The following is a 922,746-nucleotide window of genomic DNA, read 5'->3' on the forward strand; positions in this document are numbered from 1 at the left end:
CCACTCGTCGCAGCTGATGATCCAGTCGAGGTCCGCGCCCGGCGCGGCCTGCGCGGCGGAGGGCAGGGCGAGCTCGCTCCCGACGACCGCGACCGCGGCGGCGCCGAGGCCGGCCCGCAGCAGCGTACGGCGGTCCAGCTCGGGGTGGTCGAAGTGCATGGCATCTCCTCGATGGCCCGGTCGGACCGGGCGATGTAAAGGAACTCCAACTGCTGCGCGCGAGTTGGAGAATATTGCCACGGACGGGCGGCGCGCCAGAGGACAAATGCCACCGACGGCCGGCGACTCCTACCACCGACGTAGGCGATGTCACGTCCGCTGACCGGGACGGACCATGTCGCGCCGCCGCCCGGCGTGGCAGCCTGGTGCGGTGCGCCCGCCCAGCCTGACCGGAGTCCTCGTGCTCGTCGCCGTGCTCGCGGTCGCCGGCGCGTTCGGCTGGTGGCGCCGCCGCCACGACGGTCGGCTGCGGGCTGTCCGCGAACGCCCGCCGGGCGCGGCGGACCGCGACGCGTCGGCCGCCGCCGGCGACGCCCCGCACCGGGCCACCCTCGCCGCCCTCGGGGTACGCCCCGGCGTGGTCACGCTGGTGCAGTTCTCCGCCCCGGTCTGCGCGCCGTGCCGGGCCACCCGCCGCGTCCTCGACGACGTCACCGGTCGCCTCGACGGGGTGGCGCTGCGGGAGGTCGGCGTGGACGAGCACCTCGACGCGGCCCGCGACCTGGACGTCTGGCGTACCCCGACGGTGCTGGTGGTGGACGCGGCCGGACGCGTCGTGCGCCGGGCCGCCGGCGTGCCCGACCGGGCCGAGCTGCTCGCGGCGCTCGCCCCGCTCACCGCCGGCGCCGCCCGGTGACCGGTCGGCGCTCGGCGGGCGTGCGGCTGACCCGGCGGCGGGTGGTGGACCACGGCCGGCTCGCGGCGAGCCTCTGTGCGTCGGCCCGTCCCGCCTGACCGCCCGCCCCGCCGTCCGAAACGGAACCCCCATGCTGCTCGACCCCGGGGGCCGCGCTTCGCCGCCGCCCTCACCACCGTCGTCCTCGCCGTCGCCCTGGTCACCGGCTCGGGGCTGCTCGTCCTCGCCCAGGCCGTGGTCTTCGCGCTCACCGCCGCCGCCCCGCGTCTCGGCCCGTACGGCCTGCTCTTCCGGGCCCTGGTCGCGCCCCGGCTGGGCCCCCCGGCCGAGCGGGAACCGGCCGCCCCGGTGCGGTTCGCCCAGATCGTCGGGCTGGTCTTCGCCACCGTCGGCGCCGCCGGCTTCCTCGCCGGCGCGCCCGTGGTCGGCCTGATCGCCACCGCCGCGGCGCTGGCCGCCGCGTTCCTCAACGCGGCGTTCGGGCTCTGCCTCGGCTGCGAGGCCTACCTGGCGGTCCGTCGGCTGACCGGCCGCCCGCTCGCCGCCCGGGTCGCCGTCCCGCCCCGCTGACCGCCCCGCCCGAACACCGGCACGATCGCCGGATGCCGCCCCGGCCCGTGCCGCCCGTACGCTGGCCCGGCCGGCACGGGGACGGGGGAATGGCATGGGTGGTCGGGCGCGACTGGACCGGCGCAGCGTGCTCGCCGCCGCCGGCGGGCTGGCGCTCGCCGGGATCGGCGTTCCGGTCGGGCTGGCCGCCACCGCCGACCGGCCGCCGGCGCCGCGCGGACGGCGGCCGATCAGCATGGCGATGCACCTGCACGCCTCGTTCAGCGAGGGCATCGCCAGCTACGCCGCCCACCTCGACCAGGCCCGCCGCAACGCCGTCGACGTGCTCTGGTGGACCGACCACGACTTCCGCGTCGCCGCCCACGACCACCGCCGGGTCGTCCACTTCGACGGCCCGCAGGAGCTGGAGGGCGGTCTGGCCTGGACCTGGACGGCCGCCACCGAGGGGCGGCTCACCGGGTCGGCCGCCGAGTTCGTGGCCGCGCCGGACGCCGCCGACGGTCCCGGCCGCGCGCTGCGCCTCAGCGCCGCCGGCACCGGCACCCACTGGTACGCCGGCAAGGCCTGGAACTGGACCCACACCGGGAACATCTCCGACACCACGCTGCACCTCGACGTGCGGCCCGAGGCGGCCGGGCCGGACGCCACGCTGACCGTCGAGATCGCGTTGTCCCACCACCCGGCCGGTCCGGGACGACCCGCCGGCCAACTGGTACTGCGCTACCGGCTGGGCGCGACGGACGCGGTCCGGCACACCGCCGACGGCCGGCACGGCACCGTCGACCTGCCCGCGCCGATCGGCGCCTGGCGGCGGCACACGCTGGACCTGCTCGCCGACGCGCGGCGGCTCTGGCCCGACCTGGTGGCCGGCGACAACTCGCTGCGCGGGCTGCGCCTCGGCGTGACGGTGGCCGGCGGCGCGCGCGGCGCGTACCTGGTCGACCGGCTGGTCTTCGACCGGGCCCGCCGCGCCGGGCAGGCCGGCGAGGAGCTGCGCGCCGAGGTGCTGGCCGGCTACGCCGACGCCTACCCGGGCGTGACCCACCACCGGGCCTACGAGGTGTCGATGGTCCGGCACCTCAACTGGTTCGGCGGCGACGGCACGCTGCCCCGCTTCCCGTCCCCGCCCTACCGCGACGACGACGTCGAGGCGACCGAGCGGATGGTGGAGTTCCTGCACGGCCACGGCGGCGTGGTCTGCTGGAACCACCCGCTGGACGTGGAACGCCGCGACTCCCTGGCCCGGCTGCTGGTGACCCGGCACGCGCTCGGCGTCGACCTGATCGAGATCGGACGGGCCCCGGTCGCTGACCACCTCTGGGCGTACGACGTGGCGGCCCGCAACGCGATCCCGCTGACCGCCGTCGGCGTCACCGACGACCACAACGGCACCGACTGGCGGACCGGTCGGGACCGGTACGTCACCTCCGTCTGGGCGGCCTCGACCGACCGGGAGGACCTCGTCGCCGCGCTGCGCGCCGGGCAGGCGTGGTTCGCCGACCTCGCCGTCTACCGGGGCGCCCTGGACCTGGAACTCGGCGGGCGCAGCGCCATGGGCGCGCTGCCGACGGTCGCCGAGGACACCGTGACGGTGCGGCTGCGGGCCACCGACCTGCCGGCCGGGTCCATCCTGGAGGTGGTCACCGGCGACGTCGACCGGGCCGGCGCGGCGGACCCGACCCCCGCGATCCGGACCGGTCGGGTGCCGTGGCGGGAGCTGCGACAGGGCTGGCACGACCTGCCGGTGCGGGTGGGCGCCGGGGCGTACGTGCGCACCCAGGTCCGGGACCGCGACGGCGCGATCGTCGGGGCGAGCAACCCGGTCTGGCTGCTCCGCGAGCCTCCGCCCGGAGGCGTCCCGCCCGCCCGCCGGATCTGACCGGTCGGCCGTCCTTGATCGACTCCATGTCGCCGAAGTGGTGCCGTCCGAGGGCCTCTGATGGCGCCACTTCGCCGAGGTGGAGTCGATCAAGGACGATCCGGTCCGGGACGACCGCGCCGCGAATATACCGGTGAAGGGCGGGCCGTCGACCGGGAGCGACCCACCGGCTGAGGGTTGCGCGGGTCTGCTGCAGTGGCGGTGTGTCCGTTACCGACCATCCGCCGCCCGGCCCCGGACCGGCGGGACACCTCCGGTCCGGGGCCGCCGTCCGGCGTACGGAAGCGTCCGTTGCGCCGATGGCCGGCGGCGCCGGCGCGACCAGAATGACCAGCGAGGCGGCAACCGGCAGCCGTCCCTGGATCGCGGTGGGGTTCGTCGCATGAGCGGCTGGCAGCTGTCCGGCTACACGCCGGTTCGTGAGCTCGGCTCCGGGGCGTCGGGCAGTGTCGTGCTCGCCACCCACGACGACACCGGCACCCCGGTCGCGATCAAGTATCTGGTCCGCGACCTCGGGGCCGACTCCTCGTTCCGCACCGCCTTCCGCGACGAGGCCCGGTTGCTCGGGGAGATCGACGACCGGCACGTCAGCCGGCTCTACGAGTACGTCGAGTCTCCGCACGGCGCCGCCATCGTGATGGAACTGGTCGACGGTGTCTCGCTGCGGCAGATGCTGCGCGCGCACGGCCCGACCACCCCCGAGGCGGCGCTCTGCGTGTTGAAGGGCTCGCTCGCCGGGCTCGCCGCCGCGCACGCGCACGGGGTCGTGCACCGGGACTACAAGCCGGAGAACGTGCTGGTCACCGGTGCCGGGTCGAGCAAGCTCGCCGACTTCGGCATCGCCATGCCGATCGGCCGGGGCTCGGACACCACCGTCTCCGGCACGCCCCGCTACATGGCCCCCGAGCAGTGGACCGGCGCCCCGGCCAGCCCCGCCTGCGACATCTACGCCGCCACCGCCACGTTCTTCGAGTGCCTCACCGGGCGGCCCCCGTACCAGGGTCCGGACCTGCTCTCCCTGCGCGAGCAGCACGCCACCGCGCCGATCCCCACCGACCCGGCGCCCGCCCCGGTGCACGAGCTGCTGCGGCACGGGATGGCCAAGAGCCCCGACGACCGGCCGCAACCGGCCCAGGTCTTCCTGGAGCTGCTCGACCGGGTGGCCGGTGCCGGGTACGGGCCCGAGTGGGAGGAACGCGGGTTGCGCGAGCTGGCCCGCCGGGCCGCGCTGCTCGCCGCGCTGTGGCCGTTCCCCGACCGGGCGGAGGGCGCCACCGCGGTGGCCAGCACCGCGCTCGGCGCCTCGGCCGGCCGGGGCGGCCTGTTCCGGCGGGGACGCAAGCGCACCATGCTGGCGGCCGGCGCCGTGGTCGCCGCCGTGCTGGCCGGCGGCGCCGGCTACAGCTACGCCGCCCGCGAGAGCCCGGCCGCCGCCGAGGTTCCCGCCGGCCCGTCGCCCGCCGGTCCCACCCCGACCGACCCGCCGACACCGGACCCGACGGCCGTCACGCCCCCGGACGTCACCCCGACCGCGTCGCCGCCGGCCACGCCGTCCGTCCTGCCCACCCCACCGGCCGGTACGCCGTCCGCCACGCCGGACGGAACCCGGGCGCCGACCCGCCCGCCGGTCCGCACCAGCGCACCGACCCCCACCCCGTCGCGCAGCACCACGCCGCCGCCCCCGCCGGACGTCACCGCGCCGGTCGTCGGCGGCGTCAGCGCCGATCCGGGTCAGCTCGAACCGAGGGGCTGCCCGTTCGGGATCCAGAGCAGCGCCGTCTCCGTCTCCGTCACCGACGACCGCAGCGGTCCGGCCGCCCTGAAGGTCACGTTCCGCTACACCCTGGAGGGCGCCACCGGAACGGTCCGGATGGCCGCCGCCGGGCGCGGCGTGTTCACCGGCACGCTCGGTCCGTTCGCGGCGCCGAAACAGAGCAGCCGCATCCCGGTCCAGGTCACCGCCGTCGACGCCGCCGGCAACGCGACCACCTCGGCGAAACCGGTGTACGTGACGCTCTACACCTACTGCACCCCCGGCTAGGAGTACGACGTGCCCGTTGCCCAGCACCGCAGTCCGGACCGGGGACGGCCGGCGTGACGCGGCCGGAGGAGCCCACCGAGGCGCTGCCCACCCGCGCCCTGCCCGCCGACCCGGCCCGCGACGCGCAGGCCGCCGCGCCCACCGTCCACCTCGTCCCGCCCCGACCACCGGCCGACGCGGATGCGACCGCGCCCCTGACCGTCGACCCCGCGGGCGCGGCGGAACCGACCGTGCACCTCGCCGGCCAGGGAGCGAGCCCGCCCGCCGACGCCGGTGCGACGGTGCGCCTCGCCGGTCCGGGAGCGACGCCGCCCGCCGAGAGCGATGCGACGGTGTACCTCGCCGGTCCGGGGGCGGCCCGGCCCGGCGACGCCGATCCGACGGTGCGCCTCGCCGGTCGGGGAGCGACGCCGCCCGCCGAGAGCGATGCGACGGTGCACCTCGCCGGCCCGGGGGTGGCCCGGCCCGGCGACGCCGATCCGACGGCGCGTCTCGCCGGCCCGCGTCAGCCCGGCCGGCCCGACGCCGACGGGACGGTGGACCTCGGTGGTACGGGCGTGGCCGGGGCGGTTCGGGCCGAGCCGACCGTGCACCTCGCCCCGCCGCAGCAGGTCACCGGGGCGTCGACCGCCGCGTACCGGCCGACGTCCACCGGGCCGGCCGCCCCGACGGCGGGGGCGACCGCCGGCGCGTACCGGGATCCGACCGCGCGGGCGGTGAGCGGCGTGCCCGCGCCGGCGTCCGGCGGCGAGCTGCGGTTCGGACCGGGCGTGCCGGCGACCCCGCCACCGCCGCCGGCCTGGCCGGTCGCGCCGCCCATCCGGCCGCCGCGGCCGCTCTGGCGCCGGGTCGTCTCGGTGCTGTCCACCCTGCTCACCGCCGCGCTGCTGGTGACGGTCGGTCTCTACCTGTGGCAGCGGCTGCGGCCGTTGGAGGTCGAGCAGGTCGCGGTGGCGGTGCCCCGGCCGCCCGGCATCGCGTGCGACGTGACCGTCGACGTGGTGGCCACGGTCCGCACCAACGGGCGCGCCGGCACGATCCGCTACCAGTGGTTCCGCTCCGACGCGCCGCCCGGCGCGCTGCTCAGCGAGCGGGTCGGCAGCGGGCAGCGGACCGCCACGCTCACCCTCAGGTGGACGTTCAGCGGGGTCGGCGCGACCACCGGGACGGCCACCGTGAACATCATCGAGCCCGCGCCGGTGCAGGCCGGCACCCGGGTCAGCTACCGCTGCCCCGGGGGCTGACCGCGTTTCCGCGCGCGTGGGCCCGGGTAGGCCTTCCGGAACGATCCTGACCACATGCGTGGAGGCCCTTCGATGAGAGACAACTTCGGCGACGCGGTGGGCGACGCGTTCCGTTCGGTGATGCTGTTCCTGCCCAAGGCGGTCGCGTTCGTCGCCATCCTGGTCGTCGGCTGGCTGATCGCCAAGGCCGTGCTCAAGCTGGTGGACAAGGTCCTCGAGCGGGTGCACTTCGACCGGGCGGTCGAACGCGGCGGCATCAAGACCGCGCTGGCCCGCTCGAAGTACGACGCCAGCGACATCGTCGCCAAGCTCGCCTACTACGGCGTGCTGCTGGTCACGCTGCAGCTCGCGTTCGGCATCTGGGGTCCCAACCCGATCTCCGACCTGATCGCCGGCGTCGTCGCCTGGCTGCCCCGGGCGTTCGTCGCCATCGTCATCGTCGTGGTGGCCGCGGCCATCGCCCGCGCGGTGAAGGACATCATCTCCAGCGCGCTCGGCGGTCTCTCCTACGGTCGGGTGCTGGCCAACCTCGCCTCGGTGTTCATCCTGGGCCTGGGCGTGATCGCCGCGCTCAACCAGATCGGCGTCGCCACCGCGGTGACCACCCCGGTGCTGATCGCGGTGCTCGCCACCGTCGGCGGCATCCTGGTCGTCGGCGTCGGCGGCGGGCTGGTCCGGCCGATGCAGAGCCGCTGGGAGACCTGGCTGACCCGGGCCGAGGAAGAGTCCCGGACCATCGCCACCCACGCCCGCGCCTACCAGGCCGGTCGACGTGACGTGGCGGCCCGCCTGGCCACGTCGGACCCGTACGGCGAGGCGGAGCTGACCCAGCCGGTGGCCCGCGACGCCGAGGCCGACCGCACCCAGCCGGTGTCGGCGTACGCGGGTTCCGAGCCGACCCAGCCGGTGCCGGCCCGGACCGGCACCGAGACCAGCCCGACGGCGTCCACGGACGTCACCCAGGCGATCCCGTCGTTCTCCGACTCCGAGCGCACCCAGCCGACCGCACCCCGCCAGCCCACGGCCGAGCAGGCCGCGGACAGCGAGGCCACGATGGTCATCCCGCCGGCGGACGTGGACAAGTTCCGCCGCTGACCCCTCGTCGCGCGACACCGGGGCGGGATCCGACGTCGGGTCCCGCCCCGGTCGCGTGTCGCACGGGACCACCCGCCGGCGCGGGTCCGGCTACGATCGTCGGCATGACCTGGCGATGTTGATGCCTTCCTGAGCGACGAGGCCGCGGGCCACCGCGGACGCCGTGCACTGCGCCCGGTGTCCGTCACGTCCCGTGGGAAGGCCTCATGCTCGTCGCATCTCCCCGCGTGCCCGCGACCCGCCGCCTGGCGGCGACGCTCTACGGCTACGCGTTCCTCACCTACCTCGTCCTGCTCTACCCGCTCTACGTGCTGCTGTTCGCCGACACCGGGCTGTCGGTCGGGCAGATCTCGACGCTGTTCGTCCTCTGGGCGGTCGCCGGCATCCTGTTGGAGGTGCCGTCGGGGGCCCTGGCCGACGCGCTCTCCCGCCGGCTGCTGCTCTGCCTGGCGCCGCTGCTCACGGCCGCCGGTTTCGCGCTCTGGGTGCTGCTGCCGTCCTATCCGGCGTTCGCCGTCGGGTTCCTGCTCTGGGGCGCCGGCGGCGCGTTGCGCTCCGGCGCGCTGGAGGCGCTGGTCTTCACCGAGCTGGACCGTCTCGGCGCGGCCGACCGCTACGCCCGGCTGATCGGCCGCACCCGCACCGCCGAGGTGCTCGGCGCGGTCGGCTCGGGGGTGCTCGCCGGGCCGGTGTTCGCGGTCGGCGGCTACCTCGCCGTCGGCGCGGCCAGCGTGGCGACCTGCCTGCTCGCCGCCGCGGTCGCGGCCCGCTTCCCGGAGCACCGCACCGCGCCGGCCGCCACCGCGCCGGCCGCCGTCGCGCCGCTCGCCGCCCCACCGTCGGGCCCGGGGGAGGCGCCGGACGACGACGAGCCCGGTTGGCTGGACAGCCTGCGCGGGGGCCTCGCCGAGGTGCGGGCCGACCGCGCCGTCCGCGCGGCCGTGCTGCTGGTCGCCGCGGTGGCCGCGATCTGGGGTGGCCTGGACGAGTACACCGGGCTGCTGGCCCGGGACACCGGGGTGGCCGAGGTGACCGTGCCGCTGCTGCTCCTGCTGGTGTGGGCCGGGATGTCCGTGGGCGGACTGCTCGCCCCGTGGGGCGAGCGGCTGTCCCGTCGCGGGTACGCCGGCCTCCTGCTCGTCGCGGCGGGGGCGCTGGCGGCCGGGGCGCTGGCGCGGCACCCGGGGGGCTTCCTGCTGCTGGCGGTGGCGTTCGCCGCGTTCCAGCTCGCCACCGTGCTGGCCGACGTCCGGCTCCAGGCCCGGATCAGCGGTTCCGCGCGGGCCACTGTCACCTCGCTGGCCGGGATGGCCACCGACCTGACCACCGTCGCCTTCTACGGCGCGTACGGGCTGCTCGCCGGCGCGGTGGGCAATCCGGTCGCCTTCGCGGTGGCCGTGCTGCCCTATCTGCTGGTGGCGCTCTGGCTGTTCGCCGGACGGGGGTGAGTTGCCAGAAAAGGGATGAATCATCGCATTCAGGATTACGGTGGGTCCGGACACGACCGACCGCGGGGAGACGATAGCGGTGACGTTGGAAGCAGAGCGCACGCTGCGCGACGAGGACCTGACCGGGCTGGCGGAGCTGGCCGCCCAACTGCGGGTGGACGCGATCCGGTGCACGACGATGGCCGGCTCCGGGCACCCCACCTCCAGCCTCTCCGCCGCCGACCTGCTCGCGGTGCTGGTCGCCCGGCACCTGCGCTACGACTGGTCCTACCCGGGCAACCCCGGCAACGACCACCTGATCTTCTCCAAGGGGCACGCCTCGCCGCTGCTGTACGCGGTGTTCCGGGCCACCGGCGCGATCAGCGAGCAGGAGCTGCTGGAGACGTACCGCCGGTCCGGCTCGCGCCTGCAGGGCCACCCCACCCCGGTCCTGCCCTGGGTGGACGTGGCCACCGGCTCGCTCGGCCAGGGCCTGCCGGTGGGCGTCGGCGTGGCCCTGGGCGCCCAGTACCTCGACCGCTCGCCGGCCCACGTCTGGGTGCTGTGCGGCGACAGCGAGATGGCTGAGGGCTCGATCTGGGAGGCCCTGGACAAGGCCGGCCACTACGGGCTGCGCGCCCTGACCGCGATCGTCGACGTCAACCGGCTGGGGCAGCGCGGCCCGACCGAGCTGGAGTGGGACCTGGACAGCTACCGGCGGCGGGTCGAGGCGTTCGGCTGCCGGGCGATCGTCGTCGACGGGCACGACCTCGGTGCGATCGACGACGCGTACGGGCAGGCGCGGGAGGCCACCGGACCGACCGTGGTGCTGGCCCGCGCGGTCAAGGGCCGCGGGGTGCCCGAGATCGAGAACGACCCGTCCTGGCACGGCAAGGCGCTCGACCCCGAGCTGGCCGACCGGGCGGTGCGGGCGCTCGGCGGACCCCGGCGGATCCGGGTCGCCGGGCCGAAGCCGCCCGCCGCGCCGCGCGCCACCCCGGTCGAGCACCGGCGACCCGAGCTGCCCCGCTGGTCGCGCGGCGCGAAGGTCGCGACCCGGGACGCGTACGGGGACGCGTTGCGCGCGCTCGGCGCGGTCCGGCCGGACGTGGTGGCCCTCGACGGCGAGGTCAGCGACTCCACCCGGGCCGACCGCTTCGCCGAGGCGTACCCGGACCGGTTCTTCCAGATGTTCATCGCCGAGCAGCAGCTCGCCGCCGCGGCCGTGGGCCTGGCGGTACGCGGCCGGCGGCCGTTCGCGGCGACGTTCGCCGCGTTCTGGTCCCGCGCCTACGACTTCATCCGGATGGCCGGCGTCTCCCGTGCCGACATCACGCTGGTCGGCTCGCACGCCGGGGTGGAGATCGGCCCGGACGGCCCGTCCCAGATGGGGCTGGAGGACATCGCCGCGCTGCGCGCGGTGCCCGGCTCGACGGTGCTCTGCCCCGCCGACGCGGTCTCCTGCGCGGCCCTGGTCGCCCAGCTGCCCGACCGCCCCGGCGTCAGCTACCTGCGCACCACCCGCGGCGCCTACCCGGTGCTCTACGACGACGGCGAGGAGTTCCCGGTCGGCGGCAGCCGGGTGGTCCGCGACGGCGGTGACGTCGCGCTGCTCGGCACCGGCGTCACCGTGCACGTCTGCCTCGCCGCCGCCGACGAGCTGACCCGGGAGGGGATCGACGCCCGGGTGGTGGACCTCTACTCGATCAAGCCGGTGGACCGGGACCGCCTGCTGGAGGCCGTCCGCGACACCGGGGGGCGGCTGGTGGTGGTGGAGGACCACTACCCGGAGGGCGGCCTGGGCTCCGCGGTGCTGGAGGAACTGGCCGACCTGGACGCGCCGGCGCGGGTCCGCCACCTCGCGGTGCGCGGGCTGCCCGGCTCCGGCACACCCACCCAGCAGCTCGACCGCGCCGGGATCGGCGTGCACGCGGTCGTCTCGGCCGCCCGCGCCCTGGCCTGACCGGGTTTGGCCGGGCCCCCGGCGGGTAGCCACGCTGCCGCCGACGGGAGGACCGACCATGGCCGAACCGGAGTTCTACGCGCGGGTGTCCGCCCGCGCGGGTGTGTCGGAGGAGTCCGCGCGGGCGCTGACCGAGGCGACGCTGCGCACACTCGCCGAGCGGATCAGCGGCGGCGAGGCCGCCGACCTGAGCGAGCACGTGGCACACGAGCTGCGCCCGCTGCTGGCCCGGGCGCGGGTCGAGGACCCGCAGGCCTTCGGGTACGACGAGTTCCTGCGCCGGATCGCCGAGCGGGCCGGCGCGACCCCGGCCGACGCCGAGCGCGGCGCGCGTGCGGTGCTGCAGGCGCTGCACCGGGTGGTCGGACCCGCGGAGTTCAACCGGGCGATGGCCCAGCTGCCCCGGGAGATCGGCGAACTGGCCCAGCCCGCCCCACGGATGTAAGGAAGGGGCCCCGCTCAACGTCTCCGGTAGAGGCGGGGCCCCCTCTTAACGCACCTGCCCGGGCATCAGCCGGCCAGGTGCAGGAACGACCACTGGTGGCCGTCGGGATCCCGGAAGCCGCGCATGGAGAGGTGCCCGAGGTCCTGGACCGGCCCGAGCGCGGTGCCACCCGCGGCGACCGCGCGTTCGACCAGCGCGTCGACCTGCTCGGGCCGGTCCACGCCGAGGCCCACGATCACCTCCCGGGCGGCCGCGGTGTCGCAGACGTCGGCGCCGGCGAACGCGGCGAAGGCGTCGGGGAGGTGCAGGACCAGGTGCGTGGTCGCGCCGAAGCTGAGCTGCGCGCTCGGCGCGCCCGGTGGCCGGGGCGCCGCGACGAAGCCGAGGGCGGTGAAGAAGGCCACCGCGGCGTCGAGGTCGCGCACCGGAAGGTTGACGAACGTCGCACCGGTCATCGGGCCGCCTCCCGCTCCAGCAGCGCCTTCAGCGCGCCCAACCGGTCCCGCCAGTACGCCCTGAACCGTTCCGCCTCGCCGGCGTCGGCCAGCTTCTCGTGCAGCACCGCCACCCGCGCCTTCGACGCGCCGACCGCGGTCAGGCCGACCACGATCCGGCTCGGGCCATCCGCCCAGTCCGCCCGGAACGTCTTCGGCGCCGTCGCGGTGCGCACCCGCACCTCGACGTCGGGCAGCCAGCGCCGGCGGGTCGCCTCGTCGGCGAACGCGTGGAACAGCGTCTGCACCGGCACGGCGACGGTCCGGCTGCCGCCGGCCTCGAATCCGCCGCCCCGCCGCTGACCCGGTGCGCGCAGGCCGCGCGCCTGCTCGTAGCCGACGGTGACGGTCTGCGCCCACCAGCCCGGCACCCCGTGCGTGTCGACCAGCCACCGGGCGGTCTCGGTGTGGGTCCGCTCGACCGCGCCCCACGCGTCGAGCCGGTCGAACCAGCCGGCCCAGTCCCGCCCGGTCCGCTCGCGCAGCAGCGCGTCGGAGATCCGGTCCTGTTGGGTCCGTCCCCCGGCCAGGGCCACCGACGGGGTGGGGGCGGGTTCGGCCTTGGCGAGCATCTGCCGGCGGGCGGTGGTGTAGCTCTCGCCGGTCTTGTCCATCCGGGTGCGTACCCGGGACTTGAAGGACTTCTGACGGGTCATCGCGCGCTCCCTGTCACGACCCGGTCGGGAACCCACGCTTCCGGCGACCGTGCCGTGCGCTGCCGCGCGGTGGTCAGGTGTCGCGTCCCGAGGGCTCGAAGCCCCCTTTGCCTCCGCGTGCCGGTGGCGTGGGCACCGGATCGGAGGTGGGGCGCGGGACCGCGCCGTGCCCCAGTCTAAGCCGGATCCTGCTGCCGGGGGAGGCCGGCGCGCCGGCCCGCCTCATTCCGGCAGCGCGTCGAGGTAGACCCAGCGGCCGTCCTCCCGGGCGAAGCGGCTGTGCTCGGCGAGCGTCCCGGCCCGGCCGCCCTCGGTGTAGTGGGCCCGGAAACGGACCGTCCCGGTGCTGTCGAACAGACCGCCCTGTGCGGTCTGCAGCACCTCCAGGCGGGTCCACCGGGTGCCCGGCTCCAGCTCCAGCCGGGCCGGCCGGGTGCGCGAGTGCCAGCTGTGCCGCAGGTAGTCGGCGTCGCCGCGGGCGAACGCGCTGAACCGCGAGCGCATCAGCGCCTCCGCGGTGGCCGCCGTCGCGACGCCCCGGTGGACCGGCGCGCAGCAGTCCTCGTACGGCCGGCCCGACCCGCACGGGCAGGCCGTGTTCTGCTTCCCCATCCGACGATTCTCGCCCGCCGCCCGGCCGCGCCCGCGACGGGTCCCGCCAGGCGCCGCCATCCGTGCGCGGGGCAGCGCCGGCGGGGAAGCCGCACTACTCTCCGAGGACCATGAGCGCGAGCCCGACGCGGTGCGACCTCGACCCGGCACGGGTCCGCCGTTACCTGACCGCCTCGCTCGGGCCGGCCGGCGAGGTGGTCGACTGCGGTCCGTTGAGCGGTGGCGGCTTCGCCGCGGTGTGGTGGGTGCGCCTGGCCGACGGCCGTGACGTGGTGCTCAAGGTCGGGCCACCGCCGCACGTGCCGCTGCTGCGCTACGAGGCGGACATGATCGGCGCGGAGGCGCGCTACCTGCGCCTGGTGGCCGCTCGCGCGCCCGCGGTGCCGGTGCCGGCGCTGCTGCACCACGGCCGCCACCCCGAGCTGGGCGACTGGCTGCTCACCGCGCGGCTGCCCGGCCGTACCCTGTGGGACCTGACCCGGGCCGGCGCGGACGTCGGGCCGCTGCGCGCCGAGTTCGGCCGGGCGCTGGCCGCGCTGCACGCCGTCACCGGCGACCGGTACGGCTACGACGGCGGCCGCGCCACCGCCCCCACCTGGCGGGGCGCCTACACCGCGATGGTGGACGACCTGCTCGCCGACGCGGCCGACTGGGCGGTGCCGCTGCCGGTGCCCGCGTCCCGGATCCGCGCGCTGGTCGCCCGGCACACGGCCGTCCTCGACGTGGTGCGCCGCCCGGCGCTGCTGCACTTCGACGGCTGGGCCGGCAACGTGCTGGCGGTGGACGGGCCGGACGGCACGCCCCGGCTCAGCGGCCTGGTCGACGGCGAGCGGCACCTGTGCGGCGACCCGCTGCTGGACCTGGTGTCGCCGTTGCTGTTCCGCCGGGCCGAGGACGAGCCGGACGACCCGCTGGTCCGGGCCTACCGGGCGGCCGCGCCGTTCGCGCTGGACGAGGGCGCGCGGCGACGCCTCGGGCTCTACCGGCTGCACCTCTACCTGCTGATGACGGTGGAGATGCCCAGCCGGGGCATCACCGCGGAGTCCGACCCGGGCCGGGTGGCGCTGCTGGCCGAGCTGCTCGACGCGGAGCTGGCCGACCTGGCCGGGCCGGTCAGAGCCAGCCGGAGCGGCGGAACAACCGGTGCAGCGTCACCGCCGCCGTCGCCATGAGCAGCAGCGCGCCGGCGTAGCCGTACCGCCAGTGCAGCTCGGGCATGTGCGCGAAGTTCATCCCGTAGACGCCGGCCACCGCGGTCTGCGAGGCGGCGATCGCCGCCCACGACGCGATCTTGCGCATGTCGTGGTTCTGCTCCACCGCGAGCTGCGCCAGCCGCGACTGGACCAGCGACGTGAGCAGTTCGTCGTACGCGCCGATCCGCTCGACCGCCCGGCCCAGCCCGTCGGACACGGCGGTGAACCGGTGGCGCAGCGCGGGCGGCGGGCCGCCGTCGGGGGAGTCCTGCAGCGCGCGCAGCGCCGCCGGCAGCGGCAGCACCGCCCGCTTGAACTCCACCACCTCGCGCTTGAGCTGGTAGAGGTGCTGGATGTCGGCGCCGCGCTCACGGGCGAACACGCTCTCCTCCACCCGCTCCAGGTCCCGTTCCAGGTGCTCGGCGACCTCCAGGTAGAGGTCGACCATCCGGGCGCAGACCGCGTACGCCACCGCCCACGGCCCCTCGGCCAGCACCTCCGGGCGGCGTTGCACCTCCTCGCGTACGGGCGCGAGCGCGCCGGTGGCGCCGTGCCGGACGGTCACCGCGAACCGGTCACCGACGAACACCAGCACGTCCCCGGTGTCCACCACCTCGGAGGTGGCGGTCAGCTCGGTGTGCTCGACGTAGCCGGCGCTGCGCAGCACCAGCAGCGTCACGTCGCCGTAGCGCCGCAGGGTCGGCCGGTGCCCGTCGGCGAGCGCCTGCTCCACCGCCGGCTCGTCCAGCCCGAACGTCCGCCCGACCGCTGCCATCACCGCCGCGCCCGGCTCGTGCAGCCCGAGCCAGACGAAGGTACGCCGGCCGTGGCTGGCCCGGGCGTACGCGTCGGCGTAGTGCGGCCGGCCCGGTTCCCGCCGCCCGCCGACGTAGACCGCGCAGTCGACCACCGCGTCCGGGTTGGCCCGCCGAGGCCGGCGCGCGCTGGTCGGGTCGACGCGCCCGAGCAGCCGTCCGACCACGCCGGGCAGCCGTGGCCGCCACCGGATCCGGTCCACCCCACACCTCCGCCGCCCGGGAAACCGACGGCCTACCGTACGGCCCGCGGCGCGGCGGCGGTGTCCGGCCCGCGTCAGCGGACGGCGGTGGCGAAGACGACGATGTTGTCGGGATAGTTGCCGGTACGCGGGTCGAAGCGCCCGCCGCAGGTGATCAGGCGCAGCCGGGACGCCGCGCCGCCGCCGTACACCCGCTCGGTGGGGAACCGCTGCTTCGGGTACGCCCCGACACCGTCCACCGTGAACACGGCGGTGCGACCGTCGGCGCGGACCACCCGGACGGTGTCGCCGGGGCGCAGCCGGCCGAGGTCGAAGAAGACCGCCGGGCCGTGCTGCGAGTCGACGTGCCCGACCAGCACGGCGTTGCCGGACTCGCCGGGCGCGGGGCCGGGTGGTACCAGCCGGCCACCTCCGGGCGCTCCAGCGGCGGCACCTCCAGCGCGCCGTCGTCGTCGGTGGCGACCGGGACGATGTCGGCGTCCACCCCGATGCGGGGGATGACCACCCGCACCGGCGTCGACCGGGGGAGCGCCGGGCCGGCCGCGCCCGGGCGTTCGGTGGTCGGCGCGGCGGAGGCGCCGGGTTGGGGCGGTGACGCCGAGGTGCTGCCGAGACCGGCCGAGACCAGCCCGGCGCCGGTGGCGCCGGCGAGGGTGACGGCGGTGACGACGGCGACGGTGCGGACCCGTGACGGGCCGCCCGTCCGGCGCTCTGACGAGGACAGATCCCACCTCCGTGCGACGTGGACGGGGCGCCCGCGCCGGCCGTGCCGGCGCGGGCGCCCCGTTCGACGATGCCGCGGCGAGCCGTCAGGCGGTGGCGCCCGCCCGGCGCCGGCGACGGAACACCACGTACGCCCCGCCGGCGAGCGCGCCGGCGGCCAGCGCGCCGCCCGCGACCAGGACGCCGGTGTCGCCGTCCCGGCCGCCGGCGCCGGCCTGCGCGCCACCGATCGGGGTGACGGTGAACGTGGCGCTGCCGCCGTCGCTGCCGTCGCCACAGGTCGAGGCGACCGTGTACGTGCCGAGCGTGAAGCCGGCGGTGAACAGCTCGGCGCTCAGCCCGCCACCCGCGGCCGCCGTGGTGGACCGGACGTTCTGGTCCCGGTCGGGCCCGGTGACCCGGAAGATCGCGTCACCGGCGTTCGGGTTGCACGTCGTGGTGAGCACGACGGTGCCACCGACCGGGGTGGTGGCGGGTGAGACTCTGGTGTCCGCCAGCGCGGCGGCCGGGAGCAGCAGTGCGCCGAGGCCCACGCCGACCGCCGCCGGTCCGAGAAATGACTGTGCCTTCATCCGCGTCTTCCCTCACTTTTCGTCCGCTGTCTGCGTGGGACGTCGTTCGGGTGGCCAACTCCGTGACTAGCACCGGTGTGGCCAACACTAGGAGGGTTGCGGCGGTCACTGGGGGTAATTGAGAAATCTTCGTTGCCGTCCGGTGTCCACCCTCCCGCCTCTCCGACGAGGACGGCCCGCACCTGCGTACGGCGTGCCCGTTCGTCACCGTCCGTCCGTTCCCGCCGGCTTCGGCGGAGTTCGTCGGCGGGGTCAGGTCGGGCCGTGCGAGGTCATCGCGGCGACAAACAGAGCCCTCGCCCGGTCCCGCCGGCGCCTCGCCAGCAGCGCGAAGCACACCGTGAGCACGACGAGATCGGGGTGCCGCCCGATCAGGTCGACGTCGACCGGCGCGCCCGCACGGGTCGAGGTGCGGGCGGCGACCCGGCCGCCGGGACGGGTCAGGACGCCCTCGTACCGCCGGAAGCCGCGCGGCGTGCTCCACCCGGCCGGTGCGTCCGTGCCGGCCCACCGGGCCAGTGGCGGCTCCAGGACGAGTACCGGCGCGTCCGGTGGCCCGGCGGTGATCCGGAGCTGCCGCCGGCCCAGCGCCCGCAACGACCAGGTGCCCTCGGCGGTGGTCGCGTCGGCGCAGACCAGGCCCCGACCGGCGCGCAGCGTGCCGCGCGGTGTGCCCGCCGTGGTCAGCGTCCAGAGTCGACGTCCGGTGCGGTGCAGTGTCATGTCGCTCATGTCGTCCCCCGTGGTCGTGTGCGTGCGGCTCACCCGGCCGGCGGTTCCGGCCGGACCAGTCCGGTGTCGTAGGCGAGGACCACCGCCTGGATCCGGTCCCGCAGGCCGAGCTTGGTGAGGATCGCGGAGACGTGGGTCTTCACCGTGGCGGTGCTCAGGTGCAGCCGGGCGGCGATCTCCGCGTTGGACAGCGCCCGGGCGGTCAGCGTGAGCACCTCCACCTCACGGGCGGTCAACGCCGCGAGCGCGCGGTCGGCGGTGGGCGCCGGGCCGGGCAGCCGGCCGGCGAACCGGTCCAGCAGCCGCCGCGTCACGGTCGGCGCCAGCAGGGCGTCGCCCCGGGCCACCACCCGTACCGCCTCGGCCAGGTCGGCCGGTCGGGTGTCCTTGAGCAGGAAGGCGCTGGCCCCGGCGCGCAGCGCGGCGTAGACGTGTTCGTCGACGTCGAACGTGGTGAGCATGACGACCCGGGCGGGACTGCCGGCGGCCACCAGCTCCCGGGTGGCGGCGATGCCGTCCTGGCGGGGCATCCGCACGTCCATCAGCACCACGTCCGGGCGGGTACGGGTCGCCACCGTGACCGCCTCGACGCCGTCCGCGGCCTCACCGACCACGGTCAGGTCCGGCCGGGCGTCGAGGACCATCCGTAACCCGGCGCGGATCAGCTCCTGGTCGTCGGCCACCACCACGCGGATGCGCGCCTGCCCTCCGTCCGGCTCGCTCATCGGCCACCTTCCGTTCGCGACTGCGGGGCTCGCAACACCGGCTCACTCCTCGCGCTCACCGGCCACCTTCCGTTCGCGACTGCGGGGCTCGCAACACCGGCTCACTCCTCGCGCTCACCGGGCCGCCCCCACCGGCAGCTGCGCCCGTACCCGGAAGCCGCCGGCGGGCAGCGGGCCGGCGTCGAGCGTGCCGCCGAGCAGCCGGGCCCGCTCCCGCATGCCGACGATGCCGCGCCCCTCGCTCGTCCCGGATCGGCGGGCCGGCGCCGAGCCGTCGTTGACCACCTCCAGGCGGAGCACACCGCCGTCGTACCGGACGTCGACGTCGGCGTGGGTGGCGTGCCCGTGCCGCAGCGCGTTGGTCAGCGACTCCTGCACGATCCGGTACGCCGACAGCTGCACCCCGCCGGGCAGCGCCTCGCCGTTTCCCTCGCGGCGCAACGTCACCGGCAGGCCCACCGCCCGCACGGCGTCGACGAGCGCGTCGAGCTGGGCCAGCCCCGGCTGCGGCGCGTCCGGATCGGACCCCTCGTCGGCGGTCAGCGCGTGCAGCATGGCCCGCAGCTCGGTCAGCGCCGACCGGGCCGCCACGTGGATCGACCCGAGCGCCGCGCGGGCCTGCTCCGGCTGCTGGTCGAAGACGTCCTCGGCGGCGACGGCCTGCACCGCGATCACCGCCACGTGGTGGGCCACCACGTCGTGCAGCTCCCGGGAGATCCGTTCCCGCTCGACCGCGCGTACCTGCCGCTCCCACGCGCAGCGGCGCTGCTCCCGGGCGCGCATCAGCTCGCCGACCGCCCAGCTGAGCCCCAGCGCGGTGACGGCGAGCAGCATGTCCCGCCAGCCACCGGTGACCAGCTTCCAGGGCGTGGGCGCCACCAGCAGCGCGAGGGCCACGAGGGAGAACCGGGGCGGGCGCAGCCGGGCGACGTAGGACAGCGGCGCCGCCACCAACCCGAGCCAGCCGAGCTGCGGGCAGAGCGCCTCCAGGCCGACGCCGGCCAGCGCGGCGACCGCAAGGGCGTACCCGGGTCGGCGCCGGATCCACAGCAGACAGCTGGCCTGCAGCGCGGCGAGGCCGACCGCGACGGCGGTCCCGCCCGCCGTGGTCGGGCCGGCGTCGGACGTCAGCAGCACGAGCAGGGACACGCCGAAGCAGGCGGCGGCGATGCCGCCGTCGAGCAGCAGCAGGAACCGTGGCCGGGAAGACGCACACCTCATGACCCGGATGCTAGGCCGCCGGCCGGCCGGCCCTCATCGGCCGCGAGACGGAGATCCCGGCCGTCAGTGGTCCCCGGGACGGAGACCGGAACCGGTCGCCGGCGCGATCCGCCCGACCCGTCGCCGGCCCTAGCGTCGTCGCAGTCGATCCCACCGAACCGGAGGTACGCGCCGATGGAGACCACGATTCCGAGCACCGCCGTCCGCCCGGCCCGCCGCCGCGACCGGCTGCTCACCGTGCTCGCCGCCACCGCCGCCACGCTGCTCGGCTGGGCGGTCGCGGTGCCGCTCGCCGGGGTGGAGCTGACCGCGCGTGGTGGTGGCGGCGCCGCGCAGCGGGTCACGCCGGTGGCCGTCGCCGTCAGCACGCTGCTCGCCGGGCTGGCCGGTTGGGCGTTGCTGGCCCTGCTGGAGCGGCTCACCGCCCGGGCCCGGCCGGTCTGGACGGTGGTCGCCGTGCTGGTGCTGGCGCTGTCGCTGCTCGGGCCGGTGGGCGCGGGCGTCGGGTCGGCGGCGACGGTCACGCTGGTGTCCCTGCACCTGGTGGCCGCCGCCGTGCTGGTGCCCGGGCTGCGGCGTACCGCCGGCCGTTGACCGGCCGGGCCCGGGACCGCCGCGACGGGGGCGGGCGGCTCCGGGCCCGGGCCGCGCGGGTCAGCCGGCCGCGACCGGCTCCGGCAGCGGCTCGCCGGTCTCCAGCAGGCTCTTGAGGCTGGCCAGCAGTTCCGGCCAGCCTCCGCTGCCGTCGAGTTGTCCGCTGATCGCCCGGTACATCTCGCTGTCCGGCGAGAAGTCGTCGTGGATCACGGTCAGCCGGACGGTCCCGCCCTGCGGCACGAGGTCGAACGTGACCGTGGACCGGCGCTCGCCGAGCCGGGCGGCCAGTTCCTCGTCGGACCACCCGAAGTGCGCGGCGTGCTCGGGCTGGAAGCCGTGCCAGGTGTACGCGAGCCGTCGGTACGGTTCGGCGACGAGCACCCGCTGACCGAGGTCGCGCGGCTCGGCGTCCGGCGTGTCCTGCCAGAGCAGCGGCGAGCCGGCCCGCCAGTCGGAGACGAGCGTGACGCCGCCCCAGTAGCGGCGGGTGAACGCGGGCTCGGTCAGGGCCTGCCAGAGCCGCTCGGGCGTGGTCCGGACGTAGGTGGTGTAGACGAACGTGGGGCTCTCCATGGGCTGCCGCTCCAATGCTGTCCGCAGGTCGGCGAGGGCGCGGGCGCGCTCCCGGTGGTAGCGGCCGATCCAGCGGTCGGCCACCGCGTTGATGGGGGCGGCGTCGAGGTGGTGCAGCTTCTCCCGCCCCCGCCTGATGGTGGTGACCAGGCCGGCGGCCTCCAGCACCGCGAGGTGCTTGCTCACCGACTGCCGGCTCATGTCCAGCCCGGCGCACAGCTCGCGCAGGCTCTGGCCGTTGCGGGCGTTCAGGCGGTCGAGCAGCCGTCGCCGGCTGGGGTCGGCCAGCGCCCGGAAAACGTCGTCCACCCGTCACTCCACTCACCGGGAAAAGGCAACCCCAGGGTTGCTCATGCGGAGCATATGCATCCCGACGGCTGCCTGTCCACCCGAAACTAGCCTCCTAGGATGCTTGAGGGGGAGTGAGGCCGACGACGATTTCCACGCCGCGGATGTCGAGAACGGGTGGCCGGCTCCGTCCCCCGGGTGAACGCGGTCAGAATGGCCGCACCCGATCCGAGGAGAGTCACCATGGCGAAGTACCTGCTGCTGAAGCACTACCGCGGCGGTCCGACCCCGGTCGTCGACATGCCGCAGTTCGACCGGTGGACGCCGGAGGAGTTCTCGGCGCACGTGCAGTACATGAAGGACTTCGCGGCCCGGCTGGAGGAGTCCGGCGAGTTCGTCGACTCCGAGGCGCTCGCCCCGGAGGGCACGTTCGTGCGCTACGACGGCGAGGGGCGCCCGCCGGTCACCGACGGCCCGTTCGCCGAGACGAAGGACCTGATCGCCGGCTGGATGGTGATCGACGTGGACAGCTACGAGCGGGCCCTCGAACTCGCCGCCGAGCTGTCGGCCGCGCCGGGACAGGGCGGCCGGCCCATCCACGAGTGGCTGGAGATCCGGCCGTTCATGACCGCGCCGCCCACCATCACGGAGTGACCGCTCCGATGGACGAGGTTCTGCTCCGGAACCTCACCCCGGTCGTCCTCGGGGTCCTCGTCCGCCGCGGGGTCGACTTCGCGGCGGCCGAGGACGCCGTGCAGGACGCGCTGGTCGAGGCGTGGCGCGTCTGGCCGGCCGACCCGCCGCGCGACCCGAGGGCGTGGCTGGTCACCGTGGCCTGGCGCCGGTTCCTCGACACCGCCCGCGCCGACGCCGCCCGGCGTCGACGGGAGGACGTGGTGGACGAGGAACCGCCGCCGGGCCCGGTGTCCGGCGTGGACGACACACTGCAGCTCTACTTCCTCTGCGCCCACCCGTCGCTGACGCCGTCGGCGGCGGTCGCGCTCACGTTGCGCGCCGTCGGCGGTCTCACCACCCGCCAGATCGCCCGGGCGTACCTGGTGCCGGAGGCGACCATGGCGCAGCGGATCAGCCGGGCCAAGCGCACCGTCGCCGGCGTACGGTTCGACCAGCCCGGTGACGTCGCCACCGTGCTGCGCGTGCTCTACCTGGTCTTCAACGAGGGCTACTCCGGCGACGTCGACCTGGCCGCCGAGGCGATCCGGCTGACCCGGCAGCTCGCCGCCGCCGTCGACCACCCGGAGGTGGCCGGGCTGCTCGCGCTGATGCTGCTGCACCACGCACGCCGGGCCAGCCGGACCGCGCCCGACGGCAGCCTGGTGCCGCTGGCCGAGCAGGACCGCCGCCGCTGGGACACCGGCCTGATCACCGAGGGGGTGGCGATCCTGCAGACCGCCCTGTCCCGCGACCGGCTGGGCGAGTTCCAGGCCCAGGCCGCCGTCGCGGCCCTGCACGCCGACGCGCCCACCGCGGCGGAGACCGACTGGGTGCAGATCGTCGAGTGGTACGACGAACTGGTCCGCCTCACCGACAGTCCGGTCGTCCGGCTGAACCGGGCGGTGGCGGTCGGCGAGGCGGACGGCCCGCGGGCCGGGCTGGCCGCGCTCGCCGCGCTCGACGACACGGTGCCCCGGCACACCGCGGTCGCCGCGTACCTGCACGAACGCGACGGCGACCGGTCCACGGCCGCGCGGCTCTACGCCGAGGCGGCCCGCAAGGCCCTCAACCTGGCCGAACGCGACCACCTGACCCGCCAGGCCGCCCGCCTCAACACGACCCCGCCCCCGACCCCGCCCTCGTGACCGACGGGCCGGGGTAACCGGGGTGCGGGCAGCGGGGTGGGTCGGGCACCCTGGGCGGATGGGACCGGGGTCGCGGGGGAGCGGCGGGCTCGTGCGGGAGACGCTGCCGATCGGGCTCGGCGTGTCGCTGACGGCGGCCGCACCGGCCAGTCCGGGGCTGCGGGTGGAGGCGGCCGGGGGCGGTCGGCTCCTCATCCGGCAGGCGGAGCGGATCGTCCTGCTCGCCCGCCAGGGCGCGCGCCACCACGGCGTGCGCTACGCCCGAACCGGTGACTACCGCTCGCCGCTGCCGCCGATCACCGCCGCTGCCGCGAGACGGGTCCAGGAGGCCAGCCCGGACGCCGCCGCGCGGGCGATGCGCTGGACGCATCGGTTCGCCGACTGGCTGGGCGCGGCCGACCAGGACGGGCCGTTGCACCGGGGCCGATGGACGCTCGCCGCCGGCATGCCCGGCTGGAGCGTCGCCACCCACTGGGACCGGCTCACCCGGGTCGACCCGGATCGCGGACACGTCACGTGGTTCGGTTACGGCGACCCCGACGACGACGTGCGGGACGTGCTCCCGATGCGCCGGCTGGCGCCGGCCGGCCACGGTCGGGTACGCGCCTGGCGGCGGCAGGCCCGCGCCGGTGTGCTTCCGCCCGTGCTGCTGTGGTGGGTGAGCGGGTTGCAGACCCTGGTGCTGCTCGACGGCCACGACCGGACGGTCGCCGCACTGGCCGAGGGCGGCCCGCCCGACGTCCTGGTGCTCGCGCCGACAGACCAGGGTGCCGACCGGATGCGTCACGAGATCGACGGCTACGTGCGGCGGATGCGCCACCTGGAGGCGGCCGACGTCCCGGCGGCCCGACTCGCCGTCGAGTCCCGAGGGCTCGCCGAGGGGGCGGCCGAGGCGGTCCGCGCCGAGGGCCGGACCACCGCGTGGCCGGTGCGCGGGGGATCGCGGGAGTGGGAGCGGCTCGCCGTCCGTCTCGCGCCCGGCTGGGACACCGGGAGCCGTCCGTGAGCAGCGCCCCGGGGAGCGGGCCGACATGGTGCTGGACCTGACCGATCCGCTGGCCCCGGCGGTGCTGGCCTGGCGGCGGTAATCCGCTCGGCTCGGCGCGTCGCCGCTGGTAGCTTGCCTCGTCGTGACGGGGGAACGGCTCGGCGGGCGCTTCGCCCGCCTGTGGACCGCGAGCACGCTGTCCGCGCTGGGCAGCGGCACGGCCACCGTGGCCGCCCCGCTGTACGTGGCGTCGCGCACCGACGACCCGCTGGTGGTCTCCGCCGGCGCGGCGGTGTCGTGGCTGCCGTGGCTGCTGTTCGCGCTGCCCGGTGGCGTGCTGGCCGACCGGGTGGACCGGCGTCGGCTGATGGTGCTCATCGACTGGGTGCGGGTCGTCGCGCTGGTCGTGCTGGCCGCCGCGATGCTCACCGACCGGGCCGGGGTGGCGCTGCTCTACGTGGTGCTGTTCGTGGTCAACACCGGCGAGGTGGTGTTCCGCACCGCCGCCCAGGCGGTCCTGCCGGCGGTGGTGCCGCGGTCCCGGCTGGAGCGGGCCAACGGTTGGCTCAACGGCGGCACCCAGGTCACGCAGAACATGGTCGCCGGCCCGCTGGGCGGCTTCCTGTTCGTGCTCGCGGTGGCGGCGCCGTTCGCGCTCAACGCCGGCACGTACGCGCTCAGCGCCGTGCTCGTCGGTCTGCTCGCCGGCACGTACCGGGGGGCGGGGAAGCCGACCGGGCCGCGCTCGGCGCGGGCGGAGATCGCGGAGGGGTTCCGGTGGCTGCTGTCGCAGCGGTTGCTGCGCACCATGACGATGCTGATCGGCCTGCTCAACGTCACGCTGACCGCGGCGCTCGCGGTGCTGGTGCTGCTGGCCACCGAACGGCTGGGTCTCGGCTCGGTCGGCTACGGCGCGTTGTTCACGTGCATGGCGGTGGGCGGTCTGCTCGGCTCGGTGGTCGGCGACCGGTTGGTCGCCGCGATCACCGCCACCTGGACGGTCCGGGTGGGTCTGCTGATCGAGGCCGTCCTGCACCTGGCGCTGGCCGCCTCCCGCAGCGCGGTGGTGGTCGGGCTGGCGTTGTTCGCGTTCGGGGTGCACAGTGCGCTGTGGAACATCGTGGCGAACTCGTTGCGCCAGCGCCTCACCCCGACGGCTCTGATGGGTCGGGTGGGCAGCACGAACCTGTTCATCGCGGCCGGCGGCAACTGCGTCGGCGCGCTGCTCGGCGGGGTGGTGGCCGCCCGCTACGGCATCACCGCGCCGTACTGGGTGGGGTTCGTGGTGGCGGTCGCGGTGACGGCCGCGACGTGGCGGGTGTTCGACCGGGCGGTGGTGGCTGCCGCGTACGCCGATCCGGCGCCGGAGCCGTCGCTGCCGGCGGCCCGGTGACACTCAGGGCAGCGGTGGCACCGGCAGTGTGACGCCCTGCGCGGCGGCCCGGTGGGCCAGCTCGATCAGCTCGACCACGGCGACGGAGTCCGCCGGGTCCACCGGCAGCGGCCCGCCGTCGCGCAGCGCCGCCGCGACGTCGGCGTAGAAGTCCTGGTAGCGGCCGGCCTCGGTGGGCACGGCCCGCAGGTCGCCGTCGGCGCCGAGCCGGCCGTAGCGCTCCGGGTCGACCTCGCCCCACCCGGGCTCGCCGGGCCGCCGGCCGTCGCGCAGCGCGGCCTCCTGCGGGTCCAGTCCCCAGCTGGTCCAGGCGGCCCGGTCGCCGAGCACCCGGAAGCGCGGGCCGAGCTGCGCGGTCACCGCGCCCATCCACAGGTGCGAGCGCACGCCGGTGCGGTGGGTGAGCGCGACGAACGCGTCGTCGTCGACCTCGGCGCCCGGCCGTCGCCGGTCCACCTCGGCGTAGACGCGGTCCACCGGGCCGAACAGCTGCACCGCCTGGTCGACCAGGTGGGCGCCGAGGTCGAACAGCGCGCCACCGGCCTCGTCGGGCGCGGCGCTCTCCCGCCAGCCCGGCTTGATCTCCGGCCGCCAGCGTTCGAACCGCGACTCGAAGCGGGTGACCCGGCCCAGCTCCCCGGCCTCGACGAGGCGGCGTACGGTGCGGAAGTCGCCGTCCCAGCGCCGGTTCTGGAACACCGTCAGCGGCACCCCGGCGGCCGCGGCCTCGGTCACCAGCGAGCGGCCCTGCGCGGCGGTGGGCGCGATCGGCTTGTCCACCACCACCGGCAGCCCGGCCGCGACCGCGGCGCGGGCCAGCGGCACGTGCTGCCGGTTCGGCGTGGCCACCACCACCAGGTCGAGGGTGGCGGCGGACCGCCACAGCGCCTCGGCGTCGTCGACCACGCGGGCGTCGGGGTGTTCGGCGTGGGCCTGCGCGCGACGCTGCGGGTCGCGGGTCACCACCGCGTCCAGCCGCAGCCCGTCGGTGGCGGCGATCAGCGGGGCGTGGAACACCCGTCCGGCGATGCCGTACCCCAGCAACCCCACCCGCAGCGGCGCCCGTGTCATGCGGCCGAATCTACGCGGCGCGCCGGCGGCGGGCGGCGGGGTCCCCGGCGGTGCTCACCGGCGGTGTGACAGCGTGGGCGGGTGCACGCATCCTCCCCGGCCGACGTCGACCTCGCGCTGGTCGGCGGCGGTGGCGCCGCCTCCCTGGTCCTGGCCGCTCTGGACCGGTACGGGGTGAGCGGCCTGCGGGTCGCCGTGGTCGACCCGGTGCGCAAGCGTGGTCAGGACCGCACCTGGGCGTTCTGGGGCCCGCCCGGCGACGACCTCGACCCGCTGCTGAGCGCGAGCTGGTCGCAGGTCGACGTGGTCACGGCGGCCGGCCGCCGCGTGCTGTCGCTGGACCCGCTGCGGTACGCCATGCTCCGCTCCGCCCCGGTCTACGACCGGGCTGCCGAGGCGGAGCGGCGGCTGGACGCGGTCCGCATCGGCGCACCGGCGGGGGAGCTGCGCGACGACGGGAACCGGGTCACCGTGTGCGATCCGGAGGGACGCCCGCTGGTGCGGGCCGGCTGGGTGCTCGACTCCCGCCCGCGTCCACCGTCCCGGCCGGGACGCACGAGCTGGTTGCAGCACTTCCGGGGCTGGTGGCTGGCGGCCGACCGGCCGACGTTCGACCCGGGCCGGGCGGTGCTGATGGACTTCCGGACCCCGCAGCCGCGGCGCGGGGTCTCCTTCGGCTACGTGCTGCCGGTCGACGACCGGTTCGCGCTGGTCGAGTACACCGAGTTCGGGCCGGCGCTGCTCGACGACGCCGGCTACGACGCGGCGCTGCGCGGCTACGCCGCCCTGACCGGGTTGGACCTGACCGCGCTGCGGGTGCGGGAGGTGGAGAACGGGGTCATCCCGATGACCGACGGCCCGTTCGTCGCCCGCCCGAGTCCGCGTGTGGTGCGGCTGGGTACCGCCGGCGGGGCCACCCGCCCGTCCACCGGTTTCACGTTCTCCGCCATGCTCCGCCAGGCCGACCAGGTGGCCCGCGCGTTGGCCGCCGGCCGGCCGCCGGTGCCCGCGCCGGCGTACCCGGGACGGCACCGCTGGATGGACGCGGTGGCGCTGCGCGCGCTGGACCGGGGGTACGTGGACGGGGTGGGGTTCTTCGACCGGCTGTTCGACCGGAACCCGCCGGAGCGGGTGTTGCGCTTCCTCGACGGCGCCACCACCCCGGCGGAGGACCTGGCGGTGATGCGGTCCAGCCCGCTGCTGCCGATGACCGGCGCGGTGTTCGGCGACGCCGCCGGGCGGCTGCGCGCCCGGCTGCGCCGCGACCGAGGCGTGTTTCATGAGCCGGTCAGATCCACTCGGTGATGGTCGTGATGGTCAGGCCGCCTCGTCAGCCGACCTGGCGGCCTGCTCGATCTTCGCGCAGTAGGCCGCACGGGTTTCCTCGTCGATCGGGTTCTCGTGTTCGGCGCGCAACCCGGTCCGGCCGTCGAGGCCCTCGCGCAGGATGTCGGCGTGCCCGGCATGCCGGATGGACTCGCCGAGGACATGGACCATGATGGCGAACAGGTTCGTGTCGGCATGAGGCTCCGGCCACCACGGCACGTGACCGGGGGCGTCGAGGGGAAGCGCGTTGATCGTCGCGTCCGAGTCTTCCCACGTGCGCCGGTAGAACGCGATGATCTGATCGCGTGTCTCGTCCTCGGTCGCCCACAGATCGCTGCCGTCGGAGTCCTGCCACCGGGGCAGCGGTTCCGGGGAAGGGCGGTCGAAGACCTCGCCGAAGTACCTGGCCTCGACGGTGGCCACGTGCTTGACCAGGCCGAGGAGGTTGGTCCCGGTTGCTGTCAAAGGTCGGCGGGCGTCGTATTCAGACAAGCCGTCGAGTTTCCAGAGCAGCGCCTTGCGGTCCCGCCGCAGCCTCCCGTGCAGGTTGGCTTTCGCGAAATCATCGATCATGCGGCATGAGCCTGCCATGGGCTACTCGTGGTCTCAAGATCCCGCACGTGGTCCGCAACGACCGGCAGGGCCCCGACCCGGTTCGGCGGCCACCCGGTCGCGTACCAGCACCCGCAGCCGTTCCATCGGGTCGCCGTCGCCCGCGCCGAGCCGGTTGCGCACCGCCGCCACGGTCAACCCCAGTTCCGGGTACGCGAACGCGAGGCTGCCGCCGCTGCCGGCGGTGCCGAACGACCCGTCGTCGTCGACGGCGTAGCCCAGCCCGAACGTGCTCTCCTGCCCGAACACCCACTCCGGCGCGCGGACCGCCGGGGCGGACATCGCGCGCAGCCGGTCGGGGGAGACGAGTCGGACGCCGTCGACCGGGCCGAGCAGCGCCGCGTACATCCGGGCCGCCGCGCGGGCGCTCATCGTGCCCACCGACGGCACCTCGGCACGCAGCACGTCGGGACGGCTGCCGATGACCGTGTCCGGGCGGACCCCCGGCGGGGCCACCGCGTCGAAGTGGGGCAGGTTCGCCCCGGCCCAGGTCATCAGCGCGGACAGGCCGGCGTCCTCCAGCCGCGCCAGCCGGGGCAGCTCCGCCTGCGGCACGGCGAGGAACAGCTCCCGGGTCACGCCGAGCGGCCCGGCGACCTCCTCGGCGAGCACCTGCGACACCGATCTGCCGGTGACCCGGCGGACCACCTCGCCGACCAGCCACCCCCAGGTCCAGGCGTGGTACGCCAGTCGCTCGCCGGGCGCCCACAGCGGCTCCGCGTCGGCGAGCAGCGCGCACATCCGGGACCAGTCGGTGAAGTCGTCCGGGGTGACGTCGGCGGGCAGGGCGGGCAGGCCGGCGGTGTGGGTGAGCACGTGCCGCAGCGTGATGCCGTCCTTGCCGTGTCGGGCGAACTCCGGCCACACCCGTGCCAGCGGCAGGTCCTCGTCGAGCCGGCCCTGCTCGGCCAGCACGTGCACCACGGTGGCGGTCAGGCCCTTGCCGGTGGAGACCGCGTGCACCGGGGTGTCGGCGGTCATCGGCCGCCCGGTGCCGGTGTCGGCGAGCCCGGCCTGCTCCTCGACGATCGACGTGCCGTCGAGGTAGGCGGCCACCTGGACGCCGGCCTCCCGTCCGGAGGTGACCAGGTCGTCGAGCGCGGCGCGTACCTCGGCCCGCAGGCCGTCCCACCGGTTGTCCATGATCAGGGAGCCTGCCAGAGCGCGGTGTCGTCGTCGTCCGGTTTTCCGTCGTCGGTGAGCAGCCGGGCGCGCAGCGCCGCGATCGTCTCCTCGCCGACGCCCAGCCGCCCGGTGACGTAGCCGCGCACCGAGCCGTGCGCCGCCACCAGGTCGGCCAGCACCAACCGGATGATCTCGGCCGGCGCCCGCCCGTACGCGGGCCAGCGCGGCGACGCGCCCCCGTTGCGGTCCCGCCACTCGGCGACCAGCCGCCCGGTCGCCTGCTCGGTCGCCGCGAAGTCGGCCGCGATCTGGTCGTCGTCCACCCCGAGCAGGGCGAGCACCAGCGCGGCGAGCAGCCCGGTGCGGTCCTTGCCGGAGGCACAGTGGAAAACCAGCGGGTGCTCACCGTGGGCGATCACCTCCAGCGCCGCGCGCAGCTCGACCACGCCGTCCTCGGCCACCTCGGCGTACCGGTCGGCCAGGTGGCGCCACGGGTCGACGTCGGGGTCGATGTCGGCCTGGACGTAGGGGCGGTGCTCGATGCTGAGGTTGTGCCAGGTCACGCCGAGGCTCTCCGGGGCCCGGCCGCGCTCGGCGATCTCCCACGGGTAGCGCAGGTCGATCACGGTGCGGACACCGAGCGCCGCGAACCGGGTCAGGTCCTCACCGGCGAGCTTGGCCAGGGAGTCGGAGCGGTAGAGCCGGCCCCGGGCGACGGCACGGCCGTCGACGGTGCGCCGGCCACCGAGGTCACGGAAGTTGCACAGGGTGTCGAACGGCGGGGGTACGGGCATGTCGGCACGCTAGCCGCCGGCGGCGGGTCGGGTGGTCCCGCCGGACGGCGTACCCGGTAGGTTGCCGGGCATGGCGGAGGCGGATTCCGGCCGGGTCGTGGAGATCTGGACCGACGGCGCGTGCAGCGGCAATCCCGGGCCCGGCGGCTGGGGCGCGGTGCTGCGCTGGGGCGGGCACGAGCGGGAGCTGTGCGGCGGCGAGGCGACCCCCACCACCAACAACCGGATGGAGCTGACCGCCGCCATCCGGGCGCTGGAGAGCCTGACCCGCCCGGTCACCGTCCGCCTGCACACCGACAGCACCTACGTGCGCAACGGCATCACCGGCTGGCTGAACGCGTGGAAGCGCAACGGCTGGCTGACCGCGGCCAAGCAGCCGGTGAAGAACGCCGACCTGTGGCAGCAGCTGGAGGCCGCGTGCGCCCGGCACGACGTCACCTGGCTGTGGGTCAAGGGGCACAACGGGCACCCGGAGAACGAACGCGCCGACGCGCTGGCCAACCGGGGCATGACCGAGGCGCGGGGCGGCGCACCGGCCACCCCGCGCGCGGCGTCCGCTCAGCGCAGCGGGCGGCCCTCCTCGATCTCCTCCGGCCCGTCGGCCGGGTCGGCGGTGCCGGAGACCGCGTCCACGTCGTAGCCGGCCCGGCTGGTGTCCCGCGCCGAGCGCCGGTCCTCGGCCGGCAGGTCGGCGAAGTCGTCGCCGGTGTCGTCGGTGCTGTGCAGGGATTCACCCGGCGGCCGCAGGGACGCCTCGTACGCGGTGGCGCCGTCCGGTTCGTCGGTGGTGGCGCGGCCGAAGGACTCTTCACTGGTCATGTCGCACTCCTGCCCGAAGCGGGTGGCGGCAAACGTTCAGCGGGCCGCGTCGGGGTGGGTCGGCATCGAGGAGCCGCCGGAACTGCTGCCGGAGGCTCCGCCGGCCATCCCGGACCCGTCGTCCTCGGTCACCTCGTCCGGTGGCGGCGCGTCCGGTGCGGGGGCCGGCACGTCCGTGTCCGCCGCCACCTGGACCAGGGGGACCTGCCCCGCCTCGTCCTCGGCGTGCGCCGGGTCGACCGGTTCCTCACCGTCGCGTGCCCGATATCCCACCGGTCCGCCTCCCGTCGGTCGAGCGCCGTCCCCGCCGCCTACCCGCCCCCACCCCAGAAAAACCCCACCCCACCCCACCCCACCCCACCCCACCCGCCGCCCCTGCCCCGCCTCCCCTTCCCGCAGCACGGGACCAGCGTCCCGAATTCCGGAACGCGCTGGAGATCTTGGTACGCAGGCGCCCCCATGAGCGCCGCCCCGTACCAAGATCCCGGACCAGGCCGTCGGGGCGCACGACCGTCGCGTCCGCGTTGATCAAGGCGTTTGCGCGGTGGATCGCCGTCGAACCGACGCGAACTCCTTGATCAACGCGAGTGCGAGGCTGTCGCGAGGCCGTGTGTCCGTGTCGGTGGGTGGGGTGGCGGGGCCGACGGGCGGGTGGGGGAGGGGTGGGGTCAGCGGGACCGTCGACGGGCGCGGGGCGGGCGCGTCGGGGTGACGGTCAGGGACCAGTGCGCGGGGCGGCGCAGGCCGGGCGGAAGGACCGTGCGGTGGTCGCCGCGTGCGGCGTCGAGCTGGGACTGGTGCGTGAACAGGCACTCGCCCAGGTCGGCGCCGCGCAGGTCGGCCCCGCGCAGGTCCGCGCCGGTCAGGTCGGCGGCGCCGAGCCGCACGCCGCGCAGGTCCGCCCCGATCAGACAGGCGCCCCGCAGGTTCGCCCCGGTCAACGCGGCGCCCCGCAGGTCGACGCCGATCAGCATCGCGCCCCGCCGGTCGGTCCCGGCCCGGCCGGCGCGGGCCTGCTCGCCGGCGCGCGACAACAGCCGGTTGACCGTGTTCCGGTGGGCGTCGACGTCGAGGGCGAGCAGTTCCTCCGGGGTCCCGTCGGTGAGTCGGCCGGTCTCGTCCAGCGCGGCGGTCAGGTCGTCGCGCAGCGGGCCGGGCGGGGTGAGGCGGACCGCCTCGGTCAGGTACCAGAGCAGCTCGTGCAGCGGTCGCAGCACCGCGAACGTGTCGAACATCCGCCGCGCGGTGGCCGGGTCGGTCCGCCAGTCGCGGCCGGCGAAGGTGCCCTGGGTGAGGTGCTGGCCGGCGCCGAAGCAGTCGAAGACGGTGCACCCCGGGAAGCCCCGTTGCCGCAGCTCGGCGTGGATGCCGCAGCGCGAGTCGGCGCGCAGGTTCGGGCACGGCTGCCCGGCCGGCTTGTCGACGGCGAAGTCGGCCGAAGCGGCGAACGCCGGCGCGACGCAGCAGACGCCCGCGCATCGCGCGCAGTCCGCCCGCAGCTCGCGCGTTCCCGCGACCCCGCCGCTCGCCACCACCGCATCTCCTCCCGAACCAACGCCCGCCCAGCCCTCGCCCATTGTCCGCCCGCCGATCCCACACCCCCACCCACCCCCGCCCCGGGCGTCGATCATGAAGTTGGCGGCGACATATCGGTCCCCGGATGCCGCCAACTTCATGATCGACGGAGTCGGGTGGGTCAGAAGGTGAAGAGGGTGGCGGTGGCGCGGCGCAGCAGGCAGGCGTTGGCGAAGGTGCGGGTGTAGGTGACCGGACGGTCCTGCCAGAAGCCCACCGCCCGGGCGACCACCGGGGCGTACTGGGAGGTGCAGGGGTCGGCGTCCACGTCGAGCGCGTCGAGGTGGCCGTCGACGCGGGCGACCAGCCGGCAGGCGGCGACCGGGTCGGGGTGCAGGCCGCCGGCGGGCCCGCAGACGAGCACGGTGGCGCGGACGTCGGCGTCACCGGCGTCGACGGTGAGCAGCAGCACCGAGGGCGTCTCCGGGCCGGGGCGCGGCGCCGCGGCGACCGGACCGGCGGCGGTCACCGCGGCGAGGGCGCCGAGCGCGGCGGCCAGGGCCAGGGCGGCGGTACGTCGGGCGAAGGGCATGGGTGGTCCTTCCGTCGGGGCCCGGGTGTGGGCCGAGGGGTGGCCCGGACGTCGGGTGAACCGGGCCGCCGAGAACCCTAGGTGGACGGTGTGAACGCGAAGCGTCACGAAGTGTTACACCGTCCGGCCCGAGCGGACGGTGTCTGTGACATCGACGCGCGGGAATGCCCGATCGGCTGACAACCGTGTCCGCGCTCCGGCGCACCGCATTCCGAAAACGGGAAACGGATACCTGAACGGCTGACAACCGAATCGCGCCGTTATTGCGCCGATGCTTTCCGTAGGCCGGATCGTTGTCAATGCACGACAACCGGAACGGCCGTTACCGTAACGATTCCTTTCGGTGTCGGAGTGCGCATTACCGTCGGGTGGCAGGGCGTTTTCGACCCCGTCGGGAGGACTCCCCATGAGCGACCTTTCCCACCCGCCGTCCTTGACCGAACCCGGCCGTCCGGGCGCGGGGGAACCGGCGGTCGAGGCCGGGAACACACCGCCCGCCGGCCGCCGCGAATTCGTCGGTCGGTCGCCGAACCAGCTCGCCTGGCTGCGTCTCAAGCGGGACCGCACGGCCCGGGCCAGCGCCGTCACGCTGACCGTCGCCGCCCTGGTCGCACTCGGGGCGCCGCTGCTGAGCCGCCTCACCGGAATCGACCCGACCGACAAGTTCGTCGACCGGCTCAACGATTTCGGAATGCCGATCGGTTACGCCGGTGGAATCAGCGCCGACCATTGGCTCGGGCTGGAGCCGGGCAGTGGTCGCGACATCCTGCTCCAATTGGTCTACGGCCTGCGCACGTCCCTGTTCATCGCATTCGCCTCGGCTGCCGTGGCGTCGTGCATCGGGGTCGCGGTCGGCGTCCTGGCCGGGTGGGCCCGAGGGTGGCTGGACAGCGTCGTCAACTGGCTGATCGACCTCACCCTGGCGTTCCCGTTCCTCATCTTCGCGCTCGCCGTGATCCCGATCCTGCAGGACCGCTTCTACACCGACCGGGAGGCGCCGTCGCCGGCGTTCCGGGTGGCCCTGATCGTCGCCACGTTCGGGTTGTTCAGCTGGACGTACACGGCGCGCCTGGTGCGCGGGCAGGTGATCTCCCTGCGGGAGCGGGAGTTCGTCGAGGCCGCCCGGGCCGCCGGCGCCGGCACCGGGCACATCCTGCTGCGTCAGCTGCTGCCGAACATCTGGGCGCCGATCCTGGTCACCGTCTCGCTGATGGTGCCCCAGTTCATCGCGATCGAGGCGGCCCTGGCGTTCGTCAACATCGGCGTCACCGAACCCACGCCCGACCTGGGCCGCATGATCTTCAACAGCATCGGCTACGTCGCGAGCGACCCCTGGTACACCCTGTTCCCCGGGTTGACGATCTTCCTGCTGGTCCTGGCGTTCAACCTGCTCGGTGACGCCCTGCGCGACTCGCTGGACCCCCGCTCCACCCGGTAGTCCCCACGGCCATTCACGTGCCCGGCCGGCGGGGGCCGACCGGGCGAGGAAGGGAGCACACCGTGCGCACACGAACCCGGACACTGACCGGTGTCCTCGCCGCGGCGGCACTGGTCGCCGCCGGCTGCAGCCCCACCACCGACGACGGCGGCGGCGACGACCAGGAGACGAAGACCCAGAGTGGCTCGATCTCCTACGAGGCCGCCGACAACAAGGGCCCGGCGAAGGCCGTGGACGGGGCGACCCGGGGCGGCACGCTGACCGTCATGCAACCGGCCGACTTCGAACACCTCGACCCGGCCCGCAACTACGTCAACGTGCAGCAGGTCGCCGGCGGCCTGCTCTACCGCGCCCTCAACGGCTACAAGGAGGACGGCAGCGGCAGGCTGCTGCTCGTCGGCGACCTGGCGACCAACCCCGGCAAGGACGTCAACGGCGACTGCAAGGTCTGGGAGTTCACCCTCCGCGACGGCGTGAAGTACGAGGACGGTTCGGCGGTGACCAGCAAGGACGTCGCCCACGGCATCGCCCGGTCGTTCGCGTCGAACCTCAACGAGGGCCCGCACTACATCCAGCAGTGGCTCTACCCGGGCGGGGTGTACAACGCCACCTACAAGGGACCGTACGACGGCGGCAAGCCGGTGCCCGACGGCGTGGAGACGCCCGACGACCGGACCGTCCGGTTCACCTTCCCGCAGGCGCACTGCGACCTGCCGTACGCGGCCGCGCTGCCCACCAGCGCGCCGGTGCCCGCCGCGAAGGACACCCGGGCCGGCTACGACCTGCGGCCCTTCTCGTCCGGTCCGTACCAGGTGAAGTCCTACCAGCGTGACGTCGCCCTGGAGCTGGAGCGCAACCCGAACTGGGACCCGGCGACCGACCCGATCCGCAACGCCTACCCGGACGCGATCCGGATGACGTTCGGGCTCGAGCAGGCCCAGATCGCCGAGCGCCTGGTCGCCGACGGCGCGGCCGACCAGGCGGCGCTGAGCTGGTCCGACGTGCCGCCGTCCGTGCTGCCCCGGACCACCGGGGCCGGCGTCGTCGACCGGGTGGTGAAGGGCCCGACGCAGTACAACTGGGTGCTGAGCATCAACACGCAGCGGGTCACCGACCTGGGCGTACGCCGGGCGTTGAACTACGCCGTCGACAAGGACGCCCTGCTCAAGGTGCTCGGCGGTCAGGCCGCCGGCACGCCGGCCACCACGCTGATGTCACCGACCACCGCCGGCTTCGCCAAGTACGACCTGTTCAACGCCCCGGTCACCGGGGACAAGGCCAAGGTCACCGAGCTGCTCGCCGGCAAGCGGCCCAAGCTGGTGCTGGCGCACTCCAACCTGGAGCTGCGGACCCAGCAGGCCGAGGCGTTGCGCAAGAACCTCACCGACATGGGCTTCGACGTCGTGATGAAGCCGATCGACAACAGTAGCTACTACGACGAGATCGGCCGCAAGGACAACCCGTACGACATCTACCTCAGCGGCTGGGGTTCCGACTGGCCGACCGGCTCGACCGTCATCCCGCCGGTCTACGACGGCCGCGAGATCGTGGCCGAGGGCAACCAGAACCTGTCGTACCTGAACCAGCCGTCGGTCAGCGCGGAGATCGACCGGGTCCGCAACCTGCCCGCCGCGGAGCAGGACGCCGGTTGGATGGCGCTCGACCGCAAGATCATGGAGGAGTACGCCCCGGTCGTGCCCTGCTACTACGACGCCACCTACGAGTTGCACGGCTCGAAGGTCGGCAACGCCTTCCTCAGTGACGCGTTCGGCATCATCTCGCTCAACGGCATCTACGTGAAGCAGTGACCGTCGTCGGCGGGGGCGGCCACGCCGGCCGTCCCCGCCCCATCCGGGGGAGGTGTTTCCCGTGCTCCGTTTCGTCGTCCGACGGCTGCTCGTCGCCGTCCTGACCCTGGTCGTCATCAGCCTGGTCACCTTCGGTCTCTTCTTCGCGGTGCCGAGCAGCCCGGCGAAGGTGATGTGCGGCAAGAACTGCACGGCCGCGGACATCGCCCAGGTCGAGCAGCGGCTCGGCATCGACCGTCCGCTGCCCCGGCAGTACACGGACTTCGTCCGGGGCGTGTTCGTCGGTCGCACCTACGGCGAGGGCGACTTCCGCCAGGACTGTCCGGCGCCCTGCCTCGGTTTCTCGTTCCGCAACAACCAACCGGTCACCGAGATCGTCGCCCAACGCGCCCCGGTGACGTTCAGCATCGTCCTCGGCGGCGCCGTGCTCTGGCTGGCCCTGGGCGTCTCCCTGGGCATGGTGTCGGCGCTGCGCCGGGGTACGGCGTTCGACCGCGCCGCGATCGGCGTCACGCTCGCCGGGGCGTCCATGCAGGTCTACTTCTTCGGGCTGATCCTGCTCTACCTGTTGGTCTACTCCACCGGGCTGTTGCCGTTCCCCAGCTACACGCCGCTGACCGAGAGCCCGCTGCGGTGGGCGGCCGGCCTGCTGCTGCCCTGGATGACGCTGGGCTTCCTCAACTCGGCGCTCTATGCCCGGCTGTCCCGGGCGCAGATGCTGGAGACGCTGTCCGAGGACTTCGTGCGGACCGCCCGGGCCAAGGGGCTCTCCGCGCGGCAGGTGCACACCCGGCACGCGTTGCGCGCGGCGATCACCCCGATCGTCACCATCGCCGGGCTGGACATCGGCACCAGTCTGGGTGGCACGTTCATCACCGAGACCATCTTCGGCCTCCAGGGTCTCGGTAAGGCCACCGTGGAGGCGGTGCAGTTCCTCAACCTGCCGGTGGTGATGGCGACCGTGCTGCTGGCGGCGGTGTTCATCGTGGTCGCCAACATCGTCGTCGACGTGCTGTACGCGGTCATCGACCCGCGCGTCCGGCTGAACTGACGGGAGGGTTCGACATGGTGGAGCTTCCGGCGCCGCGACGCGGCGAGGATCCCTACCTGCGGGTTCGGGATCTACGGGTGCGGTTCGACACCGAGGACGGTGTGGTCCGGGCTGTGGACGGGGTGTCGTTCGCCGTCGAGCGGGGTCGCACGCTCGGGATCGTGGGTGAGTCCGGCTCGGGGAAGAGCGTGACGTCGTTGGCGATTCTGGGTCTGCACAACTCCAGGCGGGCGTCCGTCACCGGGGAGATTTCGGTGGGTGGGCGTCAGTTGGTGGGTCTGCCGGAGGAGGAGGTGCGGCGGCTGCGGGGTCGGGACATGGCGATGATCTTCCAGGATCCGCTGTCGGCGTTGCATCCGTACTACACGGTCGGGAAGCAGATCGCTGAGGCGTACCGGGTGCACCACCCGAAGGCCGGTAGGCGGGAGGCGCGTAGCCGGGCGGTGGACATGTTGGGCCGGGTGGGGATTCCGCAGCCGGCGCGGCGGTTCGAGCAGTATCCGCACGAGTTCTCCGGTGGGATGCGGCAGCGGGCGATGATCGCGATGGCGTTGGTCAACGATCCGGATCTGGTGATCGCGGACGAGCCGACGACGGCGTTGGACGTGACGGTGCAGGCGCAGATCCTGGACCTGCTCAATGATCTTCAGGAGGAGTTCCGTTCGGCGATCATCCTGATCACCCACGACCTGGGTGTGGTCGGTCAGGTGGCCGATGACGTCCTCGTCATGTACGGCGGTCGGGCGGTGGAGCACGGCAGTGTGGAGCAGGTGTTGCGGCGGCCGCAGCATCCGTACACGTGGGGGTTGTTGTCGAGCGTGCCGTCGTTGCACGGTGACGCGGACGCGGACCTGGTGCCGATTCCGGGCAACCCGCCGAGTCTGATCAACCTGCCGTCGGGCTGCGCGTTCCATCCCCGCTGCCGCTATGCCGACGTCAACGGCGACCGCTCCCGCACTGAGGTACCGGAGCTGGTTTCGGCGGGGGTGGCAGGGCATCTGGTGGCGTGTCATCTGCCGGTCGCCGCGCGGGAGCGGATCTACCGCGACGAGGTAGCCCAGGTGGGGGTGGCCCGATGAACGTTGTGCCGAACGGACACACGCCGGTGGCCGGCACGTCGGAGGCGGGCCGCGATCCGGGCGGCGCCGCCCGGATCGCGGCTGAGCCGCTGTTGTCGGTGCGGGGGTTGACCAAGCACTTCCCGGTGCGGCAGGGGCTGCGGGGCAGGGCCGCGGTGCGGGCGGTCGACGGGCTGGACTTCGACGTCCGCCCCGGCGAGACCCTCGGTCTGGTGGGCGAGTCGGGGTGTGGGAAGACCACGACCGGGCGGATGCTGGTGCGGCTGTTGGAACCCACCGCCGGCAGCATCACCTTCGCCGGGCGGGACATCACCCACGCCCGCCGGGGCGCGTTGGGGCCGCTGCGCCAGGACCTGCAGATCATCTTCCAGGACCCGTACGCGTCGTTGAACCCCCGCCACACCGTCGGGCGGATCGTGGCCATGCCGCTGCAGGTCAACAACATCACCCCACCCGGCGGCGTCAAGAAACGCGTGCAGGAACTGCTGGAACTGGTCGGCCTCAACCCCGAGCACTACAACCGCTACCCGCACGAGTTCTCCGGCGGGCAACGCCAACGCATCGGCATCGCCCGCGCCCTGGCCCTGCAACCCAAGCTCATCGTCGCCGACGAACCCGTGAGCGCCCTCGACGTGTCCATCCAGGCCCAGGTCATCAACCTCCTGCGCGACCTGCAACGCGACCTCGACCTGGCGTTCGTGTTCATCGCCCACGACCTCGCCGTGGTCCGCCACTTCTGCCACCGCGTCGCCGTCATGTACCTCGGCACCATCGTCGAGATCGGCGACCGCGACACCATCTACACCCGCCCCCAACACCCCTACACCCGCGCCCTGCTCTCGGCCATCCCCGACGTCACCACCCTCGGCCCCGCCGGCCGCATCCGCCTCACCGGCGACGTCCCCACCCCCCTGGACCCACCCAGCGGCTGCCGCTTCCGCACCCGCTGCTGGAAAGCCACCGACCGCTGCGCCACCGAAACACCCGCCCTGACCACCCGCGACGGCGGCACCCAACTCACCGCCTGCCACCACCCGGAGAGCGGACCACCGCTCGACGCGGTGGAGGCCGGACGCACCTGACCCGGGTCGGGAGGCGACCGCGGTCGGGCGAGGGCTCACGGCGGGGCGCGGACCGGCGGTCGGGTGGGCTCCCCGCCTTCCCCGTACGCTGGCGACCGTCACCGCAGTGAGCCGTCCCCGGTTGGACCCGGCCGTACTGAGAGGGAACCACAGCATGACGGCGGTACCAGGCCAGCGACCCGCTCCGGCGACTCGACCGAACGCGGGCCATGCCGCGCAGGACGATCTGCGGCAGCTGTTCGGGCAGTCCATCGCCGTCTTCGCCGCGCTCGCCGGACCCACGCACGTGGTGGAGGCAGCGAATCCGGCGTTCTTCGCCACCATCGGTGAGGAGCGGGCGCGCACCGGGGTGGCCATCGTCGAGTTGATGCCCGAGTTGGCGGAACAGGGCTTCCTCGCGCTGTTGGACGAGGTCTACCGCACGGGAGAGCCCTACACCGGTCGGGACGCCCGGGTCGTGCTCGGCGACGGCGCACAGGCGCGGGAGGCATTCTTCGACTTCACCTACGAGCCGCGTCACGACGCCGACGGCGCCGTGACCGGGATCCGGGTGATCGGCGTGGAGACCACCCAGGTCAAGCACGCCCAGCGGCTGATGGCCGAGCACCGTGCCCTGCTGGAGCAGATCGCCCGCCAGGCGCCCCTGCCCGAGGTGCTCGACGGCATGGCCCGCTGCATCGAGAACCTGGCGCCGCAGGAGGTGCTCGTCTCCGTTCTGCTCGCCGACCCCGACGGCCGGCACCTGCGCCACGGCGCCGCGCCGAGCCTGCCCGACTTCTACAACCAGGCCATCGACGGGATCGCCGCCGGCGAGGGCGTGGGCTCCTGTGGCACGGCCGCCCACCGGCGCGAACCGGTCATCGTCACCGACATCGCCGCCGATCCGTTCTGGGACGACTTCCGTGGGCTCGCCGAGCGGGCGGGGCTGGCCGCCTGCTGGTCGACACCGATCCTGGCGCGCGACGGCAGCCTGCTGGGCACCTTCGCCATCTACCACCGCACGCCGCGGATCCCGAAGGACACGGATCTCGCCCTGATCCAGGTCTTCACCGGCACCGCGGCCCTGGCCATCGAACGCCACCACATCGAACAGGCGAAGGTGGCCGCCGAGGCCCGCGCCAGAGCCGCCCACGACCAGCTGGCCGAGGCGGTGCGTGCGGAGCGGGAACTGCGCGGCGAGGCCGAGCGGCGCGCCGCCACTGCCGCGGAACTCGCGGCCCGAATGCGTGCCGCCGCCGCCGCGCAGGCCGCCCGGCCACGCCCCGAGCGTTGCCAGCTCGGCGGGGACCCGGGATGCACCGCCGCGGCCGAGATCAAGGTCGCCGATTCGTGGGGCGACTCGGCGTGGGGCTGCCCGATCCACGTCGAGGAGGCGATTCTCCACGTCCGGTCGGTGTTCATCGCCAGCGAGGAACTCGGCGGCCTCGCCGGCTACCTCAACCGCTGACGACCTCAGCTGCGGAGCACGTTGGCGTAGATGAGCCAGGCCAGCGCGGACTTGGCCGCCAGGCTGAGCACGATGTACGAGACCTCGCCGTAGCGGTAGTCCCGCCACCGGCCGCGCCGGGTGTACTGCAGCACCATGTTGACCGCGAAGCTCGCGAAGAGCAGGAACTGCACGATGATGATCGCCCACACGAAACCGGGAATCTCCGGCGGCTGGGCGACGTAGACGGCGATCGCGAGCCAGGGCGCCGCGCCGACCAGCGAACCGAACCAGAACGCGCTCCAGTCGGCACGGCCCGGTGTCTGCTGCCGCTCCATCAGGAGACCGAACAGGATCATCGCGGTGTTCGCGGCGAAGATCCCGATCACCGCCGCGAGATCACGGATCCCGACGAACAGACCGATCAGCACGATCATGATCGACGCGCTGACCGAGTACTCGATCCATCGCGCGTAGTTGGCCCGCCGATCCAGGTTGCGTTCGTACCAGCGGTGCACCCGTGGGGCGGCGGTCACGACGTGGTCGACCGCGGCGAGCAGCAGGAACACCGCCACCGCCGGTCCGACGGCGATCCGGAAGGCCACGTCCGGGACGGTGGCGTCCCGCAGGGTCACCGGGTCCGCCGTCAGGTACGACGCGGTCACCGGCAGGGACAGGTCGTTGCTGGCCGCCCACATCCAGACCGCTTCGGCGGCCAGCAGCGAACCGACGAGCACGTTGACGACACGCAACCGCCGGTAGCGGCTCCCGCTCGCCTCGGCGTGATGCCCCATGGGCGTCACCTTAGGCAGCCCGGGTGGCCACCCACCGGCATTCCGCTCGGGCCGGTCACGCGGAAGAGGTGACGCGAACCTGCGTGTAGCGGTCCGGGGGGCGGGTAGCCGGCCGACCATGGACCTGGTCGAGGAGTCGCCGTACCGGTTCCGGATCGACCGGCGCGAGGAGATGCGGGTACCGGGCGTGGTGTACGCCTCGCCCGCGCTGCTGCCCGACGCCGGGTCGGACCGGTCCCTGGAGCAGGTCGCGAACGTGGCCACGCTGCCCGGCATCGTCGGCGCCTCGTACGCCATGCCGGACGTGCACTGGGGCTACGGTTTCCCGATCGGCGGGGTGGCGGCCACCGACGTGGCGGCCGGTGGTGTGGTCTCGCCCGGCGGCGTCGGCTTCGACATCTCCTGCGGGGTGCGGCTGCTCACCGCGGACCTGGACCGGGCGGCCCTGCGCCCCCGGCTGGCCGCGCTCATGGACGGACTCGGGGAGTCCACCCCGCGCGGCATGGGCCGCGGCGCGGTGTGGCACCTGGGCGACCGGGCCGAGTTGGACGCGGTGCTGCGCGGCGGCTCCCGGTACGCGGTCGCGCGCGGCTTCGGCGTGCCCCGGGACCTGGACCGCTGCGAGGACCGGGGCGCGGTCGCCGACGCCGATCCCGCCCAGGTCAGCGCGCGGGCGGTCGAGCGCGGCGCCGGCCAGGTCGGCAGCCTCGGCTCGGGCAACCACTTCCTGGAGGTGCAGGCCGTCGAGGAGGTCTACGACGAGCCGGTCGCCGCCGCGTTCGGGCTACGCGCCGGGCAGGTGTGCGTGATGATCCACTGTGGTTCACGCGGACTGGGCCACCAGATCTGCACCGACCACGTGCGGGCCATGGAGGGCGTGATGCCCGGGTACGGCATCGACGTGCCGGACCGGCAGCTGGCCTGCGCGCCGGTCACCTCACCCGAGGGGCGGGCGTACCTGGGGGCGATGGCGGCGGCGGCCAACTACGCGCGGGCCAACCGGCAGCTGCTGGCCCACGCCGCGCGCCAGGTCTTCGCCCGGGTCGTCGGCTGCGACCTCGACCTGGTGTACGACGTCTCGCACAACCTCGCCAAGATCGAGGAGCACAAGGTGGACGGGACGTCGCGCCGGCTCTGCGTACACCGCAAGGGGGCCACCCGGGCCCTGCCGCCCGGCCATCCCGACCTGCCCGAGGATCTGCGTCCGGTGGGCCAGCCGGTGCTCATCCCGGGCTCGATGGGCACCGCCTCGTACGTCCTCACCGGCGTGCCGGACGCGCCGGCCTGGGCCTCGACCTGCCACGGCGCGGGTCGCGTCCGCAGCCGCACCCAGGCGAGTCGGGCGGTACGCGGGCACGACCCGCGGCGCGAGCTGGCGGCGCGGGACGTCGAGGTGCGTGGGGCGTCCCGGCGCGGCCTGGCCGAGGAGATGCCGGAGGCGTACAAGGACGTGGCCGCCGTGGTGGCCGTGGCCGAGGGAGCCGGCCTGTGCGCGAAGGTGGCCCGGCTGGTCCCGCTCGGCGTGGTCAAGGGCTGAGCGGGCTCACACGTCCAGCGTCACCGCGCACTCCCAGCCGCCCGGCGCCGGGCCGAACCGCAGCTCGTGCAGCGACACCGCCTTCGGCACGGCGCCGACCAGCTCGACCGCGTCCGTGCCGGTGGTGCGCCACCGCACCACGAGGCCGCCGTCGGCGGCCGGATGGACCTCCGTGCCGAGCGGCAGCTCGCCCTCGGTCTCCATCCGGAAGATCACCTCGTCGAGGACGCCGACCAGCAGGTCACCGTCGTGGGCCGGCGGCACCCGGAACTCCGAGGACCCGGTCGCCGTCGCCGAGGCGGTGTCCACGAACGTGTCGACGAGCGCCGCCACCGCCTCGGCCACGCAGCCCTCCCGATCCGGCGCCCACGCCTCGATCCGGACGTCGGCGGTGTGCGGCACGCAGCGATGTCCCCGGGCCGGTCGGTGCGCCATGTCCCGATCATCGCGCCGCCGGGCGGAGGCGGCCGGGGTTTCGTCGTACCGGGCGGTTAGGCTGCGCCCGTGATCGCCGACGACTCCGATGCCGTGACCGTGGTCTTCCTGCGCATGATGCGCGCCGAGCTGCGGGCCGAGCGGGTGGGGGAGGACTCCCTCGGTCGCACCGTCGAGCTGGCGCGACGGTGGTGGGGCACCGCCGACGCGCGACTGGCCGACGCGCTGCGCGAGCTGCACGCCGAGCCGGTCGACGACACCGACCCGCCCGCGTCGGCCGTCGCCGGCCCGCTCACCCCGCCCGATCCGCGCGGCGCCGCGCTGGCCCGCTTCGCCGCCAACGCCCGCCGGCTGCGCACCGGCGAGATCAGCCCGACCGAGTTCGACGAGATCATGGGCGCCGACGACCCGGACCGGCCTACGGCCTGACCCGCCGGCAGCGCACCCCCGCCACGCGCCGTCATTCCGCCTCGCCCGCGGGCGCCTACCGTGCGGTGAGGGCCAGGCCGAGACCCAGCGCGAGGAAGCTGCCCGCGAAGCCGTGTCGCAGCAGCGCGGTGAGCCGAGGTCGGGACAGCACACGCCGGCGCAGCGCGCCGGCCAGGAGCGCGTACCCGGCGAAGACCACCAGCGTGACCAGCATGAACACCAGGCCGCAGAGCAGCATGCGGGCGGGGGCGGCGGGGGCGTCCGGGGGCACGAACTGGGGCAGGAACGCCACGAAGAAGACCGTGACCTTCGGGTTCAGCAGGTTCAGCAGCACCCCGTCACGGAACACGGTCGCCGCCTTGCGGGGCGCCCGTTCACCGTCCACCACCAGCGGTCCGCGTTCGCGCAGCGCCGACCAGGCCATCCAGAGCAGGTATGCCACGCCCAGCCAGGTCACCACCCGGAACGCCGGGGTGCCGGCGCGCAGCAGGGCGGCCAGACCGGTCACCGCGGCGATCAGGTGCGGGACGAGGCTGAGCGTGCAGCCGGCGGCGGCGACGAGACCGGCCCGGCGTCCGGCGGCGACCGCGGAGGCGATCGTGTGCACCACCCCGGTTCCGGGGGTGATCACCACGACCAGCGTGGTCAGCAGAAAGGCGATACTCATGCCGTCCAGCCTGCGGCCATAATGGCCCCATGGGCAGGGCCAAAGACACCACGTCGGAGGGGTCCATAACGGCCGGTGCCGACTTCCTTCAGCTGGACATCGGCCAGGCGCCGCCGGGCGGCCGAGCGGACTGGCTGGCCGCCCGGCTGCGGGCCGCCATCGCCGACGGCCGGGTGCCGGTGGGCACACGGCTGCCGGCCACCCGGGTGCTCGCCGGTGAGCTGGGCGTCTCCCGGGGCGTGGTCACCGAGGCCTACCAGCGGTTGGGCGAGGACGGCCACGTGGCCGGCCGGGGCCGGGCCGGGACGGTCGTGGTGGCCACCCCGGCCGCCGTGGTGAGCCGGCCGCCCACGCCGCGCCGCCCGCCGCAGGTGTTCACCGGCCGGCCGGGCGTCGAAGTGTTCGACGCGCTGCGGGCGGCGCCGGCGGAGGTGGACCTGACGCCCGGCGTACCGGATCTGGCGGCCTTTCCCCGCGCGGCCTGGCTGCGCGCCGAGCGGACCGTGCTGGACCGGCTGACGCCCGCCGCCCTCGGCTACGGTGACCCGACCGGCACGCCGGCGCTGCGGCTCGCGGTCGCCAACTGGCTGGCCCGCAACCGGGGCATCCGGGTCGACCCGGCCGAGGTGGTGGTCGTCGCCGGGGTGTCGCAGGCGCTCGGGCTGCTCGCCCAGGTGCTGCACGCCCACGGCGTGCACACGGTCGCGGTGGAGGATCCCGGGTCGCTCGGCGTCCGGCAGCACCTGGCCAACTGGGGGCTGGCGATCCCCCCGGTGCCGGTGGACGACCAGGGCCTGCGGGTCGACCTGCTGGCGGCCACCGGGGCCCCGGCCGTGCTGCTGACCCCGGCGCACCAGTTCCCGACCGGGGTGGTGCTCGACGGCGAGCGGCGTCGCCGGCTGCTGGCCTGGGCCCGCGACGGCGGCCTGGTGGTGGAGGACGACTACGACGCCGAGCACCGCTACGACCGACCGCCGGTGCCGGCGTTGCGCGGCATGCTGCCGGACCGGGTCTGCTATACCGGCAGTGTCTCCAAGCTGCTGGCGCCGGCGCTGCGGATCGGTTGGATGCTGGTGCCGCCCCGGCTGCACGCCGACGTGGTGGCGGCCAAGCGGATGGCGGATCTCGGCAACGCCGCGCTGCCGCAGCTCGTGCTGGCCGAGCTGATGGAGTCGGGCGCGATGGAGCGGCACCTGCGGATGCTGCGGCACCGGCACGTACGCCGCCGCGACGCGATGATCCGGGCGGTCCGGGCCCACCTGCCCGGCGCGGTGGTGCACGGCGCCGCCGCCGGCCTGCATCTGCTGGTCACGCTGCCCGGCCCGGTGGACGACGTCGCGCTGGCGGCCAAGGCGTTGCGCCGGGGGGTCAAGGTGCAGCCGCTGTCCTGGCACGGCCAGCGTCCGCAGCCGCCCGGCCTGGTCCTCGGCTACGCCGCCACCGCCCCCTCGGAGATCGACCGCGCCGTGGCCACCCTGGCCCACTGCCTCCCCTGAGCACCCACCCCACCCACCCCCGTCCCTCGCCCGTCGATCAAGGAGTTTGCGTCGAGTTCCGGCGCCCGAGAGGACGCAAACTCCTTGATCAACGAGCTGGGGTGGGTCAGGGGGAGGGGTAGAGGGCGGTCAGGGCGGCTGCGGTTTCGGTCAGGCGGCGGCGCAGCGGCTCGGGGGAGAGGACCTCCACCTCGGCGCCGAGGCGGAGCAGGTCGCCGTGCGCGTGGGTCAGCGACTCGATGGGAATCACCGCCCGCACCCAGCCCGCCTCGTCGGGCGGGCCGGCGCTCGCCTCGGCGGCGGCGATCACCACGTCGCTGCCGACCTCACGCAGCCGCGCGAACCCGCGTGGCGAGAGCCGTACGGCGGCCTCGTCCCGGTGCAGGCCGGCCCGGAACGCGACCACGTGCGCCCGCCACCAGGCCGGCAGGTCGAACTCGGGCCGGTCGAACGGTTCGTCGAGCGGGGTGAGGTCGAGGATCTGGTTGACCCGGTAGGTGGCCGGCTCGGCACGGTCCGGCCGGGCGGCGACCACGTACCAGCGGCCGCCCTTGAGCACCAGGCCGTACGGTTCGAGCACCCGCGTCACCTCGCCCCGCCAGCCGCGGTAACGCACCCGGATCCGGTGCTCCCGCCACACCGCCTCGGCGGCCTCGGCCAGGTGCGGCGAGGGGTCGCCGTCGGAGTACCAGCCCGGCGTGTCCAGGTGGAACCGCTGCTCCAGCCGCGCGGCCCGGTCGGCCAGCGGGGTCGGGAGCGCGGCACGCACCTTGAGCTGCACGGCGGCCACAACCGACTGGTAGCCCAACTCGGCGGCCGGACCGGGGAGCCCGGCGAAGAGCAGCCGGTCGGCCTCCTCGGCGGTCAGGCCGGTCAGCCGGGTCCGCCAGCCCTCCACCAGCCGGTAACCGCCGTCGTGCCCCGCCTCGCCGTAGAGCGGGATGCCGGCGGCGTGCAGCGCCTCCACGTCCCGGTAGATCGTGCGGACCGACACCTCCAGACGGGCGGCCAGGTCGGCGGCGGTGAGTCGGCCGTGCGCCTGCAGGAGCAGCAGGATGGACAGGAGTCGACTGGCCCGCATCCGCTGACAGTAGCTGTCAGGGGAGTGGTCCTAGCGTGCGGCCATGGCTTTCCACGACAAGGAACTGACCGTGCCGGGAACCGTCGAGGTCGCCGGTCGGCACGTCAAGCGCTACCACATCGACCAGCCGGACCGTCGGCTCGAGGCGCGGGTGGTCGACGCCGCCCACGCGTACCTGCCGTCCCTGTTGCCCGCGCCGGACCCCACCACCCCGCCGGCGAGCTGGGTGGTGCTGCACCGGGGCGCGGACACCGGGGCGTACCTGCTGGCGTACAGCTGGTTCTTCGACAACGTCGTCCAGTGCCGCATCGCGATCGCCGGGCAGCCCGCGCTGGAGTGCCCGGACGACGACCCGGCGCACTTCGTCGACCTGGACCGGCCCGGCGTGGGCTGCGTCTGGGAGCTGGGCGTGCTGGAGCACGAGCGGACCGCCTGGATCCGGCACGTGCTCGCGCCGGACACACCCGATCTGGCCGGCTACCTGGCCGACGCCCGCGCCGAGGGGCCGGTGGGGTGCTGATGGGCGACTTCGACTTCTTCGTCGGCGCCTGGGACGTGACCAACCGGCGGTTGCGGGAGCGCCACGTCGGCGGCGACGACTGGGACGAGTTCCCCGGCACCAGCGAGGCGCGCTCGTTCTTCGACGGCGCCGGCAGCTTCGACGAGATCCGCTTCCCGACCCGGGGCTTCTCGGGCTCCACCGTGCGGCTGCTCGACCCGGCGACCGGGCTCTGGTCGATCTGGTGGATGAACAGCCGGCGCGGGGTGCTGGAGCAGCCGCCGGTGGTCGGCCGGTTCACCGACGGCGTCGGCACGTTCTACGCCGACGACAGCGACGAGGGGCGGCCGGTGCGCTGCCGGTTCCTCTGGTCGGCGATCACCCCGACCTCCTGCCGCTGGGAGCAGGCGTTCTCCACCGACGGCGAGCGCACCTGGGAGACCAACTGGATCATGGAGTTTCGGCGGGCGGCCTGACCGGTGGCGTGGTGGTCCGGTAGATCGCGGTCAGCCAGACGTCGAGCAGCACGTCGACCACGTCCCGCTCGGCCACGGCCGGGCCGTCGCCGGCGAAGGTCGCGTACCAGACCCGTTCGTTCATCGAGTTGAGCGCGATGGCGAGGTCCCGGGCGGGCAACCCGTCCGGGGCCGCGCCGCGCGCGCGTTCCACCTCGATCGCGGCCTGCACCGCGCGGACCCAGCGTTCCAGGACCTCGGCCCAGAGCCGCCGTACCTCCGCGTTGGTGCCGCGCACCTGGGCGCAGGCCAGCACCACGTCCCGGTGGCCGCCGAAGGTGGCGTGGAACCGGGCGATCAGCTCCCGCCAGCGGGCGCGCGGGTCGTCGGCGAGGCGGTCGAGCACGTCGCCGGCGGCGGCGTTCGCCTCCTCCGTCACCCGGTCGAGCAGGGTGAGCAGCACCGCGTCCTTGGACGGGAAGTAGAAGTAGAACGTCGGGCGGGAGATGCCGGCGCCCCGGGCCAGGTCGTCGATGGAGATGTCGCCGAACGGGCGCTCGCGCAGCAGCCGCTCGGCGGTGGCCAGGATCGCCGTCTCCCGGTCGTCACCGGTGGACCGGCCGGCCCGCCGCCCGCGCGGTACGGCCCCGGTCGGCGTGCGCGCACTGGTCATGTCGGCCGATGCTACACCCGCTCAACACCCTGTCGAATCGACTCGACAGGGTGTTGACTGGCCTCGACGGCGGTGGATAGTGTCCGGTCCACCGCCGGGAGAACCGCGGGGAGAACGGGAGAAGCCATGGCCTCCGACCACGTCGACGTCCTCATCGTCGGTGCCGGCCTGTCCGGCATCGGGGCCGCCGTCCACCTGGGACGCGAGTGTCCCGGCAAGACCTACGCGGTGCTGGAGGCCCGGGACGCCATCGGCGGCACGTGGGACCTGTTCCGCTACCCGGGCATCCGCTCCGACTCCGACATGTACACCCTCGGCTACTCGTTCAAGCCGTGGACCGACCCGAAGGCCATCGCCGACGGCGACTCGATCCGGGCGTACGTCCGGCAGACCGCCCGCGAGTACGACGTGGAGCGGCACATCCGCTTCCGGCACCGGGTGGTACGCGCCGAGTGGGACAGCGCCACCGCCCGCTGGACCGTGCACGCGCACCGCGACGACACCGGCGAGGATGTGACGCTCACCTGCGGGTTCCTGTTCACCAACTCCGGCTACTACCGCTACGACGAGGGCTACACGCCCCGGTTCCCCGGCGTCGAGCGCTACGCCGGCACACTCGTGCACCCGCAGCACTGGCCCGACGACCTGGACTACGCCGGCAGGCGGGTGGTCGTGATCGGCAGCGGCGCCACCGCGGTCACCCTGGTACCGGCGATGGCCGAGCGGGCCGCGCACGTCACCATGCTCCAGCGCTCACCCACGTACGTCATCGCGCTGCCCTCGCGCGACCCGTTCGCCGACGCCGCCCGGCGCTGGCTGCCCCCGAAGGCCGCGTACGCGGTGGCGCGCTGGAAGAACGTCACGCTCGGGGTGGCCAACTTCCAGCTCAGCCGCCGCGCCCCCACCGTGGTGAAGCGGTTCCTGCGGCGGGCCGCCAAGGGTCGCCTCCCGGTCGGCTACGACGTCGACCGGCACTTCTCACCCCGCTACGACCCCTGGGACCAGCGGCTCTGCGTGGTGCCCGACGGGGACCTGTTCGCCGCGCTGAGCGCCGGCCGCGCGTCCGTGGTGACCGACACCATCGACACGTTCACCGAACACGGCATCCGGCTCGCCTCCGGCACGGAGCTGCCGGCCGACGTCGTGGTCACCGCCACCGGCCTCAACCTGCTCGCGCTCGGCGGCATGACGCTGGTGGTCGACGGCGCCGAGGTCGACCTGGCCCGGACGATCGCCTACAAGGGCATGATGCTCTCCGGGGTGCCCAACTTCGCCATGACGATCGGCTACACCAACGCCTCCTGGACGTTGAAGGCCGACCTGGTCGCCACCTACGTCTGCCGGCTGCTGCGGCACCTCGACGACACCGGCCAGCAGATCGTCACCCCGCTCGCCCCGGACACCGACGACCTGGAGCCGATCATCGACCTGAAGTCCGGGTACGTGCTGCGCGCCGTCGACCAGCTGCCCAAGCAGGGCCCGCAGGCGCCGTGGCGGCTGCACCAGAACTACCCCCGGGACGTACGGCTGATGCGGCACGGTCCGCTGACCGACGGCGTACGGTTCGCCCGGGCCGGCACGCCGGCCGCCGCGGCGGTGGCGACCTCGGGAGGAACCGATGCGTGACCTGGAGTTCGCCGGCGGCACGGCGGTGCTCACCGGCGCCGCGAGCGGCATCGGCGCGGCGCTGGCCCACGGGCTGGCCCGGCGCGGCGCGGACCTGGTCCTGCTCGACCGGGACGCCGACGGCCTGGCGACGGTCGTCGCGGCGATCCGGGCCGCCCACCCCGACCGGCGGGTCCAGACCCACATGGTCGACCTCGCCGACGCCGACGCCACCGACCGGGTGGCCGCGGAGATCCACCGCGCGCATCCCCGGATCCGGCTGTTGGTCAACAACGCCGGCGTCGCGCTGGGCGGCCGGTTCGACCAGGTGACGCTGGAGGAGTTCCTCTGGGTCATCGAGATCAACTTTCGGGCGGTGGTGCGGTTGACCCACGCGCTGCTGCCCGCGCTCAAGGCCGAACCGGGTTCCCACCTGGTCAACGTCTCCAGCCTGTTCGGCCTCATCGCCCCGGCCGGACAGGCCGCGTACGCGGCGAGCAAGTTCGCCGTGCGCGGCTTCACCGAGGCGCTGCGGCACGAGCTGGTTGACGACGGCATCGGCGTCACCTCGGTGCACCCGGGCGGCATCCGGACCCGGATCGCCGCCAGCGCCCGGGTCGGCAGCGGCGTCTCCGTCGAGGAGTACGAGGTCGGCCGCCGGCAGTTCGAGAAGCTGCTCACCATCGACCCGGCGACCGCCGCCGAGGTGATCCTGCGCGGTGCGCGGCGGCGCCGCGGCCGGGTGCTGATCGGCTGGTCGGCGAAGCTGCCCGACCTGCTCGCCCGGATCGCGCCCGCCGGGTACGGCAGGGTGCTGGCCCTGGGCATGCGCCCGCGTCCGGCCCGCGTGCCGGCACCGCGCCCGCCCGCCAGCGACCCGACCCCGGCCGGGACGGCCGCCAGCGACCCGACCCCGGCCGGGACGGCCGCCACCGACCCGACCACGGCCGGGACGGCCGCTGCGGAGCCCGGACGGCCGGCGTGACCGTCGCGCTGCCGCCGGCCGACGAACGCGCCGTCGACGGGCGGCGGATGCGCTGCCGGATCACCGGCGACGGCCCGCCGGTGCTGCTGCTGCACGGCATCGGCCGCACGCTCGACGACTTCACCGCGCTGCACACGGCGCTGGCCCGGGACCACCGCGTGCTCGCCGTCGACCTGCCCGGGCACGGCGGCTCCGCCCCGCTGGACGGGACGCACACGCTGCCGGCGCTCGCGGCGGCGGTGGCCGGGTTCCTGGACGCGGCCGGCGTCACCGGCCCGGCCCATCTGGTCGGCAACTCCCTCGGCGGGGCGGTGGCCATGCGCCTGGCCGTCGACGCGCCGCACCGGGCGGCCAGCCTGGCGTTGCTCAACAGCGCCGGCTTCGGCCAAGAGGTGACCGTCGCGCTGCGACTGCTCGCGGTACCCCCGCTGGCCCGGCTGCTGCTGCGCCCGCACCCGGCGATCGCCCGCCGCACCGAGCGGGCCATCTTCGTCGACCCGGCGTACGTCACCGAGGAGCGGATCGCCGCCGCGCTCGCGGTGGCCCGGCAGCCGCACGCCGCCCGGGTGATGCGCGAGCTGGTGCGTGACCTGGGCACCTGGCGCGGGGTGCGCCCGCAGTGGCGCGCCGAACTGCTCGACGCGGTCGCCGCGCTGGACCTGCCCACCCTGCTCGTCTGGGGCGACCGTGACCTGATCCTGCCCGCCGCGCACCTCGGGTACGCGCGGAGCCGGCTGCCCCGGGCGCGCAGCCACCTGTTTCGCGACACCGGGCACATGCCGCAGATCGAGCGCACCGCCGAGGTGGAGAGCCTGCTGCGGGATCTCTGGACGGGCGACCCGGCCGGCTGACCCGTCGCGTGGCCCGCGCCACGCTCCCCGGTGCCGGCGGCACCCGCCGGCTCGCGGCGGCGCATCATAGATACATGACGCATCCCAGCCCGGTCGCCGGCGCGCGCCCCGCCGTCCCGTCCGCCGCCGAGCGGGCCTACCGGCACCTCAAGCAGGCGATCCTGGAACAGGTCTACCCGGGTGGCCAGCTGGTCAGCGAGGGCGAGATCGCCGAGGCCACCGGGGTCTCCCGCACCCCGGTGCGGGAGGCGCTGCTGCGGCTGGAGTCCGAGGGCCTGGTCCGGCTCTACCCGAAGCGGGGCGCGTTGATCCGACCGGTCTCCGCCCGGGAGATCGCCGACGTCGTCGAGGCCCGCCGCCTCGTCGAGCTGCACGCCGCCGAGCGGGTCTGGCCGCGTCGCGCCGCGCTCCGCGCCGACCTGGCCCGCCGGCTCGACGAGATGCGCCGGGCGCACGCCGCCGGCGACCTCACCGCGCTGATGGCCGCCGACCGGGCCTTCCACGCGGCCGTCGTGGAGGCGGCCGGCAACGAGATCCTGGCCGAGCTCTACCACCGGCTGCGCGACCGGCAGTTGCGGATGGGCGAGGCCAGCTTCCGGCTCTCGCCCGGCTGGGCCGAGGTCGCCCTGGCCGAGCACGCCGGCCAGCTCGCCGCGCTCGACGGCGACGACCCGCAGGCGTGGCGCGACGCCGTCGCCGGCCACATCGACACCGCCGCGACCATGCTCGGGGCGTTGCGGTGAGCGTCGCCCGCCGGCCGGCCGCCCTGATCTACGCGGTGGCCGTGACCGCGTACGTGGCCGCCGTGTTCCACCGCAGCTCGCTCGGCGTCACCGGGGTCGACGCGGCGGACCGTTTCCACATCAACGCCGCCGCGCTGGCCACCTTCTCCGTCGCCCAGCTCGCCGTCTACGCGGCCATGCAGGTCCCGGTCGGGGTGCTGCTGGACCGTTACGGCTCGCGCCGGCTGCTGCTGGCCGGCGCCGCGCTGATGGTGGCCGGGCAGCTCGTGTTTGCCGTCGCCACCGACGTGCGCCTCGCGGTCGCGGCCCGGGTGCTGGTCGGCCTCGGCGACGCGATGACGTTCATCAGCGTGCTGCGGATCGTGGCGTTCTGGTTCCCCGGCCGGCGCAACCCGCTGCTGGTGCAGCTCACCGGCACCATCGGCCAGCTCGGCGCGGTGCTCGGCGCCGTACCCCTGGTGGCGCTGCTGCACCACGCGGGCTGGACCCCGGCGTTCCTCACCGCGGCGGCGCTCGGCGCCACCGTGCTGCTGTTCGTCCTCGTCGCGGTCCGCGACACCCCGCACGCCGAGCACACCACCGCGCTCGCCCCCGACCTGGCCACCGTGCGCCGGCAGCTGGCCGACGCCTGGGCGCAGCCCGGCACCCGCCTGGGCCTGTGGACGCACTTCGTCACCCAGTTCTCCGGCGCGGTGTTCGCGCTGCTGTGGGGGTACCCGTTCCTCGTGCAGGCGCAGGGCTTCTCACCCACCGCGGCGGCCGGGCTGCTCACCCTGATGACGCTGGTGACCCTGGCGTGCGGCCCGGTGGTGGCGCACCTGTGCGCCCGGCACCCGTTCCACCGCTCGGTGGTGGTCTTCACCATCACCGCCGCCACCGCCGCCGTCTGGGCGGTGGTGCTGGCCTGGCCCGGCCGCGCGCCGCACGGGCTGCTGGTGGCGCTGGTGGTGGTCCTCGCGGTCAACGGCCCCGGCTCGGTGATCGGGTTCGACTACGCCCGGACGTTCAACCCGGTGCACCGCATCGGCAGCGCCACCGGGATCGTCAACGTCGGCGGGTTCGTCGCGTCGATCGTGCTGATCCTCGCCGTCGGCGTGGTGCTCGACCTGGCCACCCCGGCCGGCGCCGGCACCCCGCCGCTGTCCGCGTTCCGCTGGGCGTTCGCCGTGCAGTACCTGCTCTGGGCGCTCGGCGCGGTGCAGGTGCTGCGTTACCGCAACGCCGCCCGCCGCCGGCTGGTCGCCGAACGCGCCGCGGTGCCGGTGCCGGCCTGAGGGGTCAGCGTCGCCGGCGGGTGAGCGAGTCCAGCACCAGCGTCAGGCCCGCGCCGACCAGCCACACGTCCTTGGCCAGCCCGATGCCCGCCTGGCTGGGGCGCAGGCTGGTGCCCTCCCGCATGCCGGGCGTCTTGAGGTAGAGCTGCACCAGCCCGGCGCCGAACGCGGTCAGCCCGGCGCCGACCAGCAGCGACGGCACGAACGGCGCCAGCAAGGCCACGCCCAGCGCCGTCTCGGCGCGGGACAGCACCATGGCGAACCGGTCCGGCGGGATCTGGCGCAGCTGCGGCAGCGCGCCGACCGCCATTCCGTGCATCCCCGCCGCGGCCTCGCCCTCCAGGTTCCGCTTGGAGAGCCCGGAGTTCAGGATGTACGCGCCGATGGCGATGCGCAGCGGGGCGTGCGTCAACCTCATGATCACTCCTTGTCCGAGGTGCGGGCCCCGCGGGTACCCGGTGACGGGCGGGGCATTCCGCCGGTCGGCGCCGGGCCGCCGGCGATGATCGGCGGTAGGTTCGGCACAGGACCTGAACGAAGGAGACGACCGTGAGCCAGGAAGTCCGGGGAGTCGTGTCGCGGCGCAAGGGCGCGCCCGTGGAGGTCACCACGATCGTGGTGCCCGACCCGGGGCCGGGCGAGGCGGTGGTCCGCGTCCAGTCCTGCGGCGTGTGCCACACCGACCTGCACTACCGCGAGGGCGGCATCAACGACGACTACCCGTTCCTGCTCGGCCACGAGGCCGCCGGCATCGTCGAGCAGGTGGGCGACGGCGTCACCGACGTGGCCCCCGGCGACTTCGTGGTGCTCAACTGGCGGGCGGTCTGCGGGCAGTGCCGAGCCTGCCGGCGCGGCCGCCCCTGGTACTGCTTCGCCACCCACAACGCGGCGCAGAAGATGACCCTGACCGACGGCACCGAGCTGTCGCCCGCGCTCGGTATCGGCGCGTTCGCCGAGAAGACGCTCGTGCACGCCGGCCAGTGCACCAAGGTCGACCCGTCGGCCCGGCCCGCCGCCGTCGGCCTGCTCGGCTGCGGCGTGATGGCCGGCCTCGGCGCGGCCATGAACACCGGCGGGGTGACCCGGGGCGACTCCGTCGCGGTGATCGGCTGCGGCGGCGTCGGCGACGCCGCGGTGGCCGGCGCGGCCCTGGCCGGCGCGACCACGATCGTCGCGGTGGACACCGACTCCCGCAAGCTCGACTGGGCGCGCCGGTTCGGCGCCACCCACACCGTCAACGCCTCCGAGGACGACCCGGTCGAGGCGATCCGCGCCGCCACCGGCGGATTCGGCGCCGACGTGGTGATCGACGCGGTCGGCCGCCCGGAGACCTGGAAGCAGGCCTTCTACGCGCGCGACCTCGCCGGCACGGTCGTGCTGGTCGGTGTGCCCACCCCGGAGATGACCGTCGACCTGCCGCTGCTCGACGTGTTCGGGCGCGGCGGCGCGCTCAAGTCCAGCTGGTACGGCGACTGCCTGCCCAGCCGCGACTTCCCGATGCTCACCGAGCTGTACCGGCAGGGCCGGCTGGACCTGGACGCGTTCGTCACCGAGGAGATCGCGCTGGACCAGGTCGAGGAGGCGTTCACCCGGATGCACCACGGCGACGTGCTGCGCTCGGTGGTGGTCTTCCCGTGACCGCCCACGTCGACCACGCCGTCACGTCCGGCACGTTCTCCCTGGACGGGCAGACCTTCGACGTGGACAACAACGTCTGGGTGATCGGCGACGACACCGAGTGCGTCGTCGTCGACGCGCCGCACGACGTGGCCGCGATCCGCGCGCTGGTCGGCGACCGCCGCGTGCTGGCGATCCTGGCCACCCACGCCCACGACGACCACGTCCGGGTCGCTCCCGAGCTGGCCCGGGCCACCGGCGCGCCGGTCCTGCTGCACCCGGCCGACCGGGTGCTGTGGGACCAGGTACACCCGGACACGCCACCGGACGGCGACCTCACCGACGGGCAGACCGTCACCGTCGGCGGGGCCACGCTGCGGGTCCTGCACACGCCCGGCCACAGCCCGGGAGCGTGCAGCCTGTACGCCCCGGAGCTGGGCGCGGTCTTCACCGGCGACACCCTGTTCGCCGGCGGTCCCGGCGCCACCGGCCGTTCCTACAGCGATTTCGGCGCCATCGTCGAGTCCATCCGCACCCGGCTGCTCACCCTGCCGCCGGAGACGGTGGTGCACACCGGGCACGGCGACGACACCACCGTCGGCGCCGAGGCGCCGCACCTTCAGGAGTGGATCGCCCGGGGCCACTGAGCCGGGCGGCTCAGCGTTCCCCGTCGAGCACCGGCTTGAGGTCGACGACGGGCGTGCCGTCCAGCGCCTCCAACGCGTCCACCCGCACCCGGGCGCCGGTCACCTCGAGCAGGCGTACCCGGTGCACGCCGACCGGGTTGGGGCGGTGCGGCGAGCGGGTGGCGAACACCCCGGCCTCCGCGCGGGTGACGTCACCGCGCGGGTGCACCGTGAGGACGTCCCGCCGGGCCCGGTCCAGCCAGGTCAGCACCAGCACCTCCGCCCCGGGCGCAGGCCCGCCAGCGCCGGGAGGTACGCCTCGTCGAACACCAGCCACGCCTGCGGCGCGCCCTCGTCGCCCTGACAGGGCGCGGTGGCCGGATCGGTCAACGACGACTCCACCCGGCCGACCGGGCGGAGCAGGTGTGCGGGCGTCGTCACGCGGTGTCCCCTCTCCGCAGGTGCAGCCGGACGGTGGTGCCGGCGACCCCGGTGTGCACCCGCACCAGGTCGCACAGGGCGTGCACGATGACCAGGCCGCGCCCGCCGATGCCGTCGTGCCCGGGAGCGAGCCGACCGGCCAGCGGGTCGGACAGCCGGCCGTCGTCGTGGACCTCGCACACCACGTGCCGGTCGGTGAGCCAGAACCGCAGCGTCCCCGAGCCGGCGGCGTGGGCGATGCTGTTGGTGGCCAGCTCGGTGACCGCGATCTGCAGGTCGGCCACCCGGTCCGCGTCCAGCCCGCCGGCGCTCGCGTGCCCGGCGACGAAGCGGCGGACCTCCGGCAGCGTGTCCAGGGTGTAGCGGAGCACCGACACCGGCCCGTCGGGTGCGGGCAGCGGTCGGTTGTGCCGCGCGATCACCTCCGCCGGCGCGTACCCGGCGACGCGGCGGCGCCCACCACGCTCCACGAGCGTCGGATGGGTGCAGCGGGCCTCCGCGAGCACCCCCGGCTCGAGCCGGCCGGCGTCGTACGGGCACAGGACGGTCATCGCCCGGTCCGCCAGGGCCCCGTTGATCGCGGCCTCGTGCTGGGCGCAGGCCGGGTACTCCTCCACCGAGCGTCCGGCCCAGATCGGCTCGCCGATGACCCGCACCCGCCGGCCGGGATGCCGGTCGGCGAACGCCTGGAGCACCCAGGGGATGATCCGTCCCGGGTTGCGCCCGGCCTCGCCCATGTCGGCCCATCCGACCGTGTCCGCGGCCGGCCCGAGCGCGGCGCGCAGCAACGCCAGCCGGGGCGCCGGCGCGGCCACCAGCACCGGCTCACCGGCCGCCAGTCCCTCATGGACGAACGGCACCGCGACCGCCAGCAGGCTCGCGGCGTCGGTGTAGAACGACAGCTCGTGCCGCAGCCCCACAGCGGTCGGCGCGCTCATGCCGGGGCCCCGGAGGTCACGCCGCCCAGCACGTGCAGCAGCCGGTGCAGCGCCGGCCGGCAGCCGACCAGCCGGATGCCGGTGTGGCTGGCCCGGTCGGCCCGGGCCAGCTCGGTGGCGGCGCCGGCGTCGGCGAAGCTCATGTCGGTCAGGTCCAGCACCGGCGGCCCGGCCGGCGCGCGTTCCCCGGCGGTCAGGTCGGCGAGCAGCGCGATGAACGCGTCGCGGTTGCTGCGGTCCACCTGCCCCACCAGCCTCAGGCCGGGCGGGTCGCCGGTCCGGTACGCGCGCAGCAGCGGGGACCAGGTGCGCGGCGGATGCGGCCCGGCGGTGCCCGGGTGGGCCGCCGCGAGGATCCGCAACTGCTCGGCGGGGAACCGGCGCCGGTCGTACAGGCACAGGCCGGCGACCCGGCCGTCCGGGAAGAGGGGATTGAGCGCCTGCTCGTAGCGGCGCAGCTCGTCGAGGCTCACGGCGGTGCCCAGCACCCACGTCATGTCGCCGCTGAGGCGTATCCCCGGATAGCCCTCCCGCCGGGCCCGGATGACCTCGTCGCGCACGGCCTCGGCCATGGCGGCCGGGGTCGGCCGGCCCCCGGCCAGGAAGGCCTCCACGGCCGGCAGGATGCGCAGCTGGCCCGCCGCCACCGCGGCCTCGGTCGGCACGCCGACGGCGTCGACGCGGGCGCGGACCGCCTGCGGCGTGGACGTCTCGGTGAAGCAGACCACCTTGTGGCCGCGGCGCAGCCCGGTGGCGGCGAAACGGCCGACCGTGTCGAGCGCGTCTCCGTCGTCGTCGTGGATCCAGCAGACGTGGTCCCCCAGATCGACCTGGTCGACCACGGTCGTAGCAGTCACGGTGCGAGCCTTCCCGGTGGACGCGTGCCTCACTGTAACGCCGCGCCGGGGCGCCGATCCGCTTGCCCGCCGCGCCGCCGAGGGGTTAGCCTGCCCGTGGACCCGGAAGCCGGCGCACGGCGCCGCCCGACGTCCGATCTTCCCCAGGTGGCCGGTCCTGTCCGGCTCTCCGCCCGTGGTCGCATCCCCGGCTTTCCGCCCGGAGGGTTCCCGCAGGCACTCCTTCCCCTGCCGTCCGCACCGGCCGGCACGGTCCCGAAAGGCAACCCCCATGACCTCCGCATCACGTCCCGTCAGCGGTGTCGTCGACATCGTCGACGGGCACGCGTGGCTCCGGGTGGACGGCTACCTGCCGTCCGCCGCCGACGTCCACCTCGCCGCCGGTCAGCTGCGCCGGCACGGCCTGCGCCGCGGTGACCTGGTCACCGGCACGGTCCTCGCCGCCCCGCGTCCGGGCCGGCCGGTGCCCTTGGAGCGGCTGGACGGCATCAACGGCGTGCCGCCGGAGCAGGCCCGCCGGCGGCGCGACTTCTACCAGCTCACGCCGGTGTACCCACGGGAGCGGCTGCGGCTGGAGACCGAGCCGCACATCCTGACCACCCGGGTGATCGACCTGGTGATGCCGATCGGCAAGGGTCAGCGGGCGCTGATCGTGTCGCCGCCGAAGGCCGGTAAGACGATGGTGCTGCAGGCGGTCGCGGACGCGATCACCCGCAACAACCCGGAGTGCCACCTGATGGTGGTGCTGGTCGACGAGCGGCCGGAAGAGGTCACCGACATGTCCCGGTCGGTGAAGGGCGAGGTCGTCGCGGCCACGTTCGACCGTCCGCCGCAGGACCACACCACCGTGGCGGAGCTGGCGATCGAGCGGGCGAAGCGTCTGGTCGAGCTGGGGCACGACGTGGTCGTGCTGCTCGACTCGCTGACCCGCCTCGGTCGTGCCTACAACCTCACCGTCCGCTCGGCCGGGCGTACGCTCTCCGGCGGTGTCGACGTGGCCGCGCTGACCCCGCCCAAGCAGCTGCTCGCCGCGGCCCGCGCGATCGAGGAGGGCGGTTCGCTGACCATCCTGGCCTCGGCCCTGGTGGAGACCGGCTCGGCCGCCGACACCCTCATCTTCGAGGAGTTCAAGAGCACCGGCAACGCCGAGCTGAGGCTGGACCGCGCGCTCGCCGACCGGCGGACCTTCCCGGCCGTCGACCTGCGGGCCTCCGGCACCCGGCGGGACGACCTGCTCTGCACCGACGTCGAGCGGCACCGCCTGCGGGCACTGCGATCTGCGCTGTCCACCCTGGACCGTCAGGCCGGCCTGGATCAGCTGCTGCGCCAACTCGCGGCCACCGGCGGCAACGCGCATCTGCTGGCCCGCCTCGGCGCCGCCGCCCACGGTTAGGATCGTCGACCATGGCGGAGCAGAGGTACACCGCCCCGCCGTACTCCAGGAAGAAACCCCTCGCCGCCCGGACGCCGGGCCGGCGATACTCGACGCCGTGCCGGGGACCGTCCTGACCGAAGCCCAGTCCGCCGCGCTGCGACACGTGCGTGACGTCGCCATGCGCGACCGCCCGGCGGCGCTCGCCGTCATCGCGAAGCATCTCGCCGGTTCGGGCACGTCCTACCGGTACGAGGAGGTCCTCGCGGCGGTGACCGCGCACGGCCGGCTGACGCTCAACTTTCACCCGGACCGGCTGCTGCGCGACGGCCGCACCGTGGCCGAGGCACTCGACGAGGAGGGCGTCTACCGCAGCCAGTTCGAGACCGGCATCGGCAACGGTGGGCTGACCGCGTTCCCCGGCGGCGACCGGGACGTGTGGGAAGCCGCGCTCTTCGGCGGCGCGTACCAGCGTCCCGGCGTGCTCCCCGCCGAGCGTCCCAGGTACGGCGGCCTGAACCTGCTCGACCATCCGGACGGCGCCTGTCCCCGGTTCGGCTCCTGTCACCTGCGGCTGCGTCCGGAGGCGTTGGCCCGCGCCACGTTCTGCTTCGGCGACAGTCACCTCGGGCCGACCGAGGTCGGCACCGCCGTCGTCTTCGAGCCGGTCCTCGCCGCGCTGCTGACCGCGACCGAGGGGACGGGCATCAGCCTGGGGGTGGCCGGAATGGACACCGGCACCCTGCTGCGGGCACTCCTGCGCCGACGTGAACGGGCGTCCGAGCAGGCCGGTCGCGCGCTGGACGACTACATCGAGGCGCAGGTGCACGGCGAGCTGAGTCTCGCCCGCGACGTCGAGGCCGTGGTCTGCGACCCGTCCTTCCGCGGCACCCGCGAGGGACGGCTGCTGGCCGCGATCGCCGCCCGGCACGGCTTCGCGCTGCGCTGGCACGCCGGCTTCGAACTGGCCGTGGACGACGTCGACGCCGAGTTCCGCGGACCGGACATCCCGCCGTTGGCCGCCCGCGTGCACGCCGAGTTCGCCCGGCCGGGGGAGCCGCTGCACGCGGCGCTCGTCGGTCGCGCCGCCGCATCCCTGGTACGCGAGCCGCAGCGCTGGGCCGACCGCGGGCCGGCCGAGGTGACCCACCAGCACCTCAAGCAGCTCTGGCACGTGCTGGTCCGGTTCGGCCGTCCGGCCTGATCGTCCCGTTCCGGCACGGGCCGGGCCGGGCTGTCCGATACCCCGGGTGACCTGGACCGCAGCTCTCGCCGCGCCTGGCATATCCGGAATGACCGACACGTCGAGCGGGTTGTGTTCCCCGTACCGCCGGCATCGCAAACCCCGTACCCGCCGGTAGTCCGCCAAGGGGCGCTCACCCCGGAGCGCGTCGTAACGATCGAAAGGGCAACCATCGTGAAGCAGCACTTCACCCGATGGCTCCCCGCCATCGCGAAGACCGCCGTCGCCAGGACCACCGACCTGGCCCAGAACCGCCGCGCCGTGCTGACCGTCGCGGGCGTGGCCGCCCTGGGCGGGCTGGCCTTCGGCCCCACCGCCGTCGCCGCCCCGGTGACCAGCGGACCGCACGCCGGCGCCAAGGCCGCCATCGACCTGGCCACCGGCAAGAAGACCGCCACCGAGACGGTGAAGTCCGGCCTGACCACCGGCAGCGACAAGGTGCCGAGCAAGGCCGACCGGCCGGCGCGGGACCGGCTCATGCCGCACGGCGTCGAGGGCGCGCAGTCGCGGATCCCGCTCGACGACGCCCAGCTCGACAACGCCAAGGCCATCGTCAAGGCGGCCAAGGAGTCCGGCGTGGGGGAGCGGGGCGCCGTGATCGGCGTCGCCACCTCCCTGCAGGAGTCCAAGCTCTACAACCTCGGTCACCTCGGCGCGTACAACGACCACGACTCGGAGGGTCTGTTCCAGCAGCGCCCGTCGTCCGGTTGGGGCACGTCCGAGCAGATCACCGACCCCGAGTACGCCAGCAAGGCGTTCTTCGGCGCGCTGAAGAACGTCGGCGGCTGGCAGGACCTGCCGCTGACCGCCGCGGCGCAGACGGTCCAGGTGTCCGCCTACCCGTACGCGTACGCGCAGTGGGAGGAGCAGGCCGCGGACATCGTCCAGCAGGTGTGGTGACCCGTCACGCGTGAACGGCCGGCCCCGGCTTCCGGGGCCGGCCGTTCCACGTCCCCGTCCGTCGCGCTCGGCTGGTGGGCCGGTGGGTGGAACGCCATGGGTGTCTCCGAGGTCGGGAGGCACCCGTAGCGTTCCACCAACGAGATCAACGGGCGGTCGGTGGAACGTCATGGGTGTCTCCGAGGCCGGTACGCACCCGCGGCGTTCCGCCGACGGGAGTCAACGGGCGACGGGTGGATCGGGCTGGGTGTCTCCTGTGTCGGGATCACCCATGGTTGCCCGGCTGCCCGGGTGGGGTGGGTGTCCGGTTCGGTGGTGGTGGGCGGCACCCGGGGCGTGGAATCGCCGGCGGGTGGGCGGCGTTGTAACCCGGTGAACGACCGAGCAGGCGAACCCCGCCCGCACCGCCGTGTCCCCGCCCCCGGGGAATGACGGCCGGTAGCCGGTCGTTACACATCATCCCGGCGCCGTGACGAGGCCCCCCGCCCCGCGAGCCAGCCGGATCCCCCCAAGACTTTTTTGAGCGCCTGACGGTGCCCACACCCCCCCCGGTGTGTTGACCCCCGAATGGAGCCCCTCTGATGAACACGATCCTGCGTAAGAGCATCCTGGGTGTTGCTGGTCTGGCCTTCACCGGTGGTGTGTTCGCCGGTCCGGTCGCCGCCCACGCCGACACCGCCCACACCGCCGCCAAGCCGGTCGTGGCTGTCGCGTCCGTGCAGGGTGAGCAGTCGCGCATCGACCTGAACGACGAGCAGCTGGCCAACGCGAAGGCGATCATCGCCGCGACGAAGAAGGCCGGTCTGCCGGAGCGGGCCGCGGTCATCTCGATCGCCACTGCCCTGCAGGAGTCGAAGCTGGAGAACCTGGGCCACCTCGGCGACAAGAATGATCACGACTCGCTGGGTCTGTTCCAGCAGCGCCCGTCGAGCGGTTGGGGCACGCCGGAGCAGATCACCGACCCCGAGTACTCCACCCTGGCCTTCCTCAAGGGCCTGAAGCAGGTCGACGGCTGGGACAAGATGCCGCTGACCGAGGCTGCGCAGACCGTCCAGGTCTCCGCCTACCCCGACGCCTACGCCCAGTGGGAGAAGCAGGCCACCGACATCGTGGCCGAGCACTGGACCAAGTAAGACCGAAGGCCGGCACCCCGAACCCGGGGTGCCGGCCTTCGCGCGTGCCGGCAAGGGGTCAGGCCAGCGCGGCCTCGGCCCGCAGCCGGGACGACCCGGCCCCCACCGACCAGCCGGCCACCCACCGGCTGCCGCTGGTGCTGCTGGTGCGGTCGGCCAGGTGGTACCAGTCCATCCGGCAGCGCTGCGGGGTCACCTCGAAGACCCCGTACCCGTGTCCGTCGAGTTCGGTCCACCGCACGTGCGGGTTGGTGGACCGGATCAGGCCGGCGCCGAGCTGGCTCAGCGCGTTGCCCGCCGGCAGCTTCAGGAAGTCGTTGACGTTGTCGCTGGTCACCGACGGCACCACGAACTCGGCCGCGGCCGGGTTGGCCGACCCGGTGGCGCGGGTGGTGACCTCGTTGGCCCACGAGGTGTGGATGTCGCCGGTCAGGAACACCACGTCCCGCGTGCCGGTGGCCCGGATGTGGTCCACCAGCTCGTTGCGGTCGGCGTTGTATCCGTCCCACTGGTCGGCGTTGAGCACCGCGCCGTTCTCCGGGATGCCGAGCAGCTTGCCGAGCGGGCCGAGCAGCCACGCCGGCATGGCGCCGACGTCCACCCGGGCGATCATCACCGGGTTGCCGACCAGCTTCCAGCGGGCCGTGGACCCGGACAGGCCGGCCTTCAGCCAGGCCATCTGGGCGTCGCCGGTGATCGTGCGGGCCGGGTCGTCGACGGCCGTGCCGGTGGCCTGCGCCGACCGGTACGAGCGCAGGTCCAGCATGGACAGCTCGGCCAGCCGGCCGAAGCGGAACCGCCGGTAGATCGCCCCGTCGACGCCGACGCGCACCGGCATCCACTCCAGGTACGCCTGCCGGGCGGCGGCGAGCCGGTCGGCGAACGGTCCCTCGGTGCCGGGCGTGTGGTTCTCCGCGCCACCGGACCATTCGTCGTTGGCCACCTCGTGGTCGTCCCAGGTGATGATCCACGGCACCGCCGCGTGCAGCGCCTGCAGGTGCGGGTCGGTCTTGTAGAGCGCGTGCCGGATCCGGTAGTCGGCCAGCGTGAGCACCTCGTGCGGCGGCTGGGTGGGCCGCACCACCCGGCCGGCGGCGGTGAACTCGCCGGTCCCGTACTCGTAGAGGTAGTCGCCGAGGTGGACGACCAGGTTCAGGTCGTCCCGGTCGGCCAGCCGCCGGTACGCCGCGAAGTAGCCGGCCTCCCAGTTGGCGCAGGACACCACGCCCAGCCGCAGCCGGTCCACCGCCGCGTCGTCGGGCGGGGCGGTGGTGGTGCGGCCGGTCGGCGACCAGGCGTCGGCGTACCCGAAGCGGTACCAGTAGGTGGTCGCCGGGTCGAGACCGGAGACGGCGACCTTCACGGTGTGGTCGCGGGCCGCCCCGGTGGGGAACGTGCCGGCGGCCACCGGCGCGGCGAAGTCCGGGTCGGCGGCGACCTGCCAGGTCACCTCCACCTCCGGGCCGGCGCCGGAGCCGGGCAGCGCGTCGGGGGTGGGGGTGACCCGGGTCCAGAGCAGGATCCCGTCCGGCAGCGGGTCACCGGAGGCGACGCCGTGGCGGAACGCGGCGGTGGCCGCGCCGGCGGGGGAGGTGCCGGCCAGGGTGGCGCCGGCGAGCACGGCGGTGCCGGCGGAGGCTCCGGCCAGGCGCAGCAGGGTGCGACGGTCGAGGGTGTTCGTCATGACCCTTGTATCTACCGCTGTCGACGTCCGTCGCGCTGCCCCCGAGCGTGGATTTCGCCGCTTCTTCCCTGTCGGTTCGTCTGTCGGTCGTCCGCCGGGGCACTGTCAGGCGACGTCGGCGGCCCGCGCGGTGAGCCACGAGACGACCGCGTCGAGCACGGACCGGTGGACCGGTTCCCGGACCTCGCGGCGGTACGCCCGCAGCGACGGCGGCCCGGGTTGGCGGCGCAGCACGTGGGTGACGTCGGGGAGCAGTCGGGTCAGCACCGGCCCGCCCGCGGCGGCGGCGATGACGGCCAGGTCCGCCGGGTCGGTCTGCAGATCCTTGTCGCCGGTGACCGCGAGGACGGGGACGTGCACCCGGGCCAGGTCCGGCCGGGGGTCGTACCGCAGGAACTCCCGCATCCACCGGGCGTTGACCCGCTGCCCGCCGATGCGGGCCACGTCCGCGGTGGTGGCGAGGATCTTCTCGTGGTTGCGGGCGACCTTGGCCTCCAGGTCGGTTCGGGTGAGCCGGAGCAGCAGGCGTACCGGCGCGGGCAGCGTGGGCAGCAGCAGCGCCGCCTGCCGGCGCAGGACCTCGGCGCCGGTGCGGCCGGTGCCGGCGACCAGGACCAGCCCGGCCAGCGGGACGCCTCGGGCGGCCAGCGCCACCGCGGTGAGGGCGCCCTCGCTGTGCCCGACCAGGAACAGTTTCCGGGAGTCGACGGCCGGGTCCGCGGCGAGCGCGGCGAGCGCGGCCGCCGCGTCCTCGACGTTGTCGTGGAACCCGGTACGCAGGAACTCTCCGGTGCTGTCGCCGACGCCCCGGCGGTCGTACCGGAGGGTGGCCGTTCCGGCGTCGGCCAGGGCCGCCGCCAGGTCGCGTTGGATCCCCAGGGGTAGGCGACGGTGATCGCCGTCGCGGTTCAGGGGGCCGGAGCCGGGCAGCAGCAACGCCCCGGGGTACGGGCCGGCTCCGTCGGGCCGGGTGAGCGTGCCGACGAGCCGGTGGCCGTGGGAGGGGAACTCCAGGGGCCGTCCGGTGCTCATCCGCGCACCGCCTCGGCGAGCGCCGCGGCGTCGTCGGCGCCGATGAGCAGGGCGTCGTAGCGCTGGTCGGTGAGGGTGATCCGGACGGCGGGCTGGCCGGTGCGGACGCTGACGAACTCCCGGCCGGCCGCGCCGCGCCAGGTGCCGACCTTGCGCAGCCCGGGTACGCCGAGCCCGGGCGCCCGGAGGCCGCGGGTCGCGTGCAGACCGTCGGGCACGACGGTGGCGGTCCGGACGGCGGAACGGGGGAACGACAGGTCGCCACGCAGGGCCCAGACCTTCTCGGCGGCGGTGAGGCGGACGTGGATCCGGTCGGCGGTCAGGTGGACGGTGGCCATCGGGGCTCCTCCTCATTTGTTCTCGCTGCTGATAACATTACCGCTGATGAGAAGAACAGGGAGGTGCCTGTGGTGCTCGACACCACGGAGCTGCTGCTCCACCCGATCCGGCTGCGTGTCGTCCAGGCGTTCCTCGGCGGCCGGACGCTGACCACCACCGACCTGCGGGCGGAGCTGAGCGACGTGCCACCGGCGACGCTCTATCGGCAGGTCGCCATGCTGGTCGACCACGACGTGCTGGCAGTGGTGGGGGAGCGGCGGGCGCGCGGCGCTGTCGAACGGAGCTACCGGCTGAACGAGGCGGCGGCGTCGGTGGACGCGGAGACCGCGCGCGCCCTGAGCCCGCAGCGGCACCGCCAGGCGTTCCTCACGTTCGTCGCGGGTCTGCTGGCCGACTTCGACCGCTACCTCGACGGCGGCGGCGGTGACCTGGGCCGCGACCAGGCCGGCTACCGGCAGAACGCCTTCCATGCCAGCGACGCCGAGGCGGCCGAGTTCGTCGCCCGGTTCCGCGGCCTTTTCGCCGAGTACGCGGCGCTGCCCGCCGGCCCCGGGCGCAGCCGCCGGCTGCTCACCACGGTCCTGCTGCCCGGCGGCGAGGGCGCCGACCGGTCAGGACCGCGACGGGGCGCCGGAGCTCCGGTGACCGAAGAGGACGTCCACCAGGGCGGCGACCAGCGCCAGCACGATGATCCCGGCGGCCAGCAGCAGTGAGTGCCGGAACGCCACCGACCAGTCGCCCCGGTTCGCCGCCAGGGTGGAGAAGAACAACGCGCCGACCGCCGCGATCCCGGCGGCCGAGCCGATCCGCTGCCCGGTCTGGAGCATGCCGGCGCCGCTTCCGGCCATCGGCACCGGCACCTCGGAGAGCGTGAGCGTCTGGTTCGGCGCGATCACCAGGCCGCTGCCGAGGCCGGCGACGAGCAGCGGCAGCGCGGTCCGCAGCGGCACGTCGTCGTGCGGCCCACCGGTCAGCACCAGGTCCGTCGCGACCAGTCCGAGCACCACGGCCGCCAGCCCGACGGCGACCAGCGGCCGGCCGTAGCGGGTGACCACCCGTCCGCCCAGCGCCGACGCGACCGCCGAGCCGAGCGCGAACGGGGTGATCGCCAGGCCGGCGACCAGCGCGCTGTAACCCAGACCCATCTGCAGGTAGAGCGTGAAGATGAAGAAGATCGCGGTGAAGCCGGCGAAGTAGATCAGGCCGATCAACGCGCCCAGCGTGTACGAGCGCAGCGTGAACAGCCGCAGGTCGAACAGCGGCTGGGTGTGCCGGGCGTAGCGGCGTTCCCAGAGCGCGAACGCGGCCAGCAGCAGCAGGCCGACGGGGATCAGCAACCACTTGGCCGAGCCCTGCCACTGTTCCCGCTGCACCAGCGGCAGCAGGATCACGGTGACGCCGACGCCGAGCAGCAGCACGCCGACCGGGTCGAGCCGGTGCCGGTCGGGCTGGCCGGCCGGTCGGGCCGGCACGAGACGCCAGCCGAGCACCATGGCCACGATGCCGACCGGGATGTTCACGAAGAACACCCACCGCCAGCCGTGTTCGGCGCCGCCGAGCTGGATGAGCAGCCCGCCGAGCAGGGGGCCGACAGCGGTGGAGATGCCGATGGTGGCGCCGAGCAGCCCGAACGCGCGGCCCCGGTCGGCGCCCCGGAACAGCTGCTGGATCATGCCGCTGACCTGGGGGTTGACCACGCCGGCGGCGGCGCCCTGCACCAGCCGGGCGATGATCAGCCAGGTCGGTGAGGTGGCCAGGCCGGCCAGCGCGCTGGTCAGCGTGAACAGCCCCACCCCGACCACGAAGGCGGTACGTCGGCCACGCGCGTCGCCGAACCGCCCGGCGGGCACCAGCACCAGGCCGAACGTCAGCGCGTACCCGGAGAGCACCCACTGCAGGTCGCTCGGGGTGGCGCCGAGCGCCCGGTCGATGGACGGCACGGCGACGTTGACGATGCTGACGTCCAGCAGCGTCATGAACGCCGCGACCAGGCCGACGCCGAGCGCGCGCCAGCGGCGCCGGTCGTCGTACCCGGTGTCCTGCACCGGCGTCGACGACCGGTCCCCGCTCATCGCGCCCCCCACCGACCGTCGATCACGCATCCCCGATCGCTACCCGGCCCCCGGTGGGGCAAACGACGCGATCAGGCCGTCTGACGTGCGCACCACCGCGGTCCGAAGTCCAGGCCGGACATCGGCGAGTCCTCCCGGTGCAGCAGCCCCCGCTCGGTGAGCGCGTGCAGCGGTTCCCGCAGCTCCTCCTCGGTCATTCCGGTCTCCTCGGCGATCAGGTCCGGGTAGGGGACGTGTCCCCGCACCTCCAGCGCGGAGACCGCCTGGTACACCCGTTCCTCGACCGCGGACAACTGGACCTGAGGCATCGCGTCCCTCCTCGGCGTGGACCGTCCGATCGGCAGACGGCCGGCGACCGGCGGTTACCCGGGCCGCCGACGTTGATGCCCACCCGATCGAGGGTCCTGCCGGGCGGTCCCGGCTAGGCTGCACCCGTGATCATCTGGGACCTCGTCGTGGTCGGTGGCGGGCCCGCCGGACTCTCCGCCGCCGTTGCGGCGGCCCGGGCCGGTGTGCGCACGCTGGTGGTCGAGCGGGCCACCCACCCCCGGTACAAGACCTGCGGCGGCGGCCTGATCGGCACCTCGCTGGCCGAGGTCGACGGGCGGATCGAGGTGCCCGCGCACGACCGGGTCGACCGGGTCACGTTCACCCGGGACGGACGACGGGCGTTCACCCGCCGGCATCCCGCGCCGCTGGTCACCATGATCCGCCGGGAGGAGTTCGACCACCGGTTGCGCGCCGCCGCGGTCACGGCCGGCGCCCAGGTCCGCGAGGGCGTCGCGGTCCGCGCGGTGGAGCAGGACCCCGACGGGGTACGCCTGCGGCTGGCCGACGGCGAGGTGGTGCACGCCCGTGCGGTGGTCGGTGCGGACGGCTCCTCCGGGGTGACCGCCCGGCACGTCGGGGTGCGGTTCCGCCAGGTCGACCTCGGGCTGGAGCTGGAGCTGCCGGCGTCCGCCGCCGACCAGCAGCGGTGGCGGGGCCGGCTGCTGATCGACTGGGGGCCGGTGCCCGGCTCGTACGCCTGGGTCTTCCCCAAGGGCGACCGGCTCACCGTCGGCGTCATCTCCGCCCGGGGTGAGGGCGAGCGGACCCGGGCCTACCTGCGCGACTTCGTCGAGCGGACGGGGCTGTCCGGGGTGACCCCCGAGCACGACTCCGGCCACCTCACCCGTTGCCGCGCCGACGACTCACCGCTGCGCCACGGGCGGGTCCTGGTCGCCGGCGACGCGGCCGGCCTGCTGGAGCCGTGGAGCCGGGAGGGGATCAGCTACGCGCTGCGCTCCGGTCGGCTGGCCGGCGAGGCGGTCGCGGCCGGCGACCTCGACGCGTACGGGCGGGAGGTCCACCGGCGGCTGGTGCCGGAGATGCGCGCCGGGCACCGGCTGCTGGAGGTCTTCGAGCGCCGCCCCGACGTGTTCCACGCGATGCTGGCCAGCCCGCCCGGCTGGCGGATGTTCGCCCGCTTCTGCCAGGGGCGGGCCAGTTTCGCCGAGGTGCTCGACCGGCGGCCGGTGCGGGCCGCGCTCGCCGTGCTCGACCGGCTGCCCCCGCTCAGGGGACGATGACCGCCCGGCCGTGGATGTCGCCCCGGCGCAACGCCTCGTACGCCTCGGGCGCCTCGGCCAGCGGGAACGTCTGCACGTCGGCGTGCAGCCGGCCGTCCCGCGCCAGCGCGACGACCTCCTGGAGTTCCGCGCGGGTGCCCCAGAACGGGACCACCACGCCGGTCTCCAGCGGCACCGTGGGCGGTTCGTCGGCGACCGGCCGGACCGGAAGCGTGCCACCGGCCAGGCCCACGAGCAGCAGCTGACCGCCGGTCGCGACGACCTGCCGGGCGGTGTCCAGCGTGGGCTGCGCGCCGACGAAGTCGAGCACCACGTCCGCGCCGTCCGGCGGCGGGCCGACCAGGTCGCGGATCTTGTCGACCGAGTCGGGGCCGGCCTGCACCACGTGGTGGGCGCCGAGACGGCTGGCCAGGTCCAGCGCGGCGACGTTGGTGTCCACCGCGACGATCCGCACCGCCGTGGTGGCGAGCAGGATCTGCACCGCCATGTGGCCCAGCCCGCCGATGCCGATCACCACGCAGGTGGTGCCGGGCCGCAGGCGGGGCCGGGCCAGCTCCACCGCGTGGTACGGGGTCAGCCCGGCGTCGGTCAGCGGGGCCGCCTGGGTCAGGTCCATGTCGCCCACGTGCAGCAGCCGGGACGCGGGCACCACCACGTACTCGGCCAGCCCGCCGTCGCGGCTGAGCCCGATGCCGCCGACCGGCGTGACCCGGCAGCGGTTCTCCTCGCCGCGCAGGCAGGCCCGGCAGCGCCCGCAGCCGATGATGCCGTAGACCGCGGCCCGGTCCCCGGACGACCAGCCGTCCACGCCGGGCCCGGCCGCCTCGACCGTGCCGGCGATCTCGTGGCCCAGCGTCATCGGGGTGGGGAACATCCCCGCCGCCGCGTCGAGGATGTGCAGGTCGGAGTGGCAGGCGCCGACCGCCCCGACGCGCAGCAGCACCTCACCGGGCCCGGCCTCGGGCGTGGGGACCTCGGCCAGCTCCAGCACCCCGGGTGCGGTCATCCGTACCGCGCGCATGTCGCCCTCCCCCTCGTCGCCGTCGGTCTCGCGGCGGCATACCCGTGCCGTCCCGGTTGATACCGGTCCCGGCCGGGCGGGCGCACAATGCGGGCATGAGCGAGCGGGGTGAGCCGTTCACCGACGAGGAGTACGCGTTCCTGCGGCATGTCCGCTTCGGCGAGCTGCCGAACCGGGTCCGCCCCGAGGAGCGTGCGGAGTCCACCGAGACGGACACCCGCCCGGACCGGCCGGACCCGGCGGGCGGCGAGTCCGAGTGGCACCTGCGCGCCGGCGGCTGACGGGGCGGACCCCGCCAGCCGCCGGGGTGGATCAGAAGACCGGCACGCCCTCGCGGACGAGCTTCCAGTTGGGCACGAAGAAGTCGGCCGGGTCGATGACGCCCTTGGCCTGCGCCCAGTCGATGAGCAGCTGGCGGATCTCCTGCTGCGCGTTGTAGACCTGCGTCTTCACGATGCCGGGGAAGTTGCCGCCGCCGCTGCGCCGGTAGTTGTTCACCGCCACCACGAACTGCGCGTCCGCCGCCACCGGGGTGTCGGTGCCGGCCAGCACCAGGCGGCTGATCCGCTGGCCGACGGGCTTGGAGATGTCGATGTCGTAGTCGACGCCGGAGAAGACGTCGTAGTTGTAGTCCGGCACCGCCGGGTCGCTGATGGTCTCCGGGTTGACCGGCGCGCCCACCGGGACCGTGACGAAGTACTTCGCCGAGTACTCCAGGTACGCCTTCACCTCGGCGCCGGTCAGCACGACCGCCTCCAGGGTGTTGTCGTAGACGTAGAGGCCGGCCACGTCGCGGATCCGCACGTCACCCTGCGGGAAGACCGCGGTGCGGCTGAACGGCGCGGCGATCGACAGCACCGGCAGGCCCGCGTACGCGCCGCCGGCCAGCGCCGCGGTGACCACCTCGGTCTGGACGTGGTTGATGAAGTCGAGGATCGGGGTGTCCTTGTACCGCGACTCGGCGGCGGACAGCTCCACGCTCGACTGCGCGACCACCCGGTTGACGTACTCGACGGTCTTGGCGTGCTGGCCGCGGACGGCCGCGAGCACCGCCGGGTCCTCGACCACGGTGTTGGTGTTCAGCGTGGTGGCCGACGAGTCGACGACCTTCCAGCAGCCCTTCTCCCGGGTCAGCGTGAAGTCCATCCGGGTGAGCCGCTGGCCCCACTTCGACGGCTCGGAGGTGAGCACCGCCCTGCCGGTCTTCAGGTTGGTGACGAACTTCTCCGGCACCTCGTTGTGGGCGTGGCCGAACAGGATCGCGTCGATGCCGGGGACCTGCTCGGCGATCAGCGCGGTCGGGTTCTCGTTCGGCAGCTCCGGGCCGTAGCTGGAGGTGCCGCTGTCGCCGCCGTGCGCGGAGATGATGACCACGTCGGCGCCACGCCGGCGCATCTCCGGCACCCACTTGGCGGCGGTGGCGACCATGTCGGCGAAGACCAGGCGGCCCTCGACGTTGGCCTTGTCCCAGATGGCTACGCCGGGGTTGGTCAGGCCGAGGATGCCGACCCGCAGCTTCGGCGCGCCGTGGCCGCCGAGCCGGACCTCCTTGATCACGTACGGGAGGAACGCCGGCTTGCCGGTCTTCGCGTTGATCGCGTTGGCGGCGAGGGCCGGGAAGCCGAGCTGCTCGATCCAGGTGGCCAGCAGCGGCAGCCCGTAGTTGAACTCGTGGTTGCCCAGCGTGACCGCGTCGTACTTCAGCACGTTCATCGCGTTGGCCATCGGGTGCGTCTCACCGGTGCTGGTGATCGGCTCCTGCTTGGCGTAGTAGGTGGCCAGCGGGGTGCCCTGGATCGTGTCACCGGCGTCCAGGACCAGCGTGGCCCGGCCCTTGCGCTCGGCGCGGATCTGGTTGACCAGGGTGGCCAGCTTCGCGACGCCGACGTCGTTGTGCTTGCTGTCGTCGAACTCGGCGTCCTTGTAGTAGTCCCAGTTGTAGACGTTGCCGTGGGTGTCCGAGGTGCCGAGGACGGTCAGGTCCCAGGTCTTCGGCTGCTTCGGCTTCGCCTCGGCGGGCGCGCCGGCGAGCAGCGGGGCGGTCGCGGCGGCGGCCGCCACGGCCAGCACCTGTCGACGCGAGGCGCCGGAGGAGGAGGTCATGAGGTGCCTTTCCATGGGGGGTACGCGCCTCGTGGGCGCCGTTGCGCACCATAACCACCACCTGTCACGCACGCCACACCGGCCCGAGATGTTCCGCCTCTCGTCACCCGCTGCTGTTTTCCCGCAGGTCTCCCGGGTAGGGGCGCAGTCATGACCGAGGACCAGTTCACCCAGCAGCACCCCACCGAGCAGTACGGCCAGCGCGCGGGCCAGCCGGCGCAGCAGCAGTCCACCCCCGGCAGCGAGCAGGAGATGGGTCCGAAGCCTGACCACGGCGAGGAGTCGTACCGGGGCAGCGACCGGCTCACCGGCAAGCGGGCGGTGATCACCGGTGGTGACTCCGGCATCGGTCGCGCCGTGGCGATCGCCTTCGCCCGGGAGGGCGCCGACGTCCTGGTCTCCTACCTCGGCGACGAGGAGGAGGCGGACGCCCGCGAGACGGTCGCCCTGATCGAGCAGGCCGGGCGCAGGGGCGTCGCGGTCCGCACCGACCTGCGCGAGGAGGCCAACTGCCGCGAGCTGGTCGAGCGCGCGGTCGCCGACCTCGGCGGGATCGACATCCTGGTCAACAACGCGGCCTACCAGATGTCGCAGGACAACGGCCTGCTCGACATCAGCACCGAGCAGTTCGACCGGGTCTTCAAGACCAACGTGTACGCCATGTTCTGGCTGTGCAAGCTCGCCGTGCCGCACATGAAGGAGGGCTCGACGATCATCAACACCTCGTCGATCCAGGCCTTCGACCCGTCGCCGGAGCTGCTCGACTACGCCACCACGAAGGCGGCCATCGCCAACTTCAGCAAGGCGCTCGCGCTGAACCTGGCCGAGCGGGGCATCCGGGTGAACGCCGTCGCGCCCGGCCCGATCTGGACGCCGCTGATCCCGGCCACCATGCCGACGGAGAAGGTGAAGCAGTTCGGCACCGACGTGCCGCTGGGGCGTCCCGGCCAGCCGGCCGAGCTGGCCCCGGCGTACGTCTTCTTCGCCTCCCAGGAGTCCAGCTACGTCACCGGCGAGATCCTCGGCGTCACCGGCGGCAAGCCGACGAAGTGACGGTGCCGCCCGCCGGCGGTCCGACCCCGCCGCTCAGCGGGGCCAGACGGCCATCCGGCGGCGCACCTCGGCGATCCGCGCGGCGTCCAGGCCGTAGCGGGTGAACCGCCGGTCGGCCAGGCCGTCCAGGTAGCGGCCGGCGGCGCGCACGTCCTCGTCGTCCAACGCCGGGTCCACCTGCCGGGCCAGGTCCAGCAGGTCGGCCACGTCGTAGCGGTCCAGCGCGGCGGCGACGTCGATGTAGTCGCGTACCTCGCGCCTGTTGACCAGCGCGGCGGTCTTGTTGGCGATCAGGTCCCGCACGTCCATCACCGGCCCGAGGTCCATCACCACCGGGCTGCGGTGCCGGTCCAGGCGGGCCAGGCTGAGGCGGATCTCCCGGCCGTCCCGGCGCACCACGAAGTCGCGCAGGTCCCGGTCGAAGCCGTCGAACACCTCGCCCAGGCCACCGGGGTCGGCGTCCTGCACCTGGTATCCGGCCCGCTCCAGCGCGGCGCGCACGCCGTCCGCCGCCGCCGCGGGGGCGCCCTCCACGTCGGCGAACAGGTCGACGTCCTCGGTGGGGCGGGTGACCAGGCCGTGCGCCGCCCACGCCACCCCGCCGCCGAGCACGAACCGGTGCCGGCCGGCGGCGGCGAGCGCGACCCGGGCCACCTCCCGGTAGAAGTCGTGCGGATGTGTCACGCGGCGCGCAGGCTCCGGTGCCGGCCCTCCCAGGCCAGGCGGACGCCCCGGGGCAGGTTGAGCAGCGGCCACACCCGGCGCAGCGTCCCCGCGTGGATCAGCTCGCGCAGGTCCGCCACGCGGGTGGTCTCACGCAGCACGTTCTCGTACATCCAGAGCAGCTCGTCCGGGTCGCCGAGGTCGAAGGCGCGTTCGCTGCTCCACATCAGGCGCACCGGCAGCTCGACGATGCCGGTGGTGGGGCCGGCCAGCTCGTCCAGGGTGCGTGCCACCACGGCGGGTCGCCCGGGCCGGGCGAGGTACGCGCTGGTGGTGGCCGACATGGCATCAGGGTAACCCCTCCCGCGCGCTCCGCCCCCGCCCGAGGTGTAAGGAAGGGCCCCCGCTTAACGCCTCCGGTAGTAGAGGGGCCCCCGCTTAACACGCGCCGCCCCCGCGCGCGGCGTGCGCGGTTTGGGGGTATCTGGGGTAGTGGGGGTCACCCGGAAGGCGGAATCGGTGCGGGGGCGGGGGCGTTGTACAGGGGGTACGGCCGAGCAGGCGCGCACCGCGCCCCGCCGGAATGACGGCGGGCAGCCGGTCGTTACACCTGGTCCCGGTGCTCACGAACAGGCCCCCCGGCCCGGTGAGCCGGTCGGATCCTTCCCCCGAAGACTTCTCTGAGCGCCTGACGGCTGCTCGCGTGCCCACCCCCCCCCCGGGCGCGTCGACCCCCGAACGGAGCCCCCCCATGAACACCATGCTGCGCAAGAGCATCCTCGGTATCGCCGGTCTGACCGTCGCCGGTGGCCTCGCCGCCGGCCCGCTGAACCACTCCGACGGCACCCCCGCGCCGCGCGAGAGCGCCGTGGCCGTGCAGAGCCGCCTCGACACCGCGACGCTGATCCCGCACGGCGTGCAGGGCGCCCAGTCCCACATCGACCTCACCGACGAGCAGACCGCCAACGCCGAGGCGATCATCGCCGCCACGAAGAAGGCCGGCATGGACGAGCGCGCCGCGGTCATCTCGATCGCGACCAGCCTGCAGGAGTCGAAGCTGGAGAACCTCGGGCACCTCGGCGACCGCAACGACCACGACTCCCAGGGCCTGTTCCAGCAGCGCCCGTCCAGTGGCTGGGGCACGGTCGAGCAGATCACCGACCCCGAGTACTCGACCACGGCCTTCCTCAAGGCCCTCAAGCAGGTCGACGGCTGGCAGGACATGCCGCTGACCGTCGCCGCGCAGACCGTCCAGGTCTCGGCCTACCCCGACCACTACGCCCAGTGGGAGCAGCAGGCCGCCGACATCGTCGCCCAGCACTGGAACAGCTGAGACCGGCGGTGACCGGGGTCACGACGGCCAGCGGAAGAACCGTGGCCCCGGTACCGTTGTGCAGAGCGTCGGTGTGTCCAGTGTCCCCGGGCCTCACCTAAATTGCCTTCGCGGAATACCGTTCGGCTGGAGCCGCGTCGTGCCACTCGCCGAGAGGCGACCTGCACACCGACGCCCAGCGCCGCCCCGACCGACAGGTCGGGGCGGCGCTGTTTCGGGCTCGACTCGCGGGGGTCGGCCGCCTGCCCTAATGTGCAGGAGGTGAGCCGTTCTCGACGGAGGGGGGTGCCCGGGTGGGTCTGAAGACGTTCATCCAGGGGTGGCCGGTCTACCGGCAACTCACCGGCGCCGACCCGCTCGGTCGCGGCGCCGCCGCCCAGTCGGCCCGCTCCGCCGACCTGACCGCCCGCACCGAGACCGCCGACGGCATGGCCCGCTCGGTCTGCCCCTACTGCGCGGTTGGCTGCGGCCAGCGGGTCTTCCACAAAGACGGGCAGGTCACCCAGATCGAGGGCGACCCGGACAGCCCGATCTCCCGCGGCCGGCTCTGCCCGAAGGGCGCGGCCAGCAAGAGCCTGGTGACCAGCCCGCTGCGCCAGACCACGGTCCGCTACCGCCGGCCGTACGCGACCGACTGGGAGGACCTGGACCTCGACGTCGCGCTCGACATGATCGCCGACCGGATCCTCGCCGCCCGGGCGGAGACCTGGGAGGAGGTGGACGACGAGGGCCGACCGCTCAACCGGACGCTCGGCATCTCCAGCCTCGGCGGCGCGACGCTGGACAACGAGGAGAACTACCTCATCAAGAAGCTGTTCACGGCGATGGGGGCGCTCCAGATCGAGAACCAGGCCCGCATTTGACACTCCGCCACCGTCCCCGGTCTGGGGACCAGCTTCGGTCGCGGCGGCGCGACGGACTTCCAGCAGGACCTCGCCAACGCTGACGTCATCGTCATCCAGGGCTCCAACATGGCCGAGGCCCACCCGGTGGGCTTCCAGTGGGTGATGGAGGCGAAGAAGCGCGGCGCGAAGGTCTTCCACGTCGACCCGCGGTTCACCCGCACCAGCGCGCTCGCCGACACGTACCTGCCGATCCGGGCCGGCACGGACATCGCGCTGCTCGGCGGCGTGGTGCGCTACATCCTCGACAACGAGCTGGACTTCCGGGAGTACGTGCTGGCCTACACCAACGCGGCCACCATCGTCAGCGAGCAGTTCGCCGACACCGAGGACCTGGACGGCCTCTTCTCCGGCTACAACCCGGAGACCGGCTCGTACGACCACGCCAGCTGGCAGTACGAGGGCCAGGAGGGCAACACCAAGGTCCGGGGCACCGGCAAGGAGCGCGACTCGGCCTCCGGGCTGGAGCACGAGTCGCACGGCGAGCCGGTGCCGGCGCAGACCCAGCGGGACGAGACGTTGCGGCATCCGCGCTGCGTCTACCAGATCCTCAAGCGGCACTTCGCCCGCTACACCCCGGAGATGGTGGCCCGTGTCTGCGGCATCCCGGAGGAGAAGTTCCTGGAGCTGGCCCGCGCCTGGACGGAGAACTCCGGCCGGGAGCGCACCGGCGCGCTGGTCTACTCCGTCGGGTGGACGCAGCACAGCGTCGGGGTGCAGTACATCCGGACCGGGTCGATCATCCAGACGCTGCTGGGCAACATGGGCCGGCCGGGCGGCGGCATCCTGGCGCTGCGCGGGCACGCCAGCATCCAGGGCTCCACCGACATCCCGACGCTGTTCAACCTGCTGCCCGGCTACCTGCCGATGCCGCACCACGCCGACCACCCGACCTTCGACGAGTGGGTGGACAGCATCCGTCACCCCGGGCAGAAGGGCTTCTGGGGCAACTCGCGCGCGTTCGCGGCGAGCCTGCTCAAGGCCTACTGGGGTGACGCGGCGACGCCGGAGAACGACTTCTGCTACGGCTACCTGCCCCGGATGACCGGCGACCACGGGACGTACCAGCAGGTCCTCAACATGATCGACGGCGACATCAAGGGCTACTTCCTGCTCGGCCAGAACCCGGCCGTCGGCTCGGCGCACGGCCGCGCCCAGCGCCTGGGCATGGCGAACCTCGACTGGCTGGTCGTGCGCGACCTGTTCCTGATCGAGAGCGCCACGTTCTGGAAGAACAGCCCGGAGATCGCCACCGGGGAGATCGTGCCGCAGGAGTGCCGCACCGAGGTCTTCTTCCTGCCGGCGGCCTCGCACGTGGAGAAGGAGGGCACGTTCACCCAGACGCAGCGGATGCTGCAGTGGCGGGAGAAGGCGGTCGAGCCGCCGGGCGACGCCCGCTCCGAGTTGTGGTTCTTCTACCACCTGGGCCGGAAGCTGCGGGAGAAGCTGGCCGAGTCCACCGAGCCGCGCGACCGGGCGCTGCTGGACCTAACGTGGGACTACCCGACGCAGGGCCCGCACGCCGAGCCCAGCGCCGAGGCGGTGCTCAAGGAGATCAACGGCTACGAGGTGGCCACCGGCCGTCCGCTGAACGCGTTCGGCGAGGCCAAGGCCGACGGCTCCACCGCCATCGGTTGCTGGATCTACTCCGGCGTCTACGCCGACGGGGTCAACCAGGCGGCCCGCCGCAAGTCCCGGCACGAGCAGGACTGGGTGGCCGCCGAGTGGGGCTGGGCCTGGCCGGCGAACCGGCGCACGCTCTACAACCGCGCCTCCGCCGACCCGGAGGGCCGGCCGTGGAGCGAACGCAAGAAGTACGTCTGGTGGGACCCGGACGCGGGCGAGTGGACCGGCTACGACGTGCCGGACTTCGAGAAGACGAAGCCGCCGTCGTACCGTCCACCGGCCGACGCCTCCGGGCCGGAGGCGCTCGCCGGTGACGACCCGTTCGTCATGCAGGGCGACGGCAAGGCCTGGCTGTACGCGCCGAGCGGCGTGCTCGACGGCCCGCTGCCGACGCACTACGAGCCGGCCGAATCACCGATGCGCAACCCGCTCTACGGGCAGCAGGCGAACCCCACCCGGAAGATCTACGAGCACCCGGTGAACCGGATCAACCCGAGCCCGCCGGAGCCGCACAGCGGGGTCTTCCCGTACGTGTTCACGGTCAGCCGGCTCACCGAGCACCACACCGCCGGCGGGATGAGCCGGACCGTGCCGCGCCTGGCCGAGCTGCAACCGGAGATGTTCGTCGAGGTGTCCCCGGAACTGGCCGCCGAGGTCGGCCTGGCGCACCTGGGCTGGGCGCACCTGGTCAGCGGGCGGGCGGTGATCGAGGCGCGGGTGCTGGTCACCGACCGGCTCACCCCGCTGCGGGTGGACGGCCGGATCATCCACCAGGTCTGGCTGCCCTACCACTTCGGCAGCGAGGGCCTGGTCACCGGCGACTCGGCCAACGACCTGTTCGGCATCACGCTGGACCCGAACGTGCTCATCCAGGAGAGCAAGATCGGTACCTGTGACGTCCGGCCGGGCCGGCGTCCCACCGGGCCGGCGCTGCTCGACCTGGTCGGCGACTACCAGCGGCGGGCCGGCATGACCCCGGACCGGAAGGTGCCGATCGTGACCACCGACGTGCTGGGTGGGGAGAACGCGGCCGGCAGCACCGACGAGCAGACCCCCGAGGCCGCGGCGCGCGACGGAGAAGACGATGCCTGACGCCAACAGCCTGTACGGCCCGCTCGACCCGGCCCCCGACGCGGGCTGGACGCAGGCGCCGCCCCGGATGGGGTTCTTCACCGACACCAGCGTCTGCATCGGCTGTAAGGCGTGCGAGGTCGCCTGCAAGGAGTGGAACGGCGTCCCGGACTCGGGCTTCGACCTGCTCGGCATGTCGTACGACAACACCGGCGCGCTGACCGCGAACTCCTGGCGGCACGTCGCGTTCGTCGAGCAGCCCCGGCCGGCGGGGCACCGCACCGCGCCGTTCGCCGGCGACCCGACCGGTCCGGCGACCAGCTCGGCGTCGGCGTCGGTCGGGGCCGCCACCGCGCCCGACACCGGCACCAACCCGGGTCTGCCGGTGGGGCGTCCCGAGGCGGCGGCGCGGATGGCGGCCGGCCCGGAGTTCCTGGGCATGCCCGGCGCGCAGCCACCCGGGCGGGGCAGTGGCGCGGAGAGCCGCACCGACTTCCGCTGGCTGATGATGTCCGACGTGTGCAAGCACTGCACGCACGCGGCCTGCCTGGACGTGTGCCCGACCGGCTCGCTGTTCCGCACCGAGTTCGGCACCGTGGTGGTGCAGGAGGACATCTGCAACGGCTGCGGCTACTGCATCCCCGCCTGCCCGTACGGCGTCATCGACCAGCGCAAGGACGACGGCCGGGCGTGGAAGTGCACGCTCTGCTACGACCGTCTCGGCGCCGGGATGACCCCGGCCTGCGCGCAGGCGTGCCCCACCGAGTCGATCCAGTACGGCCCGCTGGACGAGCTGCGCGAGCGGGCCGCCGACCGGGTCGCCGCGCTGCACGAGCGGGGGGTCCCGGAGGCGCGCCTCTACGGTCACGACCCGACCGACGGGGTGGGCGGCGACGGCGCGTTCTTCCTGCTGCTCGACGAGCCCGAGGTGTACGGGCTGCCGCCCGACCCGGTGGTCACCACCCGGGACCTGCCGAAGATGTGGAAGCGGGCCGGGCTGGCCGCGCTGGCCATGGCGGCGGCGACCGTCGCCGCGTTCGTCGGAGGATCGTCGTGAGCCCGGACCGCCCGGTGGGTGCCCTGTTTCGTCGCTTCCGGGAGCGGCTGGCCGCCGAGCCGGGCAGCGCCGCCGGAGGGGGCGCCGCCGCAGAGCAGGGCCCGGGCGGCCGCGACAACGGCAGCCGGGCCACCGGCACCGGCCCGGGCGGGGGCCACACCGACGCCGGCGCCCGCGAGGCCGGGCTGGCGCCGCACCCGCCCCGCGACGCCGCGCCGACGACCCGTCGCCGCCGTGGCGGCAAGGGCGGCGGCGAACAGCTCACCGTCCCGCCGGCAAATTTCACGTCCTACTACGGCCGGCCGATCCTGAAGCCGCCGGTGTGGCGGTGGGACATCGCCGCGTACCTGTTCACCGGCGGGCTCGCCGCCGGGTCCTCGCTGCTGGCCGCCGGCGGGCAGCTCACCGGGCGTCCGGCGCTGCGCCGCGCGGGCCGGGTCACCTCGCTCGCCGCGGTGAGCGCCAGCGCCTACTTCCTCGTCAACGACCTGGGCCGCCCCAGTCGGTTCCACCACATGCTGCGGGTGGCGAAGCTGACCTCGCCGATGTCGGTGGGCACCTGGATCCTCACCGCGTTCGGGCCGGCCGCCGGGCTGGCCGCGGTCGCCGAGGCCGCACCCCGGCTGCCGCGCCACGGCGTGCCCGGGCTGGGCCGCCGGCTGCTGCCCCCGGTCGGCGACGCCGCCGGGCTGGTCGCCGCCGTCACCGCGCCGGCGCTGGCCACGTACACCGGGGTGCTGCTGGCCGACACGGCGGTGCCGTCGTGGCACGAGGCGTACCCGGAACTGCCGGCCATCTTCGCCGGCAGCGCGCTGGCCAGCGGCGCCGGCGTGGGGCTGCTGGCCGCGCCCTGCGCGCAGGCCGGCCCGGCCCGGCGCCTCGCGGTGGCCGGCGCGGCGCTGGAGCTGTGGGGCTCGCACCGGGTGGAGAACCGGCTCGGACTGCTCAGCGAGCCCTACACCGAGGGCACGCCCGGCGCGTTGCTGCGGGCCGGCCGGTCGCTGACCGCGGCCGGGGTGGTCGGCGCGCTGGTCGGCCGCCGCAGCCGGCTGCTGTCCGCGATCTCCGGCGGCGCGCTGCTCGCCGCGTCCGTCTGCACCCGTTTCGGGATCTTCCACGGCGGCGTCGCCTCGGCCCGGGATCCGAAGTACACGGTCGTGCCGCAACGCGAACGCGCCGACCGGCGGGCCTGACACCTCGCCGGGCAGTTGGTCCGCCCCTGTGGTTGACTGCTGCGTGGAGGCGTTCAGGCGGCTGGTGCCCCTCCCGGTCTTCAAAACCGGTGTGGTCCGGGACCCGGGCCAGGCGGGTTCGATTCCCGTCCGTCTCCGCCACACCGTCCGGGGGAGCGCCGATGCGTGAGGTCGACCCGCGGCGGCGGGTGCCGCGCACCGACGCGCTGCTCGCCGACCCGGCGCTGGCGGCCGCCGCCGGCACGCTCGGCCGGGACCGGGTCAAGGCCGCGATCGTGGCGGCCCAGCACCGCGCCCGCCAGGGCGAGATCACCCCCGAGGCGGTACGCGACGCGGCGCTGGCCGCCCTGCCGGCCCGCACGCCGCGCGCGGTGCTCAACGCCACCGGCGTCGTGCTGCACACCAACCTGGGCCGCGCCCCCCTCGCGCCGGCCGCCGTGCGGGCGCTGGTCGCCGCCGCCGGGCACACCGACGTGGAACTCGACCTCGGCACCGGCCGGCGGGCCCGGCGCGGCCGGGAGGCGCTGGCCGCGCTCGCCGCCGCGGTGCCCGACGCGCCCGCCGTGCACGTGGTCAACAACGGCGCCGCCGCGCTGGTGCTGGCCGCCACCGCGCTCGCCGCCGGCCGGGAGATCGTGGTCAGCCGCGGCGAGCTGGTCGAGATCGGCGACGGCTTCCGCCTGCCCGACCTGCTGGCCAGCACCGGTGCCCGGCTGCGCGAGGTGGGCACCACCAACCGCACCACCCGCGCCGACTACGCCGCCGCGATCGGCCCGGACACCGGCTTCGTGCTCAAGGTGCACCCGTCGAACTTCGTGGTCACCGGCTTCACCTCGGCGGTGCCGGTGGCCGACCTGGCCACGCTCGGCGTGCCGGTGGTCGCGGACATCGGCTCGGGGCTGCTCGCCCCGGACCCGCTGCTGCCCGACGAGCCGGACGCCGCCACCACGCTGCGCGCCGGCGCCCACCTGGTCACCGCCAGCGGCGACAAGCTGCTCGGCGGGCCGCAGGCCGGCCTGCTGCTCGGCGCGACCGACCTGGTGGAGCGGCTGCGCCGGCATCCCCTCGCGCGGGCGCTGCGGGTGGACAAGCTCACCCTCGCCGCGCTCGCCGCCACGCTGCACGCGCCGACCACTCCGACCCGGGAGGCGCTGCACGCCGATGCCGGCCGGCTGCGCGCCCGGGTGGAGCGGTTGCGCGACCGGCTCGGCGAGGACGGCTGCAAGGCCGAGGTGACGCCGGTCGCCGCGGTCGTCGGCGGGGGCGGCGCGCCCGGCGTCGACCTCGACTCGTGGGCGCTGAGCCTGCCCGAGCGGTACGCGGCGCCGCTGCGCGCCGGCGACCCGGCGGTCCTCGGCCGGGTGCTGCACGGGCGGCTGCTGCTCGACCTGCGCGCCGTGCCGGAGGCCGACGACGACCGCGTCCGCGCGGCGATCCTGTCCGTGGAGGGCTGAGCGGGTGTGGGTCGTGGCCACCGCCGGGCACGTCGACCACGGCAAGTCCACCCTGGTCCGGGCGTTGACCGGGATGGAACCGGACCGGTGGGCGGAGGAACGCCGCCGGGGCATGACCATCGACCTCGGCTTCGCCTGGACCACGCTGCCCTCCGGCGGCACCCTGGCGTTCGTCGACGTGCCCGGGCACGAGCGGTTCGTGCCGAACATGCTGGCCGGTGTCGGCCCGGTCCCGGCCGCGATGATCGTCGTAGGCGCCGACGAGGGCTGGATGCCGCAGTCGGCCGAACACCTGGCCGCGCTGGACGCGCTCGGGGTCGCGTACGGGCTGTTGGTGGTGACCCGCGCCGACCTGGCCGACCCGGGTCCGGCCCTGGCCCGCGCCGGCGCGGAGGTCGCCGCGACCTCGCTGGGCGAGGTGGAGGCGGTGGCGGCGTCCGCGGTGACCGGCGCCGGCCTGCCCGAGCTGCGGGCCGCGCTCGACCGCCTGGTCGCCCGGCTGCCCGAGCCGGCCCGCGACGCCCCGGTCCGGCTCTGGGTGGACCGGTCGTTCACGGTGCGCGGCAGCGGCACGGTGGTCACCGGCACCCTCGGCGGCGGGCGGCTGCGGGTCGGCGACGAACTCGAACTGGCCGGCACCGGCGAGCCGGTGCGGGTACGCGGCCTGCACTCGCTGGGCGCCGCCCGGCCGCACGTCGACGCGGTGGCCCGGGTGGCGGTCAACCTGCGCGGCCTGCCCCGCGAGCGGGTGGGTCGCGGCGACGCCCTGCTCAGCCCCGGCCGGTTCGGCCGCACCGACCTGCTCGACGTGCGCCTGGCCGGGGATCCGGCCGCCGACCTGCCGGCGACGCTCACCCTGCACGTCGGCTCGGCGGCGGTGCCCGCCCGGGTCCGGCCGCTCGGTCCGGACACCGTACGGCTGCGCCTGTCCCGGCCGCTGCCCCTGCTGATCGGCGACCGCGCCCTGCTGCGCGACCCGGGCCGGCACCACGTGGCCGGCGGGGTGACCGTGCTGGACGTGGACCCGCCGCCGCTGCGCCGCCGGGGCGCGGCGGTCGCCCGGGCGGCCGTGCTGGCCGGGCTGGACGGGCGACCCGACCCGGCCGGGGAACTGCGCCGGCGGCGGCTGGTCCGGGCCGGGCAGCTGACCCGGATGGGCGTGCCGCCGAACGCGGTCCCGGTGGCCGGGGACTGGCTGGCCGACCCCGACCACTGGCGCGACCTCGGCCGGCGGCTCGCCGAGGAGGTCACCCGGCACGCCGAGGAACACCCGCTGGCGGCGGGCGTACCGGTCGACGTGCTGCGCCACCGCCTCGGCCTGCCCGACCGGACGCTGGTGACGGCGCTGCTGCGCCCACCGCTCCGGCTCCGCGACGGCCTGGTCACCGCCGCGCCCGCCGACACGCTGCCGGAACCGGTCGCCCGGGCCGTGGCCCGGGTCCGCGCCGAGTACGGCGACCGCCCGTTCCAGGCGCCCGAGGCGCACCGGTTGGCCGACCTCGGCCTGGGTCCCCGGGAGATCGGCGCGGCCGTGCGGGCGGGCGCGTTGCTCCGGCTCGCCGAGAACGTCGTGCTGCTGCCCGGCGCCCCGGACGACGCGGTGCGGGTCCTCGCCGGCCTGCCGCAGCCGTTCACGCTCAGTGCCGCCCGGCAGGCGCTGGACACCACCCGTCGGGTGGCGGTGCCGCTGCTGGAGCTGCTGGACCGGCGCGGGGCGACCCGCCGACTGCCCGACGACGCGCGTCAGGTGGTCCGCCCGCCGGGTTGACCGGTGGCGTCCGGGTGACAGGGTGACGGCATGATCGACGCCCCTCGTCCCCGCCCGGCCGACGGTGCCCGGCTGCGCCACCGCGTGCTGCCGCTGGCCGTGCTGGGCTGCTGGCTGGTCTGGGCGGCGCTGGCCTGGTGGACCGCGCCGCGCTCGGTCGACGCGGTCGACCTGGAGCGCGACCTGGCGGCGGGCCGGGTGGTGACGCTCGCCCGGGCCGACGGCTGGGACGACAGCGGTCCCTGGGGCCGCCCACCCGAGCCCCGGTTCGCGCAGAGCGGGTCGACGGTCGTCTGGGCCCGACCCGACGGGCAGTTCCGGTACGCGTACGTGCCCGCGCCGGTCCCGCGGGGCGGACCCGTCGAGGACGCCGCCGACCCCGGCCCGGTGACCGAACCCGGCCCGGGCCAGGAGGCCGACCCGCTCGCCGACCCCCGGGCGCGCGCCGCCGTCGCCCGGAGTGAAGACAGCCTGGCCGACACGCTCGCGGACGCGGCGGGGCTGCTGGCGTTGACCATCGGCGTCGGCTGGCTGCTCATGCTGGTCGCCGGCCCACCGCCGGTGGCCGGTACGCGCTGGTACTGGTTCTGGATCGGGCTGCTGCCGTACGCGCTCGGCGTGCTGGCCTGGGCCTGGCGCGAGCGGTGGCGGGCGGAGGCGCCACTCACCGGCACGCGTGGCTCCGGCTGGCGCGGGTTCGGTGGGCTGATCGTCGGCGGGATCGTGGTGTCGCTGGCGGTGGCGGTGCTCGGCCTCCTGCTCGGCGGGTACGTCGTGCCGGGCGGCTGAGCCAACCCGCACCGACGGCCCGCCCCGGTCACCTACCGTGACGCCATGGACCCTTCCGCGGTCTGGCGGGACAAGAACCACCGGTGGCGGATCGAGGCGTACCGGGCGCCGGACCTGCGGTTCGCCGTCTTCGCCACGAACGGCACCACCGAGTCGGCGCCGCTGTGGCTGTTCGGGATGGCCGCGCTGGCCCGCTGGCTGATGACCCATGCCATCTCCCTCGACGACCTGGAGACGGACTGATGGCCGGGCAGGTCGCGCTGGTGCTGGTCCTGGTGCTGGTCAACGCCGCCCTGTCCGGCAGCGAGATGGCGCTGGTGACGTTGCGCGAGGGACAGCTGCGCCGGCTGGGCCGCGCGGGGCGCTCCGGGGCCCGGTTGAGCCGGCTGGTCCGGGAGCCGAACCGCTACCTGGCCACCATCCAGCTCGGCATCACACTGGCCGGGTTCCTCGCCTCGGCCGCCGCGGCGGTGTCGCTGGCCGAGCCGCTCGTCGGTCCGCTGGGCTTCCTGGGCCGGGCCGCCCGCCCGGTCGCGGTGCTGCTCGTGACCGTGCTGTTGACGTTCCTCACGCTGGTGGTGGGGGAGTTGGCGCCGAAGCGGCTGGCGATGCAGTCGGCGGAGCGGTGGGCGCTGCTCAGCGCCGGCCCGCTGGACCTGCTGGCCCGGTTGTCCCGGCCGGCGGTGTGGCTGCTCGGCCGCGCCACCGACCTGCTGGTCCGGGTCGCCGGCGGGGATCCGCGGGCGAGCCGGCAGGAGGTGACCGAGGAGGAGCTGCGGGAGCTGCTGGTCAGCCAGCGCGGACTCTCCGCGCAGCAGCGGGAGATCCTCGCCGGCGCGTTCGACATCGCCGGTCGCACGTTGCGGGAGGTGCTGGTCGCCCGCCGGGACGTGATGACGCTGCCGGCCGACCTGCCGGCCGGTGCGGCGATGCGCCGGCTGGCCGCCGCCGGCCGGTCCCGGGCGCCGGTCACCGGCCCGGGCGGGCTCGACGACGTGCGGGGCGTGGTGCACATCCGCGACCTGGTGGACGCCGGGGCGACCGCCGTCGACGGGTGCGTCCGCCCGCCGGTGCTGCTACCCGGCACGCTGCCGGTCGCCGACGCGATGCGGCAGCTGCGCCAGCGCCACGAGCAGATGGCCCTGGTGATCGACGAGTACGGCGGCGTCGACGGTCTGGTCACCATGGAGGACCTGCTCGAGGAGGTGGTCGGCGAGCTGTACGACGAGACCGACCGGGACGTCCGTCGGGCCGTGCGGGAGCCCGACGGCGCGTTGGTGCTGCCCGGCGACTTCCCGCTGCACGACCTGCCCGACGCCGGGGTGCGGCTGACCTTCCCGCTGACCCGCGAGTACACCACCGTGGCCGGGTTGGTGCTGGCCGGCCTGGGCCGGTTGCCCGACGGGCCGGGGGAGCGGGTCCGCCTGCCCGGTCTCACCGTCGAGGTGGTCGAGGTGGCCGGCCGGGCGATCCACCGGGTCCGGCTACGCGGTTCCGCCGTCGGCTGCCCGCCCGACTGACCCGGACGGGGGACACCCGCCCGAACCGTGCCCGCGCGGCGGCCGCCGGCCGTACCGTCCGGGACGTGAAGGACCGAGGACTGCGGACGTTCGTCACCGTGCTCGCCGGGCTGGCGGTGATCTACTTCGGGGCCACCGGCCACCGGGAGAGCGGCGGGGAGGGCAGCGGCGTCTCCGGCGGCGTGGTGCTGCTCGCCCTGCTCGCCTCGTTGCTGGCCTGGAACCTCACCAAGCCCGGCCCGGCCAAGTAGCCCGCCGGCTCAGCGGGCCGCCGCGGCGGTGCGGCTCACCTCGCCCGCCGACTCCTCGCCGAGCGCCACCCGCACCAGCGCCGACGCCAGCCGGCCGAAGTCGGCCTCACCCACCAGCCCGACCAGGCTGCCCGGGTTCGCCGGCAGGCCCAGTCGCCGCGCGCCGGCCAGCGTGCGCCGGTCGGCGTACGGGCGCACGTCGGGCCAGACCGCCTGCGCCTCGCGCAGGAAGATGTCCGCCCCGGTCGGGCCGATGCCGGGGAACTCGACGAGCAGGCGGCGCAGCGCGGCCCGGTCCGCCCCGGCCTCCCGGTGCAGCCGGCGCAGGTCGCCGTGCCACCGGTCCAGGCAGAGCCGGGCGCCGGTGCCGAGCATGGTGGCGGTCCGCTCGTCGTAGCGCCGGTAGTGGCCCCGGCCCAGCGCGTCGACCCGGTCCTGCCAGGTCGCCGCCTCCATGGCCTGCGGGGTGCGCCAGCCGGCGGTGAACAGCTCCCGGGCCGCCGCCACCGCCACGCTCGCCCGGATCCGGGTGCTCAACAGCGTGGTGAGCACCAGCAGCTGGTAGAGCGGACCGGGCCGGTCGGCGAGCGTGATCCCGGCCTCCTCCGCGTACGTGCGGGACTGCCGGTCCAGCAGGGCCCGCGCCACGTTCCGATCGTCCGCCATTCGTTCCGGTTACCCGCCCGGGCGCGGCCCAGACCCGGGGGCGGCGCCGGAATGCGCCGGTCGGCGGCGGGTACCCGGGTCAGGTGCGCGGTCCACGCCGTGCGCCCCACCGGGAAGGAGAGACCCGTGGTCAAGCCGCAGCAGGAGGAACTGCGCCGGAACGACCTCGGCGCCACCAGCCAGGACAGCCGCAAGGGTGTTGTGGGAGCGGCCGGACACCCGCGTCACAAGGGCACGTCCAACGCGGACGTGGGCCGGCCGGTGCCCAAGGGGCAGGTCTCGCCGTACGGCCCGGCCGGTGAGCCGGTGGCCGAGGACGAGAGCGACCGCTAACCGCGCCGCGACGACGGCCGCAGCCTCCGCCAGGTGGCTGCGGCCGTCAGTCCGTACGCCAGGTGGGGCACCAGGTCGGAGGCCCAGTCGATCCGCCGCCAGGTGCGCGGGTCGGTCACCCCGAGCAACGTCATCGAGCCGTCGGAGGTGGCCATCACGCCGCCGCCGAGCAGCACCACGGCCAGGGGCAGGGGCACCCGACGCCGGGCCGCGAACGCGCCGAACACCGCGCCGGCGGCGATGCCGGTGACATAGCCGAGGACCGGCCCCAGGCCGGCCCGACGGTTCGCCGCCTCCTCGGCCGGCCCGAGGTCGACGTGCGCCACGTCGGCCAGCTTCCCGGCGGTGGTCTCCGGGGTGGTGCTGGCCGGGCGGGCCCGCGTCGCCATGTCCAGGTAACTGACCAGGTTGAGCACGGCACTGCCGACGGCGCCCGCGATGGCGCCGTCGACCAGGGGTGCCGCCCTCACTTCGGGTCGCCCGGCTCGCGTTCGCCCTTGGGCCCGTAGGTGCGTTCGCCCCGCACGACACCGCGTTGACCCCGGTCGTCCTGCAGGATCCGGTTGGCCACCTGGTTCGCCTCCTTGTCGGCGGCGCGTCCGGACTGTTCGACGAGGTCGCGCAGCCGTGCCCGCTGCTTGTCGTACGCGTTGCTGCCCGGCCGTGGTCCTGGCATGGTCGCCTCCTGCGGTCGCTGTGGCTGTCGGCACCGTCTACCCGCCCGGGGCCGGGCCAACCGTTGCGCCCGCGGCGCTCAGTCGGGCGCGCGGACCACCGCGACCGGGCAGGCGGAGCGGTGCAGCATGGCCTGGCTGACCGACCCCAGCAGCAGCCCGCTCAGCTCGCCGCGGCCCTGCCGGCCCAGCACGAGCAGTTGGGCGTCGCGGGAGGCGGTGGTGAGCGCCGCGACCGGGCGGGCGTGGACCGCCTCCCGGGTCACCGGCACGTCCGGCCAGCGCTCCTCGACGCCGGCGAGCGACTCGGCCAGCACCCGGTCCTCCTCGCCGTGCAGCTGACCCTCGTCGTACACCAGCGGTTGCATGTCCCCGGGGCCCTGCGACCTCGGATGGGTGTACGCGTGCACCGCGTGCAGCCGCGCGCCCCGCGACGAGGCGGTCTCCGCGGCGAACTCGACGGCCGGTCGGGACAGCTCCGAGCCGTCCACCCCGACCACCACCGGACCGCCGTCGTGTGCCGTCCCGCGTGCGATCAGCACCGGGCAGTCGGCGTACGAGGCGACCTGCACGGCGACCGAGCCGACCACCAGCGCGGCGAAACCGCCGAGTCCGCGGTCGCCGAGCACCACCATGGCCGCGGTGGGGGACTCGCCGAGCAGCACGGCGGCGGCCTCCCCGTCGATGATCTCGCCGGTGATCCGCAGCCCCGGGCACTCCGCCTCGGCCTCCCGCACCGCCTCGGCGACCAGCTGTTCGGCCTGGTTGCGCAGGCCGGCGCCGGGTGGGCTCTGCGCGGGCGCCGACACCGGTACGCGCAGCAGCGGCCAGATGAATCCGTGCACCACCCGCAGCGGACGGTTGCGGCGGGCCGCCTCGCGGGCCGCCAGGCGCACCGCCCGGGAGGCCGGTTCCGAGCCGTCCACCCCGACCACCACGGCCGCGCCGTTCGCGGAGTTCACAGCGGTACCTCCTCGTCGCCGGCCGTCCCGGCCAGTATCGCGGCCGGCGGGACCCGCCGGAGCGATACCGCCGGAGCCGACCGGTCGGTACGCTGGCCACCAGCGCCCAGGGGAGGGAGCCTCGTCGATGGCCCAGCCGGAGCGACCGAGCACCGCCCGCATGATCGACCACTGGCTCGGCGGCCGGCACCACCGTCCGGTGGACGTGGCCGCCGCCGCGGCCTTCGAGGCGGCGTACGGGCCCTGTGCGGCGATCTTCCGGTCGTTGCGGGACTTCCTCGGCCGCGCCGTGCGGGCTGTCGCCGCCGACGGGGTGGACGGCTTCCTGGTCTTCGGCGCCGGCGTGCCGACCTGCGGCAACGTGCACGAGGTCGCGCCGGACGCCACGGTCCTCTACACCGACGTGGACCCGGAGACGGTCCGGCTCGGTCAGCGCCTGCTGGCCGGCAGCGACCGCGCCGGTTACGGGTACGGTGACGCCGCCGACATCGGCACGGTCGACCCGGCCCAGCTGCACCGGTTCGTACCGGGGTGGGGGAGGCGGCCGGTGGGGGTGGTCTTCCTCGGGCTGGTCGCGTTCCTGGACGACGACACGCTGGCCCGTACGCTCGACGAGCTGTACGCGGCGGCCGCGCCGGGCAGTTGGCTGGCGATCGACTTCGACAGCGAGGAGCTGGCCGGGCACCCGGAGGCGCTGGCGATGATGGGGCCGGAGTTCCGGATGCGGGCGCCGGAGGAGTTCGCGCCGCTGCTGGGCCGGTGGCGACCGAGCGCCGACGGCATCGTGCCGGTGGCCCGGTGGCGGCCGGTGGGGGAGCCGGAGCCGGTGCCCGACGCGTTCTACGGCGCGCTGGCCTCGCGGTCGGCCGACTGAGCCAGGTGGGGGCGGGGCGTTGTCGGTGGCCCTCCGTATGATGTTTGCCTTGTAGCAATAGTCGTCATCGGAGGATGAGCATGCCGGAGGCGTCCGGATCGGTGTCGCGTGCCCTGCGCACGGCGCCGCCCGACCAGGTGGCGGAGACCGCGGACGCGGTGCTCCGCCAGACGCTCGGCGCCACGCGGACGGAGGTGTTCGTCGCCGACTACCGCGCCAGCGGCCTCTGGCCGGTGCGGGAACCGGACCGGCCCGACGGCGTCCGACTCCGCTCCGACGGCGTGGCACAGCGGTGTTTCAGCAGCCAGCAGCCCGTGCTCGACATCGTCGACGACGGCCGCTGCCGGGCCTACCTGCCGCTGTCGGTGTGGGGGGAACGACTCGGTGTGCTGATGGTGGAGCTGCCCGCCGCGCCGGACGCGGCGACCGTCGAGGAGGCCCGCGACGCCGCCGGCGAGGTGGCGATGGCCATGCGCGCGGCCGACCGGGAGACCGACCGCTACCGCCGGGCCCGCCGCCGGGAACGGTTGAGCATGGCCGCGGAGATGCAGTGGGACCTGCTGCCCGGGCGCAGCGTCCGGCACGGCGACGTGCTGCTCGCCGGGCAGCTCGAGCCGGCCTACACCGTCGGCGGGGACCACTTCGACTGGTCGGTCGACGGCGACCGGCTCACCGTCACGGTGCTCAACGGCACCGGCAGCGGACTGGCCGCGTCGATGCTGACCGCGATGACCGTGAACGCCATGCGCAACGCGCGCCGGTCCGGGGGCAGCCTGGTCGAGCAGGCGGAGCTGGCCTCGGACACCATCTTCTACCAGCACCGGGGCAACCGGCACGTGGCCACGCTGCTGCTCGAGCTGGACGACCGCCGGGGTGTGGTGCGGGCGGTGGACGCCGGCTCCCCGCACGTGCTGCGGCTGCGCGGCGGCCGGGTCACCCGCGTCACCCTGGACCAGCAGCTGCCGCTGGGCATGTTCGCCGAGACCCGCTACGACGTGCAGGAGTTCCCGCTGGAGTCGGGGGACCGGCTGTTCGTGGTCAGCGACGGCGTGTACGCGGCCGAGCCGGGTGATCAGGAGCCGTACGGTGTGCGGGCGATGGCGCGGTCGATGCGGTCCACTCGGTTGCAGCCGGCGACCGAGGCAGTTGGTACGGTGATGCGCGAACTGCACGCGTACCATGCCGACGCGGATCTTCGCGACGACGCGGTCGTCGTCTGCCTGGACTGGCACGGTTCCGACCGGTCGGGCGACAGCGCCGGGCAGTGAGCGGAGCGGCGGAGCGAACACGAGCGGGACGATCCCAGGGGACAACGGGTGGAGCGACCTCCGAATCTTGCCGCAGCCGTCGAGGCGGCTGCCGAGGCGCTCATCGGTGTGCTCGACTCCGCCACCTCGCGCCACAACGTCAGCGTCTCGCCCACCCAGCTGCGGGTGCTGTCGCTGATCGTGTCGCACCCCGGCACCAACGTGAACCGGCTGGCCGAGCTGCTGGACGTGGTGCCCTCGTCGGCGAGCCGGCTCTGCGACCGCCTCGAGGCGGTCGGGCTGCTGCGCCGGGTGGCCGACCCGCGGGACCGGCGCGAGGTGCGGCTGGTTCCCACCGCGGCGGCCGAGACCCTGCTGCGCGAGCTGCAGGAGCGGCGGCACCGGGCCGTCCAGGCGGTGCTCGACCGGATGCCCAACCGGGTGCAGCACGAGCTGCTGCTGGCGCTCCTGGCGTTCGGGCAGGCGGCCACGACGACGACGGTGCCCCAGACGGGGCCCGACGCCACCGCCCGCACGGCCTGATCTCCTCCCGCGTCCCGCAGGTGCCACCTCCCGCGCCGGTTGCCAGCTAGTGTCCTAGGATGCCTTAGCGGTTGTGACGCTGCCCACCGTGACAACGCTGAGCAGCGACGCAGCGCGGCGGCCGAAGCGGACCGGGCGGCCCGATATAGTGGCAGCGCAACTGGCCGGCCCATGATCGAAGCGATGGTGGGCCGCATCGGGGAGGTCCCAGCCCGGGATCGCAGAGGGCGCCGGCGTCAGACCGGCCGGCAACGCGCACGTCCCTCCGGCGGCCGCACGTTCGGCTGCCGGACCGTGCTGCGGAGGGAGGGTTCGGTGTCGCGTCGGCCGGCTCCAGCGGAGCACCCGGAGGATGCGGCGACGGTCGCGGGGGACCGCGTCCTCACGTTGCCCAACCTGATCAGCTTCGTCCGGCTCCTGGGTGTGCCGCTGTTCCTGTACCTGTTCCTGGTGGTCCGGGCCGACGTGGTCGCCATCGTGGTGCTGGCCGTGGGCGGCACCAGCGACTGGGTCGACGGCTGGATCGCGCGCCGACTGCGCCAGGTGAGCCGGTTGGGCGAGCTGCTGGACCCGTTGGCCGACCGGCTCTACATCCTGGCCACGCTGCTCGCGTTCACCGCCCGCGAGGTGGTGCCCTGGCAGTTCACCGCGGCGCTGCTGGCCCGCGAGCTGCTGCTGCTCGGCTCCCTGGGGGTGCTGCGCCGCTACGGCTACGGCCCGCCGCCGGTGCACTACGTCGGCAAGACCGCCACGTTCCTGCTGCTGGCGGCGTTCCCGCTCCTGCTGTTGGCGGACGCGGCGCCGAGTGTGGCCACGGCGGCCGGCGCGATCGGCTGGGGGCTGGCGTGGTGGGGCCTGGTCCTCTACTGGGTGGCCGGCGCGATGTACGTGGTGCAGGCTCGCCGGCTGGTCCGGGGGATGCGGGCGCGGCGTACGGGAGCGGCGGCGTGACGGCGCCGTCGCCGCGTGACGGCGAGCGCGACCCGTCCGCCCGGGTGTACGCGCCGGACTTCCTGACCGAGCTGTTCCGCAATCCGCTCGATCCGGGTTACGGGGACGCGGCGGCGCGGCGGGCGGTGGGTCCGGTGTCGCGGGTGCGTGCGGTGCTGGGTCGTCCGGTGAGCCTGGTGGTCCTGTTGGTGATCGGGTTCCTGTTCGCGGTGGCGTACCGGGAGACGATGGCCGAGGAGCCGAGCCGGGCGACGGCGCGGGCCGGGCTGATCGCCGAGATCAAGCAGCGGGAGGCGGAGACCGACCGGTTGACCGAGCGGGCGGAGCGGTTGCGCGAGGAGGTCGGTCGGCAGCGGGACGCGGCGTTGAGCGGGTCGCAGGCGTCCCGGTTGCGCAACCTGGAGGCCGGTACGGGCGTGGGGCGGGTGCGCGGGGACGGTGTGGTCGTGCGGTTGACGGACGCGCCGCGGGACAAGGACGCGGTGACGGGCGAGGAGGCGGGTCCGTCGCAGGTGTTGTACTCGGATCTGCAGAAGGTGGCGAACGCGTTGTGGGCGGCGGGCGCGGAGGCGGTGGCGGTCAACGGGCAGCGGTTGACGGCGACGACGACGATCCGGCAGGCGGGCGAGGCGATCCTGGTGGACTACCGGCCGGTGACGAGTCCGTACGAGGTGCAGGCGATCGGGCCGGGGTCGATGCGGGACCGCTTCGACGACAGCCGGGCGGCGGAGTTGATGCGGTACCTGGCGCGGACGGCGGGGTTGTCGTTCGCGGTGAAGGAGGTCGACGACCTCACCCTGCCGGCGGCTCCTGAGCCACAGCTACGCTACGCCGAGCCTCCGGCGAGTCCGAGCCCTCGTCCGTCGGGTTCCGGTGTCGCCGGTTCGTCCAGTCCCGGGCCGTCCGGCTCGGGTTCTCCCAGCCCTTCCGGAGGTGGCCGATGATCGCGGTGCTGGCGTTGCTCGCCGGTGTGGTGCTCGGGGTGTATCTGGACCCCACGGTGCCGGCGGCGTTGCAGCCGTATCTGCCGATTGCGGTGGTGGCCGCGTTGGACGCGGTGTTCGGTGGGGTGCGGGCGAAGCTGGACCGGATCTTCGACGACAAGCAGTTCGTGGTGTCGTTCATCTCGAACGTGCTGGTGGCTGGTCTGATCGTGTACCTGGGTGACCAGTTGGGCGTGGGTGGTCAGTTGTCCACGGGTGTGGTGGTCGTGTTGGGCGTGCGCATCTTCGGAAACGTCGCGGCGATCCGCCGGCACCTGTTCCGGGCGTAGGTTGGTGGCGATGAGCGAGGAGCACAGGGAGACGGGTACGGGGTGGCCGCAGCCGGCGGGGCCGGGGCGGCCGTCGGGTCCGGCGGGTGAGCCGGATCCGCGTCCGGACGCGCCGGATCCGGACGAGTTGAGCCCGTTGGCGCCGGAGGCTGAGCCGGCGGCGCCGGTGGAGCGGGAGGACGTGCCGGCGCCGGCTGAGGAGCCGGGCGCGGTCGTGTCGCCCCGGCCCGAGCCGGAGCCTGAGCCGGAGGTGGAGCCGGGGGAGCCGGGCCCGGAGCGGGTTTCGGTGTCGCGGCGGTTGACGTCGGCGGGCGCGATGATCGCGGTGTTGCTGGCGTTGTTGGGTTTCACGTTGGTGGTGCAGCTGAAGACGACGTCGACGGATCCGACGCTCGCGGCGACGCGGGAGGAGGACCTGGTCCGGATCTCGTCGGATCTGGATTCGCGGGAGCGGCGTCTGCGGCAGGACATCGAGGCGTTGGAGGACAGCCAGCGGCAGTTGCGTTCGGGTGAGCAGGGTCGGCAGGCGGCGTTGGAGGAGGCGACGCGGCGGGCGGACGAGCTGGGCATCCTGGCGGGGACGCTGCCGGCGGTGGGGCCGGGCCTGGAGGTGGAGTTCCGCGGGCCGGAGAAGGCGACGTCGTCGACGCGGATCCTGGACGCGGTGCAGGAGTTGCGGGGTGCGGGCGCGGAGGCGATGCAGATCCAGGGTGCGGACGGCACCGCGGTGCGGATCATCGCGTCGACGTATTTCGTGGACGGCTCGGGTGGTGGCCTGGTGGTGGACGGGCGGCGGTTGAGTGCTCCGTACACGATCCTGGTGATCGGTGATCCGGCGACGATGCGTACGGCCTTGAACATTCCGGGCGGGGTGGTCTCATCGGTGCGGGACGCCGGCGGTAACGTGACGTCCGAGGATCGTGAGGTTGTGGAGGTTTCGCAGCTGCACGCGCCGATCAAGCTGGACCACGCCCGGCCGGTTTCCTGACCGGCCGCGGCCGCGCCGGTTTCTCCGGTGCACCGATGACGAAGGACGCAGTTGGTGATTCCTGAGGATCTGCGGTACACCGCCGAGCACGAGTGGGTGGTCGGTGGTGACGGTGGTGTCGTCCGCGTCGGTATCACGCACTTCGCGCAGGACGCCCTGGGTGACATCGTGTTCGTGCAGCTGCCGGACGCCGGGGCGGTGGTGGCGGCGGGTGAGTCGCTGGGCGAGATCGAGTCGACGAAGAGCGTGTCGGAGATCTACGCGCCGTTGAGCGGTACGGTGGCGGCGCGCAACGAGGCGTTGGCCGACACCCCTGAGGTGATCAACACGGATCCGTACGGTGCGGGGTGGTTGGTGGAGATCACTCCGGATGATCCGGCGGCGGTCGAGGGTCTGTTGACCGCTGACGCGTACCGCGAGCTCACCGAGAGCTGAGTTCGTGTCGTTCCGGGCGGTGGGCTTGGTTCCGCGCGTCCGGTTGCCCTGCATTTCGGCGCTGGCTAGGCTCGCCCAGTCGACCGAGAACCAATAGTTTGAGCGTTGCGGAGTGCGCCTTCCCGGGCACGGGGAGCCAGCCGCCGGGTGTGGGTTTGCCCGGCGGCCAGACCCGCCATTCCCCGACGCCGACCGAACAGATCCGTGAGGTGGTCCCATGACGCGCCCAGACGACGAGTTCCCCCCGCTCGACGTCACTTCGACGCTCAATCTCGGTTCGCTCGACGAAGTGCTGGAGGGCCCGGACACCGATGTGGTGCCGAGCCGCATGTCCGGCTCGTTGCCGCCGGGTATGGCGTTGCTGGTGGTTCGCCGGGGCCCGAACGCGGGTGCCCGGTTCCTGTTGGACCACGACGTGACGACGAGTGGGCGGCACCCGGACAGTGACATCTTCCTCGACGACGTGACGGTGTCGCGGCGGCACGCGGAGTTCCACCGCGACGGTGGGACGTTCACGGTGCGGGACGTGGGGAGCCTGAACGGCACCTACGTGAACCGGGAGCGGGTCGAGGCCGCGACGTTGAGCAACGGTGACGAGGTGCAGATCGGCAAGTTCCGGGTGGTGTTCATCGCCGGTCCGCGCCCGGAGGAGGAGGCCGGCCGGGGGTGAACGAGCCTGCGGCTTCGACGCCGTCCGGGGCGGCGCGGGCGCCGGCGCTGATGAGTATCGGCGAGGTGCTGGCGCAGTTGCGGGCGGAGTTTCCGGACGTCACGATCTCGAAGTTGCGGTTCCTGGAGGCCGAGGGCCTGGTGGAGCCGCAGCGCACGCCGGCGGGTTATCGGAAGTACGGCTGGGACGACGTGGCTCGGCTGCGGTTCGTGTTGACGGCGCAGCGGGATCAGTATCTGCCGTTGCGGGTGATCCGGGAGCAGTTGGCGGAGTGGGACGTCTCGGATGCGCCGGTGGGGCGGTCGCGGCCGAATCTGGTGGCGGTCGGTCCGGGTGGTGAGGTTCCGGGTCGGGAGTCGGTGCAGCCGGTCGGGTCGTCGGAGGTGCGGCTGGGTCGGGCGGAGCTGATCTCCCGCAGTGGGATCGACGAGTCGACGTTGGTCGAGTTGGAGCGGCTCGGTGTGCTGGTGTCGGATCCGCCGGGGTGGTACGACGCGGACGCGTTGATCATCGCGAGTGCGGTGGCGGGGTTGGCGGCGTACGGGTTGGAGCCGCGGCACCTGCGGGCGTACCGGTCGGCGGCGGATCGGGAGGTCGGTCTGTTCGCGCAGTTGGTGGCGCCGTTGGTGCGGCAGAGTGATCCGGCGGCTCGGGCCCGGGCGGCGGAGACGGCGCGGGAGTTGACGGCGTTGTCGCAGCAGTTGCACGCGGCGTTGGTGCGGGTGGGGCTGCGGTCGACGTTGGGCCGGTGAGGTCGGTGGTGGGGGGCCGGGTGCCGTGGGGTGCCCGGCCCTTCGTCGTGGGTGGGCGCGGAAAGATCTGGTGCGGGAAGCGTGTCGTAGGCTTGCCGGGGTAAGCCCGTCCGTCGAGGCGTGGTGCACGTAGCGCGTGGGACTCCCGTGTCCTGGTCCGTGTACCGTGCAGGGAAGGGCGCGGTGCGAAGGTGACGACGACACGGAGGCGGCGGTGCGCGAGCTGAGCGTGGTCGGAGTTCGGGTGGAGTTGCCCAGCAACCAGCCGATCGTCCTGCTGCGGGAGGTCGAGGGGGACCGTTATCTGCCGATCTGGATCGGTGCGGTCGAGGCGACGGCCATCGCCTACGAGCAGCAGGGGGTCAAGCCGGCGCGGCCGTTGACGCACGATCTGCTGCGGGACGTGTTGGCGGCGTTGCAGGCGCCGTTGCGGGCGGTGGAGATCACCGAGTTGAAGGAGAACGTCTTCTACGCGGATCTGCTGCTCGGTGACGGGGTGCGGGTGTCGGCGCGGCCGAGTGACTCCATCGCGTTGGCGTTGCGGGTGGGGGCTCCGATTCGTTGTGCGGAGCAGGTCCTCAGCGAGGCGGGGATCGTGATCCCCGACGAGCAGGAGGACGAGGTGGAGAAGTTCCGCGAGTTCCTGGACCAGGTGCGGCCGGAGGATTTCGCGGGTTGAGTGTGCCGGCCGGGTGGCCGGGGTGCGCGGCGGTGGTGGTCACGGTGGGTGGCGACTGGCCGCCGTGTGTGCTGTCGTGGGCCGGTGGCGCGGCGTGTCGGGTGTCTCCTGCCGGTGTGGGGGCGGGGCCGGCGTTAGGGTTGCCGTGTCGAGGGGTGCGCGTACGGGGAGTCGACGTGGCACCGCACGGGCGCGGGGAGGTTGGTCCGGATGCACGAGCCGCGGGATCCTGGTCCGAGTGCGGAACAGCAGGCCGGTGACGGCGAGGTGGGTTACCGGGGTGTGACCGCGTGTTCGGCGGTGGGCATCAGTTACCGGCAGTTGGACTACTGGGCCCGCACGGCGCTGGTGGTGCCGAGTGTGCGGGACGCGTCGGGTTCGGGGACGTCCCGGTTGTATTCGTTCCGCGACCTGGTGGTGTTGAAGGTCGTGAAGCGGCTGCTGGACGCCGGGGTGTCGTTGCAGAACATCCGTAAGGCGATCGAGGCGTTGCGGTCGCGTGGCGTGGACGATCTGGCGGGCATCACGTTGATCTCCGACGGGACGACGGTGTACGAGTGCCGGTCGCCGGAGGAGGTGGTCGACCTGTTGCAGGGCGGCCAGGGTGTGTTCGGGATCGCGATCGGTGGCGCGTTCAAGGAGATCCAGGGTTCGTTGTCGCACCTGCCGGCGGAGCCGGTGGGCGTCCCGGAGCAGGACGACGCCGCGGTGGTGGAGCCGGAGGCGGATTCGGTGGGGGACGAGTTGGCGGCGCGGCGGGCGCGGCGTCGCGCCGGGTGATCCGTCGGCGTCTCGTGCACGGGATCGCGTCGTGGCCTTGCGGCCCGGCGCGATTTCTCGTTCGGTGACGGGGTGTGTGGGCGGCGGCGAGGTGGGGGTCGTCGTTGCCGGCGGGGCCGGGCCGTCGCGGATGTGTGCAGGTCGCGGCCGGTCCGGGGGCAATGTCCGAAAGGGACCGTGGGCGTGCCGTGTTGACCTTGCGTGTCGGCCTGCTCGCGGTGTGTTCACCGTCTTGGGTGGACGTGTTGACTGTCCGTAGTTGACAGTTGTCGGGAACCCGATAGGCCAGGCGTGAAGTGTCGCGGCGGGCGCGCTATGGTCCCTCACGGTCGTCGGCGTGTCGACGTCATCGCGGAACGCTGTGTGACGCCGCGCCGGCTGGCGATGCCCCTGCCGCGGCGCTGCCGCGGACCCCTTCGGAAGGACCGAGCATGACGGTGACGAACGAGACCACCCCGATCTCCCACTACGAGCGCATCGGCGGCGCGGCGGCGGTGAAGGCCGCGGTGGAGCTGTTCTACGACAAGGTGCTCGCCGACCCGGATCTCGCCGGCTACTTCACCGACGTGAACATGGCCGACCAGCGGCGGCACCTGGCGCTGATGCTGGCGGTCGTGCTGGGCGGCCCGAACGAGTACACGGGTCGGGGGTTGGCCGAGGCGCACCAGCCGTTGCGCATCCCGGGGGAGCACTACGCGAAGGTCGGGCAGCACCTGACCGCCACGTTGGTGGAGTTGGGTGTGCCGGCGGATGTGATCGCCGACGTGCAGGTGGTGCTCGGTCAGGTGCGGGAGCAGGTCGTGTCGGCGGGGAACGCCTGAGCGTGGACGCGGCACGGCTCAAGCAGAGCTGGGCCCTGGTCGCCGCGCACGGCGACCAGGTGCCGCTCTACTTCTATTCGACGCTGTTCCTGGCGCATCCGGAGACCCGGCAGATGTTCGGCACGAACATGGCCGGGCAGCGCGACCGTCTGGTGTCGGCGTTGGGGCACATCGTGTCCCACGTGGACCAGGTGGACCGGCTGGTCGGGTTCCTGCAGCAGCTCGGCGCGGACCACCGCAAGTACGCGGTGCGCGCCGAGCACTACCCGGCGGTCGGTGCGGCGCTGCTGGAGACGTTGCGGCACTTCTGCGCGGAGGCGTGGACCGACGAGCTGGCCGCGGACTGGGCGGCCGCGTACGGGCTGGTGGCGCAGGTGATGACGGAGGCCGCGCAGGCGGCGGAGGCGCACTCCCCGCCGTGGTGGGTGGCCGAGGTGCTGACCCACGAGCGGCGCACGTTCGACGTGGCGGTGCTGACGGTGCGACCGCAGTACCTGCTGCCGTTCACCCCGGGGCAGTCGATCGGGGTGTCCCATCCGGCGGTGCGGTCGTGGCGGTACTACTCGCCGGCGAACGCGCCGCGCCCGGACGGGACGGTGGAGTTGCACGTGCGGGCCGCGCCGGGTGGCGCGGTGTCGTCGCGGCTGGTGTACGGGTGCGCGACCGGTGACCAGGTCCACCTGGCGTCGCCGGTGGGGGACCGGTTGACGTTGTGGCCGGCCGGGTCGTCGGATCTGTTGCTGCTGGCCGGTGGCACCGGCTGGGCGCCGGTGAAGGCGTTGGTGGAGCAGGTCGCGGCGGAGGGTTCGGGGCGGCGGGTGGACCTGTACGTGGGGGCCCGCTCGCGGACCGAGTTCTACGACAGCGAGGCGATCGACAAGTTGGCGGCGACGCATCCGTGGCTGCGGGTGTCGTACGTGGCCGGGTCGGATCCGGCGCGGCCGGGGGAGCCGGTGCGGCTCGCCGACCGGGTGCTGGCCGACGGGGACTGGCGGTCGCGGCACGTGTACGTGTGTGGCTCCGACGAGATGGTGAGCCATTCGGTGGCGGCGTTGACCGGTGCCGGCTACCAGCCGGGTCAGGTGCACCACGAGGGTTTCGGCAAGCACTGGTACGGGCCGGCGTGGCGGACCGTGACGACCCCTGACGGAGGTATCCAATGAGTGCGACTCCGATCAGCCGGTACGACGCGCAGCAGGTGTCCGGGCCGGTGCAGGTGCGGCTGACCCCCGACCGGGTGCGGCGGTGGGAGTTCGGGTCGGCGGCGTTCACCCGCCGCGGCTACGAGCAGGCCGACGTGGACCGGTTCCGGATGCAGGTGGCCGACGAGTTGGATCTGCTGGCCGCGCAGGTGGCGAACCTGCGGGCGGAGAACGAGCGGCTCAACGACCATCTGGAGCTGCACCGGCACGGGGTGATCCCGAGCGCCGACAAGCCGGCGATGCCGGCGGCGAAGGAGGTCAACCTGCTGTCGGCGGCGCAGCGGGAGGCCGAGCAGATCATCGCGCAGGCCCACGACTACGCCCGCCGGGTCGCCGAGTACGCCCGGACGCAGTACGAGAGTTACATGCGGGCGGCGGCGGAGGAGGCGAAGCAGGAGGCCGAGCGGGTGGTGGCGGAGTACCGCAGCAGCGCCGGCGGGAGCTTCGACGACTCGGTGGCCGCGCGGGAGGCGTTGCGGATCTTCGGCGAGATGATGATGTCGCACATGCAGGCGGCGGCCCGGCACCTGGACGAGGGCAGCGAGCAGTTGGCGCGCACGATGGAGCGGATCGCCCGTGAGGCGCCGGTGGGCGGCGTCGCGGCGCAGCCGGCGTTGCCGCGTCACCAGCGGTAGGCCCTCAGCCGCCGGCCCGGCCCACCCCGACCGTCCGGCCCGGCCCACCCCGACCGTCCGGCCCGGCCCACCCCGACGGTGGGCCGGGTCGGGCGGTCGCCCGTATCGTCGGGGTCGACGGTGGAATCTTCGACGATCCGGGCGGGGTGGTGGGGCGGCACCCGCGGGCACGGGACCGGCTGCGGCCGGTGGACCTGGCGCGCGCGTACGGCGTGTCCACGCAGGCGGTGCGTAACTACGAGGCGGCCGGGGTGCTGCCGCGGGCGGCGCGCACGGGGCACGGCTACCGCACCTACACCGCGCGGCACGCGGCGGCGTTGCGGGCGTTCCTGGCCCTGGTCGCCGGGCACGGCCATGGGGCGGCGACGGCGATCATGCGGGCGGTGCACCGGGGTGCGGTGGACGAGGCGCTGCGGCTGGTCGATACCGGTCACGCCCGGTTGCTGGACGACCGTCGGACCCTCGACGCGGTGGCGGCGGCGCTGGCGGACCTGCCGGCCGGGACCGGCGAGGACGTGGCGTCGGGGCGCGGCGCGGTGTTCGTCGGTGCGCTGGCCCGCCGGCTGGGGGTCCGGCCGGCCACGCTGCGGCAGTGGGAACGCGCGGGTCTGCTGTGCCCGGGCCGGGACCCGTGCACCGGTTACCGGGTGTACCGGCCGGCCGACGTGCGGGACGCGTTGCTGGTGGGTCAGCTGCGGCGCGGCGGTTACCCGCTGGCCCGGATCGTCCCGCTGCTCGTCGAGGTCCGCGCCGCCGGGGGTGTGGCGGACCTCGACGCGGTGCTGGTCGACTGGCGGGCCCGGCTGGGAGCGCGCGGGCGGGCCCTGCTCACCGGCGCCGCCGCTCTCGCCGCCTACCTCGACGCGGACGGGAGCTAGCCGGCGAGGGCGCCGACCGCCTCGGCGATGGGGGTGTCCCCGCCGACGAGTTCGACGGTGCGGCCGGCGGTGCCCGGGGCGTACAGCAGGGCCAGCAGCACCCGGGCCACGTCGGCGCGGCTGACCGCGCCGGCGTCGACGTGGCGGGCCAGGGTGATCCGGCCGGCCGGTTCGTCGTCGGTGAGCCGGCCGGGGCGCAGCACGGTCACGTCCAGGTCCCGGGCGGTGACCTCGTCCTCGGCGGCCTTCTTGGCCCGCAGGTACGCCGCCCACACCGCGTCGGTGCCGGCGGCGGGCGGGTCGTCCACGCCCATCGAGGAGACCAGCAGGTAGCGGCGGACGCCGGCGCGGACGGCGGCGTCGGCGAGCAGCACGGCGGCGCCCCGGTCGACGGTGTCCTTACGGTCGGCGCCGCTGCCCGGCCCGGCCCCGGCGGCGAACACCACCGCGTCGGCGCCGGCGAGGTGGGCGGCGAGGGCGTCGACGTCGGTGTGTTCCAGGTCGCACACCAGCGGCTGCGCGCCGGCGGCGCGCAGCGCGGCCTCGTGCTCGGGGTTGCGGATCAACCCGACGGCGGTGTCCCCGCGTCCGGCGAGTTCCCGCTCCAGCAGCTTGGCGATCTTTCCGTGGCCTCCGGCGATGACGACGCGCATGCCCTCAACCTAGCCCGCCACACCGTGCCCCGCCGGGTGACCGGCCCCGCCGATCATGAGGTTGGCGGCGCCACCCTCATGATCGGCCGAGTGATGCGGGCAGCGGGGGTGGGAGGTGTGGGGGTGGGCGAGGGAGCATGGACGGGTGAGTGACGAGTTCGAGGCGTTGACGCGGCTGGTGGCCGCCGGGGGTGTGGTGGTGCTCAGCGGCGCCGGCCTGTCCACCGAGTCGGGCATTCCCGACTACCGGGGGCCCAGCGGCGCGGCCCGCCGGCACACCCCGATGACCTACCAGGCGTTCACCCGCGACCCGGTGGCCCGGCGACGCTACTGGGCGCGCAGCCACCTGGGGTGGCACACCATCGCCCGGGCCGCGCCCAACGACGGGCACCGGGCGGTGGCCCGCCTGCAGCGCGCCGGGCTCCTCGACGGGATCATCACCCAGAACGTCGACGGGCTGCACACCGCCGCGGGCGCCACCGGGGTGATCGAGCTGCACGGCCGCCTCGACGAGGTGACCTGTCTGGACTGCGGCAACGCCACCGGCCGCGACGAGCTGCACCGGCGCCTGTCCGAGGCGAACCCGGGCTTCGACGCGGTCGCGGCGCACGTCAATCCCGACGGCGACGTGGACCTGCCCGACGAGGCGGTGACCGGGTTCCGCGCCGTCGACTGCGGGGTGTGCGGCACCGGCATGCTGAAACCGGACGTGGTGTTCTTCGGCGAGACGGTGCCGGCGCCCCGGGTGGCCGACTGCTTCGCGCTGGTCGAGCGGGCCCGGGCGCTGCTGGTGCTGGGGTCGTCCCTGACGGTGATGTCGGGGCGGCGGTTCGTGTTGCGCGCGGCGAAGCACGGCATCCCGGTGGGCATCGTCAACCAGGGCGCCACCCGCGGCGACGGGTACGCCATGCTGCGCCTGGACGCCCCGCTGGGCGCCACCCTCACCGCGCTGACCGCCGCGCTCGCCGAACCGGTGCCGGCGGCGCGGTGATCACCCCCGGGACATGAGCCGGAAACACGCCCGCTGGTAGCGTGGGAGGTGCCGGTACCACCCACGTGGGAGAGACCGTCTCGCCGACGGCGCCGAAGGGGCAGATTCTCCCCGGAACCTCTCAGGCAAAAGGACCACGTGGGCAGGCGCTGTGGAGCGCGTCAGCGCGACTCAGGGGGAGGCCGACCCGTCGACCTCGCCCCCACAAGGAGCGCCGCCCATGACCGCAGAGCAGTTCGCCGACCGGCACATCGGCCCCGGCCCGGACGACGAGCGCCGGATGCTGGAGGCCGTCGGCTACAGCTCCGTCGACGAGCTGATGGACGCCGCGATCCCCGAGGTGATCCGCTGGCACGGCACCCTCGACCTGCCCGCGCCCGCCTCGGAGCGGGAGGCCCTGGCGGAGCTGCGCGCCCTCGCGGCCCGCAACACCGTCGCCGTGTCGATGATCGGCCTGGGCTACCACGGCACCCACACCCCGGCGGTGATCCGCCGCAACGTGCTGGAGAACCCGGCCTGGTACACCGCGTACACCCCGTACCAGCCGGAGATCAGCCAGGGCCGGCTGGAGGCGCTGCTGAACTTCCAGACCATGGTCACCGACCTGACCGGCCTGGCCACCGCGAACGCCTCGATGCTCGACGAGGGCACCGCCGCGGCCGAGGCGATGACCCTCGCCCGCCGCGCGTCCAAGAGCAGGAGCCCGGTGTACGTGGTGGACGCCGACGCGCTGCCGCAGACCGTCGCGGTGATCACCAGCCGCGCCGAGCCGCTCGGCATCGAGGTGCGCGTGCTCGACGTGGAGCGCGACGACCTGCCGGCGGAGTTCTTCGGCCTGCACCTGCAGTACCCGGGCGCGTCCGGCGCGGTCCGCGACCACCGGGCGCTGGTCGAGACGGCGCACGGCGTGGGCGCGCTGGTCACCGTCGCGGCGGACCTGCTGGCGCTGACGCTGCTGCGCCCGCCGGGGGAGATCGGCGCCGACATCGCCGCCGGCACCACCCAGCGTTTCGGCGTACCCATGGGTTTCGGTGGCCCGCACGCCGGCTACCTGGCCGTGCGCGCCGGCCTGGAGCGGATGCTGCCCGGCCGGCTGGTCGGGGTGTCCCGCGACGCCGACGGCAACCCGGCGTACCGGCTGGCGTTGCAGACCCGCGAGCAGCACATCCGCCGGGAGAAGGCGACCAGCAACATCTGCACCGCGCAGGTGCTCCTCGCCGTGATGGCCGGCATGTACGCGGTCTACCACGGCCCGGACGGGCTGCGCGCGATCGCCCGGCGCACCCACGAGGCGGCGGCCCGGCTCGCCGCCGGGCTGCGCGCCGGCGGTGTGGACGTGGCCGACGTGCCGTTCTTCGACACGGTCACCGCGACCGTGCCGGGCCGCGCCGCGCAGGTGGTGGCCGCCGCCGCCGAGCGCAACGTGAACCTGCGGCTGGTCGACGCCGACCGGGTCGGTGTCTCCTGCGACGAGACCACGACCGCCGCGCACCTCGCCGCGGTGTGGGCGGCGTTCGGCGTCGACGGGTTCGACGGGGACGTCGACGCGGGCCTGCCGGGCGGGCTGGCCCGCACGTCGGACTTCCTCACCCACCCGGTGTTCCGCACCCACCACTCGGAGACGGCGATGCTGCGCTACCTGCGCCGGCTGGCCGACTTCGACTACGCGCTGGACCGGGGCATGATCCCGCTGGGCTCGTGCACGATGAAGCTCAACGCCACCACCGAGATGGAGCCGATCAGCTGGCCGGAGTTCGCGCACGTGCACCCGTTCGCGCCGGACGCGCAGACCGTCGGCTACCGGGAGATGATCGCCCAGCTGGAGGGCTGGCTGGCGGAGGTCACCGGCTACGACGCGGTCAGCGTGCAGCCCAACGCCGGCTCGCAGGGTGAGCTGGCCGGGCTGCTGGCCATCCGCGCCTACCACCGTGAGCGCGGCCAGGGGCACCGCGACGTGTGCCTGATCCCGTCGTCGGCGCACGGCACCAACGCCGCGTCGGCGGTGATGGCCGGCATGCGGGTGGTCGTGGTCGGCTGCGACGCCGACGGCAACGTCGACCTGGTCGACCTCGACGCGAAGATCGACAAGCACCGGGACGCGCTCGCCGCGATCATGGTGACGTACCCGTCGACGCACGGGGTGTACGAGACCGGCATCGCGCAGTTGTGCGCGAAGGTCCACGACGCCGGCGGTCAGGTGTACGTCGACGGGGCGAACCTCAACGCGCTGGTCGGGTTCGCCAAGCCGGGCAAGTTCGGGGCGGACGTGTCGCACCTGAACCTGCACAAGACGTTCTGCATCCCGCACGGCGGCGGCGGCCCCGGCGTCGGGCCGGTGGCGGTGCGGGCGCACCTGGCGCCGTTCCTGCCGGGCGACCCGGCCGACGGGCGGCCGGCGATCTCGGCGGCCCGGTACGGGTCGGCGGGGATCCTGCCGATCCCGTGGGCGTACCTGCGGATGATGGGCGCGGACGGGCTGGCCCGGGCCACCGGCGTGGCGGTGCTCGCCGCGAACTACGTGGCGGCGCGGCTGCGCGCGCACTTCCCGGTGCTCTACGCCGGCAACAAGGGCCTGGTGGCCCACGAGTGCATCCTGGACCTGCGGCCGCTGACCAAGGCGACCGGGGTGAGCGTCGACGACGTGGCCAAGCGGCTGATCGACTACGGCTTCCACGCGCCGACGATGTCGTTCCCGGTGGCGGGGACGCTGATGGTGGAGCCGACCGAGAGCGAGGACCTGGCCGAGCTGGACCGGTTCTGCGAGGCGATGATCGCCATCCGCGCGGAGATCGACAAGGTCGGCTCGGGGCAGTGGCCGGCGGGGGACAACCCGCTGTCGAACGCGCCGCACACGGCGGCGATGGTCTCCGCCGACGAGTGGCCGCACCCGTACCCGCGGTCGGTGGGCGCCTACCCGGGCGACACGGACCGGATGGGGAAGTACTGGCCGCCGGTGCGGCGCATCGACGGCGCGTACGGCGACCGGAACCTGGTCTGCTCGTGTCCGGCGCCGGAGGCGTTCGAGGAGGACTGAGCGCATCGCGCCGGGGCGGTGGGGACACGGCCGCCCCGGCCGGCGCGCCGACGATCTCCGTCGGCGCGTACGCTCACTGACGCTGCGTGATCGCTCAGGCGACGAGGGCGTGGCGGGCCGGTCCCCGGTGCGGGGCGATGGTCCGCCCGTCGGGGAGCAGCTCACCGGTGTCCTCGAAGACGATGACGCCGTTGCAGAGCAGGCTCCAGCCCTGCTCAGGGAAGCAGGCGAGGACGCGGGCGGCTTCTCGGTCGGTCGCGTCGGCGGAGGGGCAGGTGGGCTGGTGCTGACACATCGGGTTCTCCGGACTGTGGGGGCACTGTGTCATGGTTCACATGACCAGTGACGCACAGTACCAAGGAAAACTGAGCGGCATCGAGCAAGGATGCGTCTTGTTCACCCAGAATCGGCTGAACGGATGAGCCGGAACCGGCCAGACGTTGTGGAAGCGCTCCCACAGGTGCCGGTCGATGCCCCCGGCGCGCCCTCCGCGTGCCGTGGCCGGCTGGTCGAGACCGCCCGGCTGCAGTGGCGCGTCGGCGACGGCGGCGACCCCGCTGAGCTGGCGCAACGCTTCCTCGCCGCGCACGGCGTACCGACCGACGACCTTGCCCGACCCGCCCGGCACACGCCGGACGGGGTGTGCGGCGCGGCGCTGTTCCTCTCCGCCGCCGCCGGCGCGAACACGCTCGGCGCCCCGCCCGGCGCGCCGAGCCCCGCCCCCGCGCTGCCGGACCTGGCCGTGGTCGTCTACCACCACACCGACCGGCCACCCACCCGCCGCCCGACGCCCGACCGATGGTGGCTGGGGGACTGGCAGGACAGCTGGAGCGCCGCCGAGCACGCCGCCGCCGTCGACGCCGTCCGCGCCGCCATCGGACGCGGCGACGTCTACCAGGTCAACCTCGTCGGCCACGCCGCCGCCCCGTACGCCGGGGACCCCCGCCCGGCGCTGGCCCGCCTCGCCGCGCTGCCCGGCGCCCGCTACGGCGGCACCCTCACCGGCGCGGGCTGGGCGGTCGGCTGCGCCTCCCCGGAGACACTCGTCGCGCTGGAACACGGCCGCCTGGTCACCCGACCGATCAAGGGCACCCGCCCGGCCACCCCCGCCGGCCGCCGCGAACTGCTCGCCTCGGCCAAGGAACGCGCCGAACACGTGATGATCGTCGACCTGGAACGCAACGACCTCGCCCGGGTGGCCCGCACCGGCTCCGTACGCGTCGACGAACTGTTCGCCGTACGCCGCTGGTGCGACCTGTGGCAGGCCGAGTCGACCGTGTCCGCGGCGCCCGCCGACGGCCTCGGCCTGGCCGACCTGCTGCACGCGGTCAGCCCCGGCGGGTCGGTCACCGGCGCACCCAAACACGCCGCCCTGACACACCTGGCCGCGCTGGAACCGGTCGGACGCGGCGCCGGCATGGGCGCGCTCGGCTGGATCGGCCCCGGCCGGCTCGACCTGGGACTGACCATCCGCACCGCCGCCGCCGACGCCCACCGGCTGCACCTGTGGGCCGGCGGCGGCATCACCTGGGGCAGCGACCCCGCCGCCGAGGTCGCCGAGGCCGCCGCCAAGGCCGCCCCGGTGCGCGCCCTGCTCGCCGCCGGCTGACCCCTGCGGCCGCAGCCGGTGACGGCTCAGGCGGCGGCGAACGCGTCCAGGGCGGCGACCACCCGCTCACCCACACCGTGCCCGCTGCCGTGCCCACCGGCCTCCACGATCTCCAGCCGCGCGTCCGGCCAGTCCCGCGCCAGACGCCACGCGACGTCCGGCGGACCACTGACGTCCAACCGGCCCTGCACCATCACCCCCGGAATCCCGGCCAGGCGGCCCGCGTCGCGGAACAGCTGCCCGTCGGGCAGGAACCCCCGGTTGGCGAAGTAGTGGGTGACCAGCCGGGTGAACCCGAACCGGAACACCGGGTCGGCGAACCGGGGATCCGGCGCGAACCCGCCGGCCAGGGAGACGTGCACGTCCTCCCAATCGCACCAGTCGCGGGCCGCCCGCTCCCGCACCGCCGGGTCGGGGTCGTTCACCAACCGGGCGTACGCGGCCGCCAGGTCACCGTCACGGTCGACCTCCGGCACCCCGTCGCGGAACCGCGCCCACTGCTGCGGGAAAATCCGACCCATGTCCCGGGTCACCCACTCGACCTCCCGCGCGGTCGTGGCCACCACGCTGAACAACACCAGCGCGCTCACCCGATCCGGGTGCCGCTGGGCGTACGCCAACGACAACGTCGACCCCCACGAGGCGCCGCACAACAACCACCGGTCCACCCCCAGATGCGCGCGCAGCGCCTCCATGTCGGCCACCAGATGCCCGGTGGTGTTCACCGACAGGTCGGTGGCCGGATCGGACACCGGCGGGGTGCTGCGCCCGCAGCCGCGCTGGTCGAACAGCACGATCCGGTAGGCGGCCGGGTCGAACAACCGCCGCCACGACGCGCCCGCACCCGACCCGGGGCCACCGTGCACCACCAGCGCCGCACGGCCGTCGGGATTGCCGCTGGTCTCCCAGTGGATCCGCTGCCCGTCACCGACGTCCAGCATCCCCCGCGCGTACGGCTCGACCGGTGGATACATGCCACACCCCTCCCACGACGGATCCGACAGCGCGCCCACCCTACGACCCGCCCGCCGCGCCGACGGGTGGGCACCCCGAGCCGGTAAGCAACGGATAGCCTTCCGGGCATGACTATGCGCCCGATCCGGATCATCGGCGACCCCGTGCTGCGCACCCCCAGCGAGCCGATCACCAGCTTCGACGCCGAGCTGCGCACCCTCGTGCAGGACCTGATGGACACCCTGCTCGGCGCACCCGGGCGCGCCGGCGTCGCCGCCCCGCAGATCGGCGTCAACGCCCAGGTGTTCGTCTACCAGGCCGACGGCCACCGCGGCCACATGGTCAACCCCACCCTAAAGTTGTCCGAGGAACTCCAGGACGACGACGAGGGCTGCCTGTCCATCCCCGGGCTCTACTTCCCGACCCCCCGGGCGCTGCACGCCACCGCCCACGGCGTCGACCAGCACGGCGAACCGCTCACCGTCACCGGCACCGGCTTCCTCGCCCGCGCCCTGCAACACGAGACCGACCACCTGCGCGGCCGCCTCTACGTCGACACGCTGCGCGGCGACACCCGCCGCCGCGCGCTGCGCGAGATCCGCGCCGGCCGGTTCGACTCACCCAGCCGCGCCCGCTGACCCAGCCGCCGGTCCGGTCAGCCGGGTCAACGCGCACTCGGTGAACCCGGCGACCGCGGTGAACCCCAACCGCTCGTACAACCGCACCGCCGCGGCGTTGTCCGCCCGCACGTTGAGCGTCACGTGATCCACCGACGCCAGCAGCCGCGCGCACAACGCCGCCACCACACCCGCCCCCAGACCACGCCCCCGCACGTCCGGATGCGTCGTCACATTCCCCAACGCCGCCACCCGCCACCGCGGCGACCACACGTGCACCCCGGCCACCGCCACCAACCGGCCCCGCTCCCGCACCCCCACGTACTGGCCGGTGTCCAGCATCCGCGGATCGAACCAGTTCCCCGGATACGCCACCGCGTACAACTCCCGCAACTCCGCCAGATCAACCCGACCCAACGGCTCACCCACCGCCGGCACCGCCGCCGCACGCGGAGGATCCGTCCACGCCATCCGCAGGTGCGCCGCCGCGTCCGACACCGCGTACCACCGCGACACCGTCGCCTCCAGGCCGGGGGACAGGTGCGCCCACAACCGCGCCGGCAGCACCGGCGCCGCCTCCACCAGCAACCCCGACAACGCCGCCACCCGCTCCGGCGCCGCGAACGCCAACAACGTCGGCAACTCCACCCCGTGGTACAGCAACACCACCTCGTCACCACGACGGAACCACGACGTGTACGGCCAGAAGAAATCGTCCAGATCACCCAACTGGTACGCGTGCAACACCGGATCCCGACCCAGCAACCCGGCCAACACCGCCCGGTCGTGCTCCGCCCGCACCGCCATCACCGCACCGCCGTCCACTGGTCGTAACCCAGCCGCGCCACCAACGCCAGCACCACCACCAGCAGCACCACCCGCACGAACCCGGCGCCACGCCGCAACGCCATCCGCGCGCCCACCATCGCCCCCGCCACGTTGCACACCGCCATCGCCGCACCCAACAACCACCACACGTGCCCGGTCACCCCGAACACCACCAGCGCCCCCAGGTTCGTCCCCGCGTTGACCACCTTCGCCATCGCCGACCCGTGCAGGAAATCCGCACCCACCAGCGCGGTGAACGCCAACACCAGGAACGTGCCCGTACCCGGACCGATCAACCCGTCGTACAACGCGATGCCCACCCCGGCCACCGCCACCGCCGCCACCACCCGCCCACGGGTCCGCCGCGCCGGCGACGCCACCACCCCCAACCGCGGCCGGGTCAGCACGAACACCGCCACCGACACCAACACCACCAGCACCACCGGCCGGTACGCCTTCGCCGGCACCAACCCCGCCAACGCCGCACCCAACCCCGCCGTCACCACCGCCAGCCCCGCCGCCGGACCCGCCACCGCCCAGTCCAGCTTCGTCCGCCGCGCGTACGTCACCGCCGCCGTCGACGTCCCGAAGATCGCCGCCAGCTTGTTCGTCCCCAACGCCGTGGCCACCGGCAGCCCCGGCGCCGCCACCAACAACGCCGGCAACAACAACAGCCCACCGCCGCCCACCACCGCGTCCACCCACCCGGCCAGCGCGGCAGCGCCCAACAACGTCGTCAGCGACACGGCATCCACGGCCGCATTCTTCCCACCCCGCCACCGGCGACGAGACCCCCTGTGGCCAGCCTCACCGGCCCCGACGCCGCCGCAACCACATCCCCACCGACGCCACCGCCACGAACACCAGCATCGAACAGCACAGCAGCTTCAGCACCCGGCAAGCCTGCCACGGCGACGTAGGGTGTGCAGGTGCGCCTGGCCACCTTCAACCTGCTGCACGGCCGTTCCCTCACCGACGGGCTCGTCGACCCGGACCGGCTCACCGCCGCCGTCACCGCCCTCGACGCCGACGTCCTCGCCCTGCAGGAGGTCGACCGCGACCAGAGCCGCAGCGGCAAACTCGACCTCACCGCCCTCGCCGCCCGCGCCCTGCACGCCGAACACCACCGCTTCGCCGCCGCCGTCGTCGGCACCCCCGGCGAACAGTTCCGCCCCCTCACCCACGACGACGACGGCCACGGCGAACCCCTCTACGGCATCGGCCTGATCAGCCGCCACCCCGTCCGCTCCTGGCAGGTCACCCGACTGCGCGCCGCACCCGTACGCTCACCCATCTACGTACCCGGCCCCGGCGGCGGACTCGTCCTGCTCCGCGACGAACCCCGCGTCGTGCTCGCCGCAGTCCTCGACACCCCCCACGGCCCGCTCACCGTCGCCGCCACCCACCTGTCCTTCGTCCCCGGCTGGAACGTGTGGCAACTGCGCCGCGTCGTGCGCGCCCTGCGCGCCCTGCCCGCACCCCGGATCCTGCTCGGCGACCTCAACCTGCCCGCCGGACCCGCCGCCGCCCTGTCCCGCTGGCGACCCCTGGCCCGCCGCCCCACCTACCCGGCCGGGCAACCCCGCGTCCAACTCGACCACATCCTCGCCGACCGGCAGCACCTCGACCGGCTCCCACCGGTCACCGCCGTCGACACCCCCCTGGCCACCATCTCCGACCACCGGCCTCTCGTCGTCGACCTCGGCTGACCTAGCCGGTCTGCCGCGCCGCCGCCCGCACCGCGTTGCGGAACAACATCGCCACCGTCGTCGGACCCACCCCACCGACGCGCGGCGTGATCGCCCCCGCCACCTCGGCACACGACTCGTCCACGTCCGGCAGCAACCGCCGCCCCTCGTAGCGCACCCCACCACCGACCACCACCGCACCCGGACGCACATGCTCCGGCCGCACGATCCCTGGCACCCCCGCCGCCGCCACCAGGATCTCCGCCCGCCGCGTGTACCGCGGCCAGTCCGCCACCCCCGTGTGCACCACCGTCACCGCCGCGTTCGCCGTCGGCCGCTTCTGCGCCAACAACATCGCCAACGGCCGACCCAACGTCGCACCCCGACCCAGCACCACCACCTCCCGGCCCGCCACCGGCACCCCGTGAAACGCCAACAACGCCTCGATCCCCGCCGGCGTACACGGCAACGGACCCGGCAACCCCAACGCCAACCGGCCCATGTTCACCGGATGCATCCCGTCCACGTCCTTGTCCGGGTCCAGCTCCGCCAACGCCCGGTCGTAGTCCAGGTGCCCCGGGATCGGATGCTGCACCAACACCCCGTGCACACCCTTGTCCGCGTTGAAGTCCGCCAGCACCGCGTGCAGATCCGCCTGCGACGCCGACGCCGGCAGATGCACGTGCGGCGACACGAAACCCAACTCCGCCGCCTGCCGAGACTTGATCCGGATGTAACCCGCGCTCGCGTCGTCGTCACCCACCAGCACCGTCGCCAACGCCGGCGTCACCCCCGCCGCACGCAGCTCCGCCACCGACGCGGCGACCTCCGCCAACACCCGCTCCGCCACCGGCCCACCCGGCAACAACCGCGCAGAAGACATACGACACCCCGCCCGCGGAGGCCCAGGCGGTCGACCCCCGCGACGAGCTCCCCGATGGTCAACCCATCCCCGTGCCGCCAGTCGCGTCCCCCTCACCCTGCCACAGCACGCGCCGCGACCGCATCCACCACCGCCTGCCACCCCGGCAACGCCGCCAGCAGCGCATCCGCCCGCCGCCGCCGATCCGCCGCCGACGCCACCCCGAGATCCGCCAACACCGCCGCGAACGCCGGCCGCAACGCCCGCTCCCGCCGCGGCGCCACCGACCCCAACACCGCATGACACCGCGCGTACGTCACCAGCACCCAGAACATGGCCTCCCGGTGCCGCCCCGCCGCCACCAGCTCCGCCGCCCCGTCGAACACCACCGGCCGCCCCGCCGCACCCAGATCCGCGCCGAACACGAACCCCGCCCGCGGCAGGCGCGCCACCTCGTCGAACACCACCGCCAACCCGGCCAGGTGCTCCCGCACCCGCCCCGCGCCCACCCCACCGCCGTCCAGCGTCGTCAACAACTCCGGATACCTCCCGGCGAAACCGAACCGCTCCAACACCTCCGCCGCCCGCACGTACCGCCGCCGCACCGTCGGATCCACCAACCCCGCCACCGCCGGCCACACCGCCACCAGCGACGTCGGGAACACCCACGCCAATACCTGCTCCGCCAGCGGCGCCTCCGCGTCCAGCACCCGCAACCCGACCTCGACCCGCCGCCGCACCCCGGCACACCGCCGCCGCACCCACACCGGATCCGCGAACCCTGCAGCCACCCGCCGCCCGATCACCGCCAACCGACCCGACGGGTCCGCGATCAACCCGTCACCGCGGAACATCGGCGCGAACACCCACGACCCCAACACGTCCTCCTGGCCACCCAACTCTGCCCAGGTGACCGTGCCGACATCCAGCAGCACCCCCCGGTGGGTGAGCTTGCCCAGCTTCGTCGCGGGGGAGTCACGCACCAGCACCACGTCCACGTCCGACCACGCCGGCAGCTCCGCGTCCTCCGGCATCCCCAGCGTCGACCCGCTGAACACCGCACCCCGCACCGACGGATCCACGCGCATCCGCTCCCGCACCCAGCGGACCGCCACCGCCCGCGCCGCACCCACCCGCACCGACCCGATCCTGCCAGCGTCCGATCCACCGGACCATCGACGTGACACCGCGTCGCGCGACCGCTCGGTGAAAGGGCACCCCACAACGCGATATACCGCTGAGTCATAAATATGACCCAGCGGTATATCGCCAAGAAGGGGACACTGCCCCGACGCCCGACGCCCGACGCCCGACGCCCGACGCCCGACGCCCGACGCCCGACGCCCGACGCCCGACGCCCGGTCAGCTCCGTGTCGTCAGCCCGGACAACGCCCGGTTGGTGCGGTTCGCCGCCACCGCCGCCCGCTGCTGACCCGCCGTCACCTCGATGTACGTCTGCGACGACGCCAACGAGGCGTGCCCCAGCAGCCGCATGATCTCCGCCGCGCTCGCCCCGTCCTCGGCCAACCGCGTGGCGAACGTGTGCCGCAACGCGTGCAACCGCGCCCCCCGCGGCACCCGGTCCCCGATGCCCGCCCGCCGGTAACACGACTCCACCAGATACTGCAGGCCGCCCCGGCGCAACGGCTCACCCTGCCGGTCCACCAGCAACGGCCCGTCCGGACGCACGCTGCGGGCGCCGAACCGGAACCGACGACTGTCCAGGTAGCCGACCAGCACCCGGTCCACCCCCGCCTCGATCGGCACCGTGCGGGGCCGCCCACCCTTGCCCGCCACGTCCACCCGACGCTCACCGGCGCGGCCCGCCACCGACGACACCCGCAACGCCAACAGCTCCGACAGACGCAACCCCGCGCACAGCGCCAGCGCCAGCACCGCAAGGTCCCGCTCCGGCCACGGATCGCGCTGCCGGCCCTCCGCGCGCGCCACCGCCGCCAGCAGCTCCTCCGGCGTGTCCTCGCCCCGCAGCGGCTTCGGCCGGGGGAGCGGCGTGCGGGGCCGCCCCACCGCCGGCATGGGGTTCCCGGGCACGACACCCTCGGCCACGAGGAACGTGAAGAAGCTGTTCCAGGTGGACCAGGCACGGTGGACGGACGCGGCGGCGCGGGGAGCGGCGAAACGCGCGAACGCCGCCCGCATCACGCGGGGGGACAGGGCGGTCACCGGGAGCCGGTTCAGGGGGAGGGGAGTGCCGCCGTCGTCGGCCGCCACCAGGGCCGTCACCGTGGTCAGGTCCCGGCGGTAGGCGGCCAGGGTGTGGGGGGAGGGCTTTCGGGTTGCCCGCGCGGTCAGGAACTCCTCGATCAACACCTCGACCATTTCGTCCACTTTGTCGTGCATAAGGGATATTATGCACGATTCTCGCGTTCCCGCCAGCAGGCGTTCCCGGGGGAGAGTGGACGGAAATGCCGTTGTGGACGCCCGGAGACTGGACCGCATGGTGGAGATCGACGCCGCGCTCGTCCGCACCCTCGTCGCCGCGCAGTTCCCGCAGTGGGCGCACCTGCCGGTCGCCGCCGTCGCGCGACAGGGGTGGGACAACCGGACCTTCCGTGTCGGCGGCGACCTGCTGGTCCGCCTGCCCAGCGCCGAGGGCTACGCGTCGGCAATCGCCAAGGAAGATCGCTGCCTGCCGATCCTGGCCGGCCGCCTGCCGCTGCCCGTACCCGAACCGGTAGCCACCGGCGCGCCGGCGCCGGCTACCCGTACCCGTGGTCGGTCCGCCGCTGGCTGCCCGGCGACACCCTGGCCGCCGCCGACGACGTCGACCGCACGGCCGTCGCGCGCGGGCTCGGCGCCCTGCTGGCCGCGTTGCGGCGGGTCCCGACGGCCGGCGGGCCGGCCGCGGGACGGCACTCCGCGTTCCGCGGGTGCCACCCGAGCGTGTACGGCGACGACGTCGAGCAGGCCCTGGAGCGCCTCGGTGACCGGGTGGACGGCGACGCCTGCCGCGAGGTGTGGGCGCGCGCGCTGACCTCGGCCTGGCCGGGCGCGCCGGTGTGGTTCCACGGTGACGTCTCGGCGGGCAACCTGTTGGTCGTGGACGGGCGGCTCGCTGCCGTGATCGATTTCGGCACGTGCGGGGTGGGTGATCCGGCGTGCGATCTGGTGCCGGCGTGGACGTGGTGCGTCGGCGCCGAACGCGCGGTGTTCCGCGACGCGGTCGCTCTGGACGCCGACAGTTGGCGTCGGGCCCGTGGGTGGGCGTTGTGGAAGGCGCTGATCTCGGTCGCGTACGGCGGCGAGGCTCCGGAGGAGCCGTTGCGGGTGGTGGCGGAGGTCCTCGCCGATCCGGTGGTGTGAACGGGCGCGGGGAGGCCCCCGATCCGCCTTACTTGACATAATGTAGATTATCGAATCGAGCGGTACGGGGCGGCGGTGTCGGTGCCGGACACCGCCGCCCCCGCGTACGCCGGGTCAGGACCCGACGTAGTCGGCGAGGTGTTCGCCGGTGAGCGTCGACCGGGCGGCCACCAACTCGGCCGGCGTGCCCTCGAAGACGATCCGGCCGCCGTCGTGGCCGGCGCCCGGGCCGAGGTCGATGATCCAGTCGGCGTGCGCCATGACGGCCTGGTGGTGCTCGATCACGATGACGGACTTCCCGGCGTCGACGAGCCGGTCGAGCAGGCCGAGCATCTGGGCGACGTCGGCCAGGTGCAGGCCGGTGGTCGGTTCGTCGAGGACGTAGACGCCGCCCTTGTCCCCCATCCGGGTGGCGAGCTTGAGCCGCTGCCGCTCCCCTCCGGACAGCGTGGTGAGGGGCTGACCGAGCGTGAGGTAGCCGAGGCCGACGTCGGCGAGCCGGTCGAGGATGATGTGGGCGGCCGGCGTGCGGGCCTCGCCTTCGCTGAAGACCGTCTCGGCCTCGTCGACGGACATGGCGAGGACCTCGCTGATGTCGCGGCCACCGAGGTGGTATTCGAGGACGGCCGGCTGGAAGCGCTTGCCCTCGCAGTCCTCGCAGGTGCTGGCGACGCCGGCCATCATGCCGAGGTCGGTGTAGATGACGCCGGCGCCGTTGCAGGTCGGGCAGGCGCCCTCGGAGTTGGCGCTGAACAGGGCGGGCTTGACGCCGTTGGCCCTGGCGAAGGCCTTGCGGATGGGGTCGAGCAGGCCGGTGTAGGTGGCCGGGTTGCTGCGGCGGGAGCCACGGATGGCGGTCTGGTCGACGCTGACGACGTCCTCGCGCTTGGCCAGGGAGCCGTGGATGAGGCTGCTCTTGCCGGAGCCGGCGACGCCGGTGACGACGACCAGGACGCCGAGGGGGACGTCGACGTCGACATCGCGCAGGTTGTGGGTGCGGGCACCGCGGATCGGCAGGGCGCCGGTGGGCGTACGCGGCTTGTCCTTGAGGGTGGCGCGGTCGTCGAGGTGGCGGCCGGTGGTGGTGTCGCTGGCGCGCAGGCCGGCGACCGTGCCCTCGTAGCAGATGGTGCCGCCGGCGGTGCCGGCGCCGGGACCGAGGTCGACGACGTGGTCGGCGATGGCGATGGTCTCGGGTTTGTGTTCGACGACCAGGACGGTGTTGCCCTTGTCGCGCAGTTGCAGCAGGAGGTTGTTCATGCGGGCGATGTCGTGCGGGTGCAGGCCGATGGTGGGTTCGTCGAAGACGTACGTGACGTCGGTGAGGGACGAGCCGAGGTGGCGGATCATCTTGGTGCGCTGCGCCTCGCCGCCGGAGAGGGTGCCGGCGGGCCGGTCGAGGCTGAGGTAGCCGAGGCCGATCTCGACGAACGAGTCGAGGGTGTCCCCCAGCGCCTTGAGCAGCGGGCCGACGGAGGGTTCGCGCAGGTCGCGTACCCAGCCGGCGAGGTCGCTGATCTGCATGGCGCAGGCGTCGGCGATGTTGATGCCCTTGATCTTCGAGGAGCGGGCTTCGGGGGCCAGCCGGGTGCCGTCGCAGTCGGGGCAGGTGGTGAACGTGACGGCGCGTTCGACGAAGGCGCGGATGTGGGGCTGCATGGCGTCGACGTCCTTGGCGAGCATCGACTTGCTGATGGCCGGGATGAGGCCGGTGTAGGTGACGTTGATGCCGTCGACCTTGATCTTGGTGGGCTCCTTGTGGAGCAGGTCGTCCAGTTCGCGCTTGGTGTAGTCGCGGATGGGCTTGTCGGGGTCGAACAGGCCGCTGGAGCGGAAGATGCGGCCGTACCAGCCGTCCATGCTGTAGCCGGGGATGGTGATGGCGCCTTCGTTGAGGGACAGCTTCTCGTCGTAGAGGACGGTGTGGTCGAAGTCGGTGACGGCGCCGCGGCCCTCGCAGCGGGGGCACATGCCGCCGAGCCGGTGGAAGGTGCCCTTCTTGGTCTGTGTCTTGCCGGGGCCGCGGTCGACGGTGATGGCGCCCGCGGCGCGGACGGACGGGACGTTGAACGAGTAGGCGTTGGGTGGGCCGATGTGGGGGTTGCCGAGGCGGCTGAACAGGATGCGTAGCATCGCGTTGACGTCGGTGGCGGTGCCGACGGTGGAGCGCGGGTCGGCGCCCATGCGTTCCTGGTCGACGATGATGGCGGTGGTGAGGCCTTCGAGGATGTCGACCTCGGGTCGGGACAGGGTGGGCATGAAGCCCTGGACGAAGGCGCTGTAGGTCTCGTTGATGAGTCGTTGGGACTCGGCGGCGATGGTGCCGAAGACCAGGGAGCTCTTGCCGGAGCCGGAGACGCCGGTGAAGACGGTGAGGCGGCGTTTGGGGAGGTCGACGTCGACGTTGCGCAGGTTGTTCTCGCGTGCGCCGTGGACGCGGATGACGTCGTGGCTGTCGGCGGTGGCCGTGGTCATGGTGTCTCCGTCCGGTCGTGCGGGGTGTCAGTCGAGCCAGGCGCCGTCGCGCATGAGCGTGCGGTCGGTCATCTCGTTCACCTCGCGCCAGGCCTGGATGCGGCGGGGTCGGATGCGGTACCAGTGGTAGGGCTCGGTCAGGGTACGGGGGTCGAAGCCGGTGCGGGTGGCGAAGCGGTCGCCGCGGTCGGTGGGTAGGGCGTGGATGTCGAGGGTTTCGACGTCGCCGTCGATCATGACGACGTCGCGGGTGTGGCCGAGGCCGACGCGGGCGCGGCCGGTGGCGAGGTTGCGGCCGGTGGGGCTGTGCGCGGCGGTGGCCAGCAGCAGGGTGTGGCCGTCCCAGTCGAAGGACAGGGGCACGAGGTGGGGGGTGCCGTCGGGGTCGGCGCTGGCGACCCAGCAGTCGATGTCGTGGTCGAGCCGGTGGGTGGTGTCCTGGCGGCGTCGGGCGCGGGTGCGGGGGCGTCGGTCATCGGGTGGGTTCAGCGCCGCTCGTTGATGCGGATGAGGTTGCCGGTGGGGTCGCGGAAGGCGCAGTCGCGGACGCCGTAGGGCTGTTCGGTGGGTTCCTGGACGACGTCGGCGCCGCTGGCCTGGAGGCGGTCGAACAGGCCGTCGAGGTCGTCGGTGGCGAGGGTGAGGGCGCCGTAGCTGCCCTTGGCGATGAGTTCGTGGATGGTGCGGCGTTCGTCGTCGGTGATGCCGGGGTCGACGGCCGGGGGGTGCAGGACGATGCCGGTCTCGGGCTGTTCGGGCGGGCCGACGGTGAGCCAGCGCATGGTGTCGCCCTGGCCGACGTCGTTGCGCAGGTCGAAGCCGAGGGTGTCGCGGTAGAAGGCGATGGCGGCGTCGGCGTCGGTGTGCGGCAGGAAGGCGTAGTGGATGGTGATCGTCATGGTGGTCACGCTAGTGGGGGCGTGCCGGTGCGGGCTTCTCGATTCCTGATCGGTCGGGTGGCTTGTTTGGTCAGGCACGGGGGTGGTTCGGCGGCGCCGGGTGTGTGGCGGGCGCGGTAGACGCTGGGTGGTTCGCCGACGAGTTCGGTGAAGCGGGTGCTGAAGGTGCCGAGGGACTGGCAGCCGACGGCGAAGCAGACATCGGTGACGGTGAGGTCGCCGCGGCGCAGCAGGGCCATGGCGCGTTCGATGCGGCGGGTCATGAGGTAGGCGTAGGGGGATTCGCCGTAGGTCTGGCGGAACTGGCGGCTGAGGTGGCCGGCGGACATGTGCACGCCGCGGGCGAGGGCTTCGACGTCGAGGGGGTGGGCGTATTCGCGGTCGATGCGGTCGCGGACGCGGCGCAGCCGGGTGAGGTCGCGTAGTCGTTGGGCGAACGCGGGGTCGTCGGTGGCCGGGTGGTGGGCGTGCACCTGTGCATCTTCCCTGCTCGGCGGCGGGGTCGTCCACCTGTTCGGTCAGGGCGGCGTGTCGGTCGACCCGGTGGCCCAGGCGGTCCAGGCGTCGCGCCAGGCCTGGTCTGCGGCGGCGCGTCGGTGGAGGTCGGCCGTGGGGTCCGGCACCAGTCGTTGGTGGTGTCGCCAGGCTCGGTGGGCTGGGCCGCTGGGTAGGTCGTCGGCGAGGCCGGTGACGTGCAGGAGGGTTTCGGTGATGGCGCGTTCGCGTAGCCGGGGTGAGGTGTCGAACCAGTCGGCGTGCCCGGCGAGCGTGGTGAGGTGGGCGATCGCGTCGGACACCGCACGGTTGGCCGCCGGTTCGCTCTGGTCGGTCAGTTCCTGCTGGCGGCGCACGGCGGCGCGCCAGAGGCCGGACCAGTGGGCCGGCAGTTCGGGGTGTGCTCCCCCGCCGGCGATCCAGGCCAGGGTTTGGCGGCGGTGGGTCAGGGCGGCGTCGATCAGCGCCCGGTGCGGTTCCCGGGCGAGGTCCTGCGGCACGGGCGGTGGGGGTGGCTGCGGGAGTGGGTCGGGTCGACGCCATGTGCGGTCGAGCAGGGGTGCCGGGTCGGCGACGAGGCGGAGCTGGATGGTGGCCGCGGGCCAGTCGCTGGTCACGACCGTGATCTCGGCGTCGATCTGGGCGTCGGCGCAGCGGGTCGCCGTCCACCGGTCGCCGGCTCGCACGGTGCGTCCGGTGACGGGTCGGCCGTCGAGGTGCATCGTGGCGTCGTCCTCGGTCCATTCGACGTCGGACAGGTGTGCGCCGGCCATGCGCATCGCGTGTTCCAGTCGGTGGCGGAGGGGGTCGTCCCGGTTGTCGGTGCGGCGCGCGGTGTCGACGGTTGCCCACGGGCCGGTCGTCGCGTCGCCGTGCGCGACCCGTACGTGGGTGATCGTGCCGTCGGTGGATTCGAGTCCGGCGAACCGCGCGGTGGTGGGCAGGCCGGGGCCGGTGAGCGCGACGACGGGCAGGCCGCTGTCGCGCAGTTCACGGCGCAGGTGCTCGGTCTGTCGTGCGAGGCGCTCGTCGACGTGGGCTCTCGGGTCGTGTTCCACCGCGACCTCCTCCTCCGCGCGGGGTTTCCGGCTGCGACGGTACTCGCGCGGGTCGCCGCCCGGTCGCGTCAGGCATGTTTGCGCGGCCGGGCGGCGGTGTCGGTCGCGGTCAGGTGATGGTCGTGGACGTGGTCGGCGAGTAGGAGTAGCAGAGCCAGCCGGCTTCGGTGATGGTGAAGCTGCCCCAGGTGACGGTGGCGTTGGCCCAGCCGCGGGTCAGGTTCAGGGTGCGGGCGCTGGCGGCCCAGGACAGGCCGAGGCCGGAGTAGTAGCCGTCGTACTCGTCGTAGTTCTGGGTGGAGTGGCCGCCGTTGTCGCTGATGTCGACGTGCCAGTGGATGTCCCATGGGCCGCCCGAGGCCTGGACGAGGGTCATGCCCGTCGTCAGTGTCGCCCGGCCGCCGCCTCTGGGGTCGAGGCCGACCCATGAGCTGCCGCACTCGCCGGTTGCCGCGCCGTAGCTGTTGGCGGACATCGAGCTGCCCGGCTTGAGGACACCGTGCTCGGGCACGTAGCGCCCTTCGGTCGCTGCCGTTGCCTTGTCGGCCGGCACCGACGCCTGGGAGCCGTCGGGCAGCGTCACGACCCGGTAGCCGTGCGCCTCGGCGACCTTCGCGTCGAAGCCCACCAGGCCCATGCCGAGACGGTCGGTCTTGGCGACGGCGCCGGGTGGTGCGGCTGCCGCGGCAGCCGGGGTCGTGAGGGCCGGGACACCTGCCGTGGCGAGTGCGAGAGCGAGCAGCGCTGATGCGGACAGTCGGGTGCGTCGTCTGTTCCTGGTGGTCATTCCTTCTCCCCGTGTGAGTGACGTCCCCCGAGCCTATTCGAGAGGCATCAATATTTATAGAGAAGGATGGGTCTGTTTCGAGTTAGCTGGTCAGCGCAGTCGGCGGGCGGTGAAGCGGGTGGGTGGGTCGGCGATGGCGTCCTGGGCGGCGACGAGTTGCAGTTCGCGGGTGCCGGCGGCGAGGGTGGCCTCGAGTATCGCGAAGATCGAGTTGGTGGTGCGTTCGAGCGCGGTCTGGGGTGAGCCGGTGGTGGCGAGGTGGGCCAGGTAGAGGGCCGCGGTGACGTCGCCGCCGCCGTTGGGGCTGATCGGCAGCAGCGGGGTGGTGACCGCCCACGCGCCGGTGTCGGAGACGGCGACGACGTCGAGGTGGTCGGCGGGCAGGTCGCCGTGCAGGACGCTGGTGACCAGGACGTGGCGGGGGCCGGTGGCGCGGACGGTGTCGACGGCGGCGAGCAGGTCGTCGAGGGTGTCGGTGGCGCGGCCGGCGAGGAACTCCAGCTCGAACTGGTTGGGGGTGACGATGTCGGCGCGGGGGACGACGGTGTCGCGGAGGTATTCGGGGATGCCGGGGCGGACGAACATGCCGCGGCCCACGTCGCCCATGACCGGGTCGCAGCAGTAGAGGGCGTCGGGGTTGGCGGCCTTGACCTGGGCGACCGCGTCGAGGATGACCGCGCCGACGGCCGGGTCGCCCTGGTAGCCGGAGAGCACGGCGTCGGCGGTGCCGAGGACGCCGCGGTCGGCGATGCCGGCGATGACGTCGGCGACGTCGGTGGGGGCGAGCAGGGGGCCGCGCCAGGCGCCGTAGCCGGTGTGGTTGGAGAAGTGCACGGTCAGTACCGGCCAGACCTCGTGGCGGAGGCGTTGCAGTGGGAACACGGCGGCGGAGTTGCCGACGTGGCCGTAGGCGACCGACGACTGGATGGACAGGATCTTCACCCGCTCATCGTCGCATCCGGCGCCGGTGGTGACCGTTCGGCTCAGGGTTTCGACCGTCGGGCGCGGGGCGGGTTTGGGCGCAGCGTGCGGCGGGGGCATGAAGCGAGGTGTTCTCGTCATCCGGACGGAGGAAGCACTGATGCTTTCCGCACTCGATCGTCGGCACACCGTCGCGCCACCGGGTTACAGCCGTTGGCTGATCCCCCCGGCGGCGTTGGCGATCCATCTCTGCATCGGGCAGGTCTACGCGACCAGCGTGTACAAGAACTCTCTGATCGCGCACTTCGACACCGGGCAGACGGCGATCGGGGTGATCTTCAGCATCGCGATCGTGATGTTGGGGTTGTCGGCCGCGGTGGCCGGTACGTGGGTGGAGGCGAACGGGCCGCGTAAGGCGATGTTCGTCTCGGCGTGTTTCTGGGCGGCCGGGTTCCTGGTGGGCGCGTTGGGGATCGCGACGTCGCAGCTGTGGCTGCTGTACCTGGGGTACGGGGTGCTGGGCGGGATCGGTCTGGGGATCGGCTACATCTCCCCCGTCTCCACGTTGATCAAGTGGTTCCCGGACCGGCCGGGTCTGGCGACCGGTCTGGCGATCATGGGGTTCGGTGGTGGGGCGATGGTGGCCTCTCCCCTGTCCCGGCAGCTGCTGTCGTTCTTCGACTCCGGGTACGACCCGTCGAACAGCGGTTCGACGGCGTCGGGGTCGGCGTTGGTGTGGTTGTTCGTCACCCTCGGCGTCGGCTACTTCGTGATCATGATGTTCGGGGTGTTCAACGTGCGGGTACCGGCGCCGGACTGGCGTCCGGCCGGCTTCGACCCGGCCAGGGTGGCGGCGAAGCCACTGGTGACCACCGCGAACGTGTCGGCGGCGAACGCGGTGAAGACCCGTTCGTTCTGGCTGCTGTGGGTGGTGCTGTTCTGCAACGTGACCGCCGGGATCGGCATCCTGGAGCAGGCCAGCCCGATGATCCAGGACTTCTTCCGCGAGGGTGGCACGTCGGCGGTGTCGGTGGCGGCGGCCGGCGGGTTCGTGGGGCTGCTGTCGTTGTTCAACATGGCCGGCCGGTTCGTCTGGTCCTCGACCTCGGACGTGATCGGCCGCAAGCCGATCTACATGGTGTACCTGGGTGTGGGCATGGTGCTGTACCTGCTGCTGGCGCTGGTGGGGCAGAGCGCGACGGCGTTGTTCGTGCTGCTGGCGTGCGTGATCCTGTCGTTCTACGGCGGTGGGTTCGCCACCGTGCCGGCGTACCTGCGGGACCTGTTCGGCACGTTCGAGGTGGGCGCGATCCACGGTCGGCTGCTGACCGCGTGGTCGGCGGCGGGGGTGGCGGGTCCGCTGATCGTCAACGCGTTCCTCGACGCGCAGGGCGAGCCGGGCACGTTGACCGCGGCGGCGTACCGGCCGGCGCTGTTCACGATGGTCGGGGTGCTGGCGGTGGGGTTGGTGGCGAACCTGCTGATCCGGCCGGTGCCGCAGCGGTTCCACGAGCCGGCGTCGGGCCGGGAGGAGAGGGCGGACGAGCGGCCGGTGGCGGCGGAGAGGAGCGGGTCGTGAACGAGCGGGTCGGTGGCGGGCAGCGGGTCCGCCTGGTGGTGTCGTGGCTGGTGGTGTCGGTGCTGTTGGGTTACGGCGTGGTGCAGACGCTGATCACGGCGGCGAAGCTGTTCACGCAGTGAGGGTCGGCGGCGGCCCGGGTCTCCCCCGGGCCGCCGCGCCGCTCAGAGGCCGCCGGCCACGCGCAGGACGGCGCCGGTGGTGTACGAGGCGTCGGGGCCGAGCAGGTGGGCGATGGCGCCGGCGACCTCGTCGGGTTCCCCGGCGCGGCCCAGCGGAATCCGGCCGGCGGCGGTGTCGGGTCGGTCCGGCACGCCGGAGCGGGCGTGGATGTCGGTGCGGATGATGCCGGGCGCGACCGCGTTGACCCGGATGCCCCGCGGGGCGAGTTCCTTGGCCAGCCCGACGGTGAGGGTGTCGGTGGCGGCCTTCACGGCGGCGTAGTGGATGTACTCGCCGGGGCTGCCGAGGGTGGCGGCGGCGGAGGAGACGTTGACGATCGCGCCGCCGGCGCTCATCCGGCGGGCCGCCTGCTGGGCGCACAGGACGTACCCGATGAGGTTGACGTCGACGACCTCGCGCAGGTCCTCGGCGCGCAGGTCGGTGAACGGGCCGATCGGGCTGGTGACGCCGGCGTTGTTGACCAGGCCGGTGAGCAGGCCGAGCTGGTCGGCGGCGGCGAACAGCCGACTCACCTGCTCGGGGTCGCAGGTGTCGGCGGCGACGGTGACGGCGCGGCGTCCGGCCGCGCGCACGTCGGCCGCCACGGCCGCGGCGGCGCTGTGGTCGGCGCGGTAGCCGAGGACCAGGTCATGGCCGTCGGCGGCGAGCCGGCGGGCGGTGGCGGCGCCGATGCCCCGGCCACCGCCGGTGATGATGGTGACGGATGTCAATGGGTTCTCCCCTGCCCCGTGGGTGGGGGCGACGTTACCGTGGGCGGGAGCGCCGCGGGCGGAGAGGACGGTCACATGGGGCGGGCGTTGGTGCTGGGCGGCGGCGGGGTGACCGGGGTGGCCTGGGAGTTGGGGCTGCTGGCCGGGTTGGCCGAGCGGGGTCTGGCGCTGGACGAGGCGGACCTGGTGGTGGGCACGTCGGCCGGTTCGGTGGTCGGGGCGCAGGTGTGCTCGCGGGTGCCGCTCGCCGAGCTGTACGCGGCGCAGCTGCGGCCGCCGCGCGACGAGGTGCCGGCGCGGCTCGGGCTGGGCGTGCTGGCGCGGTGGGCGTGGGCCGGCGCGCGGGGTCGGGACGCGGCGCGGGCCCGGGCGCGGGTGGGTGCGTTGGCGTTGGCGGCGCGTACCCCGTCGGAGGAGTCGCGGCGGGCGGTGATCGCGGCGCGGTTGCCGTCGTCGGAGTGGCCGGCGGCGCGGCTGCTGGTCACCGCGGTGGAGGCGGCGTCGGGTGAGTTCGTGGTGTTCGACGCGGACAGCGGGGTGCCGCTGGTGGACGCGGTCGGCGCGAGTTGCGCGGTGCCGGGGGTGTGGCCGCCGGTGACCGTCGGTGGCCGGCGTTACGTCGACGGCGGTGTCCGTTCGCCGGTGAACGCGGATCTGGCGGCCGGGTGCGGGCAGGTGGTGGTGCTGGCGCCGACGACTGCCGCGGTGGGGCCGATGCCGCGGTTGGCGGCGCAGGTGGTGGCGTTGCGCAAGGCGGGGGCGCGGGTGGCGGTGGTGTCGCCGGACCGGGCGGCGCGCACGGCGATCGGTCGTAACGTGCTGGACCCGGCGCGGCGGGCGGCGTCGGCGCGGGCCGGGTTCGCGCAGGCCGAGGCGGTGGCGCACGAGGTGGGCGCGGTGTGGCGCTGACCGGGGGCACCGAGCACGACGCGGCCTGACCGGCCGCGCCGCTGCCACCGGCGGTGTCAGGAGGCACCGGTCAGGCGGGCCAGGCGTCGGTTGAGGTAGCGCTGTTCGGGCAGGCTTCCGGACAGCCGCGCCGCCAACCGGTAGTGGTCGGCTGCGGCCCGCGGATCGCCGTCGAGTTCCAGCAGGTGGGCGCGGACGGCGTGCAGCCGGTGGTGGCCGCGCATCGCCGGGTCGGCCAGCAGCGGTTCGAGCAGCGCCAGCCCGAGGCCGGGGCCGTGCGCCATGGCCACGGCGACGGCCTGGTTGAGCGTGACGAACGGGCTGGGAGCGACCCGGCTCAGCATGTCGTAGAGGACGCTGATCTGCCGCCAGTCGGTGTCCGGGAAGGCCGGCGCCTCGGCGTGGACGGCCGCGATGGCCGCCTGGAGTTGGAAGCGGCCCACCGGGCCGTGGGGCAGGGCCCGACCGAGCAGCGTGACGCCCTCGTCGATGAGGTCGTGGCGCCAGCGGGAGCGGTCCTGGTCGGCCAGCGGCACGAGGTCCCCGGCGGCGTCGGTGCGGGCGGGCGACCGGGCGTGGGTGAGCAGCATCAGCGCCAGCGCGCCGGTGACCTCGTGGTGGTCGGGCAGCGCGGCGTGGACCTGCCGGGTGAGCCGGATCGCCTCCTCGGCGAGTTCCACGTCGACGAGTTGGTCGCCGGAGGTGCGGGTGTAGCCCTCGCTGAACACCAGGTGGCACACGTCCAGCACGGCGGCCACCCGGTCGGGCAGCGCGTGCGGCGGCGGCATGGTGAACCGGGCGCCCGCATCGCGCAGCGTCGCGCGGGCCCGGCTCAGCCGCTGGGTCATGGTCCGGGCCGGCACCAGGTAGGCGGCGGCGATCTGCTCCACGCGCAGCCCCGCCACCGCGCGCAGGGTCAGCGCGACCTGGGAAGGGCGGCTCAGCGCCGGGTGGCAGCAGAGGAACAGCAGCCGCAGCGTGTCGTCCGTGTCGGTGACGGGTGTGTCGTCGACCGCCGGCACGACACCGGCGTCGGGCTGCCGGGCCGCGTCGAGCCGTTCGCGGCGGGTGCGGGCCGTCTCGGCGCGCACCCGGTCGATCAGCCGTCGCGAGGCGACCCGGATGAGCCAGGCGCGGGGTTCGTCGGGGACACCGGTGAGCGGCCACCGGGCGGCTGCTGCCTCCGCCGCGTCCTGCAGGGCGTCCTCGCAGGCGTCGGGGTGCCCGTGGTGGCGCAGCAGCGCGGCGCGGACGTGCGGCGCCTCCCGGCGCCACACGTCCGCGAGCGCCACGACGTCACTGATCGGAGCCGCCCGGCCACATCGAGGGCCGCAGCTCGACGGTCTCCCCCGGGCCGGCGAACGTCGTGGCGACGGCCTCGGCGCGGGCCTGGTCCTCGACGTCGATGAGGAAGAAACCGGCGAGGTGTTCCTTGGCCTCGGAGTACGGGCCGTCGGTCGCCAGGGGTGCGCCGTCGCGCCACCGGTAGAGCCGGGCGGTGCGGGGGTCGGCGAGCGCCTCACCGACGACCAGCTCACCGTTGGCGTGCAGCTCGGTCATCACCTGCTCGAAGTCGGCGTTGAGCCGGTCGCGTACCTCGGCGGGCAGCTCCTGATGGGCGGCGAGGTAGTCGGAGGTGGGGTGGCCCCACGGCTCCGGGTTGGAATGGATCATGATCACGTACTTCACTGTTTGTCCTCCGCGTCGTGCGGCGGTGTCTCCCCGCCGCTCGCCCGGTACGACGGAGCGGGATCGCCGATGTCTACATATCCTCGCGTCATGAGTGACGCGGTGGGTGTCGGTGACCTGGTCGAGGATTTCACGCTGCCGGACGAGACGGGCACGCCACGGCGCCTGTCGGAGTTCCTGGCGGCCGGTCCGGTGGTGCTGTTCTTCTACCCGGCGGCGATGACGCGGGGCTGCACGGCGGAGAGCTGCCACTTCCGGGACCTGGCGGCGGAGTTCGCGGCGGTGGGCGCGTCCCGGGTCGGGATCAGCCGGGATCCGGTGGCGAAGCAGGCGGAGTTCTCCCGCCGGCACGGGTTCGACTATCCGCTGCTGTCGGACGTCGACGGCGAGGTGGCGCGGGCGTTCGGGGTGCGGCGGCGGTTGCCGCTGGGCGCGCTGAGCACCCGGCGGATGACGTTCGTCATCGGCGCCGACCGGCGGGTGCTGGCCGTGGTGCACAGCGAGCTGAGCATGAACGAGCACGCCGACGCGGCGCTGCGGGCCCTCGGGGGCTGATCATCGCGGTGTCGCAGCCGGCTGGTATCAAGGCTGCGTCAAACAGGTGTACGGAAGAGGGCGTGATGGCGGGTCAGGGTTTGTCCACTGACGAGGTTCAGGGAATCCGGGAGGCCCTTGCGGCGGGCCGCAAGCCCCGGGTGGTGTTCACCGAGGCGGCCGGGCAGATGGCCGGGCAGCTCGGGCAGGTGGTGGCTCTGACCGACCCGGCGGAGTCGGAGGAGTTCGTGGTGGTGCGGTTCGGCCGCGACGAGCTGCCCTTCTCCCCCGCCGACGTGGCGATCGCCCCCAAGGGCGCCGGGCGGCGTCCGGCGGCCGAGGCGAAGCCGGAACCGGAGCAGGCGCCGGCCGCCCCGCCGGAGCCGGAGTTCGTGCTGGACACCCCGCGGGTTCCGGCGCCTCGGCGGGAGGAGCCGAAGGCGGAGCAGCCGACAGCGGAGCCGAAGCCGGCGAAGCGGGCGGTGAAGGCCGCGAAACCGAAGACTCCGCCGGGGCTGACGGTGACGCTTGCCTACGCCGAGGGTGAGTGGACGGTCGCCGCGCAGCAGGGCGCGAAGGCGCTGGCCCGGCCGTACGTGGTGAAGCCGGCCGAGGCGCTGCGGATGGTGGCGCTGGTCGACGTGCCGGGGGTGCAGGAGGCCGTGGAGCAGATCCTGGCCGCGGAGCGGGCCGAGGCGGAGCAGCAGGCGGAGAAGCTGCGTGCCGAGCTGGCCGAGATCGAGGCGCGGCTGGCGGAGCTGCGCGAGGCCCGCTGAGCGGGTCCGGACGCCCCGCGGGGCCGGTGCGACCCCCTCGCACCGGCCCCGCGTCACCCCTGCGCCCGCAGGTCCATCAGTGTTGCGGAATGTTCTGTACCCCGATCCGGCGGCGGAACACCCAGTACGTCCAACCCTGGTAGGCCAGGACGATCGGCGTGAACACCACCGCCACCCAGGTCATGATCTTCAGGGTGTACGGGGTGGACGCGGCGTTGCTGGCGGTGAGCGTGCCGGCCGCGTCGAGGGTGGAGGGCAGCACGTTGGGAAACAGCGCGGCGAACAGCGTCGCCACGGCCAGGGCGATGGCCACGGCGGTGCCGGTGAACGCCCAGCCCTCCCGGCGTACCCGGGCGGCGGCCAGGCCGCCGAGCAGCGCGAGGGCGGCGCCGGCGGCGAGCACGACGGCGGCGGCGCTGGAGCGGATGGTCAGCGACCAGCTCAGGAACGCCACGGCGGCCACGGCGGTGCCGGCGCCGAGCTTGACCGCGAGGGCGCCGGCGCGCTGGCGGATGTCGCCGGTGGTCTTCAGCGCGAGGAACACCGCGCCGTGGGTGAGGAACAGCCCCAGCGTGGTCAGGCCGCCGAGCAGCGCGTACGGGTGCAGCAGGTCGAGCAGGCCGCCGACGTACTCGTGGTCGGCGTCCAGCGGCACGCCGCGGAAGATGTTCGCGAACGCCACCCCCCACAGCACGGCCGGCACGGCCGAGCCCCAGAAGATGGCCTGGTCCCAGCGGCGCTTCCAGGACGCCTCGGGCCGCTTGTGCCGGTACTCGAACGCCACGCCGCGGGCGATCAGGGCCAGCAGGATGAGCAGCAGCGGCAGGTAGAAGCCGGAGAAGAGGGTGGCGTACCACTCGGGGAACGCGGCGAACATGGCGCCGCCGGCGGTGATCAGCCACACCTCGTTGCCGTCCCACACCGGGCCGATGGTGTTGATCAGGACGCGGCGTTGCCGGTCGTCGCGGCCGAGCACGGGCAGCAGCATCCCGACGCCGAAGTCGAAGCCTTCGAGGATGAAGTAGCCGGTGAAGAGCACGGCCACGAGGAGAAACCAGACGGTCGTCAGTTCCACTGTGGGCTCCGGGTCAGTAGGCGAACGCGAGCGGGCGCTCGGCGTCGTCGGTGTCGTCGTCGGTGGGTTCCGGGGTGAGGTCCGGTACGCCGGCGCGGGCGTAGCGGACCAGCAGCTTGAACTCGATCACCGCGAGGGTGGCGTAGATGAGGGTGAAGGCGGTGAAGGAGGTGAGGACCTCGGTCAGGGAGACGCTGCGGGACACGCCGTCGCGGGTGAGCATCTCGCCGAAGACGATCCACGGCTGGCGGCCCATCTCGGTGAAGATCCAGCCGAAGGAGTTGGCCAGCAGCGGCAGCACCGGCATGACCAGGCCGGCGCGCAGCAGCCAGCGGCTGGTGGGGGTGCGGCCCTTGCGCTGGCTCCAGAGCACCAGCAGCGCGATCGCGGCGGCGGCCAGCCCGAAGCCGATCATGAAGCGGAAGCTCCAGTAGGTGACCGGGATGATCGGGGCGTAGTTGCCGGGGCCGTACTGGCTGGCGTACTGGGCCTGCAGGTCGTTGATGCCCTGCACGGTGCCGTGGGGGTCGCCGGTGCCGAGGAACGACAGCAGGTAGGGGATCTTGAGGGCGAACACCTCGCGGCTGCCGTCGAGGCTGCCGACGGTGAGCACGGAGAACGAGGCGGGGCTCTCGGTGGTGTAGAGGCCCTCGGCGGCAGCCATCTTCATCGGCTGCACCTCGGTCATGATCTTGCCCTGGATGTCGCCGGTGAGGACCACCAGCGCGGAGGAGACCAGGACCACCCAGGAGCCGAATTTCGTGGCGAAGCGGTAGGCGCCGGTGTCGGCGCTGCCGGAGTTGCGCATCACGTGCCACAGCCCGACGGTGACCACGAGGGACCCGGCGACCAGGAACGACCCGGCGAGGGTGTGCGGGAAGGTGACCAGGGCGACCTTGTTGGTGAGCACGGCGACGAAGTCGGTCAGCTCGGCCCGGCCGCTGTCGGGGTTGATCCGGAAGCCGACCGGGTTCTGCATGAACGAGTTCGCGGCGAGGATGAAGTACGCCGACAGGTTGGTGCCGATCGCGGCGGCCCAGATCGCGGCGAGGTGCAGCCGCTTGGGCAGCCGGTCCCAGCCGAAGATCCACAGGCCGATGAAGGTCGACTCCAGGAAGAACGCCACCAGGGCCTCGATGGCCAGGGGCGCGCCGAAGATGTCGCCGACGAAGCGGGAGTAGTCGCTCCAGTTCATGCCGAACTGGAACTCCTGCACGATGCCGGTGACCACGCCCATGGCGAAGTTGATCAGGAACAGCTTGCCGTAGAACTTGGTGAGCTTGAGGTACCGCTCGTTGCCGGTGCGGTGCCACATCGTCTGCAGGACGGCGACGAGCACGGACAGGCCGATGGTCAGCGGCACGAACAAGAAGTGGTAGACGGTGGTGACACCGAACTGCCAGCGGGCGACGTCCAACGCGTCCACCTGAAACCCCCAGCTGTGCATACTACGAGACGTAGTAAATACTACTCGGCGTCGTAGAGAAAGCGGCAGGGCCGCACGGCCCGAACGGTCCCGGGACCAATGACCCTGATCACCTCGGCCGGGTGGCCCGTGCCGGGGCGCACGGTCACCCCCGCACGTGCGACCATCCAGCACTGATGAACAGCACCCCCTGGCGCGCGCCGCTGCTGTGGCGCGGCGCGCAGACGCTCGCCCGCGCCGCCGTCGGGCTGGTCGGCCGGCTGGAGGTCACCGGCGACGTGCCGGAGACGCTGCGGCACGGGCCGCTGATCCTGGCGGCCAACCACATCAGTCCGTTCGACCCGGTGGTCCTCGCCGCCGCGTGCCGGGTCCGGCGGGTCGCCCCCCGGATCATGGCCACCGCCGGGCTGTTCCGGGCCCCGCTGATCGGGTCGCTGATGCGCCGCGCCGGGCACATCCGCGTCGACCGGGGCACCGCCGCGGTGCACCGGTCGCTGGAGGTCGCCGCCCACGCGGTGGCCGGCGGCTCCGTGGTGCTGGTCTACCCGGAGGGACGCATCGGCCTCGACCCCGGCATGTGGCCCGAGCGGGGCAAGACCGGCGCGGCGCGGCTCGCGTTCGCCAGCGGCGCCGCCGTCGTCCCGGTCGCCCAGTGGGGCTCGCACGAGGTGCTGCCCTACCGGGCGCCGAAGGGGATGCTGCGCGGCCTGGCCCGGGCGGTGGCCCGGCGGCCCGTGATCCGGGTGCACTTCGGCGCGCCGGTGACGCTGCGCGACCTGCACCCCGCCACGCCCGGCGCGGCCCGCCGCGCCACCGACCGGATCATCGACGCGATCACCGAGGACCTGGTCGCGCTGCGCCCGCAGGAACCCGACCGGCCGCGACACGTCGACCCGGGCCGCCCGGTGGACCCCAGCCGCGCGCACCGCCGCCCCCGGACCGGCTGAAACCCACCCCGGCGCCCCGGCGAGGTGAGACCGTGGCAGGCGTGAGCGCACCCGTCGTGCTGATCACCGGTACGTCCACCGGCATCGGCCTGGAGACCGCCGTGGGCGCCGCCCGCGCCGGCTGGCGCACCGTGGCCACCCTGCGCGACCCCGACCGCGCCGGCCGGCTGCGCGCCGCCGCCGACGCCGCCGGGGTCGGCGACCTGCTGGAGGTACGCCGGCTCGACGTGGTCGACCAGGCCTCGGTCGCCGCCTGCGTCGCCGACGTGGTGGCCCGCCACGGCCGGCTCGACGCGGTGGTCAACAACGCCGGCGCCGGACACGTCGGCACCCTGGAACAGGAGACCGTCGACGACGTGCGGGCGGTGTTCGAGGTCAACTTCTTCGGCGTCCTGCACGTCACCCGCGCCGCGCTGCCGCACCTGCGCGCCGCGCGCGGGCGGCTTGTCACCGTCACCAGCGTCGGCGGCGTGGTCGGCCAACCGTTCAACGAGGCGTACTGCGCGGCCAAGTTCGCCGTCGAGGGGTTCATGGAATCCCTCACGCCGGTGGCGGCCACCGTCGGGGTGAGCGTCAGCGTGGTCGAGCCGGGCGCGGTGGCCAGCGAGTTCGTCGCCAACGTCGGGATCGACCGGGACGCGGCGGTGACCGACGCCGGACCGTACGGGCCGGCCCTGCGGGCGTACCTCGATCGCAGCGCCGCCGCGTTCGCGGCCGCGCAGTCGCCGGCCGAGGCCGCCGCGGCGGTGGTGGCGACGCTGACCGACCCGGAGCCTGCGCCCCGGGTGCAGACCTCGGCCGCAGCCCGCCAGTTCGTCGCGGTCAAACTGGCCGACACCGACGGTCTCGGGGTGACCGCGCTGACCGCCGGCTGGCTGCGGTAGCGGTCAGCCGGCGGCGCGCAGCCGCTCGTCGAGCGCGTCCAGGTCGGGCAGGAACCACACCTGGTCGTGCCGGTTGGACTCGGCCACCAGCGCGCGCAGCGCGCCGCTTCGCGCCAGGTGGGTCGAGATGTCCCCGACCACCACCAGGCGCAGCCGGTAGTTGACGAACTTCTGCATGATCTCGCCGGCGAATCGGGTGCCCAGCGCGAAGAAGCTCGGATCGAGCCGGGCCGCGGGCACCGCCACCACCGTGGCGCCGAGGAACGCCGCGCCGATCAGGTCCAGCGCGTCGCGCTCGGTGGCGATCGGCCGGCCGTCCGGGTCGGCGACCAGCACGGTCGCGCCGCCGAGGTCACGCAACTCGTCAGCCACGGTCGGCCCCCTCGCCGGCGAGCAGGCCGTTGTCGCCGCCCAGCACCGCGTCGACCAGCCGCAGCAGGTCGGCGGTGGCGGCCACGTCGCCCAGGATCACGATCTTCATGCGGTGGCGCTCCTCGTCGTGGACCGTCTGCACGCGCAGCGGGCGGTCCGGGTCGTGGTGGGTGTTCACGCCGGCGAGCACCAGCGTGGCGAGTCGGTCGGCGGCGGCCCGGTCGACGCCGTCGAGCTGCACGATGCTCGACACCTCCGCCGCCGGCGCCGGCGACGCCGGGCGGCCGGTCAGCGCGTCCAGGTCGGCGCGGGCGATCCGGTACTGCTTGCCGATGCGCACCGCCCGCAGCCGCCCGGCCCGGATGTAGCCGCGCACCGTGCGTACGTGCAGCCCGAGCAGCTCCGCTACCTGCTCCACCGAGTACATGTCGTTACCCATCGCACCCTATGCTAGCGGCCTGAGGGAACGATAAGTAATTTCATCGCCCGGTCACTGTGCTGCCACCTGGGCCCGGCATACTGCCCGCGTGCAGCCCCGTCACGGCTACCTCGACGCGCCCGCGCCGCTGGCCTTCGCCCACCGTGGCGGCGCGGCCGACGGCGACGAGAACACCGCCGCCGCGTTCGCCCGCGCCGTCGCCCTGGGCTACCGGTACGTGGAGACCGACGTGCACGCCACCGCCGACGGCGTGCCGGTGGTCTTCCACGACCCCACGCTGCGGCGGGTCACCGGCGAGGCGGGGCGCATCGCCGACCTGCGCTGGGCCGACCTCGCCTCGGTACGCGTCGGCGGCGCCGCCCTGGTCCCCCGCCTCGACGACGTCCTCGGCGCCTGGCCGCAGGTGCGGTTCAACGTCGACGTCAAGGCCGACGGCGGCGTCGAGCCGACCGTCGAGGCGGTCACCCGCGCCGGCGCCGCCGACCGGGTGCTGCTGGCCTCGTTCAGCGACGCCCGGCTGACCCGGCTGCGGGCCCTGGCCGGGCCGAAGGTCGCCAGCAGCCTCGGCATGCGCGGCGTGGCCCGGCTGCGGATGGCCTCGTTGCACGGGCGGCCGATGCGCCTGCCCCCGTCCGTGGTCGCCGCCCAGGTCCCGGTCTCCTACGGTGGGATCCCCGTGGTCGACCGCCGTCTGCTGGCCTACTGCCACCGGATCGGGCTGCAGGTGCACGTCTGGACGATCGATGAACCCGCCCAGATGCACCACTTACTTGATCTTGGTGTGGATGGCATCATGACCGATCACGTCGGCGTGCTCCGCGACGTCTACCGCAGCCGCGGCCACTGGGCCGCCTGAGCCCCGAGGACCACCCGATGGCCGATACGGTCACCCCCGCCGTCGCCGAGCCCGCGCGCCCGGGCAGCACCCGCCGCGAGCGCACCGGCTGGTACTTCTACGACTGGGCGAACTCCGCGTTCCAGACCACCGTCATCACGGTCTTCCTCGGGCCGTTCCTGACCACGGTCACCGAGCTGGCCGCCGGCTGCGAGCTGGGCGCGGACAGCTGCGACGGGGTGGTGCACCCGCTCGGCATCCGGGTCGCCGCCGGCTCCTACTACCCGTACCTGATCTCGCTGTCGGTCTTCCTCACCGTGTTCGTGCTGCCCGTGGTCGGCGCGATCGCCGACCGCTCCGTGCACAAGAAGCGGCTGCTCGCCGCCGCCGCGTTCACCGGCGCCGGCGCGACCATCGCCTTCGCGTTCGTCACCGGCGAGCGGTACCTGCTCGGCGGCGCGCTGTTCCTGATCGCGAACATCTCCTTCGGCGCCGCCGTGGTCGTCTACAACTCGTTCCTGCCGCAGCTCGGCGGCCCGGACGACCGCGACGGCATCTCCAGCCGCGGCTGGGCCATCGGCTACCTCGGCGGTGGGCTGCTGCTCGCGCTCAACCTGGTCGCGGTCACCATGCTCAGCGAGGAGGGCAACGCGCAGCGCACCCTCGACCTGGCCCGCTGGTCGATCGTCTCGGCCGGCGTGTGGTGGGCGGCGTTCACGCTGCTGCCGCTGCGCTGGCTGCGCGAGCACCCCACCGCCGCCGCGCTGCACGGCGGCGCCAACGTGCTCACCGACGGGTTCCGGCAGCTCGGCCGCACCCTGCGGGAGATCAAGGCGTACCCGCTGACGCTGTTCTTCCTGCTCGCGTTCCTGGTGTTCAACGACGGCATCCAGACCGTCATCACGCTGGCCAGCCAGTACGGCACCGAGGAACTCCGGCTGGAGCAGAGCACCCTGATCGTGACCATCCTGCTGGTGCAGTTCCTCGCCTTCGGCGGCGCGCTCGCCCTGGGCGCCCTCGCCCGGCGCATCGGCGCGTGGAAGACCGTGCTGCTGTCGCTGGTGCTCTGGACCGGCGTGATCATCGCGGCGTTCCGGCTGCCCGCCGAGGCGCCCGTGCCGTTCATGATCCTCGGCGGCTGCATCGGCCTGGTCCTCGGCGGCAGCCAGGCGTTGAGCCGTTCGCTGTTCAGCCAGCTCATCCCCGCCGGCAAGGAGGGCGAGTACTACGGCTTCTACGAGATCAGCGACAAGGGCACCAGCTGGCTCGGCCCGCTCGCCTTCGGCCTGGTCTTCCAGCTGACCTCGTCGTACCGGGTCGGCCTGGTGTCGCTGCTGATCTTCTTCGTGGTCGGGTTCGCGCTGCTGGCCGCCGTGCCGATGCGCCGGGCCATCATCGCGGCCGGCAACACCCCGCCCCGGGTCCTCTGACCCGGACGCCGGTCGGTGGATCATCGCCGACCGATGCAGCGGCGTCGATCGGCTAGGCTGCCCCGACGTGACCGACGACGCCGCTGCCGCCCCGACCTGCCTGGCCCGCCCCCTGCCGGGGCCCGGCGACGACCGCGCCGGCGGCTGCGCCGCCGCCCGGGGTGTGGACGGCCGCCCGCTGCACGCCGCCGCGCTGAAGTTCTTCTGGGGCCCGATGGACTGCGGCAAGTCGACGATGGCGCTGCAGATGAACCACAACCACGCCCGACAGGGCCGCCGCGGCCTGGTCACCACCCGCATCGACCGTTCGCTCGGCCCGCAGGTCACCACCCGCATCGGCCTGGCCCACGAGGCCGTCGAGGTCACCGACGACCTCGACCTGCGCGACCTGGTCCGCGACGCCTGGGCCGAAGGGGTACGGGTCGACTACCTGATCTGCGACGAGGCGTCGTTCTACAACCTGGAGCACGTCGAGCAGATGGCCGAACTGGTCGACAAGTTCGACGTCGACGTCTACGCCTTCGGCCTGGCCACCGACTTCCGCTCCTGCCTCTTCCCGGCCGCGCAGCGGCTGTTCGAACTGGCCGACGAGGTGGCCCGCATCCAGGTCGAGGTGCTCTGCTGGTGCGGGCGCGAGGGCCTGCTCAACGCCCGCGTGGTGTGCGGCGAGGTGGTCCGCGAGGGCGCGCAGGTGGTCATCGGCGACACCGTCGACACCGCCGACGTGCGCTACCAGGTGCTCTGCCGGCGGCACTACCGCTCCGGCGACCTCGGCCCGCGCGCCTGATCAGAACGGGTCCCCGCACACCCGCCAGCCCCCGTCCTCCGGCACCACCGACAGCTCCCGCTCCTCGCTGCCACCGCCGTCGCGGTTGATCCGCACCACCACCGTGCCGCGCGGCCGACCGCCCCGGGTCGCCACCGACACGTCGACGATCTCGTAGCCGCTGACCACCGGCGGCGTACGCACCCAGCTGCCGAACCCGACCTGGCTCCACCGGCCGCGCGTCTCCCGGCACAGCCGCTCGTACGCCCGGTCGGTGTCGCCGGCCGCGACGTCGCGGAAGAACCCGTCCGCCGTCTCCCGCACCGGCCCGTCGGCCTGCAGCACCACCTGGGCGTTCCACACCGCCAACCCGGCCACCCCGACCAGGCAGGTGCCCAGCCCGAGCACGGCGACCAGCACACCGGCGCGTACCGGCCGGCGACGCCGGGCCGGCCGATGCCATCCCTGCTCCCTGCCCATCACCACCGACGGTAGGCAACCGGCGACCGGCGCGCAGCCGGTTGCGCCGCTGTCGTACCGCGACGGCGGATCGTCTACCGTCGGCGCACGACCCCCCTCAAGGAGCGGTGGATGACGCGTGACGGGCGCCCGGAGACGGCCGTGATCGAACTGGACCGGCCGCCCGCGCGACCACGGCTCCGCCCGCCTCGCCGCCGCCCGTGGCGGACCGCGGCGACACTGGCCGGATGCCTGCTGCTGGGCGCCGCCGCCGCGCCGCCGCGCTCCGGGCCGGTCACCGGTCCCCCGCTGCCCGCCCGGGTCGCCCTGCTCGGCGCCGGCGGGCTGCTGCTCGTGGCCGATCCGCCCGCGCTGACCGCGTACGACCGCGACGGCCGGGTGCGGTGGCGGGGTACGACTCCCGTCGGCGCCTGGTCCGCGGCGGCCACCGGCGACCTGATCCTGGTCACCGGCCGCGACAGCGCGCGGCAGGTGACCGGCACCTGGGCGTACGCGGTCGGCACCGGAGAGGTGCGCTGGTACCGGCCCGATCGCGTCCGCCCCGCCGGCGACGGCGCGGTGGCGGTGACCGAGGTCCGCAGCGTCGCCGACCCGGGCCAGCGGATCCAGGGCGCGGTGCGCGGCGTCGACCTGGCCACCGGCGTCGACCGGTGGTCGGTGCCGGTGCCGTCGACGGCCGTGCTGGCCACCACGCCCGGCCGGGTCGTGGTGGTGCACGACGACGGGCTGGCCCGGGTGCACGACGTGCGCGACGGCGCCCGGCTCGGCGAGACCCGACTGCCCCCGGCCGGCTACGCCCCGGACAACCCCCTCGTCGTCGGCGACCACCTGGTGCTGCGGCACCCGGCACCGGCCGGCGCCGCCCTCAGCGGCTACGACCTGCCGGCGCTGACCCCACGCTGGCGCCGGCTGCTGCCCGCCGGGGAGACACCCTCCGCGGGCTGCGCCGCGGTGCTCTGCCTGAGCGGCGTGCGGGACCGCCGTGCGCTCGACCCGGCCACCGGTGAGCAGGTGTGGCGCTGGCCCGGGGGCGCCGACTGGCGGGCCGGCGCCGACGACGGCGACCCGTCCCGGCAGGTGCTGCTGCGCCCCGCCCGCGCCGACGGACCCACGCTCGTGGTCACCATCGGCCGCGACGGTCCCCGAGCGGGGCCGGTGCTGCCCCCGGCACCCGCGACTGTCACCCGGTGGCCGACGCGCTGGCCTGCCGGGGGCCGCACGGCCGGCTGGCGGTGTGGCCGTGGGGATCCGCCGGAGGTACCTGACAGCAGGTGACAGGTACCGGCGACACACTGCCGGCATGACGACGCACGCCGACCTCGCGATGGTCAACCTCGACAGCTCCGACCCGGCCGCCCACGCGGCCTTCTACGCCCACGCCCTCGGCTGGGAGATCACCCACAGCGAGACCGAGTACGCCATGATCACCAAGGACGGGACCTCGATCGGCTTCGGACGGGTGCCCGGATACACGCCGCCGGCCTGGCCGGACGAAACCGGCGCCAAGCGCTACCACCTCGACCTCACCGTCGACGACGCGGCGGTCGCGGAGAAGGACCTGGTGGCGGCCGGGGCGACCCGGCCGGAGTTCCAGCCCGGCGGCGAGAACTGGACCGTGCTGCTCGACCCGATCGGGCAGCCGTTCTGCCTGTGCCCCCGACGCTGACCGGTCAGCGCAGCGGGCCGCGGGCGACCGCGGCCCGCATCGCGGCCGGGTCACCGGCCGGAACGTACTCCAGCCACCAGGTGGCGCCCGCCCCCGCCAACTCCGCCAGGTAGGCCCGCTCGGCCCGCTCGTCGGCCCGGCGACGCCGGCCGCCGACCACCACGTCGAACGGCTGCCCGTCGGCCCGGGTCGCCGGCAGCGCGGCGACCAGCTCGGCGACCTCGTCCGGGGTGAAGTCGGACCAGTCGTCGGTGTCGGTCAACTTGTAGGGCACGATGCCGTCGGCCCGGGCGGCACGCCGCAGCACCGCCCCGGCCTGGGTGCTGCCGCCCACCCAGACCGGCACCCGCGGCGACTGCACCGGCGCGGGACGCAGGGCCACGCCCTCGGCCCGGTAGTGGGCGCCCCGGTGCGTGACCCGCTCGCCGCTGAGCAACCCGACCAGCAGGTCGAGGCCCTCGTCGAGCATCGCGGCGCGGGTCCGGAGGTCGGTCGGCTCGCCGAACGCGGCCAGGCCCCGGTCGCCGGGGTCGCCGACACCGACCGCGACGCCGGCCCGCCCGCCGCTGAGGTGGTCGAGGGTGAGCACCTCCCGGGCCAGCTTGGCCGGGCGGCGTCGGGGCAGCGCCGTCACCGTGGTGCCCAGCCGCACCCGCTCGGTGCGCCCGGCCACCGCCGCCAGCACCAGCCACGGGTCCCAGGTGGGTGGCTCGTCCCCGGCGTGGTGGATGAGGTAGTCCTCCAGGAACACGCCGTCCCAGCCGGACCGCTCGGCCAGCTCCCCGAGCGCCACCAGTTCCGCCACCGTCACCGCGGCGCCGCCGCAGCAGATCTCCAACCCGTGTCGCACGCCGGCACCCTACGGCCCGGGTACGACGCTCACCCGCGGCGGCGGGCGCGGGCCGCCCAGATCGCGTACGCCGGGTCGCGGTCCAGGTTGTGCCGGTCGCGGTCGTAACGGCGGGTGGTGCGCGGGTCGGCGTGGCCCATGGCGTCCTGCACGTCCTCCAGCGGCACCCCCTCGGAGCGGGCCGTGGTGGCGAACGCGTGCCGCAGCGAGTGCGGCGACAACCGCGCCCAGGCGGCGATCCCGGCGGTCTGCGCGAGCCGGCGCACCAGCCGGAACACGGCGTGCCGGTCCAGCCGGCCCCCGGTCGCGGTGACCAGCAGCGGACCGGTCAGCTCCGGCACCGTGACGCCCTGCGCGGCGGCCCGGGCGGCCAGGTAGGCGTCGAGGGCGTACGCCGTGCCGGGGGTGAGCGCGCGGCGACGCGCCTTGCCGCCCTTGCCGACGAAGCGGACGCTGCGGTGACCGCGTTCGCTGCCCAGGTCGGCCAGGTTCAGCGAGACCAGCTCGCCGACCCGCAGCCCCAGGTCGGCCAGCAGCGCCAGCGCGGCCCGGTTGCGGGCGGCGGTCGGGCCGGTGTCGGCGTCGGCGGTCGCGAGCAGCGCGTCGACCTCCTCCGGGCTCAGGCCGACGGTGGCGGAGTGGTCCCGGTCGACCCGGGGGCGGTCCGCCGCCGCGACGGGGTTGGCCGGCACCGCGCCCAGCTTCGCCAGGAAGTCGTACCAGCTGGACAGCGCGGACAGCCGGCGTGCCACGGTGGCCGGGGTCAACGGCCGGCCGTCGCGGCCCCGAGGGGTGGACTCCAGGTCCCGGCCGTAGGCGTTGACGTCGAGGAAGGTGACCCGCAGCGGGTCCAGCCCGCGCTCGGCGCACCAGGTCAGCCAGCCGGTGACGTCCCGCCGGTACGCGTCGCGGGTGTGCTCGGACAGGCGCCGGTTGCGCAACCACGCCTCGGTGAAGTCGGCCGGACCGCCGGGCAGCGCGGGACGCGCGTGGGACAGCACCTCGGGACGCAGCATGTGAGAAAGGTTCTCAGTCGGCGGGGCGTTTCGCGACGAGGCGCGCCCGGGCGGATTCGCCCCGCGGGTTACCGTCACCGGGTGCGCGCCAGCCGGCTGGTCACCCTGCTGCTGCTCCTGCAGACCCGGGGGCGGACGACCGCCCAGGAACTCGCCGACGCCCTGGAGGTGTCGGTGCGAACCGTCTACCGCGACATCGAGTCACTCGGCGCCGCGGGCGTGCCGGTGTACGCCGATCGCGGGCCGGCCGGCGGCTACCGCCTGCTGGAGGGCTGGCGTACCCGGCTGACCGGCCTGACCGGGCCGGAGGCCGAGGCGTTGTTCCTCGCCGGCGTGCCCGGGCCGGCGGCGGAGCTGGGTCTGGCGTCGGTGGTGGCCGCCGCGGAGCTGAAGGTGCGCGCCGCGCTGCCCGGGGACCTCGCCGACCGCACCGGCCGGATCCGGCAGCGGTTCCACCTGGACGCCCCCGGCTGGTTCCGGCACCCCGAGCCGGTGCCGCACCTGGAGACGCTGGCCGGCGCGGTGTGGGAGGACCGGCTGGTGCGGCTGCGCTACCGGCGCTGGCGCGCCCCGCGCGAGGTGAGCCGGACGGTCGCCCCGCTGGGCGTGGTGCTCAAGGCGGGCCGGTGGTACCTGGTGGCCCGGTGCGGTGAGCAGGTGCGCACCTACCGGGTCGGGGCGGTGCTCGACGCGGTGGTCACCGAGGAGCGCCACGACCGCCCGGACGACTTCGACCTGGCCGCCTACTGGCGGGAGTGGACCGCGCGCTACGAGCGCGACGTCTACCGGGGCGAGGCGCGGATCCGGCTCACCGTGGCCGCGCTGGAGTTCATGCCGTACGTCTTCCCGCCGGAGATGAGCCGGGCGGCCCGGGCGGCAGCCGGCGAACCGGGCCCGGACGGCTGGTTGGAGACCACCGTGCCGATCGAGTCGCCCCGGCACGCCCACGCCGAGCTGCTCAAGCTCGGCGCCGAGGTGGAGGTGCTGTCGCCGGCCGAGCTGCGGGACCGGTTCACCGCCACGGCGCACGCGTTGACCCGGCTCTATCCCGCCGACGCCGAGGCGGGGTCGGCCGGCGCTCCGGCCTCCCCCGCCTCGGCGTGACCCCCGCTCAGGCGGTGGTGAGCTGCCGGTGGCCGTTGCCCTCCGCGGTCGACGTGACGGTGATCCGGCGCGGCTTGGCCCGCTCGGCGATCGGGATGCGCAGCGTCAGCACCCCGTTGTCGTAGCCGGCTTCGAGGCGGTCGGTGTCGAGCGTGTCGCCCAGGAACAGCTGGCGGGTGAAGGTGCCCATCGGGCGCTCGGCGGCGACCAGTTCGACGTTCTCGCCGGTCGGGCGGCGCCGCTCGGCGCGGACGGTCAGCACGTTGCGCTCGACCGTGCAGTCGATGCTGTCCGGGTCCACGCCGGGCAGGTCGAAGGCGGCGTAGAAGTGGTCGCCGTCGCGGTAGGCGTCGAGGTGCATCACGGCCGGCCGGGTGGTGGTGCCGAAGAACTGCTCGGCGATCCGGTCGATCTCGCGGAACGGGTCGGTACGCATCAACATGGCAGTGCCTCCTCGGTTCTCCTGGCCCAAGGTCTCACGTTGAGTCTGGTCGACTCAACTTCCCGATTTCTGTTTTAGCGCGGCGTCGCGGTGTCGTCAACTCGCGCCGGCAGTGACTTCTCGAACCAGTGCTGCGCGTACGGGCCGGAGGTGTACGCGGGGATCTCCCGGTAGCCGTGGCGGGCGTACAGGGCGCGCGCCTCGACCAGGTCGGAGCGGGTGTCCAGGCGGATCCGGGCCGCCCCCGCGTCGAGCGCGTACGCCTCGGCCGCGGCGAGCAGGACCGCGCCACCGCCGGCGCCCCGGTGCGCCGGGCGCACGTACAGCCGGGTCAACTCCGCCCAGCCCGGCCGCCACCGCAGCCCGGCACACCCGGCGGGAAGGCCGTCGTGGTGGGCTGTCACCAGCAGCCCGGTGGGCGGGGCCAGGTCGTGGCTGGGCATCTCGGTCAGCGCGGCGTCCACCTCGCCGGGCCGCTCCGGGCGGCCGTACCAGCGGCGGACCATCTCCGCCATGTACTCCCGCAGCAGCCCCCGCGCGAGCGGACCGTCGGGCGGGTCGAGGCGGGTGTGCCAGCCGGTCACGGGCCGGTCCGCCAGTAGACGCCGTGTTCGCGGGTGAGCAGCATGTCGTCGACTAGGTAGCGGCGCAGCGTCACGTGGTCGGCCTCGCCGCCGGCGCACCAGGGGCGCAGCGCGTCGTCCACCGCCCGTTCCGGGTAGCGCAGCCCGGGTTCGAAGGTGTGCGTGGTGATGTGTTCCAGCAGCACGCGGCGGCGGCCGCGCTGCGCGGGCAGCCGGGTCAGCGCGCCGTCGCGCAGGAACGTGCGCAGGATCGACTCGCGCCGGTCGGCGGGCGGGGCGGACGGCGTGGCGCCGGAGCGGGCGACGTCGCGCAGCCACCCGTCGTCGATGCGCAGCCCGGAGTCGTCGTCGACGAGCACGCCGGTGTCGGTGAGCCGGCGCACGGCGGTGGCCACGTCGCGGGCGGGCAACCCGGTGCGAGCCACCACGGCGGGTACGTCCCGGGCGCCGAGGACGATCGCGGCGAACACGGCGCGGCGGCGCTCGTCGGCGAGCGCCCCCGCGAGGGCCTGGGCGGTCATGCCCGGCAGCCTGTCAGCACCGGACGCGGACGGCCAGGCGTTTTCGGCCCGCGCGGGGGTGCCCGGCGGCGGTGTCAGGCCGGCACGGTCGCGGCGAAGTCGACGTCGGCGGTGTCGACCGTGCCGGCGGTGCGCCCGGGCGCGCTCTGGAAGCCCCAGTAGAGGTTGGTGTGGGCGATCACCTGCGCGGGCGGGGGCGCGCCGTAGGCGGACAGGTCCTCGGTGGTGTGGGCGTCGGCGACGAGCGTGGCGTCGTAGCCCCGGGTGAACGCGCCGTGCAGCGTGCAGCGCACGCACGCGTCGGTCTGGGCGCCGGTGACGACGAGTCGACCCACGCCGCCGGCGGCGAGCACCTGCTCCAGGTCGGTGTCCTCGAAGGAGTCGCCGTAGGCCTTGTGGACCAACGGCTCGTCGTCGCGGCGGGTCAGCTCCGGCACGATCTGCCACGGCTCGCTGCCGGCGGGCAGGTCGTCGGCGTGGTGCTGCACCCAGACGACCGGAACGCCGGCGGTGCGGGCGCGGTCGACCAGGGCGGCGATGTTGGCGAGCACCCGGTCGCGGTCGTGGGCGTCGCGCACCACGCCGTTCTGCACGTCGATGACGAGCAGGGCGGTGTGCGGGCGGTCGGTGAGCGTGGTCATGGCGGCTCCTTCGACGGCTGCGGTCGGGCTCAACCTAGCCGTGGCCCCCGACATGTCCGGTCGGTCGCTCGGCGGCCGAGTTCACCCGGCGCAGCAGGTCGGCCAGCGTCCGCCGCTCCGCCGCGTCCAGTGTGCCGAGCACCCGGTGCTCCTCGTCGCCGACGACGTCCAGGGCCCGCCGCCAGATGGCCTCGCCGGCCTCGGTGAGCGCCACGTCGACGCGCCGCCGGTCGACCTCGGACGGGATCCGGCGCACGAAGCCACGCCGGACCAGGGCATCCACCCGGGCGGTGATCGAGGCGGGCGCCATCCGCAGCGCGTCGGCGATCTCCGAGGGGGCGGCGCGCCCGCCGCGCCCGGCGAGGACGTGCAGCGTGCCGTACTCCTTCTCCTGCAGGTCGAGGTCGGCCAGGACCCGGTCCTTGACCGCGCGCAGGTGCCGGGTGAGCAGCATCATCCGCACCACCGCGCCCTCCACGTCGGGATCGAGGTCGGGCAGGACGGGCTGCCAGCGCGCCACGTGCTGGTCCACGGAGTCGGGGTCGGTCACGGCAACCACGGTACGTCGAACCCGAAATATTCGTTGTCGAAATATTCGATGTCGAAGTAGTCTTCGGCGGTGACGCATCCCCTCCGGCTCCGCGCCTTCCGTCTGCTCTTCCTCGGCCGTACGGTGTCCGCCCTCGGCGACGCCGTGGTCCCCACCGCGCTCGCGCTCGCCGTGCTGCGGGCCACCGGCTCGACCGCCGCGCTGGCCCTGGTGCTCGGCTGCGCCATGGTGCCCCGGCTGCTGCTGCTCCCGCTCGGCGGCGTGGTCGCCGACCGGTTCGCCGCCCGCAGCGTCGCGCTCGCCACCGACCTGATCCGCGGCGCCGCCCAACTGGTCGTCGGCGTCGAACTGCTCGGCGGCGCGCCGACCCTCGCCCACCTCGCCGTGGCCTCCGCCGTCGGCGGGATCGCCTCCGCCTTCGCCATGCCCACCGCGTCCCCGCTGGTCGCCGGCGTCGTCGGCGCCGAGGGACGGCAGCGGGCCAACGCCCTGCTCGGCGCCACCACCAACGCCAGCCGGCTCGCCGGCCCGGCCCTGGCCGGCCTGCTGGTCTGGACCGCCGGCCCCGGCTGGGCGTTCGTCATCGACGCCGCCTCGTTCGGCGTCAGCGCCGTGCTGCTGGCCGCCATCCAGGTCCGGCACGTGCCGGTCGAGCACCGCTCGCTGCGCGCCGACCTGGTCCTCGGGTGGCGGGAGGTCCGTGCCCGCGACTGGTACTGGAGCAGCCTGGTCGCCCACGCCGTCTGGAACGGGGCCGCCGCCGTGCTGCTCACCGTCGGCCCGGCCGTCGCCGTCACCCGGCTCGGCGGCGAGGGCGTCTGGGTGCTGCTGCAACAGGCCGGGGCCGTCGGGCTGCTGGTCGGTTCGCTGCTGGCCACCCGCGCCCGCCCCCGCCGCCCGGTGCTGGTGGGCAACCTGGCGCTGGCCACGTACGCGGCGCCGCTGCTGTTGCTCGCCGTGGCCGCGCCCGCCGCGCTGACCGTGGCCGCCTACTGCCTGGCGCTGAGCGCCCTGGGCTTCCTCAACCCGGTCTGGGAGACCGTGGTCCAGGCCCGCTTCCCCACCGAGGTGCTGGCCCGGGTCACCTCCTACGACTGGCTCATGTCGCTGGGCGCCATGCCCCTCGGCTACGCCCTCGCGCCGCTCGCCGCGTCGACCTGGGGCGCCTCGACGCCCCTCGCGGTCGCCGGGGTGCTCGTGCTGCTCGCCTGCGCCGGCACCGCCGCCGTGCCCGGCGTACGCCGGGTCGGCTGGGCCGTCGCCGCCGCGCCGGCCCAGCCGGAGCCGGCGCGGCGGTGACCCGGTTGGCTCAGAGCCGGTGCCCGGTGGTGGCGTCGACGCTGTCGGGGACGGCGTCGTGCCGGTCCCCCACACTGGACGTGCCGGACGGCTCGAACATCAGGATCGAGGCGCCGTCCGGCGCGTACGGCCGGTGCTCCACCCCGCGCGGCACCACGAACACCGCGCCGCGCGGCAGCGTCACCTCCCGCTGCGCCCCGTCCGCGCCGTCGCGCAGGGCGATGCGCAGCTCCCCGTCGAGCACCAGGAAGAACTCGTCGGTGTGGTCGTGGGCGTGCCAGACGTGCTCGCCGGCCACCTTCGCGACCCGGACGTCGTAGTCGTTGACCGTGGTCACGATCCGCGGACTCCACAGCTGGTCGAAGCGCGCCAGGGCGGCGGCCAGCTCGATCGGCTCAGGGTTCATCCGACCATCCTCGCGCACCGGCGGCGGTCACAGGGGACGGTGCATGACGTGCAGGCCCACCCGACCCCGCGTCGGGTGGGCGAACGACTCCGGCACGGTGCCGATCACGGTGAAGCCCAACCGCCGGTACAGCGCCACGGCCGCCGCGTTGGTCTCCACCACGGCGTTGAACTGCATCGCGGCGAAACCCTGCCGGCGGGCCCAGTCCAGCGCGTCCTCGCACAGCGCCCGGCCCACGCCGCGACCCCGCGCACCGGCGGCCACCATGAAACTCGCGGTCGCCACGTGCGAGCCCGGCCCGGGCCGGTTCGCGCCCATCTTGGCGGTGCCGAGCACGGCGCCGTCGTCGTCCACCGCCACCGAGGTACGCCCCGGCGGGCGTTCCGCCCACACCTCGCGGGCCACCTCGGCCGGCCAGGCCGGGTCGTAGGGGAACGTGTCCCCGGCGGTGACGACGTCGGAGAAGATCGGCCAGACCTGGCCCCAGTCGGCGTCGGTGTAGTCACGGATGCGCACGGCGGGCACGCTAGTCGGGACCCGACCGTCCGGCCACCGGATTCCGCCCACCCGGCCGAGGCCGGCGGGACGACGTCGGACCGCCCCGCCGGGCCATCATGGGCGGGTGGCCGAATCAGTCGCCGACGTCGATCGCCGCGGGGCCGCCACGCCCGCCGGGCCGTCGCCGCCCGGGCCACGCACGGCGGTCCCGTGGCTGGTCGGCGCGGCCCTCACCGTCGTCCTGCTGCTGCTCGCCGGCCGCTACGGCTACCACCGCGACGAGCTCTACTTCCTGCTGTGCGGCCGGCACCTCGACTGGGGCTACGTCGACCAGGGGCCGCTCGTGCCCGCCCTGGCCCGGCTGGCCGACACCGTCGCGCCGGGCAACCTGGTGCTGCTGCGCACCCCGTCGGCGGTCATCGGCGGCGCCGCGGTGGTGCTGGTCGCCGCGACCGCCCGGGAGTTCGGCGCCGGCCGGGTCGCCCAGTCGGCGGCGGCGGTGCTCGCCGCCGCCTCGGGCATCGTCCTGGCCGGCGGGCACCTGCTCAGCACCACCAGCGTCGACCTGCTGGTGTGGCTCGTCGCCGCGTTCTGCGTGGCCCGGATGCTGCGCACCGGCGACACCCGCTGGGCGCTCGGCGCCGGGCTCGCCCTCGGCGTGGGAATGCTCAACAAGCCACTGCCCGCCCTGCTCGGCGTCGGCCTGGTCGCCGGGGTCGTGATCGCCGGGCCGCGTCGCCTGCTGCGGGACCGGTGGGTCCTGGCCGGGGCGGTGATCGCCGTGCTGCTCGCCGTGCCGTACGGGGCGTGGCAGGCCGCGCACGGCTTCCCGCAGCTCTCCGTCGCCTCGGCCATCGTCGGCGGCGACAGCTCCTACAGCGGCCGGCTGGACGCGCTCGTGCTGCAGCTGCTCATCATCAGCCCGTTCGCCGTCCCGGTCTGGGTGGCCGGGCTGGTGGCGCTGCTGCGCCGCCCGGCCTGGTCGGCGTACCGGGCGTTCGGCTGGGCGTGGCTGGTGGTGGTCGCGGTCGTCGTGCTGGCCGGCGGCAAGGGCTACTACGACGCGCCGCTGCTGCTGGTGCTCACCGCCGCCGGCGTGACACCCACCCTCGACTGGGCGCGGCGCGGCGCCGCCCGGGCCCGACAGACGGCGCTCGCCACCGCCGCCGTGCTGATGGCGGCCAGCAGCGCGGTGCTGCTGCTGCCCACGCTGCCGGCCGACCGGCTGCCCGGTTTCGTCGTCGCGGCCAACTACGACGCCGGCGAGACCATCGGGTGGCCGGAGTTCGCGGACTCCGTCGCCGCCGTGCACCGGGGTCTGCCGCCGGCCGAACGCGACCGGGCGGTCGTGCTCACCGCCAACTACGGCGAGGCCGGCGCGCTGGCCCGCTACGGCCCGGCGCGTGGCCTGCCCCGCGCGTACTCCGGGCACAACAGCATGGTCACGTTCGGCCGGCCGCCCGACGGCGCCGACGTGGTGATCGCCGTCGGCTGGTCCCGACCCGACCGGCTGCGCGCCTGGTTCACCGAGGTCACCGAGGCCGGCCGGGTCGACCAGCGGGTCGACGTCGACAACGAGGAGAACGGCGGGCCGATCTTCGTCGCCCGCGGTCCGCGCCGCCCCTGGTCGCAGATCTGGGACAGCGAGGTCCGGCACGCCTCCTGAGGCCGGCGGGCCATACTTGTCGCCATGCTCTGGGGTGTCAGCGGGCCGCTCTTCCTCCTCGACTACCTGGGCGCGGTCGCCGTGGCCGCCGCGATCGCCCTGGCCGTACGGGAACTGACCGGCCGGCGGGCCGCCGGCGCGACGCCCGACCGGGTCGAACTGGCCTACCTCACCGACCGCGCGCTGCTGGCCTGCCAGGTGGGGATCGCCGCGCTGCGCCGCGCCGGCGGGGTGAGCACCGGCGAACTCGCCACGCTGCGCGCCGACGGCCCCCCACCGGCCCGGCCACCCGGTCTGGTCCGCGCCCTGCACACCGCGCTGCGCCGACCGCAGACCTGGGCCGCCGTCCTCGCCGACCCGGACGTCGGTCGGGCGCTGCGCCGGATGGTCGGCCGGCTGGTCCGCGACGGTTGGCTGCTCACCCGCGCCCAACGCCGCCGGATCGCGTTGGGCACCCTGCCGCTGTTCGCGGTCGCCGCCGTCGGCGTGACCCGGCTCGTGGACAGCGCCGTCGAGGGACGCTCCGCCGGCGGTCCGGCGTCGGTCGCCGGGCTGCTGCTGTGCTGCCTGGCCACCGCGCTGGGCGGCTGGTGGCTGACCGAGGTGCCGGAGACCGGCGCCGCCGCCCGCCGCCTGCTGCGCCGGCTCCGACGCGAGCACGCCGATCTCGACCCCGAACGCCGCCCCACCTGGCAGGGACGGGACACCGACGCGCTGCTGACCGCCATGGCGCTGTTCGGTCCCCGCCCGCTGCTCGCCGTCGACCCGGCCTTCGCCGTCCAGGTCGGCGTCGACCCGGACCGCGGCCGACCCCGCCCGGAGCCGAAACCCGCCCGCCGCTGAGCCCTCGACGGGCGGCGGCGACGCCGATGCGGCAGAGTGGCCCCACGACCGCGAGCAGGAGGTGACCGTGGACGGCCCGACCGGGGTGGTGTTCCCCGCGACCGCCGACGGCCGGCGCAGCACGACCGCGCTGGGACGCGCCGTGGTCGCCGACGCGCTGCGCGCGGTCGACCCGATCGGCGCGCGCTCCGCCGAGCACGAGACCGACTGGCGGCGGGGCTACGTCGGCCACTTCCGCCGATTGGTCGAGGCCGGCCTGCTCTCCCGCGACGCCGCGCTCACCGTCGCCCGCGACGGCCTCGCCGCGCTGCACACCCGCATGCGGTACGCCCCGCCGGACGGCGGCCCCGAGACCACGCCGGCCGAGGCGTTCGCGTCGGACGACCGGCAGCCGCCGCTGCGGACCGCCACGGTCACCGGCGCCGGGCCGGTGGAGCGGGAGCTGTCCCTGCCGTACCGGGGACAACGCCTGCGCGGCGACGACCTGCGCCGCCGGGTGGACGCGTGGGTCGACGCCGGGGTCATCGAGCCCAGCTGCGCCGAGGCGGTCGGCCGGGTGCTGGCCAACCCGGACTGGCTGGACCTGCGCGACCAACGGATCGTGGTGCTCGGCGCCGGCGCCGAGATGGGCCCGCTGCCCTCGGTGCTGCGCTGGGGCGGCGACGTCGTCGCGGTCGACCTGCCCCGCCCGGAGATCTGGCGCCGCGTCCTGCACACCGCCCGCCGCCACGGCGGCCGGCTGCACCTGCCCGTGCCGCCGGACACCGGGGACGACGACGCGGCACTGACCGCCGCCGCCGGGGCGGACCTGCTGCACCGCCTCCCGCAGGCCGCCCGCTGGCTCGCCGGGCTCGACGGCCGGCTCGTGCTGGGCAACTACGTCTACGCCGACGGCGCCACCAACGTCCGGGTGGCCACCGCCGTCGACGCGCTCACCGTCGAGCTGACCCGGCAGCGTCCGGACGCCGCGCTGGCGTTCCTGGCCACCCCCACCGACGTGTACGCGGTCCCCGGCGACGCGGTCGCCCACGCCGAGCGCGGGTACGCCGCCCGTGGCCCGGCCCGACGGACCCTGCGGCTGATCTCCGGCGGCCGGCTGCTGCACCGCAACTACCCGCCCGGCGCCGACCCGGGCATCAACGACAGCCTGGTGCCCCAGCAGGGGCCGAACTACGCGTTGGCCAAGCGGCTGCAACGCTGGCGCGCGGCGGTGGCCCGCGACGCCGGCGCCACGGTGTCGTTCACCGTCGCGCCGCCCACCCGCACCCGGTCGGTGCTGCGCAACCGCGCGCTCGCCGCCGCGTACGCCGGGGCGCACCGCTTCGGTGTCGAGGTGTTCGAGCCGGCCACCAGCAACACCCTGATGGCCGCGCTGCTCGTGCACGACCTGCGCACCGGCGGTGGACCGGCGCAGGAGCACCCGTGGCGGGACGAAACGTACGCGGCGGCACACGGCGGACTGTGGCGCGTGCCGTACGCCCCGCGCAGCGCGCTCGGCCTGGCGGTGCTGCTGGGCCTCGGCGGGGCCCGGACCTGAGCGGGTTTCCTTGTCTTGGGCGCCGGGAAGGCTCCGGTATGGCCGAGACATTCGTGAGCGAAGACCTGAAGACGCTGCAGTCGATGGCGCGCGGGGCCGGGATTCCGGATGCCGAGCGTCTGTCCCACGACGACCTGGTGGAGGTGTTGCGCCGGGCCGGGCTGGCCGACGGCAGCCAGGACGACTGGCCGGACCAGCCGATCGAGGATCCGGCGCACCTCGCCGGGCTGCCCCGCAGCTCGCTGCGGCAGGGTGACGAGAGCACCGGCGGTCGTGCCGCCGAGGAGGCGATCGGCGCCCGGCCCGGCGAGTCCGGCACCGAGATCGACGACCGCACCGAACGCTGACCGTACCGGCGAGCCGCCCCCGTCACGGGGGGCGGCTCGCGTCGGTGAACCGGACGGTCCTGGCCCGCCTATGCTCAGCGCATGCTGTCCCAGGTGACCGGGCTGTCCCGACACTTCACCCAGGAGTCCCTGCGCGCCTACCTGCTGGCGCGGTCGGAGCGCACGCCCGGCGGCTGCCTCCTGGTGCGCGGCTACGGCAGCCGGCGCGGGGTTCACCAGAAGATGGCCGGGCGCGCGTGGGCGCACGTCGCGGCGTACGTGGTCTTCGTCGGCGGTTACCGACCGGAGCTGGAGGTGGGTCACGACTGCGGCGTGCCCGACTGCATCGAGCCGACCCACCTGCGTCAGCTCAGCCACGCCGACAACTGCCGCCAGCGGCAGCAGCAGCCGACGTGCCGCAACGGGCACCCGCGGGAGGTCGACCCCGGAACCGGCCGGTTGCGGAGGGTGTGCCGACGCTGCAACAGCGACGCGCAGCGGCGGTGGCGCGAGCGACGCGCAGCCGAGGTGGCCGACGCCCGGGCCGGCTACCGGCCCTGAGCCGAAGCGGTCGTCAACGGAGCCGACCGCCTCGCCGTAGGTGATCGAAGATGACCTGGTCCACCGGGGAGACGCGATGACGGTCGGCGTAGCCGAGCCAGGCGATCTCCTCGATCTCGTTCGCCGGCCGGAGGGTGCCCCGGTAGTGAGCGGTGTAGCAGCGCATCCGCACCACGGTGCCGTACGGGTGCCCGTGCGCCTGCGCCTCGAAGACACCGGCCGGCGAGGCGCTGCGGGGGTCGACGACGACGCTCATCTCCTCCCGGATCTCGCGGACGAGCGTGTCGAGGTCGCTCTCGCCCGCCTCCCGCTTGCCGCCCGGCAGGTAGTAGACGTCCTTGCCGCGTGAGCGCGAACTGAGGATCGCGCCGTTCTCCAGCCGGATCCATGCGACCTTGTCGATGACGGTCACGGCGCCCTCCCGGTGGTGGCTGACTCGTCGAAGACGTCCGGATCGGCCACTGCTTCCCGGAGGCGGCTCAGCCACTCGATGCCGAGTCTGCGGCCGTCGGGGAACTGGTCGTCGCGATCCCAGCGCCACGCGGTGACCATCGCCGGCACCAGAACCCGGCTGTCGCGGAGCACCTGAGGATCGACGTCCGGGTAGTGGTCTCCGACGCCGGGGGGAGCGTGGGCCAGGTCGAACTCGATCGGTCCCCGACAGCACGTCTCGAAGTCGATGAAGAGTGGCCCGGTGCGGGTCGAGAGCAGGTTTCCCGGATGAGGTTCGCCGTGCAGGAGCTGCTCGGGCCGGCCGCTCCCGCTGACCGCTTCCCGCATGCGGCTCAACGTGCTGGCGAGGAGGAGCCGGTCCGCGTCAGCCAGTTGCGGCGTCCGGGTGTGGTCGGCCACCAGCGTCTGGGCCGCGGAGACCCGGTCGGTGAAACGCGGGGTGGCCAGGTCGATGACACGCATTCCGGCGTGCAGGCGTTCGAGCGCGCCGGCGTAGTCCCGGTCCGGGATCGGCGGGGTGGGCACCGGTTCGTAGTAGGTCCAGAAGGTGACCACGTGGTCGTCCCGGGCAAGGACCTCGGGCGATTCCAGCGCGGCCACCGGGCTCCCGACCTCGGCCAACCGCCGCGCGACCTCCACTTCGAACTGGGCGCACCGGTGCGCGGCGGCCGGGGCCACCCGGGCGAGCACGTCGCAGGGCCGCAGGCGCAGGGTGAGCACGTTGGAGTTGTGCAGGACGACGGCGTCGTGGGCGGTCAGGCCGAGCGAGGACGCGCTCGACATGGCGGCCCGTGTCGCCTGCCGAGTCTCGTCTGTCCGCACCGGAGCACCGTAGTTCAGGCCTCGGCGCGGGGCAGCCGCATTTCGCCGCGTGCCTGCCGTCGACGTCGGCCAGGCGACACCAGCGCGAATCCTTACGCACAAGAACTGTCATTATGATGTACCGACGTTTCGTCCGTTATGTCGGCTCTAATTAACGGATTGTCATTACCGGTAATCCGTTAATCAGGGCGTGGGTCGACGGTAAAGCGCTTGAGGCGTACCTCGGCCCTCGCTTACGGTCGCCGCGACCCCGCACCCCTGAGGACAGAGGACGAACCGCGTGACCCCGCCTGCTCTCTGAACCTGACACGCCTTCCACCCACCCGAGCCGACGCTTCCCCGTCGGCTCCGCCGGGCTGCCTCCGCGCGCCCGGTCACACGGCGATCGAGGCCGCGCGTCATCGGCCTCGTGTCAGGTCTACAGAGATCAGGTTTTCCGTCCTCATGTCTTCATCACCCCATATCGTGCTGCCCTGGTTCGTCCGCCGGACCAGGCTTCCGCTGCTGTCACTGCGCTGTGTGGACTGCCGATCGGAGTCCGCCACCACCGGCGACGGCCGGTTCCGGGTCAACGCCAACGGCAAACTGCTCGACGTCTGGTTGCTGGTCCGGTGCGTCTCCTGCGACCGGACCAGCAAGCTGACCGTGCACGAGCGGGCGCCGGTCAGCTCGCTCGACCCGGTCACGCTCCACGGCTACCACCTCAACGACCCGGTCCTGGTCGCCGCCACACTGGTCGACCCGGCGCTGGCCCGGCGCGGTCGTTTCACGTTGGACTGGACCGGCGTCTGGCGTCTGGACACCCCGACCGAACGGCCCGCCGAGGCGTGGCCGCTGCGGGTCGAGGTCACCTTCGAGGATCCGGTGCCGGTGCGCCCGGATCGGCTCATCGCCCACGGGTTGGGCCTCAGCCGCCACGAGGTGCTGCGCCGGGTCAAGGGCGACGTGCCGCTGCGCCGCCCGAGAAGCACCGACTTCACCTTCACCGTGCTGGCCGAGGGTTAGCGACGCGCCGGTCGTGGCGGGCACCCCGCCCGCCGCGACCGGCGCGTGGGCGACACTTGCGGAGTGACGACGACGATCGTGCCGATGACCTGTGCTCATCCGGCGTTCGACCGCACCGCTGCCCTGTTCGACGCCTACCGGGTGCACTACGGCCTACCGTCATCTCCCGAGACGACCCGCTCCTGGCTGCACGACCAGCTCGCACAGCACCGGATCTCCGCTGCTGCCGCCATCCAGGCCGATCAGGTCTGCGGTTTCGTCACGGCCATGGTCATGCCCGCATCGCTCATGCTGGGCACCGCATGGTCGATCCGTGACCTGTACGTGGCCCCGCGCCATCGCCGTAGCGGTATCGCGCACGCACTCCTGCAGCACGTCATCCACAGTGCGCGCGCTGCCGGTGCCTCTCGCCTGTCGCTGCAGACCGAGACCGACAACGTCCCGGCCCTGACGCTCTACACCCGGGCCGGCTTCCGGCCCGTCACCGGCCTGGAACTCCTCAATCTCCGCCTCGACCCCACCCCGGAAGATCCAGGAGACACGACCTAGGCTGGTTCCGTCGATGCGGATCCATCTCGGGAGGCACGATGGCGGGCCGGGCACGGGAGGTCGTCGAGCGGATCCTGCGCGCCGGCCGGAAGGGCGACGTCGAGGCTTTCGTGGAGCTGATGGCCCCGGAAGGCTACATCGAGTGGCCGTTCCGCCCCGCCGGTGTGCCCGGCCGGGTGCGGGGCGGGCCGAGGTCCGCCGGCACCTGATCGAGACGGCCGGCACCCTGATCACGCTCGACGAGTACCGCGACGTGATGATCCACGAGACGCTCGACCCCGAGGTGGTCGTCGTGGAGTACGAGGCCGTCGGCAGCGTGGTCGCCACCGCAGAGCCGTTCGAGCAGACGGTGATCGCCGTGTTCCGCGTGCAGGACGGACTCGTCGTGTCCTACCGCGACTACATCAACCCGCTGCCGCTGATGCAGGCGCTGACCGGCGGCGCGGGAAACCGCTGAGGCGAACGACGGAAAGGCCGGGTCCATGGGACACGACGACCAGCTCCGACACTCCTCGTCGTTCGGCGCGGCGGCGACCGCGTACGCCGAACACCGCCCGGACTACGCGCGCGACGCGGTGCGGTGGGCGCTCGCACACGCGCCCGGCCCGCGGGTGCTCGACCTCGGCGCCGGCACCGGCAAGCTCACCGCCGGACTGCGCGCGGCCGGCGTCGACGTCAGCGCGGTCGAACCCGATCCGGCGATGCTGGCCGAGCTGCGCCGCGCGGTGCCGGACGTCTGCGCGCTGCCGGGCAGCGCCGAGGCGATCCCACTGCCGGACGCGTCCGTCGACGCCGTGCTGGCCGGCAACGCGATGCACTGGTTCGACATGGCCGTCGCCGGTCCGGAGATCGCCCGGGTGCTCGCGCCCGGCGGCACCCTGGCCGGGCTGTGGAACGTGCTGGACGATCGGGTGGACTGGGTCGCCGAGTTGGCGCGGGTCAGCGGGAGCGCCGCCGTCGGCCCCCGGGACACGCCCGCCTCCTGGCGCGTCGAGACGGCGCGGATGCACGTCCCGACCAACGGCGCCGCAGCCCGGTTCGAACGGCCGGAGCAGGCCGAATTCCCGCACGGACAGCGTCGCACCGCCGACTCCCTGGTGGCGACGCTGGCCACCCGCGCCGGGATGCTGGTCATGCCGGCGGAGGAACGCGACGCCACGCTCGGTCGGATCCGCGCGTTCCTGGCGAGCCGCCCGGAGACCGCGGCCGGCGAGTTCACGCTTCCGATGCTGACCTGCGTGCTCCGCGTGCGGCGGGTCTCACACCGTGCGGATGCCGTCTCACGCGCCGCGCGCTAGGCAGCGCTCGCCCGGGGCCAGTCCGTGAAGGCCTTGCGCAGCTCGTGGATCTGCGTGGGGGTGAGTCGGTAGAGCGCGAAGACGGTGTCGGGTAGCCGGTCGAGCCGTCGGATCGCATCGGAGACCTCTTCGTCGGTGAGGTCGGGATCGGCGCGACGCCCGAGCGTGATCAACTCATGCCGGTCGTGACGCTTCATGAGTGCCGCGACATCTATGTAGTCGCGGGGTTGAGCACGGGTAACCATGGCTGCGACCTTCGTGCCGATGACGTCGTCGAGGTGCAGCACCGGGCCGATGTCGAGGACAACGGGGCTGGCGGTGCGGGCGAAGCGCACGAGTTGCAGCCGAACGACCTGGTCGTCCCGGTGAACCTCGAACTCGGTCATGTCCTGGCCGAAGCCGTAGAAGACACCGCTCAACTCGCTGGACTCGGCCATGATCTCGACCTGGAAGCCCGCGTCGAGCAGGGCGCCGCGGACGTGTCCGCTCGCGGCGGCGACGCCTCCGTCGACGTTGGTGAAGAGGTCGACGTCCTCGGTGGGCCGTTCACCGATGCCGTGAGCGATCAGTGCCTGACCACCGGCGAGGGCAAACCCGTGGCTACTCGCTGCGGCGAGCGCGATGCGGGCTACGTCGTGCTGGAACTGGTCGGGTGCAGACGACATCAGGCGGCAGCCTCGCGGGAGCGCAGGACCGGGTGGCGCTCCTCCCAGGCGTGCCGCACCCCCCGGGGAAGGTAGAGCTGGGGCCAGAGTCGGACGAGGGTGGGGCCGTGCAACCAGGTGCGTAGTTCGTCGGATCGGACGGCTTCGGTGAGCACGGTCTCGTACATCCAGGTCAACAGGCCCGGCCGGTCGAGGTCGACGTGCCGGTCAGGCTGCCAGAACAGGCGGTGGGGCAGCTCGACGACGCCGGTGGTCGGGCCTCTCAACTCGCCGAGATCAGCGACCACGGCGGGCCGTCGTCCCGGCCGCGCCTCGTGCGGTCGACGCGAGCTGCGGACGAAACCGCTCGGATCCATGTCCCCAGAATAGGCCCTGGTGACCTGCGTTCGGGCCACGCCGGGCGCGGCCGGTCAGGAATCGGCGTGCCACACGGTTGTGCGGCGGCGCCCGGTCAGCGGCGCCACCAGCGCCAGCTGCGGCGGGGACGCGCCGCGGGTCGACCGGTGTCCTGCGGCTCCACCGTCGCGGGCGCCGACCGCTCGGCCGCGACGCGTTCCCGGTCGGCCCGCCACCGGCGCACCGCCTCGTCGACGTTGACCGGGCGGACCACCACCCGCGGCCCGGTCGGGGTGCGCAGCCAGGCCACCACCTCGGTGTTGAGCGCGGCCACGTACGACCGCACGCCCTCCTCGGTGGGCAGGTCGCGCAGCTCGGCCGGGAGCTGCTCGATGCGGCGGCGCAACTGCAACGGCGTGGGCAGCATCAGGTCGGACGGGATCTGTTCGCGCTCCATGAAGCTGCGGATCCACCAGCCCTCGTCGTAGGGCAGGTCCCGGCCCGGGATCGGCTTGCCCGCGCCCGGCAGGTTGTCGAACTCGCCGCGCTCCTGGGCCGAGCGGATCTGCGCCTCGACCGCGGCCTCCCAGCCTGTCGTCACCGCCGTCACCTCCCGTACCCACCGTATCCGCCAATCTCCGACCAGGGTCAGCGTCGGACGGGCCCGGGGTTGTTCCCGGCCGTGCCGGGAGCAGGCGTAGCGTGCCCGGCATGCGCGACTGGCTGATCGGGCTCGGGGTGGCGCTGGCCTGCCTGGTGGTGAGCTGGGCGGTGCTCGTGCTGCTGGCCCGGCGGCTGCCGCCCGGGCCGCTGCGTGACCTGGCCGCGTTCCTGCCCGACTGCGCCACCACGGTGCGGCGGCTGCGCCGGGACCCGAGGGTGCCGCGCCGCGCCCGGATCGCGATCATCGTCGCCGGTGTCTGGGTGGCCAGCCCGATCGACCTGATCCCGGAGTTCCTGCCGGTGATCGGCCCGCTGGACGACGTCGTGGTGGTCGCCCTCGCGCTGCGCTACGCCGGCCGGCAGGTGCCCCGGCAGGTGCTGCTCGACGCGTGGCCGGGCGAGCCGCGCCTGCTGCTGCGCCTGCTCGGCGCCCCGGCGGACTGACGGTCAGGTCAGCCGGCGGACGTGCCGGTGCCCGTCGCGGGGGAACGGTGGACGGGCCGGCAGCACCTCGACGAAGGCGTACCCGCTCTTCTCCGCCACCCGGCAGGAGGCCGGGTTGTCGATCTGGTGCAGCAGCTCCAGGCGGGTCAGCCCACCGGCGGCGAACCGGGCGAACGCCCAGCCGGTGACCGCCTCGACCGCCCGGGGCGCGACGCCCCGCCCGCGCGCCGGCGCCGCCGTCCAGTAGCCGACCTCGGCGTCCGGGCGGCCCGGCCGGACCTCCTTGAGCACCACGCAGGCCACCAGCCGCTCCCCCGGCGCGTCCTCCACCACGGCGAAGCTGAACCGGCGGTCGGCGGCCCAGCCCTGCCGGCTGCGGCGCACGTAGTCCCGCGCCTCGGCCGGGGTGGTCACCGGGCGGCTGGTCCAGGCCCGCAGCACCGGGTCCCGGTAGGCATCCAACAGCGCGTCGGCGTCGCCGTCGCGCCACGGACGCAGCAGCAGACCGGGCGCGGTGGGGGTGGCGTCGGCGGACAACACGATCGACATCCGGTCAGTATGGCGTCGTCCGGGTGGCGCGCGTCACCCCGCGCGGCGGCCGGAGCAGGACCGTGACGTCACCGCCGGCGGCGTAGGGTCCGGGGCAGGGCCGACGGCGGGAGGGCGACATGGTCACGCTCGGTGCGGTGGTGGGGATCGCCCTGGTGGCGCTCGGTCTGGTGCTCACACCCGGGCCCAACATGGTCTACCTGGTGTCCCGGTCGGTCACCCAGGGCCGGCGGGCCGGCCTCGTGTCGCTGCTCGGGGTGGCGGTCGGGTTCGGCGTCTACCTGGCCGCCGCGGTCGCCGGCATCGCCACCGTCTTCGTGCTGGTGCCGCCGCTCTACACGGCCGTGAAGCTGGCCGGCGCGGCCTACCTGCTCTGGTTGGCGTGGCGCACGCTGCGCCCGGGCGGCCGGTCCGCGTTCACCCCGGCGCCGCTGCCGCCGGACCGGCCCCGACGGCTGTTCGCCATGGGTCTGGTCACCAACCTGCTGAATCCGAAGATCGCCATCCTCTACGTGTCGCTGCTGCCGCAGTTCGTGGACCCGTCGCGCGGACACGTGGCGGTGCAGAGCCTGCTGCTCGGGCTGACCCAGATCGGCATCGCGCTGACCGTGAACGCGCTGATCGTGCTCAGCGCGGGATCGGTGTCGGCGTTCCTCACCCGCCGGCCGGGCTGGGCCCGCGTCCAGCGTTACGTGATGGGCACCGTGCTGGCCGGGCTCGCGGTGCGCATCGCCGCCGACCGCTCGCGCGCCGCCGTCGCCACCCCCTGAGGCGGTACGCGCGTCAGCGCCGCGCCTCGCGCAGCACCGCCACGCCGCCCGGCGCGAGGGTGAGCACCTCCGCGACCGGCTCGTCGGTGAGCAGCTCGTGTCCGGCGGCCGGCACCCGCTGCGGCCGGTCGGTGTGGTTGAACAGGTACAGGCGGGTGTGGTCGCCGGCGTGTCGGCGTACCGCCTCGACACCCGGTGGCGCCTCGGGGCAGGTGGGGCCGACGCCGGCGCGGCGGGCCACGTCGGTGAGCAGCCGCCGGTAGGTGTCGTCGTCGGGGCGGGTGGAGACGTACCAGGTGTGGGCGTCGCCGACCCGGTGCCGGGTCACCGCCGGCCGGCCGTCCAGCACCCCGCCGATGTAGGCGGTGACCGGCTCCGCCCCGGTCAGGTGCACCGTCTCCGACCAGATCCGGCCGATCCCGCCGCTGGTCAGCGGCACCCGTTCGTCGTCGGCGAGCGGGTGGAACGCCTCCACCCGCACCCCGAGCAGGTCCCGGTACGCGCCCGGGTAGCCGCCGGGACGCACGCGGGCGTGCTCGTCGGCGACCCCGCTGAGCCAGGTGACCAGCAGGTGCCCGCCGGCGTGGACGTGGCGGCGGACCCAGTCGACGGTGGCGTCGGAGGCCAGGTAGAGCGCGGGGAGCAGGAGCAGCCGGTGCCCGTCGAGCGGGTCGCCGGGCGTCACCAGGTCGGCGGTGATGCCGGCGTGCCACAGCGCCCGGTGCGCGGCGGCCACCTCGCCCGGGTGGTCGAGGCCGTAGCGGGGCATGCCGGGGTGGCGCAGCGCCCATCCGCTGGCGGCGTCGTGGGCGATCGCGACGCCCGCCTGCACCGCACCGGAGGCGGTGCCGGCGAGCCGGTTGAGCATGGCGCCGAGCCGGGTGACCTCGCGGAACACCCGGGTGTCCTTGCCGACGTGCGACACCACCGCGGAGTGGAACCGTTCCGCGCCGCCGGCCGGCGCGCGCCACTGGAAGAACATCACCCCGCCGGAGCCGCGGGCCACGTGCGCGAGGCTGTGCCGGATCATCCGGCCCGGTTCCTTGGTGTGCATGCGGTGGGCGGTGTGGATCTGGTTCGGCGCGCTCTCCATCAGCAGCCACGGCACGGGCCGGCCGGCCCCGTGACGGGCCCAGCCGCGCGCGAGGTCGGCGGCGAGCGCGGTCTGCTCCTCGGCGCCCCGGTCGGTGCGGGACGGGTAGTGGTCGACGGCCACCAGGTCCACCTCCCGTGCCCAGCGGGCGTGGTCGACGGGCACCCAGTCGCCGAGCGCGTAGTTGGTGGTGACCGGCACCGCCGGGTTCGCCGCGCGCAGCAGGTCCCGCTGCGCGGTGTACGCGGACAGCAGCGTGTCGGACCAGAACCGGCGGAAGTCGAGCAGCTGCCCGGGGTTGCCCAGGTACTGCGTGGCGCGGGCGGGGCGACCTGCGCCCAGTCGGTGTAGTGCTGGCCCCAGAAGCTGGTCACCCAGGCGTCGTTGAGCGCGTCGAGGTCGCCGTGCCGGTCGGTGAGCCAGCGGCGGAACGCCGTCTCGACGTGCGCGCAGTGGCAGGTGGTGCCGTACTCGTTGTGCACGTGCCACAGTGCCAGCGCCGGGTGGTGGGCGTACCGGGCGGCCAGCACCTCGGTGATGCTCCGGGCGGCGGTCCGGTAGGCGGGCGCGGCGGCGCAGTAGGTGTCCCGGCTGCCGTGGTGCAGGCGTACCCCGTCGGCGGTGACCGGCAGCGCGTCCGGGTGGGCGAGGGAGAACCAGGGCGGCGGCGAGGCGGTGGGGGTGGCGAGCGCGGCCCGGATGCCGGCGTCGTGCAGCAGGTCCAGCACCCGGTCGAGCCAGTCCAGGGTGTGGCGGCCGGGTGCGGGCTCCAGGCGGGACCAGGCGAACACGCCGACGGTGACGAGGTCGATGCCGGCGGCGCGCATCAGCGCGACGTCCTCGCGCCACACCGCCTGAGGCCACTGCTCCGGGTTCCAGTCGCCGCCGTACCGGAGTCGACCGTCGGCCCACAGTCCTTTAGTTGTCATCCAAGCCAAAGTAAGAACAGGTGAGAGCGAAAGTCAATGCGGGGACTCATTGACAGTTAGTTGTGGTTCCAAAGAAACTGGCGGAACCGCCCGTGTCGCCGCGAGGAGACGCCCATGCCGTACCGCCCGCCCCTGGTCCCGTTCGAGACGTTCGTGGCCGACCCGCCCGACCTGCCGGTGCGCGCCCCCGGTGAGGAGGGTGCCGACGACGTGCTGCGGGCCGAGGTGGCCACCACCGACGCGCACGGGGTCACGCTCGCCGCCACCTGCGCCTCCGGCCGCACCGTGGTCGCCCGGGTGGAGGCCGCCGGCCACGGCATCCTGCGGGTACGCCTCGCCGACGACCTCGCCGTGCGCAGCCGCTCGGCGCGGGCGCTGCCCCTGGTCCGGCCCGCCCCGCACCCGGCCGTGGTCAGCGTCGACGACGCGTACGCGCGCGTGGACGCCGGCGCGGTGGTCGCCGAGGTACGCCTCGACCAGTGGGGGCTGCGGTTCCTCACCCCGGACGGCCGGCTGCTGCTGGCCGCCGACACCGGCACCCGGGACATCAGCGGCCGGCGACGCACCCTTCCACTCGGGCGCTCGACCGTGGACGGTGAGCCGGCCGCCTGGCACGAGAGCTTCGTCGCCCCCGGCGACGAGCGGTTCGTCGGCTTCGGGGAGAAGTTCACCCCGCTGGACAAGCGCGGGCAGCGACCGCTGATGTGGAACTTCGACGCCTTCGGCGGCGAGTCCGACCGGTCGCACAAGAACGTGCCGTTCTACCTCTCCGACCGCGGCTACGGGGTGCTCGTCGACAGCGGCCTGCCGGTGCAGTTCGACGTCTGCGCCAGCACCCACAGCAGCGTGCAGGTGCTCGTCCCGGACGACCTGCTCGACTACTACGTGCTGGCCGGCCCCACCCCGGCGCAGGTGCTCGACCGGCTGGACGCGCTGACCGGCCGGCCCTACCTACCGCCGCGCTGGGCGTTCGGGGCCTGGATCTCCTCCGGCTTCTTCCCGGACAGCCAGCAGCGGGTGCTGGAGCGGGCCCGGCTGATCCGCGAGCGCGACATCCCCTGCGACGTGCTGCACCTGGACTGCTACTGGCAGGTCGCCGGGCGCTGGTCGGAGCTGCGCTGGGACGAGCGGGCCTTCCCCGACCCGGCCGCGATGCTCAAGGACCTGGCCGAGCAGGGGTTCCGGGTGTGCCTGTGGATGAACCCCTACCTGATGACCGACAGCCCGCTCTACGCCGACGCCGAGGCCGCCGGCTACTTCCTGCGCCGCCCGGACGGCGCCACGTACGTCGCCGACACCTGGCACGGCAGCTATCCGGTCTGCGCCATCGTGGACCTCACCAACCCGGCGGCGGTGCGCTGGTTCCAGGGCCTGCTGCGCCCCCTGCTCGCGCAGGGCGTCGCGGTGTTCAAGACCGACTTCGCCGAGGCGGTGCCCGCCGACGCCGTGGCGCACAACGGCATGACCGGCGTCGAGCTGCACAACGTGTACGCGCTGCTGTTCAACGACGCGGTCGCCGACGTCACCGAGGAGGTGGCCGGGCACCGCACGGTCTGGGCGCGCTCGTCGTACCTGGGCGGGCAGCGGCACAGCGCCCAGTGGAGCGGCGACGTCAACGCCACCTGGCCGGGAATGGCCAGCACGCTGCGCGGCGGGCTCTCCCACGGCCTGTCCGGGGTGCCGTTCTGGAGCCATGACACCGGCGGCTTCCACGGCACCCCCGCTGCGGACCTGTACGTGCGCTGGACCCAGTTCGGCGCGCTCTCGCCACTGGTCCGCCTGCACGGCACCACCAGCCGGCTGCCCTGGGACTTCCCGCCCGAGGCGGAACGGCACGCGGTGGCCGCGCTGCGGCTGCGGTACCGGCTGCTGCCGTACCTCTGGTCGGCGGCCGTGGACGCGGCCCGCACCGGCGCGCCGATGCTGCGCGCGCTGCTCGTCGACACCCCGGACGACCCCACCGCCTGGACCACCGACCTGCAGTACCGTCTCGGCCGCGACCTGCTGGTCGCGCCGGTGCTCGACCCGTCCGGGGAACGCGCCGTCTACCTGCCGGCCGGCGACGACTGGCTGGACGCGACCACCGGGGAGGGCCACAGCGGCGGCCGACACCTGCGGGTACGCGTGCCGATCGACCGCCTTCCGCTGTACGTGCGACGCGGGGCGCTGATCCCGGTGACCCCGGCCGCCCCCACCGTCGCCGAGGGGCCGTTCCGCGACGTCACGCTCGTGGCCTGGGGCGGCGCCGACGCCGTCACGGTGGTACGCGACGAGGCCGGCGACACCACGGTCACCGCCAGCCGCGACGGCGACACGTTGCACGTGCGGGTGGACGGTCCGCTGGACGTGCGCGGGGTCTCGGTGGTCGGGGCGGGCCCGCCGCGCCGGATCGTGCTCGACGGCGAGACCGTGCCGGCGACCGCGTTCGAGCCGTGGTTCGGGGGCTGACTCCGGCGGTCCGGACCGTCGCCGATTTAGTTTAAGCTGTAGCCGAAACCGGGGCCGGGCGCAGGAGGCGGGCAGTTCGTGATCAGCATCGACCGGCCGTCACGGACGGCCGACCTGGGCGACGTACGGGTGGCCAACCGGGCCGCGGTGCTGCGGCACGTCCGGCTGCACGCCCCCTGCTCCCGGGCCGACGTCGCCGCCCGCACCGGGCTGAACAAGGCCACCGTCTCCAGCCTGGTCGGCGAGCTGATCGAGCACGGCCTGCTGCGCGAGACCGGGCTGACCGAGAACCGGGTGGGCCGCCCGGCGACCATGCTCGTGCTCGACGGCTCCCGCTACGTCGGGCTCGGCCTGCGCATCGGCGCCGACGAACTGGTCGTGGTCGCCGTCGACCTGGCCGGCGAACGGGTCCTCACCTGGCGACGGGCGTTCGCCACCGCCACCGCCGGCCCGGACGAGACCGTGGCGGCGCTCGCCGCGCTGGCCCGGCGGGCGATCAACCGGGTCACCGGCGCGGGCCGCACCGTGCTGGGGCTCACCGTGGGCGTGCCCGGCCCGGTGGACGGCGACGGCGTGGTGCCGGCGGCGCCGGCACTGGGCTGGCGCAATGTGCCGCTCGCCGCCGCGCTGCGTCGCGCCCTGCGCGACCCGGGTTTCCCGATCGGCGTCGACACCGACGCCAACCTCGCCGTCTCGGCCGAGCTGCGACACGGCCCGTACGCCGGCACGGCCGACCTGGTGCACCTCACCGGCGGGCCGACCGTCGGCGCCGGGGTGGTCAGCGGCGGGCGGCTGCTGCGTGGCGGCCGGGGCTTCGCCGGCGAGATCGGCCACCTGCCGGTGCTGCCGGACGGGCCGGCGTGCGGGTGCGGTCGTCGGGGTTGTCTCGCCGCGCTCGTCGGCGTGGACGCCGTGGTGCGCCGCCTGCTGCCGGACGCCACGCAGGACGGTCCGATCACCGACCACCTGCCGGAGATCGAGCGGATCCAGGTGCTCGCCCGCGCCGGGGACGACCCGGTGCGGACCGGGCTCACCGAGGTCGGCCGGCAGCTCGGGCGGGCGGTCTGCGTCCTGGTCGACCTGCTCGACCCGGAGGTCGTCGTGCTGGGTGGGCACCTGGCCGCGCTCGCGCCGTGGCTGCTGCCGGCCGTCCGCGCCGAACTCGCCGACCGCACCCTGGCGCCGCCGCCGGTGGTCCGGGTCGAGGCCAGCACGCTGGGCTCGGAGGCCAGCGCCCTCGGCGGTGCCACCGCCGCACTGGCCACCGTGGAGGCCGGGCAGCTGCCCGCCGCCTGACCCCTTGACCGCGCCCGCGCGGGGTGCCAACCTCGGGTAACGCCGTCACCGCGACCGGGCAACCCGGTGCCGGCGTGTTTTTCGGCGGTCGTCGAAGCGCTTCACCACTGCTCCGGGCCGACGCCGCCGCCCGACCACCACCCCCTTTCCGCGTGCGCGCCGCCGTCTCCCGGCCCGGTCGTCGAAGCGCTTCGACGACCGGGGTGCCGCACGCTTCCCCGGAGGCGCCCGCCATGACCGATCCCGTCGCACCCCGTCCCGACGACCTGCTGGCCCGGCTCACCCTGCCGGAGAAGCTCGGCCTGCTGCACCAGTGGCAGGCGCCGGTCCCCCGGCTCGGCCTACCGGCGTTCCGCACCGGCACCGAGGCGCTGCACGGGGTGGCCTGGCTCGGCGAGGCCACCGTCTTCCCGCAGGCGATCGGACTGGCGACCAGCTGGAACCCGGACCTGATCCGGGCGGTCGGCGCCGCCGTCGGCGACGAGGTCCGGGCCAAACACCAGGCGGACCCGGGTCGGGTCGGGCTCAACGTGTGGGCGCCGGTGGTCAACCCGCTGCGCGACCCCCGGTGGGGCCGCAACGAGGAGGGCTGGTCCGAGGACCCGTGGTTGACCGGCCGCCTGGCCACCGCCTACGCCCATGGGCTGCGCGGCGACCACCCCACCCGGCTGCGGACCGCGCCGACACTCAAGCACTTCCTCGGCTACAACAACGAGACCGACCGGGCGGTCACCTCCAGCGACCTGCCGCCGCGCGTGCTGCACGAGTACGAGCTGCCGGCGTTCCGCGCCCCGCTGGCCGCCGGGGCGGCGGTGGCCGTGATGGCGTCGTACAACCTGGTCGACGGCGTGCCGGCGCACCTGAGCCCGCTCATCGACGGGGAGTTGCGCGGCTGGGCCGACGACGAGGTGCTGGTGGTCGGCGACGCGGGCGCGGTCGGCAACATCGCCGGCGTGCAGGCGTACCTGCCCGACCACGTCACCGGGTTCGCCGCCGCGCTGCGCGCCGGGATCGACAGCTTCACCGAGGACGACGACGACCCCGGCCCCACGGTGGCCCGGTTCACCGAGGCCCTGGCGCGCGGGCTCGTCACCGAGTCCGACGTGGACCGCGCGGTCCGGCGGATCCTGTCGGTGCGCACGCGCCTGGGCGACCTGGACCCGCCCGGCCACGACCCGTACGCCGGGGTGCCGGCCGACGTGGTGAACTGCCCCGCGCACCGGGAACTCGCCCGGGAGGCCGCCCGCCAGTCGGTCGTGCTGCTGCGCAACGACGGTCTGCTGCCGCTGGCGCCGGACACCCGGGTCGCGGTGCTCGGCCCGCTCGCCGACACCGTGCTCACCGACTGGTACAGCGGCACGCCGCCGTACGCGGTGAGCGCGTACCGGGGGCTGCTCGGCCGGCTGCCCGACGTGCGCACCCACTGCGGCGCGGACCGGATCACGTTGCGCGTCGGCGACCGGGCCGTGCGGTGCGTCGACGGCGCACCGCTGGTCCTCGGCGACGGCGCACCGACGGAGTTCGACGTGGTCGACTGGGGGCAGGGCGTGGTGGCGCTGCGCGTGGCCCACCACGGCCGGTACGTCGGCGCCCAGGACTCCGGCACGCTGGTCGACGACCGTCCGGGCCCGGGCGGCTGGGTGGTCCGGGAGACGTTCCGCCTGCACCACCGGCCCGACGGCAGCGCGCTGCTGCACCACCTGGCCACCGGCCGGCACGTCGGCGTCGACCCGGAGGGCCGCCTGCGCGTCGACACCGGCGACCCGGCCGGGTTCACCGTCGACCTGGTCGTCGACGGCGCCGCCGAGGCCGCCGCGCTGGCCGCCGCTGCCGACGTGGCGCTGGTGGTGCTCGGCAACCATCCGATGGTCAACGGGCGGGAGACCGAGGACCGGGCCGATCTGGCGTTGCCGTCCGGCCAGCAGGACCTGCTGCGCGCCGTGCGGGCGGCGAACCCGCGTACCGTGCTGGTGCTGACCAGCAGCTACCCGTACGCGGTGGGCGGGGCGCGGGAGCAACCGCCGGCGGTGCTGTGGAGCGCCCACGGTGGACAGGAACACGGCAACGGGCTGGCCGACGTACTGCTCGGCGCCGCCGACCCGGGCGGCCGGCTCACCCAGACCTGGTACGCCGACACCGCCGAGCTGCCCGACCTGCTCGACTACGACGTCATCGGCGCCGACGCCACCTACCTCTACCACCGGGGTGAGCCGCTGTACCCGTTCGGGCACGGGCTCAGCTATGCCGCGTTCGACTACGCTGACCTCCGGCTGAGCACCGCCACGGCGCACGCCGGCGAGGAGGTGGAGGTGAGCGTCGAGGTCACCAACACGGGCCGCCACCCGGGCACCGAGGTGGTGCAGCTCTACACCCGGCAGCGTCGTTCCCGGGTCAAGCAGCCGCTGCGGCAGCTGCGCGACTTCGCCCGGGTCACCCTCGACCCGGGGTGCGCGGCCCGGGTGACGCTGCGGCTGCGTACCGCCGATCTGGCCTGGTGGGACGAGACCGGCGCCGCGACGGTGGTGGAGGACGCCGTCCACTCGGTGCTGGTCGGCCGGTCCGCCCGGGACGTGCGGCTGGTCGGCACGGTCGCCGTCACCGGCGGCGACACCGCGCCGGTGACCGCGGACGGGCGGTCGGGGGCCGCCCGGTGACCGGCCGGGCCGCCGGTGACCAGGTCACCATCGCCGACGTGGCCCGCCACGCCGGGGTCGCCGCCAGCACCGTGTCGTACGTGCTCAGCGGCAAGCGCGCCATCTCGGCGACCACCCGGGGGCGGGTGCTGGCCAGTGTCCGCGCGCTGGGCTACCACCCCAACGCCGGGGCGCGGGCGTTGGCCAGCCGCCGGGCCAACGTGATCGCGCTGGTGCTGCCGCTGCGCACCGGGATGCAGGTGCCGGTGGTGATGCGCTTCGCCACCGCGGTGGTCACCACCGCCCGCCGCCACGACCACGACGTGCTGCTGGTCACCGCCGACGAGGGGCCGGCCGGGCTGCACCGGATCGCCGGCAGCGCGCTGGTCGACGGTGTGCTGCTGATGGACGTGGAGCTGGAGGATTCCCGGGTGCCGCTGCTGCGGGAGCTGGCGCTGCCCGGCGTGCTGATCGGCCACCCGACCGACAGCAGCGGGCTGGCCTGCGTGGACCTGGACTTCCGGCGGGCCGGGGAGTTGTGCGTGGAGCACCTGGCCGGCGCGGGGCACCGGCGGATCGCGTTGCTCGGCGCGCCGGCCGCCGTCTACGCGCGGGGCACCGGCTTCGCCCACCGCACCCGGGCCGGCGTGCTGGCCGCCGCGGACCGGCTCGGCGTCGACGCGGTGGCCCGGCCCTGCGAGGAGGGGCCCGCGGCGGTGCGGCGGGACCTGGAGGCGCTGCTGGCCGACCACCCCGACGTCACCGGGCTGGTGGTGCAGAACGAGTCGGCCGTCGGGCCGGTGCTGTCGGCGTTGCCGCTGCTGGGCCGCCGGGTGCCGCGGGACGTCTCGGTGGTCGCGGTGTGCCCCGACGAGCTGGCCGAGCAGTCCGGGCTGACCGGCGTGCCGGTGCCCGCCGAGGAGGTCGGCCGGCAGGCGGTGACGCTGCTGATGCGGCGGCTGCGCGACGAGCCGGTGCCGGAGGTGACCCTGCTGGAACCGCGGCTGACCGTGCGCGACACCAGCGGCCGGTCCGGTCGGTGAGGACCGGTCAGAGGCTGTCCGGGCGGCGCAGCGCCGGGTGGTGCTCGCCCGGGGCCGCGTACCAGGGTGGGGCGTCGTCGGCGAGCGCGGTGCCGATCCGCAGCCGCGACCAGTCGTCCAGGTCGGGCAGCGCGTCCGGGGCGAACCAGGCCACCGCCAGGGACTCGTCACCGTCGGCGGTGGCGGTCCCGCCCACGGCCCGGCAGCGGAACCAGACGTTGAGGTATTCGCAGGCGTCGCCGTTGGGATAGACCACCGGGTGGGTGGCCACGCCGGCCAGCCGCTCGATCGCCACCTCGACGCCGGTCTCCTCGCGCACCTCGCGCACCAGCGCGTCGGCGGGCTGCTCGCCCGGGTCCACGGTGCCGGCGGGCACCGACCAGCGGCCGTTGTCCCCTCGGCGGGCCAGCAGCACCCGCCCCGCGTCGTCGGTCACCACACCGCTGACCCCGTAGAGCATGAGCAGGTCGTGGCCGACGTGCCGGCGCAGCCGGGCGATGTAGGGCGACACGGGCATGGCGAGCAGGCTACCCGCGCGCCTGGCGGTGCCGCCGCACCATCCCGGCGGCCAGCGCCGCGCCGTCCAGGTCACCGGCGGCGACGCGCCCGGCGACGGTCCGCCGCACCAGCCGGTCGGCCAGCGCCGGCGCGTGCCGGGCCAGCGCCAGCTCGACCCGGCCGCGTCGGGTGGTGGCCACGTCGCGGGGCGCGCGCCGGGCAGCGGCGGCGCGCAGGATCGCCGCGACCACTCCCTCGACCGGCTCGGGCCGGGACACCCCGCTCAGCGACAGCCCGGCCGCGACGGTGCTGTCGTGGATCGGGGAGGCGACCATGCTGGGGTAGACGACGCTGACCCCGACGTGCGTGCCGACCTCGTGGCGCAGCGCGTCGGCGTACGCGACCAGGGCCCGCTTGCTCACCCCGTACGCGGCCGCGAGGGGCAGCGGCAGCACCGCCATCCGGCTGGCCACGAAGATCACCCGGCCGCGGGCGGCCTCCAGCGCCGGCATCGCCGCGGCCGTGGTCCGCCAGGCGGCGAGCAGGTTCACCTCCAACTGCCGGCGCACCACCTCGTCCGGGGCCAGCTCGGCGGGGGCGGGACCGCCGACGCCGGCGTTGTTGACCAGCAGGTCCAGCCCGCCGAGCCGGTCGACGGCGGCGGCCACCGCGGCCGGCGTCGCCGCCGCGTCGGTCAGGTCGACCCCGAGCACCGGCGGCGTCGCGTCGGCGTCGGCGTGCAGGTCCAGGCCGACCACGTGCGCGCCGGCGTCGGTCAGCGCGGCGCCCAAGCGCCGGCCGAACGTGCCGTGCGCGCCGGTGACCAGCACCCGCCGCCCGGCGAGCGCGCTCACCGCGTCGCTCCGGCCCGCCGGCGCCCGGCGGCCAGTTCCCGGCGCAGCTCGGCCAGGTACGCGTCGAAGTCCACCCGCATTTGCGGCCGGCGCTGTCCCCAGCGGGCGGTGGCGGCGCGCAGCTCGGCGCGGCAGGCGGCGGCCTGGCGGTCCGGCTCCGGCGGCGCCCAGGTGCCGGCCAGCCGGGCGGCGACGAGCCGGGCCTGCGCCTCGACCAGTGGGAACGCCGCGCCGGTGGACTGCATGAGCCCGACGAACGCCAGGCCGGGGGCGTCCAGGTGGAACACGTGCCGGTACAGCGGCAGTCGGTCGGCGCCGTCGCCGAGCAGCGCCGGGTCGAGGAACGGCACCTCCACCCGGTAGCCGGTGCACCAGAGCACCAGGTCCACCTCGTCGACCCGGCCGTCGGTGAACTCGACCCGGTCGCCGGCGAAGCGGGCGATGCCGGGACGGGCCTGCACGTCGCCGTGGGTGAGCCGGGACAGCAGCGTGTCGGAGAGCGTCGGGTGGTCCTGGAGGAAGCCGTGCTCCGGGGCGGGCAGCCCGTAGCGGGCGGGCGGGCCGACGGTGGCGCTGAGCATGCTCTGGCTGATCCGCTGGCGCAGCCGCCAGGGCAGCCGGCGGGCCAGCGCCCCGTTGAGCGTGTCCGACGGGCGGCCGAGCAGATACTTGGGCACCACCCAGACGCCCCGGCGCAGCGACAGCAACGTCCGGGTGGCGGCGTACGAGGCGTCGACGGCGATGTCCATGGCGGAGTTGCCGCCGCCGACCACCAGGACCCGCCGGCCGGCGAGCTGCTCGGGTCCCCGGTAGTCGTGGCTGTGCATCTGCTGCGCGGCGCACTCGCCGGGATAGGGCGCGGGCCGGTTCGGCACCCGGTTGTGCCCGTTGGCGACCACGACCGCCTCGACGTCGACGGTCACCGGGCCGTCCGGGCCGGTGGCGTGCACCCGCCAGCCGTCGCCGGCGGCGGTGACCCGGTCGACGGTGTGCCGCAGCCGCACCGCGTCGCGCAGGCCGAACCGGTCGGCGTAGTCGCCGAGGTAGCCGGCGACGCGGGTGTGGTCGGGGTAGTCGGGCCAGTCGCCGGGCATCGGGTGGTCGGCGAACTCGGTGCGCCCCCGGCTGGTGTTCAGGTGCAGCGTCCGGTACGCCGGCGAGCCGGGCGCGCCGTAGACCCACAGGCCGCCGAGGGTGTCCGCGGTCTCGAACGCGACCGCCGGCACGCCGGCGTCGCCGAGCGCCTTGAGCGTGGCCAGTCCGGCCGCTCCGGCGCCGACGACCGCGACCCGGGGTGGTGCCGACATGCCCGCCTCCTTTTATCCAACGACTGCTGGATAATCCCCGGTGGGCGGGACGCCGTCAAGGGGTGGCCGGCGGGTAGAGCCCGTCGAGGAGGCGGTGCACGAACGCCCGGAACTCACGCCGCTCGCGCGCCGCGGAGCCGGAGCGCGCGGCGAGCGCCACCACGTGCCCGTGCACCGCCCAGACCAGGCTGCGCACGGTCACGTGCGGTGCCGGCTCGACCAGCGCCCCGGCCCTCGCCGCGGCGGCGAGCAGGCGCTCGACCTGCGCGTACAGCGGCGCGGAGTAACGCCGGTCCAGCTCCGCGTGCCGCTGCGGCTCCAGCCAGCGGCGCAGCCACAGCGCGGTGGTCTCCGGCCGGTCCTCCAGGAAGTCGACGAACACGTCGACCAGTTCGTGCAGCGCCCGCAGCGCCTGGTCCGGGCCGGCGGTCAGGGCCTCGGCCGCGCGCTGCCCGGCCGCCTCCAGGACCTCGCGCTCGGCGCTGAACACCCGGGCGAAGCAGGCGTCGTAGAGCTGTGCCTTGGTGCCGGTGTGGTGGGCCACCGTGGCCACGTCGACGCCGGCCGCGGCGGCCACGTCCCGGACGCTGACCGCGTCGAACCCGCGCTCGGCGAACAACGCGGTCGCGGCGGCGAGCACGAGGTCGTGGGTCGGTCGCTGGTCGTCGCGGCGGGGCCGGCCCGGTCGCCGGCGGGGCATGGTCATCCGGCCATTGTTCCCCCTACAATCCAGCATCCGTTGGATTGGGGCGGCGCGCCCCGGGACAGGAGACGGCATGACCGGGCTGGACCAGCGGCGCGACGACGCCGTCGCCCTGCCACGCGGACCGCTGGTCGGGTTCGCCGCCGGCTCGCTCGGCATGGGTGTCTGGGTGACCGTGCCCGGGCTGCTGCTGCTCTACTTCCTCACCGACGTCCTCGCGGTCGCACCGTGGCTGGCCGGGCTGACCCTGCTGCTGCCGAAGATCGCCGACGTGCTGCTGCACCCGTGGATCGGGCACCGCTGCGACGTCGAGCAGGCCCGCCGGGGTCACCGCCGACGGCTGCTGCTGGCCGGCTGCGCGTTGCCGGTGGCGTTCGCCGCGCTGTTCGCCGTGCCCGGCGACCTCACCGGCGCGGCCGCCGCCGGCTGGGTGGCGGTGTTCTTCGTGGCCGGCAACCTGCTGTTCGCCGCCTACCAGGTGCCCTACCTGGCCACCCCGGCCGACCTGCGGATCGGCTACCACGAGCGGACCCGGCTGATGGCGTTCCGGATGGTGGTGCTCACCCTCGGCATCCTGGTCTCCGGGCTGCTGGCGCCGCTGCTGAGCGGCGGCGACGACGCCACCCGCGCCGGTTACCTGCGGATGGCCGTGGTGCTGGCGGCCGGGATGCTCGCCGCGATGGCGGTCGGCGTGGTCGGGATCGACCGGCTGCGTCGTACCGCCGCCGCCCCGGCGGCCCCGCACGGCGCCGGCGGGTGGCGGACGCTGGCGGCCAGCCTGCGGGACCGGCAGTTCCGCGCCCTGGTCGGCGCCTACCTGGCCATGTCGACCACCACCCACCTGGTCCTGGCCGGGGTGCCCTACTACGCCGAGTACGAGCTGGGCCGCCCCGGGCTCACCACGGTGCTCGTCGCCGCGTTCGTCGCGCCGGCGCTGCTGGTCACTCCCGCCTGGCTGGCGCTGGCCCGCCGGGTCGGCAAGCAACGCGCGCTGCTCGCCGGGCAGGCCACGTTCGCCGCCGGGTCGCTGGTGCTGGCGGTCGGGCGGCCCGCCGGGCTGCCGGTGCTGGTCGCCGCCGTGGCCGTGCTCGGGGTGGCGTTCGCCGGCATGCAGCTGCTGCCGTTCTCCATGCTGCCCGACGTGATCCGCGCCGCCGGCGCCGAGCGGGCCGGCACGTACACCGGGGTGTGGACCGCGACCGAGGCCACCGGCGCGGCGCTGGGCCCCTACGCGTACGCGTTGTGCCTGGCCGCCGGCGGGTTCGTCGCGTCGTCGGCCGGGCAGACGGTGACCCAGTCCCCGGCGGCGCTGGACGCGCTGCGCTGGGGCTTCGGTCTGCTGCCCGCCGCGGTGATGGTGGTCGCGGTGCTGGTGCAACGCCGCTACACCCTCGACGGCGCGGCCCGCGCCGGGACCGGCCACTAGACTTCGCCCCCGATGGACGTCGAGCCCGCCACCGAGACCCGCCCCTGCGCCCACTGTGGGCGGGAGGTGCCGCAGCGCGTCGGCGCGGGCCGCCCGTTCCGCTACTGCCGGGACAACGACGGCGCCTGCCAGCGCGCCGCCCGCAACTCGCGGATGCGCCACCGCAACTCCCCCGGCCTGCCCGGGCAGGTGGCACGCACCTGGGAGGCGGTGGACCGGCTCGACCAGATCGTGGAGACGCTCAGCGAGGCGTTGCACGCCGAGCTGTCCCCGGCCGGGGTGGAGCGGCAGCTCGCCGAACTGCGCGCGCAGACGGCCGCCCAGGTCGCCGCCGCGCACGCCGAACGCGACGAGGCCCGCCGCGACGCCGAGGACGCCGCCGCGGCGGCCACCCGCGACCGGCAGGACGCGCGCGCCGCGCACGCCGAACGCGACGCCGCCCGGGACCGGGCCGACCGCGCCGAGTCGGCCGCCACCGTCGCCGCCGAGCGGGTCGCCGACGCCGAGGCCGCCCGGGACACCGCGCGCGCCGAGACGGGCGCCGCCCAGGCGCTGCGGGTGCAGGCCGAGCGGGACCGCGACGCCGCCCGCCACGAGCTGCGCACCGTGCGGGCCGAACGCGACGGCGAGCGGCACCGGGCCGCCGAGCTGACCGCCGAACGGGACGCCGCCCGCGCCGACGCGGAGCGGGCCATCCGCTCGGCCGCCGAGGCCCTCGACCGGGCCGAGCGGTCCCGCGCCGACGCGCAGGCCGCCGCCGCCCGGGCCGTCGACGCCGAGCAGGCGGCCCGGGCCGCCGCGCAACGGGCCGACGCCGAGGCCGCCGCCGCGCGGCAGGCTCTCGTCGCGCGGGACCGCGCCGACGCGGCCCGGGCCGAGGCCGAGGCGACGCTGGAGCGACTGCGCGCCGAGGTGGCCGCCGCGGTGGAGCAGGCCGCCGCCCGTACCGCCGAACGGGACGGGCTGGCGGCGGAGCTGGCCGACGCGCGGCGGGCCGCGAGCGCCGCCGAGGCCCGGGCGGGTGACCTGGCCGCCCGCACGGCCGCGGCCGAGGCCGAGCGGGACGCCGCGCAGCGGCGCGCCGGGCAGCTCGCCGACCAGGTCAGCGACCTGGCCACGGCCCTGGCCCGGCTCGGCACGCGCACCGGCTGACCGGCCACGGGCTGGGACGGGACAGCGCCGCACCCCGCTGCCCGGGGAGGATCGGGGGCATGGGAAAGACGTACGAGCGCATCGACGGCCGGCTGCGGGACTTCATCGAGGCGCAGCCGATGTTCTTCGTGGCCACCGCCCCGCTGTCCGGCGACGGCACCGTCAACCTCTCCCCCAAGGGCCTGCGCGGTTGCCTGGCGGTGCTCGACGAGCACACCGTGGCCTACCTCGACTTCGCCGGCAGCAACGCCGAGACCATCGCCCACCTGCGGGAGAACGGCCGGGTGACGCTGATGTGGTGCGCGTTCGCCGGTCCGCCGACCATCGTGCGGGTGCACGGGCGCGGCGAGCCGGTGTTCCGCGACGACCCGCGCTGGCCCGACCTGCTGCGGCACTTCCCGGACATCGACCCGAGCCCGCACGGGCTGCGGGCGGTGATCGTGGTGCGGGCCGAGCTGATCCGCGACACGTGCGGCTACACGGTGCCGTTGATGAGCTACGACACCGACCGGGACCTGCACGGGCGGCGGTTCGCCCGGGAGGACGACGCGTCGCTGAGCGCCTACTTCGCCGGCAAGGAGCACGTGGCGACCAGCATCGACGGGCTGCCCGGCCTGCCGCTGCCGTTGCCGCCCGTGCCGGCGGGGTGAGCGGCGGTCAGTGGATGCCGGCCATCAGGCCCCGGATCTGGCGGGTGAACATCACCGCGGCCAGGCCCAGCACCACCGAGGCCAGGCCGAAGGTCAGGAAGTAGGTCGCCTGCGACCAGCTGTCGGCCAGCCGGGCCACCTGGCCGCCGATGGCGTCGCCGACGGCGGTGGCGAGGAACCACAGGCCCAGCATCTGGCTGGCGTACTTGACCGGGGCCAGCTTCGTGGTGGCCGACAGGCCCACCGGGCTCAGCGACAGCTCACCGGCGACCTGGATCGCGTACACGGCGACCAGCCACCACGGCGAGACCAGGTCGCCGCCGACGGCGGCCTGGGCGGCGGCGGCCATCAGCACGAACGACAGGCCGTTGAGCACCAGGCCGACGGCGAACTTCGTCGGCGTGGACACCCGGTGGCCGAGCTTGAGCCACAGCCACGCGGCCAGCGGCGCGCCGATGATGATGAGGATCGGGTTGACCGACTGCAACCAGGACGCCGGGAAGGTGAAGCCGCCGACGTTCCGGTCGGTCCGGTCGGCGGCGAAGATGTTCAGCACCGACCCGGCCTGGTCGTAGATCAGCCAGAACGACGCGGCGAAGATGAACAGCCAGACGTAGGCCTTCATCCGGCTGCGTTCGGTGTCGCTGATCTCCCGGTCGGTGAGGATCCGCGCGAAGTAGGCGACGGTCACCAGCACGGTGACCACGGTGAGCAGGTTGACCACCGTGTCGACGGTGAACCAGCCGGTCAGCAGCAGCGCGAGCAGGACCACCAGCACCACGGCGGTGGCCACGCCGACGCGGGTCAGCGCCCGCCGCCGGTCGGCCCCGAGCAGCGGGTCGGCCGGCCGGGCACCGGCGTCGCCGAGGTTGCGCCGTCCGGCCACGTACTGGATCACGCCGAAGGTCATGCCGATGGCGGCGGCGCCGAACCCGAGATGCCAGTTGATCTTCTCGCCGAGGAAGCCGGTGATCAGCGGGGCGATGAACGCGCCCAGGTTGATGCCCATGTAGAAGATGGAGAACCCGGCGTCGCGGCGGGGTGAGTCCCGCTCGTAGAGGTCGCCGACCATGGTGGAGATGTTCGGCTTGAGCAGGCCGGTGCCGAGCACGATCAGCGTCATGCCGGCGAACACGCTCCACCCGGTGGGGATCGCCATCACGTAGTGGCCGGCGGCGATGACCACGCCGCCCCACAGCACGCTGCGTCGCGCGCCGATGAGCCGGTCGGCGACCCAGCCGCCGGGCAGCGCCATCAGGTAGACCATCGCGTTGTAGGTGCCGTAGACGGCGTTGGCGCTGGACTCGCCGATGCCGAGCCCACCGTCGGCGACCGCGGCGGTCAGGTAGAGCACCAGGATGGCGCGCATGCCGTAGAAGCTGAACCGCTCCCACATCTCGGTGAGGAAGAGGGTGGACAGCGCCCGTGGGTGACCGAAGAAGGTCTTCCCGGCGGGCGGTCGTGCGCCGACCGGCGCGTCACTGGTCATCGTCACCTCCGGCACGCATGCGGGTGGGTAACATCCCCGTTGACAGGCGAAACACTCCACCGATTCGGCCCGGCCGGGGACGACCCCGCCGGGCAGCTGTCATGGCCGGTTACCCTTGATGCTTCCGACCCGCGTACGGCCCTGCCGGCGTGGGTGGGGAATGGGCGGGCGGTGACCGGCCGTTACACCTGAAGACCAGCACCACGGACGAGGGGAAGTCGATCATGGGCGAGCGTATGCTGCGCGGTAGCCGGCTGGGCGCGGTCAGCTACGAATCCGACCGCAACACGGAGCTCGCGCCGCGTCAGACCCGCGAGTACCTGTGCGCCAAGGGCCACCAGTTCGAGGTGCCGTTCGCCGTCGACGCCGAGGTCCCGACGACCTGGGAGTGCAAGTTCGACGGCAGCGTCGCCCGCCTGGTCGACGGCAGCGAGCCGGAGCAGAAGAAGGCCAAGCCGCCGCGCACCCACTGGGACATGCTGCTGGAGCGCCGCTCGATCGCCGAGCTGGAGGACATCCTCGCCGAGCGGCTCCAGGAGGTCCGCACCCGCCGCGGTCGCGCCTGAGCACCCGTAGACGACCGAAACGCCCCCGGGAATCACTCCCGGGGGCGTTTCGTCACGTCTGGGGTGTTGCGTCAGCGGTCAACGATCTCACCCTCGATGGCCCGGCCGGGCTCGGCCACCGGCGGCTGCTGCGGCGAGGCCGTGGGGGTCGGCTGCGACTGCCCCTGGTAGACCCGCACCCGGCGCGGCCCGAACAGGTCACCGGCGACCATCGACGACACCCGCCGCTCGGTGGCCCGGCGCACCCCACCGCCGGCCAGTCGACGCAGCGGCGGCACCAGCAGCAACAGCCCCACCGCGCCGCTGACCAGACCCGGCAGCGCCAGCAGCAGCGCACCCAGCAGGCCCACCAGCCCGTCGGTGACCTGCGGCCCCGGCGGCTGGCCGGCCTGCGCGGCGGCCCGGAACCCCCGCCACGCCCGCATGCCCTCCCGGCGCAGCAGCACCAGACCCAGCAGCGAGGCCGCGAACACCAGCAGCAGCGCCGCGCCGAACCCGACGGCCCGGCCCACCAGGACGAAAACGGCCAGCTCCAGCAGCGTCAGCAGCAGCAGGGCCGGTGGTAGGTATCTCAGTCCTCGGCGCATCTCACCTCATCCGCCCGGTGTGTCGTCACGCCCCTCCAGCATGACACGCCCGCGCTCACGGCCACCGGGCCAACGCCGCCGGCCGGCCCCGCACCGCCGACCGCCGGTCCCGCACCCCCCACCGGGTGACCCGCCACAACGCCTCCGCCACGATCAGCGGGCTCATCTTGCTGTCGCCGTGCTCCCGCTCGGCGAACGTGATCGGCACCTCGACGATGCGCACCCCGGCGCGGTGCGCCAGCCGGGACAGCTCCACCTGGAACGCGTACCCCTGGGAACGCACCGAGTCCAGGTCGATCGCGTCCAGCGCGCTCGTCCGGTACACCCGGTAGCCGCCGGTGGCGTCGCTGACCGGCATACCCAGCGCCACCCGCGCGTACAGGTTCCCGACGCGCGACAGCAGCAGCCGCCGCCACGGCCAGTTCAGCACCCGCGCGCCCCGCGTCCACCGGGAGCCGATCACCACGTCGGCGTCGCGGGCCGCCGCCAGCAGCGCCGGCAGGTCCTCCGGGGCGTGCGAGCCGTCGGCGTCCATCTCCACCACCGCGTCGTAGCCACGCCGCCGCGCCCACGCGAAACCGGCCAGATACGCCGCGCCGAGACCTTCCTTGCCCGGACGGTGCAACACGTGCACGCGGGGGTCGTTCCCGGCGATCGTGTCGGCGATCGCGCCGGTGCCGTCGGGGCTGTTGTCGTCGGCGACGAGCACGTCCACCGCGGGTGCCGCCACGCGGACCCGGTCGACGATGCGGCGCACGTTGTCGGCCTCGTTGTAGGTGGGGATGACCACCAGGACCCGCCCCACCCCGGGATGGCCGACCGTCCGCCTGTCGGCTGCCACGCCCACCGTCGCACCGCCTCCCGCTCGTCGGTTCAGCCGGCGGTGGCCCTCCGGCGGCGGCGTAGCACGGCCGCGCCGGCCAGCGCCGCGACCGCGAGGGCCGCGAGCGCCACCTCCGGCCACACCCCGGCCGTGGTGGCCGGGGTACGCCCGTCCCCGAGTCGCATCTGCCGCACCACCACCTCGGCGGTGTTGAACCCGGTCGCACCGTCTACCCGCCCGTCGGGGGAAACGAACCCGGACACCCCGACCGTGGAGGCCATCAGCGCGGACCGGCCGTGCTCCACGGCCCGCAACCGCACCATGGCCAGCTGCTGGCGGGCCTCGGCCACGTCGAACGTGGCGTTGTTGGTCTGCACCACCAGCAGCTGCGCGCCGCCGGTGACGGTGTCCCGGACGATGCCGTCGTAGGCCACCTCGAAACAGATCACGTCGCCGAGGGTCACCGCGCCGGTGTCCAGCACACCCGCGCGGGTGCCCGGGACGAAGTCCGAGCGCACCCGGTCGACCTCGGCGCTGACCTTGCGGGCGATCGAGCGCAGCGGCACGTACTCGGCGAACGGCACCGGGTGCCGCTTGGTGTACAGCTGGGTCAGGTCGGCGCCGCTGCCCGGGCGCCACAGCAGACCGGCGTTGCGGACCTGCCCCTGACCGGGGCCGAGCAGCACCGCACCGACCAGGATCGGCGCGCCGATGGCGTCGGCGGCCTGGGAGATCCGGTCGCCGGCGCCCGGGTTGCGCAGCGGGTCGATGTCGCTGGAGTTCTCCGGCCACACCACCAGGTCGGGGCGGCGCTGCCCGCCCTGCGTGACCTGCTCGGCCAGTTTCAGGGTGGCGTCGACGTGGTTGTTGAGCACCGCCTGCCGCTGGGCGTTGAAGTCCAGCCCGAGGCGGGGCACGTTGCCCTGCACGATGGCGACGGTGACGGTGTCACCGGCCCCCCGCACCCCGGTCGGGACGGCCGTGCCGGCGGCCACGACCGCGACGAGCGCGGCGGTGAGCCCGGCGACCGGCCGCCACTGCCCGGCCGTGCGGCGCCAGTCCCGCCAGGCCAGGGTGAGCAGGATCCCGCCGGCGAGCGCGACGGCGAACGTGACCAGCGGCGCGCCGCCGAGCGCGGCCAGCCGCAGCAGCGGCGAGGTGTCCTGGCTGAACGCCAGCCGCCCCCACGGGAACCCGCCGAACGGGGTGCGGTCGCGCAGCGCCTCCTGCCCCACCCACAGCACGCCGGTGAGCAGCGGCCACGCCGCCCGGTGCCGGTCGGCCAGCGGCGACACCCAGGCGGTGGCCGCGCCCAGCAGCGCCAGGTAGCCGGCCTGCAGCAGCGACAGCAGGACCCACGGCAGGTAGCCGGTGTGCAGGTTGGTCCACTCCAGCAGCGGCGCGAACAACGCCACCCCGGCGAGGAAGCCCAGCCCGGCGCCGGCGCGCAACCGCCGCCGGTGCGCCGCTGCGGCCAGCAACGCCACCCCGACCGGCGCGAGCGGCCACAGCCCGTACGGGGGGAACGCGACCAGCAGCGCCAGACCGGCCAGCACGGCGGCGGGCACGGCCAGCGTCAACGGCAGGGGACGCGCGTCGGCGTCCGGGCGTGCCCCGTCGGTGGCACGCGGCTGTTCCCGGTCGAGCGTCGTCACCGGCACCTCACCACGATCACGGGCCGAAGGCTACCCGGCCGCGACGTCTCCCGGCCCGGCCGGTGTGGGCCGGACCACCGGGGGCAGGCGACAATCGGGCGTATGCGGTTCGGTGTCCTCGGCCCCACCCAGGCGTACGCCGCCGACGGCGCCGCGCTGCCCGTCGCCGGGCAGCGGCTGCGTGCCCTGCTGGCGTTGCTGCTGCTCGACGCCGGCCGCACGGTGCCGCCGGGACGGCTCGTCGACGGCGTCTACGACGCCGACCCCCCGCAGCGGGCCGCGAACGCGCTGCAGTCACAGGTGTCGCGGTTGCGCCGGCTGCTGCCCGGCGTGGAGATCGAGTTCGGTCCGGCCGGCTACCGGCTGGTCGTCGACCCGCAGCAGGTCGACGTGCATGAATTCGCCGGCCTGGCCGAGGCCGGCCGGGTCGCGCTGGCCGCCGGCGACCCGGGCCGCGCCGGCGCGCTGCTGCGGCAGGCGCTGCAGCTGTGGCGCGGCGAGCCGCTGGCGGACGTCACCGGCACGGTGCTGGCCGCCGAGGCGGCCCGGCTGCGGGACCTGCGCCTCGCGGCGGTCGAGGACCGCGTCGAGGCGGAGCTGGCGTCCGCGCCGGCCGGTCCGCCGCTGGTGGCGGAACTGCGGGCGCTGGTGGCGGCGCACCCGCTGCGGGAGCGGCTGTACGGGCAGCTGATGCGCGCCCTGCACGGCGCCGGCCGACGCGCCGAGGCGCTGGCCGTGTACGCCCGGGCCCGGGAGGTGCTCGCCGAGGAACTGGGCACCGACCCGTCGGCGGAGCTGACCGCCCTGCACACCGCCCTGCTGCGCGACGACGGGCCGCCCGCCGGTGGCACGCCGTCGCGGCTGCCGACACCGCTGACCAGTTTCGTCGGCCGGGAGCGGGAACTGCGCCGGGTCGGTGAGCTGCTCGCCTCGGCGCGTCTGGTGACCCTGCACGGGCCGGGCGGCGCCGGCAAGACCCGCCTGGCCGTCGCCGCCGCGAGCCGCCACGACGCCCCCGTGTGCCTGGCGGAGTTGGCGTCGGTGGCACCCGGGGCGGCCGTGGCGCCGGCGGTGCTGGCCGCGCTGGACCTGCGCGACGCCGGGCTGCGCGCCCCCGGCGGCCCCCGCGACCCCATCGACCGTCTGGTGGCGGCGCTGACCGACCGGCGGCTGCTGCTCGTGCTGGACAACTGCGAGCACGTGGTCGACGACGCGGCCCGGTTGACCGCCCGGCTGCTCGCCGCCGCACCCGACCTGCGGGTGCTGGCCACCAGCCGGGAGCCGCTGGGTCTCACCGGCGAGGCGATGTGCCCGGTCGGTGGGCTGCCGGTGCCCGCCGGCCCGGTGCCACCGGAGGCGGCCGCCGCCTACGCCGGGGTGCGGCTGTTCCTCGACCGGGCCGCCGACGTCGCGCCGGGCTTCACCCTGGACGCGGCCACCACGCCGGCCGTGCTGCGGATCTGCCGCACCCTCGACGGCCTGCCCCTGGCCCTGGAACTGGCCGCGGCCCGGTTGCGGGCCCTGCCGGTGGCGCACGTGGCGGCGCGCCTGGACGACCGGTTCCGGCTGCTGCGCCGCGGCGACCGGACGGCGCAGCCCCGGCACCGCACGCTGGAGGCGGTGGTGGGGTGGAGCTGGGAGCTGCTGGACGAGCCGGAGCGGCGCCTGGCCGCCCGGATGGGCGTGTTCGTCGGCGCCGCCGACCTGCCGGCGGTGCAGGCGGTGTGCGGGCCGACCGGCGGCGACGACGTCGTCGACGTGCTCACCGGGCTGGTGGACAAGTCCCTGGTGGAAGCCGACGACGGACGGTACCGGATGGTGGACACCATCCGCGCCTACGCGGCGCGGCGGCTCACCGACGGCGGGGAGGCCACGCGGGTGCGGGCCGCGCACACCGCGTACTTCCTGGACCTGGCCCGGGCCGGCGACGCCGGCCTGCGCGGTGTCGGCCAGGACCGCTGGCTGCGCCGGTTGGACGCCGCCCGCGACGACCTGCACGCGGCGCTGCGCCGGGCGGTGGACGACGGGCACACCGAAGCCGCGCTGCGGCTGGTGGCGGCGCTGGCGTTCTACTGGTGGCTGCGGGGGCTGCGCGGCGAGGGCGCCGCGCTGGCCGGGCGGCTCGTCGACCGGCTCGCCGCGGCGCCGGCCGGCCTCGACGAGGAGTACGCGCTGTGTCTGCTGGTCGCCACGCTCGCCGGCGCCGGCGACGCCACGGCGGTCGCCACGGCCTCCCGCATCCTGTGGGACCGCGACCGTCCGCCCCGACATCCGTTCCTGCTCTACCTGTCCGGCATGGCCAGCGGCCCGCCACCGCCGCACCGGCTGGCCGTGCTGACCGACCGGGCCAGCCGGGAATGGCTGCTCGGCACCGACCCGTGGAGCCGGGCCCTGGGCGTGCTCGGCACCGCCACCGTGCACCTGCTGCACGGCCACCACGACCGGGCCCGCGCCGACCTCACCGAGGCGCTGGCCGGGTTCCGGGCGCTGAACGAGCGGTGGGGCATGATCCTGGCGCTGAGCACCCTCGCCGAGACCGCCTACCGGGAGGGCGACGCCCGCGCGGCCGCCGCCCCGATGGCCGAGGCGCTGCGCCTGGTCGAGCAGCTCGGCTCCACGCTGGACCTGGCGGAGCTGCTGCGCACCCGCGCCGACGGTCGCCTGCTCGTCGGTGACCTGACCGGCGCGGGCGACGACTACCGGCGGGTGCGCCGGATGGCCGGTCCGGCCGGCGCGCCGGAACTGGTCGCCGCCGCCGACCTGGGGCTCGGGGAGATCGCCCGCCGCGACGGCGACCCCGACCGTGCCCGGACGCTGTGCGAGCGGGCCCTCGCCGGGTGCCCGTCGGGCTGGTTCGGCGCGGAGGTGGTCCGGTTGGCGGCGCGGGTGACGCTCGGGCAGCTCGCCGACGCCGCCGGTGACCCGGCGGCGGCCCGCGCCCACTACCGGCGCGTCGTCACCGCCACCGCCGGGGTGTGGGACGTCCCGACCGTCGTCGCCGCGGTGGACGGGCTGGTCCGGCCGCTGCTGGCCGACGACGGGCCCGAACGGGCCGCGTACCTGCTGGGGGCCGCGTCGGCGCTGCTGGCCGGCACGGGCGCGGCCGACGCCCCGGCGCTCGCGCCGGTCGCCGACGCGGCCCGGTCGCACCTCGGCGCGGCGGCGTTCGCGGCGGCGTTCACCCGCGGCGCCGCGCTGGCGCGGCCGCAGGCGGTGGCCGTGCTCGCCGCCGACTGACCGCGGCGCCGCCGCCCGGTCAGCGCGCGGTGCGCCCCCGGTCAGCGGCGCCGGTGACGCTGGCGCCATGACCGATGAGACGACGGCCGTGCTGGCCGAGGGGTTACGCAAGCGGTACGGCCCGACCACCGCCCTGGACGGGTTCGACCTGGCGGTTCCGGCGGGCACGGTGTGCGGGATGCTCGGCCCCAACGGGGCGGGCAAGACCACGGCGGTGCGGATCCTGACCACGCTGCTGCGCGGAGACGGCGGCCGGGCCCGGGTCGCCGGACACGACGTGGCCGCGCGCCCGGATCGGGTACGCGAGGCGATCAGCCTGACCGGGCAGTACGCGGCCGTCGACGAGGTGCTCAGCGGCCGGCAGAACCTGGTGCTGTTCGGCCGGCTGCGGCGCCTGCCGGCGGGTACCGCCCGTCGCCGCGCCGACGAGCTGCTGGACCGTTTCGGGTTGGCCGCGGTGGCGGACCGGTCGGCCGGCACCTACTCCGGTGGGATGCGCCGCCGCCTGGACCTGGCCGCCAGCCTGGTCGTGCCGCCACGGGTGCTGTTCCTCGACGAGCCGACCACCGGGTTGGACCCGCGCAGCCGCAACGGGTTGTGGACGGCGGTGCGGGAGCTGGTCGCCGACGGCACCACGGTGCTGTTGTGCACCCAGTACCTGGAGGAGGCCGACCAGCTCGCCGACCGGGTGTGCGTGCTCGACGCCGGCCGGGTGGTGGCCGAGGGCACCCCGCAGCAGCTCAAGGCGCGCATCGGCGCCGACCGCATCGAGCTGGTGGTGCGACGCGCGGCGGACGTGCCGGCGGCGGCGACGGTGCTGCAACGGGCCACCGGGGCGGCGGTGACGGTGGACGGGGAGCTGCGCCGCGTGGACGCGCCGGTCACCGACCGGATCGCCGTGCTCACCGCCGTGCTGCGGGAGCTGACCGACGGCGGGGTGGAGGTGGAGGACGTGCTGGTGCGGCGACCCACGCTGGACGAGGCGTTCCTGCGGTTGACCGGCCACACCGCGCACGCGCGGCAGCGTGCGGAGGTGCCGGCGTGACGGCGCTCGTCGACGGCTGGGTGATGGCCGGACGGAATCTGCGGCACGTGGTCCGCTCCCCCGAGGAGATCGTGCTCTACTTCACCCTGCCGATCATGTTCGTGCTGGTGTTCGGCTACGTGTTCGGCAGCGGCATGGCGGTGCCCGGCGACGGCAGCTACCGGGAGTTCCTGCTGCCCGGGGTGTTCGTCATGACGATGCTCTACGGCCTCGGCGCCACCGCCTCGGCGATCGCGGTCGACGCCGGCCGCGGCGTGGTGGACCGTTTCCGCTCCCTGCCGATGGCCCGCTCGGCGCCGCTGTCCGGGCGGGCCGGCGCGGACCTGGTGCGGGCGTGCCTGGAGATGGCCACCCTCGTGGTGTGCGGCCTGCTGGTGGGCTGGCGGTGGCGTGAGGGCCTGCTCGCCGCACTCGGGGCGGTGGCGCTGATCCTGCTCCTGCGCGCCGCGCTGACCTGGGTGGGGATCCTGCTGGGCCTGCTGGTGCCGAACCCCGACACGGTCGGGGTGGTGGTGTTCCCACTGGCGTTTCCGCTGACCGCGCTGTCGAACGTGTTCGTGGCGCCGGAACTGATGCCCGACTGGCTGGGCGCGGTCGCGGCGTGGAACCCGCTGTCGGCGACGGTGGCGGCCGTGCGGGACCTGTTCGGCAATCCGGGTGTCGGCGCGGACTCCTGGCCGGCACGGCACGCGCTGCTGCTGGCGATCGCCTGGCCGCTGGCGCTGATCGCGGTGGCCGCCCCGGCGGCGGTGCGCCGCTACCAGCGGCTCGGCCACTGACCCGGCCGGTGACGGAAATCGGGGCGCGGCCTAAGCCGCGCCCCGATGCTCCCAGGCCCTCCCCGGCCGGTGGGGCGAGGACGATCGGCGCCGACCTTCGGACCGACCGGACGTGGACTGGCTGCCCCCGCCTGGCCGTTGTCTACTGGCCGTTCCTCTCACCCTGCCCGTACACCGGTAACCGCGGCCGGTTCGCGCCGCCCCGCCGACCCCCGCCCGCTGGACCTGGCCGCCGCAACCTTCCGGTCACTCGGCCAGCGGACGAAGGGACGAAGCGAACAACAGCCGCTTCCCGTAGTAGGACTCAAAGACGGTACGGCGTAGACCCCCGCCGCTGTCAACCCACCCCGGCCTGTCGTGTGTTGCGCCACGGCGTGTCGCGTCGGCGCGTCTCGATCCGTGGACGCTCGGTCAGCCGGCGAGGTGGTGCCGCAGCACCGCCGCCGCCGCACCCGGATGCTCGTCGGCGAGCAGCCCGGCGGCGGCCAGCACGTAGTCGACGTCGACGACCGGCCGGGCGGCGCGCGGCAACGGCCACCCACCGGCGTGGTCGGTGAGCACCGCGTCGAGCACCGCCGCCGCATGACCCGCCTCGGCGTGGCGCAGCACCCCGCCGGAGCCGACGAGCAGCCGCACCTCCCGCAGGTCCCGGCCGGCGCGTTCCCCGGTGGCCGCGCCCCGGGCGTGCCGCCGCAACGCCACCGTCGCCGCGAGCGTCGCGATGCGCCGGTCGGCGGCCCGCTCGGCGTCACCGGCGGCCAGAAACCCCGGGTCGGCGGCCCGCACCGCCGCCGCCTCGGCCAACGGCCCCTGCTCCCCCGGGTCGAGCAGCCGCTCCTCGGCGGCGGCCCGCACCACACCCGGCGCGCTCCACCGCATGCCCAGGTCCCCCTCGACGGTGCGGGCCCGCCACAGCGTCCCGGCGACCTCCTGACCGGGGCCGCTGTCGCGCTCGTCGGGGGTGAGCACCGAGTACACGTCGGTGGTGGCCCCGCCCACGTCCACCACGGCCAGGTCACCGCCGAGGGTGTCGGCGAGGACCTCCACCCCGGTCAGCACCGCGTCGGGCGTCGCCGCGCGGACCAGCCGCGCGAACCGGGTGCCCCGCGACAGCCGCTTACCGCCGATGACGTGCCGCAGGAACACCTCGCGGATCGCCGCCCGGGCCGGCGCGGGCGCCAGCACCCCGATGCGGGGCAGCACATTGTCCGCGCAGGTGACCGGCACCCCCGCCGCCACCAGCACGGCGTGCAGGTCGTCGCGGACGTCGGCGTTGCCGGCCAGCACCACCGGAACCCGCCAGCGGGCCCGCGCCAGCCGGGTCGCGTTGTGGGTGAGGGTGTCGGCGTCACCGCCGTCGGTGCCACCCACCAGCAGCACCACGTCCGGGCGGGCCGCCCGCAACGCCGACACCTCGGCCGCGCCGAGCCGGCCCGCGGCCACATGCACCACGTTCGCACCCGCCGACAGACCCACCCGCCGGCCCGCCTGCGCCGTGACGAGGGGCTCGTAGCCGATCACCGCCAGGCGCAGCCCACCACCGGCCGACGAGCACACGTACCACGGCACGTCACCCACGCCGGCCGACGCGGTGGCCGCGCCGACCGCGGCGTCCAGGCCGTGCAGCACGTCCGTGCCGACCGTGGTCGGCGCGGACGCCGCGCCGACCAGCCGACCGCCGTCGAGGTCGACCACCGCCGCCTTCGTGTACGTCGACCCGACGTCGGCGCACACCGCCACGTTCACGCGCGGCCGCCCGTCGCTCGCGGGGCTCGCAGGACCGGCTCGCTCCTCGCGCTCACGGGGCTGGTCTTCGTTCGCGACTGCGGGGCTCGCAGGACCGGCTCGCTCCTCGCGCTCACGGGGCTGGTCTTCGTTCGCGACTGCGGGGCTCGCAGGACCGGCTCGCTCCTCGCGCTCACGGGGCCGGCGGCACGACCACGGTGCCGGTGGCGGTGACCGCGACGATCGGAGGGTCCAGCACCTCGGCCGCCGACTCGCCCCGGTCCGGGCGGCCCCGGCACACCACCGCGCAGCTCAACTCCAGCGTCCGGCTGCGCGAGCCCACGCGGGCCACCTGCGCCGTCACCTCCACCACGTCACCGGCCCGGATCGGCGCGGTGAACCGCACGTCCGAATAGCCGGCGAACAGCCCCTCGTCGCCGTCGGTGCGGATGCACACCTCCGTGGCCACGTCACCGAACAACCCCAACGCGTACGCCCCGTCGACCAGGTTCCCCGCGTAGTGCGCGTGGGCGTACGGCACGTACCGGCGGTGGGTGACGGTCAACCCCAGCCGGGGATCCTGCTCGCTCAACTGCTCGCCTTCCTGGAGGTGATCAACGCGTGGACGAGGTAACTGGCGACCTCGCCCGGGGTGGTGCCGCGACCGAAGATCCGGTCGACGCCCAACTCGCCGGTCATCGTCTCGTCGAACCGCGGCCCACCGACGATCAGCAGCGGCCGCTTCCCCGCCGGCATCGCCTCCCGGAACGCCGCCGACATCTCCCGCGTGTTGTGCAGGTGCGCGTCGCGCTGCGTCACCACCTGCGACACCAGCACCGCGTCGGCCTTCTCCGCCCGGGCCGCCTCCACCAACTCCGGCACGCTGACCTGCGCGCCCATGTTGGTGACCTTCAACTCCCGGTAGTACTCCAGGCCCTTCTCCCCCGCGATGCCCTTGACGTTCAGGATCGCGTCGATGCCCACGGTGTGCGCGTCCGTGCCGATGCAGGCGCCCACCACCGACAGCTTGCGCCGCATCCGCTGCTTCACCACCGTGTTGACCTCCTTGGCCGACAGCAGCGGGAAGTCCCGTTCCACCACCTGCACCTGGTCCAGGTCCACCAGGTGGTTCACCCGCCCGTAGACCACGAAGAAGGTGAACCCGTCACCGATCGGCTTGGCGTGCACCAGCATCGCCGGGTCCATGCCCATCCTGTTGGCCAACTGCACCGCGGCGCCCTCGGCCCGCTTGTTGTGCGGCACCGGCAACGTGAACGACACCTGCACCATGCCGTCACCGGTGGTGTCCCCGTACGGCCGCACGATCTTCTTCTCACTCATCAGGGTTGCCGCTCCAGGATCTCGGTGGCCGGGTTGAAGTAGTCGGCCTCGTGCCGCGCGACCCCGTCGAGACCCTTGCCCCGGTCCGCGGGCCGCTTCATGATCCCGAACGTGCCCTCCGCGATCGCCGTCAACAGCGACTGCTCACCGATGCGCTCCAGCAGGTCCACCGCCTCACCGAGCACCCGGTGCGCCCGCTGCTGGATGAACCCGCCCGGCGCCGGCACGAAGTCCTCGTGCAACCCGCCCGCCGCACCCAGCACGTACCGCACGTTCTGCAACGCGATGTCCCGGTCCGACAACCACGGCGTCACCACCGCCTCGGTCATCATCCCCACCAGCAGGATGCCCTGCCCGGTCATGGTCCCGACCAGGTTGAAGAACCCGTCCAGCAGGTTGCCCCGGAACACGTCCCCGGTCATGTGCTTCGTCGGCGGCATCCACTTCAACGGCGCGTCCGGGAACAACTCCCGCGCCAGCAACGCATGCGCCAACTCCAACCGGAACGACTCCGGCACCTCCGGGTTGATCTCGAACGCGTGCCCCAACCCCAGCAACCCGTCGGACAACCCCGCCTCGTGCGCGAAGAACTCGTTGAGCAACTGCGACACCGTCACCGTGTGCGCCTCGTCCACCGCGTCCGCGGTGGTCAGGTAATTGTCCTCACCGGTGTTGATGATGATCCCCGCCCGCGCGTGCACCTGCCGCGAGAACCGCTGGTCCACGAACGTACGGATCGGATTGATGTCACGGAACAGGATCCCGTACATCGAGTCGTTGAGCATCATGTCCAGCCGCTCCAGGCCGGCCAACGTCGCCATCTCCGGCATGCACAGCCCCGACGCGTAGTTCGTCAGCCGCACGTACCGGCCCAACTCCCGCGACGACTCGTCCAACGCCGCCCGCATCAGCCGGAAGTTCTCCTGCGTCGCGTACGTGCCCGCGAACCCCTCCCGGGTCGCCCCCTCCGGTACGTAGTCCAACAGCGACTGCCCCGTCGACCGGATCACCGCGATCACGTCCGCGCCGGCCCGCGCCGCCGCCTGCGCCTGCGGGATGTCCTCGTAGATGTCACCGGTCGCCACGATCAGATAGATCCACGGCCGCTGCTTCGGATCCCCGTGCCGCTTCACCAGACGGTCCCGCTCGGCGCGCCGCCGGTCGATCTGCCGCACCCCCGCCGCCACCGCCCGACGCGCGGCCCGCCGAGCAGCCGTCGCCGCCTTCGGCGTCGGCTGCGCGAACCGCACCGACCCCGCCGCGGCCTTCTGCGCCAGCAACGTCACGTCCGACACGCCCTCCCGCGCCATCGCGTCGAACACCGGCACCGCCACCCCGTGGCCCAGCCCCACGTCGGCCACCACCGCGTCCACCAGACGGTTCACCCACGGGATGCCGTCCGGGTCCGCGCCGGTCACCCCGGCCAACCGCAGCACCGCCCGCTCCACCGACACCGTGGTGTGGCTGCGCGCCAGATCCACCACCGGCTGCCCGGCCCGACGCGCCAACTCCCGCGCCCGCGCCACCAACGCCGGATCCAGCCCAAGCTTCCCTGTCACGAACTGCCTTCCTGATAGATCACGTCACCGCGCAACACCGTGGCCCGGCACACCGGCAGCGGCGTCGGATCCTCCGGACCCCGCGCCTCCGGGTCCTCCGCCTGCAACACCGGCAGACCCCGCTCCACCCCCGCCGGGGTGTCCCACACCGCGAACGTCGCCGGCGCGCCCAACGCCAACACACCCTCGTTGTCCAGGTGCACCGCCCGCCAACCACCGCGCGAGTGCGCCGCGAACGCCGCCCGCACACTCATCCGCTGCCCCGGGTTGTGGTGCGCCGCCGCCGCCCGCACCGACCCCCACGGATCCAGCGGCGTCACCGGCGAATCCGACCCGAACGCCAACGCCACCCCGACCCCGTGCATCGCACCCATCGGATTCGACTCCAACGACCGGGCCAGACCCAACCGCGACTCGTACATCCGACCCGCGCCACCCCACAACCGGTCGAACGCCGGCTGCATCGACGCCACGATCCCGTACTCCACGAACCCGGCGATCAACCGCTTGCTCATGATCTCCGCGTGCTCCACCCGGTGCCGCGCCGCCCGCACCCGATCCGTGCCCAACGTCCGCGCCGCCGCCGCGAACCCCTCCAGCACCGTGCCGATCGCCGCGTCCCCGATCGCGTGGAACCCGCCCTGCATCCCGTGCGCCGCGCAGTCCACCAGATGATCACGCACCTGCTCCGCCGTCACGTACCCGTGCCCGCACGCCCCCGGCTCACCGTCCAGGTACGCCGCCGACACGTGCGCCGTCCGCGACCCCAACGCCCCGTCCGCGTACAGGTCCCCGCCCGCGCCCACCGCACCCAGGTCCCGGGCCTTCGCCGCACCCAGCAGCTCACCCCAGTACCCGTACACCTCCGGCACCCCGTCCCCGGACACCGCCAGCAGACCCGTGAAGTCCGACTCGTCCGACGTCCCCGGACCACCGCACTCATGCACCGCCGCGATCCCCAACGACGCCGCGTGCCGCAACGCCGCCCGCTGCGCCGCCACCCGCTGCGCCGCCGACACCGACCCCAGCGCCACCTCCCGCACCACATGGTGCGCGTCCCGCCGCAACCAGCCCGACGCGTCGTACCCGGGCGCCGCCACCACATCCGGACACGCCGCCAGCAACGCCGCCGACACCAACGCCGAATGGATCGACGCCTGCGACAGGTACACCCGCCGCCCCCCGGCCGCCCGGTCCAACGCCGCCGCGTCCGGCACCACCGGCGCCGCCCACGTCGACTCGTCCCAACCGTGCCCCAGCACCACCGCGTCGCCCGGCAACCCCGCCGCGAACGCCGCCACCGCCTCCAGCAGCTCACCGGCCGACCGCACCGCCGACAGATCCAACCCCGACAGGGCCAGACCCGTGTCCGTCGCGTGCACGTGCGCGTCCACGAACGCCGGCGTCACCAACGCCCCGCCCAGGTCCACCACCCGATCGGCCACCGGCGCGTCCGCGTCCGCACCCAACCAGGCGATCCGCCCGTCCCGCACCAGCAGCGCCGTCGCGCTCGGGTCGGCCGGACAGTGCAGCACTCCACCGCGATACAGCGTCGAGGGGTTCGTCATGGCCTCAGTCTGCCGCCAGCCGCGCCTCGAACAGCCCGCGCACCCCCGGCTCGGCGCGCAACAACTCCAACGCCAACTCCGCGTGCCCCGGCACGTACCCGTTGCCCACCAGCATCGTCACGTCCGCCGCCAGGCCCTCCGCGCCCAACGCCGCCGCCGCGAAACTCGTCGCCATCGAGAAGAAGATCACCGTACCGCCGTCCGCCGTGGCCAGCACCGCGCCGTGCTCACACCCCGGCACGTCCACGCACACCACCGTCACGTCCGCCGGCACGCCCAACGCCGTCGTCACCGCCGTCGACAGACCCACCGGATCCCGGGCGTCCGCCAACGCCACCACGTCGGCCACCCCGGCCGCCGTCAGCGCGTCCCGCTCCGCGGCCACCGGCACCACCCCGACCGTACGGCCGGCGCCCGCCCGCCGCGCCGCGGCCAGCGACAGCGACCCGCTCTTGCCGGCCCCGCCGATCACCGCCACCGACACCGGACGCGGATCACCCTCCCGCGCCCGCCGCGCCACCTGCTCGGCCACCACCCGCGACGTCAACGCCGGCGCCCCGCACACGTCCAGCACGGCGAGCGACAGCTCCGGGTGCAGATCCGCCGGCAGCACCGCCGCGATCGACCGCGCGAACAGGATCGCGTACCCGTCGCACGGCACCTGCTCGCTGCGCCCGTCCCACCGGGCCAGGCCGTCGGTGATCGTCAACGGCGTCAGCGTCAACGACACCAACGTCGCCACCCGGTCCCCCGGCCGCAACCCCAGCGGCGAGCGGCGACCCGCCTCCTCCACCGTGCCGATCAGCATGCCGCCCGACCCGGTCACCGGGTTCTGCATCTTCCCCCGGGTCGAGATGATCTCCAGCACCTCGGCGCGGACCTTCTCCCCGTCCCCGCCGTGCTTCTCCGCCAACTGCCGGAAACTCGCCGCGTCCAGGTTCAGCCGCTCGACCCGGATCCGCACCTCGTTCGCCGCGATCCGGGGGTCGGCGTCCAGCCGCCAGGCCGCCTGCGGCAGCACCCCCGCCGGTTCCACGACTCGGTGCAGACCCACCGGTGACGTCACGCCGACCCCCTATGTCCAGCCGCCCGAACCCCCGGTCAGGGCTCGCGTCGCGGGAAAACTTCCGGCAGACTAATTTCTTTACCGCAGATTTTCCAGTAGCGTTCGCACCCGCTGATCAACCGCACCGCACGACGAGGAGGGGCCGTGACCCAGACCCAACCGGTGGAGACCATCCCGACGTCCCGCCCCGCGCCCGTCGCCGTCCCCACCGCCGGACAGCCCTACGAATACCGGCGCGCACCCCTGGTCGAACCCGACTGGACCCGCTTCCCCGGCTGGCGCCACGTCACCCGCGACCAGTGGGAGAGCGCCCAGTGGCAGCGCGTCAACTGCGTCAAGAACATCAAGCAGCTGCGCACCGTCCTCGGCGACACCGTCGACGAGACCTTCTACGCCGACCTGGAGGCCGACCAGAAGGCCCTGGCCACCATGTCCATGCTGGTGCCCCCGCAGATGCTCAACACCATGGTGCCGTTCGCGCCCATGAGCACCGAGGCGCTGCTCGCCGACCCGGTCCGCCGCTACATGATCCCGGTCGCCTCCGACCGGCGCACCGACTGGCCCTCACACCCCTACGCCAGCCGCGACAGCCTCCACGAACACGACATGTGGGTCGCCGAGGGACTCACCCACCGCTACCCCACCAAGGTCCTCGCCGAGCTGCTCTCCACCTGCCCGCAGTACTGCGGCCACTGCACCCGCATGGACCTCGTCGGCAACTCCACCCCCGCCGTCGACAAGCTCAAGCTCACCCTCAAGCCGGTCGACCGCTACGACGCCCACATCACCTACCTCAAGGCCCACCCCGGCGTCCGGGACGTGGTCGTCTCCGGCGGCGACGTCGCCAACGTGCCGTGGCGCAACCTCGAGTCCTACCTGATGCGCCTGCTGGAGATCGAGACGATCCGCGACATCCGGCTCGCCACCAAGGCGCTCATGGGTCTGCCCCAGCACTGGCTCCAGCCCGACGTGGTCGAGGGCCTCGAACGGGTCGCCCGCACCGCCGCCCGGCGCGGCGTCAACCTGGCCATCCACACCCACGTCAACCACGCCCAGTCGCTGACCCCGCTGGTCGCCAAGGCCGCCCAGACCGCGCTCGACGTCGGCGTCCGCGACGTCCGCAACCAGGGCGTGCTCATGCGCGGCGTCAACGCCACCAGCGCCGACCTGCTCGACCTGTGCTTCGCGCTGCAGGGCGAGGCGGGCATCCTGCCGTACTACTTCTACATGTGCGACATGATCCCCAACGCGGAGCACTGGCGGGTCCCGGTCTGGCACGCCCAGCAGCTCCAGCACGACATCATGGGCTACCTGCCCGGCTACGCCACCCCGCGGATCGTCTGCGACGTCCCGTTCGTCGGCAAGCGCTGGGTGCACATGCTCACCGACTACGACCGTGAGCGCGGCATCTCCTACTGGACCAAGAACTACCGCACCTCGATCGAGTCCGCCGACCTTGAGGCGCTCAACAAGCGCTACGCGTACTACGACCCGATCGACACCCTGCCCGAGGCGGGCCAGTCCTGGTGGCACGCCCACCGCGACGACTGACCGTCGCGCCGCACACCGTCGCCCCCGCCGGCTCAGCCGGCGGGGGCGACGTGCGTCCAGGTCACTTCTCGAAGGCGTCCTTGACGTCGCGACCGGCCTGCTTGACGTCCTGCCCGGCCTGACGCGCCCGTGCCGCGCTCTGCTCACTGGCGCCCTCGGCCCGCAACCGCTCGTTGTCGGTGGCGTCGCCGATGCGCTCCTTGGCCATGCCGCTCATCTCCTGGGCCTTCATCTTCGCCTTGTCGGTGAAGCTCATGTCGCCCTCCTCGTCAGCGTGCGGCTTGCCCTTGTCGCGTCCCCGGTGCCGGGCTCGACAAACGCCGTTGACCGGCGCACATCCCCTAAGGCGTCCTAGGACAATAGGTCAGAGTGGTTCCCGGTGCCGGCCCGACGGGCGTGGTTGACTGGGCGGGTGAACGAGATACTGCTGATCCGGCACGGCGAGACCACATGGAGCGCCAGCCACCGGCACACCTCGTACACCGACCTGGAGCTGACCCCCGACGGTGAGCGGCAGGCCCGCGCGCTCGCTCCCCTGCTCGCCGGCCGGCGCTTCGTCCGGGTGCTGTCCAGCCCCCGGCAGCGCGCCACCCGCACCGCCCACCTGGCCGGGCTGACCGTCGACGCCACCGACCCCGACCTGGCCGAATGGAACTACGGCGACTACGAGGGCCGCACCAGCGACGCCATCGGAGAAGAACGGCCGGGCTGGAGCATCTGGACCGACGGCGGCGGAGCCGGCGGCGAGTCACCGGCCGAGGTGGGCGCCCGACTCGACCGGGTGCTCGCCCGGGTCGCCCCGCTGCTGGAACGGGGCAGCGTCGCACTGGTCGGGCACGGGCACAGCCTGCGGGTGCTCGGGGCGCGGTGGATCGGCCTGCCCCCGTCGGGCGGCGGACTGCTGCGGCTCGACACGGCCACGCTCAGCGTGCTCGGCCACGAGCACGGCCGGCGGGTCATCCGGCGCTGGAACCTGCCGGCTCCGCCGCCGACCGGGACCGACCCCGACCGGGCAGCTCGGCACTGATCCGCGGCGGGCGGTTCTCATACGGCGTGGACAGCACCACGGTGGTGCGGGTGGTGACATTGGCCGAGGTGCGGATCTCCTGCAGCAGCCGTTCCAGATCGGCCGGACCGGCCACGCGCACCAGCAGGAGATAGAAGTCCTCCCCCGCGACCGAGTAGCAGGAGTCGATCTCGGGCAGGTGGGCCAGCCGCTCCGGCGCGTCGTCGGGCTGCGACGGGTCGAACGGCCGGATCGCCACGAACGCGGTCAGCGGCAGGTCCAACGCCTCGAACGACACCCGAGCGGCGTACCCCTTGACCACGCCGCGCTGCTCCAGCCGGCGGACCCGCTGGTGCACGGCGGACACCGACAGGCCCACCCGCTCGGCCAGGTCCGTGTACGACAGCCGACCGTCCCCGGTCAGCGCGGCGACGATGGCGCGGTCGATCTCCTCCACGCGGCGCAGCCTAGCCGCAAAAGCGCTCCCACGCCGCACCCGGCCCGCCGGCGTGACGCTCAGCGCGCCGTCCGGTCGCGCACCGCGTCGGCGGCGTAGTTGAGCACCTCCGCCATGTCCTCCTCGTCGAGGAACGGCAGATCGGTGAGGATGTCGGTGACGGACATGCCCTCGGCCATCATGGCCAGCAGGGTGGCCACGGGGACGCGCGACTGCCGCACGCAGGGCGCACCCCCCATGACGTCGGGGTCGACGGTGATCCGGGGGAAGGTCACCGCGACAGGTTAGCCCTTGGCCAGGGCGCGGGAGATGACCAGCCGCTGGATCTGGTTGGTGCCCTCCACGATCTGCAGCACCTTCGCCTCGCGCATGTAGCGCTCCACCGGGTGGTCGGCGACGTAGCCGGCGCCGCCGAGCACCTGCACCGCGTCGGTGGTCACCCGCATCGCCACGTCGGTGGCGAACAGCTTCGCCTTCGCCGCCTCGATCGAGTACGGCCGGCCGGCGTCGCGCAGCCGCGCCGCGGCGAGCATGAGCGCGCGGGCGGCGGAGATCTGGGTCGCGTGGTCGGCCAGGTTGAACCCGAGGCCCTGGAAGTCGATGATCGCGTGGCCGAACTGCCGGCGCTCCCGGGCGTAGCCGACCGCGTAGTCCAGGGCCGCCTGCGCCAGCCCCACCGCGCAGGCGGCGATGCCGAGGCGGCCGGAGTCCAGCGCGGACATGGCGATGGTGAACCCGGCGCCCTCGCCACCGATCAGCCGCTCGGCGGGCACCCGCGCGTCGTCGAAGGCGATCTGCGCCACCGGCGAGGAGTGCAGGCCCATGGTCCGCTCGGCGGCCTGCGGGTGGATGCCCGGCGTGCCCCGGTCGGCCAGCAGGCAGGAGATGCCCTTCGGGCCGGGCCCGCCGGTGCGGCAGAAGATGTTGTAGAAGTCCGCGACCCGGGCGTGGGTGATCCACGCCTTGGTGCCGGTCACCACGTACGCGTCGCCGTCGCGGACCGCCCGGGTGGTCAACGCCGCCGCGTCCGACCCGCCCTGCGGCTCGGACAGGCAGTATGCCCCCAGCAGCTCGCCGCCGATCATGTCGGGCAGCAGCTTGCGCTGCTCGTCGGAGCCGAACTGCGCCACCGGGTAGCAGGACAGCGTGTGCACGCTGACCGCCTCGGCCACGGCCAGCCACCGGCCGGCGAGGATCTCCAGCACCTGCAGATAGACCTCGTACGGCTGGGCGGCGCCGCCGTGCTCCTCTGCGTACGGCAGGCCGAGCAGGCCGGCGCGGCCCAGCGTGCGCAGCACCTCGCGGGGGAACTCGGCGCGCTCCTCGAAACCGGCGGCCTTCGGGGCCAGCTCCCGGTCGGCGAGCTCGGTGGCGAGGTCCAGCAGGTCGTGGGCCTCGTCGGTGGGCAGGATCCGGTCGACGTTCATAGCGCGATGAGCTCCGTGGGGGTGGTGTTGAGCCGTTGCCCGCCGTCCGTCGTGCAGACGACGATGTCCTCGATCCGGGCGCCGTACCGCCCGGCGAGGTAGATCCCGGGTTCGACCGAGAAGGCCATGCCGGCCTCCAGCGGACGCGGGTTGCCGGTCACCACGTACGGGTCCTCGTGGGTGTCGAGGCCGATGCCGTGCCCGGTGCGGTGCAGGAAGGCGTCGCCGAAACCGGCGGCGGTGATCATGTCACGGGCGACCGCGTCCAGGTCCTCGGCGGTCACCCCGGGGCGCACGGCGGCCACGGCGGCGCGCTGCGCGTCCCGCAGCACCGCATAGAGCTCGACGAACCCGGCCGGCGCGGGGCCGCCTACGACGTAGGTGCGGGTGCAGTCGGAGCGGTAGCCCGAGGGCATGGTGCCGCCGATGTCGACCACCACCGGCTCGCCCGCGCCGATCGGCCGGTCGGAGGTGCCGTGGTGCGGGCTGGCGCCGTGCGGGCCGGCGGCCACGATGACGAAGTCCACCTCGGCGTGCCCGGCGGCGCGGATCGCCGCGGCGATGTCGGCGGCGACCTCCCGCTCGGTGCGGCCCGGGCGCAGCCACTGCCCCATCCGCCGGTGCACGGCGTCGATCGCGGCGCCCGCCTCGGCCAGCGCCGCCACCTCGGCCGGGGACTTGCGGATCCGCAGCTCACGCAGCACCTCGGAGGCGAGCCGCTGGGCCGCGTCCGGCAGCGCGGCGCGCAGCGCGAGCACCTGCTGCGCCCACATCCGGTCGGCGATCCCGACGGCGCGCACCGGGCCGGGCAGCGCGGCGCGGACCAGCGGCCACGGGTCGTCGCCGTCGGCGTGGTCGACGATGCGGAAGCCGCCGCCGGGGGCGGCCTCGGCGTCGGGGCGCTCCAGCACCGGCACCACGAGCGTGGGCTCGCCCTCGACGGGCAGCACCAGGCAGGTGAGGCGCTCGCTCTCGCGGGCGTCGTAGCCGGTCAGCCAGCGCAGGTCGGAGCCGGGGGTGAGCAGCAGCGCGTCCAGGCCCGCCGCGGCGGTGGCGCGCCGGGCCGCGGACAGTCGCCCGGCCGGATACAGCTCCTCGGTTCCCACAGCCGAAGCTTAACGGTCGTTCGGGCCGTGGTGGGAGTCCGGCCGGCGCTCAGTCACCGACCGCCCGACCCGCCTCGATCTTGGTCAGCCCGGACGCCTGGAGCAACTCGTTGACCACGATGAAAACCTGCGACGCCACGATCGTGCCGGAAAAGCCCAGTTCCCCGGTGCGGGCCCGACGGGCCGCCGCGGCGGCGTCCAGCGCGCGAGCGCGGGCGATCTCCGGGTTACGGCCGGCCAGGAAGTCACGGTGCAGCAGCCGCAGCGACTGCCCGAACCTCTCGATCGCGGTCGGCAGGTCCGGCGGCACCGGCTCCCGGGCGTCCAGCAGCGCGACCACCCGGCGCACCATGTTGCGGCTGTTGGTGAACGCCAACTCCAGATGCGCGGAGGCGTGCTCGTAGCGGCGCAGCTGGGTCCGCCGCCGCCACCGCCACGGCGACAGCGACGCCACCTCCCGGGCAGCGGCCACGATCTCGGTGGTCTGTTTCCGCTCCGCCTCGGCCGCGTGCAGGCGCTGCAACGCCGCGTCCGCCCGCCCCGGGTCTCCGGCGGCGAGCGCCTCCGCAGCGGCGGTGAGCTGATTGGCGAACAGGTCGAGGGTGGGACCGGCGGCGCGGTGCACCACCCGCACCGGGTTCAACGGCAACAGCAGCAGCGCCACCACCACCGCGATGCCGCCTCCGATCAACGCGTTCGCGGTACGCGGCACGGCCAAGTCCGGCGCGGTCGGCTCGACGCTGCCCAGCAGGACGGCGGTGCTGCCGGCCTGCACCATCACCGCCCCGCTGCCCCGGAATATCACCGCCACCGAGATGGCCGCCGCGACCACCAGCCCGGTCTGCACCGGCCCCGAGCCGATCAGGGCGATGATCAGATCGCCGACCAGCACCCCGAGGACGACGCCGGCGAGCAGCTCGGCGGTGCGGCGCACCCGGTTGCCGATCGCCGCCGCGATGGTGCCGACCGCGGCGGCGGGCGCGAACAGCGGCTGCGGGTTGTGCAGCAGCGTGTTGGCCACGTACCAGGCAAGGCCCGCCGCCAGCCCGGCCTGGAGGGCCACGATGAAGTACTGGCGCAGCCGCTCGTACGCCTCCCGGGCGTGACGACGCGCGGCCGGGGCCACGCCGGTCACCGTGGGCACCGGCCGTCCGGGCGCCAAGGGCGGGCGGGCTCGGACGCGGTCACCCCGCCCTCTACCCGGCAGCCGCCGCGGTAGTCCCGTTGCGGACCGCCGCGCCGCGCGTCGTCCTGTCGTACCGGTGGGCCATGATCCTTGTCGTCACAGCGGCACGGGTCACGGGCCGGCGACGGCCCTCCGGCGTGCCCGGAGCCGGTCGCCGGCGGGGAGGTCGGGAACGATGACGGAGGCGACGGACGCCTCGTGGCGGCACCGCAGCGTGCTGCGGGTGGCGCCGCCGGCGCGGGCGCGCAAGCTGGCCAAGGTGCCCTTCGTGGAGCTGGCCGACGGCCGGCTGCAGGGGGTGGTGTCCAGCGGTTCCGACGTGGAGCGGGTCTACGTCTCCTCGGTCGCCGCCGGCAGCCACACGGTCAACTGCAGCACCAACAACAACCGGCCCTGCGGCGGGCTGCGCGGCAGCCTGCTCTGCAAGCACCTGCACGCGCTGGCCGACGAGGCCGTGCTGCAGTACGGGATCGCGCAGGTGGCCCGCTACCTGCGCGTCGACGTCGGCGACGGCGTCGACAGCGGCACCGACCTGCTGGCCCGCACCGACGCGCGGCACGAGCCCGGCCCGGCGGCGGTGGTGTTCAGCCGCTTCCTGCGCCACCTGGCCTACCTGGAGGTCCCGGCGAGCACCACGGCGGTGCCGGAGCTGCACTGGTTCCCGGCCACGGCGGGGGTGCGCTGATGCTCGCCGCCCACCTCGCCCGGCTCACCGACGGGGAGGTTCCCGGGCTGGCCGAGACGCTCGCCGTGGTCGACGGCGTCGACGACGCGCTGACCCGCGGCCTGGCCAGGGTGAGCGAGCCGGACGCCGCCGCCTGGGCCGCGCTGGCCGGCGCGGTCGCCGGCACCCCGCTGGCCGACCGCACCGCCGACGCGGTCCGCGCGGCGACCACCGGCGCGCCGACCGAGGCGCACCTGGCCGTCCTCGCCGGCGCCCGCGCGGCGCTGCTCGGCGCGGCGCACGACGCGCTGCTCGACCGGGTCGACGCGGCGCTCGGCCGCTCCCGGGCCCCCTGGGCCGCCGCGCCCGACCTGGCGCCGGATCCGTCGCCCGCCGTCGCCGGGGCGCGGGCCTGGCTGCACGAGCTGGCCCTCGCCGGCTGGCGCGGCGCCGACCACGACCTGGTCTCCGGCGCCGCCGCGCCGGTGGAGGCCGCGCTCGCCGTGCCGGGCCTGCGCCGGCTCGCGGTGCTGCTGGACGGCCTCGCCGCCGAACTGCGCGCCGGCTCGCCGGTGGCCGCCATGCCCCGGGTGCCGGCCCGCCGGTGGGCCGACCTGTGGTCCCGGGCCGTCCTGCTCGCCGCCGGCGCCGCCGCCGAGGCCGCTGCCCCGGAGACCGTCTCCGGCCGCCTGCTGCCGCTCGGCGTCGACGTGCACGAGCACGACACCGCGTTCCAGGCACAGCTGCACGCCCTGCTCGAACCGGCCGGCGGCGGTGACGTCCGCCTGGTCCGGGTCACCGTGGCCGCGGCGAAGGTCGCCACCATCGTCGGGCCGGCCGGCTGGCGGCTGCTCGAGGCGTACCCGATCCTGCTCAAGGCCCTGGCCGAGCGGCGGGCCGTGACCGTCACCGACCTGCCCGCCCACGGCGGTGACCTGCGCTGGGTCGACGAGCGGGCCGAACTCGCCGACCCGACCGACCCGTTCGCCGCCGCCCGGGTGCTGCTGGCCGGCGCCACCGCGGCCGCGACCCCGCCGCTGACCCGGCACCCGGCCGCGATCGCCGAACCGGTCCTGGTCGAGGGCTACACCGCCCGCCACGACGACGGCGGCCTGTTCTTCGACCTCGACGGCCGCGCGGTCGCGGTGGCCGTCGACCGGCTGCCGGCCGCCGGGCCGCTCACCCCGGCGCTGGTCGCCGCCTCCACCGCCTGCCTCGCGCTGCTGCGCTGGGACGACGGCCGATGGCTGCTGCAACCCCTGGCGGTGCGGGCCACCGTGAAACGGCAGACCGTCGAGGCGCACAACGGCGACTGGGCGTGCGGCGTCACCGACCCGAAGACGGCGAAGGCCGAGGCCAAGGCGGGCGACGCCGTGGCCGTGCTGCGCGAACGCGCGGGACGGTTGCTGCGCCGATGACCGACGACCGCGCCCACGCCAACCGCCGCCAGGTGCTCTACTGGCGGCTGCTCGCCCGCCTGTTCCACCCCGACGAGCAACCCGGGCTGGAGTCGGCGAGCGTCGCCGTCGTCGACGACCTCGGCCTGCCCGCCGCGCTGCTGGACCCCACCGTCTCCGTCGACACCCTCGTGCAGCGCTTCCCGGCGCTCGCCGACGAACTGCGCGGCCTGCTCACCGCCGACGACGACACCCCGGCCACCGCCGGGCCGTTCCAGCCCGGCGAGACCGAGGTACGCCGCGCCGCGCTGGTGTCCAAGCTCCTGCTCAACGTGTTCGCCACCGGCTCCGGGGAGGTCAGCGCCGGGCAGCTCGCCCGCTGGCAGGCCGACGCCGGCTGGTTCGAGCAGGCCTGCGGCGTCGACGCCGGCGAGCTGCGTCGCGGCGGCGCCGGCCTCGGGGCCACCCTCGCCGGCATCGAGGGCGACCTGGTCGGCCGGATGCGGCTGCGCGAGGTGCTCGCCGACCCGACGTTGGCCGCCCGGCTCACCCCGAGCATGTCGCTGATCGAGCAGCTGCTGCGCGACAAGTCGAACCTGTCGGGGGTGGCGCTGGCCAACGCCAAGTCGTTGATCCGCCGCTACGTCGACCAGGTCGCCGAGGTGCTGCGCACCCAGGTCGCGCAGGCCACCGTCGGCACGGTCGACCGGTCGGTGCCACCCAAGCGGGTCTTCCGCAACCTCGACCTGGACCGCACGATCTGGCAGAACCTGACCAACTGGAGCCCGGACGACGAGCGCCTCTACGTCGACCGGCTCTACTACCGGCAGACCGCCCGGCGGACCACCCCGGCCCGGCTCATCGTGGTGGTCGACCAGTCCGGCTCGATGGTCGACTCCATGGTCAACTGCACCATCCTCGCCTCCATCTTCGCCGGGCTGCCCAAGGTCGACGTGCACCTGATCGCGTACGACACCCGGGCGCTGGACCTCACCCCCTGGGTGCACGACCCGTTCGAGGTGCTGCTGCGCACCAACCTCGGCGGCGGCAACGACGGCCCGGTCGCCATGGCCCTGGCCCGCCCGAAGATCGTCGAGCCGCGCAACACCGTGCTGGTGTGGATCTCCGACTTCTACGAGTTCGACAGGTCCCAACCGCTGTTCGACGGCATCGAGGCGGTGCACCGCTCCGGGGTGAAGTTCATCCCGGTCGGCTCCGTCAACAGCTCCGGCCACCAGAGCGTCAACCCCTGGTTCCGGCAGCGCTTCAAGGACCTCGGCACCCCCGTCATCTCCGGCCACATCCGCAAGCTCGTCACCGAGCTGAAGAACTTCCTCACCTAGGAGAGCACCCCTGATGTCCGACATGCTCCGCGCCCCCGCCGAGGTCAAGTACGCCGACGAGCTGGCCTACCTGGAATCGGTCGACACCGGGACGAAGCCGTTCTCCTGGCGGCTGAGCCCGCGCATGGTCCGCCTGTTCGTGCTCGGCTCCGAGCGCGCCGACGGCCTCGACCGGGAGATCCCGCAGAAGTGGTTCGGCGACCGCAGCTTCGTCGAACGCAGCATCGTCACCCTCGCCTCCGACCGTGGCCTGCTGCTCATCGGCGACCCCGGCACCGGCAAGAGCTGGCTCGCCGAGCTGCTCTCCGCCGCCATCTGCCGCAACTCCACGCTGGTCGTGCAGGGCACCGCCGGCACGACCGAGGACCACATCAAATACTCCTGGAACGTGTCCATGGTCATCGCCCGCGGCCAGTCCCGCGACTCGATGATCCCCTCGCCGATCATGACCGCGATGGAACAGGGCGTGATCGGCCGTTTCGAGGAGCTGACCCGCTCCACCAGCGACGTCCAGGACGCGCTCATCTCGATCCTGTCCGAGAAGTACGTCTCCATCCCCGAGCTGGACCACGACAACATCGTCTTCGCCAAGCCCGGCTTTTCGATCATCGCCACCGCCAACAGCCGCGACCGGGGCGTCAACGACCTCTCCTCCGCCCTCAAGCGCCGGTTCAACTTCGTCCGCATCCCGGTCGTCACCAACAAGCGCAGCGAGGCCGAGATCGTCCGCTTCCGCACCGAGGAACTGCTGCGCCGGCACCGCATCGAGCTGGACGTGCCGCCCACGCTGCTCGACATCCTGCTGCAGAGCTTCGCCGACCTGCGCGCCGCCGCGACCGCCGCGAGCAGCGACGACGAGAAGCTGGAGTCGGCGCTGTCCACCGCCGAGCAGATCGGCGTGCTCGAGGACGCCATCCTGCACAGCCAGTTCTTCGGCGACCGCACCCTGCGCGCACAGACCCTCGCCGGGTCGCTGATGGGCTCGCTGGCCCGCCGCAGTCCGGAGGACCTGGCCATCCTCAACAAATACCTGCACGGCGTGGTCGAACCCCGGGCCAAGGCCGACGACGGCGGCGACTGGGCCGGTTTCCTCGACGGCGGCCGTCAGGCCATCGCCTCGCTGTCGTGACCGCGCCCGCCCCGACCGGCGTGTTCGGCGCGCTGCGCGAGCAGCTCACCGACGCGGCCGCCGCCTTCGCCGACTCCCCCGACGCGCTCGCCGGCATCCTCGCCGGCATGGTCGACGACGTCGACCGGGCGCTGCGCGAGCGGCTGGAGATCTTCCCGGTCTGCCACCACTCCCCCGCCTCCGCCCTCGCCATGGCCCGCCGGCTACGCGCCCGCCCGCCGAAGGTGATCTACCTGGAGCTCTGCGAGGACCTGCGCCCCCTCCTCGACGAGCTGCGCAACTGCCGCCTGCCGGTGGCCGTGCAGGCGTTCGCCACCGAACTCGACGGCTTCCCCGCCGAGTGGAGCCCGCTGAGCGTCATCGCCCCGATCACCGAGGCCTCCGCGGAATACCAGGCCATCGCGTACGCCCTGGACACCCCCGGCGTGGAACTGGTGCTGGTCGACCGCTCCACCGACCACGTCTTCCAGTGGACCCCGCGCCCCGACGGCCCCGACGCGGCAGCGACGCCCGACGAGGACACCGCGCTGCACGGCGACGCGGTCGGGGTGGAGATCGGCGACCTTCGCCCCCGGTTCGCCGAACTGGAGGCCCACCTGCTGCACCACGGCAAGGTGCGGCACTGGTCGGAGTGGTGGGACCAGTACGTCGAACGGCCGCTCGCCGACGCCGACCACGACACCTACCGGCAGGTGATGGTGCTCATCGGCAGCCTGTTCCGGCGGCTGCGCCCCACCGCGTCCGCCCGCGACGACCGCGACGAGGACCGCGAGCGGCACATGTGGACGCGGATGCGCCAGCACCTCGCCGCCACCGGCGCCGACCCGGCCGACTGCCTCTACGTCTGCGGCGCGTTCCACGCCGCCAGCCACGTCGAGCAGTTCGGGCTCGACTCCACCGCACCCGACTTCGCGATCAGCCCCCGCACCGGCACCCGCTGGCGCTACGGGCTCATCCCGTCCAGCCACTCGGCGATCGAGGCGCAGTTCGGCCTCGCCCCGGGCACCGTCTCCATCGCCGCCGCGAACTGGGCCACCGCGGTGGCCCGGACCCGGCTCACGCCGTACCGGCTGGCCGGGCAGCAGACCGGGAAGAAGGGCCGGCGCGCCCGCACCGCCCCCGCCACCGCCGCGCCGGAGACGAGCACCGACCGGCTCACCGGCTTCCTCGCCGCCCCGCCCACGCTCGACGGGCTGGACGAGGCGGAGCTGCGCGGCTGGTGCGTCGACATCGTCCGGCTCGCCCGCCGCAACGGCTACCTCGCCAGCACCGCCGACGCGATCGCCGTGTTCGAGACGTCGATCCTGCTGGCCAACCTGCGCAACCGCGCCCGACCGACGCCCTACGACTTCGCCGACGCCGCGGTCACCTGCATCGAGAAGGACGTGGTGCCCGGCCGGCGCGACGTCCGCCGCCTCTGCGAGATCCTGCTCGGCGGCGACCGGATCGGCCAGGTCGGATACGACTCCCTCCCGCCCCTGGCGCGCGACGTCCTGGACCGGCTCCGCCCACTCGGCCTCGACCTGGAACGGCGCACCGTGCAACGGGCCCTGCTCGACCTGCGCGCCGACCCGGAGCTGGAACCCTGCTCCGACCTGCTGTGGATGCTGCGTCATCTGCTGCCCGTCGACGCCGTCCGCCCGATCATGGGCGAGCGCCGCCTCGGCCACCGCTCCGCCCAGGAGAGCTGGGACCTCGCCCTCGGCCGCAACCAACGCGCCCTCATCGAACTCGGCTACGAGGGCGTCACGGTCGAGCAGGTGCTGGAGCAACGGCTGCGCCGGGCGGTCCGTCGGCCGGACGCCACCGCCGCCGGCGCGCTCGCCGCCGTCGAGGACGCGATCCGCCTGCTCGACAGCCCCCGCCTGGTCGACGAACTCGGCACCCGGGCGGTCGAGCTGCTCGCCGCCGAACGCACCGTGGACGACGCGCCCGAGGTGCTGCGCCGCATCCGCCGGCTGCTCGCCCACCACCGCACCAGCGCGCCCGCGCTGCCGGCCTGGTGCCAGGCGTTCGTCACCACCGGGTACGCCCACTACTGCACGTTGCTGCCCACCGCGTTCGTCGACGACGCGACCGGCGTCCGGCAGGTCGGCGCGATGCTCGGCTTCCTGTTCGGCATGGAGAGCCTCGCCCTGTCCCTCGGGTGCGACCGGTCCCAGCTCGAGCTGGCCGTCGCCCAGGCCCATCCCGAGACGCCGGCCAAGGTGGCGCTGCTCTGGGCCGCCCACCACCAGCTCGGCCTGCTACCCCTGGCGCAGCTGCGCGAACGCTGCGCCGAGCTGCTGGCCAACCCGCTGGTGGTGCACGCGTTCCCGCAGTACCTGTCGGGCTTCGTGCACGCGCTCGAACCGGTGCCCGGGCTGGCGCCGTTCGTCGTGGAGACCATGTCGGCCGCGTTCGCCGGGCTGCCCGACCCGGTGCTGCTGCCCTGGCTGCCCACCCTGGTCACCACGCTGCGCGAGCACGGCGCCGAACTGGTGCCGCTGCTGGTCCGCGAGGCGGAACGCACCTTCCCCGCCACGCTGCCCGCGCTGGACGCCTGGACACCTCCGTGGTCCACCGGGCCCACGCCGCCGGCGGCGCCGACGACCGCCGTCGAGGCCGACGCCGTGCACGACCTGCTGAGCGACCACCCGGAGGCCGTGGACGCGGTGGCCGCGCTGCTCGGATGCGACGCGCCGTGGCACTCCCCCGCCGGCGCAGCCCCGCCGGTCGACGCCGCGTCCACCCTTGTCGCCACGCATCCGGCCACCGCCTACGCCGTCGCGGCGCTGGTGACGTCGGGCTGACCGGTGCCGGTCCTCGCCCCGCCGACCCGCGGGGCGAGGGCCGCCGCCGCGGACCGGCGGTCCCGACGCGGCTTGCGAGCCGCGGGCACCATGGAGGGGTGATCCGCTTCCTGCTGAACCTGCTGTGGCTCGTCTTCGGTGGCGGCTTCGTCCTGGCCCTGGGCTACGGCGTCGCCGCTCTGATCTGCTTCGCGCTCGTCGTCACCATCCCGTTCGGCGTCGCCTCGCTCCGGCTCGCCTCGTACTCGCTGTGGCCGTTCGGCCGCACCCTCGTGTCCAAGCCGGGCGCCGGTCTCCCCTCCGGCCTGGCCAACGTGCTCTGGGTGGTGCTGGCCGGCTGGTGGCTCGCCCTGTCGCACATCCTGGCCGGCGTCGCGCTCTGCGTGACGATCATCGGCATCCCGTTCGGGGTGGCCAACTTCAAGCTGGTCCCGGCGGCGCTGTGGCCGCTCGGCCAGGAGGTCGTCGAGACGCCCTGACCCGGCCCGCCGGCGACTCCCCTTCCCGCCGCCTGTCGAGCTGATATCGCGGACGACTCAGCCGGCGGCCGGTCGGCCCTCGGACGCCTCCGTCGCCGGCCGGTCGATCCTCGACGCCTCCCACGCCGGCCGCACCCCACGATGGGCGGCACAGGAGGGTATGCCCACCAGACACCGCCCGGTCCGGTGTCTGGTCCGCGTCCGGTCGCCTGCCCGGCCGGTCCGCCCCCACGGGCTGGGCGAAGGGGCGTCAGGCGAGACCGGCAGCACGGCAGTGGAGTGGTCCGCCCCGGCCGGGCCCGCCGGCCGGCCGCCGGCTGAGTCGTCCGCGATATCAGCTCGACAGGCGGTGTCCGGCACACTCTCCCTTCCGCCCTGCCTCCGGCGGTCGCCCGCCGGGCGTCGTCACCGCGGTCGACCGCAACGCCGTCCTCGCGGAAGACCCCCCAGGCCCGGCGGCGGATTCGGTGCGGAGCCGAGTCGTCCGGGCGCCGGGGCGTCCAGGTGCGTAGAGGCTGCGGATCGCGTCGACGTCACGGTCGATGCCGACACACCCTGTGGAGCGTCCTAGGAGGCTGGGGTGAGTCGCGGTCCGAAACTGGCTCGCGGAACCGGCGGGGTGGCTACCGTCGGTGACATGGAGGGTCGGGACAGGGTCGTCGAGGCGCTCAAGGCGGATCCGGCGATGGCCGGCCTGCGCCGGTCGCTGGAGTTCTACCACGGCGACCTGGCCCGTGACGCGGCGCTGGATGCGTTCTACGCGCCCCTGGTCCAGGCCGGTGACCTGGTCTTCGACGTCGGCGCGCACGTCGGCGACCGACTGGGCAGCTTCCGCCGGCTCGGCGCGCGGGTGGTGGCGGTGGAGCCGCAGCCGCTGTGCGCCCGCGCGCTGCGTGCCCTTCACGCCGACGATCCGGCGGTGACCGTGGTGCAGGCCGCGTGCGGCGCCGCCACCGGGCCGGTACGGCTGCACGTCAACTCCACGAACCCGACGGTCTCCACCGCCTCCCCCGGCTTCGTCCGGGCCGCCGCTCAGGCCGCCGGCTGGCGGGACGAGACCTGGGACGACGAGATCGAGGTGGACGGCACCACGTTGGACGCGCTGATCGGGGCGTACGGCGTGCCGGCGTTCGTGAAGATCGACGTGGAGGGGTTCGAGGACGCGGTGCTGGCCGGCCTGAGCCGTCCGGTGCCGGCGCTGTCGTTCGAGTTCACGACCATCGCGCGGGACCTGGCCGCCGACTGCCTGGACCGGCTGACCGCGCTCGGTTTCACCCGGTTCACCGTGGCGCTCGGTGACGAGATGGCCTTCGACCTGCCCGGCTGGCGCCCGGCGGCCGAGGTGGCGGCACACCTGCGCGCGTTGCCGCACGACGCCAACTCCGGCGACGTGTACGCGCGAACCTGAGGTCCATCCACAGAGGACGGATGGGTCGAGCCCGAAGGCGCATCGACGCTGCTCATCGCCGTGATCGACACATCCGCTGCCCGGCCACTTTTTTCAGGTGTCGAACTTAGCCATGGTTTGTTACCTGGCTGTTATTGACGTGACCGGCGCCACTTCGGTTGACTGCCACGGAACCGCTTCCGCAACCGGTTCCGAAACACCCCGCTCATCCCTGCGACCCGGGAGCGTCACGTGCCGATCACCATCGCCGACGTCGCCACCCGCGCCGGGGTGAGCAAGACGACGGTCTCCCGGGTGCTCAACGGCAAGGGCGAGGTGCACATCCGCACCGCCGACCGGGTCCGGGCCGTGATCAGCGACCTCGGGTACGTGCCGAGCGCCCGGGCGGTCGGCCTGGCCCGCGGGCGTACCCGGGTGGTCGGCATGCTGGTGCCGGCGCTGACCTGGCCCTGGATGGGCGAGGTGCTCCAGGGCGCGGCCGAGGCGGTCGAGGCCGAGGGCTACGGGATGCTGCTGTTCACCTGCACCCGCGGTGACGAGTCGATGCGGCGCTTCGCCTCGCAGGTCTCCGCGAAGTCCTTCGACGGGCTGCTCGTGGTCGAGCCCGAGGGCACCCTGGACTACATCACCGACCTGCACCGTCGCGGTCTGCCGGTCATCCTCATCGACGACCGCGGGCACCAGCCCGGCTTCCCGTCGGTGCGGACCACCAACGAGGACGGCGCGCGGGCCGCCGCCGCGCACCTGCTGTCGCTCGGACGCCGACGACCGCTGGTCATCACCGGCCTGCGCCGCTTCGGCTGCACCCGCGAACGGCTCGCCGGGTTCGCCGACGGCTACGCCGCCGCCGGCGTACCGATCGGGCCGGAACGGGTGGTGGAGGGCGACTTCACCTTCGAGTGCGGACGCGAGGCGGTGCGGCGGCTGCTCGCCCAGGGGGTGGCGTTCGACGCGGTCTTCGCCCACAACGACCTCTCCGCCGCCGGCGCGCTGCAGGCGCTGCGCGACGCCGGCCGGCGCGTCCCGCAGGACGTCGCGGTGGTCGGCTTCGACGACCTGCCGCTGGCCGGGCACACCCATCCCCCGCTCAGCTCGGTGCACCAGCCGCTGCGGGAGATGGGCGCCGCCGCCGCCCGGCTCCTCATCGCCCACCTCACCGGCACGCCGCTGCCGGACACCCCGACCGTCATCCCGACCGGCTTCGCCGCCCGCGCCTCCACCCGCGTCACCTGACCCCACCCCGCCGGATCCCGGCGACCACGCCGGCGGGCGCACGCCCGCCGGTGGCACCACCGCACACCCTCCATCCACCACATCCCGCCCGAGGAATGCGGGACCACCGAGGGAGACCTCCATGAGAAGACGGCAACTCCTCGCCGTCGCGCTGGCCGGCGCGATGGTCACCACCACCGTCGCCGCGTGCGGCGACAGCCCCAACGCGAACAAGAAGAGCGGCCAGGCCGCGACCGTGCTCAACGTCGGCATGCCCAACGGTCCGCAGGCCGAGAACAACAACCCGTTCCTCACCACCTCGGCCGCCGCGTCGCTGGGCTACCGCTGGCAGATCTACGAGCCGCTGATGATGTGGAACCCGGTCAAGCCGGCCGAGCCGTTCAAGCCCTGGCTGGCCACCAAGGCCGAGTGGTCGGCGGACTACAAGTCGGTCAAGGTGACCGTCCGCGACAACGCCACCTGGTCCGACGGGCAGAAGGTCACGGCCGAGGACGTCGCCTTCACCTACAACCTCGTCAAGAAGTTCCCGGCGCTCAACGACCAGGGCGTGCCGTACACGGACGCGACCGCGAGCGGCAACGAGGTCACCATCTCCATGTCCAGCCCGCAGTTCGTCAACCAGCAGAAGGTGCTGTGGCGGGTGCCGATCGTGCCCAAGCACCTCTGGGAGAAGATCAGCGACCCGACGACCGACCCGGTGAAGCAGCCGGTCGGCAGCGGGCCGTACACGTTGAAGTCGTTCACCCCGGCGACGACGACGCTCACGGTGCGCGACAGCGGCTACTGGCAGGACGCGCCGAAGGTGAAGGAGCTGCGCTTCACCTCATACACCGACAACAGCGCGCAGACCACGGCGCTGGCCAACGGCGAGTCGGAGTGGAGCTTCGTCTTCATCCCCAACTACCAGGCCGTCTTCGTGGCCAAGGACCAGAAGAACCACAAGGTGTGGGCGCCGCCGGTGCTGGGCATCCACGGCCTCTACCTGAACACCACGAAGAAGCCGTTCGACGACCCGACGCTGCGCAAGGCGATGAACATGGTCGTCGACCGCGCGGACATCTTCACCACCGCCGAGGCCGCGTACTTCCACCCCGAGGTGAAGAGCGTGACCGGTCTGCCCAGCCCGGCCGGCGACTCCTTCATCGCCGCGGAGTACAAGGGCCAGGAGCACAAGGTCGACGTCGAGGGCGCCAAGGCGCTGCTCACCGGCGCCGGCTACAAGCTCGACGGCACCACGCTGAAGGACAAGGGCGGCAAGCCGGTCACGATCAAGCTGACCGACCCGGCCGGCTGGTCCGACTACCAGACCAGCCTGGAGATCGTGAAGGACAACCTGTCCAAGATCGGCATCGCGGCGACCATCGACAAGGCCAACCAGGACGCCTGGTTCCGCAACGTCGAGCAGGGCAACTTCGAGGCCACGTTCCGGTGGACCGAGAGCGGCGCGACGCCGTACGACATCTACCGGACGATCATGGACGGCCGGGTGCTCAAGCCGATCGGCACCGCCTCGCCGGCGGGCAACTTCGGTCGGTTCCAGAGCAAGGAGGCCACCGACGCGCTGGTGTCGTACGCCAACGCGACCGACGACGCCACCCGCACCACCGCCCTGGCCACGCTCCAGAAGATCTTCGTGGAGCAGGTGCCGATGATCCCGGTCGGCGCGGACAACATCGGCGGCGCGTACAGCACGAAGAACTGGACCGGCTGGCCGGACGACGCGAACCCGTACGGCGCGCTCCAGCCCACCCAGCCCAACGCGCTGGACGTGGTGCTGCACCTCAAGCCGGCCGCCGGCTGACCCGGCGCCGCCTCCCCGGCCGGGACGACCGGCCGGGGAGGCGGGCCCCGCCCCCGACCCGGCAACCCCAGACAGGAATGCGGCATGACGACGACCGAGAGCGCCCCGGCGCCGGTCGACGAGGTGGTGCTGGAGGCCGTCGGCCTGACCAAGCACTTCCCCGTCCGCCGGCGGTTGCGCAGTCTCCTCTCCCGGACCCCGACGGTGGTGCACGCCGTCGACGACGTGTCCATCGCGCTGCGCCGTGGGCGGGTGACCGCGCTGGTCGGCGAGTCCGGCTCCGGCAAGTCCACGGTGGCCCGGCTGCTGGCCCAGCTCTACCCGCGCACCGCCGGCGACATCCGGCTGCACGGCACGTCGACCCGGGTCCGCGGCGGCCGCCCGTTCCGCGCCTACGTGCGCCGGGTGCAGCTGATCCTGCAGGACCCGTTCGCCTCGCTGAACCCCGTGCACACGGTCCGCTACCACCTCACCCGCTCGCTGCGCATCCACGGCAACGCGGGCACCGGCCCGGACGGGCTGGAGAAGGCGCTGGCCGACCTGCTCACCAGGGTCAGCCTCACCCCGCCGGAACGCTACCTCGACGCGTTCCCGCACGAGCTGTCCGGCGGCCAGCGCCAACGCGTCGCCATCGCCCGGGCGCTCGGCGCGAACCCCGAGGTGCTGCTCGCCGACGAGCCGGTGTCGATGCTGGACGTGTCGATCCGCCTGGGCGTGCTCAACCTGTTGCAGGACCTCAAGGACCGGCTCGACCTGGCCATCCTCTACATCACCCACGACATCGCCTCGGCCCGCTACTTCGCCGACGAGACGATCGTCATGTACGCGGGACGAATGGTCGAGGGCGGCGACAGCGAGACGGTCACCCAGCGGCCGGCCCACCCGTACACCCGGTTGTTGACCGACTCCGCGCCGGACCCGGAACGGATCACCGGCGCGGGCGCCGACGCCACCGGGGCCGGCGAGCGCGGACACGGCGAGCCGCCCAGCCTGATCCACCCGCCCGCCGGCTGCCGGTTCCACCCGCGCTGCCCGCACGCCATGGCGCGGTGCACCAGCGAGCTGCCGCCGGCGATCCCGGTCGACGACCACCCCGGGCACTGGGCGGCGTGCTGGCTGTTCGACCCGGCCACCGTCGCGGCGGAGAACGGCGTGGCCGAGGAGGCGACCCGATGAGGTTCCTGCTGCAACGGGTGGCCTTCTACCTGTTCACCGCGTGGGCGGCGATCACGCTCAACTTCTTCATCCCCCGGATGGTGCCGGGCGATCCGGTGCAGTCGCTGATCTCCCGCAACCAGGGCCGGATCAGCGCCGACGCGATCGCCTCGCTGCGGGTGCTGTTCGGGCTGGACTCCGACCGCAACCTGTGGGAGCAGTACGTCGCCTACTGGGGCCAACTCCTGCGCGGCGACCTGGGGCTGTCGTTCACGTTCTTCCCGGCGCCGGTGTCCGAGGTGATCGGGAACAGCCTGCCGTGGACCGTCGGCCTGGTCGGCGTCACCACCATCGTCAGCTTCCTGCTCGGCACCGCGCTCGGCGTGGGCGCCGGCTGGCGGCGCGGCTCGTGGATCGACGGGCTGCTGCCGGCCACCACGTTCCTCTCCTCGATCCCCTACTTCTGGCTGGGCCTGGTGGCGATCGCGCTGTTCGCCGGCCCGGGCAGCTTCTTCCCCTCCTCCGGCGGCTACGAGCCGGGCCTGGTGCCGGCGTTCGACGCGTACTTCATCCCCAGCGCACTGCAGCACAGCATCCTGCCCGCGGCGACCATCCTGGTCTCCTCGATGAGCGGCTGGATCCTCAGCATGCGCAACATGATGGTCACCGTCTCCAGCGAGGACTACATCACCGTCGCGCACGCCAAGGGCCTCTCCGAGCGCCGGGTGGCGCTCAGCTACGCCGCCCGCAACGCGCTGCTGCCCAACGTCTCCGGCTTCGCGCTGTCGCTGGGCTTCATCGTCGGCGGCACGCTGCTCGTGGAGATCGTCTTCTCCTACCCGGGCCTGGGGTTCCAGCTCTTCCAGGCCGTCGGCAGCAAGGACTACCCGCTCATGCAGGGCATCTTCCTCATCATCACCATCTCGGTGCTGGTGGCGAACCTGCTCGCCGACGTCGCGTACCTGCTCCTCGACCCGCGGACCCGAAAGAGCTGAGCGATGACACTTTCCCCGTCGAGCATCGAGCAGGTCATCCCCGGCCAGGGGGCGATGACGCAGCCGTCGGCCCGGGCCCGACGACGCCGGTTCCGCTTCGTCGCCAACGCCAAGGCCGCCACCGGCCTGGCCATCCTCGGGGTGTACGCGCTGCTGGCCGTGATCGGGCCGTGGATCGCGCCGTACGACCCGGACGCGCGCAGCGCCGACGTGCTCCAGGCGCCCTCGGCCCGGCACTGGTTCGGCACCACCCACCTCGGGCAGGACATCTTCAGCCAGATCCTGGTCGGCGCGCGCAGCGTGGTCGTGGTGGGCCTGATCGCCGGCGTGCTGGCCACGATCCTGTCCGTCCTCATCGGCGTGACCGCCGGCTACCTGGGCGGCGCGGCCGACGAGAGCCTGTCCGCGCTGTCCAACGTGTTCCTGGTGATCCCCGCGCTGCCACTGATCATCATCGTGGCGTCGCTGGTCGACCAGGCCGGTGAACTGCTGGTCGCGATGATCATCGGGCTCACCTCGTGGGCGTGGGGCGCCCGGGTGCTGCGCGCCCAGACGCTGTCGTTGCGCCGCCGCGACTACGTCGAGGCGGCCCGGGCCACCGGCGAACGGACCTGGCGGATCATCGGGTTCGAGATCCTGCCCAACCTGACCGCGATCATCGCCTCCGGCTTCGTCGGCACCGTGATCTTCGCGGTGATGTCGGAGATCACCCTGGCGTTCATCGGCATCTCGTCGGTCAGCTCCTGGAACTGGGGCACCATCCTGTTCTGGGCGCAGGGCCAGCAGGCGCTCGCCCAGGGCGCGTGGTGGTGGTTCGTGCCGGCCGGGCTGGCCATCGCGCTGCTCGGCACCGCGCTCGCGCTGATCAACTTCGGCATCGACGAGTTCGTCAGCCCTCGCCTGCGCACCGGCGGCCGGACCCGGATCCGCACCGCCGACGGCCGCACGGTCCGGATGCGCGTCGGCTTCACGCCGGTGCTGGCCCCGCGGCCGGCTCCCGTGCCGATGCAACGGTCGGCCGACGTGCCGGACACCACCCGAGAGGGGACCTCATGAACGACAAGGTGCTGGAGATCCGGGGGCTCTGCGTCGACTACGGCGTCGGCGCGGAGGCGGTGCGGGCGGTCCGCGACGTCGACCTGACGCTGCACCGGGGTGAGGTGCTCGGCCTGGCCGGGGAGAGCGGCAGCGGCAAGTCCACCCTGGCGTACGGGCTGACCCGGCTGCTCCCCCCGCCGGGCGTGGTCAGCGGCGGCCAGGTCGTCTACCACCCGGCCGACGGACCGCCGGTGGACGTGCTGACGCTCAGCCCGGCCCGGCTGCGCGAGTTCCGGTGGGCGGAGACGTCGATCGTGTTCCAGGGCGCGATGAACTCGCTGAACCCGGTGCACAAGGTCTCCACCCAACTGCTCGACGTGATCCGGGCGCACGAGCCGAAGAGCACCGCGGCGAGCCGGCTGGCCCGCGCGAAGGAGCTGCTGCGCCTGGTCGGCATCTCCGCCGACCGGCTGGACAGCTACCCGCACCAGCTCTCCGGCGGCATGCGGCAGCGCGTCATGATCGCCATGGCGCTGGCGTTGGAGCCGCAGGTGGTCATCATGGACGAGCCGACCACCGCGTTGGACGTGGTGATGCAGCGGCAGATCCTCGGCCAGCTCGCCGAGCTGCGCGACCGGCTGGGCTTCGCGGTGCTGTTCATCACCCACGACCTGTCGCTGCTGGTGGAGTTCTCCGACCGGATCGCCATCATGTACGGCGGCCGGATCGTGGAGGAGGCGCCCGCCGCCCGGCTGTACGCCGAGCCGCTGCACCCGTACACCGAGGGGTTGCTGCACTCGTTCCCGGCGCTGCGCGGGCCGCGGCGAGAGCTGACCGGCATCCCCGGCTCCCCGCCGGACCTGCGCGCCATGCCGTCGGGGTGCGCGTTCCACCCCCGCTGCCCGAAGGCCTTCGACCCGTGCGACGAACGCCTGCCGGTGCTGGGCCCGCCCGGCGTCGACGACCCGACCCGGGCTGTCGCGTGCTGGCTGCACCCGGCCGTCGCGCCCCTGTCCCGCTGACCCGCCCGAGCCCACCCGCTACCCGCGAGGAGAACCATGGACACCGACCTCACCCGTCCCCGCGTCGAACAGGTCGACCCGATCGACACGCTGCCGCCGAGCTTCCGGTGGGGGGTGGCGACGTCGTCGTACCAGATCGAGGGGGCGGTGGCCGAGGACGGCCGCACTCCGTCGATCTGGGACACCTTCTGCCGGGTCCCCGGGGCGGTGGCCAACGGCGACCACGGCGACGTGGCCTGCGACCACTACCACCGGATGCCCGAGGACGTCGCGCTCATCGCCGACCTGGGGCTGGACACCTACCGGTTCTCGGTGGCCTGGCCGCGGGTGCAGCCGGGCGGGCGCGGTCCGGCCAACCCGGCCGGGCTGGCCTTCTACGATCGGCTGGTGGACGAGCTGCTCGGCCGCGGCGTCGACCCGTGGGTGACGCTCTACCACTGGGACCTGCCGCAGGATCTGGAGGACGCCGGCGGCTGGCCGAACCGGGACACCGCCCACCGGTTCGCCGACTACGCGGAGCTGGTCTTCGCCGCGCTCGGCGACCGGGTCCGCACCTGGACCACGCTGAACGAGCCGTGGTGCTCGGCCATGCTCGGCTACGCCTACGGCGACCACGCCCCCGGCCGGCGGAACCTGGGCGACGGCATCGCCGCCGCGCACCACCTGCTGCTCGGGCACGGGCTGGCGACGCGGCGGCTGCGGGCGGCGGCGCAGTCGCCGATCGAGCTGGGCCTGACCGTGAACCTGTCGACGGCCGACCCGGCGACCGACAGCGCGGCCGACCGGGACGCCGCGCGGGCGGCGGACGGGTTGGGCAACCGGCTCTACCTGGACCCGGTGCTGCGCGGGGAGTACCCGCAGGACGTGGTGGCCGACCTGGCCGCCGAGGGGGTGCGGATCCCGGTGCAGGACGGCGACCTGGAGGTCATCGCCACCCCGATCGACGTGCTCGGGGTGAACTACTACTTCGGGCAGCTGCACTCCGGGGTGGACGAGCAGGGCCGGGAGCGCGACGACGACGGCCGGCCGGTGCGCCGGGTGGTCCGCCGGGACCTGCCGCGCACGGCGATGGACTGGGAGATCGTGCCGGAGTCGTTCACCGACCTGCTGGTGCGGCTGCACCGCGACTATCCGGGCGTGCCCATGGTGATCACCGAGAACGGGGCGGCGTTCGACGACAAGCCGGACGCGGAGGGTTTCGTGGCCGACGACGACCGGGTCGACTACCTGACCGAGCACCTGCGGGCGGTGGCCCGGGCCCGGCAGGCGGGCGCGGACCTGCGCGGCTACTTCGCCTGGTCGCTGCTGGACAACTTCGAGTGGGCGTACGGGTACGACAAGCGGTTCGGCATCGTCCGGGTGGACTACGAGACGCAGCGCCGCACCCCGAAGCGCAGCGCGCTGTGGTATCGCGACACGGTCCGGCGGGTGCGCGGGCAGCGCTGAGCCGACCACCGCGGGCGGTCGCGCGGGAGATGTCCCGGGCGGCCGCCCCGACGCGTCCGGAGGCAGGTCGGACCGCTTTTTTCATGTCTTGACATAAGCCGGTGCGAACGGTTTTCTCATTCGCGGATGTCGATTGATCCGGAAGGAGCATCCGTGTCTCCCACCACCGTCGCACGTCTCGCCGGCCGCGTCGCCCTGACGCTCTGCCTCACCGCCGGCCTCGCCACCGCCGTCCCCGCCGCCCCCGCGCACGCCGCCGGCGAACGGGTCGACGTCTGGCTCACCACCACCTCCGACTCCGGCGGTCGGACGGTCACCCGGGGTCTGCAACAGCAGAGCCCGCTGGCCTTCGCCGCCACCAGCCCCGGCGCCACGCACACCGTCACCGTCGACGAGAACACCCGCTACCAGCCCTTCGAGGGCGCCGGGGCGTCCATCACCGACACCACCGCCTACCTGCTGCGCGGCGGGCCGGTCAGCGCGGCCACCCGGGACGCGGTGATGCGCAAGCTGTTCAGCCCCACCGACGGCATCGGGCTGTCCTTCGTACGCAACCCGATCGGCGCGTCCGACCTGTCCCGCCCCGGCCACGTCTCGCTCGACGACACCTGCTGCGACCTCGGCGACTTCGGCGCCAACGGGTACGACACGAACGTCGAGCTGCTGACCGCGCAGGCCCGGCAGCTCAACCCGGCGCTGCGGGTGATGGTGGTGCCGTGGAGCGCGCCCGGCTGGATGAAGGACAACGGCCGGATGGACCAGATGGGCTGGCTGAAGTGGGAGCACTACGCCACCTACGCGCAGTACCTGGTCCGCACGATCCAGGCGTACGCGGCGCGCGGCGTCACCGTCGACTACCTGTCGGTGCAGAACGAGCCGAACTGCTGCCAGGCCGGCAACCCCACCGCGATGGACTACCCCGGCATGAGCTGGAACGCCTCCGGCCTGGCCGAGCTGACCAAGAACTTCGTCTACCCGGCGTTCCGGGCCGCCGGGATCACCACCAAGGTGCTGGTGCACGACTGGAACTACGGCGACTACGGCACCACCGGCTCCGGGCTGCTGGCCGACAGCGCGGTACGGACCGACCCGCTCTTCGGCGGCATCGCCTGGCACGGCTACTTCGGTGACCCGGCGGTCGGCAGCCAGGTACGCGGCCAGTATCCGGCGGTACCGCAGTTCAGCACCGAGCACTCCGGCGGCACCTGGATCACCAACCAGCACAACGAGGACATGGCCGACATCGTCACCTACGCGCGGAACTGGAGCCGCAGCGTGGTCAAGTGGAGCCTGGCGGTCAACCAGAACATGGGCCCGCACAACGGCGGCTGCGGCACCTGCACCGGCCTGATCACGGTGCAGGAGGGCGGCGCGCGGGCCGGCCAGGTCGACTACACCATCGAGTACTACACCACCGGGCACCTGACCAAGTTCGTCCGGCCCGGCGCGACCCGGATCGACTCCACCGCCAACGGCACCGTCCCGAACGTCGCCTACCGCAACCCGGACGGCTCCAAGGCGCTGCTCGCGCACAACGGCGGCACGTCGGCGCAGTCGGTGCGCGTGGTGTGGGGCGGCCAGTCGTTCACCTACACGCTGCCGGCCCGCACCACCGCCACGTTCACCTGGTCCGGCACGCAGTCCGGTGGCGGCGGGTCGGCGACCGGCCTGGTCACCGGCATCGGCGGCAAGTGCCTGGACGTGACCGACAACGCCAGCGCCGACGGCACCCCGGTGCAGATCTGGGGCTGCTTCGGCGGGGCCAACCAGCAGTGGACCCGCGCCGCCGACGGCACGCTGCGCGCGCTCGGCAAGTGCCTGGACGTGGCCGGCGGGGGCACCGCCGACGGCACCCGGGTGCAGCTGTGGACCTGCAACGGCAGCGCCGCGCAGCAGTGGACCTGGACCGCCGGCCGGGACCTGGTCAACCCGCAGGCCAACAGGTGCCTCGACGTCACCGGCAACACCTCCGCCGACGGCGCGAAGACGCAGATCTGGAGCTGCACCGGCGGCGCCAACCAGAAGTGGACGCTGCCGTCCTGACCCGAGCGGCCGGGCCGGCGGCGATTGCCGGCCCGGCCGCTCGGCGGCGATGCCGACCCGGCCGCACCGCGGCGATGCCGACCCGGCCGCTCAGCGGCGATGCCGGCCCGGCCGCTCAGCGGCCCCGCGTGACCCGGGCCGGGCGGACCGCCGGCTCGCGGGGCACGCCGCCCTCGCGCAGCAGCCGGGCCATCGGCAGGGTGGCCGCGCCCATCGCGACCGCGTCCGGCCCGAGCCGGCACAGCTCGATCGAGGTCTGGGCGTACGGCTGGCGCAGCGCGTGCCGCGCGGTGGCCTCGCGGATCGCCGGCAGGTGCCGCTCGCCCAGTGCCAGCCCGGCCCAGCCGCCGAGCACCACCCGCTCCGGGTTGAACAGGTTGACCAGGTTCGCCACCCCGGCGCCGAGGTAGCCGACCGTCTCGTCGATCACCGTCGCGGCGGTGCGGCCGGTAGCCCGCAGCAGCTCGCCGAAGGCGGTCTCCTCGTCGCCGCCGGCGGCCGGGCGACCCCGGTTGGCCTGGCGGAACCGGTCGAGCACCCCCTCCGCCCCGACGTACGCCTCGAGGCAGCCGAGGTTGCCGCACCGGCAGCGGCGTCCCCCGTACACGATGGTGGTGTGGCCCCACTCGCCGGCGCTGCTGTGCGCGCCGCGGTAGCCGACGCCGTCGGCGACCACGCAGGCGCCCACGCCGGAACCGACCAGGGCGATCACCGCGTGCCGGACGCCCCGGCCGGCGCCGAACCACATCTCGGCCTGGCCGAGCGTCTTGGCGCCGTTGTCGACGTGCACCGGCACGTCCGTGCCGGCGCGCAGCATCGCGCCGAGCGGGACGCCGTCCCAGCCGAGGGTCTGCGCGTGCACCACGGCGTCGGCGGTGCGCTCGACCGTGCCGGCCACGGCGACTCCGAAGCCGAGCACCGCGGCCGGGTCGACGCCGGCCTGTTCGGTCACCGCGGCGAGGCCGTGCAGCAGGTGCGTGGCGACCTGCCGCGGGTCGGGTTCGGCGGCGGCGATCGGGTACTCGGCCTTGGCCAGCGCGGTCATCGCCAGGTCGAACAGCTCGACCTGCACCCGGGTCTCGCCCACGTCGGCGCCGACCAGGTAGCCGTAGCCGGGGGCGACGCGCAGCAGCACCCGGGGACGGCCGCCGTCGGACTCGACCGAACCGGCCTCCTCGACCAGCCCTTCGGCGATCATCTCGCCGACCAGGTTGCTCACGCTGGCCAGGCTCAGCGCGGTCGACTGGCCCAGCTCGTGCCGGCTGAGCGGGCCGTCCAGCCAGATCCGGGTGAGCAGGACCGACCGGTTGGCCCGGCGCATGTCGCGCACCGTGGTGCGTCTGGCGTCCACGTCCGCCGCCGTCCTTCCCCCGGCCGCCCGCCGGCGACCTGCATTCACGCCGTGAACCAAGTGGTGACAGACTACTGCGCATTTACATTTAACAAAGTTAACTGCTAGCCTCCGGCGCATCGATGAGGAGGTATGTCATGCGACTCGGACGCGGGATGACCGCGCTACTCGGTGGCGTCGCGCTGCTCGCCGCCGCCCTGCCGGCCACCGCCGGCGCCACGCCCACCGGCACCCGCAGCGCGCTGGTGGCGTGCGACGCGCCGGCCTGGGCCGAGGGCGTCACCTGGACCGCCGGCAGCCGGGCCAGCTACGGCGGACGGCTCTACCAGGCGCTGGTGACGCACACCCCGCCGGTCGGCGCCGGCTGGACCCCGGCCGCGGTGCCGGCGCTCTGGACCGATCTCGGCGCCTGCACCGGCGGCACCCCGTCACCCAGTCCCACCACGCGACCGCCGTCGCCCACGCCCACGGCCTCCCCCTCCCCCACCCGGACGCCGACCCCCACGCCCACGCCGACCGCCACGCCCAGCCCGACCACGCCGGGCGGGGACACCTGCGCGCTGAAGTCCCGACCGACCGGCAAGGTGCTGCAGGGCTACTGGGAGAACTGGGACGGCGCGGCCAACGGCGTGCACCCCGGGCTCGGCTGGATCCCGATCACCGACTCCCGGATCCCGGGGCACGGCTACAACGTGGTGACCACGGCGTTCCCGGTGATCCGCGCCGACGGCACCGTGCTCTGGGAGGACGGCATGGACGCCGGGGTGAAGGTGCCCACCCCGGCGCAGGTGTGCCAGGCCAAGGCCGCCGGGCTGACCGTGCTGCTGTCCATCGGCGGGGCCGCCGCCGGCATCGACCTCAGCTCCGCCGCGGTCGCCGACCGGTTCGTCGCCACCGTCGTGCCGATCCTCAAGCGCCACAACTTCGACGGCATCGACATCGACATCGAGACCGGGCTGACCGGCAGCGGGACCATCACCCAGCTCTCGCCCTCGCAGGCCAACCTGATCCGGATCATCGACGGGGTGCTGGCCCAGATGCCGGCCGGCTTCGGGCTCACCATGGCGCCGGAGACCGCGTACGTCACCGGCGGCAGCGTCACCTACGGCTCGATCTGGGGCGCGTACCTGCCGATCGTGAAGAAGTACGCGGACAACGGCCGGCTCTGGTGGCTGAACATGCAGTACTACAACGGCTCGATGTACGGCTGCGCCGGCGACTCGTACCCGGCCGGCACCGTGGCCGGCTTCGTGGCCCAGACCAACTGCCTCGACGCCGGCCTGGTCGTGCAGGGCACCACCATCCGGGTGCCGCTGGACCGGCAGGTCCCCGGGCTGCCCGCGCAGACCGGCGCCGGCGGCGGCTACCTGAGCCCGACCCTGGTGGGCCAGGCGTGGAACACCTACCAGGGCCGGCTCAAGGGGCTGATGACCTGGTCGATCAACTGGGACGGCTCGAAGGGCTGGACGTTCGGCGACAACGTCCGCGCGCTGCAGGGCCGCTGAGACGCGACGCGGGGCCCCGTCGACACGACGGGGCCCCGCGCGCGGAGGTCAGCCGACGGCGATCTTCTTCGGCGTGGTCTTCGAGTCCAGCCAGGCGTTGACGAGCGCGGTGAAGTCGCGGCCGGTCTGCTTGTTGACGAAGGCGATGAACGACGCCCGGTCCTGCTGGGTGTTGCGCTGGTCCTGCACCCAGGCGCGGGCCAGGGCGAAGAACGCCTTGTCGCCCAGCTCGCGGTGGATCTCGCGGAGCATGGCCGCCGGGCAGAGGTAGACGTTGCCCTCGGCGAACCGCTTCGGGTCGGGCCGGCCGGGCGGACCGAGCTTCTTGCGCAGGACGGCGTCGCCCTCGCGCAGGTACCGGTCCAGGCTGGCCTCGCTGAGCTTCAGCGTCTCCTGGGTGTAGAGGTCCTGGGCGTACTTCGCCCAGCCCTCGTTCAACCACAGGTCGGTCCAGGTGGTCGGCGTGACGGAGTTGCCGAACCACTGGTGGGTGTACTCGTGCAGCAGGTCGCTGCCCCAGCGGTCGCGGCGGGCCGTGGTGTTCTCGATCTTGCGGCCCATCGTGATCATCTGCTGGGTCTCCATGCCCGACGCCGAGTCCACCACCACGACGCCGCCGGAGGGGAACGGGTACGGGCCGAACTTCTTCTCCAGCCACGCCAGGTACTGCGGGGACTTCTTCAGGTACGGCAGCAGCTTGTCGTCGGCGCCCTTGCGGTACCAGAAGGTCAGCGGCACGCCGCGCGGGCCCGTGGCGGTCAGCTTCTGGTACTTCCCGACCGCGAGCGTGGTCAGGTAGGTCGCCACCGGATCGGTGCTGCGGTAGGTGAACGTGGTGCCGGACTGCCCCGCGGGGGTGCCGCTGGCGATCGCGGACCAGCCCGCCGGCACGGTCACCCGGATGTCGTAGAGCGCCTCGTCGGACGGCTGGTCGTTCGCCGGGTACCAGGTGAACGCGCCGAACGGCTCCTGCATGGTCCAGAGGCCGCCCTCCTTGGTGAGGGTGAGACCCAGGGCCTCGGTGTCCTTGCGGTGCGACGGCATCGGCGTCGTCCGCGGCCGGCCGTGGTAGGTCACCACCAACGTCACCGGCTTGTCCGCGACCACCGGGGCGGACACGGTCAGCTTCTCCTTCGCCACCGTCCCGGGGACCGTCGCGCCGTCCAGCGTCACGCCGTCGAGCTGGTAGGGCATGAAGTCGAGGACCAGGTTCGACGCGTCCTTCACCGGCCGGATCCGCAGGGTGGCGGTGCCGGTGAGGGTGGTGGTCGACGGGGCCCACTCCAGGGCCAGGTCGTAGTGCAGGACGTCCACCGCGTCGGTGCCCCGGGCGGGATAGACCGGGTCGGCCACCGGGGTGGAACGCCCGGCCTCCCAGGCGGCGTAGTCGACGGCGGCGACGGTCGGGCTCGGCGTGGCGGCGAGGGCGGACGGGGTCGCGGCCGGGGCGGCGGAATCGGTGGTGCACCCGGCGACGAGCAGCGGTCCGAGGAGCAGGATCAGGGGTACGGGGCGGCGCATCAGCGCACCATACGGCAGTGATCCACTTCCGTGGGGGCGTTGCCGGCTGGCGCCCGGCCGGACATCCTGCGACGCTGGCAGTCGTGTACGACTACGACCTGCTGGTGCTGGGCTCAGGACCGAGTGGACAGAAGGCGGCGATCGCCGCGGCCAAGCTGGGCCGGCGGGTCGCCATCGTCGACCGCCGCGACATGCTCGGCGGCGTCTGCATCAACACCGGCACCGTGCCGTCCAAGACGCTGCGCGAGGCCGTCCTCTACCTGACCGGGCTCAGCCAGCGTGACCTCTACGGCAGCAGCTACCGGGTCAAGGAGGACATCACCGTCGCCGACCTGGCCGCCCGCACCCAGCACGTGATCACCCGGCAGACCGACGTCATCCGCGACCAACTGGCCCGCAACCGGGTCGCGATGATCACCGGCACGGGCCGGTTCGCCGACCCGCACGCGGTCTGGGTCGACGCCGGCTCGGGCCGGGAGACCCGGGTCAGCTTCGACAAGGCGGTCATCGCCGCCGGCACCCGGCCGGCCCGCCCGGAGAGCGTCGACTTCGACGACCGGACGATCGTCGACTCCGACGGCGTCATCAACCTCCAGGCCGTGCCCCGCAGCATGGTCGTGGTCGGCGCCGGCGTGATCGGGATGGAGTACGCCTCGCTGTTCGCCGCGCTCGGCACCAAGGTGACGGTGGTGGAACGCCGCGAGCGGATGCTCGACTTCTGCGACGAGGAGATCGTCGAGTCGCTCAAGTACCACCTGCGCGACCTGTCGGTGACCTTCCGCTTCGGCGAGGAGGTGGCCGCGGTGGAGAAGCACCGCACCGCCGCGCTCTGCGTCCTGCGCAGCGGCAAGAAGATCGTGGCCGACACGGTGATGTACTCCGCCGGACGGCAGGGGCAGACCGACGACCTGGCGCTGGAGGCGGCCGGTCTCACCGCCGACCACCGGGGCCGCATCCAGGTCGACGCCAACTACCGCACCGCGGTCGACACCATCTACGCCGTCGGTGACGTGATCGGCTTCCCGGCGCTCGCGTCCACCTCGATGGAGCAGGGCCGGCTGGCCGCGCAGCACGCCTGCGGCGAACCGTCCCGCACCATGTCGGAGCTGCAACCGATCGGCATCTACACCATTCCCGAGATCAGCTTCGTCGGGCGGACCGAGGACGAGCTGACCGAGACGTCCACCCCGTTCGAGGTCGGCATCGCCCGCTACCGGGAACTGGCCCGGGGGCAGATCGTCGGCGACTCGTACGGCATGTTGAAGCTGCTCGTCTCGCCGGAGGACGGGCGGCTGCTCGGGGTGCACGTGTTCGGCACCGGCGCCACCGAGGTCGTCCACATCGGGCAGGCCGTGATGGGTTGCGGCGGCACCGTCGACTACCTGCTCGACGCGGTGTTCAACTACCCGACGCTGGCCGAGGCGTACAAGGTGGCGGCGCTGGACGCGGCCAACAAGATCCGCAACATCACCCGGATCGACGGCTGACCCTTGGCTCAGGTGTCGGCCACGGTCGCGGCGGTCGGCGCCGGCACCCACTGCGTGCGCGGATAATCACGACATGAGCGTCCGATACGACGAGGTTCTCGACCCGCTGCGCCAGGCGTACGACGCTCGCGCAGCCTGGCGCGACGGGCTGACCAAGGAACCGTGGAAGGTGGCGGAGCGTCAGGCGTTCCGGGATCGTCTGGCATCAGGTGCGCGGCTGCTGGAGGTCGGCGCGGGCACCGGGCAGGACAGCGTCTTCTTCCGCAAGGAGGGCCTTCCCGTCGTCGCGGCCGACCTGTCACCGGTGATGGTCGAGCACTGCCGAGCCAAGGGCATCGAGGCCCACGTGATGGACTTTCTGCACCTGGACTTCCCGCCCGACTCCTTCGACGCGGTGTTCGCGATGAACTGCCTGCTGCACGTGCCCAACCACGACCTACCCACGGTCCTGGCCGCCATCCGGGCCGTCCTGCGTCCTGGCGGACTTCTCTTTGTCGGGGTGTACGGCGGTGGCGAGAGCACCGAGGGCCCTATCGACGATGACCAGCACGTGCCGCCGCGCTTCTTCTCGTGGCGAACTGACGATCAGTTGCTCGGCTTCGCCGCCGCCGCGCGGTTCGACGTGGTGGACTTCCATCCGGTCGATACCGGTCGCGGCTACCGGTTCCAGTCGTTGACCCTGCGACGCCCCAGCGGCGCCTGAGAACCAGCAGGGATCCACCGCCTCGACACCCCGCCCCACGATCACGGCCTCCGCCGATCGTGGACTTGTGGCGCCTCGGATGTCTGTCACGTGGCCTTGTTCAGGTGCCACAACTCCACTATCGCCGGAGCACGTGCACGTGCGGCCGGGCCGGATCAGCGGCCGGTGGCGTAGCCCTGGGCGCCTCGCGGGTTGGCGGCGGCCGAGAGGACGCCGTTCCGGGGGTCACGGGCGACGGCGCAGAGGCGACCCAGGCTCCACGGGTCGGACCGGCGCACCGTGTGACCCCGGGCCCCCAGCGCCGCGAGCACGTCCGGGTCGAGACGGTCCTCGACCACCAGCACGCCCGGCTCCACCTCACGCGGGTAGAACGACGCGGGCAGGCTGGTGGTGTGCCAGGCCGGCGCGTCGATCGCCTCCTGCAGTTCCTGCCCGCCGACCAGGTGGCGCAGCAGGAACAGCAGCTGCCACTGGTCCTGCTGGTCGCCGCCGGGCGTGCCGCAGGCCAGGACCGGCTCGCCGTCGCGCAGCACCAGGGTCGGGCTCAACGTGGTACGCGGGCGCCGGCCCGGCGTCAGCGTCGAGGCGAGCCCCTCCTCCAGCCAGCACATCTGCAACCGGCTGCCCAGCGGGAAGCCCAGTTCGGGGATGGTGGGTGAACTCTGCAGCCAGCCACCACTCGGGGTGGCCGAGATGATGTTGCCCCACCGGTCGACCACGTCGACGTGGCACGTGTCGCCGCGGGTCACGCCGTCGGCGCGGACGGTGGGTTCGCCGGTGCTCGGGTCCTGCGGGCCGGCCCGCCGCGCGGCGTGTGCCTGCAGGTGTGCCGGCAGTCGCGGCGGCGCGCCGGCCGGGCTGCCGGGACGCAGCGCGGTCGAGGCCCGCGCAACGATCAGCGCGGCGCGCTCGCGGGCATAGGCCGGGGACAGCAGCGCTGCCGGCGCCTCGCCGGTGTCGCCGTACCACGCCTCGCGGTCGGCGAAGGCGAGCTTCAGCGCCTCGGCCTGCGCATGGATGCCGTCCACGGTGGACGGATCGAGCGCCCGGGGATCGTCGAGCGCGTCCAGCACCGACAGCGTCTGCAGCAGCACCGGGCCCTGGCCCCAGAACCCGGTCTTGGCGACCGTGTGACCGCGCCAGTCGAGCGTGACCGGCTCCTCCCAGGTCGCCGACCAGCCGGCCAGGTCGGCGCCGGTGACCAGGCCGGCGTGCGACCGGCCGCTGGAGTCGCGGAACGGCAGCCGGCTGAACCGGTCGATCGCGTCGGCGACGAACCCCTCGCGCCAGGCCCGCCGGGCCGCCTCGATCTGCGCCTCCCGGTCCGCGCCGGCCGCGCCGGCGGCGTCGACGAGGCGGCGCAGCGTCAGCGCGTACGCCGGATTGGTGACCATCTCCCCCGCCGCCGGCGCCCGGCCGTGCCGCAGCCACAGCTCGGCGGAGGTCGGCCAGTGCTCGGTGAACAGCGACCGGACCCGCTCGACGGTCTGCCCGGCCGCGCCCACGAGCGGGTGGCCGGCGGCGGCGTAGCCGATCGCCGGCTCCAGCACCTCGGCCAGGGACCGGGTGCCGTGGTCACGTAGCAACAGCAGCCACGCGTCCACCGCGCCGGGCACCACGGCGGCGAGCGGGCCGGAACCGGGGACGAGGTCCAGCCCGAGCGAGCGGAAGTGCGCGACCGTCGCGCCGGCCGGGGCCGGGCCCTGACCGCAGAGCACCCGCGGGGTCGGGTCGTCAGCGGTCGCCAGGATCGCCGGCACCTCGCCGGCCGGGCCGTTGAGGTGCGGCTCGACCACGTGCAGCACGAAGCCGGCGGCGACCGCCGCGTCGAAGGCGTTCCCGCCCCGCTCCAGCACGCCCATGGCGGACTGACTGGCCAGCCAGTGCGTCGAGGAGACCATGCCGAAGGTGCCGCGCAGCGTCGGCCGGGTGGTGAAGGTCATCGCCGCCGAGCCTACGCCGCCGGCACGTCTTCGCGCGCCGGGCCGCCGTCGCGGTCCGGCTCGCCGTCGAGCGGGAACAGGCAGGCGGCCCGGTGGTCGGGACCGACCTCGGCCAGCGCCGGGTCGGTGCGGGCGCACTCGTCGCGGGCCCGGGGGCAGCGGGTACGGAAGCGGCACCCGGTCGGCGGGTCCACCGGGCTGGGGATGTCGCCGGTGAGCACGATGCGCCGGCGCTCCCGCTCCACGCGGGGATCGGCCACCGGCACCGCCGACAGCAACGCCGCCGTGTAGGGGTGCGCCGGCTGCCGGTAGATCCGCTCCGGCGGGCCGGTCTCGACGATGCGACCCAGGTACATCACGGCGATCCGGTCGCTCATGTGCTCGACGGCGGCCAGGTCGTGGGCGATGAACAGGTAGGTCAGCCCGAGGTCGCGTTGCAGGTGCCGCAGCAGGTTCATGATCTGCGCCTGCACGCTCAGGTCCAGCGAGGCGATCGGCTCGTCCAGGACGATCAGGTCCGGCTCGCCGGCCAGCGCCCGGGCCACCCCGACCCGCTGCCGCTGGCCGCCGGACAGCTCGTGCGGATGCCGGTCGGCCGTGTCGGCGCGCAGGCCGACCAGGTCCAGCAGCTCGGCCACCCGGGCCCGGCGGGCGGCGGCGGACGCGGCCAGCCGGTGCACGGTCAACGGTTCGGCGATGCTGTCGCCGACGGTGCGGCGCGGGTCGAGGGACGCCTGCGGGTCCTGGAACACCATGGCCACGTGGCGACGCATGCCGCGCAGGCGGCGCCGGGACCAGCGGGTCACGTCCGCGCCGGCCACCCGGACCCGGCCGGAGGTCGGCTCGACCAGGCGCAGCAGCGCCAGGCCGGCGGTGGACTTGCCGCTGCCCGACTCGCCGACCAGGCCGAGCGTCTCCCCCCGGCGGACGGCCAGGGTGACGCCGTCCACCGCCCGGACCACACCGGCCCGGGTCGGGAAGTGCACCGCCAGGTCGTCCAGCTCGGCCACCACGTCCGCGGCTGTCATGGGGTCTCTCCCGGATAGAAGGTGCGGACGGTGTGCCCGTCGCCGACCGGCGTCAACGGGGGCAGCTCGTGCTCGCACCGGGGGTCGGCGCGCACCGGGCAGCGCGGCCAGAACGCGCAGCCGGCCGGCAGGTCGAGCGGGCTCGGTGGCGCGCCGGGGATGGCCACCAGGTCCTCGCCCCGGCGGGACGGGTCCGGCCGGGCCGCGAGCAGCGCCCGGGTGTACGGGTGGGTGGGCGTGTCGAAGACCGCGTCGACCGGGCCCTGCTCGACGATCCGTCCGCCGTACATGACCGCGACGGTGTCGGCGATGCCGGCGACCACGCCCAGGTCGTGGGTGACCCAGACGACCGCCGTGCCCAGCCGCCGTTGCAGGCCGGCGACCAGCTCGACGATCTGCGCCTGGGTGGTCACGTCGAGCGCGGTGGTCGGCTCGTCGGCGATGAGCAGGTCCGGCTCGCAGGCCAGCGCCATGGCGATGACGACGCGCTGGCGCATGCCGCCGGAGAACTGGTGCGGGTAGGCATCGACGCGCTGCGCGGCCGACGGGATTCCGACCAGGTCGAGCAGCTCCACCGCCCGGTCCCGGGCGGCCCGGCGGGTCAGCCCGAGGTGCGCCTCGGCCGCCTCGGTGACCTGCCGCCCCACCGGCAGCACCGGGTTGAGCGAGGTCATCGGATCCTGGAAGACGAAGCCGACGTGCCGGCCGCGCAGCTGGCGACGGCGGTCCTCGGGCAGCGCGGTCAGCTCGCTGTCGAGCAGCCGTACCCGGCCGGTGACCGTGGCGGCGCGCGGCGCGAGACCGGTGGCGGCGAGCAGCGTCATGCTCTTGCCGCTGCCGGACTCGCCGACCAGCGCGAACGTCTCCCCGGCGCGGACCTGCCAGGACACCCCGGCCACGGCGTGCGCCGGACCGCGGCGGGTGCCGACGGTGACGGTGAGGTCCTCCACGGACAGCACGGGCCGGTCGCCCGCGCGGCGCTGGCTCGGCACGCTCCCGCGGCCTTCGCGTCGCTCGGTGCGGTCGCTCATGGGGTGCTCCTGCGGGCCTCGGCGAGGGTGAGCTGGCGCGGGTCGAGCACGTCCCGCAGCGCGTCGCCGACCAGGTTGAAGGCGAGCACGGTCAGGAAGATCGCGGCGCCCGGGAAGACGCCCAGCCACCAGGCGTCGGTGACGAAGCCACGACCGTCGAAGAGCATCCGGCCCCACGCCGGCGCCGGCGGTTGGATGCCGAGGCCGAGGAAGGAGAGCGCGGCCTCGGAGAGGATCGCGAACGCCAGCGACAGCGACGTCTGCACGATCAGCGGCGCGGCGATGTTCGGCAGCACGTGCCGGCGCATGATCCGCAGGTCGGACGCGCCGATGGAGACGGCGGCGCGGACGAAGACCTGCTCCCGCACGGAGAGCACGCCGGCGCGGGTGATTCGGGCGAAGATGGGCGTGTAGACCACGCCGATGGCGACCATGGCGGTGAGCAGGCCGGGGCCGAGCACCGCCACGATGGCCACCGCCAGCAGCAGCACCGGGAACGCGAACAGCACGTCCATGGCGCGCATCAGCACACTGTCCAGCCAGCCCCGGTAGTAGCCGGCGAACAGCCCGAGCGTCACGCCGGCGACCAGCGCGATGCCGACGCTGACCACGCCGACCTCCAGCGAGACGCGGGCCGCGACGAGCACCCGGCTGAGCACGTCGCGGCCCAGCTCGTCGGTGCCGAACGGGTGCGCCCCGCTGGGCGGGCGCAGCATCTGGTCCACGTTCACGTCGTTGACGCCCGACGGCGCCAGCCACGGCCCGGCCACGCCCACCACGACCAGCACCAGCAGCACGACCGCGCCGCCGACGGCCAGCGGGTCGCGCCGCAACGCCTCCAGCACCCGGCGTCCGGTGCTCTCCGACCCGGCGCTCACTTGACCGTGATCCTCGGGTCGAGGCGGGCGTAGAGGATGTCCACCAGCAGGTTGACCAGCAGGAACAGCGCGGCGACGAGCAGCACCGCACCCTGCAGGACCGGGTAGTCGCGGGCCTGCACGGCGTCGAAGGTGAGCCGGCCGATGCCCGGCCAGGCGAACAGCACCTCGATCACGATGACGCCGCCGAGCAGGCTGGCCAGTTGCACCGCGACCACGGTGACCACCGGGATCAGCGCGTTGCGCAGCACGTGCCGCAGGATCACCACCCGGTTGCGCAGCCCCTTCGCCTCGGCGGTGCGCACGTAGTCGGCGGAGAGGACCTCCAGCACCGACGAGCGGATGAAGCGGGTGAGGATCGACGCGGTGACCAGGCCGACCGTGACCGCCGGCAGGGCCACGTGGGTGGCCCACCGGCCCGGGTCGTCGGTCAGCGCCACGTAGCCCGAGGGCGGCAGCCAGCCGAGCACGCCGGCGAAGAGCAGGATGCCCATGATGCCCATCCAGAAGTCGGGCACCGAGACGCCGAACTGGCTGAACACGCGGGCGGCGTGGTCGACCGCGGAGCCGCTGCGCACCGCCGCGACGATGCCCAACGGGAACGCGACCAGCAGCGCGAACACCACCGCGGTGACGGCCAGGGACAGCGTCGCCGGCAGGCGTTCCAGCACGATCCGGCTGACCGGCTGGCCGGTGCGGAAGCTGACCCCGAGGTCGCCGGTGAGCGCGTGCCCGAGGTAGCTCGCGTACTGCACGGGCAGCGGCTGGTCGAGGCCGGCGCGGGCGCGCAGCGCCTCGTACGTCTGCGGGTCGAACCGGGTGCCGAGCGCCACCCGCACCGGGTCGCCCGGCACCAGTTGCAGCAGCAGGAAGACCACCAGGGTCACCCCGAGCAGCACGACCGCGGACTGGAGCACCCGCCGCAGGACGAAGCGGGCCATCACTCGGCGAGGGCGACCGAGCGGAACCGGATGGCCCGATCGGTGCGCACCTCGTAGCCGGAGACCTTCTTCGACCAGCCCTGCACGACGTCCGGGTTGTAGAGGTAGATGTAGCTGGCGTCGTCGACGATCTGCTTCGCCGCCTGGTCGTACGCCTGCTTGCGGGCGGCCTGGTCGGTCTCGGTGCGGGCCTGGTCGAGCAGCTTGTCCACGGCCGGGTTGCGGTACTTGTGGAAGTTGAACGTGCCGCCGCTGTGGTGCTGGGCGTAGTAGAACTCGTCCGGGTCGACGTTGCCCAGCCAGCCGAGCATGAACCCGTCGAAGTTGCCCTTGGCCTGCTCGTCGAGCCACTGGGCGAAGTCCAGCGTACGGATCTTGACGGTGATGCCGACGTCCTTGAGCTGGGCGGCGATGACCTGGGCGGCGGTGACGGTCTCCGGGTACTCACTGGTGACCATCAGGTCCATGGTGAGGTTGCCGACGCCGGCCTGGGCGAGCATCTGCTTCGCCTTCGCCGGGTCGTGGCTGTACGGCGCGTACTCGTAGTAGTAGGCGCTGTCCTTCGGGATGGCCGCCTGGTTGACCGTGGCCAGCCCGAACTTGGCCGCCTTGGTGATCGCCTCCCGGTCCAGCGCGTACGCGACCGCCCGCCGCACCTCGGGGTTGTCGAAGGGCTTGCGGGCCTCGTTGAGCGCCACGTACCAGTAGTCGGTGGAGGCCGCCGACCGCACCACCGGGTCGTCGCCGTCCTGCAAGGACTTCACCTGCTGCGGCGGCAGGTTGTCGGTCCACTGCACCTGGCCGCTGCGCAGGTTCTGCAACGCCACGGTGGGGTCCTTGACGAAGGTGAACGTGACGCCGTCCAGCTTCGGCTTCTCGCCCCAGTAGGCGTCGTTGCGGACCAGCTTGATGCTGTCGCCGGAGGTGTAGCCGGCCACCTTGAACGGGCCGCTGCCGACCGGCTCGGTCTTGACCTTGCCGGACTCCACGTTGGACTTCTCCACGATCGCGACGCCCTTGAACCCGCCGAGGTTGGCCAGCAGGTTCGGCGTGGGCGCGCTGAGCGTCACCACCACGGTCGCCGGGTCGGGCCCGGTCACCGACTTGACGGTGGCGAACTTGTACGCGGTGTTCAGCTTCTCCTTGATGATCCGCTCGTACGAGTAGACGACGTCCTCCGAGGTCAGCGGCGACCCGTCGGAGAACTTCGCGCCCTCGCGCAGGGTGAACGTCCAGGTGAGCTGGTCGGCGCTGGTGGTCCACTTGGTGGCCAGCGACGGCACCATCTTCAGGTCGGCGTCCGGCTCGACGAGGGTGTCGTAGACGTTCTCCAGGACCTGGAAGCTGTAGTAGGCCGAGGTCTTGTGCGGGTCGAGCTGGTCGGGTTCGCCGCCGATCGCCGCGTTGAGCACGCCCCCGGCGCTGCCGGCGTCCCCACCGCCGCCGACGTCGACGCTCTCGCCACCGGTGCATCCGGACAGGACACCCACCGCGAGGGTGAGTGCGGCACCGAACACTCCGAGTTTGTTCCTGGTCATTGGCCCCCCTGCCGCTTTCCCGAACAAAAGAAAGTTTCGGCGAGTCTTCTCGCCGAGCGGGATGATGTCAAACGAATCCAGCCAAATTGACTTGTCGATCCGGCCTTGCCGGCAAGGAGTGAACGATGGTTCAATCCTTGGCGTGGTCTACCGGAGCACCGAGCGGGTCAGGGCCCGGCTGGACGCCTCGCGCCGCCGGATCGTCGCCGCCGCGCTGGAGGTGATGGCCGAGCACGGCTACGCCGGCTGCACCGTGGCGGCCGTGGCGAGCCGCGCCGCGCTGGCCACCGGCACCGTCTACCGCCACTTCCCCACCAAGGCCGACCTGTTCGCCGAGGTTTTCCGCACCGCCTCGCAGCGCGAGGTCGACGCGGTCACCCGCGCCGCCGCGCTCGAGACGACCGTCGCCGACCGGGTCACCGCGGTGGTCGAGACGTTCTGCGGCCGGGCGTTGCAGTCGCCGCGCCTGGCCTACGCGCTGCTCGCCGAGCCGGTCGACCCGGCCGTCGACGCCGAGCGGCTGGTCTTCCGCCGGGCGTACGCCCGGGTGCTCGCCGGCCACGTCGCCGAGGGGGTCGCCCGCGGGGAACTGCCGCCGCAGGATCCCGACCTGGCCGCGACCGCCCTGGTCGGCGCGCTGGCCGAGGCGATGGTCGGCCCGTTGTCCGCCGGGATGGCCGGCGCCGGGACCGTCCCCGGCCTGACCACCTTCCTCCACCGCGCGCTGGGAGTCGCACCGTGAGAACACACGAGGTCGTCAACCAGGTCCCCCCGCTGGTCGGCCACGACACCGCCGACGACCCGGCGCTGCTGGAGGGCGTGGCCCGCGAGGGCGCCGGCTGGGCCGTCGCCGAGCTGCACGACCTCGGCCGGCTGGCCGGCGGCGAGCAGGCCGCCGAGCACGGCCGGCTGGCCAACGAGCACCCGCCGGTGCTGCGCACCCACGACCGGTACGGCCACCGCGTCGACGAGGTGGAGTTCCACCCGTCCTGGCACGAGCTGATGCGCACCGCCGTCGGCCACGGCCTGCACGCCGCCCCGTGGGCCGACGGACGGCCGGGCGCACACGTGGCCCGGGCCGCCCGCTTCCACGTGTGGCGGCCCGACGCCGGGCACGGCTGCCCGATCTCGATGACCTACGCGGCGGTGCCGGCGCTGCGGCACAGCCCCGAGCTGGCCGCGCGCTACGAGCCGCTGCTCACCACCACCGAGTACGACTTCGGGCTGCGCCCGCCGCAGACCAAGCGCGGACTGCTCGCCGGCATGTCCATGACCGAGAAGCAGGGCGGCTCGGACGTGCGCGCCAACACCACCACGGCCCGGCCCGAGCCGGACGGCAGCTACCGGCTCGTCGGGCACAAGTGGTTCACCTCCGCGCCGATGTGCGACCTGTTCCTCACCCTCGCCCAGGCGCCCGGCGGCCTCACCTGCTTCCTGGTCCCCCGCGTGCTGCCCGACGGCGCCCGCAACCCGATGCGGCTGATGCGCCTGAAGGACAAGCTCGGCAACCGCTCCAACGCCTCCGCCGAGGTCGAGTACGAGCACGCGGTGGCGTGGCGGGTGGGCGACGAGGGCCGCGGTGTGCGCACCATCATCGACATGGTCAACCTGACCCGCCTGGACTGCGTGATCGGGGCGGCGGCCGGGATGCGTCAGGGCGTGACCACGGCCGTGCACCACGCCACCCACCGGCGGGCCTTCGGCCGCTATCTGGTCGACCAGCCGCTGATGCGCAACGTCCTGGCCGACCTGGCGGTGGAGTCCGAGGCCGCCACCGTGCTGATGACCCGGCTGGCCGGCGCGACCGACCGGTCGGCGCGCGGCGACGACGGCGAGACCGCGTTCAAGCGCCTCGCGCTCGCCGTCGGCAAGTACTGGGTGTGCAAGCGCTGGCCGGGGCACGCCGCCGAGGCGCTGGAGTGCCTGGGCGGCAACGGCTACGTCGAGGAGTCCGGCATGCCGCGACTGTTCCGCGAGTCGCCGCTGAACTCCATCTGGGAGGGTTCCGGCAACGTCGCCGCCCTCGACGTGCTGCGCGCGCTGACCCGGGAACCGCAGGTGCTGGCCGCGTACGAGGCGGAGGTGGCCGCCGCGGCCGGGGCGGACGCGCGCCTCGACGCCGCCGTGCGCCGGGTGCGCGACGAGCTGGCCGACGGGACCGACCTGGAGCTGCGCGCCCGGCGGGTGGTCGAGCGGCTGGCGCTGGTGCTGCAGGGCGCGCTGCTGGTCCGCCACGGCCACCCCGCGGTCGCGGATGCGTTCTGCGCCTCCCGCCTCGCCGGCGACCACGGCCAGGCGTACGGGACGCTGCCGGGCGGCCTCGACCTCGCCGCGATCATCGACCGGGCCACCCCCAAGATCGGCTAGGGTCGCGGCATGCGGCTCGCGTCGGTGCACCTCTACCCGGTCAAGTCCCTCGGCGGCGTCGACGTCGACCGGGCCGTGGTCGAGCCGTGGGGGTTGCGCCACGACCGCCGGTGGGTGCTCCTGCAACCCGACGGCGGCACGCTGACCGCGCGTACCGCGCCGGGGATGCTCGGCCTGACCGCCGTGCCCGACCCCGGATCGATCACGCTGACCGACCGGGACGGCACGTCGCTGACCGTCGCCGAGCCGGTACACGGGCCACCGGTGGCCACCTCCGTGTCCCGGCTGGACACGGTCCGGCTGGCCGGCGACGACGCCCACGACTGGCTCTCCGCCCGCCTCGGCCGGCCGGTCCGGCTGGGCTGGCTGGACGACCCGCGCCGCCGCCCGGTGTCGACCGACCACGGTGGACGCGCCGGGGACCCGCTGAACCTCTCCGACGCCGGCCCGCTGCTGGTCACCACGGCGCCGTCGCTGCGCCGGCTGCGGGACTGGATCGTCGAGGGCGCGCTGGAGCGGGGCGAGCCGGCGCCCGACCCGCTGCCGATGGCCCGGTTCCGGCCCTCCGTGGTGCTGGACGGACCGGTCGCGCCGTTCGTCGAGGACGGCTGGACCCGCCTGCGGATCGGCGCCGTCGACTTCCGGTTCGCCGAACGGTGCGACCGCTGCCAGCTCACGCTGATCGACCCGGTGACGCTGACCAGCGGCAAGGAGCCGATCCGCACGCTCGCCCGGCACCGACGGCAGGACGGCAGGACCTGGTTCGGCGTCCGGTTGATCCCGCTGGGCGGCGGCGAGATCCGGGTCGGCGACGCGTGCCACGCGACGTGAGCCGCCGCCCGGTCGGGCCCGTGCGGGTGCGCTGGCGCCGGCCGACGCACCTGCGTGGCCCGCAGCGTGTCGCGGTCGCGCCCGGACAGGTGGTGGCGCACGAGCGCGGCACCCGGCTGGTGGGATTGGACGCCGCGACCGGTGCCCCGCGCTGGGACGTACCCCTGGGCACCTGGCCCCGGTCGGTCGTCGCGACCGACCGGCGGTGCTGGGCGCTGCCCCAGGACCGTCCCGAGCTGGCCTGCCTCGACCTGGGTGCCGGATCGGCGCTCTGGCGAGCGGCGGTGCCGCCGTTCAGCGGCCACCTGGTGGTGGCCGGGGACACGATGCTTGTGGGCGGGTGGCGTGGGTACACCGCCCTGCGGGCGCTCGACGGACGGACCGGGGACCTCCGGTGGGTCCGGCCCGGCCCGGTGCCCGTCGTGCGGCCCGTGGTGGCGGGAGGTCGGGTCCTCCTGGCCCGGCCGGGTACACCCGAGCTGAGCGTGCTCGACCTCGACGACGGCGGCGAGGTGTTCCGCCGCGACCTGCCCGAGCCGTTCGCGGACCCCGACGACCGTCCGGCGTTCGTCACGCTGGACGCCGACCACGTCCTGGTGCGGTGCGGCCCGCGGTCTCTCTGGCGGGTCCACGTCGGGTCCGGCGACGCCGTCGAGTTCTTCCGCGGCGACGCCGACCTGAGCCCCGACGCGCCCGTCGTCTCCGGTGACCTGGCGTGCGTACGCGACCGCGGGGCCGGCCTGACCGCCGTCGACGCCGGCACCGGGCGCCCCCGCTGGCGGCTCGACGCGGACGGCGACCCGCCGGTCGGCGGCGTGGTGCGGACGGAGAACGGTCACCTGGTGGCGCGGCGGTCGGGGATCCTGGTGCGGGTGGACGACGACGGCGAGATCCACGGGCGGGCGACCGCCGGGCGGCGGCTCGACGGCGTGCGCGCGCTCACCCCCGGCGGCGTGCTGCTCACCGGGCCGGGCGAGTTGAGCGCGGTCACCCCGCCGTGACGGCGCCGCCGGCCGGATCCTGCGCGGCGCGCCACTCCTCGGCCAGGATGGCGAACACGAGCTGGTCGGCCCATCCGCCCCGGAACCGGTAGCTGCGCACGTGCCGCGCCTCCCGCCGCATGCCCAGCCGGGCGGCCAGGCGGGCCGACGCCTCGTTGTCGGCGTGACACCGGACCACCACCCGGCGCAGCCCGAACGCGCCGAACCCCCAGTCGAGCAGCGCCCCGGCCGCCTCGGTGGCCAGCCCACGGCCGCCGTGGTCCGGGTGGAACACGTACCCCAGCTCGCCGGTGCGGTCGGCCCGGCTGCGCCAGACCAGCTCCACCGCGCCGATGACCACGTCCCCGGCCACCACGGCGAGCGTCAGGCAGTCACCCTCCGCGCGCAGCGCGTCCTCCCCCGCCATCGCGACCACCGACGCCCGGGACTCATCCCGGGTACGCGGCGCGGCCCCGAGCATCCAGCGGACCACGTCGGGGCGACGCTGCCAGGCGTGCACGTCGTCGAGGTCGTCGAGGGTGACCGGGCGCAGCCGCAGTCGCGGCGTGCGCAACGGGTACGTCGGGTGGGCCATCGGCCGATCGTAGGGACGCCTAGGGTGGGCCGCATGACGGTTTCCGCCGACGTCGACAACCCGCTCACCCAACTCACGCTCGACCAGCTCCGGCAGCGCACCAGCGTCAAGTGGCGCCTGCACCCGCCGGACGTGCTGCCGCTGTGGGTCGCCGAGCAGGACGTGCCGCTGGCGCCGCCGGTGGCCGACGCGTTGCGCCGGGCGGTCGAGCTGGGCGACACCGGCTACGCGTACGGGACCGCGTACGCGGAGGCGTTCGGTGGTTTCGCGGCGCGGCGCTGGGACTGGGCCGACTTCCCGGTCGGACGGACCACGCTGGTGCCGGACGTGATGATGGGCGCGGTGGAGGTGCTGCGACTGGTCACCGATCCGGGTGACGCGGTGGTGGTCTGTCCGCCCGTCTACCCGCCGTTCTACGCGTTCGTCACGCACGCCGGGCGGCAGGTGGTCGAGGCGCCGCTCGGCGCCGACCTGCGGATCGACCACGCCGCGCTGGAGGAGGCGTTCCGCCGGGCCCGCGCCCTCGGCCGCCGGCCCGCGTTCCTGCTGTGCAACCCGCACAACCCGACCGGAGTGGTGCACCGCCGCGACGAGCTGGAGGCGGTCGCCGAGCTGGCCGCCCGGCACGGCGTCCGGGTGGTCGCCGACGAGATCCACGCCCCGCTGGCGCTCACCGGCGCGCGGTTCACCCCGTACCTGACGGTGGCCGGCGCCGAGGACGCGTTCGCCCTGGTCTCGGCGTCGAAGGCGTGGAACCTCGCCGGCCTGAAGGCGGCGCTGGCCGTCGCCGGGGAGAAGGCCGCGGACGACCTGGCCCGGATCCCGGAGGAGGTCAGCCACGGGCCGAGCCATCTCGGGGTGCTCGCGCACACCGCCGCGTTCCGCGACGGCGGGCCGTGGCTGGACGCGTTGCTCGGCGGGCTCGACGCCAACCGCGCGCTGCTCGGGTCGCTGCTGGCCGACCACCTGCCGACCGTGTCCTGGCGTCCGCCGGAGGGCACCTACCTGGCCTGGCTGGACTGCACCCGGCTCGGCGTGCCCACCGACGCGCCGGCCGGCGGGGTGGCCAGCGACCTGGCCGGGCCGGCGCGGATGTTCCTCGACCGGGCCCGGGTGGCGCTCAGCTCCGGGCACGTCTTCGGCACCGGTGGCACGGGCTTCGTCCGGCTCAACTTCGCCACCTCGCCCGCCGTCCTGACCGAGGCGGTGACCCGGATGGGTCGGGCCGTGGCCGGCTGAGCCGGCGTCAGCGCGGCGACGCGGCGACGCGTACCCGCTGGTTCTCCCCGTCGGAGAGGAACGACGCGACCGCCCGGCCCTCGTCGGCGGCGGCGGCGCGTTCGGCCCGGGTGAACGGCCGCAGCGGCGTGACGGCCACCGTGCCCGCGTCGACGGTCCAGGTGCCCGCCACCCGGCCGTCGAGCAGCACGAACCGCGCCCCGCCGACGGACAGCAGGCGGTGGGCGTCGTCGATGATCCGGGTGCGGTCGTGGTAGCCGAGCACGGCGTTGTCGAAGGCGGGCAGGAACCGCGCCGGCGCGGGGGTGTCGGGGTCCGGGCGGGGCGCGTCGGGGAGGTCGAGCAGCACCCGGCCGCGTTCGTCGCGGAAGGACACCAACTCGTCGCGGACCGCGGCCACCGCCGCGGGCAGCCCGGCGAGGCCGCACCAGGCGCGCAGGTCCGCCGAGGCGGCCGGACCGTACGCGGCGAGGTAGCGGCGGACCAGGTCCCGCCCGACCGGGTCCGTGCCCTCCGGGGCGGGCGGGTCGACCTCCCGGCCCAGCCAGCCGGCGAGCGCGACGGTCCGCACGCCGGCCGTGGTCCGCCACAGCCCGCGCGGCGGCGCCTGCGCGGTGGGGACCAGGGCGATCAGCATCTCGCCCAGGGCCCGCCGGTCCGCCGCCGGCCACCGGTCGGCCAGCACCCGGACGACCTCGGCGGTCGTGCGGGGCGTGCCGTCGGCCAGCGCCGACCGGCCGGCCGCGGCGAGGTCGTCGAGGTCCACCCCGTCGAACTCGCCGCGGTAGACCCCGAGCACCCGCTGCCGCAGCATGCCGGCGTGGCGGGACCGCCACGCCAGCACGTCGTCGGCGGTGAGCAGGTGCACGGTGCGGCGCATCAGGTGGGTCCGCACCAGTCGGCGCCGCACCAGCAGGTCGGACACGTCCGCCGGGTCGACGTCGCGCAGCCGCGACCACAGCCCCACGTACGGCTCCTGCGGCTCCTGGGCCTGCAGGCCGCACAGGTGCGCCACCGCGTCGGCGACCGGCAGGTCGGCGCGGTCGAGCAGCAACTGTCGGGCCAGCGTCGCCCGGTTCAGCGCCCGGTCGTCCAGCACGGTCATGCGGGTTCGGTCCGTCCTCTCCGTCGCGGCGGGGGCTGGCTCAGGTGGTGGTCTGCCCGTCGAGGGTCTCGCGCAGGATGTCCGCGTGCCCGGCGTGCTGCGTGGTCTCGGCGATCACGTGGATCAGCACCGCCCGGGCGCTCATCACCGTGCCGGGCTCGTTCCAGGGCGCGTCGGGTACCGGCCGGGTCGCCGACAGGTCGTCGAGGGCGGCCACGATCTCCTCGGTGCGGGCCGCGACCCGCGCGTACCGGTCGAGGACGGCCGGCAGCGTGTCCTCGGGCAGCATCCGGAAGTCGCGCTCCCGCTCGATCGCCCACCGCGGCAGCTCCCGGGCGGTGCCGGCCAGGAAGTCCTCCCAGGTCACCCCGTCGGGCAGGGCGAAGCTCATCACCTCGGGGCCCTCGACCACGAACCGCAGCCACGCCTCCTCGGTGGACGTCACGTGCTTGACGATGCCGCCCAGGCAGAGCGCGCTGACCGTCGGCCGCTCGCCCGCCTGCGCGTCGGTGAGGCCGCGCACGGTGTTGGTCAGCATGGTCCGGGCGGTGGCGAGCGCCTTGAGCAGGTCGGCCCGCTCGGCGTCGAGGGTGGTGGAGGTCGTGGTCGCGGTGGTCGTCGTCATCGGGGTCCTTCCGGTCGGGATCGGGTACGGGTCCACCGTCGCAGCCGTAGCGGTCAGGATGTGTCCGCTTCTGCGGGCAGAATGCGGGACATGCCGACGACGTCCGCCCGACTGCTCGCCCTGCTGTCCCTGCTCCAGGCCCGTCGGGACTGGCCGGGCGGGGTGCTGGCCGACCGGCTCGGGGTCAGCACGCGGACCGTGCGCCGCGACGTGGACCGGCTGCGCGAGCTGGGCTATCCGATCGGCAGCGCCAAGGGCCCGGACGGCGGCTACCGGCTGGGCGCCGGCTCGGCGCTGCCGCCGCTGCTCTTCGACGACGAGCAGGCGGTGGCGCTCACGGTGGCGTTGCAGACCGCGGCGACCACGGTCACCGGCATCGAGGAGGCCGCCGCGCGGGCGCTGACCACGGTGCGGCAGGTGATGCCGCCCCGGCTGCGCCACCGCGTGGACGCCCTGCGGGTGGTCGCGGTGGAGCGCGCCGGCGCCGCGGCGAAGCCCCGGGTCGAGCCGGGCCTGCTGATGACGCTCAGCGCCGCCGTCCACGCCCGTGAGGTGCTGCGCTTCGACTACCGGAGCGCCGCCGCGGAGCCGGCCGACGACCCGCCGCCGCGCCGGGTGCAACCGCACCACCTGGTCACCTGGAGCGGGCGCTGGTACCTCGTCGCCTGGGACCTGGACCGCGACGACTGGCGCACGTTCCGGGTGGACCGGATCAGCCCGCGTACGCCCACCGGCCCCCGGTTCACGCCCCGGGAGCTGCCCGGCGGCGACGTGGCGGCGTTCGTCGCCGGCCGGTTCCGCGGTGCCACCGGCCCCGGGGACTGGCCGTGCCGGGGCGAGGTGATCCTCGACCTGCCCGCCAAGGTGGTGTCCGCGTGGACCCGTGACGGCCTGGTCGAGGAGCTGGGACCGGACCGCTGCCGGCTCGTCCTCGGCGGCTGGTCCTGGGCCGGCCTGGCCGCGCTGTTCGGCCGCTACGACGCCGACATCGAGGTGGTCGGGCCACCGGAGCTGCGGGACGCCTTCGCGCACCTGGCCCGGCGCTACGCTGCCGCGTCCGCGGGCCCCGGCGTCCGTCCATGATCGAGCGGCGCGAGGTCGCGCCGTCGATCGTGGACAGGGCATGATGGATCCGGGTCCGACGGGGGCACGGGCCACGGACGACCGCGGGGGCCGACGTGACCGTGCGCGAGGCGCGCCAGATGCCGATCGAGTCGGCGCTGGTCCGCGTCTGGCGAGGGGACGCGCCGGTCGGTGCGGGCTTCCTCGCCGGGCCGACGCACCTGCTCACCGCGGCGCACGTGGTGGCCGACGCGCTGGGCCGCCCGTCCGGCGTCCCGTCGCTCACCGGGGAGGTCGAGGTCGACTTCCCGCTGCTCGCGCCCGGCCGCCGGCACCGCGCCGAGGTGGTCGCCTGGCAGCCCGTCGGGGCCGACGACAGCGGCGACGTCGCCGGTCTCCGCCTGCTCGATCCCCCGCCCGAGCAGGCCCGGCCGCTCTCCTTCGCCCGGCACCGCGCGCTGTCCGACGCGCAGCTCGTGATGGTCGGCTTCCCGCCCAGGCTGGAACTCGGCAGCTGGGTGTACGGACGCACCGGAGGCAGCGTCGCCACCGGCTGGGTGGAGATCCTCAGCGACGACCGGCGTCCCTCCACCCTGGACCGGGGCTTCTCCGGCTCGCCGGTGTGGGACACCGAGGTCGACGCCGTCGTGGGCATGGTGGTCCGGAAGGTCACCGGAGCGGCGCCGCGCATCGGCTACCTGGTGCCCACCGACCGGATCCTGCCGGTCTGGCCCGAGCTGGCCCGGTCGGCCGAGAGCGACAACCCGTTCCGCGGTCTGCGGGCCTTCGGCGAACAGGACGCCGACCTGTTCTTCGGCCGCACCGAGCAGGCACGCCGGTTGGCCGAGCAGGCGACGAGCGTCCGCGTGCTCTGCCTGGTCGGTCCGTCCGGCGTGGGCAAGTCGTCGCTGCTGCACGCCGGGGTCCTGCCCCGGCTGCGTGACCGGCCGCGCCTCGGCGTCGCCGTGCTGCGCCCCGGCGACGCGGACACGCCGTTGCTCGCGCTCGCGCTGGCGCTCGACCGGCTCACCGACGCCGATCCGAGCCCCGCCGGGCGGCTCGACCGGGCCACGGGTCTCGCGACCGCGCTGGCGCGGCACCCCGTCGACGCGCTGGCGGCGGTGTCGGCCGCCGCCGGCGTGGACCGCCTGGTGCTGGTCGTGGACCAGTTCGAGGAGGTGTTCACCCAGCCGGCGCCGGCCCGGCGGGCGCTGGTCGAGGTGCTGCGCACCGCCCTGCGGCCGGCCGCGCGGGTGTCGGTCGTGCTGGCGATGCAGGACACCTTCCTCGGCTCCTGCCTGCGCGACCCGGCCATGGCGGAGCTGGCCGCCGGCTGGCTGCCGGCGACGATCGCCGAACTCACCCCCGAGCAGCTGCGGGAGGTGATCGAGGGACCGCTGGCCCGGGTCGGCACGATCGGCGTCGAGCCCGGCCTGGTCGACCGCATCGTCGAGGACGTCCGCGACGCGCCGAACCCGCTGCCGCTGGTGCAGTTCACCCTCACCGAGCTGTGGCAGCGTCGCCGGGCGGGCGCGCTCACCCACCAGGCGTACGACGCGCTGGGCGGCGTGCGCGGGGCGCTGGCCGACTACGCCGAACGGGTGTGGGAGGCCCTCGACCCACCCGCCCGGGCCGCGGCGGAACGGCTGCTCGTGCAGCTCACCCGACCGCTGCCGGAGTCGAACCTGTCGGTGCGCCGTACCGCCGTCCTGGCCGACCTGGACGACGCGCGGCTGGCCGTCGCCCAGCGACTGGCGACGACCCGGCTGCTGGTGCTGCGCGCGGCCGGCACCGTGCCCGGCGTCGAGCTGGCCCACGAGTCGCTGGTCAGCCGCTGGGCCCGGCTGCGCGCGCTGGTCGAGCGCCACCGGGAGTTCCGCATCTGGCAGGACCTGCTCCGGCTGCGGATGGCCGGCACGTCCGGCGACGGGACGGCGCGGCGGTGGCTGACCGGCGCGGACCTGCGCGAGGCCGGCCGGTGGACGGCCACGCACGGCGACCAGATGACCGTCGCCGAGCGGGGGTTCGTCACCGGCAGCCGGCGACGACGCCGACAGCGGGTCGTCGCGGTCGGGGTGACGCTGGCCGTGGCGCTCGGGGTGGTCACGACCACCTGGCGCAGCACCGCCGAGCAGCGCGCGGAGATCGCCGCCGAGGACCTGGCCGCGAAGGCCGCCGCCCGGTCGGCGACCGACAGCTACGGCGCCCGCCAGCTGGCCCTGCGGGCGTGGCGCACCGACCCGGACCTGGATTTCGGCCTGGGGCTGCCCGACCGCTACGACGGCGTCGACGCGCTGGTGCCGAGCTACGAGGGCGGGGTCGGCCGGGCGCCGGAACCGACGCCGTCGGCCGCGACGCCCGAGCCACCCCGGGGCGACTGGTTCGGCACCGATCTGTCGCAGCAGGTCAGCGGCGACGGTCGAGCGCTGGTCACCCTCGACGCCGCCGGCCGGCCCGCGCTGTGGGACCTCACCGACCGGGTCCGGCGCGACGGCGCGCTCACCCGGCTGTCGGCCGGAAACGTCACCACCATGCAGCCGACCGTCAGCCGTGACGGCAACCGGGTGGCCTTCGTTCAGTCGGTGCTGCCGACCCTGCGCACCGACGCTGCGGTGGACGCGGAAGGGCTGCCGAAGCCCGACCCGGCCGACTACCCGACCTGCCGCCCGACGTCGCTCAGTCAGGTGTTGACGTGTCTCGTCGTCTACGACGTGCGGCAGCGGCGGGTGCACAGCGCGGTGGTCCTGGGCGGCCTCGGCGCCGCGTCGCGGATCCGCGACCTGAGCATCGATCCGACCGGCCGGACGATGGCCGTGCTGGTGTCGGGCGCCGCGCCGGGCGAAACCGACTGGACACGGAACACGGTCGTGCTGTGGGACGTGGACACCGGCGCCGAACTGGGTCGGTCCACCCTGCCGTGGCGCAGCCTGATCGGACGTCTGTGGCTCGGCCCGGGCGGCCGGGACGCCCTGCTGATCGAGCTGCCCACCGACGACTCTGGTGCGTTCGGCACCCGGACCGTGCTGTCCGCCGTCACGCTCACCGGCGCCGCCACCCGCCAGGTGCTGGTCGACGGCATCAGCGACGTGGCGATGAGCGCGGACTGGCGCACGGTCGCCGCCACGGTCCGCGACCGCGGCGGCGACCGTGCCCGGGTGACCGTCCTCGACGCTTCCTCGCGGCGCCCGGTCACCCCCGCGCTCACCCTGCGCGACGAGGAACGCAACGGCTCCATCGCGCTGGACGCCACCGGGTCGACCCTGGCGCTCTCCTGGCAACCCGGCGTCTTCAACGCCACCGACACCACCATCACCCACCTGGTTGACACGGCGTCCCGGCTGACCCTCTGGTCGCTGCCCGACGGCGTCCGCGCCGCCGACTCCCACCGGTACGCCGACGGGTGGCGGGCGGCCGTGCCGCTGGGGCGGGCGGCCGACGGGGCCTTCGCGTTGATCCACACCACCACGGTCGGCGTGGTGCTGCCGGCGGCCGGGAAACCGCCGCCGCTGCGCCGGCTGGGCGAGAGGTACCGGGCCCGGCTCACCGATTCGGCGGCGGACGTGATGCCGCGGCTCTGCGCCCTGCTGGCCGACCCGAACACCGACGACGCGGTACGCCCCCTCGTGCCGCGGGACGCCTATCAGGAGGATCTGTGTCCGAGCTGAAACGGTTCGACCTGGACGGAGCGGACTTCGTGCTGGTGGAGGTGGCCACCGACGGCCCCGACATCTCGCCGGTGTCCCGGTCCGGGGACGTGGTGGAGGCCGCCACCGCCTCGTTCGGCGCCGCTCTCCGGCACGTCCGCACCGCGGCCTCGGTGGCGCTGGCCCGGTTCCGCGAGATGGACGCCCAACCCGACGAGATCGCGCTGGAGTTCGGCGTCAAGCTGACCACCGAGGCCGGGGCGGTGATCGCCAGGACCGCCGCCGAGGGCAACCTGAAGGTCTGCCTCACCTGGCGGAAGCCGGGCGCGGAGCCGGCGGAGGCCGGGCGCGCGGACGAGACCTGATGCCCGGTGCTGCTCAGTCCGTCGGCAGGAGCGGACGCATGAACGTGCGGTCGTAGCGCAGCACGCAACCCGACTCGTCGCGGATCCGGTCTGCCGCGACGAACTCCGGGTCCTCCCCGAACCGGGCACGGTAGCGCTCGTACGCGGCCAGGCTCTCGAAGCTGAACAACGCCTCGGCCCGGTCGCTCGCCCCCTCGGCGGGCAGGAAGTAGCCGTGGTGCACGCCGCCGTGCCGCGCCACCAGCCGCATCCAGGCGCGGGCGAACCGTTCGAACGCCTCGATCCGGGCGGGATCGATGGTGTAGTGCACGACGCAGGTGATCACGCGACCACCCTAGGCGTCGCCGATCCGCTCGGCGACCACCACCGAGATGCCGTCGAGCACCCGTTGGAGACCGAACTCGAACGCGTGGTCCGGCCCGTACGCGGCGCCGTGCGCCATGCCCGCGGCCGTGCCCACCCGGGCGGCCAGCGGATAGCTGCCCGAGGTCATGAACTTCTCCAGCCACGGTCCGTGCGTCTGCCACCACTGGTCGTCGGTCATCCCGGTCTCCCGCTCCAGCTCGACCACGTCGAGCGCGGCCCGCGCCGCGCTCTTCGCGTGCCCGAGCACGAGCGTGAGCACCGCGTCCATCTCCACGTCGTCGAGCCCGATGTCGGCCACCGCGTGCAGCTCGTAGTCGTACTTGGCGAGCACGTTCGGGCCGAGCACCGGCCGGGTGGTCTCGGCGCGCAGCAGCCACGGGTGGGCGCGGTAGAGCGCCAGATTGTCCCGGGCGATCCGTTCCAGCCGCCCGCGCCAGCCGCCGGGCACGTCGGCCGGGCGGGGCAGGTCGCCGAGGACGGCGTCGACCATGACGTCGAGCAGTTCGGCCTTGCCGGGCACGTAGGTGTAGACCGACATGGTGCCGACACCGAGCGCCTCGCTGACCCGGCGCATGGTGAGCGCGTCGATGCCCTCGGCGTCGGCGATCTCGACGGCCGTCCGCACGATCCGGTCGACGCTCAGACCGGGCCCGGCGCCCCGGCTCGCCGGCTCCCTGGTGCGCCAGAGGAGGGCCAGGCTACGGGCGGGGTCGGCCTTGCGCCTGCGCTCCTTCGACATGGTGTCGCCATCGTACCGGCCCGGACGTGCCGCGACGTGGGCCGCGGCGGCCGGGAACGGGAAACAAGAATTGTTCGGGCAAAAAGAATGGCGGGATCTCCCGCCACTACCAACATATAGCGCACCCGGGGTCTTGCGGCAAGCCCCGGGTGGTGGCGCAGAATTGCCGGCCGAAGCCACGTTCCCGACGAATTGGAAAAGCCGCGAAGAGCGGAGGTACGACCGTGCCCGCGTACCGGCGGGGGCGGATGCGCCACAGATCGGAGCCGACGAGTTGAACCCGCCCACCACCAGCGTTTTCGATCTTCCCGACCGCCTCCGCGCGAAGGCCGACCCGGCGTTGGTCGCCGCGGACGAGCGGCACTTCGCGGCCCTCGCGGAACACCTGAGCCGGTCGATCGCCGAGCTGTCCGACCGGCTCGACGCCACCCGCCGGGCCGCCGGCGGCAAGGGCCGGCAGGCCGTCGACCGGGACCAGGAGATCCGCCGGACGACCGCGCGCCTGCGCACCCTACGCCGCTACGGCCTGGACCTCTGCCTCGGCCGGATGGTCGGCGCGGACGGCACGGAGCCGGTGTACGTGGGGCGGCTCGGCCTCACCGACGGCACCGGCGGCCGGCTGCTGCTCGACTGGCGCTCGCCGGCCGCCGAGCCGTTCTTCGGCGCCACCCACGCCGACCCGATGGGCCTGGCCAGCCGCCGCCGCTACCGCTGGACCCGCGGCCGGATCACCGACTACTGGGACGAGGTGTTCACCGCCGACGGGCTCGCCGACCACGCCGCCCTCGACGACCAGTCCGCGTTCATCGCCAGCCTGGGGGCCACCCGCTCGCCCCGGATGCGCGACGTGCTCGGCACCATCCAGGCCGACCAGGACGCCATCATCCGGGCCGGCTCCCGGGGCGCGCTGGTCGTCGACGGCGGGCCGGGCACCGGCAAGACGGTGGTGGCGCTGCACCGCACCGCGTACCTGCTGCACGCCGACCCCCGGCTCGGCGAGCGTCGGGGCGGGGTGCTGGTGGTGGGCCCGCACCAGCCGTACCTGGCCTACGTCTCCGACGTGCTGCCCAGCCTCGGCGAGGAGGAGGTGCAGATCTGCACGCTGCGCGACCTGGTGCCGGAGGGCGCGACGGCGGCCGCTGAGACCGACCCGGAGGTGGCCCGGCTGAAGTCGTCGGCGGACCTGGTGCGGGCGGTCGACGCGGCGGTGCGGTTCTACGAGGAACCGCCCACGACCGGGACGACGGTCGCCACCGAGGACGGCGACCTGCGGCTGACCGCCGACGACTGGGCGCGGGCGTTCGAGGCGGCCGGGCCCGGCGCCCCGCACAACGAGGCGCGCGACGAGGTGTGGGCGGAACTGGTCACGATCCTGCTGGAGAAGTACGACGGCGACGAGCCGGAGGGCGTGCTGCGCCGGTCGCTGGCGACCAACCGGGACCTGGTCACCGCGTTCGGCCGGGCGTGGCCATTGCTCGACCCGACCGACGTGGTCGCGGACCTCTGGTCGGTGCCCGCCTACCTGCGCCGATGCGCCCCGTGGCTGGACGTGGAGGAGATCCGGGCGCTGCGGCGCGCCGACGCCCGCGCGTGGACGGTGGCCGACCTGCCGCTGCTAGACGCGGCCCGGCGGCGGGTCGGCGACCCGGAGGCGTCCCGGCGGCGACGACGCGACGAGGCCGTCCTCGCCGCGCAGCGGGAGCAGATGGACACGGTCGTCGACGCGCTGATCGCCACGCACGCCTACGACGACGGCGAGGGCCTGATGACCATGCTGCGCGGCGAGGACATGCGGACCAGCCTGGTCGACGAGAGCGCGTTGACCGTCGTCGACCCGGACCTGCTGGCCGGTCCGTTCGCGCACGTCGTGGTGGACGAGGCGCAGGAGCTGACCGACGCCGAGTGGCAGATGCTGCTGTCCCGCTGCCCGTCGCGCAGCTTCACCGTCGTCGGGGACCGCGCCCAGGCCCGGCACGGGTTCGCCGAGTCGTGGCGGGACCGGCTGGAACGGGTCGGGTTCGACCGGATCGAACTGGCCACGCTGACCGTCAACTACCGCACCCCGGCGCAGGTGATGGCGGAGGCCGAGCCGGTCATCCGGGCCGTGCTCCCGGACGCGAACGTGCCGACGTCCATCCGAGACGGCGACGTGCCGGTGCGCCACGGCGCCCGGTCGCAGCTGCGGGCGGTGGTCGACGGCTGGCTCGCCGGGCACGCCGAGGGGACCGCGTGCGTCATCGGCGACCCGACCTTCCCGGCCGGGGACCGGGTCCGGTCGCTGAGCCCGGAGCTGGCCAAGGGGCTGGAGTTCGACCTGGTGGTGCTGGTCGACCCGGCGGCGTTCGGCGACGGCGTCGAGGGGGCGGTGGACCGCTACGTGGCGATGACCCGCGCCACCCGCGAGCTGGTCGTGCTCACCGGCTGAGGACGACCGGTCACGGGTCCGCCGGGTCACCGGCGAGCAGCCGGCGGGCCCGTCGTGCGGCGTCGGCGGCCAGGGCCGCCAGCGCGGCGGCGTCGACCCCGGGCGCGTCGTGCCCGGCCAGCAGCGGCGCGAGGTCGAGCGGCGGGCCGGTCACCGCCGCCGGCGGGCCGGGCAGGGCGGCGGGCCCGGCCGCGTACGCCTGCGCGGCCGGCACGCCGGGGGCCCCGTCCGGGCCGGCGGCGGTGACGGTCCGGCGGGCGTTGCGGCCGCGCAACTCCTCGACCAGGTCCGGCTCGGCCCGGCCCCGGGCCAGCAGCAGCACGAACGGGTCCCGGTCCAGCAGCCAGGCCGCCTGGTAGGACAGCGCGGCGGCGTGCCGGCAGGGGTGGTCCCAGGACGGGCAGTCGCACTCCGGGTCCAGGTCGCCGTGCCCGGGCAGCAGCCGCACCCCGACGGTGTCGGCGGTGTCCACCAGGTCGTGCGGCATGTCCCGGTCGAGCAGCGCGGCGATGTGCCCGGCACGGGCGGCCACCGCGTCCAGCAGGCGGTCCCACTGGGCGTCGGTGAGGGCACGCAGCCGCACCACCGTGTCGTACGGGTGCTCCGGGTCGCCGTCGTGGACCGCCGCGCCGATCCGGCCCGGGCTGACCGTGATCGGTCCGACCTGGCCGGCGAAGGCGTACCGCCGACCCCGGGCGAGCTGCGCCGGGTCGAGCGCGGCGTGCTCCATCGACTCGATCCACGCGTTGCCCCACCAGGTGTCGGCGAACCGGCGTCCGATGCGCCGCCCGGGCCCGAACGCGGGGAAGCTGCGGGCCGGCTCGTCCTCGCCGCTCATGCCGTCTCCTCCAGCCGCACCAGCCGGAACAGGTCGGCGTCGGACAGCTCGGTCAGGGCGGTCTCGCCGCCGGTGAGCACCGCGTCGGCGAGTTCCCGCTTGGACTCCAGCAGGGCGGCGATCCGCTCCTCCAGCGTGCCCTGGGCGATCAGCCGGTGCACCTGCACCGGGCGGGTCTGCCCGATGCGGTGGGCGCGGTCGGTGGCCTGTTCCTCCACCGCCGGGTTCCACCACCTGTCGTAGTGCACCACGTGGTCGGCCCGGGTCAGGTTCAGGCCGGTGCCGGCCGCCCGCAGCGAGAGCAGGAACACCGGGACGTCGCCGGCCTGGAAGCGGCGCACCATCTCCTCCCGCCCGGCGACCGGGGTGCCGCCGTGCAGCAACTGCGCGGGCACGCCCCGCGCGGCGAGGTGCCGTTCCAGCAGCCGGGCCATCCGCACGTACTGGGTGAAGACCAGCACCGCGCCGTCCCCGGCCAGGACGGTCCCCAGCAGGTCGTCGAGGAGTTGCAGCTTCTCCGAGCGCCCGGTGAGCGGGCCGTCGACCTCGCCCAGGTAGTGCGCGGGGTGGTTGCACACCTGCTTGAGCGCGACGAGCAGCTTGAGCACCCGGCCCCGGCGGGTCACGCCGGTGGCGTCCCGGATCTCCGCCATCACCTCTTCGACGACCCGCCGGTAGAGCGCCGCCTGCTCGTCGGTGAGCGGCACCGGATGGTCGGTCACGGTCCTCGGCGGCAGCTCCGGCGCGATGCCGGGATCGGACTTGCGCCGGCGCAGCAGGAACGGGCGGACCAGGCGGGACAGCCGGTCCAGCGCGGCCGGGTCGCGGTCGGTCCCGATCGGGCGCGCCCAGCGGGCGCGGAACGCCCCGGCGGCGCCGAGCAGGCCCGGGGTGGTCCAGTCGAGCAGCGCCCACAGGTCCGGTAGGTCGTTCTCCACCGGTGTGCCGGTGAGCGCGACCCGGGTCTCGGCCGGGATCTCGCGCAGCGCGCCCGCGGTGTCGCTGAGCCGGTTCTTGACGTACTGGGCCTCGTCGGCGACGACCAGGTCCCACCGTCGTGCGGCCAGCGTCGCGGCGTCCCGCCGCAGGGTGCCGTAGCTGGTCACCACGAACCCGTCGGCGACCCCGTCGAGGGTGCGCGCGGCACCGTGGAACCGGCGCACCGGCACGCCCGGGGCGAACCGTCGGATCTCCCGCTCCCAGTTGCCGAGCACGGAGGCGGGGCAGACCACCAGGGTCGGCCCGGAGCGCCGGCGCAGGTGCAGGGCGACCACCGTGACGGTCTTGCCGAGGCCCATGTCGTCGGCGAGGCAGCCGCCGAGGCCGAGCGCGGTCATCCGGTCCAGCCAGCGCAGCCCGCGCAGCTGGTAGGCGCGCAGCGTGCCGGCCAGTCCGGGCGGCGCGGCCAGCGGCTCGTCGCCGCCGTCGGGCTCGGCGATCCGGTTCCGCAGTGCGGCCAGCCAGCCGTCGGCGACCACCTCGACCCGCTCCCCCGCCACCTCCGTGCTGCCGATCAGCGCGGCGGCCAGCGCGTCGTAGCCACGCAGCGGCGGTAGCGAGCGGTCCCGGGCCCGGCGGGCCAGCTCCGGCGGGACCGCCACCCACCGGCCGCGCAGCCGGCGGACCGGCCGTCCGGTGGCCACCTGCGCCGTCTCGGCGTCGGTCAGCGGCTCGCCGGCCAGCGTGAGCTGCCAGCTCAGCGGCATCGGCGCGGCCGACCGGAGGTGCCCGGCCACGTCCACGGGCGGCTGTGGCGGTGTCGTGACCAGCGCCCGGGCGCGCAGGTCGCGGTGCAGCGCGTCCGGCCACGCGACGTCGACGCCGGCCGCGTCGAGGTGCGCCCCGGCGCCGTCGAGCAGGTCGGCGACGTCCTCGTCGAGCAGCGGCAGCGTGACCGGGTCGGCCCGGTCGAGCAGCCGCTGCAGCGGCGTCCACACCGCCGCCGCCCGGCGTACCGCGCGCATCGCCTCGACCGTGGCGGTCTCCCCGAGCGGGTGGTCGTCGCCGGCCCAGAGCGCCGCCGCGTCGACCACCAGCGTGGGATCGGCGAGGCTGCGCATGCGCACGACGGCGGTGAGCGCGCCGTCCGGGTCGGCCGGCCCGGCCAGGCGCAGCGCCGCGCGCAGGCCGGTGTCCACCCCGGCGGAGAGCTCCCGCGCCCAGTCGCGCAGCTCGGCCGACCCGACCGGTTCCGGCCCGGCGAACCGGCCGGCGCCGTCCGGGGTCCGCGCGAGCGTGTCGGCGACCGCGTCGAGGAACGCCCGGACCAGGTCCTCCGCGTCGGGCAGCAGGAGCTTCTCCGCGTCCGGGTCGACCGGCGCGGCGCGGGCCGCGGCCGGCATCGCGGCGGCGAGCGCGCGGATCCGTTCGACGTCGGCGGCGTCGAACGGGCCCACCCGCCAGGCGTCGTGGCCGTCCGGGGACACGCCGGGCAGCAGCCGGCCCCGGGCGACCAGGTGCAGGCCGGTGCGCGCCGCCGCGCACCAGAACGCGGCGGCGGGCGTGGCGTCCCCGTCGGGGCGCGGCGCGACCAGCCGGGACAGCGCCGCGCCCACCGGCACCGCGACGACCGGCACGTGCCAGGCCTCCACCGGGCCGTCCAGCGGCAGCACGAGGGTCAGCTCCCGCCGCTCCCCCAGCGCGTCGTACGCCTGCGGCAGGGCGTCGCCGCCCGGGTCGTAGCAGGCGAGCGTGCCGGCGCGGGGCGGGTCGGCCGGCAGGAGGACGATCCCGCACCGCCCGAGGTCCGCCTGCGGAGTCACCGTCACGTTCAGCCGCCCAGCGCGCGGTAGCGCCGCAGCGACAGCGGCAGGAACACGGCGATCAGGGCCAGCGGCCAGAGCACCGCCAGCAGCGGGTGGTGCGCGGTCACCCACGAGTCGCCGCCCCAGCCGGGGTTGCCGAACAGCGCGCGGGTGGCGCCCACGGTCGCCGACAGCGGGTTCCACTCGGCGACCGCGCCGAGCCAGCCGGGCATGGTGGACGGCGCCACGAACGCGCTGGACAGGAAGCCGAGCGGGAACTCCAGGGTCTGCACGGCGGTGACCGCGCCCGGCCCCTTCGTCACCAGGCCGAGGTAGATGCCCACCCAGGCCAGCGCGAAGCGCAGCAGCAGGACGAGCCCGAGCGCGGCGAGCGTGTCCCCGGGCCCGCCGTGTGCCCGCCAGCCGACGGCCAGGCCGGCGAGCAGCATGACGCCGAGGGTCACCACCGCGAACAGCATGTCGGCGGCGGCCCGCCCGACCAGCGGGGCCAGCCGGGACACCGGCATCGAGCGGAGCCGGTCGGTGACCCCGCGTTCGGCGTCGGCGGAGACCGCCACGGTGGTCTGGCTGATGCCGAACAGCATGGTCATGGCGAACATGCCGGGCAACAGGAACTCCCGGTAGTCGCCGCCGCCGGGCACCTGGAGCGCGCCGCCGAACAGGTAGGCGAACATCAGCAGGATGAGCACGTTGAAGGCCAGCGCGCCGAGCAGCGGGCCGGGGTCGCGGCGCCACTGCGCCAGGGCGCGCAGGGTCAGCGTCAGGCTGTCGCCGGCCAGGGACGGCCGTCCCGGGCGCAGGTCGCCGCCGGCGGGCAGGGTCGCGCTGCTCACGCGGGCACCTCCTCGGTCTGGTCGGGCTCCGACGCGGGCCGGCCGGTGAGCCGGAGGAAGACCTCGTCGAGGGTGGGGCGGCGCAGCGTCACGTCAGCCACGCTCACCCCGTCGGCGTCGAGCGCCCGCAGCACCTCGGTCAGCGCGCCGGCCCGGTCGTCGACCTGGGCGCAGACGGCGCGCCGGTCGGGGTCGACGTCCGGCTCGGTGGTGGCCACCCGGCGCAGCCGCTCGGCGGCGGTGGCGAGGTCGCCGGCGTCGCGGACGACCAGGTCGATCCGGTCGCCGCCGAGGCGGGACTTGAGCGCGTCCGGGGTGCCCTCGGCGACGACCCGCCCGGCGTCGAGGACGCAGATGCGGTCGGCGAGCTGGTCGGCCTCGTCGAGGTACTGCGTGGTGAGCAGCACGGTGGTGCCGGCCCGGACCAGGTCCCGGACCGCCTCCCACACCTCGTTGCGCCCGCGCGGGTCCAGCCCGGTGGTCGGCTCGTCGAGGAAGAGCACCGACGGCGCGAGGATCATGCCGGCGGCCAGGTCGAGGCGACGGCGCATGCCGCCGGAGTAGGTGCGGACGGGTCGGTCGCCGGCGTCGGTGAGCCCGAACCGGTCCAGCAGCTCGGCGGCGCGGGCGCGGGCGCGGGCCCGGCCGAGGTGGAACAGCCGGCCGAAGATCACCAGGTTCTGCCGGCCGGTGAGCACCTCGTCCACGGCCGGGTGCTGCCCGACCAGGCCGATGCGGTAGCGCACCTGGTCGGGCCGGCGGGCCACGTCGAAGCCGGCGACCTCGGCCCGCCCGGCCTCGACGCGCAGCAGGGTCGCCAGGGTCCGCACCGCCGTGGTCTTGCCGGCACCGTTGGGGCCCAGCAGCCCGCAGACCGTGCCGGGCGGCACCCGCAGGTCGAACCCGTCCAGCGCGGCCGTGTCGCCGTACCGCTTGCGCAGGCCCTCCGTGATGATGGCGTGCTCCACCGTGTGCCCCCTCCGTCGACAGCCGCACTAACGTACAACGTACGGTAGTGCGTCCGCCAGCGGTGCCGGTCACTCGACGACGCGGTGCTCCCAGGCCCACACCGCGATCTCGGTGCGGTTGCGCAGACCGAGCTTGGTCTGCACCGTCGACACGTGGCTCTTGACCGTGCTCAGCGAGATGAACAGCTCGGCGCCGATCTCCAGGTTGGTCCGGCCCCGGGCGATCTCCCGCACCACCTCCACCTCCCGGGCGGACAGCGCCGGCAGCCGCGCGTCGGGCTTCGGCGCGGGCGGGGCCAGGTGCCGCAGCAGCCGCACCGTCACCGACGGCGACACCAGCGCGTCGCCCTGGTGGGCGGCGCGGACCGCCTCGACCAGCAGCGCCGGACCGGCGTCCTTGAGCAGGAACCCGGCCGCGCCGCCGCGCAGCGCGCCGTAGACGTACTCGTCGAGGTCGAACGTGGTCACCACGACGACCCGCAGCGGGTCGACCACACCCGGCCCGGCCAGGGCCCGGGTCACCTGGAGACCGTCCAGCCTGGGCATCCGGATGTCCACCAGGCACACGTCGGGACGCAGCCGGCGAGCCTGCGCGATCGCGTCCACGCCGTCGGCGGCCTCGGCGACCACGACGATGTCCGGCTGGTCCTCCAGGATCAGCCGCAGCCCACCCCGGATCATCGCCTGGTCGTCGGCGAGCAGCACCCGGATGGTCACGCGGACCGCCCGTCGCGCGGCGGCAGGACGGCCCGCACCGACCAGCCGCCGGCCGGGCCGGGGCCGGCGCGCAGCGTGCCGCCCAGCGCCTCGACCCGCTCCCGCATGCCGATGAGCCCGTAGCCGCCCCGGTGGGCCGCCGGCGCCGGCGGCCCGTCGTCGGTCACCTCGACCACGACGCCGGCGGGCTCCTCGTCCACGGTGACGGTCACCGTCCGCGCGTGCGGGGCGTGCCGGGCCACGTTCGTCAGGGCCTCCCGGACCACCCGGTAGACACTGCTGGTGATCTCCGGCGGCCAGGACGGCTCCGGGTCGGGCAGGCGCAGCCGCACCGGCGGCCCCTGCCGGCCGAAGCGGTCGACCAGCGCCTCGACCCGCTCCGGCCCGGCCGAGGCGGGCGGTCCGTCCTCGGTGTCGCGCAGCAGCCCGACCAGGCGGCGCATGGCCCGCAGCGCCTCGCCGCCGGCGGACTCGATGCCGGCCAGCGACTCGGTCGCCCGCGCCGCGTCCCGCCGGGCGACCAGGTTCGCGGCCTGCGCCTGCACCACCATGCCGGTCACGTGGTGGGCCACCACGTCGTGCAGCTCCCGGGCCAGCTCCCGCCGTTCGTCCCGGCGTACCCGCTCGGCCGCGGCCCGGGCCCGCTCGTCCCGCAGCCGAGCCGCGAGCCCGGCCGCGACGCCGACGAGCCAGGCCAGCGAGTACACGGCGACCACGCCGGACCCGCCCGCACCGGACCGCATCGCGAACCACGCGCCGACGACCACCGCCAGCCCTGCCCCGGCGACCACGGCGGCGGGCGCCGGCGCGAGCACGCGCACCGCCGTGCCGACCAGGACCGCCGACGCCAGCGCCAGCGCCGGGCCGGGCTCGGTCGGCAGCTCGAACAGCCGGGCCGAGGCGACGGCCAGCCCGGTCACCGCCAGTCCGGCCGCCGCCGTCCACGCCGGCTGCCGGCGGCGGACCAGAGCCAGCGCGCCGACCACGACGGCGGCGGCGCCGCCGACGAGCCAGTACCGCAGGCCCCAACTCGCGGCGATCGCCACCGCCTGGACACCGATCGCGGCGACCAACGCCACCGCGAGCCCCGTCGTGGCCGCCACCCGTCGCACACCCATGCCCAGCACGGTAGGAGATCGCCGGCCGCCACGAACCGGCCGAAAGGAGGGTCACCGGCGGGCCGGGACCCTGCTCCGGACCGATGCCGGCCGCCCCCGCCGTGCCCAGGATGAGCCGCATGAACCCACCACCCGTCCTGCACGCCGAGCGGCTGACCAAACGATACGGCCGCCGCACCGCGCTGGCCGACTGCGACCTGAGCGTCCCGCGCGGACACGTGGTCGGCCTGGTCGGCCCCAACGGCGCCGGCAAGTCCACCCTGCTGCAACTGGCCTGCGGCCTGATCACTCCGACGTCGGGCACGCTGTCGGTGCTCGGCTCGCCGCCGGCGGCGGACGCCGCGCACCTGGCCCGGGTCGGCTTCGTCGCCCAGGACACCCCCGTGTACGCCTCCCTGACCGTCGCCGAACACCTGCGGATGGGTGCCTGGCTGAACCCGTCCTGGGACGCCGCGCTGGCCCGCCGGCGGATCACCGAGGCCGGCCTGGACCCGGGGCAGAAGGCGGGCCGGCTCTCCGGCGGCCAGCGCGCGCAGCTCGCGCTGACGATCGCCGCCGCGAAACGCCCCGAGCTGGTCGTCCTCGACGAGCCGGCCGCCGCGCTGGACCCGCTGGCACGCCGCGACTTCCTGCGCGGTCTGGTCGACTTCGTGCGGGAACTCGGCGCCACCGCCGTGCTCTCCTCGCACCTGCTGGGTGACGTGGGGCAGGTCTGCGACCACCTGGTCGTGCTCTGCGACGGGCGGGTGCAGGTGGCCGGCCCGGTCACCGACCTGCTCGCCACGCACCACCGGGTCGACGACCCCGCCGCCGCGCCCGCCGGGGCCGAGGTGGTCTGGGCCGAACCCGGCCGCGTCGTGGTCCGGGGCCCGGCGGTACGCGGCGGCGCGCCGGTGCCGCTGGAGGAGCTGGCCCTGGCGTACCTGTCCCGGGCCGCCCACCCGGCGGGCGCGGCGGTGACCCGATGATCCGGTTCACGCTGCGCCAGTTCCGCCTCCCGGCCCTCGCCGGCCTGCTCCTGCTGGCCCTCGCCGGCGCCGGGCTGCTGCGCCTCGGCGCGGACGTCCGTGCCGTCCCCGACCCGGCCCGGCTACCCGACCGGTACGCCCAGACGATGCTCTTCCTCGCCGGCGGGTTCGCGCTGGTGCCGGCGCTGCTCGGCGCGTTCTGGGGCGCGCCGCTGGTCGCCCGGGAGCTGGAGACCGGCACCCACCGGCTGGTGTGGAACCAGAGCGTGCCGCGCACCCGCTGGCTCACCGTCAAGCTGGCGGTCGCCGGGCTGGCCGCCGCGCTCGTCGCCGGGGCGCTCAGCGCGGCGCTCACCTGGGCGGCGGCCCCGGTGGACCAGGCGGCCGGCGACCGGTTCAGCACGGTGCTGTTCGGCGCGCGCGGCCTCGCGCCGGTCGGGTACGCAGTGTTCGCCCTCGTCCTCGGCGCGGTCACCGGGCTGCTGCTGCGCCGCACCCTCCCGGCGATGGCGGTGGTGTTCCTGGTGGTCATCGCCGTGCAGCTCGCGGTGCCGAACCTGCTGCGCCCGCACTACCTGCCGCCGGAGCGGGTCACCGTGCCGATGACCGCCGACGCGGTCAACCGGGCCCGGAACCTGGGCAGCATCACCGGCGGCCCGGTCGTCGGCGGGCTCGACGTGCCGGGCGCCTGGGTCACCGACATCAGCCCGCTGCGCACCGCCGACGGGCGGCAGCTCTCCGACGCCGCGTTCGGGGCCTGCTTCCGCGACCCGCCCCGCACCGGCGCCACCGGCACGTTCGGCGACACCGCCGTGTGCCTCGGCGCACTCGACCTGCACGTGGACCTGGCCTACCAGCCCAACCGGCGGTTCTGGCCGTTCCAGTGGATCGAGCTGGCGCTCTACCTCGGCGCGGCCGGCCTGCTGGCGGCGCTCGGCCGGTGGCAGGTGCGGCGACGCGCCGGCTGAGCGGACGATGCGGGCGCCGCGTGGCGCCCGCACCGCCGTGCCTACCGCTTCAGCAGCGCCCGCAGCGCCGCGACGACCTCGTCCGGGGCCGACTCGGCCAGGAAGTGCCCGGCCGTGGTGGTGCGGTGCTCCAGGTGCGGCGCCCAGGCCCGCCACACCGCCTCGGCGTCGTAGCCGAGCGCCGCGCCCCAGTCCTGCTGGATCACGGTGACCGGCATGGTCAGCCGCCGGCCGGCGTCCCGGTCCGCCCGGTCGTGCGTCACGTCGATCCCGGCCGAGGCCCGGTAGTCGGCCACGATCGAGTCGACCGCCTCGCGGGAGGCCCGCAGGTACTCGGCGCGCACGTCGGCCGGCATCGCCGCCGGGTCGCCGCCCCAGGCGTCGAGGAAGTGGCCGAAGAACGCGTCCGCGCTCGCCGCGATCATCTGCTCGGGCAGGCCCGGCGGCTGGGCCATCAGGTAGAGGTGGAACGCGACCGACGCGGACGCGCCGTGCAGCACGTCCCACATGTCGAGGGTGGGCAGCACGTCCAGCGACGCCAGGTGGGTGACCACGTCCGGGTGGTCCAGGCCGGCCCGCACCGCGACCAGGGCGCCCCGGTCGTGCCCGGCCAACGCGAACCGGTCGTGGCCGAGCGCGCGGGCCAGGGCCACCACGTCGGCGGCCATGGTCCGCTTGGCGTACGTGTCCTCGCCTCGCGCGGCCGGCTTGTCGCTGGCGCCGTAGCCGCGCAGGTCCGGGCAGATCACGGTGTGCTCGGCGGCCAGGTCGGCGGCGACGTGCCGCCACATCAGGTGGGTCTGCGGGAAGCCGTGCAGCAGCACGACCGGGCTGCCGGAGCCGCCCACGGCGACGTTCAACGCCACGCCCTCGGCGACGGTGACGCGCTGGTACTCGAATCCTGCGATTGCGGTGGTCATCTCGGTGCCTCTCTCCTTCGTCGTACCGGCCCAGCGTGGCGGCGCCGGATGAGCAACCGATGAGCGCGGTACGGTGACCCGGGTCGGGAAGGAGGCGTCGGTGCAGGTCGGCTTCGGTGTGCTGGGGCCGGTGACGGCCTGGGACGACGCCGGTGGACCGGTCGACCTGAAGGGTCCCCGGCACCGCGCCGTGCTGGCCCGGCTGGTCGTCGCCCGGGGCCGGGTGGTGCCGGTCGACCAGCTCGTCGACGACCTGTGGGACGACCCGCCACCGGGCGCGGTGGGCGCGGTCCGCACGTTCGTGGCCGCGCTGCGCCGGGGCCTGGAGCCGCGGCGGGCCCCCCGCGAGCCGGCCCGGCTGCTGGTCACCGAGGGACCCGGGTACGCGCTGCGTGCCGCCCCCGACGCGGTGGACGCCTGGCGGTTCGAGGACACGGTGAACGCCGCCGCCGACGCGCTCCCCCGGGCCACGCTCGACCGCCTCGACGAGGCGCTGAGCTGGTGGCGCGGGCCCGGGTACGCCGACGTGGACCGGCCGTGGGCGCGCGCCGAACGTTTCCGGCTGGACCAGGTGCGGCTGACCGCGGTGGAACGGCGCGCCGAGGCGCTGCTGACGCTCGACCGGGCCGCCGACGCCGTACCGGACCTCGACGCGCACGTGGCCGAGCACCCGTGGCGGGAGGACGGCTGGCGGCTGCTGGCGCTGGCCCTCTACCGGGCCGGGCGGCAGGCCGACGCGCTGGCCGTGCTGCGCCGGGCCCGCGAGCTGCTGCGCGAGCAGCTCGGCCTCGACCCGGGGCCGCGCCTGCGCCGGTTGGAGACCGACCTGCTGCGCCAGGTCGACCCGGATCCGGCAGGGCCCGCGCGGGTCTGGGCGGAGACCGCCGCCGCGTACGAGCGCAGCGTGGTGCCCGGCGCGCGGGCCCGGATCGAGTCCACCGTCGGCCTGCTGCGCAGCCTCGCGGTGACCGGGGCGGGCGGCCTGGAGGCGGCCCGGGACCAGCGAGAGGCGGCCATCACCGCGGCCGAGCATCTCGGCGACCCGGAGTTCACCGCGCGGGTGATCGGCGGGTACGACGTGCCCGCGATCTGGACCCGGTCGGACGACCCGGAGCAGGCGGCGCGGGTGGTCGCGGCGGCCGAGCGGGCGCTGGCCGGCCTGGCCCCGGACGCGCCGGAGGCCACCCGGGCCCGGCTGCTCGCCACCGTGGCGGTCGAGTCGCGGGGTGGCGGGTCGGCGCGCGCGCCCGCGGCGGCCCGGGAGGCGGAGGCGATCGCCCGGCGCCTGGCCGACCCGGCGCTGCTGGCGCAGGCGCTCAACGGCGTGTTCATGCAGACGTTCCACCGCGCCGGGCTGGCCGCCGAGCGGGACACGATCGGCGCGGAACTGGTCACGCTGGCCGCCCGGCACGGCCTGGCCCCGGTCGAGATCCTCGGCCACCTGATCCGGGTGCAGGCGCGCGGCGCGCTCGCCGACTTCACCACCGCCGACGCGCACGCCGACGCGGCGGACCGGCTCGCCGCCCGGCACGAGAGCCCGCTCGTCGGCGTGTTCACCGGCGGCTACCGGGCCATGCGGACCGCCGCCACCGGCGCCGCGTACCCGGAGGCGGAGGCGGTGTACCGGTCGTGGGCGACCGCGCTGGCCGGCTGCGGAATGCCCGGCGTGGAACGGGGACTGCTGCCGCTGGCGCTGCTCTGCCTGCGGGTGTGGCACGACCTGCCCGGCGACTTCCCCGACGACACCGACTGGGGCCCGTACGCGCCGTGGGCCCGCCCGCTGGTGCTGCTCGCCGCCGGGCGGCGCGACGAGGCGGCCGGCGCGCTGCGCCGGATCCCGGAACCGCCTCGCGACCTGCTGCTGGAGGCGATGTGGTGCCTCACCGGCCGGGCCGCCGTGACGCTCGGCGACCGGGACGTGATGCGGCGGGCCCGGGCCGCGCTCGCCCCGGCCGCGGGCGAGCTGGCCGGCGCCGGCAGCGGGATGCTCACCGTCGGGCCGGTCGCCGCGCACCTGGACCGGCTCACCGCCGCCCTGTCGGAGGAGCCAGGGTGACTTCGTCGACCCCGGTCCGCCGGGTCGCCGCACCGGCCGGGCCTGAGGCCGGGCGCCGCCGGGGCGGGTCGTCCGGCCACCGCCACCAGATGCCGTAGGCGCAGTCGGGATCCGGTCGCCGCAGGGTCACCTCGTAGACGACCTTTCCCGTGACGCAGTCGCCGCGGGGCTCGCAGGGCGTGCGGGCCACCTCCTGGCGACTGGAACCCGACCGGGTTCTCCGCCACACCACCTGCCACGCCTCGGCGGGCGCGTCCAGACGGTCGAACTGCACCCGCACGGACAGCTTCCGGACCCGGCGCTCCTCGCAGCTCTCCCGGTAGTAGGGCTTCATGGGCGCGTACACGTCCTCGAACACCTGCCTGATCCCGACGCTCACCCGACGACCCCGGGCGAGCGGGCCGAGCAGGTACAACCATCGGTAGACCCGCCCGTCCTCCTCGGCCACGGCGCCGTCGAGCAGGCGGTGCTCCGGGAACAGCGACGTCGCCTCCTCGACCACCCGGTTCTGTCCACTCCAGTGGGACCGGACGCCCACCAGACGGATCTGCCGGGTGGCCCGGACCCGTTGCCGCCGCGTGTAGGCGTAGCGGTGGTGATCCCGACCGTCGTCGCCCCTGACCCGGGTGACGACCAACGACCCGTCCAGTTCCTCGATCAGGAAGTCCGGCGGGCGGTAGACGCAGCGCACGTAGTAGGTCGCCACCGAGGCGGCGAACAGAAGCGCCGCGAGGACGGCGAGGGTCGCCGGTGGGAGGCGCAGCGCGACGAGCCACGTGGTCCCGACGCCGTACACCGTCACGAGCGCCGTGCCGGCGAGGACGACGAGCTGAAGCAGGTCGGAACTCTGGCGGGCGAGGCGGGCGGGGGTGCTGTCCAGCAGTCTCCGCAGGCTCATCGGTCCTCCCGGGCGCCACCTCGTCGGCGGGAAAGCCACCGACGGTCCGTCCGGTCCACACAATCGCAGGAGTCGACGGGTGAGCCAGCGGTCACGGACGTCACTCAGCACTCACTCCGAGTGCCACCACCGCCCGTCGGCGCCGGCGGCACCCGGCCTTCCGGCAACGGCGCTAGGGTGCGGCGATGGACGAGCTGAGGGACCTGTTCCGCCGGGCCGCCGACCACGCGGCCGACTACCGCCGGTCGCTGCCGGACCGACCGGTCGCACCACCGGTCGACCAGGCCGCGCTGACCCGGGCGTTCGCCGTTGCGCTGCCGGCCGCGCCGACCCCGCCCGAGCAGGTGCTCGCCGACCTGGTCGCCGCCGCCGAGCCCGGTCTGGTCGCCACCGCGGGGCCGCGCTACTTCGGCTTCGTGGTCGGCGGCGCCTCGCCCGCCGCGACCGCCGCCGACATGCTCGCCGCCGGCTGGGACCAGATCGCGTTCAACCCGGTCACCTCGCCGGCCGCCGTCGCCGCCGAGACGGCCGCCGGCGGCTGGCTCAAGGACCTGCTCGGCATCCCGGCGACCGCGTCGGTCGGCTTCGTCACCGGCGGGCAGGCGGCCAACACCGCCGGCCTCGCCGCCGCCCGGCACCAGGTGCTCGCCGACGCCGGCTGGGACGTGGAACGGCGCGGGCTGACCGGCGCGCCGCCGGTCCGGGTGCTCGCCGGCGCCGAACGGCACGCCACCGTCGACCGGTCGCTGCGGCTGCTCGGCCTCGGCACCGACGCGGTAGGGGAGGTGCCCGCCGGCCCGCAGGGCGCCATCGACCAGGACGCGCTGGCGGCGGCGCTGCGCGAGGCCGGCCCCGGCCCGACCGTCGTGTGCCTACAGGCCGGCAACGTGAACACCGGCGCGTGCGACGAGCTGCGCCGGGCGTGCGACCTGGTGCACCGGCACGGCGGCTGGGTCCACGTCGACGGCGCGTTCGGGCTGTGGGCGGCTGCCGCACCGACCACCCGGCACCTGGTCGACGGGCTGGAGGCGGCCGACTCGTGGGCCTGCGACGGCCACAAGTGGCTGAACCTGCCGTACGACACCGCGTTCGCGTTCTGCGCCCGCCCCGACGTGCACGCGGCGGCCCTGTCGTACGCGGCCGCGTACCTCGTGGGTTCCGGCGGCGTGCCGGCGGGCGCGGACCTCACCGCGGAGTCCTCGCGGCGGGCCCGGGGTTTCGCGGTCTGGGCCGGGCTGCGGGAGCTGGGCCGCGACGGCGTCGCGGAGCTGGTCGAGCGGTGCTGCGCGCTGGCCCGGCGGTTCGCCGACGGGTTGACCGCGGCCGGGTTCGAGGTGGTGAACGACGTCGTGCTCAACCAGGTGCTGGTGGGGTTCGGCGACGACGCGCGCACCGACCGGGTGGTGGCCGCCGCGCAGGCGGACGGGACGTGCTGGGTGGGCGGGACGACGTGGCGGGGGCGGCGGTTGATGCGGATCTCGGTGTCGAACGCGACCACGACGGAGGCGGACGTGGACCGGACGGTGGCGGCGCTGGTCCGGCTGGCCCGCTGAGCGGCGTCAGCTGGTCAGGCCCAGCAGCTGCCGCCCGGGGAACGGACCGCCGTGCTCCCGCTCCCAGGTCGCGAGGTGACGCTTCTTCTCCTCCGACGAGGGTGCGAGGAAGTCGAAGTAGGCGAGGATCACGGTGCGGGCCTCGTCGACCGTGTACGACGCTCCCGACGGCACCGGGCCGAGGCTGTCCACGTTGACACCGGTCGGCGTGCAGCGCACCACGGCGGAGTTGCCCTCGTACTCCTCGTAGTCCGAGCGCCCGGACATCACGTCGTCGATGCACTGCAGCAGCTCGATGCAGTCCGGGGCGTAGGTCTGGATGTCGCTGACGAGCTGGGAGGCGAAGGGGCGGAAACGCGCGTCACCGCTGGTCATGGTGGGCGCGCCGTTCTGATTGCGCCCGAACTGGATGTCACCCACAGCTAGCGTCCCCCCACCGGCCAAGCCGAGTACCACGTCGTGCCACCGGGATTGTAGAAGCCCTCGACGAGCAGCCCGTTCGCCCTCCCCTGCCACTTGTTGGGGTCGTCCGGGTGCGGGCCGCCGGACCGGAACGCGCCTTCGATCGTCTCGTCGACCCGCTGCGGTGTCCAGTTGTCCGGGAAGAAGGTGCTCGAACCGCGCTTCTGGCGCCAGACGCCGCCGTCGTCCTGCACGTCGACGCGGGCGCGGTACGTGCCGTCGGCGTGCCGTTCGAGAATCATCTCGCGGCCGTCGGCGTCGACGCGGACCCGGGCACCCGGCGGGTTCTCCCCCATGAACCGGTGGTGGAAGCCGGTGCCCCGGGGCGGAGTGGCGTTGGTGTTCACGTGGCCGCGGAAGATGTGCGCGTAGCGGCGGTGCCGTACCCGGGCCCGGAGCCACTTCTCCACCGGCGTGAAGAGACCGGCTTTTCCCCGCTTACCCACCGAGCACCGCTTCGGTGGCCATGTTCAGTAGCTGGTCGATGAGGACGCCGGTGATGAGTTTGAAGATCGGGATCTCCAGCAGAGAGGCCCCGAACGTGACCGCCGCCGTGGCGACCGCCTGCGCGATCTGAACGGCCAGGAGCGTCAGCTGCACGATCACATTGATCTTCAACGCGAGGACGATCCCGGCGCACACCATGAGCCCCGTTCCGATGAGCGCTGCCGCGGAGGCCCCGTCGTCCAGATTGGTCTTCGCCGAGTCGGCGGCCTGCCAGCTCGTCTGGAAACGTTCGATGGCGTCGTCGCGGTTCCGGGTCCACATCTGCTGCGCCGACCGGTCGGCGTCGGCCACCGGCGTCCGGAGCCGGTCCGGGAAGGCGAGCCACGCCTGGCCCATCTCCAGCAGCTTCGTCTCGTCGGCCTCGGGCCAGGTGTAGCCGAGCATGCCGAGCAGGGACACCAGTTCTCCGGGCAGGGTCATCCCCATGTCAGCCGAGCACCTCACGGAAGCGGCCGAGGCTCTCGGTGATCATGCGTTCGGTCTCCTGGTAGTTGAGGCCCATCACCCGGCTCAGCTTCCCGATGTCCTCGATCTCGACGAGGTTCGCGTCGTAGCTCTCCAACGCCAGGTCGCGGATCGTCTCGTACACCATCCCGATGAGCGAGCCGAGGTCGTCGTTGCCCCACGGGGTGCCGAAGGCCGCCAGCTCGGCGTCGAACGCGGACAGCGCGGCACGCATGCGCTGCGCCGAGGCGACGATGTCGTCGCCCGCACCGATGATCGATTCGGGATCGATATCGATCTCGCGGGCCATCAGCGCTCCCCTCCGTCGGTCATCGTCCCGGTTCCCGGATGGTCTGCATCACGCCGGTCAGCGCGCCGGTGAGTGCGGACATCTGGCGGACGCTGGCCTCCTGAAGCTCGCGCAGCCGCGCGTCGAGCGCGGCCGAGCCGATCCCCTCCGGCGCTGCGGCCTGGGGAATCTGCTCCAACGCGCGGTTGACCGCGAGCACCAACGACTCTCCGAGCTCCACCGAGGTCAGCTGGCGGAGCGGGCGGGTGACCTCCAGGCGCGTCAGCCGAGCCGTGCCGTCGACCTCCGCGCGCACGTTGCCGGCGTCATCGGATCCGCTCCACCGCTCGGCCCCGCCGTCGTCGGCCGTCCCGCCGGTTGCCGCGCCCAGCACGTCCATGACCTGGTGCAGGAGGTCCGCCGACCCGTTCGCCGGAAGGTCCCCGCCGAGCCCGGTCGCCGGACCGGCCTTGGCGACGGCCTCGGCGATCGCGCTGTGGAGACGGCGCATCGCCAACTCGCTCTCGGCGAGGACGGCCCCGAGGCTGCCGGCCAGCGCGGGCAGATCGGGTGCCGCAACGCTGCTCGCCAGGCTGCTGCGGGACGCGGTCAGCGCGTCGTTCACCGCCTGCTCGACCAGGCGGCCCAACTCGTCCTCGGACAGCCGCATCAACGGCGCCGCCAGATCCACGGAGCGTAGCCGCCCGTCCTCCGCCGTCACCTCGACCTGACCGTCGGCGGCGCGGCCGTGCGCCTCGGCGGTGACGCCGACGGAATGCCCGCCGGCGTGCAGGGTCGACAGCTCGTCGCGGTAGCCGGAGACGCGCGCCGCGTATTCGTCGGCCGTGGCGTCCTGTGTCATGCCGTTGCCTCCCCGTCACGGTCAACCAGACCCTAGCAACGGCCGGCGCGACGGGATGTCCCTCCACAAGGGAGTTCACCTGTCACCGCGATGCCACGGGGCCCACACGCAGCGCGACGGGTTGCTACCGTGTCGGTCACCCCTGTCCTCCGAGGAGGGTTGTCATGTGGGCGGACGAGGCCGCGCTGGACGCGGCGGCACGACGGCTCGACGAGTGGGAGTCGTCCCTCGCCGACCGGGCGACCCGCGCCCGTGACCTGTCCGCGCGCACGCAGGCGCTGACCGGCACCGCCCGCAGCGCCGACGGCCTGGTCGAGGTCACCGTCGACCCGTCCGGGTCGCTGGCCGACCTCCGGCTGGACGAGCGCACCCGGCAGCACTCCGCCGCCCACACCGCCCGACAGATCCTGGCCACCGCCCGGGCGGCCCGCACCGACCTGCTGCGACACCTCACCGAGGCGACCACGCAGGCCCTCGGCGAGGACGACCCGGCCGCACGCGCGATCGTCGAGAGCCACCGGCGACGGCTCGACCCCGACGCTGGCGCGCCGGATGCCGGGCGGTGAGGGCCTCCAGGTCGACCCGGACGACCTGACCGCCCACGCCGGCCACCTGCATCGCTGCGCCGACCGCATCGACGCCGCGCGCGGCGCCGGCCAGCAGGTCCGGTTGAGCGCCGACGCGTACGGGCAGCTCTGCGCGATCATGCCGCTCCTGCTCGACGGCCTCCAGCGCACCCTGACCGACGGCATAGGCACCGCCGCCGCCTCGGTCCGCGACACCGCCGACAAGGTGCGCGCCGGCGCCGAGCGCTACCGCGCCTCCGACACCCACGCCGCCCACCTGCTGGACCGGGTGCGGCAGCGGCAGTGACCACCAACCCGCTGGTCGCCACCGCGACGGACGCCGGCCCCAGCGCCTGGGCCGGCGTGTGGATCTGCGAGGACATCGAACTCATCGCCCAGGGCGTCCGCACCGGCAGCTGGATCGACGGCGGCCTCGGCGTGGTCAGCGCCGGCCTGGACGCGCTCGCTCTGGTGTCCGACCCGGCCGGCGCGCTCCTGCAGTACGGCATCGCCTGGCTCATCGAGCACGTCCGGCCGCTCAGCGAGGCCCTGGACTGGCTCGCCGGCGACCCGGCCGCCATCACCGCGCACGCCCAGACCTGGCGCAACGTCGCCGCGTCGTTGCGCGAGGACGCCGCCGAGCTGGCGCACGCCGTCCGCACCGAGGTCGCCGGTTGGACCGGTACCGCCGCCACCGGCTACCGCCGCTGGGCCGGCGAGCAGCAACAGGCGATCACCGGGCTGGCGCAGGGCGCCGAGGCGATGGCCGCGATCACCGAGGGCGCCGCCGGCCTGGTCGCGGCCGTGCGACTGCTGGTCCGCGACGCCGTCGCCGCCTGCGTTTCCCGCCTGATCGTGTACGCGACCGAACTGGTCGCCACGGCCGGGCTCGCGACGCCGCTGGTCGTCGAGCAGGTGACCACGACGGTGGCGTCGTGGGGAGCGCGGATCGCACGGCTGGTGCGGGGGTTGTTGGCCAGCCTGTGGCGGTTGATGCCGGAGGTGCGACGGCTCGGCGACCTGATCGAGAAGCTGAAGGAGGCGCTCGGACGGCTCATCCCCCGCCGCCCGCCGGAAGGTTCGGGGAATGGCCCGTCCGACCCGCGTGAGGGCGGTTCTGGGCCTCGATCTCTCGATTTCGACCCGGGCAAGCAACACGGGCCGCTCGGGGTTGACTTCCGTCCGGGAGTGGACGACCCCCGCGGCCTGTTCGAGGAGAAGGAGCGCGCCATCGCCGACCGCCTCGGCGACGAGGGCGACATGGTCCACCCCAGAGAGCGGAACGACAGTGTATACAAGCTCAAGAATCCAGACGCAATGGTGCGGTCCGGGCCGGGTGATCCGGGGGTCGTCACCGAGTTCAAGACGCTCGAAGTCTCCAGTAGCGAATCGGTTCGCCGTAACATCTTGACGGCAGGCAAGCAGGTGGCTCAGACCGGAGGCGGCGACCTGGTCATCGACGGACGCGCGGTGGGTCTGAGTGAGGAGGATGCGCGGCGGGGCTTCGCCCGAGCGCTTGGGCAGCATCACCAGCACGGCAGCGCCCTGCCTGGTCAGGTTCGCATCGTTCTGGGCGACAATCGAATACTCACACTTCCTGAATGATCACGGTGCTCACATGTCTACGTTGGAACACATATTCATCCATACTCAGGACTCTCTTGGCAGGGTCGCTGACCGGATCGCCTCAACCGTCGGCATGAAGACCTCAGTCGGGCCCGAAAATGCGATCTATCTCAGCCGTCCCGCCCAATGCGATCCGAGTCGGGAAGTCGGCGGCGAGGTCGCCCTCAACTACCTCGCCTATCCATCCGATGTTCCTGAGGAACAGTCCCTCCTGAATGCCTACGAGATCATGTGGGACTTCGGATACACTGGCAGGAACCGCGACATCCAACTAACCGAGGCCCGCAAGGTCTTCGAGCAACTCTCCGCCGCACGACTGTGGCCAGCGACGCTGGTCGGAGGTCTCGACTCTCTGGTTGCTGCCTGGGATCCCAACCTGGGGCTCACCTGGTTTCCGCCGGGCACCTCGCCCGATGCGGTCGATCGCCCTTCCTGGCAAGGCTATCTGGCCCATCTGAAGGCCTGAAGTCCGCTCGCTCCACTGGATGCCCGGCGGGGGTTGGCCCGGAACCACCGGCCAGATCGGTGCTGAGGCGAGAAGGACTAGCGCACGCACTGGAGCACGAAAGGGTCCGGTCAGGCCGGAGATGGGTTTCATGGCCGCCTTTGGCGAGTGGCTCGCCGCCTATGACGTCGTGTACCGCGCCCTACCCGCGACGTCCGATCTACCCTGCCCCACCTGCGACCACCGCACTCTACGTATGGTGTTCACGGGTCCCCCGGCTGCCGGATATGGCTACGTCTCGTTCTGGTGCGACGCCTGTCTCGAGGGCATCCACGTGTCCCGTGCGCCAGTTCCCGCCGGTGTGGCGGCACGGCCGATCGACACACCCGACGAGGAACGCGGTCGAGACATCCCGAACTATCGCCTGGTGACGTAGTGGAAGCCGGCGCGACCGCCCTTCGCTGATCATCACCATCTCGTTCCCGCCGAAGTGAGCACACCCGTGGAGCTGTACGACCCGGTCGAACTCAGGGCCGCCGTTCCGGAGGAGAACCTGCCCGCCGGGGCGGTCGGTACCATCGTGCACGTGTTCCACCGGCCCGAGTTCGCGTACGAGGTGGAGTTCACCGACGAGGACGGCCGGATGCTCAGCAGCGTGGCTCTCACCCCGGACAAGATCCGACAGGCCGAGGCTGCCGACCTCGGACAGCACCCGCAACGGATGCTCTTCGCCAGTTAGCCATGCACTGGCGGGACCCAGTGGATGGCGGCTGACGACGCAGGAGCTACCCGTCGGTCATGGGCCAGGTGGGCGGGGGCGGGCCGAACGCGCGGCGACCGGCGCGTACCGCCAGGGTGGCGAGAGCGGCGTTCGCGCCACCACCGATCAACGCGCCGATACCGAACGGCGCCACTCGGCCGAGAACGATGATTCCCTGCTTGGTCCCGTACTTGGTGACGAAGTGCTTCCCCAGGACCTTGTTGATCTGCTTCAACGTCTCGCCGGGCACCTTCGCGACGATCTGGCGTCCCCAGTGCTGCCCGGTGCGCTCGGCGACCTTGCTGATGGTGGCGGAGCCGGATCCGCCGAGCATGATTCCCATGACGATCGTGCGGCGTCGCTCGATCTCGTCGATGCGGACTCCGTGGACTTCGGCGATCGAGAGCGCGAAGAGGGCGCTCAGTTCGAGGGAGGAAAGAGCCTCGCCGGCCGAGAGCGCCAGGGCGACGCCGGTGCCGACGCCGGGCGCGGCCGCCGCTCCGCCCACCGCCGCACCCGTCCCGGTCAGTGCGCTGATGTACATCCGTTCCAGGTTTCGGATCACCTGTTCAGGCGTGGCCTCGGGGTTCCGTTGGCGGGCCCGGGCGATGTTCTTGGCCACCAGTGGGCTCTGGATGGCGATGGCCTTGTCCAACAGGGCGAGGACTCGCTGCCCAGGTACGGCTTCCTCGGTAACCGGTCCGTCGAGGGCATCTGTCGCCATTATGTGAACTCCTTCGACCATCAGTTCCGACCGAGCCTCCATTCGATCAGCGAAGTGGACCTTGCGCCAGATCGTTGATCTGCAGAAAGTGGACGCTGAACAGTCACCGCCGTCGACCTGCTGGACGAAGCGATCATCGTCCGTTCGACGGCGAAGATGCGTCAGCTCAGGGTGAGGCGCCGCTCCTCGTCGAACCGGACCCGGCCGCTGGTCACCGCCACGTGCAGGCCGTACCGCAGCAGGCGGTCGATCTTCTCGGTGCGCCGCCGGTAGCCGAGGCGCTCCAGGCCGGCGCGCAGCAGCCGCTCCTCGTCGAGGCTCGGCACGCCCTGCAGGACGTGGACGAACGCGTTCGCCACCTCCTCGGGCGGCACCTCCTCGAACGCGCGGTCGTTGCTGAGCTGGGTGACCCGGTACGCCTGCCAGCTGCGCGGGTCCGTCCCCTCGGGCCACGCGTAGCGTCCGACCGTCGGGTGGTCGTACCACCGGCGGGCGTCGACGAGCGCGAGGACGGCGAGCCGCCGGTCCTCCCGGGTACGCAGGAAGCCGAACCGGGCCAGCGCCAAGCGGGCGAGGCGGTGCTGTTCGACCGGCCCCTCGACCGCGATGATCTCCCGCAGCGCCTCGCGGACCAGCCCGCGTACCCGTTGGTCGCTGGTGAGCAGGTCGAGGTCGCCCTGGTCGCCGAGCGGCGTCGGGGCGTACGGGACGAAGGGCCGGACCTCGACGGTGCCGGCAGCCACCGGCGACGCGGTCGTGACGGCGGGGCCCGGTGCGGTGACGAGGCTCGTCACCGGCGCCGGCGCGGACGGCTCGCCGTTCTCCTCCACGCCCGACTCCGGCGCGGCGGGCAGGCGCGGCGCCGGCACCTCGACCTCGTCGGGAGCCGCTAGGGGCTCGGGCTCGTCGGCGCGGGAGACGGCCTCGTCGACCCGGTCGAGCAGCGTCGCCCGGTCGCGGAGCCACGCCGGCAGCCAGAACCGGACCACCGCCGACCAGCCCATGATCTGCCGCAGCAGCGCCGGTGCCGAGTCCCGGTCGGCCACCGTGGGGCGGGCGCTCCACTCGGGGCCGTCCAGCATGACCGCCACCTGCCACCGCGGCGATCCGGGCCGGCGTACGGCGATGTCCACCGTGAAGTCGGACAGGCCGTGCGCGGTGCGCACCTCGTGACCGCGTTCGCGCAGCGCGTCGGCGACCTCGTCGCGGATGCGGTTGCGTCGCTCGGCCCGGTCGGTGGCCAGGTCACCCAGCCGGTCGGGGCCGGCCGCCGCCATCTCGCAGTATGCCCGCAGGTGCTGGGTGCCGACGGCGGAGGTGCGGGACAGGTCGATGTCGGACGGGTCGAACGAGGAGTAGAGCACGACCTGCCGGCGGGCCCGGGTGATCGCGACGTTGAGCCGCCGCTCGCCGCCGACCTGGCTGAGCGGGCCGAAATTCAGCGGGAGCTGCCCGGTCTCCGGGTTGGTGGAGAAGGCCAGCGAGAACAGGACGACGTCCCGCTCGTCACCCTGCACGTTCTCCAGGTTCTTCACGAAGATCGGTTCGGTGACGGCGCCGGAGAGGTGTTCCCGCACGATCGGGTCGCCGCTGTCCTCCAACAGGTTGAGGATGAGATCCCGCTGCTGGATGTTGAAGGTGACCACGCCGATCGACTGCCCGGCGGTGGCCGGGTCGTGCAGGCGTCGGGTGATGTCGGCCAGGACGGCCCGCGCCTCGACCTCGTTGGTTCGGGTCCCGCCGCGGTCGTACCGGCCGTCGACCCGTCGCCAGGTGATGCCGGCGGATCTGCTGGCGCCGGGTGACGGGAGGCTGGAGAGCTTGTTGTCGTAGTAGTAGCGGTTGGAGAACGCGATCAGCGACTCGTCGTGGCTGCGGTAGTGCCAGGACAGCCACCGCTGCGGCAGCCCGCACTCGACGGCTTCGCTGAGGATGCTCTCCAGGTCCTCCAGCACCGGCGCATCGCCGTCAGGGGCCTCGTCGACGGTGTGGCTGGCCTGCATGATGCTGCTCGGCGGCATCTGCCGGGAGTCGCCGACGATCACCGCGGCGCGGCCGCGTCCCATCGCGCCGACCGCCTCGGCGACCCGGATCTGCGACGCCTCGTCGAAGACGACCAGGTCGAACCGCCGGCTCCCCGGGGCCAGGAAGTTCGCCGCCGATGCGGGGCTGACCAGCACGCACGGCGTCAGCGCCAGGACGGCGTCCGGGTACAGCTCGAACAGCTCCCGGAAGGACCGGCCGCCGCGCTTGCGGCGCAGCTCGGCGGCGAAGTCGGCGAAGCGTCCGCGCCGGTCGGTAGGGCTGAAGGGGCGGCGGGCGACCAGCACCGACGGCAGGCGCTCGGGCAGTGCCGACCGCAGCTCGCCGGCGGCGGTCTCGAACTGGGCGATCTCGTCGTCGTGCAGCTCCGGGTCGAAGTACTGCAGGCCGCCGGCCCGCACCCGCTCGGCGAGGGAGGCGGTGGCGACGCCCCGCCGGTACGCCTCCTCGGCGAACTGCCCGGCCACCTCGGCGCGCAGCAGCTCGTCCCGGTAGTCGGTGAGGCCGGCGGAGGCGAGCACGTCGGCGTGGCCGAGCGCGGTCGCCCAGCGGCGCAGCGGAAAGAGCTCCTCGGTCCGTAGCTCGTGCAGCCAGGTCGCGCCGTCGCGCTGCCAGGCGTCGACCCAGTGCGCGCCGGCGGCCCAGAGGGCCAGTTCCGGCTCCCCGGACCGCAGCACCCCGCGCCAGGCCCGCCAGCGGGCGACGACCCGGTCGAGCAGGGCGGCGTCGACGTCGGTGACACCGCGCCGGAACAGCTCCCACGCCTGCGGGTGGCGGGCCAGCAGCGCCCGCCCGACGCGGGTCGCCTCGACCGACTCGGCGAGCCGCCGCGGCGCGTCCGGGTCGGTGGGCAGCCACCCGGGCAGGTGCAGGCCACCCAGCGCGCCCGCCTGCCGGTGCAGCGCCGCGGCCTGCGCCTGCGCGGCGACCAGCCGCCCGGTGGTCACCTCGATCTGCTCGGCGTCGAGCGTCACGCCGGCGACCAGGTGCACCGCCAGCCGGTCGACGACGGCCTGCCGCCGCTTGCGCTTGCCGAAGACCTTCTTCGCCGCCTCCTGCGCCTCGGCGTGCCAGGCGGCCAGCTCGGGGCGGGCGTACACGTCCGGTCGGAAGGTGGCCAGCTCGCCGGCGAAGCCCTGGTGGAAACCGGCCACCTCGGCCTGGAACCGGGTCACCGCCTCGTCCCAGCGCCGGTCGCCGGCCCGCGCGGTGGTCTCCCGGTCCGGCAGCATCCCGCGTACGGCGAGCCAGGCGCCGGCCAGCAGCTCGCCGACCGCCTCCGGGGTGGGCAGCGTCCGCAGCAGCGTGGACAGCTCGGGGTGGGCGGCGAGGTCGGCGCGGACGCGTTCCAGGTCGGCGGCGATCTCGGTGAGGGCCGCGCCGTGCAGCCCGTCGAGGGTGCGGCAACCGCTGAGCGACCAGGGGTGTTCGGGTCGGATCCGCGCGGAGCGGGCGGCGGCCGGGAACTCCCGCAGCGTCCGCTCCACGTGCGCCCGCGTCTCGTCGGGCGCGTGCAGGTAGCTCACCGGGATCGGCGCGACCGGCCCGTCCCCGTACGCGAGCACCTGTTCGTACGCCGACCAGAGCGACATTCCGACGGGGTTGGCGGCGTGGACCTGCGCCGGGTACTCGGCCAGCGGCGCGAGCCGCGTCCGGTAGGCGGTCTCGACGGCGGTCCAGGTGCCGCCGTCACCCGCGTCGTACTGGTCCAGGGCGTCGCGCAGCTGCTGGCGGATCGCGTTGAGGGACTGCTTGCGCCCGTGCAGGTCGAGCGCGAACGGCCCGAGGCCGACCTGCCGGAGCCGCCGCTTGACCACCTCCAACGCCGCCTGCTTCTCGGCGACGAAGAGCACGGACCGGCCGGCGGCGACCGCTCGGGCGATCATGTTGGTGATGGTCTGCGACTTGCCGGTGCCGGGCGGCCCTTCGAGCACGAAGGACTGGCCGCGCTCGGCCATCATGATGGCCTGCATCTGCGAGCCGTCGGCGGGGATGGGCAGGTGCAGTTCCGCCTCGTCGACGGCTTCCGCACCGTGGTCCTCCGGCCGCGCCGGGTCGTCGAACGTCGCCCCGGAGGACTCGACCAGGTGCCGGACGACCGGGTTCTCCAGGAACCGGGGCCAGTGCTCGCCGAGGTCCCGCCACATCTGGAAGGTGGAGAACTGCAGCAGCCGCAGGCTGGCGGTCTCGTCGATGCGGTAGTTCAGCCGGTTGTCGACCAGCCCGGCGTTGATCGCCGCGAGAGTCTTGGCCACGTCGATCCCGTGCTCGTCGCGGACCGGCTGTTCCAGCTCCGGGATCCGCACGCCGTGCTTGACCCGCAGCCACTCGATGAGGCAGTGGTTCGGGCTGGCCACCTCGGCGCCGTCGATGACCATCGCGTACGGGCGGCGGCCGGTGCCGCCCTCGATGCGCACCGGCAGCAGGAACAACGGGGCGTACGCCTCTCCCCCGGTCGCCCGGGGGTGCACGAGCGTGCCGATGGTCAGGTAGAGGTAGTTGCTGCCGGTCTCCTGCTCCATGGTGCGCGCCTCGCGCTGGATCGCCCGCATGGCGGTCTTGTAGCGCGCCTCGGTGACCGCGCCGTAGACCCGCCGGTCGGTGCGAAGTTCCCGGGTGAGGATGTCGGCGTCCAGGTCCTGCGCCCGGCGCGCGCCGGCCAGCTCGTGGACGTGGCTGATGTCGTCCTGCGGGATCACCTGCACCTGGCGGCCGTCGTGGATGAGGTCGTCGAGCAGGGCCAGGGCGCCGGCCGGCACGTGCAGGTCCAGGCCACGGCCCCGCTTGGGCAGGTTGAGCAGCGGATTGCGCAGGCTCAGGTCGAGCAGGGACTTGCGCCACTGCTGGATCCGCGCCGGCGACCCGTCGGAGGGCTGCGGCACCTCCTCGCCGTCGTCGGCGAGCTGGCGCAGCTTGGCGGCGGCGACCCCGGCCGGCAGGTCCAGGGACGCCTCGGTGGTCGGGTCGGTCGCCGGGGCGGCGTCGACCGGCGCGACCACCTCGTCGGTCGACGGCAGCGGCCGGATGCCGGAGCGGTGGGCCAGGTGGACGTCGACCACGCCCTGCAACCGGTGCCCCTCACCGCGGAAGTGGCCGAGCCCGACCCGTACCGCCTCGGTGAACGTCGCGGTCTGCGCGCCGGGCCCGATGCGGGTCAGCTCGACCGGCACGGCACGGCCGGAGTCCACCATCGAGATCAGCAGGTTCGTCTCGGTCACCGAGGCGGCGCTGAGCCGCTCCTCCTCCAGCAGGAAGCCGCCGAACGCGTGTCCCGTCGCGATGAAGACGAGCGGGTGCAGGCCGGCCGCCTCCAGGCAGGCGGCGTAGGTCACCGACAGGTCGAGGCAGTTGCCGAGCCGCCCGTCCAGCACCGCCGCCGTCGTCCGGACCTTCTGACCGCTGTTCTCGAACGACGCCGGCAGCGTCTGGTAGTGGATGTCGAGCCCGCGCAGCGCCTCGTAGACCGCGCCGGCGATGAGCGCCGCCCGCTCCGCGCCGTCCTGGTAGCCCTGCAACGACCCGGAGCCGGTACGCGCCAGCAGGAGCCGCGCCGCCGACCGCAGCACCGCCTCCACCGCCCGGGTGTTCGGCTGCACGAAGGCGGCCAGGCTGTCGTAGAGGGCCGGGCTGTTGAACCACTCGTTGTGCGCGAGCACGCGCGACGGGGCGTTGAGGCTCAGCGGCCTGCCGTTCGCCTCGACGGTCAGGCGGTAGTCGACCGGGAACGCCTCGTCCGTGCGGTGGAGCAGCGCGCGGTCGGGGGTGACGTCCCGGAAGTCGTCCCAGCCGGTGCTCGCCCCCGGGCGCAGCGGCCCGCCGAGGGTACGCGTCCACGGCTCGGTCATCGCGCCGTCGGGCCCGAGCAGATCCAGCGTCACCGTCACGTCCGTCAGTGGCTCGGCGCCACGGTTGGTCAGCGTGAGGTGCCGGACCAGCGGCACCCGGTTGTGCACCAGGGCGGCGTTGATCGCCGGCTGGACGAGCAACGCGACGGCGAGTTGGTCGTCGTCGGCGGTGAACTGCGCGAAGACGCTGTCGGACATGGGCGTTACTCCAGGTGGCGAGGCCGGGAAGCGCCCAGCCTAGCGGTCGGCCGGTCGGCGGCGACTCCCCCGGCCGATCTTGGCTGTCGTACCGCTCGGGCAGGAGGTGTGCGCCGTGTCTACCGCTCGGGGATGGAGACGCCGTCGGCGTCGAGCGGTGAGCCGTCCAGCGCGCGGTCGGTCTCGACCGCGGTCAGTCGTACGGCCACGTCCCCCTCGGAGGTCGGAAAGCGGTTGAACGTCAGCAGGACGAATCCCGACCGCTTGTTGCCCCGTACGGCGTTGTCGAGGGGTGTGGTGCCCACGCCCTCGACCAGCCACTGGTAGACCGGCTGCGCGTCCTCGTCCCGCCAGCCCTTCAACCGGGCCTGGTGAACCGCCAGGGTCAGCTTCTCGGCCAGGTACGCGGGGTCGCACACACTCACGATGGTCAGGTCGAGTTCGGCGAACCGGTGCCCCGCCCCGAACTGCCACTGGGCCCGCACCTCGCGGACGCCCGGGGTCAACGGACGCCCGAAGAACATCCAGTAGTAGGTGTCCATGACGGGCGCGTGGATCCTGAGCCAGCTCTCCCGGTCCTTCTCCAGCACGATCCAGGGTGAGGGGATCTCGCTGAACTCGTCGGTCCACACCACCTCGGGGATCTCCCACGCCTCCTGCCAGCACCGGACCCGGTCCCGATTGGCCAGGAACCTCGCGCGCAACTCGTCGTGCCGGCGGCGGCGTTCGAACATGCTCGATCACTCCCCGTAGTCCCAGTCGAGGCCCCAGATGCGGACGTTGCCCTGAAAGTCGCCGGTGACGACCGTGCTGAAGGAGCCGTCGACGCGTACCGCGTTCACCCGGACGAGGTGACCGTGCAGCGTGCGGACCCGGCGTCCCGATCGCAGGTCCCAGACGTCGACGGTCTGCTCGCCCGGGTCCCCCGCGACGGCGAACGTTCCGTCGCCGGACACCGCCACGGTGTCGATCCCGTAGACAGGGTGGTCGGGATCGTCGACGGCCCGCCCGTCGAACACCAGGTCTCCGGTCGCGGCGTTCCAGACGACGAAGCCCTGCTGACCGGCGATGGCGGCGAGGCGCCGGCCGCCGGTGAAGGACAGGGTGGCCGAGGAACTGTGCTTGACCCACTGGAGCTCGTACCGCGGGCGCCGGTCGCCCGGTCGCCACGCGGCCAGGCGGGTCATCCCGGCCATCAGCAGCACACCGGCGGCGAAGCGGATCTCCGTGTGCGCGTCGACGTGCGGAAAGGTCTGCACCGGCTGTCCGGTGTCCATCGACCGGACCTCGACCGTGTTCGTGTCGCCCGTGCGCAGGTGCACGGCGATCAGGCGGGACTCCGCGTCGGCCGTTACTCCGTCGATCGTGCCGGGCCCGGTGCGGACCGTCGCGACGCAGGCCGCGGCCTCCAGTGACCACACCGTCGCCAGGCCGTACCCGAAACCGACGGTCAGCAGGTCGCCGGAGAGGTCGAGCGTCGTCTCACCCTCATCGCGGGGCAACGCGCCGGCGACCCGGAACCGCGGCTCGAACGTCGCGGTGTCGTGGCAGGCGACCGAGCCGTCCGAGTAGCCGATGACCAGGTCACGCCCGCCCCTGGCGAAGCGCAGCGTCATGGCGGGGTTGCGGCGCTGGGTCACCGACCCGACCCGCTCGAGTGTCTCCAGGTCGAAGACCTCCACCTCGTCGACGTTGGCGGGGAAGGCGAACAGTCGCCCGTCCTCGCTGACGTCGTAGGTGCCGCGGGTGAGCATGATGTCGGTCAACTCCTGCTGCACCCAGACGCCGGCCAGCGCGGTGCGCCGCAGGTCCCGGCCGGCGGCTCGGGAGGCACGGCGCAGGCGAGGGTGCCGGTGGTAGCCGGGAATCGCCCTGGCCTCGCGGATCGCATCGGCCGCCAGCCGTCGCTCCCCGGACTCGATCAGCGCTTCGATACGGTCCATGACCTGCTCGAACGCGCTCTCCTCGTGGGCGAGGACACCGACCGGGCGGGGTGGGGCGTACGACCACGGGGCGAGATGTCCGCTGAGCGGCATGGGCAGCCGGGACAGCGCGGTCTGGTCGAGGGGAAAGCCCGCCGACTCGGCGACGACGGCGTAGCCGCAGTCGCCGCTGAACGCGGTGGCGTCGCGATGCGCACCCCGCTCCCAGTCCTTGCCGAAGGTGCGGACGCAGCGACGGTTGGCCAGTTCGAGGACCTGGAGGTCGCCGGTCCCGGGGTCGACCAGGGCCCAGCCCGCCCGGCCCGAGACCCCGAGCAGGTCGTAGCCCATCAGCCACGGGATCTCCCACCGTCGCGGCCCGTCCCAGACCCGCATGTCCACCGCCATCAGGGTGCGGAAGCCGCACCTCAGGACGGTGGAGCCGTCCGCTGCCACGGCCACCTTCTGGTCGTCGGGCCCCACCTCGTCGGGGGGTATCTCCAGGCCCCGCATCCGGGTGCGGCGCAGCGGCCACCACTGCTCCACCCGGTGGTCGACGCCCGAGTGGGCACGCCCCAGCGAGGCGGAGACGAACACCTCGGCGTCCGGGCCGAGGACCACCCGGGTGACCCTGCCCTCGTGGGGCCGGATGTCGGCCACTGTCTCCCAGGTGCCGACGCGAAGGACGAGGACGCGACCGTCGGCCGTGCCCACGGCCGCGAAGCCGCCCTCCGGGCTGAGTGCCACGGCCGTCCCGCCCTCCCACCGGCCGTCGAGCTCGGCGGCTCCGACGGCGAGACGCCACGCCTCGACCACGGCATCCTGGTAGCAGACGAGGACCCGGGAGCCGGCGTGGTCGATGGCGACGTCGACGGGTGGCACACCGGAGTCGGCGAGTTCCCCGACGACCCGGCCCGTGAAGGCGTCCCAGATCCGCACCCACCCCGACTCCTCCGCCACCACCACGTGCGTCGCGTCGTTGTCGCAGGCCATCGCCACGACTGTGCCGGGCGTGCGCCCGAACACCTCGAGGGTGCCCCTCGGCTCCAGCCGGGCGCAGCGTTCGCGCGCGGCCGCGATCTCGGGCGAGCCCGGATGCTTGCGGTCCGCCTCGGCCAGGTGGCGCGCGGCGGAGACACCGTCACCGCGTTCCAGGTGCACCATCGCGGCCAGGTGGTCCGCCTCCCAGGAGTCGCCGGTGGCGCGCAGCTCCGACAGCAGGGTCTCGTCGGTGATCACGCCGTTGCCCCACCTGATCAGCCCGTGGTTGTAGACGGCGCGGACGTTGTTCGGGTCGATCGCCTTGGCCCGCTCGAACAACTCGACCGCCCGGTCCCGTTCACCGAGGTCCCACAGCGACAACGCCTTGTTGGACAGGCCGTCGGCGCGCAGCGACGGCGGGACCCCGTCGGGGCGCGGGTAGGGGCTTCCGGCGCCGGCGGCGTACACCTCCAGGAGGACGGCCTCCGCCTGCGCGGTGTCGCCGACGCGGGACCGGGGATCGGGGTCGAGGCAGCCCGCCAGGAGGTCGCGCAGCGCCGGCGGGAGATCGTCGCGCAGCGCCGCCAGCGCGTCCGCACCCTCGTGGCCCCACTGCCAGAGCCGCCGCCCGTGCAGCACCTCGATCACCGTCAACGCCCAGGACCACATGTCGCTGGCCCGGCCGATCCGGCCCTGGGGGTCGACCTGTTCCGGGGAGCAGTACTGCGGGGTGAAGCCGCCGAGCGTCGCGTACCCGGTCTCGTCGTCACCCTGCGGGGGCGAGGAGACCGACGCCTTCGCCTTGGCCGTGCCGAAGTCGGTGACCCTCGCCGTCTCGCCGTCGTACATGACGTTCGAGGGCTTGACGTCCTGGTGCACCAGACCCGCCGCGTGGGCGTGCCCGATGCCGCGCAGCATCTGGATCCCCACGTCGAGGGCCCGCGGCAGGTCCCGGCACCGCCCCTCCCGGACCGCCGCGGTCAGGTCGCCGCCCGCGACCCACTCCGCGAAGATCACCGGGTACGCGCCGACGCGCTGCACGTAGTTGCAGCCGACCACGTTCGGGTGCGGGTCGAGATCGGTCCAGGCCTGCGCCTCCTGCGCGAGCAGGTCGAGGATGCCGGGCGCCGAGGCCAGGTCGGGGCGCGGCGTCTTCACCGCCAGGTCGACGCCCCAGGCGAGATGATGCGCGCGGTAGACGAAACCGGTGCCGCCGGTCTCGACCACCTCCTCGATGCGGAACGTGTCGAGGACGGTCTCCCCCGGCCGCCACCGGATGACCTGCCCCGCGTCCACGCCGCGGCCCTAGTCGACGAGCGCCACGTAGATCGGGCTGCCCAGCAGCGTGCCGTTCGGGCCCGGCTTCTCGGCCAGCCGCTTCGCGACGAACTCGACCCGTTGCGCCGGCCCCGGCAGAGCGGCCCCGATCTCCGCCAACGACTCGTGGAAACGCTCGTCGTCGAACTCGCCCGGGTCGGCTCGCAGTTCCCGTAGCTTGCGGAACAGGTACGGCGGGACGGATCCCACCGGTTCGGCGTCGCCGCCACCGACCACGTGCGACGCCGACCCGCCGAGGACGACGACCTGGTCGTCGAGCGTCCCCGCGAAGACCACGATGCCGGCGGTCGGGAAGACCTGCCAGCGCATCTCCAGGCAGGCCTGAAAGTAGGGGCGCTCCTCGTGCGCGGCGCCGATCTGGTCGGCGTCCTGCAGGTGCCGGATGACCTTCTCCAGCTTGTCGAGGTCATGGCGCTCGGGCAGCACCGCCTTGCGGCTGTAGCGGACGACCTTCAAGTCCACGGCAAGCTCGGTCTCGTGCTGCGCGGAGGAGGCGACCTGCGCGGCCAGGAGCCCGATCTTGAGATGCGACAGGTAGAGGTAGTACTTCAGGCTCAAGATGCACTCCGGTGACGGGGAGACGTCCGAAGGCCACCCTACGTGGCGCACGCTCGCGCCGCTTGCCCTCGATCGACGATGATCGGTGTCCGCGCGTCACATCGCGCGCGGCTCCCAACAGGGATCTGTTGGGCTACGGTGCCCCGGCACGGTCGTGGCGTGACAGCCAGATGGCCTACCGTGACCAATGTGGGCCTGGTTAGCGTCGGCCCATGGCCACCGACGATTGTTGGAAGCAGCTCACCCACGTCCACGAGATCGTGCGATATGCGGACGCTAAAGCGGGCCTGGTACTGACCCTCAACGGCCTGCTGATTGGCGTCATCGCGGTCCGCGTCCAGTCCGACGGGTTCCTCAGCGCCCATCCTGTACCGGCCGCCGCGCTCGTCCTGGCAGCGACATTCCTGGCCCTCAGCGTAGGGTTCGATCTCGCCGCCGTGATACCCCGGGTCACGGCTAGCGGGCAGCTGCCGTCACTACTGCACTTTGACCAGGTCGGCGGACGATTTGCCGGGGACCAGGAGGATTACGTCCAGGAGTTCACCGCCCTGATGGGCGACGACGGTCGGCTACGGCATGAGCTCGGCGGGCAGGTGTGGGCGAACAGCGTGGTAGCCCGGCGCAAGTATGCCTGTGTTCGCTGGAGCCTCTGGTTCCTCGGTGGTGCGCTTGGGGCTACCGTGGTGGCCGGTGTAACCGGCGCCCTCGGGGGATAGGGGTGCGCGGTGCCAAGCGGCGTCGGACAGTTGCAGCCTATCGCTACAGGCTGTAGAGCCAGCGCGGCGGCGCTCCCATCGGCGTGTGCTTCGCCACCTGCTTCAGTTCGCGATCACGTCACGCAACTCTTGCAGGGACCGCACCTGCATGCTGCGCCGGCCAGTTAGCACGAGCCCGCGGGAGCGCCATTGTTCAAGCACTCGGCCCAGAGTGCGCTGCGAAGTCAGAACCAAGCCGGCCAGGTCCTCCTGCGACAGCGGCAACTCAATGAGGATGCCGTCATCGACGCGGGTGCCGTACCGCTGACCGAGATGCAGCAGCAAAGCCGCCAGCCGCTGCGGCACGGTGCGAAAGGCGACCGCCGCCCGGTACTGGTCCGCCTCTCGCAGCCGCCCCGACACGACCCGCTGCATGAGTTCTGCAGCGTCGGGACTGGCCCGCAGGAACGCTCGGAACGGCACGGCAGGCAGGATCAGTGCCTCAATCGGGGTAAGCGCGGACAGAGTGGCGGATCGCGACCCACCATCCATGCCTGCCTGCTCTCCTACAAGGTCGCCGGCGTCCCGGATACCGAGGATCGCTTGACCACCCCGAAGGCCATTAGTGGAAACCTTGATACAGCCGTCCAGCAACACCAGGGCGAAGTCGGTCGGCTCACGCTCCCGGACGATGACCGCTTCGGACCGGTAGTCTCGTCGGCTGCCGATTCGGCGCAGCTCGAGACGGTGCCGGTCCGTCAATGCGTACCAGAAGGGCTCTCTGGGATGTCTAGACGCCACGGCCTCACTCCCCTTCTCCGGGCGACGCCGACAATGATAGACAGGCAGGCCATGTTGTTAGCAGGGCGAACTGTCGGCGTACCGAGGCCGGATGATTCGGTATCCGTACGCGTCCGAATGAGACAGCACGTAGGTCACTTGCCACCGAGTACAAGTCTCATTCGGGGCGCGGGGCGGGCCGTAGCCCGGCGACTGTCGGCTGGTAAACGTCAACTCTGCGAGGGTCTCTGCACCAGAGCTAGACACTGCTCGCAGAGTTGCATTGTTGTCCCTGGTCTCGGACATCCCATGGATGAAGGACCGGCGCTGTTTGGGATCGGTCGGGTCGACCACCCCAGCGGGATCGTAGGTGCGCAGCGCTGCTCTCCAGTCGCGGCTGTTGATCGCGGAAAACCAGCGGGCGAACATCTCCGCCACTCCTCGGCCCGCAGGCCGGTCGGCGACCGCGTCGTAGGCGACGACACCCACGGTCGGGATGACCGCGGGCGCCGCTCGATCGGAGGTGCGGAAATCTGAGCTGCCCGCAGGTCTCAGGGGCGCTGAGGACGCCCGTCCGTCGTCCGGGTTCGTGAGTCGTCCGAGCAGGTTCGCCCCGCACATCAACAGGGCGACGATCGCGATGACGATCCCGGCCGGCCGCCCCCAGCAACCGTTTCCGGCAATGGTCGATGGTGTGAGGGCCTGGGGGCGTGGCGGACCGGGAGGCCGTCGGAGCGGTCTCGTGGGGGTGCCGGTGCGTTGGGGCGGACCCACCCGAGTGGACCTGGACGGGGCCGGTCCACCGCCAGGTAGACCATTGGCCGACCGCCGTACCGCCGCATGCAGCGCCGGCAACCAGTCCGCCAGCCGAGGTCGGGCCTGCGGTTGCTGTGCCAGACTGCGCCGGGCCAGCGCGGCCAGTTCGGGAGAGACGGCAGCGAGCACCCCCGGGTCGCGGACCGCCTGATCGCGGGCGAACAAACGGATGGCGAGCAAGCCGAACTTGTACGCGTCCGAGGCAGTGGTTGCCAGTTCCTCGCCGCCGGGCACCTTCCAGTCCGGCGTCTCCGTCTGTTTGAGCAGGGAGCTGCCGTTCAGGCGCATCGAGTCGCAGTCGATAAAGAAGCATCTCGGCCGGTTGCCGACCCGGAACAAAAGGTTCCTCGGCGACAGGTCACCCACCATGATCGCGAGTTCGTGTAACCGTTGAATCGTCCCGGCCAGGTGAGCCAGGAGCAGCAGCCGCGTTCGGTCGTCGATCTGAATCGCCATCCGGGCCAGGTAGTCGTCCGGATTGAGCAGATACTGCAGCCCGGCGGGCCGATGGATGGCCGGCCCGTACCGCTGCGGCAGTCGAATGTCGAAGTCCGGGGGTATCCGTCGCATCAGGAAACCCCGGACCTGCCCAGCCTCGCAGACCACCCGAGCTGGCCAGGCCGTGTTCTCACACAGCCATCGGCCGGTCTCGGTGGGCAACCCGGGCACGAACATCACCATCCGCTGCAGTTGGTCGGCGTCGACTCCGGGCAGCGCACCGGCGTCGTACTCCTTGTAGACGACGGGCCATTCGTTGTTGACCTTAAGTCGTTCCGGAACGGCCCATACCCGTCCCTGGCCGCCCTTGCCGATCGCGGTCAGGGCGCCGAGGGCCGATCGCTCGATCCACGGGGATGGGTCGGCGCTCGTCACTGTTTAGCCTCCGGCCCTGCAGTCCAGACCGCGAGCAAGGTCCGGTCGTCGTCAAACGTCTCTCGGGAGAAGTCGAGGTGATATGCGAATTCCAGCGGCGGCTGCGGCCGGCCGAGCTGATCGGCGAGGTGACGGCCGACCAGTCCGGACCCGTCTCCCAGCGGGTCGCCGAACCCGTCGGTCCCCACCAGAAGCACATCGCCGGGAACGAGCGGACCGACCCGTGGGGTGACCTGTGGCACCCGGGGCAGTGCCGTCACAGTCGACCCGAGCACCTCGTCGTCGATCGAGAACTTCGCCTCGAGCAGGCAGCGGTACTCGCCGCCCCGCAGAACCCAGGCGCTGCTGTCCCCTACCTGGATTAGCGCCGCCTCCGCACCTTCGGCGGTCGGGCGGATCAGGCCGGTGACGAGCGTAGTGGCCAGTTCCCGCTCCGCCCGCGCCGGATCCGCCTCGGGCAACTTGAAGATCGTCCGGGCCTGCTCGGTCAGCTGCCACGCCGTCTGGCGCACCACGTTCTGCCAGTCCACGGCATCGATACCCGTGTCCAGATCGGCGACGATGGCGGCGACGGCGGCTCGGCATGCCGCCGTCGCACCAATGTGCGAGAAGGGCGCGGCGGATACCCCGTCCGCGATGGCGAGGACGATTGATCCCGTCGGCGCATGGTGGACGACCGCGGCGTCGTCCTGCCGCGGCGTCCCACGGAGTCGGTGGGCGTAGCCGCGGACCGACGCCAGCCGGACACAGAAGCGGTCCGTGGACCAACCGTCGGCCAGCGAGTCCGGGCGATAGGAGGGCCCGGCGGCCGGTCTCGGTTCGAAGTCTGCGATCGGCGTGCCGATCGGGTGCGCCCGCCACAACGGGCGCCGATGCTCCGGCAACGGACCGGCCGGCGTGGGCGCGGTCCGGTGCCCGCCGCCGTCTTCCTTCCCGCCGGCACCGGCTGCGCGCTCGTGCCCGTTTCGGACCCGGCCCCGGGCAGGGTGCCCGGGCAGCATGCCGGACCAATCAGATGACATCGACGGCCATCCGAAACCCGGCCGGCTGCTGAACGACCAGTTCCGGTTGAGCTGAATCCATGGAACGTCCGGACTCGACCATGCTGGTTGTCAGCGCCGTGCAGAACTGAGAGATCGCGGCGCCCACGTCGACGCCGGCGATCGCGACGAAGGCGTACTCCGGCTGAGTGGCCACCTCAAGAATTGTTTTGACCCCCGCATCCCCGATTCCAAAGGCGATGACGTTGGGCGCGGCGGCGATGACGGCCCGGTCCACGAGCTGCCGGTATACGTCGAGCCACTGATCGTCGCTAGGTTGGCCGTCGCTGAGGAGAAACACTGCAGGCCGGTGGACCGCGTATCCCTCCTTCTTCAGAGCCTTCACGTCCTGTGGGATGCGCTGCCGCAAGGCAAAGAACGCAGCCCGATAGTTGGTTCGTCCCCGGGCGCACAAGGTCGGCAGCTCGTTCTGCCGCCGCAGGTCGGCCAAGCGCAGCCGCTCCTTGACGTCGTCCGCGAACCCGAGGATGGAAAACCGGACCTTCGCTGCGGCCATGGGTTCGCCGAGCAGCGCCTCGTGCAGCGATGCGAGCCCCCTGTTCAGCTCGTCCACGTACGGGCTCATCGAGCCCGACTCGTCCGCCAGTACGTACACGGGGAGTAGGTTTCCCCTGCTTCCAGTCATGCCAGCATTGCCTCCTCCGGACCGAGTTCCGGGCTAGTGGACGGTTGTCAGATGACCTCGTGAGCGAGACGGAACCCGGCCGGGGGATCCATGGCGAGCTCGGGGCGCCCCTCTATGAGAGACCTGCCCGTGGCAAGGATGTTCCGACCCAACGACTGCCAGTACCGCTGGATCGCGATACGAGCGTCCAAGTCCTGCGGGGCGACATGGCCGGATTGCGGGCGGGTGGCGACCTCGGCGATCAGGCGCGCCGGTGCCGGGCCGAAGCCGCACGCCACGATGTTGGGCACCCATCGATGCGTCTCCGGATCGACCAACCGCCGGTACGGCACACCCCACTCCTCACCCTCGCCGGGGCTGCTGCCACTGAGCACGTGCACGAGCGGCTGCAGGACCTGGTAGCCCTGGGTCTTGAGTGTTTCCATGTCAGGGCCGATCCGGTCGAGGAGGGCCTCGAACGCGTTGGCGTAACTCACGGGCCCCCGGGCCGCGAACCACGGAGATGGGCTGCCCTGCACCACGGTCTCCATCGGCAGCCGGGTTGCCACGTGGTCGGCGAACCCGAGTACCGACAGCATGACGGCCGGCGCCACGTCGGCCGCCTTCATCAACTCCTCGTGCAGGGCACGCGCGCCGTCGCTGAGATCGGGGATGTACGGGCCCATCTCCGTGGACTCGTCGATCAGCAGGTACACCGGCTGAACACCGTCGGCCGGCTTCCAGACCCGCGTCGTCGGGTCCTGCTCGAAAACGATGGCCGGTTGCCTGCCGGGCGGATCGGTCGACGGTTGCGAAGCCGGCCCGCCCAGCACTGGTGGCTCCGACCAAGTCGTCGCCGCCGCGACCGGTGCCTTCGCCGGTACTCCGCCGATCCGGCTGACGATGTCCGGCAGCATGGGCTCGATGTCGGCGGCGTGCAGCACGTCCTTCTCCACCAGGAACCGGAACAGGTCCACGGTCTTCTGGTTGTGCGCGTCCTGCCGTTCCAGCATCGCCTGCTCGTGCGCCATCAGAAGGTTCAGCGCCTGCTCCGTGTCCTGTGGGTTCCGGGCGACGTACCACACCACCATCTGCCGGACGGACATCTCGTCCGGCCCCAGCGCGGCCCGCTCACGCTCGTCCGCCTCTAGTCGGGCACGTTGCTGCATCCGTTCCAGCTCGCCCCGCTGCAGGGCTTCCTGCAGGTCGACCGCGTGCCGTCCCTCGTTGACCCGGAGGGTTCGCCGAGCTCGCGCAACCTCCTGCAGGTGCCGGCTGGCATTCTCGTCGGGCAGGAGGCGCGGCGCGACGTCGAAGATCGTGAGGCCTTCCGGTAACAGAACCTCCCCGGCGTACGCTCGACGGATCGCCTCCTCCGCCTCTGTCGACTGTTCGATTTCGAACTGCCGCGTGATCCTGCGAAATCGGTGCCGCAGGTGCCCGTAGACGAGCGGCAACGCGTCCCCGACGTTGCGCCGGACGATCTCCACCGGGTCGTGTACCCGGAAGCCCACGTCGACGGTCGCCACGAAGAACCAGTGGTCCCCACGCGCCGGTAATGGCGTGCTGCGCAGCTCCGCGGTCCGCCGGTGGTCGCTCATATCGACGTTGTAACGGAATCGGTAGGGCGAGCGGACCTGCTCGGACCAGCTCAGCGGACGGCCGGCGTCGAGCAGTACGAGCCGGCGGTCCGCGGTGGCGTAGACGCAGGCCTCATTGGGTGGAGTCGCGCGGACACGGTTGAAGAGCCCGCGCTGGACCGGCTCGGTACGGAGGATGAGGGGAAGCGGCTGATTCACGGGGCACCGTTCCTTGAAATCAATTCGGCCTCGACCGCGTACGCCGTGAGGGGTGTGGGGCGGAGGTTATCGACGGCCCGCCAGCTGGCCGCGTGCCGCTGGATCATCTTTCGGATCCGCTCGCCATGTGCAGCGGTATCTCGGATGAGACGGCACAGCGAGGTCCGGACGCCCTCGTCGGCCTCCGCCAGGGCAGCCCAGGCGGCGATGGTTCGCTCGACCTGGCGGCTGAACGTTCCGGAGCGCAGCACATGAAGCCACATGCCGACCAGGCCCGGACGCAGCTCCCGTCGCTGGTCGGCGAGGATGAGTAGCGTCGGCCAGGTGACCGGTCCACGGACCGCGCCGTCCGGTCCCGCCGGGGTTACGTCCGTCGTCAGCGACTGAGCGAGCCGGAGAAAGACGAACTGCCCAACCAGCGACCGGCGCCGGTCATTGGTCCAGCTGAAGACCCTTTCTAGAACCAGCGGAGCATTGCCGTGCTCGTCCTGCATGATCAGGTCGGCCAGCCCGTCACTGATGCCCTTCGCGATGTCACGGTGGTCGATAGCGGCCAGCCGATCCAGCGCCGCCAGCGCCTGCGGAACACCCTGCGGACCCAAGCTCACTCCGTGCACCCGCGCGGCCGTGGCCTGACCCATGGGCTGGTTCCGGTCGGCAAACAGGGCGTTGACCACAGCCTCCACCAAGGGACGGAGCCGGCTGTCTGCTGCCGGCACCCGCAGTGCGTATGCCACCACCTCGCCGTTGCGCCATTGATTTGGATCCACCGCCATGCGGTGCAGGACTTGTGTATTGACGAAGTCGAACGCGTACCGCGAGAGCATGCCCAGCGCCGTACCGGCCCAGGTGTGCACCTCCTCGTTGACGTCGCTCGTGAGATCGCGCAGCCAGTCGAGCAACTCGCGATGGATCTGAAACTCGCGCCACACGTGGTTGAGCACCAGGCCGGGGTAATCGTCCGCTGCGTACTCCATCGATTCGATGGTGACCGGCCCCCAGTCACCGCGCACGTTCATCGGTCGGATGTGCGCCCGGAGCAACCGAAGCAGTTCTCGGCGATTGCGGCCGAACGGGTTTCGCCAGGGCCGCAGCGGCACCGGGTCGTCCCCAGCGAATCCGGCGGCCGGCCCGTCGAGGCGAGCGGCCAGGAGATCGGCTGCCCGCACCACGCTCTCGTACGACAGCCCGTTGAGTACGGCGAGCGCGATGGCCAGGCAGCGGGTGGCCACGTCCGGCAGCCCGCCGAACCAGATATCGAAGTCCTCGGTGTGGCGTTCGGCCATTCGTCGCCGGACCCGGTCGAGGTCCAGGACGGTGCCGCTGAGTTCCTGGCTGATCACCACCGCCAGGACGGCGGCCTCCTTGCACGACACGCTGCCGGCGAAGAGTTCCCTTACATACGTGCTCAACGAATCGCCGGCAAGCAGCCGCTTGCACAGTTCGTCGTCGTTGCCGAGCCGCCAGGTGAGATGGCTGGCCAGGATGGCGGTGTGCGGCTGCGCTCGGCCCAGCGGGACGACGTACTCCCGAACGTCCTCGTCGCCCAGTGCCGCCTCGGTACTGATTGTCAGCACAAGCCGAGCGTCGATGCGTTCCAGGGCAGCGTCGAGTTGTTGGAGCATCCAGCCTCGCACGTCGTCCCAGCCGACCGGCTCGCAGAGCACGAACCCGGCTCCCCGGGGCAGGGGCTGGTCGCTGCGCGCGTCCTGCTCCAGCCACGACGCGAAGCTGCGCAGGTCGACGTTGCGGTCGAGGTTGTAGATGCGACGGTCCGAAGGGGACTGCAGAAGTCGGATCGCAGCGGCGGTCTTGCCCTGGTGCGGGTCTGCCCGCAGGACAACCAGCCGCCTCTCGTTCAGGACTCCGCGCGTCCGGTCCCACTGTTCGGGAGGCACGAACGCGTACCGGACCGGGTCGCTGAGCTGCGTGCCCAACCGCTGCAAAGGTGCCGGCTCCCGACCGCCGAGCGTCATCACCAGCTTGTCCCCACCGACCATGTCGCCGCCGATGAGCATCCGCGACGCCTGGCGCAACCGCTCGTGCCGCTGCCGACCGTCCAGCTCGTCGGGTGGCATTAGATCGCGGTCCTGGGCCTCCAGCCGCGTGCGATCCATCGAGGGCGACTCACCCTTCGGCGCCTCCGCTCCCGCCCCGCCGGGCGGGGGTGCTTCCACGGGAGCGGCGGGCGGAGACCCGTCGGCCGCCGCTCCCGGTGAGGCAGGGCCAGGGATGGACGGCCCGGCCGCCGCCGGTGCCGGGGTGGACTGAGCGGGCGCGGTCAACGGTGCTCCCCTCCGTACACAATCTTGCCGCCAGCGACCTGGTCTCCTTCGACGGTGACGTTGCCGTGGAAGACAAACCCTCCCCCGCCCGACTGCGACCGGCCCGATCCCGGCCCGATAGGCCCTGGTTGCGCCGCCGGATCCTGCGACGCCGGGCCGGTCGCATCAATGCCGGGCGGGTACGGGTGGCCGGGCAGCTGTATCCATGCCCGCTCCAGAAGTTCCTTGGCCTCGATGAGAACAGGGCCGAACGAGGCAGGCTCGATCTGCCGGAAGCCGTGCCGGACAACGCTGCGGTAGATCTCGTCGGAGACGATGAGGGCCATCGGCGAGCGAGTTGCGGCAGCGAGCGCCGCGCGCAGCTGCGGAGCATCCACCAGCCGGCTCGCAGTATTGATCGCCTCGCTCACCCATCCGTCGGCGTCCTGCTGGCAGTTGCCCTGGTGCAGGGCGACCCGCATGCGGAGCTGGTGTTCGGCTGTGTAGATGCGCGCCTTCTCTCGCAGAGCGTCGTCCAAGGCCCTGACGAACGCACCGGCCAGGACAACCGAGTTGGCAGTCGTCGGCACGAGCAAGAGGATCCCGTCGCCCCGGTCGAGCCTGACCACCGTGTCCCAGTCGATGTGCACGTCCTCGAAAGCGGTTCGGACCACTTCGTACATGGCCCTGCGTAGGGACTGCTGCACCGGCACGACACGGCGGCCGAACCCCTCGATGTCGACGACCAAGATGAAGTGGAAGGTCGGATAGGGCATGGAGCAGCCTCCGGGATAAGTAGCGGGCCTCAAGAGGACTGTGCGAGTCGAGCACCCATGAGAGAAGGCCATTTGGCGGGGACGACGGAAGTTCAGCTGTGCCGAATGGATGGGCCAGAACGCAGAATTGGAGAGTGACAATCGCCTCCATCACCTACATTCGATGCTTACCTTAAGTGCAACCGCGGTCACTATCCAGCCCGCGACCCGACAGTCGGCGACTTAGAGCTACACGACCATCACGCCATGCACGATCGGTGGGAGCAGACGTCGACTAAAAAGATCATGTCCGCCCCGACTGGTCGTCCGCGCCCGGATGGTGCTGCAAACCAGGTGCAGGCCGGAGGCCGGACCCAGACTGCGAGCAGCGCCAGATCCCCCGGCACCCTCTCGGACAGCTGAACGGGTCGTGAGGGAACTCAAACCATCGACAAGACCAGCTATCGACAAGTAGCCCCGGCTACCTGAGGGCCCAGGAGCCGGCGTCTTGACACCGCGTCCGATGACCGCCCAATGCCCATCCGGAACCGCGATCGCGAGCCTCTCTCCATCCCTGAGATCTTACAAATGGAGCGCGTCGATCGGATCGCCGACATCCTCTACGGGGTTGCCGTCGCCGAAGGCCCCATCGGCTTCGGCCCGCCTGGAAAGCGTGTCGGCCTCCAGCCGATCTTCCTGAGCCAGCCACTCCCCCAGGTATCGCAGCGGGCCGCCGAACGAGTCGAGCCGATCTGGAGCGCGCTCTTGGTCGGCAAGGACGCCGGCCGGCCACACGAAGGCTTCTACGCTCTCGCCCGCAGGCTGCGCTATGAGTACAAGAACCTCGACGACGAGGTGCTGTGGCAGAAGGAGCGCGACGATGCAACACCGCCGCGCGCTGACCCCAGCTGCGTCAGCACGCGGCGGCAGACGCCAGGAACGGGCTGGGCTGTCCGCTCCACGATACGTGCAGCGCCTCCCGTGCGCGCGTACTCGCCACGAACAGCAGGCACCGCTCCCGGAGCAGGTCGCTCTCGTGCTGCACCGGATCCACCTCGGCCGGCGTGACCTCCTTCGCGAACGGCACCGACCGCGCCGTGACACCGACCACCGCCACGCACCGGAACTCCAGCCCTTTCATCGCGTGCATGGTGGCGAGCCGCACCCTTTGGACGTCCGCCCCGGGCTGATCCCGCACCCGCACAGAAGGAATCCCGACGGCAGTCAACTCCTCCTGCACGTCGCCCAGAGTGGTGTTGAACCGGGCGCACACCGCGATCTCACTCGCCGCCACACCCTGCTCCAACCACTCCCCCACCCGCTCCACGAGTGCCGCGATCTCGGCCTGGCTCGTCGGGTACCCGGCGGCGTGCGGCCGCCTGCCGTGCAGCAGTGACCGGTAGCCGGCGAGGCTGTCGTCCCCGTCACCGCCGAGGTCCTCGATCCGCGACCCGACGAGCACACCGGTCGACCAGGACAGGATCTCCTCGGTGCTGCGGTAGTTGACCCGCAGTCGGCTGCTGCGCCCGGCGACGGAGATGCCGAGAGCGTTCAGCGAGACACGAGAGTCGTAGATCCGCTGGTGCGGGTCGCCGGTGATGAAGAGGTCATCTGGGCCGGGCGCCACGGCGGCCCGCAGCACCCGCCACTGCGCGGGGTGCAGGTCCTGCGCCTCGTCGACCACGACGTGGTCGTACCCGTGGTCGACGAGGTCGGCGCCACTGAGCAGCTGTGCCGCCCGCGCGCAGATCTGCAGGTGGGTGGCGGTGCCGGCGGCCGACAGCTCCTTCTGGAACACGTCCACGGCGTCCCACACTCGGTCGCGCTGACGCGGGCCGAGCGCCGACCCTCTCCCGCGCCGGCTGGCCGCACGGTACTCCTCGCGGCTCTGCACGTTGTGGGCGAGGACGACGTGCCGGAACTCCTGGGCGAGGAACTGCTCAGTCCAGGGCAGGTTCAATCTTCGGCACAGCCGCCGCCAGACCTGCCGCTCGTCCACGTCACCGATCGGGGTTGGCACCCGCCCGGCGAGGGCTCGCACGGCTCGGTGCGCGAGGGCGTTCACCGTGGTCACCTCCACCCGCGCCAGCTGCTCCTCGTGGTCGAGGAGCAGCGCCAGGTTCTCCCGCAGGGTCGCGGCCAGGGCATTCGTGTACGTGGTGAGCAGCACCCGGCTGTCGGGCGTACGGGAAAGCAGGTGCTTGACCCGGTGCAGCGCCACCACCGTCTTGCCGGTGCCCGGCCCACCGGTCACCTGGGCCGGCCCGTTGTAGGAGATCCGGTACGCGACGCGCCGCTGCGACGGGTGCAGGAACACCCGCCAGGCGGCGAAGGGCTTGTCGAGAATCTCGGCGAGCTCGTCCGGGTTGGTGACCAGGGTGATCCGGCTGCGGGTGTTGGCGATCGCGATCTCGAGGCTGTCGCTCGGCTCCGGCGTCGCGTCGGCCGGGCAGCGCTCGACGACGACGTCGCGGTAGACCTCGTCCGGCGTGAAGCCCTCGGCGAGGTACTGCAGCACCTCGAACTGATCCTCGGGCAGCAGCGTGCCGAACGCCTCCAGTTGCCGCTTGTCGATGATCGTGCGTACCGCCCGCAGCACCTGGTCGTCGACACCGAGATCGCGCAGCACGGTGTCGGAGTGGCGGGCGAACAGCAGGGTCGGCGCCTGCGCTGCGGCCTTCTCCAGCGCCGGGGTGAGCTGTTCGAGGGCGACGACGTTGCGGACCTCCAGCGCCCGGGTCGCCGTGTTCACCGTGTAAAGCCGCTTCGCGGCCCAGACGTACGCGTCGTCGTGCGACACGACGTTGAGCAGCAGGAACGTGTCGCTGCCGTCGTCGGGCGCCAGCACCACCCCGCGCCAGAAGTCGGTGATCCGGATGGTCCGCATCCGCGGGTCCCGCGCGTTGTTCACCGACTCCAGGTGCAGGCCCTTGTCGGCATGCAGCTCGGCGATGCTGAGCTGCTGAAACTTCTCCATCGCCTTGCGTACGCCGGCCTTGACCGGCTTCTCCAGGACGTCGTAGCTCTGCCAGAAGCTGTTGGCGAAGGCGAGCTGCGGCACGGCGCGGACCTCCTGCGTCGCGGTCGAGGGGCAGGGAGGACACTACCGGTCGTGTCCGTCCAGCACTTATGGCGTCCAGGGTCCGCAGCGCGCCCACCTCATGGTGGCCGGGTTCGGTGGGGCTTGAAGCATTGGGCCCAGAGAATGTTGTGCTGGTCCACCGGGAGAGGCGTCAGCCCAACAACGGACAGCGCCAGAGCCCGTCACGTCATTTCGGCTGCCTGCCCCAGACGTGCCAGGCGAACAGGTCCCTGCCAGACGCTAGGTGGTCAAACCGTTCAATCTCCTGGGCGACATGGATGATTTGCTCAACGAAGCCCTCGTGTGCGCCGGTGTCGGGATCCTCTGCGGTACCTCTGACGTACAGGATGATGAATGTCGCCGGACGCCCATCGGCCTTCGGGCGGATCACGCGCCCCATGCGCTGAATCATCTGAAGCTTGCTTCGGCTTCCCGCGACGATGACACCGACATCCGCCTGTGGGACGTCGATCCCTTCGTCCAAGAGTCGAGGCGCGGCCAACACCTTTGCCTGCCCGTCCCTGAACGCCGCCAACCGCTGCTTGCGTTCCAGGGCGTTCATGCCGCTGGTGATCTCCATCGCCTGCACACCGCTGGCCCGCAGCACCGCCGCCGCGTCTTCCGCGCCCCGCATGGTTTGGCCGAACACAAGTCCCCGGTCCGCGGTGGCCAAGACCGGCGCCAAGAAGGCAAGCGCTTCCTGCTTGTTCCGGCTCTCGGCCAGAACCTCGCGCCGCTTGTTGAAGGCGTTGAGGTACTTGCGGGCATCCCAGGCCGCACGCGAGTCCCCTTCACCGCCAGCGCTGATGTGGTTGACCATCGCCATGAACTCACCGAACGGTTCCGCCGGACAGCCGTGGTCGACGATCAGGCGGCGCCGGAGACTTCTCACGCGATCGTCGTACTCGTCATGAGCCTTCTGTTCGTCTGGAGTGAAGTCGACTCCCACGAAGGCGACACGGAAGGGCGCCAAGATCTCGTCGGCCAGCCCGCGATCGTAGCTGCAGTCGGCTACCACGCCGCCGAAGAAGGGTTCGAGGTGGTCGATCAAGCCATTGTCAGGGCGCTCGTACGTCGCGGTCAGCCCGAGCCGGGCGCCAAAGCCCCGCTCCAGAGCTCGCGCGAAGTGCGGCGACCCATAGCGGTGTACCTCGTCGGCGACCAGCAGCCCCGGCGCGCCCAGCGGCAGCATCTGGTATCTGGCCGCGGAGTTCACGATGGCGATCACGATGGGATGGTCGTCGAGCCCGTCCTCATGGCCGTCCCCGTGTCGACCCACGAGAACACCGTGAAGATCACGTTGCAACACGTCATACCACTGGTCGAGCAGCTCACGACTGGGCACGAGCACCAACACCCTCTCGCCCGCATCCACCGCGGCCGCAGCTGCCAGCACACCGACGGTTGTCTTCCCCGTCCCGGTGACTGCCTCCACGACGCCTTGCCGGTTGTGAGCTCGCCATGCGGCCAACGCCTCAATCTGCCAGGCTCGCGGCTCCTTGCCGACGTAACACCGGGGCAGCGCTGGCGGCACGGCGGCAGGAACCGCTCCCCCGTGCCATGATGCGGCTGCAGTGAGTCGCCAACGCGGCGGTGTGGCGCCGTCATGATCGAAGGTCGCTGTGTTAGCGTACAACGTCCGGTTTACGTCGGTCGTGGTCAGCCCGTGCAGACCCATGCGCTGCAGCCCAGCGAGCAGTTGCCGCTTGTTCTGACCTGGCATCGCCGCCAGCAACTGCCATAGTGGCACCCACAAGGGTCCCGGCTGCATCTACCTCTCCCTGTCTACCCCAAGACTGTGCCGACCTCGCCGGCGATCTGCCAAGCACCTTGCGTCGCGGCTAGGCGGTCGCCAAGTTGTCCGAAGGAGCCATCTGGGCCACCTGGTAGAACCAGTGGAGATGGTCGAGCAGCGCCTCGCGGGCGTCGGCGTCCGCGAGGACCGCCAAGGGGAAACCTGGACGTAGGGCGATCTTGGCGGCGGCGATGTCGACGCCCGGCAGCTGGTTAAAGCGCTGGCGCAGCTCCTCCCGCAGGGTGACGTCGTCGAACGGCGGGCGGACGCTCAGGTGCTGGAACACCACCTCGAACTTGCCGCTCGGATAGATCGCGGCCGGCCAGACGTTGCCCAGTTCGTGCTCCTTGCCCCGGGCCATGAGAAAACAAGAGGTTTCCCCGCCGGTGCCGTAGAGCAGGGTGCCGCCCATCGAGATCCAGGCTTCCAGTACGACGAGCGTGGCGGTGGCGACGGCCGAACCCTGCAGAGCGGTCACCTGTTCGATGAACCGCTCGCTGTAGGTGCGGTCGTCGCTGGAGCGCGGCCCAGGCAGCCGCTCGGGTAGGTCCTCCGGCGTGAGGCCGGCGAGCTGCGCCAGCTCCTCGGTGCCGATGCGCTGCGCCTGATCGGCGCGGCCGTACTGGTCGAACTCCACGCCCTCGGCGCACAGGATGTCCCGTGGGTCGTCCGTGCGGTTCGGGTCGAGCCAACGGAAGTTCGGCGAGACGGTGCCCTCGACCTGCAACACGCGGTGGGCGTTCGGGGCCGGGTGAGTCGCGAGCCGGGCACCGACCGGCACCGGGTGGCTGCCGATCAGCGCGGCCAGGTCGCCGTACGTGGTCCAGGAGCCGGCCGGCATCTCGGCGAGAGCCTTGGTCATCACCTCCCACGGCTCTTCCGACTGCTCAGCCGCCTGCTCCGTCGGGCCCGGCCAGATGGAGATGATGCGCTCCGCGAGGGCGTCGGCGCGGGCGTGGATCTCGGGGCGCCCCCACCGATCCTGCGCGGCGATTTTCTGGTTGAGCACGATCCCGCTCTGCTTCAACTTGACGCGCTTCACCGGGAAGGCGTCGTTGCCCAGCTCCGAGTTGTAGCCGCTGAGGGTCAGGTTCCCCAGCGTGTGGACCAGGGCCTCGTGCGCCTCGCGGAAGTTCTCCTCCGGTCCGAGGTCGGCGGCAAGCATCTGGCGCCACTCCGTCGTGGGGGTCTGCGGCAGCACGTGCTCGATGGTCGCCTTGTCCAGCGCGACGGGCTCCTTGCTGCCGTACGACTCCTCCAGCCACTGGAGGATCAGCTTGCGTTGGTGTGCGCGGCCGTTGAGGTAGAACGGGATGGAGCGGACCGCAGCCCGCACGCTGGCGTCGTTTGAGAAGTACTTACGCCCCGTCGAAAGGTAGGTCCGTACCGCCTCGTCCACCGGCAAGTCCCCGCCCATTTCGGTGACCACGGCGAGCAGAATTCGATTGAGGTTGTTGGTGGGACGACCGGTCAGCAGGCGTCGGACGAAGAAGCTTTCCACGTACAGCATCGCTGCGGCGATCTGCTCCGAGGTTGCGCTGCCCTGCTGGCGGCGGTCGAGCAGATGCAGCAGCAGGGGGTAGACGGTGGTCGTGCCCCAGGCGCTCAGTCGCTCCAGTCGCCGCCGTACGCCCGGGTCCTGCTCCTCGCCGGGGTGGAGGATGACCCGGAGCAGCGCGCCGAGGCGGCTGAACCGCTGCACCTCCGCCTCGATCTCCTCCTCCGACCGCAGCCGGTTCAGCCGGGCCTGCTGGGCCGAGTAGACGTCGGTCTGCTTGACCCGCGGGTCACGGTGGACCAGGTCGAGCCAGAAGAGCAGGACCAGCTCGTCCGACGACAACTGCTTCTGCAGCGGCAGCCACAGGGACGAGTAGACAGCCTCGCCCCGGGTGGGCAGCCGCATAAACAGGTAGTTGCGCAGCAGGTCGGCCTGGGTGAGCCGGAGGCCGGTGTTGTTGAGCGACTCGAAGATCCGGTACACGTTGTCGCCGGCCTGGGCGGTGACCGACACCAGGGCCAGGCCGGAGATGACGGCGTTCTCGATGCGTTCGATGTCGAGCGGGTCGTCCGGATCGTCGGCGGCGGCCAACTGCGCGACGAAGAACCGGTACGCCGCGCCCACCGGGTCGGCGCCCCCGGCCTGCGGGGTGGAGTCCAGGCAGGCCAGGTAGGCGTCCCGGTCGGCCTGCGTGGGGACCAGCTTCAACCGCTGCGGCTCCGACTTCCACGGGTTGACCAGGTACTGCTGGTTGAGCCGCTCGCGGTGCACAGGGCCCTCGTGCTGCGCGCGGTGGTCGCGGATGGCGCAGAGCAGGATGGTCAGGGTGGTGAGGCGCTGCTGCCCGTCCACTACCAGATACTCGGCCACGCCGGTCGGCCCATTGTTGGGGCTTGGGGCCAGCACGAGGGAGCCGATGAAGTGTGTCGTCTTCGGGTCATGGGTCCGGTCGTCGGCCAGCTTCAGGATGTCGTCCCAGAGGCGCTGCAACTGCAACGTCGTCCACGAGTATGTGCGCTGGTAGAGCGGCACCTGGTACTGCTTCGCGCCCTCCAGCAATTCCTGCAGCGTCGTCTCGCGTGCCGCAACCACACCCGGTCCCCCGTCTACTTTGGCGCCTGAGCTGGAAAGACAACCAGATCAACAACGGACGGAGCAACCTACGAAAGGCCCAAAGCGCCGCCACACCATCTGCTTGCCTGTCGGCTTCCCGACAGGCAACTATCCGCCGTCGACGGAGGGATCGGCACGACGGGCCCAACTCCTCCTTCCGGTCGGGGTACAACGCCCTGATCAACCCTTGCGGTGCCACCCTGTGATGGCGACGATCAAGACTGGGCACTCGGTGCCCCTCCTCCTCCAGACCTATTCGACCGCGACGCCTCGGAGGGTGACATCATCAGCAGAGGGTCGATCGGTGATTGGTACGCCGACGCGGAGATGCGAGGCTCATCGGACCCCGGCCACGATTGGGAGAACGACGATATCCCGGATCGCACACCCGACTCCTGGCTCGACGGCCTGGGAATCGCGTCGCCTGCGCACTCGCCAGGCGGAGGCGAAGCGCGGCGGTCCGGGACGGATGGAGCCCCGCACCGTCCGGGAACGTCCTGTCAGTGCATGCCCTGCAAGGCTCGATTTGGCAACGTGGCCGGCGAAGCTGGCGTATCCCTGGCCGCAGCCGCACGCAAGCTGCTGAGCACGATGCCGGGCGCGAAGGACAGCACCTTGGCCCGCCATCTGCGGCGCTCGGGTTGGCCGGATATCACGGCAGACCAGGTCGGACGGGTGCTGCAGGGCTTGAACCGTCGACAGCCACAGCAGCGTCCGGCCCCGGCCAAGAAGAACCCGCTGAGGTCTCAGCGCCTCGCGGACGCGGCGAAGGCAGCTCAGGGCAAGCACCCGAGGTTGGGCATTCGAAAGGTGACGCAGAAGCTCCGGAAGACCGGCTGGCCCGCCGTGACCGAGGATGAGGTGCGCGCCGCGCTTGCTGCACCGCCTCGCCCCGCAAGCCTCACTCCGTTGATCCCCGCCCGGCCGCTGCCCACCCCACGGACTCGCCCGGACGCCTGCCCGGCGTGCGGAGTGGTCGTGGGGTCTTTGGGTTTCTGCCGCTGTTCCTGAAGCGCCGCGGTCAACCAGCAGGACACGAGGGCACCCGTCGCCCCATTGACACCCTCACATCCCTCGATCACCCTGGGTGTTCTGACCCATGCGGTACGTCAGCACCGGGGGTGGGCGTGGACATCGAGTCGCTCGTACGATCACTCAGCCAAAGGTCCAGACTGGTCGTCGACTCCTCCCTTAACATTGTCGACGCCGTCGAGAAGTACGCCAAGGACGCAGCCGCGAAGAACGACGCGTACCGGTACGGCAAGGCTCCCGTGCCCGTGACGATCGGCCCGACGGTGGAAACCAGTCCGGCGCACGTGCTGCACGAGCTCGGGGTGGCGACCACGCTGTTGACCGCGTCTCCGTTGGCGCAGGTGGCCCGGCACTGGGCGCACGTCCGTTACTGCGCGACGCTGACCCGGCGACGCGGCACACTCGGGCTCACTCCGTCAGCCCAGAACCTCGTGTACCACCACAAGGTGACCCAGTCCGAGCAGTTGGGCATCGGCCTGGCCCTGGTGGTGGCGAAGAAGGTGCTGCAGCGGCAATACCGCCAGTGGACCTTCTTCGCCGTCGACGCGGAGGTGGCCCTTAAGGCAGGGTTCATCGACGGGGCGGGCGCGGTGGAACGCACAACGAAGAGCCAGAAGCGTCCGGACTACTTCCTGGTGGGGCACCACAGTTCGGGTCGTCGCAGCCGGATGAAGATCGTGGTGCTGGAATGCAAGGGCACCCATCAGCCACCGAGCTTCGCCTACGGTCAACTCGCCCGGGCCGCGGTGCAGGTGAGAACGCTGAACGTCGGTGGCCGCCGCCCGCCGGCACTGATGGTCGCCTCCTGCCTGGCCGGGCGTCAGATAACCTCGTACGTCCTCGATCCGCCGGGGGACGACGAGTTGTGGGACGGCGGCCCCGACGACTTCGACGAGTTGCTGCACGGCCGCCCGGAGGACCACCACTGGCGGACCCGGCCCGCCACGGCCGACGAGGCACGCACCTGGCCGGCGGCGGTTGGGGACGCCGGGCCGCCCGGCACCATCGGTCCGGAGCCGACGGACGAGCTGCCGCCGGGAGCGCCCGAGGTGTTCGACGTGCCCGAGGAACGGCGTGGCTGGTTCACGCAGATCCTGACCCGTGCGGTGGCGGCCACCGCACTGCTGTTCGCCGGCGACAGCGCCACCGCCCGTCATTACGCGACGCCACGGCAACGTGGGGACGAGGAACCCCACTCCGGGCAACTGAGGCTGTTCGAGCTGGACCCGTCGTGGGCGGCGAGCACAGCCACGTCGCAACCCGTGGCGGACGACCTGCGTGCGGAGGGCACCCTCTACCGCGCGCCGCTGCCGAACGGCAAGACCCTGGACGTGTTCCGCGGCGTGGAGAGCAGCCTGTACCGCCACCTCGCGGACGGCCAGGTCGCCGCGTACCTCCGGGCGGCACCGCTGATCCGCCACCGGTGGGCGCGGTCCCGGCCGCGCGACGGTGTGGTGTCGCTCGGCCGGGACGGCACGGTCCTCGCCATCCGCGTCACTGAGCGGCGCCGCTGAGATGCCGAGGGGGCGTTGCTGCGGCTCAATGCGCCGCGCTGGCCGCCCGCACGAAGGCCGTCCAGGAGGCGGGGGTAAAGGTGAGGACCGGGCCGCTGCGGCCCTTGCTGTCGCGCACGGCGACGATGCCAGGCAGGTTGTCGGCGACCTCGACGCAGTTGCCGCCGTTGTCGCCGCTGCGGGTGCTCTTGCGCCAGTGAGCGCCGGTCAGGTCAGCCATGGTGGACCTCCTCGGAAATCTTGATGATCAACTGTCGGGACTGCCCCTCATCCAGGGCCAACGAGTCGAGGCTCGCCCAGATCCGCTCGTAGGCGGCCAGCTCCTCCTTCCGGTCGAGATACAGCGCGCCGGTCAACGACTCGCTGTAGACGACCGACGGCTCAGGCTCGACGCGACTGCCCAGCGGAAAATTGAGAATCACGATGGACCCGGCGACCGCACCGAAGTGCAGGCCGGCGGCCAGCGGCACGACCCGGATGGAGACGTGGGGCAGCCGACCAATCTCCGCAAGGTACCGGAGCTGTTCCGCCATCGCCGCTGGGCCGCCGACGACGCGCAGCAGCGCCGCCTCGGAAAGCATGACGTCGAGCCGGGGCGGAAGAGGCAGCCGTCGATGGAGAAGCCCCTGCCGCTGCAGCCGCACCTCGACCAGGCGCTCCCACTCGTCGTCGGTCATGCCAGACCTGTGCTGGTAGACGCCGGACGCGTAGTCACGGGTCTGCAGGAGCCCGGGAATCAGCGTGTCGTCGTGCTCCCGTAGCCGGCCGGCGCCGGACTCGAGGCCGACGTACAGCTCGAACCAGTCGGGGATGGTGTCGCCGTACGCGTGCCACCAGCCCTTCGCCTTCGTCTCGCGGGCCAGGCCGGTCAGCGCGGTGGTCAGCTCGGGGGTCGCGCCGTACAGGGCGCACATTGTTCGCAAGTCGAGGCCGCGCACCGCGCCGAGCCCCGTCTCGATCCGCCACATCTTCTGGCGGCTGCACTGCAACGCCTCCGCCGCGCCGGCCCACCGCGCAGCGCCTCACCGGCCGGGCTGCCGACCTCCTTCGGTTCCGCTCGCCGGGCCAGTCCGTGTCATCGCCGCTTGCTCGTTGGTTCCTCCCATCACGCCGGCCGCGCCGCGGGCCGCTCGTAGATGAGCACGTCGCCGCGCCGCGAGGCCGCCCGCAGCTCTTCTTGAAACGCCTTCCGCGTCTGCGCGTCTGCTGACTCTCGTCACAGGCACGACTACCCGCCCTTGGCTATTCGGCGCGCGAAGCAGTGGATAGCATACTCTTGTCGCTCCCGAGCAAGAGCCAGCCATTCCCTCCAAAGCAGGAAAGTGTCCCGTGCCCAAAAAAGGTGCCAGAGCTGAGATTCTTGAGGCAATCGAAGCAACCATCGCCAGAAAAGGACAGCCAACTTTCACCGTCGCTGACGTCATAGCTGAGATGAAGAAGAGGGGAACTCGGTACGCGCCCGGAACCATCTCTACGATGATTAGATCCCACATGTGCGTTGGGGGAATCAGCCGTACTGAGTATCGAGACCTCGTGCGAGTGGATCGTGGCGTGTATCGCCGAATCCAGTCGGAAGAGCGACCAGCAACTTCCGCTTGCTGCGACTCTTAATCAACCTCAAAACGATGGTCGTAGCTGGTGAGTCTGGACCGCACAAGCGCAACATCTTGCTCGGACAGGCCATACAGACGGAACACCAGCTCGTTCAGTCGGGAGTATCCCTGATGCAAGCGCCGCTGAAGGCCCTCCAAATCGGATACCGAACGAGCTATAGCCAGCTCTAATTGGGTTCGGCTAATGCGCCGTGCTAGAGAACAGACAGCATCGTACAGCTTCTGATCGACCTCAGAATCGGGATCGATGGTACGGAAGGGAAGGCTCTCCAGTTCGTTGGTTCCTACGTTGTTATTCGTACTTGTGAGGCGAAACCTCCACTGAAACAGGTCCGAATTCAAGAGTGCTGCAAGGTAGTGCAAGCTGTACACTTCTTCATTCGATGCTCGAACAGAGTTAGTGGAATCAGCAAAGTACATAGGCTCCTCAATCACTGCCGCAACAATCCGCTGCCTCTCATCTACACCGGTGATGCGTTGAGTGGCAATACGACGGACGGGCGGGTAAGGCTTCCGTGGAAACTCCTTGTGGAACGCCTGCGCATCAAACCAAACGCCTGCGCATCAAACCACTCGCGCTCACCCTGACTCAGCACCGTGCGCAGGCCAAAGGGGCCGACTTCAACCCCCTTTAGCATTCGCGACAAGTCGCGGCGTGGAGATATAAAGCGTCGATAGATCGTCTGGTTAATCTCACCTCGGGAAACGCTATAGTATTCGCCGACCGATCCAAGCATCACCACAAAGGGCTGCGCATGGAGCCTGCCGAGGAGGTCCCACTGGGCTTGGTCGGTTAACGGTACGGGCACATTCTTCGGGTCCATGAGGACACAGTCACGTACCTGCAATTGATTCACTAGAGCATCCTCGGTGAGGCTGTTTCCGGGAAATACTCGGGTGGTGACCGTATTCCGGTCTGGCAAGGGCCTCCTACTCACTTGGCCGCTTACGATGACCGTCGAGAGCTTAGCGCGCTTGAATATCCGCCTACGCGGATTGTCTTTCTGAGGAAAACAGTCGAGTAGCAAATTCTTGATGCTGCCGAGTATGTGCCGCCGTGTTTGCGCGGTGCTAACGTCCCCCACCAGACCGAGTGGCACAATCATGCCTAGATACCCATCGTCCCTGGTTAGCGAAATGGACTCGACTAAAAATAGGCGGTAAAGGTTCAGCTTCCCGCCAAGCGCCGGGGCAAGGTCGGGACGCGCGGGCAGATATGCTCTAAGAGCAGCGTGGGGCCACGATGCAGCCCCCCTCTGCTTTTCCAACACGTCGTACGGAGGGTTGCCAACGACGACATTGAAGCCGCCCGCTTTGAAGATGCCAGGAAAGCGTGAGTGCCAGTTGAAGGGACGCAGGGCGTCATCTTCATCAGACGTCAGAGGCACGGCATCGTATACGTCGTCCGAAACGAGGCTGTTCCCGACTTGGATATTGTCATTTAGGTCGGGAAGTACCCGCTCAATGCTAAATAGTGGGAGCTGAGCGTTGATAGTTTCCGCACTCTCACCCTCTAACACTTTTATCATTAGAGAGAGTTTCGTTACCTCCACCGCCTGCCGGTCGATATCTACACCGAAAATGCAGGACGTGAGGATGCGCTTTCTTTCGGAAATATTCAGGCGAACGTTGCCATGAGGATCAGTGTGCAGATATCTCTTCTGGGCGCTTGGCCCTGCGTTCAAGTAGGCGTCTGTGAACCAATTCAGGAGGTAGTCATAGGCAGCGATCAAGAATGATCCCGATCCGCATGCCGGATCGAGCACCCGTACGTTGAGCGCTTGCCTCGGCGTCTTACCCGTCAACGCTGGGCCTAGGGTTCGGTCGATTACGTACCGGGCAACGAGCGCCGGCGTATAGTAGACACCGCCTGACTTCTTGACCTCCGGCTTTTCCTGAACTACAGCACGGTGGCCAGCGGTAAGAGTTATGATCTTACCCAGAAACTGCTCGTAGGCTTGCCCTAGTATGTCTGAAGGCAGCACCGAGAATTCATATGGACTTCTTGGATAGTAGGTTGACCGAACGACATCACGGAGCACTTTGTCGTCGAGATCCAATTGAGGCGTAAGCATGTCCGGAGAGCTGAGTTGCCCCCGCTCAGACTTAAAGTGGAACAGGCCGGAGTTGTATTTTGTGTCGGCAGCCTTGAAGAGTGTTATGAGCCGCTGATACACGCCAGCCTTAGCCACCAGGCTTTCCAACTGGCCATATTCCTCAATGCCTCGATCCTCTGCGATTCGCAGGAATACCAAACGGTCGATCGTTTGCTGGACCGCCTCGTTGAGTTCGTCAACATTCAAACCGAGGTTGCGGGATGCAAAGCTTCGAGCGAGCTTCGCTCGCCAGTCTTCCAACTGAAGCAAGAAGGCATCGTCAACTTCAGCGGTTCCGCGCCGCCGTGGGCTAGCCGCCCCGTAACGGTCTAGGGAACCCTGATAGACTGCCGTCTTACTTAACAAGTTTTCGAGCTCGTCCCAACGATCGATTAGCTCATTCCAAGCGAAACTCACCGTTCGCCCGACGGCGGGTGAGTCCACGGGCTCCGGGCGGATTGACCCGTCGTAAACGCAAATATTCCGGAAGTTGGTCAGTACACTAATGGGAAGTTTCGCAGTCCACGCGTACCGGCGAAGCTGGTATGCGGGCGCAGAATCCCGAACGATATCCACTCCCGGCCGCTTGGCTTCGACAAAGAACTTTCTAACGCCGCCGATACGGAAGGAGTAATCAGGAGCTTTATGGCTGCCGCCGACCTTTAGGCTGTACTCATGGACAACGTCCTTGTAAGCGTCGGCATGGCCAGACGCGTTGGAAAGATCCCACCCCAGCGCCGTGAAGAGAGGATCGATAAATTCCTTACGACTGTCTGCCTCGCCGTACTGGGGAGACCGCAGGAACCTTTCGTCCCGCTCGAAACGAGCCACAAGTCGCCTAACCGTTGCTGGCGCTTCGCTCATGCTGGCTCCCTTGTCGCGGTTTGCGTCAAGCTAATAGACGGACGCCCTACCGCCATGATGGCGGTCCCTGGCAACGCGAGGCGCCCTGCCGGCGCTCGCCTTCATGCTGGAGCGGGCCAGGCATTTGCGGAGCTAAGCCCGACCGGATGCGGTGCGTGACAGCGGGGGCCCGCTCGACCCACTCCCCTATGGCGATCCCAGTCAGATCAACGCCCTTCGTGACCTGGTCGTCGCTGTTGGTCACAGCGTCCTCACCGCTGTTTGGCATATGAAAATCAACGAGACCGACCACGACAACCTCGGCCCGCCTATTCCCTGCCACACATCGCCCCACACCGACAGGCCCGAGTGCTGGGAAGCTACCTTTACTGACTCGCGTTCCAAAGCCGTCCTCAATCTTGCCGACTGATGTCCACTTTCGACTCAGACTTCGCCGCCGAGGAACGGGGACCGTGCCCGGGTGGCGGAGTGAGAGTCGAAATGTAATTCTTGCCTTCAGCCAGCGGGCTGGTCAGACTGATGCCGGCAGCGGCCATTCGGTCGTACTCCGCGAGTATTAGCTCCTTGGTCCGGTACGTGCCGTACTTTGTCTCGTCCTTTCGCTTGACGATCGGGAAGGTCTCCATGATGTAGCCCACATCATCACGGGAGATTCCGTATAGATGGAAGAACAGGGCGTCCAACTCTGCCCTTATTACCATCCGGCGCTCTTCGTCCCAACGGAACGGTGATCCAGAGTCGCCTAAATCGTGGGCAAAGGGAGCCATGTCGGAGGCGGAATAGACTAGCTCTATAACCCGAATGCTAATGAACCCGATATGTGGTTTGACCTCTTCCGGCTTTAGGAACGGCAGTTGCTCGAACTGGAAGAAGTTCAGGTTTGTCCCGCCAAGTTTCTGCCGGAGGACGTAATCAAGAACTAAGGCGCTGGCATTCGCATACGGTGCGGCCGGAGAGTCGCCGGCAGTTGGTAGGATGATGTTTCCAGAGTCGCCGAGTCCACCAGACGGAAAGGCGTAGGCAATCGCTGTGCGCTCATCGGTGGCTCGACAGATTTTCCGGAAACCAAGAATCCAACCCCGAGGCCAACCCCTGCCCGCCAGGACTCGGTCCACTTCAACCTTCCTGATCCAATACCGCGGTAGGGCTACACTCGTCGGATCTTGTTTTTCCTGAAGGGTCAGGTCGCGGATCGTGCCGTTATCCGTATAGGTGGCCCAGCGATGGTCGTAGTGGTGGAGCATCTTTGCTTCGTACAGCGGGAGCATTTTCGCGGAGCCCTTGGTGAAGACATTGCCGTGGAGGACCCAGCCGCTGGATTCGAGTTCCTCCCGCATGTGGAAGAGGTGCGAGTCGCTGGTCATGTTGAAGATTCCCTGCATAAACGACACGCCCCATGGATTGCCCTTAGGGTCGCCCTCCTTGAAAAGGACTGACACTCGACGGTAGATGCCAAGGGTGATCTCGGCGTCACGGCGAGAGCGGAAGACGGGGCACGTGCCAGTGTTGGGATTAAGCAGGGCAATCTCTTCGGGTGTAAGAGTGAATGCTTTGTCGACGTCGCCTAGTTCGGCCGGGTCATGGAGGAAGAAGGCAAACTTCGCGGCCGGTTCATGCAGTGCCCGTCCAGCCAGAGAGACGATGCTGAACTTGAATGAACGATGGACGCCAGGGAATAGAGGCGCCGCGTTCTCGAAGTCGTAGAGCGCTGCGATCGAGCCGTTGACCACGAGATCCTTGAAGAAGAACTGGGTGGTGGCGTCCGTCGCAATGCCCGTCGGGAGGATCATTCCCATCCGGCCGTAGGGGTCGGTCAACTTTCGGCCCTGTTCGGCGAAAACCGGATCCGTCTTTATTCGGCCGCGCCCGCATAGCGGAAAGACGCCCGAGTTGCTGGCAAAGTGGCGCGTTCCGTCGATGTGGCGCTTCGCGGCCTCGTATGCCTCGTGCAGCAACGGATTTGCGGTGGGAAGCCCGTCGATTAGCTTCTTGCGCCTCGCGCCCGCCGCTTCGGCGATCTCGGGTGCGCGCGCCGAGAAGAACTCCTGCTCCTTGAGTTCGAGGTGCTCCCAGGGAGGGTTGCCCAGGACGCAGTCGAATCCGCCAGCCCAGCCTGTCGCCGGGTCGATGCCCGCGTCGTGCTCTGGCACCTCGAAGACCTCGGGAAACTCCAGGTGCCAGTGGAAAAAGCGGTACTGTTCGCGCAGCCGCGCAATCTCGTCGTGGGTCGCCTGCGGAGCGGCCGATGCCTCCGGGTCCTCGAAGGCGCGGAAGACATCGTGGGTGACGGCGGCCGGCGCGTCCGCCGTCTTCTTCCACATAAAGGCGGCGCACCAGGCGTCGGCAACATACAGGGCGCGGGCGTACTCGGCGGATGTCTTCCAGGTGCGGTAGGCGGACGCCTGTCGGCGGACATCGCCGAGGGTGCTGGCGGGGGCCGCCGTGATCCGGCGCAGGTCCTGGGCGAAGACAATGTTCGCGACCCTCGCCCCTTCATCCACGTCGAAAAGGCTCCCCTGCCCCTCCCGCTGCTTGGCGTTCTGCTTCTCGAGCGCCTTGGCGTACTTCTTGTCGTCGCCCTCGATTGGCTTGAACGCCACGTCTGGGATACCTTGCCTAAGCTGCGCGGGCGTGGCACCGATGAGGCCGTTGCCGCACTTGACGTGCGCGTCGAGGAAGCTCAACGGCTTACCCGGCTCCAGGGCCTCTACCCACAGGGACACCTTGGCCAGCTCGGCGGCCATCGGGTTGAGGTCAACGCCGTAGATGCACCGCGCAACGACCTCGTGCAGGGCGTGGCGGACGGCGTCGACGGTCGGCTCGGGGTTGCGTTCGCGGACCGCGGCGACCCGCTTGGCGATCCGGCGGGCCGCCGCGACGAGAAAGTGGCCGGAGCCGCAGGCCGGGTCGCAGACGGTGAGCGACAGCAGTTCGTTGACGATCGCGTCGCTCGGGTCGGGCTGCCCGGCCGCGCTGGCGGCCTGCTCGCCGCGCTTGACCGCGTCGTCGATCACGGGGTCGAGCGCCGAGTCGAGCAAACAGTCGATCAGCGAGGACGGGGTGTAGTAGGAGCCGGTGGTTTTGCGGGTGTTGCCGGCGAGTTCGACCAGCTCGAACGTGCGGTCCACGGCGCTGCGCTTCGGCACCAGCTCCAGCAGGGACTCGTAGATCGAGCCCATCTCCTCGGCGTCCAGGTTGCGGTAGTCGACCGACCGCCAGCGTCGCGAGCCCGCATCCCGCACCAGCGACAGGTGCCGGACTGCCGTCAGCAGGTAGTCGTTGGACAGCGTGAGGCCGTCCAGCGGCTTGTCTGCAACCTCGTCGTAGTCGAAGAGGCCGCCGAGGCCGGGCAGGCCCAGCTCCGGGCGGCCGTTCTCGTCGCCGAGCGCGTCGAGGACGATCCGCAGCGCTTGGTAGAGGTCGCTGTGCGTCGTACCCCGGCGGCGCCGCGCCTGCGTCCGCAGCCGGGCGGACGAAAAGTAGGCGGCGTACCGTTCGCGGGCCTGCTCGTCGGCGTCGGGGTGGTGCAGCGCGTCGCGGTCCTCGGCGACGAAGAGGAAGAGCAGCCGGTAGACCAGGCGCAGCAGGGCGTTGTGCAGGGCCTGCGGGTCGACGTTCTCCCGCAGCGCGGCGTTGTCGGGGTGGCGCAGAAAGCCGGTGCCGAGCGCCGTGATCGCTTCCTGGACACCCTTGCGGAGCTGGTCAAGCGCCCGGGTGCCAGCGGTGATCGCCTCAGTGCGCCACCTCTCCAGCCAGCACGTAGACGGCGCGGCACCCTCGGCAACCTCGAAGCGGGAGACGTGCAGCAGCCGATACAGCAGCACGAACTCGCTGAACAACTCGCCGTCGAAGATCGCCTCCAGGTCGAACTCGACGTACGCGGCGGTAGCCAGCGCGCTGGAGTCGCGCAGCAGCCGCAGCTGCCGGCCGTTGGTGAGCACCCCCCACAGGTGCGCCTCGGACCGGTTCAGGCACTCCTGCACCAGCGACTGCGGCGGCACGCTGCCGGCGCCGGCGGGTCGCTTGTCCAGCGCCGCGTTCCACGGGGCCAGGTGGATCGGCAGGTGATTCCAGCGGTGGCTGATCGCGAACGTCTTGCCGCCGTCGTCCGACGTGATGCCGGTGGCGCCGAGCGCGGTCAGCCGGCCAAAGCCCAGCTCCGCGAAGAGCGGCTCCAGCCACTGGGTGACCGCCAGGCCGGTCGAGTCGGCGGGGGTCTCGGCCTCCGGGGCGACGGGCAGCCGGTCGCGCAGCTCCTTCCAGACCGACTTGAGGTAGTCCCAGTGGCGTTCGGCGTCGTCGCGGACCGACCGGGAGCCGATCACCCGGTAGTCGGCGGGCTTGGAGCCGCTGACGTCCTTGCCCTCGGAGATCCGGACCAGCATGTCGGCGGGGATCAGCCCGCCGATAGTGTGAACGGAGGAGAAGACCTGGTTGCGGGCGGTGGCGGACATCAGGCGTTGCCTCCGGCGGCGACGGGGGTGGAAGCGGGCAGGTAGACGTAGGCGCCGAGGATGTCGGCGGGCCTCTGCGCGGTGACGGTCAGGCCGCGGACGATCTCGCCGGCGGCGCTGCGCACCCGGCGGTGCGAGGCGAGCAATTCGGCGGCCAGTTCCTCCCCGTACGCCTCAAGGTGGTCGGTCACCTCGGGCAGCCCGTCGAGGATCCGGCTCATCGTGCGCTCGCCGAAGTCCGGATCGGTGTTCTCGTCGGCGGTCACGTCGAGCAGCTTCAGCGCGTCCTCGGTGGGCAACCAGGTGGCGTTCGCGGGTGCACCGGCGAAGGCGAGCAGCCGCGCGTCCTCGGCGACGAGCTGCCGGTTTCCGGTCCTCGACGGCAGGGTGAGATGAATGCGGTAGCGGACCAGCAGCAACGTGGTGCGGCCGGCGACGGCCCGGGTCCGGATGACGCCGCAGCGGCGGGCCGGGCGCGGCCCGCTGATCTGGCCGTCCAGGGCGGCGTTGAGGACGTACCCGGCGAGCGCCACCACCGCCGGGTCGGTGCGGACCAGGGCGGCCTGGCCGCGCGCGACGGCGGCCGTGGTCCGGAACGGAACCGGGCGGCCCAGGTCGACATCTCCGCCGAGCACGGGGGCGAGGGCGTCGCGGAGCCCGGCGGGGGTGCCGCTCACGTCGGCGGTGAAGTCGCCCGTCCCGCCCGGCTCGTCGCGCAGCACGCCGTCGAGCGCGCGGAGTGACTGGCGTACGAAGTCGCGGATCTCGGCGGCGCGGCCGAGCGTGTCGCGGATCGCGGCGACTTCCCGGGCCACCTCGTCCGGTCGAATGCTCTGCTGGGCGAACCGGGACCGGGACGTCTTCTCCTTCTCGGCCGCGGACTGCCACTCGGTCGCCAACGCGGCGGCCTTTTTGTCGATGGCGCGGTACTCCTCGGCATCGAAGAGGCTGCCCTGTTCCTGCTCCTGCCCCCGCAGCAGCAGCCACTCGACGATCGCGTCGGTCACGGCCTGGGAGGCGGCGTCCGGCACGGAGACGGAGATGCCGAGGTCCTTGCGGATCTGCCGGTGCTTGCGGATGAGGACATCGAGGACCTTGCCGTCGATGCCGTTGTCGCTGCCCCAGAGGGTGATGACCCGGACCACGTCCCGCTTCTGGCCGTACCGGTCGACCCGGCCTTCCCGCTGGTCGTGGCGGGTGGGGTTCCAGGCGAGGTCGTAGTGGACGACGGCGTCGAAGTGGTGCTGGAGGTTGACGCCCTCGGAAAGGCAGTCGGTGGCGATCAGGACCCGGCGGGCGGCGGGGTCGTCGCCCGCGTCCTTCGCCAGGTCCTCGATGCGCTGGATGCGCTGCTGGGGGGAGAGTGTGCCGGTGACGGCGCGGACCACGGTCTTCTTGCCGAGCGCCCCTTCCAGGTGCTCGGCGACGTACTCGGCTGTGGGGATGTAGCGGCAGAAGACGATCGGGTGGTAGCCCGCCTTGAGCAGGTCCTTGAGGTGCTTGACCAGCGCGGCCAGCTTCTTGTCCTCGGCCGGCCCCTCCAACTCGGCCGCCCGGGCGGCGAGTTCCGCGAGTCGCGCGCCCGCGTCGACCTCGACGCCGCCGGCCTCCGCACCCGGGGCGACGTCCAGCCCTTCGAGGGCGTCGGTGTCCGAGAAGTCGCTGATCAGTGGGGTGCCGAGCCGGTCGGCCTCCTCGGCGGTGACCGCGGTCGCGGTTGCCGAGCGGGTGCGCAGGGTCTGCGCGGCGGCGCGCGGCGAGGAGACCAGGGAGCGAAGCAGCGCGATCGCCGACCACCAGGCGATCCGGGCCTCCCGCCGGCCTCGGCTGTCCGCGGCGGTCACCCGCTCACTGGCGTACGCGATGGCGTCGTCGAGCAGCGCCCGGTAGGCCGGGGTGAGCTTGTAGGTCTCGTCCTTGAACTCCCGGTCGGAGGGGAACGCGGTCTGTTCGGCGAGGCTGTCGTCGGCCAGGCCGTCGCTGCGGGTGAGGTACTGGCGGACATCGGCGCGCTTGCGGTGCACGAAGTGCTGGGCGAGCAGCCGGCGGCCCGCCTCCGAGCCGAGGTCGACGGAGGCGAGTTCCGGCCGGACCAGGCCGAGCAGGTTGCGGAAGGCGCTCTCCTTGCCGCTGTGCGGCGTCGCCGTCACTAGCAGCAGGTGCCGCTCCTCGTCGGCGGCGACGCGCTGCAGCAGCTCGAAGCGAAGCTGATTCTGGGCCGAGGTGTTGTCGTCGGCGGCCACGCAGGTGTGTGCCTCGTCCACGATCACCAAATCCGGGCAGTGGCGGACGAAGTCGTCGCGGTGCCGGGTGGACTTGATGAAGTCCATGGAGACGATCACGTGCGGGTGCTTGTCGAAGAGCGACTGGCCCAGATCCAGCCCCCGCTCCAGCCTGGACACCGTGGAGGCGAGGACCAGCTCGGCGTCGATGCCGAACTTGCTGCGCAGCTCCGCCTGCCACTGCTCGGCCAGCGCCGGCGCGCAGAGCACAGCGAGTTTGGTCGCGCTCCCCTGGGCCAGCAACTCGCTGGCGATCAGGCCCGCCTCGACAGTCTTACCGATACCGACGTCGTCGGAGATCAGCATCCGCACGGTCCGCTGCCGCAGCGCCATCAGCAGCGGCACGAGCTGGTAGGCGCGCGGCTCGACGGCGATCCCGGCGAGCGAGCGGAACGGGCCGGCGCCGGACCGGAAGCCGATCCGCAGCGCCGAGCGGAGCAGGCTCGCCGCGTACGCGTCACCGAGGTCGGACGGGGTGGGCGGGGCGAACTCGGCGCTCTTGACCTGCTCGAAGGCGGGGAAGACCGCGGCGATGTCGTCGTCGGCGCCGCCCAGCGGTCGCAGGACCAGCATGTCGGGGGCGCTCTCGGGCAGCACGACCCAGTCGCGGCCCCGGGCGGAGACCAGCGTTCCGGCGCTGAAGGTGGTCATTAAGCGGTTCCTCGCGTCGTCGTCGTGAGTGGCGGTCGGGTGGTCAGGCGCTGGCGCCGGTACCGAAGTAGCGCTTGTTCTTGGTGGCGATGGCGGACCAGTCGGCGTCATGCGGGAATCGCACGACGTCCCAGCCCATGTCGAACAGGCGTTCCTCCGCCTCGCGGTCGCGTTCGGCGACCGCCTCGTGCTCGTGGACCGGCCCGTCGACGAACACGGCGACGTTCGCCCCGGGCAGCCGGTAGACGTAGTCGGGACGGGCCAGCGCCTCGGTGACGAAGGCCTGCGCGTCGTCCGGCAGCCGGAGCCCGTGCTCCTTCAGCCAGGCGATCAGCTTCCCCTCCAACTTGGTGTCCGACCGCTCGGTGAGGCGGGCCAACTGCTCCGTCCGGGACTCGCCCTCCCCGGTGGTCCGGGCAGCCGCACCGGCGAACCGCAGAAGCAGGTCACGGACCAGGTGCCGGTTGATCGAGTGGTGGTTGAGCTGGTTGCCGTAGGTCAGCAGGCACTCGTAGCAGCCCCAAGCGCAAGGCCGGTCCTTGTGCGGTCCGCCCCGGTCGGTGCCGTCCGCCTCGAAGTGGCAGATATCCAGCGCCGCGACGGCGGCGCGGGCGAGAGCCGCCGGGTCCGACTGCATGAGCCGCAGTACGCCGGCACCACCCTCTGCCGCCTCGGTGAAGAGCATCCTGTCGCGGGGGCCTTCGTCCGGCGGGAGCAGCTCGGTGGTGAGTTCCGAGTCCTCCAGTTCGAAAGCCGCCTCGATGCCGCGTTCGAGCGCGTACATCAGGGTGAGCGCGACGTCGTGTTCCACCGGCTCATCGAGCTTGAGCACGAGGATGTTCCGGCGGTCCTCGACGTACGGGATGACCCGCTTCTTGCGCCGCCTCTCGCTCCCGTCAGCGTCGACGACGGGCATCTCGCTGGAGTCGCCGGACGCCTCGCCGGCGTCACGTTCGTTCATCCACCGCCCGTCCGCGGGGTCGAGCCAGAAGCCGTCGGGCTCGTCCTGCTTGGCGCGGACCCGGCCGATGTTGGTGATGCGGACGGTCGCCGAATCGCCGTGCGAGAGGGTGGCGATTCCGTCTTCGCCGTCGGACACCACCGCGTCCTGCCGGCCGGCCCGGGCGCCATGGTCCTGGAAGCGGTACGACGTCACCAGCCGGAACCCCGCCCGGCGCCGCTCCTCCTCGTCCGAGGAGATCCGTTCCCGACGCTTGGTGTAGACGGTGTGCAGGTGCAGCAGGCCGTAGGTGGTGTCGCCGAGCTTCTCGCCGCACATCTCGCAGCGGACCGCCCCGCCCCGGGCATCGTGATGGTAGCCGCAACTCGTGCACCGCCGGGCCTGGCTCGTCACCACCTCGCCTGCCGCGTCCGGCGGCAACTGGATCCGGGTGACCTGATAGCGGGCACCCTCGTGGTAGATGAGCGCACCCGGCCCGAACTCCCGGATCGCGAGGAAGCGGGGGCGCTGAAGGTAATCGCCCTCCCCCGCCCTGCGTCCCGTGGTCGGCACGTAAGCGGCCAGCGGCAGGCGCGGAAACGAGTACCCCGGCAGGAAGCCCTCACTGGCCAGGTAGCGGTACGGGTTGAAGTCCGACAGCACCGACCGGCTCTCGACCGTCTCGTTCTTGAGCAGGTTGAGCTGGGTCTCGGCTTCCTTACGGCGACCGACGGCGATCCGCCGGTCCCGCTCGGAGAGGGTGTGGTCGAGGACGCGGCGGTTCTGCTCGGCCTGGTCGACGAGCGCCGCGCGGAACAGGTCTCGCCAGCGATCGAACGCGCGGTCGAACCGCTCCGGCGTGGTCCGGACGGTGTCCTCGATCCAGTTCTCGTCCCACCACGTCGACTTCTCGAACTCCCGCAGCAGTTCAGCGAAGACCGCGCGGGCCGCTTTGCCTGCCCGATTCTGCGCCTGCGTGTCCGCCAGTGCGGCGACGATGTGACTGTGCAACTCCAGCGCCGGGTTGGGGCGGCGGCTGTCCTCCAGGTAGCTGATGTCGATGGTCTCGGGGATGGCCCGGCCCAGCTTCAGGCCCGCCTCGGCCAGCCAGACGGCGTGTACGTGCGAGCGCACCAGGTCCTCGTTGGCCAGGTCCAGTCGAGGCGGCGCCACCGCCCCGGCGACCATTCGTTCGGAGCGGCGGAAGTAGTACTGGTCGTGGCTGTTGCCGGTGGCGCAGTAGGTGGTGACCAGCGCCGGCTGCCCCGAACGCCCGGCGCGACCGCTGCGCTGTGCGTAGTTCGCCGGGGTCGGTGGGACGTTGCGCATCATGACGGCGTTGAGCTCGGAGATGTCGACGCCGAGCTCCATCGTCGGCGAGCAGTAGAGCAGCTTCAGCTCCGCCTTGCGGAACGCCTCCTCACGCCGCTCCCGCTCCATCGGATCGACCTGCGCCGTGTGCTCCCGCGCGGTCAGGCCGGCGAGGGTTCCCGCCGCCGTCTTGTACAGGTCCCGGAAGAATGTGTTGACCCGCGGTCCGTCGCCGCTGGCGTACGTCCGGATCAGCGGGTCGTGCCCGCCGGTCTCCCCCGTCCCGGCACGCCAGATGAGTGCGCCCGCCGAGACCTGATAGCCCGTGACGGGCGTGCCGGCCGAACGCCGGAAGCGACCGGCGCGCTCCGGCACCTGGAGGACCTCGGTGACCTGTCCGCCCCGCTTGAGCACCTCCAGCAGGTCGGCGATCACCTCCTGGGCGTCGGTCCACGACAGGTCCGGGAAGTGCACCCGGCGCAGGTACTTGCCGACCTTCCCCCGCCCGGACAGGAACAGGTTCGACCGGTCCAGACCCCGCCCGGACGGCTGGGGGTAGGCCGCCCCGACCTTGGGCTTGTCACCGACGGACAGCACCCACGGGTCGACGAGGCGTTCCTCACTGGCCCGCTGGAGCGAGTCGAAGTCGTCGCGGAAGTACTGCACGTCGATCGCCAAAGCCCGGCGCATCTCGTCCAGCAGCACCCGCATGATCCTGGCGCGCTCGTCGGGCTCCGCCTCGCGGAGTTTCTCGTGCGTGCCGGACCAGCGCTCCTGCTTCTCCGCGAGCCAGGTCAGATCCTGGTAGTCGATCCTCAGCAGGCCGGTCTGCTCCAGGTTGGGCATGGTGATGCGCCAGCCGCGTTCCAGGTCGAGATACAGCCGGAACGCGACGACGTCCCGGAGCGTCTTCGCCGCCAGATTGGCCAACGACGGCGGCAGGTCCGCCTCCCGCGCATAGTCGCCGAGGCCCAGTCCGAGCGCGGCGGTGACCCGCGCGGCGAGGTCCTCGTGGGTGATACCGGCGTCGCCCGCTTCGACGACGGCCTGGTACAGGGCGCCGCGAAGCTGAGTGACCTGCACGAAGTCGTTGAAGTGGCCGGCCTGGAGCGACGCGTCCTGCCGATTGTCCACGAAGGTGAGCAGCTTGCGCGCCTTCTTGTTCAACGCCTCCGGCGGCGCCTGCATCAGCGACCGCACGATCGACGCCGACACCAGCGACGTCGCCGAGGAGCGGCCCTCCTGGTCGAGGGTCGCGAGCTTGGCGAAGTCCTTCCCCCGGGTCTGCTCGTAACTGACGCCGCAGTGCAGGCAGAACAGGAACGGCGATGGGATGAAAGCCGCCTTCAGGTCGCCATGGCCTTCCCAGCCCTGCGGGTTGACGGTGATCGCCTGAGGCAAGCGCTGCCGATGGGAACTGCGGACCACCTCACGACCGCCGGCGTCAACCTCCAGCCACGATTCGGGGATCCGGCGGGCCTTGATCGCCTCATCCTCGTCGGCCGGCCAGGGGCGGTCCGAGTCGACGTAGAGGTAGCCGTCGTCGCCGCGGCCGCCGGTGGCGGCGGTGTCCCGGCGCGGCGCGTAGACGACCTTGCCGTTGTTCTCGGATCGCCACACCGTCAGGTACTCCTGGCCGCACTCCCGGCAGAAGGCTAGCGGCAGCAGGATCTTGCCGTCGGAGCCGGGCAGGACCAGCTGGTATTCGCGGGTGAGGTGTCGAGTGACTCCGTCTTCGAGGGTGACGTACACGGTGTCACCCTTGGCGAGGAACTGGTGCAGCCGGAAGGCGAACAGGGGACGCTCGGTGACCGGATGCCGCGCTTCCGACCCGGCCTTGAGCGTGGCCCGGATGGCCTGCCCGCACTCCGCGGCGGTCAGGCCGCTCTGCCGGGCCAGCTCTAACGCGGCGTCCTCGATCTTGGCGGGCTTCTGCCGCACCAGCTGGCCGCTCACCGGCTCGGTGGCGAGCCCGAAACGGGCTTCGATCCAGCGCGCCAGCGGATCGTTCACCAGCTCGGCGTAGGCGCGGGGTGCGCCGGGTGCCCGCAACCTCCCCACGGCCACGCTGTCGGGTGTCGCCCCGGTGGCCCGGATCAGCGTCTCCCCGATCACGTTCTGGCTACCCACCGGGGTGCCGAACAAGGTTGTGGCCACCCGGGCCACCGCCGCCCGCTGATCGTCGAGGCTGCCCTCGGTGGACATCGTGGCGGAGGTCCCGATGCACTGCACCTGCTCCGCTTGGCAAGCCTCACGCACCCGGCGGATCAGCAGGGCCACGTCGGCGCCCTGGCGGCCACGGTAGGTATGCAACTCGTCGAAGACGAGGAACTCCAGCCCCCGGGCCATCTTGATCAGCGACCGGCGGTCGTCCGGGCGGGTGAGCATCAGCTCGAGCATCACGTAGTTGGTGAGCAGGATGTCCGGCGGGTTGTCACGGATCTCCTTGCGCCGCTCGTCGCTCTCCTGCCCGGTGTACCGGGCGTAGGTCACTGGCTCGCGGCCCGTCCCGTACCCGTCGCAGAGGTACTTGTCGAGTTCCTTGAGCTGGCTGTTGGCCAGGGCGTTCATCGGATAGACGATGATCGCCCGGACCCGCTTCGCGGCCTTGGCGCCTTCCCGTTCCCGCGCCTTGAGCACCTTGTCGACGATCGGCACGATGTACGACAGGGACTTGCCGGAGCCGGTGCCGGTGGTCAGGACGTAGGAGACGCCGGACTGCGCCTTCTCGATCGCCTCGCGCTGGTGCCGGTGCAGGGTCAGCGGTCGCCCGTCGCAGGCCGTGCCGCCCTCCGTCTTGTTCGCCTGGAAGATGCGCGCGCACTCCGGGTGCAGCACCCCCTCGCTGACGAGTTCGAGCATGCTGCCGCCGGAGGCGAAGAACGGGTTCAGCGACAGCCACGGGTCGGGCCACTGCGACTTTGCGTCGAGATCCCGCTCCACGAAGTCGGCGATCCGCTCGTCGCGGATGATGGTGCCGCCCTCGGTGAAGGCCCGGTAGTCGCTGAGGAGCTGCTGGTGCACCTCGAAGACGTCCATCCCCGGAGCCGGGCGGGACGGCGGCACCGAGGCCGGATCCGCCGGCCGAGCGGATGCCGCGCCGATGGTGTGGGCGGTGCGGAAGTGGCGGACCGGGTTGAAGTCCTCCCAGCCGGGGACCTTCTCCTCCCCCTGCACCAGTGGCAACAGCGCCTCCCGGACCGCCACCGCATCGTCCGGCCGCTCCGCCGGGTCCTTGGCGAGCAGCCGCTCGACGAGCCGTTCGAGGTTCCGCGGCACGTCCGAACGCAGCACCCGCACCGGTGGCGGGGGCTCCTCCAGGTGTTTCTGTCCCACCTCGTGCGCCGATCCGCTGTGAAAAGGCGGCACCCCGGTGAGCAGTTCGAACAGGACGCAGCCCAGGGCGTACAGGTCGGCGGCCTGGGTGACCGACGAGGCCCGGAACTGTTCCGGAGCCATGTAGCGTGCGGTGCCCACCGTGACGCCGGTGCTGGTCAGCCGCTCGGCCTCGTCGGCGTCGACGATCCGACCCATGCCGAAGTCGAGGACCTTGACGAGTCCACCCTGCAACAGCATCACATTCGACGGCTTCAGGTCGCGGTGGATGACGCCGGTGGTGTGTGCCGCGGCGAGAGCGTCGGCGATCTGGGCGCCGATCGCGGCGACCCAGGGGATCGGCAGCTGCGGCTGCTCGGAGACCAGGTCGCGCAGCGTCTCGCCGTCGAGGAACTCCATGGCGATGTACGGCAGACCGGAGGAGTCGACGCCGCCAGCGACCGACCGCGGCAAGTTCGGGTGGGTCAGCCGACGCATGATGCGGGCCTCACGCTCGAATCGTTGGACCGCCTGGCTGTCGGCGGTCGAGTCAATGATCCCGCCCGATCGGCTCCGCAGGATCAGCTTGACCGCGACGACCCGGTCCGGCGACCCTTCGGGCGCCTGCATGTCCTCGGCTCGGTGAACCTCCCCCATGTTGCCTCTGCCGAGTGCGTCGAGCAGGCGAAATCGGTTCGCCACCAGCTCCAGGTCCACGGCCACCCCTACATCTCCCACTAACCGTTGCCATCCGTCAATCGCCCTGATCGCTCAGCACGGGTGGCCCGCGTCGACGTCGAGCCGTTACAGCGCTTCCTTTAGGTTTCCTTAAGGCAACTAGTATGGAGGTAGCCGCTGCATCGTTGGACTCCCCCACTCGGCCAAAGTGATCAAGGACCATCGGGCGGACGTACGACTCCTTGTGCCAAGCCATCGGCGGTGACTCGAACCAGCTCGGAGCCCAACGAGGCTGCCTCGCGGACGGCAACCTCGAACGCCGCGAGCCGTCGGAACGCGTCCCCGTACGCCCGCTGCTCCTTCAGCGGCAACCGGCGTATCTGGGCCCGCCGGATGTCGAAGCGCAGCGTGCCCGAGAGGCTCGATGCCTGCCTCTCGTTGCCCGACGTGCGAAGGTGCCCCGCAAGGAACCACGGATCGAGCGCGTCGGGGTTGGGGCGCAGCAGATACATGTTCGGCCCGAGCAGAGCGTCTTCTTTCTCGATGACACGCACGGTGAGCTGACGCGCGGTTATCGGCACCACGACGTCGCCGGGTAGCAGCTTGACAGCCTGGCCGGGCACCGATTCTCCGTGCGGAGATGGATCCGTCCCCTCCACCACATTCCGCGCGGACAGCACCGGCAGCTCGACAGGTTGCTCAGGTTGCGCGCTTGGGCGCGCAACTGACCGCACCGGACCGATCAGTTGCAGCGCCCCGGTGCGCGCCAGTTCGGCGATCGACAGGGTCAGCGGCGCAGCAGCCCCGTCCGGTTCAGGCGTGACCTGCGGCATCAGCGCCGGCAGCTCCCCGACGATGGCGGCCAGCCGCTCCCGTGTGCGTACCAGATGCTCTCCCGTCGCCTCGCCCCCGACGGCGGGTTGGCGGCGCGCGGGGGTGAGGTCGACCTCCTCGTCGAGCAGCTCGATGACGGGGACGGCGCGGGCGAAGCCGGCCTCCTCGAGGTCGGCGTCGGGCACGGAGGTGAAGGCCCGCCAGGTCGCGAGGACCCGTGGGGCGAGGGCGGCGAGGTCGCCGTCGGCGGCGTCGACGAGCAGCGCCCGCGCGGGTGCGGGCGCGTCGGCCGGGGCCGCCGCAGCACCCACAAATGCAGGGGTACGCCGTGCGGCGCGGCCGCCCCGGCCGGGAGCGCGACGACCGCGCGCAGTGCGCCGCGGCGCAGCAGTTCGGCGCGGATGCGGCGGGCGCCGCGGCGGCCGGCGGCGGTGGGCGGCATGAGCAGGACGGCGTGCCCGCCGGGGCGCAGGTGGGCCAGGGCGTGCTGCACCCAGGCCAGCTCGGGTTCGGTACGCGGCGGGACGCCGTACTCCCAGCGCGGGTCGTAGCCGAGTTCGTCGAGGCCCCAGTTGGTGATGCCGAACGGTGGGTGGCAGACGACGGCGTCGACGGTGTGGCCGGGGAAGGCGTCGGTGCGCAGGGAGTCGCCGGGGCGTACCTCTCCGGGGACCGCGCGGAGGACGAGCCACAACCCGGCGAGGCGGGCGAGGTCCTCGTCGAGTTCCTGCCCGTAGGCGGCGGTGCCGCCGGCGCGGACGGCGGCGCGGAGGGTGGCGCCGGTGCCGGCGGCCGGGTCGAGGACGGTGCCGCCGCCGACGCCGGCGAGCCCGACCATGAGGTCGGCGAGGTCGTCGGGGGTGGCGAAGGGGCGACCCGGGCCGGGTGCGGAGAAGCGCTGCCACAGCTCGTCGAACGCGCCCTGCGGGCCGAGTTCGTCGGCGAGGGCGTCGACCTCGGGGAGCAGGCCCGCCAGCTGGTCGTCGGCGCGGCTGGATCGCTCGCCGCGCCGGCGCGCGAGCAGGTGTTCGCCGACGGCGGCGAGGGCCGTCGCCGGGTTCTCTCGCCCTGCGGTGAGGTGGCGCCAGAGCCGGTCGGCGCGGGACACCTCGGGCAGCTTGCCCTGGCCGCGGAGCCACTGCTCGACCTGCGCCAGGTCGAACTCGGGGCTGGTCGCGCTGCCACCGACCGGTTCGGGGAAGTCGCCGTGCCGTTTGCGCCAGTTGCTGACGGCGGCCCGGCCGACACCGGCGAGCCGGGCGATCTCCGCTGCGGTGATGGTCGGTGTCTCCTGCACGTTCGGAGTGTGTCACACCTGTCAAGCATCATGCTTGTTGACAGCGTTCACAGATGATGCTCTCATTGACGCCGCCACGTTCACAGCAGGAGGAAAACGATGCGCAAGACCACCACGCTCGCCCTGATCGCCGGCGCCCTCGTCGCCCTGGGGTGCGGCGCCGGCAGCACCGACGACGCCAGCAGCGGCACGGCCGAGACCGGCACCGAGGCGGCCGCGGCCGACGCCGGCAAGAAGGCCGGTTCCGGCAAGAACGAGGACAAGCCGAAGACCGCGAAGGTCGGTCAGCCGGCCCGCGACGGCAAGTTCGAGTTCACCGTCAAGTCGGCCAAGTGCGGTGTCAGCAAGGTCGGCACGTCGATGCTCGGCACCCAGGCGCAGGGCCAGTTCTGCCTGGTCACCCTCAACGTCAAGAACATCGGCAAGGAGTCGCAGATGTTCGACGGCAGCAGCCAGAAGGCGTACGGCGCCAACGGCACCGAGTACTCGGCCGACGGCTCCGCCGCGCTCTACGCCAACAAGAACGCCGAGACGTTCCTCAACGACATCAACCCCGGCAACCAGGTCACCGGTGTAGTCGTCTTCGACATCCCGAAGAACGTCAAGCTCGCCAAGCTCGAGCTGCACGACTCGCCGTTCTCCGGCGGCGTGACCGTCTCCCTCACCTGATCCACCACTCACCCGGGGCGGGCGCCACCGCCCGCCCCGCCCCTCTCCTGTCCCCACCCACTGTTCCCAGAGGAGACGTCATGTCCGACCCGACCCAGCCCATGCCGCCCGATCAGCCTGACGACCAGGCCGCCATTCCGCCGCAGTCGGCGCCGACGCCGCCCGGTACCCCGGCTCCCCCGTTCGCCGCCCAGCCGCAGAACCCCACGGTCGTCGGCTCGCCCGGCCCGACCGTTCCCGCCAAGCGCTCCCACGCCCTGGCCTGGATCGTCGGCGGCATCGCCCTCGTCATCGCGCTGTGCTGCGGTGGGATCGGGATCGCCGCGCTGAGCAACGGCGATGCCGAGCCGGCCGCCGACACGGCGTCGTCGACCACGCCGAGCGTCACGACGGCCGGTCCGTCCAGCGCGGCGCCCACGACGTCGGCGCCGACGACCGCGCCGGCGTCGACGGCCCCCGCCCTTCCGCTCTACGACACGCCGGCGAAGAGCGACTTCACGCTCAAGGTGAAGATCCTGCGCAAGCAGTGCTTCGGTAGCGCCGGTTGCAATGTCACCTACCGGATCGACGTGACCTACACCGGCAGCGGGCTCGACCCGTCCAAGACGTACGAGGTGACCTATCAGGTGAAGGGCGCCGAGGACCCGATCATCAACACCTTCGAGGTGACCGGTGACTCCGCCTCCGTGCAGGAGGAGGAGATGGCGAGCACCAAGCGCTCCGGGGACAAGCTGACCGCCGCCGTTACCGACGTCGCCGAGTTCTGAGGAAGGCGTCGCGCGTCCCGGCTGATGCCGGCACCGACAGAGCGCCACACCCCGGCAACGTCTCACCACCCCGTCGGGCGGGTCGACGAGTCGTCGACCCGCGGACACCACGCGCCTGGAGGAGAAGACGATGACCGTCGCACAACCCTTCTGGGCCGGTCCGGGACTCCGCCCGCGCCAACCGGTCGGACCACCGGCCGCCGCACCGACGATCGAGCCGATCGCTCACCGGGGCACTCCACCGGCCCGCACCTGGCTGGGCCGCCCCGATCGTCCCGGTGCACTGCCGGCCTGACCGCCGATCACCGCACCGACGGCACCCGCACAGCGTCGTCGCACCACCACCGCCAGCGAACCGGCCCCAGCCGGGCCACGCCAACTCCCCTGCCCTCCCCAGGAGGTCGCCTGATGAACCACACCGAACCCCTGGTCGAGCTGATCTTCGACCGGCTCGCCGCCGACCGCGTACCCGATGACACCGCCGAGGTGGTCCTCGCCGCGCTGACCGGCGAGGCCGACCTGGCCGCGGCGCTCGCCGGCGCGCCGACCGCACTGGAGCCGCAGCGCACCGCGGCGGACGAGCCGCGGGAGCGGATCTGGCTCTCCTCGGTCACCGTCACCGGTTTCCGCGGCGTCGGCCCGGAGCGCACCCTCGCCATCGAGCCCGGCCCCGGGCTGACCGTGGTGGTCGGACGCAACGGCTCCGGCAAGTCCAGCTTCGCCGAGGCCGTGGAACTGGCGCTCACCGGAGACAGCGCGCGCTGGGCGGACCGCAACAGCGTGTGGCGTACGGGGTGGCGCAACCTGCACGCCGGCGACCCGTGCCGGATCGCCGTCGAGCTGCGCGTCGACGGGGTCGCGACGCCCACGCGGGTAATCCGTTCCTGGCCGTCGGACGCGGAGCTGGGCGACGCCGAGGTGGCGGTCACCAGCGCACACGGCACGCACCGGGATCTCGCCGACCTGGGGCTGGCCCGGCCGTTGGAGCTGTACCGGCCGTTCCTCACCGCCGCCGAGCTGGGCCGGCTCACCGCCGGCACGCAGAGCCAGCTCTTCGACGCCATCTCCGCGATCCTCGGCCTGGAGGCGATCACCGACGCCGACCGCCGCCTGATGGCCGCCGCCCGCCCCGTCGACACCACCATCAAGGAGGTACGCGGACAGCGCGCCGCCCTCGCCGCCACCCTCGCCGGGATCGACGACGACCGGGCCCGGCGGGCAGCGGCACTGCTCGGCGCGAACCGTCCCGACCTGGCGGCGTTGACCGCGATCCTCGACGAGCCGGAGGAGCCCACCGTCGACGAGGCGGTGCTGCTCTGCCGGCGGCTGGGGGACATGCAGCTGCCCGACGCCGAGGAGGTGACCCGCCTCGCCGGGCAGCTGCGGGAGGCCGCCGCGCAGGCGCGCCGGCACGACGGCGGCCGGTCGCGGGCGTCGCTGCGCAGCGCGGAGTTGCTCCGGCTGGCCATCGAGCACCACGACGACCGGGGTGACGGGTCGTGCCCGGTCTGCGCGACGGGCCGCCTCGACGGCGACTGGCGGACCCGCGCGGCGGCGTCCCTGGTCGAGCTGCGGGACCGGACCCTCGCCGCCCAGGCCGCCGCGTCCCGGCTGACCGCGCTGCTGCAGCGGGCGCACTACCTGATCGACGACCTGGACGTGCCCGCCGGCGACGCCGACGGGGTGCCGGTCGACGACCTGCACGCGGCGGTGGCGGCGCTGCGGCTGGCGCCGGGCGGGCCGGAGGAGCTGGCCGACCACCTGACCGCCCGGTACCCGGCGGTGTTCGTCGCGGCGGAGACCGCGCGGGCGTACGCGAAGGGGCTGCTCCGCCGGCGCGACACCGGCTGGCAGACGGTGGCCGGTGAGCTGCGGGCCTGGATCGCGTCGGCCGGGACGCTGCCGGAGCGGGAACGCGCCCTCGCCCGGGTGAAGGCCGCGCGGGCGTGGCTGAAGGCGACCGGGGCGGAGCTGCGCAACCAGCGGGTGGCGCCGTTCGCGGAGCACTCGCAGCGGATCTGGGAGCGGCTGCGGCAGGAGAGCAACGTCGAGCTGGGTGCGATGACCCTGGCCGGTTCGAACACCCGGCGGCGGGTGGTCATCCCGGTCAGCGTGGACGGCGCGGACAACGGCACCGCCCTCGGGGTGATGAGCCAGGGCGAGATGCACGCCCTCGGGCTGGCGACGTTCCTGCCGCGCGGCTGCGCGCCGGAGAGCCCGTTCCGGTTCGTCGTGGTGGACGACCCGGTGCAGAGCATGGACCCGGCCAAGGTGGACGGGCTGGCCCGGGTGCTCGCCGAACTGGCCGAACAGCGGCAGGTTGTGGTGTTCACCCACGACACCCGGCTGCCCGACGCCCTCGCGCGCCTCGACCTCGGCCGGTCCCGCATCATCGAGGTGACGCGCGCGGAGCGGTCGGTGGTGACCCTGCGGCCCGGCTCCGACCCGGTGACCCGCTACCTGGACGACGCGCACGCCCTCGCGCGCGCCGAGGAGATCGCGTCGGAGGTGCGCGGGCCGGTGGTGGCGGAGCTGTGTCGCTCGGCGATCGAGGCGGCCTGCCACCGGATCGTGTGGCGGCGGCGGGTGGCCCGGGGTGTGCCGCACGACGACATCGAGGCGGCGGTCGTGGCCGCGTCCCGGCGGCTCACCACCACCGTCGCGCTGGCGCTGTTCGACGACGCCGACCGGGGCGGTGACGTCCTCGGGTACCTGGGTCGCCGGCACGGGTCGCGGGCGGTGGGCGCGTACAAGGCGTGCAAGGAGGGCGTGCACGGGGCGTACCTGTCCGACCTGCCCGGGCTGGTCTCCGACGCCCGGCACCTGGTGGCGGCGCTGCCACCGCCCACGCCCGGACACGGCGCGGAGGTCCGGTCGTGACCGCGCCGGCGCCCCGGCGCTGCCTGGCGGCGGCCGACCAGATGTTGCGCGGGTCCGGCCCGCTCGGCACGGCCGCGGTGGCCGCCGGCTGGTGGCCGCGGGCGTGCGCCTGCCTGATCCGGCTCGCCCTCGAAGGCGGGATCGACGCCTACTGGCGGCGGACCCGTCCGGTGGTGGCCGCCTGCCGGCAGGGCCGGTCGAAACAGCTGATGCTGCGCGGCCGGTTCGGGCCCGGCCCTGCCGTGGCCCGACGGGTCGCCTTCGCCTGGGCGGCCCTGTCCGCCGCCGCCCACCACCACTGCTACGAGCTGGCGCCGACGGCCGCCGAGCTGCGTCGCCTGCACACCGAGGTGAGCGCCCTGCTCACCCACCTCGACGGAAGAACGGAACCCCACCGATGACCTACCCGCAGCCCGGCCTCGACCCCACCCGCCCGCAGCCGCCGCTGCCCGCGGTCACCGGCCCGTACCCGCCGGTGTCCGCCGTCCCCCGGCCCTACCCGCCGGTGTCCGGGCCTGCCGGTGCCTACGGTCCGATGTCGGCCACGCCCTATCCGGACCCGCGGGGCCTGCCGCTGCCGCTGGCACGGCCCGTCCTGACCTCGGGCATGGCGACGGCATCGCTGGTGCTCGGGATCCTCGGCGTGCTCGGCGGCTGGTGCCTGTTCGGCCTGCCCTGCCTGCTCGCCGTCGTCCTCGGTCACCTGGCCCTGCGCGAGACCCGCGACGGCGCGCGGTCGGGGCACGGCATGGCGGTCGCCGGTCTCGTCCTGGGTTACGTCTTCGTGGGCCCGATGATCCTCTTCACCCTCATGGTCTTCTTCGGCAGTGTCCTGAGCGCCGCCCCGACACCCTGACCCGGGCGGAACAAGAGGTGTGACACGCAGCCGCCACCGCGGCCCGGAACAGGCGCCCACAAAGCCGCCGGAAGGACAGGAACGCATGTCCCAGAAGCAGCCCCTCCACGCCGGGCCCGACCGGCCCCTCGAACTGTCCCGGCGCGACGACGGCTTTGCCGTCACGGCCCGCTGGAACAGCGACACCGGATCGGACGAGATCAACGGCCCGGACGAGGTCGTCATCCGCATCTCCGACGAGGCAACCCCCGAGGTACGCCGGCACGGCATCACGTCGTCCGTCCTGCACCGGACGGGCCGGCAGGTCGACGACATGGTGGCGGAGTTCCACGACATGCCCAGCGCCGGCGCCTACCAGGTGATGGTGGGCCGCTACATCGAGGGGCGGCTCGCCGAGCTGGCCCAGGCCCGCGGTGCGACCGCAGACGGATTCGAGGCCGACCTGCTCGCGGTCTACGAGGACCTCGCCAGCCGCCGGCACGCCGACCCGCTCGGTGCCCTCGCCACCACCACCGGCCGGACCCGCGCAGCGCTCGGCCGCCTGCTCGATGTGGCTCGTCACCGCAACGACCAGGAGGGACCCTCACGTGAGCACCTCGCATGATGCCTCGGTGACATCGTCAGCGCCGGGCCGCGTGTGGTCGGAGGTCTTCCCCCGCAGCCGAATCTCACCCCAACGCGCTACGAGCCGCGGCGCCGCCCGCCACCGGCGCCCACCGGTTCGATCACCTGCGAGAACTCCTCGGGAAGTTGGTCCATGGCGTTCTCGAACTCGTCTCGGGTCACGGCCTCACGGAGGGTGGTGAGCACCGCGCGGACCCCGGCACCGGCGACCGCACGGTCGACCCCCGGACGATCCCCCACCCGCTGCACGAATTCGTCGAGCCCGAACGCGGCGGCCATTTCCCCTCCGAGCGGTCTGCTCAGGTGATCGGCAAGTCGATCCGGAAGCTGATAGGCGAGGTCCTCGGCCTGGCCGGCGCTGATCCGATCCGCCAACGTCTCCAACGTCACGCCGGTCAGTGTGGCCGCCTGATCGGTCGAAACCTCTGCTCGCGTGGCCACTGCATCAACGAAATCCTCGTATTCCACCTGATTCCCCTCTCCGGCCAGATCACCGTCGAACGGCTGGTACGCATCACATCGCTTCGTTGAGCGAACTGGTACCTGAACAGCCTGCTAGGACGGAGGGTGATCCGGCCTCATCCCCATCGGGCGAATCACCACGGCCCCGAACCTGACACAGGCGGCCTACGCCACGTCACAGGTCGTGATCCGGGCGGATGGAATGCCATGCCGCCCGTACGTGGCTGCGCATGACCGATTCGGCCCAGTCGGGGTCGGCGGCGGTGAGTGCCGCCACCAGCTCGTGGTGGTGAGCCAGGCTGCGGCGCAGGGCCTCGGGGCTGTAGTGGGAGAAGGTCCGCCAGACGAGCGGCATCTGGATCACCGAGGAGACGACGCCGGCCAGGCGGCTGTTGTCGGACGCCTCGAGGATCATCCGGTGGAACTGGTTGTTCAGCTCGGTGAGTTCGTCCACGTCGGTCGGTCGTCCGCCCGGCGCGACCTCGTCCATCCGGTGGGCCAGCGCGTCGAGCGCGGCCACGTCGACGGTGCCGGTGACGGCCGCCAGTCGGCAGCCCCAGGGCTCGAGCACGGACCGCAGGCCGAAGATCTCGTCGAGGTCGTGGATGCTCCAGGCCTGGACCTGTACGCCGCGGTTGCGTTCGTGGCGGACCAGTCCCTCGGCGGTGAGCCGCCGGAGCGCCTCGCGGACCGGCGTCCGGCTCACCCCGACCGACTCGGCCAGCTCGCCCTCACGGAGCCACTCGCCGGCCGACCGCTGCCCGGACAGGATCTGGTCCCGGATCAGCCGGTAGGCGTGGTCGGCGGCGTGGCCGTTGTCGGCCTCCCGCAGCCCGGTGCGGTCACTCATGATGCTCCGCACGGTAACAACGCGGCAGGTTGTATGCAATGAGCCCACGGGCCATTGACAGCACGAGCAGCTGAGGCCTACTTTTCCCGCACAGCCCGATGTAACGACGGTCACAGCTCCGGCTGATTGCATGCAAAAGACGCTGATTGAGGGGTCCATGAGCACTCCACTACCGCTTGACGACATCCGGGTGATCGAGCTCGGCCAGCTGCTGGCGGGGCCGTTCTGCGGCCAGCTCCTGGGTGACTTCGGCGCCGAGGTGATCAAGGTCGAGGACCCGGGTCGGGGTGACCCGATGCGGCAGTGGGGACGCGAGAAGCCGTACGGGAAGTCGCTCTGGTGGCCGGTGGTGGCGCGGAACAAGAAGTCCGTGACCGCGAACCTGCGGACCGACGAGGGCCAGGACCTGGTACGCGGGCTCGTCGCCCGGGCGGACGTGTTGATCGAGAACTTCCGGCCGGGCACGTTGGAGCGGTGGGGCCTGGCCCCGGAGCGCCTGTGGGAGATCAACCCCGGCCTGGTCGTCACCCGGGTGACCGGCTTCGGTCAGAGCGGCCCCTACTCGTCCCGCGCCGGATACGGCTCGATCGGTGAGGCGATGGGCGGGATCCGGTACGTGACGGGCGACCCCGACCGTCCCCCGGCCCGAGCCGGCGTCTCCCTGGGCGACTCCCTCGCGGCGACGTTCGCCTGCCTGGGCACCCTGGTGGCGTTGCACCAGCGCGGACGCACCGGTCGGGGCCAGGTGGTCGACTCGGCCATCTACGAGGCCGTGCTGGCGATGATGGAGTCGCTGATCCCCGAGTACCAGATCGCCGGCTACCAGCGGGAGCGGACCGGGACCACGCTGCCGAACGTGTCCCCGAGCAACGTCTACCCGACCGCCGACGGCGAGATGGTGCTGATCGCGGCGAACCAGGACACGGTGTTCCGCCGCCTCGCCGAGGCGATGGGCCGGGCCGAGCTGGCCACGGACGAGAGGTACGCCACGCACGGCGCCCGCGGGCGGTGGATGGAGCAACTGGACGGCCTGATCGCCGAGTGGAGCTCCACGCTCACCTCCGACGAGCTGCTCGAACGGCTGCACGGGCACGGCGTGCCGGCGGGCCGCATCTTCCGGGCCCGGGACATGTTCGCGGACCCGCACTTCGCCGCCCGGGAGGCGATCGTCCGGCTGACCCATCCGGACCTGGGCGAGTTCGCCATGCACAACGTCGTACCCAAACTCTCCGACAGCCCGGGCCGCGTCCGGCACGTCGGCCCCGAACTCGGCGAGCACACCGAAGACATCTACCGCGACCTGCTGGGACTCGACGACGACGCGATCGCGTCGCTGCGTTCCACCGGCGTCATCTGAGGAGGAACCATGACCTACCGGCTCGGTGTGGACGTGGGGGGAACGTTCACCGACATCCTGCTGATCGACGAGGCGACGGGAGACACCTACCGGGCCAAGACCTCCTCCACCCCCGAGGACCAGTCCGTCGGGGTGCTGCGGGGCATCGAGCGGGCCTGCGCGGCGGCCGGTGTGCCCATGTCGGAGATCGCCGAGGTGTTCCACGGCACCACGGTCGCCACGAACGCGATCCTCGAGGGCAAGGGCGCCCGGGTCGGGCTGGTCAGCACCGAGGGTTTCCGGCAGGTGCTCCAGATCGCCCGGTCGTTCGTGCCGGGGGGCCTCGCCGGCTGGATCATCTGGCCGAAGCCGGAGCCCCTCGCGGCCCTGGAGGACACCGTGGAGGTACGCGGCCGGATCGGCGCCGACGGCGCGGTGGTGACCGCACTCGACGAGGCGGACGTCCGCGCGAAGCTGCGCCGGCTGCGTACGCAGGGCATCGAGGCGTTGAGCGTCAGCCTCATCAACTCCTACGCCAACCCGGAGCACGAGCGTCGTGTGGCCGAGCTGGCCGCCGAGGAGCTTCCCGGCGTACCGGTGTCGTTGTCGTCGTCGGTGCTGCCGGAGCTGCGCGAGTACGAGCGGACCATCACCACCGTCGCGAACGCCGCCGTGCAGCCGCAGGTGGCGCGCTACGTGGCGAACCTCGAGGCGCAGCTGCGCGAGTCGGGGGTGGCCGGACGGTTGTGCATCCTGCGCAGCGACGGCGGTCTGGTCTCCGCGGCCGTCGCCGCGGACAACCCGGTGAACCTGCTGCTGTCCGGCCCCGCTGGCGGGGTGACCGGCGCGACGTGGGTGGCGGAGCAGGCCGGCTACCGGGACTTCCTGACCTTCGACATGGGCGGCACCTCCACCGACGTCGCCCTGGTCCAGGGGTTGTCGCCGCGGGTGGGTCGGGAGACCACCGTCGGGGACCTCAAGGTCCGGGCCACCTCCGTCGACGTTCGTACGGTGGGCGCCGGAGGCGGCTCCATCGCCCACGTGCCACCGCTGACCCAGGCGCTGCGGGTGGGCCCGCAGTCGGCCGGCGCCGCCCCCGGTCCGGCCGCGTACGCGGCGGGCGGCGACCAGCCGACGGTGACCGACGCGAACGTCGTGCTCGGCTACCTGCCCACCGACCTGGCCGGGGGCGAGATCACGCTGGACCGGGCGGCGGCGCGGGCGGCCGTGAAGTCGATCGCCGACGCCACCGGGCTGGAGTCGGTGGAGGCCGCCGCGGCGGGCATCGTCGACATCGTCAACGAGAACATGTTCGGCGCGCTGCGGCTCGTGTCGGTGCAGCAGGGCTTCGACCCGCGCGACTACGCGCTGGTGGCCTTCGGTGGAGCCGGTCCGCTGCACGCCAACGCCCTGGGCCGGCTGACCGGAGCCTGGCCGGTGATCATCCCGCCGTCGCCTGGGGTGCTGTGCGCCTACGGCGACGCGACGACCAACCTGCGCGACGAGTCGGTGCGGACGCTGGTGCGCCGCTTCGGCGAACTCACCGACTCCAGCCTGCGCGCCGTCCTCGACGAACTCGCCGGCAAGGCGTGCGCCACCCTCGCCGAGCAGGGCGTCCCCACGGAGGAGCAGCGGGTCGTCTACTCCGCCGACCTGCGCTACCACGGCCAGGGTTTCGAGATCCCCGTGGCCGTCGACATCGACGCCTTCGACGGCACCGGCGGTGGGCTCGCCGCCCTGCGGTCGGCGTTCGACGCCGATCACCAGCGACTGTTCTCCTTCGTCCTCGACGCCGAGCACGAACTGGTGACCGTCCGGGCCACCGCGCACGGTCCGCGGCCGCAGGTCGCCGCGCCCGAGCTCGAACCCGGAGACGGTGACCCGAGCGCCGCGCTGCGGGCCCACCACCGGATCTGGGTCGACGGCGCCGAGGTCGACGCCGGCGGCTACGACCGGGCCCGGCTGCGCGCGGGCGACGTCGTACCGGGCCCGGCGATCATCACCGAGATGGACTCCACCACCCTCGTGCTGCCCGGTCACACGGCCACCGTGCATCCCAGTGGCAGCCTCCTCATCCGTCCCGTCGACACCACCACGGAGAGCTGACCATGGCACGCCTCATCGAGACCGCTACCGGACCCCTTCGCAGCGTGGACGTCGACCTGGTCACCCTCGACCTGATCGAGAACGGGCTGCGCAACGCCCGCTACGAGATGGACGAGGTGCTCTTCCGGACCGCGCTGTCGCCGGGAATCCGGGAGCAGCACGACGAGTTCCCGCTGATCGCCAACCGGGACGGGAAGATGATGGTGGGACAGTTCGGGCTGTCCATCCCGGACTTCCTGGAGAACTTCGAAGGTGACATCGAGGAGGGCGACGTCCTGCTGACGTCGGACCCGTACTCCTGCGGCGCCGCGATCAGCCACGCCAACGACTGGCTGGTGGTGCTGCCCATCTTCTTCGAGGGACGGATCGTGGGCTGGGCGGCGATGTTCGGGCACATGTCCGACGTCGGCGGCAAGACCCCGGCGTCGATGCCGACCGACGCCCGCACCATCTTCGAGGAGGGCGTGGTCATCCCGCCCTTCAAGCTGTACCGCAGGGGTGTGCTCGCCGAGGACGCCCTGCGGATCATCCTCAACCAGGTGCGCAAGCCCGACTGGAACCGCGCGGACCTCAACGGGATCGTCGCGGCCTGCCGGACCGCCTCCCGTCGGGTCCAGGAGATGTGCGCCCGGTTCGGGGTCGACACCTACGACTCCGCGCTCGACCAGCTCCTCGACCGCAACTACCGGGCCATGAAGGTGCTGCTCGAGGCGGTGTTCGCCGAGGGCGAGACGCTCTCGTTCACCGACTACATCTGCGACGACGGGCTCGGCTACGGACCCTACGAGCTCAAGCTCAGCCTGACCCGCACCGGCGAGAAGGTGCTGCTGGACTTCACCGGCAGCAGCCCGCAGGCGCAGGGACCGATCAACTACTACATCAACGAGAACCTCGTCCGGATGTTCTTCGGCATCTACATGATCACCGTCGCCGACCCGCAGATCCTCTGGAACGACGGCTTCTACCCGCTGGTCGACGTCACGATCCCCGACGACTCGTTCTGGAAGCCCGCGTACCCCGCCGCCCTCAACGCGCGAAACCACGGCATCGGGCGCGTCTTCGACCTGTTCGGCGGCCTGCTCGGCCAGACCAACCCGGGGCTGCTCAACGCCGCCGGATTCTCGTCGTCACCGCACTTCATGTACTCGGGCACCTACGGGCCCGGTGAGCGCAAGGGTGAATGGTTCCAGCTCTACTCCATCGGGTTCGGCGGCATCCCAGGCCGGCCGGTGGGGGACGGCCCGGACGGCCACTCGCTGTGGCCGTCGTTCGTCAACATCCCGTGCGAGTACCTGGAGTCGTACTACCCGCTGCGCGTCGAACGCTGGGAGACCGTCGCGGACACCGGTGGCGCCGGACTGCACCGCGGCGGCAACGGCGTCGACGTGGCCTACCGGTTCCTGGAGGCCGGCACGATCGCGATCCACGACGACCGCTGGCTGACGTACCCGTGGGGCGTCAACGGCGGCGAGCCGGGCACGCGTGGCCGCAAGTGGATCGAACGCGCCGACGGCGGCACCGAGATCCTGGGCAGCAAGGTGCACGACGTGCCCGTGGCCCCGGGGGACGTGCTGCACTTCGTCACCTGGGGCGGCGGCGGGTGGGGCGACCCGCTCGCCCGCGACCCGGAACTGGTCGGCCTCGAGGTCCGCCGGGGCCTGGTCACCCCCGCGGGCGCCCGTCGCTACGGCGTGGTCTGCGACGAGGCCGGCGCCGTCGACGTCACGGCCACCGAGGAGGTACGCGCCGAGCTGCGCCACGGACGCCCCGTCCCCCTGCCCACGTTCGACATGGGGCCGCCGATCGAGACGGTCCTGGACCGGTGCCTGGAGGAGACGGGCCTGCCCGCTCCCCGGCCGCCCGTCGCCCGATGAGCCCCGCGCCGGCCCCCGGCGACGACGGATTCGGGGGTGCGCTCCCGCCCGGCGCCCGTCCCGCCGTGCTCGTCATCGACCTGATGCGGGCCTACTTCGACCCGGCCAGCCCGCTGTGCCTGCCGTCCACCGACGGCCTGCGGTCGGCCGGCCGGGTCGTCGCCGCGGCTCGCGGCCACCGGATCCCCGTGCTGCACACCCGCGTCGCGTACGGGCCGAGCGGTGTCGACGGAGGTCTGTTCGTCCGGAAGGTTCCCGCCCTGCGGCAGCTCTTCGACGGCGGTGGCGCGATGGGGCAACCGATGCCGCAGGTCTGCCCCGCCGACGACGAGCTGGTCCTGGTCAAGCAGTACGCCAGCGCCTTCTTCGGCACGTCCCTGGCGTCCACCCTGCGCGCGGCGCACATCGACACCGTCGTGCTGGTCGGCGTCAGCACGAGCGGTTGTGTGCGCGCCACCGCGGTGGACGCGATACAGCACGGTTTCGTCCCGCTGGTGGTCCGGGAGGCGGTCGCGGACCGCGCCGCCGGCCCGCACGAGGCGAGCCTGTCCGACCTGCAGGCCAAGTACGCCGAGGTGATCAGCGAGGCCGACGCCGTCGCCTACCTGTCGGAGGAGCGATGACCGCCGGAATCGACATCGTGGAGGTGTCGCCCCGCGACGGCCTGCAGAACGAGGCGACGGTCCTCACCACCGCGGACAAGATCGAGCTCGTCGACCGGGCGGTCCGGTCGGGCGCCCGACGGGTCGAGGTGACCAGCTTCGTCAACCCCGCCCGGGTTCCGCAGATGGCGGACGCGGACGAGCTGATGGCCGCGCTCCCCCGCCACGAGGGCGTCCGGTACGCGGGCCTGGTCATGAACCGCCGCGGCCTGGACCGGGCCCTCGCTGCGGGCGTCGACGAGATCAACGTCGTCGTGGTGGCCACGGACACCTTCTGCGGCCGCAACCAGGGCATGACCACGGCGCAGGCGTGCGACACGGCGGCCGAGCTGGTGCGGACGGCCGGCGCGGCGGGGGTGTTCACGACGGTGACCGTCGGCGCGGCGTTCGGATGCCCGTTCGAGGGCGAGGTCCCGCTGTCCCGGTTGCGGGAGGTGCTCGCGCGGGTGCGGGACGCCGGCCCCGACGAGCTGGCTCTCGCCGACACCATCGGGGTGGCCGTACCGTCCGACGTCACCGACCGGTTGGCGCTCGCCCGGGAGGTCACGCAATCGCGGACGCCACTGCGGTTGCACCTGCACGACACCCGGCACACCGGCGTGGCCAACGCGGTCGCGGCGGTCCGGGCGGGCGTCACCACCCTCGACGCCAGCATCGGCGGCGCAGGCGGCTGCCCGTTCGCGCCGGCGGCGACCGGAAACGTCGCCACCGAGGACCTCGTCTACCTGTTCGACCGGATGGGGCAGCCCACCGGTCTGGACCTGGGGACCATCACCTCGACCGCCTCCTGGCTGGAGGGCCGGCTCGGTAAACGGCTGCCGGGCGCGCTGCTGCGGGCGGGGCCGTTTCCCGCCTGAGCCCGGCCCGGCGAGCACGACACGGCACGACACCGACGAGCGGCCGACCACGACGTGGTGCGTGGTGCGCCACAGTGCTTGCCCCGCCGGACGGTCGCGTAGTTGGCTCGACGGCATGGCCCGCATCGCGTACCACGACGCGGACGCCGAGGCGTTCGCCGCGACCCGTCACCTCACCGACGACGGCCTCACCGCCTGGCGCGCCGCCGTCACCCGCCACCTCGACCCGCGTCCCGGCATGCGCGTGCTCGACCTGGGCGCCGGCACCGGCAGCTGGGCCCGCGCCCTCACCACCTGGTTCCCCGGCGTCGAGGTCGTCGCCGTCGAGCCGTCGGCGGCCATGCGCGCCCGCTGCGCGTTCGCCCCACTCGTCGCGGGTGACGCCCGGAGCATCCCGCTGGCCGACCGGAGCCTCGACGGCGTGTGGCTGTCCACCGTCATCCACCACGTGCCCGACCTGGCCGCCGCGGCGCGCGAGCTGCGCCGGGTGCTGCGGCCCGGCGCACCCGTGCTGATCCGGTCCGCGTTCGCCGGACGGCACGAGGCGATCACCCTGTTCCGCTTCTTCCCGGAGGCGATCCGCGTGCTCGACTCCTACCCCGGCATCGCCGACGTGGAAGCCGCCTTCGCCGCCGCCGGGTTCACCACCGTCGCGGTCGAGCCGGTTCCGCAGGTCACCGCGCCGTCGCTGCGGGAGGCGGCCGCCGGCCTGCGGCGGGAGGCGCACACCCCGCTTCAGCTGATCACCGACGACGAGTACGCCGCCGGGGCGGCGCGTCTCCGCGAGGCCGCCCGGGTCGAGGTCGGACCGGTGATCGACGCGCTGGACCTGCTGGTTCTGCGCCGCGACGGCAGGTGAGTCGTTACCGATATCAGCTCGACAGGGGGCGGTGGGCGGCACCTCGCCCGGCGCAGGGCGAGCCCTCGCGGGCTGCCGCGGCGGCGCCGGTTCGGCACCGGGCGCACGGTCGCGGAGCTGACCGGCCGCCGCACCCGCTCGGCACCGGGCTCACCGTCGCGGAGCTGCCCGGCGACGGCACCCCCGGTCGGCACCGGACGAACCGTCGCGGAGCTGCCGGGCCGGGGCAGGCGCCGGACGGGCGGACGTCGACTGTGGACGCGGTTAGGGTGAGCGGATGGGAACCCGCCGATGGACGGTCGTCGGCGCGCCGTCGAGCGCCGGCGCGCACACCCCCGGTGTCGAGCGCGCCCCGGCCGCCCTGCGCGCCGCCGGCCTGCTCGACCTGCTGGGCTCGGCCGTCGACGTGGAGGACGCCGGCGACACGGGCGGCTTCCGGTGGCGGCCGGATCCGGCGTACCCCCGGGGTCAGAACGCGGGCGCGGTGGCCGGCGTCGCCGCGGAGGTGGCCGCGGGCGTCGCGGCGGCGGTGGGCCGGGGGCGGACGCCGCTGGTGCTCGGCGGCGACTGCACCGTGACGATCGGCCTGGTGGCAGGGTGCGCGCGGGCCGGCCTGTCGCCGGCGCTGGTCTACGTGGACGGCGGGCCGGATCTCTACACGCCGCTGACCCGGCCGAACGGGAACCTGGACGCCACCGGCCTGGCGCACCTGCTCGGGCTGCCGGGGACGCTGCCGGAGGTGGCGGCGGTCGGGCCGAGTGTGCCGCTGCTGTCGCCGGAGCGGGTGGTGGTCTACGGGGACTCGCTGCCCCGGGGAGACCACGAGCGGGAGCTGGTGGCGGAGCTGGGGCTGGTCTACGTGCCGGCCGAGGAGGTGCACGCCGACCCGGGGGCGGCGGCACGCCGGGCCCGGGTGGTGGCGGAGGGCGCGGCGGACGGGTTCGTGGTGCACTTCGACGTGGACGTGCTGCGGTTCGTCGACGCGCCACTGGCCGACGTGCCGGAGCCGTTCGGGCTGAGCCTGGCCGAGGCGGCGGCGACGCTGGCGGAGCTGGTGGCGAGCCCGCGGTTCGTCGGGTTGTCGGTCACCGAGATCAACCCCGATCACCTGCCCGACGACGAGGTGCTCCCCCGGTTCGTCCGAGCGTTGGCCGGGGCGCTGACCGGGGGCTAGGCGTCCGCGAGGTGCAGCGGCAGGACCTTCGCGGTGCTGATCGCCAGCGGGCGGTCGAGCACCTGGTCCCGGGGCACGAAGACCATGGCCTGCCCCTCGCCGAGCACCACGTCCTCCTGCCGGGCGTCGGTGACGCCGCGGAAGACGTACACGGTGACGTCGTGCCCGAAGCCCTCCTCGTAGGGGCGGGGGCCGCTCCACAGCAGGTGCAGCTCGCCGGCGGTCAGGCCGGTCTCCTCGCGTAGCTCCCGGCGGGCGGCCTGTTCCGGCGTCTCCCCCGGCTCGATGCTCCCGCCGGGCAGGCTCCACTGGTGCGGCGACACGGTGGTGTTCCCGTCGCGGTGTTGCATCAGCACCGCGCCGGCCCGGTCGACGAGCAGGACGAGGGCGACGTCGTAGAAGGCCACGGACCCGAGGATGTCACACTCCCCCACTTTCCTCCGATGTGGACGAAAGTTCCGATAGAAGCACCGAAAGCTATAGACATATCGACATGCCTTTTGTAGCGTCGGCCACATCCCACGACCTGCCCGACCCGTCCCGAGCAAGGAGAGGCAGTTGACTGGACGACTCGCACTCGCCGTGGCCACGCTCACCGTCACGGCCCTCGTCGCCACCCCCACCGTCGCCACCGCCGCCCCCGGCACCACCGCGCCACCACCGGACAGCGCCTTCCAGAAGGTGACCCTCAACGACCATCCCGGCGAGCCGATGGACCTGGCGGTGCTGCCCGACCGCCGGGTGCTGCACGTGACCCGCGCCGGCGAGGTCTGGCTGCACAACCCCGCCACCGGCCGCAACACGGTCGCCGCCACGCTCGACGTCTACCGGCACGACGAGGAGGGCCTGCAGAACGTCGCCGTCGACCCGAACTTCGGCCGGGGCGGCAACAACTGGGTCTACCTCTACTACTCGCCGCCGATGGACACCCCGGTCGACGACCCGGCCACGCCGGACGTCAACGAGGGCGACGCCCCGGCCTGGGGCACCGAGGCGGACTTCGCGCCGTTCCGGGGCGTGCTGCGCCTGTCCCGGTTCCGGCTGGTGAAGGACACCCTCGACCTGCGCACCGAGCAGCGGATCCTGGACGTGCCGGTCGACCGGGGCATCTGCTGCCACGTCGGCGGCGACATCGTCTTCGACGCCAGGGGCAACCTCTACCTGTCCACCGGCGACGACACCAACCCGTTCGAGTCCGGCGGCTACGCGCCGATCGACGAGCGACCGGGCCGCAACCCGGCGTACGACGCGCAGCGCACCGCCGCCAACACCAACGACCTGCGCGGCAAGATCCTGCGGATCCGGGTCGGCGCCGACGGGTCGTACTCGATCCCGGACGGCAACCTGTTCCGCCGGGGCGCCCCGGGCACCCGCCCGGAGATCTACCTGATGGGCGTGCGCAACCCGTTCCGGATCGAGGTGAACCGGAACACCGGTGAGCTGTACGTGGCTGACTACTCCCCCGACGCCCGCGAGGCCGACCCGACGCGCGGCCCGGCCGGGCACGGCAAGTGGCTCGCCACCCGTCGGGCCGGCAACTTCGGCTGGCCCTACTGCGCCACCGCGGAGCTGCCCTACGTCGACCACGACTTCGCCACCGGAACGTCCGGGGCGCCGTTCGACTGCGCCGCGCCGGTCAACGACTCGCCGCACAACACCGGGCTGCGCAAGCTGCCCCCGGTGCAGCAGCCGCAGGTGGCGTACACGTACGGCGACTCGCCCCAGTTCCCCGAACTCGGCGACGGGGGCATCGGCCCGATGGCCGGCCCGGCGTACGACTTCGACCGCCGCGCCACCCGGGGCCGCACCGCGGTGGCCTGGCCGTCGTACTACGACGGGCTGCCGCTGTTCCACGAGTGGACCCGCGACTACGTCAAGGCCTTCCGGCAGGACAAGCGGGGTGCGGTGACCGGGATCGAGCCGGTGCTGCCCTCGGTCGTCTTCGACAACCCGATGGACCTGGAGTTCGGCCCGGACGGCGCGCTCTACGTGCTGGAGTACGGCGACGGCTACTTCAGCGAGAACCCGGACGCGCAGCTCGCCCGGATCGACCACATCGCCTTCACCGGCAACCACACGCCGGTGCCGGCGGCGTCCGCCACCCCCACCGCCGGGGTCGCCCCGCTGACCGTCACCTTCTCCAGCGCGGGCACCACCGACGCCGACGGCGACCGGCTGCGCTACGAGTGGTACCTCGACGACGACGACCGGGTCGACTCGCGCGCGCCGAACCCGACGTTCACCTACCGGGAGAACGGCCTCTACCGGGCGACGCTGACGGTCACCGACCAGGTGGGTCGCTCCGCGTCGGCCGAGGTGCAGGTCGTGGTCGGCAACGCACCGCCGGTGGTGGAGCTGGTCGACCCGGTCGAGGGCCAGCCGTTCGCCTTCGGCGACACCGTCACCTTCCAGGTGCGGGTGACCGACGACCAGCCGGTGGACTGCGCCCGGGTCACCGTCACCTACATCCTCGGCCACGACAGCCACGGGCACCCGCAGACCACGGCCAGCGGGTGCACCGGCTCGATCACCACCACCGTCCCGGAGGGACACGACCCGGAGACCGACAACCTCACCGGTGTCTTCGTCGCCAGCTACACCGACGCCGGCAGCGACGGCCTGCCGCCGCTGACCGGCACCGACCAGGTCGTCCTGGTCCCCTCCGCGTAGGACCCGCGAAAAGGAGAAAGCCATGTGCTACGGATTCGACGGAGAGGCCGCGCTGCGGCAGTCCCTGGACCGACGCAACCTGCTGCGCGGCTCGCTGGCGGCGCTGGCCGGCGTCGGGCTGGCCTCCGGGCTCGGCGCGACCGCCGCCCAGGCCGGCGGGCACCACCACGGGCGGCGGCACGTGCCGAAGGAGCTGATCAGCATCCAGCTCTGGACGGTCCGCGACGCGCTCAACGGCTCACCCGGCTACGACGCGACGCTGGCCCACCTGGCCCGGATCGGCTACCCCCGGGTGGAGCTGGCGCTGGGCTACTTCGGCCGCACCGCCGCGCAGCTGCGCCGGTTCCTCGACGGCATCGGCATCAAGGCCAGCTCCAGCCACGACGGCATCGCCGCCGACGCCGCCGGGCTGGAACAGAAGATCGCCAACGCCCGTACGCTGGGCCAGCGCTTCATGGTGGTGCCGTACCTGAACTCCGACAAGGAGGACGACTGGAAGCGGTGGGCGGAGCAGATGAACGTCGAGGCCGCCGCGGCGCGCAAGGCCGGCCTGCGCTACGGCTACCACAACCACGCCCACGAGTTCACCATCGACTTCGGCAACGGCCGACGCCCGTGGGACGTGCTGACCGAGGAACTCGACCCGCGCCTGGTCCACCTGGAGATCGACCTCTACTGGGCGGTGACCGGCGGCATCAACTCCGGTGAGGGCGTCGAGGACCCGGAGGGCTTCGCGCTCGACGTGATCCGTTGCGCGCCGCAGCGGGTTCTGCAATACCACGTCAAGGACCGCGACCCGGCCACCGGCGACATGGCCGACCTGGGCACCGGGATGATCGACTTCGCCCGCATCTTCCGCCGGCACCAGGTGCTGGAGTACATCGTGGAGAACGACACCCCGGACGTGACGCCGCAGCAGACCGCCGCCGTCGGCTACCGCTACCTGCGCCGGCTGACCTACTGACACACGCCCGGTGATGCCGGGGCCGGCCCACCGCCGGCCCCGGCGTCGCGCGTGGTGGGGCCCCCGGCCGCCGCCGGACGTGGCACGCTCGGGTGGGTCACGCACCGACCGAGGGGATACGCGATGACCGACGAGCCGGACGAGGTCCACTACGACCGTCTCTACCGCGACACCCGGCGCCCGCCCTGGGAGATCGGCGGGCCGCAGCCGGCGCTCGCCGCGGTCCTCGACACCGGGGTACGCGGCCCCCGCGTGCTCGACGTCGGCTGCGGCACCGGTGAGCTGGCTCTGGCGTTGGCCCGGCGGGGCCTCGACGTGACCGGTGTCGACCTCTCCCCGGTGGCGATCGACCTGGCCCGGGCCAAGGCCGCCGAGGCGGGTCTGCCGGTGCGCTTCGAGGTGTGCGACGCCACCCGGATCCCGGTGCCGGACACGCCGTACGACTCCGTGTTCGACTCCGGGCTGCTGCACACGCTGGACCGCCGCGGGGCCGCGGTCGGCGACTACCTGGCGCTCCTGCCGCGCCTGACCGCGCCGGGCGGCACCGTGTTCGTGCTGGCGGTGTCGCCGGAGGCCGGCCAGGACTTCGGCCTGGCCGCCGACACCCTGCGCGCGGCGTTTCCCGAGCCGACCTGGACGGGGACCACTGTCGCGCCGATCGACGTGCTGGCCCGGGTCGAGTCCGGTGAGTTGCGCCTGGCCGGCAACCTCCTGCGCACCGTGCGCTCCCCGGCGTCGTGACGGATCTCGCCGGGCGGGGTCAGCGGCGCCAGTGCTGGCGCGGGGCGTAGCCGTCGCGGCGCAGCCAGTGCTCGGTGTAGACGATCCGGTCGGCCTCGACCACGACGAGCGTCTCCCGGGGCGGCTCGGACAGGGGGCGGCCGCGCTCGACGTGCTCGTTCTGCCAGCGGAACGCCGACCAGTGGTGTGCGTGGTCGGGGTGGTCGGGGGCGAGCACCCGGGCGGTGCCGAAGACCTGCGCGCCGCGGCTGCTGGCCAGCCCGACCAGGGGCGCGAAGACGCCGACGGACACGCGCGGGTCGGCGGCGATGTTGCGCATCTTCGGTGAGCGCGGCGCGGCGGTGAACATCAGCGCGAAGTCGAGCGGGTAGTAGCGCACCGGGGTGGCCAGCGGCCCGTCCGGACCGGTGGTGGCGAGCACGCACATGTTCTGCGACGACAGCAGGTTGAGGATGCGTTCCTCGAGCCGGTCCCGGTCCAGCTTCCCGGTGGGTGTCGGCCCGGCCAGCCACGGGTTCGTCACCGGCACGACGTGTCCTCGATCATGGCGGCACCCTACCGGGCCGCTCATCCCCGGGTGGGCCGGCGCCGGGGGTCACGCGCCGAGCTTGGCGGTACTGGCTCGCACGACCACCTCGCCGTCCATGCGCACGATCCGTCGGCGGCGGCCGGTGTTCTCGGTGAGCGCCATCTCCATCGCCTTCTCGCCGAGCTGTTGCAGCGGCAGCGCCACGGTGGTCAGCGGCGGGGTCAGGTCGCGGACGATCGGGATGTCGTCGAAGCCGGCGACGGACACGTCGCCGGGCACGGACAGGCCGTGGTCGCGCAGTGCCGCGTACGCGCCGACGGCCATCACGTCGGTCAACGCGAACACGCAGGTGGCGTCCCGTCCGCGGGTGAGCAGCTCGGTCATCGCCTGGTAGCCGCCGTCGCGGGTGAACGGCCCCTCGACCACGGCGGCCGGGTCGAGCGTCACGCCGGCGGCGGCCAGCTCGTCGCGGAAGCCGCCGAGACGGTCGATGACGGTGGTGAGCGCGCGCGGGCCGGACAGCACGGCGAAGCGACGGTGGCCCAGCTCCAGCAGTGTGCGGGCCATGGCGGCGGCGCCGGCCCGGTTCTCCGGGAGCACGCTGTCGACCTTGAGGCTGCGGTGGCGGCTGACCACCGCGACCCGGCCCCCGCCGTCGAGGTAGGGCTTCAGCTCGGCCTCCATGGCCCGCTCCCAGCGGGTGTCCTCGAAGCCGGAGCCGATGAGCAGGATGGCCGGGGCGCGCTCGGCGCGCAGCATCGACACGTAGGCGATCTCGCGCTCCGGGTCGCGGAACGTGCTGGCCAGCATGACCAGCAGGTCGTTGGCGCCGGCGACGCGCATGACGCCGCCGGCGACGGCGGCGAAGTAGGGGTCGGTGACGTCGTGGCAGATGACGCCGACGGTGCGGTGGGAGGCGCCGGCCAGCGCCCGGGCGTGCGCGTTCGGGGTGTAGGCGAGCTGCGCGGCGGCGGCCAGGACGCGGTCGCGCAGCTGCGGGGTGACGCGCATGCCGTTGAGCGCCCGGGAGGCCGTGGCCAGCGAGACGTCGGCGGCTCTGGCCACGTCTTCCAGGGTCACGTGCGTCCGTGGTTGCATCGATATCCCCCTACGGAACGTCTTGACCCGGCTGTCGGAGCGTGGCTACCGTAACATCCTGAAAGCGCTTACTGAAAGCGCATTCAGGCTTCTGGCCGACCACCTCGGGAGGACACACGTGGAGCGCACGTCCATCGGGATCATCCTCAACGGCGTGACCGGACGAATGGGCTACCGACAGCACCTCGTCCGATCCCTGCTCGCCATCCGCGAGCAGGGCGGCCTGCCCGCCCGCGACGGCAGCCTCATCTGGCCGGAGCTGACCCTGGTGGGCCGCAACGAGGCCCGGCTCGCCGAGATCGCCGCCCGGCACGGGCTGGACTCGTACACCACCGACCTGGACGCGGCGCTCGCCGACGACGCCCACCGGATCTACTTCGACGCGCAGGTGACCGCCCAGCGGGAGAAGGCGATCCGGGCGGCGATCGAGGCCGGCAGGCACGTCTACACCGAGAAGCCCCTCGCCGAGGGGCTGACCGGGTCGCTGGAGCTGGCCCGGCTCGCCGCGGCGCGGGGCGTGAAGAACGGCGTGGTGCAGGACAAGCTGTTCCTGCCCGGGCTGCGCAAGCTCAAGCGGCTGGTCGACGGCGGGTTCTTCGGCCGGATCCTGTCCGTTCGCGGGGAGTTCGGCTACTGGGTGTTCGAGGGCGACTGGCAGGACGCGCAGCGACCCAGCTGGAACTACCGCGCCGAGGACGGCGGCGGGATCACCGTCGACATGTTCCCGCACTGGCACTACGTGCTGGAGCAGATCTTCGGCCCGGTCACCGCCGTCACCGCCGTCACCGCCACGCACGTGCCCGAACGGGTGGACGAGAACGGGGTCACCTACCGGGCCACCGCCGACGACGCCGCGTACGGGATCTTCGAACTGGCCGGCGGCATCGTCGCGCAGATCAACTCCTCGTGGGCGGTCCGGGTGTACCGGGACGAGCTGGTCGAGTTCCAGGTCGACGGCACGCACGGCAGCGCGGTGGCCGGGCTGCGCGAGTGCCGCATCCAGCACCGCGGCGCCACCCCGATGCCGGTGTGGAACCCGGACCTGCCGGTCACCGAACCGTTCCGCGCCCAGTGGCAGACCGTGCCGGACAACGCCGACTACGACAACGGGTTCAAGGTGCAGTGGGAGTCGTTCCTGCGGCACGTCGTCGACGACGAACCGTTCCCGTGGGACTTCATGGCCGGCGCCCGCGGGGTGCAGCTCGCCGAGGCCGGCCTGCGCTCCGCCCGGGAGGGCCGGCGGATCACCGTCGAGGAGATCGCCCGGTGACCGCGCGGATCACCCTGCCCCGGCCCGGCGGCGGCACCGAGTCACGCACGCTGCGCGAACCCGCCGGCTGGCACCGGCCGGACGGACCGCCCGCCAGCCGGATCGCGTACGCGGCGGCGCACGTGGTCGCCGACCCGTACGCCGACAACGCCCCGGACGCTCCCGCGCGACTGGACTGGGACGCCACCCTCGCCGTACGGCGCGACCTGTGGTCGTGGGGGCTCGGCGTGGCCGAGGCGATGGACACCGCGCAGCGCGGGATGGGGCTGGACTGGGCGGCCACCCGCGACCTGATCCGGCGCAGCGCCGCCGAGGCCGCCGCGTGCGGCGGACGGATCGTCGCCGGGGCCGCCACCGACCAGCTTCCCGGCGTGCCCGACACGCTCGACGAGGTCGTCGCCGCGTACGCCGAGCAGGTCGGGTACGTGCAGGAGTGCGGCGCGGTCGCGGTGGTGATGGCCAGCCGTCAGCTCGCCGCGCTCGCCACTGGACCGGACGACTACGTGCGCGTCTACGAGCGGGTGCTGCGCGAGGCCGGCGCGCCGGTGGTGCTGCACTGGCTCGGCGACATGTTCGACCCCGCCCTGGCCGGCTACTGGGGCTCGACCGACCTGGACGAGGCCACCAGGACGTTCGTCGCGCTGGTGCACGCCCACGCCGACGTCGTCAACGGGGTGAAGGTGTCGCTGCTGGACGCCGGCCGGGAGGTGCGGCTGCGCGAGCTGCTGCCGCCCACGGTGAAGGTCTACACCGGCGACGACTACCACTACCCGGAGCTGATCGAGGGCGACGGCGCGCGGTCCAGTCACGCCCTGCTGGGCGCGTTCGCGGCCATCGCCCCGGCCGCGTCGGCCGCGCTGCAACGGCTCGACGCCGGGGACCAGGCCGGTTTCCGGGCGATCCTCGACCCGACCGTGCCGTTGTCCCGGCACGTGTTCGCCCCGCCCACGCGCTACTACAAGACCGGCATCGCGTTCCTGTCCTGGCTGCGCGGCCTGCAACCCGGCTTCACCATGGTCGGCGGTCTGCACGGCGGGCGCGGCGTCCCGCACCTGGTCGAGGCGTTCCGGCTGGCCGACAGCGCCGGACTGCTGCTCGACCCGGAGCTGGCCGCGCGGCGGATGCGCGCGTACCTCGACGTCGCGGGCGTGGCCGGATGACCGCCGACCCGCGGCTGGCGAAGCTGTCGCTCAACCAGCGCACCACGCGACGCTGGTCGGTCCGGGAGGCGGTCGACGGCTGCGTCCGCGCCGGCATCCCGGCCATCGGGCTGTGGCGCGAACCGGTCGCCGAGATCGGCGTACCGGCCGCCGCGACGCTCGTCGCCGACGCCGGGCTGCGGGTGTCGTCGCTGTGCCGGGGCGGTTTCCTCACCGCCGACGGCGATGCCGCCCGGGCCGAGGCGCTGGTCGACAACCGGCGCGCCATCGACGAGGCGGCCGGGCTCGGCACCGACTGCCTGGTCCTGGTCGTCGGGGGTCTGCCGCCGGGCTCGCGTGACCTGTCCGGCGCCCGGCAGCGGGTCGCCGACGCCCTGGTCGAGCTGGCCCCCTACGCGGGCGAGCGCGGGGTACGCCTCGCGTTGGAGCCTCTGCACCCGATGTACTGCGCCGACCGGGCGGTGCTGTCCACGCTCGGGCAGGCGCTCGACCTGGCCGAGGCGTTCCCCGTCGAGCAGGTCGGCGTCGTGGTGGACACGTTCCACGTCTGGTGGGACCCGGACGTGTGGCGGCAGATCGCCCGCGCCGGGCACCGCATCGCGAGCTTCCAGGTGTGCGACTTCCTCACCCCGCTGCCGGCCGACGTCCTGCTCGGGCGGGGCATGATGGGCGACGGGCACATCGACTTCCCACCGCTGCGGCGGGCCGTGGAGGCCGCCGGGTACACCGGCGACACCGAGGTGGAGATCTTCAACGCCGAGGTGTGGGCGACCGACCCGGACCGGGTCCTCGCGACCATGGCCGAGCGCTACGTCGAACTGGTGCTGGCCGACTGAGGCGGTCGCCGCCGGCGGCACGAGTCGGGCCTGTCGGACGAATCAGGTGGCCGCGGGGCCCGGAACGGGGCAGGATCTGATCATGACGTCCGCCCACCCCTGGATCACCACGCCCATCACCACCGACCTGCTGCGCGGGGCACTCGACCTGGAACGCACCGCGCACGGCGTGCTGCCGCACCGGCTGCCCGCGCCGGCCCGGGCCCGCAACACCGACCCGCAGGTGGCGATGGCCGAGGCGATGCCCTCCGGCGTACGGCTGGTGTTCCGCAGCCGCGCCACCGCCGTGGAGCTGGACGTGCTTCCCACCAAGATGGTCTACCGCGGCACCCCGCCGCGTCCCGACGGCCGCTACGACCTGCTGGTCGACGGGCGCCTGACCGGGCAGGCCACGGCCGACGGCGGCAAGGTGCTCACCATCGACCTGACCACCGGCACGGCGACCACCGAGCCCGGTCCGGTCGGCACCGTCCGCTTCACCGACCTGCCCGCCACCGACAAGGACGTCGAGATCTGGCTGCCGCAGCGCGAGATCACCGAGTTGGTGGCGCTGCGCACCGACGCGCCGGTGGAGACCGTCGGCGACCGGGGCCGGGGGGTGTGGCTGCACCACGGCAGCTCGATCAGCCACGGCTCGGACGCGGAGAGCCCGACCGGCACCTGGCCGGCGATCGCCGCCGGCCTGGCCGGGGTGGAACTGGTCAACCTCGGCTTCAGCGGCAGCGCGCTGCTCGACCCGTTCACCGCCCGGGCCATGCGGGACACCCCGGCGGACCTGATCAGCGTGAAGATCGGCATCAACCTGGTGAACAGCGACGTGATGCGGTTGCGCGCGTTCACCCCCGCGGTGCACGGCTTCCTCGACACGCTGCGCGACGGGCACCCGGACACCCCGCTGCTCGTCGTGTCGTCCATCCTCTGCCCGATCCAGGAGGACACCCCCGGCCCGGGCGCCGCCGACCTCAGCACCGGCACGCTGCGGTTCCGCGCCACCGGTGACCCGGCCGAACAGACCGCGGGCAAACTCACCCTGCGGGTCATCCGCGCCGAACTGGCCCGGATCGTCGCGACCCGGGCCGCCGAGGACCCGCACCTGCACTACCTGAACGGGCTGGACCTCTACGGCGAGGCGGACTTCGCCGAGCTGCCCCTGCCCGACGACCTGCACCCCGACCCGGTCGCGGACCGCCGGATCGGCGAGCGCTTCGCCGCGCTGGCGTTCGGCCCCGGCGGTCCGTTCGCCGCCGACGCGCGACGGTGACGACGACGTAGGCTGCGTCGGTGACGACACCGGCTCGCATACTCGTCTACGGTGTCTACGGCGCCGGCAAGTCGACACTGGCGCAGCGGCTGGCCGAGCGCCTCGACCTGCCGTGGTGCCCGGTGGACGACCTGCTGTGGCAGCCCGGTTGGGTGGAGGTGCCGGTCGACGAGCAGCGCCGCCGGATCGAGGCGGTCTGCCGGCGCGACCGCTGGATCCTCGACGGGGCGTACCACGGCTGGCGGGACGTCGTGCTGGCCCGCGCCGACCTGGTCGTCGGCCTGGACTACCCGCGCCGGCTCTCCTTCTGGCGGCTGCTGCGCCGCACCGCCCGCCGCCTGGTCAGCGGGGAGGAGATCTGCAACGGCAACCGGGAGTCGCTGCGCAGCGTGGTGTCCCGCGACTCGGTCCTGGTGTGGCACGTCGCCGCGTTCGGCCGTGCCCGGCGGCGGATGCGTGCCTGGCACGCCGACCCGGCCGGGCCGCCGGTGCTGCTGTTCCGCGACCCGGCGGCCCTGGACCGCTGGGTGGCCGGCCTGCCCGCCTCCGCCGCCGGACGGGCTGGTCGGATCGGTCGGGCTGGTCGGGCGCCGCTCGACGGTGTGTGATGAGGGCAGGATCCGGGTGGCGCCGGACCCCTCGGCCGGAGGAGGACGCATGGCACACGGCCCGGTGCTCGTCATCGGTCTCGACCCCACCCGCTTCCCGGACTGGGACCCGGAGCCGGTCCTGGCCGCGATCGCACGCGGCCACGCCCGGTTCGCGGAGCACGGGATCGAGGCGGACCTGTGCCTGACGGCGGCCGACGCGGAGGGCGAGCAGACGATCGTGGCGGCGCTGACCCGCACGGAGTACGCCTGCGTGGTGGTCGGCGGCGGCATCCGCAAGCACGAGCCGCTGCTCGGCTTCTTCGAGCGGGTCGTCAACCTGATCCGGCGACACGCTCCGGGCGCAGCGATCGCCTTCAACAGCACGCCCGAGGACACCGTGGACGCCGCGCTGCGCCACGTGCGCTAGATCGCTCCGCTCGGGGCAACCGTGTCACTGTCCGTGATGACGCGTCGGGGCACCAGCACTTAGCACCGATATACCGCTGGGTCATAATCATGACTCAGCGGTATATCGGTCTCAGGTGACCACTCGTTCTCACCGCGACGGTACGGTTCCGGAGTGGATCCGGGACGCTGCCTTCTCTTCCTGGACGTCGACGGCACCCTCATCCCGTTCGCCGACCGGCCGGGCGACCGGCCCCTGACGCCGACGGGACCGGACCACGGCAACCCGCTCCTGCACCGGCTCGACCCCGACGACGGGGACCGGTTGACGGCGCTGGGCTGCCGCCTGGTCTGGGCGACCACCTGGCTGCACGACGCGAACGAGGTCCTCGCGCCCCGGCTCGGCCTCCCGGCGCTCCCCGTCGTGACGTGGCCGGACGACGACGAGCAGCCGGTCGGTGGGCCGCACTGGAAGACCACCCACCTCGTACGGTGGGCGGCCGGACGGCCGTTCGTGTGGCTCGACGACGAGATCACCGACGCGGACCGACGGTGGATCGCACGCCACCACCGGGCACGGGCACTGGCCCACCGGGTCGACCCGTCCACCGGGCTGACCGAGGCGGACCTGGCGATGGTGCGCCGTTGGCTGGACGCGCCCGTCCCGGTCGCCTGACCGGGGCCGGCCGCCGCCGGTCAACCGGCCGCCGGGGCGGGCTGCGCCTCTGCGACGCGCCGTGTGGGATCGCCTCCGCCGAGGCCGCGAAGCCGGTCGGTGAGCAGGAAGTCGGGCCACCGGAACCGGGAGGCGTGTTCCCGCTCGGCGAGCACGAACGTGCCGCCACGACGGTCGGGCCGCCAGCCGTTGCGCAGGGCGTAACCGACGACGGCGCGCACGTCGGCCGGCGTCGGGTAGGCGCCGTCGGTCGCGCACGCGGACCACGGTGTGCCCCAGGCGGTGGACAACAGATCGGCCTGGAGCGCCTCGCCGGTCTTGCCGGCGCCCCACACCCGCAGCCGGATGCACCGGTGGCAGTCACCGCTGCCCGGCACGTGCCGGATCTCCGCACGCCAGGTGAACATCCGCCCGTCGATCCACAACCGCCGCAGTCGCCTACGCATGGAGGCCATGCTGCCCGGCGCGTCCGGGCCGGACCACTCGATTACCCGGGCGGCCGACCCGGGTCAGTCCGTCGGCACCCAGGCCAGCGGCGTCATGCCGGACAGGGCGGTCGCCTTCAACCCGGCGTCGGACACCGTCCACAACACCCCGTCGACCACCAGCGACCGGCGGATCGGCGTCCACTCCCCGCCGTCGCGCAGGGACGTCGGATGCTCGACCGTGCCGGCCACGGTGAACCCGGTGTCGGTGACCCGTAGCACCAGCACGCCGTGGCTCGGCCGGCCCTTGCCGCCCTCGGCGCCGGCCCGGTCGGTCGCCACGCCGGGTCGGCCCACCGGGACGGCCACCAGGCGCTCCGGCGCCCAGTAGAGGAAGGCGTGCGGGTCGGACTCCACCTCGGACCAGCCCCCGCGACGTGGTGCTGGGCGATCCGGGACGAATGGGTCGGGTCGGCCACGTCGAAGAGGGACACCTGCGTGCCCTGGACCTGACCCCGGGCGGACGCCTCCTGCCCGACCCCCAGCAGCCGACCGTCCCCGGCCGGGTGCAGGTACGACGAGTAGCCGGTGATCTTCAACTCGCCGGTCACCCGGGGCGCGGCCGGATCGCGCAGGTCCACCGTGTACAGCGGATCGACCTGCCGGAACGTCACCACGTAACCGGTGTCACCGAGGAACCGGACGGAGTGGATCCGCTCGCCCCGGCCCAGCCCGGTGACCTGGCCGACCCGGGTCAACGCCGGACCGTCGGCGCGCAGCACGTACACGCCCGACTCGGAGCGGCTACCGCCGCCCCAGACATCGCCGGTGGTGGTCGCCACCCGCAGGTGACCGTTCCACTCCGACAGGGCGTACTGGTTGATCAAGAAGCCCGGCACGGAGCCGGCGGCGACGTAGCGCGGGGTGCCCGCGGAGGTGTCGAACTGGAAGATCTCCGTGCCGGTCGACCCGGACCCGCCGTCGCGCGCCCGCCAGCGCTGGTCGTTGACCACGTAGAGGCGCGGGCCGGTGCCGTAGACGGTGTCACCGTCGGCGACCACTGTCACCGGATCGCCCGTGCCGAGGGCGTCCGCGCCGAGGTCGAAGCTGAGCACGGTCACCAAGGAGGCCCCGGAGAACCGGGGCGGCCGGCTGACCCGGTCGCAGCCGACCTGCCCGGTGGTGGTGCGGCCGCCCTCGCGGACCTCGTACCGGGGCAGCCAGTCGTCGATCGTGGCCCGGTCGACGACGGCGCGGTTGGCGGCGGTGCGCTGCGCGTCGGTGCCCTTGCGCGGCTGCGGGAACGTCAGTCGCGGCGTCGACCGGATCACGACGCGGGCGGTCGCGCCGACCTGCCGCGCGTCGACCAGGCTGCCGTCGATCCGGTACTCGGCGACGATCCTCGGCGCGCCGGCCAGGTCGACCAGCACCAGGCGCGGCCGACCCACCTCGGCCGGGCCAGGACGCGCCCGGTCCACGGCCGGCTTGGTGACCCACGGGGCGCGCAGCAGCACGAGCGCGCGGTCGCCGTGCAGCAGCAGATCGCCGTCGGCGCGGGCGAACCGTTCGGTGGTGCGGTCGAGAACGAGCCGGCCGGTCAGCCGGCGGCTCACCGGGTCGACCACGGACAGCACACCGCGCCCGAGCGTGACGATGCGTCGTCCGTCGGTCTTGACCAGGTCCGGCTCGTCCACGCCGGCCTCGTGCACGGTGGTGCCCGAGTAGCCGCCCGCGCCCGCCGCCGGGGCCTGCTTCGTCACGGCCCCGTCGGCCCGCTCCGCCGCGGCCATCGGCACCGCACGGCCGAACGGGTCGAGGCCCCACGGGCCGACCACGGCCTTCGCCGCGGTGCGGAGCTGCCGCAGCGCCTCGGCACAGGAGTCGAAGGCGACCAGCCGCAGCCCGCCGGCCGGCAGCACCCGGTCCCGCGGCGGGGGCGGAGCGGGCGCGGGCCCGGTGCAGCCGGCGAGGGTCAGCGCGGCGACCACCGCCCATCCGATGGCTCGGGTTCTCCCACAGGTCATGACTCGTCAGACGTCGCCACACCGGGCGCGGTTCCCGCGCCGGCGCGGTTCAGCCGCCGGCCATCGCGCCGAGCACGATGAACGGCTCCTTGCCGGCGACCACCTCCTCGGGCAGCGGCGCGTCCGGCGGCTCGTGGGACAGGTCCAGCTCGCAGGCGTAGAAGCGGACGAACGGACGACGCTCGCCGCTGTGCCGGTCGCGGATCGTGCCCAGCAGCATCGGGTACGCGGTCTCCAGCGCGTCCAGCACCTCCCGCTGGGTGGGCGGGCCGGCCACCTCGACGCGTACCTCGCCGGTGACGTGCGCCAGGTTCTTCAGGTGGGCGGGCAGCACCACCCGGATCACGGCAGCACCTGGACCTCGACGGAGAGCACCGCCGGCAGGTCCCGCACGATCGGCGCCCAGGTGTCACCGGCGTCGGCCGAGTGGTAGACCTGACCACCGGTGGTGCCGAAGTAGATCCCGCACGGGTCGAGGGTGTCGACCGCCATGGCGTCACGCAGCACGTTGACGTAGCAGTGCGACTGCGGCAGGCCCTCGGTCAACGGCTCCCAGTGCTCGCCGCCGGTGCGGCTGCGGTAGACGCGCAGCTTGCCCTCCGGCGGGTAGTGCAGCGAGTCGCTGGTGATCGGCACCACGTAAATCGTCTCCGGCTCGTGGGCGTGCACCGCGATCGGGAAGCCGAAGTCCGTGGGCAGGTCGCCGCTGACCTCGCGCCAGCTCGCGCCGGCGTCGTCGGTGCGCATGACGTCCCAGTGCTTCTGCATGAACAGCGTGTCCGGCCGGGACGGGTGCTGGGCGAGGCGGTGCACGCAGTGGCCGACCTCGGCGTCGCCGTCGGGGATCTCCCCCGAGCGCAGGCCCTTGTTGATCGGCAGCCAGCTCGCGCCGCCGTCGTCGCTGCGGAACGCGCCCGCGGCGGAGATCGCGACGTAGATCCGGTCGCGGTCGGCCGGGTCGAGCAGGATCGTGTGCAGGCACATCCCGCCCGCGCCGGGCTGCCAGGAGGGGCCGGTCGGGTGCTGGCGCAGGGCGGTCAGCTCCGACCACTTCTGCCCGCCGTCGGTGGAGACGTAGAGGGCGGCGTCCTCGCCGCCGGCGTAGACCGTCTCGGGGTCGTGACGGGAGGGCTCGAGATGCCAGATCCGCTTGAACTCCCACGGCCGGGGAGTGCCGTCGAACCAGAGGTGCTGCCCGACCTCGCCGCTGTAGGCGAAGTCGTTGCCGACCGTGTTCCAGGACCGGCCGCCGTCGTCCGAGCGCTGGATCAGCTGCCCGAACCAGCCGCCGGACTGGGACGCGTAGAGCCGGTCCGGCTCGACCGGCGAGCCGGTCAGATGGTAGATCTCCCAGCCACCGAAGTGGGGGCCGTCCACCGTCCAGTCGTCGCGCCGACCGTCCGACGTCAGGATGAACGCGCCCTTGCGCGTGCCGACAAGTACCCGTGTGGTGGTCACGTCTTCGCCTCCGTTCGACCGTTCTCCAGGGTCTGACCGTGCGCCGTGCCGAAACTCATCGCTGTCGTACTCCCCGGGTACGACAATCGGCGTGCGGACGGGCGGCGGCAAGGCCGCCGCGCCGGCCGTCCGGTCTGTCGGTGGGGGCCGTTAACCTGCGCGCATGAGCGGCCCCGGAGACGTACCGTCCGCATACCTCGACCGCCTGCGGCCGGTCTGCCTCGGCCTGCCGGAAACCTACGAGGAGCCGGCCTGGGTGGGCACCCGCTGGCGGATCCGGTCGCGCACGTTCGCCCACGTGCGCACCGTCGGCCCCGACCACCAGACGGCCACCGACCGGGCCGCGACGGGTGACGATCCGCTCTGCGTGCTGACGTTCCGCTCTCCCGGCGACGAGATCGCCGGGCTGCTGGCGGCCGGCCTGCCCTTCTACTCACCCGGCTGGGGCGCCGACGTGGTCGGGATGGCGCTCGACGACGCGACCGACTGGACCGAGGTCGCCGAACTGCTCACCGAGAGCTACTGCGTGCTGGCGCCGAGGAAGCTGGTCGCGCTCGTCGACCGGCCGGGGTGAGTCAGCCGAGCTTCTTGCGCAGCGTCTCGAACGCCAGGTCCGGCCGGCGCGGCAGGCCGAAACGCTCGTCGCCGTAGGGGAACGGGCTCCGCTCGCCGGTGCGGGTGTAGCCGCGCCGCTCGTACCAGGCGATCAGGTCGTCGCGCTGGACGATGACGGTCATCCGCATCTCGCCGGCGTGCCACTGCTCCCGGGCGTACCGCTCCGCCTCGGCCAGCAGCTCCCGGCCCAGCCCGCCGCCCTGCCGTCCCGGCGACACCGCGAACATGCCGAAGTAGACGTGGTCGTCACGGCGTTCCAGCTGACAGCAGGCGACCGGGGCGTCCTGCTCGGTCAGGACCAGGACCACGCCGTCCGGGGCGGTCACCGCGGCGGACACCATCTCCGGGTCGGTGCGCTGCCCGTCGAGCAGGTCCGCCTCGTGGGTCCAGCCCGCCCGGGCGCGCTCGCCGCGGTAGGCCGACTCGATCAGGTCGACGAGCGCGGCGACGTCGGCGGGTCCGGCGACCCGGACGGCACGGGGTGCGGGGCTGGTCATCGCTGGTCTCCACGGTCGCGGCGGCGTACCGGGCCAGCGTACGCAGGCCGCGGTGCGACGCACCCGGCGGCACGGGGCGGCCGGGACCGGCGCGGCGTGGTTGACTGCCCGGCATGGAGGCGACCGTCGGAGCTCTCGGCCTGCCGGCCGTGCTCGACCTGCCGGCCGGGCCGGTCCGGGGCGGCCTGGTGGTGCTGCACGGCTCGCACGCCGACCAGCGGTCCTATTTCCTCTACGCGCACCTGGCCCGGCTGCTGCCCCCGGCCGGCGTCGCGGTGCTGCGCTACGACCGCCGCCCCCGCGTCGACGGGCACGACGTGCCGCTGGCCGACCAGGCCGAGGACGCGGCGGCCGCCCTGGCGGAGGTGCGCCGGCACGTCGGGGCGGTCCCGGTCGGCATCTGGGGGTTCAGCCAGGGCGCGTGGGCGGCGGCGGTGACCGCCACCCGAGACCCGGTGGACTTCCTGGTCCTGGTCGGGTGCAGCGGGGTCAGCCCGGCCGCGCAGATGCGCTACGGCACCGCCGAGCAGTTGCGCCGGCACGGCTACGGCCCGGCCGACGTGGCCGAGCTGACCCGGCTGCGCGAGGTCGCCGAGGGCTTCCTGCGCGGCGACGTGCCCCGGCCGGTGGCGCAGGCGGAGCTGGACGACGCCGTGCGACGACCCTGGTTCCCGCTGGCGTTCCTGCCCGACGAGCTGCCCGGGACGCCCGGCACATGGGCCGACATGGACTTCGACCCGGCCCCGGTCCTCGCCCGGCTGACCTGCCCGGTGCTGCTCTGCTATGGCCAGACCGACGCGTGGACCCCGATCGAGGCGAGCATCGCGGTGTGGCGACGGGAGGCCCGAGACGCGGAGCTGACCGTGGCCCGGCTGGCCGGCTGTGACCACGCGCCCACCCTGGGCGGGGGCGACGACCCGGGCAGCGTGAGCCCGCAGTACGAGGCGGTCCTGCTCGACTGGCTCGACCGGCGGCTGTCACCGGCCGGCTGAGCCCGACGGCTCACTCGCGGACCCGCAGCCCGTCCAGGAGCAGGCCGACCACCCGGCGCGCGTCGTAGCGGGGGTCGCTGTCCGCGCCGACGCACAGGTTCCCGACCGCGCGGAGCAGCTGGTAGGCGTTCACGTCCGCGCGGATCTCGCCGGCCGTCGCGGCGGCGTCGAGCAGGCCGGCGCAGACGGGCACCAGCCGGTCGACGAAGTAGGTGTGCAACGCCTCGAACTGGGCGCTGTCGGCGCGCAGCGCGCCGGCCAGGCCGTGCTTGGTGACCAGCAGGTCGACGAACCGGTCGATCCACCCGGTCAGCGCGGCGTGCGGGCTCTGCGCCTCGGCGAGGCAGGTCGGCCCGGCCTCGGCGCACGCCTCGACCTGGTGCCGGTAGACCGCCACGACCAGGTCGGCCCGGGTCGGGAAGTGCCGGTAGACGGTGCCGACGCCGACGCCGGCCGCGGCGGCGATGTCACGGACCGGGGCCTCGACGCCGGACGCGACGAAGACCGCGGCGGCGGCGTCGAGCAGGGCCTGCTCGTTGCGGCGGGCGTCGGACCGCCGTCGGGCCTGGCCGGTGGTGTCGGTCACACCGTCCGTCCTCTCCTCGGGGTTGGCAAAGCGGAACAGCGTTCCGTATCGTTACCGGAGCAACGTTCCGCCTAGCCATGATGCCAGGCGGGAGGCCGAACCACCCAGGCAGGGCCACGAACCACCGTGGCCGCCGGAAGGGAACACCATGCAGTACCGCACCCTCGGCCGCACCGGCGTGCAGGTCAGCACGCTCGCGCTCGGCACCATGAACATCGGCCCGATCGGGGGCACCACGCAGGCGGAGGCCGACGCGCTGGTCGGCGCCGCGCTCGACGCCGGCGTCAACCTCGTCGACACCGCCGACGTCTACGGCAACGGACTCTCCGAGGAGATGGTCGGGCGGGCCTTCGCCGGACGGCGCGACGACGTGGTGCTGGCGACCAAGGCGGCCCTGCCGATGGGCGAGGACCGCAACCGCCGCGGCGGCTCCCGGCGCTGGCTGATCACCGCGCTGGAGGACAGCCTGCGCCGGCTCGGCGTCGACCACGTTGACCTCTACCAGATCCACCGCTGGGACCCGAGCACCGACGACGAGGAGACCCTGTCGGCGCTGACCGACCTGCGTCAGGCCGGCAAGATCCGCTACTTCGGCACCTCCACCTATCCGGCGCACCGCCTGGTCGAGGCGCAGTGGACGGCCCGCGAGCACCACCTCGGCCGGTACGTCACCGAGCAGCCCAGCTACTCGATCCTGCAACGCGGGATCGAGGCGCACGTCCTGCCGGTGACCCAGCGGTACGGGCTCGGCGTGCTGGTCTGGAGCCCGCTGGCCTCCGGTTGGCTCTCCGGCGCGATCCGGGCCGACCGGGAGATCGCCACCCACCGGTCCACGTTCATGCCGCAGCGCTTCGACCCCGCAGTCCCGGCCAACCGGGCCCGGATGGACGCCGTGGAACGGCTGGCCACGGTCGCCGACGAGGCGGGCCTCACGCTGATCCAGCTCGCCCTCGGCTTCGTCACCGCGCACCCGGCGGTGACCGGCGCGCTCATCGGTCCCCGGACGACCGAGCACCTGCGCGCGCAACTGGCCGCCGCGGACACCGTGCTCAGTCCCGACGTGCTCGACGCGATCGACGCGATCGTCGCCCCCGGCGTCGACCTGGCGCCGCACGAGAAGAACGACACCCCGCCGGCCCTGCTCGACCCGGCGCTGCGCCGCCGCTGACGTCGCGCCCGGCTACGCTGCCGCCGTGGACGACGCGCTGCCCCCGTACGAGTTCGCCCTTCCCGGGCCCGCTGCGCGACCGGCTGGTCGCCGCGGTGCTCGACGGGAGCAAGACCAGCACCACCGGGCTGCTCCAGGACTACGAGATCGAGGGCGAGCCGCTGCCGTCGCCCGGCTCCCGGCACGCGGTGGTCGACTCCGCCGGCCGGCCGGTGGCCGTGATCGAACTGGTCGAGGTCCGCGTCGCCCGACTCGGCGACGTGGACCTCGACCACGCCCGCGCCGAGGGTGAGGGGTACCTGTCGGTCGCGCAGTGGCGGGCCGGGCACGAGGCGTACTGGCACGGCACCGACTATCGGGGCTGGCTCGGCGACCCCGGGTTCACCGTGGACGACGACACGCCGGCCGTGCTGGAGCGGTTCCGGTTGGTCGAGCCGCGGTGACACGACTCAGATCGGCGTTCCGGGCGGGGACTTGAGCAGTGACGCGGCCTCCGCGAGCTGACCGCCGCGGCCCGAGCGCCGGGCGGCCGCCGCCATCCGGACCAGGTCGATGTTCACCCCGGCGGCCCCGCTGGGATCGTCCACCGTCAGCCGCACGTCCAGACTGACCGCCGTCTCCCCCCAGCCCCGCGCCTCGAGGTTGAGATGCGCGACCTTCCGGGAGCCGAGGTGCGGCAGGTAACCCAGCGGCGCCATCTCCACCCGGTCGGAACCCAACGCGTTGAGCTTCGACTGCTCTTTGGTGTTCGCGTTCTGCACCAGGTTGCGGAAGTCCTCCGTGCCACCGAGGTTGACCTGGTAGGAGCTGACCAGGGTGAGCCCGCGCTCCGCCAGCAGCCGCAGCAGCGCGGCGTGCACCACGGAGGTGCCGAACTGACTGGCCAGGTCGTCACCGACCAGGGGCAGGCCGGCGGCGGCGAAACGGTCGAGCAGCTCGGGATCACGGGCGACGGGGTCGGAGGTGGTGTTGACGAACGCCACCCCCGCCCGCAGGGCCGCCTCGGCGTAGGCGCGGGCGGTGCCCGGCCGGCCGCTCGGCGCCGAGTAGAGCAGGACCTCGGCGCCGCCCAACGCCCCGGCCACCCGCTCGACCTCCGTCGCGTCGACGAGACCCCGTTGGACCCGGACGCCGGACGGCGGGAGTTCCGCGTCGAGGCGGGGAAAGTTGTTGGGCGGCGCGAAGATCGCCTCGTGCAGGTCCGTGCCCACCCGCGCCTCGGACATCGCGAACGCCGCGACGATCCCGACGTCCCCCACCCCGAAGCCGGCGACCTCAGGACGGTGGACACCGACCAGGCGGCCGGTCACGCGGTGCAGGTTGATGCCCTGCACGAGGGCCGAGGTGTTGTTCCCGACACCGACCACGGCGACCGTCACCCGTTCACTCATCTCGTGAGGCTACCCGGCGCGGCGGGACGGTGTGGGACCGTCGTCGCGCGGTCAACCATGGCTGAACGTGACCGTCGGCACCGTCAAGACGCACATCGGACGCCTGCTGGACAAGCGCACCGCACGGGACCGCGCCCAACTGGTCATCACCGCGTACGAGACGGGTCTGGTGACGCCGGAACGCCGGTGAGCGGACGGGTTCAGTCCGGCGGCAGGTGGGTGGCGACGTCGGCGCGGCCCCGGGCGCGCGCCTGCGGGTCGGGGCGCGGCGACGCCCACCACGGCCCCGGGTCACGGGCGACGACCAGGTCCTTGTCGCCGACGGCCCGCACCGACCACCGGTCCGCCGGCCACGACAACCCCCACGACCGGGGCACCAGTTGCGCGCCGAACACGTCGAGGACACCCCGCTCCTCGAACGTCCGCTCGTCGACGGCGGTCGGCAGCGTGCCGGGCCGGTCCTCCGGCCGGTGCCACGGCCCACCCAGGTCGAGCAGGCCCCGGGCGCGGCGCGCGAAGCCGTACCGGGACCAGGGAGCCCCGACCTCCAGGGCCTGGACGATCCGCGCGGTCGCGTCGGTCACGTCCGGCCCGAGGTGGTCGGCGGCGCCGACCGCGAACACCAGATGGCCGGTCTCCGGCACGAACCTGACCAGGCGGAACCGCCCGCCGTCGGCCACCAGGATCTGGGCGGGATGCCGCGGCGACACGGCCAGGCCGGCCGGCACCAGATCGAGGACGAGGTCGGCGGTGGCCCGGGACCAGGGAACCGCGCCGATACTCACCTCCACCGTGGACCAGTCGGTCACGGCGAGCCAGGACAGCGCGGCCGTTAGGCCCTCGCGCAGCCCGCGTTCCGGGGCGGGATCGACGGCGAGCCGACACTGCACGATGTCGGCGTGCCACCAGAAGGCCGGCGGTGGCGCGTCCGGGACGGGACAGGGCAGGAGGGCGCCTGCGACGCCCCGGCGGCCCAGCTCGGCGGCGATCGGTTCGAGCCGGGGGCGCAGCTCCGCGCCGTCGACGGCGCCGAGGCAGACGCCGTCCGGCGTCGGCACGACCTCGTCGATGTCCGCCGGGTCCTCCACCCCCTCCGGCGGGGCGAGGAGGGAGCGGTCCACCACCTCGCGGACCACCGGCAGCAACGCCGTCACCGGTCCCGCGTCGGCGAGCAGGATCGTGATCCCCGGACCCTCCCGGTCGTCGTCGTACCAGCGGTCCCAGACCGCCTGGTCGATCACCGTCACGGCCGCGTCCACCCCGCGCCCGGTCGGACCACCGGGCCCGGGTGCGCGAACCGGACGGCATGCGGGGCGGCCGGGCCGGCATCGACGGACATGACGCGAGCGTAGTCGGTCCGGCACCCGGCGTGCCGCCCCGACGGCCGGCCGGAGGCCCACGGCCGGAACCTGGGCGTCACCGGTCAGTCGCCGGACAGCCAGGCGCGCAGCTCCGCGCCGTGCGCGTCCAACCCGGGTGGTGGCAGGTGGTAGCGGGGCGGGGTGTCGGACAGGCCGATCGGGTGGCGGATCCCCGGCACCCCGCCGACCGTCACCACCGGGTCCAGCCCGAGCTCTTCGGCCAGCGCCACCCCCTCGGCGACCGAGTTGATCGGGCTGCACGGCACGCCCGCCGCGCGCAGCTCGCCGAACCAGTGCGCGCTGCCCCGCCGGGACAGCGCCGCCACCAGCAACGGGCGCAGCTCGTCGCGGTGCGCGGTGCGGTCGGCGTTGCCCCGGAACCGCGGGTCCGTCGCCAGCTCCGGCACGCCGAGGACCCGGCAGAGGGTACGGAACTGGCCGTCGTTGGCGGCGATCACCACCAGCTCGCCGTCGGCGGTGGGCAGCGGCTCGTACGGCACGATGCTCGGGTGCGCGTTGCCCATACGGTGCGGCACCACTCCCCCGGCGACGTGCGCGCTCGCGTGGTTGACCAGCCCGGACAGCGCCGAGGAGAGCAGGTCCACGGTGACGTGCTGCCCGCGTCCGGTCGACTCCCGGTGGCGCAGCGCGGCCAGGATCCCGAGGGCCGCGTGCAGCCCGGTGATCACGTCGAGGACCGCGACGCCGGCCTTGACCGGCGGGCCGTCGGCGGCGCCGGTGAGGCTCATCAGCCCGGCGGCGGCCTGCGCCATGAGGTCGTACCCGGGCAGGTCGGCGCCCCCGGCGGCGCCGAAGCCGCTGATCGAGGCGTAGACCAGGCGGGCGTTGCGCGCGGTGGCCGTGTCGTGGTCGAGGCCGAAGCGGCGCAGCGCGCCGGGGCGGAAGTTCTGGATCAGCACGTCGGCCCGGTCGGCCAGGCGGTGCGCCAGCACCAGGTCGTCGGGGTCGGTCAGGTCGAGGACCACCGAGCGCTTGTTGCGGTTGACCGCGAGGTAGTAGGTGGAGACGTCGTCGCGCAGCGGCGGACGCCAGTTCCGGGTGTCGTCGCCGTGCGGCGACTCCACCTTGACCACGTCCGCGCCGAGGTCGGCCAGGAGCATGGTCGCGTACGGGCCGGCCAGGATCCGGGAGAAGTCGGCGACGAGCACCCCGTGCAACGGACCCGGCATGCCGTCTCCCTTCTCGCCGGCCCACGATGGCACACCGGAAAGTGAGGGGCGAATTCAGGGGTTGCCTTTCGCACCCCCTGAGGACATTGACGTTCCTTGCCGGGCCGTCAATTCCGCAGTTACGTTCTCGAAAGTCGCGCTCACGCATCGACGCGAAGGAGAGCACGCGTGGACCTCACCCTGACCTTTGACAACGCGTACGCGGCGCACGCCGCGGTCGTGATGTCGACCGTCGCCGAGTCGAACCCGGGCGAGGAGCTCCGGTACTGGCTGGTCGCCGCCGACGACGTGCCGGCCGGCGCCCGGGCCACCCTCACCCGGATCGCCGGTCCACACGCGACGGTGGAGTTCCTGCGGGTGGACGCGTCCCGGGTGAACCTGTCCAAGGGCAGCGACCCGCTGATGGCGTACCTGTCCCCGGCGATGTACCTGCGGCTGCTGGTCCCCGCGGAGCTGCCGGCCGACGTGGGGCGGGTGCTCTACCTGGACTGCGACACGCTCTGCGTGAACAGCCTGAAGCCGCTGTTCGAGGTGGACATGGGCGGCGTGCCGCTCGGCGGGGTACGCGACCCGTTCAACCGCCGGCTGCTGGACATGGGCGGGATCCCCGGCCTGGCCGGGTACGACCATCTCGACCCGCACGGGCACTACTTCAACTCCGGCGTGCTGCTGATCGACGTGCGACGGTGGAAGGAGTGCGAGGTGACCGAGGTGTCGCTGGACTACCTGCGCCGGCACGCGCACGAGTCCCGCTACCCGGACCAGGACGCGCTCAACTTCGCCGTGTTCGACAACTGGCTGCGCCTGCCGCACCGGTGGAACGACCTGATGGCGTGGCGGCGGGAGCCGGAGTTCGGCGGCAAGCTGAGCGACTCGGCGGTCCTGCACATGGCCGGTCCGGTCAAGCCCTGGCAGCCCGGCTTCCCGAAGGGCGCGCGGCGGGACCTCTACTGGCAGCACCGTCGGCGCAGCGGTGGCGGCCTGGGCTCGACGCTGCGCCGCTGAGCGGGTCGGCCGCACGCGACGGCCCCGCCACCTCGTCGGTGGCGGGGCCGTCCGGTCGTCGTCGGGCGCCTATCCGGGGTTCGCCCCGGGCACCGCCCAGCGCAGGCCGGCCGGGTCCCGGAACACCACGCCCGCCGGCGGGCCGCCGTTGGCCGGCTCCAGCGTCGCGCCGGCGGCCAACGCCCGCTGCACGAGCAGGTGCGGGTCGGCCGGGGTGAGCGGCAGCGGGCCGCCCGCCCCGCCCGGGTCGACCGGCGGGTCACCCCACTCGCTCACCGTCAGTCGGTGCCCGTCGACCACCAGTTCGGCGTGCAGGACGCGGCCGTCCAGCAGACACTCCCGCTGCACCGGCACGGCCTCGAAGACCTCCGCGTAGAACGCGGTCACCGTGGCCACGTCGGTCACCGTCAGGTGCGCACCGTTGCGCGGATCCCCGACGCCCATCGCGCTACCGCCTCTCGTTCACTCCGCGATACGGGTACGGCCGGTCCACCGGAACACCGCGGGCGTGCCGTCCACGGCGCCGCCGGGATCCCGCTCGAAGTGCTCGTAGCCCCCGTAGTGCCGTACCTTGATCTTGGATTCCACCGGGGACACCCGGTGGCTGCGCAGCTCGGCCGGCAGCGTCGCCGGCCCGCCCTCCAGCACCGCCTCGACGATGCCGCTCGCCTCGGCGCCTATCTGACGGGCCGTCACCGACCCTCCGGCGGGATCGGAAGAAGCTGTCATGACACGACCTCCGTCGCTCGTCGTTCCGCCTCGCCATGCGCGCGCCGCAATTGCCGCGCGCATTCTCCGAGCGGACCGTCGCCGTTTTCGACGTACGCCGGGAATTGGCGATCCGACAGTTCCGGAGACGATCCCTCGAGTCAGAACGTAATCCAGCTCACACTTCCGAAGAACCCTTAGCCACCCCCTAGCGGAGCGGCGGCGGCCCTATTCCCAGCGGAACAGGCGGGTGGCGAGCAGACAGCCCACGACGGCGGTGCCGGCCAGCACGAGCAGCTGCGACACGGCGGGGGTCTGCCCCGCCCACGCGGCGGAGATGGTGTCCACGGTGGCGCCCAGCGGTGAGTACTCGCCGATGCGGGCCAGCACCGTGGGCATCTGGTCGCGGGGCAGCCAGGCCCCGGCCAGGAAGAGCAGCGGGAAGAACAGCGTCGGCCCGATCGACTGCGCGGCCCGCGCCGACGGGGCGAGCGCCGCGATGAGCAGGCCGATCGCGAACAGGCAGGCGACCCCGAGCAGGAACGCCAGCACGAAGCCGGGCACGTTGGCCGGCGCCGGCTGGTCCAGCAGCAGGCGGACGCCGAGCGCGGTGACCACCGCGCCGGCCACACCCATGACCAGGTTGACCACCACCTGCGCGACGAGTAGCAGCGCCGGGCTGACCGGCGTGGTGGCCAGCCGACGCAGCACCTTGCGCTCGCGGTAGATGCCCAACGCCATCGGCAGCGTGAACAGCGCGAGCATTCCGATGGTCAGGGACAGCGCGATGGACGGCAGGAACGTCAGCTCGCCGTGCTGCCCGGTGGCCGCCGCCGGCTGCGCCCCGCGCTGCGGCAGCCCGAAGACCAGCATCAGGCCCAGCGGCAGCGCGAAGACGAAGAACAGCGAGACCGGCTCGCGCAGGAACAGCTTGGCCTCGACGGCGACGAGCTTGGACAGGGCGTTCACGATGACCTTCCGTCGAGCGCCGGCGGGGCGCCGGCGTGACCGGTGAGGGAGACGAAGGCGTCGTCCAGGGTGGGCTGGTCGACCCGCAGACCGGCGTAGCGGATCTTCCGCTCGGCCAGCGCCGACAACACGGCCTGGAGGACCTCCTCGGGACCGGTGACGGTGACCTCGTCGCCGTCCCGGCGCACCGAGGTGACCTCGGGCAGGGCGGCGAGCACCGCGTCGTCGAGCCGGTCGACCGGGCGGAAGTGCACCCGGGTCTCGCCGTCCACCCGCGACATCAGACCGGACGGCGTGTCGATGGCGACCACCCGGCCAGCGTCGATGACCGCGAGCCGGTCGCACAGCCGCTCGGCCTCGGCCATGAAGTGGGTGACCAGCACGACCGTCACGCCCCGGTCACGGATCCGCTCGACCAGGTCCCAGGTGTCCCGCCGGCCCTTCGGGTCCAGCCCGGTGGTCAGCTCGTCGAGAATGGCGATCTCGGGTCGGCCGACCAGCGCCAGCGCCACCGAGAGGCGTTGCTTCTGGCCGCCGGAGAGCTTGTGGAACGCCGTGTCGCGCTGCTCGGCCAGCCCCAGGTCGGCCAGCAGCTCGTCGATGTCGGCCCGGTTGCGGTAGAAGGACCGGTAGAGGTCCAGCGCCTCGCGTACGCGCAGCTTGTCGGGGAGCTGGCTCTCCTGCAACTGGGCGCCGACCCGCTGGCGCACCTCGGTGCGGTCCCGGACCGGGTCGAGGCCGAGCACCCGCACCGTGCCGCGGTCGGCGCGGCGCAGGCCCTGCACGCACTCCACGGTGGTGGTCTTCCCGGCGCCGTTGCGGCCGAGCACCCCGAAGATCTCGCCCTGCTCCACGGTGAACGAGACGTCGTCGACGGCCACCGTGTCGCCGTATCTCTTGTGCAGGTGCTCGACCTCGATGACCGGCATCTGGCGGGGTCCTCCGTCGCGTGCGGGGTGCCGCCGGGCCCTTGAGGTGTCGCGGCGTCGGGTGCGGGAACGGGCCGGCCCGCACGGCGGGTCGACGCCGCCCATCATCCGGGCAACCGAGGCGTGGTTCAACCCATCGGTCGATGAATCGGGGGTGTCGGGCGCCCACCAGGGGTGTCGTCCGGTCACCCGGCGTGTCGGGCGGCGGGCGGCCGGCGGCGACGTGACGCTAGGGGTGGTCCGCTCCCGGGCGGGCCGGTTACGGTCGGGCGTCCGGAGGACGGCGCCGGCCGTACCGGGACCGGCGCGCCGACCGCGCGCGAGAGGGGCGTCCGTGCCGCTGCTGAGCTGGCTCGCCGGGACCACCGACGAGCGTCCGGACGCGGTCCGCGTCGACGACCGTTCACTGTCCTGGGTGGAGCTGCGTCGGGCGGCCGCCGCGGTCGCCGACGACCTGCGCGGCGCCGGCCGGGTGGCGGTGCCGGCCACGGCCAGCCTGGAGACCGTGGTCGGCGTGGTCGGCGGGCTGCTGGCCGGCGCGGCGGTGGTGCCGGTGCCGCCGGACGCCGGGCCGGTGGAGCGGGACCACATCCTGCGCGACTCCGGCGCCGAGGTGCTGCTGACTCCGCCGGACGCGCCCCCCGTCGACGGCGCGACCGCGCCGCCGCCGGTGCCGGTCGACCTGCGACGGCGCTCCGACACCCGGCACACCGAGCCGGACCCGGCGGCCACCGCGCTGATCCTCTACACCAGCGGCACCACCGGCGCGCCGAAGGGCGCCGTGCTGTCCCGCCGCGCGGTGGCCGCCTGCCTGGACGGGCTCGCCGACGCCTGGGCGTGGACGCCGGACGACCTGCTGGCGCACGGCCTGCCACTGTTCCACGTGCACGGGCTGGTGCTCGGCGTGCTGGGGCCGCTGCGCATCGGCAGCCGCCTGCACCACGTCGGGCGGCCCCGCCCCGACCGGTACGCGGCGGCGGCCGGATCGCTCTGCTTCGGCGTACCCACGATCTGGTCGCGGATCGCGGCGCAGCCCGCGGCGGCCCGGGCCCTGCGCGGCGCCCGGCTGCTGGTGTCGGGCAGCGCCGCGCTGCCCGAGCCGGTCTTCGCCGCCCTCGCCGGGTTGACCGGGCATCGGCCGGTGGAGCGGTACGGGATGACCGAGACGCTGATCACCGTGAGCGCCCGGGCGGACGGGCCCCGGCGGCCGGGCACGGTGGGCGTGCCGCTGCCGGGCGTGCGCACCCGGGTGGTCGACGAGCACGGCGACCCGCTGCCGGCCGACGGCGCGGCGATGGGCGAACTCCAGGTACACGGCGACACCCTCTTCGACGGCTACCTGCGCCGGCCGGACGCCGACGCGGCCAGCCGCACCCCGGACGGCTGGTTCCGCACCGGCGACGTGGCCACCGTCGGCCCCGACGGGTGGCACCGGATCGTCGGCCGGGCCGCCACCGACCTGATCAAGAGCGGCGGGTACCGGATCGGCGCGGGCGAGGTGGAGGACGCGTTGCTCGCCCACCCGGGGGTACGCGAGGCGGCGGTGGTCGGCACGCCCCACCCGGACCTGGGTCAGCAGGTCACCGCGTACGTGGTCGGTGACGGGCTGGGCGAGGCGGAGCTGATCGACTTCGTGGCACGGCAGCTGTCCGCGCACAAGCGTCCCCGGCAGGTACGGCTGGTCGACGCGCTGCCCCGCAACGCCATGGGCAAGGTGCAGAAGAGCCGGCTCGCGCGGGAGTGAGGGGCCGGGTCAGGCGCCCGACGCCGGCACCGTGACGGCGGTGAGCACCAGCCCCCGGTCGACCAGGAACCGGCCGTCGAACGCGGTCAGCTCCGTGCCGCCGACCCGTGGACCGGGCACGAGCAGTCGGGCGGTGAACGTCCCGTCCGCGTCGACGGCGATATCCGCCTCGGCGAAGTCCAGGAAGCGCCCGGTCAGCGGGAACCAGGCCTTGTAGACGGACTCCTTCGCGCTGAACAGCAGGCGGTCCCAGCAGACCTCGGGGCGCGCGGCGCGCAGCGCGGCGGTCCGGGCGCGTTCGGCGGGCCGGGCCACCGCGTCCAGCACCCCCTCCGGCAGCGGCGCGTGCGGCTCGGCGTCCACTCCCAGGCTGCCGACCGCCCCGGCCCGGGCCAGGGCGGCGCCCCGGTAGCCGTCGCAGTGGGTCATGCTGCCGACGACGCCGGCCGGCCAACCGGGCGCGCCCCGGGCGCCGGGCAGGATCGCCGCCGGCGGCACGCCGAGTCGGGCCAGTGCCCGGCGGGCGCAGTGCCGGACCGTGGTGAACTCCTGGCGGCGCTTCGGCACCGCGTCGGCGACGACCGGCTCCTCGTCCGGGTGCGGGCGCAGCCCGGCGGGGTCGCTGAAGCACTCCTCCACCACCACGGCCGGCGGCAGGATCCGTTCGATCACGCCAGCAGGCTAGGCGGCCGGGGTCGGCACGGCCCGCCCGTGGCCCGTCGTTAGGGGTCGGGTACGGGGGCGGGACCGCTGCGGCGGATGAGCAACGACTTGCGCACCCGCCCCAGCGCGCTGCGCGGGAGCTCGTCGACGAAGTGGACCCGGCGCGGGCGGGCCGCCGCCGACAGCAGCCGGCCGACGTGGTCGATGAGCGCCTGCGCGGTCAACCCGGCCGCCGCCACGACGTACGCGACGACCTGTTCCCCGCGGGTGCGGTGCGGGGCGCCGACCACCGCCACGTCGTACACCCCGGGGTGGGTGAGCAGCACCTCCTCGACCTGGCGGGCGGCCACCCGCCGGTCACCGCAGCGGACCACGTCGGCGCCGCCGCGGCCGAGGACGCGGTGCCCGCCGGCCGGGTCCACGGTGGCCAGGTCCCCGGTGGGGTGCCAGCCGCCGGCGGGCGGCGGGGAGCCGGGCCGGTCGAGGTAGCCGCTGAAGAGCGTGGGGCTCCGGATGCTCAGCTCGCCCACCGAGTCGCCGTCGGCGGGCACCGGCCGGCCGTCGCGGCTGAGCACCCGGGTCTGCACCCCGGGCAGCGGGCGGCCGGCGGCGCCGGCCGGGCCGGTGAGCACGACCAGGGTCTCCGTGGTGCCGTATCCCTCCACGGGACGGTGCGAGGTGAGCAGCCGCAGCCGCTCCCCCACGGCCGGGGCGAGCGGCGCGTCGCCGGAGACGAGCATGCGCGCTGCGGACAGCGTCCGGGCCCGGGACACGTCCCGGGCGATGTGCGCCCACTGCCGGGGCACCGCGAGGTAGATGGTGCCGGTCGGGCCGGCCGCGGCGTGCCGGTCCAGGTGGACGAAGCGGCTGCCCACCCGCAGCGCGCCCAACAGGCCGACGACCAGCCCGTACGCGCGGAACAGCGGCGCGCCCTGGACCAGGACGTCCTCGGCGCTCCACCGCCAGGCGGCGGCGAGCAGGTCGAGGTCGGCCGCGATGGCCCGGTGGGAGATGCGGACGCCGCGGGAGGGCCCGCTCACGCCTCCGGTGTAGAGGATCACCGCGTCGCTGGCCGGGCCCGGCTCGGGGTGCGTGGCCCAGGACCGCTTCCGCAGGTCCACCGGGACCACCGGCAGTTCACCGCCGACGGCGCCGCCGAGCAGCACGTCGGCGCGGGACTCCCGCAGGATCCGGCGGCGTTCGTCGGCGTCGGCGCCGGGCGGCAGCGGTACCAGCGGCACGCCGGCCTGCACCGCGCCCACCATCGACACCATGGACTCCAGGCTGGGCCGGGCCTCGACGGCCACCGCGCGGGCGCCCCGGATCCGGTCGGCGACCGCGTTCGCGCAGCCGAGCAGGTCCTCGGCGGAGAGGGTCCGGCCGGCGACCCGGAGCGCGTCGGAGCGGTCCGCCCCGGACCCCCGCAGCCCGGGCAGGAGCGTCATCCGACCTGACCCCGGTGTCTCGGTGGTGGTTGGCAGATCACGCACGAACCCTTCACGTCCCGGACGCGCACGGCCCGTGGCCGCTCTCCCCGTCGGTGCGGCGGATTGCGTCCGCCGACCACGGCGGACAGTCCGAAATTAGGCGTACGGCTGGCGGCAGACAACCCCTACCACCGCCTCGGGCACCCGTCCCGGCCGGCCGCGACCGGGGGGGCGGACCGGCAGGTGGGAAGGCGGACGACCACATCGGATGAAATCGATTCGCATTGATTGCCAACGGCGTCGCCGGCTCCGAAATCGGAGATGCCGAATCGTGCGTCGGCACTGCCGGCACCTCGGCCACGCACCGGCAATTGCGATTCCGGGTTCCATTCTTGCGCAGTTTGCGATCCGCCGGACTGCGTTTCGCCCGACCGGCCGTACGGCGAATTTCTTCTTTAACAACAAGTTGCGCCAAAGGGCTTCCAGACGGACTGAAACGGGCAAGTGGGACGAGGGTCGGAAACTGGCCGGGCACCGCCGGGAATCGCCCCGGGAAGCGTCGGAGCGGGCAATCCGCCAATGCGGCCGCCGCGGCGACGCCCACCCCACCCTCCCGCCGGGCGGCGGCACCCCGACAGCGGCGCCGCCCGAGCCGCCCGGGCCCGCCCGGCTCGCCCAGCCGTCCCTCCGATGTCCTCCACCAGGCCCGAGTGAGCAGGGAGAACGCTCTCCCCGCCGGGTGGGCGCGCCCGGGCCCACGCTGTCGCGCCGTCGCCGCCACCCGGCGCCACACCCCCACTCCCCCCATTGCCGGCAAGCGCGGAAAACGTCACCAACCGGCCGGCGGCACCGTCGAGGTCACGTTCCGGATTAGTCGGATGACTTTCCGCTGTCAGGGGCGCCCACCCGCACCCCGCCGGGCGAGGCCATGTTTGCTCATCCTTTACATCCTTCGACTTGCCGCCCAATTGCCGGGCTGACATACTCCACTCCATGAATCGGGATCGATAGAGGCGGCCCGCGTCGTTCCGCCCCGAATTGCGACACCGCAGGTGGCGGCGGATTCTCGGCGCACGAGACCAGGCACGACGTTCGATGAAATCCCCGCGCCGTGCCACCGTTGTCGGTATTCGCCGATTGGAATGGGTCAAGGATTTGTGGGTCTCTGACTGTAACGGGTGTCACCGGAGACCACGGCGGGCGGCCCGCCCGCAGGCCGGGGCCGGGCGGAGGCCCACCCGATGACGATGGCCGAACGGGACCGGCAGTTCGACGTCCTGACCGATCGGCTCGCCGATCTGCACCGCGCCGACGGCCCCGCCGACACCTCGGATGTGATCACCGTGGTCACCGGGCCGGTGGGCGTCGGCAAGACCGCCCTCCTGCAGTCCCTCGCCCGCCGGTGCGCCGAGACCGGGGTCGCCTACCTCGGCGCCAGCGCCTCGCGCAGCGAGCGGACGGTGCCGCTGGAGGTGATCCGCCAGCTCGTGCGGCGGGCCACGTGGGACGAGACCGACCGGGAGCGGGTGGGCCGATTGCTCGACCGCGCGGTGCTGCGGTGGAGCGAGACGAGCGACGAGGAGGCGCTCGCCCCGCTCACCGCCGCCATCGGCGGCGAACTGCTGGACCTCGCCACCCGAACCCCCACGCTGATCGCCGTCGACGACGTCCAGCACGCCGACGTGCCGTCCCTGCGCTGCCTGGACCACCTGGCCCGACGGGTCACCGGCCTGCCCGTGCTGATCGTGCTGACCGAGGCACCGCGTACCCGGGCGTGGCACCCCACCGCGTACGCCGAACTGCTCCAGCCCGCCCGGCTGCACCGGATCCGGCTGCCCCTGCTCTCCGCGGACGGGACGTTCCGGATCCTGGCCGAGCGGCTCGGGGTGCCGGTGGCGCGGCGCGTCGCCGACGAGGCGTACCGGATCAGCGGCGGCAACCCGCTGCTGGTGCACGCCCTGGCCGACGACCACCCGGCCGGCGCCGACGCCCCGGTTCCCGGCGAGGCGTTCCGGGAGGCGGTGCTGAGCTGCCTCTACCGCTGCGAACTCCTGGTGCTGAAGACCGCCCGGGTGCTCGCGGTGACCGAGGAGCCGCTGCACGGCCCGCTCCTGCCCCACCTGCTCGACCTGCCCACCGAGCCGAACCTGTCCGCGGTCGACCCGTCCACCAGCGCCGGCCTCGTCACCGCCGACGGGCTCCGGCACCCGACGGTGCGCCGGGCGGTGCTCGACGGCATGACCGTGGAGGAACGGGCCCGCCTGCACCGGGCCGCCGCGCAGCTGCTGCACGACGACGGCGCCCCGCCGACACGGGTGGCGCCGCACCTGCTCACCACCGACGAGCTGACCGAGCCGTGGATGGCCCAGACCCTGCTCGACGCCGGCGAACAAACACTGACCGACGGCGACGTGGACACCGCCCGGCGGTACCTGCGTCGGGCCAACCGGGACTGCCCCGACGAGTGCCTGCGCGCGCGGATCCGCTCCGCCCTGGCCCGGGCCGAGTGGCGTCTGGACCCCCAGGCCGCCGTCCCGCACCTGCACGGCGTCGCCACCGCGGTCCGCGCCGGGCACCTGGGCAGCCGGCAGGCCGCCGGCCCGATCCAGTACCTGCTCTGGCACGGTCAGCCCGACCGGGCCGTGGAGCTCATCCACCACCTCGGCGAACGCGCCGACAGCCTCGACACCCACACGGCCGTGGACCTCATGATCATGCGCGGGTGGATGGCGACCCTCTACCCGGGGGCGCCGGTCGACGCCCCCGCCTGGCCGGTCCCGACCCGGGACCCGCTCGCGCTGGCCCGGGTCCGGCACCGGCTGCGCGGCGTCCTGCTGCTCCGCACGGTGCTGGAGCGCGGCGACCTCGACGCCCTGGAGGACGCCGAACGCACCCTCGCCACGCTCAGCCTGGACGACGAACCGAGCATGTGGAGCGCCGTCTGCGCGGTGATCGCCATGATCTACGCCGACCGGCTGGACCTGGCCGACGAGTGGTGCGACCGGCTGGACCGGATCGCCTCCGCCCGCCGGCACCGCACACCGCGGGCCCTGCTCACCGCGGTCGCCGCCACGGTGGCCGGTCGGCGCGGCGACCTGCACCGGGCGCGCGAGTTGGCCGACTCGGCGCTCAACCGGTTGTCGCCGAAGGGCTGGGGAGTCGCGATCGGCGCCCCCCTGGCCGTTCGACTCTGGACGCTGACCCGCCTCGAGGAGTGGGAGGAGGCGGCAGCCTGCCTGCGTACACCGGTGCCGCCGGCGCTGTTCGAGACGCCGTTCGGGCTGCACTACCTGCACGCCCGCGGGCTGCACGCGATCGCCGCCGGCAGTCCCGAGGCGGCCCTGGCCGACTTCCAGCTGTGCGGGCAGTTGATGACGTCGTGGCGGCTCGACCTCGCGCCGCTGGTCCCCTGGCGCACCGAGTCGGCCCGGGCACTGCTGCAACTGGGCCGCCGGCAGCAGGCCGAGAAGCTGGTGCGGGAGGAACTGGACCGGCTCCGACCGACCGACCTGCGGTGGCGGGGCATCGCGCTCCGGGTGCTCGGCACCGCGTCCGAGGGGCCGGACCGGATCCGGTACCTGCGTGGCGCCGTGCGGCTGCTGCGCCAGTGCGGCGCCCGGGTGGAGTTGGCGCACGCCCTCGGCGACCTCGGCCAGGCCCAGCAGCAGGCCGGAGACCTGCGCCAGGCGCGCAGCACCTCGCGGGCCGCGCGGGACCTCGCCGAGGATTGCGGGATCCCCGCGCTGCGCCCGGCGGTCGCGGCCGTCCGGACCGCCGCGGCCGACCCGGACGCCGACACCGGGCTGCTGCTCACCGGGCTCAGCGACGCCGAGTCACGGGTGGCCGCGCTGGCCGCGCAGGGGCACACCAACCGGGAGATCGCGGAACGGATGTTCCTCACCGTCAGCGCCATCGAGCAGCGGCTGACCCGGATCTACCGCAAGCTCGACGTCCACTCCCGCAGCGAGCTGGCCGCCCGCCTCCGCTTCGACCGCTGACCCGGTCGGCCGCCCGTTTCGGTCCGGCCTGCCCGACCGTCCGACCCGGACGGCCGTTCGGCATGCGTGGCCGGGCCATGGTGTGATCGGATGTCCTCGATCGGCGTCACCGGTTGTCCATCGTGGCGAAACCTGCTCGACACCCGGCCGGCTGACGTCCCCCTTCCGGTCAGGGACGCAACCCCTACCCGCCCGTCGGCACCGCAGGTTTACCGAAGAAACGGTGGGGTCCCGGACCCGTTGTCGCACGCCAGGGGCGGTGCCAGACTCGCCAGCAACCGGATCACGCGTCCGACGACGCGCTCCGGTGGGGAGGATTTCCAGGTCCACCCGGCCGGCGGCCCGGTGCGCCTCACCCCTGTCCCGCTCCATCGACAGGTGTGGTGAGGGGGCCGCCGACGGCACCGGGTGGAACGGCGCGTCGGCGACGGTGACCCCGTCGCGGCGTCCGCGGACGAGAAGGGCTGACAGGACACGTGCTGGTACAGCGAGAAGAACAGCTCGACCTGCTGCGCGACACCTTCCGGAACTGCGATCGGCAGCGGAGGGGGCACGTCTCACTCGTCACCGGCGCGGTGGGCAGCGGCAAGACGAGCGTGCTGGAGTCGTTCGGCGACTGGGCGGCCACCGCCGGGGGCCGGGTGCTGAGCGCGGCCGCGTCCCGGGCCGAACAGGAGCTGCACCTGGGGGTGCTCGGCCAACTCCTGCAGGGGGCGCGGCTCGCCCCCGAGACAGGTGTGCGGGTGGAACGCCTGCTGCGCGACGCCCCGCCGGCGCCCGGGCACGACGGTCCGGACGGGCCCGTCGACGCCGACCGGATCTCCGCGCCCGTGCTGCACGGCCTGTTCAGCACACTGCTCGACCTCGCCGAGGCGGGACCGCTCGTGCTCACCGTCGACGACGTCCACCACGCCGACCCGGCGTCGCTGCACTGCCTGCTCTACGTCGCCCGCCGGCTGCGACACACCCCGATCATGGTGGTGCTGGCCGAGGCCCGGACGCTGCGACCACCGCACCCGCACTTCCGGGCCGAGCTGTTCAGCCAGCCGCACTTCACCCGGATCTCCCTTCCGCCGTTGACCGTCGAGGCGATCACGCGGCTGGTCGACGACGGGGTGGAGCCGGCCGCGCGGGAGACCGCCGAGCGGTGCCTGCGGATGACCGGCGGGAACCCGCTGCTCACCCGGGCGCTGATCGAGGAGCGGCCCCGGGCCGAGGCGGGTGAGGAACCACCGTCGGATCCGACCCTCGGCGACGTGTTCGACCAGGCCGTGCTCGGCTGCCTGTACCGGCACGAACCGGGGGTACGCCGGGTCGCGCAGGCGATGGCGGTGCTGGACCGGCCGGGCCCGGCGGATCTGCTCGGCCACCTGCTCGACGTGGTGCCCGAGTCGGTCAGCCCGATGGTCCGGGTGCTGCGCACCACCGGCCTGCTGGACGAGGACCGGTTGCGCCACCCCCGGATCCGGCGCTCCATCCTGGCCGACATGTCCGTCGACGAGCGGCGTGAGCTGCACCAGCGGGCGGCCGAGGTGCTGCACGAGCACGGCGTCGAGCCGTACGCCGTGGCCGAGCACCTCGTCGCCGCGGGCTGGGCGGAGGCCGGCTGGACGGTGCCGGTGCTGCACGACGCCGCCGCCCAGGCCCTCGCGGTCGGTCGGCCCGACGTCGCCGCCGGCTGCCTGCGCCTCGTCGGGCGGGCCGACGTGGACGACGAGCAGCGGGTCGCCACCACCGCGATGGTGGTCCGCGCCCGGTGGCAGATCAACCCGTTGACCGTGAGCGGCCAGCTCGACCAGCTCGTCGGCGCCGCCCGGGCCGACGGCTGGCCCGCGGGCGCCGCCCTGTCCACCGTGCCCTACCTGCTGTGGCAGGGGCGGGTCGAGGAAGCCGACGAGGCGATCACCGGGTGCGGCGGGGACGACGAGCAGGCCCACGCGGCCACCGCGAGCCGTCGTCGGGCGATGCACCTGCTGCTGGGGCTCTCCCACCCGGACCACCTGACCGCCGTGCGGGAGGCGGCCGGCGCGCCCCGAGCGTCCCTGCTGGCCGGCGGCTCGTCGCCGGTGCAGGCGCTGTCCCTGCTCGGCGCGGCGCTGACCCCGACCGGCGACCACGACCCGGTCGCCGGCGCCGAGCAGGTGCTGCACCGCCACCACGGCGAGGACGGCATGCTCCCGTTGCTGACCGCACCGTTGCTGGCGCTGCTCTGGGCCGGCCGGGCGGACCGGGTCGCCGCCTGGTCGGCCGCGCTGCTGGACCGGCCGGCCGTGCGGCACGCCCCGCTCTGGCGGGCGGTGCTGCGCGCCCTGCGCGCCGAGGCAGCGCTGCGCCTGGGTGACCTGACCGTCGCCGAGCAGCAGGCCCGCGCCGCCCTGGACGACCTGCCGCCGGCCGCGTGGGGCGTCGCCCTCACCGGTCCGCTCGCCACGCTCGTCGCCTGCGCCACCGAGTCCGGGCGGCACGCCGAGGCCGAACGGTGGCTGGCGCAGAGCCTGCCCGCCGGCGCCTTCCGCACGCCGCTCGGCCTGCACTACCTGGCCGCGCGGGCACGCCACCACCTGGCGCTCGGCCGGGCCCACGCGGCCACCGCCGACCTGCGCCGCTGCGGCGAGCTGATGCGGGCCTGGGGCGTCGACGTGGCCGGTCTGGTGCCCTGGCGGCTGGAGCTGGCCCGGGTGCAACTGGCCGTGGGCAACAAGGCGCACGCCACCCAACTGCTGCAGGAACAGCTGCGGGTGCCGCACGGGGTGGACGACCGCACCCGGGGTCGTACGCTGCGGCTGCTCGCCGGCACCACCGCGCCGGACCACCGCCGCAAGCTGCTCTCCGAGGCGGTGAACCTGTTGCAGGGCTGCGGCGACCGGCTGGAGCTGGTCCGCGCGCTCGGCGACACCGGGCAGACGCTGCAACGGGCGGGCGACTCGGCGCAGGCCCGACTGCTGGTCCGCCGGGCGTACCAGCTGGCCCAGGACTGCGGCGCGTCGGTGCTGGCCCAGCGACTGGTCCGGCGCGAGCCCGGCGGCGTGCCGGCCGGGCCGCCGGCCGAGACGCCGGAGCCGGAGGACGGGCTGAGCGAGGCCGAACGCCGGGTGGCGGCGCTGGCCGCGCAGGGCCACACCAACCGGCAGATCTCCAGCAAGCTGTTCATCACGGTGAGCACCGTGGAACAGCACCTGACCCGGGTCTACCGCAAGCTCGACGTCAAGCGCCGTTCCGACCTACCGGCCCGGCTGGTGGCGTTCGCGGAGCCGCTGGGCGAGGAGATCCAGCCCGCGGCCTCCTGAAACCTGTCACAAGGAAGGGCCCCTTCTTAACACCCGGGTGTTAAGAAGGGGCCCTTCCTCTACCGAATGCGTTGAGAGGGGGCCCTTCCTTACAAGCTCAGCACGAGGTCGGCGGCGGCGGTCACGCCGCCCGCCCGGCGCAGGCAGTCGCGCCACCGCGCCGCCCGATCGCGGAAGGACGGGTCGGACAGCAGCCGGCCCAGCTTGTCCACGACGTCGTCGACGTCGAGCGGGTCCTCGTGCTCGACCGCCAGCGCGATCCCGGCGTCGACCACCCGCACCGCGCCGTCGTAGCAGTCGAACCAGAACGGCATCACCAGCTGCGGCACGCCGAACCAGGCCGCCTCGTGGATCGCGTTGGCGGCGGCGTGGTTGAAGAACACCCGCACGTGCGGGTGCGCCAGCACCTCCACCTGCGACGGCAGCCACGACTCGACGCGCAGGTTGGCGGGCAGCTCGCCGGCCGGGGGCAGCAGCGGGTGCCGGGCGGCGGGCAGTTTCCACAGCACCTGGTGCTCGGGGCCGAGGCGGGCGGCCACCTCGACCAGCGCGGCCACCTGGGCGGCGGTCGGACGCATGATCGTGCCGAAGCCGACGTAGACGACGGACTCGTGCGCGTCGAGCCAGGCGCGCAGCTCGGCGCCGTCCGCGCTGGGCACGATGTCCCGGGGGACCATCGAGCCCACCGTGCGCAGGTTCGCCGGCGCCGTGTCGAACGGGTACTCCAGGCCGAACACGGTGTAGGCCAGCAGCGCCCGGGCCGTCTCGGCGTACTGCGAGGGACGCAGCTCGGCGTTGCGGATCCCGGCCTCGGTCCGCCGCCGCGCGGCGGCGGTGCTGCGGGCGAGCCGCTCCGGTTCGGTGAGCGTGGCCAGCAACGCGGCCCGGTAGCTGTCGTTCGCCGCCCGTTGGCTCGGGTTCATCGCCAGCGGCAGCCCGGACAACGACATCGGGTACGACGGCGGCAGGCTGTCCTGGAGGAAGTTCGACGGCGGCACCGTGACGCTGATGACGTAGGGCACGCCCCGGGTGGTGGCCGCGTCCATGCCGAACGAGGCGAACGAGTCCACCACCGCCAAGGCCGGGCGCACCTCGTCGACGACCGCCAGGCACCGCTCGTACAGCTCGTGCAGGTGGTCGAAGTCGGTCGAGGCGTCGACGTAGCTGGCGAAGTTCACCACCCGCGAGCCGGTGGACATCCGGCGGTGCGTCTCGTCGTCCCAGTGCTCCGGGCGGACCTCCACCCGGGGCGGCCCGAGGGAGACGAAACGCAGGTCGCCGTCGCCGGGCAGGGCCTCGATCTCGGCCCGCCGCTCGTCGGTGCAGGCGAACCGGACCGGCCGCACGGCCCGGCGCTTCAGCTCGCCGGCCAGGGTGAGCAGCGGGTTGAACAACCCCGCGCTGCCGGAGCTGACCAGCAGCAGCGGTCCGTCGTCGGGGGTCATCGCGGCCGACCCCTAGTCCATCGCCCGGCGCATGAAGCCGCGGATGCCGACGGCGGTGAAGACCACGAACACCACGGCGAGCACGAGCAGGTCCAGCCAGAGCGGCACCGACTGGACGCCCGGCGGGGCGACCAGTGAGCGGGTCGCCTCACTCACGTAGGTCAGCGGGTTGATCGCGCAGACCACCTGGAACCAGGGCAGCGAGTCCAACGCGCGCAGCGGGAACTGGGTGGCGCCGGTGAACATCAGCGGCGTCAGCGTGACCGTGAACATGATCTGGATCCGTTGCGGCGGGACGAGCGTGCCGAAGGTCAGGCCCATGGCGGCACCGACCAGCGCACCGGCCGCCAGCACGCCCACGATCGGCAGCAGCGTGGACAGCGGCCACGTGACGCCGAGGATCAGCATGCCGACCGGGATCAGCACCAGCCCGGCGACGAGGCCCCGGATCGCCCCGAAGACGATCTTCTCGAACGCGACCAGCGGGATCGCCATCGGCGACAGCAGGCGGTCCTCGATCTCGCGGGTGAAGGAGAAGTCCATCACCATCGGCAGTGCGGTGTTCTCCAGGCCGATCAGGAACGCGTTGAGCGCGATCACGCCGGGCAGCAGCACGTTGGCGAAGTCGTCGCTGGCGTACCCGAGGTCCTTGAGCACCTTGCCGAAGATGAGCAGCATGAACAGCGGCTGGAGGAAGACCTGGGCCAGGAACGCGCCCACCTCGCGGCTGGTGACGAACATGTCCCGCCAGAGCACCGCCCGGAAGGTGGTGAGCTGGTCGCGCAGGCGTACCGGCGGGGGTGCGACGGCGGCCGACGGGGCCGGGACGGCGGGGGCGGTGACGGTCACCGAAGTTCCCTTCCGGTCAGGTGGATGAAGACGTCCTCCAGGCTGGGCTGGCCGACGCTGAGGTCGCGGACCTCGCAGCCGAGGTCGGTGAGGACCTTCAACGCCATCGGCACGGCGTTGGCCGGGGCTCCGGCGGTGTAGACGCGGAACGACAGCGGCGCGTCCGGGTCGGCGGGCGCGTCGGGCAGCGGCATCGGCGGCATGCCGGGGAACATCGGCAGCTCCGCGGCGCCGCCGGCGCGCAGCCGTTCCACCCGCTCCACGTCCGGTACGTCGGCCAGCGCGGCCTGCACCGCCTCGACCGGCGCGCCCGGCGCGACCACCAGGGTCAGGGTGCTGCTGCCGGGCAGGGTCCGGGTCAGCGCGGCCGGGGTGTCCAGGGTGAGCAGCTTGCCGTGGTCGACGATGCCGACCCGGTCGCAGAGCTTCTCCGCCTCCTCCATGTCGTGCGTGGTCACCACGACGGTGACGCCGGAGCGCTTCAGCTCGGCGATCCGCTCGTGCACGAACAGCCGCGACTGCGGGTCGAGGCCGGCGGAGGGCTCGTCGAGGAAGAGCACCCGTGGGGCGTGCATCAACGCCCGGGCGATCATGGTGCGTTGGGCCAGGCCGCCGGAGAGGAAGTCGGTGCGGGCGGTGGCGAACGCCGTCAGGCCCATCTGCTCCAGCAGTTCGTCGGCCCGCGCCGACCGGCGGGACCGGGACACCCGGTGGTACGCGGAGTGGAACAGCAGGTTCTGCCGGACGGTCAGTGACCGGTCCAGGTTGACCCGCTGCGGCACCACCGCCAGCAACTGCCGGGCCACGGCGGGCGCACGGGACACGTCCGCGCCGCAGACCAGGGCGCGGCCCGAGGTGGCGCGCACCCGGGTCGTCAGCACCCCGATCGTCGTGGTCTTGCCGGCGCCGTTCGGCCCGAGCAGACCGAAGACCTCGCCGGCGGCGACGGAGAAACTCAGTCCGTCCACCGCCGGCGGCATGTCGGGCCGGTATCTCTTGACCAGCCCGTCGACCACCACTGCCTCGTCCACGTCGTCATGCTCCCGTCCTGGTTCCTGGTAAGACAGTTGTCGGCCCCCGCGATAGGGGGCGTTAGGGGCAGCCCAAGGGGCGGTGTCACAGACCCCGTTCCGCGAGCCAGCCGTCCACGGTCACGGCGAGTTCCGGGCCGCGTTCGCCGACCATGGTGAAGTGGTCACCGGCCGCGTCCCGCGTCTCGTGCGGGTACGGCCACACCGACCGCCATTCGTCCGGTTCCCCGGTCCACTCCCCCAGCGGCTCGCTGGCCCGCACCAGCAACGTGGCGGCGGACATCGGGGCGGGCCGCCAGTCGAGGAACAGCGGCAGGTAGCCGGCCCAGGCGGTGGCCCGGTGGTCGTCCATCGGGGTGTACGCGCTGTCCCGCTCGACCATCCCGTCGAGCAGCTGCGACGTCCAGCCGCCGAGCACCTCGCTGCCGGGCGGGTAGGTGTCCATCAGCACCACCGCCGCCGGGGCGCGGCCCTGCCGGTCCAGCTCGGCGGCGAGCAGGTTGGCCACCATCGCGCCGCCGGAGTGCCCGGCCAGCACGAACTTGCCCGGGCCGACGGCGCGCAGCACGGTGTCCGCGTGCACCCGCAGCAGCGCGTCGAGGTCGGCGGGCAGTTCCTCGCCGACCCCGAAGCCGGGGTTGGGCAACGCCCACACGTTGCGCCGGCCGCGCATGCCGGCGGCGAGGCGGGCGTACTCGTGCGCCCCGGACAGCAACGACATCGTGCAGCAGCAGACGACGGGGGTGGCGGGACCCTCGGCGAGACGCAGGATCCCGGCCGGGCGGGTCAGCTCGGCCGGGGAGGTGAAGCTGGGCCGGAACTGGGCCAGCTTGACCAGCAGCTCGGCGTAGCCGGCGGCGTCGGCGCGCGCCTTGGGCTGGCGGAACAGCCCGCCGAGCAGGCCACCGGCCCCCTCCGGGGTGGCGGCGTCGGCGAGCGCGGCGCCGGCCCCGTCGCCGAGGATGAGGCCGAGCAGGTGCCCGGCCAGCGCGTCCGGGGTGGGGTGGTCGAAGAGCAGCGTGGCGGACAGCTCCACGCCGGTCTCCTGGCGCAGCGCGTCGCGCAGCTCTAGCGCGGTCAGCGAGTCGAAGCCCAGTTCCAGGAAGTCGCGGTCCGGCTCGACCGCGCCCGGCCCGGCGTGCCCGAGCACGGTGGCCGCCTGCGCCCGGACCAGGTCCAGCAGGATCGGCAGCCGGTCGCCGGCGGGCACGGCGGCCAACCGGTCCCGCAACGCCCGCGCCGGGTCGGACGGTCCGGCGGCGGGCGCGGCCGCGTCGGCCCCGACGACGGCGTCGGGTACGCCACGCAGCAGCGGGGCCGGCCGCACCGCGGTGAACGCGGGCACGAACGTGGGCCAGTCGATGTCGGCGAGGGCGATCTCGTCCCGCCCACCGTCGCTGACGGGGTAGGCGTTCCCGCCGGCGGTGAGCAGGTCGCCGCCACCGTCGGTGTCGCCGTTCCGGCCGGCGGCGACGCGGGCCAACGCGTCGAGGGCGGTCTCCGGGTCCAGCGGGCGGACACCCCGCCGGCGCAGCTGCTCCGGATCGGCGGTCTCGCCGCTCCACGGCGCCCAGGCCACCGTCGTGGCCGGCCGACCCCCGGCGCGGCGGCGGGCGGCCAGCGCGGCGAGCCCGGCGCCGGTGGCCGCGGCCACCGCCGCGCCACCGCCGCCCCAGGTGGCGGCCGTGGAGACGAAGACCAGGAACTCGTCGACCGCGTGGCCGGCGCACGCGGCGTCGAGCCGGGCCACCGCGGCCAGCTGCGCGCCGACCCGGTCGGCCACCTGGCGCGGGTCGGCCGCCGTGACCGGCTCGCCGGCCCCGCCGGCGTCGGCCACGTGCAGCACGGTACGCACCGGCGTGCCGGCCGCGGCCAGCCGCTCCAGCGCGGCGGGCAGCGCCTCGACGCCGTCCACGACGGTCACGTCGACCCCGGTCGGCGCGTCGGTGTCGGGCACCGCCGGACCGACCAGCAGCAGGTGGGTCGCGCCCGCGCCGGCGAGCCGGCGCAGCAGGTGCGGGCGACGGACCGGGGCGTCGCCGTGCACGAGCACCGCGCCGCCCGGCCGCCAGGGCCGCTCGGGGGCGGCCGGGGCGCGTTCCAGGCGCCGGGCGCGCAGCCCACCGGCTCGCACGGCGAGCTGGTCCTCGGCGCCGTCACCGGCGACCACCCGGGCCAGCAGGGCGGGATCGGGGCCTGGGGTGGCAGGGGCCGGGTCGGCAGCGGTCGCCTCGGTCCCGGCGGGCAGGTCGAGCAGGCCGCCCCAGAGGCGGGGGTGTTCCAGCGCCAGCACCCGGCCGAGGCCCCAGACGGTCGCGGCGGCGGGGTCGGGCGCCGGGTCACCGGCGCCGGTGGCGACCGCGCCCCGGGTGACGCACCACAGCGGAGCGGTGACGCCGGCCTCGGCGAGCGCCCGCACCACGGCGATCGTGCCGGCGAGGGCGTCCGTGCCGGGTGCCGTGGTCGTGGCGCCGTCGCCGGCAGCGCCGGCCGAGGTGGCGCCGCCGCCGGCAGCGCCGGGCGGGGTGGCGCCGTCGCCGGCAGCGCCGGGCGGGGTGGCGCTCTCCCCGGCAGCGCCGGACGGAATGGCCAGGAGGACCACCCGGGTCGGTGTGACCTCGGCGAGCCGGTCGCGCAGCGCGGCGCCCGGGTCGGCGCCGGACGGCACCGGCACCGGGTCGAGGCCCTCGGCGCGTACCGCCTCGGTCACCGCCGTCAGCAGGTCGCCGGGTGGGCCGACGACCAGGCACGGCCCGCCCGGGGAGAGGCCGGTCGGCGGGTCGGCCGGGGTCCAGCCGATCCGGTAACGCAGTCCGTCGAGGGTGGCCGCGCGACGGCGGCGGTCGCGGTAGCCGGTCAGCGCGGGCAGCAGCTCGTCGAGCGCAGCGGCGGCGGCGTCGTCGAGCCCGAGCAGCGCGGCCAGCGCGGCCGGGTCACCCCGGTCGGCGGCGGCCCAGAACTCGCCGTCGGCCGGGTCGGCGGGGCGCGGCGCCAGGTCGAACCGGATCGGGTCGGGCCAGAACCGCTCGTGCTGGAACGCGTACGTGGGCAGGTCGACCCGGGTGGCGTCGGTGTCGGCGAACAGCGCCGGCCAGCGTACGCCGGCGCCGCGCAGGTCCACGGCGGCGACCGCGGCGAGCAGGGCGGCCGGCTCGGACAGCTCGCGGCGGGCCGCCGGCACGAACGCGGCCGGCTCGACGTCGGGCAGGCACTCGCGGGCCAGGGCGGTGAGCGCCGCGTCCGGGCCGAGGTCCAGGTAGGTGCCGGTCCCGGCGGCGGCCAGGGTGGCCACGGCGGGCTGGAACCGTACGGTGTCCCGGACGTGCTGCACCCAGTAGCCGGGGTCGGTGGCCTGCGCGGCGGTGAGCGGTTCGCCGGTGCGGTCGGAGACGATCGGCACGGTCGGCGGGTGCCAGGTGAGCTTCTCCGCGACCACCCGGAACTCGGCCAGCACGTCGTCCATCCGGGCGGAGTGGAAGGCGTGGCCGACCCGTAGCCTGCGGGTCCGCCGGCCGCGCGCGGCGAGCTGTTCGCCGGCGGCGAGTACGGCGTCCTCGTCGCCGGAGAGCACCACCGACTCGGGACCGTTCACGGCGGCCAGGGCCACCCGGTGGTCGAGCAGCGGCGCGACCTCGGCGGCGGACGCGCGGACCGCGAGCATCGCCCCGCCGGCCGGCAGCGCCTGCATGAGCCGGGCCCGGGCGGCGACCAGGGTGGCCGCGTCCGGCAGCGACAGCACGCCGGCGACGTGCGCGGCGGCCAGCTCGCCGACCGAGTGGCCGAGCAGGTGGGCCGGGCGCACGCCCCACGCGGTGACCAGCCGGTACGCGGCGACCTGGTAGGCGAAGAGCGCGGGTTGGGTGAACTCGGTGCGGTCAAGCAGCGTCGCCTCGGGGGTGTCCGGGCCGGCGAAGACCACCTCGCGCAGCGGGCGGTTCAGGTGCCGGTCGAGTTCGGCGGCCACCTCGTCGAACGCGGCGGCGAAGACCGGGAACCTGCGGTGCAGGTCGGCGCCCATCCCGGGCCGCTGGGCGCCCTGGCCGGGGAAGAGGACGGCGAGCTTGCCGGCGGGCCGGGCCACGCCGCGCACCACGCCGGGGGCGGGCCGGTCCTCGGCGACCGCCCGCAGGCCGGCGCGCAGCGCCGCCGCGTCGTCGCCGGTGACCGCGGCCCGGTGCGGCAGCGCCGCCCGGGTGGTGAGCAGCGAGTACGCCACGTCGGCCGGGCGCAGGTCGGGGTGGGCGGCGAGGTGGTCCAGCAGTCGCCGGGCCTGCCCGGCGAGGGCCGGCGCGGAGCGGGCGGACACCAGCCACGGCGCGGGCGGCGCGGTGCGGGCGCCGTCGGGGCGGACCTGGTCGGCGTGGGTGGCTGGGCCTCCCGGTCCGGCGACGGCCGGTGTCGCCGGCGCGTCCGGGGGCGCCTGTTCCAGGACCGCGTGGGCGTTGGTGCCGCTGACGCCGAACGCGGAGACGCCGGCGCGGCGGGGCCGGTCGGTGGCCGGCCACGGGCGCGGGTCGGTGAGCAGCTCCACCGCGCCGGCGGACCAGTCGACGTGCGGGGTGGGCCGGTCGACGTGCAGGGTGGCCGGGAGCCGGCCGTGCCGCATGGCGAGGACCATCTTGATGATGCCGGCGACGCCGGCGGCGGCCTGGGTGTGGCCGATGTTCGACTTGACCGAGCCGAGCAGCAGCGGGGCGGCCCGGTCCTGCCCGTACGTGGCCAGCAGCGCCTGGGCCTCGATCGGGTCGCCGAGCGTGGTGCCGGTGCCGTGTGCCTCCACCACGTCCACCTCGGCGGCGGTGAGCCCGGCGTTGGCCAGCGCGGCCCGGATGACCCGGCGTTGGGCGGGCCCGTTGGGCGCGGTGAGTCCGCTGCTGGCGCCGTCCTGGTTGACCGCGCTGCCGCGCACCACGGCGAGCACGGGGTGGCCGTGGCGGCGGGCGTCGGAGAGCCGTTCGACCAGCAGCATGCCGACGCCCTCGGACCAGCCGGTGCCGTCGGCGGCGGCGGCGAACGACTTGCACCGCCCGTCGGTGGACAGGCCGCGCTGACGGGAGAACTCGACGAACACGGTCGGGGTGGCCATCACGGACACCCCGCCGGCCAGCGCGAGGGTGCACTCCCCCAGCCGCAGCGCCTGGCAGGCCAGATGCAGCGCGACCAGGGACGACGAGCAGGCGGTGTCCACGGTGACCGCCGGCCCTTCCAGGCCCAGCGCGTACGCGATCCGGCCGCTGGCCACGGCGGCGGCGCTGCCGGTGCCGAGGTAGCCCTCGACGCCGCCGCCGACGCCGGTGAGCAGCGCCGCGTAGTCGCCCTGGCTGCTGGTGGCCGCGTAGACGCCGGTGGGCGCGCCACGCAGCCCGGTCGGGTCGACGCCGGCGGACTCGAACGCCTCCCACGCGGTCTCCAGCAGGAGCCGCTGCTGCGGGTCCATGGCGAGGGCCTCGCGCGGGCTGATGCCGAAGAACGCCGGGTCGAAGTGGCCGGCGTCGGGCAGGAAGCCGCCGTCGCGGACGTAGGAGGTGCCGCGGCTGGTCGGGTCGGTGTCGTAGAGCGCGTCGAGGTCCCAGCCGCGGTCGGCGGGGAACGGGGCCATCGCGTCGCGGCCGGCGTCGACCAGCTCCCAGAGCTGGTCGGGCGAGCGCACGCCACCGGGGAACCGGCAGCTCATCCCGATGATCGCCACGGGTTCGGTGAGGCGGTCGGTGAGTTGCTGGTTCTGCTGCCGGAGTTTCTGGTTGTCCAGCAGGGACGCGCGCAACGCGCCCACCACCTCGTCCAGCGAGACGCTCATCGGGGCCTCCCTGCCGCCGGCCGGTTCACGAGTCGGATCCTTCGAGGGCCATCCGCACCAGTCCGGCGACGTCGAGGTCGCGGATCTCGGCGGCGGGGGCGTCCGGCGTCGCGTCCGGGGCCGGCGCGGCGGTGTCCTGGCCGAGGCGCAGCAGCGGGTCGAGCAGCCCCGCCTGCCGCAGCCGGTCCAGCGGGATCGCCGCGAGCACCCGGCGCACGGTCTCCTCGTCGGCCGGGTCGCCGCCGGCCGGGTCGCCGCCGGCCGGGTCGCCGCCGGCCGGGTCGCCGCCGTCGGGGAACAGCTCGGCGTCCAGGTGGTCGGCGAGGCCGGCCGGGGTCGGGTAGTCGAAGACCACGGTGGTGGGCAGCTCCCGGCCGGTCGCGGCGGTGAGCAGGTTGCGCAGCTCCACCGCGGTGAGCGAGTCGAAGCCGAGGTCGAGGAAGCCCCGCTCCGGGTCGACCGCGTCGACCGAGGGGTGGCCGAGGACCTTCGCCGCGTCGGTGCGGACCAGGTCCAGCAGCGCGTCGCGCCGGTCGGCGGCGGGCAGCGCGCGCAGCTCGGCGAGCCGGTCCGCGCCCTCCGGGCCGGCGTTCGCGGCCGGTTCCGGTGCGGCGGCGAGCGCCCGCACGGCCGGCAGGTCGGCCAGCAGCGGACTGGGTCGCAGCGCGGTGAACAGCGGGTGGAACGTGGCCCAGTCGACGTCGGCGACCGTCACGCAGGTGTCGCCGGCGGCGAGCGCGTGCCGCAGCCCGGCCATCGCCGGCCCGGGCGGCAGCACCCGCAGGCCGCGTCGGCGCAGCTGTTCCGGCGCGTCGTCGTCGAACATCCCGGACTCGGTCCACGGCCCCCAGGCCACCGAGGTGGCGGGCAGGCCGCGCGCCCGGCGCCGCTGCGCGAGGGCGTCCAGGTGGGCGTTGCCGGCGGCGTACGCGCCCTGACCGCCGCTGCCCCAGGTGGCGGCGATGGAGGAGAAGAGCACGAACGCGTCCAGCTCGACGCCGTCGAGCAGCTCGTCGAGCAGTTCCGCGCCGGCCAGTTTCGGGCCGATCACGTACGCCAGGTCCTCCAGCGTGGTCTCGGCCAGCGGGACCACCTCGCTGACCCCGGCGGCGTGCACCACCGCGCGCAGCGGCGGCCCGTCCCGGCGCAGGTCGGCCACGAGGTCGGTCATGGCGGTCCGGTCGGCGGCGTCGCACCGGGCCACCCGGCACTCGACGCCGGAGTCGGCCAGCTCGGCCAGGAGCGCGTCGGCGCCGGGGGTGTCGGCGCCGCGCCGGCTGGTCAGCACGATCCGCTCGGCGCCCGCGTCGGCGGCCCAGCGGGCCACGTGCCCGCCGAGCGCGCCGGTGCCGCCGGTGATCAGGACGGTGCCGCGCGGCTGCCACGGCGTTGGCTCGCCGTCGGTCACGGCGGTGTCGAGCCGCCGGGCGTACGCCCCGTCGGCACGCACCGCCACCTGGTCCTCGGTGGTGGTGGCCAGCAGGGCGGCGGTCCGTCGGGCGGTGTCGTCGTCGACGGTGGCGGGCAGGTCGACCAGGCCGGCCCAGCGGGCGGGCTGTTCCAGCGCGGCGACCCGGCCGAGGCCCCACAGCGCCGCCTGCCGGGGCCGGTCCGGGGTGTCGCCGTCCCCGACGCCGACCGCGCCGCGGGTGGCGCACCAGAGCCGGGCCGGCGCGTCGAGGTCGGTCAGCGCCTGGAGCAGGTGGACGGTGGCGGCCAGCCCGCGCGGCAGCGCCGGGTGGTCGGTGTGCGACGTCTCGTCCAGGCCGAGCAGGGACAGCACGTGCGACGGGCCGTCGCCGGTCGCGGCGGCGACCAGGTCGGCCAGCCGGGTGGCCAGCTCGTCGGGCTCGGCGGCGGTGTCGACCGCCGCGGTGGTGGCCGCCGGGCCGAGCGCACCGGCCAGGGCGGTCAGGTCCGGGTCGGTGGCCCGGTCGGCGGGCAGCAGCACCAGCCAGCGGCCGGCGGGCGGGGTGCCGGCGTCGACGTCGACCGGTTCCCACCGGACCCGGTAGCGGCTGCCGTCCACCAGGGACCGTTCCCGGCCGCGGCGCCGCCAGGCCGACAGCGCCGGCAGCACGGCGTCGAACGGCTGTTCCGCGGCGACGTCCAGCTCGGTGAGCAGACCGTCCAGGTCCTCGGCGTCGACCGCCGCCCAGAACCGGCGTTCCACAGCGGTGTCGACGTCGGCCGGCGCGGTCAGCCAGGCCGGCGGCTGCGGCCAGAAGCGCTGCCGGTCGAACACGTGGGTGGGCAGGTCGGCCGGCTGCGGGTCGACCCCGGCGTAGAGCGCCGGCCAGTCCGGGGCGACGCCGTGCACGTGCAGCGCGGCCACGGCGCGCAGCAGGGTCAGCGGTTCCGGCCGGTCCCGGCGCAGCGTGGGCAGGACCGGCGGGACCGGCCCGGCGTCGGCCAGCACGCCCTGGGCCGCCGGGGTGAGCACCCCGTCCGGGCCCACCTCCAGGTAGGCGGTGCAGCCGTGCGCGCGCAGCGCGGTGACCGCGTCGGCGAAGCGGACCGTGTCGCGGGCGTGCCGGGCCCAGTAGCCGGGCGCGCCGACCACCGCCACGTCGACCGGCGCGCCGGTGACGGTGGAGACCAGCGGCACGGTCGGCGCGTGGTGCGGCAGCCGGGCGGCGAGCGCGGCCAACTCGTCGAGCACCGGCTCCATCAGCGGGCTGTGGAAGGCGTGGCTGACGGCGAGCTTGCGGGTGCGTACCCCTCGGGCGGTCCACTCGGCGGCGACCCGGTCGACGGCGTCGGTCTCGCCGGCGACGACCACGGCGGCGGGGCCGTTGACGGCGGCGAGCGCGACCCCGGCGCCGAGCGTGGGCCGGACGGCGTCCTCGCCGGCGGCGACGGCGAGCATGGCCCCGCCGTCGGGCAGCGCCTGCATCAGCCGGCCCCGGGTGGCGACCAGCTCGGCGGCGTCGCCGAGGGTGAGCACCCCGGCGGCGTACGCGGCGGCGAACTCGCCGATGGAGTGCCCGGCGACCGCGTCGGGGCGCAGCCCCCAGGCGGTGAGCAGCCGGAACAGCGCCACCTCCACGGCGAACAGGGCCGGCTGGGTGAACTCGGTGCGGTCCAGCAGCGCCGCCTCGGGGGTACCGGGATCGGCGTCGAGCAGCGGGCGCAGCGGCCGGGACAGGTGCGGGTCGAGCGCGGCGCACACCTCGGTCAGCGCGTCGGCGTAGGCCGGGTACGCGGCGGCCAGCTCGCGACCCATGCCGGGCCGCTGCGCGCCCTGCCCGGAGAACAGGTACGCGACCCGGGGCCGGGCGGTCACCGCACCGGTCACCAGCGCCGGCGAGTCGTCGCCCCGGCGCAGGGCGCGCAACCCGGCGCGCAACGTGCGCCGGTCGGTGGCGAGCACCACCGCGCGGTGCTCCAGCGCGGCCCGGGACACCGCGGAGGTCCAGCCGACGTCGACCAGCGGTGGGGCCTGCGGACCGGTGAGCCGGTCGGCCCACGGCTGCGCCTGGGCGGCCAGCGACCCGGCGGTGCGGGCGGAGAGCAGGACCGGCACCACCGGCGGGTGCGCCGGTTCGCCGGCCGGGACGGGCGGCTCGGGGGCCTGTTCGAGGATGGTGTGGGCGTTGGTGCCGCTGATGCCGAACGAGGAGACGGCGGCGCGGCGCGGGCGGCCGGTCAGCGGCCACGGCCGGCCCTCGGTGAGCAGGTCGACCGCGCCCGTGCTCCAGTCCACCTGGTCGCTGGGCGCGTCCACGTGCAGCGTCGGCGGCAGGTAGCCGTGGCGCAGCGCGAGGATCATCTTGATCACGCCGGCGACACCGGCGGCGGCCTGGGTGTGGCCGATGTTCGACTTGATCGAGCCGAGCAGCAGCGGCCGGTCCTCGGGTCGGCCCTGACCGTACGTGGCGAGCAGCGCCTGCGCCTCGATCGGGTCGCCGAGCCGGGTGCCGGTGCCGTGCGCCTCCACCGCGTCGACGTCACCGGCGTCGAGGCGGGCGTTGGCCAGCGCGGCCCGGATGACCCGCTGCTGGGCCGGCCCGTTGGGGGCGGTGAGGCCGTTGGAGGCGCCGTCCTGGTTGACCGCGCTGCCCCGGATCACCGCGAGCACCGGGTGGCCGTTGCGGCGGGCGTCGCTGAGCCGCTCGACCAGCAGCACGCCGACGCCCTCGCCCCAGCTGGTGCCGTCGGCGCCGGCGGCGAACGCCTTGACCCGGCTGTCCGGGGCCAGGCCGCGCTGGCGGCTGAACCCGACGAACACGCCGGGGGTGGCCATCACGGTGACGCCGGCGACGAGCGCCAGGGAGCACTCGGCGGCGCGCAGCGCCTGCCCGGCCCAGTGCAGCGCGACCAGCGACGACGAGCAGGCGGTGTCCACCGACACGGCCGGCCCCTCCAGCCCGAGCGTGTACGACACCCGGCCGGACAGGACGCTGCCGGCGTTGCCGGTCATCAGGTGTCCCTCGGCGCCCTCGGCGGTGAGCATGAGGTTGCGGTAGTCCTGGTAGTTGGTGCCGACGAAGACGCCGGTGGGGCTGCCGCGCAGCGCCTGCGGGTCGATGCCGGCCCGCTCGATCGCCTCCCACGAGGTCTCCAGCAGCAGCCGCTGCTGCGGGTCCATGGCGAGCGCCTCGCGGGGGCTGATGCCGAAGAAGCCGGGGTCGAAGTCGGCCACGTCGGGCAGGAAGCCGCCCTGCCGGGCGTAGCTGGTGCCCTCGACGGCGGGGTCGGCGTCGAAGAGCCGGTCGAGGTCCCAGCCCCGGTCGGTGGGAAAGTCGCCGATGGCGTCGCCGCCGGCGGCGAGCAGTTGCCACAGCCGCTCCGGGTCGTCCGCGCCGCCGGGGAAGCGGCAGCTCATCGCGACGACGGCGAGCGGCTCGTCGGGGGTGGCCACGGCTGCCGGGCCGGTCACCGCCGCGCCGGCGCCGGTGAGCAGTTCGTCGAGGTGCCCGGCGAGCACGGCCGGGTTCGGGTAGTCGAACGCGAGCGTGGCGGGCAGCCGCAGGTCGGTGGCGGTGGCGAGGAGGTTGCGCAGGTCGACGGCGGTCAGCGAGTCCAGGCCGAGGTCGCGGAAGGGCCGGTTGACCGGAACGTCGTCGGCGGAGCCGTAGCCGAGCGCGCCGGCGGCGCACTGGCGGACCAGGTCGCGCAGCGTCTCGGTCCGTTCGGCGGCGGAGCGGCCGGCGAGCTGCCGGGCCAGCGCCGAGCCGGGTTCACCGGCCGGTTCGGTGGCGGCCGGCGTCTGCGGGGGTCGCAGCGCCTCGTGGACCTCCGGCAGGTCGCCGAGCAGCGGGCTGGGGCGGACGAGCGTGAACGCCGGGGCGAAGCGGGTCCAGTCGACGTCGGCGACCATCGTGGCGGCGTCGTCGCCGCCCAGCGCCCGGGTCAGTGCCGCGACGGCGAGCTCGGGGTCCATGGCCACCATGCCGCCGCGCCGCAGCCGCTGCTGGGCGCGCTCGTTGTCGGCGGGCAGGCCGGCGCCGTCCCAGGCGCCCCAGGCGACGGCGAGCGCCGGGAGGCCGTCGGCCCGCCGCCGGTGGGCGAGCGCGTCGAGGTGGGCGTTGGCCGCGCCGTACGCCCCCTGGCCGGCGTTGCCGGTGGTGCCGGCGACGGAGGAGAAGAGCACGAACGCGTCCAGCTCGTGGTCGCGGGTGAGCGCGTCGAGGTGGTCGGCGGCGGCGCTCTTGGGCGCGGCGACGGTGTGCAGGCGGGCCGGGGTGACGGTGTCCACGATGCCGTCGTCGAGGACGGCGGCGGTGTGCAGCACGGCGCGCAGCGGGGCGTCGTCGGGCAGGTCGGCGAGCAGCGCGGCGAGCTGGTCGCGGTCGGTGACGTCGCACCGGGCGACGGTGACGCGTACCCCGAGGTCGGTCAGCTCGGCGGTGAGGTCGCCGGCGCCGGGGGCGTCGGGGCCGCGGCGGCTGGCCAGCAGCACGTGCGCGGCGCCGGCGCGGGCGGCCCAGCGGGCCAGGTGCCCGCCGAGGCCGCCGGTGCCGCCGGTGATCAGCACGGTGTCGCGCAGGCGGACGTCGTGGTCGGCCGGGTGGGTGAGCCGGGTGAGCCGGCGGACGTGCACGCCGGTGTCGCGGACGGCGATCTGGTCCTCGCCGTCGTCGGCGCCGAGCACCGCGCCGAGGAGGGCGGCGGCGCGCGCGTCGAGCCGGTCGGGCAGGTCGACCAGGCCGCGCCAGCGGGCGGGGTGTTCCAGGGCGACGGCCCGGCCGAGGCCCCACACGGCGGCGGCGGCCGGCTCCGGGGCGGGGTCGGCGTCGCCGGTGGTGACGGCGCGGCGGGTGGCGCACCACAGCGGCGCCTCGACGCCGAGCGCGCCGAGCGCCTGGACCAGGTGGGCGGTGCCGGTGACACCGAGCGTGGTGGCCGGGTGGTCGGGGTGGGGACGCCCGTCGAGGCCGAGCAGGGAGAGCACGGCGGAGGGTCCGCCGTCGGGCAGCGCGGCGCGCAGCCGCTCGGCGAGCGCGGCCGGGTCGTCCGCCGGGTCGACGGGCACGGGTACGGCGTCGGCGCCGACGTTGCCGAGCGCGGCGAGCACGTCGGTGACGAGCGGGGCGTCGGTCAGGTCGGCGGGTACGGGCAGCAGCCAGGTCCCGCCGAGGCGGGTGAGCGGCAGGTCGGGCCGGGGTGTCCAGGTGATCCGGTAGTGCCAGCGGTCGGGGTCGGGTTCGCCGTCGCGGTCGGTGACGAAGCGCGGCGGTGCGGGCCAGTACCGCTGGTGGTCGAAGGCGTAGGTGGGCAGGTCGACGGTGGTCGTCTCGGGCAGCACGCGGGTGAGGTCGACGGGCAGGCCGACGGTGTGCGCGGTGGCGAGGTTGGTCAGCAGCCGGGTCGGGTCGTCGTCGCCTCGACGCAGCGTGTACAGCACGTGGCCGGTGGTGGCGGTGTCGTCCAGGATCGCGGTGACCGGCATCGTCAGCACCGGATGCGGCGAGATCTCCACGAAGATCGTGTGCCCGACGCCGATCGCGGTCCGCACCGCCGTGTCGAACCGGACGGTCTGCCGCAGGTTGTCGTACCAGTAGTCGGCGTCCATGGAGACCGGGTCGACCCAGTCGCCGGTCAGGGTGGACACCAGACGGGTATGGCCGGGCTGCGGCGTGATGTCGGCCAGGTCCGCGCGAAGCTGCTGGGCGACGTCCTCGACGGCCGCCGAGTGCGACGCGTAGTCGACCGGGATCAACCGGGCCCGGATCTCGTCGGCCTGACAGGCGTCCACGAAGTCGGCCACGGCCTGCGGCGGGCCGGAGACCACCACCGTGGACGGGCCGTTGACCGCCGCGATCCCGACGCCGGCGAACCCGTCGAGACGGGTTGTCACCTCGTCGACGGGCAGGTCGACCGACGCCATCGCGCCGGTCCCGCGCAGCACCGACAGGGCCCGCGACCGCAACGCCACCGTCTTCGCCGCGTCCTCCAGCGACAGGATCCCCGCGACACAGGCCGCGCCGATCTCCCCCTGCGAGTGACCGATCACCGCCTGCGGGGTGACCCCGACGTGCCGCCACACCGCCGCGAGCGCGACGCCGACCGCCCACAGCACCGGCTGCACGACCTCGACCCGGTCCAACCACGACTCGTCGTCCCCGGTCAACACCGACGGCAGGTCCACGTCCAGGAACGGCGACAACGCCGCCTGGCACTCGGCGAGCGTGGCGTCGAACACCGGCGTCCGACCCACCAGACCCGCCGCCATCCGCGCCGACTGCGCACCCTGCCCCGGGAACACGAACACCGGACCGGCCGTCCGGGACGCCGCACCCGTCGCCACCGCCGGCGACGGCGTGCCGGCGGCCAGCGCGTCCAGACCGGACAGCAGATCCTCGGCGGACGCGCCGACCACGGTGGCCCGCTGCTCGAACGCGGTCCGGGTGGTCGCCAGGGACCAGGCGACCACCGCCGGGTCGGCCGGGGCGGCGCGCAGGTGCGCGGCCAGCCGGGCGGCCTGCCCGGCGAGCGCGGCGCGGGTGCGCGCGGCGAGCGGCCAGGCGGTGACGTCGGCGGCCACCAGCCCCGGGGTCGGCGGCTCGGCGGCGGGGGCGGGCTCGTCCGGGGCCTGCTCGACGATGACGTGGGCGTTGGTGCCGGAGATTCCGAACGAGGAGACGGCGGCGCGGCGCGGGCGGTCCCGGTCCGGCCAGGGGCGGGCCTCGGTGACCAGTTCCAGCGCGCCGGCGGACCAGTCGATGTGCGGGGACGGCTCGTCCACGTGCAGTGTCGCCGGCACCAGGCCGTGCCGGATGGCGAGCACCATCTTGATCACCCCGGCCACCCCCGCGGCGGCCTGGGCGTGCCCGATGTTGGACTTCACCGAGCCGAGCAGCGCCGGCCCGGCGTCGCCGCGGTCCTGCCCGTACGTGGCCAGCAGCGCCTGCGCCTCGATTGGGTCGCCCAGGTTGGTGCCGGTGCCGTGCGCCTCGATGACGTCGACGTCGGCGGTGGCGAGCCGGGCGGCGGTGAGCGCCTGGCTGATGACGCGCTGCTGGGACGGGCCGTTGGGGGCGGTGAGCCCGTTGGACGCGCCGTCCTGGTTGACCGCGCTGCCGCGCAGCACCGCGAGCACCGGGTGGCCGTTGCGGCGGGCGTCGGAGAGCCGTTCCACCAGCAGCCAGCCGACGCCCTCGGAGAATCCGGCCCCGTCGGCGGAGGCGGCGAAGGAGCGGCACCGCCCGTCCGGGGACAGGGCCCGTTGCCGGCTCGATCCGATGTAGAGGCCGGGCGTGGCCATCACGGTGACACCACCCGCGAGCGCCAGCTCGCACTCCCCCGCCCGCAGCGCCTGCGCGGCGAGGTGCAGCGCGACCAGGGAGGAGGAGCAGGCGGTGTCGATGGAGACGGCCGGCCCCTCCAGGCCGAGCGTGTACGACACCCGGCCGGAGGCGACGGCCGCCGCCCCGCCGGTCATCGAGTGCCCCTCGTCGGCGTCCGGGGACATCATCAGCAGCGTGCCATAGTCCTGTCCGTTGGTGCCGACGAACACCCCCGTGCGGCTGCCCCGCAGCGTGGCCGGGTCGATCCCGGCGGACTCGACGGCCTCCCACGCGGTCTCCAGCAGCAGCCGTTGCTGCGGGTCCATGGTGAGCGCCTCGCGGGGGCTGATGCCGAAGAACGCCGCGTCGAAGTCCCCGGCGCCGTCGAGGAAGCCGCCCTCCCGGGCGTACGAGGTGCCGGGGTGGTCGGGGTCGGGGTGGTAGAGCCGGTCGAGGTCCCACCCCCGGTCGTCGGGGAACGGCGCGACCGCGTCCCGGCCGTCGCGCAGCAGCTCCCACAGGTCCCGCGGGTCGCGGACGCCACCGGGCAACCGGCAGCTCATCGCGACGATCGCCACCGGCTCCAGTTCCTGGGACTGGGCCTCGCTGAGCCGGCGGCGGGTGTCGTGCAGGTCCGCCATGACCCGCTTGAGGTAGTCGCGGAGCTTGTCTTCATTGGCCATCGGGTGCCGCTTCCTCGCAGGGGACGGGGAGTGAGCCGGTGCGGTCAGGACAGACCGAGGTCGCGGTCCACCATGGCGAACAGCTCGTCGTCGGTGGCGTCGCCGAGGTGCCGGCCGAGGTCGTCGCCGCCGCCGCCCTGCCCGAGACGGGTGAGCATGGCCTGGAGGCGGACGGTGGCGCGGACCCGGGCGGCCTCGTCGCGGGCCACCACGTCGAGCCCGTCGGCGATCCGGTCGAGGTCGTCGAGCAGCGCGGTGGGGGTGGCCACGTCGTCCTGGGCGACCTCGGCGTAGAGGTACTCGGCGAGCGTGGTCGGCGTCGGGTAGTCGAAGACCAGGGTGACCGGCAGCGCCACCCCGGTGGCCAGGCCGAGCCGGTTGCGCAGCTCGACCGCGGTGACCGAGTCGAAGCCCAGTTCGCGGAACGCCCGGTGCTCGTCCACCGACTCCCCGGACGGGTAGTTGAGCACGGCCGCGACCTGTCCCCGGACGAGGGCCAGCAGCACGGCCATCCGGTCGGCGGCGGGCAGCCCGGCGAGCCGGTCGTGCAGCGACTCCGGGCCGTCGGGGTCTCGCCGCCGGTGACGCGTTCGGCGGCGCGCAACCGGCGGACGTCGGGCAGGTCGTTGATCAGCGGTCCGGGCCGGGTGGCGGTGAACGCGACGGAGAACCGCTCCCAGGCGATGTCGGCGACGGTGAGGAACGCCTCGCCGTGGTCGACGGCCTGGTGCAGCGCGGCGATCGCGGCCTCCGGCGGCATCTCGGGTACGCCGTGCCGGTGCAGCAGCTCACCGAACGGCCCTTCGGCCATGCCGCCGCCGGCCCAGGCGCCCCAGGCGATGGAGGTGCCGGGGAGGCCGAGGCCACGCCGGTGCTGGGCGAGCGCGTCGAGGAACGCGTTGCTGGGGGCGTAGTTGCCGACGCCGGAGCTGCCCACCGAGCCGGCGAAGGAGGAGAACATGACGAACGCGGCGAGGTCGAGGTCGAGGGTCAGTTCGTGCAGGTGGTAGGCGACGTCGACCTTGGCGGCGAGGACCCGTTCGATCTGGTCGACGCGCAGCTCGTTGATGAGCGCGTCGTCCAGCACCGCGCTGGCGTGCACCACCACCCGCAGCGGACGGTCGGCGGGGATGTCGTCGATCAGCGCGGCCAGGGCGTCCCGGTCGGCGGCGTCGCAGGCGACCACGCTGGCGGTGGCGCCGAGCGCGGTCAGCTCCTCGACGAGCTGCGCGGCGCCGGGTGCGGCCGGGCCGCGCCGGCTGGCCACGACGATGTTCTCCACGCCGCTGCGGGCCAGCCAGCGGGCGGCGTGTCCGCCGAGGGCGCCGGTGCCGCCGGTGACCAGGGCGGTGCCGGAGGGCTGCCACGGGTGCGCGGGTCGGCTGTCGCCGAGCGGGACCCGGGTGAGCCGGCGGCCGAGCAGGCCGGCGGGGCGTACCGCGATCTGGTCCTCCTCGCCGGCGGCGGTGAGCGCCGCGACCAGCAGGCCGGCGCTGCGCTCGTCGATCGCCTCGGGCAGGTCGACCAGGCCGCCCCAGCGCTGCGGGTGTTCCAGTGCGGCGACCCGGCCGAAGCCCCAGACCATGGCCTGACCGGGCGAGCGGAGCAGGTCGGCCCGGCCGACCGAGACGGCGCCGGAGGTGACCGCCCACATGGGGGCGGCGAGGCCGATGTCGCCGAGCGCCTGGACCAGCGCGACGGTGGCGGCGAAGCCACCGGGTACGGACGGGTGCATCGGGTGGACCAGCTCGTCGAACGCGAGCAGCGACACCACTCCGGTCACCTCGGCCGGTGTGTCGTCGGCGCCGGTGGTGATCGCCTCGCGCAGCAGTTTGGCGAGCAGGTCGCGGTCGGCGTCGGTGGTGCTGACCGGCACCGGGACGACGGTGGCGCCGGCGGCGGCGATCGCCGCCACGCTCGCGTCCTGCCACGGTTCGACGATGTCGCCGGTGGGCAGCACGACCAGCCAGGTGCCGGCCATGCCGCGGTTGGTGATGCCGGTGAGCGGCTTCCACGTGTCCTGGTAGCGCCAGCTGTCGATGTCGGACTGGCGGCGGCGCTGCCGGCGCCAGCGGTGCAGCAGGGGCAACGCCGGGGCGAGCGCGTCGAGCGCCGTCCCGGCGGGGGTGTCCTCGCCGGCGACCACCTCGGCGAGGGCGGGCAGGTCGTCGCGTTCCACGGCCGCCCAGAAGCCGCTGTCGTCCGGCCCGGTGCTCTGGTCGGACGACACCGCCGCCGGCTCGGGCCCGCCGCTGCCGTCGAGCCAGAACCGCTGGTGGTCGAAGGCGTAGCTGGGCAGGTCGACGGTGGTCGTCTCGGGCAGGACGCGGGTGAGGTCGACGGGCAGGCCGACGGTGTGGGCGGTGGCCAGGTTGGTCAGCAGCCGGGTCGGGTCGTCGTCACCGCGGCGCAGGCTCGACAGCACCTGGCCGGTGGTGGCGGTGTCGTCGAGGATCGCGGTGACCGGCATCGCCAGCACCGGATGCGGACTGATCTCCACGAACGTGCTGTGCCCCGCGCCGATCGCGGTCCGCACGGCCGTGTCGAAGCGGACGGTGCGGCGCAGGTTGTCGTACCAGTAGTCGGCCGTCATGGTGGCCGGGTCCACCCAGTCCCCGGTCAACGTCGACACCAGACGGGTGTGGCCTTGCTGCGGCGTCACGTCGGCCAGGTCGGTACGCAGTTGCTGGGCGACGTCCTCCACGGCCGCCGAATGCGACGCGTAGTCCACCGGAATCAACCGCGCCCGCACCTCCTCGGCCTGACAGGCCGCCACGAAATCGGCGACCGCCTGCGGCGGACCGGACACCACCACCGTCGACGGACCGTTCACCGCCGCGACCCCGACACCGTCGAACCCGGGCAGACGGGCGGTCACCTCGTCGGCCGGCAGATCCACCGACGCCATCGTCCCGGTCCCCCGCAGCGCGGCGAGCGCCCGGGACCGCAGGGCCACCGCGCGGGCCGCGTCGTCGAGGGAGAGGATGCCGGCGACGCAGGCGGCGGCGATCTCGCCCTGGGAGTGACCGATCACGGCGTCGGGCAGCACACCGGCCGCGCGCCACACGGCGGCGAGGGCGACCCCGACTGCCCAGAGCACCGGCTGCACCACCTCGACCCGGTCCAGCCAGGACTCGTCGTCGCCGGTCAGCACCGACACGAGGTCGACGTCCAGGTGGGGGGCCAGCGCCGCCTGGCACTCGGCCAGCGTCGCGTCGAGGACCGGGCACCGGCCGACCAGACCGGCGGCCATCCGGGCGGACTGGGCGCCCTGACCGGGGAAGACGAACACCGGGCCGGCGCCGGCGGCGGTCGCCGTGCCGGTGACGAGGTTGCCCGCCGGCAGGCCGGCGGCGAGGGCGTCCAGGCCGGCCAGCAGCTCGGCCGGCGCCGCGCCGACGACGGCGGCGCGCTGGTCGAGCGTGGCGCGGGTGGTCGCGAGGGACCAGGCCACCGCCGCCGGGTCGACGTCCGCCCGGCCACGCAGGTGCGCGGCGAGCCGCGCGGCCTGGCCGGCGAGCGCGGCGCGGGTGCGACCGGAGACCGGCCAGACGGTGGGCGCGGCGGCGAGCAGCCCGGGCCGGCGCGGCGCGGGCTCGGCGCTGTCGTCGGCGGCTGGCTCGGCGGGGGCCGGGCGGTACTCCTCGACGATGACGTGGGCATTGGTGCCGCTGACGCCGAACGAGGAGACGCCGCCCCGGCGGGGGCGGCCCAGCTCCGGCCACTGCCGGTTCTCGGTGATCAGCTCCACCGCGCCGGCGGACCAGTCCACGTGCGGCGACGGCTCGTCCACGTGCAGCGTCGCCGGCAGCGTGCCGTGCCGCAGCGCCATCACCATCTTGACCAGCCCGGCGACGCCGGCGGCGCTCTGGGTGTGGCCGATGTTCGACTTCACCGAGCCCAGCAGCAGCGGCCGGTCGGCGGGACGGTCCTGCCCGTACGTGGCGATGAGCGCCTGCGCCTCGATCGGGTCGCCGAGCGTGGTGCCGGTGCCGTGCGCCTCGACCAGGTCGACGTCGGCCGCGCCGAGCCGCGCGTTGGCCAGCGCGGCCCGGATCACCCGCTGCTGGGAGGGCCCGTTGGGGGCGGTGAGACCGTTGGAGGCGCCGTCCTGGTTCAGGGCGCTGCCCCGGATCACGGCGAGGATCGGGTGGCCGAGGCGTTCGGCGTCGGCGAGTCGTTCCACCACGACCACGCCGCCACCCTCGCCCCAGCCGGTGCCGTCGGCGCCGGCCGCGAACGCCCGGCACCGCCCGTCGACGGACATGCCGCGCTGGCGGGAGAAGACCACGAAGACGCCGGGGGTGGCCATCACGGTGACGCCGCCGGCGACGGCCAGGTCGCACTCGCCGCGGCGCAGCGCCTGCCCGGCCAGGTGCAGCGCGACCAGGGAGGACGAGCAGGCGGTGTCGACGGTGACGGCGGGCCCGTTGAGGCCGAGGGTGAACGAGATCCGGCCGGAGGCGACGCTCGTGGTGTTGCCGGTGCCGAGGTACATGTCGACGCCGTCGGGCACGTGCGGCAGGCCCATGCCGTAGTTGGACGTGCTGAGGCCGACGAAGACGCCGGTCTGGCTGCCGCGCAGCGACAGCGGGTCGATGCCGGCGCGCTCGATCGCCTCCCACGAGGTCTCCAGCAGCAGCCGCTGCTGCGGGTCCATGGCGAGGGCCTCGCGGGGCGAGATGCCGAACAGGGCCGGGTCGAAGTCACCGGCGGCGTCGAGGAACCCGCCGACCCGGGTGTAGCTCTTGCCCGGCTTGTCCGGGTCGGGGTCGTAGAGCGCGTCGAGGTCCCAACCCCGGTCGTCGGGGAACTCGGTGAGCGCGTCCCGGCCGTCGGCGACCAGGTCCCACAGGTCCTCCGGGGACCGGACGCCGCCGGGGAACCGGCAGCTCATCGACACGATGGCGAGCGGTTCGGCGTCCCGCGCCTCGACGGTCTGCAGCTTGCGCTTCGTGTCGTGCAGGTCGGCGGTCACCCGCTTGAGGAAGTACCGCAGCTTGTCGTCGTCGCTCATCGCGTCCCTGCCTCGATCCGCGGTTCGGTCATGTCAGGAGATTCCAAACTCTTTGCTGATGAAGTCGAAGATCTCGTCGTCGCTGGCCGCGTCGAGGTCGGGCCGGTCCGGTTCGACGGCCGGGCCGGCGAGGTCGGTGGCCTTGGCGAGCAGGTCCCGCATCCGGGTGGTGAACCGGTCCCGGGTCTCCGGGTCGAGGGCGAGCGTGGTGAGCAGCGACTCCACCGCGTCGATGCCCTGGAACAGCGGCTGGGTGGAGGGGGCGGCGTCGGCGGCGATCTCGCCGGCCAGTTTCCCGGCCAGCGCCTGCGGCGTCGGGTAGTCGAAGACCAGCGTGGCGGGCAGCCGCAGCCCGGACAGGGTGTTGAGCCGGTTGCGCAGGTCGACCGCGGTGAGCGAGTCGAAGCCCAGGTCGGTGAAGAGCCGGCCCGGGTCGACGGCCTCCGGTCCGGCGTGACCGAGCACGGCGGCGACGTTGGCCCGGACCACGTCGAGGAGCACCCGGCGCCGCTCGTCGTCGGACAGGCCGGCGAGCCGCTGGGCGAGCGGCACGCCGCCGGTCGCGGCGGAGCCGGCGTCGACCGAGCGGCGCAGCGGCACCCGGACCAGGCCGCGCAGCAGCGGGGCGAGCGCGCCGGACTCGGCCTGCGCGCGCAGCGCCGCCACGTCCAGGCGCATGGGTACGACGGCGGCCGCGTCCAGCCGCCAGGCCGCGTCGAACAGGTGCAGCGCCTGCTCGGTGGGGAGCCCGCCGGCGCCCTGCTCGGCCATCCGGCGCACGTCGGCGTCGGCGAGGTGACCGGTCATGCCGCTGGCCTGCTCCCACAGTCCCCAGGCCAGCGAGATGCCGGGCAGCCCCTGGGCCCGCCGGTGCTCGGCGAGCGCGTCGAGGAACGCGTTCGCGGCGCCGTAGTTGGCCTGACCGGCGCTGCCCAGCGTGCCGGCGGCCGAGGAGAAGAGCACGAACGCGCCGAGGTCCCGGCCCGCGGCGAGCCGGTGCAGATGCCACGCCGCGTCGATCTTGGGTACGGCGACCGCGTCGACCCGGTCCGGGGTGAGCGACTCCAGCACGCCGTCGTCGAGCACGCCGGCGGCGTGCACCACGGCGGTGAGCGGATGCGCGGCGGGGATGCCGTCGAGCAGCGCGGCGAGCGCGTCGGGGTCGGCGGCGTCGCAGGCGGCGACGGTGACCTCGGTGCCGGCCTCGGCCAGCTCGGCGACCAGCTCGGCGACGCCGTCGGCGGTCGCGCCGCGCCGGCCGGCGAGCAGCAGGTGCCGCATCCCGTGGGTGGTGGCCAGGTGGCGGGCCAGCAGCCGGCCCAGCACGCCGGTGCCGCCGGTGACGAGCACCGTGCCGTCCGGGTCGACGCCGCCGGGCAGCGGTTCCAGTCCGGCCGGTACGCGGGCCAGGCGCGGCGCGCGTACCTGACCGGCGTGCACGGCGAGCTGCGGCTCGCCGGTGCCGATCGCGGCGGCGAGCAGCGCGGCGCTGGCCGGGTCGGCGTCCAGGTCGAGCAGGTGCAGGCGGCCGGGGTGTTCGACCTGGGCGGTGCGGATCAGCCCCCAGGCGGGGGCCTGCCGCAGGTTGACCTCGGCCTGCTCCCCGGTGGCCACCGCGTCGCGGGTGACCAGGACGAGTCGGGTGTCGGCGAACCGGTCGTCGGCGAGCCACGCCCGCGCCAGGTCCAGCACGCGGTGGGTGGTGGCGCGGGCCTGTGCGGCCAGCTCGGCGCCGGTGCCGTCGCCGAGCGCGGCGACCGGCACGACGACCACCTCGGGGGCGGCCTCGCCGCCGGTGAGCAGGTCGGCGAAGGACTCGGGGGCGAGGTCCGTGCGGGTCCGGGCGCCGGCCGCCTCCCCGGCGGCGCTGAGCGCGAGGTCGTCGCCGAGGACCACCCAGCGGCCGGCGGCGGGCGTCGGCGCGGCGGGCACGGCCAGCGCCGGCCAGTCCAGCCGGAACAGCGACTCGTGCCGGCCGGAGCGGGCGGCGCCGAGCGCGTCCCCGGTGACCCGGCGCATGATCAGCGATTCGGCGTGCAGGACCGGCGCGCCGGTGGCGTCGGCGACCTGGAAGGTGACGCCGACGTCGCCGGCGGAGGCGACGCGGACCCGGAGCGCGGTGGCGCCGGCGGCGAGCAGCGTGACGCCGGTCCAGGCGAACGGCAGGCGGGGGACGGTGGCGTCGGCGCCGTCGCCCATCCGGCCGAGGAAGCCGCCGATGGACATGGCCTGGAGCGCGCCGTCGAGCAGCGCCGGGTGGATGCCGAACCGGCCGGCCTCGGCGTGGTGGTCGGCGGGGAGCGCCACCTCGGCGAACACCTCGTCGCCGCGGGTCCAGGCGGCGCGCAGGCCCCGGAAGGCCGGCCCGTAGCCGAACACCGTCGACTCGATGCCGGCGTAGAAGGCGTCGGAGTCGACCTCGGTGGCGCCGGGCGGCGGCCACACGCCGAGGTCGAACGCGGGCGCGACGGCGGCGCGCGGGGCGAGCTGGCCGGTGGCGTGGCAGGTCCAGGCCACGTCGGCGAGGATCTCGTCGGACCCGTCCCGGTAGGGGCGGGAATGCAGTTGCACCGGTCGGCGGCCGGCGTCGTCGCGGTCGCCGACGGTGAGCTGGATCTGCAGCGAGCCCAGTTCGGGCAGCACGAGCGGGGCGAGCAGGGTGAGTTCCTCGACCACCGGCGCGCCGGCCTGCTCGCCGGCGTGGGCGGCCAGTTCGACGAAGGCGGTGCCGGGCAGCAGGATCGCGTCCATCACCCGGTGCTCGCCGAGCCACGGGTGGGTACGCACGGACAGCCGGCCGGTGAAGACCATCCGTTCGCTGTCGGGGAACGTGACGGCGGCGCTGAGCAACGGGTGCCCGGCGTCCTGGAGGCCGGCGGAGGCGACGTCGTGCGCCCGGTGCGCGGGCGGGTCGAGCCAGAACCGGTGCTGCTCGAAGGCGTAGGTGGGCAGGTCGACGGTGGTCGTCTCGGGCAGGACGCGGGTGAGGTCGACGGGTAGGCCGACGGTGTGGGCGGTGGCCAGGTTGGTCAGCAGCCGGGTCGGGTCGTCGTCGCCTCGACGCAGGCTCGACAGCACGTGGCCGGTGGTGGCGGTGTCGTCGAGGATCGCGGTGACCGGCATCGCCAGCACCGGATGCGGGGAGATCTCCACGAACGTGCTGTGCCCCGCGCCGATCGCGGTCCGCACCGCGGTGTCGAAGCGGACCGTGCGGCGCAGGTTGTCGTACCAGTAGTCGGCCGTCATGGTGGCCGGGTCCACCCAGTCCCCGGTCAACGTCGACACCAGACGGGTGTGACCGGGCTGCGGGGCGACGTCGGCCAGGTCGGCGCGCAGTTGCTGGGCGACGTCCTCCACGGCGGCGGAGTGCGACGCGTAGTCCACCGGGATCAACCGGGCCCGGATCTCATCGGCCTGACACGCCTGGACGAAGTCGGCCACGGCCTGCGGCGGACCGGACACCACCACCGTGGACGGGCCGTTCACCGCCGCGATCCCGACACCCGCGAACCGGTTGTCGGCAGCACCGGAGCCGGCGGAGTCGGCCGTGGACCCGTCGACGCCGCCGGCCGTCCCGGCGGCGACACCGAGGCGGGCGGTCACCTCGTCGGCGGGCAGGTCCACCGACGCCATCGTGCCCGTGCCGCGCAGCACCGACAGGGCCCGCGACCGCAACGCCACCGTCCGCGCCGCGTCCTCCAGCGACAGGATCCCCGCCACACACGCCGCGCCGATCTCCCCCTGCGAATGCCCGATCACCACCTGCGGGGTGACCCCGACATGCCGCCACACCGCCGCGAGCGCGACCCCGACGGCCCACAGCACCGGCTGCACCACCTCGACCCGCTCAAGCCACGACTCGTCCTCACCGGTCAACACCGACGGCAGGTCGACGTCCAGGAACGGCGCCAACGCCGCCTGACAGTCGGCGAGCGCGGCGTCGAACACCGGCGTCCGACCCACCAGACCGGCCGCCATCCGCGCCGACTGCGCACCCTGACCGGGGAACACGAACACCGGACCGGCTGCGGACGCGGTGCCGGTGACCAGGTGCGGTGACGGCGACCCGTCGGCCAGCGCGTCCAGGCCGGAGAGCAACTCCTCGACCGAGGACCCGACCACCGCGCCCCGGTGGTCGAACGCCGACCGGGTGGCCACCAGGGACCACGCCACGGCGGCCGGGTCCACCTCGCCGCGCGACCGGACGTATCCGGCCAGGCGGGCGGCCTGCCCGGCCAGCGCGGCACGCGAGCGCGCGGACACCGGCCACACCGTCGCGGCGGCGTCCAGCAGGCCGGCGGCGGTCGGGGCCGCGGCGGCGGGCTCGTCGCCCTGTTCGACGATGACGTGGGCGTTGGTGCCGGAGATGCCGAACGACGACACGGCGGCCCGGCGCGGGCGCGACGCCGACGGCCACGGGCGCGCCTCGGTGACCAGCTCGACCGCGCCGGCGTCCCAGTCGATGTGCGGGGACGGTGCGTCCACGTGCAGCGTGCGCGGGACGGTGCCGTGCCGCATGGCCTGCACCATCTTGATCACGCCGGCGACGCCGGCGGCGGCCTGGGCGTGCCCGATGTTCGACTTGATCGAGCCGAGCAGCAGCGGCCGGTCCTCGGGCCGGTCCTGCCCGTAGGTGGCGAGCAGCGCCTGCGCCTCGATCGGGTCGCCCAGCGTGGTGCCGGTGCCGTGCGCCTCCACCACGTCCACGTCGGCCGGGCCGAGCCGCGCGGCGGCCAGGGCCGCCCGGATGACCCGCTGCTGCGACGGTCCGTTGGGGGCGGTGAGCCCGTTGGACGCGCCGTCGGAGTTGACCGCGCTGCCGCGGACCACGGCGAGCACGTGACGGCCCTGCCGGCGGGCGTCGGACAGGCGCTGCACGAGCAGCAGGCCGACACCCTCGGACCAGCCGGTGCCGTCGGCGGCGGCGGCGAACGACTTGCACCGGCCGTCGGCGGCCAGGCCGCGCTGCCGGGAGAACTCGACGAACGCGGTGGGGGTGGCCATCACGATGACGCCGCCCGCGAGAGCAAGGTCGCACTCGCCCCGGCGCAGCGCCTGACCGGCCCAGTGCAGCGCGACGAGGGAGGAGGAGCAGGCCGTGTCGAGCGACACCGCCGGGCCCTCCAGGCCGTACGTGTAGGCGACCCGGCCGGAGATGACGCTGCTGGTCATGCCGGTGAGCGCGTATCCGGAGGTTTCCTCCGGGGCGAAGGCGAGCAGCGAGCCGTAGTCCTGACCGCTGGTGCCGACGAACACGCCGGTGCTGCTGCCGCGTACCGAGGTCGGGTCGATGCCGGCGGACTCGAACGTCTCCCAGGTGGTTTCCAGCAGCAGCCGCTGCTGCGGGTCCATCGCCAGGGCCTCGCGCGGGCTGATGCCGAAGAAGCCGGGGTCGAAGCGGTCGACGTCGGCGAGGAAGCCGCCGCCGCGGGCGTAGAACGTGCCGGTGGCGTCCGGGTCGGGGCTGTACAGCGTGTCCAGGTCCCAGCCCCGGTCGCCGGGCAGGTCGGTGACGGCGTCGACCCCGTCGGCGACCAGCCGCCACAGGTCGTCGGGGTTGGCCACACCGCCGGGCAGCCGGCAGGCCATCCCGATGATGGCCAGCGGTTCGTCGTCGGCGACGGCGACCGGCGCGGCGGCCGGCCGGGCCGGGACGGGGGTGCCGGCGATCTCGCTGTCCAGGTGCGCGGCGAGGTCGTGCGGGCTCGGGTGGTCGAAGACGAGCGTGGCGGGCAGCCGCAGTCCGAACGCGTTGCCGAGCCGGTTGCGCATCTCGACGGCGGTGAGCGAGTCGAAGCCGAGGTCGCTGAACGCCCGGCGCGGGTCGACGGCGGCCGGGTCGGGGTAGCCGAGCACGGCGGCGGCCTGCCCCCGGACGATCTCCACGAGCGCGGTGCGGCGGTCGGTGTCGCCGAGCGCGGCGAGCTGGTGCACCAGGGACGCGCCGGTGGCCGGCGCGGCGGCGCCCCGGGCGACCCGGATCAGCGCCCGGTACAGCGGCGGGACGGCGCCGGCGAACTGGGCCCGCATGGCGGCCAGGTCGAGGCGGGCCGGCACCAGCGCGGCGGCCGGCACGCGGCAGGCGGCGTCGAAGAGCGCGAGGCCCTCCTCCGCCTCCATCGCGGACACGCCGGAGCGGGAGATCCGGTTGAGGTGGACGTCGTCCAGTTCGGTGGTCATGCCGCTGCGGTCGGCCCAGAGGCCCCAGGCCAGGGTGAGCGCGGCCAGTCCCCGGGCGCGGCGGTGGTGGGCGAGCCCGTCGAGGAACGCGTTCGCGGCGGCGTAGTTGCCCTGGCCCGGGCCGCCGGCGGTGGCGGCGAGCGAGGAGTACGACACGAACGCGGTGAGGTCGAGGTCGGCGGTCAGTTCGTGCAGGTGCCAGGCGGCGTCGACCTTCGGGCGCAGCACCCCGTCGACGCGGTCCGGGGTGAGCGAGGAGATGACGCCGTCGTCGCGTACCCCGGCGGCGTGGACCACGGCGGTGAGCGGGTGGTCGGCGGGGAGGTCGGCGAGCAGCGCGGCGACCGCGTCCCGGTCGGCGACGTCGCAGGCGGCGACCGTGACGGTGGCGCCGAGCGCGGTCAGCTCGGCGCACAGCTCACCGATGCCGGCGGCGTCGCGGCCGCGCCGGCTGGTGAGCAGCAGGTGCCGCACGCCGTGGCGGGTCACCAGGTGCCGGCTCATCAGCTGGCCGAGCGTGCCGGTGGCGCCGGTGACCAGCACCGTCCCGTCGGCGTGGAACGGCGTGCCGGTCGGGTCGGCGGGCGCGGGCACCCGGGCCAGCCGGGCGCCGGAGGCGACGCCGGCCCGGACGACGACCTGCGGTTCGTCGGTGTCCAGCGCCGCCACGAGCGCGCCGGCGGCGCCAGCCGGGTCGTCGGTGTCGACGAGCACGAAGCGGCCGGGGTTCTCCGACTGGGCGGAGCGCAGCAGGCCGATGACGGCGGCGCCGGCCAGGTCGGTGAGGTCGTCGTCCGGGCCGGTGGCGACCGCGGCGCGGGTGAGCACGACCAGGCGGGTGGCGTCGTAGCGGTCGTCGGCGAGAAACCGTTGCAGCAGGTCGAGCGCCCGGTGGGTCACCTCGGCGACCCACCGGGGCACGTCGCGCCCGCCCGGCGGGTCGAGGAACGGCGCGACCAGCACGCCGGGCGCGTCCGCGCCCTCGTCCAGCGCGGTGGTCAGGGCCGCGAGACCGGGGTACGCGGTGACGGCCGTTCCGGTGGCGGCGACCGCGTCGGCGAGCGCGGTGTCGGTGTCGAGGACCGCCCAGGCGGCGGTCGACGGCGCGGCGGGCAGGGCGAGCGGTGTCCAGTCCACCCGGTACAGCGACTCGGGTCCGCCGCCCCCGGCGGTGCGGAGCTGGTCGGCGGTGACCGGGCGCAGCACGAGCGAGCCGACCGAGGCGATCGGGGCGCCGGTGACGTCGGCGAGGAGCAGGGAGACGCTGTCGGCGCCGGTGTGCCGCACCCGCACCCGGGCGGCGGCGGCCCCGGCGGCGTGCAGCGCGATGTCGTTCCAGGAGAACGGCAGCCGGCCGTGGCCGGGGGGCAGGCCGGGACCGGTGGGGTCGCCGGCGGCGCTGGTGAGGCCGAGTGTGTGCAGGGCGGCGTCGAGCAGTGCCGGGTGCACGCCGTACCCGCCGGCCTCGCCGGCCGGCGTCTCGGGCAGCGCCAGGTCGGCGAAGAGGTCGTCGCCGCGCCGCCAGGCGGTACGCAGCGCGATGAAGGACGGGCCGTAGTCGTAGCCCTGGGCGGCGAGGTGCGGGTAGAGCCGGTCGGTGGGCACCTCGGTGGCGTCCGGCGGCGGCCAGGTGGCCAGGTCGGACCAGCCGGGTACGCCGGGTTTCGCCGGGCGGTCGGCGAGGACGCCACTGGCGTTGCGGGTCCAGGCCCGGTCACCGTCGGGGTCCCGGTCGATGCGCTCGTCGTCGGGCGCGGAGTGCAGCGAGACGGACCGGCAGCCGGTCTCGTCGGCCGGGCCGATCCAGAGCTGGATGTCCACGCCGCCGGTCTCGGGCAGGATCAGCGGCGCTTCGAGGGTCAGCTCGCGGACGTGGTCGGCGCCGACGTGCGCGCCGGCCTGCAGGGCGAGTTCGACGAAGCCGGTGCCGGGCAGCAGCACGGTGTCGAAGACGACGTGGTCGGCGATCCACGGGTGGGTGCGCCTCGACAGTCGGCCGGTGAACAGGAAACCCTCGGCGTGGGCGACGCCGACGGCGGCGCCGAGCAGGGGGTGACGGGCGGGCCGCAGACCGACCGCGGTGACGTCGCCGGTCCAGCCGCCGCCGGCCTCCGGCCAGTAGCGCTGGTGCTGGAACGCATAGGTGGGCAGGTCGACCCGGGTGACGCCGGTGCCGGTGAACCACGGCGACCAGTCGACGGGGACGCCGTGCGCGTGCAGCTCGGCCAGGCCGGCCAGCAGCGCGGCGGTCTCGTCCCGGTCGCGGCGCTGGACGGCCACGGCGAGCACGGCGTCGTCAGCGGGCAGGATCTCGGCGGTGAGCGCGGTGAGCACGCTCTGCGGGCCGATCTCCAGGAACGTGTCCACCCCGGCGTCGCGCAGGGCGGTGATCCCGTCGGCGTACCGGACCGCCTCGCGGACGTGCCGCACCCAGTGGTCGACGGTGGTCAGCTCCGCCGGGTCCGCGACCGCACCGGTCACGTTGGACACGACCGGGAGGGTCGGCGCGGCGAACGTCAACCCGTCCAGGACGGTGCGGAAGTCGGCGAGCATCGGTTCCATCAGCGGGCTGTGGAACGCGTGCGACACGGTGAGCCGGCGGACCCGGACGCCCCGGTCGCGCCAGGTGTGCTCCAGCGCGGTCAGCGCGTCGACCGGGCCGGAGACCACGACCGACGCCGGGCCGTTGACCGCCGCGATCCCCACGTCCGTCCGGGCCGCGACCGACGCGGCCACCTCGGGCTCCGGCGCGGCGACCGCGAGCATCCCGCCGCCGTCGGGAAGCGCCTGCATCAACCGGCCCCGGGCCGCGACCAGCGCGGCGGCGTCCGGCAGCGACAGCACCCCGGCCACGTGCGCGGCGGTGATCTCACCGATCGAGTGGCCACCGACGGCGTCCGGGGTCACCCCGAACGACTCGACCAGGCGGAACAGGGCCACCTCGACCGCGAACAGGCCGGCCTGGGTGAACTCGGTGCGGTCCAGCAGGTCGCCGTCGCCGAACAGCACCGGCTTCAGCGGTCGCGGCAGCAACGGGTCGAGGTGACCGCACACCTCGTCGAGGGCGGCGGCGAACACCGGGAACGCCGCGTACAGGTCCCGGCCCATGCCGGCGCGCTGCGCGCCCTGACCGGAGAAGAGCACGGCGACGCCCTGCCGGTCGGTGGCCTGCCCGGTCACGGTGCCGGCCTGCGGCGTGCCGGCGGCGAGTGCGCGCAGCGCGGCCAGCAGGTCGTCCCGGCCGGTCGCGGGGAGCACGGCCCGCCGGTCGAGCGCGGCCCGGGCGGTGACCGACGAGAAGGCCACGTCGGGCGCGGTGAGGTCGGGGTCGGCGGCGATCCGGTCGGCCCACCGGCCGGCCTGGGCGGCCAGCGCGGCGTCGTCGCGGGCGGAGACGACCACCGGTACGACCGGTCGGGTGGCCGCCGGCGCGGCGTCGGCCGGGCCGGGTTCGTCCGGCGGGGCCTGTTCGAGGATGGTGTGGGCGTTGGTGCCGGAGACGCCGAACGAGGAGATCGCCGAGCGGCGCGGCCGGTCCACCGCCGGCCACGCGGTGGCCTCGGTGACCAGCGTGACCGCGCCGGCGTCCCAGTCGACCTGCGAGGTCGGCGCGTCCACGTGCAGCGTGGGCGGCACCACGCCGTGCGCCATCGCCTGCACCATCTTGATCACGCCGGCGACGCCGGCGGCGGCCTGGGTGTGCCCGAGGTTCGACTTGACCGAGCCGAGCAGCAGCGGCGCCGCGTCGCCCCGGTCCTGCCCGTACGTGGCCAGCAGCGCCTGCGCCTCGATCGGGTCGCCGAGCCGGGTGCCGGTGCCGTGCGCCTCCACCACGTCCACGCCGCCGGCGGCGAGGCCCGCGTTCGACAGTGCCTGCTGGATCACCCGCTGCTGGGCCGGCCCGTTCGGGGCGCTGAGCCCGTTCGACGCGCCGTCCTGATTGACCGCGCTGCCGCGCAGCACGGCGAGGATCCGGCGGCCGTTGCGGCGGGCGTCGCTCAGGCGTTCCAGCAGCAGCACGCCGACGCCCTCGGACCAGCCGGTGCCGTCGGCGGCCTCGGCGAACGCCTTGCACCGCCCGTCGGCGGCCAGGCCGCCCTGGCGGGAGAACTCGACGAACGCGCCGGGGGTGCACATGGCGGTGACGCCGGCGACCACGGCGAGCGTGCACTCGCGCTGCCGCAGCGCCTGCCCGGCCAGGTGCATCGCGACCAGCGACGAGGAGCAGGCGGTGTCGACGGTGACCGCCGGCCCTTCCAGGCCGAACGTGTAGGCGAGCCGGCCGGACACCACGCTGCCGGCGTTGCCGGTCATCAGGTGGCCCTCGAGGCCCTGCGCGGCGGCGCTCATCAGCACCGTGCCGTAGTCCTGCCCGGTGCTGCCGGCGAAGACGCCGGTGCGGCTGCCGCGCAGCGTGTGCGGGTCGATGCCGGCCCGCTCGAAGACCTCCCAGGTGGTCTCCAGCAGCCACCGCTGCTGCGGGTCCATCGCCAGCGCCTCGCGGGGCGAGATGGCGAAGAAGCCCGGGTCGAACTCGGCGAGGTCGGTGACGAAGCCGCCCCGGCGCGCGTACGAGGTGCCGTCCTGCTCCGGGTCGCCGTCGTGCAGCGCGCCGAGGTCCCAGCCCCGGTCGGTGGGGAACTCGGTGAGCACGTCCCGGCCGGCGGCGACCACCTCCCACAGCCGCTCCGGAGTGTCGATCCCACCGGGGAAGCGGCAGCTCATGCCGACGATGGCGACCGGTTCCTGCTCACCGGCCTCCACCTCGCGCAGCCGCTGCCGCACCTGGTGCAGGTCGGCGGTGACCCGCTTCAGGTAGTCGAGAAGCTTCGCCTCGTCAGCCATGGTCCGCCCATCCCCTGTGTCGACCCGAACCGGCACCGGTCACGTCAGGACACCCCCAGCTCGCGGTCGATGAAGTCGAAGACCTCGTCCGGGGTGGCGTCCTGGAGCTTGCCGGCGACACCGTCGCCGTCGGCCGGGGCGTCCACCTCGTTGAGCGAGGCCAGCAGCGTGCGCAGTCGTTCGGTGATCCGCAGCCGGGCGCCCCGGTCGGGCGCGGCGCCGGCCAGCGCGGCCTCCAGCCGTTCCAGCTCGCCGAAGACCGGCGTCGCGGTGGCCACTCCCCCGTCGACGACGGCGGCGCGGACGTACTCGGCGAGCAGCGCGGCGGTCGGGTAGTCGAACACGACGGTGGCGGGCAGCCGTACGCCGGTGGCGGCGGTGAGCCGGTTGCGCAGTTCCACCGCGGTCAGCGAGTCGAAGCCGAGGTCCCGGAACGCCCGGTCCGGTTCGACGGCGGCGTCGGAGGCGTGTCCGAGCACCGCCGCGGCCTGCCCGCGGACCAGGTCCAGCAGCGTCCGGCGCCGCTCGGCGTCGGTCTGCCCGGCGAGCAGCGCGGCGAGCGAGTCGGCGGTCGGGCCGCCCTCCTCGGCGCGCTCGGCGGCGGCGCGGCGCGCCTCGGGGATCCCGGTGAGCAGCGGGCTGGGCCGGACCGCGGTGAAGCCGGGCACGTACCGGGCCCAGTCGACGCCGGCGACCAGGGTGACCGGCTCGCGGCCGGTGAGGCAGCCGGCGAGCGCGGTGAGGGCGAGGTCGGCGTCGAGCCGGGTGACGCCGCTGCGCCGGCGACGCTCGGCCACGGCGGGGTCGGCGTCGGCCATGCCGCCGGTGGCCCAGGGCCCCCAGGCGACGGAGGTGGCCGGCAGGCCCTGCCGGTGCCGCTGCTCGGCCAGCGCGTCCAGGTAGGCGTTGGCGGCGGCGTAGCTGCCCTGGCCGGCGGCGCCGAGCTGCCCGGGCAGCGCGGAGAAGAGCACGAACGCCCGCAGGTCCTTCTCGGCGGTCAGCTCGTGCAGGTGCAGCGCGCCGAGCGCCTTGGGCCGCAGCACGTCGGCGATCCGGTCGGCGGTGAGGCCGTCGAGCACCCCGTCGTCGAGGACGCCGGCGGCGTGCACCACAGTGGTCAGCGGCGCGTCGGCCGGCACGTCGTCGAGGAGCTTGGCCAGCGCGGCCCGGTCGGCCACGTCGCAGGCGGCGACGGTGACCCGGGCACCCCGGTCGGTGAGGTCGCGGACCAGGTCGGCCGCGCCCGGCGCGTCGGCGCCGCGCCGGCTGACCAGCAGCAGGTGGGCCGCGCCCCGGTCGGCGAACCAGCGCGCGACCTGCCCGCCCAGCGCGCCGGTGCCGCCGGTGACGAGCGTGGTGCCGGGGTGCCCGTCCGCCGGGTCGGCACCGCCGCCGGGGGCCCGGACGAGGCGGCGGACCAGCAGGGTGACGCCGTCGACGGCGAGTTGGTCCTCACCGTCCGGGCCGGACAGCGCGGCGCAGAGCAGGTCCCAGCCGTGGTCGTCGAGGGTGGCCGGCACATCGACCAGGCCGCCCCACCGCTGCGGGTGTTCCAGGGCGGCGACCCGGCCGAGGCCCCAGAGCAGCGCCTGCTCGGGCCGGTCGACGCCGCCGTCACGGGTGGTGCCGGCGGCGCCCCGGGTGACGCACCACAGCGGCGCGGGCACGTCCAGGTCGCCGAGCGCCTGGAGCAGGGCCACCGACCGGGCCAGGAACGGCGGCACCGGGGCGTCGACCGGCGTGTCGGCGAGGGCGAGCAGGGACAGCACCCCGTCGACCGGGCCGGCGCCGGCGGCGGTGAGCCGGGCGGCGACGGCGGCGCGGTCCGTGGCGTCCTCGGGCAGCAGGACCAGCCGGGCGTCCGCGCCGCGCCGGGTCAGTTCGGCCACGGCCGTCTCCGCCTCGGCGACGCCGTCCGGGTCCGCCACGACCCACCAGGCGCCGGTGAGGAACGCGACCGGAACCCCGGCGTACGGCTGCCAGACGGCCCGGTAGCGCAGGTCGTCGAGGGTGGACCGGTCGCGTTGGCGGCGTCGCCAGTCGGCGAGCAGCGGCAGCGCGGCCCCGAGGCGGTCGAGGGACTCGGTGGCGTCCTGCGCGGTGAGGTCGGCCAGGGCGGCGAGGTCCTCGTTGTCGACAGCGGCCCAGAACGCGGCGTCGGCCCCGGTCGGGACGTCGGCGGCGTCGACGGTGCGGGTGCGGGGCCAGTAGCGGGCCCGGTCGAAGGCGTAGGTGGGCAGGTCGACGGTGGTCGTCTCGGGCAGGACGCGGGTGAGGTCGACGGGCAGGCCGACGGTGTGCGCGGTGGCGAGGTTGGTCAGCAGCCGGGTCGGGTCGTCGTCGCCTCGACGCAGCGTGGACAGCACGTGGCCGGTGGTGGCGGTGTCGTCGAGGATCGCGGTGACCGGCATGGCCAGCACCGGATGCGGGGAGATCTCCACGAACGTGCTGTGCCCCGCGTCGATCGCGGTCCGCACGGCGGTGTCGAAGCGGACGGTCTGCCGCAGGTTGTCGTACCAGTAGTCCGCCATCATGGTCGACGGGTCCACCCAGTCGCCGGTCAACGTGGACACCAGTCGGGTGTGGCCTTGCTGCGGCGTCACGTCGGCCAGGTCGGTACGCAACCGCTGGGCGACCTCTTCGACCGCAGAGGAGTGGGAGGCGTAGTCGACCGGGATCAACCTCGCCCGGACACCGTCGGCCTGACACGCGTCCACGAAGTCGGCGACCGCCTGCGGCGGACCGGACACCACCACCGTCGACGGACCGTTCACCGCCGCGACCCCCACACCGGAGAACCGACCCGGGCCGTCGGTGTCACCCGGTGCCACCGCGTCGGGTCCGACAGCACCGCCTGTCGCGCGGTCGGCCTCCAGCCGCGCCGTCACCTCGTCGGCGGGCAGGTCCACCGACGCCATCGTCCCGGTCCCCCGCAGCGTGACGAGCGCCCGCGACCGCAACGCCACCGTCTTCGCCGCGTCATCGAGGGACAGGATCCCCGCGACACACGCCGCGCCGATCTCCCCCTGCGAGTGACCGATCACCGCCTGCGGGGTGACCCCGACGTGCCGCCACACCGCCGCGAGGGCGACGCCCACGGCCCACAGCACCGGCTGCACCACCTCGACCCGGTCCAACCACGACTCGTCGTCGCCGGTCAACACCGACACGAGGTCCACGTCCAGATAGGGGGCCAACGCCACCTGACACTCGGACAGCGCCGCGTCGAACACCGGCGTCCGACCCACCAGACCGGCCGCCATCCGCGCCGACTGCGCGCCCTGCCCCGGGAACACGAACACCGGGCCGGCGCCGCGCCCCGCCACCGTGCCCGTCACCACCGCCGGCGACGGCGTGCCGGCGGCCAGCCCGTCCAGCCCGGACAGCAGGTCCTCGACCGAGGACCCGACCACCGCGCCCCGGTGGTCGAACGCCGACCGGGTGGTCGCCAGGGACCAGGCGACCGCCGCCGGGTCGGCCGGGTGGGCGCGCAGGTGCCGGGCGAGCCGCCCGGCCTGCCGGGCCACCCCGTCGCGGGTCCGCGCCGACAGCGGCCAGGCGAGCGCGCCGTCGAGCAGCCCGGGCCGTGCGTCGTCCGCGCCGGCGGGCAGCCCCGGCCGGGCGGTGTCCGCGCCGGTGGGCGTCGCGTCGGGGAGTTCGAGGATGACGTGCGCGTTGGTGCCGGAGATGCCGAACGACGAGACGGCGGCCCGGCGCGGTCCGGCGGCGGGCCAGGCCCGGTTCTCGGTGACCAGCTCGACCGCGCCGGCCGACCAGTCGATGTGCGGCGACGGCGCGTCCACGTGCAGGGTGGGCGGGACCACGCCGGCCCGCATGGCGAGGACCATCTTGATCACGCCGGCGACGCCGGCGGCGGCCTGGGTGTGGCCGATGTTCGACTTCACCGAACCGAGCAGCAGGGGTTCGACGTCGGCGCGGCCCTGCCCGTACGTGGCGATGAGCGCCTGCGCCTCGATCGGGTCGCCGAGGGTGGTGCCGGTGCCGTGCGCCTCCACCACGTCCACGTCGGCCGGGGACAGTCGCGCGGCGGCGAGGGCCGCCCGGATCACGCGTTGCTGCGACGGCCCGTTCGGTGCGGTGAGCCCGTTGGACGCGCCGTCCTGGTTGACCGCGCTGCCGCGCAGCACGGCGAGGATCGGGTGGCCGTTGCGGCGGGCGTCGGAGAGGCGCTCGACCAGCAGCATCCCGGCTCCCTCTCCCCAGCCGGTGCCGTCGGCGGCGGCCGCGAACGCCTTGCACCGGCCGTCGGGGGCGAGGCCGCGTTGGCGGGAGAACTCGACGAACAGCCCGGGGGTGGCCATCACGGTCACGCCGCCGGCGAGGGCCAGGTCGCACTCGCCGCGTTGCAGCGCCGCCGCCGCGAGGTGCAGCGCGACCAGGGACGACGAACACGCCGTGTCCACCGAGACCGCCGGTCCTTCCAACCCCAACACGTACGCCACCCGCCCCGAGACCACGCTCGCCGCGTTCCCGGTGCTCGCGAACCCTTCGACCTCGTCCGCGGACACCATCAACAGGGCCCCATAGTCCTGGCCGTTGGTGCCGACGAACACCCCTGTTCGTGAACCCCGCAAGCCACCCGGATCAACCCCTGCCCGCTCGATCGCCTCCCACGAGGTCTCCAGCAACAGGCGCTGCTGCGGGTCCATGGCGACGGCCTCGCGGGGTGAGATGCCGAAGAAACCGGCGTCGAAGTCGGCCACGTCGTAGAGGAACGCGCCGGTGCGGACGTAGGAGGTGCCGGCGGAGTAGGGGTCGGGGTCGTAGAGCCCGTCGAGGTCCCAGCCGCGGTCGCCGGGCAGGTCCGAGACCGCGTCGCGGCCGGCGTGCAGCAGCTGCCAGAACCGCTCCGGGTCGGTGACGCCGCCGGGGAACCGGCAGGACATGGCGACGATCGCGACCGGCTCGTCGTCGGCGAGCGGGGTCGGTCCGGCGGCCGGGCCGGCCTCGGCGACGCCGCCGAGTTCGGTGTGCAGGTGCCGGGCCAGCACGGTGGCGGTCGGGTAGTCGAAGACCAGCGTGACGGGCAGCCGCAGGCCGGTGGCGGTGGCGAGCCGGTTGCGCAGCTCGACCGCGGTGACCGAGTCGAAGCCGAGGTCGCGGAACGCGTGGTGCGGGTCGACGGCCTCGCCGCCGGCGTACTTGAGGACGGTGGCCGCCTGGTCGCGGACCAGGTCGAGCAGCGCCTCCCGGCGCTCGTCGGACGCCATCCGGGCGAACGCGCCGGCCGGCGCGGCCTCGGCCGTCTCGTCCGGCTCCCGGTCGGCGGCGAGCTGCCGCGCCTCGGGGATCTCGGCGATCAGCGGGGCCGGGCGGGTGGCGGTGAGCGCGACCCGGAACCGGTCCCAGGCGATGTTGGACACGGTCAGGTACGTCTCGTCGTGCGCGAGCGCCTGGTGCAGCGCGGCGATCGCGAGGCGGGGGTGCATCTCGGGCGCGCCGTGGCGGTGCAGCATCCGGCCGAACTCCCCGTCGGCCATCCCGCCGCCGCCCCAGGCGCCCCAGGCGATCGAGGTGGCCGGCAGGCCGAGGCCGCGCCGGTGCTCGGCGAGCGCGTTGAGGTAGGCGTTGCCGGGGGCGTAGTTGCCGACGCCGGAGCTGCCGACGGTGCCGGCCATCGCGGAGAACAGCACGAACGCGTCGAGGTCGTGGTCGCGGGTCAGCTCGTGCAGGTTGACCGCGGCGGTGACCTTGGCGCCGAGCGCGTGGTCGATCCGGTCGAGGGTGAGCGCGCCGATGACCGCGTCGTCGAGCACGGCGGCGGTGTGCACGACGGTGGTGAGCGGGTGCTCGGCGGGCAGTCCGGCGAGCACGGCGGCGAGCCCGTCCCGGTCGGCGGCGTCGCAGGCGGCCACGGTGACCCGGGCGCCCAGCGCGGTCAGCTCGGCCTCCAGCTCGTCGACGCCGTCGCCGTCGCGGCCGCGCCGGCTGAGCAGTACCAGGTGGTCGGCGCCGTGGGCGGCGAGCCAGCGGGCCACGTGCCCGCCCAGCGCGCCGGTGCCTCCGGTGACCAGCGCGGTGCCGGTGGGCCGGAACTCGCGCGGGGCGGGGGTGTCGCCGAGCGGTGCACGCAGCAGCCGCCGGCCGTACGCGCCGGTGGGGCGCAACGCGACCTGGTCCTCCCCGTCGGCGCCGGCGAGGACCCGGGCCAGCCGGGTGGCGGTGCGGTCGTCGACGGTGTCGGGCAGGTCGACCAGGCCGCCCCAGCGGTCGGGGTGTTCCAGCGCGGCGATCCGGCCGAACCCCCAGGCGAGCTGCTGGGTGGGGTGCGGCAGCGGGTCGGTGGGTCCGGTGGAGACCGCACCCCGGGTGAGCGTCCACAGCGGCGCGCGGATCCCGGCGTCGCCGAGGGCCTGGGTGAGGGTGACGGTGCCGGCGTAGCCGGCCGGCACGTGCCGGTGGGCGGGCAGCGGCGTCTCGTCCAGCGCGAGCAGGGAGACCACGGCGGCGGGTGGGGCGTCGGCGTGCCGGTCGCGCAGCCGGGCGGTGAGCGCGTCCCGGTCGGTGCGCTCGTCGGTCAGGGCGAGCGGGACGATGGTGGCGCCGTGTCGGCGCAACGCGTCCGCGACGACGTCCGCCGCGTCGACGCCGACGTCGCCGGGGCCGGTGACCAGCCACCAGTCACCGTCGAGTGTCGGCCGGTCGACGGCGTCGGGGGTGACCGGCAGCCAGCCGTCGCGGTAGCGCCAGGAGTCGACGGTGGCCTGGTCGCGGTGGCGGCGTCGCCACGCGGCCAGCGCCGGCAGCAGCGCGGCGAGCGCGTCGGCGGGCACGTCGGCGGTGTCGGCCAGCTCGGCGCCGACCGCGGCCGGGTCCTCGGCCTCGACGGCGGCCCAGAACCGGGCGTCGACCTCGTCCGGCTCGGCCGGGGCGGCGGCCACCGGGACGGCGGCCGGGCGCGGCCAGTAGAGCTGCCGCTGGAACGGGTAGGTGGGCAGGTCGAGGCGGTGGGCGGCGCGGCCGGCGAAGGCGGGTCGCCAGTCGACCGCGACCCCACCGGCGTACGCCTCGGCGAGCGCCCGGTGGAACCGGGCGAGGTCGCCCTCGTCGCGGCGCAGCGTGCCGGTGACGGTGACCGCGGTCGGGTCGGCGGCGGCCGCCTCGACGCTCTCCTGCATCGCCATGGTGAGCACCGGGTGGGCGCTGACCTCGACGAAGGTCTGGTGGCCGGTGGCGGCCAGGTCGCGGATCGCCGCGTCGAAGCCGACGGTCTGCCGCAGGTTGCGGTACCAGTAGTCGGCGTCGAGGCCGGCGGTGTCCGTCCAGTCACCGGTCACGGTGGACCGGAACCTGATGTCGCCGGTGCGCGGGCGCAGGCCGGCGAGCAGGTCACGCAGTCGCTCGCGCAGCGGTTCGACGTGCGCGGAGTGGGAGGCGTAGTCCACCGGCACGCGGCGTACGCGCACGTCCCGGCCCTGGTAGTGGGCGATCAGCTCGTCCAGGGCGGCGGCGTCGCCGGAGACCACCACCGAGGTCGGCCCGTTGACGGCGGCGAGCGCGACCCGCCCGTCCCACCGGCCGATCGTCTCGGTGGCCTCGTCGGCGGTGGTGGCCACGGACACCATGCCGCCGTCGCCGGCGATCTCGGCGATGACCCGGCTGCGCAGCGCCACCACGGCGGCGGCGTCGTCGAGGCTGAGCCCGCCGGCCACGTACGCGGCGGCGATCTCGCCCTGCGAGTGACCGACCACCGCCGACGGGTGCACGCCGTAGGACCGCCACAACGCGGCCAGGGACACCCCGACCGCGAACAGCGTCGGCTGCACCACGTCCACCCGCTCCAGCGACGGCGCGTCCGGCGCACCCCGGATCACGTCGACCGGGGACCAGTCGAGGTGGGGGCGCAGCGCCTGCGCGCAGGCGGTGAACGTCTCGGCGAACACCGGGGCGGTGGCGAGCAGGTCGGCGGCCATGCCGACCCACTGCGAACCCTGGCCGGGGAAGACGAAGACCACGTCGCCGCCCGTACCCGGGGCGCGGGTGACGGTGTGCGGCGCGGGACGGCCGGCGGCGAGCGCGTCCAGCGCGGCGGCCAGGTCGTCGCGGCCGGCGGCGAGCACGACCGCGCGGTGTTCGTGGGCGGTCCGGGTGGTCGCGAGCGACCAGGCCAGGTCGGGCAGCGCGGCGTCGGGCACGGCGTCCAGGTGGGCGCGCAGGTCGCGGGCCCGGGCGGCGAGCGCGGCGGCGCCGCGTCCGGACAGCGTCCAGGGCAGTTCCCCGGCGGGTACGGCGTCACGCGGCGTGGGCTCCTCCGGCGGCGCCTGTTCCAGGACGGTGTGCACGTTGGTGCCGCTGATGCCGAACGAGGAGACGGCGGCGCGCCGGGGCCGGTCGCCGGCCGGCCAGGGCCGGGCCTCGGTGAGCAGCGCGACCGTGCCGGCGGACCAGTCGACGTGCGGGGTGGGCTCGTCCACGTGCAGGGTGGGCGGCAGCACGCCGGCCCGCATGGCGAGGACCATCTTGATCACACCGGCGACGCCGGCGGCGGCCTGGGTGTGGCCGAGGTTCGACTTGACCGAGCCGAGCCACAGTGGCCGGTCGGCGTCGCGGTCCCGGCCGTACGTGGCGAGCAGCGCCTGCGCCTCGATCGGGTCGCCGAGCGTGGTGCCGGTGCCGTGCGCCTCGACCGCGTCGACCTGGTCGGGGGCGAGTCCGGCGTTGGCCAGGGCCTGCCGGATGACCCGTTGCTGGGCCGGCCCGTTGGGCGCGGTCAGCCCGTTGGACGCGCCGTCGGAGTTGACCGCGCTGCCGCGCACCACGGCGAGGACGGGGTTGCCGTCGCGGCGGGCGTCGGAGAGCCGTTGCAGCACCAGCAGGCCGACGCCCTCGCCCCAGCCGGTGCCGTCGGCGGCGCCGGCGAACGGCTTGCACCGGCCGTCGGCGGCGAGGCCGCGCTGCCGGGAGAAGCCGACGAAGATGCCGGGGGTGGCCATCACGGTGGCGCCGCCCGCGAGGGCCAGGTCGCACTCCCCCGCCTGCAACGCCTGGGCGGCGAGGTGCAGCGCGACGAGCGACGCCGAGCAGGCCGTGTCGACGGTGACGGCCGGGCCGTGCAACCCGAAGGTGTACGCGAGCCGCCCGGAGATGACGCTGGCGGAGACACCGGTGGCGAGGTAGTTCTCGTCGCCGTCGCCGGCGGCCAGCAGCAGCGAGCCGTAGTCCTGCCCGTTGGTGCCGACGTAGACGCCGGTGCGGCTGCCACGCAGCCCGGCCGGGTCGAGGCGGGCGCGTTCGAACGCCTCCCAGGCGGTCTCCAGCAGCAGCCGCTGCTGCGGGTCCATGGCCACCGCCTCGCGCGGGCTGATGCCGAAGAACGCCGGGTCGAACTCCCCGGCGCCGGTCAGGAAGCCGCCCTCGCGCACGTAGCTGGTGCCGAGGTGCTCCGGGTCCGGGTGGTACAGCTCGGCGACGTTCCAGCCGCGCTCCTGCGGCATCGGCGACAGCGCGTCGGTGCCGCCGGCCACCAGCTCCCACAGCTGTTCGGGGGTGGCGACGCCGCCGGGGAAGCGGCAGCTCATCGCCACGATGGCCACCGGCTCGCGGTGCCGGTCGACGTCGGCGGCGACGACCGCGCCGCCGGTCGGGTCGGCGGTGAGGCCGTGCAGGTGGGCGGCGAGTTCGGCGACCGTGGGGTGGTCGAAGACGAGCGTGGCGGGCAGGGTCGCGCCGGTCTCGGCGGCGAGCCGGTTGCGCAGCTCGACCGCGGTGAGCGAGTCGAAGCCGAGGTCGCGGAACGTGCGGTCGGGCAGCGGCCGGCCGGCCGGGTGGCCGAGCACCAGCGCGACCTGGACGCGGACCAGCTCGGTGAGCTGCGGCAGGGACCGGCCGACCACCACGGCTTGGGTCACCACGGCGGGTCCGGCCGGCACGCCGGGCAGCCCGGTGAGCAGCGGCGCGGGCCGGCCCCGGGTGGCGGCGAGGCGTCCCCAGTCGACGTCGGCGACGGTGAGCGCCGGTCCGGCGCCGACGATCCGGCCGAGCGCGGCGGCGGCCTGCTCGGCCGGGAGCGGGTGCACGCCGCCCCGGACCAGCCGCGCGGTGAGGTCGGCGCTGGCGGCGGCCATGCCCTCGGCGGCCCAGGCGCCCCAGGCGACCGCGGTGGCGGGCAGCCCGAGGTCGTGGCGCCAGGTGGCGAACGCGTCCACGAACGCGTTGGCCGCCGCGTAGTTGCCCTGCCCGGCGCTGCCGATCACGCCGGCGAGCGAGGAGAAGAGCACGAACGCGTCGAGGTCCCGGCCGGCGGTGGCGTCGTGCAGCGCCCGGGCGGCGCGGACCTTGGCGTCCAGCACCGCCTGCGTGCGGGGCAGGTCGAGGCCGTCGAGGATGCCGTCGTCGACGGTGCCGGCGGCGTGCACCACGGCGGTCAGCGCGGGCAGGTCGGCGACCAGGGCGGCGAGCGCGGCGGTGTCGGTGACGTCGCAGCGGACCGCCCGCGCGCCGGGCAGCTCGGCGGCCAGGTCGGCGACGCCGGGCGCGTCCGGGCCGCGCCGGGAGGCGAGCACGACGTCGGTCGCGCCGGCGTCGAGCAGCCAGCGACAGACCTGCCGCCCGAGCGCGCCGGTGCCGCCGGTGACCAGCACCGTGCCGGTGGGCCGCCAGCCGGGTCCGGCGGGCGGGGCGGCGGGGACGAGCCGGCGGCCGAAGGTGCCGTGCGCCCGGACGGCGACCTCGTCGTGGCCGCCGTCGGCGAGCACCGCGAGCAGCGCGTCGGCACTGGCCCGGTCCGGGGTGTCGCCGGCCGGCAGGTCGACCAGTCCGCCCCAGCGGTCGGGCTGTTCCAGCGCGACGACCCGGCCGAGTCCCCAGGCGGCGGCCGCGTACGGGTCGGTGAGCGGTTCCCCGCCGCCGACCGTGACCGCGCCCCGGGTCAGGCACCACAGCCGGCCCGACCGGCCGGTGTCGGCGAGCGCCTGGGTCAGGGTGAGCAGCAGCGCCGTCCCGGCCGGTACGGCGGGCGCGTCGGGTCGGGGCGCGTCCGGGGCGGGCAGGACGCAGAGCACCCCGCGCCAGCCCGGCTCGGGGTGGCCGCGCAGCAGGTCGGCCAGGGCGGCACGGTCGGCGTCGGCGGGCACGGTGAGCAGGTCGACGTCGGCGCCGGCCCGGGCCAGCGGGGCGGCCCACGGCGCGGGGTCGTCGAGCGCGACGACCAGCCACCGGCCGGTCAGGGCCGGCGCCGGGGTGGGGTGGACCGGCTCCCAGACCACCCGGTACGACCAGCCGTCCAGCGCGGCGTCGCGGTGCCGGGCCCGCCGCCAGGAGGAGAGCACCGGTACGGCCGGGGCGAGCGCGGCCACCGCCTCCGGGTCGTCCTGCACGGCCAGGTGGGACGCCACGGCGGGCAGGTCGCCGCGCTCCACGGCGGTCCAGAAGTCGCCGTCGGCGCCCTCGGCGGGCGGCGCGGGCGGGACGCTGCCGTCGCCGGCCCAGTAGCGGTGGCGGTGGAAGGCGTACGTGGGCAGGTCGGTCCGGCGGGCGCCGGCCCCGGTGAACCAGGTGGGCCAGGCGACGGGGTGGCCGTGGACGTGCAGGTCGGCCAGGGCGGCCAGCAGCGCCTCGGGTTCGGCGCGGTCGCCGCGTTGGACGGCGACGGCGCGGACCGGCTCGTCGGGCAGGATGTCGGCGGTCAGCGGGGTGAGCACCGCGCGCGGCCCGATCTCCAGGAACGTGTCGACGCCGGTGGCGCGCAGCGCGCGGACCCCGTCGGCGTGGCGGACCGCCTCGCGGACGTGCCGCACCCAGTGGTCGGGGGTGCGGATCTCGTCCGGGTCGGCCAGGTCGCCGGTCACGTTCGACACGACCGGCAGCGTCGGGGCGGCGAACGTCAGCCGGTCCAGGACGGCGCGGAACCGGTCGAGCACCGGCGCCATGAGCGGGCTGTGGAAGGCGTGGCTGACGGTGAGCCGCCGGGTGCGCACGCCAAGGTCCCGCCAGCGCCGTTGTGCCCGGTCGATCTCGTCGGCGGCGCCGGAGAGGACGACGGCGGCCGGGCCGTTGACGGCGGCGACGTCGATCGGCGCGTCCGGGTCGGTCAGGGTGGCGCGGACGTCGTCCTCGGCGGCGGCGACCGCGAGCATCGCGCCGCCGGCCGGCAGCGCCTGCATGAGCCGACCCCGCGCGGCGACCAGCGCGGCGGCGTGTTCCAGCGACAGCACCCCGGCGACGTGGGCGGCGGTGACCTCGCCGATGGAGTGGCCGCCGACCAGGTCGGGGGTGACGCCGAACGACTCGACCAGCCGGAACAGCGCCACCTCGACCGCGAACAACCCGGCCTGGGTGAAGACGGTCTCGTCCAGCAGCGCGGCGTCGTCGGTGCCGTCGGCGGCGAACAGCACCTCCCTGAGTGGGCGGGGCAGAGCCCGGTCCAGGTGCCCGCACACCTCGTCCAGCGCGGCGGCGAACACCGGGAAGGTGGCGTACAGCTCCCGACCCATGCCGGCGCGCTGCGCGCCCTGACCGGAGAAGAGCACGGCGAGCTGGCCGCGCGGCGTACCGGTGCCGGTGACGACCGTGCCGGCCGGTTCGCCGGCGGCGAGCGCGCGCAGCCCGGCCACCAGGTCGTCGCGGCCGGCGGCGGCGACCACGGCCCGGTGGTCGAGCACCGACCGGGACACCACCGAGGAGTACGCGACGTCGAGCGGCCGGGCGTCGGGGTCGGCGTCGAGCCAGGCGGCCCAGCGCCCGGCCTGGGCGGCGAGGGCCTCCGGGGAACGGGCGGAGAGCAGCACCGGGACGACCGGCCGGTCGACCGGCGCCGGCTCGTCGTCGGCGGGTTCCGGCTCCGGGGCCTGCTCCAGGATGGTGTGCGCGTTGGTGCCGGACACCCCGAACGAGGACACCGCCGCGCGGCGCGGCCGGTCGACGGCCGGCCACGGTGTGGCCTCGGTGGCGAGCGCGACCGCCCCGGCGTCCCAGTCGATGTGCGGCGACGGCCGGTCCACGTGCAGCGTGGGCGGGACGACGCCGTGCCGCAGTGCCAGCACCATCTTGATCACGCCGGCGACGCCGGCGGCGGCCTGGGTGTGCCCGAGGTTCGACTTGACCGAGCCGAGCAGCACCGGCGGCGCGTCGCCCCGGTCCTGCCCGTACGTGGCCAGCAGCGCCTGCGCCTCGATCGGGTCGCCGAGCGTGGTGCCGGTGCCGTGCGCCTCGACCACGTCGACCTGGTCGGGGGTGAGCCGGGCGTTGGCGAGCGCCTGCCGGATCACCCGCACCTGGGAGGGGCCGTGCGGCGCGCTCAGCCCGTTGGACGCCCCGTCCTGGTTGACCGCGCTGCCCCGGATCACCGCGAGCACCGGATAGCCGTGGCGCTGCGCGTCGGAGAGGCGGGCCAGCAGCAGCATGCCGACGCCCTCGGACCAGCCGGTGCCGTCGGCGGCGGCGGCGAACGGCTTGCACCGGCCGTCGGCGGCCAGCCCGCGCTGGCGGCTGAACCCGACGAACACGGCCGGGGTGGGCATCACGGTGACGCCGCCGGCCAGGGCCAGCTCGCAGTCGCCGTTGCGCAGCGCCTGCACGGCCAGGTGGATCGCCACCGAGGAGGAGGAGCAGGCGGTGTCGATGGTGACCGCCGGCCCTTCCAGTCCCAGCGTGTAGGCGATCCGGCCGGAGACGATGCTCGTCGAGTTGCCGGTGAGCGAGTGCCCCTCGCCGTCCTGCCCGGCCTGGGCGAGGATCGCGTCGTAGCCGTGCGCGGCGGCGCCGACGAACACGCCGGTGCGGCTGCCCCGCACGGCCGGCAGCGGCAGCCCGGCCCGTTCGAACGCCTCCCAGGTGGCCTCCAGCAGCAGCCGCTGCTGCGGGTCCATGGCGACGGCCTCGCGCGGGCTGATGCCGAACAGGTCGGCGTCGAAGTCGCCGGCGTCGTAGACGAAGCCGCCCTCGCGCACGTAGCTGGTGCCCGGGTGGTCGGGGTCGGGGTGGAAGAGCCGGTCGAGGTCCCAGCCCCGGTCGGCGGGGAACGGGCCGATCCCGTCGCCGCCGTCGCGGACGAGGTCCCACAGCTGCTCCGGCGACCCGACGCCGCCGGGGTAGCGGCAGGTCATCGCCACGATGGCCACCGGCTCGGTGTCGCGCGCCTCCAGCGCCCGCAGCCGCCGCCGGGTGCGGCGCAGCTCCGAGGTCGTACGCTTCAGGTACTCGACGTACTTCTCGTCCTCGCTGTTCACCGTGGACCTACCTCACTCGGCGTGCCGATGTCGTCGCGGCCGTCGCTCAAGACGTCTCCAGCTCGCGGTCGATCAGGTCGAAGATGTTCTCGGTGGTGGCCGACTCCAGGTCGTCGTCGTCCGCGTCGGCCTGCCGGGCGGTCAGCCGGTCCAGCAGGCCGTGCAGCCGCTCGGTGATCCCGCGGTAGGCCTCGTCGTCCGGATCCAGCCCGGCCAGCGCCGCCTCCAGCCGGTCCAGGTCCGGCCCGAGACCGGCCGACCGGTCGGCCGGGCCGTCGGGTACGGCGATCCGGGTGGCCAGGTGCGCGGCGAGCGCGGCCGGCGTCGGGTTGTCGAACACCAGCGTCGCCGGCAGTCGCAGCCCGGTGGCGGCGCCGAGCCGGTTGCGCAGCTCGACGGCGGTGAGCGAGTCGAAACCGAGTTCCCGGAACGCGCGGTCGGGTTCCACCGCGTCCGGGTCGCCGGCGCCGAGCACCACCGCGACGTGGGTCAGCACCAGCTCGCGCAGTGCGCGTTCGCGCTTGTCGGCGGAGAGGCCGCGCAGCGTGTCGGCGAACGCCGGGCCGCCGGCCGCCTCGGTGACCGTGCCGCGTCGGGCGCCGGCCCGGACCAGGGCGGTGAGCAGCGGGTGGACCGGGCCGCCGGTGGGCCGGGTGCTGATCCGCGCGGGCATCAGGGTGGGTCGTTCCGAGCGCCAGGTGGCGTCGAACAGGGCCAGCGCCTCGTCGTCGGTGAGCGCCACCAGGCCGCTGCGTTCCAGCCGGCGCCGGTCGACCGCGCCGAGGTGGCCGGTGATGCCGCTGGCCGTGGCCCACAGGCCCCAGACCAGGGAGACCCCGGGCAGGCCGAGGGAGCGCCGATGGTCGGCGAGCGCGTCGAGGAACGCGTTGCCGGCGGCGTAGTTGCCCTGGCCCGGGCCGCCCATCAGGCCGGCGGCGGCGGAGTAGAGCACGAATGCGGTCAGCTCGTGGTCCCGGGTGGCGCGGTGCAGGTTCCAGGCCGCGTCGACCTTGGGACGCAGCACCGCGGCGAGCCGGTCCGGGGTGAGCGACTCGACCGTGGCGTCGTCGACGACACCGGCGGTGTGCACTACGGCACGCAGCGGGTGCCGGGCGTCCACCAGGGACAGCACGTCGGCGACGGCGTCCGGGTCGGCCAGGTCGGCGGCGACCAGCTGCACCTCCGCGCCGCCGGCCTTGAGGTCGGCGAGCAGCTCGTCGGCGCCCTCGGCGTCCGGGCCGCGCCGGCTGACCAGCAGCAGGTGCCGGGCGCCGTGGGTGGCGACCAGGTGGCGGCAGAGCAACGCGCCGAGCGTGCCGGTCGCGCCGGTGACCAGGACGGTGCCGTCGAGCCGCGGCGTGGGCGGGATGCTCAGCGTCAGCTTGCCCACGTGCCGGGCCTGGCTGAGGAAGCGGAACGCCTCGGGGGCGCGCCGGACGTCCCAGGTGCGCCGCGGCAGCGGTCGCAGCGCGCCGTCGGCGAACAGCGCCATCAACCGCTCCAGCATCCGGCCGACGACGGCCGGACCGGCCGCCATCAGGTCGAAGCCCTGGTAACTGACGCCGGGGTGGTCGGCGGCGACCCGGGCCGGGTCGCGCGGGTCGGTCTTGCCCATCTCGACGAATCGGCCGCCCCGGTCGAGCAGCCGCAGCGACGTGTCGACGTACGCACCGGCCAGCGAGTTGAGCACGACGTCGACGCCGCGGCCGGCGCGGCGGGCGCGGAACTCGTCGGCGAAGTCGAGGGAGCGGGAGGAGGCGATGTGCTCGTCGTCGAGGCCGGTGGCCCGCAGCACCGGCCACTTGGCGGGGCTGGCCGTGCCGTAGACCTCGGCGCCGAGGTGGCGGGCGATCTGCACCGCGGCCATGCCGACGCCGCCGGTGGCGGCGTGCACCAGCACCGACTCCCCGGCGGTCAGCCGGGCCAGCTCGACCAGGCCGTACCAGGCGGTCAGGAAGACCACCGGGACGCCGGCCGCCTCGGCGTACGACCAGTCGTCGGGGATCCGGGTGACCATGCGGTGGTCGGTGACGGCGACGGTGGCGAACGAGCCGGCGAAGATGCCCATCACCCGGTCGCCGGGGGCCAGCCCGGTGACGCCGGGGCCGACCTCGCGCACCACGCCGGCGCCCTCGCTGCCCAGCACCTGCTGGTCGGGGACCATGCCCAGGGCGAGCACCACGTCCCGGAAGTTCAGCCCGGAGGCACGCATCTCGACCGCGACGTGTCCGGCCGGCACCGCGCCCTCCCCGACCGGGACGGGCAGCAGCGCCAGGTTCTCCAGCGTGCCCGTCTCGGTCACGTCGAGCCGCCACGGCTGTCCGCCGGCGGGGGGCGCCAGCACACCGGTGTCGCGGGCCCGGACCAGCCGGGGCGTGAGGGCAACGCCGTCGCGCAGCGCGAGCTGCGGCTCGCCGGACGCCAGCGCGGCGGGCACCGCGGCCCGCGACGCGGCGGTGTCGTCGAGGTCGAGCAGCGTGAACCGTCCGGGGTGTTCGGACTGGGCGGAGCGGACCAGCCCCCACACCGCGGCGTGGGCCAGGTCGCGCGGCGCCTCGCCGGGCGCGGCGGCGACCGCGCCCCGGGTGGCCACGACCAGGCGGGCCGCCTCCAGGCGCGGCTCGGCCAGCCACTGGTGGATCCGGGCGAGGGTGTCGCGGGTGGCGTCGTGGGCGTCCGCGTCGGCCCGCTCCGGGTCCGGCGCCGGGCCGCCACGCAGGTCGACCACGACCTGGGGTACGTCGTCGCCCCGGTCCACCGCAGCGAGGAGCGCGGCCAGGTCGGGGTGGGTGCTCACCCGATGGCCGGCGTCGGCCAGCGCGCCGACCAGCCCGGTGGCGTCGGGACCGTCGAGCAGCGCCCAGTGGGCCGGGGCCGGGGCGTCGGTGGTCGGCAGCGGGGTCCAGTCCAGGTGGAACACGGAGGTGCGGCGCAGCGCGGCCGCGTCGTCGTGGCCGGCGACGACCGGCCGGAACGTCAGCGACCCGACGGTGGCGACCGGGCGGCCGGCCGGGTCGGCGAGGGTGACGGCGACGGTGTCCGGGCCGAGCGAGCGGATGGTGACCCGCAGCCGGGTGGCCCCGTGGGCGTGCAGCGTGACCGCGCGGAACGTGAACGGCAGCCACCCGCTGCCGGCGTCGGTGGGGGCGCCGAGCAGCGCGGTGGGGCCGGTGGCGTGCAGGGCGGCGTCGAACAGTGCCGGGTGCAGGCCGAACCGGGACGCCTCGGCGGCCTGCGCCTCGGGCAGCGTCACCTCGGCGTACACCTCGTCGCCGTGTCGCCAGACGCGGTGCAGGCAGCGGAACGCGGGGCCGTAGGTGAGGCCGGCGCCGGCGGTGTGGGCGTACCAGTCGTCCAGGTCGGCGTCGACCTCGACGGCGCCGGCCGGTGGCCACTCCCCCGGCCCGGGCGTGGGTTCGGTGGGCTGCGGGGTCAGCAGGCCCTCGGCGTGTCGGGTCCATTCGGCGGCGGGGTCGTCGGCGGGGCGGGAGTGCAGCGTGACGGCGCGTTCGCCGGTGTCGCCGGGCGGGCCGACGCGGACCTGCACCTGGACGGCGCCGGTGGGCGGCAGCATGAGCGGGCTGATCAGGGTGAGGTCGGCGACCTGGCCGGCGTCGACCTCGTCGCCGGCGCGGATCACCATGTCGGCGACGGCGGTGCCGGGGACGACCACGGTGCGGCCGACGACGTGGTCGGCCAGCCACGGGTGGGTACGCGTGGACAGCCGGCCGGTGAGGACCACGGTCTGGTCGTCGGCGACCGGCAGCGCGGCGCTGAGCAGCGGGTGCGCGGCGTCCTGGAGGCCGGCGGAGGCGACGTCGTGCGCGGGCTGGACGGTGGTGGTGAGCCAGTAGCGCTTCCGGTCGAACGGGTAGGTGGGCAGGTCGACGGTCGGGGCGGGGGCCAGGACCCGGCCGAGGTCGACGGGCAGGCCGATGGTGTGGGCGGTGGCGAGGCTGGTCAACAGCCGCGTCGGATCGTCGTCACCACGCCGCAACGTCGACAGGGTGTGGCCGGTGGTGTCGGTGTCGTCGAGGATCGCCGTCACCGGCAGCGTGAGCACCGGATGCGCGGACACCTCCACGAACGTGGTGTGCCCCGCCGCTATCGCGGTGCGGACAGCGGCGTCGAACCGGACGGGTTGACGCAGGTTGGTGTACCAGTAGGTCCCGTCCATGCCCTCGGGTTCGGCCCACTCCCCCGTCACCGACGACACCATCCGGACCTGACCCGGCTGCGGCGACAAGCCCGCCAGGTCGGTGAGCATCCGATCCCGGATCTGCTCCACGGCCGGGTTGTGCGAGGCGTAGTCGAACGGCACCGGCCTCGCCCGCACCCCCTCGCCCACCCACGACTCCCGCAGATCAGCCAGGGCGTCCGGCGGGCCGGACACCACCACATGAGCAGGCCCATTCACCACCGCCACCACCGTGCCCGGCACACCCTCGATCCGGGCGGCAACCTCCGCCTCGGGCAGATCCACGGCCAGCATCCCGCCGGAACCGGCCAGGGTGGACAACGCGCGCGCCCGCAGGATCACCGCCCGCGCCGCGTCGTCCAACGACAGCACCCCGGCCACGCACGCGGCGGCCATCTCCCCCTGCGAATGCCCGACCACCAACGCCGGCTCGACACCGGCGGCCCGCCACACCTGCGCCAGAGACACACCGACGGCGAACAGCACCGGTTGCAGGATCTCCACCCGACCGAGCCAGGCATCGTCGTCGCCGGTGAGCACCGACACCACGTCCACGTCGAGGTACGGCGCGAACGCCCGCTGACACTCGGCAAGTCGCGTGTCGAACGGCGCGCACCGGCCCACCAGACCCGCCGCCATCCGCACCGACTGACCACCCTGACCCGGGAACACGAACACCGGACCCGGCCCGTGCTCGGCCACCGAGCCCGTCGCCACGGTCCCGGCCGGCGTGCCCGAGGCCAGGGCGTCCAGGCCGGCCAGCAGCTCCGGGCCGGTCGTGCCGAGCACGGCGGCGCGGTGGTCGAACGCCGAACGCGTCGTCGCCAGGGACCGGGCCACCGCCGCCGGGTCGACGTCCTGCCCCGCGCGCAGGTGGGCGGCCAGCCGGGCGGCCTGCGCGGCCACGCCGGTCCGGGTCCGCGCCGACAGCGGCCAGGCCGTGACGTCGGTGTCCACCAGGCCCGGCATGGTGGGGACGGGCCGGGTGTCCGGCTCGTCGGCCTGCTCGACGACCACGTGGGCGTTGGTGCCGGAGATGCCGAACGACGACACCGCCGCCCGACGCGGCCGGTCCACCACCGGCCACGGACGGGCCTCGGTCACCAACTCCACCGACCCCGCCGACCAGTCGATGTGCGGCGACGGCGCGTCCACGTGCAGCGTGGCCGGCACGATGCCGTGCCGCATGGCGAGGACCATCTTGATGATGCCGGCGACGCCGGCGGCGGCCTGGGTGTGCCCGATGTTCGACTTCACCGAGCCGAGCAGCAGCGGCGTGTCCCGGTCCTGCCCGTACGTGGCCAGCACCGCCTGCGCCTCGATCGGGTCACCCAACGTGGTGCCGGTGCCGTGCGCCTCCACCACGTCCACGTCCGAGGTCGACAGCCCCGCGTCGGCCAACGCCGCCCGGATCACCCGCTGCTGCGACGGCCCGTTCGGCGCGGTCAGGCCGTTGGACGCGCCGTCGGAGTTGACCGCGCTGCCGCGTACCACCGCGAGCACCGGGTGGCCGTGGCGGCGGGCCTCGGAGAGCCGTTCCAGGAGCAGCACGCCGACGCCCTCGCCCCAGCCGGTGCCGTCGGCGGCGGCGGCGAACGCCTTGACCCGCCCGTCGGCCGCCAGGCCGCGCTGGCGGGAGAACTCGACGAACAGCCCCGGCGTGGCCATCACGGTCACGCCGCCGGCCAGGGCCAGGTCGCACTCGCCCCGGCGCAGCGCCTGCACGGCCAGGTGGAACGCGACGAGCGACGACGAGCAGCCGGTGTCCACCGACACGGATGGCCCCTCCAGGCCCAGCGCGTACGACACCCGGCCGGAGACCACGCTGGCCGCGTTGTCGGTGCCGCCGAAGCCGGCCGCCTCGTCGGCGGCGACCAGCAGCAGCGCCCGGTAGTCCTGGCCGTTGGTGCCGGCGAACACGCCGGTGCGGGAGCCGCGCAGCGACTCCGGCACCACGCCGGCCCGCTCGATCGCCTCCCAGGACGCCTCCAGCAGCAGCCGCTGCTGCGGGTCCATGGCCGCGGCCTCCCGCGGCGAGATGCCGAAGAACGCCGGGTCGAAGTCGCCCGCGTCGTGCACGAACGCGCCCTGGTCGGTGTACGTGGTGCCGGACGCCGCCGGGTCGACGTCGACGAGCGTGTCCGGGTCCCAGCCCCGGTCGGTGGGGAAGTCCCCGACCGTGTCCACGCCGTCGGCGACGATCCGCCACAGCCCCTCCGGGTCGCTGACCCCGCCGGGGAAGCGGCAGGCCATGGCCACCACGGCCACCGCCTCCTCGCCCGCGACCGTGGTCACCGGGTCGGTCGACGCGGGCGCCGGCTCGCCGCCGAGCAGCGTGGTCAGCAGCATCCGGGCCAGCGCCACCGGGCTGGGATGGTCGAAGACCAGCGTGGTGGGCAGCGGCTGCCCAGTCGCGGCGACCAGCCGGTTGCGCAGCTCCACCGCGGTCAGCGAGTCGAAGCCGAGGTCCCGGAACGCGGTGCCGGCCGGAATCGCGGCGGCGTCGGCGTGCCCGAGCACGTCGGCGGCGAGGTCCCGGACCAGGTCGGTGAGCGTCTCCTCGCGCCGGGCCGCGCCCAGCCCGGCGAGCCGGGCCCGCAGGGCGGCGGCCGGACCGTCGTCGCCGTCGTCGGCCGGCGCGCCGCCGTCGAGCGCGGCCCTGGCCTCCGGTACGCCCTCCAGCAGCGGCCGGCGCCGGGCGGAGGCGTACGCCGGGGCGAACCGGGACCAGTCCACGTCGGCGACGGTGAGTGTCACGTCGTCGTGGTCGAGGGCCTGTCGCAGGGCGCTCATCGCCACGTCGGCGTCCATCGGCGGCACGCCCCGGCGGCGCAGCGCGCGGTCGGAGTCGGCCACGTGCATGCCGCCCTCGCCCCAGGAGCCCCAGGCGATCGCGGTGCCGGCGAGCCCGTCGCCGTGCCGCCGCTGCGCCAGCGTGTCCAGGTAGGCGTTGCCGGCCGCGTACGCCGCCTGTCCGGCGCTGCCCCAGGTGGCGGCGATGGACGAGTAGAGGACGAACGCGTCCAGGTCGTCGCCGGCGAGCAGTTCGTGCAGGTGCGCCGCGCCGGCGACCTTGCCGGCCGTCACCTCGGCCAGCTCGGCGGGCGTGACGTCGGCGAGCGGAGTGGTCTGCGGCAGTCCGGCGGTGTGCAGCACGGCGCGGATCGGCGGGCCGGCGGCGCGGAGCCGGTCGAGCAGCGCGACGACCGCGTCCCGGTCGGCGAGGTCGCACGCGGCGACGGTCACCCGGGCGCCCCGGTCGCGCAGCTCGGCGGCGAGGTCGGCCGCGCCGGGCGCGTCCGGGCCGCGCCGGCTGACCAGCGCCACGTGTTCGGCGCCGGCCTCGGCGAGCCAGCGGGCGGCGCGCGCGCCGAGGCCGCCGGTGCCGCCGGTGACCAGGACGGTTCCGGTGGGCGTGAACCGGCGTACCGGGGGTCGGTCGCCGATCGGCGCGCGGACCAGGCGGCGGACCAGGACGCCGGGGCCGCGTACCGCGATCTGGTCCTCACCGGGCGGCGCGGCCAGCAGCGCGGCGAGCCGGCCGGCGGCGCGGGCGTCGGGCGCGGCCGGCAGGTCGACCAGGCCGCCCCAGCGGTGCGGGGTCTCCACGCCGACCACCCGGCCGAGTCCCCACAGCGCACCCTGGCCGGGGTCGGTGCCCCGGTCGTACGCGGCGGCGGCGACGCCGTTGCGGGTGACCAGCCACAGTGGTGCGTCCAGGCCGGCGTCGCCGAGCGCCTGGGTCAGGGTGAGCGTGGCGGCCAGGCCGGGCAGAAGCGCACCGTCCGCCGGCTCCCATGCGAGCAGCGACACCACGCCGGCGACGGCGCCGCCGGCGGACCCGGCAGGATCGGCGTCGGACGCCTCGGTGTCGGCGACGCGAGCCCGGTCGGACGCGGCGGGGGCGGCGGATGCGGCGGGGGCGGCGGGGGCGGCGGATGCGGCGGGGGCGGCGGATGCGGCGGGGGCGGCGGATGCGGCGGGCGTGGGACGTTCGGTGAGCGCGGCGGCGAGCGCGGTCCGGTCGGCGTCGGGCGCCACGGTCAGCGGGCGCACGTCGGCGCCGGCGGCGGCGAGCGCGTCGCGCACGGCGGTGACGGCCGGGTCGTCCTGGTGGCCGGCGGGCAGCGCCAGCAGCCACGTCCCGTCCAGCGGGGCGGCGGCGGGCTCGGCGGCGGCCTGCCACTCGACGCGGTAGCGCCAGCCGTCGAGCCGGCCGTGCTCCTGCTGCCGCCGTCGCCAGCCGGCGAGGACGGGCAGCAGCGTCCGCAGCGACTCGGCCGCGTCGGCGTCGTCGACCGCCAGGGTGTCGCGCAACGCGTCCAGGTCGGCGCGGTCGACGGCGTCCCAGAAGCGGTGGTCGAGCAGGCCGGCGGCGACGGCCGGGACGGCCGGTTCGCCGGCGGGCACCCAGTAGTGCTGGCGCTGGAACGGGTAGGTGGGCAGGTCGACGAGGTGGCCGGGGTGGCCGGCGAAGGCGGGCCGCCAGTCCACCGCCGTCCCGGCGGTGTGCAGGGCGGCGAGGGACCGGTGGAACCGGTCGAGGCCGCCCTCGTCGCGGCGCAGGCTGCCGGTGACCGTGACCGCGTCCGGCCCGGTGACGGCCTCGGCGCTGTCCTGCACCGCCATGGTCAGCACCGGGTGCGCGCTGACCTCGACGAACGTGCGGTACCCGGCGGCGGTGAGGTCACGGACCGCGTCGTCGAAGCGGACCGTCTCGCGCAGGTTGCGGTACCAGTAGTCGGCGTCGAGGCCGGCGGTGTCCGTCCAGTCGCCGGTGACGGTGGAGCGGAACCGCACGGTGCCGGTGCGCGGTTCGATGGCGGCGAGCCGGGCCAGGAGCTGTTCGCGCAGCGGTTCGACGTGCGCGGAGTGGGAGGCGTAGTCCACCGGCACCCGCCGTACCCGCACGTCGCGACCCTGGTAGTGCGCCACCAGCTCGTCCAGGGCGGCGGCGTCGCCGGAGACCACCACCGACGTCGGCCCGTTCACCGCGGCGAGCGCGACCCGCCCGTCCCACCGGCCGATCGTCTCGGTGGCCTCGTCAGCGGTGGTCGCCACCGACACCATGCCGCCGTCACCGGCCAGCTCCGCGATGACCCGGCTGCGCAACGCCACCACCGCCGCGGCGTCGTCGAGGCTCAACCCGCCGGCCACGTACGCGGCGGCGATCTCGCCCTGCGAGTGACCGACCACCGCCGACGGGTGCACGCCGTAGGACCGCCACAACGCGGCCAGGGAAACCCCGACCGCGAACAGCGTCGGCTGCACCACGTCCACCCGCTCCAGCGACGGCGCGTCCGGCGCACCCCGGATCACGTCGAGCAGCGACCAGTCCACGTACGGGCGCAGCGCCTCCGCGCACGCGGTCAGCTCCGCCGCGAACACCGGGGCGGTGGCGAGCAGGTCGGCGGCCATGCCCACCCACTGCGAACCCTGGCCGGGGAAGACGAACGCGACCTCGCCCGCCTCCCGGGCGGCCCCGGTGACGAGCTGCGGGGCGGGCCGGTCGTCGGCGAGCGCGTCCAGCGCGGCGGCCAGGTCGTCCCGGTCGGCGGCGAGCACCACGGCGCGGTGCTCCAGCGGCGAGCGGGACACCACCGACGTCCAGGCGACGTCGGCCGGCGCGAGCGCCGGGTCGGCGGCCAGGCGCGTGGACCAGCGCGCGGCCTGCTGGCGCAGCGCGGTGCGGGTCCGGCCGCTGACCAGCACCGGCGCGGTCCGGTCGGCCGGGCTGGCCGGCGCGGTGGCCTCCTCGGTGGGCTGTTCCAGGATCAGGTGGGTGTTGGTGCCGCTCATCCCGAACGAGGAGACGGCGGCGCGGCGGGGTCGGTCCACAGCCGGCCACGGCGTCGGCTCGGTGACCAGGCGAACCGCGCCGGCGGTCCAGTCGACGTGCGGCGTGGGTTCGTCGACGTGCAGCGTGGGCGGCACGATCCCGTGCCGCATGGCGTGGACCATCTTGATGATCCCGGCGATGCCGGCGGCGGCCTGGGAGTGGCCGAGGTTCGACTTGACCGACCCGAGCAGCAGCGGCGTGGACCGGTCCTGCCCGTACGTGGCCAGCAGCGCCTGCGCCTCGATCGGGTCGCCGAGCACGGTCCCGGTGCCGTGCGCCTCCACCACGTCCACCAGGTCGGGGGTGAGCTTCGCGCCGGCCAGCGCCGCCCGGATGACCCGCTGCTGGGAGGGGCCGTTCGGGGCGGTCAGACCGTTGGACGCGCCGTCGGAGTTCACCGCCGAGCTGCGAATCACCGCGAGCACCGGGTGGCCGTTGCGGCGGGCGTCGCTGAGGCGTTCCAGCAGCAGCATGCCGACGCCCTCGGACCAGCCGGTGCCGTCGGCGGCGGCGGCGAACGACTTGCACCGCCCGTCGGCGGCCAGGCCGCGCTGGCGGGAGAACTCGACGAACGGGCCGGGGGTGGCCATCACCGTCGCACCGCCGGCCAGCGCCAGCCCGCACTCGCGCTCCCGCAGCGCCTGGCAGGCCAGGTGCACCGCGACCGACGACGACGAGCAGGCGGTGTCCACCGTGATCGACGGCCCCTCCAGGCCGAACGTGTAGGCGAGCCGGCCGGAGACAACGCTGGCGGCGGTGCCGGTGAGCACGTACCCCTCGGCGTTCGGCGCGCGGTGCAGCACGGCGGCGTAGTCCTGCCCGGACGTGCCGACGAAGACGCCGGTGCGGCTGCCGCGCAGCGACAGCGGCGCCACGCCGGCCCGTTCGAACAGCTCCCAGGTGACCTCCAGCAGCAGCCGCTGCTGCGGGTCCATGGCGACCGCCTCGCGGGGGGACACGCCGAACAGCGCGGCGTCGAACTGCCCGGCGTCGGCCAGGAACCCGCCGGAGGCGGTGTACGACGTGCCGGCGTTCTCCGGGTCGGGGTGGTGCAGCAGGTCGAGGTCCCAGCCCCGGTCGGTGGGGAAGTCGCCGATCGCGTCGCCGCCGTCGGCGACGAACCGCCACAGCTGTTCCGGGGTGGTGATCCCGCCGGGGTAGCGGCAGCTCATCGCCACCACGGCGACCGGCTCGGACTCCTGGGCGGTGACCTCGCGCAGCCGCTGGCGGGTCTGGTGCAGCTCGGTGACGACCCGGGTCAGGTACTCCCGGAGTCGCTGCTCGTCCCCCGCGGGTCCGGTGCTGCCCACTGCCGTGTCCGCCATGGTCGATCTCGCTCCCTGGTGTGCCACGCGTGCCTCAGGACAGCCCGAGATCGCGGTCGAGAAGGTCGAAGAGCTCCTGGTTGCTGGCCGTCCGCAGCCGGTCGGCCACGTCGCCGGCCGGCTCGTCCGGTTCGTCGGCGCCGAGGCGTTCCAGCAGCCGTTGCAGCCGCATGGTGATCCGCACCCGGCCGAGGTCGTCGCGCTCGCGCAGCGTGAGCGCCTCCTCCAGCCGGTCCAGTTCCTCGCCGGTGGGCAGCTCGCCCGCCGACGCCTCGTCGACGAGCTGGGCGCGCAGGTGTTCGGCGAGGGCCTGCGGGGTCGGGTAGTCGAACACCACCGAGCTGGCCGGGGCGAGGCCGGTGAGCCGGACCAGCCGGCCGCGCAGCTCCACCGCGGTCAGCGAGTCGAACCCGAGGTCCCGGAACGGCCGGTCGGCGTCGAGGGCGTACGGGCTGTCGTGGCCGATCACCTCGGCCGCGGCGGCCCGGATCAGGTCCACCAGCAGCCGGTTCTGCTCGGTGGTGGTGAGGTCGGCCAGGCGCTTGCGCAGCGCGGCGAGCGTCTCCGTGCCGCCGGTGTCGGCCGGGTCGGTCCCGGCGGCCGGCGTCGCCACCTCGGGCAGGTCGGCGATCAGCGGGCGGGGTCGGGCGGCGGCGAAGACCGGGGCGAAGCGCGCCCAGTCGACGTCGGCGACGGTGAGCACCGTGCCGTCGCCCTCGATCGCGGCGCGCAGCGCGGCCATCGCCGGTTCCCGGTCCAGCAGGGTGACACCGCGCCGGCTCATCGCGGTGGCGTGGTCGTCGCTGACCATGCCGCCGCCGGCCCACGGTCCCCAGTCGACCGACACCACCCGGGCCCGACCGGCCGGGCGGGACTGCGCCCAGGCGTCGAGGAAGGCGTTGCCCGCCGCGTACGCGCCGTGGTCGCCGACGCCCCAGGTGGCGGCGATGGAGGAGAAGTAGACAACCAGGTCCAGCGGCTCCGGGTCGAGCAGCTCGTCGAGGTGGCGGGCGCCGGCGGTCTTGCCGGAGACCACGTCGGCCAGTTCGTCGGTGGTGACCGCGCGCAGCGGGTTGAGCCGGCCGACGCCGGCGGCGTGCACCACCGCCCGTACCGTCTCGCCGTCGGCGCGCAGCGCGTCGACCAGCCGGGCGACGGCGGCGCGGTCGGCCAGGTCGCAGGCGAGCACGCGGGCGTGCGCGCCGAGGTCGGCCAGCTCGGCGACGGTGTCGGCGACGCCGGGGGCGTCCGGTCCGCGCCGGCTGACCAGGATCAGCCGGCGGGCGCCGTGCCGGGCGAGCCAGCCGGCGGCGTACCGGCCGATGGCGCCGGTGCCGCCGGTGACGAGCACGGTGTCGGGGGGCTGCCAGGCCGACGTGTCCGGCCGGTCGGGGCGGGGCGCGCGGGTCAGCCGGCGCAGGTGCACGCCGGACGGGCGGACCGCGAGCTGGTCCTCGCCGTCGGCGTTGGTCAGCGCCCGGATCAGGTGGTCCCCGACGCCGCCGTCGAGATCGGCCGGCAGGTCGATCAGCCCACCGGCGTGCGCCGGGTGTTCCAGCGCGGTGACCAGGCCCAGGCCCCAGGTGGTGGCCTGGGCGGGGCGGGTGAGCGGGTCGCCCGCGCCGGTGCTGACCGCCTGCCGGGTGAGCAGCCACAGCGGTCCGGTGGGCGCGGCGTCGGTGACGGCCTGGACGAGGGCCAGGTTGCCGGTGAGTCCGGCCGGCACGGCCGGATGGTCGGGGTCGGGGTGCTCGTCCAGCGCGAGCAGCGAGACGACGCGGGTCGGCCCGTCCGGCAGGTGGTCGGCCAGCTCGGTACGGGTGACGGTGGCCGGGTCGACGGTGAGCACGCGGGCGTCGCCGCCGTGGTCGCCGATCAGCGCGGCGATCCGGCCCGCCACGTCGGCCCCGCTGTCGGGTGCCACGAGCAGCCAGTCACCGGCGGCGGGGCCGGCGGTGAGCTGCCGCCGGGGCCAGGTGATCCGGTAGCGCCAGCCGTCGGCGACCGCGTCGGCACGTCGCCGCTGGTGCCAGTCGGCGAGCGTGGGGAGCTGGTCGCGCAGCGGCCGGTCCGGGTCGACGCCGAACCGGGTCGCCAGGGCGTCGCCGTCGCCGGCGGTGACGACCTGCCAGAACGCGTCGTCGACCGGGTCGGCGGGGGCCGGTGCGGCGACGCCGACCAGTTCGCCGTCGCCGACCGGCCAGTACCGCCGGCGCCGGAACGGGTAGGTGGGCAGGTCGACCGGTTCGGCGGCGGGCAGCAGCGCCGCCCAGTCCACCGGTACGCCGTGGCAGTGCAGCCGGGCCAGCGCGCCGAGCAGGGCGTCGACCTCGTCCCGGCCGCGGCGTTGCACGCCGGTGACCAGCGGGCCGCCGTCGGGCAGCGCGTCCGCGGCCAGCGCGGTGAGCACCGTGTCCGGGCCGATCTCCAGCAGCGTGCCCACGCCGAGGTCGCGCAGGTGGGTGACGGTGTCGCCGAAGCGCACCGCCTCGCGGACGTGGCGGACCCAGTAGTCGGGGGTGCAGACCAGGTCGGCGTCGACGACCCGACCGGTCAGGTTCGACACCAGCGGCACGGTCGGCGGGGCGTAGGCGAGGCCGGCGGCGACGGTGGCGAACTCGGCCAGCATCGGCTCCATCAGCGGGCTGTGGAACGCGTGGCTGACGGCGAGCCGCTTCACCCGTACGCCGAGGGTGGTGAAGTGGTCGGCGAGCGCGGCCAGTGCGTCGTCGGCGCCGGCGACCACGACGGCGGCCGGACCGTTCACGGCGGCGATCGCGGCCCGGTCGGCGTGGCCGGTGAGCGCGTCGGCCACCTCGGTCTCGCCGGCGGCGACGGCGAGCATGCCGCCGCCGGCCGGCAGCGCCTGCATGAGCCGGCCGCGCTGGCCGACCAGCGTGCACGCGTCGGCCAGGGTGAGCACCCCGGCGACGTGGGCGGCGGTGATCTCGCCGACCGAGTGCCCGGCGACCAGGTCGGGACGTACCCCCCAGTCGGTGAGCTGCCGGTGCAGCGCCACCTCGACGGCGAAGAGCCCGGCCTGGGTGAAGGCGGTCTGGTCCAGCAGCGCGGCCTCGGCGCTGCCCTCGGGCGCGAACAGCACGCTCTTGAGCGGGCGGGGCAGGTGCGCGTCGAGGTGCTGGCAGACCTCGTCGAGCGCCTCGGCGAAGGCGGGCAGCGCCTGGTAGAGCTCCCGGCCCATCCCGGCGTGCTGGGCGCCCTGCCCGGAGAAGAGCACGGCGAGCGTGCCGCCGGACGCGGCGACGTCCTGGTGCACGGCGGGGTGGCTCTCCCCGGCGGCCAGGGCGCGCAGCGCGGCCAGTCGGGTGTCCGGGTCGGCGGCCAACAGCACCGCGCGGTGGCGCAGGTGGGAGCGGGCGGTGGCGAGGGTCCATCCGACCGGGGCGGCGTCGTCGCCGGCCGCTGCGGTCCCGTCGCCGGTGGCGGCCGGGCCGGTGGCGGCCGGACCGGTCGAGGCCGGCTCGGTGGCCGGGCCGGCGAGCCGGGCGGCGAGGCGGGCGGCCTGGGCGCGCAGCCCGTCCTCGTCGGCGGCGGAGAGCGGCCACGGCAGCAGCGGCAGCGCCGGGCGGAGGATGTCCTCCCGCTCCGGCGTGTCCCCGGCCGGTGGGGCCGCCTCGAGGACGACGTGGGCGTTGGTGCCGCTCACCCCGAACGCGGACACCGCCGCCCGCCGGGGGCGGTCCGTCTCCGGCCAGGGCCGGGCCTCGGTGAGCAGCGCCACCGCGCCGTCGGACCAGTCGACGTGCGGGGTGGGCTCGTCCACGTGCAGCGTCGGCGGGAGCACGCCGTGCTGCAACGCCAGCACCATCTTGATCACGCCGGAGACGCCGGCGGCGGCCTGGGTGTGGCCGATGTTGGACTTGACCGAGCCGAGCAGCAGCGGCCGGTCGGCGGGCCGGTCCTGGCCGTACGTGGCCAGCAGCGCCTGCGCCTCGATCGGGTCGCCGAGGCGGGTGCCGGTGCCGTGCCCGTCGACCGCGTCCACGTCCGCCGGGGTGAGCCCGGCGTTGGCCAGCGCCTGCCGGATGACCCGCTGCTGGGCGGGCCCGTTCGGCGCGGTGAGGCCGTTCGAGGCGCCGTCGGAGTTGGTCGCCGAGCCGCGCACCACGGCCAGCACCCGCCGGCCGTCGCGGCGGGCGTCGGAGAGCCGTTGCAGCAGCACCAGGCCGGCGCCCTCGCCCCAGCCGGTGCCGTCGGCGGCCCCGGCGAAGGACTTGCACCGGCCGTCGGCGGCGAGGCCGCGCTGCCGGGCGAACTCCAGGAACGGCCCGGGTGTGGCCATCACGGTCACGCCGCCGGCCACCGCGAGGTCGCACTCGCCGGCGCGCAGCGACTGCACCGCGAGGTGCAGCGCGACCAGCGACGACGAGCAGGCGGTGTCCACGGTGACCGAGGGGCCCTGCAACCCGAAGGTGTAGGAGAGCCGGCCGGAGACCACGGCCGCCGCGTTGCCGGTGGCCTGGTAGCCCTCCGTCTCGGCCCGGGCGGCCATCAGCAGCGTGGCGTAGTCCTGCCCGTTGGTGCCGACGAACACGCCGGTGCCGCTCTCCCGCAGCCCGTCCGGCGGCAGGCCGGCCCGTTCGAACAGCTCCCACCCGGTCTCCAGCAGCAGGCGCTGCTGCGGGTCCATCACCAGCGCCTCGCGGGGCGAGATGCCGAACAGGCCGGCGTCGAAGCCGCCGACGTCGGTGACGAAGCCGCCCTCGCGGGCGTACGAGGTGCCGGGGGCGTCCGGGTCGGGGTCGTAGATGGCGTCGAGGTCCCAGCCCCGGTCGGCGGGGAACGGGCCGATGGCGTCGCGGCCCCCGACGACCAGCCGCCACAGCTCCTCCGGGCTGTCGACCCCGCCCGGGTAGCGGCAGCTCATGGCCACCACGGCGATCGGTTCGTCCAGCGCGGCGACGGCCCGGGTGGGCGCGGCGGCGGCCTCGGTGACGCCGAGGATCCGGTCGGCCAACCAACCGGCGAGCAGGTCCGGGGTGGGCCGGTCGAAGACCAGGGTGGCGGGCAGCCGCAGCCCGACCGCCTCGGCGATCCGGTTGCGCATCTCCACCGCGCTGAGCGAGTCGAAGCCGATGTCACGGAACGGCCGGTCCGCGCCGACCGCCTCGGCGGAGGCGTGGCCGAGCACGGCGGCGGCGTGCATCCGGACCAGTTCCAGCAACGCCCGACGGCGCTCCGGCGCGGCCAGGCCGGCGAGCCGGCCGCGCAGCGGGGACGACTCGGCCGGCTCGTCGTCGGTGCGGGCGGCGGCGAGGAGTCGGGCGACCTCGGGCAGTTCCTCGATCAGCGGGCGGGGGCGGGCCAACGCGTACGTCTGGTGGAACCGGTCCCAGGCGATGTCGGCCACGGCGAGCGTGACCTCGTCCTGGGCCAGCGCCCGGGCCAGCACGGCGACCGCCAGCTCGGGGCGCATCGGCCGGACGCCGGAGCGGAACATCTGGTCGGCGGCGCCCTCGGTGTCCATCATGCCGCCGCCGTCCCAGGCCCCCCAGGCCACGGCCGTGGCGGGCCGGCCGCGCCGGCGTCGGTCCTCGGCGAGCGCGTCGAGGAACGCGTTGCCGGCGGCGTACCCGCCCTGCAGGCCGCCACCCCAGACGCCGGCGCCGGAGGAGAACAGCACGAACGCGGCCACGTCGTCGCCGAAGGTCCGGTCGAGGTTGACCGCGCCGGCCACCTTGGCGCGCAGGCCGTCGGCGAGCTCGGCCGGGCCGGTGGCGTCGAGCGGTCCGGCGTGCGCGACGCCGGCGGCGTGGAAGACCGCGTCGATCCGGACGTCGAGCCGGTCGACCAGGTCGCGCAGGGAGTCGGGGTCGGCGACGTCGCAGGCCGCCACCGTGACGGTCGCGCCGAGCGCGGTCAGCTCCGCATCCAGCTCGGCCGCGCCGGGGGTGGCCGGGCCCTGCCGGCCGGTGAGCACGAGGTGCGCGGCGCCGTCGCGGGCCAGCCAGCGGGCCACGTGCGCGCCGAGCGAGCCGAGGCCGCCGGTGACCAGGACCGTGCCGGCGGGCCGCCAGCCGCCGCCGTCCGGCGGGCTGTCGCCGCCGGCGCGGGCGAGCCGGCGGCCGAACAGCCCGGAGGGGCGTACGGCTAGCTGGTCCTCGTCGCCGACGCCGGCCAGGACGACGGCCAGCCGGCCCCGGGCGCGCCGGTCCAGGACGGCCGGCAGGTCGACCAGGCCGCCCCAGCGGTCCGGGTGTTCCAGCGCGACGACCCGGCCGAGGCCCCAGACCGGGGCCTGCCACGGGTGGTCGAGCGGGTCGGCGCGGCCGGTGCTGACGGCGCCCCGGGTGGCGCACCACAGCGGCGCGGTGAGGCCGGCGTCGCCGAGGGCCTGGACGAGGGCGAGCGTGCCGGCGAGCCCGGCGGGCACCACCGGGTGGTCGGGGTGGCCGGTCTCGTCGAACGCCAGCAGCGAGAGCACGCCGGTGATGTCGTCGAGCCCGGCCAGCTGTGCGGCCAGCGCCGCCCGGTCGGGTTCGGCGACGGTGACCGGGACGACGCCGGCGCCGGCCTCGCCGAGGGCCGCCACCACCTGCCCGACCAGAGCGTCACCGGCGTGGGCGGCCGGCGCGACGAGCAGCCAGGTGCCGGCGAGCCGAGCCGTCGGTGCGGTGGTGAGCGGCGCCCACCGGACCCGGTACCGCCAGGCGTCCACTGTGGATTCGTCTCGGCGGCGTTGCCGCCAGTCGGCGAGCACCGGCAGCGCCTCGCCCAGCGCACGCGCCTCGGTGCCGTCGACGTCCAGGGCGGCGGCGAGCGCGTCGGCGTCGGCCCGCTCGACGGCGTCCCAGAACTGCCGGTCGGCCTGGTCCTCGACGGCCGCCACCGGCCCGGTGCGCACCGGCGAGTCGGGCCAGTAGCGCTGGCGGTGGAAGGCGTACGTGGGCAGCGGCACGGCCGGTCCGGCGGGGACGCCGCAGACGGCGGCCCAGTCCACGCCGACGCCGCGGGTGTGCAGCTCGGCCAGCGCGGTGAGGAGCCGGGGCCAGCCGCCGGCGTCGCGGCGCAGCGTGTTCACCACGGCGGCCTCGTGCTCGGCGTCGTCGATCGTCTCCTGCATGCCGAAGCTGAGCACCGGGTGCGGGCCGATCTCCAGGAACACCTGGTGTCCGTCGGCGAGCAGCGTCCGGACGGCCTGCTCGAAGTTCACGGTCTGGCGCAGGTTGCGGTACCAGTAGTCGGCGTCGAGCGTGGTGGTGTCGGTGGGCAGGCCGGTGAGCGCGGAGTAGAACGGCACCTCGGCCGGGCGGGCGGTGATGTCGGCCAGGCTGTCCAGGAGCCGGTCGGCGACGGCCTCGACGTGCGGCGAGTGGGAGGCGTAGTCGACGTCGAGCGGGCGGATCCGCACGTCGTCGGCGGTGCAGGCGGCGACCAGCTCGGCCAGCGCGTCCGGGTCGCCGGCGACCACCACCGATCCGGGACCGTTGACCACGGCCACGCAGAGCCGCCCGTCCCAGCGTCGCAGCATCCGCTCGACCCGGTCGGCGGGCAGGCCGACGGAGGCCATGCCGCCCCGGCCGGCGATGTCGGCGAGCACCTGGCTGCGCAGCGCGACGATGCGGGCGGCGTCCTCGAGGGAGAGCGCGCCGGCCACGCAGGCGGCGGCGATCTCGCCCTGGGAGTGCCCGACCACGGCGCCCGGGCGTACGCCGAGGGACCGCCACAGCCGGGCCAGGGAGACCATCACGGCCCAGAGCGCGGGCTGCACCACGCCGGAGGCGACCAGGGGTGGCGCGCCGTCGGCGCCGCGCAGCACGTCGGTGAGCGACCAGTCGACCCAGGGCGCGAGGACCGCTTCGCACTCGGCGATGGAGGCGGCGAAGACGGGTGAGCTGTCCAGCAGGTCGACGGCCATGCCGGGCCAGTGGCCGCCGTGGCCGGAGAAGACGAAGACGGGCGCCGGGTTGCGCAGCGCGGTCCCGGTGACCACCGTCGGCACGGTGTCGCCGTCGACCAGGGCGGTGAGGCCGCGGACCAGGTCGTCGGGGTCCTGGCCGAGGACGACGGCCCGGTGCGGGAACGCCGCCCGGGTGGCGGTCAGCGCGTACGCCACCTCGGCCGGCCCGTACTCGGGGTAGGCGGCGAGGTGGGCGCGCAGCCGGACGGCCTGTTCGGGGAGCGCGGCCCGGTCGGCGGCGGAGAGCGCGAGCGCGACGACGCCGGCGTCGGTGGCGGCGCCGGGCCGGAATTCGGCCGGGGCGGCGGGTTCGGGGGTGTGTTCGAGGACGACGTGGGCGTTGGTGCCGGAGATGCCGAACGACGACACCGCCGCCCGGCGGGGCCGGTCCCGGTCGGGCCAGGGCGTCGGGGCCGTGGCGAGGGTGACCGCCCCGGCGGTCCAGTCGATGTGCGGGGACGGTTCGTCGACGTGCAGGGTGGCGGGGACGATGCCGTGCCGCATGGCCAGGACCATCTTGATCACCCCGGCGACGCCGGCGGCGGCCTGGGTGTGCCCGAGGTTCGACTTGACCGACCCGAGCAGCAGCGGCCGGCCGTCCGGCCGGTCCTGGCCGTACGTGGCCAGCAGCGCCTGCGCCTCGATCGGGTCACCGAGCGTGGTGCCGGTGCCGTGCGCCTCCACCGCGTCCACGTCGGACGGGTTCAGCCGCGCGTTGGCCAGGGCCTGGCGGATGACCCGCTGCTGCGATGGGCCGTTGGGGGCGGTGAGCCCGTTGGACGCGCCGTCGGAGTTCACCGCCGTGCCCCGCACCACCGCCAGGATCCGGCGGCCCTCCCGCTGGGCGTCGGAGAGCCGCTGCACCAGTAGGACGCCGGTGCCCTCGCCCCAGCCGGTGCCGTCAGCACCGGCGGCGAACGACTTGCACCGGCCGTCCGGGGACAGGCCACGCTGGCGGGAGAACTCGATGAACGTGCCGGGGGTGGCCATCACGGTCACGCCGCCGGCGAGCGCGAGGTCGCACTCGCCGGAGCGCAGGGCCTGCGCGGCGAGGTGCAGCGCGACGAGCGACGACGAGCAGGCGGTGTCGACGGTGACCGCCGGACCCTCCAACCCGAACGTGTACGCCACCCGGCCGGACAGCACGCTGGCGGAGGTGCCGGTGCCGATGTAGCCCTCGACCTCGGCGGGCAGCTCCATCAGGCGGGAGGCGTAGTCGTGGTACATCACGCCGGCGAAGACGCCGGTGCGGGAACCGCGCAGGGCGGCCGGGTCCAGGCCGGCGGACTCGAACGCCTCCCACGAGGTCTCCAACAGCAGCCGCTGCTGCGGGTCCATGGCGAGGGCCTCACGCGGGCTGATGCCGAAGAAGCCGCTGTCGAACTCCGGCGCGCCGTAGAGGAAGCCGCCGTGGCGGGTGTAGGAGGTGCCGCTGTGGTCGGGGTCGGGGTCGAACAGCGACTCCAGGTCCCAGCCCCGGTCGGCCGGGAACTCGGAGATCCCGTCTCCACCGGCGGCCAGCAGCTCCCACAACTGCTCCGGGTTGTCCACCCCACCCGGGTAGCGGCAGGCCATCCCGACGATCGCGATCGGCTCGTCCGGGCCGGTGGTGGTGGCGGTGTCGGGCGCGGCGGTGGTGTCGGCGCGGGCGCCGGCCAGTTCGGCGTACACCTGACCGGCGAGGATCTGCGGCGTCGGGTAGTCGAAGACGAGCGTGGACGGCAGTCGCAGCCCGGTCGCGGCGTTGACCCGGTTACGCAGGTCGACGGCGGTCAGCGAGTCGAAGCCCAGTTCCCGGAACGCCCGGTCGGCCGGCACCGCGTCCGCGCCGCCGTGCCCGAGGACCTGCGCCACCAGACCCCGGACCAGCGCGTCGACCTGGTCGCGGGCCTCCTGCGGGTCGAGGCCGGCCAGCCGGTCGGCCCAGTTGCCCCGGCCGGCCTGGCGGCGGGTGGTGACCGGGCCGAGCAGCGCGCGCAGCAGGGACGGCACCCGGCCGCCGACGATCTGCGACCGCATCGCCGGTACGTCGACGACGGCCGGGACGAGCGTGGCCCGCCCGGCGGTCAGCGCGGCGTCGAACAGTTCCAGCCCGACCTCGGGGCTCATCGCGGCGAGGCCGGCCCGGGTGGAGCGGGCCCGGTCGACGTCGGACTGGGATGCGGCCATGCCACCGGTGTCCCACATGCCCCAGGCGAGGCTGACCGCCGGCAGGCCGTCCTGCCGGCGGTGCGCCGCCAGCGCGTCGAGCACACCGTTCGCGGCGGCGTACGCGGCCTGGCCGGGCGAGCCGAGCACCCCGGCGACGGAGGAGAAGAGCACGAACAGGTCGAGGTCGAGGTCGCGGGTGGCCTCGTGCAACCACCAGGCGGCGGTGGCCTTCGGGGCGAGCACGTTCGCCAGCCGGTCCGGGCTGACCGCCGAGACCACGCCGTCGTCGAGGACCCCGGCGGTGTGCACCACTCCGGCGAGCCGACCCGGCACCTCGGCGACCAGCCGGTGCACCTGGTCCCGGTCGGTGACGTCGCACGCCACCACCGACACCGCCGCGCCCAACCCGGTCAACCGCTCGACAAGTGCCGCCGCGCCCGGCGCGGCCGGACCCTGCCGCGACACCAGCACCAGCGACCGCACCCCGTGCCCGGCCACCAGATGCTCCGCCACCAGCGCACCCAGGGATCCGGTGCCACCGGTGACCAGCACCGCGCCGCCGGCGTCACCACCGATCGCGGGAGTGTCGGCGACCGGAACCGGACCGGCCACGTCACCACCGGTCACGGGCGCGTCCGCGGCGTGACCGGCCGTCATGTCCCCGGACGACCTCGCGGGAACAGCCGGCGGAAGCGTCGCGCGGACCAGACGCGGCGTCAGCACGGCATCGCCGCGCACCGCCACCTGCCCGCCGGTGACCGGCAGATCCCCCACCACACCGGCCAGCACCGACAACACCGAGGCGTCCACGTCCCGGTCCACGTCCGCCAGGACGATCCGCTCCGGATGCTCCGACTGCGCCGACCGCAGCAACCCCCACACCGCCGCACCGGCCAGATCCACCACCCGGTCGCCGTCCGACACGGCCACCGCACCCCGGGTCACCACCACCAACCGCGAATCCGCCAACGGCTCCGCGGCCAGCCACGCCTGCACCGTCGCCAGCACGTCGGACGCGACCATCCGGACGGCTTCCGGAACGTCCACCCCGGACGGCGTGGCCACCGGCAGCACGAGCGTGCCCGGCGGCTCCTCCCCCGCCTCGACGGCGGCCGGCACGTCCGGGTACGCCGGCAGCCCGCCGACCGGCGCGCCGAGCGCCGCCCAGCCGGACAGGTCCTCGACGGGCGGGACCGGCTCGTGCTGCCAGCGCACCTCGAACATCGACCGGGCCGCCGCGCCCGGGGCGGTCAGGCCGGTCATCTCCCGCAGGACCAGCGCGTCCACCGACACGACCGGGGCGCCGGCGTCGTCGGCGGCGACCAGCCGCACCGTGCCACCGTCGGGGGACAGCCGCACCCGCAGCGCGGTGGCCCCGGCGGCGTGCACCTGCACGCCCTCGAACGCGAACGGCACGCGCGGACCACCGCCGTCGGTGGCGAGCAGCAGCCCGATCGGGTGCAGCGCGGCGTCCAGCAGCGCCGGGTGCACCGCGAAGCCGGCCGCGCCGTCGGCGACCTCCTCGGGAAGGGCGACCTCGGCGTACACCTCGCCGTCGCCGGTCCAGGCCCGGCGCAGGCCGCGGAACGCCGGCCCGTACGCCAGGCCGTGCTCGGCGAGCGTCGGATACCAGCCGTCCAGGTCGATCTCGGTGGCGGTGGTCGGGGGCCACGCCGGCAGGGCGGGCTCGTCGGCGGCGGCGGGTTCGAGGACGCCCTCGGCGTGCCGTACCCAGCCGGCGTCCGGGTCGTCCTCGGCCTGGGCGTGCACGGTGACCGCGCGGGCGCCCGCCGCGTCGGCCGGACCGACCCGCACCTGCACCCGCACGCCCCCGGCGGCGGGCAGCACCAGCGGCGCGGCGATGGCCAGCTCGCGCAGCCGGGAGACGCCGACCTCGTCGCCGGCCCGGACGACCAGCTCGACCAGCGCGGCGCCGGGCAGCACCACCACGTCGCCGACCGCGTGGTCGGCGAGCCAGGGGTGGGTGGCGGCGGCGAGCCGGCCGGTGAGCAGCACCATGTCCTCGCCGGCGACGGAGACGGCGGCGCCGAGCAGCGGGTGCCCGGCCGCGCCGAGGCCGGCGCCGGACACGTCGGCGAGCCGCCCGACCGGCTCCAGCCAGTACCGCTCGTGCTGGAAGGCGTACGTGGGCAGGTCGACGCGGCGGGCGCCGGCGCCGGCGAGCAGCGCGTCCCAGTCGACGGTCAGACCCTCGGTGTGCAGCCGGGCCAGTGCCTCCAGCACGGCGCGGGGTTCGGCGCGGTCCTTGCGCACCAGCGGCACCAGCACGGCCGTCGGGTCGGTGAGGCAGCTCTCGGCCATGGCGGTGAGCACGCCGCTGGGGCCCAGCTCGACGTACGTCCCGACGTCCGCCTCGGCGAGCCGGTCCACCGCGTCGGCGAACCGCACGGCCTCCCGGACGTGCCGGACCCAGTAGTCGGGGGCGCAGATCAGCTCCGGCTCGGCGATCCGGCCGGTCAGGTTGGACACGATCGGCACGGTGGGCGGGGCGTAGCGCAGACCGGCGGCGACCGCGGCGAACTCGGCCAGCATCGGCTCCATGAGGGCGCTGTGGAACGCGTGGCTGACCCGTAGCCGGTGGGTGGGCGTACCCCGGTCGGCCCAGTGGGCGGCGAGCGCGTCGATCGCCTCGGCGTCGCCGGAGACGACCACGGCGGCGGGGCCGTTGACGGCGGCCACGCCGACCCGCCCGTCGACGCCGGCCAGCGACGCGGTCACGTCCGTCTCACCGGCGGCCACGGCGAGCATCGCGCCACCGGCCGGCAGCGCCTGCATGAGCCGGCCCCGGGCGGCGACCAGCGCGGCCGCGTCGGGCAGCGACAGCACGCCGGCGACGTGCGCGGCGGCCAGCTCGCCGATCGAGTGGCCGACCAGGAGGTCGGGGACCAGCCCGAACGAGCGGGCGAGCCGGTGCAGCGCCACCTCGACGGCGAACAGGCCGGCCTGGGTGAACTGCGTCTGGTGCAGCAGGTCGTCGTCGCCGAACAGCACCGGCCGCAGCGGCTGCGGCAGCAGCGGGTCGAGGTGGGCGCAGACCTCGTCGAGCGCGGCGGCGAAGACCGGGAACGCCGCGTACAGGTCGCGGCCCATGCCGGCGCGCTGCGCGCCCTGCCCGGAGAAGAGGAACGCGACCCGGCCGCGCGGCGCGGCGGTGCCGGTGACCACGGACGGCGCGGGTTCGTCGGCGGCGAGCGCGCGCAGCCCGGCGACCAGGTCGTCGCGGTCGGCGGCGAGCACCACGGCCCGGGCGTCCAGCCCGGCGCGGCGCCGCGAGGCGGCGGCCAGGTCGACCGGGCGGGCGGTGTCGTCGGCGGCCACGTGGTCGGCCCAGCGGCGGGCCTGCGCCGCGAGCGCGTCGGGGTTGCGGGCGGAGAGCAGCACCGGCGCGACCGGCGGCGGGGTGCCGGCCTCGGGCTCCTCGACGGCCGGTGGCTGCTCGACGGCCGGTGGCTGCTCGACGATGACGTGGGCGTTGGTGCCGCTGATGCCGAACGAGGAGACGGCGGCGCGGCGGGGCCGGTCCGACGCCGGCCACGGCCGTTCCTCGGTGAGCAGCTCGACCGCGCCGGCGGACCAGTCGATGTGCGGGGACGGCTCGTCCACGTGCAGCGTGCGGGGCAACACTCCGTGCCGCATCGCCAGGACCATCTTGATGATCCCGGCGGCGCCGGCCGCCGCCTGGGTGTGCCCCAGGTTCGACTTCACCGACCCCAACCAGAGCGGGTCGCGCCCGTCGCGGTCCTGCCCGTACGTGGCCAGCAGCGCCTGCGCCTCGATCGGGTCGCCGAGCGTGGTGCCGGTCCCGTGCGCCTCGACGACGTCCACGTCGGCCGGGGACAGCCGCGCGTTGGCGAGGGCCTGCCGGATCACCCGTTCCTGGCTGGGCCCGTTGGGGGTGGTGAGGCCGCTGCTGGCGCCGTCCTGGTTGACGGCGCTGCCCCGGATCACGCCGTGGATGTGCCGGCCGTCGCGTTGCGCGTCGGAGAGGCGTTGCAGCAGCAGCATGCCGACGCCCTCGGCCCAGCCGGTGCCGTCGGCGGCGGCGGCGAACGACTTGCACCGCCCGTCGGCGGCCAGGCCGCGCTGGCGGGAGAACTCGGCGAAGACGCCGGGGGTGGAGAGCACGGTGACGCCGCCGGCCAGGGCCAGGTCGCAGTCGCGCTGCCGCAGCGCCTGCACGGCGAGGTGCACGGCCACCAGCGACGAGGAGCAGGCGGTGTCGATGGTGACGGCGGGCCCTTCCAGCCCGAACGTGTACGCCACCCGGCCGGACACCACGCTGCCGGAGTTGCCGGTGCCGAGGTAGCCCTCGACGCCCTCCGGGAGGTCGACCACCCGGGAGGCGTAGTCGTGGTACATGACGCCGGCGAACACGCCGGTGCGGCTGCCGCGCAGCCGCTGCGGGTCCAGGCCGGCGGACTCGAACGTCTCCCAGGTGCTCTCCAGCAGCAGCCGCTGCTGCGGGTCCATGGCGAGCGCCTCGCGCGGCGAGATGCCGAAGAACGCGGGGTCGAACGCGGTGGCCTCGTAGAGGAAGCCGCCCTTGTCGGTGGAGGACGTGCCGGGGTCGTCCGGGTCGACGGAGAAGAGCCGGTCCAGGTCCCAGCCCCGGTCGGTCGGGAAGTCCCCCACCCCGTCGCGGCCGTCGGCGACGAGCTGCCACAGCGCGTCCGGGCCGTGCACCCCGCCCGGGTAGCGGCAGGCCATGCCCACGATGGCCATCGGCTCGCGGTCCTTGGCCTCCACCTCGCGCACGCGCCGCCGCGCCTCGCGCAGGTCGGCCGTGGCGCGCCGGAGGTAGTCGAGGAACTCTTCCTCAGTGGGCATCGGGCCGCTCCGTATCGGGATCAGAGGTCCGGGGCATCTCAGGCGGTTCCGAGTTCGTCGTCGAGCAGGTGGAACAGTTCCTCGGCGCTGGCGGAGCCGAGGTTGCCGTCGTCCGCGCCGGTGCCGTCGGTGGCGCTCTCGGCGTACGTCCAGAGCGACAGCAGTTCGCGCAGCCGGGCGGCGACGGCGGCGCGGTCGGTGTCGTCGGCGGCGATGGCGCGCATCGCCGTCTCCAGCTTGTTCAGCTCGCCGAGCACGGACAGCGCGGAGGTGCTCCGCTCGGCGAGCAGCGCGCCGCGCAGGTGCGCGACCATGGCCGCGGTGGTGGGCCGGTCGTAGATGAGCGTGGACGGCAGCCGCAGCCCGGTGGCGGCGGCGAGCCGGTTGCGGAACTCCACCGCGGTCAGCGAGTCGAAGCCCAGCTCGACGAAGCCCTTGTCGGTGTCCACGTCGCGCAGCGAGGCGTAGCCGAGCACCGCCGCCGCGTGGGTGCGCACCAGGTCGGAGAGCACCCGGTCGCGGTCGGACTCGGCGGTGGCGGCGAGCGTGTCGCGCAGCGCCGTCGCCGCGTCCGCGCCCGGTGTCGTGGCCGACGCCGCGCCGGTGGGGCGGACCAGGCCGTGCAGCAGTCGGGGCAGCGCCGGTCCGAGCCGGCCGAGCACCGCATGGTCCAGGTTGACCGGCGCGATCGCCGGCTCGTCGTGCCGCAGGCCCTCGCTGAACAACGCCATGCCCTCGTCCGGGCCGAGCGGGCGGAAGCCGGCGCGGGTCATCCGCCGCTCGTCGACGTGCCCCTGCGGACCGCCGGGCTCGTCCGGGTTGGCCCACGGCCCCCACGCCATCGACGTGACGGGGAGCCCGCGGGCCCGGCGGTGGTGGGCGAGCGCGTCGAGGAACGCGTTCGCGGCGGCGTGGTTGGCCTGGCCGGGGCCGCCGAACAGCCCGGCGGAGGAGGAGAAGAGCACGAACGCGGCGAGGTCGAGCTTCTCGGTCAGTTCGTGCAGGTGCCAGGCGGCGTCGACCTTGGGCGCGAGGACGGTGTCGAACCGGGCCGGGGTCAGCGCCGGCAGGACGCCGTCGTCGAGGACGCCGGCGGCGTGCACCACGCCGACCAGCGGCCGGTCGGCGGGGATCTCGTCGAGCAGCACGGCCAGTGCGTTCCGGTCGGTGACGTCGGCGGCGACGACCTGCGCGGTGGCGCCGAGCGCGGTCAGGTCGGCGACGAGGTCGGCGACGCCGGGCGCGTCCGGGCCGCTGCGGCTGACCAGCAGCAGGCGCGGCACGGCGTGCCGGGTGACCAGGTGCCGGGCGACGAGCCGGCCGAGCGCGCCGGTGGCGCCGGTGACCAGCACGGTGCCGGTGGACAGGTCCGGTTCGGGCCGCTGCGGCGGCGGGCCGAGGCGGACCAGCCGGGGCACCCGGAGCTGGCCGGCCCGCAGCGCGAGCTGCGGCTCGCCGGTGCCCAGCGCGGCGGGCAGCGCCACCGTGGAGCGGGGGTCGTCGTCGAGGTCGAGCAGCACGAACCGGCCCGGGTTCTCCGACTGGGCGGAGCGGATCAGGCCCCACGCGGCGGCGGCCGGCAGGTCGGCGGGGCGGTCGGTCGGTTCGACGGCGACCGCGCCCCGGGTGACCACGACCAGCGGGGTGCCGGCGAATGGTTCCCGGGTGAGCCAGTCCTGCGCCAGCGCCAACGTCTCGTGGGTGACCAGGTGTGCGGCCCGGGCCGGGTCGGGCTCGTCAGCGCGCTGTCCGGGGCGGACGGCGACCACCGCGTCGGGCCGGGCCGCGCCGCCCGTCACGGCCGCGACCAGGTCGTCCAGGTCCCGGTACGCCTCGACGCCGGGCCATCCGTCGGCGTCGCCGAGCACGGCGATCCGGGTGGGGCGGGCGGTGCCCGGCTCCGGGGTGGTCCAGTCGAGGCGGTGCAGCGACCGGGCGGCGGCCCGGCGGGCGGTGTCGAGCTGGTCGGCGCTGATCGGGCGCAGCACGAGCGCGTCGAGGGAGGCGACCGGCGTGCCACCGGTGTCGGTGACGGTGACGGCGACCGCGCCGTCGGTGGGGGTGAGCCGGACCCGCAGCTCGCGGGCCCGGGTGGGTTGGATCGCCAGGCCGGTCCAGGAGAACGGCAGCCCGGGCCCGGCCGCGTTCGCGGGTGCGGCGGCGGCAGTGGTGGCGCGGTGCAGGGCGTCGGCGCCGATGGTGTGCAGCGCGGCGTCGAGCAGCGCCGGGTGCAGGGTGAACGGGTCGACCGGCGCGTCGGGGTCGAGCGCGACCTCGGCGAGGAGGTCGTCGCCGCTGCGCCAGGCGGCGCGCAGCGCCTGGAACGTCGGCCCGTACCGGTAGCCCTGCTCGGTGAGGTGCGGGTAGAGGGTGTCCAGCGGGATCGGTTCGGCGTCGGCGGGTGGCCAGGCGCCGCCGGCGGTGCCGGTGACCGGTCGGGTGGGGGCGAGCAGGCCGGTGGCGTGGCGCTGCCAGGTCCGGCCGGTGCCCGGGGCGTCGCCGCCGTCGTCGAGGTGGGAGTGGACGGAGACCGGCCGGCATCCGTCGTCGTCGGCGGCGCCGACGCGGATCCGTAGGTCGACGCCGCCGGTCGGCGGGACGACCACCGGTGCTTCCAGGACCAGTTCGGTGACGTGGGCGGTGTCCAGGGCGCGTCCGCTCCAGGACGCCATCTCGACCAGGGCGGTGCCGGGGAGCAGGACGGTGCCGAGCACGGCGTGGTCGGCGAGCCAGGGATGGGTGGTCAGGGAGATCCGGCCGGTGACCAGCAGGCCGTCGTCGCCGGGCAGGTCGGCGGCGGCGTGCAGCAGCGGGTGGTCGACGGCGTCGAGTCCGGCGGCCGGCAGGCCGGCCGGTCCGGTGCCGCCGCGCGACAGCCAGTAGCGGTCCCGCCCGAACGGGTAGGTGGGCAGGTCGACCACGGCGGCCGGCGTGAGCACGGCAGTCAGGTCGACGGGCAGGCCGATGGTGTGGGCGGTGGCGAGGCTGGTCAACAGCCGCGTCGGATCGTCGTCACCACGCCGCAACGTCGACAGCGCGTGGCCGGTGGTGTCGGTGTCGTCGAGGATCGCCGTCACCGGCAGCGTGAGCACCGGATGCGCGGACACCTCCACGAACGTGCTGTGCCCGGCCGCGACCGCCGTGCGCACCGCCTGCTCGAACCGGACGGGTTGGCGCAGGTTGGTGTACCAGTAGTCGGCGTCCATGCCCTGCGGGTCGGCCCACTCCCCCGTCACCGACGACACCATCCGAATGTGCCCCGGCTGCGGTGACAAGCCCGCGAGGTCGGTGAGCATCCGCTCGCGGATCTGCTCCACGGCCGGGTTGTGCGAGGCGTAGTCGAACGGCACCGGCTTCGCCCGCACCCCCTCGGCGACCCACGACTCCCGCAGATCAGCCAGGGTGTCCGGCGGACCGGACACCACCACATGCCCCGGCCCGTTGAGCACCGCCACCACCGTGCCCGACACACCCTCGATCCGCGCGGCAACCTCCGCCTCAGGCAGATCCACCGCGAGCATCCCGCCCGAACCGGCCAACGTGGCAAGCGCCCTGGCCCGCAGGATCACCGCCCGCGCCGCGTCGTCCAGGGACAACACCCCCGCCACGCACGCGGCGGCCATCTCCCCCTGCGAATGCCCGACCACCACACCCGGCTGCACACCGGCGGCCCGCCACACCTCCGCCAGACACACACCCACCGCGAACAACACCGGTTGCAGGATCTCCACCCGGCCCAACCAGGCATCGTCGTCGCCGGTCAACACCGACACCAGGTCCACGTCCAGATACGGCGCGAACGCCCGCTGACACTCGGCAAGACGCGTGTCGAACGGCGCGCACCGGCCCACCAGACCCGCCGCCATCCGCACCGACTGACCACCCTGACCCGGGAACACGAACACCGGACCCGGCCCGTGGACGCCCGCCGTCCCGGTGACCAGGGCGGAGGACGGCAGGCCGGACGCGAGGGCGTCCAGGCCGGCCAGCAGGTCGTCGCGGTTCGTACCGACGACGGCGGCGCGCTGGTCGAGCGCGGCGCGGGTGGTGGCGAGTGACCAGGCCACGGCGGCCGGGTCGTGGTCCGGGTGTTCGCGGATGTGCCGGGCGAGCCGCTGCGCCTGCTGCGCGAGCGCGGTGGCGGAGCGGGCGGACAGTGGCCAGAGCGCCGCGTCGGTCCGCACCAGCCCTTCCGTCGGCGCGGGCGTGGCGTCCACCGGCTCGGCGGGCTGCTCGACGATGACGTGGGCGTTGGTGCCGGAGATGCCGAACGACGACACCGCCGCCCGACGCGGCCGGTCCACCACCGGCCACGGACGGGCCTCGGTCACCAGCTCCACCGACCCCGCCGACCAGTCGATGTGCGGCGACGGCGCGTCCACGTGCAGCGTGGCCGGCACGGTCGCGTGGCGCATCGCCTCGATCATCTTGATCACGCCGGCGACGCCGGCGGCGGCCTGTGCGTGGCCCATGTTCGACTTGATCGAGCCGAGCAGCAGGGGCGTGTCGCGGTCCTGCCCGTACGTGGCGAGCAGCGCCTGCGCCTCGATCGGGTCACCCAACGTGGTGCCGGTGCCGTGCGCCTCCACCACGTCCACGTCCGAGGTGGACAGCCCCGCGTCGGCCAACGCCGCCCGGATCACCCGCTGCTGCGACGGCCCGTTCGGCGCGGTCAGCCCGTTGGACGCGCCGTCGGAGTTGACCGCGCTGCCGCGGACCAGCGCCAGCACCCGGTGGCCGTGGCGGCGGGCGTCGGAGAGCCGTTCCACCAGCAGCATGCCGACGCCCTCGGACCAGCCGGTGCCGTCGGCGGCGGCGGCGAAGGACTTGCACCGCCCGTCGGCGGCGAGGCCGCCCTGCCGGGAGAACTCGGCGAACGTGTCCGGGGTGGCCATCACCGCGACGCCGCCGGCGAGCGCCAGGTCGCACTCGCCGCGGCGCAGCGACTCGCCGGCCAGGTGCAGCGTGACCAGCGACGACGAGCAGGCCGTGTCGACGGTGACCGCCGGGCCTTCCAGCCCGAGCGTGTACGCGACCCGGCCGGAGATGACGCTGTGCGCCCCGCCGGTCATCAGGTAGCCCTCGGTGCCCTCCGGCACCTCGGTCAGCCCGGTCCCGTATCCGGAGGTGGAGGCGCCGACGAACACGCCGGTGCGGCTGCCGGCCAGGCCGGTCGGGTCGACGCCGGCCCGTTCCAGCACCTCCCAGGCGGCTTCGAGGGTCAGCCGCTGCTGCGGGTCCATCGCGAGGGCCTCGCGGGGCGAGATACCGAAGAACGCTGGGTCGAAGCCGGTGGCCTCGGGCAGGAAGCCGCCGGCCGGCGTGTAGCCGCTGTCCGGCGCGGGCACGGCCCAGCCCCGGTCGGCGGGGAACCCGCCGATCGCGTCGACGCCGTCGGCGACCAGACGCCACAGCTCCGCCGGGCCGCTGACCCCGCCCGGGTAGCGGCAGGCCATCCCGACCACCGCGATCGGCTCGTCGGTGTCGGCGGCGCGGGTCGGACCGGCGGACGCGGCGGGCGCGGCGCCGAAGGCGGTCTCCCGCAGGTGTCGGGCCAGTTCGGCCGGGGTGGGGTGGTCGAAGACGAGGGTGGACGGCAGCCGCAGCCCGGTGGCCTCGTTCAGTCGGGTGCGCAGGTCCACCGCGGTGAGCGAGTCGAAGCCGAGGTCCTTGAACGGTCGGCCGCGCAGGTCGTCGGCGGTGGCGTGGCCGAGGACGCGGGCGGTCTGCTCGTCGACGATGCGCAGCAGTTCCCGTTCCTGCTCCGCCTCGGGTCGGTCGGCCAGGTGGCGTAGCGGCTCGGCGACGCCGGCCGGCGCGGCGGCGTCCCGGGCCGCCTCGTCCTCGGCGAGCGCCCGCACCTGCGGCAGGTCGGACAGCAGCGGGCTGGGCCGGGTGAGCGTGAACGCCGGGTGGAAGCGACTCCAGTCGACGTCGGCGACGGTGACGCCGGGGGTGGGTCGGTCCATCGCCCGGTCCAGCGCGAGCAGGGCCCGCCGGGGGTCGATGGTGGGCAGTCCCATCCGGTGCAACTGTTCGGTGGCGGCGTTCTTCGCGGCCATGCCGTCGGCGCCACCCCAGGCGGTCCAGGCGACGGCGGTGGCGGCCAGGCCCCGGTCGCGGCGGTGCACCGCGAGCGCGTCGAGCAGCGAGTTGCCGGCGCCGTACGCGCACTGCCCGGCGCTGCCCCAGGTGCCGGAGACGGAGGAGAAGAGCAGGAACGCGGTCAACGGCCGGTCGGCGAGGCACTCGTCGAGGTGCAGCGCGCCGAGCACCTTGCCGGCGACCACGTGGGCGAACTCGTCGAGGGTGGTGCCGGTCAGCGGGGTGAGCTGGTCGGTGCCGGCCGCGTGCACCACGGCGGTCAGGTCGGGCAGCGAGTCCAGCAGCGCGGCGACGGCCGTACGGTCGGTCATGTCGCAGGCGGCGGCGGTGACCCGCCCGTCGGCGCCGTGCTCGTCGAGCAGCGGGGCCAGGCCGGGGGTGTCGGCGCCGCGCCGGCCGGCGAGCACGACCCGGCGGGCACCCCGGTCGAGCAGCCAGCGGGTGACGTGGCCGCCGAGCGCGCCGGTGCCGCCGGTGACCAGCACGGTGGCGGCGGCCCACCGGTCGCCGGCCGGCTGCTCGGGTGCGGCGGCCGGGCCGAGCCGGCGGCCGAAGACACCGCCGGCGCGGACGGCCACCTGGTCCTCGCCGCTGCCGCCGGTGAGGATCGCGGCGAGGCGGCGCCGGCCGGCGTCATCGGGGGTCTCCGGCAGGTCGACCAGGCCGCCCCACCGGTGCGGCTGTTCCACGGCGGCGGCGCGGCCGAGGCCCCAGACCAGGTTCTGCACCGGGTGGGTGAGCCGGTCGGCCGGACCGGCCTTGACCGCGCCGCTGGTCAGGCACCAGACGGGCGCGTCGAGGTCGAGGTCGGTGAGGGCCTGGAGCAGCACCAGCGTGGTGGCGGCGGCGACGCTGACGCCGGGGTGGGCGGGCAGCAGCCGGTCCAGCCCGGCGACCAGGTGCAGCACCCCGGCGACCGGCGCGTCGCCGATCGCTTCCCGCAGCCGGTCGGCGAGCGCCGCCCGGTCCAGGTCGTCGGCGCCGAGGCGCAGCACCGCCGCGTCGTCGACGAGTCCGGGCAGGTCGTCCGCCCAGCCGCGCTCCTCGGGGTCGGTGGGCAGCAGCACCAGCCAGCGGCCCGCCGGCCGGTCACCCTCCGGGACGGCGACCGGTTGCCACCGCACCTGGTACGTCCAGCCGTCCACCACGGACCGGTCGTGCCGGCCGCGTCGCCAGGCGGAGAGCACCGGCAGCGCCGGCAGCAGCGTGTCCACCGCGCCGAGCTGGTCGCGCAGGGCGTCGACGTCGGTCCGTTCCACCGCGGCCCAGAACTCGGCGTCCGCGCCGGTCTGCTCACCGGCGGGGGCGGGAGGAGGCGGCTCGGGCCAGAACCGCTGCCGGTGGAACGCGTACCCGGGCAGCCGGACCCGGCGCGGGTCGGCGCCGGCGAACAGCTCCCGCCAGCCGACGGTGACGCCGGCGACGTGCAGCTCGGCCAGCGCGGTGAGCAGCGCGGCGGGTTCCGGCCGGTCCCGCCGCAGCAGCGCCACCGCGCTGACGTCCGGGCCGGCCACGTCGCGGGTCAGCGCGGTGAGCACGCCGCTCGGCCCGACCTCCAGGAACGTGCCGGCGCCGAGCGCGCGCAGCCGGGTGACGCCGTCGGCGAAGCGGACCGCCTCCCGGACGTGCCGCACCCAGTGGTCGGTGGTGCGGATGCCCTCCGGGTCGACCAGCTCGCCGGTCAGGTTCGACACGATCGGCAGGGTCGGCGCGCGCAGCTCCAGCCGCTGCACCACGGCGGCGAACTCGGCGAGCATCGGCTCCATCAGCGGGCTGTGGAACGCGTGGCTCACGGCGAGCCGCTTCGTGCGTACCCCCTGCTCCGCGCAGCGGCGCTCGACCTCCGCGACGGCCGCCTCGGCGCCGGAGACCACGACGGCGGCGGGCCCGTTGACGGCGGCGACGCCGATCGGCCCGGCGACGTCGGTGAGCAGCGCGTCGACGTCGGCGGGCGGCGCGGTGACGGAGAGCATGGCGCCGCCGGCCGGCAGCTCGTGCATGAGCCGTCCGCGCGCGACGACCAGCGTGGCGGCGTCGGCGAGCGACAACACGCCGGCCACGTGCGCGGCGACCACCTCGCCGATCGAGTGCCCGGCCAGCAGCTGCGGGCGGACGCCCCAGGACGCGAGCAGCCGGACCAGGGCCACCTCGACGGCGAACAGCGCGGGTTGGGTCCACCGGGTCAGGTCGAGCAGCGCCGCGTCCTCGGTGCCGGGTTCGGCGGCGAGGATCGGCCCGAGCGGGCGGGGCAGGTGCCGGTCGAGTTCGGCGCACACCTCGGCGAGCGCGTCGGCGTAGGCCGGGAACGCGGCGGCCAGTTCGCGGCCCATCCCGGGCCGCTGCGCGCCCTGGCCGCTGAACAGGAACGCCAACTGCCCGCCGCGCGGGCCGCCGGCGACCAGGCCGGGGGCGGTCCCGCCGGCGGCGAGGGTACGCAGGTGGTCGCGGAGCGCGGCGCGGTCCGGGGCGAGGATCACGGCCCGGTGGTCCAGCGCGCCCCGGGTGGTGACCGACGACCAACCGATGTCGGTCAGTGGCACGTCCGGGCCGGCGTCGGCGTCGGCGTCGGCGTCGGCGTCGAGCCAGTCGGCCCAGCGGGCGCCCTGGGCGGCCAGGCCGGCGGCGTCGCGCGCGGAGACGAGCACCGGCACCAGGCCGGCGGCCGTCACCGGCGCCGGACCGGTCGGCGCGACGGCGGTCGGGGACGGGCCGTCCCCGGCGACCGCCGCGTCCGGGGCGGACGACGGGGCCGAGGCGGACGACGGGGCCGAGGCGGACGACGGGGGCGGGGCCTCCTCGACGATGACGTGGGCGTTGGTGCCGCTCATGCCGAACGAGGACACCCCGGCGCGGCGGGGCTGCTCGCCCGGCGGCCAGGGCAGCGCCTCGGTCAGCACCGACACCGCGCCCGCGGTCCAGTCGACGTGCGGGGTGGGCGCGTCGACGTGCAGCGTGGCCGGGAGCCGGCCGTGACGCAGCGCCATCACCATCTTGATCACGCCGGCGACACCGGCGGCGGCCTGGGTGTGGCCGATGTTCGACTTCACCGACCCGAGCCGCAGCGGCCGGTCCGCGGGCCGCCCCTGCCCGTACGTGGCGAGCAGCGCGGTCGCCTCGATCGGGTCGCCGAGACTGGTGCCGGTGCCGTGCGCCTCCACCGCGTCGACCTGCTCCGGGGCGAGCCGGGCGCTGGCCAGCGCCTGGAGCACCACCCGCTGCTGGGAGGGGCCGTTGGGGGCGGTGAGCCCGTTGGACGCGCCGTCCTGGTTGACCGCGCTGCCCCGGATCACCGCGAGCACCGGGTAGCCGTGGCGCTGGGCGTCGGAGAGCCGGGCCAGCAGCAGCACGCCCACGCCCTCGCCCCAGGCGGTGCCGTCGGCGGCGGCGGCGAACGCCTTGACCCGCCCGTCGGCGGCGAGCCCGCGCTGGCGGCTGAACCCGACGAACGCGGCCGGGGTGGACATGACGGTGGCGCCGCCGGCCAGCGCGAGCGTGCACTCCCCCTGCCGCAGCGCCTGGCCGGCGAGGTGCAGCGCGACCAGCGACGACGAGCAGGCGGTGTCGACCGAGACGGCGGGTCCCTCGATGCCCAGCACGTAGGAGATCCGCCCGGAGACGACGCTGGCGGCGGTGCCGGTCAGCACGTACCCCTCGACGCCGGGCGGGGGCGTCTGGAGCAGCGCCGCGTAGTCCTGGCCGGTGGTGCTGGCGAACACGCCGACCTGGTGCCCGCGCAGCGCCGTCGGGTCGATGCCGGCGTGCTCGAACGCCTCCCAGGACGTCTCCAGCAGCAACCGCTGCTGCGGGTCCATGCCGAGCGCCTCACGGGGCGAGATGCCGAAGAAACCGCTGTCGAACTCGGTGGCCGAGTCGAGGAAGCCGCCCTCGCCGACGTACGAGGTGCCGGGATGGTCGGGGTCGGGGTGGATCAGCCGGTCCAGGTCCCAGCCCCGGTCGGCGGGAAAGGCCGAGACGGCGTCGGCGCCGGAGTCGACCAGCCGCCACAGGTCCTCCGGTGACCGCACCCCGCCGGGGAACCGGCAGCCGATGCCGACGACGGCGATCGGCTCCCGTTGCGCGGCCTCCAACTCGCCGAGCTTGCGCCGGGTCTGGTGGAGGTCGGCGGTCATCCATTTCAGGTATTCCCGGAGGGTGTCCTCAGTCGCCATCAGCGCCACCTTTTCGGGCCGGAGAAACAGGCGACCCAATACCGTTCGGCGTGACCATGAATTGCACTGTCCCGCGCCCACCAGGTCTCACTTACGGTGAGGAAGGTAATTGTCCGCGGAGGCGGGTCACAACCCCTACGACGCCCCTAGGGCCGCCCCTAGCAGGGACGTCGTCGCGAGGTGCCCAGGCTGGGCGGGGGCGCCCGGGTCGGCGGCCCGGCGGGACCGGTGGCGGCAGCGTCCACAAAGCCGCCGCGACCGATCCGCCGTACCCACTCCACAATGGCGACGGAATCGCTCAGGATTCGCCGCCAGGGCCACCCAACTCGCGGTGGATGAAATCGAACAGTTCGGCGTCGCTGGCCCCGTCGAGCGTGCGGGTCACCGGCGCCTCCTGCGGCGCGGACCGGTCGTCGCCCCAGCGGGCGAGGAACGCCTGCATCTGCACCAGCAGTTTCCGCCGGGTCAGCTCGTCCGGCGCGCCGGCGGCGAACAGCCCGTCCACCTTCTCCAGTTCGGCGAGCAGGCCGGTGGTGGCGGCGGCGCCGTCGGGCGCCAGCAGCGTACGCAGGTGCCGGGCGAGCGCCAGCGGGGTCGGGTAGTCGAACACCACGCTCGCCGGCAGCGTGGCCCCGGTGGCGGCCCGGAGCCGGTTGCGCAGCGCCACGGCGGTCATCGAGTCGAAGCCGACCTCGCGGAACGCCCGGGCGGGGCCGAGGTCGGTGGTGTCCGGGAGGCCGAGCACCGACGCGGCCTGCCCGGCGACGAGGTCGACCAGGATCGTGTCCCGCTCCGCGTCGCCGAGCGGGCGCAGTCGTTCCCGCAGCGCGGTCGCGGCGGCGTCGTCGGTGGGCTGGTCGGCGTGCAGGCCGCGCAGCGCCTCCCGGGCCTCCGGCAGGTCGCCGAAGAGCGGCCGGTCGCGGACCGCGGCCACGGCCGGCACGAACCGGTCCCAGCGGACGTCGGCGACGACCAGCCGGGCGCCGTCCGCGACGGCCCGCCGCAGCGCGGCGACGGCCAGTTCGGGATCCATGCCGGGTAGCCCACCCCGGCTCAGCTGCGCCAGGTCGGTGTCGGTGAGGCCGTCGGCCCAGGGGCCGAACGCGACCGAGGTGACCGGCAGCCCGGCCCGCCGCCACCCGGCGGCGAGCACCTGGAGCAGGGCGTCGCCGGCCGCCTGCCCGCAGCGCCCGCCGGAGCCCCACACCCCGGAGGTGGAGGAGCAGACCACGAGCGCGCCGAGCGTCCGCTGTTCCACCTCGTCGGCGTACCGGGGCAGGTCGCCGACGGTGGCGAGCAGGTCGGCGGCCAGGTCGGCGAGGGTGAGGTCGGCCAGCGGCACGGTGCCGGTGTCGGCGGGCACGTGCACCAGCCCGGTGACCGGGCGTCCGTCGGCGGCGAGCTGCGCCATCCGGTCGGTCAGCTTCCCGCCGGCCGGCTCGTCCAGCGGCACCACGGTGGCGCCGGCCCGGTCGAGCCAGGCGGTGGTGTGCCGGGCGACCGGTCCGGTCCCGCCGCTGAGCAGGACGCTGCCGCGTGGCGTCCAGCCGCCGTCCGTACCCCCGGTCGGGTCGGTGGCGCGGACCAGGCGGCGCACGAGCGGCCCGGCCGCGCGCACGGCGACCTGGTCCTCGGCCTCCCGGTTGGTCAGCGTGGCGAGCAGCGCGGCGGCGGACTCGGCGGTCACCGTGCCGGGCAGGTCGACCAGACCGCCGACGTGCCGGGGGTGTTCCAGCCCGGCGGCCAGCCCGAGACCCCAGGTGGTGGCCTGCCACGGCCGGGTGGCCGGTTCGTCGTCGGTGGCGACCGCGCCGGTGGTGGCGAGCCACAGCGGCGCGCCGCCGTCGCGGGCGGTGTGCGCCTGCAGGAGCAGCAGGTTCGCCGCGAGCCCGGCCGGCAGGGCATCCCGCTCGGGGTGGGGCGCCTCGTCGAGCGCGAGCAGTGACAGCAGGCCGGTGGGCCGGTGTTCGGTTTCGGCCCGGGCCAGGTCGGCGGCGAGGCCGTCGCGGTCCACGGTGGCCGGGTCGACGGTGAGCAGCCGCACGTCGGCGCCGCCGGCCCGCAGCGCCTCGGCGACCGTGGCGGCGGTCTCGCGGGGCGGGGCGACCAGCAGCCAGCGGCCCGGTTCCCCGCCGGTGAGCGGGCGGGGCTGCCAGGCGACCCGGTAGCGCCAGCCGGCCAGCACGCCGTCCTGACGCCGCCGGCGACGCCACGTGTCGAGCTGCGGCAGCAGGTCGCGCAGCGGCTGTCCGGTGTCGATGCCGAGACGGTCGAGGTCGCCGTCGGTGACCGCCCGCCAGAACTCGCCGTCGTCCGGCCCGGCGGCGCCGCCGATGGGCGTGGTCAGGGTGGGCCAGTAGCGCTGCGGCCGGAACGGGTAGGTGGGCAGCTCGGGCAGGTCGCGGGCGGCGGGTCGGGGGCCGGCGAGCAGCGCCGGCCAGTGCAGGTCCCGGCCGGTCGCGTACCAGGCGGCGACCGCGGTGAGCAGGGTGGTGACCTCCGGTACGCCGGCGCGCAGCGTGGCCACGGCGGTGGCGTCGTCGGGGAGCAGGTCGGCGTTCATCGGGGTCAGCACGGCGGCCGGCCCGATCTCCAGGAACGTGTCCGCGCCGGCCGCGCGCAGCGCGGTGATCCCGTCGGCGTAGCGGACCGCCTCGCGGACGTGGCGCACCCAGTAGTCGGGGGTGCGCAGGTCGTCACCGTCGGCGAGCGCGCCGGTCACGTTCGACACCACCGGCAGCAGCGGCGCGGCGAACGTCAACCCGTCCAGCACACTGCGGAAGTCGGCCAGCATCGGCTCCATCAGCGGGCTGTGGAACGCGTGCGACACGGTCAGACGGCGGACCCGGACCCCCCGGTCGCGCCAGACCCGCTCGATCTCCGCCAGGGCGTCCCCGGCGCCGGAGACCACCACCGACGACGGCCCGTTGACCGCGGCGATCCCGACGTCGGCCCGGCCGGCGAGGGACGCGGCCACGTCGGCCTCCGGGGCGGCCACGGCGAGCATCCCACCACCGGCCGGCAACGCCTGCATCAACCGGCCCCGCACGGCGACCAGCGCGCACGCGTCCGGCAGGGACAACACACCGGCCACGTACGCGGCGGTGATCTCCCCGACCGAGTGCCCACCGATCAGGTCCGGCACCACCCCGAACGACTCGACCAGCCGGAACAGGGCCACCTCGACCGCGAACAGGCCGGCCTGCGTGAACCACGTCTGATCCAACAGGTCACCGTCACCGAACAGCACCGGCTTGAGCGGCTGCGGCAGCAACGGATCCAGGTGCGCGCACACCTCGTCCAGGGCGGACGCGAACACCGGGAACGCCGCGTACAACTCGCGGCCCATCCCGGCGCGTTGCGCGCCCTGACCGGAGAAGAGGACGGCGGTGCCACCGGTGCCGGCCGACGCGGCGGACACGAGGGCGGGGTGGGGTTCACCGGCGGCGAGCGCGGCGAGCGCCTCCCGCCGCGTCGGCGGGTCGGCGGCGACCACCACGGCCCGGTGGGTCAGGTGCGCCCGGCCCTCGACCAGCGCCCAGGCGGTCGCGCCGGGGTCGGCGGCGGACAGCGGGTCGGTCGGGTCGGTGAGCCGGGCGGCCAGGCGGGCGGCCTGGTCCCGCAGGCCGGCGGCGGTGGCCGCGCTGACCGGCCACGGCAGCGCGACGTCCCGGGCCGGGCCGGCGAGATCCGGGCCGGTCGGGTCGGCCGGGGCCTCCTCCAGGATCACGTGGGCGTTGGTGCCGCTGATGCCGAACGACGAGACGCCGGCCCGGCGGGTACGCCCGTCGGCCGCCCAGGGGCGCGCCTCGGTGAGCAGCGCCAGCGGGCCGGCCGACCAGTCCACGTGCGGCGTGGGCGCGTCGACGTGCAGCGTCGCCGGGAGCGTGCCGTGGCGCAGCGCCAGCACCATCTTGATCAGGCTGGCCGCGCCCGCCGCCGCCTGCGTGTGGCCGAGGTTCGACTTGACCGAGCCGAGCCAGAGCGGCCGGTCCGTCGGGCGGTCCGGCCCGTACGCGGCGGCGAGCGCCTGGGCCTCGATCGGGTCGCCGAGCGTGGTGCCGGTGCCGTGCGCCTCGATCGCGTCGACGTCGGCCGGGGTGAGGCCGGCGTTGGCCAGGGCGGCCCGGATGACGCGTTGCTGGGCCGGTCCGTTCGGCGCGGTCAGGCCGTTGGACGCGCCGTCGGAGTTGACCGCGCTGCCGCGCACCACGGCGAGGATCCGCCGCCCGTCGCGTCGGGCGTCGGAGAGGCGTTGCAGCAGCAGGACACCGACGCCCTCGCCCCAGCCGGTGCCGTCCGCGGCGGCGGCGAACGCCTTGACCCGCCCGTCGGCGGCGAGTCCGCGCTGCCGGGAGAACTCCAGGAACGCGCCGGGTGTCGACATCACCGTGACGCCGCCCGCGAGGGCCAGGTCGCACTCGCCGGAGCGCAGCGCCTGCGCGGCCAGGTGCAGCGCGACCAGCGACGAGGAGCAGGCGGTGTCGACGGTGACGGCGGGGCCGTGCAGGCCGAACGCGTACGCCAGCCGGCCGGAGACGACGGACGCGCCGTTGCCGGTGGCCTGGTAGCCCTCGACCTCGGCGCGGGCGCCGAGCAGCAGGGTCGCGTAGTCCTGCCCGTTGGTGCCGACGAACACGCCGGTGGCCGAGCCGCGCAGCCGCTGCGGGTCGAGGCCGGCGGACTCGATCGCCTCCCAGGTGGTGTGCAGCAGCAGCCGTTGCTGCGGGTCCATGGCGAGCGCCTCGCGCGGGTTGATCCCGAAGAACGCGGCGTCGAAGCCGGCCACGTCGGCGAGGAAGCCGCCGCTGCGGGTGTAGCTGGTGCCGACGCGCTCCGGGTCGCTGTCGAAGAGCCCGTCGAGGTCCCACCCCCGGTCGGTGGGCATCGGGCCGACGGCGTCCACACCGTCGGCGAGCAGCCGCCACAGCTCCTGCGGGGAGGACACGCCGCCGGGGAACCGGCAGGCCATCGACACGATCGCGATGGGTTCGTCGGCGGCCGGCCGGGCCGACGCGTGGGCGGCCTCGACCGGCGCGTCCGCGCCGGCCACCATCGCGGTACGCAGGAAGCGCGCCAGCTCGGCCGCCGACGGGTGGTCGAAGACCACTGTGGAGGGCAGTGTCGTGCCGGTGGCCCGGCCGACCCGGTCCCGCAGCTGCACCGCGGCCAGCGAGTCGAAACCGAGGTCGCGGAACGCGCGGTCGGCCGGCACCTGGTCGGTGGAGGGGTGTCCGAGCACGGCGGCGGCCTCGGCGCGGACCAGGTCGAGCAGCAGCGTCTCCTGCCCGGCCGGCGGCAGCCCGGCGAGTCGGGCGCGGAAGCCGCCGTCGGTCGGCTCCGGCTGCCCGCCGTCGACCGCGACGGCCGGGGCGACCCGGTCGAACAGGTGGCTGGGGCGCGCCGCCGTGTACGCCGCGACGAACCGGGACCAGTCCACGTCGGCGATCACCGGGGCCGGTTCGGGAGCGTTGACCCATCGGCCCAACGCGGCGACGGCGGTGGTCGGCGGCAACGGGTCGAGCCCGCGGCGGCGCAGCCCGTCCGCCGTCTCCCCGGCGGCCATCCCGTCCTGCGCCCACGGGCCGTAGGCGAGCGCGGTGGCCGGCAGACCGGCCGCGCGGCGGGCGGCGACCAGCGCGTCGAGCAGGGCGTTGCCGGCGGCGTAGCCGGCCTGCCCGCCACCGCCCCAGACGCCGGCGACGGAGGAGAACACCACGAACGCGTCGAGGTCGCGGTCCTGACAGGCGGCGTCCAGGTGCATCGCGCCGAGCACCTTGCCGGAGAGGGTGCGGGCCAGGTCGGCGGTGGTCAGGTCGTGGGCGGCGGCCGGGTCGCCGGCGACGCCGGCGGCGTGCACGACGGCGGTCAGCGCGGGCAGGTCGTCCACCAGGTCGGTGACGGCGACCGGGTCGCTGACGTCGCAGGCGACCACCCGGACCGCGCCGATCGTGGCGGCGAGGTCGGCCGCGCCGGGGGCGTCCGGGCCGCGCCGCGACGCCAGCACCACCTCGTCGGCCCCGTTCGCCAGCAGCCAGCGCGCCACGTGCCGGCCGAGCGCGCCGGTGCCGCCGGTGACCAGCACGGTGCCCCGGGGCCGCCAGCCGGCGCCGGCCGGCGCCGTGGCCGGGAGGAGCCGCCGGGCGTAGACGCCGCTGCGGCGTACTGCCACCTGGTCGTGGGCGCCGTCGGCGAGCAGCGCGACGAGCGCGGCGCGGGTGGTCCGGTCGGCGCGGGCGGGCAGGTCGACCAGGCCGCCCCACCGGTTCGGGTGTTCCAGGGCGACGGCGCGGCCGAGGCCCCAGGCGGACACGGCCCGGACGTCGCCGCCCCGGTCGCCGGGGGCGACGGCCAGCGCGGCGCGGCTGAGCGCCCACACCCGGCCGGGCCGGCCGGTGTCGGTGAGCGCCTGCACGAGCGTGAGCAGCGCGGCGGTGCCGGCCGGGACCGCCGGCGCGCCGGGCAGCGGCCGGTCCTGCCGGGGCAGGACGCAGAGCACGCCGGTCCAGCCCTGGTCGTCGCCGAGGCGTCGGAGGCGCTCCGCCAGGTCGTTGCGGTCGGCGCCGGCCGCGATGGTGAGCGTGTCGACGGTGGCGCCGGCCTCGGTGAGTGTCCTCGGGACGCCGCCGTCGGCGCCGCCGCCGACGGTGGCGACCAGCCACCGGCCGGTCAGCCCGGCTGCGGCGGCGGGACGCACCGGCTCCCACCCGATCCGGTACGCCCCGCTGTCCGGTCCCCGGGTGCGGGCGCGGTGCCAGTCGGCGAGGACCGGCAGCGCGGAGCTGAGCGCGTCGGCGGCGGCGTCGTGGCCGAGGTGTGCGGCGAGCGCGGCGGGGTCGCCGCTCTCCACGGCAGCCCAGAACTCGGCGTCCGGCGCGGCCGGCGTGCGGGTGCTTGGCGCGGGCCAGTAGCGCTGGTGCTGGAAGGCGTAGGTGGGCAGGTCGACGCGGGTGGCGTCGGTGCCGGCGAACCAGGGCGTCCAGTCCACCGGCACGCCGTGGACGTGCAGGTCGGCCAGCCCGGCCAGCAGCGCGGCGCTCTCGTCCCGGTCCCGGCGTTGCACCGCGACCGCGAGCCCGTCTCCCTCGGCAAGGACCTCGGCGGTCAGCGCCGTGAGCACACTCTGCGGCCCGATCTCCAGGAACGTGTCCACCCCGGCGTCGCGCAGCGCGGTGATCCCGTCGGCGAAGCGGACCGCCTGGCGGACGTGCCGCACCCAGTAGTCCGGGTCGGTCAACTCCCCCGGCTCCGCGATCGCACCGGTCACGTTGGACACCACCGGCAGCAGCGGCGCGGCGAACGTCAACCCGTCCAGCACGCCGCGGAACTCGGCCAGCATCGGCTCCATCAGCGGACTGTGGAACGCGTGGCTGACGGTGAGCCGACGGACCCGGACGCCCCGGTCGCGCCAGGTGTGCTCCAGCGCGGTCAGCGCGTCGAGGTCACCGGAGACGGCCACCGACGACGGCCCGTTCACCGCCGCGATCCCGATGTCCGTCCGGCCGGCGATCATTCCGGCCACGTCGGACTCGGGCGCGGCGACCGCCAGCATCCCGCCGCCGGCCGGCAACGCCTGCATCAACCGACCCCGCGCCGCCACCAACGCACACGCGTCCGACAGCGACAACACCCCCGCCACGAACGCGGCCGTCACCTCACCGATCGAGTGCCCACCCACGAAGTCCGGCGTCACCCCGAACGCCTCGACCAGCCGGAACAGCGCCACCTCGACCGCGAACAACCCCGCCTGCGTGAACCACGTCTGGTGCAGCAGCTCGTCCTCGCCGAACAGCACCGGCTTGAGCGGCTGCGGCAGCAACGGATCCAGGTGCGCGCACACCTCGTCGAGGGCGGACGCGAACACCGGGAACGCCGCGGACAACTCCCGACCCATCCCCGCGCGCTGCGCGCCCTGACCGGAGAAGAGCACCGCGAGCGGGCCGCGCCGCACCGCGTCACCGGAGAGCACCGCGCCGGACGGCGTACCGGCGGCCAGCGCGCGCAGCGCGGTGAGCAGGTCGTCCCGGCCGGCGACGGCCAGCACGGCCCGCCGTTCCAGGGTGGCCCGGGTGGTCGCCGAGGACCAGGCCAGGTCCACCGGTCGGAGCGTGGCGTCACCGGCAAGGCGACGTGCCCACCGCTCGGCCTGGCCGGCCAGGGCCGCGTCGGTCCGCGCCGACAGCAGCACCGGCAGGTGGGCGCGGGCCGCGCCGGCGGTGGTGGCGGGCCGGTCCTGGCCGTCGGCGCGGGTGGGAAGCACGTCACCGTCGATCACCGTTTCGGCCGGGCCGGCGGTGGCGGGTGGCTGTTCGAGGACGACGTGGGCGTTGGTGCCGGAGATGCCGAACGACGACACCGCCGCCCGGCGGGGCCGGTCCCGGTCGGGCCAGGGCGTCGGGGCCGTGGCCAGGGTGACCGCGCCGGCGGTCCAGTCGATGTGCGGGGACGGCTCGTCCACGTGCAGCGTCGGCGGCACCAGGCCGTGCCGCATGGCCAGGACCATTTTGATCACCCCGGCGACGCCGGCGGCGGCCTGGGTGTGCCCGAGGTTCGACTTGATCGACCCCAGGAGCAGCGGCGTCTCGCGGTCCTGGCCGTAGGTGGCGAGCACTGCCTGCGCCTCGATCGGGTCACCGAGCGTGGTGCCGGTGCCGTGCGCCTCCACCGCGTCCACGTCGGACGGGTTCAGCCGCGCGTTGGCCAGGGCCTGCCGGATCACCCGCTGCTGCGACGGACCGTTCGGCGCGGTCAGCCCGTTGGACGCGCCGTCCTGGTTGACCGCCGTGCCCCGCACCACGGCGAGGATCCGGCGGCCCTCCCGCTGGGCGTCGGAGAGCCGCTGCACCAGCAGGACGCCGGTACCCTCGCCCCAGCCGGTGCCGTCGGCACCGGCGGCGAACGCCTTGACCCGCCCGTCGGCGGCGAGTCCGCGCTGCCGGGAGAACTCGATGAACGTGCCCGGCGTGGCCATCACCGTCACCCCACCGGCCAGGGCGAGGTCGCACTCGCCGGAGCGCAGCGCCTGCGCGGCCAGGTGCAGCGCCACCAGGGACGACGAGCAGGCGGTGTCCACGGTGACCGCCGGACCCTCCAACCCGAACGTGTACGCCAGCCGACCGGACAGCACGCTGCCCGAGGTCCCCACGCCGACGTACCCCTCGACCTCGGCCGACGACTCGACCAGCCGGGTCGCGTAGTCGTGGTACATCACCCCGGCGAACACGCCGGTGCGCGAGCCGCGCAGCGTCGCCGGGTCCAGGCCGGCGGACTCGAACGCCTCCCACGAGGTCTCCAACAGCAGCCGCTGCTGCGGGTCCATGGCGAGGGCCTCCCGCGGGCTGATGCCGAAGAAGCCGCTGTCGAAGTCGGCGGCGTCGTAGAGGAACCCGCCCTGCGTCGCGTACGAGGTGCCGCTGTGGTCCGGGTCCGGGTCGAACAGCGACTCCAGGTCCCAGCCCCGGTCGGCCGGGAACTCGGAGATCCCGTCCCCACCGGCGGCCAGCAACTCCCACAACTGCTCCGGGTTCGCCACCCCACCCGGATACCGGCAGGCCATGCCGACGATCGCGATCGGCTCGTCCAGCCCGGTGGTGGTGGCCGCCGTCGGGGTGGCCGCGTCCGGCCGGCCGCCGGCCAGTTCGGTCCACACCTGCGCGGCGAGCGCGGCCGGGGTGGGGTGGTCGAAGACGAGCGTGGACGGCAGTCGCAGCCCGGTCGCGGCGTTGACCCGGTTACGCAGGTCGACCGCGGTGAGCGAGTCGAAGCCCAGTTCCCGGAACGCCCGGTCGGCCGGCACCGCGTCCGCGCCACCGTGCCCGAGCACCTGCGCGACCAGACCCCGGACCAGCACGTCGACCTCGGCGCGGGCCTGGTCGTCGGTGAGCCGGGCCAGCCGGTCGGCCCAACCGCCGGTGCCGGCGAGCCGCCGGGTGGCGGCGGACCCGACGAGCGGGGCCAGCATCGACGGTACGGGAGCACCGGCCGCGCGCAGCGCGGTCAGGTCGATCACCGTGGGTACGAGGGCCGGTCGGTCGGCGGTGAGCGCGGCGTCGAACAGGGCCAGACCGACGTCGGTGCCCATCGGGGGCAGTCCGGCCCGCGTCGACCGCCGCCGTTCCTCCTCGCTGAGCGACGCCGCCATCCCGGCGGTGTCCCACATTCCCCACGCCAGGCTGACCGCCGGCAGACCCTCCTGCCGCCGATAGATCGCCAGCCCGTCCAGGAACGCGTTGCCCGCCGCATACGCCGCCTGCCCCGGCGAACCCAGCACCCCGGCGAGGGACGAGAACAGCACGAACAGGTCCAGGTCGAGGTCGAGGGTGGCCTCGTGCAGCCACCACCCCGCCGTCACCTTCGGGGCGAGCACCTTCGCGAGGCGATCCGGGGAGATGGCCGACAGCACACCGTCGTCGAGGACGCCGGCGGTGTGCACCACTCCGGCGAGCCGACCCGGAACCTCGGCGACCAGCCGGTGCACCTGGTCCCGGTCGGTGACGTCGCACGCCACCACCGACACCGCCGCACCCAACCCGGCCAACCGCTCGACCAGGACCTCCGCGCCCGGCGCGGCCGGGCCCTGCCGCGACACCAGCACCAGCGACCGCACCCCGTGCCCGGCCACCAGATGCTCGGCCACCAGCGCGCCCAGCGCCCCCGTGCCACCGGTCACCAGCACTGTGCCGGCGTCGCCGGCGACCGGCGCGACCGTGTCGCGGTCGGTCGTGGGAGTCTCATCGACCGGGTCACCGTCAGCGGCGTGCGCGCGCCCGACCGTCGCGTCCGCGCCCGCGGCGGCGACCGGCCCGAGTGCGGCGCGGGCCAGGTGCGGGGTCAGCGCGGCACCACCACGCAGCGCCACCTGGCCGCCGGTGGCAGGCAGGTCCCCCGCCACACCGGCAAGCACCGACAGCACGATGTCGTCGAGGTCCCGATCCACATCGGCCAGGACGATTCGGCCCGGATGCTCCGACTGCGCCGACCGCAACAGCCCCCACACCGCCGCACCGGCCAGATCCACCACCCGGTCGCCGTCCGAGGCCGCAATCGCGCCCCGGGTCACCACCACCAACCGCGAATCCGCCAACGGCTCGGCGGCCAACCACGCCTGCACCGTCGCCAGCACGTCCGAGGTGACTGTCCGAACCGCTTCCGGCGGCGTCACGTCGGACGGCGCGGTCACCGGCAGCACGAACAGCTCGGGCGCCCCGGCGGCGAGCACCGCCGGCACGTCCGGGTACGTCGGCAGCCCGTCGACGGGCGCGCCGAGCGCCGCCCAGTCGCCGATCCGCCCCGGGCGCGCCGGCGCGGGTTCCCAGCGCACCTCGTAGAGGGAGCGGGCGCCGGTCGCGGGCAGGCCGGTCATCTCCCGCAGGTGCAGCGCGTCCACCGACACGACGGGCGCGCCGGTCTCGTCGGCGGCGGCCAGCCGGACGGCGTCGCCGTCGCGGGTGAGCCGTACCCGGAGCACTGAAGCGCCGGCGGCGTGCACCTGGACGCCCTCGAACGTGAACGGGACGCGTGGTCCCCCGGTGCCGAGCGTGGGCAGCAGGCCGATCGGGTGCAGGGCGGCGTCCAGCAGCGCCGGGTGGATGCCGAACCGCGCCGCGTCGCCGGCCACGTCGTCCGGGAGGGCGATCTCCGCGTACGCCGCGTCCTCACCGGTCCAGGCCCGCCGTACGCCCCGGAACGCCGGCCCGTACGCCAGGCCGTGCGCGGCGAGCGTCGGGTACCAGTCGGTGAGGTCGACCTCGGTCAGCCCGGCGGGCGGCCAGGCGCCGACGGTGGGCTCGTCCGGCACCGACGGTTCGAGGATGCCGTCGGCGTGCCGGGTCCAGCCGGCGTCGGGGTCGTCCTCGGGTCGGGAGTGGACGGTGAGGGCGCGTCGGGTGCCGGCGCCGTCGACGCGTACCTGGAGGCGCAGCCGACCGGTGTCGGGCAGGACCACTGGCGTGGCGACGGTGAGGTCGCGCAGCCGGGGCACGCCGGCCTCGTCTCCGGCGCGGACGGCGATCTCGACGAGCGCGGCGCCGGGGAGCAGGGTGGTCCCGGCGACGGCGTGGTCGGCCAGCCAGGGGTGGGTGGCGAGGGAGAGTTGGCCGGTCAGGACGACCGTGCCGTCGCCGGCCAGCTCGACGGTGGCGCCGAGCAGGGGGTGCGCGGCGTCGCTCAGCCCGGCGCCGGAGACGTCGCCGGGGCGGTGGCGGGCGGTCTCCGGCCAGTAGCGCCGGTGCTGGAACGCGTACGTGGGCAGGTCGATCCGGGTGGGCGCGGGGCCGGTGAACCACGCCTCCCAGGAGACCGGGACGCCGTGCACGTGCAGCTGGGCCAGCGCGGTGAGCAGCGCGGGCGTCTCGGCGCGGTCGCGACGTTGCGCGGCCACGGCGAGCGCGGCGTCGTCGTCGGGCAGGATCTCGGCGGTCAGCGCGGTCAGCACGCTCTGCGGGCCGAGTTCCAGGAACGTGTCCGCGCCGGCCGCGCGCAGCGCGGTGATCCCGTCGGCGTAGCGGACCGCCTCGCGGACGTGGCGCACCCAGTAGTCGGGGGTGCGCAGGTCGTCACCGTCGGCCAGCGCACCCGTCACGTTCGACACCACCGGCAGCAGCGGCGCGGCGAACGTCAACCCCGCCAGCACGCCGCGGAAGTCGGCCAGCATCGGCTCCATCAGCGGACTGTGGAACGCGTGCGACACGGTCAGGCGGCGCACCCGCACGCCCGCGTCCCGCCACGTGCCGTCGAGCGCGGCCAGGGCGTCGAGGTCACCGGAGACGACCACCGAGGACGGCCCGTTCACCGCCGCGATCCCCACGTCCGCCCGGCCGGCGATCAGTCCGGCCACGTCGGCCTCCGGGGCGGCCACGGCGAGCATCCCGCCACCGGCCGGCAGCCCCTGCATGAGCCGGCCCCGCGCGGCGACCAGCGCGCACGCGTCCGGCAGCGACAGCACCCCCGCCACGTACGCGGCGGTGATCTCCCCGACCGAGTGCCCACCGATCAGGTCCGGCACCACCCCGAACGACTCGACCAGGCGGAACAACGCCACCTCGACCGCGAACAGGCCCGCCTGCGTGAACCGCGTCTGATCCAGCAGGTCTCCGGCGCCGAACAGCACCGGCTGCAGCGGCTGCGGCAGCAACGGATCCAGGTGACCGCACACCTCGTCGAGGGCGGACGCGAACACCGGGAACACCACGTACAACTCCCGGCCCATCCCGGCGCGCTGCGCGCCCTGCCCGGAGAAGAGGATCGCCAGCCGGCCGCGCGGCGTCGGGACGCCGCTGACGGCACCGCCGGACGGTTCGCCGGCGGCCAGCGCCCGCAGACCGGCCAGCAGGTCGTCCCGGTCGGCGGCGGGCACCACGGCCCGTCGCTCCAGCGCGGGTCGGGTGGTCACGGACGACCAGGCGACGTCGGCCGGTCGCCACGCCTCGTCGCCGGCGAGCCGGTCGGCCCACCGGTCGGCCTGGGCGGCCAGGGCCGCGTCGGTACGCGCCGACAGCAGCACCGGCACCACTCCCGGGCCGGCCGGCCGGTCGGCTGCCGCGTCGCCGGCGTCGGAGACAGGGGGCTGCTCCAGGATGACGTGGGCGTTGGTGCCGGAGATGCCGAACGACGACACCGCCGCCCGGCGGGGCCGGTCCCGGTCGGGCCAGGGCGTCGGGGCCGTGGCGAGGGTGACCGCCCCGGCGGTCCAGTCGATGTGCGGGGACGGCTCGTCGACGTGCAGGGTGGCGGGGACGATGCCGTGCCGCATGGCCAGGACCATCTTGATCACCCCGGCGACGCCGGCGGCGGCCTGCGTGTGGCCCAGGTTCGACTTCAGCGACCCGAGCAGCAGCGGCCGGCCGTCCGGCCGGTCCTGCCCGTACGTGGCCAGCAGCGCCTGCGCCTCGATCGGGTCACCGAGCGTGGTGCCGGTGCCGTGCGCCTCGACCGCGTCCACGTCGGCCGTGCCCAGCCGCGCGTTGGCCAGGGCCTGGCGGATGACCCGCTGCTGCGACGGACCGTTCGGCGCGGTCAGCCCGTTGGACGCGCCGTCGGAGTTCACCGCCGTGCCCCGCACCACCGCCAGGATCCGGCGGCCCTCCCGCCGGGCGTCGGAGAGCCGCTGCACCAGCAGGACGCCGACGCCCTCGGACCAGCCCGTCCCGTCGGCCGAGGCGGCGAAGGACCGGCACCGGCCGTCCGGGGACAGGCCACGCTGGCGGGAGAACTCGACGAACGTGCCGGGCGTCGCCATCACCGTCACGCCGCCGGCCAGGGCCAGGTCACACTCGCCCGACCGCAGGGCCTGCCCGGCGAGGTGCAGCGCCACCAGGGACGACGAGCAGGCGGTGTCCACGGTGACCGCCGGACCCTCCAACCCGAACGTGTACGCCACCCGGCCGGACAGCACGCTGGCGGAGGTGCCGGTACCGATGTAGCCCTCGGCGTCCGGCGGAAGGTCGGCCAGGCGGGAGGCGTAGTCGTGGTACATCACGCCGGCGAACACGCCGGTGCGGGAGCCGCGCAGGTTCGCCGGGTCCACGCCGGCGGACTCGAAGCTCTCCCAGGACGCCTCCAGCAGCAGCCGCTGCTGCGGGTCCATGGCGACCGCCTCGCGGGGCGAGATGCCGAAGAAGCCGCTGTCGAAGTCGGCGGCGCCGGTCAGGAAGCCGCCGTGCCGGGCGTACGAGGTGCCGGGGTGGTCGGGGTCCGGGTCGTAGAGCGCGTCGAGGTCCCAGCCCCGGTCGGCGGGGAACGCGGAGATCCCGTCCCGGCCGCCGGCCAGGAGCTGCCAGAGCTGCTCGGGGTTGTCGACGCCGCCGGGATAGCGGCAGGCCATGCCGACGATGGCGATGGGCTCGTCGGTGTCGGCCGCCCGCACGGCCGCGCGCCGGGCGGTGATCCGGCCGGAGACCAGTTCGAAGAGGTGCGCGGCGAGCGCGGCCGGGCTGGGGTGGTCGAAGACGAGCGTGGACGGCAGCCGCAGCCCGGTCGCGGCGTTGACCCGGTTACGCAGGTCGACGGCGGTCAGCGAGTCGAACCCGAGTTCCCGGAACGCCCGGTCGGCCGGCACCGCGTCCGCGCCACCGTGCCCGAGCACCTGCGCGACCAGCCCCCGGACCAGCACGTCGACCTCGGCGCGGGCCTCGTCCTCGGTGCGGCCGGCCAGCCGGTCGGCCCAGTCGCCGCCCGCGCGGACCTGCCGGCGGGTGGCGGTCGGGCCGGTGAGGGCGCGGAGCACCGTCGGGACCGGCCCGCCGTCGAGGGCGGCCCGCAGCGCCGGTACGTCGACGACGGCCGGCACGAGCGCCGGCCGTCCCTCGGCGAGGGCGGCGTCGAACAGGGCCAGCCCGACGTCGGTGCTCATCGCGGGCAGCCCGGACCGCGCCGAGCGTTGCCGCTCCCCCTCGCTCAGCGACGCCGCCATCCCCGCGGTGTCCCACATCCCCCACGCCAGCGACACCGCCGGCAGACCCTCCTGCCGCCGCGCAACCGCCAATGCGTCCAGGAACGCGTTGCCCGCCGCGTACGCCGCCTGACCGGGCGAACCCAGCACCCCGGCGAGGGACGAGAAGAGCACGAACAGGTCCAGGTCGAGGTCGCGGGTCGCCTCGTGCAGTGCCCATGCGGCCGTCACCTTCGGCGCGAGCACGCCCGCCAACCGCTGCGGAGAGATCGCCGACACCACACCGTCGTCCAGCACACCGGCGGTGTGCACCACCCCGGCCAACCGACCCGGCACCTCCGCGACCAGCCGAGACACCTGATCCCGATCGGTCACGTCGCACGCCACCACCGACACCGCCGCACCCAACCCGGCCAACCGCTCGACCAGGGCGTCCGCGCCCGACGCGGACGGGCCCTGCCGCGACACCAGCACCAGCGACCGCACCCCGTACCCGGTCACCAGATGCTCCGCCATCAGGGCACCCAACGCGCCGGTGCCGCCGGTCACCAGCACCGTGCCGTCACCGACACCGACACCGACGCCGGAGGCGGAGGCGACGGAGGCGGCGCGGACCAGGCGGGGCACGGACACCCGGCCGTCCCGGATCGCCACCTGGCCGCCGGCCGGGTCGGCGGTGACGCGGGCGAGCAGCGCCAGGGTGTGCGCGTCCGGCTCCCGGTCGAGGTCGGCCAGCACGATCCGGCCCGGGTGCTCGGACTGCGCCGCGCGCAGCAGACCCCACGCCGCCGCGCCGGCCAGGTCGGTCACCGGGTCACCGTCGCCGGTGGACACGGCGCCCCGGCTCAGGACGACCAGTGCGGTCTCCGCGAGCGGGTCGGCGGCCAGCCAGGACCGCACGGTGGCGAGCACGTCGGTGGTGACCGCGCGGACCGCGTCCGGGGTGGGCAGGTCGGTGGCGGGCAGCGGCAGGACGAGGACGCGCGGCGGCGTCCGGCCCGCATCGACGGCCTCGACCAGCGCCGCCACGCCGGGGTACGCGGGCAGCCCGGTCGGGCCGTCGCCGGTCAGCGCCGCCCAGTCGGACGGCGCCTCGGCCGGCGTGACGTCCTCCGGCTGCCAGCTCAGCGCGTACAGGGACCGGGCGGCGACGCCGGGGACGACCGCGCCGGTCAGCTCCCGCAGCACCAGCGCGTCGACGGAGACCACCGGCGCGCCGGAGGAATCCACGGCGACCAGCCGGACGGCGTCGCCGGCGCGGGTGAGCCGGACCCGCAGGACGCGGGCGCCGGCGGCGTGCACCTGAAGTCCGTCGAGGGTGAACGGCACGCGCGGGCCGTCGCCGGGGAGCACCAGCCCGGCCGGGTGCAGGGCGGCGTCCAGCAGAGCCGGATGGACCCCGAACCGGGCCGCCTCCCCGGCGGTGTCGTCCGGAAGCGCGACCTCGGCGTACGCCTCGCCGTCGCCGGTCCAGAGCCGGCGCAGGCCCTGGAAGGCCGGCCCGTAGGTGAGGCCGTGCCCGGAGAGGGTCGGATACCAGTCGGTCAGGTCCACCTCGGTGAGCCCGGCGGGTGGCCAGGCGAGGGTGGGCTCGTCCGGCCAGGGCGGGTCGAGGACGCCCTCGGCGTGCGCGGTCCAGTCGGTGTCGCCGTCGGGCTGGGAGTGGATGGCGACCGGACGGCCGCCGGTGCCGTCGGGTGCGCCGACGCGTACCTGCACCCGCACCGCGCCGGTCTCGGGCAGCACCAGCGGCGCGGCGAACGTGAGATCGCGGATGCGGGGGGCGCCGACCTCGTCGCCGGCGCGGACGGCCAGCTCGGCGAGCGCGGTGCCGGGCAGGAGCACGGCGCCGGCCACCACGTGGTCGGCGAGCCACGGGTGGGTGGCAAGCGACAGCCGGCCGGTGAGCAGGACCATCTCGGCGCCGGCGACGGCGACGGCCGCGCCGAGCAGCGGGTGGCCGACGTCGCCGAGCCCGGCGCCGCTGACGTCGCCGGGACGGATCCGGCCGGTGGGCAGCCAGTACCGCTGGTGCTGGAACGCGTAGGTGGGCAGGTCGACCCGGGTCGGCTCGGCGCCGGTGAACCAGGGCCGCCAGTCGACCGGCACGCCGTGCACGTGCAGGTCGGCCAGCGCGCCCAGCAACGCGGCTGTCTCGTCCCGGTCGCGACGCTGGGCGGCGACCGCGAGCGCGTCGGGCAGGATCTCGGCGGTCAGCGCCGTGAGCACGCTCCGCGGGCCGATCTCCAGGAACGTGTCCACCCCGGAGTCGCGCAGCGCCGCGACGCCGTCGGCGAAACGGACCGCCTGCCGGACGTGCCGCACCCAGTAGTCGGGGTCGGTCAGCTCCGCCGGGTCCGCGATCGCACCGGTCACGTTGGACACCACCGGCAGCAGCGGCGCGGAGAAGCCCAGCCCGTCCAGGACGGCGCGGAACTCGGCCAGCATGGGCTCCATCAGCGGGCTGTGGAACGCGTGCGACACGGTCAGCGCGCGGGTCCGGACGCCGCGTTCGTGCCACCGCCGCGCGATCCCGTCGAGCGCGTCGACCGGTCCGGAGACCACGACGGAGGACGGGCCGTTGACGGCGGCGACACCCAGGCCGGGCACGCCGTCGAGCGACGCCAGCACGTCCGCCTCACCGGCGGCGACCGCCAGCATCCCGCCGCCGGTCGGCAACGCCTGCATGAGCCGGCCCCGCGCGGCGACCAGCGTGCACGCGTCGGGCAGCGACAGCACGCCGGCCAGGTACGCGGCGGTGACCTCCCCGATCGAGTGCCCGCCGACGGCGTCCGGGGTCACCCCGAACGACTCGACCAGGCGGAACAGCGCCACCTCGACCGCGAACAGTCCCGCTTGCGTGAACCGCGTCTGGTCCAGCAGATCGTCCTCGCCGAACAGCACCGGCTTCAGCGGCTGCGGCAGCAGCGGATCCAGGTGTGCGCACACCTCGTCGAGCGCGGCGGCGAACACGGGGAACGCCGCGTACAGGTCACGGCCCATGCCGGCGCGCTGCGCGCCCTGACCGGAGAAGAGGACGGCCAGCCGGCCGCGCGGGGTGCGCGTACCGGTGGGGGTGCCGGCGGCCGGTGCGCCGGCGGCCAGCGCCCGCAGCCCGGCCAGCAGTTCGTCGTGGTCGCCGGCGGCGACGACGGCGCGGTGGTCCAGGACGGTGCGGCCGGTCACCGAGGACCAGCCGACGTCGACCGGGCGGGCCGTGTCGTCGCCGGCGAGCCGGCGGGCCCAGCGGTCGGCCTGCGCGGCGAGCGCGGCGTCGGAGCGGGCGGAGAGCAGCACCGGCGTGAGCGCGCGCGGCGTCGGGCCGGCGGCGCGGGCCGGTTCGGCGGGCGGCGCCTCGATGACCACGTGGGCGTTGGTGCCGCTGACCCCGAACGAGGAGACGGCGGCGCGGCGGGGCCGGTCCGACGCCGGCCAGGGCCGCGCCTCGGTCAGCAGCTCGACCGCGCCGGCGGTCCAGTCGATGTGCGGGGACGGCGCGTCCACGTGCAGGGTCGCCGGGGCGACGCCGTGCCGCATGGCGAGGATCATCTTGATGATGCCGGCGACGCCGGCGGCGGCCTGGGTGTGGCCCAGGTTCGACTTCACCGACCCGAGCAGCAGCGGCCGGTCCGCCGGGCGGTCCTGCCCGTACGTCGCGAGCAGCGCCTGGGCCTCGATCGGGTCGCCGAGCGTGGTGCCGGTGCCGTGCGCCTCCACCACGTCCACGTCGGCGGTGCCCAGCCGGGCGTTGGCGAGGGCCTGCCGGATGACCCGCTGCTGGGAGGGGCCGTTGGGGGCGGTCAGGCCGTTGGACGCGCCGTCGGAGTTGACGGCGGTGCCGGCGACCACGGCGAGGATGCGCCGGCCGTCGCGGCGGGCGTCGGAGAGCCGCTGCACCAACAGCACACCGACGCCCTCGGCCCAGCCCGTGCCGTCGGCGGCGGCGGCGAAGGACTTGCACCGCCCGTCGGCGGCCAGCCCGCGCTGGCGGGAGAACTCGATGAACGTGCCCGGGTTCGCCATCACCGTCACGCCGCCGGCCAGGGCCAGGTCGCACTCCCCCGACCGCAGCGCCTGCCCGGCCAGGTGCAGCGCCACCAGCGACGACGAACACGCCGTGTCCACGGTGACCGCCGGACCCTCCAACCCGAACGCGTACGCCACCCGGCCGGACACCACGCTGCCGGAGGTGCCGGTGCCCAGGTAGCCCTCCACGCCGTCCGGCAGGTCGCGCACCCCGGCCGCGTAGTCGTGGTACATCAGGCCGGCGAACACGCCGGTGCGGGAGCCGCGCAGGGTCGCCGGGTCCACGCCGGCGGACTCGAAGCTCTCCCAGGACGCCTCCAGCAGCAGCCGCTGCTGCGGGTCCATGGCGAGGGCCTCGCGCGGGGAGATGCCGAAGAAGCCGCTGTCGAAGTCGGCGGCGCCGGTCAGGAAGCCGCCGTGCCGGGCGTACGAGGTGCCGGGGTGGTCCGGGTCGCTGTGGAACAGGGTGTCGAGGTCCCAGCCCCGGTCGGTGGGGAACTCGCCGATGCCGTCGCGCCCGGCGGCCAGCAGCTCCCACAGGTCGTCGGGGCTGTCGATCCCGCCCGGGTAGCGGCAGGCCATCCCGACGATCGCGATCGGCTCGTCGACACCGGTCACCGCCGTGGCGCCGGCCCGGGTGGCGGTGGCGCCGCCGAACTGCTGGTACACGTGAGCGGCCAGCGCGGCCGGGTTCGGGTGGTCGAAGACCAGGGTGGACGGCAACCGCAGCCCGGTCGCGGCGTTGACCCGGTTGCGCAGGTCCACCGCGGTCAGCGAGTCGAAGCCCAGCTCCTGGAACGCCCGGTCGGCCGGCACCGCGTCCGCGCCGCCGTGCCCGAGGACCTGGGCGACGAGGCCGCGGACCAGCAGGTCGACCTCGGCGCGGGCCTCGTCGGCGGGCAGCGCGGCGAGCCGCCCGGCCCAACCGTCGGCCGCCGCGCCGGCCTGCCGCCGGGCGGGTGCGGCGCCGGCGAGGGCGCGCAGCATCGGGGGTACGCCGCCGGCGGCCCGCAGCGCCGGCAGGTCGAGCACGGCCGGTACGAGCGTGGCGTCGTCGGCGGTGACGGCGGCGTCGAAGAGCGCGACGCCGACCGGGGCGGTGATCAGGCCGAGTCCGGCGCGGGTCACCCGGGACCGGTCGGCCGCGCCGAGACCGGCCGCCATGCCGTCGGTGTCCCACATGCCCCACGCGAGCGCGTGCCCGGGCAGGCCGAGGGCGCGGCGGTGGGTGGCGAGGGCGTCGAGGAAGGCGTTCGCGGCCGCGTACGCGCCCTGGCCGGGGGAACCGAGCACGCCGGCGATCGACGAGTAGGTGACGAACAGGTCGAGGTCGAGGCCGGCGGTCGCCTCGTGCAGGTGCCAGGCGGCGTCGACCTTGGGGGCGAGGACCCGGGTCAGGCGGTCGGCGTCGGTGCCGGTGACGACGGCGTCGTCGAGCACGCCGGCGGTGTGCACCACCCCGGCGAGCCGGTCGCCGTCGGTGAGCCCGGCGACCAGGTCACGCACGGCGTCGGGGTCGGTGAGGTCGACGGCGAGCACCCGGACCCGGGCGCCGAGCGCGGTCAGGTCGCCGGCCAGTTCGGCCGCGCCGTCGGCGTCGGGCCCGCGCCGGCTGACCAGGGCCAGCGAGTCGACGCCCCACGCGGTGACCAGGTGCCGGGCGAGCAGGCCGCCGAGCGCGCCGGTGCCGCCGGTGACCAGGACGGTGCCGCCGCGGGTGCGCGGGCCGGGGGCGGGCGGGGCGTCGGCGCGTACCAGTCGGGGGGTGAGGGTGGTGTCGCCGCGCACCGCGACCTGCGCCGCGGTCGGGTCGTCGGCGGCGGCCGCGAGCAGCGCCAGGGCGGCGGCGTCGGGGTCCCGGTCGAGGTCGGCCAGGACGATCCGGCCGGGATGCTCGGACTGGGCGGAGCGGACCAGGCCCCAGACGGCGGCGCCGGCCAGGTCGGTGGCCGGGTCGTCCGGCCGGGCCGGCATCGCGTCGCGGGTGAGCACGACGAGGCGGGCGTCGGCGGTCGCGTCGGTGGTCAGCCAGTCGCGCAGCGCGGCGAGCACGCCGGTGGTGGCGGCCCGGACCGAGGACGGCGACGTCGGGCCGGTCGGCACCGGCAGCAACACCAGCGGGGGTACGTCGCCGGCGGCGAGCAGTCCGGTGACGTCCGGGTGGGCGGGGGCGTCGGGCAGGGCGGGCAGCGGCGCGCCGAGCACCGCGACGGGGGGCGGCGTGGGCGGGGTGAGCGGTTCGGCGTGCCAGGCGACCCGGTACAGCGCGCGGGCGGCCCGGGCGGCGGCCGGCGGCTCGGCGCCGGTCAGCTCCCGCAGTACCAGCGCGTCGACGGTGACGACGGGCCGGTCGGTGGGGTCGACGGCGAGCAGCCGCACGCCCGTGCCGGCGCGGGTGAGCCGGACCCGCAGCGTGTCCGCGTCGACGGCGTGCACCTGGACGCCGGTGAACGCGAACGGGGCCTTGGGTCCGGTGGTGCCGTCGCCGGGCAGCAGCGCGGAGGGGTGCAGCGCGGCGTCGAGCAGGGCGGGGTGCACGCCGAACCCGGCGGTCCGGTCGGGGCCGGTCGGGGGCAGTGTCACCTCGGCGTAGACGGTGCCGTCGTCGGCCGTCCAGGCGCGGCGCAGGCCCTGGAACGCCGGCCCGTAGGTCATGCCGTGGCCGGCGAGGGCGTCGTACCAGCCGGTGAGGTCGGTCTCGGCGGCGTGCGGCGGGGGCCACGCGCCGAGGCCGGCGTCGTCGGTGGGAACGGCGGCGGTGAGCAGTCCCTCGGCGTGGCGGGTCCAGTCGCCGTCGGGGTCGTCGTCGGGCTGGGAGTGGACGGTGACGGCGCGCCGCCCGGTGTCGTCGCGCGGGCCGACCCGGACCTGCACCGGCACGGCGCCGCGTTCGGGGAGCACCAGCGGCGTGACGACGGTCAGCTCGCCGATGCGGCAGGGGCCGAACTCCTCGCCGGCGCGCAGCGCGAGTTCGACGAGCGCGGTGCCGGGGACCAGGACCGCGCCGGCGACGACGTGGTCGGCGAGCCACGGGTGGGCGGCCAGGGAGAGGCGGCCGGTGAGCACGGCGGCGTCCTCGCCGGCCAGCCGGACGGCGGCGGCCAGCAGCGGGTGGCCGGCGGCGCCGAGACCGGCGCGGGTGACGTCGGCGCCGGCGCCGGCCGGGCGCAGCCAGTACCGGTCGCCGCCGAACGCGTAGGTGGGCAGGTCGACCGGGCCGGTCGCGCCGACGCCGAGGACCGGGGTCCAGTCGACGTGGCCGCCGGCGGCGACGAGTTCCGCCAGCCCGGTGAGCAGCGCGCGCGGCTCCGGGCGGTCCGCGCGTTGGATGGCGACGGCCGACGCGGTGTCGGCGGTGTCCCGGACGAGCGCGGTGAGCACGCCGCGCGGCCCGATCTCCAGGAACGTGTCCACCCCGGCGCTGCGCAGCGCGGCCACCCCGTCGGCGAAGCGGACCGCCTGACGCACGTGCCGCACCCAGTAGTCCGGGTCGGTCAACTCCGCCGGCTCCGCGATCGCACCCGTCACGTTGGACACCACCGGCAGCAGCGGCGCGGAGAACGTCAACCCGTCCAGCACGCCGCGGAAGTCGGCCAGCATCGGCTCCATCAGCGGACTGTGGAACGCGTGGCTGACGGTGAGCCGACGGACCCGGACGCCCCGGTCGCGCCAAGAGCGCTCGATCTCGTCCAGTGCGTCGAGCGACCCGGAGACCACGGTCGACGTCGGACCGTTGACCGCCGCGACACCCAGCTCCGCCCGACCCGCGATCGACGCCGCCACCTCGGCCTCCGACGCGGCGACCGCCAGCATGCCGCCGCCGGCCGGCAACGCCTGCATCAACCGACCCCGCGCCGCCACCAACGCACACGCGTCCGACAGCGACAACACCCCCGCCACGAACGCGGCCGTGACCTCACCGATCGAGTGACCACCCACGAAGTCCGGCGTCACCCCGAACGACTCGACCAGCCGGAACAGCGCCACCTCGACCGCGAACAGGCCGGCCTGCGTGAACTGCGTCTGGTCGATCAGGTCACCGTCGCCGAACAGCACTGGCCGCAGCGGCTGCGGCAGCAACGGATCCAGGTGACCGCACACCTCGTCGAGGGCGGACGCGAACACCGGGAACGCCGCGGACAACTCCCGACCCATCCCGACGCGCTGCGCACCCTGCCCGGAGAACAGCACCGCCAGCGGACCCCGGTCGGTGGCGCGGCCGGTGACCAGGTTGTCGGCCGGCTCGCCGGCGGCGAGCGCGCGCAGCCCGGCGGCCAGGTCGTCGTGGTCGGCGGCGAGCAGCACCGCCCGGTGCTCCAGCGCGGTCCGCGCGGTCAGCGACGCACGGGCGACGTCGGCGAGGTCGGGCCGGTCGGGCGCGACCAGCGCGTCCGCCCAGTGGGCGGCCTGCCGGGCCAGCCCGCCGTCGCCGCGCGCCGACAGCAGCACCGGCACCAGCGGCGGCGTGGGCCGGTCGGCCGGCTCGTCCGCGACCGCCGGCGGCTGCTCGACGATGACGTGGGCGTTGGTGCCGCTGACGCCGAAGGACGAGACGGCGGCCCGGCGCGGTCGGCCGGTCTCCGGCCACGGCCGGGCCTCGGTCAGCAGCTCGACCGCGCCGGCCGACCAGTCGACGTGCGGGGTGGGCTCGTCCACGTGCAGCGTGCGGGGCAGGACGCCGTGGCGCAGCGCCTGCACCATCTTGATCACCCCGGCGACACCGGCGGCGGCCTGGCTGTGGCCGATGTTGGACTTGATCGAGCCCAGCCACAGCGGCTCGCCGGCCCGGTCCCGCCCGTACGTGGCCAGCAGCGCCTGCGCCTCGATCGGGTCGCCGAGCGTGGTCGCGGTGCCGTGCGCCTCGACCGCGTCCACGTCGGCGGTGGTCAGGCCGGCGGCGGTGAGCGCGGCCCGGATGACCCGCTGCTGGGAGGGGCCGTTGGGGGCGGTCAGGCCGTTGGACGCGCCGTCCTGGTTCACCGCGGAGCCGCGGACGACGGCGAGCACGCGGTGGCCGTTGCGGCGGGCGTCGCCGAGCCGCTCCACGACCAGCACGCCGACGCCCTCGGACCAGCCGGTGCCGTCGGCGGAGGCGGCGAAGGAGCGGCAGCGGCCGTCGGCGGCCAGCCCGCCCTGCCTGGTGAACTCGACGAACGCGCCCGGGGTGACCAGCACGTTCACGCCGGCGGCGACGGCCAGGTCGCACTCGCCCTGGCGCAGCGACTGCACCGCCAGGTGCAGCGCCACCAGCGACGACGAGCAGGCGGTGTCCACGGTGACCGCCGGGCCCTCCAGGCCGAACGTGTAGGCGACCCGGCCGGAGATGACGCTGTGCGCGCCGCCGGTGAGCCGGTAGCCGTCCAGGTCGCGGGTCTCGTCGCCGGCGCCGTAGCCGGACGGGGAGGCGCCGACGAACACGCCGGTCGAGGTGCCGTGCAGCGTGTCCGGGGCGACCGCCGCCTGCTCGAACGCCGCCCAGGTGGCCTCCAGCAGCAGCCGCTGCTGCGGGTCCATCGCGAGGGCCTCGCGCGGTGAGATGCCGAAGAACTCGCTGTCGAACTCGGTGGCCCGGTCGATGAACCCGCCGTGGCGGGTGAACGAGCGGCCCGGCGCGTCCGGGTCGGTGGCGTAGAGCCGGTCCAGGTCCCAGTCCCGGTCGGTGCGGAACTCGGTGATGCCGTCGCGGCCCTCGACGACCAGCTCCCACAGCCCGTCGGGGTCGCTGACGCCGCCCGGGTAGCGGCAGCTCATCCCGACGATGGCGATCGGCTCGTCGACGGTCGGCGCGCCGGCCGGGGTGTCGGCGGCGACGCCGTCTCCGTCGGGCAGCCGCAGCAGCGTGGCCAGGTGGCCGGCCAGCACGGCCGGGCTCGGGTAGTCGAAGATGACGGTGGTGGGCAGCGCCAGCCCGGTCGCGGCGGTGAGCTGGTTGCGCAGCTCCACGGCGGTCAGCGAGTCGAAGCCGAGGTCGCGGAACGCGCGCCGGGGGCGTACCGCGTCGGTGCCGGTGTGGCCGAGCACGGCGGCGGCGTGGTCACGGACCAGGTCGGTGAGGCGGCGTTCCCGGTCGGCGGGGGCCAGGTCGAGCAGGTGCCGGCGCAGCGCGGCGGCCCGGTCGTCGACGTCGTCGGCGGGCCGTTCGGCCAGCGCCGCCCGGGCCTCCGGGATGTCGGCGAGCAGCGGCCGGGGCCGGGCGGAGGCGTACGCGGGGGCGAACTGCGCCCAGTCGACGTCGGCGACGACGAGCGTGGTCTCGCCGTGCTCGACCGCCCGGCGCAGGGCGAGCAGCGCGGCGGCGGGCTGCATCGGGTTCAGGCCGCGCCGGCTGAGCAGCCGCTGCGCCTCCTCGGTGGTGGCCATGCCGCCCTCGGCCCAGGCGCCCCAGGAGATCGAGGTGGCGGTGCGGCCGGCGGCGCGGCGCCGCTCGGCGAGCGCGTCCAGAAAGGCGTTCGCGGCCGCGTACGCGCCCTGGCCGCCGCTGCCCCACACGCCGGAGATGGAGGCGAACAGCACGAACGCGTCGAGGTCCCGGTCGCCGAGCAGCTCGTCGAGGTGGGCGGCGCCGGCGACCTTGCCGGCCATCACGTGGTCGAACACGTCCAGGTCGGTGTCGACCAGGGCGGTGAGCCGGGTGACGCCGGCGGCGTGCAGCACGGCGGTCAGCGGCGCGACGTCGTCCAGCCCGGCGACGAGCGCGGCGACCTGGTCCCGGTCGGCGAGGTCGCAGGCGACCACGCTGACCCGTACCCCGTCGGCGGTCAGCTCGTCGACCAGCTCGCGGGCGCCGGCGGCGTCGGGGCCACGGCGGCTGGTGAGCACCAGGTGCTCGGCGCCGTTGGCGGCCAGCCAGCGGGCGGCCTGCGCGCCGATCGCCCCGGTGCCGCCGGTGATCAGCACCGTGCCGCGCGGCTGCCAGCCGGTGAGCTGCCCGGAGGTGCGGGCCGTGGTGCGGGCCAGCCGGCGCGTGAACGTGCCGTAGGGGCGCACCGCGACCTGGTCCTCGTCGCCCGCGCCACCGCCGAGGACGCGGACGACCTCGGTCCACGTCGCCACGTCGGGATCGGCGGGCAGGTCGAGCACGCCGCCCCACTGCCGGGGGTGTTCCAGGCCGATCACCCGGGCCAGGCCCCACAGGGCGTGCTGGGCGGCGCTGGCCACCGGCTCGGCCGGACCGGTGCCCACCCCGCCCCGGGTGAGGCACCACAGCGGCGCGGTCAGGCCGGCGTCCTGCAGGGCCTGCACCAACCGGGTGGTGGCGACCACGGCGGTGGGGACGCCGGGGTGCCCGGGATGGTCGGTCTCGGCCAGCCCGAGCAGGGACACGATCACCGCCGGTCCGCCCGGCTCGTCGGCGAGCCGGGCCGCCAGCTCCGCCCGGGTGGCGCGGGCCGGGTCGACGGCCAGTGTGCGCAGTGCCGCGCCGTCGGGCAGGGCGGCGGCGAGCGACTCCAGCCAGGCGTCCACGCGGGCGTCGTCGGCCGGGCGCAGCACCAGCAGGTCACCGGTGACGGTGGCGCCGGTCGCCGGGGCGGCCGGCTGCCACACCACCCGGTACGACCAGCCGTCCAGCACGGCCCGTTGGAGGCGGGCGCGGCGCCACGACGACAGCAGCGGCAGCGCCGGGGCGAGCACCTGCGGGTCGGCGTCCCCGGCGGTGAGGGCGGCGACGTCGGCGCGTTCCACCGCCGACCAGAACTCCACGTCGACCACGTCCGGTCCGACCGGCCCGGCGTTGCCGGCGGCCATCCGCTCCGGCCAGTAGCGCCGGCGCTGGAACGCGTACGTGGGCAGGCCGGTGAGGACCGGCGCGGGGGCGAGGACCCGGCGCAGGTCGACCGGCAGTCCCTCGGCGTGGGCGTGGGCGAGGCTGGTCAGCAGCCGCAGCCGGGCGTCCTCGCCCCGGCGCAGCGTGGCCAGCGCGCGGCCGGTGGTGCCGGTGTCGTCCAGGACGGCCGCCACCGACATGGTGAGCACCGGGTGCGGGGACACCTCGACGAAGTCGGTGTGCCCGGCGGCGATCGCGGTCCGCACGGCGGCGTCGAACAGCACCGGCAGGCGCAGGTTGTCGGCCCAGTGGTCGGCGTCGAGCCGGGCGCCGGCGAGCCAGTCGCCGGTGACCGTGGAGATGATCGGCACGTCGCCGTCGCGGGGGGTCAGGCCGGCCAGTTCGGTGCGGAGACGGTCGGCGACCGGCGCCACGGCCGGGGAGTGCGAGGCGTAGTCCACGGCCACCAGTCGGGCCCGTACCCCGTCGGCGACCAGCGCGGCGACCAGGTCGGCGACCGCCTGCGACGGCCCGGCCACGGCGGTGGTGGCGGGGCCGTTGACCACGGACACGGTGACGCCCTCGGGCAGGCGGGCGGTCAGCTCGGCGGCCGGCAGGTCGACCGCGGCCATGGTCCCGGTGCCGGCGACGTCGGCCAGCGCCCGCAGCCGCAGCGCCAGCACCGTCACCGCGTCGGCCAGGGTCAGCGCGCCGGCCACGTGCGCCGCGACGATCTCGCCCTGGGAGTGGCCGATCACGGCGCGCGGGCTCACGCCGGCGTGCCGCCACAGCCGGGCCAGGGCCACGCCGACGGCGAACAGCGCCGGCTGGGCCACCTCGGAGCGGGTCAGCCAGGTGTCGTCGGCGCCGGTGAGCACGGCGGCCACGTCGACGTCGAGCCAGCGGTCCAGTTCGGCCTGGCACTCGGCGAGGGCGTCGTCGAAGACCGGGCAGGCGCCGATCAGCTCGGCTGCCATGGCGGCGTGCTGGGCGCCCTGGCCGGGGAACACCCAGACCGGTCCCTCGCCCGCCTCGCCGGCCTGGCCGCTGACGACGGCGGCGGTGGGCGTGCCGGCGGCGACGGCGTCGAGGCCGGCGAGCAGCTGCGCCGGGTCGGCGGCCACCACGGCCGCGCGGTGCTCGAAGACCGACCGGGTGGTGGCCAGTGACCAGGCCAGTCGGGCCGGGTCGAGGTCGGCGTGGTCGCGGACGTGGCGGGCCAGGCGGGCGGCCTGCTCGCGCAGCGCCTCGGCGGAGCGGGCGGACAGCGACCAGACGGTGGCCGGGCCGGCGACCAGGGCGGGCCGCTCGTCGTCGGGCGTCGGGGCGGGCGCGGGGTCGGCCTGTTCCAGGATGACGTGGGCGTTGGTGCCGCTGATGCCGAACGAGGACACCGCGGCCCGGCGCGGCCGCTCCACCCGCGGCCACGGGCGGGCCTCGGTGAGCAGGGACACCGCGCCGGCGGACCAGTCGATGTGCGGCGACGGCGTGTCGACGTGCAGCGTCGCGGGCAGCCGCCCGTGCCGCATCGCCTGCACCATCTTGATCACACCGGCGACGCCGGCGGCGGACTGGCTGTGCCCGAGGTTCGACTTGACCGAGCCGAGCCAGAGCGGGTCGTGCCCGTCCCGGTCCTGCCCGTACGTGGCGAGCAGCGCCTGGGCCTCGATCGGGTCGCCGAGCGTGGTGCCGGTGCCGTGCGCCTCGACCGCGTCGACGTCGCCGGTGTCGAGCCGGGCGTTGCTCAACGCCTGGCGGATGACCCGCTGCTGCGACGGTCCGTTCGGGGCGGTGAGTCCGTTGGACGCGCCGTCGGAGTTGATCGCGCTGCCGCGCAGCACGGCGAGCACCGGGTGGCCGTGGCGGCGGGCGTCGCTGAGCCGTTCGACGAGCAGCAGACCGACGCCCTCGGCCCAGCCGGTGCCGTCGGCGGCGGCGGCGAACGACTTGCACCGCCCGTCGGAGGCGAGCCCGCGCTGGCGGGAGAAACCGACGAACGCGCTGGGGCTGGCCATCACGGTCACGCCGCCCGCGAGGGCCAGGTCGAACTCGCCGGCCCGCAGCGCCTGCGCGGCCAGGTGCAGCGCGACCAGCGACGAGGAGCAGGCGGTGTCCACGCTGACGGCCGGCCCCTCCAGGCCCAGCGCGTAGGCGATCCGGCCGGAGACGACGCTGGTGACGGTGCCGGTGAGCAGGTAGCCCTCGTCGGCGTCCAGCGCGCCGCCGTCGGCGCCGACGCCGTAGCCGTTGGCGGCGGTGCCGACGAACACGCCGACCTTCTGCCCGCGTACCGAGGACGGGGCGATGCCGGCGCTCTCGAACGTCTCCCAGGAGGTCTCCAGCAGCAGCCGTTGCTGCGGGTCCATGGCGAGGGCCTCGCGGGGCGAGATGCCGAAGAACTCGGCGTCGAACCCGGCCGCGTCGTAGAGGAAGCCGCCCTGCTGGGTGGTGGAGCGGCCGGACCGGTCGGCGGACGGGTCGTAGAGGTTGGCCAGGTCCCAGCCCCGGTCGGTGGGGAAGCCGCCGATCGCATCACCGCCGCCGTCGACCAGGTCCCACAGCTGCTCCGGGGTGGACACCCCGCCGGGGTAGCGGCAGGACATCGCGACGATCGCGATCGGCTCCCGGGCCGCCGCGGTCAACTGCTGGTTGAGCTGCTTGAGCCGGCTGGTCTCCTTGAGGGAGGCCCGAAGCGCCTCGACGACCTTGTCTGCGGACGTGGACATCATCTACTCCGTACGTGGGCGTCAGGACTCGGTGCCGTCGAGGGCCAGCCGGATCAGGGTGTCGGTGTCCATCTCGTCGAGGTCGACCTCCGCCCCGTCCGGTTCGGCGGCGGGACCGTCGTCGGCGGTGAGACCGAGCAGCAGGTCCAGCAGTCCGGCCTCGCGGATGCGGGCGAGCGGGATGGTGGCCAGCGCCTGCCGTACCGCGGTCTCGGCCGGGTCGGCCGCCGGCCCGACGGGCGTGTCGGGCAGCAGGGTGGCGCGCAGGTGGCCGGCGAGCGCGGACGGGTCGGGGTGGTCGAAGACGAGCGTGGTGGGCAGGGACAGGCCGGTGGCCCGGTTGAGCCGGTTGCGCAGCTCGACCGCGGTCAGCGAGTCGAAGCCGAGGTCCTTGAAGGCCCGGTGGGGCTTGACCCGTTCCGGGCCGCCGTGGCCGAGGACGGCGGCGGCCTCGGCGCGGACCAGGTCGGTGAGCCGGCGGTCCTGGTCCTCGCCGGTCAGGTCGCGCAGCCGCTCGCGCAGCGCCGCGCCACCGTCGGCGGGCGCCTCGGCGGCGTCCCGCACCGCCTGCCGGGCCTCGGGCAGGTCGGCCAGGAACGGCCGGGGCCGGGTCGACGCGTACGCCGGGGCGAACGTCGCCCAGTCCACGTCGGCAACGGTCAGCGTGGGTCCGCCCCGGCCGACGGCGACGCGCATGGCGTGCACCGCGTCGGCGGGGGCCATGACCCGCAGGCCGCGCCGGGCCAGTTCCCGCTGGGCGTCGTCGGTGGCCATGCCGCCGTCGGCCCACGGTCCCCAGGCCACCGAGGTGGCGGCGAGGCCGCGCGCGTGCCGCCGCTCGGCCAGCGCGTCGAGGTAGGCGTTGCCGGCGGCGTAGCCGGCCTGTCCGCCGCTGCCCCAGACGCCGGCGATGGAGGCGAACAGCACGAACGCGTCGAGCGGACGGTCGCCGAGCAGCTCGTCCAGGTGGGCCGCGCCGGCGGTCTTGCCGGCCGACACGGCGGCCAGCCGGTCCAGGTCGGTGTCGAGCAGCGGGGCGACGTCGTTGAGGCCGGCGGCGTGCACCACGGCGGTCAGCGGCGCCGGGTCGGCGTCGAGGCGGGCGAGCAGCGCAGCGACGGCGTCCCGGTCGGCCACGTCGCAGGCGGCGACGGTGACGCGGACGCCGAGAGCGGTCAGCTCGTCGCGCAGCGCGGCCGCGCCGGGCGCCGCCTCGCCCCGGCGGCCGGTGAGCACCAGGTGTGCGGCGCCGTGGCCGGCGGCCCAGCGGGCGACGTGGGCGCCGAGTGCGCCGGTGCCGCCGGTGACGAGCACCGTGCCGGAGGGCTGCCACCGCTCGGCGGCGTCGCGCGCGGCGGGGGCGGCCCGCACGAGCCGGCGCGCGTACAGGCCGGCGGGGCGCAGGGCGAGCTGGTCCTCGTCACCGGCGGCGGTGAGGGCGGCGGCGAGGCGGGTCGGGTCGGTGTCGCCGTCGGGCAGGTCGAGCAGGGTGACCCGCAGCCGGGGCAGTTCCAGCCCGGCGACGCGGGCCAGGCCCCACAGGGCGCCCTGGCCGGCGCTGCGGACCGGGTCGTCGCCGCCGGTCGCGACGGCGCCCCGGGTGAGGCACCACAGCGGGGGCGTCTCGCCGGTGTCGTGCAGCGCCTGGACCAGCAGCAGCGTCGCGGCGGTGCCGGCGGGCAGCGACGGGTGCTCCGGGTGGGGCTCGTCGCGCAGGCCGAGCAGGGAGACCACGCCGGCGACCGGCCCGTCGGCGAGGGCCTTGCCGAGCGCGGCGGCGAGGTCGGCGCGGGTGGTGGTGGCCGGGTCGACGGTGACGCGCCGCAGCTCGGCGCCGGCCAGCGCGGCGCCGACGTGCGCGGCGGCGGGCTCACCGTCCGGGGTGACCAGCAGCCAGGCGCCGTCGGCCGCCGACGGTCCGTCGAGGTCGATCCGGCGCCACCCGACCTGGTACGACCAGCGGTCGGCCCCGGTGCGGCGGGTGCGGGACCGGCGCCAGGTGGTGAGCGCGGGCAGGGCGGGAGTGAGCGTGTCCAGGTCGTCGTCGCCGAGGTGGCCGGCGAGCGCGGTCAGGTCGCCGCTCTCGACGGCGGCCCAGAACTCGGCGTCGGAGGCGTCGGTGCGGGTGGGGTTGTCGGGCCAGAACCGTTCGTGCTGGAAGGCGTAGGTGGGCAGGTCGACGCGGGTGGCGCCGGTGCCGTCGAACCACGGCGTCCATTCCACGGTGACGCCGTGCACGTGCAGGTCGGCCAGCCCGGCCAGCAGCGCGCCGGTCTCGTCCCGGTCCCGGCGTTGCACGGCGACCGCTCGCCCGTCGCCCTCGGGCAGGATCTCGACGGTCAGCGCCGTGAGCACACTCTGCGGCCCGATCTCCAGGAACGTGTCCACCCCGGCGTCGCGCAGCGCGGCCACCCCGTCCGCGAAGCGGACCGCCTGACGCACGTGTCGCACCCAGTAGTCCGGGTCCGTCAACTCCCCCGCATCGGCGACCGCACCGGTCACGTTGGACACCACCGGCAGCAGTGGCGCGGCGAACGTCAACCCGTCGAGGATCGTCCGGAACTCGGCGAGCATCGGTTCCATCAGGGGACTGTGGAAGGCGTGCGACACCGTCAGCGCGCGGGTCCGCACACCCCGGTCCCGCCAGGAGCGTTCGATCTCGTCGAGCGCCCCGGCCGGCCCGGAGATCACGATCGACGTCGGGCCGTTGACCGCCGCGATTCCGACGTCCGTGCGGCCGGCGATCGAGTCGGCCACCTCGGACTCCGGTGCGGCCACGGCCAGCATCCCACCGCCGGCCGGCAACGCCTGCATCAGGCGACCCCGCGCCGCCACCAACGCACACGCGTCCGACAGCGACAACACCCCCGCCACGAACGCGGCCGTGACCTCACCGATCGAGTGACCACCCACGAAGTCCGGCGTCACCCCGAACGACTCGACCAGCCGGAACAGGGCCACCTCGACCGCGAACAACCCCGCCTGGGTGAACTCGGTCCGGTCCAGCAGGGTCGCCTCGGCCGAGCCCGGCTCCGCGAACAGCACGTCGCGCAGCGGCCGGGACAGCTTCCCGTCCAGGTGATCGGCGACCTCGTCCAGTGCGGCGGCGAACACCGGGAACGCCGCGTACAACTCCCGGCCCATCCCGGCGCGCTGCGCGCCCTGACCGGAGAACAGCAGCGCCAGGTGACCGCGCGGTTGCGCGGTACCGGTGATCGCCGCGCCGGTGGTGGTGCCGGCGGCCAGCGCGCGCAGCGCGGTGAGCAGCTCGTCCCGGTCGCCGGCGGCCAGGACGGCCCGGTGGTCCAGCGGCGGGCGGGTGGTGAGCGCGGACCAGCCGACGTCGGCGGGGCGGGGTGTCCCGTCGGCGGCGAGCCAGGTCGCCCACCGGTGGGCCTGCGCGGCGAGCCCGGCGTCGGTACGCGCCGACAGCAGCACCGGCAGCACCGCCGGCCCGCCGGGACGGCCGTCGGCGGCGTCGCCGGTCGCGACCGGGTGGTCGGCGTCGGCGGGCTGTTCCAGGACGACGTGGGCGTTGGTGCCGGAGATGCCGAACGAGGACACCGCCGCCCGGCGCGGCCGGTCCTGGTCGGGCCAGGGCGTCGGGGCCGTGGCCAGGGTGACCGCCCCGGCGGTCCAGTCGATGTGCGGGGACGGTTCGTCCACGTGCAGCGTCGGTGGCACGATGCCGTGCCGCATGGCGAGAACCATCTTGATGACGCCGGCGACTCCGGCGGCGGCCTGGGTGTGCCCGATGTTCGACTTGACCGAGCCCAGGAGCAGGGGGGTGTCCCGGTCCTGCCCGTAGGTCGCGAGGACCGCCTGAGCCTCGATCGGGTCACCGAGGGTGGTGCCGGTGCCGTGCGCCTCGACGACGTCCACCTCGGACGGCGACAGCCGCGCGTTGGCCAGGGCCTGGCGGATGACCCGTTGCTGGGACGGTCCGTTGGGGGCGGTGAGGCCGTTCGACGCGCCGTCCTGGTTGACGGCGGTGCCGCGTACCACGGCGAGGACGCGGTGACCGCGGCGGCGGGCGTCGCTGAGGCGCTCGACCAGCAGCATCCCGACGCCCTCGCCCCAGCTGGTGCCGTCGGCGCCGGCGGCGAAGGACTTGCACCGCCCGTCGGGGGCGAGTCCGCGTTGCCGGGAGAACCCGACGAACGCGCTGGGCGTGGCCATCACGGTGACGCCGCCCGCGAGGGCGAGGTCGCACTCCCCCGCCCGCAGCGCCTGGCCGGCCAGGTGCAGCGCGACCAGCGACGAGGAGCAGGCGGTGTCGACGGTGACGGCCGGGCCTTCCAGCCCGAACACGTACGCGACGCGGCCGGAGGCGACGCTGCCGGCGGTGCCGTTGACCAGGTAGCCCTCCAGTTCGGCGGAGGCGTCGAGCCGGCCGGCGTAGTCGTGGTGGATGAGGCCGGCGAAGACGCCGGTGGTCGTGGTGCGGTCGTGCGGGTCGAGGCCGGCGGACTCGAACGCCTCCCACGAGGTTTCCAGCAGCAGCCGTTGCTGCGGGTCCATGGCGAGCGCCTCGCGGGGGCTGATGCCGAAGAAGGCCGGGTCGAAGTCGGCGGCGCCGGGCAGGAATCCGCCGTGGCGGGTGCTGGAGGTGCCGGCGCGGTCGGCGTCCGGGTCGTAGAGCGCGTCGAGGTCCCAGCCCCGGTCGGCGGGGAACTCGGCGATCCCGTCGCCGCCGCTGGACACGAGGTGCCACAGCTGGTCCGGGTTGGTGACCCCGCCGGGCAGCCGGCAGGCCATGCCGATGATGGCGATGGGGTCGTCGTCGTCGGTGACGGCGCGGGTGGCGGTGGTGGTGTCGCCGGCCGGGTCGTGGCCGAGGTGCTCGTGCAGGTGGTCGGCGAGGCGTTCCGGGGTCGGGTAGTCGAAGACGAGCGTGGCGGGCAGCCGCAGCCCGGTGGCGGCGGCGAGCCGGTTGCGCAGCTCGACCGAGGTCAGCGAGTCGAAGCCCAGTTCCTTGAAGGCGCGGACGGCGGGCACCGCCTGCGCCGACGGGTGGCCCAGCACCGCGGCGGCCTGCGCGCGCACCAGGTCGACCAGGCGCTCCCGGGCCTCGTCCGGGGTGAGCCCGGCGAGGCGTTCGACCCAGCCGGTGGCGGTCCCGTCGCCGGTGCGGGCCTGTCGGCGTCCGCCGGTGGGGGCCAGCAGCCGCAGCATCGGGGGGAGCTGCGCGGGGTCGCCGGTGATCCGGAGCCGCGCGGCGACCCCGGTCGGCGGCGCGGCGGCGGTGACGGCGTCGAGCAGTGCGGTGCCTTCGGTGGCGGTCAGCCCGGTCATGCCGATCCGGCCGAGCCGCGTGCGGTCGTCGGCGTCGAGCCGACCGGCCATGCCGCCGTCGGTGGCCCACATGCCCCAGGCGATGCTGGTGGCGGGCAGTCCGTGGGCGCGGCGGTGGGTGGCGAGGGCGTCGAGGAACGCGTTGGCGGCGGCGTAGTTGCCCTGCCCGGGTGAGCCGAGCGTGGCCGCGATCGAGGAGAACAGCACGAACGCGGTCAGGTCCCGGTCGGCGGTGGCCTGGTGCAGCGCCCAGGCGGCGTCGACCTTGGGCCGCATCACCCGCGCCACGGACTCGGCGTCCAGCGACGCGACCGTGGCGTCGTCGAGCACTCCGGCGCAGTGGTGGACGGCGGTCAGGTCGACGCCGTCCAGCAGCCGGGTGACCTGCGCGGGGTCCGACACGTCGACGGCGGCGGTCCGCACGGTCGCGCCGGCCGCCGTCAGGTCGTCGACCAGCGCGGTGTACGCCGGGTCGTCGGCGGGGGCGCGGCGGGCGGCGAGGAGCAGGTTGCGGGACTGCCCGGTGGCCACGAGGTGACGGGCGACGACGCCGGCCAGCGCGCCCGAGGCGCCGGTGACCAGCGTGACCCGCTCCGGGTCGACGGCGGCCGGAACGGTCAGCACCACCTTGCCCACGTGCCGGGCCTGACTGATGTGCCGCAACGCGGTCCGCGCCTGCCGCAAATCCCACGCCCGCACCGGCAACGGCGACAGCGCGTCCCGCTCGAACAGGTCGAGCAGCTCCGCCAGCATCCGCCCGATCCGCTCCCCGCCGGCCTCGTTCAAATCGAACGGCCGGTAGGCGACGCCCGGATAATCCCGAGCCACCACCTCGGGGTCCCGCAGGTCCGTCTTACCCATCTCCACGAACCGGCCGCCGCGCGGCAACAACCGCAACGACGCGTCCACGAACTCCCCCGCCAGCGCGTCCAACACCACGTCCACGCCGGCGCCGTCGGACGCGGCCAGGAACGCGGCCTCGAACTCCGTGGTCCGCGACGACGCGATCCGGTTCTGCTCGACGCCGAGCCGGCGCAGGGTGTCCCACTTGCCAGGGCTCGCCGTCGCATACACCTGGGCACCCAGGTGGTGGGCGATCTGGATCGCCGCCATCCCGACCCCACCGGCACCGGAGTGGATGAGCACCGACTCACCGGCCCGCAGACCGGCCAGGTCCCGCAACGCGTACCAGGCGGTCAGGAACACCACCGGAACGGAGGCGGCCTCGGTGAACGACCACCCGGCCGGGATCCGCGCGACCCGATCCCGCCGCGCCACCACCTGCGGACCGAAACCCGGCTCGAACAACCCGAACACCCGATCACCCGGCACCAGACCGGTCACGCCCGGCCCGATTTCCAGGACCACCCCGGCGCCCTCACTACCCATCACGGCAGCCGGATCCGGATACATCCCCAACGCGATCAACACGTCCCGGAAGTTCACCCCCGCCGCCCGCACCGCCACCCGCACCTCACCGGCGGCGAGCGCCTCCGGGACGGCCGGCACGATCTCGACGCCGTCGAGCGTGCCGGGGTGCGCGGCCGCGACGTGCCAGGCGCCGGCCGCCGGTGGCGCCAGCTCGCTGCCGGCCGGACGCGCCAACCGGGGTACGCACACCCGGTCGCCGCGCAGCGCGAGCTGACCGCCCACGGTGGACGGCATGTCGGCGACGGTCGCCAGCACGCCGAGCGCGCGTCGGTCGAGGGCGGAGTCGACGTCGGCGAGCACGATCCGGTCGGGGTGCTCGGACTGGGCGGAGCGCAGCAGTCCCCAGACGGCCGCGCCGGCCGGGTCGGCGGCGCGGTCGTCGTCGCCGGTCGTGACCGCGTCCCGGGTCACCACCACGAGCCGGGAGTCGCGCAGTTCGTCGGCGGCCAGCCACGCCTGCACGGTCGCCAGCACCGCCGTCGTCACCGCCCGCACCCGCCCGGGCAGGTCGCCACGGCCCGAGCCGCGCCGATCGTCGCCGGCCGGGCCCGACACGCCGGCTTCGGCCGGGCCCGACAGGTCGGCCGCGCCGGCCGCGTCGTCGGCCGCGCCGACCCAGCCGACGGGTCCGACGGGCAGCAGCACCGCGTCGGGCGCCGGCGCGCCGTCGGCGACGGCCGCCACCAGCCCGGCCACGTCCGGGAACCGCGCGGGCACGGCCGTGTCGAACCATCCACCCGGCAACGGCGCCGGCGCGCCCGGGCGGGCCTTCCCGCGTCCCGCGCCCCGACCGGCCGCGCGGCGGGTCCGGCCGTCCGGCGCGGGCGCGGCGTCGCGCCGCAGCGCGGCGGTCAGCACCGTCCACGTCACCTCGCGGTCGGCCGGGTCGATCTCCTCGGCCGGCCAGGTCACCACGAACCGGGAACGCGCGGCCGCGTCCGGTGCGGGGGCACCGGCCAGTTCACGCAGGACCAGCGCGTCGACCGACACCACCGGCGCGCCCGTCTCGTCCGCCGCGACCAGCCGGACGCCGGAGCCGGTACGGGTCAACCGGACCCGCAACAGCCGGGCGCCGGCGGCGTGCACCTGGACGCCCTCGAACGCGAACGGCACGCGCGGGCCGCCGCCGTCGGCGGGAAGCAGCAACCCGATCGGGTGCAGCGCGGCGTCCAGCAGCGCCGGGTGCACCGCGAACCCGTCCACCGCCGCGTCGGTGAGCGCCACCTCGGCGTAGACCTGGTCCGGGCCGGTCCACACCCGGCGCAGGCCCTGGAACGTCGGCCCGTACGTCAGGCCGTGGCCGACCAGCACGTCGTAGAACCCGGTCAGGTCGGTCTCGGTGACGGCGGCCGGCGGCCAGGCGGTCAGGCCCGGCTCCTCGGCGGCGGCCGGTTCCAGCACCGCCTCGGCGTGGCGCACCCACTGCGCGTCGGTGTCGTCGTCCGGTTGGGCGTACACGGCGGCGTCCCGGTTGCCGGCCTCGTCGGCCGCGCCGACGCGCACCTGCACGCGGACGCCGCCGGTGGCGGGCAGCGCGAGCGGCGCGGTGACGGTCAGGTCGCGTACCCGGGGGGCGCCGGCCTCGTCGCCGGCGCGCACCACCAGCTCGACCAGCGCGGTGCCCGGCACCAGGACGGAGCCGCCGACGACGTGGTCGGCCAGCCAGGGCTGCGCGGCCAGCGCGAGGCGGCCGGTCAGCACCAGCTCGTCCGCGCCGGCCAGCCGCACCGCCGCGCCGAGCAGCGGGTGCCCGGGCGCGGCCAGTCCGGCGCCGGACAGGTCGCCGGTGCGCCAGGTGGCGGCGTCGGGCCAGTACCGTCGACGCTGGAACGGGTAGGTGGGCAGGTCGAGCGGCACGCCGCCGCCGGTCAGCGCGGTCCAGTCCACCGGCGTTCCCGCGGCGTACGCCTCAGCGAGCGCGGTGAGCAGCGCGGACGCCTCGGTGCGTCCGGCACGCAGGGTCGGCACGACCACCGGAGCCGGGTCGTCGCCGAGGCAGTCGCGGACCATCCCGGAGAGCACCGAGTCCGGCCCGACCTCCAGGTAGGTGCCGACGTGGCGCTCCCGCAGGTGGCTGATGCCGTCGGCGAAGCGGACCGCCTCGCGGACGTGCCGCACCCAGTGGTCGGGGTCGCGCAGCTCGTCCGGTTCGGCGATCCGGCCGGTCAGGTTCGACAGCACCGGCAGGCGCGGCGCGTCGAGGGTGAGGCCGTCGACGACGGCCCGGAAGTCGTCCAGCATCGGCGCCATCAGCGGGCTGTGGAAGGCGTGGCTGACGGTCAGCCGGCGGACCCGCACACCGCGTTCCCGCCAGGCCCGCTCCACCTCCGCCAGGGCGTCACCGGCCCCGGAGACCACCACCGACGCCGGGCCGTTGACCGCGGCGATCCCGACGTCCGCGCGGCCCGCGACGGCAGCGGCGACCTCGGGCTCGGGCGCGGCGACGGCGAGCATCCCGCCGCCGTCGGGCAGCGCCTGCATGAGCCGGCCCCGCGCGGCGACCAGGGCGGCGGCGTCGGGCAGGGAGAGCACCCCGGCGACGTGCGCGGCGGTGATCTCGCCGATCGAGTGGCCGCCGACCACGTCGGGGGTGACGCCGAACGACTCGATCAGGCGGTACAGCGCCACCTCGACGGCGAAGAGCGCGGGCTGGGTGAACTCGGTACGGTCCAGCAGCGCGGCTTCCGGCGCGCCCTCGGGCGCGAAGAGCACCGGCCGCAGCGGCCGGGGCAGCAGCGGGTCGAGGTGGTCGCAGACCTCGTCCAGCGCGGCGGCGAAGACGGGGAACGCCTCGTACGCCTCGCGGCCCGTGCCGGGGCGCTGCGCGCCCTGGCCGGAGAAGAGGACGGCGAGCCGGCCGGTGCGGGTGGCGCCGCGCACCACGGCGGAGGACGGCTCATCGGCGGCGACGGCGGTCAGGCCGGCGAGCAGGCCCGTCCGGTCGCGGGGCAGCAGCACGGCCCGGTGTTCGAACGCGGACCGTGCGGTGGCGAGGGCGTGGCCGAGGTCGGCCAGCGGGACCGCCGGGTTCGCCTCGACCCAGGCGGCCAGCCGGCCGGCCTGGGCGCGCAGCGCGTCCGGGGTGCGGGCGGAGAGCACGCACGGAACGCCGAGGTCGCCGGGGGTGGGCGCGGCCGGGGCGGGGGCGGGTTCGGGCGCCTGTTCCAGGACGGCGTGCACGTTGGTGCCGGAGATGCCGAACGACGACACGGCGGCGCGGCGGGGCCGGTCCACGGCGGGCCAGGGCTGCGCCCGGTTCGCCAGGGTGATCGCGCCGGCGGTCCAGTCGACGTGCGGGGACGGCTCGTCGGCGTGCAGCGTCGGCGGGACCAGGCCGTGCCGCATGGCCAGGACCATCTTGATCACGCCGGCGACGCCGGCGGCGGCCTGGGTGTGCCCGATGTTCGACTTGACCGAGCCGAGCAGCAGCGGGGTCTCCCGGTCCTGGCCGTACGTGGCCAGCAGCGCCTGCGCCTCGATCGGGTCGCCGAGGGCGGTGCCGGTGCCATGCGCCTCGACCACGTCCACGTCGGAGGGGTCGAGGCGGGCGTTCGCCAGGGCCTGGCGGATGACCCGCTGCTGGGACGGCCCGTTGGGGGCGGTGAGGCCGCTGCTCGCGCCGTCCTGGTTGACGGCGCTGCCGCGCAGCACGGCGAGGATCCGGCGGCCGTCGCGTTGCGCGTCGGAGAGGCGTTGCAGCAGCAGCATGCCGACGCCCTCGGCGAAGCCGGTGCCGTCGGCGCCGGCGCCGAACGCCTTGCACCGCCCGTCCGGGGACAGGCCGCGTTGGCGGGAGAACTCGGCGAGCATGCCGGGGGTGGACATGACGGTGACTCCGCCGGCCAGCGCGAGCCCGCACTCCTGCTGGCGCAGCGCCTGGGCGGCGAGGTGCAGCGCGACCAGCGACGAGGAGCAGGCGGTGTCGACGGTGACGGCCGGGCCCTCCAGGCCGAGCAGGTAGGAGATGCGGCCGGAGGCGACGCTGCCGGCGCTGCCGTTGCCGACGTACCCGTCGAGGTCATCGCCGGCGCCGACGGCGGCGCCGGCGTAGTCGTGGTAGATCAGTCCGACGTAGACGCCGGTGGCGCTGCCCCGGACGGTGAGGGGGTCGACGCCGGCGCGTTCCAGCGCCTCCCACGACGTCTCCAGCAGCAGCCGCTGCTGCGGGTCCATGGCGAGCGCCTCGCGCGGGTTGATGCCGAAGAAGGCAGCGTCGAAGTCGGCGGCGTCGTAGAGGAAACCGCCGTGGCGGGGCGCCGGCCGGTCGGCGTCGTCGCCGAGGACGCTGAGGTCCCAGCCGCGGTCGGTGGGGAACGGCGCGATGACGTCGGCGCCGGCGGTGACCAGGTCCCACAGGTCCTCGGGGGTGCGGACGTCGCCGGGGAAGCGGCAGGCCATGCCGACGACGGCGATCGGCTCGTCGACGGCGGTGGTCACGCCGGACACGGGCGTGGCGGCCGGCGCGGCCGACCCGCCGATCTCCCGGTCGAGGTGGTCGGCGAGCACGACGGGGGTGGGGTGGTCGAACGCGACGGTGGCGGGCAGCCGCAGCCCGGTGGCGGCGGCGAGCCGGTTGCGCAGTTCGACCGAGGTGAGCGAGTCGAAGCCGAGTTCCCGGAACGGGCGCTGCGGGTCGACGCCGTCGGCGCCGCGGTGTCCGAGCACCGCGGCCGCCGCGGCGGTGACCAGGTCGAGGAGGTGGCCGCGCCGGGCGCCCGGGCTGAGCGCCGCGAGCCGGTCGGCCAGCGACAGGTCCCCTCCGGTACGCGCGGCGGCCCGCCGCCGGGCGGGGCGGATCAGGTCGCGCAGCAGCGCGGGTACGCGGGCCGGGTCGGGGCTGGTCGGCACCTTCATCAGGACGACGTGTGCGCCGCCGTGGCGGCCGGCCGCGTCGAGCAGGGCCAGGCCTTCGGTGTCGGTGAGCGGGGCGCTGCCGGCGCGGATGGCGCGGCGGTGCTCGCCGTCGGCGAGGTGCGCGGTCATCGCGCTGGTGGTGGCCCAGAGTCCCCAGGCGAGGCTGGCCGCCGGCAGTCCGTGGGCGCGGCGGTGGGTGGCGAGGGCGTCGAGGAACGCGTTGGCGGCGGCGTAGTTGCCCTGCCCGGGTGAGCCGAGCGTGGCCGCGATCGAGGAGAACAGCACGAACGCGGTCAGGTCCCGGTCGGCGGTGGCCTGGTGCAGGGCCCAGGCGGCGTCCACCTTGGGCCGCATCACCCGGTCGAGCGCGTCGTCGTCGAGTCCGGTGATGGTGGCGTCGGCGATGGCGCCGGCGCAGTGGTAGACGGCGGTGAGGTCCGCCCCGGCGACCAGGTCGACGACGCGTACCGGGTCGCAGAGGTCCACCGCGACGGCCCGTACGGTCGCTCCGGCCGTGGTCAGCTCGTCGATCAGCGCGGCGTAGGCCGGGTCGTCGGCGGGGGCGCGGCGGGCGGCCAGGAGCAGGTTGCGGGACTGTCCGGTGGTGACCAGGTGTCGGGCGACCAGGCCGGCGAGGGTGCCGCTGGCGCCGGTGACCAGTGTGACGCGGTCCGGGTCGGCGGTGGCGGGGACGGTGAGCACGACCTTGCCGACGTGGCGGGCCTGGCTGATGTGCCGCAGCGCGGTGCGCGCCTGCCGGACGTCCCAGGTGCGGGTGGGCAGCGGTCGCAGCGCTCCCCGCTCGAACAGTTCCAGGAGTTCGGTGAGCATCTGCCCGAGGCGCTCGCCGCCGGCGGAGTTGAGTTCGAACGACCGGTAGGTGACGCCGGGGTGCTGGGCCGCGACGAGGTCGGGATCCCGCAGGTCGGTCTTGCCCATCTCGACGAACCGGCCGCCGCGCGGCAACAACCGCAACGACGCGTCCACGAACTCCCCGGCCAGGGCGTCCAACACCACGTCCACGCCGGCGCCGTCGGACTCCGCCAGGAAGGTCCGCTCGAACTCGGTGGTCCGCGACGACGCGATCCGCTCCTGCTCGACGCCCAACCCACGCAGCGTGTCCCACTTGCCAGGACTCGCCGTCGCATACACCTGCGCACCCAGATGACGGGCGATCTGGATCGCCGCCATCCCCACCCCACCGGCACCCGAATGGATGAGCACCGACTCACCGGCCCGCAGACCGGCCAGATCCCGCAACGCGTACCACGCCGTCAGGAACACCACCGGCACCGACGCCGCCTCGACGAACGACCAGCCCTCCGGCATCCGCGCCACCCGGTCCCGCCGCGCCACCACCTGCGGCCCGAAACCCGGCTCGAACAACCCGAACACCCGATCACCCGGCACCAGACCCGACACACCCGGCCCGACCTCCAGGACCACCCCCGCGCCCTCACTACCCATCACCGCAGCCGGATCCGGATACATCCCCAACGCGATCAACACGTCCCGGAAGTTCACCCCCGCCGCCCGCACCGCCACCCGCACCTCACCGGCGGCCAGCGCGGGCGCGTCGGAGGTGCGCACGTCGACGCCGTCGATGGTGCCGGGGTCGACGGCGGCCACGTGCCAGGCGCCGGCCGGCGGGACGAGCCGGTCCCCGGCCGGGCGGACGACGCGGGGTGCCAGGACGTCGCCGTCGCGCAGCGCGAGTTGCCCGCCGGCCGCGGCGAGCGGGGCGAGCGTGTCGGGGTCGGCGTCCCGGTCGAGGTCGACCAGCACGATCCGGTCCGGGTGCTCGGACTGTGCCGAACGCAGCAGCCCCCACACGGCGGCGCCGGCCAGGTCGGTGACGTCCTCCTCGTCGCGGGCCGCCACCGCGCCCCGGGTCGCCACCACCAGGCGTGAGTCCGCGAGGGTGTCGGCGGCCAGCCAGTCCCGCACGGTGGCCAGCACCGTCGACGTGACCGACCGGACCCGCGTCGGCAGGTCGGCGTCGTTCCCGGCCGGAACCGGGAGCAGCACCGCCTCGGGGGCCGGCGCGCCGGCCTCGACGGCCGCCGCCAGCGCGGTCACGTCAGGGTACGCGGCGGCGTGATCCCCCGCGCCCGTCGCGGAAGCCGAGCCGGCGGCATCCGGACCCGCCGCACCGGCGGTGACCGCCGTTCCGGCGTCGGTGCCCGTCGCATCGGTTCCGACTCCGACGAGCGTCACCCAGGACCGGGGTCCGCCGGTGCGCGGGAGGTCCCGGACCGACCAGGCGACCTCCAGGACGGACCGGTCGGCGGCGGTCGGACGGCCCGTGGCGTCACCCAGTTCCATGAGCACCAGGGAGTCCACCGAGACCACCGGCGCGCCGGTCTCGTCGGCCGCGACGAGCCGCACCGCCGAGCCGGTACGGCGCAACCGCACCCGCAGCACGGCCGCGCCGGCGGCGTGCACCTGCACGCCCTCGAACGTGAACGGCACGCGTGGCCCGGAGGTGGCGTCACCGCCGGGGAGCAGGCCGATCGGGTGCAGCGCGGCGTCGAGCAGCGCCGGGTGCACCTCGAACCGGCCGGCCCGCTCGGCCGGCCCGTCCGGCAGGGCCACCTCGGCGTAGACGGTGTCGTCGTCGGTCCAGGCCCGGCGCAGGCCCCGGAACGCGGGCCCGTAGGCCAGGCCGTGCCCGGCGAGGGTGTCGTACCAGCCGGTGAGGTCCACCTCGGTCGCGCCGGCGGGCGGCCAGGGGCCCGGCGTGGGCTCGTCGGCGGCGGCCGGCTCCAGCAGCCCTTCGGCGTGCCGGGTCCACCCGTCGTCGGTGTCGTCGGCGGGTTGGGCGTGGACGGTCACCGGGCGGGCGCCGGCGTCGTCCGGGGCGCCGACGCGCACCTGCACCCGCAGTCCGCCGGTGTCCGGCAGCGTGAGCGGGGTGACCAGCGTCAGTTCGCGCACCCGGGGGGCGCCGACCTCGTCGCCGGCCCGGACCACCAGCTCGACCAGCGCGGTGCCGGGCAGCAGCACGGCGCCGGCGACGGTGTGGTCGGCCAGCCACGGCTGGGCGGACAGCGCGAGCCGGCCGGTCAGGACCACCTCGTCGGCGTCGGCCAGTCGCACCGCCGCGCCGAGCAGCGGGTGCCCGGCGGCGCCGAGGCCGGCGCCGGTGACGTCACCACCGGCCGCCGTGCCGGGCTCGGGCCAGAAGCGTTCCCGCTGGAAGGCGTACGGGGGCAGGTCGACCCGGGTGGCGTCGGAGCCGGCGAACACGGCCGCCCAGTCGACGGGCACGCCGGCGGTGTGCAGGGCGCCGAGGGCGGTGAGCAGCTGGCGGGGGCCGTGTTCGTCGCGGCGCAACGATCCGACGACCACGCCGGGCGGGCCGGCGGGCGCCCGGTCAAGCGCGTCCTGCACCACGACCTTGAGCACCGGGTGCGGGCTGACCTCGACGAACACCCGGTGACCGGTGTCGATCAGCGCGTCCACGACCGGCGCGAGGCGGACCGGTTCCCGCAGGTTGCGGAACCAGTAGTCGGCGTCGAGGTCGGCGGTGTCGATCGGTTCGCCGGTGACGGTGGAGTGGAACGCGATCCGGCTCGGACGGGGGTGGAGCGTGCCGATCGCGGCGGTGATGTCGTCGCGGACCGCGTCGACGTGAGCGCAGTGGGAGGCGTAGTCGACAGCGATGCGCCGGGCCCGCAGTTCCCGGTCGGCGCAGGCGGCGAGCAGGTCGTCGACGGCGTCCGCGTCGCCGGAGACGACGGTGACGGCGGCGCCGTTGAGCGCGGCGACGCCGAGGCGGTCGCCCCAGGGGGCGATGAGGTCGGCGGTGTCGGCGGCGGAGAGCGGCACGGAGACCATCCCGCCCCGGCCGGTGAGGGCGAGCAGGCCCCGGCTGCGGGCCACCACGAGCCGCAGCGCGTCGGGCAGGGTGAGCGCGCCGGCCACGCAGGCGGCGGCGATCTCGCCCTGGGAGTGGCCGATCACGGCGTCGGGGCGTACGCCGCAGGAGCGCCACACCTCGGCGAGGGAGACCATCACGGTGAACAGCAGCGGTTGGACCACGTCGACCCGGTCCAGCGGTGAGGCGCCGGGGGCGCCGCGCAGCACGTCCTCGGGCGTCCAGTCGACGAGGTCGGCCAGTTCGGCGGCGCACTCGCGCATCCGGTCCCGGAAGACCGGGGAGCGGTCGAGCAGGTCGAGCGCCATGCCGGGCCACTGTGAGCCCTGGCCGGGGAAGACGAGGACGACCTTCGGCGTACCGTCGGCGGGCTGGGCCGGCGGCGTGGCGGCGGTGAGCGCGGCGAGCGCGGCGGCGCGGTCGGCGACGACGGTGACCTGCCGGTAGGGGTGGTGCGCGCGGCCGGTGGCGAGCGACCAGCCGAGGTCGGCCAGGTCGAGGTCGGGGTGCGCGGCGAGGTGCTCGTGCAGGCGCGCGGCCTGGGCCGGCAGGGCGCGGGCGGTGCGGGCGGAGACGAGCAGCGGCACCGCGTCGGCGCCGACCAGGCCGGGTCCGGTGGCGGGCGCGGGGTCGGCCGGTGCCGCGGTGGGGGCGGCCTCGATGACGGCGTGGGCGTTGGTGCCGGAGATGCCGAACGAGGAGACGGCGGCGCGGCGGGGCCGGTCGAGCGCGGGCCAGGGGGTGGGCGCGGTGACGAGGGTGACGGCGCCGGCGGTCCAGTCGACGTGCGGGGACGGCTCGTCGGCGTGCAGCGTCGCGGGGACGATCCCGTGCCGCATGGCGAGGACCATCTTGATCAGGCCGGCGACACCGGCGGCGGCCTGGGTGTGGCCGATGTTCGACTTGATCGAGCCGAGCAGCAGCGGGGTCTCCCGGTCCTGGCCGTACGTGGCGAGCAGCGCCTGCGCCTCGATCGGGTCACCGAGGGTGGTGCCGGTGCCGTGCGCCTCGACCACGTCCACCTCGGACGGCGACAGCCGCGCGTTGGCCAGGGCCTGCCGGATCACCCGCTGCTGCGACGGACCGTTCGGCGCGGTGAGCCCGTTGGACGCGCCGTCGGAGTTGACGGCGGTGCCGCGCACCACGGCGAGGATCCGGCGGCCCTCCCGCCGCGCGTCGGAGAGCCGCTGGACCAGCAGCAGACCGGCGCCCTCACCCCAGCCGGTGCCGTCGGCGGCGGCGCCGAACGCCTTGCACCGCCCGTCCGGGGCCAGCCCGCCCTGGCGGGAGAACTCGGAGAACATGCCGGGGGTGGCCATCAGCGCGACGCCACCGGCGAGCGCCATGTCGCACTCGCCGGAGCGCAGCGCCTGCGCGGCCAGGTGCAACGCGACCAGCGACGAGGAGCAGGCGGTGTCGACGGTGACGGCCGGACCTTCCAGGCCGAACGCGTAGGCGACCCGGCCGGAGGCGACGCTGCCGGCGGTGCCGGTGAGCAGGTGGCCTTCGAGGCCGTCGGCGCCGGTGGCGGCGTATCCGGAGGAGGCGGCGCCGACGAAGACGCCGGTGGCGGTGCCGGCGCGGGTGGTCGGGTCGAGGCCGGCGGACTCGAACGCCTCCCAGGACGTTTCCAGCAGCAGCCGTTGCTGCGGGTCCATGGCGAGGGCTTCGCGGGGGCTGATGCCGAAGAAGGCGGGGTCGAAGTCGCCGGCGTCGGCGAGGAATCCGCCGTGGCGGGTGGTGGAGGTGCCGGCCCGCTCGGCGTCCGGGTCGTAGAGCGCGTCGAGGTCCCAGCCCCGGTCGGTCGGGAAGCCGCCGATGGCGTCCGCGCCGGCGGCGACGAGGTCCCACAGCTGGTCCGGGGTGGAGATGCCGCCCGGGTAGCGGCAGGCCATGCCGATGACGGCGAGGGGTTCGTCGGTGCCGGCCGGGCCCGCCGCGCGGGCGGTCGACGCGGCGGGTTCGGCGGTGGCGAGCCGGGCGTGGAGGTGGTCGGCGACGCGGGCCGGGGTGGGGTGGTCGAAGACGAGTGTGGCGGGCAGCCGCAGCCCGGTGGCCGCGGCGAGCCGGTTGCGCAGCTCGACCGAGGTCAGCGAGTCGAAGCCCAGTTCCTTGAACGCGCGGGTTTCCGGCACGGCGTGGGCGCTCGGGTGGCCCAGCGCCGCGGCGGCCTGCGCGCGGACCAGGTCGACCAGGCGCTCGCGGGCCTCGTCCGGGGTGAGCGCGGCCAGCCGTTCGGCCCAGCCCGCCTCGCCGGTCGCCGTGTCCTGTGCCGTCCGGCGGGCGCCGGCGCGGGCCAGGCCGCGCAGGATCGCCGGGTAGCGGCCGGCGTCGCCGGTGAGCCGCAGCCGGGCCGCCGCGACGGCGGGCAGCGCGCGGCGGGTGGCGGCGTCGAGCAGGGCGGCGCCCTCGGTGGCGGTGAGCGGGGTCATGCCGAGGCGGCGCAGTCGCCGCGCGTCGTCCCGGTCGAGGTGGGCGGTCATCGCGCTGGTGGTGGCCCACATGCCCCAGGCGATGCTGGTGGCGGGCAGTCCGTGGGCGCGGCGGTGGGTGGCGAGGGCGTCGAGGAACGCGTTGGCGGCGGCGTAGTTGCCCTGCCCGGGTGAGCCGAGCGTGGCCGCGATCGAGGAGAACAGCACGAACGCGGTCAGGTCCCGGTCGGCGGTGGCCTGGTGCAGCGCCCAGGCGGCGTCCACCTTGGGCCGCATCACCCGCTCGAGCGCGTCGTCGTCGAGCCCGGCGACGGTGGCGTCGGCGACGATCCCGGCGCAGTGGTAGACGGCGGTCAGGTCGACGCCGTCCAGCAGGTCGGCCACGGCCGCCCGGTCCCCCACGTCCACGGCGACGGACCGCACCGACGCACCCGCGGCCGTCAGCTCGTCCACCAGGCTCGCGTAGGCCGGGTCGTCGGCCGGACCACGGCGGGCGGCGAGGAGCAGGTTGCGGGACTGCCCGGTGGCCACCAGGTGACGGGCGACGACGCCGGCCAGCGCGCCGGAGGCCCCGGTGACCAGCGTGACCCGCTCCGGGTCGACGGCAGCCGGAACGGTCAACACCACCTTGCCCACATGCCGGGCCTGACTGATGTGCCGCAACGCGGTCCGCGCCTGCCGCACGTCCCACGCCCGCACCGGCAACGGCGACAGCGCGTCCCGCTCGAACAGGTCGAGCAGTTCCGCCAGCATCTGCCCGATCCGCTCCCCACCGGCCTCGTTCAGGTCGAACGACCGGTAGGCCACGCCGGGGTGCTGGGCCGCGACGAGGTCGGGGTCGCGGACGTCGGTCTTGCCCATCTCCACGAACCGGCCGCCGCGCGGCAGCAACCGCAACGACGCGTCCACGAACTCCCCCGCCAGCGCGTCCAACACCACGTCCACGCCGGCGCCGTCGGACGCGGCCAGGAACGCGGCCTCGAACTCCGTGGTCCGCGACGATGCGATCCGCCCGTCCGCGACCCCCAGCCGGCGCAGCGTCTCCCACTTCCCCGGACTCGCCGTCGCATACACCGTCGCACCCAGGTGGTGGGCGATCTGGATCGCGGCCATCCCGACCCCACCGGCACCGGAGTGGATGAGCACCGATTCACCGGCCCGCAGGTCGGCCAGGTCCCGCAACGCGTACCAGGCGGTCAGGAACACCAGCGGGACGGAGGCGGCCTCGGTGAACGACCAGCCGGCCGGGATCCGGGCCACCCGCTCGCGCGCGGCGAGCACCTGCGGGCCGAAGCCCGGTTCGAACATGCCCAGCACCCGGTCGCCCGGTGCCAGGTCGGTCACGTCCGGCCCGACGTCGAGGACCACGCCCGCGCCCTCGCTGCCCATCCGGGCGTCCGGGTCCGGATACATGCCGAGCGCGACCAGCACGTCGCGGAAGTTCACGCCGGTGGCCCGCACGGCGACGCGGACCTGCCCGGGCCCTGGCGCGGCGGGGGCGGCGGGCACCGGCGCGACGCCGTCGATCGTGCCGGGCGCGACCGGCGCGAGGTGCCAGAGGCCGTCCGGCGGCCGCAGCTCGTCGTCGGCCGGCCGACCCAACCGGGGTACGCGCACCGCGCCGCCGCGCAGCGCCACCTGACCGCCGGTCGGCGCGGGGTCGGCGACCACCCCGGCAAGCGCGGACAACGCCCCGGCGTCGACCTCGCCGTCGAGGTCGGCCAGCACGATCCGGCCCGGGTGCTCCGACTGCGCCGAGCGCAGCAGCCCCCACACCGCCGCGCCGGCGAGGTCGGTGACCCGGTCCTCCTCGTCCCCGGCGGCGACCGCGCCCCGGGTGAGCACCACCAGCCGCGTGTCGGCGAGCGCGTCGGCGGCCAGCCACTCCTGCACGGTGACCAGCACCGCCGCCGTCACCGCCCGGACCCGCTCCGGCAGCCCGGAGCCGTCCGGTCCGGCCGGACCGTCGACACCGGCCGGACCGCTCGGGTCGCCGGCGGCGTCCCCCGCGCCGGTGGGAGCCGGTCCGGTCGGAGCTGGTCCGGTCGGAGCCGGTGCAGAAGTGAGCGGCAGCAGCACCGCGTCGGGGGCCGGGGCGCCGGCGGCCACGGCGGCCACCAGCGCCGCCACGTCCGGATGGCCGGGCCGGGGCGCGGCGTCGAGCGGGTCGGAGCCGGGCGGGGTCAGCACCGCCCAGGTCGGCGGGGTGACCGGCGCGGTGACCTCCTCGACCGGCCAGGCCAGCGCGTACAGGGACCGGTCGGCCGCACCCGCCGCGGCGGTCCCGGTCAGCTCCCGCAGGGCCAGCGCGTCCACCGACACCACCGGCGCGCCGGCCGCGTCGACCGCGACCAGCCGCACCGACGAGCCGGCGCGGGTCAGCCGCACCCGCAGCACCGTCGCGCCGGCGGCGTGCAGCTGCACGCCCTCGAACGCGAACGGCACCCGGGGGCCGCCCCCGATGCCGGCGTCGAGCAGGCCGATCGGGTGCAGGGCCGCGTCGAGCAGCGCCGGGTGCGCCCCGAAGCCGGTCGGGTCGACGCCGTCGGGGAGCGTCACCTCGGCGTACGCGGCGTCCGGGCCGGACCAGACCCGGCGGACCCCCCGGAACGCCGGCCCGTACGCCAGGCCGTGCGCGGCGAACGCGTCGTACCAGCCGGTCACGTCCACCTCGGACACCCCGGCCGGCGGCCACTCGCCGAGGGTCGGCCCGTCGGCGGCGGCGGGTTCCAGCACACCGTCGGCGTGCCGCACCCACTCGGCGTCCGGGTCGTCCTCGGGCTGAGCGTGCACGGTCACCGGCCGGGCGCCGGTGTCGTCGGCGGCGCCGACGCGCACCTGCACCCGTACCGCGTCGGTGGCGGTGAGGGTGAGTGGGGTGGCGACGGTGAGGTCCCGGATCCGGGCGGCCTCGACCTCGTCGCCGGCCCGGACGACCAGCTCCAGCAGCGCGGTGCCGGGCACCACCACGGCGTCGCCGACCACGTGGTCGGCCAGCCACGGGTGGGTGGCGACGGAGAGCCGGCCGGTGAGCACCACCTCGTCGTCGCCGGCGAGCCGGACGGCCGCGCCGAGCAGCGGGTGCCCGGCGACGCCGAGTCCGGCGCCGGACACGTCGCCGGCCTGCCAGGCCGGCGCGTCCGGCCAGAACCGCTGCCGCTGGAACGCGTAGGTGGGCAGGTCGACGGGGCGGGCGCCGGTGCCGTCGAACCAGGGCGTCCAGTCGACGTCGACGCCGTGCGTGTGCAGTTCGGCGAGCGCGGCCAGCAGCGCCTCGACCTCGGGCCGGTCGTGCCGCTGGGCGGCCACGGTGAGCCCGGCGTCGTCGTCGGCCAGCGCCTCGGCGGTCAGCGCGGTCAGCACGCTGCGCGGGCCGATCTCCAGGAACGTGTCCGCGCCGGCCGCGCGCAGCGCGGTCACGCCGTCGGCGTAGCGGACAGCCTCGCGGACGTGCCGTACCCAGTAGTCGGGCGTGCGCAGGTCGTCGCCCTCGGCCAGGGCGCCGGTCAGGTTGGACACCACCGGCAGCGTCGGGGCGTGGAAGGTCAGCTTCGCCAGCACCGCGCGGAAGCGGTCCAGCATCGGTTCCATCAGCGGGCTGTGGAACGCGTGCGACACGGCCAGCCGCCGCACCCGTACGCCTCGGTCGGTCCACCGCCGGGCCAGGTCGTCCAGCGCCTCGGTGGCGCCGGAGACCACCACCGACGACGGGCCGTTGACCGCCGCGACGCCCACCCGGTCGGTGTGGTCGTCCAGGTCGGCGCGCACGTCCGCCTCGGTGGCGGCGACCGCGAGCATGCCGCCGCCGTCGGGCAGCGCCTGCATGAGCGCGCCGCGCGCGGCCACCAGCAGGCAGGCGTGTTCCAGCGACAGCACGCCGGCCAGGTGTGCGGCGGTGACCTCGCCGATCGAGTGGCCGGCCAGCAGGTCCGGGGTGACGCCGAACGACTCGACCAGCCGGAACAGCGCCACCTCGACCGCGAACAACCCGGCCTGGGTGAACGCGGTGCGGTCCAGCAGCGCGGCGTCGGCGGTGCCCGCGGCGGCGAACAGCACCTCCTTCAGCGGCCGGGGCAGCGCCCGGTCCAGGTGCCCGCACACCTCGTCCAGCGCGGCGGCGAACACCGGGAACGTCGCGTACAGCTCCCGACCCATCCCGGCGCGCTGCGCGCCCTGCCCGGAGAAGAGGACCGCGAGCGGACCCCGGTCGGTCGCCTCGCCGGTGACCAGCGCGCCGGACGGCTCGCCCGCGGCGAGCGCGCGCAGCGCGGCGCGCAACCCGTCGGTGCCGGTGACGGCGAGCACGGCCCGCCGGTCCAGGGTGGCCCGGGTGGTGACCGACGCGTACCCGACGTCCCGGGGTCGGGGCGCGGGCCCGGCGTCCAGCCAGGCGGCCCAGCGCTCGGCCTGGGCGGCGAGCGCGGCCGGGTGGGCGGCGGAGAGCAGGACCGGCACGACCGGCCGGTCCGCGGTGGCCGCCGGGGCGGGGGCGGGCTCGGCCGGCGGGGCCTCCTCGACGAGCAGGTGGGCGTTGGTGCCGCTCATGCCGAAGGAGGAGACGGCGGCCCGGCGGACCCGGTCGGGCTCGGCCGGCCACGGCTGCGCGTCGGTGAGCAGCGCGACGTCGCCGGTCGACCAGTCGACGTGCGGGGTCGGCTCGTCGGCGTGCAGGGTGGCCGGGAGCAGGCCGTGCCGCAGCGCGAGCACCATCTTGATCACGCCGGCGACGCCGGCGGCGGCCTGGGTGTGGCCGAGGTTGGACTTGAGGGAGCCGAGCCGCAGCGGTCGTCCGGCGGGCCGGTCCCGCCCGTACGTGGCGAGCAGCGCCTGCGCCTCGATCGGGTCGCCGAGCGTGGTGCCGGTGCCGTGCGCCTCGACCACGTCCACGTCGGCCGGGGTGAGGCCGGCGTTGGCCAGCGCCTGGCGGATGACCCGCTGCTGGGCCGGGCCGTTGGGCGCGGTCAGGCCGCTGCTGGCGCCGTCGGAGTTGACCGCGCTGCCCCGGATCACGGCCAGGACCGGGTGGCCGAGCCGCCGGGCGTCGCTGAGGCGTTCGACCATGACCAGGCCGACGCCCTCGGCCCAGCCGGTGCCGTCGGCGGCGGCGGAGAACGCCTTGCAGCGTCCGTCGGCGGCCAGCCCGCGTTGCCGGGAGAACTCGACGAAGCCGCCCGGGGTGGCCATCACGCTGGCGCCGCCGGCGACGGCCAGGGTGCACTCGCCGTCGCGCAGCGCCTGCGTGGCCAGGTGCAGGGCGACCAGCGACGACGAGCAGGCGGTGTCGATCGTGACGGCCGGCCCCTCCAGGCCGAACGTGTAGGCCAGCCGGCCGGAGATGACGCTGGCGGCGGTGCCGGTCAGCACGTACCCCTCGGCGCCCTCGGGCAGGCGGCGCAGCACCGACGCGTAGTCCTGGCCGGCGGTGCCCACGAACACCCCGGTGCGGCTGCCGCGCAGCGTGCCGACGTCGACGCCGGCCCGCTCGAACACCTCCCAGGTGGTCTCCAGCAGCAGCCGCTGCTGCGGGTCCATGGCCAGCGCCTCGCGCGGGCTGATGCCGAACACCGTGGGGTCGAAGTCACCCGCGTCGGCGAGGAATCCGCCCCGGTCGCTGTACGAGGTGCCGGGGTGGTCCGGGTCCGGGTCGTACAGCCTGGCCAGGTCCCAGCCGCGGTCGGTGGGGAACGGGCCGGTCGCGTCGGCGCCGCCGACGACCAGGTCCCAGAGCTGCTCCGGGGACGCGACTCCGCCGGGGAAGCGGCAGGCCATGCCGACCACGGCGATCGGTTCCGGTTCCTCCAGCTCGCGCAGGCGCCGGTGCGCCTGGCGGAGCTCGGTGGTCACCCACTTGAGATGTTCGAGGAGCTTCTCTTCGTCCGCCATGATCCACCCGCCCGAACTTGCTGCCGATCGATTCCGTCGAACACCGAGATGGCCGCCGGTGCGGCACACCGGTGACCGGGGACGGCCGACGGTGACGGGGGTACACCGGCACCCGGCCCGTCACCGTGCATGGACGCTACTGAGCGCTGAGCTGCGACCCCAACCCCTACGGACCCCTCATTCACCTCGCCGGCGGGGTGCCCGGCGTCGGTCGCGACGGTCCCGGCGGGACGGTCAGCGGAGCTGCCCGGCGAGGGTGGGCAGGATCGCCCGGGGCCGTCCGGGCGGGGTGGCGCGGCGGCGCCACTCGCGCGGGTAGCCGACGGACACCTCCTCGAACCGCACCCCGTCGTAGCGGGTGCTGCGCGGGATGTGCAGGTGCCCGTAGACGGCGACGCGGGCCTCGTAGTGCAGGTGCCAGTCGGCGGTGAGGTCGGTGCCGCACCACTGGGCGAACTCGGGGTGCCGCAGGATCCGGGTGGGTTCGCGGACCAGCGGGTAGTGGTTGACCAGCACGGTGGGCAGGCCGCCGCGCTCGGCGTCGAGGCGCCGTTCGGTGCGGATGACCCGGGCTCGGCACCACGCGTCGCGACTCGGGTACGGGTCGGGGTGCAGCAGGATCTCGTCGGTGCACACCACCCCGGTCTCGTACGCCCGCGCCAGCGCCTGGGCCCGGTTCCAGGTGCCCGAGGGCCGCCACGAGTGGTCGTACCCGACGAACAGTGGCACCACCAGCACCGGGTCGCCGTCGGGGTCCCACACCGGGTACGGGTCCTCGGGCGTGCGCACGCCGAGGCGCCGGCACAGGTCCACCAGGTGCCGGTAGCGGGCCTCGCCGCGCAGTTGCACCGGGTCGTCGCGGGGCGTCCACAGCTCGTGGTTGCCGGGCGCCCAGACGACCCGGGCGAACCGGTCGGCGAGCAGGCCGAGCACCCACTCGACGTCGTGCAGGTACTCGCCGACGTCGCCGGCGACGATCAGCCAGTCGTCGTCGTGGTCGGGGCGCAGCCGCTCGACCAGCGCGCGGTTCTCCGCGTACCCGACGTGCAGGTCGCTGATGGCGAGCAACCGCCCGCTGCTGCCGGTCACGATTTGCCGAACTCCTGTCGGATGATGGCGAAGATGTCGTCCTCGTCGGCGGCGGCCAGGTCGTCGGCGGGCGGCGGGGTGGCCGGGCCGCCCCGCCAGCGCGACAGCAGGTCCTCCAGCCGGCGCGTGACGTCCGCGGCGCGCCGGTCGTCGGGCACCGCGTCGAGCAGCCGTGCCAGCCGGTCGATGCCGTCGGTGACCGGGTCGGCGGGGCCGGCGGGCAGCAGTTCCCGGCCCAGGTGCGCGGCGAGCGCCGCCGGGGTGGGGTGGTCGAAGACCAGCGTGGTGGGCATTGTCAGGCCGGTCTCGGCGGTGAGCCGGTTGCGCAGTTCCACGGCGGTGAGCGAGTCGAAGCCGAGGTCGAGGAAGCCGCGCCCGGCCCGGATCGCGGCCGGGGTGCGGTGCCCGAGCACGGTGGCCGCCGCCGCGCGGACCAGGTCGAGCAGCGTCCGCTCCCGCTCCACCGCGCCGGCGGCGGCGAGCCGGTCGCGCAGCGCCTTCGGCGCACCCGCGTCGGTGGCCGGCGGCCCGGCCGGGTCGGTGGCGGCCTCGGGGATGCCGGCGAGCAGCGGGCTGGGCCGGCGGGCGGTGAACGACGGCGCGAACCGGTCCCAGGCGACGTCGGCGACGACCACCGCCGCGTCGTCGCGGTCGAGTGCGCTTCCCAGCGCGGTGACCGCGAGGTCCGGGGCGAGCGCGGGCAGGCCGCGCCGGGCGAGCTGGTCGCGCTGCTCGCCCGCGGCCATGCCGCCGCCGGCCCACGGCCCCCAGGCCACGGCGGTGCCGGCGGCGCCGCGTGCCCGGCGGCGGGCCACCAGCCCGTCGAGGTACGCGTTGGCGGCGGCGTAGCCGGCCTGGCCGGCGGAGCCCCACACCCCGGCGATGGAGGAGAACACCACGAACGCGTCCATCCCGTCGGGCAGCAGCGCGTCGAGGTGGGCCGCGCCGTGGACCTTGGCCCGGAGCACGTCGGCCAGCTCGGTGCCGGTCATGGTGGCCAGCGGGGTGGCCTGGGCGGCGCCGGCGGCGTGCACGACGGCCCGGACCGGGTCGCCGGCCGCGGCCAGCCCGTCCAGCAGCCCGGCGAGCGCGTCCCGGTCCGCCACGTCACACGCGGCCACGCTCACCCGCACGCCCCGCTCCCGCAGCCGCTCCGCCAACTCGGTCGCGCCGGGGGCGTCTTCACCGCGCCGGCTGGTCAGCACCAGATGCTCCGCACCGACGCCCGCCGCCCACTCGGCGACCCGACCGCCCAGCGCGCCGGTACCGCCGGTCACCAACACCGTGCCCGCGAACCGGAACTCCCGCCGCGCCGAGTCACCGGACGCCCGCACCAACCGCCGCCCGAACACCCCCGACGACCGCACCGCCACCTGATCCTCGACACCGCCCAGCACGGCGCACACCCGCCGCACGGCCTGCTCGTCGACCTCGGCCGGCAGGTCGATCAGGCCACCCCAGCGACCGGGCTCCTCCAGCGCGGCCACCCGGCCGAGGCCCCAGGTGCCGGCGGCGACCGGGTCGACCGGGCGGTCGGACGCGCCGACCGCGACCGCGCCCCGGGTCAGCCACCACACCGGCCCGGACAGGCCGGCGTCCGCGACGGCCTGCACGGTGGCCAGCGCGGCGCCGGGGCCCGCGCCGGCGAGCGCGAGCAGGGACACCACCCCGGCGGCCACGTCGCCGTCGCGCAGCGCCTTGGCGAGCAGGTCCCGGTCGTCCGCCGGCCCGTGGACCGGCACCGGCCGTACGGTCGCGCCGGCCGTCGTCATCCCGTCGGTCAAAGCCGCGACCACCGCGTCGTCGACCCCGGCGTACGGCACGAGCAGCAGCCACGTGCCGGCCAGCGCCGGCGTGGTCGTCTCCGGTACGGGCTGCCAGTCGACGCGGTACCGCCAGGCGTCGGCGGTGGCGCGTCGCCGGCCGGCCCGCCGCCACCGGGCGAGCGCCGGCAGCAGGTCGGCGACGGGCTGGTCGGTGCGGAACCGGGGATCGAGCGGGGTGAGGTCGGCCCGTTCGACGGCGGCCCAGAAGCCGTCGTCGGCCGCCTCGGCGGTGCCGCCCACCGGGCCGTCCTGGTCGATCAGCCAGTAGCGCCGGTGCTGGAACGCGTAGGTGGGCAGGTCGACGGTGGCGGGCCGGCGGCCGTCCACGCTGTACCAGGCCGTCCAGTCGACGGGGGTGCCGGTGACGTGCAGCCGCGCCAACGCGGTGGTCAGCGCGGTCACCTCGTCCTGGTCCCGGCGCAGCGCCGGAACGTGGTGCACGGTCCGGTCGGTGGGAACGTCGGCGGCCATCGCGGTCAGCGTGGCGTCCGGCCCGACTTCCAGGAACGTGCCCACCCCGAGGTCCTGCAGCGTGGCCACCCCGTCGGCGAAGCGGACCGCCTCCCGGACGTGCCGCACCCAGTACTCGGGTGTCGCGATGTCGTCGGGCTCGGCGAGCCGCCCGGTCAGGTTGGACACGATCGGCAGCGTCGGCGACCGCCAGTCCAGGTCGGCGATCGCGGCCCGGAACCCGTCCAGCATCGGCTCCATCAGACGCGAATGGAACGCGTGACTCACCGCCAACCGCTTCACCCGCCAACCCCGCTCCGCGCACTCCCCCGCCACCCGGTCCAGGTCGGCGACGGCACCGGACAGCACCACCGACGACGGGCCGTTCACCGCCGCGATGTCCACCGCGTCGACGGGAGCGGACGCCCGTCGAGCGGCCCCGCCCAACCGGAGCAGCTCGTGGACCTGATCCTCCGACGCCCCGACCGCCAGCATCCCGCCGCCGGACGGCAACGCCTGCATCAACGACCCCCGCGCCGCCACCAACGCGCACGCATCGTCCAGGGTCAGGACGCCGGCCACGTGCGCGGCGGTCACCTCACCGATCGAATGCCCCGCCACGAAGTCCGCGCCGACGCCCCACGAGGACAACAACTCCCACAACGCCACCTCGACCGCGAACAACCCGGCCTGCGCGTAGACGGTCCGGTCCAGCAGGTCCCCGCCCTCGGACACCACCTTCCCCAACGGCCTGTCGAGCCGACCGTCGAACAGCTCACACACCCGGTCGAACGCGTCCGCGAACACGGGGAACGCGGCGTACAGCCCCCGGCCCATGCCGGCGCGCTGCGAACCCTGACCCGTGAACAGCACCGCCCGCCGGCCGGAGACCACCTCACCCGACACCACACCCGGCGCCGTCCCGCCCTCGGCCAGCGCGGACAGCCCGGCCAGCAACGCGTCCCGGTCCACGCCGACCACCGCGGCCCGATGCTCCAGCGCCGCGCGGCCGGTCGCCAGGGACCAGCCGACCTCGACCGGCGACACGTCGTCCCGGTCCCGGAGGTGGTCGACCAGCCGGGCCGCCTGGGCGGCCAGGGCCTCCGTCGATCGCGCCGACACCAGCCACGGGACGGCCGTGTCCGTCGCGCCGGCCCGGCCGCCGTCACCGGCCGGCTCGGGTGCTTCGAGGATCACGTGGGCGTTGGTGCCGGAGATGCCGAACGAGGACACCGCCGCCCGGCGGGGCCGGTCCACCGCCGGCCACGGCCGCGCGGAGGTGACCAGGTCGACCGCGCCGGCCGACCAGTCCACCTTCGACGACGGCCGGTCGACGTGCAGGGTGGCCGGGACGAGGCCGTGCCGCAGCGCGAGGACCGCCTTGATGACACCGGCCGCTCCGGCGGCCGCCTGGACGTGGCCGATGTTGGACTTGATCGAGGAGAGCAGCAGCGGCGTGCCGGCGCGCTCCTGCCCGTACGTGGCCAGCAGCGCCTGCGCCTCGATCGGATCGCCCAGCGTGGTGCCGGTGCCGTGTGCCTCCACCACGTCCACGTCGGACGGGGACAGCCCGGCGTTCGCCAGCGCCGCGCGGATGACGCGCTGCTGCGCCGGCCCGTTGGGGGCGGTGAGCCCGTTCGACGCGCCGTCGGAGTTCACCGCCGAGCCGCGCAGCACGGCGAGGATCCGCCGGCCGTCGCGGCGGGCGTCGGAGAGACGCTGCACCAGCAGCACGCCGACGCCCTCACCCCAGCCGGTGCCGTCCGCGCCCTCGGCGAACGACCGGCATCGACCGTCGGCGGCGAGGCCGCCCTGCCTAGAGAACTCGACGAAGGTGGCCGGTGAGGCCATCACGGTCACGCCACCGGCGAGCGCGAGCGTGCACTCGCCGCTGCGCAGCGACTGGGCGGCCAGGTGCAGCGCGACCAGCGACGACGAGCAGGCCGAGTCCACGGTCAGCGCGGGCCCCTCGAAGCCGAGCGTGTAGGCGACCCGACCGGAGAGCACGCTGGTGGCGGTGCCGGTGAGCAGGTGCCCGCCGACCTCCTGGTCGCGGCCCATCGCCGTCGAGGCGTACCCCTGGAAGCCGGCGCCGGCGAAGACGCCGACGCGTTCCCCGCGGAGCCGGGCGGGGTCGATGCCGGCGTTTTCGACCGCCTCCCAGGCGGCTTCGAGCAGCAGCCGTTGCTGCGGGTCCATCGCGAGGGCCTCACGTGGGGAGATGCCGAAGAAGTCGGCGTCGAAGGCGCCCGCGTCGTAGACGAATCCGCCCTGCCGGGGGAACGAGGTGTCGGTGAGCCGGCCGGCGAGGAACCGGTCCCAGCCGCGGTCGAGGGGGAAGTCGGAGATGCCGTCGCGTCCGGCCGCGAGCAGGTCCCACAGCTCGTCGGGGTTGGTGACGCCGCCGGGCAGGCGACAGGCCATGCCGACGACCACGATCGGGTCGTCGTCGACGGCGACACGGGCCGCCGGTCCGTCCGCCGCCGCCGGCTCGCCGGTCAGCGTGGCGGCGAGGTAGGCGGCGAGGGCCGCCGGGGTCGGCTGGTCGAACACGAGCGTGCTGGGCAGCGCCAGGCCGGTCTCGGTGGCGAGCCGGTTGCGCAGCTCGACGGCGGTCAGCGAGTCGAAGCCCTGCCGTTGGAACGCACGGTCGGCGGCCACCGCGTCGGCGCTCGGGTGGCCGAGCACGGCCGCGGCCTGGGCGCGGACCAGGTCGAGCAGGTGACCGTCGCGCCGGCTCGGGGTGAGGGCGGCGAGCCGGCGGGCGAGCGGGGTGGTCCGCTCGTCGGGCGCGACCGGCGCGGGTCGGGCCTCGGGCAGGTCGTCCAGCAGCGGGCTGGACCGCAGGGCGGTGAACGTGGCGGCGAACCGGTCCCAGGCGACGTCGGCGACGACCACCGTCGTGTCGTCGCGGTCGAGCGCGCGGTGCAGCGCGGTGACCGCGAGGTCCGGGTCCATCGCGGGCAGGCCGCGCCGGGCCAGCGCCTCCCGCGCCTCGCCCCGCGCCGCCATGCCGCCGCCGGCCCAGGGTCCCCAGGCCACGGCGGTGCCGGCGGCGCCGCGCGCGCGGCGGCGGGCCACCAGCGCGTCGGCGTACGCGTTGGCGGCGGCGTAGCCGGCCTGCCCGGCGGAGCCCCACACCCCGGCGATGGACGTGAACACCACGAACGCGTCCAGCCCGTCGGGCAGCAACGCGTCGAGGTGGCCGGCGCCGTCGACCTTGGCGCGCAGCACGTCCCGCAGTTCGTCGGTGGTGACGGCGGCGAGCGGGGTGAACTGCGGCGCGCCGGCGGCGTGCACGACGGCCCGGACCGGATCGCCGGCCGCGGCCAGCCCGTCCAGCAGCCCGGCGAGCGCGTCCCGGTCCGCCACGTCACACGCGGCCACCGTCACCCGCACGCCCCGGTCCCGTAGCCGCTCCGCCAACTCGGCCGCGCCGGGGGCGTCTTCGCCGCGCCGGCTGGTCAGCACCAGATGCTCCGCACCGACGCCGGCCGCCCACTGCGCGACCCGCGCGCCGAGCGCGCCGGTACCACCGGTCACCAGCACCGTCCCAGCGAACCGGAACTCCCGCCGCACCGGATCCCCGGACGCCCGGACCAACCGCCGCCCGAACACCCCCGACGACCGCACCGCCACCTGATCCTCGACCCCGGCCAACACGGCGCACACCCGCCGGACCGCCGCGTCGTCCACCTCGGCCGGCAGGTCGACCAGACCACCCCACCGGCCCGGCTCCTCCAGCGCGGCCACCCGGCCCAGGCCCCAGGTCGCCGCCGCGGCGGGCTCGGCGGGGGTGTCCGTGGCGCTGACGGCCACGGCGTTGCGGGTCAGCCACCACAGCCGTCCGCCGACGCCGCTGTCGGTGTGGGCCTGCGCGACCGTCAGCGCCGTCTCCGGGGCCGCGTCGAGCAGCGACAGCACCCCGGCGACGGCACCGCCGACGGCGGCGGCGCGGAGCCGGTCGGCGAGGCTCTGCCGGTCGGTGGCACCGTCGAGGGTCACCGGCACGACGTGGGCGCCGTACCCGGTCATCCGGTCGACCAGCGGGGGGTCGGTCCGGCCGGGCCCGGCCAGCACCAGCCACGTCCCGGTCAGGGCCGGCCGGGGTACGGAGGTGAGCGGCCGCCACCGCACCCGGTAGCGCCACGAGTCGGCGGCGGCGTGCTCCCGTCCCGTCCGCCGCCAGCGCGCCAGCGCCGGCAGCAGGTCCCGCAGCGGCTGGTCCGGGGTGAGCCGCAGCTCGGCGCCGAGGCCGCTGAGGTCCTCCTGCTCGACGGCCGCCCAGAACCGGTCGTCGAGGTCGGTGCCGGTTCGTGCCGTGGGTGTGGGCTCCGGCCAGTACCGGGTGCGTTGGAAGGCGTACGTGGGCAGGTCCACGGTGGCGGGCCGGCGGCCGTCCACGCTGTACCAGGCCGTCCAGTCGACCGGGGTGCCGGCGACGTGCAGCCGCGCCAACGCGGTGGTCAATGCGGTCACCTCGTCCTGGTCACGGCGCAACGCCGGGATGTGGTGCACGGTCCGGTCGGCCGGGACGTCGGCGGCCATCGCGGTCAACGTGGCGTCCGGCCCGACTTCCAGGACCGTGCTCACCCCGAGGTCGTGCAGCGTGGCCACGCCGTCGGCGAAGCGGACCGCCTCCCGGACGTGCCGCACCCAGTAGTCCGGGCCCGCGATGTCGTCAGGGTCGGCGAGCCGCCCGGTCAGGTTGGACACGATCGGCAGCGTCGGCGACCGCCAGTCCAGGCCGGCGATCGCGGCCCGGAACCCGTCCAGCATCGGCTCCATCAACCGCGAGTGGAACGCGTGACTCACCGCCAACCGCTTCACCCGCCAACCCCGCGCGACACACTCCCCCGCCACCCGGTCCAGATCCACCAGAGCGCCCGACAGCACCACCGACGACGGACCGTTCACCGCCGCCACGTCGACGCCACCCAACCCGGCCACGCTCGCCGACTGGCTGCCGGTGCCGGCGACGACCGGCGGGCCACCCACGACCGGCTCTGCCCCGGCACCGTCGACTCCCCACAGCCGCCCGTCCGCCGACTCGGCAACCTCCGCCGTGGCGTCACCGGACCGCAGCAGCGCGCGAACCTCATCCTCCGACGCGCCCACCGCCAGCATCCCGCCACCGCCGGGCAACGCCTGCATCAACGACCCCCGCGCCGCCACCAACGCGACCGCGTCCTCCAGCGACAACACCCCCGCCACGTACGCGGCCGTCACCTCACCGATCGAATGCCCCGCGACGAAGTCGGCACCGACACCCCACGACGACAGCAACTCCCACAGAGCAACCTCGACCGCGAACAACCCGGCCTGCGCATAGACCGTCCGGTCCAGCAGCTCCCCGCCGTCGAACACCACCTCCCGCAACGGCCGGTCCAGGCGACCCTCGAACGCCCCGCACACCCGGTCGAACACCTCAGCGAACACCGGAAACGCCTCGTACAGCCCCCGGCCCATGCCGGCGCGCTGCGAACCCTGACCCGTGAACAGCACGGCCCGACGGCCGGACGCCACCTCACCGGTCAGCACACCCGGCACCGTCCCGCCCTGGGCGAGGGCGGACAGACCGGCCAGCAATGCGTCCCGGTCCGCGCCGAGCACGGCGGCGCGGTGTTCCATCGCGGTGCGCGAGGTGAGCAGGGACCAGCCGACCTCGGCCGGTGGGAGGTCGTCGTTCGCCCGCAGGTGGTCGGCCAGCCGGGCGGCCTGGTCGGCGAGGGCGGGGGCCGTCCGGGCCGAGAGCAGCCACGGCGTGACGGGGAACGAACCCGATGTCGGCGTCAGCCGGGGCACGGTCGGCTCGGGTGCTTCGAGGATCACGTGGGCGTTGGTGCCGGAGATGCCGAACGACGACACCGCCGCCCGCCGCGGCCGGCCGGTCACGGGCCACGGCCGCGCGGACGTCACCAGCTCCACCGCCCCGGCCGACCAGTCCACCTTCGACGACGGCGCGTCCACGTGCAGCGTCGGCGGCACCACCCCGTGCCGCATCGCGAGGACCATCTTGACCAGACCGGTTACGCCCGCGGCGGCCTGGGTGTGGCCGACGTTCGACTTCACCGACCCGAGCAGCAACGGTTCGGCCCGCTCCTGCCCGTACGTGGCCAGCAGCGCCTGCGCCTCGATCGGATCACCCAGCGTCGTGCCGGTGCCGTGCGCCTCCACCACGTCCACGTCGCCCGGGGACAGGCGCGCGTCGGCCAACGCGGCGCGGATGACGCGCTGCTGCGCCGGCCCGTTCGGCGCGGTCAGGCCGTTCGACGCGCCGTCGGAGTTGATCGCGGAGCCGGCCACCACGGCGAGGATCCGCCGGCCGTCACGGCGGGCGTCGGAGAGACGCTGCACCAGCAGCACGCCGACGCCCTCACCCCAGCCGGTGCCGTCCGCGCCCTCGGCGAACGACCGGCACCGCCCGTCGGCGGCGAGGCCACCCTGCCGGGAGAACTCGACGAACGCGCCGGGGGTCGCCATCACGGTCACGCCACCGGCCAGGGCCAGGTCGCACTCCCCGGCGCGCAGCGACTGGGCGGCCAGGTGCAGCGCCACCAGCGAGGAGGAGCAGGCGGTGTCCACGGTCACCGCCGGCCCTTCGAAGCCGAACGCGTACGACACCCGGCCGGAGAGCACGCTGGCGGAGGCCCCGGTGGCGCCGTAGCCGGCGAGGTGTTCGCCGCCGTAGCGGATGAGGTGGTCGAAGTCCTGCCCGTTGGTGCCGGCGAAGACACCGACGCGCCGGCCGGCCAGGCCGGCCGGGTCGATCCGGGCGTCCTCGATCGCCGCCCAGGCGGTCTCCAGCAGCAGCCGCTGCTGCGGGTCCATGGCGACCGCCTCGCGGGGCGAGATGCCGAAGAAGTGGGCGTCGAACGCGGCGGCGTCGGCCAGGAACGCGCCGCGGGTCACGTCGGGTGGCAGCGCGCCCAGGTCCCAGTGCCGGTCGGTCGGCAGGTCGGACATGGCGTCGACGCCGTCGGCGAGCAGCCGCCAGAACGCGTCCGGGGAGTCCGCCCCGCCGGGGAAGCGGCAAGCCACGCCGACGACGGCGATCGGGTCGTCGTCGACGGGACGTACCGGTGTGTCGGTGGTGGCGGCCGACCCGCCGGACAGTTCGGTCACGAGGTGGGCGGCCAGGGCCTCGGGGTTGGGATGGTCGAAGGCGAGCGTGGCCGGCAGGGTGAGGCCGGTGGCGGCGGCGAGCCGGTTGCGCAGTTCGACGGCGCTGAGCGAGGTGAAACCGAGGTCGCGGAACGCGCGCCGGGCCGGCACCGCGTCGGCGTCGTCGTGGCCGAGCACGGCGGCGATCTCGGCGCGGACCAGGTCGCCGAGCGTGTCCCGCCGCTCGGCCGGGGTGAGTGCGGCCAGCCGTCCGCGCAGCGTGGTGGCCCGGTCGGTGCCGGCGACGGCCGGCGCGATCAGCAGGTCGCGGATCAGCGGGTCGGGCCGAGGGCCGGCGGTGGCGGCGATCCGGTCCCAGTCGGCGTCGGCGACGACGACGTGGGTCTCGTCCCGGTCCAACGCCCGGTGCAGGGAACGGACGGCGCGGGCGGGGTCCATGGCCCGGACGCCGCCGCGCGCCATCCGACGTTCGAACTCGCCGGCGCTGACCCCGCCGTCGGCCCAGAGTCCCCAGCCGAGGGAGGTGGCGGGCAGCCCGTCGGCGCGGCGGCGTCGGGCGAGCGCGTCGAGCCAGGCGTTGCCGGGCGCGTAGTTGCCCTGCCCGGGTCCGGCCATGGTGCCGGCGAGGGAGGAGAAGAGCACGAACGCGGTCAGGTCGTGCTCGCGGGTCAGCTCGTCGAGGTGGCGGGCGGCGTCGACCTTGGCCCGCAGCGCGGTGGCCATCCGGCCGACGGTGAGCGCGTCGGTGACGGTGTCGTCCAGGGCGGCGGCGGTGTGCACGACGGTGCGCAGCGGCGCGTCGGCGGGGACGGTCGCGAGCAGGTCGCGTACCGCGTCGCGGTCGGCGACGTCGCAGGCCGCGACCGTGACCCGGGTGCCGTGCGCGGTCAGCTCGTCGACCAGGTCGGCGGCGCCGGGCGCGTCGGGTCCACGCCGGCTGACCAGCAGGAGATGGTCGACGCCGGCGGCGGCCAGGGCCCGGGCGACGTGCGCGCCGAGCGCGCCGGTGCCGCCGGTGACCAGCGCGGTGCCGCGCGGCGTCCAGCTCCGCCCGGCGCCGGCCGGCCGTCCGGCCCGGACCAGCCGCCGGGCGTACGCCCCGGTGCCGCGTACCGCGAGTTGGTCCTCGGCCGGGTCGCCGTCGAGCAGCCGGCGCACCCGGGTGGCGGCGGGCGGGTCGGCCGTCGGGGGCAGGTCGACGAGCCCACCCCAGCGGTGCGGGTGTTCGGCGCGCAGTGCGCCGCCGAGGCCCCAGAGCAGCGCCTGGTCGGGGTCGACCGCGGTGTCGTCGGGGTCGGCGGCGACGGCGGCGCGGGTGGCGACCCAGAGCCGCGCGGCGGCGCCGGCGTCGCCGAGCGCCTGGGCGAGCGTGACGGTGTCGGCGAGCCCCACCGGCACGGAGGGGCTGTCCGGGTGTGTTCCGGACGTCAGGCCGAGCAGGGACAGCACGGCGCCGGGGGCGGCGAGCGCGCCGAGGTCGCGGGCGAGGTCGGCGCGGCCGTGGCCGGCGGGCACGGTCAGTGTCCGGACGCCGGGCCCGGCCAGCGCGTCGGCCCACTGCCGGGCCGGTCCGTCCGCCCCTTGCGGTACGACGAGCAGCAGGTCGCCGTCGTCGGCGCGACCGGTCTCGGCGAGCGGTTGCCAGGTGACGCGGTAGTGCCAGGAGTCGAGGGTGGCGTCGTCCTCCTGGCGGCGGCGCCAGGCGGAGAGGGCGGGGAGCACGGTGGCGAGGGGCGCGTCGGGGTCGACGGCGAGCGCGGTGGCCAGGCCGTCCACGTCCTCGTCGTCGACGACCCGCCAGAACGCGGCGTCGTCCGGGTCCGCGTCGGGGTGGCGGGTGCGGGCGTCGAGCCAGTAGCGCCGGTGGTGGAAGGCATAGGTGGGCAGGTCGACGGTGGCGGGCCGGCGGCCGTCGACGCTGTACCAGGCCGTCCAGTCGACCGGGGTGCCGGCGACGTGCAGCCGCGCCAACGCGGTGGTCAGCGCGGTCACCTCGTCCTGGTCGCGGCGCAGCGCCGGGATCTGGTGCACGGTCCGGTCGGTGGGAACGTCGGCGGCCATCGCGGTCAGCGTGGCGTCCGGCCCGACTTCCAGGACCGTGGTCACGCCGAGGTCGTGCAGGGTGGTGACGCCGTCGGCGAAGCGGACCGCCTCGCGGACGTGCCGCACCCAGTACTCGGGTGTCGCGATGTCGTCGGGCTCGGCGAGCCGGCCGGTCAGGTTCGACACGATCGGCAGCGTCGGCGTCCGCCAGTCCAGGTCGGCGATCGCGGCCCGGAAGTCGTCCAGCATCGGCTCCATCAGACGCGAGTGGAACGCGTGACTCACCGCCAACCGCTTCACCCGCCAACCCCGCTCCGCGCACTCCCCCGCCACCCGGTCCAGGTCGGCGACGGCGCCGGACAGCACCACCGAGGACGGGCCGTTCACCGCCGCGATGTCGACGCCGCCACCCGGACCCGCGCCGGCCACCACCGGCTCCGCCACGGCACCGTCGGGTCCCCGCAGCGGCCCGTCCGCCGGATCGGCGCCCGCAGCCGTAGCGACACCCGGCCGCAGCAGCGCCCGCACCTGGTCTTCGGACGCGCCGACCGCCAGCATCCCGCCGCCGGCCGGCAGCGCCTGCATCAACGCACCGCGCGCCGCCACCAACGCGACCGCGTCGTCCAGCGACAGCACCCCCGCCACATGCGCGGCGGTCACCTCACCGATCGAATGCCCGGCAAGGTAGTCGACCCGCACACCCCACGACGACAGCAACTCCCACAGAGCAACCTCGACCGCGAACAACCCCGCCTGCGCATAGACGGTCCGATCCAGCAGGTCCCCGCCCGCGAACACCACCTCCCGCAACGACCGATCCAGGCGACCCTCGAACGCCGCGCACACCCGGTCGAACGCCGCCGCGAACACCGGAAACGCGGAATACAACCCCCGGCCCATCCCGGCGCGCTGCGAGCCCTGACCGGTGAACACCACCGCCCGCCGACCCGACACCACCTCACCCGACACCAGACCGGCAGCGGACCTGCCCTGCGCGAGGGCCGACAACCCGGCCAGCAACGCGTCCCGATCCGCACCCACCACCGCCGCGCGATGCTCCAACGCGGCGCGGGTCGTCGCCAGGGACCAGCCCACCTCGACCGGCGACACGTCGTCCCGGCCCCGCAGGTGATCGACCAGCCGGGCCGCCTGGTTCACGAGCGCCGACGCCGAACGCGCCGACACCGTCCACGACAGGACCGGCGGTGCCGTGCCCACGGCCGCGTCGTCCGCGACCGGCTCGGGCGCCTCCAGGATCACGTGGGCGTTGGTGCCGGAGATGCCGAACGACGACACCGCCGCCCGCCGGGGCCGATCGGTCGCCGGCCACGGCCGCGCCGACGTCACCAGCTCCACCGCCCCGGCCGACCAGTCCACCTTCGACGACGGCGCGTCCACGTGCAGCGTCGGCGGCACCACCCCGTGCCGCATGGCGAGGACCATCTTGACGATCCCGGCCACCCCGGCGGCGGCCTGCGTGTGGCCCAGGTTCGACTTCACCGAGCCGAGCAGCAACGGCGTGGACCGGTCCTGCCCGTACGTGGCCAGCACCGCCTGCGCCTCGATCGGATCACCCAACGTGGTGCCGGTGCCGTGCGCCTCCACCACGTCCACCTCGACGGGCGACAGCCGCGCCGAGGCGAGGGCCGCCCGGATCACCCGCTGCTGCGCCGGGCCGTTCGGTGCGGTGAGCCCGTTCGACGCCCCGTCCTGGTTGACCGCCGTACCGCGCACCACGGCGAGGACGCGGTGGCCGTGCCGGCGGGCGTCGGTGAGTCGTTCCAGGAGCAGCACGCCGACGCCCTCGGACCAGCCGGTACCGTCGGCGCCCTCGGCGAACGACTTGCACCGACCGTCGGGGGCCAGGCCGCGCTGCCGGCTGAAGTCGACGAACGTCTCCAGCGTGGTCATCACGGTGACGCCACCGGCGAGCGCGAGAACGGACTCGCCGGCGCGCAGCGACCGCACGGCCAGGTGCAGCGCGACCAACGAGGACGAGCAGGCGGTGTCGACGGTGAGCGCCGGGCCCTCCAGGCCGAGGGTGTAGGCGACCCGGCCGGACAGGACGCTGCTGGCGGTGCCGCCGCCGATGAAACCGTCCAGGGTGTCCGGGACGTCGTCGAGGTTCGCCGCGTAGTTGTGGTACATCATGCCGGCGAAGACGCCGACCCGGCTGCCCCGCAACGACAGCGGGTCGATCCGGGCGTCCTCGATCGCCGCCCAGGACGCCTCCAGCATGAGCCGCTGCTGCGGGTCCATCGCCAGCGCCTCGTACGGGGAGATGGTGAACAGCTCCGGGTCGAAGTTCCCGGCGTCGTGCAGGAAGCCACCCTCCCGGGCGTACGTGCTGCCCCGCCGCTCCCCCGTCGGGTCGTACGCCCGCTCGGTGTCCCAGCCCCGGTCGGTGGGGAACCCGGTGATGCCGTCGCCGCCGCCGGCCACGAGGTCCCACAACTCCTGGGGCGACCGGACACCGCCGGGGTAGCGGCAGCTCATCCCGACGATCGCGATCGGCTCGTGGTCCTTGGCGTCGGCGGCCCTCAGCCGTTCGCTGGTCTCGTGCAGGTCGGCGGTGACGCGTTTGAGGTACTCACGGAGCTTGGCTTCGTTCGCCATCGGGATTCACCTGTCGCGGGTCAGGACCGGCCGAAGCGGCTGTCGATGAAGTCGAACAGTTCGTCGTCGCTGGCGTCGTCGAGGGTGGCGGCGACCTCGCCGCCGTCGCCGTCCCAGCGGGTGAGCAGGGCCCGCAGGCGCGCCGCCACGGCGGCGCGGGTCTCCTCGTCGGCGGTCAGCTCGGCGAGCGTGTCGGCCGGGGTGGCGGCGAACGCCGCCTCGAGGCGGTCCAGCTCGTCGAGGAGGGTGGGCGCGGCCGGGGCCGGTCCGAGCCGCGTCAGCAGGTGCCCGGTGAGGGCGGCCGGGGTGGGGTGGTCGAAGACCAGCGTGGCCGGCAGCGCGAGACCGGTCCGGGTGGTGAGCCGGTTACGCAGGTCGACCGCGGTGAGGGAGTCGAAGCCGAGTTCGGTGAAGGAACGCTCGGGGCCGACCGCCGCTGCCGAGGCGTACCCGAGCACGTCGGCGACCTGGCCGGCGACCAGCTCGGCGACCAGGCGGGCCCGGTCCTCGACGGACGCCCCGGCGAGCCGGTCGCGCAGGCCGCCGCCGGCCGCGGCGACGCGGCGCGCGGGCCCGCCGGCGAGGCCGTGCAGCGGCGCCGGCAGCTGGTCGCGGCCGACGCGGGTACGCAGCGTCGCCAGGTCGAGGTGGACGGGGAGCAGCAGCGGACGCCGGCCGCGCCGGCTGGCGTCGAGGAGGGCGAGCGCCCGGTCGGTGGTGAGCGCGACGATGCCCTGGCGGGTGAGGCGGTCCCGGCCGGCGGCGCCCAGGTCCCGGGTCATCCCGCCGGCTTCGGCCCACGGTCCCCAGGCCAGCGAGGTGGCGGCGAGTCCGGCGGCGCGCCGCTGGTGGGCGAGACCGTCGAGGAAGGCGTTGGCGGCCGCGTAGTTGCCCTGCCCGGGCGCGCCGAGCGGACCGGCGATCGAGGAGAACAGCACGAACATGGGCAGGTCGAGGTGGCGGGTGAGGTCGTGCAGGTGCCAGGCGGCGTCGGCCTTGGGCCGCAGCACGGCGTCGACCCGCTCCGGGGTGAGCGCGGTGACCACCGCGTCGTCGAGCGTGCCGGCGGCGTGCACCACACCGGCGAGCGGGTGTTCGGCGGGGACGCCGGCGAGCAGGTCGGCGAGCTGCGCGCGGTCGGCCACGTCGGCGGCGGCCAGGCGGGCCCGGGCGCCGAGACGGGTGAGGTCGGCGAGCAGGTCCGCGGCGCCGGGCGCGTCGGCGCCGCGGCGGCCGACCAGCAGCAGGTGGCGGACCTTGTGGTGGGTGACGAGGTGCCGGGCGACGAGGCCGCCGAGCGCGCCGGTGGCGCCGGTGACCAGGACCGTCCCGTCGGGGACGAGGTCGACGGCGCCGGTCGGGTCGGGTTCGGCCGGGGCGAGGCGCGGCACGAGCAGCCGGCCGTCGCGGAGCGCGACCTGCGGCTCGTCGGCGGCGAGCGCGCGGCCCAGCAGCTCGGGGTCGTCGCCGTCGAGGTCGGCGAGGACGAGCCGGCCGGGGTGTTCGAGCTGGGCGGCGCGGACCAGCCCCCACACGGCGGCGCCGGCCAGGTCGGTGACCGTGCCGTCGGCGGGTACCGCGCCCCGGGTGCACACCACGAGCCGGCGGCCGGCGAACCGGTCGTCGGCGAGCCATTCCTGGAGCAGGGCGAGGGTGGCGGCCAGCCGGGCGCGGGTGGCGGCGAGCGGGTCGCTTGCCGGGGCGTCACCGGCGGGCACGAGCACCAGCCGGGCGTCGTCGTCCAGCGCGGCCAGGCCCGTCGCCGGGTCCAGCGGCACGATCCCGGCGGCCGGTCGGGCCGGCGGCGGCACCGGGTTCCAGCGCAGGTCGTAGAGGGGCAGGTCGGCGGCGCCGGCGTCGAGCTGTTCGGCGGCGAGCGGTCGGGACACCAGGGAGTCGACGCGGGCCACCGGCGCGCCGGTGGCGTCGGCGAGGGTGAGCGTGGTGGCGGGACCGCTGCGGGTGAGGCGTACCCGCAGGTGGGTGGCGCCCTCGGCGGCGAGGCTGACGCCGCTCCAGGCCCACGGCAGGCGGGCCCCGGCGTCGTCGGTGGCGTCGTCGTCGGTGAGGCCGACGACGTGCAGCGCGGCGTCGAGCAGCGCCGGGTGCAGCGCGTACCCGGCGGTGTCGGCGTCGTCGGGCAGTTCCACCTCCGCGGCGGCCCCGTCGGGGGTACGCCAGGCGGCGCGCAGCCCCCGGAACGTGGGCCCGTGTTCGACGCCGAGGTCACGCAGGCGGGCGTAGACCGGTTCGACCGGCACGGGGGTGGCGTCGGATGGCGGCCACCCGGTCAGCGGTTCGGCGGTCTCGCCGGCGCCGGGGGCGAGGATCCCGTCGGCGTGGGCGGTCCAGTCGGCGTGCGGGTCGTCGGCGGGCCGGGAGTGGACGGTGATGCGACGCCGGCCCTGCTCGTCGGCGGCGGCCAGGTGCAGTTGGAGGGCCCGGGCGCCGTCGTCGGGCAGCACGAGCGGCGCGGCGAGGGTCAGTTCCTCGACGGTCTCGCAGGCGGCCTGCGCGCCGGCGTGCAGGGCCAGTTCGACGAGCGCGGTGCCGGGGACGACGACCCGGCCGCGGACCACGTGGTCGGCGAGCCAGGGCTGGGTACGCACGGACAGCCGGCCGCCGTGGACGCGGACGTCACCGGCGGCGGTGACGAGCGCGGTGTCGAGCAGCGGGTGCCCGGTGGCGCGGGCGCCCAGACCGGCGGTGTCGTGTCCGGAGGCGCGGGCGTCGATCCAGTACCGCTGGCGCTGGAAGGCGTAGGTGGGCAGGTCGACGGTGGCGGGCCGGTGGCCGTCCACGGTGTACCAGGCGGTCCAGTCGACGGGGGTGCCGGTGACGTGCAGCCGGGCCAGCGCGGTGAGCAGCGCCAGCGGTTCGCTCTGGTCCCTGCGCAGCGCCGGAACGTGGTGCACGACCCGGTCGGCGGGCACGTCGGCGGCCATCGCGGTCAGCGTGGCGTCCGGACCCACCTCCAGGACCGTGCCCACCCCGAGGTCGTGCAGGGTGGTGACGCCGTCGGCGAAGCGGACCGCCTCGCGGACGTGCCGCACCCAGTAGTCCGGGCCCGCGATCTCGTCAGGGTCGGCGAGCCGGCCGGTCAGGTTGGACACGATCGGCAGCGTCGGCGTCCGCCAGTCCAGGTCGGCGATCGCGGCCCGGAACCCGTCCAGCATCGGCTCCATCAGACGCGAGTGGAACGCGTGACTCACCGCCAACCGCTTCACCCGCCAACCCCGCTCCGCGCACTCCCCCGCCACCCGGTCCAGATCCACCAGAGCGCCCGACAGCACCACCGACGACGGACCGTTCACCGCCGCCACGTCGACACCACCACCCGTGCCGCCCACAATCGGCTGCGCGCCGACACCCTCGGCTGCCCGCAGCGGCCCACCCGCCGAGTCGGCAGCGACACCCGAGCGCAGCAGCGCGCGAACCTGCTCCTCCGACGCGCCGACCGCCAGCATCCCGCCGCCGGCCGGCAGCGCCTGCATCAACGCACCGCGCGCCGCCACCACCGCGACCGCGTCGTCCAGGGACAGCACCCCCGCCACATGCGCGGCGGTCACCTCACCGATCGAATGCCCGGCGAGGTAGTCGACCCGCACACCCCACGACGACAGCAACTCCCACAGAGCGACCTCGACCGCGAACAACCCCGCCTGCGCGTAGACCGTCCGATCCAGCAGGTCCCCGCCGTCGAACACCACCTCCCGCAACGACCGATCCAGGCGACCCTCGAACGCCGCGCACACCCGGTCGAACGCCGCCGCGAACACCGGAAACGCGGAATACAACCCCCGGCCCATCCCGGCGCGCTGCGAACCCTGACCGGTGAACACCACCGCCCGCCGACCCGACACCACCTCACCCGACACCAGACCGGCAGCGGACCTGCCCTGCGCGAGGGCCGACAACCCGGCCAGCAACGCGTCCCGATCCGCACCCACCACCGCCGCGCGATGCTCCAACGCGGCGCGGGTCGTCGCCAGGGACCAGCCCACCTCGACCGGCGACACGTCGTCCCGGCCCCGCAGGTGATCGACCAGCCGGGCCGCCTGGTTCACGAGCGCCGACGCCGAACGCGCCGACACCGTCCACGACAGGACCGGCGGTGCCGTGCCCACGGCCGCGTCGTCCGCGACCGGCTCGGGCGCCTCCAGGATCACGTGGGCGTTGGTGCCGGAGATGCTGAACGAGGACACGGCGGCCCGGCGGGGCCGGTCGGTCGCCGCTGGCCAGGGCCGCGCCGACGTGGCCAGCTCCACCGCTCCCGCCGACCAGTCCACCTTCGACGACGGCGCGTCGACGTGCAGCGTCGCCGGGACCGTGCCGTGCCGCATGGCCTGGACCATCTTGATCACACCGGCCACGCCGGCGGCGGTCTGGACGTGGCCGATGTTCGACTTCACCGAGCCGAGCAGCAACGGCGTGGACCGGTCCTGCCCGTACGTGGCCAGCAGTGCCTGCGCCTCGATCGGATCACCCAACGTGGTGCCGGTGCCGTGCGCCTCCACCACGTCCACCTCCGCGGCGGAGAGCCGGGCGTCAGCGAGCGCGGCCCGGATCACCCGCTGCTGCGACGGCCCGTTCGGCGCGGTCAGGCCGTTCGACGCGCCGTCGGAGTTGACCGCCGAACCGCGTACCACCGCGAGGACGCGGTGGCCGTGCCGGTGGGCGTCGGCGAGGCGCTCGACCAGGAGCACGCCGACGCCCTCGCCGAGGGCGGTGCCGTCGGCGGCGTCGGCGAACGCCCGGCACCGGGCGCCGCGGGAAAGGTTGTTCTGCCGGGTGAAGTCCACGAAGATCGACGGCGTGGGCAGCACGGTCACGCCGCCGGCCAGGGCCAGGTCGGATTCGCCGGACCGCAGCGACCGCACGGCCAGGTGCAGCGCGACCAGCGACGACGAGCAGGCGGTGTCCACCGTGACGGCCGGCCCCTCGAAACCGAGGGCGTAGGACACCCGGCCGGAGCTGACGCTGCCGGCGCTGCCCAGCCCGAGGTAGTCGGCGACGCCGTCGGGCACGTCGGCGGCGCCGGCGGCGTAGTCGGCGTGGGTGAGGCCGGCGAAGACACCGACCCGCCCGCCGCGCAGCGCGGTGGGATCCACGCCGGCGGCCTCGAACGCCTCCCAGGACACCTCCAGCAGCAGCCGCTGCTGCGGGTCCATGGCGAGGGCCTCCCGGGGCGAGATGCCGAAGAACGCCGGGTCGAAGTCGGCGGCGTCGGTCAGGAAGCCGCCCTCCCGCACGCACGAGGTGCCGGGGCGTTCCCGGTCCGGGTCGTAGAGGGTGGCCAGGTCCCAGCCCCGGTCGTCGGGGAACGGGCCGATCGCGTCGCCGCCGGCGGCGACCAGGTCCCAGAGCGCGTCCGGCGAGGTGATCCCGCCGGGGAAGCGGCACGCCATGCCGACCACGGCGATCGGCTCGTGGGCGGAGTCCTCGACGTCGCGGAGCCGTTGCCGGGTCCGCCGCAGGTCGGTGGTGACCCTCTTCAGATACTCCCGGAGCTTCTCTTCGGTGTCCATCAACCTGGCCCTTGGTCGGCGGGGACCGGCCGTTGTCCGGCGCGCACACGTCATCCGGGAGCCACGGGTCCCCTCTGCGGGGAAGCTATGGCGTCGCGCTGAGCTGCGACAACCCCTAACCCGTACGGCCGGTCGGCTAGGGGTGGCCGGGCCGGCGGCGACGCGGCTAGCGTCCGGTGGACCGCCCTGGCGCCCGTCGCGGGCGCCACCGCCGGAAGGACCGCGTGACGATGACCGACCACGACAACGGCCTGTGGGTACGCCGGTTCCACCCGGCCCCGGCGGGCGCCCCGCGCCTGGTGTGCCTGCCGCACGCCGGCGGGTCCGCGAGCTTCTTCTTCCCGGTGTCCCGGGCGCTGTCGCCCGCCGTGGAGGTGCTCAGCGTGCAGTACCCGGGCCGGCAGGACCGCCGCCAGGAGCCCTGCGTGCCGACCATCGGCGAGCTGGCCCGGCAGGTGACCGACGTGCTGCGCCCGTGGACGGACCGTCCACTGGCGATCTTCGGGCACAGCATGGGCGCGACGCTGGGCTTCGAGGTGGCGCGGTTGCTGGAGGCGGAGACCGGTGCGCCGGTGGCGCACCTGTTCCCGTCCGGCCGGCGGGCGCCGTCGTGCCACCGGCACGAGACCGTGCACCTGCTCGACGACGAGGGTCTGCTGGCCGACGTGCGGAAGCTCAGCGGCACGAACTCGGCGATCCTCGGTGACCCGGAGATGCTGCGCGCGGCGCTGCCGGCGATCCGCAGCGACTACCGGGCGGCCGAGACCTACACGTACGCCGACGGCCCGAAGCTCACCTGCCCGGTCACGGTGTTCACCGGCGGCGCCGATCCGAAGACCACGGTGGACGAGGCGAAGGCGTGGGCGGAGCACACCACCGGCCCGTTCGACCTGCACGTCTTCCCGGGCGGCCACTTCTTCCTGGCACAGCACCAGCCAGCGATCCTGCGTACCCTCTCGGCGGCGCTGACCCGCACGGCGGTCGGCTGACAAGGCGGGCCGCGACCGGCGCCGGCCCCCGCCGCCCGGCCCGGGCGGCGGGGGCCGCGGTCGGTCAGGGCTTCTGCGCCACCGCGATGACGTAGTCGAGCAGCCCCAGCTCCTTCTTGATCAGGTCGGCGTCGCGCCAGTGGTTGGCCATGCCCTTGACCGCGCTGCCGTCGACGGCGGCGCGGAACGCCGGGTCGGCGGGGCGGGCGGCCTGGAACCGCCGCCAGCCCTCCCAGGTGCGGTCGGCGATGGAGTGGACCTCGACGTTGCCGAACCCGGCCTCGGTGAGCTGCTCGCCGTAGGTCCGGCGGTCGTGCCAGTTCTCGTCCGGCAGGCTGAACTTGACGAAGCTCAACGGACCCGAGTTGATCGACATGCGTGGCGTGCCGTTGCTCAGCGGGATGATGTCGGCGGTGGCCAGCGTGCCGCCCGGCCGCAGCACCCGCAGCGCCTCGGCGAAGAACGCGCTGCGCGGGTGGAAGTGGAACGCCGACTCCAGCGCCACCACCCGGTCCACGCTGGCGTCCGGGAACGGCAGGGCGGTGGCGGTGCCGAGCCGGAAGTCGGCCCGGTCGGCCAGACCCTCGCGGCGGGCCCGCTCCTGGGCGTGCTCGACGTGCCGGGGGGTGACGTTGATGCCGTGCACCCGGGCCACCCGGCGGTCCCGCAGCCAGGCGAAGTCCTGGTCGCCGTAGCCGAAGCCGACGTCCAGGACGGTGTCGTCGGGCTTGAACCCGGCGGCGTCGGCGAGCTTGTTCGCCAGCGCCTCGCCGGCCACGTCGATGCTGGTGACGCCCTCCTCCCAGTAGCCGACGTTCATGTAGCGGGAGGTGCGGGCGGCGAACTCGACGTCCGGCGACTGGATCTCGTAGAACCGGCGGACCCGGGTCACCGGGTCCTTGGTGGCCAGGGTCCGGACGACCCGGCCGAGGGTGCGGAGGTTCTCCAGCATGTCAGCTCCTCAGGGCTGGAAGGGGATGGTCAGGGCTGCAGGGCGGGGGCGGAGACCTGCCGGCGCAGGTCGGCCACCACTGTCGCCGCGGCGTCGGGCCCGGTCGCCGCGCCGAAGAGGTAGAAGTCCGGGCGGATCAGGGCGGCGTCCGCGCCGCCCAGCCAGGACAGGTACGCGCCGTCGAGGTCGACCAGGTCGTCGGCCGCCGCGTCGCCGTCGGCGGGCCGCACGGTCAGCCGGTACGCGCCGAGGTCGTCGAGGAACGCGGCGGCGTCCGGGTCGAGCGCGGCCGGTTCCCGGGTGAGCAGGACGAAGCCGACGCCCACCACGTCGTCGAAGCCGCCGGTGCGCCCGCCGACGGACACCCGGCCCTGCGGCGCGGGTTCCCCGGCACGCGGCGTCGGCGTGCCGTCGGCGTCGCGGTGCAGCACGCCGTCGACGATCGCCTCGCGCAGCGACCGGACGTGCCGCTGCTGGGTACGCCGGCGCAGCGCGGCCAGCATCACCGAGTCACGGCCGGCGGCCTTCTTCGGGTCGGTCTCGCAGATCACCGCCCCGGAGTCCATGGACATCCGGATCGCGTGCTGCACGTGCGCCCGCCGCTCCACCTGGTAGGTGTCCAGCAGCGCCTCACCGGCGAGGCCCCGGCGCACCAGGTCCAGCTTCCAGGCCAGGTTGACCACGTCGCGGAAGCCGGAACTCATGCCCTGCCCGAGGAACGGCGGCATGACGTGCGCGGCGTCGCCGGCCAGGAACACCCGCCCGCGCCGCCACAGGTCGGCGGAGCAGGCCTGGGTGGTGTAGACGCCGTAGCGGTCCAGCCGGGCGTTGTCCGGGGTGATGTCGAACAGGCCGAGCAGCCGCCAGGCGCTGGCCTCGGTGCGGAAATCCTCCAAGGTCTCCCCCGGCACCCGCATGAACTCCCACCGCCGGTGGTCCGGCCCGGCCGAGACGGCGGTACGCGGGCGGGCCGGGTCGCAGATCTGCAGGTTGTTCGGCCGGAACTCGCGCGGGGTGTGCAGCACCACGTCGCAGACCAGCCAGTCGTGGGTGAAGTCCAGGTCGGTGACGCCTGAGCCGAGCCAACCCCGGACGAAGCTGTTCGCGCCGTCGCAGCCGAGCACCCAGGAGGCGGTGAACGTGTGGCTCCCGCCGTCACCGTCCACGGCGCTCACCTCGACCCGGTCGCCGTGGTCGGCCAGCCCGGTGACCTCCACGCCCCGGCGCACTTCCACCCCGGACAGCGCCGCGCCGCGCTCGGCCAGCCGGTCCTCCAGGCCGGGCTGGTAGAACGACGTCGAGTCGGGCCAGCCGGCCGGCCCGTCGGGGGCGGCGCGCACGTGCAGCAGGGTCCGGCCGAAGCCGTTCTTCCAGGTGTACTCGCCGGACAGTTCGGTCACGTCGGCGAGCCGGTCGGCCACGCCGCAGGCGGCGAGGATCCGGCTGGCCTCGCCGTCGTAGGAGACCGCGCGCGGCATGCTGTACGGGGTGGTCCACTTCTCCAGCACCCGCACCGCGAAGCCGCGCTGTGCCAGCAGGATCGCGGCCACCTGGCCCACCGGGCCGTAGCCCACGATCAGTACGTCGGTCATCGCCGTCCCTCGTTCGTCCGCTGGGCCGCTACAGCCCGAGTTCCGTGTCGATCAGGCTGAAGATCTCGTCGTCGCTGGCCCGGTCGAGGTCCAGGTCGTGGTCGCCGGCGGAGGCGCCGCGCATGGTCCGCCACTTGGCGACCAGCACCTCCAGCCGCGCCGCCACCTGGCTGTGCAGGTCGGCCTCGACGGTCGTCTCGGCCAGCGCCCGCTCCAGGCGTTCCAGCTCGGCCAGGACCGCCGGGGCGGCCTGCCCGCCGTCGGGCACGAGCCGGGACCGCAGGTACGCGGCGAGCGCGGCCGGGTCCGGGTAGTCGAAGACCGCGGTGGCGGGCAGCCGCTCGCCGGTCGCCTCGGTGAGCCGGTTGCGCAGCTCGACCGCGGTGAGCGAGTCGAAGCCCATCTCGTGGAAGGCCTGGCCCTCCCGGACGGCGTCCGGGCTGCCGTGGCCGAGCACCGCCGCGGCGGTGGCCCGGACCAGGTCGAGCAGCAGCGCGGCCTGTTCCGCGCCGGTGAGCGCGCGCAGCCGTGCGCCCAGGTCCGCCCCGCCGGTGGCCGCGCCGGCCCGGGCGCGAGGCCGGTCCGGGCGGACCAGCCCGCGCATCAGCGCCGGTACGCCGGGCCGTGCGGCCAGCGCGGCCCGGTCGACCCGGGTGGGCACGAGGTGTTCCTCCGGCGCGGCCAGGCCGGCGTCGAACAGCGCCAGACCCAGGTCGGACGGGATGGCGAGCTGCCCGTCGCGGGCCGTGGTCGCGCGGTCCACGCCGGCGGTCAGCGTGCTGGCCTGCGCCCACAGACCCCAGGCATACGCGCAGGCCGGCAGGCCGGCCCCGCGCCGGCGGCGGGCCAGCGCGTCCAGCCAGGCGTTGGCGGCGGCGTAGTTGCCCTGCCCGGGTACGCCGAACACCCCGGCGCCGGAGGAGAACAGCACGAAGCCGGCGAGGTCGAGGTCGCGGGTCAGCTCGTCGAGGTGCCGGGCGGCGTCCACCTTGGGCCGGAAGACGGTGTCGATCCGCTCCGGGGTGAGCGCGGTGACCACCCCGTCGTCGAGCACGCCGGCCAGGTGCACCACGGCGGTCAGCGGGTGCGCGGCCGGCACGCCGGCGAGCAGCCCGGCGACGGCGTCCCGGTCGGCCACGTCGGCGGCGGCGACCGTGACGGTGGCGCCGAGCGCGGTCAGCTCGGCGGCGAGGTCGGCCGCGCCGGGCGCGTCCGGGCCACCCCGGCTGGCCAGCAGCAGGTGCCGTACCCCGTGCCCGGTGACCAGCCGGTGGGCCACCAGGCCGCCGAGCAGCCCGGTGCCGCCGGTGAGCAGCACCGTGCCGTCCGGGTCCCACCGTTCCGGCATGGTGAGCACCACCTTGCCGACGTGCCGGGCCTGGCTGACGTAGCGGAACGCGTCCGGGGCCTGCCGGACGTCCCAGGCGCGCACCGGCAGCGGGCGCAGCGCGCCGGCGGCGAACAACGCCAGCAGCTCGGTGAGCATCCGCTGGATCTCGTCCGGGTCGACCTGCGTCAGGTCGTACGCCCGGTAGTCGACGCCCGGGTGGTCGGCGGCGACCCGGGCCGGGTCGCGCAGGTCGGTCTTGCCCATCTCCAGGAACCGGCCGCCGCGCGGCAGCAGCCGCAGCGACGCGTCGACGAACTCGCGGGCCAGCGAGTCGAGCACCACGTCCACGCCGCGTCCGCCGGTGACCGCGCGGAACCGGTCCTCGAAGTCGAGCGTGCGGGACGACGCCAGGTGGTCCTCGGGGACGCCCAGCTCCCGCAGCGCGGTCCACTTGCCCGGGCTGGCGGTGGCGAACACCTCGGCGCCGAGGTGGCGGGCGATCTGCACCGCCGCCATGCCGACGCCGCCGGCCGCCGCGTGCACCAGCACCGACTCGCCGGCCCGCAGGCCGCCCAATCCGACCAGTCCCCGCCAGGCGGTCAGGAACACCACCGGCACGGTCGCGGCCTGCGCGTCGGTCCAGCCGTCCGGCACCGGCACGAGCAGCCGCCGGTCGGTGACCGCGACCGGGCCGAAGCAGCCGGTGAACACGCCGAGCACCCGGTCACCGGGGCGCAGGTCGGTGACCTCGGCGCCGACCTCGGCGACCACGCCGGCCGCCTCGCCGCCGGGCGGACCCGGGTCGCCCGGGTAGAGGCCGAGCGCGTTGAGCACGTCGCGGAAGTTCAGGCCGGCGGCGCGGACCCGTACCCGAACCTCGCGCGGGCGCAGCGGCGCGTCGGCCGCGTCGGTGGGCACCAGCGCGAGGTGGTCGAGGCTGCCCCGCCGGGGCACGTCCAGCCGCCAAGCGGTCGCGTCGGCCGGCGGGGTGAGCGTGGGCGCGTCGGCGCGGCGGGCCAGCCGGGGCACGTACGCGCCGCCGTCGCGCAGCGCCACCTGCGGCTCGTCCGCGGCGAGCAGCGTGGACAGGGTGGCCGCGTCGGGCCCGGTGTCGGCGTCGAGCAGCACGAACCGGTCCGGGTGCTCCGACTGGGCGGAGCGGACCAGGCCCCACGCCGCGGCGGCGTCCGGGTCGCCGACCTCGCCGGGGCCGTGTACGCCGACCGCGCCGGAGGTGAGCAGCACCAGGCGGGTGTCGGTCCAGCGCGGCTCGGCCAGCCACCGCTGCACCAGCGCGAGCGCGTCAGCGGCGAGCCGCCGCGCCCGGTCCGCCGCCGCGTCGTCGTCGGTCGCGGTGGGCCGGCCGGAGCGGCGGGTCGTCGTCGCGGACGCACCGTCGCTCGCCACGATCCCGGCCGTTAGCGGCGCGAGCACCGCGTCGGGCGTCGGGATCCCGGCGTCGATCGCGGCGGCCAGCGCGACCAGATCCGCGTAGCGCGGCAGATCGGCCGAAGCCGCAAGGTCGGCCAGGGCCGGCGGATCGGCCGGGTCGGCGACAGCGGCGATGTCGGCCGGGGTCGTCGGGTCGGCCGCGGCGGGCCGGTCGGTCAGCACAGGCCGGTCGGTCGGGGCGGCGAGCACCGCGATCCGGGCCGGTGCCGGCGCGGGTGGCGTCGGCAGCGGCTGCCAGGTCAGGTGGAACAACGCGTCGGTGACCGCGTCGTCCCGGGCGCCCAGCTCGGCGCGGGAGATCGGCCGCATGGCCAGCGACGCCGCCTCGACCACCGGGGCGCCGGTCGGGTCGGTGGCGGTCAGCGCGAACGCGTGCGGGCCGACCCGGCGCAGCCGGACCCGCAACGACGTCGCGCCGGACGCGTGCAGGGTGAGCCCGTTCCAGGCGAACGGCAGCAGGATCCGGTCGCCGCCGGCCTCGGCCAGGCCACCGAAGTGCGCCGCGTGCAGGGCGGCGTCGAGCAGCGCCGGGTGCAGCGCGTACCGGTCGGCGTCGCCGCGCGGGCCGGGTGGCAGCTCCACCTCGGCGTACACCTCGTCGGCGCCGGCGCGCACGGCCCGCAGCCCGCGGAACGCGGGTCCGTAGCCGTACCCCTCGTCCACCAGGCGCTCGTAGAAGCCGGTCAGGTCGACGGCGGGGGCGTCCGGCGGCGGGGCGGTCGTCGTCGGGGTGGTGCCGGCGGCGGAGAGCGTGCCGCTGCCGTGCCGGGTCCACGCCGCGCCGGCTGGGCCGTCGGCGGGTCGGGAGTGGACGGCGACCGGCCGGCGGCCGTCGTCGGCGGCCGGTCCGACGGCCACCTGGACCTGGGTCGCCGCGTCCTCCGGCAGGGTGAGCGGCGCCTCGATGACCAGCTCGTCGAGGACCGGGCAGCCGACCTCGTCGCCGGCGCGCAGGCACAGCTCGACCAGGCCGGTGCCGGGCACCAGCACCCGGCCGGCGACCCGGTGGTCGGCCAGCCACTGCTGCTCGCCGACCGCCAGCCGGCCGGTGAACAGGTGACCCGAGCCGTCGGCCAGCGGAACGGACGCGCCGAGCAGCGGGTGACCGGCGTCGGCCAGGCCGGCGGCGCCGACGTCGGCGGCGCCGCCGACCGGCCGGGGCCAGTAGCGGCGGCGGGCGAACGCGTACGTGGGCAGGTCGACCCGGCGGCCACCGGCCAAGGCCGGCTGCCAGTCGACGGGCACCCCGCGCACGTGCAGCTGCGCGACGGCGAGCAGGAACCGGGCCCGGTCGCCCCGGTCGCGCTGCAACGAGCCGACCACCACGGCCGGGCGGTCGTGCTCCTGGAGCGTCTGCTCGATGCCGGGCGTCAGCACCGGGTGCGGGCTGCACTCGACGTAGGTGTCGTGGCCCTCGGTGGCGACCGCCCGGATCGCGTCGGCCAGCTCGACCGGCTGGCGTAGGTTGCGGTACCAGTAGTCGGCGTCCATCTCCGGACCGTCCAGCCAGCACAGGTCGGTGGTGGAGTAGATCGGCACGGCGGCCGGGCCGGGCGTGACACCGGCGACGGCCTCGGCCAGCTCGGCGCGGATCCGTTCCACCTGCGGGGAGTGCGACGCGTAGTCGATCGGGACGCGGCGCAGCCGCACCCGGTCGGCGGCCAGCTCGGCGGCGAACTCGTCCACCGCGGCGGGCTCGCCGGAGACCACCACGCTGGCCGGTCCGTTCACCGCGGCCACGGCCAGCCGGTCGCCGTAGCGGGCCACCCGCGCGCGGACCGCGTCGACGGCCAACGGCACGGCCGCCATCTCCCCCGCGCCGGCCAGCCGGCGCAGCGCGCGGGCGCGCAACGCCACCAACCGGGCCGCGTCCGGCAGGGACAGCACCCCGGCCACGCAGGCAGCGGCGATCTCGCCCTGCGAGTGGCCGACCACGGCGGCGGGCTGCGCGCCGTACGAGCGCCACAGCTCGGCCAGCGACACCATCACCGCGAACAGCAGCGGCTGCACCACGTCGGCCCGGTCCAGGTCGGGCACGCCGGGCGCCTGGCGCAGCAGGTCGCGCAGCGGGTGGTCCAGCCACGGCCGCAGCGCGGCGTCGCAGGCGGCCATCCGTTCGGCGAACACCGGTGACTCGTCGAGCAGGTCCAGCGCCATGCCGGCCCACTGGGAGCCCTGGCCGGGGAAGACGAACACCACCCGGCCGGTGACGGTGGGCTCACCGCGTACCAGGTCGGTGGCGGGCTGGCCGGCGGCGAGCGCGTCCAGGGCGGCGGCGACACCGGCCTGGTCGGCGACGACCACCGCCCGGTGGTCGAAGCCGGACCGGGTGGTGGCCAGCGACCAGGCCACGTCCAGCGGCCGCTGGTCGGGGCGGTCGGCGAGGTGGGCGCGCAGCCGGCGGGCCTGCCCGGCCAGCGCCTCCGGGGTACGCGCGGAGAGCAGCCACGGCAGCGCCGCCGGCCCGGCCGGCGGTTGCGGGTCGGCGGCCGGCTCGGGCGGCGCGGCCTCGACCACCACGTGGGCGTTGGTGCCGCTGATGCCGAACGAGGAGACGCCGGCGCGGGCCGGCCGATCGGCGCGCGGCCAGGGCCGGGCCTCGGTGAGCAGGTCGACCGCGCCGGCCGCCCAGTCGACCCGGCTGGTGGGGCGCTCGGCGTGCAGCGTGCGGGGCAGCCGGCCGTGCCGCATGGCGAGGACGACCTTGAGTACGCCGGCCACGCCGGCCGCGGCCTGGGTGTGGCCGAGATTGGACTTGACCGAGCCGAGCAGCAGCGGCGCGACGCCGTCCGGCCGCCGGCCGTAGGTGGCCAGGAGCGCCTCGGCCTCGATCGGGTCGCCGAGCGGGGTGCCGGTGCCGTGCGCCTCGACCGCGTCCACGTCGGTGGGGTCGAGCCCGGCGGCGGCGAGCGCGGCCCGGATCACCCGTTCCTGGGACGGCCCGTTCGGGGCGGTGAGCCCGTTGGACGCGCCGTCGGAGTTCACCGCCGAGCCGCGCACGAGGGCCAGCACCGGGTGGCCGCGCCGGCGGGCGTCGGAGAGCCGTTCCACCACCAGCACGCCGACGCCCTCGGACATGCCGAACCCGTCGGCCTCCTCGGCGAACGCCTTGCACCGGCCGTCCGGGGCGAGGCCGCGCTGGCGGCTGAACCCGGTCAGCCCGGCCGGGCCGGACAGCACCGACACGCCGCCGGCGAGGGCCAGGTCGCAGTCGCCCTGGCGCAGCGCCTGGGCGGCCAGGTGCAACGCCACCAGGGACGCGGAGCAGGCGGTGTCCACGGTGACCGCCGGCCCCTCCAGGCCGAGCGCGTACGCGACCCGTCCGGACAGGACGCTCGCGGCGGTGCCGGTGAGCAGGTGCCCCTCGTCGGCGATGGTCTCCCCGTCGTCGGAGGTGGCGCCGGGGGCGATCCGGTCGGTGTAGTCCTGGCCGTGGGTGCCGGCGAACACGCCGGTACGGCTGCCGCGCAGCGTGTCCGGGTCGATGCCGGCCCGTTCCAGCGCCTCCCAGGACGTCTCCAGCAGCAGCCGGTGCTGCGGGTCCATGGCCAGGGCCTCGCGCGGGCTGATGCCGAAGAACGCGGCGTCGAAGTCGGCCAGGCCGGTGAGGAAGCCGCCGGCGCGGGTGTAGGTGCGGCCGGGGGTGCCGGGCTCCGGGTCGTACAGGTCGGCCAGCGGCCAGCCCCGGTCGGTGGGCAGCTCGCCGATCACCTCGCCACCGGCGTCGAGCAGCCGCCACAGCTCCTCCGGGGAGCCGATGCCGCCGGGGAACCGGCAGGCCATGGCGACCACCGCGACCGGTTCGTCCAGCGCCACGGTGGTCGCGTCGGCGACCTCGGCGGCGGTGGTGCCGAGCAGCCGGGCGTGCAGGTGCGCGGCGAGCAGTTCCGGGGTGGGGTGGTTGAACACCGCGTGCGGGGCGAGCCGGACGCCGGTGGCGGCGGCGAGCCGGTTGCTCAGTTCCACCGCCATCAGCGAGTCGAAGCCGAGGTCCTTGAACGGCCGGCGCGGCTCGACCAGCTCCGGACCGGCGTGGCCGAGGACCGTGGCGCAGCGGGCGCGGACCAGGTCCAGCAGCAGCGCGGCCCGCTCCGGCTCGCCGAGCCCGGCCAGCCGGGCGGCGAGACCGGTCCCGGTCCCGGTCGCGCCCGGTTCCGCGACGACGGCCCGGCGCGGGGGCGGCGGCAGCAGCGCCCGCAGCAGCGCCGGCACCTCCCCGGTGGCGCGGACCGCGGCCAGGTCCAGCCCGATCGGCACCAGCGCCGCCGGTCCGGCGCGCAGCGCGGCGTCGAACAGCGCCAGTGCGGCGGGGGTGTCCAGCGGCCGGGTGCCGGCGCGGGCGAGCCGGGCGAGGTCGGCGGCGCCGAGCCGGCCGGCCATCCCCTCGGTCTCGGCCCACAGGCCCCAGGCGAGCGCGGTGCCCGGCAGCCCGCGGGCGCGGCGGTACGCGGCGAGCGCGTCGAGGAACGCGTTGCCGGCGGCGTAGTTGCCCTGGCCGGGGCTGCCGAAGGTGGCCGAGGCGGAGGAGAACAGCACGAACGCGGCCAGGTCGAGGTCGGCGGTCAGCTCGTGCAGGTGCCAGGCGCCGCGCACCTTGGCCCGCAGCGCCACCGCCCAGCGGTCCGGGTCGAGGTCGGTGAGCAGGGCGTCGGCGGTGGCGCCGGCGGCGTGCACCACCGCGACCAGCCGGTCGGCGAGCGGGGCGAGCACGGCGGCGAGGGCGTCCCGGTCGGCCACGTCGGCGGCGACCAGCCGGACGGTGACACCGGCCCGGGTCAGCTCGTCGATCCAGGGCGCGGGCCGGGCGGTGCGGCTGAGCAGCACCAGCTCGCGCACCCCGTACGCCTCGACCAGGTGGGTGGCGACGTGCCGGCCGACGCCGCCGGTGCCGCCGGTGACCAGGACCGCGCCGCCGGCCAGCGCGGGCGGCGCGTCGGTCTCCGGTTCACCGGCCCCGCGCAGCCGGGGCAGCAGGGCGCGGCCGTCGCGGACCGCGACCTCCGGCTCGTCGTCGGCGGCGGCGAGCGCGGCGCGGACCGTGGCGTCGTCGGTGGCGTCGAGGTGCAGCAGCAGGAACCGGCCGGGGTGTTCGGCGCGGGCGACGCGCAGCAGGCCGGCGGCCGGGGCGTGCGCCGGATCGCCGTCGCGGACCGCGACCGCCAGCGTGGTGTCGGAGGCGCGCGGGTCGTCGAGCCAGCGGCGCAGCACCGCCAGCAGGTCCCGGCCGATCGTGTCGGCCCGCTGCGCGACGGTGGCGTCCGGGTCGCCGTCGGGCAGGCGCAGCACCAGCACCGGGGGCAGCGGCCCGGCCGGGGGTACGGCGTCGGCGAGCGTCCACGTGGGCACCGGCCCGGTCGGCGCGGGCGTCCAGTCGACCGTGTACAGGCCGGCCGGGGCGGTCTCCGGGGTCGGCGCGCCGGCCGCCGGCACCGCCACGGCCCGCAGCGCGATCCGGTCGACGTCGAACACCGGGCGGCCGGCGTCGTCGACGGCGCTGAGCGTCACCCCGTCCGCGCCGGCCGGGGCCAGGGTGACCCGCAGCGCGTACGCGCCGGTGGCGTGCCGGCGCACGCCGGTCCACCCGGTCGGCTCGATCCGCTCCCCCGGCCCGGCCGGCGGGGCGAACCCGGCCAGCGGGAGCAGGCGCACCGCGGCGTCGAGCACGTCGGGGTGCACGCCGTACCGCTCGGCGTCCGGGTCGGCGGCGTCGTCGGGCAGCCGCACGTCGAGGTGCAGCCGGTCCCCGGCGGTCCAGGCGGCCCGCAGCAGCGGGTGCGCCGCGTCGACCGGCCGGGCGCCGGCCGGCGGCCAGGTCACGGCCGGTACGCCCGGCGCGGTGAGCGGGTCGGCCGGGGCGAGCGTGGCGTCGGCGACGGCCCGCCAGGGCTCGTGCTCGCCGGCGCGGACGTGGCAGCGGGCGACCCGGCGGCCGGTCCCGTCCGGTCCGGCGACGTCGATCTGGAGGTCGACGGCCAGCCCGGCGGGCAGCGGCACCGGTTCGGGCGTGCGCAGGTGCTGCAGCACCGGCGCGTCGAGCCGCTCCCCGAGGTGGGTGAGCGCGTCGAGCAGCGCGGACGCGGGCAGCAGCGGCGCGGCGCCGTCCGGCGTGGCCGGTCGGGAGGTGGTGAACCGGCCGGTGGCGACCACCTGGCCGGTGCCGGCCACCGGCAGCACGGTGGCGAGCAGAGGGTGCCCGGTGTCGCCGGTCGGCGCGCCGGGTGCGGCGGGCAGCCAGTAGTGCCGGTGCCGGAACGCGTAGGTGGGCAGCGGGACGGGCGCGTGCGGGCCCGGCCCGGCCAGGGCGGCCCGGTCGACCGGCACGCCACGCACGTGCAGCCCGGACACGGCGGTGAGCAGCGCCACCGGTTCGGGCACGCCGCCGCGCAGGGTCGGCACGCAGGCGAGGTCGTCGCCGCCGTCGGCGAGGCAGTCGGCGGCCATCGCGGTGAGCACGCCGCCGGGACCGACCTCGAGGAACGTGGTGGCGCCCTCGGCGCGCAGCGCGCGGACACCGTCGCGGAAGCGCACGGTGTCGCGGACGTGCGCCACCCAGTGCTCGGGCGAGGCGAGCCGGGCCGGGTCGACCGGCGCGCCGGTGAGCGTGGACACCACCGGCACCTGCGGCGCGCGGTAGGTCAGTCCGGCGGCGACCGCGCGGAACGCGTCGAGCATCGGCGCCATCCGGGGCGAGTGGAACGCGTGCGACACGCGCAGCCGGCTGGTCCGGCGACCGGCGGCGCGCAGCGTCGCGGCGACCGCGTCGACCGCGTCGGCGTCACCGGAGAGGACCACGGCGGTCGGCCCGTTCACCGCGGCCAACCCGACCCGGTCGGTGAGGTGGGGCCGCACCTCCGTCTCGTCCGCCTCGACCGCGACCATCGCGCCGCCGACCGGCAGCGCCTGCATGAGCCGGGCCCGCGCGGCGACCAGCGCCGCCGCGTCGGCGAGCGGGAACACGCCGGCCACGTGCGCGGCGGCCAGCTCGCCGATCGAGTGGCCGAGCAGCAGGTCGGGGCGGACGCCCCAGGATTCGAGCAGCCGGTGCAGCGCCACCTCGACGGCGAACAACGCGGGCTGGGTGTAGCCGGTCTGGTCGAGCAGGTCGGCCCGGGCGTCGCCGGCGGGCGCGAGGACCACGTCGGCGACCGGGTGCGGGACGTGCCCGGCGAGGTGCCGGTCCAGTTCCGCGCAGGCGGCGTCGAACGCCTCGGCGTAGACCGGGTACGTCTCGCGCAGTTCCCGGCCCATGCCGGGGAGTTGGCCGCCCTGCCCGCCGAACAGCACGGCGAGCCGCCCGTCGCCGACCCGGCCGGTGAGCACCCCGGCGGGTTCCGCGTCGCCGCGGCTCAACGCGGTCAGCCCGGCGCGCGCGTCGGCCGGGTCGCGGACCAGCAGCGCCGCCCGGTGCTCCAGCGCCGCCCGGGTGGTGGCCAGCGCGTACGCCACGTCGGCCGGGTCGGCCTCGTGCCGGTCGAGCCAGGTGGACAGTCGGGCCGCCTGGTCGCGCAGGCCTTCCCGGCTGGCGGCGGAGAGCAGCCACGGCACGGTGGCGGGCGTGTCCCGGTCGGCGGTCGGCGCGGCCGGCGCGGCCGGTGGGGCCTCGACGATGACGTGGGCGTTGGTGCCGCTGATGCCGAACGAGGAGACGCCGGCCCGGTGCGGGCGGTCGACCTCGGGCCACGGCCGGGCCTCGGTCAGCAGCTCCACCGCGCCGGCCGACCAGTCCACCTCGCGGGTCGGCGCGTCCACGTGCAGCGTGCGCGGCAGCGTCCCGTGGCGCAGCGCCAGCACCATCTTCATCACCCCGGCCGCGCCGGCCGCCGCCTGGGTGTGCCCGAGGTTCGACTTGAGCGAGCCGAGCAGCAGCGGCGTGGCCGCGTCCCGGCCCCGGCCGTACGTGGCCAGCAGCGCCTGCGCCTCGATCGGGTCGCCGAGCCGGGTGCCGGTGCCGTGCGCCTCGACCGCGTCCACGTCGCCCGGTCCGAGCCCGGCGGCGGCCAGCGCCCGGCGGATGACCCGTTCCTGGGCCGGGCCGTTGGGCGCGGTGAGCCCGTTGGACGCGCCGTCGGAGTTGACCGCGGAGGCGCGCAGCAGCGCCAGCACCGGGTGGGCGTGACGGCGCGCGTCGCTGAGCCGTTCCAGCAGCAGCACGGCGACGCCCTCGGACCAGCCGGTGCCGTCGGCGGCGTCGGCGAACGCCTTGCACCGGCCGTCCGGGGCGAGGCCGCGCTGGCGGCTGAACTCGACGAACGCCTGCGGGGTGCCCATCACGGCGACGCCGCCGGCCACCGCGAGGGAGCAGTCCCCGGCGCGCAGCGCCTGCGCGGCCAGGTGCAACGCCACCAGCGACGACGAGCAGGCGGTGTCCACGGTCACCGCGGGCCCCTCCAGGCCCAGCGCGTACGCGACCCGCCCGGACACCACGCTGCCGGCAGTACCGACGCCGAGGTACCCCTCGGTGCCGGGCGGCGCCTGCCCCACCTGGGCCGCGTAGTCGTGGTGCATCACGCCGGTGAACACACCGGTGGCGCTGCCGCGCAGCGCGGTCGGGTCGATCCCGGCCCGCTCGAACAGCTCCCAGGACGTCTCCAGCAGCAGCCGTTGCTGCGGGTCCGTCGCGAGGGCCTCGCGCGGACTGATGGCGAACAGGGTGGCGTCGAAGTCCCCGGCGCCGGCCAGGAACCCGCCGACCCGCGCGTACGAGGTGCCGGGCCGGTCGGGGTCGTCGGAGAAGAGGTGGGTCAGATCCCAGCCCCGGTCGGTGGGGAACCCGGTCAGTCCCTCCCGCCCGGAGTCCAGCAGGTCCCACAGCTCCTCGGGGCCGGTGACGCCGCCGGGCAGCCGGCAGGCCATGGCGACGATGGCCACCGGGTCGTCGGTGACGACCGGGCCCGACCGGTGCCCGGCGTCCGGGGCGGCGGCGCCGCGCAGCAGCGTGGCCAGGTGCCGGGCGAGCGCGGCGGGGGTGGGGTGGTCGAACGCGGCGGTGGCGGACAGCCGCGCCCCGGTGGCCCGGTTCAGCCGGTCCCGCAGCGCGACCGCGCGGACGGAGGTGAATCCCAGGTCGGTGAACGCCCGGTCCGGCCGGACCGCGCCCGGCCCGGGCAGCCCGGCGACCTCGGCGGTGCTCGCGCGGACCAGGTCGGCCAGGACCCGGTCGCCGGCGGCGGTGGTGAGCGCGGCGAGCCGGCGGCGCAACGCGTCCACGTCGCCGTCGGCGCGGGCCGGGCCGCGCCACGCCGGGTGGGTGGCCACCCGGTCGGCCGGTTCGGCCACCAGCACCAGGTCGTCGCCGTCGTGCGCGACGTCGAACGCGGCCGTCTCGGCCCACGCCGGTCCGGCCACGCCGACCAGCCGGGCCGGCAGCCCGGCCGCGTGCCGGCGGGCGACCAACGCGTGCAGCGCGGCGACCGCGCCCGCCGCGCCCTCCCGTCCGGCCGCGCCGAGCAGCAGGTCGGCGGGGACGAGCACGGTGTACGCGGTGGCGCCGGCGTGCCGGGTGCGCAGGTCCAACCGGCCGGCGAGGTCGAGCAGCCGGGCGGCGCGGTCCGGGTCGTCCAGGTCGGCGTCGGACAGCCGCAGCACCGCCGCGCCGAGCGGTGGGGTCGACGTGTCGTGGTGACCGGCCGGTCCCGCGTCCGCCTCGGGGAACCGGTGCGCGGTGATCTCGGCGCCGGTCCCGGCGAGCGCCGGAGCCGGACCGGTCCGGTCGACGGAGGCCAGCCACACGGTGCGGGCGCCGTGCGCGCCGGTCAGGTGCCGGGCCAGCGTCGCGCCCTCCTCGGTGTCCGCGCCGACGAGCGCCACCGGCGCGGACGGGTCGAGCACCGTGGCGGCACGCTCCCGGGCCGGCGCGCCGGCCGGCGCGGGGGTGGCGTACCGGGCGGTGCCGGCGCGCAGCGCGACCTGCGCCGCTGCGGCGTCCACCACTGACGGCAGCAGCGCGGTCGAGCGGGGGTCGCCGTCGGTGTCGACCAGCACGATCCGGCCCGGGTCCGCGGCCTGCCGGCAGCGCGCCCGGGCCCACGCGACGTCGGCGGCCGGGACGAGGTCGGGGTCGTCCGGCGCGTCGGCCGTGGACGCGTCCACCGCGCCGCTGGTCAGCACCAGCACCCGGGCGTCGGCGTACCGGCCGTCGTCGAGCCACCCGTCGAGCGCGGTCGGGTCGGCGTCGACCACCACCAGCACGTCGGCACCGGCGTCGGACGGTCCGGTATGGACGTCCGCCCCATCGGCGGCGAGCGCGGCGGCGACGGGCTCCGCGTCGGCGCCGACCACCGCCCAGCGCCGGGCGACGTCGGCTGTGGCGGTCGGTTCGAGGGGCCGCCAGGTGAGTCGGGTCAGCGCCTCGTGGTGGGTGCCGTTGACCGCCCGCAGGCGGGCCGGTCGCTCCCGCAGCAGCCGCCGGGTGACCTTCCCCGAGGCGGTGCGGGGCACCGCGTCGATCTCGTACAGCTCCTGCGGCACCTTGTGGTACGCGAGCCGTTCCCGGCAGGCGGCGTACGCGGCGGCCGGCGCGAAGCCCGCCGGCGCGGGCACCACGTAGGCCACCGGCACCTCGCCGAGCACCTCGTGCGGGCGGCCGGTCACCGCCACGTCGGCGACGCCGGGCACGGCCCGCAGCACGTCCTCCACCTCGACCGGGTGCACCTTCTCCCCGCCCCGGATGATCAGTTCGCGGTGCCGGCCGGTGACGAAGAGGTTCCCGTCGCCGTCGCGGCGGGCCAGGTCGCCGGTGCGGTACCAGCCGTCGCGCAGCGCCGCCGCGGTCGCCTCGGGCAACCCGTGGTAGCCGACCATGACCCCCGGCCCGCGGACCCACACCTCACCCTCGTCGCCGGTCGCCACGTCCCGGCCGGTCTCCGGGCTGACCAGGCGGACGTCGACGCCGGTCACCGGCTGCCCGCAGGAGCCCTCGACCCGGGGCCGGTCGGGCCGGGTCACCGCGATCGAGCCGCACGTCTCGGTGCTGCCGTACGCGTCGAGCAGCGGCGCGTCGAAGACCTCCTCGAACGCGCGGCGCAGTTCCCCGGTGGTGATCGCGCCGCCGACCAGGCAGACCCGCAGCGCCGGTGCGCGGAACCCGTCGGCGCGGGCGGCGGCGACCAGGTGGTGGTACATGGCCGGGACGCCGGCCAGCACGGTCGCCTCGTCCTCGGCGACCGCGCGCAGCACGTCGGCGGCGGCGAACCCGTCGACCAGGCGGGCGCTCGCGCCGACCGCGGTCACGCTCAGCACGCAGCCGATGTGGGAGAGGCTGTGGAACAGCGGCAGCGGCCAGACCACCCGGTCGGCGGAGGTCAGGTCCGGCACCGGCACGTAGCAGGCGGCCACCGACCACAGGCAGGTGCGCTGGGTGGAGAGCACGCCCTTGGGCCGGCCGGTGGTGCCGGAGGTGTAGAGCATCCAGGCGACCTCGTCCAGGCCGAGGTCGTCGCGGGCGTCGGCCACCGGCGGCGCGTCGACGAGCGCCGGCCAGGCGGTCGCCCCGTCCGGGTACGGCCCGTCGCCGGTCACCCAGATCCGCAGGTCGGGCCGGCCCGCGCGGAGCCGCCGGAGCTGGTCGAGGTGTCCCGGGTCGGTGACCACCAGCACCGCGCCGGAGTCGTCCAGCAGGTGGGCCAGCTCCGCGTCGGTGCTGCGCGGGTTCAGCGGTACGCCGACCGCGGCGGCCCGGGTCACGGCCAGCCAGGTCTCCACCGTCTCCACCCGGTTGCCCAGGCAGAACGCGACCCGGTCGCCCCGGGCCACACCGGCGTCGACCAGGTGCCCGGCCAGCCGTCGGGTGACCGCCTCCAGCCCGGCCCAGTCCACCGCCCGGTCCGCGTCGCGGAACGCCACCCGGTCCGGCAGCCGGTCGGCGTGGGCCCGGAGCAGCTCCGGCACCGGCTGGACCAGGTCACTGCGCAGCATGTCACCACATCCGTCCCTCGCCGTAACGGCCCAAGTCTGGCCAGCGGCCCGGCGACGACCTACCCCTGTCGCCCCCTAACCGGACCCCGGTTCCCGGCCGCGCCCGGGTGGTCCGGCGGGGCGGCGCGGTGATGATGGGCTCGCCCCGAGGACGCCGCGTACCCACCGCCGACAGTCGAGGTGCCATGGACCGCTCCTGGTTGTTCGCCGACCTCGCCGTGCCCGGCACGGGGTGCGTCGACGTGCGGGCGGCCGAGCTGGTCGGCACCGTGGTGGCGCGGCTGGTCGCCGAGGTGCGCGACGCCGACCCGGGGGTGTGCTGGTTCTTCGACCGCCTCGACTCCCCCGCCCCGACGCGGCTGCGGCTGGGCCTGCACGCCGGGCCCGCCGCGCTCGACCTGGCGCGCGACCGTCTCGGCCCGGCCGCCCGGCCGGCGCCCCCGGCGTACGCGGTGCGGGACCCGGCGCGCGGCGGTCCGCTCGCGCACGCCGGCAGCGAGCTGGCGTTGACGCTGCTCGGCGGTGAGCCGCCGTGGCTGGCCGGGCTGGAGCTGCCGCTGGCGGTGGCGCACCTGCGGCACCTGTGCGGGTTGGTGCCGGCCGGCGACCGGGCGGCCTTCCTGTTCCTGCACTGGCAGGACCGCAGCCGTCCGCTGACCGGGGCGCAGCGCCGGGACCTGGCCGCGCAGGCGCAGGCCGGCGCGGACAAGATCGTGCTGGCCGCCGGCGACCTGCCGCTGGCCGAGGACCCGGTGGCGGAGGCCTGGGGCCGCTACCTGGACCGGGTCGGCGAGGTGGCCGCGCAGGACCACCCGGCCGCGCCGCGCGGCTTCCTGATCGCCACGCACGCCCAGCTGAGCCACCGCCGGTGGGGCATCGACCCGGCCGTCGACTCGCTGGCCGCGCTGGCGCTGCGGATGGTCGGGCCGGGCGTACCCGTGCCCGGGGGACGGGCCGGATGACAGTGGATTCCTCGACCGCCGGGAGAGTCGCATGACCGTCCAGGGCAGCGTGGGCGCCCGTACCGTCGACGTGGAGCTGGGCGACCGGTCGTACCCGGTGGTCGTCGGCCCCGGCGTGCGGCATCGGCTGGCGGCGGAGGTGGCGCGCGTCGGAGCCCGCCGGGTCGTGGTGGTCTCGGCCCGGCCGCCGCAGTGGACGCCCGACCCGGGCGTGCCGCACCGGGTGGTGCCGGCCCGCGACGGCGAGCACGACAAGACGCTGGCCACCGTGGAGTCGCTGTGCCGGGCGTTCGCCGGGTTCGGGCTGACCCGCGCCGACGCGGTGGTCTCCTGCGGCGGCGGCACCACCACCGACGTGGTGGGTCTGGCCGCCGGCCTCTACCACCGGGGCGTCGCGGTGCTTCACCTGCCGACGTCGCTGCTGGCCCAGGTGGACGCCAGCGTCGGCGGGAAGACGGCGGTGAACCTGCCCGAGGGCAAGAACCTGGTCGGCGTCTACTGGCAGCCGCGCGCCGTGCTCTGCGACACCGACTACCTGGGCACGCTGCCGGAGGTGGAGCGGCGCAACGGCTACGGGGAGATCGCCCGCGCCCACTTCATCGGCGCCGGCGACCTGCGCGGGCGGACCGTGCCGGAGCAGATCACCGCGTGCGTGGCGCTCAAGGCCCGGGTGGTTGCCGCCGACGAGCGCGACGCGGGGCTGCGGCACATCCTCAACTACGGCCACACGCTGGGGCACGCGCTGGAACGGGCCACCGACTTCCGGCTGCGCCACGGCGAGGCGGTCGGCGTCGGCACGGTTTTCGCGGGTCGGCTGGCCGGCCGGCTGGGCCGGATCCCCGCCGCGCGGGTCGCCGAGCACCACGAGGTGGTCGCCGGCTACGGCCTGGACACCGGCCTGCCGTCGGGGGTGGACGCCGACGAGCTGATCGCGTTCATGCGGCGGGACAAGAAATCCACCGCCGGCCTGTCCTTCGTGCTCGACGGCCCGGCGGGCCCGGAGCTGGTTCCCGACGTGCCGGAGGCCGAGGTCCGGGCCGCTCTGGCCACGATGTAGCGACGGGGTCCGGCCTGCGCCGCCAGCTCGCCGAAGTGGCGGCATCGACCAGCCGCAGACGCCGCCACCTCCCCGAACTGGTGTCGATCACGCTCGCCGGTCGGGGCGCGGACGTCAGAGCACCGCCGGGCAGTGGGTGAGCAGCTCGTCGGGTTTGTGGGCGACCAGGTCGGGGCCGGCCGCGAGCAGGGCCGTCACGTCGCCGCCGTGCCAGGTGGTGGCGACCGTGGTCACCCCGGCCTCCCGGCCGCTGGTCAGGTCCGTGATCGCGTCACCGACCATCATGGCCGCGGTCGGCGGCATGCCCAGCAGGTCCAGCGCGCGCAGCACGATGTCCGGGGCGGGCTTGGGCCGGGGCACCTCGTCCGAGCCGATCACGTGGTCGAACAGGGCGAGCACGCCGAGCAGGTCGAGCAGCGACCGGGCGCGCGGCCCGCTCTTGCCGGTGGCCACCGCCATCCGGATCCCCCGCTCGTGCAGCGCCTCCAGCGTCTCGCGGACACCGGGGAACAGCGGCACCCGGTGAGCCAGCCGGTAGCTCTCCCGGACGAACGGTCCCTCCATCTCCAGCGGCAGCCCCATCAGCCGCATGATGTCCGGGAAGTACCGCCCCATGTGCCGGTTGTACTCCTCGAACGGCGCCGGCCCGCCGCCGACCACCTCGGCGTACGCGATGCTGAACGCCTCACGCATCACCGCCGAGCTGTCGACCACGACCCCGTCGAGGTCGAACACGACGGCCCGGATCGGGCCCGGTCGGGGGGCGAGGACGGCGGCGCCGGCGGTGGACGGCGGCTGGCTCATGGCTGCTCCCGGTGGGTGAGGTCGCCGGTGGTTCTCACCGGTCGCGCGCTCCCGCCAGCGCTCGCACCGGCGGGGTGGGCCGGGCGCAGCGGTAGACGCGTTCGATGGCGTCGATGGTGCGGCGGGCGTCGGCCGCGGCCACGCCCCGGCTCGCCGGGTCGGCGAGCAGGTCGGGCAGGGCGTCGAGCTGCCGGTCGTACTCGGCGCCGATGGGCTCGGCGGGCAGCGGCAGGCGGACCGTCTCCCCGTCGCGGGTACGGGTCAGCTCCGGCGTGGCGTCCCGGTTGGGGCTGAACCCGAACGTGCAGCGCAACGTCACCGACCCGGCGGTGCCGTGCACGGAGACGGTGGTCCGGTCGCGCGCCTCGTGCGACGCCCAGCAGGCGTGCAGGGCGGCGGACGCGCCGTCGGCGGTGAGCAGGAAGGCCCGGGCGGTGTCCTCGACGTCGCCTCGCCCGCCGGTGCCGGCGGTGCCACGCCAGGCGGCCCGCGCGGCGTCGTCGTTGACGAAGTCGTCGGAGACGCTGCCCACGACGTGCGCGACCGGGGCCGGCCCGAGCAACGGCAGCACGGTGTCGAGCAGGTGCCAGCCGAGGTCGACCAGCGCGCCGCCGCCGGAGAGGTCGCGCCGGGTGAACCAGCCGCCGGCGTCGGGCACGCCGCGGGCGCGTACCCAGGCCACGTCGACGTGCCGGACCGGACCGAGACCGGCCGCGGCGTCGACCAGGGCACGCACGTCGGCCCGGTAGCGCGCGGCGCTGCCGGCCAGCAGCACCGCCCCGCCGGAGCGCTCCGCGTCGGCCAGGTCGTCCGCCTCGGCCGAGGTGAGGCAGACCGGCTTCTCCAGGAACACCGGTACGCCCCGGCGCAGCAGCCGGGCCGCGACGGCCGCGTGCAGGTGGTTGGGCACCGCCACCACCACGAGGTCGGCCGCGCCCGCGGGCAGGTCGGCCACGTCCGCGTACGCGTCGGGGACGCCGTGGTCGGCGCGTGCCCGGTCCCGGGCGGCGACGTCCGGGTCGACCACGGCGGTGACCGTGAACCGGGGGTGCGCGGCGAGCCGGGGCAGCCAGATCTGCCGTCCGGCCCAGCCGAGGCCGGCCACCGCGACCCGGACGGTACGCCCCGGCGCGGCGGCCGGCTGCGACCCGGTCATCCGGCCAGCACGTCGGCGAGCACGGCGGCGATCAGGTGCATCTGCTCCTCGGTGCCGAGCAGCGTGCGGTGGTGCAGCCAGATGCAGTCGGCGTGGATCTGCTCGGTGTTCGGGCACCGTGCCGCGATCTGCTCGACGGTCTCGTCCGGCGCGCCGGCCAGCCAGAACCCGTCGCACCGGTAGATCGCGCGGAACGCCACGAACGCCGGGATGCCCCGGGCGATCAACGCGTCGACCACGGCCCGACGGCGTTCGATGGTGATCCCGGGTACGCGGAACATGGCCATGTAGTGCGGGTTGCGGTCACCGCGTTCGTCGCGGCCCTGCGGCACCACGCCGGGGATCTCGGCGAGCAGGCTCGCCAGCAGCGGCCAGCGCTGCTCGCGCAGCGCGATCTGACCGTCCAGCCGGGACAGTTGGGCGCGCAGCACGGCGGCGCTGAACTCGTTCATCCGGTAGTTCGAGCCGGTGGTGCGGTGCAGGTAGTCGCGGTCGGTGCGGGGCCGGCCGCAGCTGTGCACGAGGAACGCCTTCTCGTAGCTCTCCTCGTCGGGGAAGAGCACCGCGCCGCCCTCGCCGGCGGTCATCAGCTTGCCGTTCTGGAAGCTGAACGCGGCGACGGAGCCGAGTTCGCCGACCCGCTTGCCCTGCCACCGCGCGCCGTGGGCGTGCGCGGCGTCCTGGAGCAGCGCGACTCCGGCGTCTGCGGCGATCTTGTCGAGCGCGTCCATGTCGGCGAACTGCCCGGCCATGTGCACCGGCATCACCACCCGCGTGCGGGGGGTGATGGCGGCGGCGACCGCGTCCGGGTCGACGCAGTAGGTGTCCAGGTCGACGTCGACGGGCACGGCCACCGCGCCGAGGCGCTGCGCGGCCAGCGACGAGGAGATGAACGTGAAGGCGGGGACGATCACCTCGGTGCCGGGGCCGACGCCGAGCACCTCCAGCGCCACCTCCAGCGCGTGGGTGCCGTTGGTGACGGCCAGCGCGTACGGCGCGCCGTGGTACGCGGCGAACTCGGCCTCGAACGTGTCGACCTCGTCGCCCCCGACGCGCCACCACTGGCCCTGTTCCAGGGCCCGGACGAGGCCGGTCCGCTCCTCGTCGCCGAACTGCGGCCAGGCGGGGAACTCCGGCGCCGGCAGATCACTCATGATGTCCCACTCCCTGCTCCCGATAGGAACGGCCCGGCTGGGACGCTAACCGAGCCGGCAGGCCGCTGACCTCCCCTAACGGCCCCTAGCCGCCCCTAACCGCCCCCTGCCGGCGGTGGCCGGTCGGCGCGTCGGGCCGATACTCCGAGGACCTGTCGTCGTCCGCTCCCGGTGAGGTGCCACGTGTCCGAGGTGCTCCTGCTCAACGGCCCGAACCTGGGCATCCTCGGCCGGCGGGAGCCGGAGATCTACGGCACCGACACGCTGGCGGACATCGAGCGGGCGGTCGGCGAGGAGGTGGCCGGACGGGGCTGGCGGGTCGTGGCGAGACAGCACGACTGCGAGGGCGAGATGATCCGTACCATCCAGGACAGTTATGAGACGGTGGGCGCGATCGTGAACCCGGGCGCGTTGATGATCGCCGGTTGGAGCCTGCGCGACGCGTTGGCCAACTATCCCCGCCCGTGGCTGGAGGTCCACCTGTCCAACGTGTGGGCCCGGGAGAGCTTCCGACACGACTCGGTGCTCGCCCCGCTGGCCGCGGGGGTGATCGTGGGTCTGGGCGCGCTCGGCTACCGGCTGGCGGCCCGCGCGCTCGTCTCCACAGTGTCCTGACCGACCGCACCACCGCACCCATCCCGGTCGCCCGTCGTGGCGACCCGACCCCCGAGGATCCCCGTGACCGTCGCGATCATCGTTCTCACCGTGCTGCTCGCCATCATCCTGGTGCCGCTGGCCGTGCAGAAGCTCACCGGCAACGCGCAGATGCGCCAGCGGATGTCGCACCTCGGCGTCTCCGCCGGGCTGACCCGCGTGATCGGCCTGCTGGAGCTGGCCGGCGTCGCGGGGCTGCTGCTGGGCCTGAAGTTCTGGCAGCTCGGCCTGGTCGCCGCGGTGGGCGTCACCGTGCTGCTGATCGCCGCCGTGGCCTACCACCTGCGCGCCAAGGACGACGGCAAGGTGATCATGGTGCCGCTGTTCTTCGCGTTCGCCGCGGCCGCGCTGGCGTTCCTGCACCTGCTGGCGCACTGAGGCCGGCGTGACGGGCGGGCCGGGCGCCGCGCTGCTGGGCGTCGACGTCGGAGGCACGAAGGTCGCGCTGCGCGCCGAGGCGGCCGGCCGGCCCGCGTACGAGCGGATCGTCACCTGGCCGGCCGGCGCGGACCCGGCCGCCGACCTGTCGCTGCTGGCCACCGAGGCGGCGGCGCTGCGGGCCGGCTTCGGCCCGGTCGCCACGGTGGGCGTGGCCATGCCGGCCACCGTCGACCGGGGCGGTACCGTCGTCGCCTGGCCCGGCCGCCCGAGCTGGGTCGGGCTGGACCTGGCCGGCGCGCTGCGCCGGCTCTTCCCCGACACCCGGACCGGGTACGCCGACGACGGCGACCTGGCGGCGCTGGCCGAGTCCCGGCACGCGGGCCGGGACGACGTGCTCTACCTGGGGGTGGGCACCGGGGTCGGCGGCGGGATCGTGCTCGGCGGCCGCAACGTCCCGGCCGGCGCGTCCGCCGAGGTCGGACACATGGTGGTCGACGTCGACGGAGAGCGGTGCGACTGCGGACGGGCCGGTTGCCTCCAGGCGACCGCGTCCGGGCCGGCGACGCTGCGCCGGGCCGCGCGCCTGCGCGACGGGCCGGTGGACCACCGGCGGCTGCGCGCCGGGCTGCGCGACGGGCGGCCGTGGGCGGTGGAGGCGATCCGGCCGGCCTGCGCCGCGCTGGCCGCCGCCGTGGTGAGCCTCGGCGAGCTGCTCGCCGTCGACCTGGCGGTCGTCGGTGGCGGCTTCGCCGCCGGGCTGCCCGGTTTCGTGCCACTGGTCGGCCGTCTCGCCGCCGCCGGTGGCCGGGCGGGCCGACCCGCGCCCCGGGTGGCCGCAGCCGCGCTCGGCGGGCTCTCGTCCCTGCACGGCGCGCTCCACCTCGCCCGCGACCTCGCGGACGCCCCGGTCCCGACCGGGCCCGGGTACCTGACCAGGGAGGCCAGCCAATGATCAGAATCGGGGTCGTCGCGGGCAGCACCCGCCCGGGCCGCAAGGCCGACGCGGTGGCGCGCTGGGTGTGCGACGTCGCCGCCGGGCGTACGGACGTCACCACCGAACTCGTCGACCTGGCGGACCATCCGCTGCCGCACTTCGCCGAGGCGCTGCCCCCGTCGATGGCGCCCTCGGGCCGGCCGGCGATCCGCCGCTGGGGGTCGACCGTCGCGGCGCTGGACGCGTTCGTCTTCGTCACCCCGGAGTACAACCACTCGGTTCCCGGCGTGCTCAAGGACGCGATCGACGCGCTCTACCAGGAGTGGCACCACAAGCCGGCCGGGCTGGTCAGCTACGGGGTGCACGGCGGGACCCGGGCCGCCGAGCACCTGCGGCTGGTGCTCGGCCAGGTGTCGGTGCCGGTGGTCCGCTCCCAGGTGGCGCTCTCGCTGCACACCGACTTCGTGGCGTTCCGCGACCTGCGGCCCGGGCCGCACCAGCGGGAGGCGGTGGGCACCGTGCTCGACGAGGTGGCGGCGTGGGCCGGGGCGCTGCGGACGCTGCGCCGACCGCAGCCGGTGCGATGACCGTGATCGGCGGCGCCACCCGCCTGTACGCGCTGCTCGGCGACCCGATCGCCCAGGTGCGGGCGCCGGGCCTGCTCAACCCGGTGCTGGCCCGGCGCGGCACGGACGCCGTGCTGGTGCCGGTGCACGTGCCGGCCGCCGCCCTGCCCGACGTGGTGGCCGGGCTGCGCCGGGTGGCCAACCTGGACGGGATGCTGGTGACCGTGCCGCACAAGGCGGCGCTGCTCGGTCTGGCCGACCGGGTCACCGACCGGGCCCGGCTGGCCGGCAGCGTCAACGCGCTGCGCCGGGAACCGGACGGCACCTGGTCGGCGGACACGTTCGACGGTGACGGGTTCGTCCGCGCCCTGGTGGCGGCCGGGCACGATCCGCGCGGCCGGCGGGTCTGCCTGGTGGGGGCCGGCGGCGCGGGCAGCGCCATCGCGGTGGCCCTGCTCGACGCCGGGGTGGCCGCGCTGCACCTGACCGACACCGACCCGGCGCGCCTGGCCGCGCTGGGCGGGCGGCTGTCGGAGGCGTACCCGGACCGGGTACACGGCGCGTCCCGGCCGCGGCTGGCCGACGCGGACCTCGCGGTCAACGCGACGCCGCTGGGGCTGCGCCCGACGGACCCGCCGCCGTTCCCGGTGGCCGAGCTGCCGGCCCGGGCGGTGGTCGCGGACATCATCATGTCGCCGGCGGAGACGCCGCTGCTGCGCGCGGCCCGGGACCGGGGCCTGGCCGCCCACCCCGGCGAGCCGATGCTGGCCCACCAGATCGACGGCTACCTGGACTTCTTCGGCCTGTAGAGGCGTCAGGACCCGGTCGCGGCCCGGTCGGCGGCGCTGCGCAGCACGCAGAACTCGTTGCCCTCGGGGTCGGCGAGCACCGCCCAGCCGGAGCCGTCCGGGTGGCGCCGGTCGTCGACCAGGGTGGCGCCGAGGCCGAGCAGCCGCTCCACCTCCGGGTCGCGCGAGGTCTCCGGGCGCAGGCAGAGGTGGATCCGGTTCTTCGACGTCTTGGGCTCGGGCACCTGGTTGAAGTGCAGCACCGGGCCCTCCGCCAGCAGCACCTGGGCCTCCGGGTCACCCGGTCGGTCCTCCGGGTGCAGCGGCCGCCCGGTCACCTCGCTCCAGAAGCGCGCCAGCCCGTAGGCATCCGCACAGTCGATCGCCACGTTCTGCACCACCGAAACCATGACCGGGAGCCTTCCGGACCGGCGTCCCGGACGCCACCGGATTCCGCCGGCGGCGGTCGCGGCGGGTCAGGCCGGACCCGGGCGTCCGGCCCGCGCCTCGGCGACGACCCGCCCGCGTTCGGATTCCGGGAACCGGTCGAGCATGGCCCGCAGCTCGTCGGCGCTCACGTCGGCCCCGAACGACTCGCTGCCCGGTTCCAGCCGTACGCCCTCGCCCAGCGGGCCCGCGACGACCGGGTCGAAGCCGAGCCGGTCCACCAGGGACGCGACCACGGCGAGGTCGTCCTGGCGGTCACCGGCGATCGCGATGGCCTTGCGGCCGTCCGCGCCCGCCGGCCGGGCCTCGTCCTCGAGGTCGTGGTAGCCCATGTGGTTGAACGCCTTCACCACGCGTGACCCGGGCAGGTACGCCTGCACGGTCTCGCTGGACGAGGTGCGCGGGTCGGTGAGGTCGTCGCGGATGCCGTCGATCTCCCACCAGTAGTTCATGGCGTCGACGACGAGCTTGCCGCGCAACGCCTCGACCGGGATGCTCCGGTACTTGCCCAGCGGCAGGGCCAGGACGACGACGTCGGCGCGGGCCGCCGCGTCGGCCGCCGTGGTGGCGACCGCGCCGGGCGTCAGCACCTCGACGGTGAGGGCGATCTTCGCCGGGTCGCCGGAGCCGGCGATGAACACCCGGTGGCCGGCGGCCACCGCGAGTCGGGCGAGCACCGTGCCCACCTTGCCGGCGCCGAGGATGCCGAGGGTCTGCGATCCGTCCACTGTTCTCCTTCCGGGGCCGGCGTCAACCGGCGAGCATGTCGCGGACCAGCGGGATCACCCGGCTGCCGTACAGCTCGACGGCGCGCATGCGGGCGCTCACCGGCTGGGCGCCGGCGGTGTAGATGAGGTCGAACCGGCCGACGCCGAGGGCGCGGATCGCGTCGGCCATCCGGCGGGCCACGGTCTCCGGCGAGCCGATGTAGAGGGAGCCGTGCGCCACCTCGGCGTCGAACTCGGTACGCCGGATCGGCGGCCAGCCCCGCAGCTTGCCGATCCGGTCCCGCATGATGCGGTAGTGCGGCCAGAACAGCTCCCTGGCCTCCTCGTCGGTGTCGGCGACGAACCCCGGTGAGTGCATGCCGACCGGGTGGGCGGTGGTGTGAAACTGCTCGGCGGCCCGCCGGTAGAGGTCGAGGTAGGGCGCGAACCGCTCGGGCGAGCCGCCGATGATGGCGAGCATGAGCGGGAAGCCGTAGTGGGCGGTGCGCACCACGGACTGCGGCGAGCCGCCGACCCCCACCCAGGTGCTGAGGCGTCCCGACTCGGTCTTCGGGAAGACGTCGGCGTGTTCCAGCGCGGCGCGCGTCGTGCCGCTCCAGGTGACCGGCTTCTCCTCCAGCAGCTTCGCGAAGAGTTCGATCTTCTCCTCGAACAGCACGTCGTAGTCGCTCAGGTCGTAGCCGAACAGCGGGAAGGACTCGGTGAACGAGCCCCGGCCGAGGATGACCTCGGCCCGGCCGTTCGACAGCGCGTCCACGGTCGCGAAGCGTTGGAACACCCGCACCGGGTCGTCCGAGCTGAGCACCGTCACCCCGGAGGCGAGCCGGATCCGGGAGGTACGGGTGGCGATCCCCGCCAGCACGGTCTCCGGGGTCGACACCGAGTACTCCGGCCGGTGGTGCTCGCCGAGGGCGATGACGTCGACGCCCAGGTCGTCGGCGAGCACCGCCTCGTCCACGACCTGCCGGATCGCGGCGGCGTGCGACAGCGGCCGACCGGCGTCGTCCTCCGGCACGTCGCCGAAGGTGTCGAGGCCGAACACGAGGTCAGACATGGGTGGGCTCCTTCGCCAGCAGCTCCCGTACCCGCGGGGCGACCTCGCCGCCGAGCAGCTCGATCGTCCGTGCGCGCGCCTTACGGGGCAGGTGGGTGATGTCGTACTTCAGGTCGAAGCGGCTCAGGCGCAGGTCCCGGGCGGTCGCGGCGATCTTCCGGGCGACCGTCTCGGGCGACCCGACGTAGAGCGCCCCGTGGTCGATCTCGGCCTCGTAGCGCCGGCGGTCCGGCCGGTAGAAGCCGCGTTCCTCGGCGAGCCGGGTCACCACCGGCTGCCAGTACCGCCACCAGGTCTCCACCGCCTCCTCGTCAGTATCGGCGACGAGACCCAGCGAGTGCTGGCCGATCGGCCGCACCGGGTGGCCGGCCCGGGCGAGCGCCCGCCGGTAGAGCTGGACGTGGCCGGCGAACCGCTGCGGGCGTCCGCCGATGACCGCGAGCATCAGGGGTAGGCCGTAGCGGGCGGCGCGGAGCACCGAGTCCGGGCTCCCGCCGACGCCGATCCAGGTCGGGATGCCGCCCGCCGGCATGCGCGGGTGCAGGCGCTGCCCGACCAGCGGCGTCCGTACCGTGCCGCTCCAGGTGACCGGTTCGTCCCGCTGGAGCCGGACGAACAGGTCGAGCTTCTCCTCGAACAACCGCTCGTAGTCGGCGAGGTCGTAACCGAACAGGGGGAACGACTCGGTGGCCGACGCCCGGCCGAGGACGATCTGGGCCCGACCGTTCGACACCGCGTCGAGGGTCGAGAACTCGTGGTAGAGCCGGACCGGGTCGTTGGTGCTGAGCACCGTGACCGACGTGCCGAGCCGGATCCGGTCGGTGGCCGTCGCGATCGCGGCCAGCAGCACCGGCGTGGCCGAGTCGGTGTGGCCCTCCCGGTAGTGCTCGCCCACGCTGAACACGTCGAGCCCGACCGACTCGGCGAGCCGGGCCTCCTCGACGAGCAGCCGGACGGTCTGCGCGTCGGTCAGGATCCGGTCGCCGTCGGTGGCGACCTCGCCGAACGAGTTGAGCCCCAGGGCGAACGTCTCCGCTGTCATGTCCCCTCCTCCGATGGCGGGCGATTGACATGTCAAACACGGTAGCCTGCGAATTGACATGTCAATTGGAGGAAAAGGATGGCGAACGCCACACCCCGTCCGGGCCGTGGGCGCCGGCTTCCGAGCCGGGAGGAGCTGCGGATCTGGCGCGAATTCGTCGAGACCACGGAGGCGCTCCGGTCCCGGGTCGCGTCCCGGCTCCAGGTCGAGTCGTCACTGACACCGGGCGACTACGCCGTGCTGCTGGCTCTCAGCGAGGCCGAGGACCGGCAGCTGCGCTCCTCGGAACTGGCCGCCCGGATCGGCTGGGAGCGCAGCCGGCTCTCCCACCACCTCGGGCGGATGGAACGGCGCGGGCTCGTCCGCCGCCAGGAGTGCGCCGCCGAGCCGCGCGGTGCGGAGGTCCACCTGACGCCCGCCGGGGCGGCGGCGTTCGGTGGAGCCACCGCCCCGCACCTGCGCGCCATCCGCGAACTCTTCGTCGACGCGCTCACCGCGGACCAGCTCCGGGCCGCCGGCGAGATCGCCGCGGCGCTGCGCGCGCACCTGGACGCCGCACCCGCAGCCCCGGGCGGGCGTCAGTCGACGCGTCCGGCGCCCTGATCGCGGACGGCCATGTCCCCGGTCGCCGGGGTGCCGTCGGCGAGGCCGTAACGCAGGTAGACGGTGCCCTTCGGGTTGGCCACCGGCGGCTCGACCAGGGTCACGTTCGTGGGCACGGCGCCGCCGTCGAAGACCTTCTTCCCGACGCCGAGCACGATCGGGTGCACCCAGAGGTCGATCCGGTCGAACAGCTTCTCCCGCAGGAGGCTCTGCACCAGGTTCAGGCTGCCGACCACCTTCACGTTCTCGTGCCGGTCCCGGACCTCTCGCACCGCGCCGGCCAGGTCCGGGCCGAGCTGCGTCGACCCGGCCCAGGACAGGTCGGGCCGGCCGCGCGAGGCCACGTACTTCGGGATGCGGTTGAACAGCGCGGCGATCCCGTCGTCCGGCCCGCCCTCCTGGTGCGGCCAGTAGGCGGCGAAGATGTCGTACGTCCGGCGGCCGAGCAGCAGCGCGTCGGTGCCCTCGTACGCGGCCTGGACCTGCGCCCCGGTGACCTCGTCGATCAGCGGCGCCTGCCAGCCCCCGAACGGGAACCCGACCGGGTCCTCGTCGGGGCCGCCCGGCGCCTGCCCGACCAGGTCGAGCGTGGCGAACATTTCGATGTGGACGAGGCCCATGCCCTACTCCCGTGCCGTGGTGTGTCGGTCGGACGGTAGACCGTCGCGGATCGGCGAACTCATCGGCGCGCGGCGGGGCTACGGCGCGCGGGCCGCGGCGGCCCGGCGGACCTGCCGGCGGGCCTCGTCGGCCGGCACGCCGGTGGCCCGGAGCACGTCGTTGGCGGCGGTGCGCAACTGGGAGACCACGATGGTGCCGGAGAAGCCGATGTCCTGCCGGCACGCCGCTCCGGCGTCACGCACCGCGCGCAGCACCCGTTCCCGGGCGGCGTGCGGTTCCCGGGCGGCCAGGAACTCCCGGTGCAGCAGCCGGATCGCCGTGCCGAAGTGCTCCAGCGCGGCCGGCAGGTCGGCCGGCACCGGCTCCCGGTCGCGCAGGGCGGTGCCGACCCGGCGGACCAGGGCCCGGCTGTTGCGGAACGCCCGGTCCAGGTGTTCGGCGCCGTCGCGGTACGCGGCCAGCGCGCGCCGTCGCCGCCAGCGCACCGGGGAGAACCGGACCACCTCGTCGGCGGCGTTGACCACCTCGTCGATCTGGTCCAGCTCGGGCTCGGCGGCGCGCATCCGGGCCAGCACGGCGTCGGCCGCGCGGGCGTCGCCGTGTGCCAGCGCCTCCGCCGAGGCGGTCATCTCCCGGGCGAACGTGTCCAGCGCCGGGTCGGCGACCCGACGCACCGTGCGCAGCGGGTTCAGCGGCGCGAGCACCAGCACCACGACCAGGCCGACCAGGCCGCCGACCAGCGCGTTGATCGTGCGGGGCAGTTCCAGGTCGGGTGAGACCGGGGTGAGCGTGGCGACCAGCACGGCCGTACCGCCGGCCTGGGTGACCAGCGCGCCGGTGCCGCGGACCACCACGGCGGCGCTGACCGCCAGGAAGACGACCGCACCGGTCTGCCAGGGTCCGGTGCCGAGCAGGCGGATCAGCATGTCGCCGACGACGATGCCGAGCACCACCCCGACGACGAGTTCGACGGTGCGCCGGGTCCGGCCGCCGAGCGCGGCGGCGATGACACCGACCGCCGCGGCGGGCGCGAAGGTCGGGTCCGGGTTGCTCAGCACCTCGCGGGCGATCAGCCAGGCCAACGCGGCGGCCAGCCCGGCCTGGACCGCGACGATGAAGTACGTGCGTACCCGCTGGCGGCTGGCCCGACCGGCCTCGCGGAGCCGGTCGCCCAGCCGGTCGGTGGCTTCCCGCATGCGCCGGGGTACCCGCCGCCGCCCGGTCGAACCTCACCCCGGGTACGCCATCGTGCCGGTCAACGCCACCACACCGGGCAGCCGGGTGTCCTGGCGCAGGAACTGCACCACCACCGGCACCGGGGACCGCAGCACGCAGCCGTACGCCCGGTCCAGCCGCACCGCCTCCGGGTCGATCAGGTCGTTGACCCGCAGGTGCCGGATCCGGCGCGCGCCGACCAGCACCCGGTACGGCCCGACCGGCTCGGCGTCCTCGTAGTAGAAGTCCAGCGTCAGGTCGGCGTCGTGGTCGGTGGCGTTGAGCACGCAGAGCTGGTCGAACCCGGTGAACTCCGGCTCCGGCCCGTGCGCCGGGAACGGCACGTGCCCGCCGGGCACCACCCATACCCGGGCGCCGACCGGGGCGGTCACGACTCCTCCAGCAGCCGGGCCAGGTCCGGGGTGAGGAACACCCCGTCCGGGTCGAGCCGGCGACGCACCGCCCGGAAGTCGTCCCAGCGGGGATAGAGGGGGCGCAGCTCCCGCGCGCCGAGCCAGTGCTTCTTGCCCCAGTGCGGCCGGCCACCGTAGTGCCGGAAGACCGCCTCCATGTCCCGGAAGTACTCCTCGTACGGCAGGGAGGTGTTCTGCAGGCAGGCGATGGTGGTGGTGGGCCGGCCGTAGGCGTTGCTGAGCCAGATGTCGTCCGGCGCGATGGTACGCACCAGCACCCGCCAGCCGGCCACCCGGCGGTGCCGCTCGCGGATGCGGCGGCGCACCTCGGCGAAACAGGCCGGGAACGCCTCCGACGGCAGCATGTACTCGATCTCCTCGAAGCGCAGCTCCCGGTTGCGGGGAATGGTGCGGTGGGTCGGCCCGACCTGGCTCTGCCGGGGCTCGCCGTCCGGCCGGCCCGTCCCGGGCCACAACGGCCGCTGGTTGGCCTCGTCGGTCCGGTTGATCACGCGGATCTGGGTCCGGTCGCTGCGCGGATACCAGTAGAAGTCCATGTTGCGGTTGGTGTGCTGAAGTTCGGCGAGGTGGTCCAGGGTCCAGTCCAGGTGCGCGCACCAGGAGCGGCGGTGCAGCTCGTAGCGGGGCTGCACGTCGAGCGTGATCCGGGTGACCACGCCGAGCGCGCCGAGCGAGAGCCGGGCGGCCGGCAGCAGGTGCGGGTTGCGCTCCGCGTCGACGTCCAGCGTGTCGCCGGTGCCGGTGACCAGGCGTACGCCGGTGACCTGGGTGCTCAGGTTGCCGAAACCGAGGCCGGTGCCATGGGTGCCGGTGGCGGTCGCCCCGGCGATCGACTGGTAGTCGACGTCGCCCAGGTTGTCCATCGCCAGCCCGGCGTCGTAGAGCCCCTCACCGAGCGCCTTGAGCCTGGTGCCGGCCCAGGCGGTGGCCAGCTGCCCGTCGTCGGAGATCACCCCGGCCAGCCGGTCCAGGCCGAGCAGGACCCCGTCGGTACGCACCAGCGGGCTGGACGAGTGCCCCGAGCCGACCGGCCGCACGGTGGTCCCGGTCTCCCTGGCCTGGCGCACCAGCGTGCGCACCTCGTCCTCGTCGGCCGGTTCGACCCACCGCTGGGGAGTGAAGGACAGGCTGCCGGACCAGTTCACGAACGCGCGTGTCACTCGGCCCCCTCCCCCGCCCGCTTACCCACGCCCACCCCGGGTAGTCACCGGCGAGCCCTTCCCGCCGATCGACGCGTACGCGTTCCTGTCCGACACGCACACCACCGCGCTGGTCGCGCCGGACGGCACGGCCGAGTGGGCCGAGCGTACGGGCAGCGTGTCGGCCTGATCCGGTACCCCGCCGGGAACCAGACGGCCGGCCCGGACGACTATCCCTACATGGCGTGTGAGCGGTGGCGGGAGATCCTGTCGGCACAGCTGGACGGTGAGGCGTCCCGGTCGGAGACCGAGGCGGCCGAGGCGCACCTGAGCGGCTGTGCCGGCTGCCGGGGCTGGTTCGAGTCGGCCGCCGCGGTCACCCGACGGGCCCGTACGCAGCTGGCCCCTCGGGTGCCCGACCTGGTCGAGGCGGTGCTGGCCGCCGCGCCCCCGCCCCGGCCGAGCCGGCGCCAGCGGCTGGCCCTCGGGCTGCGCGGCGCGCTCGGCCTGCTCGGCGCGGTGCAACTGGTGCTCGGCCTCGCGCAGATCGGCCGGGAGGCGGTGGTCGCGCACGCGCACACCGCCGGCCAGCACCTGTGGCACGAGTCGGCGGCGTGGAACGTGGCCGTCGGCGCCGGTTTCCTCTACGTCGCGCTGCGCCGCACCACCCCGTCCGGGCTGCTGCCCATGCTCAGCGCGTTCGTCGCCACGCTGGTGCTGCTGTCGGTCAACGACCTGATCACCGGCCAGGTGGCGATGACCCGGCTGGTCAGCCACGGCTTCCTGCTGGTCGGCTGGGCGGTGATGCTGGTGCTGTCCCGGCCGGGCTGGCGTCCCGGCGACACCCCGCCCGGGCGGGGCCGGTCGACCGGCTCGCGGTGGGCGCTGCGGGCCGAGGAGCCGGCCGCGCCGGCCCCGCTGCGGCTGGTGCCGCCCGGCCCGTACACGGCACAGGCCCGCGACCGCCGCGCCGCCTGACCGCGTCCGCGCGGCGGTCACCTGCCGCAGGGTCCGGACGGCGTCCGCCCGCCTCCTGGTGAGCCGGCCCGGTCAGCGGGCGCGGCGGTCACGGGCGTCGCCGGCCCAGGCGGCGACCAGGTCCTCGCGGGCGCGGGCGACCCGGGACCGGATGGTGCCGACCGGGCAACCGCACACCTCGGCGGCCTCGGCGTAGGACAGGCCGAGCACCTGGGTGGCGACGAACGCCTCGCGCCGTTCCGGGGCGAGCCCGGCGATGAGCCCGCGCAGCGCGACACCGTCGTCCCCGCCCGCGGTGACCGCACCGGCCGCCTCGGCGGCGGCCTGCCAGTCCGGCAGCGCCGCCACCCGGGGGCGTACGGTCGCGGCCCGCACGTGGTCCACGGCGACCCGGCGCGCGATGGTGAAGACCCAGGTGCGGGCGGAGGAGCGGCCGGCGAAGCCGGGCAGGCTGCGCAGCGCGCGCAGGAACGTCTCCTGGGCGAGGTCGTCGGCCTCGGCCGGACCGGCGAGGTGGGCGAGGAACCGCCACACCGGGCCCTGCAACGCCCGGACGAACGCGGCGGCGGCCTGCTGGTCCCCCCGGCCCGCGCGGTGCGCCCAGCGGGTTACCTGCTCGTCGTCGGTGTCCGGGCTCATCCGCGGCCGGCCCGCCGGCCCGAGGTGGTCATGCCCGACGGTACGGATGCCGGCCCGGCTCGGTTCATCCCTGGCGCCCTTCCTGCCACCTCGCCGCCGACCGGACGATCGGTGACCCCGCTGTTGGTCGGCCGGCGGGCGGGGAAAGTTCCCGCCGGGCCGTCAGTCGACGGAGACCGTCACCGGCCCGACCCGCAGCACGCCGTCGGTGAGCGGCTCGCACCGGACGCCTCCGCGTCGACGCATCGCCGTCCAGGTGCCGGGTGCGACCACCACGTCGAGCCAGGCGCACGGCGGGGCGGCCCGGTGCACCCGCAGGCTGACCGGGCCGTCGCCGGAGTCCAGGGTCAGCACCCGGCCGACCAGCTCGTCCACCGCGATGCCGCTGGTCAGCACATTGCGCCGGAGCTGGGTGAGGTCGGCGCCGGCCGGCAGGGACTCCTGCGCGATCAGCGTGACGCTCGCGGTGCGGTGCGCGGGCCGGCCGAAGTAGCGGTCGCCGACGACGCCCAGGCCGGACCGGATCCGCACCTGCTCGACCAGTTCCCCGGGCGGCGCCGGGGCGGGCCCGTCCGCGGGCCGGCCCACGTACCGGTGCACCGGCGAGGCCAGCAGCTGGAGGATCCGGGGCATGGCCCGATTCTAAGCAAGGGCATACCGATACCAAAGCGGACGATAGCCACGCTCACGTATCCGCAGCTCAGCGGCACGCGTTGTACCGGGCGTGACGGCGAGACAACCCGGAGCGGTCGGGCCCCACCTGGGGCGCCGGTTGGCGTGGGCGAGGCGCGAGAACGAGCGCCGGCGCCGGGCGTACGAGACGGCGGCGCGCGCCTGGCGGCGCCGCGCGGAGCACCTCGACCGGCTGCGGATCGAGGCGGACGGATTCCACGGGTGTGCCCTGCCCGGCACGGCGCTGCCGGTGCCGCTGCACGACGGCGAGGTCGTCTACCGCATCCTGCCCGCCGTCGAGCTGGTCGAGGCCACCGCCCGGCACCTGCCCGGGCTGCCGGTGCCCGATCCGGGGCTGGCCGGGCGGCTGGATCCGACCGAGGGGCCTCTGCCGGCCGGGCTGCGGGTGGTCGACAGCGGCGCCGCCGTGGTGACCGACCGCCGGGTGGCCTTCGTCGGGCGGGAGGCCCGGCGCGACTGGTCCCTACCGGACCTGCGTGGACCCGGGCACCACCCGGACCGTCCGGTCACCCTGCTGCACCACGCCGACGGCGGTACGCCGTCCGGGCTGCGGATGCCGGCGGCCGGCGCGCCGAACGCCCGGTTCTACCTCACCCTCGCCCACGCCGACGCGACCGGAGGGCGGGAGGTCGTCGTCGCCGACGTCGAGGCACTGGCGGCCGCCCACCGGGCCGCGCGACCACGGCCACCCCGTCCGCTCGGTCCGGCGGACGCGCCGGTCGAGCGGACGCGTCCGCAACGGCTGGTCGCGGCCGGGGTCGCGGCGGCCGCCGTCCTGCTCGGCGCCACCTCGGCCGGCACCTGGCCCGCCACCGCCGAGTCGACGCGTCCGACGGCGGGCGCCGCGTCCGCTCCCGAGGCCACCGTCGCGCCCCGGCCCGACGTCACGGCCCGGCCGGACGCGCCTCCGCCAGAGCCACCGGTGTCGGTGTCCCGCCGGCCCCGGCCGTCCCCTGTCGTCCCGCGCCCGGATCGCGCCTCGGCGCCACCCACCTCACCCGCCGCCCGGGTCCCCGCCGTGCCGCTGGCCGGCACCGACGACCCACCGGTCAGCGCATCGCCGAACCCGCCGACGGCCCCCGCGGAACCGAGCCCGGGCACGAGCCCGACCAGCGAGCCGTCCCCGACCGGCAGCCCGAGCCCGCCCGGGGAGCCGAGCCCGAGCGCGACCTCGGTCCCGAGTCCGACGACGGCGGCGCCCCGGCATGACCGGCCCCACGCCGCCGAGGTGGTGGCGTCCGGCTCGCGTCGGTGCCGGCGGGCCCGGGGCGGCGGTCAGGGCGCGTGCGGGGTGAGCAGGTAGTCGCCGTCGTCGGGGCTCCACCGCAGCTCCACCGCGCCGGCGGTCGCGGCGGCCTTGCAGAACTGCAGGAAGCTGCGGTAACCGAGCTTCTTCTCGCTGAAGTCCGGTCGGGCCCGCCGCAGCTGGTCCTTCAGGCCGGACAGGGCCACCGCGCCACCCTCACCGGCGAGGTCGACCACCACCGACCGGAGCAGCGCGAACTCCACCTCCCGGTCGCCCCGCTCGGGCAGCGACACCTCCGGGTCGCCCTTGGCCGGCCCGGGGGCCAGCTCCACCACGTTGTGCCCGGCCAGGTGCCGCAGCAGTTCGCCGAAGGTGCGGAACCCGTAGTCGGACTCGCTGAACGTCGGGTCCTTGCGCAGCAGGGCCCGCTTGAGCCCGGACGCGGTGACCTCGCCGCCGGCGCTGCCCTGCATGCCGGCCACGGTCTGCACGAGCAGGACGGCGAGCGTGTCGACGTCCCGCGGGGTCTCCTCGGCGGTGGGCGCGGCGTCCAGCGGCGGCTCGGCCACCGGCCCGGCCGGCGTCGTCGGCTCCGGGCCCGCGGCACGGCCCGGCCGCGTCCGCCGGCCGGCGGAGGGCGGTACGTCGACCCCCTCCAGCCGGTCGTAGTAGAGAAACTCGTCGCAGGCCGGTGGCAGCAGCGCGGAGGTCGACTTCTCGACCCCGACCCCGATCACCCGCTTGTTGAGTTCGCGCAGCTTGTGCACGAGCGGAGTGAAGTCGCTGTCCCCGGTGCAGATCACGAACGTGGAGATGTAGCCGCGCTCGAAGGCCAGCTCGACCGCGTCCACGGCCATCTTGATGTCGGCGGCGTTCTTCCGGGAGGCGCCCATCCGCTGCGGGATCTCGATCAGCTCGACGTGCGACCGGGTGAGCATCCGCCGGTCCTCGTCGAAGTACGACCAGTCCGCGTACGCCCGCCGCACCACCACCCGGCCGCGCTCGGCCAGCGCGTCGGCGATGGGACGGAAGTCGAACGGCCTGCCGCCGTGATGGTCGCGTACGCCCAGCGCCAGGTTCTCGTAGTCGAGGAACAGCGCGATCCGGTCTTCCTGATCCACGCCGGTCAGCCTAGCCCGGCCGGGTCACCGGGCCGGTCACCGCCGCCGATCGTCGTGGTAGACGGTCTCCCGGCGGGCCACCCGCTGGATCGCGTAGCTGGTGAGCAGGAGCAGGAGCGCGAGCACCACCTCGACGCCGGCGACCGTGCCGTTGGCGACGGTGAGGCCGAGCAGCAGCAGGATCAGCCCGACCACGGCCAGCAGGCCGGCGAGCAGCAGCCGGTTGCGCCGCCGCGCCGACCGATCGCCGCCGTCCGCGTCCACCGTGCCCGCCTCTCCCCCTGACTCCGCCGCTCCCCCGTCGAGCCTAGGCGCTGCCGGGTCGGCCGGTGGCGGATCCGGGGGTCGAGCTCCGTAGACGCCTCCGGGGCCGGACGCCGAGGCGTCCGGCCCCGGAGGGACGGGGGTGCGTGCGGATCAGTGGATCGGCACCGGGGTGCGCGGCTGCTCCTCGCCCGCCTCGCCGTCGAGCAGGTGCGACGGCTCGCGGCGGCGGGGCAGGAACGCGGCCGGGACGAAGGTGAGCAGCACCAGGGCGAAGGCGACCCAGAACGTGGTCGCGAACGAGTTGGCCGCGAAGTCGAGGCCGCGCTCGATCAGCGACGGCGGCACCGGGAGCTGCTGGGCCAGCTCGGGCTGCTGCTGCACGCCGATGGCGAGCTGCGCCTCGGTGACCGGGGCGCCGGTGCCCGGGTCGGTCACGCCGGGGATGACCCGCGAGCCGTTCAGCTCGCTGGTGAGGATCACCGACATCACCGCCGCGCCCACCGACCCGCCGATCTGCTGGAGGATGTTCACCAGCGTCGAGCCGCGGGCCACCTCGGCGGCGCTCAGGGTCTTCAGCGCCGACGTCATGATCGGCATCATGGTGCCGCCCATGCCCAGGCCCATCACGAACAGCGAGCCGCAGAGCAGCAGGTAGGACGTGTCGGTGCCGAGCTGGGTGAAGGTGAAGAACCCGGCCGCGATGAGCACCAGCGCGAACGGCACCGTCCGGCCGACCGGGACCCGGTCGGCGAGCATGCCTGCGATCGGCATGGTCAGCATCGCGCCGATGCCCTGCGGCGCCATCAGCAGGCCGGCGGTCAGCGTCGACTCGCCGCGGATCTGCAGGAAGTAGCTCGGGAACAGCAGGCCCGCGCCCATGAACGCGATGATGAAGACGAACAGCGTCACCGCCGCGAGGGTGAGGTTGCGGTTGCGGAACAGCCGCAGGTCGAGCAGCGGGTGCCGCGGGCGGAACGAGTAGAGCACGAAGGAGACCACGAGCGCGGCGCCGACCAGCATGGGCAGCCAGACCTCGGTGTCGGTGACCGTGCCGGCCTCGGGCAGCGAGGAGACGCCGTAGAGGAACAGCGCCAGACCCGGCGAGAGCATCAGCATGCCGAGGAAGTCGAAGGACTCCGACGGCTCGGGGGCGTCCTTCGGCAGGGCCAGCTGGGCGTAGATCAGCGCGACGACGCCGATCGGCAGGTTGATCAGGAAGATCCAGTGCCAGCTCGCGGTGTCGATCAGCCAGCCGCCGAGGATCGGGCCGCCGATCGGGCCGAGCAGCATCGGGATGCCCAGCACGGCCATCAGCCGGCCGATGCGGTGCGGGCCGGCGGCCCGGGTCATGATCGTCATGCCCAGCGGCATGAGCATGCCGCCGCCGAGGCCCTGGACCACGCGCCAGGCGATCAGCTCGCCGATCGAGTCGGCCGTGGCACAAAGCCCGGAGCCGATGGTGAACAGCGCCAGCGCCACCATGTAGAGGCGTTTGGTGCCGAAGCGGTCGGCGGCCCAGCCGCTGAGCGGGATCACCGTGGCGAGCGCCAGCGTGTAGCCGGTCATGGTCCACGCCACCCGCGCGTACGAGGCGTCGAACTCGCTCTGGAACGTCGGGATGGCCACGCTGACGACGGTCACGTCGAGGATCGACATGATCGCGCCGAGCACGACGACGCCGGCCACCTTGAGCACCGCGGCGTCGAGTTTGTTCGATGTCGCGACGGGTTGCTGGGTCACAGACAGTCTCCTGGTTCCGGTCCGGTCCGAGGGGTGGCGGCGCCGCGCGCGGGGCGTGCGGCGGGCCAAGGTCCGGCGAAAGCCTAGTCACGGCCTGCGACATCGCGCGGCCGGTTTTGCCCAGAGGCGAACTCCCCCACCCACCGCCCCCGCCCGCCGCACCCGGCACCGGCCCCCGCCGAGCCGCTTCCCCCGAGAGAAAGACCCCGATCCGCCCCGTTTCGCCACTCCCCCAACCGCCCCCGCCCGCACCCCCGCCCACCACCCCCGTGACGAACGTCATGCCACCACCCGCCCCCACCCGCCCCAGCCGGCCCCGACCCCGACCCCGGCCCCGGCCCGGACCGGCCCGTCGATCTTGGACTTGTGGTCGTTGACAAAGGGCGCATCACCGACATCCGAGGTGCCCCAAGTCCAAGATCGACGAGATCAGCGCCGGGGTGCCGCGCGCAGGGTCGCCATGAGGGCCACCTCGGCGGTGCGGGAGCGGTCGATGCGGGCGGCGAGGTCGCGTACCCGAGCGCTGGTGCCGGCGGCGACCTGGGCGCGGGCCAGGGCGGCGGCGGTGCGCTGGTGCGCGGCGAGTACGTCGAGCAGCACCCGGTCCGCGTCGGCGGCCGGGGCGGCCCGCAGCCGGGCCAGGCCGGCGGCGGCGTCGCTGTGTCCGGTGTGGTCGTGGCGCGCGGCGGCGGCCGCCGCGGACGGGCCGGCCTCGCGCAGCCAGCCGCGCATGGTGGCCAGCTCGTCGGCCTCGGTGGCCCGGACGGCGGAGATCAGGGTACGGACCTCGGTGTCGGTGACCCGGTCGAGCCCGACGTCGACGATCTCCAGCGTCTGCGCGGTGTGCGCCACCATCATGGCGAGGAAGAGCGCGTCGACGCCGCTGGTCGTGTCGTCGACGGCCGGCGTGGGCCGGGGCGTGGCGGGTGCCGGCGACCAGCCTCCGCAGCCGGCGGCGAGCAGGACGGCCAGCAGGGCGGCGGCGAACGGGCGGCGCATGTCGGTCCTCCGGTCGGGTCGGGTGGTGATGCGCGGACCCCTGATCCGGGCGCGCCGGCCGACCGGGCGGGACCGGCCGACCGGCCGACGCCGGTCTGGCACGCGACGTCCGGCCGCGCGCCGGACCGCGCCTCCCGGCACGCCAGAGCCGCCCGACCCGGCATGCCGGAGCGGTCCGGCCCGGCGCGCCGGAGCGGTCCGGCGCGACGCGGCGACGCGGTCCGGCTCGGCCGTGCGGTCCGGCGCTGCGGGGGGGTCAGATCTGCTGCCAGAGCGCCGGCACGTTCGGCGGCTCCCATCCGGCGATGGCGGTGTGCGCCTGGCGGCAGCGGTAGCCGCGGCCGTCGTAGGTCACCGTGTCGCCGACCTGGTAGGCCCGGCCGGCGGTCCAGGTGCCGCCCGGCACCGGCGAGCCGGTCGGGGTGGGCGTGGGCGACGGCGTGGCGGTCCGGGTCGGTGACGGCGTCGGCGACGGGGTGGGCGTCGGGTTGCCGCCACCGCCGCCGATCTGCAGGTCGACGCAGGAGTAGAACGCGTTGGCGGTGTCGGCGATGTTCCAGACCGCGAGCAGCTTCTGCCGGCCGGTGAAGCCACCCAGGTTCACCGTGTGCGACACGGTGGCGTCGGGCTGGCGACCGCCGCCGTCGACCACCGCGACCCGGGTGTTGCCGATCCAGTACTCCCAGTTGGCGGTGGAGTGCCGGGCGGTGTTGACCCAGGTGAACGTCACCGTGCTGCCGACCGAGGTGGCCGGCCAGTTGCGGCTGTCGTCGTTGAGCACCGCGAACTGGGCGATGCCGGCGTGGCAGGTCTTCAGCCCTTTGGGGCCCTCGACGCTCTGCGGCTCGTACCTGATCTGGCCGCAGTCGGGCACCCGGTTCTGCGCGCACAGCGCCTGCCGGCTGGGCGGCGAGGAGACGTAGCCGTGGGCCTGGGCCGGCGCGGCGATCGCCAGGGTCGCGGTCACCGCACCGGTGGTGAGCAGCGGAAGAGTGAGTCTTCGACGCATGGTGGCAACTCCTTCGGGGGGAAGGGAAGGTGCCACGAACATAAATTAAACCTTGTTAACAGTAAAGACTCCTGTCTATAAATTAAGCCCTGACGGCTTGAGCGCTCCACGCGGCCCGTGGAATCCTGATACGTCGATGGCTCACCGCGCGGAGCCGATCACCGTTCCTGGGCATCCGGGCGCCGTCAGGCCCCGGGAGGACGGCACCACCGATCCGGGCACCCACCCGCCGTCCGATCCCCACGAAGGACACCCGCATGAGGAGAATCCTGCCGCGCGTGCGCCGCTGGACCGCGTACGCGGCCGGTCTGCTGCTCGTCACCACCGCGCTGGTCACCGTCGACCCGCCGGCCGCCGGCGCCGCCGCCGACCCGGTCGCGGTGACCGTCAACGCCCGCGCCGGGCTGGCCACCGTGCCGGACACCGCGCTCGGCGTCAACCACGCCATCTGGGACTCCCAGCTGGGCAGCGCCGAGACGTCCGACCTGCTGAAGGCCGCCGGCGTGAAGATGCTGCGCTACCCCGGCGGCTCGTACGCCGACATCTACCACTGGGAGAACCACACCGCGCCCGGCGGCTACGTCGCGCCGGACACCGACTTCGACACGTTCATGGCGGCGGCCCGGCGCGTCGGCGCCCAGCCGATGATCATCGCGAACTACGGCACCGGCACGCCGGCTGAGGCGGCCGCGTGGGTGCGGTACGCCAACGTCACCAAGGGCTACGGCGCGAGGTGGTGGACCGTCGGCAACGAGAACTACGGCAACGGCCACTACGGCTCGGCCTGGGAGGCCGACGACCACCCGGACAAGAGCGCCACCCAGTACGCCCGGCTGGTGGTCGAGTACGCCGACGCGATGAAGGCGGTCGACCCGAGCATCAAGGTCGGCGCGGTGCTGACCATGCCCGGCAACTGGCCGGACGGGATCACCGCCGGCGCCGACCCGGGGCCGTGGAACCAGACCGTGCTCTCGATCGCCGGCCCGAAGATCGATTTCGTCGACGTCCACTGGTACCCCGGCGGCACCGCCGCCGAGTCGCTGGCCCGGACCGACCAGCTGCCGGACGCCGCCTGGCTGTTGCGCCAGCAGATCGCCCGGTACGCGGGCCCCGGCGCGGACCGGATCGGGATCAGCCTCACCGAGCTGAACGTCGACACCGGCCGCACCACCGCGCCGGGCGCGCTGTTCCTGGCCGACGCCTACAGCGGCCTGCTGGAGCAGGGCGTGTTCACGGTGCAGTGGTGGAACGTGCACAACGGCATCGGCAGCGTCTCCGAGGTGGCCGGGCAGACCGACTACGGCGACTTCGGGCTGCTCTCCAGCGGCGGCTGCACCGCCGACGGCGAGGTGTGCGAGCCGCCGTTCAACACCCCGTTCGCGCCCTACCACGCGCTGTCGATGATGAACCTGTTCGCCCGGGCGGGCGACCAGTTCGTCCGCGCCGGCACCGACCAGCCGCTGGTCGCCGCGCACGCGGTGCGCCGGCCGGACGGCAGCCTCGCGGTCCTGCTGGTCAACAAGGACCCGGACACCGCGTACCCGGTGGCGGTGGACTACGCCGGTTTCACCCCGGCGGACGAGGCGCCCACCGTGCACACGCTGACCAACGGCGCGACCGGGGTGAGCACCGGCCGCTCCGGCAGTGCGGGCGCTCGCACGCTGCCGCCGTACTCGCTGACCACGCTCGTGCTGCGACCGGCCTCAGGCTCCGCCGGGCGGCCCGGCACCCCGGGGCGGCCGACGGCGGGCGCGGTGAGCGACCGCGCGGCGACGATCTCGTGGTCGGCGGCGACGCCCGGCGCGGCGCCGATCGCCAAGTACGAGGTGTACCGGCAGCGGGGCGCGGTCAGCGAACAGCTCGGCGAGACCGCCGGCACCTCGCTGAGCGTGGGCAACCTCGAGCCGGGCGCCCGCTACACGGTCAACGTCCTGGCCCGGGACACCGCGGGCCGGGTGTCGTGGTCCTCGCCGCCGCTCACCTTCGCCACCGGCAGCCCGGCGGCGAGCGCCTGCGCGGTCCGCTTCCATTCCGACACCGACTGGGGCAACGGCTACGTGGCGACCGTCGAGGTGGTCAACACCGGTCCGGACGTCGTCGACGGCTGGACGCTCACCTGGACCTGGCCCACCGGCTGGCAGCAGGTCAGCAGCGGCTGGAACGGCACCTGGACGCAGACCGGGCGGGACGTCCGGGTGACCTCCACCGCCGACAACCGCCGGCTCGCCGCCGACGGCGGGAGCACCAGCGTCGGGTTCGTCGGCGCGTACGGCGGGCCGAACGTGCCGCCGGGCGCGTTCCGCCTCAACGGGACGGTCTGCGCCGTCCGCTGAGACGCGGTCAGATCCGACCGGGTGGCCGCAGCCGCACGTCGGCCGTCGCCGGGACCTTCGTGTTCCGGCGACGGCCGGGGCGGCGCGGCGGTGGGACCACGTGCGGGCGCGACGGGCCGGCGGGCGGGGCCGGTGGCGGGGGCGTCGCGGCGGGCCGGGGCAGCACGGCCAGGATCAGCGCGAGCAGGGCCACCGCGACCACCCCGTCCAGCCAGTAGTGGTTGCCGGTGCCGACGACCACGAGCGCGGTGATCAGCGGGTGGGCCAGCCAGAGCCAGCGCCACCGCCCGGCGGTGACCGCCACCAGCGCCAGCGCGACCGCCAGGGACCAGCCCACGTGCAGCGACGGCATGGCCGCGTACTGGTTGCTGAGCTGGTCGGTGTCGGGTGGCCCGTAGACGGTCGGGCCGAACCGGCGGCCGGTGTCCACCAGGCCGGTGAGCGTGGTCAGCCGCGGCGGCGCGAGCGGCACGCAGACGTGCAGCACCAGCGCCGCGGCGGTCAGCGCCGCGAGGGCCCGCCGCAGTCGCAGGTAGTGGGCCGGCCGGCGTAGGTAGAGCCAGAGCAGGCAGAGCACCGTGGCCGGAAAGTGCACGTAGGCGTAGTAGGAGTTGGCCAGCCGGACCGGCAGCTCGTGCAGCAGCAGCGGCGCCTGCACGACGGCCTCGTCGGGCAGGTGCAGCAGTCGCTCCAGCCACCAGATCCGCTCGCCGTTGGCCCGCGCGGCGGCGGCGTGCCCGGCCACCAGCTGCCGGCCCGCCTTGTAGGCGAGGAAGAGCACGGCGACCAGCGTCAGCTCGCGGGCCGCCCGACGCAGGGCGGCGGCCCGCGCGGGCGCGGTCGACGGGACGTCCACTGCTCCTCCTTCGGTGCCCTGCGGCACGGGCCAGGGCCGCCGCCGGGGTCGGCGACGGCCCTGGGCTACGGGCTCAGCGACGGGCGCGTTCCTCCCGGCCGCCCGGCTCGATGCTCACCTCGTCGAAGGCGGGCGCACCGTCGACCGCGTCCGCGCCCACCGCCACCGTGCGGCCGGTGTCCGGCAGGTCGAGGCTGGAGCGAAGGGTAACCGGGCGCAGCAACAGCGCCGCCACGACGCCGACGACCGCGATGGCGGCCGAGATGAGGAAGATGTGCCCGGTCGCGTCCCCGTAGGCGGCCCGGACGATCTGCCGTACCGGCTCGGGCAGCGCGTCGAGGTTGAGCGTGCTGCCGCCGCCTCCGCCGGTGGTGGGGATGCCGGCGGCGGCGAGGTCGTGGGTGATCCGGTCGCTGACCCGCCGGGCCAGCACCGCGCCGAGCACCGACACGCCGATGGTGCCGCCGAGCGAGCGGAAGAAGGCGACGCTGGCGCTGGCCGCGCCGATGTCGGAGAGCGCGACGGTGTTCTGCACCGCGAGCACCAGGTTCTGCATGGTCATGCCGACGCCGACGCCGACGACGAACATGGCGACCCCGACCAGGACCAGCGAGGTCTCGTGGTCGACGGTGCCGAGCAGCGCGAAGCCGGCGACCAGCACGATCGAGCCGAAGACGATGTACGGCTTGATCCGACCGGACGTGGTGATCATCCGCCCGGCCACGATCGAGGAGATCAGCACGCCGGCCATCATCGGGATGGTGAGCAAGCCGGCCTCGGTCGGGCTGTAGCCGCGGCCGATCTGGAAGTACTGACCGAGGAAGACCGCGCCGCCGAACATCGCCATGCCGACCGCGAGGCTGCCGAGGATGGCCAGGGCGGTGGTGCGCTCGCGGATGATGTGCAGCGGCACCACCGGCTCGGCGGCCCGCGACTCCACCCACACGGCCAGCGCGAGCAGCAGCAGCGACCCGCCGACCATGGCGCCGGTCTGCCAGGAGAGCCAGGCGAACGAGTCGTCGACGAAGGAGATCCAGATCAGCAGCACGCTGACCCCGGCCGCGATGAGAGTGGCGCCCAGGTAGTCGATCTTCACGTTCTGCCGGCGCACGGTGGGCAGGTTCAGGGTGACCTGGAGCAGGAACAGCGCGATGATCGCGACCGGCACGCCGACGAAGAAGCACCAGCGCCAGCCGAGCCAGGAGGTGTCGACGATGAGGCCGCCGAGCAGCGGCCCGCCGACCGTGGCGAGGGCCATCACGCCACCGAGGTAGCCGTTGTAGCGGCCCCGCTCGCGCGGCGGGATCATCGCCGCGATGGCGACCTGGACCAGCGCCTGCAGCCCGCCGACGCCGATGCCCTGGAAGGCGCGGGCGGCGATGAGCTGCCCGGCGCTCTGTGCGAAGCCGGCGGCGACCGAGCCGGCCAGGAAGACCACGATGGCGACCTGGATCAGCAGCTTCTTGTTGAACAGGTCGGCGAGCTTGCCCCAGATCGGGGTGGTCGCGGTGGCGGTGAGCAGGGTGGCGGTGACCACCCAGGTGTACTGGGTCTGCGAGCCGTTGAGCGCTCCGATGATCTTCGGCAGGGCGGTGGAGACCACGGTGCTGCTCAGCATGGCCACGAAGAGCACCAGCAGCAGCCCGCTGAGTGCCTCCAGCGTCTGCCGCCGGCTCATGGGCGCGGCCTCGGCCGTCGCGGTGGGTGCGCTCATCGCGCGTCCTCCAGGTGTGTCGATTCGGGGGGGCCGCTTCGTTGCCTCAAGCAATCATCAACAAATCTTGCCCAACAGGCAACTTTGCCCATTGAGAAAAGGATCACGTACGCTGGCCGCCATGGACGAGTGCACCGGGCTGCGCGAGCGCAAGAAGGCGGCGACCCGCCTGGCGCTGCACGAGGCGGCCCTGCGCCTGGCCGTCGAGCACGGCCCGGACCGGGTCACGGTCGAGGCCATCGCCGACGCGGCCAACGTCTCCCGGCGCACGTTCTCCAACTACTTCTCCGGCAAGGAGGAGGCGCTCTTCCACGGCGACACGCTGCGACTGCGCCGGCTGCTCGAACTGGTCGCGCGGCAGCCGACCGACCTGCCGCCCTGGCGGGCGCTGACCGAGGCCGCCCTGGCCCAGGCGGACGAGGGCTACGACGATCCGGCCGAGCCGTGGCTGAGCCGCCGACGGCTGCTGCACGGGCATCCGAGCCTGGTCGCCCACCAGGTCGGCGCGTACGCGGCGATCGAGCGGGAGCTGTCCACGGAGATCGCCCGCCGGCTCACCGGCCCGGACGTGCCGCTGCGGGCCCGGGTCCTGGGCGCCACGTTCCTGGCCACGCTCCGCGTCGCCGCCCAACACTGGCTCGAGCACCCGGACGAACCGCTGCGCGCCGTGCTGCGCACCGTTCTCGGTCACGCCACCCCGGCGACCGGCTGAGCCACGCCCCAGAGCCGGCCCCGGCGGCTGACGAGGGAATGCCCGGCGATTCCGGCACGCCGCCTGAGCTGCGCTGACACACTCGGCCGGTGGGTGGCGGCGACCGGTGGCGCAAGGGGCTCGGGCCCGCGGCCCGCGTCGCCCCGGCCACCCGGGTGGACAAGTTCGAGATCTTCTTCGACCTCGTCTTCGTCGTGTCCTTCTTCATCATCACGCGCGCCACCGCCGCGAACGTGACCGTGCGGGAACTGCTGCACGCGCTGCTGGTGCTCGCCGTGCTCTGGTGGTGCTGGGTGGTGCACAGCGCGGTCGCCGCCCGGCTGCGTCTGGGCGAGGGCTTCGTGCCGATCCTCATGGTGATCGGCATGGTCGCGTTGTTCACGTTCGCGCTGGCGCTGCCGCAGACCTTCGGCGACCTGGGCCAGGGCAGCGCCGGCCCGATGCTGGTGACGGTCAGCTACGTGGTGATCCGGATCGTGCACACGGCGCTCTACTGGTACGCCACCCGGGGCGACCCACCGGCGCGGCGCAAGGTGTGGGTGTTCGCGCCGGAGGTGCTGCTCTCGACCTCCCTGCTGCTGGTGGCCGCGCTGCTGCCGCCGCGGGTCGACCCGGACGTCGGGCCGTGGCTGCGCGACGGACTCTGGATCGCGGTCGTGGTCATCCAGTACAGCAGCGGCCTGCTGGCCGGCACCGACGGCTGGAAGATCACCTCCGCCGAGCACTGGACCGAGCGGTACGACCTGATCCTGATCATCGCGCTGGGTGAGTCGGTCATCTCGGTCGGTGTCGGCGGCAACCTGCTCGGCAAGGCGGTGACCTGGCCGGCCATCCCGGCGGCGATCTTCGGGATCCTGTTCGTCGCGGCGCTCTGGTGGGCGCATTTCGACATGATCGGGCCGGCCGCCCGGATCGCGTTGCACGCGGCGCAGGGCCACCCCCGGGTGGCGATGGCCCGCGACGCGTACGCCTACCTCTACCTCCCCATGATCGCCGGGGTGATCCTGTTCGCGATCGGCGCCGAGGAGCTGGTGCGGACCGTCACCGACCCGGTGGGCGGCAGCATGGAGCGGGGTCACGGGCCGGCGGTGCCGCTGCTCTTCGGCGGGGTGATGATCTACTTCGCCGCGAACATGGCGTTCCAGTGGCGCACGCTGCGGACCCTGTCCTGGACCCGGGTCGGCGCGCTGGCCGCGCTCGCGGTCGCGCTGCCCTTCGGTCGGCACCTGCCGGCACTGGGGGCGCTGGGTCTGCTCACCGTGATCTGCGTGGCCCTGGTCGCGGTCGAACTGGTGGTGTTCGCCGACGCCCGGGCCGCGCTGCGGCGCACGGTCCACCAGGAGAAGATCAGCGCGGAGGAGAGCGAGGCCGCCTGGCGGGCGCGCTGGCACGACGGCAGGTCGGAGTGACCTGACACGTTCTTGACTCAGGCCCTAGAGTCTCCGCGTGATCGAGATCGCCACCGAGGTCGACCTGTTCCACCCGCCCGCCCGGATCTGGCGGGCGCTGACGGAACGGGCGCTGCTGGCCAAGTGGTTCGTCGAGAGCACCCCGCAGGCCGACCGCTGGGTGCTGGCGACCGCGGCGCTGCCCGGTTACGACGCCGACACCGAGGTGGAGGTGGTCGAGCTGCGGACCCCGGAACGGCTGGTGGTCCGCTGCCGGGAGGCCGACCGGGCCACCCGCCTGGCCTGCGACCTGACCGCCACCGCGCACGGCACCCGCCTCTCCGTGCGCGAGGTGCTGGAGGAGGGCGACTGGGACGCCGACGCCCGCGCCGAGCAGCACGAGCAGGCGCTGACCGGGCGTCTGCCGGCGATCCTCGACTGGCTCGCGTTCCAGGAGGTCGACCTGCGCCGGGCCGAGGGCGGGCTGACCGCCGAGCTGCCGGTGGTCCGGCTGCTGGGCGAGGCGTCGGGCCGGTCCCGGCGACGTCGCACGCTGGTGGCCGCCGGCGTGGTGACGGTGCTCGCCGGCGCCGCCGGGGCGGTGCTGTGGGCGGTGTGGCCCACGCCTCCCGCGCCGGCCGCGCCTGCGGTGTCGGCGCCGCCGCTGGTCATGCCCTCCCCCACCGCCGCCTCCGCGCGCCCCACGAGCGCCCGACCCACGCCGAGCGCCAGCCGCCGGAGTCCCTCACCGTCGCCGTCCGCGTCGCGCTCCCCCAGCCGTACGCCGAGCCCCACGCCACCGGCCGTGATCCCGCTGACCGCGACGTACGAAACGGTCAACGACCGAGTCTTCGGTTACCGGGGCGAGGTGGTGCTGGCCAATCCCGGGCCGACGTCCCGGCCGGAGTGGACGGTGACCGTGACGCTCGGCGACGGTGCCACGGTGGGCTCGGTCAGCGGCGCCGAGGCGGCGCAGGACGGTGCCGTGGTCACGTTCACCGGCGACGCGCTGCCGGCCGGCGGTTCGACCACCATCCGCTTCGACGTCCGCGATCCCGACCCTCTGCACGACGGCCCGGAGAGCTGCGCGGTCGACACCACCCCCTGCGCCACCTCCTGACCGCACGCATCGATCAGCGTCATGTCATCGACGTTCACCCATTGAGCCGATGGGAGCGCTCCCGTAGCATGGGCGAACGCGGCTGTTAACGCTCACAACACAATTACCCCGACGAATGCGTGGAGCCGCCACCACCACAGGAGGGTCCATCATGCCCCGATCCAGAACGGTCAATGCCGCAGTGGCGTCAGCCGGCGCCGTGCTGCTCGCGTCCACGGGAATCGCCGTGGCACTGCCGGCCGGCGCGGCAGCCGCCGGCTGCTCCGTGGCCTACACCGTCCCGTCCCAGTGGCAGGGCGGCTTCGGCGCCAACGTCACCATCACCAACCTCGGCGACCCCGTGTCGAGCTGGACGCTCACCTGGTCCTACGGCGCCGGCCAGACCGTCACCCAGGCCTGGAACGCCACCGTCACCCAGAACGGCGCCGCCGTCACCGCCCGCAACGTCAGCTACAACGGCTCCATCCCCACCAACGGCACCACCTCGTTCGGCTTCAACGGCGCCTGGACCAGCAGCAACCCCACCCCCACCAGCTTCGCCCTCAACGGCGTCACCTGCACCGGCGGCACCACCACCCCGACCACATCACCCACCACCTCGCCGACCGCCTCGCCGACGCCGACACCCACGCCGACGACGACGCCACCCGGCACGTGCAACCTGCCGTCGAGTTACCGCTGGAGTTCGACCGGTCCGTTGGCGAACCCGCGCTCGGGTTGGGTGTCGTTGAAGGACTTCACGGTCGCTCCGTACAACGGTCGGCATCTGGTGTACGCGACGACGCACGACTACGGGTCGTCGTGGGGGTCGATGAACTTCGGGTTGTTCAGCAACTGGTCGGAGATGGCCTCGGTGAGTCAGAACGCCATGTCGCAGGGCACCGTCGCGCCGACGTTGTTCTACTTCGCTCCGCGCAACATCTGGGTCCTGGCCTACCAGTGGGGTCCGACCGCGTTCTCCTACAAGACCTCGACCGACCCGAGCAACCCCAACGGCTGGTCGTCGGCGCAGCCGCTGTTCACCGGCAGCATCTCCGGCTCCGGCACCGGCCCGATCGACCAGACGCTGATCGCCGACGGCCAGAACATGTACCTGTTCTTCGCCGGTGACAACGGCAAGATCTACCGGGCCAGCATGCCGATCGGGAACTTCCCCGGCAGCTTCGGCTCGACCTACACCACGATCATGAGCGACTCGACGAACAACCTCTTCGAAGCCGTCCAGGTCTACAAACTGCAGGGCCAGACCCGCTACCTCATGATCGTCGAGGCGATCGGGGCGCAGGGCCGCTACTTCCGCTCCTTCACCGCGACCAGCCTCAACGGCTCCTGGACCCCGCAGGCGGCGACCGAGAGCAACCCGTTCGCCGGCAAGGCCAACAGCGGCGCCACCTGGACCAACGACATCAGCCACGGCGAGCTGATCCGCACCAGCGCCGACCAGACCTTCACCGTCGACCCCTGCAACCTGCAACTGCTCTACCAGGGCCGCGCCACCAACTCCGGCGGCGACTACGGCCTCCTGCCCTACCGACCCGGACTGCTCACCCTCCAGCGCTGAGCCGGCCGATCGAGGAGAGAGAGGTCCGATGAGAAGGCACCAGACGACCCGTACCGCGGTGTTGTCGGCCGGGGCCGTCCTGCTGGCGTCGACCGCGATGGCCGCGGCGCTGCCGGCCGGGGCGGCCGCCGCCGGCTGCGCGGTCACCTACGCCGTGTCGTCGCAGTGGCAGGGCGGCTTCGGCGCGAACGTCACAGTCACCAACCTCGGTGACCCGGTCAACGGCTGGACGCTCACCTGGTCCTACGCCGCCGGCCAGACGGTCACCCAGGCGTGGAACGCCACGGTGACCCAGAGCGGAGCGGCTGTCACCGCCCGCAACGTCGACTACAACGGGTCCATCCCCACCAACGGCACCACGTCGTTCGGCTTCAACGGGGCCTGGACCAGCAGCAACCCCGCGCCGACGAGCTTCGCGCTCAACGGGGTGACCTGCACCGGTGGCACGACGCCGACGTCGCCGTCCACCTCGCCGTCCACGTCGCCGACGAGTTCGCCGACCACCTCACCGAGCAGCCCGCCGCCCACCGGGGCGGCGGACATCACCGTCAACACCGCCAGCCGCTACCAGACCATCGACGGGTTCGGGGCCGCGGTGTCGATCTGGGGCGGCGCCTGGTCGACGGCCGAGACGCAGACGCTGGTCGGGCTCGGCCCCAACCAGCTCGGTCTGTCCATCGTGCGCACCGGGCTCTCGCCGGTGTCCAGCGAGTGGGCGACGCAGGTGAGCGCGCTGAAGACGGCCAGGTCCTACGGGTCGAACGTGAAGATCATGGCGTCGCCGTGGACGGCGCCGGCGGCCTGGAAGACGAACAACAGCCGGATCAACGGCGGCAAGCTGAGGCCCGAGTACTACGACGACTACGCCAACCACCTCAACAGCTACGTGCAGTACATGCGCAACCAGGGCGTGACGATCGACGTCACCTCGGTGCAGAACGAGCCGGACTGGCACCCGGACTACGACTCGATGGACTGGAGTGGCACCGAACTCCAGACGTTCGTCCGGGAGCAGGGCGCCAAGGTGCAGAACACCAGGTTGATGGTCGCCGAGGCGGTGAACCTGAACTACGGCTACACCGACCCGACGCTCAACGACGCGGCGGCCCGCAACAACATCGGCTACATCGGCGGCCACCTCTACGGCACCGAGGCCGCCGGCCGGTTGAAGCCCTACCCGCTGGCGCAGCAGTACCAGAAGCCGGTCTGGATGACCGAGTGGAACCTGCACGAGGCCGACGGCGGCGGCTCCAACATCTGGGGCAACCCGGCCAACGCCACGGTCTGGAACGAGACGCTCGACGACATCATGCGTACCGTGCACAAGTCGATGGAGTCGAACTGGAGCGCGTACGTCTGGTGGTACGGCAAGCGCTACTACTCGTTCATCGGTGACGGCGAGTCCGCGTACGGCACGGTCGCGGGCGCGCCGCTCAAGCGGGGGTACGCGTTCGCGCAGTACGCCAAGTACGTCCGACCCGGCTACCAGCGGGTCGCCCTGACCAAGAGCTCGAAGGCGTCGCCGCTGGAGGTGACCGCCTACTCCGGCGACGGGAAGGTCACGCTGGTGATCCTCAACCGGTCCACCAGCGCGGTGAACAACGCGATCATCCAGGCGCCGCAGAACGTCGGCCGGGCGGAGTACGTGGCCACGTCGCAGAACGCCAGCGCGGCGAGCCAGCCGGTGGGCGTGAACGGCAACCAGGTCACGGTGAACGTCGGCGCGCGGAGCATCTCCACCGTCGTGCTGACCCTCTGATCGGCGACACGAACAGGGGCGGGGGCGGCCGGATCGGCCGCCCCCGCTCGTCGCGCGTACTAGCTGGCGTACGTCTCGAACTCGCCGACTCTCGGCGTACCGCCGGAGCTGTTGATCTTGAAGTTGATCTTCTTCAGCGAGGTCGCGCCGAAGGTGATCTGGCCGGCCCCGCTGCCGGAGGCCAGCACCGCGCCGGTGTCGTTGTTGACGAGCTGCCACGATCCGATCGAACCCGAGGTGCCGGAAGGCTCGCGGATGACCACACGGGACACGGTGGTGGCCGAGCCCCACTTGATCGAGACGGTGCCGGTCGACCCGGCCGGCGACCAGTACGTGCCGAGGCTGCCGTCGCGCACGTTGCCGTAGCTGGTGCCGTCGGCCTTGCTGGACCCGTCGGCGCCGGCGCCGGAGGCGAGGCTCAGGTTCGTTCCGCCGCTCGGGGGCGGGGTGGTCGTCGGCGGCGGGGTCGTCGGCGCGGGCGTGGTCGGGGCCGGGGTGGTCGGCGTCGGCGTCTGCGGCGAGCAGCTGCCGTTCGACACCTTCAGGCCGGTGTTGGCGCCGGCCGTCTGCCGGACGATGTCCGGCACGCAGCTCGCCCCGTCGAGACGGTACGAGTAGGGGATTCCGACCGTGGTGGTGGACGTCGGGTTCGGCCCCGCCGGGTAGTTCTCGTTGCCGGTGGCCGACCAGGTCACGTTGTCGAAGATGTTGCCGGCGACCTGCCAGGTGCCGCGCTCGTTGGTGTAGAACGTGCCCAGGACGTCCTTGGAGTTGCGGAAGTAGTTGTTCTCCACCTTCGCCCGGGCCCCGGCGCGGGAGTTGATGCCGGACTCGTGCAGGCCGGTGTAGTGGTTGTTGAACATGTGGGCGACGCCGCCGCGCAGCAACGGCGTACGGGAGTCGATGTTCTCGTAGAGGTTGTGTTCGAACGTGACGAAGCCGTTCGAGCGGTCGCTCTCACTGGACCCGATGAGGCCGCCGCGGCCGGAGTTGCGCAGGATGCTGTAGGACAACGTCACGTACTGGGTGTCGTCCTTCATGTCGAACAGGCCGTCGTAGCCCTCCGACTCCCCGCCCGACGCCTCCAGCGTGACGTGGTCGACCCAGACGTTACGGACCGTGCTCTCCATGCCGATGGCGTCACCACCGTTGGAGGTGGGCGATCCCGACTTCTTGACGTTCCGCACCGTCACGTTCTGGATGATGATGTTGCGGGAGTCGCGGATGTGGATGCCGAGCTGGTCGAAGACGGCGCCGCCGCCCACCCCGACGATGGTGACGTTGCTGATCTGCTTCAGCTCGATCACGCCGTCGGCGGTGTTGCAGCTCGACCCGGACACCTTGCTGGTGTTGCCGTGGTTGATCGTCCCGGTGACCTCGATGACGATCGGGGTGCTGCTGCTGGCCCGGCCGCACAGCGCCGCGTGGATCGCGGTGCCCGTGGTGGCGCGGACGGTCTGGCCGCCCGCGCCGCCGGTGGTGCCACCGTTCTGGGTGGCGTAGCCGGTGGCGGCGCCGACCGCCGCCGACGCCTGCGGGCTCGGCAGGACCACGGCGACGGCGATCCCGACGATCGCCGTCGCCAGTGTCGCGTGGAGTCGCAGCGCGACTGGTCTTCTCATGTCGCCTCTTCTCGTTTCGAGCATGCGGGAATTGCCGCGCAACGGCGGCATTCAGGGAAAGGAAACAATGGGAGCCGCGACGCGATCAGGCGCGTCGCCGGCGGATGTCGTTCATCTGCGATGCCCGGCTCGCCTATGAAACATCGATGTAACGCGATCGTATGAAAGCGCTTTCGCCGAGGGCAAGAGATATCGTTTGCAGGTTTTTTGCACCGCGTGCTCCGGGGTCGACCCGCGGCGAACCACTTGACGAGACCGATGGTAAGTCGTAGCTTACCGTTCGTGGTGACTTACCGGATGGAGGACGGGTGGGACGCCCTGGGCGACCCGACCCGGCGGGCGATCGTCGCGTGTCTCGCGGAGCGGCCGAGGGCGGTCGGCGAACTGGCCGCCGTGCTGCCGGTCAGCCGGCCGGCCGTGTCGCAGCATCTGCGGGTACTGAAGGACGCCGGCCTGGTGACCGACCAGACGGCGGGCACGCGGCGCGTCTACCGGCTCAATCCCGCTGGCGTGGCCGCGTTACGGGATCAGCTCGACACCTACTGGAGTCGGGCGTTGGAGGGCTTCCGGGACGCCGTCGAGCGTCCCGACGAGGAGGAATCATGAGTGGCATGGATGCGGTGGTGCGGCGGCAGATCGTGGTCCACGCGCCGGTCGAGCGGGCATTCGCGATCTTCACGGAACGGTTCGGTGACATCAAGCCGAAGGAGCACAACCTGCTGGGGTCGCCGATCGTGGAGACCGTGTTCGAACCGAAGGTCGGTGGACACATCTACGACCGCGGCGAGGACGGCAGCGCGTGCGCCTGGGCCCGGGTCCTCGTCTTCGAGCCGCCGGACCGGGTCGTGTTCAGCTGGGACATCGGTCCGACGTGGCAGGTCGACCAGGATCCGGACCACGCCAGCGAGGTCGAGGTCCGGTTCGTCGCCGAGACGCCGCAGCGGACCCGGGTCGAGTTGGAGCACCGCAACCTGGACCGGCACGGTCCGGGCTGGGAGTCGGTTCGCGACGGCGTCGCCGACGGCCAGGGCTGGCCGCTCTACCTGGACCGCTACGCCGGCCTGTGCACCGAGGCCGGGTGACGTCGCCGGCCGGTCCGATCCCGATCGGGCCGGCCGGCGACGGGGGGTGTCAGTCCCGGACGACCCGTGCGGGGGACGGGTGTGGCGTCGCGGCGCCTCGGGTGCGCTGGATGAGCACGACGCAGGTCAGCACCGCCCCGGCCGCGACGACCGCGCCGGCCGTGACCGCCTCGCCGAGCAGCAGTGCCGACCAGAGCAGCGTGAGCACCGGCTGGGCGAGCTGGATCTGACCGACCGAGGCGATGCCGCCCCGGGCCAGTCCGGCGTACCAGGCGAAGAACCCGAGGAACATCGAGACCACGGTGAGGTAGCCGAACGCGGACCAGGTCGCGACGCCCGCCTGCGGCCGGTGGGCGATCGCGGCCACCGCCGTGACCGGCGCGGTGACCGGCAGCGAGAGCAGCAACGCCCAGCAGATCGTGCGGGCGCCGCCGAGTTCCCGGGCCAGCACGCCGCCCTCGGCGTACCCGAGGCCGCAGAGCACCACGGCGGCGAGCAGGAACAGGTCGGCCGGCGACAACGCGCCGCGCATCGCGCCGCCGGTGGCGAGGAACGCGAGCACCAGCGCCAGCCCGGCGGCGCTGGCCAGCCAGAACAGGGCCGGCGGACGTTCACCGGCCCGGAGCACCGCGAACGTCGCCGTCATCGCGGGCAGCACGGTGACCACGACCGCGCCGTGCGCGGAGGTCTGCGTGGTGAGGGCGAGCGAGGTGAACAGCGGGAAGCCGACCACGACGCCGAGCGCGACGACCGACAGCCGACGCCACTGGCGGCGACGGGGCCACGGGGCGCCGGTCAACCGCAGGTACGCCCCGGCGAGCAGCGCCGCGCCGACGGCCCGTCCGAACGCGACGAACCACGGGTCCAGTTCGTGCACGGCGACGCGGGTGGTCGGCAGCGACATGCTGAACGCGAGCACGCCCAGCGCGCCGAGGGCGATCCCGGCGCCCGGTCTCACCGTTACCGTCGCGGGGGCGGTAGCGCTACTCTTTGTTGTCATGAATGATGGTAGCGCTACCGATCGGGTCGTCCAGCACCTGCGGGGGTTGGTGACGGCGAGCGCTCCCGGCGCGCAACTGCCCTCGGTGCGGGAACTGACCGCCCACCACCGTGTGTCCCCGGTGACCGTCGCCGAGGCGACCCGGCGACTGGTCGCGGACGGGCTGGTGGAGACCCGCTCCGGTCGCGGCTCGTTCGTCGCCGCCCGGCGCGCCGATCCGCCCCGCGCGGACCTGTCCTGGCAGACCGTGGCGCTGGGGTCGCGGCCGGCCGGCGAGGAGGAGATGCAGGCGCTCCTGGCGTTGCCGCCCGCCGGCACCCTCGCGCTGTCCGGTGGCTACCTCGACCCGGACCTCCAACCGGCCGCCGCGCTCGGTGCGGCGCTCGCCCGTGCCGCCCGGCAACCCGCGGCGTGGCACCGCGGTCCGGTGGAGGGGCGCGCCGACCTGCGGGCCTGGTTCGCCCGTGCGGCCGGCGGCGGTCTGCGCGCCGAGGACATGGTGATCTGCCCCGGCGGGCAGGCCGCGCTCTCCTCCACCCTCCGGGCGCTCAGCACGCCCGGCGACACCCTGCTGGTCGAGTCCCCCACCTACCTGGGCGCGCTCGCCGCCGCGCGCGCGGCCGGGCTGCGGGTGGTGCCGGTGCCCGCCGACGTCGACGGGGTACGGCCCGACCAGCTCGCCGCCGCGTTCGCCCGCACCGGCGCCCGGTTGTTCTACTGCCAGCCGCTGCACGCCAACCCGCACGGCGCGACCCTGGCACCCGCGCGGCGCGCCGCGGTTGCCGAGGCGGTCCGCGACGCCGGCGCGTTCGTCGTGGAGGACGACTACGCCCGCGACCTGACCATCGACGGCGAGGCGCCGCCCCCGCTGGCCGCCGACGACCCGGACGGGCACGTCGTCTACCTGCGGTCGCTGACCAAGCCCGTCGCGCCCGGCCTGCGCATCGCCGCGCTGGGCGCGCGCGGTCCGGCCGGCGCGCGGCTGCGTGCCGCCCGCCTGCTCGACGACCTCTTCGTCGCCGGGCCGCTGCAACAGGCCGCGCTGGAGTTCCTCACCGCACCGGCGTGGGACCGGCACCGTCGTGCGCTGCGCACCGAGCTGCGGGCCCGCCGCGAGGCGTTGCTCGCGGCCCTGGACCGGCACCTGCCGTCGCTGACCCCACGCGACGTGCCCCGGGGTGGCCTGCACCTGTGGGTCCGGCTGCCCGACGGCACCGACGACGTCGCGGTGACCACGGCCGCCGCCGCGGCGGGCGTCACCGTCTTCCCCGGCCGCCCCTGGCACGCCGCCGAACCCCCGGCCCCGCACCTGCGCCTCACCTACGCCGCCGCCCCACCGGCCCTGATGGACGAGGCGGTCCGCCGCCTGGCCACCGCCCTCCCCCACTGAGCAGACCTCACACCCCACCCCCGCGATCTTGCAGTTGCACACCCCCGATACCGGGAGCAGTCCGGCATTCCACGGACCGAAAGTGCAAGATCGCGGGAAGGGGGGCGAGCGTGGCGGGGCCGCCGGGGAGGTGTCTCCCCGGCGGCCCTTGGTCGGCGTGGTCAGTTGCGGGTGATCGTGAATGTGCTGGTGGTGTTCTTGATGTCCTGGGCGTTGTCGGTCAGGCGCAGGTTGGTGAAAGTTGCCGCGCCGACCGCGGGGCCCTGACCGGCCTCGGGCATCTCGTTGACCCAGATGCCGAAGCCGGACTTGGCGTCGAACGCGTCACCGCTGCGCCGCGCCCCGGAGATCGAGACGTTGGTCAGCACGGTGTCGGTGATCGGGTTCTCCGGCTGGCTGCCGGTGTACTTGGTCTGGAACATGATCCCCGAGTACGTCGGATCGACGATGTCCACGTCGCTCACCCGGATGCCGCGGAACTCCTTGGACGCGGAGAACAGCCACATCGCCGGGAACGTCTGCGCGCCCCAGAAGTGCCCGCCCGAACGGATCAGCGAGATGTTCTCGAACCGGGTGGGCGGGCTGGCGCCGAACCCGACGAACGGGTAGCCGAAGTCCAGCGAGCTGATGGTGATGCCCGAGTACGTCAGCTGGTCGGCGATGTAGAGGTTGCGGAACACGTTGTCGTAGCCGCCGTACACGGCGATGCCGGCCGCCCGCCAGGTCAGCGTCGCGGTCAGGTTCTCGAACACGTTGCCGTGGTTGCCGCCGGAACCGCCCTGGTCGGTGGCGGAGAACAAGGCGAACGCGTCGTCGCCGTTGGAGCGGCCCTCCGAGTTGGTGACCAGGGCGTTGGTGCTCCCGTTGGTCATGTTCACCGCGTCGGCGAAGGTGTTGCGGAACCGGCTGTCCCGGATGGTCAGCCCGTCCACGCTCACCCCCCAGTAGGCGCAGACGGTGTGCTCGACCCAGACGCTGTCCAGCGTGAGGTTGTCCACGTCCTTCAGCTCGCCCCACACCTTGCCCGGACCGTCGATCCGGTTGGTGTAGTTGCCGAAGAAGGCGAGGTGGGAGAAGGTCGACCCGCTGGCCGAGGACTCCACCCGGAAGCCCGCGTCGGTGTTCTGCTGGTTCGTCGGCGTCTGGAAGCGGGTGTACCACATGCCGGCGCCGACGACCTTCACCGCCTTGCCGTACACCTGGAACTTCTGCGCGGTCTCGTAGGTGCCGGCGGGCAGGTAGACGCCGACCAGCGTGCCGGTGGTGTCCATCCGGACCGCGTCGAGCGCGTTCTGCACGTCGGCGTGGCTGAACCCGGTGGGCACCCGGTAACGCGTCGGGTCCGGGTTGGCCCGGGGCGACACCAGCTCGGTGTTGACGAAGTCGATCGCGTACGTGGTGCTGTTCGCCGGGTCCTTCTGGAGCCGGATCCGGCTGCCCGCCGGGACGGTGGAGTTGAGCAGCACGTTCGCCTCGTCGTACAGGTGCCGGGGTGCGCCCGCGCTCGGTGAGTCGCTCGGGCCGGCCTCGGCGCCGTAGAGCCAGATGTGCTTCGAGGTGAGGCTGATCGGCTTGTGCAGCACCCCGTTGACGTAGACGTTCAACGTCGAGTCGATCCCGCCGCCGCCCGCGGCGTCCGGGATGGAGAAGCGGGTGACCAGGGCGTTCGCGGCCGACCTGGTGGTCCACTCGACGTACGCGCCGGTGGTGTTGAGGGTGACCGCCCGCCGGCCGGACGCCTCGCCGGCCAGGTCCCCGATCGTGCGGTTGGGGCCGATCACCTGCGCGCCGCCGCCGACCGAGCCGTCCTCGGCCTCGTACATGTCGTAGCCCAGGTTGGCCCCGCGACCGACGAACAGCGCCCGGTCGCTGGTGTTGTTCTGCCGCTTCACCGGCAGCTCGTTGGCGTCGTCGGCGAGCACCACCCGGACGGTGTGACGGCCGTTGGCGGCGGTCCAGGTGCCGAGCGACACCGGGCCGGCGGTGGCCCCGGCGGCGATCGTGCCGGAGTACGCGCCGGTCAGCGTGCGGACCACGGACCCGGAGTCGTTGAGCACGGTGAGCGTGATGCCGTGCGACCCGCTCGCCGAGGCGATCGTGCCCTGGTTGCGCAGCGTCACCGCGAAGCTGACCGTGGCGCCGGCGGCCGGCGTGCCCGGCGACCAGGTCACCGCGGAGGCCACCAGGTCGGAGCTGGCCACCGCGCTGACCGTCAACGCGGTCGGGTTGGTGTAGGAGTTGTTCGCCTCGTTCTGCTCGATCACCACGTTCGACTCGTCGACCTTGGCGGTGAGCTGGTAGCTGCCGGCGTTGCGTGCGCCGATGTTCGCCGAGACGGTGCTCGACGCGCCGGCCGCGAGCGCGCCGACGGCGGCGGTGCCGACCTTCGTCGTACCCAGGTAGAGGTTGACATCGGTGGCGGCGGACGCCGCGCTGCCGGCGTTGCGCACGGTGGCCGACAGGGTGATCGCGTCGGTCTCCACCGGCGCGGACGGCGAGGCGGTGACGCCGGTGACGGTGAGGTCCGGGTTGGGGGCCGGGACGCCGATCACCTGGAGTTCGGCGACCTGGCCGTTGGACGAGCCGGAGTTCGCGGTGAACTGGAGTCGGACGTCCGCGGCGGTGGCCGAGACCGGGACGGTCACCGTGTTGCTGCTGTTCGGGTTGAAGGAGTAGGTGGCGGAGCCGACCAGGCTGGTGAACCCGGAGGCGGACTGCTCCCGGCCGAGCACCTGGAACGTCTGGGTGCGCGCGCCCCAGGCCGGGTCCGGGTTGAGCTTCACCACGACCGCGCTGATGCTCGCGTTGGCGCCCAGCGCGACGGTGAGCGTGCTCGGGTACGCGCCCGGCGCGCCCTCCCAGTAGGTGGTGACGTCGTTGTCGACGGCGTTGGCGGCGTTGAACACGTGCACCACAGACGAGGCGGTGGCCGGCTTGCCGACCGCCAGGTTGGTGCCGCCGGTGGTGCTGCCGGTGCGGGTGACCGTGTTGCTGTTGGCGGAGACGTTGCCGGCCGCGTCGCGGGCGCGCACGTGGTAGGAGACGGTGGCGCTGTCCGGCTGGCTGTCGGTGAACATCAGCGTGGAGCCGCCGACGGTGGTGCGCAGCGACCCGTTTGCCCACACCTCGTAGCCGGTGACGCCGACGTTGTCGGTGGACGCGGTCCAGGTCAGCCGGATCTGCCCGCTCGCCGGCTGGGTGTAGGCGAGGTTGGCGGGCGCGGTGGGCGCGGTGGTGTCGCCGGTGTTGCCGGTACGGGTGACCGTGTTGCTGTTCGCCGACACGTTGCCGGCGGCGTCCCGGGCCCGGACGTAGTAGGACACGGTCGTCCCGGCCGGCTGGGTGTCGGTGTACGCCAGCGTGGTACCTGCGACGCTGGTGCGCAGCACGCCGTTGGCGTAGACGTCGTAGCCGGTGACGCCCACGTTGTCGGTGGACGCGGTCCAGGTCAGCCGGACCTGGTCGGTGGCCGGCTCGGTGAACGCCAGGTTGCCCGGCGCGCTGGGCGCCTGGGTGTCGCCGGTCGCCGTGCCGTAGATCTCCAGCTCGGAGAGCTGCCCGGCGGGCCAGGCGCTGTTCGCGGTGAACAGCAGCCGCAGGTAGCGGGTGGACGCGGTGGGCACGGTGACGGTCACCGTGTTGCCGCCGGCCGGGTCGAACGCGTACGACGCGGACCCGACCAGGGTGCCGAAGGAGGAGCCGGTGGTGCTGCCCTGCACGGTCAGCGTCTGGTTGCGCGCGCCCCAGCCGGTGGGCAGCCGCAGCACCAGCCGGTTGACGCTGGTCGCGGCGCCCAGGTCGGCCTGGATCCACTGCGGGAACGCGTTGTTCGGGCTCTCCCAGTAGGTGGCCGCGTTGCCGTCGTTGGCGTTGCCGGCGGTGTAGACGTCGGAGTGGCCGCTCTCGGTCATGGTCTTACCGAGCGCCAGGTTGGTCGACGAGGAGGCCGTGCCGTAGACCTCCAGCTCGGCGAGTTGGGCGGCGGCCCAGCCGGTGTTCGCGGTGATCACGACCCGCAGGTAGCGGGCGTCGGTGGCGGTGAAGCCGAGCGTCACCGTGTTGCCGGCGGCCGGGCTGAACGACCGGGCGGCGGACGCGACGACCGTGGTGAAGCCACTGCCGTCGGCGCTGGCCTGCACGGACAGCGTCTGGTTGCGCGGCTCCCAGGCGGCCGGCAGCTCGAGCACCACCTGGTCGACGGCGCGGCTGGTGCCGAGGTCGACCTGGGCCCACTGGGGCAGCGTGCCGCTGCTCTCCCAGTAGCTGCCCTGGTTGCCGTCGGTCAGGTTGGCCGCGACGTAGGGGCCGTTGACGCTGCTGGCGGTGGCGGTGCGGCCGGCGGCGAGGTTCGGGCCGCCGGCGGCGAGGGCCGGCGGGGCCGGCGCCGCGGTGACGGCCAGGCCGACCGCGGCGAGCACCGCGACCACTCTGGTACGGAGTCTGGACATGGTGGACGGACACCTTCTTCCGGGGGAGGTGGAGAGGCGTTGACGGGGGTGGGGGTGTGGTGCGGCGGGGACCCGGGCCGGGTCCCCGCCGCGCCGGTCAGGAGGCGTAGACCTCGAACTCGGACAGCTGGCCGGCGGGCCAGCCGGTGTTGCCGGTGAAGGTCAGCCGCACGTAGCGGCGGTCGCCGGCGGGCAACGCGATCGACACGCTGTTGCCGCCCGCCGGGTCGAACGTGTACCCGGCCGCCGCCTTGAGGGTGGCGAACGACGAGCCGTCGGTGGAGCCGAGCACGGCCACCGTCTGGGTGCGGGTCTGCCAGGCCGTCGACGGCGGCAGCTTGAGCACCACCCGGGACACCGTGCGGGCGCTGCCCAGGTCGACGGTGACCGACTGGGGGAACGCGTTGTTGGCGCTCTCCCAGTAGGTGGTGGCGTTGCCGTCGACCGTGTTGCCGGCGCCGTAGACGTCGGCGTGGCTGGTCTCGGCGACCGGCCGCCCGGCGGCGAGGTTGCCGGTCGGGGGCGCGGTGGTGGTCGGCGGGGTGGTGGTGGGCGGCGGGGTGGTCGTCGTGCCGTCGCCGTACACCTCCAACTCGGAGAGCTGGGCCGCCGGCCAGCCGGTGTTGCCGGTCACGGTGACCCGGACGTACCGGCGGGCGCCGGACGGCAGCGCGATCGACACGCTGTTGCCGGCCGCCGGGTCGAACACGCGGCCCGCCGACGCGGCCAGCGTCGAGAACGACGAGCCGTCGGTGGAGCCGAGCACGGACAGCGTCTCGGTGCGGCGCTCCCAGCCGGCCGGGAGCTTGAGCACCACCCGGTCGACGGTGCGCGACGCGCCGAGGTCGACCGTCAGCGACTGCGGGAACGCGTTGTTGGCGCTCTCCCAGTAGCTGGCCGCGTTGCCGTCGACCGCGTTGCCGGCCGCGTACGTCTGGTTGACGCTGGTGGCGGTCGCCGGCCGGCCCAGGGCCAGGTTCCCGCCGGTCGGCGGCGGGGTGGTCGGCGGCGGCGTGGTCGGGGGCGTGGTGGTGGGCGGCGTGGTGGTCGGGGGCGTGCTGGTGGGCGGCGGGCTGGACGGCCCGTTGCCCCACTGCGGCTGCGGCCACGGCCCGCAGTACGGTGTGGGCGTGTACCAGCCGGAGTTGCCGGCGCCCTGGGTGATCTGGAAGCCGCTGCCGACGCAGTTGTGCATCGGGTTGGCCTGGGCGATGTTCGTGGCCCGCACGTTCGTGAAGCTGACCTGGCTGGGCGCCTGCACCTGGAGCGCGTACGTGCCCGCGCCGTCGATCCGGACGTTGGTGAACGAGATGCCGCTGGTCTGCCCCTCGATCCAGTGCAGCGCCGCGTAGGAGCTGTCCAGGATGTCGGTGTCGGTGACGTTGATCGCCGCGCCCTGGATCGGCTCGTTGAGCGCGGAGAACCAGATCGCGCCCACCCCGAACTGCCAGTTGTAGTCGGAGTTGCCGTTGCGGATCAGCGTGTTGCGGGCGACCGTGATGGTGCCCGCGACGGCCGTCGACCCGGTGACGCCGGGATAGCGGTTCGCCACGTGGATGCCGCCGCCGTTGGTCACCGAGTCGGCGGTCACGTTGTCGGCGATGGTGATGTTGCGCCCGCCGTACGTCACCAGGTGGTTCGCCAGGACCGTCACGCCGATGGTGTTGTGGGTGAAGGAGTTGCCGACGTTCGGCACACTCTGCGCCCACATGGCCAGCGCGTCGTCGCCGGTGTTGCGGACGAACGTGTTGGTCACCGTGGAGTTGGTGACGCCCCAGTGGAAGTTCACCCCGTCGGCGGTCTGGTCGAGGATGCGGCTGTTGCGGATGGTGAAGTTGTCCATCGGGCCGTCCATCCAGGCGCCGACCTTGGTGTGCTGCAACCAGAGGTTGTCCACCACCGAGTTCGTCATCGCGCCGCCGAGCGCGTTGACCTGGTCCTCGTCGACGCGCTCGCGGATGTCGCCGATGATGGCGAAGTCCCGCAGCGTGACGTTGCGGCTGGGCCCGCCGGCCTCGTGCGAGCGGATCTCACCGGAGTAGCCGCCGCCGGGCACGTACTTGCCGTAGATGCCGGCGGCGCGCTTGCGGTCGGTGGGGTGCCGGCCGCCGAGCACCGAGTACCACGGCCCGGCGCCGCGCAGCGTCACGCCGTCGACCACCACGTGGTCCCAGAGCGTGAACGTGCCGGACGGGATCCACACCGCCTTCCCCTGCGCCCTGCCGGCGTCCACCGCCGCCTGGAACTTCGCGGTCGAGTCGGTGGCGCCGGTCGGGTCCGCGCCGAAGTCGGTGACCACGTCCAGCACGCCGGACGGCTTGCTGATCGGCGCTCCGACCAGCTCGAAGTCGGCCAGGTCGATGGTGAACGTGGGCGACTGCGCGGTCGAGGAGACCTGGAGGCGGATCGTGGTGCCGGCCGGGTAGGTGGTGCCGAACATGGCCCGGGTCTCGTCGTAGAAGTGGTGCGGGTTGGTGTCGCCCGGGTTGTTGTTGAACGGGTAGCCGCCGTAGTACCAGCCGTACCGGGAGGTGACCGGCACGGCCTTGACCAGGGTGCCGTTGGCGCGCAGGTCGATGCTGGCGTCCCGGCCGGTGCCGGCGGCGCTGTCCGGCAGGCTGTAGCGGAAGGTGACCGCGTTCGCCGGGGCCGCGAGCGTGAACTCGACGTACTCGCCGACGGCGTCGAGGGTGACCGCCTCCCGGCCGGACGCCTCCGACGGCAGCGTGCCGTAGCGCCGGTCGGGGCCGATCTTCGTGCCGGTGTGGGCGGCCTGCTCCGCCTCCTGCTCGCGGAACGGCACGGTGGCGCCGCGGCCGGCGATGTCGAACGGGGACAGGCCGGCGGCGTGCGCCGGGGTGGCCGTGGAGGTGAGCGCCACGACGGTCAGTGTCGAGGCGGCGAGCGTGGCGGCGGCCAGGGCCGCGAGCCCGGTGGTGCGGTGGCGGTGCGGGGTGCGGTGCTCGGCCATGCGGGGTGTGCTCCCTTTCGTCGGTGGCCAGGTCCCCCGTGCGGCGGTGCTCCTGTCTCCTTCCTGTCCTCCCCAGGTGCTTCTGCGGCGGCCGGGACGGGCCGCCGGATGCCGCGGCGCCGGCGGCGGGACGGTGCCGCCGGCGCCGCGGGTCAGTTCGTCCGGGTACGCAGCCAGACCGCGGTGTCCGGTGGCAGCCGGTCGTCGTCGAGCGGGCCGCTGGCCAGCAGCAGCTTCTCGTGCGCGGGCAGCGCCACGGCCCGGTCACCGAGGTTGACCAGGCAGGCGAACCCGGGCTCGCGGGCGAAGGCCAGCACCCGGTCGGGAGCGCGCAGCCAGCTCAGCGGGCCGTCACCCAGCGCGGGGTCGGCCCGACGCAGCGCCAGCGCGGCGCGGTACAGCTCCAGCATCGAGTGCGGGTCGCCGGTCTGGGCGCGGACCGTGCGGTCCTTCCAGTCGGCCGGTTGCGGCAGCCACGGCGCGGCGGCCGCGCCGTCGGGGCTGAACCCGAACGGCGGGTCGTCGCCCTGCCAGGGCAGCGGCACCCGGCAGCCGTCGCGGCCGGGGTCGACCCGCCCCGAGCGCTCCCACATCGGGTCCTGCCGCAGCTCGTACGGGATGTCCTCGACCTCCCAGAGCCCCAGCTCCTCGCCCTGGTAGACGTAGGCGGCGCCGGGCAGCGCCAGGGACAGCAGCGCGGCGGCCCGGGCCCGCCGGGTGCCCAGCTCAAGGTCGGTGGGGATGCCCTCACGCTTGGCGGCGAAGCTGAACCGGGTGTCGGCCCGGCCGTAGCGGGTGACGTGCCGGGTGACGTCGTGGTTGGACAGCACCCAGGTGGCCGGCGCGCCGACCGGGGCGTGCGCGGCGAGCGTGCCGTCGATGCTCTCCCGCAGCGCGGTGGCGTCCCAGGCGCAGCCGAGGAAGTCGAAGTTGAACGCGGTGTGCAGCTCGTCCGGGCGCAGGTAGTTGGCGAAGCGCTGCCGGTCCGGCAGCCACACCTCGCCGACCAGCGCCCGCTGGCCCGCGTAGTTGTCGGCGATGCGCCGCCAGGCCCGGTAGACGTCGTGCACGCCGTCCTGGTCGCGGAACGGGTGCGGTCGGTCCGGGTGGACCTCGGGCAGCGTGCCGTCCTTGACCAGCAGGCCGGCCGAGTCGATCCGGATGCCGTCCACGCCCCGGTCGAACCAGAACCGCAGGATGTCCTCGAACTCGGCGCGTACCCGGGGGTGGTCCCAGTTGAAGTCGGGCTGCTGCGGGGCGAACAGGTGCAGGTACCAGTCGCCGGGGGTGCCGTCCGGGTCGGTGGTGCGGGTCCAGGTCGGGCCGCCGAACTCGCCGGTCCAGTCGGTGGGCGGGAGGGCGCCGCCGGGACCGCGTCCGGCGCGGAACCAGAACAGCTCCCGCTCGGGGGCGTCCGGTCCGCCGGCCAGCGCCGCCCGGAACCACGGGTGCGCGTCCGAGCAGTGGTTGGGCACCACGTCGACGATGGTCCGGATGCCGAGCGCGTGTGCCTCGTCGATCAGCGCCTCGACCTCGCCGAGGGTGCCGAAGACCGGGTCGATGTCGCGGTAGTCGGACACGTCGTAGCCGGCGTCGGCCATCGGGGACGGGTACCAGGGGCTGAACCAGATCGCGTCGACACCGAGCGCGGCGAGGTGGTCCAGGCGGGAGCGGATGCCGGCGACGTCACCGATCCCGTCGCCGTTGCCGTCGGCGAAGCTGCGTGGGTAGACCTGGTAGATCACCGCTGATCGCCACCACGGGCTGCTGTCGACCATGGACACGGGCACCTGCTTTCTGCGGGTCGGTTCTGATGCGGCGGGCGGTGCGCCCGTCAGCCCTTGAGGCCGCCGGTGGTCAGGCCGGACATGATGTTCCGTTGGAAGATCAGGAACAGCACGACGGTGGGGATCGCGGCGATGACGGAGGCGGCGATCACCACGTTCATCGGGGTGCCGCCGGCGAAGGTGTAGATGCCGACGCTGACGGTCCGCGTCTCCGGCGACGGCATGACCAGCTTCGGCCAGAGGAAGTCCTTCCACACCGCGGTCACCGCGAAGATCGCCACCACGCCGAGGATCGGGCGGGACATCGGCAGGACGATCGACCAGAGCGTGCGCAGCGGCGAGGCGCCGTCCATCACCGCGGCGGCCATCAGATCCTCGGGGATCGAGTCGAAGAACCGCTTGAGCAGGAAGATGTTGAACGCGTTGGCGACCAGCGGCAGCCAGATGGCGAACGGCGAGTCGAGCAGGTTGACGTGCACGATCGGCAGGTCGAGCACGGTCACGTACTGCGGGACGATGAGCACCATCGCCGGGATCATCAGCGTCGCCAGCATCAGACCGAGGATCAGCCCGCCCAGCACCGGGCGCAGCTTCGACAGCGCGTACGCGGCGGCGGTGTCGAACACCAACTGGAACAGCACCGCGCCCATCGCGTAGTAGAACGTGTTGAACAGCAGCTTCGCCAGGGCGAGGTTGTGCCAGGCGTCGACGTAGTTCTGCGGCTGCGGGTCACGAGGGAACAGCGACGGCGGGGTCTGCGCGATCTCCTGGCCGCTCTTGAGCGCGCCGGTGACCATCCAGTAGAGCGGGCCGAGGAAGACCAGCGTGAACACCACCACGACGACGGTCAGCACGGTCCAGTAGAGGACCCGGCCGCGACCGCGCCGCAGCTGGGCCGGGGAGATGAGGGTCCGGGTGGTGGTGTCGGCTGCCATGTCCTAGTCCTGTCTCGCGGTCAGTCGCACGTAGACGGCGGAGAACCCGGCCAGCACGACCAGCATGATCACGCCGAGCGCGGCGGCGCCGTTGAGGTCGTTCTGGAAGAACCCGTGCTGGTAGATCAGGTAGGCCACCGAGGTCGCGGAGTCCTGGGTGCCGGCGCCGTTGGCGAGGATCAGCGGCTCGGTGAACACCTGCATGGTGGCCACGATCTGGAGCATCGCCAGCAGCGCCAGGATCAGCCGCGTCTGCGGGATCGTCACGTGCACGATCCGCCGCCACACCCCGGCGCCGTCGATCTCGGCGGCCTCGTACAGCTCGCCGGGGATGTTCTGCAACGCGGCCAGGTAGATCAGCACCGCGCCGCCCATGTTCATCCAGGTCGACGCCAGCACCATGGCGGGCATCGTCATGGTCGGCGACTGCATCCACTCCGACGTGGGCAGGCCCACCGCGGTGAGGATCGCGTTGAACAGTCCCGCCTCGCTCGGGTCGTACGCGTAGAACTTGAACAGGAACAGCGCGGACGCCGGCGGCAGCATCACCGGCAGGTAGACCAGCACCCGCAGGTAGCCCTTCGCGTGGCGCAACTCGTTGAGCAGGATCGCCACGAGGAACGGCACGGCGTAGCCGAGCACGAGCGCCAGGCCGGTGAAGACGAACGTGTTCTTCCAGGCCGTCCAGAAGCTCGGATCGGCCATGATCCGGGTGTAGTTGTCCCAGCCGACCCAGCTGGTCTCGCCGCGCCGGGTGCGCTGGAAGCTCATCACGACGCCGCGGACCATCGGGTACCAGGAGAAGACGGCGAAGCAGGCGACCGCGCCGATGAGGAACGTGTGCCCGGTGAGGTTGTCCCGCACCCTGCGGCCGAGACCGGCCCGGCGCGCGGCGACGCGCGGCGGTGTCGGTGCGGAACGGCCGGGGCGGCGGGTGGCACCCGGGGCGGTGGTGAGCGCCAAGGCAACTCCTGCGGTAGGGGGTGGGGGCCGGTCGGGGCCGACCCCCACCCGGTCGGGTCAGCTGCCGGCGGCCAGGAGCTGGTTGACCTTGTCCTCGGCGGTCTTGAGCAGGGCGTCGATGTTCGCGTTCGGGTTCGTCAGCACCCCGGACATCGCCGCGTCGAGCACCGCGTAGATGGCCTGCGCGTTGCGCGGCTCACCCTTGATCGGCACCGGGTTGGCCTCGAAGACCGCGAAGTTGGTGGTGTCGACGTTGGCGTTGGCCTTGCGCAGGTCGAGTTCCTGCTTCTGCGCGTCGCTGCCGTTCGTGAACAGCAGCGGCTGGGGCAGGCCGACCGGGTAGTTCTGCGGCTTGGCGCGGACGTAGTCGAACTGCCCCTTGCCCGGGGTGAGCTTCTGGTAGGCGATCCACTTCAGACCGGCCTTGACCTGCTCCGGGGTGAGGCCCTTCTTGAAGAAGTAGCCCTCGCCGCCGCCGAGGGTCGCCTTGGCCGGGCCGTCCTGGCCGGGCAGCGGGCCCATCGCCCAGTCCTGGTACTTGCCCTGGAACTGGCTGACGATCGCCTGGGTGGCGTCGGGCGCGCCGATGAACATGCCGACCTTGCCGGCGCCGGCGTTGGTCAGCAGGTCGCCCCACTGCAGGAGCTGGCGGCTGCCCATGCTGTTGTCGCCGTAGCGCATGTCCTTGAGGTTCTGCAGGACCTGCTTGCCCATCGGGTTGTTGAAGTCGGCCTTCTTGCCGTCGGCGCTGAGTACCTGGCCGCCCTGCGAGTAGAGCAGCGAGGTGAAGTGCCAGCCGCCGGTGTTGCCGGCGCTGTACTCGGAGTAGCCGGCGACGCCGCCGCCGAGCGCCGAGATCTTCTTGGCCGCGGCCCGCACCTCGGACCACGTCTTCGGCGGGTTGGCCGCGTCGAGGCCGGCCCGCTGGAAGAGCGCCTTGTTGTAGATCAGGCCCATCGAGTAGTTCTTCACCGGTACGCCGTAGAGCTTGCCGCCGTCGGTGAAGACCTCCTTGAGCGCCGGGTCCACGCTGTCCCAGGTGGGGATGGTGTCCTTGGTGGCGTACTCGGTGATGTCCATCGCCTGACCGGAGTCCAGCACCTGCTGGAGGTCGGTCATGTAGCCGTAGAACACGTCGGTGACGGTGCCGCCGGCGAGGCGGGCGGTGAAGTCCGGCGGGTTGTTGCACTGCTCGCCGACGCTGACGCTCTTGACCACGATGGTCGGGTTCTGCCGCTGGAACTCGGCGACGTCGTCGTTCCAGTTCTTCAGCAGTTCCTTCTGCGCGCCGACCGGCTGGCAGTCGACGGTGATGGTGACCTTGCCGCCGGCCTCGCCGGAGTCGTCGCTCTTGGTGGAGCACGCCGCGAGGCTGAGCCCGAGGCCGGCCGCGAGGGCGACCGCCGCGACCTTCCGATACTGCGGTACGGACATGTGTCCATCCCTTCGGGAACGGGTGTATCGATGGTTTGCACTGATCTGCGGTGACCGCGCGGCTGCCGCGCCCCGGGGTCCGGTGGAAGTGGAGTCAATGTAGCGACGCCGACTCTTTACAGCAAGGTGTCGACTCGAAGACGAAAGAACACGACTTTGCAACGGCTGATCGCGACGGAGGCGTTCGGGGGCACAAAAAAGGCCGCCGACCGCGGGTAGCGGTCGGCGGCCGGGTGGCGCGCCGGGTCAGGTACGGGGAGCGGGGGCGGTGGAGCCGCGTACCACCAGCTCGGGCTCGAAGAGCAGCTCGTCGTGCAGCACGCCGGCCCCCTCGATCTGGGTGACCAGCAGGTCGACGGCGGCCTGGCCCATCGTCTCGATCGGCTGGCGCACCGTGGTCAGCGGCGGGTCGGTGCAGGTCATGAACGCGGAGTCGTCGAAGCCGACCACCGAGACGTCGGCGGGCACCGCGCAGCCGAGCCGCCGGGCGGCCCGGATGGTGCCCAGCGCCAGCACGTCGCTGGCACAGACGATGCCGGTGGCGCCGCGCTCGATCAGCTTCGTGGCGGCGACCCGCGCACCCTCCATGGAGAAGCTGGACCGCTCCACGAGGGACCGGTCCTCGCCCCAGCCTGCGGCGCGGACCATGGCGTCGAGCTTGCGGCGCGACGGCACGTGGTCGCCCGGGCCGAGCACGATGCCGATCCGCTCGTGGCCGAGGGAGCGCAGGTGCCCGTACGCCTGCTCGACGGCGACCGCGTCGTCGGTGGACACCCGGGGGAAGCCCAGCTCCTCGACGCCGGCGTTGACCAGCACCACGGGCAGTCCGCGATCGGTCAGGCGCCGGTAGTGCTCGTGCGAGGCGTCCGCGAGCGCGTACGAGCCGCCGGCGAAGATGACGCCGCTGACCTGGTGGTCCAGCAGCATCTCCACGTAGCCGGACTCGGGCACGCCGCCGATGGTGCGGGCGCAGAGCGCCGGGGTGAACCCGCGTTGGGCCAGCGAGCCGGTGACCACCTCGGCCAGGGCCGGGAAGATCGGGTTCTGCAGCTCGGGCAGCACCAGACCGACCAGCCGGGCGCGCTCCCCGCGCAACTTGGTCGGGCGCTCGTAGCCGAGCACGTCGAGGGCGGTCAGCACGGCCGTCCGGGTCGCCTCGGACACGCCGCCGCGGCCGTTGAGCACACGACTCACGGTCGCCTCGCTGACGCCCGCCTTGCGGGCCACCTCCGTCAAGCGTTTCGTCACGGCGGCAATCCTACGTCGGTTTCTTGCAAGAAAAGAACAGCCGGACCGCCCGATTCTTGACGTCCCTACCCGCAGCAGCAGTGAAAGATTCGAACATGGCAATGCTTGAAAGAGAGCAGGGAGCAGGAATAACATGAGGCACCTTGTCGACGGGCGCCCCTCACCCGCGCCGAGGCCACCACCGTCCCCTCCTCGCGAAAGTGGGTGCTCCGATGCAACGGAGCGTGGAAGGCACCACGGGCCGCCGCCCGTACGTGCCGCGGATCCTCGCGGCGGCGGTCACCGCCGCCGCCCTGGTCGTGCCGCCCGGCTCCGCCGCCGCGGCGACCGCGCCCCCCGGCCCGGCGCCGGCGGTCACCCGGGCCGCACTCGACCCGGCACTGGTGGCCGGGCGCGGCGCCGCCGTCGACTACGTCGAGCAGGAGGCCGAGAACGCCCGCACCACCGGCGCCGTCATCGGCCCCGACCGGTCCGCCTACACCCTGGCCGGCGAGGCGTCCGGTCGCCGGGCCGTCCGCCTGCTGCCCGGTCAGTACGTCGAGTTCACGCTCCCCCGGGCCACCAACGCGCTGACCGTGCGCTACAGCATCCCCGACGCGCCGCGCGGCGGCGGCATCACCGCGCCGCTGCGGGTCGCCGTCGGCCGGGCGCCCGCGCGCACCATGACGCTCACCTCGCAGTACGCCTGGCTCTACAACCAGTACCCGTTCACCAACGACCCCGACGCGGACCTGCTGCACCCGGACTGGTGGATCACCGAGTGCTCGTGCGTGCCGGCGGCCACCACCCCGACCCCGGTCGTCGCCAAGCCGTTCCGGCCGCACCACTTCTACGACGAGCAGCGGATGTTGCTCGGGCGGACCCACCGGGCCGGCGAGGTGGTCCGGCTGACCGCGCCGACCGGCACGGCCGCCGCCTGGACCGTGATCGACCTGCTGGACGCGCACCTGGTCGCCCCGCCCCGGGTGGTTCCCCGCGCGGTGAACGTGCTCGCCTTCGGCGCCGACCCGACCGGGCGGCGCGAGTCCGCCGACGCGTTCGACCGGGCCGTGGCGCACGCCCGCCGGGTGGACCGGCCGCTGTACCTGCCGCCGGGCGTCTTCCAGGTCAACCGGCACGTGATCGTCGACGACGTGACGATCGTGGGCGCCGGCAGCTGGTACACCGTCGTGAAGGGACGCGAGGTCGCGCTCGACACCCCGGCGCCGGACGGGTCCCGGCACACCGGCGTCGGCTTCTACGGCCGCGACGCCGCGGACGGCGGCAGCCGCCACGTCCACCTCTCCGGCTTCGCGATCGAGGGCGACGTCCGCGAGCGCGTCGACACCGACCAGGTCAACGCCATCGGCGGGGCGCTCAACCACAGCACCGTCGACGGCCTCTACCTGCACCACACCAAGGTCGGCATGTGGTTCGACGGTCCGATGACGGGTCTGCGGGTCACCGACACCGTGATCGCCGACCAGATCGCCGACGGGGTGAACTTCCACACCGGCGTCACGCACTCCTCGGTCACCAACTCGGTGGTCCGCAACAGCGGCGACGACGCCCTGGCCATGTGGTCGGAGGGGACCGCGAACGCGTCCAACACGTTCGCGTACAACACCGTGCAGTCGCCGGTGCTGGCCAACGGCATCGCGCTCTACGGCGGCGCCGACCTGACCGTCGCGCACAATCTGGTCGCCGACCCGGTCCGCGAGGGCAGCGCCATCCAGATCGGCTCCCGCTTCGGGGCCGAGCCGTTCGCCGGCCGGATCCGGATCACCGGCAACACCACGGTCCGGGCCGGCACCTACGACCTCAACTGGAACATCGGCCTCGGCGCGATCTGGTTCTACGCGCTGGACCGCAGCATCGACGCCGACATCCAGGTCACCGGCGACGCCTACCTGGACAGCACCTACAACGCGATCATGCTGGTCAGCGACTGGCCGGTGAAGGACCGCGTCCGGATCGACAACGTGCGGTTCCGCGACATCCGGGTCGACGGCACGGGCACCTCGGTGGTGAGCGCCCGCACCGCCGGCGGGGCCAGCTTCGCCGACGTCGACGCGCGCAACGTGGGCGCGGTCGGGGTGAACAACTGCGGCTCGTTCCACTTCACCCCGGCCGGATCCGAGTTCGGCCTCACCGACCTCGGCGGCAACGACGGCGGCTGGCTGGCCCCGTGGCTGCTGCCGAACACCATCACGTGCGACGACCGGCCGCCGGTGGTGCCGCCGCCCCCACCGTCCTCCTGGTGACGGGCGACCCCACCACTTCCCCGCAGTGGCGGAGATCCCACCGCGTTGTCGAGTGGGCACTCCCGCATGATCCACACCACGTCGGGGAAGTGGCGTGGTCCAGGCGCCGTCGATGCCGCCACCTCCCCGAGCTGGCGGGGCGGCCCGCGACGGTACCCGACGGGTGGTCAGAACGACGCGACCGCCACCGGTCGAGGACACCGGTGGCGGTCGCGGACGGGGAGAACGGGGTGGATCAGGCCTCGGTGAGCTGACCCCGCAGCTTGGTCAGGGCGCGGGCGAGCAGCCGCGACACGTGCATCTGGGACACGCCGACCCGGGCGGCGATCTCGCTCTGGGTCAGGTTGCCGTAGAAGCGCAGCGTGAGGATCTTCTGCTCGCGCTCGTCGAGCGTGGCCAGCGCCGGGCCCAGCGAGGCGCGCAGCTCGGCCAGCTCGTACTCGTTGTCCTCGGTGCCGAGCGTGTCACCCAGCTCGGTGGCGCTGTCGCCGTCGCCGATCGGGGTGGAGAGCGACACCGCGTTGTAGGCGCGGGCACCCTCCAGGCCCTCCAGCACCTCTTCCTCGGTGACGTCGAGGTGGGTGGCGATGTCGGCCACGGTCGGGGCCCGGTTGAGGGTCTGGGTCAGCGTGCTGTTCGCCTCGGAGATGCGCAGCCGCAGCTCCTGAAGGCGACGCGGGACCCGGATGTTCCAGGTGCGGTCACGGAAGTGCCGCTTGATCTCGCCGAGGATGGTCGGGATGGCGAAGCCGGCGAAGTCGACCCCGCGGGAGGCGTCGAACCGGTCGACCGCCTTGATCAGGCCGAGCGCCGCGGTCTGGGCCAGGTCGCCGGCCGGCTCGCCGCGACCGCTGTAGCGGGCGGCCAGGTGGTTGGCCAGCGGCAGCCACGCCTCGATGACCTGATTGCGCAGGCTCGCCCGCTGCGGGTGGTCCGCGGGCAGGGCGGCGAGCGCCCCGATCAGCTCGCTGGCGCGGGACTCCTCACCGGTCTGCGGCGCGCGGTGCACCTCGGTGGCGGACGGTGCCATGGTCATCGTGGTCATGCTGCCCTTCCTGTCCTCGGAGAACGGGTGGCCTCCCACACCGGTCGTGCCAGTCACACTAGACCAAAGGTCACCGCCAAATCAACCGAACGGACGATGGAGATTTGGGCCTATACCGGACAACCTGGCGTGGAATCCGGTCAGCGGGGTAGCAGCGGCCGGTAGTCGGCGGCGGTGAGCGGGAGCGCCGAGACGCTCCCGTCTGCGCGGGGCACCTCCAGCGGCTGCCCGTCCCGGCGGAACGCCACACTGTCCACGTCCGGCCGTTGGGTGAGGCTGCACACGATCTGCCCGAAGGCGAGCACCTCGTCGCTGCGCCCGGTCTCCTCGCCGGCCTGGCGCACGTCGACCGTGGCGACCGAGCCGGCCAGCGTGGCCCCCGCGACCGCCACCGTGCCCGGCAACGCGGTGGCCAGCCCGCGACCCCGCTCCCAGCGGTCCGGCCCGGCCAGCAGGTGCTGGAGGTGGGCGTCCACGTCCGGCAGCCGGTCCGCCGGGCGGGTGACCACCGCGAGCCCGTCCTCCCGGACGAAGCAGAACGGCTCGTCCGCCCGACCCTCCGGGTCGGCGGTCGTGGTGCCGGCCGGCGTCGGGAACCGGCCGGGCGGCGGCTGCACCAGCCGGGGCTCGTCGTCGACCGGCACGCCGCACCCGGCGAGCAGCGCTGCCGCGAGCAGCGCAGGGACCAGCCGGCGCCTCATCGGACCGCTCCCGGCAGCTCGACCCGGAACCGGGCGCCCCGGTCCCGCTCCAGCACGGCCGCCGTCCCGCCGTGCGCCGCCGCGTGCTGGGCCACCAGCGCGAGCCCGAGCCCGGTGCCGTCGGTGTCGGCCCGGGCGTGCGCCGCCCGGCCCCGGACGAACCGGTCGAAGATCGCCTCCCGGTCCGCCGCCGGCACGCCCGGACCGTCGTCGTCGACCTCCACGACGCCCACGCCGTCCTCCGAATAGAGCCGGACGGCGACCGGACCGCCGCCGTACCGTTCGGCGTTCTCCAGCAGGTTCAGCAGCACCTGGGCGAACCGGCGACGGTCGACCCACCACCGGTGCGGCGCACCGGCCGACGTCTCCACCAGGCTCTCCGGCAACGACCGTTCGCGGCAGGCGGACCGCGCCAGGTCGACCACGTCGACGGTCTCCCGGTGCGCCGGCTGCTCGGTGCGGGCCAGCTGGATCAGGTCGTCCACCAGGCGCTGGAACCGGGCCACCTCGTCCGCCACCAGGCCCGCCGCGGTGGCGGTGCGCTCGTCCTGGTGTTCCCGGCGGCGGGTCAGGACGCTCGCGGCGGCGGCCAGCGTCTGCAGCGGCGAGCGCAGCTCGTGGCTGACGTCCGCGGCGAAGCGCCGGTCCCGGTCGATCCGCCGGACCAGCTTGTCGACCATCTCGTTGAACGAGCTGGACAGGCGGGTCAGGTCCGGGTCGGTGGTCGGGTCGAGCCGGGTGGCGAAGTCGCCGGCGGCGATCCGCTCGGCCGCGTCGGCCACCGCGGTGAGCGGCCGGAGGCTGTGCCGGGTGGCGTACCAGCCCAGCGCCGCGCCGGCTCCCGCGATCATGATCGCGACGGCGGTCAGCGTCAGCCCGACCACCTGGAACGTGTCCTCCACCTCGCGCAGCGAGGTCAACTCGTAGTAACCCAGCTCACCGGGGAGCGGCACCCCGACGAGCAGCGTCGGCTGCCCGTCCAGGCGGATCCGCTGCACGGCGGGCCGACCGTCGGCGACCACCCGTTGCAGTTCGACCGGCACCGAGCTGGCGCCCACGTCCGCGGTACGGGCGTACCAGCCGTCGCGCAGGTGCAGCAGCGGGCGTCGGGCGCTGCCGGTGTCCAGCGAGCGCAGCACGGCCACCACGTCCGGGGTGCCGGTGTCGAGGCCGGACCGGACCACCGCGGCGTCGTAGTAGGCGGCGCGGACGGCGGTGCGCTCCCGCTCGTCGAGCAGCGAACGGCGGGTCAGGTCGTAGGAGAACAGGGCCATCAGCGCGGCGAGCAGCAGGGCGCCCACGGCGAACGCGGCGGTCACCCGGGCGCGCAGTCCGGGACGGCTCATCGCTGGAGCTTGTAGCCGAGACCCCGCAGGGTCACCAGGTGGCGGGGGTTGGCCGGATCCGACTCGATCTTCTGCCGGAGCCGGCCGACGTGCACGTCGACCAACCGCTCGTCACCGGTCTCGTAGCCCCAGACGCGGCTGAGCAGCTGCTGGCGGGACAGCACCTTGCCGGCGTGCTCGGCCAGCTCGCAGAGGAGCCGGAACTCGGTCCGGGTCACCGGCACCGGCCGGCCGGACCGTCGCACCTCGCCGGCCTCGGCGCTGATCTCCAGGTCGCCGAAGAACTGCGCGGGCGCGGGGCCGGCAACGGTCCGGGCCCGGCGGCGCAGGGCCCGCAACCGGGCCGAGAGCTCCTTGATCGCGACCGGCTTGACCACGTAGTCGTCCGCCCCGGCCTCCAGCGCGGCGACGATGTCGTGGGTGTCGTCACGGGCGCTGATCACCACGACCGGAACGTCGTCGTCGCGACGTAGCTGCCGGATACCGGTGAAACCGTCCATGCCGGGCAGCATCAGGTCCATCAGCACGTAGTCGGCCGGGTTCTCCCGCTGCCGGCGCAACCCGTCCTCGGCGGTCGCCGCGCCGTAGGCCTCGTAGCCCTCCTCCTCCAGGGCGAGCTGCAGCGCGAGCCGGATGCGGTCGTCGTCCTCGATCACCAGTACGGCCGTCATATGGGCATCATGACCGGCAGGCCGCGGGTCGCCCAATCGCGCCGGCCGTTCGCGGTTTTTGTCACCGAACCGTCATACAACCGTCCGGCGACCTCCAAGGTCGCTGACCAGAGTGGGAGCCGAACCGGAATCCCGTCACGGAAGCGACCAGATGACCAGCACCCTGCCGTCCGCCCCGCCGGAGTCCACCGTGCCGCACGTCCGGGTGGAGATCACCGACGAGCTGGACCTCGCCGGGCTGTCCGAGGTCGCGCACGTCCTGGACCGCGTCCTGGCGCTACGGCCCCGGCAGGTGACCATCGACCTCGCGCAGTGCCGGCACGTGGACGCCGCCGCGATCGCGCTGCTGCTGGACGTGCACCGCCGCCTGGCCCGACGGGACGCGGTCCTGAGCCTGGGCAATCCGCACCCCCGGATCCGGCGGATCCTGGCCACCGCCGGTCTGGGCGCGTCGGTACCCGTCGTCGACACGCCCCGCCCGGCCGCCCGCGGCCGCGCCCGGGTCCCGTCCACGCGACGCTGAGGAGGAGTGGTGACCGGCAGCACGCTCGTCGGAGCGCTCGTCGTGGGCCTCGCCGTCGGTGCGGTGGGACGACTCGTCCTGCCGGGGCGCAAGGCCGTCCCGGTCTGGTTGACCCTCGCGCTCGGCGTGGCCGCGGCGCTGCTCGGCGCGATCGTGGTCGGGCTGGTCGACCGGCGTCCGGGAGGCTCCCCGCTGCTGCCCCTGGTGGTGCAGACCGGGTTCGCCGCCGTCGCGGTCGTGCTGGCGGTGGTCGCCGCCGGCCGGCAGACGTCGTCCGACCCGGCCGCCCGGCGGAAGGAGGAGGTGTGACGGTCGTACCGGCGGAACACCTGATGATGCTCATCTGCGACGGCTGCGGTGACAGCGTCACCGGCACGGGCGCCACGCTGCCCGACGCCGAGGTCGTGTGGACGCTGGTCTTCGAGCACGACTGGGTCGGCTCGCCCTTCGCCTCCGGGCCACACCACTGCCCCCGGTGCAGCGCCCGGGCGGCGGTCGCCGACGACGGCCTGGGCCTCGACGACGTGGAGGCGGTGGCCGGGCCGCGGCCCACCCCCGACGCCGACGCCGCCGAGGCGGTACGCCGGGCGCTGGCCGACCGGTCGATCCGGGCCGACCGGGAGCTGGTCGACCTCGCCGGGCTGGAGGTGATCGACTCCGCCGGGCTGGGTCTGCTGGTCCGGGCACACCAGGAGGCCCGGCGGGACGGTCGACGGTTGTGCCTGGTGGCGCCGTCCCGGTTCGTGCTCACCGTGTTGCACACCATGCGGCTCGACGGCGTCTTCGCCGTCGTCGACGACCACGCCCCGGCGTCGGGCGTCGCGCCCGCCCCCCGGTCCTGACCGAGCAGAAGGAGCCCCTCCCCGTGATGATGCCCTGGCCGTACCCGGACTTTCCGTTCACCGGCGGCGGGCCCGAGCCCGACGGCGCGGACGTGGCGCTCGCGTCGCTGGTCGCGCAGCGCCTGAGCACCGACTGGACCACCCGGCGCCAGCAGATCACGGTCACCGTGCAGAACCGGGTGGTCATCCTCGCCGGAATGGTCGCCGACCCGGAGACCCGTCGCGTCGCCGCCGAGCTGGCCTGGGACGTACCGGGCGTGTTCGACGTCTGCAACGCGCTGCGGCTCTACGGCGGCCGGCGCGCCCGGCGCTGACCCCGCCGCGACGCCCCGGCGGTTGCACGCATCGGCATCCGCCTCTACCCTCTGCGTGGGAGCGCTCCCCCGGGCACCGCGTCGACCTTCCGGGCAGGTTCACGTCGGGCACCCTCCGATCACCACCCACCAGATGGGACCTTCCCGCATGTTCTCCATCCCCCGGCCGTCCCGGCGGCACCTGTTCGTCGGCGCCGCCGTCGGCGCGCTCGCCCTGGCGGCGACCGCCGTCCTGCCGTCGACGAACGCGATGGCGGCGACCGGCTGCGCCGTCACCTACACCACCAACTCCTGGCAGGGCGGCTTCACCGCCACCGTGACGGTCAAGAACCTCGGTGACCCGGTGAACGGCTGGACCCTGGGCTTCACCTTCCCGGACGGCGGCCAGCGCGTGGTGCAGGGCTGGTCGGCCACCTGGCAACAGAGCGGGTCCGCGGTCACCGGGCGCAGCCTGGACTACAACGGCGCGCTCGGCACCGGGGCCAGCACGACCGTCGGCTTCAACGGGTCCTGGACCGGGTCGAACCCGAGCCCGACCTCGTTCACGCTCAACGGCACGGCCTGCACCGGCGGCACCGGCACCCCGCCGCCGAGCACACCGCCCCCGACCACTCCCCCGCCCACCACCGCGCCGCCGACGACCCCGCCGCCCACCGGCAGCACGCCGGTCGCGATCAACGGTCAGCTGCGGGTCTGCGGGGTCAACCTCTGCAACCAGTACGGCCGGCCGATCCAGTTGCGCGGCATGAGCACGCACGGGTTGCAGTGGTTCGCCAACTGCTACCCCGACGCCTCGCTCGACGCGCTGGCGAACGACTGGCAGGCCGACCTGCTGCGCATCTCGATGTACGTGCAGGAGCAGGGCTACGAGACCAACCCGACCGGGTTCACCAACCAGGTCAACTCGCTGGTGGACAAGGCCGAGGCGCGGGGCATGTACGCGTTGATCGACTTCCACACGCTGACCCCCGGCGACCCGATGTACAACCTGGAGCGGGCGAAGACCTTCTTCGCCACCGTGTCGGCGCGCAACGCGGCCAAGAAGAACGTGATCTACGAGATCACCAACGAGCCGAACGGCGTGAGCTGGTCGACCATCCGCACCTACGCCGAGCAGGTCATCCCGGTGATCCGGGCCAACGACCCGGACGCCGTGATCATCGTCGGCACCCGGGGCTGGTCCTCGCTGGGCGTCTCCGAGGGCGGCAACTCCGACGAGATCGTCAACAACCCGGTGCGGGCGCAGAACATCATGTACACGTTCCACTTCTACGCCGCCTCGCACCGGGACAACTACCGCAACGAGGTCGAGCGGGCCGCCGCCCGGCTGCCGCTGTTCGTCACCGAGTTCGGCACGGTCACCTACACCGGTGACGGCGCGGTGGACACGGCCAGCAGCAACGCGTGGCTGGACCTGCTGGATCGGCTGAAGATCAGCTACGCCAACTGGACGTACTCGGACGCGCCCGAGGGCAGCGCGGCGCTGCGGCCGGGCACCTGCGCGGCGGGCACCTTCACCGGCACCTCGGTGCTCACCGAGTCCGGCGCGTTCATGCGCAACCGGATCCGCACCCCCGACAGCTTCCCCACCTCCTGACCGGGCGGCCGGCGGCGGTCCATCCCCTTCGGGCCGCCGCCGGTCAGCCCTCGATCAGCCCGGACCGGCGCCACAGCAGACGTCCCGGGCCGGCGATCAGCCCCAGCTCGGTGAGGTGCTCGGCGATCCGCTGGGCGGACCACCGCAGGGTGGCCTGCCAGTGCGGGTTCGCGCGGGCCGCGGCCAGGCCGACCGCCGGCGCGATGCCGACCGCCGCGTACGCCCGCGGGTTCACCAGGCGTCGGGTGATCGAGTACGCCGCCCGGCCGATCACCAGGCGCGCGTAGCCGAGCGCCACCGGGCCGGCCGCCTCCACCTGGCGGCCCAGCTCGTCGCGGGCGAAGCGTACGTGCCGGGCCTCCTCCACCACGTGGATCCGGGAGACCATCCGGATCAGCGGCTGCAACGACTCGTCGGCCATGATCTCCCGCTGGAACGAGTCGAGGATCTCCTCGGCGATGAGGATGGCGGCGTACATCTGCGGGCCGGTCGCGGTGGCCTTGAGCCAGCGGCCGAGCAGGTGGTCGACCGGGGCGGCCCGGTAGACCGGGGTGCCGATCGCCTCGATGAGCCGACCGAACATGATGGAGTGCCGGCACTCGTCGGCGACCTCGGTGAGCGCGTACTGGGCGTGCCGGCTGGTCGGATCGGCGTCGTAGTAGTGCCGGATCAGCATCTGCATGAGGATCGTCTCGAACCACAGCCCGGCGCTGGCGGCGCTGGCCACCTCGTGCTTGGTCAGCTCGACGCGCTGCTCCTCGGTCAGGTCGTCCCACAGCGGGGTGCCGTAGAGGCTGCTGCGCCGCGGCGGCAGCCAGTAGGCCCCGGGCACCGGCGGCGCCGACCAGTCGAGGTCGACGAGGGGGTCGTAGCTGGTCCGCACCGAGGCGGTGAGCAGGCGGTCGGCGACCGCCTCCCGCGGGAATCCGGCCGACGTCCGCTCCATGACCCCTCCAGGTTGACGTAACTTCGAGTAACTGTTACGAGTGGTAGCATGCGACGCACCTCCACCGATGTCAATGGCTCCGGCGCCCCGCCGGCGCCGCCCCCGCCCCGGTCCGGCGGCCGGCGCGACCGCTGGGCCGACCACCGCGAGCAGCGACGCCAGGAACTGGTCGCCGCCGCCGTGCAGGCGTTGCTGCGGCACGGCCCCGGCGTCGACATGGACCAGGTGGCGGCCACCGCCGGAGTCAGCAAACCGGTGCTCTACCGCTACTTCGCCGACAAGGCGCAGCTCTGGCTGGCGGTCGGCGAGGTGGTCGCGGCGCGGGTCGTGGACGCCATCGCGCCCGCGGTGGAGCAGGTACGCGAGGAGCGGGCCCTGGTCGAGGCGACCATCGACGCGTACCTGAGCGTCATCGAGTCCGAACCGACGCTCTACCGGTTCCTGGTGCACGAGTCCGGCCTCCCCGGCCTCCAGCAGGTGGTCAGCGGCACCAGCCGGCAGGTCGCCACCGGGCTGGCCCGGGTGATCGGCGACCGGCTGCGCGCGCTCGGCCTCGACGCCGGCCCGGCCGAACCGTGGGCGTACGGGCTGGTCGGGTTCGTCCAGGCGGTCGGCGACTGGTGGACCACGCACGGCCAGCCGATCCGCCGGGCCGCGCTCACCGACTACCTGACCACCCTGCTGTGGAGCGGCATCGAGGGGGTCCGACGCGGGGCGGACCTGCCGCCGGAGCTGACCCGCGCGCACGAGCGGATCGACAGGTGAGCTGGCAGGGCCGCGCCGAGATCGCCGGCACCCCGGTCCGGCTGCACGCCGGCGGCCGGTGGGAACCCGTCGACGGCCGCTACCACTGGGCCGGGCGCACCGACCCGGAGCCGCGCCTGGTGCGGCTGCTGCGCTCCGGCCGGCGGGACGTGGAGGTCCGCGTCGGCGACCGGGTCACCCGGGCCCGGCTGACCGAGGTGGACCCGTGGGGCGGCGTCCGGGTCACCGGGGTCGGCGCTGCCCCCTGGCCGGCGGAGGAGGACTGAGCCGCACGTACCGTGGGGGGATGACGCCGACCGCCACCGTGCTGCTGGTCTTCGGTCGCGGGGTGGTGGCCGACGACGACGGCTACCGGCTCACCGCCGAGAGCGCCGCGCGCACCGACGCCGCCGTGGCGTACGTCCGCGCGCACGCCGCCGCGTTCCGCCGCGACCCCGCCGCGCGGGTGGTGTTCACCGGCGGCTGGCCGCACGGGCCGGCCGGCGCGCCGGGCCCGCCGGACGGCTTCCGGGAGGGCGAGCTGATGCGCGCGCTCGCCCGCGACGCCGGTCTCGACGCGTACGTCCGGTCGGCCGTGGAGACCCGGTCCCGGACCACGTTGCAGAACCTGGCGCACGCCGTGCAGGACGGGCTGCTCGATCCGGCCGAGTTCGGCGTGGACCGTCCACTCGGGTTGGTCACCCATCCCTGGCACCTGCCCCGCGTCCGGCTGCTCGCCGGGCGTGCGCTCGGGCTGTCCGGCCCGGCGCTGCGGGACGTGCCGGTGACCGGGCCGGATCCGGTGCCGGCGCGACGGGAGCGGGCCGCCCGGGTCGCGTGCCGGCTCGGCTATCTCGGCCTGCGTACCCCGGAGGCGCTGCTGCGCCGCGAGCGCGGACTGACCCGGGCGGTCCGGCTGCTCGGCGGGCGGGGATTCGTCGGCCGACGGCCGGGGTAGAACGCTCGTCGATCGACCCGGCGGACGTGCCGACGGGCGAGTCCCCGGGAGGTTCCGTGATCGCGCTCGTGCCGGTGTACCGACCGGGTGACCGTCTGCCGCCGCTCGTCGCCGACCTGGTCGCGGCGCTGCCCGGGGCCTCCGTGCTGGTCGTCGACGACGGCAGCGGCCCGACCGCCGCCGCGGTGCTCGCCGAGGCCCGCGCCCGGGGCGCGACGGTGCTGCGGCGCCGGGTCAACCGGGGCAAGGGCGTGGTGCTGCGCACCGGCTTCCGGTACGCCCTGACCGACCGTCCCGGGCACGACGTGGTGTGTGTGGACGCCGACGGTCAGCACCGGGTGGACGACGTGGTCCGGGTGACCGACCGGATGCGCGCCACCGGGGCGGCGACCCTCGGCGTACGCCGGTTCGACGGCGAGGTCCCGGCCCGCAGCCGGTTCGGCAACGCGACCACCCGGGCGGCGTTCCGGCTGGCCACCGGCCGGGACGTGCGGGACACCCAGACCGGGCTGCGCGCCTATCCGGCGGGAATGCTCGGCTGGCTCGGCACCGTCCCCGGCGACCGCTTCGAGTACGAGATGAACGTGCTGCTGCACGCCGTGCGGGACGGGCTGCCGATCGAGCAGGTCGACATCGCCACCCGGTACCACGCCGGCAACTCGGGCTCGCACTTCTCCGCGCTCGCCGACTCGGTGCGGATCTACCGGCCGCTGGTCGGCTTCGCCGCCGCCCGCCTGCTCTCCCCCACGCCGCCGCAGCCGCACCCTCCGGTGGAGGGCGTCACGCCCGCGCGTCCCACACCGGTGACTCGAACCCCCTGACCACCGGGGCTCAGCCCTGCCGGGCCTTCTGCCGCCGGTCGGCCTTGTTGATCACGAACAGCTTGCCGCGGCGGCGGACCACTATCGAGTTGGCCTTGCGCTTCAACGCGCGCAGCGAGCTCCGGACCTTCATCTGCGCCCCTCCCGTTCCCGCGGTGTCTCCTGCGGCGCGGGTACCCGCCGGGGTGGCGGTCATGCCCCGGAGGCGGCCGGCACGTGCGGCCGGCCGCCCCCGGGCTCCGGTCAGGGGTAGCTGACCACGTTCACCGGCACGGTGTTCGTGCCCTGTGCGGTGCCGCCGGTGTCGTTGATGACGTGGGTGATCGACCCGTTCCCGCCCAGCGAGACGGTGAACAGGTCGTGGAACCGGACGCCCGACCGGGTGGGGGCCTCGAAGGAGTGGTAGGCCGCGATGGTGGGGTCGACGTTGAAGTAGCAGTAGCTGCCCATGCCCCATCCCTCGAACGTGGTGACCGCGTCGGCGACCTTGAACGCGGCGTAGCCCACCCGGGAGCCGTTCATCCAGGAGGCCGCGTTCGGCGGGTCGTACGGCAACTCGTTCTGGAAGAAGATCGTCCGCCCGTTGTCGCCGTTCCAGATCACCTCGTACTTCTGGTAGTGCTCGACGAAGAGCCCGAGCGCGGTGACGTTGTCGCCGTTGACGATCAGGCCGGTGTCGGCGGTGTTGACGGTCCAGCCGATGCCGGTGCCGTGGTCGCCCCGCCAGGCCCAAATGTGGTCGATCAGCGCGTCGTCCTGGTTGACCACCAGGCTGGTGGTGGCCTTGCCGGCGTGGGCGCCGCCGATGCGGAAGAAGACGTCCTGGATCGAGGTGGGGTTGGTGGCGTGGCTGGCGGTCGACCCGGCCGGGCCGACCTGGAGCAGCACCGGCGAGTTCACCGCGCCGGCGTCGAAGAGCAGCCCGGCGAGGCGGACGCCGTCGACGTCGGCGACCGTCATCGGCACCACGCCGTTCTGCGGCACCAGCGTCGGGTAGCCGATGCCGAGCACCACGGTGCCGGCCCGGTTGACCGCGATGGTCTGGTCGACGGCGTAGACGCCGGGGGTGAAGAGCAGGTTCAGGCCCTGGGTCAGGGCGGCGTTGATGGTGGCCGCCGAGTCGCCGGGCTTGGCCACGTAGAACTGGCTCAGCGGGATCGACGTGCCCGGGGTGGCGCCACCGAGCCAGGACGCCCCGCTGGCGTTGGTCCGGGTGGAGGGCACGAAGACCTGGTAGGTGCCGCTCCCGTCGAGGTAGAGGTAGGGCACGTCGCGGCTGACCGGGGTCTGCGCCAGCGTGGTGTACGGCGGGTTCGGGAAGCTGGTCGCGGGCGCGCCGACCACCCCGGAGTTGGTCACGTTCCACACCGCGTTGAGGTAGCCGCCCACGTTGCTGTCCCGGGTGTACCACTGCTGCTGCGAGTACGGCTGCACCACGCCGGTCACCCGGCTGTCCGCGATGTAGCCGCCGCTGGCCCAGCCGTAGCCGTTCGGGGCCAGGTTCAGGTCGCCCTGGATGTCCATCCGACGGAACGGCGCGGCCTGCGACACCGCCCAGCGGGTGAACCCGGCCGACGGGAAGACCTGCATGTTCGACGCCGAGCGCCAGAAGTTCTGGGTGGCGTTGCCGCTGAACCAACCGGCGTCCACCGTGATGTCACCGTGGATCCGCACGTCGCCGGGGTTCCGGCCGAGCCCCATGATCGAGGTGTAGAAGCCGATCTGCGCGTTGATCCCGGAGTAGTCGCCCGGCTTGAACATCAGCGCGTACCGCTGGGTGCCGAACTGGTTGGACTCCTGGGTGCGGAAGACGGAGTCGAGTTGGGCCTGGATGCTGGCGGCCGACATCGACGGGTCGAACGTGATGACGTTGGGTCCGAGCGACCCGCCGCCCGGCACGGTGCCGCCGCCGGTGGTGTGCACGGTGAACTCCCACAGTGAGTAGCCCCAGCCGGTGGCCCGGGCGGTCCCGTGGACGCGGATGTAGCGACCGGAGCCGTTGACCGTCAGGGCGTCGGTGCCGCCGTCGCCGCTGGTGGTGCTGTAGACGGAGGTCCAGGTGGCCCCGTCGGTCGAGGTCTGGATCTGGTACGCGCGCCCGTAGGCCGCCTCCCAGCTCAGCACCACCCGGCAGACGGTACGGACGCTGCCCAGGTCGACCTGGAGCCACTGCGGGTCGGCGGCGGCGCTGGCCCAGCGGGTGCCCGGGTTGCCGTCGACCGCCGCACCGGCGGGGGTGCCGGCGTTCTCGGTCGAGGAGGCGGTGGCGGGCCGGCCCTGGGCCGCGTTCGTCGCGGTGTCGCAGCCGCTGCCGCCGCCGGTGCTGCCGTAGACCTGGAACTCCCAGAGCGAGTAGCCGTAGCCGGTGGCGCGGGCGGTGCCGTACACCCGCACGTAGCGGCCGGTGCCGCTGACGGTCAGGTCGTCGGTGCCACCGTCACCGGTGGTCGTGCTGAACACGGTGGTCCAGGTGGCGCCGTCGGTGGAGGTCTGCACCTGGTACGCCCGCGCGTAGGCACCCTCCCAGGCCAGGCTGACCCGGGAGACGGTGGCGGTCGCGCCGAGGTCGACCTGGATCCACTGGGGATCGGCGAACGCGCTGGACCAGCGGGTGCCGGAGTTGCCGTCGGTGGCGTTGGACGCCGGGGTGCCGGCGTTCTCGGTCGAGGAGGCGGTGGTGGGCCGCCCCTGCGACAGCAGCGGGTCGGCGGCGCGGGCCGGACCGGGCGGGCCGACCAGCGCCACGGCGGCGAGCAGGGCGGTCAGCGCGGCGAGGGTCCGCCGGGCGGACCGACGGGGTGGGGACAGCAGGAGTCGTACGGGTGACATGGGCATCTCCGGGACGGGTGGAGTGCGGGGGCGGGGGCGGCGGTTCCGGTGCGGCGGACGGGTTCCGGCCGGATGACCGGTGCCCGTCCGTGCGGTGGACCATCCCCGCGCGCAGTGGCGCATGTCAATTCCCGGACGCCCTGTCGACTCCTTTTTTCGCGCCTTGTGAAAAGTCCGGAACAAAGCCTCGGGCCATGATCGGATCTGGTGCGCCGGGGTGGCGGCATCGCTGCGGCGCGACGCCGCCACCCCGGCCGGTGGCCCCGGGTCAGCGGGTTCAGGCCACGGCGCAGGGGCTGCCGTTGAGCGTGAATGCGGCCGGACTACCGGTGTTGCCGGTGTGGGTGGCCTGGAAACCGATGGTCACCGAGCCGCCCGGCGCGACGGCGCCGTTGTAGGAGACGTTGCGGGCGGTCACCGTCCCGCTGGTCGGCGCGTACGTGGCGTTCCAGCCACCGGTGATCGTCTGCCCGCCCGGCAGGGTGAAGGCGAGACTCCAGCCGTTGACCGGCGAGGTGGCGGTGTTCGTGATCGTCACGGACGCGGTCAGCCCGGTGTTCCAGGCGTTCACCACGTACCCGACCCGGCACGCGCCCGACGGCGGCGGCGTCGTCGGCGGGGCCGTGGTCGGCGGCGGCGTGGTCGGCGGCGGCGTGGTGGGCGGGGCGCTGGTCGGCGGCGTGGTCGTCGGCGGCGTGGTGCTGTCCAGGCCGAAGAAGCGGACCGCCTGGGCCGCGTCGACCGGCAGGTTGTGCGAGACGCCCTGCATGCTGATCGCCTCGACGGTCGCGGTGCCGCCGGTGCCGCCGTAGCGGGTGCGCGTCCAGCCCGGCTGCGGACTGTCCGTGTACGCGGGCGTCTGGCTCAGCCCGTTGACGTTGGTCCACTGGTCGATCTCCTCGCCGAAGTTCGGGTAGCGGAGCGTCTCGTCGTTGGTGCCGTGCCAGAGCTGCATCCGCGGGCGCGGGCCGGAGTACCCGGGATAGGCGTTGCGCACCAGGTCGCCCCACTGCTGCGGGGTCTTCAGGACCTGCCCGTTGGCGCACTCGCTGTTCCACTCGGAGCCGTTGGTGGTGGCGAAGCAGCCGAACGGCACCCCGGCGAAGGCCGCGCCGGCGCGGAACACGTCCGGGTAGACGCCGAGCAGCACGTTGGTCATCATCGCCCCGGACGAGGTGCCGGTGGTGAAGATCCGCTCCGGATCGACCGGGTACCGCTGCCGCACGTAGTCCACCATGGACTTGATGCCCACCGGGTCGCTCCCGCCGTCGCGGCGCAGCGCCTGCGGCGAGGAGACGTCGAAGCACTTGCTGCTGCGGGTGACCGACGGGTAGACGACGACGTAGCCGTACCGGTCGGCGAGCGCCGCGAACTGGGTGCCGGAGTACATGGCCGGTCCGCTGCCGGTGCAGTAGTGGTTGACCACGAGCAGCCCCGGCCGGGCCGCGACGGTGTTCGGGACGTACAGGTACATCCGCAGGTTGCTCGGGTTGGCGCCGAAGTTCGTCACCTCGGTCAGCGACGCGGCTGCGGCCGGGCTCGGGGCGGCCAGCGCCGCCACGGCGGCGAGTCCGGCCGCGGCCAGGGCCGCGCCGAGCAGTCGGAGTCTGCTCCTTATGGACAGCATGGGTTCTCCTCGGTGGTGGGGACACCGCGCGGTGGCGCGTCGCGGCGTGGTCGCCGACGAGGCGCCTGCGAAGGGCGGCCCGGACCCTCGGAGACGAGATAGACGGTCGCGGATCGATGCGACCGAGTCGGAGTCTAGGCCCCCGGCCCGGAGTCGACAACCGGCGGCCGGTCCGGCAGCACCGCCGCGGCCACCCGGCGGGCCCGGCCCGGGCGGGTGAGCACGTCGACGTTGTCGAGGTACTGGTCCACCGCGCCCAGCGGCGGCCGGTCGCGCAGGTGCGGGTCGGTGATCGCGGCGCGCAGCGCCTCGGTGAACCGCCCGGCGTCGAGCACCAGGAAGGGCCGGTCGTGGAACGGCCGTGCGGTCGGCTCCACGGGCGCGGTGAGGCCGGTGCCGTTGGTCCAGCCGGCCACCGTCTCCAGCGCGCGGAGCAGCCCGGACTGTCGGGCCGGCCAGTCGCCCGGCCCGAGCGCGGTGGTCAGCGCGTCCACCACCGGCGGCGCCGCCGGCAGCGCGGCGAAGACCGTGCCGAGCCACTTCGCGTACGGGGGCCAGCGGCGGTGCGTCAGCAGGCCCAGTCGCATCAGGTCCCGGGCCAGCCCGGCGGCCACCACCCGGCTGCCCAGGTCGTCACCGACCTCGGCGCAGCGGCCGGCCAGGTGCTCGGCCTGCGCCACCCGCTGCCAGCACGCCGCCAGGACGTGCCGCCAGACGTCGTCCGGATACCAGGCCAGCCGCGCCCGGACGGCGGTGAGCGCGCCGTCCAACCCGTCGTGGAACACCGCCCCGCCGGTCAGCTCCGCCAGCCGCTGGGTGGGCGTCGCCAGCCAGTCCGCCGCCGTCAGACCGGCGCGCGGGTCGACGCCCAGCCGGTCGCGCAGCCACGCGCCCAGCTCGTCGACGCTCACACCGTGCCGGTCGCCGTCGGCCCGGACCGTGCCGATCCGGACCGTCGGCCCGCCGGCGAACCGGGTCGGCCAGCCGAGGAACCGCGCCGGCAGCTCCGCGTCGAGCACCGCCCGCACCGTCGCCGCGTCCGGCGCGACGGCGACGAAGATCTGGGTACGCGGACCCCAGTCGTGGTCGGTGGAGCGCGCCGTGTCGAGGCCGAGCAGCTCGGAACCGCCGTCGAGCAGCCCGGCGGAGTAGCGCAGGCCGGGCAGCCGCCGGGCCAGCAGCGGGGCCACCACCTCGTCGTGGAACCGGCGGGCCAGGGTCAGACCGGGTACGAAGCTCACCCCGTCAGTCTGCGCACCCCGGACCGCCCGCGCCCCCGGGTTTCCCGGCGCCGTGCCGGCCTCCCCCATCTCGTCGGAGGGCTGTGCCACGCTGGTCGGCGTGGCACACCGACCCCCGATCCTCCTGATCGACTCCCCCAGCCTCTACTTCCGCGCCTACTTCGGCATCCCCGAGTCGGCGGCGAAGACGGACGACGGCCAGCCGGTCAACGCCGTGCGCGGCTTCCTCGACATGCTCGCCCAGCTGGTGCGCACCCGGCGGCCCGACCGGATGGTCTGCGCGCTCGACCACGACTGGCGGCCGGCGTGGCGGGTGGAGCTGCTGCCGTCGTACAAGGCGCACCGGGTCGCGCCCGAGGGCGGCGAGGTCGTGCCGGACACGCTCTCCCCGCAGGTCCCGATGATCCTGGAGGTCCTGGACGCGCTCGGCATCCCCGCCGTGGGCGCCGACGGCTACGAGGCCGACGACGTGCTCGGCACGCTGTCGGTGACCCAGCCCGGCCCGGCCGAGGTGGTCTCCGGCGACCGCGACCTGTTCCAGCTCGTCGACGACGACCGGCAGGTGCGCCTGCTCTACGTCGGCCGAGGCGTGGCCAAGCTCGACGACTGCGACGACGCGGCTGTCCGGGGGCGCTACGGCGTGCCCGCCGACCGGTACGCCGACTTCGCCGCCCTGCGCGGCGACCCGAGCGACGGCCTGCCCGGGGTGCCCGGCGTGGGCGAGAAGACCGCCGCCCGGCTGATCGACCGCTACGGCGGGCTCGACGGCATCCTGGCCGCGCTGGACGACCCCGGGTCCGGCTTCGCGCCCGGGCTGCGCGGCAAGCTCGACGCCGCCCGCGACTACCTGGCCGTGGCGCCCACGGTGGTGCGGGTCGCCACCGACGTGCCGCTGCCCGAGCTGAGCCCGGCGCTGCCGACGTCCCCGGCGGATCCGGACCGGCTGCTCGACCTGGCGCAGCGGTGGAACCTGGCCGGCTCCTGCCGCCGGCTGGTCGACGCCCTTGCCGCCCCTCGCACCTGACCGGCCGAGCCGCGCCGCAGGCTGATCGCCTCCACCTCGGCGGAGTGGCGGCATCCGCGGCCACCAGACCCCGCCACCTCCCCGACCTGGTGTCGATCATGGCCCAGGATAAGGCCCGGGAAGTGTGACCGGTCGTGATCAGTTGATCACGAACGGCGGTCGGTGCTCCGGCGCGACGGGAACGGGGCGCCGGGCTGGGCCAAGGTGGAGCGGCCGCGCAGGCCCACCGGGTCCGGCGCCGGTTCGGCCGGGGCCGCCGACGGCGCGCCGTCGAGCCGCGCGGCCACGTACGCGGCGCCGGCCCGGTCGTCGTCGGAGGGCGCCGCGAGCAGCGCGTAGACCAGCCCGACCACCCCGAAGACCACGGCGAGCACGATCGGCACCAGCAGGCCGCTCACCTCGGTGCCGGTGGCCGCGCCGCGCCCCTCGTGCAGGTGCACCGACAGCGCGCTCATGCCGGTGAAGTGCATGCCGTTGACCGCGATGCCCATGACCAGCGCGGAGGCGATGATGGCGAGCGCCCGCCGGACGGTCATCGCCAGCCACAGCGCCACGGTGGCGGCCACCAGCGCGATGACGACGGACAGCGCCACCCGCAGCGGGTCGTAGGCGAGCGAGCCGTCCAGCCGCATGGCGGCCATCCCGGTGTAGTGCATGGCGGCCACGCCGGCGCCGGTGAAGAACCCGCCGGCGAGCAGCCGCAGACCGGTGAGCCGGCCGGTGCCCACGATGGCCAGGCCGATGCCGACGGCGGCCACCGCGATGGCCGTGCTGGCGGCGGTCAGCGGCACGTCGTAGCGGATCCGGGTACCGCCGACGGCGAAGCCGAGCATCGCCATGAAGTGCATCGCCCAGATGGCCGTGCCGCCCAGGGCCCAGGCCGCGAGCAGGCCCCACCACGCCCGCTGGCCGGCGCCGGTGGCGGTCCGGATCCGGCCGGCGCAGACCAGGCCGAGCGCCGAGCCGAGCACGGACAGCGCGTAGCTGAGCGCGGGCGTGATCCACCCGTACTCAAAGTGATTGATCTCGCCCACGGCGACCTTCCCCCCGATCTGCTACCGACGCGTAACCAGCGCGCCTCGGACATGATCGGACAGGCGTTGACCAGGCATGACACCGACCCCCCGAATGTTCGGGGGGTGGTGTCACAGTGACGGAACGATGCGTCGATTTCCCGCCGACGGTGACCGAAAGTGATTGTCAGGCCGAGGCGTGGTAGGCCAGGACACCCCGGTTGACGGCCGCGATGGCCTGCCGCGCGGTGGCCCGCAGCTCCGTCGAGGCGCCACCCGAGTCGGCCAGCTGGCCGAGCAGGTCGACCACCTGCCGCGCCCACCGGACGAAGTCGCCGGCCGGCATCTCGCCGTCGACCTGGTGCCCGCTGGCGAGCACCTTGGCCAGCGCCTCCCCGCGCGCCCAGCGGTAGATCGGCCAGGCGAAGCCCAGATCCGGCTCCCGGGTGACGGTCAGCCCACGCGCCGCCTCGTCCGCCTCGATGTCGCTCCACAGCTTGAGCGTCTCGTCGACCGCGTCGGCGACCGCGTTGCGCGGCAGCGAGGCCCGCTCGTCGACGTCCCGCCGGGCCTCGAAGACCACCACCGACACGGCGGCGGCCAACTCGGCCGGGGAGAGCCCGTCCCACACCCGGCGTCGCAGGCACTCGGCGACCAGCAGGTCCGCCTCGGTCCAGATCCGCGCCAGCATCCGGCCGGCGTCGGTGACCTCGCCGTCGGCGGCGAGGTAGCCGCGCGCGGTGAGCAGCGCGACGATCCGGTCGAACGTGCGGGCCAGCGAGCCGGTCCGCCCGGACACCCGCTGGCGCAGCTCGTCGGTGTCGCGCTCCAGCCGGCGGCGGCGCTCCGCCCAGCGGGCGTGTTCCTCCCGGTCCGGGCAGGCGTGGCAGGGGTGGGTGCGCAGCTCGACCCGGAGCTGGCCGAGCTGGTGGTCCTCCCCCACCGCCTGGCGGGATCGCCCGCCACGCCGGCCGGCGTGCCGGTCCAGCCCGGTGCCGCTGACCGCCGCGGCCAGGTCGCGCCGGGCGGCCGGGGAGCGGTGGTTGAAGTGCTTCGGCACCCGGATGCGGGTCAGCACCTCGGCCGGGGTGGTGAAGTCGCCGGGGCTGACCCGCCCGGCCCACCGGTCCTGGGTGAGCACCAGCGGGCGGGGCTCACCGAAGCCGCCGGTGGCCGGGTCGAGCACCACGGCCAGCCCGGCCCGGCGCCCGGACGGCACCCGGATCACGTCACCGACCCGCAGCCGCTCCAGCGAGGCCACGGCCGCCGCCTTGCGCTGGGTCTGCCCCTGCCGGGCGATGGCCCGCTCCCGGTCGGCGATCGCCACCCGCAGCGCGAAGTATTCGTCGAAGTCACCCTGGTGGCAGGCGGCGTCCGCGCCGTACGCCTCGATCGTCTCGGTGTTGCGCTGCACCTGCCGCGCCAGGCCGACCACCGACCGGTCCGCCTGGAACTGCGCGAACGAGGACTCCAGCAGCTCGCGGGCCGGCGCCGCGCCGACGCTGCCGACCAGGTTGACGGCCATGTTGTAGGACGGCCGGAAGCTGGAGCGCAGCGGGTAGGTGCGGGTGGACGCGAGCCCGGCCACGTGCCGGGGGTCGGTCTCCGGCGACCAGACCACCACCGCGTGCCCCTCGACGTCGATGCCCCGCCGACCGGCCCGGCCGGTGAGCTGGGTGTATTCGCCCGGGGTGAGGTCGACGTGGGCCTCGCCGTTGAACTTGACCAGCCGCTCCAGCACCACGCACCGGGCCGGCATGTTGATGCCCAGCGCGAGGGTCTCGGTGGCGAAGACCGCCTTGACCAGGCCGCGGACGAACAGCTCCTCGACGACCTCCTTGAACGCCGGGAGCATGCCGGCGTGGTGGGCGGCCAGGCCGCGCTCCAACCCGTCGAGCCACTCCCAGTAGCCCAGCACGGACAGGTCCTCGCCGGGGATGGCGGTGACCCGCGACTCCACCACCCGGCGGATCTCCGCGCGCTCCTCCGGCGAGGTCAGCCGCAGCCCGGCGGCGAGGCACTGCTGCACGGCGGCGTCGCAGCCGGCCCGGCTGAAGATGAACAGGATCGCCGGCAGCAGCCCCTCCCGGTCGAGCCGGTCGACGATGTCCGGGCGCATCGGGCCGCGCCAGCGCGGGCCACGCCGGCCGCCGCCCGGGCCGGCGCTGCGGCCCTCGCCCAGCTCCAGCCGGCGCATCGTGTCGCGGGTGTAGCGCAGCAGCTCGGGGTGGACGTCGTGCTTGCGGGCCGCGTCCGCGTCGTGGAACAGGTCGAACATCCGCTTGCCGACGAGCATGTGCTGCCACAGCGGCACCGGGCGGTGCTCGGAGACCACCACGGCGGTCTCGCCGCGCACGGTGACCAGCCAGTCGGCGAACTCCTCGGCGTTGGAGACGGTCGCCGACAGCGAGACCAGCGTGACCGACTCCGGCAGGTGGATGATCACCTCTTCCCAGACCCCGCCGCGGAACCGGTCGGCGAGGTAGTGGACCTCGTCCATCACCACGTAGGCCAGGCCGTCGAGCGTGGCCGAGCCGGCGTAGAGCATGTTGCGCAGCACCTCGGTGGTCATCACCACCACGGGCGCGTCGCCGTTGATCGCGTTGTCACCGGTGAGCAGGCCGACGTGCTCGGCGCCGTAGCGGTCGACCAGGTCGTGGTACTTCTGGTTGGACAGGGCCTTGATCGGGGTGGTGTAGAAGCACTTGCGCCGGGTGGCCGGCGCGTCGCCGCCCGCCGGCGCGCCGGGCGCGCCGCGCAGCGCCAGGTGCACCGCGAACTCCCCGACCACGGTCTTGCCCGCGCCGGTCGGCGCGCAGACCAGCACCCCGCTGCCCCGTTCCAGGGCCTCGCACGCCTCACGCTGGAAGTCGTCGAGATCGAACCCGAGGTCACGGGCGAATTCGTCCAGGGCCGGGAAGGCGGAGGCCTGCGCGGCCCGGCGGCGCGCCGCGGCGTACCGCTCGGCGGGGCTCGACATGAACCCAAGATTAATCGGTGCCGCCGACGACCACCGGTCAAGGCCGTCCGGCAGGACGGTCGGGGCGGGTCGGTAGGGTGCACGACGTGCCGGACCGTACCGAACTGCCCCACGCCTCGAGCGGCGCCGACGACGCCGTCCGCCCGAGCCCGTCCCGCCGGCCCGTGGAGGCGGTGCTCTTCGACTTCCACGGCACCCTCGCCCAGGTGGAGGAGCCGCTGGCCTGGGTACGGGCCGCCGCGACCGCCTGCGGGGTCGAGCTGGACCGGATCCGGGCCACCTCGCTGGCCGACCGCCTGCTCACCGCCGGCCGCGCGGGCGGGCCGTTGCCGGCCCGGGTGCCGCCCCGGCTGGCCGAGCTGTGGGCCGACCGCGACCTCTACCCGCACGCCCACCGGGGCGCCTACACCGGGCTGGCCGAGACCGTCGACACCGGCATCGACGGGTTCGCCGACGCGCTCTACGAGCGGGTGCTCGTGCCCGAGGGCTGGGTGCCCTACCCGGACACCGGGCCGGTGCTCGGCGCGCTGCGGGCCGCCGGGGTGAAGGTGGCGGTGGTCAGCAACATCGGCTTCGACCTGCGCCCGCTCTTCGCCGCCTGGGACCTCGACGCCCTGGTCGACGCGTACGCGCTGTCGTACGAGGTGGGGCGCTGCAAGCCCGACCCGGGCATCTTCCTGCGCGCCTGCGGGATGCTCGGCGTCGACCCGGAACACACGCTGATGGTGGGTGACACGCCGGCCGACGCGGGCGCGGTGGCGGCCGGGTGCGGTGTGCTGGTGCTGCCGTGCGCCGACGCCGGCCGGCCGAACGGGTTGGGCGCGGTGCTCGACCTGGCCGGGGTCGGCTGACCGGGCGCCCCGGTTAGGGTCAGGGGCGTGACCGCCGACCGCCCCGTACCGTCGCGCGCGCCGGGCCGGCTCGGCGGAGTCGCGCTGGTGCTCGGCGGGGCGCTGTCCGTGCAGTTCGGCTCCGCGGTGGCCGCGCTGCTGTTCCCCCGTACCGGGGTGGCCGGTGCGGTCACGCTGCGGCTGACCCTCGGCGCGCTGCTGATGCTGGTGGTGTGCCGGCCCCGGCTCCGCGGGCACGGGCGCGGCGACTGGGCGGCGGTGATCGCGTTCGGCCTGGCGTTGGCCGGCATGAACTCGATCTTCTACCAGGCGATCGGGCGGATCCCGCTCGGTCCGGCCGTCACGCTGGAGGTGCTCGGCCCCCTGGCGCTGTCGGTGGTCGGCACGCGCCGGCTCGCCGCCTGGTGCTGGGCCGGGCTGGCGCTGGCCGGGGTGGCCCTGCTCGGGCAGGGCGGCTTCGACCGGCTGGACCCGCTCGGCGTTGCGCTGGCGCTGCTGGCGGGCACGATGTGGGCCGCGTACATCGTCTGCTCGGCCCGGGTCGGCGCGCGGTTCCCCCGGGCCGACGGGCTGGCCCTGGCCCTCGCGGTGGCCGCGCTGGTCACCCTGCCGATCGGGCTGGCCGACGCGGGCGGCCGGCTGTTCCACCCGGCGGTGCTGGGGCTCGGCGCCGGGCTGGCGCTGCTCGCCTCCGTGCTGCCGTACAGCCTGGAGCTGGCGGCGTTGCGGCGGCTGCCCACGGCGACGTTCGCGGTGCTGATGAGCCTCGGGCCGGCGATCGCTGCGCTGGCCGGGTGGCTGGTGCTCGGTCAGGCGCTGCACCCGGTCGAGGTGGTCGCCATCGGGCTGGTGGTCGCGGCGAGCGCCGGCGCGGTCCGGGCCGCCACGCCCCCGCCACCGCCACCGGTCACCCCGGCGCCGGCGGTCAGCGGAGCAGCCGCAGCGCCGACGGCACGGCGCTGACCGTCACCGGCAGGTCGAACGACCGTTCCCCGTCGACGTAGGTGGTGATGCCCTCGGCGGCCAGCTCCACGGTCCGCGCCCGGTACGCGCGCACCAGCGGGTGCGTCACGTGGGTGCCCTGGTAGATCCGCGGCTTCACCCGCATCAGGGTGCGCCGGTCGAAGCGCCCGCCCACCACCACGTCCAGCAGCCCGTCGGTCGGGTCGGCGTCCGGGCAGATCCGCATCCCGCCGCCGTAGCTGGCCGCGTTGCCGACCGCGACCAGCACCGCGTCCACCTCCTGCGGCACCCCGTCGAGGGTGAGCCGGTAGCGGCGCGGGCGCAGCCGGGCCAGCTCCACCAGGATCGCCAGGTCGTAGCGGCGGGGCCCGCGCGGCCAGCGCATCCGGTTGGCCCGCTCGTTGACGATCGCGTCGAAGCCGGCCGCGAGCACCGCGCCGTACCAGCGGTCGTCGCCGCCGGGGCGGGACAGCCGGGCCAGGTCGACCGGGCGGGACCGGCCGGCGGCCAGCGCGGCGGCGATCGTCTCGACCGCCGCGAGCGGGTCGGCCGGGAAGCCGGTCTCCACCGCGAAGTCGTTGCCGGTGCCCGCCGGGACCGGCCCGAACGGCACGGCCGTGCCGGCGACCGCCTGCACCGCGCGGTGCACCGTGCCGTCGCCGCCCACCGCCACCAGCGCCCCGGCGCCGCCGGCCACCGCGGCGTGGCACGCCGCCTCCGCCTCCACCGGGGTACGGGCGGTCAGCAGCTCCACCGGGCGGCCGGAGCCACCGAGGCGCTCCAGGATCCGGGGCAGCAGGCCCCGGTGCCGTCCCCGGCCGGCGGTCGGGTTGGCGAGCACGGCGACGGGGCCGGGCGGGACATGATCGTGCGCGGTCACGGCGAGCACCGTACGGCACGAGCCGCGCCCCTCACCAGGGGCGACGTCGCCACGGGGCCACGGTGCCGGCGGCGGTGCGCAATACTGCCCGCCATGCGACCACGCACGTTGATCGCCGTCCTCGCCCCGGTGGCGTTCGCCCCGCTCCTGCTGGCCGGCGGGCTCTGGTGGGCGCAGCGCCCGGTCGAGCCGGCCTGGCATGACAACGCCGTCGCCGACGCCACCGACGTCGTCGACCGGGTCGAGGCGAGGTTCGCCCGCGACCACCTCTACACGGCCGCGGAGTTCGTGCACGCCGCCGGGCAGGAACCGGCGGTCACCGTGCTGCAGGTGCGCGGCGAGACGCACTGGCAGACCGGGGTGACGCTGGTGCTGCGGGTGACCGGGCACGGCGCGGGGGTCAACGGGCGGGGCAAGACGGTCGAGGGCACCGAGACGGTCTGCTTCCGCCTGCGTCTGGGTCCCGAGCGGGACGACCGCGACGACGACATCGACTGCCCGGCCGGCAATCCGGTGCCCGTCCCGCAGGACCCGTCGCTGGACGGCGTCGACGACCGTCTCCGCCGGGCGCTCGGCAAGGCCGGCGGAGACGAGGCGGCGGTGCGCGCCGCCGTGGCCGGCCTGAAGCTCGACCCGGCCGTCCGGCAGGAGATCGCCGTCCGGGGAGGCACGGTCGGTGTCGCGTTGCGCGCGAGCCGGTACGACTGCCTGCTGGCCCGCGTCGACGCGACGGGCGCGCAGACCTGGCGGCCGTCGCACACCCAACTCGCCCCCGGCGAGTTGAGCTGCTCCGCCGGGCTGGCCCTGAGCAGTCAATTCGGCCGCCGCGAACGCTGACGGCGCCCGGCACGGGAAGGTGCCGGGCGCCGTCGGGGGCCGGTGCGTCAGGGCAGGTCGATCGGGCGCAGCACCCGGTCGACCGCGTGCGCGATCTGCTTGTTGCCCTTGTTGATGTCGTAGCGCACCACCCGCGCGTCGCGGTCGCTGGTGTCGGCGTCGACCAGGCGGACCTGCCGGCCGTACCAGCAGTGCTTCACGTCGACCTCGACGGAGGCGCCGAGCGCGGTCGCCAGCTCCGCGCCGTCGGCCTTCAGCGCCGCCTTCCGGTCGATCGTCGCGCCCGGCACCACGTGGTAGAGCAGCACGTCCTCCACGGTGTCCACGCCCAGGCCGGCGACCGCGTCGAAGGCCGCCTTCTCACCCGGCAGCTTCTTCGCGGCGGTGATGTCGCGGACCAGCTCGCGGAAGGCGTAGTCGTTCGGCACGAACGCGGTCAGCGCGACCGTGCCGTCGGTGAGCACCTTCACCGGCGAGTCCGGCTTGGCCTGCAGCACCGTCAGGACCGCCTTGGTGAGCACGTCGAAGTCCCGCGAGTTGCGGTCGAAGCCGCTCTTGTCGGCGGTGAGCACGGCGGCCAGCGACCGCGTGCCCGGCTGCTTCGCGCCGGCCTGGGCGGGAGCGGCGACGGCGGTGGTGGCCACCGCCGCGGCCGTGGCGCCGACGGCCAGGCGGGCGGCGAGACGAGCGATGTTCATCGGGGAGCCTTTCGTCGAGGCGACCGGGTCCGTGACTGTCGTCACGACCCTTGCTTCGCCCCGACCGTCCCCGGTGGATGCACCCGAACCTCAGAACGTGACGCGGACCTTCAGCGCGGTCCGCTCGTCCATCGCCCGGTAGCCCTCCGGCACGCCGGAAAGCGGCACCGAGCGGTCGAACACCGGCGCCGGGTCGATCACGCCGGCCAGCACGTCGGCCAGCAGTTCCGGCAGGTACGCCCGGGCCGGCGCCACCCCGCCGGCGAGCGTCACGTTGCGGTTGAACATCTGTCGGACGTCCACCCCGGCGCTGCCGCCGTGCGGCACCCCGACGTAGCCGACCGCGCCGCCGTCACGGGCGATCGAGATCGCGGTACGCATCGACTCCTCCGTGCCCACCGCCTCCAGCACCGCGTGCGCGCCGTGACCGCCGGTCAGCTCGCGGACCGCCTCGACCGCCGCCTCACCGCGCTGCGCCACCACGTCGGTGGCGCCGAACCGCCGGGCGATGTCGGTGCGGGCCGGGTGCCGGCCCAACGCGACGATCCGCTCCGCGCCGAGCCGCCGCGCGGCCAGCACCCCGCACAGGCCGACCGCGCCGTCACCGACCACGGCCACCGTCGCGCCCGGACGCACCCGGGCCGCCAGCGCGGCGTGGTGACCGGTGGCCATCACGTCCGACAGGGCCAGCAGCGCGGTCAGCAATCGGTCGTCGCCGGCCGCCTCGGCGGGCAGCCGCACCAGGGTGCCGTCGGCGTACGGGACGCGAACCGCCTCGCCCTGCCCGCCGTCGGAGCCCGGCGTCCCCCAGAACCCGCCCCGCGGGCAGGACGTGTGCAGCCCCTCCCGGCAGAACTCGCACGTGCCGTCGGACCAGACGAACGGCGCGACCACCAGGTCACCGACCCGCACCGAGGTGACGTCCGCGCCGACCTCCTCGACCACGCCGAGGAACTCGTGCCCGATCCGCTGCCCCGGCGTCCGCCGCACCACCCCCCGGTACGCCCACAGGTCACTGCCGCAGATGCACGCGAGCACGGTACGCACCACGGCGTCGCCGGGTTCCCGGACGGCGGCGTCCGGCACCTCCTCGACGCGGACGTCGTTCGGGCCGTGGATGACGGTGGCGCGCATCGGTGGTTCCTCCGGGCGGTGCGGGCGGGTGGCTTCGCGCGAACACTAGACCGCGCGTCGCCCGCCCCCGCCCCACCGCCCGGAACCGGTGGTGGCGCTCACCCGATCAGCGGACCAGCAGCCGCTTGCTCAGCGAGGCGACCCCGTCGCCCTTGACCTTGAGCGTCCAGTTCCCGGCCGCGCCCAGCGTCACCACCGTCTCGGCGGTGCCGTTCGGCTCCGCCTTCAGCTCGGCGACTCGCTTGCCGTCCGGGTTGAGCAGGTAGAGCGTCCGCGCGCCGGCCGTCTTGTTGGCCACCTTCAGCGCGAGCTTCTCGCCCGGCTCGGCGATCAGCCCGTCGTCGACGCCGCTGAGCGTGTCACCGGACAGCTCGATGGTGAGCGCCCGATCGTACGCGGTCTCGGCCGCGGCGCTGGCCACCGTGCCGTCGTCGGAGACGGTGATCCGGGTCCGCACCCCGTCGCCCTGCCGGCCCGGCTTGCAGGCCACCTCGTACGAGCCGGTCTCCAGCTGGGCCCGCAGGTCACCCGTGCGACCCGCCGGCACGTCGGCCACCTCGGCGACCACCTTGGTGAAGCCCGCACCCTCCCGGCCGTAGAGGTAGACCCCGGTGGCCTGCTGCCCCCGGTTGGTCACGGTGAAGGTGACCGTGCCCGGCGTGAACAGCGTGGTGGTGACCTCGCAGCTGGTGTCGGTGGCGGTCACCGGGACCTGCTCGCCCTTCGGCGCGGGCTCGTCGTCACCGCAGGCGGTGAGCGCGGTGGCGGCGCAGAGGGTGACAAGGACGGCGGCGGTACGGCTCTTCATCGGGCTCTCCGGAGCGGAGGTCAGCGTGCTGACCGGGGGTGGGGCGCCGACGCCACCCCGGGACACCGCCCCGGGGGACTCGGCGGAGTCAGCAGAGTCTAAGCGGGCGCGGCGTCCCGGCAAGGCCCGAGGGCAGCCGAATGTCCGCCTCCACGCCGAGCGGGCATGATGGGCGGCATGCGGCTGGTCTCCCTGCTCCCCTCCGCCACCGAGATCGTGTACGCCCTGGGCCTCGGCGACGACCTGGTCGGGGTCACGTTCGAGTGCGAGGTGCCCCCGGCGTACCGCGCCGGCGTCACCGTGGTCGTGGTCGGCCGGGACACCCGGGGCATGAGCCCCGGTGCGATCGACGCGTACGTCAAGGAGCAGCTCGCGGCCGGCGCCGACCTCTACACGCTGCACGCCGGCGCGCTGGCCGAACTGGACCCGGAGCTGATCCTCACCCAGGACCTGTGCCGCGTCTGCGCGCTTCCGTCCGGCACGGTCGCCGACGCCGTCGAGCATCTCGGCTGTGAGGCCGACGTGCTGTCGCTCGACCCGTACACCCTGGACGACGTGCTGGACTCGATCCGCGCGGTGGGTACGGCCGCCCGGGTGCCCGACCGCGCGGAGGCCCTGGTGGACGGGCTGCGCGCCCGGCTGGCGGCGATCCGCGCGGCGGTGGCCGGCCGACCCCGTCGGCGGGTCGCCGTCGTCGAGTGGGTGGACCCACCGTTCGGCGCCGGCCACTGGATCCCGGACCTGGTCGACGTCGCCGGCGGCGAGCCGGTGGCCACCCACCCCGGGGCCCGGTCCGCGCCGACCACGTGGGCCGACCTGCGGGCGGCCCGCCCCGAGGTGGTGCTCGTCGCGCCGTGCGGTTTCCACCTCGACGGGGCGGCCGACCAGGCGGCCTCGGTCGCCGGGCACTTCCCGGACGCGGAGGTGTGGGCGTTGGACGCGGACGGGCTGATCGTGCGGGCCGGCCCGCGGCTCGTCGACGGCGCGGAGACGATCGCCGCGATCCTGCACCCCGACGCCGTCCCCGCCGCCCGACCCGACGCGGCCCGCCGCATCGCCTGATCCCACCGGACCCAGGCCCGCACCGCCGGCCCTTGGTGTCGCCCGTGGCCCTTGCCACGCACCCGCAGCACGAGAGGGGCGGCCCGACGGCGCCTCTGGGTGACCATCGGTCAGCGCGCGGCACGGCCGTCCAGGACGACAGACCACCTTCAGTCGATATACCGCTGAGTCATCTTCATGACCCAGCGGTATATCGCTCCGATGAGTCTCGCCCACTTTTGCCCAGCACTCGGCAACGCGCACTCGGGGAACTGACCGGGCCCTCCGCTCGCCGCACTCGTCGCTCGCCGCACGCGTCGATCTTGGACTTGTGGTGATGAACGAAAGCGCCCATCACGGGCGTTCGAGGCGCCACAACTCCACGATCGGCGGTCACGTGGCGGGCGGGCAGGCCCGAGACGCGCGAACGCCGTCCCCGTTGCCGGGGACGGCGTTCGTGGTGCGGGGCGACGGGGACCGGTCAGGTCATGTCGTCGTAGCGGCGTTCGATCGGCGCCGGCGCGGCGACCGGCGCGGGCGCCGCGATCGGGGCGGACGCCTCGATCCGGGCACCGGTCGGTACCGGCTCACTCGACAGGTCCAACGGTGAGACCTCGTCGTCGGCGATGCCCGCGTAGACCTCCCGCCCGCGCCCGCGTCGCCGGTCGTTGAGGAACGCCACCCCGACCGCGGCGAAGTAGAGCGCGGAGAGGCAGACGGCCAACGCGGTCATGCCGAACGGGTCGGGCGTCGGCGTGACCACCGCGGAGAACGCGAAGAACACGAAGACCGCCACCCGCCACCAGCTCAGCAGCCGCTTGGCGCTGGCCAGGCCGACGAAGTTGAGCATCAGCACGATCAGCGGGAACTCGAACGCCACGCCGAACAGCAGGATCAGGTTCGTGACGAACGAGATGTAGCGGGTGATGTCGAGCGTCGTGGTCACGTCTCCGCCGCCGGAGACGTTGAGCAGAAACTCCAGGCCCTTGGACGTCACGAAGTATGCGAGCACCGCCCCGGCGCCGAACAGCGGGGCCGCCAGGGCGGTGAAGAAGTACGCATACCGCCGCTCGTGCCGGTGAAGGCCCGGCGCGATGAATGCCCAGAGCTGGTAGAGCCAGATCGGAGCAGCGACGATCAGGCCGACCCAGAGGCCCACCTTCATCTGCAGCAGGAAAAGGTCGGCGGGACCGAGCTGAACGAAGTTGCAGTCGCCGTTGATCAACCGCGCCTTGGGCAGGTCGCAGTAGGGCTTCTGGAGCACGTGCAGCACCGGCCCGGAGAACCAGATGCCGAAGCCGAAGCCGACCAGGATCGCGAGCGACGCCCGGAACAGCCGGTTACGCAACTCCCGGATGTGCTCCATGAGGGTCATGGAGCCGTCGGCGGCGCGTTCGAACGTGCTCGGGCCGCGCTTCCTCAACGCGAAGGCCACGGTGGTGGGGGCCCTTCCGGATCAGTTCTCGCGGACGCGCTGCACCGGGTCGACCGGCGGGGCGACCGGCTGCTGCGGCTGCGGGGCGTAGCCCGGCTGCGGCTGCGGCGCGTAGCCCGGCTGGGGCGCGTACTGCTGCTGGCCCTGGATCGGCTGCTGCGGCGGGAGCGGCTGGTAGCCGTTCTGCGCGTCGGCCTTCTCGGCCAGGTCGCGGTCGTCGTCGTGCAGGCTCTTCGTCTCGGCCTTGATGATCCGCAGCGAACGGCCCAGCGAGCGGGCCGCGTCGGGGAGCCGCTTCGCGCCGAACAGCAGGATCAGCACGACCACGAGTACGGCGATGTGCCACGGCTTGAGGGCACCCATGGGAAGCTCCAGTCGCTCTGTGTCGGTGAGGGTGGGGTCGCCGCCCATCGTACGTGCGTCGCAGCGGCTTGCCACCCCCGGCGGGCCTGCTGGTGCGGGCCGGCCGGTGAAGTCTCGACCAACCCGAGTTGTCCCGTCAACCACCCACGGGGGCGCATTCGTGCACGCAACCGCCCCGGATCGCGCAGCTATCGCTCACCGGACCGACCGGCGTCGATCACTCGCCGCGTCTGGCCTTGATCAACGCGATCCGGTCCTGCGCCACGGCCGCCCGCTCCTGCAACGACTCGGCGCGCGCCTGCAACTCCTCGGCGGCGGACCGCAGCGACTCCGCCTCGGCCTGCCGGCTCTGCAACGCCAGCGCCGAACGGCGCAACCGGGGCAGCCGCGCCACCACCGGACGGACCGCCAGGGCCAGCACGACCAGCGCGAACACCACGACCCCGAGCACGATCCACATCACCACGGCGGTCAGCCTAGCGGGTGACGCCGGTGGCCGCCGGGTCGGCGCTGCCGGCCGGGGTGGCGCTGCCGGCCGGGCTGGCGTACGCGTCGAGCGCGGCGACGGCTTGGGCGCGAACCTGCTCGGCCAGCTCGGCCGGGGCCACCACGGTCACCTCCGGACCCAGGCCGAGGACGAACCGGCGGGCCCAGCCCAGGTCGGTGACGCGCAGCGACACCAGCCACTGCTCGCCGTCGGCCTCGACCCGCTCGCACGGATAGTATTCGGTGATCCACCGCTCGCCCCGGCCGATGCGCAGCGTGATCAGCGGCAGGTCGGCCGAGGGCCGGAACACGCCGTCGCTGAGGTCGTGCGGGCGGGCCTGCGGCGGCACCACGGCCTGCTCCGGCAGCTCGGTGACCGCGTCGATCCGGTCGGCCCGGAACAACCGGACCGCCTCGGCCCGGCGGCACCACGCCTCCACGTACGCCCGGCCGCCGACCATCAGCATCCGCAGCGGGTCGATCGTGCGCTCGGTGGTCTCGTCCCGGGCCGGCGTGTAGTAGGTGATCCGCAACGCCCGGCCCCGCTCGACGGCGGCGCGCAGCTCGCGTACCCGGGCGGTGTCGCCGGGCAGGCGGACCTCGACCGGCGCGCCGGCCAGGTCACCGGCGGCGCTCTCGATCTTGGCCAGGGCCCGCTCCACCGCCTCCCGGTTGGCCACCCCCGGCGTCTCGGCGAGCATCCGCAACGCCACCACCAGGGCCAACGCCTCGTCCGGGGTCAGGCGCAGCGGGCGGTCGATGCCGGCGTCGTAGGTGATCGTCACCCGGTCGCCGTCGAACGCCATGTCGATCAGGTCACCGGGGCCGTAACCGGGCAGCCCACACACCCAGAGCAGCTCCAGGTCCTCGCGGAGCTGCCGCTCGGTCACGCCGAGGTCGTGCGCCGCCTCGGCGATCTCGATGCCGGGGCGGGCCAGCAGGTAGGGCACCAGGTTGAGCAGCCGGGCCAGCCGGTCGGCCGACGCGCGGCCGGCGCGGGCCGCGGGGCGGGTCACCGGGCACCTCCCCCGGCCACCGCCAGCTCGTCGTGCCGGGCGGCGACCTCCTTCAACCGCTGGATGACCGCCTCGCGCACCTCCGGCGGTTCGAGGACCCGCACGTCCGGGCCGTAGCCGACGATCTGGCCGGCCAGGAAGTCGGCGTCGGCGTACGGCAGGACCAGCCGGTCACCGTCCGGGCCGGCCTCGCTCTCCACCGCCCAGCGGCGCAGCCCGGCGGCACGGCCCGGCGCGGCCAGCACTGTCGCCCGGCCGGTGCGTTCCACCGGCCCGGACCAGCGGGCCACGTGACTGATCAGGTCCACCCCGGCGGGCGGCTCGTAGGCGCCGGCGTCACCGGTCGCGCGGACCGTGCCGACCACCCGGGACAGTCGGAAGCAGCGGGTCGCCGCGCGGTCGAGGTCGTGGCCGACCACATACCACCGGCCGCGCCAGCAGACCACGCCCCACGGCTGCACCCGGCGGCGGGTCGGGGCGTCCCGGTCCGGCACCCGGTAGTCGAAGCTGACCTCGCGCCGGTCCCGGGCGGCGGCGGTCAGCGGCGCGAACGCCGGGTCGACCGTCACCATCGGCTCCAGGCCCAGCGTGGCCTGCGGGTCCACGTCGATGCCGGCGGCCCGCAACTTCGCCAGGCCGGACGACGCGGCGGCGGCCAGGCCGGCGTGCTGCCACAGCCGGGCGGCGATCCCCACCGCGGCGGCCTCGTCCGGTTCGAGCGGGATGTCGGGCAACGCGTATTCCCGGTGGGCGATCCGGTAGCCCGGCTCGGCGTCGAAGACGCTGGCCGTGCCCGTCTCCAGCGGCACCCCCAGCTCCCGCAGCTCGGCCTTGTCCCGCTCGAACTTGCGCTGGAACGCCTCGTGGTCCTTGGCGTCCTCCGGGTCGTGCTCGTAGCCGGGCACGGTCGCGGCGATCTGGGCGGCGGTCAGGAAACGCCGCGTGGACAGCAGGCAGATCACCAGGTTGACCAGGCGTTCGGTACGGGTCCGGGACACGTGCAAACGCTAGCAGCCCGCGCGTCCGACGCGGGCACCCGCGCGGGCGCGGCGCGGGCATCGACCCGTTCGTCTCCGCCCGGCGGCCGGACGGGGCCGGCCCTAGGGTGATCGCATGGCGGATGCGGAAGTCAAGTCCGAGAGCGTCGGAACCGTCGTGGTGGCCGGCGCGGCGAACCTCGCCATCGCGGTCGCCAAGCTGGTCGCGGGCCTGATCTCCGGTTCCGCCGCGATGCTCTCCGAGGCCGCCCACTCGGTGGCCGACACCACCACCGAGGTGCTGCTCTACCTGGCGCTGCGGCGGGGCGCGCGGCCCGCCGACACCCGGCACCCCTTCGGGTACGGCAAGGAGAGCTACGTCTGGGCGTTCCTCGCCGCGCTGTTCACCTTCGTCGCCGGCGCCGGCTTCGCCATCACCCACGGCGTCACCACGATCCTCGTGCACGAGCACACCGGCGACTACCTGATCTCGTACGTGGTGCTGGCGGTGTCGTTCGCCATCGAGTCGGTGTCGCTGGCCCGGGCGGTACGGCAGGTACGCCGGGAGTCCCGCCGCTGGCGCGCCACCCCCCGCCGCTACCTGCGGCTGACCGCCGACACCACGGTCAAGGCGGTCTTCCTGGAGGACACCGCCGCCCTGATCGGCCTGCTCATCGCCGCCGCCGGGCTCACCCTGTCCCACCTCACCGGCGACGAGCTCTACGACGGGATCGCCTCCATCCTCATCGGCGCGCTGCTGCTGGTGGTCGCCGGCATCCTGGCCCGCAGCAACATCTCGCTGCTGGTCGGCCGCGCCGTCTCCGAACGGGTGCACCGGCAGATCGAACGGGAGCTGGCGGAGGTGCCGACGGTGGACCGCGTCGACACCCTGATGACCATGTTCCTCGGCCCGGAGGACATCCTCGTCGCCGCCAAGGTCGACTTTCGCGACGACGCCACCGGCGCCGACATCGAGGCCGCCTCCGACGAGGCCGAACGCCGGCTCACCGACCGGTTCCCGGAGATCGCGTACGTCTTCCTCGACCCCACCCGCTCCCGCGGGCCCGGCGGGCGCGCCCGGACCACGCAGGAGGAGCCCCCGCCCGGCCGGGACGGCTGACCCGGCCTCGGGCCGCCCCGACGCCGGCCGATAGCGTGCCGGCATGGTGCGATGGCGGTCCGGCACGGTCACGACGGTACGGCGGCGGTGGGCCGGCGCCGTCGAACTCGACGTCGACCTGCCCGACGGCGCCCGGATGCGCGCGCTGGCCTACCCGGCCCTGGTCGGCGACCCGCAGCCCGGCGACCGGGTGCTGCTCAACGCCGGCGCGCTGCTGATGGGCCTCGGCACCGGTGGCTACGCCCTGGTCGTCGCGCTGCCCGACCGGCTTCCCGCCGACCCGCCGCAGGCCGGCGACAGCCGCGACGCCGGGCACCTGGTCAAGGCCCGCTACACGCCGCTGCAACCGATCCTGCTCGGCGTCGACGAGGAAGCCAGCCCGCACCACGACCGGCTGGCCGCCGCCGAGTCCGTCGACGGGATGCCGGTGGTCACCGCCGACCTGCACTCCGCGCTGCCGGCGATCCTCGCCGGCGTGCACGCCGACGCCCCCCGCGCCCGGGTCGCCTACCTGCTCACCGACGGCGGCGCGCTGCCGGCCTGGTTCTCCCGCACGCTGGCCGGCCTCGCCGACCGTCTCGTCGGCACGGTCAGCGTGGGGCAGGCGTTCGGCGGTGACCTGGAGGCCAGCACGCTGCACAGCGGCCTGCTCGCCGCCCGGCACGTGCTCGACGCCGACGTGGCGATCGTCGCGCAGGGGCCGGGCAACCTCGGCACCGGCACCCGCTGGGGCTTCTCCGGCGTGGCCGTCGGCGAGGCCGTCAACGCCGTCGCCACGCTGGGCGGCCGCGCGGTCGGCTCGCTGCGGATCTCCGCGGCCGACCCCCGCCCCCGACACCGGGGCGTCTCGCACCACAGCCTCACCGCGTACGGCCGGGTGGCGCTCGCCCCCGCGGAACTGGTCGTGCCCGACGGCCTCGACCCCGACCTGGCCGCCGACGTGACCGCGGCGCTCGCGCCCCTGACCGACCGGCACCGGATCGTCACCGTGCCCGTCGACGGCCTCGACGCCGCGCTGCGGGCCAGCCCGGTCGGACTGTCGACGATGGGCCGCGGGCTCGACGCCGACCACGCCTACTTCCTGGCCGCGGCCGCCGCCGGCCGGTACGCCGCCGGACTGCTGGGCTGAGCGGGAACGTCCTCAGCCCAGGAAGAAGATCAGGCCCAGCCAGACGCCCACGATCAGCGCCAGCGCCACCGCCAGCACCCACGTCGGCACGGTGTACTCCCCGCGCCGGTTGCGTTCGATCTCGGCGCGGATCTTCTCCCGCCGCCGGTCGATCCAGTTGAGCTTCTCGGTGCCGCCGTCCCGCTCGCGGCCGGAGGTCCGGCCGGGCTCGCGGCCGTGAGGTTGCGGTTCGGAAGTGTCCATGGCGACGCCAGCGTACCGGTGCGACGGCGGCCGGCGCCCACAGGCACCGGCCGCCGCCGGCCTCACATGCTCGCGATCAGCCGCTCCACCCGCTCGTCGTACGCCCGGAACGGGTCCTTGCACAGCACCGTGCGTTGCGCCTGGTCGTTCAGCTTCAGGTGCACCCAGTCCACCGTGAAGTCACGCCGCTTCTCCTGCGCATGCCGGATGAACTCGCCGCGCAGCCGCGCCCGGGTGGTCTGCGGCGGCGTCTCCTTCGCCTCGAAGATCTCCGGGTCGGTGGCCACCCGGTCCACCTCGCCCCGACGCTCCAGCAACCCGTAGAGGCCCCGCCCGCGCCGCAGGTCGTGGTAGGCCAGGTCCATCTGCGCCACCCGCGGGTGCGACAGCGGCAGGTCGTGCTTGCGCTGGTAACGCTCGATCAGCTTGAGCTTGGTGATCCAGTCGATCTCCCGGGCCACCGGGTCCAGGTCGCCGGTCTCCACCGCCCGCAACACCCGCGCCCACAGGTCCACCACCCGCTTGGCGGTCTGGTCGCCGCCCCGGCGTTCCACGAACTCGGTCGCCTTGGCCAGGTATTCCTGCTGGATCTCCAGCGCCGACACCTCCTTGCCGGAGGACAGGCGCACCTTGCGCCGGCCGGTGATGTCGTGCGACACCTCGCGGATGGCCCGGATCGGGTTCTCCAACGTCAGGTCCCGCATCACCACGCCGGCCTCGATCATCCGCAGCACGATGTCGGCCGTGCCGACCTTCAGCAACGTGGTGACCTCGTTCATGTTCGAGTCACCGACGATCACGTGCAGCCGGCGGTAGCGCTCCGCGTCCGCGTGCGGCTCGTCCCGGGTGTTGATGATCGGCCGGCTCCGGGTGGTCGCCGAGGAGACACCCTCCCAGATGTGCTCGGCCCGCTGGGACAGGCAGTAGACCGCGCCACGCGGCGTCTGCAACACCTTGCCCGCGCCGCAGATCAACTGCCGGGTGACCAGGAACGGGATCAGCACGTCGGCCAGCCGGCCGAACTCGCCGTGCCGGGACACCAGGTAGTTCTCGTGGCAGCCGTACGAGTTGCCGGCCGAGTCGGTGTTGTTCTTGAACAGGTAGATCTCGCCCGCGATGCCCTCGTCGTGCAGCCGCTTCTCCGCGTCGACGAGCAGGCCCTCCAGGATCCGCTCACCGGCCCGGTCGTGGGCCACCAGGTCGGTCACCGAGTCGCACTCGGGCGTCGCATATTCCGGGTGCGAGCCCACGTCCAGATAGAGGCGGGCGCCGTTGCGCAGGAACACGTTGCTCGACCGGCCCCACGACACCACCCGCCGGAACAGGTACCGCGCGACCTCGTCGGGGGAAAGCCGGCGTTGCCCGCGATAGGTGCAGGTGACGCCGTACTCGGTTTCGAGGCCGAAGATTCGCCGCTCCATGATGAGACATTAGCCGCCCGGAGCCCCCGATGGGCAGCGCCGACGCTCACCGCTTGCGATCTCCCCCACGCAGATCGGTGAGGTGGCGGCATCCGTACGCGCAAGACCCCGCCACCTCGGCGAGGTGGCGGGGTCCGCAAGCAGACGTCACTCGGCGGGCCGGTCCTCCGCGTTGCCCTCCAGATCGGCCGAACCCGCCGACGTGGTCGGCTTCTTCGCCTCCTCCGTCGGCACCGTCGGGGTCTTCGCCCGGCCCGGCGCCGGCGCGGTGTCCGCAGCCGCGTCACCCTCCAGCAACCCGGTCAGCGCCGCCCCGGTGACCCGGCGGAACGTCCGCCCGACCCGGCCCCGGTCCAGGACCGCCACCTCCAGCTGGTTCGCGGCGATCGTCCGGGCCGCCCCGCCCTCACCACCGACGCTGCTGAGCGCCTTCATCGCGGCGCGCACCGCCTCGGACAGCGACATCTCCGGCCGGTGCTCGTTCTTCAGCACCCCGGCGATCGCCTCGGACTGGCCACCCATCGCCATCCGGCCCGGCTCGTCGTTCACCGAACCGTCGTAGGTCACCCGGTAGAGGGAGTCGTCGTCCGGCGTGGCGCCCACCTCGGCCACGCAGATCTCCACCTCGAACGGCTTCGACTGCTCGGTGAAGATCGCACCCAGCGTCTGCGCGTACGCGTTGGCCAACGCCAGGCCGGTCACGTCCCGCCGGTCGTAGCTCAGTCCGTTGAGGTCGGCCATCCGCACACCCGCGCGCCGCAGGTTCTCGAACTCGTTGTACCGGCCCACGGCGGCGAAGCCGATCCGGTCGTAGATCTCACTGACCTTGTGCAGCGTGCTGGACAGGTTCTCGGCGACGAAGAGCACCCCACCGGCGTAGCTCAGGACCACCGCGCTGCGGCCCCGGGCGATGCCCTTGCGGGCCAGCTCGGAACGGTCGCGCATGATCTGCTCGGGCGAGGCGTAGAACTGCATGGCCACGGCGGCGGTTCTCCTTCTTGCGGGACTGCTGACTCGATGGACGTGGGAGCGGCGTCAGCCGCCGGGGTTCTCCATCCGGCCGGACACCACGCCCTCGGCGATCGTCGCCGTCTCGGCGTCGGTGAGCCGGTGGGTGCCGTCGGCCGTCGCGGTCATCACGACCGGGTAGATCCGCCGGGTCAGGTCGGGACCGCCGGTGGCGGTGTCGTCGTCCGCCGCGTCGTAGAGCGCCTCGACGGCCAACCGGGTCGCGTCGTCGATCGACAGGCCCGCCCGGAAGCGCTTCTTCAGCGCGGACTTGGCGAACAGCGAGCCGGAGCCGATCGCGTCGTAGCCGGTCTCCTCGTAGGGGCCGCCGGTCACGTCGAAGCTGAAGATCCGGCCGGCCCGCGCCGGGTCGCTCGCGGCCAGGTCGAAGCCGGCGAAGAGCGGCACCACGGCCAGGCCCTGCATCGCCGCGCCCAGGTTGCCGCGGATCATCGAGGCCAACCGGTTGGCCTTGCCGTCGAGCGAGAGCATCGCGCCCTCGATCTTCTCGTAGTGCTCCAGCTCCACCTGGAACAGTCGCATCAGCTCGATGCCGATGCCGGCGGTGCCGGCGATGCCGACCAGCGAGTACGCGTCGGCCGGGTGCACCTTCTCGATGTCGCGCTGGGCGATCAGGTTGCCCATCGTGGCGCGCCGGTCGCCGGCCATGACCACACCACCGGCGGCCGCGATGGCCACGATGGTGGTCGCGTGCGGCGCCATGTCGGCGGCCATGCCGGGCGGCAACGGCCGACGACCGGGCAGCATCTCCGGGGCGACCTTGCTCAGGAACGTTGTGAAGGAGGACGTCCCCGCGTTGGTGAACACATCTGGAAGACGCCCGGATGGATCAAAACCCGCTGCCACGTGGTTCCTCTCAGGTATGTGATCGCCCCGGCCAGGTTGTCGAGGTCGTCCTTGAACTGGCCGAGACCGCCGTTGCAGTTGAAGCAGAGTATCCCGCGCACCCATCCGGTGCGATGATCGTGGTCCAGATGTTCCGGATCGGGGCGGCGGCAGATCGCGCACACGCCGCCCTGCTCCGCCAGGAGCTCCTGGAACTCCTTCTCCCCGACCCCGTAACGACGGCGCAGGTGGTACTCGCGGTTGCCGCCGTAGAGCCGCTGCTTGCTCTCGTTACCGCGGGCGATGTGGCACGGCTTGCAGTAGGTGTGCCGGCCGCTGGCGTTGGTCGTTCGGGGAAAATCGTCGACGGGCTTGATCTGCTCGCAGTCGGGGCACCACTTGAGGCCGTCCGCGACCGGCCCAGCCGCTTTCCGCTGCGGCGCGATCCCCCGCTTTCTTCGGCTCGCCTCAGAGCGAGCGGCGGCACACGTCTTGCAGTAGAACGCCAGCCCGTCCGGGCGCCGCCGGTTACGGTGAAACGCCGACGCCGGCAGCGAGCGGCCGCACTGGGGGCAGAGCTTGTCCGAAGCCTCGGGCAAATCGGACATAAGCCTCATTGACCCCCTTTCTGCACATATCCCCTCACGAACTCTTCTGCGTTCTCCTCCAGGACGGAGTCGATCTCGTCGAGCAGGTCGTCCACGTCCTCGGTGATCTCGGCGTGCCGCTCGGCCACCTCGGGGTTGGCCTGCGCGGTGACCTCCTCGACCTCCTCGTGGGACTTGCCGGACTGGGTCTGACCACCCTCTTGCGTCGCCATGGTGGTGCCTCCTCCACGATCGCCTGCGATCAACTTACCTCGCCCGGACGACGAAAAGCCCGTCGCGCGCCGGGATCCGGCGCACGACGGGCTTTCCGGCATCCGGGTCACCCGCCGGTGAGCATCTCCAGCAGGTCCTTGGCGCTCTCGCAGCGGTCGAAGAGCTGCCCGACGTGCGCGCGGGTGCCCCGTTCGGGCTCCATCATCGGCACCCGGACCAGCGACTCGCGGCCCACGTCGAAGATGACCGAGTCCCAGCTCGCGGCCACCACCTCGGAGGCGTACTGGGCCAGGCAGCGGCCCCGGAAGTAGGCCCGCGTGTCCTCCGGCGGCTCGGTCATCGCGGTGCGGGTCTGCTCGTCGGTCAGCAGCGTCTTCATCGAGCCGCGCTGGACCAGGCGGTGGTAGAGCCCCTTCTCCGGGCGCACGTCGGAATACTGCAGGTCGACCAGTTGCAGCTTGTGCGAGCCCCAGGCGAGCTTCTCCCGCTCCCGGTAGCCCTCCAGCACGCGCAGCTTGGCCACCCAGTCCAGCTCGTCGGCGCACTCGAACGCGTCGCGGCCGAGCCGGTCCAGCACGCTCTCCCAGCGGTCGAGCACGTCGGCCGTCTGCGCGTCGACGTCCTGGCCGTACCGGTCGTCCACGAAGGAACGGACCCGCTCCAGGTAGGCCCACTGCACGTCCAGCGCGGTGAGCCGGCGCCCGTCCCGCAGCCGCATCAGGTGCTTCAGCGACGGGTCGTGGCTGACCGCGCGCAGCTCCCCGACCGGGTCGGCGATGCCCAGGTCCGCGCCGAGCGCCTTCTCCTCGATCATGGCGAGGATCAGCGACGTGGTGCCGACCTTCAGGAACGTGGAGATCTCGGAGAGGTTGGCGTCGCCGATGATGACGTGCAGCCGGCGGTATTTGTCGGCGTCGGCGTGCGGCTCGTCGCGGGTGTTGATGATCGGCCGCTTGAGGGTGGTCTCCAGCCCGACCTCGACCTCGAAGAAGTCGGCGCGCTGGGAGATCTGGAAGCCGCTCTGGCCGCCGTCCTGGCCGATGCCGACGCGGCCCGCGCCGCAGACGATCTGCCGGGTGACGAAGAACGGCGTCAGGTACGCCACGATGTCGGCGAACGGCGTCTGCCGACGCATCAGGTAGTTCTCGTGCGCGCCGTAGCTGGCGCCCTTGTTGTCGGTGTTGTTCTTGTACAGGTGGATGGGGTGGGTGCCCGGGATGGTGGCCGCCCGGCGGGCCGCCTCGGCCATCACCCGCTCCCCCGCCTTGTCCCACCGCACCACGTCGAGGGGGGTGGTCACCTCGGGGGTGGAGTATTCCGGGTGGGCGTGGTCGACGTAGAGCCGCGCTCCGTTGGTGAGTATGACGTTGGCCAGTCCGAGGTCCTCGTCGGCGAGCGCCTCGGCCGGGTCGTAGGCCGCCCCGGAGTAGGTGAAGCCGCGGGCGTCGCGCAGCGGCGACTCCTCCTCGTAGTCCCAGCGGGCCCGCCCGCCCCGGTTGAGTTCCGGTCGGGCCCCGTACGCGTTGACCACCTGCGAGGAGGTGACCATCGGGTTGGCTCCGGCCTGGCCGGGCACGGAGATGCCGTACTCGACCTCGGTGCCCATGATCCGTCTGACGCTCATCGACCTGCCCGCTCCGCTCGCCGTCCCGGTCCCCGTCACGTCGAGCGTAGTCGGCACTTCGACGGTAGGTGGCGCGCCGGGCCCCGGCGGGCGCCGTTCGCCGTCCTCGGCGGCGGCCGGAGCGGTGCGGTCCGTCCGGCCGTCGCCGTGCTGAACTCGACGGTCAGAAGAAGCGGTACGCCTCCGCGGCGGCGGCCTCGGTCTGTGCCGCGGGCGGCGCGGTGATGCTGAGCGGCTCGCCGAAGCTGTGCATCTTCATCTCGTTGTCGATGTTCCCGGCCGCGGTGTCGAACGTGTAGGTGAGCAGGGTGAGTCGACCCTCGGCGTCCAGGGTGGCCTCGAACGGCACCGTCTTCGTCTTGAGCACCTTGAACGCGTTGCGCAGGGTGGCCTTCTCGGCGTCGCTGGAGGCCGCCGCGATGGCCTTCTCCGGGTCGGCGACGCCGGTGTAGCGGCCGTCGCCGGCCGGTTCGGCGGAGACGACTCCGCCGAGGATGCCGGCCTGTGCCCGGACGTCGAGGCCCTGCGCCAGCTGCCCGTCGGGGCGCAGCCGGCTGCGGTCGAGCTTCATCCAGGGCTTGCCGTCGGACGCGTCCTGCTTGACGTAGACGGCGTCGGTGGTGACGACCATGCTGACCGGCTCGGGCGTGCGCATGTCGAGCGTCATCGCGCCCGTGGCGGGTTCGACGGCCGACCGCATGGTGACGGTCTGGTTGCCCGCCTTGATGGTGACGTCCATCTTGAGGGTCTTCTCCAGGCTCCGCTGGAAGCCCTGGCGGATCGCGGCGGGCGCGTCGGCGGTGGTGGGCGCGGAGGCGGACGCCGAGGTGGTCGGCGCGGAGGCGGTGTCGGTGGTGGTGCCGCAGGCGGTGAGCAGGGCGGTCAGGCAGCCGAGCAGGGCCGGGGCGAGTGATCTACGCACGGGCAGACCCTAGCGGGCGCGGCCCGGTTTCGTGGCCCCGCCGAGGACCGACCGGGGCGGCGCCGGCGCGGCGCCGCCCCGGTGGGCGATTCTCAGAGGTATTGACCGGTGTTGCTGGCCGTTTCGATGGACCGGCCGGCCTCGGCGCCCTTGCCGCCGGAGACGAGCGTGCGGATGTAGACGATCCGCTCGCCCTTCTTGCCGGAGATGCGCGCCCAGTCGTCCGGGTTGGTCGTGTTGGGCAGGTCCTCGTTCTCCCGGAACTCGTCGACGCACGCGTCGAGCAGGTGCTGCAACCGCAGCCCCTTGCGCCCGGAGGTGAGGAACTCCTTGATGGCCATCTTCTTGCCCCGGTCGACGATGTTCTGGATCATCGCGCCGGAGTTGAAGTCCTTGAAGTAGAGGACTTCCTTGTCGCCGTTGGCGTAGGTGACCTCGAGGAAGCGGTTCTCCTCGGTCTCGGAGTACATCCGCAGGACCACCGCGTCGATCATGGCAGCCACCGTGGCCTGCGGGTCGCTGCCGTGTTCGGCCAGGTCGTCGGCGTGCAGCGGCAGGCCGGCGAGGATGTACTTGGAGAAGATGTCCTTGGCCGCCTCGGCGTCCGGACGCTCGATCTTGATCTTCACGTCGAGTCGGCCGGGGCGCAGGATCGCCGGGTCGATCATGTCTTCCCGGTTGGAGGCGCCGATGACGATGACGTTCTCCAGGCCCTCCACGCCGTCGATCTCGCTGAGCAGCTGCGGGACGATGGTGTTCTCGACGTCGGAGGAGACGCCGGAACCGCGGGTGCGGAAGACGGAGTCCATCTCGTCGAAGAACACGATCACCGGCGTGCCCTCGCCGGCCTTCTCCCGTGCCCGCTGGAAGATCAGCCGGATGTGCCGCTCGGTCTCGCCGACGTACTTGTTGAGCAGCTCGGGACCCTTGATGTTGAGGAAGAAGCTGGTGTGCCGCTCCTTGCCCTCCCGCTCGGCGATCTTCTTGGCCAGCGAGTTGGCCACCGCCTTGGCGATCAGCGTCTTGCCGCAGCCGGGCGGGCCGTAGAGCAGGATGCCCTTCGGCGGCCGGAGCTGGTGCTCGCGGAACAGGTCGGCGTGCAGGAAGGGCAGCTCCACCGCGTCGCGGATCTGCTCGATCTGCGCCTGGAGGCCACCGATGTCCTCGTAGTTGACGTCGGGCACCTCCTCCAGGACCAGTTCCTCGACCTCGCTCTTGGGAATCCGCTCGTACGCGTACGCCGAGCGGGGTTCGATCATGAGCGAGTCGCCGGCCCGGATCGCGCTGCCGATCAGGGTCTCGGCGAGGTGGACGATGCGCTCCTCGTCCGAGTGGGAGACCACCAGCGCCCGGTCACCCGGCGCGCCGTCGGGACCCGCCAGGATCTCCTTGAGCATCACCACCTCGCCGACCCGCTCGTAGCCGAACGCGTCGACGATGTTGAGAGCGTCGTTGAGCAGGACCTCCTGGCCCCGGCGCAGCTCGTCGACCTCCAGCGAGGGCGAGACGGCCACCCGGAGCTTGCGCCCGCCGGTGAACACGTCCACCGTGCCGTCGTCGTGCCTGGCCAGGAAGACGCCGTAGCCACTGGGCGGCTGGGCGAGCCGGTCGATCTCCTCCTTGAGCGTCACGATCTGCGCGCGGGCCTCCTTGAGGGTGCCCACGAGCCGTTCGTTGTTCTCGGTCAGCCGCGCCAACTGCGCCTGGGTGGCCGCCAGCCGCTCTTCGAGCTGCCGGACGTGTCGGGGGCTTTCGGTCAACTTGCGCCGCACCAGAGCGAGTTCCTCTTGCAGGAACGCGACCTGCGTGGAGAGATCGTGGGCTTCCTTTTCCCACCGTGCGGCGCGCGAGTCCGCGTCGTCGCTGCGTGCCACGTCCCACCTCCCCGGGGGGCTTGAACGTTCTGACCTAACACTAGCCGCTATGAGCCCGATTCGGTCCTCCGCAACGCGCTCGTCACCGAAGCTTGATCGCCAAGGGCTGGTCGCGGGGCGGGTACGGGCGTTCGGGTACCGTCGGAGTGTGGGACGGGAGAACATGGGGGGTGCTTCGTGACCGACGTCGCGACCGACCAGTTGCAGGTCTGGGTGGATCAGGACCTCTGCACCGGCGACGGGCTCTGCGTGCAGTACGCGCCGGAGGTCTTCGAGTTCGACGTCGACGGCCTGGCGTACGTCAAGGGCCCGGACGGCGAGCTGCGGCAGGCCCCCGGCGCCCGGGTGGACGTGCCGGAGCACCTGCGCCTCGAGGTGATCGACTCGGCGAAGGAGTGCCCGGGCGAGTGCATCCACGTGGTGCGGGGCAGCGACGGCGTCGAGGTGGCCGGCCCGGAGGCCGAGGACTGAGCAGTGACGGACACGACGGGCCGGGGACGACGTCCCCGGCCCGTCGTGCGTCCGTCAGAGCAGGGGCCGGCCGACCACCGAGGCGACCAGCCGGGCGAACTCCTCCAGCCGGGCGATCTGCCCGGCGCCGCCGTCGTCGAGGGTCTTGCCGAAGCGCAGCGCGTCGTGCCGGGGCGTGCCCGCCACCTCGTCGCTGGGCGGCGCCTCGTCCAGCGAGCTGAGCAGCAGGTAGACGTCGATGCTGTCGATCCGGACGGTGCCGTCGTCGGTCCGGGTGAGCCGACGCCGGCAGCCGACCTCGGTGACGGTGGAGACCGGCACCACGCGCAGCGAGGAGGTCATCGCGCCGGGTGGCCCCTCCCCCGGCGGGACGTCCTCGCCGTGCCAGAGCACCAGCCGGCTGCCGTCGCAGACGACGACCTCCTGCCACACCCCGTTCACCTCGTTGACGAAGCGTTCCAGGGTGAAGCCGAGGACGGAGGCGCCGCGCAGCACCCCGCCGAGCGCCTCCAGGGCGATGTCGGGGTCCCGCAGGTAGGCGCGGGCCGCCGACTCCAGGTCGGTGTAGGGCGACCAGTCGGGGAAGACGGCGGGCAGGTCACCGTTGCCGTAGCCGGGGTTGCTCACGCCACCTCCCGTCGGCCCGAACCGCCGTCACCGCCCGTGCGCCGCCGTCGGCTCCGGTGACCGGGACGGGCGCGCCGCCCGCCGCGCGCTCCGATCCGCTCGCTCATGCCCACCGTCTCCACCCACCTCGGTGTCGTCGTCCCCACGGGCACACATGATCCGCCCGCCCGCCGCCGTGCGCGCGGCGGGGGTCAGGACTGCTCCGGTTCCTCCGCCGCGCGGGCCGCCGCCGCCGCGCGCAGGGCGTCCCGGCGCTGCGCGTACGCCTCGGCGCCCTTGCTGGGCTTGCGCCGGCGCGGCGGCGCGGTCACCCCGGGGGCGAGCTTGCGCGCGGACACCAGGAACGCGGTGTGCGCGATCATCCGGTGGTCCGGTCGCACGGCAAGACCCTCGGCGTGCCAGTCGCGCACCAGCGACTCCCAGGCCCGCGGCTCGGTCCAGCCGCCGCGCTCGCGCAGCGCCTCGACCAGCTCCGACAGCTGCGGGGTGGTGGCCACGTAGCCGATCAGCACGCCGCCGGGGACCAGCGACCGCTCGACCATGTCGAGCATCTCCCACGGGGTGAGCATGTCGAGGATGATCCGGTCGAACCCGGTCTCGGTGCTGTCGGCGACGTCGCCCACGTGCAGCCGCCAGGCCGGGTGCGGACCGTTGAAGAACGCCTCGACGTTGCGCCGGGCGATCTGGGCGAAGTCGTCGCGCACCTCGAACGAGTGCAGCTCGCCCTCGGTGCCGACGGCCCGCAGCAGCGAGCAGGACAGCGCGCCCGAGCCGGCGCCGGCCTCCAGCACCTTGGCGCCGGGGAAGATGTCGCCCATCGCGACGATCTGCGCCGAGTCCTTCGGGTAGATCACCTGGGCGCCGCGCGGCATGGAGAGCACGTAGTCCGACAGCAGGGGCCGCAGCGCGAGGAAGGCGGTCCCGCCGCCGGCGGTGGTGACCACGCTGCCGTCGGGCAGGCCGATCAGGGTGTCGTGCTTGAGGATCCCCCGGTGGGTGTGAAACTCCTTGCCGGGCTCCAGCGTCACGGTGTGCATCCGGCCCTTGGGGTCGGTCAGCTGCACCCGGTCGCCGGGCCGGAACGGCCCCCGGTGGACGGGCGGCAGGGCCGGGACGGTGGAGGTCTCTGCGGTCACGTGTTCGTCTTCCGTTTGGGTTCGAGGAGCTGGGCGAGGTCCGCGATGTGCAGCACGCCGACCACATCTTCGCCTGCCGTCACGAGGTACTGCGCGCCCGGGTGGGTGCGGACGGTCTCCAGCACCCGCTCGCCGTCCGCGTCGACCGGGAGGGTGGGCAGGGCGGTCAGGGCGCGGGCCACCTCGTCCACCGCGAGCCACGGCCGCCGTTCCGGGGGTACGGCGGCGACGCGGGCCGGGTCGACCAGTGACACGGTACGGCCGGCGGAGTCGACCACGCTGAGCGCCGCGTCCGGTGTGCCCGCCTCGTCGCGGCGGCGTTGCGCCTCGGCCAGCGGGGTGCCGGTGGGCACCGGCAGCAGTGGCCGGGCCAGCCGGGCCAGGTCGACCAGGTGCAGCCGGCGGCCGATGCGGGCCAGCCGGATGGACTGCCCGGCGCCCCGCCACAGCGTCACCGCGACCAGCAGCAGCAGCGGCAGGGCCAGCGGGGCGAGCGCCCGGCGCAGGGTGAGCAGCACCACCAGGGCGAGCGTGGCCACCGCCACGGCCCGGCCGACCCAGCCGGCCACCTCGGTGCCGCGGTGCCGGTCCCGGGTGAGCGCCCAGACCGCGGCGCGCAGCGCCCGTCCGCCGTCCAGCGGCAGCCCGGGCAGGCTGTTGAAGATCGCCACCACGACGTTGCTGACCGCGAGCTGGAACGCGAGCTGGTGGCCGAGGGTGCCGGCGGGCAGCGCCAGGGTGGCGGCGACCGCCCCGGCGCCGAGCACGGCCGAGACGGCCGGCCCGGCCAGCGAGATGAGCAGCTCCACCCGAGGGCTGGGGGCGTCCCGGTCCATCTCGGTGTAGCCGCCGAGCAGTTCGAGGGTGATCCCGCGCACACCGATGCCGTGGCGGCGGGCGGTCAGCGCGTGGCCCAGCTCGTGCAGCAGCACCGAGCCGAGCAGCGAGACGACGAACCCGAGGCCGACCAGGTAGCCGGCGAGGTGACCGAGGTCGAGCTGGCGCCGGGCCAGCGCCGCGTAGAGCACCGTGACCACCACGGTGAGCAGCAGCATCGAGGCGTCGACGCGCAGCGGCACCCCGAGGACCCGGCCGAGGCTCAGCCCGGGCCGGCGCGGTCGTCGGGTGCGCTGCTCCACCCCGGCGATGCTACGCGGCGCCGATCATGGCCCGGTGCGGCGACGACCGACCTGTCACACGGGTGGCCTAACCTTCCGGGCATGACGGCGGAACCGGTGATCGACGCGCAGGGCGACCAGACGGCGGCACGGGTGCCGGTCACGGTGCGGGCGTCGCTGTCGCCGTCGCGGGCGGCCGACTTCAAGACCTGCCCGCTGCTCTACCGGTTCCGCAGCATCGACCGGCTGCCCGAGCGGCCGACGGTCGAGCAGGCCCGGGGCACGCTGGTGCACGCCGTGCTGGAGCGGCTGTTCGACCTGCCGGCCCCGGCGCGCACCCCGGAGTCGGCGGGCGACCTGGTCGCCCCGCAGTGGGACCGCCTGGTCACCGAGGAGCCGGAGCTGGCGACGTTGTTCGCCGACGGCGACGCGGCGGCCGCGCAGGAGTTCCTGCGTTCGGCGGCGGCGCTGCTGGAGGGCTACTTCGCGGTGGAGGACCCGCAGCGGCTGGAGCCCGCCGAGCGGGAGGCGCTGATCTCCGCCGTGGTCGACGACGAGCTGCTGATCCGGGGCTATCTCGACCGGCTCGACGTGGCCCCGGACGGCGCGCTGCGGGTGGTCGACTACAAGACCGGCGGCGCGCCGCGCGAGGCGTTCGAGGCGCGGGCGCTGTTCCAGCTGAAGTTCTACGCCCTGGTGCTGTGGCGCACCCGGGGCGTGGTGCCGCGGGTGCTGCGCCTGCTCTACCTCAAGGACGCCGAGGTGTGCGACTACGCCCCCGACGCCGAGGAGCTGGTGCGCTTCGAGCGCACCGTGGTGGCGTTGTGGCGGGCGATCGAGCAGGCCACCGCGCGGCAGGACTTCCGGCCCCGGCCGAGCCGGCTCTGCGACTGGTGCAGCCACCAGGCGCTCTGCCCGAGCTTCGGCGGCACGCCGCCGCCGTTCCCGGTGGCCGGTGCCGCGCCCGACCCGCTCGTGGACGCCCGTTCCCGCCCGGTCACCCCGGGGGCCGACGAGTGATCCTCCTCCTCGGGGAGGAGACCGGGTTCGGCGCCGGCGACGACGAGACGCGCCCCGTGCCGGCCTAACGTTCGGGCATGACCGACCGGCTGCCGGCCCGACGGGTGCGCGCCACGCTGCTCACCGCCGCCGTGGCGTACGCGCTGGGCCGACTCACCCGGCGGCGCCCCGCCGGGGAGGCCCGCCGGGACCCGGGCGCGACGGTGGTCACCGACGAGCGCCGGCGGATCGCCCGCGAGCTGCACGACCTGGTGGCCCACCGGGTCGCCGCGATGGGTGTGCTGGCCACCGGGGCGCGCCGGGTGCTCGGCCGGGATCCCGGCGCGGCGGACGGTGCGCTGGCCGCGGTCGAGGAGACCGGCCGGGAGACGCTGCGTGAGCTGCACCGGCTGCTGCGGGTGCTGGACGCCGACGCCGACGCCGGCGTGGCGCGGCTGGCGCCGCAACCCGGCCTGGCCGGCGTTCCCGCGCTCGTCGAGCGGGCCCGCCGGGCCGGGCTGCCGGTCACGCTGCGGATGGAGGGCACGTCCACCGCGGTGGCGGAGGGGGTGGCGCTCACCGCCCACCGCATCGTCGCCGAGGCGCTGCGCAACGTCCTCGCCCACGCCGGGCCGGCCACCGCGCTGGTCCGGATCACCGTCGGCGGCGGCGTGCTGACCGTCGAGGTGGTCGACACCGGGCGCGGGCCGGGACGCCCACCCGACCGGATCGGGCACGGACTGGTCGGCATGCGGGAGCGGGTGGCCCTCTACGGTGGGATCCTGCGGACCGGACCGGCGCCGGGCGGCGGCTTCCGGGTGTACGCGCGGATCCCGCTGGACCCGGCCGGTGCGGTCCCCGCCTGACCGCCGCCGGGCACGACGAGGGGGATCTGATGACAGACGGCGCCGCGCCCCGACCGGTCCGGGTCCTGCTCGCCGACGACCAGCCGTTGCTGCGCACCGGGTTCCGGATGGTGCTGGGCGTCGAGGACGACCTGGACATCGTGGGTGAGGCCGGCGACGGCGTGGAGGCGGTGGAGCTGGCCCGGCGGCTGCTGCCCGACGTGGTGCTGATGGACATCCGGATGCCGCGGATGGACGGGGTCGCCGCCACCCGGGCGATCGTGGACGCCCGGCTGCCGGTGCGGGTGCTCGTCCTCACCACGTTCGAGTTGGACGAGTACGTGGTCGGGGCGCTGCGCGCCGGGGCGAGCGGCTTCCTGGCCAAGGACGTGCCGGCCGAGGACCTGGTGACCGCGATCCGCACGGTGGCGGCCGGGGAGGCGGTGGTGGCGCCGCGGATCCTGCGCCGGCTGCTGGACCGCTTCGCCGACGTCCTGCCGGACCCGGTGACCGCCCCGCCGCGGGTGCTGGACCCGCTGACCGAGCGGGAACGGGAGGTGCTGACCCAGGTGGCGCGCGGGCTGTCGAACGCCGAGATCGCCCGGGAGCTGTCGGTCAGCGAGACCACGGTGAAGACGCACGTCGGGCACGTGCTGACCAAGCTGCGGCTGCGGGACCGGGTGCAGGCGGTGGTGCTGGCCTACGAGACGGGGCTGGTACGGCCGGGGAAATAGGTGGCGGCCCTCACGTACCGTGACCAACGGCGGCGACGCGGGGTTGACCATGACGCGACGTGAGGTCCTACCGTCGGCGCCGCCGGCCGGTCAGGGATCACCCTGAGCCGGCCTGGGGGGCGACCCCCACCGGAAATTCGGCACGGATTCCGCCCGGGGTCGGACGGTTCCGCCGCCGGTGGCACCGAGGATGGAACCGCCGCACCGACCAGCGGGGGCGGTGCGGATCAGCAGCCAGACGGAAGAGGTAGATGACGTGACCGCGACGGTAGGCCGGCAAGCGCAGGCCGCGGCCCGGGCGAACGACGTGTGGAAGGTGTACGGCAGCGGTGAGGCGCAGGTCATCGCGCTGCGGGGGGTGAGCGCCGAGTTCGAACGCGGCCGGTTCACCGCGATCATGGGGCCGTCCGGCTCCGGCAAGTCGACGCTGATGCACTGCCTCGCCGGTCTGGACTCGGTGACCCGGGGCACCGTGATGATCGGCGACACCACCGTGACCGGGCTCAACGACTCGGGCCTGACGAAGCTGCGCCGGGACAAGGTCGGCTTCATCTTCCAGCAGTTCAACCTGCTGCCCACGCTCACCGCGCAGGAGAACATCCTGCTGCCGCTGTCGATCGCCGGGCGCAAGGCCGACCCGGCCTGGTACGACACGGTGATCGACACGGTCGGGCTGCGGGAGCGGCTCGGGCACCGCCCGGCGCAGCTCTCCGGCGGTCAGCAGCAGCGGGTGGCGTGCGCCCGGGCGCTGGTCGCCCGCCCCGACGTGATCTTCGCGGACGAGCCGACCGGCAACCTGGACTCCCGCTCCGGCGCGGAGGTGCTCAACTTCCTGCGCAACTCGGTGCGCGAGCACGGCCAGACCATCGTCATGGTCACCCACGACCCGACCGCCGCCGCGTACGCCGACCGGGTGGTCTTCCTCGCCGACGGCCAGATCGTCTCGGAGCTGATCGAGCCGACCGCCGACACGGTGCTGGACACCATGAAGAAGCTGGACGCTCCGGTCGAGGTGGGCAACTGATGTTGCGGGCAACGCTGAAGAGCCTGCTGGCGCGCAAGCTGCGCCTGCTGCTGTCCGGCCTGGCGGTGGTGCTCGGCGTCATGTTCGTCTCGGGCGCGTTCGTGCTCACCGACACCCTCGGCCGGTCCTTCGACGCGGTCTTCGCCGACGCGTACGCCGAGGTCGACGTGAACGTCGCGGCGAAGCCGAAGGTGGAGCTGTCCGAGACCGAGGGCGAGCAGGTGGCCGCCCCGGTGCCGGCGTCGCTGGTCGAGCGGGTGAAGGCGGCGCCCGGCGCGGCGGACGTGCAGGGCGTGGTCGCCACCGACGGCGCCCGTCTGATCGGCGCCAACGGCAAGGTGGTCACCTCGTTCGGCCCGCCGCAGCTGGGCGAGAACTGGCTCGGCGAGAGCGACCTGGTGAAGCTGCGCGAGGGCCGGGAGCCGCGCGCGGATGACGAGATCGTGGTCAACGCCGCGCTGGCCAAGGCCGCGAACGTGACGGTCGGCGACCGGGTCGGCGTGCTGACCCTGGCGCCGAAGAAGGAGTTCACGCTGGTCGGCGTGTTCGGCTACAGCGGCGGCCGGGACTCCGTGGGCGGCGCGAACGAGGTCGCCTTCACCACCCCGGTGGCGCAGCAGCTGATGCTCGGCAAGCCGGACGTGTTCAGCAACATCACCGCGCGGGCCGCCGACGGCACCACCCCGGAGGCGCTGCGCGACGAGGTGTCCCGCGCGGTGGGGGCCGGCTACGACGTGAAGACCGGTGAGCAGCTCGCCGACGACGCGTCGGCCGGGCTGAAGGAGGGGCTGTCCTTCTTCAACAAGATCCTGCTGGGCTTCGCCGCGGTGGCGCTGCTGGTCGGCACGTTCCTGATCCTCAACACCTTCTCGATCATCGTGGCCCAGCGCACCCGCGAGCTGGCCCTGATGCGGGCCATCGGCGCCAGCGGCCGGCAGGTCATCGGCTCGGTGGTGCTGGAGGCGGTCGCGGTCGGTCTGATCGCCTCGGTGCTCGGGCTGGCCGCCGGCATCGGTGTGGGCGCGCTGCTGGCGTACCTGTTCGGCAAGCTCGCCGGCGGTCTGAGCCTGGCCGGGCTGGGCGTGCCGCCGGCGGCGGTGATCGGCGCGTTCGCGGTCGGTCTGGTGATCACGGTGGTCGCGGCGCTGTTGCCGGCGCTGCGCGCCGCGCGTATCCCGCCGATCGCGGCGATGCAGGACGTGGCCACGCCGGACCGTCCGCTGACCAAGGTGACCGTCGGCGGGGCGGTGGTCACCACGATCGGGGCGGTGCTGCTCTTCCTCGGCCTCAGCGGCAACGCCGGCGACAACACCCTCGCGACCATCCTCGGTGGGGTGCTCTTCGCGTTCATCGGGGTGGCGCTGCTGACGCCGGTGATCAGCCGGCCGGTGGTCTCGTTGCTCGGCGCGATCTTCTCCTGGTCGGTCCCGGGCAAGCTGGGCCGGCTCAACTCGGGTCGTAACCCCCGCCGGACGGCGATCACCGCGGCGGCGCTGATGGTGGGCATCGCGCTGGTGACCGGGGTGACCGTGATCCTCGACTCGGCCAAGGGCAGCATCAGCGCGCTGGCCGAGGACACGATCAAGGCCGAGCTGGTGATCTCCGGATCCGCGTCCGGGCCCCGCCCGCCGAGCTTCGACCCGGCGGTGCTGGACAAGACGGCCGCGATCCCCGGGGTGCAGCTGGTCGACGGTGAGTACGGCGACATGGCCACGGTCGGCGGCAAGCGGACCTGGGTGGCGGCGTCGAGCAACGTGGCGGCGCTGGAGCGGATCTTCGGGGCGAAGGCCACCGCCGGTGACATCAGCCGGCTGGCCCCCGACCAGATGCTGCTCAGCTCCGACACCGCGAAGGACCGCAACCTGTCGGTCGGCTCGACCGTGCCGGTGCAGCTGTCCCGCGGCGACGCCCGCACCTACACGGTCAGCGGCATCTACGAGAGCTCGCAGTTGACCAACCCGGTGGTGCTGCCGCCGCAGGCGGCCGCCGACTTCGCCATCCCGCAGCCCATCCAGGGTTTCGTGCAGCTCGCCCCGGGCACGTCGGTCGGCGCGGTGCAGCCGCAGGTCGAGCGGCTGCTGGCGGACAGCCCCGAGGTGTCGGTGGCGGACCGGGCCGCGTTCATCAAGCAGCAGACCAGTCAGCTGGACACGCCGCTGCGGATGATCCAGATCCTGTTGGCGCTGGCCATCGTGATCGCGGTGCTGGGCATCATCAACACGCTCGCCCTGTCGGTGCTGGAGCGGACCCGGGAGTTGGGCCTGCTGCGGGCGATCGGCCTGCGCCGGGCGCAGACCATGCGGATGATCACCGTCGAGGCGGTGGTGATCTCGATCTTCGGCGCGCTGCTCGGCGTCGTGGTCGGCACCGGCCTCGGCGCGGCGGTGGTCCGGGCGCTCAAGGACGAGGGCATCACCGACCTGGTCCTGCCCTGGGGTCAGATGGTGACGTTCCTGGTGCTGGCCGCGATCATCGGCGTGGTGGCGGCGGTGCTGCCGGCGATCCGCGCCGCGCGGATCAACGTGCTCGGCGCCATCGCCCACGACTGAGATGCAAGGAAGGGGCCCTTCTTATCGCCTGAGCGATAGGAAGGGCCCCTTCCTAACGGTTGAGCAGGGCCGCGAGCAGCTCCAGGTCCGCCGACGTCAGGCTCTCCACCTGGTGCACGCCGTCGGTCGCCGGCAACGGCACCTCGGCCGGCACGGCGAGTACGGCGGCCCCGGCGGCGAGCGCGCTCGCCACGCCGGTCGGCGAGTCCTCGATCGCCACGCACCGCTCGATCGGCACGTCGAGCAGCCGCGCGGCGGTCAGGTAGGGCTCCGGGTGCGGCTTCGGGTCGCCCACCTCGTCGCCGCAGACCACCGCGTCGAAGCTGTCCCGGCCCAGCGTGTCCAGGGCGACCTCGACCAGGGGCCGCCCGCTGGAGGTGACCAGCGCGGTGGGGATCCCGGCGGTCCGGACGGCCCGCAGCAGCGCGAGCGCGCCGGGCCGCCACCGCAACCCGGTGCGGAACAGGTCGAGGATGCGCGCGCTGATCCAGTCGGCGCTGGCCTGCGGGTCCCGCTCCGGTTGGCCCAGGTCGTCGTGCACGATCCGCATGGCGTCGGCCATCCCGGTGCCGACGATCGCGCGGCGCGCCGCGTCGGACAACGTGCCGCCGTAGACGGCGGCCAGTTCCTGCAACGCGACGTCCCACAGCTTCTCGCTGTCGACCAGGGTGCCGTCCATGTCGAAGAGCACGGCGGCGGGGCGTGGGCTGTTCAGCGGGGCCTCCTTCGGTACGCGTACCCGCCGATCCTGCCAGCCCACCCGGGCCCGGCCGGCACCGTCCCCGATCGAGGTGACCTGCGGCATCAACCGAGATCGCACGCCTTCAGCGAATTCTCGTAGCCGCTGAAGAACTTCTCGCTGCGCTGCTCGGCGGTGCCGTGCGCGCCCTCGGCGAACCAGGGCTGGTCGGGGTCGTCGCCGACGGCGAGCAGCCCTTCCCGGAACTCGTCCAGGTCACCGTCGGCCAGGGTCAGCGCCCCGGAGCGCACGCTGTCGCCGAGGTACGCCCCGGCCATGCAGTCGGCCTGCAACTCCTGCTGGATGGTGAAGTCGTAGCGGATGCCGAGGCGGACCTGCACCCCGTGGGCGTACTCGTGGCCGAGCAGGTAGAACAGGAACGCGTCGCCGATCTCCCGGAACGCCGAGACGGACCAGTTCACGTCGTAGGCGATGAAGTCGCCGGCCGAGCAGTAGACCGCGTTGTTGCGGGGCAGTGCCTGCCCGCCGCAGGACACCTCGCCGGCCCGGCTGTACGACACCACCCGCCGGATCGGCCGGAACCGTTCCCCGGAGGCGCGGAACTGCGCCGTCCAGTACTTCTCGGCCAGCGCGACGGCGTCCTCGAAGTCCTGCTTGAACTCGGCGACGCTGGTGGTGCCGTCGGCCCGGGTGGTCCGCGCTTCCGGCTCCGACCGGCCGCTCTCGCGCGGGGCGGGCTGCTGCGGCTCACCCTGGTCGAGCCCGCCGCCCATGCAGCCGGCGGCCACCACCACGGCCACCACCAGCCCGGCGAGCGGCCCGAGCCGCCGCCGTCGTGCCCTGTCCCCCACGGCTACCTCCCGGCTGTCGAACCCGTGTCCCGCAGCAGTACCCCCGGCCGGCGCCGGTGATGCCCACCGGCTCTCACGTACCGGAGCCGGGAAACGTTCACGTGTCGACGGCGGTGAACAGCAGCAGCGACCGCTCGGGGGCGAACCACGCCTCGGCGGCGCCGGCGGCGTCGTGGTCGGCGCTGCGCCGCCAGCGCACGCCGTCCGGCACGTGTCCGGTCAGGCCGGGCCAGACCTCGGGCGCCGCGCCGGTCACCGGCGTCCAGGCGTACGTGGTGGCCAGGGCGCGCGCGTCGGTCGGCGCGAGCCGCACCACGCCCTGGTAGCGCAGGTCGGTGGGGCCGGGGGCCCGGGAGCAGGCGAAGCTCGGGTAGTCGACCTGCCAGTGGATCTCCGGGTACGCCCCGACGCCGGGCACGTCCCGGTCGGTCCAGCGCCGGTCGGTGCGGACCGTCGACTCCTCGGCGGCGACCCGGGCCACGCAGTCCCGCTCCTCGGCGTTGTCGGTCCGGGTCAGCCAGAGCGCTCCCGCGCCGCCGGTCAGCAGGACGACGCCGAGCACGGTGGACGCGGCCAACAGCCAGGAACGTCGGGTCACCCGGGCAGGGTAGCCACCGCCGGCCACCGTGGACCGCCCCCGGTACAGTCGCCGCCGTGCATCCGCAGGTGGCCCACGCCGGCATCGTCTACTGGCGACGCAGTCTCTGGAACGGCATGCGGTGCGTGCCGGTGCTGATGACCCTCGACCAGGGGTGGCTGCGCGCCCGGGACCGGCGCGGCGTGGAGGTGTTCGCCGTGCCCGCCGGTCAGGTGGGCGGCCGGTTGACCCGCCTGGGCACGCTGCTGCTGGACGTCGGCGGGCGCCGGTACGCCCTGGTGGGTCGCGGGTCCGACGTCTCACCCCGACCCAGCGCCGACCAGGAGCGCGGGTGCGCCGACTTCCGGGCCCGACACACCCCGCCGACCGGGGACGGCCCGGGCGTCCTCGACCAGGTCTTCAACGGCGCGGCGGCGTTCCACACCCGGTCCTGGCGGGACGCGCTGGTGCGCGCCGGCGCGCCGCTGCGCTGACCGGTCCGGCAGGGCACCGCCCCACGGCCACGGGCCGTAGGCTCCGGCACATGATCGAGTTCGACTACGACGCCCACGAGCGCACCCGCTGGGCCGGGCGGGCGCGGGCCTACCGGCGCAGCTTCGGCGGGCTCTGCGCGTACCCGACGGCGGCGCTGCTGGACGCGGCGCGGGTGCGGGCCGGGCGGCGCGTGCTCGACGTCGGCACCGGGCCCGGCACCGTCGCGGCGGCCGCGCTCGGCCGGGGCGCCGCCGTGGTGGCGGTCGACGCGGAGGCCAGCATGCTGGCGGAGGCCCGGGCGACCGCGGCCGGCGCCGGCCTGGTCGGCGCCGCGCTGCCGCGGTTGCCCCTCCCCGACGACCGGTTCGACGCGGCGGTGGCCAACTTCGTGCTCAACCACGTCGGCGACCCGGCCGCCGCGCTGGTGGAGCTGCGCCGGGTGGTACGCCCCGGCGGGCGGGTGGCGGTGACGCTCTGGCCGTCGCCGCATCCGCCGCTGCAACGCCTGTGGGGCGAGGCGATCGGCGCCGCCGGTGTCACCCCGCCGGCGGACCTGCCTCGACTGGCGCCCGGGCGGGACTTCCCGCGCACCGAGGCCGGCGTGGCCGGCCTGCTGAGCGCCGCCGGGCTGACCGACGTCGCGTGCACGACCCTGACCTGGACCCATCGCACGGATCCGGAGGACTGGTGGGCCGGGCCGGCGGCCGGCATCAGCACGGTCGGCCTCGTCGTGCAACGGCAGGAGCCGGCGGCGCGGGAGCGCATCCGCCGGGAGTACGACCGGCTCACCGCCGGGTTCCGGGACGCCGACGGGCGGTTGGCGCTGCCGACGGCCGCGCTGCTCGGTTCGGCCTCGGTCGCCTGATCCCGGCGCGGTCAGTCCAGGCCGCGCATGATGTGCGGCTCGCCGTCGTCGTCGCCGAAGCAGCGGTGCAGCACCTGGGCGCGGGCCCACAGGTCGAGGCTGCTGGGCGGCCCGACCGGCGGTGGCCCGGCCGGTGCGCTCAGCACGGGGGCCGGGTCCGGCGGAACCTTCGACGTCACCTCGTCGGTCATCTCCGCCCCTTTCGTCGTACCCATGCTCGCCCTCGGGCGTCTCCGCCGCATCAACCGGACGGCGCGGGCGTGGACGCGGCGCTCCTGACCCGGGCGCCGGCCCGTACTCCGGTGACGGTAGCCCGCCGGGCCGGCCGGCACAGCCGTATTCCCGACGTCCGAGCAGGTGGCGGCCGATCGTCATCCGAAGTTCACGGAAGTTGATCTGGCTCATTACTTCAACGTCTGTCTATATGGGTGCAGGTATTCGCCATCCCGTCGGACGGAGTTCCCATGTCCCGCACCCTGCGCGCCGCGGCCATCAGCCTGGCCGCGATCGTGGCCGCCACCCTCGGCCTCACCGCCCCCGCCCCCGCCGCCGGCTACTCGGCCCCGCTCACCACCGCCGTCGCCGGCCTCACCGTCGCCGCCGAGGTCCGCACCGGATACAGCCGCGACCTGTTCCCGCACTGGATCGACGCCGACGGCGACGGCTGCCACACCCGCAACGAGGTCCTCTACGCCGAGGCCACCACCACACCGACGGTCAGCGGCACCTGCACGCTCTCCGGCGGACGTTGGTACTCCTACTACGACGCCGCGACCTGGACGGCCACCGGCGACCTGGACATCGACCACATGGTGCCGTTGGCCGAGGCGTGGGACTCCGGCGCGCGGGGCTGGACCACCAGCCGCCGCCAGGCGTACGCGAACGACCTGGGTGACACCCGCGCGCTGGCGGCGGTCACCGACAACGTCAACCAGGCCAAGGGCGACCAGGACCCGGCGACGTGGCTGCCGCCGTACGCCTCGGCCCGCTGCCGCTACGTCGGCGAGTGGGTGGCGGTGAAGATCCGGTGGCGGCTCACCGTGGACAGCACGGAGAAGAGCGCGCTGACCAGTTGGGCGAACAACTGCCCGGCGGCGACGATCTCGGTCACCTACGCGTACTGACCCTGCCACGCCCGCCCCCGGGCCGGCCGGCTCGTCGGCGGGCGACCGGCATCATGGTGCAACATGAACGCGGAGCGCGCGGTCGTGCGGTGGGCCGGCGCGCACGACCCCGCGCTACCGGTCGTCCTGGTCCTCGTCGACGGCCGGCCGTGACCCGTCGGCCGGGCAGCACGCGCACCCGGCCGGCGTGTGCGGGAGCGCGCAACAGGCCTCGCCGCGCCAGGCCGCCCGCCCCTCCCGCACCGCGACGACGGCGATCACCAGGGCCGCGACCGGGTCGGCCCAGGACCAGCCGAACAGGCCGTTGACCGCCAGCCCGACGAGCAGGACCACGGACAGGTACGTGCACAGCAGCGTCTGCTTCGAGTCGGCCACGGCCGACCGGGAACCCAGTTCCCGTCCGGCGCGCCGCTGCGCCGTCGAGAGCACCGGCATCACGATCACCGACAGGCCGGCCAGCACCAGGCCGACCGTGGAGGGGGCGGCCTGGGCGCCGCCCAGCAGCGCCCGGACCGCCTCGACGCTCACGTACCCGGCGAGGGCGTAAAAGGAGACCGCGATCAGCCGCAGCGCGACCCGCTCCCGGGACTGCGGGTCCCGGCCGGCGAACTGCCACGCCACGGCGCTCGCCGAGGCCACCTCGATGACTGAGTCCAGACCGAAACCGATCAGCGCGGTCGACGACGCGACGGTGCCGGCGCCGATCGCCACCACCGCCTCGACCACGTTGTAGGTGATCGTCGCGGCCACCAGCAGCCGCACCCGCCGCGCGAGCACGGCACGGCGCGCCGGAGTGGGGCCGGCGAGCGCCGCAGGGAGCAGGGGCAGGCCGGCCATCAGCAGCATCCGGTTCCGGCGTCGGAGCAGGCTGCCGGATCGACCGCGAGCACCACCCCGAGCAGGTCGCCCAGCGCGTGGGCGAGGCGGGGGTCGGCCAGCTCGTAACGGGTGCGACGCCCCTCGGGCACGGCCACGACGAGCCCGCAGCCGCGCAGGCAGGCCAGGTGGTTGGAGAGGTTCTGCCGGCTGGTGCCGAGCAGGTCGGCCAGCTCCGCCGGGTAGCCCGGCCCGTCGCGCAGCGCCAGCAGTAGCCGGGCGCGCAACGGCTCGGACAGCGCGTGACCGAACCGGGCCAGCACCTGGTGATAGGGCAGCGTCCGCATGCGCCCACTGTACAGCGTCCGCTGTATTCACCTGTCCATGTACCGACTTGCATCCGGTACCCGGGTACGGGCTTACCGTCGAGGAGTGAGCGACGACGAACACGGATCCTCCTGGGTGCCCGACGCCTGCACCCTGCCGACCACCGACCGGCCGCTGCGGCTGGCCGAGTTCGACACGCTGTTCCGCGCCGCCGTCCGCGCCGTCGACCGGCCGTCGGCCCGGCACCTGCGGCTGCGCCTCGACGGGGCCGACCAGGTCGAACGCACGGCTCGCGACCTCGCCGCGCGCGAATCGGCGTGCTGCTCGTTCTTCACCTTCGACCTCACCCGGCCGGACGACGGGCCGCTGACCCTCGACATCCGGGTGCCGGCGGCCCACACCGACGTCCTCGACGCCCTCGCCGCCCGGGCCGCGTCCCGCCACGACCGATGACCGCCGGGCCCGAACTGCGCAGCGGCCAGCTCGCCGCCGCGGCGGGGGTCAACGTGCAGACGTTGCGCTACTACGAGCGGCGCGGGCTGCTCGCCGCACCCCGCCGTTCGCCGGGCGGACACCGCCTCTACCCCGCCGAGGCCGTCACCCTGCTGCGGGTGGTCAAGGCCGCGCAACGCCTCGGCTTCACCCTCGCCGAGGTCACCGACCTGATCACGGCGGCCCGGCGCACGCCCCGCGCCGACAGCGGCCTCCGGGCCCGCGCCCGGAACAAGCTCGCCGAGGTGGAGCAGCGGCTCGCCGACCTCACGGTCGCGCGCGACACGCTCCGCGCCGCCGTCGCGGCCGGCTGCGACGACCTGGTCGCCTGCGCCGCCAGTCCCCGCTGTCCGCTGCCCTTCGACGAGCTCGCCGAGCCCGCTGACCTGCGCCGCGCGACCGTCACGCTACGGTCGGGCGCATGACGGTCGCGCGTTCCATCCTGCTGTTCCTGATCGCCGCGCTGGCCGAGATCGGCGGCGCCTGGCTGGTCTGGCAGGGCTGGCGGGAGAACCGGGGGCTGCTCTGGATCGCCGCCGGGGTGATCGCGCTCGGCCTCTACGGATTCGTGGCGACCTTTCAACCCGACCCGAACTTCGGCCGGATCCTCGCCGCCTACGGCGGCATCTTCGTCGCCGGCTCGCTGGCCTGGGGCATGCTGGTCGACAGGTTCCGCCCCGACCGTTACGACCTGGTCGGCGCGGCCATCTGCCTGGTCGGCGTCGCCGTCATCATGTACGCGCCGCGAGCGAGCTGACCGCGGTGCTGTTCCTGCCCGAGGTGGGGGAACTGACGTTCCGCCACGGCGACGACACCCTGGTCGGCGACCTGGTCCGGCCGCCCTGGCCCGGGCCGTACCCGGCGGTCGTGTTCGTCGAGGGCTCCGGGCCCGGCGGGCGCGACCAACGCGACTGGCAGACCCGGCTGGCCGCCGCCGGCTTCGCGAGCCTCGCCTACGACAAGCCCGGCTCCGGGGCCTCCACCGGGGACTGGACCCGGCAGACGCTGACCGACCGGGCCGGCGAGACGCTGGCCGCGGTGGGCGCGCTGCGGACGCGGGCGCAGGTGCTTCCGCACGCCGTCGCGCTGGTCGGCGGCAGCCAGGGCGGCTGGGTCGCGCCGCTCGCCGCGTCCCTCTCCCCCGCCGCCGTCGCCGCCGTGGTGATCGTGTCCGGTCCGGCGGTGGGGCTGGTGCCGCAGGAGGAATACCGGCTCCGGCACCAACTGCCCGCGGCGGGCTTCTCCGACGACGACGTGCGACAGGCGACGGTGCTGCTGCGCGAGCAGGTGCACCGGGTCCGCGCCGGCGACGACCCTGCCGACGTCCACACCGCACAGGCGAGCTGGCACGACGCACCCTGGTACCCACTGCTCGCCGGTGCCTCGCCCGCGACGATCGGCTTCCTCGCCGGCATCGCCGACCACGACCCGGAGCCGGCGCTGGCCGCCCTGCGCTGCCCGGTGCTGGCGATCTTCGGCGCGGACGACGTGCAGGTGCCGGTCGAGGCGAGCGTACGGGCCCTGGAGCGCATCCTCGGCGGGACCGGTCACGCCGACCACACGGTCGTGGTCTTCCCTGACGCCGACCACGGCATCCGGGTACGGGGCACGCGGGCGCCCGGCTTCGACGAACTGGTGGTGACCTGGCTGCACCGTCGGCTGCGCTAGCCCGGCGTCCGCCGTCACCGCGCCGGCCGCTCCGGAGCGCATCGGTCACGGGTGGAGCCGACCGGTCGATGCACGGCGGGCGTCAGCAGCACCACGACCGCCGCGGTGACCGCCGTGCCCAGGAGCAGCCCGGCGACGACGTCGTGCGGGTAGTGCACTCCGGCGACCACGCGCGCCGCCGCGGCGAGCAGGCCGGCCGGCACCGCGAACCCGGCCAGCCGGGGCGCGGCCAGCACCAACCCGGTCGCGAGGGCGCCGGCGACGGTCGAGTGGTTGCTGGGGAACGACCAGTCCCCGGCCGGCGGACACGGCACCCAGCCCGGTACGTCGGCGATGGCCCGACAGGGCCGCTCCTGATCCACGACGAGCTTGAGCGCCTCGCTCGTGACGTACGCCAGGACGGCACCCGCGCCCGTGAGCGCGACGACGGCGGTCGCTCCGGTGCGCCGCCGCCGTCCGACCCAGCCGACCCACGCGAGCGCGGCGAGGAGGAGCAGCGGCGCGCCGAGCGCCGCGTGCTCACCGAGGCGGACGACCCCCGCCGGCACCCCGACGACGGCGCGGTACAGGTCGGCCGAGACGCCTTCGGTCACCACCTCCGGCTGGGGGTCGCCGAGGCCACCCGGAGCGAGCGCCGCCACGGCCCCGGCGCCGACGGTGAGGATCAGCACGGCCAGCATCAGCCTGCGAGAAGAGGTCATCGGGAGACGGTAGGGACGGTCAACGCTCCGGCGCACCGCCCGGACGGCAGGCCCGCACCCTCACTTTCGTCAGGGTCCGAGGTCCGGAACCGGCACGTCGCGCATCCCCTTACGTCGGCTTGCCGGGTCCGCTGCCCCACCGGTGCGGCGTGGGTCCTCTACGCTGGATCGACGGCCGTCGTCGACAGTGGGGAGTCTCCGCGTGGATCCGCAGCTGTGGGCCCTGGCCAACACCGCGGGCACGACCGTCGTCGCGCTGCTGGCCACCGACGCGTGGTCGACGGCGAAGTCGGCTGTCGACACCGTCTGGCGCCGCTTCCATCCGGAACGCGCCGAGGTCGTCGAGGCCGAACTGGTGGACACCCGCGCGGATCTCGTCGCCGCCTCCGAAGAGGACCGCTCCGCCCTGGAGGCAGAGCTGGCCCAGCAGTGGCAGCATCGACTCCGCCGTCTTCTGACGCACGACCCGGAGGCCGCCGTCGCCCTGCGGCGCCTCCTGGACGACGACCTCGTTCCCGCCCTGCGGGCGACCGGCCGGACGTGGCGGGGCGACGTGACCCAGCGGGCCACGGCCAGCGACCACAGCCGGATCTACCAGGTGGGGCAGGGCGACCTCCACGTGCGGGGCGATGGCTGACGAGACGGGCCCGACCGGCGCCGACCGGGTCGAGATGAACGCCGCCGCGCAGGACGGCGCGCGGATCTACCAGGTGGCGCAGGGCACCATCTACGTCGACGCCGGGCAGGCGCGCTCGGCCGCGCAGCGGCTGGCGACCATGCCGGTCCAGCAGTCGGTCGACCAGCTCATGACGATGAGCCAGGACGACGCCTGCTGGGTCCTCGCGGAGATGGACGAGGCGTCCGCCGCACGGCGTCTCGCCGCGCTGCCCCGCGACCGGTGCGCGGCGCTGTTGGCCGGCATGGACGAAGGGCTGGCCGCGAAGCGGCTGGTCCTGCTCCCCCAGGAGCTGGCGGTCCACGTCCTCGGCGCGATGCCGGCCGCACGGGCCGCCGACCTGCTGGTGGAGATCCCGCTGGACCGGGTACCGGGGCTGCTCGACGGGATGCCGCCGGACCGGGCGGCCGCGCTGTTGGGCGAGATGTCGGACGACCGGCTCTCCGGGGTCCTGCACCTCGAGTCCTGGACGACGGCGGACACCGTGCTGCGGTGTCTTCCCGCCGCGCGGGTGCTCGCCCTGTCGTGGCCTTCTCCGGCCGACACGGACCACCTGCCCCGGCGCAACCGGGAGTTGTGGGCCAGGCGCGTCGGAGCCGCGCGCAGTCACGCCGCGCGCCGGATGGCCGCTGACCTGGCCGCCGTGCCGGACGACCGGGCACTCGCCGAGGTGTCCGCGCTTCCGGCCGGGGCCGCCGTCCTGGTGGTCAACCAGCTCGACGAGACCCGGGCCAGCGACCTGCTGTCCCGAGCCCTCCAGCCCTGGGTGGCCGGGTTGCTCGACCACGGCCTGTCGCAGGGGGTTAAGTTCCTGGTGCGGATGCCGCCGGAGCGGGCCGAGGCGGTGCTGGCGGCGATGTCGCCGCGACGGGCGGACCTCCTGCACCGGCCCCTGCGGATCGGCCGCCTGTCCCCGAAGGACGCCGCCGCCGAGCTGGCCACGGCCACTGCCGACGACGTCGTTCAGCTGGAGGCCCACCTCGGCAGCGCCTGGCTCTACGCCACGCTGTCCGCCATGGAGCCCGCCCGGGTGGCCGCGATCCTCAGCGACAAGATGCTCTTCGACCACGTACCCGCCGACGTGCAGGTCTTCGTCGAGGCGATGCCGACGCCCCGCCAGGCGACGGTGCTGGCCTGGCTGCCACCGGCGCGGGCCGCCGCCGTGGTCGCCCGCCTCGGCGACGAACAGGTACGGCGCCTGCTGACCGAGATGCCCGCACAATGGGGGGCCGTGCTCGCGGCGGGGATGCCCGTCGAGCGCCGCCGGCACATCCTGGACGGCCTGCCGAGGCAGGTCCGCCAACCGCTGACGGACGCCGCCCGGGCCCGGGGCACGGCGCTGTGAGCGGTAGACCGCCTCCATTCCGCGCGAACGCCACCGGCGCAACAGCCGGCCCGACGCGACGCGCGTTCGACCGCCACCCGCTGTCGGTCGCGTCGGTCTGGCTCGCCGGCAACCTCGCCGTCGGCGTGGGCGCGATCCTGCCGGCGGGTGCCGTCGACACCCTGACCTACTACCTGCGGACAGCCGACGGCGACGAGGTGGTCGCGCCGTACGGGCCGGTCGGCGCCCGCTTCGCCGTCGACCACAGCCTCTGCGAGAGCAGCCGGCCGGACCTCCGTCGCGCGGTTACCAGGGCCAGCGTCGAGCCAGGTCGGCCGGTTCGTCGCCGGGCGACACCACGAACAGGTGCTCCATGCCGTCGTCGAACACCAGCAGCGGGCCCGCCCGCGCCGCCAGCGCCACCGCCGCGGCCAGCACCGCGGTGCCGGACGGCTTGCGGAACCTGACGTCACGCACGGGGCGGTCCAACCCCACCGGTTCGTCACCGTCCGCGCCGTCGACGCCCAGACTGACCTCGCCCAGGTCCGGGCCCCCCGTCGACGCACAGGTGGCAGGGGCCGGGCAGCCCGGAAGATCACGGACCGGATCGTGTCCGGCGACCCGGGACCACGACACGCCGTGACAGCCGGCCTCCCGGAACGCGGACAGGACCTGCGCCACCGTCGGCAGCTCGCGGGCCACCGAGGGCTCCTCGGGCAGCGCGAGGGACGGATCGATGTCGGCGGCCCAGTCGATTACGCCGTCTGCGGCCGCGAGGTGCAGCGGCATGACCTGCAAAGCCCAACTCACCATACGCATCGTGCCATCCGGCGGGGCCACGCCCGACCCTCGCCCCGCCACCAGCCCGTCGGCCGGTCTGTCATCCTTGCCCGATGGCCGGCGTGTCGATAGATCGTAGCGGTGACGATCCCGCCGTCGTGGTGGTGATGCTGCAGACGCCCACGTGGGAGTTCCACTTCTGGGCCCACCTCAGCGAACTCGCGCGCCTGCGGTCCATCCGCCAGGCCGACTGGTCCGCTCGACGCGCACTGCAGATCGGCGACGCCGCCGGCATACCGGTGCACTGGGCCATCAACGACGACACCGTCACCGCCCTGATCGGCCACGACGACGAGACCTGGCACATCGCCTTCTCCATGCCCGTCGAGACGATCGACCGTCTCGCCGCCGAGGCCGCGGAGCTCCTGCCGGAACCGGATCCGCCCACTCCGTACCCCGGCCAGCTCGAGATCTTCTAGCGGACGCGGCGTGGACACCGATCGTCAGCAGAGGGCTGGCGCCGTCTCGGCCCGACCCACGCGTTCGGTCAACTCCGCGCGAGTCGACCGGCCAGTTCGGTGGTGATCTCCTCCGCCGGCCGGGCGGCGTCGACGCTGATCAGGGAACCCGCGAAGCGGTAGCGGGCCAGCACGGGAGCGCTGTGCAGGTGGTGGACGCCCAGTTGGCGGGCGACGGCCGCAGGGCGATCGTCCTCGCGATGGACCAACCCGCTACCGCAGCGGTCGCAGACACCGTCGACCTGCGTCGGCGCCGACTTGACGTGCCAGACCCTGCCGCAGCCCCGGCACAGGCGGCGCCCCGTCAACCGCCGGGCCGCCTCGGCATCGGCCAGGACCAGCTCGACCACGTGGAACCCCGACGTCTCCAGCGCCCGCAACACCGCCAGCACCGGAGACTCCGTCCAGAAGACGAAGCCGTCGACCGCGTCAGGCTCGCCGAGCCGGCGCCGTACGATCGCGACGACCAGCTCGAGCGGTGGCGCCTGCCCGGCGTTCATGAATCGACGCAGCTCGTCGCCCAGCGCCGATCCCGTACGCACCGCTGACTGCACCGCGTCCACCATGGAGATCGAGGGGACGCCGAGCCGGCCGGCGAGGCGGTACGCCACCTCGGCCGTCTCCGCGCCGGGTGGCCCGATAAGGGCCAGCCTCGCCACCGCCGTCGCCACATCCGGATCCTATTGTCCGGAGTCGACGACGCCCTGCGACGTGGGCTGGTGCTCTGACCGGGAAGGTTCGCCGGGGCGGTCGTCCGGGCCGACGAATCTACGCGGTCACCGCACCGGCGAGCAGGGGCTCACCGGGCAGACGAACCGCTCGTGACCATGGACTCATGCGGGCGAGAGCATCTCCTTGAGGATGCGCTGCAACTCCGTGCGGTCCTGGGGGGTGACCCTCGCCAACCTGCGGTCGTACTCCGCTGCGAGGGCTGCAAGTGCTCGATCGCGTGCTTTCGTGCCCTCGCCGGTCAGTACGAGCCGGTGACGCCGCAGGTCCGCCTCGTCGATCTCGCGGCGGATGAAGCCCTTGGCGACGAGGTTGCGCACGTAGACCGTCACGCTCGCCTTGGGCAGCAGCAGTGCCGTGGCGATCTCGGCCGGGTACGGCGATGCCTCCACCTCGGCCAGGACGAAGAACTCCTTCGTCTCCAGCCCGAGCTCGGCCAGCTCCTCCGTGCAGGCGTCCATCACGACTGCCAGCAGCCGCTGGTTCAGCGTCCACAGCTGCGCCCCGTCGACCGGCATGCGGTCCCTCCATCCCCCTGTGGTACAGTTTCGTATTAGTTTCAGATCGTACAAGATTTACATTGTACTGGACTTCCATGGAACAACAGTCTCACGAAGGAAGCCGAGCATGATTCAGCACCTCACGATCCGGCGCGGTCCCATCAGCCTCGCCGCGGATCTCCACCTGCCCGACAGCGCCGACGGCAGCGCACCGCTGCGCGCCGTGGTGCTCTCCACCCCGGGCAGCAGCGTGAAGGAGCAGATCGGCGCCAACTACGCCTCCCGTCTCGCCGCCCGGGGCATCGCCGCGCTCGTCCTCGACCCCGCCCATCAGGGCCAGAGCGAGGGCGAGCCCCGCGACCTCGAAGACCCCTACCGCCGAGGTGAGGACATCTCCTACGCCATCGACACGCTCACCGCGACCCCCGGCATCGACCCGCGGCGCATCGGCGTCCTCGGCATCTGCGCCGGTGGGGGCTACGCCGTGCACACCGCCCGCACTGATCACCGCATCAAAGCGGTCGGCACGGTCGTCCCCGTCGACATCGGCGCCGCGTTCCGCAGCTCCTCCCCCGACGGTCCGGCCGCAGCACTCGACGCCCTCGCGGACGCACGGACCGAAGAGGCCCGCTCCGGCGAGACGACCCGCGTGAACTGGCTGCCCGACACCCTTGCGGACGCCACGGCAGCGGGCCTGACCGACATCGACACCACTCAGGCCGTCACCTACTACCGCACCGCGCGCGGCGGTAACGAACACTCCACGAACCGGCGCCTCCTGCGCAGCGACTCCCTCCTGCTGGGCTATGACGCCTTCCACCTGGCCGATCAGCTCATGACCCAGCCACTGCAGGTCATCCTCGCCGGACGCCTCGGCAACACCGGCTCCTACGACACCGGCATGCAGCTGTGGAAACTGGCCCCCAACCCGGTCGACCTCATGGTGATCGACGGCGCCGGCCACTACGAGATGTACGACGAGCCCGCATACGTCGACGCCGCCGTCGAAAGGCTCACCACCTTCTACGTCAACAACCTGTGAGGCATCCAACCGGGCGACCCTGTGCGGTCCCGGCACCAGAGCATCGAGGCAATGTTCCCGCAGATCAGGCGCGGTGACGGCGTCACTTGGCGTTGACCTGTCGCCGGGTGCCAGGCCGGCCGGGCAAAGGGCACCCAACCCCCGTTTGAGCTGCGCGAACATCAAAGGCATACCGGGGCCCGCGGGACTGGCTCCAACCGACTACCGTCGACCCGTGCTCGATCCCGCAACTGTCTTCGACGGATCCGGTCCCTTTGAGGATCCGCTCACCGACGAGACTCTACGAGCGGTGGAAGCGCAGCTTGGATACCAGTTGCCGGCCGCGTACGTGGACCTCGCTCGTCGACACAACGGCGGCGCCTTCGCCCGTGACGCCCATCCTGCACCCAGCCGGACCTCATGGGCTCGGGACCACGTCGGCGTGTACACGCTCGCGGCGATCGGTCGAACTGCTGACTTCAGCCTCTGCGGCGAGCTCGGCAGTGCGTTCTGGGTAGCCGAATGGGGCTACCCCGCCATCGGCATCTACATGGCCGACTGCCCATCGGCGGGTCACGACATGATCGCCCTCGACTACCGCTCGCCAGGAGAGCCGGCCGTCGTACACGTCGACCAGGAGCGGAACTACCAGATCGCGGTCCTCGCCCCCGACTTCGAAACCTTCGTGGCAGGTCTCGTCGAGGAGTCCGAGTACGACGTGGACGACTGATCGTCCGATCCGCGACGGTGTAGTTCAGCCGGCCAGACGTCGAAGCGGAACTTCGGGCGACTGTCCCGCTACCAGCGTAGCGAACCGCCCGCGATCCAATCACGTCACGTCGTCTTGGGCGCCGATCGGCGGCGTCTGCGCTCTTCCCAACGGGCTTGTCGCTCGGCATAGGCACGCCGCGCATCCGCCAGGCTGACCGGCCGTTCGGCGTAGGCACGCCGGGCATCCGTCAGACTGAGCGAACCGTTGGGGCCGCCTCGCACCGTGTCAGCGTCTTCGTCATCCTGCCCGTCGTCCTCCCAGCCGCAGGCGAAGCAAATCTCGAACTGACCTCGCCCCTCAAGCGTCGGGTGCCGACAGCAGGGACACGCGTACGGTTCGCCCCCCGCTTCAGCCACTACAGATCGCTGGTTCAACGCCTCGACGTACTGCTCAAACCACCTGGTGCGGCTCGCGAGTTCTTCCGCGGACGGCCCCTCCTGCTGACCGGCATGCTCGTCCGTCATCTGCACCTCTCGCGTGTCGATCCAGTTCACGTATCGAGCTCAGCACAGAAGGGCTCCACCGCCGCAGGGAGGGTGGTGCTACCGCGTTCGCTGAAACGTACCGTTCGCAACTCTGTCGACATGAACTGCCCGAGGCAGACAAGATCGTCTAGCCGGACGTGACACGCACGTCCTGAGACCCGCGGACCAATCTCGATAGACGGCCAAGAGCCAGCGTGGGTAGCTTCGCGCCGTGACGCGGCTCAAGCGGTATCGGTACGTCGGACCACCAGAGATCTTGGCCCAACAGGTCGGTCCGGTGGGGATCGTCGTCGCCGACACACCAAGCGCGCTCGATATGTGGCTCGATGATCGGCGGGCGACTGGGCTCGACGAGCCTGCCACCTTCGTCGTCGACCGTCATGGCACGCTCCGGGTCGCGCCCCGCCAAAGCGAGCACGTTGCCTGTGCTGCCGGGCAGGACGTCCTGGCCGCCGGAGAGATCACCTTCGCCGCGAGCAACACCGGATACGTCGTCCAGGCGGTCAGTAACCAGTCGACCGGCTACTGCCCAGACCCTGACTGCTGGCCGGCAGTCGCCGCAGCACTCGATCGTCTCGGCATCCCACATCCAGGCGGCTTCACCGCCGCACTGACCTTCAGACGTTGCACAGCCTGCGGGCAACGCAACATCGTGCGAGACGACGACTTCGCCTGCGCTCTCTGCGATGGTGCCCTGCCACCTCACTGGAACTTCGACCCTGCGTGACATTCCGTCAAGCCATGTGCCGAACAGACCCGGATAGTCGATGCCTGGGGCCGGCTCCACCCAGGATCATGAGATGGTGCCGTACGAGTATGAGGACCGGGACACAGGGCGCGAGGCGCTGAGAAGGGCGCTGGCGCTCCTCACCGACCTCGATCCGCGGGTCCGTGAGCACGGCGCCGATGAAGTCGGCGACTGCCTTCGACGCTGCGCCGGCGACCAGGACGACACGGAGGTCGCCACGGCACGGCTGGTCGCGCTGACCGTCGCCGAGACGGATGAGCGTGTGCGCGAGTCAGCGTTGAACGCCTGCGCCCACGCGGCCACCACGTACGTGATACCGCTGGCGGTGTTCCAGCCGCTGGCGCCGCTGTTGCCCAACCTGTCGGCAGAACTCACCGGGTATGTGCTGCTCATCCTTGGCCTGACACACGACCCGGCCGCCCGGCCGATCATCACGCCGTACCTCAACCATCCAGAGGCGTCTGTTCGGTTGGAGGCCAGCGATGCGTTGACGGAGCTGTCAGCGCGGAGGCCGACGATCATCCATCCCGACGTGTCACCCACGTCCTGAGCCTGATCTGTCACGCACGTCCTGAGACCCGAGGCGCTGTCCCTGCACCTCGGCCACGCCGACCCCGGCTTCACGCTGCGGGTCTACACCCACCTGCTGCCCACCAGCGAGGACCGTACCCGCTGGGCGATCGACACTGCTTCGGGCGGGGCCCCACGGCCCCGACGGCCTGACCACGGCCTGAACGCCCATCGAGAAAGTGTTTGCGCAGCTCAAGCCGGGTGACGGCGTCACTTGGCGTTGAAGTAGCTCGCCTCCGGGTGGTGGACGACGATCGCGTCGGTGGCCTGCTCCGGCACCAGCTGGAACTCCTCCGACAGCTGCACCCCGATCCGCTCCGCGCCCAACAGCTCCACGATCTTCGCCCGGTCCTCCAGGTCCGGACAGGCCGGATAGCCGAACGCGTACCGGCAGCCCCGGTAGTCGGTGCGCAGCAGACCCGCCAGGTCGGCCGGGTCGTCGTCGGCGACCGTGCCGCCGCCGGGCAGCACCAGCTCGGCCCGGATCCGCCGGTGCCAGTACTCGGCGAGCGCCTCGGTGAGCTGCACCGACAGGCCGTGCACCTCCAGGTAGTCGCGGTACTCGTTGGCGGCGAACATCTTCGCCGTGTACTCGCTGATCGGCTGCCCGACCGTGACCAGCTGCAACGCCACCACGTCGAGCTGCTCGCCCCGCGGCCGGAAGAAGTCGGCCAGGCACAGCCGGCGTTCCTGCCGCTGCCGGGGGAACGAGAACCGGGCCCGCTCGCTGTGCCCGTTCTCGTCCAGCACCACCAGGTCGTTGCCCTCGGAGTACGCCGGGAAGTAGCCGTACACCACGGCCGCCTCCAGCACCTGGTCGGAGATGAGCCGGTCCAGCCAGTAGCGCAGCCGGGGCCGCCCCTCGGTCTCCACCAGCTCCTCGTACGACGGGCCCTTGCCGCCCCGGGCGCCGCGCAGCCCCCACTGGCCCAGGAACGTGGCCCGCTCGTCGAGCAGCGCCGCGTAGTCGGCCAGCGGCACACCCTTGACCACCCGGGTGCCGAAGAACGGCGGGGTGGGCACGCCCACCCCCACGGCCACGTCGGACCGCACGGAGGCGTCATCCAGCTCGGGCAGCGCCTCGCGGACCATGGCCCGCTGCCGCTCGCGCCGTTCCCGGCGGGCCGCCAGCGCGGCCTCCCGCTCCGGGTCGACCATCGGCGCGCCGCCCCGCTTGGCCGCCATCACCCGGTCCATCAGGGACAGCCCCTCGAACGCGTCCCGCGCGTAGTGCACCTGGCCCGGGTAGACCGAACGCAGGTCGTCCTCGACGTACGCCCGGGTCAGCGCCGCCCCGCCGAGCAGCACCGGCCAGCGCTCGGCGACGCCCCGCTCGGCCATCTCGGCCAGGTTCTCCTTCATGATGACCGTGCTCTTGACCAGCAGCCCGGACATGCCGATGGCGTCGGCGCGGTGCTCCTCGGCCGCGTCGAGGATCGCGGCGATCGGCTGCTTGATGCCGATGTTGACCACGTCGTAGCCGTTGTTGGACAGGATGATGTCGACCAGGTTCTTGCCGATGTCGTGCACGTCGCCCTTCACGGTGGCGAGCACGATCCGACCCTTTCCGTCGTCGTCGGTCTTCTCCATGTGCGGCTCCAGATACGCCACCGCGGTCTTCATCACCTCGGCGGACTGGAGCACGAACGGCAGCTGCATCTGCCCGGAGCCGAACAGCTCGCCGACCACCTTCATGCCGTCCAGCAGCAGGTCGTTGATGATGGACAGCGGCGTGCGCCCCTCGGCCATCGCGGTGTCCAGGTCGGCCTCCAGGCCGTTGCGCTCGCCGTCGACGATCCGCCGCTTGAGTCGCTCGTCCAGCGGCAGCGCGGCCAACTCCTCGGCCCGGGTGGCCCGCGCCGACGAGGCGTCCACGCCCTCGAAGACCTCGATGAACCGCTGCACCGGGTCGTAGCCCTCACGGCGGCGGTCGTAGACCAGGTCCAGCGCCACCTCCCGCTGCTCGTCCGGGATCTTCGACATCGGCAGGATCTTGCTGGCGTGCACGATCGCGGAGCTGAGGCCCGCCTGGGCGCACTCGTGCAGGAACACCGAGTTGAGCACCTGCCGGGCCGCCGGGTTCAGACCGAACGACACGTTGGAGATGCCGGCGGTGAAGTTGACACCCGGGTAGCGGGCGGCGATCTCCCGGATCGCCTCGATCGTCTCGATGCCGTCGCGCCGGGTCTCCTCCTGCCCGGTGGCGATCGGGAAGGTCAGCGCGTCGATGAGGATGTCCTCCCGGCGCAGCCCCCACCGACCGGTCAGGTCGTCGATCAGGCGGGCGGCCACCCGCACCTTCCACTCCCGCGTACGGGCCTGGCCCTCCTCGTCGATGAGCAGCGCCACGACGGCGGCGCCGTGCTCCCGGACCACCGGCATGACCCGCGCGTAGCGGGAGTCGGGGCCATCGCCGTCCTCGAAGTTGACCGAGTTGACCACGCACCGGCCGCCGAGCATCTCCAGCCCGGCCTCGATGACCGCCGGCTCGGTGGAGTCCAGCATGATCGGCAGGGTGGACGCGGTGGCGAACCGACCGGCCAGCTCCCGCATGTCCTGCGTGCCGTCGCGCCCGACGTAGTCGACGCAGAGGTCGAGCAGGTGCGAGCCGTCCCGGGCCTGGCTGCGGGCGATCTCCACGCAGGCCTGCCAGTCGCCGGCGAGCATCGCCTCGCGGAACGCCTTCGAACCGTTGGCGTTGGTCCGCTCCCCCACCATCAGGATGCTGGCGTCCTGGGCGAACGGCACGTGGTGGTAGATCGAGGAGACGCCGGCCTCCGGCTGGGGCTCCCGGGCCGCCGGCCGGCGCCCGCCCAGGCGCTCCACCAGCATCCGGATGTGCTCCGGCGTGGTGCCGCAGCAGCCGCCGATCAGCCCGACGCCGTAGTCGTCGACGAACCGCTCCAGCGCGTCGGCCATCTCCTCCGGGCCGAGCGGGAAGTAGGCGCCGTCGGCCGTCAGCACCGGCAGGCCGGCGTTCGGCATCACCGACACCGGGATACGCGAGTGCTGCGCCAGGTAGCGCAGGTGCTCGCCCATCTCGGCCGGGCCGGTGGAGCAGTTGAGCCCGATCAGGTCGACCCCGAGCGGCTCGATCGCGGTCAGCGCCGCCCCGATCTCGCTGCCCAGCAGCATGGTGCCGGTGGTCTCGACCGCCACCTGGCAGATGATCGGCACGTCCCGGCCCGCCGCATCCCGGGCCCGCTTCGACCCGACCACCGCGGCCTTGACCTGGAGCAGGTCCTGGCAGGTCTCGATGATCAGCGCGTCCGCCCCGCCGGCGATCAGGCCGGCGGCGTTCTCCTGGTACGCGTCGCGCAGCGAGGCGTAGCTCGCGTGCCCCAGGGTGGGCAGCTTGGTGCCCGGCCCCATCGAGCCGAGCACGAAACGCGGCTGCTCCGGCGTGGCGAAGGCGTCGGCGGCCTCCCGGGCGATCCGCGCCCCCGCCTCGGAGAGCTCCCGGATCCGCTCGGCGATGCCGTACTCGGCGAGGTTGGGCAGGTTGGCCCCGAACGTGTTGGTCTCCACGCAGTCCGCGCCGGCGGCCAGGTAGGCCTCGTGCACGCCGCGGACCACGTCCGGCCGGGTGACGTTGAGGATCTCGTTGCAGCCCTCAAGGCCGTCGAAGTCGTCCAGGGTGAGGTCGGCTGCCTGGAGCATCGTCCCCATCGCGCCGTCGGCGATCAGGATCCGGTCCGCCAGCAGGTCACGCAACGAAGTAGGCACAGGGCCAGGTTAGTGCGCGCGGGGACGGCCCGGTCACACCAACGGGGGCATCCCACATAGTGTCAGGCGGATCACCGCGTACCCTTCGTCCGGTTCGCCCGGGTGGTCCGGCCGGGCGACCGGCGCGGCCGACGGGCCGGCTCCCGCGGCGGCACGTAGGCTGACGGACGTGAAGGACATCAGGGACGCGACGGGTCGATCACGCGGCGCCGCTCCCGACGAGCAGGGTGAGGTGACGGCGTGACCGAGTTCGACGGGCTGCCGGTTCTGCGCTCCCCGGTCGCCATCGCGGCCTTCGAGGGCTGGAACGACGCCGCGGACGCCTCGACCGCCGCCGTGGAGCATCTGGAGCAGGTCTGGCAGGCCCGGCAGGTCACCGAGCTGGACCCGGAGGACTTCTACGACTTCCAGGTCAGCCGGCCGACCATCACCATGGCCGACGGGGAGACGCGCCGGGTCGAGTGGCCGACCACCCGCTTCATGGTGGCCAGCCCGGACGGCACCGAGCGCGACGTGGTGCTGATCCGGGGCATCGAGCCGAGCATGCGTTGGCGCACCTTCTGCGAGCAGGTGCTGGAGATCTGCCACAGCCTGGAGGTCGAGCGGGTGGTGCTGCTCGGCGCGTTGCTGGCCGACGTGCCGTACACCCGGCCGCTGCCGATCAGCGGCAGCGCGTCGGACGCCGACGCGGCCAAGCGATACCAGCTCACCCCGACCCGGTACGACGGCCCGACCGGCATCGTCGGCGTGCTGCACGACGCCTGCACCCGGGCCGAGGTCGACGCCGTGTCGTTCTGGGTGCACGTGCCGCACTACGCCAACAACCCGCCCTGCCCGAAGGCGACGCTCGCGCTTCTGCACCGGGTCGAGGAGGTGCTCGACCTGCCGGTGCCGATGGCCGACCTGGCCGAGGAGGCCGCCGAGTGGGAGCAGCGGGTGCGCAGCGCCGCCGAGCAGGACGCCGAGCTCGGTGAGTACGTGCGGGAGCTGGAGGAACGGGTCGGCGACGCCGGCATCACCCCGTTGACCGGGGACGAGATCGCCCAGGAGTTCGAGAAGTACCTGCGCCGCCGCGGCGGTTCCGCCGGCCCGACCGCGGGCTCCTGGTAGCTCTTTCCGTCGAAGCCGGGCCCTCCTGTCGGGGCCCGGCTTCTTCGTGTCCGGGGTGGCGCGGTCACACCCTCTAAGGCATCCTAGGAACCTAGCTGTTCTGAGGAGGCGGGCATGCAGATCAACCCGGGCGCGGCCGAGTTCCCGCACCGGCAGATCGCCGCGCAGCTCAAGGCGCAGGTGCGCCGCGGCGACTGGGCGCCGGGCGAGCGGCTGCCGTCCATCCCGGCCATCGCCGAGATGTTCGGCGTGGCCAAGCAGACCGTGCAGCGCGCCGTCGACCAGCTGCGGGTCGAGGGCGTCCTGATCACCAAACCCGGCTCGGGTACGTACGTCCGGGGCACCCGGCGCCGCCTCAACCGCCTGGCCCGGGGCCGGTACGGCGGCTTCCGCGGCTACCACACCGACCTGGCCGCGCGGTACCGCCAGCAACTGGTCTCGGTCGGCCGCTCCCCCGCCCCGGCGGAGGTGGCCGACGCGTTCGGCGTCGCCGACGGCACCGACCTGCTCTGCCGGCGGCACCTGGTCCGCACGGACGACTCCCCGGTCGAGGTCGGCGCGTCCTGGTTCCTGCCCGCCGACACCGCCGGCACCTCGCTGGAACGCGCCGAGGCGTTCGGCCGGCCGCTCTACCAGGAGGCCGAGGAGGCCACCGGCCGCCGGTACGTCACCGCGACGGACACGATCAGCGCCCGGCAGCCCAGCCGGGAGGAGGCGGAGATCCTGCAGATCCGCCCGGACACGCCGGTGCTGCACCTGCTTCACGTCGCCTTCGACGAGCGGCACAAGCCGATCGAGGTCGCCCAGGCCACCTGGCCCGGCCCGATGACCACGCTCACCGAGGAGTACAGGATTCCCGCCCCGGCGCCCGAGCAGGACCCGGACCCCGGCCTCGTGCTGGGCTGATCCGCCACCGCGGCACCCCGACGACAGCCGGACCGGCGCGCGATCGGCAGGTGTTAAGCGGGGGCCCCTCCTCTACCGCAGGCGTTAAGAAGGGGCCCTTCCTTACAGCCGGATGCCGAGCAGGGCGTCGACGGTGTCGGCGAACAGCCTCGGGGCGTCCTTGTCGTCGGCCACGCCGGCGAGGGTCTGGGCGGCCCAGGCGTCGGCCACCGCCAGGGCGCCCGGCGTGTCCAGGTCGTCGGCGAGGCGCTCGCGTACCCCGGCCAGCAGCGCCGCGCCCGACGGTCCGGCCGGCGCGGCGGCGGCCCGCCGCCACCGACCCAGCCGCTCCTGCGCCTCGACGAGCAGCTCGTCGGTCCAGGAGCGGTCGCTGCGGTAGTGGCCGCTGATCAGCGCCAGGCGCACCGCCATCGGGTCGACCCGGTCGGCCCGCAGCCGCGACACGAAGACCAGGTTGCCCTTGGACTTCGACATCTTCTCGCCGTCCAGGCCGATCATGCCGGCGTGCACGTAGTGGTCGGCGAACGGCGCCTCGCCGGTCAGCCGCTCGGCGTGCGCCGCGGAGCACTCGTGGTGCGGGAAGAGCAGGTCGTTGCCGCCGCCCTGCACGTCGATCCGGTCGCCGAGCAGGTTGAGTGCGATGACCGCGCACTCGATGTGCCAGCCGGGGCGGCCGGCGCCCAGGTCGCCGCCGGGCCAGGACGGCTCGCCCTCGCGGGCGCCGCGCCACAGCAGCGGGTCGAGCGGGTCCCGCTTGCCGGGGCGGTCCGGGTCGCCACCGCGCTCCGGGAAGATCTCCAGCATCTGCTCGCGGGACAGGTTCGACTCGTAGCCGAACTCCGGGGCGGCGGAGATGTCGAAGTAGACGTCGCCGGTGCCGTCGTCGAGCCGGTACGCCGCGCCGTCCTTGAGCAGCACGAGCACCTTCTCGGCGATGTCCGGGATGGACTCGACCGCGCCCACGTAGTGCGCCGGCGGGATGATCCGCAACGCCTCCATGTCCTCGCGGAACAACGCGGTCTCCCGCATGGCCAGGACCTTCCAGTCCTCACCGTCGCGCTCGGCCCGCTCCAGCAGCGGATCGTCGATGTCGGTGACGTTCTGCACGTAGCTCACGGTCAGGCCGGCGTCGCGCCACATCCGCTGCACCAGGTCGAACGTGATCATGGTGGCGGCGTGCCCGAGGTGGGTGGCGTCGTACGGGGTGATGCCGCAGACGTACATCGAGGCGGCGCTGTCGGGCCGGCTGACGTGGGGCCCCTGTCGCGCCGAGTCGTACAACCTCAGCGGTGCGGCCTCACCTGGCAGCCGTGGCACCTCGTGCCCTACCCAAGACTCCATAACGCCAGCCTAACGACCGCGCGGACGCTCAGGAGCCGGCCCACGGGTGATCAACGCGACAGCGGCTCACATCGGCGGCCAGGGCATCGCCGGCCACTCCTCCGGCGGCTGCGGGAAGCGGCCGGTGTCGCGCAACCGCCGCACCCGGGCGGCCAGCGCCGTCACCTCGCCGATGGTGAGGTGCTCGGACAACTCCTCGCCCAACGCGCCGCCGAGCTGACCGGTGAGGCCGTCGAGCATCTCGACCGCGTCCGGCGGCAATTGGCGGCCGGCCCAGCCCCAGAGCACCGTGCGCAGCTTCTCCTCGGCGTGGAAGGTCACGCCGTGGTCGACGCCGTAGATCCGGTCGTCCGGCCCGACGAGCACGTGGCCGCCCTTGCGGTCGGCGTTGTTGATCACCGCGTCGAGGACGGCCAGCCGGGCCAGCCGGGGATCGTCGGCGTGCGCCAGCGCGTACGGCGTCCCGTCGTCGTCGCGGGCCGCGGCGATCGGGAACCAGCGCGGCGGCACCGACTCGGCCGGGACGAATCCGACCAGCGGCTCGGCGTCGGACGGCTCGTCGATCCAGAGCTGGCACGAGCCGGGCCCGAAAGGGCCGTCGCGCAGCACGGTCGGCGGCACCAGGTCCCATCCGGTGGCGTGCGAGACCAGGTAGGCGGCGACCTCCCGGCCGGCGAGCGTGCCGTCCGGGAAGTCCCAGAGCGGGCGCTCACCGCGTACCGGCTTGTAGACGCAGTGGGCGGTGAGCCCGCCGAGGGCGAGGACACCGCGCAGCGTGGCGTTGGAGGCGTCGACCAGCCGCCCCTCCAGGGTCAGCTCACCGTCGGCGAGCAACCGCAGCGCCTCGGCGCCGTCCTGGCGGGGCTGCAGTTCCGACGAGGTCACCGGTGATAGCCGTTGTGCCGGGGGCAGAGGTGACCGGCCGGGTCGAGCGGCTGCCCGCAGAGCGGGCAGGGGGGCCGGCCGGCGTTGACCACACGCTTGGCCCGTTCGATGAACTCGCGGGTCGCCTCGGGCGTCAGCCGCACCCGGAGCCGGTCGAGGTCGTCGTCCGGCTCCTCCGGCTCGTCCTCGACGTCGTCGTCCGCGTCGCCCAACTCGACCTCGACCTCGGCCTCACCGACGGCGATCGCCTCGATCACCACGGTGGCGGTGTCCACGTCGAAGGCCAACCCCAGCGTGCCGACCCGGAACTCCTCGTCGACCGGGGTGTCCAGCGGCTCGTTGTCGCCGCCCACCGGCGGGGCCGCCTCCGGCAGCTGCACGCCGAACCGGCGTTGCGCCTCGGAGAGCAGTTCCTCGAGCTTCTCGGCGAGCAGCGACACCTGGACCTTCTCCAGCGCGACGCTGACCAGCCGGCCGCCGCCCCGCGCCTGGAGGAAGAACGTACGCTCCCCCGGCGGGCCGACCGTTCCGGCGACGAACCGCTCCGGCGGCTCGAAGGCGTGCACCTGGTGCGTCATACCCACGACCCTATCCGGCGCGCGGAAGCACCGCGCAGCCCACCGACGCCGAATCCGCCCAGAGCGCAACGCCCCGGTCGCGCCCGGTCCCGCCGCCTCCGGCTCACCCGGCCGCCCCGGCGCCGCCGCCGACCGCCGCGTCCGAGGTGGCGGGCCGGGCCGTCCGCCGACGCCGCCGGCGCGGCGGGACCAGCGACGACAGGTCGCCGCCGGTGTCGTTGAGCCGGACCAGGAACGGCCGCAGCGGCGTGTAGCGGATCGCCGTCACCGACGCCGGGTCGGCCACGATCCGCTGAAAGAGATCCAGGTGTACGCCGAGCGCGTCCGCCACGATCGCCTTGATCACGTCGCCGTGGCTGCACGCCAGCCAGACCGCCTCGGGCCCGTGCTCGGCGGTGACCCGCGCGTCCCACGCCCGCACCGCGGCGACCGCGCGCGCGGACATCGCCGCCATCGACTCGCCCTCGGGGAAGGCCGCGGCGCTCGGGTGCTGCTGGACCACCGGCCAGAGCGGCTCCTTCGCCAGCTTCTTCAGCGACTGCCCCTCCCAGGCGCCGTAGCCGCACTCGATCAACCCGTCCTCGACCGTCGGCTCGACGCCGGGCAACGCCAGGTCGAGGGTCTGTCGGCACCGGATCAGCGGACTGCTCACCACCGCCGCGAGCGGCAGCCCGGCGAGCCGTCCGCCGACCGCCGTGGCCTGGGCCCGCCCGGTGTCGTCCAGTTCGACCGGTTGCCGGCCGGCCAGGCCGCCGTCGGCGTTCGCGGTGGTCCGGCCGTGTCGCAGAAGCAGAAGGGTCGCCACGCTGACCACCCTAGGCGGTGCCACCCCGGCCCCCGTCCCCCGCCACGGCGACGGGCGCCCCCACACTTCGCAGACCGCACAGCACGCCAAAGATGGGACATTCGTCCCGCATCACGGGAACCGGGATCCCGTCGGGACTGGGCGGCGTGTCCGGTTCGGGGTGGTCGGGGACACCGGCCGGGCGGAATGGGTCCGCGGGCCGAGGCGTTGTACGGGGTGTACGGCTGAGCAGCGGAAACGCCCACCACCCCGCGGAATGACGGCGGGTCGCCGGTCGTTGCACAGGGTTCCGCCGCCACCACGAGGCCCCCGGCCCGGTGAGTCGGTCGGATCCTTCCCCCGAAGACTTCTCTGAGCGCCTGACGGCTGCTCGCGTGCCCACCCCCCGGGCGCGTCGACCCCCGAACGGAGCCCCCATGAACACCATGCTGCGCAAGAGCATCCTCGGTATCGCCGGTCTGACCGTCGCCGGTGGCCTCGCCGCCGGCCCGCTCAACCACTCCGACGGCACCCCCGCGCCGCGCGAGAGCGCCGTGGCCGTGCAGAGCCGCCTCGACACCGCGACGCTGATCCCGCACGGCGTGCAGGGCGCCCAGTCCCACATCGACCTCACCGACGAGCAGACCGCCAACGCCGAGGCGATCATCGCCGCCACGAAGAAGGCCGGCATGGACGAGCGCGCCGCGGTCATCTCGATCGCCACCGCCCTGCAGGAGTCGAAGCTGGAGAACCTCGGGCACCTCGGCGACCGCAACGACCACGACTCCCAGGGCCTGTTCCAGCAGCGCCCGTCCAGCGGTTGGGGCACGGTCGAGCAGATCACCGACCCCGAGTACTCGACCACGGCCTTCCTCAAGGCCCTCAAGCAGGTCGACGGCTGGCAGGACATGCCGCTGACCGTCGCCGCGCAGACCGTCCAGGTCTCGGCCTACCCCGACCACTACGCCCAGTGGGAGCAGCAGGCCGCCGACATCGTCGCCCAGCACTGGAACGCGTGAGACCGACCACGAAGGCCGGCACCCCGAGCGGGGTGCCGGCCTTCGTCGTGTCCGGGCGCCCTCAGGTGGCGCTGATGGTGCCGGTGGCCAGCAGGCAGATGAGCAGACTGCCGAGCGCCACCCGGTAGAGCACGAAGACGTACAGCGTGTGGTGGGCGACGTAGCGCAGCAGCCAGGCGATGGCCGCGTATCCGATGGCGAACGCGATGACCGTCGCGACCACCATCTGCGCCACGCTCGGCGCGGCGGTGCCCGGCGCGGAGGGTTCGAACACGTCCGGCAGGCTGAACAGGCCGGAGATCACCACGGCGGGAATGGCCAGCAGGAACGAGTACCGGGCCGCGGTCTCCCGGGTGAGGTTGAGCAGCAGGCCGGCGGTGAGGGTGCCGCCGGAGCGGGACACACCCGGGATGAGCGCCGCGGCCTGGGCGAAGCCCATCACCACTCCGTCGCGCATCCGGAAGTTCTCCAGCGTACGGGTCTGCCGGCCCCAGTACTCCGCGAAGGCCAGCGCGATCGCGCCGAGGATCAGCGTGGTCGACACCAACCGCAGGTCACGACCGGCGGTGCGGATCTGGTCCTTGAAGAGCAGCCCGAAGATGCCGATCGGGATGGTGCCGATGATGACGTACCAGCCCATCCGGTAGTCGAGGCTGGAGCGCACCGAGCGGTCGACCAGGCCGAGGCACCAGGTGCGGACGATCCGCCAGATGTCCTTGAAGAAGTAGATGAGCACGGCGGCCTCGGTGCCGAGCTGGGTCACCGCGGTGAACGACGCGCCCGCGTCCCGGCCGAAGAAGATCGCCGAGGTGATCCGCAGGTGCCCCGACGACGACACCGGCAGGAACTCGGTGAGCCCCTGGACGATGCCCAGGACGATGGCCTCGACCCAGGTCACTCGCCGACCCCGGACAGGTCGAGGGCCTCGGCGACGGTGCGCAGCGTCTGCACGCCGCTGTCCCGGTCGGCCACGAACAGCGTCACCGACAGGGTGGTGACGCCGGCGGCGGCGTACTCCCGCATCCGCTCGGCGATGCGCTCCTTCGGGCCGAGCAGCGAGGTGCGGTCGATGAACTCCATCGGCACCGCGGCGGCGGCGTCGCGCTGCCGCTTGGCCAGGTAGAGGTCCTGCACCTCGCGGGCCGCGTCGCCGTAGCCCATCCGGGTGGCGAGCTGGTTGTAGAAGTTCTGCTGCCGGCTGCCCATGCCGCCCACGTAGAGCGCGGCGTACCAGCGGACCAGCTCGGCGCAGGTGGCGATGTCGTCACCGACCACCACCGGCACGGACGGGACCACGTCGAAGCCGGCCAGCTCCTTGCCGGCCCTGGCCCGACCGGCCCGGACGGAGGCGAGCTGCTCCTCGGCGAACTCGGGGGCGTAGAAGACGGCCAGCCAGCCGTCGGCGATCTCACCGGCCAGTTCCAGGTTCTTCGGGCCGACGGCGGCCAGGTAGATCGGGATGTGCTCGCGCGGCGGGTGGAAGCCCAGCCGCAGCGCCTTGCCCGGCCCGTCGGGCAGCGGCAGCGTGTAGTGCTCGCCGTCGTACGCGACCTCCTTGCGGGCCACCGCGAGCTTGACGATGTCGACGTACTCCCGGGTGCGGGCCAGCGGCTTGGCGAACCGGACGCCGTGCCAGCCCTCGGAGACCTGCGGGCCGGAGACGCCCAGGCCGAGGCGGAACCGGCCGCCGGAGAGGGCGTCGATGGTCGCGGCGGTCATCGCGGTCATCGCCGGCGTACGGGCCGGGATCTGCATGACCGCGGACCCGACGTCGATCCGTTCGGTCTGCCCCGCCATCCAGGCCAGCATGCTCGGCGAGTCGGAGCCGTAGGCCTCGGCGGCCCACACCACCGAGTAGCCGAGACGGTCCGCCTCCTGGGCGAGCGCCAGGTGGTCGGCCGGCGTGCTCCACGCCGTCTGGTATCCGAGGCTGAGCCCGAGTCGCACTGGTCCTCCCACCGTCCGCACCACAGGTCGCATCAGGTTACGCAATGAGGGTGGCACCCCCGACCACCGGCTCGCCCCGAACACGTCACACCGGTCCGAGGTCGCGCGGGAAGTTGACTGCGGCGAGGATATCCGTGACGCCGGGTTCGAAATAAGGTTCACGCATGCAACAGCGACCGCTCGGCCGAAGCGGGCTGGCGGTTTCGCGGCTCGCGCTCGGCACCATGACCTGGGGACGGGACACCGACGCCGACGACGCGGCCGCCCAGCTGAAGAGCTACCTCGACGCGGGCGGCAACCTCGTCGACACCGCCGACGTGTACGCCGACGGCGACGCCGAGTCGGTGATCGGCTCCCTGCTGGGCAGCCTGGTGGACCGCGACGAGCTGCTCATCGCCACCAAGGCCGGGCTGCGCCCGGGCAGCGGCCGCCGCCGCGACGGGTCGCGCGGGCACCTGCTGCGGACGCTGGACGCCTCGCTGCGCCGTCTCGGCACCGACCACGTCGACCTGTGGCAGGTCCACGGGTACGACCCGGACACGCCGCTGGAGGAGACGCTCACCGCGTTGGACCACGCCGTGTCCAGCGGGAAGGCCCGGTACGTCGGCGTGTCGAACTTCTCCGGCTGGCAGACCGCCCGCGCCGCCGCCTGGCAGGCCGCCTGGCCGGGGCGCGCCCCGGTGGTCGCCGCGCAGGTGGAGTACTCGCTGCTGGAGCGCGGCGTCGAGCGTGAGGTGCTGCCGGCCTGCGCCGGGATGGGGCTGGGCGTGCTGCCCTGGTCGCCGCTGGGTCGGGGGGTGCTCACCGGCAAGTACCGCAACGGCCGCCCGGCGGACTCCCGCGCGGTGTCGCCGCACTTCGAGCGCTTCGTGGCCACCTACCTGGAGCCGCGCTGCTCCAGCATCGTGGAGGCGGTGGCGATCGCGGCCGGCGGCCTCGGCGTGTCGCCGCTGGAGGTAGCGCTGGCCTGGGTCCGGGACCGGCCGGGGGTGACCGCGCCGATCCTCGGCGCCCGCACGGTCGGGCAGCTGCTCGGCGCGCTGCAGGTGGAGCGGGTGACGCTGCCGGACGAGATCGTCACCGCGCTGGACGACGTCTCGGCCGTGCCGGTGGGCTACCCCGAGCGCGACGGCTGACCGGCGACCCGCCGATGCGGCGTGCGGCGGGTGCCCGCACCGGTGCGGCCCGGGTCACCGTCAGGGGGTGGCGGAGGGCCCGCGAGCTGGGCAGCATAGGGGGCATGGACTACGAATACGCGCCGCTGCGGTTGCCGTCGAACGTCGATCGGCTGACCGCCGCGGCGCAGCTGGCGATCCAGGCGGAGTTCTCCGGCTGGGAGTTGGCCCGGGTGCAGCTCTACCGGGACGGCACGCGGCAGGTGCTGTTGCGGCGCCGCCGGGTGAACCAGCCGCAGCCGGGCCTGTCGTACTGACGTCGGCGTCGTCCCGGGGCCGCGCCGCGCGGTGCGGCCCCGGGACGGCCACGGCCTAGTGGGCGTGGTCGTGCTCCTCGTCGAGTTCCAGGAACGGGTGCTCGTCGAGCCGGCCGACCAGCCGGTCGTCGGCGGCCGGCTGGAACGGGCCGACCGGGTCGTCGTCGTCGAACGACTCCAGGTCGACCGGGGTGCCGACCTCGCTGACCATGACCACGCCGTCGAGCGGCTCCAGCTCCGGCACGTCGAGCGCGGACAGCGAGCCGTCGCCGCTCTGCAGCAGCTCCAGCACCGCCTCGCCGACGCCCTCGACCGGCGCCGGCTCGTCCTCCTCCGGGGTGCCCTCCCGGCGGGCCGCCTCGGCCGCCCGCAGCAGCGCGGCGACGCTGGGCACCCGGTAGTCGCGGCGCTGCCGCACCGAGATCACCCGCGGGTGCGGGTCGGTGGGCTCGCCACCCTCGACGGCGCCGAAGCGCTCGTCCGCCTCGTCCGGGTCGATCGACTCCACGTCCCAGGGCGTCACCTCGCCGAACGCGTCGAGCAGCTGCTCGTCGTAGGCGAACGAGGCGTTGTTCAACGCCACGTACGCCTGCCAGACGGCGTCGTCGTCGATCCGGCCCTGGGCGGCCCGGACGGCGGCCAGGTGGGCGCGGGCGGCGTCGATCACGCGCTCGAGGGCGGCGTCCAGCTCACCGTGCTGGTCGGTCATGTGAGGCAGTCCCTTCGCGATGGGGGGAGGTTCCGCGCCGGCGGCGCCGCGGTGGGCGCGGTCAGCAGTTGCGGAGGAAGCGGTCGAGAACCCGCACGCCGAACTGTAGTCCGTCCAGCGGAACCCGCTCGTCGATGCCGTGGAACAGGCCGGAGAAATTGAGATCGGCGGGCAGCCGCAGCGGCGCGAAGCCGAAGCAGCGGATGCCGAGCTGGGAGAACGCCTTGGCGTCGGTGCCGCCGGAGAGCATGTACGGCACCGGGTGGGCGCCCGGGTCCTCGGCGCGCAGCGCGGCCGACATCTGCGCCACCAGGTCGCCGTCGAACGTGGTCTCCAGCGCCGGCTGGCGCTGGACGTACTCGATGGCGATGTCCGGCCCGACCAGCTCGCGCAGCTGCCGCTCCAGCTCCTCGCTCTGCCCGGGCAGGCTGCGGCAGTCGATGGTGGCGGTGGCCCGGCCGGGGATGACGTTGTCCTTGTAGCCGGCGGCGAGCCGGGTCGGGTTGGCGGTGTTGCGGATCGTGGCGCCGATGATGTTGGCGATCGGGCCGAGCTTCGCGATCGCCGTCTCCGGGTCGTCCGGGTCGATCTCGATGCCGAGGACGTCGGAGACCTCGGCCAGGAACGCCCGCACGGTGTCGGTCATCACCACCGGGAAGCGGTGCCGGCCGATCCGGGCGACCGCCTCGGCGAGCGCGGTCACCGCGTTGTCGTCGTGCACCATCGAGCCGTGGCCGGGCCGACCCCTGGCGTGCAGGCGCAGCCAGTCGATGCCCTTCTCGGCGGTCTCGATCAGGTAGAGCCGGCGCTGCTCGTCGACGGAGTAGGAGAAACCGCCGACCTCGCCGATCGCCTCGGTGCAGCCGTCGAAGAGCCCGCGGTGCCGCTGGGTCAGGAAGTGCGCGCCGTAGTCGCTGCCGGCCTCCTCGTCGGCGGTGAAGGCGAGCACCACGTCGCGCCGGGGGCGGACGCCGGTGCGCTGCCAGTCACGCACCACGGCCAGCACCATGGCGTCGAAGTCCTTCATGTCGATCGCGCCCCGGCCCCACAGGTAGCCGTCGCGGATCTCGCCGGAGAACGGGTGCACCGACCACTCGTCGGGGTCGGCGGGCACCACGTCGAGGTGGCCGTGCACCAGCAGCGCGTCCCGCCCGGGCTCGGTGCCGGCGATCCGGGCGACCAGGTTGGCCCGCCCGGGCGCGGACTCGTGGATCTCGGCGTCCACACCGACCTCGGCGAGCTTCTCCGCGACGTACTCCGCGGCGCGCCGCTCCCCCGCGCTGGTGTCGTTGTCCCCGGTGTTGGTGGTGTCGATGCGCAGCAGGTCGCGGCAGAGGTCCACGACCTCGTCGGTGGGCTCGGGTCGGGCGGAGGTCGTCATCGCTTCCTTATACCAGCCGGGCGGGACCCGACGGCCGGCGCGGTGCGCGCCGGTTTCGCGCCACGCGCGACCGGGTAACGCCGAACATCGATTCCCCGTCCCGAGGAGGGCACCATGACCGTCCCCCTGCCGCCGTTGCCGCCGGCCGCCGACGACGCGTACCGGCCGGGTGGGCGGAGCCTGGCCGACCTCGTGGACGCCGAGCACCGCGCGCTGCTCGGGCTGGCCGACCAGGTCACCGATCCGACGCTGGACCCGGCTGGCCGCCGCGCCGTGCTCGACGTGCTCACCGCCGCGGTGTCCCGGCACCTGTCCGCCGAGGAGCAGTACCTGTTCCCGGCGGCCCGCGCCGCGGTGCCGGAAAGCGCGGAGCTGGTCGCGCGGGAGATCGAGGCCGACGCCGCCCTGCTCACCGCGTTGAAGGCACTGTCCGGTCCGGACGACCCGACGGTCGCCGAGGTGGCCGAGCGGGTACGCCGGCACGTCAGCCGGGTCGCCGCCCTGGTCACGCCGCTGCGCGAGGTGGCCAGCGACGCCGAGCTGATCCGGCTGGGCAACCGGTGGGAGATCGCCGAGGAGGCCGCGCCGACCCGGCCGCACCCGGGTACGCCGGCCACCCCGCCCTGGAACAAGATCGTCGAGCCGGCGGTGGGCGTGCTGGACAAGGTGCGCGACGCGGTGAGCGGTCGGCGTACCCGGCTGGCCGACCTGGAGCACCGCCGCGACGCCTGAGCCGATCGCCCCTTCCGCACACCGGTTCGTGGTCCTACCGTCACCCTATGAATCTGGAGCTGCGACACCTGCGTGTGGTCTGCGCGATCGCGGAGACGGGAAGCGTCACCAAAGCCGCCTCCACGCTCGGCCTGGCCCAGCCGGCGCTGACCGCCCAGCTCCAGCGGATCGAGCGGGCGCTCGGCGGGCCGCTGTTCGAGCGGGACCGGCGCGGCGCCCGACCCACCGCGCTGGGCGAGCTGGTGCTGGACCGGGCCCGGGTGCTGCTGCCGGCGATGAAGGGCCTGCAGGACGAGGCGGCGCGGCTGGCCGGCGCGGGTGATCCGCTGCGCCGTTACCGGTTCGGCGGGGTGAACAGCCCGATCCTGGGCCGCCTGGTGCACCGGCTCGCCGCCGAGCGTCGCGACGTGCAGATCACCACCTACGCCTCCTGGTCGGTGGACGAACTCGCCCAGATGGTCGCCGGCGGGCGGCTCGACTTCGCGTTGACCGGCGTGTGCGGTGACGCGGCGCCGTCGGCGACGTTCGGGTTGAGCTGGCGGGAGGTGGCCGTCGACCCGGTCTTCGTGCTGCTGCCGCAGACCCACCCGCTGGCCGACCGGTGCGAGATCGACCTGGTCGACCTGCGCCGGGAGCAGTGGGTGGCGGCGCCGGGCGACGGCTGCTTCGGCGACTGCTTCGCCGCCGCCTGCTCCCGCGCCGGTTTCACCCCGCGCAAGGTCTACGAGGCGGACGTGCGGGCCGCCCTGGACCTGGTGGACGCGGGCGAGGCGGTGGCGCTGTGCCAGGCCACCTTCCGGCCGGTAGCCGGCCTGGTCACCCGCCGGCTGGCCGGTACGCCGCTGCGCTGGCGGCTGCTGCTCGGGTGGCACCCGGACGCGCCCGCCGCGGCGGTGGCCGAGCCGGTGCTGGAGAGCGCGGTGGCGGCGTACACCGACGCGCTGGCCCACCATCCGGACTATCTGACCTGGCTGCTGGCCCATCCGGACTTCGGGGTGCAGCCGACCGGGGCGGGCGGGGTGCGAACCGCCTGAACGCGGGTATCACCGCCGGCATGACTGATCTGTATCCGGCCGCCGACGAGCGGGAGCTGCTGCGCCAGGCGGCCACCGCGCACACCGCCGCCGCCGCCGACGTGGAGGCGTTCCTGCGCCGGCTGCCGGAGGTGCCGGACCCGGCCGACGTCACCGAGTACGCCAACCTGCTCAGCCGCGAGGAGCGGGCCCGCGCGGACCGGCAGGCCGCGGCCGACGCGGCCGGCCTCCTGCTGCCCAGCCTGGAGTCGGAGTAGACGCCGGTGCCCGGGCGGTCGTCCGCCCGGGCACCGCCACATCCGCTCAGCGTTCGACCAGCACGTCGTGACCCAGGTCGAGAAGCGCGTGCCGCCACTCGTCGTCGGCGTTGCCCCGGCGCGGCTTCTGCTCGCTGAGTTCCCGGATCCGGGTGATCGCGTCGCGCATCACCTCGATGTCCTCCGGCGTCAGGTCCACCTTGCGCTTGCGCAGCACGGCGAGGATCTGCCGGCCCGGTTCGGGCAGGTCCAGGTCCGGGTCCGGGCCGAACGCCTCCTCCCCCGACCCGCGGGTCAGCAGCCACTGCCGCAGCTGCTCGGAGGGGACGTTCACCTCGGCGTGGAAGTCGTCCCAGATCACCTCGACCTCGGGGTCGAGTCGCGCCTCGCGTACCATCACGCCTCCTCTCCCGGCGACGGCCCGGACACCTCCGGCTCGCCCTCGCCCTCCGGTCTCTGCTGGGTCAGTCCCTCCGGCGGCACCCGGACCCGGGACGGGTTGGCCGTCGGGGCCACCGTGATCGGTTCGCCGGCCGCGGTGTCCTCCCGGGTCTCCTCGGGCTCGGTCATGTCCGCCCTCCGATCCGTCGGCGACGGGCCGCGCCGGCCCGTCGGGGATGGGCCGTCCCCCCTCACCGGGGGTGGGACGTGGTGGCGGCCGTGTAGCCGCGCTCGCCGGCGGACACCTCGAAGACGAGCCGGTCGTCCCGGGCGTCCACGGTGACCTTCTGCCCCGGCGAGATCTCGTTCTCCAGCAGCATCCGGGACAGCCGGTTGTCGACCTCGCGCTGGATCACCCGGCGCAGCGGGCGGGCGCCGAACTCCGGCTGGTAGCCGTGCTCGGCGAGCCAGTCGACGCCGGCGGTGGAGAACTCGACCTGGATGTCCTGGGCGTGCATCCGGCGGCGGGTCTCCTCCAGCAGCAGGCCGGTGATCTGGCGCAGCTGCTCGGCCTCCAGGCGCTGGAAGATGATGATCTCGTCGATCCGGTTGAGGAACTCCGGCCGGAAGTTCTCCTGCAACCGGCGCATCAGCCGCTCCCGCAGCTCCGTGGACTCCTGCTCGCCGGGCTCGCCGGTGGCGAAGCCGACGGTGCGCTGGGTGCCGGTGATCAGCTCCGAACCGAGGTTGCTCGTCATGATCAGCACGGTGTTCTTGAAGTTCACCGTCCGGCCCTGGCTGTCGGTGAGCCGGCCGTCGTCGAGCACCTGGAGCAGGATGTTGAACACATCCGGGTGCGCCTTCTCGATCTCGTCCAGCAGCACCACCGCGTACGGGCGGCGGCGGACCGCCTCGGTGAGCTGACCGGCCTCCTCGTAGCCGACGTACCCGGGCGGGGCGCCCACCAGCCGGCTGACCGTGTGCCGCTCCTGGAACTCGCTCATGTCCACCCGGACCATCCGGTCCGCCTCGCCGAACAGCGCCTCGGCGAGCGCGCGGGCCAGCTCGGTCTTGCCGACGCCGGTGGGGCCGAGGAACAGGAAGCTGCCCATCGGCCGGTTCGGGTCGGCCAGGCCGGTACGGGAGCGGCGCACCGCCTCGGCCACCGCGCTGACCGCGTCGTCCTGCCCGATCACCTTCTCGTGCAGGTGCCCCTCCAGGCGCAGCAACCGGTCGCGTTCCTCCTCGGTGAGCTGGTTGACCGGGATGCCGGTGGCCCGGGAGACCACCTCGGCGATCTCCTTCGGCCCGACCTCGGGCACGTGGTTGGGTCCCTCGTCGCCCCGGGCGCGGCGGATCTGGTCCTCCAGCTCGGCGAGCCGGTCGCGCAGCGAGGAGGCCCGCTCGTACTGCTCGTCGGAGACGGCCTGCTCCTTGTCCCGGCGTACCTCGTCGAGCTGCTGCTCCAGCTCGCGCACGTCGGAGGCGGGGGTGCGGGTGCGCAGCCGGACCCGGGCGCCGGCCTGGTCGATCAGGTCGATCGCCTTGTCCGGCAGGAACCGGTCGGTGACGTACCGGTCGGACAGCTCCCCGGCGGCGACCAGCGCCTCGTCGGTGAACCGGACCTGGTGGTGGGCCTCGTAGCGGTCGCGCAGGCCGCGCAGGATGGCCACGGTGTCCTCGACGGTCGGCTCGGGCACCAGCACCGGCTGGAACCGCCGGGCCAGCGCGGCGTCCTTCTCGATGCTGCGCCGGTACTCGTCCAGCGTGGTCGCGCCGATCACCCGCAGCTCCCCGCGGGCGAGCGCCGGTTTGAGCATGTTGGACGCGTCCATCCCGCCCTCGCTGCCGGCGCCCCCGGCGCCGACCAGGGTGTGGATCTCGTCCAGGAAGATGATCAGCTCGTCCCGGTGGGCGCGGATCTCGTCGATGACCTTCTTCAGGCGTTCCTCGAAGTCGCCCCGGTAGCGGGTGCCGGCCACCAGGCCGGCCAGGTCGAGCTGGATGACGCGCTTGCCGATCAGCGTCTGCGGCACGTCGCCGTCGCAGATCCGCTCGGCCAGCCCCTCGACGATCGCGGTCTTGCCGACCCCGGCCTCGCCGATGAGCACCGGGTTGTTCTTGGTCCGCCGGGACAGGATCTCCACCGCCTGCTCGATCTCGTCGGCGCGGCCGATCACCGGGTCGATCTGGTCCATCCGGGCCAGCTCGGTGAGGTCCTGCCCGTACTGGTCGAGCGTGGGGGTGCCCCGGTCCGGGCGGGGGCCGTTGGCCGCGCCGCGTTCGGCGCTGGCCGCCTGCAACGACTCGGGCTGGATCCGGCCGGCGGCGAGCATCCGGCCGGCCGGCGACTCGGGGTTCAGCGGCAGGGCCATCAGGATGTGCTCGGGCCCGATGTAGTTCGCGCCCATGGCCCGGGAGAGCTGGTGGGCGTCCAGCAGCGCCCGCTTGGCCGCCGGGGTGAGCGACAGGTTCGGCGGCACGTCGCCGCCGGGCGCGCCCTCGCCGCGCCCGCCGAGCGCGTTCACCAGCGCGTCCGGGTCGGCGCCGGCGCGGCGGACCAGGTCCCGCAGCGGCTCGCGCTGCAACGCCGCCCAGAGCAGGTGGTCGGTGTCCAGGTCGTTGCTGTGCTTCTGGGCGGCCCGCCGGGCCGCGTCGGCCAGCATCTCCCGCGCGTCGGCGGTCATCAGGCGGGTGATGTCCACCCGGTGGGCCGGTCGGCGTCCCCCCTCGCCCCGCCCGAAGTAGCGGGCCAGGAACTCGTCCCACGGGTCGTTGCCGAAGTCACCGGGTCCCATCATCTTCGTCCTCCGCAGTCGGTCGGCACGGCCGGGACGCGACAGGGCGCGGCACGGTCGGCGGTGGCTACCCGGCGGTCGGCGCGACAAACGCGACCGGATGGCAGGCTGGGGTCATGGAGAGCAGACCGCTGCTGGTCGTGGACGGCGCGAACGTGGTGGGCTCGCGCCCGGACGGCTGGTGGCGGGACCGGGCCGGCGCGGCGGCGCGGCTGCGCGACGCGCTGGCGCCGCTGGCCGGCGCCGGGGTGCCGCCGGAGCTGCCACCCCCGGTGCAGGTGGTGCTGGTGGTGGAGGGCGCGGCCCGGCACGTGGGCCCGACGGACGGGGTCGACGTGGTGTCCGCGCCCGGTTCCGGCGACGACACGGTGGTCGAGCTGGTGGCCGCCGCGCCGGAGCGCCGGCGGGTGGTGGTCACCGCCGACCGGGAGCTGCGCGCGCGGGTGAGCGCGCTCGGCGCGGAGGTGCGCGGGCCGCGCTGGCTCGGCCGCTGACCGCCACCGCCGGTCCCGGCGTCGGGACCCGCGCGTCCGCCGACGGGACCGGACGCCCCGCCCCGACGCGGTCTTCGCGCACGTCAGGGCCCCAATCGGACACTCGGGCAGGAACGGCGCGAGGGTGGATGTTCGTCCACCCGTCGGGATGAGTTGTAATGGAGATCTCCCTTGCCCCCAGGAGGTCCCCGTGGCGAGCGTCGCCGAGCTGAAGGCCGCCATCGATGTCGCTCTCCAGCAGATCGGTGACGGGCAGACAGCGGTGCAGGCGGCCGGCGAGAAGCTGGCCGAGGCGCAGCAGACCCTGGCCGGCGCGCTGGAGGGCAGCGGCCACGAGACGGTCGAGGCGGCCCAGTCGTCGCTGACCCAGGCCAGCCAGGAGCTGGAGGAGTGCCTCGCCGCGACGCTGGTGGCGGTGGAGCAGGCACAGCTCTACGTCGCGACGCTCTGAGGGCCGGACGTGTCCATCGTCGAGGACATCGGCGCGCAGGTCCGCGCCGCCGCCGAGGAGCTGCCGCTGGGCCAGCTCGCCGTCGCCCTGGAGAAGCTGGGCCAGGCCGAGGAACGGCTGCGCTGGGTGCGCCAGGAGTCGGCCGACCCGATGGGGGTCCCGGAGCTGACCTCCGCGACCGAGCACGCGGAGACCGCCGGCTACGCGCTGCGCGTGGCGCAGGAGCAGCTCACCGCGTACCTGGCCGCGATCGGGCTGGCCGCCGACGGCGCGCCGCCGGCGCCGCCGGGTGAGCGGCGGCCCCGGCACGACGCGCCGCGCGGCACGGCGCCGCCGGCGCCCGGCGCGGGCGCGGAGCCGGCCGAGCCGCCGGCCGTGCGGCGCTGGTGGGCGGTCCGGGTGGCGGAGCTGACCGGCGGGCGCGAGGGCGCCCCGGACGAGCCGGACGAGCGGGTCGACGACTCCCGCGAGCTGCTGCGCCGGGTGGTCGTCGGGATCCGCTCCGGCGACCGGGACCGGCTGCACCGGGAGCTGCGCCGGGCGCACGCCGACGTGGGGCTGGGACTGGCCGCGATCGCCCCGCCGATGCTGCGTGACCTGGCCGGCGAGCTGCTCGGCCACCCGCCCCGGTCCGACGACCTGGCCCGGCTGCGGCGCGAGCTGGACGGGCGGGTCCGCGACCTGCTGCCGGGGCTGCCGCCGCCGGTGCTGGACACGCTGCTCACCCGGGTCTGCCGGATGCCCCCGCCGCGCCGCGACGACGGCCAGGAGCAGCCGCACGCGGCCGACCCGGCGGTCACCGCCGGCGTGCTCACCGGCGTGCTGCTCGACCGGCTCGGCCGGGACCTGCCCAAGGACACCGACGAACCGGAGCCGTCCCGTGGCTGACGTCCGCGCGCAACTGGTGACGCGGGTCCGGGGGATGCTCTCCGACGCCCTGGGCGCCACCCGGACCCGGCTCACCGCCGCCGAGGCCGAGCTGGCCGCCGGGCGGGACCGGCTGGCCCGGACCCGCCGCGCCGCCGCGGCCGTGCCCGACCGGGTGGGCGCGGCGCGCGACCGGCGGCTCGCCGAGATCGACGCCCGGCACACCGCCCGCCTGGCCGAGCTGGCCCGCCGCGCCGCCGCCGCGGCCGGGCGGGAGGCACCCGGAGCGGCGTCCGCCCCGTGGGACCGGTGGCAGCCGACGCCCGCCGGGCGCGCCGAGCCGCCCGGCGCGGTCCGGATCGGCACGGTACGCCTCACCGGCGCGGACCCGGTGCCGGCGCTGGTCCCGCTGCTCGACGCCGGGCACGTGCACCTGGCCGGCGGCGATCCGGCCGGGCTCGCCGCGGTGGTGCCCGCGCTGCTGCTGCGCGCGGTCGGCCGCGCCGACCCGGGCGGGGTGCGGCTGCACGGCTACGACCCGGAGCACCTGGGCGGCGGGCTGGCCGGGTTCGCCCCGCTCGGCACCGCCGGCCTGCTCACCTTCGTCGGCCCGGGGGGCCTGAGTCGGCTGCTCGACGACCTGGTGGAGCAGATCCGCCGGATCAACGCGACGGTGCTCGCCGGGGAGTACGCCTCGCTGCGGGAGCTGGCCGCCGCCACCGGTCGGCGCCCGGAGCCGTGGCGGGTGGCGGTGCTGCTCGGCGGCGACGAGCTGTCCCGCCACGAACGCGGCCAGCTCGACCGGGTGGTCCGCACCGGCGCCGCGTGCGGCGTGCACCTGGTGGTCCGGGGCATCGACCTGCCCGACGACCGGACCGTCACCCGGATCGTGGTCGACCCGGACGACGCCCGGATCGCCGGGCTGCCGGTGGTGCTCGACGCCCCGCCCCCGGCGGCGCTGGTCACCGAGACCTGCCGCGCGGTCGCCTCCCGGGTCGCCGCCGGGCCGCCGCCGACGCCCTTCACCGACCTGCTCCCCCCGCCGGACGACTACTGGCGGGAGGACTCGGCGCACGGGCTCAGCGCGCCGATCGGTGAGGGCCCGCACGGGCGGCCGGTCCTGCTCACCCTCGGCGACTACCCGCCGCACGCGTTGATCGGCGGCCCGTCCGGCACCGGCAAGACCAACCTGATCTTCGCCTGGATCGGCGCGCTCGCCGCCCGCTACTCCCCCGCCGAGCTGGAGTTCTATCTGCTCGACTTCAAGGAGGGGGTGTCCTTCGCCCGGTTCGCCCAGGGGCGACGGGACCCGAGCTGGCTGCCGCACATGCGGCTGGTCGGGATCAACGTCAACACCGACCGGGAGTTCGGCCTGGCCCTGTTGCGCTTCCTCGCCGAGGAGCTGCGCCGGCGGGCCGACGCGGCGAAGAAACACGAGGTCACCAAGCTGGCCGAGCTGCGCGCGGTCGACCCGACCGGCCACTGGCCGCGGATCGTCGCCGTGGTCGACGAGTTCCAGGCGCTGCTCGCCGGCCGGGACGTGGTCGCCCGGGAGGCCGCCGACCTGCTGGAGGACCTGGCCCGCCGGGGCCGCTCGCAGGGCATCCATCTGGTGCTCGCCTCGCAGGACGTACGCGGCATCGAGGCGCTGTGGGGCCGCCCCGCCCTGGTCGCCCAGTTCACGCTGCGGATCGCGCTGCCGAAGGCGTTGCGCATCCTGGCCGAGCGCAACGACGCGGCGCAGTCGCTGCCCCGCCACCACGCGGTGGTCAACGCCGAGTCGGGGCTGGCCGAGGGGAACGAGGTGGCCCGGATCCCGTCGGCCAGCGACTGGGAGACGTGGAGCGAGTTGCAGCACCGGCTGTGGCGGATGCGCCCGCAGGACGCCTCGCCGGCCCGGCTCTTCGACGGCGACGCCATCCCGAGGCTGACCGAGGCGCCGGACTTCCGCGCCCTGACCGCGCCCGAGCAGGGGGTGCCCCGCAACCCGGTGGCGCTGCTCGGCGAGATCATCGACGTACAGTCCCGGTCGGCGGCGCTGCGGCTGCCCCGGGCCCCCGGGCGGAACCTGGCCGTGCTGGGCACCCGGGTGGACGAGGCGTGCGCGGTGCTCGACGCCGCCGCCCGCTCGCTGGCCCGCCAGTACCGCCCCGGCACCGCCCGGTTCTCCATCGCCTGCCTCGACCCGGACGCCGACCCGGCCGCCCGCGCGCTGTACGAGGACCTGGCCGGCGACGCGTCCTGGTACGACGAGGAGACCGTCGCCGAGCTGATGGCCGAGGTCGGCGACGGGCTGGGCGCGCCGGGCGCCGCGCGGACGCCGCACTTCCTGCTGCTGTTCGCGGTGGACGCGGCGGCCGGCGCGCTGGCCGGCAAGGCCGGCACCCGGACCGGCCTGGAGCAGCTGCGCCGGATCCTGCACGACGGCCCGGAGCGGCGCACCCACGTGCTGGCCTGGTGGCGGGGCGTGGCGCGGATGCGGGCCGACCTGGGCGGCGCCGGCGCGCGCACGGACCAGATCGGCGCCTGGGTGGCGCTGGACGTGCAGGGCGGTGAGCTGAGCGCCTCGCTCTACCCGGGCAGCGGCGGCCCGGACTGGTATCCCCGGCCGTGGCGCGGTCTCTACTTCGACCGCGCGGTGCACCGCACCGGACAGGTGATCATCCCTTATGGTCCCACCCGATGAACGAACCGGTCTCCAGTGAGACGTACAGCGCGCAGATCCGCCGGCTCGCCGAGCTGACCGCCCGGGTGTCCGCCCAGCGGGCCGAGGCGCACACCTGGTACGCCGAGCAGGTGGCCGCCGCCGACCGGGCGGTGGCCGACGCGGCCGAGCAGGTCCGGCAGGCCCAGGCGGAGGTCGCCGAGGCGCGGCGGATGGTCGACCGGGTGGACGGCGAGGTCACCCACCTGTGGGGGCAGCTGCGCGCCCGGCTCGGCGTGCGCCGCCTGGGGGATCCCCCCGGGCCGGCCCGGGACGCCGCCGGTGACCCGGTGCCGCTGCTGCGCGGCGTGCGGGAACTGCTGGCGCGGACCGGCCAGCCGGGTGAGCTGCCCGGCTCGGTGAACCCGCTGCTGATCGCGTGCGGCGTCGGCGGCGCGTTGGTGGCGTTCCTGCTGGGGCTCGGGGCGCGGGCGCTGGGGGCCGGTTCGGGCGGCGACCTGGCGGTCGGGCTGCCGGTGCTGGCACTGGTGGTGACGCTGCTCGGCCCGCTCGTCGGGTTGGCGCCGGCCCGGCTGCTGGCCGACCGTCGGCACGCGGTGCTGACCCCGCGCCCGATGATCCTGGTGGCCGCCAGTGGCCTGGCCACCACCCTGCTCCTGCTGGCGGTCACCTACACCCGCTGACCGCCCCGTCGATCATGAGGTTGGCGGCGTGACACGCCGTCGTCGACGCCGCCAACCTCATGATCACCGCGGTCAGGCGGGGACCAGGGCCGCCTCCTTGAGCAGGCGACGGGTCAGGGTCAGGCGGTCGGCGTCGTCGTCGAGGCCGGGCAGGTCGCCGACCCGGGTCACCTCGCCGGACAGCAGCGCGCGCAGCGCGGGCTCGCACGTGCCGGGCAGGGTGAGCGTCCGGTCGAACAGGCGCAGGACGACGGTCCCGTCGCCGGTGGGGGTGAGCTGCCAGCGTGACCCGGCGCGGACCGCGACCCGGCTGTCCGGGTCCAGTCGCGCCAGCGCCTCGGCCTGCGCGAGGGGGCGGATCGGCGCCGGCCGGGCGGCCGGCCAGACCCGGGCCCGCAGGCGCGCGGCCACCGCCGCCGGGTCGGCGCGCAGCAGCCAGTCGCGCAGCGCCTCGACGGTCTCGGTCAGTTCCGGTTCGATCGCGTCCGGGTCGGCCAGGTCGAGGCCGAACGGCAGCCCGGCGCGCAGCCGGGCGTCCTCGGCGGCCAGGCCGAGCAGCTCCTCCACCACGGCGTACCGGGTCAGCGCCCGGATCCCCACGGTGAGGTGCAGCGAGCTGGACTCCTGCGCCTGCGCGCTGTGCAGCCAGCCGCGCGGCAGGTAGAGCGCGTCCCCCGGCTCCAGCACCACGTCCAGCGCGGGCCGGCCGTCGGCGGTGGCGGCGACCTCGTCGGCCCGGCCGCCCCAGGGCTGGCGCTCCAGCGGGTCGACGAGCACGGGCGGGTGGATCCGCCAGTGCTTGCGCCCGTCGACCTGGAGCACGAAGACGTCGTGGGTGTCGTAGTGGGTGGCGAAGCCCTGGCTGCCCGCCGGGGTCAGGTAGGCGTTGACCTGCAACGGCTGCGCCAGCGCGGCGCCCAGGTCGCGGGTGAAGTCGACGAGCGCCGGCCAGGTGCGGTGCAGGCCCTGGAGCACCAGGGTGGCGCCGTCGGCGTAGAGCGCCAGCACCTTCTCGTCCAGGACCTGGTCGCCGATCTCGGCGCCGGCGCCACCGCCGCCGGTGTACCGCGCCGCCGGCACGAGCTGGCCGTCCTTGGCCACGCGCAGGAACGGGGTACGCAGGCCGCGCCGGCTGAGCAGCTCGTCGGCGTCGGCCGGGCCGAGCAGGTCGGTGAAGCCGTGCGGGTTGGGCAGTTCGGCGGCCCGGGACAGCAGCGGGCTGCGCCCCCAGTGGTCGGCGGCGAACTTGGCCGGCTCGACGGAGACGCAGCGCGCCAGCGCCTCGGCGGCGGAGAGCGGAACCGCCGGGCGGCCGTGGCCACCCGGCGGGTCGACGTACGTCATGGTCATGCGTCAGGCGCTGCCGTCGGCGCCGCCGTCGTGCTGGCCGGGGGTCGCGCCACCGTCGGCCGGGCCCTCGGCGCTGCCGTCCGCGCCGCCGTCGTGCTGACCCGGGGTCGCGCCGCCGTCGGCCGGGCCCTCCGCGCCGCCGTCCGCGCCACCGTCGTGCTGACCCGGGGTGGCCCCGCCGTCGGCCGGGCCCTCCGCGCCGCCGTCCGCGCCACCGTCGTGCTGACCCGGGGTCGCACCGCCGTCGGCCGGGCCCTCCAGGCCGCCGCCGCCGCTGGTCTGGATGTCGTCGTCGTTCAATGCCATGGGTGCTCCCTCGGTGTGCCGCCCCGCGCGTTCCGGGGTCCGTGTGCAGCGGGTGGTACCCCACGCCCGATCTTCTCTAACCACACGGTAGACGCCCGGACCCGGCCGCACGGACGGTTCGCGCCGGTAGGCGGCCGACGCCGGCGGGTGCCAGGATGGCGGGAGGAGACGCGCGAGGAGGTACGAGGTGGCGCAGCCGGAACCGCTCACGCCGCTGACCGAGGACTGGCAGCGGGCGCTGGCCGTGGTGGCGCACCCGGACGACCTGGAGTTCGGCGCCGCCGCGGCGGTCGCCCGGTGGACCGGGCAGGGCAAGGAGGTCGTCTACTGCCTGCTCACCAGCGGTGAGGCGGGCATCGACGGGATGGCGCCGGAGCGCAGCCGGGTGCTGCGCGAGGAGGAGCAGCGTGCCTCGGCCGCCGTGGTGGGGGTGTCCGCCGTCGAGTTCCTCGGCCTGCCCGACGGGCTGCTGGAATACGGCGTCCCGCTGCGCCGGGCGATCGCCGGGGCGGTCCGCCGGCACCGGCCGGACGTGGTGCTCACCAACAACTTCCGGGAGACCTGGGACGGGGCGTACGCGCTGAACCAGGCCGACCACATCGCCTGCGGCCGGGCCACGCTGGACGCGGTCCGCGACGCCGGCAACCGGTGGATCTTCCCGGAGCAGCTCACCGACGGCACGCAGCCGTGGTCGCGGGTACGCGAGGTGTGGGCGGCCGGCTCGCCGGTGGCGCGCCACGGGGTGGACGTGACGGACACCTTCGCGCGCGGGGTGGACTCGCTGCGGGCGCACGGGGCGTACCTGAGCGGGCTCGGTGACGGCGGCTTCGACGCCGAGGAGTTCCTGGAGGGGATGGCCCGCCCGGCGGGAACCCGGCTCGGCGTGCGCTACGGCGCGTCGTTCGAGGTGTTCCAGATCAATCTTCAGTAGGGCACGGCGGTGATCCTGGTCGGCACGTCCGGCTGGCAGTACCGGGACTGAACGCCTTCTACCGGCTGCCGGAGCGGGACACGTTCGTCGCGTGGCGCGAGCGCACGCCCGGCGACTTCTGCGTGGCGGTGAAGATGAGCCGCTACCTGACCCACGTGAAGCGGCTGCGCGATCCGGCCGAGCCGGTGGCCCGGTTCCTCGACCGGGCGTCCGGTCTGGGCGACCGGCTGGGGCCGGTGCTGGTGCAGCTCCCGCCGACGCTGCGCGCCGACCCGGCGGCGCTGGCGGAGGTGCTGCGGCGGTTCCCGACCGACGTGCGGGTGGCGGTGGAGCCCCGGCACCCCTCGTGGTGGACCGACGAGACCCGGCGGGTGCTGGAGCGCCACCGGGCGGCGCTGGTCTGGGCGGACCGGCTGAGCCGACCGATCACCCCACGGTGGCGCACCACCGACTTCGGCTACCTGCGGCTGCACGAGGGGCGGGCGCGGCCCTGGCCCCGCTACGGCCGGGACGCCCTGGCCGGCTGGGTGCGCCGGCTGGCCGCCACGTTCGGCGACGGCGTGCCGGCGTACGTCTACCTCAACAACGACCCGGGCGGCGCGGCGATCGTCGACGCGGTCGCGTTCGCCGGGCTGGCCCGGCGGGCCGGGCTGCCGGTCTCCCGCACGCCGCCGGCCCGCCCCGCCGAGGGGGCGGGACGGGCCGGCGACGGGTCGGGTCAGGGAATGAGCTGATCCAGGCCCCGCGGCATGGTCGACTTCACGTCCTGCCACTCCCCCTGCGTGACGTGCCGGCGCAGCGTGTCCAGCACGACCTGGACCACCCGCTGGGCGCCGCCCTCGACGTCGTACGGGAAGCCCTGGCGGACCTCGTAGAGGAAGTCGTCGCGGTTGAGCTTGATCGGCACGTCCTGCGGTTGCCAGCCGTCGAAGTAGATGCCGCGCACCAGCACCGGCAGCTGCTGGGCGAACTCGGCGCTCTCCTGCACCGGCAACCGGTCGCGCAGCAGGTGCAGCACCGTGCGCAGCGCCGCGTAGGACTGGTTGCGCCGCTCCGGCGGCCAGCCGTACGCCGACTCGATCTCCTTGAGGATCACGTTCGTCTTGTCCAGTGAGGACTCGAACGCGGACACCAACTGCTCCGCCATCTGTCTCACCCCCGTACGTCGGTCTCCCAGCGGCGGTCGTCGGCGCGCCGGGGTGGCCCGCTGGGACCCCGCCACAGCCGGGTCGGACTGAACCGGCCGGGCCGTTCGCCCCGCCGCGGCGCGTCGGAGTTGCCGACCACGTGCAGTACGCCACCGCGGCGTCGGTCCGCCACCACCCGTACCGTCATGACCCACCTCCTCGTCGCGGCGCCTCCACCGGCGGCGGAGGAGCACACGTCCATGCTGCGCGGCGGGTGGGTGAGGTGTCCTCACCCGGACCGGGTGAGACGCGCTCAGCCGTCGAGCAGGTCGGCGAGGGTGGCGGCGTTGCGTTGCGCGTGGTCGCGGTAACAGTTGTTCATCAACACGTGCGTCTGGTCCGCCTGCCCGGCCAGTTCGCGCAGCTTCGGCGCCCAGTCGCGCAGCTCGCGGTCGGAGTAGTCGTAGCCGAACTTCTCGTGGATGTCCTTGCTGGTCCACTTGTCGCTGTGCCCGTGGAACCGGACCACCGCGAGGTCCGCGGTGGCGGCCAGCACCGGGGGTACGGACGACCGGTGGCCCTGCGGCATGTCCACACAGACCAGCGGCAGGTCGTGCGCGCGCAGGAAGTCCAGCGTCTCCCGGGCGTTGTCGCCGTCGAACCAGGAGGCGTGCCGGAACTCGACGACCGGCCGCAGCGGGGCGCAGCGCCGCGCCACCTCCAGCAGGTACTGCTTGTTGTCCCGCTTGATGGTGAACCAGGGCGGGAACTGGAACAGCAGCGCGCCCAGCTTGCCGGCGTCGACCAGCGGGTCGAGCGCCGACAGGAACCGCGTCCAGACCTCCTCGTACGCCTGCGCCGGCAGGTCGTCCGGGTAGACGTTGCGCTTGTCCGTGTCCGGCCGCAGGTCCTTGTAGAGCGCGGACACCCGGGTCGGGTGGCCGGTCAGCAGGCTGAACGCCTTGACGTTGAAGGTGAAGCCGGGCGGGGTGCGCTCCGCCCAGAGCCGCGCGGTCCGCTCGGCCGGCGGCGCGTAGTAGGTGGCGTCCACCTCGACCAGCGGGAACCGGCGGGCGTAGTAGGACAGCCGCTTCTCCGGCGTGTCGGCGCTCGCCGGGTACCAGCCGGAGTCGAGCAGGGTCCGGTCGGTCCAGGAGGCGGTGCCCACCTTGATCTCACCCATGGGACCGACCGGTGACCCGGGCGGGCGGCTCAGGCCGCCCGACGCTCCCGGTTCTGCTTGCAGGCCACGCAGGAGGTGGCGGACGGGAAGATCTCCAGCCGCTCCACCGGGATCGGCGCGGTGCAGCCCTCGCAGAAGCCGTAGGTGCCCTCGTCGAGCCGGGTCAGCGCGTGCTCGAACTGCGCGCGCCGCTCCAGGATGGTGCGCAGCAACGACTGCGCGGTGTCCCGCTCGGCGGTCTTGGTGCCGCTGTCGGCCTGGTCGTCGCCGGCGGTGTCGCCGACCTCGACCAGCCGCAGCACCTGGCTCTGCATCACGGCCTGGTCGTACTCCGCGGTCAGCTCGTCGTACCGCGACCGCAGGGACTGCCGGATCTGGTCGACCTCCGCCTGGGAGCGGCCCGTGGCTGTCGTGTCGTGGACGAGCATCGCTGCCTGCCTTTCCTGCGGCCTCATACCGGTCCTCCGGCGGCGGGCGCCGGAGGACCAGGTCCGAATGTGGATGCGCGGGCGAGATCACCCGTGCTCTGTGAGCCGGGCGATTACCCGGCCCCCCGAGCGGCCAAACCGGAGATTTCCTGTCTCTTTCCGGTGAGTTGCGGGCGGCCGGTCAGGCGGCCTCCACGAGGGCCGGACGGCGGGGGTCGTCGACGCGCACGACCACGTCGGCGAAGGAGGCCGGGTCGACCTCGTCGGCGTAGCGGGCGAACGCCGGCAGCGTCCAGCGCAGCGCGGGCTCGGTGCGTCGCGCCAGCGCCGCCGGCGAGAGCTCCAGGTGCACGGCCAGGTCGAACGGCAACGCGCCACCGAGCAGCAGCGCGCCGCTGACCAGCACGACGCCGCCGGGCGGCAGGGCCCGGTAGGTGGCCCGGCTGGCCCGGTCGGCGTCGGCGTCCCAGAGCGAGGGCAGCAGCCGCCCGGACCCACCCGGCCCGGCCGGATCGAGCACCTCCCGGCGCAGCCCGGGCTCGTCGAGCCAGCCCTCGTAGTAGGCGTCCGGGTTGGTGCGCCCGTGCTCCAGGCGGGTCGAGGCGGGGCGGAGGAAGTCGGCGGCCCGTACGTGCAGCGCCGGCCGCCCGGCGGCGCGCAGCGGGTCGACGAGGGCGGCGGCGAGGGCGTCCGGCCCGGCGGCCGGTGGGCCGTCGACGGCCACCCGCAGCCGGCCGGGCGTCTCGGTGCGGGCGAGACGCCCGGCCAGCTCGGCGACGAGCCGGTCGGGGCTGATCGGGCGGACGCGCATCCGACCACTATGCCCACCTGGGCGGGCGGGTCACCACGCCGGTCGCGTCCGGGCGGTCGGGGCTCCGTCCGGTGGGCGCTCGGCCGGTGGCGCCTCAGCCGGTGCGGTCGATGGTGACCCGGGCGTCGTCGGCGAGCCGGTAGCCGACGCCGTAGACGGTGGTGACCAGCGGGACGTCCACGCCGACCTTGCCGCGCAGCCGGCGCACGTGCACGTCGACGGTGCGGACGCCGGCGTGCTCGTAGCCCCAGACCGCGTTGAGCAGCTGCAGCCGGGTGAACACCCGGCGCGGGTGGGCGACCAGGTGCAGCAGCAGGTCGAACTCCAGGCGGGTCAGCGGCAGCGGTTCGCCGTCGCGCAGCACCGACCGGGACGAGGCCAGGATGTGCAGGGTCGGGATGGTCGGGGCGAGCGGGCGCGTCGGGCCGCGGCCGGACGGCACCGGGTCGGGTCGGCGCTCCGCCGGGACCGAGCCGGCGCTGATCACCGCGTCCCCGCGTTCGAGCATCTCGCGGGCGGCGTCGAGGAGCCGGCGGGCGGCCGGGGTGAGCGACTCCTCGCAGGCCAGCGGGATGTTCAGGGTGACGGTGAGCACGGGCGCGGCGGTGTTGGCGGGACGACGCTGGCCGCCGGGTGGACGGCCGGGGACCGCGGGTTGGGACGTATGCCATCCGGCGCGCGACGAGGCGGGGCTGACCGACATGGTCCTCCTTGGCTGGTCCGGGTATCTCCCCACGGCCCGGGACGCCGCTTCATCGATGCTTCCCGGCGCCTGTGCGAGGGTCAAGGGGCGGCTGCGTTGCATGAATGTGACAATTGACGAACACATCGGAGCCGGGTGCTCGCTCTGCGTACGAGGCCCGTTGATTACAGCAGAGCGCCGAAAACGGGCGGTACGGGGGGTCCCCGACCGGTTCACAATGGCGGATGCGATCGAAACGTGAACGCGGCGCACCCGGGTTCCGGGTGCGCCGCGTGCCGGCCGGCGACGGGTCAGGCGTCCCGGTCCACCTCGATCGGAGCGTCGTCGGCGAGCCGGTAGCCGACGCCGTACACGGTGGTCACCAGCGGCGTGTCCGGCCCGAATTTCGCGCGCAGCCGACGCACGTGGACGTCGACGGTGCGCGCCACCGCGTGCTCGTAACCCCAGACGTTGGCGAGCAGTTGCCGCCGGGTGAACACCCGACGCGGATGCTCGGCGAGGAACAGCAGCAGGTCGTACTCGATCCGGGTGAGCGCGACCTCGACGTCGCCGTGCCGGACCCGGCGGGTGCCGGTGAGCATGCGCACCCCGCCCGGGCCGCCGGGCGGCGCGGCCGGCGGCGGCCCGGGCGGCGGCGGCTCGGCCGGCGGCGGCTCGGCCGGCGAGGCGGCGACACGGCGCAGGTCGAGCACGGCCCGTGCGGCCCGGTGCTCGTCCGGGCGGACCAGGCCCTCGCCGGAGGCGGCGAGTTCGTCCAGCAGGTCGACCAGCCGGGCCAGGCCGGGCGTCAACGGGCCGGCGCCCAGGTCGAGGGTGACGGTCAGGGTCGGTGCGGTGCGCGGCCGGGGTGGCAGCGCCCGGTCGGTACGGCCCGGTCGGGCCGGACGGGTGTTGAGGGCGACGACGGACATGGGGGCCTCCTGTGCGGGCGGTCGCCCCGCCCCGCCGGGTGCGGCGGGACGGTCAGCGGAGCGCCCGGCCGGCGGTGACCGGGGGCGCGGTGGACGAGGGTCGGGGCGGCGGGGTGGGGCCGAGGGTGGGCAGGCCGGCGATGCGCCAGGCGGCGAAGCCGCCGACCACGTCGGTGGCGTGGCGCAGGCCGATCTCCTGGAGCGCTGCGGCGGCCAACGACGAGGTGTAGCCCTCCTGGCAGAGGACGACCACCGGCACGTCGTAGCCGACGGCCTCGGGCAGCCGGGCGGCGCAGCGTGGGTCGAAGCGCCACTCCAGGACGTTGCGTTCGACGGCGAGCGCGCCGGGCACGGTGCCGTGCGCGGCCCGCTGGCCGGTCGGCCGGATGTCGACCAGCAGCGCGCCGGCCCGGTAGGCCAGGTGGGCCTGCTCGGGATCGAGACGGCGCAGGCGGGACCGGGCGGCGGCGAGGATCTCGTCGATGCCCCGGGAGCCCGGCGGCGGGACCGGACAGCTCTCGGTGCGGATGGGGGTGTGCGCCATCGTGGCGTCCTTCCGTTCGGCGGGGTTCACGGGCGGGGGCGGGGGGTTCACCAGGCGACGCCGGCCTCGGCCACCTCGGCGACCCTGAGCCGCCCGGCGACGAGGTGGTAGCGGGTCATCCGGCTCAGCGCGGGCCGGTAGACGTGCACGCTGACCGCGGGCTGGTCGCCCCGGTTGGTGACCTGGTGCACGTGCCGCACGCCGAACCGCCGTCCGGCGCCCGCGGCGAGCCGGTGCGGGCGCAGCCGCCCAACGCTGACCGTCTCCTCCGTGAGCACGCCGGCGACGACCCGGAAGGCGCCGGCCGATCCGCCGTGGTCGTGCAGGTCGGTGCCCTGCCCGGGCAGCCAGCTCAGCGCCCAGACCTCGTACGCCTCCGCGGCGTGCAGCCGGGCGTACCACCGTTGCGACCGGTCGAAGCGCAGGGCGACCGGCCAGGCGGTCGGGTCGGCCCAGCGGGCGGCGACGGTCAGCAGGTCGGTCGGGTCGGTGCTGGTCATCGGCGGGACGTCCTCACGGTGCGGAGCGGCGCGTGCCTCCACACCTTAGACGGTAAACCCTATAGGTTTAGTAGGTATTACCACATGCTGGGACACTGGATGCCCGCCCGGACCCGACCGCCTCAGCGCAGCACGGGCGGGTCCACCCGGTAGCCCGGCACCGAGGGCCAGCGCACGGTGAGCACTGTCGACTCGCGCTCGGCGTACCAGGAGTGGTCCACGCCCCGCCCCCACACCACGTAGTCGCCCGGCGCGCGCAGCACCACCGTGCGGTCCGGCAGCTCGATCCGGAACGCGCCGCTGACCAGCACCAGCAGCGCGGTACGCCGCTCGCCGGTGGCCCACCGGGACCGGGTCTCCCCCGCCGGGTGCACACCCCACTTCACCTCGACCTCGGTGCTGTGCCGCACGTCGCCCACCGGCTTGAAGTGGCCCAGCAGCCAGCCCGCGTCGGTCGCGCCGTCCCGCGCTGCGTTGCCCACGTACACCCGATCGTCCATGCCCGCCTCCCGTGCCCGGCCGGGCACGTTGCCGGCCAGGCCCGGCCCCGACGCTCGCCCGGCTGGGCAAGCTACCAGGCGGGACCGGCCGCGACGCCATAACCTGGGCGGGTGCCCGACGAACTGGACGCCGAGACCGTCGCCTTCGCCCACCGGATGTTCGACCTGGCCCGCGCCGGGGCGACCGAGGAACTGGCGGCCAACGTGGACGCGGGGCTGCCGGTCAACCTCACCAACGCCAAGGGCGACACCCTGCTGATCCTCGCCGCCTACCATGCCCACCCGGAGACCGTGGCCGCGCTGCTCGCCCGCGGCGCCGACCCGGCCCGGGCCAACGACCGCGGGCAGACCGCGCTGGCCGCGGCGGTGTTCCGGCAGAACGCGGCGGCGGTCCAAGCGCTGCTCGACGCCGGCGCCGACCCGGACCACGGTGGTCCGTCGGCGGTCGAGACCGCCCGGTTCTTCGCGCTGCCGGAGATGCTGGCGCTGCTCGGCCGCTGACGCCACCGGGCCACCCCGCGCCGCCGGGGACGGTATACAGGGGCGGTGGAGGATCCCGTACCCGAGCAGATGCGCGCGGCGGCCGGGGCGCTGCTGGCCGCGCTCGCCGAGCCGGCCCGCCGGCGCGCCCGGCACGACTTCGACGACGAGCCGGCCCGCCGGTGGCTGGAGTACCGGCCCCGGCCCCGCCCCGGCGTCCCGGTCGCCGACCTCGACGTCCCGGCCCGCAAGGCCGCCCACCGGCTGCTCGCCACCGCGCTCAGCCCCGCCGCGTACGCGCAGGCCATGGCCGTGATGGCCCTCGAAGAGGTGCTGGACCGGGCGGAGGGGTGGCGGCGCGGGCGGCACAGCGGCGACTACTGGGTGGCGGTCTTCGGCGACCCGGCGCGCGACGACCGCTGGGCGTGGCGGTTCGAGGGGCACCACCTGTCGGTGAGCACGACCGTCGCCGACGACCAGGTCTCCCCCGCTCCGGTCTTCCTCGGCGCCAACCCGGCCACCGTCCGGCACGCCGGCCGCCCGGTCTCCCGGCCCCTGGGCCCGGAGGAGGACCTGGCCCGCGAGCTGCTCGACGCGCTCGGCCCCGGCGGGCGGGCCGCCGCGGTGATCGCCGAGGAGGCGCCGGCCGACATCATCAGCGCCACCCGGGCCACCGCGCCCGGTCGACTCGACCCGCTCGGTGTGCCCCGGGGACGGCTCGGCCCGACCGGACGGGCGCTGCTCGACCGGCTGGTAGCGCTCTACCTGGACCGGCTTCCCCCGGAGCTGGCGGCGCGCGAGGCGGACCGGCTGCACGGCGGCGAGCTGCACTTCGCCTGGGCCGGCGCGGTCGAGCCGGGCCGGCGGCACTACTACCGGGTGCAGGGCGACGACCTGCTGATCGAGTACGACAACACCACCGACGACGGCAACCACGCGCACACGGTGCTGCGCCGCCCGGCCGGCGACTTCGGCGCGGACGTGTTGGCCGCACACCACGCCGCCGCGCACCGAGCCGGGCCGGTCAGGGACGACGCGCCTCGATGAGGAACCGCCGGGCGTGGGCGACGAACGGGCCCTCGGCGCGGATCCGCTCGTCCAGCCGGCGCAGCTGGGCCCGGTAGCGGTCGACCGTGAAGCCGGGCACCGTCCAGACCACCTTGCGCAGGAACCAGACCACCGCGCCGATGTCGTGGAAGACGGTACGCAGCGTAGCCTCGCGCAGGTCCACCACGGTCAGCCCGGCGGCCCGCGCGTCGGCCACCGCCGCCTGCGGGTGGCGGTGCTCCGGCGGCGGCAGCGGCCCGAGGATCGCCTCGCTGAGTTCCCGGACCGTGCCGGGGCCGATCTGCTGGGACAGGTAGGCGCCGCCCGGGCGCAGCACCCGGGCCACCTCGTCCCACCAGGTGTGCACCGGGTGCCGACTGACCACCAGGTCGAACGCGGCGTCGCGGAACGGCAGCGGCGGCCGGTCGGCCACCCGCACCACGGACGCGCCGAGCGGGCGCAGGTTGCGCCGCGCGACCGGAACGTTCGGCGGCCAGGCCTCGGTCGCGACCAGCAGCGGTGGCGGCGTCGGCACCTCGGCCAGCACCTCACCGCCCCCGGTGTCGACGTCCAGGGCGGCCTCGACGGTCGCCAGCCGTGCCCCGACGAGGCGGGCGTAGCCCCACGGCGGGCGCTCCTCGGTCGCCCGCCCGGCCAGCCAGGAGAAGCCCCACCCCTCGACCGACGTGGCGTCGGCCTCGGCAACCAGCTCGTCGAACCCGCGATCGGTGACCATGGGCCGAGCGTGCCGCCGTGCGGCGGCGGACGGCAACGCGATTTCCGTGCCCCGGGCCCGGGTGCGCGGGGTGCGCGGCGCGGGGTGCGCGGCGCGGGGTGCGCGGCGCGGGGTGCGCGGCGCGGGGTGCGCGGCGCGGGGTGCGCGGCGCGGGGTGCGCGCCGCCCCTGGCGCGGAGTGCAAGGTGCCTGCGGCGCGGAGTGCGGCCGCGCACGAGCGCGCGGGTGCCGACCGCGCGGTCACCGGGCGTGACGGCTCCGGCAAGACAACCTGCCCGGAGCGCGTTATGCCTCCTGGTCATATTTATGACCAGGAGGCATAACGGTTTCACCTTGCCTGCCCCGCCTGCCGCGACACGCCCGGCGCCCCCCACTGGAACACGGCGGCCGGGGGACGGTCAGGACGGTCGGGGCCGGGCGATCTCGACGGTCACGCCGTGGACACCGTCGAAGGCGCCCAACCGGGCCGGCTCGGCGGCGCGGCGAGGGCTACCACCGGAACACGGCAGGCAGGAGACGGTCAGAACGGTCGGGGCCGGGCGATCTCGACGGTCGCGCCGTGGACACCGTCGAAGGCGTCCAACCGGGCCGGCTCGGCGGCGCGGCCCCGGTCGGTCTGCTGGATCAGCCGCGCGCCCAGGCCCACGCCGACCGCGCCCACGGCCAACGCGACCAGCTCGGTCGCGAGCTGGCCGCCGGTCGCGCCCCGCTGCGGCGCGTGCGCCCGGATCAGGCAGGTGAGCAGGAACAGGGCCGCCATCACGGCGTTGACCAGGTTGAACGTGACGGCGGTCCGGTTCGCGCGACCGATCCGCACGTCCCACAGGTCGACGAGTCCGGCGACCGTGGCGAGCCCGGCCGCGACCAGCGCGGCCACCGCCGTCCAGTAGCCCACCTCGCCGAGGAAGGCCGGGCCGCCGGCGACGTCCGCCAGGTCGAACACGGCGGCGCTGACGAAGAGCCCGAACGGGAACGTCACCAGCATCGGTTGGATGGGGTGCCCCTGCACCCTCAGTCGGCTCTCCATCGCGTCCTCCCCAGGTCGGCGCAGCTCACCAGTCCAGGGTGCTACCCGACGCCCTCGGGAGCGAAACGACTGTCGTTCAGTTGTCGCGGGGCCGGGAGACGGTGAGCACGAGCCGCTCGGCCACCTCGCGCAGCGGGATGTCCAACGAGGAGGCGGCGCTGCGGAGCACGTCCAGCGCCTCCGGGGCGGGGCAGCCGCGCTGCGTCATGATCACGCCGACGGCCTGCCCGACCACTCCCTCGGCCAGCAGCGCGCCGTCGAGCTGACCGGCCCGGGCGGTGGCCCGTTCCCGGTCACGCACGGCAGCCAGCAGCAGACCGGCGTGCTCGGCGAGCAGCATCGCGGTGAGCTGGTGCCGGGGGGTGAGCGTCCCGGGCGAGTCGGCGTACAGGTTGATCGCGCCGATCACCTGCTCGTCGACGTCGACCGGGGCGGAGATCACGCCGTGCACGCCGAGCGCGTCGGCCCGCGCGCACCAGGCCGGCCAGCGTTCCTCCCCGGTCAGCTCGGCCGCGATGATCATCTCGCGCCGGCGCACCGCGGTCAGGGCCGGCGTGTCCGGGCCGTGCCGCAGGTCGTCCAGCTCGCCCCGGCGCGGGTCGGAGGCGGCCACCCCAGCCGGCTCCCCGGCACGCAGCGCGGTGAACCCGCAGCTGTCGACGCCGGGCACGGCATCGCGGGCGATCCGCACCAGGCGGTCCAGCGCCTCGTCGAAGTCGGCGACGCCGATCAGGCCGGCGGTCAGCTCACGCAGCAGCGCGGCGGTCTCCAGCACACCCAGGTTGTCGGTCATGGCGTGGCGCATCTCGACGTTCACCGGACCACGGCCCCCACCGCCCCCGCGTTCGTCCACGCGGTGTCCCCGTCCGGCGCCGTTGCCTGGTCCATGTCCGTCCTCTCTCTGGCCGAGCCTCGGCCTACTACCCTCGCAGACCGGGATCGAAACCGCGCAAAAGGGCCCCTTCCGGCGCGTACCGGCCGGAGGGGGCCCCGAGCGTGGGTCAGCGGGACCCGGAGATGAGGCGCCGGCCCACCGACGCGATCAGCCGGTCCAGCTCCGAGCCGAACGGGTTGTCGTGCACCAGGTAGGTCCAGGTCGCGGTCGGCCGCACCAGCTTCGACGCGTCCGGCTCCCAGCCCTCGTCGAACTCCGTCTCCTCGAACGTGGCGACGGTCCGCGTCTCGATCTCGGGCATCAGCGCGTTGAACGCCGGCACCGCGCTGCGGTGGAACTCGTCGAGCGGGTCGAGGCGGCCCAGCGCCCGCAGGTGCACCCCCTCCCGCACCTCGGACAGCTCGGCCAGGTGCTCGGCCCAGAGCCGGTCGAGGTGGTAGAGGGCGATCTTGCGGGCCACGTCGGCGAGCAGGTCCTCGTCCATCTCGCCGGCCTTCTCCGGTACCCGCTCCAGCAGCATCAACGCGGCGATGTCACTGGTCAGCAGGCGCTCCCGCCGCTCGGCCAGGGCCTTGCGCTGCTGCTCGATCACGTGGCTGTAGCGCCAGGTGTTGCGGTGGATCTCGTGGTTGACGCCCTCCGCGACCCGCTGGGCGTGCTCGACCGCGTAGTCGACCTGCGGATCGGTGACCAGGCCGTCGGCGTTCATCCGGGGCGACGCCGGGACGGTGTCGCCGGCGTGCCGCGCGACCAGGTCGTCCTCCAGGCTGACGAAGAAGACCGACCCACCCGGGTCGCCCTGCCGGCCGGCCCGGCCGCGCAGCTGGTCGTCGACCCGGCGGCTGTCGTGCCGGCCGCTGCCGATCACGTACAGACCGCCCAGCTCGGCCACCCGCTCCCGGTCGGACTGGTCGCTGCCGCCCAGCCGGATGTCCACGCCCCGGCCGGCCATCTGGGTCGAGACCGTGACCGCGCCGTGGGCGCCGGCCTCGGCGATGATGCCGGCCTCCTCGTCGTCGTTCTTGGCGTTGAGCACCACGCACGGCACCCCGGCGGCGTTCAGCGCGGCGGCCAGCCCCTCGGACTCCTTGACGTCGAGCGTGCCGACCAGCACCGGCCGCCCGGCCTGGTGGCAGCGGGTGATCTCGTCGACCAGGGCCTCCTCCTTCTCGGCGCGGGTGGCGTAGATCCGGTCCGGCTCGTCCTCGCGCACGCAGGGGGTGTTCGGCGGGATCACCGCCACCTCCAGGCCGAAGAACTCGCGGAGCTGGTCGCCGACGAGCACCGCGGTCGCGGTCATCCCGCAGACCGTCGGGTAGAGCGCGATGTACGCCTGGACGGTGACCGTGCCCAGCACCTCGCCCTCGGCGGTGGCGTCCAGCCCCTCCTTCGCCTCGACCGCCGCCTGCAACCCGTCGGGCCAGCGGCGGCGCTGGGCTACCCGCCCGCGCATCTCGTCGATCAGCTCGACCGAGTCGTCCCGGACGATGTAGTCGACGTCGCGGTGCAGCAGGGCGTGCGCGTGCAGCGCCACGTTCACCGCGGAGAGCTGCCCGACGTGCTCCTCGTCGTACAGGTCGATGCCGCCGAGCTTGGCCTCGACGGTGGCCAGGCCGACCGAGGTGAAGGCGACGCTGCGGCCGTCCTCGGCGACCGTGTAGTGCTTGCCCTTGCGCAGGCCCCGCACCAGCGCGGCGGCGGCGTGCACCGGGTCCTGCTCGCCGGGGACCGCGCCGGCGAGCACCATCGGCACCCGGGCCTCGTCGATCAGGATCGAGTCGGCCTCGTCGACGATCGCGGTCTTCAGCGCCGGCTGCACCCGGTCGGCCAGGTCGGTGGCGAGCTGGTCGCGCAGGTAGTCGAAACCGGCCTCACTGACCGCGACGTAGGTGACGTCGCAGGCGTACGCGGCGCGCCGCTCCTGCGGGGTGGACGCCTCGTTGACCCATCCGACGGTGAGCCCGAGCAGGGTGTAGACCGGCTCCATCCACTCGGCGTCTCGGCGGGCCAGGTAGTCGTTGACGGTGAGCACGTGCACCGGGCCGTTGCCCAGCCGGACGTGCCCGTACGCGGCGACGGTCGCGGTCAGCGTCTTGCCCTCACCGGTGGCCATCTCGGCGACCTTGCCGGAGAGCAGCGCCATCGCGCCGAGCAGCTGCACGTCGTACGGGCGCTGGTCGAGCCCGCGCCGGGCCGCCTCACGGCCGATCGCGCAGATCTCCTCGTACTTCTCGGCCTGCCCGGCCGCCTCGGTCAGCTCGGCGTCGGAGAGCTGCTCCAGCTCGGCCTCGCGGGCCTCGATCGCCGGCAGCAGCTTCTCCAGCGGCGCCAGGTCGACAGTCGTCCCGGGGCGCTGGAGGAACCGGCGGAACCTGGTCTTCAACCGTTGCGACACACCCATGAGCCGCAACGGTACGCGAACCGCAGCCGATTGTGACCCCCGCCCGGCGCCGCCGCCACGCCGTGTCCGGATTTCGGCCGGTCACCCCAGGTCAGGCCCGCGGTGGGCGGATCAGGCCACCAGAAGCTGGTGGGTGGCCAACTCCCGGTAGAGCGGGCTGGCGGTGGTCAGCTCGTCGTGCGTGCCGACGGCCACCACCCGGCCGCCGTCGAGCACCACGATCTGGTCGGCGTCGACCACGGTCGACAGGCGGTGCGCCACGATCAGCAGGGTCCGCCGCACCGCGACCGCGTCGATCGCCCGGCGCAGCGCCGCCTCGTTGCGCGCGTCGAGGTTGCTGGTCGGTTCGTCGAGCAGCAGCACCGGCGGCCCGGCCAGCAGCGCCCGGGCGATGGCCAGCCGCTGCCGTTCCCCGCCGGAGAGCAGCACGCCGCCCTCCCCGACCTGGACGTCCAGCCCGTCGGCGGTCCGGTCGGCCAGGTGACCCAGGTTGACCTCGTCCAGCACGTCGCGCAGCCGGTCGTCGGTGGCGTCGGGCGCGGTGATCAGGAGGTTGTCCCGCAGCGTGCCGGCGAGCACCGGCGCCTCCTGCTCGACGTAGCCGAGCCGGGCGCGCAGCGCGTCGCGGGGCAGCTCCCGCACGTCCACGCCGTCCAGGCGCACCGCGCCCTCGCCCACCTCGTAGAAGCGTTCGACCAGCGCCAGCAGGGTGGACTTGCCGGCCCCGGACGGGCCGACGAGCGCGGTGCGGCTGCCGGCGGGCACGGTGAAGCTCACCTCGCGCAGCACCGGCGGGCCGCCGGGATAGCCGAAACCGACCCGGTCGAACTCGACCCGGGCGGGAACGCCGGCGGGCGGCACGGTCACGGCGGCCGACGGCCGGTCGTCGACCCGCTCGTCCCCGACGGTGAGGATCTCCTCGATCCGGGCCAGCGCGCCCAGCCCGCTCTGCAGCTGCGTGTAGGCGTGCACCGCCTGGCCCAGCGGCAGCACCAGGAAGAACAGGAACATCACGAAGGCCACCAGGTCGCCCACGCTGATCGCCCCGGCCGCCACCCGGGCCCCGCCCACGGCCAGCACCAGCAGGAAGGCGCCCTGCACGGTGACCGTGCTGGCCGGCCCGACCACCGCCTGGGCCCGGGCCACCCGCAGACCGGCGTCGTACGCCGCGGTCGCGCTGGTCACCACGGTGGCGGTCTCCCGGCCCTCGGCCCGGCTGGCCCGGATGGTCCGCGCCGCGGAGATCGCCCGCTCGACGGCCGAGGTCATCTCCCCGACGCGTTCCTGGGCGCGGCGGGCCAGGCCCCGCACCCGGCGGGCGACGGTGACCGCGAAGCCCACGCCGACCGCGACCGCGGCCAGCGTCACCCCGAACAGCAGCGGGTCCAGCAGCAGCATCGCGGTGCCGGCGCCGACCACCATCACCGCGCCGGTGACGGTCTCGAACAGGCCGGACGTCACCACCGCCCGCAGCAGCGTGGTGTCGGCGCCGACCCGGGACAGCAGGTCGCCGGTGCGGCGCCGGTCGTACTCGACGATCGGCAGGCGCAGCAGGTGCCCGGCCAGGCGTCGGCGGACCCCCAGCACGAGCCCCTCGCCGGTGCGTTGCAGCAGGTAGTCGCGGAGTCCACCGAGCAGCGCGCCGGCCACCACCAGGACGACCAACGCGACCACCAGCGCGCCGGCCGGCCGGTCGGCGGTGATCCGGTCCAGCACGGCGCGGGTGAGCAGCGGCTGGGCCAGCGCGGCGGCGGCGCCGGAGAGCGACAGCGCGCCCACCGCGACGAGGGTGCCGCGGTGGGCGCGCAGGTAGGGCAGCAACGCGGCGAGCCCCGGCGTCGGGCCGGCTTCGACGGTCATGCCCGAACGGTAGCCGGACGCCGCACCGGGACGGCCGCGGGCGCACCCGGGGTCAGCCGGTCAGGACCACCTGCAGTTCCGAGCGGCGGCGCTCGGCCAGGTCGGTCAGCAGGGTCGGCGCCTCGTCCAGCGGCGCCACGGCGGAGACCACGTGCTTGCGGATCTCCTCGCCGTACTGGCGCAGCAGCTCCACCGTCTCGGCGGAGAGCCGTTCCCGGTCCCAGGTCGGGGCGAGGCCACGGGGCACCCGGCCGATCTGCGCGCAGCGCAGCGACAGCCCGTTGTGGTGGAACTCCTCGCCGAGCCGGACCGCGTTCGCGCCGCCCTGGTAGAAGGCCAGGTCGATCACGGTGCCCTGGGGCCGCAGCAGCCGCAGCGCCAGCTGCAACGCCCAGTCCTGGCCCCGGCACTGGAACACCACGTCCGCGCCCCGGTCGCCGGCGGCGTGGTTCCACCGGGTCTTGAGCACCACCGCCGGGTCGTCGGCCTCCGGGTCGAGCGTCTCCAGGCCGAGCGCCTCGGCCACCTGACGGCGGGCCGGCGTCGGATCCACCACGACCACCGAGGCGGCACCGTGGCGGCGGGCGAACAGCGCGGTGAGCAGGGCGACCACGCCGCTGCCGACCACCGCGACCCGGCGGCCGCGTACCCCGTCGCCGAGCGTGCGCACGTCGGTGCCGCACAGGTCGGCGGCGGCGTGCAGCAGCCCGTTGGCGCAGATCGGGCCCATGTGCGCGACGTAGACGCCGAGCAGCGGGTCGAGGTCGTCGGGCAGCGGCACGAACCGCTCGGCCACCGGGTCGGCGACCCAGCCGCTGCGGTGGCCGTACGTCATGGCGCCGACCGTGCCCACCGCGACCGCCGGGGTGCGGCTCTCCACCACCCGGCCGACCTGCATGTAGCCGAGCCGGGTCACCGGGTACGGGGTGCTCGCCCCGCCCGGCCGGAACAGCCCGAGCGCGGCGTCCCAGGTGACGTGCAGATAGGGGTTGGTGCCCTTGACGTAGCTCAGCTCGGTGCCGGCGGAGACGCCGCTGAAGAGCGTCTCCACCCGGAAGGCACCCGCGCGAAGCTCGGCCGCTTCCTGCTCGACCAGCTCGACCCGGCCCGGGCCGCTGACCACCACCACCCGGTCACGCATCGACGCCCACCCCCGCGTCCGCGACCGCGGCGGTGAGCCGGGCCGCCGGGCCGGTGGGCAGCGCCACCGGACGGCCGGTCCGCGCCGACTCGGCGACCGCCAGCGCGAGCCGCTGGGTGCGCAGGGCCTCGGCGTACGGGACCCGGACGTCGTCGCCGACGCCCCGGACGGCGTCGACGAAGGCCCGGTCGACGGCGACCCGGGCGCCGTCCGGGTCGGCGGGCAGGTGCCGCTCGCCGTCCGCGTCGCGGATCGTCAGGCCGTCCTCGGCCAGCGACAGGGCCAGGCCGTCGGCGAGGATCTCCAGCCCGGCCCGGTGCTTCCAGGTGAGCACGCAGGCCGCGGCGAGCGTGCCGACCGCCCCGGAGGCGAAGCGCAGCGTGGCCGCGGTGACCGAGTCGATGTCGGCGCCGTCGACCGGCGGCGGCGTCCCGTCGCCGTACGCGGTCACCTCGGTGGCCTCACCGACCAGCAGCCGGACCAGGTCCAGCACGTGGGCGGCCTGCTCGACCACCGGGCCGCCGGAGCGGTCCCGCCGGGCCCACCAGGCGACCGGCGGCACCTTGTCCAGCCAGGCGCCGTTGACCATGCGCACCGGACGGTCCGCGAGCAGCCGCCGCGCCTCCTCGACCACGTGCAGGTAGCGCCAGTGGTGCCCGACGCCGGTCAGCAGGCCGCGCCGCTGCACCAGGTCGGCGATCCGCTCGGCCGTCTCCAGGTCGACCGCGACCGGCTTCTCCACGAACATCGGTACGCCGGCGGCGACGACCGCCTCCTCCGCCGGGCCGTGGGCGAACGGCGGCACGCAGACGTACACCGCGTCCGGGCCGGCGGCGAGCAGCTCCTCCACGTCCCGGAAGGTCCGCCCGCCGTGCGCGTCGGCGAGCGCCCGCGCCGCGTCCGGCGCGACGTCGGTCACCCCGAGCAGTTCCACGTCCTCGAACCCCGTGAGCACGCGGGCGTGGCGTTGCGCCACCCCACCGGCTCCGACCAGTCCCACCCGCATCCGACCGCCCCTCCCACCACGACTGAACGAACCGTCGACAGCACTCCCCTGGCCGGCGTCCCGCCAAACGCGAGGGGGTACGCAACGCAACGTTCATCCGCCGGGAACCACCCGGTACGCACCTGGTGATCGAGTTGTTAGGCAAGATCCGGTTAGCGCGGATGCGGTACTGGGAAAAACAGGAGTTCGCGATTCCGCCACTGATGGGGGTGCCCGTGCGGGATTCAGATGTGACCGTCTCACCGGTGGTGGAGGCGTGGGCCACGTACCGGACCAGTACGGCCGGCGACTGGCCGGCCCGTCGGCTGGTCCGGGCCAAGGGGAACAGCCGGGTCAGTGTGGTGCTGCCGGCGCGCAACGAGGAGGCCACGGTCGGCGCGATCGTGTCGACCATCCGGGAACACCTGGTGGACCGGGTGCCGCTGGTCGACGAGCTGATCGTGGTGGACTCCCGGTCCACCGACCGCACCGCCCAGGTGGCCCGCGCGGCCGGCGCCGAGGTGGTGAGCCAGGACGCGATGACGCGCGGCCTGCCGCGCCTGACCGGCAAGGGCGACGCGCTCTGGGCCGGGCTGGCGGCGGCCGAGGGGGACATCGTCGCGTTCGTCGACGCCGACCTGCGCGAGTTCCGGCCGCACTTCGTCACCGGCCTGCTCGGTCCGCTGCTCACCGATCCGAGCGTGGACTTCGTGAAGGGCTTCTACCACCGGCCCCTGGTCGGTGCGACGAGCGTCGAGCCCGACGGCGGCGGCCGGGTGACGGAGCTGATGGCCCGACCGCTGCTCAACCTGTTCTGGCCGGAGCTGGCCGGCTTCGTGCAGCCCCTCGCCGGTGAGTACGCCGGCCGCCGTGACGTCCTGGAGCGGGTGCCGTTCGTCACCGGGTACGGCGTCGAGACGGCCATGCTGATCGACCTGCTGGAGCTGGTCGGGTTGGACGCGCTGGCCCAGGTCGACCTGGGTGAGCGCAAGCACCGGCACCAGGACACCGCCGCGCTGGGCCGGATGTCGGCGCAGATCATGCTGACCGCCTGGTCGCGGCTGCAACGGCGCGGCTGGGCGGCGCCCGGGGTGGCACCGACCGCGCTGCTGACCCAGTTCCGCCGGGGCGGCTCGGAGGCCCTGCCCAACCTCGACCGGGAGATCGTGGTCAACGACGTCTCGGTCGAGGAACGGCCGCCGCTGGCGCAGCTGCGGCACCGCATCCCGCACCGCCGGGTCGCCGCGTGAGTGCGAGGAGTGAGCTGGCGAGCCCCGCGGTCACGAACAACAGCGAGTGCCGCATGACGTCGAGAACACCGAGAGAGGACAGCGCATGACGCTCACCGTGCTGATGAACGCCGGTCCGTGGCTGTCCGTGCCGCCGCCCGGCTACGGCGGGATCGAGAACGTCGTCGCCACGCTGGTGCCGGAGCTGCGCCGGCTCGGCGTACGGGTGGTGCTGGCGTCGGTGGAGAGCAGCACGTTGCCGGTGGACGAGAAGATCGCGGTCTTCCCGGACGGGCAGTTCTCCGCGTTGCAGCGGCCGTACAACCAGGTCTGCGGCGTGTCGCAGGCGCACCTGGCCGGCGTGGTGCGGGCGTTGCACCGCCGCGACGACATCGACCTGGTGCACGACCACGTGGAGGCGGTCGGGCTGGCCACGATGGCCGCGATGGGCCCGGACGCCCCGCCCGCGCTGCACACGCTGCACTGGGACCTGGCCAAGCACCCGGAGCTGTACGGCACCCTCGACGGCGGCGACCGGGTCCGGGTGAACGGGGTGTCCGCGTCGCAGCTGGCCCGGGCGCCGCGGGCGTTGCGGGAGCACTCGGTCGGCCACGTGCACCTGTCCACGCCGCTCGCGGTGGACGCGGACCGCCGGCCGAGCACGCCGAAGGGCGACCACCTGGTGATCCTCGGCCGGATCAATCCGGGCAAGGGCCAGGACCTGGGCGCCCGGCTGGCCCACGAGGTGGGTTTCCCGCTGGTGCTGGCCGGCCCGGTCGGCCCGTACCACCGGCCGGAGGACCTGGCCGCGGCCGGGGACGAGGCCCGGCAGAACCCGGACGTGCGGTTCTTCCACGAGCACGTCGCCCCCTACGTCGACGGTGACCGGGTGCGCTGGGTGGGCACGGTGGCCGGGCAGGAGCGCGACGACCTGGTCGCCTCGGCGCGGGCGTCGTTGTTCCCGCTGCGGTGGGAGGAGCCGGGCGGGACGGCCGTGGTCGAGTCGCTGTCGCTGGGCACGCCGGTGGTGGCCACCGCCCGGGGCTGCCTGCCGGAGTTGATCGAGCACGGCCGCACCGGTCTGCTCACCGCGGACGAGCAGGAGCTGGGCGACCTGGTGCTGGCCGCCGGGCTGTTGGAGCCGGACGAGTGTCGGCGGGAGGCCGCGACCCGGTTCACCCCGGCCCGGATGGCCGAGCGGTACGTGGAGCTGTACGACCGGGTCCGCCACGGCGCCACGGTGCCGTTGCAGCCCGTCTGAGCGGGACCCCGGCCCACCCGTGCGGCGTTTGCCACCGGTGGGCCGGGGAAACCGTCGGTCCCGCGGTGGCGAGGAGGGCCGGCGTGACGAACTCGATGGCGCACTCCCGGGCCCGGCGCAACCCGGCCGACGGGCGGGCGCCGGTGCGCCGGGTCGCCTCGGCGTTCGCCGTGTTCCTGCTGCTGCTCGGCGCGTTGGGTTTCGTGCCGGGGGTGACCAGCGCCTACGCCGACCTACGGTTCGCCGGGCCGGGATCGGGCGCGCGGCTGCTCGGGCTGCTTCAGGTCTCGGCGCTGCACAACCTCGTCAACCTGGTCCTCGGGGTGGCCGGTCTGGCGTTGGCCCGCACGGTCGCCGGCGCGCGGGCGTTCCTGCTCGGCGGCGGCGCGATCTTCCTGGTGCTCTGGCTCTACGACCTGGCGGTCGACCGGCGCAGCGCGGCGAACCTCCTGGCGGTCGACCGGGCCGGCACCTGGTTGCACCTGCTGCTGGGGGTGGCCATGCCGGCCCTGGGCCTGCTGGCCGGCCGGCGCGCGCACCGTCGCTGACCTGCCCCTCCCGGTCCCGATGCCCGGTTTCACCGGCCCATGCCCCGGGTACGTCCGTAGTTCTCCCCGACGGACAGAAGCGAGGGCCCGATGTCGACCCGGATCAGGTGCGAGGTCCGCGACGAGTCCCCGGTCACCGTGGTGCGGCTGGCCGGGGCGCTCGACCTGGGCACGATGCGCGCGGTGCACGAGGTGCTGGACCGGTGCCTCGCCGAGCAGCCGGACGCGCTCGTGGTCGACCTGGAGGAGATCGACGTCACCGAGCCGCTGGCGCTGTCCGTGTTCGCCGCGGCGGCCCGGCGGGCCGCCGACTGGCCGGCGGTGCCGATGGTCCTCTCCGCTCCCCCGCCGACGACGGCGGCGTGGCTGGCCGAGACGACCGCCTGCCGGGTGGTGCCGGTGCGCCGCGACTGCGCCGAGGCCACGGCGCTGGCCGGCACGGCGGCGTCGCCCCGGCTGCGGGCCCGGCTGGAGCCGGTCGCCGGGGCCTGCCGGCGGGCCCGGGAGCTGGTGACCGAGGCGTGCGGCCGGTGGGACGTGCCGGAGCTGGCCGGCCCGGCGTCGCTGGTGCTCAGCGAGCTGGTCGGCAACGTGGTCCGGCACGCCGGCACCCCGATGCAGGTCACGTTGACCCTGCGGCGGCCGTACCTGCGGGTGGCGGTGCTCGACGGCAGCCCGGCCGACGCGCGGGCGGCGACCGGCCGTGACCCGCGGGCGGAGGGGGGCCGAGGGCTGATGCTGGTCCGCGAGTTGGCCCAGCGCTGGGGCAGCACGCCGGTCGGCGCCGGCAAGGTCGTCTGGGCCATGCTCCCGGCGAACTGACCGAATTCTCCGCTCTCGCCTGGTTACATGGGCAGAGGGCCGGGTACGCGCGCCCGTCCTGTCTGTCGTCACACGGGGTGAGATGCCATGCCCAAGCGGGTAGTCACGGATCCGGCACGAGACCGGGGGCCCGCGATTCTCGCGCCGGCCCGGTTCGGGGGATATCCCGGCCCCGTCCGGGAGGCGGTGAAGGGCAACGCGCTGTGGCGGTTGCTGCGGACCACCGACGCGAAGGTGATCGGGCTGCTCTACCTGAGCACGTCGTTCGTCTTCTTCCTGATCGGGGGCGTGCTGGCCCTGGTGATCCGGGCCGAGCTGGCCCGGCCGGGGATGCAGTTCCTCTCTCCCGAGCAGTACAACCAGATGTTCACCATGCACGGCACGATCATGCTGCTGCTGTTCGCCACCCCGCTGGTCTTCGCGTTCGGCAACTACATCGTGCCGCTGCAGATCGGCGCACCCGACGTGGCGTTTCCACGCCTGAACGCGTTCGCGTACTGGCTGTACCTGTTCGGCGGCACGATGGTCATGGCGGGGTTCGTCACCCCCCAGGGTGCGGCGGACTTCGGTTGGACCGCGTACACGCCGCTGAGCACCGCGCAGCACAGCCCGGGCGTCGGGGCGAACATGTGGGTGGTCGGCCTGGCCATCTCCGGTCTCGGCACGATCCTCGGCGCGGTCAACCTGATCACCACGATCCTGACCCTGCGCGCGCCCGGCATGACCATGTTCCGGATGCCGATCTTCACCTGGAACATGCTGCTCACCAGCGTCCTGGTGATCTTCGTGTTCCCCCTGCTGGCGGCCGCGCTGTTCGCGCTCGCCTCGGACCGGATCCTGCACTCGCACGTCTACGACCCGACCACCGGCGGCCCGATGCTGTGGCAGCACCTGTTCTGGTTCTTCGGGCATCCCGAGGTCTACATCGTGGCGCTGCCGTTCTTCGGCATCATCACCGAGATCATCCCGGTCTTCTCCCGTAAGCCGATCTTCGGCTACACCGGCCTGGTCCTGGCCACCGTCGCCATCACGGTGCTGTCGATGAGCGTGTGGGCGCACCACATGTTCGCCACCGGCCAGGTGCTGCTGCCGTTCTTCAGCATCCTCAGCTACCTGATCGCGGTGCCCACCGGCGTGAAGTTCTTCAACTGGATCGGCACCATGTGGAAGGGGCAGATCACGTTCGAGACGCCGATGCTGTTCGCGGTCGGCTTCCTCGTCACGTTCCTGCTCGGCGGCCTCACCGGCGTGCTGTTGGCCAGCCCGCCGGTGGACTTCCACGTCACCGACTCGTACTTCGTGGTGGCGCACTTCCACTACGTGCTCTTCGGCACCATCGTGTTCGCCGCGTTCGGCGGGGTCTACTTCTGGTTCCCGAAGATGACCGGCCGACTGCTCGACGAACGACTCGGCAAGATCCACTTCTGGACGATGTTCGTCGGCTTCCACGCCACCTTCCTGGTGCAGCACTGGCTGGGCAACGAGGGCATGCCGCGCCGCTACGCCGACTACCTGCCCGGCGACGGCTTCACCGTGCTGAACGAGATCTCCACCGTGGGCTCGTTCGTCCTCGGCGCGTCGACGCTGTTCTTCATCTACAACGTGTGGAAGTCGTGGCGCTACGGCGCCATGGTCACGGTGGACGACCCGTGGGGCTTCGGCAACTCGCTGGAGTGGGCCACCACCTGCCCGCCGCCGCTGCGCAACTTCGACCGGATGCCCCGGATCCGCTCCGAGCGGCCGGCCTTCGACGCCAAGTACGGGCCGCTCGTCTCCGACCTCGGCCGGGACCTGCCCCAGCGCAGCACCAAGCCGCCGCAGCACTTCGCGGAGGAGATACACCACGAGCGGCGGGTGCCGGAGTCGCCGGCCGCGGAAGGCGCGCACGGCGCCCGCGAGGCCGTGGAGTACCAGCCCGCGCCACAGTCCGGCGCGCGGCCGGTCGACGTGCCGGAGCCGGAGGGGGTGATCCGACCCAGCTTCGACCAGACCGACGAGCCGGAGGACACCATCCTCGGCGCGGAGCGAGGGGATACGCCGAACGACCGGTGGCGACACCCGCGCGGGCACGGCGACACCCGGGAGAACTGAGCGGGACGGGGGCCGGCCGCGTCGGGCGCCGGCCCCCGTCCCGGGTACGCCGAACGCCGGCTCCCCGTTCGGGAGCCGGCGTCGCGTATGCGCGTCAGTCGGCGGCGGGCAGGCCGGCGGCGGCCAGCGAACGGCGTACCGCGGGCTGCACCCGGGTCAGCCGCAGCGGCACCCCGGTCCGCACGGCGGCGTCCCGGCCGGCCATCAGGGCGGCGATCCCGCCGGCGTCGAAGCCGCCCGCGCCGACCAGGTCGACGATGACCTCGCGGGGCTGCCCGGTGACCGCCTCCAGCATCGCCCGGCGCAACTGGTCCGCGCCGGCCCGGTCCACCTCACCGCCGACCTCGACGACCACCCGGTCGCCGTTCTGCCGCACCGAGATCCGGGCCTTCGCCGGTTCGGTCTCGGCCGTGCCGTTCTGCCACGGCGGCGGGGCGTCGGCGAGCATCGCCTGGCGCAGCCAGGTCAGCGCCCGGGACAGCAGGCGGGAGACGTGCATCTGCGAGATGCCGAAGCGGGCGGCGATCTCCGCCTGGGTCTGGTTGCCGTAGAAGCGCATGGCCAGGATCCGCCGCTCCCGCCAGGGCAACCGGTGCAGCAGGCCGCTGACCGTCACCCGGTCGTCGACCGACTCCAGCGCGTTGTCGGACTCGCCGACCAGGTCGCCGAACTCGGCCGAGCTCTCCCCACCGACCGGCGCGTTGAGCGAGGCCGGGCTGTAGCCGGCGGCCGACTCCAGCGCGGCGAGGATCTCCTCCTCCGGCGTCTCCAGCCGTTCCGCCAGCTCGGCCACGGACGGGGCCCGGGACAGCTCGCTGGTCAACGTCGCCGTCGCCTGCCCCACCTCCAGGATCAGGTCGCGCAGCCGGCGTGGCACGTGCACGCCCCAGGTGCGGTCCCGGAAGTGGCGTTTGATCTCGCCGACGATGGTGATGGCCGCGTACGCGGTGAACGAACCCCGCTCCGGGTCGTACCGGTCGACGGCGTTGACCAGACCGAGCCGGGCCACCTGCTCCAGATCCTCCAGCGGTTCCCCGCGTCCCCGGTAGCGGCGGGCCAGCCGGCCGGCGAACGGCAACGCGAAGCGGACCAGGTCGTCCCGCGCCTCCTGCCGCCGCTCGGGTGGCAGCCCCTCGATCCGGGCCGCGTACGCGAGCGCCGCCGCGTCGAGGTCCTCCAGACCCCGCTCGTTGGTCGGTGGGGTGGGTGTCGTGGTGGTCTGACCGAACATCCGCGCCTCCCTCGCCGAAGATCCCCCCGCCCGGTCGGAACCGGTCGTGCGCGTGGTCGGACCACGCACCGGGTGAGGAAGTTGGTTACGTGACGGACACGTCGAAAGCGGTGGCTGCCCGCCGCACGGCGTCGTGGGCCGTTCCGCGGCGAGCGGTCTTCCCGCTCCGTAGGTACTCAATCACGGACCGCAGGATCGCGAGGATGTTTCGCCAGGTTGGCCGGCCGGCCGGGGCCGCCGGCGCGGGCGCCGCGCTCAGCAGACCAGCAGACCCTGGTGCGCGCCGGAGTCCCGGAGCGCGGCGAGGGCCTCGGCCATCCGCAGCGGCGGCGGCGCGGGCAGGTCGCAGGGCTGGTTGCGCAACACCTCCGTGGCACGTCGGGTGGGAACCGAGGTGACCGGGTAGCCGCGGGCCGCGCCCCGGTCGAGGGCCCGCCGGCGCCGCCCGAAGCCCGCCACCGCGAGCCACTGGGGCAGCCCGGCGAGCGCGGGCGAGCGGAGCCCGGGCGGTTCCGGCAGCACGTCCACCGACGTGAACGGCTCGCTGCCGGCCAGCCACCACTCCGCGCCCTCGACCCGGCGGCGGGTGGCGTTCTCGCACCAGTAGGGCACCAGGCCGGCCCGCAGCACCTGCCCCGGGTCGAGCAGCCGGCCGCACTCCACGACCAGCCGGTCGCCGGTCTTGCCGGCCCGGCGCAGCCACCGGCGGTACAGGTCGGCGGTCGCCGCGCTGAGCGCGTCCGGCTGCGGCACCACCACCCGGTGCAGCGGGTGCCCGTGCCGGTCGCCCCACTCCCGGGCGGCGTGCTCGAAACCGGACTCCACGCCGTGTGCGGCGAACGCGGCCGGCAGCGTGACCTCCGGCGCGGCCCAGCGCGTCTCCTCGCCGCCGGCCGCGCGCAGCACCTGGCGCAGCCCGTGCGCGTCCGGGTGGAAGTCGAACGGGTCCAGCCCACTGGTCGGGCAGCCGGCCTGGAAGCTGTGCCCGTCGCCGGTGTCCCGCACCGGCCACGTGCGCGCGTCGTGCAGCAGCAGCACCGGCGCCGCCGGTTCCAGCCGGTCGGCCAGGAACCCCGCGTACGCCGTGGGCAGCGTGCGCCAGCGGGCGGTGAGGGTCACGGTGGCGCCGGCCGCCACGCCCCGGCTGGCCGGGCAGTGCACCTGCCGCACGTGCAGCCGGGGGTTGCCGGCGAGCAGTCGCCCGGCCAGCGCGGCGCCGTGGTCGTACGCCCGGTCCGGGCGGTCCACCGCGCCCCGGCTCCAGGTCGCCGCGAGTTCGAACCCCGCCGGCAGCCAGGGCACGCCGAGCGCCACCGCGAGGTGGGCCGCCGCGCCGTGCGGTGAACCGAGCACCGCTCCGGGCCAGCGCCGGTCCGGGTACTGCTCGACGAACCAGCCGGCCACCCGTTCGGCGTCGACCCGGGCCACCTGGGCGGCGCTCAACGCGGCCCGACCGGCCGCGCGGCCGGCGGCGGCGCGGCGCACCGGCTCGGGCGTGCCGGGGAGCCGGGACAGCGCCGCGGGGTGGCCGAGGTCGCCGCAGTCGTCGCCGCGCAGCGCCCGGGCGGTGGCGGCCACCAGGAGCCGGGCGGCGCTGCCCGCCGCCACCACCCGGTCACCGGGCAGCCCGGCGCCGGTCGCCGGTCCCGACTGTGCTCGTTCGCTCACCACGCGGGCCGGCTTCCCGTCCCTCTGTGGTCTAAACGGGGCATCTCCCCACGGCGCGGACCAACGCCCGCTCGGGCGACCGCACCGCCCGGGACACCCAGGTACGCCGTCGCGCCGCTCCCCCGCCGCCGTGGACGCAACGGCACGTGGGAGCGGGTTTGGGCCGGACCGGGACGGGCACTGCACCGCGCATGCCCGACGACGAGAGCACCCCGGCCGCGACCATCACCCCGTACCGGGACGGACCGCTGCTGGTGCGCGGCGACTTCGCGCTGGTGACCCCGGACGGGGAACCGATCGAGACGCGCCGGGGCACGATCGCGCTCTGCCGGTGCGGCAAGAGCGCGATCAAACCGTTCTGCGACGGCACGCACAAGGTCGCCGGCTTCCGCGGTTAAGGAAGGGCCCCTTCTTAACGCCTCCGGTAGAGGAAGGGGCCCCTCTTAACACTTGGTCACGCGGCGGCGAGAGCCCGGTCCGGCGAGCGCAGCGACGAACCGCCGGCGGACCAGGCGGAGAGCACGTGGTCGGCGAAGAGACGGTCCACCGCCAGCGCCGCGGCCGCCCCGAACAGCACGTCGGCGGCGAGGGCCGGCTCCGCGCGGACCAGCCCGCCGCACAGGTCGTACGCGGCGATCTGCTCGTGCACCGCGTCGGCCTCGACGTGCTCGTCGTAGAAGCGGGTGGCCACCGCGTCGACACCGAGCCGCCGCAGCCCGTTGCCGTAGCGACGGTTCGGCAGCGACGAGGTCATCTCGTACGCGGCCAGGTGTCCGAGCAGCGCCCCACGCAGCCGCCGGTGCAGGCCGAACAGCGACATCAGGTTGTTGGTCGCCAACGTGACCGCCGGGACCCGGTCCAGGTGGACGCCGTAGCCGGTGTCCAGGTCGAGCCGCTCCATGGTGGCGCGGAACAACTCGGCGTGCATCCGGTCCAGCCGGCCGTTGCCGTACTCGTCCATCTGGATCTCCACGAGCGCGGCCTTGGCCGCGCCGCCGAGCCGGGGCAGGGCCCAGCTGTGCGGGTCGGCCTCCCGCAGGTGGTAGATCGAGCGGTGGGTGACGAACTCGCGGAACTGGTCGAGGTCGGCCCGGCGTTGCAGCGTGGCGGCGAGCGGCGGACCGTCGTCGGCCGCCACCAGGTCGGTCAGCGCGCCCGGCAGCGCCGCCGGCAGCACCGCCGGCAGCGGCCCGGCCAGCCGGCGCAGCGCCGCCTCGAACGGCCGCTCGGCCCGCGCCCGCAGGGCCAGCAGCGAGGGTTCCCACTCCCAGTCGTCGGCGACCCCCCGCCAGCCCCGGTAGTGCAACTCGTAGCAGAGAAAGAGGGTGAGCTGGAGGTCCTCGTCGACCAGCGGCTCGGCCACCGCCCCGAACTCGACGCCCAGCCCGGCCGGCAGGTCGCCGGGCGCCGCGCGCAGCGCGTCGAGCAGGGCGGCGGAGACCGGCCCGCGTGGCCCGGGCAGCGGGGCGGGGCCGTAGCGACGGTCGGTGGGGGCGGCGGGCATCTGACCTCCTGAGGTGACTGCCTCGAGGCAGTGCCCTGACGTGAGCTGGCTAAACGAGGTCCTCCGCCGCGATGGCCTCGGTCTGGTTCACCCGCTCCCGCACCCGGCGCGCGGCGTCCCCGTCGGCCACCAGGCCGCGCAGGTCCGCCAACGCCGGCTCCGGCACGTCCAGCGCCACGGCCGGGTCGACCACCGCCTCCAGCACGCTCGGCCGGTCCGCCGCCAACACCTCGTCCCAGGCCGCGCCGACCAGTTCCGGCCGGTCCACCCGGACGCCGTGCAGCCCGAGCAGTCGGGCCCACCCGGCGTACGGCACGGCGGCACGCCGGTCGGCGAGAACGCCCGGCGGCCGTCCCCCGCCCACGCCGGACTGGTCCCGGTTGTTCAGCACCAGCACCACCAGCCGCGGGTCCCGCCACTCGGTCCAGTGGTGCGCCACCGTGATCAGCTCGGCCAGGCCGTTGAGCTGCATCGCACCGTCGCCGAGCAGCGCGATCACCGGCTCGTCCGGTCGGGCCAGCTTGGCGGCCACCGCGTAGGGCAGGGCGCAGCCCATCGAGCCGAGCGTGCCGCAGAGCCGGGCCTGCACGCCCGGGGGCAGTTCCAGGTGCCGGGCGTACCAGTAGACGACCGAGCCGACGTCGACGGCGACCGAGGCCCGCTGGGGCAGCCGGGCCGACAGCTCGCGGAGCACGAGCTGCGGGTTGACCGGCTCGGCCGGGGCGGCGGCGCGCTCCGCGGCGGCCTCCCGCCACCGGTCCACCGACCTCTCCACCACGCCCCGCCACTGCCCGTTGCGCCGCTCCGGCACCCGGGTCAGCAACGCGCGCAGCGTCTCGGCGGCGTCGCCGACCAGCGGCACGTCGACCGGGTAGCGGGTGCCGATCCGCCGGCCGTCGATGTCGATCTGGATGGTGCGGACCTGACCGACCAGCGGGAACCAGTCGGTCCACGGGTCGTTGGTGCCGACCATCAGCAGCGTGTCGCAGCCGCCCATCAGCTGCGCGGCGGCCGTGGTGCCGACCTCACCGAGCACCCCGGTGTGGAAGGGCAGCCGCTCGTCCAGCACCGGCTTGCCGAGCAACGACGTGGCCACGCCGGCGCCGAGCCGGTCGGCGAGCGCGACGATCTCCTCCTCCGCGCCGTGCGCGCCCTGACCGACCAGGAGGGCCACCCGCGCCCCGGTGCCCAGCAGCGCGGCGGCGGCGTCCAGGTCGGCCTCGTGGGGCAGCACCCGGGCCAGCGGTTCGCCGGGCGTCGCGGTGACCACACCGGCGGTCTGCGGCAGCAGGTCCGGCACGACCGTCACCTGCAGGGCCCGCGGCAGCACCACGCAGGTCGGGCTGCGGGTGGCCGCCGCGGTGCGGAACGCCTGGTCCAGCAGCGCCGGCACCTGCTCCGGGCTGCGGCCGTAGCGGACGAACTGGTTGCACACGTCGCCGAAGAGCCGGCCCAGGCCGATCTCCTCGTGCGCGCCGCCGAGCGGGCCGCTGACGTCCTCGCCGATGATCGCCACCACCGGCTTGCTGTCCAGCTTGGCGTCGTAGAGGCCGTTGAGCAGGTGCACCGCGCTGGGGCCCTGGGTGGCCAGGCACACCCCGATGCCGCCGGTGAACTTGGCGTGCCCGGTGGCCATGAACGCGGCGGTCTCCTCGTGCCGGGCGGGGACGAACTCCGGGTCCCCGCCCGCCTCGTCCAGCGCGGCCAGCATCGGCGCGATCGCCGCGCCGGGATAGCCGAAGGCCCGCGGCACCCGCCAGGCCCGCAGGCGTTCGACCACCAGATCGGCGACGGTACGCTCAGCCATCGCCCCGCCCCGGGGTGCCGGCGTCGACGTAGCGCAGCACCGCGCCGACCCCGTCGGTCAGCTCCGGCGCCTCCTCCGGCGCGAGCACCGTCACGTCGGCGTCGGTGCCGATCAGCGCGCGCAGCAGCGCGGCGTCGGCGCGTACCCTCTGCGGGTCGGCCACCGACATGCCGGCCAGCTGCGCCGGGTCGGTGGCGATCTCGGTCGGCTCGGGCCCGACCCACAGCTCGCCGTCGGCGGAGGCGTCGTCGACGATCAGCATGGTGTCGACCTGGTTGCGTTGCAGCGCGGCGACGACCGCGTCGAGGCCGGCGCCGACGTCCTCCTGCACGCCGAACCGGTCGAGCGCGGCGGCGATCCGACGGTCGGCGACCTCGGCGACCGTCTGCACCGTGATGTCGTCCATCAGCGTGTCGTCCGCGCCCGGGTCGCGGGATCCGGCGTCGGTGCGGACCAGCACGTCCTGCCACCGCTCGGGCAGCTGGGCGGCGATCATCCCGGTGGCCCGGACGTCCCCGGCGACGACGACCACGTCGGCGCCCACCCGCTCGGCCAGGTCGGCCGTGGCCGCCGCGGCGTCGCCGGCGTTCTGGTGCCAGGCCTCCATGGCGGCCCGCTGGTAGCGGGACTGCGACCAACCGCCGGGCTGCACGCGCCGCAGCTGCCGGCTCTGCCCACCGGCCACCTGGGCCCGTCGGGGCACCCCACCGGCGCTGACCGCCATCGCGTCCGCGCCGGTGCGGTCGGCCAGCACCCGCACCCAGGCCACCTGTTCGCCCCGTTGGGCGACGAGCGGCATGGTGTGCGGCAGGGCGGACCAGGTGGCCAGGTCCCGCAGCGGCGGCGCGGAGAGGTACTCGGTGAGCACCACCCGACCCCGGGTGGCGAAGACCGCGATGCCGTAGTCGCCCGGCATCGGGTCGTGCCGGCGGACCACCTCCTCCACCGCCTCGACGGTGACCGGATCGGCGCCCTGGGCCAACAGGTTCCCCTTGAGGGCGCGCCATCGCAGGTCGACCTGCGGACGGGCGTCGTGGGTGTCCCGGGAGGCGTCCAGATACACCGAGCACCAGGGCCCGGGACGGTCGTAGAGCGGGCGCAGGAAGGACAGCTGCATGCTCGACCCCTTTCCAGCTCGGCCGCACGCATACCCGCGCCCCGGCCGATGTCACCTTCCACCGGTGGGGCGTGACCGCCGTTCATTCACGTCGTTCAACCCGAAGGACCGATACCATCTGTGCACGGAACGGAACTCTCGGTGGTGAACATGGACACGGAGCTGCACACCCGACGCGTCGTCCGGCCGACGGAACGCATCGTCACCGGGCGCCTGGTGCGGCTGATGGAGGGTTACGCCCGGGAGGTCCGGGTGGGACAGCCGGCGCTGGTGGCGGTGCTGACCGCGGCCGGGGTGGTGGGGCTGCTGCTGCGGGTGGTGCGCGCGTTGCTCAGCAACGGTGGCGGAGGCGCCCGGCGCAGCTTCAAGGAGCTCAAGAAGGGGCCGGAGTTCCTGGTCACCCCGGTCCGGGTGCGCGACGCCGCCGACCGGCTGGTCGAGGTCGAGCTGCACGGCCACCTGCCGCAGAGCGCGCTGCACCCGGGCGACCACGTCCAGCTCACGCTGCGCCCGCAGCGCGACGGCGACCTGCCGCCCCGGATCGAGCGGATCGTCAACCTCACCACCGGGCAGCTGCTCACCCCGCGTACCGCGACGCTCTGGTCGCACCTCGGGCCGGCGCTGCTGCTGCAGGCGGCGCTCGGCGCGGTGCTGGTGCTCGGCGTCGCCGCCTGCTCCGCCCTGACCTGAAAGGAAGGGCCCCCTTTTAACGCCTGCGGTAGAGGCGGGGCCCCTTGTTAACCACCGACGCGGGTGAGCGGGGGCTCGGCGGGCACGGCGGGAGCGGCGAGGAGGCCACGGCGACGGGCCCAGCGCTCGAACAGCACGGTGGCGAACGGGGGCACGGCGCTGGCCAGCGCCAGCCCGGTCTGCACCAGCGACCAGCGGCGGCGCCGGGCCACCACGAGCGCCAGCAGCCCGTACGCCACGAAGAGCCCGCCGTGGATCGGGCCGAAGATCTGCACGCCGATCTCGTCGCGCGGCGGCCCGTACTTGACCGCCATGCCGGCCAGCAGCGCCGCCCACGAGCACGCCTCGGCGATCGCCGCCCACACGAACGCCCGGATCCACCCGTCGCGCATCAACACTCCCCCTTCGGCCGGCGGCCCATGGTAGCCGGCCGCCCGGTGACCAGGTGTTAAAAGGGGGCCCCGCCTATGCACGAGGCGTTAAGAGGGGGCCCTTCCTTACCACCGGGGATCAGCGGGGGCGGCACGGGGTACAGAAAAGGTCCTTCAGGCCTTTCCTGACCCGCCGCTCCGTGCGAGGTTGGGAGGACCAACGGTGACAGGGTGGTGACCATGGGCGAGGACGTCGGCGTGCGCACCTTCAGCCGGGAGGACCGGGCCCGCTACCGCGACAAGGTACGGCGGTGCCTCGACGTCTTCGCCGAAATGCTGCGCGAGTCCCGGTTCGACGTGGAACGGCCGATGACCGGGCTGGAGATCGAGCTGAACCTGGTCGACGACGGGTTCGACCCGGCGATGCGCAACGCCGACGCGCTGGAGGCGATCGCCGACCCGGCGTTCCAGACCGAGCTGGGCCAGTTCAACGTGGAGATCAACGTTGCGCCGCGCCGGCTCGCCGGCACCGGCACCGCCCAGTTCGAGGAGCACGTGCGGGCCAGCCTCAACGCCGCCGAGGAGAAGGCCCGCACCGTCGGCGCGCACATGGTCATGATCGGCATCCTGCCGACGCTGCGCCCGGAGCACCTGACCGCGTCCTCGCTGTCGGCCAACCCGCGCTACGCGCTGCTCAACGAGCAGATCTTCGCCGCCCGGGGCGAGGACCTGCCGATCGCGATCAGCGGGGTGGAGCGGCTGGCCACCACCGCCGACACCATCACGCCCGAGGCCGCCTGCACCAGCACCCAGTTCCATCTTCAGGTCAGCCCGGCGCAGTTCGCCGACTACTGGAACGCCGCCCAGGCGGTCGCCGGCATCCAGGTGGCCCTCGGCGCGAACTCCCCGCTGTTCTTCGGCCGGGAGCTGTGGCGGGAGACCCGGGTCCCGCTGTTCCAGCAGGCCACCGACACCCGGGCGGAGGAGATCAAGGCCCAGGGGGTACGCCCGCGGGTGTGGTTCGGGGAACGCTGGATCACGTCGGTGTTCGACCTGTTCGAGGAGAACGTGCGCTACTTCCCGGCGTTGCTGCCGGTCTGCGACCCGGAGGACCCGGCGACCACGCTGCACAGCGGCGGGGTGCCGAAGCTCGCCGAGCTGCGCCTGCACAACGGCACCATCTACCGCTGGAACCGGCCGGTCTACGACGTGCTGCGGGGCCGCCCGCACCTGCGGGTGGAGAACCGGGTGCTGCCGGCCGGGCCGACCGTGCTGGACACGGTCGCCAACGGCGCGTTCTACTTCGGCGTGGTCCGGGCGCTGGCCGAGTCGGACCGCCCGCTCTGGTCCCAGATGTCGTTCAGCGCCGCCGAGGAGAACTTCAACGCCTGCGCCCGGCACGGCATCGACGCCCAGGTGTTCTGGCCCGGCCTGGGCTACCTGCCGGTGACCGAGCTGGTGCTGCGCCGGTTGCTGCCGCTGGCCCACCACGGGCTCGACCGCTGGGGCCTGGACCCGGTGGAGCGGGACCGACTGCTCGGCATCGTCGAGCAGCGCTGCCTGACCGGCCGCAACGGCGCGACCTGGCAGGTGGAGACGTTGCACCGGTTGGAGTCCGCCGACCACCTGGACCGGCCGGCCGCGTTGCGGGAGGTGGTCCGCCACTACGTGGACCTGATGCACAGCAACCGTCCGGTGCACGAGTGGCCGATCCCCTGACCGTCACGGGGTGGGGAACGACCGGTCCCCGAACAGCACACCCCGGGCCGCGGCGCGCCCGATCGGCGTCCGCAGGAGGGTGAACGCCGCCGTCGCGACGGCCGGCGTGCGCACCTGGGCCAGTCCCCGGCGCAGCGTCAGCCGGCCCCGGAAGCGGGCCCGCAGGGCCGCGCCGTCGTAGCGGCGCACGGCTTCGGGGCGGCCCGTGCGCAACGCCTCGTCGAGGACGTCCGCGGCGTGCGCGGACAGCCGCAGGCACGGGTCGAGGCCGCCGGCGGTGAGCGGGCTGACCGCGCCCGCCGCGTCGCCCACCAGCAGTCCGTCCGGGCAGCCGATGCGGCGCAGCAGCCCGCCGACCGGGATCGGCCCGCCGCGCCGCTCGACCCGCTCGGGTCGGCCCGCGCCGGGCAGTCCCGGGGCCGTCGCGGCGAACCGCCGCAGCGCGTGCCGGAGCCCGCCGGGGAAGCGGTCGGGGTAGCCGGCGACGCCGACGTGGGCGTGCCGCCCGTCGTTGACGACCCAGGCCAGGTAGCCGGGTGCGAGCGTGGGGTCGAGCACGCAGTGGAACGTGGGTGGACCCTCGCCGGCGGGAACCCCGAAGACCTCCTCGGCGCCGACCAGCAGGTGGCGGTTGCGGTCCAGGCGCAGGTCGCGGGCCACCCGGGAACGGGCGCCGTCGGCGCCGACGACGAACCGGGCGCGGACCTCGACCGGCCCGTCGGGCCCGTGCAGCGCGAGGGCGTCGGCCCGCCGGCCGGTGTAGCGGGTGCCGAGCGCGATCCGCACGCCGGCGTCGGCGGCGGCGTGCGCGGCTGCCGTGTAGAGCCCCGCCATGTCGCCGACGCGGTACTCGTCGCGCCCGCTGTCCAGCGTCACCGGGCGGCGCAGCCCGGGCGGGTAGAGCACGACGCGCCGGATGGGCGGGCCGAGGCAGTCCTCGGGCAGCGGGAAGTCGTCGAGCGTGCGGCGGACGAAGATCCCGGTGGTGCGGATCGCGCCGGCCAGGGTGGGTCGCCGGTCGACCAGCAGCACGTCGTGGCCGTGCCGGGCGAGCAGCGTGGCGGTGTGCAGCCCGGCCAGTCCGGCGCCGACAACCAGCACGTCGAGATCGTTCATATATCGAGTTTCGGCGTCTAGCTATCGAAAGTCAATCGGTGCGCGGCGGCGTCACCCGAAAACGACGGCGAACACCAACGCGCCGACGGCGGCCAGTGGCAGCGCCACGGCCGCCGCGAGCAGCCGCGTCCGGGCGGTACGCCCGACGAGCACGACCAGCAGCGCGGCGAGCGCCAGGTCGATCGGGACGTTCCACCATCCGCCCGGGTAGCCGGACCGCGCCCGACCGACGAAGCGCAGCGCCTCCTCGACGAACACGGCCGCCGGCAGCGCGACGCCGAGCACGCCCCGCCACCCGTCGGCGCGGGCCCAGGTGCCGGCCGGGCCGAACACCACGCCGGCGAGCACCCCGAGCACCATCCAGAGCAGCGAGCTGGGTGCCGCGACCACGGCGAGGTCGTCGCCCTGGAGCAGCGTGGCCGCCAGGTAGTAGCTCGGCACCGCGACCACCAGCAACACGGCGGCGGCCACGGCGGCCCGCACCGCGCCGCACCGGACCCACCAGCCGAGCGCGAACGCGGCGACCGCCCAGACGGCGGTGGAGTTGCCGAGTTCGGCGAGCGGGTACGGCACCCACCTGATCCAGACGAAGTCGAGGAAGCCGAGCAGGAAGCCGGCGAGGGGGGCGACCAGGGTCAGGCGGCGACGCGAGGGAGGCATGCGCGGGAGCATACTGAGTATGCTCCCCGGCTCGTCCGTCGGCTCAGCGCAGGGCGTCGAGCGTCACCACGATCGCCGCCCGGCTGACCTCGACCATCCGGCTTGCTCTCCTGCGCCGGCATCCACCGGCTCGCGTGCCGTCAGGCCGTGGCGCAGCGCTCCCGCAGGGTGGGCAGGCCGGGCCCGGTGAGGTCGTCACAGTAGGCGACCCGGCCCGCCATCGCCATGGTCAGCGCCAGCGTGGTGCCGCTGACCAACGGGCCGGCTCCGGCGGCGAAGGGACCGTCGGTCGCCTCGATCCGCAGGCCGTCGACGGCGCTGCGCCCGGCCACGGTGAAGTCCCGCCTCGCGTAGAAGGCGGCGACCGGCGTGACCGCCTCGACCGGCGGCGTCCGGTCCAGGCCGAGCGGACGCCGGATGTCCTGGGCGTGCACGATCACCTCACCGAGCCAGGCCTCGGTCGGCCCGAACGTCGACGTGGTGCTGCCGAGAACCCGGCGGAACCGGTCGAGCGTCTCCCCCGGATCGGCGCCCCGGTGCTCCGCCAGCCGGCGGTCGTTGTGCCGGTCGAAGTCGAACCGGGCGCCGAGCACGCTGGCCACCCAGCGGGCCCGGCCGACGCTCGCCGCGGCGGTGAGGTGCGCGACCACCTCCTCGACCGTCCAGCGGCCGCACAGCGAAGGCTGCGCCCACCGCGCCGGGTCGAGCGCGGCCAGGTCGTCGGCGAGGGCGGCACGCTCGGCGTGGGTGAGCGCCCACATCTCGTCGCGGGTCGGGGTGTCGGACATGGAACCTCCACGGTCGGGTCGTCGGAGGTAGGACCGCGCCCCGCCGCCGAACTCACCGCTCCCACCGCGGACCGCGACGCTCAGAGGGAGACGACCGCCGCGCTCTCGGCCGGCAGCTCGATGCCGTCGCGCATCACCGTGACCCCCTCGGAGGTGGCCAGCAGCACCCGGCGGACCACCCCGGGCAGGTTCACCCGCTGCGGCCGGTCCGCCAGGTTGGCCACCACCAGCGTCGAGCCTCGGCGCATCACCAGGAACTGGTCGCCGTGGCGCACGTCGACCCGGTGCAGCCGGGGGTCGGACAGGTCGGCCCGGGACCGGCGCAGCGCGATCAGCCGCCGGTGGAACTCGTACATCTCGCGGTGTTCGGGCTTGTCCAGCTCGGCCCAGTCCAGTCGGGACCGCAGGAACGTCTGCGGGTCCTGCGGGTCCGGCACGTCCCCCTCCGGCCAGCCGTGCGCGGCGAACTCGCGCCGGCGGCCGTTGGCCACCGCCGTCGCCAGCTCGGGCTCCGGGTGGCTGGTGAAGAACTGCCACGGCGTCGTCGCCGCCCACTCCTCCCCCATGAACAGCATCGGGGTGAACGGCGCGGTCATCAGCAGGGTGGCGCCGACCCGCAGCAGCCCGGGCGAGAGCGTGGCGGAGATCCGGTCACCGGTGGCCCGGTTGCCGATCTGGTCGTGGTTCTGCAGGTAGGCCACGAAGCGGTGACCCGGGGTGCGCTGCCGGTCGACCGGTCGGCCGTGGCTGCGATTGCGGAAGCTGGACCAGGTGCCGGCGTGGAAGAACGCGCCGGTCAGCACGTCGGTGAGGCACTCGAGGGAGCCGAAGTCGCCGTAGTAGCCCTGCCGCTCGCCGGTGAGCAGCGTGTGCAGCGCGTGGTGGGCGTCGTCGTTCCACTGGGCGTGCAGGCCGTAGCCGCCGGCCTCGCGCGGCGTGATCAGCGTCGGGTCGTTGAGGTCGCTCTCGGCGATCAGCGACAGCGGCCGACCGAGGTGCGTCGACAGCGCCTCGACCTCGGTGGCCACCTCCTCCAGCCAGTGGGTGGCCCGACCGTCCGGCATCGCGTGCACGGCGTCCAGCCGCAGCCCGTCGACGTGGTAGTCGCGCAGCCACATCAGCACGCTGTCGACGATGTAGCGGCGCACCCCGTCGGAGTGCGGACCGTCCAGGTTGACCGTGCGGCCCCAGGTGTTGCTCTGCTCGGTGAGGTACGGCGCGAAGCGCGGCGCGTAGGCCCCGGAGGGCCCGAAATGGTTGTAGACGACGTCGAGGATCACCCCCAGGCCCTTGGCGTGGGCCGCGTCGACGAACCGCTTCAACCCGTCCGGCCCGCCGTAGGGCTCGTGCGGGGCGTACCAGCAGACGCCGTCGTAGCCCCAGTTGTGCTCGCCGTTGAACGCGTTGACCGGCAGCAGCTCGACCAGGTCGACGCCGAGGTCGACCAGGTGGTCGAGCCGGGCGATCGCGCCGTCGAACGTGCCCTCCGGGGAGAACGTGCCGATGTGCAGCTCGTAGAGGACGCTGCCGGGCAGTTGCCGACCGGTCCAGGCCGCGTCGGTCCAGTCGAACGCGGCGTGCGAGTAGAGGCGGCTGGGGCCGTGCACCCCGGCCGGCTGCCACGCCGACCGGGGGTCGGGCAGCGCCTGCTCGTCGTCGTCGAGCAGGAACGCGTAGTCGGTGCCCGGGCCCGCGTCGGGCACCTCGACCCGCCACCAGCCGGACCGCCCGGGGCGCATCTCGTGGTCGGCGACGCCGGGCAGGCGCAGCCGCACCCGGGCGGCCTCGGGCGCCCACACCGTGAACTCGGTCATGCGGCGGCCTCCACAGAGTCGGTGGGTGCGAGGAGGGCGACGGGGTAGGTGCTCAGCAGATCATCCAGGAGCAGCTCAGAACCACTGTAGACCCGACCGGTGAACAAGTCGGTGCACTCGTGAACGGGAAGTGACAGGGTGGTGTCCCGCCAGCCGCCCGAGCGGGCCAGCCGCAGCGGCAGCCGGGTCGCCACCGCGACCGCGCCACCCCGGTCGAAGGCCACCGCGTGCGCGCCGGCCGGTCCGTGCGCCGGCACCGGCCGGTAGCCGGCGAACAGCTCCGGGCGGTCGCGGCGCAGGCGCAGCGTCCGGGAGACCACGAGCAGCTTGGCCGCGCCGTCGGCGGCCACCGCCGGCCGCCAGCCGGCGTCGAGCCGGGCCAGCGTCCTGCGGCGTACGGCGAAGTCGACCGGCCGCCGGTTGTCCGGATCGACCAGGGAGTTCTCCCACAGCTCGGTGCCCTGGTAGGTGTCCGGAACGCCGGGCATGGTGAGCTGGACCAGCTTCTGCCCGAGCGAGTTCGACCAGCCGGCCGGGGTGATCTCGTCGGCGAACGCGGTGATCTGCGCGTGCAGCTCCGGGTCGTCGTACATCCGGTCGACCAGGGCGTGCATCTCGTGCTCGAACGCCGGGTCGGGGTCGGCCCAGCTGGTGCTGACCGACGCCTCCCGGGCGGCCTTCTCGGCGTACCCGTGCAGCCGGTCCCGCTCGATCGGCCAGGCGCCGACGGCGGTCTGCCAGAGCAGGTGGGCCAGCGCCGGGTCGGCCAGCGGGGCCCGGGACATCCAGTCGGTCACCCGCTCGGCCCAGCGGCCGGGCATCTCGCTGAGCACGGCGAGCCGGGCCCGCACGTCCTCGCCGCGCTTGGTGTCGTGGGTCGACAGCGTGGTCATGCTCGCCGGCCACCGCACCTGGCGGGCGGCGGCGAACCGGTGCAGCTCCGCCGGCGGCACCCCGAAGTGGGCCGGGCTGCCGCCCACCTCGTTGAGCGCCACGAACCGGCTCCACCGGTAGTAGGCGGTGTCCTCCACACCCTTGGCCATCACCGCGCCGGTCAGCTGCGGGAACCGGGCGGCCAGCTCGTGGTCGGGGTCGCGGAGCCGGGCGGTGACGGCGTCCAGCACGCCGGTCAGGTCGGGCCGGCGCCGGCCGGCCTCGCTGCGGGCGGCGGCGAGGTGCCGTGCCCCCTCGGGCGGGTAGCCGCGGTAGACCGGGAAGCACGCGGCCAGCTCGGCCAGGGCGGCGCGGACCTGCTCGCGCGGCAGCTCGGGGACGAGCGCGGCGAGGCGGGTCAGCTCGGCGGCGAGCAGCCGGGTGGCGGCCTCCAGCTTGGTGCCGTGGGTCAGGTCCGCCCAGGAGGTGTGCCGGCCGGTGAGCCGGCCGTCCAGCGCGGTGAAGTCCGGTTCGGCGTCCGGGTCGACGAACAGCCCGCTGACCGCCGCCAGGGCGTCGTAGCCGGTGGTGCCGTCGACCGGCCAGTCCGGCAGGTCCTCGCCGTACTCCAGGATCTTCTCCACCACCAGCCAGCGCTCCGGCGCGGCCGCGCGCAGCCGGGCCAGGTAGCCGGCCGGGTCGCGCAGGCCGTCCGGGTGGTCGACCCGGATGCCGTCGACGTCGCCGGCGTCGACCCAGCGCAGGATCTCCGCGTGCGTGGCGTCGAAGACCGCCGGGTCCTCCACCCGCAGGCCGGCCAGGTCCGACACGGCGAAGAACCGGCGGTACGTCAGCTCGGCGTCCCCGCGCCGCCAGTTCACCAGCTCGTAGTGCTGCCGGTCGTGCACCTGCCGGGGCGTCCCGTCGCCGGTGCCGTCGGCGACCGGGAAACGGTGCTCGTGGTAGCGCAGCTCGCCGTCGACCAGCTTGAGGTCGTCGAGCGCGTCGGGGGCGTCGGCGAGCACCGGCAGCAGCAGCCGGCCGCGGTCCCAGTCGATGTCGAACCAGTCCGCGTACGCCGAGTCGCGGCCCCGGCGCAGCACGTCCCACCAGGCCGGGTTGGCCTCCGGACGGGCCACCCCGGCGTGGTTGGGCACGATGTCGACGACCAGGCCCAGCCCGGCCGCGCGCAGCGCCCGGACCAGGCGCCGCCGGCCGGCCTCGCCGCCCAGCTCCGGGTTGACCGCCCGGGGGTCGACCACGTCGTAGCCGTGTTGCGAGCCGGGGGTGGCGGTGAGCAGGGGCGCGGTGTAGAGGTGGGTGACGCCGAGCGCGGACAGGTAGTCGGCCAGCTCGGCCGTGGCGTCCAGGTCGAAGCCGGGGCGCACCTGCACCCGGTAGGTGGAACGAGGGGTGTCGGGCATGGGTCAGGCCGTCCTCTCCAGGACCAGCAGCGAGCGGTCCGGTACGCAGACCGTGCCCCCCGCCTCGACCAGTGTGGTCTTCTCCGGATCCGGTTCCGCCGTGCTGATCACCAGTTCCCACCGGGGACCGAACTCCTCGCCGGGCAGCGTGAAGTCCAGCGGCGCGTCGTGCGCGTTGAACAGCAGCAGGAACGAGCTGTCCCGGTGGCGCTGGCCGTACTGGCCGCGCTCCGGGATGCCGTCGCCGTTGACGAACAGGGCCACCGAGCGGCCGAAGTCGTTGCCCCAGTCCTCGCCGGTCATCTCCCGGCCGTCCGGGGTGTACCAGGCGAGGTCCGGCAGGCCGGACCCGGTGGCCCGGCCGCCGACCGGCAGCCCGGTGAAGAACCGCCGGCGGCGGAACACCTGGTGCCGGTTGCGGAAGTCGGTGAGCCGGCGCACGAACGCGAGCAGCTCGGTGTCGGCCCGTTCCCAGTCCACCCAGGCCAGCTCGCTGTCCTGGCAGTAGGCGTTGTTGTTGCCGCGCTGGGTGCGGCCCAGCTCGTCGCCGTGGCCGAGCATCGGCACGCCCTGGGACAGGATCAGCGTGGCGAGGAAGTTGCGCCGCTGCCGCGCCCGCAGCGCCAGCACACCGGGGTCGTCGGTCTCCCCCTCGACGCCGCAGTTCCAGGAGCGGTTGTGGCTCTCCCCGTCCCGGTTCTCCTCGCCGTTGGCCTCGTTGTGCTTGTCGTTGTAGGAGACCAGGTCGGCGAGGGTGAAGCCGTCGTGGCAGGTGACGAAGTTGATGCTGTGGAACGGGCGGCGGCCGTCGTCCTGGTACAGGTCGGCGGAGCCGGAGATGCGGGACGCGAACTCGGCCAGCGTGGCCGGCTCGCCGCGCCAGAAGTCACGGACCGTGTCCCGGTACTTGCCGTTCCACTCGGTCCACTGAGGCGGGAAGTTGCCGACCTGGTAGCCGCCGGGGCCGATGTCCCACGGCTCGGCGATCAGCTTGACCCGGCCCACCACCGGGTCCTGCTGCACCACCTCGAAGAACGTGGAGAGGCGGTCCACCTCGTAGAACTCGCGCGCCAGCGTGGCGGCGAGGTCGAAGCGGAAGCCGTCGACGTGCATCTCGGTGACCCAGTAGCGCAGCGAGTCCATGATCAGTTGCAGCGAGTGCGGGCTGCGCACATTGAGGCTGTTGCCGGTGCCGGTGTAGTCGACGAAGTAGCGCCGATCCTCCTCCGACAACCGGTAGTAGCTCGGGGTGTCGATGCCCTTGAAGCTCAGCGACGGCCCGAGGTGGTTGCCCTCGGCGGTGTGGTTGTAGACCACGTCGAGGATGACCTCGATCCCGGCGGCGTGCAGCGCCTTGACCATGCCCCGGAACTCCTGCACCTGCTGGCCCAGGCGGCCCAGCGCGGAGTAGCCGTGGTGCGGGGCGAAGAAGCCGATGGTGTTGTAGCCCCAGTAGTTGCGCAGCCCCAGGTCGACCAGGCGGTGGTCGTGCACGAACTCGTGCACCGGCATCAGCTCGACCGCGGTCACCCCGAGCTGCTTGAAGTGCTCGATCATCACCGGGGAGGCGATCGCCGCGTACGTGCCGCGCAGTTCCTCCGGGATGCCGGGGTGACGCATGGTCAGCCCGCGCACGTGCGCCTCGTAGATCACCGAGTGGTGGTAGGGCGTGCGCGGCGGCTTGTCGTTGCCCCAGTCGAAGTACGGGTTCACCACCACGGACTTCGGCATGAACGGCGCCGAGTCGACGGTGTTCATCCGGTCCGGGTCGCCGCCGACCTCGTAGTCGTAGACCGACGGGTCCCAGGAGACCTCACCGTCGACCGCCTTCGCGTACGGGTCGAGCAGCAGCTTGTGCGGGTTGCACCGCAGTCCGTTGGCCGGGTCCCACGGCCCGTGCACCCGGAACCCGTAACGCTGGCCGGGCTCCACGCCCGGGATGTAGGCGTGCCAGACGTACGCGTCGACCTCGCGCAGCTCGACGCGCCGCTCGGTGCCGATGTCCCACTCGTCGAACAGGCAGAGCTCGATCTTCTCCGCCACCTCGGAGAAGATCGCGAAGTTGGTCCCCATCCCGTCGTAGGTGGCACCGAGGGGATAGCTCTCGCCCGGCCAGACCTGCATGTCGCTCCTTCGGGCCCATGATCGTGAGCGCACCGGACGGGGGACGGCCGATGCGCACGCCGTTCATGCCCCGCCTCACGCGCCGCCAATCCACCCGTTCGGACCGTAACCGAAACGATCGGGTGTTGTCCGTCACGATCGCCCTTTTCGAGATGCGGGTTCGCGCCGGATGGACTTTCCTGGATCGCGGACACGCGCCCGCGCGTCTCCGCCCGGCCGTTCGGCCACCCCTCACCACTCCCTTCCGCCGCCACCGATGCCGGCGTGTCCTCCCCTGCCATGGACGGAGATCGACGTGACCTCTCTGCGGGTCGGCGCGCAGCCCGCCACCGCGACGGACCGGCTCCACCGGCCCACCCTGACCTCCCGCCCGACACCACCGCCGCAGCCCGGCGCCGCGCCGCGGACCCGGCGCATCCTCATGCTGTCGTGGGAGTACCCGCCGGTGCTCGTGGGTGGGCTCGGTCGGCACGTGCACGCGCTCTCCGTCGCGCTGGTCGCCGCCGGGCACGAGGTCACCGTGGTCACCCGGCACGCCGAGGGCGCGCCGCTGGAGGAGTACGCCGACGGTGTGCGGATCGTCCGCGCCGCCGAGGACCCGGTGACCTTCCCGCTGGCCACCGGCTCGCTGCTGGCCTGGACCATGGCGTTCAACCACACCCTCACCCGGGCCGCCCTGCGCGCCGCCGAGTCGGGCGCCTACGACGTGATCCACGCCCACGACTGGCTGGTCGCGCACACCGCGATGACGCTGCGCGAGCACCTCGACGTGCCGCTGGTGACCACCATCCACGCCACCGAGGCCGGCCGGCACCAGGGCTGGCTGCCGGAGGAGATGAACCGCACCATCCATGGCGTCGAGCAGTGGCTGGCCGGTGAGTCCGGCCGGGTGATCGTCTGCTCCGGCTACATGCGCGACGAGGTGGGCGCGCTGTTCGGCGTGGAGCCGGCCCGGGTCGACGTGGTGCCCAACGGGGTCGAGCCGCACCGCTGGCGGGTGCCCGCCTCGGCGGTCGCCGCCGCCCGGGCCCGCTTCGCCGGCGACGGCCCGCTGGTCACGTTCGCCGGCCGGCTGGTCTACGAGAAGGGCGTACAGCACCTGCTCGCCGGGCTGCCCCGACTGCGCGACCGGCACCCCGGGCTGCGTGCGGTGATCGTCGGCGACGGTCCCTACAAGGCTGACCTGGAGGCCGAGGTGCACCGGCTCGGGCTCGGCGCCACGGTCAGCATGCCGGGCTTCCTCGGCGGCACCGACCTGCCCGCGGTGATGGCCGCCTCGGACTGCTTCGCGGTGCCGAGCATCTACGAGCCGTTCGGCATGGTCGCGCTGGAGGGCGCGGCGGCCGGCGCGCCGCTGGCGGTGTCCCGCACCGGTGGGCTGGCCGAGATCGTCGAGCCGGGCGTGACCGGGATGACCTTCGCCCCGCACGATCCGGACGGCCTCGCCGAGGCGGTGCACGCGCTGCTGTCGGACCGGGAGCGGGCCCGCGCGCTGGCCCGGCGCGCCCGGACCATGGTGCACGAGCAGTACGGCTGGGCCGCCATCGCGTCCCGCACGGCCGCCGCGTACGCCGCCGCGATCGCCGGGGACACGGCGTTCACCGCGGCCCGGGCCGAGCAGCGCATGGCCGCCGGCCGTGCCCTGCCCGCCCTCCCCGAGGGAAACCTCCTCACCGCCGCCGGCCTGCGGTGAAAGGAAGGGCCCCCTCTTAACGCCTCCGGTAGAGGAAGGGCCCCCTTTTAACACCTCCCGCACCCCTGCACACGCGCACGACGGAGGCCGCCCACCCGAGCCGGGTCGGCGGCCTCTGTCGTCAGCCTGTCTGTTAAGAAGGGGCCCCTGCTCTACCTCAGGCGTTAAGAGGGGGCCCTTCCTTGCACCTCAGCGGTCGGCGGCGGGGAGGTAGTCCCGCTCGGCGGCACCGGTGTAGATCTGCCGCGGACGGCCGATCTTGGTCTCCGGGTCGTTGATCATCTCGCGCCACTGGGCGATCCAGCCCGGCAGCCGGCCCAGCGCGAACAGCACCGTGAACATCTTGGTCGGGAAGCCCATGGCCTTGTAGATCAGCCCGGTGTAGAAGTCCACGTTCGGGTAGAGCCGGCGGGAGACGAAGAAGTCGTCGGCGAGCGCGATCTCCTCCAGCTGCATCGCGAGGTCCAGCAGCGGGTCGGGCTTGGCCATCCGGCCGAGCACGTCCTGGGCGGCCTTCTTCACGATCGCGGCGCGCGGGTCGTAGTTCTTGTAGACCCGGTGGCCGAAGCCCATCAGCTTGACGCCGTCCTGCTTGTCCTTCACCTTCTGCACGAAGGTACGGACGTCGCCGCCGTCGGCCTGGATCTTCTGGAGCATCTCCAGCACGGCCTGGTTGGCGCCGCCGTGCAGCGGGCCGAACAGCGCGTTCACGCCGGCCGAGACCGAGGCGAACAGGTTGGCGTTGCTGGAGCCGACCAGCCGCACGGTGCTGGTGGAGCAGTTCTGCTCGTGGTCGGCGTGCAGGATGAACAGCATGTCCAGCACCCGGGCCACCACCGGGTCGACCTCGTACGGCTCGGCCGGCACGCCGAAGGTCATCCGCAGGAAGTTCTCGACGTAGCCCAGCGAGTTGTCCGGGTAGAGCAGCGGCTGGCCGATCGACTTCTTGTACGCGTACGAGGCGATGGTGGGCACCTTCGCCATCAGCCGGATCGTGGACATCTCCACGTGCTCGGAGTCGAACGGGTCCAGGCTGTCCTGGTAGAAGGTCGAGATGGCGCTGACGGCCGAGGAGAGCACGGCCATCGGGTGCGCCTCACGGGGGAAGCCGTCGAAGAAGCGACGCATCTCCTCGTGCAGCAGCGAGTGCCGGCGGATCCGGTCGCTGAACTCGGTCAGCTGGGTCTGGCTCGGCAGCTCACCGTAGATCAGCAGGTAGGAGACCTCCAGGAAGGAGGACTTCTCGGCCAGCTGGTCGATGGGGTAGCCGCGGTACCGCAGGATGCCCGCGTCACCGTCGATGTAGGTGATCGCGGACGAGCAGGACGCGGTGTTGACGAAACCGGGGTCGTACGTGGTCATCCCGGTTTCCTTGAGCAGCTTGCTCACCCCGATGCCGGCGGGGCCCTCGACCGCGGACTGCACCGGCATCGACAGCTGCCCACCGGGGTGGTCGAGCTTGACTTCCGTCATCTGTTCCTCGCTTCGCCGGCAAGATCTTCGTTGAATTGCCTTCGCTTCTACCGTAATCACGGTGCGGCGGACAACGCTCGGCATGGTTTCGGGGTGAGGTATGCGTCACCTGATTCCCGACTTGCCGGGTCGGAAACCGGGTGGGAGCGCTGCCGGTCAGGACAGGGTGAGCCGCCGCAGCTTCCCGTCGGCCTGCACCCGGTAGAGCTCGAGCCGGTTGGCGCCGGCGGCGAACAGCCGGTCGTCGGGGAGGAACGCGGCGAACCGCCGGCCACCGGCGTCCGGCGGCACCACCGGCACCACCGCGCCGACCGTGCCGTTGACCGCGACCGCGAGCCGCGTGCCGTCCGGCACCGACGGGGGCACGGTCCCCCAGACCAGCGCCGGCAGCGCACCCCGCGCCGGGTCGACCGTGTCGAACGCGGCGAGGTTGGCCACCGTGGCGGAGCCGCCGGCCGGTACGGCGCCGACCCGGGTGCCGACCAGCGGGTCGGTGGCGGGCAGCGGTACGGGAGCGGGCACCCGGCCGGTGATCGTGACGGGTTGGCCGGGCCGGTCGTAGAAGCGTTTGTCGGCGCGCTCGCGCGGGGTGGCGTTCGCCGAGCGGCCGTCCATCGCCCAGGGGACCCGCATGTGGGTCTCGTCGGCGATGGTCGGCAGCAGGTCGACGTGTTCCCAGTTGCGGTCGTCGACCCGGCCGGTCCGCTGGCCCGGCTCCTTGACGAACATCGGCACCCAGGCCACCTGGTTCGCGGCGTGGTCGATGGCGTCCATGCCGCGTCCCTGCCAGTCCTGGCGGAAGCTGACCCCGTGGTCGGCGGTGACCATGACCAGCGCCTTGTCGTAGAGGCCGGTGGCGCGCAGCGTCCGCAGCGTCTCGCCGATCAGCCGGTCGGTGTAGCCGAGCTGGGCCAGGTGCCGGGCCCGGGCCAGGTCCACCCAGCCGGCGCCGTCGTTGGGCAGGTCCTCCGGCGCGTCGTAGCGCGCCCCGGAGGGCAGGTACGTCCACGGCGTGTGCGGCATGAGCAGGTGCAGGAAGTGCAGCGTGGGCCGGTCGGCGGGGCGCAGGCCGGCCAGGAACGCGGTGAACCGGGCGGGCTGGTTGTCGTCGAGGGTGTCCCAGCGGAACTTCGGGTCGTCGGGCACCGGCTCGGCGGCGTCCAGCCCGACCTCGGCCGCGGTCTGCTCGCGGTAGGAGTCCTCGGGGTCGACCCGGCTGTCCACCGGCGCGGCGAGCTGGCGCAGCAGTTTCCCGCTCTCCCGGGTCAGCACGCCGAGCCCCTGGTCCGGGGTGACCGCCTGCTCGCACCGGCTGGGCGGGCAGAGCCGGGTGATGCTCTCCTCGGCCTTTATCTGGTAGAGGCCGCCGAGCGCGGTGAACAGGTTGTCCGGGTACTGCGAGTAGTGCGGCGCCGCACCCCGCTCGGGGTAGCGCCCGGTGAGCATCGCCGGCAGCGCGTAGGGCGTCCAGCCGCTGACCCCGGTGGCGTTGCGGTACCAGGTCGACCCGGCGGCCAGCGCGGCGAAGTTGGGGTAGCGGGCCGCGTCGATCCGCCCGTCGGGACCGAGCAGCGACACCAGCGGAAGCTCGTCCAGCACGATCATGACCACCGGCGGGTGGGCGCCGGCGCCGGCGGTCCCGGCCGCGCCACCCTCGCCGCGCGGCAGCACCACCGCCGAGGCCGGGGACGCGAACAGGAACAGCCCGACGAAGACCACCGGCCCGAGCGCAGCCACCCGCAGCATCCGGCGCAGCGCCCGCCACCGCCGGTGGGCGGCCGCCGCGGCGGCCCCGACCAGGCCGGCCACGACCAGCAGGGGTACGCCGCGCAGCGGCGTGACGTGCCGGCCGACCTGGACCGCCAACGCGGCGAGCAGCAGTCCCACGATCACCGTGTGCACCACGGCGCGGGTGACCCGTCCGGCGAGCAGGGACAGCGCGCCGAGCGCCGCGAACGGCAGCGTCGGCACCAGCGCGATCAGGGCGACCAGCAGCAGCACGTCGCCGCGCGCGGCGCGGTGGAACAGGAAGAAGTCGGGGCTGCGACCGAGCACGTCCAGCAGCGGCTGGGTGACCACCAGCCCGACCAGCGCCACCACCTCCGCCAGCCGCGCCGCCTCGGCCCGCCAGCCGGCCCGCCGCCGGGGCCGGTCGGTGTCCGGCGGGCGCTCCCGCGGTGGCGCGAGGACGTCCTCAGCCACCCACCACCACCTGGTAGAGGGTGCGGGTGCCGGACGGCAGCTCGGTGCGGGCGACCACCCGCCCCCGGCGGGCCAGCAGCGCCTCGAAGGTGTCCCGCCGGTAGTCGGGGAAGAGCCCGTCCGGCTTGTTGGCCAGCAGCCGGCGGGCCATCGGGTCCTCCGGGTGGACGAACTCCACCACCAGGACGCCGCCGGTCGCGGTGAACGCGGTGAGCTGGTCCAGCACCTCCGGCAGCGGGACGTTGCGGCCGATCGCCAGGTGGTGCACCACGGCCAGGGCGAGCACCACGTCGGCGCGGGCCCGGTCGGCGAACGCGGCCCGTTCGACGCCGCGCCAGCCGCCGCCGGGCGACGGGTCGGCCAGGTCCAGCACCAGCGGCAGGATGCGCTGCTCCCCCTCGTCGCGCAGGGCGCGGTAGAGCGCGTCGACCACGACCGGGTCCTGCTCGACCGCGACCACGTGCGCGGCGTGCCGGGCGGCGATGCGGGCGTACCGGCCGTCGTTGGCGCCCAGGTCCAGCACCGTGCCGGGGCCGGTGGCGGCGACGGCCCGGTCGACGAAGGTCTCCTTGGCCTGCCGGTCCGGCACCGAGTACGCGCAGGTGCGCTGGTAGTCCGTCCAGTGGCTGTCGCCGGGCCGGTGGTCGAGCCGGCGGACCAGCTTCGTCAGCCCGCGTACGGTGGCCCGGGCCAGTTCCCGGGAGAAGCCGGCGTCGCGCAGTTGGGCGCGGACGTCGCTGGTGCTGGCGGCGGAGTTGCGCGCCTGCATCGCGCCGTGCAGGTGCACGTGGGTGGGCACGCCGGCCCGGAAGCGCCGGGTCCCGGCGAACAACCGGCGCATCTGGTCCGGCTCGATCCCGTCGACGCGGGCCCGCAGGAACGGCTGGAAGTCCAGGCCGAGGTGGGCCTGGACGAGCAGGGGGTAGAGCAGCGTCTGGCAGAACTGCCGGTAGCCGGCCCAGGGCTCGCCGTCGCGCAGCGCCTCGAAGGAGCCGACGTCGATGAAGACCGGCCGGGCGCCGCGCCACTGCACGTTGTAGGCCGAGCCGTCCTTGGTGGTGAAGCCGGCGTCCAGTGCGGCGCCCAGCACGTCCAGGTGCAGCAGCGCCGCGTCGCGCAGCATCGCGTACGACCACTCGTAGGGGTGCGACACGAACGGGATCCGCTCGTGTCGCAGCACCGCGGCCCAGGGCGCGTCGACCGGTGTCGGGGTCAGCTCCTCGGTGCCGACGACCTGACCGGTGGCGGTCAGGTTCCGGAAGAAGTCGGCGGCGGACAGGGCGCGCCAGTCGCGGGCGGAGCGCTCGTCGAGGCCGCGCAGCACCTCGTGGCCCCGGTGGAAGACGCGGTTGCCGGGGTCGCGGAACGAGCCGGGCTCGACGCGTACGCCGGTGTCGGGGATCGTCACGCCGGTCAGCCCTGGTCGGTGGGCTGACGGCGGAAGCGGGACACCAGGCGGCGCCAGTAGAGCTTGGCGGCCACGGCCACTCCGGCCACCCCGCCGACCACCGCCTGCACGATGAGACTGCCGGATCCCGCGTCCAGGTAGGCCAGGTGCGTCACGGCTGCTTTCCTTCCCTCGCCGGTCATCGGAGCGCAGCCCGGTATGCGAGCTTTGTTGCTCTAAGCCGGACTTGTCACTCACCGTACGCCCTGCGATCCGGACGCGCGGGCACACCGGTGACTCGTCCCCCGTCCGATCCGTTCAAGACCGCGGCGGCCCGCGCGGCCTAGCGTGGCGGTCATGACACCGCAGTTCGATCTCGTCGGGACGGTCGTCACCGACATGGCCCGCACGCTCGACTTCTACCGCCGGCTGGGGCTGCCGATCCCGCCCGGCGCCGACACCGAACCCCACGTGGAGGTCACCCTGCCCTCCGGCGTACGGCTGGCCTGGGACACCGAAGAGATGGTGCGCAGCTTCCACCCCGCCTTCGACCCGTCCGGCGGCCACTCCCGGATGAGCCTCGCCTTCCGCTGCGCCGACCCGGCGGAGGTGGACCGCTGGTACGCCGAGCTGACCGCCGCCGGCCACCACGGGGAGCTGCCGCCGTGGGACGCCTTCTGGGGCCAGCGGTACGCGGTCCTGCACGACCCGGACGGCAACGGCGTGGACCTGTTCGCGCCGCTGTCCGCCGACTGACCACCCGCCCGGGCACCGCGGGCGGGTCCGGCCATTCGCGCCGGGTCAGCCGCCGAGCAGGCGCGTCGGGGGCACGCCGGCGAGCTCCCGGACGTCGCGGGTGAGGTGCGCCTGGTCGGCGTACCCGATCCGGGCGGCGACCTCGGCGAGCGGCGCGCCGCCGTGGGCCAGGTCGAGCGCGCGGCGCATCCGCAGGATCCGGGCGAGCGTCTTCGGGCCGTACCCGAACAGGGCCAGGCTGCGCCGGTGCAGGGCCCGCGCCCCGAGGCCGACCTCGGCGGCCGTCGCGGCGACCGTCGCCCCCGCGGCCAGCCGGGCGGCCACCCGGGCGCCGAGCGGGTCGGGGCCCCCGGCGGCCGCCAGCCGGGCCCGGGCGACCTGGGCCAGGACCACCGCGCCGGCGTCCGACCAGCCGGCGGCGGCGGATGCCGCCTCCTCGACCCGCGCGGCCAGGACCTCCGCGTCCCGCCCCCACAGGTCGGCGAGCGGGACGCGGAGGTCGCGCAGCTCCTCCGCCGGCACCCCGAACACGGACGGGCCTGTGCCCGGCGGCAGGCGCAGCCCGATCCACCGCTCCCCCGGCGCCGACCGGGACAGGTGGGCGGTCCGGTCGGGGCCGGCGACCAGCAGGCCGGCCCGGCTGGACCAGAGCAGGTCCAGGCACCCGTCCGGCAGCACCCGGGTCTGCCCCGCGCCGTCCGACACGCTCGCCCACCGCACCGCGCCCCGGATCCGCTCCTCGGCCCGCTCCCGGTACATGCCTCCAGCCTGCCACCCCCGGCGGCGGGTCGTGACGGTCAGGGGCGGTGGTGCATCGCCAGGCGGAGCAGCAGGAACCGCAGCGCGGTCGCGGCGAGGTTGGCCGCCACCAGGACGACCAGCTCGACCGCGCGCGGCGGCGCCGTGAGCGCGTGCAGGACCGCCAGCGCGCCACTGGTCAGGGCCAGCCCGAGGGCGAACGCGAGCAGCCCCTGGAGGTGGTGCCGGCCGGCGTGCCGGCGGCCGGTGACGCCGAAGGTGAGCCGCCGGTTGGCCGCCGTGTTGGCCACCGCGGTCAGCAGCAGCGCGAGCAGGTTCGCCGGTTGCGCCCCGAGCGGCCCACGGGCCGCCACGAAGATCACCAGGTACGCCACCGTGCTGGCCACCCCCACCGCGGCGAACCGGACGAGCTGGCGGGGCAGCCCCACCGGCACCTGGGCCGGCGGCGCCGGCAACGGGGCCCGGCCGAGCTGGGCGCGCAGCCGGGGCAGGGGCAGCGCGCCGGTGAGCAGCGCCCGGGCCAGCCGCCCGATCCCGCGCAGGTCGGCCAGCGCGGTGGCGACGATGTCGACCCGGCTGTCCGGGTCGTCCACCCAGTCCACCGGCACCTCGTGGATCCGCAGCCCGGCGCGCTGGGCCAGGACCAGCAGTTCGGTGTCGAAGAACCAGCCGGTGTCCCGCACCAGCGGCAGCAGCTCCGCCGCCACGTCGGCGCGGATCGCCTTGAACCCGCACTGCGCGTCGGAGAAGCGCACCGCGAGCGTGCCGCGCAGCAGCAGGTTGTAGCCCCGGGAGATCACCTCCCGCTTCGCGCCCCGGACCACCCGGCTGGTCCGGGCCAGCCGGGTGCCGATGGCCAGGTCGGAGTGGCCCGAGATGAGCGGCGCGACCAGCGGCAGCAACGCGGCCAGGTCGGTGGAGAGGTCCACGTCCATGTACGCGAGCACCGGCGCCGGCGAGGCGGACCAGGCGGCGCGCAGCGCCCGCCCCCGTCCCTTGGCCGCCAGGTGCAGCACCTCCACCCCGGGCAGTTCGGCGGCGAGCGCCTCGGCAACCGCCCGGGTGCCGTCCACGCTGGCGTTGTCGGCCACCGTGATCCGGAACGGGTACGGGAAGTGCGCGGTCAGGTGCGCGTGCAGCCGCCGGACACAGGGGCCGAGGTCGGCCTCCTCGTTGTAGACCGGGACCACCACGTCCAGCACCGCGCCCTCGGCGGTGGGCCGGGCCCGTACGGCGGCCCGGGGCTCCTGCGTGAAGGTCATCGCTCAGCCCCGCCTTCCGCTGCTCAGGTCGTAGACGGTCACGCCGTCGACGGTGGTGGCGGTGAAGGTCTGCGCGACCCAGGCGGCGATCTGGCCCGAGGCGTCGCTGCCGCCGTCGGCCCGGAACCCGCCGCCGCCGATGAAGTAGTGGACGCGTCCGTCGGCGACGTACCGCTGGAACTGGGCCAGCGTCGGCGACGGGTCGCTGCCGTTGAAGCCGCCGATCGGCATCACCGGTTCACCGGTGGCGAGCTGGTAGCCGGAGGCGTTGTTCGAGCCGATCGTGGCGGCCACCCAGGTGTAGTCGTCCGCCTCGGCGGTCAGCAGCGCCGTCATCTCGGCGCTGGGCTCGCGGGCGTCGAGCAGCCCACCCATGCCGCCGCCGCGTTGTCCCCGGCTCCCACCGTCCGGGCCGGTGCCGCCGTTCTGACCGCCCGGCATGGCCGGCGGTTGGCCGCCGCCCGGGAAACCCGGGACGGCGCCCGTCCCGTTCGACCCGCCGTCCTGCCCGCCCGGGAGGCCGGGGAACGCGCCGGTGCCGCCGCCCGGGAAGCCCGGGAACTGGCCGTTGCCGCCGTCCGGGAAGCCCGGGAACTCTCCGCTGCCTCCGCCCGGCATCCGCCCACCGGGGAAGCCGCCCCGACCGCCGGGCCCGAAGCCGCCCGCCACGAACGGCCCGGCACTCGGGATCGCACCGGTGTGCGGGGTGGCCGCCGTCTGCAGCGCGTACGCCGCCGGCCCGGCCAACCCCACCGCCAGCCCGACCCCCACCACCACAGCGCCGAGCCACCGTCCCGCGCGCCGCCCGCGCCAGGCCGGGGTGACCAAGGAGTTCGCGTCGGCTCCGGCCCCGCCGCCCGACGTCAACTCCTTGGTCACGGGGGCGGGGGTGGTGCGCGGGAGGAGGGAGAGCAGGAGAAGGAGGGCCGCCACGGCCAGGCCGGTGACCAGCACGGTGGTGCGCAGCCAGGGGTACCACTCGGGGCTGCGCCCGAGCAGGTGCCACGACCACCAGGTGGTGACCGCCAGCGTGCCGGACAGCACCAACGTGGCGACCGGACCGCGCCACCGGCCCGCGAACGCGGCCGTCGGTCGACGCCACCGCACGGGTCCCGTTGGGGCCGAGCCGCCGTCCGCCGGCGTGACGCCCGCCGGCGGAACCGGGCCGGTCGGCGCCACGCCCGCCGGGGGAACCGGGCCGGTCGGCGCGACACCCGCCGGGGCGGTTCGGGCGGCCCGCCACAGCAGGGTGACGCCGATGCCGACGATCCCGCCGATCGCCGGGGCGAGGGCGACGGTGTAGTAGGCGTGGAAGATCCCGGACATGAAGCTGAAGATCAGCCCGGTGACCAGCAGCCAGCCGCCCCAGAGCAGCAGGCCGGCCCGGGTCCGGTCGGTACGCGGCGCGCGCCCGGCCAGCCACAGGCCGGCGACCAGCAGGATCAGCGCGGCCGGGAGCAGCCAGGAGATCTGCCCGCCGACCTCGGTGTCGAACATCCGCAGCAGGCCCGCCTGGCCCGAGAACGGTCCGCCGCCCCCGCCGCCCGGCCGCCCTCCCCCACCGACGCTGCCCACCTCGTCACCGGTGATCCGGCCCAGTCCGTTGTAGCCGAGCGTCAGCTCCAGGATGCTGTTGTGCTGCGAACCACCGATGTACGGACGGGCGCTCGCCGGCACCAGCTCCACGATCGCCACCCACCAGCCGGCGGAGACCACCACGGCCAGCCCGGCCAGCAGCAGGTGGCGGATCCGCCGGCCGGGCCCGGTCGGCGCGGCCAGCAGGTAGACCCCGGCGAAGACCGGGATCACCAGGAACGCCTGGAGCATCTTGGTCAGGAAGCCGAGACCGACGAGCGTCCCGGTCAGCGCGAGCCACCGGGCGCTCGCCGTCTCCACCGCCCGCACCGTCGCGTACGCGGCGGCGACCAGCAGGAACACCAGCAGCGCGTCCGGGTTGTTGAACCGGAACATCAGCGTGGCCACCGGGGTGAGCGCGAGCACCGCGCCGGCGAGCAGACCGGCCGCCGGGCCGTACCAGCGGCGGACGGTGGCGTACAGCACGCCGACCGAGGCGACGCCGAGCAGCGCCTGCGGCACCAGGATCGACCAGCTGCTCAACCCGAACAGCCGCACGGAGAGCGCCATCAGCCACAGTGACGCCGGCGTCTTGTCCACGGTGATCGAGTTGGCCGCGTCCGAGGAGCCGTAGAAGAACGCCTCCCAGCTCTGCGAGCCGGCCTGCACCGCGGCCGAGTAGAACGCGTTGCCCCAGCCGGACGCGCCCAGGCCCCACAGGTAGAGCAACCCGGTCGCGGCCAGCAGGCCGAGCAGTGCCGGGCGGGCCCAGCGCGGGTCGCGACCGGGCGAACCGGCCGGCGGGTCCGCCGCGGTCGGGCTCGACTGGGGTACGGGCGCGGCGGCCGGCCCGGTCGCGGGCGGGCCGGCGGTCTCGGTCGCGGGCGGGCCGGCGGTCTGCGCGGTCAGCAGGCTCTCGGATCTGTCCATGCCGGCAAGCCTCGGAGAGCGCGCTGACCCGCCCCCGTGAGCGGCCTATGCGTCGGCTGTGGATCCGGGCAGCCGGACGGAGAACGCGGTGCGGCCGGGGCGACTGTCCACCTCGACCCGCCCGTGGTGGGCCTCCACCACGGCGGCGACGATGGCCAGGCCCAGCCCGGTGCTGCCGTGGGCCCGCGAGCGGGAGCCGTCGCCGCGGGCGAACCGCTCGAAGACCTCCGGTTGCAGCTCCTGCGGGATGCCCGGCCCGTCGTCGACCACGCGCAGCTCCACCCCGTCCGGGACCGGGGCGAGGCGGGTGGTGACGGTGGTGCCGGGCGGGGTGTGCACCCGGGCGTTGGCGAGCAGGTTCGCCAGCACCTGGTGCAGCCGGTGGGCGTCGCCGGTGATGGTCAACGGCTCGTCGGGCAGGTCGAGCTGCCACCGGTGCTCGGGGCCGGCCACGTGCGCGTCGCTGACCGCGTTCACCGCCATGGCGGTGAGGTCGACCGGCTCGGCGCCGAGCGGACGGCCCGAGTCCAGCCGGGCGAGCAGCAGCAGGTCGTCGACGAGGCTGGTCATCCGGGTGCTCTCCGACTCGACCCGGCGCAACGCGTGCGCCACGTCGGGCGGCACCTCCTGCCGTCCGCGTCGGGCCACCTCGGCGTAGCCCCGGATGGCGGCGAGCGGCGTGCGCAGCTCGTGGCTGGCGTCGGCGACGAACTGGCGTACCCGCGTCTCGCTGGCCTGCCGGGCGGCGAGCGCGGCGGCGACGTGGCCGAGCATCCGGTTGAGCGCGCCGCCCACCTGCCCGACCTCGGTGCGGGGGTCGGTGTCGGCGGCCGGCACCCGCACCGACAGGGCCACCTCGCCCCGGTCCAGCGGCAGCTCGGTGACCCGGGCGGCGGTGGCGGCGACCCGGTTCAGCGGGCGCAGCGTGCCCCGGACGATGAGCGCGCCGAGGCCGCCGGCGATGACCAGCCCGGCGCCGATCACCCCGGCCTGCGCCACCACCATCCACATGACGGTGTCCCGGACCGGGGCCAGCGGGATGGCCAGGACCAGCACGTCGCCGTCGCCGCGCGGGGAGTTCACCGCGATCGCCCGGTAGTCCCCCCGGTCACCCACGTCGACGGTGCGGGGACGGGCGGCGGGACGCAGCGGGGCGAGCGCGGCCAGGTCGGCGGCGGACACCGCCTCGGCGCCGCCGCTCTCGAGCCGGACCTGCCCGGCGGGGTCGCCGGACGCCGGCACCCGCACCGCGATCGAGCCCGGCGGGAAGCCACCCGGCGGCGGCGGCGCCCCCTCCGGGCCGAACGGCAGCCGGCGTCCGGACGGGTCCGACCGGTACGGGTCGGGGCGGCCGACCCAGCGTTCCAGGTCGTCCGGGCGGCGGTCGCCGAAGGTGAGCTGGTTGTCGATCTGGCCGACCAGGAAGTGCCGCAGGGCGACCGTGGTCAGGCCGCCGATGCCGACGCTGACCAGGGCCAGCAGCGCCACCACCGAGAGCACCAGCCGCCGGCGCAGCGACCAGCCGGCCAGCCGCCGGCGCAGCCGTCCGCCCCGGTCACTCAGCGGGTCTGAGGACATAGCCGGCCCCGCGCAACGTGTGGATCATGGGCGGCCGGCCGGCGTCGATCTTCTTGCGCAGGTACGAGATGTACAGCTCGACCACGTTGGCCTGGCCGCCGAAGTCGTAGTTCCAGACCCGGTCGAGGATCTGCGCCTTGCTGAGCACCCGGCGCGGGTTACGCATCAGGTAGCGCAGCAGCTCGAATTCGGTCGCGGTGAGCGTGATCAGGTCGTCGCCCCGGCGCACCTCGTGGCTGTCCTCGTCGAGGCTGAGGTCGCCGACGGTGAGCACCGCCTCCTCCCGGGCGGCGACCGCGAACCCGGAGCGGCGCAGCAGGGCGCGCAGCCGGGCGATCACCTCCTCCAGGCTGAACGGCTTGGTCACGTAGTCGTCGCCGCCGACGGTGAGCCCGGCGATCCGCTCCTCCACCGCGTCGCGGGCGGTCAGGAAGAGCACCGGCACGCTGGGCGACTGCTCGCGCAGCCGGCGCAGCACCTGGAAGCCGTCGAGGTCGGGCAGCATCACGTCGAGCACCACGGCGTCCGGCCGGAACTGCCGGGCCGCGGTGACCGCCGCCATCCCGCTGCCGGCGGTGGTGACCTGCCAGCCCTCGTAGCGCAGGGCCATGGAGAGCAGGTCGGTGAGGGTGGGCTCGTCGTCGACCACCAGCACCCGCACCGGCTCGCCGTCCGGTCGGCGCAGCTCGATCCGACCCTGGGCGGCCTGCCCGTTCATGACCATGCTCCCCATCGTGGGCGCACCCGCTGTACCGGGGCTGTCCCGATCCTGTGTACCAGCTGTGCGGGGCGCGCGGGGGGAACCGGGCGGAACGGTCGGGCCTTCCCCGGCAGGCTACCCAGTGGTAACTTGCCGGCATGTCCATCGACGGTCGTCCCGCCGGCCCGCTGGCCGGCAAGGTGGTGCTGGTGACCGGCGCGGCCCGGGGCATCGGCGAGCACACCGCCCGGCTCGCCGCCGCCCGGGGCGCCCGGCTGTCCCTGGTCGGGCTGGAGCCAGAGCGGCTGGCCGCGCTCGCCGCCGAGCTGGGGCCCGGACACGTCTGGTTCGCCGCCGACGTCACCGACCAGGCGGCGCTCACCGAGGCGGTCGACGGCACGGTGGCCGCGCTCGGCGGGATCGACGCGGTGCTGGCCAACGCGGGCGTCGCCAACCGGGGCACGATCGCGGTCGGCGACGTCGAGGCGCTGGTGCGTACCGTCGAGGTGAACCTGGTCGGTGTCATGCGGACGGCGGCGGCGACCGTGCCGGCGCTGATCGACCGCGGCGGCTACCTGCTGATCGTCTCCTCGGCCGCGGCGTTCGCCGCGCTTCCCGGCATGGCCGCCTACTGCGCCTCCAAGGCCGGCGTCGAGCACTTCGGCACCGCGATCCGGCTGGAGCTGGCGCACCGCGGCGTGGCGGTCGGCACGGCACACCCGTCCTGGGTGGACACCGACCTGGTCCGGGAGGCACGGGCGGACCTGCCGGCGTTCGAGAGCGCGCTGGCGAAACTGCCCTGGCCGATGCGGCGGACCACCACGGTCGCCGAGTGCGCCGAGGCGTTCGTCCGGGCGATCGAACGACGCCGCCGCCGGGTGTACGTGCCACGCGCCGTGGGCGCCGTGCAGGCGGTGCGGTCGCTGCTGGTCAGCCCGCTGGCCGACCGACTGGTCGGGCGGACCGCACGGGTCACCGTCCCGCTGATCGAGGAGCAGACCCGGGCTCTGGGCCGGGGTTTCGGCGCGAGCACGCCGGAGGCCGGCCGGTGAGCGCGCCGGTGGAGGTGGTGTTCGAGCGGCGCGGCGCCGGGCCGGCGCTGGTGCTGCTGCACGGCATCGGTCACCACTGGGGCGCCTGGCTGCCGGTGCTGGACCGTCTCGCCGAGACGCACGACGTGATCGCCGTCGACCTGCCCGGCTTCGGTCGCTCCCCGGTGCCGACCACCGGCCTGCCCGCCGACATGCCCGGGCTGGTCGCCGGGATGGTCGAGCTGTTCGCCGCGCTCGGCCTGGAGCGACCGCACGTGGCCGGCAACAGCCTCGGCGGGGCGATCGCCCTGGAACTGGCCGCCGCCGGCGCGGTCTCGTCGGCCACCGCGCTGTCGCCGGCCGGCTTCTGCACCCCGCGCGAGCTGCGGTGGGCCCTCACCGTGCTCACCCTGCACCGCAACGCGGCGCGGCTGCCCGAACCGGTGCTGCGCCACCTGTTCGCCGCGCCGGCGCTGCGCGCGCTGGCGATGGGCATGATCCTGGCCCGGCCGAACCGGATGGCATTGGACGTGGCGCTGGCCGACGCCCGCGCGCTGCGGCAGGCGCGGGCGTTCCGCGCCGTGGCCCGCGCGGGCCGGGGGTACGCGTTCGCCGGCGCCCCCACCGTGCCGGTGACGGTGGCCTGGGGCACCCGGGACCGGATCCTGCCCTACCGCCAGGCGGCGCTGGCCCGCACCCGGCTGCCCGCCGCCCGGCACCTGGACCTGCCCGGCTGCGGGCACGTGCCGATGCACGACGACCCGGACCTGGTCACCTCGGTCATCCTCGACACGACCGGCGTCCGCCTGGTCTGAGCGTCACTCGGTCGCGCCGAACGGGTCGGTGCGCACGTAGCGCATCGTCCAGCCCTCCGGGCCGGCCCGGTTGCCGCGCTCGTAGAGATGGTCGGCCACGCCGTCGGCCGGTCGGTCCGGGTGGCGCAGGATCCACCGGGGCGGCGGCGTGCCGTCCGGCTCCGCGGGCAGGTCCCGGACCAGGTCGTCGGCCGGGCCGCCGACGAACCGTACGCGCACCGAAGCCACCGTCACTCTCCGTTCCGCTGTCGACACCCTCGCCGCGAAGCTACCCCGGCCGGACCGGAACCCCCGGCGGTTTGCACAGGTCGGGGCCCGGGTAGCGGGACCGGAGGGGACCGGACGAGACAGGGAGTGGTCGATGAGGACGCTGGGCGGGCGGTACGAGCTCGAACAGCGGGCCGGCCTGGGAGGCATGTCGGAGGTCTGGCGGGCCCACGACCGTGTGCTCGACCGGACCGTCGCGGTGAAGCTGATCTCGCCCGGCCTGGACGGGGACGTCGGCGCGGTGCAGCGGATCCGGTCCGAGGCCCGCTCGGCGGCGCGGCTGGTGCACCCGAACGTCGCCAGCGTGCACGACTTCGGCACCGCCGAGCTGCCGGACGGGCGGCCGGTGCCGTACATCGTGATGGAGCTGGCCGAGGGCGAGACGCTCGCCGCCCACCTGCGCAACGGCCCGTTGGACTGGCGGATCGCGGTGCGGGTCTGCGCCGAGGTGAGCGCGGCGCTCGCCGCCGCGCACGGGCACGGCATCGTGCACCGCGACGTGAAGCCGGCGAACGTGATCCTCACCCCGTACGGGGTGAAGGTGCTCGACTTCGGCATCGCCACCCCGGCCGGAGCGCCCGACCACACCCCGGAGGGGGTCGTCGTGGGCACCCCGGCGTACCTGGCCCCGGAGCAGCTCGACCGGCAGCCGGCCACCCCGGCCGCCGACATGTACGCGCTCGGCGTGCTGCTCTACTACTGCCTGACCGGTCGGCTGCCCTACGACGCCGGAAGCACCACGCAGCTGCTCGGCTCGCGGCGGCGACGGCGGCCACCGCAGCCGCTGCCGGAGATCCCGGGCCTGCCGCCGGAGGTGGCGGAGCTGTGCCGCAGCTGCCTCGACGCGGACCCGGCCGCCCGGCCGACCAGCGCGATGGCCGCGCTGTTGCTGGCCGAGGCGGTGGACGCCCGGGTCTACGTGCCGATGACCGTGACGCTGCCGAGGCAGCGTGCCGCGCAGGTGTCGCCGTGGAACAGCCGGGCGGCCGCCGAGGCGACCGAGGCGATGGCCGTCGACGCGGCCACGAGTGGTCGGGTGGGCTGAGCGTACTGCCGGCGCGGGCCCGGTTTCGCCGGTCGGGGGCCGGGAACCCGGGCCGATGAGTGACGGGAGGAACGCGATGCCGGATCCGAGTTCCTGGCTGGCCGAGACGGCCACGGCGACCGCGGCGGGCGGTCACGTACGCACCGACGACGGCGGTCTCTCCTCCGCCCTGGCGTCCCCGCTGGCGCCGCACTGCACCGGCCTGACGCCGGAGCAGCTCCTGGCCGCCGCGTTCGCCTCCTGCCTGCACCACGCCGCGGTGGAGGCGGCCGGTGAGATCACCGACGAGGCGCACACCGTGCAGGTGACCGCCGAGGCGAAGCTGGGCCGGGACGACGACGGGCGCTACCGGGCCGACGTGCACGCCGAGATCTCCTCGGCGGGGCTGACCCGGGAGCAGCTGGCCGACCTGGTCGCGCACGCCGATCGGCTCTGGCCGTTTTCCAGTGGCGACCCGAGCCGGCACCGGCTCACGGTCACGCCGGCGGAGAACGGCCGGCACTGACCGGTCACCAGCGGAAGCCGGCGGTCACCGCGCGGTGGTCGCTGTCCGGGGTGCGTACCACCCCGGCCGTGGTCGGGGTGAGCCCGCGGTAGAGGACGTGGTCCGGGCGGGTCACCGGCAGCTCCGCCGGCCAGGTGAAACCGAAACCCTGCCCGGCCTCGGCCTGCGCGTCGCCGAGCAACCGGGTCAGCGGGTCGAAGACCCGGTCGGTGGTGGCGGTGTTCAGGTCGCCGAGCACGACCAGCCGGTCGGCCGGGTCGGCGCGGACGGTGGCGGCCAGCGCGGCCACCGTCTCGTCGCGGGTGGCGGTGTGCCCGGCCCGGGCCGAGCCCAGGTGCACGACGTACACCACGAGGTCCCCCTGCGGGGCGGCCACCACGGCGCGCAACGCCCGGTCCCAGCCCAGCCCGGTGTCCACGCCGTGGGCCTCCCGGATCGGCCAGCGGCTCCACAACGCGACCGTGGACACGGCCGCCCGGTGCGGGTACCGCTCGGCCAGGGCCGAGGCCACCCGCTCGCCGTCGGCGACCTCCTGCAGGCCGATCAGGTCCGGCGCCGCACCGGCCAGCGCGCCGGCGGTGGCCGCCGGGTCGGGGTTGCCGGCGCGCAGGTTCTGGCTGGCCACCCGCACCGCCGCACCGTCGGCCTCGGCCGTCGGGGGCAGCCACGCCCGCCCGTAGAGCCCGGCCCAGAGCACCGCCGGCAGCAGGACCGCGATCAGCGCCCGGCGGGAGCGGCGCAGCAGCGCCGCGAGCGCGAGCAGGGGTACGCCGAGGCCGAGCAGCGGGGTGGCGCTGTCGACCAGGCTGCCCAGGCCGTTGACGTTGGGCACGGCGCGGTGCCCCACGAGGAGCAGCGCGAGCAGCACGGCGCAGGCCACGAGGACGAGCCCTCGCCGGCCCCGACTGCCGGCGGGCTCGCCCGCGGCCCGCGCGTCGACCATCTGCTCCGTCACCGTCCGGATCGTATCGAGCGCCCGCGTGGGCGGGGCGGCCGATCGCGGTACTCGTCGGCGCGGTCCGGCCTCGGTGGATCGGCGTCCGGCCGGCGCCGGGTGACCGGCCCGCCGTGGGCCGAACGGTGGACGGCCGCGGCTGGGGTGGGGCGGAGGTCCCTGTGCCCGATTTCTCCCCGCGAAACCGACATGAGGAATCTTTCGGAGACACGAGGTCTGGACCTTTCATGATCGTCCGACGGCAATGCCGGGGCGGATCATGGCAAATTGTGGCGCATGCCACCAACCGGCCCGATGGCAAGGGACCAGAAGCTTTCTAGCCTCGGCGGGTGCACCCCGACCACCCCGATCATCAGCAGCTGCCCGCGCCGCGCCCGGTTCGCCGAACGATCGACCCGGCATCAGCCGAACGGCGGGTGGGGCGGCACCGCGCCCCCGAGCCGGCCCGGCGCGCCCCGACCCGGTCCGTGCCCGGCCGGATCGCGGTGGCCACCGGCGTGACCTGCTGCCTCGGGCTGATCGGCGTGGCCGGAGTCGGCGAGACCGGCCGGCCCCACGTGGAGGTACGCGAGGCGCTCGCCGACCGGGCCGCCACCGAGCAGCGGGCCTCCCGTGACTTCACCCGCACCGTACCGCCGGTCGCCGCACCCGTGCCGCCGGCGCCCTCCACCTCGCCCAGCCCGACGCCGACGCGGAAGAAGGCCCCGAAGAAGGTGGTCCGCCCCAAGCACCCCCGCCCGGTCGCCGGGCTGGACCAGCGACAGATGGACAACGCGAAGGCGATCGTGGACGTCGGGCGGGAGATGAGGCTGCCCCGCCGCGCGCTGGTGGTGGCGGTGGCCACCGCGATGCAGGAGAGCGACCTCTACAACCTGGCCAGCGACGTGCTGCCCGAATCCTTCGACCACCCCCACCAGGGCAGCGGCTCCGACCACGACTCGATCGGGCTGTTCCAGCAGCGGCCGAGCAGCGGCTGGGGCACCGTCGCCGAGATCATGCGACCCGCGTACGCCGCCCGGGCCTTCTTCACCGCCCTGGCCGAGGTCCCCGGCTGGGAGGAGATGAGCGTGACCGCCGCGGCCCAGGCCGTGCAGGTCTCCGCCTTCCCCGACGCGTACGCCAAGCACGAGCAGCGGGCCGCCACGGTGGTGGCGGCGCTGGTCTGAGCGTCGACACCCGGCGTCAGGCGGGGGACCGCCCGGGCACGCCGGCGGCGGCGGTGGGGGTGTCGGCGGGGACCCGGTCACCGGTGAGGATCTCCTCGATCCGCGCCGCACGGCGGCGGCGGGCCAGCAACGCGGCCTCGAACTCGCGGCGCGCCCGCACGGCCTCGGCGTACGCCTCCTCCCGCACCCGGCGGGCCTCCTGGCGAGCGTCCTCCAGCTCGGCGCGGGCGCGGGCCAGCAGATCGGCGGCCTCCCGCTCGACGGCGGTCGGGCCGGGCGTCGCCGCGCCGTCGGGCACGGTCCGCCGCCGGAGGAACTCACCGAGGTGCAGCGCGTCCAGCCGGATCTGGTCCCACTCCCGGCCGACCCCGGCGACACCCTCCGTGCGGGCCGCCAGTCGCCCCAGCCGCAGGGCCAGCTCGTCCAGGCAGGCGTCCACCTGGCGTCGGTCGTAGCCGCTCTCCACCACCGAGAACCTCATCTGTCGCCCCCCGGGCAGCCGCCGTGCGTCCCACCTGCACGATCCTGCGCCGCGGGCGAGCCCGGAGGCGGTTCGCGGAAAATGTTCAGCATCCGGACGCCCGGACTTCGCGGCCGCTACTGGTGCTTGGGGAGCACGACCACCCGGCCGAAGAACTCGTCGATCCGGCGCACCACGTCGTTGAAGTCGTCCAGGTCGATCGGCTTCGTCACGTACGCGTTGGCCTGCAGGGTGTAGCTGCTGACCACGTCGGTGTCGGCGTTGGAGGTGGTCAGCACCACGATCGGGATGGTGCGCAGGTTCTCGTCCCGCTTGACCTCGCCGAGCACCTGCCGCCCGTCCATCCGGGGCATGTTCAGGTCGAGCAGGATGACGTCCGGCCGCTGCGCCTCGACGTGGCGGCCCTCGCACCGGAGGAACTCCATCGCCTCCTGACCGTCCGCGACCACGTCGATGACCTTCTCGACGTCGGACTCCTCCAGCGCCTCCTCGATCATCAGGACGTCGCCCGGGTCGTCGTCGACCACCAGGATGCGGACGGGATTCGGGCGGGGCTGACCCATGGCGCTACCTGCTTCGTCTCGGGGAGGGGGCCGACCGCGGGGCCGGCCGCTGGCGGGGAAATCTATCCGATCAGGAGCCGGCCGACGCCGTCGGGTCGGCGGGCTCGAGGTCGTGGCGCAGCACCTCGGCCACGCCGGTCACCTGGAGCACCCGGGCCACCCGGCCGGAGGCCCCGGTGAGGCGCAGCCAGCCGCCGTCGGCGGCGACGAGGTTGTCCCCCCGGACGAAGGCCGCGATGCCGGTCGAGTCGCAGAACGTCAGCTCGCTGAGGTCCACCAGCAGTTCACGACGGCCCTCGGCGACCAGCCGGTCGATCGCGGTGTTCAGCTCCGGGGCCGTGCTCAGGTCGAGCTCACCGGCGAGCCGGAGGCGAGTGCCGCCCTCGTCCCGCTGGGCGTACGTGACGGTGAACGTCACCGTGGCCCCTCTCGCTCCTACCGCAGGCGAACCCTTGCAGTGCAGCAAGTATACGGGTGATGCGGCCGCGCGCCGATCAGCGCCCCGCGCCCGTGGTCGAGAGCCCGCCGACCAGGGCACGCCCCCGCTCCAGGAAGCCGGCCGCCCGGGGGAAGTCGCGCAGCTCGTGTCCATAGTGGTCCAGGGTGAGACCCACGGCGGCGGCGGGCACACCCCGGCTGACCAGGATCGTCACCAGCCACTCGACGAACTCGCCGAACAGGGTGCCGTCGTCGACGTAGAGCGCGGCGGCCAGGAAGTCGACGATGTAACCGAGGTCCCCGACGGTGGAGTCGAGCTGCGCCGGCGTGTAGTCGGCCACCGCCGGCACCCGCTCCCGCAGGTCGGCCAGGGCGCTGTCGATCAGCTCACCGCGCCGCTTGACCAGGCTGGCGTACTCGTCGTCGGCGAGGTGGTCCAGCCGTGCGGCCGGCACCGCCCGCAGCGCCCGGTCGTCGGCGACCAGGTCGGCGGCGGCCGGGGCGTCCGGCGCCCAGGCCACGCCGAGCGACCGGGCCCAGCGACCGTCCGCGCCGAAGCCGCGACCGCCCACCACCACCGGCACGTCGGCGCGACGGCACGCCTCGATCATCCGGTGGGCGTGCGGCAGCCGCATCGGCAGCGCGCAGGCCAGAGCCACCGCCTCGGCGTCGTAGCGGTGCAGGTAGGAGACCAGATGTGCGGCCGGCACGCTGGCCCCGAGGAACACCACCTGCCAGCCGCGCAACCGCAGCACCTCGGCCACCAACCGGGCCGGCAGCGCGTGCCACTCACCGTCCATGCAGGCCATCACGATCCGGCCGCGGGTCGGGCGGGGATCGGCGTACGTGGCCACCGCGGCCACCACCCGCTCGCTGATGTGGGTGGCGGCGTGCTCCTGGGCGACGCTCCACTCGTTGCGCGCCCAGCGCTCCCCCACCTCGGCCTGGGCCGGGGCCACCAGATCGAGCAGCACCCGCTCGGCCGGCACACCCGCCTCGAGCAGGCCCCGGGCCACCGCCACGGCGGCCTGCTCGTCGGCCTCGGCCAGGCACTCCAGATAGCCGGGAAAGGCCTGTGCCGGGTCGGCGGCGGTCGTCGCGGTCACGCGGAGGGCTCCCTCGCTCGGTCGGCTTCGGTCGGACCCGGCACCGAGTGCAGGTGGCGGGACGCGCGGCCGGTCGGACCGGTCGCCCGCAGCGCGAGCACCGCGATGTCGTCGTGGTCGCCGTGGGCCAGCCAGTCGCAGGTCACCTGCTCGACCCGCTCGGCCAGCGCCGGCGCGGGCATCCGGTGGCATCCGGTCACCGCGTGGACCAGCCGCTCGGCGCCGAACTGGTCGTCGCCGCGTCGCCCGCCCCGCGCCTCGGTCACCCCGTCGCTGTAGAGCAGGCAGGTCTCGCCGGGCGCCAGGTGCACGGTGACCTCGCCGATCCGCGGGTCCGGCACCACGCCGATCAGCATGCCGCTCAACGGCACCACCTCGACCTCGCCGGACTCCCGCAGCACCAGCGGCGGCAGGTGCCCGCCGCCGGCCAACGTCAGGGTCAGGCCGCCGTCGCGGTGCGGGCGGGCCACACCGAGCACCATGGTGGCGAAACGGCCCTGCCCGTGGGCCTGGGTGGTCTCCAACAACGCGTCGTTGAGCAGCTTCAGCAACCGACCCGGCTGCGTCTCGACCCGGTGCAACGCCTGCAGGCACTGGCGGAGCTGGCCGGTGAACACCGCCGCCTCCACGCCCTTGCCGGACACGTCGCCGAGGAAGAAGACCGAGCCGCCGTCGGCCAGCCGGTGCGAGCCGTAGAAGTCCCCGCCGATGCGCAGACCGGCCTGCGCCGGCCGGTAGGCGGTGCCCCACTGCACGCCGGCGGCCGCCGCCGGCTCGACCGGCAGCAGGCTGGCCTGCAACGTGTCGGCGACCTCGGCCTGGTCGCGGTAGAGCATGGCCGTGGTCAGCGCCGCGCCGGCCCGGGCCGCGAACGCGCGCACCAGGTCGACGTCGGCGTCGTCGTACCAGCGGCTGGCCCGGCGGGCCACCAGCAGGACACCGGCCGGAGCCTCCCGACCCGGCAGGGGCACCACCCGCGCACTGGCGCCGGGCACGTCGAGGCCGGGCAGCCAACCCGCCTCGGCGGCCTGCTCGACCAGCCAGTCCAGCGCGTGCGGCTCGGTGCCGGCGAGACCGGCCTCGATCGCCGCGGGCAGGGCCGGCGCCGGCAGCACGCCGCTGTCCACCGCGGGGGTGGCTTCCTCGTCGACGCGCACCGCTCGCCACCAGCGGGCCCGGCCGGACCGAGGCGCCAGCACCAGCACCGCCGCGTCGGCCAGCGTCGGCACGGCCAGCCGCACCACGGCGGCCGCGGCGCGGTCGGGGTGCAGCGGGTTGCCGAGCTTCTCGCCGACCACGGCGAGGAACGACGAACGGGCCCGCTCGGCGAGCAACGCGTCGGCCCGGCTGACACTCTCGGTGACGTCCTCGACGTACCAGCAGCGCCGGGCGTGGGAGAGCGCGACGGGACGCAGTCGCAGCCGACGCCCGTGGTGGGTGATCTCGGCGGGGACGTCGCCGCCCAGCGCCGCCACGCCGGTGGCGGCCAGCACCTCGCCGGGCACGGCCTCCGGGACGAGGCGCTCCGCGACCGGGCTGACGTGCCGGACCACCCCGTCGGCGGCACAGACGACGAGGCCCTCGCGGAAGTGTTCCACCACCTCGGACCAGTCCGGGACGGTGAGGCCACGGTCGGGCGACAGCGGCGGCAGGGCGGCCGTGTCCGGAGCGGCGGCGGACCACGCCGGGGGCCGTGCGGCACTCGACGTGGAGATCCGCCCGTCGCCCGGGTCGGAACCCCTGACGTCGGCAGCAGTCACCAGCTGAGCCCCACTCTCCTCGTCGACACCCGCGGGACACGGAAACGGGTCCCTGTGGTCAAATCTCCTCGCCCCACCCTACGCCGGTATGCCGGAACCGCCACCTGACGCCGTGGCCCGGCCGGGCGGACGCGGCGCCGAGCGGGCCGGTTGCGGGGTTGTTACGATCCGAATGTTTCTGCCCGACCGGCAGCCTGCGGAAAGGCGTGATGTGGTTCCTCACCGGAGAAAGCCCGAGGCGACACCGCTGAGCATCTCCGTGGACCGTTCCGACCCGTCCGTCCCGGTCGTCCGCGTCGGCGGTGACCTGGCGTACGCCACTGCGGCGCCGCTGCGGGCCGAGGTCGACCGGCTGCTCGCCGAGCGTCCCCGGGCCCTCGTGCTGGACTTCGGCGACCTGCTCTTCCTGGACAGCACCGGCCTCTCCGTGATCGTGCACGCCTGGCGCGAGGGGCAGCACGCGGGCACCGCCATCGAACTGCGCGCGGTCCCCCGCTTCCTGGCGACGATCCTCGACATGACCGGGGTCACCGGCCTGCTGCAACGCCCGCCGGCCGACGGCCGTCCGGGGCAGCCGGCGTCCGGCTCGACCGCCTCGGCGTGACCCCGCGGGTTTCCCGCCCACCCCGAACTGGGAACATGGAGCCGTGCCCGCTCAGCTGTTGACCATCGAGGTGGACCGGCTCGACGCCGGGACCGCCCGGCTGCGGCTCGCCGGCGAGCTGGACTTCGACACCGCGCCCGAGCTCGTCGAGGCCGCCGCCGAGCTGCGCCGCGACGGCCACCAGGAGCTGGAGCTCGACTTCGCCGGCGTGGTGCTGTGCGACTCCTCCGGCCTGAGCGCGCTGGTGGTGATCCACCGAGCCGGCACCGGCGCGGTTCGCCTGCTCCAGGTGAACCCGCAGGTCCGGCAGCTGCTGGACCGCACCGGCCTGGCCGAGCTGCTGGCCGCTCCGCCCCGCGCGTCGGTCCGCGACGCCCGCGAGGCGGGCTGAGCGCGACCGGTCCGGCGGGGAGGGGTGGCCCCCGACCCTGGGACCAGGGGCCGGGGGCCGGGAGGATGGCTCAGGCGGCGGGCGTGGCCTGCAGGCGCGGCCCGCTCTCGCGTGACTCCCCCATGACCGGAGGCTCGACGTCCTCCGGCGCACCGGAATCGGGCGTCTGGAACAGGTAACGGACGAAGTCCCCGGCCTCGTCGTCGTCCGCGCCGGGCCACTGCCCGACGCAGTCGACGCCGACCACCTCGCGGCCGCTGCCGTCGTTGCTCTCCAGCAGGGCCCAGAGGGTCACCGGGTAGCACCGGGTCAGGTCCGGGCCGATCCGCCAGCGGGCGTACCAGCCGGGACGAGCGGGGACGATCTCCACGATCCGCTTCATGACGACCTGCCCTTCCGCGTGCGTCGGAAGTTGTCCGGTCCACAGCGATCGTGCGGCAGCACCGGGTGAGCGCTCCTCACCCGCAGCGAGTGAAGCGGCCCGGCGGTCGGCGCCCGTTAGCTTCCCGGCAGCGCCGGGAAGGCCACCGGCGCAAGCGCAACCGACCAGGAACGAGGTGCGACGATGCGCAAGCAGATGGAGGGCGACAACCAGCGCCGTCGGGCCCTGGCCCGGCAGGCCCGGGAACAGGGCCGCAGCGCGAGCCAGACCGGCGCCAGCCTGAGCGCGTCCAAGCAGGTCACCTCGCTGGACCAGCACGACCGGTCCGGCCCACCGCCGGCCGGCCGGCACAAGCCGGACAGCACGCGCGGCGGACCCGCGCCCCCGCCGGTCGGGGTGGCGGAACGTCCCCGCCCGCTGCCGGACCCGCAGCCGCCACGAGCGCCGTCGCTCGGGTACCGGGATCTCGTCGACGACGTGAGCCGCCGGGCCGGGGTGGACTTCGCCGAGGCGAAGATCGCCGCCGAGGCCACCGTGCTCGCGCTGGCGTGGGCGCTCGGCGAGGCCGAACGGGAGCGGTTGCTCGCGGCGGTGCCGGTGAAGCTGCACGACGTGGTGCCGGTGGACGGCATCGAGCGGCGCCAGGACCTGCCGGGCTTCCTGGCCGAGGTGGGACGGCGCAGCCGGCTCACCCCGGAGCAGGCGCGCTACCAGGCGGAGGCGACCCTGGCGGCGATCTCCGACGCCGATGCCGAGCTGGTCGAGTCGCTGCGCGTACCGGACGGGTTGCGTGACCTGCTCGCGCCGGCCGACTACGGCGGCGGTCTGGTGGGGGCGTCGTCCGCCACCGCCCCGCTGACCGAGCCGGAGCTGCGGGACGCGCTCGCCTCGCTGCCCTACTGGTCCAGCGACCAGCGGTCCCTGGTCCGCACGATCGAGTTGCCCGGTGGCAACCTGGACCGGGTCCTCGACCGGCTGGACCAGCTCAAGGTCGAGGTCGGGCGTGGTCCGCAGATCGGCCGGCCCGACCCGGACAGCGCCGTGCTCACGGTCCGGACCCAGCAGGTCGACGGCGTGACGGCCGCGGACGTGGACCTGGCCCACCGGGTCGACGACGCGGTCGACGAGGCCGGCGCCGGGATGGCCGCCGGCTGAGGTGCGAGGAGGGGCCCCCGCCACCAGCGGTGGCGGCGGGGCCCCGCTGGGCACCCGTCCGCCCGGGCCGGGCCGCCGCCCGGTACCGTGTCCCGCCGTGGAACGCGACGCCGAGACCCTGGAGATCGTCGTGGACCCGGCCCGGCCCACCGGCCGTACGCTGCTCGCCGACGGGGTCGAGCAGTCCTACGTGGACGTGGCGGACGCGCGGCACCTGCATTTCGAGTACGTGCGGCGGATCGCCGCCGTGATCGACCTGGCCGCACCGTCCGGTCGGCCGCTTCGAGTCCTGCACCTGGGCGGCGGCGCGCTCACGCTGCCGCGCTGGCTGGCCGCCACCCGCCCGGGCTCGCCGCAGCGGGTGGTCGAGCGCGATCCCGGCGTGGTCGACCTGGTCCGCCGGAAGCTGCCCCGGGTGCCGCCGGAAGTGGTCGTCGCGCTCGGCGACGCCCGGGACGCGGTCGGTGACGCGCCCGCCGGGGCGTACGACGTGGTGGTGGCCGACGTCTACCGGGCCGCGGTCATGCCGCCGCACGTGGCGGCCGTCGAGTTCGTCGCCGAGGTGGCCCGGGTGCTCCGCCCGGACGGCCTCTATCTGGTGAACCTGACCGACCTGCCGCCGCTGGCGCACACCCGGGCGCAGGTGGCCACGCTGCGCGCGGTCTTCGCCGACGTGTGCCTGCTCACCGATCGGCGGATGCTGCGGGGCCGCCGCTACGGCAACGTGGTGCTGGCCGGCGCGCTGCGCCCGGACCGGCTGCCGGTGCGCCGCCTCGCCGCCCGGGTCGCCGGCGACCCGGTGCCGGGCACGATGCTGCACGGGGCGACGCTGGACGCGTTCGCCGACGGCGCGCTGCCGGTCACCGACGCCCACCCGCGCTGAGCGGGGGTTTTCCCACCGGCACGGCGGGTAGCCGCGCCGGATGAGCGCCGCCGACGACCGCTCCACCGCCCGCCGGACGCTGATCGTGATCGGCCTGGTGCTCGCCACCGTGGTCGGGCTGGGACTGGTCTGGGCCACCCGTCGGGTGCTCGTCTGGGGTCTGGTCGCGGCGTTCCTCGCGGTCGCGCTCAAGCCGCTGGTGGATCGACTCCAGCGCCGGGTACGCCGCCGGGCCGTGGCCACGCTGCTCGTGTTCCTGGCCACGTTCGTGCTGCTCGCCGCGCTGGGCACGCTGATCGTGGTGCCGCTGGTGGACGAGGTGGGCCGGTTCGCCGACCGGGCGCCGGACCTGGTGCGCGAGGCCCAGGCCGGGCGGGGGCCGGTCGGCCGGCTGCTGGAGCGTCTCCACCTGCTCCGGTACGCCGAACCGGAGCAGCTGCGCCGCTACGGCGACCGGCTCGGCGAGCCGACGGTCGGCCTGGTCCGGGGCGTGGCCCAGGCCGTCGCCGCCGTGGTCACGGTCGTGGTGCTGGCGTACCTGATGGTGCTGGAGGCCCCGAAGATCGTGGCGGCGACGCTGCGCCTGGTCGGCGACGGAGCGGCGGAGCGGTTGCGGCGCATCGGCCGCGACTCGTCCCGGATCGTCACCGGCTACCTGAGCGGCAACCTGCTGATCAGCGTGATCTGCGGGGGTCTGACCTTCGTCGTGCTCTTCCTCCTCGGCGTGCCGTTCGCCGCGGTGATCGCCCTGGTGGTCGCCGTGGTCGACCTGATCCCGCTGGTCGGGGCGACGCTGGGCGCGATCGTCGCGGCCGGCGCGGGGTTCCTGCACTCCCCCACCGCCGGCGTGGTCGTGCTGGTGTTCTTCGTGGTCTACCAGCAGGTGGAGAACCACCTGCTGCAACCGGTCATCATGGCCCGCGCGGTCCGGCTGAACCCGTTGACCGTGCTGGTCAGCCTCCTGCTCGCCGCCGAGCTGGCCGGTCTGGTCGGGGCGCTGCTGGCGATCCCGGCGGCCGGTGTCGTCCAGGTGCTGCTGCGGGAGTTCGTTCCGGCCGGACGGCAGGCCCTGCCCGTGCCGGCCGCCGGGGGCGGACCGGCCGGCGCACCGGGTCCCGGTACGCGGGACCGGCCGCCGGCCGGTGGGTGAGGCGGGGCGGTCAGCGCCGCCGGACCAGTTCGGGCGACTCGCTCTCCAGCGGCACCGCGTTGGCCGGCACCAGGCCGAGCTGCACGGCGGGCCGGGGCAGCGTCGCGTCGAGCGCCCAGTCCGCGGCGACCCGGGGACGGTTGCCCGGCATCGCCAGCAGGTGGTACCCGCGGGTGACCGCCTTGGCCGGCAGCCCGGACAGCGGCACGTGCAGCGGGTTCGCGGCCGCGTCCCTGCCGCCCAGGTCCACCACCCAGCCCAGGTCGTGGTGCTTGTAGGACTTGCGGGCGCCCTGCCCGTACGAGGCGGCGATGTTGTGCGCGGCCAGCTTGCCCTGCCGCTGGGCGTGCTGCGCGGTCATCGCGCACACCTGCCCGGGCCGGGTCGGGTCGGGCACGGCGGCGGCGTCGCCGCAGGCGAACACCTCCGGGTAGCCGGGGACGTTGAGGTACTCGTCCACCACCAACCGGCCCTTCTCGGTACGCAGGCCCAGCTCGGCCACGAACGGGTCGGGGCGTACGCCGACGCACCAGATGAGGCTGCAGGTCGGGACGTACTCGCCGTCGGTGAGCATCACCCCGTCCGGGGTGGCCTCGGCGACCGAGGTGCCCATCCGCACGTCCACGCCGCGCTTGCGCAGCACCCGGTCGGCGGTGACGGACATCCGCCGGTCCAGCTCGGGCAGCACGCGAGGTGCGACGTCCAGCAGCATCCAGCGCGGGCGGACCTTCAGGTGCGGGCGCTGGGCCAGCAGCCGGTCGGTGAACAGCTGTCCGTGCGCGGCGACCTCGGTGCCGGTGTAGCCGGCGCCGACCACGACGAACGTGGTGCGGGCGCGCTGCTCGGCCGGGTCGTCGGTCAGCTCGGCCAGCTCGACCTGCCGGACCACGTGGTCGTGCAGGTAGAGCGCCTCGGGCAGGCCGCGGAAGCCGTGCGCGTACTCGGTGACCCCGGGGATGGGCAGCAGCTTGTTGACGCTGCCCACGGAGAGGATCAGCCGGTCGTACGCGAGCTGGCCGTGGTCGCCCTCGGCGGAGCGGTAGCCGACCCAGCGGTTCTGCAGGTCCACCCGGTCGGCCTCGCCGACCACCACCCGGACGCCGTCGAGCGTGCCGGCCAGCGGCACGGAGATCCGGGTCGGCTCGACCACGCCGGCCGCGACCTCGGGCAGCAGCGGCAGGTAGAGGAAGTAGTCGGTCGTGTTCAGCAGGACGATCTCGGCCCGGTCGCGGGCCAGTCGGCGCAACGTCTTGGCCGCGTGGTACCCGGCGAACCCGGCCCCCACGATCACCACACGTGGTTTCGTCATGTCTGCTGCCGTTCCCGGGCAGACCTGCGACAAACGTGGCGATGATCCATCCACGAACAACGATATGGACAATTGTCGTGATCGGCGCGAGGATGCCCTGATGGGAAACCACCAGACCGCCGGGGGTCGACCCACGAGGTCGAGCCGGCGTACCTTCCTCACCGCCTCCGCCGCGGCCACCGCCGCCGCCGTCGCCACCCCGCTCACCGCCGCTCCGGCGGCCGCCGCCGGAGCGCCGCCCGGCCCGGGCCGTCCGACCCGGCCGCAGCGCCCGGACCGCGAGCTGACCGCGCTGCTGCGCGAGATCGACAGGCACCGGATCGAGGCCACCGTCCGCCGGCTCGCCGCGTTCGGCACCCGGCACACCCTCTCCAGCCAGACCGATCCGGTACGCGGCATCGGCGCCGCCCGCGACTGGATCCACGCCCAACTGTCCGGGTACGCCGCCGCCTCCGGCGGCCGGATGACCGTCGAACTCCAGTCCTACGTGCAGGAACCGGCGTCCCGGATCCCGACCGCGACCACGATCACCAACGTGGTGGCGACGCTGCGCGGCGACGTCACGCCGGAGCGGGTGTACGTGATCACGGGTCACTACGACTCCCGGGCCACGGACGTGATGGACGCGGTCAGCGACGCGCCGGGCGCCGACGACGACGCGTCCGGCGTCGCCGTGGTCATGGAGCTGGCCCGGGTGCTGGCCACCCGGCGCAGCGAGGCCACCGTCGTGCTCGCCGCCGTGGCCGGCGAGGAGCAGGGGCTGTACGGCTCGGCGTACCTGGCCGGCCGGCTGAAGGCGGCGGGCGTGGACGTGCAGGGCATGTTCAGCAACGACATCGTGGGCAGCAGCACCGCCGACGACGGCACCCGCGACCCGCGTACCGTGCGGCTCTTCGCCGAGGGTGTGCCGACCGCCGAGACCCCGGCCGAGGCGAGCGTGCGGCAGTCCGTCGGCGGCGAGAACGACTCCCCGTCGCGGCAGTTGGCCCGGTTCGTCAGCGACGTGGCGGACAACGCCGCCACCGGGATGGGGATCCGGGTGGTCTACCGGCGGGACCGCTACCTGCGCGGCAGCGACCACATCTCGTTCCTGCGCGAGGGTTGGCCCGCCGGCCGGTTCACCGAGCCCGCCGAGGACTTCGCCCACCAGCACCAGGACGTCCGGGTGGTCGACGGGGTGCAGTACGGCGACCTGCCCGAGTTCTGCGACTTCGACTACATCACCCGGGTGGCCCGGGTGAACGCCGCGACGCTGTGGTCGCTGGCCCAGGCGCCGGGCACACCGAAGGGCGTGGTCGTGGTGACCACGAACCTGACCAACGACACCACGCTGCGCTGGCAGCGCGGACCGGAGCCGGACCTGGCCGGCTACGAGGTGGTGTGGCGGGAGACCACCGCCGCCGAGTGGCAGAGGGTGCTGCCGGTCGGCGACGTCACCGAGATGACGGTGGACCTGTCCAAGGACAACGTGTTCTTCGGTGTGCGGGCGGTCGACCGGGCCGGCCACCGCAGCCCGGTGGCGTTCCCGAAGCCGGGCAGCTGACCCCGCGCCGCCGCCGGCGCCGGGTGGCTCAGCCCGGCGCCGGGGCGGTGATCGCCCAGCGTTCGTGGTCCCGCCAGGCGCCGTCGATGAACAGGTAGTCCGGGGAGAAGCCCTCCAGCCGGAAGCCCAGCCGGCGGGCCAGCCGCTTCGACGGCTCGTTGCCGGGCTGGATGTTGGCCTCCAGCCGGTGCAGTCCGAGCGGGCCGAACGCGTGGGCGATCACCAGCCGCACCCCGGCCGTGGCGTGGCCGGTGCCCGCGTACGGGCGGAAGGCGGCGTAGCCGAGGTAGCCCCCGCGCAGCGCGCCGAGCACGATGCCGCTGATGGTCGCGTACCCGGCGATCTCCCCGGTGGCCCGGTCGCAGAACAGGAACCCGTCGCTGCCCCGCCCCCTGATCTTGCGCAGGTACGCCGCGTACCGCTCGGCGTCGTCCGGCGCCGACAACCACGGGTGGTGCAGGTCCCGGCTGCGCCGGGCGGCGGCGACGAACTCCGTCTCGTCACCGGGGCGGGGACGGCGGATCGCGACGCGCCCGTCGCTGCGCAGGTATCTCACGGTGCCCACTCTCGGCCACCGCCTCCCCCACCGGTCGCCCGGGGTCACCGGCCGCCCCCCGATGCCACCCCCCTCCCGCAACCCAGGATCACCGTTCCGCCCTCCGGGACGCGGTTGAGATCTTGGTACGAAAGCGCCCCCATAGGGGCCGTTTCCTACCAAGATCTCGAGAACCCTCGACACGCCGCAGCCTCCGCGGTCACCCGGTTTCACAAAGGGGGCGGAGGTTCGGTGCGTGATGTCCGGTTACCCAGCGGCGCTGCGGGGGCGGGCCGCGAAGGCTCGGCCTGGTTGTCCGGTTCGGTGGTGGTCGGCGCCACCGTCAGCGTGGAATCGGTGCCGGGGGCCGGGCGTTGTACCGGCTAGACCGCGCGCCCCCCGACCATCGCGTCGGCAGGCCAGGCCCGGTCGGAATGACCGGCCCCCGGCCGGTGGTTACATACCCCTGAGCCGCCCGTGCAGGCCGCCCCCGGCCGCCGCGCAGGCCCCCCTTCAGACTTTCCCCTCTTCGCACGGCACCCCCGTGCCGTGTCCCCCCAACCCCCCTTTGGGAGGCACCATCATGGCTACCACCCTGCTGCGTAAGACCGTCCTGACCGCTGCCGGTATCGCCGCGACCGCCGGTGGCATCGCCGGCCCCGCGATCGCCGCCCACGCCGCCCCCACCGGCACGACCACCGTTGTCGCCGACCGCAAGGGCCACGGTGAGCGGGAACTCGACGTGCGCTACGAAGCCCAGCCCAACTTCTACTACTGCGGCCCCGCCGCCGCCCGCAACGCCATCAGCGTCCTGGGCAAGAACATCGACGTCGACGCCATGGCCCGCGAAATGGGCACCACCGAAGCCGGCACCAACAGCATCAACGACATCACCCCCGTCCTGAACAAGGAAACCGGCAAGCCCTACCGCTCCGTCGAAATCAAGAGCGCTAAGGCCGACGACAAGCAGACCGACACCCTGCGCACCGACATCGTGCGCACCATCGACGACGGCCGCGCCATCGTCGCCAACATCGCCGGCACCGCCACCGACACCGACGGCACCACCCACTCCTTCGAAGGCGGCCACTACATCAGCGTCATCGGCTACCGCGACAACGGCACCACCGTCACCATCGCCGACAGCGCCAACCCCAACACCGCCACCTACCGGATGAGCATCGACAACCTCGCCGACTGGATCGCCACCCGCGGCTACAGCACCAGCTGACCCACCAACACGGCAAAGGGCCCGACCCCACCACGGGGCCGGGCCCTTTCGCGTATCCAACGGCTGCCTGTCGGTCACCTCGCCGTCATGTCGGTGTCGTCACCCGGACGGGTCGCTCCACCACGCTGGGTCGCGCCGCACCACCCGGCCGACCCCGCGAAGGAGCAGCAGTGGCAGCCGAGTCGGCGACCGACCGCACACCGACGACCCGCCCCGACGTGAGCGTGGTCGTGCCGGTCTACAACACCCTGCGCTACCTGCGTGCCTGCCTCGACTCGCTGCTGCGGCAGACCATCGGGCCGGAGCGGATGGAGATCGTGGCGGTGGACGACGGGTCCACCGACGGCAGCGGGCGGCTGCTGGACCGGTTCGCCGCGCGGCACCCCGGCGTCGTGCGGGTGGTCCACCAGGCCAACTCCGGTGGTCCGGCCGCCCCCTGCAACCGCGGCCTGGACCTGGCCACCGGCCGGTACGTCTTCTTTCTCGGCTCCGACGACCGGCTCGGACCGGAGGCGCTGGAACGGCTGGTCGCCGCCGCCGACCGGTACGGCTCCGACGTGGTGCTCGGCAAGGTGGTCGGGGTCAACGGGCGGCACGTCTTCTCCGACGTGTTCGCCGACGGCAACGCGGTCGACGTGAGCCTGTTCGACTCGGAGCTGCCGTGGTCGCTGGCGAACACCAAGCTGTTCCGCCGCGACCTCGTCGACCGGCTCGGGCTCCGCTTCCCGGAGGACATGCCGGTCCTCAGCGACCAGCCGTTCACGTTGGCCGCCTGCTACCACGCCCGACGGATCTCGGTGCTGGCCGACTACGACTACTACCACGCGGTGCGCCGGCTGGACGCCCGCAACATCACCTACCACAGCCGGGTGGAGCAGCGCCTGGTCAGCGTCGAGCGGCTGTTCGCGTTCGTCGCCGACCTGATCCCCGCCGGCCCGCGCCGGGACGCGGTGCTGCGCCGCCACGCCGGGCTGGAGCTGGCCAACCTGGTCGGCGACGACTTCCGCCGGCTGGACCGGGCCGCCCAGGAGCGGGTGCACGCGAGCGTCCGCCGGCTGGTCGAGCAGCACGTCACCGACGGAGTGCGGGCCCGGCTCGACATCGAGGCGCGGCTGCGCCTGGGGGCGGTCACCGCCGGCGGGGTGGACGACCTGCTGGCCGTCATCGAGCAGGACGCCACCCGGGGCGTACCGGAGACGGTGGTGGCCGGGGGCCGCTGGCACGCCGGCTACCCGGGCGCGCCGGCGGCCTGGACCGACGTCACCGACGTGCGCGCGGACTGGCTGGCGCGGCTGGACACGGTCGAGGTGAGCTGGGTCGACGGGCACACCCTGACGGTGACCGCGCGCAGCCCGTACCCCGGTTTCGCGACGGCGGCCGGGCCGGTCCGCCTGGCCGCCGGGCCGGTCGCCGGCGCCACCCGGCTGGACGCGACCGACCCGAGCGGTCGGACCGTGCGCACCGACTTCCCGGTCGACCGGCTCCTCGCGGTCGGCGCGGCCAGCGGCCAGCGCCACCCGGTGCGGACCGAGGTGGACGGCGGTCACGGCCGCGGGTCCGCGCCGGTACGCGCGCCCCGGCCCGCCGCCGGCCGTCCCCGGGTGCTGCGCCACGGCGCCCGGCTGTACGGGGTGGCCGCGACCGTCGACCCGCGCAACGGCCAGCTCGTCCTGTCGGTGGTGCCGGTGACCGTGGGTCAGTTGGTCGGGCGGCTGCGTCGGCGGTGGCAGCGGCGCCGGACCGGCCCGGCGACGCCGGCCCGCACGACGGTGCGGGCCGCGCCCCGCGCCGGCGCGGCGGTCGAGCGCAGCGGCAACCACGCCGAGCCGGGGCCGGCGCAGGTCGGCCGGGTGACCGTCACCTCCTGAGCCGGGCGGGCTCAGTGGGCGGGTCGGAAGCCCTGGTCGAGCGGCATCGGGACCTGGAGATAGGTGCTGCCGCGCAGGTCCAGCCAGGCCCGCTCCGGCGCGCGGACCAGCCGCACCATCACGCCGGCGCAGGCCGGGCACCGGCCGATCAGGCCCGGCGCGTGCGAGTAGACGTGCAGGCCGGCCATCGGGCCGGTCGTCCCGCAGGTGTCGCACCGCCCGGTGGTGCTGCTCAGGTCGACCGCGAAGAGTTCGCGCAGCGGCCCGTCGAGCATGTTGCCGTCCAGGTAGGACATGTCCGTCATGCGCTCTCCTCGGATCGTCAGCCGGTCGGACCGAAGCGCTCGGTCCGGACCCGCCGGGTCGGGTGGCCCAGCCCCACCAGCAGGTCGGCCACGGTCTCCACGAAGCCGGTGGGACCGCAGACGTAGCAGAGCGGCTCCAGGTCGGGCGGCCAGCCGTGGCTGTTCACGTCGGCCAGGCCGATCCGGTGCGGTTCGCCCCGCCAGCCGTCGGGCGCCTGCCGGGTGTAGACGTACGCGACGTCCAGGCCCTGGTCGTCGCGGGCGCGGCGGCGCAGCTCGTCGGCGTAGATCACGTCGTCCGGGGTGCGCACCGAGTAGATCAACCGGAACGGGACCCGGCTGCCCGCGGCCCGGCGCGCGCGGACCATGGCCATCAGCGGCACCACCCCGGAACCACCGCCCACCAGCAGCACCGGCGCGGTCTCGTCGGTGCGCCAGACGAACCAGCCGCCGACCGGTCCGCGCACCTCCACCGGGTCGCCCTCGGCGTAGGTGTCGACCAGGTACGGCGACACCTCGCCGTCGGGCACCCGCTGCACGGTCACCTCGATCCGCTCCCCCTCGGCCGGACCGGCCAGCGAGTAGGACCGGGCCGCCTGGTAGCCGTCGGGAGCGGTCAGGCGCAGGTCGACGTGCTGGCCGGGCAGGTGCCCCGGCCAGCCGGGCACGTCCAGCACCAGCGTCTGCGCGGTCGGCGTCTCGATCCGCCGCTCGACCAGTCGGGCCACCCGCCACATCAGCGGCGCGACCCGACGGCCGGTGGCCGGGGCCGCCACCTCAGTCGCCCTGGTAGCGCTGCTCGCGCCACGGGTCGCCGTAGTCGTGGTAGCCGGCGGTCTCCCAGAAACCCGGCCGGTCGTCGACGAGCAGCCGGAGCCCGTGCACCCACTTGGCGGACTTCCACAGGTAGAGGTGCGGGACGAGCAGCCGGGCCGGGCCGCCGTGCTCGGCCGGCAGCGGGCCGCCGTCGTAGGTGTGCACCACCCAGGCCCGGCCGCCGCGCAGGTCGTCCAGCGGCAGGTTCGTGGTGTAGCCGCCGTAGGAGTGGGCCAGGGCGTACCGGGCGCCGGTGTCGACGCCGTCGAGCAGCGTGTCGAGTGAGACGCCCTGCCAGGTGGTGCCGAGCTTGGACCAGCGGGTCACGCAGTGCAGGTCCACGGTCGGGGTGTCCTGCGGCAGGCCCATCAGCTCGTCCCACGACCAGCGGTACTCCGCACCGGTCTCGGTGCTCAGCACGAACTCCCAGGTGTCCAGCGGCACCCGGGGCGTCGGGCCGGCGGAGAGCACCGGGAAGTCCTCGGTGAGGTACTGCCCCGGCGGCAGGTCGGGCGCGGACGAACGGGGCCGGCCCTGGAAGCCCGGCGAGACGATTCCCACCCGTCAGTCGTACCACTCCCGACCGTGCCGGGGCAGTGCTTCAGCGGGAGTGCCCGCCGGGGCCGCCGCCCTGCACCTCGTGCACGACGGTGCGGTCGCCGTCGCCGCTGTCCCGGGTGGCCCGCAGGCTGGTGATGGTGACGACCACCAGGACACCGATGATGACGCCGAGCGAGGCGAGCGTCGGGATCTCCGGGACGCCCTTCCAGATGCCGTGGGCCCAGTGCAGGCCGAGCTTGAGCCCGATGAAGGCGAGGATGACCGCCAGGCCGTAGCTGAGGTGCACCAGCCGGCTCAGCGCGGCGTGCAGCACGAAGTAGAGCGCCCGCAGGCCCAGCAGCGCGAAGGCGTTGGTCGCGAAGACCAGGTACGGGTCCTCGGTGATGCCGTAGACGGCGGGCACCGAGTCGACCGCGAAGACCACGTCGGTGGCGAGCACCGCGACCACGACCAGCGCGAACGGGGTGAGCGCCCGCCGGCCGCCCTGCCGGATCGTCATCCGGGTGCCGTGGTAGTCGTCGACGACGGGCATCACCTTGCGCAGCAGCTTCACCGACCGCATCTTGTTGATGTCGACCTCCTGCTCGTGCCCGGAGAGGGCGTCGCGCAGCAGCTTGACCGCGGTGGCGATCAGGATGAGCGCGAAGAGCAGGAAGGCGAAGTCGAGCGTCTGCAGGGCGGCGGCGCCCAGCGCGATGAAGACGGCGCGCAGCACGAGCGCGCCGGCGATGCCGTAGAGCAGCACCCGCTGGGCGAGCACGGCCGGCACCGCGAACGCGGCCAGCAGCAGCATGAAGACGAAGAGGTTGTCGACCGAGAGCGACTTCTCGACCAGGTAACCGGTGAGGTACTCGATGCCCTGCTGGCCGCCGTAACGGGACCAGATCCACGCGCCGAAGGCCAGCGGCAGGGCGATGTAGAAGGCCGACCAGCCGAGCGCCTCGCGGATGGAGACCTCGTGCGGCTTGCGGGTGACGAGGAAGTCCAGCACCAGCAGGGCGAGCACGCCGGCGATCGTCACCGCCCACAGCGTGGGCGTGCCGACCGACGACAGCTCGGCGGCGGACAGGTATGACAGTTCGGACATGGGGCCTCCTCGAACACCGTGGCATGTTCGAGGTCTCCTTCACCCACGGTTTCGTGGGCAACCACCCGAGGCTCGCCCTCGGGGGGTTCGCCGTACTGACCGGAATGGTTCGTGGGAAGTACTCCCCTCGTGGGGACAAGGCTAGGCCAACCCGGGGCCGGACGCCAAGTCACGCCACGGATGATTGCCCTGGTCAACCGCTGTGCGGGCGGCCGGGCCGTGGCGTCGCGGGTCCCGGCCCCCTAGGGTGACGCGGGTGACCAACCAGGGACCGCTGACCGGCGTACGGGTGATCGAGCTGGCCGGGATCGGCCCGGGCCCGTTCGCCGCCATGATGCTCGCCGACCTCGGCGCGGACGTGGTGCGCGTCGACCGGGTCGGTGGGGGCGGCTTCGGGGCCTTCCCCGGTGACCTGCTCAACCGCAACCGCCGCTCGGTGGCGGTGGACCTGAAGCAGCCGGCCGGACGGGAGCTGGTGCGCGGCCTGGTCGCCGGGGCGGACGCGCTGGTCGAGGGTTTCCGGCCGGGGGTGACCGAACGCCTCGGCCTCGGCCCGGCGGACTGCCTCGCCGCCAACCCGCGCCTGGTCTACGGACGGATGACCGGCTGGGGGCAGGACGGTCCGCTCGCCTCCACCGCCGGCCACGACATCGACTACCTGGCGTTGACCGGCGCGCTGCACGGCGTGGGCCGGGCCGGGGAGCCGCCGGTGCCGCCGATGAACCTGCTCGGCGACTTCGGCGGCGGCGGCATGATGCTGGCCCTCGGCATGGTCGCGGCGCTGTACGCCGTCCGCGGCGGCGCGCCCGGCCAGGTGGTCGACGCGGCCATCGTGGACGGCGTGTCGGTGCTCGCCACCCAGATCCACGCGCTGCGCGGGCTCGGCCTCTGGCAGGACCGGCGCGGGGTGAACCTGCTCGACGGCGGCGCGCCCTTCTACGACACCTACGAGTGCGCCGACGGCCGGTACATGGCGGTGGGCGCGCTGGAACCGCAGTTCTACGCCGAACTGGTGCGGCTCACCGGGTTCCCGCTCGACGGCGACGACGCTCCCGACCGCGACGACCCGGCGACCTGGCCGGCGCTGCGCGCGGCGTGGGCGCGGCTGTTCCGCACGCGTACCCGGGACGAGTGGGCGGCGCTGCTGGACGGCACGGACGCCTGCGTGGCGCCGGTGCTCGACTGGGCGGAGGCCCCGCGGCACCCGCACCTGGCGGCCCGCGAGGTGTTCGTCGCGCCGGACGGGGTCACCCAGCCGGCCCCCGCGCCGCGTTTCTCGGGCACGCCCACGTCGGTCCGCCGGCCCCCGCCCGCGCCGGGCGAGCACACCGACGAGGTGCTCGCCGAGGCGGGCCTGGACGCCGACCGGATCGCGGCGCTGCGCGCCGCCGGCACGGTCGGCTGACGCGTCCGGGGCCGACGCCGGCTCAGCGGCGACGGGTGGCGGCGGGCGCGAGGGCCGGCTCCACCATGTCCCGGTAGTCCCGGGGCAGCTGCACCACCACGTCCTGGAACTCGCCGCTGCTGATCGCCTCGCGCAGCGTGGCGAACACGGCCCCCACCGCGGTGCGCGCGGTGTTCTCGTCGCAGTCGGCCCGGCGGGCCACCCGGGCGACGAACTCGGCCGCGCCGAACCGCTCGGCCGCCTCGGTACGCGGGTGCGGGCTGAGCAGCCCCCACAGCGGTTTGGGCAGCTGCGCGGCCAGGTCCAGCACCTCGCCGCCGGTCAACCGCTCGGCCAGCGTCTCCAGGGTGGCCCGGGTCAACGTCGCCGCCCGGTCCTCGGCGGTGCCGGTGAGCCGGGCGACCCGGCCCACGAAGGTCAGGTAGTGCATCGGTGGTACCCCCTTCGGTGCGCCCCCGCGGCTACCCGTCCCGGCCCGGCGGAAACAGGCGTCGTCGGGGGCGTGACCCGGCGCGCGGCGGGTATCCGCCGCCCGGTCGTGACCCCAACTACTGGCGCGAGGAGCCCGACTGATGGCGAGTTACACGGATGTCCTGGAGTACCTGTCCGCGCTGGACTACCCGGCCGGGAAGGACGACGTCATCCGCGAGGCGGAACGGGAGGGCGCGCCGCCGGACGTGTTGCGGGCGCTGCGCGCGCTGCCCCCGGTGGACTACGCCAACGGCACCGAGGTGGCCCGCTCGGCCGGCATCGACGCCGCTCCCGAGGTGAGCCCGTCGCAGCGCGCGGCGCAGGCCCGGGACCGCCACCCGCGGGTCTCGCAGCACCTGCGCGGCATCTGACCGCTGCGGTGCCGCGCCACCCGGCGGCCCGGGCCCGGGGGCACGTGCCGGCCGCGCTCCAGCTCGCCGTGATGGGGCTGGTCGGCGTCGCCTCCGGCACCGCCGCCGGGGTGCTCGTCCGGCCGGTGCTGGCGCCACTCGTGGGCTGGGACGCCGCCGCCCTGGCCTGGCTGGCGTTGGAGTGGACCCGGCTGTCCCGGTTGGACGCCGCCCGGACCGCGCGGCTGGCCAAGCTGGAGGACCCCGGCCGGGCGATGCGCGACGCGCTGCTGCTGGCCGCGTGCCTGGGCAGCCTGCTCGCGATGGGCATGGTGTTCACCACGGCCGGCCAGGTGCCGCCCGGGCTGGCCCGGGCCGTGTACGCCGGCCTCGGCGTGCTCAGCGTGGTGCTCTCCTGGTTCGTCGTGCACACCGTCTTCACCACCCGGTACGCGCGGCTCTACTACGGCGGCGAGCCGGGCGGGATCGACTTCCACCAGGACGAGCCGCCCGACTTCACCGACTTCGCCTACGTGGCGTTCACGGTGGGGACGACGTTCCAGGTGTCCGACACGGACGTGAGCGACCGCGACGTCCGCCGGACCGTGCTGCGCCAGACGTTGCTGTCGTACCTGTTCGGCGCGGTCATCGTCGCCGCGACGGTGAACCTGTTGGCAACTCTGGCCCGATAGGGCGCCCGTCGACAGGCGGGCGCCCCGGGCCACGAACCGCGACCTGGGGCGCCTCGCAACACCTGTCCCTGGCGGTTCACGCCCGAACCGGGTCGCGACCACCAGGCGGTGGATGTTCGCCCGAACCGGGCGGGCATCGCTGCCACGATCATCATACGATGCGACATCAGCCGAACGGGTGAGAATCGCGGAAGTGTGTCCGGGCGCACGTGCGCGCTCAGCCGGTGACCTCCGCGTAGCGCCGTTCCAGATCCACCCGGGCCAGCGCCCCGACCAGCCAGGACAGCCGTTCCGACTCGCCGCCGCCGGCCAGCCCGGCGAGGTCGGCGGCGGAGCGGCCCAGCCCCAGCCGCCGGGCCGCGGCGAGGGCCCGACGGTCGGCGACCGGGGCCGCCTCCCGCCACAGCGCCTGCGCCTCGCGCAGGAACAGGTCGGCCACCTCGTCGTCCACGCCGGGCAGCGCGGTCAGCAGGCGTCGCTCCCCGGCCGGGTCCTGGTGGGCGGTGGTCCGCAGCCGGCGCAGGTCGCCCCGGTACGTCTCGACCAGGGTGCGGGCCAGGTCGCCGAGGGTGTCGGCGAGCGTGCGCAGGTCGCCGCGCAGCCCGGCCTCGCCCAGCACGCGGACCCGGTCGGCGTGCCGGGAGCGGGCCATCCGCGCGGCGCTGTCCCAGCCGGCGTCGCGCAACGCCGTCGCCGCGTCGACCGCCCGGTGGAAGTCGCCCCGGCGGGCGAGCAGCACGGCCAGGTAGAGCACCTGGAACAGCTGGGACGGGTTGTTCGTCACCCGGAACCCGTACCGTTCGGCGAAGCCGCGCCCGTCCCCGGCGAGCCGGCGGACCAGTCGCTTCTTCTCCTCGACGCTGCGGGTGGCAGTGGTTGTCGGCATGCCGCGGACTACCCCGGCGCGGACGCGCCATTCAGCCGTGCAGGCCGCCGCTGCGGTCGCGGGCCTTGAGCCGGGTGGTGGGCAGCGCCGGGGCGGGCAGCGGCGGCGCGGGGTCGTCGGCGACCGTGCCGAACCGGCGACCGGCCATCCAGTCCTCGCGGGCGGCGGCCACCTCGTCGTGCGACCGGCCGACGAAGTTCCACCACATCACCAGCGGTTCGTCGAACGGGGCGCCGCCGAGCAGCAGCAGCCGGCTGCCCGGGACCCCGGTCAGCGACAGCGACGTCCGGCCGGCGCCGAGGTAGAGCAGCGCGCCGGGGGCGACGGTCACGCCGTCGGACTCGGCCGAGCCGGACATGGCCAGCAGCCCGTACTCGAAGTCGGGGCGCAGCGGCAGCGTGGCCGGCGCCTCGCCCCGGACCTCGATCTGCGTGCCGACCAGCGGGGTGTACGTCACCGCCGGCGAGCGTTCCCCGCCGAACTCCCCGACCAGCAGGGTGAGGTCGAGGTCGCCGTCGCGCCACCGGGGTAGCTCGGCGTGGTGGTCGAAGTCCGGGTCGCCGGCCCGGGCCGGGTCGGGCAGCGCTACCCACAGCTGCACGCCGTGCATCAGCGGCGGGTGGACCAGCGGGGAGCGTTCCGAGTGGGCGATGCCCCGCCCGGAGGTCATCACGTTGAGCTGCCCCGGGCGGATCGGCTGCACGTTGCCGAGGCTGTCCCGGTGCAGGATCTCCCCGTCGAGCAGCCAGGTGACGGTCTGCAGGCCGGTGTGCGGGTGCGGCGGCACCTCCATGCCGGGCCGCTCGGCCACGTCGTCCGGGCCGAAGTGGTCGACGAAGCACCACGCGCCGACCATCCGCCGCTGCCGCTGCGGCAGCAGCCGGCGCACGGTGGTGTAGCGGCCGAGCGGGACGTCGTGCCCGGGCAGCAGCACGCTGCCCGGGTCGGTGGCGCCGACGCCCGGGGGGAGCGTCTGCGCCGGCAGGGATTCGGTACGGTCCACCGCCCGACTCTACGCTCGGTCCGCGGTCACGCTCACCGCGTTCGCGCCGGCGACCAGGTCGAGGTAGAGCCGGTCGGCCGCCCGGTCCCAGCCGGGCGAGCTGATCAGCTCACCGGCGGCGATGCCGGCGCGACGCTCGTCGTACAGCGCCAGCGAACCGGCGCCGGCGGCGACCCGCACCCGGGCCGGCGGCCCGCCGGGCACGGCGACGGTCAGCTCGCTGACGCCGCCGGTCATCCGGACGGTGAGCGCGCCGTCGAGCGGCGGCAACGACAGCCGGGTACGCGCGGCGCCGCCGATCAGCTCGATCCCGGCCAGCCGGGCCGCGCCCAGGTCGAGCCGCTGCTCGCTGACGCCACCGACGAGCCGCAGCCGCCAGGTCACCCGGGAGTTGAGCACCACCTCGACGGCGGAGGGACCGGACCGGCCGTTCTCCTCGATCCGCAGCCGGACCCGGTCACCGGTCAGCTGCGGGCGCGGGGTCACCCCGGCGTCGTCCGGCGCGCCGATCCGGTAGAGGTCGTCGCCGAGGTCGGCGGCCCGCAGGGTGAAGCTGGTCAGGCCGTCGACCAGCTCGAAGTCCGCCTGCCGGCGGTCCCCGCGCGGCGCGGTGAGCGTCTCGGCGGCGGCGACCTCGGCGCCGCCCACCCCGCCGGAGCCACCGGCGTCCGTGACCGGCGACGTGGGCCCGCCGGAGAAGACCGTGCCGAGCCGGGCCGGGTTGGCGAGGGTGACCGCGATCGCCGCCACGCCGAGCACCACGACCAGCACGGCGGCGGCCACCAGGGCCCGGGCGGTGCGCGACCAGCGGGGCCCGCTCAGGTCAGGGTCGTCCCCGGATGCCGTCATGGTCGTCCCCTCTCGCCGGTCCCCACTGGCTCATACGTCTCCGTTTCCGCTCCGGTTCATTCCCGCCGGTGCCGCCGGAGCCGCCTCGCCGAGGCGGGCGTGCACCTTGGCGACACACGCGGCCAGCGCCGCGTGCGCGTCCAACCCCAGGCTCTCGATGGCCACCAGGGCGGTGAACGCCACGTCGGCCAGTTCCGCGGCGACCTCCTCGCGGGTGTGCGTCACGCCCTTGCGCGGGTTCTGCCCGAGGACCCCGATCCAGGCCGCGGCCACCTCGCCGGCCTCCTCGCCGATCTTCAGGATGCGGCAGGTCAGTTCCGTGTCGCCGGTGCCGTTGGCGGCGTCCAGCCAGGCGCGGGCGTCCCGCGCCGAGGTCCAGATCATGTCGTCCACCCGGCCCAGTGAACCGGACGACGGTGACGATCCGTATCCGGGGGCGGTGCGGGCAACGGTGCCGGCACCGGGAGGCGGAAGGACGTGTCCGTGATGCCGGAGACCGTCGAGACGGTGTTCGCCAAGGTGGTCGCGCGGAACCCGGGCGAGCCCGAGTTCCACCAGGCGGTGCGGGAGGTGCTGGAGAGCATCGGACCGGCCCTGGCCCGGCACCCCGCGTACGCCGAGCTGGTCGAGCGCATCTGCGAGCCGGAGCGGCAGGTCATCTTCCGGGTGCCGTGGGAGGACGACCACGGCCGGGTCCGGGTGAACCGTGGCTTCCGGGTGGAGTTCAACAGCGCGCTGGGCCCGTTCAAGGGCGGGCTGCGCTTCCACCCGTCGGTCTACCTGGGGATCGTGAAGTTCCTCGGCTTCGAGCAGATCTTCAAGAACGCGCTGACCGGCCTACCGATCGGTGGCGGCAAGGGTGGTGCCGACTTCGACCCGAAGGGCCGCTCCGACCGGGAGGTGATGCGGTTCTGCCAGAGCTTCATGACGGAGCTGTACCGGCACATCGGCCCGCAGACCGACGTGCCGGCCGGGGACATCGGGGTGGGCGGACGGGAGATCGGCTACCTGTTCGGGCAGTACAAGCGGATCACCAACCGGTACGAGGCCGGCGTGCTCACCGGCAAGGGCCTGACGTACGGGGGCGCGCAGGTGCGGCGCGAGGCCACCGGCTACGGGGCGGTCTTCTTCGCCGAGGAGATGCTCCGGCAGACCGGGGACAGCCTGGACGGCAAGCGGGTGGTGGTGTCCGGGTCCGGCAACGTGGCCATCTACGCGATCGAGAAGGTCCACCAGCTGGGCGGCACGGTGGTGGCCTGTTCGGACTCCGACGGCTACGTGTTGGACGAGAAGGGCATCGACCTGGCGCTGCTGCGCGAGGTGAAGGAGGAGCGCCGGACCCGGCTGGACGACTACGTGCGGCAGGTGCCGCACGCGGTGGCGGTCGCCGGCCGCAGCGTCTGGGAGGTGCCGTGCGACCTGGCGTTGCCGTGCGCCACCCAGAACGAGATCGGCGGCGCGGAGGCGGCGGCGCTGGTGGCCGGCGGTTGCGTCGCCGTGGTGGAGGGCGCGAACATGCCGACCACGCCGGAGGCGGTGCGGATCCTCGGCCGGGCCGGGGTGCGGTTCGCCCCGGGAAGGCGGCGAACGCGGGCGGGGTGGCGGTGAGCGCGTTGGAGATGCAGCAGAACGCCAGCCGGGACGCGTGGACGTTCGACCGGTCGGAGCAGCGGTTGCGAGAGATCATGCGGGACGTGCACGAGCGGTGCTGGGCGACCGCGGAGGAGTACGGGCTGCCGGGCGACTACGTGGCCGGCGCGAACATCAACGGGTTCCGGCGGGTGGCCGAGGCGATGCTGGCGCACGGCGTGGTCTGACCGGCCACCGTGGACCGACCGGGCGGTGGGTGCTGACCGCCCGGTCAGTCAGCGATTGACAGTCCTCGACCCCCCGGCCTAGGTTCAGGTCGCTACCGGCCGGTAGGCATCCGTCCCGCCCGCCGTCCCGCGTACCGGGGCGGCACCCGTCCCCGGGGAGCAGCGATGCAGACCTCACCCACCCGCCTGCGCCGCCGGCTGCTCGCCGTCGGCGCCGCCGTCGTGCTCGCCCTCGGCCTGGCCGGCGCGGCTCCCGCCGCCGCCACCGGCCGCGACGACGGCACCGGCCCGCTGCCCGGTTACACCATCGTCAACCCGCCGCTGCCGCCACTGGTCGTCGACGGGGCCGCCACCACCGTCCGGCAGGGCGTGCACGCCCACGCCGGCTACATCGTGGAGGTCCCGGCGCGGTGGAACGGCGACCTGGTGATGTGGGCGCACGGCTACCGCGGCCAGGGCACCGAACTCTCCCCCGAGCCGCCCGCGTTCGACCTGCGGCAGCGCCTGCTGTCCCAGGGATACGCGTGGGCGTCGTCGTCCTACGACCGCAACGGCTACGACATCCGCTCCGGGGTGCGCGGCACCCGGGCCCTCGCGGACCTGTTCGCCCGCACCGTGCGCCGGCCGCACCGGGTGCTCATCGCCGGGGTCAGCATGGGCGGGCACATCATCGGCCGGTCCCTGGAGCAGTACCCCGGCTACTACGCCGGCGCGCTGCCGATGTGCGGGGTGCTCGGCGACCAGGAGCTGTTCGACTACTTCCTCGACTACAACCTGGTCGCGCAGGCGCTGGCCGGGGTGCGGGCCTACCCGACCCCGGCCGACTACCTGACCAACGCGGTGCCCCGGATCCAGGTGGCGCTCGGGCTGGCCGGCCTGACCCCCACCGGCCCGGACACCACCAACGCGCTCGGCAAGCAGCTGCGCGCGGTCACCGTGGCCCGCTCCGGCGGGCCGAGGCCGGGTGCCGACGCCGCGTTCGCGGTGTGGAAGGACTTCCTCTTCGGCATCGCCACCACCGACGGCGGCGACTCCCCCGCGCAGCGGCCCGGACAGCTCGCCACGAACCTGTTCACCCGCTACACGCCGAACCAGCCGGTGAACCTCAACGCCACCGTGCAGCGGGTCGCCCCGGAGAACCTGCGCCAGCGGCTCTCCCCCGGCCTGACCGAGGTGCCCCGGATCGCCGGCCGGCCCACCGTGCCGGTGCTGAGCCTGCACGACCTGGGTGACCTGTTCGTGCCGTTCAGCATGGAGCAGGCGTACGCCCGGGACGTGGCGTGGCACGGCCGGTCCCGGCTGCTGGTGCAGCGGGCGGTCCGGGCCGCGCAGCACTGCGAGTTCAGCCCCGCCGAGGCCGGCGCCGCCTGGGACGACCTGACCCGCTGGGTACGCACCGGCAAGCGCCCGGCCGGCGACGCGGTCACCGACCCCCGGGCGGTGGCGGCGCCGGACTTCGGCTGCCGGTTCAGCGACCCGGCCGCCTGGGCCGCCGGCGCCGGCACCCGCCGCCTCTACCCGGCGTGCCCCTAGTCCTCCTCCGGCGCGTACCAGCCGCCCCGGTAGACGGTGCCCGGCCGGGGCGGCGCGTCCGCCTCGGCCGCGGCCCGACGGGACCGGCGCACCCGGCTGACCACGAACCAGCCGACGCCGGCCACCACGGCGAGGATGACCACGTTCTGCAACGTGCCGACGTACGCCTCGACCACGTGCCAGTTCTCGCCGAGCAGGTAGCCGGCGAGCACGAACGCAGTGTTCCAGATCAGGCTGCCCAGCGCGGTGAAGAGGAGGAAGACCGGCACCGGCATCCGTTCCACACCGGCCGGTACGGAGATCAGACTGCGGAAGATCGGAATCATCCGGCCGAAGAACACGGCCTTGACGCCGTGGCGCAGGAACCACGCCTCGGTGCGGTCCACGTCGTCGAGTTTGATCAGCGGAAGCCGCGCGGCCAGCGCGCGCATCCGGTCCCGCCCGAGCGCCGCACCGACGTAGTAGAGCGCCAGCGCGCCCAGCACCGACCCGAGCGTGGTCCACGCGATCGCGCCGAGCAGGCTCATCCGGCCCTGGCTGGCGGTGAAGCCGGCCAGCGGCAGGATGACCTCGCTGGGGATGGGCGGGAACAGGTTCTCCAGGGCCACCGCGAGCCCGGCCCCGGGGCCTCCGAGCCGTTCCACCAGGCCGGTGACCCAGCCGACGGGTCCTTCGCCGGCCGGCTCCGCGGCCCGCGCGGCACTCACCCGGGGGCCGGCGAGGAGCTGTGCGTTTCCGATCATCAGACCACGTTACGGGGCGACGCGGCCGTCGACCACGCAAAGCGGCGCCGGTTACGGTGTGCCCATGCCCAGGCCGCTGCGGGTCGCCGTCGCCCAACCGCTCACCCGGTCGCACGACGTCGCGGGCAACGCCGAACGGCACGCCGCCGTGGTCCGGTCCGCCGGGGCGCGGGTGGTGGTCTTCCCCGAGCTGTCCCTGACCGGGTACGAACTGGCGGCCGCGCCGGTGGACCCCGCCGACCCCCGTCTCGCTCCGCTGCGCGCGGCCTGCGCGGCGACCGGGACGCTGGCGCTGGCCGGCGCGCCGGTGGCCGGGCCGCACATCGGGGTGCTCGCGGTCGACGGCGACGGCGTGCGGGTGGCGTACCGGAAGATGTGGCTGGGTGGCGCGGAGCCGCAGCGGTTCCGGCCGGGCCGCCGGCCGGCGTTGCTCGACGTCGACGGCTGGCGGCTGGGCCTGGCGGTCTGCAAGGACACCGGGGTGCCGGAGCACGCGGCGGCGACCGTGGCCGCCGGCGCGGACGCCTACCTGGCCGGGGTGCTGGAGTCGGCCGACGACACGGCGGTCCCCGAGGAGCGCGCCGTGGGCGTCGCCGCCGCGCACGGGGTGTGGGTGGCGACGGCCAGCTTCGCCGGCTCGACCGGCGGTGGCTACCCGCGGGCGGCGGGCGGTTCGGGCATCTGGTCGCCGGCGGGCGTCGCGGTGGCCCGGGCCGGCGCCGACGTCGGCGAGGTCGTCGCAGCGACGATGCTCCGGGCGCCTCAGCCCTCGACGGCGCCGCCGCCGCGCAGCCGCTCGTAGCCGTCGAGCAGCTTGCGTAACGCGGCGGCGGTGGTGCCGTCGAGCTTGTCGTCGTCGGCCGCATCCTCGATCTTGTCGCGCAGGTCGTCGACCCGCCTGGCCCGGTCCCTGGGCTTGCCCCGGTCCAGCTCCGCGACCTTCTTGCGCAGCTCGTCGGCGGTCTTGGGGGCGATCAGCCGGGCCGCCTCGGCCCGGTCGACCAACTGGACGAACCGGTCGGCGACCTGACGCAGCGTGACCGGTTCGGGCGCCACGGTGGACGGCGCGGCGCGCGACGGTGTCGGTCTCGGCGGGGAACTGGCCGCGCCGGTGGTGGGTGCGGCCGGCGCGGCGGCGGGCGGGGTGCCGGCACCGCCGTCGGCCAGCAGCGTGCCGACCAGCGCGAGCAGCAGCACCACCGCGCCCGCGACCAGCACCGCGAGGAGCCGGTTCGACGAGAGCGCGGGCCGGCCCGGCGCGGCGGCGGGCACCGGCGGGACCGCGCGGGCCGGCGTCGGGCGCCGCTCGACGAGCGTCGGCGGATGCGACGCCGGGGTCAGCGTGGGCAGGATCGCGGTCGGCGGGTCGACCGGGCGGCCCGCGCCGAGCCGGTCGGCGAGCAGCGCCGCGCCGGGCCGCCGGGCCGGGTCCACGGACAGGCAGGCCAGGACCAGGTCGGCGAGGTCGGCGGGCAGGCCGGGCACGCGTAGCGGGGGCACCGGCGGCCGGTTGGCGCGCAGGTCGACGACGTCGTCCCAGGTCTGCACCGGCAGCGGGGCCCGGCCGGTGAGCGCGCGGTAGAGCAACGCGCCGAGCGCGTAGACGTCACCGGCCGGGTTCGCCGGGCCCGGGTCGAGCCGTTCCGGGGCGAAGTAGGCAGGGGTGCCCATCAACAGCTCACCGGTCTGCCCGACCGCCTGCGGGCCGGCCGGCGCGGCGATGCCGAAGTCGAGCACCTTCGCGCCGGTCTCGGTGAGCATCACGTTCGCCGGCTTGATGTCGCGGTGCACCACGCCGATCCGGTGGGCGGCGGCCAGCGCGGCGGCGACCTGCCCGGCCATCCGGACCGCGTCCGGCCAGGCCAGCGGCCCGCCGGCCAGCCGGTCGGCCAGGGTCCGCCCGTCCACCAGTTCCATGACCAGGTACGGCACCACGGCGCCGTCGGGCAGGGCCGCCTCGCCGTAGTCGTACACCTGGGTCACGTGCGGGTGGGTGAGCCGCGCCGCAGCGCGGGCCTCGCGTTGGATGGTGGCGCGCCACTGCGGGTCGGCGGCGAGCCGGCCGGCGAGGGCCTTGACCGCGACGGGGCGGTGCAGGACCTCGTCGTCGGCGCGCCACACCTCGGACATCCCGCCGAGGCCGATGCGCTCGCGCAGGACGTACCGGTCGTGCAGCCGCAGGCTGGGCGTGAACGGCGACATGATGTCCCAGTCTGCCTGCCCGGCCCGCGTGTGCGCCAACCGGCCGTGGTCAGGGTTTGCGGGCCACCCCGCCGTACATGCTCACGTCGGCCACCGAGGGGCGCGGCTCGGGCTCGTCGTCGGCACGCCACTCGGCCACCGAGCAGACACCCGGCTCGATCAGCTCCAGCCCGTCGAAGAACCGGACGACCTCGTCCCGGGCGCGCAGGTTGATCACGCCGTGCGGGCCGCCGCCACGGGCCGCCGCCTTCGCCTCCTCGGCCACCGCCGGCGGCAGGTAGTCGTGGGTGGCGTGGGAGGCGGCCAGATAGCTGCCGGCCGGCAGCGCGTCCAGCAGCCGGGTGACGGTGGTGTAGGGGTCGTCCCCGTCGGGCACGAAGTGCAGCACCGCCACCAGCATCAACGCCACCGGCTGGGACAGGTCGAGGGTGCGGCGCAGGTCGGGGTGGGCGAGGATCCGCTCCGGGTCGCGCAGGTCCGCGTCGAGGTAGGCGGTCGCGCCCTCGGTCGAGCTGGTGAGCAGCGCGCGGGCGTGGGCCAGCACGATCGGGTCGTTGTCGACGTAGACCACCCGGGCGCGCGGGTCGATCGACTGCGCCACCTCGTGGGTGTTGTCGGCGGTGGGGATGCCGGTGCCGATGTCGAGGAACTGGCGGATCCCCGCCTCGCCGGCCAGGTGGCGCACGGCACGCCGCAGGAACCGGCGGTTCTCCACCGCGCTGAGCCGGATGGTCGGGAAGCGGGCGGCCATCGCGTCACCGGACTCGCGGTCGGCCTGGAAGTTGTCCTTGCCGCCCAGCCAGTAGTTGTAGCGTCGGGCCGGGTGCGCCACGGAGGTGTCGATCCGGTCGCCCGGGTGGCCCGGTTCGGTCGCCGTCCCGGATGCTTCGCTGGTCAAGGCCGCCTCCACGATTCGCGCGCCACCGCCGCCGGACGACGTCCGTCCACAATCGTCGGTACCCGGGTCATGCTAGCGCCCGGCGCCGCGACGGTCAGGCCCGGTACAGCTCGTCGCGCAGGCGGGTGAGCAGCTCGGCGGTGCGCTCCGGCGGCGCGGCCTCGACGCACAGCCGCTCCATCGCCTCGGCGTAGAAGTCGAGGTCGTCGCGCTTGTCCAGGTAGATCGCGCTGGTCAACTGCTCGATGTAGACGATGTCGGGCAGGTCCTGGTCGCCGAAGCGCAGGATGCTGAACGCGCCGCTGGCCGCGGCGTGGCCGCCGGCCGAGAACGGGACGATCTGCAGCCGCACGTGCGGCGAGGCGGTGGCCGCGATCAACGCGTCCAGCTGTTCGCGCATCACCGCGGCGCCGCCGATCGGGCGTCGCAGCGCGGCCTCGTCGAGCACCGCCCACAGCTGCGGCGGGTCGCTGCGCCGCAGCAGCTCCTGACGCTCCATCCGCAGGTCGACGCGGCGGTCCAGCTCCGCCGGCGACGCGCCGCGGTGCCCGAGCAGGATCACCTCCCGGGCGTACGCGGCGGTCTGCAACAGGCCGGGCACGAACTGCACCTCGTACGTGCGGATCATCGCCGCCGCCGCCTCCAGCCCGAGATAGGACTGGAACCAGGCGGGCAGCACGTCGCCGTAGCGGTGCCACCAGCCCGGACTGTTCGCGTCGCGGGCCAGCTTGAGCAGCGCGGCGCGCTCGTCGGGAGCGGTGACCCCGTAGAGCGTGAGCAGGTCGGCGACGTCGCGCTCCTTGAAGCCGACCCGGCCCAGCTCCATCCGGCTGATCTTCGACTCGGAGGAGCGGATCTCCCAGCCGGCGCTCTCCCGGCTGACCCCGGCGCCTTCCCGCAGCCGGCGCAACTGCGCCCCGAGCAGCATGCGCAGCACGGTCGGACCGCTGGTCGGACCACCCTCGACGGGCACCGTCGCCACCTGACCGCCCTCGCATCCCGACTGCCCCGACCGGGCGCCCTCCCGGCCGACGAGTAAGCATGCCATGAACCGACAGTGAGGTGAACTCCTCCGGACGGACGAGTTAGTCCCGTGGACGGGACGGGCGGATCAGGTGGTCGAAGTCGCCGTCCCGAGCGCCCAGCACGAACGCCGCGATCTCGTCCACCGTGTAGATGAGCGCCGGCCCCTCCGGGTGGCGGGAGTTGCGCACCGCGATGCCGGTGCCGCCGGGCAGCTCGGCCAACTCGACGCAGTTGCCGCTGGGGTTGCTGCGGCGGCTCTTCAACCAGCTCACGGGGGGCAGTTCGGTCACGGGCACGCCGTTCGGCGGTTGTTGCATGGGCGTCCTTCGGGAAGCGCCAGCCGAGGCCGCGGGGAGGAGCGTCTGTCGACTGAGGAGTGAGATGCACGTGCATCTGCTATTGCATCTGCAATGGACAGCGAGCATGATAACCGAACGTACGGTGTGCCGGGTCGCTCACGTTCGGTGACCCGAACCCGGCCCCCGGATGCCGCCCGCGCGGCCGGGGACTGCGGTGAGGAGGGTGCGTGCCGGATCCGATGACCGTCGCCTCCGGCATCTCCGCCGCGGGCGCGCTGGTGTCCGCGTGGCAGCTACGCCGCCGGGCGGTCCGCGCCGAGGCCGAGATCCAGCTGCTCCAGGCCGAGCTGGCCGCCGAGCGGCACGCCGCCAGCCATGACCCGCTGACCGGCCTGCCCAACCGCCGCGCGTTCTTCCGGTTGGCCGCCGCCCTGCTCACCGACCCCAGCGGCCAGCCACTGGTCGCGGTGGTGCTCGACCTCGACGACTTCAAGCAGGTCAACGACCGCTACGGGCACGCCGCCGGCGACCAGGTCCTGGTCAGCGTGGCGCAGCGGCTGGCCGCGTTCGCCGGCAACAACCTGGTGGCCCGGCTCGGCGGCGACGAGTTCGCCGGCCTGCTGGTCAGCCCGGCGCACGACCGGCGCTGGATCGAGCACGCGACCCGCCGGCTCTGCGAGGCGCTCGCCGCGCCGATCCCGCTGGGCGGACGCAGCATCCGGGTCACCGCCTCGGTCGGGCTCGCCCCGGTGCACGGCCCCGCCCAGCTCACCGACGCGCTCTGCCGCGCCGACGCGGCCATGTACGAGGCGAAGACGCTCGGCGCCGGCCGCCCCACCCGTCAGCTCGTCGCCGAGTGCTGACCGCGTGCCGGGCCCGGCGCGGGTTCGCTCAGCGCCAGCCGTAGCCCGCGCGCAGCGCCTGGCCGATCCGGTCGAACCGCGGCCGGTCCAGCACCGCGCCCTCCCGGCGGATGCTGTCCTCGCGCATGGTGAGCACCCGGTCCAGCCGGACCCAGCTGGGTCGCCGGTCCCGGTCCCACTCCCCGGGCCGAGCGACAGCCAGTGCCGCTGCCCGTCCCGGTCGCCCTGGCTGGACAGCATCAGCCCGAAGAGCGTGCGGCTGTGCCGGCCCACCACCAGCACCGGGCGGTCCTTGCCCTGGCGCGGGTCGTCCTCGTAGGGCACCCAGGTCCAGACGATCTCCCCCGGGTCCGCCTGTCCGTCCGGCTCCGGCGCGTACGACAGCTCGCGGCGCTGCAACGCGCTGACCTGGCGGCGGCGCGCGACCTGGGCCGGGACGTGCCCGCCCGGGCGGGTGGGCGCGGCGGCGCCCCCGGTGATCCGGCCGAGCCGGGACGCCACGTTCCTCAACAGACCTGCCACGGCGGGCAGCCTATCCCGTCGCCGCCGGGAGGGAATCCGGTGGCGGCCGGGCCACCGGGTTCGCCACCATGCCCCGGTGACCGTTCCCCGCCACCAGATCCGGGCGGCCTTCACCGCCGACACCGTGACCGTCTACCAGGCGTACCCGCCGGAGATCGCCGACGCGGCGCTGGCCGCCGGGCGGTTCGTGCCGCCGTTCAAGCGGGAGCGGATGACCTGGATCAAGCCGTCGTTCCGCTGGATGATGTACCGCTGCGGCTGGGCGCTCAAGCCCGGGCAGGAGCGGGTGCTCGCGGTGGAGATCAGCCGGGCCGGCTTCGAGTGGGCGCTCGGGCACGCCTGCCTGAGCGCCCACGACCCACGGCTGCATCCGGACTCCGACGCCTGGCGGCGGCAGCTGCGCACCAGCCCGGTGCGGGTGCAGTGGGACCCGGAACGCTCGCTGCGGCTGGCCCCGCTGCCGTACCGGTCGGTGCAGGTGGGCCTCTCCGGCGAGGCGGTGCACCGGTACGTCGACGAGTGGCTCGTCGGGCTGACCGACGTCACCGCGCTGGCCCGGTCCGTCCACGAGCGGCTCACCGAGGGTGACGAGCCCGGGGCGGCGACGCTGTTGCCGGTGGAACTGCCGTACCCGTTGCCGCCCGAGGTCGCCGGGGTGATCGACGCCGGCTGACCGGTCGGCCGGCGTGTCGGATGACCGTCACGCGGCGTACGTGCTCCGCGCCTCCTCCGACCGCGACGATGGGGACGGCGGAAGGAGGGCGGTCGTGTTCGCGCAGATGCTGCTCACGAAGCTGGCCGAGGAGTTGCTGAAGCTGCTCGTCGAGTGGCTGGCCCCGAAGGTGCTGCGATCGGTGCCGCACCTGGCCCCGCCGGACTGCCCGCGCTGCGGCGGGTACGGCGTGGCCCGATGGGCGCCCCGGTGGGCGACGACGGTGTTCGTGCTCTCCGTGCTCACCTTCGCGTGGGGGTTCACCGCGACGGTGCTGGGCCTGCCGGTGGTCGTCCTCGTCGCGGCGGTCGGGGTGCGTACCGCGTGGCACGGGGACCTGGTGGCGGCGCTGCCCGGCCTGCTCGCGCCGCTGGGCCTGGTGGGGTCGGGCGCGGTGACGGTCGCCGGCGCCGCCGGGATGGCCTGGTACCACAGCTTCCCGCCCCGGCTGTGCCGGCGCTGTCACGGGCGGTGGCCCCGCCGGGACCGGGCGGAGTATCTGCGGATGGTGCGGTCGGTGGTGTTCGCCTGTCGGTGCGGCCAGCGGCTGCGCGCGCCGGGCACCCCGGCCGGCGTCCGGGTGCGCTGCCCCCGCTGCGGCACGGAGCGGCTGGCGCCGACCGTCGGCTGAGGCGAGCGGCGGGACCCTGCCTAGGCTGGGGGCGTGGAGTTGCCTCGCGATCTGCCACTGTTCGAGCGGACGGCGGTGCGGCTGGTGGTGCTCGACGCCGCCGACCGGCTGCTGCTGTTCCACACCCGCGACCCGGAGCACCCCGATCTGGGGGTCTGGTGGGAGCTGCCCGGCGGCGGGCTGGACCCGGGCGAGACGTACCGGGAGGCGGCGGTGCGCGAGCTGCGCGAGGAGACCGGCATCGTGGTCGCGCCGGGCGAGATCGGCGCGCCCACCTGGCGGCGGCGGGCCAGTTTCCGGCACCGGCAGCGGCGGCACCTGCAGGACGAGGTGGTGGTGCCGGTGCGGCTGCCCGGGCCCGGGCCGGACGTGGACGGGGCGCAGCGGATGGACTACGAGGTGGAGGACTACTTCGGGTTCCGGTGGTGGCCGGTGGCCGAGGTGCTCGCCGACCGGCCGCGCTGTTATCCGGGCCGGCTGCCCGAGCTGCTGGCGCCGTTCCTCGCCGGCGAGGAGATCGACGAGCCGTTCGAACTCTGGTCCTGAGCGGACGTGCCGGTGGGCCGGTCAGCGGGCAGAGTGGGGCGGGTGAACCCTCTCGACGCACCCCTGGCCCACTACGCCGAGCGGCTGCACGGCGCCGCCGGTGACACCCACCACGTCGCCTCCCCGCTGGGCGCCTGGCTGCTGCTGGCGCTGACCGGCCCGGCCGCCACCGGCGAGGCCCGGGCGGCGCTGGCCGACGCGCTCGGCGTCGACCCGGACGACGCCGCCGCCTCGGCCCGGGCGCTGCTCGCCGCGCCGCACCCGATGGTCGCCGCGGCCACCGCGCTCTGGGAACGCACGCCCGTCGACGAGTTGGCCGAGTGGCGCGCCGGCCTGCCCGACCACACCGAGCGCGGCGCGCTGCCCGACCAGGCCGCGTTGGACGCCTGGGCCCGGGAGCGCACCGGCGGGCTGGTCGAGCGCTTCCCGGTCGACGTCACCCCGGAGACCGTGCTGATCCTGGCCAACGCGCTGGCCACCCGGGTGTCCTGGGCCGACCCGTTCGAGGTGGCGCCGGCGGGGGAGCTGGGCGCGGGCAGCGCCTGGGCGGGCCGGCTGCGGCAGGTGCTGCGCACGTCGCCGTTCGGGCACCGCTGCTGGGTCTCGACCACCGCACGGGCCGGCGACGTGGCGGTGCACGTGGCCCCGGCACGCGCCGGCGACGACGGCGCCGGGATGCTGGTGGTGTCCGTGGCCGCCGCGCCGCAGGTGCCGGCCGCCGACGTGCTCGCCGCCGCCCGGGAGCTGGCCGTGGCCGCCGCCACCGTGCCGGACGGTCCGGTGCCGGGGCGCCGGTCGCTGTTCGACCTGCCGCTGGGCGAGACCCCGCTGTGGCGCCTGCGCGAGGAGCCGACCCGGACGTTCGCCCCGGACGGCCGGGAGGAGCGCGCCACCGCCGTGCTGCCCTGCTGGTCGGCGCGCAGCCGGCACGACCTCACGCCGGCCGGTTTCGGGTTCGACGCGGCGGCGCGGGCGCTGGGTGGGCTGCTCGGGTTGGCCGAGCCGCCGTTCGAGGCGGCACAGTCGACGGTGGCCCGGTTCGGCCGCTACGGCTTCGAGGCGGCCGCGGTGACCGCGTTCGGGATGGCGACCGGGCTGCCACCGGAGGGTGTCGCCCGGGTGGCCGACCTGCGTTTCGCCCATCCGTACGCGGTGGTCGCGGTCGCCACCGACGAGGCCGGCGGGCCGTGGCACGCCCTCCCGGTCTACTCCGCCTGGGTCACCGACCCGGACGACCTGCCCGCCGACGAGGCGGACTAGCGGGTCCGGGTGCTAGGTGCGCGGGCCCAGGAACAGGCCGCCGGTGGCGTCGATGACCTGACCGGTCACCCACCGCGCGGCGGCGGAGGCGAGGAACGCGACCACGTCGGCGACGTCGTCGGGCTCGCCCAGCCGGTCGAGCGCGGTCATTCCGGTGATCAGCTCGGTGAGGCCCGGCGTCTCGAAGACCGGGCCGTTGGTCGCGGTCCGGGTGGCGCCGGGCGCGACCGCGTTCACCGTGATGCCCCGGGCGCCGAGCTGGTTGGCCAGGGTCAGGGTCATCGTCTCGATCGCGCCCTTGGTCATGGCGAACGACGTCTGGGTGGCGTTCGCCATCCGGGTCGCCGCGGACGAGATCGTGATGATCCGGCCGCCGTCGCTCAGGAGGGGCAACGCCCGTTCGACGATGAAGTAGGGCGCCCGGACGTTGACCGCGAAGAGATGGTCGAAGGCCGCCCGGGTGGTGGCACCGAGCGGGCCGGCGGGTGGCGCCGCCGCGTTGTTGACGAGGATGTCGAGCGGTCGACCGGCCAAGCGGGCGCCGACGCCGGCGAACAGCGTCTCGACGTCTCCGTCCACGCCCAGTTCCGCGCCGACGGCGTACGCGGTGCCACCGGCCCGCACGATCCGCTCGACCGTCGCGGCCGCGCCGGCCTCGTCGGTGCCGAAGTGCGCGACGACCACCGCTCCCCGCGCGGCCAGTCGAACGGCGATCGCCTGCCCGATCCCGCGCGACGCGCCGGTCACCAGGGCCGTCCTGCCGGTCAGATCGCTCATGACGTGAGTCGCTCCCTAATTGTTAGTTACTAACAGGCTGATAGTGTCTATCACATGAATGGGCGGCGGACCACCCTCCGGGTGCAGCGACGGGCCGAGACGCAGCGCCTGATCCAGGCACACGCGGTGCGACTGTTCGCCGCGCGCGGGTACGACGACACGACCGTGAACGACGTCGCCGAGGCCGCCGGCGTGTCCGCGATGACGGTGTACCGGCACTTCCCCACCAAGGAGGACCTCGTCCTGGCCGACCGCAACGGCCCGCTGGTCGCCGAGCGGATCGCCGCGACGCCGGCCGGGCAGCCCCTCGTCCGCCGCATCGGCAACGCCCTGGTGGAGTCGGCCCGGTCGCTGACCGACGGCGACGACCGCTTCCTCCTCGCCCGCCTACGCCTGATGATCGCGACACCGGCTCTGCGCGCCCGGCACCTGGACAACCACTACGTGCTGCAACAGGCCATCGTGGACGGGCTCGGCGAGGAGGCCGCCGACCCGGACTCGGCGTTCCGCGCCGCCGCCGCGGCGAGCGCCTGCCTGGCCGTCATGCACACCGCGCTGGTGCGGTGGGCGGAGGAGGACGGCCGCGCCGACCTACCCGACCTGATCGCGACGGCACTGGCCGCCGCCTTCACCCTCCCCGACCCCGCCCGGCCCGACCCCCGGTGACCAAGGAGGTCGCGTCACCGGGACGGTCCGGGACCGACGCGAACTCCTTGATCACCGGCGCGGGGCCGGTCGACCCCGGGGCGGGGCCGGAGGGCTGGCCGGGTGGAGCCGGTGCGCGCCGCCGACGGTCCCGCGACCGGCGGCGCGCACCGGGTCCGGACCCGCGGGCGGCGCGGGTGGTCGGCGAACCGGCCGCGACGGAGAACCCGGGCCGGACCACACCTCGCGGGGTTGGACCGGCGCCCGGGACGTCACCTGGGAAGCAGAATAGGACTCGATTTCTCGACGGAAAGAGCATCGATCCGGGTCGAGCCGAAGGGGCGAGGGCCGGTGGACCGGGGGCGGAGGAGTTCGTCCGATCGTCCGTCTAGCGACCGGACCATTGACGGCGTAAGCGCCTACTCGCGAGTAATTTTCCAGTGAAAATACTTTCTGGCCGCGGAATCTTCGCCGCACGGCCTTTACCCGGTGGCTCGACCCGGGTCGCGGGGAGCCTGCTCAGACATCGTACGGCGGGCGCGGAATGGGGTCCACCATCGCGTCGAAGCCCCGGGGCAGCTGCGCGACGAGGTCCTGGAACTCGCCCACCGTGACCGTCTCCCGCAGCGTCGCGAGCACCGCGCGCGTGCCCACCTCGGCGACCGCCGGGTCCACCGCCGACCGCTCGGCGACCCGGTACAGGAACTCCACCGCCGCGCCGGTCGCGCCGGTCCCCTCGGGCGCCGCGAGATAGCCGCCGACGTCGTCCGGCAGCTGCGCGGCCAGGTCACCGGCCTCGTCGGCGGTGATCCGCTCGCCGAGGGTCTGCAGCACCGCCCGGGAGATCGTCGCGGCCTGGTCCGTGGACAACTCGGCCCGACGCGCCACCGCTTCGACGAACAGGGGAAACCGCACGCCACCCTCCCCCCTCGCGCCGCCGCCACGACCCCGTGCCGCCCCGCCGGCCCCGCCGACTACCCGGCACCCACCCCACCAAACGACCCCGCCCCGCCCCGCGATCTTGCACTGTGTGCCCCGACAAACGGGACCGATACCGCGTCTCGCGGGCACCAAGTGCAAGATCGCCGAAGCGGGGGCGGGGGCGGGGGTCAGCCGCCGATGGGGGCGCCGCGCCACTGCCAGGCGTGGCGGCGGGGGCGGGCGGGCAGGTCCAGGCGGCCCGTGCACCAGCGCAGCGCGGTCCACGGGTCGGTGTCGGCCAGGCCGGGCGCCACCTCCGGGAAGAGCCGCGCGACCACCCGCGCGCAGACCGGGCGCGGCGGGTCGACCGCGATGCCGAGTCCGGCCGCCACATCCTCGCCGTGCAGGAGCACCTCGGCCACGCCCATCGCGGCGAAACCGGCCGGATCGGCCTGCCCGCTGGGGTGGAACGCGCGCACGCCGGCCGGTGTCCCCCGCACGGCGAACGCGAGCAGCCCGGCCGCGCAGGTGACGCACTCGATCAGCTCGTCCGGCCCGGCGTCGGCCTCCACCACGGCGGCGAGCCGCACGAAACGGTCGGCCGGGCGGGAGACCACCTGGGCCGCGTACGACAGCAACGTGTCGGCCAGGTGCTCGACGGTCTGCCGGCAGGTCCACTCCAGCCCGCCGGCCGGGCGGGACCAGTCCGCGCCGGTCACCGACCCGAGCGTCGCCGCCACGGCGGCCGAGGCACGGTCGAGGTCGTCGGCCGTGACCGTCATCGCGCCCTCCCCAGGTCCGTTCACCGCCCCATCCTGCCCGAGTCGTGCCCACACCGCCGCCCCGCCGGAACCCGGTCGTGCCGCCCCGCGCCGGTGGGTAGCATCCGCGCCATGGCTCCCGTCACCCACCCCGGCGCCTGCCCCCTGGACTGTCCCGACACCTGCGTCTGGCAGCTCACGGTGTCCGAAGGCCGGGCGGTCGCGCTGCGCGGCGACCGCGAGCACCCGTTCACCCGGGGCGCGCTCTGCGGCAAGGTCAACCGCTACCTCGACGCGGTCAACGGCCCGGACCGGCTCACCACTCCGTGGGTCCGCACCGGACCGAAGGGGGTCGGGCGGGTGGCGTACCGGCCGGCGAGCTGGGACGAGGCGCTCCAGCGGGTGGCCGCCGGCCTGCGAGCGAGCATCGAACGCCACGGCCCGGAGTCGGTGCTGCCCTACTACTTCGCCGGCACGATGGGTCTGGTGCAGGGCTGGAGCATGGGGCCGCGGCTGTTCGCGTACCTGGGCGCGTCCCGGTTGGACACCACCATCTGCACGGCCGCGGCGCGGGCGGCGCTGCGCTCGCTGCACGGCGGCTCGGTGGGTTTCGAGCCGGAGACGATCGTCGAGGCGAAGCTGATCCTGCTCTGGGGCGCGAACCCGCTCGCCACCAACCTGCACCAGTGGCCGTTCGTGCAGCAGGCCCGCGAGCGCGGCGCGTACGTGGTGACGATCGACCCGCTGCGGACCGACACGGCGGCGCGCAGCGACGAGCACGTGGCGCCGCTGCCGGGCACCGACGCGGCGCTCGCGCTCGGGCTGATGCGGCACGTCCGGGACGCGGGTGCCGCCGACGAGGCGTGGCTGGCCACGCACACCGTCGGCTGGCCCGAGCTGTCCGCCCGGCTCGACCAGTGGCCGGTGGACCGCGCCGCCGCCGAGTGCGGCCTGCCGGTCGAGGTGGTACGCCGCCTCGGTGACCGCGTCGCCACCACCCGCCCCACCGCCGTGCGCGTCGGGCTCGGCCTGCAGCGGCACCACGGAGCCGGGCAGGCGATCCGGGCGATCTGCGCGCTGCCGCTGGTCACCGGCGACTTCCGCCACCCCGGCGGTGGGTCCCTGGTGACCACCAGCGGGCACCACCCGATCGACGACGAGCGGGTGATCCGGCCCGCCGGCATGCCGGCGCCAGCGGCCCGGTCGCTGAACATGAGCCGGCTGGCGGCCGTGCTGACCGGGGAGGCCGACCCGCCGGTGACCTCGCTGGTGGTGTTCGACGCCAACCCGGCCGCGACCGCGCCGGACCAGACCCGACTGCTCGCCGGCCTACGCCGCGCCGACCTGTTCACCGTGGTGCTGGAGCAGCGGTGGACCGACACCTGCGACCACGCCGACGTGGTGCTGCCGGCCACCATGCAGCCGGAGCACCTGGACCTGCACACCTCCTACGGGCACCACTACACGACGCTGAACCTGCCGGTCACCCGCGCGCCCGGGGAGGCGCTGCCGAACACCGAGATCTTCCGGCGGATCGCCGCGGCGCTGGGCATCGACCACCCGGCGTTCCGGGACACCGACGAGGACCTGGCCCGACAGCTGCTGGCCGACACCCCGATCGGGTTCGAGGAGTTGCGCGAGCGCACGTACGCCCGGCTCACCGGCGTGCCGGTCGGCTCCGCGCCGTTCGCCGACGGCGGTTTCCCCACCCCGGACGGGCGGGCCCGGTTGCACGACCCGGCGCTGGCCCGGCTCGGCGTGGACCCGCTGCCCGGCTTCACGCCACCGGCCGAGGCCGCCGACGTCGAGCTGGCCCGTAGGTTCCCGCTGGTGCTGCTCGCCCCCGCCGGCCGGTACCTGATGAACTCGACGTTCGCCTCACTGCCCTGGCACGCGCGCCGGACCGGGCCGCCGAAGGTGCACCTGCACCCGAGCGACGCGGCGGCGCGCGGGCTGACCGACGGCGACGCGGTGCGGGTGCGCAACGACCGGGGCGCGTTCCTCGCGGCGGTCGCCGTGGACGAGGCGACCCGGCCGGGGGTGGCGTTCACCTACAAGGCGTACTGGGCGCGGCTGAGCCCGGGCCGGGCCACGGTCAACGCGGTCACCGCGGTCCGCGACACCGACCTGGGTGAGGCGCCGACGTTCCACGACTGCCGGGTCGAGGTCGAGCCGGTGCCGGCCGACCTGCTGACCACCGAGTCACCCGCCGACCAGGCCACCGAGCCGCCCGCCGAGGCAGCCGTCGATCGGGCCGCCGAGCCGGCGTCGGCCGGTTGAGCCGGGACTTCCGGCCCGGTCGTCGGGGTCCGTGCGCCCCTGCTCCCCCGTCCCGCGCGCCCGTAGCGTCGGCGGTGGACACAGGGAGGTCGCCATGCGTACGTGGCAGGTGCAGGACGTGATGACCACCGACGTGGCGTCGGTACGGGAGGGCACGGCCTACCGGGAGATCGTCGACGTGCTGACCGGGCGGCACGTGACGGCGGTCCCGGTGGTGGACGGCGCCCGCCGGGTGCTCGGGGTGGTCTCCGAGGCGGACCTGATGTACAAGGTGGAGCTGCTGGGGCAGCCGCGCGAGCGGCGCATCCTGCCCGACCGGCACCGCCGGGAGGCCCGGGCGAAGGCGGAGGCCACGCTGGCGGCGGACCTGATGACCGCTCCCCCGGTCACCGTGGCGCCGGACGCCACGCTGGTCGAGGCGGCCCGGGTGATGGACGCCCGTGACGTGAAGCGGCTGCCGGTGGTCGACGACCTGGGCCGGCTGGTCGGCATCGTGACCCGCGGCGACCTGCTCAAGGTGCACCTGCGCCCGGACGCGGACATCCGACGGGACGTGGTCGAGGAGGTGCTGCGGCGCACGCTCGGCGTCCGCGACGGCGTGGTGGACGTGAGCGTGCACGGCGGCGTGGTGACGCTCACCGGCCAGCTGGAGCGCTGGTCCACGGTGCACCTGGCGCTGCGACTGGCCCGGCAGGTCAGCGGCGTGGTCGAGGTGGTCGACGCGCTCGGCTTCGCGATCGACGACGCGCCGATGTCGGCGCTGCGGCTCGGTGGCGGCACCCCGGCCGGCATCGCCTGAGCCCGACCCGGCCTGCCCGTCGACACCCCGGCCGGCATCGCCCCGGGCCCGGCCCGACCGGCGGCGGCACCCGGCCGGGGTGCCGCCGCAAAACGGCCGTTCAGCCGTCGGCCAGGGCGTCCAGCACCAGCGCGGCGGTCCAGCTGAACGCGGGCGAGCCGAGACCGGCGCCGGTGTCCGGGTGGAAGTACTCGTGACAGCCGGCGGTGTCGACCAGGTCGAGCAGGGACTCGCGCAGCCCGGCGGCCAGGTCGGCCCGGCGGTGCGTGCGCAGCGCCTGCCAGAGCAGCCAGCCGGTGTTCACCCAGCTCGGGCCGCGCCAGTAGCGCAACGGTTCGAAGTCGGGCGCGGTGCGGTCGTAGGTGGGCAGCGGCCGGTCCATCCGGGCGGCCAGCCCGAACCGGGGCGAGCACGCCTCGGCGAGCACCGCGCGTACCTGCGGTTCCGGCAGGTCGGGCAGGGCCAGCGGCATCAGCCCGAGCACGGTGCGGGCCGCCACGAGCCGGTCGGTGCGCACGTCGCGCGGGCGGAACGTGCCGGTGAGCGGGTCCCAGAGCCGGGCGACCAGGGCCTCGGTGATCCGGGCGGCCCGGTCCCGGTGCGGTCCGGGGTCGGCGCCGACGACCGTCGCGATCCGGGCCAGCGCGTACTCGGAGACGCCGAGCGCGGCGTTGACCAGCGGGCACTCCACCAGGAACGGGTGTCGGCCGAGCAGTCCCTCGTCGCGGTAGCGGCCGGCCCGGTAGGAGTCGACGAGCGCGACGTAGCGCGCGTAGTCCAGGTCCGTAGGGCGTTGCGTCGCGGCGGCGTGCGCGGTGTCGTGCCGGCGGTACGCGCGCATCACCGCCTCGTCGGCGGGCACCGCGGCCAGCGGGGCGTCCCAGGCGGGACTGTTGTCCAGGCCGGACTCCCACGGGTGCACGATGGCGGCCAGCCCGCCGCCGCCGACGTCGCGCCGCCCGGTCAGGTAGCGCTGCTGCGCGACCAGTCGGGGATAGAGCCGGCGCAGCGCGGCCACCGACGCCTCGGACGGGGCGCGGCGGTGCACCAGCCAGGCGGCCGGGGCGTGCACCGGTGGCTGGACGATGCCGGAGGTGGCCGCCGCCGGGGCGCCGTCGGCGCGGGCCGAGTCCCAGAACTCCGGCCCGGGGAAGTACGCGCCGACGCGCAGCGCGGGGTTGAACACGATGTGCGGCACCCGCCCGTCGACCCACTGCGCGGCGAACAGCGTCCGCAGCTCCCGCCAGGCCCGGTCCGGGCGTACGTGGGCCAGCCCGATCGCGATGAACGCCGAGTCCCAGCTCCACTGGTGCGGGTAGAGCGTGCGCGAGGGCACCGTGTGGTCGTGTTCCCAGTTGGCGTCGAGGGTGGCCAGCGCGAGGCGGCGCAGCCGGGCGTCGCGTTCCGCGCCGGCGCGTACCCCGGCCGCGAGGCTGCCGGTCATGCGGCGGCCCGCCGGGGACGGGCCGGACGCAGCACGGTCGCGGCCTGGCGCAGCGCGGCGACCGGCTCCCCGCGCAGCCGACACTCCAGCGCCAGCCAACCGGGATAGCCGAGGTCGTCGAGCGTGGCCAGCAGCGCGTCCCAGTCCAGGTGCCCGGCGCCGGGCTGGTGCCGGTTGGAGTCGCTGACCTGCACGTGCCCCAGGTAGGGCGCGGCGGCGCGCAGCGCCACGAGGGGATCGTCCTCCTCGATGTTCATGTGGTAGGTGTCCGCCACCACCCGCACGCCGGGCGACCCGACCGCGCGGCACAGCTCGACCGCCTGGTCGAGGCGGTTGACCATGTGGTCCTCGTACCGGTTGAGCGGTTCGAGGAACAGGGTGACGCCCTCGGCCCGGGCGTGCTCGGCAAGCTCGCCCAGGGCGTCGACGAGGACCTGCCGGTCGCGCTCGGGCGACCGGGGCGGCTCGAACGGGGGCAGCCGGCGGGAGAACATGCCCCAGGCGGCCGGGGTCATCGCGCCGATACCGCCCAGCTCGGCGATGACGGAGAGCTGGGAGCGCAGGTTGCGCACCGCGTCCCGGGAGCGTGCCGGGTCGAAGTCGCCGATGAAGTGGTCCATCTCGACGCAGACGGTTGGGGTGACGACGCCGGCGGCGCGGGCCCGCCGCAGCTCCGGCAGCCGCCGGGCCAGGGCGAGGTCACCCCGCCCGCGCAGTTCGATGCCCTGGTAGCCGAGGGACACGGCGAGGGCGTACTTCTCGGTCAGGTCGGCGCCGGGGAGCAGCTGCTCCTGGCAGGCCAGGGGGATGTCCATTCAGAACCTCAGCACCACTTGGAGGACGTCACCGTCACCGCGGTCGAGCAACGCCAGGGCGTCGGCCACCGCGCCCGCGTCGACGACGTGGCTCACCAGCGGCAGCGGGTCGACGCTGCCCTCCGCCACCAGGTCCATGAACGTGTGCGCGATCCGGGTTCCGGACCACCGGCCGGCCGTGCCGGGTGCCGGGTCCGGCCCGGAGACCTGGGCGGCCACCAGCTGGATCCGGTTGTGGTGGAACTCCTCGCCGAGTTCCAGCCCGTGGGCGTACCCCTGGTAGAAGCCGGCGGCGACGACGCGGCCGGCGTGCGCGGTGGCCCGGATCGCCTCGTGCAGCGCCGGGTAGGAGCCGGACAGTTCCAGGCAGACGTCGGCGCCCCGGCCGTCGGTCTCCGCGCGCAGCGCGGCGGCGGCCGAGTCGGCGCCGGCGTCGACGACCCGGCGGGCGCCGAGCCGGGTGGCGTGGGCGAGCCGTCCGGGCACCCGGTCGACGGCGACCACCCGCGCGCCGGACAGCACGGCGAGCCGGGTGCCGAGCAGCCCGATCACGCCCTGCCCGAACACGCCGACCCAGTCGCCGAGGTGCAGGTCGCCGGCGAGCACGGCGGTCAGCGCGATGGCGCCGGGGCGGGCGAAGACGGCGGTGAGCGGGTCGAGGCCGGGGGCGAGCGGGTGCGCCGCGGCGGCGGGGAGCACCGCTTCGGCGCGGTGTCCCCAGATGCCCCAGACGAGTTGGCCGACCCGGCGGTCGGCGACGTCGGGGGCGACCTCGACGATCTCGCCGACCTCCTCGTACCCGAAGCCCACGACCGGGTACGCGGGCGTGGCCTGTCGGGGCACGAACATCCGGGCGGTGGCGTCCCAGTCCTTGCGGAGACGGGGGTTGCTGCCCCGGTAGAGGGTCAGCTCGGTGCCGGCCGAGATGCCGGAGTAGCAGGTGCGGACGCGGACCTGGCCCGGGCCGAGACGGTCCGGGGGGCAGGGCTCCAGGCGTACGCGCCGGGGCCCGGCCAGAGAGACAACCCAGTTGCCCATGGCGTCGCTCCGAGGGAAGTGCCGGCCTCGATTCTAACCGAAAAAATGGGCATATGTGATTAGATCGATGAATCGGTGGGTATTGATGCCACGCCGTGCTCTTTCGAGAGGAGTGCCACCGATGTCATCACCCTCAACACGGCTGCTCGCTTCGAGCCTGATCCTGGCACTGGCCGGGACCGGCGCGACCGCCTGCAGCGACGACGGGCAGAAATCCGACAGTTCCCAGATCACCGTGTGGAGCCTGGAGGACGTGGCGGACCGGGTCAACGCCACCAAGGCGATCATCGCCGACTACACCGCCAAGACCGGCGTCAAGGTCAACCTGGTCACCGTCAACGAGGACCAGTTCCCGTCCCTGATCGCGTCCAGCGCCGCCGCCGGCGACCTGCCCGACGTGGTCGGCTCGGTCTCGCTCGCCGGCGTACGGACCCTCGCCGGCAACGAGCTGCTGGAGCCCGACGCCAACGGCGCCGTCGTCGACGCCCTCGGCCGGGACACCTTCTCCCCCCGCGCGCTGGAACTGACCAGCGACGACGGCCGGCAGCTCGCCGTGCCCAGCGACGGGTGGGGTCAGCTGCTGGTCTACCGCAAGGACCTGTTCGACGCCGCCGGCCTGGCGGCCCCCGACACGTACGAGAAGATCGCCGCCGCGGCGGCGAAGCTGAACACCGGCGGCGTCGCCGGCATCACCGCGGCCACCGCCCCCGGCGACGTGTTCACCCAGCAGACCTTCGAGCACCTCGCGCTGGCCAACGGCTGCCAGCTCACCGACGACGCCGGGAAGGTCACGCTGGACTCGCCGGAGTGCGTGGAGGCGTTCCGCTTCTACGGCGACCTGATGCGGAACAACTCGGTCAAGGGCGCCCAGGACGTCGACACCACCCGGGCCACCTACTTCGCCGGCAAGGCGGCCATGCTGATCTGGTCGCCGTTCATCCTGGACGAGCTGGCCGGCCTGCGCAACGACGCCCGGCCCACCTGCCCGCAGTGCCAGTCCGACCCGGCCTGGCTGGCGAAGAACAGCGGATTCGTCACCGCGATCAAGGGCCCGAACGGCACCGAACCGGCCCAGTACGGCGAGGTCAGCTCCTGGGCGGTGCTCGACGGCGCCGCCGACCCGGCGAAGTCCTTCGTGGAGTACATGCTCTCCGACGGCTACCCGCGCTGGTTCGGCATGTCCCCGGAGGGGCGCTTCCCGGTGCGGACCGGCACCCAGGAGGACAAGCAGAAGTTCCGCACCGCCTGGAACACCAGCCCGGCCGGCGTGGACACCAAGAAGCCGCTGTCCGACATCTACAGCGACGACGTGCTCGCCACCCTGCGGGAGAGCCCGGAGGAGTTCCAGCGCTGGGGCCTGACCCAGGGCCAGGGCAAGCTGGTCGGCGCCATCCTCGGTGAGCTGCCGGTGCCCAAGGCGCTCGCCGACGTGGTCGGCGGCAAGTCCGACGCCCGGGGCGCGGCGGACCGGGCCAAGAAGGACGTGGACGCCATCGCCAAGGGTGTCAATTGACCACGACCGCGCCGGAGGCCGGCCGCTCCCCCACCCCGGAGCGGCCTCGCCGACCCGGCCGCCGGCCGCTGACCCTGCGCCGCCGCGAGTCCCGCGCCGGGCTCGCGCTGGTCGCGCCGACACTGCTCGTCGTCCTCGCGGTGATCGGCATCCCGATCGTCTGGACCGTGGTGCTGGCCTTCCAACGGGTACGCCTGGCGACGCTGCGCAAGACCGGTCTCTTCGGCGAGTTCACGCTGGACAACATCGACCGGGTGCTGCACACGCCCGGCTTCGCCGACACGCTCTGGACCACGGTGCTCTACAGCGTCGGCGGCACCGTCGGGTCGATCGTGGTCGGCCTGGTGGCGGCGCTGGCCGTCCGCGGGCCGTTCCGCGGTCGCACGCTGGTGCGTGCGTCGATGCTGCTGCCGTACGTGGCGCCGGTGGTCGCCATGACGTTCGTCTGGCAGGTGATGCTCGACCCGCAGCTCGGCATCGTCAACGACTGGGGCCGGCGGTTCCTCGGCTGGGACCAGCCGGTGCCGTTCCTGTCCCAGGAGTCCACCGCGCTGTGGACCGTGATCGCGTTCGAAGCGTGGCGCTACTTCCCGTTCGCGTTCCTGTTCCTGCTGGCCCGGCTCCAGGCCGTACCGGGCGAGCTGGAGGAGGCCGCCCGGGTCGACGGGGCGACACCGACCCAGCGGTTCCGGCACATCCTGCTGCCGCAGCTGATGCCGGTGATCGCGCTGATCGGCGTGCTGCGGTTCATCATGACGTTCAACAAGTTCGACGACGTCTACCTGCTCACCGGCGGCTCGGCCGGCACCGAGGTGGTCAGCGTCCGGGTCTACCAGTTCCTCACCGCCCGCACCGACATCGGCGCGGCCGCCGCCCAGGCGGTCGTGCTGGCCGTGGTGCTGCTCGTTTTCGTGGCCATCTACCTGCGCTTCTTCGGCGCGAAACGGGAGGCGTGATGGATCGCGACCGGATCGAGACGATCAGCCTGCGCTGGCTGCGCCGGCTGGTGATCGCCGGCTTCCTGGTGGTCACCCTGCTGCCGTTCTGGTACATGCTCGTGCTCTCGGTACGCCCGATCGAACGCCTGCTGCTCGACCCCGGCTCGCTCTGGGTGCCGTTCGGCGAGCTGACCGTCGCCACATACGCGGAGGTGCTGCGGTCCGTCGAGAGCGGCGGCCAGGGGTTCCTCACCTTCATCCGCAACAGCGGGCTGGTGGCGCTGGCCGCCACCGCGCTCACCCTGATCGTGGCCATCCCCGGCGCGTACGCGGTCTCCCGGCTGCGGTTCTTCGGCCGGCGGCAGGTCAGCGCGCTGTTCCTGGCGGTCTACCTGTTCCCGTCCATCGTCATCGCGATCCCGCTGTTCGTGGTCTTCAGTCGGGCCGGGCTGCGCGGATCGCTGTTCGGGCTGGTGCTGGTCTACATCTCACAGACCCTGCCGGTGTCGGTCTACATGCTCAAGAACTACTTCGAGACCATCCCGGTCAGCCTGGAGGAGTCCGCGGCGATCGACGGCGCCGGCCGGCTCGGCATCATCCGCCGGGTCAGCTTGCCGCTCGCCGCGCCGTCGGTGATGGCGGTCGCCCTGTACGACTTCATGATCGCCTGGAACGAGTTCCTGTTCGCGCTGCTGTTCCTGGTCGACCGGCCGGACCGGTGGACCGTCTCGCTCGGGCTGTCCCTGCTCGCCGACGGCGTCGAGGTGCCCAAGACCGTACTGATGGCCGGCTCGGTCATCCTCACCCTGCCGATCGTGGTGCTGTTCTTCGCCGGCGAGCGGCTGCTCACCGAGGGACTCACCAGCGGGGCGGAGAAGGGCTGACCGCGGCATGCCAGGATGACCCGGTGCGATCACCACGGGAGCGTCCGGCCGGCGCGCGGCTGGCCCGGCTGCTCACCGAGGTGCTCGCACCGGGCGTCCTGGTCACCGCGCTGCCGCTGGTCGCCGCCGCCCGGGTCAGCCGCTCCCCCGCGCACCTGCTGCTCTGGGGCGGCACCGCGCTGCTGTTCTGCGCGGTCGTCCCGGTCGGCGTGATCCTGCACGGCGTCCGCCGGGGCCGGCTCACCGATCGGCACGTCGGCGACCACCGGCAGCGGGCCCGTCCGCTGTCCCTCGGCCTGGCCTCGGTGGCGGTCGGGCTGCTCCTGCTGGCGGCGCTGCGCGCGCCGGCCGAACTCTTCGCGGTGATCGTGGTCATCTTCGTGGTCGGCGCGGCGTGCACGCTGGTCAACCACAGGTGGAAGCTGAGCATCCACGCCGCGGTGGCCGGCGCCACGGTGGCCGTGCTGGCGCTGCTGTTCGGGCCGGTGGCGCAGCTCGGCTGGCCGCTGGTGGCGGCCGTCGGCTGGTCCCGGGTGCGGCTGCGCGACCACACCTGGCCGCAGGTCCTGGCCGGCACCGCGCTCGGCGCGCCACTGGCCGCCGGGGTGTTCCTCGCGCTGACCTGAACAAGATCAGTTACCGTGAGGTCATGGCCAAGCCGACCCGCTGGGTGACCGACACCAAGCCCGGCCACTCGCAGTGGTACGTCGACCGGTTCCGCCGCCTCGCCGCCGAGGGGGCGGACCTGGCCGGTGAGGCCCGGATGGTGGACGCGCTCGTGCCGCCGGGGTCGCGGATCCTCGACGCCGGCTGCGGCACCGGCCGGGTCGCCGCCGCGCTGGCCGCCCGGGGACACACCCTCGTCGGGGTGGACGCCGACCCGACGCTGGTCGAGGCGGCCCGCGCCGACCACCCCGGCCCCCGCTTCCTGGTCGCCGACCTGGCCGAGCTGGACCTGCCCGGGCAGGGCGAACCCGAGCCGTTCGACGCGGCCGTGGTCGCCGGCAACGTGATGACGTTCGTCGCCCCCGGCACCGAGCCCGCCGTGCTGGCCCGGATCGCCGCCCACGTGCGCCCGGACGGCGTGGTGGTGGTCGGGTTCGGCACCGACCGGGGTTACCCGGTCGCCGACCTGGACGCCGACGCGGTGGCCGCCGGGCTGCGCCTGGAACACCGCTTCGCCACCTGGGACCTGCGTCCCTGGCGCGACGACGCCGAGTTCGCGGTGACCATGTTGCGCCGCCCCGCCTGAGTCGCGGGACCGGTCACGCCGGCGTGGCCACCGCGCGGGCCGCCTCCGGGTCCAGCGGGCTGCCCGCCGGCAGCAGGTCGACCAGGCTCGCCGGCAGCCGCACCGGGCGCACCCCGGCATAGCCGAGCATGCCCGGCACGTCGGCGCCGGTCAGCGCGTACCGCCGGCCCAGGTCGGTCACCACGCAGACCGTGCCGCCGGTCGCGCCCGGCGCGGCCGCCGCCTCCACCAGCGCGCCGCGTCCCGGTTCCACCACGACCTGGTCGGCGAGCCCGTTGCGGCCACCGGCGGTCCGCGCGGCGGCGGCCGGGTCCGGCGCGGTGGCGCCGAGGCGCATCTCGCGTACGCCGGTGTCGTCGCCGGCCCGGGCGCAGAGCGCGCCGCCCTCGGACATGGCCAGCCGGGGCGGCACGGCGGGCGGCGCGGCCGGACCGGTGGGCACCAGGTCGGGCAGTTTGGGCAGCGCGGCGAACCGGCCCAACGTGATCGGCTCCGGCTCGCCCTGGCCGGTGCGGGCCAGCAGCAGCGCGGCCTGCAACTCGGTGATGCCGGCCAGTCCGCCGCGCCCGGCCACCGCGTACTGCCGGCCGCCGCCGGAGTTGCGGACCAGGTAGACGTCGCCCACCTCGGCGCCGTCGACCCCCTCGGACGGGGCGCCCAGGTCGCCCACCGGGGGCGGGACCAGGTCGGCGCCGGCCGGTACGGTGTTGAGCAGCGGCGCCGCGACCGGAACGGCCCGTTCCCGCGTGGCGGCCAGCGCGGCCAGCACCCGGTCGGTGTCCCGCAGCAGGTAGCGCCGGTCGTGCCAGATCAGGTGCAGGCCGCCGTCCGGGTGGCGGACGAGCAGACCCTGGTCGCCGAGCGGCCGCCCACCGGGGGCGTCCCGGCCGATCAGCAACGTCGAGCGGGCCTCGGCCCGCCCCGCCTCGACGGTCACCGACGAGCAGAGCGTCCAGCCGTCACGGACCAGCCGGCCGGCGGCGGGCAGCGAGTCCGGGGCGTCGGCGATGCCGAGCGGCAGGCCGCGCGGCACCCCCTCGATGGCCCGGCGGGTGACCAGCACGGTCTTCGGCCGCTCCGCCCCGATGATCAGCAGGGCCGAGGCGTAGTTGAGGACCGGGTGCAGCTTCTCCTCCCGGTAGACGAACCGGGCGCCGGACTCCTTCTCCACGATCACCGCCGCGGTGTCCCGCCAGGCGCTGCCCCCGCCGGTGAACAGGCCGTAGAGCGCCACCCCGCCGAGCGCGATCGCCGCCACCAGCACACTGGCCAGCCCGGCGCCGGCCAACCGGCGAAACGGCGACCGGGCCGGGTCGGTCTCCCGCATGACCAGCGCGGCGACCGCCCGCTGGACGGCGAACTGGTACGAGTGCAGCTGGTCCTGCCGCGACGCCATCGATTCCCCTCCGCCGGGATCGTCGGCGCACAGGATAAGCGCTGCGTCGATCCCCCGGCGACCCTGCGTGTCCCCCAACCGCCGCGCGCCGCCCGGCCAGCCCGGCTTGGTCCGGCCGGCCCGGCTGGCCCGGCTGGCCCGGCTGGCCCGGCTGGCCGGCTGGCCCGGCTGGCCGGCTGGCCGGCGCAACCTCGCCGAAGTGGCGGGATCGGGCCCACCCGGACCCAGCCACTGAAGTGCGGCGGCCCGGGACAGCGCTGAAGGTGGGCCCGAACGGCGGGCCGGGTGGACGGGCGGTGGGGTGTGAGCCCCCGGTGCCATTGACGGAGGTTGTCGCCCGCGTGGTCGCGGAGACCCGAACACACCCATGGGGTTCCACCGACGGGGTTGAAGGCCGACGAGTGGAACGTGGTGGGTGTTTCCCGGGCCGCGAGACACCCATGGTGTTCCTCTCACGGGGTGGCTCCCGCCGGGCGAAACCCCCTTCCCCATCCGCGGCGTCCAGGGCGCGCAGCCCCGACGCCGCGACCTTGCCGCACCCATTCCATCGATCTTGGAGTTGTGGCACCCGGCAAACCACGTAAATAAGTGCAAAATTGGAACCATAACTCCAAGATCGACGCGGCGCGGGAACGGGCGCGGCGCGGGGCGCCACGCGGCACGCGGGCGGCGGGCGGCGGGCGGCGGGCGGCGGGCGGAACGTGGTGGGCGCCTCCTGCGGCGTGAGGCGCCCACGGTGTCCCGGTGGCCGAGTGACGGGTGGTGGCCACACGATCAACAGCGGCGCGACGCAGCAGACGGGGGTCGCGTGGCGCGGGAAGGTGGCAGCCCCGGTACCCCCTGGGGTATAGTCGAGGACAGGAGGTGGTGACGTGAAGCTTCGACCCGAGATGACCGGCGACGCGCTGACCCGACTCAAGCGGGCCCGGGGGCAGCTCAACGCCGTGATCGAGATGATGGAGAACGGCGAGGACTGCCGCGCGGCGCTGACCCAGCTCGCCGCGGTGTCCAAGGCGATCGACCGCGCCGGCTTCAAGATCATCGCTTCCGGCATGCGCCACTGCGGCACCGCCCGCCAGGCGGGCGAGGAGCCGGAGATGACCGAGGAGGAGCTGGAGAAGCTCTTCCTCTCCCTGGCCTAGCGCCGAAAGACGCCCGCACCGGGCCGCGTGATCGCGGCCCGGGCGGGTAACCCCGTGCCCGGAGACCCGGGCCGGAGTCTGCCCCACGCATACCCCCGGGGGTATGGGTGACAACGAGAGGAGAACGGCACGTGACTGTCGAGGTGTCCGTCATCGCCACGTCCTCGCTCGGCGACCGCAGCTACCTGGCCTCGGACGGCCGGGTGGCGATCGTGGTCGACCCGCAGCGGGACATCGACCGCGTCCTGCACCTGGCCGGAGCCAAGGGGGTGCGGATCACCCACGTGGTGGAGACCCACATCCACAACGACTACGTGTCCGGCGGGTTGGAGCTGGCCCGGATCACCGGCGCCCACTACCTGGTGGCCGCCGCCGACGAGGTCGGCTTCGACCGGATGCCGGTGGCCGACGGCGACGAGGTGCCGGTGTCCGACGCCCTGCGGCTGCGGGTGGTCGGCACGCCCGGCCACACCTTCCACCACCTCTCGTACGCGCTCGACGAGGCCGGCGACGGCGGCTGGACCCCGGTCGGCGTGTTCACCGGCGGGTCGCTGCTGTTCGGCACCACCGGGCGTACCGACCTGCTCGGCCAGCAGCACGCGCACGAGCTGGCCCACCACCAGCACGCCTCCGCCCGCAAGCTGGCCGACCTGCTGCCCGACGGTGCGCAGGTGTGGCCGACGCACGGCTTCGGCAGCTTCTGCTCGGCCAGCCAGGCCGACGCCCCGGAGTCGACCATCGGCCGGGAGAAGGAGGCCAACCCGGTGCTGCGGCTGGCCGCCGACCGGTTCGTCACCGAGACGCTCGCCGGCCTGGACGCCTACCCGGCGTACTACGCCCACATGGGCGTGGCCAACGCCGCCGGGCCGGCGCCGGTCGACCTCACCCCGGTCGCCCGCGCCGACGCCGACGAGCTGCGCCGCCGGATCGCCGCCGGCGAGTGGGTGGTCGACCTGCGACACCGCAAGGCGTACGCGGCCTCGCACCTGGCCGGCACCGTCAGCCTCGGCCTGGACGGGCCGATGTCGACCTGGCTCGGCTGGCTGATCGACTGGGGCGTGCCGATCACTCTCCTGGCCGAGACGCCGGACCAGGTCGCCGACGCCCAGCGGGAGCTGGTCCGCATCGGCATCGACCGGCCGGCCGCGCAGGCCACCGGCGAGCCCGAGCGGTGGGCCACCGACCGGTCGGAGCTGCGCGAGCTGGCCGTGGCCGACTTCGGCGCGCTGGCCGCCGCGCAGGCCGGGAACGCCCCGGCCGGCCTGCCCGCCCCGCAGGTCGTCCTCGACGTCCGGATGACCAACGAGTGGAAGGCCGGGCACGTCGACGGGGCGGTGCACGTCCCGCTGCCCGACCTGCCGACGCGGCTCGCCGACGTGCCCGCCGGCACGGTCTGGGTGCACTGCGGCTCCGGCTACCGGGCCACCGCCGCCGCCTCCCTGCTGGCCAACTCCGGCCGCGACGTCGTGCTGATCGACGACATGTTCGGCCAGGCCGAGGCGGCCGGCGTCCGGATGGCGCCCACCACCTGACCCTCCCCACCCGCACCCGGCCGGCGCGCTCGCGTCGGCCGGCGATGACCCCTGCCCACGAAGGAGAAGAACATGACCACCACGACCCCCTCGACCGTCGACGCGGTCACCCTGCGCGAGCTGATCGCCGCCGGGCGCGCGCCCCGGCTGCTGGACGTCCGCACCCCCGGCGAATTCGAGGCCGCGCACGTCCCCGGCGCCTACAACGTGCCGTTGGACCTGCTCAAGGAGCACCGCGAGGAACTGCGCAACCACCTGGACGAGGACGTGGTGCTGATCTGCCGGTCCGGCGCCCGCGCCACCCAGGCGGAACAGGCGCTCGCCACCGTCGGCCTGCCCAACCTCAAGGTCCTCGACGGCGGCATGCTGGCCTGGCAGGCCGCGAACGCCCCGGTCAACCAGGGCCGGCCGCGCTGGGACCTGGAGCGCCAGGTCCGCCTCGTCGCCGGTTCGATCGTGCTGGCCAGCGTCGTCGCCTCGGTCTTCGTACCGGGCCTCAAGTGGGTCGCCGGCTTCATCGGCGCGGGCCTGACCTTCGCGGCCGTCTCGAACACCTGCGCGATGGGCATGCTGCTCAGCAAGCTGCCGTACAACCGGGGCGCCAGCTGCGACCTGGACAGCGTCGTCGGTCAGCTGAGCGACGCCGGGCGGCGGTCGTGAGCGCCGCGCTGGTGCTGACCGTGGCGGGCGCGGTGCTGATCGGGGTGAGCCTCGGTCTCCTCGGCGGCGGCGGGTCGATCCTCGCCGTGCCGCTGCTGGTCTACGTCGCCGACCTGCCGCCCAAGGAGGCCATCGCCACCTCGCTGCTCGTCGTGGGGGCAACCAGCGCGGTCGGTGTGCTGCCGCACGCCCGCGCCCACCGGGTGCGCTGGCGCACCGGGCTGATCTTCGGTCTGGCCGGCATGACCGGCGCGTACGCCGGCGGTCGGCTGGCCGAGTTCATCCCGGCGAGCGTCCTGCTCACCGCGTTCGCGCTGATGATGCTCGCCACGGCGGCGGCGATGATCCGCGGTCGGCGCTCCGCCGAGGGGCGGCCGACGCCGCACGAGCTGCCGGTGCTGCGGGTGGTCCTCGACGGTGTGGTGGTCGGTCTGGTCACCGGCCTGGTCGGCGCCGGCGGCGGCTTCCTGGTGGTGCCCGCCCTGGCCCTGCTCGGCGGCCTGCCGATGCCGGTCGCGGTCGGCACGTCGCTGGTGGTCATCGCGATGAAGTCCTTCGCCGGCCTGGCCGGCTACCTCTCCAGTGTGCAGATCGACTGGGGTCTGGCCGCCGCCGTCACCGCCGCCGCGATCGTCGGCAGCCTTCTCGGTGGACGGCTCGCCGGCCGGATCCCGGCCGACGTGCTGCGCAAGTCGTTCGGCTGGTTCGTCGTGGTGATGGGCGTCTTCGTCCTGGCGCAGCAGCTTCCCCCGGCGTGGGGACTCGCGGCGGGAGCGCTTGCCGCTGCCGGTACGGTCACCGTGGTGGTGTGGGGCCGCCGAAGGAGGGGACACAGTGGACAGCAGCGCCTGGGACGACCGCTACGCCAACGCGTCCGGACTGGTGTGGAGCGCTGAGCCCAACCGGTTCGTGGTCGAGGCGGTCGCCGGTCTGACACCCGGCGCGGCGCTGGACGTCGCCGCCGGCGAGGGGCGCAACGCGGTCTGGCTGGCCGGTCAGGGCTGGCGGGTCAACGCGGTGGACTTCTCGACCGTGGCCATCGACCGCGGGCGCGAGCTGGCCGCCGCGCGGGGCGTCTCGGTCGACTGGCGGGTCGCCGACGTGACCGCGTACCGGCCGGTGCCGAACAGCTACGACCTGGTGCTGATCAGCTACCTGCACCTGCCCGCCGCCGACTTCGCGCGCGTGCTCGGCGCCGCGCGGTCGGCGCTGCGCCCCGGCGGCACGCTCGTGGTGGTCGGCCACGACCTGGCCAACCTCTCCGGCGGCACCGGTGGCCCCCAGGACGCGAGCGTGCTGCTCACCCCGGAGGCGGTGGTCGACGGGCTGGCCGGGCTGCGTATCCAGCGCGCCGAGACGGCCCGCCGGCCGGTGCCGACCAGCGACGGCGGCAGCGTGGACGCGTTGGACACCGTGGTGGTGGCGACCCGTCCCGCCGACTGAGGCGCCGCAGCGGTCGTTCCCGCGGGCCGGGCCCGGGTCGACCGGTAACATCCGGTGACGGAACGGCGGAGAGGACACCGGGTGGGCGCGCGCTTCGAGGAACTGGCCTGGCGGGAGACGCCGATCGGGGCGATCAGTCTGCGCCGGCGCCGTGACCCGGCGCTGGACGCCGAGGTGTACGAGGTCAAGCTCGACGACGAGTACCTCATGTCCAGCGCGTTCCCGGTCGCCGAGATCGAGCTGGCCCGGCTGGGGCTGGCCCCGCTCACCGGCGAGGCGCTCGACGTGGTGGTCGGCGGGCTCGGCCTCGGCTACACCGCGCGTACCGCGCTGGAGGACCCGCGGGTGCGCTCGATGCTGGTGGTCGAGGCGATCGAGGACGTGATCGACTGGCACCGCCGGGACCTGCTGCCGTTCGCCGCCGGTCTGGCCGCGGACCCGCGTACCCGGTTCGTCCGGGCGGACTTCTTCGCCGCGGTCGCCGGCGGCGGCCTCGACCCGGACGAGCCCGGGCGGCGCTTCCACGCCGTGCTGCTGGACGTGGACCACTCCCCCCGCCAGGTGCTGCACCCCAGCCACGCGCCGTTCTACACGACCGAGGGGCTGCGCCGGCTGGCCGCGCTGCTGCACCCGGAGGGCGTCTTCGCGCTCTGGTCGAACGACCCGCCCGACCCGGCGTTCCAGCGCACCCTGACCGAGGTGTTCCCGACCTCGGTGGCGCACGTCGTCCGGTTCCCCAACCCGTTGCAGGGCCGGGAGGCGGCGAACACCGTCTACGTCGCCCGGCGGTGATCCCGGGCGCGGCGGCATGGCCGCCCGCGCAGCGGGAAAGCGCACGGCCCACCGTACGACGGGAGGCTGGAACATGCGCGCGTTGCTCTGGGTGGTCGGCGTGGTCGCCGGTGTGCTCATCCTGCTCGGGCTGCTGCTGGAGGCGGTCCGGTGGCTCGTCATCATCGGCGTGATCGCGCTCGCCGCGGTCATCATCTTCGCGATCGTGAAGACCCGGCGGGTGGTGAGTCACCACTCGACGAGCCGCCGTTGAGGCCGGTGTGACCAACCCGGCAACCTACGTCAGCGTAGGTTACCGGCTGGTTAAGTTAGGCTGGGCCGGTCATCCGCGCAGCGAGGAGAGACGGCGATGGACGCGACCGACCGGCGACCCTGGACCCGCAGCTACGCGCCGGGCGTGCCGGCCGAGGTCCCGGAGCCGGACGGCTCGCTGGTCGACCTGCTCACCGACGCGGCCCGTCGCTTCGGGCCCCGGGTGGCGCTGGACTTCTACGGCGCCACCACCACCTTCACCGAACTGGCCGACCAGGTCGCCCGCGCCGCCGAGGCGCTGCGCCGGCTCGGCGTCGGCCCCGGTGACCGGGTCGCCCTGGTGCTGCCGAACTGCCCGCAGCACGTGGTCGCCTTCTACGCGGTGCTGCGCCTGGGCGCGGTGGTCGTCGAGCACAACCCGCTCTACACCGCCGACGAGCTGGACCGGCAACTCACCGACCACGGCGCCCGGGTGGCCGTCGTCTGGGACAAGGTCGCGCCGCTGGTGGCGGGACGGGGTGCCGTGCGTACCGTCGTCGCGGTCGACCTGACCTCGGCGCTGCCCCGGCTCAAGCGGTGGGCGCTGCGGCTGCCGCTGCCCAAGGTCCGCGCCGCCCGCGCGGCGATGACCGCCCCCGCGCCCGGCGCGGCGGCCTGGTCGGAGCTGGTCGCCGCCGCCGGGCCGCTGCCGCCCGCGCACCCCGGCCCGGAGGCCGGCGACGTGGCGCTGCTCCAGTACACCGGCGGAACCACCGGCGTGCCCAAGGGCGCCGTGCTGACCCACCGCAACCTGCGCGCCAACGCCGCCCAGGGGCGGGCCTGGGTGCCCGGCCTGCGCGACGGCGCGGAGACCGTCTACGCGGTGCTGCCGCTGTTCCACGCCTACGGCCTGACGCTCTGCCTCACCTTCGCCGTCGGCATCGGGGCGACACTCGTGCTGTTCCCCCGCTTCGACGCCGACCAGGTGCTCGACGCGGCCCGCCGACGCCCGCCGACGTTCCTGCCCGCCGTGCCGCCGGTCTACGCGCGGCTGGCCACCGCCGCCCGCGAGCGTGGCGTCGACCTCACCTCGATCCGGTACGCCATCTCCGGCGCGATGGCGCTGCCACCGGCCACTGTGGACCTGTGGGAGCAGGTGACCGGCGGCCTGCTGGTCGAGGGATACGGGATGACCGAGACCTCCCCGATCACGCTCGGCAACCCGGTCGCGCCGACCCGTCGGCCGGGCACGGTCGGGGTGCCGTTCCCCTCCACCGACGTCCGCATCGTCGACCCCGAGGACCCGGCCCGCGACCGCGCCCCCGGCGAGGCCGGGGAGCTGCTGGTCCGGGGTCCGCAGGTGTTCGCCGGCTACTGGAACCGGCCCGAGGAGACGGCGAAGGTGCTGCTGCCCGGCGGGTGGTTGCGCACCGGCGACATCGTCACCATGGACGCCGACGGCTTCGTCACCGTGGTCGACCGGATCAAGGAATTGATCATCACCGGCGGCTTCAACGTCTACCCGTCCGAGGTGGAGGAGGCGTTGCGCCGCATCCCCGGCGTCCGCGAGGCCGCCGCCGTGGGCCTGCCCACCGCCGACGGCGAGGAGGTCGTCGCGGCGGTGGTGCTCGACGCCTCCGTGGGTGGCACTCCGGAGGCGATCCGGACCGCCTGCCGCACCCACCTGGCCGGCTACAAGGTGCCCCGCCGGGTCGTGGTGGTGGAGGACCTGCCCCGCTCGCAGATCGGCAAGATCCTGCGCCGCGAGGTCCGCGACCAACTCCTCACCGACGGCTGACCCGGCGCGCTCCCCGCGAACGGCGGTCAGGTGTACACGCCGTCCCAGTACCGTTCCTCCGGCACCGTGAAGTCGTTCGCTCTGGTCCGGCGTAGGTGGGCGTACCGCTCGTGGTAGAGGTCGAGAGCCTGCGGGATACCGCAGTGCTCGGCCTCCCGGATCGCCCGCACGGCGAGAATGATCCGCTGCTGCACGATGTGCTCGTCGATCGTCTCCCAGGCGTCCACGCCACCATCCTGCCCGAGCACCGCCGGTGGCGTACCACCCCGGCGGCAGACGGCGCTCGGCACGCCGACGCCAGGCGGCGGCCGCAGCGCGGGCAGGGCCGGCGATACGCGGTCGGCCTCGACAATTGTCATGAGCCGGCGGCCGGCTCCAGCATGCGTGGGAGGCCGAACAGGTCGAACACGGCCGGGTCGGCGAACGTCACGCAGTGTCGGACCCGGCCGCCCCGCGCGTCGAGCACCTGGAGCGAGTGCGCCCGCAGCCCGTCGGCGTGCGGGGCATACGCCGCCAGGGCCGGGCTTCCGTTGGCCTGGACGGGCCGCAGCCGCCAGCCTGTGCCGCGCATGGCGAAGACCCGCTCCATGAACGCCCGGTAGTGCGCCCGCCCGCGCAGCCAGAGCGCGACCGGGGGCATCTCCAGCACCACGTCGTCGGCGAGCAGCCGGGTCAGGCCGGGCACGTCGGCCGCCTCGAACGCGGCCAGGTAGCGCTCGACCACGGCCTGCTCGTCGGGGTCGGTCGGCTCGCGCAGGTCCTCCAGCACCGGCCCGGCCGCCCGGATGCCCGCCCGGGCCCGTTGCAGGCTGCTGTTCACCGCGGCGACGCTGCTGCCCAGGGCCCGCGCCACCTCTGCGGCGGGCAGTTGCAGCACCTCGCGCAGCAGCAGCACCGCACGTTGCCGGGCCGGCAGGAGTTGGAGCGCGGCGACCAGCGCCAGCCGCAGGCCGGCCCGCTGCTCGGCGGCGTCCGCCGGGTCACCGAGCCGGATGTCCGGGAACGGTTGCAGCCAGGACACGTGCCGGCTCGGCGTCAGCGGGGCCTGCGGGTCGTCCCCGGGCAGGCCCAGACCGCTCGGCAAGGGCCGCCGGGACCGGCCGTCGAGCGCGCTCAGACACGCGTTGGTGGCGATCCGGTGCAGCCAGGTACGCACGGATGCCCGCTGCGGGTCGTACCGGTCGGCCGCCCGCCAGGCCCGGAGCAGCGTCTCCTGCACCAGGTCTTCGGCCTCCTCGACCGAGCCGAGCATCCGGTAGCAGTGCGCCAGCAGGTCGCCGCGAAAGGCCTCGTACCGGTTGCGGTCCTGCGTCGTCTCCCCGACCACCCGGGCGAGGGTACGCGCGGGCCGCGATGAGTTCTGCCCGCCGCACCGGTATGTGGGGGGTGAGGGCGGCCGAACCGGCGCCGCCACCTCCGGAGGGAGCCCACCATGGGCGACGTGATCGTCATTCAGTTCGCCACGCTGGACGGCGTGGTCTCCGACCCCGACGGGCGCGCGGGGACCGACCACGGCGGCTGGGCGTTCCGCTACGGGCCGGGCCCGGTCAGCGACGACAAGTTCCGTCTCGGGGAGCGGATGGACCACGGGGTCCAGCTCTACGGGCGGCGGACCTGGGAGCACTTCGCGGGCCTCTGGCCGGGCCGCGACGGCGACTGGGCCCGGCTGATGAACGCGACGCCCAAGCGGGTGGCGACCCGGGCCGGCGTCGACGTGACCGCGTGGTCGAACTCGGCGGCGATCACCGGCGACGCGGTGGCCTGGGCCGGCGAGGAGCGCACGCGGCGGGACGTCGTGGTGATCGGCAGCCTGAGCCTGGTGCACGCGCTGGCCCGGGCCGATCTGGTGGACGAGTACCGGCTCATCACCTTCCCGACCGTCGCCGGGGCGGGCGAGCGGCTGTTCGCCACCGGCACCCACGGCGACTTCCGGTTCACGCTGGTCGAGCCGGTCGGCCCGACCGTGCTGACGGTGCTGCGACGCGCCCGGTGACGGCGTTTACGGTGGTGAAGCGACGGGTAGGCGAACGTCCATGGTGGATTCGCGGGGTCGTTCCGTCGGCCGTTACGTCATGCGGCTCGTCGGTGGGGTGGCCGTCATCCTGGGCATTCTCGGTGCCTTCTCCAGCCTCGCCGACGGCAACCTCGTCGGCATCGTGCTCAGCGCCGTGTTCCTCGCGGGCGGGGTGTTCCTGCTCAAGCGGTCGGGTGACGGCGGCCGGGCGGCCCGCCCGGCATCCGTGCCGCGCGGCGCGCGCTGACGGCGGCAGCGCACCGGCCGCGACGCGCGGAAAGTGTCGGTGTCGCCGCCTAGGCTGGTCCGGTGGTCGACCGGCGTCAGGTGATGAGTTTCCGCGTCCGTGCCCAGCAGCTCGAGCGGGAGCGGGGCGCGCTCGCCGACACCGCCGTGCTCGACCTCGGCGTACAGGACACCGGCCCCGACGGCGGCCGGTGGGCGCTGGCCCTGCGCGGGGTCGACGTGACCGCGTTGTCCAGTGACGACCTCGTGTTGCTGTGGACCGTGCGCGGTGCTCCTCACCTCTATCGGCGCGCCGACGTCGGCGCGGTGGCGTCGGCGGTCGAGCCGTTCTCGGACGCCGACGCGGGCAAGCGCATCTACGACGCGTCCAAGCCGCTGAAGGCGGCCGGCATCGGCAACCTGGCCGCGCTCGACGAGGTGGCCGCGCGGATGCGGGAGGTCGTCACCGCGCCGACCGTCAAGGGCGAGGTCTCCGGCCGGCTGGCCGAGCTGCTGCCCGAGCCCTACCTGCGGTTCTGCCGCCCGTGCGACACGACGCACCTCTATGAGATGCCGTTCCGGTTGGCCGCCGTCCGGGCCGGGCTGGAGCTGCGGCTGGACACGTCGCCGCCGGTCCTGCAACGCATCCCCGACCTCACACCCCGCGACCCGGGCGGGCGGTTCGACCTCGTCCGCGCCTACCTTCGGTTGCTGGGGCCGGCCACGCCCAAGCACGTTGCCGACTACCTCGACGCCCCGGTCAAGGACGTGAAGGCACGCTGGCCGCAGGACGCGGTCGAGGTGACCGTCGACGGTGAGAAGCGGTGGCTCCTGGCCGCCGACGAGGCGGCGCTGACCTCGGCCGACGTGACCGCGACCCGCCTGCTCGGGCCGTTCGACCTGTTCCTCCAGGCCAAGGACCGGGCGACAGTGGCGCCGGACGCGGCGCGGGCCAAGGAGTTGTGGCCGGTGCTGGGCCGCCCCGGCGCCGTCCTGGTCGACGGCGAGCTGGTCGGCACCTGGCGTCCCCGCAAGTCCGGCCGCACGTTCCGGGTGTCCGTCGAGCCCTGGCAGAAGCTGTCCGAGAGCCGGCGCCGCGCCGTCGTCGAGCAGGCCGAACGCCTGGCGGCCCACCGGTCGGTGTCGCTCGCCGGCGTGGACTTCGGCGGCTGACCGGCGGTCAGGAACGCCGCGGCGACGTGTGGTTCGGGCGAGACCCGCGCTGCACCGCGCGGACGGGACGCTCAGCCGAGGCGCTCGATCGTCGTCGGGATCAGGCCGTGCCGGCGTCCCACGGTGGTGACCGCCCCCAGCAGCGTCCGCAGGTGCGCGCCGCTCCCCCGGCCGGCCGTCACGTCGACGCACCACGCCACCCCGCCGCCGACGCGCCGCACCTCCCAACGGGCGGCGTCAGATGCTCGCCCGGTGGCGACCACGCCGGATCCGGCCGGTCCTGGGCCGGCGACGCCGTCGGCGGGTAGCGACGCCACCAGAGCGGCCAGCCGTCCGGTGTCGAGGTCGCCGGCGAACAGCACCCGGTGCACGGCCGGGCCGGCGCCCAGCCGCAACGGCTCCGCGACCGCCAGCGGGAGGTCGTCGTGGAACCGGTCGCGCAGCGTGTCCTCGTCCGGCAGCGCCCCGCCGCCGAGCCGGGCGTACGTGTCCTCGGCGTCGGAGCGGGTCACCGCGCGGACCCGGGCGCGGACGTCCGGCCGGGCGCGCAGCGCGCGGGCGAAGGCGCGGGAACTCCACCAGCCGCCGTCGGACGGCGTCCAGCCGGCGCTGCGCAGCCGCGTCGCGGACAGGTCGCCGGCCAGCTCGAACTCCTCGACCAGCAGTCCGAGCGGTACGCCGTCAGCCCGGGCCAGGAGCTGGTAGTAGTCGAGCACCACGGCACGCTACCGCCCTCACCGGTGCGCGAACACGAACCCGCCCTCGACATCCGGGGCGGGACGGTGGGTCATCTCGGCGTCGACGGTGAAACCGGCGGCGTCCAGCCAGGCCGCGATCCGCTGCGGCGGGCGGCGGTGCACGTGGACGCGCATCGGGTGTCCGCCGTACCCCTGGGTCTTGAGCCGGCTGCCCTCGCCGGCGAAGAAGCCGAGCAGGACGACCCCGCCGGGCCGCAGCGCCCGGTGGAACCCGGCGAGCACCCCGGGCACGTCCTCGTCCGGCACGTGGATCAGCGAGAACCAGGCGAGCAGACCGGTCAGCGACGCGTCGGCGAGGTCGAGTCGGGTCATCGAGCCCACCTCGAAGCGCAGGTTCGGGTGGTCCCGCCGGGCGACCTCGATCATCGCGGGTGACAGGTCGACGCCGAACGCGTCCAGGCCGAGGCCGTGCAGGTGGGCGGTGATCCGGCCCGGTCCGCAGCCCATGTCGGCGACCGGCCCGCTCCCCTGCGCGCGCACCAGTTCGGCGAACAGCCCGAGGATTCCGCGCTGGAACGGTTCCCCGGCGAGGGCGTCGCGCAGCAGGTCGGCGTAGCTGGTCGCCACCGTGTCGTAGGAGGTGCGGGTGTCGTCGATCCAGCTGGCAGCGCCCATGTCGGCACACGATAGACCGGGCTCGTGTGAGGATGCTCGGCATGTCCGAGCGCGCACTGAGCTTCGGGGCGGCGGCGCGGGCGTACGAGCGGTTCCGCCCCGGATATCCGCCGGCCCTCGCCGACCTGGTGCTGGCATACGCGGACCGTCCGCTGCGGACCGCACTGGAGATCGGCGCCGGGACCGGCAAGGCGACCCGCCTGTTCGCCCGGGCGGGCCTCACGGTCACCGCCACCGACCCGGACGCCGCCATGCTGGCCGAGCTGCGCGCGCACGTGCCGGTGCGGGTGCGGACGGTGCGGGCCGCGTTCGAGGAGCTGCCGACGGACGAGACCTACGACCTTGTCTATGCGGCGGCGGCGCTGCACTGGACGCGCCCCGAGGGCCGGTGGGACCGGGTGGCCGCGCTCCTGACGCCCGGCGGCGTGTTCGCCTCGTTCGGTGGGCCGCTGCGCCTGGGCGACCCGGCGGTGGCGGAGTCGGTGCGGCGGGCCCGGGCGCCGTTCCTCGACAGCGACGAGATCCCCTCCCCGGACGGGACGCCGGAGACGGACGCCATGCGGTGGCCGGGCACCGAGCTGCGCCGGGATGCCCGGTTCACCGACGTCCGGCAGTCGGAGATCGAGCGCCGCGTCACGATGGGCGCGGACGACTACGTCGGTGTGCTGTCGACCGTCTCGGCCTACCTCGAACTGCCGGCGGACCGGCGGGAGCAGGTCCTCCGGCGGATCCGGGAGGTGCTGCCCGACAGGGTCGAGGTCACCACCGACGTCACCGTCCACCTCGCCCGCCGGCGACCGGCCGCCGCGTCCTGACAGGCACCGGCCGCGGTCACTGCATGGTGGTGGCGGGCGGGTGGTCGAAGGACGTCGGGCAGCGGAAGACGTAGAGGGAGTAGCCCCGCCCGATCGTCACCTCCGTGGGTCGGGCCGACGCTCCGGGCAGGTCCTCCACCGGCCGCCAACTGCCGTCCGTCCCGTACCACTCGGAGGAGTCGGCGGTGAACAGCAGCGTCATCGGGGTGCCGCACTCGGCGCAGTCCACCGGGTGGGGGTCGGTCAGGGACCAGTTCGCGAAGCCGCCGACCTTCCAGCCCGGGGCCAGCGACAGGTCCGTCTGGTAGGTGTCCTCGTCCTCGTCCTCCCAGTCCCTGATCCGGCCATCCAGGTCCTCGGGCAGCAGCCCGCCGTACTGGTACTCGCGGATCCGCTCCGGATGCAGCACGCAGGGCGTGGGCAGGTAGGAGGCGCTGACCACTGGTGGTTCGGGGGCGGCCGCCAAGGGCTCGGTCACGTCGTCGGCGCGCCGCCAGTACAGCCGTACCCTCGGGTTGTGGCCCAGCTCGGGGTGGTCCAGCGGGCACCACAGGACCTGCATCACGTCGGTGCCGTCGGGCCCGACGAAGTCGGGGACGTCCCGGCGGTGCAGTTGGGCCACCGGGACCATCGGTATCGGTTGGTCGACCAGGTGGTGGGGCTCGGAGAAGCCCGGGGGCGACAGCTGCGCCCGCTGGTCGTCGGTCACCTCGTCGGTGGCGAGGATCGCCCGGTCACGGTGCACCGACGCCGGGGTCCGGAGCCGGAAGACGTAGTGCGCCTCGCCGTCGTCGCAGACCGGCCACGCCTCGTGCGCCGGCCAGAGCAGCGGCCCGCCGACCGAACTGTCGGCGACCGTCGGGCGGCCCGGACGGGGGTGCAGCCGGGTGGCCGTGGTCGAGTGGGCGGCCAGTTCGGGGAAGAGCGCCGCGACGTCGACAGGTCGCGGCGGCGTGGTGCGGGTCACGGTCGACGATCATAGAGAGCGGGTGCGACGGACAATCCTGTTGCGGGCGTTCGCCGCGACGGCGAGGCTGCCCGGCATGCCGATGCACGAGGGACAGCTCACCGTCACCCCTGCCACCGTGCGTGGGCTGGTCGACGCGCAGTTCCCCGCGTGGCGGGACCTGCCCGTCCGTCCGCTGGCCTCGGAGGGCACGGTCAACGCCGTCTTCCGCCTGGGTGATCGCCTCAGCGTCCGGCTCCCGCTGCAACCGCAGGAGCCCGAGGTCACGCGGCGCTGGCTGGAACGCGAGGCGGACGCCGCCCGGGAACTGCTGGGGCGTACCCGCTTCCCCACCCCGGAGCCGGTCGCGCTCGGCGCGCCCGGCGCCGGCTATCCGCTGCCCTGGTCGGTCCAGACCTGGTTGCCCGGCGTCGTGGCAACCGACCGGGACCCGGGTGACTCGTACGCCTTCGCCGACGACCTGGCCGAGTTCGTCGACGGCGTCCGGGCCATCGACACCCGGGGGCGCACGTTCGACGGCCCGGGCCGGGGCGGTGACCTGCCCGCGCACGACGAGTGGATGGAGACCTGCTTCCGGCAGAGCGCATCGTTGCTGGACGTGCCGCTGCTGCGGCGGTTCTGGGCGGCGATGCGGGAGCTGTCCCGGGGTGACACGCCGGACCGGATGACCCACGGCGACCTGATCCCCGGCAACGTCCTGGTCGCCGACGGACGGCTGGCCGGGGTGCTCGACGTGGGCGGGCTGGGGCCGGCCGATCCGGCGCTCGACCTGGTCGGCGCCTGGCACCTGCTGGAGGCCGGGCCGCGCCGGGCGCTGCGGCGGCGACTCGGCTGCGACGACCTGGAGTGGGAACGCGGCCGGGCGTGGGCGTTCCAGCAGGCCATGGGGCTGGTCTGGTACTACCGGGAGTCCAACCCGGTGATGAGCCGGACGGGCCGGCGCACGCTGGAGCGGATCACCGCCGACCCGCCGCCGGGCTGAGCCGGGGCCAGGCGGGTCGCCACGCCGGCTCGGGCACCGGCGGCAGCGCCGCGACGTGGTCGAGGATCGCCCGCAGCCCCGGGTGCGGGTTGGTCCGGGGCAGCAGGAGCGAGATCGGGTACGCCGGCGTCGGGTCCACGATCGGGATGCGACGCAGGTCGTGGCGCGCCGGCCAGACGTAGCGGTCGCGTGCGCCGACCAGCGTGGCCACGTCGGCGGAGCCGGCGATGGCGTCGAGGAGGACCTCGTCGCCGAAGTTCGGGCCGGTCGCGTCGACGCGCAGGTCGAACGCGGTGACGAGCTGGTCGTAGAACTCCGACCACTCGCTGCGCGGCACGATGCCGGGCACCCGGATGAGGTGTCCGCGCAGTTGCGACGGGGTCACCGACCGGGCGGACGCGAGCGGGTGCCGGGGGCCGACGAGGAGTTGCAGCGGGGAGTCGAACGCGTGGACCATCCGGACGTCGGGCGGCAGGGCGGCCGGGTCGGTGACGGTGCGGAACGCGGCGTCGATGTCGCCGGCCTGCACGGCGGCGGCGACCTGGCGCGGGTCGTCGACGCGGAGGGTCACCACGTCGACGTCGGTGCCGGGATGTGACCGCCAGTAGTCGTGCAGGACCACGGCCTGCGCGCTGCGCAGCCCGAGGACGTCCACGCGCGGGGCCCGCGACGCCGGCCGGACCGCGGCGACCGCGCGGTCCGCGCTCACCACCAGACCCCGGGCGTACGGGAGGAACGCCCGGCCGTCGAGTGTCAGCTCGACCCCCCGGGCGGTACGGGTGAACAGGCGGACCCTCAGGTCGCGTTCCAGGGCGGCGACGCGCTTGGAGACCGCCTGCGGCGTGACGCCCAGCTCGTCGGCGGCGTGGCGCAGCTGCCCGAGTTCGGCCGCCCGGACGAACGATCGCACTGCCTCGGTGTCCACCGGCCCACCCTAGGGCCGCGCCACCGATGGTTGTGGCTCGCCGATCGCCGGTTGTTTGATCCGCCGCCCGCGCGGCCGGTGTGATGCGCCGGTGAAACTCGGATCGGGCTTCGGCTGGCTGTGGGTGGCGTACGCGGTCAGCACGTACGGCACGTGGACCGCGTTCGGGGCGTTCCCGCTGCTCGCGGTGCGGGTGCTGCACTCGTCGGCGTTCGCGGTGTCGCTGCTGGAGGCGGCCGGGCTCGCCGTCGCGGCGGTCGTGGCGATCCCGCTCGGTCCGTGGGTGGCGCACCGGCCCAAGCGGCCGGTGATGGTCGCCACCGACCTGTGCCGATTCGTCGCGACGGCGAGCGTGCCGGTCGCGTACCTGCTCGGGGTGTTGACCTACGGTCAGCTGCTGGTCGTCGCGGTCGTCTGCGGCGCGGCGGGCATCGCGTTCGGCGCGGCGTCCGGGGCGTACCTGAAGCACCTCGTCCCGGGCGAGCGCCTGCTCGTGGCGAACGCGCGGTTCGAGGGTACGAGCTGGGTGGCGACCGCGGTCGGCCCGCCGGTGGGCGGCGCGCTCGTCGGGCTGCTCGGCCCGGTCGTCACCGTCGCGGCCGACGCGCTGAGCTACCTGCTGTCCGCGTTCGCGGTCCGCCGGATCCGGGGGGACGACGTGGCCGCGCCCCGCGCCGCGGGCGCCCGGCTGACCGGAGCCGACCTGGTCCGGGGCTGGCGGTTCATCCGCCACGACCGCGTTCTGCGGCGCCTGTTCCTCAACTCGGTGCTGGTCGGCGGTCTGATCATGGCGACCGCGCCGCTGCTGGCCGTCCTGCTGCTCGGCGACTACCACCTCCCGGCCTGGCAGTACGGGCTGGCCTTCGGCGTCCCGGCGCTCGGCGGTCTGGTGGGCGCCCGTCTCTCCGCGCCCCTGGTCCGACGGCACGGCCGGCACCGGGTGATGATCGTGTCCGGCTGGCTGCGTGCGGTCTTCCCGCTCGGGCTCGCGTTCGTCGGTCCCGGCGTCTCCGGGCTGCTCACCGTGATCGTCGTCGAGGCTCTGCTGATCACGTGCATGGGCGTGTTCAACCCGATCCACGCCACCGAACGGCTGCGCCGCACTCCCCCGGACCACGCCGCCCAGGTGCTCACCGCGTGGAGTGTGAGCAGCCGGCTCACGCAGGCCGTCCTGATGCTGGCCGGGGGCGTCCTGGCGACGCGCGTGGGTCCGCTCGCCGCGCTCACCGTCTCCGGTGTCCTGCTGCTCGCCACACCGCTCCTGCTGCCCCGACCGGAAGCGGGGCGCCGGCCCGAGGCCGACGCCGCACCCGAGGGGCAGCGAGCTGTCGGTGCGCCGCGCTAACGTCGGCCGCGACTGTGCGGGGAGGTCGGTCGTGCTCGACGACATGCGGGTGCTGCGTGGCGCGGTGGAACGCTACCGGAGGGCGGCGACCGCCGCCGGTGTCCCCTGGGGCACCGAGGAGCCGGCCGACGCGCTCGGCGTCGAGGCGCTCTGCCGCGTCTTCGACGTCGACCGCGTCGCGGAGCAGGCGATCTGGTTCCACCACGAGGGCCTGCCGTACGCGCAGGTCCTGCCCGAGGGTGGTCATCCGCTGCCCTGGGACAACGCCGACAACCTCCTCGGCTACCTGTCCATGGCGGTCGGGGTCCCCTTCCCCTGGCGGCATCAGCTGCCGCTGCTCATCTCCGACCGCATCGTCTTCGCCTTCGTGCTCGCCGGCGACCACGAGGGGGAGATCTGGCGCTACCAGATCGAGGTGGACGACCGGAACCCGGTCCGCGCCGCCACCAGCCTGGCGGCGCTGGTCTCCGCGTGGACCGACGGGTTCGCGGCGGGGGTCTACGCGCGCTCGCCGTACGACACCTGGCTGCACGTCGGGCCCGACGACCGGGATCCCGTCGACGTGCTCGTCGAGGGCGGTCTCGACCCGTTCGCGTTCCCGGTGCACGTCTCGGCCTACTCCCACCACGACCTGCTGCGGGCCCGGCAGCGCGAGTGCGGCGTCGACCCGGATCAGGCCGACGACTTCGACCGCCAGGAGGCTCTGCTCGAGGCGGTCGACGTCGCGCTCGCCTCGCTCCGTGCCTGACCCGGCGCGTTCCCGGTGGGACGCCGGCCCTAGACCGGGCGGCCGAAGGTGACGGCGTCGCGCACGAGCGGGGGCACCCGCTCCGCGAGCTGCTGGTCCGGCCGGGCGCCGAGGGCGTCGTTGACCGTGGAGAACGCCAACCGGAAGGCGACCAGGGTGGTCGCCTCGAAGACCTCCCGGTCGCTGAGGCCGGCCTCGCGCAGGCCCCGCACGTCGTCCTCGGTGGTGGCGTTGGGGTCCCGGACGACCTGACGGGCCCATCCGGCCAGGGCGGCCTCCCGGCCGGACAGCTCGCCGTCGGCGCCGCCCAGCACGTCCGCGGCGGTCGCCTCGTCGCTGAGGTCGGCCAGCCGGGCACCCCAGGCCAGCGCGCAGTAGGCGTCACCCCGGGCGGCGGCGGTGGCGGCGACCAGCACGGCCACCTCCCGCGCCGACAGCCCCGAGTCGCCCAGCAACTCGGCGCGGACGGCCTGGAACGACGCCGACACGTCCGGACGCCAGCACCAGACGCGGGTGAGGTTGTTGACGTAGCCGTCGGAGGCGACGTCCTCGTCGTAGGCGGCGGTGACCGCCGGACCCGGCGGCGGGTCGGGAAGGAAGGTCGGGCGACTCATGGAGGCAGTGTGCCGGAATCTCCCGGCCACCCGGAGACCGATGGACGACAGTTCGCGGAGCCGGCCCCGGACGGTCGCGTCGATCCGCGCCTATGATCCACCCACGGCCCGACCGTGACGGGGGAACGAAATGATCAAGTCAGTCTTCTTCGATGTCGGCGGGACGATCCTGGACGAGTCCCGCGAGTTCGCCGACTGGGCGGACTGGCTGGGCGTGCCCCGGCACACCTTCTCGGCGGTGTTCGGCGCGGTGATCGCCCGGGGCCTGGGCTACCAGGAGGTGTTCCGGGTGTTCCGGCCCGACTTCGACCTCACCGCCGAACTCGACCGCCGGGTGGCCGCCGGCGTGCCGGAGACGTTCGCCGAGGAGGACCTCTATCCCGACGCCCGCGCGTGCCTGACCGCTCTGGCGGCGCAGGGCCTGCGCCTGGGGCTGGCCGGCAACCAGCCGGCCCACGCCGAGGCCAGCCTGCGCGCCCTCGGCCTTCCGGTGGACGTCATCGGCACGTCGCACGGGTGGGGTGTGGACAAGCCGGCACCGGCGTTCTTCACCCGGGTCGTCGAAGCGGGCGGCGGCGACGCGTCGTCCATCCTGTACGTCGGCGACCGGCCCGACAACGACGCCCGCCCGGCCATGGCGGCCGGCATGCCGGCGTGCCTGATCCGGCGCGGCCCGTGGGGACACATCCTCGACATGCCGGACGTGGCGGAGCGGTGCCTGTTCCGCATTGGCTCGCTGGCCGAGCTTCCGGACCTGGTGGCCGAGCACAACGCGGCGGGCGAGCGGATTCGTTGATCGCGCCATCCGCCCTGTTTCGGTGCAGATAATGCCTGTATGGGGAGGATAATCAGGTCCCAGCTGATCAGCTGGGGTGGGCCCGGCACCCGCGCCACCCGCCTGGAGCTCTTCTACGACCTGGTGTTCGTCTTCGCGTTCTTCAACGTCTCCACCCTCACCAGCAAGAACCTCACGGCACAGTCGCTGCTGGAGGCGCTGCTCGTGCTGGTCCTGCTGTGGTGGTGCTGGACCGGCTTCGTCACGATCGGCAACGCGGTCCGGTCCGACGAGGGCGTCATGCCGCTGATCGGGCTCGCCATGATGGTGCCGGTGTTCCTCCTGGCGGTCAGCGTGGGGGTGGCGTTCCGCGACGAGCCGGGTGGTCTCTACGGCCCGTGGCTGTTCGCCGTGGCGTACCTGATGACCTGGGGGCTGAAGGCGGCCGCGCTCTGGACCATCGCGCGGGCGGAGGGCACGCCGCGCCTGCCCGCGCTGTTGCTGGTCGGGCCGGCGCTGGTCAGTACGGTGGTCGTCCTGTTGGCGGCGGTGGTGCCGCAGCGGATCGTGGCGGCCGGCGCGGTGCAGAACGTGCGGATCGGGTTCTGGGTCGTCGCCCTGGTGCTGGAGTACCTGGGCGGACTGCTGCTCGCCCGAACGGGCTGGCGACTGCGCTCGGTGGGGCACGCGGCCGAACGGCACGCACTGATCGTGCTCGTCGCCCTCGGCGAGTCGGTGATCGCGCTGGGGATCGGCGCGTCGGCGCAGTACGGCCGTCCGGTGGGTCTGCCGACGGTCTTCGCGTCGGCGCTGGGCATCGTCGTGATCGCCGCGCTCTGGTGGCTGTACTTCGACTGGATCGCCGCGGCCGTGGAACAACGCCTGCACGGCGTACGCGGGCCGGGCCGGATCCCCCTCGCGCGGGACGTCTACAGCTACCTGCACCTGCCGCTGGTCGTCGGGATCATCCTCTTCGCCCTCAGCCTCGAACGGCTGCTGAGCATCCTGCTGCACGCCGAGCATCCGACCGGGGCGGAACGACCCGGTCAGTTGCATCCGCTCCTGCTCTACGGCGGGGTGATCCTCTTCTCGCTCGCCCTGGTGGCGATCGAGCTGCGCGCGTTGCGCCGACTCGACCCGGTGCTGCTGGGAGCGGCCCTGGTCCTCGCCGCGCTGGTGCCGGTGGCGTACCAGGTGCCGGAGCTGGCCGCGCTGGCGCTGCTCGCCGGCGTCACGCTCGGGGTCGTGGCCGTCCAGCTCCGGGTGACCCGGCCGCTACGTCGGGAGGTCCGCCGGGTGGCACTCGACGAGCAGACGCGGATGGAGACCGAACTGAACCGGTGGCGGGCCCACCGGCTGTGAACACGCGCCGCCCGGGTCAGCTCGCCACGGCGGTGCGGTTTCCGAGCGGATCGGCGAGCAGCGGCGCGAAGCCCAGCTCGGCGGCGCCGACCAGCGTGGTGTCGTCGCCGAACGCCGACACCCGCAGCTCGGCCTTGTCCCGCGACACGGGCAGCACGTTGGCCCGGATCCGGCGGCGGACGTGCGGGGCCGAGCCCTGGAACACCTCGCGGAGCGTGCCTCCGAAGATCACCACCCCGGGGTTGAACAGGTTGATCACGTTCGCCACCCCGATGCCCAACCAGTCCCCGACGCGGCGCAGCGCTTCCTGGGCGGCGAGGTCGCCCCGGGCCGCGTCGGCGACCACGGCCCGCACCGCGTCCCGCCCGATGCTGTCGGCGGGACGGCCGGCCGCGTCGAGCAGCGCCCGCTCCCCGACCTCGGCCTCCAGGCAGCCGTGGGAACCGCAGAGGCAGGGCCGACCGTGGTGGGGGTTCACCAGCATGTGACCGACCTCGGAGCCGTAGCCGCCGTCCCCGCCGAGCAGCTCGCCACCGACGATGATCCCTCCGCCGACACCGACGTCGCCGTGCAGGTAGACCAGGTTGCGCACCCCGACCCCGGCGCCCCGCTGGTGTTCGGCGACCGCGCCGAGGTGGGCCTCGTTGCCGACGAGCACCGGCAGGCCCAGGTCCAACCGCCGGGCCAGTTCGACACCGAACGCCTGGTCCACCCACCCGAGGTCCGGCCCGTACCGCACCAGTCCGTCGCCCGGCCGGATCATCCCGCAGTAGGACGCCCCGACCCCCACGCACACCGATCCGGGCGGCGCGCCGTGGTGCAACGCCCGTCCGAGGTCGGCGAGCACGCTGACCACGAAGTCGAGGTCGGCCCCGGCTCTCGGTCGGGTCGCCTCCAGGCGGCCGGACACCACCCCGCCCAGACCGACGCGGGCGGCGACGAGCCGGTCCACCGCGATGTCGAAGGCGAGGACGTGCACGGCGTCGGACGCCGGCCGCACCAGCAGGGACGGTCGGCCGGTCCGCCCGGTGGCCGGGGCGGACTCCTCGCGGACCAGTCCCGCCGCCGCGAGTTCGCCGGTCAGCGCCAGCACCGTGCTGCGGTTGACGCCCAGCTCCTCGGCCAGCCGGACCCGCGAGACCGGGCCGCCCAGGTGGACACGGCGGAGCAGCGCGGCGAGGTGACGCCGGTGGCTGTCCCCCGTCGCGGGTCGCTCCGCGGCCAGACCGTTCAGCATCGACCACTCCGTCAGATGGCAACTGGCACGACAAGGATAGATGGCCCGCCAGCGCGTGGACGTTTGCCGAGTGGTCCGGCCGGTCACCTGTGGTGCATGTTCGACGACTTCACCGACGAGCGGATCGACGTCGGGGAGGTGGAGCTGCGGGTCCGCCACGCGGGGCAGGGCCCGTCCGTCCTCCTCGTCCACGGCCATCCCCGCACCGGGGCGACCTGGCACCGGGTGGCCCCGCGGCTGGTGGAGCGGGGGTTCGCCGTCGTCTGCCCGGACATGCGCGGCTACGGGCGGTCCGGGAAGGCGGACCTGCGCCCGGACCACTCCCAGCAGTCCAAGCGGGCGGTGGCGGCGGACCTGCGGCGGCTGATGGACCTCCTCGGCCACCCGAGGTTCGCCACGGTCGGGCACGACCGCGGGGCCTACGTGGCGCTGCGCCTGGCACTGGACCACCCGGACGCGGTCGACCGCCTGGTGGTCATCGACGGCGTGCCGATCAGCGAGGCGCTGGCGAGGTGCGACGCGACGTTCGCCCGCGAGTGGTTCCACTGGTTCTTCTTCGCCCAGCCGGACATCCCGGAGCGGGTCATCACCGCCGATCCGGACGCCTGGTACGCGGCCAAGGCGCGTCCCGAGAGCATGGGCGCGGAGAACCACCGGGAGTTCCTCCAGGCCGTCCGCGATCCGGCGACGGTCCGGGCGATGCTGGAGGACTACCGTGCCGGGCTGGGTGTGGACCGGGAGCACGAGGAGGCCGACCGGCGGGCCGGCCGCGCCGTACGCTGTCCGACCCTGTTCCTGTGGTCGACCCGCGACGACATGGAACGTCTCTACGGGGATCCGCTGGCCGTCTGGCGTCCCTGGGCCGCCGACCTGCGCGGTCACCCGATCGAGTCCGGGCACCACGTCGCCGAGGAGAACCCGGACGACCTGACCGAGGCGCTGCACCGCTTCCTCACCTGATCTCGTCGGAGGTGGCGGCTACCCTGCCGTCATGGCGGGAGCGGAGCTGGACGAGTTGGTCGTGGCGGACGCGGACGCGCTGCGGGCGTGGTTGTCGGCCCACCACGCCACGTCCCCGGGTGTCTGGCTCGCGCTGACCCGCAAGGGCGGCACCGTCACGACGTTGACCTGGCAGCAGGCGGTCGACGAGGCGCTGTGTTTCGGCTGGATCGACGGGCAGGCCCGCAAGCGGGACGAGGAGACCTCCTGGATCCGGTTCACCCCGCGCCGGCCCCGCAGCATCTGGTCGCAACGCAACGTCTCGCACGTGGCCCGGTTGGAGGCGGCGGGCCGGATGACGCCCGCGGGCCGCGCCGCGGTGGAGGCCGCGAAGGCGGACGGGCGCTGGGACGCCGCCTATGCCCCGCCGTCGGAGGCGGAGGTGCCGGCCGACCTGTTGGCCGCGATCGCCGCGGTGCCCGCCGCCCAGGCCATGTTCGACGTGCTCACCAAGGCCAACCGGTTCGCGCTCATCCACCGCCTCAACGCGGTCAAGCGGGCGGAGACCCGCGAGCGCAAGATCGGCGAGTTCGTGGCCATGCTGGCCCGCCACGAGACGCCCCACCCGCAGAAGGCCCGGCCTCCGGTCACGCCCTGACCGCCGCGACGGCCGCGTGCGGGCGGCTGACGCCGTCGGCGGGCCGGTGCAGGCGGGCCACCTCGGCGAAGCCGGCCCGGGCCAGCCGGTCGGCGAACGCGTCCACCGGCCAGCGAAAGGCGGTGACGACCTTGTGGTCGAACGCGGCCACCTCGTCGCCGACGAAGATGCCGAACACCAGCGTCGCCCCCGGGGCGGTGACCCGCCGGAACTCGGCGAGCACGTCGTCGAGGTCGTCCGGTGGCAGGTGGATGACCGAGCCCCAGGACAGGACGCCGGCGAGGCGGTGGTCGGCGATCGGCAGATCCGTCATGGAGCCGAGCAGGTAGCTGCCGTCCGGGTAGGTGGCCCGGGCGTGGGCGATGAACTCGCCGACGACGTCGAGGCCGGTGGCGTCGGCCCCGGCCGAGCGGAGGTGGTCGGTGAGGTGACCGGGCCCGCAGCCCACGTCGAGCACCGGACCGGGCCGCCCGGCCAGATGCGCGCGGATGAAGGCGAGGTCGTCGGCGTGCACCTGCCCGCTGGTGCCGAACAGTTCGATGTAGAGGTCCGCGACGGACGCGTACGCCTCGCGGACCTGATCCGTGGTCGTCACCCGGCGACAATAGAGGGTCAGCGCCGGTCCAGGGCGCGCATCGTGTGCCGGAATCCGACCGTCTCGTGCCCGACCACCTCGACGATCCCCGCCAGCGCGACCAGGGCGATGGCGGCGACCAGGGCGGTCAGGCTCGTCCCGTCGTCCGGGTGGATCGGCCCGGTGGCGCCCAGCAGCGACGGCACGGCGACGGCGGCCGCGAGCGGGACGAGCGACAGCACCAGCAGCGGCACGTGCGTCAGGTCGTAGGAGCGCATCAGCACGCTCCAGGTCACGAAGATCATGACGAGGGCCGCCATCGGCACGGCGAGCGACAGCGCCACCTGGAGCACGGAGATCTTCTCCTCCTCCACGGCGGCGGTGGCGACCCGGAGCCCGGCGCCCACGGCGGCGATCGCGCCGAAGATCGGCAGGTGGGCGTACCGCCAGGCGAACGTGCGGCCCGGCCACCGCTCCAGGATGGGCCGGGAGGGGATGAGGAAGTACGCCCACCACAGCGTCGCGGCGAGCACCAGGCCGGACGCGATGATCACCACGGCGGCGAGGCTCCACCCCTGCGCGTGGATGAGCGCGGTCACGGCGGCGGTGGTGGCGGCCACCACCTCACCGAGCGTGATGAGGGTGAGCAGGCTGAACCGTTCGGCGAGGTGGCCGGCGTTCCAGGGTGGGCTGCCCCGCCGTCGTTCCAGCACCACGGGCAGGGCCATCTCGCCGAACGCCAGCAGCACCAGCGCGGCGACGACCACGGTGACCGGCAGCGGAAGGATCGCGGTCAGCAGCCAGCCGACCTGCGCCACGGCGATGGTGACCGCGTAGGCGACGGTGATCCGCCGGTGCGCCGGGTCCTGCCGGGCGGCGCGCAGCCACAGCCCGATGATGGGTACGCGCATGACGACGTAGCCGACGACCAGGAGCAGGTTGTTCGGGCTGCCCCCGTCCGCCGTGGCCTCGAAGCTGACCGGCAGCCCGAAGATCAGGACGACGACGCCGAGCATCTGCACGAGCGTGGCGCCGCGGAACAGCGCGTCGTCGTTGTCGTACGCGGAGGAGAACCAGGTGAAGTTGATCCACGCCCACGTCACCGCGAAGATCGCGAACGCGTACGCGCCCAGGGCCGCGCCGACGTGGCCCTCGCCGATCTGGTGCGCGAGTTCGTCGGCGGCGGCCCCGAACGCGACCACGTAGGTCAGGTCGTAGAGCAGTTCCAGCGGCGTGGTCGACCGGTCCCGCTCGCCGGGGTCACGGCCGGTCATCGGCCGCAGCCGGTGATAGAGCTCGTGTCTGAGCCGAGGGGCCAGGTCGGAGGTTTCCGGACTACTCACGCGGTCTCCCACCTGGGCGGCACGACCGCCTGATCCTATGAGGTGGCCGGCGGCGGCGCTGCCGGAACGTGCTCCCACATCTCGCGGGTCATCTCGTACTCGACCTCGCCCTGGTCCGCTCCCGGCACCGGCTCGTCGAAGGTCGGGAAGTACGTGCGCACGTAGCGCATGCCGACCGCCTCCATGACCCCTCGGGAGCCGGCGTTCACGGTCATCGTCTGGGCGATCACAAGGCGCTGCCCGACCGTGTCGAACGCGTGCCGCAGCAGGACGCGGGACGCCTCGCTGGCCAGGCCCCGGCGCCAGTACCGGCGCGCCAGCCGGTAGCCCAGTTCCGCCACGGTGGGGTCGTCGGGCTGGTCGGGGCCGTTCGCCGGGGGCAGCATCATGAGCCCGACGAACTCGCCGTCGTCCTCCCCCGCCGGGGCCGTCGAGCCGCGCGCGCCGCCGTCGGAGCCGAACGCCATCCAGAAGCCCAGGCCGTCCACCTTGGTGGCCAGGCCCCGCCGCCGCGCGTGGGAGGCGACCACCTCGTCGCGGGTGCGGGGCCGGGAGTAGAGGTAGCGGAGCACCTCGGCGTCGGAGTCGAGCTGGACCTCCAGCTCCAGGTGCCGGTCGGCCAGGGGAACCAGCAGCAGGCGGTCGGTACGCAAGATCGGCTGAGGCATGCGGCAACGATCGCACGACCGCGCCGCCGCCGCGATCGGAATCCCCCGCCGGCGGGTCGCCGGTGCGTGGCGGCGGTGGGCCATGCTGGGGGGACTCGGGCAACGGCCGGTGGGGGTGGACCGTGGCAACCTGGCTCTGGATCGTCCTGTGCGGCGTACCGCTGCTTCTTCTTGTTGTGGCGTTCGTCGTCCGCCGACGCCGGGCGGCCCGCTCGGCGGCGGGCGATGCCGTGCTGCGGGACGCCCGGCGGGCCATGGCCGAGATGGACCGCCGGCGCCGGCGCTCCCGCAAGGGCACGATCCGGGGCCAGGGCGGCGGCGGGAACGCGGGGACGATGTACGACGCCGCGTACGGCTCGGACACCTCCGCCGGCGCCTGACGTCACACCACCTTACGGATGCGTACCCTCGGTCGCTCGTTGCGCAGGTGACCCAGCTTGTGCTGGCGGACCTGCTCGTCCCACACCGCCTGGTCGTAGTCCGGCCCCGGCGCGATCCACCGGTGCGACCCGTCGCTGTAGTGGAACTTCTCGTCCCCGGCCCGCAGCACGCTCACCGCAGCCAGCCCAGCAACCGCCGGTGCAACGCCCCGGCGGGCGCCCAGCTCAGGTCGGCCGTCGCCCGCACCAACTGCGCACCCATGTACAGGGCCAGCGACATCGGCGCGTCCTCGTACTCCGCCTTCAACTCCCGCCGCCGGGTCGCGCACGGCCACGGCCCACCGCACCCGCCGCAGGTCCAGATCGGCAGCACCGGCCCGTGGGCGCTCACCCGCCCGCTCCGAGGAAGCGGGCGACGCTCGCGCGGGCCTGCCGGCCGATCGCCCACGTCACCTGCCAGCAGGGGTACGGAGTGAGCCGCGCCCACCACAGCCGACACCCCGCGCACATCCCGTCGAGACCCCGTACGTGCACCGCCAGGATCGCCCGCTCGCCACGGTCGTTCACCCGAACTCCCTCGGCTGCGTCTCTCGTGGGCCTACCGATCCTCGCGACCGCCCGGCTTGAGCCAGCAACCGTTGCCGAGCGCCCGCCTGCTCGCGTTCCTGAATGGCCTGTCCGGTACCGCTTCTGCATGTCCGGGTTCGACGCACCAGCCTGTGGAGCAGTTCAAGGATGCTCGCCGCCACCGTGCCTCCGTCGGCGTCCGCGCAGGCGAGGCCAGGGCATGGCACTCCTGCGGATTCAGGGAGACGTCCCGCTATCGCCAAGCGTGGTTGCTGACCGGAGCCGGGCGATAACGGGCCGCCAAGGAGAAAGTTAGTGCACTAGGTTTCCCGGAGCAAGAGACACGCGTGAACTTGGCACACCAGGTTGCCTGTGATCGACTGGGCGGGCTGACCGGAGGTGCGACTGACATGCCAACACCGCCCGCCTATCTGACGATTGCCGCCGACCTACGCGCCGCGATCCTGTCCGGCGAACTGCCCGCCGGATCGAAGCTGCCGTCGGAATCGGGCCTGATGCGCCAGTACGACGTCAGCCGAACCGTCGTGAAGTGGGCCGTCGCGGTGCTCAAGGGTGAGGGCATCGTGGAGGGTCGGGCCGGCTCCGGGGTCTACGTCAGGGAAACCGCGCGGCTGGTTCGCCACGCAGGAGCCCGGGATCTGCGCACCGGCGACGACGCGACCTCGCCGTTCGCCCGCGACGCGGCTCGCGCGGGACAGCATGGCACCTGGGAGCACGACAGCCGCCACTCGAAAGCAGATGAACGCATCGCGGCTCGCCTCGCTGTCGAACCGGGGTCACCGGTGATGCGGACGACCTACCGCTTCCTCGCGGACGACGAACCGATACAGCTCTCCACCTCGTACGAGCCGCTCCCCCTCACCGCCGGCACTCCGGTGGAGTGGCCGGAAGAGGGTGCCGCCGTGGGGGTCGTCGCCCGCATGGACGCCATCGGTGTCCGCGTGGACGAGGTGGTGGAGCGGGTGAGTTTGCGGGCGGCGACGGCCGAGGAGGTCGACGCGCTCGACCTGCCGGCGCGTACCTTCGTGCACACCATCGAACGGACCTACACCGCTGGCGGCACGCCGGTGGAGACCGCCGACATCGTGTTGCCCGGTGGTCGCTACGACCTCGTCTACCGCATCCCGATCGACTGAGCAGGTGTCGTTGTCCCGGCGGCACGCGTCTGCGACAGTGACCGCGACGCCGTGGCAGAGAAGGTGGGATCCACGACGTTGCTGCCGTTGACACCAGGCCGCAGGCTGGTCGCATGTTCGGCCGTACCGTGCTGATCCTGCTGTTCGCGGGTGTGCAGAGCCTCGACGTGACCGGCCCGTTGGAGGTCTTCGCGGGCGCCGGCCCGGCCTACCGGGTGGTGACCGCCAGTTCCGGTGGCAGGCCGGTCCGCACGTCGAGCGGCCTGACCCTGGTGCCCGACGCGGACCTGTCGGCCGTGCCGGCGCCGGACACGGTGATCGTGCCCGGCGGCGAGGGCACCCGCGACACCGATCCGGCGATCGTCCGGTGGCTCCGGGCGCACGCCTCGGGGGCGCGACGCGTCGTCTCGGTGTGCAGCGGGGCGTTGGTCCTGGCCGAGGCCGGTCTGCTGGCCGGCCGCCGGGCCACCACCCACTGGCGGGTCTGCGGCACGCTGGCGCGGCGGTATCCCGACGTCCTGGTCGATCCGGAGCCGATCTTCGTCCGGGACGGGCCGATCGCCACCTCGGCCGGCGTGACCGCCGGCATCGATCTCGCGCTCGCCCTGGTCGAGGAGGACCTCGGCCGCGACGTGGCGCTGGCCATCGCCCGGCACCTGGTGATGTTCCTGCGCCGCCCCGGCAACCAGACCCAGTTCAGCGCCCAACTGTCCGCCCAGGTCGCCAGCCGTTCCGGCCTACGCGAGGTGCAGCGGTGGATCGCCGACAACCCGCACGCCGACCTGCGGGTCCCGACGCTGGCGCGACGGGCCAACCTGTCACCGCGGCAGTTCGCCCGGGCGTTCACCACCGAGGTCGGTGAGACACCGGGCCGCTACGTCGACCGGGTACGCCTGGAGACCGCGCGCCGCCTGCTGGAGGAGGGCGACGACAGCGTCGACCGGATCGCCGGACGGTCCGGGTACGGGACGAGCGAGGCCATGCGGCGCGCCTTCGTCCGCGCACTGGGCGTTCCGCCCTCCGAGTACCGACGCCGCTTCTGACCCGGGGAGGGTTCCTTGCAGATCGCGTTCCTGCTCTTCGACCGTTTCACCGCACTGGACGTCGTCGGCCCCTACGACGTGCTCAGTCACCTGCCCGGCGCGCGGGTCACCCTCGTCGCCGAACGTCCCGGCCCGGTTCGCAACGACGTCGGCAGCCTCCACCTGTACGCCGACGCGGCGCTCGCCGACGTGACCCGCCCGGAGGTGATCGTCGTTCCGGGCGGCCCCGGCCAGAACGCGCACATGCACGACGGCCCGGTCCAGCGCTGGCTGCGCGCCGTCGACCCGCACAGCACGTGGACCGCCTCGGTCTGCAGCGGCTCGCTCCTGCTCGCCGCCGCCGGCCTGCTCGCCGGCCGTCGCGCCACCACGCACTGGCTGCTGCGCGACGACCTGGCCGCGCTCGGCGTCGTCGCGTCGCCCGAGCGGGTCGTCTTCGACGGCAAGTACGGCACCGCCGCCGGCGTCTCCGCCGGGCTGGACCTCGCCTTCGCCCTGGCCGGCCGGATCGCCGGTGACACGGTCGCGCAGGGCATCCAACTCGCCCACGAGTACCAGCCGCAGCCGCCCTACCGGGCCGGCGATCCGGCGACCGCGCCGGACGCGGTCGTCGCGGCGGTCCTCGCCCGGCGTTCGGCCATCGTGGGGCGCGCATGAGCGGCCACGGGCGCGGCCACGCCGCCCTCCGGGCGACGCTCGGCCCGGTGCTGCGCGCGGCGGTCCGGTTGCGGGTTGAGGGGGTGGAGAACATTCCGCTGAGCGGGCCGATCCTGCTCGCCTCCAACCACCTGTCCGTCACGGACTCGACGTTCCTGCCGCTCGCCGTACCCCGGCCGGTGACCTTCATGGCCAAGGCCGAGTACTTCACCGGACGGACCGTCCTGGGGCGACTCACGGCCCGGTTCATGACCGCCGGCGGTCAGGTCCCGGTCGACCGGGACGACCGGCGCGCCGCGGTGGCGTCCCTGGAGACCTGCCTGCGGGTGTTGACCGACGGCGGGGTCTTCTGCATCTATCCGGAGGGCACCCGCTCCCCGGACGGCCGCCTCCATCGGGGCCGCACCGGGGTGGCCTGGCTGGCGCTCAGCTCCGGCGCACCGGTCGTCCCGGTGGCCATGTCCGGCACCGACCGGGTGCTGCCGCCCGGACGGACACTCCCCCGCCCGGCGCGGGTCCGGGTGGCGTTCGGCAAGCCGGTCGACCTCCGTGTGCTCGGCGGCGATCCCGGCGACGCGCGGTCCCGGCGGATCGCGACCGACGCCGTCATGGCCGCCGTGGCCGAGCTGTCCGGCCAGGAGTACGTGCCGCGGTACGCCCGGCCGTGACGTCCCGCGCCGCCGGTCCGGCCAGAGCGACCGGCAGTAGGCGTGGAGGCAGTGGTTGCGGCACCGCCGACGGCGCCGCGACCACATTGTGATGCAGATCACTCGCCTCGCTCATGCTCAGCCCTCGCGCGCCGGGGTGCACTGCCTCGCAAGTAGCCACTCACCCACCCTGAAACCCCCGGAGACCGCCCGGGCGAGCACACACGTACTCCCCCAAACCAAACGGCCCCGCCGACGGCAGAAACGGCCTGTGGAGATGATCCACAGGGGATTCGCGGGGATCGCCGGAGGCCCGGACGGTGGCTACGGTGGCTCGCATGCCAACTCTGATATCGCCCACCACCAGCCTGTATGCCGCCTTCCAGGACTGCCGCGAAGACTGGGGACCCGGTCTGCACGAGGACGGCTTCGGCATCGGCCCCGAAGACGACCTGGACTCGCCCGACGGCTTCGCCGACTGGGTGCGGCGACGCGTCCGGCTCGACCACGGGGCCGGAGCGCCATGCCCCGACGAGCGGCACGCCTCCTGCCGGTGGATCGTCGAGGACGGGCAGGTGCTCGGGGGGATCGCGATGCGGCACTGGCAGGACGACGACCTGGGCCAGATCGGCTACGGCGTACGTCCCTCCGCGCGCCGCCGCGGCCTGGCGAGCTGGGCCCTGGGCGAGATGCTCCGCGAGGCCCGCACCGTGCTGGGTCTGCACCGGGTGCTCATTCCCTGCCTGGAGGACAACCTCGCCTCGGCGCGCACCATCGAGAGCCAGGGCGGCGTGTTCCAGGGAATCCTCGACACCGGGCAGGTCCGGGTGCGCCGCTACTGGATCACGCTCAGCCGCTGACCTGCCCACCGGCTGGCGGAAGGGCCGGCCGGTCGCGCTAAGGCGTCCAGTCGCGCCGGAGCAGGCCGTAGATCACCATGTCGGCGAAGCCGTCGCCGTCGTACTCGCGCTCCCGCTGGGTGCCCTCGTGCGTGAAGCCGCACTTCTCCGCGGTCCGCCGCATGGCGGTGTTGCTGGCCAGGGTCTCCAGCTCCAGGCGGCGCAGGTTGCGGTTGCGGAAGCCGTACCGGCAGAGCAGCCGGACCACGTCGGTCCCGTACCCCTGGCCGCGCGCCTCGGGCAGCAGCGAGATGCCGAGGTGGGCGTATCCGTTGAAAGTGTTGAGCCCCCACAGCGAGCTGCCGCCGAGGAACGTGCCGTCCGCCACGGTCTCGGCGAGCAGCGACACCCCGTCGTCGACCTCGGCCGGGTCGCTGATCCGCTTTTCCAGCCGGGCCCGGACCTGGCCGACGTGGTGCGGCACGAACGGGCCGTCGTCGCTGAGCAGGTGCAGTTCGGGGTCGCCGTGGAGGCGGAACAGGTTCGGCGCGTCGTCGGGCGTGGGCGGGCGCAGCCGGACCCGGTCGGTGGCGAACATGCCGCGACGCTAACAGCCGGGGTACGACGCCACGAACGAGTTAACGCCGGCCGCCGGTCTGGAATGCTTCGTCCATGCCGTCCTTCCCGCCCACCTTCGCCGCCGAGGTCGTCGCGCAGCCCGCCCGGGCCCAGTTCGAGGCGTTCCTCGACGAGCACCGCGACGCGCTCGACCGCTGCCTCGACGGGCTGACCGAGGAACAGGCGCGCCGGTCGTTGGTGGCCTCCCGAACCACCCTGCTGGGTCTGGTGAAGCACGCGACCTTCGTGGAGAAGGTCTGGTTCGACGAGGCGGTCACGGGCCGGTCGCGCGCCGAGATCGGCATCCCGGAGCGGTCGGAGGACTCGTTCCTGCTCGACGACGGGGACACCGTCGCCGGCATCCGGCAGGCACACCGCGCGGCCTGCGAGGCGTCCCGCCAGGCGACGTCGTCGCTGGGCCTGGACGACGTCCTCACCGGGCACCGGCGCGGGCCGCTCCCGCTGCGGTGGGTCTACCTCCACGTGCTGCGTGAGCTGGCCCAGCACTGCGGGCACGCGGACATCCTCCGGGAACAGGTCGTCGCCGGCTGACGCGCGGGGGCACGTGCGATCGTCGCGCGCCGGGTACCGTGCGAACGGGCGGGACGAGGAGGAGAGCGATGACCGGTGGCGGCCTCTCGTCGAAGCGGCTGGTGCGGCTGCGCGACCTGCTCAACCGGCACGTCGACACGGGCTTCGTCCCGGGAGTGGTCACCGTCCTCGCCCGCCACGGCCACGTGCACGTCGAAGCGGTGGGCCGGCTCGCGTTCGAGGGCGCGGGGTCGGGCACGCCGATGGCGGCCGACACGATCTGCCGCCTGGGTTCGATGACGAAGCCGGTCGTCTCCGCGTGTGTGATGACGCTGGTCGAGGACGGCACGCTCCGCCTCGACGACCCGGTCGACGACCTCCTGCCCGAGCTGGCGGACATGACCGTGCTCGCCGACCCGCACGGGCCCCTGGACGCCACCGTCGCCGCGCAGCGCCCGATCACGCTGCGGGACCTGCTGGTCGGCACCCTCGGCACCGGCATGGTCCCCGCCGAGCCGGGCACCGTCCCGATCGCCGACGCCCTGGACGCGCTCGACTACGCGTCACCGGACGGGTGGATCCGCCAGCTCGGCGCGCTCCCGCTGGTTCACCAGCCCGGCGAGCGCTGGATGTACGACGTCGCCGCCAACGTCACCGGCGTGCTCGTCGCCCGGGCCACCGGCATGTCCTTCAACGACGCCATCCGCGAGCGGGTCTGCGACCCGCTCGGCATGCGGGACACCGCGTTCAGCGTGGCCGCCGGAAACACCGACCGGCTGGCGACGGCGTACGCGCAGGACGACGCCCCCACCGGCGAGCCGGTCGTCGAGGACGGCCCCGACGGGCGGTTCAGCCGGCCCCGGGCGTTCGAGTCCGGCGGCGGCGGGCTCGTCTCCACCGCCGACGACTTTCTCGCTCTCGCCTCCGCCCTGCTCGCCGGCGGCGTCCACCACGGCGAGCGGGTGCTCTCCCGGCCGGCGGTCACACTGATGACCAGCGACCACCTGACCCCGGAGCAGAAGGCGGTGTCCGGCTTCTGGCCCGGATACTTCGACGCCATCGGCTGGGGATTCGGGATGTCGGTCCGCACCCGCCGCACGCACCTCGGGCCCTCGGTCGGCAGCTACGGGTGGCCCGGCCTCTACGGCACCGCCTGGTACAACGACCCCGCCGAGGACATGACGGCAATCGTCATGATGCAGCGGGCGCACGCGGGCGACCAGAGGCTGCCGATGTGGCACGACCTCTGGACGGCCGTCTACCAGTCGATCGACGACTGACCGCGGGCCTGTGGGACCGAACGAGCCGGGTGGCGGACGGCGACGCGGGCGCGATCTGCCGGTAGGTCGGCGCGCGGTGGCGGCCGTCGTGGGTGCGGCGATCGGACTGGCCGTTCTCGCCACGGCGTTCGTGGTGCTGCCGGGCCTGGTGGTCGGGCACGACCTGGCCGGAGCGAGCGTCTCCGCGCCGGATCGGCTGACCGCGGTGGGCGAGGTCCGCAAGACGATGCTCCAGGCGCTCGCCGGCGTCGTGCTGTTCTTCGGCGCCTACGCCACGTGGCGGCAGCTCCGGGTCAGTCAGGACAGCCTGCGTGCCACCCAGGAGAGCAACCTGACCGACCGCTTCAGTCGAGCGGTCGACCAGCTCGGCAGCGACAAGCTGGACGTGCGCATCGGCGGCCTGCACGCGCTGTGGCGGATCGCGGAACACGCCCCCCGCGACCGGGAGGCGGTCATCTCGATCCAGGCCGCCTTCCTGCGTACGCACCTGCCCTGGCCGCCGCACGCCGCGGGAGCGCCCGCGGCGGACGTCGACATCAACGACGTCGCGCCGCTGGAGACGCGTGTCGCCGACGCCCAGGTCGCGCTGACCGGGCTGGGTGTGCTGTGCCAGCACCACCGGGAACAGCGCTGGGTCAACCTCAGCGACACGGATCTCCGTCGGGCGGACTGCGACGGGCTCTGGCTGCCGGAGGTCAATCTCGACCGGGCCTGCATGGAGTCGGCGGGCCTCTTCCACGCCAACCTCACCCAGTCGTCCCTGGTGTCGACGAACCTGCGACACGCCGACCTCAAGACGGCCGTCCTGCGCCGCGCCCGGTGCGTCGGGGCCGACCTGCGCGGGGCCCGGCTGGTGGAGACAGACCTGCGCGACGCCGACTTCGGCGAGGCGGACCTCCGCGAGGCGAACCTGCGCAAGACCGACGCCACCGGCGCCGTCTTCCGCCGCGCCGATCTGCGTCTGGCCGACCTGCGCGGCGCCGATCTCGGCGCCGCCACCCTCACCGGGGCGCGGTTGGACGGCGCTCTCGCCAGCGATCTCACCCGGTGGCCCGCCGACTTCGACCACCTCGGCGCCGGCGTCGTCGTCACCGACGACCCCGGCCCCGAGCCGCCGCCCCTGCTCCAACCGCCCGGGATCACGACGAAGGCCCCGCGGCTCCGGTCGATCCCCTGACCGGGGATCCAGACTCACATCGGCTGGTCGAGCAGCTGCCAGCCGCGGCGCAGCCACGGTTCCGTCCCCTGGCGGAGCAGATCCGCGCAGTGCTGTGCCGTGGCCCGGGCCAGCTCGGCGTCGTCCGGGTTCATCCAGCCGTCGCGGCAGGCGTCGTCGTACTCGTCCCAGTCCTCGATCTCGACCCGCCCGTCGACCTCGTGCCGGACCGGATCGAGTTCGAGGTCGACGTACCGCCAGCCGCCCTCGGTGACCTCCGGTGGGCGGCACACGTCGATCTCCAGTCGTCGGTCGGCGGGATCGCCCACCCACCACGCCGCCCACGGCCTACCGGTCGCCAGCAACACCACCACCGGTACGGACAGGGTGCCGCGGTCGTGCGGGGCGCCCCAGGCCGAACCGACCGGCCCGCGCAGCCACGTGCCGTCGCGGTCCTGCCCGACGCACCGCAGGTCGAACCAGAAGACACCACCCGGGCGCTTGATCTTGAACAGACGCACGGTCTCGACGGCCGTCCTGTCGTTCACCCGAGCAGCCTACGGAGACGTACCTCCGACGCGACGCTTACCGGCCAATTCGCTGCCGAGTCCACGGTGCGGGCCGGTCCGAATTCGATCGACAGGGCGATCGAGTGGCTCTACGGTCGCGCGGTGCGCCCCGGAGAGATCGTCGTCGCCGTCGAGCAGGTTCGCGCTCTGATCGACGAGCAGTTCCCGCAGTGGTCGGGTCTGCCGATCGTCGCGCAGCCGTTGACCGGCACCGACAACGCGCTGTTCCGGCTCGGTGACTCGCTGACGGCACGGCTGCCGCGGGCGCCGTGGGCGGTCGACCAGGTGGCGACCGACGCGGCCTGGCTGCCGCGGCTCGCGCCGCACCTGCCGGTGCCGGTGCCGGTGCCGATCGGCCTCGGCCGGCCGGGCGGGGACTATCCGTGGCCGTGGACGGTCGTCCCGTGGCTGGACGGGCACAACCCGCAAGCCGGGCAGGACCTCGTCGACCTCGCCGTCGACCTCGCCGGCTTCGTCCGCGCGATGATCGCGATCGACCCGATGGACGGGCCGGTCAAGGAGGGGATTCAACGCGGCGTACCCCTGGCGCAGCGGGACGAGCTGACCCGCCGGTCGATCGCGGCGCTGGGCGACCGGATCGACCGGCGGGCGGTGACCGCCGCGTGGGACGAGGCGATGGCGGCGGACGAGTGGCCCGGACCACCCGTGTGGCTGCACGGTGACCTGCTCGGAGGCAACCTGCTGGTCGACCGGGGCAGGCTCACCGGCGTCATCGACTTCGGTGCTCTCGGCCGCGGCGATCCGGCGGTCGAGGTTCGGCCGGGCTGGAGCCTGTTCGATGCCCGCGCCCGGGCCGCCTACCGGGAGGCGCTCGGTTTCGACGAGGCGACCTGGGTACGCGGGTGGGCCTGGATGCTGTCGGGCTCGCTCTACTGGTTGGCCGACCTGTGGGACCTGATCAGCGAGGACGACCGCGCGGACACGGTCCGCTCCATCGACCACATCGTCCGTCACCGCCACGACTGACCCGCGTCGAACGCGCACCGGCCGCGGCGCCTCGGGAACAGGGCCGTGCCCCGGTCAGCGGACGAGCGGGCGGTAGCGCAGGTGAACGACGCCGTTGCCGAACCGGCGCTCGCCGAGGAGCGTGTAGTCGGTGCGTCCACCCGTGGGTAGTCCCGATTTGCCGCCTCCGACGGACGTGGGCCAGACGAGCAACTGGCACTCGTCGACCAGGCCGGCCCGGATGGCCTGCGCGGCCAGGTCGGCACCGCCGATGGTGATGTCCCTGTCCGCCGCGGCCTTCAGCTGGCGTACGGCGGCGGGGTCGAAGTGGCGCTCCACCCGGGTGGCAGCCGTCGGCACCTCGCTGAGAGTCGTCGAGTAGACGACCTTGTCTGCCGCCTTCCAGACGCGCGCGAACTCGGCCATGAGTTCGGACTGCGCGGCCAGCGAGGCGTCGGTCTCCCAGACGGCCATCATCTCGTACAGGCGCCGCCCGTAGAGGAACGTGCCCGCCGACCGCAGGAGATCGGTGGTGAACGCGAACACCTCGTCGTCGGGCGGGAACCAGGCGAAGACTCCCCCCTCGTCCTCCATGTAGCCGTCGAGCGACACGTTGTTCACGTAGATCAGCTTTGCCATGCCTCTACCTTCCGGTGCACCCGCGGTGTCACCTTGATCTGCCCGCTGACCGACCGTCACGTCTGTCATCAGGATCCGGCCGGGCGTCTCCACCCTCCGTCTGTTCCACGATCGACGGGGCCCGGGTGCGACGGCATCCCGAGAGAAAGTTGCGGGGACGGTCGACCGACAGGCGCGAGGGATACCGAACGTCCTCGGGAGCCAGTGGTGTCGGATCAGGTCAGCCGATCCCTGCGTGACGGGATCGGAGTACAGGGATACGCCGGGCTCGCGTCCGTCAGTCGGTCCCGCGTTCCCACGGACGCTCGATCCACGGATTGCTGTCGAGGTAGGCCGTGAGCCTGGGAAACCGCTGCCGGGTGCGGGTCTCGTCGGTCAGGTCGCCCGGCGCTCCCACCGGTGTCTCGGGTCCGGACGGGCCGTCGATGGCGAACGGAGCCCCGGTCGCGGCTATGTGCGCATCGAGGGGAAGACCGCAGAACCAGTCGATTCGCGCGTTGTGCCGGTCGGACGCCAACTCGACAAGGCTGTCAGGGTCGTTCTGCACGAGCCGGACGACAGGCCGTCCATGCGACAGGATCCAGTCCTGCACGGCGGAGAAGTCGTCGTCGTCCACGCTGCCCAGAAGCAGTGTCGCGGCGTCCCGGATCGACCAGCGGTACAGGCTGTCCTGCACCTGCAGCCACAGGTCATCGAACCATTCGATCTCGTCCGGGGTCAACGCGCGCAGGCGGCGGCGGAGCACCCGGGCGACGCGTTCCGTGTCGGCGCCCCCCTCCGCTCGGGCGCGTTCCACGATCCGCCAGAAGTCCTCCCACTCCATGGCGCAGACCCTACGAGCCGACTCCGCGTGCCAGGGCCCCGCGGAGGTGCGTTCCGAGGACGCGTGCTGTCAACGCGCAAGCGGGACACGGCATCGTGCTGGTTTCTGGGATGGATACGGCACTGGGCGGCCGGCAAGCCGTGGTTCGACGCCCCCTGAGAGTCGGACGGTCAGCCGCCGGGCGTGCGCCTGCGGGGCGAGGCTCTCGATCGGATATCTTGCCGGCGTGGAGATCCAGGTGCTGGAGGGCACGCTCGTCGAGGTGCCGACACCGGGCATGACGGGCATGGACCGGCGTGCGTTCGGCGAGTTCGTCGGCCCGGGTGGCGAGTTGGCGTCGTACGCGTTCGGCTGGGTCACCGGCTCGGACCCGCACGTCGCTCGACTGTCCGTGGGGATCGGCGCCGGCAATCCCGGCGGCGGCACCTTCCACGCCGTCATCTTCGCCAACGAGGAAGGCCATGCGTTCTCGCTCGTCGACGATCCCTTCGAGCGGGTCCCGCAGGGCGGTCCGGACCTGACGGCGGACCAGTCTCGTGCCCACGAGGACCTGCCGTTCGTGTGGTGGGTGACCGACCACGTCATGGAACACGATCGGCGCGCCCGGTGGATGCAGCACTGGCTCCTGGGCACCACCTGCATCCAGACCGCTCAGGTCTTCGAACGCCACGAGCCCGTGCTGCGGATCAGTCACGACGCGGACGACGGGATCTGGCAGCTCATCGGGACCAGTGACGCGGACGGCAGCAACGGCAGGCTCGGGCACCTGCACCATGCCGTCGACGAGGATCCCAGCCTGATCGACGTCCTTGACCTGCCGCCCGGGCGCAGCGCGGTACGCGCGGCCCCGGGACGACCCTGGACCTGCGACGCCTGACCTCGATCGAGCCCAGCCCTATTCCTGCGCGTCGAGGTCGCGCAGGGCGTAACGGAGGTGTTCCCACTCTTCGTCGAGGATCACATGAAGGCAGTGCACGACCGGCTCCTCGTGATCGGGTGACCACGCTGTCGGCCGCGGCTCGGCGAGCAGGGCCGGCGTGGCGTTCGCGAGGAAGTCCCGCACCATGGCCTGCCGTTCGGCCCGCAGGTCCAGTGTCTCGGCGAGACTCGGCGGCGTTGCCGCGAAGATGGACATGTCGTAGCCGTCCGTCTCGTACTCGGCGTGCGGCTGCCCGAGCGGGTGGAAGGGCTGCGGCAGTCGCAGAATCGCCTTGCCGAGCCATGCGTCGGTGGCGAACGCGAGGTGGCGCAGCGTCTGCGCGAACGACCACTCGCCGTCGATCGAGACGTCGGCGGCGCCCTCGGGCATGGACTCGACCCGGTCCACCGCGGCTGCCCAGGCCCTCTCGAGCGCCGCCCACGCCGCGCGCAGGCCGTCGAGATCCGTGGCGTTCTTCAGCTCGCGCCCGGGAAAGCGCCGGTTCAGCTCGGCCTCGACGAGCGGCGCCACGTCGACTCCGTTGACCAGCAGTGCGCCGTCCGCCAGCCAGGGCGCATCGATATCGAGGTCGCGCACGTCGACACCGCGCATCACCGCGCCGGCCAGCGTCGACCTGGTGAACCGCGCGCCTCGCAGGTCCTTGTCCACGAATGTCCTGACGTCGCCCTCGGTCACGGCGTCCCTCCTCCCATTGACGATCGCGGTGATGCTAGCGGGCGGGCCCGACAACGAATGTGCGACGCGACCAGCCGGCGGACCGCCGAGTCCGCTGCAACACGTTCCTGCGGTCCTTGGTCACAGATCGAACGCGGCGACGAGGGCCGAGAATGTCGGTGCCACCTCGCGCCACGAACACGGCCCCGGCTGGGTCCAGAAGTCACTGGCGAGGACGCGAGGGTCGGTGGGATCCGTGCGGTAGTCCAGGGCGACGACCACGTCATCGCCGGCTCGCTCGTTCACCGCCACGAGGGTCGCCTTGTCGATGTCCAGCCACGGCAGGTCGACGGGCCCGGGCTGCTCGCTGCCCCGCGCCAGCCTGAACACCTGGGCCGTCGCGTCGTCCTCACTGAGCGAGTCCAGTGATCGCGACTCTCGCGCCATCGCCTCGATGCTGGTAAGGAAGTCCAGCGGGTCCTCGAACCACGGCATCGTCCGGGCAAGGACGGTGGTACCGGGATGCCGCCATCGACCTTCCCTCACCAGCGACAGCAGCAGCCGCGGAACGACAAGGCCACGAATCCGGACCGGAATACGGCTATCCTCCACCGTCCAATCGTCCCACCGATCAGTCCGTGCCTTGGTCTGTCGTGAGCCGCACACAGAGATAGGGCCCGACCCTCAGCACACGTACATCCGCAGCCTCGCCCCGGCCGCGACTGAACACACCGATCGACGCGGACACCTCCGGTCGTGACGGCGATCCGCGCTCGGTCCGGATGGGTAAACTGCCGCACACGCATGTCGGAGCGGTGCCAGCGGGGGCGGCCATGAGCGCTGAAGACCGGATCGAGCGAGCCAGAGAAGCCTCTGAGCGGGCGGTGTACAGCGGTGACACCGGCGCGTTGACCGAGGCCGAGCGAGCCCTGGACGCGGTCGAGGCCGACGTGGCGTTGGCGCGCGGAAAGATCCTGCACGCCCGGTATCAGGCCGCCGCCGGCTCGTCGGCCGCCGAGGACCCCGCCGAACTTCCGCTGTTCGAGCGCGCACTCCGGTTGTACCGCGCACTGGGCGACACCCGCGGCGAGGCCGAGGCGCTGTTCTGGATCGGCTGTCTCCACCAGTTCGTCCGGCGCGACGACGAGGCCGCGCTACCGCACCTGGAACGGTCGTGTCGACTGGCGGCCGAGACCGGTGACAGCCGGACCCGGGCCGAGGCGCTGCGGCACCTGGGCATCGCGGCGCATGCCGCCGGCAGGTGGGACGAGGCGCGTGAGCAGCTCGAGGAGTCGTCCCGGCTGCGCCGGGAGATCGGGAACCTCCCGGGCGTGGCGTCCAACATGGTCGGGCTTGCCTACATCGCCGCGGCTCAGGGCCGCCGGGCGGAAGCGCTCGCCACGCTCGACGAGGCGTACGCCATCGCCCGTCCGCACGGCGCCCACGCCACGGTGCGGCACATCGAGCAGGCGAGAACACAGATGTGACGTCGCACCGCGATGTCGGTGCGGATACGCCGCGGCCTGCCGGGCGTGCGCTCGGGATAGGACCAGACGAAGCCCTTGTCGGCGACCCGGAAGTCGAAGCCGTCGCTGTCGATCTCGACCACGTGGGGCAGCGCCGACGCCACCCGCCGGACGTCGTCCGCGTCAACCACGGCGGTCACCCCGGGACACCGCCTTTCGCATCGCCACACCCTGACCGGACGTGTGTCCGGGATCCGCGCACGCCGCCGGTTCGAGCAGCGACAGCCTCCGCCGCTCCGCGTCGAGGCCGACGCGGATGCCGACCGGCATCGGCAGGTTCGGGCCGGCGTGTCCGAACTCGACGTTGCCCAGCACCGGGATGTCCCGGTCGCCGAGCACGTCGAGGACGATCTCGGCCAGGGTCGGGTCGGGCGCCCCCAACCCCTCGATGGCGTGCGGGACGCCCACGACCATGCCGGCGATCCGGTCGAGGACGCCGCAGTGCCGCAGCACCTGCAGGTCGCTCCACACCCACGACGCGAAGCCGCCCATCTCCTCCCAGAACAGCACCGCGCCGTCGAACCAGTCGAGTGGCAGCGCGTACCGGGTCGCCTGGGTGCGCATGACGCGGTTGAGCACGCCGCCGATGAGCCGGCCCTCCACCCGACCGGCGCGCCAGCACTCCCACGACGGGGTGGTGGGCAGCTCGCCGATCGCCTCCGTGCCGGTGAGCAGCGTCGAGTAGAGGCGCTCCAGTTCCGCCCGGCGCGCCTCGGTCACCCGCTGCCACGCCCCGCCGAGCCCCGGCGTGGCCAGGTCGGCGTGGAACCCGACCAGGCCCGTACGCGCGTGGAGCACGAGGTGCAGCAGCGAGATGTCGCTGTAGCCGAGGATCGGCTTGGGGTCGGCGGCGATCGCCTCGACGTCGATCAGGTCGAGGTAGCCGAGCGCCGTCTGACCGCCGTCGTGCGCGACGACGGCGCGCACCTCGGGGTCGCGCAGCAGCGCGTTGAACTCCTCGGCGATCTCCGCCGCGGTTCCCGCGCTCCACCAGTGGCGCCGCCCCGCCTCGAGCAGCGGTGCCCGACGCACCCGGAATCCCATCCCTTCCAGGACGGCCACCGCCCGGTCGAGGTCGGGCTCGTAGGTGGCGTGCAGCGGCCCGGACAGGGACGCGATCACGACGAGGTCTCCGGGGCGCAGGGCTCGCGGTCGAAGCAGTGGGGGCAGCGCGGATGCGGTCACGGTCTCCACGTACCCTTCGGGCCGGTCGGCGGCCGGCCGAAGATGCCGTCGCCGGTCACCGTGGCGTCGTCGATCCGGCTCGGGTCGACGCTCCACCGGCCGGCGATCGCCATCACGTCGAACTCGTTGGGCATGGCCTCGTGCCACCGGTCCCACTCGTCGTCCGACCAGTGCTCCATACCGGCCTCCCGGCGGCGGACGCCGACGTTCCGCTCGATCTCGTCGACGGTGGGGTCGCCCACGACCAGCGGCACCTCCCCCCGCTCGCCGATGTAGCAGTAGGCGCGCAGCAGTTCACCGTCCACCGCCCGCGCCCACAGGTGGTACTCGGGGACCCGCTCGGTGACGAAGAACTGCACCTCGCCGAGCGTCCGGCTCAGCTCCCGCAGCCAGTCGCGGAACTCCGGCTCCGTCGTGTCGAGGCCGGGCGGCAGGTCCAGCCGGCCGTGGGCGAGGACCCAACCGGGTACGGGCTCCGCCACGTACACGCCCTGCCGGTAGGCGCGGTCGGTGCCGGTGGCCCAGTCGAGCGTCTCCCGCTCGCGCAGGTCCAGGGCGTCCGCCACCTCCCGCACGGTACGGTCGCGGACCGCCAGCCATGTCGTCTTGAAGCAGAACCCGGCCACGGCGCACATGATCGCAGAATCAGCACCGGCCGTGCTCGCGAAAATCCGGTGACCGGCGAGGGCCACCGCCGTGACAATGTCGCCGTGGAGCAGATCGAGGTCGTCGTCGCCCATACGGAGCGTGCGACCCTGCGCGTCGGCGAGGTGTTCCTGAAGATCGACACCGACCGAGCGCGTACCGACGTCGAGGTCGAGGCGATGGCGCTGGTGCCGCTGCCCACCCCCGAGATCCTGTGGCGCCGGCCGCCCGTACTCGCGCTCGCCGCCCTGCCCGGGACGGCGCTCGGCCGCCTCGGCGAACCGTCGACGGCGTCGCCGGCAGCCTGGGCGGCGGCCGGTGCGGCCGCGCGGCTGCTGCACGACGCGCCGCTGCCCCCGTGGCCGGGACGCGGCCACGACGAGTTGGCCGCGCAGCTCGACGGCGAGTGCGCGTGGCTGCTGCGCCACGAGGTCCTGCCCACCGGCCTGGTCACCCGCAACCGCCGACTCGCCGAGACGGCGCTGCGGCCGTGGACGCCGGCGTTCATCCACGGCGATTTCCAGGTCGACCACGTGTTCGTCGCCGCCGACGAGATCACCGGCGTGGTCGACTGGTCCGAGGCGAGCCCGGGCGACGCCCTGTACGACCTGGCGACGCTGACGCTCGGGCACCGGGAACACCTGGCGGACGTCGTCGCCGGTTACGGCGCCGACGTCGACCTCGACCTGATCCGCGCGTGGTGGTCGATGCGCAGCCTGCTGGGAATCCGCTGGCTGGTCCAGCACGGCTTCGACCCGTACGCGCCGGGCTGCGAGGTCGACGTGCTGCGAGCACAGCAGGCGTGAACGGCGCGGTGCCGGGTCAGAACCAGCTCTCCCGCATGTCCAGCGTGGTGCGGTCCAGGCTCTCCAGCAGGTCGAACCGCGCCGCCACCGTCGGCAGCTCCCACCGGTAGAAGTAGCGGGCCGCCTGCCGCTTGCCCGCCAGGAACTCCCCCTCGGCGCCGTCCGGGGAGCCCAGCGCCTCCACCGCCAGCGCCTGCTCCAACCACATCCAGGCGATCACCACGTGCCCGACCGCCTCCAGGTAGACCGAGGCGTTGGCCAACGCCAGCTCCGGGTCGCCGGTGGCCCACAGTCGCCGGGTCACCACCGCGATGCGGTCCACCGCAGCGCCGAGCTGGCCGGCCAGCTCGGAGGCGAACCCCTCGGCCTTCCAGGCCCGGGTGACCGTGCCGCGGATGGTCTCCAGCAGCGCCTCCAGGGCCGCACCGTCGCGCATGGTGACCTTGCGGCCGAGCAGGTCGAGGGCCTGGATGCCGTGGGTGCCCTCGTGGATGGCGTTGAGCCGGTTGTCCCGCCAGTGCTGCTCGACGTCGTAGTCGCGGGTGTAGCCGTACCCGCCGTGCACCTGGATGGCCAGGTCGTTGGCGGCCAGGCACCACTGCGCCGGCCAGCTCTTCGCGATCGGGGTGAGCAGTTCCAGCAGCAGGTGCGCCCGGTCCCGGTCGGCCTCGGCGGGCGCGGTCTTCTCCTCGTCGAGCAGCCGTCCGCAGTAGAGGATCAAGGCGAGCGCGCCCTCGACGTAGCTCTTCTGGGCCAGCAGCATCCGGCGTACGTCGGGGTGGGCGACGATCGGCACCTGCGGCGCGGTCGGGTCCTTGTCGGCGACCGGGCGGCCCTGCGGTCGTTGCCGGGCGTACGCGACGGACTTCAGGTGGGCGGTGTAGCCGAGCGCGGTGGCGCCGGCCCCGATGCCGATGCGCGCCTCGTTCATCATGTGGAACATCAGCGCGAGCCCCTGGTGCGGCTGGCCCACCAGGTAGCCGACCGCCCCGGCCCGCCCGTACGGCCGGTGCACGCCCTCGCCGAAGTTGAGCAGCGTGTTGGTGGTGCCCCGGTAGCCGAGCTTGTGGTTGAGCCCGACCAGCACCACGTCGTTGCGCGGGCCCGGCCCGTCGCCGTCGCGCAGCACCTTGGGCACGATGAACAGCGACAGGCCCTTCACCCCGGGCGGCCCGCCGGGAATGCGGGCGAGGACCAGATGCACGATGTTCTCGGCCAGCTCGTGGTCCCCGGCGGAGATCCACATCTTGGTGCCGACGATCCGGTACGTGCCGTCGTCCTGCGGCTCCGCGCGAGTGGTCAGGTCGGCCAGGGAGCTGCCCGCCTGCGGCTCGGACAGGCACATGGTGCCGAAGAACCGGCCCTGGACCATCGGGCGGACCCAGGTGTCGACCTGCTCCGGGCTGCCGTGGGCGAGCAGCAGGTTGGCGTTGCCGAGGGTGAGGAACGGGTACGCCGACGTGCCCACGTTGGCGGCCTGGAACCAGGCGAACGCGGCGGCGGCCACGGCGTGCGGGAGCTGCATCCCGCCGATCGACTCGTCCAGCGTGGCGGCGAGCAGCCCGGTGCCGGCGAACGCGTCCAGCGCCGCCTTGACCTGCGGGATGGTGCGGACGCGCTGGCCGTCGAAGGTGGGTTCGCCGGTGTCGGCGGCTCGGTTGTGCGGTGCGAACCGCTCGGCGGCGACCTGGGCGGCGAGGTCGAGCACCGCGTCGAACGTCTCCCGGGAGTGCTCGGCGTAGCGGGGTCGCTCGGTCAGCCGGGTCACGTCCAGCCAGTCGTGCAACAGGAACGCGAGGTCGCGGCGGGACAGCAGCAGATCGGACGAGGACACGTGGGCTCCTTCCGGTCAGCCGCGGCGCAGACCGGCGACGGCCTCCCGCAGGTCATCCTGACCGATCGGGGCCGGCGGCGCACCCTCCGCCGCCTCCCGCAGCGCCTTGGCGAGTTGCACCCGGCGCAGCGCCTCGCGCAGGTCCGCGCCGGTCAGCCCGGCCGTGTCGGCGGCCAGGGCGGCCGGGTCGAGGTCGTCGGCGAACATCCGGAAGCCGGGCCGCTCGTGCCGGTCGATCAGCTCGCGGACCATCTTGGTGAGGATCTCCGCGCGGCCGGTCTCGTCCGGCGCCGGGATGGCGATCTTCAGGTCGAAGCGGCCGGAGCGGATCAGCGAGGCGTCGACGCGTTGCGGGAAGTTGGTGGTGGCCACCACGATGACGTCGGGGTTCTCCTCGAACAGCGTGTTCATCTCCTGCTTGAAGATGCCGGCGACGGCGTTGACCGCCTGGCTGGCCGCGTCCCCGCCGGCGCCCGCGTAGCTGATGATCGAGTCGAACTCGTCGAAGAGCATGACCGTGGGCCGGCGGTAGCGGCGGGCGTCGCGGAAGATGCGCTTGATGTTGCGTTCCGAGCCGCCGAGGTACTTGTCCAGGATCTCCGGGGTGCGGATCTCCTCGAAGTCCGCGCCGATCTCGTTCGCGAGGGCCCGGGCCAGCATGGTCTTGCCGGTGCCCGGCGGCCCGTACATCAGGATGCCCTGCGGCCGGCGCGCGCCCCAGCGGGCCATCGCCTGCGGGTGCCGGAACGACACGGCCACCTCGCGGAACCGGGCGACCACGTCGGGCAGGCCGCCGACCTGGTCGAGGGTCACCGTGGTGCTGCGCGGCTCGGCCACCGCGACCGGTCGCCGCCCCACCCGGTACGTCCGTCCGCGCAGCACGGTCGGCTCCACGCTGTCGCCGGCCAGCTCGCGGACGGCCTGGAACAGCAGGCCGAGCACGGCGATCAGCTGCGCCGGACCCACCTCGGCGCTGGGCACGTCGGCGCGGATGCGTACCGTGCCGTTGTCCTGGTCCACCTGGGGCCGCACCCCGGCGGCCTCGGCGGTGTGCAGCACCGCCCGGCCGGCCGGGTCACGCGGCGGCGTGACCAGCGCGGTGCCGGCGGGGCGCAGCCCGAGCCGACGGCCCGCCTCGGCCGCCGCCCGGCCCACCACGGCGGCCGGGCCGTCGCCGCCGCGCGCGGCGAGCCGCTCGGCGAGCAGCAGGCCGACCGGCCCGGCCAGCCCGAGGGCGAGCAGGCCGGCCGGCGCGGCCTCCACCCGCAGGTACGCCTCGAAGCGGTGCACCGGCCGCCCGGCGACGGTGTCCACGCGTACGGTGCAGCGGACCTCCCGGACCGGGGCGGGGAAGTCGCCGCCGGCCACCAGGTCCACCGGCCCGTCCTGGGCGGCGGCGAGCAGCCCTGTCGCGTCGACGACGCGTAGCTCGGCGCCGAGCAGCGGCACCACGTCCTCGTCCGGCCGCACCTCGTACCCGGTCATGGGTCCTCTTCCCTCGCGGCGACGTCTCCTGCGAGTCTGGCACCCACCGGCGCGGTCGGCCACACGTCAGCCGGCCGCCTCGCCGAGCAGGCCGTCGACCAGGTCGCGGGGCAGCCCGTGGGTGTCGTGCAGCCAGTGGTAGTCGCGTTCGGTCAGCGGGCCCCGCGCGCGCACCCGGTCGACCAGCGGCCGGCCCCGGCGCAGCAGCCCCCGGAAGCGGCGTTCCTCGTCCGCCAGCGCCTGCCGCAGCGGGCCGGGGTCGACGCGTTGGCGGAACCGGCGCGACGTGTCCTCGTGCGGCGTCGGGGGCAGCTCGTCCAGGCTCCGCCGCGGGTCGTCGCGCCAGAGCACGGTCAGCGCGCGGCGCAGCAGCCGGCGCAGCACGTAGCCCCGGCCGGTGTTGCCCGGGCGTACCCCGTCGCCGAGCACGACCACCGCGGAGCGCAGGTGGTCCGCGACCACCCGCAGGTCCGCGCCGCGCAGGTCCCACCGGTCGCGGACCGTCTCCACCCACGGGCGCAGCCCGTCGCCGGTGAACACGGACCGGTCGCCGCGCAGCACCATCTCCAGCCGCTCCAGCCCCATGCCGGTGTCGATGCTGACCAGCGGCAGCGGGGTGAGCCGGCCGTCGGGGTGGCGGTGGTAGCGCATCTGGACGTGGTTCCACACCTCCACCCAGCGCTCGTCGCCGCTCGGGGTGCCGGTGGGCGGCCCGTCGCCGGTCCACACGAAGATCTCCGAGTCCGGTCCACACGGGCCGGTCGGGCCGTTGGACCACCAGTTGTCCTCGCCGAGCGCCTCGACCGGCACGCCGAGGCCGGTCCAGGTGTCCCGCGCGGTCTCGTCCGGGCCGACGCCGTCCGTGTCGCTCCCCGCGTGGACGGTCGCGTGCAGCCGGCCCGCCGGGATGCCGTACCCGCCGGTGAGCAGCTCGTAGCCCCAGCGCAGGCTGGTCGCGATGTCGTAGTCGCCGAGCGACCACGAGCCGAGCATCTGGAACACGGTCAGGTGGGTGCGGTCACCCACCTCGTCCAGGTCCGTGGTGCGCAGGCACCGCTGCACGTCGACCAGGCGTCGTCCGCCCGGGTGCGGGCGCCCCAGCAGGTACGGCGTGAGCGGGTGCATGCCGGACGTGGTGAACAGCACCGGGTCGCCGGGCGGCGGGACCAGCGAACTCTCCGGCGCGTCCCGATGGCCGTGCCGGTGGTAGTGGTCGTGGAAGATCCGGGTGATCTCGTCGGGGGTCATGGCGGGTGCCTTCCGGGTACGGGCGTCCGGACGGTCCGCGCAACGATGGCGTGACACGACGACGCCGGCGGACCGTTTCCGGTCGCCGGCGAGAAATGGGCAGGTCAGGCGGCGGCAACCGGCGAGCGGGAAGCTCGCGCGGCGGCGGCGGTGACAGTGCGCCTGTTCTGCATGCCCCCACGCTAACCCGCCCCACCCGTCCCCGCCCACCCCCCTTTTCCCCACCCCTGCCCCCGGCCCCGGCCCCGGCCCCGGCCCGTCGATCATGAAGTTGGCGGCACTCCTGGGCGTTTGGTTTCCGATCTACCTCATGATCGACGTGGCGGGCATCGGGAAGCGGGGGTTGCGGTGCGCTGTGCACCATGCCGAGGTCCGGGCCGGCCGTGGGTGGAACGCCATGGGTGTGAAATCGGGCCGGAGACACCCATGGTGTTCCACCCGGTGGACGGCGTTCAGTGGTGAGAGGTGCAGGCCCCGGGGGGCGGGTCCAGCACTGCGGGGTGGCCGGGTCGACGCCGGGCAGCCGGCTCACGCGCCAGCCGGCCGGGCAGCCGGCAACCGGCCAGGCCCCGGCCCGTCACCAGCAGCCACGCCCTCGGCCAGCCGGGCAGGGCCATCGGTCATGGGCTGGGGCGCCACTTCGGCGGGGTGGCGGGGTCGCGGGCGACCGGAGACCGCCACCTCGCCGAGGTTGCGCCGATCTTGGGGGGGGTCGGCGCGGCGACGCCAGGGGGAAGGGACCGGACGGGATGTCAGGGGGTGGGGGCGGGGGCGGGGGTGAGCAGGCGCCGGTAGAGCGCGTCGAGGCGCTCGGCCTGCGCCTCCCAGGTCCATCCGGGCAGCGGTGAGTCCGGTCCGTCGTAGACGGCGCGGTAACGCCCCGGGTCGGCGAGCACCGCCGCGACCGCGCGGGCCAGGTCGGCGGCGTCCCGGGCCCGGAACACCTCGCCCTGACCGGTGGCCCGGACCGTGTCGGCCATGGTGCGTACGTCGCTGACCACGATCGGCAGCCGCGCGTGCGCGTACTCGAAGAACTTGGTGATCAGCGCGATCTCGTGGTTGGGCCAGTGGTGCAGCGGGATGAGCCCGACGTCGGCGGCGGCGAGGAACGCGACGAGCTGCCGGTGCGGCACGTACGGCAGCACATGCACCCGGTCGTCGACCCGGTGCCGGGCGGCGCGGGCCACGACCCGGCGGACGTACCCGGCGGCGGGGTCGCCGACGACCAGCGCCAGGTGCACGCCGGGCAGCCGGGGCAGCGCCTCGACCACGGTGTCGACGCCACGCTGCGGGGCCATCGCGCCGCTGTAGACCAGCAGCGGCGTGCCGGCGGCCACGCCGCAGCGCGCCCGCAGGTCGGGCGCGGCCTCGGCGCCCGGCGAAGCGACGACCACGGACCCGACGACCGGCGGCGGCACGACCTCGGCCGTCGCGACCGGGGCGTTGAGCACGACGGTCGGGCGCTGCGGCAGGTCGTGGTCGCGGACCAGCAGGTCGGCGAGGGTGTCGGAGACGGTGACGACGGCGTCGGCGTGGCCGACGTACTCGCGGACGTAGCCGAGGTGGGCGGGCAGCCAGCGGGCGTTGTCGCGGCGGGGCCGGGCGCCGGGCAGCCACTCGTGCGCGTCCCAGACCAGCTTGACGTCGCGTCCCTGCGCGCGGGCGCGCTCCACGGCGCGGGCGGCCACGCCGAGCATCCGGAAGTCGTGCGCGTGGATCAGGTCGGGGCGCAACGCGTCGACGACCGGGCCGGCGAGCCGCTCGTACCCCCAGAGCCCGGGCTCCAGCCGGCGCCAGGCCCGGTCGCCGAGCCGCGCCCGCCAGTAGCGGACCTGGGCGTGCTCGACGGGCCGGCGGGCCAGCCGGGCGGCCCGCAGCGGCAGCCCGCCCCGGGCCACCAGACGCCGCCGCAGCCCGGCCACGCCGCCTGGGGACCGGGACGCGCCGGGCGGGGCGGGGCGGGGGGCGTCGAGGGGCAGGACGCGTACCTCGGCGTCGCCGAGCTGCCAGCGGCGCTCGGCGTCGACGTGGGCGCAACCGAGCAGGGTCACGTCCCACCCGGCGTCGGCGGCGGACCGGGCGGCCTTCTGCACCCGCGAGTCGCCCTCGACGGCGTTGTCGACCAGCATCACCACCCGGCGGCCGGCGCGCGGCGTCGCGACGTCGCGGTCCATCGGCGACCACACCCCTTCAGCTCGTCGGCCGGACTGGCCGCGAGTGTACGGGGAGCGCGACGCCGCCAGGACCGCAGTGAAAGCGCCCTGAGCTGCGAAGACACCGAGTGTGCAGGTACCGGCGGGCGAACGTTCACCCGCCGTGCACGGGTCGGTCAGACGGCGCCGGAGGCGACCAGCGGGCCCGGGGCGGCCGGCTGCCGACGGTCGCGCCGGTTGGGCAGCGACAGCCGGATGACCTTCCACCAGGCGGAGGCGACCTGCTTGGGCAGCGGGCCGGTGGTGTAGCGCAGGCCGTACCGGTCGAACAGCGCCCGCACCTGCGGGGCGATCTCCTGGTAGCGGTTGCTGGGCAGGTCGGGGAAGAGGTGGTGCTCGATCTGGAACGACAGGTTGCCGGTCATGAGGTGCAGCAGGCGGGGGCCGCTGATGTTGGCCGAGCCGAGCATCTGCCGCAGGTACCACTCGCCGCGCGTCTCGCCCTCGATCGAGGTCTTCTCGAACGTCTCCACGCCGTTCGGGAAGTGCCCGCACATGATCACCGAGTGGCTCCACACGTTGCGCAGCAGGTTCGCGGTGAACGTGGCGGCGAGCGTGGACAGGAACGAGGGGCCGGAGAGCAGCGGGTGCACCACGTAGTCCTTCAGCACCTGGCGGCGGATCTTGCGGCCGACCGCCCTGGCCTTGGCCCGGAACGCCGGGTCCTTGAGCCGCTTCTGCTTGAGGTGGTCGCCCAGCTCCATGTCGTACGCGGCGATGCCGTACTCGAAGAAGCACGCGTTGAGCAGGTTCCACACCGGCTGGCCCAGGTGCATCGGGTGCCAGGGCTGGTCCTCGTCGACCCGCATGATGCCGTACCCGAGGTCGTTGTCCTTGCCGACCACGTTGGTGAAGCGGTGGTGCAGCTCGTTGTGCGACTGCTTCCACTGGTCGGCCGGGGAGACGTGGTCCCACTCCCAGGTGGTGGAGTGGATCTTCGGGTCACGCATCCAGTCCCACTGGCCGTGCAGGACGTTGTGCCCGATCTCCATGTTGTCGAGGATCTTGGCGACCGTGAGGCCGGCCGTACCGACGATCCAGGCCGGCGGGAACAGCGAGAAGAGCAGCACCGCCCGACTGCTGATCTCCAGCGTCCGCTGGGTCTTGATCACCTTACGGATGTAGCGGGCGTCCCGCTCCCCCCGGTCGGCGATGACCCGGTCCCGGATCGCGTCCAGTTCCTTGCCGATGATCTCGATGTCCTCGGCGCTCAGGTGGGCGATCGGGTTGTCGGCCTTCTTCTGGATCACGGTCACGTCGGTGGCTCCTTCAGAGATCGATGTCGCAGGTACCGGCGGCCGCCGACACGCAGGTCTGGATGGCGACGCCGTCACCCGGCACGGCCGTGGTGACGTCGCCGTTGCGCAGGTCGCGTACGGCGCCCTGGCGCAACGGCACGACGCAGCCGAAGCAGATCCCCATCCGGCAGCCCGAGGGCATGAGCACCCCCGCGTTCTCCCCCGCGTCGAGCAGGGTGGTGGCGCCGTCGGCCTCGACGGTCACCCCCGCCCCGGTGAAGGTCACCGTGCCGCCCTCGCCCGGCGTGATCACCGTGGGACGGAACCGCTCGGTGTGCAACAGTTCTGCGGCGGCACGCGCCGCCCAGTGCGTCTCGGCCGCGTCGAGCAGGCCGACCGGGCCGCAGGCCCAGGTGTGTCGCTGCGCGTGATCGGGTACGAGGTCGTCCAGCTCGGCCACGTCGAGCAGGCCGGAGGTGTCGGTGTGCCGCTCGACCAGCCGTACCGTACCGCGCTCGGCCAGCGCCCGCAGTTCGGCGCCGAAGATGACGTCGTCACGGGTGGGTGCCGAGTGCACCAGCACCACGTCGACCCGTTCCAGGAGCCCGGAGCGGAGCATGCCCATGACCGGCGTGATGCCGCTGCCGGCGGTGAGGAACAGGACCCGCTCGGGCACGGCCGTGGGCAGCACGAAGTCGCCCTGGGCCTGGTCGAGCTGGACGATCGTGCCGGGCCGGATCCGGCGGACCAGGTGGTTGCTGACCTTGCCGTCGGGGATGGCCTTCACCGTGACGCTGATCCGGCCGTCGGCCGCGCCCGGCGCCGAGGTGACCGAGTACGCGCGCCACTGCCGGACCCCGTCGACGTCGACGCCGAGTCGCACGTACTGCCCGGGCTGGTGGCCCCGCCAGCCGCGACCGGGTTGGATCACCAGCGTGGCCGCGTCCCGCGTCTCCGGGCGGACGGCGACGACGCGACCGCGCAACGGCGCGCCGGCGCGCAGCGGCGCGACCATGTCGAGGTAGTCGTCCGGGAGCAGCGGCGTGGTGACCGTGCCGGCCAGCCGCAGCAGCCTGTCCCGGAAGGAGACCTTCTGGGGGCGGCGGTGGGCAGTTGTGGTCATATGACCAGCGTGACTGCCCTATCGCATAACATCTTGACCGGCAAAGGTGAAACGGTCGCAGGTTTTTGTTCGAGGAGAACAAGATGACGCAGGAGGGCGGGACGGGCCAGCGCGCCGCCCATCTCGATCTCGACGCCGGCGTGGCGGCGACGCTGCGCGAACGGCTGCCCATGGTCGCCGAGCGGACGGTCACCGCGATCACCGCCGAGGTCCCGGACTACTCGGGCGCGCTGACCGGGGCCATGCGGGAGAAGATCGAGAACGCGGTACGCATCGCGCTCGGCACGTTCCTCCAGCTCATCGAGGGTACCCACCCGGCCGACCCGAGCACTCCCCTGGCCCCCGCGCTGGAGGCCGCCTACGCGCTGGGCAGCGGCGAGGCCCGCTCGGGGCGGAGCATGGACGCGTTGCTGGCCGCGTACCGGGTGGGGGCCCGGGTGGCCTGGCGGGAGGTCTCCACCACCACGGTCCGCAGCGGGTCGGCCGCCGAGACGGTGGCCGAGTTCGCCGAGCTGATGTTCGCGTACATCGACGAGCTGTCGGCGGCCAGCGTGGCCGGGCACGCCGACGAGCTGGCCAGCGCCGGCCGGGTGCGCCGCCGCAGCCTGGAACGGCTCACCCAGCAGCTGCTCGCCGGGGAGCCGGAGGAGTCGCTACGGGCCAGCGCCGAACGGGCCGACTGGCCGCTGCCGCAGACCCTGACCGTGGTGCTCCTGCCCCGCCGGCACCTGCGCGCGGTGCTCGCCCTGCTCAGTCCGCACACGCTGGAGAGCGGCGAGGACCTGCCCGGGATGAGCCCGGCCGAGGAACTGGCGGTGCTGCTGGTGCCGGACGCGCACGGCGGCCGGCGGCGTCAGCTCACCCGACTGCTGCACGGGCACCGGGCGGTGCTCGGCCCGGCCCGGCCGTGGCACCGGGTCGCCGCGTCGTACCAGCGGGCCACCCGGGCGCTCGCGCTCGGCCTCGGCGAACCGGACGCCGGGCCGGTCGACACCGAACGGCACCTGGCCACCCTGCTGCTCAGCATGGACCCGGAGGCCCTGGCCGACCTGCGCGCGCAGGCCCTCGCCCCGCTGGCCGTCCTGCCGCCGGCCACCGCGCACCGGCTCGCCGAGACGCTGCGGTCGTGGCTGCTGCACCAGGGGCGACGCGACGACGTGGCGGCGGACCTCTTCGTCCACCCGCAGACGGTCCGCTACCGGATGGGCAAGCTCCGGGAGCTGTTCGGCGACCGCCTGCACGATCCGGCCACCGTCCTCGACCTCACCATCGCGCTCGCCGTGCCGGCGGAGCAGGGCGGGGCCCCCGCCTGACGGTCCGCCGGGCCCCGGGTCGCCGGGCCCGAACGGCCGGGTCGTCCGGCCCTGTCCCCCGCCCGCGCCGGCGGGCAGGGTCGGAAGGGGACGAGCAACGAGGAGGCGCCACCATGAACCGCTCATCGACCGGTGTCGAGCAGACCCCGACGGTACGGGTGCTGGAGGCGGCGGCCCGGCAGTCCCTGCACGCCCCCTCGGTCTTCAACACCCAGCCCTGGCGCTGGCGGGTCACCCCGGACGCGCTGGAGCTGCGCGCCGACCCGGACCGGCAGCTCGCCCACACCGACCCGGACGCCCGGCTCCTCACGCTGAGCTGCGGGGCGGCGCTGCACCACGCCCGCGTCTCGTTGACCGCCGCCGGTTGGGCGGTCACGGTGGAACGGATGCCCGAGCCGGGCGACCCGGCGCTGCTGGCCCGGCTGCGCGCGACCGGCCCGGCGGACCTGGACGTCCCGGCGGGACGGCTGGTCGACGCGATCCCGCGCCGGCGCACCGACCGCCGCGCGTACGGCGACCGCCCGGTGCCCGAACCGGTCCTGGCCCGCCTCACCGACGCGGTCGCGGCCGAGGGCGCGCACCTGCACGTGGTCCGGCCGGACCAGATGCCGATGCTGGCCGTCTCCACCGGCCGGGCCGCCGACGCCGAGCTGGCCGACCCGGCGTACCGGGAGGAGCTGCGCCGCTGGACCAACCGGCCGGCGGACAGCGGCGACGGCGTGCCCGCCGCCACCGCCGTGCGACCCGCGCCGAGGCGGGTGCCGGTGCGCGACTACGCGCCCGGCGGGGCGGCCGGGCTGAGCGCGGGCGCGGACTTCGACCGCGGCGCGGCGTACCTGATCCTGTTCGGTGAGCGGGACGAGCCGGCGGCCTGGCTGCGCGGCGGCGAGGCGTTGTCGGCGCTGCTGCTCACCGCGACCGCCGAGGGGCTGGCCAGCGCGCCGCTCAGCGACGCGATCGAGCTGGCCTGGCCGCGCCGGATGATGCGTGACCTGCTCGCCGGGATCGGCGCGCCCTACCTGGTGGTCCGGGTCGGCTGGGGACCCGACGCCGAGCTGCCGCCGGCGCCGCGCCGCACGCCGGCCGACGTCATCGAGGTGGTCGCGCCGCCGGAGTGACCTGCTGGTTGTCCGACTCCCTCGGACGCCGAAAGGCGGTCCAGAGGTTGAATCCGACGATCGCGACCGCGAACGTCGCCCAGAGCGCGAGCAGGGCCGGCGAGTGACCGTCCCGGGCGAACCGGGGCAGGGCCACGGCCAACAGCACCACGCCGAACAGCGCCGAGGCGACGGCCATCGCCCGCCCTGCCCGCCGGGCCGGCCGCGGCACGGGCGGACGCCGCTCGGCGGTGCGCGCGGCGAGGGCCCGCCGCAGGGTGGTCCCGACCATCGTGACCGCCGCCGCCAGCCAGAGGACGGGGAACCACGAGAACGGTTCCGTGACGAGGCGCAGCACACCGTAGCCGGCCAGGACCGCGCCGAGCGTCGCGATGAAGAGGTCCCGCTGCCGTGCGCTTCCGGACATGCGTGGACGTCTACCCGGTCCGGCACCGCCGCATGCCCACGTCGACCGGGGCTCGGACGGCCGGAGCGGGCGCTAGTCTCGGCGGGTGTTCGAACCGGATCCGGCCGACGCGTTCGTGGTCTTCGGCGACCAGGACTCCGGCTGTCTGTCCTTCGGCGTGCGGGCGGCGGGCCGGCGGTGGTTCGTCAAGCAGGCCCGGACGCCGCAGGCGCGGGTCTCGCTCACCCGGGCCCTCGGGCTGCACGCCGCCGTCCGGCACCCGGACATCGTCCGGCCGGAGCTGGTGCGCGACGGCACCGACGGACCCACTCTGATCTACCCGTGGTGCGCCGGCACCGTGCTCAACCACGCCACCGTGCACGGCTCGGACCGCGCCGGCCTGGCCCGCTTCCAGCGCCTGCCGGTCACCGAGGCGCGCGCGGCCCTGGCGGTGATCCTCGACGCCCACCTGGCCGTCAGCGCCGCCGGCTACGTCGCGGTCGACCTGTACGACGGCTGTTTCCTCTACGACTTCGACGCACACCGGATGCGGCTGATCGACCTGGACGAGTACCGGCCGGGCCCGTTCGTCCTGGACTCCGAGCGGTTGCCCGGGTCCCGCCGCTACCTCTCGCCGGAGGAGTTGACCCGGGGCTCGCTGATCGACGAGCGCACGACCGTCCATGCGCTGGGCCGTACGCTGCACCACCTGCTCGACACGCCGTCGGGCTGGCGGGGCGACGACCGCGCCGCGGCGGTGGTGGAGCGGGCCACCCGGGCCGATCCGGATGCGCGGTACGCGTCCGTGCCCGACCTGGTCGAGGCCTGGCGGAACGCCTGACCGCTGACCGCCCGACCCCGCCCGTGGGTGGCGTGGTGCCAGGCCAGGACTGCTGATCGTGCTGTTGCCGGCCCTGGGACCGGGACAGCTCTGGCTGCGCTACCGGGAGAACCGGGCGACGCTGCGTGCCTTCGGGGCCGAGCTGCACGCCGAGGCGTCCGCGGTGCCCACGGCGATCGCCGCCGCGCCACCGCCGCCGTTCCGGCTCCGCCTGTTGCGATCACTGCGGACGCTCCTCGACCTGGACCCGCCGGGGCAGCGCCGTCGTCCGACGTCTGGTCCGCGCTAGCCGCCGGCCAGGACCTCGCGGAGGCGGGCGGCGAACTCCTCCGGCTTGCCGCCGTAACCGAACCGGCCGTCGAGGAAGCCGCCGTGGTGGCTCGGGAACACCGTCGCCTCCTGCCCGAGCAGCGCGGCGGTGCCCGCCGCGGTGCGCGCCGTGTAGGTGCCGGCCGACTCCTCCCCGACCGCGACCACGATGCGGGTGGGCGCCGCGGTGAGCCGGCCCGCGTCGGGCCGGTAATCGGTGACCGCCCAGGAGTTCTGCGACAGCAGCGGGTCGTCGCGGGTGCCGTCGTCCTCCGTCGACAGGCCGAACGCGGCCGGGTCGGGCGAAGGCTGCGCGAAGTAGGCGTCGGTGAACTCGCCCTGCCAGGACGTCATCGCGATGAAGTCGGCCATGCCCGCGCCGTTGCCTCCGGCGAGGTACGCCTCGTGGAAACGGGCGCGGGCCCGCTCGGCCCCCGCCGCGTCGGGGAGCACCGCGTTGATCGGCGGCTCGTGCGCCACCAGCGTGACGACGTCGTCGGGGTGGGTGGCGACCAGCTCGAGGGCGGTGACCGCGCCGCCGCTGCTGGCGAAGATCTCGACCGGCCCGGCACCGAGCGCCTCGACCAGCAGGTGCAGGTCGGCGGCCTGCTGCTGCGGGGTGTGGTCGGACCGGCCGTCGGTGCGCACGCTGCGACCCAGCCCGCGCGGGTCGTAGGTGACCACGGTGCGGTCGGTGAAGTGCCCGGCGAGCGCGTCGAAGCCCTCCGCCGTCATCGGCTGGCCGATCATGAGCAGCACCGGGCGGCCGTCGGCCGGCGGCAGCGGGCCACGGACGTCGTAGACCAGGTCGGCGCCGGGCACGGCGAGCGTGTGGGTCCCTGTCGTCATGGCGGTGACCCTACGACGCCGGTCCGACATCCGTGGCCGCACCGCGCCGAGCGGCTGGCCGGCCGGCCGGGCCGCAAAGGAGCGCCGGCGGTACCGGCCGGGCCGGTGCAAACACCCGCCCGACCGGGCGGCCGGCGCATAGCGTGTGGGCAGGGAGGCAGCCTGGGCAGGAGGCGGCCGGAGCCGGAGGGGGACGCCGTGACGGAGCCGGAAGAGGAGCAGGAGAAGACCCGCAAGACCGATCAGGTGCTGTTCTCACCCGACGGCGACCCGCACCACACGCTGGCCGAGGCGCCCCAGCCGGACGAGCACCTCGACGTCACCGCCACGGTCGACGACCGGACCGAGGTCGTCGACGACGAGCGCTGACGGGCCGGGACTACCGCCGGTGCCGGCGTCGGCGTCGACGCCCTGGGGCGGCCTGCGGTCGGCGGGTCCCGGTGCTCCTTGGGCTCGCGCCGCTCAGACCGGTGGGATGCCGGAGCGGCCGATCGCGGACATGTCGCCGCCACCGATCTCGGTGGTGTCGCCGGGCGGGCGCGGCGGGCCGGTGGCCTCGGTCCGGTCCTCGACGCAGGCGTCGCCCCCGCCGTGCATCAGCTCCCCGACGGCGGCCAGCGCCGACCCCTTGTCCGGGCAGGGCCGGCCGGTGGCGAGCACCTGGCCGTCGTCGCCCAGGACGGTGAACCCGACCGTGCCGTCGGGCTCGCTCTCGATGACGAACTTCACCGTGCCTCCCCCTCGGGTCAGCTCACGCCCTGGGACTGCAACCACAGCTCCAGCAGGCCCAGTTGCCACAGCTTGTTGCTGCCGGCGGCGGCCTGGGCCCGGTCCGGCTCGGTGAGCAGTTCGTCGACGTACGCGCGGCGGAACAGGCCGCGCCGGCGCGCCTCGGGCGCGTGCAGGGCCTCGACCACCAACTCTCGCACGGGACCGTCGACGTTGCGCAGCGCCGGGACCGGGAAGTAGCCCTTGGGCCGGTCGATCACCTCGGGTGGTAGCACCTCGCGGGCCACGTCCTTGAGCACCCCCTTGCCGCCCTGGGCCAGCTTGTGCTCGGGTGGACAGGCCGCGGCCAGCGTCACCAGGTCCTGGTCGAGGAACGGGGTACGCACCTCCAGCCCCCAGGCCATGCTCATGCTGTCCACCCGCTTCACCGGGTCGTCCGGGAGCATCAGGTGGGTGTCCAGGCGCAGCACCGCGTCCACCGCGGTCTGCGCGCCGGGCGCGGCCAGCTCCGCGGCGACCAGCTCGCCGCTGGCGTCCCGGTCGCAGGCGTACGCCGGGTCGACCACCCGGTTCAGCTCGGCGTGGTCCCGGTCGAAGAACGCGGCGGTGAACTCGGCGGCCGCGTCCGCGCGGGCCGCGTCGGCGAGCCGGTGGTGGTAGCCGTAGCCGGCGAAGACCTCGTCGGCGCCCTGCCCGGACTGTGCCACCTTCACGTGCCGGGCGACCTGCTCGGAGAGCAGGTGGAACGCCACCACGTCGTGGCTGCCCATCGGTTCGGTCATCGCCGTCACGGTGGCCCGTACGGCCGGGCCGAGGTCGCCGTCGGCGAGCCGGATGCGGTGGTGGTCGGTGTCGAACGTGCGGGCGACCAGGTCGGAGTAGTGGAACTCGTCGCCGGACTCGTCGCCCCGACTGTCGAAGCCGATGCTGAACGTCTGGAGGTGGTGCTGCCCGGCCCCGTCGAGCAATGCGACGATCATGCTGGAGTCGAGCCCGCCGGAGAGGAGCACCCCGACCGGCACGTCGGCGACCAGCCGCCGGCGTACGGCGGTGCGCAGCGCGTCCCCGACCGCGGACCGCCAGTCGCGGGCGTCCATGCCGTCGTGGGCCGGGTCGCGCCGGTATTCGGGCCGCCAGTAGACGTGCTCGCGGCTGCGCCCGTCGGACTCCACCACCCGGACGGTGGCCGGGGGCAGTTTGCGCACCCCGCGCAGGATCGTGCGCGGCGCCGGCACGATCGAGTGCCAGGACAGGTAGTGGTGCAGCGCGACCCGGTCGATGCCGGTGTCCACGTCGCCGGCGGCGAGCAGCGCCGGCAGCGTGGAGGCGAAACGCAGCCGGCCGGGTGACTCGGCGAGGTAGAGCGGTTTGATGCCCAGCCGGTCCCGGGCCAGCACGAGCCGGCGCCGCCGCCGGTCGACGAGCGCGACCGCGAACATCCCGACCAGGTGGTCGACGAACCGCTCACCCCACTGCGCGTACGCGACCAGCACCACCTCGGTGTCGCTGGTCGATCCGAAGGTGTGTCCGGCCGCCCGCAGCTCCTCGCGCAGCTCCGGGTAGTTGTAGACGCAGCCGTTGAAGACCAGGGCCAGCCCGAGGTCCTCCCGGACCATGGGTTGGCCGCCGGCCTCGGACAGGTCGATGACGGTCAGCCGGCGGTGCCCGAGGGTCACCCAGCCGTCGCTCCAGAGTCCTTCGCCGTCCGGGCCGCGCGAGCGCATGGCCTCGGTCATCCGGGTCACCGCGGCCGCGTCGGGGGTGGCGCCGTCGAAGCGGGCCTCGCCGCTGATCCCGCACATCTCAGCGGCCGCCGGTCAGTCGCGGAGCACCCACCAGGCACACCTCCCGCCGCGCCGTCCCCCGGGCGGTTCGCCGGGTCCGCCGTCTACCCGGCCTGTGACGGAGGAAACCCGGGATGGGCGGTTGGCGAGCCGGAACGGGCGGACCGTCGTACGGTGGCGGTACGGGCCATGTCCCCGGGCGGTCCGGCCACGGGACGTGGCCATGATCAACAATGCCTGCCAGGAGGACGTGTGTTCGCCAATTCCGAGGAACTCCTGCGTTACCTCAGCGATGAGGACGTGAAGTTCGTCGACGTACGTTTCTGTGACCTGCCCGGCGTGATGCAGCACTTCAACCTGCCGGTCGAGTCCTTCGACGACAGCGTCTTCACCGACGGCCTCGCGTTCGACGGCTCGTCGATCCGCGGCTTCCAGTCGATCCACGAGTCGGACATGCTCCTGCTCCCGGACGTGGCCACCGCGTTCGTCGACCCGTTCCGGGCGCAGAAGACGGTCGCGTTGAACTTCTTCGTGCACGACCCGTTCACCCGGGAGGCCTACTCGCGGGACCCGCGCAACGTGGCGAAGAAGGCCGAGGCCTACCTGGCGGCCAGCGGCATCGCGGACACGGCCTACTTCGGGGCCGAGGCGGAGTTCTACATCTTCGACTCGATCCGCCACGAGACCTCGGCGCACCAGTCGTTCTACTACATCGACTCGATCGAGGGCGCCTGGAACACCGGCCGGGTAGAGGAGGGCGGCAACCGCGGCTACAAGACCGCCTACAAGGGCGGCTACTTTCCCGTCCCGCCGGTCGACCACTACGCCGACCTGCGCGACAGCATGGTCCGCCGGATGGTCGACGCCGGTTTCACGGTGGAGCGCTCGCACCACGAGGTCGGCACGGGTGGCCAGTCGGAGATCAACTACAAGTTCTCCACGCTGCTGCACTCGGCCGACCAGCTCCAGCTCTTCAAGTACCTGATCAAGAACGAGGCGTGGGCGCACGGCAAGACGGCGACGTTCATGCCCAAGCCGCTGTTCGGTGACAACGGCTCCGGCATGCACACCCACCAGAGCCTCTGGCTGAACGGCGAACCGCTGTTCTACGACGAGACCGGCTACGCCGGCCTGTCCGACACCGCCCGCTGGTACATCGGCGGCCTGCTGCACCACGCGCCCTCGCTGCTGGCCTTCACCAACCCGACCGTCAACTCCTACCGGCGCCTCGTGCCCGGCTTCGAAGCCCCGGTCAACCTGGTCTACTCCCAGCGCAACCGGTCCGCCTGCACCCGCATCCCGGTCACCGGCAGCAACCCCAAGGCCAAGCGCGTCGAGTTCCGCGTCCCCGACCCCTCGGCCAACGTCTACCTCGCCTTCTCCGCGATGATGATGGCCGGCCTGGACGGCATCAAGAGCAAGATCGAGCCGCCGGCCCCGATCGACAAGGACCTCTACGACCTCCCGCCGGAGGAGTGGGGCGACGTCAAGCAGGTCCCCGGCTCCCTGCCGCACGCGCTGGAGGCGCTCGCCCAGGACCACGACTACCTGCTCGACGGTGGCGTGTTCACCGACGACCTGATCTCCACCTGGATCGACTGGAAGAACGCCAACGAGGTCGACCCGGTGCGCCTGCGGCCCACACCGCACGAGTTCGCGCTCTACTTCGACTGCTGACCCGGGCCCGCCGCCCCCGCGTGTCGCACGTGGGGGCGGCGCTGCGGGGAAACCGCATCCGGCGGGCACCCGGACTCGTACCGTCGAGGCATGGCCCCGCCGCGCGACGACGCACCGACCGGACCCGCACTCCGGTGGAGCCGTCGATGAGGCGGCGGCCCGCCACCGCCACCTCCGCCCCGGCGATCCCGGCCACCCTCACCCTCGGGGTCGAGGAGGAGTTCCTGCTGCTGGACCCGGAGACCGGGGAGAGCATGCCGGTCGCCGACCGGGTCCGCGACGCGCTGTCCGGGACCGCCCGTGAGCAGGCCCGGCAGGAGTTCCGGCACAGCATGGTGGAGATGGTGACCCCGGTCAGCCCCGACCTGGCACGACTGCGGGACCACCTGGTCGCGCTGCGCCGCGCCGCCGCCCGCGCGGCCGAGGCCGTCGGCGCGCGACTGGTCGCCGTCGGCGCCACCCCGGTCTGCGAGGCCCACCGCACCGTGCCGGACGAGCAGCGCTACCACGACATGTCCCGCCGGTTCGGTCCGGTCGCCCACGACCCGGCGGTCTGCGGCTGCCACGTCCACGTCGGCGTGCCCGACCGGGAACTCGCCGTGCAGGTCTGCAACCACCTGCGGCCGTGGCTGCCGGTGGTGCAGGCGCTCACCACGAACTCCCCGCTGCACGACGGGCGCGACACCGGACACGCGAGCTGGCGGTCGATGCAGCTGGAACGCTGGCCGAGCATCGGGCCCACGCCGCACTTCGACTCCGCCGCCGACTACGACGCCACCGTGCGGGACCTGATCACCGCCGGGATCATGCTCGACGCCGCGATGGTCTACTGGTACGCCCGGCCGTCCGCCTCCTACCCGACGGTGGAGGTCCGCGTCGGCGACGTCTGCCCGACGGTCGACGACACCGTCCTGGTCGCCGGACTGGTCCGGGCCCTGGTCGCCACGATGATCGACGAGGTGGGCGCCGGCGTGCCGGCCCCCCGCATCCGCGACTGCCTGGTCGCCGCCGCACACTGGCGGGCCGCCCACGACGGCGTCGACGGTGAGCTGGTCGACCTGCGCACCGGCCGCCCCCGGCCGGCCTGGGACCTCGTCGACGACCTGCTCGTCGTCGTCGCGCCCGCGCTCACCCGGCACGGGGACCGGGACCTGATCCTGCGCGAGGTGGACCGGGTCCGCCGCGACGGCACCGGGGCCACCCGGCAACGACGGATCATGGCCGACACCGGCGGGGACGTCCGTGTGGTGCTCGACCACCTGGCCGCGCAGACCACCGCGGACTGACCGGCGGTGGCCCGCACCGCGTCGTCAGCGCAGGCCGGCGAAGAGGTCGTCCTCCGGGGTGGACGCGCCGGTGCGGTCACGGACCCGGACGAACGTCTCCATCCCCATCAGCTCGGTGAACCGCTCCTGCCCCAGGCGCAGGAAGAAGATGTTCTCCGCCTGGCTGGCGTGCGCGGCCAGGGAGGCGAACTTCTGCCCGCCGTGGGCGCGGGTGTCCACCCAGGTGGTGATCTCGTCGTCCGGCAGGCCCAGCGCCGGCATCTCGTCGGTGGCGTCCGGCTCGGGGAACTCGACCCCGATCTCCTGCATCACCGTGCCGAACTCCCGGAACGCGCTGCGCGGCACGGTGGTCCAGTAGACCTTCGCCGGGATGTCGGTGCGCTCGACCGCGGCCATCGTGATCCGGTGGGCCTGGATGTGGTCGGGGTGGCCGTAGAAGCCGTTCTCGTCGTAGGTGACCACGACGTCGGGGCGGTAGCGCCGGATCAGCTCGGCCAGCCGGTCGGCCGCCTCGTCCACCGGCGTGTTCCAGAACGCGCCGGGCGCGTCGTTGGTCGCCCAGCCCATCATCCCCGAGTCGGCGTAGTCGAGCGTCTCCAGGTGGGTCACCTTCAACGCCTCGCAACTGGCCGCCAGCTCGGCGCGGCGCATCGCCACCACGGACTGCGGGTCGTGTCCGTCCTCGCCCGGCTTGACGCCGTCGGGTCCGTCGCCGCACCGCCCGTCGGTGCACGTCACGAGCACCGTCGTGACGCCCTCCGCCGCGTAGCGGGCGAGAACGCCGCCGGTGCTGGTCGCCTCGTCGTCGGGGTGCGCGTGCACCGCCATCAGGGTCAAAGATCGCTCAGCCACCCCGTCACCATACGAGCAGGAACCGACGAACTAGCATTGCCCGGTCCGCAGACGGCGACGGAAGCGAGGCGCGATGGGTTGGCTCCGGCGGTTGCTCGGTGGCGATCGGGTCGACCTGGACCCCGGGCGTCAGCAGGCGTTGCTGCGGGACGTCCGGCACTCCTACGGCGCGCACGCGCGGGTCCGGTTCCCCGACCAGGTCGACGCGATCACCCGGTTGCTGTCCGACGACGACGGTCTGGTGGTGGCCGCCGGGATCGTGTGCGAGGCCGCCGAGGAGGCCCACGCCGACCTCCAGTTCCAGGCGCAGGAGGTGTTCCGGCGCACCGGCCGGCGGCTGCTGGTGCACCGACGCAACTACCGGCCCCTGTGGAAGGAGGCCGGTCCGGCGCTGCGCTGGCCGCTGGGCGCCCTGCCGAGCGGGCTGCACCCGTACGCGCAGGTGTCCGCCGCCGTCACGGTGGTCGGCGCCCGGGCGGACCGCCTCGACCGGGTGACCGACCCGCAGCCGTTCGTGGTACGCCTGTTCGAGGTGCTCGACCTCACCACGGCCGGGTGGGAGTTCGGCCGGGTGCGGGTGGACACCGACAGCGTCGCCCTGGTGGAACGGCTGACGGGCACCGCCGCGCGGGTCCTCGCCGCGATGGACGACCCGCCCCGACTGCCGCCGGCGGTGCGGGAGATGATGCGCCGCAACCACACCGTCGACGTCCACGACCCGGCCGGGCCGCACGTCGTGGGCCGGATCAACCCGGGCGCGCGACTGCGCGAGACGCTGCTGGCCTGACCGCCGTCCGCCGGAGGGACGGGACGCGCCGGCCGCTGCGATCGGCGCGTCCCGCCCCGTCAGGTGGTGGTGACGGTCAGGGACGTCGGCGGGTCGTTGGCCCCGTTCGCCGACCCGATGAAGCCGAAGGTGGTGGACGCGCCGGCCGCCAGCGCGCCGTTGTAGTCGACGTTGCGCACCGTCACGTTCGCGCCGCTCTGGCTGTGCGTGCCGCCCCAGATCTGGTTGACGACCTGGCCGTTCCGGAACGTCCAGGAGACCGTCCAGCCGCGGATCGCGGTCGCGCCGGCGGTGACGGTGACCTCGCCCTGGAAGCCACCCGACCACGAGCCGGTCACCGCGTACGTCGCCCGGGCGCCCGAGGGCGCCGGCGAGCTGGTGGTCGGCGTCGGCGTCGGCGGCGTGGTCGGCGTGGGGGTGAGGGTGGGCGACGGCGTCACGCCGGGACGGGTCGCGCGGTAGGTGTGGCCGGCGCGGACGGTGAGCTGGACGACGTCCGTCTCCGGCCGGGTGGTGGCCGGCGAGCTGCCGTCGGCGGCGTCGACGAGCACGAAGCTGCCGGTGAACAGCCGGGACCGCAGTCGCAGCGTCCCGTCCCGGTCGGCGCGGACGCCGATCTCGTCGGCCTGGCCGTTGCTCCAGGCGAGCCCGACGGTGTAGCCGCCCCGGCCGCGCAGGCCGGTCACCCGCCCGGTGGGCCAGGCGCTCGGCAGCGCGGGCAGCAGGTGCAGCTCGCCGGTGTGGCTGTGCAGCAGCATCTCGGCGATGCCGGAGGTGGCGCCGAAGTTGCCGTCGATCTGGAACGGCGGGTGCAGGTCGAACATGTTGGGCGCCAGCCGGTCGGTGCGGACCAGGTCGCGCAGGAGCTTGTGGGCGCGGGCGCCGTCCTCCAGCCGCGCCCAGAAGTTGATCTTCCAGGCGAGGGACCAGCCCGTGCCGTCGTCGCCCCGCAGTTCCAGGGTCTTCCGGGCGGCCTCGTACAACGCCGGGGTGCCCCGCCGGGTGATCTGGTTGCCGGGGTGCAGGCCGTACAGGTGGGACACGTGCCGGTGGGTCCGCTCGGTCTCGACCCAGTCGGCCAGCCACTCCTGGACGTTGCCGCGGGAGCCGACGCGGCTCGGCGGCAGCCGGTCCCGGGCGGTCCGCACCTGGGACCGGAAGGTGGTGTCGACGCCGAGGACCTCACCGGCCCGCGCCGCGGCGTCGAACAGGTCGCGCAGGATCTGGTTGTCCATCGTGGGTCCCGCGCAGACGCTGGCGTTCACGTGGTGCGGCAGCTCCGGGGAGTTCGACGGGTTCGTCACCAGGTAACCGAGCGTCGGATGGGCGACCAGGGTGTCGAGGAAGAACTGGGCGGCGCCCTTCAGGGCCGGATAGTGGGCCGACAGGAAGCCGAGGTCGCCGGTGAACAGGTAGTGGTCCCAGATGAGGGTGCTCAGCCAGGCGCCGCCGGTCTGCCACATGCCCCACAGCGCGCCGTCGACGACGGAGGCGCCCCGCCAGGCGTCGGTGTTGTGGTGGGTGACCCAGCCGCCGGCCCCGTACTGCGCCTGCGCGACCCGGGCCCCGGTGACCGCCAGGTCCCTGACCATGTCGAAGACGGGCAGGAAGCACTCGGACAGGTTCGTGGTGTCGGCCGGCCAGTAGTTCATCGGCAGGTTGGCGTTGATCGTGTATTTCGAGTCCCAGGCCGGGGCCAGCGAGTCGTTCCAGATGCCCTGGAGGTTGGCCGGCTGGGTGCCCGGGCGGGAGCAGGAGATCAGCAGGTAGCGTCCGTACTGGAACAGCAGCGCGGCGAACTGCGGATCGTCGCTGGTCGCGTGCTGGGCGATCCGGACGTCGGTAGGTTGGTCGGCCGCGGCGGTGCGTCCCAGGTCGATGCTGACGCGACGGAACAGCGCCTGGTAGTCGGCGAGGTGTCGGCTGCGCAGACGGTCGACGGCGACGGTCCGGGCGGCGGCGAGCCGGTTGCGGGCGATGCCCTGGTAGTCCCCGTCGACGGTGCGGTAGTTGACGTAGCTGGAGCCGATCGAGATCAGCACGGTCACGCTGGTGGCGCCGGAGACCCGCAGCGTGCCGCCGGAACTGCTGACCGTGCCACCGGTCGCGGCGGCGTGGGCCAGGGCGAGGAAACGCACCGAGCCGATGACGCCCTCCATGGAGCCGGAGACGCCGTCGAGCCCGATGGTCGCGCCGTCCGGGCTCGACACGGTGGTCCGCTGCGGACTGTCGAAGGTGGCGGAGAACGTGATCGCGTCCGCCCGGTCGGCGGTCAGCCGGACCACGATCACCTGGTCGGCCGCGCTGGCGAAGACCTCCCGCTGGTGCCGTACGCCGCCCCGCAGGTAGGTGGTGGTCACCGTGGCGGTGGTGAGGTCGAGGGTCCGCCGGTACTGGGTCGTCCCGTCGGCCGAGCCGAAGGCGAGCCGGAGGTTGCCCACGGTCTGGTAGGCGAGCTGGCCGCCCGGGCTGCCCATCATGGTCTGGTTGATCAGGTCCTGCGCCGAGGTCCACTGGTCGGCGAAGACCCGCCGCCGGATCTCGGCCAGGTTGGCCGCGCCCCGGGTGTTGACCGAGTCGTAAGGGCCGCCGGCCCAGACGGTGTCCTCGTTGAGCTGCAGCCGTTCGGTGTCGATGTTGCCGAACACCATCGCGCCGAGACGCCCGTTGCCGATCGGCAGCGCGCGGAGCCAGTCGGTGCCGGCCGGCTCGTCGTACCAGAGCGCCAGGTCGTCGGCGGCCAGCGCCTCCGGTGGCGCGGCCGAGCCGGCGCGGGCGGCAGTCCAGGCCGCCGGCAGCAGCGCGGCGCCGCTCCCGGCCGCCGCGGCCTTGATGACGTTCCTTCGGGTCACTTCGGACATGGTCTCTCCAGGTCACGCGGATCAGAGACGGGTGGGGTCGCTGTTAGCGTTAACAGGCGCTGCCCACGCGCCCCTGTCCGATGCCTGCGCCCGAGCTCCCGTACGCGCGCCACATCTGCTGATATGGACTCTCGTGGATGAAAACGCCACTCGTCAAGGAGCGGGAACGGGTTTTGCGAACGTTGCCACCCCTGCCCCCGGGTCGACCCGGCGGGCCGACCGCGGCGCCGGACCCACCGGCCGGCCCACCCGGGTCACGTGCAGGATGCGCCCGGGCTCGACGTCCAGCAGCGCGCCGAGCGCGTCGCGGCTGCCGGCGACGTCGACGAGCTGGCTCAGCGGATGCGCCGCCAGCCCGGCCGCCTGCACCGTCAGCCACACCCGCAGCAGCACCCGTCCGAACTCGACCTGCCCGGCCGCGTCAAGGTCGGCCGGCGCGACCAGCGCCAGCAACGCTCCCCCACGCGCCAGCGGGTCACCGCCGGCGGCGGCGAGCGCCCGCGGCAGTCCCAGCGGCCGCAGCACCGGGTACGCGGCCAGTGCCGCCCGCAGCCCGACGGCCGCCGGCCGGGACAACCCGAGACACCTGTCGGTCAGCCCGTCCGCCCGGTAGTCCCGACGGGCCGGATCGAGGCGCAGCCACCGCCGCAGCTCCGCCACGACCGCCGGGTCCCCGTACACGTGACGGTCGGCGGCGCGCAGCAACGCGCCGACCCGCCCCCCGTCCGGGACCACGTGGACCGCGCCGCCGGACCGACGGGCGACGGCGTCCACGGCCGCGACCACGTCGGCGTCCGGCCCGTCGGTGAACCGGCCCCGGTCGGTCCGTCGGTCCCACACCTCCGGGGTGCGAAACGGCGTCCGGTACGGGTGCCGCGCCGGGCGCAGCCGGCCCACCCGCCGGTCGGCGGCGTCGAGGTCGGCGACCCAGTCCAGCCGCAGCCCCGCGTCGGCGGCGACGATCAGGCAGGTCTCCACGAACGCGCCCAGCGACAGCCGCAGGTCCCGCCCGGTCGGGTCACCGGCCGGCAGCGCGTCGGCCGGGTCCCAGCCGACGGTGACCGCCCACCGCTCGTAGCGCAGCCGCCAGGGTTGGGTGTTGTGCGCGCTGGGAGCCCGCCAGCACAGCGGCTCCAGCGCACGGAACGCGGCGAGGTCCATGTCAGCGCTCCCGGGCGTAGAAGGTGTAACCGTGCAGCGGCCGGCCGCCGAGCCGCCGGAACTGCGCCGCCGAGGCCGGGTTGTCCCGCCCGACGTAGGTGCTGCGCAGCGTCGTGTAGCCACCGGCCCGCAGGTGGTGGTGCAGGTGCGCGGAGAGCAGCCGCTGGTAGCCGCGCCCCTGGAACTCCGGCACCACGCCCTTGACGATCAGCACCGCCTCCCGGCGGTGCCGGCGGCGGGTGGCCAGCAGCCGCAGCTGGTTGACCGGGTGCAGATCGCCGCGCACCGCGACCAGGAACGCGCTGATGTCCGGCACGCAGAGCACGAACGCCACCGGCCGGCCGCCCCGGGTCAGGTAGAGCAGCAGCGACTCGTCCAGCAGGTGGGCCAAGCCGTCGGTCTGCCGGCGCAACTGCGCGGCCGAGATCGGCGTGTAGTAGCCGAGTTGGGCGAACGAGTCGTTCAGCATCCCGCGCAGCAGGTCGAGCTGCGCGTCCAGCCGCCGCACGTTCCCCCGGTGCAGCTCCAGCCGCACGCCGTCGGGCTGCACGCCCGGCTCCGGCGGCGGCCCGTCCGGCGCCGGGACCGGGCAGATCCAGGTGTCGGAGACGAACCGGCGGGTGAACCCGTACGCCTCGTAGGCGGCCGGGTAGCGAGGCGGGTTCCAGGCGCTGTCCACGAACCCCCGGTCGTCGAATCCGGAGGTGATCACCCCGCCGGCCTGGTTGGGCAGCAGCGCCACCGGCCCGAACAGCAGATCCCGGTCGGCGGCGGCGTGCCCGGCGATCGCGTCGAACAGCGGCTCGGCGGCCGGCGCGGCGAACTCGGTCAGCCCGAACAGCTGGCACCGCCGACCGAGCTTCGCGTCCAGGTCCGCGTCGGTGTGCAGGGTGGTGCGGGCGACCACCGTGCCGGTGGCGTCGCGCAGCACGTACATCGGCACGCCGTCGCGCCACCAGCGGCGGATCTGCTGGCGCGGGGTCGGCACGTAGCGGGGCTCGCCCGCGTACAGCCGGTCGGTGAGGGCGACGAAGTCCCGCAGGCCACGCCGGTCGGTGACCCGCGCGAACCGGTGGCCGCTCACCGGCGTACCGCCGGCCCGGTCGTCTCCGCGCCCAGCGGCGTGAAGGTGTCGATGTGGCCCATCGCGCCGTCCTCGGCCCGCCACGCCCCGTTGGAGTAGCCGTCCGGGGACGCCGTGTAGAGCCGGATGAACCCGGCGGTCGCGTTGCGGGTGCCGTCGGTCAGCCACGTCATCAGCCGCCGGTGGTGGCGGGTCCGGGCGAAGCGCAGCATCGCGTCCCGGTCGGTGAAGAACGCGATCGTGCCGAGCGTGAGCGGGAACTGCCAGTAGACGGTGTGCCAGCAGTAGCCGGACATCCGGCGCATGTCCCGGACCATCCGGAACCAGTCGGGGGCCAGCCGCAGCAGCACCAGCGGGTTCGCGTAGCGGGTGCCGCCGATGAACATCGCGCCGGCGCGGGCCTGCGCCGGGGCGCGGGAGAAGTCACGGGTACGCACGGGTCACCTCACCAGGTAGGCGTTCTTGAGCTTCTGCCGGCCGGCGAACGGGCCGTGGTCCGCCTCGTGCAACTCCACCCGCAGGTCCCCGGCGGTCGGGTCCTCCACCAGGGACTGCGCAAAGTCCCGCGACACCGAGGCCAGGTGTCGGCGGACCCCGTCGCGGCACGCGTCGGCGAGCGCGGCGCGCTGCGCGGCGGCCAGCGGGCGGCGCAGCTCGACGTGGATCACCGGCCGGGTCTCCAGCGCCGCGTCCTCGTGCAACGCCAGGCAGAACCGGCTGATCTGGGCGGCGTGCGGGTTGCCCGTGTACAGGCCGTACTCGACGTCCTGCGGGTAGAGGTTCGCGCCCAGGTAGGACACCGTGGAGTCGGCGCGGCCGAACAGCAGCAGCACCGGCAGCGTCATCCGTTCCTCGGCCACCGCGGTGCGGAACTCGGCCCGGCGCACCGGGTCGGCCGCCGCCAGCTCGACGATCCGCCGGTACGGCACCAGCAGCGCCTCGTCGCCCACGTTGTAGCGCAGCCGGGGCTGGAGCACGTGCGGGCCGGTCACGGTGCAGACCAGCTCCCGCCGCTCGTTGGTCTCCAGCCAGGTGGCGAACGGGTTGTACTGGAACACCATCGGCAGCCGCTGCTCCCCGGGGCCGAGCAGCTCCGCGCGCAGCGCGGCGTCGGTGCGCAGGCGCCGTCGCAGCCACACCGTGAACCGGGTCTCCGCGCCGATGCCGATGGTCAGGTCCGACGCGCCGTACGCCGAGCGCACCCGCACGAACCGCTGCTCCAGGTAGTCGCGCAGCGCCTCGGTCATCCCCTCCCCGCCGCAGCTGCCGAAGATCCGGTACCGCGACCAGGGGAAGTCCTCGGCGTCCAGCCGGTCCCGCAGGTGCTTGAGGAACGGCGGGTACGCGGTGACCAGGTAGTCGAAGTCCGGGCCGAACTCCCGCAGCGTGTCGACGATCTTCCCGAGGTCCGGCCCGGTGTTCTTCACCACCGCGATCCGGGCCATCGCCGCGCCGGTCGTGGTCCCGGTCGCCCAGGCCCCCATCGAGTACGCGTTGATCACGAACGGTCGGCGCATCGGGAACGCCAGCCCGGTGTAGCCGGCGATGTCCCGGTGCACCGCCCGCAGCTCCCGCTCGCCGCGCGGCCAGTTGAACGGCCGCCCCGACGACCCGGCCGACTCGTCGACCACCACCCCCTGTCGCGGCAGCCGCCCCCGCCAGCACCGCGCGGCAGCGGCGTGCGCCACCACGTACCCGAGCTTGTCGGTCTCCGGGAAGTCCCGCAGCCGGCGGCGGACGCCGGCCGGGCGGGCCCGCAGGAACGCCCGGTAGGCCGGCACCCGCCGGGCCGCCCGCACGCAGGTCGCCCGCGCGTTCGCCTCGGCGAGCCCGTCGAGCAGCGGGTGGTGGTGCCGGGCGAGCCACCGCCAGCCCGCCGGACGGCGGCCGACGAGCCGGACCAGCGCCGCGACCACCCGGGCCACGAGCGACAGCGCGGCCACGGCGGGCATCGGCGTCTCGACGGTACGCAGGACGGCGGGTCGGTGCAGCGTCTCGGCCATGCCCAGCATCCTGTCGACGCCGCGTCGCCGGCGCCTGAGCCGTGCGACGGTGATCGTGCTGAGTACCCGTACCCAGCCGCCGGTCAGGCCGCCGGCGCCCCGTCGCGCCGCACCGGCGGGCCGAGCAGCTCGTGCAGGTCGGCCTCGACGAGGTCGAGCAGGTCGGTGTCGAGCGTCTCCGGCATCCGCCGCGCCACCCCGGCCAGGAGGTCGGCCACCTGCACCCGTGGATCGTCCCGGGAGTCGGTCGTCACCAGTCCGGCCAGCGGCGACTCCTCGACCGGTCGTCCGGTGCCGTCGGCCAGGGCCCGCTGGAGGCGACGCAGCCGGTCGGCGGTCAACGCGCTCTGCTCGTCGTGGACGACCAGCACCCGCCGTCCGCCACCGCTCCAGGACAGCACGGTCTCGGCCAGCGCCGGCAGCAGCGGTTCCAGCGGTGGGGGATCGACCGGTCGTCGGCGTAGAGGCGGGCCTGGACGGCGGCCACCCGGGCCCGGTCGAGCCCGGTGAGGACGGCGTCGGTGGGCGCGTGCCGCGCCAGCGCGTCCCGTGCCCGGAGGAACCGGTCCACGCTGCCGTCGCCGGCCCGGTCCCGCCGCTTGGTCCGGAGCATGTCGACGAACGCGGCGAGGAAGGCGGTCCAGTCGACGCCGGCCGCGCGCCCGACCCGATACAGGGCGAGAGCGGCTTCCCGGTACGCCGGGGCGAGACGGGTGCCGGCCGCGTACGACGGCTCCGCGATCAGCAGGTCGACGACGCGGGTGGCGAGGAAGAGCTGCTTGTCGACGAGGTGCACGTGCGCCCGCCCGCGCAGCGCCGCCAGGAACCACTCCCGCGCCTCGACGAACTCGGGAGCGCGGAGGAACTGCCGGGACTTGAACTCGTGCGGGGAGAACCGGAACCCGGCGCGCAGGGACGTGAGCAGTGCGGTCGCCTCGACGGCGGTCAGGTCGACGCTCGCGTGGGCGATCACCGGGGTGGCGGGGTCGAGCAGGTTGGTGCCGGAGAACCCGGACTCGTCGCAGGCGATCTCCACCACGGGACCGGCGGGGGCGTCGGCCGGCGGCAGCCCACCCTGCAGCGGCAGCCTCGTCCCGGGTCCCACCCGCCCATGCTCGCCCACGCGCCCGGATCGGTCCAGGGGATTGCCGCCCGTCCCGGGACACGACGGCCGTAACCGGGCGACGCGTTCGTGATCACACTCACCGCGTCGCGGACGTGGCCGCAACCGTTGAATGGGTACGACAGGTAACCATGACGTCGTCTACCGAGGTGCTCATGACCCACGTGCCCGGCCCCGTCGACCCGGCCCGCCTCCGGGAGGTGCTGGACGGGCCGTGGGCGGCGGTCCGCGACGCGCACCGGACGCAGCTCGACGAGCGCTTCCTCCCGGTGTACGGGGAGACCGGCGACGAGGCACGCGCGCGGATCACCCGGTTGCTCGCCGAGCTGCCGACCGGGATGGGCATGCCGTCGGCCTTCCCCGCCGAGTACGGCGGCCGGTCCGACATCGGCGGCTCGATCGTGGCCAGCGAGATGCTGGCACAGGTCGACCTGTCGCTGATGGTCAAGGCGGGCGTGCAGTGGGGGCTGTTCGGCGGCGCGGTGATGGCCCTGGGCACCGAGCGGCACCACGACGCCTATCTGCGCGACATCGTCGCCGCCCGGCTGCTGGGCTGCTTCGCGATGACCGAGACCGGTCACGGCTCCGACGTCCAGCAACTGCGCACCACCTGCGTGTACGACCCGCGGACGCAGACCTTCGACCTGCACACCCCGCACGAGGCGGCCCGCAAGGACTACATCGGCAACGCGGCCCGGGACGGCCGGATGGCGGTGGTCTTCGCCCAACTGGTCATCGAAGGGCGGCGGCACGGCGTACACGCGTGGCTGGTGCCGATCCGCGACGAGCGGGGACGGCCGCTGCCCGGCGTGACCATCGAGGACGCCGGGCCCAAGGCCGGCCTGCTCGGCGTGGACAACGGGCGGCTCAGCTTCGACCACGTCCGGGTGCCGCGGGACATGCTGCTGGACCGGTACGCCCAGGTGGCCGAGGACGGCACCTACTCCAGCCCGATCGAGAACGACTCCCGGCGCTTCTTCACCATGCTCGGCACCCTGGTTCGGGGCCGGGTCAGCGTGGGCGGCGCCGCGTCCGCCGCCACCCGCGCGGCGCTGACCATCGCGATCCGCTACGGCGACGTGCGCCGTCAGTTCGGCACCCCCGATGCCGATCGTGAGGTGCTGCTCAACGACTACCTGGCCCACCAGCGCAAGCTGCTGCCCGCGCTGGCCACCACGTACGCCCTGCACTTCGCCCAGAACGAGCTGGTCACGACGCTCACCGAGGTGCAGGGCGGCGGCGAGCCGGTCGACGAGCACCGGCAGCGGGAGCTGGAGTCCCGGGCCGCCGGCCTGAAGGCCCGACAGACCTGGCACGCCACCCGGACCATCCAGATGTGCCGCGAGGCGTGCGGCGGCGCGGGCTACCTGGCCGAGAACCGGCTGCCCGGCCTCAAGGCCGACACCGACGTGTTCACCACGTTCGAGGGCGACAACACGGTGCTGCTGCAACTGGTGGCCAAGGGGTTGCTCACCGGCTACCGGGACGAGTTCGGCTCCCTGGACGGGTGGGGGCGGGCCTCCTTCGTCGCCGACCAGGTCCGCGAGATGGTGCTCGAACGCACCGCCGCCCGTTCGCTCATCGAGCGACTGGTCGGTTCCGTGCCCGGCCGGGACGAGGAGGTCGCCGTCACCGACCGCGGCTGGCAGCTCAAGCTCTTCGAGGACCGGGAGAGGCACCTGCTCGACGGCGCGGTACGGCGCCTGCGCAACGGCGCGACGACGAAGAAGGACCGGCCCTTCGACATCTTCAACGACGTTCAGGACCACGTCCTCGCGGTCGCCGCGGCGCACGTCGACCGGATCGCCCTGGAGGCGTTCGTCGCCGGCATCGAGCGCACCGCGGACCCGGCCGCGCAGGCGTTGCTCTCCCGCGTCTGCGACCTGTACGCGCTCAGCGTCATCGAGGCCGACAAGGGCTGGTTCCTGGAGCACGGCCGCCTCACCCCGGCCCGCTCGAAGGCGATCACCACGGTGGTGAACGGGCTGCTCAAGGAGCTGCGGCCGCACATGCGCACGCTCGTGGACGGGTTCGGGATCCCGGATCTGTGGTTGCACTGCGCCGTGCTGCGCGAGGAGCCCGCTCGGCAGGAGGCCATGGCGGCCCGGGACGCCCGGTCCGTGTCCGACGCCGGCGACATGGGCCCGCGGCACTGACCGGCGCGCGGTTCGTCGGAGAAGACGGGCACGGGCGCGGCGACGGCTAGGCTCGTCCGCGTGGGCGCCCCGACCGGGGCGGTGACCGGAGGGGATCGGGTTGGTGGACGCGGAGGTCTCGGGCGGGGCAGCCGCCGCCGCCGGCCGGTGAACCCGTTCCACGCCCTCACCGGACTGGTCGGCCACTACGGCTATCCGGGACTCGCCCTCCTCGTCGGCGCGGAGGGCTTCGGCGTACCCACGCCCGGTCAGACCGCGATCGTCCTCGGCGCCGGATACGCGACGCACGGCCGGCTGACCGTCGTCGGGGTGGCGGTCACCGCGTTCCTGGCCGCGGTGGTCGGTGACAGCGTGGGTTACCTGATCGGTCGCTACGGCGGGCGCCGGTTGATCCTGCGCCACGGCCGCCGCGTGCGGCTCACCCCCGAGCGGTACGCGCGGATGGAGGCGGTGATGAACCGCCACGGCCCGAAACTCGTCGCGGCGGCCCGCTTCGTCGACGGCCTGCGGCAGTTCAACGGCGTCGTCGCCGGCGCCACCGGCATGCCCTGGCCCCGCTTCGTGCTCTGGAACGCGATCGGCGCCGCCGCCTGGGTCGGGCTGTGGACGACCGTCGGGTACACGGCCGGCGACCACCTGCGCGCCCTCGTCGTGGAGCTGCACCGGTTCCAGTGGTATCTGCTCGCCACCGCGGTCGTCCTCACGCTCGCGTACGTCGGGTGGTGGCTGACCCGCCGGTCGGCGCGCGACCGGCGATCGTCGTGAGGCCGAGCCCGCCGGCCCGCGGCTCCCCGACCTCCGAGGAGTGAGGCGCCCGCGGACGATCTACCGGTCGCGGTCTCCGGCGGCTTCGAACCCGCCTGGCGGCGCGGCAGGTCTCGAGAAGGGTCCCGGTCGTCCGGCCACGCCCGACGCCAGGCGGGAACGGTAGGCGCTGACCGCGGCGCGGTTGCCGCACCGGCCCTCGCAGTATCTCCTGGACCGGTTCTTGGACAGGTCCACCATGACGTTGTGGCACGTGGGACGGGCACACGAACGGAGCCGCCGGAACTCGCCCCGGCGGAGCAGGTCGGCGACGGCGATCGAGGTGCTGATCGCGAAGCGGGTGGCGAGCGGCGCGTCCACCGGGACGACCTCGAGGCGGTAGCCCCACGGGCCCCGGTTCACCAGCCGGGGCCGGGCGTCGAATTCGTCGAGCAGGTCGTTGACCGCGCACGCCGCGCCGTCCTCGGTCGTCTGCCAGAGTGCCCGCACCCGTGGGCGGAGGCCACGCAGTGTCCGCAGGTCGTTCGCGCCGCAGACCGGCCCCTCCCCGGTGTCCAGGAGAGGAGCCATCCGGTCGAGCGCCGCGTCGTCGGGCCGGGCGTCGTCCGCCGTGGTCGTGTTCGCCAGCGCCGCGGCGGCGACCAGAGCCACGGCCGTCTCGTCCGGGAGGACGGATCCGGTTCGCTCCGGGCGCCGACGTGACCCGACCGGTGAGGCCGACCCGACACCCGGGGACGCCACGACGCCGGCGAGCCCGGGGGTCACCGCGCGGTGGAGACCGGGGCCACCGGCCAGTCGATGTCCGAGGCCGACGCGCTGCTGGTGGTGCCCAGCACGGAGACGAGGACGGCAACGGCGATAACCAGGCACCTACGCATTGTCAACTCCAGATCAGAGGGATGGGGATGTGGACAGAACCGGCGGTCGTGCCGCTCGGGTTGTCCGCCCCGCTACGCGATAACCTATCGACACCGACCGGCTCTTGGCAAGGTGTTGCCTGACTTTGGCACGAACCAATTCACCGTTGGCAACTCGCGCCCGGACGCGAGAAATCCTCGCTCGGACGCGGCGTTGACACGCCGCCCCCGGGAGCCCGCTCGGGCGGCCGCCACGCACCTCCGTCGGCACCGCACCAGGGGTCGACGACTCCGGACGACCCGCTCCGACGTGCCGGTTAAGCAGGGCAATTAGCCAGGTACCCGCAGAATTCGCCTGCTCCTCCGCCGCAGATCCCCGGACGAATGTGAAGCACCACGCAGATCCGACAAGGACGACAGAACCCGGGGAGTCCCGCCTTGATGCGGGTCGTCGACCCGTTGCCAGGCGGTGGCAGCCGCAGGGCGGCGCTCCGCGAATTCGGCGCCGGCCGCGCGTACCAGGAAGCGCGCTTTTGCCTACTTCATGCCAACAGTTTGCCTTGAATTTCTGCGGATCCCCTCCGTACGCGGAGCCGGGCCCCCGCCGCACGGCGACGACCCGGCTCCGGACGATTGTTGATCCGACTCGGTCAGCCCAGCACGCGCGTCAGCCAGCCGACGCGCGCCTGGTGGGCACTTCGGGACACGGTGGCGGTCGGCACCCACTCGTCGAAGCTGTGGAACGCGCCGGACCAGACGTGCAACTCCGCCTGCCCACCGGACTGCCAGATCCGGCTCGCGTACGCGATGCCCTCGTCCCGCAGCGCCTCGACCGAGCCCACCTCGAGGTACGCCGGCGGCAGGCCGGACAGGTCGGTGGCCCGGGCCGGGGCGGCGTAGCAGGACACCGAGGCCGTCCCTCGGCGCGCACCGAGCAGCGCGGTCCATCCCGCCCGGTTGGACAGCCCGTCCCACAGGCCGACCCGGCCCAGCTGCCGGCAGGAGTCCGAGAGGCACCGGTCGTCCAGCATCGGGAACTGCAACAGCTGTCCCCGTGGTCGCGGGCCACCGCGGTCCCGGGAGAGCAGCGCCAGGCCGGCCGCCAGCGCGCCACCGGCGCTGTTGCCGCTCAGCACGATGCGGTCCGGGTCGAGACCGAGCGGGCCGGCGTGCTCGGCGAGCCACCGCAGCCCCGCGTAGCAGTCCTCCACCGGGGCCGGATCCGGGTGCTCGGGAGCCAACCGGTAGTCGACCGAGACCACGGCCAGGCCCAGCGCCTGCGCCCGGTCGAGCTCCCCGGCCAGCTCCGTGCTGCGGTGGCTGCCGGCCACCATCCCGCCGCCGTGCGTGTGGTACACCACGGGAACCGGCGCCGGGGCGTTCGTCGGACGACAGATCAGCAGCGGGACGTCGGGAGCGCCGGCCGGGCCGGGAACGGTCCGCTCCTCGATCTCGAACGCCCCGTCGCGGCGGATCTGCGCGTCGGTCAGCCGGCCGGCACGGGACCGGCGTCGCCGGTCGGCGACGAGGTCCGCGGTGAGCGGCATCGGCAGCTCCGACAGGATCTCCGCCAGCGGACCGGCCAGTTCGGGGTCGAACGGCGGTGGGGCGGCGGCCACCGGGCGGGTCGCGGTCCCGGTCATCAGGCCTCCTCCAGCACGGCCAGGGCGTCCACCTCGAGCAACAGGTCGGGGCGGTAGAGCGCGACCACCTGGACCACGGTGCTGGCCGGCGGCCGGGCGGTGTCGATGAACTCGTCCCGGACCGCCAGCACGGTCGGCAGGAACGCGACGTCGGTGACGAACCAGGTGAGCTTGACGACGTCGTCGAAGCCGCCGCCGGCCGCGGTCAGGCACCGGCCCATGTTGGTGAAGACCTGCCGCGCCTGCGCCTCGGGGTCGCCGGCACCGACCAGCTCCCCCTCGGCGTCGAACGCCATCTGCCCGGCGATCGCGGCGAGCCGGCCCCGCCCGACGACGACGTGGGTGTAGCCGGAACTCGGCTGCACGCCGGCCGGCTCGCTCAGGTGTGTGATCCGTGGTGCTGGCACAGGTGTCCTCCCGAGGATGCGCTGATGGGTGGGTGTGACGGCGGCCGGTCAGCGCGCGCGCAGCCGGACCGGCAGGCTCTGCGGGCCGTTCACCGCTATCGAGGCGACCCGGCGGCCCGGACCGTCCAGCTCGATCGCGTACGCCCCGTCCAGCAGCGCGGAGAAGAGCACCCGCATCTGTGCCCGGGCCAGCGTGGCGCCGATGCAGAAGTGCTCACCGACGGCGAGGGCGATGTGCCGGTTCGGGGTCCGCGAGATGTCGAACCGGTACGGGTCGGTGAACACGTCCTCGTCCCGGTTGGCCGAGGGGAGCCAGAGCACGACCTTGTCGCCGGCGGCGATGGACCGACCGTGCAGCTCGTACGGGCGGGTGGCGGTCCGCACGCTGTGGGTGGCGCTCGACGTCCACCGCATGATCTCCTCGATCGCGCCGGGCAGCAGGCTCCGGTCCCGCGCCAGGCGACGCCACTCCCCCGGGTGTTCGAGGAGCGCCTGCACGCCGCCGATGAGGGCGAGCCGGCCGTTCTCGGTGGCCCCGATGAGGTTCTCGCAGTTGAGCACGACCTCGATCTCGGTGAGCAGCTCACCGCCCACGGTGCCGTGCAGCAGGGCGCTGACCAGGTCCCCGGTCGGTTCCTCCATCCGCCGGTACAGCAGGTCCAGGAAGTACTCGACGATGTCGGGGTGGGAGACGAGCGAGCTGTGGGCGGCGAACGCCTCGTCGGTCCACCGGTACAGCCGGTCGTGGTCGGCCTCGGGCACCCCGAGGATGTGCGCGATCACCGCCAGGGACAGCCGGCCCGCGATGTCGGTGGCGAAGTCGCAGGTCTCCCGTGCCGCCGCGTCGTCGAGGACCCGGCGGACAGCGGCCTCCACGTAGCCCTCCAGCGCGCGGACCGCGCGGGTGTTGAACCAGCCGGCCATCAGCGACCGCAACTGCTTGTGGCGGGGAGCGTCGGTGAGCGCGAGCGTCAGACCGCCGCCGGGGTCGGGGCCGACCACGGCCGGCCGCAGGAGCACCCCCTGCGCCGAGCTGAACGTGGTGCTGTCCTGGTAGACCGCGCGGATGTCGGCGTACCTGGTCAGGGACCAGAACGCCGGCAGCTCGCCCGCGTGCTGCCGGTGCACCGGGGCGTGGGCGCGCATCCACGCCCACAGCGGGTGCGGGTCGCCGTCGGCGTACAGGTCCGGGTCGGTGAGCCGGGACAGCGGCGGCGCGTACGGCCCGGCCGGATCGGAGGTGGTGGCCGGTACGGCGCTGATGGTCATGCCCGGGCTCCCGTCGCCTGGCTGTACACGTGCTCGGTGAAGTACTTGGCGAGGTCGTGCGCGGTCTTCGCGGTGACCGCGGTGGGGTGGTAGGCGATCTCCAGCCGCAGGCCGTCGCTGTCGGGCCACAGCTCGGCGTGCAGGTCCAGGGGCAGATCGAGATACGGCTGCCGGGCGAAGGTGACGCGGGCGCCGGGCAGCCGCAGCTCGGGCACGGCGTTGTCCTGGCAGGCGAACAGGGTCTGGTAGGCCGGTGGCCGTCCGGCCGGGCCGAGCAGGTGGGTTCCGGACAGGCTCTGGGCCGCGAGCCCCTGCCGGACGGCGGCGGCCACCGACCGCACGGCCGCGCGGTCGCCCGCGCACGCGGCGTCACGCAACCGCAGGCAGAGCATGCTGATGTGGCAACCGATCGCGCGTCGCAGCGCGGGGTCGTCGCGACGGGCCACCGGCACCCCGAAGGCGAGGTCCCGCTGACCGGTGACGTCGGCGACGCTCGCCGCCCACAGGGCAAGCAGCACGACGAACCGGGTGACGCCGGCCGTGGCGGCGGTGGCGTCGACGGCCGCGAGCGCGTCCGCGTCCAGCCTGGCCTCCACCCGCTCGGGCGGCCGGCGGCCTCCGGCCGGCACGATCGCGCCGGTCGGCGCCGCCCCGGCGTCGGAGCCGACGCCCGAGTCGTCGCCGTCGAGGGACGGCCACCGCAGTGGCGGCACGCCGGCCAGGTCGACGCGGGTCTCGGCGAGGCGGCGTTCGGGCTCGGCCAGGCGGTCGCGGGCGCGGGCGGCGCGGGCGAGGTCGGCCAGGGTCGGGCCGGCGCCGAGCGCGGCCGTGACCCGGTCGGGACCGGCGCCGGCCAGGGCGGCCCGGTAGGCCGTGCCGAGATCCTCGGCGAGCACGGCCTCGGACCAGCCGTCGAAGGCGACGTGGTGCACCGCGCATCCGAACACGGCCGTGGCCGGCGCGGGCGCCGGCCGGTCGACGGGGACCAGGACGGTCTGCCAGATCCGGGCGTCCTCCGGCGCCAACGGCGCGGCGAGCGCCGCGCGGGCGGCGGCCCGGGCCGCGTCGACGCGGTCGTGCGACGGCAGCACGGTCAGCGCGGGGGCGGGCACGTCGTCGGGGTACGCCGCCGGCTCCGGGTCGAGCAGGTACGCCGCGCGCAGCGACTCGTGCCGCAGGTGCACCGCCTCGATCGCCCGGGCCAGGGCCGGTCGGTCGAGGTCGCCCTCGACGACCCAGCTGAGCAGGCAGTGCCCGGTGCGGTCGGCGGGGTTCAGCAGCTCCCGGGTGAGCTGCATGACCTGGACGGCGGTCAGCGGGGCGGCGTCGTCGTCGGTGGCCGGCGCGCCGGCCTCCGGTGCCGGGTCCGGGGCGGCGATCGCGTCGGACAGCCGGCGCGCGAGGCCCGTCACGGTCGGGTACTCGTAGAGCCAGGACACCGGTACGGGGGTGCCGGTGCGGGCCGTGAGACGGGCACACACCCGGCCGGCGTCGAGCGAGGTCAGGCCCAGTTCGGGGAAGGGGGTGCCCAGCCGGACCGTGCCCGTGTCGAGGACGGCGGCGAAGCACTCCGCGACGTCGCGCAGCACCGGGTCGTCGAGGGTGGCCGGGTCGGCGCCGACGACCGGATCCGGGTGGGCGACCGGCGGCGCCAGCGCCAGCAGCGCCCGCTCGTCGAGCTTGCCCTGAGCGGTGAGCGGGAACGCGGCGACACCGACCACCGCGGCCGGACGGTGGTGGGCGACGAGCGTGTCGCGGAGCCGGGGCAGGACATCGGACAGCGGAGCGTCGGCGCGGTCGGGGACGCAGAACGCGATCAGCTCCCGGTCGCCGCGCCCGTCGGTGCGGGCGACCACCCGGCACTGCCGCACCTGCGGAAGCAGCTCCTCGATCTGGCGCTCGACCTCGGCCGGCTCCACCCGGTTGCCACGGATCTTCAGCTGCCGGTCGGTCCGGCCGGTCAGGTGCAGCAGGCCGTCGTCGGCCCAGTTGCCGAGGTCCCCGGTGCGGTAGACGCGGACGTCACGACCGTCGAGGCGGACCCGGGTGAACTTGGCGGCGGTGAGGGCGGGGTCGCCGAGGTACCCGATCGCCAGTCCGTCGCCGGCCAGGCAGATCTCCCCGGTCTCACCGACCGCGCACGGGCGCTGCCCGTCCAGCACGTACACCTGCGTGCCGGGCACCGGCCGCCCGAGCGGGATGCCGCCGGGTCGGTCGCAGTCGTCCGGGCGGATCCGGTGGGTGGTGGCGAAGATGGTGCACTCGACCGGGCCGTAGCCGTTGAGCAGGACGACGTCGGGGTGGCGCGCCAGGAAGCGGCGGACGTGCGGCACGGACAGCCGCTCCCCGCCGATCATCACCTGGCGCAGCCCCCGGAACGCGTCCGGGTCCTCGTCCACCAGCAGGTTGAACAGGCTCGCGGTGCACCACACGGTGTTCGCGCCGTGCCGAGCCGATCCCTGACGCAGGGCCGAGGCGGAGAGGTAGGGATCGGCGACGATCAAAGAGGTGCCGCCGTTGAGCAGGGCGGACCACAGTTCGAGGGAGAAGGCGTCCCAGGCGGTGGCGGCGGCGAGGGGGATCACCGTCGTGTGGTCGAAGCGGGCGAAGCCGCCGGGTTGCAGCAGGCGGGCGGTGGCGCCGTGCGGACTGACCACCCCCTTGGGCCGGCCCGTGGTGCCCGAGGTGAAGAAGACGCAGCAGGCCGCGGTGGGGTCGACGGCCACCGGTCGGAAGCCGGGGGGCGCGGCGACCGGCGCGGCCGCTACCGGCCACGCCGGCGCCGGGAGGTCTCCGGCCGGCTCGTCGCCGGTGACCACGAGCGGCGGTCGCAGGTCCGCGAGCACGGCGTCGCGCCGGGGCGCGGGCCACTCCGGCGGCAGCAGGCAGTAGGCGGCGCCGGCCTTCAGCACCGCCAGCAGCGCGACGACCAGGTCGAGGCCACGGGGCAGCAGGATCGGCACCCGATCGCCGGGGCGTACCCCGGCGGCGACCAGCCCGGCGGCCCAGGCGTCCGCGGTGGCGTCGAGCCGTGCGTACGTGAGGGCGCGGGCGCCCTCGACGACGGCGACGCCGGCGGGCCGCGACCGTGCCTGCCGGGCCACGGTCTGGTGCAGCCCTTCGGCCGGCGCGGTGTTGGGCGCGCCGACCGTCCATCGTGGGTCTGGTTGCACGCTGCCTCTCCCCTCGTCGGTGCCCTCTCGTGGTGACCGGACGATGCGCGTCACCATGTTCGACAAGAACGTTGCCATGACCTTGCCTCGTCTGGCAACCTACTGGCAAGTCCGGGCATCGAGGCCGCATCTTCCACGCCGGACGGTGCGCCTGGTGACTGATCAAAGGTGGGTGCATGGCGCGCGACCGTTCCCTCGACATCGCCGTATCCGGCATGGCCGGGAGGTTCCCCGGCTCACCCGAGCTGACCCGGTGGTGGTCCGCTCTCACCGCCGGACAGGTCCTGACCCGCCGCTATCAGCGGCACGAGCTGGCCGCCGAGGGCGTGCCCCGGCACCTGCTCGACGACCCGGACTACGTGCCGGTGCACGGTCACCTCGCCGACGCCGACCGGTTCGACAACGCGCTGTTCCGGATGAGCCCCCGCGAGGCCGAGATGCTCGACCCGCAGCACCGGCTGATGCTGGAGTGCGCCTGGTCGGCCCTGGAGGACGCCGGACTCAACCCGCTCGACACCGGGCTGACCACCGGCGTGTACGCCAGCGCCAGCAGCAGCGACTACCTCCGGCGGATGGTGGCCGGCGGTCGGCTCACGCCGCTGACGCTGGAGGACGCGCTGCACGGCACCCAGCCCGACTTCCTGGCCAGCCTCCTGTCGTACCGGTTGAACCTGAACGGCCCGGCGCTGGCGGTGCAGACCGCCTGCTCGTCGTCGCTGGTGGCGGTGCACCTCGCCGTGCAGGCGCTGCTCAACGGCGACTGCGACCAGGCGCTCGTGGTCGCGGCCGGGATGGCCTTCCCGCAGGCCGGTCACCTGCACGTGCCCGGCGGCATCCACTCCCCCACCGGGCACTGCCGCCCGTTCGACGCCCGCGCCGACGGCATCGTCGCCGGGTCGGGCGTCGCCTGCGTGGTGCTGCGGCGCCTCGCCGACGCGCTCGACGACGGCCCGGCGCCGCACGGCGTCATCCTGGGCACCGCCGTCAACAACGACGGGTCGGCGAAGGTCGGCTACTACGCCCCCTCGGTCGAGGGCCAGCAGGCGGTGATCCGCGCCGCCCTGCGGACCGCCGACGTCGGCGGCGAGACCATCGGATACCTGGAGAGCCACGGCACCGGCACCCGCATCGGCGACCCGATCGAGTGGGCCGCGGCGTCCGCGGCGCTGCGGGCCAGCGGCGCGCGCCCGGCACAGGTGGCGGTGGGCGCGCTGAAGGCGAACACCGGGCACCTCGACAACGCCGCGGGCGTGGCCGGTCTGATCAAGGCGATCCTCGTGGTCCGGGACGGGGTGATCCCGCCGGTCGCCGGCCACGGCGCGCTCAACCCGCTGCTGGACCACGAGGAGTCGCCGCTCTACGTGCCGGACCAGGCCCGCCCGTGGCCCGGCGACGGACCCCGGCGTGCCGGGGTCAGCTCGTTCGGCGTCGGCGGCACCAACGCCCACGTGGTGGTGGAACAGCCGCCGGTCGCGAGCCCGCAGTCCCAGGCCGGCCCGGGCCACCGCCTGGTGGTGCTGTCCGCGGCCGACAGGGCCGCGCTCGACCGGGCCGCCACCCGCCTCGCCGACCACCTGGGCGCCCACCGCACCGAGCCGGGGGACGTGGCGCGCACCCTGGCCACCGGTCGGGCCCACCTGACCGAGCGCCTCGCCGTCGTCGCCGCGGACACCGACCAGCTCGCCCGGCGGCTGACGTCCGGCGGCGCCCTGCGCGCGGGCGTGCCCGCGTCCGGCCCGGCCCCGCTCGTGCTCGCCTTCCCCGGGCAGGGCGCCCAGCACCCCGGGATGGCCCGGCCACTGGCCACCGGCCTGCCCGGCTTCGCCCCGGCGCTGGCGACCGTGCTCGACGCGTACGACCCGGCCACCGCCGACCTGGTCGGTCGCGCCCTGCACGACCCCCGGTTCCCCGCCGACGAACTGGCCGAGACCGCCCTCGCCCAGCCCGCCCTGTTCGCGGTGGAGTACGCCGCCGCGGCGGCCCTGCGCGGGCTCGGCCTGCGCCCCGCGGCCGTGATCGGACACAGTCTCGGCGAGATCACCGCCGCGTGCGTGGCCGGTGTGCTCGACCTGGCCGACGCGGCCCGGCTGGTGACCGTCCGGGGGCAGGCCATGCAGCAGTGCCCGCCCGGCGCCATGCTGGCCCTGACCTGCGGCCGGAAGGAGGCCGACGACCTGATTCGCGCCTCCGGCCTGGCGCTGGAGGTCGCCGCCGTCAACTCCCCCGACCACACGGTCGTGGCCGGGCCGCCGGACGTGGTGGACGCCTTCGAGGCCGGGCTTTCGCCCGGCCGGGTCCGCGCGCGGCGGCTGCGGAGCCGCCGCGCGTTCCACACCGCGCTCGTCGACGCCGCGGACGCGCCACTGCGGGAGGCACTCGGCGCGACGCGGCTCCGACCCCCGACGCTGCCGTGGGCCGCGAACAGCGGCGACGTGCTCGTCCCGGGAACACCGGTCGAGGCGACCCGGTTCACCGCGCAGGCACGCCACACCGTTCAATTCGGACCGGCGCTGGAGAAGCTGGCCGGCCGGTTCCCCGGCGCGGTCGTGGTCGAGGTGGGACCGGGTCACGCCCTGTCCACCCTGGCGGAGAGCGGCGGTCTCACCGCCGTGCCGCTGTGCGGCGGTCGGACCGACGACGACGAGGCGGTGCTGACCGCGCTGGGCCGGTTGTGGACCATGGGCCAACCGGTGGCGATCGAGGCGACGTGCCCCACCGGGCGTCGCGTCCACCTGCCCGGGTACGCCTTCCACGGGCCGCGCCACCTCGCCGCCGAGGCCGCCCCGGTGGCCGACGGGCGCACCCCGCCGGCCGGTGTCCCGCCGCTCGTGGCCGCCACGACGACCCCCGGTCCGGACCACCCGCCCGGTCCCACCGGACACGACGTGCCGGCGCTGGTCGGCCGGCTCTGGCGCGATCTGCTCGGCCGGGACCAGCTGTCCGACGACGCCGACTTCTTCGACCTGGGCGGCGACTCGCTGGGCGTCACCCACCTGGCGCGCCGGCTCCGCACGGACCTCGGCGTCCGGGTACCGATCCGCGACCTCATGACCCGCCCGACGCTCGGCGACCACACGTCGCTGTGCCGGGCTTTGCTCGACGACGACACCCGCGCCCGGGTCACGGTCGGCTGACCGCCGGTCGCCGCCACACCCCTGTCACCAGCGAAAGAAGGAGCTAGTCCATGACGACGCTGTCGATGGCCCCCCGGTCGGGCACCCCGGCCGACCTGCCGGGTCCGGCGCACCTCGGCCACCCCCTGCCGGACCGTCCGCTGACGCCGGTGCCGGACCTGGTGACCGCGGTCGCCGCACGCGCACCGTCCCGCCCGGCGGTACGCTGCGGCACCGACGAGATGACCTACGCCGAACTCGTCGCCGGAAGCTCGCGGATCGCCGCCACGCTGACGCGCGCCGGGGTACGCCGCGGGGACCGGGTCGCGGTCCTCGCCGACGCCTCCACGGCCACGGTCGCCGCCGTCCTCGCCGTGCTGCGCTGCGGTGCCGCCTACGTGCCGCTCGACCCCGGGCAGCCCGACCAGCGGCTGGCCGAGATCCTCGCCGACGCCCAGGTCACCGCGGCCCTGGTCGACGAGGACACCCGGGCCCGCCTGACCGGCACGGGCCTGCCGCTGGTGTCGACCGCGCTGCCCGAGGGCGCCACCGACGACGCCGAGACGCCGGTCGACGTCCCGGTGCTGCTCACCGACCCGGCGTACCTGATCTACACCTCGGGCAGCACCGGCGAGCCCAAGGGCGTGGTGGTCGAGCACGGGCAGCTGGCCGCGTCCACCCGGGCCCGGCGGCTGGTCTACCCGGGCGAGCCGACGTTCCTCCTGGTGTCGCCGCTCAGTTTCGACTCCTCGGTGGCCGGGCTGTGGGGCACGCTCACCGCGGGCGGTTGCCTGATCGTGGCCACCGGCGCGCAGGTGCGCGACCCGGAGCAGCTGGTGACGCTGATCGACGACCACCGGGCCACCCACCTGTTGTGCATCCCGTCGCTGTACAGCTATCTGCTCGACGCCGCCGCGCGTGCCGGCGCGGACCGCCTCGGCTCGCTGCGGACCGCGATCGTGGCCGGTGAGGCCCTGCCGCAGGAGCTGGTCGAGCGGCACTTCGCCGCGACCGCGGGCCGCTGCGAGCTGGTGAACGAGTACGGCCCGACGGAGGCGACCGTGTGGTCCACCTACCACCGGTTCACCGCGCCGGCCCCGGTGACGATCGGCCGACCGATCCCGGGCGCGCGGGCGTACGTGCTGGACGAGCGGCTGCGCCCGGTGCCGGTCGGCGAGCCGGGCGAGCTGTACGTGGCCGGCGCCGGCGTGGCCCGCGGCTACCACGGGCGGCCCGACGCGACCGCCCGGGCGTTCCGCGACGACCCGTTCGTGACCACCCCGGGCGAGCGCATGTACCGCACCGGTGACCTGTGCCGGTGGACCCGTGCGGGCACCCTGGAGTTCCTCGGTCGCCGGGACCACCAGGTCAAGGTGCGCGGTCACCGGATCGAGCTTGCGGCCGTCGAGGCGAAGCTGTGCGCGCTGCCCGGCGTGCGGGAGGCCGTGGCCGTGCCCACCGCCGGTGACACCGAGCTGGTCGGCTTCGTCCTCGCCCCCTCCGGGCCCGCCCCGGACGCGCTGCGACGGCAGTTGGCCGACCGGGTGCCCGCGGTCATGGTGCCCAGCCGCATCGTGGTCCTGGACCGCTTCCCGCGCACCCCCAACGGCAAGACCGATCGGGACGCCCTGCGCGGCCTGGCCGACGCCGGTCCGCCCGCCGACGACGCGGTGGCGTCGGCCGGGCCGGGCACGACGGACCCGGCCGGTCTGGCCGCCCAGGTCAGCGCGGCGTGGACGGAGGTTCTGCAGCGTGACGACGTCCCCGACGACGTGAACTTCTTCGACCTGGGCGGTCATTCGCTGGCGATGTTCCGGCTCCGGGAGACGCTGGAGCGGCGCACCGGGCGTCGGCTGTCGGTGGTCGCCCTGTTCCAGCACACCACGGTGGCAGCGCAGGTGGCGCTGCTGCGCGACGGCGGTGACCCGGACGCCGCCGACGCGGACGACGGGGACGACCGCGTCGCCCGCGCCCAGCGGGCACGGGCCCTGCGTGCCCGTCGTGCCGGGCTCACCCCCCAGGAGGCGCTGTGACGACGACCCCCGACACCGCCCGCTGGCTGCGGTGCCCGCTGACGCTCGACGCTCCCGAGGCACGCCTGGTGTGTTTCCCGCACGCCGGCGGCTCCGCCGCCATGTTCCATCCCTGGGGCGGGCGTCTGCCCGGCGTCGAGGTGCACGCGGTCTGCTATCCCGGGCGCGCGCACCGCATCGCCGAACCGCCCCCCGCCGATCTGCGCCGGCTCGCGGCGCAGATCACCGACGCCCTGATGCCGCTGGCGGACCGCCCGCTGATCCTGTTCGGCCACAGCATGGGCGCGGCCGTCGCCCTCGAGACCGCGGTCGCGCTGCAGGAGCGCGGGGTCGAGCCGCTGCACCTGTTCGCGTCGGGATCGCGCGACGCGCCCTACCCGGAGCCGGAGGAGCTGTCGGACCCGGACGAACTGAACGACGCGGCGGTGGTGGAGCGCCTGCTGACGCTCGGTGGCACCGACCCGGAGCTGGCCGCCGACCCCGAGTTCCAGGAACTGGTCCTGCCGTACGTCCGCGCCGACGGCCGGATGTTCCACGCGTACACGCCGGGCCCGGCACCGATGCTGCGGTGCCCGGTGACGACGATCGTGGGCGACGTCGACGACGACGCCGACCGCCGCCCGTGGTCGACGCTGACCAGCGGACCGGTGCGGGAGCACGGCGTCCGCGGCGACCACTTCTACCTGGTGGACGAGCCGCCGTTGGCGCTGCTCGGCGGCTGCCTGCCGGTGCCGGCGCGGAGCGGGCCGTGACGTCCGTGACCGCCGCGCCGACGCCGCTGGCCGCCGGCCCCGACGGCGACTCCGGGGGAGCCCTCCCCGGCTCCGCCGGCGAACCGCCGCGAGGGTCGGCTCCGGCCCGCGCGGTGGACGTCCTGGAACTGGTCGAACGGCACGACGTGGAGATCGTCCGCTTCCTGTGGGTGGACCACAACGGCATCGTCCGCGGCAAGGGCGTGTCCCGGGAGTCGCTGCCCGGGCGGCTGCGATCCGGGGTGCCGCTGTCCGTCGGCCGGCAGGCGGCCAGCCTGTTGGACCAGGCCCAACCGGTGCCCGGCTTCGCGGTCATGGACGAGGTGCGCATCGCCGGCGACCCGGGCACCCTGGCGCTGCTGCCGCACGCGCCGGGCTCGGCGGCGCTTCTCGGTGACCTGCTCACCAGGGACGGAACGCCGTGGGGCGCGTGTCCGCGGGCGTTCCTCCGCGACGCCGTGGCGGAGGCCGCCCGGGAGGGGTACGCCGTCGTGGCCGCGTTCGAACCGGAGTTCACGCTCCTGCGCGACGGGGCGCCGCTGGACGACGGGCTCACCCTGGACAACGAGGCGTTCGACGTCACCAACGACTACGTGATCGCGCTGGTCCGGGCGCTGCGCTCGGCCGGGGTGGCGGTGGAGCAGTACCACCCGGAGACCTCACCGGGCCAGCACGAGGTCACGGTCCGGCCCGCGCCGGCGCTGCGGGCCGCCGACAACCACGTGTGGCAGCGGATGATCACCCGCGGGCTGGCCCGGCGGCGGGGTCTGCACGCGACCTTCGCCCCGGTGCCGCTGGCCGGCCTGCGCGGCAACGGCAACCACCTGCACGTGTCGCTCTGGCGTGACGGCAACGCGTTCGCCGCGCCCGGTGGCGGGCTGTCGGACGTCGCGCACCACTTCATCGCCGGGGTGCTGGCGCACCTACCCGGACTCAGCGCCCTGCTGTGCGCCGGCGTGAACAGCTACACCCGGCTGATGCGGGGCAAGTGGGCCGGCGCCTACGGGTGTTACGGCTTCGACAACCGCGAGGCCGCGGTGCGGGTCCCGTCGGTGCTGGGCGGTGACGAGTCCGGCACCACCAACGTCGAGATCAAGCCGTGCGACGGCACCGCCAACCCGTACCTGGCGCTGGGCGCCGTCATCCACGCCGGTCTGGACGGCGTGCGACGGCGGCTCGATCCGGGCCCACCGCTGACCGTCGACCCGAACACCCTGTCCGACGCGGAGTTGCGCCGCCGGGGGGTCACCGCCCTGCCCGGCAGCCTGGCCGAGGCGGTCGACGCGCTGGAACGTGACGACCTGCTGATGTCCGTGCTGGGCTCGCCCCGCCGGGAGCTCTACACCGCGATCAAGCGGGCTGACGTCCGGGACCTGGCGGCGCTGCCCGAGTCGGAGGCCTACGCCGTCTACCACACCCGTTTCTGATCCCGGGGGGTTGCCGACGCGGCAAGGGCGTCGGCAACCCCCTCCCCCGCTCCCACCCGTCCGGCGGGACCGTGGGAGCCGGCAACCCGCTGGCAACGACTGTGCCGGCACCCTTACCCGGTGCCCGGTCAGGGTGGCTATACTCCTTTACAGCCATAAACCGGCGATGGCAATGCCGAGCCGACCATCACCGGCGGCCACACCTCGCGGAGTTCCGTGGCGGTTGTCGGTGATCTTGGCCTTGGGAGTGGGAATGCTGCAGCAGTCCGAGTTCGGATCCCGGCTTCGCGCGCTGCGCGAGAAGCGTGGCCTGTCCCAGGCGGCGCTGGCCGAGGGCGCCATCTCCACCGGCTATCTGTCCCGGCTCGAGTCCGGCGCCCGACGGCCGACCCCCCGGGTGGTGGCCTATCTCGCGCAACGCCTCGGCGTGCCGGTCTCGGTTCTGGAAGATCCGAACGCCGACCCGGTGGACGCCGTCGAGGCGTCCCCGTTCACCCAGGTCCTGGCCGCGGTGATCTCCGCCAGCAGCCACGACCGCGCCGCCGAACCGCTGGCCGAGGCGCTGCGGGCCGACGGCCAACACGACCCGGCCCAGCGGTGGCAGGCGCTCTGGCTGCTCGCCGAGATCCGCGGCGACGAGGGCGAGCGCGACGAACAGCGCCACCTGCTCGAGGAACTGGTCGAGCTGAGCGGGCAGCTCGGCGTCGCGCCGCTCCTGGCCCGCGCGCAGACCCAGCTGTCCCGCTGCCTGCGGACCCTCGGTGACACCGCCGGTGCCCGGGAGTACGCGCAACGGGCGTACGACGTCGCCGGCGAGTTGTCCCTCACCGACCGCGCGGCGACGCTGCAGGCCCTGGTCTCGGCGCTGGCCGAGGCCGGCCGGCTCGACGAGGCCCGGACCCACGCCGACGAGTTGTGCCGCCTCACCGAGCCGGCCGGCGGGACGCTGCACGTGGAGGCGCTGTGGGCGGCGGCGACGGTCCGCACCCGCCAGGGTGACCACGCCGGCGCCATCGCCCGGTTGGAGGAGGCGCTCTCCGGCGCGAACAGCCGGCAGGACCTGCACCTGTGGATCCGCCTGCACCTGGCCGCCGCCTCGCTCTACCTGCAGACCACCCCGGCGCAGCCGGAGCGGGCCCGGGCCGTGCTGGACACGGTGGAGCCGGTGCTGCGACTGATCGGCACCGAACGCCATCACCAGGAGCACCAGAGCCTGCGGGCGCACCTGGCGTTCGCCGAGGGACGGCTCGACGACGCACGCGCCATCTGCGACGCGGCAGCCGATCGGCGCTCCCTGCTGTCGTTCCGCGACCGACTCAAGCTCGCCGCCCTGCAGGCCCGGCTGGCCATCCTGGGCGGTGACGCCGACGGCGGCATCCGGGCGCTGCAGGACGTCGCCCGCCAGGCCGAGCAGGCCCACAACGTCGAACTCGCCGCGGAGCTGTGGCGCAGCCTCGCGGAGACCCTCGCCCGGCCGTACGGCGGGGATCCGGCCCTCGCCGGCCGGGCCCCCACCGGCTGAGCCCCGCCCCGACGGCGGCTCGCACGACCGGTGCCGTACGCGTCAGGCGGCGCAGGCACGCCGGAGCGAGCGACCGAGCGCCTCGATGTCGGCGACGCCGTTGTAGTGGTGCACCGACGTGCGCACGAACCGCTCGATCCCGGCCGCGGCCAGGTAGAGCGGGGTGTGCGCGCCGACGCCGACCCACGCGTTGAGCCCGTCCTCGGCCAGGGCGTCACGGATCCGCTCCGGCGGCAGCCGGTCGTGGGTGAACGACGCGATGCCGCCGTGCCGGCTGCCCGGCATCAGCAGCCGCGTTCCCGGCGTCTGTCCGATCGTGGCGGTGAGCGCCGGGTAGACCTCGGCCGCCGGCGCCGGTGCGGTGCGGGCGTACTCGGCGGCGGCGAGCAGACCGAGCACCGCGGCGTTGCCACGCTCTGCGGTCTCGAACCGGGCCGCCGTGTCCACGTCCAGCCGATGCTCGTGCAGCGAGACCGCCTGCGCGACGTGCAGGTCGTAGAAGACCGGATCGATCCGGTCCCACAGGTCCGGGCGCAGGTAGGCGAACCCGGTGCCGCGCGGGCCGCGGAGGAACTTGCGTCCGGCCGCCGTCAGGGCGTGGCAGCCGATCGTACCGACGTCGACGGGGATCTGACCGATCGTCTGGCACGCGTCCACCAGGTACACCGCCGACGAGCCGGCGAGCAGCGCGCCGATCCGCTCCACCGGTTGGATCAGGCCGACCGCCGACGGCATGTGGACCACCGAGACCAGCGCCACCCGGTCGTCGAGACGCGCGCGCATCCACTCCAGGTCGACGTCCCCGGCGTCGCCCACCGGGATCACCTCCAGCGTGCAGCCGCGTCGGGCGGCGAGCCGCTGCAGGGCGATGAGGTTGCCCGCGTACTCGTACGGGGTGGTCCAGATCCGGCTGCCCTCGGCGACGTCGAGATGGCACGCGATCCGGCACCAGGCGTCGGTGGCGCTGGCGAACAGGGCGATGTGCTCCGGGCGGGCGCCGACGAGCGCGGCGAGCGCGGCGTACACCCGGTCGGTGAGGTCGGCGGCACGTGCCTGTTCGGCCTCGTACGGCCCGACCGCGGCCTCCGCCTCGAGGTAGCCGGTCATCGCGGCGGTGACGCCGGGGGCCGGCAGGCCCGCTCCGGCGGTGTTGAGGTGGATCGCGCCCGCCGTCATCGCCGTGCCCGGGCCGGCGTCGGCGTGTCCGCCGGCTGTCGCGGTGGGGTGGGGCGCGTCGCGGTGGACGACGCCAGGACGGAGGCCAGCTCCGCCTGCGGCGGGTCGGCCCGGTACGGCGCGGTCCGCGTCTCCGGCGCCGTCCGGCCGAGGGCGACGATCTCGGCGAAGCTGCGCTGCCCCGGATCGCCGGGCACGCCGCCGTCCCGACGCCACTGCCGGTACTTGGCCGCGTAACTGATCAGGGTCTCCTTGTCCCGGCGGCCGGGCGGGCGGGTCAGGATGCCGGCCCACAGCCCGTCCCACTGGGCGTAGGCCGGGTCGCCGAGCAGGATGCGGTGCGCCTTCTTCATGTTCCAGAAGGGCACCCCGGTGTTGAGGTGGTGGACCAGGTGGTAGTTGTCGTTGTGCCGCCCCAGCAGGAACCGTTCGACGGCCCAGCCGTGCCGGTTGCGGGTCATCAGGATCTGCCGGCTCTCGCTCTCCGGCAACGGGAAGTGCTCGGCCAGTTCGGACAGCCAGCCGATGGCGACCGCGGTCGTGAACAGCGGCACGATCCAGAACAGGAGGAACTCGAGCAGATAGCCGCCGGACACGATCGGGGTGAGCAGCGCCGTCCAGACGCCGAGCAGCAGCCAGCGTTCGGCCCGTAGGCTCATCGGCATCGAGACGGCCACCTGGTCCTCGCGGAACAGCAGCCGGTCCTCCACCACGTACCGGACGTACTCGAGCGTGCGCAGGCCGAGCACCGCGAACAGGATGTTGCGCAGGAAGAAGGCCCGGTTGGAACCGCGCGGATCGTAGATGCCGCACTCCACGTGGAAGCTGTAGTCCGGGTCCTTCTCCCGGTCCCCGAGGTAGCGGTGGTGCAGCCCGATGTGCGAGCTGCGGTAGGGGTTGTGCATGTGGAACACCAGGTGCCCGGTGAAGACGGTGCTGAGCACGAGGTTGAGGGTCGGGTTGCGCGCCAGCACCTTGTGCGACGCCTCGTGCAGCAGGTTGACCAGAGCGCGTTGGGTGGAGCCGATGAGCACCAGGGAGACCGGGTAGAACCAGTACGACACGCCCAGGCTCAGGTAGACGGCGAACGCGATGACCGCGTAGTCGAAGAGGACGCCGAGTATCCCGTGGTGGTTGTCCAACCGGCACAGCCGGCGCAGTTCGCGTCGGATCTCCGGGGACAACTTGCTGAAGTCGAGGTCGGTGGGCGGGCTGAGGTGGTTCGCCGAGGCCATTCGAGACTCCTCGCAGAGGGCACGCGCCGAGTGCGCACGTGGCAAAAAGCCGCCAGCGGTGGTCAACCCAGCTCGCGCCGGCGGCTTGGCCGAGGGACCCGCAGTCGGCGGGCGGAAAGGGGTGGCGAACTGGGGGGCGGGATGGTGCCCAGCGACGACGGTAGAGGATGGCAACGTCTTTGACAATGCTGTTGCCTGACATTGACAACGCGGCTGTGCCATTACTACGATCAAGCAGCCAAGAGGCGCGGGGGGCGCATTTGTCAACGCCGCAACCCGTCCGCATTCTGCCGTGATTCCGCGTCTCGGCAGAGGGGAGACGATGCCGAGGGCACCGTCTCCCACACCTCAGGGATGAGACATTGGAACAGCCGCAGTTCGGTCAACGCTTGAGGGCCCTCCGACTGGGGCGTGGGCTGTCGCAGGCTGCGCTCGCCGGGAACTACATCTCCACCGGCTACCTGTCCCGGCTGGAGTCGGGCGCCCGGCAACCCACACCACGCGTGGTGGCATACCTGGCGGAGCGGCTCGGCGTCGAGGAGTCGGCGTTCCTCGCCCAGGCGCGGCCCACGTCCCTGGCGATCGTGCTCGCCTCGGTCACCTCGGGCACCCCGCGCGACAGCGCCGACCGGGTGGCCGAGGCGCTCCGGCTCGACGACGGACGCGCGCCGGAGCTGCGCTGGCAGGCCCTGTGGCTGCTGGCCGGGCTGCGCAGCGACGAGGGCGCGCACGAGACGGCGTACGCGCTGCTCACCGAACTGCTCGCGCTCGCCGAGGAACTGGACGTGCCCGAGCTGCTGGTGCGCACGTGCACCCGGATGTCGCGCTGCCTGCGCGTGCTGGGCGACAACGTGCA

Annotated in this window: 734 protein-coding genes, 1 tRNA gene, 12 pseudogenes and 1 riboswitch (2 of these 748 only partly in view); of the genes and pseudogenes, 351 read left to right on the forward strand and 396 right to left on the reverse strand. The window is 74.4% G+C overall.

Translation table 11 applies throughout. The features are described 5' to 3' along the window. A protein-coding gene (locus CO540_RS03365; protein ID WP_099160857.1) for an N-acetylmuramoyl-L-alanine amidase crosses the window boundary here: on the reverse strand, positions 1–159 show its start. It extends 975 nt beyond the left edge of the window; 159 of the gene's 1,134 nt are visible here — the first part of the coding sequence; it begins with the start codon at positions 157–159; the stop codon falls past the left edge of the window. A gap of 211 nt (positions 160–370) precedes the next feature. On the opposite strand from CO540_RS03365, the gene CO540_RS03370 reads away from it, so the two are divergent. The 9 genes and pseudogenes from CO540_RS03370 (at position 371) to CO540_RS03410 (ending at position 11,520) form a co-directional block, all read left to right on the forward strand. Next, a complete protein-coding gene (locus tag CO540_RS03370; protein WP_253866414.1) occupies positions 371–856 on the forward strand; it encodes a thioredoxin family protein in 486 nt (161 codons plus the stop codon). A 75-nt stretch (positions 857–931) separates the two neighbouring features. Next, positions 932–1,426: a DUF4395 domain-containing protein gene (locus CO540_RS03375; RefSeq protein WP_099160859.1), complete on the forward strand. Its 495-nt coding sequence runs from the start codon at positions 932–934 to the stop codon at positions 1,424–1,426. A 94-nt stretch (positions 1,427–1,520) separates the two neighbouring features. After that, positions 1,521–3,305: a hypothetical protein gene (locus tag CO540_RS03380; RefSeq protein ID WP_099160860.1), complete on the forward strand. Its 1,785-nt coding sequence runs from the start codon at positions 1,521–1,523 to the stop codon at positions 3,303–3,305. Positions 3,306–3,687: 382 nt separating this feature from the next. Beyond that, positions 3,688–5,346 carry a serine/threonine-protein kinase gene (locus CO540_RS03385; protein ID WP_099160861.1) on the forward strand — a complete coding sequence of 553 codons (1,659 nt, stop codon included), beginning with the start codon at positions 3,688–3,690 and terminating at the stop codon, positions 5,344–5,346. 53 nt (positions 5,347–5,399) lie between these two features. Next, positions 5,400–6,590, forward strand: coding sequence for a hypothetical protein (locus CO540_RS03390; protein ID WP_099160862.1), 1,191 nt, complete (start codon positions 5,400–5,402; stop codon positions 6,588–6,590). Positions 6,591–6,644: 54 nt separating this feature from the next. After that, positions 6,645–7,385: pseudogene (locus tag CO540_RS03395) on the forward strand (hypothetical protein); the annotation flags it as partial. A gap of 506 nt (positions 7,386–7,891) precedes the next feature. Beyond that, positions 7,892–9,133 carry an MFS transporter gene (locus CO540_RS03400; RefSeq protein ID WP_099160864.1) on the forward strand — a complete coding sequence of 414 codons (1,242 nt, stop codon included), beginning with the start codon at positions 7,892–7,894 and terminating at the stop codon, positions 9,131–9,133. Between the two features lie 79 nt (positions 9,134–9,212). After that, positions 9,213–11,075 carry a transketolase gene (locus tag CO540_RS03405; protein WP_099160865.1) on the forward strand — a complete coding sequence of 621 codons (1,863 nt, stop codon included), beginning with the start codon at positions 9,213–9,215 and terminating at the stop codon, positions 11,073–11,075. A 58-nt stretch (positions 11,076–11,133) separates the two neighbouring features. Next, positions 11,134–11,520 carry a DUF2267 domain-containing protein gene (locus CO540_RS03410; RefSeq protein WP_099160866.1) on the forward strand — a complete coding sequence of 129 codons (387 nt, stop codon included), beginning with the start codon at positions 11,134–11,136 and terminating at the stop codon, positions 11,518–11,520. A 65-nt stretch (positions 11,521–11,585) separates the two neighbouring features. Here CO540_RS03410 and CO540_RS03415 read toward each other — a convergent pair whose 3' ends face one another. The 3 genes from CO540_RS03415 to CO540_RS03425 form a co-directional block, all read right to left on the reverse strand. Then, the gene (locus CO540_RS03415) at positions 11,586–11,975 is read right to left on the reverse strand and encodes a VOC family protein (RefSeq protein ID WP_099160867.1); all 390 of its coding nucleotides are present in this window, start codon (positions 11,973–11,975) and stop codon (positions 11,586–11,588) included. Beyond that, a complete protein-coding gene (locus CO540_RS03420; protein ID WP_253866417.1) occupies positions 11,972–12,670 on the reverse strand; it encodes a hypothetical protein in 699 nt (232 codons plus the stop codon). Before CO540_RS03420 ends, CO540_RS03415 begins: the two co-directional genes overlap by 4 nt. A 222-nt stretch (positions 12,671–12,892) precedes the next feature. Next, the gene (locus CO540_RS03425; protein ID WP_099160868.1) at positions 12,893–13,282 is read right to left on the reverse strand and encodes a YchJ family protein; all 390 of its coding nucleotides are present in this window, start codon (positions 13,280–13,282) and stop codon (positions 12,893–12,895) included. A 110-nt stretch (positions 13,283–13,392) separates the two neighbouring features. On the opposite strand from CO540_RS03425, the gene CO540_RS03430 reads away from it, so the two are divergent. Beyond that, the gene (locus tag CO540_RS03430) at positions 13,393–14,454 is read left to right on the forward strand and encodes an aminoglycoside phosphotransferase family protein (RefSeq protein ID WP_099160869.1); all 1,062 of its coding nucleotides are present in this window, start codon (positions 13,393–13,395) and stop codon (positions 14,452–14,454) included. On the opposite strand, the gene CO540_RS03435 is transcribed toward CO540_RS03430, so the two are convergent. From CO540_RS03435 to CO540_RS03460, 6 genes and pseudogenes are all read right to left on the reverse strand, one after another. After that, complete coding sequence (locus tag CO540_RS03435; RefSeq protein ID WP_099160870.1) at positions 14,396–15,493, reverse strand: magnesium and cobalt transport protein CorA; 1,098 nt, start codon at positions 15,491–15,493, stop codon at positions 14,396–14,398. The genes CO540_RS03430 and CO540_RS03435 overlap by 59 nt on opposite strands. Before the next feature lie 74 nt (positions 15,494–15,567). Further along, positions 15,568–16,217, reverse strand: a pseudogene (locus CO540_RS03440) (class F sortase). 85 nt (positions 16,218–16,302) lie between these two features. Continuing rightward, positions 16,303–16,788 (reverse strand): hypothetical protein, encoded by a 486-nt coding sequence (locus tag CO540_RS03445; RefSeq protein WP_091574324.1) that lies wholly within the window; start codon positions 16,786–16,788, stop codon positions 16,303–16,305. Positions 16,789–17,040: 252 nt separating this feature from the next. Beyond that, entirely contained in the window at positions 17,041–17,520 is a 480-nt protein-coding gene (locus CO540_RS03450; protein WP_157779048.1) for a hypothetical protein, read from the reverse strand. Positions 17,521–17,549: 29 nt separating this feature from the next. Next, positions 17,550–18,245 carry a response regulator transcription factor gene (locus CO540_RS03455; protein ID WP_099160872.1) on the reverse strand — a complete coding sequence of 232 codons (696 nt, stop codon included), beginning with the start codon at positions 18,243–18,245 and terminating at the stop codon, positions 17,550–17,552. A 114-nt stretch (positions 18,246–18,359) separates the two neighbouring features. Then, positions 18,360–19,466 (reverse strand): sensor histidine kinase, encoded by a 1,107-nt coding sequence (locus tag CO540_RS03460; RefSeq protein WP_099160873.1) that lies wholly within the window; start codon positions 19,464–19,466, stop codon positions 18,360–18,362. A gap of 174 nt (positions 19,467–19,640) precedes the next feature. Between CO540_RS03460 and CO540_RS03465 the strand changes: the two genes are divergently transcribed. Next, on the forward strand, positions 19,641–20,060 hold the full coding sequence (locus CO540_RS03465) for a DUF6069 family protein (RefSeq protein WP_099160874.1): 420 nt from the start codon (positions 19,641–19,643) through the stop codon (positions 20,058–20,060). 60 nt (positions 20,061–20,120) lie between these two features. On the opposite strand, the gene CO540_RS03470 is transcribed toward CO540_RS03465, so the two are convergent. Further along, positions 20,121–20,945: a metalloregulator ArsR/SmtB family transcription factor gene (locus CO540_RS03470; RefSeq protein ID WP_099160875.1), complete on the reverse strand. Its 825-nt coding sequence runs from the start codon at positions 20,943–20,945 to the stop codon at positions 20,121–20,123. Between the two features lie 222 nt (positions 20,946–21,167). Here CO540_RS03470 and CO540_RS03475 point away from each other — a divergent pair, with 222 nt between their 5' ends. The 4 genes from CO540_RS03475 to CO540_RS03490 all read left to right on the forward strand — a co-directional run bounded on the left by CO540_RS03475 (position 21,168) and on the right by CO540_RS03490 (position 25,125). Further along, the gene (locus tag CO540_RS03475) at positions 21,168–21,578 is read left to right on the forward strand and encodes a YciI family protein (protein ID WP_099160876.1); all 411 of its coding nucleotides are present in this window, start codon (positions 21,168–21,170) and stop codon (positions 21,576–21,578) included. A gap of 8 nt (positions 21,579–21,586) precedes the next feature. After that, positions 21,587–22,744 (forward strand): RNA polymerase sigma factor, encoded by a 1,158-nt coding sequence (locus CO540_RS03480; protein WP_099160877.1) that lies wholly within the window; start codon positions 21,587–21,589, stop codon positions 22,742–22,744. Positions 22,745–22,802: 58 nt separating this feature from the next. After that, positions 22,803–23,750 (forward strand): hypothetical protein, encoded by a 948-nt coding sequence (locus tag CO540_RS03485; protein WP_157779049.1) that lies wholly within the window; start codon positions 22,803–22,805, stop codon positions 23,748–23,750. A gap of 124 nt (positions 23,751–23,874) precedes the next feature. Then, complete coding sequence (locus CO540_RS03490; protein WP_099160879.1) at positions 23,875–25,125, forward strand: MFS transporter; 1,251 nt, start codon at positions 23,875–23,877, stop codon at positions 25,123–25,125. A 3-nt stretch (positions 25,126–25,128) separates the two neighbouring features. Here the strand turns inward: CO540_RS03490 and CO540_RS03495 are convergent, their stop codons facing one another. Next, positions 25,129–26,196 (reverse strand): Gfo/Idh/MocA family oxidoreductase, encoded by a 1,068-nt coding sequence (locus CO540_RS03495; protein WP_099160880.1) that lies wholly within the window; start codon positions 26,194–26,196, stop codon positions 25,129–25,131. Positions 26,197–26,277: 81 nt separating this feature from the next. On the opposite strand from CO540_RS03495, the gene CO540_RS03500 reads away from it, so the two are divergent. After that, positions 26,278–27,501, forward strand: coding sequence for a lycopene cyclase family protein (locus CO540_RS03500; protein ID WP_099160881.1), 1,224 nt, complete (start codon positions 26,278–26,280; stop codon positions 27,499–27,501). 12 nt (positions 27,502–27,513) lie between these two features. Here the strand turns inward: CO540_RS03500 and CO540_RS03505 are convergent, their stop codons facing one another. From CO540_RS03505 to CO540_RS03515, 3 genes are read right to left on the reverse strand one after another with little or no spacing between them, the layout of a single operon-like run. Beyond that, positions 27,514–28,095, reverse strand: coding sequence for a DinB family protein (locus CO540_RS03505; protein WP_099160882.1), 582 nt, complete (start codon positions 28,093–28,095; stop codon positions 27,514–27,516). A 33-nt stretch (positions 28,096–28,128) separates the two neighbouring features. Beyond that, positions 28,129–29,277 (reverse strand): serine hydrolase, encoded by a 1,149-nt coding sequence (locus CO540_RS03510; protein ID WP_253866419.1) that lies wholly within the window; start codon positions 29,275–29,277, stop codon positions 28,129–28,131. 2 nt (positions 29,278–29,279) lie between these two features. Continuing rightward, positions 29,280–30,053, reverse strand: coding sequence for a tyrosine-protein phosphatase (locus tag CO540_RS03515; RefSeq protein ID WP_099160883.1), 774 nt, complete (start codon positions 30,051–30,053; stop codon positions 29,280–29,282). A 70-nt stretch (positions 30,054–30,123) separates the two neighbouring features. On the opposite strand from CO540_RS03515, the gene rnhA reads away from it, so the two are divergent. Next, positions 30,124–30,693: a ribonuclease HI gene (rnhA, locus tag CO540_RS03520; protein WP_091574337.1), complete on the forward strand. Its 570-nt coding sequence runs from the start codon at positions 30,124–30,126 to the stop codon at positions 30,691–30,693. Here the strand turns inward: rnhA and CO540_RS03525 are convergent. From CO540_RS03525 to CO540_RS03540, 4 genes are all read right to left on the reverse strand, one after another. Next, positions 30,612–30,872 carry a hypothetical protein gene (locus CO540_RS03525; RefSeq protein ID WP_091574338.1) on the reverse strand — a complete coding sequence of 87 codons (261 nt, stop codon included), beginning with the start codon at positions 30,870–30,872 and terminating at the stop codon, positions 30,612–30,614. The two genes, rnhA and CO540_RS03525, sit on opposite strands and share 82 nt — an antisense overlap. A 36-nt stretch (positions 30,873–30,908) precedes the next feature. Beyond that, the gene (locus CO540_RS03530; protein WP_091574339.1) at positions 30,909–31,145 is read right to left on the reverse strand and encodes a preprotein translocase YidC; all 237 of its coding nucleotides are present in this window, start codon (positions 31,143–31,145) and stop codon (positions 30,909–30,911) included. Positions 31,146–31,540: 395 nt separating this feature from the next. Then, entirely contained in the window at positions 31,541–32,548 is a 1,008-nt protein-coding gene (locus CO540_RS03535; RefSeq protein ID WP_099160884.1) for a pentapeptide repeat-containing protein, read from the reverse strand. A gap of 20 nt (positions 32,549–32,568) precedes the next feature. Further along, positions 32,569–32,979: an SSI family serine proteinase inhibitor gene (locus CO540_RS03540; RefSeq protein WP_099160885.1), complete on the reverse strand. Its 411-nt coding sequence runs from the start codon at positions 32,977–32,979 to the stop codon at positions 32,569–32,571. A 406-nt stretch (positions 32,980–33,385) separates the two neighbouring features. Between CO540_RS03540 and CO540_RS03545 the strand changes: the two genes are divergently transcribed. The 6 genes from CO540_RS03545 (at position 33,386) to CO540_RS03570 (ending at position 40,884) form a co-directional block, all read left to right on the forward strand. Beyond that, positions 33,386–34,417, forward strand: coding sequence for an ABC transporter permease (locus tag CO540_RS03545; RefSeq protein WP_099160886.1), 1,032 nt, complete (start codon positions 33,386–33,388; stop codon positions 34,415–34,417). A gap of 62 nt (positions 34,418–34,479) precedes the next feature. Then, positions 34,480–36,225, forward strand: coding sequence for an ABC transporter substrate-binding protein (locus tag CO540_RS03550; protein WP_099160887.1), 1,746 nt, complete (start codon positions 34,480–34,482; stop codon positions 36,223–36,225). A 61-nt stretch (positions 36,226–36,286) separates the two neighbouring features. Beyond that, the gene (locus CO540_RS03555; protein WP_091574343.1) at positions 36,287–37,276 is read left to right on the forward strand and encodes an ABC transporter permease; all 990 of its coding nucleotides are present in this window, start codon (positions 36,287–36,289) and stop codon (positions 37,274–37,276) included. 14 nt (positions 37,277–37,290) lie between these two features. Next, the gene (locus CO540_RS03560) at positions 37,291–38,355 is read left to right on the forward strand and encodes an ABC transporter ATP-binding protein (protein ID WP_099160888.1); all 1,065 of its coding nucleotides are present in this window, start codon (positions 37,291–37,293) and stop codon (positions 38,353–38,355) included. A gap of 74 nt (positions 38,356–38,429) precedes the next feature. Further along, positions 38,430–39,437: an ABC transporter ATP-binding protein gene (locus tag CO540_RS03565; RefSeq protein ID WP_099164572.1), complete on the forward strand. Its 1,008-nt coding sequence runs from the start codon at positions 38,430–38,432 to the stop codon at positions 39,435–39,437. A gap of 154 nt (positions 39,438–39,591) precedes the next feature. Next, positions 39,592–40,884 (forward strand): GAF domain-containing protein, encoded by a 1,293-nt coding sequence (locus CO540_RS03570; RefSeq protein ID WP_099160889.1) that lies wholly within the window; start codon positions 39,592–39,594, stop codon positions 40,882–40,884. 5 nt (positions 40,885–40,889) lie between these two features. Here CO540_RS03570 and heR read toward each other — a convergent pair whose 3' ends face one another. Next, positions 40,890–41,657 carry a heliorhodopsin HeR gene (heR, locus tag CO540_RS03575; RefSeq protein WP_099160890.1) on the reverse strand — a complete coding sequence of 256 codons (768 nt, stop codon included), beginning with the start codon at positions 41,655–41,657 and terminating at the stop codon, positions 40,890–40,892. A gap of 118 nt (positions 41,658–41,775) precedes the next feature. Here heR and CO540_RS03580 point away from each other — a divergent pair, with 118 nt between their 5' ends. Continuing rightward, complete coding sequence (locus CO540_RS03580) at positions 41,776–43,194, forward strand: RtcB family protein (protein ID WP_099160891.1); 1,419 nt, start codon at positions 41,776–41,778, stop codon at positions 43,192–43,194. Positions 43,195–43,200: 6 nt separating this feature from the next. On the opposite strand, the gene CO540_RS03585 is transcribed toward CO540_RS03580, so the two are convergent. Continuing rightward, the gene (locus CO540_RS03585; protein WP_099160892.1) at positions 43,201–43,629 is read right to left on the reverse strand and encodes an archease; all 429 of its coding nucleotides are present in this window, start codon (positions 43,627–43,629) and stop codon (positions 43,201–43,203) included. Between the two features lie 69 nt (positions 43,630–43,698). Here CO540_RS03585 and CO540_RS03590 point away from each other — a divergent pair, with 69 nt between their 5' ends. Continuing rightward, a complete protein-coding gene (locus tag CO540_RS03590) occupies positions 43,699–44,058 on the forward strand; it encodes a hypothetical protein (protein ID WP_099160893.1) in 360 nt (119 codons plus the stop codon). A 55-nt stretch (positions 44,059–44,113) separates the two neighbouring features. Here the strand turns inward: CO540_RS03590 and CO540_RS03595 are convergent, their stop codons facing one another. After that, positions 44,114–44,725, reverse strand: a complete 612-nt coding sequence (locus tag CO540_RS03595) for a LysE family translocator (protein ID WP_099160894.1) — start codon at positions 44,723–44,725, stop codon at positions 44,114–44,116. Positions 44,726–44,754: 29 nt separating this feature from the next. Here CO540_RS03595 and CO540_RS03600 point away from each other — a divergent pair, with 29 nt between their 5' ends. Next, the gene (locus CO540_RS03600; RefSeq protein WP_099160895.1) at positions 44,755–46,221 is read left to right on the forward strand and encodes a PLP-dependent aminotransferase family protein; all 1,467 of its coding nucleotides are present in this window, start codon (positions 44,755–44,757) and stop codon (positions 46,219–46,221) included. A gap of 106 nt (positions 46,222–46,327) precedes the next feature. On the opposite strand, the gene CO540_RS03605 is transcribed toward CO540_RS03600, so the two are convergent. Next, positions 46,328–47,302, reverse strand: a complete 975-nt coding sequence (locus CO540_RS03605) for a YafY family protein (protein ID WP_099160896.1) — start codon at positions 47,300–47,302, stop codon at positions 46,328–46,330. A gap of 43 nt (positions 47,303–47,345) precedes the next feature. On the opposite strand from CO540_RS03605, the gene CO540_RS03610 reads away from it, so the two are divergent. Beyond that, on the forward strand, positions 47,346–47,822 hold the full coding sequence (locus CO540_RS03610; RefSeq protein ID WP_099160897.1) for a hypothetical protein: 477 nt from the start codon (positions 47,346–47,348) through the stop codon (positions 47,820–47,822). Then, positions 47,822–48,277, forward strand: a complete 456-nt coding sequence (locus CO540_RS03615) for a hypothetical protein (RefSeq protein WP_099164573.1) — start codon at positions 47,822–47,824, stop codon at positions 48,275–48,277. Before CO540_RS03610 ends, CO540_RS03615 begins: the two co-directional genes overlap by 1 nt. Here the strand turns inward: CO540_RS03615 and CO540_RS03620 are convergent. Further along, the gene (locus CO540_RS03620) at positions 48,252–48,929 is read right to left on the reverse strand and encodes a TetR/AcrR family transcriptional regulator (protein ID WP_099160898.1); all 678 of its coding nucleotides are present in this window, start codon (positions 48,927–48,929) and stop codon (positions 48,252–48,254) included. The two genes, CO540_RS03615 and CO540_RS03620, sit on opposite strands and share 26 nt — an antisense overlap. Before the next feature lie 126 nt (positions 48,930–49,055). Between CO540_RS03620 and CO540_RS03625 the strand changes: the two genes are divergently transcribed. From CO540_RS03625 to CO540_RS03645, 5 genes are all read left to right on the forward strand, one after another. Next, entirely contained in the window at positions 49,056–50,555 is a 1,500-nt protein-coding gene (locus CO540_RS03625; RefSeq protein WP_099160899.1) for an NAD(P)/FAD-dependent oxidoreductase, read from the forward strand. Beyond that, the gene (locus CO540_RS03630; protein ID WP_253866422.1) at positions 50,548–51,519 is read left to right on the forward strand and encodes an SDR family oxidoreductase; all 972 of its coding nucleotides are present in this window, start codon (positions 50,548–50,550) and stop codon (positions 51,517–51,519) included. Before CO540_RS03625 ends, CO540_RS03630 begins: the two co-directional genes overlap by 8 nt. After that, the gene (locus tag CO540_RS03635) at positions 51,516–52,370 is read left to right on the forward strand and encodes an alpha/beta fold hydrolase (RefSeq protein ID WP_099160900.1); all 855 of its coding nucleotides are present in this window, start codon (positions 51,516–51,518) and stop codon (positions 52,368–52,370) included. Before CO540_RS03630 ends, CO540_RS03635 begins: the two co-directional genes overlap by 4 nt. A 74-nt stretch (positions 52,371–52,444) precedes the next feature. After that, the gene (locus CO540_RS03640) at positions 52,445–53,113 is read left to right on the forward strand and encodes a GntR family transcriptional regulator (protein ID WP_099160901.1); all 669 of its coding nucleotides are present in this window, start codon (positions 52,445–52,447) and stop codon (positions 53,111–53,113) included. Continuing rightward, positions 53,110–54,387, forward strand: coding sequence for a nitrate/nitrite transporter (locus tag CO540_RS03645; RefSeq protein ID WP_099160902.1), 1,278 nt, complete (start codon positions 53,110–53,112; stop codon positions 54,385–54,387). The genes CO540_RS03640 and CO540_RS03645 overlap by 4 nt, the downstream gene beginning before the upstream one ends. A gap of 4 nt (positions 54,388–54,391) precedes the next feature. On the opposite strand, the gene CO540_RS03650 is transcribed toward CO540_RS03645, so the two are convergent. Next, entirely contained in the window at positions 54,392–54,805 is a 414-nt protein-coding gene (locus CO540_RS03650) for a hypothetical protein (protein ID WP_099160903.1), read from the reverse strand. A 131-nt stretch (positions 54,806–54,936) separates the two neighbouring features. Here CO540_RS03650 and CO540_RS03655 point away from each other — a divergent pair, with 131 nt between their 5' ends. Together CO540_RS03655 and CO540_RS03660 are read left to right on the forward strand one after the other, a co-directional pair. Beyond that, complete coding sequence (locus CO540_RS03655) at positions 54,937–56,025, forward strand: S-(hydroxymethyl)mycothiol dehydrogenase (RefSeq protein WP_098744780.1); 1,089 nt, start codon at positions 54,937–54,939, stop codon at positions 56,023–56,025. Next, positions 56,022–56,651 (forward strand): MBL fold metallo-hydrolase, encoded by a 630-nt coding sequence (locus CO540_RS03660; protein WP_099160904.1) that lies wholly within the window; start codon positions 56,022–56,024, stop codon positions 56,649–56,651. Before CO540_RS03655 ends, CO540_RS03660 begins: the two co-directional genes overlap by 4 nt. A 10-nt stretch (positions 56,652–56,661) precedes the next feature. Here the strand turns inward: CO540_RS03660 and CO540_RS30735 are convergent, their stop codons facing one another. The 4 genes from CO540_RS30735 to CO540_RS03675 are packed head-to-tail and all read right to left on the reverse strand — an operon-like array spanning position 56,662 to position 58,866. After that, a complete protein-coding gene (locus CO540_RS30735; protein ID WP_253866425.1) occupies positions 56,662–56,901 on the reverse strand; it encodes a TrmO family methyltransferase in 240 nt (79 codons plus the stop codon). Then, positions 56,895–57,071, reverse strand: a complete 177-nt coding sequence (locus tag CO540_RS30740) for a hypothetical protein (protein WP_253866427.1) — start codon at positions 57,069–57,071, stop codon at positions 56,895–56,897. The genes CO540_RS30735 and CO540_RS30740 overlap by 7 nt, the downstream gene beginning before the upstream one ends. Beyond that, positions 57,068–58,009: a sensor histidine kinase gene (locus CO540_RS03670; protein ID WP_099160905.1), complete on the reverse strand. Its 942-nt coding sequence runs from the start codon at positions 58,007–58,009 to the stop codon at positions 57,068–57,070. Before CO540_RS03670 ends, CO540_RS30740 begins: the two co-directional genes overlap by 4 nt. After that, positions 58,006–58,866: an MEDS domain-containing protein gene (locus CO540_RS03675; RefSeq protein ID WP_172967782.1), complete on the reverse strand. Its 861-nt coding sequence runs from the start codon at positions 58,864–58,866 to the stop codon at positions 58,006–58,008. Before CO540_RS03675 ends, CO540_RS03670 begins: the two co-directional genes overlap by 4 nt. A 289-nt stretch (positions 58,867–59,155) precedes the next feature. Here CO540_RS03675 and rho point away from each other — a divergent pair. The 4 genes and pseudogenes from rho to CO540_RS03695 all read left to right on the forward strand — a co-directional run. Further along, positions 59,156–60,259, forward strand: a pseudogene (rho, locus tag CO540_RS03680) (transcription termination factor Rho); the annotation flags it as partial. Between the two features lie 97 nt (positions 60,260–60,356). Then, positions 60,357–61,442, forward strand: coding sequence for a DUF3626 domain-containing protein (locus CO540_RS03685; protein WP_253866429.1), 1,086 nt, complete (start codon positions 60,357–60,359; stop codon positions 61,440–61,442). Positions 61,443–61,655: 213 nt separating this feature from the next. Continuing rightward, the gene (locus CO540_RS03690; protein ID WP_099160907.1) at positions 61,656–62,381 is read left to right on the forward strand and encodes a hypothetical protein; all 726 of its coding nucleotides are present in this window, start codon (positions 61,656–61,658) and stop codon (positions 62,379–62,381) included. A 581-nt stretch (positions 62,382–62,962) separates the two neighbouring features. After that, entirely contained in the window at positions 62,963–63,514 is a 552-nt protein-coding gene (locus tag CO540_RS03695) for a hypothetical protein (protein WP_099160908.1), read from the forward strand. 58 nt (positions 63,515–63,572) lie between these two features. Here the strand turns inward: CO540_RS03695 and CO540_RS03700 are convergent, their stop codons facing one another. The 3 genes from CO540_RS03700 to CO540_RS03710 form a co-directional block, all read right to left on the reverse strand. Next, positions 63,573–65,198: an alkaline phosphatase gene (locus CO540_RS03700; protein ID WP_099160909.1), complete on the reverse strand. Its 1,626-nt coding sequence runs from the start codon at positions 65,196–65,198 to the stop codon at positions 63,573–63,575. Between the two features lie 105 nt (positions 65,199–65,303). Beyond that, complete coding sequence (locus CO540_RS03705) at positions 65,304–66,230, reverse strand: S9 family peptidase (RefSeq protein ID WP_099160910.1); 927 nt, start codon at positions 66,228–66,230, stop codon at positions 65,304–65,306. Continuing rightward, complete coding sequence (locus CO540_RS03710; RefSeq protein ID WP_099160911.1) at positions 66,227–66,568, reverse strand: hypothetical protein; 342 nt, start codon at positions 66,566–66,568, stop codon at positions 66,227–66,229. The genes CO540_RS03705 and CO540_RS03710 overlap by 4 nt, the downstream gene beginning before the upstream one ends. Before the next feature lie 72 nt (positions 66,569–66,640). On the opposite strand from CO540_RS03710, the gene CO540_RS03715 reads away from it, so the two are divergent. Then, positions 66,641–67,282: a helix-turn-helix domain-containing protein gene (locus CO540_RS03715; protein WP_253866431.1), complete on the forward strand. Its 642-nt coding sequence runs from the start codon at positions 66,641–66,643 to the stop codon at positions 67,280–67,282. On the opposite strand, the gene CO540_RS03720 is transcribed toward CO540_RS03715, so the two are convergent. Continuing rightward, the gene (locus CO540_RS03720; protein WP_099160913.1) at positions 67,181–68,641 is read right to left on the reverse strand and encodes an MFS transporter; all 1,461 of its coding nucleotides are present in this window, start codon (positions 68,639–68,641) and stop codon (positions 67,181–67,183) included. The genes CO540_RS03715 and CO540_RS03720 overlap by 102 nt on opposite strands. A gap of 71 nt (positions 68,642–68,712) precedes the next feature. Continuing rightward, the gene (locus CO540_RS03725) at positions 68,713–68,949 is read right to left on the reverse strand and encodes a hypothetical protein (RefSeq protein WP_091574374.1); all 237 of its coding nucleotides are present in this window, start codon (positions 68,947–68,949) and stop codon (positions 68,713–68,715) included. Positions 68,950–69,075: 126 nt separating this feature from the next. Here CO540_RS03725 and CO540_RS03730 point away from each other — a divergent pair, with 126 nt between their 5' ends. Then, entirely contained in the window at positions 69,076–70,212 is a 1,137-nt protein-coding gene (locus tag CO540_RS03730) for a geranylgeranyl reductase family protein (RefSeq protein WP_099160914.1), read from the forward strand. Here CO540_RS03730 and CO540_RS03735 read toward each other — a convergent pair. Then, positions 70,199–71,233, reverse strand: coding sequence for an NAD(P)-dependent alcohol dehydrogenase (locus CO540_RS03735; RefSeq protein ID WP_091577607.1), 1,035 nt, complete (start codon positions 71,231–71,233; stop codon positions 70,199–70,201). The two genes, CO540_RS03730 and CO540_RS03735, sit on opposite strands and share 14 nt — an antisense overlap. 95 nt (positions 71,234–71,328) lie before the next feature. Between CO540_RS03735 and CO540_RS03740 the strand changes: the two genes are divergently transcribed. Next, on the forward strand, positions 71,329–71,514 hold the full coding sequence (locus tag CO540_RS03740; RefSeq protein WP_099160915.1) for a hypothetical protein: 186 nt from the start codon (positions 71,329–71,331) through the stop codon (positions 71,512–71,514). A 31-nt stretch (positions 71,515–71,545) separates the two neighbouring features. Here the strand turns inward: CO540_RS03740 and CO540_RS03745 are convergent, their stop codons facing one another. After that, on the reverse strand, positions 71,546–73,336 hold the full coding sequence (locus CO540_RS03745; RefSeq protein ID WP_099160916.1) for a bifunctional UDP-sugar hydrolase/5'-nucleotidase: 1,791 nt from the start codon (positions 73,334–73,336) through the stop codon (positions 71,546–71,548). Positions 73,337–73,486: 150 nt separating this feature from the next. On the opposite strand from CO540_RS03745, the gene CO540_RS03750 reads away from it, so the two are divergent. Then, the gene (locus tag CO540_RS03750) at positions 73,487–74,389 is read left to right on the forward strand and encodes an SDR family oxidoreductase (RefSeq protein ID WP_099160917.1); all 903 of its coding nucleotides are present in this window, start codon (positions 73,487–73,489) and stop codon (positions 74,387–74,389) included. Positions 74,390–74,422: 33 nt separating this feature from the next. Here the strand turns inward: CO540_RS03750 and CO540_RS03755 are convergent, their stop codons facing one another. Beyond that, a complete protein-coding gene (locus CO540_RS03755; protein ID WP_091574379.1) occupies positions 74,423–75,073 on the reverse strand; it encodes a nucleotidyl transferase AbiEii/AbiGii toxin family protein in 651 nt (216 codons plus the stop codon). Further along, positions 75,070–75,396, reverse strand: a complete 327-nt coding sequence (locus CO540_RS03760; protein WP_099160918.1) for a hypothetical protein — start codon at positions 75,394–75,396, stop codon at positions 75,070–75,072. The genes CO540_RS03755 and CO540_RS03760 overlap by 4 nt, the downstream gene beginning before the upstream one ends. 407 nt (positions 75,397–75,803) lie before the next feature. Between CO540_RS03760 and CO540_RS03765 the strand changes: the two genes are divergently transcribed. The 11 genes from CO540_RS03765 (at position 75,804) to CO540_RS03815 (ending at position 88,016) form a co-directional block, all read left to right on the forward strand. Next, complete coding sequence (locus CO540_RS03765; RefSeq protein ID WP_099160919.1) at positions 75,804–76,385, forward strand: hypothetical protein; 582 nt, start codon at positions 75,804–75,806, stop codon at positions 76,383–76,385. Between the two features lie 293 nt (positions 76,386–76,678). Continuing rightward, positions 76,679–80,005 (forward strand): formate dehydrogenase, encoded by a 3,327-nt coding sequence (gene fdh / locus CO540_RS03775; protein ID WP_253866432.1) that lies wholly within the window; start codon positions 76,679–76,681, stop codon positions 80,003–80,005. After that, on the forward strand, positions 79,998–81,041 hold the full coding sequence (locus CO540_RS03780; protein WP_099160922.1) for a 4Fe-4S dicluster domain-containing protein: 1,044 nt from the start codon (positions 79,998–80,000) through the stop codon (positions 81,039–81,041). Before fdh ends, CO540_RS03780 begins: the two co-directional genes overlap by 8 nt. Then, positions 81,038–82,234, forward strand: a complete 1,197-nt coding sequence (nrfD, locus tag CO540_RS03785; RefSeq protein ID WP_099160923.1) for an NrfD/PsrC family molybdoenzyme membrane anchor subunit — start codon at positions 81,038–81,040, stop codon at positions 82,232–82,234. Before CO540_RS03780 ends, nrfD begins: the two co-directional genes overlap by 4 nt. A 45-nt stretch (positions 82,235–82,279) precedes the next feature. Next, positions 82,280–82,375, forward strand: a tRNA-Sec gene (locus tag CO540_RS30095). A gap of 20 nt (positions 82,376–82,395) precedes the next feature. Further along, the gene (gene selA / locus CO540_RS03790) at positions 82,396–83,688 is read left to right on the forward strand and encodes an L-seryl-tRNA(Sec) selenium transferase (protein ID WP_099160924.1); all 1,293 of its coding nucleotides are present in this window, start codon (positions 82,396–82,398) and stop codon (positions 83,686–83,688) included. 4 nt (positions 83,689–83,692) lie between these two features. Next, positions 83,693–85,456 carry a selenocysteine-specific translation elongation factor gene (selB, locus tag CO540_RS03795; protein ID WP_099160925.1) on the forward strand — a complete coding sequence of 588 codons (1,764 nt, stop codon included), beginning with the start codon at positions 83,693–83,695 and terminating at the stop codon, positions 85,454–85,456. A gap of 30 nt (positions 85,457–85,486) precedes the next feature. Next, positions 85,487–86,245, forward strand: a complete 759-nt coding sequence (locus CO540_RS03800) for a hypothetical protein (protein ID WP_099160926.1) — start codon at positions 85,487–85,489, stop codon at positions 86,243–86,245. A gap of 45 nt (positions 86,246–86,290) precedes the next feature. Beyond that, a complete protein-coding gene (locus CO540_RS03805) occupies positions 86,291–86,488 on the forward strand; it encodes a hypothetical protein (RefSeq protein WP_099160927.1) in 198 nt (65 codons plus the stop codon). Continuing rightward, entirely contained in the window at positions 86,488–87,765 is a 1,278-nt protein-coding gene (locus tag CO540_RS03810; RefSeq protein WP_099160928.1) for a hemolysin family protein, read from the forward strand. Before CO540_RS03805 ends, CO540_RS03810 begins: the two co-directional genes overlap by 1 nt. Before the next feature lie 65 nt (positions 87,766–87,830). Beyond that, positions 87,831–88,016 (forward strand): hypothetical protein, encoded by a 186-nt coding sequence (locus CO540_RS03815; RefSeq protein WP_091574391.1) that lies wholly within the window; start codon positions 87,831–87,833, stop codon positions 88,014–88,016. Positions 88,017–88,025: 9 nt separating this feature from the next. Here CO540_RS03815 and CO540_RS03820 read toward each other — a convergent pair whose 3' ends face one another. Continuing rightward, the gene (locus CO540_RS03820) at positions 88,026–88,682 is read right to left on the reverse strand and encodes a hypothetical protein (RefSeq protein WP_091574392.1); all 657 of its coding nucleotides are present in this window, start codon (positions 88,680–88,682) and stop codon (positions 88,026–88,028) included. 126 nt (positions 88,683–88,808) lie between these two features. Between CO540_RS03820 and CO540_RS03825 the strand changes: the two genes are divergently transcribed. Further along, positions 88,809–89,015 carry a hypothetical protein gene (locus CO540_RS03825; protein ID WP_091574393.1) on the forward strand — a complete coding sequence of 69 codons (207 nt, stop codon included), beginning with the start codon at positions 88,809–88,811 and terminating at the stop codon, positions 89,013–89,015. On the opposite strand, the gene CO540_RS03830 is transcribed toward CO540_RS03825, so the two are convergent. The 3 genes from CO540_RS03830 to CO540_RS03840 form a co-directional block, all read right to left on the reverse strand. Beyond that, the gene (locus CO540_RS03830; protein WP_091574394.1) at positions 89,012–89,485 is read right to left on the reverse strand and encodes a hypothetical protein; all 474 of its coding nucleotides are present in this window, start codon (positions 89,483–89,485) and stop codon (positions 89,012–89,014) included. The two genes, CO540_RS03825 and CO540_RS03830, sit on opposite strands and share 4 nt — an antisense overlap. After that, a complete protein-coding gene (locus CO540_RS03835) occupies positions 89,482–89,691 on the reverse strand; it encodes a phosphatidylethanolamine-binding protein (RefSeq protein WP_091574395.1) in 210 nt (69 codons plus the stop codon). Before CO540_RS03835 ends, CO540_RS03830 begins: the two co-directional genes overlap by 4 nt. Before the next feature lie 78 nt (positions 89,692–89,769). Continuing rightward, positions 89,770–90,651, reverse strand: a complete 882-nt coding sequence (locus tag CO540_RS03840; protein WP_099160929.1) for a universal stress protein — start codon at positions 90,649–90,651, stop codon at positions 89,770–89,772. A gap of 127 nt (positions 90,652–90,778) precedes the next feature. Between CO540_RS03840 and CO540_RS03845 the strand changes: the two genes are divergently transcribed. From CO540_RS03845 to CO540_RS03920, 16 genes are all read left to right on the forward strand, one after another. Further along, the gene (locus CO540_RS03845; RefSeq protein ID WP_099160930.1) at positions 90,779–91,525 is read left to right on the forward strand and encodes an SAM-dependent methyltransferase; all 747 of its coding nucleotides are present in this window, start codon (positions 90,779–90,781) and stop codon (positions 91,523–91,525) included. An 80-nt stretch (positions 91,526–91,605) separates the two neighbouring features. Further along, complete coding sequence (locus CO540_RS03850) at positions 91,606–92,793, forward strand: PP2C family protein-serine/threonine phosphatase (protein ID WP_099164576.1); 1,188 nt, start codon at positions 91,606–91,608, stop codon at positions 92,791–92,793. 48 nt (positions 92,794–92,841) lie between these two features. Beyond that, entirely contained in the window at positions 92,842–93,315 is a 474-nt protein-coding gene (locus CO540_RS03855) for a MarR family transcriptional regulator (RefSeq protein WP_099160931.1), read from the forward strand. A 315-nt stretch (positions 93,316–93,630) separates the two neighbouring features. Then, positions 93,631–94,266 (forward strand): CDP-alcohol phosphatidyltransferase family protein, encoded by a 636-nt coding sequence (locus CO540_RS03860; RefSeq protein WP_099160932.1) that lies wholly within the window; start codon positions 93,631–93,633, stop codon positions 94,264–94,266. Continuing rightward, entirely contained in the window at positions 94,263–95,210 is a 948-nt protein-coding gene (locus CO540_RS03865) for a DUF881 domain-containing protein (protein ID WP_091574401.1), read from the forward strand. The genes CO540_RS03860 and CO540_RS03865 overlap by 4 nt, the downstream gene beginning before the upstream one ends. Next, on the forward strand, positions 95,207–95,539 hold the full coding sequence (locus tag CO540_RS03870) for a small basic family protein (RefSeq protein ID WP_007071104.1): 333 nt from the start codon (positions 95,207–95,209) through the stop codon (positions 95,537–95,539). Before CO540_RS03865 ends, CO540_RS03870 begins: the two co-directional genes overlap by 4 nt. Positions 95,540–95,549: 10 nt before the next feature. After that, positions 95,550–96,527 carry a DUF881 domain-containing protein gene (locus CO540_RS03875; RefSeq protein ID WP_099164577.1) on the forward strand — a complete coding sequence of 326 codons (978 nt, stop codon included), beginning with the start codon at positions 95,550–95,552 and terminating at the stop codon, positions 96,525–96,527. Between the two features lie 54 nt (positions 96,528–96,581). Beyond that, positions 96,582–96,962: a glycine cleavage system protein GcvH gene (gcvH, locus tag CO540_RS03880; RefSeq protein WP_091574402.1), complete on the forward strand. Its 381-nt coding sequence runs from the start codon at positions 96,582–96,584 to the stop codon at positions 96,960–96,962. A 217-nt stretch (positions 96,963–97,179) separates the two neighbouring features. Beyond that, a complete protein-coding gene (locus CO540_RS03885; protein WP_007071101.1) occupies positions 97,180–97,632 on the forward strand; it encodes an FHA domain-containing protein in 453 nt (150 codons plus the stop codon). 50 nt (positions 97,633–97,682) lie between these two features. Continuing rightward, positions 97,683–98,384, forward strand: coding sequence for a MerR family transcriptional regulator (locus CO540_RS03890; RefSeq protein WP_172967978.1), 702 nt, complete (start codon positions 97,683–97,685; stop codon positions 98,382–98,384). 214 nt (positions 98,385–98,598) lie between these two features. Next, positions 98,599–99,063 carry a bifunctional nuclease family protein gene (locus CO540_RS03895; RefSeq protein WP_091577612.1) on the forward strand — a complete coding sequence of 155 codons (465 nt, stop codon included), beginning with the start codon at positions 98,599–98,601 and terminating at the stop codon, positions 99,061–99,063. Positions 99,064–99,273: 210 nt separating this feature from the next. Next, positions 99,274–99,843: a MerR family transcriptional regulator gene (locus CO540_RS03900; protein WP_099160934.1), complete on the forward strand. Its 570-nt coding sequence runs from the start codon at positions 99,274–99,276 to the stop codon at positions 99,841–99,843. A gap of 431 nt (positions 99,844–100,274) precedes the next feature. Continuing rightward, the gene (locus CO540_RS03905) at positions 100,275–100,664 is read left to right on the forward strand and encodes a group 1 truncated hemoglobin (RefSeq protein WP_099160935.1); all 390 of its coding nucleotides are present in this window, start codon (positions 100,275–100,277) and stop codon (positions 100,662–100,664) included. 2 nt (positions 100,665–100,666) lie between these two features. Next, positions 100,667–101,827: a globin domain-containing protein gene (locus CO540_RS03910; RefSeq protein WP_099160936.1), complete on the forward strand. Its 1,161-nt coding sequence runs from the start codon at positions 100,667–100,669 to the stop codon at positions 101,825–101,827. Then, on the forward strand, positions 101,824–102,501 hold the full coding sequence (locus tag CO540_RS03915) for a DivIVA domain-containing protein (protein ID WP_099160937.1): 678 nt from the start codon (positions 101,824–101,826) through the stop codon (positions 102,499–102,501). The genes CO540_RS03910 and CO540_RS03915 overlap by 4 nt, the downstream gene beginning before the upstream one ends. Before the next feature lie 188 nt (positions 102,502–102,689). Beyond that, positions 102,690–103,379 (forward strand): MerR family transcriptional regulator, encoded by a 690-nt coding sequence (locus CO540_RS03920; RefSeq protein ID WP_253866434.1) that lies wholly within the window; start codon positions 102,690–102,692, stop codon positions 103,377–103,379. Here the strand turns inward: CO540_RS03920 and CO540_RS03925 are convergent. Next, complete coding sequence (locus CO540_RS03925) at positions 103,376–104,032, reverse strand: NAD(P)H-binding protein (RefSeq protein WP_099160938.1); 657 nt, start codon at positions 104,030–104,032, stop codon at positions 103,376–103,378. The genes CO540_RS03920 and CO540_RS03925 overlap by 4 nt on opposite strands. Before the next feature lie 145 nt (positions 104,033–104,177). Here CO540_RS03925 and CO540_RS03930 point away from each other — a divergent pair, with 145 nt between their 5' ends. Further along, positions 104,178–105,023 carry an NAD-dependent protein deacetylase gene (locus tag CO540_RS03930; protein WP_099160939.1) on the forward strand — a complete coding sequence of 282 codons (846 nt, stop codon included), beginning with the start codon at positions 104,178–104,180 and terminating at the stop codon, positions 105,021–105,023. A gap of 56 nt (positions 105,024–105,079) precedes the next feature. After that, positions 105,080–105,170, forward strand: a riboswitch (glycine riboswitch). 73 nt (positions 105,171–105,243) lie between these two features. Then, positions 105,244–108,057, forward strand: coding sequence for an aminomethyl-transferring glycine dehydrogenase (gene gcvP, locus CO540_RS03935; protein ID WP_099160940.1), 2,814 nt, complete (start codon positions 105,244–105,246; stop codon positions 108,055–108,057). 94 nt (positions 108,058–108,151) lie between these two features. Here the strand turns inward: gcvP and CO540_RS03940 are convergent, their stop codons facing one another. Then, complete coding sequence (locus CO540_RS03940; RefSeq protein ID WP_013286363.1) at positions 108,152–108,352, reverse strand: DUF5999 family protein; 201 nt, start codon at positions 108,350–108,352, stop codon at positions 108,152–108,154. A gap of 123 nt (positions 108,353–108,475) precedes the next feature. Between CO540_RS03940 and CO540_RS03945 the strand changes: the two genes are divergently transcribed. Beyond that, entirely contained in the window at positions 108,476–109,666 is a 1,191-nt protein-coding gene (locus CO540_RS03945) for a chorismate-binding protein (RefSeq protein ID WP_099160941.1), read from the forward strand. Between the two features lie 26 nt (positions 109,667–109,692). Here the strand turns inward: CO540_RS03945 and pip are convergent, their stop codons facing one another. Further along, the gene (gene pip / locus CO540_RS03950) at positions 109,693–110,640 is read right to left on the reverse strand and encodes a prolyl aminopeptidase (protein ID WP_099160942.1); all 948 of its coding nucleotides are present in this window, start codon (positions 110,638–110,640) and stop codon (positions 109,693–109,695) included. 108 nt (positions 110,641–110,748) lie between these two features. On the opposite strand from pip, the gene def reads away from it, so the two are divergent. Further along, on the forward strand, positions 110,749–111,258 hold the full coding sequence (def, locus tag CO540_RS03955; RefSeq protein ID WP_099160943.1) for a peptide deformylase: 510 nt from the start codon (positions 110,749–110,751) through the stop codon (positions 111,256–111,258). On the opposite strand, the gene CO540_RS03960 is transcribed toward def, so the two are convergent. Next, the gene (locus CO540_RS03960; protein ID WP_253866436.1) at positions 111,238–112,044 is read right to left on the reverse strand and encodes a GNAT family N-acetyltransferase; all 807 of its coding nucleotides are present in this window, start codon (positions 112,042–112,044) and stop codon (positions 111,238–111,240) included. The genes def and CO540_RS03960 overlap by 21 nt on opposite strands. Continuing rightward, positions 112,044–112,820 (reverse strand): TSUP family transporter, encoded by a 777-nt coding sequence (locus tag CO540_RS03965; RefSeq protein WP_172967783.1) that lies wholly within the window; start codon positions 112,818–112,820, stop codon positions 112,044–112,046. The genes CO540_RS03960 and CO540_RS03965 overlap by 1 nt, the downstream gene beginning before the upstream one ends. 174 nt (positions 112,821–112,994) lie before the next feature. Here CO540_RS03965 and CO540_RS03970 point away from each other — a divergent pair, with 174 nt between their 5' ends. Continuing rightward, a complete protein-coding gene (locus CO540_RS03970) occupies positions 112,995–113,774 on the forward strand; it encodes an endonuclease/exonuclease/phosphatase family protein (protein ID WP_091577620.1) in 780 nt (259 codons plus the stop codon). A gap of 1 nt (position 113,775) precedes the next feature. Here the strand turns inward: CO540_RS03970 and CO540_RS03975 are convergent, their stop codons facing one another. The 3 genes from CO540_RS03975 to CO540_RS03985 form a co-directional block, all read right to left on the reverse strand. Then, a complete protein-coding gene (locus tag CO540_RS03975; protein WP_099160945.1) occupies positions 113,776–114,636 on the reverse strand; it encodes a bifunctional 5,10-methylenetetrahydrofolate dehydrogenase/5,10-methenyltetrahydrofolate cyclohydrolase in 861 nt (286 codons plus the stop codon). Positions 114,637–114,728: 92 nt separating this feature from the next. Next, positions 114,729–115,754 (reverse strand): hypothetical protein, encoded by a 1,026-nt coding sequence (locus CO540_RS31165; RefSeq protein ID WP_099160946.1) that lies wholly within the window; start codon positions 115,752–115,754, stop codon positions 114,729–114,731. A gap of 223 nt (positions 115,755–115,977) precedes the next feature. Then, on the reverse strand, positions 115,978–116,976 hold the full coding sequence (locus tag CO540_RS03985; RefSeq protein WP_099160947.1) for a tyrosine-type recombinase/integrase: 999 nt from the start codon (positions 116,974–116,976) through the stop codon (positions 115,978–115,980). Between the two features lie 97 nt (positions 116,977–117,073). Between CO540_RS03985 and CO540_RS30750 the strand changes: the two are divergent. Further along, positions 117,074–117,939: pseudogene (locus CO540_RS30750) on the forward strand (aminoglycoside phosphotransferase family protein). Positions 117,940–118,053: 114 nt separating this feature from the next. On the opposite strand, the gene CO540_RS03995 reads toward CO540_RS30750, so the two are convergent. The 7 genes from CO540_RS03995 to pdxY all read right to left on the reverse strand — a co-directional run bounded on the left by CO540_RS03995 (position 118,054) and on the right by pdxY (position 124,595). Next, the gene (locus CO540_RS03995; RefSeq protein ID WP_099160948.1) at positions 118,054–120,414 is read right to left on the reverse strand and encodes an excinuclease ABC subunit UvrA; all 2,361 of its coding nucleotides are present in this window, start codon (positions 120,412–120,414) and stop codon (positions 118,054–118,056) included. A gap of 27 nt (positions 120,415–120,441) precedes the next feature. Further along, complete coding sequence (locus CO540_RS04000) at positions 120,442–120,954, reverse strand: pyridoxamine 5'-phosphate oxidase family protein (RefSeq protein WP_371682285.1); 513 nt, start codon at positions 120,952–120,954, stop codon at positions 120,442–120,444. Continuing rightward, positions 120,900–121,313, reverse strand: coding sequence for a VOC family protein (locus CO540_RS04005; RefSeq protein ID WP_091577623.1), 414 nt, complete (start codon positions 121,311–121,313; stop codon positions 120,900–120,902). Before CO540_RS04005 ends, CO540_RS04000 begins: the two co-directional genes overlap by 55 nt. Positions 121,314–121,318: 5 nt before the next feature. Continuing rightward, positions 121,319–121,786, reverse strand: a complete 468-nt coding sequence (locus CO540_RS04010; RefSeq protein ID WP_099160950.1) for a helix-turn-helix transcriptional regulator — start codon at positions 121,784–121,786, stop codon at positions 121,319–121,321. 45 nt (positions 121,787–121,831) lie between these two features. Then, positions 121,832–122,866 (reverse strand): hypothetical protein, encoded by a 1,035-nt coding sequence (locus CO540_RS04015; protein WP_099160951.1) that lies wholly within the window; start codon positions 122,864–122,866, stop codon positions 121,832–121,834. A 109-nt stretch (positions 122,867–122,975) separates the two neighbouring features. Continuing rightward, positions 122,976–123,503, reverse strand: a complete 528-nt coding sequence (locus tag CO540_RS04020) for a hypothetical protein (protein ID WP_099160952.1) — start codon at positions 123,501–123,503, stop codon at positions 122,976–122,978. 240 nt (positions 123,504–123,743) lie between these two features. Further along, positions 123,744–124,595 (reverse strand): pyridoxal kinase PdxY, encoded by an 852-nt coding sequence (pdxY, locus tag CO540_RS04025; protein WP_099160953.1) that lies wholly within the window; start codon positions 124,593–124,595, stop codon positions 123,744–123,746. 139 nt (positions 124,596–124,734) lie between these two features. Here pdxY and CO540_RS04030 point away from each other — a divergent pair, with 139 nt between their 5' ends. Both CO540_RS04030 and CO540_RS31125 read left to right on the forward strand, forming a co-directional pair. Continuing rightward, positions 124,735–126,153, forward strand: coding sequence for an OFA family MFS transporter (locus CO540_RS04030; protein WP_099160954.1), 1,419 nt, complete (start codon positions 124,735–124,737; stop codon positions 126,151–126,153). Then, the gene (locus tag CO540_RS31125; protein ID WP_255292581.1) at positions 126,150–126,275 is read left to right on the forward strand and encodes a hypothetical protein; all 126 of its coding nucleotides are present in this window, start codon (positions 126,150–126,152) and stop codon (positions 126,273–126,275) included. The genes CO540_RS04030 and CO540_RS31125 overlap by 4 nt, the downstream gene beginning before the upstream one ends. A gap of 42 nt (positions 126,276–126,317) precedes the next feature. Here the strand turns inward: CO540_RS31125 and CO540_RS04035 are convergent, their stop codons facing one another. Beyond that, positions 126,318–127,046 carry an SDR family oxidoreductase gene (locus tag CO540_RS04035; protein WP_099160955.1) on the reverse strand — a complete coding sequence of 243 codons (729 nt, stop codon included), beginning with the start codon at positions 127,044–127,046 and terminating at the stop codon, positions 126,318–126,320. 75 nt (positions 127,047–127,121) lie between these two features. Between CO540_RS04035 and CO540_RS04040 the strand changes: the two genes are divergently transcribed. Beyond that, entirely contained in the window at positions 127,122–127,955 is an 834-nt protein-coding gene (locus tag CO540_RS04040; protein ID WP_099160956.1) for a patatin-like phospholipase family protein, read from the forward strand. 56 nt (positions 127,956–128,011) lie between these two features. On the opposite strand, the gene CO540_RS04045 is transcribed toward CO540_RS04040, so the two are convergent. Then, positions 128,012–129,247, reverse strand: coding sequence for an RNA polymerase sigma factor (locus tag CO540_RS04045; RefSeq protein ID WP_253866441.1), 1,236 nt, complete (start codon positions 129,245–129,247; stop codon positions 128,012–128,014). A 4-nt stretch (positions 129,248–129,251) separates the two neighbouring features. Then, the gene (locus CO540_RS04050; protein ID WP_099160957.1) at positions 129,252–129,644 is read right to left on the reverse strand and encodes a YciI family protein; all 393 of its coding nucleotides are present in this window, start codon (positions 129,642–129,644) and stop codon (positions 129,252–129,254) included. 90 nt (positions 129,645–129,734) lie between these two features. Here CO540_RS04050 and CO540_RS04055 point away from each other — a divergent pair, with 90 nt between their 5' ends. Further along, a complete protein-coding gene (locus CO540_RS04055; protein ID WP_305777692.1) occupies positions 129,735–130,199 on the forward strand; it encodes a peroxiredoxin in 465 nt (154 codons plus the stop codon). A 65-nt stretch (positions 130,200–130,264) separates the two neighbouring features. Beyond that, positions 130,265–130,954 carry a hypothetical protein gene (locus tag CO540_RS04060; protein WP_099160959.1) on the forward strand — a complete coding sequence of 230 codons (690 nt, stop codon included), beginning with the start codon at positions 130,265–130,267 and terminating at the stop codon, positions 130,952–130,954. A 76-nt stretch (positions 130,955–131,030) separates the two neighbouring features. Here CO540_RS04060 and cydB read toward each other — a convergent pair whose 3' ends face one another. Continuing rightward, a complete protein-coding gene (cydB, locus tag CO540_RS04065; RefSeq protein ID WP_099160960.1) occupies positions 131,031–132,029 on the reverse strand; it encodes a cytochrome d ubiquinol oxidase subunit II in 999 nt (332 codons plus the stop codon). Between the two features lie 13 nt (positions 132,030–132,042). Next, the gene (locus tag CO540_RS04070; protein WP_216642333.1) at positions 132,043–133,455 is read right to left on the reverse strand and encodes a cytochrome ubiquinol oxidase subunit I; all 1,413 of its coding nucleotides are present in this window, start codon (positions 133,453–133,455) and stop codon (positions 132,043–132,045) included. A gap of 176 nt (positions 133,456–133,631) precedes the next feature. Here CO540_RS04070 and CO540_RS04075 point away from each other — a divergent pair, with 176 nt between their 5' ends. Both CO540_RS04075 and CO540_RS04080 read left to right on the forward strand, forming a co-directional pair. Next, positions 133,632–134,402 (forward strand): 1-acyl-sn-glycerol-3-phosphate acyltransferase, encoded by a 771-nt coding sequence (locus tag CO540_RS04075; protein WP_099160962.1) that lies wholly within the window; start codon positions 133,632–133,634, stop codon positions 134,400–134,402. Positions 134,403–134,443: 41 nt separating this feature from the next. Beyond that, positions 134,444–135,286 (forward strand): SDR family NAD(P)-dependent oxidoreductase, encoded by an 843-nt coding sequence (locus CO540_RS04080; RefSeq protein ID WP_099160963.1) that lies wholly within the window; start codon positions 134,444–134,446, stop codon positions 135,284–135,286. 3 nt (positions 135,287–135,289) lie between these two features. On the opposite strand, the gene CO540_RS04085 is transcribed toward CO540_RS04080, so the two are convergent. Beyond that, the gene (locus CO540_RS04085; protein ID WP_099160964.1) at positions 135,290–135,658 is read right to left on the reverse strand and encodes a DUF4180 domain-containing protein; all 369 of its coding nucleotides are present in this window, start codon (positions 135,656–135,658) and stop codon (positions 135,290–135,292) included. After that, positions 135,651–136,097: a helix-turn-helix domain-containing protein gene (locus CO540_RS04090; protein WP_253866443.1), complete on the reverse strand. Its 447-nt coding sequence runs from the start codon at positions 136,095–136,097 to the stop codon at positions 135,651–135,653. The genes CO540_RS04085 and CO540_RS04090 overlap by 8 nt, the downstream gene beginning before the upstream one ends. An 88-nt stretch (positions 136,098–136,185) precedes the next feature. Between CO540_RS04090 and CO540_RS04095 the strand changes: the two genes are divergently transcribed. From CO540_RS04095 to CO540_RS04105, 3 genes are all read left to right on the forward strand, one after another. Then, complete coding sequence (locus CO540_RS04095; protein ID WP_099160965.1) at positions 136,186–136,953, forward strand: glycerophosphodiester phosphodiesterase family protein; 768 nt, start codon at positions 136,186–136,188, stop codon at positions 136,951–136,953. A 17-nt stretch (positions 136,954–136,970) separates the two neighbouring features. Continuing rightward, entirely contained in the window at positions 136,971–138,362 is a 1,392-nt protein-coding gene (locus CO540_RS04100; protein WP_099160966.1) for an MFS transporter, read from the forward strand. Between the two features lie 67 nt (positions 138,363–138,429). After that, complete coding sequence (locus CO540_RS04105; RefSeq protein ID WP_099160967.1) at positions 138,430–139,149, forward strand: thymidine kinase; 720 nt, start codon at positions 138,430–138,432, stop codon at positions 139,147–139,149. Here CO540_RS04105 and CO540_RS04110 read toward each other — a convergent pair whose 3' ends face one another. After that, positions 139,150–139,608 (reverse strand): hypothetical protein, encoded by a 459-nt coding sequence (locus CO540_RS04110; protein WP_099160968.1) that lies wholly within the window; start codon positions 139,606–139,608, stop codon positions 139,150–139,152. A 111-nt stretch (positions 139,609–139,719) separates the two neighbouring features. Here CO540_RS04110 and CO540_RS04115 point away from each other — a divergent pair, with 111 nt between their 5' ends. Both CO540_RS04115 and CO540_RS04120 read left to right on the forward strand, forming a co-directional pair. After that, positions 139,720–140,883: a PQQ-binding-like beta-propeller repeat protein gene (locus CO540_RS04115; RefSeq protein ID WP_099160969.1), complete on the forward strand. Its 1,164-nt coding sequence runs from the start codon at positions 139,720–139,722 to the stop codon at positions 140,881–140,883. 25 nt (positions 140,884–140,908) lie between these two features. After that, a complete protein-coding gene (locus tag CO540_RS04120) occupies positions 140,909–141,274 on the forward strand; it encodes a VOC family protein (protein ID WP_099160970.1) in 366 nt (121 codons plus the stop codon). A gap of 4 nt (positions 141,275–141,278) precedes the next feature. Here the strand turns inward: CO540_RS04120 and CO540_RS04125 are convergent, their stop codons facing one another. Both CO540_RS04125 and CO540_RS04130 read right to left on the reverse strand, forming a co-directional pair. Continuing rightward, positions 141,279–142,124: an LLM class flavin-dependent oxidoreductase gene (locus CO540_RS04125; RefSeq protein ID WP_099160971.1), complete on the reverse strand. Its 846-nt coding sequence runs from the start codon at positions 142,122–142,124 to the stop codon at positions 141,279–141,281. 29 nt (positions 142,125–142,153) lie between these two features. Further along, positions 142,154–143,140 (reverse strand): tyrosine-type recombinase/integrase, encoded by a 987-nt coding sequence (locus CO540_RS04130; protein ID WP_099160972.1) that lies wholly within the window; start codon positions 143,138–143,140, stop codon positions 142,154–142,156. A gap of 81 nt (positions 143,141–143,221) precedes the next feature. Here CO540_RS04130 and CO540_RS04135 point away from each other — a divergent pair, with 81 nt between their 5' ends. Continuing rightward, a complete protein-coding gene (locus CO540_RS04135) occupies positions 143,222–144,244 on the forward strand; it encodes a YafY family protein (RefSeq protein WP_099160973.1) in 1,023 nt (340 codons plus the stop codon). A gap of 7 nt (positions 144,245–144,251) precedes the next feature. Here CO540_RS04135 and CO540_RS04140 read toward each other — a convergent pair whose 3' ends face one another. The 5 genes from CO540_RS04140 to CO540_RS04160 all read right to left on the reverse strand — a co-directional run bounded on the left by CO540_RS04140 (position 144,252) and on the right by CO540_RS04160 (position 146,982). After that, positions 144,252–144,686, reverse strand: a complete 435-nt coding sequence (locus CO540_RS04140; RefSeq protein ID WP_099160974.1) for an Hsp20/alpha crystallin family protein — start codon at positions 144,684–144,686, stop codon at positions 144,252–144,254. A 74-nt stretch (positions 144,687–144,760) separates the two neighbouring features. Then, positions 144,761–145,270, reverse strand: coding sequence for a GNAT family N-acetyltransferase (locus CO540_RS04145; RefSeq protein WP_253866445.1), 510 nt, complete (start codon positions 145,268–145,270; stop codon positions 144,761–144,763). Then, a complete protein-coding gene (locus CO540_RS04150) occupies positions 145,267–145,791 on the reverse strand; it encodes a DUF2087 domain-containing protein (RefSeq protein ID WP_099160975.1) in 525 nt (174 codons plus the stop codon). Before CO540_RS04150 ends, CO540_RS04145 begins: the two co-directional genes overlap by 4 nt. Positions 145,792–145,865: 74 nt before the next feature. After that, a complete protein-coding gene (locus CO540_RS04155; protein ID WP_099160976.1) occupies positions 145,866–146,432 on the reverse strand; it encodes a cysteine hydrolase family protein in 567 nt (188 codons plus the stop codon). 34 nt (positions 146,433–146,466) lie between these two features. Further along, on the reverse strand, positions 146,467–146,982 hold the full coding sequence (locus CO540_RS04160; RefSeq protein ID WP_216642334.1) for a MarR family winged helix-turn-helix transcriptional regulator: 516 nt from the start codon (positions 146,980–146,982) through the stop codon (positions 146,467–146,469). 69 nt (positions 146,983–147,051) lie between these two features. Here CO540_RS04160 and CO540_RS04165 point away from each other — a divergent pair, with 69 nt between their 5' ends. After that, positions 147,052–148,281, forward strand: a complete 1,230-nt coding sequence (locus tag CO540_RS04165; RefSeq protein WP_099160978.1) for an MFS transporter — start codon at positions 147,052–147,054, stop codon at positions 148,279–148,281. A gap of 10 nt (positions 148,282–148,291) precedes the next feature. On the opposite strand, the gene CO540_RS04170 is transcribed toward CO540_RS04165, so the two are convergent. Continuing rightward, a complete protein-coding gene (locus tag CO540_RS04170; protein ID WP_099160979.1) occupies positions 148,292–148,687 on the reverse strand; it encodes a cupin domain-containing protein in 396 nt (131 codons plus the stop codon). 27 nt (positions 148,688–148,714) lie between these two features. Continuing rightward, positions 148,715–149,203, reverse strand: a complete 489-nt coding sequence (locus CO540_RS04175; RefSeq protein ID WP_099164583.1) for a GNAT family N-acetyltransferase — start codon at positions 149,201–149,203, stop codon at positions 148,715–148,717. A gap of 106 nt (positions 149,204–149,309) precedes the next feature. Here CO540_RS04175 and CO540_RS04180 point away from each other — a divergent pair, with 106 nt between their 5' ends. The 5 genes from CO540_RS04180 (at position 149,310) to CO540_RS04200 (ending at position 154,118) form a co-directional block, all read left to right on the forward strand. Further along, positions 149,310–150,851, forward strand: a complete 1,542-nt coding sequence (locus CO540_RS04180) for a glycosyltransferase family 39 protein (protein WP_099160980.1) — start codon at positions 149,310–149,312, stop codon at positions 150,849–150,851. Between the two features lie 24 nt (positions 150,852–150,875). Continuing rightward, complete coding sequence (locus tag CO540_RS04185) at positions 150,876–151,694, forward strand: TIGR04222 domain-containing membrane protein (RefSeq protein ID WP_099160981.1); 819 nt, start codon at positions 150,876–150,878, stop codon at positions 151,692–151,694. 67 nt (positions 151,695–151,761) lie between these two features. After that, positions 151,762–153,231 (forward strand): hypothetical protein, encoded by a 1,470-nt coding sequence (locus CO540_RS04190; RefSeq protein ID WP_099164584.1) that lies wholly within the window; start codon positions 151,762–151,764, stop codon positions 153,229–153,231. A 38-nt stretch (positions 153,232–153,269) separates the two neighbouring features. Next, positions 153,270–153,578 (forward strand): hypothetical protein, encoded by a 309-nt coding sequence (locus CO540_RS04195; protein WP_091574451.1) that lies wholly within the window; start codon positions 153,270–153,272, stop codon positions 153,576–153,578. Between the two features lie 81 nt (positions 153,579–153,659). Next, positions 153,660–154,118 carry an HNH endonuclease gene (locus CO540_RS04200; protein WP_099160982.1) on the forward strand — a complete coding sequence of 153 codons (459 nt, stop codon included), beginning with the start codon at positions 153,660–153,662 and terminating at the stop codon, positions 154,116–154,118. Positions 154,119–154,131: 13 nt separating this feature from the next. On the opposite strand, the gene CO540_RS04205 is transcribed toward CO540_RS04200, so the two are convergent. Together CO540_RS04205 and CO540_RS04210 are read right to left on the reverse strand one after the other, a co-directional pair. Next, a complete protein-coding gene (locus tag CO540_RS04205) occupies positions 154,132–154,530 on the reverse strand; it encodes an NUDIX domain-containing protein (protein ID WP_099160983.1) in 399 nt (132 codons plus the stop codon). After that, positions 154,527–155,393 (reverse strand): aminoglycoside phosphotransferase family protein, encoded by an 867-nt coding sequence (locus CO540_RS04210; protein ID WP_099160984.1) that lies wholly within the window; start codon positions 155,391–155,393, stop codon positions 154,527–154,529. The genes CO540_RS04205 and CO540_RS04210 overlap by 4 nt, the downstream gene beginning before the upstream one ends. 465 nt (positions 155,394–155,858) lie before the next feature. On the opposite strand from CO540_RS04210, the gene CO540_RS04215 reads away from it, so the two are divergent. The 5 genes from CO540_RS04215 to CO540_RS04230 all read left to right on the forward strand — a co-directional run bounded on the left by CO540_RS04215 (position 155,859) and on the right by CO540_RS04230 (position 158,245). Then, on the forward strand, positions 155,859–156,398 hold the full coding sequence (locus CO540_RS04215) for a DUF1062 domain-containing protein (RefSeq protein ID WP_253866448.1): 540 nt from the start codon (positions 155,859–155,861) through the stop codon (positions 156,396–156,398). A gap of 63 nt (positions 156,399–156,461) precedes the next feature. After that, entirely contained in the window at positions 156,462–156,947 is a 486-nt protein-coding gene (locus tag CO540_RS04220; RefSeq protein ID WP_099160986.1) for an N-acetyltransferase, read from the forward strand. A gap of 38 nt (positions 156,948–156,985) precedes the next feature. Continuing rightward, complete coding sequence (locus CO540_RS30755) at positions 156,986–157,156, forward strand: hypothetical protein (RefSeq protein WP_253866450.1); 171 nt, start codon at positions 156,986–156,988, stop codon at positions 157,154–157,156. Continuing rightward, entirely contained in the window at positions 157,090–157,404 is a 315-nt protein-coding gene (locus CO540_RS04225) for a nuclear transport factor 2 family protein (protein ID WP_253866453.1), read from the forward strand. Before CO540_RS30755 ends, CO540_RS04225 begins: the two co-directional genes overlap by 67 nt. Before the next feature lie 25 nt (positions 157,405–157,429). After that, positions 157,430–158,245: a class I SAM-dependent methyltransferase gene (locus CO540_RS04230; protein WP_099160987.1), complete on the forward strand. Its 816-nt coding sequence runs from the start codon at positions 157,430–157,432 to the stop codon at positions 158,243–158,245. On the opposite strand, the gene CO540_RS04235 is transcribed toward CO540_RS04230, so the two are convergent. From CO540_RS04235 to CO540_RS04245, 3 genes are all read right to left on the reverse strand, one after another. After that, positions 158,242–158,910 (reverse strand): nucleotidyl transferase AbiEii/AbiGii toxin family protein, encoded by a 669-nt coding sequence (locus CO540_RS04235; RefSeq protein ID WP_099160988.1) that lies wholly within the window; start codon positions 158,908–158,910, stop codon positions 158,242–158,244. The genes CO540_RS04230 and CO540_RS04235 overlap by 4 nt on opposite strands. Continuing rightward, the gene (locus CO540_RS04240; protein WP_091574459.1) at positions 158,910–159,266 is read right to left on the reverse strand and encodes a hypothetical protein; all 357 of its coding nucleotides are present in this window, start codon (positions 159,264–159,266) and stop codon (positions 158,910–158,912) included. The genes CO540_RS04235 and CO540_RS04240 overlap by 1 nt, the downstream gene beginning before the upstream one ends. Before the next feature lie 95 nt (positions 159,267–159,361). Next, positions 159,362–159,847 (reverse strand): DUF1992 domain-containing protein, encoded by a 486-nt coding sequence (locus CO540_RS04245; protein WP_099164585.1) that lies wholly within the window; start codon positions 159,845–159,847, stop codon positions 159,362–159,364. Between the two features lie 110 nt (positions 159,848–159,957). Between CO540_RS04245 and CO540_RS04250 the strand changes: the two genes are divergently transcribed. Then, the gene (locus CO540_RS04250; protein ID WP_091574460.1) at positions 159,958–160,353 is read left to right on the forward strand and encodes a YkvA family protein; all 396 of its coding nucleotides are present in this window, start codon (positions 159,958–159,960) and stop codon (positions 160,351–160,353) included. A 3-nt stretch (positions 160,354–160,356) separates the two neighbouring features. Here CO540_RS04250 and CO540_RS04255 read toward each other — a convergent pair whose 3' ends face one another. Then, positions 160,357–160,902, reverse strand: coding sequence for a GNAT family N-acetyltransferase (locus tag CO540_RS04255; RefSeq protein WP_099160989.1), 546 nt, complete (start codon positions 160,900–160,902; stop codon positions 160,357–160,359). A 119-nt stretch (positions 160,903–161,021) separates the two neighbouring features. Here CO540_RS04255 and CO540_RS04260 point away from each other — a divergent pair, with 119 nt between their 5' ends. Continuing rightward, the gene (locus CO540_RS04260) at positions 161,022–161,672 is read left to right on the forward strand and encodes a LysE family translocator (protein ID WP_099160990.1); all 651 of its coding nucleotides are present in this window, start codon (positions 161,022–161,024) and stop codon (positions 161,670–161,672) included. A 13-nt stretch (positions 161,673–161,685) separates the two neighbouring features. Here CO540_RS04260 and CO540_RS31270 read toward each other — a convergent pair whose 3' ends face one another. Both CO540_RS31270 and CO540_RS31275 read right to left on the reverse strand, forming a co-directional pair. Then, positions 161,686–162,540 (reverse strand): beta-galactosidase trimerization domain-containing protein, encoded by an 855-nt coding sequence (locus CO540_RS31270; protein ID WP_371682286.1) that lies wholly within the window; start codon positions 162,538–162,540, stop codon positions 161,686–161,688. Between the two features lie 48 nt (positions 162,541–162,588). Further along, positions 162,589–163,694: pseudogene (locus tag CO540_RS31275) on the reverse strand (beta-galactosidase); the annotation flags it as partial. 114 nt (positions 163,695–163,808) lie between these two features. On the opposite strand from CO540_RS31275, the gene CO540_RS04270 reads away from it, so the two are divergent. From CO540_RS04270 to CO540_RS04285, 4 genes are all read left to right on the forward strand, one after another. Then, positions 163,809–166,142 carry a TIM-barrel domain-containing protein gene (locus tag CO540_RS04270; RefSeq protein ID WP_099160991.1) on the forward strand — a complete coding sequence of 778 codons (2,334 nt, stop codon included), beginning with the start codon at positions 163,809–163,811 and terminating at the stop codon, positions 166,140–166,142. Between the two features lie 78 nt (positions 166,143–166,220). After that, entirely contained in the window at positions 166,221–167,438 is a 1,218-nt protein-coding gene (locus CO540_RS04275) for an ROK family transcriptional regulator (RefSeq protein ID WP_099160992.1), read from the forward strand. 233 nt (positions 167,439–167,671) lie between these two features. Then, positions 167,672–170,092, forward strand: coding sequence for a glycoside hydrolase family 3 C-terminal domain-containing protein (locus CO540_RS04280; RefSeq protein ID WP_099160993.1), 2,421 nt, complete (start codon positions 167,672–167,674; stop codon positions 170,090–170,092). Further along, the gene (locus tag CO540_RS04285; protein ID WP_099160994.1) at positions 170,089–171,114 is read left to right on the forward strand and encodes a LacI family DNA-binding transcriptional regulator; all 1,026 of its coding nucleotides are present in this window, start codon (positions 170,089–170,091) and stop codon (positions 171,112–171,114) included. The genes CO540_RS04280 and CO540_RS04285 overlap by 4 nt, the downstream gene beginning before the upstream one ends. Before the next feature lie 7 nt (positions 171,115–171,121). Here CO540_RS04285 and CO540_RS04290 read toward each other — a convergent pair whose 3' ends face one another. The 4 genes from CO540_RS04290 to CO540_RS04305 are packed head-to-tail and all read right to left on the reverse strand — an operon-like array spanning position 171,122 to position 174,473. Then, on the reverse strand, positions 171,122–171,631 hold the full coding sequence (locus CO540_RS04290; RefSeq protein WP_099164586.1) for an NUDIX domain-containing protein: 510 nt from the start codon (positions 171,629–171,631) through the stop codon (positions 171,122–171,124). A 10-nt stretch (positions 171,632–171,641) separates the two neighbouring features. Then, entirely contained in the window at positions 171,642–172,466 is an 825-nt protein-coding gene (locus CO540_RS04295) for an SDR family oxidoreductase (RefSeq protein ID WP_099160995.1), read from the reverse strand. Then, the gene (locus CO540_RS04300) at positions 172,463–173,773 is read right to left on the reverse strand and encodes an NAD(P)/FAD-dependent oxidoreductase (RefSeq protein ID WP_099160996.1); all 1,311 of its coding nucleotides are present in this window, start codon (positions 173,771–173,773) and stop codon (positions 172,463–172,465) included. The genes CO540_RS04295 and CO540_RS04300 overlap by 4 nt, the downstream gene beginning before the upstream one ends. A gap of 55 nt (positions 173,774–173,828) precedes the next feature. Continuing rightward, positions 173,829–174,473, reverse strand: coding sequence for a TetR/AcrR family transcriptional regulator (locus CO540_RS04305; protein ID WP_099164587.1), 645 nt, complete (start codon positions 174,471–174,473; stop codon positions 173,829–173,831). A gap of 76 nt (positions 174,474–174,549) precedes the next feature. On the opposite strand from CO540_RS04305, the gene CO540_RS04310 reads away from it, so the two are divergent. Genes CO540_RS04310 through CO540_RS04320 form a run of 3 tightly spaced genes read left to right on the forward strand, consistent with a single transcriptional unit; the run spans position 174,550 to position 177,704 of the window. Then, complete coding sequence (locus CO540_RS04310) at positions 174,550–175,902, forward strand: MFS transporter (protein WP_099160997.1); 1,353 nt, start codon at positions 174,550–174,552, stop codon at positions 175,900–175,902. 12 nt (positions 175,903–175,914) lie between these two features. Then, positions 175,915–177,054, forward strand: a complete 1,140-nt coding sequence (locus tag CO540_RS04315) for a hypothetical protein (RefSeq protein ID WP_099160998.1) — start codon at positions 175,915–175,917, stop codon at positions 177,052–177,054. Between the two features lie 59 nt (positions 177,055–177,113). After that, complete coding sequence (locus CO540_RS04320) at positions 177,114–177,704, forward strand: pyridoxamine 5'-phosphate oxidase family protein (RefSeq protein ID WP_091574472.1); 591 nt, start codon at positions 177,114–177,116, stop codon at positions 177,702–177,704. 7 nt (positions 177,705–177,711) lie between these two features. Here CO540_RS04320 and CO540_RS04325 read toward each other — a convergent pair whose 3' ends face one another. Next, positions 177,712–179,193, reverse strand: a complete 1,482-nt coding sequence (locus CO540_RS04325) for a peptide MFS transporter (protein ID WP_099164588.1) — start codon at positions 179,191–179,193, stop codon at positions 177,712–177,714. A 224-nt stretch (positions 179,194–179,417) separates the two neighbouring features. On the opposite strand from CO540_RS04325, the gene CO540_RS04330 reads away from it, so the two are divergent. After that, entirely contained in the window at positions 179,418–179,759 is a 342-nt protein-coding gene (locus tag CO540_RS04330) for an RNA polymerase-binding protein RbpA (RefSeq protein ID WP_046564157.1), read from the forward strand. A gap of 71 nt (positions 179,760–179,830) precedes the next feature. Here the strand turns inward: CO540_RS04330 and CO540_RS04335 are convergent, their stop codons facing one another. Genes CO540_RS04335 through lnt form a run of 3 tightly spaced genes read right to left on the reverse strand, consistent with a single transcriptional unit; the run spans position 179,831 to position 182,824 of the window. After that, positions 179,831–180,346 carry an FxsA family protein gene (locus CO540_RS04335; RefSeq protein WP_099160999.1) on the reverse strand — a complete coding sequence of 172 codons (516 nt, stop codon included), beginning with the start codon at positions 180,344–180,346 and terminating at the stop codon, positions 179,831–179,833. 55 nt (positions 180,347–180,401) lie between these two features. Beyond that, positions 180,402–181,193 (reverse strand): polyprenol monophosphomannose synthase, encoded by a 792-nt coding sequence (locus CO540_RS04340; RefSeq protein WP_099161000.1) that lies wholly within the window; start codon positions 181,191–181,193, stop codon positions 180,402–180,404. A gap of 26 nt (positions 181,194–181,219) precedes the next feature. Beyond that, positions 181,220–182,824 carry an apolipoprotein N-acyltransferase gene (gene lnt / locus CO540_RS04345; protein ID WP_099164589.1) on the reverse strand — a complete coding sequence of 535 codons (1,605 nt, stop codon included), beginning with the start codon at positions 182,822–182,824 and terminating at the stop codon, positions 181,220–181,222. Positions 182,825–182,926: 102 nt separating this feature from the next. Here lnt and CO540_RS04350 point away from each other — a divergent pair, with 102 nt between their 5' ends. From CO540_RS04350 to CO540_RS04360, 3 genes are all read left to right on the forward strand, one after another. After that, a complete protein-coding gene (locus tag CO540_RS04350; RefSeq protein ID WP_099161001.1) occupies positions 182,927–186,061 on the forward strand; it encodes a BTAD domain-containing putative transcriptional regulator in 3,135 nt (1,044 codons plus the stop codon). Between the two features lie 67 nt (positions 186,062–186,128). Further along, positions 186,129–187,106: an ATP-binding cassette domain-containing protein gene (locus tag CO540_RS04355; RefSeq protein WP_099161002.1), complete on the forward strand. Its 978-nt coding sequence runs from the start codon at positions 186,129–186,131 to the stop codon at positions 187,104–187,106. Next, positions 187,103–187,885 (forward strand): ABC transporter permease, encoded by a 783-nt coding sequence (locus CO540_RS04360; RefSeq protein ID WP_245666399.1) that lies wholly within the window; start codon positions 187,103–187,105, stop codon positions 187,883–187,885. The genes CO540_RS04355 and CO540_RS04360 overlap by 4 nt, the downstream gene beginning before the upstream one ends. A 411-nt stretch (positions 187,886–188,296) precedes the next feature. On the opposite strand, the gene CO540_RS04365 is transcribed toward CO540_RS04360, so the two are convergent. The 6 genes from CO540_RS04365 to CO540_RS04390 all read right to left on the reverse strand — a co-directional run bounded on the left by CO540_RS04365 (position 188,297) and on the right by CO540_RS04390 (position 195,132). Further along, positions 188,297–189,631, reverse strand: coding sequence for a glutamate mutase L (locus CO540_RS04365; RefSeq protein WP_099161003.1), 1,335 nt, complete (start codon positions 189,629–189,631; stop codon positions 188,297–188,299). A 172-nt stretch (positions 189,632–189,803) separates the two neighbouring features. Beyond that, on the reverse strand, positions 189,804–190,202 hold the full coding sequence (locus CO540_RS04370; protein WP_172967784.1) for a hotdog domain-containing protein: 399 nt from the start codon (positions 190,200–190,202) through the stop codon (positions 189,804–189,806). After that, positions 190,199–190,951: an OAM dimerization domain-containing protein gene (locus CO540_RS04375; protein WP_099161004.1), complete on the reverse strand. Its 753-nt coding sequence runs from the start codon at positions 190,949–190,951 to the stop codon at positions 190,199–190,201. The genes CO540_RS04370 and CO540_RS04375 overlap by 4 nt, the downstream gene beginning before the upstream one ends. Continuing rightward, entirely contained in the window at positions 190,951–192,510 is a 1,560-nt protein-coding gene (locus tag CO540_RS04380; RefSeq protein ID WP_099161005.1) for a lysine 5,6-aminomutase subunit alpha, read from the reverse strand. The genes CO540_RS04375 and CO540_RS04380 overlap by 1 nt, the downstream gene beginning before the upstream one ends. Then, the gene (locus CO540_RS04385) at positions 192,507–194,078 is read right to left on the reverse strand and encodes an amidohydrolase (RefSeq protein ID WP_099161006.1); all 1,572 of its coding nucleotides are present in this window, start codon (positions 194,076–194,078) and stop codon (positions 192,507–192,509) included. Before CO540_RS04385 ends, CO540_RS04380 begins: the two co-directional genes overlap by 4 nt. A gap of 4 nt (positions 194,079–194,082) precedes the next feature. Further along, positions 194,083–195,132, reverse strand: coding sequence for a zinc-binding alcohol dehydrogenase (locus CO540_RS04390; RefSeq protein ID WP_172967981.1), 1,050 nt, complete (start codon positions 195,130–195,132; stop codon positions 194,083–194,085). Positions 195,133–195,288: 156 nt separating this feature from the next. On the opposite strand from CO540_RS04390, the gene CO540_RS04395 reads away from it, so the two are divergent. Next, positions 195,289–196,695: a KamA family radical SAM protein gene (locus CO540_RS04395; protein ID WP_098744863.1), complete on the forward strand. Its 1,407-nt coding sequence runs from the start codon at positions 195,289–195,291 to the stop codon at positions 196,693–196,695. Positions 196,696–196,756: 61 nt separating this feature from the next. Here CO540_RS04395 and CO540_RS04400 read toward each other — a convergent pair whose 3' ends face one another. Then, entirely contained in the window at positions 196,757–196,951 is a 195-nt protein-coding gene (locus tag CO540_RS04400) for a CsbD family protein (protein ID WP_098744865.1), read from the reverse strand. A gap of 156 nt (positions 196,952–197,107) precedes the next feature. Between CO540_RS04400 and CO540_RS04405 the strand changes: the two genes are divergently transcribed. Beyond that, positions 197,108–197,722, forward strand: a complete 615-nt coding sequence (locus tag CO540_RS04405) for a histidine phosphatase family protein (protein ID WP_099161007.1) — start codon at positions 197,108–197,110, stop codon at positions 197,720–197,722. Here CO540_RS04405 and CO540_RS04410 read toward each other — a convergent pair. From CO540_RS04410 to CO540_RS04430, 5 genes are read right to left on the reverse strand one after another with little or no spacing between them, the layout of a single operon-like run. Further along, positions 197,652–198,158: an Lrp/AsnC family transcriptional regulator gene (locus tag CO540_RS04410; protein ID WP_099161008.1), complete on the reverse strand. Its 507-nt coding sequence runs from the start codon at positions 198,156–198,158 to the stop codon at positions 197,652–197,654. The genes CO540_RS04405 and CO540_RS04410 overlap by 71 nt on opposite strands. Before the next feature lie 59 nt (positions 198,159–198,217). Continuing rightward, a complete protein-coding gene (locus tag CO540_RS04415) occupies positions 198,218–198,433 on the reverse strand; it encodes a DUF433 domain-containing protein (RefSeq protein WP_091574488.1) in 216 nt (71 codons plus the stop codon). Between the two features lie 9 nt (positions 198,434–198,442). Further along, positions 198,443–199,585 carry an acyl-CoA dehydrogenase family protein gene (locus CO540_RS04420; RefSeq protein ID WP_099161009.1) on the reverse strand — a complete coding sequence of 381 codons (1,143 nt, stop codon included), beginning with the start codon at positions 199,583–199,585 and terminating at the stop codon, positions 198,443–198,445. Then, positions 199,582–200,691 carry a Xaa-Pro peptidase family protein gene (locus CO540_RS04425; protein ID WP_099161010.1) on the reverse strand — a complete coding sequence of 370 codons (1,110 nt, stop codon included), beginning with the start codon at positions 200,689–200,691 and terminating at the stop codon, positions 199,582–199,584. The genes CO540_RS04420 and CO540_RS04425 overlap by 4 nt, the downstream gene beginning before the upstream one ends. Positions 200,692–200,740: 49 nt before the next feature. Further along, positions 200,741–201,835: an aromatic acid exporter family protein gene (locus tag CO540_RS04430; protein WP_253866455.1), complete on the reverse strand. Its 1,095-nt coding sequence runs from the start codon at positions 201,833–201,835 to the stop codon at positions 200,741–200,743. A 256-nt stretch (positions 201,836–202,091) separates the two neighbouring features. On the opposite strand from CO540_RS04430, the gene CO540_RS04435 reads away from it, so the two are divergent. The 15 genes from CO540_RS04435 to CO540_RS04505 all read left to right on the forward strand — a co-directional run bounded on the left by CO540_RS04435 (position 202,092) and on the right by CO540_RS04505 (position 221,822). Beyond that, complete coding sequence (locus CO540_RS04435) at positions 202,092–202,562, forward strand: hypothetical protein (RefSeq protein WP_172967982.1); 471 nt, start codon at positions 202,092–202,094, stop codon at positions 202,560–202,562. Next, positions 202,562–203,959: a hypothetical protein gene (locus CO540_RS04440; RefSeq protein WP_099161012.1), complete on the forward strand. Its 1,398-nt coding sequence runs from the start codon at positions 202,562–202,564 to the stop codon at positions 203,957–203,959. The genes CO540_RS04435 and CO540_RS04440 overlap by 1 nt, the downstream gene beginning before the upstream one ends. Next, on the forward strand, positions 203,956–205,281 hold the full coding sequence (locus CO540_RS04445; protein WP_099161013.1) for a VWA domain-containing protein: 1,326 nt from the start codon (positions 203,956–203,958) through the stop codon (positions 205,279–205,281). Before CO540_RS04440 ends, CO540_RS04445 begins: the two co-directional genes overlap by 4 nt. Before the next feature lie 13 nt (positions 205,282–205,294). Continuing rightward, positions 205,295–206,410 carry an AAA family ATPase gene (locus tag CO540_RS04450; RefSeq protein WP_099161014.1) on the forward strand — a complete coding sequence of 372 codons (1,116 nt, stop codon included), beginning with the start codon at positions 205,295–205,297 and terminating at the stop codon, positions 206,408–206,410. Further along, complete coding sequence (locus CO540_RS04455) at positions 206,407–209,202, forward strand: DUF5682 family protein (RefSeq protein ID WP_099161015.1); 2,796 nt, start codon at positions 206,407–206,409, stop codon at positions 209,200–209,202. Before CO540_RS04450 ends, CO540_RS04455 begins: the two co-directional genes overlap by 4 nt. 98 nt (positions 209,203–209,300) lie before the next feature. Next, a complete protein-coding gene (locus CO540_RS04460; protein ID WP_098744876.1) occupies positions 209,301–209,681 on the forward strand; it encodes a YccF domain-containing protein in 381 nt (126 codons plus the stop codon). A gap of 637 nt (positions 209,682–210,318) precedes the next feature. After that, positions 210,319–211,089, forward strand: a complete 771-nt coding sequence (locus tag CO540_RS04465) for an FkbM family methyltransferase (RefSeq protein WP_099161016.1) — start codon at positions 210,319–210,321, stop codon at positions 211,087–211,089. 231 nt (positions 211,090–211,320) lie between these two features. Beyond that, positions 211,321–212,322 carry a LacI family DNA-binding transcriptional regulator gene (locus tag CO540_RS04470; protein ID WP_091574512.1) on the forward strand — a complete coding sequence of 334 codons (1,002 nt, stop codon included), beginning with the start codon at positions 211,321–211,323 and terminating at the stop codon, positions 212,320–212,322. A gap of 121 nt (positions 212,323–212,443) precedes the next feature. Next, positions 212,444–214,123, forward strand: coding sequence for an ABC transporter substrate-binding protein (locus tag CO540_RS04475; RefSeq protein WP_099161017.1), 1,680 nt, complete (start codon positions 212,444–212,446; stop codon positions 214,121–214,123). An 84-nt stretch (positions 214,124–214,207) separates the two neighbouring features. Then, positions 214,208–215,299 carry an ABC transporter ATP-binding protein gene (locus tag CO540_RS04480; RefSeq protein WP_099161018.1) on the forward strand — a complete coding sequence of 364 codons (1,092 nt, stop codon included), beginning with the start codon at positions 214,208–214,210 and terminating at the stop codon, positions 215,297–215,299. Further along, positions 215,296–216,273, forward strand: coding sequence for an ABC transporter permease (locus CO540_RS04485; protein WP_099161019.1), 978 nt, complete (start codon positions 215,296–215,298; stop codon positions 216,271–216,273). Before CO540_RS04480 ends, CO540_RS04485 begins: the two co-directional genes overlap by 4 nt. A gap of 3 nt (positions 216,274–216,276) precedes the next feature. Next, positions 216,277–217,329, forward strand: a complete 1,053-nt coding sequence (locus CO540_RS04490) for an ABC transporter permease (RefSeq protein ID WP_099161020.1) — start codon at positions 216,277–216,279, stop codon at positions 217,327–217,329. Next, positions 217,326–218,333 carry an ABC transporter ATP-binding protein gene (locus CO540_RS04495; protein WP_099161021.1) on the forward strand — a complete coding sequence of 336 codons (1,008 nt, stop codon included), beginning with the start codon at positions 217,326–217,328 and terminating at the stop codon, positions 218,331–218,333. The genes CO540_RS04490 and CO540_RS04495 overlap by 4 nt, the downstream gene beginning before the upstream one ends. A gap of 36 nt (positions 218,334–218,369) precedes the next feature. Next, a complete protein-coding gene (locus CO540_RS04500; protein WP_099161022.1) occupies positions 218,370–219,779 on the forward strand; it encodes a GH1 family beta-glucosidase in 1,410 nt (469 codons plus the stop codon). Between the two features lie 153 nt (positions 219,780–219,932). Next, positions 219,933–221,822 (forward strand): ricin-type beta-trefoil lectin domain protein, encoded by a 1,890-nt coding sequence (locus CO540_RS04505; RefSeq protein WP_256386031.1) that lies wholly within the window; start codon positions 219,933–219,935, stop codon positions 221,820–221,822. 115 nt (positions 221,823–221,937) lie between these two features. Here CO540_RS04505 and CO540_RS04510 read toward each other — a convergent pair whose 3' ends face one another. Beyond that, positions 221,938–223,173, reverse strand: a complete 1,236-nt coding sequence (locus tag CO540_RS04510; protein WP_091574535.1) for an ROK family transcriptional regulator — start codon at positions 223,171–223,173, stop codon at positions 221,938–221,940. A gap of 137 nt (positions 223,174–223,310) precedes the next feature. Here CO540_RS04510 and CO540_RS04515 point away from each other — a divergent pair, with 137 nt between their 5' ends. Continuing rightward, positions 223,311–224,678 carry a glycosyl hydrolase family 18 protein gene (locus tag CO540_RS04515; RefSeq protein WP_099161024.1) on the forward strand — a complete coding sequence of 456 codons (1,368 nt, stop codon included), beginning with the start codon at positions 223,311–223,313 and terminating at the stop codon, positions 224,676–224,678. Positions 224,679–224,726: 48 nt separating this feature from the next. Here CO540_RS04515 and CO540_RS04520 read toward each other — a convergent pair whose 3' ends face one another. Beyond that, the gene (locus CO540_RS04520) at positions 224,727–226,199 is read right to left on the reverse strand and encodes a M1 family metallopeptidase (protein ID WP_099161025.1); all 1,473 of its coding nucleotides are present in this window, start codon (positions 226,197–226,199) and stop codon (positions 224,727–224,729) included. Positions 226,200–226,282: 83 nt separating this feature from the next. Between CO540_RS04520 and sthA the strand changes: the two genes are divergently transcribed. Beyond that, a complete protein-coding gene (gene sthA / locus CO540_RS04525) occupies positions 226,283–227,686 on the forward strand; it encodes a Si-specific NAD(P)(+) transhydrogenase (protein WP_099161026.1) in 1,404 nt (467 codons plus the stop codon). Between the two features lie 73 nt (positions 227,687–227,759). Beyond that, positions 227,760–228,389, forward strand: a complete 630-nt coding sequence (locus CO540_RS04530) for a class I SAM-dependent methyltransferase (protein WP_099161027.1) — start codon at positions 227,760–227,762, stop codon at positions 228,387–228,389. Positions 228,390–228,544: 155 nt separating this feature from the next. Here the strand turns inward: CO540_RS04530 and CO540_RS04535 are convergent, their stop codons facing one another. Genes CO540_RS04535 through CO540_RS04560 form a run of 6 tightly spaced genes read right to left on the reverse strand, consistent with a single transcriptional unit; the run spans position 228,545 to position 235,748 of the window. Further along, entirely contained in the window at positions 228,545–230,332 is a 1,788-nt protein-coding gene (locus CO540_RS04535; RefSeq protein ID WP_099161028.1) for a gamma-glutamyltransferase family protein, read from the reverse strand. An 11-nt stretch (positions 230,333–230,343) separates the two neighbouring features. Further along, positions 230,344–231,360 (reverse strand): ABC transporter ATP-binding protein, encoded by a 1,017-nt coding sequence (locus CO540_RS04540; RefSeq protein WP_099161029.1) that lies wholly within the window; start codon positions 231,358–231,360, stop codon positions 230,344–230,346. Continuing rightward, positions 231,357–232,391, reverse strand: coding sequence for an ABC transporter ATP-binding protein (locus CO540_RS04545; protein WP_253866457.1), 1,035 nt, complete (start codon positions 232,389–232,391; stop codon positions 231,357–231,359). Before CO540_RS04545 ends, CO540_RS04540 begins: the two co-directional genes overlap by 4 nt. Then, positions 232,388–233,269, reverse strand: a complete 882-nt coding sequence (locus tag CO540_RS04550) for an ABC transporter permease (RefSeq protein ID WP_099161031.1) — start codon at positions 233,267–233,269, stop codon at positions 232,388–232,390. Before CO540_RS04550 ends, CO540_RS04545 begins: the two co-directional genes overlap by 4 nt. Further along, complete coding sequence (locus tag CO540_RS04555) at positions 233,266–234,210, reverse strand: ABC transporter permease (RefSeq protein ID WP_091574562.1); 945 nt, start codon at positions 234,208–234,210, stop codon at positions 233,266–233,268. Before CO540_RS04555 ends, CO540_RS04550 begins: the two co-directional genes overlap by 4 nt. Further along, entirely contained in the window at positions 234,210–235,748 is a 1,539-nt protein-coding gene (locus tag CO540_RS04560) for an ABC transporter substrate-binding protein (protein ID WP_099161032.1), read from the reverse strand. Before CO540_RS04560 ends, CO540_RS04555 begins: the two co-directional genes overlap by 1 nt. Positions 235,749–235,890: 142 nt before the next feature. Between CO540_RS04560 and CO540_RS04565 the strand changes: the two genes are divergently transcribed. The 4 genes from CO540_RS04565 to CO540_RS04580 are packed head-to-tail and all read left to right on the forward strand — an operon-like array spanning position 235,891 to position 239,947. Beyond that, complete coding sequence (locus tag CO540_RS04565) at positions 235,891–236,490, forward strand: TetR/AcrR family transcriptional regulator (RefSeq protein ID WP_099161033.1); 600 nt, start codon at positions 235,891–235,893, stop codon at positions 236,488–236,490. Beyond that, a complete protein-coding gene (locus tag CO540_RS04570) occupies positions 236,487–238,115 on the forward strand; it encodes an isovaleryl-CoA dehydrogenase (protein WP_099161034.1) in 1,629 nt (542 codons plus the stop codon). Before CO540_RS04565 ends, CO540_RS04570 begins: the two co-directional genes overlap by 4 nt. 9 nt (positions 238,116–238,124) lie before the next feature. Next, the gene (locus tag CO540_RS04575; RefSeq protein ID WP_099161035.1) at positions 238,125–238,946 is read left to right on the forward strand and encodes an MOSC domain-containing protein; all 822 of its coding nucleotides are present in this window, start codon (positions 238,125–238,127) and stop codon (positions 238,944–238,946) included. Next, entirely contained in the window at positions 238,931–239,947 is a 1,017-nt protein-coding gene (locus CO540_RS04580) for a PQQ-binding-like beta-propeller repeat protein (protein ID WP_157779050.1), read from the forward strand. Before CO540_RS04575 ends, CO540_RS04580 begins: the two co-directional genes overlap by 16 nt. Here the strand turns inward: CO540_RS04580 and CO540_RS04585 are convergent. Beyond that, entirely contained in the window at positions 239,934–240,521 is a 588-nt protein-coding gene (locus tag CO540_RS04585; RefSeq protein WP_099161037.1) for a GNAT family N-acetyltransferase, read from the reverse strand. The two genes, CO540_RS04580 and CO540_RS04585, sit on opposite strands and share 14 nt — an antisense overlap. 33 nt (positions 240,522–240,554) lie before the next feature. Between CO540_RS04585 and CO540_RS04590 the strand changes: the two genes are divergently transcribed. Then, on the forward strand, positions 240,555–241,760 hold the full coding sequence (locus tag CO540_RS04590) for a MalY/PatB family protein (protein ID WP_099161038.1): 1,206 nt from the start codon (positions 240,555–240,557) through the stop codon (positions 241,758–241,760). A 7-nt stretch (positions 241,761–241,767) separates the two neighbouring features. On the opposite strand, the gene CO540_RS04595 is transcribed toward CO540_RS04590, so the two are convergent. Then, a complete protein-coding gene (locus tag CO540_RS04595) occupies positions 241,768–242,865 on the reverse strand; it encodes a winged helix DNA-binding domain-containing protein (protein WP_099161039.1) in 1,098 nt (365 codons plus the stop codon). A gap of 40 nt (positions 242,866–242,905) precedes the next feature. Next, the gene (locus CO540_RS04600; RefSeq protein WP_099161040.1) at positions 242,906–243,490 is read right to left on the reverse strand and encodes a DinB family protein; all 585 of its coding nucleotides are present in this window, start codon (positions 243,488–243,490) and stop codon (positions 242,906–242,908) included. A gap of 90 nt (positions 243,491–243,580) precedes the next feature. Here CO540_RS04600 and CO540_RS04605 point away from each other — a divergent pair, with 90 nt between their 5' ends. The 3 genes from CO540_RS04605 to CO540_RS04615 all read left to right on the forward strand — a co-directional run bounded on the left by CO540_RS04605 (position 243,581) and on the right by CO540_RS04615 (position 248,561). Next, positions 243,581–244,573 (forward strand): WYL domain-containing protein, encoded by a 993-nt coding sequence (locus CO540_RS04605; protein WP_172967785.1) that lies wholly within the window; start codon positions 243,581–243,583, stop codon positions 244,571–244,573. 95 nt (positions 244,574–244,668) lie between these two features. Continuing rightward, positions 244,669–248,217, forward strand: coding sequence for a serine protease (locus CO540_RS04610; protein WP_099161042.1), 3,549 nt, complete (start codon positions 244,669–244,671; stop codon positions 248,215–248,217). After that, positions 248,205–248,561, forward strand: coding sequence for a CU044_2847 family protein (locus CO540_RS04615; RefSeq protein ID WP_099161043.1), 357 nt, complete (start codon positions 248,205–248,207; stop codon positions 248,559–248,561). Before CO540_RS04610 ends, CO540_RS04615 begins: the two co-directional genes overlap by 13 nt. Before the next feature lie 13 nt (positions 248,562–248,574). Here the strand turns inward: CO540_RS04615 and CO540_RS04620 are convergent, their stop codons facing one another. Both CO540_RS04620 and CO540_RS04625 read right to left on the reverse strand, forming a co-directional pair. Then, the gene (locus tag CO540_RS04620; RefSeq protein ID WP_099161044.1) at positions 248,575–248,886 is read right to left on the reverse strand and encodes an NIPSNAP family protein; all 312 of its coding nucleotides are present in this window, start codon (positions 248,884–248,886) and stop codon (positions 248,575–248,577) included. A 9-nt stretch (positions 248,887–248,895) separates the two neighbouring features. Beyond that, positions 248,896–249,666, reverse strand: coding sequence for a TetR/AcrR family transcriptional regulator (locus CO540_RS04625; RefSeq protein WP_099161045.1), 771 nt, complete (start codon positions 249,664–249,666; stop codon positions 248,896–248,898). 274 nt (positions 249,667–249,940) lie between these two features. Between CO540_RS04625 and helR the strand changes: the two genes are divergently transcribed. Then, complete coding sequence (gene helR, locus CO540_RS04630; RefSeq protein WP_099161046.1) at positions 249,941–252,091, forward strand: RNA polymerase recycling motor ATPase HelR; 2,151 nt, start codon at positions 249,941–249,943, stop codon at positions 252,089–252,091. Between the two features lie 10 nt (positions 252,092–252,101). Here the strand turns inward: helR and CO540_RS04635 are convergent, their stop codons facing one another. The 6 genes from CO540_RS04635 to CO540_RS04660 all read right to left on the reverse strand — a co-directional run bounded on the left by CO540_RS04635 (position 252,102) and on the right by CO540_RS04660 (position 259,330). Next, the gene (locus CO540_RS04635; protein WP_216642335.1) at positions 252,102–252,929 is read right to left on the reverse strand and encodes an SWIM zinc finger family protein; all 828 of its coding nucleotides are present in this window, start codon (positions 252,927–252,929) and stop codon (positions 252,102–252,104) included. Beyond that, entirely contained in the window at positions 252,926–255,691 is a 2,766-nt protein-coding gene (locus CO540_RS04640) for a DEAD/DEAH box helicase (protein ID WP_216642336.1), read from the reverse strand. The genes CO540_RS04635 and CO540_RS04640 overlap by 4 nt, the downstream gene beginning before the upstream one ends. Before the next feature lie 8 nt (positions 255,692–255,699). After that, positions 255,700–256,527, reverse strand: coding sequence for an ABC transporter permease (locus CO540_RS04645; protein WP_253866460.1), 828 nt, complete (start codon positions 256,525–256,527; stop codon positions 255,700–255,702). Then, positions 256,524–257,495, reverse strand: a complete 972-nt coding sequence (locus CO540_RS04650; protein WP_099161048.1) for an ATP-binding cassette domain-containing protein — start codon at positions 257,493–257,495, stop codon at positions 256,524–256,526. Before CO540_RS04650 ends, CO540_RS04645 begins: the two co-directional genes overlap by 4 nt. Before the next feature lie 69 nt (positions 257,496–257,564). Then, positions 257,565–258,212, reverse strand: a complete 648-nt coding sequence (locus CO540_RS04655; RefSeq protein WP_099161049.1) for a response regulator transcription factor — start codon at positions 258,210–258,212, stop codon at positions 257,565–257,567. Then, a complete protein-coding gene (locus CO540_RS04660; protein ID WP_099161050.1) occupies positions 258,209–259,330 on the reverse strand; it encodes a sensor histidine kinase in 1,122 nt (373 codons plus the stop codon). Before CO540_RS04660 ends, CO540_RS04655 begins: the two co-directional genes overlap by 4 nt. 119 nt (positions 259,331–259,449) lie before the next feature. Between CO540_RS04660 and CO540_RS04665 the strand changes: the two genes are divergently transcribed. Both CO540_RS04665 and CO540_RS04670 read left to right on the forward strand, forming a co-directional pair. Next, positions 259,450–260,298: an ABC transporter ATP-binding protein gene (locus CO540_RS04665; protein ID WP_099161051.1), complete on the forward strand. Its 849-nt coding sequence runs from the start codon at positions 259,450–259,452 to the stop codon at positions 260,296–260,298. Then, the gene (locus CO540_RS04670) at positions 260,295–261,266 is read left to right on the forward strand and encodes an ABC transporter permease subunit (RefSeq protein ID WP_099161052.1); all 972 of its coding nucleotides are present in this window, start codon (positions 260,295–260,297) and stop codon (positions 261,264–261,266) included. The genes CO540_RS04665 and CO540_RS04670 overlap by 4 nt, the downstream gene beginning before the upstream one ends. A 41-nt stretch (positions 261,267–261,307) precedes the next feature. Here the strand turns inward: CO540_RS04670 and CO540_RS04675 are convergent, their stop codons facing one another. After that, on the reverse strand, positions 261,308–262,186 hold the full coding sequence (locus CO540_RS04675; RefSeq protein ID WP_099161053.1) for an alpha/beta fold hydrolase: 879 nt from the start codon (positions 262,184–262,186) through the stop codon (positions 261,308–261,310). 100 nt (positions 262,187–262,286) lie between these two features. Between CO540_RS04675 and CO540_RS04680 the strand changes: the two genes are divergently transcribed. Further along, a complete protein-coding gene (locus CO540_RS04680; protein ID WP_099164591.1) occupies positions 262,287–264,242 on the forward strand; it encodes a BTAD domain-containing putative transcriptional regulator in 1,956 nt (651 codons plus the stop codon). On the opposite strand, the gene CO540_RS04685 is transcribed toward CO540_RS04680, so the two are convergent. Then, a complete protein-coding gene (locus tag CO540_RS04685; RefSeq protein ID WP_099161054.1) occupies positions 264,211–265,140 on the reverse strand; it encodes a hypothetical protein in 930 nt (309 codons plus the stop codon). The genes CO540_RS04680 and CO540_RS04685 overlap by 32 nt on opposite strands. A gap of 185 nt (positions 265,141–265,325) precedes the next feature. Between CO540_RS04685 and CO540_RS04690 the strand changes: the two genes are divergently transcribed. Beyond that, positions 265,326–266,693: a pyridoxal-dependent decarboxylase gene (locus CO540_RS04690; RefSeq protein ID WP_099161055.1), complete on the forward strand. Its 1,368-nt coding sequence runs from the start codon at positions 265,326–265,328 to the stop codon at positions 266,691–266,693. A gap of 6 nt (positions 266,694–266,699) precedes the next feature. Here CO540_RS04690 and CO540_RS04695 read toward each other — a convergent pair whose 3' ends face one another. The 5 genes from CO540_RS04695 to CO540_RS04715 are packed head-to-tail and all read right to left on the reverse strand — an operon-like array spanning position 266,700 to position 269,257. Continuing rightward, positions 266,700–267,113 (reverse strand): hypothetical protein, encoded by a 414-nt coding sequence (locus tag CO540_RS04695; RefSeq protein WP_099161056.1) that lies wholly within the window; start codon positions 267,111–267,113, stop codon positions 266,700–266,702. Between the two features lie 2 nt (positions 267,114–267,115). Then, complete coding sequence (locus CO540_RS04700) at positions 267,116–267,565, reverse strand: EndoU domain-containing protein (RefSeq protein ID WP_157779051.1); 450 nt, start codon at positions 267,563–267,565, stop codon at positions 267,116–267,118. Positions 267,566–267,593: 28 nt separating this feature from the next. Then, positions 267,594–268,088 (reverse strand): hypothetical protein, encoded by a 495-nt coding sequence (locus tag CO540_RS04705; protein ID WP_099161058.1) that lies wholly within the window; start codon positions 268,086–268,088, stop codon positions 267,594–267,596. Between the two features lies 1 nt (position 268,089). After that, complete coding sequence (locus CO540_RS04710; RefSeq protein WP_099161059.1) at positions 268,090–268,416, reverse strand: hypothetical protein; 327 nt, start codon at positions 268,414–268,416, stop codon at positions 268,090–268,092. Between the two features lie 19 nt (positions 268,417–268,435). Continuing rightward, positions 268,436–269,257 carry a hypothetical protein gene (locus CO540_RS04715; RefSeq protein WP_099161060.1) on the reverse strand — a complete coding sequence of 274 codons (822 nt, stop codon included), beginning with the start codon at positions 269,255–269,257 and terminating at the stop codon, positions 268,436–268,438. Between the two features lie 164 nt (positions 269,258–269,421). Between CO540_RS04715 and CO540_RS04720 the strand changes: the two genes are divergently transcribed. The 5 genes from CO540_RS04720 (at position 269,422) to CO540_RS04745 (ending at position 272,633) form a co-directional block, all read left to right on the forward strand. Further along, positions 269,422–269,823, forward strand: coding sequence for a YbaB/EbfC family nucleoid-associated protein (locus tag CO540_RS04720; protein WP_099161061.1), 402 nt, complete (start codon positions 269,422–269,424; stop codon positions 269,821–269,823). Next, positions 269,810–270,130 (forward strand): type VII secretion target, encoded by a 321-nt coding sequence (locus CO540_RS04725; RefSeq protein ID WP_099161062.1) that lies wholly within the window; start codon positions 269,810–269,812, stop codon positions 270,128–270,130. The genes CO540_RS04720 and CO540_RS04725 overlap by 14 nt, the downstream gene beginning before the upstream one ends. Beyond that, positions 270,127–271,428 carry a hypothetical protein gene (locus tag CO540_RS30770; protein ID WP_253866462.1) on the forward strand — a complete coding sequence of 434 codons (1,302 nt, stop codon included), beginning with the start codon at positions 270,127–270,129 and terminating at the stop codon, positions 271,426–271,428. Before CO540_RS04725 ends, CO540_RS30770 begins: the two co-directional genes overlap by 4 nt. A 13-nt stretch (positions 271,429–271,441) precedes the next feature. Further along, positions 271,442–271,915, forward strand: a complete 474-nt coding sequence (locus CO540_RS04735; protein WP_099161063.1) for a hypothetical protein — start codon at positions 271,442–271,444, stop codon at positions 271,913–271,915. A 469-nt stretch (positions 271,916–272,384) separates the two neighbouring features. Continuing rightward, on the forward strand, positions 272,385–272,633 hold the full coding sequence (locus CO540_RS04745) for a DUF4926 domain-containing protein (protein ID WP_216642337.1): 249 nt from the start codon (positions 272,385–272,387) through the stop codon (positions 272,631–272,633). Positions 272,634–272,679: 46 nt separating this feature from the next. Here the strand turns inward: CO540_RS04745 and CO540_RS04750 are convergent, their stop codons facing one another. The 5 genes from CO540_RS04750 to CO540_RS04770 all read right to left on the reverse strand — a co-directional run bounded on the left by CO540_RS04750 (position 272,680) and on the right by CO540_RS04770 (position 284,263). Continuing rightward, positions 272,680–273,378, reverse strand: coding sequence for a hypothetical protein (locus CO540_RS04750; RefSeq protein ID WP_099164593.1), 699 nt, complete (start codon positions 273,376–273,378; stop codon positions 272,680–272,682). 161 nt (positions 273,379–273,539) lie between these two features. Continuing rightward, positions 273,540–279,464: a DUF4011 domain-containing protein gene (locus tag CO540_RS04755; protein WP_099161065.1), complete on the reverse strand. Its 5,925-nt coding sequence runs from the start codon at positions 279,462–279,464 to the stop codon at positions 273,540–273,542. A 119-nt stretch (positions 279,465–279,583) separates the two neighbouring features. After that, positions 279,584–280,198, reverse strand: a complete 615-nt coding sequence (locus CO540_RS04760; RefSeq protein ID WP_099161066.1) for a hypothetical protein — start codon at positions 280,196–280,198, stop codon at positions 279,584–279,586. 6 nt (positions 280,199–280,204) lie between these two features. Beyond that, on the reverse strand, positions 280,205–283,663 hold the full coding sequence (locus CO540_RS04765) for a protein kinase (RefSeq protein ID WP_099161067.1): 3,459 nt from the start codon (positions 283,661–283,663) through the stop codon (positions 280,205–280,207). A gap of 9 nt (positions 283,664–283,672) precedes the next feature. Further along, positions 283,673–284,263 carry an SAVMC3_10250 family protein gene (locus CO540_RS04770; protein WP_099161068.1) on the reverse strand — a complete coding sequence of 197 codons (591 nt, stop codon included), beginning with the start codon at positions 284,261–284,263 and terminating at the stop codon, positions 283,673–283,675. 212 nt (positions 284,264–284,475) lie between these two features. On the opposite strand from CO540_RS04770, the gene CO540_RS04775 reads away from it, so the two are divergent. Then, positions 284,476–284,979 (forward strand): Pycsar system effector family protein, encoded by a 504-nt coding sequence (locus CO540_RS04775; protein ID WP_099161069.1) that lies wholly within the window; start codon positions 284,476–284,478, stop codon positions 284,977–284,979. A gap of 102 nt (positions 284,980–285,081) precedes the next feature. Here the strand turns inward: CO540_RS04775 and CO540_RS04780 are convergent, their stop codons facing one another. The 11 genes from CO540_RS04780 to CO540_RS04830 all read right to left on the reverse strand — a co-directional run bounded on the left by CO540_RS04780 (position 285,082) and on the right by CO540_RS04830 (position 301,377). Further along, positions 285,082–285,759 (reverse strand): Crp/Fnr family transcriptional regulator, encoded by a 678-nt coding sequence (locus tag CO540_RS04780; protein WP_099161070.1) that lies wholly within the window; start codon positions 285,757–285,759, stop codon positions 285,082–285,084. 57 nt (positions 285,760–285,816) lie between these two features. Further along, the gene (locus tag CO540_RS04785; RefSeq protein WP_099161071.1) at positions 285,817–287,427 is read right to left on the reverse strand and encodes a hypothetical protein; all 1,611 of its coding nucleotides are present in this window, start codon (positions 287,425–287,427) and stop codon (positions 285,817–285,819) included. Continuing rightward, entirely contained in the window at positions 287,424–288,428 is a 1,005-nt protein-coding gene (locus tag CO540_RS04790) for a protein phosphatase 2C domain-containing protein (RefSeq protein WP_157779052.1), read from the reverse strand. The genes CO540_RS04785 and CO540_RS04790 overlap by 4 nt, the downstream gene beginning before the upstream one ends. 10 nt (positions 288,429–288,438) lie before the next feature. Continuing rightward, positions 288,439–289,041 carry a hypothetical protein gene (locus CO540_RS04795; protein ID WP_253866464.1) on the reverse strand — a complete coding sequence of 201 codons (603 nt, stop codon included), beginning with the start codon at positions 289,039–289,041 and terminating at the stop codon, positions 288,439–288,441. A 119-nt stretch (positions 289,042–289,160) separates the two neighbouring features. Continuing rightward, positions 289,161–290,891, reverse strand: a complete 1,731-nt coding sequence (locus tag CO540_RS04800) for a hypothetical protein (protein ID WP_099161074.1) — start codon at positions 290,889–290,891, stop codon at positions 289,161–289,163. Then, positions 290,888–293,008 carry a hypothetical protein gene (locus CO540_RS04805; protein ID WP_099161075.1) on the reverse strand — a complete coding sequence of 707 codons (2,121 nt, stop codon included), beginning with the start codon at positions 293,006–293,008 and terminating at the stop codon, positions 290,888–290,890. Before CO540_RS04805 ends, CO540_RS04800 begins: the two co-directional genes overlap by 4 nt. A gap of 164 nt (positions 293,009–293,172) precedes the next feature. Further along, positions 293,173–293,931: a hypothetical protein gene (locus tag CO540_RS04810; protein ID WP_099161076.1), complete on the reverse strand. Its 759-nt coding sequence runs from the start codon at positions 293,929–293,931 to the stop codon at positions 293,173–293,175. Positions 293,932–294,492: 561 nt separating this feature from the next. Beyond that, positions 294,493–294,705, reverse strand: coding sequence for a hypothetical protein (locus CO540_RS04815; RefSeq protein ID WP_099161077.1), 213 nt, complete (start codon positions 294,703–294,705; stop codon positions 294,493–294,495). A gap of 118 nt (positions 294,706–294,823) precedes the next feature. Further along, positions 294,824–296,971, reverse strand: coding sequence for a DEAD/DEAH box helicase (locus CO540_RS04820; RefSeq protein WP_099161078.1), 2,148 nt, complete (start codon positions 296,969–296,971; stop codon positions 294,824–294,826). 208 nt (positions 296,972–297,179) lie between these two features. Then, positions 297,180–298,763: a DEAD/DEAH box helicase gene (locus tag CO540_RS04825; RefSeq protein WP_099161079.1), complete on the reverse strand. Its 1,584-nt coding sequence runs from the start codon at positions 298,761–298,763 to the stop codon at positions 297,180–297,182. 70 nt (positions 298,764–298,833) lie between these two features. Then, positions 298,834–301,377 carry a DUF262 domain-containing protein gene (locus tag CO540_RS04830; protein WP_099161080.1) on the reverse strand — a complete coding sequence of 848 codons (2,544 nt, stop codon included), beginning with the start codon at positions 301,375–301,377 and terminating at the stop codon, positions 298,834–298,836. Between the two features lie 986 nt (positions 301,378–302,363). On the opposite strand from CO540_RS04830, the gene CO540_RS04835 reads away from it, so the two are divergent. Beyond that, positions 302,364–303,944 carry a hypothetical protein gene (locus CO540_RS04835; RefSeq protein ID WP_157779053.1) on the forward strand — a complete coding sequence of 527 codons (1,581 nt, stop codon included), beginning with the start codon at positions 302,364–302,366 and terminating at the stop codon, positions 303,942–303,944. A gap of 25 nt (positions 303,945–303,969) precedes the next feature. Here CO540_RS04835 and CO540_RS04840 read toward each other — a convergent pair whose 3' ends face one another. From CO540_RS04840 to CO540_RS04870, 10 genes and pseudogenes are all read right to left on the reverse strand, one after another. Further along, positions 303,970–304,164, reverse strand: a complete 195-nt coding sequence (locus CO540_RS04840; protein ID WP_099161082.1) for a DUF397 domain-containing protein — start codon at positions 304,162–304,164, stop codon at positions 303,970–303,972. Next, complete coding sequence (locus tag CO540_RS04845; protein WP_371682287.1) at positions 304,157–304,849, reverse strand: DUF5753 domain-containing protein; 693 nt, start codon at positions 304,847–304,849, stop codon at positions 304,157–304,159. Before CO540_RS04845 ends, CO540_RS04840 begins: the two co-directional genes overlap by 8 nt. After that, positions 304,826–304,939 (reverse strand): annotated as a pseudogene (locus CO540_RS31280) (helix-turn-helix domain-containing protein); the annotation flags it as partial. The gene CO540_RS04845 and the pseudogene CO540_RS31280, both read right to left, overlap by 24 nt. Positions 304,940–305,551: 612 nt before the next feature. After that, complete coding sequence (locus tag CO540_RS31285; RefSeq protein ID WP_371682288.1) at positions 305,552–306,046, reverse strand: TaqI-like C-terminal specificity domain-containing protein; 495 nt, start codon at positions 306,044–306,046, stop codon at positions 305,552–305,554. Next, positions 306,019–308,517: an Eco57I restriction-modification methylase domain-containing protein gene (locus CO540_RS04850; protein ID WP_099161083.1), complete on the reverse strand. Its 2,499-nt coding sequence runs from the start codon at positions 308,515–308,517 to the stop codon at positions 306,019–306,021. The genes CO540_RS31285 and CO540_RS04850 overlap by 28 nt, the downstream gene beginning before the upstream one ends. A 392-nt stretch (positions 308,518–308,909) precedes the next feature. After that, positions 308,910–312,971 (reverse strand): Eco57I restriction-modification methylase domain-containing protein, encoded by a 4,062-nt coding sequence (locus CO540_RS04855; RefSeq protein ID WP_099161084.1) that lies wholly within the window; start codon positions 312,969–312,971, stop codon positions 308,910–308,912. Then, positions 312,971–315,904, reverse strand: coding sequence for a DEAD/DEAH box helicase (locus CO540_RS04860; protein WP_099161085.1), 2,934 nt, complete (start codon positions 315,902–315,904; stop codon positions 312,971–312,973). Before CO540_RS04860 ends, CO540_RS04855 begins: the two co-directional genes overlap by 1 nt. A gap of 43 nt (positions 315,905–315,947) precedes the next feature. Further along, positions 315,948–322,208 carry a protein kinase gene (locus CO540_RS04865; protein ID WP_371682271.1) on the reverse strand — a complete coding sequence of 2,087 codons (6,261 nt, stop codon included), beginning with the start codon at positions 322,206–322,208 and terminating at the stop codon, positions 315,948–315,950. Positions 322,209–322,360: 152 nt separating this feature from the next. Further along, the gene (locus CO540_RS30775; protein ID WP_253866468.1) at positions 322,361–322,981 is read right to left on the reverse strand and encodes a hypothetical protein; all 621 of its coding nucleotides are present in this window, start codon (positions 322,979–322,981) and stop codon (positions 322,361–322,363) included. Continuing rightward, positions 322,981–324,279, reverse strand: a complete 1,299-nt coding sequence (locus CO540_RS04870; RefSeq protein WP_253866470.1) for an N-6 DNA methylase — start codon at positions 324,277–324,279, stop codon at positions 322,981–322,983. The genes CO540_RS30775 and CO540_RS04870 overlap by 1 nt, the downstream gene beginning before the upstream one ends. A gap of 99 nt (positions 324,280–324,378) precedes the next feature. On the opposite strand from CO540_RS04870, the gene CO540_RS04875 reads away from it, so the two are divergent. The 6 genes from CO540_RS04875 to CO540_RS04900 all read left to right on the forward strand — a co-directional run bounded on the left by CO540_RS04875 (position 324,379) and on the right by CO540_RS04900 (position 330,055). Continuing rightward, positions 324,379–324,948, forward strand: a complete 570-nt coding sequence (locus tag CO540_RS04875; protein WP_099161087.1) for a DUF4352 domain-containing protein — start codon at positions 324,379–324,381, stop codon at positions 324,946–324,948. Between the two features lie 80 nt (positions 324,949–325,028). Then, positions 325,029–325,715, forward strand: coding sequence for a hypothetical protein (locus CO540_RS30295; RefSeq protein WP_172967786.1), 687 nt, complete (start codon positions 325,029–325,031; stop codon positions 325,713–325,715). Between the two features lie 408 nt (positions 325,716–326,123). Then, a complete protein-coding gene (locus CO540_RS04885) occupies positions 326,124–328,595 on the forward strand; it encodes an AAA family ATPase (protein WP_172967787.1) in 2,472 nt (823 codons plus the stop codon). Beyond that, positions 328,592–328,996: a hypothetical protein gene (locus tag CO540_RS04890; protein ID WP_099161089.1), complete on the forward strand. Its 405-nt coding sequence runs from the start codon at positions 328,592–328,594 to the stop codon at positions 328,994–328,996. The genes CO540_RS04885 and CO540_RS04890 overlap by 4 nt, the downstream gene beginning before the upstream one ends. Continuing rightward, positions 328,993–329,451: a DUF4190 domain-containing protein gene (locus CO540_RS04895; RefSeq protein WP_099161090.1), complete on the forward strand. Its 459-nt coding sequence runs from the start codon at positions 328,993–328,995 to the stop codon at positions 329,449–329,451. The genes CO540_RS04890 and CO540_RS04895 overlap by 4 nt, the downstream gene beginning before the upstream one ends. A gap of 85 nt (positions 329,452–329,536) precedes the next feature. Next, a complete protein-coding gene (locus CO540_RS04900; RefSeq protein WP_099161091.1) occupies positions 329,537–330,055 on the forward strand; it encodes a hypothetical protein in 519 nt (172 codons plus the stop codon). Between the two features lie 77 nt (positions 330,056–330,132). Here CO540_RS04900 and CO540_RS04905 read toward each other — a convergent pair whose 3' ends face one another. Both CO540_RS04905 and CO540_RS04910 read right to left on the reverse strand, forming a co-directional pair. Further along, positions 330,133–330,543 carry a DUF2267 domain-containing protein gene (locus CO540_RS04905; RefSeq protein ID WP_099161092.1) on the reverse strand — a complete coding sequence of 137 codons (411 nt, stop codon included), beginning with the start codon at positions 330,541–330,543 and terminating at the stop codon, positions 330,133–330,135. Between the two features lie 169 nt (positions 330,544–330,712). Further along, positions 330,713–331,387, reverse strand: coding sequence for a GntR family transcriptional regulator (locus tag CO540_RS04910; protein WP_172967788.1), 675 nt, complete (start codon positions 331,385–331,387; stop codon positions 330,713–330,715). Between the two features lie 157 nt (positions 331,388–331,544). Between CO540_RS04910 and CO540_RS04915 the strand changes: the two genes are divergently transcribed. The 7 genes from CO540_RS04915 to CO540_RS04945 all read left to right on the forward strand — a co-directional run bounded on the left by CO540_RS04915 (position 331,545) and on the right by CO540_RS04945 (position 340,255). After that, the gene (locus tag CO540_RS04915; RefSeq protein WP_099161094.1) at positions 331,545–332,744 is read left to right on the forward strand and encodes a CaiB/BaiF CoA-transferase family protein; all 1,200 of its coding nucleotides are present in this window, start codon (positions 331,545–331,547) and stop codon (positions 332,742–332,744) included. 9 nt (positions 332,745–332,753) lie between these two features. Beyond that, on the forward strand, positions 332,754–334,829 hold the full coding sequence (locus CO540_RS04920) for a hydantoinase/oxoprolinase family protein (protein ID WP_099161095.1): 2,076 nt from the start codon (positions 332,754–332,756) through the stop codon (positions 334,827–334,829). Positions 334,830–334,831: 2 nt separating this feature from the next. Beyond that, positions 334,832–336,703 carry a hydantoinase B/oxoprolinase family protein gene (locus tag CO540_RS04925; RefSeq protein ID WP_099161096.1) on the forward strand — a complete coding sequence of 624 codons (1,872 nt, stop codon included), beginning with the start codon at positions 334,832–334,834 and terminating at the stop codon, positions 336,701–336,703. Continuing rightward, on the forward strand, positions 336,700–337,326 hold the full coding sequence (locus CO540_RS04930; protein WP_099161097.1) for an isochorismatase family protein: 627 nt from the start codon (positions 336,700–336,702) through the stop codon (positions 337,324–337,326). Before CO540_RS04925 ends, CO540_RS04930 begins: the two co-directional genes overlap by 4 nt. Next, positions 337,323–338,222, forward strand: coding sequence for a hydroxymethylglutaryl-CoA lyase (locus tag CO540_RS04935; RefSeq protein WP_099161098.1), 900 nt, complete (start codon positions 337,323–337,325; stop codon positions 338,220–338,222). Before CO540_RS04930 ends, CO540_RS04935 begins: the two co-directional genes overlap by 4 nt. 115 nt (positions 338,223–338,337) lie before the next feature. Beyond that, positions 338,338–339,081 (forward strand): class I SAM-dependent methyltransferase, encoded by a 744-nt coding sequence (locus CO540_RS04940; RefSeq protein ID WP_099161099.1) that lies wholly within the window; start codon positions 338,338–338,340, stop codon positions 339,079–339,081. A gap of 277 nt (positions 339,082–339,358) precedes the next feature. After that, positions 339,359–340,255: an arginase family protein gene (locus CO540_RS04945; protein WP_099161100.1), complete on the forward strand. Its 897-nt coding sequence runs from the start codon at positions 339,359–339,361 to the stop codon at positions 340,253–340,255. On the opposite strand, the gene CO540_RS04950 is transcribed toward CO540_RS04945, so the two are convergent. Further along, positions 340,252–340,662 (reverse strand): NUDIX domain-containing protein, encoded by a 411-nt coding sequence (locus tag CO540_RS04950; protein WP_091574725.1) that lies wholly within the window; start codon positions 340,660–340,662, stop codon positions 340,252–340,254. The two genes, CO540_RS04945 and CO540_RS04950, sit on opposite strands and share 4 nt — an antisense overlap. 151 nt (positions 340,663–340,813) lie before the next feature. On the opposite strand from CO540_RS04950, the gene CO540_RS04955 reads away from it, so the two are divergent. The 3 genes from CO540_RS04955 (at position 340,814) to CO540_RS04965 (ending at position 344,630) form a co-directional block, all read left to right on the forward strand. Then, the gene (locus CO540_RS04955) at positions 340,814–342,925 is read left to right on the forward strand and encodes a PQQ-dependent sugar dehydrogenase (RefSeq protein WP_253866471.1); all 2,112 of its coding nucleotides are present in this window, start codon (positions 340,814–340,816) and stop codon (positions 342,923–342,925) included. A 22-nt stretch (positions 342,926–342,947) separates the two neighbouring features. Beyond that, entirely contained in the window at positions 342,948–343,889 is a 942-nt protein-coding gene (locus CO540_RS04960; protein ID WP_099161101.1) for a sugar phosphate isomerase/epimerase, read from the forward strand. Between the two features lie 123 nt (positions 343,890–344,012). Continuing rightward, the gene (locus CO540_RS04965) at positions 344,013–344,630 is read left to right on the forward strand and encodes a class I SAM-dependent methyltransferase (protein WP_099161102.1); all 618 of its coding nucleotides are present in this window, start codon (positions 344,013–344,015) and stop codon (positions 344,628–344,630) included. 19 nt (positions 344,631–344,649) lie between these two features. Here CO540_RS04965 and CO540_RS04970 read toward each other — a convergent pair whose 3' ends face one another. Then, positions 344,650–345,159, reverse strand: coding sequence for a pyridoxamine 5'-phosphate oxidase family protein (locus tag CO540_RS04970; RefSeq protein ID WP_099161103.1), 510 nt, complete (start codon positions 345,157–345,159; stop codon positions 344,650–344,652). A 66-nt stretch (positions 345,160–345,225) separates the two neighbouring features. After that, complete coding sequence (locus tag CO540_RS04975; protein WP_253866472.1) at positions 345,226–346,224, reverse strand: LacI family DNA-binding transcriptional regulator; 999 nt, start codon at positions 346,222–346,224, stop codon at positions 345,226–345,228. A 151-nt stretch (positions 346,225–346,375) separates the two neighbouring features. Here CO540_RS04975 and CO540_RS04980 point away from each other — a divergent pair, with 151 nt between their 5' ends. The 7 genes from CO540_RS04980 to CO540_RS05010 all read left to right on the forward strand — a co-directional run bounded on the left by CO540_RS04980 (position 346,376) and on the right by CO540_RS05010 (position 352,455). Further along, positions 346,376–347,527 (forward strand): Gfo/Idh/MocA family protein, encoded by a 1,152-nt coding sequence (locus tag CO540_RS04980; protein ID WP_099161105.1) that lies wholly within the window; start codon positions 346,376–346,378, stop codon positions 347,525–347,527. Further along, positions 347,524–348,687, forward strand: coding sequence for a dihydrodipicolinate synthase family protein (locus CO540_RS04985; RefSeq protein WP_099161106.1), 1,164 nt, complete (start codon positions 347,524–347,526; stop codon positions 348,685–348,687). Before CO540_RS04980 ends, CO540_RS04985 begins: the two co-directional genes overlap by 4 nt. Continuing rightward, complete coding sequence (locus CO540_RS04990) at positions 348,684–349,523, forward strand: sugar phosphate isomerase/epimerase (protein ID WP_099161107.1); 840 nt, start codon at positions 348,684–348,686, stop codon at positions 349,521–349,523. The genes CO540_RS04985 and CO540_RS04990 overlap by 4 nt, the downstream gene beginning before the upstream one ends. A gap of 82 nt (positions 349,524–349,605) precedes the next feature. After that, the gene (locus tag CO540_RS04995) at positions 349,606–350,784 is read left to right on the forward strand and encodes an SGNH/GDSL hydrolase family protein (protein WP_099161108.1); all 1,179 of its coding nucleotides are present in this window, start codon (positions 349,606–349,608) and stop codon (positions 350,782–350,784) included. Between the two features lie 20 nt (positions 350,785–350,804). Next, entirely contained in the window at positions 350,805–351,392 is a 588-nt protein-coding gene (locus CO540_RS05000; protein WP_253866474.1) for an adenylate kinase, read from the forward strand. 49 nt (positions 351,393–351,441) lie between these two features. Then, a complete protein-coding gene (locus tag CO540_RS05005) occupies positions 351,442–351,801 on the forward strand; it encodes a hypothetical protein (RefSeq protein WP_099161109.1) in 360 nt (119 codons plus the stop codon). A gap of 153 nt (positions 351,802–351,954) precedes the next feature. Then, the gene (locus CO540_RS05010) at positions 351,955–352,455 is read left to right on the forward strand and encodes an HAD domain-containing protein (protein ID WP_099161110.1); all 501 of its coding nucleotides are present in this window, start codon (positions 351,955–351,957) and stop codon (positions 352,453–352,455) included. A gap of 20 nt (positions 352,456–352,475) precedes the next feature. Here CO540_RS05010 and CO540_RS05015 read toward each other — a convergent pair whose 3' ends face one another. The 4 genes and pseudogenes from CO540_RS05015 to CO540_RS05030 form a co-directional block, all read right to left on the reverse strand. Then, the gene (locus tag CO540_RS05015) at positions 352,476–352,901 is read right to left on the reverse strand and encodes an integrase (protein ID WP_099164595.1); all 426 of its coding nucleotides are present in this window, start codon (positions 352,899–352,901) and stop codon (positions 352,476–352,478) included. Positions 352,902–352,964: 63 nt separating this feature from the next. Beyond that, a pseudogene (locus tag CO540_RS05020) lies at positions 352,965–354,904 on the reverse strand (beta-propeller domain-containing protein). 49 nt (positions 354,905–354,953) lie between these two features. After that, entirely contained in the window at positions 354,954–355,250 is a 297-nt protein-coding gene (locus tag CO540_RS05025; RefSeq protein ID WP_099161111.1) for a MoaD/ThiS family protein, read from the reverse strand. Beyond that, the gene (locus CO540_RS05030) at positions 355,247–356,362 is read right to left on the reverse strand and encodes a sialidase family protein (RefSeq protein ID WP_099161112.1); all 1,116 of its coding nucleotides are present in this window, start codon (positions 356,360–356,362) and stop codon (positions 355,247–355,249) included. Before CO540_RS05030 ends, CO540_RS05025 begins: the two co-directional genes overlap by 4 nt. Before the next feature lie 163 nt (positions 356,363–356,525). On the opposite strand from CO540_RS05030, the gene CO540_RS05035 reads away from it, so the two are divergent. After that, positions 356,526–356,936: an MmcQ/YjbR family DNA-binding protein gene (locus CO540_RS05035; RefSeq protein ID WP_099161113.1), complete on the forward strand. Its 411-nt coding sequence runs from the start codon at positions 356,526–356,528 to the stop codon at positions 356,934–356,936. Position 356,937: 1 nt separating this feature from the next. On the opposite strand, the gene CO540_RS05040 is transcribed toward CO540_RS05035, so the two are convergent. Continuing rightward, a complete protein-coding gene (locus CO540_RS05040) occupies positions 356,938–357,474 on the reverse strand; it encodes a GNAT family N-acetyltransferase (RefSeq protein ID WP_099161114.1) in 537 nt (178 codons plus the stop codon). Between the two features lie 113 nt (positions 357,475–357,587). Between CO540_RS05040 and CO540_RS05045 the strand changes: the two genes are divergently transcribed. Further along, positions 357,588–358,466 (forward strand): S9 family peptidase, encoded by an 879-nt coding sequence (locus CO540_RS05045; protein ID WP_099161115.1) that lies wholly within the window; start codon positions 357,588–357,590, stop codon positions 358,464–358,466. Positions 358,467–358,476: 10 nt separating this feature from the next. On the opposite strand, the gene CO540_RS05050 is transcribed toward CO540_RS05045, so the two are convergent. After that, a complete protein-coding gene (locus CO540_RS05050; protein ID WP_099161116.1) occupies positions 358,477–359,052 on the reverse strand; it encodes a TetR/AcrR family transcriptional regulator in 576 nt (191 codons plus the stop codon). Between the two features lie 148 nt (positions 359,053–359,200). Between CO540_RS05050 and CO540_RS05055 the strand changes: the two genes are divergently transcribed. Together CO540_RS05055 and CO540_RS05060 are read left to right on the forward strand one after the other, a co-directional pair. Then, positions 359,201–360,220, forward strand: coding sequence for an aldo/keto reductase (locus tag CO540_RS05055; protein WP_099161117.1), 1,020 nt, complete (start codon positions 359,201–359,203; stop codon positions 360,218–360,220). Between the two features lie 25 nt (positions 360,221–360,245). Then, a pseudogene (locus CO540_RS05060) lies at positions 360,246–360,663 on the forward strand (ASCH domain-containing protein). A 6-nt stretch (positions 360,664–360,669) separates the two neighbouring features. Here CO540_RS05060 and CO540_RS05065 read toward each other — a convergent pair. Further along, positions 360,670–361,611: an inositol-3-phosphate synthase gene (locus CO540_RS05065; RefSeq protein WP_099161118.1), complete on the reverse strand. Its 942-nt coding sequence runs from the start codon at positions 361,609–361,611 to the stop codon at positions 360,670–360,672. A gap of 61 nt (positions 361,612–361,672) precedes the next feature. On the opposite strand from CO540_RS05065, the pseudogene CO540_RS05070 reads away from it, so the two are divergent. Then, positions 361,673–361,801: pseudogene (locus CO540_RS05070) on the forward strand (DNA-binding response regulator); the annotation flags it as partial. Positions 361,802–361,811: 10 nt separating this feature from the next. Here the strand turns inward: CO540_RS05070 and CO540_RS05075 are convergent. Together CO540_RS05075 and CO540_RS05080 are read right to left on the reverse strand one after the other, a co-directional pair. Further along, on the reverse strand, positions 361,812–362,858 hold the full coding sequence (locus CO540_RS05075) for a hypothetical protein (RefSeq protein WP_157779054.1): 1,047 nt from the start codon (positions 362,856–362,858) through the stop codon (positions 361,812–361,814). A gap of 176 nt (positions 362,859–363,034) precedes the next feature. Then, positions 363,035–364,162 carry a CaiB/BaiF CoA-transferase family protein gene (locus CO540_RS05080; RefSeq protein ID WP_099161120.1) on the reverse strand — a complete coding sequence of 376 codons (1,128 nt, stop codon included), beginning with the start codon at positions 364,160–364,162 and terminating at the stop codon, positions 363,035–363,037. Between the two features lie 168 nt (positions 364,163–364,330). Here CO540_RS05080 and CO540_RS05085 point away from each other — a divergent pair, with 168 nt between their 5' ends. Further along, positions 364,331–365,167 carry a glycosyltransferase family 8 protein gene (locus CO540_RS05085; RefSeq protein ID WP_157779055.1) on the forward strand — a complete coding sequence of 279 codons (837 nt, stop codon included), beginning with the start codon at positions 364,331–364,333 and terminating at the stop codon, positions 365,165–365,167. A gap of 69 nt (positions 365,168–365,236) precedes the next feature. Here the strand turns inward: CO540_RS05085 and CO540_RS05090 are convergent, their stop codons facing one another. From CO540_RS05090 to CO540_RS05105, 4 genes are all read right to left on the reverse strand, one after another. Further along, complete coding sequence (locus CO540_RS05090; RefSeq protein ID WP_099161122.1) at positions 365,237–365,611, reverse strand: VOC family protein; 375 nt, start codon at positions 365,609–365,611, stop codon at positions 365,237–365,239. A gap of 18 nt (positions 365,612–365,629) precedes the next feature. Next, entirely contained in the window at positions 365,630–365,863 is a 234-nt protein-coding gene (locus CO540_RS05095) for a DUF5988 family protein (RefSeq protein ID WP_253866477.1), read from the reverse strand. Between the two features lie 240 nt (positions 365,864–366,103). Beyond that, positions 366,104–366,844: an ABC transporter permease gene (locus tag CO540_RS05100; RefSeq protein ID WP_091574810.1), complete on the reverse strand. Its 741-nt coding sequence runs from the start codon at positions 366,842–366,844 to the stop codon at positions 366,104–366,106. Further along, positions 366,841–367,773 carry an ABC transporter ATP-binding protein gene (locus CO540_RS05105; RefSeq protein ID WP_099161124.1) on the reverse strand — a complete coding sequence of 311 codons (933 nt, stop codon included), beginning with the start codon at positions 367,771–367,773 and terminating at the stop codon, positions 366,841–366,843. The genes CO540_RS05100 and CO540_RS05105 overlap by 4 nt, the downstream gene beginning before the upstream one ends. A gap of 334 nt (positions 367,774–368,107) precedes the next feature. Between CO540_RS05105 and CO540_RS05110 the strand changes: the two genes are divergently transcribed. After that, complete coding sequence (locus CO540_RS05110) at positions 368,108–369,517, forward strand: acyl-CoA synthetase (RefSeq protein ID WP_099161125.1); 1,410 nt, start codon at positions 368,108–368,110, stop codon at positions 369,515–369,517. Between the two features lie 9 nt (positions 369,518–369,526). On the opposite strand, the gene CO540_RS05115 is transcribed toward CO540_RS05110, so the two are convergent. Further along, positions 369,527–370,189 carry a 4'-phosphopantetheinyl transferase gene (locus CO540_RS05115; protein WP_099161126.1) on the reverse strand — a complete coding sequence of 221 codons (663 nt, stop codon included), beginning with the start codon at positions 370,187–370,189 and terminating at the stop codon, positions 369,527–369,529. 50 nt (positions 370,190–370,239) lie between these two features. Then, positions 370,240–371,625 (reverse strand): AMP-binding protein, encoded by a 1,386-nt coding sequence (locus tag CO540_RS05120; protein ID WP_099161127.1) that lies wholly within the window; start codon positions 371,623–371,625, stop codon positions 370,240–370,242. Positions 371,626–372,848: 1,223 nt separating this feature from the next. Between CO540_RS05120 and CO540_RS05125 the strand changes: the two genes are divergently transcribed. Both CO540_RS05125 and CO540_RS05130 read left to right on the forward strand, forming a co-directional pair. Beyond that, positions 372,849–375,605, forward strand: a complete 2,757-nt coding sequence (locus CO540_RS05125; protein WP_099161128.1) for a LuxR family transcriptional regulator — start codon at positions 372,849–372,851, stop codon at positions 375,603–375,605. Positions 375,606–376,081: 476 nt separating this feature from the next. Continuing rightward, positions 376,082–378,892, forward strand: a complete 2,811-nt coding sequence (locus CO540_RS05130; protein WP_099161129.1) for a LuxR family transcriptional regulator — start codon at positions 376,082–376,084, stop codon at positions 378,890–378,892. 89 nt (positions 378,893–378,981) lie between these two features. Here CO540_RS05130 and CO540_RS05135 read toward each other — a convergent pair whose 3' ends face one another. The 16 genes and pseudogenes from CO540_RS05135 to CO540_RS05210 all read right to left on the reverse strand — a co-directional run bounded on the left by CO540_RS05135 (position 378,982) and on the right by CO540_RS05210 (position 538,573). Further along, positions 378,982–380,337, reverse strand: a complete 1,356-nt coding sequence (locus CO540_RS05135; RefSeq protein ID WP_099161130.1) for a glycosyltransferase — start codon at positions 380,335–380,337, stop codon at positions 378,982–378,984. A gap of 12 nt (positions 380,338–380,349) precedes the next feature. Beyond that, the gene (locus tag CO540_RS05140; RefSeq protein ID WP_091574832.1) at positions 380,350–381,186 is read right to left on the reverse strand and encodes an ABC transporter permease; all 837 of its coding nucleotides are present in this window, start codon (positions 381,184–381,186) and stop codon (positions 380,350–380,352) included. Next, positions 381,183–382,217 carry an ABC transporter ATP-binding protein gene (locus tag CO540_RS05145; RefSeq protein ID WP_091574836.1) on the reverse strand — a complete coding sequence of 345 codons (1,035 nt, stop codon included), beginning with the start codon at positions 382,215–382,217 and terminating at the stop codon, positions 381,183–381,185. Before CO540_RS05145 ends, CO540_RS05140 begins: the two co-directional genes overlap by 4 nt. Before the next feature lie 85 nt (positions 382,218–382,302). Further along, a complete protein-coding gene (locus tag CO540_RS31170; protein ID WP_371682289.1) occupies positions 382,303–387,993 on the reverse strand; it encodes a type I polyketide synthase in 5,691 nt (1,896 codons plus the stop codon). A gap of 46 nt (positions 387,994–388,039) precedes the next feature. Further along, positions 388,040–397,477, reverse strand: coding sequence for a type I polyketide synthase (locus tag CO540_RS05155; protein ID WP_371682290.1), 9,438 nt, complete (start codon positions 397,475–397,477; stop codon positions 388,040–388,042). Beyond that, positions 397,474–402,446, reverse strand: a pseudogene (locus CO540_RS05160) (type I polyketide synthase). The gene CO540_RS05155 and the pseudogene CO540_RS05160 overlap by 4 nt, the downstream one beginning before the upstream one ends. A 33-nt stretch (positions 402,447–402,479) precedes the next feature. Beyond that, complete coding sequence (locus CO540_RS05165; RefSeq protein WP_371682272.1) at positions 402,480–413,507, reverse strand: type I polyketide synthase; 11,028 nt, start codon at positions 413,505–413,507, stop codon at positions 402,480–402,482. An 8-nt stretch (positions 413,508–413,515) separates the two neighbouring features. Beyond that, on the reverse strand, positions 413,516–427,657 hold the full coding sequence (locus CO540_RS05170; protein ID WP_099161134.1) for a type I polyketide synthase: 14,142 nt from the start codon (positions 427,655–427,657) through the stop codon (positions 413,516–413,518). 46 nt (positions 427,658–427,703) lie between these two features. Further along, positions 427,704–439,019, reverse strand: coding sequence for a type I polyketide synthase (locus CO540_RS05175; protein ID WP_099161135.1), 11,316 nt, complete (start codon positions 439,017–439,019; stop codon positions 427,704–427,706). A 34-nt stretch (positions 439,020–439,053) separates the two neighbouring features. Continuing rightward, on the reverse strand, positions 439,054–453,939 hold the full coding sequence (locus CO540_RS05180) for a type I polyketide synthase (RefSeq protein ID WP_099161136.1): 14,886 nt from the start codon (positions 453,937–453,939) through the stop codon (positions 439,054–439,056). A gap of 38 nt (positions 453,940–453,977) precedes the next feature. Beyond that, positions 453,978–464,213 carry a type I polyketide synthase gene (locus CO540_RS05185; protein WP_099164597.1) on the reverse strand — a complete coding sequence of 3,412 codons (10,236 nt, stop codon included), beginning with the start codon at positions 464,211–464,213 and terminating at the stop codon, positions 453,978–453,980. Between the two features lie 298 nt (positions 464,214–464,511). Continuing rightward, positions 464,512–494,118 (reverse strand): type I polyketide synthase, encoded by a 29,607-nt coding sequence (locus CO540_RS05190; RefSeq protein WP_099164598.1) that lies wholly within the window; start codon positions 494,116–494,118, stop codon positions 464,512–464,514. Between the two features lie 21 nt (positions 494,119–494,139). Then, on the reverse strand, positions 494,140–517,893 hold the full coding sequence (locus CO540_RS05195) for a type I polyketide synthase (protein WP_099161137.1): 23,754 nt from the start codon (positions 517,891–517,893) through the stop codon (positions 494,140–494,142). A gap of 234 nt (positions 517,894–518,127) precedes the next feature. Beyond that, positions 518,128–518,985, reverse strand: coding sequence for a metallophosphoesterase (locus CO540_RS05200; RefSeq protein WP_099164599.1), 858 nt, complete (start codon positions 518,983–518,985; stop codon positions 518,128–518,130). Beyond that, positions 518,979–533,042 (reverse strand): type I polyketide synthase, encoded by a 14,064-nt coding sequence (locus tag CO540_RS05205; protein WP_099161138.1) that lies wholly within the window; start codon positions 533,040–533,042, stop codon positions 518,979–518,981. Before CO540_RS05205 ends, CO540_RS05200 begins: the two co-directional genes overlap by 7 nt. A gap of 20 nt (positions 533,043–533,062) precedes the next feature. Beyond that, on the reverse strand, positions 533,063–538,573 hold the full coding sequence (locus CO540_RS05210; RefSeq protein ID WP_099161139.1) for a type I polyketide synthase: 5,511 nt from the start codon (positions 538,571–538,573) through the stop codon (positions 533,063–533,065). A gap of 227 nt (positions 538,574–538,800) precedes the next feature. On the opposite strand from CO540_RS05210, the gene CO540_RS05215 reads away from it, so the two are divergent. After that, positions 538,801–539,559 (forward strand): thioesterase II family protein, encoded by a 759-nt coding sequence (locus CO540_RS05215; RefSeq protein WP_305777693.1) that lies wholly within the window; start codon positions 538,801–538,803, stop codon positions 539,557–539,559. Between the two features lie 64 nt (positions 539,560–539,623). On the opposite strand, the gene CO540_RS05220 is transcribed toward CO540_RS05215, so the two are convergent. From CO540_RS05220 to CO540_RS05245, 3 genes are read right to left on the reverse strand one after another with little or no spacing between them, the layout of a single operon-like run. After that, positions 539,624–540,511 carry a cyclopropane-fatty-acyl-phospholipid synthase family protein gene (locus CO540_RS05220; RefSeq protein ID WP_099161141.1) on the reverse strand — a complete coding sequence of 296 codons (888 nt, stop codon included), beginning with the start codon at positions 540,509–540,511 and terminating at the stop codon, positions 539,624–539,626. A gap of 29 nt (positions 540,512–540,540) precedes the next feature. Continuing rightward, the gene (locus CO540_RS05225; protein WP_099161142.1) at positions 540,541–542,103 is read right to left on the reverse strand and encodes a bifunctional 3-(3-hydroxy-phenyl)propionate/3-hydroxycinnamic acid hydroxylase; all 1,563 of its coding nucleotides are present in this window, start codon (positions 542,101–542,103) and stop codon (positions 540,541–540,543) included. Positions 542,104–542,131: 28 nt separating this feature from the next. Next, positions 542,132–556,798 (reverse strand): type I polyketide synthase, encoded by a 14,667-nt coding sequence (locus tag CO540_RS05245; RefSeq protein WP_253866480.1) that lies wholly within the window; start codon positions 556,796–556,798, stop codon positions 542,132–542,134. A 185-nt stretch (positions 556,799–556,983) separates the two neighbouring features. Here CO540_RS05245 and CO540_RS05250 point away from each other — a divergent pair, with 185 nt between their 5' ends. Together CO540_RS05250 and CO540_RS05255 are read left to right on the forward strand one after the other, a co-directional pair. Continuing rightward, a complete protein-coding gene (locus CO540_RS05250; protein ID WP_099161143.1) occupies positions 556,984–557,760 on the forward strand; it encodes a hypothetical protein in 777 nt (258 codons plus the stop codon). A gap of 31 nt (positions 557,761–557,791) precedes the next feature. Then, on the forward strand, positions 557,792–558,817 hold the full coding sequence (locus CO540_RS05255) for a 3-dehydroquinate synthase (RefSeq protein ID WP_099161144.1): 1,026 nt from the start codon (positions 557,792–557,794) through the stop codon (positions 558,815–558,817). Positions 558,818–558,931: 114 nt separating this feature from the next. On the opposite strand, the gene CO540_RS05260 is transcribed toward CO540_RS05255, so the two are convergent. The 3 genes from CO540_RS05260 to CO540_RS05270 are packed head-to-tail and all read right to left on the reverse strand — an operon-like array spanning position 558,932 to position 561,931. After that, positions 558,932–559,621, reverse strand: coding sequence for an HAD-IA family hydrolase (locus tag CO540_RS05260; protein WP_099161145.1), 690 nt, complete (start codon positions 559,619–559,621; stop codon positions 558,932–558,934). Positions 559,622–559,655: 34 nt separating this feature from the next. Then, positions 559,656–560,777, reverse strand: coding sequence for a Gfo/Idh/MocA family protein (locus tag CO540_RS05265; protein WP_099161146.1), 1,122 nt, complete (start codon positions 560,775–560,777; stop codon positions 559,656–559,658). Further along, positions 560,774–561,931, reverse strand: a complete 1,158-nt coding sequence (locus CO540_RS05270) for a DegT/DnrJ/EryC1/StrS family aminotransferase (RefSeq protein WP_099161147.1) — start codon at positions 561,929–561,931, stop codon at positions 560,774–560,776. Before CO540_RS05270 ends, CO540_RS05265 begins: the two co-directional genes overlap by 4 nt. A 183-nt stretch (positions 561,932–562,114) precedes the next feature. On the opposite strand from CO540_RS05270, the gene CO540_RS05275 reads away from it, so the two are divergent. The 5 genes from CO540_RS05275 (at position 562,115) to CO540_RS05295 (ending at position 565,275) form a co-directional block, all read left to right on the forward strand. Beyond that, on the forward strand, positions 562,115–562,546 hold the full coding sequence (locus CO540_RS05275; RefSeq protein WP_091574919.1) for a type II 3-dehydroquinate dehydratase: 432 nt from the start codon (positions 562,115–562,117) through the stop codon (positions 562,544–562,546). A gap of 63 nt (positions 562,547–562,609) precedes the next feature. Further along, positions 562,610–562,963 carry a DoxX family protein gene (locus CO540_RS05280; RefSeq protein ID WP_091574923.1) on the forward strand — a complete coding sequence of 118 codons (354 nt, stop codon included), beginning with the start codon at positions 562,610–562,612 and terminating at the stop codon, positions 562,961–562,963. A gap of 7 nt (positions 562,964–562,970) precedes the next feature. After that, on the forward strand, positions 562,971–563,918 hold the full coding sequence (locus CO540_RS05285) for an ROK family protein (protein WP_099161148.1): 948 nt from the start codon (positions 562,971–562,973) through the stop codon (positions 563,916–563,918). Then, positions 563,915–564,487, forward strand: a complete 573-nt coding sequence (locus CO540_RS05290; protein WP_099161149.1) for an NADPH-dependent FMN reductase — start codon at positions 563,915–563,917, stop codon at positions 564,485–564,487. The genes CO540_RS05285 and CO540_RS05290 overlap by 4 nt, the downstream gene beginning before the upstream one ends. Next, positions 564,484–565,275, forward strand: coding sequence for a shikimate dehydrogenase (locus CO540_RS05295; RefSeq protein WP_099161150.1), 792 nt, complete (start codon positions 564,484–564,486; stop codon positions 565,273–565,275). The genes CO540_RS05290 and CO540_RS05295 overlap by 4 nt, the downstream gene beginning before the upstream one ends. A 5-nt stretch (positions 565,276–565,280) precedes the next feature. Here the strand turns inward: CO540_RS05295 and CO540_RS05300 are convergent, their stop codons facing one another. The 4 genes from CO540_RS05300 to CO540_RS05315 all read right to left on the reverse strand — a co-directional run bounded on the left by CO540_RS05300 (position 565,281) and on the right by CO540_RS05315 (position 568,525). Next, the gene (locus tag CO540_RS05300; protein WP_099161151.1) at positions 565,281–565,664 is read right to left on the reverse strand and encodes a VOC family protein; all 384 of its coding nucleotides are present in this window, start codon (positions 565,662–565,664) and stop codon (positions 565,281–565,283) included. Positions 565,665–565,730: 66 nt separating this feature from the next. After that, a complete protein-coding gene (locus CO540_RS05305; RefSeq protein ID WP_099161152.1) occupies positions 565,731–566,429 on the reverse strand; it encodes an NADPH-dependent F420 reductase in 699 nt (232 codons plus the stop codon). Positions 566,430–566,451: 22 nt separating this feature from the next. Then, positions 566,452–567,483 (reverse strand): LLM class flavin-dependent oxidoreductase, encoded by a 1,032-nt coding sequence (locus CO540_RS05310; protein WP_099161153.1) that lies wholly within the window; start codon positions 567,481–567,483, stop codon positions 566,452–566,454. After that, complete coding sequence (locus CO540_RS05315; protein ID WP_099161154.1) at positions 567,476–568,525, reverse strand: LLM class flavin-dependent oxidoreductase; 1,050 nt, start codon at positions 568,523–568,525, stop codon at positions 567,476–567,478. The genes CO540_RS05310 and CO540_RS05315 overlap by 8 nt, the downstream gene beginning before the upstream one ends. A 78-nt stretch (positions 568,526–568,603) precedes the next feature. Between CO540_RS05315 and CO540_RS05320 the strand changes: the two genes are divergently transcribed. Further along, positions 568,604–569,128 (forward strand): MarR family winged helix-turn-helix transcriptional regulator, encoded by a 525-nt coding sequence (locus CO540_RS05320; RefSeq protein WP_099161155.1) that lies wholly within the window; start codon positions 568,604–568,606, stop codon positions 569,126–569,128. Here the strand turns inward: CO540_RS05320 and CO540_RS05325 are convergent. The 4 genes from CO540_RS05325 to CO540_RS05340 all read right to left on the reverse strand — a co-directional run bounded on the left by CO540_RS05325 (position 569,104) and on the right by CO540_RS05340 (position 572,558). Beyond that, on the reverse strand, positions 569,104–569,748 hold the full coding sequence (locus tag CO540_RS05325; protein WP_099161156.1) for a dihydrofolate reductase family protein: 645 nt from the start codon (positions 569,746–569,748) through the stop codon (positions 569,104–569,106). The genes CO540_RS05320 and CO540_RS05325 overlap by 25 nt on opposite strands. 78 nt (positions 569,749–569,826) lie before the next feature. Continuing rightward, complete coding sequence (locus CO540_RS05330) at positions 569,827–570,945, reverse strand: FUSC family protein (RefSeq protein ID WP_099161157.1); 1,119 nt, start codon at positions 570,943–570,945, stop codon at positions 569,827–569,829. A 33-nt stretch (positions 570,946–570,978) separates the two neighbouring features. Further along, the gene (locus CO540_RS05335; protein WP_099161158.1) at positions 570,979–571,356 is read right to left on the reverse strand and encodes a sensory rhodopsin transducer; all 378 of its coding nucleotides are present in this window, start codon (positions 571,354–571,356) and stop codon (positions 570,979–570,981) included. Beyond that, positions 571,353–572,558, reverse strand: coding sequence for a D-arabinono-1,4-lactone oxidase (locus CO540_RS05340; RefSeq protein WP_099161159.1), 1,206 nt, complete (start codon positions 572,556–572,558; stop codon positions 571,353–571,355). The genes CO540_RS05335 and CO540_RS05340 overlap by 4 nt, the downstream gene beginning before the upstream one ends. A 219-nt stretch (positions 572,559–572,777) precedes the next feature. Here CO540_RS05340 and CO540_RS05350 point away from each other — a divergent pair, with 219 nt between their 5' ends. Beyond that, positions 572,778–573,515, forward strand: a complete 738-nt coding sequence (locus CO540_RS05350) for a zf-HC2 domain-containing protein (protein WP_099164601.1) — start codon at positions 572,778–572,780, stop codon at positions 573,513–573,515. A 72-nt stretch (positions 573,516–573,587) separates the two neighbouring features. Here CO540_RS05350 and CO540_RS05355 read toward each other — a convergent pair whose 3' ends face one another. After that, positions 573,588–574,154, reverse strand: a complete 567-nt coding sequence (locus tag CO540_RS05355; protein WP_091574970.1) for a sigma-70 family RNA polymerase sigma factor — start codon at positions 574,152–574,154, stop codon at positions 573,588–573,590. 162 nt (positions 574,155–574,316) lie between these two features. After that, complete coding sequence (locus tag CO540_RS05360; RefSeq protein ID WP_099161161.1) at positions 574,317–574,787, reverse strand: molybdenum cofactor biosysynthesis protein; 471 nt, start codon at positions 574,785–574,787, stop codon at positions 574,317–574,319. Between the two features lie 139 nt (positions 574,788–574,926). On the opposite strand from CO540_RS05360, the gene CO540_RS05365 reads away from it, so the two are divergent. After that, positions 574,927–576,150 carry a hypothetical protein gene (locus CO540_RS05365; protein WP_099161162.1) on the forward strand — a complete coding sequence of 408 codons (1,224 nt, stop codon included), beginning with the start codon at positions 574,927–574,929 and terminating at the stop codon, positions 576,148–576,150. On the opposite strand, the gene CO540_RS05370 is transcribed toward CO540_RS05365, so the two are convergent. The 5 genes from CO540_RS05370 to CO540_RS05390 form a co-directional block, all read right to left on the reverse strand. Then, positions 576,123–577,214, reverse strand: a complete 1,092-nt coding sequence (locus CO540_RS05370; RefSeq protein WP_099161163.1) for a PIN domain-containing protein — start codon at positions 577,212–577,214, stop codon at positions 576,123–576,125. The genes CO540_RS05365 and CO540_RS05370 overlap by 28 nt on opposite strands. 36 nt (positions 577,215–577,250) lie before the next feature. Continuing rightward, positions 577,251–577,478 carry a hypothetical protein gene (locus tag CO540_RS05375; protein ID WP_098745000.1) on the reverse strand — a complete coding sequence of 76 codons (228 nt, stop codon included), beginning with the start codon at positions 577,476–577,478 and terminating at the stop codon, positions 577,251–577,253. Positions 577,479–577,631: 153 nt separating this feature from the next. After that, complete coding sequence (locus CO540_RS05380; RefSeq protein ID WP_099161164.1) at positions 577,632–579,221, reverse strand: DHA2 family efflux MFS transporter permease subunit; 1,590 nt, start codon at positions 579,219–579,221, stop codon at positions 577,632–577,634. Between the two features lie 429 nt (positions 579,222–579,650). Further along, positions 579,651–580,220 (reverse strand): DUF305 domain-containing protein, encoded by a 570-nt coding sequence (locus tag CO540_RS05385; RefSeq protein ID WP_099161165.1) that lies wholly within the window; start codon positions 580,218–580,220, stop codon positions 579,651–579,653. Positions 580,221–580,476: 256 nt separating this feature from the next. Further along, positions 580,477–581,229, reverse strand: coding sequence for a lytic polysaccharide monooxygenase (locus CO540_RS05390; RefSeq protein WP_099161166.1), 753 nt, complete (start codon positions 581,227–581,229; stop codon positions 580,477–580,479). Between the two features lie 257 nt (positions 581,230–581,486). Between CO540_RS05390 and CO540_RS05395 the strand changes: the two genes are divergently transcribed. Beyond that, positions 581,487–583,562, forward strand: a complete 2,076-nt coding sequence (locus tag CO540_RS05395; protein ID WP_172967790.1) for a cellulose binding domain-containing protein — start codon at positions 581,487–581,489, stop codon at positions 583,560–583,562. Positions 583,563–583,569: 7 nt separating this feature from the next. Here CO540_RS05395 and CO540_RS05400 read toward each other — a convergent pair whose 3' ends face one another. Next, positions 583,570–584,418, reverse strand: coding sequence for a phosphatase PAP2 family protein (locus CO540_RS05400; protein WP_099161168.1), 849 nt, complete (start codon positions 584,416–584,418; stop codon positions 583,570–583,572). A 73-nt stretch (positions 584,419–584,491) separates the two neighbouring features. Next, complete coding sequence (locus tag CO540_RS05405) at positions 584,492–586,132, reverse strand: MDR family MFS transporter (protein ID WP_099161169.1); 1,641 nt, start codon at positions 586,130–586,132, stop codon at positions 584,492–584,494. Between the two features lie 121 nt (positions 586,133–586,253). Here CO540_RS05405 and CO540_RS05410 point away from each other — a divergent pair, with 121 nt between their 5' ends. The 5 genes from CO540_RS05410 (at position 586,254) to CO540_RS05430 (ending at position 592,672) form a co-directional block, all read left to right on the forward strand. Beyond that, positions 586,254–586,844 (forward strand): TetR/AcrR family transcriptional regulator, encoded by a 591-nt coding sequence (locus CO540_RS05410; RefSeq protein ID WP_099161170.1) that lies wholly within the window; start codon positions 586,254–586,256, stop codon positions 586,842–586,844. 89 nt (positions 586,845–586,933) lie between these two features. Beyond that, complete coding sequence (locus CO540_RS05415; protein ID WP_099161171.1) at positions 586,934–588,253, forward strand: low temperature requirement protein A; 1,320 nt, start codon at positions 586,934–586,936, stop codon at positions 588,251–588,253. Between the two features lie 37 nt (positions 588,254–588,290). Further along, a complete protein-coding gene (locus tag CO540_RS05420; RefSeq protein WP_099161172.1) occupies positions 588,291–589,352 on the forward strand; it encodes an SRPBCC domain-containing protein in 1,062 nt (353 codons plus the stop codon). Positions 589,353–589,503: 151 nt separating this feature from the next. After that, a complete protein-coding gene (locus CO540_RS05425; RefSeq protein WP_099161173.1) occupies positions 589,504–590,913 on the forward strand; it encodes a non-reducing end alpha-L-arabinofuranosidase family hydrolase in 1,410 nt (469 codons plus the stop codon). 28 nt (positions 590,914–590,941) lie between these two features. Beyond that, positions 590,942–592,672 (forward strand): cellulose binding domain-containing protein, encoded by a 1,731-nt coding sequence (locus CO540_RS05430; RefSeq protein ID WP_099161174.1) that lies wholly within the window; start codon positions 590,942–590,944, stop codon positions 592,670–592,672. Positions 592,673–592,731: 59 nt separating this feature from the next. Here CO540_RS05430 and CO540_RS05435 read toward each other — a convergent pair whose 3' ends face one another. Beyond that, positions 592,732–594,294, reverse strand: coding sequence for a polysaccharide lyase family 1 protein (locus CO540_RS05435; protein WP_099161175.1), 1,563 nt, complete (start codon positions 594,292–594,294; stop codon positions 592,732–592,734). 258 nt (positions 594,295–594,552) lie between these two features. Here CO540_RS05435 and CO540_RS05440 point away from each other — a divergent pair, with 258 nt between their 5' ends. Beyond that, on the forward strand, positions 594,553–594,900 hold the full coding sequence (locus CO540_RS05440; protein ID WP_099161176.1) for a helix-turn-helix transcriptional regulator: 348 nt from the start codon (positions 594,553–594,555) through the stop codon (positions 594,898–594,900). Further along, complete coding sequence (locus tag CO540_RS05445; RefSeq protein WP_099161177.1) at positions 594,897–595,376, forward strand: SRPBCC family protein; 480 nt, start codon at positions 594,897–594,899, stop codon at positions 595,374–595,376. Before CO540_RS05440 ends, CO540_RS05445 begins: the two co-directional genes overlap by 4 nt. Positions 595,377–595,425: 49 nt before the next feature. Here the strand turns inward: CO540_RS05445 and CO540_RS05450 are convergent, their stop codons facing one another. Further along, complete coding sequence (locus tag CO540_RS05450; protein ID WP_099161178.1) at positions 595,426–596,334, reverse strand: DMT family transporter; 909 nt, start codon at positions 596,332–596,334, stop codon at positions 595,426–595,428. Between the two features lie 40 nt (positions 596,335–596,374). Here CO540_RS05450 and CO540_RS05455 point away from each other — a divergent pair, with 40 nt between their 5' ends. Further along, a complete protein-coding gene (locus CO540_RS05455) occupies positions 596,375–597,766 on the forward strand; it encodes a PLP-dependent aminotransferase family protein (protein ID WP_099161179.1) in 1,392 nt (463 codons plus the stop codon). Between the two features lie 161 nt (positions 597,767–597,927). On the opposite strand, the gene CO540_RS05460 is transcribed toward CO540_RS05455, so the two are convergent. The 7 genes from CO540_RS05460 to CO540_RS05490 form a co-directional block, all read right to left on the reverse strand. Next, the gene (locus CO540_RS05460) at positions 597,928–602,214 is read right to left on the reverse strand and encodes a discoidin domain-containing protein (RefSeq protein WP_099161180.1); all 4,287 of its coding nucleotides are present in this window, start codon (positions 602,212–602,214) and stop codon (positions 597,928–597,930) included. A 97-nt stretch (positions 602,215–602,311) separates the two neighbouring features. Then, the gene (locus CO540_RS05465) at positions 602,312–605,185 is read right to left on the reverse strand and encodes a discoidin domain-containing protein (RefSeq protein WP_099161181.1); all 2,874 of its coding nucleotides are present in this window, start codon (positions 605,183–605,185) and stop codon (positions 602,312–602,314) included. Between the two features lie 152 nt (positions 605,186–605,337). Further along, the gene (locus tag CO540_RS05470; protein WP_099161182.1) at positions 605,338–606,963 is read right to left on the reverse strand and encodes a glycoside hydrolase family 13 protein; all 1,626 of its coding nucleotides are present in this window, start codon (positions 606,961–606,963) and stop codon (positions 605,338–605,340) included. Between the two features lie 56 nt (positions 606,964–607,019). Beyond that, on the reverse strand, positions 607,020–607,907 hold the full coding sequence (locus CO540_RS05475) for a carbohydrate ABC transporter permease (RefSeq protein WP_099161183.1): 888 nt from the start codon (positions 607,905–607,907) through the stop codon (positions 607,020–607,022). Between the two features lie 3 nt (positions 607,908–607,910). Then, complete coding sequence (locus CO540_RS05480) at positions 607,911–608,870, reverse strand: carbohydrate ABC transporter permease (protein WP_099161184.1); 960 nt, start codon at positions 608,868–608,870, stop codon at positions 607,911–607,913. A 57-nt stretch (positions 608,871–608,927) separates the two neighbouring features. Further along, positions 608,928–610,304 (reverse strand): ABC transporter substrate-binding protein, encoded by a 1,377-nt coding sequence (locus tag CO540_RS05485; protein ID WP_099161185.1) that lies wholly within the window; start codon positions 610,302–610,304, stop codon positions 608,928–608,930. A 246-nt stretch (positions 610,305–610,550) separates the two neighbouring features. Then, the gene (locus tag CO540_RS05490; RefSeq protein ID WP_099161186.1) at positions 610,551–611,552 is read right to left on the reverse strand and encodes a LacI family DNA-binding transcriptional regulator; all 1,002 of its coding nucleotides are present in this window, start codon (positions 611,550–611,552) and stop codon (positions 610,551–610,553) included. A 212-nt stretch (positions 611,553–611,764) separates the two neighbouring features. Here CO540_RS05490 and CO540_RS05495 point away from each other — a divergent pair, with 212 nt between their 5' ends. Then, a complete protein-coding gene (locus CO540_RS05495; RefSeq protein WP_099161187.1) occupies positions 611,765–613,795 on the forward strand; it encodes a glycosyl hydrolase family 28-related protein in 2,031 nt (676 codons plus the stop codon). Between the two features lie 235 nt (positions 613,796–614,030). On the opposite strand, the gene CO540_RS05500 is transcribed toward CO540_RS05495, so the two are convergent. The 4 genes from CO540_RS05500 to CO540_RS05515 form a co-directional block, all read right to left on the reverse strand. Further along, on the reverse strand, positions 614,031–614,840 hold the full coding sequence (locus tag CO540_RS05500) for a SigB/SigF/SigG family RNA polymerase sigma factor (RefSeq protein WP_099161188.1): 810 nt from the start codon (positions 614,838–614,840) through the stop codon (positions 614,031–614,033). A gap of 140 nt (positions 614,841–614,980) precedes the next feature. Next, positions 614,981–615,541, reverse strand: a complete 561-nt coding sequence (locus CO540_RS05505; RefSeq protein WP_099161189.1) for a GerMN domain-containing protein — start codon at positions 615,539–615,541, stop codon at positions 614,981–614,983. Beyond that, positions 615,538–616,887: a cell wall metabolism sensor histidine kinase WalK gene (locus tag CO540_RS05510; RefSeq protein WP_099161190.1), complete on the reverse strand. Its 1,350-nt coding sequence runs from the start codon at positions 616,885–616,887 to the stop codon at positions 615,538–615,540. The genes CO540_RS05505 and CO540_RS05510 overlap by 4 nt, the downstream gene beginning before the upstream one ends. After that, positions 616,884–617,558: a response regulator transcription factor gene (locus CO540_RS05515; protein ID WP_099161191.1), complete on the reverse strand. Its 675-nt coding sequence runs from the start codon at positions 617,556–617,558 to the stop codon at positions 616,884–616,886. The genes CO540_RS05510 and CO540_RS05515 overlap by 4 nt, the downstream gene beginning before the upstream one ends. A 151-nt stretch (positions 617,559–617,709) precedes the next feature. Between CO540_RS05515 and CO540_RS05520 the strand changes: the two genes are divergently transcribed. From CO540_RS05520 to CO540_RS05540, 5 genes are all read left to right on the forward strand, one after another. Continuing rightward, positions 617,710–618,081: an STAS domain-containing protein gene (locus tag CO540_RS05520; protein WP_099161192.1), complete on the forward strand. Its 372-nt coding sequence runs from the start codon at positions 617,710–617,712 to the stop codon at positions 618,079–618,081. 9 nt (positions 618,082–618,090) lie between these two features. Continuing rightward, the gene (locus CO540_RS05525; RefSeq protein ID WP_099164602.1) at positions 618,091–618,390 is read left to right on the forward strand and encodes a hypothetical protein; all 300 of its coding nucleotides are present in this window, start codon (positions 618,091–618,093) and stop codon (positions 618,388–618,390) included. Next, positions 618,387–618,923: an STAS domain-containing protein gene (locus CO540_RS05530; RefSeq protein WP_099161193.1), complete on the forward strand. Its 537-nt coding sequence runs from the start codon at positions 618,387–618,389 to the stop codon at positions 618,921–618,923. Before CO540_RS05525 ends, CO540_RS05530 begins: the two co-directional genes overlap by 4 nt. Positions 618,924–618,946: 23 nt before the next feature. Beyond that, the gene (locus CO540_RS05535) at positions 618,947–619,237 is read left to right on the forward strand and encodes a BON domain-containing protein (RefSeq protein ID WP_091575089.1); all 291 of its coding nucleotides are present in this window, start codon (positions 618,947–618,949) and stop codon (positions 619,235–619,237) included. Between the two features lie 148 nt (positions 619,238–619,385). Next, positions 619,386–620,834 (forward strand): cellulase family glycosylhydrolase, encoded by a 1,449-nt coding sequence (locus tag CO540_RS05540; protein WP_099161194.1) that lies wholly within the window; start codon positions 619,386–619,388, stop codon positions 620,832–620,834. 43 nt (positions 620,835–620,877) lie between these two features. Here CO540_RS05540 and CO540_RS05545 read toward each other — a convergent pair whose 3' ends face one another. Continuing rightward, complete coding sequence (locus CO540_RS05545; RefSeq protein WP_099161195.1) at positions 620,878–621,780, reverse strand: diiron oxygenase; 903 nt, start codon at positions 621,778–621,780, stop codon at positions 620,878–620,880. A gap of 48 nt (positions 621,781–621,828) precedes the next feature. Between CO540_RS05545 and CO540_RS05550 the strand changes: the two genes are divergently transcribed. The 4 genes from CO540_RS05550 to CO540_RS05565 are packed head-to-tail and all read left to right on the forward strand — an operon-like array spanning position 621,829 to position 624,303. Then, positions 621,829–622,545 (forward strand): TetR family transcriptional regulator, encoded by a 717-nt coding sequence (locus CO540_RS05550; RefSeq protein ID WP_091575099.1) that lies wholly within the window; start codon positions 621,829–621,831, stop codon positions 622,543–622,545. After that, positions 622,542–622,811: a DUF4873 domain-containing protein gene (locus tag CO540_RS05555; RefSeq protein WP_099161196.1), complete on the forward strand. Its 270-nt coding sequence runs from the start codon at positions 622,542–622,544 to the stop codon at positions 622,809–622,811. The genes CO540_RS05550 and CO540_RS05555 overlap by 4 nt, the downstream gene beginning before the upstream one ends. A gap of 20 nt (positions 622,812–622,831) precedes the next feature. Further along, entirely contained in the window at positions 622,832–623,482 is a 651-nt protein-coding gene (locus CO540_RS05560; protein WP_099161197.1) for a YdcF family protein, read from the forward strand. A 56-nt stretch (positions 623,483–623,538) separates the two neighbouring features. Then, complete coding sequence (locus CO540_RS05565) at positions 623,539–624,303, forward strand: glycosyltransferase family 2 protein (RefSeq protein ID WP_099161198.1); 765 nt, start codon at positions 623,539–623,541, stop codon at positions 624,301–624,303. Between the two features lie 10 nt (positions 624,304–624,313). Here CO540_RS05565 and CO540_RS05570 read toward each other — a convergent pair whose 3' ends face one another. The 4 genes from CO540_RS05570 to CO540_RS05585 all read right to left on the reverse strand — a co-directional run bounded on the left by CO540_RS05570 (position 624,314) and on the right by CO540_RS05585 (position 630,000). Continuing rightward, complete coding sequence (locus CO540_RS05570) at positions 624,314–624,436, reverse strand: 50S ribosomal protein L36 (protein ID WP_091575115.1); 123 nt, start codon at positions 624,434–624,436, stop codon at positions 624,314–624,316. Positions 624,437–624,546: 110 nt separating this feature from the next. Then, entirely contained in the window at positions 624,547–627,132 is a 2,586-nt protein-coding gene (locus CO540_RS05575; protein ID WP_253866484.1) for a discoidin domain-containing protein, read from the reverse strand. Between the two features lie 277 nt (positions 627,133–627,409). Then, positions 627,410–628,759 (reverse strand): PHB depolymerase family esterase, encoded by a 1,350-nt coding sequence (locus CO540_RS05580; protein WP_099161200.1) that lies wholly within the window; start codon positions 628,757–628,759, stop codon positions 627,410–627,412. 134 nt (positions 628,760–628,893) lie between these two features. Continuing rightward, positions 628,894–630,000 (reverse strand): DUF4037 domain-containing protein, encoded by a 1,107-nt coding sequence (locus CO540_RS05585; RefSeq protein ID WP_099164603.1) that lies wholly within the window; start codon positions 629,998–630,000, stop codon positions 628,894–628,896. A 100-nt stretch (positions 630,001–630,100) separates the two neighbouring features. Between CO540_RS05585 and CO540_RS05590 the strand changes: the two genes are divergently transcribed. After that, positions 630,101–631,024, forward strand: a complete 924-nt coding sequence (locus CO540_RS05590) for a 5'-3' exonuclease (protein WP_099164604.1) — start codon at positions 630,101–630,103, stop codon at positions 631,022–631,024. Between the two features lie 146 nt (positions 631,025–631,170). On the opposite strand, the gene CO540_RS05595 is transcribed toward CO540_RS05590, so the two are convergent. Both CO540_RS05595 and CO540_RS05600 read right to left on the reverse strand, forming a co-directional pair. Next, positions 631,171–632,058 carry an MHYT domain-containing protein gene (locus CO540_RS05595; RefSeq protein WP_099161201.1) on the reverse strand — a complete coding sequence of 296 codons (888 nt, stop codon included), beginning with the start codon at positions 632,056–632,058 and terminating at the stop codon, positions 631,171–631,173. A 166-nt stretch (positions 632,059–632,224) separates the two neighbouring features. Then, a complete protein-coding gene (locus tag CO540_RS05600) occupies positions 632,225–635,017 on the reverse strand; it encodes an RNA helicase (RefSeq protein WP_099161202.1) in 2,793 nt (930 codons plus the stop codon). 86 nt (positions 635,018–635,103) lie between these two features. Between CO540_RS05600 and CO540_RS05605 the strand changes: the two genes are divergently transcribed. After that, the gene (locus tag CO540_RS05605) at positions 635,104–635,868 is read left to right on the forward strand and encodes an HAD family hydrolase (RefSeq protein ID WP_099164605.1); all 765 of its coding nucleotides are present in this window, start codon (positions 635,104–635,106) and stop codon (positions 635,866–635,868) included. A gap of 27 nt (positions 635,869–635,895) precedes the next feature. Then, complete coding sequence (locus CO540_RS05610) at positions 635,896–636,831, forward strand: DMT family transporter (RefSeq protein ID WP_099161203.1); 936 nt, start codon at positions 635,896–635,898, stop codon at positions 636,829–636,831. On the opposite strand, the gene CO540_RS05615 is transcribed toward CO540_RS05610, so the two are convergent. After that, positions 636,794–637,720, reverse strand: a complete 927-nt coding sequence (locus tag CO540_RS05615; RefSeq protein ID WP_099161204.1) for a diacylglycerol kinase family protein — start codon at positions 637,718–637,720, stop codon at positions 636,794–636,796. The genes CO540_RS05610 and CO540_RS05615 overlap by 38 nt on opposite strands. An 84-nt stretch (positions 637,721–637,804) precedes the next feature. Here CO540_RS05615 and CO540_RS05620 point away from each other — a divergent pair, with 84 nt between their 5' ends. Beyond that, positions 637,805–638,548 (forward strand): hypothetical protein, encoded by a 744-nt coding sequence (locus tag CO540_RS05620; protein ID WP_099161205.1) that lies wholly within the window; start codon positions 637,805–637,807, stop codon positions 638,546–638,548. 47 nt (positions 638,549–638,595) lie between these two features. On the opposite strand, the gene CO540_RS05625 is transcribed toward CO540_RS05620, so the two are convergent. The 3 genes from CO540_RS05625 to CO540_RS05635 all read right to left on the reverse strand — a co-directional run bounded on the left by CO540_RS05625 (position 638,596) and on the right by CO540_RS05635 (position 641,188). Beyond that, positions 638,596–639,246: a fasciclin domain-containing protein gene (locus CO540_RS05625; protein WP_099161206.1), complete on the reverse strand. Its 651-nt coding sequence runs from the start codon at positions 639,244–639,246 to the stop codon at positions 638,596–638,598. Positions 639,247–639,336: 90 nt separating this feature from the next. Further along, complete coding sequence (locus tag CO540_RS05630; RefSeq protein WP_098745029.1) at positions 639,337–640,380, reverse strand: zinc-dependent alcohol dehydrogenase family protein; 1,044 nt, start codon at positions 640,378–640,380, stop codon at positions 639,337–639,339. A 106-nt stretch (positions 640,381–640,486) separates the two neighbouring features. After that, positions 640,487–641,188: a hypothetical protein gene (locus CO540_RS05635; protein WP_099161207.1), complete on the reverse strand. Its 702-nt coding sequence runs from the start codon at positions 641,186–641,188 to the stop codon at positions 640,487–640,489. A 177-nt stretch (positions 641,189–641,365) separates the two neighbouring features. Between CO540_RS05635 and CO540_RS05640 the strand changes: the two genes are divergently transcribed. Further along, positions 641,366–642,250 carry an ABC transporter substrate-binding protein gene (locus tag CO540_RS05640; protein ID WP_253866486.1) on the forward strand — a complete coding sequence of 295 codons (885 nt, stop codon included), beginning with the start codon at positions 641,366–641,368 and terminating at the stop codon, positions 642,248–642,250. Positions 642,251–642,710: 460 nt separating this feature from the next. Here CO540_RS05640 and tatC read toward each other — a convergent pair whose 3' ends face one another. The 5 genes from tatC to CO540_RS05665 all read right to left on the reverse strand — a co-directional run bounded on the left by tatC (position 642,711) and on the right by CO540_RS05665 (position 646,527). Then, positions 642,711–643,664, reverse strand: coding sequence for a twin-arginine translocase subunit TatC (gene tatC, locus CO540_RS05645; protein ID WP_099161209.1), 954 nt, complete (start codon positions 643,662–643,664; stop codon positions 642,711–642,713). A 21-nt stretch (positions 643,665–643,685) separates the two neighbouring features. After that, the gene (gene tatA, locus CO540_RS05650) at positions 643,686–644,027 is read right to left on the reverse strand and encodes a Sec-independent protein translocase subunit TatA (protein WP_091575150.1); all 342 of its coding nucleotides are present in this window, start codon (positions 644,025–644,027) and stop codon (positions 643,686–643,688) included. Between the two features lie 217 nt (positions 644,028–644,244). Further along, positions 644,245–644,487 carry a hypothetical protein gene (locus tag CO540_RS05655; protein WP_371682291.1) on the reverse strand — a complete coding sequence of 81 codons (243 nt, stop codon included), beginning with the start codon at positions 644,485–644,487 and terminating at the stop codon, positions 644,245–644,247. A gap of 16 nt (positions 644,488–644,503) precedes the next feature. Continuing rightward, positions 644,504–645,529, reverse strand: coding sequence for a YafY family protein (locus tag CO540_RS05660; protein ID WP_099161211.1), 1,026 nt, complete (start codon positions 645,527–645,529; stop codon positions 644,504–644,506). Beyond that, on the reverse strand, positions 645,526–646,527 hold the full coding sequence (locus CO540_RS05665) for a YafY family protein (RefSeq protein WP_099161212.1): 1,002 nt from the start codon (positions 646,525–646,527) through the stop codon (positions 645,526–645,528). Before CO540_RS05665 ends, CO540_RS05660 begins: the two co-directional genes overlap by 4 nt. 115 nt (positions 646,528–646,642) lie before the next feature. On the opposite strand from CO540_RS05665, the gene CO540_RS05670 reads away from it, so the two are divergent. Beyond that, positions 646,643–647,626 (forward strand): cation diffusion facilitator family transporter, encoded by a 984-nt coding sequence (locus CO540_RS05670; RefSeq protein ID WP_099161213.1) that lies wholly within the window; start codon positions 646,643–646,645, stop codon positions 647,624–647,626. A gap of 43 nt (positions 647,627–647,669) precedes the next feature. After that, positions 647,670–648,755 (forward strand): DUF3866 family protein, encoded by a 1,086-nt coding sequence (locus CO540_RS05675; RefSeq protein WP_099161214.1) that lies wholly within the window; start codon positions 647,670–647,672, stop codon positions 648,753–648,755. Between the two features lie 12 nt (positions 648,756–648,767). On the opposite strand, the gene CO540_RS05680 is transcribed toward CO540_RS05675, so the two are convergent. The 9 genes from CO540_RS05680 to arc form a co-directional block, all read right to left on the reverse strand. Then, positions 648,768–648,998 (reverse strand): hypothetical protein, encoded by a 231-nt coding sequence (locus CO540_RS05680; RefSeq protein WP_099161215.1) that lies wholly within the window; start codon positions 648,996–648,998, stop codon positions 648,768–648,770. A 62-nt stretch (positions 648,999–649,060) separates the two neighbouring features. Continuing rightward, complete coding sequence (gene pafA / locus CO540_RS05685) at positions 649,061–650,419, reverse strand: Pup--protein ligase (RefSeq protein WP_091575167.1); 1,359 nt, start codon at positions 650,417–650,419, stop codon at positions 649,061–649,063. Between the two features lie 147 nt (positions 650,420–650,566). Further along, a complete protein-coding gene (gene prcA, locus CO540_RS05690) occupies positions 650,567–651,400 on the reverse strand; it encodes a proteasome subunit alpha (RefSeq protein ID WP_091575169.1) in 834 nt (277 codons plus the stop codon). Between the two features lie 54 nt (positions 651,401–651,454). After that, entirely contained in the window at positions 651,455–652,294 is an 840-nt protein-coding gene (prcB, locus tag CO540_RS05695; protein ID WP_172967792.1) for a proteasome subunit beta, read from the reverse strand. Continuing rightward, positions 652,213–652,881 (reverse strand): endonuclease VII domain-containing protein, encoded by a 669-nt coding sequence (locus tag CO540_RS05700; RefSeq protein ID WP_099164606.1) that lies wholly within the window; start codon positions 652,879–652,881, stop codon positions 652,213–652,215. Before CO540_RS05700 ends, prcB begins: the two co-directional genes overlap by 82 nt. A 5-nt stretch (positions 652,882–652,886) precedes the next feature. Next, positions 652,887–653,093: a ubiquitin-like protein Pup gene (locus CO540_RS05705; protein ID WP_073836803.1), complete on the reverse strand. Its 207-nt coding sequence runs from the start codon at positions 653,091–653,093 to the stop codon at positions 652,887–652,889. A gap of 107 nt (positions 653,094–653,200) precedes the next feature. Further along, on the reverse strand, positions 653,201–654,718 hold the full coding sequence (gene dop / locus CO540_RS05710) for a depupylase/deamidase Dop (protein ID WP_091575175.1): 1,518 nt from the start codon (positions 654,716–654,718) through the stop codon (positions 653,201–653,203). A gap of 163 nt (positions 654,719–654,881) precedes the next feature. Further along, positions 654,882–655,640 carry a hypothetical protein gene (locus CO540_RS30100; RefSeq protein WP_157779056.1) on the reverse strand — a complete coding sequence of 253 codons (759 nt, stop codon included), beginning with the start codon at positions 655,638–655,640 and terminating at the stop codon, positions 654,882–654,884. A 92-nt stretch (positions 655,641–655,732) separates the two neighbouring features. Further along, entirely contained in the window at positions 655,733–657,514 is a 1,782-nt protein-coding gene (gene arc / locus CO540_RS05720) for a proteasome ATPase (RefSeq protein WP_091575179.1), read from the reverse strand. A 177-nt stretch (positions 657,515–657,691) separates the two neighbouring features. Here arc and CO540_RS05725 point away from each other — a divergent pair, with 177 nt between their 5' ends. After that, a complete protein-coding gene (locus CO540_RS05725) occupies positions 657,692–657,985 on the forward strand; it encodes a ferredoxin (RefSeq protein WP_013286103.1) in 294 nt (97 codons plus the stop codon). Positions 657,986–658,039: 54 nt separating this feature from the next. On the opposite strand, the gene CO540_RS05730 is transcribed toward CO540_RS05725, so the two are convergent. The 3 genes from CO540_RS05730 to CO540_RS05740 all read right to left on the reverse strand — a co-directional run bounded on the left by CO540_RS05730 (position 658,040) and on the right by CO540_RS05740 (position 660,887). Then, positions 658,040–658,612 (reverse strand): hypothetical protein, encoded by a 573-nt coding sequence (locus CO540_RS05730; protein ID WP_091575184.1) that lies wholly within the window; start codon positions 658,610–658,612, stop codon positions 658,040–658,042. A gap of 191 nt (positions 658,613–658,803) precedes the next feature. Next, the gene (locus CO540_RS05735) at positions 658,804–659,748 is read right to left on the reverse strand and encodes a tRNA (adenine-N1)-methyltransferase (protein ID WP_099161216.1); all 945 of its coding nucleotides are present in this window, start codon (positions 659,746–659,748) and stop codon (positions 658,804–658,806) included. Then, positions 659,745–660,887, reverse strand: a complete 1,143-nt coding sequence (locus tag CO540_RS05740) for a M50 family metallopeptidase (RefSeq protein WP_371682273.1) — start codon at positions 660,885–660,887, stop codon at positions 659,745–659,747. Before CO540_RS05740 ends, CO540_RS05735 begins: the two co-directional genes overlap by 4 nt. An 81-nt stretch (positions 660,888–660,968) precedes the next feature. Here CO540_RS05740 and CO540_RS05745 point away from each other — a divergent pair, with 81 nt between their 5' ends. The 5 genes from CO540_RS05745 (at position 660,969) to CO540_RS05765 (ending at position 667,017) form a co-directional block, all read left to right on the forward strand. Then, on the forward strand, positions 660,969–661,886 hold the full coding sequence (locus CO540_RS05745) for a PD-(D/E)XK nuclease family protein (protein WP_099161217.1): 918 nt from the start codon (positions 660,969–660,971) through the stop codon (positions 661,884–661,886). A gap of 77 nt (positions 661,887–661,963) precedes the next feature. Further along, positions 661,964–662,731 (forward strand): sensor histidine kinase, encoded by a 768-nt coding sequence (locus CO540_RS05750; RefSeq protein WP_099161218.1) that lies wholly within the window; start codon positions 661,964–661,966, stop codon positions 662,729–662,731. A gap of 29 nt (positions 662,732–662,760) precedes the next feature. Then, positions 662,761–663,444 carry a response regulator transcription factor gene (locus CO540_RS05755; RefSeq protein WP_091575193.1) on the forward strand — a complete coding sequence of 228 codons (684 nt, stop codon included), beginning with the start codon at positions 662,761–662,763 and terminating at the stop codon, positions 663,442–663,444. A 256-nt stretch (positions 663,445–663,700) separates the two neighbouring features. After that, on the forward strand, positions 663,701–664,468 hold the full coding sequence (locus CO540_RS05760) for an ABC transporter ATP-binding protein (RefSeq protein ID WP_091575196.1): 768 nt from the start codon (positions 663,701–663,703) through the stop codon (positions 664,466–664,468). Next, positions 664,468–667,017, forward strand: a complete 2,550-nt coding sequence (locus CO540_RS05765) for an ABC transporter permease (RefSeq protein WP_099161219.1) — start codon at positions 664,468–664,470, stop codon at positions 667,015–667,017. Before CO540_RS05760 ends, CO540_RS05765 begins: the two co-directional genes overlap by 1 nt. Positions 667,018–667,069: 52 nt before the next feature. Here CO540_RS05765 and CO540_RS05770 read toward each other — a convergent pair whose 3' ends face one another. The 3 genes from CO540_RS05770 to CO540_RS05780 form a co-directional block, all read right to left on the reverse strand. After that, positions 667,070–667,708: an HAD family phosphatase gene (locus CO540_RS05770; RefSeq protein WP_099164608.1), complete on the reverse strand. Its 639-nt coding sequence runs from the start codon at positions 667,706–667,708 to the stop codon at positions 667,070–667,072. A 113-nt stretch (positions 667,709–667,821) separates the two neighbouring features. Next, positions 667,822–668,568: a neutral zinc metallopeptidase gene (locus CO540_RS05775; RefSeq protein ID WP_099161220.1), complete on the reverse strand. Its 747-nt coding sequence runs from the start codon at positions 668,566–668,568 to the stop codon at positions 667,822–667,824. 97 nt (positions 668,569–668,665) lie between these two features. Continuing rightward, the gene (locus CO540_RS05780) at positions 668,666–669,166 is read right to left on the reverse strand and encodes a hypothetical protein (protein ID WP_157779057.1); all 501 of its coding nucleotides are present in this window, start codon (positions 669,164–669,166) and stop codon (positions 668,666–668,668) included. 56 nt (positions 669,167–669,222) lie between these two features. Here CO540_RS05780 and CO540_RS05785 point away from each other — a divergent pair, with 56 nt between their 5' ends. Both CO540_RS05785 and CO540_RS31175 read left to right on the forward strand, forming a co-directional pair. Then, positions 669,223–669,639 (forward strand): hypothetical protein, encoded by a 417-nt coding sequence (locus tag CO540_RS05785; protein WP_099161222.1) that lies wholly within the window; start codon positions 669,223–669,225, stop codon positions 669,637–669,639. Between the two features lie 50 nt (positions 669,640–669,689). Further along, complete coding sequence (locus tag CO540_RS31175) at positions 669,690–670,505, forward strand: class I SAM-dependent methyltransferase (protein ID WP_099161223.1); 816 nt, start codon at positions 669,690–669,692, stop codon at positions 670,503–670,505. Positions 670,506–670,516: 11 nt separating this feature from the next. Here CO540_RS31175 and CO540_RS05795 read toward each other — a convergent pair whose 3' ends face one another. Further along, positions 670,517–670,696: a hypothetical protein gene (locus CO540_RS05795; RefSeq protein ID WP_091575208.1), complete on the reverse strand. Its 180-nt coding sequence runs from the start codon at positions 670,694–670,696 to the stop codon at positions 670,517–670,519. Positions 670,697–670,969: 273 nt separating this feature from the next. Between CO540_RS05795 and CO540_RS05800 the strand changes: the two genes are divergently transcribed. Next, positions 670,970–671,629, forward strand: a complete 660-nt coding sequence (locus tag CO540_RS05800; protein WP_099161224.1) for an HNH endonuclease family protein — start codon at positions 670,970–670,972, stop codon at positions 671,627–671,629. Positions 671,630–671,743: 114 nt separating this feature from the next. Here CO540_RS05800 and CO540_RS05805 read toward each other — a convergent pair whose 3' ends face one another. Then, positions 671,744–672,475 (reverse strand): cation transporter, encoded by a 732-nt coding sequence (locus tag CO540_RS05805; RefSeq protein ID WP_099161225.1) that lies wholly within the window; start codon positions 672,473–672,475, stop codon positions 671,744–671,746. Beyond that, the gene (locus CO540_RS05810; RefSeq protein ID WP_099161226.1) at positions 672,466–672,792 is read right to left on the reverse strand and encodes a helix-turn-helix transcriptional regulator; all 327 of its coding nucleotides are present in this window, start codon (positions 672,790–672,792) and stop codon (positions 672,466–672,468) included. Before CO540_RS05810 ends, CO540_RS05805 begins: the two co-directional genes overlap by 10 nt. Before the next feature lie 85 nt (positions 672,793–672,877). Here CO540_RS05810 and CO540_RS05815 point away from each other — a divergent pair, with 85 nt between their 5' ends. The 4 genes from CO540_RS05815 to CO540_RS05830 are packed head-to-tail and all read left to right on the forward strand — an operon-like array spanning position 672,878 to position 674,932. After that, on the forward strand, positions 672,878–673,225 hold the full coding sequence (locus CO540_RS05815; protein ID WP_099161227.1) for a hypothetical protein: 348 nt from the start codon (positions 672,878–672,880) through the stop codon (positions 673,223–673,225). Beyond that, positions 673,222–673,689: a MerR family transcriptional regulator gene (locus CO540_RS05820; protein ID WP_099161228.1), complete on the forward strand. Its 468-nt coding sequence runs from the start codon at positions 673,222–673,224 to the stop codon at positions 673,687–673,689. The genes CO540_RS05815 and CO540_RS05820 overlap by 4 nt, the downstream gene beginning before the upstream one ends. Further along, on the forward strand, positions 673,686–674,021 hold the full coding sequence (locus CO540_RS05825) for a YnfA family protein (protein WP_099161229.1): 336 nt from the start codon (positions 673,686–673,688) through the stop codon (positions 674,019–674,021). Before CO540_RS05820 ends, CO540_RS05825 begins: the two co-directional genes overlap by 4 nt. Positions 674,022–674,026: 5 nt before the next feature. Then, positions 674,027–674,932 carry a S9 family peptidase gene (locus CO540_RS05830; RefSeq protein ID WP_157779058.1) on the forward strand — a complete coding sequence of 302 codons (906 nt, stop codon included), beginning with the start codon at positions 674,027–674,029 and terminating at the stop codon, positions 674,930–674,932. Between the two features lie 14 nt (positions 674,933–674,946). On the opposite strand, the gene CO540_RS05835 is transcribed toward CO540_RS05830, so the two are convergent. After that, entirely contained in the window at positions 674,947–675,633 is a 687-nt protein-coding gene (locus CO540_RS05835) for a phosphatase PAP2 family protein (RefSeq protein ID WP_253866488.1), read from the reverse strand. A 202-nt stretch (positions 675,634–675,835) separates the two neighbouring features. Here CO540_RS05835 and CO540_RS05840 point away from each other — a divergent pair, with 202 nt between their 5' ends. Together CO540_RS05840 and CO540_RS05845 are read left to right on the forward strand one after the other, a co-directional pair. Then, positions 675,836–676,270: a hypothetical protein gene (locus CO540_RS05840; protein WP_099161232.1), complete on the forward strand. Its 435-nt coding sequence runs from the start codon at positions 675,836–675,838 to the stop codon at positions 676,268–676,270. Then, complete coding sequence (locus CO540_RS05845) at positions 676,263–677,654, forward strand: magnesium transporter MgtE N-terminal domain-containing protein (RefSeq protein ID WP_099161233.1); 1,392 nt, start codon at positions 676,263–676,265, stop codon at positions 677,652–677,654. The genes CO540_RS05840 and CO540_RS05845 overlap by 8 nt, the downstream gene beginning before the upstream one ends. 285 nt (positions 677,655–677,939) lie before the next feature. Here the strand turns inward: CO540_RS05845 and CO540_RS05850 are convergent, their stop codons facing one another. Next, positions 677,940–678,443, reverse strand: coding sequence for a hypothetical protein (locus CO540_RS05850; protein WP_157779059.1), 504 nt, complete (start codon positions 678,441–678,443; stop codon positions 677,940–677,942). Between the two features lie 83 nt (positions 678,444–678,526). Between CO540_RS05850 and CO540_RS05855 the strand changes: the two genes are divergently transcribed. Beyond that, positions 678,527–678,892, forward strand: coding sequence for a hypothetical protein (locus CO540_RS05855; protein ID WP_157779060.1), 366 nt, complete (start codon positions 678,527–678,529; stop codon positions 678,890–678,892). Positions 678,893–678,960: 68 nt separating this feature from the next. Here CO540_RS05855 and CO540_RS05860 read toward each other — a convergent pair whose 3' ends face one another. Continuing rightward, positions 678,961–679,602 carry a nucleoside monophosphate kinase gene (locus CO540_RS05860; protein WP_099161236.1) on the reverse strand — a complete coding sequence of 214 codons (642 nt, stop codon included), beginning with the start codon at positions 679,600–679,602 and terminating at the stop codon, positions 678,961–678,963. A 162-nt stretch (positions 679,603–679,764) separates the two neighbouring features. Continuing rightward, positions 679,765–680,178, reverse strand: a complete 414-nt coding sequence (locus CO540_RS05865) for a MarR family winged helix-turn-helix transcriptional regulator (RefSeq protein WP_099161237.1) — start codon at positions 680,176–680,178, stop codon at positions 679,765–679,767. A gap of 109 nt (positions 680,179–680,287) precedes the next feature. Here CO540_RS05865 and CO540_RS05870 point away from each other — a divergent pair, with 109 nt between their 5' ends. Next, positions 680,288–681,202 carry an alpha/beta hydrolase gene (locus CO540_RS05870; RefSeq protein WP_099161238.1) on the forward strand — a complete coding sequence of 305 codons (915 nt, stop codon included), beginning with the start codon at positions 680,288–680,290 and terminating at the stop codon, positions 681,200–681,202. 214 nt (positions 681,203–681,416) lie between these two features. After that, positions 681,417–681,911: an SMI1/KNR4 family protein gene (locus CO540_RS05875; protein ID WP_099161239.1), complete on the forward strand. Its 495-nt coding sequence runs from the start codon at positions 681,417–681,419 to the stop codon at positions 681,909–681,911. 104 nt (positions 681,912–682,015) lie between these two features. On the opposite strand, the gene CO540_RS05880 is transcribed toward CO540_RS05875, so the two are convergent. Beyond that, positions 682,016–682,447 (reverse strand): CPCC family cysteine-rich protein, encoded by a 432-nt coding sequence (locus CO540_RS05880; protein ID WP_253866490.1) that lies wholly within the window; start codon positions 682,445–682,447, stop codon positions 682,016–682,018. A gap of 202 nt (positions 682,448–682,649) precedes the next feature. Here CO540_RS05880 and CO540_RS05885 point away from each other — a divergent pair, with 202 nt between their 5' ends. Next, on the forward strand, positions 682,650–683,165 hold the full coding sequence (locus CO540_RS05885; protein WP_099161240.1) for a hypothetical protein: 516 nt from the start codon (positions 682,650–682,652) through the stop codon (positions 683,163–683,165). A 73-nt stretch (positions 683,166–683,238) separates the two neighbouring features. Next, positions 683,239–683,736: a HEAT repeat domain-containing protein gene (locus CO540_RS05890; protein WP_157779061.1), complete on the forward strand. Its 498-nt coding sequence runs from the start codon at positions 683,239–683,241 to the stop codon at positions 683,734–683,736. Between the two features lie 230 nt (positions 683,737–683,966). Here CO540_RS05890 and metH read toward each other — a convergent pair whose 3' ends face one another. After that, positions 683,967–687,470, reverse strand: coding sequence for a methionine synthase (gene metH, locus CO540_RS05895; RefSeq protein WP_099161242.1), 3,504 nt, complete (start codon positions 687,468–687,470; stop codon positions 683,967–683,969). Positions 687,471–687,722: 252 nt separating this feature from the next. On the opposite strand from metH, the gene CO540_RS05900 reads away from it, so the two are divergent. Continuing rightward, on the forward strand, positions 687,723–688,592 hold the full coding sequence (locus tag CO540_RS05900) for a PAC2 family protein (protein ID WP_091575251.1): 870 nt from the start codon (positions 687,723–687,725) through the stop codon (positions 688,590–688,592). Between the two features lie 114 nt (positions 688,593–688,706). After that, entirely contained in the window at positions 688,707–689,498 is a 792-nt protein-coding gene (locus CO540_RS05905) for a GntR family transcriptional regulator (protein WP_098745051.1), read from the forward strand. Positions 689,499–689,600: 102 nt separating this feature from the next. Here the strand turns inward: CO540_RS05905 and mshC are convergent, their stop codons facing one another. From mshC to CO540_RS05925, 4 genes are all read right to left on the reverse strand, one after another. Next, positions 689,601–690,839, reverse strand: a complete 1,239-nt coding sequence (gene mshC, locus CO540_RS05910; RefSeq protein WP_099161243.1) for a cysteine--1-D-myo-inosityl 2-amino-2-deoxy-alpha-D-glucopyranoside ligase — start codon at positions 690,837–690,839, stop codon at positions 689,601–689,603. 66 nt (positions 690,840–690,905) lie between these two features. After that, complete coding sequence (locus CO540_RS05915) at positions 690,906–691,724, reverse strand: SCO1664 family protein (protein WP_099161244.1); 819 nt, start codon at positions 691,722–691,724, stop codon at positions 690,906–690,908. Next, complete coding sequence (locus CO540_RS05920) at positions 691,721–692,302, reverse strand: DUF3090 domain-containing protein (RefSeq protein ID WP_091575261.1); 582 nt, start codon at positions 692,300–692,302, stop codon at positions 691,721–691,723. Before CO540_RS05920 ends, CO540_RS05915 begins: the two co-directional genes overlap by 4 nt. A 103-nt stretch (positions 692,303–692,405) precedes the next feature. Next, entirely contained in the window at positions 692,406–693,116 is a 711-nt protein-coding gene (locus tag CO540_RS05925) for a histidine phosphatase family protein (protein WP_099161245.1), read from the reverse strand. A 407-nt stretch (positions 693,117–693,523) separates the two neighbouring features. Here CO540_RS05925 and CO540_RS05930 point away from each other — a divergent pair, with 407 nt between their 5' ends. After that, complete coding sequence (locus CO540_RS05930) at positions 693,524–694,105, forward strand: hypothetical protein (protein ID WP_099161246.1); 582 nt, start codon at positions 693,524–693,526, stop codon at positions 694,103–694,105. 61 nt (positions 694,106–694,166) lie between these two features. On the opposite strand, the gene CO540_RS05935 is transcribed toward CO540_RS05930, so the two are convergent. Then, the gene (locus tag CO540_RS05935) at positions 694,167–695,003 is read right to left on the reverse strand and encodes an undecaprenyl-diphosphate phosphatase (RefSeq protein WP_099161247.1); all 837 of its coding nucleotides are present in this window, start codon (positions 695,001–695,003) and stop codon (positions 694,167–694,169) included. After that, positions 695,000–696,052 (reverse strand): LLM class F420-dependent oxidoreductase, encoded by a 1,053-nt coding sequence (locus tag CO540_RS05940; RefSeq protein WP_099161248.1) that lies wholly within the window; start codon positions 696,050–696,052, stop codon positions 695,000–695,002. The genes CO540_RS05935 and CO540_RS05940 overlap by 4 nt, the downstream gene beginning before the upstream one ends. Positions 696,053–696,216: 164 nt before the next feature. Between CO540_RS05940 and CO540_RS05945 the strand changes: the two genes are divergently transcribed. Together CO540_RS05945 and CO540_RS05950 are read left to right on the forward strand one after the other, a co-directional pair. Then, complete coding sequence (locus tag CO540_RS05945) at positions 696,217–697,188, forward strand: aldo/keto reductase (protein ID WP_091575269.1); 972 nt, start codon at positions 696,217–696,219, stop codon at positions 697,186–697,188. 104 nt (positions 697,189–697,292) lie between these two features. Beyond that, on the forward strand, positions 697,293–697,484 hold the full coding sequence (locus CO540_RS05950; protein ID WP_091575272.1) for a DUF5703 family protein: 192 nt from the start codon (positions 697,293–697,295) through the stop codon (positions 697,482–697,484). Between the two features lie 55 nt (positions 697,485–697,539). Here CO540_RS05950 and CO540_RS05955 read toward each other — a convergent pair whose 3' ends face one another. Together CO540_RS05955 and CO540_RS05960 are read right to left on the reverse strand one after the other, a co-directional pair. Continuing rightward, the gene (locus CO540_RS05955) at positions 697,540–698,193 is read right to left on the reverse strand and encodes a hypothetical protein (RefSeq protein ID WP_091575275.1); all 654 of its coding nucleotides are present in this window, start codon (positions 698,191–698,193) and stop codon (positions 697,540–697,542) included. Between the two features lie 61 nt (positions 698,194–698,254). Continuing rightward, positions 698,255–699,574: a M20/M25/M40 family metallo-hydrolase gene (locus tag CO540_RS05960; RefSeq protein WP_099161249.1), complete on the reverse strand. Its 1,320-nt coding sequence runs from the start codon at positions 699,572–699,574 to the stop codon at positions 698,255–698,257. A 114-nt stretch (positions 699,575–699,688) separates the two neighbouring features. Here CO540_RS05960 and CO540_RS05965 point away from each other — a divergent pair, with 114 nt between their 5' ends. From CO540_RS05965 to CO540_RS05975, 3 genes are read left to right on the forward strand one after another with little or no spacing between them, the layout of a single operon-like run. Next, positions 699,689–700,306 carry a hemerythrin domain-containing protein gene (locus tag CO540_RS05965; protein WP_099161250.1) on the forward strand — a complete coding sequence of 206 codons (618 nt, stop codon included), beginning with the start codon at positions 699,689–699,691 and terminating at the stop codon, positions 700,304–700,306. Between the two features lie 47 nt (positions 700,307–700,353). Next, positions 700,354–701,340 (forward strand): LysR family transcriptional regulator, encoded by a 987-nt coding sequence (locus CO540_RS05970; RefSeq protein WP_099161251.1) that lies wholly within the window; start codon positions 700,354–700,356, stop codon positions 701,338–701,340. 20 nt (positions 701,341–701,360) lie between these two features. Next, positions 701,361–701,597, forward strand: a complete 237-nt coding sequence (locus tag CO540_RS05975; RefSeq protein WP_091575286.1) for a hypothetical protein — start codon at positions 701,361–701,363, stop codon at positions 701,595–701,597. 46 nt (positions 701,598–701,643) lie between these two features. Here the strand turns inward: CO540_RS05975 and CO540_RS05980 are convergent, their stop codons facing one another. The 3 genes from CO540_RS05980 to CO540_RS05985 all read right to left on the reverse strand — a co-directional run bounded on the left by CO540_RS05980 (position 701,644) and on the right by CO540_RS05985 (position 704,779). After that, complete coding sequence (locus CO540_RS05980; RefSeq protein ID WP_091575288.1) at positions 701,644–701,994, reverse strand: DUF3140 domain-containing protein; 351 nt, start codon at positions 701,992–701,994, stop codon at positions 701,644–701,646. Beyond that, complete coding sequence (locus CO540_RS30105) at positions 701,994–702,167, reverse strand: hypothetical protein (RefSeq protein ID WP_157779062.1); 174 nt, start codon at positions 702,165–702,167, stop codon at positions 701,994–701,996. Before CO540_RS30105 ends, CO540_RS05980 begins: the two co-directional genes overlap by 1 nt. Positions 702,168–702,229: 62 nt before the next feature. Further along, on the reverse strand, positions 702,230–704,779 hold the full coding sequence (locus CO540_RS05985; RefSeq protein WP_099161252.1) for an ATP-dependent Clp protease ATP-binding subunit: 2,550 nt from the start codon (positions 704,777–704,779) through the stop codon (positions 702,230–702,232). Positions 704,780–704,892: 113 nt separating this feature from the next. Between CO540_RS05985 and CO540_RS05990 the strand changes: the two genes are divergently transcribed. From CO540_RS05990 to CO540_RS06010, 5 genes are all read left to right on the forward strand, one after another. After that, positions 704,893–705,270, forward strand: a complete 378-nt coding sequence (locus CO540_RS05990) for a hypothetical protein (RefSeq protein WP_098745057.1) — start codon at positions 704,893–704,895, stop codon at positions 705,268–705,270. Positions 705,271–705,460: 190 nt separating this feature from the next. After that, complete coding sequence (locus CO540_RS05995; protein ID WP_091575295.1) at positions 705,461–705,721, forward strand: hypothetical protein; 261 nt, start codon at positions 705,461–705,463, stop codon at positions 705,719–705,721. Positions 705,722–705,730: 9 nt separating this feature from the next. Beyond that, positions 705,731–706,609, forward strand: coding sequence for a hypothetical protein (locus CO540_RS06000; RefSeq protein ID WP_099161253.1), 879 nt, complete (start codon positions 705,731–705,733; stop codon positions 706,607–706,609). Continuing rightward, on the forward strand, positions 706,602–709,274 hold the full coding sequence (locus CO540_RS06005; RefSeq protein WP_099161254.1) for an FtsK/SpoIIIE domain-containing protein: 2,673 nt from the start codon (positions 706,602–706,604) through the stop codon (positions 709,272–709,274). Before CO540_RS06000 ends, CO540_RS06005 begins: the two co-directional genes overlap by 8 nt. Beyond that, positions 709,271–709,936 (forward strand): hypothetical protein, encoded by a 666-nt coding sequence (locus CO540_RS06010; RefSeq protein ID WP_099161255.1) that lies wholly within the window; start codon positions 709,271–709,273, stop codon positions 709,934–709,936. The genes CO540_RS06005 and CO540_RS06010 overlap by 4 nt, the downstream gene beginning before the upstream one ends. A gap of 72 nt (positions 709,937–710,008) precedes the next feature. Here CO540_RS06010 and CO540_RS06015 read toward each other — a convergent pair whose 3' ends face one another. Together CO540_RS06015 and CO540_RS06020 are read right to left on the reverse strand one after the other, a co-directional pair. Beyond that, entirely contained in the window at positions 710,009–711,280 is a 1,272-nt protein-coding gene (locus CO540_RS06015) for a cupin domain-containing protein (protein ID WP_172967989.1), read from the reverse strand. Between the two features lie 9 nt (positions 711,281–711,289). Next, positions 711,290–711,592 carry a hypothetical protein gene (locus CO540_RS06020; protein ID WP_099161257.1) on the reverse strand — a complete coding sequence of 101 codons (303 nt, stop codon included), beginning with the start codon at positions 711,590–711,592 and terminating at the stop codon, positions 711,290–711,292. A gap of 187 nt (positions 711,593–711,779) precedes the next feature. Here CO540_RS06020 and CO540_RS06025 point away from each other — a divergent pair, with 187 nt between their 5' ends. After that, on the forward strand, positions 711,780–712,523 hold the full coding sequence (locus CO540_RS06025; RefSeq protein WP_099161258.1) for a PIG-L deacetylase family protein: 744 nt from the start codon (positions 711,780–711,782) through the stop codon (positions 712,521–712,523). 65 nt (positions 712,524–712,588) lie between these two features. Next, the gene (locus CO540_RS06030; protein WP_253866704.1) at positions 712,589–713,257 is read left to right on the forward strand and encodes a DUF72 domain-containing protein; all 669 of its coding nucleotides are present in this window, start codon (positions 712,589–712,591) and stop codon (positions 713,255–713,257) included. Here the strand turns inward: CO540_RS06030 and CO540_RS06035 are convergent. The 10 genes from CO540_RS06035 to CO540_RS06080 all read right to left on the reverse strand — a co-directional run bounded on the left by CO540_RS06035 (position 713,242) and on the right by CO540_RS06080 (position 719,230). Continuing rightward, on the reverse strand, positions 713,242–713,670 hold the full coding sequence (locus CO540_RS06035) for a DUF2267 domain-containing protein (protein ID WP_091575313.1): 429 nt from the start codon (positions 713,668–713,670) through the stop codon (positions 713,242–713,244). The two genes, CO540_RS06030 and CO540_RS06035, sit on opposite strands and share 16 nt — an antisense overlap. A gap of 5 nt (positions 713,671–713,675) precedes the next feature. Beyond that, positions 713,676–713,858 (reverse strand): hypothetical protein, encoded by a 183-nt coding sequence (locus CO540_RS06040; protein ID WP_091575315.1) that lies wholly within the window; start codon positions 713,856–713,858, stop codon positions 713,676–713,678. A gap of 105 nt (positions 713,859–713,963) precedes the next feature. Further along, positions 713,964–714,833 (reverse strand): DUF72 domain-containing protein, encoded by an 870-nt coding sequence (locus tag CO540_RS06045; RefSeq protein ID WP_099161260.1) that lies wholly within the window; start codon positions 714,831–714,833, stop codon positions 713,964–713,966. 29 nt (positions 714,834–714,862) lie between these two features. Then, positions 714,863–715,261 (reverse strand): TraR/DksA C4-type zinc finger protein, encoded by a 399-nt coding sequence (locus CO540_RS06050; protein ID WP_099161261.1) that lies wholly within the window; start codon positions 715,259–715,261, stop codon positions 714,863–714,865. Between the two features lie 181 nt (positions 715,262–715,442). Further along, the gene (locus tag CO540_RS06055) at positions 715,443–716,072 is read right to left on the reverse strand and encodes a uridine kinase (protein ID WP_099161262.1); all 630 of its coding nucleotides are present in this window, start codon (positions 716,070–716,072) and stop codon (positions 715,443–715,445) included. A 94-nt stretch (positions 716,073–716,166) separates the two neighbouring features. Next, the gene (locus CO540_RS06060; protein ID WP_099161263.1) at positions 716,167–716,775 is read right to left on the reverse strand and encodes a winged helix-turn-helix domain-containing protein; all 609 of its coding nucleotides are present in this window, start codon (positions 716,773–716,775) and stop codon (positions 716,167–716,169) included. A 290-nt stretch (positions 716,776–717,065) separates the two neighbouring features. Then, positions 717,066–717,686 carry a winged helix-turn-helix domain-containing protein gene (locus CO540_RS06065; protein WP_099161264.1) on the reverse strand — a complete coding sequence of 207 codons (621 nt, stop codon included), beginning with the start codon at positions 717,684–717,686 and terminating at the stop codon, positions 717,066–717,068. A 52-nt stretch (positions 717,687–717,738) separates the two neighbouring features. Beyond that, positions 717,739–718,230 carry a rhodanese-like domain-containing protein gene (locus CO540_RS06070; protein ID WP_099164610.1) on the reverse strand — a complete coding sequence of 164 codons (492 nt, stop codon included), beginning with the start codon at positions 718,228–718,230 and terminating at the stop codon, positions 717,739–717,741. Positions 718,231–718,277: 47 nt separating this feature from the next. After that, entirely contained in the window at positions 718,278–718,730 is a 453-nt protein-coding gene (locus CO540_RS06075; protein ID WP_099161265.1) for a cysteine dioxygenase family protein, read from the reverse strand. A 122-nt stretch (positions 718,731–718,852) separates the two neighbouring features. Then, positions 718,853–719,230 carry a signal peptidase I gene (locus tag CO540_RS06080; RefSeq protein ID WP_099161266.1) on the reverse strand — a complete coding sequence of 126 codons (378 nt, stop codon included), beginning with the start codon at positions 719,228–719,230 and terminating at the stop codon, positions 718,853–718,855. Positions 719,231–719,341: 111 nt separating this feature from the next. Between CO540_RS06080 and CO540_RS06085 the strand changes: the two genes are divergently transcribed. Together CO540_RS06085 and CO540_RS06090 are read left to right on the forward strand one after the other, a co-directional pair. Continuing rightward, complete coding sequence (locus tag CO540_RS06085) at positions 719,342–719,731, forward strand: ankyrin repeat domain-containing protein (protein WP_099161267.1); 390 nt, start codon at positions 719,342–719,344, stop codon at positions 719,729–719,731. 69 nt (positions 719,732–719,800) lie between these two features. Then, entirely contained in the window at positions 719,801–720,757 is a 957-nt protein-coding gene (locus CO540_RS06090; RefSeq protein WP_099161268.1) for a DUF3500 domain-containing protein, read from the forward strand. Here the strand turns inward: CO540_RS06090 and CO540_RS06095 are convergent. The 7 genes from CO540_RS06095 to CO540_RS06130 all read right to left on the reverse strand — a co-directional run bounded on the left by CO540_RS06095 (position 720,735) and on the right by CO540_RS06130 (position 729,822). Next, positions 720,735–721,493, reverse strand: coding sequence for a class I SAM-dependent methyltransferase (locus tag CO540_RS06095; protein ID WP_099161269.1), 759 nt, complete (start codon positions 721,491–721,493; stop codon positions 720,735–720,737). The genes CO540_RS06090 and CO540_RS06095 overlap by 23 nt on opposite strands. Positions 721,494–722,012: 519 nt before the next feature. Then, positions 722,013–722,519, reverse strand: coding sequence for a DUF2231 domain-containing protein (locus CO540_RS06105; protein WP_099161271.1), 507 nt, complete (start codon positions 722,517–722,519; stop codon positions 722,013–722,015). Between the two features lie 76 nt (positions 722,520–722,595). After that, positions 722,596–723,312 (reverse strand): GAF and ANTAR domain-containing protein, encoded by a 717-nt coding sequence (locus CO540_RS06110; protein ID WP_172967990.1) that lies wholly within the window; start codon positions 723,310–723,312, stop codon positions 722,596–722,598. A gap of 208 nt (positions 723,313–723,520) precedes the next feature. Beyond that, complete coding sequence (secA2, locus tag CO540_RS06115) at positions 723,521–725,815, reverse strand: accessory Sec system translocase SecA2 (protein ID WP_099161273.1); 2,295 nt, start codon at positions 725,813–725,815, stop codon at positions 723,521–723,523. Between the two features lie 111 nt (positions 725,816–725,926). After that, complete coding sequence (locus tag CO540_RS06120; protein ID WP_099161274.1) at positions 725,927–727,675, reverse strand: ABC transporter ATP-binding protein; 1,749 nt, start codon at positions 727,673–727,675, stop codon at positions 725,927–725,929. A gap of 52 nt (positions 727,676–727,727) precedes the next feature. Then, entirely contained in the window at positions 727,728–728,816 is a 1,089-nt protein-coding gene (locus tag CO540_RS06125; protein ID WP_099161275.1) for a zinc-binding dehydrogenase, read from the reverse strand. Then, positions 728,809–729,822, reverse strand: coding sequence for a Gfo/Idh/MocA family protein (locus CO540_RS06130; RefSeq protein ID WP_091575354.1), 1,014 nt, complete (start codon positions 729,820–729,822; stop codon positions 728,809–728,811). The genes CO540_RS06125 and CO540_RS06130 overlap by 8 nt, the downstream gene beginning before the upstream one ends. Before the next feature lie 203 nt (positions 729,823–730,025). Between CO540_RS06130 and CO540_RS06135 the strand changes: the two genes are divergently transcribed. The 5 genes from CO540_RS06135 (at position 730,026) to ctaD (ending at position 735,752) form a co-directional block, all read left to right on the forward strand. Beyond that, positions 730,026–731,051, forward strand: a complete 1,026-nt coding sequence (locus CO540_RS06135; RefSeq protein WP_172967991.1) for a glucosyl-3-phosphoglycerate synthase — start codon at positions 730,026–730,028, stop codon at positions 731,049–731,051. Positions 731,052–731,136: 85 nt separating this feature from the next. Further along, positions 731,137–732,291 carry a glycosyltransferase gene (locus CO540_RS06140; RefSeq protein ID WP_099161276.1) on the forward strand — a complete coding sequence of 385 codons (1,155 nt, stop codon included), beginning with the start codon at positions 731,137–731,139 and terminating at the stop codon, positions 732,289–732,291. 95 nt (positions 732,292–732,386) lie between these two features. Then, positions 732,387–732,839, forward strand: a complete 453-nt coding sequence (locus CO540_RS06145) for a DUF4383 domain-containing protein (RefSeq protein ID WP_091577706.1) — start codon at positions 732,387–732,389, stop codon at positions 732,837–732,839. 90 nt (positions 732,840–732,929) lie between these two features. Then, on the forward strand, positions 732,930–733,661 hold the full coding sequence (locus CO540_RS06150; RefSeq protein WP_099161278.1) for an ATP-binding protein: 732 nt from the start codon (positions 732,930–732,932) through the stop codon (positions 733,659–733,661). Positions 733,662–733,748: 87 nt separating this feature from the next. Beyond that, positions 733,749–735,752, forward strand: coding sequence for a cytochrome c oxidase subunit I (ctaD, locus tag CO540_RS06155; RefSeq protein ID WP_099161279.1), 2,004 nt, complete (start codon positions 733,749–733,751; stop codon positions 735,750–735,752). Between the two features lie 94 nt (positions 735,753–735,846). Here the strand turns inward: ctaD and CO540_RS06160 are convergent, their stop codons facing one another. Both CO540_RS06160 and CO540_RS06165 read right to left on the reverse strand, forming a co-directional pair. Continuing rightward, a complete protein-coding gene (locus tag CO540_RS06160; protein ID WP_099161280.1) occupies positions 735,847–736,983 on the reverse strand; it encodes a SigB/SigF/SigG family RNA polymerase sigma factor in 1,137 nt (378 codons plus the stop codon). Positions 736,984–737,238: 255 nt separating this feature from the next. Further along, a complete protein-coding gene (locus CO540_RS06165; RefSeq protein ID WP_099161281.1) occupies positions 737,239–738,654 on the reverse strand; it encodes a hypothetical protein in 1,416 nt (471 codons plus the stop codon). Positions 738,655–738,842: 188 nt separating this feature from the next. On the opposite strand from CO540_RS06165, the gene CO540_RS06170 reads away from it, so the two are divergent. Continuing rightward, a complete protein-coding gene (locus CO540_RS06170; RefSeq protein ID WP_099161282.1) occupies positions 738,843–739,049 on the forward strand; it encodes a CDGSH iron-sulfur domain-containing protein in 207 nt (68 codons plus the stop codon). Between the two features lie 56 nt (positions 739,050–739,105). On the opposite strand, the gene CO540_RS06175 is transcribed toward CO540_RS06170, so the two are convergent. From CO540_RS06175 to CO540_RS06185, 3 genes are read right to left on the reverse strand one after another with little or no spacing between them, the layout of a single operon-like run. Continuing rightward, positions 739,106–740,155: an iron-containing redox enzyme family protein gene (locus CO540_RS06175; protein WP_099161283.1), complete on the reverse strand. Its 1,050-nt coding sequence runs from the start codon at positions 740,153–740,155 to the stop codon at positions 739,106–739,108. A gap of 49 nt (positions 740,156–740,204) precedes the next feature. Continuing rightward, a complete protein-coding gene (locus CO540_RS06180) occupies positions 740,205–741,962 on the reverse strand; it encodes a thiamine pyrophosphate-binding protein (RefSeq protein ID WP_099161284.1) in 1,758 nt (585 codons plus the stop codon). Next, the gene (locus tag CO540_RS06185; protein WP_099161285.1) at positions 741,955–743,079 is read right to left on the reverse strand and encodes a Vms1/Ankzf1 family peptidyl-tRNA hydrolase; all 1,125 of its coding nucleotides are present in this window, start codon (positions 743,077–743,079) and stop codon (positions 741,955–741,957) included. Before CO540_RS06185 ends, CO540_RS06180 begins: the two co-directional genes overlap by 8 nt. A gap of 141 nt (positions 743,080–743,220) precedes the next feature. On the opposite strand from CO540_RS06185, the gene CO540_RS06190 reads away from it, so the two are divergent. Then, positions 743,221–743,769, forward strand: a complete 549-nt coding sequence (locus CO540_RS06190; protein ID WP_172967992.1) for a hypothetical protein — start codon at positions 743,221–743,223, stop codon at positions 743,767–743,769. A gap of 47 nt (positions 743,770–743,816) precedes the next feature. Here the strand turns inward: CO540_RS06190 and CO540_RS06195 are convergent, their stop codons facing one another. Beyond that, the gene (locus CO540_RS06195; RefSeq protein WP_099161286.1) at positions 743,817–744,161 is read right to left on the reverse strand and encodes a DUF3817 domain-containing protein; all 345 of its coding nucleotides are present in this window, start codon (positions 744,159–744,161) and stop codon (positions 743,817–743,819) included. A 219-nt stretch (positions 744,162–744,380) separates the two neighbouring features. Here CO540_RS06195 and CO540_RS06200 point away from each other — a divergent pair, with 219 nt between their 5' ends. Then, the gene (locus CO540_RS06200) at positions 744,381–745,859 is read left to right on the forward strand and encodes a glutamate--cysteine ligase (protein ID WP_099164613.1); all 1,479 of its coding nucleotides are present in this window, start codon (positions 744,381–744,383) and stop codon (positions 745,857–745,859) included. Between the two features lie 3 nt (positions 745,860–745,862). On the opposite strand, the gene CO540_RS06205 is transcribed toward CO540_RS06200, so the two are convergent. The 6 genes from CO540_RS06205 to glgX all read right to left on the reverse strand — a co-directional run bounded on the left by CO540_RS06205 (position 745,863) and on the right by glgX (position 754,658). Then, positions 745,863–746,975, reverse strand: a complete 1,113-nt coding sequence (locus tag CO540_RS06205; protein ID WP_099161287.1) for an NAD(P)/FAD-dependent oxidoreductase — start codon at positions 746,973–746,975, stop codon at positions 745,863–745,865. 51 nt (positions 746,976–747,026) lie between these two features. Further along, positions 747,027–747,635, reverse strand: coding sequence for a DUF6518 family protein (locus CO540_RS06210; RefSeq protein WP_253866494.1), 609 nt, complete (start codon positions 747,633–747,635; stop codon positions 747,027–747,029). Positions 747,636–747,775: 140 nt separating this feature from the next. Further along, entirely contained in the window at positions 747,776–748,423 is a 648-nt protein-coding gene (locus CO540_RS06215; protein ID WP_099161289.1) for a maleylpyruvate isomerase family mycothiol-dependent enzyme, read from the reverse strand. Between the two features lie 80 nt (positions 748,424–748,503). After that, positions 748,504–750,237 carry a malto-oligosyltrehalose trehalohydrolase gene (gene treZ, locus CO540_RS06220; protein WP_099161290.1) on the reverse strand — a complete coding sequence of 578 codons (1,734 nt, stop codon included), beginning with the start codon at positions 750,235–750,237 and terminating at the stop codon, positions 748,504–748,506. After that, complete coding sequence (treY, locus tag CO540_RS06225) at positions 750,234–752,534, reverse strand: malto-oligosyltrehalose synthase (protein ID WP_099161291.1); 2,301 nt, start codon at positions 752,532–752,534, stop codon at positions 750,234–750,236. Before treY ends, treZ begins: the two co-directional genes overlap by 4 nt. 3 nt (positions 752,535–752,537) lie before the next feature. Then, complete coding sequence (glgX, locus tag CO540_RS06230; protein ID WP_091575397.1) at positions 752,538–754,658, reverse strand: glycogen debranching protein GlgX; 2,121 nt, start codon at positions 754,656–754,658, stop codon at positions 752,538–752,540. Positions 754,659–754,953: 295 nt separating this feature from the next. Here glgX and CO540_RS06235 point away from each other — a divergent pair, with 295 nt between their 5' ends. After that, on the forward strand, positions 754,954–756,351 hold the full coding sequence (locus tag CO540_RS06235) for a glycosyltransferase family 4 protein (protein WP_099161292.1): 1,398 nt from the start codon (positions 754,954–754,956) through the stop codon (positions 756,349–756,351). 189 nt (positions 756,352–756,540) lie between these two features. Here CO540_RS06235 and CO540_RS06240 read toward each other — a convergent pair whose 3' ends face one another. The 4 genes from CO540_RS06240 to CO540_RS30300 form a co-directional block, all read right to left on the reverse strand. After that, complete coding sequence (locus CO540_RS06240) at positions 756,541–757,824, reverse strand: citrate synthase (protein ID WP_099161293.1); 1,284 nt, start codon at positions 757,822–757,824, stop codon at positions 756,541–756,543. A 156-nt stretch (positions 757,825–757,980) separates the two neighbouring features. Then, a complete protein-coding gene (locus CO540_RS06245; protein WP_099161294.1) occupies positions 757,981–760,026 on the reverse strand; it encodes a sulfatase-like hydrolase/transferase in 2,046 nt (681 codons plus the stop codon). Further along, positions 760,019–761,434: a methyltransferase domain-containing protein gene (locus CO540_RS06250; protein WP_099161295.1), complete on the reverse strand. Its 1,416-nt coding sequence runs from the start codon at positions 761,432–761,434 to the stop codon at positions 760,019–760,021. Before CO540_RS06250 ends, CO540_RS06245 begins: the two co-directional genes overlap by 8 nt. A 5-nt stretch (positions 761,435–761,439) precedes the next feature. Continuing rightward, positions 761,440–761,589, reverse strand: a complete 150-nt coding sequence (locus CO540_RS30300) for a hypothetical protein (RefSeq protein WP_172967795.1) — start codon at positions 761,587–761,589, stop codon at positions 761,440–761,442. Between the two features lie 181 nt (positions 761,590–761,770). Here CO540_RS30300 and CO540_RS06255 point away from each other — a divergent pair, with 181 nt between their 5' ends. Continuing rightward, positions 761,771–762,169: a VOC family protein gene (locus tag CO540_RS06255; protein ID WP_099164614.1), complete on the forward strand. Its 399-nt coding sequence runs from the start codon at positions 761,771–761,773 to the stop codon at positions 762,167–762,169. A 45-nt stretch (positions 762,170–762,214) separates the two neighbouring features. Here CO540_RS06255 and CO540_RS06260 read toward each other — a convergent pair whose 3' ends face one another. The 5 genes from CO540_RS06260 to CO540_RS06280 are packed head-to-tail and all read right to left on the reverse strand — an operon-like array spanning position 762,215 to position 768,991. After that, entirely contained in the window at positions 762,215–762,928 is a 714-nt protein-coding gene (locus CO540_RS06260; RefSeq protein WP_099161296.1) for a helix-turn-helix transcriptional regulator, read from the reverse strand. Positions 762,929–762,966: 38 nt separating this feature from the next. Next, positions 762,967–764,190, reverse strand: a complete 1,224-nt coding sequence (locus CO540_RS06265) for a dolichyl-phosphate beta-glucosyltransferase (RefSeq protein ID WP_099161297.1) — start codon at positions 764,188–764,190, stop codon at positions 762,967–762,969. Positions 764,191–764,193: 3 nt separating this feature from the next. Further along, a complete protein-coding gene (locus tag CO540_RS06270; protein WP_099161298.1) occupies positions 764,194–766,695 on the reverse strand; it encodes a glycosyltransferase family 39 protein in 2,502 nt (833 codons plus the stop codon). Between the two features lie 45 nt (positions 766,696–766,740). Next, a complete protein-coding gene (locus CO540_RS06275; protein ID WP_099161299.1) occupies positions 766,741–768,273 on the reverse strand; it encodes a HAMP domain-containing sensor histidine kinase in 1,533 nt (510 codons plus the stop codon). Next, on the reverse strand, positions 768,251–768,991 hold the full coding sequence (locus tag CO540_RS06280; RefSeq protein ID WP_099164615.1) for a response regulator transcription factor: 741 nt from the start codon (positions 768,989–768,991) through the stop codon (positions 768,251–768,253). Before CO540_RS06280 ends, CO540_RS06275 begins: the two co-directional genes overlap by 23 nt. Positions 768,992–769,131: 140 nt before the next feature. Here CO540_RS06280 and CO540_RS06285 point away from each other — a divergent pair, with 140 nt between their 5' ends. Beyond that, positions 769,132–770,025: an SDR family oxidoreductase gene (locus tag CO540_RS06285; protein ID WP_099161300.1), complete on the forward strand. Its 894-nt coding sequence runs from the start codon at positions 769,132–769,134 to the stop codon at positions 770,023–770,025. Next, positions 770,022–770,819 carry an alpha/beta fold hydrolase gene (locus tag CO540_RS06290; protein WP_099161301.1) on the forward strand — a complete coding sequence of 266 codons (798 nt, stop codon included), beginning with the start codon at positions 770,022–770,024 and terminating at the stop codon, positions 770,817–770,819. Before CO540_RS06285 ends, CO540_RS06290 begins: the two co-directional genes overlap by 4 nt. 3 nt (positions 770,820–770,822) lie before the next feature. Here the strand turns inward: CO540_RS06290 and CO540_RS06295 are convergent, their stop codons facing one another. Then, entirely contained in the window at positions 770,823–771,038 is a 216-nt protein-coding gene (locus CO540_RS06295; RefSeq protein ID WP_245666451.1) for a hypothetical protein, read from the reverse strand. Positions 771,039–771,180: 142 nt separating this feature from the next. Between CO540_RS06295 and CO540_RS06300 the strand changes: the two genes are divergently transcribed. Both CO540_RS06300 and CO540_RS06305 read left to right on the forward strand, forming a co-directional pair. Next, positions 771,181–772,131, forward strand: coding sequence for a serine/threonine-protein kinase (locus tag CO540_RS06300; RefSeq protein WP_099161302.1), 951 nt, complete (start codon positions 771,181–771,183; stop codon positions 772,129–772,131). Positions 772,132–772,207: 76 nt separating this feature from the next. Then, positions 772,208–772,636 carry an OsmC family protein gene (locus CO540_RS06305; RefSeq protein WP_098745093.1) on the forward strand — a complete coding sequence of 143 codons (429 nt, stop codon included), beginning with the start codon at positions 772,208–772,210 and terminating at the stop codon, positions 772,634–772,636. A 4-nt stretch (positions 772,637–772,640) separates the two neighbouring features. Here the strand turns inward: CO540_RS06305 and CO540_RS06310 are convergent, their stop codons facing one another. Then, complete coding sequence (locus CO540_RS06310) at positions 772,641–773,591, reverse strand: endonuclease/exonuclease/phosphatase family protein (protein ID WP_253866496.1); 951 nt, start codon at positions 773,589–773,591, stop codon at positions 772,641–772,643. 329 nt (positions 773,592–773,920) lie between these two features. Here CO540_RS06310 and CO540_RS06315 point away from each other — a divergent pair, with 329 nt between their 5' ends. After that, the gene (locus CO540_RS06315) at positions 773,921–774,757 is read left to right on the forward strand and encodes a hypothetical protein (RefSeq protein WP_172967796.1); all 837 of its coding nucleotides are present in this window, start codon (positions 773,921–773,923) and stop codon (positions 774,755–774,757) included. A 16-nt stretch (positions 774,758–774,773) separates the two neighbouring features. Here CO540_RS06315 and CO540_RS06320 read toward each other — a convergent pair whose 3' ends face one another. From CO540_RS06320 to CO540_RS06340, 5 genes are all read right to left on the reverse strand, one after another. Then, on the reverse strand, positions 774,774–775,238 hold the full coding sequence (locus CO540_RS06320) for an ATPase (protein ID WP_091575433.1): 465 nt from the start codon (positions 775,236–775,238) through the stop codon (positions 774,774–774,776). A gap of 116 nt (positions 775,239–775,354) precedes the next feature. Beyond that, positions 775,355–775,801, reverse strand: coding sequence for a response regulator (locus CO540_RS06325; protein ID WP_091575435.1), 447 nt, complete (start codon positions 775,799–775,801; stop codon positions 775,355–775,357). Positions 775,802–775,871: 70 nt separating this feature from the next. Next, positions 775,872–776,219, reverse strand: a complete 348-nt coding sequence (locus CO540_RS06330) for an STAS domain-containing protein (protein ID WP_091575436.1) — start codon at positions 776,217–776,219, stop codon at positions 775,872–775,874. Between the two features lie 76 nt (positions 776,220–776,295). Further along, positions 776,296–777,345 (reverse strand): B12-binding domain-containing protein, encoded by a 1,050-nt coding sequence (locus CO540_RS06335; protein WP_099161303.1) that lies wholly within the window; start codon positions 777,343–777,345, stop codon positions 776,296–776,298. Then, positions 777,342–779,105: a PP2C family protein-serine/threonine phosphatase gene (locus CO540_RS06340; protein WP_099161304.1), complete on the reverse strand. Its 1,764-nt coding sequence runs from the start codon at positions 779,103–779,105 to the stop codon at positions 777,342–777,344. Before CO540_RS06340 ends, CO540_RS06335 begins: the two co-directional genes overlap by 4 nt. Before the next feature lie 259 nt (positions 779,106–779,364). Between CO540_RS06340 and CO540_RS06345 the strand changes: the two genes are divergently transcribed. Both CO540_RS06345 and CO540_RS06350 read left to right on the forward strand, forming a co-directional pair. Beyond that, positions 779,365–779,709, forward strand: a complete 345-nt coding sequence (locus CO540_RS06345) for an STAS domain-containing protein (protein WP_099161305.1) — start codon at positions 779,365–779,367, stop codon at positions 779,707–779,709. Positions 779,710–779,752: 43 nt separating this feature from the next. After that, positions 779,753–780,100 (forward strand): STAS domain-containing protein, encoded by a 348-nt coding sequence (locus CO540_RS06350; RefSeq protein WP_099161306.1) that lies wholly within the window; start codon positions 779,753–779,755, stop codon positions 780,098–780,100. A 70-nt stretch (positions 780,101–780,170) separates the two neighbouring features. On the opposite strand, the gene CO540_RS06355 is transcribed toward CO540_RS06350, so the two are convergent. Further along, positions 780,171–780,482, reverse strand: a complete 312-nt coding sequence (locus tag CO540_RS06355; RefSeq protein ID WP_091575449.1) for a hypothetical protein — start codon at positions 780,480–780,482, stop codon at positions 780,171–780,173. Positions 780,483–780,665: 183 nt separating this feature from the next. Here CO540_RS06355 and CO540_RS06360 point away from each other — a divergent pair, with 183 nt between their 5' ends. The 3 genes from CO540_RS06360 to CO540_RS06370 all read left to right on the forward strand — a co-directional run bounded on the left by CO540_RS06360 (position 780,666) and on the right by CO540_RS06370 (position 783,670). Continuing rightward, the gene (locus CO540_RS06360) at positions 780,666–781,637 is read left to right on the forward strand and encodes a DUF2267 domain-containing protein (RefSeq protein ID WP_099161307.1); all 972 of its coding nucleotides are present in this window, start codon (positions 780,666–780,668) and stop codon (positions 781,635–781,637) included. A 97-nt stretch (positions 781,638–781,734) separates the two neighbouring features. Further along, the gene (locus CO540_RS06365) at positions 781,735–782,520 is read left to right on the forward strand and encodes a spermidine synthase (RefSeq protein ID WP_172967798.1); all 786 of its coding nucleotides are present in this window, start codon (positions 781,735–781,737) and stop codon (positions 782,518–782,520) included. A 40-nt stretch (positions 782,521–782,560) separates the two neighbouring features. Beyond that, complete coding sequence (locus CO540_RS06370; RefSeq protein ID WP_099161308.1) at positions 782,561–783,670, forward strand: AI-2E family transporter; 1,110 nt, start codon at positions 782,561–782,563, stop codon at positions 783,668–783,670. 10 nt (positions 783,671–783,680) lie between these two features. On the opposite strand, the gene CO540_RS06375 is transcribed toward CO540_RS06370, so the two are convergent. Further along, positions 783,681–784,979, reverse strand: a complete 1,299-nt coding sequence (locus tag CO540_RS06375) for an NAD(P)/FAD-dependent oxidoreductase (protein WP_099161309.1) — start codon at positions 784,977–784,979, stop codon at positions 783,681–783,683. A gap of 100 nt (positions 784,980–785,079) precedes the next feature. Between CO540_RS06375 and CO540_RS06380 the strand changes: the two genes are divergently transcribed. After that, positions 785,080–786,522 carry a M20/M25/M40 family metallo-hydrolase gene (locus tag CO540_RS06380; RefSeq protein WP_099161310.1) on the forward strand — a complete coding sequence of 481 codons (1,443 nt, stop codon included), beginning with the start codon at positions 785,080–785,082 and terminating at the stop codon, positions 786,520–786,522. 28 nt (positions 786,523–786,550) lie between these two features. On the opposite strand, the gene CO540_RS06385 is transcribed toward CO540_RS06380, so the two are convergent. Continuing rightward, positions 786,551–787,087: a GNAT family N-acetyltransferase gene (locus CO540_RS06385; RefSeq protein WP_099161311.1), complete on the reverse strand. Its 537-nt coding sequence runs from the start codon at positions 787,085–787,087 to the stop codon at positions 786,551–786,553. Positions 787,088–787,640: 553 nt separating this feature from the next. Between CO540_RS06385 and CO540_RS06390 the strand changes: the two genes are divergently transcribed. Then, a complete protein-coding gene (locus CO540_RS06390) occupies positions 787,641–788,288 on the forward strand; it encodes a C39 family peptidase (RefSeq protein ID WP_099161312.1) in 648 nt (215 codons plus the stop codon). Positions 788,289–788,458: 170 nt separating this feature from the next. Then, positions 788,459–790,156, forward strand: a complete 1,698-nt coding sequence (locus CO540_RS06395; protein WP_099161313.1) for a glycosyltransferase family 2 protein — start codon at positions 788,459–788,461, stop codon at positions 790,154–790,156. A gap of 11 nt (positions 790,157–790,167) precedes the next feature. Here the strand turns inward: CO540_RS06395 and CO540_RS06400 are convergent, their stop codons facing one another. From CO540_RS06400 to CO540_RS06415, 4 genes are read right to left on the reverse strand one after another with little or no spacing between them, the layout of a single operon-like run. Further along, positions 790,168–790,461 carry a DUF6510 family protein gene (locus CO540_RS06400; RefSeq protein ID WP_099161314.1) on the reverse strand — a complete coding sequence of 98 codons (294 nt, stop codon included), beginning with the start codon at positions 790,459–790,461 and terminating at the stop codon, positions 790,168–790,170. A 17-nt stretch (positions 790,462–790,478) separates the two neighbouring features. Further along, positions 790,479–791,237, reverse strand: a complete 759-nt coding sequence (locus CO540_RS06405) for a ferredoxin reductase (protein ID WP_099161315.1) — start codon at positions 791,235–791,237, stop codon at positions 790,479–790,481. A gap of 1 nt (position 791,238) precedes the next feature. Then, positions 791,239–791,838 carry a sulfite oxidase-like oxidoreductase gene (locus CO540_RS06410; protein ID WP_099161316.1) on the reverse strand — a complete coding sequence of 200 codons (600 nt, stop codon included), beginning with the start codon at positions 791,836–791,838 and terminating at the stop codon, positions 791,239–791,241. Between the two features lie 40 nt (positions 791,839–791,878). Beyond that, positions 791,879–792,925: a TerC/Alx family metal homeostasis membrane protein gene (locus CO540_RS06415; protein WP_091575478.1), complete on the reverse strand. Its 1,047-nt coding sequence runs from the start codon at positions 792,923–792,925 to the stop codon at positions 791,879–791,881. A gap of 247 nt (positions 792,926–793,172) precedes the next feature. Here CO540_RS06415 and CO540_RS06420 point away from each other — a divergent pair, with 247 nt between their 5' ends. Continuing rightward, positions 793,173–794,330 carry a CaiB/BaiF CoA-transferase family protein gene (locus tag CO540_RS06420; RefSeq protein ID WP_099161317.1) on the forward strand — a complete coding sequence of 386 codons (1,158 nt, stop codon included), beginning with the start codon at positions 793,173–793,175 and terminating at the stop codon, positions 794,328–794,330. A 22-nt stretch (positions 794,331–794,352) separates the two neighbouring features. On the opposite strand, the gene CO540_RS06425 is transcribed toward CO540_RS06420, so the two are convergent. Beyond that, positions 794,353–794,760 carry a DUF2267 domain-containing protein gene (locus CO540_RS06425; protein ID WP_091575483.1) on the reverse strand — a complete coding sequence of 136 codons (408 nt, stop codon included), beginning with the start codon at positions 794,758–794,760 and terminating at the stop codon, positions 794,353–794,355. Positions 794,761–794,902: 142 nt separating this feature from the next. Between CO540_RS06425 and CO540_RS06430 the strand changes: the two genes are divergently transcribed. Together CO540_RS06430 and CO540_RS06435 are read left to right on the forward strand one after the other, a co-directional pair. Further along, positions 794,903–795,172: a DUF2795 domain-containing protein gene (locus CO540_RS06430; RefSeq protein WP_091575486.1), complete on the forward strand. Its 270-nt coding sequence runs from the start codon at positions 794,903–794,905 to the stop codon at positions 795,170–795,172. Between the two features lie 8 nt (positions 795,173–795,180). Beyond that, positions 795,181–795,843 (forward strand): DUF1345 domain-containing protein, encoded by a 663-nt coding sequence (locus tag CO540_RS06435; protein ID WP_099161318.1) that lies wholly within the window; start codon positions 795,181–795,183, stop codon positions 795,841–795,843. A gap of 217 nt (positions 795,844–796,060) precedes the next feature. Here the strand turns inward: CO540_RS06435 and CO540_RS06440 are convergent, their stop codons facing one another. The 4 genes from CO540_RS06440 to CO540_RS06455 are packed head-to-tail and all read right to left on the reverse strand — an operon-like array spanning position 796,061 to position 798,965. Then, the gene (locus CO540_RS06440) at positions 796,061–796,729 is read right to left on the reverse strand and encodes a hypothetical protein (RefSeq protein ID WP_099161319.1); all 669 of its coding nucleotides are present in this window, start codon (positions 796,727–796,729) and stop codon (positions 796,061–796,063) included. Positions 796,730–796,760: 31 nt separating this feature from the next. Continuing rightward, the gene (locus CO540_RS06445) at positions 796,761–797,732 is read right to left on the reverse strand and encodes a pirin family protein (RefSeq protein ID WP_099161320.1); all 972 of its coding nucleotides are present in this window, start codon (positions 797,730–797,732) and stop codon (positions 796,761–796,763) included. Between the two features lie 9 nt (positions 797,733–797,741). Beyond that, entirely contained in the window at positions 797,742–798,581 is an 840-nt protein-coding gene (locus tag CO540_RS06450; protein ID WP_099161321.1) for a hypothetical protein, read from the reverse strand. Positions 798,582–798,611: 30 nt separating this feature from the next. Further along, positions 798,612–798,965, reverse strand: coding sequence for a MazG-like family protein (locus CO540_RS06455; RefSeq protein WP_245666650.1), 354 nt, complete (start codon positions 798,963–798,965; stop codon positions 798,612–798,614). Between the two features lie 102 nt (positions 798,966–799,067). On the opposite strand from CO540_RS06455, the pseudogene gdhA reads away from it, so the two are divergent. After that, positions 799,068–800,398, forward strand: a pseudogene (gene gdhA / locus CO540_RS06460) (NADP-specific glutamate dehydrogenase). A 165-nt stretch (positions 800,399–800,563) separates the two neighbouring features. Further along, positions 800,564–801,931 (forward strand): S9 family peptidase, encoded by a 1,368-nt coding sequence (locus CO540_RS06465; protein ID WP_099161322.1) that lies wholly within the window; start codon positions 800,564–800,566, stop codon positions 801,929–801,931. Here CO540_RS06465 and CO540_RS06470 read toward each other — a convergent pair. Further along, positions 801,928–802,674 (reverse strand): DedA family protein, encoded by a 747-nt coding sequence (locus tag CO540_RS06470; RefSeq protein WP_099161323.1) that lies wholly within the window; start codon positions 802,672–802,674, stop codon positions 801,928–801,930. The genes CO540_RS06465 and CO540_RS06470 overlap by 4 nt on opposite strands. A gap of 64 nt (positions 802,675–802,738) precedes the next feature. Here CO540_RS06470 and CO540_RS06475 point away from each other — a divergent pair, with 64 nt between their 5' ends. Further along, the gene (locus CO540_RS06475) at positions 802,739–803,476 is read left to right on the forward strand and encodes a carbon-nitrogen hydrolase family protein (RefSeq protein WP_099161324.1); all 738 of its coding nucleotides are present in this window, start codon (positions 802,739–802,741) and stop codon (positions 803,474–803,476) included. On the opposite strand, the gene CO540_RS06480 is transcribed toward CO540_RS06475, so the two are convergent. The 4 genes from CO540_RS06480 to CO540_RS06495 form a co-directional block, all read right to left on the reverse strand. Next, positions 803,437–804,876 (reverse strand): serine/threonine-protein kinase, encoded by a 1,440-nt coding sequence (locus CO540_RS06480; protein ID WP_099161325.1) that lies wholly within the window; start codon positions 804,874–804,876, stop codon positions 803,437–803,439. The two genes, CO540_RS06475 and CO540_RS06480, sit on opposite strands and share 40 nt — an antisense overlap. A gap of 49 nt (positions 804,877–804,925) precedes the next feature. Next, positions 804,926–805,774 (reverse strand): SAM-dependent methyltransferase, encoded by an 849-nt coding sequence (locus tag CO540_RS06485; protein ID WP_098746300.1) that lies wholly within the window; start codon positions 805,772–805,774, stop codon positions 804,926–804,928. Positions 805,775–805,868: 94 nt separating this feature from the next. Beyond that, positions 805,869–806,756: a helix-turn-helix transcriptional regulator gene (locus tag CO540_RS06490; protein ID WP_099161326.1), complete on the reverse strand. Its 888-nt coding sequence runs from the start codon at positions 806,754–806,756 to the stop codon at positions 805,869–805,871. A gap of 103 nt (positions 806,757–806,859) precedes the next feature. Further along, the gene (locus CO540_RS06495) at positions 806,860–807,117 is read right to left on the reverse strand and encodes a DUF397 domain-containing protein (protein ID WP_091576329.1); all 258 of its coding nucleotides are present in this window, start codon (positions 807,115–807,117) and stop codon (positions 806,860–806,862) included. A 209-nt stretch (positions 807,118–807,326) separates the two neighbouring features. On the opposite strand from CO540_RS06495, the gene CO540_RS06500 reads away from it, so the two are divergent. After that, a complete protein-coding gene (locus CO540_RS06500; protein WP_099161327.1) occupies positions 807,327–807,962 on the forward strand; it encodes a GGDEF domain-containing protein in 636 nt (211 codons plus the stop codon). Positions 807,963–807,990: 28 nt separating this feature from the next. Here CO540_RS06500 and CO540_RS06505 read toward each other — a convergent pair. Next, positions 807,991–808,484, reverse strand: a pseudogene (locus CO540_RS06505) (type II toxin-antitoxin system PemK/MazF family toxin). A gap of 76 nt (positions 808,485–808,560) precedes the next feature. On the opposite strand from CO540_RS06505, the gene CO540_RS06510 reads away from it, so the two are divergent. From CO540_RS06510 to CO540_RS06525, 4 genes are all read left to right on the forward strand, one after another. Further along, positions 808,561–809,157, forward strand: coding sequence for a DUF4291 domain-containing protein (locus CO540_RS06510; RefSeq protein WP_099161328.1), 597 nt, complete (start codon positions 808,561–808,563; stop codon positions 809,155–809,157). A 94-nt stretch (positions 809,158–809,251) separates the two neighbouring features. After that, positions 809,252–809,827: a hypothetical protein gene (locus tag CO540_RS06515; protein ID WP_099161329.1), complete on the forward strand. Its 576-nt coding sequence runs from the start codon at positions 809,252–809,254 to the stop codon at positions 809,825–809,827. A gap of 33 nt (positions 809,828–809,860) precedes the next feature. Then, positions 809,861–810,373: an NUDIX hydrolase gene (locus CO540_RS06520; protein WP_099161330.1), complete on the forward strand. Its 513-nt coding sequence runs from the start codon at positions 809,861–809,863 to the stop codon at positions 810,371–810,373. A 42-nt stretch (positions 810,374–810,415) separates the two neighbouring features. Continuing rightward, positions 810,416–811,633, forward strand: a complete 1,218-nt coding sequence (locus tag CO540_RS06525; RefSeq protein WP_099161331.1) for a hypothetical protein — start codon at positions 810,416–810,418, stop codon at positions 811,631–811,633. A 12-nt stretch (positions 811,634–811,645) separates the two neighbouring features. On the opposite strand, the gene CO540_RS06530 is transcribed toward CO540_RS06525, so the two are convergent. After that, positions 811,646–812,410, reverse strand: a complete 765-nt coding sequence (locus CO540_RS06530) for an SDR family NAD(P)-dependent oxidoreductase (protein WP_099161332.1) — start codon at positions 812,408–812,410, stop codon at positions 811,646–811,648. 54 nt (positions 812,411–812,464) lie between these two features. On the opposite strand from CO540_RS06530, the gene CO540_RS06535 reads away from it, so the two are divergent. Next, positions 812,465–813,076, forward strand: a complete 612-nt coding sequence (locus CO540_RS06535) for a TetR/AcrR family transcriptional regulator (RefSeq protein WP_099161333.1) — start codon at positions 812,465–812,467, stop codon at positions 813,074–813,076. A gap of 498 nt (positions 813,077–813,574) precedes the next feature. Here the strand turns inward: CO540_RS06535 and CO540_RS06540 are convergent, their stop codons facing one another. Then, the gene (locus tag CO540_RS06540) at positions 813,575–813,970 is read right to left on the reverse strand and encodes a DUF2267 domain-containing protein (protein ID WP_099161334.1); all 396 of its coding nucleotides are present in this window, start codon (positions 813,968–813,970) and stop codon (positions 813,575–813,577) included. 194 nt (positions 813,971–814,164) lie between these two features. Then, positions 814,165–814,758, reverse strand: a complete 594-nt coding sequence (locus CO540_RS06545) for a maleylpyruvate isomerase N-terminal domain-containing protein (RefSeq protein ID WP_099161335.1) — start codon at positions 814,756–814,758, stop codon at positions 814,165–814,167. Between the two features lie 111 nt (positions 814,759–814,869). On the opposite strand from CO540_RS06545, the gene CO540_RS06550 reads away from it, so the two are divergent. Both CO540_RS06550 and CO540_RS06555 read left to right on the forward strand, forming a co-directional pair. Beyond that, the gene (locus tag CO540_RS06550; RefSeq protein ID WP_253866500.1) at positions 814,870–817,017 is read left to right on the forward strand and encodes a molybdopterin-dependent oxidoreductase; all 2,148 of its coding nucleotides are present in this window, start codon (positions 814,870–814,872) and stop codon (positions 817,015–817,017) included. Positions 817,018–817,111: 94 nt separating this feature from the next. Continuing rightward, positions 817,112–817,816 (forward strand): CBS domain-containing protein, encoded by a 705-nt coding sequence (locus CO540_RS06555; protein WP_099161336.1) that lies wholly within the window; start codon positions 817,112–817,114, stop codon positions 817,814–817,816. A 100-nt stretch (positions 817,817–817,916) separates the two neighbouring features. On the opposite strand, the gene CO540_RS06560 is transcribed toward CO540_RS06555, so the two are convergent. From CO540_RS06560 to CO540_RS06570, 3 genes are read right to left on the reverse strand one after another with little or no spacing between them, the layout of a single operon-like run. Further along, positions 817,917–819,260 (reverse strand): hypothetical protein, encoded by a 1,344-nt coding sequence (locus tag CO540_RS06560; RefSeq protein ID WP_099161337.1) that lies wholly within the window; start codon positions 819,258–819,260, stop codon positions 817,917–817,919. Next, positions 819,257–820,075 carry a sugar phosphate isomerase/epimerase family protein gene (locus tag CO540_RS06565; RefSeq protein ID WP_099161338.1) on the reverse strand — a complete coding sequence of 273 codons (819 nt, stop codon included), beginning with the start codon at positions 820,073–820,075 and terminating at the stop codon, positions 819,257–819,259. Before CO540_RS06565 ends, CO540_RS06560 begins: the two co-directional genes overlap by 4 nt. After that, a complete protein-coding gene (locus CO540_RS06570) occupies positions 820,076–821,113 on the reverse strand; it encodes a zinc-binding dehydrogenase (protein ID WP_099161339.1) in 1,038 nt (345 codons plus the stop codon). Positions 821,114–821,234: 121 nt separating this feature from the next. Between CO540_RS06570 and CO540_RS06575 the strand changes: the two genes are divergently transcribed. The 5 genes from CO540_RS06575 to CO540_RS06595 are packed head-to-tail and all read left to right on the forward strand — an operon-like array spanning position 821,235 to position 825,700. Then, positions 821,235–822,626, forward strand: coding sequence for an ABC transporter substrate-binding protein (locus tag CO540_RS06575; protein WP_099161340.1), 1,392 nt, complete (start codon positions 821,235–821,237; stop codon positions 822,624–822,626). Further along, positions 822,623–823,582 (forward strand): carbohydrate ABC transporter permease, encoded by a 960-nt coding sequence (locus CO540_RS06580; protein ID WP_099161341.1) that lies wholly within the window; start codon positions 822,623–822,625, stop codon positions 823,580–823,582. Before CO540_RS06575 ends, CO540_RS06580 begins: the two co-directional genes overlap by 4 nt. After that, positions 823,582–824,448, forward strand: coding sequence for a carbohydrate ABC transporter permease (locus CO540_RS06585; protein ID WP_099161342.1), 867 nt, complete (start codon positions 823,582–823,584; stop codon positions 824,446–824,448). The genes CO540_RS06580 and CO540_RS06585 overlap by 1 nt, the downstream gene beginning before the upstream one ends. A gap of 23 nt (positions 824,449–824,471) precedes the next feature. Further along, positions 824,472–825,074 (forward strand): phosphatase PAP2 family protein, encoded by a 603-nt coding sequence (locus tag CO540_RS06590; protein WP_099161343.1) that lies wholly within the window; start codon positions 824,472–824,474, stop codon positions 825,072–825,074. 23 nt (positions 825,075–825,097) lie between these two features. Continuing rightward, positions 825,098–825,700, forward strand: coding sequence for a bifunctional 2-polyprenyl-6-hydroxyphenol methylase/3-demethylubiquinol 3-O-methyltransferase UbiG (locus tag CO540_RS06595; protein ID WP_099161344.1), 603 nt, complete (start codon positions 825,098–825,100; stop codon positions 825,698–825,700). 13 nt (positions 825,701–825,713) lie between these two features. On the opposite strand, the gene eccB is transcribed toward CO540_RS06595, so the two are convergent. After that, the gene (eccB, locus tag CO540_RS06600; protein ID WP_099161345.1) at positions 825,714–827,096 is read right to left on the reverse strand and encodes a type VII secretion protein EccB; all 1,383 of its coding nucleotides are present in this window, start codon (positions 827,094–827,096) and stop codon (positions 825,714–825,716) included. 67 nt (positions 827,097–827,163) lie between these two features. Between eccB and CO540_RS30110 the strand changes: the two genes are divergently transcribed. From CO540_RS30110 to CO540_RS06640, 9 genes are all read left to right on the forward strand, one after another. Next, positions 827,164–827,331 (forward strand): hypothetical protein, encoded by a 168-nt coding sequence (locus tag CO540_RS30110; protein WP_157779063.1) that lies wholly within the window; start codon positions 827,164–827,166, stop codon positions 827,329–827,331. Positions 827,332–827,968: 637 nt separating this feature from the next. Next, positions 827,969–828,238 carry a metal-sensitive transcriptional regulator gene (locus CO540_RS06605; protein WP_091064957.1) on the forward strand — a complete coding sequence of 90 codons (270 nt, stop codon included), beginning with the start codon at positions 827,969–827,971 and terminating at the stop codon, positions 828,236–828,238. 131 nt (positions 828,239–828,369) lie between these two features. Beyond that, positions 828,370–829,770: an MBL fold metallo-hydrolase gene (locus tag CO540_RS06610; RefSeq protein WP_099161346.1), complete on the forward strand. Its 1,401-nt coding sequence runs from the start codon at positions 828,370–828,372 to the stop codon at positions 829,768–829,770. A gap of 72 nt (positions 829,771–829,842) precedes the next feature. Further along, complete coding sequence (locus CO540_RS06615) at positions 829,843–830,430, forward strand: rhodanese-like domain-containing protein (protein ID WP_099161347.1); 588 nt, start codon at positions 829,843–829,845, stop codon at positions 830,428–830,430. Next, complete coding sequence (locus CO540_RS06620; RefSeq protein WP_099161348.1) at positions 830,427–831,326, forward strand: sulfite exporter TauE/SafE family protein; 900 nt, start codon at positions 830,427–830,429, stop codon at positions 831,324–831,326. The genes CO540_RS06615 and CO540_RS06620 overlap by 4 nt, the downstream gene beginning before the upstream one ends. After that, complete coding sequence (locus CO540_RS06625; RefSeq protein WP_099161349.1) at positions 831,265–831,873, forward strand: class I SAM-dependent methyltransferase; 609 nt, start codon at positions 831,265–831,267, stop codon at positions 831,871–831,873. The genes CO540_RS06620 and CO540_RS06625 overlap by 62 nt, the downstream gene beginning before the upstream one ends. Before the next feature lie 81 nt (positions 831,874–831,954). Further along, positions 831,955–832,665 carry a spermidine synthase gene (locus CO540_RS06630; RefSeq protein ID WP_099161350.1) on the forward strand — a complete coding sequence of 237 codons (711 nt, stop codon included), beginning with the start codon at positions 831,955–831,957 and terminating at the stop codon, positions 832,663–832,665. Positions 832,666–832,738: 73 nt separating this feature from the next. After that, positions 832,739–832,918, forward strand: coding sequence for a hypothetical protein (locus CO540_RS06635; RefSeq protein WP_099161351.1), 180 nt, complete (start codon positions 832,739–832,741; stop codon positions 832,916–832,918). Between the two features lie 96 nt (positions 832,919–833,014). Continuing rightward, positions 833,015–834,694 (forward strand): long-chain-fatty-acid--CoA ligase, encoded by a 1,680-nt coding sequence (locus CO540_RS06640; protein WP_099161352.1) that lies wholly within the window; start codon positions 833,015–833,017, stop codon positions 834,692–834,694. Positions 834,695–834,720: 26 nt separating this feature from the next. On the opposite strand, the gene CO540_RS06645 is transcribed toward CO540_RS06640, so the two are convergent. Then, positions 834,721–834,921 carry a hypothetical protein gene (locus CO540_RS06645; RefSeq protein ID WP_099164619.1) on the reverse strand — a complete coding sequence of 67 codons (201 nt, stop codon included), beginning with the start codon at positions 834,919–834,921 and terminating at the stop codon, positions 834,721–834,723. Positions 834,922–835,049: 128 nt separating this feature from the next. Further along, on the reverse strand, positions 835,050–836,021 hold the full coding sequence (locus CO540_RS06650; protein WP_099161353.1) for an RNA polymerase subunit sigma-70: 972 nt from the start codon (positions 836,019–836,021) through the stop codon (positions 835,050–835,052). A 105-nt stretch (positions 836,022–836,126) separates the two neighbouring features. Between CO540_RS06650 and CO540_RS06655 the strand changes: the two genes are divergently transcribed. The 3 genes from CO540_RS06655 (at position 836,127) to CO540_RS06665 (ending at position 838,106) form a co-directional block, all read left to right on the forward strand. Next, positions 836,127–836,687 carry a dihydrofolate reductase family protein gene (locus CO540_RS06655; protein WP_099161354.1) on the forward strand — a complete coding sequence of 187 codons (561 nt, stop codon included), beginning with the start codon at positions 836,127–836,129 and terminating at the stop codon, positions 836,685–836,687. A 79-nt stretch (positions 836,688–836,766) separates the two neighbouring features. Beyond that, positions 836,767–836,955, forward strand: a complete 189-nt coding sequence (locus CO540_RS06660; RefSeq protein WP_099161355.1) for a hypothetical protein — start codon at positions 836,767–836,769, stop codon at positions 836,953–836,955. 62 nt (positions 836,956–837,017) lie between these two features. Beyond that, positions 837,018–838,106, forward strand: coding sequence for a winged helix DNA-binding domain-containing protein (locus tag CO540_RS06665; protein ID WP_216642340.1), 1,089 nt, complete (start codon positions 837,018–837,020; stop codon positions 838,104–838,106). Between the two features lie 71 nt (positions 838,107–838,177). Here CO540_RS06665 and CO540_RS06670 read toward each other — a convergent pair whose 3' ends face one another. Continuing rightward, the gene (locus CO540_RS06670; RefSeq protein ID WP_157779064.1) at positions 838,178–838,822 is read right to left on the reverse strand and encodes a hypothetical protein; all 645 of its coding nucleotides are present in this window, start codon (positions 838,820–838,822) and stop codon (positions 838,178–838,180) included. An 18-nt stretch (positions 838,823–838,840) separates the two neighbouring features. Beyond that, positions 838,841–839,479, reverse strand: coding sequence for a class I SAM-dependent methyltransferase (locus CO540_RS06675; RefSeq protein ID WP_099161357.1), 639 nt, complete (start codon positions 839,477–839,479; stop codon positions 838,841–838,843). Between the two features lie 41 nt (positions 839,480–839,520). On the opposite strand from CO540_RS06675, the gene CO540_RS06680 reads away from it, so the two are divergent. After that, positions 839,521–840,294, forward strand: coding sequence for a trans-aconitate 2-methyltransferase (locus tag CO540_RS06680; RefSeq protein WP_099164621.1), 774 nt, complete (start codon positions 839,521–839,523; stop codon positions 840,292–840,294). 16 nt (positions 840,295–840,310) lie between these two features. Here the strand turns inward: CO540_RS06680 and CO540_RS06685 are convergent, their stop codons facing one another. Next, on the reverse strand, positions 840,311–841,261 hold the full coding sequence (locus CO540_RS06685) for a hypothetical protein (protein WP_099161358.1): 951 nt from the start codon (positions 841,259–841,261) through the stop codon (positions 840,311–840,313). A 22-nt stretch (positions 841,262–841,283) separates the two neighbouring features. Here CO540_RS06685 and CO540_RS06690 point away from each other — a divergent pair, with 22 nt between their 5' ends. After that, the gene (locus CO540_RS06690; protein ID WP_253866502.1) at positions 841,284–842,243 is read left to right on the forward strand and encodes an aminoglycoside phosphotransferase family protein; all 960 of its coding nucleotides are present in this window, start codon (positions 841,284–841,286) and stop codon (positions 842,241–842,243) included. Here CO540_RS06690 and CO540_RS06695 read toward each other — a convergent pair. Then, entirely contained in the window at positions 842,218–843,168 is a 951-nt protein-coding gene (locus CO540_RS06695; protein WP_172967800.1) for a LysR family transcriptional regulator, read from the reverse strand. The two genes, CO540_RS06690 and CO540_RS06695, sit on opposite strands and share 26 nt — an antisense overlap. 91 nt (positions 843,169–843,259) lie before the next feature. On the opposite strand from CO540_RS06695, the gene CO540_RS06700 reads away from it, so the two are divergent. Together CO540_RS06700 and CO540_RS06705 are read left to right on the forward strand one after the other, a co-directional pair. Continuing rightward, a complete protein-coding gene (locus tag CO540_RS06700) occupies positions 843,260–844,513 on the forward strand; it encodes an MFS transporter (RefSeq protein WP_253866504.1) in 1,254 nt (417 codons plus the stop codon). Between the two features lie 31 nt (positions 844,514–844,544). Further along, positions 844,545–845,261: a hypothetical protein gene (locus CO540_RS06705; protein WP_099161359.1), complete on the forward strand. Its 717-nt coding sequence runs from the start codon at positions 844,545–844,547 to the stop codon at positions 845,259–845,261. Positions 845,262–845,290: 29 nt separating this feature from the next. Here CO540_RS06705 and CO540_RS06710 read toward each other — a convergent pair whose 3' ends face one another. Beyond that, positions 845,291–845,875 (reverse strand): carboxymuconolactone decarboxylase family protein, encoded by a 585-nt coding sequence (locus CO540_RS06710; protein WP_099161360.1) that lies wholly within the window; start codon positions 845,873–845,875, stop codon positions 845,291–845,293. A gap of 130 nt (positions 845,876–846,005) precedes the next feature. Between CO540_RS06710 and CO540_RS06715 the strand changes: the two genes are divergently transcribed. Together CO540_RS06715 and CO540_RS06720 are read left to right on the forward strand one after the other, a co-directional pair. Continuing rightward, positions 846,006–846,671: an HAD family hydrolase gene (locus CO540_RS06715; protein WP_099161361.1), complete on the forward strand. Its 666-nt coding sequence runs from the start codon at positions 846,006–846,008 to the stop codon at positions 846,669–846,671. Between the two features lie 39 nt (positions 846,672–846,710). After that, positions 846,711–848,012, forward strand: a complete 1,302-nt coding sequence (locus CO540_RS06720) for a low temperature requirement protein A (protein WP_099161362.1) — start codon at positions 846,711–846,713, stop codon at positions 848,010–848,012. A 16-nt stretch (positions 848,013–848,028) separates the two neighbouring features. On the opposite strand, the gene CO540_RS06725 is transcribed toward CO540_RS06720, so the two are convergent. Then, the gene (locus CO540_RS06725; RefSeq protein ID WP_099161363.1) at positions 848,029–849,249 is read right to left on the reverse strand and encodes an ROK family transcriptional regulator; all 1,221 of its coding nucleotides are present in this window, start codon (positions 849,247–849,249) and stop codon (positions 848,029–848,031) included. 96 nt (positions 849,250–849,345) lie between these two features. On the opposite strand from CO540_RS06725, the gene CO540_RS06730 reads away from it, so the two are divergent. Both CO540_RS06730 and CO540_RS06735 read left to right on the forward strand, forming a co-directional pair. Beyond that, positions 849,346–850,209, forward strand: a complete 864-nt coding sequence (locus CO540_RS06730) for an alpha/beta fold hydrolase (RefSeq protein WP_099161364.1) — start codon at positions 849,346–849,348, stop codon at positions 850,207–850,209. 31 nt (positions 850,210–850,240) lie between these two features. Beyond that, the gene (locus tag CO540_RS06735) at positions 850,241–850,846 is read left to right on the forward strand and encodes a YdeI family protein (RefSeq protein ID WP_099161365.1); all 606 of its coding nucleotides are present in this window, start codon (positions 850,241–850,243) and stop codon (positions 850,844–850,846) included. Here the strand turns inward: CO540_RS06735 and CO540_RS06740 are convergent. From CO540_RS06740 to CO540_RS06750, 3 genes are all read right to left on the reverse strand, one after another. Continuing rightward, the gene (locus tag CO540_RS06740) at positions 850,836–851,441 is read right to left on the reverse strand and encodes a class I SAM-dependent methyltransferase (RefSeq protein ID WP_099161366.1); all 606 of its coding nucleotides are present in this window, start codon (positions 851,439–851,441) and stop codon (positions 850,836–850,838) included. The genes CO540_RS06735 and CO540_RS06740 overlap by 11 nt on opposite strands. A gap of 17 nt (positions 851,442–851,458) precedes the next feature. After that, complete coding sequence (locus CO540_RS06745; protein ID WP_216642341.1) at positions 851,459–852,694, reverse strand: low temperature requirement protein A; 1,236 nt, start codon at positions 852,692–852,694, stop codon at positions 851,459–851,461. A 104-nt stretch (positions 852,695–852,798) separates the two neighbouring features. Then, positions 852,799–853,431: a GNAT family N-acetyltransferase gene (locus CO540_RS06750; RefSeq protein ID WP_099161367.1), complete on the reverse strand. Its 633-nt coding sequence runs from the start codon at positions 853,429–853,431 to the stop codon at positions 852,799–852,801. Between the two features lie 122 nt (positions 853,432–853,553). Between CO540_RS06750 and CO540_RS06755 the strand changes: the two genes are divergently transcribed. Further along, positions 853,554–853,811: a hypothetical protein gene (locus CO540_RS06755; protein WP_157779065.1), complete on the forward strand. Its 258-nt coding sequence runs from the start codon at positions 853,554–853,556 to the stop codon at positions 853,809–853,811. A 2-nt stretch (positions 853,812–853,813) separates the two neighbouring features. On the opposite strand, the gene CO540_RS30305 is transcribed toward CO540_RS06755, so the two are convergent. From CO540_RS30305 to CO540_RS06765, 3 genes are read right to left on the reverse strand one after another with little or no spacing between them, the layout of a single operon-like run. Further along, complete coding sequence (locus CO540_RS30305) at positions 853,814–853,987, reverse strand: hypothetical protein (protein ID WP_172967801.1); 174 nt, start codon at positions 853,985–853,987, stop codon at positions 853,814–853,816. Next, complete coding sequence (locus CO540_RS06760) at positions 853,984–854,202, reverse strand: hypothetical protein (protein WP_099161369.1); 219 nt, start codon at positions 854,200–854,202, stop codon at positions 853,984–853,986. Before CO540_RS06760 ends, CO540_RS30305 begins: the two co-directional genes overlap by 4 nt. After that, positions 854,199–854,378, reverse strand: a complete 180-nt coding sequence (locus CO540_RS06765; protein ID WP_099161370.1) for a hypothetical protein — start codon at positions 854,376–854,378, stop codon at positions 854,199–854,201. Before CO540_RS06765 ends, CO540_RS06760 begins: the two co-directional genes overlap by 4 nt. 410 nt (positions 854,379–854,788) lie before the next feature. On the opposite strand from CO540_RS06765, the gene CO540_RS06770 reads away from it, so the two are divergent. The 5 genes from CO540_RS06770 to CO540_RS06790 all read left to right on the forward strand — a co-directional run bounded on the left by CO540_RS06770 (position 854,789) and on the right by CO540_RS06790 (position 858,742). Next, the gene (locus tag CO540_RS06770; protein WP_099161371.1) at positions 854,789–855,535 is read left to right on the forward strand and encodes a GntR family transcriptional regulator; all 747 of its coding nucleotides are present in this window, start codon (positions 854,789–854,791) and stop codon (positions 855,533–855,535) included. Between the two features lie 113 nt (positions 855,536–855,648). Further along, positions 855,649–856,578 (forward strand): GlxA family transcriptional regulator, encoded by a 930-nt coding sequence (locus CO540_RS06775; RefSeq protein ID WP_099161372.1) that lies wholly within the window; start codon positions 855,649–855,651, stop codon positions 856,576–856,578. A gap of 15 nt (positions 856,579–856,593) precedes the next feature. Beyond that, positions 856,594–857,235, forward strand: a complete 642-nt coding sequence (locus CO540_RS06780) for a DJ-1/PfpI family protein (protein WP_099161373.1) — start codon at positions 856,594–856,596, stop codon at positions 857,233–857,235. Then, positions 857,232–857,903, forward strand: coding sequence for a 1-acyl-sn-glycerol-3-phosphate acyltransferase (locus CO540_RS06785; protein WP_099161374.1), 672 nt, complete (start codon positions 857,232–857,234; stop codon positions 857,901–857,903). The genes CO540_RS06780 and CO540_RS06785 overlap by 4 nt, the downstream gene beginning before the upstream one ends. 317 nt (positions 857,904–858,220) lie before the next feature. Next, the gene (locus tag CO540_RS06790; RefSeq protein WP_099161375.1) at positions 858,221–858,742 is read left to right on the forward strand and encodes a GNAT family N-acetyltransferase; all 522 of its coding nucleotides are present in this window, start codon (positions 858,221–858,223) and stop codon (positions 858,740–858,742) included. A gap of 37 nt (positions 858,743–858,779) precedes the next feature. On the opposite strand, the gene CO540_RS06795 is transcribed toward CO540_RS06790, so the two are convergent. Then, positions 858,780–859,319, reverse strand: a complete 540-nt coding sequence (locus CO540_RS06795; protein WP_099161376.1) for a GNAT family N-acetyltransferase — start codon at positions 859,317–859,319, stop codon at positions 858,780–858,782. A gap of 74 nt (positions 859,320–859,393) precedes the next feature. Here CO540_RS06795 and CO540_RS06800 point away from each other — a divergent pair, with 74 nt between their 5' ends. From CO540_RS06800 to CO540_RS06810, 3 genes are all read left to right on the forward strand, one after another. Next, positions 859,394–859,891 (forward strand): DinB family protein, encoded by a 498-nt coding sequence (locus tag CO540_RS06800; protein ID WP_099161377.1) that lies wholly within the window; start codon positions 859,394–859,396, stop codon positions 859,889–859,891. Positions 859,892–859,959: 68 nt separating this feature from the next. Continuing rightward, the gene (locus tag CO540_RS06805; protein ID WP_099161378.1) at positions 859,960–861,150 is read left to right on the forward strand and encodes a serine hydrolase; all 1,191 of its coding nucleotides are present in this window, start codon (positions 859,960–859,962) and stop codon (positions 861,148–861,150) included. Positions 861,151–861,226: 76 nt separating this feature from the next. Then, entirely contained in the window at positions 861,227–862,327 is a 1,101-nt protein-coding gene (locus tag CO540_RS06810; protein WP_216642342.1) for a pentapeptide repeat-containing protein, read from the forward strand. Between the two features lie 14 nt (positions 862,328–862,341). Here CO540_RS06810 and CO540_RS06815 read toward each other — a convergent pair whose 3' ends face one another. Beyond that, positions 862,342–862,854 carry a DUF402 domain-containing protein gene (locus CO540_RS06815; RefSeq protein ID WP_099164626.1) on the reverse strand — a complete coding sequence of 171 codons (513 nt, stop codon included), beginning with the start codon at positions 862,852–862,854 and terminating at the stop codon, positions 862,342–862,344. Between the two features lie 123 nt (positions 862,855–862,977). Here CO540_RS06815 and CO540_RS06820 point away from each other — a divergent pair, with 123 nt between their 5' ends. After that, on the forward strand, positions 862,978–863,862 hold the full coding sequence (locus tag CO540_RS06820; RefSeq protein ID WP_157779066.1) for an aminoglycoside phosphotransferase family protein: 885 nt from the start codon (positions 862,978–862,980) through the stop codon (positions 863,860–863,862). Positions 863,863–863,916: 54 nt separating this feature from the next. Here CO540_RS06820 and CO540_RS06825 read toward each other — a convergent pair whose 3' ends face one another. Together CO540_RS06825 and CO540_RS06830 are read right to left on the reverse strand one after the other, a co-directional pair. Beyond that, complete coding sequence (locus CO540_RS06825) at positions 863,917–864,480, reverse strand: dihydrofolate reductase family protein (RefSeq protein WP_099161380.1); 564 nt, start codon at positions 864,478–864,480, stop codon at positions 863,917–863,919. Positions 864,481–864,757: 277 nt separating this feature from the next. After that, positions 864,758–865,303 carry a DUF4240 domain-containing protein gene (locus CO540_RS06830; protein WP_099161381.1) on the reverse strand — a complete coding sequence of 182 codons (546 nt, stop codon included), beginning with the start codon at positions 865,301–865,303 and terminating at the stop codon, positions 864,758–864,760. Positions 865,304–865,529: 226 nt separating this feature from the next. Between CO540_RS06830 and CO540_RS06835 the strand changes: the two genes are divergently transcribed. Further along, the gene (locus tag CO540_RS06835) at positions 865,530–866,180 is read left to right on the forward strand and encodes a hypothetical protein (RefSeq protein ID WP_099161382.1); all 651 of its coding nucleotides are present in this window, start codon (positions 865,530–865,532) and stop codon (positions 866,178–866,180) included. An 18-nt stretch (positions 866,181–866,198) separates the two neighbouring features. Here CO540_RS06835 and CO540_RS06840 read toward each other — a convergent pair whose 3' ends face one another. Both CO540_RS06840 and CO540_RS06845 read right to left on the reverse strand, forming a co-directional pair. Next, positions 866,199–866,918: a DinB family protein gene (locus CO540_RS06840; protein WP_216642343.1), complete on the reverse strand. Its 720-nt coding sequence runs from the start codon at positions 866,916–866,918 to the stop codon at positions 866,199–866,201. A 120-nt stretch (positions 866,919–867,038) separates the two neighbouring features. After that, positions 867,039–867,509 carry a hypothetical protein gene (locus CO540_RS06845; RefSeq protein ID WP_157779067.1) on the reverse strand — a complete coding sequence of 157 codons (471 nt, stop codon included), beginning with the start codon at positions 867,507–867,509 and terminating at the stop codon, positions 867,039–867,041. Positions 867,510–867,730: 221 nt separating this feature from the next. Between CO540_RS06845 and CO540_RS06850 the strand changes: the two genes are divergently transcribed. After that, positions 867,731–868,384: a tetratricopeptide repeat protein gene (locus CO540_RS06850; RefSeq protein ID WP_099161384.1), complete on the forward strand. Its 654-nt coding sequence runs from the start codon at positions 867,731–867,733 to the stop codon at positions 868,382–868,384. A 162-nt stretch (positions 868,385–868,546) separates the two neighbouring features. Here the strand turns inward: CO540_RS06850 and CO540_RS06855 are convergent, their stop codons facing one another. Both CO540_RS06855 and CO540_RS30810 read right to left on the reverse strand, forming a co-directional pair. Continuing rightward, positions 868,547–869,545 (reverse strand): LD-carboxypeptidase, encoded by a 999-nt coding sequence (locus CO540_RS06855; RefSeq protein WP_216642344.1) that lies wholly within the window; start codon positions 869,543–869,545, stop codon positions 868,547–868,549. Positions 869,546–869,604: 59 nt separating this feature from the next. After that, a complete protein-coding gene (locus CO540_RS30810; RefSeq protein ID WP_253866506.1) occupies positions 869,605–870,234 on the reverse strand; it encodes a hypothetical protein in 630 nt (209 codons plus the stop codon). An 84-nt stretch (positions 870,235–870,318) separates the two neighbouring features. Between CO540_RS30810 and CO540_RS30815 the strand changes: the two genes are divergently transcribed. Next, a complete protein-coding gene (locus tag CO540_RS30815; RefSeq protein WP_099164629.1) occupies positions 870,319–871,059 on the forward strand; it encodes a phosphotransferase family protein in 741 nt (246 codons plus the stop codon). Between the two features lie 16 nt (positions 871,060–871,075). Here CO540_RS30815 and CO540_RS06870 read toward each other — a convergent pair whose 3' ends face one another. From CO540_RS06870 to CO540_RS06895, 6 genes are all read right to left on the reverse strand, one after another. Further along, the gene (locus CO540_RS06870; RefSeq protein ID WP_099161386.1) at positions 871,076–872,893 is read right to left on the reverse strand and encodes an acyl-CoA dehydrogenase; all 1,818 of its coding nucleotides are present in this window, start codon (positions 872,891–872,893) and stop codon (positions 871,076–871,078) included. A gap of 15 nt (positions 872,894–872,908) precedes the next feature. Further along, positions 872,909–874,378, reverse strand: a complete 1,470-nt coding sequence (locus CO540_RS06875; protein WP_099161387.1) for a 26S protease regulatory subunit — start codon at positions 874,376–874,378, stop codon at positions 872,909–872,911. Positions 874,379–874,444: 66 nt separating this feature from the next. Further along, positions 874,445–875,626 (reverse strand): alanine--tRNA ligase-related protein, encoded by a 1,182-nt coding sequence (locus CO540_RS06880; RefSeq protein ID WP_099161388.1) that lies wholly within the window; start codon positions 875,624–875,626, stop codon positions 874,445–874,447. Positions 875,627–876,378: 752 nt separating this feature from the next. Next, positions 876,379–877,800: a glycosyltransferase family 4 protein gene (locus tag CO540_RS06885; RefSeq protein WP_253866508.1), complete on the reverse strand. Its 1,422-nt coding sequence runs from the start codon at positions 877,798–877,800 to the stop codon at positions 876,379–876,381. Positions 877,801–877,955: 155 nt separating this feature from the next. Then, positions 877,956–879,095, reverse strand: a complete 1,140-nt coding sequence (locus CO540_RS06890; RefSeq protein WP_099161389.1) for an acyl-CoA desaturase — start codon at positions 879,093–879,095, stop codon at positions 877,956–877,958. Positions 879,096–879,108: 13 nt separating this feature from the next. Beyond that, positions 879,109–880,200: a ferredoxin reductase gene (locus CO540_RS06895; protein WP_099161390.1), complete on the reverse strand. Its 1,092-nt coding sequence runs from the start codon at positions 880,198–880,200 to the stop codon at positions 879,109–879,111. An 83-nt stretch (positions 880,201–880,283) separates the two neighbouring features. Here CO540_RS06895 and CO540_RS06900 point away from each other — a divergent pair, with 83 nt between their 5' ends. Beyond that, positions 880,284–881,513, forward strand: coding sequence for a CdaR family transcriptional regulator (locus tag CO540_RS06900; protein WP_099164631.1), 1,230 nt, complete (start codon positions 880,284–880,286; stop codon positions 881,511–881,513). Between the two features lie 113 nt (positions 881,514–881,626). Next, positions 881,627–882,631: a nitroreductase family protein gene (locus CO540_RS06905; RefSeq protein ID WP_099161391.1), complete on the forward strand. Its 1,005-nt coding sequence runs from the start codon at positions 881,627–881,629 to the stop codon at positions 882,629–882,631. Here CO540_RS06905 and CO540_RS06910 read toward each other — a convergent pair. Then, on the reverse strand, positions 882,603–883,037 hold the full coding sequence (locus CO540_RS06910) for a hypothetical protein (protein WP_099161392.1): 435 nt from the start codon (positions 883,035–883,037) through the stop codon (positions 882,603–882,605). The two genes, CO540_RS06905 and CO540_RS06910, sit on opposite strands and share 29 nt — an antisense overlap. 85 nt (positions 883,038–883,122) lie before the next feature. On the opposite strand from CO540_RS06910, the gene CO540_RS06915 reads away from it, so the two are divergent. Together CO540_RS06915 and CO540_RS06920 are read left to right on the forward strand one after the other, a co-directional pair. Beyond that, a complete protein-coding gene (locus CO540_RS06915) occupies positions 883,123–883,857 on the forward strand; it encodes a serine/threonine protein kinase (RefSeq protein WP_099161393.1) in 735 nt (244 codons plus the stop codon). Between the two features lie 58 nt (positions 883,858–883,915). Then, positions 883,916–884,146: a hypothetical protein gene (locus tag CO540_RS06920; protein ID WP_099161394.1), complete on the forward strand. Its 231-nt coding sequence runs from the start codon at positions 883,916–883,918 to the stop codon at positions 884,144–884,146. On the opposite strand, the gene CO540_RS06925 is transcribed toward CO540_RS06920, so the two are convergent. Then, the gene (locus CO540_RS06925) at positions 884,143–885,015 is read right to left on the reverse strand and encodes an alpha/beta fold hydrolase (RefSeq protein ID WP_099161395.1); all 873 of its coding nucleotides are present in this window, start codon (positions 885,013–885,015) and stop codon (positions 884,143–884,145) included. The two genes, CO540_RS06920 and CO540_RS06925, sit on opposite strands and share 4 nt — an antisense overlap. 198 nt (positions 885,016–885,213) lie before the next feature. On the opposite strand from CO540_RS06925, the gene CO540_RS30310 reads away from it, so the two are divergent. Then, the gene (locus CO540_RS30310) at positions 885,214–885,384 is read left to right on the forward strand and encodes a hypothetical protein (protein WP_172967802.1); all 171 of its coding nucleotides are present in this window, start codon (positions 885,214–885,216) and stop codon (positions 885,382–885,384) included. 93 nt (positions 885,385–885,477) lie between these two features. Here the strand turns inward: CO540_RS30310 and CO540_RS06930 are convergent, their stop codons facing one another. Next, positions 885,478–885,744, reverse strand: a complete 267-nt coding sequence (locus tag CO540_RS06930; protein WP_091576519.1) for a hypothetical protein — start codon at positions 885,742–885,744, stop codon at positions 885,478–885,480. A gap of 17 nt (positions 885,745–885,761) precedes the next feature. Further along, positions 885,762–887,546 (reverse strand): N-acetylglutaminylglutamine amidotransferase, encoded by a 1,785-nt coding sequence (locus CO540_RS06935; RefSeq protein ID WP_099161396.1) that lies wholly within the window; start codon positions 887,544–887,546, stop codon positions 885,762–885,764. A gap of 234 nt (positions 887,547–887,780) precedes the next feature. Here CO540_RS06935 and glnA point away from each other — a divergent pair, with 234 nt between their 5' ends. Beyond that, positions 887,781–889,205: a type I glutamate--ammonia ligase gene (glnA, locus tag CO540_RS06940; protein ID WP_099161397.1), complete on the forward strand. Its 1,425-nt coding sequence runs from the start codon at positions 887,781–887,783 to the stop codon at positions 889,203–889,205. 146 nt (positions 889,206–889,351) lie between these two features. Beyond that, complete coding sequence (locus CO540_RS06945; RefSeq protein ID WP_099164632.1) at positions 889,352–890,491, forward strand: glutamate--cysteine ligase; 1,140 nt, start codon at positions 889,352–889,354, stop codon at positions 890,489–890,491. A gap of 24 nt (positions 890,492–890,515) precedes the next feature. On the opposite strand, the gene CO540_RS06950 is transcribed toward CO540_RS06945, so the two are convergent. Then, a complete protein-coding gene (locus CO540_RS06950) occupies positions 890,516–891,343 on the reverse strand; it encodes a PIG-L family deacetylase (protein WP_099161398.1) in 828 nt (275 codons plus the stop codon). Positions 891,344–891,416: 73 nt separating this feature from the next. Here CO540_RS06950 and CO540_RS06955 point away from each other — a divergent pair, with 73 nt between their 5' ends. Beyond that, positions 891,417–892,130 (forward strand): hypothetical protein, encoded by a 714-nt coding sequence (locus tag CO540_RS06955; protein WP_091576528.1) that lies wholly within the window; start codon positions 891,417–891,419, stop codon positions 892,128–892,130. 59 nt (positions 892,131–892,189) lie between these two features. Here the strand turns inward: CO540_RS06955 and CO540_RS06960 are convergent, their stop codons facing one another. The 7 genes from CO540_RS06960 to CO540_RS06985 all read right to left on the reverse strand — a co-directional run bounded on the left by CO540_RS06960 (position 892,190) and on the right by CO540_RS06985 (position 900,344). Then, positions 892,190–894,991 (reverse strand): glycoside hydrolase N-terminal domain-containing protein, encoded by a 2,802-nt coding sequence (locus CO540_RS06960; protein ID WP_099161399.1) that lies wholly within the window; start codon positions 894,989–894,991, stop codon positions 892,190–892,192. Between the two features lie 153 nt (positions 894,992–895,144). Beyond that, positions 895,145–896,152, reverse strand: a complete 1,008-nt coding sequence (locus tag CO540_RS06965; RefSeq protein ID WP_099161400.1) for a nitroreductase — start codon at positions 896,150–896,152, stop codon at positions 895,145–895,147. A gap of 1 nt (position 896,153) precedes the next feature. Next, a complete protein-coding gene (locus tag CO540_RS06970) occupies positions 896,154–897,236 on the reverse strand; it encodes a hypothetical protein (protein WP_099161401.1) in 1,083 nt (360 codons plus the stop codon). Then, a complete protein-coding gene (locus CO540_RS06975) occupies positions 897,233–897,673 on the reverse strand; it encodes a DUF4188 domain-containing protein (protein WP_091576540.1) in 441 nt (146 codons plus the stop codon). Before CO540_RS06975 ends, CO540_RS06970 begins: the two co-directional genes overlap by 4 nt. A 3-nt stretch (positions 897,674–897,676) precedes the next feature. After that, positions 897,677–899,239 (reverse strand): phenylacetate--CoA ligase family protein, encoded by a 1,563-nt coding sequence (locus CO540_RS06980; protein WP_099164633.1) that lies wholly within the window; start codon positions 899,237–899,239, stop codon positions 897,677–897,679. A gap of 83 nt (positions 899,240–899,322) precedes the next feature. Beyond that, positions 899,323–899,610, reverse strand: coding sequence for a hypothetical protein (locus tag CO540_RS30820; RefSeq protein ID WP_253866510.1), 288 nt, complete (start codon positions 899,608–899,610; stop codon positions 899,323–899,325). Next, entirely contained in the window at positions 899,577–900,344 is a 768-nt protein-coding gene (locus CO540_RS06985) for a hypothetical protein (protein WP_253866512.1), read from the reverse strand. The genes CO540_RS30820 and CO540_RS06985 overlap by 34 nt, the downstream gene beginning before the upstream one ends. A 149-nt stretch (positions 900,345–900,493) precedes the next feature. On the opposite strand from CO540_RS06985, the gene CO540_RS06990 reads away from it, so the two are divergent. Then, the gene (locus CO540_RS06990; RefSeq protein WP_253866515.1) at positions 900,494–902,518 is read left to right on the forward strand and encodes an acyl-CoA dehydrogenase; all 2,025 of its coding nucleotides are present in this window, start codon (positions 900,494–900,496) and stop codon (positions 902,516–902,518) included. A gap of 60 nt (positions 902,519–902,578) precedes the next feature. Further along, positions 902,579–903,283: a DedA family protein gene (locus CO540_RS06995; RefSeq protein ID WP_253866517.1), complete on the forward strand. Its 705-nt coding sequence runs from the start codon at positions 902,579–902,581 to the stop codon at positions 903,281–903,283. 60 nt (positions 903,284–903,343) lie between these two features. Here CO540_RS06995 and CO540_RS07000 read toward each other — a convergent pair whose 3' ends face one another. The 5 genes from CO540_RS07000 to CO540_RS07020 form a co-directional block, all read right to left on the reverse strand. Beyond that, positions 903,344–903,934 carry a CGNR zinc finger domain-containing protein gene (locus tag CO540_RS07000; protein WP_253866519.1) on the reverse strand — a complete coding sequence of 197 codons (591 nt, stop codon included), beginning with the start codon at positions 903,932–903,934 and terminating at the stop codon, positions 903,344–903,346. Positions 903,935–904,790: 856 nt separating this feature from the next. Next, positions 904,791–905,783, reverse strand: coding sequence for an alpha/beta hydrolase (locus CO540_RS07005; RefSeq protein WP_099161403.1), 993 nt, complete (start codon positions 905,781–905,783; stop codon positions 904,791–904,793). Continuing rightward, positions 905,783–906,190, reverse strand: coding sequence for a RidA family protein (locus CO540_RS07010; protein WP_099161404.1), 408 nt, complete (start codon positions 906,188–906,190; stop codon positions 905,783–905,785). The genes CO540_RS07005 and CO540_RS07010 overlap by 1 nt, the downstream gene beginning before the upstream one ends. Positions 906,191–906,238: 48 nt before the next feature. After that, on the reverse strand, positions 906,239–907,459 hold the full coding sequence (locus CO540_RS07015; RefSeq protein WP_099161405.1) for a cytochrome P450: 1,221 nt from the start codon (positions 907,457–907,459) through the stop codon (positions 906,239–906,241). Further along, a complete protein-coding gene (locus CO540_RS07020; RefSeq protein ID WP_216642346.1) occupies positions 907,456–910,632 on the reverse strand; it encodes a non-ribosomal peptide synthetase in 3,177 nt (1,058 codons plus the stop codon). The genes CO540_RS07015 and CO540_RS07020 overlap by 4 nt, the downstream gene beginning before the upstream one ends. 176 nt (positions 910,633–910,808) lie before the next feature. On the opposite strand from CO540_RS07020, the gene CO540_RS07025 reads away from it, so the two are divergent. From CO540_RS07025 to CO540_RS07045, 5 genes are all read left to right on the forward strand, one after another. Then, entirely contained in the window at positions 910,809–913,766 is a 2,958-nt protein-coding gene (locus CO540_RS07025) for a type I polyketide synthase (RefSeq protein WP_099161407.1), read from the forward strand. Between the two features lie 50 nt (positions 913,767–913,816). After that, positions 913,817–915,778 carry a non-ribosomal peptide synthetase gene (locus tag CO540_RS07030; protein ID WP_157779069.1) on the forward strand — a complete coding sequence of 654 codons (1,962 nt, stop codon included), beginning with the start codon at positions 913,817–913,819 and terminating at the stop codon, positions 915,776–915,778. Next, positions 915,775–916,530: a thioesterase II family protein gene (locus CO540_RS07035; protein ID WP_253866521.1), complete on the forward strand. Its 756-nt coding sequence runs from the start codon at positions 915,775–915,777 to the stop codon at positions 916,528–916,530. Before CO540_RS07030 ends, CO540_RS07035 begins: the two co-directional genes overlap by 4 nt. After that, positions 916,527–917,957, forward strand: coding sequence for a glutamine synthetase family protein (locus CO540_RS07040; RefSeq protein WP_172967803.1), 1,431 nt, complete (start codon positions 916,527–916,529; stop codon positions 917,955–917,957). The genes CO540_RS07035 and CO540_RS07040 overlap by 4 nt, the downstream gene beginning before the upstream one ends. A gap of 253 nt (positions 917,958–918,210) precedes the next feature. Then, positions 918,211–919,479 carry a helix-turn-helix domain-containing protein gene (locus CO540_RS07045; protein WP_099161409.1) on the forward strand — a complete coding sequence of 423 codons (1,269 nt, stop codon included), beginning with the start codon at positions 918,211–918,213 and terminating at the stop codon, positions 919,477–919,479. A 42-nt stretch (positions 919,480–919,521) separates the two neighbouring features. On the opposite strand, the gene CO540_RS07050 is transcribed toward CO540_RS07045, so the two are convergent. Next, complete coding sequence (locus tag CO540_RS07050; RefSeq protein ID WP_099161410.1) at positions 919,522–920,655, reverse strand: aminotransferase class V-fold PLP-dependent enzyme; 1,134 nt, start codon at positions 920,653–920,655, stop codon at positions 919,522–919,524. Next, positions 920,652–921,890: a fatty acid desaturase family protein gene (locus CO540_RS07055; RefSeq protein ID WP_099161411.1), complete on the reverse strand. Its 1,239-nt coding sequence runs from the start codon at positions 921,888–921,890 to the stop codon at positions 920,652–920,654. Before CO540_RS07055 ends, CO540_RS07050 begins: the two co-directional genes overlap by 4 nt. 362 nt (positions 921,891–922,252) lie before the next feature. On the opposite strand from CO540_RS07055, the gene CO540_RS07060 reads away from it, so the two are divergent. Further along, a protein-coding gene (locus tag CO540_RS07060; protein WP_099161412.1) for a helix-turn-helix domain-containing protein crosses the window boundary here: on the forward strand, positions 922,253–922,746 show its 5' end (the start). The gene runs 751 nt beyond the window's last position; 494 of the gene's 1,245 nt are visible here — the first part of the coding sequence; the start codon lies at positions 922,253–922,255; the stop codon falls past the right edge of the window.

Source organism: Micromonospora sp. WMMA2032 (genome assembly GCF_002688545.1).
Classification (GTDB): Bacteria; Actinomycetota; Actinomycetes; order Mycobacteriales; family Micromonosporaceae; genus Micromonospora; species Micromonospora sediminicola.

Coding starts and splice junctions, on each gene's coding strand:
- CO540_RS06110 (WP_172967990.1), bottom strand. CDS start 723,312: ATGACCGACAACCTGGGTGTGCTGGAGACCGCCGCGCTGCTGCGTGAG.
- CO540_RS04440 (WP_099161012.1), top strand. CDS start 202,562: ATGCTCGCCGCCCACCTCGCCCGGCTCACCGACGGGGAGGTTCCCGGG.
- CO540_RS05190 (WP_099164598.1), bottom strand. CDS start 494,118: ATGTCCACGTCCGCAGACAAGGTCGTCGAGGCGCTTCGGGCCTCCCTC.
- CO540_RS04675 (WP_099161053.1), bottom strand. CDS start 262,186: ATGACCACCGCAATCGCAGGATTCGAGTACCAGCGCGTCACCGTCGCC.
- CO540_RS05580 (WP_099161200.1), bottom strand. CDS start 628,759: ATGCTGTCCATAAGGAGCAGACTCCGACTGCTCGGCGCGGCCCTGGCC.
- CO540_RS06415 (WP_091575478.1), bottom strand. CDS start 792,925: ATGTCCGAACTGTCATACCTGTCCGCCGCCGAGCTGTCGTCGGTCGGC.
- CO540_RS05965 (WP_099161250.1), top strand. CDS start 699,689: ATGACCGTCCCCCTGCCGCCGTTGCCGCCGGCCGCCGACGACGCGTAC.
- CO540_RS05550 (WP_091575099.1), top strand. CDS start 621,829: ATGCGACGCACCTCCACCGATGTCAATGGCTCCGGCGCCCCGCCGGCG.
- CO540_RS03700 (WP_099160909.1), bottom strand. CDS start 65,198: ATGACGAACACCCTCGACCGTCGCACCCTGCTGCGCCTGGCCGGAGCC.
- CO540_RS03960 (WP_253866436.1), bottom strand. CDS start 112,044: ATGGCGGTGCGGGCGGAGCACGACCGGGCGGTGTTGGCCGGGTTGCTG.
- CO540_RS03940 (WP_013286363.1), bottom strand. CDS start 108,352: ATGTGTCAGCACCAGCCCACCTGCCCCTCCGCCGACGCGACCGACCGA.
- CO540_RS05745 (WP_099161217.1), top strand. CDS start 660,969: ATGACGGCGGAACCGGTGATCGACGCGCAGGGCGACCAGACGGCGGCA.
- CO540_RS30105 (WP_157779062.1), bottom strand. CDS start 702,167: ATGACCGAGCCCGAGGAGACCCGGGAGGACACCGCGGCCGGCGAACCG.
- pafA (WP_091575167.1), bottom strand. CDS start 650,419: ATGGAGCGGCGAATCTTCGGCCTCGAAACCGAGTACGGCGTCACCTGC.
- CO540_RS04690 (WP_099161055.1), top strand. CDS start 265,326: ATGGACGAGCTGAGGGACCTGTTCCGCCGGGCCGCCGACCACGCGGCC.
- CO540_RS07030 (WP_157779069.1), top strand. CDS start 913,817: ATGACGACGCTGTCGATGGCCCCCCGGTCGGGCACCCCGGCCGACCTG.
- CO540_RS04185 (WP_099160981.1), top strand. CDS start 150,876: ATGCTCTGGGGTGTCAGCGGGCCGCTCTTCCTCCTCGACTACCTGGGC.
- CO540_RS04910 (WP_172967788.1), bottom strand. CDS start 331,387: ATGAGTGACCGCACCGGGCTGCGGGAGGCCGACAACGGCCACGCCGCC.
- CO540_RS03475 (WP_099160876.1), top strand. CDS start 21,168: ATGGCGAAGTACCTGCTGCTGAAGCACTACCGCGGCGGTCCGACCCCG.
- CO540_RS05105 (WP_099161124.1), bottom strand. CDS start 367,773: ATGCCGGTCATCGAGGTCGAGCACCTGCACAAGAGATACGGCGACACG.
- CO540_RS06770 (WP_099161371.1), top strand. CDS start 854,789: ATGCCAACACCGCCCGCCTATCTGACGATTGCCGCCGACCTACGCGCC.
- CO540_RS03945 (WP_099160941.1), top strand. CDS start 108,476: ATGAGCCGGAACCGGCCAGACGTTGTGGAAGCGCTCCCACAGGTGCCG.
- CO540_RS03615 (WP_099164573.1), top strand. CDS start 47,822: ATGGGCGACTTCGACTTCTTCGTCGGCGCCTGGGACGTGACCAACCGG.
- CO540_RS05870 (WP_099161238.1), top strand. CDS start 680,288: ATGATTCAGCACCTCACGATCCGGCGCGGTCCCATCAGCCTCGCCGCG.
- CO540_RS06875 (WP_099161387.1), bottom strand. CDS start 874,378: ATGACCGGGTACGAGGTGCGGCCGGACGAGGACGTGGTGCCGCTGCTC.
- CO540_RS03915 (WP_099160937.1), top strand. CDS start 101,824: ATGAGTGCGACTCCGATCAGCCGGTACGACGCGCAGCAGGTGTCCGGG.
- CO540_RS04530 (WP_099161027.1), top strand. CDS start 227,760: ATGAGCGTCCGATACGACGAGGTTCTCGACCCGCTGCGCCAGGCGTAC.
- CO540_RS05515 (WP_099161191.1), bottom strand. CDS start 617,558: ATGACGGCCGTACTGGTGATCGAGGACGACGACCGCATCCGGCTCGCG.
- CO540_RS05810 (WP_099161226.1), bottom strand. CDS start 672,792: ATGCGGACGCTGCCCTATCACCAGGTGCTGGCCCGGTTCGGTCACGCG.
- CO540_RS05800 (WP_099161224.1), top strand. CDS start 670,970: ATGTCCCGCACCCTGCGCGCCGCGGCCATCAGCCTGGCCGCGATCGTG.
- CO540_RS03605 (WP_099160896.1), bottom strand. CDS start 47,302: ATGCGGGCCAGTCGACTCCTGTCCATCCTGCTGCTCCTGCAGGCGCAC.
- CO540_RS05460 (WP_099161180.1), bottom strand. CDS start 602,214: ATGTCCAGACTCCGTACCAGAGTGGTCGCGGTGCTCGCCGCGGTCGGC.
- CO540_RS06475 (WP_099161324.1), top strand. CDS start 802,739: ATGCCCAGGCCGCTGCGGGTCGCCGTCGCCCAACCGCTCACCCGGTCG.
- CO540_RS04335 (WP_099160999.1), bottom strand. CDS start 180,346: ATGCGCCGAGGACTGAGATACCTACCACCGGCCCTGCTGCTGCTGACG.
- CO540_RS05980 (WP_091575288.1), bottom strand. CDS start 701,994: ATGGTACGCGAGGCGCGACTCGACCCCGAGGTCGAGGTGATCTGGGAC.
- CO540_RS03725 (WP_091574374.1), bottom strand. CDS start 68,949: ATGCCTCAGGTCCAGTTGTCCGCGGTCGAGGAACGGGTGTACCAGGCG.
- heR (WP_099160890.1), bottom strand. CDS start 41,657: ATGGGGCATCACGCCGAGGCGAGCGGGAGCCGCTACCGGCGGTTGCGT.
- CO540_RS06160 (WP_099161280.1), bottom strand. CDS start 736,983: ATGTTCGGTCAGACCACCACGACACCCACCCCACCGACCAACGAGCGG.
- CO540_RS05495 (WP_099161187.1), top strand. CDS start 611,765: ATGCAACGGAGCGTGGAAGGCACCACGGGCCGCCGCCCGTACGTGCCG.
- CO540_RS05620 (WP_099161205.1), top strand. CDS start 637,805: ATGCGACCACGCACGTTGATCGCCGTCCTCGCCCCGGTGGCGTTCGCC.
- CO540_RS03460 (WP_099160873.1), bottom strand. CDS start 19,466: ATGAGGTGTGCGTCTTCCCGGCCACGGTTCCTGCTGCTGCTCGACGGC.
- CO540_RS06325 (WP_091575435.1), bottom strand. CDS start 775,801: ATGGGTCAGCCCCGCCCGAATCCCGTCCGCATCCTGGTGGTCGACGAC.
- CO540_RS05395 (WP_172967790.1), top strand. CDS start 581,487: ATGAGGAGAATCCTGCCGCGCGTGCGCCGCTGGACCGCGTACGCGGCC.
- CO540_RS05795 (WP_091575208.1), bottom strand. CDS start 670,696: ATGACCGACGAGGTGACGTCGAAGGTTCCGCCGGACCCGGCCCCCGTG.
- CO540_RS04945 (WP_099161100.1), top strand. CDS start 339,359: ATGGGAACCCGCCGATGGACGGTCGTCGGCGCGCCGTCGAGCGCCGGC.
- CO540_RS04575 (WP_099161035.1), top strand. CDS start 238,125: ATGCGGCTCGCGTCGGTGCACCTCTACCCGGTCAAGTCCCTCGGCGGC.
- CO540_RS04385 (WP_099161006.1), bottom strand. CDS start 194,078: ATGACGAACCCCTCGACGCTGTATCGCGGTGGAGTGCTGCACTGTCCG.
- CO540_RS05855 (WP_157779060.1), top strand. CDS start 678,527: ATGGCCGGCGTGTCGATAGATCGTAGCGGTGACGATCCCGCCGTCGTG.
- CO540_RS06535 (WP_099161333.1), top strand. CDS start 812,465: ATGAATGGGCGGCGGACCACCCTCCGGGTGCAGCGACGGGCCGAGACG.
- CO540_RS06945 (WP_099164632.1), top strand. CDS start 889,352: ATGAGGCGGCGGCCCGCCACCGCCACCTCCGCCCCGGCGATCCCGGCC.
- CO540_RS06775 (WP_099161372.1), top strand. CDS start 855,649: ATGTTCGGCCGTACCGTGCTGATCCTGCTGTTCGCGGGTGTGCAGAGC.
- CO540_RS03585 (WP_099160892.1), bottom strand. CDS start 43,629: ATGGCGCACCGACCGGCCCGGGGACATCGCTGCGTGCCGCACACCGCC.
- CO540_RS05455 (WP_099161179.1), top strand. CDS start 596,375: ATGAATGATGGTAGCGCTACCGATCGGGTCGTCCAGCACCTGCGGGGG.
- CO540_RS07050 (WP_099161410.1), bottom strand. CDS start 920,655: ATGACGGCGGGCGCGATCCACCTCAACACCGCCGGAGCGGGCCTGCCG.
- CO540_RS04895 (WP_099161090.1), top strand. CDS start 328,993: ATGACCTACCCGCAGCCCGGCCTCGACCCCACCCGCCCGCAGCCGCCG.
- CO540_RS06900 (WP_099164631.1), top strand. CDS start 880,284: ATGACGCAGGAGGGCGGGACGGGCCAGCGCGCCGCCCATCTCGATCTC.
- CO540_RS04330 (WP_046564157.1), top strand. CDS start 179,418: ATGGGCGAGCGTATGCTGCGCGGTAGCCGGCTGGGCGCGGTCAGCTAC.
- CO540_RS05090 (WP_099161122.1), bottom strand. CDS start 365,611: ATGGGCGTCGGGGATCCGCGCAACGGTGCGCACCTGACGGTGACCGAC.
- CO540_RS03510 (WP_253866419.1), bottom strand. CDS start 29,277: ATGGACAACCGGTGGGACGGCCTGCGGGCCGAGGTACGCGCCGCGCTC.
- CO540_RS04445 (WP_099161013.1), top strand. CDS start 203,956: ATGACCGACGACCGCGCCCACGCCAACCGCCGCCAGGTGCTCTACTGG.
- CO540_RS03425 (WP_099160868.1), bottom strand. CDS start 13,282: ATGGGGAAGCAGAACACGGCCTGCCCGTGCGGGTCGGGCCGGCCGTAC.
- CO540_RS06135 (WP_172967991.1), top strand. CDS start 730,026: ATGGGGGTGCCCGTGCGGGATTCAGATGTGACCGTCTCACCGGTGGTG.
- CO540_RS04195 (WP_091574451.1), top strand. CDS start 153,270: ATGGCCGAGACATTCGTGAGCGAAGACCTGAAGACGCTGCAGTCGATG.
- CO540_RS05125 (WP_099161128.1), top strand. CDS start 372,849: ATGACGATGGCCGAACGGGACCGGCAGTTCGACGTCCTGACCGATCGG.
- CO540_RS06045 (WP_099161260.1), bottom strand. CDS start 714,833: ATGGGTGAGATCAAGGTGGGCACCGCCTCCTGGACCGACCGGACCCTG.
- CO540_RS03735 (WP_091577607.1), bottom strand. CDS start 71,233: ATGCGCGCGGTACGGATGACCGCACCCGGGGTGCTGGAGCTGGCCGAG.
- CO540_RS03430 (WP_099160869.1), top strand. CDS start 13,393: ATGAGCGCGAGCCCGACGCGGTGCGACCTCGACCCGGCACGGGTCCGC.
- secA2 (WP_099161273.1), bottom strand. CDS start 725,815: ATGGGTGTGTCGCAACGGTTGAAGACCAGGTTCCGCCGGTTCCTCCAG.
- CO540_RS04250 (WP_091574460.1), top strand. CDS start 159,958: ATGCGCGACTGGCTGATCGGGCTCGGGGTGGCGCTGGCCTGCCTGGTG.
- CO540_RS06125 (WP_099161275.1), bottom strand. CDS start 728,816: ATGCGTGACCGGGTGGTGGTGGTCAGCGGCCCGGGCCGGGTCGAGCTG.
- eccB (WP_099161345.1), bottom strand. CDS start 827,096: ATGGCGTCGCGGCAGGACCAGCTGCACTCGTACCAGTTCGCCGTCCAG.
- CO540_RS30755 (WP_253866450.1), top strand. CDS start 156,986: ATGGCGGGCCGGGCACGGGAGGTCGTCGAGCGGATCCTGCGCGCCGGC.
- CO540_RS06195 (WP_099161286.1), bottom strand. CDS start 744,161: ATGCGCGACGGGTGGATCCGGGCGTTCGTGTGGGCGGCGATCGCCGAG.
- CO540_RS06260 (WP_099161296.1), bottom strand. CDS start 762,928: ATGTACCGGGAGCGGGCCGAGGAGCGGATCCGGGGCGCGGTGCGGTGG.
- CO540_RS06655 (WP_099161354.1), top strand. CDS start 836,127: ATGGGCGACGTGATCGTCATTCAGTTCGCCACGCTGGACGGCGTGGTC.
- CO540_RS06150 (WP_099161278.1), top strand. CDS start 732,930: ATGTCGACCCGGATCAGGTGCGAGGTCCGCGACGAGTCCCCGGTCACC.
- CO540_RS05405 (WP_099161169.1), bottom strand. CDS start 586,132: ATGAGCGCACCCACCGCGACGGCCGAGGCCGCGCCCATGAGCCGGCGG.
- CO540_RS06430 (WP_091575486.1), top strand. CDS start 794,903: ATGGCGAGTTACACGGATGTCCTGGAGTACCTGTCCGCGCTGGACTAC.
- selA (WP_099160924.1), top strand. CDS start 82,396: ATGCGTGAGGTCGACCCGCGGCGGCGGGTGCCGCGCACCGACGCGCTG.
- CO540_RS05360 (WP_099161161.1), bottom strand. CDS start 574,787: ATGCCCCGGATCCTCCAGCTGCTGGCCTCGCCGGTGCACCGGTACGTG.
- CO540_RS04305 (WP_099164587.1), bottom strand. CDS start 174,473: ATGCCCCGCCGGCGACCGGGCCGGCCCCGCCGCGACGACCAGCGACCG.
- CO540_RS04735 (WP_099161063.1), top strand. CDS start 271,442: ATGTCTACGTTGGAACACATATTCATCCATACTCAGGACTCTCTTGGC.
- CO540_RS03480 (WP_099160877.1), top strand. CDS start 21,587: ATGGACGAGGTTCTGCTCCGGAACCTCACCCCGGTCGTCCTCGGGGTC.
- CO540_RS05040 (WP_099161114.1), bottom strand. CDS start 357,474: ATGACCAGCCCCGCACCCCGTGCCGTCCGGGTCGCCGGACCCGCCGAC.
- CO540_RS03780 (WP_099160922.1), top strand. CDS start 79,998: ATGCCTGACGCCAACAGCCTGTACGGCCCGCTCGACCCGGCCCCCGAC.
- CO540_RS04020 (WP_099160952.1), bottom strand. CDS start 123,503: ATGGGCCTGGTGGGCTTCGACGCGAAGGTCGCCGAGGCGCACGGCTAC.
- CO540_RS06440 (WP_099161319.1), bottom strand. CDS start 796,729: ATGCCGACAACCACTGCCACCCGCAGCGTCGAGGAGAAGAAGCGACTG.
- CO540_RS03710 (WP_099160911.1), bottom strand. CDS start 66,568: ATGGCCACCGTCCACCTGACCGCCGACCGGATCCACGTCCGCCTCACC.
- CO540_RS04260 (WP_099160990.1), top strand. CDS start 161,022: ATGGTCACGCTCGGTGCGGTGGTGGGGATCGCCCTGGTGGCGCTCGGT.
- CO540_RS03630 (WP_253866422.1), top strand. CDS start 50,548: ATGCGTGACCTGGAGTTCGCCGGCGGCACGGCGGTGCTCACCGGCGCC.
- CO540_RS06965 (WP_099161400.1), bottom strand. CDS start 896,152: ATGGACCTCGCCGCGTTCCGTGCGCTGGAGCCGCTGTGCTGGCGGGCT.
- CO540_RS05985 (WP_099161252.1), bottom strand. CDS start 704,779: ATGATGGGACCCGGTGACTTCGGCAACGACCCGTGGGACGAGTTCCTG.
- CO540_RS04150 (WP_099160975.1), bottom strand. CDS start 145,791: ATGACCGCCCAGGCCCTCGCGGGGGCGCTCGCCGACGAGCGCCGCCGC.
- CO540_RS04755 (WP_099161065.1), bottom strand. CDS start 279,464: ATGTCCGACAGCGTCTTCGCGCAGTTCACCGCCGACGACGACCAACTC.
- CO540_RS06495 (WP_091576329.1), bottom strand. CDS start 807,117: ATGCAACAACCGCCGAACGGCGTGCCCGTGACCGAACTGCCCCCCGTG.
- CO540_RS05680 (WP_099161215.1), bottom strand. CDS start 648,998: ATGGACACTTCCGAACCGCAACCTCACGGCCGCGAGCCCGGCCGGACC.
- CO540_RS05385 (WP_099161165.1), bottom strand. CDS start 580,220: ATGCGCCGCCCGTTCGCCGCCGCCCTGCTGGCCGTCCTGCTCGCCGCC.
- CO540_RS03560 (WP_099160888.1), top strand. CDS start 37,291: ATGGTGGAGCTTCCGGCGCCGCGACGCGGCGAGGATCCCTACCTGCGG.
- CO540_RS04810 (WP_099161076.1), bottom strand. CDS start 293,931: ATGCCCTATCCGACCTTCCACTTCATCTTGGTCGTCGACATCGAGGGG.
- CO540_RS05300 (WP_099161151.1), bottom strand. CDS start 565,664: ATGGTTTCGGTGGTGCAGAACGTGGCGATCGACTGTGCGGATGCCTAC.
- CO540_RS03900 (WP_099160934.1), top strand. CDS start 99,274: ATGCACGAGCCGCGGGATCCTGGTCCGAGTGCGGAACAGCAGGCCGGT.
- CO540_RS06455 (WP_245666650.1), bottom strand. CDS start 798,965: ATGATCTGGACCTCGGCGCGGGACGCCCGCGCCTGGCTGGACGCCGCC.
- CO540_RS04500 (WP_099161022.1), top strand. CDS start 218,370: ATGGACACCGACCTCACCCGTCCCCGCGTCGAACAGGTCGACCCGATC.
- CO540_RS03415 (WP_099160867.1), bottom strand. CDS start 11,975: ATGACCGGTGCGACGTTCGTCAACCTTCCGGTGCGCGACCTCGACGCC.
- CO540_RS06680 (WP_099164621.1), top strand. CDS start 839,521: ATGTCCGAGCGCGCACTGAGCTTCGGGGCGGCGGCGCGGGCGTACGAG.
- CO540_RS06640 (WP_099161352.1), top strand. CDS start 833,015: ATGGACGCGACCGACCGGCGACCCTGGACCCGCAGCTACGCGCCGGGC.
- CO540_RS06390 (WP_099161312.1), top strand. CDS start 787,641: ATGGCTACCACCCTGCTGCGTAAGACCGTCCTGACCGCTGCCGGTATC.
- CO540_RS06790 (WP_099161375.1), top strand. CDS start 858,221: ATGCCAACTCTGATATCGCCCACCACCAGCCTGTATGCCGCCTTCCAG.
- CO540_RS05635 (WP_099161207.1), bottom strand. CDS start 641,188: ATGAAGAGCCGTACCGCCGCCGTCCTTGTCACCCTCTGCGCCGCCACC.
- CO540_RS05350 (WP_099164601.1), top strand. CDS start 572,778: ATGGCGTGTGAGCGGTGGCGGGAGATCCTGTCGGCACAGCTGGACGGT.
- CO540_RS05825 (WP_099161229.1), top strand. CDS start 673,686: ATGACGGTCGCGCGTTCCATCCTGCTGTTCCTGATCGCCGCGCTGGCC.
- CO540_RS04725 (WP_099161062.1), top strand. CDS start 269,810: ATGCCGGGCGGTGAGGGCCTCCAGGTCGACCCGGACGACCTGACCGCC.
- CO540_RS05315 (WP_099161154.1), bottom strand. CDS start 568,525: ATGACAGCGGAGACGTTCGCCCTGGGGCTCAACTCGTTCGGCGAGGTC.
- CO540_RS04355 (WP_099161002.1), top strand. CDS start 186,129: ATGACCGATGAGACGACGGCCGTGCTGGCCGAGGGGTTACGCAAGCGG.
- CO540_RS05205 (WP_099161138.1), bottom strand. CDS start 533,042: ATGGCGAACGAAGCCAAGCTCCGTGAGTACCTCAAACGCGTCACCGCC.
- CO540_RS04255 (WP_099160989.1), bottom strand. CDS start 160,902: ATGTCGATCGTGTTGTCCGCCGACGCCACCCCCACCGCGCCCGGTCTG.
- CO540_RS06575 (WP_099161340.1), top strand. CDS start 821,235: ATGTCATCACCCTCAACACGGCTGCTCGCTTCGAGCCTGATCCTGGCA.
- CO540_RS03885 (WP_007071101.1), top strand. CDS start 97,180: ATGACGCGCCCAGACGACGAGTTCCCCCCGCTCGACGTCACTTCGACG.
- CO540_RS04100 (WP_099160966.1), top strand. CDS start 136,971: ATGGCCGATACGGTCACCCCCGCCGTCGCCGAGCCCGCGCGCCCGGGC.
- CO540_RS30775 (WP_253866468.1), bottom strand. CDS start 322,981: ATGCCGCAGGTCACGCCTGAACCGGACGGGGCTGCTGCGCCGCTGACC.
- CO540_RS05220 (WP_099161141.1), bottom strand. CDS start 540,511: ATGCTGGAGAACCTCCGCACCCTCGGCCGGGTCGTCCGGACCCTGGCC.
- CO540_RS04400 (WP_098744865.1), bottom strand. CDS start 196,951: ATGAGCTTCACCGACAAGGCGAAGATGAAGGCCCAGGAGATGAGCGGC.
- CO540_RS05330 (WP_099161157.1), bottom strand. CDS start 570,945: ATGCGGGAAGCCACCGACCGGCTGGGCGACCGGCTCCGCGAGGCCGGT.
- CO540_RS04130 (WP_099160972.1), bottom strand. CDS start 143,140: ATGCTGCGTCCCGAGGTGCTGTCCCACGCGCGTCCCGCGCTGCCCGGC.
- CO540_RS04710 (WP_099161059.1), bottom strand. CDS start 268,416: ATGGCCCGCGAGATCGATATCGATCCCGAATCGATCATCGGTGCGGGC.
- CO540_RS04805 (WP_099161075.1), bottom strand. CDS start 293,008: ATGGATCGCACGCGGCTGGAGGCCCAGGACCGCGATCTAATGCCACCC.
- CO540_RS06200 (WP_099164613.1), top strand. CDS start 744,381: ATGGGCGAGGACGTCGGCGTGCGCACCTTCAGCCGGGAGGACCGGGCC.
- CO540_RS03975 (WP_099160945.1), bottom strand. CDS start 114,636: ATGTCTTCTGCGCGGTTGTTGCCGGGTGGGCCGGTGGCGGAGCGGGTG.
- CO540_RS06360 (WP_099161307.1), top strand. CDS start 780,666: ATGCGCAAGCAGATGGAGGGCGACAACCAGCGCCGTCGGGCCCTGGCC.
- CO540_RS04120 (WP_099160970.1), top strand. CDS start 140,909: ATGACGACGCACGCCGACCTCGCGATGGTCAACCTCGACAGCTCCGAC.
- CO540_RS06050 (WP_099161261.1), bottom strand. CDS start 715,261: ATGCTCGTCCACGACACGACAGCCACGGGCCGCTCCCAGGCGGAGGTC.
- CO540_RS03850 (WP_099164576.1), top strand. CDS start 91,606: ATGCCGGAGGCGTCCGGATCGGTGTCGCGTGCCCTGCGCACGGCGCCG.
- CO540_RS03800 (WP_099160926.1), top strand. CDS start 85,487: ATGATCGACGCCCCTCGTCCCCGCCCGGCCGACGGTGCCCGGCTGCGC.
- CO540_RS05440 (WP_099161176.1), top strand. CDS start 594,553: ATGGTAAGTCGTAGCTTACCGTTCGTGGTGACTTACCGGATGGAGGAC.
- CO540_RS06880 (WP_099161388.1), bottom strand. CDS start 875,626: ATGACCCCCGACGAGATCACCCGGATCTTCCACGACCACTACCACCGG.
- CO540_RS06570 (WP_099161339.1), bottom strand. CDS start 821,113: ATGGGCAACTGGGTTGTCTCTCTGGCCGGGCCCCGGCGCGTACGCCTG.
- CO540_RS05705 (WP_073836803.1), bottom strand. CDS start 653,093: ATGGCGACGCAAGAGGGTGGTCAGACCCAGTCCGGCAAGTCCCACGAG.
- CO540_RS05510 (WP_099161190.1), bottom strand. CDS start 616,887: ATGAGCCGTCCCGGACTGCGCGCCCGGGTGACCGCCGCGTTCGCCGTG.
- CO540_RS04540 (WP_099161029.1), bottom strand. CDS start 231,360: ATGACAGCCGCGGACGTGGTGGCCGAGCTGGACGACCTGGCGGTGCAC.
- CO540_RS06120 (WP_099161274.1), bottom strand. CDS start 727,675: ATGACCGTCGAAGCCGGCCCGACGCCGGGGCTCGCCGCGTTGCTGCCC.
- CO540_RS05970 (WP_099161251.1), top strand. CDS start 700,354: ATGAATCTGGAGCTGCGACACCTGCGTGTGGTCTGCGCGATCGCGGAG.
- CO540_RS06280 (WP_099164615.1), bottom strand. CDS start 768,991: ATGAACGGGCAGGCCGCCCAGGGTCGGATCGAGCTGCGCCGACCGGAC.
- CO540_RS06795 (WP_099161376.1), bottom strand. CDS start 859,319: ATGTTCGCCACCGACCGGGTCCGGCTGCGCCCGCCCACGCCCGACGAC.
- CO540_RS06800 (WP_099161377.1), top strand. CDS start 859,394: ATGCCGTCCTTCCCGCCCACCTTCGCCGCCGAGGTCGTCGCGCAGCCC.
- CO540_RS06735 (WP_099161365.1), top strand. CDS start 850,241: ATGGCGGGAGCGGAGCTGGACGAGTTGGTCGTGGCGGACGCGGACGCG.
- CO540_RS05465 (WP_099161181.1), bottom strand. CDS start 605,185: ATGGCCGAGCACCGCACCCCGCACCGCCACCGCACCACCGGGCTCGCG.
- CO540_RS06010 (WP_099161255.1), top strand. CDS start 709,271: ATGAACGAACCGGTCTCCAGTGAGACGTACAGCGCGCAGATCCGCCGG.
- CO540_RS05930 (WP_099161246.1), top strand. CDS start 693,524: ATGAACACCATGCTGCGCAAGAGCATCCTCGGTATCGCCGGTCTGACC.
- CO540_RS03385 (WP_099160861.1), top strand. CDS start 3,688: ATGAGCGGCTGGCAGCTGTCCGGCTACACGCCGGTTCGTGAGCTCGGC.
- CO540_RS03750 (WP_099160917.1), top strand. CDS start 73,487: ATGACCGAGGACCAGTTCACCCAGCAGCACCCCACCGAGCAGTACGGC.
- CO540_RS06565 (WP_099161338.1), bottom strand. CDS start 820,075: ATGGACATCCCCCTGGCCTGCCAGGAGCAGCTGCTCCCCGGCGCCGAC.
- CO540_RS06550 (WP_253866500.1), top strand. CDS start 814,870: ATGGCTCCCGTCACCCACCCCGGCGCCTGCCCCCTGGACTGTCCCGAC.
- CO540_RS06715 (WP_099161361.1), top strand. CDS start 846,006: ATGATCAAGTCAGTCTTCTTCGATGTCGGCGGGACGATCCTGGACGAG.
- CO540_RS06585 (WP_099161342.1), top strand. CDS start 823,582: ATGGATCGCGACCGGATCGAGACGATCAGCCTGCGCTGGCTGCGCCGG.
- CO540_RS05260 (WP_099161145.1), bottom strand. CDS start 559,621: ATGAGCCAGCCGCCGTCCACCGCCGGCGCCGCCGTCCTCGCCCCCCGA.
- CO540_RS06075 (WP_099161265.1), bottom strand. CDS start 718,730: ATGACCAGCACCGACCCGACCGACCTGCTGACCGTCGCCGCCCGCTGG.
- CO540_RS06130 (WP_091575354.1), bottom strand. CDS start 729,822: ATGCGGGTGGGACTGGTCGGAGCCGGTGGGGTGGCGCAACGCCACGCC.
- CO540_RS03420 (WP_253866417.1), bottom strand. CDS start 12,670: ATGACCCGTCAGAAGTCCTTCAAGTCCCGGGTACGCACCCGGATGGAC.
- CO540_RS04825 (WP_099161079.1), bottom strand. CDS start 298,763: ATGCAGCCGGGACCCTTGTGGGTGCCACTATGGCAGTTGCTGGCGGCG.
- CO540_RS05950 (WP_091575272.1), top strand. CDS start 697,293: ATGGACTACGAATACGCGCCGCTGCGGTTGCCGTCGAACGTCGATCGG.
- CO540_RS04475 (WP_099161017.1), top strand. CDS start 212,444: ATGAGAAGACGGCAACTCCTCGCCGTCGCGCTGGCCGGCGCGATGGTC.
- CO540_RS06215 (WP_099161289.1), bottom strand. CDS start 748,423: ATGTCCGACACCCCGACCCGCGACGAGATGTGGGCGCTCACCCACGCC.
- CO540_RS05905 (WP_098745051.1), top strand. CDS start 688,707: ATGCAGATCAACCCGGGCGCGGCCGAGTTCCCGCACCGGCAGATCGCC.
- CO540_RS06105 (WP_099161271.1), bottom strand. CDS start 722,519: ATGGAGAGCCGACTGAGGGTGCAGGGGCACCCCATCCAACCGATGCTG.
- CO540_RS05320 (WP_099161155.1), top strand. CDS start 568,604: ATGGCGAACGCCACACCCCGTCCGGGCCGTGGGCGCCGGCTTCCGAGC.
- CO540_RS03540 (WP_099160885.1), bottom strand. CDS start 32,979: ATGCCCTTCGCCCGACGTACCGCCGCCCTGGCCCTGGCCGCCGCGCTC.
- def (WP_099160943.1), top strand. CDS start 110,749: ATGACTATGCGCCCGATCCGGATCATCGGCGACCCCGTGCTGCGCACC.
- CO540_RS05520 (WP_099161192.1), top strand. CDS start 617,710: ATGACCAGCACCCTGCCGTCCGCCCCGCCGGAGTCCACCGTGCCGCAC.
- CO540_RS05765 (WP_099161219.1), top strand. CDS start 664,468: ATGTTGCGGGCAACGCTGAAGAGCCTGCTGGCGCGCAAGCTGCGCCTG.
- CO540_RS05975 (WP_091575286.1), top strand. CDS start 701,361: ATGACTGATCTGTATCCGGCCGCCGACGAGCGGGAGCTGCTGCGCCAG.
- CO540_RS03925 (WP_099160938.1), bottom strand. CDS start 104,032: ATGCGCGTCGTCATCGCCGGAGGCCACGGAAAGATCGCCAAGCTGCTG.
- CO540_RS03875 (WP_099164577.1), top strand. CDS start 95,550: ATGAGCGAGGAGCACAGGGAGACGGGTACGGGGTGGCCGCAGCCGGCG.
- CO540_RS03720 (WP_099160913.1), bottom strand. CDS start 68,641: ATGAGCGGGGACCGGTCGTCGACGCCGGTGCAGGACACCGGGTACGAC.
- CO540_RS04760 (WP_099161066.1), bottom strand. CDS start 280,198: ATGTTCGAACGCCGCCGCCGGCACGACGAGTTGCGCGCGAGGTTCCTG.
- CO540_RS04925 (WP_099161096.1), top strand. CDS start 334,832: ATGGCACGCCTCATCGAGACCGCTACCGGACCCCTTCGCAGCGTGGAC.
- CO540_RS04030 (WP_099160954.1), top strand. CDS start 124,735: ATGCTTTCCGCACTCGATCGTCGGCACACCGTCGCGCCACCGGGTTAC.
- CO540_RS06320 (WP_091575433.1), bottom strand. CDS start 775,238: ATGAGGTTCTCGGTGGTGGAGAGCGGCTACGACCGACGCCAGGTGGAC.
- CO540_RS03505 (WP_099160882.1), bottom strand. CDS start 28,095: ATGATCGATGATTTCGCGAAAGCCAACCTGCACGGGAGGCTGCGGCGG.
- CO540_RS06555 (WP_099161336.1), top strand. CDS start 817,112: ATGCGTACGTGGCAGGTGCAGGACGTGATGACCACCGACGTGGCGTCG.
- CO540_RS06055 (WP_099161262.1), bottom strand. CDS start 716,072: ATGCGCGTCCGCCCGATCAGCCCCGACCGGCTCGTCGCCGAGCTGGCC.
- gcvP (WP_099160940.1), top strand. CDS start 105,244: ATGACCGCAGAGCAGTTCGCCGACCGGCACATCGGCCCCGGCCCGGAC.
- CO540_RS06750 (WP_099161367.1), bottom strand. CDS start 853,431: ATGCCTCAGCCGATCTTGCGTACCGACCGCCTGCTGCTGGTTCCCCTG.
- CO540_RS03600 (WP_099160895.1), top strand. CDS start 44,755: ATGGGCAGGGCCAAAGACACCACGTCGGAGGGGTCCATAACGGCCGGT.
- CO540_RS06080 (WP_099161266.1), bottom strand. CDS start 719,230: ATGGACGATCGGGTGTACGTGGGCAACGCAGCGCGGGACGGCGCGACC.
- CO540_RS05255 (WP_099161144.1), top strand. CDS start 557,792: ATGACCGTCCAGGGCAGCGTGGGCGCCCGTACCGTCGACGTGGAGCTG.
- CO540_RS05845 (WP_099161233.1), top strand. CDS start 676,263: ATGGCTGACGAGACGGGCCCGACCGGCGCCGACCGGGTCGAGATGAAC.
- CO540_RS06210 (WP_253866494.1), bottom strand. CDS start 747,635: ATGCCTCCCTCGCGTCGCCGCCTGACCCTGGTCGCCCCCCTCGCCGGC.
- CO540_RS06885 (WP_253866508.1), bottom strand. CDS start 877,800: ATGGACCGCGACGTCGCGACGCCGCGCGCCGGCCGCCGGGTGGTGATG.
- CO540_RS03495 (WP_099160880.1), bottom strand. CDS start 26,196: ATGACACGGGCGCCGCTGCGGGTGGGGTTGCTGGGGTACGGCATCGCC.
- CO540_RS04775 (WP_099161069.1), top strand. CDS start 284,476: ATGGCCACCGACGATTGTTGGAAGCAGCTCACCCACGTCCACGAGATC.
- CO540_RS03465 (WP_099160874.1), top strand. CDS start 19,641: ATGGAGACCACGATTCCGAGCACCGCCGTCCGCCCGGCCCGCCGCCGC.
- CO540_RS04935 (WP_099161098.1), top strand. CDS start 337,323: ATGACCGCCGGAATCGACATCGTGGAGGTGTCGCCCCGCGACGGCCTG.
- CO540_RS06530 (WP_099161332.1), bottom strand. CDS start 812,410: ATGAGCGATCTGACCGGCAGGACGGCCCTGGTGACCGGCGCGTCGCGC.
- CO540_RS04110 (WP_099160968.1), bottom strand. CDS start 139,608: ATGGGCAGGGAGCAGGGATGGCATCGGCCGGCCCGGCGTCGCCGGCCG.
- CO540_RS04495 (WP_099161021.1), top strand. CDS start 217,326: ATGAACGACAAGGTGCTGGAGATCCGGGGGCTCTGCGTCGACTACGGC.
- CO540_RS04790 (WP_157779052.1), bottom strand. CDS start 288,428: ATGCTGCCCGGGCACCCTGCCCGGGGCCGGGTCCGAAACGGGCACGAG.
- CO540_RS05890 (WP_157779061.1), top strand. CDS start 683,239: ATGGTGCCGTACGAGTATGAGGACCGGGACACAGGGCGCGAGGCGCTG.
- CO540_RS03670 (WP_099160905.1), bottom strand. CDS start 58,009: ATGAGCGCGCCGACCGCTGTGGGGCTGCGGCACGAGCTGTCGTTCTAC.
- CO540_RS03455 (WP_099160872.1), bottom strand. CDS start 18,245: ATGAGCGAGCCGGACGGAGGGCAGGCGCGCATCCGCGTGGTGGTGGCC.
- CO540_RS04665 (WP_099161051.1), top strand. CDS start 259,450: ATGAACCCACCACCCGTCCTGCACGCCGAGCGGCTGACCAAACGATAC.
- CO540_RS04625 (WP_099161045.1), bottom strand. CDS start 249,666: ATGTCGAAGGAGCGCAGGCGCAAGGCCGACCCCGCCCGTAGCCTGGCC.
- CO540_RS04915 (WP_099161094.1), top strand. CDS start 331,545: ATGAGCACTCCACTACCGCTTGACGACATCCGGGTGATCGAGCTCGGC.
- CO540_RS03445 (WP_091574324.1), bottom strand. CDS start 16,788: ATGAAGGCACAGTCATTTCTCGGACCGGCGGCGGTCGGCGTGGGCCTC.
- CO540_RS05195 (WP_099161137.1), bottom strand. CDS start 517,893: ATGGCGGACGAAGAGAAGCTCCTCGAACATCTCAAGTGGGTGACCACC.
- CO540_RS04490 (WP_099161020.1), top strand. CDS start 216,277: ATGACACTTTCCCCGTCGAGCATCGAGCAGGTCATCCCCGGCCAGGGG.
- CO540_RS04545 (WP_253866457.1), bottom strand. CDS start 232,391: ATGAGCGACCGCACCGAGCGACGCGAAGGCCGCGGGAGCGTGCCGAGC.
- CO540_RS07005 (WP_099161403.1), bottom strand. CDS start 905,783: ATGACCGGGACCGCGACCCGCCCGGTGGCCGCCGCCCCACCGCCGTTC.
- CO540_RS05270 (WP_099161147.1), bottom strand. CDS start 561,931: ATGAGTGATCTGCCGGCGCCGGAGTTCCCCGCCTGGCCGCAGTTCGGC.
- CO540_RS04055 (WP_305777692.1), top strand. CDS start 129,735: ATGAGTGACGCGGTGGGTGTCGGTGACCTGGTCGAGGATTTCACGCTG.
- CO540_RS04670 (WP_099161052.1), top strand. CDS start 260,295: ATGATCCGGTTCACGCTGCGCCAGTTCCGCCTCCCGGCCCTCGCCGGC.
- CO540_RS04535 (WP_099161028.1), bottom strand. CDS start 230,332: ATGACCTTCACCACCCGGCCGACGCTGCGCGGCACCTTCGGCATGGTC.
- CO540_RS04200 (WP_099160982.1), top strand. CDS start 153,660: ATGCTGTCCCAGGTGACCGGGCTGTCCCGACACTTCACCCAGGAGTCC.
- CO540_RS04420 (WP_099161009.1), bottom strand. CDS start 199,585: ATGAACGTCGACCGGATCCTGCCCACCGACGAGGCCCACGACCTGCTG.
- CO540_RS04140 (WP_099160974.1), bottom strand. CDS start 144,686: ATGTTGATGCGTACCGACCCGTTCCGCGAGATCGACCGGATCGCCGAG.
- CO540_RS06935 (WP_099161396.1), bottom strand. CDS start 887,546: ATGTGCGGGATCAGCGGCGAGGCCCGCTTCGACGGCGCCACCCCCGAC.
- CO540_RS04960 (WP_099161101.1), top strand. CDS start 342,948: ATGTGCTACGGATTCGACGGAGAGGCCGCGCTGCGGCAGTCCCTGGAC.
- CO540_RS06015 (WP_172967989.1), bottom strand. CDS start 711,280: ATGACGTACGTCGACCCGCCGGGTGGCCACGGCCGCCCGGCGGTTCCG.
- CO540_RS03450 (WP_157779048.1), bottom strand. CDS start 17,520: ATGAGCGACATGACACTGCACCGCACCGGACGTCGACTCTGGACGCTG.
- CO540_RS06145 (WP_091577706.1), top strand. CDS start 732,387: ATGGCGCACTCCCGGGCCCGGCGCAACCCGGCCGACGGGCGGGCGCCG.
- tatA (WP_091575150.1), bottom strand. CDS start 644,027: ATGGGTGCCCTCAAGCCGTGGCACATCGCCGTACTCGTGGTCGTGCTG.
- CO540_RS05955 (WP_091575275.1), bottom strand. CDS start 698,193: ATGACCGACCAGCACGGTGAGCTGGACGCCGCCCTCGAGCGCGTGATC.
- CO540_RS04075 (WP_099160962.1), top strand. CDS start 133,632: ATGAACAGCACCCCCTGGCGCGCGCCGCTGCTGTGGCGCGGCGCGCAG.
- CO540_RS06180 (WP_099161284.1), bottom strand. CDS start 741,962: ATGGCTGAGCGTACCGTCGCCGATCTGGTGGTCGAACGCCTGCGGGCC.
- CO540_RS06370 (WP_099161308.1), top strand. CDS start 782,561: ATGAGCGCCGCCGACGACCGCTCCACCGCCCGCCGGACGCTGATCGTG.
- CO540_RS05390 (WP_099161166.1), bottom strand. CDS start 581,229: ATGCGTCGAAGACTCACTCTTCCGCTGCTCACCACCGGTGCGGTGACC.
- CO540_RS05640 (WP_253866486.1), top strand. CDS start 641,366: ATGCGGCTGGTCTCCCTGCTCCCCTCCGCCACCGAGATCGTGTACGCC.
- CO540_RS04290 (WP_099164586.1), bottom strand. CDS start 171,631: ATGCCCGTGTCGCCCTACATCGCCCGGCTGCGCCGGCACGTCGGCCAC.
- CO540_RS06020 (WP_099161257.1), bottom strand. CDS start 711,592: ATGGCATTGAACGACGACGACATCCAGACCAGCGGCGGCGGCGGCCTG.
- CO540_RS05035 (WP_099161113.1), top strand. CDS start 356,526: ATGAGCGGCCCCGGAGACGTACCGTCCGCATACCTCGACCGCCTGCGG.
- CO540_RS06955 (WP_091576528.1), top strand. CDS start 891,417: ATGGGTTGGCTCCGGCGGTTGCTCGGTGGCGATCGGGTCGACCTGGAC.
- CO540_RS06275 (WP_099161299.1), bottom strand. CDS start 768,273: ATGTCCTCAGACCCGCTGAGTGACCGGGGCGGACGGCTGCGCCGGCGG.
- CO540_RS04310 (WP_099160997.1), top strand. CDS start 174,550: ATGACCGGGCTGGACCAGCGGCGCGACGACGCCGTCGCCCTGCCACGC.
- CO540_RS03995 (WP_099160948.1), bottom strand. CDS start 120,414: ATGACCACGGCCACCGCCGACAGCCACGACGTCATCCGCGTCCACGGC.
- CO540_RS06660 (WP_099161355.1), top strand. CDS start 836,767: ATGCGGCTCGTCGGTGGGGTGGCCGTCATCCTGGGCATTCTCGGTGCC.
- CO540_RS03870 (WP_007071104.1), top strand. CDS start 95,207: ATGATCGCGGTGCTGGCGTTGCTCGCCGGTGTGGTGCTCGGGGTGTAT.
- CO540_RS04900 (WP_099161091.1), top strand. CDS start 329,537: ATGTCCCAGAAGCAGCCCCTCCACGCCGGGCCCGACCGGCCCCTCGAA.
- CO540_RS03545 (WP_099160886.1), top strand. CDS start 33,386: ATGAGCGACCTTTCCCACCCGCCGTCCTTGACCGAACCCGGCCGTCCG.
- CO540_RS03515 (WP_099160883.1), bottom strand. CDS start 30,053: ATGCCCGTACCCCCGCCGTTCGACACCCTGTGCAACTTCCGTGACCTC.
- CO540_RS04885 (WP_172967787.1), top strand. CDS start 326,124: ATGAACCACACCGAACCCCTGGTCGAGCTGATCTTCGACCGGCTCGCC.
- CO540_RS06720 (WP_099161362.1), top strand. CDS start 846,711: ATGGGGAGGATAATCAGGTCCCAGCTGATCAGCTGGGGTGGGCCCGGC.
- CO540_RS06065 (WP_099161264.1), bottom strand. CDS start 717,686: ATGTCCGTCGTCGCCCTCAACACCCGTCCGGCCCGACCGGGCCGTACC.
- CO540_RS06095 (WP_099161269.1), bottom strand. CDS start 721,493: ATGGTCACCGATCGCGGGTTCGACGAGCTGGTTGCCGAGGCCGACGCC.
- CO540_RS06270 (WP_099161298.1), bottom strand. CDS start 766,695: ATGGACAGATCCGAGAGCCTGCTGACCGCGCAGACCGCCGGCCCGCCC.
- CO540_RS03625 (WP_099160899.1), top strand. CDS start 49,056: ATGGCCTCCGACCACGTCGACGTCCTCATCGTCGGTGCCGGCCTGTCC.
- CO540_RS05135 (WP_099161130.1), bottom strand. CDS start 380,337: ATGACCCCCGACGACGGACCGCTGCTGCTGGTCAGCTCCGGCAGCGCG.
- CO540_RS04560 (WP_099161032.1), bottom strand. CDS start 235,748: ATGACCAGGAACAAACTCGGAGTGTTCGGTGCCGCACTCACCCTCGCG.
- CO540_RS04520 (WP_099161025.1), bottom strand. CDS start 226,199: ATGCGCCGCCCCGTACCCCTGATCCTGCTCCTCGGACCGCTGCTCGTC.
- CO540_RS05560 (WP_099161197.1), top strand. CDS start 622,832: ATGACGCCGACCGCCACCGTGCTGCTGGTCTTCGGTCGCGGGGTGGTG.
- CO540_RS05250 (WP_099161143.1), top strand. CDS start 556,984: ATGGACCGCTCCTGGTTGTTCGCCGACCTCGCCGTGCCCGGCACGGGG.
- CO540_RS07015 (WP_099161405.1), bottom strand. CDS start 907,459: ATGACCATCAGCGCCGTACCGGCCACCACCTCCGATCCGGCCGGGCCG.
- CO540_RS03845 (WP_099160930.1), top strand. CDS start 90,779: ATGGCCCAGCCGGAGCGACCGAGCACCGCCCGCATGATCGACCACTGG.
- CO540_RS04860 (WP_099161085.1), bottom strand. CDS start 315,904: ATGACCACCTTCAGCGCCGGAACGCTGGTCTCCGCCCGGGGCCGCGAC.
- CO540_RS06040 (WP_091575315.1), bottom strand. CDS start 713,858: ATGACGGTACGGGTGGTGGCGGACCGACGCCGCGGTGGCGTACTGCAC.
- rnhA (WP_091574337.1), top strand. CDS start 30,124: ATGGCGGAGGCGGATTCCGGCCGGGTCGTGGAGATCTGGACCGACGGC.
- CO540_RS06830 (WP_099161381.1), bottom strand. CDS start 865,303: ATGGAGTGGGAGGACTTCTGGCGGATCGTGGAACGCGCCCGAGCGGAG.
- CO540_RS03745 (WP_099160916.1), bottom strand. CDS start 73,336: ATGACCTCCTCCTCCGGCGCCTCGCGTCGACAGGTGCTGGCCGTGGCG.
- CO540_RS04485 (WP_099161019.1), top strand. CDS start 215,296: ATGAGGTTCCTGCTGCAACGGGTGGCCTTCTACCTGTTCACCGCGTGG.
- CO540_RS04840 (WP_099161082.1), bottom strand. CDS start 304,164: ATGGCTGACCTGACCGGCGCTCACTGGCGCAAGAGCACCCGCAGCGGC.
- CO540_RS05475 (WP_099161183.1), bottom strand. CDS start 607,907: ATGGCAGCCGACACCACCACCCGGACCCTCATCTCCCCGGCCCAGCTG.
- CO540_RS05445 (WP_099161177.1), top strand. CDS start 594,897: ATGAGTGGCATGGATGCGGTGGTGCGGCGGCAGATCGTGGTCCACGCG.
- pip (WP_099160942.1), bottom strand. CDS start 110,640: ATGTATCCACCGGTCGAGCCGTACGCGCGGGGGATGCTGGACGTCGGT.
- CO540_RS06675 (WP_099161357.1), bottom strand. CDS start 839,479: ATGGGCGCTGCCAGCTGGATCGACGACACCCGCACCTCCTACGACACG.
- CO540_RS05835 (WP_253866488.1), bottom strand. CDS start 675,633: ATGACCTCTTCTCGCAGGCTGATGCTGGCCGTGCTGATCCTCACCGTC.
- CO540_RS06730 (WP_099161364.1), top strand. CDS start 849,346: ATGTTCGACGACTTCACCGACGAGCGGATCGACGTCGGGGAGGTGGAG.
- CO540_RS04595 (WP_099161039.1), bottom strand. CDS start 242,865: ATGACCGTGCTGGACGACCGGGCGCTGAACCGGGCGACGCTGGCCCGA.
- CO540_RS03890 (WP_172967978.1), top strand. CDS start 97,683: ATGAGTATCGGCGAGGTGCTGGCGCAGTTGCGGGCGGAGTTTCCGGAC.
- CO540_RS06805 (WP_099161378.1), top strand. CDS start 859,960: ATGACCGGTGGCGGCCTCTCGTCGAAGCGGCTGGTGCGGCTGCGCGAC.
- CO540_RS05485 (WP_099161185.1), bottom strand. CDS start 610,304: ATGTCCGTACCGCAGTATCGGAAGGTCGCGGCGGTCGCCCTCGCGGCC.
- CO540_RS06425 (WP_091575483.1), bottom strand. CDS start 794,760: ATGCACTACCTGACCTTCGTGGGCCGGGTCGCCCGGCTCACCGGCACC.
- CO540_RS05820 (WP_099161228.1), top strand. CDS start 673,222: ATGACCGCCGGGCCCGAACTGCGCAGCGGCCAGCTCGCCGCCGCGGCG.
- CO540_RS03650 (WP_099160903.1), bottom strand. CDS start 54,805: ATGAGGTTGACGCACGCCCCGCTGCGCATCGCCATCGGCGCGTACATC.
- CO540_RS04600 (WP_099161040.1), bottom strand. CDS start 243,490: ATGACGACGACCACCGCGACCACGACCTCCACCACCCTCGACGCCGAG.
- CO540_RS04060 (WP_099160959.1), top strand. CDS start 130,265: ATGGCGGGTCAGGGTTTGTCCACTGACGAGGTTCAGGGAATCCGGGAG.
- CO540_RS06545 (WP_099161335.1), bottom strand. CDS start 814,758: ATGACGGTCACGGCCGACGACCTCGACCGTGCCTCGGCCGCCGTGGCG.
- CO540_RS03705 (WP_099160910.1), bottom strand. CDS start 66,230: ATGAGCACCGGACGGCCCCTGGAGTTCCCCTCCCACGGCCACCGGCTC.
- CO540_RS05920 (WP_091575261.1), bottom strand. CDS start 692,302: ATGACGCACCAGGTGCACGCCTTCGAGCCGCCGGAGCGGTTCGTCGCC.
- CO540_RS04965 (WP_099161102.1), top strand. CDS start 344,013: ATGACCGACGAGCCGGACGAGGTCCACTACGACCGTCTCTACCGCGAC.
- CO540_RS06400 (WP_099161314.1), bottom strand. CDS start 790,461: ATGACGGACATGTCCTACCTGGACGGCAACATGCTCGACGGGCCGCTG.
- CO540_RS06615 (WP_099161347.1), top strand. CDS start 829,843: ATGACCACCACGACCCCCTCGACCGTCGACGCGGTCACCCTGCGCGAG.
- CO540_RS05005 (WP_099161109.1), top strand. CDS start 351,442: ATGGCACACGGCCCGGTGCTCGTCATCGGTCTCGACCCCACCCGCTTC.
- CO540_RS04515 (WP_099161024.1), top strand. CDS start 223,311: ATGCGACTCGGACGCGGGATGACCGCGCTACTCGGTGGCGTCGCGCTG.
- CO540_RS04005 (WP_091577623.1), bottom strand. CDS start 121,313: ATGACGATCACCATCCACTACGCCTTCCTGCCGCACACCGACGCCGAC.
- CO540_RS04750 (WP_099164593.1), bottom strand. CDS start 273,378: ATGGCGACAGATGCCCTCGACGGACCGGTTACCGAGGAAGCCGTACCT.
- CO540_RS05545 (WP_099161195.1), bottom strand. CDS start 621,780: ATGGAGCGGACGTCGGCCGGATTCCCGCGGGAGGCGGTCGCCGACCGC.
- CO540_RS04705 (WP_099161058.1), bottom strand. CDS start 268,088: ATGGGGATGACCCTGCCCGGAGAACTGGTGTCCCTGCTCGGCATGCTC.
- CO540_RS03525 (WP_091574338.1), bottom strand. CDS start 30,872: ATGACCAGTGAAGAGTCCTTCGGCCGCGCCACCACCGACGAACCGGAC.
- CO540_RS05435 (WP_099161175.1), bottom strand. CDS start 594,294: ATGAGAAGACCAGTCGCGCTGCGACTCCACGCGACACTGGCGACGGCG.
- CO540_RS05750 (WP_099161218.1), top strand. CDS start 661,964: ATGACCGACCGGCTGCCGGCCCGACGGGTGCGCGCCACGCTGCTCACC.
- CO540_RS30295 (WP_172967786.1), top strand. CDS start 325,029: ATGTCCGACCCGACCCAGCCCATGCCGCCCGATCAGCCTGACGACCAG.
- CO540_RS31175 (WP_099161223.1), top strand. CDS start 669,690: ATGATCGAGTTCGACTACGACGCCCACGAGCGCACCCGCTGGGCCGGG.
- CO540_RS05990 (WP_098745057.1), top strand. CDS start 704,893: ATGGAGAGCAGACCGCTGCTGGTCGTGGACGGCGCGAACGTGGTGGGC.
- CO540_RS03535 (WP_099160884.1), bottom strand. CDS start 32,548: ATGAAGTTGGCGGCATCCGGGGACCGATATGTCGCCGCCAACTTCATG.
- CO540_RS05865 (WP_099161237.1), bottom strand. CDS start 680,178: ATGCCGGTCGACGGGGCGCAGCTGTGGACGCTGAACCAGCGGCTGCTG.
- CO540_RS05355 (WP_091574970.1), bottom strand. CDS start 574,154: ATGAGCCCGGACACCGACGACGAGCAGGTAACCCGCTGGGCGCACCGC.
- CO540_RS05080 (WP_099161120.1), bottom strand. CDS start 364,162: ATGCCGGGTCCGTTGCACGGGGTGCTCGTCGCCGACTTCTCCCGGATC.
- CO540_RS03620 (WP_099160898.1), bottom strand. CDS start 48,929: ATGACCAGTGCGCGCACGCCGACCGGGGCCGTACCGCGCGGGCGGCGG.
- CO540_RS05500 (WP_099161188.1), bottom strand. CDS start 614,840: ATGACCACGATGACCATGGCACCGTCCGCCACCGAGGTGCACCGCGCG.
- CO540_RS05600 (WP_099161202.1), bottom strand. CDS start 635,017: ATGTCGAGCCCCGCCGAGCGGTACGCCGCGGCGCGCCGCCGGGCCGCG.
- CO540_RS06070 (WP_099164610.1), bottom strand. CDS start 718,230: ATGGCGCACACCCCCATCCGCACCGAGAGCTGTCCGGTCCCGCCGCCG.
- CO540_RS03640 (WP_099160901.1), top strand. CDS start 52,445: ATGACGCATCCCAGCCCGGTCGCCGGCGCGCGCCCCGCCGTCCCGTCC.
- CO540_RS06300 (WP_099161302.1), top strand. CDS start 771,181: ATGAGGACGCTGGGCGGGCGGTACGAGCTCGAACAGCGGGCCGGCCTG.
- CO540_RS04240 (WP_091574459.1), bottom strand. CDS start 159,266: ATGGATCCGAGCGGTTTCGTCCGCAGCTCGCGTCGACCGCACGAGGCG.
- CO540_RS07055 (WP_099161411.1), bottom strand. CDS start 921,890: ATGGCCTCGGCGAACCACCTCAGCCCGCCCACCGACCTCGACTTCAGC.
- CO540_RS05180 (WP_099161136.1), bottom strand. CDS start 453,939: ATGCCCACTGAGGAAGAGTTCCTCGACTACCTCCGGCGCGCCACGGCC.
- CO540_RS06265 (WP_099161297.1), bottom strand. CDS start 764,190: ATGACCTTCACGCAGGAGCCCCGGGCCGCCGTACGGGCCCGGCCCACC.
- CO540_RS03410 (WP_099160866.1), top strand. CDS start 11,134: ATGGCCGAACCGGAGTTCTACGCGCGGGTGTCCGCCCGCGCGGGTGTG.
- CO540_RS05540 (WP_099161194.1), top strand. CDS start 619,386: ATGTTCTCCATCCCCCGGCCGTCCCGGCGGCACCTGTTCGTCGGCGCC.
- CO540_RS06450 (WP_099161321.1), bottom strand. CDS start 798,581: ATGACGGCATCCGGGGACGACCCTGACCTGAGCGGGCCCCGCTGGTCG.
- CO540_RS06745 (WP_216642341.1), bottom strand. CDS start 852,694: ATGACCGGCCGTGACCCCGGCGAGCGGGACCGGTCGACCACGCCGCTG.
- CO540_RS04585 (WP_099161037.1), bottom strand. CDS start 240,521: ATGGCCCACCCGACGTACCCGTTGCGCACGCCGCGACTGCGGCTGCGC.
- CO540_RS03810 (WP_099160928.1), top strand. CDS start 86,488: ATGGCCGGGCAGGTCGCGCTGGTGCTGGTCCTGGTGCTGGTCAACGCC.
- CO540_RS05120 (WP_099161127.1), bottom strand. CDS start 371,625: ATGACGCTCCTGCCCGGGCTGCGGGGGTCCGGGGCGGACCGCTCCGAC.
- dop (WP_091575175.1), bottom strand. CDS start 654,718: ATGAGCGTCAGACGGATCATGGGCACCGAGGTCGAGTACGGCATCTCC.
- CO540_RS05625 (WP_099161206.1), bottom strand. CDS start 639,246: ATGAACATCGCTCGTCTCGCCGCCCGCCTGGCCGTCGGCGCCACGGCC.
- CO540_RS06990 (WP_253866515.1), top strand. CDS start 900,494: ATGACGTCGTCTACCGAGGTGCTCATGACCCACGTGCCCGGCCCCGTC.
- CO540_RS04855 (WP_099161084.1), bottom strand. CDS start 312,971: ATGTCCGCCACCGCCCGCAACCAGGTCTTCTCCTCCGTTCACACTATC.
- CO540_RS03595 (WP_099160894.1), bottom strand. CDS start 44,725: ATGAGTATCGCCTTTCTGCTGACCACGCTGGTCGTGGTGATCACCCCC.
- CO540_RS06595 (WP_099161344.1), top strand. CDS start 825,098: ATGGCCAAGCCGACCCGCTGGGTGACCGACACCAAGCCCGGCCACTCG.
- glgX (WP_091575397.1), bottom strand. CDS start 754,658: ATGCAGGTCTGGCCGGGCGAGAGCTATCCCCTCGGTGCCACCTACGAC.
- CO540_RS06090 (WP_099161268.1), top strand. CDS start 719,801: ATGCGCGCGGCGGCCGGGGCGCTGCTGGCCGCGCTCGCCGAGCCGGCC.
- CO540_RS03985 (WP_099160947.1), bottom strand. CDS start 116,976: ATGCACGACAAAGTGGACGAAATGGTCGAGGTGTTGATCGAGGAGTTC.
- CO540_RS03760 (WP_099160918.1), bottom strand. CDS start 75,396: ATGTCGGCCACCACCAGCGCGTACCTCGCCCGGCCCGGGCGACCCGCC.
- CO540_RS05570 (WP_091575115.1), bottom strand. CDS start 624,436: ATGAAGGTCCGGAGCTCGCTGCGCGCGTTGAAGCGCAAGGCCAACTCG.
- CO540_RS06725 (WP_099161363.1), bottom strand. CDS start 849,249: ATGCTGAACGGTCTGGCCGCGGAGCGACCCGCGACGGGGGACAGCCAC.
- CO540_RS06240 (WP_099161293.1), bottom strand. CDS start 757,824: ATGACGGAAGTCAAGCTCGACCACCCCGGTGGGCAGCTGTCGATGCCG.
- CO540_RS04280 (WP_099160993.1), top strand. CDS start 167,672: ATGACCGATCCCGTCGCACCCCGTCCCGACGACCTGCTGGCCCGGCTC.
- CO540_RS03835 (WP_091574395.1), bottom strand. CDS start 89,691: ATGCCAGGACCACGGCCGGGCAGCAACGCGTACGACAAGCAGCGGGCA.
- CO540_RS04875 (WP_099161087.1), top strand. CDS start 324,379: ATGCGCAAGACCACCACGCTCGCCCTGATCGCCGGCGCCCTCGTCGCC.
- CO540_RS03805 (WP_099160927.1), top strand. CDS start 86,291: ATGGACCCTTCCGCGGTCTGGCGGGACAAGAACCACCGGTGGCGGATC.
- CO540_RS05425 (WP_099161173.1), top strand. CDS start 589,504: ATGCCCCGATCCAGAACGGTCAATGCCGCAGTGGCGTCAGCCGGCGCC.
- CO540_RS06035 (WP_091575313.1), bottom strand. CDS start 713,670: ATGGCGGAGCAGTTGGTGTCCGCGTTCGAGTCCTCACTGGACAAGACG.
- CO540_RS06480 (WP_099161325.1), bottom strand. CDS start 804,876: ATGTCGCCGTTCACGCCCAGCCTGCGGCTGCACGACCGGTACGTCCTG.
- CO540_RS05310 (WP_099161153.1), bottom strand. CDS start 567,483: ATGTCTGACCTCGTGTTCGGCCTCGACACCTTCGGCGACGTGCCGGAG.
- CO540_RS05960 (WP_099161249.1), bottom strand. CDS start 699,574: ATGACGACCTCCGCCCGACCCGAGCCCACCGACGAGGTCGTGGACCTC.
- CO540_RS04325 (WP_099164588.1), bottom strand. CDS start 179,193: ATGACCAGTGACGCGCCGGTCGGCGCACGACCGCCCGCCGGGAAGACC.
- CO540_RS06060 (WP_099161263.1), bottom strand. CDS start 716,775: ATGTCGGTCAGCCCCGCCTCGTCGCGCGCCGGATGGCATACGTCCCAA.
- CO540_RS05575 (WP_253866484.1), bottom strand. CDS start 627,132: ATGTCACCCGTACGACTCCTGCTGTCCCCACCCCGTCGGTCCGCCCGG.
- CO540_RS06375 (WP_099161309.1), bottom strand. CDS start 784,979: ATGACGAAACCACGTGTGGTGATCGTGGGGGCCGGGTTCGCCGGGTAC.
- CO540_RS05945 (WP_091575269.1), top strand. CDS start 696,217: ATGCAACAGCGACCGCTCGGCCGAAGCGGGCTGGCGGTTTCGCGGCTC.
- CO540_RS06175 (WP_099161283.1), bottom strand. CDS start 740,155: ATGCCCGCCGCCCCCACCGACCGTCGCTACGGCCCCGCCCCGCTGCCC.
- CO540_RS04920 (WP_099161095.1), top strand. CDS start 332,754: ATGACCTACCGGCTCGGTGTGGACGTGGGGGGAACGTTCACCGACATC.
- CO540_RS06355 (WP_091575449.1), bottom strand. CDS start 780,482: ATGAAGCGGATCGTGGAGATCGTCCCCGCTCGTCCCGGCTGGTACGCC.
- CO540_RS04930 (WP_099161097.1), top strand. CDS start 336,700: ATGAGCCCCGCGCCGGCCCCCGGCGACGACGGATTCGGGGGTGCGCTC.
- CO540_RS04480 (WP_099161018.1), top strand. CDS start 214,208: ATGACGACGACCGAGAGCGCCCCGGCGCCGGTCGACGAGGTGGTGCTG.
- CO540_RS06825 (WP_099161380.1), bottom strand. CDS start 864,480: ATGGCAAAGCTGATCTACGTGAACAACGTGTCGCTCGACGGCTACATG.
- CO540_RS06285 (WP_099161300.1), top strand. CDS start 769,132: ATGTCCATCGACGGTCGTCCCGCCGGCCCGCTGGCCGGCAAGGTGGTG.
- CO540_RS05295 (WP_099161150.1), top strand. CDS start 564,484: ATGACCGTGATCGGCGGCGCCACCCGCCTGTACGCGCTGCTCGGCGAC.
- CO540_RS07025 (WP_099161407.1), top strand. CDS start 910,809: ATGGCGCGCGACCGTTCCCTCGACATCGCCGTATCCGGCATGGCCGGG.
- CO540_RS06960 (WP_099161399.1), bottom strand. CDS start 894,991: ATGTCCGAAGTGACCCGAAGGAACGTCATCAAGGCCGCGGCGGCCGGG.
- CO540_RS04375 (WP_099161004.1), bottom strand. CDS start 190,951: ATGAGTGAGAAGAAGATCGTGCGGCCGTACGGGGACACCACCGGTGAC.
- CO540_RS04320 (WP_091574472.1), top strand. CDS start 177,114: ATGGGAAAGACGTACGAGCGCATCGACGGCCGGCTGCGGGACTTCATC.
- CO540_RS07045 (WP_099161409.1), top strand. CDS start 918,211: ATGCTGCAGCAGTCCGAGTTCGGATCCCGGCTTCGCGCGCTGCGCGAG.
- treY (WP_099161291.1), bottom strand. CDS start 752,534: ATGCCCGACACCCCTCGTTCCACCTACCGGGTGCAGGTGCGCCCCGGC.
- CO540_RS04555 (WP_091574562.1), bottom strand. CDS start 234,210: ATGGCCCGCTTCGTCCTGCGGCGGGTGCTCCAGTCCGCGGTCGTGCTG.
- CO540_RS05065 (WP_099161118.1), bottom strand. CDS start 361,611: ATGAGTGAACGGGTGACGGTCGCCGTGGTCGGTGTCGGGAACAACACC.
- CO540_RS05755 (WP_091575193.1), top strand. CDS start 662,761: ATGACAGACGGCGCCGCGCCCCGACCGGTCCGGGTCCTGCTCGCCGAC.
- CO540_RS06980 (WP_099164633.1), bottom strand. CDS start 899,239: ATGGCCGAGACGCTGCACCGACCCGCCGTCCTGCGTACCGTCGAGACG.
- CO540_RS03905 (WP_099160935.1), top strand. CDS start 100,275: ATGACGGTGACGAACGAGACCACCCCGATCTCCCACTACGAGCGCATC.
- CO540_RS06380 (WP_099161310.1), top strand. CDS start 785,080: ATGGGAAACCACCAGACCGCCGGGGGTCGACCCACGAGGTCGAGCCGG.
- CO540_RS03570 (WP_099160889.1), top strand. CDS start 39,592: ATGACGGCGGTACCAGGCCAGCGACCCGCTCCGGCGACTCGACCGAAC.
- CO540_RS05325 (WP_099161156.1), bottom strand. CDS start 569,748: ATGGGCCTCGTCCACATCGAAATGTTCGCCACGCTCGACCTGGTCGGG.
- CO540_RS03380 (WP_099160860.1), top strand. CDS start 1,521: ATGGGTGGTCGGGCGCGACTGGACCGGCGCAGCGTGCTCGCCGCCGCC.
- CO540_RS05055 (WP_099161117.1), top strand. CDS start 359,201: ATGCAGTACCGCACCCTCGGCCGCACCGGCGTGCAGGTCAGCACGCTC.
- CO540_RS05245 (WP_253866480.1), bottom strand. CDS start 556,798: ATGCTGCGCAGTGACCTGGTCCAGCCGGTGCCGGAGCTGCTCCGGGCC.
- CO540_RS05630 (WP_098745029.1), bottom strand. CDS start 640,380: ATGCGCGCCACCGTCATCCACGGCCCGAACGACGTCCGCGTCGAGGAG.
- CO540_RS06895 (WP_099161390.1), bottom strand. CDS start 880,200: ATGACCACAACTGCCCACCGCCGCCCCCAGAAGGTCTCCTTCCGGGAC.
- CO540_RS03610 (WP_099160897.1), top strand. CDS start 47,346: ATGGCTTTCCACGACAAGGAACTGACCGTGCCGGGAACCGTCGAGGTC.
- CO540_RS04235 (WP_099160988.1), bottom strand. CDS start 158,910: ATGTCGTCTGCACCCGACCAGTTCCAGCACGACGTAGCCCGCATCGCG.
- CO540_RS04605 (WP_172967785.1), top strand. CDS start 243,581: ATGCCGACGACGTCCGCCCGACTGCTCGCCCTGCTGTCCCTGCTCCAG.
- CO540_RS03695 (WP_099160908.1), top strand. CDS start 62,963: ATGAACACGATCCTGCGTAAGAGCATCCTGGGTGTTGCTGGTCTGGCC.
- CO540_RS06470 (WP_099161323.1), bottom strand. CDS start 802,674: ATGATCGGAAACGCACAGCTCCTCGCCGGCCCCCGGGTGAGTGCCGCG.
- CO540_RS06205 (WP_099161287.1), bottom strand. CDS start 746,975: ATGAACGATCTCGACGTGCTGGTTGTCGGCGCCGGACTGGCCGGGCTG.
- CO540_RS06785 (WP_099161374.1), top strand. CDS start 857,232: ATGAGCGGCCACGGGCGCGGCCACGCCGCCCTCCGGGCGACGCTCGGC.
- CO540_RS05290 (WP_099161149.1), top strand. CDS start 563,915: ATGATCAGAATCGGGGTCGTCGCGGGCAGCACCCGCCCGGGCCGCAAG.
- CO540_RS04635 (WP_216642335.1), bottom strand. CDS start 252,929: ATGAGCGGCGAGGACGAGCCGGCCCGCAGCTTCCCCGCGTTCGGGCCC.
- CO540_RS04450 (WP_099161014.1), top strand. CDS start 205,295: ATGTCCGACATGCTCCGCGCCCCCGCCGAGGTCAAGTACGCCGACGAG.
- CO540_RS03400 (WP_099160864.1), top strand. CDS start 7,892: ATGCTCGTCGCATCTCCCCGCGTGCCCGCGACCCGCCGCCTGGCGGCG.
- CO540_RS04090 (WP_253866443.1), bottom strand. CDS start 136,097: ATGGGTAACGACATGTACTCGGTGGAGCAGGTAGCGGAGCTGCTCGGG.
- CO540_RS04315 (WP_099160998.1), top strand. CDS start 175,915: ATGGACGTCGAGCCCGCCACCGAGACCCGCCCCTGCGCCCACTGTGGG.
- CO540_RS06140 (WP_099161276.1), top strand. CDS start 731,137: ATGACGCTCACCGTGCTGATGAACGCCGGTCCGTGGCTGTCCGTGCCG.
- CO540_RS06925 (WP_099161395.1), bottom strand. CDS start 885,015: ATGACGACAGGGACCCACACGCTCGCCGTGCCCGGCGCCGACCTGGTC.
- CO540_RS05805 (WP_099161225.1), bottom strand. CDS start 672,475: ATGCTGCTGATGGCCGGCCTGCCCCTGCTCCCTGCGGCGCTCGCCGGC.
- CO540_RS04230 (WP_099160987.1), top strand. CDS start 157,430: ATGGGACACGACGACCAGCTCCGACACTCCTCGTCGTTCGGCGCGGCG.
- CO540_RS06305 (WP_098745093.1), top strand. CDS start 772,208: ATGCCGGATCCGAGTTCCTGGCTGGCCGAGACGGCCACGGCGACCGCG.
- CO540_RS04990 (WP_099161107.1), top strand. CDS start 348,684: ATGACCGCCGACCCGCGGCTGGCGAAGCTGTCGCTCAACCAGCGCACC.
- CO540_RS03740 (WP_099160915.1), top strand. CDS start 71,329: ATGAGCGAGCGGGGTGAGCCGTTCACCGACGAGGAGTACGCGTTCCTG.
- CO540_RS04590 (WP_099161038.1), top strand. CDS start 240,555: ATGACGGTTTCCGCCGACGTCGACAACCCGCTCACCCAACTCACGCTC.
- mshC (WP_099161243.1), bottom strand. CDS start 690,839: ATGGAGTCTTGGGTAGGGCACGAGGTGCCACGGCTGCCAGGTGAGGCC.
- CO540_RS06910 (WP_099161392.1), bottom strand. CDS start 883,037: ATGTCCGGAAGCGCACGGCAGCGGGACCTCTTCATCGCGACGCTCGGC.
- CO540_RS04715 (WP_099161060.1), bottom strand. CDS start 269,257: ATGACACAGGACGCCACGGCCGACGAATACGCGGCGCGCGTCTCCGGC.
- CO540_RS05670 (WP_099161213.1), top strand. CDS start 646,643: ATGGCGGATGCGGAAGTCAAGTCCGAGAGCGTCGGAACCGTCGTGGTG.
- CO540_RS05265 (WP_099161146.1), bottom strand. CDS start 560,777: ATGACCGGGTCGCAGCCGGCCGCCGCGCCGGGGCGTACCGTCCGGGTC.
- CO540_RS05015 (WP_099164595.1), bottom strand. CDS start 352,901: ATGCGTAGGCGACTGCGGCGGTTGTGGATCGACGGGCGGATGTTCACC.
- CO540_RS06185 (WP_099161285.1), bottom strand. CDS start 743,079: ATGCAGCTGTCCTTCCTGCGCCCGCTCTACGACCGTCCCGGGCCCTGG.
- CO540_RS05215 (WP_305777693.1), top strand. CDS start 538,801: ATGACCGACCACGACAACGGCCTGTGGGTACGCCGGTTCCACCCGGCC.
- CO540_RS06170 (WP_099161282.1), top strand. CDS start 738,843: ATGCCCGACGACGAGAGCACCCCGGCCGCGACCATCACCCCGTACCGG.
- CO540_RS05505 (WP_099161189.1), bottom strand. CDS start 615,541: ATGAGGCGCCGGCTGGTCCCTGCGCTGCTCGCGGCAGCGCTGCTCGCC.
- CO540_RS05655 (WP_371682291.1), bottom strand. CDS start 644,487: ATGTGGATCGTGCTCGGGGTCGTGGTGTTCGCGCTGGTCGTGCTGGCC.
- CO540_RS04940 (WP_099161099.1), top strand. CDS start 338,338: ATGGCCCGCATCGCGTACCACGACGCGGACGCCGAGGCGTTCGCCGCG.
- CO540_RS04040 (WP_099160956.1), top strand. CDS start 127,122: ATGGGGCGGGCGTTGGTGCTGGGCGGCGGCGGGGTGACCGGGGTGGCC.
- CO540_RS05175 (WP_099161135.1), bottom strand. CDS start 439,019: ATGGCGGACACGGCAGTGGGCAGCACCGGACCCGCGGGGGACGAGCAG.
- CO540_RS04155 (WP_099160976.1), bottom strand. CDS start 146,432: ATGACCACGCTCACCGACCGCCCGCACACCGCCCTGCTCGTCATCGAC.
- CO540_RS05185 (WP_099164597.1), bottom strand. CDS start 464,213: ATGGCGACTGAGGACACCCTCCGGGAATACCTGAAATGGATGACCGCC.
- treZ (WP_099161290.1), bottom strand. CDS start 750,237: ATGACCGAGTTCACGGTGTGGGCGCCCGAGGCCGCCCGGGTGCGGCTG.
- CO540_RS06905 (WP_099161391.1), top strand. CDS start 881,627: ATGAACCGCTCATCGACCGGTGTCGAGCAGACCCCGACGGTACGGGTG.
- CO540_RS04850 (WP_099161083.1), bottom strand. CDS start 308,517: ATGAGCGAAGCGCCAGCAACGGTTAGGCGACTTGTGGCTCGTTTCGAG.
- CO540_RS05045 (WP_099161115.1), top strand. CDS start 357,588: ATGGAGGCGACCGTCGGAGCTCTCGGCCTGCCGGCCGTGCTCGACCTG.
- ctaD (WP_099161279.1), top strand. CDS start 733,749: ATGCCCAAGCGGGTAGTCACGGATCCGGCACGAGACCGGGGGCCCGCG.
- CO540_RS05675 (WP_099161214.1), top strand. CDS start 647,670: ATGGTGCGATGGCGGTCCGGCACGGTCACGACGGTACGGCGGCGGTGG.
- CO540_RS03820 (WP_091574392.1), bottom strand. CDS start 88,682: ATGGCGGACGATCGGAACGTGGCGCGGGCCCTGCTGGACCGGCAGTCC.
- CO540_RS04270 (WP_099160991.1), top strand. CDS start 163,809: ATGCCGTACCGCCCGCCCCTGGTCCCGTTCGAGACGTTCGTGGCCGAC.
- CO540_RS06465 (WP_099161322.1), top strand. CDS start 800,564: ATGCAGACCTCACCCACCCGCCTGCGCCGCCGGCTGCTCGCCGTCGGC.
- CO540_RS05225 (WP_099161142.1), bottom strand. CDS start 542,103: ATGACCGACGTACTGATCGTGGGCTACGGCCCGGTGGGCCAGGTGGCC.
- CO540_RS05430 (WP_099161174.1), top strand. CDS start 590,942: ATGAGAAGGCACCAGACGACCCGTACCGCGGTGTTGTCGGCCGGGGCC.
- CO540_RS03485 (WP_157779049.1), top strand. CDS start 22,803: ATGGGACCGGGGTCGCGGGGGAGCGGCGGGCTCGTGCGGGAGACGCTG.
- CO540_RS04995 (WP_099161108.1), top strand. CDS start 349,606: ATGACGTCCGCCCACCCCTGGATCACCACGCCCATCACCACCGACCTG.
- CO540_RS04170 (WP_099160979.1), bottom strand. CDS start 148,687: ATGAACCCTGAGCCGATCGAGCTGGCCGCCGCCCTGGCGCGCTTCGAC.
- CO540_RS04685 (WP_099161054.1), bottom strand. CDS start 265,140: ATGAGCCTGCGGAGACTGCTGGACAGCACCCCCGCCCGCCTCGCCCGC.
- CO540_RS31270 (WP_371682286.1), bottom strand. CDS start 162,540: ATGCTCAACCGGCTCGCCGGCACCGCCTCCGGTGCGGTGCAGGCGGGC.
- CO540_RS06560 (WP_099161337.1), bottom strand. CDS start 819,260: ATGACCGGCAGCCTCGCGGCCGGGGTACGCGCCGGCGCGGAACGCGAC.
- CO540_RS05470 (WP_099161182.1), bottom strand. CDS start 606,963: ATGGTCGACAGCAGCCCGTGGTGGCGATCAGCGGTGATCTACCAGGTC.
- CO540_RS04115 (WP_099160969.1), top strand. CDS start 139,720: ATGACGCGTGACGGGCGCCCGGAGACGGCCGTGATCGAACTGGACCGG.
- CO540_RS06850 (WP_099161384.1), top strand. CDS start 867,731: ATGAGCGCTGAAGACCGGATCGAGCGAGCCAGAGAAGCCTCTGAGCGG.
- CO540_RS06710 (WP_099161360.1), bottom strand. CDS start 845,875: ATGAGTCGCCCGACCTTCCTTCCCGACCCGCCGCCGGGTCCGGCGGTC.
- CO540_RS04350 (WP_099161001.1), top strand. CDS start 182,927: ATGCGGTTCGGTGTCCTCGGCCCCACCCAGGCGTACGCCGCCGACGGC.
- CO540_RS06255 (WP_099164614.1), top strand. CDS start 761,771: ATGACACCGCAGTTCGATCTCGTCGGGACGGTCGTCACCGACATGGCC.
- CO540_RS04660 (WP_099161050.1), bottom strand. CDS start 259,330: ATGGGTGTGCGACGGGTGGCGGCCACGACGGGGCTCGCGGTGGCGTTG.
- CO540_RS04300 (WP_099160996.1), bottom strand. CDS start 173,773: ATGTCGGCACCACCCCGGGTCGCGGTCGTCGGCGCCGGAGCGGCCGGA.
- CO540_RS05410 (WP_099161170.1), top strand. CDS start 586,254: ATGGACGAGTGCACCGGGCTGCGCGAGCGCAAGAAGGCGGCGACCCGC.
- CO540_RS05700 (WP_099164606.1), bottom strand. CDS start 652,881: ATGTCCGATTTGCCCGAGGCTTCGGACAAGCTCTGCCCCCAGTGCGGC.
- CO540_RS03580 (WP_099160891.1), top strand. CDS start 41,776: ATGGACCTGGTCGAGGAGTCGCCGTACCGGTTCCGGATCGACCGGCGC.
- CO540_RS04465 (WP_099161016.1), top strand. CDS start 210,319: ATGGAGGGTCGGGACAGGGTCGTCGAGGCGCTCAAGGCGGATCCGGCG.
- CO540_RS04720 (WP_099161061.1), top strand. CDS start 269,422: ATGTGGGCGGACGAGGCCGCGCTGGACGCGGCGGCACGACGGCTCGAC.
- CO540_RS03765 (WP_099160919.1), top strand. CDS start 75,804: ATGAACACCATGCTGCGCAAGAGCATCCTCGGTATCGCCGGTCTGACC.
- CO540_RS06635 (WP_099161351.1), top strand. CDS start 832,739: ATGCGCGCGTTGCTCTGGGTGGTCGGCGTGGTCGCCGGTGTGCTCATC.